Below are 922,746 nucleotides of genomic sequence, written 5' to 3'. Positions count from 1 at the left end.
GCATCACCATCACCACACTGATCACCGGCTATCTCGCCGAACCGATCCTCGCGCAGTTCTTCACCCCGCTGTTCGACGCGATCGGATTGAGCACCTCCGTCGCCTCGACCGCCTCGCTGGTCCTCGCGCTGCTCATCGCCACGTCCTTCTCCATGGTCTTCGGCGAACTGGTCCCCAAGAACATCGCCATCGCCCGGCCCATGGGCACCGCCCGCGCCACCGCCGGTCTCCAACTGGCGTTCTCCCTGCTGTTCCGCTGGGCGATCCTCGGACTCAACGGCGCCGCCAACCACATCGTGCGGCGCTTCGGCATCGAACCGGCCGAGGAACTGCGCTCAGCGCGTTCCCCGCAGGAGCTCGGTTCGCTGGTGCGCGCCTCGGCCCGCAGCGGCACCCTCGACGAGCACACCGCCCGCCTGGTCTACCGATCCCTGCAGTTCGGGGACCGCACCGCCGAGGACCTCATGACCCCGCGCAGCACCGTCGAGAGCCTCGACCGCAACGCCACCGTCCTCGACCTCATCGAACTGTCCGCCCGCACCGGCTACTCCCGCTTCCCGATCGTCGACGGCGACCTCGACGCCCCGCTCGGCGTCGTGCATGTCAAGCACGCGTTCACCGTGCCCGGCCCGGCGCGCGGCACCACCGCCGTCGGCGCCCTCGCCCGCCTCGTGCCCACCGTGCCGACCAGCCTCGACGGCGACACCGTCATGGAACGGGTGCGCTCGGACGGCATGCAGGTCGCGCTCGTCGTCGACGAATACGGCGGCACCGCCGGACTGATCACCATGGAGGACCTCGTCGAGGAGATCGTCGGCGACGTCCGCGACGAACACGACGAGACCGAACTCGACGCCCACCGCGACGGAGAGGGCTGGTCGTGCACGGGTCTGCTGCGCACCGACGAGCTCGCCCAGCTCACCGGCTACCGCGCCCCCGACGGCGACTACGAGACCCTCGCCGGGCTGATCCTCACCGAACTCGGCCGCATCCCCGAGGTCGACGACGAGATCCAGCTGCCGCTGCGCCGCGGCGAACGCGACCTCACCTGGTACGCGCGCATCCTCGAGATGGACGGGCACCGCATCGACCGGGTGCTGCTCGTGCCCGGCGCCGCCCCCGACCCCGAGAACCCCGACGGCGACAACGGTGACAGGGACGACGCCCCGGCCGCCGACGAGGGGGGTGCGCAGCGATGAGCGACTGGTTCGGAATCGTCCTCGCCGTTCTGCTGCTCGCCGGCAACGCCTTCTTCGTCGGCGCCGAGTTCTCCCTCATCACCGTCCGCCGAGACCGGCTCGAGACGCTGCTCGCCCAGGGCAAGACCCGGGCCCGCACCGTCATTCACGCCGGCGAACACCTCTCGCTCATGCTCGCGGGCTCCCAGCTCGGCATCACGATCTGCTCGATCCTGCTCGGCCGCGTCGCCGAACCGGCCATCGCGCACCTGATCGAGGTGCCGCTGCATGCGGCCGGGGTGCCCGACGCGCTGCTGCACCCCATCGCGTTCACCATCGGGCTCACGATCGTGGTGGTGCTGCACATCCTGCTCGGCGAGATGGTGCCGAAGAACATCGCCATCGCCGGCCCGGAACGCGCCGCGATGCTGCTCGTCCCGATCCACCTGCTGTTCATGCGACCCGCCCGGCCGGTCATCGCCTTCTACAACCTGTGCGCCAACGCCACCCTGCGCGCGGCGCGCATCGACCCGAAGGACGAACTCGACACCTCCGTCTCCGCCGTGGAGCTCACGGAGATGATCGGCGAATCCCGCTCCGAGGGGCTGCTCGACGAGGAGGAACACAAGCGCCTCACCCGCGCCCTGGCCACCGGCAACCGCACCGTCGCCGACGTGATGATCCCGCTCGCTCGGGTACGCACCGTCCCGCACACCGGCGCGGGCCCGACCCTCGGCGACGTCGAGCACGCGGTCACCACCACCGGCTTCTCCCGGTATCCCACCCGCCGTCCGGACGGCACGATCACCGGCTATGTGCACATCAAGGACGTGCTCGATCTGGTGCGGGAACAGTCCACCGGTCCCGAGACCGTCATCCCCGCCGCGGTGATCCGGGAGCTGCCGACCATCGGGATCGGCGACGGTCTCGACGAGGCGCTCGCCGCGCTGCGCCGCAGCAACGCGCATCTGGCCGGGGTGACCGACACCACCGGAGCACTGCGGGGCATCGTCGCGCTCGAGGACCTCGTGGAAGAGTTCGTCGGAACGGTCCGCGACGCCACCCACCGGGTCGCGGATCCGCTGGGCAACCGCCCCCGCACCACCGCACCCCGATCGACCGAACGAGAACCATGACCCGCTCCCTGTCCGTGACCGACCGCCCGGCGATCCTCACCGAGAACGAGTGGACCGCGCGGCGCGACGCCCATCACGCCGCCGTGGACGAGCTGCTCGCCGGGCATCTCGAACGACGCGCCGCCGGCCGCACCCATCCCGTGCACGACTTCCTGTTCACCTACTACAGCCTGCGGCCGAGTCAGCTGCGGCGCTGGCATCCCGGCTACGGCACCGTGCTGCTCGGCGCGGCCGCGGTGCGCGGCTACCGCGACCATCCCGGCTACGAACGGGCCACCGTCGACGGGCAGCCGGGGGTGCGGGTGAGCCGGGAGGTGCTCGACCGACGCGCCGACACCGTCGACTTCGTCGCGGGGCTGCTCACCGCGACCTCCTCCCGTCCGCCGCAGCTCGGCTGCTTCGGATTGCACGAATGGGCGATGGTGTACCGGGCGGGAGCCGACGGGGTGCGGCACTCGTCGGTGCCGTTGCGGCTCGGCCACACCGGAACCGACACAGTGGTGGAATCAATGCAGCTCCGATGCACCCATTATGATGCGTTCCGGTTCTTCACCCCCGACGCCGTCCCACGCAACGCCACCGAACTGACCCGCGACCAGCAGGTACGCACCGAACAACCCGGCTGTCTGCACGCCGGCATGGATCTGTACAAGTGGGCGTACAAGCTGCTGCCCCTGACGGATTCGGAGCTGACGGTGCGGTGCCTGCGACACGCGTCCGCAGCCCGTGAATTGGACATGCGGGCGAGCCCGTATGATCTCGAGGACTACGGCTACTCGCCCATCAGGATCGAGACTGCCGCAGGACGCGCACAGTACGTCCGCGAGCAGTCGGCGCTCACCCGTCGCGCCGCAGCTCTGAGAGAAGAGCTGGTGAATCGATGTACCGTCCTGCAGACGCACAGAACCACTGCGTCCGTTACTACCGGCGGGTAACATAATCGACGATTCCGTGTGGCCGGGACGTTTCCGGCCGCACAGCAACCGGAAAGAGTGAGGGTGATGACAGAACGCGTGCAGGTCGGCGGACTCCAGATCGCGCAGGTTCTCTACGACTTCATCAACAACGAGGCCATCCCCGGCAGCGGGGTCGACGCGGACACCTTCTGGGCGGGTACCGACAAGATCGTCCACGACCTCGCCCCCAAGAACCGGGCACTGCTCGCCAAGCGTGACGACCTCCAGGCCAAGATCGACGGCTGGCACCGCGACCGCGCCGGACAGCCCCACGACCCCGTCGCCTACAAGGCCTTCCTCGAAGAGATCGGCTACCTCGTCCCCACCCCCGAACCGTTCACCATCGGCACCGAGAACGTCGACACCGAGATCGCCGAGACCGCCGGTCCGCAGCTCGTCGTGCCCGTCCTCAACGCCCGCTTCGCGCTCAACGCCTCCAACGCGCGGTGGGGATCGCTCTACGACGCGCTCTACGGCACCGACGTCATCCCCGAAGAGGGCGGCGCCGAGAAGGGCACCGGCTACAACAAGGTCCGCGGCGACAAGGTCATCGCCTGGGCCCGCGACTTCCTCGACAAGGCCGCACCCCTCGCGCAAGGCTCGCACGCCGACTCCACCGGCTACAGCATCGACGGCACCGAACTGAAAGTCACCCTCGAGGGCGGCACCGTCACCGGACTCGCCCAGCCCGACAAGCTCGTCGGCTACCTCGGCGACAAGGCCACCCCCTCCTCGGTGCTGCTGCGCAACCACGGTCTGCACATCGAGATCCAGATCGACCCCGAATCCCCCATCGGCAGCACCGACGCCGCCGGCGTCAAGGACGTCGTCCTCGAATCCGCCGTCACCACCATCATGGACTTCGAGGACTCCGTCGCCGCCGTCGACGCCGACGACAAGGTCGTCGGCTACCGCAACTGGCTCGGCCTCAACCGCGGCGACCTGTCCGAGTCCTTCGACAAGGGCGGCAAGACCCTCACCCGTAAGCTGAACCCGAACCGCGTCTACACCGCCCTCGACGGCAGCGACCTCGAACTGCACGGCCGCTCCCTGCTGTTCGTCCGCAACGTCGGGCACCTCATGACCAACCCCGCCATCCTCGACCGCGACGGCAACGAGGTCCCCGAAGGCATCCTCGACGCGCTCATCACCAGCCTGTGCGCCATCCACGGTCTCCACATCGACGAGGACCACGGCCCGCTCGCCAACAGCCGCACCGGCTCGATCTACATCGTCAAGCCCAAGCAGCACGGCCCCGAGGAATCCGCCTTCACCACCGAACTGTTCGGCCGCGTCGAAGAGGTCCTCTCCCTGCCCACCAACACCCTCAAGGTCGGCATCATGGACGAGGAGCGACGCACCACCGTCAACCTCGCCGCCTGCATCAAGGCCGCCTCCGACCGGGTGGTGTTCATCAACACCGGCTTCCTCGACCGCACCGGCGACGAGATCCACACCTCCATGGAGGCCGGACCCGTCGTCCGCAAGGCCGCCATGAAGCAGCAGCGCTGGATCGCCGCCTACGAGGACTGGAACGTCGACACCGGCCTCGCCTGCGGCCTGCAGGGCAAGGCCCAGATCGGCAAGGGAATGTGGGCCATGACCGACCTCATGCGCGACATGGTCGAGCAGAAGATCGGCCAGCCCAAGGCCGGCGCCAACACCGCCTGGGTACCCTCACCCACCGGAGCCACCCTGCACGCCACCCACTACCACGAGGTCGACGTCTTCGCGGTCCAGAACGAGCTCCAGGGCAAGAGCCGCGCCACCGTGGACGACATCCTCACCATTCCCCTCGCCGAGAACCCCAACTGGTCCGCCGAGGAGAAGCGCGAAGAACTCGACAACAACTGCCAGTCCATCCTCGGCTACGTCGTGCGCTGGATCGACCAGGGCGTCGGCTGCTCCAAGGTCCCCGACATCCACGACGTCGCGCTCATGGAGGACCGCGCCACCCTGCGCATCTCCAGCCAGCTCCTCGCCAACTGGATCCGCCACGACGTCGTCACCGCCGACGACGTCGTCGCCTCCCTCGAGCGCATGGCCCCCGTCGTCGACCGGCAGAACGAAGGCGACCCCGGCTACCGGCCGCTCGCCCCGAACTTCGACGACAGCATCGCCTTCCAGGCCGCCAAGGAACTCATCCTCGAAGGCACCACGCAGCCCAGCGGCTACACCGAGCCGATCCTGCACCGCCGTCGCCGCGAGTACAAGGCCAAGTACGCCTGACCCGCACACCGACACCACAGGGCCCCGATCCACACGGATCGGGGCCCTGCCCGTCCCCGCACCGCGCGGCGGAGCCGGATCACATCCCGCCCCTCACTAGACTCGACCATCGGATCGACGAACGAAACGAGGCGGACACGACGTGAGCGGGCGACATCGCGGTAGCGGACGACGAGGAATCAGCACCAGCGTCATCGTGGTCACCCTAGGCGTAGTATTCTCCCTGCTCGCCGTCCTCGGCTGGTTCCGCCTCCGCGACAGCATCGACAACCAGGCCACCGCCGCCGCCGAAACCTGCGTCGAAGGCGACACCGTCCTGCACATCGCCGCCGACCCCCTCATCGCCCCCGCCCTCACCGAACTCGCCGAACAATGGACCGACGGCGGCGTCCGCGTCATCCGCGACCACTGCGTCACCGCCGAGATCACCACCGTCGACAGCCTCGCCGCCGCCGACACCCTCGGCACCGACGCCTGGGATCCGACGCTCGGCCCCGAACCCGCCCTGTGGGTACCCCTCGACACCCGTATGAGCGCCCGCGCCGCCGACGCCATCGACGGCACCCCCCGATCCCTCGCCACCTCCCCGGTCGTGCTCGCCGTCCCCACCGACCTCGGCCGCGCCCTCACCACCGCCACCGTCCGCTGGCAGGACCTGCCCCGACTCCAGAACGACCCCGCCGCCATGCGCGAGAGCGGACTCGACATCTGGGGCACCCTCGGCCTCGCCCTGCCCACCGGCACCGAGACCCACGCCACCACCCTCGCCCTCGAAGCCGTCACCGCCGCCACCACCGGCATCGGCGCCGGACCGGTCACCCTCGAACAGGCTGCCACCCCCGCCGCCATCACCGCCGTGAGCACCCTCGCCCTCGGCGCCGACACCCTCGGCGCGGTCGGTACCACCGCCGACACCCTCGCGGCGCTCGGCACCCACCCCGACACCGCGGCCCCGATCCACGCCGTGCCGGTCATCGAACAGCAACTGCACCGCGCCCTCACAGATGGACAGGTCCGCGGCCTCACCGGCCACCTGCCGATCGGCGTCGCGCCCGTCGTCGACTTCCCCACGGCCGTCGTCGACGCCCCCTGGGTCGACGAGACGCTCGCCCGCGCCGCCGCGGAGTTCACCGACTACGCGCGGCGCCCCGAGCAGGCCGGCATCCTCACCGCCCACGGTTTCCGCACCGCCGACGCCGTCCCCGAACCCGCCGGGGAACTTCCGCTGCCCCGCGTCGACACCGTCCTCGCCCCCGCCGACCCCACCGTCGACGACGTCCTCGTCGCACTGCGTCTCGCCCCGGTGTCCCCGCGCAAGGTCACGATGGTCGTCGACACCTCCACCTCCATGGGCACCCCCGCCGGCGACGGCACCCGCCTCACCGCGACCGCAGGCGCCGTACGCGAGGCCATGCGTCGCGCGTCCATCAACTCGGTGATGGGCATGTACGTCTTCGCCGACACCCCCGAGGGACACCGTGTCGCCGTCATCCGCGACGGACTCACCGCAGCCAAGCGCGCGGCGATGTCCTCGATCCTCGACGACATCGATCTCGTCGACCGCGAACCCGTCTACGCCACTCTCACCGCCGCCTACCGCGACGCCGTCGACAACTACGACCCGGGCCGACCGAACTCCGTACTCGTCGTCGTCGACAGCGACGACCCCGACGAAGCAGCCGCCCGCGACCTGCGCGCCGCGATCGATGAACTCTCGTCCCCCGACACCCCCGTGCGGATCGACGTCGTCGTCCTCGGCGACCGCGCCGACCTCGTCCTCGAACAGGCCGCCGAAGCTACCGACGGCAGCCTCACCGTCGTCGACACCACCGACCCCGCCGATCTCACCGACCTCCTCCGAAAGCTGACGTCCTGACGTGCTCCGACTTCTCGTCGTGGGGGTCTTCCTTGCCCTCCTCACCTACCTGCTGCATCGACGACTCGTCCGGGCACCCGGCCTGCCGCGACCTGCCGCACTCGCCGCCGATCTCGTCCTCGTCGTCCTGTTCGTGCTCACGCTCGGCGCCTCCGGGGTGGGCACGGTGCTCGATCCTGCCTGGGCCCGCCCCATCGGGTTCCTCGGCTGGAGTTGGTTGGCGGTGGTGCTGTACCTGATGCTCGGGCTCCTGCTCATCGGAGTCGCGTTGTTCGTCGCCCGCCTCGCCCGACGCGGGCAACCCCGGCCGATCACCGAGGACGGCACGGTCGAGACCCCGGGACGGGGGCTGCGTATCGCGACCGCCGTGCTCGTCGTGGCCGCGGTCGCCGCCGTCGGATACGGCACGATCGAGGCCGACCGGCCGCAGATCGTCACTGTGCCCGTCGCCCTGCAGGACCTGCCTGCCGGCTTCGACGGTGCCCGCATCGCGCTCGTCACCGACCTGCACGTCGGACCCTCCCGCGGAGCCGACTTCGTGCAAGGTGTCGTCGACCTCGTCGCCGAGGAGCAACCCGACCTGATCGTGCTCGGCGGCGACCTCGCCGACGGCACCGTCGAACTCGTCGGCTCCGATCTCGAACCGCTCCGGCAACTGCAGGCCCCGCTCGGGGTGTACGGCGTCAGCGGCAACCACGAGTACTACTCCGACGACGCCGAATCGTGGCTGAACCACTGGGAGACGCTCGGTGTACGCACCCTGCGGAACGACCATGTCGTCCTCGAGCGGGACGGCGACGTCGTCGCGCTCGCCGGCGTCCACGACTACACCGCCCCCGAACCGCACCACCCCGACATGCCCGCCGCCCTCGCCGGCATCGCGGACGGTACCCCGGTGATCCTCGCCGCCCACCAGCCGCGGCACGTCGACGAGGCACGCGAGCTCGGAGTCGACCTGCAACTGTCCGGGCACACCCACGGCGGACAGATGTGGCCGCTGCGGCCGTTCGTCTCCCTGGCCAACCCGACCGTCACCGGACTCGACCGCTTCGGCGACACGCAGATCTACACGTCCCAGGGCACCGGCGCGTGGGGACCGCCCGTGCGGGTCGGCACTCCACCGGAGATCTCCGTCCTCGAGCTGACCGCCGCGAACTGACGGCCTTGTCTTAGTGGCTCGGTGAGTTTAGTTGTGGACGGAGGACAGTTCTGGATTTCTATAATTTCCGTATCGTTCGGAGTTATCCCATCGATGACGATGGCCGACGGACGTGTCCGTCGGCCATCCCCGGCATCAGCCGCTGTACGCCTCCAGGGGCGGGCACGCGCACACCAGGTTCCGGTCGCCGTGTGCGCCGTCGATACGCCGCACCGCCGGCCAAACCTTGGCTCGGCTCTTCCCCATCGGGAACACCGCGATCTCCCGCGAATACGGGTGGTTCCACTCGCCCACCAGGCATTCCGCGGTGTGCGGAGCGCCGCGCAGCGGATTGTCGTCCACCGGCCACTCCCCTGCCCCGACCCGGTCGATCTCACTGCGGATCGAGATCATCGCGTCGATGAACGCGTCGAGTTCGGCGATGTCCTCGCTCTCGGTGGGCTCGACCATGAGGGTGCCGGCCACCGGGAAGCTCATCGTCGGCGCGTGGAAGCCGTAGTCGGCCAGACGCTTCGCGACGTCGTCGACCGTCACCCCCGTCGCTTTCGTCAGCGGACGCAGATCGAGGATGCACTCGTGGGCGACCATGCCGGTCTCCCCCGTGTACAGCACCGGGAAGTACTCGTCGAGACGACGCGCGATGTAGTTGGCCGACGCGATCGCCGTCAGCGACGCGCGACGCAGCCCCTCGGCACCCATCATCTTGATGTACGCCCAGGTGATCGGCAGGATCGACGCCGATCCGTAGGGCGCCGCCGAGACCGGTCCCGCTCCCCCGAGTCCCGGCTCCGCCGGATGGCCCGGCAGGTACGGGGCCAGATGCGAACGGACGCCGATCGGGCCGACACCCGGACCGCCGCCACCGTGCGGGATGCAGAACGTCTTGTGCAGGTTCAGGTGGCTCACATCGCCCCCGAACTTGCCCGGCCGCGCCAGACCCACGAGAGCGTTGAGGTTGGCACCGTCGATGTACACCTGACCGCCGGCGTCGTGCACGGCACCGCAGATGTCGGCGATGTCGTGCTCGTACACACCGTGCGTGGACGGATAGGTGATCATGATCGCGGCCAGGCGCGCACCGTGGTCGGCGATCTTGGCGCGCAGGTCGTCGAGATCGACATCCCCGTTCGGGCGGCACGCGACGACCTCGACACGCATGCCCGCCATCACGGCGGATGCGGCATTGGTGCCGTGCGCGCTCGACGGGATCAGGCAGATGTCCCGATCGGTGTCGCCGCGATCGAGGTGGTAGTGACGGATCGCGAGCAGACCCGCGTACTCGCCCTGGCTGCCGGCGTTGGGCTGCAGGCTCACGGCGTCGTACCCCGTCACCGCGGCGAGCCAGCCTTCGAGGTCGGCGATGAGGCGGCGGATCCCCGCCGTCTGATCCGCCGGAGCGAAGGGGTGCAGACCCGCGAACTCGGGCCAGGTGATGGCTTCCATCTCGGCGGCGGCGTTGAGCTTCATCGTGCACGAGCCCAGCGGGATCATCGTCCGGTCGAGGGCGAGGTCCTTGTCGGACAGGCGCCGCAGGTAACGCATCATCGCGGTCTCGGTGCGGTAGCGGGTGAACGCCGCATGCTGCAGGAACTCGCTGGTGCGGGCAAGGGCCTGCGGCAGCGCCGTTCCCTCGGCGGCGTCCCCGGCGGTGACGCCGAAGGCGCGCAGGACCGCGTCGACGTGCGCCGCGGTGGTGGCCTCGTCGCACGAGATCGACACGTGATCGTCGTCGACCCGGTGCAGGTTGATGCCGGCCTCGAGGGCGGCGGCGAGCACGGCGTCGACACGCCCCGGGACGCGCACGAGGACGGTGTCGAAGAACTCATCGTGGACAACCTCGACGCCACCGGCGCGCAGACCGTCGGCGAGGCGGCGGGCGTGCCCGGCGACGCGGCGGGCGATGCCGGTGAGGCCTTCGGCGCCGTGGTACGAGGCGTACATGGCCGCGAGCACGGCGAGGAGCACCTGGGCGGTGCAGATGTTGCTGGTGGCCTTCTCACGGCGGATGTGCTGCTCACGGGTCTGCAACGCGAGGCGGTAGGCCGGGTTGCCGTCCGCGTCCACCGAGACACCGACGAGGCGTCCGGGCAGGGTGCGGGTGTGGGCGCTACCGACGGCGAGGTAGCCGGCGTGCGGCCCGCCGAAGCCCATCGGCACACCGAACCGCTGGGTGGTGCCGAAGCACGCGTCGGCACCCTGCTCCCCGGCCGGGGTGATCAAGGTCATGGCCAGCAGGTCGGCGCCGATGGCGACGAGCGCGCCGCGGCCGTGGGCCGCCGCGATGATCGGAGCGGCGTCGATGATGCGGCCCGAAGCGCCGGGCACCTGGAGGATCACGCCGAAGAACTCGCCCTCGGGAAGTCCGTCGGCAGCGAGGTCGACGGTGACGATCTCGATACCGAGCGGTTCGGCGCGGGTCGCCAGCACCGCGGCGGTCTGCGCGAACAGGTCGACGTCGACGACCAGGCGCGGGCTCTTGGACTTGCGGTTTGCGCGGCGCAGCAGGGTCATGGCCTCGGCAGCGGCGGTGGCCTCGTCGAGCATCGACGAGTTCGCGATCTCCATGCCGGTCAGGTCGGCGACCATGGTCTGGAAGTTCAGCAGCGCCTCGAGGCGTCCCTGGCTGATCTCCGGCTGGTAGGGGGTGTAGGCCGTGTACCAGGCGGGGTTCTCGATGATGTTGCGCAGCAGCACGGGCGGCGTGAGCGTGTCGTAGTAGCCGTGGCCGATCATCGACGTCGCCACGGTGTTCTGCGACGCGAGTGCCTTCAGTTCGGCGAGTACGTCGTGCTCGGAGCGGGGCGCGTCGAGGACGTCGAGGCCGGTCGGCACGTTGTCTGCACGGTCGTCGAGGATGGCGGCCGGCACCGCGGCGGTGGCGAGGGCGTCGAGGGAATCGACTCCCACGACGTCGAGGATCCGGTTCAGGCCGGCGGTGTCGGGGCCGATGTGGCGATCGGCGAAGTTCGAGGTGACGGCATCTGTCATCGCAGCTCCCGGGCTGGTCGGCGAGGTCCACATGCGCGCGGTCGCGCGAGGTGGTTCCTCCCCCTCTGTCGTGAGCTCGCGGAGCGAGCGCCTGAGAGATTCGGCCGGCCAGAGCCTTTCCCCGTGGGCGGGCGGGTGCTCCCGCCACTTTCCAGAGACGTCGGAGCTCACGCGGTCCCGGTTGCCTGAGAGATTGACGGGGAGGTGCTGCTCCTTCGGCGCCCGGCTCGGTGTCCGGGTCTCTCCCGCGTGATGGCGACGCGTCTTCGAGTCTAGTTCACGTCGCGGGGGTCGAAATACCGCAGGTGCGGAAAGTGCCGCCGGCGGTGGAGTGGAGCGGTCATGTGGTCGGCCGATGCGACATCAGTGGTGTGGTCAGCCGATGCGGCGGTTGATGCGTTCGCGGCGACGCGACGCCAGTTCGTCCTCGGGGCGTTCCTCGACGCCGCCGCCGTCGGCGCGTTCGGCGGGGAAATCGGCGATGCTGCCGGTGAGCTCGCGCATCGCGCCGCTCACCGCGATCCCGAAGACGCCCTGCCCGCCCTGCAGCAGGTCGACGACCTCTTCGGGCGACGTACATTCGTAGACGGTGGTGCCGTCGGAGAAAAGAGTGATCTTCGCGAGGTCGCCCACCCCACGGCTGCGGAGATGGTCGACGGCGACGCGGATGTTCTGCAGCGAGACGCCGGTGTCGAGCAGGCGCTTGACGATCTTGAGGACGAGGATGTCCTTGAACGAGTACAGCCGTTGGCTACCGGAACCGGCAGCCCCGCGGATGGACGGTACGACCAGATTCGTGCGGGCCCAGTAGTCGAGCTGGCGGTAGCTGATTCCTGCGATCTGGCAGGCGATGGGCACGCGGTAGCCGACGAGCTCGTCGGGCGCCGAGTTGTCCGGAAACAGGCCCGGTTGGATCTCGTCGGTCTCGTTCGTCCGCGGCGCCGGATTCGAGCGATCGCCGGAATCGACGCCGAGTGGCTGTCCCTTCGTCCGATCTCGCACTACTGACTCCCTCTCGCGCGCCCAGTTCTGCCTCGCAACGATCGATTGGTGGATCCCCCGACCACATCCGATCATCGAGCCCTCCCAGGCTCACCGAGTCATCCCTGGCGGATCAACTCAGCGTACGCTCCGGTGTTGGGCGTCGGGCTGCGACACGCCGACCGGAAGGCAACGTTCGACATTACTACCGTCACGGCCGACGCGCGCGCCAACGCTCGTCGCCGTGCGACGGACGGCGCTCAGCCGTCCGTCGCCTTGAAATCGTCGGGCGAGACGGAGTCGAGGAACTCCTTGAACTTCTCGACCTCGTCCTCCCGTTCGTCGGGCATGACCAGTCCTGCCTCGGTGAGCACCGGTTCCTCGACGTGGACCGGCGCGCCGATGCGCAAGGCCACCGCGACCCCGTCGGAGGGCCGGCAGGAAACACGCATCCCTCCGTCGAAGACCAGATCCGCGTAGAACGTCCCTTCGCGCAGGTCGACGATGCGCACCTCGCGGAGGTTGCGACCGAACGCCTCGAGGAGGTTCTTGATCAGGTCGTGGGTCAGCGGCCGTGCCGGTTCGACCCCCTGCTGTTCGAGGGCGATGGCGGTCGCTTCGTTCTGCCCGATCCAGATCGGCAGATACCGATCGCCGTCGACCTCCCGCAGCAGGAGGACAGGCTGGTTCTGCGGCTGTTCGATACGAATCCCTACTATCCGCATCTCGCTCATCGCGATGCCTCCGTCCTGCTGCTCGTCGGTGGTGGGACCACCCGACAGGTACTGCCTGGAATTCTAGTGTCCTCCAGCGCATCCGTCAGGTGCCGTAGGTCACCACCTGACGGAGGGCCGTGGTCGCACTCGACGACGAATTCGTCGCCTAACGGTCGAGGGCTCCTTGCACCGCCGCTTTCACCAGGCAGGTGTGCAATGTCAACGACAGTGCGGCCAGTTCGCGCACCATCTCCTCGGCGCGCTGCCGTGCCCCGGCGTCGCGGCCCTTCGCGATCGGGCCGGCGATCTGAGCGACGAGCGCGGCCTCGCGGTCGGCGGCGAGCTTGAACGCCCGCAGGTGCCGAACCTCGAGGCCGAACTCCGCCATCGCCTTCGCCGTGCGGGCGAGCAGCACCGCGTCCTCGTCGAAGAAACCGGCCGGGCCCGGCTTGAGCAGGCCCGCCCCCACCAGCTCGGTGAGGAAGGCCGCGTCGATCCCGGCACGGGTGCACAGATCCTCGCGGCTCACCCGGATCTCGCGATCGGTGCGCAGATCCTCCGGCGAGACCTCGCCGCGGGCCACCGCCAGCGGACGCGGCCGGGTGATCCGGGTCTCGACCGATCCCACCGTGGCGGCGCCGCGGTCGATCGCCTCGAGCTGCTCCTTGATCACCTTGAGCGGAAGGTACTGATCGCGCTGCGCGGTGAGCACGTACCGCAGACGCTCGCAATCGGCGATCGAGAAGCGGCGGTAGCCCGAGGGTGTGCGTTCCGGGCTGATCAGTCCCTCGGCCTCGAGGAACCGGATCTTCGAGATCGTCACGTCCGGAAATTCCGGACGCAGGCGGTCGAGCACCGACCCGATCGACATTCCGGCCGGCGCCGGCTGGCGGGCCGCGGTCATCAGCTACCTGCGCCCTGGTTACCTCGCGGACCGGTCAGGAACACCAGCCGGAACTTGCCGATCTGCACCTCGTCGCCGTTCGCGAGAACGGCGGAGTCGACCGGCTCGCGGTTGACGTAGGTGCCGTTGAGGCTTCCCACGTCGACGACCTGGAATTCGCCCTCGTCCTGGCGGAACTCGGCGTGCCGACGGCTGACGGTCACGTCGTCGAGGAAGATGTCGCTGTCGGGATGCCGACCCGCCGAGGTGGTGGGCTGGTCGAGCAGGAAGCGCGATCCTGCATTGGGCCCCCGCTTGACGACCAGCAGCGCCGATCCGGCGGGCAGGCCCTCGACACCCGAGACGGGCGCTTCGGTGGTGGCCGAACCCGCGCCCTCCACTTCGTTCAGGAAGTCGGCGCGAAATACCGAAGTGGTCTCTGCAGGAGTCTCCTCGTAACCCGCGTTGCCGTTCTCGCTCACCGTTTCTCCTTATCCGTTCGACCACCCGGGTGATCCCGGACGGTCGCTGATTCGTTCGCCCCGTTCAGGTCCGACACGGCACACGCCATATCCGACCGTACCCCGCTCGGGGGTACTGACGCAGACAGTCGCGGTCACGTTACCTGTCGGGTCCGTCAGCCTTCCGTGATCCCGCGGTAACCTTCCGCGTCGAGCGTCTCCGCGAGCGCCTCGTCGAGGTCGTTCTCGCTGCCCATCTCCACGTCGACGAGCCAGCCGTCCTCGTACGGGCTGCTGTTCACCAGTTCGGGATTCGCGTCGAGTTCCATGTTGACGGCGGTCACCTTCGCGGTCAGCGGCGCGAACACGTCCGACACGCTCTTGGTGGACTCGACCTCTCCGAAGGACTCGCCGGCGGCGATCTCGGCGCCCGCCTCGGGCAGCTGCACGAAGACCACGTCGCCGAGTTGGGACTGTGCGTAGTCGGTGATCCCGATGCGCACGGTCGTCGCGCCCGTCCTGCGCACCCACTCGTGCTCGGGGGTGTACCGCAGATCCTCGGGTGTCGCGAAATCGGTCAAGACTGGTCCTTTCGGAGACGACGTTCGACCGGAACGTCGGATTCAGTTACCGGGCTGAGAGTATTGGCGTGGCTCGATCTCCCGCAAGGCGGACACCTCCACCTGCGGAGACTGTTCTACGGACAATGATCCGCCCGCACGGGCGACCGTGTCGACCACTCCGCCGGGAATGTTCAGCGCGGCGGCGAGAGTCGGTCCGTCACCGATGGCGGTGACGGTGTACGGAGCATCGAGTCGGCGGTCGTCGACGACGATGTCGCCGCCCGGTCCGGTGACCCACGAATCGACCCCGATGCGCACGGTCTCACCGTTCGCCCCGGCGATCTGCATCGTGTCGGCACCCGCCGCGCGCAGCTCCTGGATCATGTCGAGCAGCACCTCCGATCCGACACCCTCGCGCGGATCGTCGACGGTGAGAACCACTCCGGGCCCGGTGGCGGGTTCGGTGCCGAGTTGCGCCGACAGCGTGTACAGGCGCGTGCGGGCTTCCTCGAGTGCCGCTTCCGAGCCTTCCTGTTCGAGACTCGAGAGGGTGCGCTCGAGTTCGGTGATCTCCTGGCGGAGAGCGGCTTCGCGGCGATTGAGGTTGTCGAGCAGCACGAGCAGGTCCGCAGGGCGCGCCGAGTCGAGGTCGTCGCCGGTATCGGTCGTACGCACCTGGGTGGCGATGCCGGCGCCGAGCAGGACGACGAGAATCGCCGCGAGGACGAGGAAGACGCGTTGCGATCGGGTGGCGCGCGCAGTGCCGGTTTCGGGCGTTGCGCCGGTGTCGGGTGCGGGGCCGGGTTGTTGCGGTTCGGTCACGGTCAGGCCCCGAACAGGCGACGACGTAGGGCTGCAGCGTTTCCGAAGATGCGGATGCCGAGGACGACGATGACCGCGGTCGACAACTGGGTGCCCACGCCGAGCTGGTCGCCGAGCCACACGATCAGGGCGGCGACGAGGACGTTGAAGACGAACGACACCACGAACACCTTCGCGTCGAAGATGTCGTCGAGATAGGCGCGCAGACCGCCGAAGACCGTGTCGAGCGCGGCGACCACCGCGATGGGCAGGTAGGGCTGCACGACATCGGGTACCTGTGGGCTGAACACGATTCCGGCGCCGATCCCGATCGCCAGTGCGAGCACCGCGTAGAGCGCGTGACCGTGTTCGAGTCGCTTCACCTGTACCCCGTTTCTCCACTGCTGCCGAGTTTCCGGACCGTGGCGGCCGGAAACTCGAGATCGTCCTCCTCTGCGAGGGTGAATCCCACCCCGTAGAGCTGCTGTATCCCCGCGATGCGCAGGTAGGCGTCGCTGACGACGAAGGTCGTCTGCAGTCGGGAGGGAGATCCCACCGCCGAGACCGTGTACGGGGAGAATACGGGCCGGTTGTCGACGAGCATCGCTCCCCCGGCCTGCCGGATGGTCACCCCGGGACCCACCCGCACGCCCCCGACCTCTACGGCCTCCGCACCGGCCGCCCACAGCGCGTTGACGACCGACTGCAGGTCGCGGTCGAGGACGAGCGCGGTGGGTCGGTCCTCGATTCGCGCCGCATCCGACAGGTTCGGTCGCGCGGTGGGTTCGGTGAGGGTGACCGTGATCCCCGGACCGCGCACCGGTGTTGCCGCGGCTGCGGCCTCGGCGTCGCGGAGTCGGTCGAGGATGGTCGCGCCGTCGCCTCCGTCGGAGAACAGGGCGGTGCGTCGTTCGTCGACCGCGGCACCGAGTTCGTCCCGCTGTGCAGTGAGCGCGGTGATGCGTTCATCCCCTGCCCGGAGGGAGTCGAGGATCTCGACGCGGGTGCTGTCGGTGCCGGCCTGCACGTCGGCGTTGTGCGCGTACGCGATGCCGATCACGAGGCCGGCGAGGAGAACTCCGGCGCCGAGCCACGCGCGCGACGCGCTCGGAGAGGTGCTCGAGCGCCCCGCAGCCCGGTCCGCGGCGGACGCAGCGTAGCCGGGGTCGAGATGATCCTCGAGGAGCGACTTCAGGAGCGAGGGCACCGGATTGCGCCGGATGCGTTCCCACGCGCGGCTCATCGGATCACCGCCCGGCCGGCACGGTCCGTGCCGTCACGACGGCCTGCCCGAGGTACAGCAGGCCGGTCCACACGTACAGTACGGTCCCCCAGATCAGGGAGGCCCAGCCGAGCGGTCCGGTGATCTGCTCCGAGGCGGGCACGGCGACGGCCCCGAGCATCAGCGGCAGCGCGCACATGAGCAGGAAGGTGGCGCCCTTGCCGAGGTAGAGCACGTCCGGCGGGGACAGTTCCCGGCGCCGGTAGACGGCCAGGGTCGGCGCCAGGACGAGTTCGCGGCCGACGAGGATCACCGCGATCCACCAAGGCACGATGTCGCGCGCCACGAGGGCGACGAGGGTGGCCACGATGTAGAGGCGGTCGACGGCGGGATCGAGAAGGGCTCCGAGGCGGGAGGTCTGGTCGAGCAGCCTGGCGAGTTTGCCGTCGGCCCAGTCGGTGATGCTACTCGCGGCCAGCAGGATCAGCGCCCAGACGTCGGCGTGGGCGACGAGGATGAGATAGAGGAAGACGGGCACACCCAGCAGCCGGACGAAGCTGAGGACGTTCGGCACGGTGAGGATGCGGTCCGATCCGCGCGCGTCGGCGGTTCCGGTCGCATCGGTCATGGTGGGGCCGCTCCGTGTTCTCGTGAGGTCGTTCTCGTGATGCCCCGCCGGAGTTCCGTTCGGGCGCGGAGTCCAGCCTTCCACAGCCGCGCGAGCGGAGATTCCGGGGTGTCAGCGCCAGGCGAAGACCGGCTGCTCGAGACCGTCGATGCGGGTGGCCCGCCGGCGCAGCACGACTTCGCGGAACTGGTAGACCACCGCGGCGGTCGGTGCGTGCACGAGATGACCGCGGAACGGCCACTGGATCACCGGCTTGTCGGATTCGGGGATGGTGACGAAGCGCGGGTCGACGTCGAGTTCGTCGGTGGTGACGGCGAAGAGCACGTCGACCTCGTCGGGGCTGGGCTTCAGATCGCTCACCGCGGTGTCCGACCACACGACGAACGGTGACATGACGTAACCGGAGCGGGTGATGTAGTCGTCGAGCCGGCCGAGGACGGACTCGGGGCCGAGGTCGATTCCGACTTCCTCGTGCAGCTCGCGCAGGGCGGCCTCCTCGGGCTGCTCCCCCTCGTCCAGACGTCCGCCCGGCAACGCGAACTGGCCGGGATGTGCCCGCAGACGGGTCGGTCGCCGTGTGAGGGGCATGACGGGGTTACCGTTCCCGTCGTCGAGCACCGCCACGACGACGGCTGCGTGCCGGCGGCCGTCGAGCGGCAGTCGGCGCGAATCGAACGCGTCCAGCGCGTCGCGGACGTTGTCTCTGTCGAGAGGGTGAGCAGCGGGCATGGGTCGACAGTAGTTCGTCACAACTGCCCTGGCGGCTAGGCGCATGTCCTGGCCGGTGTCGGTGACACCGGCCTCGAGGGGGGGGAGTTCTGGATATTTATGGTTTCCGTGCAGTCCGGATTATCTGCGTGGGGTGGGAGTTCTCCGAACACGGATCCCCACCCGCGGTCATAGTGGGAGCCGACGGAAAGGAGCTCGATGAACGACGTGCCCGCCGGCCTCGACCTCGATGCGCTCGATGCCTATCTGCAGACCTCCGCCCCCGACCTGTTCTCCGGTCCCCTCCGCGCGCGCCTGATCAGCGGCGGACGCTCGAATCTCACCTACGAGGTGACCGACGGCGATCGGCGGCTGGTGTTGCGCCGTCCCCCACTCGGACACGTCCTCGCGACCGCACACGACATGGCTCGCGAGTACCGCGTCATCTCCGCGCTCGCCGGCACCGCGGTACCGGTCCCCCGCTCGCATCTGCTGTGCGAGGACGATTCGGTGCTCGGCGCGCCCTTCTATCTCATGGATCTGGTCGTGGGGACGCCCTATTGCACCGCGGAGGAACTCGAACCGCTCGGCGCCGAGCGCACGCGCGTGATCTCCGAGCGGATGGTCGACACCCTGGCCGCCCTGCACGCGGTGGACCCGGCGACCGTGGGTCTCGAGGACTTCGGCCGCCCCCAGGGCTTCCTCGAGCGGCAGGTGCGGCGCTGGACCACCCAGCTCGAGAACTCGCACAGCCGGGACCTCGACGGCGCCGACGAGCTGCACCGGCTGCTCGTCGACAATCTGCCGGGCGACGGCGAGGTGGGCATCGTGCACGGCGACTACCGGCTCGACAACGTTCTCGTCGACGACGACGACAAGGTGGTCGCGGTGCTGGACTGGGAGATGGCCACGCTCGGCGATCCCCTCACCGATGTGGCGTTGCTGCTGGTGTACCAGCGGCTGGCGCGGGAGAACACGGAGTTCCCCGTGTCGACGGTGTCCCGCGCTCCGGGCTTCCTCGGCGACGACGAACTGCTTGCCCGGTACGAGGCCGCCGGTGGACGCGACCTGTCGGACATGGCGTTCCACCTCGCCCTGGCCTACTACAAGCTCGCGGTGATCCTCGAGGGCATCTACTTCCGGTTCCGTCAGGGCAAAACGGTCGGCGACGGGTTCGAGGAACTCGGCCGCGGCGTCGAGCCGCTGTTGCACGCCGGTATCCATGCGCTGACGAGTCGGAAGAGTTGATCTCGCGACCGTTGTCGTAGTCGCTCGGTACGCTCCGCTCATGCCGCATCCGGTGATGTTCGACGAGGCGGATCCCCTGCTAGCTCGTGTGCGCTCGCTCGCGCTGGCCCTGCCCGGCGCCTCCGAGAAGATCTCGCACGGCCGTCCGTTCTTCTCCACCCGGACGGCCTTCGCGGTCTACGGAGGCGGCGAGAAGGGCACCCGCGCACCGTTTCCCCGCTCCCTCATCGTCAAGCCCGACGAGGAGGAGCGCCGCGCGCTGCTCGAGGAACCCCACACCTATGTGCCGACGTATTTCGGGCCGTCCGGGTGGGTCGGGTACGACCTCGCCCGTCCGGAGGTGGACTGGGACGAGGTCGCCGAACTGCTCGACATGTCCTATCGGCAGACCGCGCCACCGAAACTGGTGCGCGAGCTCGACGCCCGCCTCGGCTGACGGGCGCCGAGCGGCGCGGGTTCAGCCCTGCTGGTCGCCGATGCTGACCATCCACGACACGCCGAAGCGATCGGTGCACATGCCGAACAGATCGCCCCAGGGGGCACGCTCGAGCGGCATGTCGACGCGACCGCTCTCGCTCAGCGCGTCCCACCAACCCCGGAGCACGCTCTCGTCGTCCCCGCTGAGCGACGGCGAGAAGTTCGTGCCGGGCGTGTAGTCCATGCCGTTCGGGGTGTCCGAGGCCATGAGCACGAAGCCGCGGTCGGTGGTGAGCATCGAGTGCATCACCTTGTCGTCCTCGCTCGGATCCTGCGAGGCGTTCATGTCCGCGAATCTGCTCACCGTCAGTTCGCCGCCGAACACCGACCTGTAGAACTCCATGGCCTCGCGCGCGGAATCGCGGAATGCGAGATAGGGATTGAATCGTGTGGTCATCGTGGTCCTTTCGCGGGTGCCGCAGGGCACGGATGGTGCCGCACGAAGAATGACCGTCTGCCGACGCATTTCTCATCGTGGACGGTGCGCACCCCGCTCCGGGAGCGTTCGGCGCGATCCGTGTCAGGAGACCGTCACTGTGGCGCGGGCGTACTCGGGTCGGTCGACCAGATCGGCCAGCACGCGCCCGACCGCACGTCGCGGGACCGCCCACGACGAGACGTCGCCGTCGGACACCGTTGCCTCGGCGTCGTCGCCCTTCGGGCAATCTCCGATCGCGTACCCGACGATGCTCCGGACGGAGCGAATGGCAGCATGTCTGCGCACCACGGCTGCGCCGATCACGACGATCGCTGAGCGGGCGGGGTGGGGCGATCCGAACTTCGCTGCCCGTCAGTTTCGCCGTAGCGTGGGCGTCACTCCTAGTGGCTGTCGGGCGTTGAGCCGCGCGAAGGCTCCGCAGGTGACCGGGCAAAGCTCTCGTATCTGGCATTGAGGGTTGCCGCCCGGTCGCGGAGGGTCGCACGCAGCGACTCGGGTGCGAGGACTTCGGCGGCGGTGTCGAGCTGCCAGATCGCCCAGACAGCGTGCCGCAGGTCCTCGAAGGTCACGTCGAGACGCACCCAGCCGTCTTCCTCCGGTTCCTCGGCGCGGACAGCTCGCGCGGTGTTCAGCAACTCCTCACGTCGCGTGGGTTCGACCCTGACCAGCACAGGGATGTGGTTCTTCGACAAGAACTGGGCGCTGCGCTCGGCCCAGATGCGGTCGAGGTCAACCTGCGCGGGACGCTCGGCCAGTTCCGGAAGCTCCTCGGCGGTCACCATGCGCGAGAGCCGGTACGTCCGATCCTCTCCCGACTTGGTGGCCAGCAGGTAGGTGCGGCCGCGAACGGTGACCAGACCGATCGGATCGACGGCGTGCCAGCGGGGTGCCTTGTCCGGTGCGGTGTACTGGAAGCGAAGCTTGTGCCCGGTGAGCACGGCATGGCGGACTACGCCCATCACGCCACTCGCCACGTCCTCGGTGACCAGCCGTCGTGAGAGCAGGTCGGTGTCGGGCTCGACCAGGAACCGCCGGGCCGCATCGTCCAGGCTGGTGCGGTGGCCTTCGGGCAGCGCATCGACCACCTTGCGCATCGCGGAAGCGAGCGCGGTGCCGAGGCCGAAGACCTTCTCGCCGCGGCCCGACCCGGCGGTCAGCAGCGCGAGGGCTTCGTCATGGTTCAGTCCGGTCAGCTCCGTGCGGAAGCCGGGAAGCAGGGAAAACCCGCCGTGTCGCCCGCGATCGGCGTAGACCGGGACGCCGGCAGTGGACAGCGCCTCGATGTCGCGCAGCACCGTGCGGGCGGAGACCTCCAGCTCGCCGGCGAGCTCGTCCGCGGTCATCCGACCCCGCTGGCGCAGCAGCAGCACCAGTGAGACCAACCGATCGGCTCGCATAGTTTCATTCCTATCAAAAATCATGACACAAGATGTCGCGTTTTGTTGGGAGGCTGAGTTTGCGGGCGTTGAGGACGGCGACCACCCGGCCGCCGGGCGCTCGCAGTCGCAACGATTGGAGTGGCAATGGAACGAACAGCGGTCAACCCGGTGACATGGTCGCAGGAGATGGGATTCAACCAGGGCGAGGTCGTCGCAGGGCACACCCGGACCCTCTACATCTCGGGGCAGACCGCGATGAGCAAGGACGGCCGGCCCGAGCACGACGGGGACATCGCGGCCCAGCTCGCGCTGGCCGTGGACAACCTCGAAGCCGTGCTCGCCGAGGCCGGCATGTCCCTAACAGACCTCGTCAGGCTCAACGTGTACACCACCGACGTGGACGCGCTGTTCCCGCACTACGGCGTGCTCGCCGGGCGGCTCGGCGCCGCGGGCGTCGCGCCCACAACCACGATGCTCGGGGTGACGCGGCTGGCGATCCCCGGTCAGATGATCGAACTCGAAGGAACCGCTGTCGCGTAACGCGGCCTTGCCACTCCTGCTGCTCGTGCCGGTCTCGCCGGCGCGAGCAGCAGGAAGATGGGGAGCATACGATGCTCACGATCATGACGATCGGGGTCTATGGCTGCGATATCGGCGCCTTCTTGGAGCGGCTGCGGGAAGTGAACGTCCGCCTGTTGCTGGAGTGCGCCGGCGCCGGGGTGCCCGGGACCCGAGTACGCCTGGACCAACTCGCTCAGGCTCCAGGCCGCCCTCGCCCAGGTGAAAATCGACTACCGGCAGGCCAACGCCCTTCTCAGCAGATCGTCTCGCGGTGCCGCGAAGTCCAAGGCACCGCGAGCCCGGCAGGGGCGCAGGCTGTGACCGCCGATCGACCGCTTCGCTGCGGCCCTGGTCCCCTTATCCACAGGAAGCCGCCGAGCCAACGTCGCGCACCGACGCGGCTGCTCGGTCGGCCGGGGGACCAGGCAAAAACGCCCCCGGGACATGACGAAGCCCAGGCGAGAAACTTACTCTCACCTGGGCGTTTACGTCGGGCTGACAGGATTTGAACCTGCGACCACTTGACCCCCAGTCAAGTGCGCTACCAAGCTGCGCCACAGCCCGTCCGCGCTCTCTCCGAGCGCTCTCAGAGATTACAACAGGAACGGACCGAAACACTAATCGGCTGGTCAGCGCGTTTTCACGACCGGACGTCGGGAGCTCACTTGCGGCGGTCGCGCTTCTCCCGCACGCGCACCGAGATCCGCACGGGACTGCCGTCGAAGTTGAACTCCTCCCGCAGGCGACGCTCGAGGAAGCGGCGGTAGCCGGCCTCGAGGAAGCCCGTGGTGAACAGCACGAAGGTCGGCGGCCGCGTGGCCGCCTGGGTGGCGAACAACACCCGGGGCAGGCGACCGCCGCGCATCGGCGGCGGAGTCGCGGCCACGACCTCCTTGAGCCACGAGTTCAGGCGTCCGGTCGAGATGCGCTTGTCCCACGACTCGAGGGCCGTCTCCATGGCCGGGACGAGCTTCTGCACGGCGCGACCGGTCTTGGCGGAGATGTTCACCCGCGATGCCCACGGCACCCGCAACAGGTCGCGGTCGATCTCGCGGCCGAGTTCGTAGCGGCGATCCTCGTCGACGAGATCCCACTTGTTGAACGCGATCACCAGGGCGCGCCCGGACTCGACGACCATCGTGATGACCCGCTGGTCCTGCTCGGTGATGGGCTGCGAGGCGTCGATGAGCAGCACCGCCACCTCGGCCGCGTCGATCGCACCCCGCGTGCGCAGGGAGGCGTAGAACTCGGCGCCGGACGCACTGTTGACGCGCTTGCGCAGACCAGCGGTGTCGACGAAGCGCCACGGCTTGCCGCCGAGCTCGACGATCGAGTCCACCGGGTCGACGGTGGTGCCGGCGATGTCGTGCACCACCGACCGTTCGTCGCCGGCGAGCTTGTTGAGCAGGCTCGACTTGCCGACGTTCGGCTTGCCCACCAGCGCGACGCGGCGAGGCCCTTCCCCACCGGTACCCTCGCGGGGCGTGGCCGGCAGCTTGGCGAGCAGCTCGTCGAGCAGATCACCGGTGCCGCGACCGTGGGTGGCCGATACCGAATAGGGCTGGCCGAGTCCGAGGGACCACAGTGTCGCGGCTTCGGATTCGACACGGTCGTCGTCTACCTTGTTCGCCACGAGCAGCACCGGAGTCTTCGACCGACGCAGCACCTTCGCGACGGCCTCGTCCACGCTGGTGGCGCCCACGGTGGCATCGACGACGACGAGGATCGCGTCGGCGGTGCGCATCGCGACCTCCGCCTGGCGGGCCACGGACTGCTGCATGCCCTTCGCGTCGGGTTCCCATCCGCCGGTGTCCTGCACCATGAACCGGCGGCCGTTCCACGACGCCTCGTACGAGACGCGGTCGCGGGTGACGCCCGGGACGTCCTCGACGACGGCTTCCCGTCGGCCGATGATGCGGTTGACCAGGGTGGATTTGCCGACGTTCGGTCGGCCGACCACGGCGACGGTCGGGACCGGGACGAACTCCTCGAGGTCGCCGCCCTCGGCGAATTCGATGTCCCAGTCGCCTTCTTCCGACCACGTGCCGTCGCCGTCGAACCCGGTGTAGTCGGTACTCAGGTCGTCGCTCACAGCTTCGCTCCAGTCTGCTCGGCGACCACCGCGAGCAGCGCGGCGATCACCTCGTCGATGTTCATGTCGCTGGTGTCCACGACGACCGCGTCGTCCGCCGCACGCAGCGGGGACACCGCGCGGGTGGAGTCGAGGTGGTCGCGGCGCTGCACCGCGGCGAGGACCGCCTCGTAGTCGTCGCCGCGACCCTCGGCGATGTTCTGGTTGTTGCGCCGGTGCGCGCGGGCCTCCGCCGAAGCGGTGAGGAAGATCTTCACGTCCGCGTCGGGGAAGACGACGGTGCCGATGTCGCGTCCTTCGATCACGACGCGGTGCTCGGCGCGGCCGAGCCGCTGCTGGGCCTCGACGAGCAGGGTGCGCACCTCGGGCACGGCGGAGACCGCGGAGACCGCGGCCGTGACCTCGGCGCCGCGGATGACCTCGCGCACGTCGTCCCCGTCGAGGCGGATGTCCTCGACGGTGGGGTCGGTGCCGATCGACCACGGCAGGCCGGCGGTGACCGCGGCGATCGCGGCCGGATCGGTCAGATCGGTGCCGCGGCGCAGGGCGTGCAGCGTCGCGATGCGGTACATCGCGCCGGTGTCGAGATAGGCGGCACCGAGATGCTGCGCGAGACGCTTGGAGACGGTGGACTTGCCCGTGCCGGACGGCCCGTCCATCGCGACGACCAACGCGTCGGCCGGTGCGCCCGTCACAGCTTCACCGCCTGGTACAGGCCCCCGACCTCGTTGCGGCCGAGGACACGGAGGGTGCCGGGACGCTGGTCGCCGAGCGCCACGGGACCGATGTTGGTGCGCACGAGCCGGATCACGGGGAACCCGACCGCATCGAGCAGACGTCGCACGATGTGCTTGCGCCCCTCGTGCAGCACGAGCCGCACCAGCGACTGGCCCTCGTGGACCTCGAGCAGCGAGAACTCGTCGACGGAGGCGGGTCCGTCCTCGAGTTCGATGCCTGCCTTGAGCTGCTTGCCGACACCGCGGGCGAGCACACCCTTGACGGTCGCCAGATAGGTCTTGGGCACCTCGAAGGACGGGTGCATCAGCCGATGGGCCAGTTCGCCGTCGTTGGTGAGCAGCAGCAGCCCTTCGGTGTCGGCGTCGAGACGACCGACGTGGAACAGGCGCTGCCCGGCGGCGACGCGTTCGGAGACGATGTCGCCGACGCACGGACGGCCGAGATCATCGGACATCGTGGACTGCCAGCCGCGGGGCTTGTTCAGCACGAGGTGCACGAGATCCTTGTTGATGACGACGCGGACGCCGTCGACCCGGATCACGGCGTTCTCCGGGTCCACGCGCAGGCCCTGCTCGACGACGATGTTGCCGTCGACCTCGACGCGACCCGCGGCGATGAGTTCCTCAGCGGCGCGGCGCGAGGCGACGCCGGCCTGGGCGAGCACCTTCTGCAGCCGCACGCCTTCACCGGCGGGCAGCTGGGCGGGGCCGGCCTCGCGATGCTGGTGCCGCGCGGGACGGGCGTTGCTCACGGTCGGAACGACGCGCTGCGCGACGCGCTTGGCGGCAGGCTTGGAGGGCTTACCGGTCGAGGTGCCCTTGCGGTGCGGTTTGCGACCTCCGGCCGACTGTGCCGGTTTGCGACCTCCGGCCGACTGTGCCGGATTGCGGCCCCCGGCCGACTGGCCGGGAGTGGCCCGGCGATCGGAGCGGGGTGAGTCGGTGCGCTCCCCCGAACGGGGAGCCCCTGCGCGCCCCGAGCGGGGAGCTTCGGTGCGTCCTCCGGAACGCGGTGCTTCCGCGCGTCCCGAGCGGGATCCCCCGGTGTTGCGCGTGTTCGCGCTACGGGGATTGTTTCTTCTACGGTCCGGTGTGCCATCACGGCGAGCGGGTGTATTCACTTGGTTCCTGTCAGTTCTCTGGATCGAACTCCGCGGGCGAGAGAGTCTCGGGACGCGCGTTCCTACCCATTCTCTCAAATCGTGGGTCCGACTCGAGACTGTCGGCGATGTCGTCGATCACATCGACATCGGGCAGAAGCGGCGCAACGGGCGGCAGATCCTGCAGAGATGCCAGGCCGAGGCGTTCGAGGAACAGCTCCGTGGTGACGTAGAGCGTGCCGCCGGTCTCCGGATCGGTGCCCGTCTCGGCGATCAGATCGCGCGCGAGCAGGGTGCGCATCACCCCATCGACGTTGACGCCGCGCACGGCACCGACACGGCTGCGGGTCACCGGTTGCCGGTAGGCGATCACGGCGAGCGTCTCGAGTGCGGCGCGGGTGAGCTTGGTGCGCGCGCCACCCTGCAGCAGCTTCTCGACGTAGGGCGCGAAATCGCGGCGCGTGTAGAAGCGCCAGCCGTCGCCCGCGAACCGCAGGTCGATGCCGGATCCGCGCGCGGTGAGGTCCTGTGCGAGACGCCGCAGCGCGGCCTCGGCGCGGTCGGCGGTGACCCCGATGGCGGTCGCGAGCTGCTCGGTCGGCGCGGGGGTATCGACGACGAGCAACAGTGCCTCGAGTGCCGCAGTGAGTTCGTCGGCGGCGATCTCGAGAAGTTCACCGTCCCACGCGCGTTCCGGCGCAGCAGTGTCTTCGTCACGTTCCCGCGCGGTGTCGTCCGTGCTCCCCGGCGCAGCGTCACTCTCGGGCGCAGCATCGTCCGCGTGCTCCCGCGCGACGGTGTCGTCGCTCACCCGTAGTCCTCCTCGAAATCGATGGCCTCCCCGTCGGTCTCCCCCGTCCACGCGACCTGCAGATGTCCGAGCGGGTCGGGTTGTTCGAAGGTGACGGCACGTTCGCGGTAGAGCTCGAGCAGCGCGAGGAACCGGGCGACGACGAGCAGTCCGAGATCGCAGTCGGCGACGAGTTCGTCGAATCCGACCCAGACGCCGGCGCCGCGGGCGCGCAGCAGACCGAGGATGTGGGCGGCCTGTTCGGGAACCGACACCTTCGGAGTGTGCAGGTGGTCGAGGCCGACGGTCGGTGGTGGTTTCGGCCGGAACGCCGCGGCCGCGATCTCGGCGAAGCGGTGCGCGTCGACACCGAGCACGACCTCCGGTACGAGATTCTCGTAGCACTCCTCGAGCGACACCGCGCGCGGATAGCGGCGCAGGGCGGCGGCCTCGAGGGCGGCGAACTGTTCGGCGATCTGCTTGTAGGCCCGGTACTGCAGCAGACGCGCGAACAGCAGGTCGCGGGCTTCGAGCAGGGCGAGGTCCTCGGGGTCGTCGACCTCGCCGGCGGGTAGCAGCCGGGCGGCTTTGAGGTCGAGCAGGGTCGCGGCGACGACCAGGAACTCGGTGGTCTGATCGAGGCCGAGTTCGGGACCGAGTTTACGGGTGTAGGCGATGAAGTCGTCGGTGACCTCGTGGAGAGCCACCTCGGTGACGTCGAGGCGACGCTGCGAGATGAGGGTGAGCAGCAGGTCGAACGGGCCCTCGAAGTTGCGCAGGCGCACATGGAAGCCCGAGGTGGTCTCCTCGACCTCCGGCCGGTCCGGTTCGGTGGGTTCCTCGAGGACCACCGCGTCGGCCCCCGCTTCGGGTGCCGTGCCGGTGTCCGCGGTGTCGTGAACGGGAGCGTGCACGGGGCTCAGCGACCGCTCCGGTGGATCACTTCCCGCGCGAGTGCGCGGTACGATTCGGCGCCGGCAGAGGTGGGCGCCCAGCGGGTGATGGGTTCGCCGGCGACGCTGGTCTCGGGGAACTTGACGGTGCGGTTGATGACGGCGTCGTAGACGAGATCGCCGAAGACCTCCACGACCCGCGACATCACCTCACGACCGTGCAGGGTGCGCTGATCGAACATGGTGACGAGGATGCCGGCAACGGTCAGCTTCGGGTTGAGCCGGTCGCGGACCTTGGCGACGGTGTCGTTGAGCAGTGCCAGGCCGCGCAGGCTGAAGAACTCGCATTCCATGGGGATGAGCACCGAGTCGGCGCAGGCGAGCGCGTTGACGGTGAGCAACCCCAGCGACGGCTGGCAGTCGACGAGGATGTAGTCGTAGCGGTCGAGCATCGGGTACAGGGCGCGGCCCAGGGCCTGTTCGCGGCCGACCTCGGAGACGAGCTGGATCTCGGCCGCCGACAGGTCGATGTTGCTCGGCAGCAGGTCGAGGCCCTCGACGTGGGTGCGCACGAGCACGTCGTCGGTGGACACCCGCGGTTCGACGAGCAGGTTGTGCACGGTGAGATCGAGATCGTGGTGGGCGACACCGAGTCCGGCGGACAGTGCGCCCTGCGGGTCGAGGTCGACGAGCAGGACGCGGCGCCCGTACTCGGCGAGGGACGCCCCGAGGTTGATGGTCGAGGTGGTCTTGCCGACCCCGCCCTTCTGGTTGCACATCGCGATGATGCGGGCCGGTCCGTGGGTGGACAACGGCACCGGTTCCGGGACGGGACGGCGTGGCCGGCCGGTCGGTCCGAGATCGGGCTCGGCAGCGGTTCCGGAGGTGGTGGAAGGCTCGGTGGTGGACGTTCTGTCGGTGTCCTCGCGGCCGTGTGCGTCGACCGGGACGGTGTTCGACCGGAGGTGCTCCGGCTCCGTGTACGTGGCGGGTGGCCGAGGTGTGCCCACGTTCGGTACTCCCCCTGTCTTGCGACCCGGATGTCTTCTCGTCGACCCGTCGGGTGACCCGGCGGCTCGTCCCCAGAACGCTACCGCTTCGTCGGCAGGATCACCGCACGGACACGCGTCCCCTGCGGAGTCGGTCATCGTGCCCGCGGATGCGCCTGCGCCCATACCTCGCGGAGGGCACCGGCGGTGACCAGGGTGTATATCTGCGTGGTCGTCACAGAAGCATGCCCCAGTAACTCCTGTACCACGCGTACCTCGGCGCCACCGTCGAGCAGGTGCGTCGCGAAGGAGTGCCGCAGCGTGTGCGGCGACACCCCGACGTCGACTCCGGCGCGCTCGGCGGCGGTCTGCAGCACCTTCCACGCGCTCTGCCGCGACAGGCGGCCGCCGCGCGCGTTGAGGAAGACCGCGGCGGTGCGGCCGGTTGTCAGGGCGGGTCGTCCCCGCACGAGATAGGCGTCGAGCGCGCCGAGCGCCGGGCGTCCGACCGGGACGAGTCGCTGTTTGCCGCCCTTGCCGCGCAGCAGCACGGAGCGTGATTCGGTGTGGATGTCGTCGACGTCGAGCCCGACGGCCTCGGAGATGCGGGCGCCGGTGGAGTACAGCAGTTCGAGCAGGGCGCGGTCGCGCATGCTGCGGGGTCCGTCGGCGTCGCGGCCGGCGGCGTCGAGGATCGCGGTGACCTGGTCGACGGTCAGCGCCTTGGGCAGGCGACGCCCGGGCGCCGGGGGTTTGACGGTGCGGGCGACGTCGACCGGGGTCTGTCCTTCGGCGGCGGCGAAGCGGTGGAGGCCGCGCACGGCGATCAGGGCGCGGGCGGCCGAGCTCGCTGCCAGCGCCGGGCGGTTGCGTTCCGGGTCTCCGCGGCGCAGGCTCGCGGCGAAGTCGCTGATGTGGTGTTCGTGCACGTCGGCGAGGTCACCGATGTGGATGTCGGTGAGGTGTTCGACGTAGCGCAGCAGGTCGCGGCGGTAGGAGGCGAGGGTGTTCGTCGCGACCCCCCGTTCGACGGTCAGGTGCGCGAGATAGGCGTCGAGTTGCCCGGTGAGTGTCGGGGACGGCTGCGGAGCGACCTGCGTGGCGGGACGCTCCTCACCGGGCAGCACTGCTCACCCCTCCGCGCGCGTGCGGGCGAAGGTGGTGGGCCGGTCCGGCCACGGCGCGTCCGGTGCGCGGGTCGCGGTGCCCGTCGCGCGGGCGGTTGCGAACGCGAGGAGACCGGACACCGCGGTGGCATTGACGATCTCCCCGCGCAGCACCATCGCCACGGCCTCGTCCACCGGGACGCGGCGGACCTCGAGATCGGCCTCCTCGTGCTCGGGTTCGGGCCGGTCGACCTCGCTCAGGCCGCGGGCGGCGAAGACGCGCACGGCTTCGTCGGTGAATCCGGGTGAGAGCGCGATGTCGACGAGGAGTTCCCAGTCGGCGGCGGCCAGGCCGGTCTCCTCGGCGAGTTCGCGGCGGGCGGTGTCGAGGGGGTCCTCGCCGGGTGCGTCGAGCAGCCCGGCGGGCAGTTCCCACAGTCGCCGGCCGAGCGGGTGCCGGTACTGGTGCACGAGCACCACCCGGTCCTTCTCGTCGACGGCCACCACCGCGACCGCACCGTGGTGTTCGACCACTTCGCGTTCGGCGGTGTGCCCGTCGGGCATCGCCACGTTGTCGACGCGCAGCGACACGATGGCGCCCGTGTAGATCCGCCGGCTGTCCAGGGTGCGGAAGTCGTGTCGCTGCGCCATGTCGACTACTCGGCGTCGCCGGCGGTGGACGTCGACGCGGTCGAGCCGACCGATTCCTCGGAGGTGCTGTTCTCGCCGTGGATGTCGACCGGGAGTCGCTCGGCCGCCTTGTACTGCAGTGCCGCGGCAACGAGGCCGGAAAACAGCGGGTGCGGGCGGGTGGGCCGGCTCTTGAGTTCCGGGTGCGCCTGGGTGGCGACGAAGAACGGATGCTGCTCGGCCGGGTACTCGACGAACTCGACGAGCCGCCCGTCCGGGGAGGTGCCGGAGAACACCAGACCGGACTTGGCGATCTTGTCGCGGTAGGCGTTGTTGACCTCATAGCGGTGCCGGTGCCGTTCGGAGACCTGCTCGCTGCCGTAGGCCCTGGCCACGACCGAGCCCTTCTTCAGCGTGGCCGGGTAGGCACCGAGACGCATGGTGCCGCCGAGATCGGCCTCACCGGCGACCGCCTGTTCCTGGTCCGCCATCGTGGAGATCACCGGGGCGGTGGTGTCGGGATCGAACTCGGTGGACGACGCGTCCTCGATGCCGACCGACCGCGCGGCCTCGATGACGACACACTGCAGGCCCAGGCACAGGCCGAGCAGCGGGATCCGGCGGGTGCGGGCGAACCGGATGGCGCCGAGCTTGCCCTCGATGCCGCGGATGCCGAAGCCGCCGGGGATCAGGACGGCGTCGACGTCGCCGAGGTGCTTCTCGGCACCGGCCTCGGTCTCGCACTCGTCGGAGGCGACCCAGCGGATCTTGACCTTCGCGCGGTGCGCGAAACCGCCGGCGCGCAGCGCCTCGGTGACCGACAGGTAGGCGTCGGGCAGGTCGATGTACTTGCCGACGAGCGCGACCTCGACGGTCTCGCGGGGGTTGTGGACCCGCTCGAGCAGGTTGCCCCACACGGTCCAGTCGACGTCCCGGAAGGGCAGGCCGAGCTGGCGCACGACGTAGGCGTCGAGTCCCTCGCTGTGCAGCACCTTCGGGATGTCGTAGATGCTCGGCGCGTCGGGGCAGGAGATGCAGCCGGCGACGTCGACGTCGCACATCAGCGAGATCTTCGCCTTGAGCGAGGCCGGCACGTCGCGGTCGCAGCGCAGTACGAGCGCGTCGGGCTGGATACCGATGTTGCGCAGCGCGGCCACCGAGTGCTGGGTCGGCTTGGTCTTCAGCTCACCGGACGGCCCGAGATAGGGCACGAGCGAGACGTGCAGGAAGAAGCAGTTGTCGCGGCCGACCTCGTGGCGCACCTGGCGGGCGGCCTCGAGGAAGGGCTGCGACTCGATGTCGCCGACGGTGCCGCCGATCTCGGTGATCACCACGTCGGGGGTCTGGCCCTCGGAGTCGGGTGCGGCCATCGCGAGGATGCGGCGCTTGATCTCGTCGGTGATGTGCGGGATGACCTGCACGGTGTCGCCGAGATATTCGCCGCGGCGTTCCTTGGCGATGACCGTGGAGTACACCTGCCCGGTGGTGACGTTCGCGTCGGCGGACAGGTCGCGGTCGAGGAAGCGCTCGTAGTGGCCCACGTCGAGGTCGGTCTCGGCGCCGTCCTCGGTGACGAAGACCTCACCGTGCTGGAACGGGTTCATCGTGCCGGGGTCGACATTGAGGTACGGGTCGAGCTTCTGCATCGTCACGCGCATGCCGCGTGCGGTGAGCAGAGTGCCCAGGCTCGACGCTGTGAGCCCCTTGCCGAGAGAGGACGCGACGCCCCCGCTGACGAAGATGTGCTTGGTAGGGGTACGCGAGTGGCGTGACTGTGGCAAAGAAGCTCCCGTGACGTCAGGTGCAGGACTTTTGGACTGATGCGATACAGCTGGGGCCTGCCGACCCACGGAACTTCACGGTAACACCTCCGTGGGCGGGCGCGTACCCGACTCGCGATTGCCGACCCCCGGTGCAATCGACGTCACAGGCGGCGACGCTCAGCGGGCCGGGGAGCCGACGGTGACGGCGGTGGCGCTCGGCCCCGTCCCGTACCGGCCGGTGCCCCCGTCGTACTGCTCGCGCAGCGCCAGAACCGTCGTCAGGCGCCCCGATTCGCGGTCGAGATTGTCGACCGTGGACAGGCCCGCGGCGAGCGCGGCGTCGGCCCGCACGACGGCGATCGGTCCGTTGCCCTCCGCTGCCCCCGTGCGGCCGGCGAGCACCGCGCCGGCGCCGCGGCCGTCGACGACTCCGGCGAAGCGCGCGATCAGCGACCCGCGATTGCCGGCGCGTTCGGCGTTGCCGCTGTGGTCGCCGGTGACAACGAGGGCGCTCTGGGCCGGTTCGACCTGACCGTCCTCGTAGGTGACGAAACCGCCGCTGCGCAGCGTGGTCAGGGCGAGGGCGCGTTCCTCGGGAGTGCTGCGCGGTTGCCCGGTGCCCGGATCGACGAGCAGCACCGCGCCGAGCAGATCCCCGGCGAGACTGCCCGGGTCGACGGCGCCGGTCTGCAGTTCCACGCCGGCGGGCACGACGTTGGTGACGGTTGTGCGGAGCTGGTCGGTGCCGGAGGCGTCGACGAACGAATCGGTCAGCGCGATCCGGGCGGTGACCCGGCCGCCGGCATCACCGACGGACCGCACGACGGCGTCGACGTCCTCGGGTGCGGCGTCCGGGGTGGTCACGAGAAGGACGGTGCGGTCGAGGAGTTCGTCGCGCACGATCCGCGGGCCGACGGTCGAGTCGAACCCGTCGGCGGCGAGCAGTTGTGCCTCGAGCCGGCTGCCGTGGTCCTCGGCCTCCTGGATCTCGCGGCGCAGCTCGGCCTTGTCGTCGCGCAAGCCGGAGACGACGCTGTCGGCCAGCAATCCGGAGCCGAGCACGATCCCGACCGCCAGGCCGAGGAACACCGCCACCAGGGAAACGACGTGATGGCGCATCGAGATCACGCGCGCAGACCCCGAATCCACTCGACGGCGGAGTCCCACCACTGCCGGGCGAGTTCGACGACGTCGGCACCGAGATTGGACACGGCGAGTGCGGCGATCACGGCGATGAGGGCCGCGAAGACGAGCAGGGCGATCACGCCGCCCGAGACGCGGCTGCGGTAGAGGGTGGCCACCGCCTTCGCATCGACGAGTTTCGGCCCGACCTTCAGACGGGTCATCACCGCCGACGGATTGGTGTCGCGACGGCCGTGGTCGAAGAACTCGTCGAGCGAGACAGTGCTGCCGACGGTCACCACCAGCGCCGCACCGTGATGCTCGACGAGCAGCAGCGCCAGGTCGGTGGGGGTGCCGACGGCGGGGAAGGTCATCGCGCCGATGCCGAGATCCTGTATCCGCTCGAGACCCGGGGCGTGGCCGTCCGGGTCGGCGGGCAGCACCACTTCGGCGCCCGATTTGAGGGTGGAAGTGCCGATCTCGTCGGGGTCGCCGACGATGAGGTCGGGGCGATAGCCCGCCTTGGAGAGGGCGTCCGCGCCGGGGCCGACGCCCACCAGGATCGGTGAGTACTCCTTGATGAACGGCTTGAGATCCTTGAGGTCCTGCACATGCCCGGGGCCGTCGGAGACGACGACGACGTGCCGGTCGCGCAGGTCCAGGTCGATGTCGGGGATGCCGACGCCGTCGATGAGCAGCGGGCTCTCCGAGCGGATGAACTCGATGGTGTTGCCCGAGAACGCCTCGAGATGATCGACGAGCCCGGTTCGCGCCTCGATCATGCGGTCGGAGATCTCGATGTCGGTCTGCTCGTCGCCCTCGATGAGCAGCTTCTCCCCCGCGTACACGCCACCCTCGTGCACCCGGACCTTCGCGCCGTCCTTGATCTTCTTGAAGACCTCGGTGCCGACGTTGTCGACGAGCACGATGTCGTGCGCGACGATCACTTCGGGACCGAGATTCGGGTACCGGCCCGAGATCGACGGGGACGCGTTGATCACCGCGGTGACGCCCGCCTCGACGAGCGCGTCGGCGGTGACACGATCGAGGTCGATGGCGTCGAGGACGACCACGTCGCCGGGACCGATCCGGCGCAGCAGCTTCGCGGTGTTCCTGTCGACCCGGGCAATGCCACTCACTCCGGGCAACGTTTCGTTGTTACGGGACAGCAGCGCCGGCATCTTCATGCAAGAGATGATGCGCCGGTATACGAGTGAGGTTGTGGAGGCGCGCCGGTAGTCGTGTGAACATCACCCCGGCGCGCCGGGCGGGTCAGCCGGTGCGCTCGGCGTGGGCGACGGCCAGCAGTTCCTCGGCGTGCGCACGTCCGGTCTCGGTATCGTCGAGACCGGCGAGCATGCGGGCCAGTTCGGTAACCCTCTCCTCCTCGCTGAGGGTGCGCACCCCGCTGCTGATCACCCCAGCCCGGTCGTCGACCTTGTCGACGACGAGATGGGTGTCGGCGAACGCCGCGACCTGCGGCAGGTGCGTGACCACGATGACCTGGTGGGTGCGCGACAGGCGCGCGAGACGCCGGCCGATCTCGACGGCGGCGCGGCCACCGACCCCGGCGTCGACCTCGTCGAAGACCATCGTCGCGCCGCGCTCGGAACCGGCGAGCACCACTTCGAGGGCGAGCATGACGCGGGAGAGCTCACCGCCGGACGCGCTGCGGGCGAGCGGGCGGGCCGGGGCGTCGCTGTGCGGAGCGAGCCGGAACTCCACCTCGTCGATCCCGGATTCGCCGGCGTGCAGGAGCCGGTCGCCGACCGACAGCGGGGCGGTGTCGCTCACGGTCGCCGCGCGGTCGGCGATGTGCACGTCGAGCACGGCGCGCCCCATCGCGAGGCCGGACAGTTCCTTGCTCACGGCCTTCGCGAGTTTGCCGGCGACCTTGTGCCGCGCCGCCGACAGCGCGGTGGCGGTCTCCGCGGTCGCGGCGGCCTCCGCGTCGACCTCGGCGGCGAGCTTGTCGATCGCCTCCGCGGAGACGTCCAGTCCGGACAGGCGTTCGCGGGCCTCGCGCGCCCACTCGAGCACGCCGTCTATGTCGGCGGCGTACTTGCGGGTGAGGTTCTTCAGTTCCGCCTGCCGGTTGAGCAGGGTCTCGAGCGCGCTCGGGTCGGACGGCAGGTCGGACAGATAACCGGAGATGTCGCCGGTGACGTCGGTGACCACCGCGATCGCCTCGCCGAGGCGGGGCCCGAGCTCGCGCAGGGCGGGATCGTCGCAGCCCTCGAGGCGGGCGCGGGCCTCGCCGAGCAGGTCGAGTGCCGCCGAGTACGCGTCGGCGTCGCCGCTGTCGTCGCCGGCGAGGGCGTTGTGCGCGACGGTGGCCGCCTCGCGCAGCGAGTCGAGGTCGGACAGGCGCCGCACCTCGTCGACGATGCGGGTGTCCTCCCCCGGTTCGGGTGCGACGCGGTCGATCTCGTCGAGACCGAAGTGCAAGCGATCGGCCTCCTGCGCGAGCTCACGCGACCGTTCGGTGCGTTCCTGCAGTTCGGCGCGGGCCTCGAGCCAGCGGCGTCGCCGGGTTCGGTAGCGGTCGAGCAGACCGGCGACGGTCTTGCCGCCGAACCGGTCGAGCGCGGCGCGCTGCTCGTCGGGACGCAGGAGCCGCAGCTGGTCGTTCTGGCCGTGCACGGTCAGCAGCGGCCCGGTGAATTCGGACAGCACCCCCACCGGCACGCTGCGTCCGCCGAGGTGGGCGCGGGAGCGGCCGTCGCTACCGACGGTGCGCACGGCGATGATGCTGCCGTCCTCGTCGCGCTGGGCGCCGGTGGCCTCGAGCAGTTCGGCGATCTGCTGTTCGATGTGGCTGGGCGCCGGTTCGATCTCGAAGCGTCCTTCGACCACGGCGCGGTTGGCGCCGACCCGTACCCGGGAGGGGTCGGCGCGCACCCCGGAGAGCAGATGCAGGCTCGTGACGACCATCGTCTTGCCGGCACCGGTCTCGCCGGTGAGCACCGTCAGTCCCCCGTGGAAGCGCGCGTACGCCTCGGAGATCACACCCAGGTTGTCGATCCGGATCTCTGCGAGCATCTCAGAGTTTCCTTCCCCGCCAGCCCTTCACCGGAAGTTCGAACTTGCGCACCATCCGATCCGCGAACGGTGCCGAATCGAGCCGCACCCAGCGGACCGGATCGCATCCTCGCACCACTTCGAGCCGGGCCCCGGCCGGGACGTCGATGATGCGGCGACCGTCGCAGAAGACCACCCCGTCGTGGCCGCCGGCGAGGGTCTCGACGGCGATGATCGACTCGGGGCTGGTTACCAGCGGGCGCGCGAACAGAGCGTGTGCGTTGCTCGGGATCACCAGCAGCGCTTCGAGTTCGGGCCAGACGATCGGTCCGCCGGCCGAGAAGGCGTAGGCCGTCGATCCCGTCGGGGTGGCGACGAGGACACCGTCGCAGCCGAACGACGAGACCGGACGACCGTCGACCTCGAGCACCACCTCGAGGACCCCGAGCCGCGACTTGTTCTCGAGACTCGCCTCGTTGAGCGCCCACCCGCGGTCGAGGACCTCGGCGTCCATGCGCACCGTCACGTCGAGCGTCATGCGTTGTTCGACGCGGTACTCGCGGCGCACCACCTGCATGAGCGCTTCCTCGAGGTGTTCGGCCTCGGACTCGGCGAGGAAACCGATGCGGCCGAGGTTGATCCCGAGGACGGGCACCGCCGAGTACTGCGCGAGTTCGGCGGCCCGCAGGAAGCTGCCGTCGCCCCCGAGGACGATCACCATCTCGCAGCCGGCGGCCGCCTCCGGTCCCGGTTCGACGACGCTGATGAAACTGCCCGGCAGGGCGAGGACGCCGAGTCCGTTGCTCACCGCCTCGTCGTCGAGGGTGCGCAGACCGATACCGGCCTCACCGAGCATCTTGGCGACCCGCAGCGCGGTGCCGGCGATCTCGTCGCGCCCCGAATGGGAGACCAGCAGGATCTCCCGGCCCGATCGCACCGCGCCCTCCGCGGCGGTCTCTTCGCTCACTGTGGTCCTTCCTGCACCGCACGCTCGATCAGTTCGACCACCGCAGGGTCGAGTTCCGCCGGCCCCGGCTCTCCGGCCCGCAGCCACAGGAAGTACTCGACGTTCCCGGACGGTCCGGGCAGCGGACTCGCCACCGCTCCGAGGGTGAGCAGACCCTGGCGTTGCGCTTCGCGCGCGACGTCGAGCACCGCCTCGGTGCGCAGCGCCGGATCGCGCACCACGCCACCGCTGCCGACGCGGTCCTTGCCCACCTCGAACTGCGGTTTGACCATCGGCAGCAGGTCGCCGCCGGGGGCGACGCAGGCGACGAACGCCGGCAACACCAACTTCAGCGAGATGAACGACAGGTCCGCGACCACCAGGTCGACACGCCCGTCGATCGTCTCCGCGTCGATGCTACGCACATTCGTTCGATCGATCACGTGGACACGCTCGTCGGACTGCAGGCGCCAGATCAGCTGGCCGTAGCCGACGTCCACTGCGACGACCTCCGCGGCACCCTCGTGCAGCAGGACATCGGTGAAACCGCCGGTTGACGCGCCGGCGTCGAGGCAGCGACGCCCCGACACCTGCAACCCCTGCGGCGTGAACGCCTCGAGGGCGCCGAGGAGCTTGCGGGCACCGCGGGACGCCCAGGAGACCTCGTCGCTCCCCTCGGTGACGATCAACGGCGTGTTCGGTTCGACGGCGGTCGCCGGTTTGGAGGCCACGGTGCCGGCGATCAGCACCCGACCTGCGGCGATCAGTTCGCTGGCGTGCTCGCGTGAGCGCGCCAGACCCCGCCGCACCAGTTCCGCGTCGACGCGTGCCCGGCGTGCCACGTCAGATCTTGTCCACGGTCGACAAAGCCTGCACGAGGACCTCGTGGGCTCGTTCGAGCAGGTCGGCCTGCTCGAGCAGCACGGACTGATCGGCGCTCTCGGCACCGGGGACGGATGCGCCCTCGCGGACACGCGCCAGCAAAGCGTCGACCTCCTCGCGGACGTGTGCGGGATCGACGGTGGGGCGTGCGCCGGGAAGGTGTTCGCCCGGACGTGGAATCGGCGTGCTCATCGCCGTCCACGCTAGTCGATGGATGCGACCGGGCTACACCCTCCGGTGCGGATCAGACCGTCGCCGCCCACGCGTCCACGACGGACCGCGCCCGCTCGTCCACCGGACGGACCTGTCCGAATCCGGGGTTGGCCCAGGCGATGTCGAGCAGACCCCGCAGCGCCTCCATCGGATCGGCGGCCGACGGCGCGGCGGCGAGGTGAAGATCACCCCCGACGACCGTGACGTCCCACGAGTCGTGCGATGCGACACGGAGCCGGTCGGCCGGCTGATCGAGACTCGTGAGCGAGGCCGCGACGTAGGTCGGGCGCTGCTCGGCCGGAGCCCGCAGCAGATCGTCGACGGTGCTGACCCCGGTCAGCACGAGCAGGGAATCCGCACCGACGGCGTTGGCGCCTTCGATGTCGGTGTCCAACCGGTCACCGATGACGAGGGGACGACGGGCACCGCCGCGACGGATCGCGTCCTCGAGCAGCGGAGCTGCAGGTTTGCCCGCCACGATCGGGGTCGCGCCGGTGGCGTTGTGCACCGCCGCGACCATCGACCCGTTGCCGAGGACGAGTCCGCGCTCGGTCGGCAGAGTCGAGTCCACGTTGGTGGCCACCCACAGAGCGCCTGCGCGGACGGCGAGCGTCGCCTCCGCCAGGATCGCCCATCCGGTGTCCGGGGAATGCCCCTGCACCACCGCCACCGGATGCGCGTCCGCGGACCGAACCGGGGTGAGGCCGACACCGGCCACCTCCTCGGCCAGGGCCTCGGTGCCGACGACGAGCACCGGAACGCCGGCCGGGAACCGCTCGGCCAGCAGGCGCGCAGCGGACTGCGAGCTCGTCACCACCGACGAGTCGTCGGCCGGGAAGCCGAGTTCTCGCAGGTGCAGGGCGACCTCCGACGGCCGGCGGCTGGCGTTGTTCGTCACGTACAGAACGGTGTCGTCACCGGCGGCCAGCGCCTCGCGGGCACCCGGGACGGGTTCGGCGCCCCGGTAGACGGTGCCGTCGAGGTCGAGCAGCAGGACGTCGTAGATCCGACGCAGACTGTCGCTGGAAGCCGTACTGCCGGAAACGTCGGTGCCGTCGGTCACGGCGACTCTCCGGTGAGCTCCTCCACCCGCTCCTCGGCGTCGGTGACGCCTTCGATGTCCGCGCCTGCGGAGTGCAGGAACCATTGCAGGCCTTCTTCGGTCCGCCCGGCGGCGACGAGAGCGTCGGCGTAGGCGTAGAAGAGACGGGCAGCCGGTGTACCGGTCCGCTCGGGGTCGAGATCGGGCGTCTGCAGGGTGACGACGGCCTGGTCGTACTGACCGAGATCCATGCGGGCACCGGCGAGGACAATCCGCAGCTCTGTCGCCTCGTCGCCGGTCAGCTTGCGAGCTTCCTCGCTCCGGCCCAGTTCGAGCGCCTTCTCGGGGCGACCGAGACCGCGTTCGCAGTCGGCCATTACGGCGAGCAGTCCGGTACCACCGGACATGCGACGTGCTGCGCGGAGTTCGGACAGCGCCTCCGCCCACTCCCCGGCGTGGTAGGCGGTGATGCCGGCGGCCTCGCGGACGACCGCGATACGGCCGGCGCGCTGACGGGCGGCGCGAGCATGGGTGAGCGCGGCGCGAGGATCGTCGTCGAGCAGACGACCGGCCATCACCAGATGCCGGGCGACGGAGTTCGCGTTCGACTTGTCCAGGCTCAGCAGATCGCGGCGGATCGTCGGGTCGAGCTCGGATGCCTCGACGTCGTCGGGGATGTCCGGCTCGTCCGGACGTGCATCGCGACGCTGCGGTGCGACGCCATCGCGCCCGCGACCCGGACCGAATCCACCTTCACCGCCACGACGACGGGGTGCTCCCTCGCCACGACGGTCACCGGACTGGGGGCCACGGCGGTCGCCGGAATAGCCTCGCCGGTCGCCGCCACCTCGCTGGTCACTGCCTCGCTGGTCGCCGCCACGACGATCGTCGCGGTTGCCGTAGCTGCGCTCACCGCCGGGACGGTCCGAACCCTGACGGGGACGGTCGCCGTACTGCCGACCACGCTCGTCGCCGCGGCTCGACCGGTCATCGCTGCGGCGGGGGCGGTCGTCGCCTCCGGAACGTTCGCGGTAGGGACGGTCGCTGCGACCGGAACGAGCGTCGTCGCGGCCGCGATCCCGGCGGTCTCCGCCCTGGAAGGAACGGCGGTCGTCGCCACGCTGGGAGCGCTGATCGTCACTGCGCTGGGGGCGCCGATCGTCACTGCGCTGGGGGCGCCGATCGTCGCTCCGGTGCGGGCGCCGATCGTCACCGCGCTGCGGACGGTCGTCTCGTCCGGACGAACGTCCGGCGGATCCGTAGCCACCCTGCCGGCGGTCGTCGCCGCGTCCACGCTCGTCGCGGTCGCGGGGTGCGCGCTCGTCGCGGTCGCGGGGTGCGCGCTCGTCGCGGCTGTCGCCGGCGCGTTCCTCGCGCTCGTTCTTGCGGCCCGACCACGGAGTGGATCCTCCACTCCTGAAGGACCGACGTTCACCGTTGCCGTCGGACACAGAAAAATCCTCTCATGAAAACACGAAAGGGGACCCAAACGAGTGGGTCCCCTTTCGGAACGGGTGTTCGGCGGTGTCCTACTCTCCCACACCCTGTCGAGTGCAGTACCATCGGCGCAGACAGGCTTAGCTTCCGGGTTCGGAATGGGACCGGGCGTTTCCCTGTCGCTATGACCGCCGTAACTCTATGAAACAATAGTCCACGCAGATTCCTCGAATCACCTGCTGCTGCAGGATTTTCGGATCTGTGTGTGTTGTTTCAGATACCGCACAGTGGACGCGTAACATCTTCGTGGTAAGTCCTCGGCCTATTAGTACCGGTCACCTCCACCCATTGCTGGGCTTCCAGTTCCGGCCTATCAACCCGGTGGTCTGCCGGGGGCCTTACCCCCTCGAGGGGGTGAGAAACCTCATCTTGGAACAGGCTTCCCGCTTAGATGCTTTCAGCGGTTATCCCTTCCGAACGTAGCCAACCAGCCATGCCCCTGGCGGGACAACTGGCACACCAGAGGTTCGTCCGTCCCGGTCCTCTCGTACTAGGGACAGCCTTCCTCAAGTTTCTAACGCGCGCGGCGGATAGAGACCGAACTGTCTCACGACGTTCTAAACCCAGCTCGCGTGCCGCTTTAATGGGCGAACAGCCCAACCCTTGGGACCTACTCCAGCCCCAGGATGCGACGAGCCGACATCGAGGTGCCAAACCATCCCGTCGATATGGACTCTTGGGGAAGATCAGCCTGTTATCCCCGGGGTACCTTTTATCCGTTGAGCGACACCGCTTCCACATGCCGGTGCCGGATCACTAGTCCCGACTTTCGTCCCTGCTCGACCTGTCAGTCTCACAGTCAAGCTCCCTTGTGCACTTGCACTCGACACCTGATTGCCAACCAGGCTGAGGGAACCTTTGGGCGCCTCCGTTACATTTTGGGAGGCAACCGCCCCAGTTAAACTACCCACCAGGCACTGTCCCTGAACCAGATCATGGTCCGAGGTTAGAGGTCCAATACGATCAGAGTGGTATTTCAACAACGACTCCACCCATACTGGCGTATGAGCTTCACAGTCTCCCACCTATCCTACACAAACCGAACCGAACACCAATACCAAGCTATAGTGAAGGTCCCGGGGTCTTTTCGTCCTGCCGCGCGTAACGAGCATCTTTACTCGTAATGCAATTTCGCCGAGTCTGTGGTCGAGACAGCAGAGAAGTCGTTACGCCATTCGTGCAGGTCGGAACTTACCCGACAAGGAATTTCGCTACCTTAGGATGGTTATAGTTACCACCGCCGTTTACTGGGGCTTAAATTCTCAGCTTCGCGGATTGCTCCGCTAACCGGTCCTCTTAACCTTCCAGCACCGGGCAGGCGTCAGTCCGTATACATCGTCTTACGACTTCGCACGGACCTGTGTTTTTAGTAAACAGTCGCTTCTCTCTGGTCTCTGCGACCACCCCCAGCTCACGGAGCAAGTCCGGTCACCGGGCGTGGTCCCCCTTCTCCCGAAGTTACGGGGGCATTTTGCCGAGTTCCTTAACCACAGTTCTCTCGATCGCCTCGGTATTCTCTACCTGACCACCTGTGTCGGTTTGGGGTACGGGCCGTGTACCAACTCACTAGAGGCTTTTCTCGGCAGCATAGGATCACTGAATTCCCCTCAACGGGTACGCATCACCTCTCAGGCTGCATGAATGGCGGATTTGCCTACCATTCGCCCTACCGGCTTACACCAGGTACTCCATCACCTGGCCCAGCTACCTTCCTGCGTCACCCCATCGCTTGACTACTACAATCAGGGTCCCGTGCAGCCATCCCCACAATTCCCGAAGGAACAGCGGAAACTTTTGGACGGTTAGCACAACTGATTCGCCATTGGGCGCGAATACACGGGTACGGGAATATCAACCCGTTGTCCATCGACTACGCCTGTCGGCCTCGCCTTAGGTCCCGACTCACCCTGGGCGGATTAACCTGGCCCAGGAACCCTTGGTCATCCGGCGGACGAGTTTCTCACTCGTCTTTCGCTACTCATGCCTGCATTCTCACTCGCGCAGCCTCCACACCTGGATCACTCCGGCGCTTCCACGGCTGCACGACGCTCCCCTACCCACCCACACCACTGCCGGAAAAGCCGTAACCCTTCCGGGGTGTTGTGTGAGTGCCGCGGCTTCGGCGGTGTACTTGAGCCCCGCTACATTGTCGGCGCAGAACCACTTGACCAGTGAGCTATTACGCACTCTTTCAAGGGTGGCTGCTTCTAAGCCAACCTCCTGGTTGTCTCAGCGATCCCACATCCTTTTCCACTTAGTACACGCTTAGGGGCCTTAGCCGGCGATCTGGGCTGTTTCCCTCTCGACTACGAAGCTTATCCCCCGCAGTCTCACTGCCGCGCTCTCACTCACCGGCATTCGGAGTTTGGCTGATTTCGGTAAGCTTGTGGGCCCCCTAGACCATCCAGTAGCTCTACCTCCGGTGAGAAACACGCGACGCTGCACCTAAATGCATTTCGGGGAGAACCAGCTATCACGGAGTTTGATTGGCCTTTCACCCCTACCCACAACTCATCCCCTCAGTTTTCAACCTAAGTGGGTTCGGGCCTCCACGACGTCTTACCATCGCTTCACCCTGGCCATGGGTAGATCACTCCGCTTCGGGTCTAGAACATGCCACTACATGCGCCCTATTCGGACTCGCTTTCGCTACGACTACCCCACACGGGTTAACCTCGCGACATGCCACTAACTCGCAGGCTCATTCTTCAAAAGGCACGCCATCACCCACCACGAACTGAATCGTGCATCGGCTCTGACGGATTGTAAGCGCACGGTTTCAGGTACTATTTCACTCCCCTCCCGGGGTACTTTTCACCTTTCCCTCACGGTACTAGTCCGCTATCGGTCACCAGGGAGTATTCAGGCTTATCGGGTGGTCCCGACAGATTCACACCGGATTTCACGGGCCCGGTGCTACTCGGGTATTCGAATCGACAGTCACCGTGTTTTCGTCTACGGGATTCTCACCCTCTACGACAGGCCGTTCCAGACCACTTCGACTAACACGACGATTTCTCACTGTCGGCCGGCATGGCAGCGCCGACACAACGAACCCCACAACCCCGAATACACAACCCCTGCCAGGTATCACATGTACTCGGTTTAGCCTCATCCGCTTTCGCTCGCCACTACTCACGGAATCACATGTTGTTTTCTCTTCCTGTGGGTACTGAGATGTTTCACTTCCCCACGTTCCCTCCACACACCCTATATATTCAGATGCGGGTAACACGACATCACTCGTGCTGGGTTTCCCCATTCGGAAATCCTCGGATCACAGCTCGGTTGACAGCTCCCCGAGGCATATCGCAGCCTCCCACGTCCTTCATCGGCTCCTGGTGCCAAGGCATCCACCGTACGCTCATAAACACTTACAACAAAGATGCTCGCGTCCACTGTGCAGTTCTCAAACAACACACAACAACCCCTACCAACGCCGGCTACACGGCCAACCGCCTTCGTAAGTCATCGTCGCTGATCAAACACTCGCGTGTTCTCTCAGGACCCAACAGTGCACCGATATAACTTTCTTCCTGCCGGCACTCGGGCCCGCAGTAGTGAAGAAAATGCTTGTCAGCGTTCCACCCATGAGCACCACCGGATTACCTGTGAATCCGTAATGGCTCTGCCTGCATGCGTTTACCGTCCCCGACTACTCGGGGTGCATGAGGAGTTGCTCCTTAGAAAGGAGGTGATCCAGCCGCACCTTCCGGTACGGCTACCTTGTTACGACTTCGTCCCAATCGCCGATCCCACCTTCGACGGCTCCCTCCCACAAGGGGTTAGGCCACCGGCTTCGGGTGTTACCGACTTTCATGACGTGACGGGCGGTGTGTACAAGGCCCGGGAACGTATTCACCGCAGCGTTGCTGATCTGCGATTACTAGCGACTCCGACTTCACGGGGTCGAGTTGCAGACCCCGATCCGAACTGAGACCGGCTTTAAGGGATTCGCTCCACCTCACGGTATCGCAGCCCTCTGTACCGACCATTGTAGCATGTGTGAAGCCCTGGACATAAGGGGCATGATGACTTGACGTCGTCCCCACCTTCCTCCGAGTTGACCCCGGCAGTCTCCTGCGAGTCCCCACCATCACGTGCTGGCAACACAGGACAAGGGTTGCGCTCGTTGCGGGACTTAACCCAACATCTCACGACACGAGCTGACGACAGCCATGCACCACCTGTCTACCGGCCACAAGGGAAACCACATCTCTGCAGTCGTCCGGTACATGTCAAACCCAGGTAAGGTTCTTCGCGTTGCATCGAATTAATCCACATGCTCCGCCGCTTGTGCGGGCCCCCGTCAATTCCTTTGAGTTTTAGCCTTGCGGCCGTACTCCCCAGGCGGGGCGCTTAATGCGTTGGCTACGGCACGGATCCCGTGGAAGGAAACCCACACCTAGCGCCCACCGTTTACGGCGTGGACTACCAGGGTATCTAATCCTGTTCGCTACCCACGCTTTCGCTCCTCAGCGTCAGTTACTGCCCAGAGACCCGCCTTCGCCACCGGTGTTCCTCCTGATATCTGCGCATTTCACCGCTACACCAGGAATTCCAGTCTCCCCTGCAGTACTCGAGTCTGCCCGTATCGCCTGCAAGCCCGCAGTTGAGCTGCGGGATTTCACAGACGACGCGACAAACCGCCTACGAGCTCTTTACGCCCAGTAATTCCGGACAACGCTCGCACCCTACGTATTACCGCGGCTGCTGGCACGTAGTTGGCCGGTGCTTCTTCTCCCACTACCGTCACTTGCGCTTCGTCATGGGTGAAAGAGGTTTACAACCCGAAGGCCGTCATCCCTCACGCGGCGTCGCTGCATCAGGCTTGCGCCCATTGTGCAATATTCCCCACTGCTGCCTCCCGTAGGAGTCTGGGCCGTGTCTCAGTCCCAGTGTGGCCGGTCGCCCTCTCAGGCCGGCTACCCGTCGTCGCCTTGGTAGGCCATTACCCCACCAACAAGCTGATAGGCCGCGGGCTCATCCTGCACCGAAAAACTTTCCACCCCAGAACATGCATCCCGAGGTCATATCCGGTATTAGACCCAGTTTCCCAGGCTTATCCCAGAGTGCAGGGCAGATCACCCACGTGTTACTCACCCGTTCGCCACTAATCCACCCAGCAAGCTGGGCTTCATCGTTCGACTTGCATGTGTTAAGCACGCCGCCAGCGTTCGTCCTGAGCCAGGATCAAACTCTCCGTTGAAGACTCACAATCACCCCGAAGGGGCAATCAGTCAAAGACAAAAGAGTCAAATCACTAGCAAAAAAACTCAAACTAGCTCAAACACTGGACCACCGCAGACGGAAGAATGCGATGTCCAGCAACAACCACCCACAAAAGTGAAGTGGCCGCACCAAATATTATTTGGCACTGACATTCATCGGCACACTGTTGAGTTCTCAAAGAACACGCACACATCATCACGTTACCGGACACCTGTCCGGCTCGCTCCGAGGCAACCGTTCTAAGCTATCACGTCCGATTTCAGGGACGCAAATCGCTGCTTTCCCGTTCTCTTCCGTGAGAGCCGATCGATGCGACATCGAACATGCCTGTTTCCGAACCTCTCGGTCCGGCGGGCTGTTCGGTGTCGCTCGAACGACGACTAAGTTACGCCGACGCTAACGCGCCGTCAAATCCACTGGTCAGGGGCTCGCCAGCGTCGGCAAAGGCCTCAGTCGCGGACGACTCGCACACCGGCGAAGTTCCGCTTGCCCCGACGCAGGACGAGCCAGCGTCCGTGCAGCAGCTCTCCGTCGCGCGGGGTCCACTCCTCCGAGGCGATACGGACGTTGTTGACCGACGCGCCGCCTTCCTTGATGGTGCGACGCGCAGCTCCCTTGCTCTCGCACAGCCCCGACGCGACGAGCAGGTCGATGATCGTGTCCGGCTCGCCGGCGCGGAGCTCCGTCACGGACGCCTCGGTCAGGGCGGCCGCGAGCGTGGGCTCGTCCAGCTCGCCCAGCTCGCCTCGCCCGAAGAGGGCGCGGCTGGCCAACTCGACCGCTGCGGTGTTGTGCGCTCCGTGCACGAGCGTGGTCATCTCGGCAGCGAGTCGCTTCTGGGCCTCCCGTGCGTGCGGACGCTCCGTGGTGGCGGTCTCGAGTTCGGCGAGTTCGTCCTTGTCGAGAAAGGTGAACCAGCGCAGGTACTTCATGACGTCGGCGTCGGCAGCGTTGACGAAGTACTGGTACCAGGCGTACGGGCTCGTCATCTCCGGGTCGAGCCACAAGCTGCCACCACCGGTGGACTTGCCGAACTTCTTGCCGTCGGACGAGGTCACGAGCGGGACGGTCAAGGCGTGCACACTCTCGCCGTCGGTACGGCGGTTGAGCTCGACGCCGGCGATGATATTGCCCCACTGATCGGAACCGCCGACCTGAAGCGCACATCCGTACTCGCGGCGGAGCTGCACGTAGTCGTTGGCCTGCAGGAGCATGTAGCTGAACTCGGTGTACGAGATGCCGTCACCTTCGAGGCGGCGCTTGACGGTGTCGCGGGCGAGCATCACGTTGATCGAGAAGTGCTTCCCGATGTCGCGCAGGAAGTCGATCGCGGACAGCTTGCTGGTCCAGTCGAGGTTGTTCACGACCACGGCTCCCGTCGGGGAGTCGTCGAAGTCGACGAACCGCTCGAGCTGCCCACGGATCCGCCCTGCCCATTCGGCGACGGTGTCGGCGGAGTTCATGGTGCGCTCCCCCACGTCCCGCGGGTCACCGATCATGCCGGTCGCGCCACCTGCGAGAACGATGGGCCGATGGCCGGCGCGCTGGAAACGCTTGAGTGCGAGGAGCGGAACGAGGTGACCGGCGTGCAGGCTCGGGCCGGTCGGATCGAAACCGGCATAGAGGGTGATCGGACCCTTGTCGAGTTCGCCTCGAAGTGCGTCGAGATCGGTCGATTGCGCGATGAGCCCGCGCCAGGTCAGTTCGTCGAGAATGTGCTCAGTCACCGTTCGATCATCCCATCACGCTCGAGGCGCAGCGGGCGCGCGTGGGCTGCGCCGGTACGCGGAGACCCCGATCGCCCCGGGAACCCACAACCGCCACGGTCTGTCGGCCGCCACGCTGATCCCCACCCGCGGCCCCCGCGCGGCCTCCCCGACCAGCGGTTCGGCCGGGAGTTCCACCCGCACCCGAGCGTCGGAACCATCCACGTCGATGCCGTTGTCGGCCAGATCGAGACCGAGCGCAGCAGCGAGATTGCCCGGACCGCGCGCAAGGTTCGCGAACGGCGTGCCGGACGTGCGCCGGGAACGGACGGCCTGCTCCCCCGCGATCACCTCACCACCGCGCAACAGCACCGCCGCGGCGGTGCCGTCGGGACCGAGGGAGACGTTCGCGCAGAAGTGCAGTCCGTAACTGCGGTAAACGTACAGATGTCCCGCTGGTCCGAACATGACCGAATTGCGCGGGGTCGGTCCGCGGTACGAGTGCGCGGCCGGGTCCGGCCACGGTCCGTCCTCGGGGCCGCCGTAGGCCTCGACCTCCGTCAGCAGGACGGCGGTCTCCCCCACTCGGATGGTTGCTCCGAGCAGCGCTTCGGCAGCCTCGACCGGATCGAGTCTTTCGAGTTCGCCGCGGACGGATCGATGATTGCGGCTCAGTCGGTGCTCCATCCGGCGACACCGCGCGCGGTGAAGTCCTCGTGCTCGGCGTCGCTGACCTCGCGCGCCTCGTCGACGAGGAGGACGGGAATACCGCTCTCGATCGGATACGCCCGCCGCAGTCGCGGGTTGTACAGGACGGCGTCGTCGACGAGAAGCAACGGCCCCTTGTCCTCCGGACAGGCCAGAATGCTCAGCAACGTGGGATCGACAGCCACGGATGTCCTTTCGAAGGGCGGAACCGAACCGGACCCAGGCTACCGCGCCCCGGCGGGCGAACCGGCCGTGCCCGCCTTCCACGCCGTGGCCACGGCCTTGGTGAACCGCTTGTACGTCCCGGTGTCGGGGTTCAGGTACCAGGTACGGACGGTGGGCACGGGCAATCCCTGTTCGCGCAGACGATCGGCGGACGGGCGATAGGACGGGCCCAACGGGATGTCGGGCACGACGTGCACGAGATCGGGTCGCTCGTCGGCCGGGACCGAGTCGAACGCCGCAGTGATCTCCGCGGCCGTCGGTGCACGGTTGCCCCGCAGCGAGCAGCCGGCCACTGCGATGTCGCGACCTCCCACCGAGATGCCATAGGCGACGGCGAGATCGACACGCGGGATCGCTTCGAGCACGTCCGCCACGCTCTGGGTGAAAACCGGGCCGTGGAAGGTGGGAATCACCGTCCCCCGACTGTCGAGCAACCAGTAGTCGCCGTCGTCGTCGCGTCGGAACAGGTTGTCGGTGGGCACCCACACGTCGCCCGGTTCGAACACGCCGCGCATCACACCGGTGATTGCCGAGGCTGCGGGACCGGGTCTGCCGAGCAGCAGTCCGACCTCGCCGACCTGCGCCTCCCGCACGAAGCCGCGTTCGTCCTCCACGAGTCGGCCGACGCCGGCGTCGTAGGCAGCGAGGCGCACATCGGCGCTACCGGGCAACGGCCGGCCCTTCGAGCCGATCTTCGAACCGGAGACGTTCGCGAGCACGACGTTGCCCTCGGTCGACGCGTAGAACTCGAGAACCCGGGCGGGCTCAAACCGGTCGAGGGTGCGGCGCCACAGGCCCGGTGGCATGCCGGAACCGATGAACAACCGGATGGGATGGATGGCGTCGATGTGCAGCGACGGGCTGTCGAGCACCTCACGCATCATCGACCAGGTATAGGTGACGACGGTGACGCCGTAGCGGTGCACTTCGTCGCTGAAGAGCGACGGATTCAACCCGCGCGACAGTGCGATACGCGCCCCGCCCGCGAGCGCCCCGCCGAAACTGACCAGCAGACCGGACGAATGATGCAGGGGCGCAAGGCAGTACATGGTGTCACCGCGGCCGAGCGAGGCGGCGGTGGCGGTACCGAAGGCCGACAGCGCCCACCGGTAGTTGGTGACCCGCCGCACCGCGAGCGTGTCGCCACCACCGGAGAACAGGATGAATGCGAGTTCGCGCGCGAGTCCGGGATCGGGGACGTACCAGCCCGGCAATTGCACGGAGGAGATGTCGAGTCGTTCGAGATCGACGACGTCGGCGCCGGGCTCGACGTCGAGGTCGCGGACGTCGCCGCCGCCGAGGACCAGCACGGGAAGACCGGTCGCGACGGCCGCGTCGAGGTTCTCGGGATCGGCGACGATCTTTTCGACACCGCCCAGTCGCACGGCCTCGGCGATGTCCGGTCCCGGGGGGATGAGGGCGGAGACGGCGCCGAGGCGGGAGATCGCCGCGACCGCCGCCATTGCGCTGGGGCGCACGTCCATGAGGATGCCGACGTGCATCGCGGGACGGATGCCGTTGTCGGCGAGCCCGAGGACGACGTTGTCGATCCGCCGGTTGACGGCCTCGAAGGTGTAGACCCGGTCCTCGAAGATGAAGCACTCCCGCTTCGGCGACTTGCGGCCGATCTCGGCGAGCAGACCGCCGACGGAGATGCGGGTGCGCGGCTGGATCTGCCCGAGCCGCGCGAGGCGGGGAAGGGCGCGGGCGGCCTCCCCGGTGAGATCGCGTGCGCCGCGGACGGCACCGACCGCGATCCCCGCGAGCCCCTTGCCGAGATCGGTCCCGACGTCGGCGAGCGTTGCGGCCGTGTGCGTGATGCGGGATGCGACCGAGACGCCCGTGCCCTCGTCGGTGGGGTTCGGCACCGCCATCGGCGCGATGCCGACGGGCCGGTCCCCGACGCCCTCGCGCCACTGCACCCATTCCCCGACCGACGGCCACGTCTGCTGGCCGGCGACACTGCCCACGACGAGTCCGAAATGACCTGCGCGCAAGGTGTATTCGTAGACCTCCGCGCGGGGTGCGGCCTTGCGGATGCCGCGCACGGCGAGCGGTTGCCCGATGTCGTCGACCTCGCCGACGACTGCGAGGACGGGACAGGTGATCTCGGCGAGGCTCACGGCCCGGTCATTGATGACGAACCCACCGCTGACCATGCGGTTGTGGGCGATGAACTGGCGCAGTACCTCCGCGACGGCGGGACCGGACCACGCCACCCATCCCTCGGTGTCGAGGAATCGGCGCTGCGGCTCGCGCGGCAACAGCGCCTCCCGGTCGTGGAGCTGGAGCAGGAAGTCGATGCGCGATCGCAGCGTCTTGACCGGATCGAGCAGCTGGAAGCCGGTGCGCGCCATCCATCCGGTGATCGCGAGGCGGTTGAAGACGTGGTCGGCAAGGAAGTCGGCGGAGTGGGTCGCGACGATCTCCGGGATCCCGAACGGCAGGGCGGCGAGGGTGTCGACCGGGCTGCCGAAGGTGATCAGGCTCGCGATGCCGCGGCTGCGCCGATAGGCCGCGACCTGATAGCAGAACATGCCACCCTGCGAGTATCCGCCGAGATGCACGTCGCGACCGGTGTAGGCACGGACGCAGTCGACGACCTCGTCGAGGGCGAGGATGTGATCGGTGAGGGTGCGCTTCCAGCCGCCCTCCTCCTGGTCGGGCGATCCGAAGTCCACGACCCACGGATCGAGACCCGCTTCGTGGAGGCTGCCGACGGCGCCGGCGTCACGGGTGACGTCGTACACCTCGGCGGACACCATCATCGGTGGTACGAGAACGACGGGGATGCCCGTGGAGGCGGTGTCGGATTCGGGGAAGTACCGGCGGAGCCGGTACATGGAGGTGCGCTCGACGACCTGATAGGGCGACGACGACCGGCCGGGTTCGAGGCCACCGAAGCGCAGGACTTCGAGACCGTTCTGGGCAGTGGCGACGAGCCGTCGCACCGACTCGGTCACTACATCGGCGTCCAGTCCCACGGTCCGTTCCCCTTCTCGACGATGTATCCGCACCGGTCCCCGGCACCTGCGGTTCTACACCGGTACCCGCTGCATGCCGAGAGTATGTGCCAGCCTGCCACACGGCCCTCACCGTCCCGGGCAACTCGGGGTGTGCCCGGGACGGCAGGCGTGTCAGTCGCGAACCCGGTCGCGCAGTTGTGCCGCGGCGTCGCGCACGCGGCCGAGTTGCTCGGCCACCCGCACGCCCGCGGTGCCGCCGCGAGCGTCGCGCGAGGCGATGGAGCCTTCGACGGTGAGCACTTCCCGCACCTGCGGGGTCAGTGCCGGATCTACACCGGCCAACTCCTCGTCTGTGAGGTCCTCGAGGCCGGCTCCGCGGCCTTCGGCGACCCGCACGCACGCCCCGGCCGCCTCGTGGGCGACGCGGAACGGCACACCCTGGCGGACCATCCACTCGGCGATGTCGGTCGCGAGGGTGAATCCGGCGGGTGCGAGCTCGGCCATGCGCTCGGTGTGGAAGGTCAGCGTCGAGACGAGCCCTGCGATCGCCGGGAGCAGCAGCTCGAGCTGAGCGACGGAGTCGAAGACCGGCTCCTTGTCCTCCTGCAGGTCGCGGTTGTAGGCCAACGGCTGCGCTTTGAGCGTGGCCAGCAGACCGGTGAGGTTGCCGATGAGGCGACCGGCCTTACCGCGGGTGAGCTCGGAGACGTCCGGGTTCTTCTTCTGCGGCATGATCGACGACCCGGTCGACCATTCGTCCGCGAGGGTGACGTACCCGAACTCGGGGGTGCTCCACAGGATGATCTCCTCCGCCATGCGGGAGAGGTCGACGGCGATCTGCGCGAACACGAACGCCGCTTCTGCAGCGAAGTCGCGGGAGCTGGTGGCGTCGATCGAGTTGTCCGCCGCCGAGTCGAAGCCCAGGTCGGCCGCAATCGCGTCGGGGTCGAGACCGAGCGACGATCCGGCGAGCGCTCCCGACCCATACGGCGAGACCGCCGCGCGCTTGTCGAAGTCGCGTAACCGGTCGACGTCGCGCAGCAACGGATGCGCATGGGCGAGCAGGTGGTGCGCGAGCAGCACGGGCTGCGCCGCCTGCAGGTGCGTCTTGCCCGGCATGACGGCATCGGGGTGCGCCGCGGCCTGGTCGGCGATCGCATCGACCACATCGAGGACACCGTCGGCGATGCGCCGCGCGCTGTCGCGCAGCCACATGCGGAACAGCGTCGCGACCTGGTCGTTGCGGGAGCGGCCCGCGCGGAGCCGGCCGCCGACCTCGGGGCCGACCCGTTCGATGAGTCCCCGTTCGAGCGCGCCGTGCACGTCCTCGTCGGACTCGGCGGGGCCGAACGCACCGGAGGCCACATCGGCGGCGAGCCGGTCGAGGCCGTCGAGCATCGTGGCGAGGTCGTCGTCGGTGAGGAGTCCGGCACGGTGCAGAACCTTGGCGTGGGCCTGGGAGGCGCGCACGTCGTACGGGGCGAGCGCCCAGTCGAAGTGCGTGGACTTGCTCAGCGCCGCCATGGCGGCGGCCGGTCCGGATGCGAACCGGCCGCCCCACAGGGCACCTTCGTTGGTGCCGTGAGCCGTCATGACTACAGGCCCAGATCGCGCTTCGCGGCGACCTTCGACGACAGGCCGTGGATCTGCACGAAGCCCTTGGCGTTGGACTGGTCGAAGCTGTCACCCTCGTCGTAGGTGGCGAGGTTGAAGTCGTACAGCGACTCGGGGCTGCGACGGCCGTTGACGGTGATGTGTCCGCCGTGGAGCACCATGCGGATGTCGCCGGTGACGCGCTCCTGAGTGTTCTTGATGAAGGCGTCGAGGGCGGTCTTCAGCGGCGAGTACCACAGGCCGTCGTACACCAGCTCGCTCCAGCGCTCCTCGACGCGACGCTTGTAACGGCCGAGTTCGCGCTCGAGGGTGACGTGCTCGAGTTCCTGGTGCGCGGTGATGAGGGCGATGGCGCCGGGGGCCTCGTAGATCTCGCGGCTCTTGATGCCGACGAGGCGGTCCTCGACCATGTCGAGGCGGCCCACACCCTGAGCGCCGGCGCGACGGTTGAGTTCCTGGATGGCCTCGAGGACGGTGACGTGCTTGCCGTCGATCGCGACGGGGCGACCGGCCTCGAAGCTGATGATCAGCTCGTCGGGGGCCTGCCAGTGGGCGGTGGGGTCCTCGGTGTAGTCGTAGACGTCCTTGGTGGGGGCGTTCCACAGGTCCTCGAGGAAGCCGGTCTCGACGGCGCGGCCCCAGACGTTCTGGTCGATGGAGAACGGCGAACGCTTGGTGACGTTGATGGGCAGGCCGTTCTCCTCGGCGAAGGCGATGGCCTTCTCACGGGTCCAGGCGTAGTCGCGGACCGGTGCGATGACCTGGAGGTCGGGTGCGAGGGCGCCGAAGCCGACCTCGAAGCGGACCTGATCGTTGCCCTTGCCGGTGCAGCCGTGGGAGACGACGGTGCCACCGTGCTCGCGGGCGGCCTGCACGATGTGCTTGACGATCAGCGGGCGGCTGATGGCCGAGACGAGCGGGTAGCGATCCATGTAGAGCGCGTTGGCCTGGACGGTGGGCAGGCAGTACTCGTTGGCGAACTCGTCCTTGGCGTCGACGACGATCGATTCGACGGCACCGCAGTCGAGGGCGCGCTGACGCACGACCTCCATGTCCTCGCCACCCTGGCCGAGGTCGATGGCCACGGCGACGACCTCCTTGCCGGTCTCCTTACCGATCCAGCTGATGGCGACGGAGGTGTCCAGCCCGCCCGAATAGGCGAGTACGACGCGTTCGGCCATTGTCTTTGTGCTCCTTCGTATTTCGACGTGCGTCTATGAGTGGTAGGTCAGGCGAGTGATTCGATTTTCGCGGCCAGTTCGGCTCCCGTCGTCGGTTCGCGGGCGATGACCGCGATGGTGTCGTCGCCGGCGATCGTTCCGACCACCTCGGGTAATGATGCCCGATCGAGTGCACTGGCCAGGTAGTGCGCCGCCCCCGGCGGGGTGCGCAGCACGGCGATGTTGCCGCTGGAGTCGGTGGACACCAGCAGTTCGCCGAGCAACCGGGACAGGCGGTCGGTGCCTCCGGTCACGCCGCGCACAGGGCTGCCGTCCTCCGGGACGACGTACACCCCGGCGCCCCCATCGGCCGCGCGGAGCTTGACGGCGCCGAGTTCCTCGAGGTCGCGGGACAGGGTGGCGGTGGACACCTCGATGCTGTCCTCGGCGAGGAGTGCGGCGAGTTCGGTGTGGCTGCGCACCGGGTGCGCGGCGAGCAGTGCGACTATGCGGGCCTGCCGCGCCGCGCGCGTCGGCGCGGTCGCCGCACTGTCCGCATGGTTCGCCGCGGTGCTCACGGTCAGCTCCGGCTCTGCTCGAGCAGCCACACCAGCAGGGCCTTCTGTGCGTGGAGGCGGTTCTCGGCTTCGTCCCACACCACAGACCGCGGTCCGTCGATGACCTCGGCGGTGATCTCCTTGCCGCGGTAGGCCGGCAGGCAGTGCAGCACGATCGCGTCGGTGTCGGCAAGGGAGACGAGGTCGTCGTTCAGCTGGAACGGCCGGAAGGGTGCCTCGCGATCCTTGCCGTCGTCCTCCTGCCCCATCGACACCCAGGTGTCGGTGACGAGCACATCGGCGCCGCTGGCTCCGGTACGCGGGTCGTCGGTGACGGTGACGCTGCCGCCGGTCTCCTCTGCCCGTGCGCGGCTCGCGTCGACGACCTGCGAGTCGGGGGTGAACCCGGCCGGGGACGCGATGGTCACGTGCATGCCGGCGGTGACGCCGCCGAGCATCAGCGAGTGCGCCATGTTGTTGGCGCCGTCGCCGAAGTAGGTCATCCGCAGGCCCGCGGTGGCGCCCTTGTTCTCGCGGATGGTCTGCAGGTCGGCGAGGACCTGGCAGGGGTGGAAAGTGTCGGTGAGCGCGTTGACGACGGGCACGGTCGAGTGCTCGGCGAGCGTCTCGATGCGGTCCTGGCCGTAGGTGCGCCACACGACCGCTTCGGTGAACCGGGAGAACATCCGGGCGGTGTCCTCGAGGGTCTCACCCTTCCCGATCTGGGTGGAGCCGGTGTCGACGACGACGGCGTGCCCGCCGAGTTGGGCGATGCCGGCGTCGAAGGAGAAGCGGGTGCGGGTGGAGGTCTTGTCGAACAGCACGGCGACGCTGAGGGGCCCTTCGAGGGGGCGGCGGGACAGCGGCGCCTTCTTCAGTTCGGTGGCGAGTTCGAGCACCTCGGTCTGTTCGGCCGGGGTGAGGTCGTCGTCGCGCAGGAAATGGCGGAGCACGGGTCGTCAGTTCCCTTCCCGGTCGGCGGTGTCGAGGACGGCGGGCAGCGCCGTCACGAAGCTCTCGGCCTGCTGTTCGGTGAGGATCAGCGGGGGCGCGAGGCGGATCACGTCCGGTGCGGCGGCGTTGACGAGGAAACCGGCCTCGCGGGCGGCGGTCTCGACGGCCGGCGCCTTCGCGGCGGTGAGGACGACACCGAGGAGCAGCCCGGAGCCGCGCACGTGCGAGACGAGCGGGTGCCCGAGTTCCTCGATGCCGGCGGCGAGGGTCTTCCCGACGGTGTTCACGTGGTCGAGCAGGTTCTGCTCGTCGATCGTGCGCAGCACCGCGAGGGCGGCCGCGGCGCACACCGGGTTGCCACCGAAGGTGGTGCCGTGCTTGCCGGGCCGGAACAGCTCGGCGGCCGGACCGGTGGCGAGGACCGCACCGATGGGCAGTCCGCCGCCGAGGCCCTTGGCGAGGGTCATCACATCGGGGGTGATGCCCGCTGCCTGGTGGGCGAAGAAGGTACCGGTGCGGGCGATACCGGTCTGGACTTCGTCGAGCACGAGCAGGGCGCCGCGTTCGGTGGTGATGCGACGCGCGCCGGCGAGATAACCCTCGGGCGGGACGACGACGCCGGATTCGCCCATGATCGGTTCGAGGAAGACGGCGGCGGTGTTCTCGTCCACCGCGGCCTCGAGGGCGTCGAGGTCGCCGTAGGGCACGAACTCGACGCCGGCGGGCATCGGTTCGAAGGGGGCGCGCTTGTCGGGCTGGCCGGTCAGGGCGAGGGCGCCCATGGTGCGGCCGTGGAAGGCCTTCTCGCACGCGACGATCCTCGGCCGTCCGGTGAGCCGGGCGATCTTGAAGGCCGCCTCGTTGGCCTCGGTGCCGGAATTGCAGAAGAAGGCGCGGCCCTCGTGACCGAAGCGATCGAGGAGCTTCTCGGCGAGTTCGAGCACCGGCGGCGAGGCGTACAGGTTCGACACGTGGCCGAGCTGGTTCAGCTGGGCGGTGACGGCCTCGATGATCGCCGGGTGGCGGTGGCCGAGGCTGTTGACGGCGATGCCGCCGAGCAGGTCGAGGTACTGCTTGCCGTCGGCGTCGGTGAGCACGGCACCGTCGCCCGCGACCAGCGCGACCTTGGGCACGCCGTAGTTGTTCATCAGCGAACCCGCCCAGCGCTGCTGGAGGTCGGACGTGCCGGTCATGCGGGGCCTTCCTTCTCGGAGGACGGCACCACCATGGTGCCGATGCCTTCTTCGGTGAACAGTTCGAGGAGCACGGAGTGCGGCTGGCGCCCGTCGATGACGTGCGCGGTGGGCACTCCCCCCTGAACGGCGCGCAGGCACGCCTCCATCTTCGGGACCATGCCGGAGTCGAGCGACGGCAGCAGCGCGGTAAGCGCGTCGGCGTCGATCCGCGAGGTGAGCGAGCTGCGGTCGGGCCAGTTCGTGTAGAGGCCTTCGACGTCGGTGAGCACGACCAGCTTCTCCGCGCCGAGCGCTTCGGCAAGGGCGGCCGCGGCGGTGTCGGCGTTGATGTTGTGCACCACGCCGTCGGCGTCGGGCGCGATCGTGGAGACGACGGGGATGCGCCCGGCGGCGATGAGGTCGAGCACCGCGCCGGGGTCGACGCTGGTGACGTCGCCGACGAGCCCGATGTCGGTGGCCTCGCCGTCGACGACGACCGTGCGGCGGGTCGCGGTGAACAGTCCGGCGTCCTCGCCGGAGGTGCCGACGGCGTAGGGGCCGTGGCTGTTGATCAGGCCGACGAGTTCGCGTCCGACCTGCCCGAAGAGCACCATCCGCACGACGTCCATGACCTCGGGGGTGGTGACACGGAAGCCGCCGCGGAATTCACCTGCGAGGCCGAGTCGCTCGAGCATGGCGTTGATCTGCGGGCCGCCGCCGTGCACGACGACGGGGTGGATGCCGACGGTGCGCAGGAACGCCATGTCGGCGGCGAAGGCGGTCTTGAGGGTGTCGTCGATCATGGCGTTGCCGCCGTACTTGACGACGACGATCTTGTCGCGGAACTTCTGCAGCCACGGCAGGGCCTCGGCGAGGACGAACGCCTTCTGGTGCGAGGTGAGGTCGGCGATCAGTGCGTCGGTCACGTCGTCTCCTGTGTTCGTTCCGGTCACGACGAGTACGCCGAGTTCTCTTCGACGTAGGCGTGCGAGAGGTCGGTGGTGCGGATGGACACCTGCGCGTTGCCGAGGCCGAGGTCGATGTCGAGTGCGATGTCGGCCGCGGACAGGTCGACCTCGCGGGCGCCGGGCGCACCGACACCGTCGATGCACACCGGGTTGCCGTTGAACGACACGGAGATCTTGTCGGGGTCGAGTTCGATCGGTGCGATGCCGATGGCGGCGAGCACGCGGCCCCAGTTTGGGTCGGAGCCGAACAGTGCGGTCTTGACGAGGCTGTCGCGGGCGACGGTGCGGGCACCGATCAGGGCGTCGGCCTCGCTGGCGGCGCCGCGGACGGTGACGGTGACCCGCTTGGTGACGCCCTCGGCGTCGGCCATCATCTGCTCGGCGAGGTCGTCGCACACGGCGAGGACGGCGGCGTTGAGCTCGTCCTGGCTCGGGGTGATCCCGCTCGCGCCGGAGGCCAGCAGCAGCACGGTGTCGTTGGTGGAGGTCGCGCCGTCGACGTCGAGGCGGTCGAAGGTGAGCCGGGACGCGTGGCGCAGCGCGGTGTCGAGCTGATCGGCGGTCGCGACGGCGTCGGTGGTGACCACGCACAGCATCGTCGCCAGGGCGGGGGCGAGCATGCCGGCGCCCTTGGCCATGCCGCCGACGTTCCACTTGTCGGCGTGGTGCAGGGCGGCCTGCTTGGGCACGGTGTCGGTGGTCATGATCGCGTAGGCGGCGTCGGTGCCACCGGAGATGCCTCCGGCGAGTTCGTGGACGATCTCCTGCACCCCGGAGAGCACCTTGTCCATCGGCAGACGGTCGCCGATCAGGCCGGTCGAGCACACGGCGACCTCACCGGCACCGGTCTCGGTGCCCCAGTTGCTCAAGGCGTTGGCGACGGCCTCGGCGGTGGCGTGGGTGTCCTGGAAACCACCGGCGCCGGTGCACGCGTTGGCGCCGCCGGAGTTGAGGATCACCGCGCGCAGGCTGCCGGACTTCAGTACCTGCTGGGACCACAGGACGGGGGCGGCCTTGACCTTGTTGGTGGTGAACACACCGGCGGCGGTGAGTTCGGGGCCCTCGTTGACCACGAGCGCGAGGTCCTGTCTGCCCGAGACCTTGATGCCGGCGGGGATGCCGGCGGCCCGGAAGCCGGCGGGACTGGTGACACCCTGGGTGCGGATCAGGCGTCCCCCGGCGATCTCGGTGGCGCCGGTGTAGACGTCGTCTGCGTACTTGTTCTCGGTCACGGAGCCACTCCCACGGTGGACAGGCCGGCGGTCTCGGGCAGGCCGAGTGCCAGGTTCATCGATTGCACGGCGGCACCGGCGGTGCCCTTGGTGAGGTTGTCGAGCGCGGCGACGACGATGAGCAGTCCGGCGTCGGTGTCGACGGTGACGGCGATCTGGACGGCGTTCGAGCCGACCACCGCGCCGGTGGCCGGTAGTGCGCCTTCCGGCAGCAGCTGCACGAACGGTTCGTCGGCGTAGGCCTTCTCGTAGACGGCGCCGGCCTCGGCGGCGGTCACCGTGGTCGGTGCGGTGCAGGTCGCGAGGATGCCGCGCGGCATGGGCGCGAGGATCGGGGTGAACGAGACCTTCACGTCGGTGTCGGCAAGAGCGGAGAGGTTCTGCTTGATCTCCGGGGTGTGCCGGTGGGCGCCGCCGACGCTGTAGGCGCGGACCGAGCCCATGACCTCGGAGCCGAGCAGGTCGACCTTCGGGGACTTCCCGGCGCCGGAGGTGCCGGAGACGGCCACGACGTTCACGACGGGTTCGACGATGCCGGCGGCGACGGCCGGTGCGAGTGCGAGCAAGGCGGAGGTCGGGTAGCAACCGGGGACCGCGATGCGGGTGGCGCCGACGAGGGCGTCGCGCTTGCCGGGCAGCTCGGGCATGCCGTAGGGCCAGGTGCCGGCGTGGTCGCTGCCGTACCAGCGCTGCCAGTCGGCGGCGTTCTCGAGCCGGAAGTCGGCGCCACAGTCGATGACGACGGTCGTCTCGGGCAGCTGCTCGGCGATCACGGCGGAGTGGCCGTGCGGCAGGCCGAGGAAGACGACGTCGTGCCCGAGCAGGGTGTCGATGTCGGTGGCGCCGAGCACGCGGTCGGCGAGCGGCAGCAGATGGGGATGGAACTCGCGCAGGGTGGCGCCCGCGTTACCCCCGGCGGTGAGCGCGCCGATGACGAGCGAGCCGTCCTGGTAGGCGGGGTGGCCGAGGAGCAGGCGCAGGATCTCGCCGCCCGCGTAGCCGCTGGCGCCGGCCACGGCGACCCGTAGCGGCGACTCGGAGGTGGCGGTGAAGTCCGGTGAAGTACCCATACGAATGATTATGCACCCTCATGCAAATCATTTCATAGGGGGTGTCCCTTTCGGAGGATTCACTCCGACCGCAACGACCGCCGGATCTCCGCGAGCCGGTCGGCAGCGGCCGCCTTGCGCTCCTCGTACTGCTCCTCGAGCGTGCGACCCGCACCCGTCGCGTGCGCGAGTTCCTCCGCGCCGAGCGCGGTCGCCGAACGCTGTTCGATCTTCTCACGCACCGATTCGAAGGTCGGCACCCCGTCCGCGGTGTATCCGGTGATCTCCTCGATCGTCGGTGCGCGGACCGGGCCGTCGACGGATCCGGTGTCGACGACACCCGGTTCGACGATCTCGGCGTCGTGGACCTGAGCGTCGTGGACGTCTTCCTCGCGTGGGGTCACGTCGGGATCGGGGCTCGGCTCGGGGTCGATCGGCGGCACGTCCGGGATGTCCGGGGCCGGGGGAATATCCGGCACTGTCGGCGTCTCCGGCCCGGCCGGGGTCACGTCGGGGACGGGCTGCTCCGGCTTGTCGGGCTCCTCGGGAGACGGCACCCGGCCGGCTTCGTCCTTGCTCATGCCTCCAGGCTACGTCGCCCGGCTGCCACTGAGTCCTCTTCGGCGCGAGCCAGCAGATACGCCTCGAGGGCCTCCCGGCTCGTGTACCGCAGGGGCACACCGAGTTCCTCACGCAACCGCCGGTTGTCGAGCACCGGACGGTACTGCAGGAAGGCGACCCGCTCCGGGCCGTGCTCGGTCGATCCCCACGCGCGCCCGATCCTCAGGGCGAACTTCAGGACCGCGCCGGGCACCGTGAGGGATTTGCGGTTCGTCATCGCGGCGATCTCGGGCACGGTGACCGTCGAGGTGCCGTGGGCGGGCGCCGACCTGGGGAAGCTGCCCGGCGTTGCGTCGATCCGCACCCACGTGGTCTCGGAGTGGTTCACCGAGGGCGGGGCGTGGCGGCTGAACGCGCTCGGTCCGGGAGAGCGAGGGGAACTGACGTCGGGCTCCCGGCGGGTGGGTGAGCGGCGCGGACGCACGACGATCTCCGCCACCGACCGCGCGATCCTGTCGGCGCTCGCGGTCGACGGCCGCACCCCGATGCGCACCCTCGCGGAGATCGCCGGGCACATCCTCGACCGGGCGGTCCGCAAGGTCACCACGGTCCCGCCCGAGGTGTGGCTGCCGGGCGGGGACGCGGGCGGCTCAGGCGCGTAGTTCGGCACCGACCGCGGTGGCCGCGGCGGCCACCGCTGCCTCGCGGGCGGCGCTGGCCTCGTCCTCGGTGAGGGTGCGATCGAGGGCGCGGAAGCGCAGCGCGAACGCGAGGGACTTGCGGTTCTCCCCCAGCTGGGCGCCCTGATAGACGTCGAACAGACGGATGTCCTCGAGCAGCTCGCCGCCACCCGAGCGCAGGGCGCTCTCGACGTCGGCGGCCGGCACATTCGCGTCGACCACGACCGCGACGTCCTGCAGGACCGCTGGGAACGGCGAGACCACCGGCGCCGGAAGCGATTCCACGATCGGTAACGCGTCGAGGTCGAGTTCGAAGGCGCACGTGCGTGCGGGCAGACCGGCCCGTTCGATCACCGCGGGATGCAGTTCACCGGCGTGGCCGACGACGACCCCGTCGACAAGCAGTTCGGCGCAGCGGCCGGGATGCCAGGGCAGGTACTGCGCGGCGCGGCGCTCGAGGCGCACCCCGGCGGCACGTGCCACGGTCTCCGCGGCGGCGAAGGCATCGAAGGCATCGGCGGCGCGTCCCGTGCCCCACGGCCCGGCCGGTTCGCGCAAACCGGCGAGCACACCACCGACGTGGACCGGCTGCTTCGGCAGCGACCCTTCGAGCAGGGCGATCTCGTCGTCGGTGGGACGACGGTCGACCGGGAGCGCGTCGACCGGCTTGGTCTCGGAAGTGGGATGCACGACCTGCGCGATTGCGTAGAGCGACAGGTCGCGCTGGCCGCGCGAGACGTTGCGGCCGAGGATCTCGAGCAGGCCCGGCAGCAGCGTGGTGGCCAGCTCCGGACGATCGGCTTCGAGGGGGTTGAGCACCTTGGTGGTCACCCGGCGCGGGTCGTCGGCGTCGAGCTTCCAGGTATCGAACACGCCGGCCGGCAGGAACACCGGGGCCAGGACCTCGACATAGCCGTCGTGGGCGAGCGCGCGGGAGACGGCGCGGCGGCGCTTCTGCGTGGCCGTGAGACCGCGGCCGGCGGGAGCGGTGGGCAGCACCGACGGGATCTGCTCGAGGCCTTCGAGGCGCAGCACCTCCTCGACCAGGTCGGCAGGCTGGCGCAGGTCGGGGCGCCAGGTCGGCGGGGTGACGACGAGCTGGCCGTGGCCGTCCTCGCCGACACCGACCTCGACCGCGCATCCGATCTGCGTGAGACGGCGGGCAGCGGTGCCGTTCGGGTAGCTCACCCCGGCCATGCGGTCGGGCAGGTCGATGTCCATGCGGATCGTCGGACTCTCGGTGGGCACGACGATGTCGGTGAGGGTCGACTCCACGCGGCCGCCGGCGATCTCGACGAGCAGGCTCGCGGCCCGGTCGAGCGCGGCGCGGGCCAGGGCCGGATCGACGGTGCGCTCGAAACGCTTGCCGGCCTCGCTGCTGACCTTGTGCCGACGGTTGCCGCGGAAGACGGCGAGCGGATCCCAGGTGGCGGCCTCGAGCAGCACGTCGGTGGTGCTGTCGCCGACCTCGGTGGTCGCGCCGCCCATGATGCCGGCGAGGGAGATCACCCCGGAGTCGTCGGTGATGACGACGTCCTCCGGATCGAGATCGCGCTCGACACCGTCGAGGGTGGTGAGCTTCTCCCCTGCCCGGGCGCGTCGCACGACCAGCTCACCCTGCAGGCTGGCGGCGTCGAAGGCGTGCAGCGGCTGGCCGAGTTCGAGCATGACGTAGTTGGTCACGTCGACGGCCGGGGAGATCGGGCGGACACCGGCGGTGTGCAGGCGGCGCTGCATCCACCACGGGGTGACGGCCTTCGGGTCGATGCCGGTGACGCGGCGTGCGGCAAACCGGGTGGCCTTCGTCTCGGACTCGAGCCGGATCGGGTAGGCCTCCCCGCCGTCGGACGGCAGTGCCGGCACGGCCGCGGGATCGGCGAATTCGAGGTCGAAGCCGCACGCGAGTTCGCGGGTGAGGCCGCGGACGGAGAAGCAGTATCCGCGGTCGGGGGTGATGTTCAGTTCGACGACGGTGTCGCCGAGACCGAGCAGATCGTTGGCGTCGGTGCCGGGTTCGGCCGTGCCGGGCTCGAGCACGAGGATGCCGGAGTGGTCCTTGCCGATGCCCAGCTCGGACAGCGAGCAGATCATGCCGTCGGAGATGTGCCCGTAGGTCTTGCGCGATGCGATGGCGAAGTCGCCGGGAAGCACGGCGCCGGGCAGGGCGGCGATGATGAGGTCGCCCTCGGCGAAGTTGCGGGCACCGCACACGATGCCGCGCGGTTCCTCCTCACCGACGTCAACCTTGCAGAAACGGATGGGCTTCTTGAACTCGGTGAGCTCGGTGATCTCCACGACCCGTCCGACGACGAGGTTGTCGATGCGGCCGAGGGTCTCGATGTCCTCGACCTCGAGTCCGACCCGGACGAATCCCGCGTCGAGTTCCTCGGCGGTGACGTTCCACTCCGGGGTGGCGCGCTGCAGGATCTCGGTCAGCCAGGACTGCGCTACTCGCACTTGTGCTCAGCTCTTTCGTTCGGTCGTCGGTCGGTGGAGTCGGTGTCGGGAGCGGGCTGTCAGCCCTGCACGCCGAACGGCAGGGTGAAGCGCACGTCGCCCTCGACGATGTCGCGCATGTCGGGGATGCCGTTGCGGAACTGCAGGGTGCGTTCGAGGCCCATTCCGAACGCGAACCCGGTGTACACGTCGGGGTCGATGCCCGAGGCCCGGAGCACATTGGGGTTGACCATGCCGCAGCCGCCCCACTCGACCCAGCCGGCGCCGCCCTTCTTGTTCGGGAACCACACGTCCACCTCGGCGGACGGTTCGGTGAACGGGAAGTAGTTCGGGCGCATCCGGGTGCGGGTCTCCGGCCCGAACAGCGCCCGCGCGAACGCGTCGAGGGTGCCGCGCAGGTGCGCCATGGTCAGGCCCTTGTCGACGGCGAGACCCTCGACCTGCGAGAAGACCGGGGTGTGGGTGGCGTCGAGTTCGTCGGTGCGGAAGGTGCGGCCGGGGCACACGACGTAGATCGGGATGTCGCGGTGCAGCATGGTGCGGACCTGCACGGGCGAGGTGTGGGTGCGCAGCACCTGCCGCGAACCCTCCGGGGCGATGTGGAAGGTGTCCTGCATCGTGCGCGCCGGATGGTCGGGCAGAAAGTTCAGGGCGTCGAAGTTGAAATGCTCGGTCTCGACCTCGGGGCCTTCGGCGACCTCCCAGCCCATCGCGACGAAGACGTCGGCGACCTCGTCGGAGATGATCGAGATCGGGTGGCGGGCGCCGAGCGCGCGGCGGGTCGCGGGAAGGGTGACGTCGACGGCTTCGGCGACGAGGACCGCGGCGTCGCGTTCGGCCTGCAGCACGGCCTTGCGGTCGTCGAAGGCGGCCTGCACGGTGGTGCGGTGGGCGTTGACCCGCTTGCCGGCGTCGGCGCGCTCGTTGCCGGGCAGCGAGCCGAGGGCGCGCTTGGCGAGGGAGATGGGCGCCTTGTCGCCGAGGTGGTCGATCTTCGCCTGGGCGAGTTCGTCGAGGTCGGTCGCAGCGGCGAACGCGTCGATCGCGGACTTCTCGGCGGCGGTGAGCGCGTCCTCGGTCAGGGCGCTCGGATCGACTGCCGGCGGGGTCCCGCCCTCTTTCTTGGCCACGACCGGTGCATCTCCTTCTTCGGACGAACGGGTGATCTCGGTGGTGCGGTCCGGGCCGGAGGCCGCGGCGCACCCGGGAAATCCTATGTGATGGGCCGAGCGGCCCGATGTTGTACCCGCGCGCTCGCATACAGGCAGATCGAGGCGGCGGTGGCGAGGTTGAGCGATTCGGCGCGTCCGCGGATGGGGATGCGGACGCGGTGGTCGGCGCGGGCGGCGACCTGCGGATCGAGTCCGTGGGCCTCGTTGCCGAACAGCCACGCGGTGGGCGCGGCGAGCAACTCGTCGGCGTCGTCGAGGTCGATCTCCCCGTCGGCGGCCGTCGCGAGGATCTGCACGCCGGCCTCGGCGAGCGTGGCCAGTACCCGGTCGGTGTCGCGTTCGCGCGCGACCGGCAGGTGGAAGATGCTGCCGGCCGAGGAGCGCACGCACTTGCCGTTGTGCGGGTCGACGCTGTCGCCGGCGAGGACCACGGCGTCGGCGCCGACGGCGTCGGAGACGCGGATGAGGGTGCCGGCGTTGCCGGGTTCGGCGACCGCGACGGGCACGGCCAGCAGCCGCGACCGCGGGGTCACCGCTTCGGCGAGCGGCACGTCGAGGGTGTCGCACACGGCGACGAGGCCGGGCGGGGTGACGGTGTCGGACAGCCGGGCGGCGGCCCGCTCGGTGACGATCCCCACGCGCACACCCTTGTGGCGTGCTTCGTCGACGACCGTCGCGTACCGGCCGGCGGCCGCCTCGGTGACGAATAGTTCGTGCACGCGTGCAGCGGCGAGCGCCTCGGTGACGGAGTTCTCACCCTCGGCGAGGAACCGCCCGGTCTTGCGACGCTCGGCGGTCCGGAGCAGTTTCACAGCAGAAACGACCCGTGGTGTGCGCTCGGTGAGCGTGTCCACGGGTCGTTCCTGGATGTTGTCGTAGCTCAGGGCAGCACTCAGGCAGCCGGAGCGTTGACGTCGGCCGGAAGGGCAGCCTTGGCGACGGCCACGAGGCCGGCGAAGGCTTCGGCGTCGGAGACGGCGAGCTCGGCGAGGATCTTGCGGTCCACCTCGACACCGGCGGCCTTAAGGCCCTGGATGAAGCGGTTGTAGGTGATGTCGTTGGCGCGGGCAGCAGCATTGATGCGGCTGATCCACAGCTTGCGGAAATCACCCTTGCGGGCGCGACGGTCGCGGTAGGCGTAGGTCAGCGAGTGAAGCTGCTGCTCCTTGGCCTTGCGGTACAGACGCGAGCGCTGTCCGCGGTAGCCCTTCGAGGCCTCGAGAATCGAACGACGCTTCTTCTGGGCGTTGACGGCCCTCTTCACGCGTGCCACTGGTTATGTGTCCTGTCAGAGTTCGGGGGACGAACGAGGTGTCCCCGGATGGATCGGTCGGAGAGGCTCAGAGCCCGAGCATGCGCTTGACGCGCGGAGCGTCGGCATCGGCGACGACGGCCTTGCCGTCGAGGCGACGCGTCACCCGCGAGGACTTGTGCTCGAGCAGGTGGCGGCGACCCGCCTTCTGGCGCAGGACCTTTCCGCTACCGGACACCTTGAATCGCTTCGCGGTGCCGCTGTGGGTCTTCGACTTGGGCATGGAGTCCTCAGTTCTTGTCGTGTGCGTACATCGGTGCTCACGGACAGCACCGGATGTGCTGCCTGAGCGGGCTAGTTGCTCGGGGCGTCGCCCGTCCCGGGAGCCGGCGCGGATGGCGCGGACTCCGTGGTCGGGGCAGCGGAGGCTGCCGGGCGCGGTGCGGCCTGCGCCGGTGCGGCCTGCGCGGCTTCCTGAGCCTTCGCACGGGTCTTCGCACCCTTGTGCGGGGCCAGCACCATGGTCATGTTCCGGCCGTCCTGCTTCGGACTGGTCTCGATGAAGCCGAGGTCGGCGACATCGGCGCCGAGGCGCTGCAGCAATCGGTATCCGAGTTCGGGGCGCGACTGCTCGCGGCCGCGGAACATGATCGTGACCTTGACCTTCGAACCGGCCTCGAGGAAGCGCACGACGTTGCGCTTCTTGGTCTCGTAATCGTGGTCGTCGATCTTCGGACGGAGCTTCTGCTCCTTGATCACGGTCTGCTGCTGGTTCTTGCGCGATTCGCGCGCCTTCTGCGCGGCTTCGTACTTGAACTTGCCGTAGTCCATGATTTTGCAGACCGGCGGCCGGGCGTCGGGCGCCACCTCGACAAGGTCGAGGTCGGCTTCGATTGCCAGGCGGAGGGCATCTTCAACACGCACGATTCCGACCTGTTCACCGCCGGGTCCGACGAGCCGGACTTCGGGAACTCGGATGCGTTCGTTGATGCGGGTCTCAGCGCTGATGGGGCCTCCTAGGTAGAGCGGTGTGGTCGGTTTGACCGCACCGCAGCACGTGGCCCTACTCCTCGACAAGAAGACCCCGCTGTGGTGCCGAGGCTCCACGCGGGGTCCGATACCGACCGGTCGACGGCACCCAGCTCACGCTGCGTGATCCGCACCGCCCGATGCAGGGCGGACATCCGGGCTTCTACACCCGGAGGACCGGACCTCTCAGCTGCATCGATGTGCCGCCAGAGGTGGGAGTCGGACTCCACTTTGCTGCCCACGGAGGATCACCGCGGGCGGTCGTGGGATCAAGTCTAACAAAAAGCCACGTCGACGACGAATCGGCGCGTCGGCGCCGCACCCGCACGGTCGGCGCCGAGCGGCGCGACCCTATGCTCGACGCTATGACGGATGCTCCCGAGACCCCCGATCAGGACGCTGCGGCGGAGGATGTGCGCGAACTCGCCGACATCCCGGCCGTCGAGGTGATCAGCCGCGCAGCCGTGATGCTCATGAGTTCGGCTGCCGAGAAGCTCGGTCTCGCTGACGAGGATCCCGACAGCAGCGCGCGACGTGACCTCGACGAGGCCCGCCGCGTGATTACCGCACTCGCCGGCCTGATCACCTCGTCGGTGGAATATCTCGGTCCGCACGCCGGCCCGCTGCGCGAAGGACTGCAGGCACTGCAGCGCGCCTTCCGCGAGGCGTCGGCGGTGCCCGACGAGCCCGGCAAGGGCCCGGGCGAGAAGTACACCGGCCCGGTCTACTGAGCCGAACCGGAGTCCCGCCCACTTCACGCTCCCCGGCTGCTTCACGAGCCACGAGATCGAGCCGCCCGCCTCTTCCGAGGCGGGCGGCTCGATTCGTCAGCTCGCGGCCGCCACCTTCTTCTTGGCGGTCTTCGCCTTCGTGGCCGACTTCGTAGCGGCAGTCTTGGTCGCGGTCGCCTTGGTCGCCTTCGTCGCCTTCGTCGCGCGCTTGCGTACCGGCGCGGAAGCAGGTGCAGTGATCCGCCCGTCGAGGATCTCCGCAAGGAAGCGTCCGGTGTAGCTCTCCTCCACCGTGACCACCTCTTCCGGAGTGCCCTCCGCGACCACCGTGCCGCCACCGGAACCGCCCTCGGGACCCATGTCGATGATCCAGTCGGCGGTCTTGATGACATCGAGGTTGTGCTCGATGACGATCACGGTGTTGCCCTTGTCGACCAGACCGTTGATGACCCCGAGCAGCTTGCGGATGTCCTCGAAGTGCAGGCCCGTGGTGGGCTCGTCGAGGATGTACGCGGTGCGCCCGTTGGAACGCTTCTGCAGTTCGGCGGCGAGCTTGACGCGCTGCGCCTCACCGCCGGACAGGGTCGTCGCCGGCTGGCCCAGGCGCACGTAACCGAGACCGACCTCCGCCAGCGTGTTGAGGTAGCGGTGGATGGAGGTGACCGGCCGGAAGAACTCCGCCGCCTCCTCGATCGACATGTCGAGCACCTCGGCGATGGTCTTGCCCTTGTAATGCACCTCGAGCGTTTCGCGGTTGTAGCGGGCGCCGTGGCACACCTCGCACGGCACGTACACGTCGGGCAGGAAGTTCATCTCGATCTTCAACGTGCCGTCGCCCGAGCACGCCTCGCACCGCCCGCCCTTGACGTTGAACGAGAACCGACCCGGCTGGTAGCCGCGCACCTTCGCCTCGGTGGTGGAGGCGAACAGGCTGCGGATCTTGTCGAATACACCCGTGTAGGTCGCGGGGTTCGAGCGCGGGGTGCGGCCGATCGGCGACTGGTCGACCTGCACGAGCTTGTCGAGCTGGTCGAGTCCGTTGATGCGGGTGTGCCGTCCGGGAACCTGCCGCGCGCCGTTGAGCTTGTTGGCCATCACCGTCGCGAGAATGTCGTTGACGAGTGTCGACTTCCCGGAGCCGGAGACACCGGTGACGCACGTGAGGACGCCGAGTGGGAACGCCACGTCGATCTCGCGCAGATTGTTCTCGCGGGCGCCGACGACGGTGACCTGCCGGCCCTTGTCGATCGGCCGCCGGAGCGCGGGGATCTCGATCTCCTCGCGTCCGGACAGATAGGCGCCGGTGAGCGATTCCGGGTTGTCGAGCAGCTCCTTGTAAGTGCCGCTGTGGACGACCGTCCCGCCGTGCTCGCCCGCGCGCGGTCCGATGTCGACGACCCAGTCGGAGGCACGGACGGTGTCCTCGTCGTGCTCGACGACGATGAGCGTGTTGCCCAGATCGCGCAGTCGCGTGAGGGTGTCGATGAGACGACGGTTGTCGCGCTGATGCAGACCGATCGACGGCTCGTCGAGCACGTACAGAACGCCGACGAGACCGGATCCGATCTGCGTGGCGAGACGGATGCGCTGTGCCTCACCACCGGAGAGGGTGCCCGCGGCGCGCGAGAGGGTGAGGTAGTCGAGTCCGACGTCGAGCAGGAAGCCGAGCCGGGCCTGGATCTCCTTGAGGACCTGCCCAGCGATGGCGGCCTCGCGGGCGCCGAGGACGAGACCGTCGAGGAAGCGTGCGCACTCGGCGATCGACAGGTCGCTCACCTCGGCAATGGACATCGCACCGAAGTCGCCCGCGCTGACCGTCACGGCCAGAATCTCGGGACGAAGGCGGGCACCGGCGCAGGCCGGGCACGGGATCTCCCGCATGTAGCCCTCGTAACGTTCCTTCGCCTGCTCGGACTCGGACTGCTCGAGACGGCGGTGCAGGAACGGCATGACGCCCTCGAACTCGGCGTAGTACGAACGGACGCGGCCGTAGCGGTTCTTGTAGCGCACGTGCACCTGCTCGGTGCTGCCCTCCAGCACGGCCTTGCGCACCTTGACGGGCAGTTTCCGCCACGGGGTGTCGATGTCGAATTCGAGGGCGTCGGCCAGGCCGGACAGCAGTCGGCCGAAGTATTCGGCGCTCTGGCCCATCGACCAGGGCGCGATCGCGCCGTCGGCCAGGCTCAGATCCGGGTCGGGCACGACGAGATCGGGATCGACCTCCTTGCGCACACCGAGACCCGCACACTCGGGGCACGCACCGTAGGGCGAGTTGAAGGAGAACGACCGCGGCTCGAGTTCGTCGATCGACAGCGGGTGCGCGTTCGGGCACGCCAGGTTCTCGGAGAACCGACGCTCGCGATCGGGGGCATCCTCCTCACGATCGACGAAGTCGAGCACGACGACACCCTCGGCGAGCCGCAGCGCGGTCTCGATGGAGTCGGTGAGTCGCTGCTGCGCGCTGGGCTTGACGGCGAGGCGGTCGACGACGACCTCGATGTCGTGCTTCTCTTGCTTCTTCAGCTTCGGCGGATCGGACAGCGGGTGGACGACCCCGTCGACACGCACGCGGGAGTAGCCCTGGACGGTCAGCTGCTCGAAGAGGTCGACGAACTCGCCCTTCCGGGTGCGCACGACGGGCGCGAGGACCTGGAAACGGGCCCCGGCCTCCATCTCCAGCACCTGGTCGACGATCTGCTGCGGCGTCTGCCGGGAGATCTGCTCGCCACAGACCGGGCAGTGCGGAGTGCCGGCCCGGGCGTACAGCAGACGCAGGTAGTCGTAGACCTCGGTGATGGTGCCCACGGTGGACCGCGGGTTGCGGTTGGTGGACTTCTGGTCGATCGACACCGCAGGCGACAGGCCCTCGATGAAGTCGACGTCCGGCTTGTCCATCTGACCGAGGAACTGGCGGGCGTAGGCCGACAACGACTCGACGTAGCGCCGCTGCCCCTCGGCGAAGATGGTGTCGAACGCGAGGCTCGACTTGCCCGAACCCGACAGCCCGGTGAACACGATCAGACTGTCGCGCGGCAGGTCCAGGTCGACACCACGCAGGTTGTGTTCCCGGGCTCCACGCACGATCAGGCGGTCTGCCACGCCACATCCTTCCTGTAGACAAGGCCGGAATTCGGCCCTCAGCCATGGTAGGCGCGGGTACCGACACGTTTCCGTGACGAACAACCGCGCGCCTCAGGCTCACGCGCGCACCCGAAGGTAGGTTTAGCTGCATGACGCAGCAGCCCGTGATCATCGAAGACACCTACACCGGCGACGTCACTCCCGGCGGACCCGCGCAACGCCGAAGGATTCCCGGAGCGAGCATCGTCAAACTTGCCGTCGGCGAGATGAACAACAACACCTATCTCGTCACCGACGACGCCACCGGCAAGTCCGTCTTCATCGACGCCGCAAACGAACCCGACCGTCTCGTGCAGTTCCTCCGCGACAACGCGCCGGAGCTCGAGCTCATCGTCACCACCCATCAGCACTGGGATCACTGGCAGGGTCTCGAGCGGGTCGCCGCGGAGACCGGTGTGCCTACCGCCGCACACGAACTCGACGCCGATCCCCTGCCGGTGACGCCCGACCGGATCCTGGCCGAGGGCGACACCGTGCAGATCGGTGAGCTGAATCTCGAGGTGATCCACCTCTCAGGACACACTCCGGGGTCGGTTGCGTTGGTCCTCACGGAACGGGGCACGGGTCGTACGCACATCTTCACCGGCGATTCACTGTTCCCCGGCGGCGTCGGCAAGACCCCGAACGACGACGCCTTCCGATCGCTCCTCGGCGACGTCGAGTCCAAGATCTTCGACCGCTTCGACGACGAGACGATCTTCTACCCCGGACACGGCAAGGACTCGACCCTCGGAGCCGAACGTCCGCATCTCGGCGAGTGGCGCGAGCGGGGCTGGTGACGGTCCGTCCCGGTCCGCCTCGGGCCGGACGGCACTCGGTACGAGGCCTAGCCTGCGACGGCCGGATCTGTGACACCCGAGCGTGCTCGCACGACGTCTAGTCGGGGGCACCGTCCCTGTCGGCCGACCCTTCGCCCTTGCCCGCTCCGGCGGGCTCGTCCCTCGAGCGCTCGCCCGCCATATCCGCGAAGGCCGTTCCCGAGACCATCCCGTTCGTGCCCGGCACGACCGTGGTCGGCCGCGCTCCCGGTTCGTACATGTGGTCGATCTCCTCGGCCTTCTCCCTCGCCTGCCGTTTCTCTTCGTCGTCGAGCCGATCCCAGCGGGTCGGATTCTCCGCGTCGGTCATGTCCGGGCCCCCTTCCAGCACGCGGCAACGACCCGAGCGGGCCGCTTGTGCTGCGTCCGTTCCAGCGTGCGCCCCGTCGCAGAGGCGCGGAGGCCGAACGAGGATCGGAGTTCGCCGGAATCCTCCTGTGCTCCACTGCCGCGAGTACGCTCGAAAACCGGACGAGCTCGCACGAGCACGGAGGCCTGACACTGTGGCGGATCTCGTACTGGGGCCGGTGCTCAGGCACATCGGCGATACGGACGCCACGATCTGGGTGGAGACGTCCGAGCCGTGCACGGTGCATGTGCTCGGCAGTTCCGAACACACGTGGACCGTCGCGGGGCACCATTACGCGCTCGTCACCGTCCGAGACCTCGAACCCGGATCGGTGACGCCCTACGAGGTGGATCTCGACGGCCGGGTCGTGTGGCCACCCGTCGGTGTTGCATCGCCGCTGATCAGGACCGCGGAAGACGACCCCGAGGATTTAGTGCTCGCCTTCGGGTCGTGCCGGGTGGCCTCGGAGAGCGCGGAACCGACAGCCGTCCTCGGAAAGGACGCTCTCGTCGCCTACGCGCAGCGCATGCGTTCCCTACCGGTCGACGAATGGCCCGACGCGCTGTTGCTGCTGGGAGATCAGGTCTACGCCGACGAGCTGTCGGAGGAGATGAAGCGACGGGTCGGTGAGCGTCACGATCTGTCGGAACCGCCCGGAGCCCAGGTACGCGACTTCGAGGAGTACACCTGGCTGTACAGCCGGTCGTGGTCCGAGGACAACGTCCGATGGCTGTTGTCGAACGTGCCGACCTCGATGATCTTCGACGATCACGACGTGCACGACGACTGGAACACCTCCTATTCGTGGCGCAGGGAGATGGAGGCCTCCGCGTGGTGGGAGGAACGCATCGTCGGGGCGTTGGCGTCGTACTGGATCTATCAGCATCTCGGTAACCTCGCTCCCTCGGAGCTGGACGAGGACCCGCTCTACGACCGGGTGCGGAACTGTGCCGGGGACGCCGAACCGATCTTGCGTGCGTTCGCGTCCGGCGCCGACGAGGAAGCCGACGGCAGTCCGGGAGTGCGATGGTCGTATCGCCGCGATTTCGGACCGGTGCGTCTGCTGGTGATCGATTCGCGGTGCGGGCGGGTGCTCGCGCCCGACCGGCGCGACATGGTGTCCGATCCGGAGTTCGACTGGATCGAGGAGCAGACCGACGGCGACTACGACCACCTCCTGATCGGCACGTCGCTGCCGTGGCTCCTCCCCCGCACGATGCACGACCTCGAGGCGTGGGACGAGAAGCTCGCGTCCGGTGTGCGCGGTGACCGATGGGCGCGGTGGGCCGAGAAGCTCCGGCGCGCCGCCGATCTCGAACACTGGGCGGCCTTCCGCGATTCGTTCGAGCGACTCGCCCGTTTGTTGCTGGATGTCGCTGCCGGGCGTCGCGCCGAAACGTCCGGCTGCGCGCCCGCGACAATCTGTGTCCTTTCGGGCGACGTGCACCATGCCTACGCCGCCCGCGTCCGATTCGCGACGCCGACCGCCGGCACGGTGTACCAACTGACTTGTTCGCCCCTGCACAACCACGTCCCCGCAGCTGTCCGGGTCGCCTTCCGCGCCGCATGGGGACGCAAGGCGGAGCGCGTCGTGCGGTTGCTGCTCGGTCCGGTGACGACCGTTCCCGAGACGTCGTTCTCGTGGTCGAAGATGGCAGGTCCGAGCTTCGGGAACCAGATCGCCACCCTGCGGACGCGAGGACGCGTCGCGCACCTGACCATCGAGCGCAGCGTCGACACCGCCTCGGGTCCGCACCTGTTCGAGACCGTCACGGATCTGCCGCTCACTACTGAGGATCGGCCGCCTGAGATTCCGACGTCCCGCGCGGCGAGTCGGCCGTCGAGGTGATGTCGGGGGCGCTCGTCGACGACGAAATTCGGGTTTTTTCGAGTTTCCGTATGGCCCGAAATATCGTTTCGTACCCTTCGGCCCTGCTTCGTGCATATTCCCGTGACGCTTGGGGTACCTGTGTCAGGGTTTGGAAACACAGCCGACCACGGGAGGAACCACATGCTCGTCCGGAGAATTGCGCGGCCCATGCTCGCGTCCATCTTCATCGCCGGGGGTATCGACGCCCTGCGGAAGCCCGAGCCGAAAGCAGGTGCCGCGCAGCCCGGGCTCGATCAGGCTGTGAACGCCTTGCCGGCGTCGATCACCGACCGGCTTCCCAGCAATCCCGAGACTCTCGTCCAGATCAACGCCGCAGTGCAGATCGGCGCCGGGACCCTGTTCGCACTCGGGAAAGCACCTCGTCTGTCCGCTCTCGCGCTGATCGGCAGCCTCGTGCCGACGACCGTCGCGGGCCATGACTTCTGGAACGTCGAGGACCCCGAGGCCCGCGCCCAGCAGCGCACCCAGCTCATCAAGAACGTGAGCCTGATCGGCGGTCTGCTCATCGCCGCCGTGGACACCGAGGGCAAGCCGTCGCTGGGCTGGCGGAGCCGTCGCGCCGCGCGTGCCGCGCAGAAGTCGGTGGCCGCTGCACTGCCGGGCCATTCCTCGGACGGTCACACGGCCGAAACGCTGCACACCGTCGCCGAGCGGGTCAAGACGCTGACGGAGGAAGCCGGCGAGCAGGGTGGACACATCCTCGAGATCGCCAAGGAACGTGCACCCGAACTCGCAGAGGCCGCACGCGAGCGGAGCAGCGGACTGCTCGAGGTCGCCCGCGACCGCGGCCCGGTGCTGACCGAACGGGCGCGCGATCGCAGCGCCGAGATCCTCGGTGTCGCGCGTGAGCGCGCCCCCGAACTCGCCGAGGGCGCCCGTGAACGCGGCACCGAACTGCTCGGGCTGGCGCGCGAGCGCACCCCTGAGCTCGCCGACGTCGCCCGCAAGCGTGGCTCGAAGCTGTGGGACACCACGGTCGATCGCAGCTCGGAATGGGCGAAGCTCGCCGAGGAGCAGTCCGCGACCCTGAACGCTCGGGCTCACGTCGCCGCGGAGAAGGCCCGTCTGCGTGCCGAGGCCGCGCGCAAGCAGGGCACGAAGGCGGAGAAGAAGCTCGCGAAGAACCTGAAGGCGCTCGAGAAGAGCATCGAGAAGAAGAAGTAGTCCGGTACGGCACCGTGGTGCGGGCGTGTGTGGGCATCGCACGCCCGCACTGCTGTGATCAGGCTTTCTGCCCGTTTTCCTCCTGCGGCGACTAGACTTCTCGGGCACTTTCGTCGACGCGTCACCCCTGCGGCGGCGAGCGATCTCGTCCTGTCTATCCCCGAGGAGTCCCTGTGCCGGTTGATGGCGCGTCCCATCCGGAGCTCGATCGCGAGCAGGCCTACGTGGCGATGCTCTACACGCATCTCGACGGTCTGCGCGACTACGCGAAGACCCGGCTGGCCCGCGTGCTGCGCGAGACCGGAGGCACCCCGCAGGCGCGCAGCGAACGCGAGTCGTACACCCACATGTACACCGAGGACATCGCGAAGTACGACGCCGCCGAGCACGGCTTGTGCTTCGGCCGCATCGATGTGCGGGACGACGGGACGGACACCTCCGGCCCCGTGACGGAGGACGGCGCGGAGACCCGCTACATCGGCCGCCTCGGCATCCTCGACGAGGACAACGACTACGAGTCGCTGCTGCTCGACTGGCGCGCACCCCAGGCCCGCCCGTTCTACCTCGCGACCCCCGCCGCTCCGGACGGTGTCGTGCTGCGCCGCCACATCCGCAGCCGCGGCCGCTCCGTCACCGCACTGCACGACGAGTACCTCGACCTCGACGCCGCGCTCGAGCACGCCGACACCCCACCGGCCGGTGGCGTGGCCGGAGAATCGGCGCTGCTCGCCGCTCTGAACGCCGCGCGTACCGGGCAGATGCACGACATCGTGGCGACGATCCAGGCCGAGCAGGACGCGGTCATCCGGTCCGAGCATCGCAGTGTGCTCGTCGTCCAGGGCGGTCCGGGCACCGGCAAGACCGCGGTCGCGCTGCACCGCGCGGCCTACCTGCTCTACACCTACCGCAAGCAACTGGCCAAGAGCGGCGTGCTGATCGTGGGTCCGAACAGCCGCTTCCTCGACTACATCGGTCAGGTGCTGCCCTCGCTCGGTGAGACCGGCGTGCTGCTGTCGACGGTCGGGGATCTGTATCCGGGGGTCACGCCGACGATCGAGGACGATCCGATGGCCGGCGAACTGAAGGGCTCCCTGGACATGGTGAAGGTGCTCGAGAAGGCGGTCCGCGACCGGCAGGAGGTGCCCCGATCCCCCGTGCAGCTGAGTTTCGACACCTACGCGCTCACCCTCGACCGCACGATCGTGACCCGTGCGCGGGGTCGCGCCCGGTCGTCCCGTCGGCCGCACAACCTGGCCCGGCCGATCTTCGTGAACGGTGTGATCGATGCCCTCGCCGACCAGTTGGCCGGGATCATCGGATCGAACCCGCTCGGTGGCGCGAACCTGTTGAGCCGGGAGGACATCCACGACATCCGGTCCGAGATGCGTTCGGATCCCGACATCGTCGGTGCGATCGACGCGCTGTGGCCGGAACTGTCCCCGCAGCAGGTGCTCTCGGATCTGCTGGCCTCCCGCGACCGGATCGCGTCGGCGGCTCCGGCCCTGACCGACGAGCAGATCGATGCGCTGCACCGTCCCGATGCATCGGGACACTTCAGCGCCGCCGACGCTCCACTGCTCGACGAGCTCGCCGAACTGCTCGGGGTGGACGACGCCGCCGAACGCGAACGCGCGAAGCGGCGCTGGCGCAAGCAGATCGCCGACGCGCAGGGCGCACTCGACATCCTCACCGGTTCGGCACCGCAGGATCTCGAGGACGACCTCGATCCCGAACTGCTCATGGCGTACGACCTGATCGACGCCACCCAGCTCGCCGAACGGCAGAACCACCGTCGTCACGAGACCACGGCGGAGCGGGCGGCCGGCGATCGCACCTGGACGTACGGTCATGTGATCGTCGACGAGGCACAGGAGTTGTCGGCGATGGCGTGGCGAACGATCATGCGCCGCATCCCGAATCGCTGGATGACCCTGGTGGGCGACACCGCGCAGACCGGGGATCCGGCGGGAACCGAGTCGTGGCAGCAGATTCTCGAACCGTATGTCGCGAACCGGTGGAAGAAGACCGAACTGACGGTCAACTACCGCACGCCGGCGGAGATCATGCGGATCGCGCACGCGGTGCTCGCGGAGATCGATCCCGACCAGGTGCCGCCGCAGTCGGTGCGCGAGTCCGGTTTCGAGCCGTGGTCGCAGCACGTCGAGGCGGACGCGGTGCTCGCCACCGTGCAGGCAGCTCTCGAGGCGGAGACCGGCCCGGGTACGACTGCCGTGCTCGCCCCGGCGCGACTCGTGGGTGCGTGGGAGCACCTCGCGTCCGAGTCGGTCACGGTCGCGACCGTCAAGGAGGTCAAGGGACTCGAGTTCGACGCGGTGCTGCTCGTCGAACCTGCGGAGATTCTCACCGATTCCTCACGCGGGATGAACGACCTGTACGTGGCATTGACCCGCGCCACCCAGCGTCTCGGGGTGGTCCACTCGGAGGCGTTGCCGGAGGTGCTGGCCGGTATCGCCGGACCGACACGCTGCTGAACCGACACGGTTCGGCCGACACCGCCGAGCGGACCCCGGGACCGGCCACCGGACGGTACCGTCCTTCGGGGCAAGGAGATGGGACGGATCATCCGCGGAGGGAACGAACACGTGGCCTATCGGGCAGCGCACCACCGGATACGTCGAGCGGGGTGCGCTGCGATCGCGGCGCTGAGCGGGTTCTTCGTCTCCGCCGCGTGCGGATCGGTCACGCCGACCCAGGACGAGGCGCAGGCCGCGACGTCCACGACGTCGGTATCCCCTACCTCGTCGACGCCGCCCGACGCGCGTTTTCTGCGGGTGAAGGAGGCACTGGAGGCGTCCGGTCTGGTCGCCGACGTCACGGACGACACGGTGCTTGCGGTGGTGCGAGGGGTGTGCGACCAGTTGCGCGCGGGCGTGCCGGAGCACGACGTCCTCGTCACGCTCCGGCCGATCGCCGCCTACGCCGCGGGCGCCTCGGGTTCGCGCATGTCGGCGGACGACGCCGCCGCGCGCTATCTCGAAACCGCCCGCGAGGAGTACTGCTGATCCGTCAGCGGACCGTGTGCACTACCAGCACGTCGCACAGGGCCTTGCGGGCGACGTCCGAGGGGACGGAGCCGAGCAGCCGCCCGGTCAGCGTGTTGAGGCCGCGATTGCCGATGACGATGAGATCGGCTTCGACCTCCTCGACGAGCGTGAGGAGCGATTCGACAGGTGCACCGACGATGGGCCGCTCGGTGATCTTGCGGGCGCCGGCGACGGTTGCCTTCTCCCGTGCGGTGCGCAGGATCTCGTAGGTCGGTGCCGAGCCGGTGACCTGGTACGCCTCGTCGCGCAGCGCGTCGGCGGCCTGTGCGGTGTCCTTGGGGTCGGCCGGGTAGTAGGCGCAGGCGATCACCAGTTGGGCGCCCGCGTCGCCGGCCAGAGCAGCTGCCTTCTCCACGGCCCGATACGACGATTCGGAACCATCGGTTCCGACGACTATGGTCCGGTAGGCGCTCATTCATCCTCCATCGAGTGTGTGGTCCATCGACGCGGGTCGCCGATGCCGTCGTCGACGGAGGACACGCACGCTCCCCCGCCATACGCTGCGTCGACAGTAGCGGGATGGGCGGCCCGGGTGGGAGGTTTGGGTCTCATCCCACAATCAGGTTTGATGTTACCGCGCGTCACCGTAACGCGGGCCGAACAGGCCGGCAGGGAATACCTCGGCGTCGACGAAGGCGTCGCGCCACGGCAACGCGAGGTCGAGCAAACGTTCCACCCCCTCCTCACCGAGCGCAGTCCACGGCGCGACCGCCAGGTCGTCGGTGAGATCCTCGACGAGTTCGCGGACCTCGAAGCCCTCACCGGTGAGCTCGCCGCGCTTGTCGAGCAGGCCGCGCCCGCGCAATCCCTTCTCGGCGTCCGCCCACTCGTCCCGCGACCAGCCCCGCAGCTTCCGGGCCGGATCAGTGGCGAACCCGATACCGGTCGCCGTGTGGGTGACGAGCGCATCGAGCCCCGAAAGCCCTGCCGTCTGCAGGGCCGCGATATGACCGTCGCCGCGATACTCGCGCAGCAGGGTCAGGGCGTGCCACAGGCGCAGGTGCGCCTCCTCGGGCCAGGGCAGGTCGGCGTAGGCGGCGTAGAGCGGGCGACCGTCCGGGCCGGGAATCGCCCGCGCCGCGGTGGCCGCGAGGTCCGCCGCCTCGTTCATCTCCGCGGAGCCGAGTACGTCCTGCCCGAGGACCCGTCGATGGAGTGCGTCCAGAGCCCGCAACCGCGCCGCGATGATCGTGGCCGGCTCGGCCGTCTCCCACACTGCCGGGACGGCCGATGCCACCAGGCGGGGCGAGAAGCTGCAGAACGTCGCGGTCACGACCCCGGGGCCGACGGCACCCAGGGGTGCCGCGCGTCCACCGAAGTACTGCGCAGCCGGTCCGTCGACACCGAGCGCGGCGAGTTCACCCGCGATGTCCGGCGCGAAGTAGACGACCGAGTGCAGCAGCTCGAGTGCGCGGGCAGCACGCCCGGCGGAAGAGGGATCCATGGGAGTGGACCCTACCGAGTCGCCGGCGCCGATCGGGCCGGGCGACTACTTCAGACCCGCGGCGTCCATCCCGCGCAGTTCCTTCTTCAGATCGGAGATCTCGTCGCGAAGCCGTGCGGCCAGCTCGAACTGCAGGTCGCGGGCGGCCTGCATCATCTGGTCGGTGAGCTGCTGCACGAGATCGGCGAGCTCGGCGCGCGGCATCGTCGAGGTGTCGCGACCTTCCACGACACCGGAGCTGACGGCCCGTCCGGACTCGCCCTGGGCTCGGCGACCACGCGAAGCGTTGCGGCCGGAGCCGCCCACCTCGACGGCCTCGGTGTCCTCGGCCTCCTGATAGACCTGGTCGAGGATGTCGGCGATCTTCTTGCGCAGCGGCTTCGGATCGAGACCGTGTTCGGTGTTGTAGGCGATCTGCTTCTCGCGCCGCCGTTCGGTCTCCTCGATGGCCCGCGCCATCGAGTCGGTGATCTTGTCGGCGTACATGTGCACTTCACCCGAGACGTTGCGGGCCGCGCGGCCGATGGTCTGGATCAGCGAGGTCGTCGACCGTAGGAAGCCTTCCTTGTCGGCGTCGAGGATCGCCACCAACGACACCTCGGGGAGGTCGAGACCCTCGCGGAGCAGGTTGATGCCGACGAGCACGTCGTATTCGCCCAGGCGCAGTTGTCGCAGCAGTTCGACGCGGCGCAGGGTGTCGATGTCGGAGTGCAGATAGCGCACCCGGATACCGAGTTCGAGCAGGTAGTCGGTGAGGTCCTCGGCCATCTTCTTGGTGAGGGTGGTGACGAGGACGCGTTCGTCGCGCTCGGCACGTTCGCGGATCTCGTGCACGAGATCGTCGATCTGCCCCTTGGTGGGCTTGACGACGACCTGCGGGTCGACGAGGCCGGTGGGCCGGATGACCTGCTCGACGAACTCGCCACCTGTCTGTCCGAGCTCGTACGGGCCGGGGGTGGCCGACAGGTAGACCGTCTGCCCGATGCGGGCGGCGAACTCCTCCCAGGTCAGTGGCCGGTTGTCGACCGCCGACGGGAGACGGAAACCGAAGTCGACGAGGTTGCGCTTGCGCGACATGTCGCCCTCGTACATCGCACCGATCTGCGGCACGGTGACGTGCGACTCGTCGATGACCAGGAGGAAGTCCTCCGGGAAGTAATCGATGAGCGTCGCGGGCGCGGATCCGGCGGGGCGCCCGTCGATGTGGCGGGAGTAGTTCTCGATGCCGGAGCAGAAGCCGACCTGCCGGATCATCTCGATGTCGTACTGGGTGCGCATGCGCAGACGCTGCGCCTCGAGCAGCTTGCCGCGGTTCTCCAGATCGGCCAGGCGCTCCTCGAGCTCGGCCTCGATGCTCGCGACGGCGCGTTCCATGCGCTCGGGACCGGCGACGTAGTGGGTGGCCGGGAAGATGCGCAGGGAGTCGACCTTGCGCACGACGTCGCCGGTGAGCGGATGCAGGTAGTACAGCGCGTCGATCTCGTCGCCGAAGAACTCGATCCGCACGGCGAGTTCCTCGTAGGCGGGGATGATGTCGACGGTGTCGCCCTTGACGCGGAACGATCCGCGGGTGAACGCCATGTCGTTGCGGGCGTACTGGACGTCGACGAGCAGGCGCAGCAGCGCGTCGCGCGGCACCTCCACACCGACCTCGAGCTGGATGGACCGGTCGAGATAGGACTGCGGGGTACCGAGACCGTAGATGCACGAGACGGACGCGACCACCACGACGTCGCGGCGGGACAGCAGCGACGAGGTGGCGGAGTGCCGCAGCCGCTCGACGTCGTCGTTGATCGACGAGTCCTTCTCGATGTAGGTGTCGGTCTGCGCGATGTACGCCTCGGGTTGGTAGTAGTCGTAGTACGAGACGAAGTACTCGACTGCGTTGTTGGGCAACATGTCTCGCAGCTCGTTGGCGAGCTGCGCGGCCAGGGTCTTGTTGGGCGCCATCACGAGGGTGGGTCGCTGGACGCGTTCGATGAGCCACGCGGTGGTGGCGGACTTGCCGGTACCGGTGGCACCGAGCAGGACGACGTCCTTCTCCCCCGCCCTCAGCCGGCGCTCGAGCTCGTCGATGGCGGCCGGCTGATCGCCGGCCGGTTCGTACTCGCTGACGACCTCGAAACGGGCCTCGGTGCGCTCGATCTCACCCACCGGCCGGAACTCGGAGTGTGCGACGACGGGATGCTCACTTGCGAACGCCATGGAATCCAGAGTAAGCGCTCCCACCGACACGCATCGCGGTCCTGCGTGCGGCGCGGTTCGCACGCTAGCGTGCATCCCGTGTCCGCGACCCCGCATCCCGTGAAGACCGAGATCTTCGACGTCGCCACGAAGACCAACATCGACCCCAAGGGCTTCGCGCGGGCTGTCGACGAGTACCGCGTCGAGGAGTGGGGGCTGTACATGGCGCGATCGTCCGACCACCCGCAGTTCCACTATCTCGAATCGTGGTTGCTGCCGGACCTGCGTCTGCGGGCCTCGATCTTCCATTTCACGCCGGGCAACGAACGCGACCAGGACCGCTACGTCGACGTCGGTGAGTTTCGGCGCGACGGCGACGTCTGGTACTCCCACGACCACTATCTCGACCTGATCGTCCGCACGGGCCGCGACACGACGGTCGAGGACATCGACGAACTGGTGGTCGCAGTCACCACCGGGATGATCGACGCGGCGGCGGCCGAGACGGCGATCGACACGGCACTGCGGGCGGTGGACGGCATCGCCGCGCACGGCCACGACCTCGACGCGTGGCTGCGGGAGCGGGGCGCGCCCGTCTCCTGGCGCTGACGCGCACCACCGCTGCGCAGGTGCCGTCACCTGCGCAGACAGCGGGGGCGCAGGAGCGAAAAAGTTACTGCCGCAAAGGACATGGTAATCTGCCCCGGCCGGCGAAGCAGTGCACCGAGAAGGCGACCATCGGGGCCGGCCCGGATCGCCCCTCCGCGTGCACATCACCCGACCGAGGACACCCCTCGCGCCGGCGGCGCGCGCCCGTGCAGCCCACGAGCGCCGACGAGAACGCCGCCGATCACTTCGTCGGCACACGCCCGGATCCGGGCGTGCCCTGCTGGAGCGGTATGCCGCGCCCGCCGGCCCGTGGCCGATCGGGCGCCCGACGCATGCCCACCGTCCGGCGGTGGATCGGACCGACGCCGCAGCGGAACCGACAGACAGGACGCGTGCAGCGCGCCCTGCGTTCCACTGCGCTCCGACGACCGCGGACGTGACGCGAACACGAAGGAGGTCGCAGTGAACGGCACCGAGCTCGTTCAGTTCAGCGCCGCGACGATCGTTGCCCTGCTCGTAATCTTCTACGGCGGAACGCTTCTCGTCTCCGCCCGAATCGGGAAGAAGGACGAGAACGCCGACGGCTACATGACCGCCGGCAACAAGGTCGGTTTCGGGGTGTCGGCGGCCAGCATGACCGCCACCTGGATCTGGGCGTCCTCGCTGTACGCGTCGGCGACCTCCGGATACACCTACGGCATCTCCGGCCCGATCCACTACGGGCTGTGGGGCGCGTTGATGATCCTGTTCATCTACCCCTTCGGGAAGCGCATCCGCGCGGTCGCCCCGAAAGCACACACCCTCGCCGAGGTCATGTTCGCCCGGCACGGGCGGTCGAGCCAGCTCATGCTGGCCGGTTCGAATCTCGTCGGCAGCCTCATCAGCCTGATGTCCAACTTCATCGCCGGCGGTGTGCTCATCTCGCTGATCTCGCCGTTCGGCTTCGTCCAGGGTGTCGTCTTCATCGCCGCCGGTGTGCTGCTCTACACCCTGTGGTCCGGCTTCCGAGCGTCCGTGCTCACCGACTTCATGCAGGTCGTGGCGATGCTCGGTGCGGTCGTTGTCATCATCCCGGCGGTCTTCTTCATCACCGGCTTCCCCGACGCGTTCGACGGTGGTTCCGGGAACCTCACCGACCAGCAGAGCGACTTCTTCTCCAGCGATGCCTTCCTGAACCAGGGCGCGCCGTACATCGCCGCCGTGCTCGCGTACGCCATCGGCAACCAGACGATCGCGCAGCGCCTGTTCGCGGTGCGGGAGGATCTCATCAAGCCCACCTTCGTCACCGCGACGATCGGCTACGGCGCCACTGTCATCGGCGTCGGCATGTTCGGTGTGCTCGCGCTGTACCTGGGCATCGACCCGATGGACGGCGACGTCAACAACATCGTGCCGCAGATGGTGGCGTCCTTCCTGCCCACGGCTCTGGTCGTCGTGTTCTTCGTCATGATCATCGGTGCGCTGTCGTCCACGGCCGATTCCGATCTGTCGGCGCTGTCGTCGATCGTCATGGCCGACATCTACGGCCAGAACATCGCCGGCGGCACCCGCAATGCCGATCCCAAGCGGATGCTCTTCATCGGGCGCGCCACGATGGTCGTCGCGACCGCAGCCGCCGTGGCGTTCGCGAGCATGAGATTGAGCATCCTCGACCTGCTCGTGTTCGTCGGCGCGCTCTGGGGTGCGCTGGTCTTCCCCGTCATCGCGAGCTTCTACTGGCACAAGGTCACCAACAAGGCGTTCACGACGTCGGTGCTCGTCGCCCTGGCAGCGTTCCTGCCGGTGCGTTTCGGGTGGTTCCCGATGGACGGGGTGCTCGCCTGGACGGTGGACATCGCATCGGTCGTCGGTGTCGGCGTGATCGCGGGTCTGATGGCATTCGGCTTCTTCGGACTCCGGGCCGCACGCGTCATCGGTGTCGTCGCCGCGGGGGTCGTGGCGCCCTTCGCGCTCGGCTCGGTCCACGACTACGCCGTGCTCAGCGCCTCGCTCGTCGCCTACGCGGTCAGCACGGTCGTGTGCTGGGCGATGTCCGTGAACTCCGACGAGAACTTCGACTTCGAGGTCATCGCGCAGCGTGTCGGTGACTTCGACGTGGCTGCGGACGACGTGACACCCGAAACCGACCCTGACTCCCCGAACGCCCCTGCCTCGGCGAACGTCCCTGCCTCGCCGAACGTCCCTGCCTCGGCGAAAACCCCTGCGTCCGAGACGGACGCCGCGGCGACCACTCCGGAGAAGGAGAACCGATGAGCACGCTCGCACTGACCGTCTACGTCCTGATCTGGCCCGTACTCGTCGCCGGTGTGCTGGCGGCGCTCTGCCGCGGGTTCTTCAAGGAGTGGCTGCAGGCCCGACGGGACGGCGAGGATCTGATCTGACCGTCACCGCAGGATTCCCTCCCGCACGGCTCGGAGGACCGCATTCGTGCGGTCCCGGGCGCCGAGCTCGAGCAGGATCGACGACACGTGGTTCTTCACGGTGCCCTCGGCCAGGAACAGCACGTCGGCGATCATGCGGTTGCCGAAGCCCTCGGCCATCAACCGCAGCACCTCGAGTTCACGTTCGGTCAACTCCTGCACGACCGGGGTGTCGTCGGGCTGTGGAGCGGAGCGGATCGCGCGCAGCAACCGGTCGGTGATCGAGGGGGCGACGAGCGTGCCACCCTCCTCGAGGGTCCGTACCGCACGGGCGAGTTGCTCGAGCGTGACGTCCTCGAGGAGATATCCCCGGGCTCCGGCACGTAGGGCCGCGAGCACGAGTTCGTCGTCGCCGAAGGTCGTGAGCACGAGCACCGGGACTTCGAGGCTGCGCTCGCGGAGACGGTCGATGGTCCACGAGCGGTACGTGGCCGAACTCTCGGGCTGCGGCCGGTGGAGAACGAGGCTCCCGAGAACGACTCGCTTCGTACGATGTCACAGCGCTTGGCCACCCAGTACGTGAAATTCGTCCGCTCCGAGGAGATAGGCTTGGGCGAGAACTGATCTCGCGGTATTGTCGACGGGTGGTCGACGCTGCCCCCGACGGCGTCGACCACTTCGGGCCGCGAAACGTTCGTAACTCCGCCGCCCGTCGAACCGAGTCTCGAATGCGCATGTGGGGCAATGTGACTGCTCGGGATGGCGAGGGGGCTCGATGGACGAAGCCGAGTTGATCGAGCGGTGCCGGGCAGGCGATCGGGCAGCGTTCGCCGAGCTCGTCGCACCGTCACGGGAACGCGTGTGGGCGGTCTGCGTCCGGATCACAGGAAACCGGCACGACGCCGAAGATGCACTGCAGGATGCGCTGGTCGCGGCGTGGCAGAATCTCGGCAGATTCCGTGGCACAGCAGCATCCGGAACGTGGTTGTATCGCATCGCGAGCAATGCGGCGCTCGCTGTCGTGCGGACGCGACGTGGTGAGGTCCTCGACGAACGGCTCGGGGACGAATACGTCTCCGGGGAAACGCCTCTCGCCGAGAGCGTGGTCGACGGTGATGTGGTCCGGCGAGCTTTTCTCCTTCTCCCCGAACAGTTTCGGGTTGTCATCGTGTTGCGTGAGTATGCGCAGCTCGGTTACGCCGAGATCGCAACGCACCAGGGCGTGGGTGTGCAGACGGTGAAGAGCCGGATCAGGCGTGCCCGTATGCAACTCGCCGATCTACTGAGTCCGGAACTGCTCGGCGCCGAAGAGGTTGCCCTCCGACCGACGGTCGGGTACGCCGACACGGAGGGCACCGAACCGCCGAGGACAACCCGGAAGGATGAGCAATGACGCAGAGCGAACCGATTTCGTTGCCCCCGTCAAGGGAATCGCTGGGACTCGATCCGATGGACCGGATTCCCGAACTACCCGAGGACGCCTGGCGTCGGGTGCTCCATATCGCCACCGATCCCCTCACCCCTCGCATCGGAACCGAACTGGTTCCCGTCGAGGGAATCGATGAGAACGATATCGAGCACCCCGCCATCGACGACCTGCCGATCGAACAACTCGATGATCACGGCAACGACGAGCTGCCGAAGCCGGAATTCGTCGTCGACGCAACCGATCCCGACTCGAGGTAGCCGGCCCTGCAGAGATCCGGCCCGCATCATCGCAGTCCCATCCCGGTCGATCCGAGATCGGCGACCACCTCGTGCAGTGGTCGCCAGACCGGACCGACCGCCAGTAGACCTCGGATCGTCGCCGTGAGGACCATCGTCGAGAATCCTTCGTGGTCGAATTCCGGAAGGTCGCGATGGGCCTCACCCAAGCGTTCGTCGGTGCTCAGCCGTTCGGCGACGTCGTCGCGTTGCTGCCGGAGCCCCGAGATACGCTCGAGCTGCGCTTCCTCGGCGACCGCGAAGTTGATCGCGGCGCTCGCCACCGCACTCGCCAGTGCGACCGCGACGTCGGGTGTGTACCCGCGGCGCACGAGAGCCTCGACCTCGCTCACCATCAGCCGCTGCCCCGCTTCCCCACGCGGAAAGAGGGTCTGCATGTAGGTTCCCAGGCCCGCATGGGCAAGGACGAACGCGCGTAGCTGCAGACCGAACGACAGCAGGTGCCCTTCGATGTCGTGCTCCGGATCGTCATGCAGAACGAGATCGCCGAGCAGACTCTCCCCCACGACGAGTTCGAGTCCCCAGCGACCGTCCACGTGGCGGTACAGCGCCGTTGTGGAGACGCCGAGTTCCGCGGCGACAGCGTTGAGGCTCAACTGTCGCAGCCCGATCGCTCGACCGACACGGATGATGTCCTCCATGTCGATCTTGCGTACACGTCTGCGGACGCCGGCCACCCCGCTCGTTCCTCCGGTCACCTTAAGTTAGACCCCATAACTTAAGGAACTATAGGTGTGGCTTCAGGGAACGACAAGTCGCCGATTCGTTCTCGGCGGGCTGCACCGGGCGAACGGCCCGGCGGCCGAGCTTCGCTCTCGCCGCGAACCTGCTCAGCGCGCATCCGCCGGCGGACGACCGAACCGGTCCGCGACGTCGGGGCTCACCCCAGGTGACGTCCGAGCAGTTCCCGGAAGGACGGCCCGTCCGTGCGGACCGCGTTTCCCGACACGCGCGGCCGTCCGGCGGGCACGGCGTCCGAGAACCCGCGGGGTGATCCCGTGCTGCGGGTGATCTGCTCGGCGAGTTCGTCCGCCGCCCTGCCGATCCGCCCCTTCAGTGCCGTGGCGGCCTCGCCTGTTCCGAAGTCGTCGGTGGTGGCGAAGACGCCGGTGGGCACGACGAGCGCACGCAGATAGCTCAGCAGCGGGCGCATCGCATGGTCGAGGACCAGTGAGTGTCGGGCGCTACCCGCGGTCGCGGCGAGCAACGTGGGCACACCGGTGAGCGTGTCCGGATCGAGCGCGTCGAAGAACATCTTGAACAGACCCGAGTAACCGGCGGCGAAGACCGGGCTCACCGCGATCAGGCCGTCGGCAGTCGCGAGTTGTTCACGGGCTCGTGCGACCGCTGCGGTAGGGACACCGGCGGTGAAGGTGGTGGCCAGATCCATCGCGAGGCTGCGTAATTCGATGACCTCGGTTTTCCGCGTCGTCTCCGCGCGTGCCGACCGCGACACGAGTGGCCTCGGCGATGCGGTCGGCGAGCAGACGGGTGGTGGACGGCTCGGCCAGGCCACCGCTGACGACGACGATACGGCGGGTCATCGGGCGTCCACCTCTTCCGGCACGAGGTCGACGCGGGCCGGGATCACCTGACGGTGCGCCGAGTCGGCTCCCTGCGCGGCGAGCGTGCTGTGTGTGGGCGGGTCGGACGGCACGTGGGCGGGGCGGCGGCGTTCGAATTCCGCTCGCAGTACCGGCACGACCTCCCGGCCGAGGATCTCGATCTGCTCGAGCACGACGTCGAGCGGCAGGCCGGCGTGGTCCATGAGGAACAGCTGACGCTGATAGTCGCCGGCGTAGTCGGCGAAACCGAGCGTGCGTTCGACGACCTGCTCGGGTGTGCCGACGGTCAGCGGTGTCATCGTCGAGAAATCCTCGAGCGACGGGCCGTGGCCGTAGACGGGGGCGTTGTCGAAATAGGGACGGAAGATCCGTTTCGCCTCGGCCTCGGTCTCCGCCATGAACACCTGGCCACCGAGCCCGACGACGGCCTGGTCTGCGGCACCGTGACCGTACTGCTCGAACCGCTGCCGGTAGAGAGCGATCATCTGCTGGATGTGTTCCTTGTTCCAGAAGATGTTGTTGTGGAAGAAGCCGTCGCCGTAGAAGGCGGCCTGTTCCGCGATCTCGGACGAACGGATGGAACCGTGCCAGACGAAGGGCGGGGTGTCGTCGAGCGGCCACGGGGTGGAGGTGTAGCCGTGCAGCGGTGTGCGGAACTTGCCCTCCCAGTCGACGACGCGTTCGCGCCAGAGCCGTCGCAGCAGGTGGTAGTTCTCGATGGCGAGCGGGATGCCCTGCCGGATGTCCTTGCCGAACCACGGGTAGACCGGTCCGGTGTTCCCGCGTCCCATCATGAGGTCGACGCGGCCGCGGGACAGGTGCTGGAGCATCGCGAAGTCCTCGGCGATCTTCACCGGGTCGTTGGTGGTGATGAGGGTGGTCGCGGTCGAGAGGATGAGCTTCTCGGTCCTCGCGGCGATCCAGCCGAGCATCGTCGTCGGCGAGGACGGGACGAAGGGGGGATTGTGGTGCTCGCCGGACGCGAAGACGTCCAGGCCCACCTCCTCGGCCTTCAGCGCGATCTTCGTCATCGCGACGATGCGCTCATGTTCGGTGGGGACCCGGCCCGTCGTGGGGTCGCGCGTGACGTCGCCGATGGTGAAGATGCCGAACTGCACGGTCGAACCTCCGTCAAGTAGTTGAACTGTCAACTATTCTAACGGGCGGGTCGCCCGGAAGATTCCCGGGCGGGTCTCCGCCCGGGATCCGGACCCCCTAGGCCGACCAGCCGGTGCTCTCGGCCCACTCCCACGCCCGGTGATGCGCCCGGTCGAACCACGGCGCCTTGAGCGCTGCGTAGGTGGCCGCCGCCTCGGCACGATCCGTCTTCTGCGACGCCCCGACTGCGGCATCGGCCTTGAGGTCGGCGTACTCGCGCTTCGCGGTGTCGACCGCGGACAGCCAGTCGCGCAGTAGCAACGCGAACTGCTGGGCGGGCCAGCCGTCCACCCGGACCGCCACCCGCGCCGGACGGCCGGGATCGGCGCTGCCGTGCAACCGCATCTCCCACACCGCCGGGTCGGTCTCTCCCCCGGCCCCGTAGGACGGTTTCGGATCGTCGGTCACCACATCGTCGATGCGCGGGAAGCCCGCAGCAGCCAAGGCGGGTGCGAGCGCATCGGCTGCCGCGAGATCGCCGACGGTGATCTGCAGGTCGATGACGTCGACGCCGGCCAGACCGGGCACCGCGGTGGAGCCCACGTGGTCGATACGCTTCGCCGCGCCCCCGGCTGCGAGGGCCAGCCGGGCGACGAGCCGCTGCGCCTGCCGATGCCATTCCTCGCGCGCGGGCACGAGAACCGGATCCGCCTCGACCACCACACCGGTGCGCAGATTTCTCTCGAACGGCACCAGGCGATCGTTCCACAGCGTCCGGACCTGCTCGACCAGCACCTGCTGATCACCGGTGTTGTCGAGCCACACGTCGGCGACCTCGCGTCGCTGTTCCTCCGTCGCCTGCGCCGCGATCCGCGCGCGGGCGTCCGCCTCGGGCATGCCGCGCAGTTCGACGAGACGCCGGATCCGCTCCGCCTCGTCGGCGTGCACGACGGCGACGAGGTGGAAGGCCGGCGCCATCCCGCCCTCGACGAGCAACGGGATATCCTGCACGACCACCGCGTCGTCGGGCGCAGCGGCGACCAGCTCGGCGGTGCGGCGCCCGACCCGGGGATGGGTGATGGCGTTGAGAACCGCGCGCGCGTCCTCGCTGGCGAACGCCTTCGCGGCGAGGGCAGGACGGTCGAGGGTGCCGTCGGGCTGCAGGATGTCCTCACCGAAGGCGTCCACGAGCTCGGCGAGGCCCTCGGAGCCGGGAGCGACGATCTCCCGGGCGACGACATCGGAGTCGACGATCACCGCCCCGAGTTCGACGAGCTCCTTGGCGACGGTCGACTTGCCCGCGCCGATTCCTCCGGTCAACCCCATTCGCAGCACGTTGCCCAGTCTCGCATCACTACGTCACCGAGGCACCTTCGCGGTCCCTACGAGGCCTCGCGCATCGTCAGCCCCGACAGCGCGAGGACATACTCGCCCGCCTGTTCGTCGAAGTCGACGGTGTACACCGTCGGGTAGTAGCCGGTCCGCCGGTAGGACGACGGTTGTTTCACGATCTCCCGCAGGGACGGCTTCGTCGCCAACCACTCCCGCGTCATCATCGGCTCGATGAAGATGAACTCCCCGTCCCACGATCCGTTGAGCAGCATCTCGGTGAACTCGAAGGAGCCGGGGATCACGTCGTCCGCGGTGTCTGTCCAGTGCATGCCCATGAACGGCACGGTGTTCTCGACGGGTGGACCGGGTGGTGGGATGTATCCCTCCGGAACGTACTCGGGTTCGGGGAGCCGCGCCGCGCGCGCCGCGAAATCGGGTGCGGCCGGGTCCACCTCGTGGTCGGCGTCCGTCGTGTAGAAGTGCATGTCGAAATGGGGCGCGCCGTAGAGGATCTCCGGGTCGTGCCCGTTCGGGTTCCAGCCCAGCATCACGTGGTCTGAACCGGTGTCCGGAGCACCCGCGGGAAGAGCCGGCATGAGCATCGTCGTGCCGACGCCCGGACCCTCGGGAAGGCCGGTGAGCACGGACTCCGACATCCGGATACCGACCTCGCGCGGTCTCCCGCCGTGATCGACGACGATATATGCGCGGGAGATTCCCTCCCCCAGTTCGTTTTCCGGCCCGTAGAGGGTGGTGACACCGTGGTCGTGCCCTGCCGTCTCCGCACCCTCGGCGGTCGGGACGGATCCGTCGCTGCAACCCGCGATGGTCAGAACGGTGCAGGTGGAGAAGGCGAGTGCGGTGATCGATCGAGAAGTGCGCATTGCCTGCCTTGCGTGAGTGGATGGGTTCGCGGTGGGAGGTGTCGGTCTCATCGGGGTCGGCGCACGACCTGCCCGACGCGCAGCACACCGTGGGTGTCGTGCTCGTCGGCGAGAGCGCCGAGCCAGTGCGTGGTGTCGTCGTCGTAGGTCCGCGCGATGCGGTCCGGATCCGAGGTGGCGGTGAAGTTGGGCAGCGACGTGCCCGTGGCCCACGGTGCCAGTGCCCGATCGATGACCTGGATGTGCGCGACGACGACGTCGGCCGAGGGTGGCGCGAGGACGCCGCTGACGAAGAGGGAGAAGGCGGCGTCGCGGTGGCAGAAGGCGCTGCGATGCCGTGGTTCACGTGCCAGCGCTCCGCCGAGGAGCCGCATCTCGATGATGGTCTGCGGCGAGTGGGAACCAGGTCCCGCCACCGAGAGCAATACGTCGATCGCGTCGTGCGTCAGTTCGCGTGTCAGCGCACTGTGTTCGTGGACGGGCATCGGGTCGACCGGGTCGGCGTGCACTGCTCCCAGTGCCGTGTACGGCAGGGTGCCGATGCCGTCGAGGATCGGGGTCGCGACCGTGCGCAGCGCGCCGAGGATCTCCTCGGACTCGGCTTCGCCGGCGACGCTCGCGAAACGGACGGCCACGGTGGCGCGACCGGCCAGCGGTTCCGGGACTCCCGGCAGCGGTGGCAGTTGAAGGAAGGCCAGCGAGGTCGAACTGTGCTCGGGCAGGCCAGCGCACAGGTCCAGCCAGGCGTGCGCCACCGCGTCCGCGTCGGCGCCGTCGAAATACAGCGCGCCACCGTAGAAGTGCGGAAGGAGCACGAGATCGATCTCCACCGCGGTGACGATCCCGAGGGTCGCCTTGCCGCCGCGCAGGCCCCAGAACAGTTCGGCGTGCTGTTCGGAAGTCACCCGGAGCAGGTCTCCGTCACCGGTGACGAGATCGAAGGCCAGCACGTGGTCGGAGGAGAGTCCGTAGGTGCGTACCAATGGGCCGATGCCCCCGCCGGTGAGGAAACCGGCCACGCCGACGTGGGGTGCCGATCCGGCGAGCGGGGCCAGGCCGTGGGGTGCGGCGGCGTCGACGACCTGCTGCCACACCAGGCCGGCGCCGAGACGGGCGGTGCGGGTGTCGGGGTCGATCGAGCATTCGGTGAGGCGGCCGGTGTGCACGAGCAGCACCTCGTCGCCGAGTGGCACGGCGCCGTGACCGGTGCGCTGCACGGCCACCTTCAGGCCGTGTTCGCCCGCGAACCGGACGGTGGCGCTGACGTCGAGGGCGTTCTCGACCGCGATCACCGCGCGGGGACGGACCGGCACCGCCACGTTCCACGGGGTTGCGACGTCGTAGCCGGGTTCGCCCGGAAGGGAGATCGATCCGGTGACCGCGGTACGGAGAGCGTCGATGGGGTCGGTGCCGACGGTGGGCGTCCGCTGGTTCATGTGCACTTCCTTTCGTCGCACTGGATGGGGTGCGACGAAAGAGTGCCGGGACCGGCTTGGCGGCTTCTTGCGGTGGCGCGGGCCGCCGTCCAAGCGGTCGCCAAGAACCGGTCAGGTGGGGATCGAGCGGGCGTAGGCGGCGAGTCCGAGCATGCCGGTGTGGGCCGCTTCGTCGGCGATCGCGGCGATCTCCCGGCTGCGTTCGGACGCGTCCGGCCGCAGTTGGGCACGCAGTAACCGGCACCGCAGCAGCGTCGGGGGGCTCGATGTGCGGGTCGCGAGGTCCTCGGCCCGATCCAGCAGCGCCGCGGCGTCGTCGGTGCGCCCGAGCAGTGCCTGCAGGCGTGCGCAGACCTCCGCCACCGAACCGATCACCCCGACCTGTCCCACCGTCGCGATGCGATCGGTGAACGGATCGAGGAGCTCGAGGAACATCTCGGCGTAGTCGACGAGGGCGAGGTCGGCGACGACGCGCGCGATGAGTGTGCGATGCCCGAGGGTCGTCCAGGTGAAGGGTGCGCCTTTTGCCGCCCATTGTTCGATGTCGCGGATCACCGTCCCGGTGTCCCGACGGGCGCCGGCGATCGCGATGCTCCAGGAATCCGGTTCCACGGTGCCGGGATCCGCGTCGGCGAGGGTGCCGTACTCCCATTCGAGGGTGTTGGTGGCGAGGTCGGAGCTGCCCGCCGTGTACAGCTCGGTCTGCAGGTGGAACTGAGTGGCGGTGTCGTAGTGGCGCCGGGTCTCGGCGAAGTCGCCGTGCCATGCCGCAAGCGTCGCTTCCATCCATCGTAGTTGTACGCGCAGCACGGGCAGACGCAGCAGATCGCAACCGGCGATGCCCAGGCGGACGTGGGACGTCGCGGCGTCGACGTCGCCGAGGTTCGTCAGTGTCATGCTCGCAACGGCGTGGGCGATCACCTCGTCGAACCGGGCCTGCTGGTGCGGCAGTGCGAGGAGTTCGTCGGTGAGCCGGGCGGATTCGCGGCTGTGTGTCGCGACCCCCGAGTAGAGGAGGATGCGGCCCAGCAAGGCGTCGGCGACGACGTCCGGGTCGGCGAGTTCGCGTGCGATCTCCAGCGCGGTGCGGCTCATCCCGTCGGGGACGGACGAATCGGGGTGATAGCAACTGCCCACGGCGAGCGCCGCGAGTACCCGTGCGTGCGCCGCGCGGTCGGCCGCGACGAACGGTTCGAGTGCGGCGAGGCGGTCGAGGACCGGTCCCGGATCCTTGCCGTAGGACACCCACGGCCATGCACCGGCTGCGCGCAGCAGCGCTGCGGCCAGGCGACCGGCCGTCGACGTTCGGCCGTCCCGGACCGCGTCGAGCAGGCCCGCGTCGACGACGTCGAGTACGGTCTGGCCGCGCCCCGCCCGGGCGAGTGCCTCGACACGCGCGACGAGCAGATCGTCGCGATCGCCCGGGGATCGTTCCGCGACGGGCAGCAGGTCGAAGGCCCGGACGGCATCGTCCCACCAGCGTGCCGCCTCCTCCGAGTTCCATCTCTCGGTGGCCTCGCGGGCGGCGATGACGCAGGCGTCGAGCACGACGCGAGCGTCGACGAGCGGCAGTGCCGCCATGAGATGCCGGGCTCGTCTGCCGGCACGATCCGGGTCGCAGGAGTCTGCCAGGACCTCCGCGACGCGTGCGTGCATGCGTTGGCGGCGGAGGGCGGGAATCGCCGCGAGGACCTCGTCGCGGAGCAATCCGTGGGCGAAGGCGTACCCCCGCAGTCCCGGATCGGCGACGATGATGCGCTCGTCGGCGGCGTCGTCGAGGTAGTCGGCGAGGGTGTCGGGATCGAGGCGCGTCGCACCGGTGAGGATGTCCATCTCGATGGTGTCGCCGACGACCGCGGCCACCCGGAGCACCTGCAGCACGGCCGGTTCCACCGCGGCGAGCCGCCGCGCGAGGACCGACCGGACCGCCATGGGGATCCCACCGTCGAGGCGTTCGTCCCGGGGAAGTCGCGCGTATTCGGACACGAACAGCGGGTTGCCGCCGGTGCGTTCGGCGAGCAGGCGCGCCTCGTCGGAATCGAGCGGCGCGCCGCTCACATGCCCGGCCAGGGCGGCGACCTCGGGTTCGGCGAGCGCCGGGACGTCGATGTGCCGGTTACCCTCGCCGTGCAGCACGGCGTCCACGAACCGCTGGACGCCGGGGGTCGTCTCCGAGTCGCGGAGTGTGCACACGATCCAGACACCCCGCTTGTGCAGGGCTCCCACGAGGTACAGCAGGCAACGCAGAGAGGTCGGGTCGGCCCACTGGATGTCGTCGAGCACGACGGTGAAGACGGGAGTCTGCGTCGCGGCCGTTTCGACGACGCCCAGAACCCGTTCGTAGACCGCGAAGCGGGCTTCGTCGGACTCCACTCCGGTGGGCGGGATCAGGGTGGTGTCGGCGTCGACGCCGAGTTCGCGCAGGATGCGCCGGATCGGCCACCAGGCGGGTGCTCCGTCGTCCTCGAGACACCGCGCCCACACGGTGTTCCCGCCGATCGCGGCGGTCCGGGCGTCGCATTCCTCGGCGAGGCGGGTCTTGCCGATACCGGCGGGCCCGGTGAGGACGACCCAGCGGGTGGCGCCGGAGCGGACCTCGTCGAGCATGCGGTCGAGGACGCCGGTCTCGGAGGTGCGTCCGACGAAGATGCGTCCGGGGCCCGGCGCCGGGGTGGGTACGGGAATGGTGGGCGCGGCCGGTGTCGGAACCTCCTCCGCGCCCGTCCATCCCGGGGTTCGGGGCCACGCGGCGAGTCCCGGTTCGTGCCGGAGGATCGCGCCCTGCAAGTCGGTGAGTTCGGTGCCGGGCCGCAACCCCAGCTCGGTGTCCAGCCTTGTCTCGTGGACGCGGAACTGTTCGAGTGCTTCCGACGAACGCCCCGCTCGGTGCAGGGCGAGCATGCGCAGCCAGCAGGTGCGGTCGCGGAACGGGAACTCGCTGCACAGTTCGGTGGCGTCGACGAGAGCGGGCGCGAGGCGACCGAGGGCGAGCAGTGCGGTGATCCGGGTCTCGCGGCATTCGGTGCGCACCTCGTCGAAGGATGCCGCCGCGACCTCCACCCAGTGTTCGTCGCGCAGGTCCTCGAGGAGATGCCCCCGCACGGAGTCGAGGGCACGGTCGGCGGTGTCGAGTGCGAACTCCCATTCCCCGTTCTCGGCATGCCGACGGGCGGTCTCGGCGTCGTCGAGGAAGCGGGCCAGGTCGACCGACTCGGCCGGGATATCGAGGACGTAGCCGGGCGGCTGGCGCACGATCGGGGAGGCCGCACCGCTCTCCCCTCTCAGCACCCTGCGCAGATTGGAGATGTACGCCTGGATACTCGCCATCGCACTGGCAGGCGCCTCGTCCTGCCACAGGGCGTCGATCAGCCGGTCGGTGGAGACCACCCGCCCCCGGTTGAGCAGCAGGACGGCGAGGACCGCTCGCTGCTTGCGCGGCCCGAGATCGACCTGCGACTCCGACGAGGGCACCGCCGGATCGGCCGTCGACGCGACCCGGACCACCTCCAGCGGTCCGAGCAGTCGGTACATCATGTGGTGAGCCCCCTCGACCCCGGCCGAACTACGCGATCGTTGCAGTGTAAGGACGTTTTCGCCGGGTGCGCGGCGACTTCTCATCCCGTCACGGCCGGGAGTACGACCGTGTCGCTCTCGGCGTCCCCGAACACCGGTGCGGTCTGCGGCCGGGGACGCAGGCAGACTGCACACACCACGGTTCCGAGAGCCGCAACGAACGCCGCCGCCACGAGCGCCCCCTGCAGGCCCGACACGAAGTCCTGCGGTGATCCGCCGGGCAACAGCGACTCGGCCGGCAGGAACATCCCGAGCACCGCGACGCCGACGGCGATGCCGGTCTGACGGAAAGCGTCGTTGATACCGGCCGCGAGACCGGAATGCGCCGCGGTGCTCTCCCCGAGGACGATCCCGCTCATCGCCGGGTTGAACACGCCGGCGGCCGCGCAGGCCACGACGAGTCCCGGCAGCAGGACGTACTTCGAACTGTCCGCCTCGGCGACCGTCATCATGAGCAACCCGACGGCGACGAGCGCCAGTGAGCACGACAACGAGACCCACGCAGGGACGACACGATCGAGTTTCGCCGTCGCACCGGCGACGACGAACATGGCGACGGTCGCGGGCAGGTACACCAGCCCGGCCTGCACCGGCGACAGCAGCAGGACGTTCTGCAGATACAGCGTGGTGTAGACGAATACCGCGAACAGCGACGCCGAGATGGCGAAGGCCGCGACCTGCGCTCCGACGAAGGCCCGGTTGGCGAGCAGGTACGGGGGCAGCATCGGTTCGGCGGTGCGCATCTCGTGCGCGACGAAGGCGACGAGGGCACCGACAGCGAGCACGAAGGCGATGACGGCCTGCGCATCGGACCACCCGATCTCCTGGCCACGCAGCACGGCGAACACGAACGCCGCCAGCCCCACCGCGGCCAGGAGCTGGCCCGGCACGTCGGCGGCGCGCGGACGGGGATCTCGCGATTCGGGCACCCAGCGCAGGGTCAGGAGCAGGGTCACGAGACCGATCGGCACGTTGACGAAGAAGATCGCGCGCCAGTCCAGCAGTTCGGTGAGCAGACCTCCGACGAGCGGACCGACCGCGAAGGCGCCGCCGATGGTCGCGCCGTAGGCGGTCAGGGCCGACGCCCGCGCCCGCCCTCGGTCGAAGACGTCGGCGAGGAGGGCGAGCGAGCAGGCGAACAGGACCGCCCCACCGATGCCTTGCACTGCCCGGGCGAGATCGAGGACCCAGATCGTCGGTGCGAGGGCGCACAGGAGCGAGGCGCCCGTGAACCAGACGAGGCCGACGACGAACACTTGGCGGCGGCCGCGACGATCGGCCCACGACCCGGCGCCGAGGACGGCTGTGGCCAGGGCGAGGGTGTAGGCGTCGATCACCCACTGCAGTGAACTGACGCCCGCGTCGAGGTCGACGGCGATCGACGGCAGTGCGGTGTTGACGACGGCGATGTCGAGCATGAGCATCGCCGTCGTCACGCACACGACCAGCAGCGTGATCCGTTTCGTCGCGGTACTTCTCGCAGGGGTCGGTGTGGTCATCGAGAATCCTTCCGTGTCGAGGTGTGTGGACCTCGGACACGATGCGCCGCGTCGCTTGGGACGAACCGGGTGTACTTCTTGGACGGCCGAGAGAACCGTCGACGTCTCCCCTCAGAGGGGCGCCGGGGATCACACATCGATCACGGCGGGGTCACGAGGCGGTCGCAACGCCGCTCGGAAACTGGACACACCCCCTTCTACCTGGGGTAAATGCGGAGAATTCGACCGACTGTCCGATATCGTCGTTGCGAAGCATCCGTCCCGGCTCGTCCGGAGCATTCGAGAAGGCAGGCCATGCGATCCTCCACCTCAACCACAGGTCGGCATCGCCTCGGCATGGAAAACGGTGTTCACTGCATCCTCATCCCCGAGGTCGCTGCCGCCCTCGCCGAGCACCGGCGGAACTGGTTCACCGCGCTGCTGACGAACGCGCGCCACAGCCACGCCGCGATGCGCAAGCGGGCGACGGCCCTACCCGCGCAGTGGGCCACTCCCGCCGTGGGATGAGCTCGCCGTGAGTTGAGCACCTGCTATCGACGACACACGAAGACCGGCCCCCTCCGATTCGGAAGGGGGCCGGTCCCGTTGTGGCCCGGGAGCCCCTGTGCCACAGCAACAATGACCCCCCGGAACGCGGACGACCCCGCACCGAACAGTGCGGGGTCGTCCGTCGAAGCGCTGTATCAGGCGTTACCCGACAGCTTCTCGCGCAGAGCGGCGAGCTGGGCGTCGCTCGCGAGCGATCCACCGGTGGTCTCCGGAGCCGCCTCGGCACCCGACTCGGAGGAGTAGTTGCTACCGGACACGCCGGCCGCAGCCTCGGCGGCCTCGTCGGCAGCCATCTTCTCGATCTGAGCGGTGTGCATCTTGTGGCGACGCTCGGCCTCCGCGTAGCGGGACTCCCACTCCTCACGCTGCTTCTCGTAGCCCTCGAGCCATTCGTTGGTCTCGGGATCGAAGCCCTCGGGGAAGATGTAGTTGCCCTGCTCGTCGTAGCTGTCGGCCATGCCGTACTTCGACGGGTCGAACTCGGCCGTGTAGTCCTCGTTCGCCTGCTTCAGCGACAGCGAGATACGACGACGCTCGAGGTCGATGTCGATGACCTTGACCATCGCGTCGTCGCCGACAGCAACGACCTGGTCCGGGACCTCGACGTGGCGCTCGGCCAGCTCGGAGATGTGGACGAGGCCTTCGATGCCCTCCTCGACGCGGACGAACGCGCCGAACGGAACGAGCTTGGTGACCTTACCCGGCACGATCTGACCGATCGCGTGGGTGCGGGCGAACTGACGCCACGGATCTTCCTGCGTCGCCTTGAGCGACAGGGAGACGCGCTCGCGGTCGAGATCGACGTCGAGAACCTCGACGGTGACCTCGGTGCCGACCTCGACGACCTCGGACGGGTGATCGATGTGCTTCCAGGACAGCTCGGAGACGTGCACGAGGCCGTCGACACCGCCGAGATCGACGAAGGCGCCGAAATTGACGATGGAGGACACGACGCCCTTGCGGACCTGGCCCTTCTGGAGCTGGTGCAGGAACTCGCTGCGAACCTCGGACTGGGTCTGCTCGAGCCATGCGCGGCGCGACAGGACCACGTTGTTGCGGTTCTTGTCGAGCTCGATGATCTTGGCCTCGATCTCCTTGCCGACGTAAGGCTGGAGGTCGCGGACGCGCCGCATCTCGACGAGCGACGCGGGCAGGAAGCCACGCAGGCCGATGTCGAGGATCAGGCCGCCCTTGACGACCTCGATGACGGTGCCCTTGACGGCCTCGTCCTTCTCCTTGAGCTCCTCGATCGTGCCCCAGGCGCGCTCGTACTGAGCACGCTTCTTGGACAGGATCAGACGGCCTTCCTTGTCCTCCTTGGTGAGAACAAGAGCCTCGACCTCATCGCCCACCGACACGACCTCGTTGGGGTCGACATCGTGCTTGATGGAGAGCTCGCGGGACGGGATGACGCCTTCGGTCTTGTAACCGATGTCGAGCAGCACCTCGTCGCGATCGACCTTGACGATGGTGCCCTCGACGATGTCGCCATCGTTGAAGTACTTGATCGTGGCGTCGATGGCGGCGAGGAAATCCTCGGCGGAGCCGATGTCGTTGACGGCTACCTGCGGCGAGGTGACGGTGGTGGAGGCCATGTGTTGAGTTGCTCCGGACGGGTTGATAGTCGGTTGGTCAAATTCGGTCGGGCACGTGAAACACCCACTGCGATACGGCGATGTGCGAGTCACGGCGAGTTCCTCGTTCGATCCTGGGGCCGAACTGCGGACACTCGCGATCACCAGGCTACGCGCTTCGAGGGGACCCGGGCAAACCGATATCGGGACCGCTCCCCCGCACCCGATAGGCTCACACCCATGCCGGGCTCCGCGAACCCCCCTTTTCCAGACCTTTCGGGCGTCCCGGAGGGAACCGACGACGAGGCCGCGCGGCACGCGGACGCCGAGACGATCCTCGGCGAGACCCGACCCACCCGGACCCGCCTCGGCTCCCTCGAGAGCGAACGCGCGAACCGGGTCTGGTGGGACGCCGACACCGACGACTACCACCGCACGCACGGCGAGTTCCTGGGCGTGGACTCGGCCGCCGGGGAGTTCGTGTGGTGCCCGGAGGGCCTGCACGAGGGCGATGTGCAGTTGCTCGGCCCGGTTGCCGGACGCGACGTCCTCGAACTCGGGTGCGGTTCGGCGCCGTGCGCCCGCTGGATCGCCGGGCAGGGTGCCCGGGCGGTCGGGCTGGACATCTCCATGGGGATGCTGCAGCGCGGACGCGCGGCGATGACCGGTTCCGGCCCGACGGTTCCGCTCGTACAGGCCGGCGCCGAGAACCTGCCGTTCGCCGACGGAAGCTTCGACATCGTGTGCTCGGCGTTCGGCGCGGTGCCCTTCGTCGCCGATTCCGCCCGGGTGATGAGCGAAGTGGCGCGGGTGCTGCGACCCGGCGGACGGTGGGTGTTCTCCGTGAACCACCCGATGCGGTGGATCTTCCCCGACGATCCGGGCGAACAGGGCCTGGTCGCGATGTTCCCGTATTTCGACCGGACCCCCTACGTCGAGGTGGACGCGACGGGCCGGGCGACCTACGCCGAGCACCACCGCACCGTGGGCGACCGGGTGCGCGAACTCGTCGCCGCCGGCCTCGAGGTCTACGACATCGTCGAACCCGAGTGGCCCGAGCATCTCGACCGCGAGTGGGGACAGTGGAGCCCGCTGCGCGGTTCGATCTTCCCGGGCACCGCCATCTTCTGCAGCCGCAAACCCACCTGATCCCGACTCACAGCAGCCGGGACAGGAACTCCCGGGTCCGGCTCTCCTTCGGGTCGGCCAGCACCTGGCGGGGATCACCGGCCTCGACGACCACGCCGCTGTCCATGAACACGAGCTGATCGGCGACCTCCCGCGCGAAGCCCATCTCGTGCGTGACGACGACCATCGTCATGCCGCCGTCGGCGAGATCGCGCATCACCGCGAGCACCTCGCCGACGAGTTCGGGGTCGAGGGCCGAGGTGGGCTCGTCGAACAGCATGAGCTTGGGATCCATGGCGAGCGCGCGGGCGATCGCGACGCGCTGCTGCTGGCCGCCCGAGAGCTGCGCGGGATAGGCGTCGACCTTGTCGGCCAGCCCGACCCGCGCGAGCAGGTCCCGGGCCTTCTCCACCGCCTCGTCACGCTTGAGCTTCTTCACGAGGATCGGCGCCTCGATGATGTTCTCGAGCACGGTGCGGTGCGGGAACAGGTTGAAGTGCTGGAACACCATGCCGATGTCGCGGCGCTGCTTCGCGGCGGCCCGCGGGTGCAGTTCGTACAGTTTCGAACCCCGTTCGGCGTAACCGACGAGATCGCCGTCGACGTACAGGCGACCGGCGTCGACGCGTTCGAGGTGGTTGATGCACCGCAGGAAGGTCGACTTGCCGGATCCGGACGGACCGATCAGGCAGGTCACCTGGCCGCGCCCCACCTCGAGCGAGATGCCCTTGAGCACCTTGACGGCGCCGAAACTCTTGCAGACCCGGTCGGCCCGCACCATCGGCGTCTCGACGGACGTCATATGTGTTCCTCCCCCGGTGCGCCGGGCTTCGGCGTCGGCTTGCCGGCCTCGGCGACCGGTACGTTCTGTGCGTCGGCGAGTGCCTGCAGCTGACGGGCCGTGAGCTGCCGGCTCAGGCCCTTCGAGTAGTGCCGCTCGAGGTAGTACTGGCCGATCATGAGCAGGCTGGTGATCGCCAGGTACCAGGTCGCGGCGACGAGCAGCAGCGGGATCGGCTGGAAGTTCGCACCCGAGATGTCGCGGGCACGGCCGTACAGCTCGAGGCTGTAGGGCACCGCGGCGACCAGCGAGGTGGTCTTGAGCATGCTGATCAGCTCGTTGCCGGTCGGCGGGATGATAACCCGCATCGCCTGCGGCAGGACGGTGCGGCGGATGGTCTGCGACCACGACATGCCGAGCGCCGTGGACGCCTCCAGCTGCCCCTCGGGCACGGAGGTGATGCCGGCGCGCACGATCTCCGCCATGTAGGCCGCCTCGTTGAGTGCCAGGCCGATGACGGCGAACAGGAACGCCGCGTTCAGACCCTGCACGTCGATGTGAACGAACTGGTGGACGAACGGGATCCCGAGGTCGATCTGCTTGTAGATCGACGGGAACAGTCCCCACAGCACGAGTTGGACGTACACCGGGGTACCGCGGAAGACCCACAGGTACAGCCACGCGACGGAACGCAGCACGGGATTCGGGGACAGACGCATCACCGCGAGCACCACGCCGAGGACGACGGCGATGGCCATGGCGAGCACCGTCAGCTGCACGGTCTTCCACGCGGCTGCGGTGATGCGGGCGTCGAACAGGTACCGGGCGTAGATGTCCCAGCGGTAGGCCTCGTTGGTGGCCGCTCCCCAGGCGAACAACCCGAGTGCGATCAGGACGATCGCGCCGGAGATCCATCGTCCGGGATGTCGCAGGGGTACTGCGCGTATCGGCTCCGGGTCGTCCGGTCGCGGTTCCGCGGATCTCGCGGACGTGGACTCGCTCATGGTTCCCTTTCTCAGCTCGTCGCGCCGTTGATCTGCGAGGCGGTGATCGCGCCGTCCTCCATGCCCCAGCGCGCGGTGATCTCGTCGTACGCACCGGAATCGATGAGGTACTGCACTGCCTGCTGCAGTACGGGACCGAACGGCGACCCCTTCGCGACGACGAATCCGTAGGGCGCGGCGTCGAAGACCTCACCGGCCGGTTCGAGTCGTTCCTCGCTGCGGGCGATGACGTACGCCGTGACCGGCGAGTCGGCGGACAGTGCGTCCACCCGGCCGAGGATGAGGGCATTGGCAGCCTCGTCCTGGCTGTCGTACTTGACCTTGTCGATGGGCGGCAGCCCGCGGGCGACGCATTCCTCGCTCTTCGCGGGGACCTCCTCGAGGTCCTCGATGGTGGTGGTCTGTACCGCCACCCGCAGTCCGCACGCGTTGTCGGGGTCGACGGATTCGCCGGTGCGCTGCGCCCACTGCACTCCGGCGCTGTAGTAGGTGACGAAGTCGACCGATTCCTCGCGTTCCTTCGTGTCGGTGAACGACGACGAGCCCATCTCGAAGGTGCCCGCCTGGACGGCCGGGATGATCCGGTCGAAGTCGGCTTCGTTGAGCACCGCCTCGAGTCCGAGGACGTCGCCGAGGGCGTGGACGAGTTCGACGCCGAAGCCGACGATGGTGCCGTCGTCGTCCTTGAACTCGTTGGGGGCGTACGGGACGTTCACCCCGACCTCGAGGGTGCCGCCGTCGGCGATGTCGGGCGGCAACTGCCTCGCGATGGCGTCGACCTTCTCGACGGTGACTCGGTCGCCGGGCGGCACGGTCGATTCGCCGTTCACCACGCACCCGGTCGCGAAGGCAAGCACCGCCGCTCCCGCCGCCAGCCTGCTCAGGGTCCGGACATGACGACGCCCCCACGAGGTCACGCGGCGGGTGTGCACTGCTCGATTCACAGTCGCACAGTATCCAACCAGGGAGGGGTCCGAATGCAAACCCGAAGCTCAGGCTTCGAGGCGGGCGATGACGGCGGCGGTGAACTCGTCCGTCGACGCGGTGCCACCGAGGTCGGCGGTCGCGACACCCGCCGCGACGGTCGCGCGCACGGCGTCCTCGATGGCGCGGGCGGCCGCGGAGAATTCGATGTCCGCGCGTGCACCGACACGGTCGAGAAGCATGGCGGCGGAGAGGATCAGCGCGATCGGGTTGGCGCGGCCCTGCCCGGCGATGTCGGGTGCGGCGCCGTGCGCGGCCTGGGCCATGGCCTTGGTGCGCGACGCGTTGATCGACGCCGCGGTACCGAGCGAGCCGGACAGTTCGGCGGCGAGGTCGGACAGGATGTCGCCGAACATGTTCTCCGTCACGATCACGTCGAACTCGGCGCCGCGGCGGACGAGCAGCGCGGCCATCGCGTCGACGTGCTGGTCGTCGACAGTGACGCTCGGGTAGAGACGACCCACTTCCTGGCACACGTCCCGGAACAGGCCGGTCGTGCTGGCGAGCACGTTGGCCTTGTGCACGATGGTCACGCGCTTGCGGCGACGCGACGCGAGGTCGAAGGCGGTGTGCGCGATGCGTTCACAGGCGGCGCGGGTGATCACTCCGACCGCGAGTGCGATGTCGGGTGTGGGCATGAACTCGCCGCTGCCGACGGCCATGTTCCGGTCGGCGTAGAAACCCTCGGTGTTCTCCCGGACGACCACGAGATCCATCTTCGGTGACACCGACGCCGCTCCCGGCAGTGCGCACGCCGGCCGGATGTTCGCGTACAGGTCGAAGTGCTTGCGGATCCGACCGCCCGGAGTGAGCTGACCCCGGAACTCGGGTGGGTACGAGGCGCTGTCGTGCGGGCCGAGGATCCACGCGTCGAGCTCGGCGAGGGTGTCGAGGGTGACCTGCGGCAGCGGGCTGCCGTGCGTCTCGATCGCGGAGGCACCGACGGGCAGCGGCACCCAGTCGACCGCGACCCCGGCTGCCGCGACGGCGGTGTCGACGATCCTGCGGGTCGCCGGCACGATCTCGGGACCGATGCCGTCCCCCTCGAGAAGTCCGATGCGATGGGTCTGAAGCGTTGCGGTGTCGTCGGTCACCCGGTCATCATTGCCTACCGTGGTCCAGTCGGTGGAACTCCTCCTCGACGCCCCGCTCGACACGGCGGTGCGCGACGAGTGGACCCGGCTGCTCGACGCCGGCCTGCACAGTCAGGGACGCGTCCGTTCCGAATCCAACCGTCCGCACGTGACGCTGTTCGTCGCCCATGCCCTGCCGGACGAACTCGAGGACGCGCTGCGGGCCACCATCACGGTCCGGCGGATCACCCTCCGGCTCGGTGGCGTGGTGATCTTCGGTGGCCGGTACGCGACGCTCGCCCGCACGGTCGTGCCGTCGATCGAACTGCTCGAACTCCAGGCGCGGGTGTTCGAGGTGCTCTCGGAATGCCCCGGCATCCCCGCACACATCCGGCCGGGCGAGTGGACGCCGCACGTCACCCTCGCACGGCGGGTGCCGGCCGCGCGCATCGGTACCGCGGTCCTGGCGGCGCAGACGCCGGAGCGGCAGCTGACCGGATCGAGTGCAGGAGTGCGGCGCTGGGACGGCGAGGCCAAGCGGGAGTGGCTGCTCACCTGAGCAGCGGGACGGTGCGCCGTTCAGAAACGGTAGTCGCCGAACTGCGTCACTTCCATATGGGTGTCGGGCGTGCGTCCGGTGAGGGCCAGCACGTCGAGGAGGAGAAAGACCGCCAGAAGTACGAGGACCAGCAGGATCATGCTTCGAGCCTGCCGCGCCGGGGTCCCACCCGACAGTGGCAGAGCCGTCGGAGAACATCGTTTTTCTGCCACCACGGTGTCACACTGGGTTGCGTGTCCGGAACACCTGGAACCACCGGCCGGCTCGAGAAGGTGGTCGTCCCCGTCCTCCCCTACGTCGAGACCTTCGAACTCGGCGTGGCGTGCGAGGTGTTCGGCTTCGACCGCTCCGACGACGGCCTGCCGACCTACGACTTCCACCTCGTCGCCGCGACCTCCGATCCGGTGCGCACCCGCTTCGGCTACACCATCGAGGTGCCTCACAGGCTCGATCTCCTCGACGACGCCGACCTGATTCTCCTGCCAGCGGTGAACAGCGACGGCATCGCGCTCGACGACGGGCGCCTCGAACCGTTGTTCGCGAAACTGCGGGCCGCCGTCGACCGCGGCGCGCGCGTGGCGAGCATGTGCACCGGGGCGTTCATCCTCGGTGCGGCCGGGTTGCTCGACAGGCGTCGCTGCACGACCCACTGGATGCACGCCGACCGTCTCGCCCGGACCTATCCGACGGCGCAGGTCGACCGGGACGTGCTCTACGTCGACGACCATCCGGTCCTCACCGCCGCAGGCACCGCGGCCGGCATCGACCTGTGCCTGCACATCGTCCGCTCCGCCCAGGGAGCCCAGGTCGCCAACACGATCGCCCGGCGCATGGTGGTGCCACCGCACCGCGACGGTGGGCAGGCCCAGTACGTCGCGATGCCACTGCCCGAATGCAAGGACGAGTCGCTCGCGCCGTTGCTCGACTGGATGAGCGAGCACCTCGACCGGGAACTCCCGGTGGCCGCACTGGCGCAGAAGGCGCACATGTCGGCGCGGACCTTCGCGCGGCGGTTCGTCGCCGAGGTTGGGGTCACGCCCGCGCGCTGGCTCCGCGATCAGCGGGTCCTGGCCGCGCAGCGCCTGCTCGAGGAGACCGACCTTCCGATCGACGTGGTGGCCGACCGCGTCGGTTTCGGCACCGCTGCGGTGCTGCGCCAGCATTTCCTGCGCCTGCGGCAGACCACTCCGCAGGCCTACCGACGGACCTTCCGGCGGTCCGTCGAACCGGTCGGCGTGTGACGCGTCCCTCGATCGGCACCTCCCGACGACACCCCCGGATCGGACACGTCACGTAGCGTGGCGGAAGGAACCCCGTCACGACGCGTGACGGCGGGAACGAACGGGAAGAAACAGCGGCGGCCGGATGTTGGACCCGTCGACACGCCCGACCGAAAGGATTTCCGTGGCAACCAAGGCTCTCACCCAGCAGGACTTCGACGAGGTCGTCACGAGCAATGACATCGTGCTCGTGGACTTCTGGGCCGACTGGTGCGGCCCCTGCAAGCAGTTCGCGCCCACCTTCGAGGCATCGTCGGACAAGCATCCCGACGTCGTGCACGCGAAGGTCGACACCGAGGCCGAGCAGGCCATCGCGGCGGCGGCGAACATCCGCTCGATCCCCACGATCATGGCGTTCCGCGAAGGCATCCTCGTCTACAACCAGGCCGGTGCTCTTCCGCCCGCCGCTCTCGAGGATCTCGTCTCGCAGGTCAAGGACCTCGACATGGACGATGTGCGCAAGCAGATCGCGGAGGCTCGCGCCGAGCAGAGCTGACCCACTCGTCGCGTCGACCGCGCCCGTCCCCGGTGATCCGGGGGCGGGCGCCGTCGTACGTACGGTGTGTGTACCTGCGGCCGGTGTCCCTGCGACTCGGTGTCCCCGCGACTCGGTGTCCCCGCGACTCAGTGCGCCGCGGCGTCCCAGCTGCGGCCGTAACCGACCGAGACCTCGAGCGGCACCGACAATTCGATGACGGAGTCCATCTTGTCGCGCACGAGCGCCTCGACCTGTTCGCGCTCGGCTTCGACCACTTCGAGCACGAGTTCGTCGTGCACCTGCAGCAGCATCCGCGACCGCAGTCCGGCCTCATTCAGCGCCTTCTGCACGTCGATCATCGCGACCTTGATGATGTCGGCGGCCGTGCCCTGGATGGGGGCGTTGAGCGCGGCGCGCTCGGCGATCTCCCGGCGCTGCCGGTTGTCGCTGTTGAGGTCGGGCAGGTACCGGCGGCGGCCGTAGAGGGTGGACGTGTAGCCGACCTTGCGGGCCTCCTCGACCACGTTGTAGAGGTAGTCGCGCACGCCGCCGAAGCGGGTGAAGTAGGCCTCCATCTGCTCGCGGGCCTCGTCGGTGGAGATCTTCAGCTGCTGGGCGAGACCGTAGGCGCTCAACCCGTAGGCGAGACCGTAGGACATCGCCTTGACGCGGCGACGCAGCTCCGGGGTGACCTCCTCGAGCGGCAGCCCGAACGCCCGCGACGCCACGAAGGTGTGCAGGTCCTCGCCCGTACGGAATGCCTCGATGAGCCCCTCGTCGGCCGACAGGTGCGCCATGATGCGCATCTCGATCTGGCTGTAGTCGGCGGTGAGCAGCACGTCGAATCCGTCGCCCACCACGAAACCGTCGCGGATCCGGCGACCGGCCTCGGTCCGCACCGGAATGTTCTGCAGGTTCGGCTCGGTCGACGAGAGCCGGCCCGTCGCCGCGACGGTCTGGTTGAAGGTGGTGTGGATGCGACCGTCGTCGGCGACGGACTTGATGAGTCCGTCGACGGTGGTCTTCATCTTGGTGTGCTCACGGTGCGCGAGCAGGTGTTCGAGGAAGGGATGGCCCGTCTTGTCGAACAGGTTCTGCAAGGCATCCGCGTCGGTGGTGTAGCCGGTCTTGGTCTTCTTCGTCTTCGGCATCTCGAGCTCGTCGAACAGCACCACCTGCAACTGTTTCGGCGAGCCGAGGTTGATCTGCTTGCCGATCACCTCGTAGGCGGCGTTCGCGGCGGCGGCGACCTGGGCCGCGAATTCGGACTGCAGGTCGTGCAGGTGCGCCGAGTCGACGGCGATGCCGGTGGCCTCGAGTTCTGCGAGGACCTCGAGCAGGGGCAGTTCCATCTCGGTGAGCAGGCGCACCGATTCGATCTCGCCGAGTTCGGTGTCGAGGGCCGCGGCGAGGTCGACGACGGCGCGCGCCGCGAGGATCTGCGCCTCGGCCGCTTGCGCGTCGGCGGCGTCTTCGTCGTCGAGCAACGAGAGTTGTTGCGCGCCGGTGTCTTCCACTCGCAGCTCACGCTTGAGGTAGCGCAGCGACAGGTCGTCGAGCTTGAACGAGCGCTGGCCTGGCCGCACCAGATAGGCGGCGAGCGCGGTGTCGCTGGTGATGCCGGCGAGCGTCCAGCCGCGTCCGCGCAGCGCGTGGATGGCGAACTTCGCCTCGTGCACGGCCTTCTCCACGGCGGGGTTCGCGAGCCATGCGGCGAGGGCGTTCTCGTCCTCGGGCGTGAGCGCCACCGTGCTCACATAGGCGCCCTCACCGTCGGCCCCGGCGACGGCGATCGCGGTCGCGTCGCCTCCGTAGGGAGTGCCGGTGCCCACCACGGCGAGCCCATGACGTCGACCCGCCGGGGCGTGCTCGGCGAGCCAGTCGCCGAGGGCACCCGGCTCGACGATCCCGCCGCGCACCTCGAAGCCCTCCTCGGCCTCAGGCTCGGCCGACGAGAGCGTCTCGAACAGCCGGTCGCGCAGCACCTTGAACTCGAGGTCGTCGAACAGGCGGTGGATGCGGTCGCGGTCCCACGGGGCGAGGGCGAGTTGTTCGGGGGTGTACGGCACGGCCACGTCGCGCACCATCTCGGTGAGCTGGCGGTTGAGCAACACGTTGGACAGGTTCTCGCGCAGCGCGTCGCCGGTCTTGCCGCGCACCTCGTCGACGCGGTCGACGAGTCCGCTCAGGCTTCCGTACTCGCGGATCCATTTCGCGGCGGTCTTCTCGCCCACGCCGGGGATGCCGGGCAGGTTGTCGCTCGGGTCGCCGCGCAGCGCCGCGAAGTCCGGATACTGCTGGGGGGTGAGTCCGTACTTCTCCTCCACCGCGTCGGGGGTGAAGCGCGTCAGGTCGGAGACGCCGCGCCGCGGATACAGCACCGTGATGTCACCGTTGACGAGTTGGAGCGCGTCGCGGTCGCCGGTCACCACGAGCACCCGGAAGCCCTGGGCGTGCGCCTGCGTCGCGAGCGTGGCGATGATGTCGTCGGCCTCGTAGCCCTCGATCGCCATCACCGGGATCCCCATCGCGCCGAGGACGTCCTTGGTGAGGTCGATCTGACCCTTGAAGTCGTCGGGTGCGGCGCTGCGCTGGGCCTTGTAGGCGGCGAACAGTTCGGCACGGAAGGTCTTGCGGCTGACGTCGAATGCCGCCGCGACGTGCGTGGGCTGCTCGTCGCGCAGCAGGTTGATGAGCATGGAGGTGAACCCGTAGACCGCGTTCGTGGTCTGCCCGCTGTGGGTCTTGAAGTTCTCGGCGGGCAGCGCGTAGAACGCGCGGAACGCGAGGGAATGGCCGTCGAGGAGCAGCAGGGTCGGGCGGTCGTCGGTGGCCGCGGTGGACGTCGCGGAAGTGGATGCACGGGTCACGCGTGCCAGTCTAGGGACCGAGGACGACAGCGTCGGCCACACCGCCCGACCAGCACCTCTCCGGTATGTGCGAACACTCGTTGTCCGAAGAAACGAGACCGAAACGTCCGGGTGATCCAATTTTTCCCGTGGACGTGCGATCCAGCCGCTAGAGTCCCCTGTCACGACACCGTAGTCCGGCGTCATCGAGGTTGACGATGATGCCCCGGGCGCAGTGCCGCGCTCGATGACAGCGCACCCACCGGGAGGACCTGCGTGGCCCCTACCTCGGGATGTCGGCGACGACCGACCTCGACCCTCCACCGATCGGTCCGCGCCGCACTCGTCACGCTCGCGAGTGTCCTGTTCGTCCTCGTCGGCTCCGGCCTCTCCTCCGCCCAGGATCCGCCGGACCCACCCTCACCGCCCGCGAACACGGCACCGGCCGCACCCGACGAGGAATCCGCGGAGGGGGTGACCGTCCGCGGAACGCTCAACAATGCCGGCGAACGACTCGACGGTGTCGTCGTCCGTGCGACCACCGAGAGCGGCGAGGTGGTCACCGAGACGGAGTCCGCCGACGGTGGGCGCTGGGAACTCACCGTTCCGCCGGGCACGTACGTCTTCGAGGTCGACACCGAGAGCCTGCCCGACGACGTCACCGTCCAGACCTCGGTGACCCGCGATGTCGCTCCGGGACGGGCGAACACGGTGATTTTCTCGTTCGGGGAGGCGCGTAGCGGTTCGACGGTCGCGTGGGGCGAGACGCTGGTGCGCACGATCGTCGACGGTCTGCGTTTCGGTTTGGTCATCGCGATCGCCGGAGTGGGCCTCAGTCTGATCTTCGGCACGACCGGCCTGACGAACTTCGCCCACGGCGAGCTGGTCACCCTCGGGGCGGTCGCGGCGTGGATCTTCAATGTCACCCTCGGTGTCCAGCTGATACCGGCCACGATCCTGGCGGTGATCGTCGGCGTCATCATCGGCCTACTCAACAACGCACTCATCTGGGCTCCGCTCCGGCGCCGCCACACGGGCCTGATCGCCCAGCTGGTGGTGTCGATCGGCCTCGCGATCTCGTTGCGCTATCTCATCCTGGCCTTCTATTCCGACCGCACCCAGCCGTTCGACGACTACCAGGCACAGCAGCAACTGGTGTGGGGGCCGGTCGCGATCACCCCGGTCAACCTCGCGTGCATCGTGATCAGCCTGGTGGTGCTCGTCGGGGTCGCCCTGCTGCTGCAGCGCACCCGGATCGGCAAGGCGATGCGCGCGGTGGCCGACAACCGCGACCTCGCGGCATCGTCGGGGATCGACGTCGAACACGTCATCCGCTTCGTGTGGGGTCTCGGTGGCGGGCTCGCCGCGCTCGGCGGGGTGCTGTTCGGCCTGTCGGAACTCGGCGGGCGCGTGCAGTGGGAGATGGGCTTCAAGCTGCTCCTGCTGATGTTCGCCGGCATCATCCTCGGCGGCCTCGGCACCGCCTACGGCGCACTGGTCGGCTGCGTCGTGGTGGGACTGCTGGTCCAGTTGTCCACCCTCGTGATCAACCCGGACCTGAAGTACATCGGCGGTCTGCTCGTACTCATCGTCATCCTGGTCATCCGCCCCCAGGGCATCCTCGGCAGTCGGACAAGGATCGGTTGACCCATGGATATCGTGTCGGTACTCCAGGTTTCCTTCGCCCAGCTCATCGGTCCGTCGGCGATCTTCTACGCACTGCTCGCGATCGGCCTGAACCTGCACTACGGCTATGCAGGGCTGCTGAACTTCGGGCAGATCGGTTTCGCCCTCCTGGGCGGTTACGGCGTGGGCATCATGACCGTCACCTACGACCAGCCGTTGTGGGTGGGCATCCTCGTCGGCCTCGCACTGGCAGGTCTGCTCGCGCTCGTCCTCGGCATCCCCACCCTGCGGTTGCGGGCCGACTATCTCGCCATCGCGACGATCGCCGCGGCGGAGATCCTGCGGCTGATGTTCCGCTCGACCGCGTCCGACTCGGTGACCGGATCGACCCGCGGCCTGTGGGGTTTCGCCGACCCGTTCACGTCCCTGAGCCCGTTCGATTCGAGTCGCCAGTACAACCTGCTCGGTATGCGGTTCTACGGCGACGACCTGTGGGCGATGGTCGTCGGCTGGACCCTCGTGCTGTTGCTGTGCGGGCTGGTCTACCTCCTCTCCCACAGTCCGTGGGGGCGGGTCCTCGAGGCGGTGCGTGAGGACGAGGACGCTGCCCGCGCGCTCGGCAAGAACGTCTTCGCCTACAAGATGCAGGCCCTGGTACTCGGCGGCATGATCGGCGGTCTCGGCGGCGTCTTCAACGCCCTGCAGACCAAGTCGATCAACCCCGACTTCTACTCGACCGCGCAGACCTTCTTCGCGTTCGGCGCGCTGATCCTCGGGGGTGCGGGAACGGTCTTCGGACCGGTGCTCGGCGCCATGGTGTTCTGGTTCCTGCTCACCCTCCCGGACGCCTTCCTGCGTCAGGCGATCGCCGGACCCGACCCGCTGCTCCCGCTCACCGAACAACAGGTCGGCGCGATGCGGTACGTGCTGCTCGGCATCCTCATCGCGGTGATGATGGTCTTCAGGCCACAAGGCATCCTGGGAAGCAAGCGGAAGGTGCAACTCGATGCCTGACACGATCCGACCCGACCCGACACCACCGCGCACGGTCCTCGGCGCGGACGAACGCGCCGCACTGTTCGCCGGCGTCGACCGCGCCCCCGGCGCCGCCAAACCCGACCCGATCCTCGTCGTCGACGATCTGTGCCGCACATTCGGAGGGCTCAAGGCCGTGGACGTGGCCCACCTCGAGATCCAGCGCTCGTGCATCACCGGCCTGATCGGCCCGAACGGCGCCGGCAAGACCACCCTCTTCAATCTCCTCACGGGCTTCGACCGGCCCGACACCGGCACCTGGGCGATGGACGGCGTCCCGCTCGGCCGGTTCCATCCCCATCAGGTGGCGCGGCGCGGGATCGTGCGCACCTTCCAGCTCACCAAGGCGCTGTCGAAGATGACGGTCCTCGACAACGTCCGCCTCGGCGCCCGGCACCAGACCGGCGAGCGCATGGCCGGTGCACTGCTACCGTGGACGTGGCGCCGCCAGGAACGCGAGATCACCGCGCGCGCATACGAACTGCTCGACCGTTTCGGTCTGGCCGCGAAGGCCGACGACTTCGCCGGTTCACTGTCCGGCGGTCAACGCAAACTGCTCGAGATGGCCCGTGCGCTGATGACCGAACCGACCGTCGTCATGCTCGACGAGCCGATGGCCGGCGTCAATCCGGCGCTCACGCAGAATCTGCTGGGACACATCAAGACCCTGCGCGACGACGGGACGACCGTGGTATTCGTCGAGCACGACATGGACGTCATCCGCGACATCTCCGACTGGGTCGTGGTGATGGCGCAGGGTTCGGTGATCGCGGAGGCACCGCCGGACGCCCTGTCGTCCGATCCGGCCGTGGTCGACGCCTATCTCGGCAGTCACCACGACCAGGCACTCGAATTCGACGACGAGGGCAATCCCGTGGGCGCGACCGCCGAACTCGCCGACGCCCTCGCGGACGCGGAAGCGCAGACCCTCGAGGCCGGAGGCGACCTGTCCGATCCCGATTCGGCGTCGACCGACGCGACGGCCACGACCCTGGAGAAGCCTTGAGCGACAACATCACTCCTGCACTCACCGGGACGACGCCGGCGGAACGTGCCGCGACCCCGGAGGAACATGCGCGCCTGGCGACCGGAGCTCTCCTGCGCGCCGACGATCTCGTGGCCGGTTACTTCCCCGGGGTCGATATTCTGCGCGGTTGCAACTTCTACCTGCGCGACGGTGAGATCGTGGGCATCATCGGCCCGAACGGAGCCGGCAAGTCGACCCTGCTCAAGGCGTTGTTCGGCCTCATCCCCATCCGCAGCGGCACCGTCACGCTCGGCGGGGACGAGATCACCTCGGCGCCCGCACACATCCTGGTGCGCAAGGGGATCGGCTACGTGCCGCAGACGCAGAACGTGTTTCCCTCACTGACCATCGAGGAGAACCTCGAGATGGGGATCTATCTGCGTCCGAAGGACTTCGAGAAGCAGTTCGAGCGGGTGGCGTCGTTGTTCCCGTTGCTGTCCGAGCGCCGGAAGGTCAAGGCGGGAGCGCTCTCCGGTGGTGAGCGGCAGATGGTCGCGATGGGCCGCGCGCTGATGATGGAGCCGTCGGTGCTGCTCCTCGACGAGCCGTCGGCGGGACTGTCGCCGATGTTCCAGGACGAGGTCTTCATCCGCTGCAAGAAGATCAACGCGGCGGGGGTGTCGATCATCATGGTCGAGCAGAACGCGCGTCGCTGCCTGCAGATCTGCGATCGCGGATACGTTCTCGACCAGGGCCGCAACGCGTACACCGACACCGGCAGCAATCTCATGCACGACCCGAAGGTCGTCGAACTGTATCTCGGCACTCTCGCCGGCAGCCGGGAGAAGCGGAAGGGGTGACCGCCTACCGGCGATCACCCCTTCGCTCACGACCGGCGGGTCACTCACCCACCACGATGTAGTCCTCGGTGGTCAGGGTGTTGTCGGGACCGAACACGAGTCGGCCGTACGAGCCCACGCCGGGTTCGCCCGCGTCCACGAAGGTGAGTTCGCCGGTGGCACCGTCGTAGTCGATGTCCTGATCCGCACGGAGCAGGTCGAGGCACTGCTGGTAGCTGGTGCACTTCTCCCCGTCGCGGGTCACCGAGTTGATGTTCGCGGCGATGTCCACCCCGGCGGTCGACCCTGCCTGTTCCGCGGCCAGCGCCGAGACGATCACGGCGTCGTAGGACTCTCCGGCGTAGTTGAAGTCGATCAGACCCGGATCGACGCCGAGCAGTCGCTGCTGGAACTCCTCGCCGGTGTCGGTCAGCGGCGTGGTGCCGGCCATGCCGTCGAGCAGTCCTTCGGCGACGTTCTCGCCCAGCGCGTTCCCCATGTTGCCGTCGACACCGAAGACCGCCATGCCGTCGGACGGGCCGATACCCACCTCGTGCATGCGAGTGATGATCTTCGCCGACTCCTCGAAGCCGATGAGTGCCACAGCATCCGGTGCGAAGTTGGCCACCTGGTCGACCTCCGCGTTGAACGACTGCGCGTTGGGGTCGTAGATGATCTTCTGGATCTGGTCCTCCGGGATACCGGCGTCGACGAGGTTGGTCACGGTGTTCTCGGCGAGGCCGGTGCCGTACGGATCGTTCAGCGCCAGGATCGACACGCGCTGCGCCCCGTCCTCGGCGATCAGCTGCGCGAGCGCCTGCGCCTGGAGCACGTCGGTCGGGGCGGTGCGGAAGTACAACCCGCGGTCGGCGTAGCAGACGAACTGGTCGGAGGTGTTCGCCGGCGAGAACTGCACCACGCCGGCACTGACGATCTTGTCGATCACCTTGAGCGAGACCGACGACGAGGCGGCGCCGACGATCACCTGGGTGCCGTTGGCGAGATGTCGGTCGACGGTGGTGTTCGCGGTGTCGGTCGTCGTGTCCCCGGAATCGCCCGGGAACAGTTCGACCGGCTGGTCGAGAACACCGCCCGCGGCGTTGATGTCGTCGACGGCGAGCCGGACGGCAGCGACCTCGGGCGGTCCGAGGAAGGCGAGACTGCCGGTCTCGGGGAGAATCGTGCCGATCTTCAGCGGTCCCGTGGCGGGAGTCGCCCCTGCTGTGGCCTGCTGTGGTTCGCAGTCGGTCTCGACGGTCGTCGCGGCCGCCGACCCCTCGTCACCGGCCGACGTACCGGATGCCGAATCGTCGCTGTCCGAACCACACCCGGTGAGGGCGAGCGTCGCAGCACCGAGTACCGCTACGGCGCGGACCAGAGTCCGTCTTGCCATTCAACTCTCCTTCGAACGCCTGACACCGCATCCGGCGGATTCCGGATGTGGTCGAAACATAGCGGTCGGAAGCACCCCGCGAACCCGGCCGAAATCCTTGTGATACGACCGTTATCTGCGGGGCGGAGATTTGATGTGGCGGTAACGCGTCGGGCGCCGTGAGCACTCGAAACCGGTTCGCGCGGCTAGCCGGCGGTGTCGCTTCCGAGGGTCTCGAGGACGACCACCGCGACCTGCTTCATGGTGGTGCGGCGGTCCATCGCGGCGCGCTGGATCCAGCGGAACGCCTCCGGTTCGGTCATCGCATGCTTCTCCATGAGCAGTCCCTTGGCCCGGTCGACGAGCTTGCGGGTCTCGAATCGCTCGTTGAGCCCTTGCACCTCGCGCTCGAGCTCGCGCAGCTCGGCGAAGCGGCTGACGGCCACCTCGATGGCGGGCACGAGATCGCTCTTCGAGAACGGCTTGACGAGATACGCCATGGCGCCTGCGTCGCGGGCGCGTTCGACGAGTTCGCGCTGACTGAAGGCTGTGAGAATGACCACAGGGGCGATGCGCCGCTGTGCGATCTCCGAGGCGGCGTCGATGCCGTCGCGGCGCGGCATCTTGACGTCCATGATCACCAGGTCGGGCCGGAGTTCCTCGGCGAGTTCGACGGCACGCTGTCCGTCGCCGGCCTCACCGACCACCTCGTAGCCCTCCTCGCGCAGCATTTCGACGAGATCGAGCCTGATCAGGGCCTCGTCTTCCGCTACGACGACCCGACGAGGAGTTGGTGTGCTGTCGTGCGGCGCGGAGGTCATGGTCGGGCCTTCCCCTCGGTACTGGCGGTCCCCGGTGCAGGGTGGAACGTAAGAAGGGTACCGGTGCGCGCCCACTTCGCCCGATCCTCTACAGTGGTGTCCGCAACGCCCCCGTATCCCAATTGGCAGAGGAAACGGATTCAAAACCCGTCCAGTGTGAGTTCGAGTCTCACCGGGGGCACCACTTTTCGGTTCGCGCCACACGGCCGGAGCACGCCTTCCGCATCCCGCCGATTCCGGCTCCGCTGTCGTAATGTTCCGGCGTGAGTATCTGGGTTCCCGTCGTCGTTGCACTCGTCACCGGGGTGGTGTCGTGGGCGGCCGCACGTCTGTCGCGCGAGCTGTCCCGTCGAAACCTCCGGACCCGGATCGCAGCCGATCTGGCCATCTACAACGGACTCGGCGACGAGTTCCGGAAGCGCCCCCTGCGGGAGAGCGTCGATGCCCGGTTGTGGCAGCTCGCGGCCCAGTCGATGCCGTTGGCGCCGGGATCGCGTCCGAAGCCCAGGATCCGCCAGATCCTGGCCCTGATCGCAGTGGTGTTCGTCGCCGTCGGAGCGCTCGTGTTCGTGGAACTCGTCCTGGGCATCCGGGAGGGCGACTCGGCGCGGGTGGCGCTCGCACTGCTGGCAGGTGCCCTGGTCGGATTCTCGATTCCCGGCCTGTCCGCCGATCCGGCGGAGTTGCAGGAGCGGCAGCTCATCCGGGCGCTGCGGGAGCGACGGGCCATGGAACAGCTGCAAAACGGGCAGAGCTCCTCCGCAGGTACTCCCCCGGACCTGGCGGAGACCGCGTAGCTACGATTCTCCGGGTGACCGGTTACGACGAGTTCGACATGTTCGGGGGCCTCGACCCCGCGTCCCTGCCGCTGCGCCAGCAGCAGATCCTGGCCGCGATCCGCGACTGGATCGTTGCGCAGGGATCGTCGCCGAGCACCCGGCAGATCGCCGATTCGGTGGGTCTGCGGTCGACGTCGACGGTCTCGAAGCATCTGAAGAGCCTCGCGGACAAGGGTTTCCTCCGCCGCGGCACCGCTGTGGCGCGCCAGCTCGACGTGCGCCCCTTCCTCGGCTCGTCCGGCGGTGAACGCGCATCCGACGACACCGTGACCGTGCCGGTCGTCGGCGACATCGCCGCGGGCGCACCGATTCTCGCCGAGGAGCACACCGACGACCTGCTCACCCTCCCCCGCGGTCTGGTCGGCTCCGGCACGGTCTTCGCGCTTCGCGTGCGAGGCGACTCGATGGTCGACGCGGCGATCTGCGACGGCGACACAGTGGTGGTTCGGCGGCAGCACGAGGCCCACTCCGGTCAGATCGTCGCGGCGATGATCGACGGCGAGGCGACGGTCAAGGTGTACCGGCGCCGAGGCGGCCACGTCTACCTCGAACCCCGGAATTCCGCCTATCCCGTCCTCGACGGCGACGAGGCGGTGGTGCTGGGCACCGTCGTGTCCGTCATGCGCCGCATCTGATCCCTGCCGAGATCAGCCGCAGATCCGATCGGTGACGACCGGCGGTAGTCCGTCGAGGAGATCCTGCGCGGGCGGTCCGAGGAGCGGATCGCCGGCGAGCCAGCCCAGCGGCGGGCAGTCCTGCAGGCGAGGACCGGGTTCCGGTCCGGGCGGAACCCCTTCGGTGAATGCGCCGAGGACGTGCTCGGAGAGCTGCGCCGCCGATCCGTAGGTCGACGCCGCGACGGAGAAGTCGGGGCCGAACGAGGCGGAGGCGTGGAACGAGCGGTCGTCGCTCCAGCCCCATTTCGTGCCGACGACACCGGCGATCAGCGCCGTGCCGTAGTCCTGCGGATATCCGTCGGCGGCGGTGTCGTAGGCCGTGGCCATCGCGGCGAGCACCGGCGAACCGGGGTCGGTGCGCTTCTTCGTCTCGAGATAGGTGACCATGTCGTGCGTCGACGTGGTGCCGACACCCCAGTAGCCGGGCACGTGGGTGTCGGTGAGCCCGAACTCCGCCACGGTCGACGAGATCGCCTGGGGGTATTCCGCGTGCAGGCGGTCCGCGATCGCGTCGTTCGACGACCGGATCATCTCCGTCGCGTCGGCGTGATCCGCAGGATCGACGTAGGTGAAAACGTACTCGGCCGGATACATCTTGACGATCGACACGTCGGCGCGGGACTCGTGCTCGTTCGCAGTGCCGGCGCGCAGACCGGTCGGGGTGTGCGCGAACGAGATCTGGGTACTGCTCGGAGCAGCGATCGCGCCGGTGTCGTCCACGATCGGCACGGGCGCTGCGGAGGCGATGTGACCGCCGAGGGCGGTGAGGGCGGCTACGGCGAGGGCTGTCGCAATCGGGCGGTTACCCCGAAGCGGACGAGCAGTGACGGCCGCGACCTGCACGCGGCCGTTCCTGTCGGTGCCCGCCTCTACAGTTCGGTCGTCCGAGGATCGCTCCGGAACCAGCGACACGAAACGGATCCACCATGTCGATGCCCGCCACTCCGCCCACTCGTCGACCGTGTCGATCGTCTGTCCCGGTGCGCCCCGCTCGCGGACCGGGCTCCCGGGTGATCGCGTGCCGGACGACGATCCCGTTCGGGCGCGACAACGACGGCACGCCCGTCTCGTGGGATCTGTCCGCCGGACGGCACCTGCTGATCCGACGCGACGAGCGCCGCTCGTCGCCCAGCGTGTCGCTCGACCTGATCGCGATGACGACACTGACCGGCGGCACCCACGACCTGGTGGTCATCGATCCGCACCGTCGTCATCGCTGGCTCGGTGGCTCCGCCTCGCTCCCCACGGGGCCGTGTTGCTGGGCCACCACCACCGATCAGATCACCGACGTGGTCGCCGAACTCGATTCGCCGGTCGTCGACCCCCCGCGCGTGTTGCTCGTCGCCGATCTCGCCGCGACGGTCGCGGCGCTCGACGACGAGGGGCGCACCCGGCTCGCCCGGGTAGCCGTGGACGCACGCGAACACCAGTTGCTGCTCGTCGCCACCACCGCCGACACGAATCCCCGCTGGTATCCCGAGGGGCTGATCGACGCGTTCGACGACATCGTCGCGCGGCGGCGCGAGGAGAGTCCGTCCTTCGGCCTTCGCTGATCGCTCGATCGGCCGAGGAAGTTCTCGATACCCCGCAATGCTCGATTGACGCCGAGAAAGACCGATCGAGCTGCCACAATCGTTCTACGAACACCCTCCCGTAGCGACTCGGTGATCGTCACGGTGCGCGGAGGACGGATCGATGAACGTCGGCAAAGTGGTCATGCTGGTCGTCGGTATTCTCCTCGTGCTCATCGGAGGCGCTGCCGCGGTCGGAGCGCTCATTCTGGGGTGGTTCTTCGTCGTCCAGCGCGCCGACGGTTTCATCACCGGTCCCGAGGGGACCCTCCGGACGCAGACGCACGCGTTGGTCTCCGAACGTCTCGACCTCGTCACCGACGATCAGAGCCCCACGGGTCTGCGCAGTGAGGACATCGGCCGGCTTCTGGTGCAGGCCACCGCACTCGATCCCGCATCGGCGGTGTTCGTCGGGATCGCTCCCGTCGGGGAGGTCGAGGCCTATCTCTCAGGGGTCGCCCACGCCGTCGTGACCGATCTGCGGTTCGAGCCGTTCGAGGTCACCTACCGTGACGTTCCCGGGGGCGACACTCCGGCTGCTCCTTACGCGCAACAGTTCTGGGTCGCATCGGCGGAAGGGACCGGCACCCAGCAAGTGGAATGGGATCTGCGCGACGGCACATGGACCGTGGTGGTGATGAACGCCGACGCATCCGCAGGGATCGGCGTGGACGTGCGCGCCGGGATCCACATCGACCTGCTCGGACCGGCCGTGCTCGCCCTGCTGATCCTCGGTCTGGTTCTTCTCGCCGTCGGTGTCCCTCTGCTGCTCGCCGGCGCGGTCGGACTCGGTCGGCACGGGCCTCCGCCGCCCAGTCCGGTGTCCGCTCCCGCTACCGGCGCCACTCCGGTCACCGCACCTTCGCACCCGGCGGCGGTGCCCTATCCGGTGCATCTGCGCGGCGATCTCGACGAACCGTTGTCGCGGTGGCTGTGGCTGGTGAAATGGCTGCTGGCGATCCCCCATTTCCTCGTGCTGTTCTTCCTGCACATCGCGTTCGTCGTGGCGACCTTCGCGGCCGGGATCGCGATCCTGTTCACCGGTCGTTATCCGCGCGCACTGTTCGACTTCGACGTCGGCGTGCTGCGGTGGACCTGGCGCGTCGCCTTCTACACCTATTCGGCGCTGGGCACCGACAGGTACCCGCCGTTCGGCCTGCACCGCACCGATTACCCGGCCGACTTCGACGTCGAGTATCCGGAACGGCTCTCCCGTGGGCTCGTCCTGATCAAGTGGTGGTTGCTCGCGATCCCCCATTACGTCGTACTGGCCGTGCTGGCCGGAGGATGGCTGGGCGGGTGGACCCTCGGTATCGCGGCCGGCGACGGCAGCGACGGTGCTACCGGGAACGGCATGTGGGCCTTCGGATCGCTGCTGGGCGTGCTGGTGTTGTTCGCCGCGATCGTGCTGCTGTTCACCGGCACCTATCCGCGATCGCTGTTCGACTTCGTCATGGGCATCAACCGGTGGCTGTACCGTGTGTGGGCGTATGCGGCACTGATGCGCGACGAATACCCGCCCTTCCGTCTGGACCAGGGCGCGCGCGAGCCGATCGAGCAGGTCTCCGTCACTCCCCCGGCCGGCCCGACCGGCACCGGTCAGCCCTGATCACGCGGTATATCGATGAGGCCTTCCCGGATCCTCTCCGTCCACGCGTCGACGTCGACCCAGTCCCGGGCATCGCCGTAGTGTCCGCCCATCAGCCGGAAGACGATCCGCCCGATTCCGGCCCAGTCGCCCGAAGCGATGGCACCGGCGAAGAAACGGTGATCACGCACATCGGTGATCGAACGGAGGTTCTGCACCGCCCGAGGTTCCGGCGTGACCCGTCGCAGATATGCCGCCACCCGGGGCGAGAGAATCGTGCTGGTCGCTCCGATCGACGAGACGGAGAACGCCCACACCGGTCGCCCTTCCGATTCGGTGCCCAGCCGATAGATCGCATCGGAAGCCTCGGGGAGCCACTGCCCGTTGTGGATCGCACTTCCGACGATCAGCGCCTCGTACGTTCGTACCGACGCGACATCGCCGAGCGCGCGCAGTTCCACGGCACCGCGGCTTTCCAGTCCCGCAGCGATGCGTTCGGCGATTCCCCGCGTCGACCCTCGAGCGGTCGCGTAGCCGATCAGGACGGACATGGCGGGGCCTTTCGGCAGTGGGTGATTGCGCCGGATGCAGTCTCCAGTGTGAGAAGCGGCGTGCACGGCACGTGAGGGTCTTCGGTCACTTCCTGCGGGCAGGTCGGGACCGTCGACTCTTGTGCGACCGACCGGTCCGAGCGTGTGCTGGCAGGGTCCCGAAACCGCAGGATCCCGGAAAAGCAGGGCCCGAAACGGCCGTGCCCGCAGCTCGGACAGGCACCGAGGTGATCGTGATAACAGCACACCACCCCATCGTCGCCGGAGTGGACGGATCGAGAGCGTCCCTGCAGGCCGTGGTCTGGGCAGCTCGCGAGGCGGAACGGTGCCGGCTCCCGTTGTCGCTGGTCACCATCGTGTCGGTCCGCAACACGTTCGGTGTCCCGATCGGCATGCCCGCCGGATTCTTCGAGTAGGAGGGATCCGAGGGACGCGACATGCTCCTCGATGCCGCCGAATACGCGCGCCGCGCGGTGCCCGAGGATGAGCTCGACATCGAGACCCACCTGTGCACCGATTCTCCGTCGCTCGAACTGGTGGACCGATCGAAGTCGGCGTCGATGGTCGTGGTCGGGGCCGGGGCCGGGGACAACCGGTTCGGCTGGGAGCGATTCGGTTCGGTCAGCCGCGCGGTGGTCACGCGTCCGGTGGTCGTCGGCGTCGACGGTTCGGAGCACAGTGTGCGCGGTGTCCGCCGCGTTCGAGGAGGCCTCGCTGCGCGGCACCGACGTGGTGGCAGCCCACGCGTGGTCCGACCTCGATGTGCGCGGTCCGTTCCGATTCCGGATCGAGTGGGACAGCGTGGAGAACAAAGGAGCGGGCACTGTTGTCCGAGAGTCTCGCCGGGCACGGCGAGGAGTTCCCCGACGTGCGGGTGCACCCGGTGGTGGTGCTGGACCAGCCCTCCCACTATCTGGCATCGCACGCTGCCGATGCGCAGTTGCTCGTTCTCGGCCGTCGTGGTCGAGGCGGGTTCCCGAACCTGATGCTGGGATCCACCACATGGGCGCTGCTGCACACGGTGACCTGGCCCGTGATGGTCGTCCCGTAGTGCGCGGCGCCCCTGACGAAGGACGGTTCCCCGCCGGTCATGCCCCGGCGCGCCGGGCGCGGTCGAGCAGGATGCGTTGTTCCGCTCGCGCCACCGTCCGTCTCGTCTGCGCCGCGGCGTCGGGCGCGACCGACACGGAGGTGATGCCGCGCCGCACGAGATGCTCGGCGAGGTCGGTGCTCGTCGACACGGCCTGACCGCACAACGACGTCGTCAGTCCCGCGGCCGAGGCCCGTTCGATGATGTGGTCGATCGCGTCGAGCACCGCGGGGTCGAGGGTGTCGAACAGGTCCTTGCACACCTCCGAGTCCCGGTCCACGCCGAGCATCAACTGCGTGAGGTCGTTGGTTCCGATGGACACGCCGTGGATGCCGAGCTTCGCGTATTCCGGCAACCAGTAGACGACCGACGGGACCTCGGCCATGATCCAGCGCTGCATGCGCTGGTCGGAACCGAGCGGATGCCGGTCGAGTTGGGCGAGGCAGTCCCGCAGCTCCCAGCGGGTGCGCACGAACGGGATCATCAGATGCACGTTCGGGTGTGTGCGCCGAACCCGGTGCAGCACATCGAGATCCAAGGAGAACAGTTCCGGATCCCGGATGTACCGGAAGCACCCGCGGTAACCGATCATCGGGTTCTCTTCGTGGGGTTCGACCTCCCCACCCTCGAGATCGGCGAATTCGTTGCTGCGCAGGTCGATCGCACGGTATACGACCGGACGCGGGGCGAATGCCGCCGCGATCCGCGCCAGGCCACCCGCCATCTTCTCCACGTACTCGTCGCGGCGTCCCTGCGCGATCATGTGCGAAGGGTGTTCGCCCGCGAGTGCTTCGGTGATCATGAACTCGGCACGGAGCAGACCGACGCCGTCGACATCGGTCGCGGCGACCGACTCCGCGGCATCCGGAGTCGCGAGATTGACGTAGACCGCTGTGGCCGTAACGGTTTCGGCGGCGACGGCCGACGCCGCAGACGCGGATACCGTCGCGACGGGCCGTTCCGCCGTGTGGACTGCGCCGTCGAACACCACACCGGCGTTGCCGTCGACGGTGATCAGTTGCCCGTCCTTCAGATCCTTGGTGGCGGTACGTGCACCGACCACGACGGGCTTGCCGAGTTCGCGTCCGACGATGGCCGCGTGGCAGGTGATACCACCACCGTCGGTGACGATGCCGCCGGCGCGGCGCAGAATCGGCAACCAGTCGGGTCTGGTCATCGGCGCCACGATGATCTCGCCGTCGCTCAGCTTCTTCCCGTCGACCAGTTCGTGGAGCACCCGCACTCGGCCGGTCGCCGTCCCGGGGCCGGCACCGAGACCGGTCAGCAACGGTCGCGCTTCGCCGTTTCCGGACGGGGCGGGCGCCGCCGGTTGATCGAGCGTGGTGATCGGGCGGGTCTGCACGATCCACAATTCGTCGTCCGCGAACGCGAACTCGAGGTCCTGGGGGCGCCCGTAGTGCTCCTCGACTCCGGCGGCCAGGCGCGCGACGCGCACGAGCTGATCGTCGTCGAGCACTCGGGTGCGGCGCGTGGGATCGACGGCGACGCGACTGTCCCCGCTGTCGGTGGAGGTGATGCGGAACTCCTGATGACCGAGACGCACGTCGAGCACCTCGAGGCCGTCCTTCGCGACGACATAGGTGTCGGGTTCGACCTGCCCGCCGACGACGACCTCTCCGAGACCGAGAGCTGCCTCGATGACGATGCGATCGAGTTCGCCCGTGCGCGGGTCGGCCGTGAAGGCCACGCCCGACAATTCGGACTTCACCATCACCTGGACCACCACCGCGATGGACGGCTCGTCGGTCACCCCGCGCAACCCTCGGTAGGTGCGGGCGCGTTCGGACCACAACGAGGCCCAGCACGCCTGCACCGCGCGGATCACCGCGTCCGGACCGATGACGTTCGTGTACGACTCGTGGATCCCGGCGAACGATGTGTCGGAGGCGTCCTCCGCGGGAGCCGACGACCGCACTGCAACCGGCGCGTCGGGACCGAGGCTCTCGTAGGCGGAGACGATCGCCGCGCGCATCCCGGCCGGGACGGTCGAACCCGTCACCAGGGCGGCGAGTTCCGCGGAGGTACGGATGAGGGTGGCGTCGTCGATATCGGGGTCGGGCACGGCCTCGGCGGCCAGTCGGGATCGGATGCCGGCTGCGTCCATCGCGTCGAGATAGGCGGCGGTGGTGACGGCAAACGCCGGCGGTACCGGAAAGCCTGCGCGGGTGAGCTCTCCGAGGTTCGCGGACTTGCCACCGACGGTCGGCGCGTCGGCGGCGCCCACCTCCGCGATCGGTCGGACCCACAGTTCGTGTTCGGTCATCGACGACTCCCCACACTCCCCGCCCGCGTCGACCTTCCGGGCCGGATCGGATACTCGGTCTTCCCATCGTCGCCCCGGCCCGATCGATACCGTAGGGGCAAAGGTCATCATTCCGGGACGGGGACGACCGTGGCCGATCCTCCGCGCACACCTGATCCGCGGGAGCGGAAACGGTTGATCCTGACCGCGATAGCGCGTCCGACGCTCACCGCCTTCGTGCTGGTCAGCGTTTACTTCGTGATTCCGGTCGAGCATGTCCGCAGCACGTCCGAGGTCCTGACCCTCGTCGGTGGTGGCACTGCGGTCCTGATGGTCGGCTGGTGGCAGATCCGCAGGATTCTCGCGTCCGAGTACCCGGCGGTCCAGGCCGTCGAGGCACTCACCACGATCGTGTCCGCCTATCTCGTGGTCTTCGCAACCCTTTACCTCCGCATGTCCGTGGCGCATCCGGACAACTTCACCGAACCACTGTCCCGCGTCGATGCCCTGTACTTCTGTCTGACGGTCTTCTCCACGGTGGGATTCGGGGACATCTCCGCTGTAACCGAGACCGCGCGAGCCGTCGTGTCGGTGCAGATGATCGCAAATCTGATCTTCCTGGCTCTCGGGATCCGATTGCTCACGGCCGCCGTGCAGTGGCGTCGTCGCAATCGCGGGGACGAGGAGTGACCGATCACGGGATCGACCTACGCGATTCGGCGTCCGGGTATTCCCCAACCGCTGCGCGGGGTGATCCTTGAAAGGACTCGACGTCCACTGGCAGATGTCGGAGGTCCGAGATGCTGAATGGGAACCGTCGTCGACAGCGTCATGTTGACCGCGAAAGCGCCTCGGAGTTCGCAAATCGGACAACAATTCTCACTTCGGCGGGAAATCGGGCGTCCGGACTTGGCGATATGGCCCGGTATCGCGTAGTAGTTGTGTCGCGTCATAAACTTGTGATGGGGGTCATGGTTTGACGCACATGTCGGCGGGGCAGCAGGGGGCCTCGCCACGAACTGCCCGGCGATCCGGGTGGAGGAAATGTGCCGATGCGTCCACCCATGTCGCCCACCGATTCGATGTTTCTCCTCGGGGAGTCCCGTGATCATCCGATGCATGTGGGCGGACTGATCCTTCTCCGGCCTCGTGAAGGCACGACCGCCGCGGATCTGGGAGCACTGTTCACCGCCGCCGCGGAGGACGGCGAGGTCGCTCCGCTGTGGCGTAAGCGCGCGGTCCGCTCCCTGGGCACCTTCGGCCAGTGGGCCTGAGAGGAAGACGGGAACTTCGACCTCCCCCACCACGTGCGACGCAATGCGTTGCCACAGCCCGGCGGGCTCGACGAACTGTGGGATCTCGTTTCTCGGCTGCACAGCACGCTGCTCGACCGGAGCCGACCCTTGTGGCAGATGCACATCATCGAGGGTCTGGCGGACGGGCGCCTGGCCGTCTACACCAAGATCCATCACGCCCTCGCCGACGGCGTGGGCGCGATGAAGTTGCTGCGCCGCGCCCTGAGTCCGGACTCCGAGCAGACCGGCATGCCGGCACCGTGGGCGCCCTTCGACGCGCCGAGCCGCTCCCACTCGTCCGGGACCGCGCTAGATCTTCCCGAAGCCGCCATGCAGGCGGTGCGGACGGCGACGTCCGAGGTCACCGGCTTCGTGCCCGCGCTGGCCGGCACCGTGAACAGGGCGCTGCGCGGCGGTGGCGGATCGCTGTCGCTCGCCGCGCCGAACACCATGATCAACGTGCCGATCTCCGGGACGCGCCGGTTTGACGCGCGCTCGTGGCCGCTGACCCGCCTGCGCGCTGTGTCGAGAGCGGCCGACGCGACCGTCAACGATGTCGTGCTGGCCATGTCGTCGGGAGCACTGCGCGCCTTCCTGAGCGAGCAGGGGGCGTTGCCCCACAAGTCGCTCGTGGCCATGGTCCCGGTGTGCCTGCGACCCGACAAAGATTGCGCCGGAAACGAACTCGGTGTCCTGATGGCTGATATGGGTACGGATCTCGCCGATCCGGCCGACCGGCTGGCCAGGGTGTCGGCATCGACGACGCAGGGCAAGGCCTCCATGCAGGGGATGTCCTCCCTGTCCCGGTTGGCGGCCAGTGCACTCGGCGTCGCGCCTCTGGCGGTGGGGATCCTCACCCGCAATCGTGCACTCCCGCGACCGCCCTTCAACGTCATCGTCTCGAACGTGCCGGGAGCTCCGGATCCGTTGTACTGGAAGGGCGCTCGCGTGGATGCGGTGTATCCACTGTCCGTGCCGGTCGACGGTCAGGCACTGAACATCACGTGCACGAGCACCGACGACGCGATCGCTTTCGGCCTGACCTCGTGCAGTCGCAGCCTGCCGCAGCTGCAGCCTCTGCTCGACCACTTCGATACCGCCCTCGGAGAGCTGGAGGACGCGTTCGACATCGTGCCGGTCGCCGACGAGACATCCGTCCGTGCGGGCTGACACCACGGAATAACGGCAGCACGCCGGTGCCCGAGTCGGACATCTGCCCCAGGAATCGCCGTCCCCGTGTGAGAAGGCGCTCTGCCGGAGCACTATCGACCGATAGCGGTGTATGGCCGGGACGCACCGACGCCCCGCACCGGAACTCGCGGCCCACTCCTCGCGGAGAGTAGGTCCGAATGCAGCAACTGACGCCGTTCTACGAGAAGGTCCAGACCCACTACGACCTGTCCGACGACTTCTTCGAACTGTTTCTCGACCCCACGCGCACGTACAGTTGCGCCTACTTCGAATGCGACGACATGAGCCTCGAGGAAGCTCAGATCGCAAAAGTCGATCTTGCTCTCCGTAAGTGCGATCTCCGGCCCGGGATGACGCTGCTGGATATCGGTTGCGGTTGGGGCTCGACGATGATGCGGGCGGCGGAGCGATACGACGTGCACGTCATCGGTCCGACGTTGAGCCGCAACCAGTACGAACACGTGTCCGGTCTGCTCTCGGGCATGGCCTCCGGAGGCCGTACCGCGGAAGTGCGTCTACAAGGCTGGGAAGAGTTCGACGAGTCGGTGGTCCGCATCGTCAGCATCGGAGCGTTCGAGCATTTCCGTCGACAGCGGTACGACACTTTCTTCGACCGCGCCTCTCGCATCCTGCCAGACGACGGCAGGATGCTGCTGCACACCATCGTGGGCCATTCCCGCGCCCAGTTCGAGGCGATGAAGGTGCCGGTTACCCGCGAGGACGCACTGTTCCTGCGGTTCATCATGAGGGAAATTTTCCCCGGAGGACAGCTCCCCGACCGGGATCTGGTCATCACCGGCGCACAACGCAACAGCTTCTGGGTGCAGAACATCGAGTCTCTGCAACCTCATTATGCTCGCACGCTCGACCTGTGGGCGCGAGCCCTCGAGGCGCGGCGCAACGACGCGGTGCGGATGGCCTCCGAGGAGGTCTACCAGCGATACATCAGGTACCTCACCGGGTGCGCCGCGAATTTCCGACGTCGCCTCATCGACGTCCAGCAGTTCACCCTCGTGAAGCAGCAGCACCGCTGAGGCTCGGTCCCGAGGGACCGGCGGCACAACGAAACCGGTGAGCCTGCACGCCGATCCGCTGCCCGGGTGGACAACGGATCAGCGAGGGGCAGATCAGTGCGAGCCGCGGCGCTTCTGCTGCAGCTTGGCGAGCATCTCCTTGGCCTTGCGCTGATTCTCGGGCTTGGCCGCTTCGCGTCGGGCGACCTGGATCGCCTTGACCACGGCGGCGCTCTTCATAGCCTTGCCGAACATTCCCATCGAGCACTCCTCCGCAGTGGCGTCACAACCTGTACCTCCACGATACGGATCCGCGGAAGGAACCACCCGTGCGCGTGATTCAGTTCGCCGCGTCGGCGATGCGACTGTTCGGCAGCCTCCAGTCCGGCCGCGGGAAGTGGCAGGTGTACCCGTTCGGGTAGTGCTGAAGATAGTCCTGGTGCTCGGGTTCGGCCTCCCAGAAGGTGCTCGCGGGAGTCACCTCGGTGACCACCGTGCCGGGCCACAGACCCGACGCCTCGACGTCGGCGATGGTGTCCACCGCGACCTGCTTCTGCTCGTCGTCGAGGTAGAAGATCGCAGAACGGTAGGACGCCCCGACGTCGTTGCCCTGCCGGTTCAGGGTGGTCGGATCGTGGATCTGGAAGAAGAACTCGAGCAGCGCCCGGTAGTCGGTCCGTGCGGGGTCGTAGACGATCTCGACGGACTCCGCGTGCCCCGGATGGTTGCGGTAGGTAGGGTGATCGTTCTGCCCACCGGTGTAGCCGACCCGCGTCGACACCACCCCGGGCTGTCTCCGGATCAGCTCCTCCATACCCCAGAAGCATCCGCCTGCCAGAATCGCGTTGCGTGTATCGGTCATTACGCCTCCTCGGGAGGTGGAACCGATACGACGGTCGCGACATTCCCTGCCCGCGCCCGCTCGTGGTCAGAGGACGAACACCGCCGCCCGTTCGGCGAGGTCGAGGACGGGTTGCGGCAGGATGCCGAGCAGCACCGTCGCCACCGCCGCGAACGCGATCGCCGCGCTCGTCGCCACGGTCGAGGTCGCGAGCCGCGGGGCGTCGTCGGTCGGGTCGGTGAAGAACATCAGCACGATCACCCGCACGTAGAAGTAGGCGGCGACCGCACTGACCAGCACACCGACGATCACGAGCGGAGCCGCACCGCCCTCGATCGCCGCACCGAAGACCGCGAACTTCGCGATGAACCCGCTGGTGAGCGGAATGCCCGCCAGCGACAGCAGGAACAGCGCGAACGCCCCGCCGAGCAACGGTGAGCGCCGCCCGACACCGGCCCAGCGCGACAGCTCCCACGTCTCGCCTTCCGGGTCGCGCACCAGCGTCACCACGGCGAACACACCGACCGTCCCGATCCCGTAGACGAGCAGATAGAACAGCGTCGACGACACCCCGGACGCGGTGCCGGCCACGACACCGGTGAGCACGAATCCGGTATGGCTGATCGCCGAGTACGCGAGCATGCGCTTGATGTCGTTCTGCGTCACCGCCAGAACCGCGCCGACGACCATCGTCGCGATCGCGACGGCCCACAGAATCGGCCGCCACTGGTCGGCGGAACCGGGAACCGCGACGTAGAGCACACGCAGCAGTGCACCGAAGGCGGCGATCTTCGTCGCGGCGGCCATGAACGCCGTCACGGGGGTCGGTGCCCCCTGGTAGACGTCCGGAGTCCACCAATGGAAGGGCACCGCCCCGATCTTGAAGAGCAACCCGACGGCCAGCAGACCCACCCCGACGAGCGCGGTGGTCTCGCTGCCCGCACCGGTGTCCATCGCCAGGGCGATCCCACCGAGGTGGACGGTCCCGGCGTAGCCGTAGAGCATCGCCACCCCGTACAGGAAGAACGCCGACGAGAACGCGCCCAGCAGGAAGTACTTCAGTGCTGCTTCCTGGGAGAGCAACCGCCGGCGCCGCGCCAGACCGCACAGCAGGTACAGCGGCAGCGACAGCACCTCGAGCGCGACGAACATCGTCAGCAAGTCGTTCGAGGCCGGGAACACGAGCATCCCGCCCACCGCGAACAGCAGGAGCGGGAAGACCTCGGTCCGTGCGCCGCCCGCCGCGAGCGCCTGCCGTTCGGCCGCGGTACCCGGAATCGCCGACGCCTGGGGCGCGAATGCGTCGAGATGCGCACCGGCCGCGGCGCGGGAAACTGATTGCGCGCGAACCTGTTCGATACTCCGTTCCGCGACGAGCGCAACCGACAACACCGCCACGATCAGGACCGATCCCTGCAGGAACAGCGCCGGTCCGTCGATCACGACCGCCCCCGACAGGGTGGTCGCACGGGTTCCCGCGAGCATCACCACGGCGACGAACGCCGCCACGAGCGCACCCGTCGTCAGGAGCACGTGGGCGAGGTAGCGTGCCGAGGTCGGCGCGAACGACTCGATCAGCACACCGACGACGGCGGCGGCGAAGACGATGAGGATCGGTGCGATCAGTCCGTAGTCGATCGCCGGGGCGGGAATTGATGCGGCTAGAACGACGATGCCCTCGGAGGGGTTCATTCGGCTTCACCTTCCTCGGAACCGTTCGCGGGAACACCACTCTCGGCGACGGGTCGCTCGGCGGGCACCACCGGTTCGGGCCGGGAGATGTCGATCGAGACGAGCGTGTCGTCGACCGCCGGGGTGATGACATCGAGCGCGGGTTTCGGATAGATCCCCAGAACGAGCAGCAACGCGATCAGCGGCGCGACCACCGCGACCTCACGAGGCACGAGATCGGAGAGCCTGCGGGCGTGTTCGGCACCGCCGTTCCCGTCGTCACCGTCGTCCCCACCGGGCAGGCGCACGGGTCCGCCCATCATGCGCTGGTAGAGCCACAGCACGTAGAGCGCGGACAGCACGAGCGCGAGTGTCGCGATCACCGCAGCCACCTGGTAGCGCGGATAGGTGCCGACGAAGACGAGGAACTCGCTGACGAACGGCGCGAGCCCGGGCAGGGACAGGGTCGCCAGTCCGGCGACGAGGAAGGTTCCGGCGAGGACCGGAGCGACCTTCTGCACCCCGCCATAGGCGGCGATGGTGCGGTCTCCGCGCCGCGAGACGAGGAAACCGGCAATGAGGAACAGTGCGGCCGTGGAGATCCCGTGGTTGACCATGTACAGCGTCGAGCCGGCCTGCCCCTGCGAGGTCAGCGCGAAGATGCCGAGGACGATGAACCCGAAGTGCGAGATGGAGGTGTAGGCGATCAGGCGCATCACGTCGGTCTGACCGATCGCGAGCACCGCGCCGTAGACGATGCCGATGACGGCGAGAGTCACCACGACCGGCGCGAAGGTCACCGAGGCGTCGGGGAAGAGCTGCAGGCAGTAGCGCAGCATGCCGAAGGTGCCGACTTTGTCGACCACTGCCATCATGAGCACCGCCGCGACCGGCGTGGTCCGCACCGCCGCGTCGGGTAGCCACCCGTGCAGCGGCCACAGTGGAGCCTTCACCGCGAAGGCGACGAGGAAACCGAAACACAGTGCGGCGAGCACGGCGGGGGTTGCGTCGAGATCACCGGCGACGGCGGCGGCGGTGACGGTCCGGACGTCGAAGGTGCCCACTCCCGCGGTCTCCCCCAGCCCGGATCGGGCGGTGACCACGTACAGGCCGATCAACGCGGCGAGCATCACCAGTCCGCCGAGCAGGTTGTACAGCAGGAACTTCACGGCGGCTCGTGCCCGGTCGGCACGCGGTGTCCCCGGCGACCCGAACCCGCCTATGAGGAAGTACATCGGGACGAGCATCGCCTCGAAGAAGACGTAGAACAGCAGGATGTCGAGGGCGGTGAACGACACGAGCACCATCGACTCGACGAGCAGGATCAGCGCCACATAGGTGTGCGCGGAGCGTGGGCGGGCCGCGCCGGCGTCCTCGTCGGCGGCGCGGTGATCGTGCCATCCGGCGGCCAGGAGCAACGGCACGAGCGCGGCGGTCAACAGGACCAGCACCAGGGCGATGCCGTCGACGCCGAGCCGGTAGCCGGCGCCGAACGAGGGGATCCAGTCGTGCGATTCGACGAACTGGAAACGCTCTCCCGCGCGGTCGAATCCGACGGCAACGATCACCGCGACCACCAGAACGGCGATCGACACCGTCAGGGCGATCGACCGGGTGGCGGAACCGAGGCGTGCGGGCAGGGCCGCGATCGCGGCGGCGCCGAGCAGCGGGAGCACCCACAGGATCGTCAACCAGGGAACGGTGGTCACCAGTACACCCCCATCACAGCGTCATCAGGACGAGCGCGCCGACCACGACGGTCGCGCCGGCGAACATGTACAACGCGTACGAACGGACGAAGCCGGTCTGCAGCCGGCGCAGTCCGCGCGAGAGCGCACCGATCCCGGTGGCGGCGCCGGTGACGGAGCCGTCGATGCCGGTGGATTCCACGCCGTCCAGGGCGCGCACCAGACCCTGACCGGGACGCATGAACACCGCTTCGTTCACGGCGTCGCCGTAGAGGTCGCGACGCGCGGCGACGGTCAGCGCCGACACCGCTTCGGGTGCCGTCGCCGGGACCGGTGCGCGCACGTACTGCCGGTAGGCGACGGCGACACCGGCGAGCACGACCGCCAGCGTGACGGTGGTGACGAGCCAGACGGGCAAACCACCTTCGTGATGGTCGTAGCCGACGACGGGTTCGAGCCAGTGCTGCAACGCGCCACCGAACACCAGCAGACCGCCGGCACCGACCGAGCCCATGGCGAGAGCGATCATCGGCCAGGTCATCGAGGCCGGCGACTCGTGCGGGACGGCGTCGGGCGCCCATCGCCGGTCGCCGAAGAAGGTCAGGATCATCACGCGGGTCATGTAGAAGGCGGTCAGTCCCGCACCGAGCAGCGCGACGACACCGAGCACGATGCCTTCGACACCGCCGGCGGCGAAGGCCACCTCGATGATCTTGTCCTTGGAGAAGAAGCCGGCGAACGGCGGGATCCCGATGATGGCGAGGTACCCCAGCCCGAAGGTGGCGAAGGTGATCGGCATGACCGCGCGCAGTCCGCCGTAGCGGCGCATGTCGGTCTCGTCGTTCATCGCGTGCATCACCGAGCCGGCGCCGAGGAACAGTCCGGCCTTGAAGAAGCCGTGGGTGAGCAGGTGCAGGATCGCGAAGGCGTACCCGGCGGGACCGAGACCGGCGGCGAGCACCATATAGCCGATCTGGCTCATCGTCGATGCCGCGAGCGCCTTCTTGATGTCGTCCTTGGCGCAGCCGATGATCGCGCCGAAGAGCAGCGTCGCTGCGCCGACGATCACCACCGCGAGTCGCGCGGCCGGTGCGGCGTCGAAGATCGCGTTCGCGCGGACCACGAGGTAGACACCGGCGGTGACCATGGTCGCGGCGTGGATGAGCGCGGAGACGGGGGTGGGGCCCTCCATGGCGTCGCCGAGCCACGACTGCAGCGGCAGCTGAGCGGATTTCGCGCACGCGGCCAGGAGCAGACACAGGCCGATCGCCGTCACCGTGCCTTCGGTCGCGGCGGGGACCGAGGCGAAGACGGTGTCGTAGTCGAGGCTGCCGAAGGTCGCGAACATGATCATGAGAGCGATGAGCAACCCCATGTCGCCGACGCGGTTGACGACGAACGCCTTCTTCGCGGCGGTCGCGGCGGTGGGCTTGTACTGCCAGAAGCCGATGAGCAGGTAGGAGGCGAGACCGACGCCCTCCCACCCGAGGTACAGGACGAGGAAGTTGTCGGCGAGGACGAGCACCAGCATCGCCGCGAGGAACAGGTTGAGATAGGCGAAGAACTTCCGGCGTTCCGGATCGTGCGCCATGTAGCCGATCGAGTAGAGGTGGATCAGCGAGCCCACGCCGGTGATGAGCAGTACGAAGCAGATCGACAGCGCGTCGAGCCGGAGGCCGAGATCGACCTGCAGCTCGCCGACCGGCACCCAGGTGAACACGGTCTGCTGTGCGAGCCGGGCGTTCGCGTCGAGTCCGAGCAGTCCGGCGAACATGACGGCTCCGACGACGAAGGAGGCGATCGCCGTGGCGCATCCGAGCAGATGTCCCCAGCGGTCGCTGCGCCGCCCGAGGAGCAGCAGTCCGAACGCGCCGGCCAGGGGCAGTGCCGGTATCGTCCACAGCGCCGAGTTCAGGAACGACGTCATGTCGCGTGTCCTCTCGGTTCGTCGTGAGCTCTCACACTCACTGTCCTCGTGGAATCGTCAGTACTTGAGCAGGTCGGCGTTGTCGACGGAGGCCGATCGCCTCGTCCGGAAGATGGTCACGATGATGGCGAGACCGACGACGACCTCGGCGGCCGCGACGACCATCGTGAAGAAGGCGAACACCTGTCCGTGGAGGTTGCCGTGCATCCGCGCGAAGGTGACGAAGGCCAGGTTGGCGGCGTTGAGCATCAGTTCGACGCACATGAATACGACGATGGCGTTGCGGCGGACGAGAACTCCCACTGCGCCGATGGTGAACAGCAGTGCGGACAGGTAGAGGTAGTTCTCAGGGTTCATCGCCGATCCTTCCTCGCGTCGTCACCGCCGGGTTCGCGCAGGCCGAGCTCGGTGTGGTCCCAGTCGCGGCCGATGCGGCCGAGCAGCTCACCGACCGACAGTTCGGAGAACGAGCCGTCCGGGAGCAGGGCCGGAACGTCGGCGGCGTTGTGGCGGGCGTAGACACCCGCAGCCGGCAGCGGAGTGACCCGTTCTCCTTCTCGGAACCGGCGTGCGGCGAGTTCGCGTTGGGTCTGCTTCGGCTGCAGACGTTCCCGGTGGGCGAGCACCATCGCCCCGACGGTGGCGGTGATGAGCAGCGCTCCGGTGAGTTCGAACGCCCAGACGTAGTCGATGAACAGCAGCACCGCGATAGCCTCGACGTTGCCGCCGGCGTTGGCGGCGTCGAGTCCCGCGAAGCCGGAGACCGCGGTGTTCCCGATGCCGCCGATGAGCATCACCGCGAATCCGATCGCCACGACGATCGCGAGAACGCGCTGGCCCTTGATCGTTTCGACGAGGGAATCGGACGAGTCGATGCCGACGAGCATGAGCACGAACAGGAACAGCATCATGACCGCGCCGGTGTAGACCACGACCTGCACCACACCGAGGAACACGGCGTCCTGCGCGATGTAGAAGACGGCGAGCACGATCATCGTCATGGCGAGGAACAGCGCCGAGTACACGGCCTTCGGGGCGACGACGACACCGAGCGCCCCGAGTACCGCGACGGCACCGAGGATCCAGAACTGCACGGCCTCCCCGGTGGAGGTCGTGGTGAGTTCGGCGGCGAGCAGGGGAGTGGTCACCGGCTCTCCTCCCCGTCGGCGGCGGACGCGTGTTCCGGGACGGGGATCGTGCCCCGGTAGTAGTCCTCGTCGGTGGCGCCGGGCGCCATGGGATGCGGAGGTGGCTGCATTCCGGGTTCGAGGGGGGCGAGCAGGCGGTCCTTCTCGTATATCATGTCGGTGCGGTTGTCGGCGGCCATCTCGTACTCGTTCGTCATCGTCAGCGCGCGGGTCGGGCACGCCTCGATGCACAGTCCGCAGCCGATGCACCGCAGGTAGTTGATCTGGTAGACGCGCCCGTACCGTTCGCCGGGCGAGTACCGCTCCTCGTCGGTGTTGTCGGCGCCCTCGACGTGGATGGCGTCGGCCGGGCACGCCCACGCGCACAGTTCGCAGCCGATGCACTTCTCGAGTCCGTCCGGATACCGGTTGAGCTGGTGGCGTCCGTGATACCGGGGTGCGGTGGGTCTCTTCTGCTCCGGATACTGCTCGGTGTTGGGCTTCTTGAACATCGTCGTGAGCGTCACACCGAAACCGGCGAGCGGGCCGCGGAATTCGACCATCACGATCCTCCTGGGAGACGACCCGCCGGGGCGGGCGGACTCGATCGGGTGCTCGACCGAGCAGGTAGTGGCGGCACGGGGAAGCCCCCGGCCATGGCGTCGAATTCCGCGTCGACGTCGGCGGGTGGTTCTGTCGCCTGGGCGATGCGCCGGGTCCGCCGCCCCTGCAGGGTGAGGTAGGCGAACAACAGGGCGGTGGACAGCACCCCGGCGACGATGAGGCTCGCGGTGCCGGGCAGGACGTCGTCGGTGTCGAGGATGCGCAGCGCGGCCACGATCATCACCCACACCACCGAGACGGGGATGAGCAGTTTCCAACCCAGGGCCATGAACTGGTCGTAGCGCAGTCGCGGCAGGGTGCTGCGCAGCCACACGAAGACGAACAGCACGACCCACACCTTGATCACGAACCACAGCAGCGGCCACCAGCCCGAGTTCGCGCCGCTCCACAGCGTCAGCGGCCACGGCGCGTGCCAGCCACCGAGGAACAGCGTGGTCGCGAGCGCGGAGACGGTGACCATGTTGACGTACTCCGCGAGCATGAACATCGCGAATCGCAGCGACGAGTACTCGGTGTGGAAACCGCCCACCAGTTCGCCCTCGGCCTCGGGCAGGTCGAAGGGAGCGCGGTTGGTCTCCCCCACCATCGACACCGAATACACCAGGAAGGACGGCAGCAGCAGCACGACGAACCACAGGTCGTTCTGCGCGGCGACGATGCCCGAGGTCGACATCGTGCCCGCCTGCAGGAAGACCGCGGCGAACGCGAGTCCCATCGCGATCTCGTAGGAGATGACCTGCGCGGTCGAGCGGAGGCCACCGAGCAGCGGATAGGTCGAACCCGAGGCCCAGCCGGCGAGCACGATGCCGTAGACGCCGACGGAGGTGATCGCCAGGACGTAGAGCACCGCGACGGGAAGATCGGTGAGCTGCAACGGCGTCCGGTTCCCGAAGATCGACACCTCCGGCCCGAAGGGAATCACCGCGAACGCCATGAACGCCGGGGCCGTCGCGATGATCGGGGCGAGCATGTAGATCGGCTTGTCCACCCCGGTCGGGATGATGCCTTCCTTGAGGGCGAGCTTCAGGCCGTCGGCGACGGTCTGGAACAGTCCCTTCGGTCCCACCCGGTCGGGTCCGACCCGCATCTGCATCCGGGCCATGATCTTGCGTTCGGCGAGGATCATCACGAGCGTCGTCAGGACGAGGAACGCGAAGATCGCCACGGCCTTGACGACGACGAGCCACCACGGGTCGATGCCGAACATCGACAGATCCACGGGCTGGGCGATAACGCTCATCGCGGATCCTCCTCGTCCGATCCGGAACCCGTCGTGGCGGCGGCCCGGATCCGCACCACATCACCGGCGGTGACACCGAGATCGACGTGCACCATCGATCCCGGCGAGGCGGTGGGCAGCCAGACCACGCGGTCGGGCAGGTCGTCGACCACCAGCGGCAGAGTGATCGAGCCGCGCTCGGTGGAGACGGTGAGCGAATGATGTTCGGCGGCACCGATCTCCGCGGCTGTCGCGGCCGACAGCCGGGCGACGGGTTCGTGCGCCGTTCCGGCGAGGTGCGGTTCGTCGTCCTGCAACCGGCCCGCGTCGAGCAGCATCCGCCAGGTGGCCAGGACCGCTTCCCCGAGGACGGGACGTCGCGCAGGTCGCGGGGACACTTTCGGCGACTCGGGGACGGTGCCCGTCCATCGTCCGAGCTCGGCGAGTTCGTGGCGCAGGGTCTCGACGTCGTGGGGGCCGGGATCGTCGAGACCGGCGCCGAGGTCCATCGCGTCGGCGATCGCCGCGAGCACCCGGTGGTCGGGCAGTGCTCCGGTGTCGCGGAGCGCGATCGGGAAGGCACGTTCGCGTCCCTCCCAGTCGAGGAAGCTCCCGGCCTTCTCCACCACCGGCGCGACGGGGAAGACGACGTCGGCGCGGTCGGTCACCGCGCTGTGTCGCACTTCCAGACTCACGACGAATCCGGCGCCGTCGAGACCGGCGAGTGCGGCATCGGGTTCGGGCAGGTCGGCGGGGTCGATGCCGGCGACCACGAGCGCATCCACGTCACCCTCGGCGGCGGCGGCGAGGAGGGCGACGGTGTCGCGACCCGGTTCCGTCGGCAGGGTGTCGGCCGGGAGGCCCCACGCCGACTCGACGTCGCGCCTGGCCTGCGGGTCACCGACCGGACGGCCGCCGGGGAGAAGTGTCGGGAAGGCGCCGGCTTCGAGAGCTCCGCGATCACCGGCGCGGCGCGGGATCCACGCGAGGCGGGCTCCGGTCTCGTCGGCGAGGACGGCGGCGGCGGACAGCGTGCCGGGCGAGGCTGCTGCCCGCTCCCCCACCAGCACGATCGCACCGGGAGCCCGGAGCGCGGCCGCGGCGTCGGCGGATGCGCCGGTGCGGATCGCGTCGAGCGCGCGTGCCTCGTCGCCCGGGACGCACTGTTCGACCCGCCCCGACAGCTTGTGGACGCTGCGCGAGGCGAACGGTGCGATCGTGAAGACCTGCAGCCTGTTCCGCCGGACCGCCTTGCGCAGCCGCAGAAAGACGATCGGCGACTCCTCCTCCGGCTCGAATCCGACGAGGAGCACCGCGGGCGCGCGGTCGAGGTCGAGGTAGGTGACGTCGAGACGCCGTCCGGCGACCCTCGAGGCGAGGAAGTCCGTCTCCTCCTCCGACAGGGCTCGGCTACGGAAGTCGATGTCGTTGGTGCCGAGCGCCGTTCGCGCGAACTTCGCGTACGCGTAGGCGTCCTCGACGGTGAGTCGGCCACCGGTGAGGACTGCGGCTCTGCCGTGCGCCGCCGCCAGCCCGCGCGCAGCGACGCCGAGCGCCTCGATCCACGATGCGGGAACGAGCGCTCCGGTGTCGTCGCGGACGAGCGGCGTGGTGAGGCGGTCGTCGGCGGTGGCGTAGGTGAACGCCCAGCGTCCCTTGTCGCAGTTCCATTCCTCGTTGACCGCGGGGTCGTCCCCGGCGAGTCGGCGCAGCACGGCTCCACGACGATGGTCGGTGCGCTGGGCGCAGCCGCTCGCGCAGTGTTCGCACACACTCGGCGTGGAGACCAGATCGAACGGGCGGGCGCGAAACCGGTAGGCGGCGCCGGTGAGCGCGCCGACCGGACAGATCTGGACGGTGTTGCCGGAGAAGTACGACTCGAACGGTTCCTCGGTGTAGATACCGACCTGCTGCAGCGCCCCGCGGTCGAGCATGTCGACGAACCGGTCGCCCGCGATCTGGTCGGCGAAGCGGGTGCACCGCGCGCACAGCACGCACCGTTCGCGGTCGAGGAGCACCTGCGAGGAGATCGCGATGGGTTTCGGGTAGGTGCGTTTGGTGTCCTCGAAGCGGGACTCGGCGCGTCCGTTGGACATCGCCTGGTTCTGCAGCGGGCACTCGCCGCCCTTGTCGCATACCGGACAGTCGAGCGGATGGTTGATGAGCAGCAGTTCCATCACGCCGCGCTGGGCCTTGTCGGCCACCGGTGAGGTGAACTGGGTGCGCACGACCATCCCGTCGGTGACCACGGAGGTGCACGAGGCGAGCGGTTTGCGCTGGCCCTCGACCTCGACGAGGCACTGGCGGCACGCACCGACCGGTTCGAGCAGCGGGTGGTCGCAGAACCGCGGGATCTGGACCCCGATCAGTTCGGCGGCGCGGATCACGAGAGTGCCCTTGGGCACGGCGATCTCGGTGTCGTCGATGGTGACGTTCACGAGGTCGGTAGTCTCGGACTTCTCCGCACCGGCACCGGACACTGCGGTCATCGCTCGCCTCCTTCCGCGGGGGCGTCGGCGGCGAGCGTCGACAGGTGCGGGTCGAACGGGCAGCCGCCGTGCTCGAAGTGGGCGACGTATTCGTCGCGGAAGTACTTCAGCGACGACGTGATCGGGCTGGTCGCGCCGTCCCCGAGCGCGCAGAACGCCCGGCCGAGGATGTTGTCGGAGATGTCGAGCAGCTTCTCCAGGTCGGCTTCGGCGCCCCGGCCGTGTTCGAGCCGCTCGAGGATCTGCACGAGCCACCAGGTGCCCTCGCGGCAGGGGGTGCACTTGCCGCACGATTCGTGCGCGTAGAACTCGGTCCAGCGCAGCACCGTGCGGACGACGCAGGTGGTCTCGTCGAAGATCTGCAGGGCCCGGGTCCCGAGCATCGACCCGGCGGCGGCGACGTTCTCGTAGTCCAGGGGGACGTCGAGGTGTTCGTCGGTGAAGATCGGGGTCGACGAACCGCCGGGTGTCCAGAACTTGAGCCGGTGGCCGGCGCGCACACCCCCGGCGTAGCCGAGCAGCTCGCGCAGGGTGATGCCGAGCGGGGCCTCGTACTGGCCGGGGGTGGTGACGTGCCCGGAGAGCGAGAACATCGCGAATCCCGGTGATTTCTCGGTGCCCATCGAGCGGTACCAGTCCACACCGTTGCGGATGACGAGCGGGACGTTCGCGATGGATTCGACGTTGTTGACGACGGTCGGGCATGCGTACAGGCCGGCGACGGCGGGAAAGGGCGGGCGCAGGCGTGGTTGGCCGCGGCGGCCCTCGAGGGAGTCGAGCAGCGCCGTCTCCTCACCGCAGATGTATGCGCCCGCACCGGCGTGGACGACGAGTTCGAGGTCGTATCCGGAGCCGAGGATGTCGCGTCCGAGACAACCGGCCTCGTAGGCCTCGGCGACCGCCGCGTGCAGGCGCCGCAGCACCGGGACGGCTTCGCCGCGGAGATAGACGAACGCGTGCCGGGCGCGGATCGCGTAGGCGGCGATGATCACGCCTTCGACGAGGGCATGCGGGGTGGCCAGCATGAACGGGATGTCCTTGCAGGTGCCCGGTTCGGATTCGTCGGCGTTGACGACGAGATAGTGCGGCTTGTCGTCGCCCTGCGGGATGAACGACCACTTGGTGCCCGTGGAGAATCCGGCGCCGCCGCGACCGCGGATCCCGGAATCCTTGACTGCGACGATGACCGCATCCGGGTCCATGCCGAGCGCGATGGGCAGGGCTTCGTATCCACCGTGCCGCCGGTAGGCGTCGAGGGTCCACGCCTGTTCCTCGGCCCAATAACGGGTGAGTACGGGGGTCAGACCTGTCGGTGATTTCCCGACGGCGACGACGGCCTCGTCATTCTCCGGCGGTTCGGGTGCCCGCATGTCGTGCTTGCGGGCGACCTCGAGCCCGGCGAGGGAGGCCGGCCCGGCGGTACCGGCGGCCTCGAGCGCACCGGGCCGGTCGTCGGGGATCCCCGCGAGCAGGCGTGCGGTGTCGCGGAAGCTGCGCAGCGGGGCGCCGCGCGTCGGTGCGGGGGTGCCGCCGGCGAGCAGGTCGTCGACGAGTTCGATCGCGGACTCGATAGTGCGGTTGTCGAACAGTTCCCAGTCGACGGTCATCACGGGGGCGTAGTCGCACGCCGCGTTGCATTCGATGTGCTCGAGGGTGATCGCGCCGTCGGCGGTGGTCTCGTCGTGTCCGATGCCGAGCCGGGTGCACAGCGCGGAGAAGATCTCGTCGCCGCCCATCGTCGCGCACAACGCGTTCGTGCACACTCCGACGTGGTGGCGGCCGGTCGGCGAGCGGCGGTACATGGTGTAGAAGGTGGAGACGGCGGCGACCTCGGCGCCGGTGAGTCCGAGCCGCCGGGCGCAGAACTCGATGCCGGCCGGCGTGATGTAACCGTCCTCCGCCTGCACGAGGTGCAGCAGCGGCAGCAGCGCTGATCGTGGCTGCGGGTAGCGCGCGATGATCCGGTCGGCGTCGGCGTCGAGGCGGGCGCGCGCGTCGTCGGGATAGCGGCGCGGTGCGTCAGGTGGGGTGAGATAGGTGTCCTCGTCGGGTCGCGGCCCGAGCGGCACGAGGACGGGTTCGCGTCCGGCCGGTTCGGTCATCGGCACGGCGGCGGTGGTCTCGCTCGTGGCCGCGGTGCCGGTGGTCTCCGCGCCCGCAGCCCGCACGAATTCGGTGCTCATCGGTCCACTCCCCCCATCACCGGGTCGATGCTGGCGACGGCAGCGATCACGTCGGAGACCATGCCGCCCTCGCACATCGCCGCGACGGCCTGCAGATTCGTGAACGACGGGTCGCGGTAGTGCACGCGGTACGGGCGTGTGCCGCCGTCGCTGACCATGTGGACGCCGAGTTCGCCGCGTGGCGATTCGACGCCGATGTAGACCTGTCCCGCCGGGACACGTATGCCTTCGGTGACGAGCTTGAAGTGGTGGATCAGACCCTCCATCGACTCGCCCATGATGTGCCGGATGTGGTCGGGCGAGTTGCCGAGTCCGTCCGGTCCGAGCTGCAGTTCCGACGGCCAGGCGATCTTGCCGTCCTGGACCATCACCGGTCCGGGGCGGAGCCGGTCGAGGCACTGTTCGACGATCTTCAACGATTCGTGCATCTCCCCGATCCGGACGAGATAGCGCGCGTAGCAGTCGGATCCCTCTGCGGTGACGACGTCGAACTCGTAGGTCTCGTAGCCGCAGTAGGGTTCGGCGCGGCGCAGGTCGTAGGGCAGTCCGGTGGACCGTAGGATCGGTCCGGTGATCCCGAGGGCCATGCAGCCGGTGAGGTCGAGGCAGCCGATGTCGCGGGTGCGTGAGATGAAGATGGGGTTGTCGGTGAACAGGGCTTCGAGATCGGCGAGCCGGCCGGGTAGGAGGGCGAGCAGGTCGCGGATCATCGGCACGGCTTCGTCGGGCAAGTCCTGGGACAGTCCGCCGGGCCGGATGTAGGAGTGGTTCATCCGCAGTCCGGTGATCGTCTCGAAGACGTCGAGGATCAGTTCGCGTTCGCGGAAACCGAACAGCATCGGGGTGGTCGCGCCGAGTTCCATGCCACCGGTGGCCAGCGCCACCAGGTGCGAGGAGATGCGGTTGAGTTCCATGAGCATCACCCGCACGACCTGCGCGCGTTCGGGGACGAGATCCTCGATGCCGAGCAGCTTCTCGACGCCGAGGCAGTAGGCCGTCTCGTTGTGGAACGGGGCGAGGTAGTCCATGCGAGTGACGAAGGTGACGCCCTGCGTCCAGTTGCGGAATTCGAGGTTTTTCTCGATTCCGGTGTGCAGATAGCCGATTCCACATCGGGCCTCCGTGACGGTCTCGCCGTCGATCTCGAGGATCAGGCGCAACACTCCGTGGGTGGATGGGTGCTGGGGGCCCATGTTGACGACGATGTGGTCCTCGCCGCTGTCGCGTACGGCAGCGGTGATGCCGTCCCAGTCGCGTCCGACGGCGTCGAAGACGGTCTCGGTCGCGGGTTCGCTCGTCACGTGTACGCCCTCCGTTCGTCGGGTGGCGGGATCCGGGCGCCCTTGTATTCCACCGGGATGCCGCCGAGAGGGTAGTCCTTGCGTTGGGGATGTCCGTGCCAGTCGTCGGGCATCTCGATGCGGGTGAGCGCGGGGTGCCCGTCGAAGACGATTCCGAAGAAGTCGTAGGTCTCGCGCTCGTGCCAGTCGTTCGTCGGGTAGGTGCGGTAGAGCGAGGGGACGTACGGGTCGCTGTCGGGGATCGCGACCTCGAGCCGTATCCGACGGTTGTGGGTGATCGAGACGAGCGGATACACCGCGTGCAGTTCGCGGCCCGTCTCCTGCGGGTAATGCACCCCGCTGACCCCGAGGCACAGCTCGAAGCGGAGGTCCGCATGGTCGCGCAGGGTGCGGGCCACGAGCGGCAGATGTTCGCGGCGGACGAAGACGGTCAGCTGGTGGCGGTGCGCGACGACCTTCTCGACCGCCTGGGCATAGCCGACGCCGGTGTCGCCGGATCGCTCGTCGAGGACGTCCTCGAGCGTGTCGACGAGGTCGTCGAGGTACCCGCCGTAGGGTCGCTCGGTGCTGCCGGGCAGCGTCACCCGGCGCACGAGGCGGCCGTAGCCGCTGGTGTCACCGGATCCACGCACCCCGAACATGCCGCGTCGGACGGCGATCACCTCGTCGGCGCGGTCGTCGTGGTCGGATCCTGTCCGTTCGAGATCGGTCATCGCGGCGGCACCGTCAGTTCGATGAGGGGACGTTGGGCCAGGGCCGCTTCCTCGGCGGCGCGGATCGCCTCGGCCCGGTTCACACCCAGTGGCATCTGCGCGATCTTCTCGTGCAGCATGAGGATGGCGTGCAGGAGCATCTCGGGCCGGGGCGGGCAGCCCGGAAGGTAGATGTCGACGGGGACGACGTGGTCGACCCCCTGAACGATCGCGTAGTTGTTGAACATGCCGCCCGACGAGGCGCACACGCCCATCGCGAGCACCCACTTCGGTTCGACCATCTGGTCGTAGACGCGGCGCAGGGCGGGAGCCATCTTCTGGCTGACTCGGCCGGCGACGATCATGACGTCGGCCTGTCGCGGGGAGGCCCGGAAGGCCTCCATACCGAAGCGGGCGATGTCGTAGCGGCCACCGGCGGTGGCCATCATCTCGATGGCGCAGCACGCGAGCCCGAAGGACGCCGGCCACAAGGAGCCCTTGCGCGCGAAACCGGCCAGGGTCTCGACGGTGCTGAGCAGAAAACCGCTGGGGACCTTCTCCTCGATGCCCATCGCCCGTCACCTTCCCCGGAATCGGACCGGACGCCCGGTCGTTTGTCGTCCGCTCTCGTAACCCCTTCGCTGGCAGGACATCCCGTCGTACACGCGGGTCGTCAGTCCCATGTCAGGCCTCCTCGTTTCCACTCGTAGGCGTAGGCGACGAAGACGTTGAACATGAACAGCGCCATCGCCGCCAGACCGAAGACGCCGAGCGTGTCGAAATGGACCGCCCACGGGTACAGGAAGACGATCTCGATGTCGAAGATGATGAACAGCATCGCGGTGAGGTAGTACTTCACCGGGAAGCGACCACCTCCCACCGGCTGGGGTGTGGGGTCGATGCCGCACTCGTACGCATCGAGCTTGGCGCGGTTGTATCGGCTCGGGCCCGCGAGGCTCGCCACCGCGACGGAGAAGACCGCGAAGGCAAGCGCGATGCCACCGAGTACCAGGATCGGTACGTAAGCGTTCATGCGACCTCCGGTTGCTTGCGCGAATCCGGCCGCGGGTCTGCTCGTCGCCCGCGAACCCACCCCCGCCGTGCACCGGGCGGTTCCGTCCCGGCCCAGGGTTGTGAGTCACGGCACACACTAGTGCTGTTCGCGTCGGACTTGTCGCGATTTCACGCCCTCGATTCGGGGCGGCGTGTCGGGCTGCTCGACAACGGGAAGGAGGGTAGATTTTCCGGCCCCACATACGAGTTCGCGGCCGGGCGGTCGCGCGTCGGAAGGGTCAGGAGGGGCGGGAGCGAGGGGTGAGCAGCGCGAGGACCTGCCGGCCGAGCCGAATCGGGTCGACGGGATGACGCAGCACCACCTCGGCGCCCGACCAGCGGGCGAGCCATTCGTCGTCGGCCCGGGCGATCAACACGATGATCGGCGGGCACGAGTCGAGTTCGTCCTCGAGTTGTTTCGCGAGGCCCATGCCGCCCGCGGGGGCGGCCTCACCGTCGAGCACGGCGAGGGCGATGTCGCCGGCGTGCATGCGTTCGACGACGACCGGCGGTGTCGCGACCTCGACGTAGTCGAGTGGAGGCAGATCCGGGTGCAGCCGGGTACCGAGGGCATCACGAACCTGTTGCCGCACGGTCGCATCGTCGCTGTAGACGAGGATGCGCAGCGAGTCGGTCACGGGCAAGATGCTAACCGAGCACACCCGCCCGTCCGGGGAACCCGCGTGTCGCGGCGGTGCCGCGACGTCGGCGGGCCGGGACGAGCTCAGGATCCGCTACCGAGCGGATGCCACCGCTCGCGGATCTCGGGACGGATGGCCGTCTCCGTCTCGTCGTCGTGGATGATCGAGGCGGGCGCGATCATCAGGTGCGCCAGCACGATGCATGCGCCGGTGAGCATGGCGAATGCGGCACCGATCAGATACGACGCGGTGAACACCGCAGCCAGGAATCCGATCGTGAGCATTCCCGTGAGCGCGATGATCGCGAGAATCCGCCGGTTCGAGCGTGGCATCGAATCGGACCTCTTATCCGTGGATGCAACCATGAGCATCTCCGTTCCTCCCCGGAACGACGCATCCGGTACCCCCGCATCCACTCATCGTTCCCGGTCGACGAATCGTCGGTGATGAGCGAACCCCCGCGGTGGCCGAGTGCGGCCGTCCCCTTTCCCGCTCGGGGCGTGAGCGGTTTCGATAACAGAATACTATCAAATGTGACATCCGTCTCGTGATCTGTTTGTGGGACATCACGAAGTTGCGGACGGCCCGGAAATCTGCCGATAACCGTCATCCCCTTCAGAAGGTTAGGCTCACCTCTCGAACCGGTCCGATCAGTGAGAGGTATCCATGAAATTTCTGTCCCCGCGCCGCCTCGGGTCACGCGCGGTAGTCGCGCTCGCCGCCGCCGTCGCACTCACCGCCTGCTCGTCCGGCAGTGGCGACAACTCGAACGGTTCTCCGACGGGCGACTTCGAACCCGTCGCGATCGAGCACGCACTGGGCACCGCCGAGATCGACGCGCAGCCCGAAAGGGTCGTCACGCTCGGGATGGGTTCGGCCGAGACGGCGATCGCACTGGGTGTCACCCCAGTGGGGATGGAGGAATATCCCTGGGGCAGCGACGAAACCGGATATCTGCCCTGGATCCACGAGGAACTGACCGAACGCGGCGAGCCGCTGCCCGAGCAGTTCACCGGTGGCGCCGAGGTGGACGTCGAGGCGATCGCCCGACTCGCCCCGGACGTCATCCTCGCGCCGTGGTCGGGCATCACGCAGGAGCAGTACGACCTGCTGTCGGCGATCGCCCCGACCGTCGCCTACCCCGAACTGCCCTGGACGATCACCTGGCAGGACCAGATCGAGACCGTCGGCACCGCACTCGGCAGGCACGACGAGTCGCTGGATCTGATCACGGAGATCGACGACACCTTCGAACGCACCGCGGCGGAGCATCCCGAATACGCCGGGGTGACGTTCTCGTATATCTACAACACCGGCCCCAGCACGCTGGGCGTGTTCATGCCCGACGAGCAGCGCGTGGCGATGGTCCGCGGACTCGGGCTGACGGTCGACCCGGTCGCGGAGACGCTCGAGGAGACCGAGGGCACCGACTCGGCGGTCATCGGGCTCGAGAACGCCGGACTGCTGAAGGACTCGGATCTGATCTTCACGTTCTATTCCGACCCGGCGAACCGCGCGGAGATCGAATCGCAGGCCGTCTACCAGCAAATTCCGGCGATCGGGCGCGGCTCGCTCGTCGCGCCGGAGGAACAGCCGTTCGTCACGGGATCGTCGATGATCAATCCGCTCACCGTGCCGTGGTCGATCGACCGCTACGTCCCGCTCGTCGACGAGGCGATCGCGAAGCTCGACCGCTGAGCCGGACGCACCGGTGGTGCGCCCGGCTCTCGGGCGTCACCGCCGGTGCGCGAGCCTGCGGACCATGAGATCACCGATCGACTGCATGATCTGCACCATCACGATGAGGACGACCACCGCGAGCAACAGCACCGGCGTGTTGAACCGCTGGTAGCCGTAGACGATCGCGAAGTCGCCGAGACCGCCACCACCGATGACACCGGCCATGGCCGAATAGCCCACCAGCAGCACGAGGGTGAGGGTGGCACCGGCGATCAGCGGGGACAGTGCTTCGGGCAGCAGCACCTTGCGCACGATCTGCCCGTTGGTGGCCCCCATCGCCTGGGCCGCCTCGACCCGGCCCCGGGGCACCTCCCGCAGAGCGGATTCGACGATCCGGCCGAAGAACGGGATGGCACCGATGGTCAACGGCACGATCGCCGCGGTCGGCCCGATCGCGGTACCCACGATGAAGCGGGTGAACCCGATCAGCGCGATCAGCAGGATGAGGAAGGGCAGCGACCGGAAGAGGTTGACGATCACGCCGAGGACGGTGTTGAGCGTCCTGCGCGGCCACAGTCCGGACGGGGACGTCAACTGCAACACGATTCCGACCAGCACACCACCGACGACGGTGAGCACGAAGGACACCGCAACCATGTAGAGCGTCTCGAGGGTGGCTTCCCACACCTCCGGGAAGGCGTCGTACCACTGCAGTTTGTTCATCGCGCCTGCACCGTCATTCCGTGAGTCCCTCCAATTCGGCTTCCGTCCCCCACGCCAGGCTCAGATACGGGCGTTCGGCCACGAACCCCTCGATGAGTGCCCGATCGGTACCCGCCGTGAACCGAAGGCGCATCCGGCCCACGGTGACGCTGCCGACCTGTTCGACCCGGCCGCCGACCACAGCGATGTCGGCGTCGATCGCGCGGATCATCTCAGCGAGCCACGGTCCGTGCGCGGCATCACCGATCGCGGTGACCAGAGCCGTGTCGGCACCCGAACCCGTCGACGGGTCGGTGCCGACCGGGACGAGCGCATGCCCGAGCGCCGACTCGGGATCGGCGACGAGATCGACGATCCGGCCCGTCTCGACCACCTGTCCGGCGGCGAGCCGAGCTGCCGAGCTGCAGATCCGGCGCAGCACCCCGAGTTCGTGGGTGATCACCACGACCGTGACGCCCAGTCGTCTGTTCACCTCGGCGACGAGATCGAGGACCTGATCGGTGGTGTCCGGGTCCAGGGCGCTCGTGGCCTCGTCGCACAGCAGTACCTCGGGTTCGACGGCGAGTGCGCGGGCGATGCCCACGCGCTGCTGCTGTCCACCGGACAGCTGCGAGGGATAGCTCTCCCCCTTGCCGGCCAGGCCGACGAGATCGAGCAGCTCGAGCGCCCGCTTGCGGCGCTGTTCCTTGTCGATCCCCGCCACTTCGAGCGGGAATTCGACGTTCCGGATCACGGTGCGCGAGTGCAGTAGGTTGAACTGCTGGAAGACCGTCCCGATCCGGCGACGCGCCGCTCGCAGTTCCGCGCCGGACAGGGTCGACAGGTCGTCCCCGCCGAGCAGGATCCGTCCCGAGGTAGGCCGCTCGAGCAGGTTCAGACAGCGCAGAAGGGTGGACTTGCCGGATCCGGACGGGCCGACGATGCCGTAGATCTCGCCGTCGGGGATCTCGAGCGACACCCCTCGCAACGCCGCGACCTCCCCGGAGCGCCCGGCTCCGGGGAAGGTCTTGACGAGGTTCTCGACGACGATCATCAGTTCGTCGAGTGGACCGGCAGCACGGCGCCGGAGTAGGTCTCCTCGATCCAGGCAGCCGTCTCGGGCGACTCGAGGGCCTCGGCCAGCGCGGTCACTGCCGGGTCGTTCTCGTTCTCGGCCCGCACGACGAGCAGGTTGGAGAAGGGGTTGTTCTCGACCTCTTCGGTGACGATGGCGTCCTCGGCCGGGTTCAGGCCGGCTTCGAGCGCGTAATTGGAGTTGATCACGGCGGCGGTGATCTGCGCGTCGTCGAGCTGACGGGCGAGCTGCGGACGCTCGATGCTGACGAGGTTCAGGTTCTTCGGGTTGGCGGTGATGTTCGATTCGGTGACCACCGACAGGTCGGCCTCCTCGAAGGGCACGTCCATCTCGAGCAGACCGGCCGATTCGAGCAGGTACAGCGCGCGGGCGTAGTTGGTGGTGTCGCGCGGCACGGCGACGGTGTCGCCGTCCTTCAGCTCGTCGAGCGAGGCGATCTTGTTCGAGTAGAGGCCGATGGGCTCGAGGTGCACGTCGGCGACGGCGACGAGGTCGTCGATACCCTTCTGCTTCTGCCAGTCCGTCAGGTAGGGCTCGTGCTGGAAGAAGTTCGCGTCGACGTCACCGGCCTCGAGCAGTTCGTTGGGATCGACCTCCCCGGTGATCTCGACGATGTCGAGCTTGTAGTCGCCCAGCGCCCCGGTGCTCACGATCTGGTCGAGGATCTCGACGTGCGGGGTGGACGACGCCGAGATCCGGAGGGTGGTGTCGTCACCTTCGGACGACGAGCAGGCCGCGAGACCCGCAGCGAGGGTGAGCGCGGCGGACGCGACGACGATACGACGCAGTGACATCGGGTGGATACCTTCCGTTGGGAATGCGGGGACGTTGGAAATACGGGGACGGACAGATCGATTATCGGGGTGCGGCGAAGCGGGCGAGGAGATCCGCGTGAAAACGCTCCGCCACGTTCGGATGTGCCCGCAGGCGGGACTTGAGTGCGTTGAGGCCGTAGACGGCGTGCAGCGTGCCGCCGTGTGCGTCGGGGCCGACGCCGCGGGCGGCCGCGGCCAGATCTGCGGGCAACTCCACCGCCGGGAGTTCGCGGTCGAGACCGGGATTGAGGAAGAAGGGCAGCGACACCCGGTCGGTGCCCGCCGGGGGCGGCAGCACACGATGGACGGTCGCCTGGAGGTAACCGCCGGTGGCGACCTCGAGGAGTTCTCCGATGTTGACGATGAAATGCCCTGGGAGCGGGTCGATGTCGACCCAACGTCCGTCGCGTTCGACCTGGAAGCCGGTGCTGCCGGGTTCGGGATACAGCAACGTCAGCGCGCCGACGTCCTTGTGGCTGCCGACCCCTTGATCGGTGACCGAGCGGTCGTGCCCGGGATACCGCGCGATCTTCAGCAGCGGGTCGGGATCGGCGAAGGCGTCCTCGAAGTGATCGGCGGGGGCACCGAGGGATTCGGCCCATGCACCGAGCAGTCGGCGTCCGACGTTGCCGGCCTCGTCGATCCACCGCAGGGCCAGTTCGCGTAGTCGGGGGACCTGCTCGGGCCACAGATTGGGGCCGTGCAGCACCTCCCAGGGGCGGTCGGGGTCGACCTCGGCGACGGCATCGCGTTCCGGGCCGATGTCGAGTTGTTCGCGCCAGTCGACATAGCCCTGGGTGCGTTCGCCACCGACACGGGTGTAGCCGCGGAAGTGGGGCGAGCGGATGTTCTCGATCGCGAGCTTGTCCGCCTCGGGGAGGGCGAAGAATTCGCGTGCCGCCGCGACGAGCCCGTCGGCGAGCGCGGGCTCTATCCCGTGACCGGCGAGATGGAAGAACCCGATCTCGTGGGTGGCCTCCCGGAGGCGATCGAGCAGGGCGTTGCGTGTGGTGTCGTCGCCGTCGAGATCGGACAGATCGATGACGGGCAATACTGTCGAATCGGACATGATGTGCCTTTCGAACCGCATCGGATGCGAGGAATTCCCGGTCACCGCCGGATCGTCGGTCACAGCGGACTCAGGGGAATCGTGAGAGCAGTGCGAGCAGCCCCGACAGGGGTGATCAGCGGCAACGACAACACGCAGGAGCCACGGCGCTTCGAGCGCGTGTGCTCACAGTCTGCGCGTGAGTGTTGCCCATGTTCTCCTCCGATGAGGTCGCGTGCGACCTTCGACGACAGTGGCGCCACGACGTGGTCCTGATCAAGGCTAATCGCCGCCTGGACCACCCGGCAAATCATCCTCGACCGGCAGTGCGACACCATTGACAGCAGGCTGTCGTTTTGTCAGCATACTGTCATGACCGAAACAGTTCACGTCGCCGTGTACGACACCCTGGCGGACTGGGAGATCGGATACGTCACGCCACATATCGCAGATCCCGAATGGCAGCGCAGCCCCGGCCGGTACCGCGTCCGTACCGTCGGAGCCACGACGGAACCGGTCACGACCAAGGGCGGACTCCGCATCCTTCCCGACGCCGTGCTCGCAGACATCACGCCGGAGGACAGCGCGATGCTGATCCTCGCGGGCAACGACATCTGGCCGACCGACGCCTACGCCCCGTTCGTCGACAAGACCCGGCAATTCCTCGACGCCGGCGTTCCGGTGGCCGCGATCTGTGGCGCGACCGGAGCGCTCGCGGCTGCCGGCCTGCTCGACGAGCGGCCGCACACGAGCAACGCTCCAGAATTCCTGCAGAGCGTCGGATACGGTGGCGCCGATCTGTACCGGGACGAACCCGCGGTCACGGACGGCGATCTCATCACCGCGAGCGGCATCGCCCCGGTCGACTTCGCCCGCGCGATCTTCACCCGGCTCGACATGTACGAACCGCGCGTCCTCGACGCCTGGTACGCCCTCTACGGCGAGCGCGACCCGCGCGGCTACTACGAGCTCATGTCCTCCGGCTCGTGACGGAGCAGAACGCGGCCGAGCAGCACCCGGCGGAGGCCGAACTGCTCAGCGCGGCCGCACTGACGGCCTTCCGGCTCAACGGCCAGTTCTTCGCGCTGGCCGAGACCCTGGCGCGTCCGGTGGGCCTGACCGCGGCCTGGTGGCAGGTCCTCGGCGCGGTCTCCTCCGCTCCGCTGCCGGTGTCCGCGATCGCCCGCGAGATGGGCATCACCCGGCAGAGCGTGCAGCGCATCGCCGATCTCCTCGTCGACAAGGGCCTGGCGGAGTACCGGCCCAATCCGGCGCACCGTCGCGCCAAGCTCGTCGCGATGACACCGGCCGGTCGCGACGCGATCCGTGCCATCGGCCCCGCTCACGCCGACGCCGCGCGGGCACTGTGCGAGGAGACCGGATCCGAGAACCTGGCGCGGATCGTGGAGGGCATGCGCGCGCTGTCGGCCGCCCTCGACCGATCGGCCGATCAGCTCCCCGACGGACGACGCGGCGGGAAGTGACGGATGAGCCCTTCCTGCACGACGGTCGCGACGAGTTCGCCCTCGATGGTGAAGTAGCGTCCCGTCGCCATACCACGGGAACCGGCCGCTACCGGGGATTCCGTGGCGTACAGGTGCCATTCGTCGAAGCGGAGCGGACGGTGGAACCAGATCGAATGGTTGACCGTCGCCGCCACGATCCGGTCGAGTCCCCACGACAGGCCGTGCGTGGTGAGGATCGAATCGAGGACGGTCGTGTCGGACGCGTAGGCCAGCGTGGCGACGTGGAGCAGCGGATCGTCGGGCAGTTGCCCGTCGGCGCGCATCCACACGCGGTTGTGGCCGAGCTTCTCCCCCGTTCCCCGCAACACCCAGGCGGGGTCGTTGGCGTACCGCATGTCGATCGGCTTGAGCGCGCCGACGAAATGCGGCAACTGCTCCTCGAAGCCGCGCAGGCGTTCGCCGATCGGCGGAAGCGCTTCGGGCAGGGGAACATCGGGAACGGTCACCGAGTGTTCGAGGCCTTTGCCCCACCGCTGGAAGGCGGCGAGCATGACGAACAGTTCCTGGTCGTCCTGGTAGGCGGTGACCATCCGGTTCGCGAAGTCGCGGCCGTCCCGGTGGGTGACGACGTGGTAGTCGATGGGCCGCTTGACGTCGCCGCCCCGGATGAAATGGGCGTTGATCGCGTGCACAGGACGATCACCCACGGTGCGTCCGGCCGCAATGAGCGCCTGCGCGACGAGCTGACCGCCGAAGGTGCGGCTGCCGACCTGCTCGGGATGACCACCACGGAAGACGTTCTCCTCGACCTGCTCCAGATCGAGGAGGCCGAGGAGAACGTCGAGATCCGTTGTGTCCGACAGTGTCACCGGGTGTCTTTCTCACCCAACCGGTGCACGTGGATGAGGTTGGTCGAACCCGAGCGTCCCGGAGGCGCTCCGGCGACGATCACCACGAGGTCGCCGCGCTGGTACCGGCCCAGCGACAGCAACGCCGCGTCGACCTGTTCGACCATCTGGTCGGTGGTGTCGACCGGCTCGACCGAGAAGGTCTCGGTGCCCCACGTCAGCGCCAGCTGGTTGCGGATGTGCGGGACGGGCGTGAACGCGAGCAGCGGCAGCGGGGTGTGCAACCGCGCGAGTCGTCGCACGGTGTCGCCCGACTGGGTGAACGCGACGAGCGCCTTGGCGTCGAGACGCTCGCCGATGTCGCGGGCGGCGTACGAGATGACACCGCGCTTGGTGCGCGGAACGTGCGTCAGCGCAGGCACTTCCGTCGAATCCGACTCGACGGCGGCAATAATGCGCGCCATCGTGCGGACCGTTTCGACGGGGAACTTGCCGACGGAGGTCTCACCCGAGAGCATCACGGCGTCGGTGCCGTCGAGCACGGCGTTGGCCACGTCGGAGGCCTCGGCTCGAGTGGGACGCGAGTTCTCGATCATCGATTCGAGCATCTGCGTCGCGACGATGACGGGCTTGGCGTTCTCACGTGCTATCTGGATCGCGCGCTTCTGCACGAGCGGTACTTGCTCGAGCGGAAGTTCGACGCCGAGGTCGCCGCGCGCCACCATGACCGCGTCGAAGGCGAGGACCACGGCCTCGAGATTCTCGACGGCCTCGGGCTTCTCGAGCTTGGCGATCACCGGCACGTGCCGCCCGACACGGTCCATGACCTCGTGAACGAGTTCGACGTCGGCCGGCGACCGCACGAACGACAGGGCGATGAAGTCGACACCGAGGCGCAGTGCGAACTCGAGATCCTCGATGTCCTTCTCCGACATGGCCGGAACGGAGACGTTCATCCCCGGCAGGGAGACACCCTTGTTGTTGCTGACGGGTCCGCCCTCGATGACGCGACAGACGACGTCGTTGCCCTCGACCGCCTCGACGACGAGACCGACCTTGCCGTCGTCGACGAGCAACCGGTCGCCGGCGACGGCGTCCTGGGCGAGTTCCTTGTAGGTGGTCGAGACGCGGTCGTGGTCTCCGACCACGTCGTCGACGGTGATGCGGACCACTTCACCGTGTTCCCACACGGTGCGGTCCTCGGCGAATCGTCCGAGCCGGATCTTCGGCCCCTGGAGATCGGCGAGGATACCGACGGCGTGCCCGGAGGCCTCCGACGCAGCGCGGACCCGGTTGTAGTGGCCCTCGTGGTCGGCGTGTTCACCGTGGCTGAAATTCAGGCGGGCGACGTCCATTCCGGCGTCGACGAGATTCCGCAGGACATCGGGGTCGGCGGTGGCCGGCCCCATAGTGCAAACGATCTTGGTGCGTCGGGTCACGCTTCGAGCCTAGCCTCCGAGCCTGCGACCCTCCATCCCAGCACCCCGGTGCGTGTCGCCGGGGTGCCGATGGGACGGAGACGTCGGGATGTCACAGGCGACGGAGACGTCGGGATGTCACGGACGGAGCTGGCGTCCGTTCTTGTCGCGGACCTTGCCGGTGAGCATGAGGATGCCGTCGATCAGCGGCCAGATGCCCCCGATACCGCAGGTGAGCCACGTGACGGCGATCTGCGCGACCGCCGTGCCCGGCTGGTCGAGGTAGAAGCGTCCGGCACCGAAGGCGCCGAGCAGGATCCCCAGCACACCTGCGGTGACCTTGCTCTTGTCGGAGTACGGCTCGCCGGTGTAGGGATCGCGTCCGAAGGGCGCTGCGGCGTCGTGACCGTACGGGTTCGACGGGTCGGGGTAGCCGTAGGCGGGCATCACCCCGTAGCCGGGCGGCGGACCGTATCCCTGTCCGCTCTGCGGAGGCGGACCGTAACCCTGCCCGCCCTGCGGAGGCGGACCGTAACCCTGCCCGCCCTGCGGAGGCGGACCGTAACCCTGCCCGCCCTGCGGAGGCGGACCGTAACCCGGCTGCTGCGTTCCCTGCGGACCGGTGTACCGGCCCTGCGACGGGTCCTGCTGCGGGGACCCGATCGGGTAGTGCGGGTCGGGTGTCCCGTAGACCGGTCCGGTGCCGGTCTCGGGCCGGCCCTGATGCTCGCCGTAGGGGTAGTCGCCCGGGGACGGATAGTCGGACTCGTGCTCGGCCGGCGGCGGGTAGCTGGGCGTGGTCCCCCAGCCCGGTCCGTTGCCGACACCCGAGTAGGTGTCCCATCCCGGTCCCGGAGTGCCGGTGGCGCCACCGAGGGAGTCGAGTGTGGGCGGTTGAGCGGACAACGAGGCCTGCGCGGTGGCGTCGTAGTCGAACGCGCGTCCGAGATCGGGCGGCGGGGTGTGCTCGCTCTCCGAGGACCGCTCCGGCGTGTCGGCGCCGGAGGCGGACTCGCTCCGCTTCGTCAGGTCGGGCTGGGCAGGCTCCGTCTTGTCGGGCTCCGGCTTGGCAGGCTCCGAATCGGATGCTCCCGAAGCTTCCGGGTCCTGTCTGGTCACGGGTGATCCCCTTTGCTGTCTCCGGACGTCGCTTCGTCGACTCTACCGGCGGCGGACGACGAGCTGTCCGACTCCGCATCCGCCGACTCCGAAGTGGGCGCGGCCTCGTCTGCGGCCGCCCCGCCCTCGTCCTGTGCGGCCGGCTCTGCGTCCGCGTTCCCGGCGACCGGATTCAGCGTCGCAGGGTCCTCGCGGCCCTTACGTGCGAGGACGAAGTAGGCGACCGCAAGCACGAATACGATGCCCGAGGTGAACGAGTTGATCCGGATACCGGCGATCTGGGTCGCCGCATCGGTGCGCATCAGCTCGATCCAGAACCGGCCCGCGCAGTACCCGGCGACGTAGAGGGCGAACAGGCGTCCGTGACCGATCGTGAACTTTCGGTCGACGAACACCAACAGCAGCACGACGGCGAGGTTCCACAGCAGCTCGTAGAGGAAGGTCGGGTGCACGACGAAGGCCACCTCGCCGGTGGACACGCCGTCGACCAGCCCGGGCGCGACCTGACCTGCGTCGTTGCGCCGTTCGTAGATCTCGAGTCCCCACGCCACCGTGGTCTCGCGACCGTAGAGTTCCTGGTTGAACCAGTTGCCGAGGCGTCCGATGGCCTGCGCCAGCAGGATCGCCGGGGCGAGGGCGTCCCCGAAGGCCGGCAGCGGGATCCCCCGCCGACGGCACCCGATCCACGCACCGAGCGCACCGAAAGCGACCGCACCCCAGATGCCGAGGCCGCCCTCCCAGATCTTCAGGGCGTCGACCGGGTCGTTGCCGTCTCCGAAGTACTTCTGCCAGTCGGTGGCCACGTGGTAGAGCCGCCCACCGATCAGACCGAAGGGCACCGCCCACACGGCGATGTCGAGGACGGTGCCGGCCTGTCCGCCGCGTGCGACCCAGCGGCGGTCGCCCCACCAGATCGCCACGACGATCCCGACGATGATGCACAGGGCGTAGGCGCGGAGGGCGAACGGTCCGAGATACCAGACGCCCTGCGGCGGACTCGGCAGATAGGCCAGAACAGACGCAGTGGATGTCACGAGTGCACGTTAGCGGAGCGAACGCCCTTCGCGAGATCCCGAGTCAGTGCGAGCAACGCGTCGGGCCCTTCGGCGACGGCGGAGACCAGCGCCGAACCGACGATCACGCCGTCGGCGTAGCCCGCGATCTCCGCGGCCTGGGCACCGTTGCGCACACCGAGACCGACACCGACCGGGATGTCGGAGTGCGTGCGCACCCGGGCGACGATCTCCGGCGCGCGGTTGTCGACGCTGTCGCGGGCGCCGGTGACACCCATGGTCGAGGTGGCGTAGACGAAGCCGCGGCACTTGTCGAGGGTGGTCGCGAGGCGCTCGTTGGTCGACGACGGTGCGACCAGGAAGATCCTGCCGAGTCCGTACTTGTCGGCCGCGGCGATCCATTCTTCCGCCTCGTCCGGGACGAGGTCGGGCGTGATGATGCCGAGTCCACCCGCGGCCGCGAGGTCGCGCGCGAAGTTCTCGACGCCGTACTTGAGCACGAGGTTCCAGTAGGTCATCACGACCGCGGCGCCGCCGGCGGCGGTGATCGCCTCGACGGCCGGGAAGACGTCGCGGACCCGGACGCCGTTGGCGATCGCTTCGAACGCCGCGTTCTGGATGGTGGTGCCGTCCATGACCGGGTCGCTGTAGGGGATGCCGACCTCGATGAGATCGCAGCCGCCCTCGACGAGCGTCTTCATCGCCTCGACGGAGCGCTCGACGGTGGGATAGCCGACCGGCAGGTAACCGACCAGTGCGGCGCGGTTCTCGGCGCGGCAGGTCGCGAAGATCTCGGTCAGGCGTTCGTGCGGGGCGCTCACTGGGCTGCTCCTTCGGGGCCGGTCCGGTCGGCGGACTCGTCGGTCGGCAGGTAACCGAACCACTTGGCGGCGGTGTCGACGTCCTTGTCCCCGCGGCCGGAGAGGTTGACCAGGACGATGGCGCCCATGCCGAGTTCGGGGCCGAGTTCGACGGCACCGGCGACGGCGTGGGCCGACTCGATAGCGGGGATGATGCCCTCGGTGCGGCACAGCAACGCGAAGGCCTCCATGGCCTCACTGTCGGTGACGGCGCGGTACTCGGCCCGGCCGGTGTCGGCGAGCCAGGCGTGTTCGGGGCCGACGCCGGGATAGTCGAGACCGGCGGAGATCGAATGCGATTCGATGGTCTGGCCGTCCTCGTTCTGCAACAGGTACGAGAACGCGCCGTGCAGGGCACCGTGAGTGCCGCCGCCGATGGTGGCGGCGTGCCGTCCGGTCTCCACCCCGTCTCCCCCGGCCTCGCAGCCGACGAGCTTGACGGACGGGTCGTCGATGAACGGGTGGAAGATGCCGATCGCGTTCGATCCGCCGCCGACGCAGGCGACGACGGCGTCGGGCAGGCGACCGGTGAGTTCGCGGATCTGTGCGCGGGCCTCGAGGCCGATGATGCGCTGGAAGTCGCGGACCATCGCCGGGAAGGGGTGCGGGCCGGCGGCGGTGCCGAAGCAGTAGTAGGTGTTGTCGGCGTTGGTGACCCAGTCGCGCATCGCCTCGTTGATCGCGTCCTTGAGGGTGCGCGAGCCGGTCTTGGCGGCGATGACCTCGGAGCCGAGCAGACGCATGCGCGCGACGTTGAGGGCCTGCCGTTCGGTGTCGACCTCGCCCATGTAGACGCGGCATTCGAGACCGAGCAGCGCGCATGCGGTGGCGGTGGCGACGCCGTGCTGGCCGGCGCCGGTCTCGGCGATCACGCGGGTCTTGCCCATGCGCTTGGCGAGCAGCACCTGCCCGAGCACGTTGTTGATCTTGTGCGAGCCGGTGTGGTTGAGATCCTCGCGCTTGAGGAAGATGCGCGCTCCGCCGGCGTGTTCGCTCAGGCGGGTGGCCTCGTAGACCGGGGACGGGCGGCCGGTGTAGTCGCGCTGCAGGCGGTCGAGTTCGGCCAGGAAGCCGGGATCGACGCGCTCCTTCTCGTAGGCAGCGGTGACCTCCTCGATCACCGCCATGAGCGCCTCGGGCACATAGCGGCCACCGAAGACTCCGAAATGGCCGCGGACGTCGGGTTCGTGCGCGGTCGGAGTGGCGAGAGCTTCGCTCATCGAGGGAAGCCCTCGGCCCTTGGCGGAAAGTGCGGAATCGTCTGCAGTCACGCGTCCAGTCTGCCCCACCACGCGACGCGGATCACGTGGGGGTCCGGACCTGCCGGGACGGTCAGCGTGCGGGCTTGGGGCACGACGGATGCGTGCCTACCGTCACCAGTTCGGCGACTGCCTGGCGCGGATCCCCACTGGTCACCAGTCCCTCTCCGACGAGCACCGCGTCGGCACCCGCGCCCGCGTACGCGAGCAGATCGGCCGGGCCGCGAACACCCGACTCGGCGATCTTGAGCACGTTGCTGGGCAGGCCCGGCGCGATGCGCGAGAAGGTCGTCTTGTCGACCTCGAGGGTCTTGAGGTTGCGGGCGTTGATCCCGATGACGGTGGCGCCCGCCTCGAGGGCACGGTCGGCCTCCTCCTCGGTGTGCGCCTCGACCAGCGCGGTCATGCCGAGCGACTCGACGCGGTCGATCAGCGCCGTCAGGACGGTCTGCTCGAGGGCCGCGACGATGAGGAGCACGATGTCGGCGCCGTGTGCCCGCGCCTCGTGGATCTGGTAGGGACCGACCACGAAATCCTTGCGCAGTACGGGAATACGGACAGCGCGACGGACGGCGTCGAGGTCGGCGAGACTGCCGTGGAATCGGCGTTCCTCGGTGAGAACGCTGATGGCGCGAGCGCCTCCGGACTCGTACGCTGCTGCGAGTTCGGCGGGATCGGCGATGTCGGCGAGAGCACCCTTCGAGGGGCTGGCACGCTTCACTTCGGCGATGACCGCGATGCCCGGTTCGCGCAGCGCGGCCTTGGCGTCGATCGGTGGGGGCGCGGCTGCGGCGGCAGCCTTGACGGACGCGAGATCGAGGGCCGCCTCACGGGCGGCGACGTCTGCTCGCACTCCTTCGAGAATCGAATCGAGAACTGTCATCGTGGCTCGAGTCCTTTCCCACCCTGCTCAATCCCGATGTGATCAAGCTCATCGGATCTGTCTAGAAGAGTAGTGAAGTGGTTTACAGCGGTCACCGGCGGGTGCCCGTATCACCCTCGCCACCGTCGTCGGTGGGATCCTCACCTGCGTCCAGTGCGTCCCACAGACCGCGTTCGGACAGGGGTTCATCGTTCTCGGCGCGCCGGGCGGCCGCCTCGCGACGTGCTGCCGGGGCGTCGTACTTCGACGACAGTCCGGCCGCCTCGCGCGGGGTGCGCCACAGCGTCACCGCCGCGGCGAGGGCCGCGACGGCGCCGACGATCGCAAGGACGGCGGGCAACGGATAGGTCTCGACGGCGGTCACGGTCGCGCGGTCGGGCAGCGCAGCGACACCGGCCGCGGTCTCGGGGTCTGCGTCGCCGGTGAGCAACCGGACGGCGGGGATCGCGGCGGCGACGGCGACGGCCGCGACCACGAGCGAGACGAGACGCAGCGCGAGTCCGCGCACCGCGAAGACGGCGGCGACCGCCGCGAGCAGCACGAGAGCGAGCGGGGTCAGTGCCGCCGCCCAGCGGCCACCCTCGAGGTCGTCGACGCGGTCGATCCCGAGTCCGTCGGACGAGACCGCGGTGACCCATGCCATTCGGCTCGACGCCCAGAACAGGGCCGCACCGACCCCGAGCAGCAGGGCGGCGATGACGGTCGGCCGGCGCCGGCGTCCGGTGGTGGGGCCGGCGTCCGGCGTCTCCGCGGTCACCGTGCGTCACCGCCGTAGGTGGTGAGGGTGGACGCGGCGGCCACGGCGGCGAGGGCGGACATGGCCTTGTTGCGGGCCTCGGTGTCCTCGGCCTCCGGGTCGGAGTCGGCGACGATGCCGGCACCCGCCTGCACGTAGGCGACGCCGTCCTTGACGAGCGCGGAGCGGATGGCGATGGCGGTGTCGGCGTCGCCTGCGAAATCGAGATAGCCGACGATGCCGCCGTAGATGCCGCGGCGGGTGGGTTCGAGTTCCTCGATCAGTTCCATCGCGCGCACCTTCGGCGCCCCCGACAGGGTCCCGGCGGGGAAACACGCCGTGACGGCGTCGAGGGCGTGTTTGCCCTCCGCGAGTCGCCCGGTGACCGTGGAGACGAGGTGCATCACGTGGCTGTACCGCTCGATGTGGCGGTAGTCGTGCACCTCGACGGTGCCCGGCGTGCACACCCGGCCGAGGTCGTTGCGGCCGAGATCGACGAGCATGAGGTGCTCGGCGTTCTCCTTCTCGTCGTGGACGAGGTCCTTCTCGAGCAGGATGTCCTCCTCCTCGTTCGCGCCGCGCCACCGGGTCCCTGCGATGGGATGGGTGGTGGCCATCCCGTCCGAAACCGTCACGAGCGCCTCCGGGCTCGATCCGACGATCGAGAAGGCCGTCTCACCGTCCGGGCCGGGGATGTGGAGCAGAAACATGTACGGGCTGGGGTTGGACGCGCGGAGCATCCGGTAGACGTCGATCGGCTCTGCGTCGCAGTCGATCTCGAAGCGCTGCGAGAGCACCACCTGGAAGGCCTCACCGGCCTCGATGTCGCCGATCAGTTTGCGGACGTCCGTGCAGAACGACTCGGTGGTGCGCTGGCGGCGGTAGTCGGGTTCGGGCCGCGAGTAGGTCGCGACGGTGGCCGGTGCGGGCGCGGCGAGGGCCGCGGTCATCCGGTCGAGGCGGGCGACGGCGTCGTCGTAGGCTTCGTCGACGCGCTCGTCGGAGCCGTCCCAGTTCACGGCGTTGGCGATGAGCCAGATCATGCCCTCGTGGTGGTCGACGGCCGCGAGGTCGGTGGCCAGCAGCATCACCATTTCGGGGATCTGCAGATCGTCCTCGGCGAGCGTCGGCAGCTTCTCGAGATGGCGGACGACGTCGTAGCCGAGATAACCGACCATGCCGCTGGTCAGGGGCGGCAGTCCGTGGATGCGGTCGGTGTGGAGCAACTGGAGGGTCTCGCCGAGGACGTCTACGGGGTTGCCACCCGTGGGCGCGCCGGCCGGGACGTTGCCGTACCAGGCAGCGTCGCCATCGACGACGGTCAGTGCGGCCGGGCTCCCGGCGCCGATGAACGACCACCGCGACCACGACCGGCCGTTCTCCGCCGACTCGAGCAGGAAGGTTCCGGGGCGGTCGGCCGCGAGCTTGCGGTAGGCCGACAGCGGGGTCTCCGCGTCCGCGAGCACCTTGCGGGTCACCGGGACCACGCGGTGCTCGGCGGCCAGCTGGCGGAACTGCTCGCGGGTGGTCGTCGAATCGGAACGGCCGCCACCCGAGGAGTCGGTGGTGGCTGCGGGAATGGTGGTGGGCTCGCCGGACATGCGCCCCATCATCCCAGGGACCTCGTCCGGCTCTGCAGCCGCCGTCAGGCGACCTGGAACGAGCGCTTGGCCAGGCCCATCCAGAAGCCGTCGACGACCTGGTCGATGCCGCGGCCGGGGGCGTCGGAGGCACCGAGGGTGACGAACAGCGGAGCGAAGTGCTCGACCGACGGATGCGCGTAGGGCATGCCCGGTGCGCGGTGCCGGAAGTCCAGCAGAGCGTCGACGTCGCCGCGCGCGAGTTGCTCGGCGGTCCAGTGGTCGAACTCCGACGACCAGCCCGGCGCGGCGGCCTCGGGCCGCGGGTCGCGCAGGAAGGGCAGACCGTGCGTGGTGAACCCGGACCCGATGATGAGTACGCCCTGCTCACGCAGCGGACGCAGCCGGGCGCCGAGGTGCAACAGCCGTTCCGGGTCGAGGGTGGGCAGGGAGATCTGCAGCACCGGGATGTCGGCGTCCGGGTACATGACGGTCAGCGGTACGTAGGCACCGTGGTCGAGTCCTCGGTTCGGCTGCTGCACCACCGGTTCGTCGTCGGGCATCAGTGCCGCGACCTGCCGGGCCAGTTCGGGCGCGCCGGGGCTGGTGTAGGTCACCTCGTAGAAGCGGCGCGGGAAGCCGCCGAAGTCGTACACGAGCGGGGTGCCGGTGATCGTCGACCCGATGGTCAGCGGAGCGGATTCCCAGTGCGCCGAGACCACGAGGATCGCTGTGGGTCGCGGCAGGTCGGCCGCCCAACGCTGCAGCTGCGAGACCCACAGTTCGCTGTCGACGAGCGGCGGGGCGCCGTGACTGAGGAACAGGGCGGGCGTGGTCGCGGAATCGATGGTCATGACATCCCCTCAAGTTGAAGCTTCAAGTATCATAGAGGAGAACCCGTCGCGCGGCCATTCCCATTCCCCGACCGGGTGCGACAGCGAAACCGAACGAGCGAGGAGCAGGCATGAGCAACGAGGACCCGCAGTGGCTCGATCCGGCGCAGCAGAACGCCTGGCGGGCGCTCGTCTCCGTCGTCACGCGACTGCCGGCCGCGCTCGACACCCAGATGCAACGCGACTCCGACATGACGCACTTCGAGTACTTCGTCCTCGCACTGCTCTCCGAGAACCCCGAGCGTCGACTGCGTCTCAACGCCCTCGCCGCCGAGGCCAACGCGTCGCTGTCGCGGCTCTCGCACGTCGTCACGCGCCTCGAGAAGCGCGGCTGGATTCGACGCGAACCCGTTCCGGGCAGTCGCGGTTCGTACGCAGTGCTCACCGATGCCGGCTACGACACAGTAGTCGAAGCGGCACCGAGCCACGTGAAGGCGGTGCGCAGGCTCGTGTTCGACGGCCTCGACGACAACCAGGTCCGCGAGCTCGCGCGTCTCGGTTCCGTTCTAGTCGAGCAGATCGACGAGGGGATCGCCGGCGGTATCGGCAAGGCCTGAGCCGTCCCACCGTCACGTGGTGGGGCGGCTCCTCGGTACGTCCCGGAACGACATGTTCGGGTCGTGGCTGCGCTCGTCCCGGACGGCACCGCTCGCGTCGGTGACCTCGTAACCGAGGGTGTTCAGCCGAGGGGAGTTCCACCCACACCCCAGTTCTCGCGGGGCACCTCGGTGATCGTCACCCACACCGACGACGGATTCTTGCCCGAGGCCTCGGCGTACGCGCGGGTCACTGCGGAGATCACCTCGGCCTTCTGCTCGTCGGACAGGCCCGGCGTCTGGCTGATCTGGATGAGAGGCATGCGGGCATTGTCGCAGCCCGCCGCACGACCCGCCGATCGGTCCCGGCTATTCGGCGATCTGCGGCGTTTCGAGCAGGACGTCGGTGTCGAAGCAGGTGTGCGTGCCGGTGTGGCAGGCGGCACCGACCTGGTCGACGACCAGCAACACCGTGTCGCCGTCGCAGTCGAGGCGCACCTCGTGCACGTACTGGGTGTGCCCGGACGTCTCGCCCTTGACCCAGTACTGCTGCCGCGACCGCGAGTAGTAGGTGGCCTTACGGGTCGCCAGGGTGCGGGCGAGCGCCTCGTCGTCCATCCACGCCATCATCAGCACGGCGCCGGTGGCCCGCTCCTGCACGACGGCGGCGAACAGACCGTCGTCGTTGCGCTTCAGCCGGGCGGCGATCGCCGGATTCAGGATGTCGCTGCTCATCGAACCGTGATCCCTTCCGCACGCATCGCGTCCTTGACCTCGCCGATCGTCAGCTCCCGGAAGTGGAAGACGCTCGCGGCGAGCACCGCGTCGGCACCGGCCTGCACGGCGGGCGCGAAATGCTCGACGGCTCCGGCGCCCCCGGAGGCGATGACGGGCACGTGCACGGCCCCGCGCACGGCCTCGATCATCTTCAGGTCGAATCCGTTCTTCGTGCCGTCGGCGTCCATCGAGTTGAGCAGGATCTCGCCGACGCCGAGTTCCTCGCCGCGCCGGGCCCACTCGACCGCGTCGATCCCCGTACCGCGGCGGCCGCCGTGCGTGGTGACCTCCCAGCCGCTCGGCGTCGGTTCCTGACCGGCGGGCACGGTGCGCGCGTCGACCGACAGCACGATGCACTGCGAGCCGAAGCGCTCGGACATCTCGCGCAGCACCTCGGGCCGGGCAATGGCCGCGGTGTTCACCGAAACCTTGTCGGCGCCGGCACGCAACAGACGGTCGACGTCCTCGACGGTGCGGACGCCACCTCCCACGGTGAGCGGGATGAACACCTGCTCGGCGGTGCGCGTGACGACGTCGAGCATGGTGCCGCGGTCACCGCTCGACGCGGTGACGTCGAGGAAGGTCAGTTCGTCGGCGCCCTGTTCGTTGTAGAGGGCGGCGAGCTCGACCGGATCACCCGCATCGCGCAGGTTCTCGAAGTTGACACCCTTGACCACCCGCCCCGCGTCCACGTCGAGGCACGGGATGACCCGCACGGCCAGCGTCATGTTCGATCTCCTTCGGAACCCAACTGCTCGGCCACGGACCGTTCCGTCGCCGACTGCACAATCTTCAGTATCTCGCCGTGTACTCCGGGCGCTGCAGCGACCACCGATCCGGACCCGATCCGCCAGGGCCGGCCCGCAAAGTCGGTGGCGATGCCACCGGCGGCCCGCACGAGTGCGACACCAGCGGCGTTGTCCCAGGGGTGGTGGCCGAACACGACGGCACCGCCGATCGCGCCTCCCGCGGTGAACGCGAGGTCGGCGCCGGTGGAGCCGTGCATCCGCAGCCGGGCGACGCGCCGGCTCAGCTCGGTGATGACGGCGAGACGCCGGGTGCCGGGTACCCGACCGCGACTGTCGATGTCGAAACTGCCGACCGCGATCATCACGTCCTCGAGCCGCGCCGGCTGCAGCGGTGCGGTGGGCTCGCCGTTCACGAGCAGCGGCCCGTCGGCGATTCCCGCGAAGCGCTGATTCGTCAGCGGCAGCCACGTGAGGCCGAGGATCGGTTCGCCGTCCTCGACGAGAGCGAGGAGGATCCCGGCCATCGGCAGCCCGGCGGAGTAGTTGATGGTGCCGTCGATCGGGTCGAGCAACCAGACGGTGCCCTCCCCCGCGGACGGGCCGCCGAACTCCTCACCGTGCACGGGGATACCGGTGCGCTCTGCGAGGGCACCGGAGATCCGCCGCTCGAGTTCGAGATCGAGATCGGTCGCGAAGTCGTTCGGTCCCTTGTCGACGGAGCGCGGCGCACCGTGCCCGGCGACGAACCGTTCCGCGACCTCGTCGAGTACACCGCTCGCGACGGCGAGCAGCCGGTTCAGGTCTGCGGGATCGGCCATGGGTCAGCGCGAGACGGCGTCGAGCGCCTCGGTCAACGTGAATCGGCCTGCGTAGAGCGCCTTTCCGATGATGGCGCCTTCGACGCCCTCCTCGGTGAGCGTCGCGATGGCACGCAGGTCGTCGACGGTCGAGACGCCGCCGGAGGCGACGACCGGAGAGTCGGTGGCCGCGCACACCTCGCGGAGCAGGTCGAGGTTGGGGCCGGAGAGGGTGCCGTCCTTGGTGACGTCGGTGACGACGTAGCGCGAGCAGCCGTCGCGTTCGAGGCGCTCGAGCACCTCCCACAGGTCGCCGCCGTCGGAGACCCAGCCGCGGCCGCGCAGTCGCCACTGGCCGTCGAGGAGCTTGACGTCGAGGCCCACGGCGATGCGGTCGCCGAACTCGCCGATGACGCGCGAGCACCACTCGGGATTCTCGATCGCGGCGGTGCCGAGGTTGACGCGGGCGCAGCCGGTCGCGAGGGCGGCGGCGAGGGTCTCGTCGTCGCGGATGCCGCCCGACAGCTCGACCTTCACGTCGAGTTCGCCGATGACCTCGGCGAGGAGGGCGCGGTTGTCGCCGCGACCGAACGCCGCGTCGAGGTCGACCATGTGCACCCATTCGGCGCCGGCGTTCTGCCATTCGAGGGCGGCGTCGCGGGGCGAACCGTAGCCGGTCTCGCTGCCCGCCTCTCCCTGAACGAGGCGAACTGCTTCACCGTTGACGACGTCGACTGCGGGCAAAAGGACCAGGCTCACTGCGTACACATTAGTGCCTGTACCTGTGACATCGCCAAACGCGTGGCCGGGGCGCCGGGAAAGCGCCGCGCGTCATGCCGACCGTGCTGCGTCGAGGGCCCGGCAGGTCGGGGTCGGACGGCCGGTGTACTCGTCGACGGACCCCTCGTACAGCACGGTTCCGCCGTGCCGTCCAGGTCCCGGCCCGAGGTCGACGATGTGGTCGGCGTGCCGGATCACGTCGAGGTGGTGTTCGATGACGACGACGGTGTGCCCTCGGTCGACGAGGTCGTCGAAGACGCACAGGAGGGTGCCGACGTCCTCGGCGTGCAGGCCGGTGGTCGGCTCGTCGAGGACGTAGAGGGTCGGCGTCTTCGCTCGTCCGAGTTCCTTGGCGATCTTCACCCGTTGACACTCGCCACCGGAGAGCGTGTCGAGCGACTGTCCGAGGCGGAGGTAGTCGAGGCCCACCCCGGCGAGCGCACTCAGTCGGTGCGCGATCTCCGCGTGCGGCAGTTCCTCGATGGCGCGACCGACGGTGAGGTCGTCGACATCGGCGATCGACAGGCCGTTCACGGTGTGCCCGAGCACCTCGGCGGTGAACCGGCGGCCGTGGCAGGTGTCGCAGACGACCTCGCGTCCGTCCATGAAGGCGAGGTCGATGTACACGACACCGGCCCCCGTGCAGGTCGGGCACGCACCCGCCGAGTTCGCGCTGAACAGGCTCGCCGGCACACCGTTGTGTTCGGCGAACATCCGCCGCAGGGTGGGTGCGATGCCGGCGTAGGTGATCGGGGTGGAGCGGCGATTGGTGCTCACCGGCCGCTGGTCGATCACCGTGGCGTCGTACTGATCGACGAGTTCGGCTGCGAGACTGGACTTTCCCGAACCAGCGACCCCGGTGAATACGGTGAGCACGCCGGTGGGGATCCGCACCGTCAGGTCGCGGAGGTTGTTGCGACACGCATCGGCGATCGTGAGACGACCGGTCGCCTCGCGGGCGGGGTGACCGCGGCCGATGTCGCGCCGCAGCGATCGGCCGGTGGGAGTGTCGGCCGTTCGGAGCCGGTCGAAAGTGCCCTGGAAGACGAGGCGACCACCGGACGAGCCCGCACCGGGACCGATCTCGATCACCTGGTCGGCCCGGGCCATCACGCTCGGGTCGTGTTCGACGACGAGGACGGTGTTGCCGCTGTCGCGGAGCCGTTCGAGGAGGTCGATCATCGTCTCCATGTCGGCGGGATGCAGACCGACCGTCGGTTCGTCGACGACATAGGTCATCTCCGTCAGGCTCGACCCGAGGTGCCGGACCAACTTGATCCGTTGCGATTCGCCGCCCGAGAGCGTGGTGGTCGCCCGGGCGAGCGCGAGATAGCCGAGGCCGATCGTCACCATCGCCTCGAGACGGCCCACCAGTGCGGACACCACAGGTGCGGCGCGCGAGTCGTCGATCGTGCGCACGAATTCGAGCAGCTCGATGATCTCGAGGCGGGACAGCTCCCCGATCGTGCGGCCGCGAAGGGTGACCGCCCGCGCGGCCGCGTTCAGCCGTTCTCCGGCGCAGTCCGGGCACGTCTCGGCGCGGGTGAAACGTCGGATGACGTCCTGTTTGCGTTCGGAGAGGTTGTCGGAGGTGTGCAGGTGGATGCGCTCGAACCTCTCGACGACGCCCTCGTATCCGTCCGGCGGTTTGTGGCCCAGCGCCGCTGCGGCCTCGCCGCCGTAGAGCAGTGCCTCCCGCTCGGCGGGCTTCCACTCGCGCAGGGGTGTGTCCGCGTCGAAGGAACCGATGTCGGCGTACTGGGAGTACCAGTACCCACCGTTGCCGAAGCCGGGCACCAGGATCGCGCCCTCGGCGAGGGACCTGTCGAGATCGAGGAACCGCTCGACGGCACTGACGACGATCTCGCCGAGCCCGGAGCAGGTCGGGCACATCCCGGTGGGGTCGTTGAACGAGAAGCGGTTCGACTCCCCGAGGACGGGTGTGCCCACACGGGAATACAGCAGCCGCAGATAGGTCCAGGTGTCGGTGATGGTGCCGACCGTCGAGCGGGCGTTGCCGCCGAGGCGGCGCTGGTCGACGACGATCACCGGCGTCAGACCGTCGATGTGGTCGACGTCGGGTCGTGTCCACTTCGGCAACCGATTGCGCGTGAACGGCGGGTACGTCTCGTTGAGCTGGTAGCCGGCCTCCGCGGCGATCGTGTCGAAGACGAGCGACGACTTCCCGGAGCCGGACACCCCGACGATCACCACGAGCCGGTTGCGCGGAACGGTCAGATCGACGTCGGCCAGGTTGTGGGTGCGGACGCGACGGATCGTGATGGCGCGGCCTCGCACTGCCGCCTCGGTGGTCGTGACGGTGGTGGTCATGGATTCGACGCTACGACCGGTTGCGGCCGGATCCTGACCGCAACCGGTGGGAGGATGACGGCATGGCGGACGTCACCGAGCGGATGCTCGCGTTGTTGTCGATCCTGCAGACCGGACGCGCGATCGGCGGGGACGAGCTGGCCCGGCGGCTGCAGGTGAGCCGCCGGACGCTCCGCCGCGACGTCGACCGGCTGCGCGGCTACGGATATCCCGTCGAAACCCGCTCCGGGCCCGGCGGTTTCTACCGTCTCGCGTCGGGACGTTCGATGCCGCCGCTGGTGCTCGACGACGACGAGGCCGTCGCGGTGCTTCTGGGGCTCGGCGCTCTCGCCGCGACCGGGCCGGCCGAAGGCGGACTCGACGACGCTGCCACCCGCGCCTACGGCAAGCTCGACCAGTTCCTGCCCGCGCGGCTGCGCCCGCGGGTCGCGGCCGTCCGCAGCGCGGTGGAGACGAGTGCGCTGCAGGCGCCCAGCGTGTCGGCGGAGCTGCTCGGCTCCGTGGCGGAGGCGATCGCACGGTGTGACACGCTCACCTTCGACTACGTCGACGCGCAGGGCTCGCCGACCTCGCGCAGGGTCGAGCCGTACCGGCAGGTCCACCACCTGCTGCGGTGGTACCTCCTCGGATGGGACGTCGATCGCGAGGACTGGCGGGTCTTCCGCCTCGATCGTGTGCGCGACCTGCTCCGCACCGGCCGACGGTTCGCACCCCGCCGACTTCCCGCCGGGTCCGCCACGGAATACCTGCGGCAAGGACTCCGGCAGGGGCGGACACCGGTGCACCTGGACGTGGCGGCCTCGGCCACGCACGTCGCCGACGCGCTGAAGTACCAAGACGCCGAGATCCGGCCGACGGGGGACGACCGGACCGAGGTGCACCTCGCGGTCGAGTCGTGGCAGTGGCTCGTCCTCGCGCTCGCCACCCTCGACGCCGACGTCCGGATGCGCGCGGACCCGGAGATCGTCCGGGCCTGCGCGGTGTTCGCCGATCGTCTGCGCGCGGCGGCGCAGGACGCCGTCGTCCCCTCCGAGGACGGCGCGAGGTGAATCTGGGCGCGGCAGATCGATTTCGAGTTCCGCACAGCTGCGTTACGAAGCTCCTCGCGCGCCCGACCGGGGTTCGCTACCGCAACACGCCGGGCGAAATCCGGTTCGGCGCGTCAGCTTCCGGGGCGGTCGTCCTCGGCGGGACCGAAGGCGCGGCGGGCCGACCGCGTCGACACGACACCCATCGCCACGACGGCCGCCACGATGCCGACGAGTGCGACGACCAGCCCGACGACCGGCGTGGGACGGACCGCCACGACGACGATCGCGGTGACGAGCAGCACGACGGTCGCCGTGCCGACGGACATCAGGGCGTGACGGCCGAAGGAGAAGTCTCCGCTCGACCGGCCGCGCCGCGGGTCGGTCACAACGAGTCGACCCAGTTCTGCAGCAGCTGCGCGCCGGCGTCGCCGGACTTCTCCGGGTGGAACTGGGTGGCCGACAGCGGACCGTTCTCCACGGCGGCGACGAACCGGCTGCCGTGTTCGGCCCAGGTCACCTTCGGCGGGGCGAGGCGCTCGGGAGCATCCAGTTCCCACGTGCGGGCGGCGTAGGTGTGGACGAAATAGAACCGGGTGTCGGCGTCCATGCCGGCGAAGAGCACCGAATCGGCGGAGGCCTCGACGGTGTTCCAGCCCATATGCGGCAGCACCGGCGCGTCCAGACGCTCGACCGTGCCCGGCCACTCCCCGCAGCCCTCGGTCTCGATGCCGTGCTCGACGCCGCGTTCGAACAGGATCTGCATGCCGACGCAGATGCCGAGCACCGGGCGTCCACCGGCGAGGCGGGTGCCGATGATCTTGTCTCCGCCGACGCTGCGCAGGCCCCTCATGCACGCGTCGAAGGCGCCGACGCCGGGGACGACGAGTCCGTCGGCGGCGAGCGCGATCTTCGGGTCGGCGGTGACCTCCACGTGCACGCCGGTACGGGCGACCGCCCGCGTGGCGGAGTGGAGATTGCCCGAGCCGTAGTCGAGGACGGCGACCGTGGTTGCGCTCATGATGTCGATTCTATGTGGTGGGACGGGGACGTTCCGACGGCCCGGCCAGTCGGGCCAGCAACGGCAGCGCCGGGACCAGGACCGCGGCGGCGGCGAAGGCCGCCGGGTATCCGGCCGCGGCGGCCACCGCGCCGAGGGCGAACGAACCGGCGCCGGTGCCGGCGTCGAAGCCGATGTTCCAGGCGGCGCTCGCCGACCCGGTGTTGCCCGCGCCGGCGCGACGGAACGCGACGAGCAGCGCCTCGTTCTGCACGACACCGAAGCCGAAGCCGAAGGCGATCGCGGCGACGATCAGCAGCACCGCTCCCCCTCGGTCGTCGGCGACGAGCGCGAAGGGAATCATCGCCAGGCCCGCGAGCCCGAGACCGACCGGCAGCAATTTGCCGGCGCCGATCCGGTCCGCGACGGAACCGGCCGCGTACCGCCCGATCAGCGAGGACGCGCTGAGCACGGCCAATGCCGCCGCGACGGGCAGACCGGCGACCGCGATGCGCAACAGCGAGGTGAGACCGCCGTAGGCGATCGCACCCGCGCCCACCGCGACCAGCGGGAACAACAGCACGACCGGAGGCACCCGTCGCGCCGTCCGGGATTGTTTCGCGGTCAGCCGCGGCAGACGGATCGCGGCGAGCAGACCGGCGGACGAGATGATCGCGCCGAGCACGAACACCGGCGTGGTGGAGAACCGCTCGGCGATCGCCAGGCCGGCGGGCAGGCCGATCGTCTGGGACGCGGCGATGGCGATGCCGAGCATGCCGGTGGCCCGGCCGAGCAATCGCGGCGGCGCGAGTTCGCCGACGAGGGCGGCCGCCGCCACGGTGATCATGCCGAAACCGATACCGCGCAGCGCGGAGATGCCGAGCACCGCCGCCGGAGCCATCGATACGAGGAACAGCAGCGACGGCGGCCCGAGGAACAGGCAGCCGGCCGCGAGCGTCGCGCGGTGACCGAACGCGCGCAGCAGTCGCGGCATCGCGAGCTGGGTGAGGACGGTGGTGAACATGAACACCGCCGTCACCGACCCGGCGAGCGTGTCGCTGCCGCCGGCCTCGGCGATCGCCCATGGCACGACCGGCAGCAGCAACGAGAAGCCGCCGAAGGCCGCCGCGGACGTCGACCACGCCGGGATCAGACCACGAACGGTGAACAGTCCTTGTTGTTCCGCCACGTCAGAGCAGCCGGAAGACGCCCGCGGCGACTGCCAGCACGGTCAGAGCCAGCAGCACACCCGCGAACAACGTGTTGCGCGCCTTCCACATCGACCACGTTCCGCCCGCGGCGAATCCGGCCACGATGAAGCACAGGTAGGTGAGGACGACATCCATATGTCAGAGACTGCCCTTCGTCGACGGGATGCCGGTCACCCGCGGGTCGGGTTCGACGGCCTCACGCAGCGCGCGGGCGACCGCTTTGAACTCGGCCTCGGTGATGTGGTGCGGGTCGCGGCCGTAGAGCACCCGCACGTGCAGTGCGATGCGGGCGTGGAAGGCGAACGACTCGAACACGTGCCGGTTGATCACCGTCGAGTAGGGCACGCCCGGATATCCCCCGATCACCGAGTGCACCATGTAGTCGGGCTCACCGGTGAGCACGCAGTAGGGACGGCCGGAGACGTCGACCGACGCGTGTGCGAGGGTCTCGTCCATCGGGATGAAGCAGTCGCCGAAGCGCCGGATGCCACGCTTGTCGCCGAGGGCCTGACCGAAGGCCTGGCCGAGGACGATGGCGGTGTCCTCGACGGTGTGGTGGGCCTCGATCTCGATGTCGCCCTGCGCCTGCACGGTGAGGTCGAACGAACCGTGCTGGCCGAGCGCGGTGAGCATGTGGTCGTAGAACGGGATCCCCGTGGAGATCTCGGTGCGACCGGTGCCGTCGAGGTCGATCTCGACGGTGATGCTCGATTCCTTGGTGGTGCGTTCGACGCGCGCGATGCGGTCGCTCATCGGGTTTCCTCGATTTCCGTGGCCGCGAGCTTCTCGCTCACTCGCAGCAACTCGTCGTTCTCGTGGGTCAGGCCGATCGTGGTGCGCAGGTAGCCGGGGATCCCGACGTCGCGGATGAGCACACCCTCGTCGAGATACCGCTGCCAGGTGGCAGGGGCGTCCGCGAAGTGGCCGAAGAGGATGAAGTTGGCGTCGGAGGGAATCACGTCGTAGCCGAACCGGGCGAGTTCGGCGGCGACGCGGTCGCGCTGGGCGGCCAGTTCCGCAACCGACGCGAGAGTTTCGTCGGCGTGCCGCAGGGCCGCACGCGCGGCGGCCTGGGTGACGACCGACAGGTGGTAGGGCAGGCGCACGAGCAGCAGCGCCTCGATCACCGCGGGGGCGGCGGCGAGATAACCGAGCCGTCCGCCGGCGAAGGCGAACGCCTTGCTCATCGTCCGCGAGACGACGATCTTCGTCGGGTACTCGTCGATCAGCGACAGAGCGCTCGGCTGCGAGGAGAACTCGACGTACGCCTCGTCGACGATCACGATGCCGGGGGCGGCGTCGAGGATCACCCGCAACTGGTCGAGCGGGATGCTGTGTCCCGTCGGGTTGTTGGGGCTGGTGACGAAGACGACGTCGGGCCGCCGCTCCCGCACGGCCGCGGCGGACGCCTCGACGTCGAGGGTGAAGTCGTCGCGCCGGTAGGTGGACAGCCACTCGGTCTGGGTGCCGTCGGCGATGATCGGGTGCATCGAGTACGACGGCACGAAGCCCATCGACGTGCGCCCGGGGCCACCGAAGGCCTGCAGGAGCTGCTGCAGGATCTCGTTGGAACCGTTCGCGGCCCAGACGTTCTCGACGCCGAGGGGAACACCGGACGCCTTCGTCAGATAAGCGGCGAGGTCGGTGCGCAGCGAGACCGCGTCGCGGTCGGGATAGCGGTGCAGCTGCGTCGCCGCCTCACGCACGGCCTCGGCGACGTCGTCGACGAGCGCCTGCGTGGGCGGGTGCGGGTTCTCGTTGGTGTTGAGCTGGACGGGCACCGTCAGCTGCGGTGCACCGTAGGGCGACTTGCCGCGCAGATTCTCGCGCAACGGCAGGTCGGCGAGGGTGATGCGGGAGCCGGGGATCTGGGTCACTTCAGCGCCTCGAATCGCAGACGGACGGCTTCACCGTGGGCGGGCAGGTCCTCGGCGTTCGCGAGGGTGATGACGTGACCGGAGACGTCCTTCAGGGCCGCCTCGGTGTACTCGACGACGTGGATGCCGCGCAGGAAGGTCTGCACGCTCAGGCCCGACGAGTGCCGGGCGCAGCCGGCGGTGGGCAGCACGTGGTTCGATCCGGCGCAGTAGTCGCCGAGGGAGACCGGCGCCCACGGCCCGACGAAGATCGCGCCCGCCGACCGGACACGCGCGGCGACCTCGGAGGCGTTCTCGGTCTGGATCTCGAGGTGCTCGGCGGCGTAGGCGTTGACGACCTTCAGGCCCTGCTCGATGTCGTCGACGAGGACGATGCCGGACTGGCTGCCGGACAGCGCGGTGGTGACGCGCTCGCGGTGCTCGGTGAGCTCGAGCTGCGCGGCGAGCGCGGTATCGACGGCGTCGGCGAGGTCGGTGCTGGTGGTGACGAGCACCGAGGCGGCCATGACGTCGTGCTCGGCCTGACTGATCAGGTCGGCGGCGACGTGCACCGCGTCGGCGGTGTGGTCGGCGAGGATCGCGATCTCGGTGGGACCGGCCTCGGCGTCGATGCCGACGACCGCGCGGCACAGCCGCTTGGCGGCGGTGACGTAGATGTTGCCGGGGCCGGTGATCATGTCGACCGGGGCGAGTTCGGCGCCGTCGGTGTCGGTGCCGCCGTAGGACAGTAGTGCGACACCCTGTGCGCCGCCGACGGCCCACACCTCCTCGACGCCGAGCAGGGCCGCGGCGGCGAGGATCGTCGGGTGCGGCAGTCCGCCGAAGTTCTTCTGCGGCGGCGAGGCGATGACGAGCGATTCGACGCCGGCGGCCTGCGCCGGCACGACGTTCATCACGACCGACGACGGGTAGACCGCGTTGCCACCCGGCACGTAGAGGCCGACGCGTTCGACCGGCACCCAGCGTTCGGTGACGGTACCGCCGGGGACGACCTCGGTGGTGACGTCGGTGCGGCGCTGGGCCGCGTGCACGACGCGCGTGCGCGCGATGGCCTCCTCGAGAGCGGCACGGACGGCGGGGGCGAGTTCGGCCAGCGCGCGGCCGAGTTCCGCGGCGGGAACACGTACCGAGGCGGGGCGGACCCCGTCGAACTTCTCGCAGTAGTCGAGCGCGGCCTCGGCGCCGCGATCGCGTATGTCGTCGACGACGGGACGGACCTGATGGAGCACCGCGTCCACATCCACTCCGCCGCGGGGCAGTGCGCCCCTGAGCTCCGCAGTGGTGGGAGTACGACCGCGCAGGTCGGTGCGGGCAAGCATGAGGTGTCCTCTCTCGTCGAACAGGGGTCACCTTCTACTATCTCGCATCGAGTGGTGACGTTCGAAGTCGCGCCCGCGTGAGGATGCTCTCGACACGGATCACCGTGCTTATGCTGACGGCATGGACGAGGACGAGTCGCGCCCGAGCACGTTGGGCGAATTGATCCGCCGCCAGCGTGAGCTCGCAGAACTGCCCATGCGTCAACTCGCGGCGATGGTGGGCATTTCGAATCCGTACCTGTCGCAGATCGAGCGGAACCTGCGGGCGCCGAGCGAGCGTGTGCTGCAAGCGATCGCCGAACAGTTGCACCTGTCAGCGGACACCCTCGCGACCCACGCGCAGGCCGACGACGGAGCGGAGTCCGCGGTCCTGCGGGCGATCCGCGAGGATCCCGACCTGACCAATCCCCAACGGCGTTCGCTCGAGGAGATGTACGAGGCGTTCCGCGAGGTCACCGTCGCGCGCCGTCGGCGTGGTGGAGGACGCGAACCCGACGAGAAGTGAGCATTCTCACAATCGGTACCGAGTGCGTTCGTGCGCCACCCAGCGTCCGAGGTCAGCCCGATTTCGTCGCCTCATCGACGAACATGCAGGTAGCACGTACCTGGGGGTAAGATGCGCACCTTTCTCGGCGACGTCACCATCGGCTCCGGACCATTCACCCAGTTCTGGAGTTGCTCGGTGCTCAACCATCTGCAGAAGAAGCTCACCTCCTCCCTCGACCCGATCGGGTGGGGACCGGCCGTCGCATCCGTCGCCGGCCGTGCAGTGAAGAATCCGCGGGCCGTGGCCGGCGCGACCACGGAGTACGCCACCCGCCTGGCGAACATCCCGGCAGCGGCGACACGCGTGTGGAACGCCGCCGATCCGCAGCCCCCGATGCCGCTGGATTCGAAGGACCGCCGGTTCTCCGATGCCGCCTGGAAGGAGAACCCGGCCTACTTCTCGCTGCTGCAGAGCTATCTCGCCACCCGCGAGTACGTCGAGGATCTCGCCGACGCCGGCTCGGGCGATCCCGTGCAGGACGGCAAGGCCCGCCAGTTCGCGAACTTGATGTTCGACGCACTCGCCCCCTCGAACTTCCTCATCAACCCGGGTGTGCTCGTGCGCGCGCTCGACACCGGTGGCGCAAGCCTGTTCCGCGGCGCGAAGTACGCCATCGAGGACGTCGTGCACCGGAAGGGCCTGCCGCTCAAGGTCGACCGCGAGGCGTTCACCCTCGGCGAGAACATGGCCGCGACCCCCGGCAAGGTCGTCTTCCGCAACGACCTCATCGAGGTCATCCAGTACGCCCCCCAGACCGGTGAGGTGCACGAGATCCCGATCCTGGCGGCGCCACCGTGGATCAACAAGTACTACATCCTCGATCTCGCGCCGCAGCGCAGCCTCATCGAGTGGGCCGTGCAGCACAACCGCACCGTGTTCGCGATCTCGTACCGCAACCCGGACGAGTCGATGCACGAGATCACGATGGACGACTACTACCGGCAGGGTGTCGCGGCGGCTCTCGACGCCGTCGAGGAGATCACCGGATCCTCGCGTATCGAGGTGCTGTCGATCTGCCTGGGCGGCGCGATGGCGGCAATGGCCGCGGCCCGCATGGGCAGGCTGGGCGACAAGCGGATCAGCGCGTTCACGATGCTCAACACACTCCTGGACTACAGCGAGGTCGGCGAGCTGGCACTGCTGACCGACGCGGCCACACTCGACCGCGTCGAGTTCCGGATGAGCAAGCAGGGCTTCCTCTCCGGCAACGAGATGGCCGGCAGCTTCGACATGATCCGCGCGCGCGATCTGATCTTCAACTACTGGGTGTCGCGGTGGATGAAGGGCGAGAAGCCCGCCGCCTTCGACATCCTCGCGTGGAACGAGGACAGCACCCGCATGCCGGCGAAGATGCACTCGCACTACCTGCGGTCGCTGTACGGCCGCAACGAGCTCGCGCGCGGCGTGTACGAGCTCGACGGCGAGGTCCTCGACCTGTCGGACATCACGTGCGACACCTATGTGGTGGGCGCGATCAACGACCACATCGTGCCGTGGACGTCATCGTATAAGGCCACGGGCCTGCTCGGCGGGTCGGTCCGGTACGTCCTGACCAGCGGCGGCCATGTGGCCGGCGCGGTCAATCCCCCCAACCCGAAGGCCTGGTTCGAGGCCGTCGGCGCGCCCGACGGCGAGAAGCTGCCGACGCTGCCCGAGGACCCGAAGGCGTGGTCGGAGAAGGCCACTCGCACCGCCGGGTCGTGGTGGGAGGACTGGACCGCATGGTCGACGAAGCGCGCCGGTGAGCTGGTCGCTCCCCCGGCGATGGGCAGCGCGCAGCATCCGCCGCGGTGCGATGCCCCGGGAACCTATGTCTTCGAGTGACGTTGCGCGTTAGCTATCATATTGCTAACCTGCTAACAGCGCTGATCCGAGCGCACCCCCACAGGGGAAGCCCCGCTCCTGTCACGAGCGCCCACGGAAGGTACACACCATGACCGCACCGACCAAGACCACCGCCGCCAAGGCCACCGATGCCACGGCCAAGGCGACCGAAGCCGCCACGAAGGCCGCCGCCGAGGCCACCGCAACGGCCCAGCAGTCGGCCGAAAAGCTGACCTCGACGGCCGCTGCGGTTGCCGACAAGGCCGCGACCGAGTTCACCAAGACCGTCGACGAGGCCACCGAGCGCTTCCAGGAGTTCAACGCGAAGTTCGTCGACGCCGCGAAGCAGAGCGGAAACCTCGGTGTCGACACCTACGAGAAGGCCGTCTCGAGCCTCCTGGATCTGCAGGAGAAGGTCGCCGACGCCACCCCCGTCGAGTGGGTCGCCGATCTCGCCAAGGCGCAGGTCTCCTTCGCTCGCGAGCTCACCACCACCGTCACGAGCACTGCTCGCGACCTGCTGAAGTAATCGTCGACTCACTCGATGCAGTCGATACCGAACACCGCATCAGCGGACGTTCTCCGGTGCAGTGCATGCTGACACTGACACCAGCCCGGATCGCCGCGGCCCCGTTTCGTCTCGGGACCGCGGCGATCGCCGGCTGGAGCGGCTATCTCGCCGGCCTCGTACGACGCGGCGCCACGCCGTGCACGCTGATCTCCGACGCGAACCGGTACAGCCGCGCCCTGACATCGGCCACGCCGCCGCGCTGGACCACGGACTGGCCGGTCGTGCGCCGGTGGCCCCTCGGAGGTCTGCGTGATTGCAGCACCTCCGACCCCGCACGCGACGAGATCCCGACGCTGCTGTTGCCGCCGCAGGCGGGCACCCATTCGTGCATCGTCGACCATTCCGCCGACCGCAGTCAGGTCGAAGCCCTCCGAGCCGGTGGCCTGACCCGCCTGCACTGTCTCGACTGGGCGCCCGCGACCCTCGCGACGGACGGCTGCTCGATCGACGAGCACCTGGCGGTCGTCGCCGAGGCCGTCGACCATCTCGGTGGCCGGGTGAACCTGATCGGCGACAGCCAGGGCGGGTGGCTCGGCACGGTCTACGCGGCGTTGCATCCCGAGCGCGTGCACTCGCTGACCGTGGCGGGAGCACCCATCGACTTCCACGTCGACCAGCCGGCGTTGTCGGTGCTGGCCCGCGCGCCCCACGGTGCCGCGGCCACAACGATCGACTTCTGGTACGGGGCGGCTCGGACCGTCGGAGTGCCGACCACCGATCCGATCGGTGAGATCGAACGAGCGATGACGCTGCTCGCCCTGCTCCACGATCCCGACGAAGTGGCGCGCTGGGAGGCCGAACGGCACTGGTTCACGTGGAAGCAGGAGATCCCTTCGGCCTTCCGCGCGTGGATAATGCGCCACCTGTTCGTGGGCAACGAACTCGTCGCCGGCAGCATGAAGGCCGAAGGACGCGTCGTCGATCTCGCGGCCGTCGACTGCCCGGTCCATCTGATCGCCGGCTCCGCCGACCCGATCGCGACTCCCCGGCAGGTCACCACGCTCGCGGAGTACGTATCGACCCCGCCGCAGAGGATCACCACCACCGTCGCCGACGCCGGTCACATCGGGCTGTTCATCGGCCGCCGCACCCTCACCGAAGTGTGGACGCCGCACGCCCGCCGTGTGGCGGCGACGGCCTGACTCATCCCGGGCCGTTCGGCGATGCGGCGCGCCGATTCTCGAAACGGCACGGTCAGTCGTTCCCGGCGTCGTCCTCCCCGCTCTCCTCGTCGTCGACCTCCACCCGGACGCCGAGGGCGGATTCCAGCGCCTCGAGTTCCTCGTCGAAGCGATCGAGCAGCCAGACGAGATCCGGGACCGTGCGACCGCACGCCGTGAGACCGAAGGCGATCTCGTCGTCGGTGCTCGTGCACGTGATGTTCAGCGCCTGCCCGTCGACGGGCACCGACAGCGGATACAACGCGTCGACGCGCGCACCGTTCCAGTACAACGGCGCATCGGGACCCGGCACGTTCGAGACGATCACGTTGAACGGCGGCCGCGGCAGCGCCCGGTTGCCGGTAAGTACTCCCACCGCCAGAGGCGCCACACCCACCGCGCTCGTCGCGAGACGACCGAGCTTCGACATCGAGTTCATCGCGTGCTTGCCCTCGATCATCGAACCACGCACGCGCGCAAGACGTTCTACCGGATCCACGCACTGCGTCCCGAGCGTGCACATGAGAATGCCGATCTCGTTGCCCGACGAGCTCCTGCTCTGACGCAACGAGACCGGGACCATCGCCACCAGCGAATCCTCCGGCAGCGCATCGTGTTCGGAGAGATACGCCCGCAACGCCCCACCGGACAGTTCGAGGACGACGTCGTTGAGCGTCGCGTCGGCCGCCTTGGCCGCCATTCGCAGTCGCTCGATCGGCCAGGATCGGGCCGCGAATCTGCGCGATCCGGAGATCTTCCGGTTGAGGATCGTGTTCGGAGCGCCCAGCGACAACGAACCACCGCGATTGTGCAGGGCACGGTCGACGGTGCCGACGAGCGCCGGAACCAGAGCGACCGCCTCGGACACGACGTTCACTGCATCGTTCACCGCACCGGTCGCCGCACGGACGGCGGCGCCGGGGAACCCGATCGCGGTACCCATCACCGAGCGGCTCGACGACTGCGCGTCTGCGACCGCCCACGGGGCCGGCATGTCGGTGCGGCCCGGGTCGGTGCTGAGCGCACGGCGCAGCAGGCGCATCGCCCCCACCCCGTCGGCGACCGCGTGGTGGATCTTCACGTAGAGGGCGTAGCGACCGTCGGCCAGCCCTTCGATCAGGTGCATCTCCCACAACGGGCGGGTGCGGTCGAGCAGCGACGCGTGCAGGCGGGAGACGAGTTCCCACAGATCGTCCATCGTGCCCGGGGACGGCAGCGCGTTGAACCGGACGTGGTAGTCGATCGAGAAGCGCGGATCGTCCTCCCAGGCCCACTGCCCGAGGGTGAACAGCGAGCGGGTGGGCCGCTTGCGCCACAGCGGCCCGGCGGGTTCCTCCCGGGCGAGCGCCTCGGCGAACATCGACTTCAGGTCACTCGCGTCCTTGCCCTCCGGCGACTGGAACAGCAGGAGACCGCCGACATGCATCGGGTGGTCGCGCGACTCGCCGAGCAGGAACATCGAGTCGGTCGGTGACATCGGTAACCGCATCGTGTTCTGTCTTCCTCCCCCACCCGGCACCGGCGACAACCGGAGCACCGCCCCTACGTGACCGGTACCGGCACGTCGATGTGCTGTCAGTTCTACCCCAGAAAGCGCACGTGCGGGGACCGTCTCACCGACGGATGTTCCGGTGGCGCGTCCGATTCATCCGTGCCGCGACCTGCGACCTACACGCTCACATGTCGAGGCCGAAGTCCAGGACGGTCACAGAGTGGGTGAGCGCACCCACCGCGAGGAAGTCGACGCCCGTGCGCGCGTAGTCCGCGGCGACATCGAGGGACAGGCCGCCGGAGGATTCGAGTCGTGTCTGCGGCGCGTGGGTGTTGCGCCGCTGCACCGCGATCTGCGTCTGCCACAGCGGGAAGTTGTCGAGCAGGATCAACTCGACGTTCTCGGCGAGCACCTCGTCGAACTGTTCGAGGGTGTCGACCTCCACCTCGCACGCGATGTCGGGGGCATGCTCGCGGACGGCTCGCAGCGCCGCGACCACCGAACCGGCCGCCGCGACATGGTTGTCCTTGATCAGCGCCTCGTCGCCGAGCCCCATGCGGTGGTTGACGCCGCCACCCATCCGCACCGCGTACTTCTGCAGCGCGCGCATTCCCGGCAGTGTCTTGCGGCTGTCGCGGATCTTCGCCTCGGTGCCCGTCACCGCATCGACCCAGTGCGAGGTCGCCGTCGCGATGCCCGACAGGTGACACAGGAGATTGAGCATCGTGCGCTCGGCGGTGAGCAGGCCGCGGGTCGGCGCCTCGACGGTCAGGACCGAATCCCCGGGCAGCACGCGCTCGCCGTCGGACCTGCGATCGAGCACGCGGTAGTGATCGGCGCCGATGACCTCGTCGAGGACGAGCAGACCGACATCGAGACCGGCGAGGGTGCCGGCCTGCCGCGCGACCACCGAGGCAGTGGCGACGGCGTCGGCGGGCACGGTGGCGTCGGTGGTGACGTCCGCTCCGTAGCGTAGATCCTCGTCGAGCGCCTTCCGGACCAGCTCGCGGGTCTCGGCGAGGTCGAGTCCGTCGGGCAGGGCGGTGGTCATCTCAGTTGACTCCTGTCAGTTCCGGTGTGGTGAAGGACAACTTGCCGTCATCGTCGATGCGCAGTTCGAGGCTGCGTGCCTGCGTCGGGTCGGTGTCCGGACGGTCGCTGCGGGTGTGGCATCCCCGCGATTCGGTGCGGCGCTGCGCCGCGAGCAGCAGGGCCCGCGCGGTGACGGTGAGGGCCGAGTCCTCGAGCCGATCGGCGTCGGTACAGCTTGCTGCGACGCTCATCCTGTCGAGTTCGACTGCGGCAGCGGCCAGTCCGTTCGCGTCGCGCACGACCAGCGCGTGCCGGGTCATGAGCTGCTGCAGCACCGTCCGATCACAGACGGCCGAGGCGACGGCGGGAATGCCGTCGGTCTCGACACGCGTTCCGGCCCGTTCGATCGCCGCGGCCATCCCCGCGCGCTCGCCGAGGACGAGCCCTTCGAGAAGGCTGTTGGAGGCGAGCCGGTTCGCGCCGTGCAGGCCGGTACGTGCCACCTCACCGGCCGCGTACAGACCGGGAATGCGGGTGCGGCCGTGCACATCGGTCACGACACCGCCGCACGAATAGTGCGCGGCGGGAGCGACCGGCAGCAGATCACGGGCCGGATCGAGACCGGCGTCGGCACACATCGCCGTGATGGTCGGAAAACGCGTGGCAAAGCCGTCGAGGTGACGGGCGTCGAGGTACACGTGATCCTCACCGAGTGCAGTGAGTCGCTCGGCGATGGCCCGCGAGACGACGTCTCGGGGTGCGAGGTCGCCGAGCGGATGCACACCCTCGGTGATCGATCGGCCGCGGGAGTCGACCAATCGTGCTCCCTCCCCGCGCACTGCTTCGCTGATGAGCGGCCGACGTCCGGTGCCGCCTTCCGCGAACAGCACGGTCGGGTGGAACTGGACGAATTCGAGGTCGGCGACACCGGCGCCGGCGGCCAGGGCCAGCGCGATGCCGTCGGCCGTGGCGCCGGGCGGATTCGTGCTGCACGCGTACAGCTGCCCGAGGCCACCGGTCGCGAGCAACACGGCCGGGGTGTGGACGACGCCGAACCCGCGCTCGTCGAGGACGAGCAGTCCGGTGACGCCCCGCGCATCGGTGAGGATCCGGGCGGCAGCGGCGCCGAACAGGACGGGCAGACCCGCCGCGCCGAGGGCGCGCTGGACCGCCGTGCCGAGGGCGCGCTGAACTTCGGCGCCGGTCGCGTCGCCACCGGCGTGGATGATGCGGCGGGTGCTGTGCCCACCCTCGCGGGTGCGGGCGATGTCGCCGTCTCCGGCGGTGTCGAACACCGCTCCGAGGTCACGCAGGGCGGTGACGGCGTCGGGGCCGGCGGTGACGATCGAGCGCACCGCGTCCTCGTCGCACAGTCCTCCGCCCGCGGCGAGGGTGTCGGCGACGTGGGCGTCGACGCTGTCGCCCACCGGCGCCACCACGGCGATGCCGCCCTGGGCGTACTGGGTGGCCGTGTCGGTGGGGCCCCCTTTGCTCACCATGAGCACCCGTGCGCCGCGCCGGGAGGCCGCGCGCGCGGCCGTGAGACCGGCGACGCCACCCCCGACGACCACCAGGTCGGCGTGGTCCTCCCACGCGACCGTGATGGCGGTGGTCACTCGCCGCTGCCCGGGTTGCCGATGGCGATCATGCGCTGCACCGACAGGCGTGCCCGCTCGGCGACGTCGGCTGCGACGTGGACCTCGTCGCGTCCCTCCTGCAGGCAGCGCAGCAGCGCGGCGGGCGTGATCATCTTCATGTAGGGGCACGACGCCCGGTCGTTGACCGCCTGGAAGTCGATGCCGGGCGCGGCCTTGCGGAGCTGGTGCAGCATGCCGACCTCGGTGGCGACGAGGACCTGCTTCGCGCCGGTCTCCCGGGCGGCGTCGATCATCCCGCCGGTGGACAGGATTCTGACCTTGTCGTCGGGCACGAAGCCCTCCCCGGCGAGATACAGCGCCGAGGTGGCGCAACCGCACTCGGGGTGGACGAACAGGTCGGCGTCGGGGTGCGCCTTGGCCTGCGCGGCGAGCTCGTCGCCGTTGATGCCCGCGTGCACGTGGCACTCCCCAGCCCAGATGTGCATGTTCTCGCGACCGGTGACGCGCTTGACATGGGCGCCGAGGAACTGGTCGGGCAGGAACAGCACCTCGCGGTCGGGGTCGATGGACGCGACGACGTCGACGGCGTTCGAGGACGTGCAGCAGATGTCGGTCAGGCCTTTGACCTCGGCGGTGGTGTTGACGTACGAGACCACCACGGCGTCGGGGTGGTCGGCCTTCCACTCGCGCAGCTGGTCGGCGGTGATCGAGTCGGCGAGCGAGCAGCCGGCGCGCTCGTCGGGGATGAGCACCGTCTTGTTCGGGCTGAGGATCTTCGCGGTCTCGGCCATGAAGTGCACGCCGCAGAAGACGATGGTGTCCTCCTCGGCCTCGGCGGCGATACGCGAGAGCGCGAGCGAGTCGCCGACGTGGTCGGCGACGTCCTGGATCGCGGGAAGCTGGTAGTTGTGCGCGAGCAGCGTGGCGTTGCGCTCACGGGCCAACCGGCGGACCTCCTCGGCCCACTCCGGCGTCGCCTCGACGCCCGTGTATCCGCCGGGGCCGTCGACGATGGTGGCGGCTCCCGCCCACTCGGTCGTGGTCATGGCCTAGCTCCTTCGAGGGTGTCATCCCGGCGGGTTCTACCGGAATTGCCGTATTCGAGGTTTTCGACTTAGGATCGAAAACATGACACATGGTAACACCCGTCACGAAGTGCTCATCGCCGTGTTCCAGGTTCGCCGCTTCCCGGACGCCTCGGGAGCCCTCCGCGAGGAGCCCGAACTCGGGGTGCTGCTGTGGCAGCGGGCCCTCGATCCGCAGGTCGGCACGTGGTCGCTCCCCGGCGGCCAACTACGCAACGACGAGGACCTCACGACGTCGGCGAGACGGCAACTGGCGGAGAAGGTCGACGTCCGCAAGGTCGCGCACCTCGAACAGCTGTCGGTCTTCTCCGACCCGGATCGGGTGCCGGGACCGCGCACGATCGCGTCGACCTATCTCGGTCTGATCCCCCTCACCTCGGATCCCCAGCTGCCGTCCGATACGGCCTGGCATCCGGTCTCGGACCTTCCCGCGATGTCCTTCGACCACGGGGTGATGGTGGCGAACGCCCATGCGCGCCTTGCCGCGAAGCTGTCGTACACGAACATCGCATTCGGCCTCGCACCGGCGGAGTTCTCGATGTCCACGCTGCGCGACATCTATTGCGCTGCATTGGGTTACGAGGTGGATGCCACCAATCTCCAACGGGTGCTGGCGCGCCGGAACGTGCTCACCCGCACCGGCAACACCGCACCGTCCGGCAAAGCGGGAGGTCGCCCCCCGGCGCTCTACCGCTTCACCGATTCCAGGCTGCGCGTGACGGACGAATTCGCCGCCCTGCGACCGCCGGTGTGAACCTCCCGGAGGAGATCAGAAAGGCCGTCCCATGATGACCTCGAGCAACTGCAGCGGCATCGTCAGGAAGGCCGACCCGACGAACAGCGCCGAGCGCAGCGGGTCGCCCGCCAGATAACCTTCGCGGATCCATTCCAGAACATCGACCGAACCCATGCTGCCCCTCCCCTGATCGTCATGTGATTCCGACGTGTTTGTCGGACAAGAGGAGTCGCGCGTTACATGCTCGAAGACGGGATGCCCTCGGCCGAGCGCGTCAGGCCGGCGAGGACGGTCTCGACCAGTGTGCGGACGTAGTCCTCCGACGGGGGTTCGCCGGTGGTCGACCATTTCTGGGCGACAGGCGCGAACAGCATGTCCACGGCGACACCGAGATCGAGGTCGTCCGGCAGTTGCCCCGCACTCTGCGCGGCCCGAAGCCTGGCCTTCTTCATGTCCCGCATCGGCGCGTCGAGGCGGTGTTCGTATTCCGCTGCGAGTTCGGGGTCTTCGAGTACCGCCACGGTCAACGCTCGCAGGGGGACGGCGAACGTCGGATCACGCAGCTCCGCCACGGTGGCCTGCAGCACCGCGACGAGGTCCGCGCGGAGGTCGCCGGTGTCGGGCAGCGCGGCCTCGTCTCCGGCATCGCCCTGCGTGTGTGCCAGATACGCGTCGAGGAGGACGGCTCCTTTCGACGGCCACCAGCGATAGATCGTCTGCTTCCCCACGCCGGCCCGGGCGGCGATCGCCTCGATACCGAGTTTCGAGTAGCCGACCTCGGCGACCAGGCCGAAAGCGGCATCGAGGATCGCTTTCCGCGAGGCGGGGTTCCGCCGGGAGTGTCCGGTTTCGGGGCGTGGGGGCATGGGACGACGATATCTCATCGAGACGAGACGTTGCGTCTTGACAGGCGCCCTCCGGAGGGTCATCCTCGAATGAACGAGACGGACCGTCTCGTCTCACTCAGGAGATATGCATTGAAGACCCAACCGACGACCGCGTCCCCCGCCACCCCCGGCGTCCGTCCCCGCACCTGGTTGATCACCGGCGCGAGCCGCGGCCTGGGCAGGGAGTTCGCCCGTGCGGCGCTGTCGAGAGGCGACAACGTCGTGGCCGTCTCCCGATCGATCGAATCGGCCGATCTCCCCCGGGATCCGGAACGTCTCCTCCGACTCCCGGCCGACGTCACCGATCGCACGGCGGTGTTCGCCGCTTTCGACACCGCCCGCGAGCATTTCGGAGGCCTCGACATCGTCGTCGACAACGCGGGCACCATGGCCTACGGATTCGTCGAGGAGTTCACCGAGGAGCAGGCGCGTGCACAGTTCGAGACGAACTTCTTCGGAGCGATGTGGGTCAGCCAGGCCGCCATGGCGGCCTTCCGGAGCCGAGGACGCGGGCATCTCGTGCAGATCTCGAGCATCGGGGGCGTACTGAGCGGGCCCGGCACAGGGCTGTACAGCGCGAGCAAGTTCGCCCTCGAAGGACTCAGTGAAGCCCTGGCCGTCGAGGCCGCGCATTTCGGCATCGACGTCACGATCGTCGAACCGGGCGGCTACCGGACCGATCTCTACACCACCATGACGGTGAGCACTCCGCGATCGGACTACGACTCGCTGCGAGCCGAGATCGAAAAGCAGAGCGCGTCCACGAGCATCGACAGCCACCCCGCCCTGGCCGCGCGGGCACTGCTCGAGGTCGTCGATGCCGACCGGCCACCTCGACGCATCGTCCTGGGCAATGCCGTCCTGGATGCGGCCGTGGCCGCCACCCGGGAGAAGATTGCCACCTGGCTCGAGTGGGAGTCGGTGAGCCGTGCCGCGGAAGATGCCGTACCGGCATTGGAATCCGTGAGTGGGGAGCGATCCGCGATCTAGAATGGGCAGATCGTGTGTCGGGCGGACCCCAGGTCAGGTGATCCCATGAACGTCGACGACATCTGGAACACCATCGACGAGCAGCGCGCACGAACTGCAGACCTGCTGGAACAACTGACCGAGGACGAGTGGCGCCGGCCGTCGCTGTGCGAGGGCTGGACCGTGCGCGACGTCGCCGCGCACCTCACGTTGCAGCAGCTCACCGTGGTCGATTTCGTCCGGATGGTCGTGCGTCATCGCGGCGGGGTGAACACGATCATCCGCGAGTCCTCTCGCGACCGTGCCCGGCGACCGACGCAGGAGTTGATCGCCGACCTCCGGGGAATGATCGGCTCCCGGCGGCACAATGTGGGCATCACCCCGCTCGAGGCCATGATCGATCTGCTCGTCCACGGTCAGGACATCGCGGTGCCGTTGCAGCTCGACCTGCCGATGCCACCGGATGCCGCGGCGGCGGGGGCCAGTCGGATGTGGTCCACCCGCGGCACCGGGAAGGCCCGGGTCTTCGCCGACGTCCCGCTCGACGGATTCCGTTTCAGCGCAACCGATACCGAGTGGTCCTCCGGTTCCGGACCCGAGGTGCGGGGACCGATCTCCGCGATCCTGCTGCTGCTCTCGGGCCGTCGCGCGGGGTTGTCCCGATTGGAGGGCGACGGCGCCGGCGAACTGCGCCGCCGGCTGGCGCACGCGTGATGGCACGATGGGAGGCATGAGTGCCGACACCCGCGTCCTGTGGACCATCGGCCACTGGACGTGCCCGCAGTCCGTCCTGCTCGACACGCTGACCTCGGCCGACATCGAACTCGTCGTCGACGTGCGGAAGATGCCCGGTTCGCGCCGCAGCCCGCAGTTCGACGCCGACGAGATGCCGTCCTGGCTCGACAGCGCCGGGATCGGCTATCTGCACCTCACCGAACTCGGTGGCAGGCGCCCCAAGCAGAAGGGCATCGATCCGGCCGTCAACGCGGGCTGGAAGAACGCGAGTTTCAAGAACTACGCCGATTACACCCTCACCGACGACTTCGAGGCCGGATTGGAGCGCCTTACCGAACTGGCCGAGCATCGGCACGTCGCGATCATGTGCGGCGAGCCGATGCCGTGGCGCTGTCACCGACTGTTGATCGCGAACACCCTCGCCGCACGGGGATGGACCGTCGTGCATCTCGTCAACAACGCGAAGCCGCGACAGCACGAACTGGGACAGTGGGGCGCGACGCCGTCGGTGGGTTCCGACGGGATCGTGACCTATCCTGCCGAAGAACGTGAGCTCCCGTAGCGTTCCGAGCCTCGCAGAGGCCCGCGTGCTCGCCCCGCCCGGGAGACAGCGACAACACGCATCATCCGAGATCCCGTGAGTAGTGCACGGCGAGGGCTTCCGCCCCCGACGGAGTGACGGTCCGGGTTCGGTCACCGCGGATGTAACCACACCGCTCGAGCACGCGCTGTGATGCTTCGTTCTCGGGGAGGGTGCGCGCGGTCAGGCGAAGTAATCCGCTGCGCCGCGCGAGCTCGGCCGCAAGTTCGAGTGCATCGGCAGCGAGCCCTTCCCCACGACCGTGCGGATGCAACCAGAATCCGACTTCTGCCTCCTCGTCGGCGATGTCGAACAACACCAGGCTACCGGCAAAGCGATCGGTCTCCGGATCGGCGATCGTCAGTACGGCCAGATCTCCGCGCTCCAGCCCGTGCCGAATCGCGCCGTCTATCAACGCTGCGACGGACGCTTCCGTATACGCCGGTTCGGGCAGGTGCGCGTACCGGCGCACGAGTGGATCTGCCGTCCCGGCGGCGTAGGCGGCCGCGTCGTCGCCGATCATCGCCCGCAGCTGTGCTCGGTCGTTGCGTAACGGCAGCAGTCGAGTATTCAGCATGCACACGAAGTTACATCGTTCGGTCGCCGTAACTTTCGCGAATCGGTCGCGCAGTCGGCCCGGCACGATCCGAGACGCGCCACGGTAGGTCAGCGTTGTTCGCTCATCACCGAGTCGACGGTCCCGTGGCGCGAGCACCGTGCCCACCACCCGTCCGGCGCGATCTGGACGATCATCCGGCGACCGCACTGCGCGCAGAAGCGCGGCGGTTCGAGCCCGAGTTGCACTGCTGTGGAACGGGTTCGGATCGTCCCGTCGACGATCGCTTCGCCGGTGAACGGATCGAACATCAGATCGTCTCGCCGAGGGCCTTGATCGGCATCTTGAGTTCGCCGAGCAGATCGAGGTCGGTCTCTGCCGGTCGGCCGAGCGTGGTGAGGTAGTTGCCGACGATGACGGCGTTGATCCCGCCGAGGATCCCCTTCTGCGCGCCGAGGTCGCCGAGCGTGATCTCGCGGCCACCGGCGAACCGGAGGATGGTGCGCGGCAACGCCAATCGGAAGGCCGCCACCGCCTTGAGCGCCTCGGTGGCGGGCAGCACCTCGAGATCCCCGAAAGGGGTGCCGGGGCGCGGATTGAGGAAATTCAGCGGCACCTCGTCGGGTTCGAGCGCCGCGAGGTCGGCTGCGAATTCGGCTCGCTGCTCGACGGTTTCACCCATTCCGAGGATGCCTCCGCAGCACACCTCCATACCCGCCTCGCGGACCATGCGCAGCGTCTCGAAGCGCTCCTCCCAGGTGTGGGTGGTGACGACATTCGGGAAGTGCGAGCGGGCGGTCTCGAGGTTGTGGTTGTAGCGGTGCACACCCATCGCGACGAGTCGGTCGACCTGTTCCTGGGTGAGCATGCCGAGCGAGCACGCGATCTGGATGTCGACCTCGTTGCGGATCGCCTCGATACCGGCCGCGACCTGCGCGAGGAGGCGTTCGTCGGGTCCGCGTACGGCCGCGACGATGCAGAACTCGGTGGCTCCGGTCTTGGCGGTCTGCTTCGCGGCCTCGACGAGCGACGGGATGTCGAGCCGGGCGGCCCGCACCGGGGAGGCGAACAGGCCGGACTGCGAGCAGAAATGGCAGTCCTCTGGGCAGCCACCGGTCTTGAGGCTGATGATCCCCTCGACCTCGACCTCCGGTCCGCACCACGCCATGCGCACGTCGTGGGCGACCGCCAGCAGGTCGTCGATGCGATCGTCCGGCAGCTGCAGGACCTCGAGGGTCTGGTCGCGGTCGAAACCGATGCCGCGACGGAGCACCTGGTCGCGAGCGATGTCGAGGATGTCGGTGCGGGCGGGCTCCTGGGTCACTGCCGTCTCCTGGGGTGGCGAGAACTTGAACATCGTTCAATTGAACAGCGTTCAGGTTAGGGCGAAGCGTCCGATAGTGTCAAAGGCACGAATCCTTCGGTTCGGATCCCCGGTGGCGCGGTACCGCCGCGGGCAGTGGGAGAAGCGGGAGCAGAAGAGCAGTGCAGTTGCGACGCGGCGACGTCCTCGACGGCGCCATGGCGATCCTCGACGAGTACGGGCTCGGCGACCTGACGATGCGCAAGCTCGCGTCGTCGCTCGGCGTCCAGCCCGGTGCGTTGTACTGGCACTTCCCGAACAAGCAGACCCTGCTCGGCGCCATGGCGGACCGCATCCTCGATGGTGTCGACGAGCCGCCCGCGAGCGATGTCTGGGACGACGCCCTCTCCGAGCTGGCGCACCGTTTCCGCGCCGCGCTGCTCGCCCATCGCGACGGCGCCGAACTCGTCGCCTCGAGCTACGCCTCCCGGCTGACCACTTCCCGGGCCCGCGACGCCTTCGTGGCCACCGCCGAACGTGCGGGTCTGTCCCGGGCGTACGCAGAACTGACCGGCTACGCGCTGCTGCACTACGTGCTCGGCCACACCGTCGACGAGCAGTCCCGCGCGCAACTCGAGCAACTCGGTGCGCTCACGCGCGCACCTCTCTCCCCCGATGTCGCGACCGAACAGCCGGCCGAGGCCGACGACGACCTGCTCGACGGCGACCCCGCCGTCCGGTTCGAATTCGGTCTGCGGTTGTTCGTCGACGGCATCCGCGCACGTCTGGAGACCCGTGCGACATCCTGATCCCGCCGTTCCTGTCGGACCCGTCTCCTACCTTCGACGCTCGTGACCGCCCCCTGGACCCTCCAGCAGATCAACGCCGTCGCGCCCGATCCGTCCTCGATGACGGCTGCGCGCGGCGTCGCCTCCGCATGGCTCGAGACCGGTCACGACACCACCGCCCTGTGGGGACTGTGCCGCGGACGCGGCACCACGCCGTACCGCACGGCGATCGACCCGAGCGCTCCCGCCTACACGTGCACGTGCCCGAGCCGGAAGCTGCCCTGCAAGCACGCCCTGTCACTGCTCGTGCGCTGGTCCGAGGGTGCCGTGCCGGCCGCGCAGGCGCCCGACTTCGTGACCGGATGGCTCGCCGCCCGCATCGCGTCCACCACACTTCCCGCACCGGCGGACGAGCCGGTCAAGGCGCCCGACCCTGCGACCGCCCGGCGTCGCGCCGAGCGGGTCGCGGCAGGACTCGACGACCTCGACCGCTGGCTCACCGACCGCATCCGGCACGGCCTCGGGGCGGTGGATCACGGCTACGACATCTACGAGGCGATCGCTGCCCGCATGGTGGATGCCCAGGCTCCCGGCGCGGCGTCGGCACTGCGCGCTCTGGCCGCCGTCGTGAACGACGAAACCGATTGGCCCGCCAGGCTGCTCGAAGAGTATGCGCGCCTGCACGTCATGGCCGTGGCGTACCGGCAGCGCGACGAGCTGCCGAGGCCGCTCCTGCGTGCGCTGCAGACCCATCTCGGTTTCGGCACCCGCAGCGAGGAGGTCCGCGCCGAACCGGCTGTGCGCGACCGCTGGCAGGTCCTCGCCGTGCGCGTCACCGAGGAGAGCCGGATGTTCAACCGCAAGACGTGGCTTCGGGGGAGGTCGAGCGGACGCTGGGCGATCCTGCTCGACTTCGCTCATGGCACAGCGCGTTTCGCCACGCCCCTCCCCTTCCCCGGTTCGCTGGTCGACGCCGATCTGCACTTCTACCCCGGCGCGGCCCCACTGCGAGCCGTACTCGGCCGGCAGCACGGGGAGACGGAGCCGTTCACGACCCTGCCCGCCACCGGACTCGACGCTGCGCTGGACGAGTACGCCCGCATGCGCGGAGCAGATCCGTGGTTGCGCACCTGGCCCGTCCTGCTCGACGCGGTCACTCCCACCGACAGCGAGGACGGCTGGTACGTCGTCGACCCGTCCGGACGGGCACTGCCGCTGGCCGGTGACGACGACAGCCGCTGGCGGCTGCACGCCGTCGCGGGAGGCCGTCCCGTGACGGTCTGCGGCGACTGGGACGGAACCGCTCTCGCTCCCGTCTCACTGTTCACCGGAGGACAGGTGATGACCTGGTGACCGCCTTGCCCGAATCGCTGACGGCCGCAGCACTTCTCGGAACGGCACGCTCCGCTCCGGAGTTCGGCGCGCTGCACACGGCCGGTGCCGCGGGCGAACTCGCCGGAGACCCCGCCGCGACACTGCTCGCCGCTGCCGCCCTGGAGGCGACCTTCCTCACCGCCGCGACCGTGCCGGTGATCCGCGAGCTGCCGTCGCCGGCCCCGGACGACGACCGTCCCGTCCTGCCCGGCGCGGCTGCTGAACGCCTGCGCGCGCTGCTCGCCGTCCGCTCCCCGCTACTCGACGAATGGTTCGAGGTGGCGGCCCGGCTCCGCGCGTCGCACGACATCGTGGTCGACCTGTTGATCGTCGCGACCACCGACGCGGTGCACCGCGACCGGCTGATCGCTCTCACCGGCGCCCGCGGGCGCTGGGTGGCCGCGCGCCACCCGGAATGGGCCGATCTGCTGCCACCCGACCCGCTCGACGACACGCCCTGGCACGTCGGTCCGCCCGCCCGGCGACGCCGATGGTTCGAGGTGCTCCGCGCACACGATCCGGCCGCGGCGACAGCCACGCTCGCGGCGTCATGGGGTGCGCAGACCGCCGCCCAGCGGGCCGAGCTCGTCGCCCTGCTCGCGGTCGGTCTCGGCCCGCACGACGAGGACCTGCTCGAGCGCGCCCTCGACGACCGTAGCCGCAAGGTTCGCGCCGTCGCGCTCGACCTTCTTCCCCGCCTCCCCGACTCCGCGTTCGCGCGACGCATGGCCGAACGAGTGCGGCAATGGCTGCTCGTCGACGGCTCGACCGTCACCCTCGCCGTCCCCGAACGGCCGGACGAGAGCGCACTCCGCGACGGTCTCTCCGACGGTCCGGCCCGCGATCTGCTGGTGGCGGCAGTCGCGGCCGCTCCGCTGTCGGTGTGGCGCGAGCACGTCGGAGACGGGGTGCTGCCGGAGTTCGACGTCGACGACGCCCTCCGCACGGCACTGACGAACGCGTGGGGCCGCGCGGCGGTCCGGCAACGCGACAGCGGATGGGCCGCGGCGTTGCTGCGACGCGACGGCACCGGCGACACATCGGTCGCCCGGGTCGTACCTCGCGACATCCTGCTCACGCACCTGCGCGAGGCGTCGCCGCCCGCGGTTCTCGACGACGCGTTGCTCGCCGCGCTCCCGGCGCCGTGGCCGCGCGATGTCGCCGAGAAGGTGCTCACCGCGCTGTACACGAAGCTGACGACCACCCGTCTGGTGCGCGACGTCCTGACGCTGCTCGCCCACCGGGCACCGTTCGAGCTGGCCGATCTGCTGGCCGACGCCGCGAACCGCACCGACGATCTCGGTCGCCTGCACCTGTTCGCGAGCGCAGCCGACACCCTGACCCTCCGCAAGACGATCCACGAGGAGCTGAGTTGACCGACTTCGAGTCGACCCCTGCAGTTGTCGGCACCGACGAGGCCGCGATGCCCGAGACGGGCACGTCCGAGACCGCCGGGTCCGGCACCGACCTGCTGCGCCCACACGCCGAGCAGCAGTACGCGCACGAACTCGCGGCGCTCGCGCGACTCGACGACCGGCCGCGCCCGCCGTCGTGGCAACTGTCCCCGTGGGCGGTGGTGACCTATCTGCTCGGCGGCGAACTGCCCGACGGCACCGTGATCACCCCGAAGTACGTCGGTCCGCGCCGGTTGATCGAGGTTGCCGTGGCGACCCTGGCGACCGACCGGGCACTGTTGCTGCTCGGTGTGCCGGGTACCGCGAAGACCTGGGTGTCGGAGCATCTCGCCGCCGCGATCAGCGGTTCGTCGACCCGGCTCGTGCAGGGAACGGCGGGTACGACCGAGGAGTCGGTGCGGTACGGCTGGAACTACGCGCGGCTGCTCGCCGAAGGGCCGAGCGCCGACGCGCTGGTCGCCTCCCCGGTCATGACCGCGATGCGCGACGGCGCCGTGGCACGGATCGAGGAACTCACCCGCATCCCCGCCGACGTGCAGGATGCGCTGATCACCGTCCTGTCGGAGAAGACGCTTCCCGTCCCCGAACTCGGCATCGAGGTGCAGGCGACGAAGGGGTTCAACGTCATCGCCACCGCCAACGATCGCGACCGCGGGGTCAACGACCTGTCGTCCGCGCTGCGTCGACGGTTCAACACCGTCGTGTTGCCGTTGCCGGCGAGCGAGGAGGACGAGGTCGCGATCGTCACCCGCCGCGTCGAACAGCTCGGCACCGCACTCGAACTTCCCACCGTGCCTGCGGCCGCGGAGGAGATCCGCCGCGTCGTCACGGTGTTCCGGGAGTTGCGCAGCGGCGTCACCACCGACGGCCGGACCAAGCTGAAGTCCCCGTCGGGCACGCTGTCCACCGCCGAGGCGATCTCGGTGGTCACGGGCGGCCTGGCGTTGTCGGCGCACTTCGGTGACGGGGTGCTTCGGCCCTCCGACGTTGCGGCCGGAATCCTGGGGTCGGTGGTCAAGGACCCTGTCTCCGATCGGGTGGTCTGGAACGAATATCTCGAGGCCGTCGTCCGAGAACGCGGCGACTGGACCGACTTCTACCGGGCGTGCCGGGAGATCACCGGGTGACCGACGCTCTCTTCGACCGCGCGGATGCGCCCGCGGAGATCCGGGTCTTCGGGATCCGGCACCACGGGCCGGGTTCGGCGCGTGCGGTCCTGCAGGCACTCGCGGAGTTCGAACCCGACACCGTCCTCATCGAGGGTCCGTCGGACGCCGATCCGGTGCTCCCGCTCACCGTGGCCGACGACATGGTGCCGCCGGTGGCATTGCTGGCCTACGCACGCGACGAACCGGCGCGGGCGGCGTTCTGGCCGTTCGCGGCCTTCTCCCCCGAATGGCAGGCCCTGCGCTGGGCGTACCTGCACGATGCCGACGTGCGGTTCTGCGACCTTCCAGCGTCGATGTCGCTCGGCGCGGAGCGCGAGGTCGGCGACCGCGCGACCGACAACCTGCTCGGCATACTCGCCCGCGCCGGCGGATACTCCGACTTCGAGCAGTGGTGGGACGCGGTGGTAGAGCACGGCACCGCACAGGCCTTCGACGAGATCACGGACGCGATGCGCGCGCTGCGCGAGGACGTCGGGATCGACGACCACACCGCGCGACGCGAGGCGCACATGCGGCAGGTGCTGCGCGCGACGGTCAAGGCCGGGGCCCGCGCGATCGCCGTGGTGTGCGGAGCGATGCACGCACCCGCACTGACCGGCCGGCTCGGACCGGCAGCGCCCGACGCGCGCCTGCTCAAGGGCATGCCCAAGGTCAAGACCACCCTCACGTGGGTGCCGTGGAGCCACTCCCGGTTGTCGCTGTCGTCGGGCTACGGCGCCGGCATCACCTCACCCGGCTGGTACCACCACCTGTTCACACAGCCCGCGGACACGACCGCACGCTGGTTCACCCGCGTGGCCCGTGTCCTGCGCGAGGAGGATCTACCCGTCTCGAGCGCCCACATCATCGAGGCGACACGTCTCGCCGACACGCTCGCGGCGTTGCGCGGTCGCGCGGTGGCCGGACTCGACGAGGTCGTCGAGGCGACGCGGTCGGTGCTGTGCGACGGCGAAGACGTCCTGCTCGGTCTCGTCTCCCGCCGGCTCGTCGTCGGTGAGGCACTCGGTTCCGTCTCCGAGGACACCCCCACCGTCCCGCTCGACACCGACCTGCAGCGGAATGCGAAGTCGTTGCGTCTCAAGCGGTCCGCCGAAGCCAGGCATCTCGATCTGGACCTGCGCCGGGAGATCGACGTCGCCCGGTCGCGACTGCTGCACCGCCTGGCGCTGCTCGGTATCGACTGGGGTAGACCGGCGGAGAGCGAGGTGCGCTCGACCGGCACCTTCCGCGAGACCTGGACGCTGCGGTGGGAACCGGAGTTGTCGGTGGCGATCGTCGAGGCGTCGCGGTGGGGCACGACGGTGGAATCCGCAGCGGGCGCCACAGTGGCCGACCGTGCCACTCGTTCCGGGATCGCGCTCGCCGACCTCACCGAACTGCTCGAACGGGCGTTGCTCGCCGACCTGCGGACCACGATCCCGTCGCTGGTGACGGCGATCGACGCGGCGGCTGCACTCGATCACGATGTGCTGCACCTGATGAGCGCCCTGCCGACCCTCGTGCGCACCGTCCGTTACGGCGATGTGCGGGGCACCGATCTGTCCTCCCTGGAACATGTCTGCGACGCCCTGCTCGCGCGTGTGTGCGCCGGTCTCCCGGCGGCGGTCACCGGTCTCGACCACGACGCCGCCGATGCACTGCGCACCGCGATCGACGACGTGCATCTCGCTCTCGCGCTGCGTGAGGACCCGACCGCGACCGTCCGATGGCTCGACACACTGACGTCGGTGAGCGATCGTGACGACATCGACGGTCTGCTCGTCGGCCGCACCACCCGGATGCTGCGCGACACCGGCCGACTCGGCGAGTACGAGGCGTCCGTGCGGGTCGCGCGAGCGTTGTCGGTGGGGTCATCGGCACCCGCGAAGGCGCGCTGGATCGACGGGTTCCTCGGCGGGGGCGGACTCCTGCTCGTCCACGACAGCGCACTGTTCGATCTCGTCGACGAGTGGATCAGCGGTCTCACCGACGACGATTTCGTCGACGTCCTGCCCGTCCTCCGGCGCACCTTCGGGTCGTTCGCCTTCGGTGAGCGACGCCTGCTCGGGCAGACGGTGCGGGGCGAACGCACCCGCCGCACGGAGGCACCGCCCGCCGTGGATCGCGGCCGGATCGCCCTGACCGCCACCGCGTCGATCCTGGGAGTGTCGGCATGACAACCGAATCCGGAGACACCGAACGTTTGCGCCGCTGGCGGCTCGCACTCGGCGAGGCCGCCGAGGACTCGACGGGCTCCCTGTCCTCGGCCGACGACAGCGCCATGGACGCCGCGCTCGCCGCGCTGTACGACACCGCGCCCGGCGACGGCACCGCACCGCGCACCGCAGGTCTCGGCGCGTCCGCGCCCCGGGTGGCGCGCTGGCTCGGCGACATCCGCACCTACTTCCCGACATCCGTCGTCCAGGTGATGCAGCGCGACGCGGTGGATCGGCTCGGGTTGACCCGGCTGCTCCTCGAACCCGAGATGCTCGAGGCCGTCGAACCGGACGTGCATCTCGTGGGCACGTTGCTGAGCCTGAACCGCGTGATGCCGGAGACCACCAAGGCGACGGCACGGACGGTCGTCGAGAAGGTCGTGCGCGAGATCGAGGCTCGCATCGCGCAGCACACCCGTGCCGCCGTCACGGGTGCGCTCGACCGGTCGTCGCGGACGTCGAACCCGAAACTCCGCGACATCGACTGGGATCGCACGATCCGCGCGAACCTGGCCCACTACCTGCCGGAGCATCGCACGGTGGTGCCCGAGAAGCTGGTGGGCTACGGGCGCCGCTCCCAGGCGGTGAAACGCGACGTGGTGCTCGCGGTGGACCAGTCCGGGTCGATGGCGTCGAGCGTGGTGTACGCGTCGGTGTTCGCGGCGGTCCTGGCGTCGATGCGGGCACTGCGCACCTCGTTGGTCGTCTTCGACACCGCGGTGGTGGACCTGACCGATAAGCTCGCCGACCCGGTGGACGTGCTGTTCGGCACCCAGCTCGGCGGCGGCACCGACATCAATCGGGCGATCGCCTACAGCAGGTCGCTGATCACGCGCCCGGCCGATTCGCTGTTCGTGCTCATCTCGGATCTGTACGAGGGCGGCATCCGCGCCGAGATGCTCTCGCGCATCCAGGAGATGCTCGCCGCGGGTGTGCAGGTCGTGGTGTTGCTGGCTCTGTCCGACGACGGGGCGCCGTCCTTCGACCGCGACAACGCGGCGGCACTCGCCGAACTCGGAGTTCCTGCCTTCGCGTGCACGCCCGACCGTTTCCCGGAACTGCTCGCCGTCGCGCTCGAGCGGGGTGACGTCGGACGCTGGTCGCAGTCGTTCTGACCGCCTGACCGACCCGGACTGCGTGAGGATCCGGGTTCAGTGGGCCGGTTTTTCCGACGAGTCGACCGCCGCGTCACCGTCCTCCTCGGCGTACCGTTCGAGCAGCGCGATCTCGGCCGAGCGTGAGGGGAACGCAAGGGCCACCAGCGCCGCTCCGACCAGCACGATCGCGATCGCGGCCGTGTAGGCGCGGGTGTCGCCGTCGAGGAAGGCCGACCGCGCGGCCTCGATGATCTGCTGCGCGTACTGCGGATAGTGCTCGGCGATCCCGACGGCACCCGCGAACGACTTCTCCAGTGCGGTCTCGGTCTGCTCGTCGACGGCCGTGGCCTGAGGACTCGCCGCGATCGTCGCGGCGAGGGAGGCCGAGTATCCGGCGGTGAGCAGGGCGCCGAGGATCGACTGGACGATCGCGCCACCGAGATCGCGTTGCAGATCGGCCGTGCCGGAGGCCATCCCGGCACGGGCGACCGGCACCGAGCCGGTGAGCGAATGCGAGGCCGGGGTACCGGCGAGACCGACACCGGCTCCGAGACACATGTATCCGAGGGCGATCACCCAGTAATGCGCGTCCTCGTCCCAGAGCATCAGTGCGACGACGAGTCCGGCCACGATCGCCACGTAACCGGACAGCAGCGTGAAACGGGAGCCGCGCGACCCGACGAGTTTCGCCGACTGCGGCGCCACCAGCACCATCACGAAAGCGGCGGGCAGCGCCGCCGATCCAGCTGCGAGAGTCGAGTAGCCGAGCACGTTCTGCAGGTACTGCTGACTGATGTACATCGTGCCCATCAGGGTGCCGAACACGATGATGCCCGCGACGGCCGCGACCCAGAACACGCGACGCCGGGCGACCCGCAGGTCGAACAGGGGGTTCGCCGCTCGCAGCTGGCGCATGACGAAGAGGATCACCGCGACGAGAGCGATCACGAGAGCGGACACCGCGATGGTCTCCATCCCGTCGACGGGCACGAAGTTGATGCCGAGGACGAGCGAGCCGACCAACACGATCGAGACCACACCGCCGAGATGATCGACCGGATCGGTCGATTCGTTGACGTGGCTGGGCACGAATATCCAGGTCAGGGCGAAAGCGATCAGCGCGAGCGGAATCGTCACCAGGAAAACCGAACCCCAGAAGAACTGTTCGAGCAGGGTGCCGGCGACGAGCGGGCCGAGCGCGGTCAGGCCACCACCGATCGACGACCACAACGCGATCGCGCGCGTGCGGGCTGCGCCCGACCACAGTGCAGTGATAAGGGCGAGAGTGGTGGGGAACGCCAGACCGGCGGAGAGACCGCCGAGCACCCGCGCCGCGAACAGCACCTCGGTGCTCGGCGCGAACCCGGCGACCGCCGAGGCGGGAACCGACAACGCCATGCCGAGCAGCAGCATCGTCTTGCGTCCGTAACGGTCGCCGACGGCACCGAGGTAGAGCACGGACGCGGCGAGACCGACGGAATAGCCGACTGCGACGAGGTTGAGCTGGGTCTGGCTCGCGTCGAACGCCTTCCCGATCTCGGGCAGTGCCACGTTCGCGACGGCGAGGTTCGAATTCGCCACGGCGGCGACGAGGATCAAGGAGGCCAGCACCGGTTTCGCCCGTGCCGGCCGACCGTCGTCAGGTCGGGTCACGGACACATAGTGCGCGCTCGAGCGGCTGCCCTGCGCGGTTTCCGGCGGGTTTTCACCTTCGGTCACCCCGCCGGGTTAGGATCGCCTCACTTGTTGTTCGACAGACTCGAGGCCCGTCATGACACGCCGATCCGCTGCGTTGCTCCGTTCCGCCGCTCTGTTCACGGCCACCGCGATCGTGCTGACCGCGTGCGGATCGTCCGACACGGAGTCCGACTCCGGTTCGGCACCGGCCGACGGCGCCTTCCCCGTCACGGTCGACACGAAGTTCGGGGAGGTCACCATCGAGTCCGCCCCCGAACGCGTCGCGGCTCTGGGCTGGGGCGACGCCGAAACTGCACTGGCACTCGGCGTTCAGCCGGTGGCGGCGAGTGACTGGCTCGCCTTCGGCGGCGACGGCGTGGGGCCGTGGGCGCAGGGGCTGTACGACTCGCCGCCGGAGCTCATCGGCACGATCGAGCCGTCCTTCGAGATGCTCGCGGCGCAGGAGCCCGATCTGATCCTCGACACCAAGAGTTCCGGTGAGCCGGCCCGCTACGAGACGCTGTCGGGGATCGCCCCGACCGTCGGCGGCCCGGAAGGCAGCGACGCCTACCTCACGTCGCTCGACGACCAGGTGGCCACCGTGGCAGCGGCGCTCGGTGTCCCGGACAAGGGTGCCGAACTGCTGTCGCAGATCGACGCGGATTTCGCGCAGGCCGCCGCCGACAATCCCGAGTTCGCGGGCAAGACCGTCACCGTCGCCTCCTACACGTCGGAGGGGTGGGGCGCCTACGTCGTCGGCGACTCGCGCGTCGACTTCATGACCGAGCTCGGCTTCGTGAACAATCCGCAGGTGCAGGCCGCGGCGACGGACGACTTCTTCATCACAGTCTCCGACGAGAACCTGGACATGCTCGACTCCGACCTGCTGATCGTGCTGCCGATCTACGTGCCGGCCGCCGAGGTGACCGACAATCCGGTCTTCCAGCAGATCCCGGCGGTGCGCGACGGCCGGTTCCTCGTGCTCGACAGCGATTCCCACATCTCCGCGGCGTTCTCGACGAACTCGGTGCTGTCGGTGCCGTTCGCGCTCGACGAGCTGGTTCCGCTGGTCGCCGAACGCGTGAACTGAGCCGGTCCCTGCGTCCGGCCCGGTCCCTGCTCCCTGCTCAGCGCCGGAACAGCTTGTTGCCGAGCCACACGATCGGGTCGTAGCGGCGGCCGGCGACGCGTTCCTTCATCGGGATCAGCGCGTTGTCGGTGATGTGGATGTTCTCCGGGCACACCTCGGTGCAGCACTTGGTGATGTTGCACATACCCAGGCCGTGCTCGTCCTGCGCGACGTCGCGCCGGTCGGCGACGTCGAGCGGGTGCATCTCGAGTTCCGCGATGCGCATGAGATAGCGGGGACCGGCGAAGACCTCCTTGTTCTCCTCGTGGTCGCGCACCACATGACAGACGTTCTGGCACAGATAGCATTCGATGCACTTGCGGAACTCCTGGGAGCGCTGCACGTCGACCTGCTGCATCCGGTACTCCCCCGGCGCCAGATCAGGAGGCGGCGCGAAAGCCGGTATCTCGCGTGCCTTGCGGTAGTTGAACGAGACATCGGTGACGAGATCTCGGATGATCGGGAAGGTGCGCATCGGGGTCACGGTGATCGTCGCGTCGGGATCGAACAGCGACATGCGGGTCATGCACGTCAGGCGCGGGCGACCGTCGACTTCCGCCGAACACGATCCGCACTTGCCCGCCTTGCAGTTCCAGCGCACGGCGAGATCCGGTGCCTGGGTGGCCTGCAGACGGTGCAGGATGTCGAGGACGACCTCCCCTTCGTTGACCTCGACGGTGTAGTCCCGCAGTTCCCCGCCGTCGGCGTCGCCCCGCCAGATCCTGAACGCCGCCTGGTGTCCCATCTCAACCCCTCCGTCCGGGATGATCCGCGAGTTCCTCGTCGGTGTAGTACTTCCCGAGTTCGTCGATGTCGAACAGCTCCAGCAGGTCGGGACGCATCGGTTGCTGCCGTTCGGCGGTGACCGTCACGGCGGGGACGAACGGGTCGCCGCCGTCCAGGCGACAGGCGAGCAGAGTGCGACGCCATTCGGAGTCCATCGACGGGTGGTCGTCGCGGGTATGTCCCCCGCGGCTCTCGGTGCGCTGCAACGCGGCCCGCGCGACGCACTCGCACACGAGGAGCATGTTCCGCAGGTCCAGGGCGAGATGCCAGCCCGGGTTGAACTGGCGGTGGCCCTCCACCGCGACGTTGCGGATCCGTGTGCGCAGGGTGTCGAGTTCGCGCAGGGCACGTTCGATCTCGTCCGCGCGCCGGATGATGCCCACGAGGTCCTGCATGACCTGCTGCAGGTCGGTGTGCAGGGTGTACGGGTTCTCGGCGCGATCGGTGTCGGCCGGATCGAAGGGCGAGAGCGCCGCACGGGCGGCGGCGTCGATGTCGGCGTCGCCGACGATCGGCCGCGAGGTGAGGCTCTGCACGTAGTCGGCGGCGCCGAGACCTGCCCGGCGACCGAAGACCAGCAGATCGGACAGCGAATTCCCGCCCAGCCGGTTCGATCCGTGCATGCCACCGGAACATTCCCCGGCGGCGAACAGCCCCGGGACTGCCGCAGCGGCGGTGTCGGGGTCGACCTCGATGCCGCCCATCACGTAGTGGCAGGTCGGGCCGACCTCCATGGCCTCGGCGGTGATGTCGACGTCGGCGAGTTCCTTGAACTGGTGATGCATCGACGGCAGGCGGCGCATGATCTCGTCGGCCGGCATCCGCGAGGCGATGTCGAGGAAGACTCCGCCGTGCGGAGTCCCCCGGCCGTCCTTGACCTCGGAGTTGATGGCGCGGGCGACCTCGTCGCGCGGGAGCAGGTCGGGCGTGCGGCGATTGTTCTCCTGGTCCTCGTACCAGCGGTCGGCCTCCTCCTCGGTCTCCGCGTACTGGCCTTTGAACACCGGCGGGATATAGGAGAACATGAACCGCTCCCCCTCGGAGTTCTTCAGCACTCCGCCGTCGCCTCGCACACCCTCGGTGACGAGGATGCCCTTCACGCTCGGCGGCCAGATCATCCCTGTCGGGTGGAACTGGACGAACTCCATGTTGATCAGGGTGGCGCCGGCACGCAGGGCGAGGGCGTGACCGTCGCCCGTGTACTCCCAGGAGTTCGACGTGACCTTCCACGACTTGCCGATACCACCGGTGGCGATGACGACCGCGGGCGCCTCGAACAACACGAAACGCCCGGTCTCGCGCCAGTATCCGAACGCACCGGCGATGCGTCCCTCGTCGTCCTTCAGCAGTTCGGTGATGGTGCATTCGGCGAAGACCCGCACCCGGGCCTCGTAGTCGCCGTGCTCGGCGTGGTCCGCCTGCTGCAGCGACACGATCTTCTGCTGCATCGTGCGGATGAGTTCGAGTCCGGTGCGGTCGCCGACGTGGGCGAGTCGCGGATAGGTGTGGCCGCCGAAGTTGCGCTGGCTGATCCGTCCGTCGGGGGTGCGGTCGAACAGCGCTCCGTAGGTCTCCAGCTCCCACACGCGGTCGGGGGCCTCGCGGGCGTGCAGTTCGGCCATCCGCCAGTTGTTGAGGAACTTGCCGCCGCGCATCGTGTCCTGGAAGTGCACCTGCCAGGAGTCGCGGGGGTTGGCATTGCCCATCGCGGCGGCACATCCGCCCTCGGCCATCACGGTGTGGGCCTTTCCGAACAGCGACTTGCACACCACGGCGACGGAGAAGCCGCGTTGCCGCGCCTCGATCACCGCGCGTAGCCCGGCGCCGCCTGCTCCGATCACGACGACGTCGACCTTGTGCCGTTCGACATCCACCATCCGTGTTCCCCCTCCTCCGGTGCGGCCGGTGTCGTGCCGTGCGCGTCAGCCGATGAACCGCAGATCGGCGATGGTGTCGCTCGCCACGAGCATGATGTAGAAGTCCGTGAGGATCAGGGTTCCCAGCGTGATCCACGCGAACTGCATGTGCCTGGTGTTGAGTTTCGAGACGAACGTCCAGATCCGGTAGCGCACGGGGTGTTTCGAGAAGTGCCGCAGCCTGCCTCCGGTGACGTGCCGGCAAGAGTGGCATGACAACGTGTAGCCCCAGAGCAGCACGACGTTGATCAGCAGGATCAGGTTGCCGAGTCCGATGCCGAACCCGCTCGGACCGCGGAAGGACAGGACGACGTCGTAGGTGTTGATCAGCGACACCACGAAGCCGGCGTAGAAGAAGTAGCGGTGCGAGTTCTGCAGGATCAGCGGGAACCGCGTCTCCCCGGTGTAGTGCCGGTGCGGTTCGGCGACCGCACACGCGGGCGGCGACAACCAGAACGATCGGTAGTAGGCCTTGCGGTAGTAGTAGCAGGTCAGCCGGAAGCCGAGGAGGAACGGCAACGACAGGAAGGCGAGCGGGATCCACATCGGGAGTTCGCCGACCCACGTGCCGAAATGGCGGGCGCCGTCCACGCAGGACGCGCTCACGCACGGCGAATAGAACGGCGTGAGGTAGTGGTAGTCCTCGACGTAGTAGGCGCTGCGCACGAACGAACGGATCGTCGCGTACACCACGAACACACCGAGACCGAGGACGGTGAGTGCGGGTGTCTGCCACCAGCGGTCGGTCCGCAGCGTCCGCGCGGTGATCCGTGCGCGGCCCTCGGATCGGACGCCGGTGGCCGGCTCACCGCGAGCCGCCGGCGTCGCCTCGGAGGTGCTCACCGCGAGCCGTGCAGCCCGCCGAGACCTTCGTCGTCCGTATCCATTCCGCGGAACAACGAGTCGTCGTACGGCGTATCGGGAATCGGGATGCGTTGACCGAGGCTGTTGACGACCTCGCGCGGAGGATGTTCGGCGAAGTCGCGTATGTCGATGTCGAGACGTTCGACGTCGTTCGACAGCCTCTTCACCGGGGCTGCGTCCCCGTAGCGCGATCGTAGGGATCCGAGGCATTGGCGCAGGTGGGCGGCGGTGCGCTGAAGTTCCTGCAATTCGCTGATGGACATCCGTACCTCCGGGCCGAGCGGTCGACATGTCCCTTCCGTAGCGGGTATCGGCATGTCGCGCCGGCCGACACGATGGGAACAGGCCAGTTGCAATGTGGCATCCATCACAGTACAGCGGAAGATCCGCCCGCACGCCGTTTCGTCGGGAGCGGCAGATCCGACCACCGAGAGGCACGGGTGGCGAAGACGCGGGCGTCGAGAGCGCCGCTGCCGGCCGGGATCCTGCCCACGATGGGGACGCCGGTGACGTCGGGGAGGTCGTCGAGATTGCACTGCTCCGCCAGATCCGGTGCAGCAGGCCAGGATCCGACGATGACCCCCGGACATTCGATCCCCGCCGAGCGGAGCGCGGCCACGGTGAGCGCGGTGTGGTTGAGCGTGCCCAGTCCCGCGGCGGCGACGATCACCGCCGGCGCTCCGAGCGCGGCCGCGACGTCGGCGAGGGTGAAACCGCCCGCGCCGAGCCGGACGAGCAGACCTCCCGCCCCCTCGACCAGGGTGAGGTCGTACTCGGTGTCGAGAATCCGGACGGTGTCGACGATCTCCTCGAGGGTGAGCATCGGGCGTCCGCTGCGCCGCGCGGCGGTATCCGGTGCGAGCGGATCGGGATACCGCGCGAGTTCGACGAGCCGGACACGGTCCCCGGCCAGTCGCCGGATCTCCTGCAGGTCGCCCGGCCCGTCGTCCGTCACGCCCGTCTGGGCGGGTTTGCACACCGCGACCCGCAGTCCCGCGGCCACGGCGTTCGCGGCGAGTGCCGCGGTCGCGACGGTCTTGCCCACATCGGTCGACGTGCCGGTGACGACGAGGATGCTCACGCCCGGGCTCCCGCGAGGACGTCGGTGAGCACCTCGTCGACGAGGGCGCGTTCGTCGTCGGTGAGGTTCGCGCGTGCCGTCAGGCGCAGCCGCGAGGTACCGGCCGGAACCGAGGGCGGCCGGAAGCAGCCGACGTGCACGCCGCGGTCGCGGCACCGCGCCGCGGCGTCGGCGGCGACGCGCGGGTCGCCGAGGATCACCGACACCACGGCGGACGGCGGCGCCTCGACGCCCGTGAGACGAGCCAAGCGCCCGGCCTGCTCGAGCACGGCAGCGGCACGTGCGGGTTCGGCGCGCAGCACCTTCAGCGCACCCCGGGCGGCACCGACGGCGGCCGGGGCGAGTCCGGTGTCGAAGATGAAGGTGCGCGCGGTGTCCACGAGATGTTCCCGCACACGCCCGTCGGCGAGGACGGCTCCGCCCTGGGAGGCAAGGGATTTCGACAGCGTCGCGGTGACGACCACATCGGGCTCGCCGGCGAGGCCCACTTCGTGGACGAGTCCGCGGCCCCCCGCGCCGCGGACTCCTACCCCGTGGGCCTCGTCGACGAGGAGCAACGCGCCGTGCGCTCGGCAGACGCGATGCAGTTCCCGCAGCGGCGCGAGGTCGCCGTCGGTGCTGAACACCGAGTCGGTCAGGACGAGCGCGCGGGCCTCGGTGCGGGTCGCGAGGGCGTGCGCGACCGCGTCGACGTCGTTGTGCCGGGTGACGACGATCCTCGAGCGGGACAGCCGGCACGCATCGACGAGCGAGGCGTGACCACCGGCGTCGGAGACGATCAGTGCGTCCTTGCCACCGAGGGCGGCGACGGCACCGAGGTTCGCGGCGTATCCGCTCGAGAACACCAGGCCGCTGTCGGCCCCGACGAAGTCGGCGAGTTCGCGTTCGAGGAGTTCGTGTTCGGCGGTGGTGCCGGTGACCAGCCGCGATCCGGTGGCGCCGGCTCCCCATCGCCGCAGGGCAGCGGTCGCTCCCGCGAGGACCTCGGGATGGCGGGTCAGGCCGAGATAGTCGTTGGAGGCGAGGTCGACGACGGTCGTGCCGGGGGTTCGGACGACGGGGTCGCGGTGCAGGCCCGCTGCGCGTCGCGCCGCTGCGGTGTCGTCGAGCCACGCCAGGGCGGGATGTGCGGTCATGAGCGGTGACCATACTTGAACACCGTTCAAGTCGTCACGTCGGTCGGCTCGGGTCGTAGGCTCGGACGGTTCGGCAGACCCCGACGAACGGCATGGGAGGTGGTCGTCCACATCGAATCCCGGGACGGAACGACGATCGGATTCCGCAAGCTCGGGCAGGGTCCGGGTCTCGTCGTCGTGCACAGCAGCATCGCGACCGGGGACGAATGGTCGCGTATGGCATCCGCCCTGGCGGACCGCTTCACCGTCCATCTCGTGGACCGGCGCGATCGCGGGGTTCCTCACCGCCGTCCGCTGACCCCTTCGGTCACCGAGCATTCGCGCCGACGGCGGCGATCATCCCCGAGGTGATCGCCGCGAGATCGTCGGCCGAGCAGATGTAGGGCGGCATCGTGTAGACGAGATTGCGGAACGGCCGCAGCCACACCCCGGCCGCCACGGCGGCGTCGGTCGTCGCGCGCATGTCCACCGGATCGGTGAGTTCGATCACGCCGATGCCTCCGAGGACGCGGACGTCCGCGACCCCCGGCAACTCGCGTGCCGGCGCGAGTCCCTCCGTCAGTCCCGCGTTCACCGCCGCCACCTCGGCCCGCCAGTCGCGGGAGAGCAGCAGTTCGACCGCCGCGACGGCGACGGCGCACGCGAGCGGGTTGCCCATGAAGGTCGGGCCGTGCATCACACCGCCACCCTCCCCCGCGCTGATCGCTTCGGCGACGGCCCGCGTGCACAATGTCGCCGCGAGGGTCATGTATCCGCCGGTGAGTGCCTTACCCACGCACATCACGTCCGGGCTCACTTGCGCGTGGTCGGCGGCGAAGAGTTCGCCTGTGCGCCCGAAACCGGTCGCGATCTCGTCGAAGATCAGTACCAGTCCGTGCTCGTCGCACATCCTGCGCAGCTCGCGCAGATACCGCGGGTCGTGGAAGCGCATGCCGCCGGCGCCCTGGACGACCGGTTCGACCACGATCGCGGCGAGCTCGTCGACGTGCTCGAGCAGGATCGCCTCGAAGTGCGCGACGTAGTCGGGATCGAAACGGGCCGGTGGGGCGGGGGTGAAGACCTGCCGCGCGAGCATGTCGGTCCACAGTGCGTGCATGCCGCCCTCCGGATCGCACACGCTCATCGGGGCGAAGGTGTCGCCGTGGTAGCCGCCGCGCCAGGTGAGCAGGCGACGCCGTCCCGGCCTGCCGACGGCACGCTGGTACTGCACCGCCATCTTCACGGCCACCTCCACCGACACCGAGCCCGAGTCGGCGAGGAAGACGGTGTCGAGACCGGCGGGGGTGATGTCGACGAGCAGTTCCGCGAGCCGCGCGGCGGGCTCGTGGGTGAGGCCGCCGAACATCACGTGGCTCATCCGGTCGAGCTGATCGCGGACGGCCGCGTCGAGCACGGGATGCCCGTATCCGTGCACCGCGGCCCACCACGAACTCATGCCGTCGACCAGCTCACGACCGTCGGCGAGGACGATCCGAGTACCGTGGGCACGGTCGACCACCAACGATTCGGTGGTCGCCGGAAACGCGCCGTAGGGGTGCCAGAGGTGCCGAGCGTCGAGGGTGCGGATCCGCTCGACCGGGAGAGGAGAGTTGCCCACGCCCAAACTGTAGGCGGTTGGAGGTCGCCGCCCGCAGCCGCGTAGTCTGCCCGAGTTGCCGTGAACGACGCTCACGGCAATCGGCCGGTGCGTTCGTCGCCCGGTTCGCAGCACAGCCGAACACGTAAGACACCGGGGGTATCCGTCACATGTCCGTCCACACCTCGGGACCGGAACTCGAGAGTGGCGCGCGGACAGCAGGCAGGCGCCCCGCGCGTCGTGCCGACATCGACGGATTGCGCGGTCTCGCGATCGCGCTCGTGGTGATCTTCCACGTCTGGTTCGGTCGCGTCTCCGGTGGTGTCGACGTCTTCCTGGCGCTCTCCGGCTTCTTCTTCGTGGGCACGCTCCTGAGGACCGCCGACTCCTCGGCCCCGCTCGATCCGCGTCCCGTCCTGCGGCGGATCGGCCGGCGTCTGCTGCCTCCGCTCGTCGTTGTGCTCACCGCTGTCGCGGCCGCCACGGTGGTGCTGCGGCCGTTCACGCAGTGGCTCGAGGTGGCCGACCAGACCGGGGCGTCGCTGCTGTTCTTCCAGAACTGGTATCTCGCCCGCACGGCGAGCGACTATCTGGCCGCGGATCCGATGGTCAGCCCGCTCCAGCACCTGTGGTCGATCGCCGTGCAGGGCCAGTTCTACATCGCGGCGCTCGTGGTGGTGTTCGGCTTCGCGTGGCTGTTGCGGCGGATGTCGGTGCCTGTCCGCCTACCCCTGACGGTGCTGCTGGCCGCCCTCACCGCGGCGTCGCTGGCGTACGCGGTGCTCGCCGACCGGCCGCAGTCGTGGATGTACTACGACAGCGCCGCCCGTGCCTGGGAGCTGACTCTCGGCGGACTGCTGATGTGCCTGTCGCCGTGGCTGCGGGTTCCGCGCGCGCTGCGGATCGTGCTCGGTGCGCTCGGACTCGCGGTGCTGCTCGCGTGCGGCTTCGTCCTCGACGGCAACTCCCTCTTCCCCGGGCCGTGGGCGCTCGTCCCCGTCGGTGCGGCCATGGCGCTCGTCGTCGCGGGTATCCGCTCCGGCTCCGGCTCCGACTCCGAGCACGACACGCCGTCGGCGCGACTGCTGGCATCCGCGCCCATGGTGCGCCTCGGGGCGATCGCCTACGCGCTGTACCTGTGGCACTGGCCGATCCTCATCGGTTACCTGATCGTGCTCGGGCACCCGTCGGTCGGCCTGGTGGGCGGGCTCATCGTGATCGCCCTGTCGCTGTTGCTCGCCGAGGCGTCGACCCGGTGGTTCGAGGACCCCATCCGCCGCGTCGAACCCCCTCGGCCGTCCCGCACCGCGCTCGTGGGTCTCGTGACGGTCCTGGCCGTCACCCTCGTCGGGGCCGCGAACCTCTGGCACACCCACGTCGACCGTTCGACGGAGGCCCTCGAGGGCGTCGCCGCCCTGCCGACGGAGCTGTACCCCGGCGCTGCGGTGTTCGATCCCGCCGTCTCCACCGAGCCGCAACCGGTGCAACCGCCGCTGCTCGTCGCCCATCGCGACCTGCCTCCCGCGACGCTCGACAACTGCATCGCCCAGCACACCAATCGCGCACCGTTGACCTGTACCTACGGCGACCCGCTCGCGACCCGCCGCATGGTGATCGTCGGGGGGTCGCACTCGGAGCACTGGCTCGCTGCGCTCGACGCGCTCGGCATCGAACACGGTTTCCGCCTCGACACCTATCTCAAGGTCGGGTGTCCGCTCTCCGATCCCCTCGCCCCGCTCGTCGAGGAGTCCCCGACGGTCGAGTGCGACACATGGTCGACCGCCGTGCTCGCCGAACTGCGCGCGGATCCGCCCGACTACGTGTTCACCACGTCGACGCGCACCAAGGACCAAGGCGAAGGGCCGGGCGACTTCGTTCCGTTCTGGTACGTCGATCTGTGGGAGACGCTCGCCGACTACGGCATCCCGGTGGTGGCGATCCGCGACAACCCGTGGCTGTTCCGCGGCGATCTCGCCTATCGGGCCGCCGACTGCCTTGCGGGGGGCGGCACCGCGGAGACGTGCGGGGTGCCGCGCGAGGAGGCGCTGGACCCGATCGACCCGGCCGTCGCCGCATCCGCGCACCTGCCCACCGTGTCGCTGCTCGACCTGTCCGACAAGTTCTGCCGGCAGGATCTGTGCCGGGCGGTGGAGGGAAACATCCTCATCTATCGTGACGAGAACCACCTCACCACGACCTACGTCCGGACGCTGACGCCCGAGCTCGGCCGACAACTCGGTCCCGCCACCGGCTGGTGGTGACGCGCTCACCCGGTGCCGGGACCGCCGGAAGACTACTGTTGGCGGGCATGGAGACCACCGAAGCGAGCGCCAGCGACGAGATGCCCGAGCCCCTGGAAGTGTGGCCGGGATCCCCTTATCCCCTCGGCGCGACCTACGACGGGGCGGGCACGAACTTTGCACTGTTCTCCGAGATCGCCGAGAAGGTCGAGCTGTGCCTGATCTCCCGTGACGGGACCGAGACCCGCATCCCGCTCGAGGAGGTGGACGGTTACGTCTGGCACGCCTACCTTCCGACGGTCTCCCCCGGCCAGCGTTACGGCTACCGCGTGCACGGTCCGTTCGATCCGGAGAACGGTCACCGGTGCGATCCGAGCAAGCTGCTCCTCGACCCGTACGGGAAGGCGTTCGACGGGTCGTTCGACGGCGACCCGTCGCTGTTCTCGTACCCGCTGCCCGGTGCCGAGCCCGTGGCCGACAGCGCCTCGGACGAGAGCACGGACGACACCGAGGACACCGACACCGAGGACACCGACACCGGCGACGCCGTGTCCACCGACGACGCCGAGCCCGAGGCGATCGCGACGGGGCAGACCTCCGACGCCGCCGCAGAGCTTCCCGGCCTGGATTCGCTGGGCCACACCATGACGACCGTGGTGATCAACCCGTTCTTCGATTGGGCGACGGATCGTCATCCCCGCCGCCCCTACAACGAGACGGTCATCTACGAGGCCCACGTCAAAGGCATGACGGCCACGCATCCGGACGTCCCCGAACACATGCGGGGCACCTACGCCGGTCTCGCGCACCCGGCGATCATCGACCATCTCCTCGATCTCGGCGTCACCGCGATCGAACTGATGCCCGTGCACCAGTTCATGCACGACCAGGTGCTGCTCGACCAGGGGCTGCGGAACTACTGGGGGTACAACACCTTCGGGTTCTTCGCGCCGCACGCCGAGTACTCGTCGTCGACCAAGCCGAGCGCCGTGGTCGCCGAGTTCAAGGCGATGGTGCGGGCCTTCCACGAGGCGGGCATCGAGGTGATCCTCGACGTGGTCTACAACCACACCGCCGAGGGGAACCATCTCGGTCCCACCATCTGCTTCCGCGGCATCGACAACGCCGCCTACTACCGCCTCGTCGACGACGACAAGGCCTACTACATGGACTACACGGGAACGGGCAACAGCCTCAACGCCCGTCACCCGCACACCCTGCAGCTGATCATGGACTCGCTGCGCTACTGGGTGACCGAGATGCACGTCGACGGCTTCCGGTTCGATCTCGCGTCGACCCTGGCGCGCGAGCTGCACGACGTCGACCGGCTGTCGGCCTTCTTCGATCTCGTCCAGCAGGATCCGGTGGTCTCGCAGGTCAAGCTCATCGCCGAGCCGTGGGATATCGGTGAGGGCGGTTACCAGGTGGGCAACTTCCCCGGTCAGTGGACGGAGTGGAACGGCAAGTACCGCGACACGGTCCGCGACTACTGGCGCGGCGAACCGGCCACCCTCGGCGAGTTCGCGTCGCGCCTGACCGGCTCGTCGGATCTGTACGAGGACACCGGCCGCCGTCCCGGCGCGTCGGTCAACTTCGTCACCGCCCACGACGGGTTCACCCTCGCGGATCTGGTGTCGTACAACGAGAAACACAATGATGCCAACGGCGAGGACAATCGCGACGGTGAGTCGCACAACCGGTCGTGGAACTGCGGTGTGGAAGGCCCCACGGACGATCCCGAGGTCCTCGCGCTGCGCGGGCGCCAGCAGCGCAACATGCTCGCGACGCTGATCCTGTCGCAGGGCACGCCGATGCTCGCCCACGGCGACGAGTTCGGTCGCACCCAGCAGGGCAACAACAACGTGTACTGCCAGGACAACGAACTCTCGTGGGTGGACTGGTCGCTCGCCGAGTCCAACGCCGACCTGGTCGCGTTCACCCGCAACGTGATCGCGCTGCGCACCGACCACCCTGTCTTCCGTCGTCGCAGGTTCTTCGAGGGCCGGCCCATCCGCAGCGGTGATCAGTCCCGCGACATCGCGTGGCGCACACCGGCCGGCGACGAGATGATGCCCGAGGACTGGGACAGCGGTTTCGGCAAGTCGCTCGCGGTCTTCCTCAACGGCGAGGGCATCCCCGAACCCGATCAGCGGGGGCAGCGCGTCGTCGACGACTCGTTCCTGATGTGCTTCAACGCCCATCACGAACCGATCGAGTTCGTCACCCCCGACGGCCCGCACGCCGAGGAATGGACGGTCGCGCTCGACACCGACGTTCCCGACGGTCTGCGCGAGGAGACGGTCGTCGCCGGTAAGCCGGTCGGGGTGCAGGCACGCTCGGTTCTGGTGCTCCGGAAGACCCGGTGACCACCGGCGGTACGGAGTCGGCAGGTGTGAACGGCGCCGGCGCGGGGAATACTGCGCCGGTGTTGTCCACCTACCGACTCCAGATGCGCGGCGACGAGTGCACCTTCGCCGACGCCGTCGCCCTGCTCGACTACCTCGACGCCCTGGGTGTCTCGCACGTCTACCTCTCCCCCGTCCTCAGCGCGACGATCGGGTCCACCCACGGATACGACGTGGTCGATCCCGGCACGGTCTCCGAGTCGCTCGGGGGACGCGAGGGTCTGGAACGGTTGTCGCGGGAGGCACGCGCACGGGGCATGGGGCTGGTCGTCGACATCGTCCCCAACCATGTCGGGGTGGCCGACCCACGTCAGAACGCGTGGTGGTGGGACGTCCTGAAGCACGGCTCCGGATCGCGCTACGCGTCGTTCTTCGATCTCGACCTCGCTGGTGACAACGGTGTGGACGGTCGGATCGCTCTGCCGGTGCTCGGATCGGACGACGCGGTGCAGGAGCTGACCGTCGACCGCTCCGGCGACGAGCCGATGCTCGCCTACTACGACAAGCGATTCCCGATCGCTCCCGGGACCGACGAGGGCACCGGTGAGGAGGTCCACGCGCGGCAGGCCTACCGGCTCGTGGCGTGGAACTCGGGGTTGATCGGATACCGCCGCTTCTTCACCGTCGACGATCTCGCCGCGGTGCGGGTGGAGGATCCCGCGGTGTTCGACGCGACGCACGAGCAGGTCGCGTCGTGGATCGCCGACGATCTGGTCGACGGGATCCGCGTCGACCATCCGGACGGTCTCGCCGATCCGTCCGGTTATCTCGCGCGCCTGCGCGAGGTGATCGGCCCCGAGCGGTGGCTCGTGATCGAGAAGATCCTCGGCGATGCCGAACCGCTGGATGCGACGCTGCCGGTGGACGGCACCACCGGCTACGACGCACTCGGCGAACTGTCGACGGTGTTCGTCGATCCGTCCGGCGAGTCGGAGCTGAACGCCCTGTCGCGCAGGTTCACCGGCGCCGAAGGCGACGCGCCGTGGCTGCACGCCCGCGAACACGACCTCAAACGATCGGTGCTCGGCAGCGGGCTCGCGCCGGAGGTGCGCCGCCTCGTGCGGGCGATCCGACGCGAGACCGGCGACACCGGCTGCGACGACGCGGCGCTGCGCGAGGCCGTGATGGCAGTCGCCGCACAGCTTCCCGTCTACCGCGCCGACTACGCGCCGCTCGCAACCCTGGTGCCGCGCATCGTCGGCGACCTCGCGCGGACGCAACCCGCGCTCGATCCTGCGCTCGCGGTGTTCGCCCGGGCGATGGCCCTCGGCGGTGAGGCCGCGTCCCGCTTCGGCCAGGTGTGCGGTGCCGCGACGGCCAAGGCGGTCGAGGACTGCCTGTTCTATCGGGCGGCGCGGCTGATCTCGCTGCAGGAGGTGGGCGGGCAACCCGGCCGTTTCTCGGCCACCCCGGCCGAGTTCCACCTCGCGTGGACCCAGCGGGCACGGCACTGGCCGCGGGCGATGACCACCCTGTCGACCCACGACACCAAACGCAGCGAGGACGTCCGGGCGCGGATCGGTGTGCTCTCGCAGGTCGCCGACGTGTGGTCCCGTCGGCTCGGGCAGTGGAACGAGTCGGCGCCCGCACCGGATCCGGCGATCGGACTGTTCCTGTGGCAGACCCTGTTCGGAGTCTGGCCGCTCGACGGAGTGGTGACCGACGAACTGCGCGAACGGGTACATGCCTACGCGCAGAAGGCGCTGCGCGAGAACGGAACCCGCACCACGTGGACCGAGGTCGACGAGGAATTCGAGACCGCGGTGGGCAGCTGGCTGGACGCGGTGATCGACGGACCGGTCGCGGGTGAGCTCACCGCTTTCGTGACCGAGGTCGAACCGCACGTCGCGGCCGTCTCGTGCGGCCAGAAACTGTTGCAACTGCTCGGCCCCGGCGTCCCCGACGTCTATCAGGGCACCGAACTGTGGGACGACTCGCTCGTCGATCCGGACAACCGGCGGCCGGTGGAGTTCGACGTCCGACGGCGGCTGCTCGACGCCCCTGATTCGGCGCCGGCGAAGTTCACGATCGTGCGCACCGCGCTCCGGTTGCGCCGCGAACGACCGGCGAGCTTCGTCGGTGGCGCGTACGTTCCGGTCCTCGCCACCGGCCCGGCCGCCGAGCACCTGCTCGCGTTCGGCCGCGGTCCGGCGTCGGACGACCTCGATGTCCTCGCGGTGGCTTCCCGCCGCACCGTGGCGCTGTCGCGTTCGGGGTGGAAGGACACGACCGTCGACCTGCCGGACGGCGATTGGTCGGATGCCTTGACCGGACGCTCCTTCACCGGTCGGGTGCGGGTGGCCGATCTGCTCGACTCCCAGCCGGTCGCAGCACTCGTCCGCGCGCGTTAGTCCTCGAGCGCGTCGAGCGCTTCCTCCGCGTCGAGCCGGCGCTGGGTGCGTCGCCGACTCCAGGCGAGAACCAGTCCTGCGAGGACGATGGCGACCGCCGCGCCGACGACGCGCCCCGCCCAGGTCGCGGCGTCGTTCTCGAAAGGATGGCTCTCGTAACGCAGGCGGAGGAAGATGCCGGCGACGCCGACGAGATAGAGCGCGGCGGCGGCGGCACTGCGGGGTCGCCACAGTTTCGCGGTGGCGTACAGGTCGACGTCGCGTTGCCGCGCGTACAACTGGGTCACGATCGACACGACGAACCAGGCCACGAGGATGCCCAGTGCCGTCCACGCCCCGGGCCGGCCGGCGAGCCACGGGAGCAGCGCCGCCGCCACCAGCGCGATCCACAGGGACAACTGGAATCCCACCGCCGATGCTTCGTTCCAGACGTCTCGCTGACGTTCGTCGCGGTAGAATTCGTCGTCCAGATCGCCGATGAAGCGCGCGGTTCTCACGAAGACCGTCATGAGGGCTCCTAGGTGGTGAGCGGGAACAGTTCCTCGACCGTGCTGTCGAGTCTGAGGGCGAGACGCAGGGCGAGGTACACGCTGGGCGCGTAGTCACCCTTCTCCGTCGAGACGATGCTCTGTCTGCTGACGCCGACCGCGTCGCCGAGCGCGGCCTGGGTGAGTCCCGCTTTCTTGCGGAATTCGCGGACCCGGTTGCTCCTCGGTGTGTCGGTCACACCAAAAGTAAACTCTGCTTGTCATTCCATGTCAAGCATTCTTGTCATTTTCGATTACCGAACCACCCCGGCACACCCGTCGGGCCGGACATGCAATCACCCCTCGGCGTAGTCGATCACGAAATGGAGAATTACATTCTCACGGTCGAAGGTTCCGTCACCGTTCCACCCTTCGGCGAATCATGCAACAATGCCGGGATTTCCGAGCAAGATCCGATCCCGACGAGGGGTGAATTCAGGATCGTCACCTACGGAATCCACGCGATACGCAGCAGTCCTTGGTTTACGTTCTCGAGCACGGAAGATCTAGTCCTCATCGCGAGCGCCGTCGCCGGCAGGACTTTGCGCAGTCAGAGAGAGGTTTCGATGAAGGCCGAAGACATGGTGATGATCAGCATCGACGACCACGTCGTCAACCAGTCCCGGACCGGCACCAGCTTCCTGCCGGCCGGCATGAGCCCGACGGACGTGTGGCGCAAGAACTTCCTCGCCTGCTACATCACCGAACCGAGCGGACTGAACAACCGTCACCGGCTCGGCGTCGACACCATCGCGTGGGAATGCGACTACCCGCACTCCGACTCGACGTGGCCGAACTCCCCCGAGATGCTCGAGGAGGAACTCGACGCATGCGAATGCACCGACGAGGAGATCGACAAGATCACCTTCGCCAACACCGCGAAGTTCTTCGACTGGGATCCCTTCGAGCACATCCCGCGTGAGGAGGCCACCGTCGACGCCCTGCGCGCCCGCGCCACCGACGTCGACATCAGCGAGACGTCCCAGGAGGAGTACCGCCGCCGTTACGAGCTCACCAACTCCGGCTCGTAGATTCCTGCTCCACAGGAGTCCACAACAGACGATGCCCGCCGATCCGGATCGGCGGGCATCGTCGCGTCTACGGTGTCGTGCCTACTGCGTCGCGTCTACGGTGTCGTGCCTACTGCGTCGTCACGGTCGGCTCACATCGGGTCCTTGCGCCACAACAGTGCGTGCAGGCACTCGACGGCCTCGGCGGGCGATTCGACGTCGAGCACTCCGGCGGCGGGCATCCGCCAACCGCCGATCGCGATGACCGGAACACCGATGCGGACCGCGAGCGCGATCTCGCTCATGGTGCCCCAGCTTCCACCCACCGCGATCAACGCGTCGCTGCTGCGCACGAGCAGCGCGTTGCGCATCTCTCCGAGGCCCGTGGGAACGGCCACCGTCAGATAGGGATTGCCCTCGGCACGGTCGTCTCCGGGCAGCAGGCCGAGGGTCGTCCCACCGGCTTCCACAGCGCCACGGCAGGCTGCCGCCATCACCCCACCGAGACCGCCGGTGACCACGACGGCCCGGCGTCCGGCGAGGAGTCCCCCGACCTGGCGGGCGAGGCGTCGCTGTTCGGGCGTGGCTTCACCCGGCCCCACGACCCCGACATAGCGCTGCGCATTCATGTCCGGCATTCTGCATCACGGAGCGCTCCGGAGCGCGCGGTCCGAGAACATCATTCACGCCCGGCATCGTCCGCTCCCGCTCTGACCGCCCCGAGGCCGGGCGATCGAGCCCATCGGGGGAGACTGTGGCCATGAGCAGAGCCGACCGCAGCACCGACACCCGCCCGGATTCCCCGTGCCCGTGCGGTCGCGGCGTTCCCCTGTCCGAATGCTGCGGGCCGCTGCTGGCCGGTGCGAGCGCGCCCACCGCCGAACGGCTGATGCGTTCGCGGTACACGGCATTCGCGACGCGCGACGCGGCGCACCTGCTGCGCACCTGGCACCCGTCCACACGTCCGCGCTCGATCGAGTTCGACCCCGGTCAGCGCTGGACCGGGCTCGAGGTCCTGCACATCACCGGAGGCGGATTCCTGCATACGACCGGCACGGTGGACTTCCGCGCGCACTGGACGGCGGACGGGGTGCCCGACTCGATGCGCGAGCACAGCCGGTTCGTGCGGGAGGACGGCGAGTGGCTCTACCTCGACGACTGCGGCGACGACTGAACCGACTCCGTCACGGCGCCGTTCGTCGCAACAGCGTCGCGCGCAGCGTTCCCGAGAGCCACTGACGGTACTGGTCGACGTCCCATCCGCGGTCTCGCCTCAGCAGCGCGTGCACCTGTGGGGAACTCAGGGTGAACAGGACATCGGCCGCGTGCTCGACGGTGACGTCCTCGCGCAGCCAGCCGGCATGTTCGAGTCCTTCCGCGAGGGTGCGGGCGTTCTCGGCCGTCGCCTTCGCGTCGTCCGCGGCGAAACGACGCATGTCGGGGTCCGCCCCCGATGATTCCACGGAGGTCATGAGCAGCCCGCCCGCGCGTTCGAGCATCGCGGTGCCGTAGCGGACCACCTGCTCGACCACGAGGTCGACGTGCGAGACCACGCCGCCGGCATGGGACGGTTCCGGATCTGTCGCCTCGCTCGCGCGCGGATCGCCGTCGCCGGCCACCGCGTGATCGAGCGCCTCGCGGAAGATCTCCGCCTTGCCGCCGGGGAAGGCGGTGAACACCGTCCGCACCGCCACACCCGCTTCGTCCGCGATGTTCTTGACGGTGGTGCTGACGTAGCCGTCGCGAACGAACAGCCGCGCCGCGGCGTCGCGGATCGTCTCGCGGGTTCGGCGGGCCGCTTCCTCCCGCAACGGCGAGGTGTACCGTCGGCGGGCTCGCTCGGGATTCGGGTTCACTCCCCCAGTATCGAGTGCATTGCAGCTGCAACAAAATTGACGCGCGGCAGGGTGGTACGCCGGTGGCGCCATCCCCTGCACCGACGCCTCCGACACGGCATGCTGGTCGAGTGCACACCTTCGAGGTCTGGGCTCCGATCCCGTCGTCCGTCCGACTGTTCGCCGACGGACGGTTCCACGACATGCAACGCGGCGACGACGGCTGGTGGCGCACCACCGTCGGCGTCGCTCCCGACACCCGATACGGTTTCGTGCTCGACGACGACACCGGGACGGTCCTTCCCGACCCGCGATCTCCGCGGCAGCCGGAGGGCGTGCACGAGCCGTCGCAGCTCCACGTGCTCGACGAGACGAAGTGGACCGACCACGGCTGGACCGGCCGGCAACTGACAGGAAGCATCGTCTACGAGATGCACGTGGGGACCTTCACCCCCGAGGGCACACTCGACTCGGCGATCGACCGTCTCGACGAACTCGTGGACCTCGGTGTCGAGTTCGTCGAACTCATGCCGCTCAACGCGTTCAACGGCACCCACGGATGGGGCTACGACGGCGTGCTCTGGTACGCGGTGCACGAACCCTACGGTGGCCCCGATGCCCTGCAGCGTTTCGTCGACGCCGCCCACGCGCGCGGACTGGCGGTGGCACTCGACGTCGTCTACAACCATCTCGGTCCGTCGGGGAACTATCTGGGCCGCTTCGGTCCCTATCTCTCCGCGGCCCCGGGAATCTGGGGCGACAACATCAACCTCGACGGTCCCGGATCCGGGGAGGTGCGCCGGTACATCCTCGACAATGCGCTGCGCTGGTTCCGCGACTTCCACATCGACGCCCTCCGGCTCGACGCCGTGCACGCGCTGATCGACCACACCGCCACACACCTCCTCGAGGAACTGTCGGTCGAGACGTTCCGCCTGTCCGCCCATCTCGGCCGCCCCCTGTCGTTGATCGCCGAATCGGACCTCAACGATCCGAAGCTGATCACTCCCCGGCCCGGCGGTGGATACGGACTGCACGCGCAGTGGGCCGACGACGTCCACCACGCGATCCACGCGGCGGTGTCCGGTGAACGGCAGGGCTACTACGGCGACTTCGGTTCGCTGGACTGCCTCGCGTACACGCTCGGGCACGGCTTCTTCCACGCCGGGACGTATTCGAGCTTCCGCGGCCGGGTCCACGGGCGCCCGCTCGACACCCGGCGCACGCCGGCGAGCGGTCTGGTCGCCTACACCTGCACGCACGATCAGGTCGGCAACCGGGCGCTCGGCGACCGGCCGGGTGCCTATCTCGAGCCCGGTCAGCTCGCCCTCAAGGCGGCGCTCGTGCTCACGTCCCCGTTCACGCCGATGTTGTTCATGGGCGAGGAGTGGGGTGCGAGCACACCCTTCCGGTACTTCACGTCGCATCCCGAACCGGAACTCGCCGCGGCCGTGGTCGAGGGTCGCCGGCGCGAGTTCGCCGAACACGGCTGGGACGCCGCCGACGTACCCGACCCGCAGGCTCCGGAGACCTTCATCGGCTCGAAGCTGCGCTGGGACGAACGCGACGAGGGCGGGCACGCCCGGTTGCTGGAGTGCTACCGCGCGCTCATCGCGCTCCGGCGGGACCGTGCCGAGCTCACCGATCCCTGGCTCGAGCACGTGCACGTGACGTACGACGAGGACGAGAAATGGCTCGTCGTGCACCGCGGGGCGCTGCGCGTGGCGTGCAATCTCGGACCCGACCCCGTCACCGTGCCGGTCGGCGGGAAACCACTGCTCTGGTGGGACGAACCGGTGGTCAACCGTACCGAGTCCGCAGTGTTGATCCCGGGCTGGTCCTTCGCGATCCTGGAGGCTCCCGAGATGCCCCGCCGATAACGTTCGTCAGGCGAAAAAAGTCGTTGATTATGCCACGAGTGGGCGAGTACCGTCTCAAGTACCTTCGAATTCTCGAGGTGAATCACCATGCAACCCAAGAAGATTCTGGCGAGTGTATTCCTCAGCACCGCCCTCGTCCTCGCTCCCGCCGGAGTCGCATCGGCGACCCCCACCGTCGACACAGCACCCGGGATCGTGAATGTCAGCGGAGGACACGACGACCACGGAAAGTACGACCACCACGATCACGACAAGAACTACAACCATCACGACAAGAAGTACGACCGCGACCATCACCGGAACCACTACTGGCGGCCCGACTGCTATTGGTGGGGCCCATGGCTGGTGTGCAATCGCTGGTGACCGCACACCAACCGTGACGTGACCGGGCCACCCGGTTACGTCAGATAACGGTAGGCCGGCGACCCCGGCTCGAGTCGCTGCGCGTCGATCGGCGACGCGTCCATGCGATTGAGCAGAGCCGAAAGGTCTTCCGCGGCACCCAGTTCGATACCGACGAGGGCAGCGCCGGTCTCCCGGTTGTTGCGCTTGACGTACTCGAACAGGGTGATGTCGTCGTCCGGTCCGAGGACTTCGTCCAGGAACCGCCGCAGTGCGCCGGGCTCCTGGGGGAAGTCCACGAGGAAATAGTGTTTGAGCCCGCGGTGGACGAGCGACCGCTCGATGATCTCGCCGTAGCGTGAGACGTCATTGTTGCCGCCCGACACCAGGCACACCACGTTCGCTCCGGGCTGCACCGAGATCGACTCGAGGGCAGCGACCGACAGGGCGCCGGCGGGCTCGGCGATGATGCCCTCGTTCTGGTACAGATCGAGCATCGTGGTGCACAGCGCACCCTCGTCGATCTGGGTCATCCCGAACGGGGCCCGGCCGAGCCCCTCCCGGCGCAGCGTAGCCACGAGCGGCAGGCTCGAATGGGACACGACCTCGGCACCGAGTTCGGAGACCACGGCGTAGGGGACGTCGCCGATCCGCTTGACCGCAGCGCCGTCGACGAACGGCTCGACCTCCGGCAGCGTGACGGGACCGCCCGCGACCAGCGCGGCGGTCATCGACGCTGCACCCGCCGGCTCGACGCCGACGATCGACGTGCGTGGGGACCGCTCGCGCAGATAGGCGGCGACACCGGCGATGAGGCCGCCCCCGCCCACGGGGACGAGCACGACGTCGAGATCGCCGTCGAGCTGTTCGAGGACCTCGCGCGCGATGGTGCCCTGCCCGGCAGCGGTGCGGGCGTCGTCGAAGGGCGGGATCATCGTCGCACCGGTGCGGATCGCATCGTCGGCTGCCGCTGCGGCCGCGGCGTCGAAGGTGTCGCCGACACCGATGAGTTCGACGCTGTCGCCGCCGTGGACACGGATCCGATCGCGCTTCTGCTTGGGAGTGCGGGTGGGCACGTAGATCCGGCCCTGGATTCCCATCACCCGGCACGCGTAGGCGACACCCTGCGCGTGATTACCGGCGCTGGCCGTGACGACGCCCGCGGCGCGCTCGGCCGCGTCGAGCTGCGCCATGGCGTTGTACGCCCCACGGAGCTTGAAGGACCGCACCCGGGTGAGGTCCTCCCGCTTGAGGTAGACGTTGGCGCCTACGAGCGCCGAGAGTCGAGGGCTGCGCTCGAGCGGCGTTGGGTCGACCGCCTCCGAAATTCGCTCGGCAGCCGCATCGATGTCGGCCGCGCGGGGCACGGCGGTCAGAGTCATCGGTTCTGCTGTTCGCGAAGTGGAGGTCACCCGTCAATGCTGCCACTCCCCCGATTCGACCACCACGGCGGGATCCGCATCGAGGGGGTAGCAGCACAGTCCGTCCGAGCGTGCTCGGTCTACGGGCCTTCGACCGGTTCGAGAACGAAGACGGGGATCTCGCGGTCGGTCTTCTCCTGGTACTCCGCGTAGGGCGGGAACGCCTCGACGGCACGTTCCCACCACTGCGCCTTCTCCTCGCCGTGGACCTCGCGGGCGGTCATGTCCCACACCTCGGTGCGGTCCCTGACCTCGACGTGCGGGTTCGCGACGATGTTGTGGTACCAAACGGGATGCTTCGGTGCACCGCCGAGCGAGGCGACAGCGGCGTACCTACCCTCGTGCTCGACCCGCATGAGAGGGATCTTGCGGAGCTTGCCGGACTTGGCGCCGACCGTGGTCAGGATGATGACCGGTCGACCCTGGAGGGTGGTGCCGCGGGTTCCGCCCGACGACTCGTACTCCTCGACCTGCTTGGCGCTCCATTCGACGGGACTCGGTTCGTACTCTCCGTGCAGTGGCATACCGACCAGTCAACACAATCGTTGTAGCAGTCGCCGCCCGATCGTCGAGTTCGGTGGCCCGAACTCTTCCCTGCGCCTATCCTGAAGAAAGAATTCTGCCCGGCCTACAGTCGCTCGGCCTACAGGAGGTGCACCGCGATGTCCGTGCTCGACCCCCGGATACACCGTGAGCGCACCGACGGTGTGGACATCGCCGGCACGATCTGGCCCCTGTACAAGCTCGAAGCACTCGCGGCCGGTCTCCTGACCCTGCTCGTGGTCCTCGTCGTCACCACCAGCGCCCAGAGCGCCGTCATCGGTGCCGCTGCGGTCACCGTCGTCGTGTGGTGGGTCCGCAGGATCCAGCAGCACGCACTCCGTTCCTAGACGCACCGGCCGACCCCGGCTTCCCGCGCGGCGCTCACCGAAGGGCTCGTGCCGCGCGGCGGACCGCTAGGTCGCCAGGCAGCCCGGCCCGAGCAGGGCCTTGAGGTCGCCCATGAGCGCCGACGACGCTTCGACCCGCAGGCTGTCGTCGAGCTTGAGGACGGTGACCTTGCTGCCGGTGATGAGCCGCACGTGCACGTCGGACGAACCGGGATGGCGCGTGAGCACATTCTTGAGGGCACCGACCTTGTCGGGGGTGCACAACCGGGTGGGCATCGACACCGAGACCGGCTTCGCGACGCCGATCTGCGACAGGTCGGGGACGGCGAGATCGTTGGCGATCAGGGAGATCCGGTCGTCACGGATCGACACCCGGGCCTTGACCAGCACCACCGAGTCCTCCACGACGTCCATGCCGTAGACGGCGTAGGACTGTGGGAAGAACAGCACCTCGATGCCACCGGTGAGGTCCTCGAGCTGCGCGGACGCCCAGGCGAGACCGTTCTTGTTGATGCGCCGGTTCACCGAGGCGAGGATGCCGCCGACGGTGACCTGGCTGCCGTCCTTGAGCGCGCCTTCGAGGATCGCGGGGATCTGGGTGTCGGCCTGGGACGCGAGGACGTGCTCGACGCCGTTGAGCGGGTGCCCGGAGACGTACAGGCCGAGCATCTCCCGTTCGAGGGCGAGGCGGTGCTTGGTGTCCCATTCCTCCTCGGGGATGCGGACGTTGAACACCGCGGCGACGGACTCGTCGGCGTCGTCGCCGCCGAACAGGTCGAACTGGCCGATGGCCTCGGCCTTCTTCGTGCTCATCACCGCGTCGATCGCGTCGGCGTGGACGAGCATCAATCCCTTGCGCGGGTGTCCGAGCGAGTCGAATGCACCTGCCTTGATGAGGGATTCGGTGACCTTCTTCGAACACGCGACGGTGTCGATCTTGTTGAGATAGTCGGAGAAGTCGGTGTAGCGGCCCTTCTCCTCCCGCCCCTTGATGATCGAGGCGACCACGTTCGTGCCGACGTTGCGGACGGCGCCGAGGCCGAACCGGATGTCCTCACCCACCGACATGAAGTTGGTGTGCGACTCGTTGACGTCCGGCGGCAGCACCGTGATGCCCATCTTGCGGCAGTCGGACAGATAGACCGCGGCCTTGTCCTTGTCGTCGCCGACGGAGGTGAGCAGACCGGCCATGTACTCGGCCGGGTAGTTCGCCTTGAGGTAGGCGGTCCAGAACGAGACCAGGCCGTAGCCGGCGGCGTGCGACTTGTTGAACGCGTAACCGGCGAAGGGCAGAACGGTGTCCCACAGCGCGGTGATCGCCGCCTGCGAGAAGCCGTTGTCCTTCATGCCCTGCGCGAAGCCGTCGTAGGCCTCGTCGAGGATCTCCTTCTTTTTCTTACCCATCGCGCGACGCAGCAGGTCTGCCTGTCCGAGCGAGTAACCGGCCACCTTCTGAGCGATCTGCATGATCTGCTCCTGGTAGACGATCAGGCCGTAGGTGTCGGCGAGGATCTCCTTCAGCGGTTCCTCGAGCTCGGGGTGGATCGGCTTGACCTCTTGCCGCCCGTTCTTGCGGTCGGCGTAGTCGTTGTGCGCGTTCATGCCCATCGGGCCGGGGCGGTACAGCGCGAGCACCGCGACGATGTCCTCGAAGCCGGTGGGCTGCATGCGGCGCAGCAGGTCGCGCATGGCGCTGCCGTCGAGCTGGAACACGCCGAGCGTGTCGCCACGCGCGAGCAGTTCGTAGGTCGCCGGATCCTCCAGCGGGAGGGTGTCGAGGTCGAGATCGATCCCGCGGTTGACCTTGATGTTCTCGATCGCGTCGCCGATGACGGTGAGGTTGCGCAGACCGAGGAAGTCCATCTTCAGCAGGCCGATGGCCTCGCAGGACGGATAATCCCAGCCCGTGATGATCGCGCCGTCCTGCGCGCGCTTCCACAGCGGGATCGCGTCCATGAGCGGCTCGGACGACATGATCACCGCGCAGGCGTGGACGCCGGCGTTGCGGATCAGGCCCTCGAGCCCGAGCGCAGTGTCGTAGATCTTCTTGATGTCCGGGTTGGACTCGATCAGCTGACGAACCTCGGCAGCTTCCTTGTACCGCTCGTGACTCGGATCGGTGATACCCGAGACCGGGATGTCCTTCGCCATGATCGGCGGCGGAAGTGCCTTGGTGATCTGGTCGGCGATCGCGAATCCGGGCTGGCCGAACTGCACTCGCGCGGAGTCCTTGATCGCCGCCTTCGTCTTGATGGTGCCGAACGTGATGACCTGGGCGACCTTGTCGTTGCCCCACCGCTCGGTGGCGTAGCGCACCATCTCACCGCGGCGACGATCGTCGAAGTCGATATCGATATCGGGCATCGACACGCGCTCGGGGTTGAGAAACCGCTCGAACAGCAGACCGTGCGGGATCGGGTCGATGTTGGTGATGCCCATCGCGTAGGCGACGAGCGAACCGGCGGCCGAACCACGGCCGGGGCCGACGCGGATGCCGACCTCGCGGGCGTGGTTGATGAGGTCGCCGACGACGAGGAAGTAGGCGGGGAAGCCCATCTGATTGATGACGCTGATCTCGTACTCGGCGCGCTCGACGTACTCGCGGGGCGGGCCGGCGGGGAAGCGACGGTCGAGGCCGCGCATGACCTCCTTGTGCAACCAGCTCGCCTGCGTCTCCCCTTCCGGCACCGGGAAGATCGGCATCCGGTCGCGGTGGGTCCACACGTCCTCGTAGGACTGCACGCGCTCGGCGATGAGCAGCGTGTTGTCGCACGCACCCGGCACCTCGCGGTCCCACTGCTCGCGCATCTCCTGCGCCGACTTGAGGTAATAGCCGTCGCCGTCGAACTTGAACCGGGTGGGATCGGAGAGGGTCTTACCGGTCTGGATGCACAGCAGCGCCTCGTGGTTCGCGGCCGCATCCTTGGTGACGTAGTGGCAGTCGTTGGTCACCAGCGGCGGGATGTCGAGCTTGCGGCCGATCTCGATCAGACCCTCGCGCACACGACGCTCGATGGACAGGCCGTGGTCCATCAGCTCGAGGAAGAAGTTGTCCTTGCCCCAGATCTCCTGCCACTTCGCGGCGGCTTCGAGCGCTTCGCGCTCGTGGCCGAGGCGCAGGCGCGTCTGGATCTCGCCCGACGGGCAGCCGGTCGTGGCGATGATGCCCTCGTGATGGTGGGCGATGAGCTCTTCGTCCATACGGGCCCACTTGCCGAGCTGACCCTCGATCGATGCGAGGGAGGACAGCTTGAACAGGTTCCGCAGGCCCGTCGAGTTCTCGGCGACCATCGTCATGTGGGTGTAGGCACCCGAGCCGGAGACGTCGTCGGACTTCTGGCCGGGATCACCCCACTGCACACGCTTGGTGGAGAAGCGCGACTCCGGCGCGACGTACGCCTCGATGCCGATGATCGGCTTGATGCCGAACTTCTTGGCGACGTTGTAGAACTCGCTGGCGCCGTACATGTTTCCGTGGTCGGTCATGCCCACGGCCGGCATCCCCAGCCGTTCGGCCTCCTTGAACAACGGTCCGACCTTCGCGGCACCGTCGAGCATCGAGTACTCGGTGTGGGTGTGCAGATGAACGAACGAGTCAGCCACGCGTGCCTCTCCCGGGATGTCTGTGGGCAGAGACGAGTCTAAGCCGCGCGAGGCTCCGCAGTGACCACGGCACGCTGACGACGGGCCCGCACGAGCGCGTCCGTGCTGTACACCGCCAGGGCGATCCAGATCAGGACGAAACCGATCCACCGCGAGGCGGGCATGTCCTCCCCGAGCACCACCACACCCCACGTCATCTGCAGGCTCGGCGTGAGGTACTGCAGCATGCCGAGTGTCGCGAGCGGGACCCGTTGTGCGGCCGCGCCGAAGAGCAGCAGCGGCACTGCGGTCACCAGCCCCGCCGATACGAGCAGGGCCGTGTGATCCACGCCGTGCCCGAGGAAGGTGCCGGTGCCGGTCACCGCGAGGAAGATCACGTACCCGAGCGCCAACGGGGCCGCGACGATCCCCTCCCCTGTCAGGGACGTGCGCGGATCGAGCGGCACGATCTTCTTGATCACCCCGTAGGACGCGAAGGACAGCGCCAGGGTCAGGGCGATGATCGGTGGTCTGCCGTAGTCGACGGTGATGACCACCACCGCGCACACCGCGAGCACCAGCGCCGCGATCTGCGCCGGCCGCAATCGTTCCCGGAAGAACAGGACACCGAACACCACGCTGACGAGCGGGTTGATGAAGTAGCCGAGTGCGGTCTCCACGACCCGGCCCGAGACGACGCCGTAGATGTAGACGCCCCAGTTGACCGCGATCGCGGTGGACGCCGCGGCGACCAGGCCCCAGGTGCGGGCCGACAGGCCGCGCAGGGTGCCGAGGCGTCCCATGACGCCCAGTACAATCAGCATGAGCACGAGGGTCCACAGCACGCGGTGCGCGAGGATCTCGACGGCGCCGGCGGGTTCGAGCAGACCGAAGTAGGCGGGGAACAGTCCCCACAATCCGTAGGCACCCAGACCGCACAGCACCCCGGTGCGCACGATGTTCCGCTGCCCCGAGTCGTTCCGATCCTCCGAGTCGCTCACCGGCTCACCCTACGGCTCCGCCGGTGCGCTGTCGTTCCGAGACACTGTCGTTCCGAGACACTGTCGTTCCGAGACACTTTCGTTCCGAGACGGGATCCACCGCACCGTCACACCTCCCCGTCGTCCGGGCCGGGCACGACCGTCTCGACGTGGGTGGGCAGCAGCGGGGTCACCGCGAAGCGTCCCGCGATCGCGTCTGCGGGCAGGACCTCCACGGCCCGCACGTCCGGGGCGTCGGCGACGGCCCGGAACTGTGAGGGAGTGCCACGGAGCACCGCCGCGACGACGCAGTCGCAGCCGTCGGCGAGCCGCTGCGCGGAGACCGCCCCGACCCGCGCGGCGCGTTCGGTCCCGAACTCCACCAGGCTCAGCCGGCCCGCGGCGACCGAGGGGGCACGACGTACCGCCTCCGAGTTCTCCGGCACCGCGACCGGCACCAGTGGTGTCTGGACGCGGTCGATCGGCACACGGAACAGCACCTGCGCCACGCGCACCTCGTCGGTGAGTTCGACGACCCGGTCGATGCCGACGGCGTCGGTGAACGACACCAGTCCCCAGTGCTCGAGGTCTCCGTCCGCTTCGGCCTCGGTCAGGCTGTCCGCGGCCCGTGTCAGATAGTCGGCGACCGCTTCCCCGTTGTCGGGACCGAGGGTGTCGCTGCCGACCGGGGCCGGCCGCGGCGGTGAGGTCCACCCGGCGACGAGCACGGCGACGACGAGAACGACGACCGCCGCCCAGGGCAGGACGCGTCCCATCGGTCAGGCGTTGCGCAACACGGCGAGCGCGTGTTCGAGATCCGGCGGGTACTTGCTGGTGATCTCGACCCAGTGCCCACGCGTGGGGTGCGAGAACCCGAGGGTGCACGCGTGCAGCCACTGCCGTTCGAGACCGAGACGCGCCGCGAGACGTGGGTCGGCTCCGTAGGTGAGGTCGCCGCAGCAGGGGTGACGCAGTGCCGAGAAGTGCACCCGGATCTGATGGGTCCGGCCGGTCTCGAGATGGATGTCGAGCAGGCTCGCGGCCTGGAACGCCTCGATCGTGTCGTAGTGCGTCACGCTGGGTTTGCCGTCGGCGGTGACCGTGAACTTCCAGTCGCTGCTGCGGTGGCGGCCGATCGGTGCGTCGATGGTGCCGCTGCTCGGGTCGGGATGCCCCTGGACGAGCGCGTGGTACCGCTTGTCGACCGTGCGTTCCTTGAAGGCGCGCTTGAGGACGGTGTAGGCGCGTTCGGACGTCGCGACCACCATGACGCCGGAGGTGCCCACGTCGAGCCGGTGCACGATGCCCTGGCGTTCGTGGGCGCCGGACGTGGAGATCCGGTAGCCGGCGGCGGCGAGGCCGCCGATCACAGTCGGTCCGGTCCAGCCGACGCTCGCGTGGGCGGCGACACCCACGGGCTTGTCGACCGCGACGATGTCGTCGTCGGCGTAGAGGATCTCCATGCCCTCGACGGGCTGGGCCTCGATGGTCAGGGGGCGGGGCGGCTCGGGCAGTTCCACCTCGAGCCAGGAGCCTGCGGACAATCGGTCGGACTTGCCCACCGCCGCGCCGTCGACCACGACGGCGCCCTCCTCGGTGAGCATGGCGACCACGGTCCGGGACAGACCGAGCAGGCGCGCGAGGCCTGCATCGACACGCATCCCGTCGAGCCCGTCGGGTACGGGCATCGCGCGGGTTTCCCTCACTGGTGTGATTCCTTTCTCGTTTCGTCCGCACCCGGCGCTGCGTCCCGGCCCTTCGAGGCACTACCGTCGGGTTCGACGCCGAAGACGGTCAAGGCCACGAGCAGGATCGCTCCGCACACGATGGCCGAGTCGGCGACGTTGAACACCGGCCACCATCCGACCGACACGAAGTCGACGACGTGGCCCTGCAGCGGTCCGGGCGAGCGGAACAGACGGTCGGTGAGATTGCCGAGCGCTCCCCCGAGGACGAGGGCGAGGCCGAGCGCCCACCACCTCGATCTCAGGGTCCGGCCGATCTTCACGACGCCGACGACGACGGCGATCGCGACCAGCGTGAGCAACCAGGTCATGCCCGTGGCCATGGAGAACGCGGCACCGGGATTGCGGACGAGTGTCAGGGTGACCGTGTCGCCGACGATCGAGATCGGATCGGCTGGGTCGATGTAGTGGACGGCGAGCACCTTCGTCACCAGATCCGCGACGTAGACGACGAGCGCCACGAGCAGCAGCGGCCGCAGCATGCGCCGGCCGACGGAGGGAGACGGCTCGTCGGCACGACCGGGAACCGGCGTCTCCGCGTCGCGGTCGGGTCGGGAAGCTTCGTTCGTCACCGCTCCATCATCCCCTACCGGACGACCGCGGCGGTTCCCCCTCCCGTCGTGGCTACCCTGGGTGGCGTGCCTGCGCTGTCCAGATTCCCCCGCTCGGGGCCGTGTGCCCTCGCGGCTGTGCTGTCCCTCTCCGCTCTCGTCGCCGGTTGCGGTGGTCCTTCGGACGGCGCGCCCGCCGTCACGGCGGCGACATCGACGGAGGTGACGGTGCCGGTGTCGACGGTGACCACGACAGTGCTCGACCCCGGTGCCGAACCCCGATCGGTGGTGCGGCTCGTACCGGAGGCCGGGGTGCAGCAGGGCGTCGTCCTCACCACCCGGTCCGAGGTCTTCCAGCGCGTCGGCGACGACCCGCAGCAGGACTTCTCCACTCCCGAGCTGACCCTTCCGCTCTCGGCGACGGTCGAGCGGGCGGTCTCCGACGAGGACCCGAGCACCGTGGTCGACATCACCGTCGGATCGGCGACGTCGCCGGACGAGACGCTCGGATCGGCACTGTCCGATGCCGAGGGTTCCGGAGCCGGACTGACGATCGGCCCCACCGGCGCGATCAGTGCGCTGCGCCTCGAGCCCACTCCCGATGCGGCGAATATCGCACGGTCGGCGATCGAGCAGGCCTTCTACCAGGCCGTCTATCGCATCGTCTCGTTCCCGGAGGAAGCCGTCGGGGTGGGCGCGGTGTGGGAGATCCACCAGCAGGTGATGAGCGCGGGCATCACCCTCGACCAGGTCGGGACGGCGACGCTCGTCGAGCGGGAGGACGACCGCATCACGGTCGACGTGAAGATTGAACAGACACCGCGCGAGTCCACCTGGGTGCTGCCGAACGGGCAGGGCCGTCTCGACATCGAGCAGTACACGATGGCCGGTGAGGGGTCGATGACGATCGACGCGTCGCTCCCCCTGCCCGTCGGCGGGGAACTGACGGTGCGCGGCGATCAGACCTACGTCGAGCCGGACGGCGGAACGCGCCTGTCGCAGTCGCAGGTCGACCGGGTGGGCTGGAACACCCCGGATCAGTAGTCCGGGAGACGGACGAACGCCGACGGCCGGCGCGGATGATCCGCGCCGGCCGTCGGTTCGTTCGGGACGAGTACTACATCACACGCAGGCCGGGGACTGCAGCTGCGCCATGTTGATGACGATGGAGCACGCGTAGTCCTTCGACACCTTCCAGGTGTCGTCCTCGGCGACGAAGTCGACCGTGCCGAAGGACGGCTGGTCGCTGCCCGCGAGCGCCATCTCGACACCGGCGGTGATCGTGCCGTTCTCGTTGTCGGTCACGTCGACGACGTTGACCTGCACACCGGCGTCGTTGGCCGCCTGGGCGACCATGTTGATCAGCTCCGGATCCTCCTCGGCACCCTGAACCAGGTCGGTCTTCTCGGCGGCCGGGACGCTCAGGTCGAATGCGCGCGCGAGGTCGGCGTTGAGCTCCTCGACGGTGGGCACCGGCGGGTAGTCGACGGCCGGAGCCGCGGCGGTCGTGGTCGTGCTGGTCTTCGCGGTCGTCTCGGAGGAGCTACCGCTGTCGTCCGAGCTGCAGGCGGACATCGTGAGGGCGGCGGCGAGCGCCACGGTGGCGACGGTGATCTTGCGAAGCTTCAACTTCTCGTCCTTCTCGTTCGGTCGTGCACGATGTGTTCGTCGTGCTCGGTCATCCGGCAGCGGATCGCCCGCAAGAGTACCCGGCGGTAGTAAGAAGACCATGAGGGCGCCGGGAACATGTTTCAGTTCAGGCTCGCGAGCGGGTCGGCGACGGTGAGGTCGGGATCGTTCTCGTCGAGCGTCCGCGCTGGTCCCGGACCCGTGCTGCGTGTCTCGAAGCGGACGGTGACCACGCCGTGGCCCGCGCCCTGCACCCATCCGTTCCCGAATTCGGGATGGCAGACGTCGGCGCCCGGCGTCCACCGGGTGGCCGGCCCGCTCGCCACGACGCGCTCCTCGTCGTCCTCCTCGGCCGGTCCGATCTCCTCGGTCGTCGTCCGGTCGAGTTCGGGGAACAGGCTGTCCTGCGCGATCGCGGACAGACCCGCATAACCCACCCCGACGAGCCGGACGGGGCCGATCTCGAGGGGATCGAGCGCGAGGCGCTGGGCGGCGGCGGTGAGCACCTGCACGTCCTCGGTGGCGTAGGGCAGGGTCGACGACCGGGTGAGCACCGACATGTCGGCCTTGCGCAGCTTGAGCACCACCGTGCGGGCGGCACGCCCGTCCTTGCGCAGGCGTGTGTGCGCGGCGGTCGCGGACGCGGCGATCGCCCGCCGCAGTCCGGGCATCGCGACGATGTCCGTGGGAAAGGTGGTCTCGGCGCTGACCTGTTTCGCCTCGGCGCGTTCGGCGACGGGCCGGTCGTCGAATCCGTTGGCGAGCCGGTGCAATCCCGGTCCGATGGTGCCGCCGAGGATCGACGCGGCCTCGGCGACGGGCAGCGCCGCGAGATCGCCGATGGTCTCGATACCGAGTCGCCGCAACCGGTCCTCGGCCACCGGACCGATCCCCCACAGCTTGCGCACCGGCAGGTTGTGCAGCAACGGAAGCTCGCCTTCGGGCCGGACGACGAGCAGCCCGTCCGGTTTCGCGAGACCGGACCCGATCTTCGCGATCTGCTTACCCGATCCTGCTCCGATGGAGGCGACGAGACCCGTTTTCTCCCTGACGTGTTCGCGTAGCTCCGCACAGAAGCGTTCGACCTCGTCGGCGTCGGCGCCGGCCAGTTCGAGAGGTTCGGCGAACGCCTCGTCGAGCGAGAGGGTCTCGAGAATGGGGATCCGGGCGCGCAGGGTGTCGAAGACGAGTCCGCTCAGTTCGCGGTACAGGATTCCGCGCGGAGGCAGCACGACCGCCGCCGGTCCGACGAGGCGCCGTGCCCGGCTCATCGGCATGGCCGAGCGCGCACCGTAGACGCGAGCCTCGTAGCTCGCGCCGGCCACCACCCCGCGGGCACCGAGCCCACCGACGAGGACCGGCCGGCCCCGCAGGGTCGGCCGGGTCAACTGCTCGGCGGACGCGAAGAACGCGTCGAGATCCAGGTGCAACACCCAGCGCCGACTCACGGAAGCGGGCACGTGTCGAGACTAGTGCGCCGCACCCACACGTCCGGCGGGAGGCCGCAGACCGGTGCTTCCGGAAGGACGCTCGATCCTCCCGGAAGCACCGGCCCGGTCACGCCTTGACGATGGACGCGCGGGTTCCCTCGCCGAGTTCGATCGCCTCGCCCTCGGGGGCACCGAGTTCGAAGGTCGTGGCGAGGATCTCGCCGGCGATCAGATCCCGGTGGCGGGCAGCCCATTCGGCGCGTTCGGCGGGAACCTCGAACCGCACCGAGATGCGGTCGGAGACCTCCAGGCCGAGGTTGCGGCGCGCGTCCTGGAACTCGCGGATGCGGTCCTTGGCCCAGCCCTCGGCCTCGAGTTCCTCGGTGACGGCCGTGTCGAGGACCACCAGGCCGTTGCCACCCGGCAGCGCGGCGGTGGATTCCGGCTCGGCCGCGACCAGACGGCTGGTGTACTCCTCGGGCAGCAGGGCGATGCCGGCCGCGGTGACCGTGCCGTCCTCCGCCTGCGTCCAGTCTCCCGCCTTGACGGCCTTGATGACCGTCTGCACGTCCTTGCCGAGACGCGGACCGGCGGCACGCGCGTTGACGACCACCTCGAACCGGCCGTGGGCCTCGACGTCGTCGGTGGTCACGACCCGCTTGACGTTGACCTCGTCCTTGATGAGATCGACGAACGGATCGAGATGCGACGAACCAGGCGTCGCCACCGTCACCTCGGGCAGCGGCAGCCGCACGCGCAGCTTCTGGGCCTTGCGCAGCGACAGCACGGTCGAGCACACCCCGCGCACCTCGTCCATCGCCGCGACGAGCGCGGGATCCGAGGGCAGGTCGTCGGCCGCCGGCCAGTCCGCCAGGTGCACCGACCGACCACCGGTCAGACCCCGCCAGATCACCTCGGACGCCATCGGCAGCAGCGGCGCGGCCAGGCGCGTGACGACCTCGAGCACCGTGTGGAGGGTGTCGATCGCGTCGGTGTCCTCGTCCCAGAACCGGTTCCGCGAGCGGCGCACGTACCAGTTGGTCAGCGCGTCGCAGAAGGTGCGCAGCTCGTCGCACGCGCCGGCGATGTCGACGGTCTCGAGTGCCTCGGTGATGACGTCGCGGGTCTGCGCGAGCTTGGCGAGGATGTACCGGTCGAGCACGTTCGTCGAATCGGTCCGCCAGGTGCCCGGCTTCGACGCGTACAGCTGGAGGAAGCTCCACGCGTTCCACAGCGGCAGCAGCGCCTGCCGCACGCCCTCGCGAATACCCTGTTCGGTGACGACGAGGTTGCCGCCGCGCAGGATCGGCGAGGACATGAGGAACCAGCGCATCGCGTCGGAACCGTCGCGGGCGAAGACCTCGTTGACGTCGGGATAGTTGCCCTTCGACTTGCTCATCTTCAGGCCGTCGTCGCCGAGAACGATGCCGTGGGCGGCAACGCATTTGAAGGCGGGACGGTCGAACAACGCGGTGGCCAGGACGTGAAGCGTGTAGAACCAGCCGCGGGTCTGGCCGTTGTACTCGACGATGAAGTCGCCCGGGTAGTGCGTGTCGAACCAGTCGCGGTTCTCGAAGGGATAGTGCACCTGGGCGAACGGCATCGAGCCGGACTCGAACCAGCAGTCGAGGACCTCGGGGACGCGACGCATGGTCGACTTCCCGGTCGGGTCGTCGGGATTCGGCCGGGTGAGTTCGTCGATCATCGGCCGGTGCAGGTCGGTGGGCCGCACGCCGAAGTCGCGTTCGAGTTCGTCGAGCGAACCGTAGACGTCGACACGCGGGTACTCCGGGTCGTCCGAGATCCACACCGGGATCGGGCTGCCCCAGTAGCGGTTACGGCTGATGTTCCAGTCGCGGGCACCTTCGAGCCACTTGCCGAACTGACCGTCGCGGATGTGCTCGGGCACCCACGTGATCTGCTGGTTGAGCTCGACCATGCGGTCGCGGAAACGGGTGACGGCGACGAACCACGACGGCACCGCCATGTAGATCAACGGCTGACCCGACCGCCACGAGTGCGGGTAGGAGTGCTCGATGGTCTCGTGCCGCACAAGCTTTCCGGCGGCCTTGAGGTCCTTGATGATGGCCGGGTTGGCGTCGAAGACCTGCAGACCCTCGTACGGCGGCACCATCGAGGTGAACTTGCCGCCCGGATCGAGCGGCTGTACGAGCTCGATGCCGTTGCGCTGGCAGTACTCCATGTCCTCTTCACCGAAAGCCGGTGCGAGGTGGACGATTCCGGTGCCGGACTCGGTGGTGACGTAGTCGGCGGCGATCACCCGGTGGGCGTTCTCGCGGCCGGTGAAGAAGTCGAAGGGCGGCTCGTAGGCGAGACCGACGAGGTCGGTGCCGCGGTAACGGCCGAGCACCTCGGGCTCCTCGCCGAGTTCGCGGGCGTAGTGGCCGAGACGATCCTGCGCGAGCAGGTAGGTCTTGTCGTCGGCCCCGCGCACGGCGACATACTCGATCTCGGGGTGCACCGCGATCGCGAGGTTGGACGGCAGGGTCCACGGCGTGGTGGTCCAGATGAGCGCGCACGCGCCGTCGAGTTCGGAGCCGGGGGCGCGCAGCACCATCTCGACGGTGACCGCCGGGTCCTGACGCATCTTGTAGGCGTCGTCGAGACGGGTCTCCTGGTTCGACAGCGGCGTCTGCTCGTACCAACTGTAGGGCAGCACGCGGAAGCCCTGGTAGATCAGGCCCTTCTCGTACAGCGACTTGAACGCCCACATGACCGACTCCATGAAGTCGAGGTCGAGGGTCTTGTAGTCGTTGTCGAAGTCGACCCAGCGTGCCTGGCGGGTGACGTAGTCGCGCCACTCACCGGTATAGCGCAGCACCGACTGCTTGCAGTAGGCGTTGAACTCGGCCACGCCCATCGAGTCGATCTCGGACTTGTCCTTGATGCCGAGCTGCTTCTCCGCCTCGAGCTCGGCGGGCAGGCCGTGGCAGTCCCAGCCGAAGCGACGGTCGACCTTCTTGCCGAGCATGGTCTGGAAACGCGGGACGACGTCCTTGACGTAGCCGGTGAGCAGGTGCCCGTAGTGCGGGAGTCCGTTCGCGAAGGGCGGGCCGTCGTAGAAGACGAACTCGTCGGCGCCGTCGCGGTTGCGCAGCGAGGCCTCGAAGGTGCCGTCGGAGGCCCACTGTGCGAGCACACATTCTTCGAGCGCCGGGAAGTCGACACCCGAATCGCGCGGCAGGTCGTAGTCGACGCGCGGATATCCGGCAGTACTGCCGGCGGTTGCTGCGGTGGGATCCGGTGCAGCGTGGTTCTCGGTCACAGCGTGGCTCCTCCGTGCCTGGATACGTCTCGGCACGGGGACGATCGCCGTGCGCGTGCACGGCCACCGCGGTACCACCCCGCTTGCTCGTCCCGGGGGACGGCCACTCGTTCGGGCTGTGACGGGCCCACCCGTCCGGTTCTACTGGGCGACCGGCAAGGTCGCCGTTCTTCCGGAGGCTCCCCGGTGATGGCCGGATCGACGCCGCCCGCGATCGCGGGATCGAGCTTCACGCTCGGTGATGCATATTGTAGGACGCTTCAGCGATCCGAAGAATTCCGGTCGCCGCGACGCCGGCGCGATGCACGCCGACCGGGACGTCCGCCCGAGGCTCCGGCCTGCCCGACGGAACGGGGATCGGCCCACTCACCTTCGGCCGAACTCCGTCCGCCGAGCGTGCTCGCCAGCAGGAGCACCGCTCCCACGACGCACACCGCGATACAACCCCATGCCCAGAGCACCGAACCGGTCATCAACGCGATCACGAGAAGACCGAATCCGACAGCTGCGAGTACCAGCGTGACGACGAGCACGACGCTCCTCCTCTACCGAGGTACAGCACCAGGCCGTACAGCACCAGCCGGAGAGACCGTCGGTCAGCTGTTGCCCTTCGCGAAGGACGACGATCCGAACGACGACGACGAGTTGGACTGGTTGAACACTTCCTGTCCACCGTCCACCGGAACGGCGGAACCGCGCTGCTCGAGCTCTTCGAGCTGCGACTCCAGATAGGACTTCAGGCGCACCCGGTATTCACGCTCGAACGTCTTGAGCCGCTCGATGCGCTCCTCCAGCACCGAACGCTGCTGGTTGATCGTGGCCATGATCTCGGTGTGCTTCTTCTCCGCGTCCGCCTGCAGCGCGTCGGCCTTCTCCTTGGCCTGACGCAGCTGGGTCTCCGAACGGGTGCGGGCATCGGCGAGCATCGCGTCGGACTTCTGCCGCGCGTCGGCGATCATCGCCTCGCTGCGGGTGCGGGCGTCGGAGACGAGCTGCTCGGAGTTGGTCCGAGCGTTGCGCACGAGCTCCTCGGCCTCGGCCTTGGCGTCGCCTGTGAGGCGGTCGGCCATCTCCTGCGCGAGCCCGAGGACCTTGGCGGCCTGCATGCTCGCGTCGCCGCTCGACGGCGCAGCGGCGACCGGGACGGGTGCCGGAGCCGGCGCCGGGGCGGGTTCCGGCTTGGGTGTCTCGACGACACGCGCGGGTTCGGGTTTGGACGGGGCCGCCGGCGCGGACGACGACGCGCTGCGCGGCGCCTTCTTGGCTTCGGCAAGCTCCTGGTCGAGTTCGGCGACCCGCTGACGCAGGTCGGCGTTCTCCTCGATGAGGTTCGTCAACTCCTGCTCGACGAGATCGAGGAAGGCGTCGACCTCGTCCTCGTTGTAACCACGCTTCCCGATCGGAGGCTTGCTGAACGCGACATTGTGCACATCAGCTGGTGTCAGCGGCATGGAAGGATCCCTTCACGCGTCGAGTAAGCGGTCAAGCAGGCGTTCTGAGTAATCGACAGTGCGTTACGCGTATCAAAACCCACTGTATATGGCACTCCATTGTGGCACACGGCAGCTCCGGGACGGCTCGACCCGACGTCCGACGCAGGCATCATGCTGCGCCGCCCCTGGGCAGGAATGCCATGAGGAAATACACGATGAACAGCAAGACCATGATGGACAGATCGAGCCGTACACCACCGAGATTGAGCGGCGGAATCAGTCTCCGCAGCAGCTTCACCGGCGGATCCGTGACCGTGAAGATCGCCTCGAGAACGACGACCACGAAGCCGGACGGCTTCCACTCCCGCGCGAAGGTTCTGATGAACTCGACGATGATCCGTCCGATCAGCAGAAGCCAGAAGATGAACAGCAGGAACCACAGCACCTCGAAAACGGCCACCTGCCCACAATGCCCGACGATGACGGGTCGATCAAAACCGAAACGCCCGGCCTGCAGTGATCTGCATCATGGCCGGGCGTGTCGGAACGCTCGAGGGACGGCGACGGGCATGCCGCGACGGACGTGCCGGGTGCACGCCCGCGCAGCGCGCGTCGACTACTGCTGGTTGTAGAAGCCGGTCTCGGCGATACGCCGCCGTTCCTCGGCGGAGACGTCGATGTCGGCGGGCGAGAGCAGGAAGACCTTCGTGGCCACCTTGTCGAACGAACCGCGCAGCGCGAAGGCGAGCCCGGCCGCGAAGTCGACGAGTCGCTTGGCGTCGGCGTTGCTCATCTCGACGAGGTCCATGATGACCGGCGTTCCGTCGCGGAAACGCTCACCGATCGTGCGCGCCTCGCTGTAGTCGCGGGGGCGCAACGTGGTGATCTTGGACAACGGACCTCCCTCGTCGAAGAGCGCACCACGCCGGGGCTCGGCGCGCTCGAGCCGGCTCTCCGCCGTCAGTGGTGCACGGCTGGGAACCGCGCGGGCCGGGGTGGGCGCCGGACGGGGACTGCGAGCGGTGATGGGTTCGACCCGCGGACGCGGTGCCGGCTCGTACCGGTCGAACTCGTCGTGCTCGAACTCGCGAACCGGTTCCTCGCGGTGCGACGGGGCGTACTCGTCGCGATGCGACGGCGCGTAGCCGCCATAAGTGGCCTCGCCGTAGTCGCGATCACGGTCGCGGCGGCCACTCGCCGGATCGTCGAGGTACTCGTCCTCGTAATCCTCGAGCGGCACCATCCCGAAGTACGCCTTGAACTTGTGGAGTGTGCTCATCGATCGCCTTTCCCTCGCGCGGCGGATGTCATTCAGGCTAACGGTCGATACCCCAAGACCGCCGTTCCGACACGCACGCACGTCGAACCCCATCGAACCGCGTGCTCGAGGTCACCCGACATGCCCGCGGACAGCTCCACCGCCGCCGGGTGGTCCTGCAGCAACCGTGCATGCATGGCGTGAAGCTGCTCGAATGCCCGCTCGGGCTCCCACCCGAGCGGCGGCACTCCCATCAAGCCTCCGAGTTCGAGGACCTCGGACGCGGCGACCGCCTCGGCGAGGGCGGGAAGATCCTCGGCGACCACGCCGCCGCGCTCCCGGTCGCCGTCGAGGCTGACCTGCAGCAGTGCCCGCAGCGGTACGGTGCGTTCGCCGGTGTCGAGGGCGGCCCGCGCCCCCTTCTCGAAGGCCTGCACGAGACGGAGACTGTCGACCGAGTGCACCGTGTGCGCCCAACGGGCGACGGCACGGGCCTTGTTGCGCTGCACCCGACCGATCATGTGCCACTCGACCGGCGCGTCGACGCTCTCCCGGAACACGGCGATCTTCGCGCTCGCCTCCTGCTCGCGGGACTCGCCGAAGCGTTCGCATCCCAGCTCGTGGAGGAGCACGGCGTCGGAGGCGGGAAAGAACTTGGTGACAGTCAGCAACGCGACGTCCGACGGATCGCGTCCGGCGGCGCGCGCCGCGGCGTCGAGCCGCTCGCGTACGGCGGCGAGACGTCCGGCGAGTTCGTCGCGCCGCTCCTCGGAGGTGGGGCTCACGCCGTTCCCTCCTCGCCGGCCTCCTCGAGCCAGACGACCGAGGCGAACCGCCCCGTGGGTGCCGAACGCCGGTGGCTGAACAGCGAGGTGTCCTCGATCGTGCAGCGCGGATCCTCCACCACGGCGGTCACGCCGTGATCGGCGAGCTGGCGGCGCAGTCCGGCACGCAGGTCGAGTCCGGGAGTACCGCGGTTCGTGCGGGTCGCGCTGCCGGGCAGGTGTGCCTCGACATCGGCCCTCATCGCCGCGGGCACCTCGTACTGCCGGCCACTCGCGGCCGGTCCGAGCAGCGCACCGATGCGATCGGGGCGGGCGCCGAGATCGACCATGACGTCGAGCACGCGCGGGAGGATCCCGATGCGCGCCCCCACCCGGCCGGCGTGCACCGCGGCGATCACCCCGGCCACCTCGTCGGACAGCAGGATCGACACGCAGTCGGCGCTGAGGGTCACGAGCGCGAGCCCGGTCTCGCGGGTGACGAGCGCATCGGTGGCGGGAACGGGTTCGGACACCGGCCCGTCGACCACGGTGACGTTGCGGCTGTGGATCTGTTCCATCCAGACGAACCGCTCGGGCGGCAACCCGATGACGGACGCGAGCCGCCGCCGGTTGGCAGCGACTGCGGCCGGGTCGTCACCGACGTGATCGGCGAGGTTGAAACTGTCGTACGGAGCTGCGGACACCCCGCCGGCTCGTGTGGTCACGACCCGGCGGGCGCGCAGCAGGCGGTGCGGAGCCGTCAACGGCGCATGAAGATCGGCACGTCGACGTCGTCGTCACCGTCGTCGTCGATGTCCACGCTGCGGGGTGCGTTGCCGCCTCCGGCCGGCGGCTGGCTGCCGACGGGGGGCTGCTCGCGCACGGGGGTGGTTTCGACGGTCTCGCGCTCGGGACGGCCGAGTTCGCCGGCGCGCGCGACGCCGATCGCACCGGGCCGACCGGCCGGCTGCTGCTGCTGCTGCTGAGGCTGAGGCTGCTGTTGCGCCTGCCCCTGCTGCTGCTGGCCGACCTCGACGGGACGGCGGGCAGGCGTTCCGCCCTCGAAGCCCGCGGCGATGACGGTCACGCGGACCTCGTCGCCGAGCGAGTCGTCGATGACCGTGCCGAAGATGATGTTGGCGTCGATGTGCGCGGCCTCCTGCACGAGCGAGGCAGCCTCGTTGATCTCGAACAGGCCGAGATCGGATCCGCCGGCGATCGACAGCAGCACGCCGCGCGCGCCTTCCATCGACGCCTCGAGCAGCGGCGAGTTGATCGCGGCCTCCGCGGCCTTGATCGCACGCCCCTCGCCGCGCGACGAGCCGATGCCCATCAACGCGGAGCCGGCACCCGACATGACGCCCTTCACGTCGGCGAAGTCGACGTTGATCAGACCCGGTGTGGTGATGAGGTCGGTGATGCCCTGGACACCGTTGAGGAGCACCTCGTCGGCGGAGCGGAAGGCGTCCATGAGACTGACGGCGGCGTCGCCGAGCTGGAGGAGCCGGTCGTTGGGGATGACGATGAGCGTGTCGCAGGACTCGCGCAGCGTCTGGATGCCGGTGTCGGCCTGACTGCCGCGGCGCTTGCCCTCGAACGAGAACGGACGCGTGACGACACCGACGGTGAGCGCGCCGAGCTTGCGGGCGATGCTCGCGACGACGGGAGCGCCGCCGGTACCGGTTCCACCACCCTCGCCTGCGGTCACGAAGACCATGTCGGCGCCCTTGAGTACTTCTTCGATCTCGTCCTTGTGATCCTCGGCGGCCTTGCGGCCGACCTCCGGGTCTGCGCCGGCGCCGAGTCCGCGGGTCAGTTCGCGGCCGACGTCGAGCTTGACGTCGGCATCCGACATGAGCAGGGCTTGCGCGTCGGTGTTGACGGCAATGAACTCGACTCCCTTGAGTCCCTGCTCGATCATGCGGTTGACCGCGTTCACGCCGCCACCGCCGATACCGACGACCTTGATTACGGCGAGGTAGTTGTGCGGGGGCGTCATGTGCTCTCGCCTTCCTGAAGTTCCGGGTGGTGCATGGTGTCCGGGTTGGTGCTGGGTCTGGGTCCGACTCGATGTCGGTCACGTCCGCCGGTCGGGCGGACGGCTCCGCAGCGCGCTGCCCCGACAAACCCTCAACCACAGCTTGAAGGTTATGTCAAGTAACGCGACTGTCCGAAACGCTATGGCACGGGTACCGAGATTAGCCAGTAGACGCGCCGGACACGCCGGACGAATTTCGTCGATCCCTCACCTCACCGTCGGCAGGTCGGGACTCGCCACGTCGAATCGCTCCCCCGGCTGTGTCAGCAGCGGGCCGACGACCGCCGCCTTCCGCTCGGAACGATCGGTTCCACCCCACACCACGACACGCCCGTCGGTGAGGACGATCGAGATGTCGGACGGGGAGGGCGCTTCGACCGTCTCCACCTGCACGCGCAGGTCGGGCGGTAACTTGTCGAGCACCTCCACGGCGGCGCGGGTCGCGGGATCGCCGGTGCCCGGCGTCGGAGTGACGAGACGGGGAGTGAACATCGGAGGCGGCTCGACCGCGAAGTCCACTCCCTCGATGTCGACAGAGTGGGTGCCGTCGGGGGCGTCGAAGAAGACCATCGCCTCGCGCTCGGTCACTGTCACCCGGACGGTGGAGGGATAGACCCGCTGGACCCGGGCCGACGCCGCACGCGGAATCGTCGCGACCCGCTGGGCCGCCGCGGCCGTGTCGACCCGGAGCAGCGGCGTGCCCTCGGCGACCGCGAGCGCGTCGACCACCTCGTCGTAGGTGACGACCTCGATCCCGTCCACCTCGATCACCCGCACGGACAGCAACGGCGACAGCCACGCCACCGCGATGGCGCCGAGGAACACCGCGACGACAGCCGCCCCTAGCAGTACCGTCCGCAGGCGCACCGACCGCCCGGACGGGCGACGGGCAGTGCTGCGTTCGCGGGCTTCATCGGGCTCACGCGGTTCGCGTGACGGTCGTCCGCGACGGCGGCGCGACGAGACGGCGGCGGGCGTCACGAGCTGATCGGTCCCGGTCCGGAACCGCCGGGTGCGCGGAATCCGCCGGGCTCGGGAGCCGCCCCGGCCGGACGGAAGCGACCCGGTTTGCTGTGGAGCGCGTCGAGGATCTGGCGGCCCAGCATCGTGACGTCACCGGCACCCATCGTGATCACAACATCACCCGGCCGGGTCAGACGCGCGACCTGCCGCGGCACCGCGGACAGATTCGGCTGGTAGTGCACAGGCTTGCTCACCGCCCGCGCGACCAGCGCACCGCTCACACCCGGGATCGGTTCCTCCCGGGCGCCGTAGACGTCGAGCACCACAACCTCGTCGGCGAGGTCGAGAGCCTGCCCGAACTCGGTGGCGAACGCCTCGGTGCGCGAGTAGAGATGCGGCTGGAAGACGACGATCACGCGGGGCCGTTCGGTGCCGGTCTCGGTGTAGCGCAGCGGCTCTCCCGCCACGAGTTCGGCCGCGGCCGCAAGGACCGCGCGGACCTCGGTGGGATGGTGGGCGTAGTCGTCGAACACCCGCACACCGTGTTCGCGGCCGGTGTACTGGAACCGCCGGTGCACACCACCGAAACCGGCGAGGCCTTCCAGCGCCTCGTCGACCTGCGCTCCGGCTTCGAGCGCGGCGAGCAGCGCGGCGAGAGCATTGAGCGCCATGTGCCGGCCGGGGACGGACAGTCGCACGGTGCGCGGCGAATCCTCACCCGCGAGGTGGAACTCGGCGACGCCGCCGACATCCTTGGCCTCCCAGCCGAGCAGCCGCACCCCGACGGGAACGCCGCGGTGGTCGCCCACGGTGCCGATGACGTCGGCGGTGCCGTAACCCTGCACCCGCAGGTCGTCGCGGCCGAGGGCGACGACGCGCTCGGCGAGGGCCGCCGAGCCGGGGTCGTCGAGGCAGACGACGAGCAGGCCGCCGGGGGCGATGCGGGCGACGAACTCGTCGAAGACCGCCGTGTACGCCTCCGGCGTGCCGAAGTAGTCGAGGTGATCGGCCTCGATGTTCGTGACGATCACGGTGTTCGGGTCGTACTGCAGCAGCGAGCCGTCGCTCTCGTCGGCTTCGGCGACGAAGACGTCCCCGCTGCCGTGGTGGGCGTTGGTCCCGGATTCGTTGAGTTCACCGCCCACCGCGAAGGACGGATCGAGGCCGCAGTGCTGCAGCGCGACGACGAGCATCGACGTCGTGGAGGTCTTGCCGTGGGTGCCGGAGACCAGGAAGGTGCGGTTCCCTCGCATCAGCGAGGCGAGGACCGCGGGTCGCAACAGGATCGGGATGCCCCGCTCGCGGGCGGCGACCAGTTCGGGATTGTCCTTCGGGATAGCCGCGAACGTTGTGACCAGGGCGGTAGGACCACCCTCCAGCAGGTCGAGAGCCTCGGCGGCGTGGCCGATGCGGACCTGCGCGCCGCGGGCCCGCAGCGCGAGCACACCGCGGCTCTCCTTCGCGTCGGAACCCGATACCTGTCCCCCACGGGCGAGCAGGATCCGGGCGATGCCCGACATCCCGGCACCGCCGATACCGACCATGTGCACCCGCTCGAGTTCGGCGGGTAACTGCGCACTCATCGTTCACTCCTGTTCGGTTCCACTCCGGCAACCTCGAGCACTATGCGCGCCATCTCGTCTGCGGCGCTGCGGTGACCAGCGGCCGCGGCGCTGCGCCCCATCTCCACGAGTCTCCGCTCGTCGCCGAGCAGCGACACCACTTCCGTGGCGACATAGTCCGAAGTCAGGTCGCCGTCGGCGACGATCCTGCCACCGCCGGCCTCGACGATGGGGCGGGCGTTGAGTTCCTGTTCACCATTCCCGTGCGGGAGCGGCACGTACACGGCGGGCAGACCCACCGCCGAGACCTCCGCGACCGTCATGGCCCCGGACCGGCAGACCACCGCATCGGCGGCGGAGTACGCGAGGTCCATCCGTTCGAGATAGGGCACGGTGACGTACGGGGCGCGGGCGTGACCGACATGGGCGGGGATGTCCACGGTGTTCTTCGGTCCGTGCGCGTGCAGCACCGCGATGCCGGCCTCCGCGAGTGCCGAGGACGCGCCGGACACGGCCTCGTTCAGCGAGCGTGCACCCTGCGACCCACCGAAGACGAGCAGCACGGGTACGTCGTCGGGCAGACCGAAGTGCCGGCGTGCCTCCGCGCGCAGCCCGGCGCGGTCGAGACCCGTGATCGACGAGCGGACCGGGATCCCCACGATCTGCGCGTCACCGCGCCGGACGATTCCCGAGCGCGGGACGGCGGCGAGCACGCGCTCGGCCCGCAGGGCACCGATGCGATTGGCGATGCCCGCACTGGCATTGGCCTCGTGGACGACGACCGGGATGCGCCGGCGTCGACGCAGCGGACCGGCTCCGGCCGCGAGATAGGCGGGCAACGCCACGTACCCGCCGAAACCGACGACGACGTCGGCGCCGACCTCGTCGAGGATCTGCCTGGTACGGCGCACCGACGAGACGACCCGGCCGGGAAGTCTCAGCAGGTCCACCGTCGGCTTGCGGGGCAGCGGCACCGGTGGGATGAGTTCGAGGGGATATCCGCGGCGCGGCACCAGCGTCGTCTCGAGTCCCCGTTCGGTGCCGATAGCGGTGATCCGCGCGTCAGGCACGAGTGCGCGAACGGCGTCGGCCACCGCGAGTGCCGGTTCGATATGACCGGCCGTGCCGCCTCCGGCCACCACCACCGACAGTGCCGGCCTCTCCCCACTCACCTACGGTTCCCTCTCTCTCCGCTTCGTCCGTTCGATCCGCGTGTCGTGCGGTTCGTCTGCTGCCGGCCGCGAGCCGGTTCGCGTGCAGGTTGTGCACGCCGGGCCCGGCCGGTCCCCTCCCGGGGTTCCGTCCGGCCTGCCGATGTCCGGCGGTCCGTCGCGGCTCCCCGTTGCCGCTCGTTCGGTGCGGGGGACTGCCGCTTGCGCGATCCCCCACCTTTCGACGCGGGGCGGGCACTGCGCTCGGGCGCCGCGGCCCGCGCTCGCGGCTGTCGTGCTGCGACCGTACGCGCCGCCGAGGAGCGACCGGCCCGGTAGGCCTCCGGCTTGCGCAGGCGCAGCAGCCGCGCGAACCGGCCGTCCTGACCCGCGTGCAGCGCGGCGATGGCCTCGGGTTCGTGTCTGGCTGCGTTGGCGATCAGGCCGAACATCAGCAGGGTGGTGGCCGTCGAGGTACCACCGGCCGACACGAGCGGCAACTGCAGGCCGGTCACGGGCAGCAGTCCCACGACGTAGCCGATGTTGATGAAGGCCTGGCCGATGATCCACGTCGTCGCCGTCGCAGTGAACAGGCGCAGGAAGGGGTCGGCCGAGCGCATCGCGATCCGCAGTCCGACATAGGCGAACAGACCGAACAGGCCGATGACGGCCACTCCACCGAGGAAGCCCAGTTCCTCACCGATGATCGCGAAGATGAAGTCGTTGTGGGCGTTGGGCAGATAACTCCACTTCGCGCGGCTCTGACCGAGCCCGCGACCCCACAGGCCGCCGTCCGCGAGGGAGAACTTCGCCTGTCGCGCCTGGTAACCGGCACCCTGCGGGTCGTCGCCGGGGTTGAAGAAGGCCCGCACACGCTGCGAGCGATAGCCGGCCGTCAAGGCCAGGATCACCGCGAGTGTGGCGGCCGTGCCGACGATCCCGAGGAACACCTTGAGCGGCAGTCCCGCGAACCACAACAGGGCGATCACGATGATCACGATCGAGACGGTGGTGCCGAGGTCGGGCTGGAGCACGATCAGGCCGGTCACGAGCAGGGCGGCCGGGACGAGCGGGACGAGCATCTCGCGCAGCGTCGAGTTCTCCCCACGCCGGGAGGCGAGCAGGTGCGCACCCCACACGGCAAGGGTGATCTTGGCGATCTCCGCCGGCTGCAACGAGATACCGGCGATGACGAACCACCCCCGGGTGCCCTGCGAGACCGTACCGATGCCCGGTATGAGCACGAGCACGAGCAGCACGACCGAGAACGCGAACGCCGGGAAGGCGAAGCGTCGCATCACCCGGACCGGGATCTGCAGCGCGATGTAGAAGATCACCATGCCCAGGACGGCGAAGATCGCCTGGGAGGTGAACAATCCGTAGGCCGATCCCGCCGCGGCCACCGCGCCGACGCTCGACGACGACAGCACCATGACGAGGCCGAGCACGGTGAGCAGGACGGCGATCGTCACCACGAGATGGAAGGACGCGAGCGGTCGCGCCATCCAGGCCCCGAACCGGCCGCGTACTCCGACCACCGGCTCGTCGGTGTTCGCCCCTGCTCGGGTCGCTCCTGCCCGAGGGGTCACGGTTGCGTCCCGCCCCCGCGGAGTTCCTCGACCGCGGACGCGAAACTCCGGCCGCGCTCCGCGTAATCGGCGAACATGTCGAGCGATGCCGCGGCCGGGGCGAGCAGCACCGTCTCCCCCGGCGAGGCGAGTGCGGCCGCTTCCCGGACCACCACGCGCATCGCGGCAGGACCGTCGGCGCCCGGTGCCACGGCCCTCCTCACCGAAGACGTGTCGGTCTCGCTCGTCGCATCGGTCATCGCTTCATCGTCGCCCGTGTCCACGACGACGACCGGGACCTGCGGGGCGTGTCGCGCCAGCGCGTCGGCGATGTCGCCGGCGTCGCGGCCGAGCAGCACGGCTCCGGACAGTCGCGGCGCAACCTCGGCGACCAGGTCGTCCACGCGGGCGCCCTTGAGCAGACCACCGGCGATCCACACCACGCGGTCGCGGGCGAGCAGCGAACTACGGGCCGCGTGCGGATTGGTCGCCTTCGAATCGTCGATGTACTCGACGCCGTCGACCTGCCCGACCGGCGCGGCGCGGTGCGGACCGACGCGGTGCCGTCGCAGGCCGTCGTGCACCGCCGAGGCGGGCACGTCGATGGCCCGGGCGAGGGCTGCGGCCGCGAGTGCGTCGGACAGTCCGGCGGGGCCGGGCGGCGTCACGTCGTCCACCCGGGCGAGCACGGCGGAATCGGCGAACGCCCGGTCGACGAGCAGTTCGCCGCTGATCCCGAGTTCGCCTTCCTGGGGATAGCCCAGGGTGAAGCCCACGGTGACCACGGCACGGGACCGGTCGCCGAGACCACCGGCGATCGGGTCGTCGAGACCGATGACCCCGACGGCGCCGGTGAGCGCACCGAGTTTGGCCTCGATGTAGTTCTCGATGCCGCCGTGCCAGTCGAGATGGTCCTCGGCGATGTTGAGCACGACGCCGGCCTCGGGCCGAACCGAGGGCGCCCAGTGCAGCTGGAAGGACGACAACTCGACGGCGAGTACGTCGGCCCGCGGTTCGTCGCGGCGCAGGGCGTCGAGCACGGGAAGACCGATGTTGCCGCACGCGACGCTGCCGAGGCCGGAGGCCTCGAGGATCGCGTGCAGCATCATGGTCGTAGTGGTCTTGCCGTTCGTCCCGGTGACGGCCAGCCACCGACGGGCCGGTCCGTAGACCTCGGCGCGGTCGATGCGCCAGGACAGTTCGATGTCGCCCCAGATGGGGATCGCCGCGCCGGCCGCGCGCGAGAGCAGCGGGGCGTCGGGCGGGAATCCGGGACTCGTGACCACCAGGGCGAACTCGCGCAGCGCAGCGGGGTCGTCGACGAGACTGTCGAGGTCGACCGTCCGGGCGCCGAGCGCCGCGCACTCGGCCAGTGCCCGCTCGTTGCGGTCGGTGACGGTGACGTGGGCGCCGAGATCGGTAAGGGGTTCGATCGTCGCGCGGCCGGACACCCCTGCCCCGGCGACGAGCACCGCCCGTCCTCTGAGCCGTTCGAGTTCGTCGTTCACGGTCAGTCCCCGATCGCCGCGAGGTATTCGCTGTAGAAGAGGGCCAGACCGATCGCCGAGGCGATGGCGGCGAGCAACCAGAACCGGATGATCACCGTGGTCTCGGCCCATCCGCCGAGTTCGAAGTGATGGTGGAAGGGTGCCATCCGGAACACCCGCCTGCGGCTGGACCGGAAGACCGCGACCTGGATGACCACCGAGGCGGCCTCCGCGACGAACAGCGCGCCGATGACCACCATGAGCAGCTCGGTGCGGGTCGTGATGGACAGACCGGCCAGCATGCCGCCGAGGGCGAGCGAGCCCGTGTCGCCCATGAAGATCTTGGCCGGTGCGGCGTTCCACCACAGGAAGCCGATGCAGGCGGCGGCGCCGGCGGCGCACAGCAACGCGAGATCGAGCGGATCACGGACGTCGTAGCACCCGGCGGTCGGCTCCACGGCGCACGCGTTGCGGTACTGCCAGAAGGTGATGATGACGTAGGCGCCGAGCACCAGCGCCATCGAACCCGCAGCGAGACCGTCGAGGCCGTCGGTGAGGTTCACCGCGTTCGACCACGCGCTGACCAGCAGATAGACGAACAGGATGAACACGATCGAGCCCATCGAGACCGTGGCGATGTCGCGCACGTAGGACAGATCGGTGCTCGCCGGGGTGAGACCGTCCGCATTGCGGAACTGCAGCGCGAGGATGCCGAAGCCCACCGCGACGACCAGCTGGCCGACCAGCTTGGCCGTCTTGTTCAGACCGAGATTGCGCTGCTTGCGAATCTTGATGAAGTCGTCGAGGAAGCCGACGCCGCCGAGCGCCGTCGTCAGGCCGAGCACGAGCAGACCCGAGGCCGTGGGACCTTCCGCGTCGTATCCCGTACCGATGAGATGCGACCCCCAGTAACCGGCCCACAGACCGGCGAGGATCGCGACGCCGCCCATGGTGGGGGTGCCGCGCTTGGACTGGTGGCTCTGCGGGCCCTCGACCCGGATCTCCTGCCCGAAGCCCTGCCGGGAGAACATCTTGATCAGGAGGGGGGTGAGCAGGATCGAGACTGCGAGCGCGATGCCCGCCGCGAACAGGATCTGTCTCACCGGGCGTCCTCCGTCCCCACAGCAGCGTCGTTGTCTCCGGCACCGGGGTCGTCCGCGAGGACGGCCTCGGCGACGGTCCACAGTCCCACGGACTGCGATGCCTTCACGAGCACGATGTCGCCCGGTTGCAGTTCGTCGCGCAACAACGCGATCGCGGCGTCGGCATCGGGTACGTGGCTCGCTTCCTCACCCCACGATCCTTCCATCACGGCGCCCTGGAACAGACCCCGGACCGGCCGCGTGGCACCGACGGCGATGATGCGGGTGACGTCGAGGCGCACGGCGAGGCGTCCGATGGCGTCGTGGGCGACGACGGCGTCGTCCCCGAGCTCGGCCATCTCCCCCAGCACCGCGAAGGTGCGCCGGCGATCCGGACCGGACCGCGCCATGGTGACCAGGGCCTTCACGGCTGCGCGCATGGAATCGGGATTGGCGTTGTAGGCGTCGTCGATGACGGTCACCCCGTCGGATCGGGTGTGCACCGCCATGCGGTGCGCCGAGACGGGACCCGCCGTCGCGAGCGCCTCGGCGGCCTGCTCGACCGTCGCACCGCACTCCACGGCGACGGCGATCGCCGACAGGGCGTTGCCGATCTGGTGTTCGCCGTGCACGGCGAGCCGCACGGGCACGCGCCGCTCCTGTCCGTCGGCGCCGGGGACGACGGCGGTGAAGGAGGCACGCGCCTGGTCGTCGAGGTGGATGTCCTCGGCGCGATAGGCGGCACCGGACCCGGTCCCGACGGTCACCACACGACCGGTGGTGCGGGTCGCCATCTTCGACACGAGGGTGTCGTCGGCGTTGAGGATCGCCACTCCCCCCTCGGCGGCGCTGGGCAGCGCCTCGACGAGTTCGCCCTTCGTCTCGGCGATGACCTCCTGCGAGCCGAACTCGCCGAGGTGTGCGGTACCGACGTTGAGCACGACACCGATCCGCGGCGGGGCGATGCGGCTCAGGGTCGCGATGTGCCCGGGGCCCCGCGCCGACTTCTCGAGGACGAGGAACCGGGTGGATTCGGTGGCGCGCAGCGCGGTCCAGGGGTGGCCGAGTTCGTTGTTGAACGAGCCGGGCGGGGCGACGACCTCACCGAGCGGTGCGAGCACGGCGGCGATCATGTCCTTCGTGGACGTCTTGCCCGCCGAACCGGTGACACCGACAACGGTGAGGCCGGCGCCGGTGAGCGTGTCCACCACGGTGCGGGCGAGCTTCGCGAGGCCGGCGAGCACGGCCGCGCCGGATCCGTCGCTGTCGTGTTCGAGCGCGAGGGTGTTGGTCTCGGTCGGCGGGATGGGCGGCACGACGATGGCGGGCACACCCACCGGCCGTGCGGCCAGGACCGCGACCGCACCGGCGGCGACGGCGGCCGCGGCGTGATCGTGCCCGTCCGAGCGCGCACCGGGCAGCGCCAGGAACAGGCCGCCGGGACCGATCCGTCGCGAGTCGAACTCGACGGAACCGGTCACCTCGGCGGACGGATCGTCGACGTCGTGCAGGGTGCCCCCGACGACCTCCGCGATCCGAGCCAGTGTCATCGGGATCATGCCTTGCCTCCGTGATGCGAACCGCCCGCAGCAGGCGGATGGTCACCGTCGGGTCCTGCGGTCCGGTACTTGTCGAGAGCTGCGCCGAGGACCTCGCGGTCGTCGAAGGGGTGCTTCACTCCGTCGATCTCCTGCCCCGTCTCGTGGCCCTTGCCGGCGACGAGGACGACGTCGCCCGGGCGGGCCCACGCGACCGCGGCGTCGATCGCCGCGGCGCGATCGCCGATCTCGAGGATCTCGCCGCGTTCGGCCGCCGGGACGGAGTGTGCACCGTCGAGGACGGCCGCGCGGATGGCGGCGGGGCTCTCGGTTCGTGGGTTGTCGTCGGTCACGACCACCAGATCGGCGGCCCGCGCCGCGACCTCGCCCATGATCGGCCGCTTCGTCCGGTCGCGGTCGCCGCCCGCACCGACGACGACGGCGATGCGTCCCTCGGTCGCGGCGCGCAGGGTTCCGATGACCGCTTCGAGCGCCGCGGGCTTGTGGGCGTAGTCGACGACGGCGAGGAAGTCCTGACCGCGCTCGACCCGTTCGACCCGGCCGGGCACCGCGACATCGGCGATACCGCGGATCGCGGCGTCGATGTCGGCGCCCACCTCGGCGCAAAGCGCTACGGCGAGAGCGGCGTTGGTGACGTTGTAGCGGCCCGGCAGGCCGACGGTGGCGCGGCGGGCGATCCCGTCCGGACCGGTCAGGGTGAACTGCTGCACTCCCGTCTCTTCGGGGACCTCGTCGGTGACCGTCCAATCGGCCGCGGCGCCGGCAGCGTCACCGTCGCCACCTGTGGTGACCGTGCGGACTGCGGTCGCGTCGTCGCGGCCCGCGCGCGCGACCTCGGCCATGCGACGTCCCCACACGTCGTCGGTGCACACCACCGCGCGGCGGGCCCGGACCGGCGAGTCCTCGGCGAACAGCCGGGCCTTCGCGCCGAAGTAGTCGTCGAGGTCCTTGTGGAAGTCGAGATGGTCCTGGGACAGGTTGGTGAACCCGCCGACGGAGAACTCGGTGGCGTCCACGCGACCGAGTGCGAGGGCATGGCTGGAAACCTCCATCACGACCGTGTCGACACCGCGTTCGCGCATGACGGCGAACAGGGCGTGCAGCTGCGGCGCCTCGGGTGTCGTGAGGGTGCTCGGCACGCGAATGCCTTCGATCCGGGTCTCCACGGTCCCGACGAGACCGACGACGCGTCCGGCCGCGACGAGGCCTGCCTCGACGAGATAGGACGTCGTGGTCTTACCGGACGTGCCGGTGATGCCGATGACCTGCATGCTCCGGGAGGGGTGTCCGTAGACGGTGGCCGACGCCGCCCCCAGCGCGACACGCGGTTCGGGATGGACGAGGACCGCGACCGAATCGGAGGTGGCCTCGGCGACGAGGTCGCGACCGGCCTCGTCGGTCAGCACGGCGACCGCTCCGCGTTCGAGCGCGGTGCCCGCGTAGGAGGCGCCGTGGGCGCGCGCGCCGGGCAGCGCGGCGAAGACGTCGCCGGGGCGGATGCCCTGGGCGCGCAGGTCGATGCCGGTGATCGCGGCCGCGCGGGCCGCATCCTCTCCGGCGGCTGCATTGACGATCTCGACGCGCGCCCCGATGGCGTCGGCGAGAACCGAGATCTGCGTCATCGGTAGGTGCTCGGGTCTCCGCCCCTCCTCCGGAGGAGCCGGATCCGGACTCGATGGCACAGGCACCAGTTTCCTCTCGCTTCGCTGCAGCTCGTCTGCAGGCACTCCGACGGATGTTTCCGGGTTCGTTCCCGATCCGCTCTCGGCGACGACCGTCGTGTCACGTTACCGACCTGTCAGCCTACCGAGACGCCACGGTCACCTCGTCAGTCGACCTGGAGGATCAACTTGCTCTCCGGTTCGGCCGACAGCGGCACGCCGTCGCGCTGCAGCAACCACGACGCGATGTTGCGGAACAGCGGCGCGGCCGATTGGCCCCCGCTGCCGTCGGAGCTGCGGGTCGGGGCGTCGAGCATGATGCCCACGACATAGCGCGGATCGTCGGACGGAGCGATGCCAGCGAAGGTGATCCAGTAGTCGGAGTTCGAGTAACACTTGCAGTTCTGGTCGATCTGCTGGGCGGTACCCGTCTTGCCCGAGATCTGATAGCCCTCGATGGCGGCGCCCGCACCGGTGCCCTGCTGGTTGCCGGTATCGGACTGGACGACGGAACGGAACATGTCGCGCACCGTCGCGGCGGTCTGCGGGCTCACCACCCGCACCGGATCGGGACGGGGCGTCTCGGTGCGCGTGCCGTCCGGCGCGATGGTCGCGCGCACGACCCGCGGCGGGACACGTTCCCCGTCGTTCGCGATGGTCTGGTAGATCGCGGTCATCTGCAGCAGGGTCATCGACAGACCCTGGCCGATGGGCAGGTTCGCGAAGGTGCCACCCGACCACTGCTCACGGCTGGGCAGCAGACCCGCGGATTCGCCGGGCAGGCCGACATCGGTGCGCTGGCCGAGACCGAACAGTCGCAGCATCTCGGCGAAGCGGTCCTCACCGATCCGCTCGGCGAGCATGAGCGTGCCGACGTTCGACGACTTCCCGAACACACCCGTCGTGGTATACGGCACGACCCCGTGATCCCAGGCGTCCTTGACGGTCGCGCCGGCCATGGTGATCGTGCCGGGGACCTGCAGGACCTCGTCGGGGCGGGTCAGACCGTCCTCGATCGCCGCGGCCGCGGTGATGATCTTGTTCACGGACCCGGGTTCGAACGGCGAACTGACCGCGAGGTTGCCCTGTTCGGCGTCGGGCGGGTTGTTCGCGACACCGATCGACGGGTCGAAGGTGCGGTCGTTCGACATGGCGAGCACTTCGCCGGTGTGCGCGTCGAGCACCACAGCGGAGGCGTTCTTCGCCCCGGACAGGTCCTTCGCGCGCTGGACCTCCTGCTGCACGTGGTACTGCAGGTCGTTGTCGATCGTGAGCTCGACGGAGGAACCGTCGACGGCGGGCTGACGGTCGCGCCAGCTGCCCGGGATGACGGCGCCGTCGGATCCACGGTCGTAGGTGGACGAACCGTCGGTACCCGCCAGCACGGCGTCCATCGACGCTTCGAGCCCGATCAGGCCGTGTCCGTCCCAGCCGGTCGCGCCGACGAGATTGGCGGCGAGCGATCCGCCCGGATACAGACGGATGTCCTGACGCTCGGTGCCGACCTTGTCGTACTCGTCGACGATCTCCGCCGCGACCCCCGGATCGACGCCGCGGGCGAGGTAGACGAAGGTCTCGTCGCTCTCGAGCATCTCGAGCACGTCCTTCTCCGGCGCCGCGGCGCCGAGCGCCTCGTGGACCGCCGACGCGACGCCCTCGAGATATTCGGAGACCTCGGGCCGGGACGGGTCCTTCGCGCGTTCCTCCTCGAGTTCCTTGCGCACCCGCACGGGTTGGAAGGTCAGCGCCTTCGCTTCCATGGTGTACGCGAGCGGTTCCCCGTTGCGATCGGCGATGGTGCCGCGGGTCGCGGGTTCGACGAGTCGGGTGGTGCGCTGGCTGGCGGCTTCGGCGGACAGTGTGGGGGCCTGGACGAGCTGCACGGACAACAACTGGGCGACGGCTACGCCCAGAATGCCGAACATGCCGATCCGGCCCCACTTGTTGCGGAACGCGAAACTCGTCCGGTCGCGCTGCTTGCGATCGCGCGGCGCGGGCATTCTAGCGCGGCCGCCGCGCGTCGCCGGGGTGGAACGTCGCTGCGGTGCACGCCGAGGGGTGGAGCGGTTGTTCACCGAGGCCCGCCCTCGGGTTCCGTCGGCACGGCCTGGACTGGTGCTTCGGGCGCCGCCTCACGGGGCGCTTCGGATTGCGGCAGTTCGCTCACGGGTACCGATTGTCCTGCCGCGGGCGGTACAGGTGCGGCACCCTCGACATCCGGCGTGGCGGCCGCGGGAGCTTCCGCCGCGGGTACCGGCACGGGAGCCGGTGCCGGTTCCTCGCCCACCGGGCGGCCGTCGGCCGATGGCGCGGCCCGACGCGTGCCCTCGGTGTCGGTGCGCGGCCGGGGTTCCTCGCTCACGTCACCGAGCGGCCGCGGGGTCTCCGCCCCGGCGCTGCCGGCCAGCGGGGTCTGGACGCGGGCGTCCTCTCGGGCGGGCGGATCCAGCGGGACCGGCGGGGCACCCTGGGCCGGAACCGGATCGCCCACCACCTGCACCGAACCGTCCGGAGCGACGACGATCCGCGCGACCTGCCCGGTGGGGATCATCCCCAGTTCCGCCGCGGCGACCGCGAGCGCGGGAGCCGACTCGGCCGTGGCGACGTCGCGCTGGAGCACCGCCCGCTTCTGGGCGAGCTCCTCGTTGAGGGACCGCGCCGCGCTGAGCTCGTAGGAGTCTTCGGTCGCCCGGGTGGTCAGCAACAGCGTCACGGCCATGCCCACGCCCAGGAGCCCGATGATGGTGGCGACGAACGGGATCCGGGTGCGGACACGTCCGGCACCCGTCGTGCGCCCGCGGGTCTGCACCTGTTCGACCCCGAGCTGCGCTGCGCGCTGCGACCGTCGCTGATAGGCACGCTGCGCTGCGGTCGATCGCCCCGGGTTCCGGCGCTGCGGGGGTGCCACCTGTACGGTCATCGGTTACCTCCTGGCGATTCGTTCTGCAGCACGCAGGCGGACGGGCGCCGAACGTGGGTTGGCCTCGATCTCGTCGTCCGTTGCCCGCTCCGCACCGCGGGTGAGGATGCGCAGTTCCGGTCCCGTCCCGGGCAGTTCGACCGGAAGCCCTTCGGGACTGCGGGACTTCGCACGCGGTGTCAGTTCCTGCTTGACGACCTTGTCCTCGAGCGACTGGTAGGACATGAAGACGATCCGGCCGCCCACCGCGAGAGCGTCGAGAGCGTCGGGGATCGCGGTGCGCAACGAGTCGAGCTCCGCGTTGACCTCGACCCGCAACGCCTGGAAGGTGCGCTTGGCCGGGTGACCACCGGTACGGCGGGTCGCCGCCGGGATCGTGCGGTACAGCAGTTCGACGAGTTCGCCGCTCGTCCGGAAGGGAGTCTTGGCCCGGGTCCGCACGATCTCGGAGGCGATCCTGCCGGCGAAGCGCTCCTCGCCGTAGGTGCTCAGGATGCGAGCGAGGTCGCCGTGACTGTAGGTGTTGAGGACATCGGCCGCGGTGATGCCGGTGGTGGCATCCATCCGCATGTCGAGCGGGGCGTCCTTGGAATAGGCGAAACCGCGCTCCGCCTCGTCGAGCTGCATCGAGGACACGCCGAGATCGAACAGGGCGGCGTGGACCGAGCCGTACCGGTCGAGGCCGACGCTCTCGAGCGCGTCGGCGATCCCGTCGTAGCGGGTGTGGACGAAGTCTGTGCGGTCGGAGAACCGTGCGAGTCGCTCGCGGGCGATCGCCAGTGCGTCGGTATCACGGTCGAGGCCGACGAGCCGCAGCCTCGGGTAGATCGTCAGGAAGTGTTCGGAGTGCCCCCCGAGACCGAGTGTCGCGTCGACGTAGACCGCGCCCTCGCCGTCGGGACCGACGCTCTCGATGGCCGGACCGAGAAGGTCGACGGCGCGCTGGAGCATGACGGGCACGTGGCCGAATTCCGCCGCAGATGTCACATCGGCACCGGTGGCCTCATCCGTACCATTGACGGATTCGTGCTCGCCGTCCACCATGTGTCCTCCGGAATCCTGCTCGGGCCGCTTACGGTCTGTCGGGTACTCGTCGGGTGGACGGTGGTATGCCTCGTGCCTGCCTGTCGCTCGTCTCGATACCGTGCTCGCCGCCACGGGGGTGGATACGGAAGACGGCGAATGCCTCGAGGTCTCTGTCCGAGTCCGAAGAGACCTGACGCCGGGGAAGTGCGTCAGGGCCCTCCGGTCCGTACCTGGCGCTGGGGAAGTGCGTCAGGGCCGGCACATCGGGCAGAGGCCTCGCGGCACTCGCCGCGCAGCCCGAGCCGTGGTTACAAGATGTCGCGTAGTGCTTCGTCTCTCGCTTCCGAGAAGTCTTCTTCGTGCTCGGCGAGGTAGGTCTCCCATGCCGTCGCGTCCCAAATCTCGAGGTACCTGACCGAACCGATCACCACGCAGTCCTTGGTGAGACCGGCGTACTTGCGGTGAGCTGACGACAGCGTGATCCGGCCTTGTGAGTCGGGTCGCTGCTCCTCCGTTCCCGACGCGAGACTCCGCAGGAACGCACGTGCCTGAGGGTTGCTCCGTGAGGCACTCGCAGCGCGTTCGGCCAGAGCGGCGAACTCGTCGCGAGGGAACACGGTGAGGCTGTGATCCTGCCCCTTCGTGATCATCAACCCTCCCGCCAGCTCGTCTCGGTACTTCGCCGGCAGTGTCAGCCGGCCCTTGTCGTCCAACTTCGGGGTGTAGGTACCGAGGAACACTCGGCGCCTCCCCGCTGCCGGACGGATGCTTCGCGCGACAGGACACCTTGTCCCGCCGCGCCCCACATTACCCCACTTTGCCCCACCGGAAACGGATTACTGCCGCCCGGCCGCGCGTGTTGTCGTCACATTCCCAGCTCAGAGCAGGTGGCGGAAAATGGGGACACGCGCTCGCGTGACGACGACGGATCCACCGCTGTCGGCGCCCCGACGATCCGCCCCACCGGCGGAGCGAGGGCCGAGCAATCGGCGACCAGGGAAAACACTGCGGCCGGAGCCGAGGTGGGAGGCGGTGGGGAGACGGAGATTGCGCGAGTGGGGCGCGGTGGTGGAGGGGCGGAGAGGCGGACGACGCCGGGTCGGTGAAAGGTCTGCAGACGAACGACGACGGCACGACCCGTGGGTCGCGCCGTCGTCGGTACACCTGATGGTCGAGGAGGTCAGTCCTGCTCGAAACGCCTCCGGAACCGCTCTTCCATGCGGTTGGTGAAGCCACCACCCGAGGACTTCTTGCCGCCGCGGGAACTTCGACCGGACTTTCCGGAACCGGAACTACCGCCCGTCGCCCCTGGAGTCGACGGCCGACGACCGCCGAGGAGCAACAAGACTCCGGCGGCGAACATCACGAGGAACCCGAGCAGACTGATGATCGGGAAGCCGCCCGGCTTGAGCGGCAGGGCAACGCCGGCGATCAGCAGCGTCAGGCCCAACACGAACAATGCGCCGGCCTGTAACCGCCGCCGGTTCGACGCCATCCCCAACCGGCTGCCACGCACGGTCGAGGCGAACTTGGGATCCTCAGCATAGAGCGCGCTCTCGATCTGATCGAGCATGCGCTGCTCGTGCTCGGAGAGTGGCACGGTACCTCCCCCGGCACTAAACGGTGGCCACCGGATCCGTGGGGCGAATCCGGTGGGGGGCCGTCCGTACGGCCGCCTGAGTCAATAATACGAGCAGATGTCGCTGTGGACCACAAACTCCACACGTGAGTTCGATCCCGTCGTCGGCGAAGGCCCTCGTGAAGGGGCGAAAGTCACCCACCGACACCGACCTCCGGCTCTGCTTCGGCGTCGAGATAGCCCTCCACATCGTGCAGGAAGTGGCCCACCTCGTCGTAGAAGGCACCGGATTCGTCGGCTCCCACCGCCTGCGCGACCCCCGCCTCGACCGCGGTGCGGGTGGCGGAGCGATCGGCGAAGTAGTCGGCCCAGACGGCGAAGGACTCGTCGGCGCGCGCCATGAGTGCCCATGCGTTGCGCGTCGCGGGTCGGCGGGGCCGGATCCCGGAGCGCAGCTCCGCGGCCGCGACCACCGCACCGGCACCGCGCAGCGCCGCCAGGTAGGCGAGGCGGAACCGCTCGCCCGGATCGCCGGCACCGGCGGCACCGGAAAGCAGATCGTCGGCCTTGCGCAGCAGCGTCGCCGCGCGCGCCGAGGTGGCATGGTCGATGCATGCGGACGGCCCGAGCGTGGGAGACGTTCGGCGCGGGCCTCGACTCGCGACCTGACCGTTGGCCATGTTCACGCACCTCCTCGGCGTGGTCTCACCACTCGTTACAACGAGCGGTATCCGGTGGCATTCCCGCCGAAACGCCGAGGAACGGAGATCACTGTCCTCGAGTGAGGCCCGACACGGACGCCGAGCGGGAGACCCCAGGGTGATCCGGGGATGTTCGCTTCCCTCGAACATCCCCGGATCACCGATGTCGAACATGCGTTCGACGTATTCAATATAGCTGGACCCACCGACAACCCGTCAAGAGAAAGCGGCCACGTCATCCCGAACGATCAGCGAGACCCGAGCACCTCCGACGCACCGCGAGCCACCCGAACGAGTCACGCATGACCACCGATCCCTGCCAGGACGCCCCGATCCTCACCGAGCTCTCCCCCGCGGACTTCCGTGCGCACCTGCCCTCGCTGCTGACCGTCTACGTCGCGGCGATGCGATATCCCCGAGGCACGGAGTACCACCGCGCGCCGATGTGGTCCGAGCATTCGGCCCGCGCGGGTTGGCAGGCGTTCGCCGCGAGCCTCCCCGAGGATCCGGACACCGTCGTCGGGATCGCGTACGGCTACCGGGGCGACACCCGCCAGTGGTGGCACCAGCAGGTGCGCGCCGGCATGCGCCATTCCGGACGGTCCCCCGAGGAGATCGATCGCGTTCTCTCCGACTACTTCGAGCTCACCGAACTGCACGTCCGACCCGACATGCAGGGACGCCGCATCGGTGAACTGCTCCTGTCGGCGCTGCTGCGGGGACGCACGGAAGCGGCCGTACTGCTGTCGACACCCGAGGTGCCGGGCGAGGACAACCGGGCGTGGCGGCTGTACCGTCGGTTCGGATTCCAGGACGTCGTCCGCCGGTTCGTCTTCACCGGCGACGCCCGCCCGTTCGCGGTCCTCGGCAGGAGCCTGCCCCTCGAGCCGGACCTCGTTCCGCACCACCATCACACGATCGGCGATCCGGACGGAAGCGGTACCCCATGAACGCCACACTCGACGTCGTCGTCGTCGGCTCGGGCCACAACGCCCTGGTCTCCGCGTGTTATCTCGCCCGCGACGGATGGTCGGTGGAGGTTCTCGAACGCGACACCGTGCCGGGCGGCGCCGTCTCCACCGTCGAACGTTTCCCCGGATATGCCGTCGACCGCGGCTCCTCGGCGCACATCATGGTGCGCCACTCCGGGATCGTCGAGGAACTCGATCTCGCCGCCCACGGCCTGCGCTACATCGACTGCGACCCGTGGGCGTACGCGCCGCCCCCTGCGGACTCCGACCGTCCCGGCATCGTCTTCCACCGCGATCTCGACCGGACCTGCGCCTCCGTCGAGGCCGCCTGCGGACGCCGCGAGGCCGACGCGTACCGCCGCTTCGTGCAGGACTGGGGCCCGCGCAGCGCGGCGGTGATGACGTCGTTCACCCGTCCCCCGACCGGCCGGCACCTGCTGTCCTCGTTCTGGGGACTCGACGCGGGTGAGGGTGGCAGCGCCCTGTCCCGCCGGTTCCTCACCACCGGCGACAGCCTGCTCGACGAGTACTTCGACGACGAACCCCTCAAGGCGGCCCTCGCCTGGTTCGGCGCGCAGTCCGGCCCGCCCATGTCCGAACCCGGCACCGCGGCGATGGTGGGCTTCGCCGCCCTCATGCACACCCTTCCCCCGGGTCGCGCGATCGGCGGAAGCGGTGCGCTCACCCAGGCCCTGCTGTCGCGGCTGCGGTCCGATGGCGGCACGGTGACCTGCGGCGACGCCGCCACCGAGATCCGCCGGACCGGCGATCTGTGGACCGTGCGCACCGAATCGGGACGCTCGGTGCAAGCCCACAGGGTCGTCGCCGGATGCCACGTGCTGACCACGCTGGATCTGCTCGACCGCGGCGGATACGACCGCGACCGGCTCGAGGGCTGGCGTCGCAGCATGCGGGTCGGTCCGGGCATCGGCATGGTCCTGCGCCTCGGCACCGACTCGCTGCCCCGCTACCGCGGCTGCGACGAGCCCGAATCGACGACCTCCGGTCTGCAACTGCTCGTCGACGACCGCGCCCACCTGCGCGCCGCGCATGGTGCCGCGATGGCGGGAGACCTGCCCCCGCGACCCACCGTCCTCGCGATGAGCTTCTCCGCCCTCGACCCGACGATCGCACCCGACGGCAAGCACCAGATCACGCTGTGGTCCCAGTGGCATCCGTACGCGCTGCGCGGCGGACGTCGCTGGGCGGACATCGCCGGCGCCGAGACCGACCGCATCCTCGCCGAGATGGAGACGCGCTCTCCCGGCTTCACCGCGAGCGTGGAGCACTGCCACGTGCAGACCCCCGCGGACATCGAGAGCGAACTCGGCCTGCTCGGCGGGAACGTCATGCACGTGGAGATGTCGCTGGACCAGATGTTCCTGTGGCGTCCGCTGCCGGAGCTGTCCGGCTACCGGGTGCCCGACGCGCCCGGCCTCTATCTCACCGGCGCCTCGACCCATCCCGGTGGTGGAGTCTCCGGTGCGAGCGGCCGCAACGCCGCCCGGGTCGCCCTCGCCGACGCCAAGGGCAGTCTCGTGGACCGCGTGAAGGGCTGGGTGTCGCGGTGACCGACACCCGCGTCCCCGCACCGCCCCGACCGGCCCGGTGGCGGACGGTCCTTCCGATCGTCCCGGCCGTCGCCGCGGTCCTCGCCCAGATCGCCTATCCCCTCACCGAGGGCGGCGCCCGGGACGCCGCGACCGTCGCGGTCGTCACGCTGCTCACCGCCGCCTGCCTCGTCCACGCCGCGTTGAACCGCGGCATCACCTTCGCCGTCGTCCTGTTCGTCAGCTCGGCGGGCATCGGGTATCTGTCCGAGGTGGTCGGCACGATGACCGGCTATCCCTACGGCTGCTACAGCTACGTCACCGACAGGCTCGGGCCGGCCGCACTCGACGTCCCGCTGGTGGTGCCGCTGGCGTGGTCGGCGGGCCTGTACCCCGTCTGGTGCGTGGCCTCCCGCCTCGTCCGCAACGGTCCCGGCAGGGTCGCGGCGGTCACCGTCGGCATGCTGGGCTGGGATCTCTATCTCGACCCCCAGATGGTGGCGGACGGGCACTGGTCGTGGTGCAACGCCGGCGGCCTGCCCGGGATCGAGCACATCCCGCTCACCAACTACGCGGGCTGGCTCCTCGTCGCCGCGATCATGGCGACCGTACTCGTGCTCGTCGACTCCCGCTCGGACCGTGCCGACGCGCCCCGGCACGACGCCGTGCCGATTGCGCTGTTCCTGTGGACGTGGCTCGGTTCGGCCCTCGCCCACAGCGTATTCCTCGACGCTCCCCAACTCGGCTACTCCGCGGTTTACGGGCTGGTCGTCATGGGGGTACTGGGTCTTCCCCTGCTGGTCTCACTCGTCCGGTCGTGGCGCGCAAGCGTGTCCGGTCCCGGGCGGGACGAGGCACGACTCGCCGCGAGCGACCCGAAGAACCGACGAGGATGACCGTGCCTGGCACCATGTTCTCCGTGCAGTCGTCCATCCTGTCCGTCCGCCGTCGTGTCGTCGCGGTCGTGGGGCTCGTGCTCCTCGGCCTCCCGCTCCTCACCGGCTGCCTGCGCGTGCAGGCGACGATGGGGATCTCCTCCGACGACCGTGTGTCGGGGCAGATCGTCGCCGCGACCATCCCCGCCGACGAGAACGATCCCGGCCCCGAACTCACCGCTCCCTCGGCCCTGGCCGGGAAGGTGCGGGTGCAGGAGTACTCGCAGGACGGCTACGTCGGGAGCCAGGTCTTCTTCAACGACCTCACCTTCGGCGACGTCCAGCAGCTCGCCACGATGTCCGATCAGAGCGCCGGCATGTTCCAGCTCAACCTGCAGCGCTCGGGCGATCTGGTGGCACTGAACGGACGTGTGGATCTCGAGTCCGCTCCCACCCAGGGCACCGACGTGCAGTTCACCATCGCGTTCCCCGCCCGGGTGGCGACCACCAACGGCACCCGCGAGTCGGATTCGGTCGTGACCTGGAAGATTCCGGCCGGCGAGGTGAGCACCCTCCGCGCGGAGGTGCGCTACGCCGATCCCAACACGCGCGGTTTCGCGGGCTGGGCCGGAATCATGGCCGGCGGCGCCTTCGGTGTCACGCTGATCATCGCCGGCGCGGCCTGGTTCACCCGCAATCCCGCGCCGCAGTGGTCGTCGGCGAACGGGACGCGGTCCTGACCCGCCTTCCGCGCGACCCGTCCCCCGGTCTCACGCGACTCGTCGCCGGTGGCGCTCTCGTCGCCTCCTACGGCGCGGCCGTTGCCGTCGCGAACCGGGTCTCGCTCCCTCGTCTCGTGCCGGGACCGGTGGTCGACGAGCAGGTCACCGTCGTCGTCCCCGCCCGCGACGAGGCGCCCCGCATCGCCGCGATCGTCTCCGACCTGCGGGCACAGACACGACTGCACGCCCTGCGCGTGGTGATCCTCGACGACGACTCGTCCGACGGCACCGCCGACCTGGCCACGGCCGCGGCCGAGGGCGACGAGCGCATCACCGTCGTCCGATCGACACAGCCACCGCCCGAAGGATGGACCGGGAAGGCGGCCGCGTGCGCCGCAGCCGTCGCCCACGCCGGATCGACTACCGACAGCGGCATCGTCGTGTTCGTCGACGCGGACGTCCGGCTCGCACCCGACGCGCTCGCCGCCGCCGTCGCTCTGCTGCGCCACCAGGACGCCGCGCTCGTCTCACCGTTCCCGTACCAGCTCACCGGATCGGCGCTCGAACGGCTCGTGCAGCCCCTGCTGTTCTGGTCGTGGTTCTCGTTGCTCCCCGTCGCGGTCTCGCACCGCACCCACCGGCCGTCGATGGCGGTCGCGTGCGGACAGTTCCTCGTCTTCGACGCGCGCGCCTACGCGGCGATCGGCGGGCACGCCGCGGTCGCGGCGAGTCCCACGGAGGATCTGGATCTGGCCCGGACACTGCGTCGCGCCGGACTGCCTACGACGGTCGCGGCCGCGGGCGGACTGGCGTCGTGCCGGATGTACGACGGAGCCCGCCCGCTGATCGGCGGTTACACCCGCTGGCTGTGGTCGGCGTTCGGATCCCCGGTCGGGGCGGCCGCGGTGGTCGCGCTGTATCTCCTCGCCTACTTCGTGCCCCCGACCGCGGCGCTTCTCGGCGGGGGACGGACGCGACGCTGGGGCGTGGCCGGTGCCACCGCGGGCGTGACGTCACGCCTTCTCGCGCGCGTCACCGAGCGGGGAGGACGCCGACACCCGGACGCTCCGGACCGTCCCGTCGACGATCTGCTGGACGCCGCGGCGCACCCGGCATCGGTCCTGGCGGTCGGTGCGCTCACGGCGTCGTCGATCCGGGCACGGCGCAGCGGACGCGCGGCGTGGAAGGCCCGCGTCCTGCCCTGACCCCGAACCGGCGCGGGCCGGATGTCAGGCCGGCTGCACCGCGGCGGGAGCTTCGAGTTCGTAGCCGAGGCGGTCGAGCACCTCGCCGGTCGCGCGGGCGAAGTTGAGCGTGATGAAGTGCAGGCACGGCGCACCCTCGGAGATCAGCCGCTCGCACATCTCCGTCGCCACCTCGATACCCACCTCGCGCACCGCGGCGCGGTTCTCCTCCGGACCGTCGCCTGCCGCGCGCCGCAGCCGCTCCTCGAGAACGGGCGGCAGGTGCGAACCCGACAGTTCGAGGCTGCGCCGCGCCGAGCGCAGCGACGTGATGGGCATGATCTCGGGGATGATCGGCTTGAGCCCCTGCTCGGCGTCGCAGGCCACGACCCGGTCGCGCAGCCTCAGGTAGTGCTCGACGTCGAAGAACATCTGGGTGATCGAGTACTCGGCACCCGCACGGAGCTTCTGCACGAGATAGCGGGTGTCGTGATCGAGGTCCGGGGACCGGTGGTGTCCTTCGGGGAACGACGCGACGCCCACGTGGAAGTCGCCGAGCTCGCGCACCAGACGCACGAGCTCGTCGGCGTATTCGAGACCTTCGGGGTGCTTTTCCCACTCGCCGAGCGGGTTGCCCGGCGGGTCACCGCGCAGCGCGAGGATGTTGGTGATGCCGCGGTCGGCGTAGGCGCCGACCATCGCGCGCAGTTCGTCGATGCTGTGCCCGACGGCCGTGAGGTGCGCGACCGGCAGGAGGGTGGTCTCCTCGGCGAGGCGTCCGGTGACCCGGACCGTACGGTCGCGGGTGGAGCCCCCGGCGCCGTAGGTCATCGATACGAAGGCCGGGCCGAGACGTTCGAACGTCCGCACGGCGCGCCACAGTCGTCCCTCGGCCTCGGCGTCGCGAGGCGGGGAGAACTCGACGGAGAACGGAATGCGGCCCGAACGCGCGGACCCGAGACGGTCCACGATCGACGGGGTCCGAGAAATCCCGCCGTCCTCGGTTGCCCTGACGAAGTCGCTTGTCACCGGTCCAGCATAGTTGGCGCCCCCGGGGCGGTCGCTACCGGCGACGACCCGACTGTGCGGATAGGCTGGTCGCGGCACCTCCGGCTCACCCGCCTCCGAGGTGCCGTCACCCATCGACCTGGAGGTTTCGTCCTGTCTACCGGCGCCGTTCACCTGTCTGCCGAGCAGCTCCCCCATCGGGTGGAGGACTCCCTCCGGCAGTTCTTCACCTCACGCTCCGACCTGGTCGACTCGGTGGGCAATGGATACCGGCAGGCCGTCGACACGCTCGAGGCATTCGTGCTGCGCGGCGGCAAGCGGGTGCGTCCGCGTTTCGCCTGGACGGGCTGGCTCGGCGCCGGTGGTGACCCGACCGGGCCGGACGCCGAGGCCGTCCTGCAGGCGTGCTCCGCGCTCGAGCTCGTGCAGGCCGCGGCGCTCGTCCACGACGACATCATCGATGCCTCCACCACGCGCCGCGGATTCCCCACCGTGCACGTCGAGTTCACCGAGCAGCACCGGAAGGCCGGCTGGCACGGCAGGCCGGAGCAGTTCGGCGAGTCGGTCGCGATCCTGCTCGGCGACCTCGCCCTGGTCTGGGCCGACGACATGCTGCACTCGGCGGGGCTCGACCCCGCGACCGTCGCGCGCGTGGTCCCGGCCTGGACCGCGATGCGCACCGAAGTGCTCGGCGGGCAGTACCTCGACATCGCCAACGAAGTGGCGGCGGACGAATCGGTGGAGGCCGCTACGCGGGTCAACCGGTTCAAGACCGCGGCGTACACGATCGAACGCCCCCTGCACATCGGCGCTGCCCTCGCCGGCGCCGACGACGACCTCATCGCCGCATACCGCCGCTTCGGCACCGACATCGGCCTGGCGTTCCAGCTGCGCGACGACCTGCTCGGTGTCTTCGGCGACCCCAAGGTCACCGGCAAGCCTTCGGGCGACGACCTGCGCTCGGGCAAGAGGACCGTCCTGTACGCGCTGGCACTGGAGACGGCCGATGCCTCCGATCCGGCCGCGGCCGAGCTGCTGCGCACCTCGATCGGGACCGATCTGTCCGACGCGCAGGTCGAGCACCTCCGCTCGCTGCTCGTCGATCTCGGCGCGGTCGCCCGAATCGAGGACCGCATCTCGGAACTGACCGACAGCGCGTTCGAGGCGCTCGAGGCGTCCGGCGCCACCGAGGAGGGCAAGGCCCTTCTGCGCGAGTCGGCGGTCGCGGCGACGCGACGGGTGGCGTGAGGGCGGTGCGGACCGTTCCCGGCGCCGACCGGGTCGTCGTGGTCGGTGCCGGTCTCGCCGGTCTGTCGGCGGCACTGTACCTGCGCGGCGCCGGTAAGGACGTCACGGTGCTCGAACGCGCCGACGACGTCGGCGGCCGGGTCGGCAGCTATCACGGCCCGGGCTACGAGATCGACAACGGCGCCACCGTGCTGACGATGCCCGAGTTGATCGACGACGCGCTCGCCGCGGTGGGCACCGACCGCAACTCCGTCCGGCCGGCCCTGCGCACCCGGCGACTGTCCCCCGCCTACCACGCGCGGTTCGCCGACGGCACCTCGATCGACGTGCACTCCGACCCCGACGCCATGGTCGCGGAGATCTCACGGGTGTGCGGTCCCGACGAGGCACGCCGCTATCTGGGGTTGCGCGCGTGGCTCGCCGACATCTTCGACGCCGAGTTCGACCGCTTCATGGACGCGAGTTTCGACTCGCCGCTCGACCTGGTCTCGTCCCCGGCGGCGCTGCGCGATCTGGCGCGTCTGCTCCGACTGGGCGGGTTCGGCAGGCTCGGCGCGCAGGTGAACCGCAGGGTCACCGACCCGCGCCTGCGCCGCGTCTTCACCTTCCAGGCGCTGTACGCGGGGGTCGCTCCGGCACGGGCCCTCGCCGTCTACGGGGCCATCGCCCACATGGACACGTCGCTGGGCGTGTACGCGGTGGACGGCGGCATGCGGTCGGTCGCCCGCGCGATGGCCGCGGCGTTCGTCGAGACCGGCGGACGGCTCGAACTCGGCCGGGAGGTGACCTCGCTCGACCTCTCCGCCGGTCGGGTCGACGGCGTCCGCACCCGCGACGGACAGCGCTTCCCGTGCGACGCGGCCGTCCTGACCCCCGACACCCCGGTGGTCGACGGATTGCTGCCGCGCCGACGGTGCCGCCGCACGCTGGCCGCGCCGTCGGCCGTCGTGCTGCACGGGTCGATCCCCACCGGGGTGACCCGTGGCTGGGCGGCGCAACACCACCACGTGATCGATTTCGGCGGGGAGTGGGACCGCACCTTCGCGGAGATCACCCGCAGCCGCGGACGCGGCCGGCCGATGTCGGATCCCTCGCTGCTCATCACGCGACCGGCACTGTCCGATCCCGGCCTGCGATTCACCCGTGAGGGCGTCGAGCACGAACCGTTGTCGGTGCTGGCGCCATGCCCGAACCTCGACAGCGCTCCGCTCGCCTGGGCCGAGCTCGCGGTGCCCTATCGCAACGAACTGCTCGACGTCCTCGACCGCCGCGGATACGGCGGCATCACGGACGGTTTCCGCGTCGACCACATCGACACGCCGGCCACCTGGCACGCTCGTGGCATGCAGGCGGGCAGCCCGTTCTCGAGCGCTCACGTCTTCCGGCAGACGGGACCGTTCCGGCGCCGCAACCTCGATCCGGCCGTTCCCGGCGTGGTGCTCGCGGGGTCGGCGACGGTGCCGGGCGTCGGTGTCCCCACCGTCCTGTTGTCCGGAAGGCTCGCCGCCGAACGGCTCGGTGTTCCGCGAAGGCGGTGACACCGGGCGCACCACGCTCCGCGTCTCCACTAAACTGTCCTCGTTCGCCAGCTATCTGCGCGCCGCGCATCCACACGTCCACGGGGGAGGAACCGTACCGATGTCGTCCCCTGCCTCGCCCGACGCCGAACCGCAGACCTCGCCCGCGCCGGAGGGGACGGCCGCACCGAAGGGTGAGCGTCCGAAGCACGCATTCCTGAGGAGTCCCGCCGGCCATGCCGCGCTGCTCGGCGCGTGGGGCGCGGTACTCATGACCTTCGGCAGTTTCGGATCGGGCAGTGTCCGGCGGATCGACCCGCTGCTCGAGGACATCTATCTGTCGTGGCTGCGGTTCGGCCACGGCCAGTTGCTCTCGCGGATCATCCTGTGGGTCGGTGTGCTCCTCATGATCGCAGCGTGGGTGCGCGTCGGCCGGGCGACCCTCGCCGGCCACGTCACGGTGCGCGATCTGTGGACGGTGCTGCCCGCGTGGACCGCTCCCCTGCTGGTCGCGACACCGATGTTCAGCCGCGACGCCTACTCCTACCTCGCGCAGGGCGCACTGCTGCGCGACGGTTTCGACCCGTACGAGGTGGGCCCGGTCGTCAATCCGGGCGTCCTGCTCGACAACGTCAGCAATGTGTGGACAACGACGACCACGCCCTACGGGCCCGTCCACCTGCTGCTCGGTGCGGGCATCACGTCCATCACCGACGACAACGTGGTGACGGGCACCTGGCTGTGGCGCCTGACCATGCTTCCCGGCCTGGCACTCATGGCGTGGGCCGTGCCGAAACTCGCCCGTCGCATGGGCGGAAATCCCGCGATTGCCCTGTGGCTCGCAGTGCTGAACCCGCTCGTACTGATCCACCTCGTCGGCGGTGTGCACAACGAGCTGCTGATGGTCGGTCTCATGATCGCCGGCATCGTGTTCGTGCTCGAGGGCCGGCACCTCGGCGGCATCGCCCTGGTCTCCCTCGGCGCCGCGATCAAGGCCACCGCAGGATTGGCACTGCCCTTCCTGGTGTGGGTGTGGATGATCCACGAACGCGATCGTGCGCTTGCCGAGGGACGCGAACCGGCAGCGCCCGTGCGCCTGTTCGCCAAGGCCGTCGGCCTGGGACTGGGGGTCTTCGCCGCGGTCTTCGGTGGCACCTCGCTGCTCGCCGGTGTCGGCATCGGCTGGCTCACCGCCCTGTCCGGCTCGTCGAAGATCATCAACTGGCTGTCGCTGCCGACGATGATGGCGCACGCCGTCACCTGGGTCACTCCGTGGCGGCTCGGATCGGTCCTCGACATCACACGCATGCTCTGCGCGATCGCGCTGGTGGTGATCCTCGTGTGGGCGTGGTGGCGCTTCCGCCGCACCGAGCGCGACGCGATCTTCGGGATCGTCGTGGCGCTGACTGCGGTGACCCTGCTGTCGCCCGCCGCGCTGCCCTGGTACTACTCCTGGCCGCTCGCCGTCGCCGCCGCCTTCGCGATGTCGCCCCGGGTGCTCATGGTGCTCGTCGCACTGTCGACATGGCTGATGTTGATCTTCAACCCCGACGGGTCGATCGGGATGTACAACATCGCGCACGTCGCGCTCGCAGTGTTCGCCTCGATCGTCGCGGCCCGTTCGCTGGTCACCTACGACCCGCTGCGCCTGCGGTTACGACCTCGACCGGCATCACCCGCCGGCGCTGCCCTGGACGACCGTGCCTGAGCGCCCCACGGGGATCGCGGCCGACGATCTCACCCGGGCCTACGCCTACTGCGCCGAGCTCACCGCCGAACACGGACGCACCTACAACCTCGCGACCCGGCTGCTGCCCGCCTCGCGACGACACGCCGTGCACGCGCTCTACGGCTTCGCCCGACACGTCGACGACATCGTCGACGTCACCGCCGTGGACGACCCGGAGGCCGCGATCCGTGGTGTCGACGACGCGCACAGCCGTCTGCACGCCGCACTCGCGGGCGCTCCCGGCCCGCTCGACCACACCGGTCTCGTGGTCCGCGCGCTTGCCGACACGATCGGGCAGTACCGCATCCCGATCGACTATTTCGAGGCGTTCATCCGATCCATGCGCATGGACGTGCCCGGCACGCCCGAGTTCCGGCCCCGCTACGGGACCATGGAGGAACTGCGCGAGTACATGTACGGCTCGGCGGCGGTGATCGGTCTCGAACTGCTGCCGATCCTCGACGTCGACGATCCGGCCGCCCCGCCCGCCGCAGCCGCGCTCGGGGCGGCGTTCCAGCTCACCAACTTCATCCGCGACGTGGGCGAGGACCTCGAACGCGGACGTCTCTACATCCCGCTCGAACTGTGGTCGGCCTTCGGGGTCGACATCGACCTGCTGCAGGAATGCCGGCGCACCGGCGCGATGGACCCGAGGGTCCGGCGGGCACTCGCCCACGCGGTCGCGCTGACCCGCGCCGAATATCGCAAAGCCGAACCCGGGCTGGAGGTACTCCCCGACCGGATCCGGCCGGGTATCCGCGCAGCCTTCACGCTCTACGGGCGGATTCTCGACGAGGTCGAACGCAGCGGGTTCCGGGTGCTCGACCGGCGCGCGACGGTTCCGCGCCGCACGCGCGCCGCGGTCATGATCACCGAGTACGTCGCCGGCTCACTGCTCCGGAAGCGGTAACGACGCCCCGGAGACTCAGAAGGCGAGCGCCTGCGCCCGCCGCACGACCTCGCGCGCGGACTGCGTGTGCATCGCGGCCACAGGGCATCCACCGGGAAGAGAATCGTCCTCGGCGAAGAGCCACCGCAGGATCTCGTCGTCCTCGTAACCGCCGTCGTGCAGCACCGCGATCAGGCCCGGAAGACCCTTGAGAACGTTTCCTTCCTCGTCGAGAAAGGCCTCGGGCAGGACCGGCACGCGGTCGCGCTTGAACGCCAGCAGCTGCCGGTCGCGCACCATCTGGTGTACGCGGGAGGTGGCGACGCCGAGGCTCTTGGCCACGTCGACGAGCTGCACCACAGGCACGGAGCGGTCGAGAACGTCGTCGCAGTAAGGGATTGCACTCACCCCACCACGTTATCGCTGCGGCCGCGCAGGCAGCTACGCGGCTACCGTCCACGGGAGCTGGCTACGATCGACGGGGACGAAATCGCTCCGCACACGCGGAGCCGGAGCTTCGTCACGTCGATACCTCGAAGGCCCGGGTACCGGCGTCCCACCATCACGCACGAGACACGGGGGTACACCGGGTGACCGCTGGAGGCGACCGACTGGTCGGCGTCGTGCTCGACCGGCGTTATCGCATCGAATCGCAGATCGCGCGGGGCGGCATGTCGACCGTCTACCGCGGCACCGACATGCGTCTCGACCGTCCCGTCGCCGTGAAGATCATGGATCCGCAGTTCGCGGCCGATCCCCAATTCCTGGCACGGTTCGAGTTCGAGGCCAGATCCGTCGCGCGATTGACGCATCCCGGGCTCGTCGCGGTCTACGACCAGGGCCAGGACGGCGATCACGTCTTCCTCGTGATGGAGCTCGTCGAGGGCGGCACCCTGCGCGAGCTGCTGCGCGAACGCGGGCCGATGCCGCCGCACGCCGCGGCCGCCGTGGCCGCACCGGTCCTCGGGGCTCTGGCCGTCGCCCACCGGGCGGGTCTCGTGCACCGCGACATCAAGCCCGAGAACATCCTCATCTCCGGCAACGGTGAGGTGAAGATCGCCGACTTCGGGCTCGTCCGGGCGGTCGCCGCCGCGACCACCACCTCGCGCAGCGTGATCCTCGGCACCGCGGCGTACCTGTCTCCGGAGCAGGTGACCATCGGCAGCGCCGACGCGCGTAGCGACGTCTATTCCGCCGGTGTGCTCGTGTACGAGATGCTCACCGGCCGCACTCCCTTCACCGGCGACACGTCCCTGTCGGTGGCGTACCAGCGCGTGGAGAAGGACGTGCCGGATCCGAGTTCGGCCATCGACGGGGTTCCTCCCGAACTGGACGCCTTCGTCCGCCGGGCCACCGAACGCGAACCGACGGAACGCTACGCCGACGCGCAGGTGATGGCCGTCGCGCTCGGCGAGATATGCGACACGCTCGATCTCCCCCGCTACCGGGTTCCGGCTCCGAGACGATCCGCGGTGCGGACGCCACCCGTGGTGGATCCCGATGCCGCGGCACCGACCCGCACCATCGACGGCGCCGCTTCCGGGCCTGCCGATCCTGCTCCGGCGACGACGGTGCTTACCGGCTCGGCCGCGAACTCGCATGCTCCGACGACCGTGCAGACCGCCGTGCCGGCCACGCCCGGCCCCAATGCACCGGCCACGCGCCCGCACCCGACCCGGGTCGCGACCCGCACCCATCCGCGTCCCGACACCGAACCGGTGGCGCCCCCGCCCGACTACGCCGTCGACCGCCGCCGTCAGCGCCGGTCCGCCGCCGGTTGGATCGCCGCGATCATCGTGCTCGCGTTGTTCATGGGGATCGCCGGGTGGTGGCTCGGCGCCGGCCGGCTCAGCGACGTCCCGACCGTGCTGGGACTCGACAAGGCGGCGGCCGTGTCCGCGATCGAGACGGCCGGATTGTCCAGCGAGATCCGGGGCGAGTACTCCGACGACGTTCCCGTCGACACCGTCCTCGGCACCGACCCCACCGCGGGCTCACGCGTGCCCGACGGCGACACGATCGCGTTGCTCGTGTCGCTCGGCAGACCCACCGTCCCGTCCATTCCCGGCGCCGGTGAGAGATCCGTCGTCGAGGACGAACTGCGGAGCCGCACCTTCGAACCGGTCGAGGGCGGTACCGCGTTCAGCACCACGGTGCCCGAGGGCGGAGTGGCCGCGCTCGACCCCGCGCCCGGCACCGTCCTGCCCGTGGGGTCCGAGGTCGCGCTTGTGATCAGCAAGGGATCGCCGCCCGTGACCCTGCCCGATCTGACCGGGCGCCCGGTCGACGAGGCGCGTCGCATCCTCGACGAGGCAGGCCTGACCGTCGGGGACATCCGTGAGGTCTTCGACGCCGATGTCGACGAGGGGCGGGTCATCGGCACCGACCCGGAGGAGGGCGAAGACGTCAGCGCCGGCGGAACCGTCACCCTCCTTGTATCCAATGCAGTGAAGGTGCCGTCGATGTTGGGACGCTCGGTGGGCTCGGCCCGCGACGAGCTCACCCGCCTCGGATTCGAGGTCGAGGTGCGGCAACTCGGCGACTCCGACCGCTCGGTCGTGATCGGCCAGAATCCCGGGGCGGGGCGGAGAGCAGAACAGGGCAGCACGGTCACGCTGACCGCACTGCCCTGATCCGACCGCCTGTCCCCTACCCGCGGAGCATCTCCACTGCGATCAACCGCGGAGCATCTCCACTGCGATCAACCGCGGAGCATCTCCGCGACCAGGAACGCGAGTTCGATCGACTGCTGCGTGTTCAGCCGCGGATCGCACGCCGTCTCGTAGCGACCGTGCAGGTCGAGATCGGAGATGTCCTGGGCACCGCCGAGGCACTCGGTGACGTCCTCACCGGTGAGCTCGACGTGGATGCCACCCGGATGCGTGCCCAGCGCGCGGTGCACCTCGAAGAAGCCCTGCACCTCGTCGACGATGCGGTCGAAGTGACGGGTCTTGTAGCCGGTGGACGCCTCGTGGGTGTTGCCGTGCATCGGGTCGCACTGCCAGATCACCTTGTGACCGGAGGCCTCGACGCGCTCGATGATGCCGGGCAGCAGATCGCGGACCTTCGAGTGACCCATCCGGGAGATCAGGGTCAGTCGGCCCGGCGTGTTGTGCGGATCCAGGCGCTCGACGTACTCGACGGCCATCTCCGGGGTGGTCGACGGACCGATCTTCAGACCGATCGGGTTCGACAGCAGTTCCGCGAACGCGATGTGCGCGCCGTCGAGCTGGCGGGTGCGATCACCGATCCACAGGAAGTGGGCCGACAGGTCGTACAGGCGCGGCTTGTCGCCCGAATTGTCGAGGCGCAGCATCGCGCGCTCGTAGTCGAGGACGAGAGCCTCGTGGCTGGCATAGATCGTCGCCGCGCGCAGATTCGGGTCGATGACACCGCAAGCGTCCATGAATCGCAGACCACGATCGATCTCGGAGGCGAGCGCCTCGTAGCGGGCACCGGCGGGCGAGGCCGAGACGAAGGCCCGGTTCCAGTCGTGCACGCGGTGCAGGTCGGCCTCACCGGCGGCGGTGACGGCACGCACGAGGTTCATCGCGGCGCTCGCGTTCGCGTAGGCGCGCACGAGGCGCGACGGATCGTGCCTGCGCACCTCGGCATCGGCGACCAGCGAGTTGACCATATCGCCGCGGTAGGACGGCAGACCGAGCGCGTCGGTGTCGGACGAACGCGGCTTGGCGTACTGGCCGGCGATCCGCGCGACCTTCACGACCGGCGTCGACGCACCGTAGGTCAGCACCACCGCCATCTGCAGCAGCGTGCGGATGTTGCCCTTGATGTGCGGCTCGGTGTTGTCCGCGAACGTCTCGGCGCAGTCGCCACCCTGGAGGAGGAAGGCCTCACCCCGAGCGACGGCGGCGAGCTGGTTCTGCAGCTCCTCGACCTCGCGGGGCACGGTGATGGGAGGCACGCTCTCGAGCACGGTGCGCATCGCCGCGGCCTGTTCCTCGGGCCAGCTGGGCTGCTGCAGCGCCGGCTTTGCAAGCGCCGCGTCGAGGTTGGCACGCAGCTCCTCGGGCAACGGGGGAAGTTCGGGCAAGCGGTCGATCGGCACGTCGACAGTCCAGTTCACCCGTCCAGGATATGGCGTGACGGCCGGAAGCGGCGCAGCACCCCGTTACCCGCGTCACCGCGACCGGCGAGCAACCTCGATCGCTTCGAACTTTGCGAGGTTGTGGCGGGCGTCGGCGAGGGCGTCGTGGTTGTCGTCCGGCGCCGGGGGCAGGGGCGGTGAGCCCGAGTCCTCCCAATACTGCCGGAGCTCGCGGGTGAAGCGGGGCAGGACGTCCGGGAGTTCGGGCATGGTGCCCCACAGCTGGACGAGCACGACGTGGTCGTAGGCTCCGATCCACGCCCACAGTTCGGGCCGGATGCCCGGTCGTGGCACGAGGAACTTCAGCAAGTCGTCGCGGATCCTCGATCGCGACTTCCAGGCGGGGTGCGCCGGGGGCGGGAGCTTCGGGAGGACGTTGCGGCGCACCCAGGCTCCGGCCCGGGTCGGATCGAACTCGGTCGACACCGCGTAGAACTCGCGGCCGTCCTCGCAGGCGACACCGATCGAGACGAGTTCGATCGTGCGTCCGTCCTCGATGAACTCGCAGTCGTAGAAGTAGCGCACCTGCTCACCCGGCACGCGTGTCGGGAACGCGGTCCGCGACGGGACCGTCCTGCGGCGGGGTCGCGGCACTGCCGTTCGTCGACGCGCCCGTGTCCCCGACCCCCGACTCGTCCGCCGAGCCCTTGTTCTTGAGGGAGGCGGCGTAGATGTCGACGTACTCCTGGCCCGACAGCTGCATGAGCGAGTACATGACCTCGTCGGTGACTGTGCGCTCCACGAACCTGTTTCCGCCCATGCCCTCGAACCGGGAGAAGTCGATGGGCTCACCGATCCGGACGGTGATCTTCGCCGGTCGCCACATCTTCGACCCGATGGGGTTCATCCGGTCGGTGCCGATCATGGCGACGGGGATCACGGGGACGCCGGTCTCCAGCGCCAGTCGCGCGAGGCCGGTCTTGCCCTTGTAGAGGCGTCCGTCGGGTGAGCGGGTGCCCTCGGGATAGATGCCGAGCAGCTTGCCCTGGCCGAGCACCCGGACCCCGGCGTTGAGCGCATCCTGCGCGGCGTCGGCGCCGGTGCGGTCGATGGGGACCTGCCCGACGGACGAGAAGAACCAGCGCTGGAAGGCGCCCTTGAGTCCGGTGCCGGTGAAGTACTCACTCTTCGCGAGGAAGGTGATGCGCCGACGTACGAGGAGGGGAAGGTAGAACGAGTCGAGGACGGCCCGGTGGTTACTGGCCAGGATCGCCGGTCCGTGCGCCGGAATGTTCTCGCCGCCTTCGAACTTCGGACGTCCTATGAGCCACAGCAGCGGCCCCAGGAGGGCGTACTTGAACAGCCAGTACCACATGGCATCCTTCCCGAATCCGATCATCCCCCACACGGATCGGTGCAGCACCGCCCGCCGGTCGACTCTACGACGACGCGACTGCCCCTCGCACATCGCCCCAGTGCTCGACCCCACCCTTTCAACGTCGACGTGACGATAATCTCACCTCCGGCGAATCTCACCTCCAGTGGAATCCGACTACAGCGGCGGTCGTGAGGTTTCGATCGCGGATCGGGCGAGATCGGCGGCACCGATGAGCCCGGCGGCGTCGCCGAGCTGCGCGACCCGGACGCGCGCGAGAGGACGATGGCCGGCGCCGGTGGTCACGGCCGCGTAGTGCTCGCGCGCGGCGTCGAGGAACAACGGCGCGGAACCGGAGACCCCTCCCCCGATGACGACGAGCTCGGAGTCGTAGACGTCGGCGACGAGCGCCAGTCCGAGCGCGAGCCTGCGGGCGAAATCGTCGAAGGCCGCGAGAGCGACGGGGTCGCCGTCGTGGGCCGCACCGGCGACCCGTCGGCCGGTGAGCGATCCGGGATCCGAGGCGATCTCGCCCGCGAGAACGGACCGCCCGGGTTCGGCCGCGAGCATCTCGACGGTCGTGTCCACGAGACCCGTTCCGCTGCAATACCTCTCCCAACATCCCTGCTTGCCGCACGGGCAGGGCCGCCCGTCGGGCACGACCTGCAGGTGACCGAGTTCGGGCGCCACACCGTAGGCACCGCGATAGATCCTGCCGTCGAGCAGCAGGGCCGCGCCGATGCCCGTTCCGAGCGCGACCATCACCGCGATCGTGCTGCCCGCGGCGGCGCCGAAGCAGTACTCGGCCCAGGCCGCGGCATTGGCGTCGTGTTCGAGAACGACCGGCAACCCGAAGCGTTCGGTGAGCGTCTCGGCGAGCGGCGTATCGCGCCAGGGCAGATGCGGTGCGAACCGCACGGTGGTGCGGTCCTCGGTGAGGAAACCCGCGACCCCCAGCCCGACCGCGCCGATGTCGTTGCGCTCACGCAGATGCTCGACGAGCCGGTGCAGCGCGTTCTCGAGGGCGACCGCGGAGGACGGCGTCTGCGTGCGCACACTGTCGACGACGTCGCCGTTACGGTCGACGGCTGCCGCGCGGATGCTCGTGCCCCCGATGTCGATCCCGACCGTGAGCCCGGGGTCGTGCGTGTTCACGTGCGGAGGTTGACGGAGATCGGCTCGAAGGCCGGACGATCCCGTGTCGGCGGATCAGGGGTCGGCTCGGGCGGGACGCCACCGGTCGAGGGCAGGAACTGCGCGAGGAACTTCCGCAGCAACGCGATCAACGCCGCCAGTTTCGACGCCAGCCTGCTGACCAGTTCGTGGTTCTCGCCGCGAACCAGGGCTGCGGCGGCACAGAGCGGGCACCACGCGCACCCGTTCGGGGTGGTCGCGGCTTCGGCGTCACCCGGCGCCGTCGAACCGGTCGCGGTATCGGGGGAGGTATGGGCCGACGCGTCGCCGGTCGCGGCGACGAACTGCTGCACCGTGCCCTCGACGCGGTCGAGCACGGCGTCGGCGAGCAACAACAATTCGGAGATCAGGGCTTCGTGGTCGTCCCTCACAGCGGCCACACCGCCGGATCCGGTACGAATCGCACCACCAGATCGGTTCCGTCGAACTCGGCATCGGAGACGGTGCACCGCCGCAGCCCCGAGGCGAGTCGCACCCGGCGTCGCATGCCGTCGGCGCCGACGACGAGGTCGTCGCCGATCCGTCCGAGTGTCAGGGACGCGGGATCGGCGAGCGGCAGGTACATGCGCATCGCGTACACCGACTCCACCCCCGTTCCCGATTCGTGCTGCACCCGGACCGGCTCGTCGGTCTCCGACGAGGGAACGAGTGCATCGCGGCGGAGCGCCGTGGCGAGCTCCTCCAGAGCTGCCAACCCTACCGGCTCCGCAGCACGGCGCTCGCACACGATCACGGGAACGTCGGTGACGGCCGCCCCGATCTCGGCAACGATCGCCTCGTGCGCGGCCCGTTGATCGGCCAGCAGCCGTGCAGCCGCACCCGAACCGCCCACCGCGGGGACGACGCCGTTGACGACGACCGCGTCGACGCGAATGCCGGACAGGGCGAGCCACGATCGCACCCGTGCGAGCTCGGCACGACCGGCGCGGTCGGGCGTCGCCACGATCACCGCGGCGCTGCGTCCGCGATCGTCGAGCAGGTCGCGTACCGCGGTGATCCCCGACAGCAACCGATCGAACAGCGCGACGAAGACACCCGTGCGGGGGTCCGGACCGGTGGCCGCCGCGACCCGGCTGTGCTGAGGCCAGATCCGTTCCAGCGAATCGGAGACCGTGCGCGGCGCGGTGAGGGTGCGCAGGGCGTCGGCGGAGGCCGGGGCGTCGACGACGACGAGAGCCCACCGTCCGCTGTCCGCGAGTCGCGCGACCTCGGCGAGCACGAGCAGTTCCTCGACGCCGGGAAGCCCGGTCAGTTCGTCGGGCTCGGGCAGGTCGAACTGGTCTGCGTGCTCGTGCGTCCCGGCGAGCGCCGCCATCGAGGCGAGGACCGCGTAGCGCGTGCGGAGCAGCTGCAGCGAGTCGATCTCGACCATGCCGAGGTTGTCCTCGACGGTGCGGATGTCCGTCGCGCCGGCGTCCCGGTTCGTGGCCGGAGGCAGGTCGAGCACGTCGCCGAGGGAGTGCGCCCGGTCGATGGACACGACGAGCACGGGTTCTCCCGCACGGGCGGTCGCGAGCGCCTCGGCCGCGGCAAGGGTCGTCTTCCCGGCACCGCCCTTTCCGAGGAACCATCGCACGCGGGCCGGGGCGTGCCGGACGTTCAGCCCTCCACCTGCTTCTTGAGTTCCTTCAGCGCGGTGTCGGTGATGACCTTCTCCGCCTTGCGCTTGAACAGACCGATCATCGGGATCGTGAGATCCACGGTGAGCTGGTAGTCGACGACCGTGGTGCCGCCGGGGGCCTCGGTCAGCACGTACGAGCCGGACTGGGCCTTCTGGATCTCACCGCTCTCGAGCTCCCAGCTCACGGCACGGTTGTCGGACGCCCACTTGTACCGCAGGACGTAGGTGTCCTTGACGATGCCGGCGTCGAGGACGAAGCGCACGCGTTCGGCGCGGCCGTCGGGACGATGTTCCACGACCTCCACGGTCTTCGCCGCCGACACCCACGTCGGATAGGCATCGAAATCTGCGATGACCTCCATGACACGCTCGGCCGGCGCGTCGATGGTGATCGACCTCTTCGTCTTCTCGGCCATGTGGTGACGGCTCCCTTTCTCGGTCCCTCGGGTGTGCACCGATCAGTCCCGCCCCGAGGGTCTATCACACACCGTGGGAACAACGGTATCGGGACGACGCGCCTTCGGTGGCTTCAGCGTCGCGGCGGTTCACCTGCCGGACGACCGGCCTCGAGACGCTGCTTGACCTCGAAGGTCATCACCTTCCCTTGGACCCGGCGCGTACGGTTCATTCCCGCGAGGTCGAGACCCGCCACCCGCTCGGGCGCGACACCGGCCGGCTCGCAGTGCAGGAAGTAGTGGATCACCGCGCCGTCGAGAACCGGCTCGATCCACACCTCCATCGTTCCGTCGAGCGGACCCGACACCGTCCACCGGATGCCCTTCTCGGCTCGGTCCTCCCGCACGGTCAGTACGAGATCGGGCCACCATGCACGCCACCGATCGAGGGCCGCGACCTCCTCGGCGATGCGCTCCGGAGGCGCCGCTACGAAGGTCTGGTCCGCCACCTGAATGCTGCTCACGCAGAACAGCTTCACATATCGCGTCGGCGGCCCGTCCGGTCACCCCGCCGACGGCGTCACCGTCTCGTTCGGGGGCGCCGAGGCGTCGAGATAACCGCGCAATCTTGCGCCCAGGACGTCCCATCTCCAATCGCTGGAGACCCACTCTCGACCGGCCGCGCCCATCGCGGCGGCACGATCGGGATCGGCGAGGACACCGGACACCGCGGTCGCGACGGCTGTGACGGAGGTGCCGTCGACGACGTAGCCGGTGCGACCGTCGCGCACCGTTTCCGGGGCCCCACCCGACCGGCCTGCCACGACGGGCACCCCGGTCGCGGACGCCTCGAGGTACACGATGCCCAGGCCCTCGACGTCGAGACCGCCGCCGCGGGTCCGGCACGGCATCGCGAACACGTCAGCGATGGTGTGGTGCGCGGCGAGCTCGGCCGACGGCACGGTGCCGGTGAATACGACGTGCTCCTCGACATCCGTGCGGCGCGCGAGCTCCCGCAGGCGCGACTCGTACGGTCCGCCGCCGACGATGACGAGGACGGCACCGTCGATCCGCTTCCGGATCGCGGGCAGCGCGCGGATGAGCACGTCCTGTCCCTTGCGCGGCACCAGGCGCGACAGACACAGCACGGTGGGCCGGTCGCCGAGACCGTAACGTGCCCGCAGTTCGGCGCGGGCCGCCGGATCGGGCCGGAAGACGTCGGTGTCCACCCCGGACGGCAGGTGTTCGAGACCCGCTTCGGGGCCGAATGCCGAGGCGAACCGCCCCCTCGTGTAACGACTGACGTAGGTGACGGTGTCGGTGTGCTCGCCGATCCGCCGCAGCGCCTGCCGGGCGGCGGGAAGCATCGACCATCCCACCTCGTGGCCGTGGGTGCTGGCGACGATGCGATGAGCGCCGGCGCGGCGCAGCACGGGCGCCAGCAGCGCCAACGGTGCAGCCGCTCCGAACCAGACGGTGTCGCAGTCGTGTTCGGTGAGCAGCCGCGTGGCCCGTCGCGCGACGTCGGGTGTCGGCAGCATCAGTGTCGTGGGATGACGGACGACCTCGAAGGGGACTCGTGCGTCGAACTTCACATGGCTGTCGCCGCGCCACCGCGGCGCGTAGACGACCAGGTCGTCGGACGGCAGCTGGTTCGCGAAGGCGTGCAGATAGGACTGGATGCCCCCCGGTCGGGGCGGGAAATCGTTCGTCACCAGCAGGGTCCGCGACATGGGACCACCGTAGAAGCAGCGCGACGGGAAGGCGCCGACGGGTCCCGAGCTCCGGACGGTGCCGATGGGCCCGGCCCGGACCGTCCCGGTCAGCGGATGTCGCGGATGCGCTCTCCGAGCCAGCGACCCCAACCGCCCACGAAGCCGGCGGTGTCGACGCCGAGCAGGTCTGTGAGCACGTCGTCGAGGTGTTCGTCGGTGACGGGACCCGCGGCGAGGGCGCGGTAGAGGGAGACGAGCGTGTCGTGTCCGAACTGGTCCGCGGTGTACGCGGCGATCGACCAGGAGCTCTCGTAGGCGAGCGTCGACCGGTCGCCGATGAAGTCGCCGTCGGCGGGCAGCGACGTCGGTGCACCCGACGCCCGTACCTGCCGGGTCAGCGTCGGCGCGATCCGCTGCACGTCGACCGGCCCGGTGGCGAGGCCCTCCGCGGCCGTGCGGTGGCCGACGTAGTCGGCGAAGCCCTCGAGGACCCACATCGGGGAGCCGTCCACGGTGCCGGCGCGTGCGGCGACGTGCACCGTCTCGTGCGCGAGCACGATCCGGCGAGAGGTGTCGTCCAGCCGGTCGCTCGCGGCCGGGTTGAAGACGATGCGCTGCCCGGTGGCGATCCCGCGCTCGTGGTCGACATCGTCGGAGACCGCGACGGCCGCGATGTCGTCGCCGTCGTGTCGTGGCCCGACGAGGTGCGAGAACTCCTCGTGTGAGGACGTCACGACCACCAGTGCGCGTCGCGGCCAGGAATCGCCCCAAAGGTCGTCGACAGCCTCGACCACCGACGGCAGTTCGCCTGCCAGGTCGTCGACGAAGGCGGCGTTGTCCGGGTGTCCGATCACGAGCGAGCGACCACCCTCGGTCTGCGCGGTCGCGAGGTGGAGGCTGCCGTGGTCCCAGGGCCCTCGCCAGGTGACGGTCTGCGCCCCGGCGAGATCGGGTGCGTCGTCGGCGATCCGCCAGCCCTGCGGTCGGTGGACGAACAGCACGGTCACCGGTCGCCGGGTGGGTATGTCGTCGATTCCGTCCACGGCGTACCGCAGGTGGACGCGGTGCGCCCGTACCTCGTCGGCCGCGAACCGGGCGATCGTCTCGGGCGGCAGGGGCAGCGCGGGTTCGGAGGCGAGTTCGTAGCCGAGATCGGCGAGGGGAACGGCGGAGATCGCCGCGATCCGCTCCCGTTCGGCGTCGAGGAGTTCCGGAGACGCGTCGTCGATCAACTCCGCGAGGGACCCGTCGTCGCCGGTCCGGACGGCGTGCGCCCAGTCGTCGAGCACGACCTGCAGTTCGGCCCGTACCCGGCTGTCGGCGTCGTCGGTGTCCACCGGGTCGACGGCCAGCAGCAGTCCTGCCGTGACCAGCGCGACCACGAGTCCGGCCAGGCCGAGACGTTCCCACTTGCGGGTACCGGCGGTGAAGGACGATCGCGCGGGCACCGCGTCAGTCTAGGTCGGTGTCCGAGGGTGGTCCCGTACGCCCTCGCCCACCGGCTGCGATCCCGCCTCTACCCGGTCAGTACCGCCGGGCGCTGTGGAACGGGAAGCGGTCGATCGACTGCACCTTCACCGGCACACCGAAGGTCGACGCGTGCACCATGTTGCCATCGCCGACGTACATGCCGACGTGGGAGGCGTCGTCGTAGAAGATCACGAGGTCGCCGGGCTGCAGATTGTCGCGGGAGACGGGGATGCCGCCCTGCGCCTGGGCCTGACTCGACCGGGGCAGTGATTTGCCGACCTGGTTGTACGCCCACACCATGAGTCCCGAGCAGTCGAACTGGTCGGGGCCGGTCGCGCCCCACACGTACGGCGAGCCGATCCGCGACAGGGCGGCGCGGAGCGCGGCGCCGTTGCTGCCGGGGACGAGGTGCTGCAGGATCTTCTCGGCGTCGAGGCCCGGAGGGAAGGGAGTGCCGGCGAGTTCTGCCTTCTCCGCGTCGCTCAGCGCCTCGAAGGCGTTCAGGACCCCTTCGATCTGCTCCTCGAGTTCGGCCTGTCGCCGCTGGAGTTCGTCGCGGAGGGTCTGGGCCTGCTCGGCGGCGGCACGCGCCTCGTCGGCGGCATGCTGCGCGGCGACGGCCGCCTCGGCCGCAGCGGCGGTGGCCGCCCGGAAGCCCTCGACCTCACGCGAGGTCTGCTCGCCCAGGACGTCGAGCAGGACCATCTGGTCGAGCATCTGCTGGGGCGAGTCGCTCACCATGACGGCGAACAGCCGGTTGGTGCGCGCACCGCGGTAGTTGGCCCGCGCGAGCTTGTCGACGGTGGGCTTGAAGCGGGCGATCTCGGCGCGAGCGGCGCCGAGCGCGTCGTCGGCCTGGCCGGCACGCACCTCGGCCTCGTGCTGCGCAGCGACCTTCGCTTCGAGATCGGCCCCGGCGGCGTGCAACGCCTCGGTGGCCTGTTCGCTGCGACGCGACAGATCCGCGAGGTGCTCGAGGCGTGCTGCCGGGCTCTCCCCTGCGGGTTGCGCCGTCGCCGGCGCCAGGGTGAAACCGAGGACCATCATCACGAGGGCTACGACGAGCGCCGGACGGCCGGTCCGTCGCCTGTCCTGCACTCGTACGAGGTGCTTCGTCCTGTCGGAAACCACGTGGGCTCGCATCCTTTCCCAAAGGTCTCGATCAGGTTACGGAATTGCATAGGTTTGTGTCTACCTGCGAGTAGCCCTCCCACGCAGCGGCCGTTTGTGCAAGCAGTTCCTGCATCGGAAAGGACGTGCAGACACACGAGGAGGGTGGGTCCGGTACGTACCGGACCCACCCTCCTCGGGCAGTGCGTCGGCGCTGGAGCGGGGGTGCTCAGCCCGATCGGAAGCGACGGGCGCCGACCGATCAGAAGCGACGGGCGCCGACCGATCAGAAGCGACGGGCGCCGTCGACGGGCATCGAGTTCAGCGGTGCGATCTTGACCGGCTGGCTCGAGGTGGAGGCGTGCACGATGTTGCCGCCGCCGATGTAGATGCCGGTGTGGCTGCCGCCGTAGAACGACACGACGTCCCCGGGCTGCAGAGCCGCGACGTCCACCGGGGCACCGGCGGAGGCCTGCTCGTAGCTGGTGCGCGGGACGCTCAGACCGGCCTGCTTGTAGGCCCACTGCACGAGACCCGAGCAGTCGAAGGAGCTCGGGCCGGCAGCGCCGTAGACGTAGGGGGCACCGATCTTCGACTGCGCGGCGTCGGCAGCGCGCTGGCCGACAGAGCTGAAGGGGGCGGTGAAGGAACCGGACTGAGGCGCGGGGGCGGCCTCGGGGGCCGGCGGAACGATGTTGGCGATCTCCGGCGGCACGGTCACACCGGCCGGGAGGTCGAACGTTCCGACACCGGGAATGTTGATCGGCTCGGCCATCGCCGGGCCGGCCGAGACGGTGACTGCTCCGAGAGCAATGGCACCGGCGACGAGTGCGCGCCGGACGGTGCGCGTGCTGTTGTTCGAAACCACGAGGGGACGTTCTCCGTTTCTTCCGTTCACCCGCCGACCGAGTTAGCTGACGGGTTCGGGCCGGAAGATCAGCCCTACCCCTCCCCGCGAGCAGCGGAGGGGATTCACCCCGAGTACTACGTGTGGGTCCCCGGCTCACCGCTCCCGCAGACGGGAGAAGCGATTAGGCGGTAACCGTGCGGCTCCGACCCGGGGGTGGGGCGGAAACTCTCCGCTCGGTCTCGAAAAGATTACGAAACGGCATCGGTGAAGTCGACCGCCTTGCCGTGCGACCCGACCTTCTCGGCCCACCCCTGGAGGAATGCCGTCGCGGGGCAACGGTCCGATAACGGCGCGGTAACGGCCACTGTCCGGCGCGCCTCCGCTCGGGAGAGGCCCGGCGCCCGTTTCACCCGAGTTCCTTCCGGAAGAACCAGGTCAGGGCACGCTGACTCATCGACCGTCGACGAGGCGATGCGCCCGATTCGCCGGATTGTCGTTCCCGGAGGCCGATCGGTCTGTTCTCCGGCCTCCGTTTACCCTTCATCGAGCCGAAAAGAACGCAGTGTGATCCTCATCTCCCCGTGCTCCGAACCCCGCTCCGAAGCCCGCTCGACGGCGTGTCGGTGACGCTTCCTAGGCTCTGCCGCATGACCTCGCCGCAACCATCCGCCCTCGGCGTGCAACTCGGTTTCGACGAGCTCGACACTCCGCTGCGCGAGACCACCTTCGTCGTCGTCGACCTCGAGACGACCGGCGGGAAGGCAGCCGAGGACGCCATCACAGAGATCGGCGCGGTGAAGATCCGCGGGGGCGAGGTGCTCGGCGAGTTCGCGACCCTCGTCGATCCGGGGCGACCCATCCCCCCGTACATCGTGCAGCTCACCGGCATCACCACCGCGATGGTCTATGCGGCGCCCAAGGTCGAGGAGGTGCTGCCCGCCTTCCTGGAATTCGCGTCCGGAGCGGTGCTCGTCGCACACAACGCCGGATTCGACGTCGGCTTCCTCGAGGCGGCCACGGCGCAGTGCGAACTCGCGTGGCCCCGCTTCCAGGTGCTGTGCACCGTCAAGCTGGCCCGCCGCGTCCTCGGACGCGACGAAGCGCCGTCGGTGAAGCTGTCCGCGCTGGCCGAACTGTTCCGGGTCTCCACCGTGCCCACCCACCGCGCCCTGGACGACGCACGCGCCACCGTGGACGTCCTGCACGCCCTCATGGAACGGGTCGGCAACCAGGGCGTCCACAGCCTCACCGAACTGCGCGACTATATGCCGGTGGTCACCGCCGAGCAGAGGGCCAAACGCGCACTCGCCGCGCATCTGCCGCGCAAACCGGGTGTCTACATGTTCCGCGGCCCGTCGGACGAGGTGCTGTACGTCGGCACGGCGGTCGACCTGCACCGGCGTGTCCGTACCTATTTCACGGGCTCCGAGACGCGACCGCGGTTGCGCGAGATGGTCGCGCTCACCACACGCATCGATCACGTCGAATGCGCCCACGGGCTCGAGGCCGGCGTCCGCGAACTCCGGTTGATCGCGGCCCACACCCCTCCCTACAACCGCCGGTCGAAATATCCGATGCGCGGTTGGTGGATCATCCTCACCGACGAGGCGTTCCCGCGCCTCGCCGTGAGCCGCACCCCCGGACCCGACTCGGTCGGCCCGTTCTCGGTGCGCGCCGACGCCGCGGATGTCGCGGCACTGCTCGCGGAGATGTGCGGTCTGCGCACGTGCACGCGCAGGATCGGCCGTACGGCCCGCCACGGCGACCGCTGCCCGCCCGTCGCGGTCGGGGGCTGCGCCGCAGCCGCCTTCGGGGTCCAGGACGCCTCCGCCTACGCAGCCCAGGTCGAGCGTGCGCGCGCGGTCGTCCGCGGAACCGCCGACGACGCCGTCGAATCGGCGCAGCAGCGACTCGACGCCCTCGTGCGCGACCAGCTGTTCGAGAACGCCGCCCGCCTGCGCGACCGCCTCGCCACCGCCCTCGTCGCGCTGCGGCGCACGCAACGCCTCGCGGCACTGGCGGCCGTCGACGAACTCGTCGCCGCGCGACCGCGGGCCGAGGGCGGGTGGGAGTTCGCCGTCGTGCGCGCCGGTCGTCTCGCGTCCGCCGGAGTGGCACCGCGCGGTGTGCGCCCGATGCCCGTCGTCGAGGCGATCGTCGCCGCGGCCGAGACGGTGCGGCCGTCACCCGGCCCGCTCCGGGGCGCGTCCCCGGAGGAGATCGGTCTGGTCGCACGTTGGCTCGACGGCGAGGGCATCCGCATCGTCCGGGCGAGCGAGGGCTGGTGCGAACCGACACGGGGTGCGGGCCGGTGGAGCACGTGGGCCGAGCTCGCCCGCGACGCCCGCGCGGTCCGCAGGCTCCTCTCCGCCGACGACCCGCACCGCTTAGGCTGATGCAATCCCCGAGGAAGGTTGAAGGAGACCACATGATCAACGCGATCGTCCTGATCGACGCCGAGGCGAACCGTATCCCCGAAACCGCGCAAGCGGTGGCCGACCTCGACGGTGTCGACACGGTGTACTCCTGCGCGGGCGACGTCGACCTCGTGGCCGTGGTCCGGGTCCGCGACCACGAGAAGATCGCGGAGGTCGTCACCCGGGGCATCAACAAGATCGACGGCGTGACGAAGACCGTCACCCACATCGCATTCCAGTCGTACTCGAGCGCCGACGTCGAGGCCGGTTTCTCGATCGGGAACTGACACCCCGCAGCACCACCGACGACCGCCGGGCCCGCACCGATGCAGTGCGGGCCCGTCGTTCGTGTGTCCTTACTCTTCTCCGGTCATTTGTGTCCGGAACCGGCACCCAGCCGCGTGGTGACCTCGGCCCACTGCTCCAGGACGGCCGTGGCCCGGCCGCTGTCGATCGCCTCTGCCGCCGTCTCGAGCCCGGCCGTGAGGGCATCCTCGAGAACGCCGTCGACGCCCCGGAAAGCCGCGATTGCCCCGGCGGCGTTGAGGAGCACGGCATCGCGCACCGGCCCTGTCTCCCCCGCCAGCATCGCCCGCGCGATCGCCGCGTTCTCCGTGGCGTCGCCTCCGCGGAGTGCCTCGAGCGGAACCCGTTCGATACCGAGATCGCGCGGATCGAGCGTCACGACCCGGACCTCGCCGCCGTGGACGACGTGCACGCGCGAGGTCGTGGAGGTGGTCAGTTCGTCGAGACCGTCGTCGCCTCGGACGACGAGCGCCGAATTGCCGCGCTGCGCGAGCACACCGGCGACGGTCGGGACGAGCGGTTCGAAGGCGCACCCGATCAGGCCGGCGCTCGGGCGGGCCGGATTGGTGAGCGGGCCGAGGACGTTGAAGACCGTCGGGATGCCGATCTGCTTGCGCGGTGCGGCCGCGAAACGCAGCGCCGGGTGGTAGACCGGCGCGAAGCAGAATCCGATCCCGGCCTCGGCGACCGAGCGGGCCACCTCGTCGGGTCCGAGATCGATGTGCACTCCGAGCGCTTCGAGCACGTCGGCGCCGCCGCTCTTGGACGAGGCGGCGCGGTTGCCGTGTTTGACCACGCGAATACCCGCTGCGGCGACGACCAGCGAGGCCATCGTGGAGATGTTGACGGTGTTCGCCCGGTCGCCACCGGTGCCCACGACGTCGACCACGTCACCGTCGACCGGGACCAACCGGGCGTAGTCGAGCATCGTGTCGGCGAGTGCCCGCACCTCCTCGGGTGTCTCGCCCTTCATCTTCAGAGCGACACCGAAGGCCGCGATCTGAGCGGGAGTGGCGTTGTCGGAGAAGATCTCGCTCATCGCCCATCGCGCCTCCGCGGCGGACAGGTTCTGCCCGGCCGTGAGCACTCCCAGGACGGAGGGCCAGTTCTGCGTCACCTCGTCCGCGTCTCGCGTCGCGTTCATCGCACCTGCCCTCGCCGCATCTCGCTCCTCACCGGGCACCGGCGTGCCCTCCGACCGGTCAGCTTAGCCAGCGGAATCCTGCGGTTGCAGAGCGTCCCATCCCAGGGCCGTTCCACCGAGCCGCTGGGCGAGCGAGGCCATGCGCGACTTCTCCTGCGCACAGTGCAGTGCATCGAGGACCTGCACGCGCTGCAGGATCACCGAGGCGCCCGCGACGGCCGCGGCTGGGACGTTCCCGTCGCCGGTCCCGGCCACGACGTAGCCGTCCTGCCCGGCCAGTTCCGCCGCCCGGTCCACCCTGTCGGCGGGCAGGGCGAGGTGGTGCCGCAGAACCGCCTCGTCCTCGGCCTGCCACACAGGTGTCGCCTCGGCGGCACGCTCGAGCGCCGTCGAACACGCCTCCGCGTCGTCGAAGGACGAGACGACCACGACCAGGTCGGGCCGGTTCGCGTCGAGCGGTTCGCTGCGCCGACCGATCAGGGACCGCAGCCACCCCCGAACACCCTTTCCGGTACTCATGTCACCACGATCGCACGTGACCTCCGCGACCCTCCGAAATGTCCCGTGTGGCACCCCTCCGAGCACCCGCCACCGAGTGCCCACCTGGAGAAATACAGGTCCGGGACCTGCACGGACGCGCCGATTTCGGCCCCGATTGCCCAAGACGTACTACGACGGGTCATACTAGCCAGCGTGACGAGCGCAGTAGGGACTTCAGGATCTGCAATCACACAGCGCGTGCACTCGTTGAACCGGCCCAACCTGGTCAGCGTCGGCACCATCGTGTGGTTGTCCAGTGAGCTCATGTTTTTCGCAGGGCTCTTCGCCATGTACTTCGTGGCACGGGCACAGGCCCCGGAGGGCATGTGGCCGCCCCCGCCCACCCACTTGAACCTGTGGTTGGCGGTACCGATCACCATGGTGCTGATCGCTTCTTCCTTCACCTGCCAGCTGGGCGTCTTCGCCGCCGAGCGCGGCGACGTCTTCGGCCTGCGACGGTGGTACATCATCACCCTCGGCATGGGCACCTTCTTCGTGCTCGGTCAGGGCTACGAGTACATCACCCTGGTGAAGGACGGCACGACCATCCCCGGCAGCGTGTACGGCTCGGTGTTCTACATGACCACCGGTTTCCACGGCCTGCACGTCATCGGCGGCCTCATCGCATTCGTGTTCCTGCTGTTCCGCACGAAGGTCAGCAAGTTCACGCCTGCACAGGCCACTGCGGCCATCGTCGTTTCGTATTACTGGCACTTCGTCGACATCGTTTGGATCGCGCTGTTTGCCACGATTTATTTCATCCGTTAGCCAGCTGAACGCCCAGGCAGCCCCCTGACGTCCAGTCCGTCCCGACATAAAAAAAGGGATACAGATGAGTTCATCCCCACCTCTCGCCTCCGAGGGTGACATGCCCGGTCGATCCTCTGCAGCCGATGCTGCGAAGTCCCGCCGCCAGCGCAAGATGCGCCGGCGCGTCACCGGAGCGTTGGTCCTTGCGCTCGGTCTCCTCAGCGCAGGCTTCATCGCCTCCGCGCTGACACCTGCCCCGCAGGTGGCTACAGCGCAGGACGACCAGAGCGCTCTGATCCGCGAGGGTCAGCAGCTCTACGAGACCTCCTGCGTGACCTGCCACGGTGTCAATCTTCAGGGCGTCCAGGACCGCGGTCCCAGCCTCATCGGTGTCGGCGAGGCCGCCGTCTACTTCCAGGTCTCCTCGGGCCGCATGCCGATGATGCGCAACGAGGCCCAGGCCCTCCGCAAGGACCCGAAGTTCGACGCTGCGCAGACCGACGCGCTCGGCGCGTACATCCAGGCCAACGGTGGAGGCCCGACGGTCATCCGCGACGAGAACGGCGAGATCGCCCAGTCGTCACTGCGCGGCAACGACATCGGACGCGGTTCGGAGCTCTTCCGCCAGAACTGCGCGTCCTGCCACAACTTCACCGGACGCGGCGGCGCGCTCTCGTCCGGCAAGTTCGCACCGAACCTGGATCCGGCCAACGAGCAGCAGATCTACACCGCGATGCTCACCGGCCCCCAGAACATGCCGAAGTTCTCCGATCGTCAGCTGACGGTCGAGGAGAAGAAGGACATCATCGCGTACATCAAGTCCGCCAGTGAGACGAGAGACCCGGGTGGCTACGGGCTCGGCGGCTTCGGCCCCGGTGCCGAAGGGCCGACCATGTGGGTCGTCGGCATGGTCGCCGTCGTCGGCGCTGCACTGTGGATCGGAGCAAGGTCATGAGTGGCGGCGAAACGCCGAACAAGCACACGGTCGAAGATCTCGACCGGATGAGCCGGGACGATCTCGTCACGCTCGGCACGAACCTCGACGGCGTCGACGTCGCGTTCCGCAAGGATCGCTGGCCCGTCGAAGGCACGCGTGCCGAGAAGCGGGCCGAGCGCAACGTCGCTTTCTGGTTCGCCCTCGCGGGCATCGCGGGTGTCGCGTTCATCGCGATCTACCTGTTCTGGCCATGGGAGTACCAGGGCATCGGCGACGAGAACTACGGCTGGTACAGCCTCTACACCCCGATGCTCGGACTGACCCTGGGTCTGTCCATCCTCGGCATCGGCGTGGGCGCGGTGCAGTTCACCAAGAAGTTCATCCCCGAGGAGGTGTCGATCCAGGATCGGCACGACGGCGGCTCGCCCGAGGTCGATCGCAAGACGATCGTCGCCGAGCTCTCCGACTCGCTCGAGACGTCCACCCTGCCGCGCCGTAAGCTGATCAAGCGCACCGCGATCTTCGGTGGTGGCGCGCTCGGCCTCGGTCTGATCATGCCGCTCGGCGGCCTGATCAAGAATCCGTGGGCCGAGGGTGACCAGTCGTCGCTGTGGGTGTCGGGCTGGACTCCGCGCTACCCCGGCGAGACCATCTACCTGCGTCGCGACACCGGCCGCCCCCAGGACATCGTCCTGGTGCGCCCGGAGGACCTCGACGCCGGCGGTATGGAGACGGTGTTCCCGTTCCGCGAGTCCGATCGCGGTGACGACCACGCTCTGCTGCAGAGCCTGCGCGGCATCCGCAACGCCGTCATGCTCATCCGCCTGCGCACCGAGGACACCGAGCGTGTCGTCAAGCGCAAGGGCCAGGAGAGCTTCAACTACGGCGACTACTTCGCGTACTCGAAGATCTGCACGCACCTCGGCTGCCCGACCTCGCTCTACGAGCAGCAGACGCACCGCATCCTGTGCCCGTGCCACCAGTCGCAGTTCGATGCGCTGGAGTACGGCAAGCCGATTTTCGGTCCCGCTGCTCGCGCACTGCCGCAGCTTCCGATTACAGTGAACGAAGAGGGCTTCCTGGTCGCCAACGGTGACTTCATCGAGGCACTCGGCCCGGCATTCTGGGAGCGTCGCCCGTGAGTACTGCAACCCCGTCCCGCGCCGCACAGATCGGCGAGAATCTCGATTCTCGCTACCACCTGTCCGCGGGCATCCGCCGCCAGATCAACAAGGTGTTCCCCACCCACTGGTCCTTCCTCCTGGGTGAGATCGCGCTCTACAGCTTCGTCATCCTGTTGATCTCGGGTATCTTCCTCACCCTGTTCTTCGACCCCTCGATGGCGCACGTCATCTACGAGGGCGTCTACACGCCGCTGCGCGGTGTGGGTATGTCCCGCGCCTACGAGACGACCCTGAACCTCTCCTTCGAGGTCCGCGGTGGTCTGTTCGTGCGACAGATCCACCACTGGGCAGCACTGATGTTCGCAGCGTCGATCGTCGTCCACCTGCTGCGCGTGTTCTTCACCGGTGCGTTCCGGCGTCCGCGTGAGGCCAACTGGGTGATCGGCTCGCTGCTGCTCATCCTGGCGATGTTCGAAGGCTTCTTCGGTTACTCCCTCCCCGACGACCTGCTCTCGGGCACCGGCCTCCGCGCCGCGTTCTCGGGCATCACGCTCTCGATCCCGATCATCGGTTCGTGGATGCACTGGGCGATCTTCGGTGGCGACTTCCCGGGTGAGCTGATCATCCCGCGCTTCTACGTCCTGCACGTGCTGCTCGTCCCGGGCATCATCCTGGCCCTGATCGCCGCGCACCTCGCGCTGGTCTGGTACCAGAAGCACACGCAGTTCCCCGGCCCCGGCCGCACGGAGCAGAACGTCGTCGGCGTTCGTATCCTCCCGGTCTTCGCCGTCAAGTCGGGTGCTTTCTTCGCGATGACCTTCGCGGTGCTCGCCCTGATGTCCGGCCTGCTGCAGATCAACCCGGTCTGGAACATCGGCCCGTACAACCCGTCGCAGGTGTCCGCCGGCTCGCAGCCCGACATCTACATGATGTGGACGGACGGCATGGCCCGTATCTGGCCCGCCTGGGAGCTGTACCTGTTCGGCCGGTACACGATCCCGCAGCCGTTCTGGATCGCGCTGATCATGGGCCTGGTGTTCGTCGTGCTCACGGTCTACCCGTGGATCGAGAAGAAGTTCACGAAGGACGACGCACACCACAACCTGCTGCAGCGTCCGCGCGACGTGCCGGTCCGCACCGGCATCGGGTTCATGGCCCTGGCGTTCTACGCCGTCGCCACGATCATGTGTGTCAACGACATCATCGCGTACAAGTTCGACATCTCGATCAACGCGACGACCTGGATGGGCCGCATCGGTCTCGTCCTGCTCCCGCCGCTCGCCTACTACATCGCGTACCGGTTCTGCCTGGGTCTGCAGCGCAGCGACCGTCAGGTGCTCGAGCACGGCATCGAGACGGGCATCGTCCGTCGCCTGCCGACCGGCGAGTACATCGAGATCCACCAGCCGCTCGGCCCGGTGGACGAGCACGGCCACCCGATCCCGCTGGAGTACCAGGCCGCCCCGGTTCCGAAGCGGATGAACAAGCTCGGCACCGCCGGCAAGCCCGGCTCCGGCAGCTGGTGGAGCCCGGACCCGGCCGACGAGGCCGCCGCTCTCGAGGCCGCCCACCACGAGGCCGAGCTCGAGCTGCGGAACACGCTCCGCGAGTACCAGGAGCGCGTCCACGGCAACGGAGACGGCGCAGCCCAGCTGCCCGACAAGTCGCAGCACTGATCCGCATCAGCGGCTCGTAACGGGGCCCCGGACCATCACGGTCCGGGGCCCCGTTCGTCGTTCGGGGGTTCTCCCATCCCCCACCGGATATCGTCCGGAGCGTACGTCTTGACCTTGACACTGTGACAAGCGCTCGAATGGGTCGTGAAGGAGGTGCCTCCCATGCGCACACATCAGGACCCGTCCACCCGCCTCGTCGAGGCCCTGTCCACCCGCCTCGTCGAGGCCCTGTCCGCCGACGACGCCTCCGTGCGTCTGCGCGCCGCACTCGAGTCGGGTACCGCACCCGATCCCGAAACGGTGACCGCTCTCGTCGACCGGTGCGCGGTGGAGCCGGACTTCTTCGTCCGCGACATGCTGACCTGGGCGCTGTGCCGTCTGCCGGCCGGGGTGACCGTGCCGCGTCTGCTCGCCGAGCTCGGTTCGGATGTCTCACAGGCACGCAGTCAGGCCCTGCACACGTTGTCGAAGATCGGCGATCCCGTCGCATGGCCGAAGGTTTCGGGGATGCTCCACGACGAGCACGACGAGGTGGCACGCAGCGCGTGGCGCGCGGCGGTCGCTCTCGTGCCACCGGGCTCGGAAGGCGGCCTCGCTGCGGCTCTCGGCGCCGAACTGGGCCGCGGCGACCGCGACCTACAACTGAGCCTCGGTCGCGCTCTCGCGGCACTCGACGAGGCCGCGGCGCCGGTCCTGGACACGGCGATGAACAGCCCCGACCCGCGCGTCCGCGCTCACGCGGAGGCCACCGAACGGATCCGCGTCGACCCCGACAGCGCGTTCGTCCTCTCTGTGGAGTCGGCGAAACGCGTCGCCGCACTCGGCGCCGACGGTATCCGGGAGTGAGCCGGTGCTGATCGGTGAGGTCTCGCGGCGCTCCGGTGTCAGCAGCCGCATGCTGCGGCACTACGACCGCCTGGGGCTGGTGACGCCGACTGGCCGTACCTCGGGCGGCTACCGCGAGTACACCGAGGACGACCTCAGGAGGCTTTTCCACGTGGAGAGTCTCCGGAGTCTCGGCCTGTCGCTGAACGAGGTCGGACGTGCGCTGGGGGAACCGGATTTCGCTCCGGCGGATCTGGTGCAGGAGCTGATCCGGCACACGCGCGAACGGATCGCCGCCGAGACCGAACTCCTCGCTCGTCTCGAAGGCGTCGACTCGGCCTCCCCCAGCGGCTGGGACGACGTCCTGCGCCTCGTCGCGCTGTTGCGCGCGTTCGAATCCGATTCCGGCTCCCGCCGCCAGCAGGCGATCCTGTCCCAGGACGAGGACACGACGCTGCCGGTCGCAGCGCTGGTCCGGGCGGCGCTGTCGGAGGAGGATCCGTTCGTCGCCGGCGCGCTGCGCTGGTCGCTCGCCCGAGCAGCGGAGGCATTCGACGCTGCGCTGCCGGCACTCGCGGAGGGCCTTCACTCCGACGAGGTGCCGGTGCGGCGACGGGCGATCGCGACACTCGCGGAACTCCGTGTGCCCGAATCGACGAGGCTCCTGGAGGGGGCCCTCGACGACACCGATCCCAAAGCACGTTCCACGGCGGCTCTGACGCTCGGGGCGCGAGGGGTGGACGTGGCCGTCCCCGTGCTCGTAGAGATGATCGTGGAGGGCCGGTCGGACGTCGAGGCCGCCGAGGTACTCGGCCTGCTCGCAGATCGGCCGCTGTCGTCCGCCGAGATCGTGCGGTTGCTGCAGCACGCGCTCGGCGGCTCGGACGATGCCGGTGCCCGGCTACGTCTCACGCAGGCACTCGCGGAGATCCCCGGGTCGGCCGCCGACGACGCGCTCGAGGCTCTGACCGACGATCCGAATCGTACGGTCGCAGCGACCGCGAGGGTCGTCCTCACCACGCGTCGGCCTCCCTGAAGAACTGAACCTCGAGAACGACGACGGAAACGACGCAGGCGCCGCACCCGAAGGTGCGGCGCCCGTGTGGTCGAGGGTACCGGCTCAGTGCTTCTCGGGTCCGATGTGGTACTCGAACACCAGGCCGGCTGCTGCCGCGATGATGAGCGCGACCGCGAGGACGATCATCCACGGCTGGTAGAAGGCCAGTGCGATGGCGGCGAACGCTGCTGCGCCGGCGAGCAGGATCGGCCAATAGCTACCCGCACTGAAGAAACCGAGGTCGCCCGCACCGTCGCTGATCTCGGCGTCCTCGTAGTCCTCGGGACGGGTGTCGAGACGACGAGCAACGAAGCGGAAGTACGTTCCGACGATCAGGGTCAGACCGGCGGAGAGGACGATGGCCGTGAGGCCGGCCCATTCGATGCCCTTGTCCGAGAGCCCGGTGAACACGCCGTACACGATGGCGACGAGCACGAAGAACACCGTCACGACCTCGAAGAGCTTGGCTTCGATCTTCATATCAGCACTTGTCCTTGTCGGAGGGGGTGGCCGTCACTCGCCTGCGGCGACGGTCGCCGACCGATCCGTGCGGTCGGTCTTGAACGGAGTCGTCGAGGTCGCGATCGGGCTCTGGCCGATGGCTTCGAGCGCACGAGCGTTCGACAGGCCTTCGCCGCCGTCCTCGACCGGCTTGCGGAGCTCGATGTACCGGGCGAAGTCCTCCGGGCTGACCGCGCGGACCTCGAAGTTCATCATCGCGTGGTAGGTGCCGCACATCTCGGCGCAGCGGCCGACGAACGCGCCCTCACGCTCGATCTCGGAGATCTGGAAGACCGGATCGGAGTTGTTCTCACGCGGGTTCGGGTTCACGTCGCGCTTGAACAGGAACTCCGGCACCCAGAAGGCGTGGATGACGTCGGAGGACGCCAGCTGGAACTCGATGCGCTTCCCGGTGGGAAGAACGAGCACCGGAATCTCTTCGCTGGTGCCGATCGTCTCGATCTTGTCGTAGTGCAGGTAGGACAGGTCCTCGGCGGGCTTGCCGTGGATCGCTCCCGGAGCCTCGTGCTCCTCACCCGATTCACCGTGCGCGGTGGACGGGTCGAACGGCTCCTGTGCGACTGCCGCCTCGGCGACCTCGTCGATACCGTTGTAAGGGGCCGTGCCGTCCTGCAGATCGATCGTCCGGTAGCCGAACTTCCAGTTCCACTGGAACGCCGTCACGTCGACCACGACGTTCGGGTTGTCTTCCTTTTCCAGGACGTAGTTCTGCACCACGACCGTGAAGTAGAAGAGGACACACACGGCGACGAACGGCGCCGCGGTGTAAGCCAGCTCGAGCGGCACGTTGTATGCCGTCTGACGCGGGAACTCCGGATCGTCCTTCCGACGCCGGTAGGCAATGATCACCCAGAAGGTGAGTGCCCACACGAGAATTCCCATGACGAGGGCGGCGACAACCGACCACGTCCACAGTTCACGCATACGCTCGGCCTGAGGAGTGATGCCCTCCGGCCAGCCGAAACGAAGGATTTCTTCGCTCGAGCACCCGGTCAGCACCAAGGCTGCAATGCCGAGTGATGCTGCGAGCCCGAACCGCCGAAGGATCCGACCTTGCGCCACGTTCACGCCTTCCTGATCGCCGCAATTCCACTAGGGCACACCCGGAGGGCCGGCCCAATTACTACGCAGCGTAGACCAAACCCGGGCGCTATCCATCGCCGGGGCACGAAGAAAGTGTCGGACTGGGCGTTTCGACCGGAAGACCCGGCTCGTGACGTCGGTTTTCTCCTGTCGGGCGAGTGATCGTCAGTGGCGTCCGGGCGCGGCTGCCCGATGTCGACCGTCTGCGGCATACTTCGGTAGAACCAACGCCGGACCCCGAGTGGTAGTTCCCGGTGTCATGCGCGGTGCGGTGTCCCGCGCTGGGCACCCACCGGGGTTCTTCGCGACACCCCCGACCGGAATGAGGTAACCCACGCGTGTGCGGATTGCTCGGGTTTCTGACCACTGACGGCACCAGCGACGACGCCGTCGCGAAGGTGGACTCCGCGATGCACTGCCTGCGCCATCGCGGCCCCGACGAGCACGGCACCTGGCACGACGCCGACCTCGTCTTCGGATTCAACCGGTTGTCGATCATCGACATCGCGCACTCGCACCAGCCGCTGCGCTGGGGCCCGCCGGAGCAGCCCGACCGCTACGCGCTGACCTTCAACGGTGAGATCTACAACTATCTCGAACTGCGCAAGGAGCTCACCGAGACGTTCGGTACCTCCTTCGCGACCGAGGGCGACAGCGAGGCGATCGTCGCGGCCTACCACCACTGGGGAGTGCGCGCGGTCCAGCGCCTGCGGGGTATGTTCGCCTTCGCGATCTGGGACACGCACACCCGCGAGCTGTTCGTCGCCCGCGACCCGTTCGGCATCAAGCCGCTGTTCCTCGCGACCGGCACCGGCGGTACCGCCTTCGGCAGCGAGAAAAAGAGTCTGCTGGAGCTCGCCGACGTGATCGGCATCGACACCGAGCTCGATTCTCGTGCGATCGAGCACTACACGGTGCTGCAGTACGTTCCCGAGCCCGAGACGCTGCACCGGCGGATCCGCCGCCTCGAGTCGGGCTGCTACGCGCGTATCACGCCCGGCGCCGAGCCGGAGATCACGCGATACTTCCATCCCACCTTCCCGGTCCGGCCGTTCGTGGCGGGCCGCGAACAGGATCGTTACCGCGAGATCGCCGAGGCCCTCGAGGACTCGGTGGCCAAGCACATGCGCGCCGACGTGACCGTCGGGTCGTTCCTCTCGGGTGGCATCGATTCGACGGCCATCGCCGCGCTGGCGATGCGCCACAACCCGAAGCTCATCACCTTCACCGCGGGTTTCGAGCGGGAGGGTTACTCCGAGGTCGACGTCGCCGCAGAGTCGGCGGCCGCGATCGGTGCCCGGCACGTGGTGCGGGTGGTCTCCCCCAGCGAGTTCGCCGCGGCTATCCCCGAGATCATCTGGTACCTCGACGACCCTGTGGCCGACCCGGCGCTCGTGCCGCTGTGGTTCATCGCCCGGGAGGCCCGCAAGCACGTCAAGGTCGTGCTGTCGGGTGAGGGCGCCGACGAGCTGTTCGGCGGTTACACGATCTACCGCGAGCCGCTGTCGCTGCGTCCGTTCGAGTTCCTGCCGCCGGCGCTGCGCCGGGCTGCCGGGAAGCTTTCGGAGCGCATCCCCGAGGGCACCCGAGGCAAGAGCCTGCTGCACCGTGGCTCGATGACGCTCGAGGAGCGCTACTACGGCAACGCCCGCAGCTTCAACGACGCGCAGCTGCGCTCGGTGCTGCGCGACTTCCGTCCGGAATGGACGCACCAGGACGTCACCGCCCCGATCTACGCGCAGTCTGCCGGCTGGGATCCGGTGGCACGGATGCAGCATCTCGACCTGTTCACGTGGCTGCGCGGCGACATCCTCGTCAAGGCCGACAAGATGACGATGGCCAACTCGCTCGAGCTGCGCGTGCCGTTCCTGGACTCCGAGGTGTTCCGGGTGGCGTCGCAGGTTCCGCTGGACCAGAAGATCACGAAACAGACGACGAAGTATGCGCTGCGGCAGGCGCTGGAGGGCATCGTCCCGCCACACGTGCTGCACCGCGCGAAGCTGGGCTTCCCGGTACCGCTGCGGCACTGGCTGGCCGGCACGGAGCTGTTCGACTGGGCGCACGAGGTGATCGCCGAGTCGCAGACCGATCACCTGCTCGACAAGGGCGCGGTGGCGAAGATGCTCGACGAGCACCGGACCGGCCCGATCGATCACAGCCGTCGTCTGTGGACGGTGCTGTGCTTCATGGTCTGGCACGGCATCTTCGTGGAGAAGCGCATCGTGCCGCAGATCCAGGAGCCGGCCTACCCGGTCGAGATCTGATCACCCGACCCGTACGCGACGGCCGCGAACATCCCCAGGGATGTTCGCGGCCGTCGCGTTTCCAGGATCGGGTGTTCCGCCGCTCAGGCGCCGAGAATCGCGCCGATCTCGTCGGCGGCGGCGGTGCCGTAGGCGTCGGCGAGACGCTTGAGGGCGTCGGTGCGGTCGAAGTTCCACTCCTGCGTGCCGGTGGTCTCGAGGACGTGCACCGCGACCAGCGAGCCCAGCTGCGCGGCCCGTTCGATGCTCAGACCGGAGCGGTGTCCGAGCAGGAAGCCGGCGCGGAAGGCGTCGCCCACACCGGTGGGGTCGACCTTTGCGCGCTCGGGCACCACACCGACCTGCACCTGGTTGCCGTCGCGGTCGACGATCGTCGCGCCGTCACCGCCGAGGGTGGTGATGCGCATGCCGACCTTCGTCTGCACCTCGTCCTCGGTGAGACCGGTCTTCTGCAGCAGCAGTCCCCACTCGTACTCGTTGGTGAACAGGTACTCGGCGCCGTCGATGAGCTGCTCGGCCTGCTGCCCGTCCAGGCGGGCGAGCTGCTGGGACGGGTCGGCGACGAACGGGACGCCGAGCCGGCGGCACTCCTCGGTGTGCCGGATCATCGCGTCGGGATCGTTGGCGCCGACGAGCACGAGGTCGACGCTGTGCTTGCTCACCACGTCGGCGATGGAGATCTCGCGGGCCTCGGACATCGCACCGGGGTAGAACGAGGCGATCTGCGCCATGTCCAGGTCGGTAGTGCACACGAAGCGGGCGGTGTGGGCGGTCTGCGAGATCCGCACCGACGAGCAGTCGACCCCGTGGTCCTCGAGCCAGGTGCGGTACTCGGTGAAGTCGGCGCCGACGGCGCCGACGAGCACCGGCGTTCCGCCCAGGACACCCATCGCGAAGGCGATGTTGCCGCCCACTCCGCCGCGCCGGACGACGAGGTCGTCGACGAGGAAGCTCAGGGAGATGTGCGCGAGCTGGTCGGCGAGCAGCTGCTCGGCGAACCGGCCGGGAAAGCGCATGAGGTGGTCGGTGGCGATGGAGCCGGTCACGGCGATGGTCACGTGGCTGAGCCTTTCCGCGGATGTCGATGGTGTGGCTGCTCACACGGAGAGCCGGAGCGGTCCCACGGTACTACCGCGGAAACGACGAAACCCCGGCGCCGTGAAGCGCCGGGGTTCCGAGGTGCGTTCTCGGTTCAGTTGAACGAGTCGCCGCAGGCGCACGACCCCGTGGCATTCGGGTTGTCGATGGTGAAGCCCTGCTTCTCGATGGTGTCGACGAAGTCGATCGACGCACCCTCGACGTACGGCGCGCTCATCCGGTCGACGGCGAGCGTCACACCGGCGAATTCTTTCGTGAGGTCGCCGTCCAGCGTGCGGTCGTCGAAGAACAGCTGGTACCGCAGACCGGCACAGCCTCCGGGCTGCACGGCGATACGCAGTGCGAGGTCGTCGCGGCCCTCCTGATCGAGCAGTGCCTTCGCCTTCGCAGCGGCGGCCTCGGTCAGGATGACGCCGTGAGTATCGGTCTCTTGCTGCACAGTCATGGGCGCTCCCTGTCGTTCGTGTCGAAACCCGATGGTTCAACGGTACCGCGCCGGAATCTATTCCTCGTGGACGAGTTGCGCCGAGCGTGGTATGGCGTGCGGAATTTCCCGCTTCTCTCCACTATCCCATAGCCTGGTGGTGTGAAGTTGCTACGCCGCGGTGGTTCCGACGACTCCGCCGATCACCAGGTTCCTGCGACCGAGGACTCCCCGGCCGCGACTCCCGACGATTCCGCGTCCGCGAAGGCGACGACCGGTAAGGGGCGTCCGACGCCCAAACGGCGCGACGCCGAGAACCGTCGTCGCGGTCCCGTCGCCCCCGCTCCCCTGACTGCGAAGGAAGCCCGCGAGCGCCGCAAGGCCGCGCGCAAGTCGCAGAGCAAGGAGGAGCGCAAGGCGGCCGCCGCGCAGCGTCGCGCCGACGCGTCCGAGCGTCGCAACCGGATGCTCGCGGGCGAGGAGAAGTACCTGCTCCCCCGCGACCGCGGCCCGGTGCGCGCCTACGTGCGCGACATCGTCGACAGCCGGCGCAATCTCGTCGGCCTGTTCATGCCGCTCGCGCTCGTGCTCATCATGTCGATGTTCCTCGGGCCGGTGGTGCAGCAGTACGTCACGCTCGCGATGTTCGTGATGATGTTCCTGATGATCATCGAGGGCATCTATCTCGGGCGCATGGTCAACAGGAAGGTGCGCGAGCGCTTCCCGGATTCGACGGACGGTGGCTTCGGCCTCGGCTGGTACGCCTTCGTGCGCGCCTCCCAGATCAAGAAGCTGCGTGCACCGCTCCCCCGGGTCGGCCCGGGCGACGCCGTCTGACCGTCCGGCGACCCTCAGTTGTGAGGCGACCCGCACACCACCGGCGGTAGCTGCCGGATCTCGGCCGCGGCCTGCATGTCCTGCGACATGCGGTGCCGCGGCCGAGTCGTCTGTGCGGGGCGTTCCCAGTGGAGCCCCCAGGGTGCACGCCGGACCCAGGCCGGCGCGGGAGCAGTCCGCCGGCGGAGCATCTCGAGACCGATGATCAGGGTGGACAGGACCACGACGGTGACGGTGAGTTCGATCATGTCTCGATCCTCCGACTGAACCCGATCGCCGAAAAGTGGCAGTGATGACGCATAACGTCGAATTTCTGCCAGACCGGGCGGTTGATAGCGTTCTCGCGTGAAGATCCGTCCGAGAGGTGACCTGTGACCAGCGGTTCCGATTCCCCCGCCGACGTCGAGTTCCCGCGCGTCGACCTACCCGATCTCGAAGCACGCGTCGCCGCCGAGGAACGCCAGCGAGATCTGACGAAACCCGCCGGCTCACTCGGACGGCTCGAGGAACTCGGGTGCTGGGTCGCCGCCTGCCAGGGCGAGGTCCCGCCCCATCCCTTCCGCCGACCGCGGGTCGTGGTCTTCGCAGGTGACCACGGCGTCGCACGCAACGGGGTCTCGGCCTATCCGCCGGAGGTCACCGCGCAGATGGTCGCGAACCTGTCCGCAGGGGGCGCCGCCGTGAACGTGCTCGCCGCCGCCGCGGGCGCAGGAGTGCGGGTCGTCGACATGGCAGTCGAGAGCGACACCTCCCCCGAGGTGTCCGAGTTCAAGATCCGCCGCTCGAGCGGCAGCATCGACCGCGAGGACGCGCTCACGCACGACGAGACGGTCCGCGCGATCGAGGCCGGCCGTGCGCTCGCCGACCGCGAGGTCGACGAAGGTGCCGATCTGCTCGTCGCGGGCGATATGGGAATCGGGAACACCACTCCTGCAACCGTTCTCATCGCCACCCTTACCGCCACCGAACCCGTGGCCGCGGTCGGCCGCGGCACCGGCGTCGACGACGCGGGGTGGATGCGCAAGGTCACCGCGATCCGCGACGCCATGTGGCGGGCGCGGCCCCACGTACGCAATCCCGTCGCCCTGCTGCGCACCGCCGGTGGCGCGGACTTCGCCGCGATGGCGGGATTCCTCGCGCAGGCCGCGGTCCGCCGGACGCCGGTGATCCTCGACGGAGTCGTCGTCACCGCCGCCGCGATGGTCGCCGAGGAACTCGCACCCGGCGCGGCACGCTGGTGGGTGTCCGGTCACCGGTCGGCCGAACCCGCCCACGCCATCGCGCTGCGTCATCTCCGACTCGAACCGATCGTCGACCTCGGTATGCGCCTCGGCGAAGGATCGGGAGCCGTGACGGCGCTGCCGGTACTGCAGGGTGCGGTCGCGATCCTCGCGCAGATGGCCACCTTCTCCGAGGCGGGCGTGAGCACCCGCGACGAGAGCGCTCCGGCGACCGCGGACTGATGATCCGCGCCTGGATCGGCGGGGTCGCGCTGGCCCTGTCGTGGTTGACGGTCCTGCCCGCGCGAGGCCCGTCGGAGATCGACCGGACGGTCGCCGGACGTGCGATCTCCGCGGCGCCGATCGCCGGTGCCGTACTCGCCGCCGCGACCACGGCCGTCTGCCTGGTCGGTTCCGCCGTCGAGACGCCACCACTGGTGACGGGCCTGGTGTGTGTCGGGGTGCTGGCGGTCGGCACCCGGGGAATGCACGTCGACGGCCTGAGCGACACCGCCGACGGTCTCGGTTGCTACGGCCCGCCCGAGCGGGCGCGCGAGGTGATGCACAGCGGCGGCGCGGGTCCCTTCGGTGTCGCGGCGCTCGTCGTCGTCCTCGGTCTGCAGGCCGCCTCGTTCGGTGCGCTCGTCGACACCGACGCGTGGGGGGCGGTCGGGTTCGCGGTCTTCTCGGGACGTGTGGCCGTGGTCGTCGCGTGCCGGCGCGGTGTCCCGGCAGCGCCCGGCAGCGGCTTCGGCTCGCTCGTGGCGGGGACGCAGGGTGTCGTGCCGATCACGGTGTGGACGGTGGCCGCGGTGGCACTGTCGCTCGTGTGCCTGCCCGGTCCGCTCTGGGCGGGACCGCTCGTCGTCACGGTGGTACTGGTCGTCGCGGTGCTTTTCGCCCGGCACTGCGTCGCGCGCTTCGGCGGCATGAACGGCGACGTGCTCGGCGCAGTCACCGAGGGCACGGTCGCCGCCGTCGCGGTGGCAGCGTCGGGGCTCCTCTAGATCGCACTGCGTCCGGAAACGACGAAGGGGTGCTGCCGGAATCGGCAGCACCCCTTCGTCGTCGTTCGTGGCTACGTCACTTGCGCAGCGTCGTCATCCACCCGTGGGTGTCGGCGAAGGTACCGCGCTGGATGCCGGTCAGGGTGTCGCGCAGGGCCATCGTGATGGGGCCGGGCTCGCCGTCGGCGATGGTGAACTCGCCGTCCTTGTCCTTGACGCTGCCGACCGGCGTGATGACCGCGGCGGTACCGCACGCGAATACCTCCGTGATCTCACCGCTGCCGGCCTTCTCACGCCACTCGTCGGTGCTGATGCGCCGCTCCTCGACCGAGAGACCGGAGTCCTTGGCGAGGGTGAGCAGCGAGTCGCGGGTGATGCCGGGCAGCAGCGAGCCGGACAGCTCCGGGGTGACCAGACGCGCGTCGGCACCCGACCCGTACACGAAGTACAGGTTCATGCCGCCCATCTCCTCGACGTACTTGCGCTCGATGGCGTCGAGCCAGACCACCTGGTCGCAGCCTTGCTCGGCGGCATGCGCCTGCGCGACGAGCGAAGCCGCGTAGTTGCCGGCGAACTTCGCGGCGCCCGTGCCACCCGGGGAGGCGCGCACGTACTCGCGGGAGAGCCACACGTTGACGGGCTTCACGCCGCGCGGGAAGTAGGCACCCGCCGGGGACGCGATGACGAGGAACTTGTACTCCTTCGCGGGCCGCACGCCGAGAGCCGGCTCGGTCGCGAACGCGAAGGGACGCAGGTAGAGCGAATCCTCGCCGCCGGCGGCGGGAACCCACTCGTTGTCGACCTCGACCAGCTCGGTGATCGCCTTCACGAACAGCTCCGGCGGCAGGTACGGCATCGCGAGCCGCTCCGCGGACCGGTTCATGCGCGCGGCATTGGCGGTCACGCGGAACGACGCGATGCTGCCGTCGGCCTGCCGGTAGGCCTTGAGACCCTCGAAGATCGCCTGCCCGTAGTGCAGGACCATCGCGGCCGGGTCGAGCGGGATCGGGGCGTACGGCTCGACTTTCGCGTCGTGCCAGCCGATTCCGTTGGTGTAGGTGATCGACACCATGTGATCGGTGAAGTGCTGCCCGAATCCGGGATTCGACAGAACCTCCTGTCGCCGCTCCGCAGAGCTCGGTGAAGGATGCTGGACGCGGGCGAATTCGAGGACACCTGTCATGGGGGACAATGGTACAACCGCCCGCAGAACCGTTATCTGGTGTGGTCCTCGACGAACGGCGGAGCCACCACTTCGGCACGCAGCGATCGTCCGCGCACGTCCACGGCCACTTCGTCGCCCGGCTCGAGTCCGGCGGAGGTGTCGAGGAGCGCGAGGGCGATGCCGATCTTGAGGGTCGGAGAGAAGGTGCCCGAGGTGGTCCGCCCGACCTCGTCGCCGTCGCGTCGCACGGTCAGATCCTGACGCAGGACGCCGCGGTCGAGTGCCCGCAGGCCCCACAGTTTCCGCGCCGGGCCCGCCTCCTTCTCGCGGAGCAGGGCGTCGCGCCCCCAGAACTGCGGCTTCTTCCAGCCCACGGCCCAGCCGACCCGCGCCTCGAGCGGGGAGATGTCGACGGACAGCTCGTGCCCGTGCAGCGCGTAGCCCATCTCGGTGCGCAAGGTGTCGCGGGCGCCGAGACCGGCGGCCTGGCCGCCCTGCGCACGGACGGCATCGAGCAGGGCGCGGAAGACGCGTTCGGCGTCGTCCCAGCGCGGCAGCACCTCGTAGCCCCGTTCGCCGGTGTAGCCGCTGCGGCACACGCGCACCGGAGCACCCTCGTACTCGGCGTCGGCGAAGCCCATGTAGGCGATGTCGGTGGGCAGGCCGAGCGCCTCGAGGACCTCGACGGCCTTCGGCCCCTGGACGGCGAACACCGCGTGGTCGCGATGCTGGTTCGTCACTGTGACGCCGGCCGGTGCCGCGGCGGTCAGCGCCTCGACGACCGCTGCGGTGTTGGCCGCGTTCGGAACGAGGAAGAGCTCGTCGTCGGAGACGTGGTAGACGATCAGGTCGTCGACGACACCGCCGTTCTCGGTGCAACACAGGGTGTACTGCGCCTTGCCGGGACCGATGCGGGTGAGGTCGTTGCTGAGCGTGGTGTTCAGGAACTGGGCGGCATCCGGTCCGGCGACGAGTGCCTTGCCCAGGTGGCTGACGTCGAACAGTCCCACGTTCTCGCGCACGGCCGTGTGCTCGGCGACCGTCCCTGCGTAGGAGACCGGCATCTCCCAGCCGCCGAACGGAGCGAAGGTCGCACCGAGTTCGACGTGCACGGTGTGGATGGGGCCCTGCTTCAGTTCCTCGTCGCTCATGGCGTACGACGCTATCCCACCGCCACCGTGTCCGACAGCGACGCCGGGCGTCGTTGTCATTAGGGTCGATTACATCGAGACGATTCCCCTCGCACCGAACGACGCCGCAAGAGAACGACTCGCTCGTTCCCGACCAAGCTCCAAGGAGATGCCCTGTGAGTGCACCCACTCCCGATCTTCCCGAACTCGTTCTCGCCGGTTCGGTTTCCAAACGAGCCGATGTCCTGGTGATCGGCGTGACCTCCGCCGACGGCACCCCCGAGATCCTCGCGGGCGACGCCCCGATCGACGAAGCGGTTCTCGGCGAACTGCTCGACTCCCTGGTCGCCGTGGGCGCGAAAGGCCGCGGCGAGGAGCTCACCCGCGTGCCGGCGCCTGCCTCCCTGCCCGTGACGAGCGTGCTCGCCGTCGGTCTCGGCGACGCCGACAAGATCGACGCCGAGCAGATCCGCCGCTCCGCCGGGGTCGCGGCACGCGCACTGACAGGTGTGGAGACGGTCGCGACCACACTGTCCGCCGTCGACCTCGGTGCCGCGGCGGAAGGTTTCGCGCTCGGCGCCTACACCTACACCGAGTTCCGGTCGGAGAAGTCCGCACCCAAGAAGGACGCGCAGGCGGTCGCGCGGGTGGAACTGCTCGTGCCTTCGACCCGCGACCGCGCGGCGAAGGCGGCGCTCTCCCGCTCCGTCGCGATCGCCGAGGCCGTCGCGACGGCCCGGAACTTCGTGAACACCCCGCCGAGCCACCTGTTCCCGGCAGAGTTCGCCGAGCGCGCGAAGGCACTCGGCGAGGCCGCCGGTCTGAAGGTCGAGATCCTCGACGAGAAGGTGCTCGAGAAGAAGGGCTTCGGCGGCATCGTCGGCGTCGGCAAGGGCTCGTCGCGTCCCCCGCGTCTCGTGCGCCTGTCCTACTCGTCGAAGAAGCGCAAGGCCCCGAAGGTCGCGCTCGTGGGCAAGGGCATCACCTTCGACACCGGCGGCATCTCCATCAAGCCCGCCGCCGGCATGGAGGCGATGACCTCCGACATGGCCGGCGCCGCCGCGGTCGTCGCGACCGTCGTGCTCGCCGCGAAGCTCGGTGTCGCCGCCGACGTCACCGCGACCGTGCCGATGGCCGAGAACATGCCGTCGTCGACCGCGCAGCGTCCGGGCGACGTGCTGACCCAGTACGGTGGAACCACCGTCGAGGTCATCAACACCGACGCCGAGGGTCGCCTGATCCTCGCCGACGCCATCGTGCGCGCATGCGAGGACGATCCCGACTACCTCATCGACACCGCGACCCTCACCGGCGCACAGATGGTCGCCCTCGGCACCCGGACGCCGGGCGTCATGGGTCACGACGAGTTCCGCGACCGCGTGGCCGCTCTGTCCCAGGAGGTCGGCGAGAACGGCTGGGCGATGCCCTTCCCGAAGGAACTGCGCGGTGATCTCGAGTCCCGCGTGGCCGACCTCGCGAACGTCTCCCCCCATCGGTGGGGCGGCATGCTCACGGCCGGCATCTTCCTGAAGGAGTTCGTCGCCGAGGGTGTGCAGTGGGCGCACATCGACGTCGCCGGCCCGGCCTTCAACACCGGCGGACCGTTCGGTTACGTCGGCAAGGGCGGCACCGGCGTGCCCGTGCGCACCATGCTCGCCGTGATCGAGGACATCGCCGCCAACGGATGATCTTCCGCACCGGTCCTCTCCCCGCCTGGCCCCGCCCGGGGCGAGGGAGAGGACCGGTGTGATCGGTAACAGCGGAACCCCGGTGTGAGGTGATCCGCCCCTCCCCGAACATCACCGAAAGATAGGTGCAAGGATGGGAGGGGCCATGCCTCGCCGGTATCGGCCCGACCGAACACGTGAACCAGCAGGCACGGGGTTCCTGGCCCGCGCACAATGGTCAACGACCACACAATGGTCGGCGACCACGAGTCGGTACAACTCAACACACACGAACACAACCGTCGAGGAGTCAACAGACATGGCCTTCTCCGTCCAGATGCCAGCGCTTGGTGAGAGCGTCACCGAGGGAACTGTCACGCGATGGCTCAAGCAGGAAGGAGACACGGTCGAAGTCGACGAGCCCTTGCTCGAAGTCTCCACGGACAAGGTCGACACCGAGATCCCGTCGCCTGCAGCCGGCGTGCTGGTCAAGATCGTCGCCCAGGAGGATGACACGGTCGAGATCGGTGGCGAACTGGCGGTGATCGGTGACGCCGGTGAGGAAGCCGGCGAAGATTCCGCACCCGCCGCCGAAAAGGCACCGGCCGAAGAGGCTCCCGCGGAGGAGCCCGCCGCGGAGTCCGCCCCCGCGCAGCCCGCATCCTCGGGTGGTAGCGGCGAGGGCACCCCGGTCACCATGCCGGCACTGGGCGAGTCGGTCACCGAAGGCACCGTCACCCGCTGGCTCAAGGCCGTCGGCGACGAGGTCGCCGTGGACGAACCGCTCCTCGAGGTCTCCACCGACAAGGTCGACACCGAGATCCCCTCCCCGGTCGCCGGCATCCTCACCGAGATCACCGCTCAGGAGGACGAGACCGTCGAGGTCGGCGGACAGCTCGCCGTCATCGGCAGCGAGGCCCCGGCCCAGCAGTCCGCTCCCGCCGAGCAGTCCGCCCCGGCCGAGGAGTCGGCGCCGGCCGCCGAGCCCACCACCGAGCCGTCCGAGGAGGCCGCTCCGGCTCCGTCCGCCCCCGCGCAGCCCGCACCCTCGGGTGGTAGCGGCGAGGGCACCCCGGTCACCATGCCGGCACTGGGCGAGTCGGTCACCGAAGGCACCGTCACCCGCTGGCTCAAGGCCGTCGGCGACGAGGTCGCCGTGGACGAACCGCTCCTCGAGGTCTCCACCGACAAGGTCGACACCGAGATCCCCTCCCCGGTCGCCGGCATCCTCACCGAGATCACCGCTCAGGAGGACGAGACCGTCGAGGTCGGCGGACAGCTCGCCGTCATCGGCAGCGAAGCCCCGGCCCAGCAGTCCGCTCCCGCCGAGGAGAAGCCCGCGCCGAAGCAGGAGGTTCCGAAGCAGGAGACTCCGAAGCCCGCCGAGCAGAAGCCCGCCGCACAGCAGCAGGCCCCGAAGGTCGAGCAGGCCACCCCGGCTCCCGCACCGAAGCCGGTCGGGACCGCGGCGACGACCCCGAAGCCCGCGCCTCAGGAGGAGTCCACCCCGAGCGGTGCGACCCCGTACGTCACCCCGCTCGTGCGCAAGCTCGCCTCGCAGCACGGCGTCGACCTGTCGACGGTGAAGGGCACCGGTGTCGGTGGCCGCATCCGCAAGCAGGACGTCCTCGCTGCCGCCGAGGGTGGCAAGGCCGCCGGTGGCGAGCAGCAGAAGTCTGCCGCGCCGACGAGTCCGGCTCCGGGTGTGCGCCCCGAGCTCGCCAAGCTGCGCGGAACGACCCAGAAGATCAACCGCATCCGCCAGATCACGGCGAAGAAGACCCTCGAGTCGCTGCAGACCACCGCGCAGCTCACCCAGACCTTCGAGGTCGACGTCACCAAGATCGCCCAGCTGCGGGCCCAGGCGAAGAAGGCGTTCTCCGAGCGCGAGAGCGTCAACCTCACCTTCCTGCCGTTCTTCGCCAAGGCCGTCGTCGAGGCGCTGCGCGCGCACCCGAACGTCAACGCCTCCTTCGACGACAGCAAGAAGGAGATCACCTACCACGCGGCCGAGCACCTCGGCATCGCGGTGGACACCGAGCAGGGCCTGCTCTCCCCGGTGATCCACAACGCCGGCGACCTGTCGCTGGCCGAGCTCGCCCGCGCGATCGCCGACATCGCCGAGCGTGCCCGCAAGGGTGGTCTCAAGCCCGACGAGCTGGCCGGTGGCACCTTCACCATCACCAACATCGGTAGCCAGGGCGCGTTGTTCGACACCCCGATCCTCGTGCCGCCGCAGGCCGCGATGCTCGGAACCGGCGCGATCGTCAAGCGTCCGGTCGTGGTGATCGACGAGACCGGCAACGAGTCCATCGGCGTCCGCTCGATGTGCTACCTGCCGCTTACCTACGATCACCGCCTGATCGACGGTGCCGACGCGGGCCGCTTCCTCAAGACGATCAAGCATCGTCTCGAGGAGGGCGCGTTCGAGTCCGATCTGGGACTGTAGGTTTCCGGATCCGGACTATCCGTCCGACGACCTCCGACGGGGGCATCACCACTGCGGTGATGCCCCCGTCGGCGTCCGCGCCACAGCGGGTGCCCTCCCCCTGCGGTGCGGCGTAGAGTTCAGGAACATGAGTGATCCCTCGTCTTCCGCCCGTTCCGATTCGGCTCCCGTCGCCGTCGCATGTCTCGGAACCCTCGGTTATCTCGAGGCCTGGGAGAGGCAGCGCGAACTCGCGAACGAGCGCGCCGACGGCATCGGCGCCGACACCCTGCTCCTGCTCGAACACCCGCCCGTCTACACGGCCGGGCGCCGCACCGAGGACGGCGACCGCCCCACCGACGGCACGCCCGTCATCGACGTCGACCGCGGCGGCAAGATCACCTGGCACGGCCCCGGGCAGCTCGTGGGCTATCCCATCGTCAAGCTCGCCGAGCCGATCGACGTCGTCGGCTACGTGCGTCGCATCGAACAGGGCCTGATCCGCGTCTGTACCGACATGGGCCTGAACTGCGGCCGCGTGGAAGGACGCTCCGGTGTCTGGCTTCCCGCCGAGCTGCGCGACGGGCACTGGCTCCCCGAACGCAAGATCGCTGCGATCGGCATCCGGGTGCAACGTGGTGTCGCCATGCACGGCTTCGCACTCAACTGCAATTCGGCTCTCGACGCGTTCGACTCGATCGTCCCGTGCGGCATCCGCGACGCCGGAGTCGCGTCGCTCACCGGCGAACTCGGCCGGGAGGTCACCGTCGACGACGTGATCCCGGCCGTCACCGAGGCCGTCATCGCCGCTCTCGACGGCCGAATCCCCGTGACCGAGTGCGACATCGAGCGGGTCACCTTCGAGCACGCCGTCGGGGCGTCCGGAATTCCCACCACCACCCCGGAATTCACGACACACCGGTTCTGAAGGGCGGTCGCACCCGCCGGGTCCGGGCAGGACCGGCGGCGTACGATCGAGTGCGTGACTGTGGCCCCAGAAGGACGCAAGCTGCTGCGGATCGAGACCCGAAACGCGCAGACGCCGATCGAACGCAAACCCAACTGGATCAAGACCCGGGCGAAGATGGGCCCGGAGTACACCGACCTCAAGGGCCTGGTGCGACGCGAAGGTCTGCACACGGTCTGTGAGGAAGCCGGTTGTCCCAACATCTACGAGTGCTGGGAAGACCGCGAGGCGACATTCCTCATCGGTGGCGAGCAGTGCACCCGTCGCTGCGACTTCTGCCAGATCGACACCGGTAAGCCCGCCGCGCTCGACCGCGACGAGCCGCGTCGTGTCGCCGAGTCGGTCCGCTCGATGGGTCTGCGCTACTCCACGATCACCGGCGTCGCCCGCGACGATCTGCCCGACGGCGGCGCATGGCTGTATGCCGAGACGGTGAAGCAGATCCACGCGCTCAACCCGGGCACCGGCGTCGAGAACCTCATCCCCGACTTCAACGGCAAGCCCGACCTGCTGCAGGAGGTCTTCGAGTCGCGTCCCGAGGTGCTCGCGCACAACGTCGAGACCGTGCCGCGGATCTTCAAGCGCATCCGTCCGGCCTTCCGCTACGAGCGGTCGCTCGACGTGATCCGGCAGGCCCGCGACTTCGGACTGGTCACCAAGTCCAACCTCATCCTCGGCATGGGCGAGACCCCCGAGGAGGTCACCGAAGCGCTGCACGACCTGCACGACGCCGGCTGCGACATCATCACGATCACCCAGTACCTGCGGCCCTCCCCGCTCCACCATCCGGTCGAGCGCTGGGTCAAGCCGCAGGAGTTCGTCGATCACTCCGAGACCGCCCGCGAGATCGGGTTCGCCGGTGTGATGGCCGGTCCGCTGGTGCGTTCGTCGTACCGCGCCGGTCGCCTGTACGCGCAGGCGATGGCCCACCACGGACGCGAACTTCCCGCCGACCAGGCGCATCTCGCCGAGGAGGGCACGGCGTCCCAGGAAGCCGGCGCCGTTCTCGCGCGCTTCGGCAACTGACCTCGCGCCGCTCGTCGCGGCAGGTCCTCAGGCGGCCCCGGTGGTGGTAAACGTGCCATCACCGGGGCCGTATCCTTGAGTACATGGCGAAGGGCAGCAAGACCGACAAGGAAGCGAAGGCCGCGGCGAAGGCCGCACGCAAGCAGGCGTCGAAGGAGCGTCGAACCCAGCTGTGGCAGGCGTTCCAGATCCAGCGCAAGGAGGACAAGGCACTCCTGCCGTGGATGATCGGTGCCCTCGTCGGTTCGATCGTGGTGTTCTTCCTCGTCGGCCTGATCTTCGACATCCAGTGGTTCCTGCTGCCGGTCGGCATCCTCGTCGGCGTCCTGTTGGCCTTCATCATCTTCGGGCGCCGCGTGCAGAAGAGCGTGTACGCGAAGGCCGACGGTCAGGCCGGTGCGGCCGCGTGGGCGCTCGACAACCTGCAGGGCGCGTGGCGCGTGAGCCAGGCGGTCGCGGGCACCACCCAGCTCGACGCCGTGCACCGCGTCATCGGACGTCCCGGCATCATCCTCGTCGGTGAGGGCAACCCCGGTCGCGTGAAGGGCCTGATGGCCCAGGAGAAGAAGCGGGTCGCGCGTCTCGTCGGCGACACCCCGATCTACGAGTTCGTCGTCGGCAACGAGGAGGGCCAGATTCCGCTCTCCCAGCTGCAGAAGCGTCTGAACAAGCTGCCTCGCAACATCGACACCAAGCGGATGGACACCATCGAGGGTCGCCTGTCCGCGCTGAGCACGAAGAAGTCCGGGCCGGCCATGCCCAAGGGTCCGCTTCCCGCCGGTGCGAAGATGCGCAGCGTGCAGCGCACGATGCGCCGCCGCTGATCTTCCGAAGTACGCCCAAGGCCGCCTCTCGTCCCGGGGACGAAGGCGGCCTTCGGCGTATGCGGAGCAGTTTTCGGGTGATCGGCTCGAACGGACGCGTGCGCGGTCAGCGCGAACGGACGACCGCGGTGCCCGTGGCGCGATCCTGCAGGCCGCGACCGTCGATGTCGGTGACGAGCGCCGGGGCGATGAACACCAGCAGCACCTGACGTGCGAGCGCGCGCACGATGCCGACCCGCACGGGGGCGTCCACCCGCACGACCTGCAGCCCGGCGACGAACTGGCCGGGGGTGAACGAGAACAGGCTCACGCATCCCACGCCCACCACGAACCAGATGATGAGGGTGTACGACGACAGCAGCGGGCTCTCGAGCGGGTTGCCCCCGACGAGGCCGGCGGCGATCGCCATGGACATGAACCAGTCGACCGCGAGGGCGAGTACCCGGCGGACGGTGGGCACCATGGAGCCGGGGCCGTGTTCGGGGAGGCCGAGCAGTTGCCCGGGATAGTCCTGCTCCTGCTGGAGACCTTTGGGAAGCGCCGCAGCAGGCCCGGAAAGCCAACTGCCCGTCATGCGTGCCATGGCACCAGGATAAGCTCTCATGGGCGGACCAGCGTCGACCCGTGTTGGCCGCGGTGACTTATACCACCTTTTCGACCTCACAGCAGGACGAAAGCATGTGTAACACCCGCGAAACATAGGCTTGATGGACGGGCAACACCAGATCCATAACGTCTGATCCGACGCAGGCGCCCAGCACCCATGGCGCGCACCGACTGAAGGAGCACAAGCGTGGCGTTCACCACGGCCGAAGAGGTCATCAAGTACATCGCGGAAGAGAACGTCGAGTACGTCGATATCCGCTTCACGGACCTGCCCGGCATCGAACAGCACTTCTCGATCCCGGCGAAGGCGTTCAACGAGGACGTCTTCGAGGACGGCCTGGCATTCGACGGATCCTCCGTGCGGGGTTTCCAGTCCATCCACGAGTCGGACATGCTCCTGCTCCCCGATGTGACGACCGCCCGCATCGATCCCTTCCGCGCCGCCAAGACCCTGAACGTCAGCTTCTTCGTCCACGATCCGTTCACCCGTGAGTCCTACAGCCGCGACCCCCGCAACGTCGCGCGTAAGGCCGAGGAATACCTGATCAGCACCGGCATCGCCGACACCGCCTTCTTCGGTGCCGAGGCCGAGTTCTACATCTTCGACTCCGTCTCCTACGACTCGAAGATGAACGGCGCGTTCTACGAGCTCGATTCGATCTCCGGCTCGTGGAACACCGGCGCCGAGTACAACGCCGACGGCACCCCGAACCGCGGCTACAAGGTCCGCCCGAAGGGTGGCTACTTCCCCGTCGCTCCGTACGACCACTACGTCGACCTGCGCGACGAGATCTCCACCAACCTGCAGCTCGCCGGCTTCGAGCTCGAGCGCGGCCACCACGAGGTGGGCACCGGCGGCCAGGCCGAGATCAACTACAAGTTCAACACGCTGCTCTCCGCAGCCGACGACCTGCAGCTGTTCAAGTACATCGTCAAGAACACGGCGTGGAAGAACGGCAAGACCGCCACCTTCATGCCGAAGCCGCTCTTCGGCGACAACGGCTCGGGCATGCACGTGCACCAGTCGCTGTGGAAGGACGGCAAGCCGCTGTTCCACGACGAGTCCGGCTACGCGGGTCTGTCCGACCTCGCCCGCTGGTACATCGGCGGCATCCTCCACCACGCGCCGTCGCTGCTCGCCTTCACGAACCCGACGATCAACTCGTACCACCGTCTGGTGCCGGGCTACGAGGCTCCGATCAACCTCGTGTACAGCCAGCGCAACCGTTCGGCCGCCGTGCGTATCCCGATCACGGGCAACAACCCGAAGGCCAAGCGTCTCGAGTTCCGCGCTCCCGACTCCTCGGGTAACCCCTACCTGAACTTCGCGGCGCAGATGATGGCCGGCCTCGACGGCATCAAGAACAAGATCGAGCCGCTCGCTCCGGTCGACAAGGACCTCTACGAGCTCCCGCCGGAGGAGGCCAAGAACATCCCGCAGGCCCCCACCAGCCTGTCGGCCGTGATCGACAACCTCGAGCGCGACCACGAGTACCTCACCGAGGGCGGCGTCTTCACCACCGACCTCATCGAGACCTGGATCTCGCTCAAGCGCGAGCAAGAGATCGCTCCGGTCAACCTGCGCCCGCACCCCTACGAGTTCCAGCTGTACTTCGACTGCTGAGTCGAGTCCGGTAAGCACTCTTCGAGAGGCCGTTCGTCCCTTCCGGGACGGGCGGCCTCTCGCCTTGTCTGCGCCCCTTCCGCTCCGGCATCCTCGCGCGCCGAAACGGGGTTCGCCCCTGCTGCAGCAGCAGCAAGCCCCGGTTCGGCGCGCGAGATGCGTTCGTTCGTCATCGAATCCGGCGAAATCGCGACCGGTTCCAGAAAAGTGGTCCATAGTGGGCACGTGCCCTCGACGCGGGATTTCTCCGAGCGGTTACGCGCGGCCGGTCTTCGCGTGACCCGACAGCGTCTGGCGGTGCTCGATGCGGCGCACGAGCACCCGCACGCCGATGCCGATCGCATCTTCGACGCGGTCGGCGCCGTCGTTCCCGGCATCGGTCGGCACACCGTGTACGACATCCTTCACGCACTCTCGACACACGGCCTGCTCCGACGAATCCGGCCCGCAGGTTTCCACGCGCGGTACGAGGTGCGTGTCGGCGACAGTCATCACCACCTCGTCTGCCGGTCCTGCGCCGTGATCTCGGATGTCGACCACACCGTCGGTGACTCGCGTTGCCTGTCACCGGTGGACGACGCAGGTTTCGACGTCGACGAGGCCGACGTCGTCTTCTGGGGCCTGTGCCGCGACTGTTCGACAGACGATCCACGACAACAGCCCTGAATCGGTCCGATCGACCCTGATCCGGAAGGAAACCGCAGTGTCCGAAAGCGAAAACCCGGCAGTCCCCTCCCCCGAGCCGTCACCGCACCGGCCGAGGACCAATCAGGACTGGTGGCCGGACCAGCTGGATTTGACGGTCCTGCACCAGCATTCACCGCTGTCCAATCCGTTGGAACCCGACTTCGACTACTCGAAGGAAGTCGAATCCCTCGATGTCGAGGCGCTCCGTCAGGATCTGATCGACCTGATGACGGATTCCCAGGACTGGTGGCCGGCCGACTTCGGTCACTACGGGGGTCTGTTCATCCGTATGAGCTGGCACTCGGCCGGCACCTACCGCATCGCCGACGGTCGCGGTGGCGGCGGCAAGGGCGCGCAGCGGTTCGCTCCGCTCAACAGCTGGCCCGACAACGTCAGCCTCGACAAGGCCCGTCGTCTCCTGTGGCCGATCAAGCAGAAGTACGGCCGCAAGCTCTCCTGGGCCGACCTGCTGGTCTTCGCCGGCAACTGCGCCTACGAGTCGATGGGGTTCACGACGTTCGGCTTCGCGTTCGGCCGCGAGGACATCTGGGAGCCCGACGAGGTCTTCTGGGGCCCGGAGGACACCTGGCTCGGCGACGAACGCTACGTCGGTGAGCGCGAACTCCAGGGCCCGCTGGGCGCCGTCCAGATGGGTCTGATCTACGTCAATCCCGAAGGCCCCAACGGCAACCCGGAGATCCTCGCGTCCGGACGCGACATCCGTGAGACGTTCGCCCGGATGGCGATGAACGACGTCGAGACGGCCGCGCTCATCGTCGGCGGTCACACCGTCGGCAAGACTCACGGTGCCGCCCCGGCCGACAATCTCGGGCCCGAACCCGAGGGTGCCCCGATCGAACAGCAGGGTCTCGGCTGGAAGAACTCGTACGGCACCGGTGTCGGTGGCGACACGATCACCAGCGGTCTCGAGGTCACCTGGACGCCCACTCCGACCAAGTGGGACAACAGCTTCCTCGAGACGCTGTACGCCTACGAGTGGGAGAAGACCAAGAGCCCCGCCGGTGCGTGGCAGTGGACGCCAAAAGGCGGTGCCGGCGCGGACACCGTGCCCGACGCCCACGACCCGACGAAGAAGCACGCGCCGGGCATGCTCACCAGCGACCTCGCGTTGCGCTACGACCCCGTCTACGGCGAGATCACCCGGCGCTGGCTCGACCATCCCGAGGAACTCGAGCAGGAGTTCGCCAAGGCGTGGTTCAAGCTGCTGCACCGCGACATGGGTCCGATCTCGCGGTACCGGGGGCCGTGGATCCCGGAACCGCAGATCTGGCAGGACCCGGTGCCGGAGGTCGACCACGAGCTTATCGACGACAGCGACGCCGCCTCCCTCAAGGCGAAGATCCTCGACTCGGGAGCGACGATCCCGCAGCTCGTCGCCACCGCCTGGGCGTCGGCTGCGAGCTTCCGCGGCACCGACAAGCGCGGCGGCGCGAACGGCGCGCGCGTGCGGCTCGAGCCGCAGAAGAACTGGGAGGCCAACGAACCCGAACAGCTCGCACAGGTGCTGCAGATCCTCGAGGGCATCCAGCAGGACTTCAACGGCTCCGGCGGCAACAAGAAGGTCTCCCTGGCGGACCTGATCGTGCTCGCCGGTAACGCCGCGGTGGAGAAGGCCGCCAAGGATGCGGGACACGACATCACGGTTCCGTTCTCCCCCGGCCGCACCGATGCGACGCAGGAGTGGACCGACGTCGAGTCGTTCGAGGTGCTCGAGCCGAAGCACGACGGTTTCCGCAACTACCTGCGCGGCGGCGAGAAGCTCCCGCCCGAGAAGTTGTTCCTCGAGCGCGCCAACCTGCTGACGCTCACCGCTCCCGAGACGACGGTGCTCGTCGGCGGTCTGCGTGCGCTCGGCGCGAACCACGGCGGCAGCAAGCACGGGGTTTTCACCCACCGGCCGCAGACCCTGACGAACGACTTCTTCGTCAATCTGCTCGACATGGGGACCGAGTGGAAGGTCTCGCAGAACAGCGAGGGCGTCTACGAAGGACGCGCTCGGGGCTCGGACCAGGTCAAGTACACCGCGACCGCCGTCGACCTCGTCTTCGGGCACAACTCGCAGCTGCGGGCGCTCGCCGAGGTCTACGCGACCGACGATGCCGGCCCGAAGTTCGTCCACGATTTCGTCGCGGCCTGGACGAAGGTGATGAACCTGGATCGTTTCGATCCGAAGAAGTGACCGCGCCGGCGGTCCACGACCGCGCCTGACGCACCGTCCCGGAGCCACCCCTCGTATTCGGCGGGTGGCTCCGTCGTGTGCAGGGGGGTCGTGCGCAGGTCGGCCGAGCCGAAACCGACGGGACCGCCGTACTGCACACGGGTGTACCGTGAGGACACAGCTTTGGTGATGTTCGTCACGCCCGCTCGCGGGGGAGTGGATGCGACGTGGTCCGTATCCGAACGACACGTCTCCTCGGGAGGCCACCATGCGTAAATCCCTCGTTTCGGCAGCATGCGCCGCCGTCATGCTGTCCCCCGTCCCTCTATCCGTCGCACTCGCGGGCACCGCAGCGGCGCAGACCGACATTTCCGTCGTCGGCATGTCGCAGGAGCAGGCACAGCACGTGCTCTCCGACGCGGGAGTCCCCTACATCATCCTCAACCGTTCCGGCAGCACCATGCAGAACTGCCGGGTGACCGAGCAACGCGACCGTGGCTACGACGTCGAGGTCGAGTACGACTGGGACCACGAGAACAAGGAGTGGGACAAGACCGAGGTCGAGGTCTGGCGAGGACTCGCACTCGTCGTCTTCTGCGACTGACGCTCGGCTAGTCCCAGAACACCCGCTCGACGACCGCCCGCGCACGACGCGTGACGCGCAGGTAGTGGTCGAGAAACTCCGACGCGTCCTCACCACGCCAACCCGTCACGCGGGCAACGGCTTCGAGCTGCCGTCCCGGCCCCGGGAGCTGGTCGGTCGGCTTGCCGCGGACGAGCACGAGACAGTTCCGCGCATCCGTCGCGGTGATCCATGCCGTGCGCAGGAGTTCGACGTCGGTCGCGCTGAGCAGCTCGGCGGCGCCGATGCCGCCGAGCGCCTCGAGCGTCGAGGTCGTGCGGAGCGCCGGGAGCCGGTAGGCGTGCTGGAGCTGCAGCAGCTGCACGGTCCATTCGATGTCGGCGAGACCGCCCCGTCCGAGTTTGGTGTGGGTGGCCGGGTCGGCCCCGCGCGGCAGCCGCTCGGAGTCCACGCGTGCCTTGATGCGCCGGATCTCGCGGACGGCCTCCTGCGAGACCCCACCCTCGGGATAGCGCACGTCGTCGATCATGTGCAGGAAGCGGGTGCCGAGCTCGCGGTCACCCGCGACGGCGTGTGCACGCAGCAGCGCCTGTACCTCCCACACCTCGGCCCACTGCGTGTAGTACGCCCGGTAGGAAGCGAACGTCCGGACGATGGGACCGCTGCGACCTTCCGGACGCAGATCCAGATCGACCTCGAGCGGTGGGTCGGTGCTCGGCGCGCCGAGCAGTCGCCGCACCTGCTCGGCGATGCTCGTGGCCCACTTGACCGCATCGGTCTCGTCGGCGTCCGGCAGCGGGTCGCACACGAACAGCACGTCCGCGTCGGATCCGTAGCCGAGTTCGCCGCCTCCGAGCCGGCCCATCCCGATCACCGCGATACGCGCCGGCGCCGGTCCGCGGGACTGTTCCGAGCCCCGGATCACCGCGTCGAGCGCGGCTTCGAGGACACCCGCCCATACCGTGGACAACGCCCGGCACACCTGCGGCACGTCGAGCATGCCGAGGATGTCGGCGCTCGCGACGCGCGCGAGTTCGGCGCGGCGCAGCGAACGCGCGGCGGCGATGGCGCGAGCGGGATCGGAGTAGCGCGACGACGATGCGACGAGGGCGCGCGCCACCTCGGGCGGGTTCGCCTCGAGCAGCCGCGGCCCGGTCGAGGCGTCGGCGTACAGGCGGATGACGTCGGGAGATTTCACCAGCAGGTCGGCGACATAGGCCGACGAGCCGAGAACCGTCATGAGGCGTTCGGCCACCGCCGGTTCGTCGCGCAGCACCCGCAGGAACCAGACGGTGTCGTAGAGCGCATCGGACAGCCGTCGATAGGCGAGCAGGCCGGCATCGGGATCGGTTGTCTCCCCGAGATATTCGAGCAACTGCGGGAGCAGCAGTGCCTGAATGCGCGCCTTGCGGGAGGCTCCCCCGGACAACGCCGCCAGATGTTCCATCGCGTGCTGCGGGGCGTTGTAGCCGAGCGCCGCGAGCTGACGGACCGCCGCGTCGGGCGACAGGCGCAGGGCTTCCTTGTCGAGCTTGCTCACCGAGTCGAGCAGCGGCCGGTAGAACAGGCGCGCGTGCAGTTTGCGGATCCGCGACGAGTTGCGCTTGATCTCCGACTCGAGAACGCCGAGCGCGTCCTTGCGTCCGTCCGGTCGCATGTGGGCGGCACGGGCGAGCCAGCGCAGCGCCTCGCGGTCCTCCGGGGGAGGCAGGGTGTGGGTCCGCTTGAGCCTCTGCAACTGCAACCGGTGTTCGAGCAGGCGGAGGAATTCGTAGGACGCCCGCATGTTCGCCGCATCGTCGCGGCCTACATAGCCGCCGTCGGCGAGCGCGCACAGCGCTTCGACGGTGTTGGGGACGCGGAGCGACTCGTCGACGCGGCCGTGCACGAGTTGCAGCAACTGCACGGCGAATTCGACGTCGCGGAGGCTGCCGCGTCCGAGCTTGAGTTCGCGCTCGCGCAGTTCGGGCGGGACCATCTCCTCGACCCGGCGCCGCATCGCCTGCACATCGGGGACGAAGTCCTCGCGTTCGGAGGCGGTCCACACCATCGGGCTCATGGCGTCGATGTACCGGCGGCCGAGGTCGAGATCCCCGGTCATCGGTCGCGCCTTGAGCAGTGCCTGGAACTCCCAGGTCTTGGCCCACCGGTTGTAGTACGCGACATGGGATTCGAGGGTGCGGACGAGTTCGCCGCGCTTGCCCTCCGGGCGCAGCGCGGCATCGACCTCGAAGAACGCCGACGTGCCGATGCGCATCATCTCGCCGGCGATCCGGCTCGCCCGGGCATCGGCGGGTTCGGCGACGAACACGACGTCGACGTCGCTGACGTAGTTCAGTTCGCGCGCACCGCACTTGCCCATCGCGATGACGGCGAGGTCGATCGGGCACGGGCCTTCCGGAATCACCGTGGACACGGCCACCGCGAGCGCTGCGGTGAGCGCCGCATCGGCGAGGTCGGCGAGCAGCGCACCGACCTCGAGATAGGGCACCACCGGTTCGTTCTCGACGACCGCGGCGAGATCGGCGGCGGCGATCAGCATGAGCTGGTCGCGGTAGGTGGTCCGCAGCGCCGCGACCGCGTGTGGGCCGACGAGTCCGGCCCGGTGGATCAGCCGGCCGGGCCGCCCGTCGGGCTCGGGTTCGGCGTCGACGCTGTCGAGCATCCGCGCCGTGAAGGTGTGCTTGTCGGGCAGCGCCGCGCTGCCCGCGAGCATCGTCCAGCGATCCGGGTTGGCGACGACGTGGTCGCCGAGCGCCGACGACGCACCGAACAGCCCGAACAACCGGCCGCGCAGGCCTGTGTCCGAGCGGAGCGCCGAGTCGAGCTCGGCCCAGTCGTCACCGAGCGCGTCGGCCAGTCGCACGAGAGTGCGCAACGCCAGATCCGCGTTCGGGGCACGGGACAGCGACCACAGCAGTTCGACGCTGTCGGCGTCGTTCCATCCGAGTCGAGCGAGTTCGGCAGGGGCGGTCGGCTCGACGAGGCCGAGCCGACCGGGGCCGGGAACTACCGAACGCGCGCTGGGCGGTCTCACCACGTTTCCATCGTCGCTTACAACCCCAGGTACTGCTCGAGTTCGAACGGGGTGACCTGGCTGCGGTAGTTCTCCCACTCCCGCCACTTGTTGCGCAGGAAGTAGTCGAAGACGTGCTCACCGAGAGTCTCGGCGACGAGTTCGGACTTCTCCATCTCGCGCAGCGCGATGTCGAGATCGGTGGGCAGTTCGCGGTAACCCATGGCGCGACGCTCGGCGGAGGTCAGCGACCACACGTCGTCCTCTGCCTCGGGTGCGAGCTCGTAACCCTTCTCGATGCCGCGCAGACCGGCCGCGAGCAACACCGCGAAGGTGAGGTAGGGATTGCACGCCGAGTCGGGGGTGCGGATCTCGACGCGCCGCGACGACGCCTTGTTCGGGGTGTACATCGGGACACGCACGAGCGCGGAGCGGTTGGACGGACCCCAGCAGGCGGCCGTCGGTGCCTCTCCCCCGTGCACGAGACGCTTGTACGAGTTGACCCACTGGTTGGTGACGGCGCTGATCTCGTTGGAGTGTTCGAGGATGCCGGCGATGAACGCCTTGCCGGTCGCCGAGAGCTGCAGCGGGTCGTCCGGGTCGTGGAAGGCGTTGGTCTCACCTTCGAACAGCGACATGTGGGTGTGCATCGCCGAACCGGCGTGGTCGCGGAAGGGCTTGGGCATGAAGGTGGCCCGCACGCCCTCCTGCATCGCGATCTCCTTGACCACGTAGCGGAAGGTCATGACGTTGTCGGCCATGGACAGCGCATCGGCGTAGCGCAGGTCGATCTCCTGCTGGCCCGGTGCGGTTTCGTGGTGGCTGAACTCCACCGAGATACCCATGGATTCGAGCGCGTCGATGGCGTGACGCCGGAAGTGCGGGGCGGAACGGTGCACCGACTGGTCGAAGTAGCCGCCGATGTCGGCCGGCACGGGTGCACTGCCCTCGGGGCCGTCCTCGACGAGGAAGAACTCGATCTCGGGGTGCACGTAGCAGCTGAACCCGAGATCGGAAGCCTTGTTGAGCTGACGCCTCAGCACGTGGCGGGGATCGGCCCAGCTCGGGGTGCCGCCGGGCATGGTGATGTCGCAGAACATCCGGGCCGAGTACTGGTGGCCCCGGTCGTCGCTCCAGGGCAGCACCTGGAAGGTGGTGGCGTCGGGACGCGCAACCATGTCGGCTTCGGAGATGCGGGAGAAGCCCTCGACGGCCGAGCCGTCGAAGCCGATGCCCTCCTCGAAGGCCCCTTCGAGTTCGGCAGGCGCGATCGCCACCGACTTGAGAGTGCCGACGACGTCGGTGAACCACAGACGCACGAACCGAATGTCGCGCTCTTCGAGGGTGCGGAGCACGAACTCCTTCTGGCGATCCATACCCGCGAGACTAGGCACAATCCGTTAATTCCGTGTTACATCGGCAGGCGCATCCGGATGGCGTGTCGCTCACACGCCCCTCCGGTCAACAGCGAGGATCCCGCGCGGGCACCTCGAGATCCACCAGATAGCTGGTCACAGCGGTGTCCACGCACTCGTTGCCGTCCAGGGCGACGGTGTGCTGCGTTCCCTCGAAGGTCACCAGGACACCACCGAGCCGGGCGGCGAGTTCGACCCCCGCGTCGTAGGGGGTCGCGGGATCCCCGGTCGTCGAGACCACGAGCACGGGCGGCAGATCGCGAACGTCGGGAGTGTGCGGTTCCCCGGTGGCCGGCACCGGCCAGAAGGCACAGACGTCGAGGGCCGCCGATCCGGTGCCGCGGCCGTCGTCGAGGAAGGGTGCGGCCGCGCGGAACCGCGTGTCGAGTTCGCCCGCGAGCGCCCGGTCGGTCACCGGTGGGTCGTCCACGCACCGGATCGCGTTGAAAGCGTCGGTGATGTTGCTGTAGGTGCCGTCCTCGCCGCGCCCTTCGTAGAGATCGGCGAGCCGCAACAGGGTGTCGCCGGTGCCGGTGCTCGCGAGCGACTCCAGCCCGCCGCGCAACGACCCCCACAGCGTCGGCGAGTACAACCCCTGCTGCACGCCGGTGATCGCGTCGCGGTGACTCAGTCCGCGCGGGTCGGTCGTGGGTGCGGGAGCGTCGAGCAGCGGGTCGACGAGCCCCCGGAACCGCTCGGCGGCCCGGGCCGGATCGGCCCCGAGGGGGCACCCCGCGTACTGCGCACAGTACGCCGCGAATTCGTCGAAGGCCTTCTGGAAGCCCACGGCCTGCAGCACGATCTCCTCGACCGGGTCCTGCTCCGGATCGATCGCACCGTCGAGCACCATCGCCCGCACCCGGCCCGGGAAGGCCTCGGCATAGAGGGTGCCGAGCCGGGTGCCGTAGGAGTAGCCGAGATAGGTCAGCGCGTCGTCGCCCAGAACGCCGCGAAGCACGTCCATGTCCTGCACGACCTCACGAGTGCCGACGTGGGCGAGCAGATCCGTACCGTTGCGTTCGGCGCACAACTGCGCGTACTCGCGATTGCGCTTCTCCGTCGCGGCGATGCCCTCAGGGCTCGTGTCCCCGTCGTCCACAGCACGGTCGGCGTCGAACTCGGCGTCGGTGAGGCAGCGGACCGCCGGTTCGGACGATCCGACACCGCGGGGGTCGAAGCCGACCACGTCGAAGCGGTCGGCGAGGACGGTGCCGTCGGCCGCGAGCGCGGTGGACAGTCCCGAGGCGCCCGGGCCGCCGGGGTTGACCAGCAGGGAACCGATCCGGTCGCCGCCGGCGGGCAGTCGCGACACCGCGAGGGTGATCACCTCACCGTCCGGGTCCTCGTAGTCGAGGGGAACCTCGATGCGTGCGCACTCCACACCCTGCCGCACCATCATCGGCCCGTCGGCGTCGTACGGCCCGCACGACTCCCAGTCGACGTCCTGCTCATAGAACCGTTCGAGGCCCGGAACCACTCCGACCGCCGACGGCTGTCGTTGTTCCTGCGCGGTGTCACCGCACGCGGTCGCCGCGGCAGCGGCCACGAGCGCCAGGACGGACAGACGACGGATGCGCGCGCGAGCAGGGTGGGGCACGATCCGATCGTGCCATGCCCCGGTCAACCTGCAGCGACACGACCTGCACTCTCTTCCGAGCGGTCGTTCGGTGTGACGAATCGCACCGCTGCGCGGCCTTCGCGCTCTCCGGGCCGAGTGGCAGACTGAGACAGTCATCACCCGACCCGGGGACCCCGAGGGCCTCGAGGAAGAAAGGGACAGTGATGTCCGACAACGTGACGTCCGTATACGGCGGCGCGGCCTCCGCTGCAGCCCCTGCCGACACCCCCAAGCGCAAGACACGAGTCCATCACCTGCAGGCGATGAAGGCCGAAGGCCGCCGCTGGGCAGAGTTGACGGCCTACGACTACTCCTCCGCCCGCATCTTCGAGGAGGCGGGTATCCCCGTCCTGCTCGTGGGCGATTCCGCAGCCAACGTCGTCTACGGCTACGACACCACGGTGCCCGTGACCGTCGACGAACTCCTCCCCCTCGTCCGCGGCGTAGTGCGCGGTGCTCCGCACGCGCTCGTCGTCGCCGACCTGCCGTTCGGCTCGTACGAGGCCTCGCCTGAACAGGCCCTCGCCACGGCCGTGCGGTTCATGAAGGAGGGCGGCGCCCACGCGGTGAAGCTCGAGGGTGGCGAGCGGATGGCTCCGCAGATCGCCGCGATCACCGCCGCCGGCATCCCCGTGCAGGCACACATCGGCTTCACCCCGCAGTCCGTGAACACACTCGGCGGGTTCCGGGTGCAGGGCCGCGGCGACGGCGCCGAGCAGCTCGTCGCCGACGCGATCGCCGTCCAGGAGGCAGGCGCCTTCTCCGTCGTGATGGAGATGGTGCCGGCCGACCTGGCCGGGCAGGTCACCCGCAAGCTGAGCATCCCGACCGTCGGTATCGGCGCCGGCAACGAGTGCGACGCCCAGGTCCTCGTCTGGCAGGACATGGCCGGCTACACGAGCGGGAAGACCGCGAAGTTCGTCAAGAAGTTCGGACAGGTGGGCGACGAACTGCGCCGCGCCGCAACACAGTACGCAGCAGAGGTCGGGCAGGGCACCTTCCCGGGGCCCGAGCACTCCTTCTGAGGATCTGCGACGACGGGCACCATCGACGAGTTCGGTGGTGCCCGTCGCATTCTTCGGGCGCCTTCCGGATCGGTGGCAGACTCGACGACGACCCGACCGTACGAAACCACGAGGTGTCCATGCAGCTCCGCTTCAGTCTCGTCCCCGCCGTCACCGCCGCACTGGCCGGTGTTCTCGTCGGCTGCGCACCGACTCAGGATCCGGCACCCAGCGGAACGTCGACCGACGCCACGGTCGAGACGTCGCGGTCGACGGAGCCCACGCGTTCGCCGTCCGCGGCAGGCTCACCCTCGGAAGCCGGAGCCGGGGGCTTCACCGAAGCGCAGACCGCCGACCTGTGTGCTCGTCTCGAAGGTCAGTTGTCGAACTGGCGCACCTACACCCCGTCGGTGGGTCGCGGCGGTCTCAACATCCTCGTCGGTGAATGGGGTGCGGCGAACGGTGTCGATCTCGTCGTGCTCGCGGGCGATCGGGGCCGCATCGACGCGGCGACCTCCTCGCAGTGCCCGCAGGTGCGCGAGGAGGCCCTGCGCGGCCTCGACATTCCCGATCTCGCGTCGGGTCTCGTCGGGTTCTGACCCATGGAGCGACGCGAACTGTATCCGCCGATCGAGCCGCACGAGACGGGCATGCTCGACGTCGGTGACGGCCAGCAGCTGTACTGGGAGGTCAGCGGCAACCCGCAAGGCAAGCCCGTGGTCTTCCTCCACGGTGGTCCGGGTGGCGGCACCGCACCCCTGCACCGGCGCTTCTTCGATCCGGGCGCCTACCGGATCGTGTTGTTCGACCAGCGCGGCTGCGGCCGGTCGCAGCCCCACGTGGCCGACGGCGCCGATCTGTCGGTCAACACCACCGACCATCTGGTCGCCGACATCGAGCGGCTGCGCACCTTCCTCGGTGTGGACCGGTGGATGGTCTTCGGCGGGTCGTGGGGCTCGACGCTCGCCCTCGCCTACGCCCAGCGGCACCCCGAGCACGTCACCGAACTCGTCCTGCGCGGGATCTTCCTGCTGCGCCGCAGCGAGATCGACTGGTACTACAACGGCGGCGCCGGGCAGCTGTTCCCTGAGGCGTGGGAAGGATTCTGTGCCCCGCTCGCCACCACTGGGCCCGGCGAGCATCCCGTGGACGTCTACCACCGCCTGCTGCACTCGACCGATCCGGACGTCGCCCTGAACGCGGCGATCGCGTGGTCCACCTGGGAGGGCGCCACGAGTTCACTGCTGCCGAACCCGGATCGCGTCGCGGAGACGGCCGAACCCCGGTTCGCGTTGGCCTTCGCGCGTATCGAGAACCACTACTTCCACCACCGTGGCTTCTTCGACGAGGGGGCACTCCTGCGCGACGCGCATCTGCTGCGCGACATCCCGGGCGTGATTGTGCAGGGCCGCTACGACGTGGTGTGCCCGACGCGCAGCGCGCACGACCTGCACGAGGCGTGGCCGTTCTCCCGCCTGCACATCGTCGACGACGCGGGCCATGCGGCGACCGAACCGGGAATCGTGCACCGGCTCGTCGAGGCCACCGACACCTTCCGCTGACCCGGATCAGCCCGGCAACCGCCCGAAGCCGACCACGGCGTCGTCCCCGGTCACGTCGAGTTCGTGGACGCGGATGCGGCCCATCTCGTTTCCGCCGACGGTGATCGCGGAATCACCGTCGACGGCGACGACGATGTTCGTGTGCTCGCGCTGACCGACACCGATCCTGTTGTGGTACAGCACCACATCGCCGACCTCCGGCCGGTAACCCGTGCCCGCCGGTTCGTAGCGGTCGGCTTGCTCGTAGAACTCACCGAGCGTGAACACGCCGGGGATCCGCCAGTGGCCCGAATGCGGATTGGACAGCGGCACAACGGCTTCCCGCATGATCCAGCTGACGAAGTCGGCGCACCACGGTTCGCGGACACCCTCCGAGTAGAACGTGCCGGGATTCTGCGCCTCGTGCTGCTCCTCGAGCAGTTCGACGATCCGCACCTGCGTCGGTGTCAACGCCGAGGTGTCGATCTCGGGGAATGCCGCGCTGTCCCACGGGAACAGCCGGTTCGGCAGGATCCACCACACGAGCACCGCGAGCACCGCACCCAGTGCGAGCACGACGGTGAGGACGGCAGCGACCGGCCGTCGCCGCCGCCGCGGCGTCTCACCGGTCATGGTCGAAACGGATCTTGCGTGCCTGCGGGTCGGCGAGGGTGAGCCGCACCCGCACCGTGCTGCCCTCCTCCGGCGCCCCGCCGCACGGGCCGATGACGGTCTCGGAGGCGACGAACACCTCCGCGTCGCGCCGCTCGGTGGCCTCCTTCAGGACCGTCGCCTCGAAGGTCTCCCCCACCCGTGGCGCGAGCACGACGGCCTCGGTCAGGTCGATGCACGCGCGGTTCACCTTGCCGGCGAGCGAATCGGTCGACGACATGATCTTCGGCATCGCAGCCAGTGCGGTGCGGACCTCGTTCGGGACGTCCCGGCCCGACGACACCGCGAGGCACACCTCGGTGGCGTACCGGTCGGACAACCGGCGCAGCGGCGCGGTGACGTGCGCGTAGGGCGCACCGATCGCGCCGTGCAGGATCGTCTCGGGCAGGTCACCGTCGAAGGCCGCGTAGGACGCACCGCGCAGCAGTGTCGGCGCTTCGCTCATCAGCACGAGCGTCTTCGGGTCGTTGGCGTCGAGCGAGGCGAGGAAGGCACCGACACCCAGCCCCGTCGGCCACGGCATGTCGAGCGACCGCGCGGTGCGGCGCAGAGCATCGACCGCGGCGGGATCGGTGGGTGGGAGCGTGCGCAGCAGCCCGACCCGCGCCCCGATCATGATCTGCGCGGCGCACATCCCGGTGAGCAGCGAGATCTCGGAGTTCCACTCGTCGGCCTCGGTGCGCGGTTCGATCTGCAGCGTCCAGCCGTCGCCGTCCTGCACGACGTCCTGCGTGGGCAGGCGCAGTTCGATCGCTCCACGGGCGAGCGCTGCGGCCTCCCGCAACCGCCCGAAATCGGGCAACGCCTCGACGGACGGATGCAACCGGCCCGCGTCGGCGTCGCGTTGCACTCCGGCGTAGTGCATACGTGCGACCGATTGGACGAGGGCACGACGCACGCTCACCGCGACGGGCTCGGCGCGGTGGTCGGTCTCGATGCGCCACAACACCGCCGGACGGACGGCGTCCGGCAGCAGGCTCGCGGTGCCCTCGGACAGCTCGCGCGGATGCAACGGCACCGAGCCGTCGGGCAGGTAGTAGGTCTGCCCGCGGCGGTGCGTCTCGGCGTCCAGTGCGCCACTCGGTTCGACGAGTGCGTACACGTCGGCGATCGCATAGTGCAGCACGAAGCCGTCGTCAGTGCGTTCGAGGTGCAGCGCCTGGTCGAGATCCATCGACCCGAGTGGGTCGATGGTCACGAGAGGCAGATCGGTGCGGTCCTCACGTACGTCCGCGAAGCGGTCGGCCGCCCGCCGCGCCTCGGCGAGGGCCTCCGGCGCGAACTCGTCGACGAGGTCGAACTCGGCGCGCACGTCGGCGAAGTCGATCGCGGGCGCGACGACGATGGGAGTGGTCACCACGATGCTCGTGAACTCCTGGTGGTTCGGGTGCTCGTCGTCGGACTCAGCCGTTCTTCCAGTCGTCATCGGCGGCGTCGGCCGCCTTGTTCCGTTCTGCCGCGATCTCCAGCGCCCGCTGAGCGGTCTCCCTGTCCGGATAGGGACCCATGCGGTTGAGGGCGTGCGGATCCTTGCCCTGGGAGACCTTCCCAGTGCGCACGTCGTAGTACCAGCCGTCGTCGCTCATGGTCTCAGTGTGCCCGAATCGCATCTGTCTGTACGGACAACCCGACGGTTGGCGTGGCGCGGTACTGTCGGGCCGCACGCATGTGCTCGACGTCCGAACGAAGGAGCAAGCAATGTCCTACATCCTCTACGACGCGTTGCTGCCCTGGCTGGGTCCGGATGCGGCCTCCTACTGGGCGCACCTGCTGGTCATCTATCCGATCTGACCCGACCGGTAGCAACGCGGTGGGATCGGGAGACGCCGGGCGAACGAGCCGGCCTGTAAGCCGGATCCTGTCCCCCGCCGAAACGGGGTGGCGACCATCCATCTGGGCACACCGTCGCCGGGTACCTCGAGCGGTTCACCCGCAGGCTCGGGCGAGCAGCCCTCGAACACCTGCGCAGCCGCACCGCACGCGGTGCGACCTTCAACCTTGCTCCGGGCGGGGTTTACCTAGCCGCCCCGGTCACCCGGGGCGCTGGTGCGCTCTTACCGCACCCTTTCACCCTTACCTGCCGTACGGCAGGCGGTTTGCTTTCTGTGGCACTGTCCCGCGAGTCACCTCGGGTTGCCGTTAGCAACCGCCCTGCTCTGTGGAGTCCGGACTTTCCTCGATTCAGGGCCTGGCACCATCCGGTACCGGTTCCCTGCTCCGCGGCCGCCCGGCCGACTCGTTCGCTCGACCAGACTATCCCGCGGCGTATCGGCGCCGCCAACTACGGTGCACTCATGACGCGACTCGTGGCCCTGCTCCGCGGAATCAACGTCGGCGGCATCCGCATCCGGATGGCCGATCTGAAGAAGGTCTTCGTCGGCCTCGGCTTCGAGAACGTCCGCACGGTACTCGCGTCCGGCAACGTGCTCTTCGACTCCGAGGACGACCCCGCCACCGCGAAGGCCCGGATCGAGGCCGCACTCACCGAGCGGTTCGGTTACGAGGCCTACACCTTCGTCGTCGAGCAGTCGTATCTCGCGCGGGTCGTCGAGGCGTATCCCTTCGACGACGCACGCGCCGACCGGCATTCGTACGTCGTGTTCGTCTCCGATCCCGCCGTACTCGAATCGCTGGCCGCCCTGTCGGACGATCTCGATCCGAATCTCGAGTGCATCGAGGTAGGCAAGAGGGTCCTCTACTGGCAGGTCGTGAAGGGCTCGACGCTCGACAGTGCCGTGGGGAAACAGTCGGGTTCGACCCGGAACAAGGCGACGACGACCGTCCGGAACCTCAACACGCTGCGTCGACTGGCCTGACAGGGCACGTCGCCGGCCATCGCACCTGCGTACAGACTGCAGGTAGCGTCCCTCCTCGCCGTGGCCGGCGACGGATCGCTGCTCTCCGGCGGGATCGGCTGGGTCGTCGACGGTTTCATCTCGGCGACGAGCCGTGGGCGTCGCTGGTCGTCGAGCAGCAACTCAGCAACCGCGCCCCGGCAATGCCGATCTTCGTGGCGCAGAGCACGGGCGACGACTTCGTGCTCGTCCAAGGGGTCGACCCCATGGTCGACAAGTGGTGCTCGGCCGGCGCCGACGTCACCTACCGCCGCTACGACGTCGGACCCGTTCTGACGAAGACCGGGACGGGCCATCTGATCGGCATGTTCCCGGCCGTCGTCGAAGGCCTCGACTGGCTCGATCAGCGGTTCTCCGGCCGGGAATCCCAGTCCGGCTGCACCGCCTGACATCCCGCCGGAAGAATTTCTCGGGACCGTGTAACACCCTCGGTCGGCCGACAGATAGACCTGATGAGTGGCCGCGCAGGCAACCCCCCGACATGTCTGCGCGGCCACTTGTCGTTTCGCGACCGCTACGGGTTCACAGGTGCGAGGTGTCGTTGACGAGCCGCACGGACGAGCCGCCGTCCGCGTAGAACTCGGCGATGCTGAGCGACGCGAGATCCAGGTGCAGGCGGTACAGCAGCGACGGGCCGGACTCGAGCGCCATCTGCAGGAACGTCTTGATGGGCGTGACGTGCGAGACGACCAGCACGGTCGAGCCGGCGTAGTCGGTCAGCAGGTCGTCGCGCACCGAGGCGATCCGCTTGGCGACCTCGTCGAAGCTCTCGCCGTTCGGGGGTCGCACGGAGGTGTCGCCGAGCCAGCGGCGGTGCAGTTCGGGATCGCGACGCGCGGCCTCGGCGAAGGTGAGACCCTCCCAGTCGCCGAAATCCGTCTCGATCAGCCCGTCGTGCACCGTCACCGGGAGATCGAGGGCGTCGGCGGCCGCAGCGGCCGTCTCCCGCGCTCGCCCCAGCGGTGACGCCAGCACGGCGGTGATCCCGCCGCGGGCACCGAGTCGCCGGGCCGCGGCGACCGCCTGGTCGCGACCGAGTTCGGTCAGCTCCGGGTTGCCCCGCCCCGAGTAGCGACGCTCGACCGACAGCGAGGTCTGCCCGTGACGCAGCAGCAGAAGACGGGTCGGTGATCCGACCGCACCGGTCCAGCCGGGTGAAGGCGGCACTGCCGGATCGGGCACAGGCACGGCCGGCGGGGTGGCGACGTTCTCGGTCCCCGCATTCGACGGCGCCACGGGACGCGTCACAGTGTCGGACGCGACGTCCAGCAGCGCTTCGGCCGCCGCGTCCATCGCGGCGTTGGCCAGCCGGTCGGCGTGGGCGTTCTCCGCACGCGGGATCCACGTGAAGTCGACGCTGCGGAACCGGCCGGCGAGCTCACGTGCCTGCGCGGCCAGCGGGATCATGTCGGCATGTTTGACCTGCCACCGTCCGCTCATCTGCTCGACGACGAGCTTGGAATCCATGCGGACGTGCACCTCGTCGGCGCCGAGCTCGGCGGCGGCGGTGAGACCGGCGATCAGACCCTTGTACTCGGCGACGTTGTTCGTCGCGCGCCCGATGCTCGCCTGGCGTTCGGCGAGGACGGTCCGATGGTCGGCATCGAAGACCACGGCACCGTAACCGGCCGGTCCGGGATTCCCGCGAGAACCACCGTCCGCTTCGACGACGACCGTCGTCACAGTCCGGATTCCTTGGTGCGAACCAGGATCGCGTCGCACTCCGGGCACCGGACGAGCAGATCGGCGGGTGCGGCGGCGATCCGGGCGATCTCACCGCGGTCCAGTTCGAGACGGCACGCGCCGCAGCGGCGGGCCTGCAGCAGTGCGGCGCCGATGCCGGACTTCTCGCGCTGCTTCTCGTAGAGCGTCACCAGTTCCGTAGGAAAGACGGCGAGCAGTGCCTCGCGGTCGCTGCGGCACCGCTGCTCGGCCACCTCGATGTCGGCGAGCGCCTCGTCGCGGGCCCGGACGGCGTCGCCGAGCTGGTCGTCGACCTGCGAGACCCGCGCACCGGCGTGGTCGTGGTCGGCCTTCGACGCCTCACGACGCTCCATGACCTCGAGCAGGTCGTCCTCGAGTGCCGCCTGGCGACGCTCGAGGCTGGTGAGCTCGTGCTGCAGTTCGGTGAGCTGCTTCGATCCCACCGAGCCGCTCTGGAGCATCGACCGGTCGCGGTCGGCGCGCATGCGCACGGCCTCGATCTCGCCCTCGAGCTTCCGGATGTCCCGGTCGAGGTCGTCGAGGATGATCTCGACTGCCACCGCGGCGTCCTTGCGCGCGTTGCGCTCGGTCTGCAAGCGGTCCACCTCCTGCTGTTCGGGCAGTGTCCGACGGCGATGCGCGAGGCGGTTCAGCTCTGCGTCCACGGCGGCGAGGGACAGCAGCTTGGCCTGCACGGTGGGTTCGACGTTCACTCGGGTGGTTCCTGCTTTCGATGGTGTGTCGGTGGACCGGGAGTCGGCGGCCACGCGGGACGTGTCGTAGCTGATTACCGTACCGCGCCCGCCGCGGTCGTCCAGGGATCGGTGCGCAACTCGCTGACCCGCGCCTGCCAGCCGTCCCGATCGGCGAACGCCCTATCGAGGACGTCGCGGGCCTGCGCGCACCACGGGTACTCGCTCGCCCAGTGCGCGACGTCCACCAGCGCGGGACCCCCGGCGCGCAGATGCTCGTCGGCGGGATGGTGCCGCAGGTCGGCGGTGACGTAGACGTCGACGCCCTGCGCGGTGGCGAGCCCGAGGAAAGAATCACCGGATCCGCCGCACACCGCCACGGTCCGCACCGGCCGGTCGGGGTCGCCCGCACCGCGCACACCCCATTCGGTGGCCGGCAGCGCGGCGGCGACGTCGGCGGTGAACTCGCGCAACGTGCGGGTCTGCGGCAGCTCCCCCACCCGGCCGAGCCCGCGATCGCTCGGCAGGTCGGCGAGTTCGATGATGTCGAAGGCCGGTTCCTCGTACGGGTGCGCGTCGCGCAGGGCCGCGAGTACCGCCGCGCGCGACCGGCGCGGCGCGATGACCTCGATCCGGTCCTCGGGGACGCGTTCGAGGTCGCCGACCGAGCCGACGGCCGGGTCCGCGCCGTCGACCGGGCGGAACTGGCCGGTGCCCGTGGTCGACCAGCAGCATTCGCGGTAGTTGCCGAGAGCACCCGCGCCCGCTGCGAACAGTCCCGCGCGCACCGTGTCGGCGGCGTCGGACGGCACCATCACGACCCACTTGTCGGTCGCGGGTTCGGGCTTGGACTCGAGCGGTCGCAGGCCGGTCAGGCCCAGCGCCCCGGCGAGGGCGTCCGAGACACCGGGGTTCGCACGGTCGGCGTTGGTGTGCGCGGTGAACAGAGCGCAGCCGCCGCGGATGAGGCGGTGGATCAGCGCGCCCTTGGGGGTGTGCGCGCCCACCGTGTCGACTCCGCGCAGCAGCAGCGGGTGGTGCACCAGCAGCAGTTGCGCGCCCCATTCGATCGCCTCGTCGACGACAGCCGCGGTCGCGTCGACGGCGAGCAGCACCTTGCGCACCGGCTCGTCGGGGTCGCCGGCGACGAGTCCCACCGAGTCCCAGCTCTCCGCCAGCGACGGCGGGTAGGCCGTCTCCAGAACGTCGATCACCTCACGCAGCGTCGCCGCCGTCACGTCCACCTCCAGCCGATCCGCTCTCTCCTACGCGCACGACCCTACGCGGCGGAAGACCGAACGAACGGGGAGAATGGCCCGGTGACCGTTCTTGCTGCCACCCAGCCGCTCGTGCTCCCTGCTCCCGTCGTCCTCTTCGATCTGGACGGCACGCTCACCGATTCCGCGACCGGGGTGATCAACGGGTTCCTCCACGCCGCCGAGACGACCGGCTTCGAGGCACCGGACGGCAACCTGCAGTGGCTGCTCGGACCGCCCATGCGCGACACCCTGCAGAATCTCGGGCTCGACGAGGAGCAGGTCGCTGCGGGACTCGCGGCCTACCGGGACTACTACTCCGCCACCGGCTGGGCGGAGAACGCCGTCTTCGACGGCATCGAAGCAGTGCTCGAGGCCGTCCGTGAGGCAGGTAGCCGCCTGGCGGTGGCGACGTCGAAGTCCCAGACGTTCGCCGAACGGATCCTCGACCACTTCGGTCTGACCGGATACTTCGAGTTCATCGGGGGTGCGAGCGACGACGGCGCCCGGCGGCACAAGTGGGAGGTCGTCGCGCACAGCCTCGCCGCTCTCGGGATCGATCCGCAGGATGCCGAGGCGGGCGGCACGACCGGTGTGGTGATGGTGGGCGACCGCGAGCACGACATCCACGGTGCGGGCCGGTTCGGCATCCCCACGGTCTTCGTCGAGTGGGGTTACGGGACCGAGACCGAGGGTCGTGCGGCGGCGCGGACGACCGCCTCGGTCGAGGAACTGCGGGAGGTACTCACGGGTGGACGCTGACGACCGCTTCCACGTGACCTTCGTGTGCACCGGCAACATCTGCCGGTCGCCGATGGCCGAGAAGATCTTCGCCGAGCACCTGGCGGCCGACCTCGTCGTCGCCATGACCACCACTCACGAGCGGGCGCTGGCGCAGCTCGGTGTCCCGTCCGATCGCCGTGTGCTGCTGCGTTCGTTCGATCCCGACGCCGACGACGATTCCGTGCCCGATCCGTACTACGGCTCTCTCGACGAGTTCGAGCAGGTCCGCGAGCAGATCGAAACCGCCGTTCCGGGCCTGCTCGAGCGGGTGCGGCAGCAGTGAGACGCACCTCACCGGCTACCGTGGATCTGTGCGCCGATTGACATTTCTCCTACGCCCCGGCTGGTTGGTCCTGGCACTGGTGGTCGTCGGCTTCGCCTACGCGTGCTTCACGGTCCTCGCGCCGTGGCAGCTGGGCAAGAACACGAGCACCGAGGACCGCAACGGTCGCATCGCTGCGTCGATGGCACAGGATCCGGTTCCCGTCGGTGACCTACTGGGCGGCGACGGTCCGACCATCGAGGACGAGTGGCGCCGTGCGCTCGCGCAGGGCTCCTATCTGCCCGAGTCGGACGTGCTCGTGCGGTTGCGCAGCGTCGAGTCGCAGCCGGCCTACGAGGTGCTGACTCCGTTCGCACTCGATTCCGGCGGAACGATCCTCGTCAACCGCGGGTACGTGCGGCCGGTCCGCGGCACCGAGATCCCCGAGATCCCGCCCGCGCCGTCCGGCCCCGTCACGCTCGACGCCCGCATCCGGATGTCCGAGGGAACGGTCGAGGACAAAGCCCCCTTCGTCGACGACGGCTACCAGCAGGTCTACTTCATCGACGCCCCGCAGGTCGCATCCGTCACTGGTCTTGATCTCGAGGACGTCTACCTGCAGCTCGACGCCGACCAGCCCGGCGGTCTCGGCGTGATCCCGCTCCCCCAGCTCGATTCGGGCCCGTACCTGTCGTACGGCCTGCAGTGGCTGGCGTTCGGGATCATGGCTCCGCTGGGTCTGGGCTATTTTGTGTGGGCCGAGCTGCGGGAGCGTAGGAAGTCCAAGGGTTCGCAAGACGGTGGTGACGCAGCCGAGGCCCCGGCGGAAGCGGCACCGCGCACCGCGAGCGAGAAGCTCGCCGATCGATACGGCCGGCCGCGGTGACCGAGCCGACCACTCTGCCCCGATTCGAGGAGCTCCCGATGTACGCGACCGTCGACGACTATCTGGCCGACAAGGATCCGGCCGCCGTCGATGTGTTCCGGCACGTGCGCGCGATGATCCTCGACCTCGGCGGCGACGTCACCGAGCACGTTCACGCGTCGGAGATCTCCTGGTCGCGGGGCCGTCCGTTCGCGGCGGCGTTCGTCTACGCCTCGCGTCTCGAGGTGGCTCTGGATCTGCCGCGGCGCATCCACCACGCGACGCTGCGTGAGGCGTTCCCGAAGAAGGGGACGGTGACGACGCACCGGCTGAGCGTCTCGTCGGTCGACGACCTCGACGACCACTTCGTGGAGTTGCTGAACGTCGCCTACCGCACCGCGGCGGAACCACGCGACTGACGTCTAGGGGATTTGTGTGGATCGGACCCCGCTAGACGGTGGCCGGATCCACCGGAATCGCTACATGTGATTGTGGGCGCGGAGGGTTTCGAACCCCCGACCGCTGGTGTGTAAAACCAGAGCTCTACCACTGAGCTACACGCCCGAAAGACGGCGGCAGGTGCCGCCGACTTCGCATCAGGACTTTAGCGCGGCGAGCGCTCTGGCCCAAGCTCCCTGGTCACGGGCCTCTCCGGGCTGGTTCTCCTCCGCGAACTGCACGATGCCGTCCTTGTCGATGACGAACGTGCCGCGGTTGGCGAAACCGAACTTCTCGTTGAACACACCGTAGGCCTGCGCGACCTCGCCGTGCGGCCAGAAGTCGGACAGCAGCGGGAAGGTGTATCCCTGCTCGGCTGCCCAGATCTTGTGGCTCGGCGACGGGCCGACCGACACCGCGAGGATGGCGGTGTCGTCGTTCTCGAAGGTGGGCAGGTCGTCGCGGACGGCGCACAGTTCGCCCTGGCAGACGCCGGTGAAGGCGAGGGGGTAGAAGACCAGGAGCACGTTCTTGCTGCCCCGAAAGCTCGACAGCGTCACCTCCTGGTTGTTCTGGTCCTTGAGAGTGAAATCGGGGGCTTCGGCGCCCACGGCGATCGGCATGCGTATGGATCCTTACGTTCCGGGAGCCGGTTCAGCGGCGGGGACGGCCGGCCTTGGGCTGGACGAGGCGGCTGCCGATCCAGTCACCGAGGTTGGTGGCCGTGGTCTGGGTGAGGCCGGCCGTGGCGGCCGACTCGGCGATCTCGCTGGGCTCGACGTGATCGGGGCGCCCGGTCTTGGGGGTGAGCACCCACACGACGCCCTCGTCGGCGAGGGGGCCGATCGCGTCCATGAGGGCGTCGACCAGGTCGCCGTCGCTGTCGCGCCACCACAGCAGCACGACGTCGACGACCTCGTCGGAATCCTCGTCGAGCAGCTCGGTACCGGTGACCTCTTCGATCGCAGCTCTCAACTCGTCGTCGGTGTCCTCGTCCCAACCGAGTTCCTGCACCACGTGGTCGTGAGTGATACCGAGCTTGGAGACATAGTTCTTGGCATCCGCCGCGGCGACCACGGTGGCTCCTCCTAAGGGTTGTGGTGCGCGAATCGGATCCGCGTACCGGCGTGACGATCAATTGGTCAAAGCGAACATCGTTGCGGGCCTCAACGCAACCCGAATCGCTGGGAAAAGCGGGAGAATCTTTCCAGAGGGACCCATTGCACCGCCTCGCACGGTGTCCGTTCCGTCCTGTTGGCCGGGCCACGGCGTGATCCTTCGTCGCGGATGGGGGAAGATGAGGGGTGCATCATGTTCAGATGTCGATTGCGTCGGCTCCCACAAGAGCCGGCCGACGGAGAGGGCGCTCCACCTACGCGCCCACCACGATGAGGAGCAGACGTTGACAGACCTGATCCACGGATCCGACTCCCGAGAAGGCGCCGCACCGGGCGCGTCGGGACCGGATTCCTCGGCCAAGCCGGCATCGACCAAGGACAACCGTGTCCGGGTGATCCGCGAGGGTGTGGCCTCCTATCTGCCGGACATCGATCCGGCGGAGACCGAAGAGTGGCTCGAGTCGTTCGACGGGATGCTCGAGGCCGCGGGCCCCACCCGCGCGCGCTACCTGCTGCTGCGCATGCTCGAGCGTGCCAACGAGCGCAAGGTCTCCCTTCCCGCCCTGACCTCCACCGACTACGTCAACACCATCCCCACCGAGAGCGAGCCGTGGTTCCCCGGTGACGAGGAGGTCGAGCGTCGCTTCCGGGCGTACATCCGGTGGAACGCGGCGATCATGGTCACCCGCGCGCAGCGCCCGGGTGTCGGCGTCGGTGGTCACATCTCCACCTACGCGTCGTCCGCCGCCCTGTACGAGGTCGGCTTCAACCACTTCTTCCGCGGCAAGGACCACCCCGGCGGCGGCGACCAGGTCTTCATCCAGGGCCACGCCTCCCCCGGTATCTACGCCCGAGCCTTCCTCGAGGGCCGCATCGGCACGGAGCAGCTCGACGGCTTCCGTCAGGAGCACAGCCACGCCTCGCTCGGCGGCGGCCTGCCCTCGTACCCGCACCCGCGCCTGCTCCCGACCTTCTGGGAGTTCCCGACCGTGTCCATGGGCCTGGGCCCGATGAACGCGATCTACCAGGCACGGTTCAATCACTACCTGCACGACCGGGGCATCAAGGACACCTCCGATCAGCACGTCTGGGCGTTCCTCGGCGACGGCGAGATGGACGAGCCGGAGTCGCGCGGTCTGGCGCACGTCGCGGCCACCGAGGGTCTCGACAACCTGACCTTCGTCGTCAACTGCAACCTGCAGCGTCTCGACGGCCCGGTGCGCGGCAACGGCAAGATCATCCAGGAGCTGGAGTCGTTCTTCCGCGGCTCCGGCTGGAACGTCATCAAGGTCGTGTGGGGCCGCGAGTGGGACGCCCTGCTGCACGCCGACAAGGACGGCGCACTGGTCAATCTCATGAACGCCACCCCCGACGGCGACTACCAGACCTACAAGGCCAACGACGGCGCGTTCGTGCGCGAGCACTTCTTCGGCCGCGACCCGCGGACGAAGGAACTGGTCAAGGACCTGTCCGACCAGCAGATCTGGAACCTCAAGCGCGGTGGCCACGACTACCGCAAGATCTACGCGGCCTACAAGGCGGCGATGGAGCACAAGGGTCAGCCGACGGTGATCCTCGCGCACACCATCAAGGGCTACACGCTCGGTAAGCACTTCGAGGGCCGCAACGCGACCCACCAGATGAAGAAGCTCACCCTCGAGGACCTCAAGTACTTCCGCGACATCCAGCGGATCCCGATCTCGGACGAAGAGCTCGAGAAGGATCCGAAGATGCCGCCGTACTACCACCCCGGCTTCGAGTCGCCCGAGATCCAGTACATGCTCGAGCGTCGCCGGGCCCTCGGCGGTTTCCTTCCGGAGCGCCGCACCACCGCGAAGCCGTTGGCGCTGCCCGCGGAGAAGACCTACGACGTCGTCCGCAAGGGTTCGGGCAAGCAGGAGGTCGCCACCACCATGGCGACGGTCCGTGTGCTCAAGGAACTGTTGCGCGACAAGGAGATCGGCAAGCGCATCGTGCCGATCATCCCGGACGAGGCCCGCACCTTCGGTATGGACTCGTGGTTCCCGTCGCTGAAAATCTACAACCGCAACGGTCAGCTGTACACCTCGGTCGACGCCGATCTGATGCTTGCCTACAAGGAGAGCGAAGTCGGGCAGATCCTGCACGAGGGCATCAACGAGGCCGGTTCGACGGCGTCGTTCACGGCGGTCGGGACGTCCTACGCAACGCAGGGCGAGCCGATGATCCCCGTGTACATCTTCTACTCGATGTTCGGTTTCCAGCGCACGGGCGACGGCCTGTGGGCGGCGGCCGACCAGATGGCACGCGGGTTCGCCCTCGGCGCGACGGCCGGTCGCACCACGCTGACCGGTGAGGGCCTGCAGCACGCCGACGGGCACTCGCTGCTGCTCGCGTCGACCAACCCGGCCGCGGTCACCTACGACCCGGCGTTCTCCTACGAGATCGCCCACATCTTCCGCGACGGTCTGCGGCGGATGTACGGCGGCACGGAGGGTGTCGACGGCTTCGGCGGTGAGGACGTCTTCTACTACATCACCATCTACAACGAGCCGTACTCGCAGCCGGCCGAGCCGGAGGATCTCGACGTCGAGGGCCTTCTCAAGGGCATCTACCTGTACAAGCGGGGACCGGAGTCGGGTCCGAAGGCGCAGATCCTGGTCTCGGGCGTGATGATGCCCGAGGCGCTGCGTGCGCAGAAGATGCTCGCCGACGAATGGGGAGTGTCTGCGGACGTCTGGTCCGTCACTTCGTGGGGCGAGCTGCGCCGCGACGGCGTCGAGTGCGACCGCCAGGCGCTGCTGAACCCCGGTGAGGAAGCCTCGGTGCCGTACGTCGCGTCGGTGCTCAACGACGCGGCGGGTCCGTTCGTCGCGGTGTCCGACTGGATGCGCGCGGTGCCCGATCAGATCCGCAAGTGGGTTCCGGGCGACTACACGGTGCTCGGCGCCGACGGCTTCGGCTTCTCCGACACCCGTGGCGCCGCCCGCCGCGTGTTCAACATCGACGCCGAGTCCACGGTGGTCGCGGTGCTCTCGGCACTCGGCCGCGAAGGCGCGATCGATCGTGAGAAGGCCGTCGAGGCGGCCCGCACCTACAAGATCGACGACGTGACGGCCGCCCCGGTCTCGATGGCGGATCCGGGCGTCGCCTGATCCGTCCGCCGGTCACGTCCGAGTGGCGTGACCGGCCGGGTCGCGGGCGCCGGGTACTTTCGTCCCATGGTCGACGAGCCGCAACCCCGCCGGACCGGGCAGGTACCGGGCGTTCACAGGGAACGCCCGGTACCGCCGTCCCGTCCCGAGCGGGCACCGCTGCCCGACGCGCTGCTCCGTCGGGTCAAGCAGTTCTCGGGGCGACTGTCCACCGAAGCGGTACACGTCATGCAGGAGCAGTTGCCCTTCTTCGCCGATCTCGACGCGTCGCAGCGGTCGACCGTGCAGCTGGTGATCCAGACGTCGGTGGTCGACTTCCTCGAGTGGGTGCGCAATCCCGACAGCGACCTGCGCTTCAGCCTCGACGCCTTCCAGATGATCCCGCAGGATCTCGCCCGGCGACTGACGCTGCGCCAGACGGTGGACATGGTCCGCGCGGCGATGGAGTTCTTCGAGCAGTGGCTGCCGGCCCTCGCCCGCAACGAGGAACAGCTCGTGGCGCTCACCGAGGCGATCCTGCGGTACGGGCGCGAGCTCGGTTTCGCTGCCGCGGCGGTGTACGCGGGGGCGGCCGAGTCGCGGGGCGCCTGGGACACGCGGCTCGAGGCCCTCGTCGTCGACGCCGTGGTGCGTGGGGACACCGGGCCCGACATGCAGTCGCGGGCCGCGACCCTCAACTGGGACGCGACCGCCCCGGCGACGGTGATAGTCGGTACTCCCCCGCCCGACCAGGGCGTCTCGGTGATCACCACCGTGCACACCGTCGCCCAGGAGCACGGTCGCGCGGCTCTCGCGGTGGTGCAGGGCGAACGCCTGGTGATGGTGGTCAGCGGTGAACTGCACGGGACGGTCGACGCGGCGGACTTCCGCTCCGAGTTGATGCGCGCGTTCTCCGACGATCCGGTGGTGATCGGTCCGACGACACCGACGCTGGCGACCGCACACGTCTCCGCCGTCGAAGCGCTCGCCGGCATGGAGGCGGTCGTGGGGTGGCCGGGGGCTCCCCGGCCGGTGCACGCCGCCGAGCTGTTGCCCGAACGTGCGCTGCTCGGTGATCCCGGCGCGATCGCCGCGCTCGAGGACTTCGTCGTCGCCCCGCTCGCAGCCGCCGGGCCGTCCCTCGCGGACACGCTGGACGCATACCTCGACAGTGGGGGCGCTGTCGAGACTTGCGCCCGGAAGCTGTTTGTTCATCCAAATACCGTGCGGTATCGATTGAAGCGGATCACAGAAGTAACGGGTCGGGATCCCACAAATCCTCGCGATGCGTACGTGCTTCGAATCGCTGCCACGGTAGGCCGCCTGGCACGAAGCCATAACGAATTGAGATCGCCTGCACCACCTGTCACACGATTCACAATTCGCGAATCGGACACGTAACGTCCCCGGCCTTTCCACCGATAGCGAGCACCGACGTGCAGATTTGTGGGAACCCTACAAATCGAGGGGCAACCTTTCATCGCTACCGACATCTCGCAGGCACCCGTTCGCGGTGTTCCCTGGTGATCGTGATTTCGCTGCTTGCCCCCGGCCAGGGGTCTCAGACACCCGGAATGCTCGCCCCGTGGCTCGAGCAGTCCGGAGCGCGCGACCGGATCGACCGGTGGTCGCAGACGGCGGGACTGGATCTCGCGCGTCTCGGCACCACTGCCACCGCCGAGGAGATCACCGACACCGCGGTGACCCAGCCGCTCGTGGTGGCCTCCGCCCTGCTCGCCTTCGAGGATCTCGACCGTCGCGGCCTCGTGCCCGCCGACACGATCGTCGCCGGCCACTCCGTCGGCGAACTCGCAGCGGCCGCCATCGCGGGTGTCATCAGCGCCGACGACGCCGTCGCCCTCGCCGCCGTCCGCGGAGCCGAGATGGCCCGCGCCTGCGCCCTCGAACCCACCGGAATGTCCGCCGTCCTCGGCGGCGCCGAGGACGAGGTGCTCGCGCGCCTCGCCGAGTTGGATCTGGCCCCCGCAAACATGAATGCGGCCGGTCAGATCGTCGCAGCCGGGCGCCTGAGTGCGCTCGAGGAACTCGCTGCGAACCCGCCCGAGAAGGCCCGCGTCCGCGCCCTGCCGGTCGCCGGTGCCTTCCACACCCGATTCATGGCACCCGCCCAGGACGCCGTGGCTGCCGCCGCGGCGAAGATCACACCATCGGATCCGACGCACACGCTGCTGTCGAACTACGACGGCAAGCCCGTCACCTCCGGAGCCGACGCCCTCGAACGTCTCGCAGCTCAGGTCACCCGGCCCGTCCGGTGGGACCTGTGCACCGCCTACCTGCGCGCGGCGCAGGTGAGCCGGATCGTCGAGCTTCCCCCCGCCGGCACGCTGGTGGGCATCGCCAAGCGCGAGATGCGCGGCACGCCCACCGTCGCCCTCAAGACCCCCGCGGAGATCTCCGCTCTGGCCGAAAGTCTTCAACTCGGTTAGGTTGCTGCGCGCGCCGTCGCACAGCACGGGCACCTCACCGGGACCTCCCCGGACCCCCGACCGGAAACATCCGGCCGGTTTCGAACGACATAGTCGACAGATCGAGAAGGGAGCCACATCGTGGCCGCCACCCAGGAAGAAATCATCGCCGGTCTCGCGGAGATCATCGAAGAGGTCACCGGCATCGAGCCCTCCGAGGTGACCGTCGACAAGTCCTTCGTCGACGACCTCGACATCGACTCGCTGTCCATGGTCGAGATCGCCGTCCAGACCGAGGACAAGTACGGCGTGAAGATCCCTGACGAGGATCTCGCCGGTCTGCGCACCGTCGGTGACGCCGTGAACTACATCCAGAAGCTCGAGGCCGCAGGCGTTCAGGCCACGAACGACAACGAATGAGTTCTGCTGTGACCTCCCCTTCTCCTCGGGCACTCCGCAACGTCGTCGTCACCAGCCTCGCGGCTACGACGTCGATCGCCGGCGACGTGGACGCCACCTGGAAAGCACTGCTGGCCGGTGAGAGCGGGATCGGCACCATCGACGGCGGATTCGTCGACGAGTTCGACCTCCCGGTGCGCATCGGCGGAACCCTGAAGGTCAGCCCCGACGAGGGACTGTCCCGGGTGGAACTCCGTCGCATGAGCTTCGTCGAGCGCCTCGCGCTCACCCTCGGGCGCACCGTCTGGCAGAACGCCGGCAGCCCCGAAGTCGACCAGGACCGTCTCGGTGTGGTCATCGGTACGGGCCTCGGTGGCGGCGAGTCGCTCATCGACGCCGTCGACAAGCTCCGTGCCGGCGGCTACCGCAAGGTCTCGCCCTTCGCGGTGCAGATGATCATGCCGAACGGACCGTCGGCCACCGTCGGGCTCGAACTCGGTGCTCGCGCAGGGGTCATCACCCCGGTCTCGGCGTGCTCGTCCGGATCCGAGGCGATCGCCAACGCGTTCCGCATGATCGCCTTCGGCGACGCCGACATCGTCGTCACCGGTGGTGTCGAGGGTCAGCTGGACGCGGTCGCCACCGCGGGCTTCGCGATGATGCGGGCGCTGAGCACCCGCAACGAGGCCCCGAAGGGCGCCTCGCGTCCGTTCGACAAGGACCGCGACGGTTTCGTCTTCGGCGAGGCCGGCGCACTGATGGTCCTCGAGAGCGAGGAGCACGCCAAGGCACGCGGAGCGACCATCCACGCTCGTATCCTCGGCGCCGGCATCACCTCCGACGGTTACCACATCGTCGCCCCCGATCCGGAAGGTACGGGAGCGGCTCGGGCCATGCGGCGAGCGATCGAGACCGCCGGGCTCACCAAGGCCGACATCGGGCACGTCAACGCGCACGCGACGGCCACCCCGATCGGCGACGTGGCCGAAGCCAAGGCCATCAACGCGGCCGTGGGCAACCACGCCGCGATCTACGCCCCCAAGTCCGCGCTCGGTCATTCGATCGGTGCGGTGGGTGCACTCGAAGCAGTACTCACGGTCCTGGCTCTGCGTGACGGGGTCATCCCGCCCACGCTGAATCTCGAGAACCAGGATCCAGAGATCGATCTCGACGTGGTCAAGGGCGAACCACGTTCCGGCCGGATCGATTTCGCGCTGAACAACTCGTTCGGTTTCGGTGGGCACAACGTGGCGCTCGCATTCGGTCGCGCCTGACCGTCGACGCCGCTGCGCCCCATGCGGTGGAGGCTCCACCCGGAGCCTCCACCGCAGCCCACCACCACCGCGTCTGCCCGAGGAGCACCCGATGACCATCCTGGATCCAGCCACCCTGCGTGAGACGACGGTGGACCCGAGAGATCCGTTGGCCCGTCTCGAGAAACTGTTCGACCCGGGCAGCCTGGAACTGCTGCACACCCGCGACAAGTCGGGCGTCCTCGCCGCCGTCGGCGAGGTCGACGGCATCCGCACCGTCGCATACTGCTCCGATGCCACCGTCATGGGCGGAGCCATGGGCGTCGAGGGATGCAAGCACATCGTCTCCGCCATCGACCACGCCATCGACCACGAGATCCCCGTGGTCGGCATCTTCCACTCCGGTGGCGCGCGTCTGGCCGAGGGCGTCGAAGCCCTCCACGCCGTCGGCCTGGTCTTCGAGGCCATGGTCCGCGCGTCCGGTCTGATCCCCCAGATCTCCGTCGTTCTCGGCTTCGCGGCCGGCGGTGCCGCCTACGGCCCGGCCCTGACCGACATCGTCATCATGGCCCCCGAGGGCCGTGTCTTCGTCACCGGACCGGACGTGGTCCGCAGCGTCACCGGTGAGCAGGTCGACATGGAGTCGCTCGGCGGCCCCGACACGCACACCAAGAAGTCCGGTGTCGCGCACATCGCCGCGCACGACGAGGCCGACGCCCTGCACCGGGCCCGCCGCCTGGTGTCGATGCTGGCCGAGCAGGGCGAATTCGACGTCGTCGCAGCGACACTCGGCGACACCGACCTGCGGGCGCTGATGCCCGCCTCGCCGCGACGCGCATACGACGTGCGGCCGATCGTCCACCAGTTGCTCGACAACGTCGACGGCGAGTCCTCCTTCGAGGAACTGCAGGCCGGCTGGGCCCGCAGCATCGTCACCGGCTTCGGCCGTCTCGGCGGCCGCACGGTCGGGGTCATCGCCAACAACCCGCTGCGCCTCGGCGGCTGCCTCAACTCCGAGAGCGCCGAGAAGTCAGCGCGTTTCGTGCGGATGTGCAACGCCTTCGGTGTTCCGCTCGTCGTCATCGTCGACGTTCCCGGTTACCTTCCCGGTGTGAGCCAGGAGTGGGAGGGTGTCGTGCGACGCGGCGCCAAGCTGCTCCACGCGTTCGCCGAGGCGAAGGTTCCCCGTGTCACGCTGGTGACGCGCAAGATCTACGGCGGCGCGTACATCGCGATGAACTCCCGGGCGCTCGGGGCCACCGCCGTCTACGCGTGGCCGGAGTCCGAGGTGGCCGTGATGGGCGCGAAGGCCGCTGTGGGCATCCTCCACAAGAAGGCCCTCGCCGCGGCTCCCGAGGAAGAGCGTGAGGCGCTGCACGACCGTCTCGCCGCCGAACACGAGGCGATCGCCGGTGGCGTCGGTCGTGCGATGGCCATCGGTGTGGTCGACGAGATGATCGATCCCGCCACCACGCGCAGCACCCTGGCCGCCGCGCTCGCCGCCGCACCCGCGGTTCGCGGACGGCACAAGAATATTCCGCTCTGATCCGGACACAGCACGAGAACACCGGCACCGCTCCTCGGAGCGGTGCCGGTGTTCTCGTATCAGGAAGATGTGGGGTGCGTTCCGGTCGCGTCGCCGGGGCGGCGGACCGCGGTCAGCCGACGTCCCGGCGGAGCCACGTCACCTGCGCGCCTTCGTCGCCGCTGCGGTACGGCTCGAGCTCTTCGTCCCATGCCGTTCCGAGGGCGCGGTGCAGTTCGCTCGTGACATCGGCGGAGGACAGCATGGCGCGCAGACGCATCTCTCCGACGACGATGTCGCCGTTGGCGCTGGTGCACCCGCGCCACAGACCCAGTCGGGGGGCGTAGCTGAAACGTTCGCCGTCGACGCCCTCGCTGGGATTCTCGGTGATCTCGAAGCGGAGCATCGGCCACGACCGCAGCACGTCGGCCAGTCGCGCGGCCGTGCCCACGGGCCCGACCCAGTCGACGCAGGTGCGCAGCAGCCCCGGTGCGGCGGGCTGGCCCGTCCACGAGAGATCGGGCCGGCAGTCGAGGATGTCGGCCAGTGCCCACTCGATGTGCGGGCACACCGCCGCCGGTGAGGAGTGGACATAGATCACCCCCGCCGTGGCATCCGCGAATTGGTTGGATGCGCGCATACATTCACCTCCGGTTCGACCAGGACGTCTTCCCCAACGACCTTCGTCGACCAAGGCTTCTCCATGCAGGCTGCGTACAAGTGTGCCCGTGTGGCGTGTGTTTCGCCAGCGAACCAGAGAGGTTCATGTGAATTCGGTGATGATCGCGTCTCCGAGGGCAGGCCAGAGCGGTTTGGCCCAGTCTCCGAACGCACGATCAGTAAGTACCACAGCGGCGACGGAAATTTCGGGATCTACCCAAATGAATGTGCCCGATTGACCGAAATGACCGAAAGTACGCGGTGAATTACCGGGAGCGGTCCAATGCGGGTTCTTTTCGCCCCGGATCTCGAATCCGAGACCCCAGTCGTTGGGCTTGAACATCCCGTAGCCGGGCACGAGTCCGTTCAGACCCGGAAACTGCACGCTGGTCGCCTCGGTGAGGGTTTCGCGCGAGACCAGCACGGGGTCGAGCAGCTCGCGCGCGAACAACGCGAGATCGGCGACCGACGACTGCGCCCCGTGACCCGCCGGCCCCGGCAGGGACGAGGACGGCATGCCGAGCGGCTCGAAGACCGCTTGCCGGAGGTATTCCGGGAACTCGATACCGGTTTCCGTCTCGACGAGTTCGGCAAGCACTTCGAAGCCCGCACTCGAGTAGATCCGCTTGCGTTCGGGTTCGGTCTGCACGGTGCGCTCACCGAACGCCAGACCGGAGGCGTGGGCGAGCAGGTGGCGCACCGTCGACCCCGCGGGGCCCGCGGGCTGGTCGAGCTCGATCGCGCCCTCCTCGACGGCCACCAGCGCGGCGTACGCCACGAGCGGCTTCGTCACGGATGCGAGTGGGAAGACCTCGTCGAGGTCTCCCCTGGACGCGACCGTTCCGCCGTCGCGGGTCACCACCGCGGCGGCGGAACGGTCGACAGGCCAGTCGCTGAGCAGATCGAGGCTGTGCACGCGATCAGCCTACGAGACGCCCCGGCGGCGCGGGGTCACCGGTCGGTACCGGTCACCAGTCGGCTTCGGTGTAGCGGATGACGCCGCGGATGTTCCTGCCCTCGAGCATGTCCCGGTATCCGTCGTTGATCTGCTCGAGGGTGTAGGTACGCGTGACCATGTCGGCCAGGTTCAGTTGACCGGACTTGTACAGGTCGAGCAGGTTGGGGATGTCCACCCGCGCGTTGCAGCCACCGAAGATGTTGCCCTTGAGGTCCTTCTGCAGCATCGAGAGCAGGAACGAGTTGAGCTTGACGTCCATGTCGGACATGTAGCCCATCGCCGTGACGACGCACCGGCCGCCCTTGGCCGTGAGTGTCAGTGCCGGATCGACCAGCTCGCCCTTCATCTCGCCCACGGTGATGATCGTCGAGTGGCACATGCGGCCCCACGTGATCTCCATGATGGGCACGATGGCCTCCTCGATGGAGGCGTAGGTGTGGGTGGCACCGAACTTGAGCGCCTGCTCCCGCTTCCACGGCTCCGGGTCGATCGCGAACACGTGGCGCGCACCCGAGGCGACGGCGCCCTGCAGAGCGCTCATGCCGACACCGCCGACGCCGATGATGGCGACCGAGTCGCCGGCCTTGACCTCGGCGATGTTCGTCGCCGAACCCCAGCCGGTGGGCACGCCGCAGCCGACCAGCGCCGCGAGCTCGAAGGGTACGTCCTTGTCGATCTTGACGACCTGGCTCTGGTTGACCGTCATGTACGGCGAGAAGGTGCCGAGGAGGCACATCGCGATCACGTTCTCGCCGCGGGCCTGGATGCGGTAGGTGCCGTCGGAGATCGCCTGGCCGCCGAGCAGTCCCGCCCCGAGGTCGCACAGATTCGAGTGCCCCGAGGAACAGGACGGACACCGTCCGCACGCAGGGATGAAGGACAGCACGACGTGGTCGCCCACCTCGAGACCCACCACACCCTCACCGACCTTGGTGATCACGCCCGAGCCCTCGTGACCACCCATGGCGGGGAAGGACGGCATCGGGGTTGCGCCCGTGACGATGTGATGGTCGGAATGGCACATGCCGGCGGCTTCCATGCGGATCTGCACTTCGCCCGCGACGGGATCGCCGAGGTCGATCTCCTCGACGGACCACGGTTCGTCGATGCCCCACAGCACTGCACCCTTGGTCTTCATCTGGCTCGCCTTCCATCGCATTGCCGGTTGTGCACGTGACGATAGCCACAATCGCACAGAATTGGAACAGGTTCTACATCCTTTCCCGGTCCGGTGGGACACCCGCGCTCGATACGGTGAGAGGCAGTCCCGCGGGTCACCACCGCCCGAGCGTCCGAGGAGATGCCGTGTCCGACAATCCGGAACTCACTTTCCACGGGGCGGCGAGAACCGTCACCGGTTCGTGCGCGACGGTCGAACTCGGCGACGCACGGATCCTGATCGACTGCGGACTGTTCCAGGGCTCCCGCAGCCTCGAGAACCTGAACGTCGCAGAGTTCCCGTTCCCCCCGGAGTCGGTCGACGCCGTGATCCTCACCCACGCCCACATCGACCATTGCGGCCTGCTCCCCAAGCTCGTCGCCCGCGGCTTCGACGGCCCGATCTTCTGCACGGCCCCCACAGCGGAATTGCTCTCGTTCATGCTTGCCGACTCGGCTCACATCCAGGAGTTCGAGGCCCAGCGCCGCAATCGGCGACGCGACCGCGCGAACCGCGCCGAATTCCACCCGATCTACATCGAGGAGGACGCCCGGCTCGCCGCCTCGCGCGCCCGGCCGATACCGCTCGAGGAGTGGTTCGAACCGGCGCCCGGTTTCCGGGTCCGCCTGTGGAATGCCGGACACATCCTGGGATCGGCCTCGGCGGAGATCGAGGCCGGCGGTGTGCGGATGTTGTTCTCGGGGGATCTCGGGCCGGAACAGAAGGCCTTCCACGCCGATCCGGAAGGTCCGACCGGACTCGACTACGTCGTCTGCGAATCCACCTACGGGGACCGCTCACGCCCTCGACTCACGATCGCCGAGCGCCGCGACCTCCTCGCCCGGGAGGTGAACGAGGCGCTCGGGCGGGGCGGCAACCTGATCGTGCCGTCGTTCGCGCTCGAACGCACCCAGGAGTTGTTGCTCGACATCGGATATCTGCTCGATGACGAGCGTATTCCGGGGGTGCCGGTCTTCGTCGACTCCCCGCTGGCGATCCGCGCGACCGACGTCTTCGCCGCACATGCCGGAGAACTCGAGGATCTCGACGGCCGGAACGTCTTCCGCCATCCGGGCATCCGGTACACCGCCGAGGCCGAGGAATCGATGCGGATCGACAGCTACGATCGCGCGATCATCATCGCGGCCTCCGGGATGTGCGAGGCGGGACGGGTTCGGCACCACCTGCGGAACAACCTCGCCCGCCCCGACTCGACGGTGCTCTTCGTCGGCTATCAGGCGCAAGGCACGCTCGGCAGGGTGATCCTCGAGGGTGCCTCGAAGGTCCGGATCTCGGGTGAGGACATCGATGTCCGGGCACGGATCCGGCGGATCGACAGCTACTCCGCGCACGCCGATCGCGGCGAGTTGGTGCGCTGGGTCGGGCAACGCGCGCCGATCTCCGGTGCAGTCTTCCTCGACCACGGAGAACCCGATGCGCTCGCCGCCTTCACGGCGGCGCTGCACGACCTCGATGCCGGACTGAACGTGGTCGTCCCGGAGATCGGCGCCCGATACCGGCTCGTGGCGGGCGGTCCGCCCGAGCACATCGCCACGGTCGCACCCCCGGCGCCGGTGCACGTCGGCCGCGACTGGCAGAACGAGTACGCCGAGTTCGCTACCGGTCTGCGCGACCAGCTGCTCGAGATCGACGACCCGCGCACCCGGGAGCGCGCGATCGCTGCGATGCGGAAGGTGCTCGACGAATACCGCACGGGTGCCCAGACCCCGGAGGAGCACCGGCGCCACTCGAGGCCGGGCCGGCGCAAGCCTCCGCCCCGCCGGAGGCGCCGTTTCTGAGCGTGATCCTCATGTTCGACCGCGGCGAGGGCCGCCGCATCGGCATCGGACAACGGAGGACGAACCATGACGACGAAGGCGCTCGCGCCCGACGTATCCACGTGGCCGGCAGAGAACCCGCAGCTCATCGGCAGCCGCTGCGACGACTGCTCCGCGACCACATGGCCCACCCAGCCGCGTTGCCCCCCGGTGCAGCGGGGCGAACTTCTCGGAGCTGCTGCTGCCGCGTCGCGGCACGCTCGTGGCATGGACCACGCAGGGCTTCGTGCCGATCTGATCCGCACACATCCCATCGAGGAGTTCCCGACATCGTGAACGACGTTGCCATCATCGGGGTGGGCCTTCACCCGTTCGGTAGATTCGGCGCCAACCGGCATTCCCTTCACCAACGTGTTCAACACGTGCGCGACGTCCGCTTCACCGCCGATCCCGCCATGCTCGGTCTGCCCGCCTGGTACGCCGAGAACGGACAGTTCGTCACCACCAAGTTCTTCGGCATGAAGGCGAACCGCTACGCCATCGACCACAACATCTCGCACAAGACGCTCGCACGGGTCGCGGCGAAGAACTACCGCAACGGCGGCCTCAACCCGAATGCCTTCCGCCGCACGGAGTTCAACATCGACGACATTCTGTCGTCGCCGATGCTCAACTACCCGCTCACGGCGAAGATGTTCTGCGCGCCGGACGAGACTGCCGCAGCGGTGATCATGTGCTGCGGCGATCTGGTGTCGAAGCACACTACCGAAACGCCGGTCTACCTGCGCTCCAACGCGATTCGCACGCGCACCTACGGCGCGTACGAGGTCCGTGTGACGTGGGCGTCGGTCGAGGAGGACGTCTCCCCCACCGTCTACGCAGCCAAGGCCGCCTTCGAGGGCGTCGGCACCAGCCCCGAGGGCGTCGGCATCGGCCCCGAGGGCGTCGAGGGAGCCACCGCGATCGGCGGATCCCTCCCTGCGAACACCGACGGGTGGTCTCATCGTCAACGGTGAACCCGTCGACGTCTCCGGCATCCGCCAGGTCCACGAACTGGTGTTGCAGCTGCGCGGTCCGGCCGGCGAGCGGCAGATTCCGGGCGAGCCGAAGGTGGGCCTCGCCCAAGTCCACGGTGCCCCGGCACCGCAGCCGCATCGATCCTGTCACTCCGAGCACCACGTAACCGCACGAAAGTTCGGTCGCCGCACGAGATCCCGAGTGCGGTGGCCGAACTCGTCTCAGGGACACCGCGAGGCCGGAATCACAGCACCCCGAGGCACTTTTCGCAACCGGAGGAAGGTACTGTCCAGCTCAGCGAGTCGAACGCGGGGGACGACTCTCGGCATCACTTCGAGTCGAGGCGTTCATCCGTGCGTCGATCCGTCGTGTCCCGTCGTGGCTTCCGCAGCCTTGCGGTCGGTCTCGCAGGCCTCTCGTCGCTCGTGTTCGGCACCGCCACCGCGCACGCCGATCCCGAGCAACCCGACGCCGAGCCCGCCACCGCCTACGTCGAGGGCGTCGACGAGGTGACCGACCAGCACTGGACGGTCCGCGTCTATTCCCCGGCCGTGGATACCGTGATCCCCCTGGACGTCCTGCGTCCGGCCGATCCGCGCGAGCCGCGGCCGGTCGTCTACGCCCTCGGCGGCGCGGGTGTCGGGGTGATCGACGGCACCGGGTGGATGGAGAGCAGCGACATCGCCGAGTTCTTCTCGGACAAGAATGTCAACGTGGTCATCCCCGCCACCGGCAACTTCGGCTACTTCACCGACTGGGATCTCGACGATCCGGTTCTCGGTCGCAACCAGTGGCAGACCTTCCTCCTCGAGGAACTGCCGCCCGTCGTCGACGAACTGCTCGACACCGACGGCAAGCAGTCGATCATCGGGATGTCCATGAGTGCCGGCTCCGCGCTGGACCTCGCGATCCGGAGCGGCGACCTGTACTCCGGCGTCGCATCCCTCAGCGGATGCGTGCGCACCAGTGATCCGGTCGGTCAGCTGTACGTGAGGCTCGTCGTCGAGCGCCGCGGCAAGGGCGACGTCGAGAGCATGTGGGGTCCGGCCGACGGGTCCGCGCTGGGCCGAGCACGACGTCTACCTCAATGCGGAAGGCTTGCGCGGCAAGGCCTTGTACCTGTCGAGCCGCAACGGTCTGCCCGGCACGTACGACGTCCCCGGTCAGGAACGCGCGGCGGGTGAATCGTTCGCCACGCAGATCGTCGCAGGCGGAGCGATCGAGGCCGCCACGAATGCCTGCACGCACCAGCTGGTGGACCGGCTCGAAGCGCTCGACATCCCGGTCACGGCCGAACTCGATGCCGACGGAACGCATTCGTGGGGTTACTGGGAGGACGACCCGCGCAAGGCGTGGCCGATCCTCGCCGAGTCGATGGGCGCTGAGGCCTGATCGCGAGGCTTCGCTCGCGGGGGGCCTGATCGCGAGGCTTCGCTCGCGGGGGGCCTGATCCCGAGGCGTCACTCGCCGGGGTCCAACCGGATCCGGGCGACCACCGAACGGTGATCCGCCCTGGGAAGGTCGTCGGAGTCGAACGCGACGGCCGTCCCGTTCCCGACGAGGATGTGATCGATCGCCACCAGCGGCGGGCCGGGTTTGTCGGTCGGATAGGTACGCACCGCCCCCGCTCCCGCCTGCTCCGCGGCATCGGCGAAACGCCCCGAGAGCAACGCGCGGAACTGCGCATGGTCGTAGGTGGCGTTGAAATCGCCACCCACGACTGCGGGGACGTCGGCCGGAGATCGATCGAGGATGTTCTGCAACCGTGACAGTTCGGCAGCCCAGTCCTGCGCGTCGAACACCGGTGGGACCGGGTGGAACGCGTGGACCGCGACCGGTCCCGCTCCCGGTACGTCCGCGAGCGCAGAGAGTTGACGGAAGACGAATCCGTCGTGTTCGACGGTGTCCGACAGCGGAAATCGGCTCCAGATCCCCGTTCCCGACGCCAACTCTCCGGGGACGAGATACCGATGGGGTAACAGCTCGTCGAGACCGGCACGGGTGAGTCCATCGACCCCCGCAGAGGTGAGTTCGTTCACCGTGAGCAGGTCGACGTCGCGGTCCCGGACCCGGGACACGACGACCTCGGGATCGGCACCCCTGTCGAACAGAATGTTCGCGTGCATCACGGTGATATCGGGACCCGCACCGGCCGCAGCCGTCGCGACGTGGAGAGGCGCCTGGGTCCAGACCGCAGTCGCAGCAATCGCACCCGCAACGAGGGCCCCGAATAGGCGTCGACGGACGGCAAAGGCGATCAGCCCGATCACCGCACCGGCCATCAGATACGACGCGCCGGACGCTGCGAGCACCAAGGGTTGGGCCGACCACCTACCGAAGTGGAGCGCGAGACCGACCGCGCCTGTCGCGGTTGCCGTCCACCCGAGAACGTCCGATCCGAGCCGGAGCCACTTCGCCGTCACCACGCCACACAACCATGCCGCAGGTCGCGTGCGCGAGGACCCGTCACCGATCGGAGCGGGAGGCGATCGCGGCGAGGTGCGTCGCGAGCCGGTCCGCGGCCGCCCGAAGTTCCGGTGGCTCGAGGACGACCGCCTCGAAACCCATTCGCGCGACGTGCATCACGACCCAGTCCGGGTCGTCCGCGCCGACGACGAGCACGCACCACCCGTCCTCGTCGTCCTCGACCCGCCCGACCTGCGGCGGCACCATGTCGCGCACCTGGTCGGCGTCCGCCCGCAGGCGGATCCGCGCGATGTACCGGTAGGGCGACTCCGTCACGGACCGCTGGACGTACGACACCGGATCGGGATGCTGCCGCGGCCGGAACCGCCACGTCGTGGGTGTCACGTCGCGCATCCGGTCGAGCCGGAAGGTGCGCCAGTCGTCGCGATCGACGTCCCATGCCATGAGGTACCAGCGCTGTCCGGCAGCGACCATCCGCACCGGTTCGACGGTGCGCTCGTCGTCCGCCTCCTGCCGGGTGGTGTACCGGAATCGCACACGGGTCGCGTCGCGGCACGCGCGGGCCAACGCCAGCAGCGTGTCGGCGTCGATCTCGGTGCCCGCGCCGACGACGGTTTCGGTGGCGCCGTAGATCGCCCGCACCTCCTCGCGCAGACGCGGCGGCATCACCTGATCGAGCTTTGCCAGTGCGCGCAGGGCCGCCTCGGCGGCACCGGCGATGGTGCTGCCCGACGCCAGTCGCAGCGACACCGCCGTGGCGATCGCTTCGTCGTCGTGCAGGAGCAGCGGCGGCAGTCTCGTGCCGGCACCGAGCTGATAACCACCGCCGACACCGGGGGTCGCGCGGACGGGATAGCCGAGGGCGCGCAGCCGATCGACGTCGCGGCGCACCGAGCGATCGGTCACGCCGAGTTCCGCAGCCAGTTCGTCAGCGGTCCACGAGGGGCGACTCTGCAACAGCGCAAGCACCCTCAGAACCCGTTCGGTGGTCGACTCGACGGTCACACGACGATAGTCGCACGGATCACGGACCGAACCTGTCCAGAATATGCGTCAACCTGGAGCCATGACAGAACTCGACTGGAATCACCTACTGCGACAGCAACTCGACTATCCGGTTCGCCGTCGCCTCGACGGCCTCACCGACGACGAGTACTTCTTCGAGCCCGCACTCGCCTGCTGGAGTGTTCGGCCGCGCGGGACGGGCACCGCTCCCCTACTGGGAGGCGCCGGGGCGATGACCATCGATTTCGCGTTCCCCGAACCGGATCCGCCACCCATCACGACGATTGCGTGGCGGCTCGGGCATGTGATCGTCGGCGTGCTGGCGATGCGCAACGCGAGCCATTTCGGACGCACAGCCACCGACTACATGTCGTTCGAGTACGCAGCGACCGCGGACGAGGCCCTCGCCCAGCTCGATGCCGAACTCGCCACGTGGATTGCGGGCGTCGAGTCCCTCGGGGAAGACGGACTCGCCCGACCGTGCGGTGAAGCCGAAGGACCGTACGCCGAGTACCCGATGGGCGCGCTGGTCCTGCACATCCACCGCGAACTCATCCATCATCTGTCCGAGGTCTGTCTTCTGAGGGACCACTACCTGCACACCCGTACCCGCGCCCGACAGGAGGCGAGCTGACATGGCCCGCGACATCCAGATCACGTTCGACTGCGCCGATCCCGCGGCTCTCGCGGACTTCTGGGCGGACGCCCTCGGCTACGAACTCCAGAAGCCGCCCGGCAATTTCGTGTCGTGGGACGACGCGCTCGACGCGATGGGGGTGCCACTCGAACGACGCAACGACGCGTCGGGCATCGTCGACCCGGACGAGGCAGGGCCCCGACTGTTCTTCCAGAAGGTGCCCGAGGGCAAGCAGGCCAAGAACCGGATGCATCTGGACGTGCGTGCCGCGCCCGGACTCGACGGCGCCGAGCGCATGGCCGCCCTGGAAGCCGAGGCCGAACGGCTCGTCGCACGCGGGGCCACGCGCCTGGAGCGTCACGACCCGGCGCCGCCGTTCGGGGCCGGCCACATCGTCATGGCCGACCCCGAGGGCAACGAATTCTGCCTCGACTGAGACTTCGCATGGTCAGGCCGGTTCCGAGACCCAGTGGACGAGTTGCCAGATGATCCCGTTCGGATCGGCGAACTGGCAGTACCGTTCACCCCACGGCTCGGTCTCCGGCTTGGTCACGACCGTCGCACCGGCTTCCGCGATGCGCGCGAACTCGGTGTCGACGTCGTCGACGACGAAGGCGATGAGCATGCCCTGACCGGCCGGGCCGGCGACGGATTCCGGCTTGAAGGTCGACAGCCCGGTACGCAGGAACACGATGTTGAATCCTGCATCCGGGTGAGTCAACGAGACGAATCCGTCCGCCGACATCTCCTCGGTGAAACCGAAGTGCCGGAGCGCGAAATCTGCCGATGCGGCAGTGTCGGCGACGTTGAGCGACAGTGCTGTGGACTTGATTTTCATAGGACCTCCCCCAGAGCAAGCACCTTGTACGGCGTATAGAGTACTCCCGAGAGCGAGTTTTCGGGAGGCATTTATGGCGCGCGATCTGATCGACCTGCTGTGGCGCGAGCATCCCGACGCGCCGACCGGTGGTTCCCGCGGGCCGAAAGCCAAGATCACCACCACATCCGCGGTGGACGCTGCGGTAACCGTCGCCGACGCGGTGGGCCTCGACGCGGTGACGATCCGTCGCCTCGCGACCGATCTGGGCGTCTCCGCCATGGCCCTCTACACCCATGTCGGGTCGCGCGACGACCTCCTCGTCCTCATGGTCGATCGGGTCCACGCCCGGCAACCCCGGCCGCCCTACGAGTCCCCGTCGTGGCGGGATCGGGTACGACAGGTCGCCGAATCCGAACTCGAGCACTACGCCGCACACTGGTGGCTGCTGGACGTCGACGATCAGCGCACGGCCCTCGGCCCCGGCACGATCGCGAAGTACGACCACGAACTCCACGCCTTCGACGGCACGCCCCTCTGCGACATCGATCGCGACGCCGCGCTCACGTTCGTCGCGGACTTCGTGCGGGGTGCGGCCCGAGCCCGACGACCTGATCCGCACGCCGCCGACATGGGCGAGGCCTGGGCGCGATGGAACGAGCGACTCGCGCACTATCTCGGTGACGACCATCCCCTCGCACAGCGGGTGGGAGCGGCGGCCGGAGCAGAGATGAACGCCGCCTACAGCCCGCACCACGCATGGGAGTTCGGGCTGCAGCGCGTCCTCGACGGGCTCGAACCGCTCGTCTCGAATGGCGGGGTGCGACCCACCGGGGAATGATTTCCCCGAAGGTTCGTACGAGAGATTCGAGGATTTCATGAAGCGATTCGCCGCGGGCGTGCTCGGTTGTGCCGCAATCGCCTTTGCAGTGCCGGCCACGGCGTACGCAGATCCCGGCACACCTACGCTCCCCACGGAGGACTACTCCGGGTGCCGCTTCGCGTCGATCTCCGCGGAATGCCGCTGGGAAACGCTCCTCGCCAGCTTGGCCGGCCTGTTACCGACCGGATCCGCGGAGGCCGGACCCACCATCCGGTAGAAGCCGTCACGACTTGGGTGGATCCGCCCCCGCTTTCCGGGGTCGGATCCACCCGAATCGCATCACCTCTCGCGCACCTCTTCGAGCCTGCGGATCAACGTCGCCGCGTCGAACGGGCCGGTGTGCCGGGCGAGGTCCGATCCGGTGGCGCCGAGGTAGAAGGTGGGCGTTCCGAAGACGTCGCTGGTCTCGGCGTCGAGATCGTCGTCCTCGACACGGTGACGATACCGCCCCAGGCGAAGGTCCTCGTCGAACCTGTCCATATCGAGACCCAACTGCTGGGCGTGTTCGTAGATCTCGTCGCGGGACAGAGCGTCGCTGTGGGCGAACAGGTGGTCGTGCATGTCCCAGAATCGTCCCTGCGCCGCCGCAGCCTCGGCCGCTTCGGCGGCGAACCGGGCGTGCGGGTGGTGTTCATCGAGGGGAAGGTGCCGGAAGACGTACCGCAGGTCGTCGCCGAAGTGCTCGCGCACGTCGCGGATGCTGCCGGTGGCCTTGCTGCAGAACGGGCACTCGAAGTCTCCGTACTCGACGAGTGTGAGCGGAGCGTCGACCGGTCCCCGTATGTGGTCGCGGTTCGGATCCACCGGACGCAGCAGCACGAGCCCGGCAGATCCCTGCGGCGGATTCAGGCGGTCGGACAGCCGGAACAAAGCCCAGCCCAGCGCCGTGGCGAGAACAGCCGCGAGAAGGACGCCGATTCGGGCGTCGTTGGCCGCTTCGGGAGATTCGATCGCCAGATCCACGATGAACAGTGAGATCGTGAACCCGATGCCGGCGAGCGCGGCACCCCCACCGACGTGCGAGAGGGTGAGTCCCGGCGGCAGGCTGCCCGGACGCAGGCTCGAGAAGACGGCAGTGGCCGCGGTGATGCCCACGAGTTTGCCCACCACGAGACCGAGGACGACTCCCCACGTGATCGGCGACCGGATCGCAGTGCCGACGGTCTCGGCGGAGATCACCACACCCGCGTTGGCGAGGGCGAAGATCGGCACGACGAGGAACGCCGTGTACGGCTGGTAGAGCCGTAGCAGCCGCTCGTTCACGGACACGGCGCGGAGCACCCCGAGTTGCGCGGCGCGCGCGTAGTCGGAGTTGGGCGACTGGCGGAACGCCCGCGTGAGTTCGCCGGCGCGCTCCACCTCGCTGCGGCGCGGCGGATAGACGGGAAGGATCAACGCGATCAGTACACCGGCGAGGGTCGGGTGCACACCGGATTCGTAGAACGCCACCCACGTCCCTGCCGCGACGACGAAGTAGACGACGCCCCGCCACACCTCGAGCCGGCGGAACTGCAGGATCAGCAACAGTCCGATCGCGGCAGGTATCAGGTAGACCGGCTGCAGATCGTCGGTGTAGACGAAGGCGATGATGGCGAGGGCGCCGATGTCGTCGGCCACGGCCAGCGTGAGGATGAACACGCGCAGGCGGGCCGGGCAGCGGGGTCCGACCAGCGCGAGCGCACCGAGCACGAAGGCGGTGTCGGTGGACACGACCACACCCCACGCTCCTGCGGCCTCCCCGCTGGGGTTGAGCAGCAGAAACAGTCCCGCAGGTAGCGCGAGCCCCGCGATTGCCGCCACGAGCGGGACCGCGGCGCGCGTCCGGTCGGTGAGCTCTCCCATGGTGAGCTCGCGTTTGACCTCGAGGCCGACGACGAAGAAGAACAGCGTCATGACGGCGTCGTTGACCCAGTGCTCGAGGTCGAGATCGATGCCGTAGTCGCCGATGCTGATGCTGAGAGGTGTGTGCCAGAACGCCTCGTACGAGTCGCCCAGGTTGGCCCAGACCAGAGCGATCAGGGTAGCCGCGAGTACGACGCCTGCCGCGAGCGTGTCGTCGTCCGTGCCGTCGCGGACCCCTGCCAGAAGGTCGGACGCCCGGCGGAGCGTCGTCGGGTTCTCGTCGACCGTCATGTGCTCCCTCGTTCCGCAATCCGCTCCGAGCAACTCGGTGCCGGTGAGTACACCGACGACATCGCACAACGCCGGCCCCCGGGGCGATTGTTTCCGGTATCGGCCGTTCGAACCTGCATTGTCCGAACACAACAATGCAACCGGTTCCGCCGTACAGGAGGCGGAATGCACCCCTTCGACTACCGACCTCATCCGAAACTAGACCGAATCGTTGTGCCAACAATCGATTTCGGCGTTTCGACAGCCCGACCGTTACATTCCGCCGCTACCTGTCGCCTCGACGGAGGATAGCCCTGCGCGTCCGCCCCGGGTATCGTCACGATCCACCGAAGCATCGGTTCCGAATAACCCTCGGTGAGAACAACTTTCCTAAGTTCTCTTACGGAGAGGAGGTGGATCCGTTGCTGCACACGGGGACGATCCGAAGAGCCCGATGGATGTTGATCACCGCACTGGGAGCAGGGGTGCTCGTCGCGGCGACGACGCACCAGCCCGACTCTGTGGTCCGGGCCGACCCGACGGTCGCGCATGCCCGGTCGTCGCACTCCTCGGTCTCGGTGTGCGCACCGCCGGACGGTGCGCCTGTCTGGCGTCCGGACGAGCTCGGCGACCACCCGGATCCACCGGCTGCGATCGGAGCGGTGGCGAACGGGCGGATCGGAGGCGTCTTCCATCCGTCCACCACGATTCGACTGACCGGCCTGGACGTGTGCGAGCAGTACATCGACCGCACCATCGTCACGACGAACGACGGTTGGTTCCTGTTCACCGGTCTCATGCCGGGTCGCTACACGCTGCGGGGGGACGACGGAACGGTGCTCACCGAGGTCGAGGTCTCCGCCGAGTCATCGGATCATTCCGGACTGGTGTTGGCTCCCGGTTAGGTCGTCAGCACGAGGAGGTAGCCGCCGCCGGCCTGCTCGATCCTGGTATCGAACCGCACTCCCGGCTCGAGTCGCGACAAGCGGTCGAGGAGCCATTCGGAGGCGTCCTCCGCGTCCGACTTCTCGGGACACCGGGCAACGGCGACTCGACCACCCTTGCGGGTGAGCTGCTCGACGACGCCGATGATGGGCGCCGGGTCGACGACGAAGAGCCGGTCGGACCACGGCACGACGGGTTTGACGGCACCCTTCTTGGTGTTGCAGGCGCGGTGCGCGAGTCGCTCGACTCCGCCCTTTCCCTTGCCACCCTTCTTGGCGGTGTTGATGCTGTCGATGCTGGGACCGCGCGGGTCGTTGACCGACATGTCGGGGTCCACGGGCTCGTCGCACAACCAGCAACGCCACGCCTCGCGCTCACCGACTTCTCGAAGGGTGCTCATGGGGTCGAACGCTACCGTTCCGACAAGCAGGAACATCTCGCGGCCATGAGCGAAGGATGTGGGGCGGGCGGGGCTCGAACCCGCGACCAGCGGATTATGAGTCCGCGGCTCTAACCGACTGAGCTACCGCCCCGTCGCGACGACATGCGTCGCACAGTGCCGCACTGCTCGCACGGCGCGATCGAATGCTACCCGGACACAGCGGGCAACACTCTACCGGGTACGAAGAAACAGAGATCACATCGGTGGATGTTCTGCCGCATAGGCACCCCCGGATACACAGAATCCTCCCACCCGTGACGGGTGGGAGGATTCTGTAGGCGCTCCCCCGGCTGGACTCGAACCAGCAACCGTTCGATTAACAGTCGAATGCTCTGCCAATTGAGCTACAGGGGATTGTCCTGCGGTGCTCCGCGGTTTCCCCCGGTGCGTGAAAAACCATAGCGTCCCACCCGCCGCAGCACCAAATCGCCTGCTTGTGGGCATGCTGCGGGGTCATCGGGCAGGATGGGGACGACGCAGTCACAGGTGGAAGGACAACACATTGATGGGTTTGCTGGTCGGGGTCGCTGCGGGATACGTACTCGGCACCCGAGCGGGTCGCGCGAGGTACGAACAGATCAGCAAGACGGCCAAGGCGGTGGCCGCGAGCCCCGTCACGAAGAAGGCGATCGAGGTGGGCCGGCAGAAGCTCGCCGACTCGCTCAGTCCTCAGCCCAAGCTCGAGCCGATGAAGCCCATCGACGAGACGACCACGATCATGATCCCGCGGGACCAGTTGAAGAAGTAGACGGTCAGCCGGCCAGGCCGTCACCGATGGCCTGGTCGAGCAGGCTTCGCCGGTACTGTTCGAGCGCCATGAGGTCGCCGAGCAGGGCGTGGAACTCCTCGGACTCGGTGGCCGGGGAAATCCGCTGCAGTTTGGACTTCAGCTCGGCCACCTGCTCGCCGACCCAGACCTCCTGCAGCCGGGCCAGCACGCCACCGATGTAGCGCGGCAGCCGGTCCTCTTCGGCGGGGACGGGTTCGACGGCGAGTTCCATCACGAGCGAGTGCGCGACGGGATCGGTCGCTGCCCTGCCGACGGCGTCGACCCACTCGGCTCCCCCGAGGCCCGCTGCAGTTCCGCCGGCGTCGGCGACGGCCTGCCGCACGGCCGCGTAAGCAGGGTCGGTGAAGGTCTCCGGCGGCAGGGAGTCGAAGACGGTCCCGGCGATACCCGGATACTGCAGCGCGGCCTTCAGCGCGTCGCGCTGCGGCCACAGCGTCGGATCATTCGGCCGAGGGCGGCGCAGGGCCGACACGGGCTCCGCCGTGGCCGTCGCGGGCCGCGCCTTGGCTTCCGGTGCACGAACTCCTCGCCGTGCCTCCTCCTGCACACGCCGACGCACGGTGGGGATGTCGTCCCATCCCGTCCAGTGCGCGAGTTGCACCGCATAGTTGTCGCGGATCGTGCGGTCCTTGATCCGGCCCACGACGGGGACACATCGGCGCAGGGCCTCGACGCGACCTTCGACGGTGTCGAGATTGTGTTCGGCGAGAATCGATTTCACGACGAACTCGAACATCGGGGTGCGGCGGGCCACGAGGTCGCGCACCGCACCGTCGCCCGACTGCTGCCGCAACTCGCACGGGTCCATGCCCTTGGGGGCGATCGCGACGTAGGTCTTCGCGGCGGTTTTCTGATCGCCCTCGAACGCCTTCATCGCCGCCGCGCGACCGGCGTCGTCGCCGTCGAAGGTGTAGATGACCTCCCCGCGGAAGAAGCTGTCGTCCATGAGCAGGCGACGCAGCAGCGCGAGATGTTCGTCACCGAAGGCCGTGCCGCACGCGGCGACCGCGGTCTTCACGCCGGCCAGGTGCATGGCCATGACGTCGGTGTAGCCCTCGACGATCACGGCCTGATGTGACTTGGCGATCTCGCGCTTGGCGAGGTCGAGCCCGAACAGCACCTGAGACTTCTTGTACAGCACCGTTTCCGGTGTGTTCATGTACTTGGCGGTGATCTGGTCGTCGTCGTACAGACGGCGGGCACCGAAGCCGATGACGTCGCCCGCGAGATTGCGGATGGGCCACAGCAGTCGACGGTGGAAGCGGTCGATCGGACCGCGGCGACCCTGCCGGGACAGTCCTGCGGCCTCGAGTTCCGAGAATTCGAATCCCCGGCCGAGGAGGTGCTTGGTGAGCGCGTCCCAGCCGGCGGGTGCGTAGCCGCAGCCGAACGTCTCGGCGGCTGCCTGGTCGAAGTTGCGTTCGGTCAGGTAGTCGCGGGCGGCCTGGGCGTCGGGCGCGCGCAGTTGCTCGGCGTAGAACTGTTGGGCGGCCGCGTTCGCCGCGACCAGCCGGGCACGCGTGCCCCGGTCGCGTTGGACGGACGGACCGCCGCCTTCGTAGTTCAGCGTGTAGCCGACACGCTCGGCGAGCTGCTCGACGGCTTCGACGAAGCTGACGTGTTCGATCTTCTGCAGGAACGAGTAGACGTCGCCGCCCTCACCGCAGCCGAAGCAGTGGTAGTGCCCGTGATTGGGCCGCACGTGGAAAGACGGGGACTTCTCGTCGTGGAAGGGACACAGGCCCTTGAGCGAGTCGGCGCCTCCGCGCTTGAGTGCGACGTACTCGCCGACGATGTCCTCGATGCGCACGCGGTCGCGAATGGCCGCGATGTCTCTGTCTGAAATACGGCCGGCCACGAGACGAGTCTAAGCCGCCGGGCAGACTGCCCGGCACGACGGTCCGGCGCAACCCACACCCGCGAGCGCGTAAGCGCGTCCCTCCGGACAGATGCACGGCGCCGGACTCGTGCTTGTGTCCGCGAAGGGCGCAAACGTCGGTGTCAGCCCCAGCTCGCCTGCGCGGCGAGGCTGTCCCGGTCGATCCGTTCGAGGCGCGATTCGGTGCACGACGCGATCTGATCGACCACGACCCGTACCTTCGCAGCATCGTCGGGCGCGGCCTTCCAGGCGGCGACGAAGAACGGGTCGAGACCGACCGGCGCGGTGCGCAGTAGCCACTCGGCGACGCGGTGGATGCGTTCGCGTTGCGATTCCTGGCGGGTGCGGTGGGCGCGGTCGGACATGACGAACTGCAGCGCCATCGTCTTGAGCAACGCGACCTCCGAGACCACGATCGGCGGGACCACGAGGTCGGCGTCGTACCGGGTGACGCGTCGGCCTTCCGTCGCCTCCCGGGTCCCGAGGATCGCTGCGTTGGCGAAGCGGCCCACCAGCTCGCTGGTCAGCTTCTTGAGCGCGACCGAGCAGGCGAGGGTGCCGTCGAAGGTGCCGACGGCGCGGACCACCGGCATGGAGGACAACCGCTTCGCCGCCTCGGTGAGCTCGGCCGGGTCGAGACCCGAGAATTCGCGCATGCCCACCTCGATGAGTCCGGCGACATCGTCGGGATCGTCGAGCATCCGCAGGTCGATGCGACCGTCGATCACACCGTCCTCGAGGTCGTGCACCGAGTACGCGACGTCGTCGGACCAGTCCATGATCTGCGCCTCGAGGCACTTGCGGCGCTCGGGTGCGCCTTCGCGGATCCAGTGGAGGATCTCGGCGTCGTCGTCGTACGAGCCGAACTTCGCGCCCGGGCGCGGACGCGTCCAGGGGTACTTGAGCGTCGCGTCGAGCGAGGCGCGCGTGAGGTTGAGACCGGCGGTCGAGCCGTCCGGATAGAGGATCTTCGGTTCGAGGCAGGTGAGGATGCGCAGGTTCTGCGCGTTGCCTTCGAATCCGCCGCAGGACTCCGCGACCGCGTCGAGTGCCCGCTCGCCGTTGTGCCCGTAGGGCGGGTGCCCGATATCGTGGGCGAGGCCGGCCAGGTCGACGAGATCGGGGTCGGCGCCGAGCCCTTCGCCGATGCTGCGGCCGATCTGCGCGACCTCCATCGAGTGCGTCAGACGGGTGCGCGGGGTGTCGCCGTCACGGGGGCCGACGACCTGTGTCTTGTCGGCCAGGCGGCGCAGGGCCGCGCAGTGCTGCACGCGCGCACGGTCGCGTGCGAAGGCGGTCCGCTCGGACGCCGCTCCCTCGGACCCGGCGAGCGCCGAGGTCTTGCGCGGCTCGGCGACGCGCCGTTCGAGATCGTGTTCGCTGTAGCCCTGCATCACACTGCCTTCCGTCACCGAAGACCCTACGTTCCGCCTCACTGCTGCGCCGTGTACGGGAAATCGGCGGAGAAGTGGGTGATCTGGTACCAGATCAACGCGCCGGTCTCGCGGGCGATGCCGTGCAGCTGCGACTCGCGGGTGAACACCGCCGGACCCTGGCGGGTGGGAGCGGTCCAGGCGTCGAGACCGGCGTCGCGCGCCATGGTCCGGGTACGCAACGAATGCCACGGGTCGCTGACGAGCACGACCGACGACAGGCCCAGCTCCGACATCTCGCGGCTGACGGCCTCGACGCTGAGCAGTGTGTCCGAGCCCTCTTCGACGGCGACGATCGACTCGGCGGGCACCCCGCGCGAGACGAGATAGTTCTTGCCCGCCGCGGCCTCGGTAAACAGGTCGCCCTCCTGCTTGCCGCCGACGGTGACGATCCGCGGCGACACTCCCGCTTCGTAGAGCTTGAGGGCCTGCTCGAGGCGGGCCTCGAAAACCGACGACGGTGTGCCCGAATACTGCGCGGCCCCGAGCACGACGATGGCGTCGGCGGGGGTGCGGTCGTCGATCCGCGCGACCTGCCACACCCGCAGCGCCGTGCCGCCGACGACGAGGACGGCGGCGAGCAGCACCCCGATGATCAGTCGCCGGAGCCAGCGCGCGATGCGCGCGCCGACCCCGAGGTCGTCCCCGGTGTACGTCGCGGTGGTGCCGGTGCGGCGGGATGCGGTGCTCACCCCCTGATTCTGCCAGCGAACGAGAACGCGTCGACCGGACGACGCGCCGACCCCGTCCTCACCTCGGAACCACTAGATTCGATTCCATGGCACACGTATCGGCCGCACCGCTCCGGCGACCTGCAGCACCGCTCCGGCGACCTGCACGGTCCGCGCTCGCATTCGTCCCCGCCCTGCTGGCAGTGACCGCGTGGCTGCTCCTTCCCGCGGCGGCCTCCGCGGAGCCACCCTCGCGGCTCCCCCAGCCGATCACCGACACCGCGGGCGTGCTCGACGACGCCGACGTCACACGCATCCAGGAAGCGACGAACACCCTCTACGACGAGCACGGCCTGCAGTTGTGGGTGACCTACGTGTCGAGCTTCGACGGACGCGACTACAACAGTTGGGCGCAGGCCACCGCGGAGGCAAGCAATTTCGGTCCCGACACCGCGCTGCTGGCGGTGGCGACCGACGACCGCGAGTTCGCGCTGTGGACACCGACGGGTTCGGAGATCTCCGAGAGCGAGCGCGACCGGATCAGCTCGTCCGGCGTCGTGCCGGCCCTGCGCAACAGCGATTGGGCGGGCGCCGCCGTGGGCGCGGCCGACGGGTTGAGCAACGCCCTTACGCCGTCGGCTGCTCCGGTGACGACGCTGCTCGTCGGCGGCGGTGTCATCGCGGCCGGTGGTGCCGGGCTCTACGCCTACAACCGGCGGTCGAAGAGGAAGCGCGCCGACGCCGGTGCCGCGCAGGCCGCGCAGGTCGATCCGGCCGACACGACCGCTCTGCGCGGTCTGCCGGTCGAGGGTCTAGACCAGTATGCACAGACCCTCCTGGTGGACACCGACAACGCGGTGCGGTCCAGCGCCGAAGCGCTCGAGCTCGCCCGGGGTGAATTCGGGGACTCCGCGGTGGCTCCTTTCGACCGCGCACACCGGCAGGCACAGGTCGCGTTGGCGAACGCCTTCGAGATCCGTCAGCGCCTCGACGACGACATCCCCGAGACGCCCGAACAGCAGCGCGACATGCTCGTGCAACTCGTCTCCTCGTGCGGGCAGGCGAACCGCGAACTCGATGCGCAGGTCGAGGCGTTCGACAAGATGCGCAACCTGCTGCTCGATGCCCCGGCCCGTCTGGACGGCCTCACGCAGCGCGCGATCGCGCTGCAGGCCCGCATCCCCGAGGCCGAGCGGATTCTGGGGCAGCTGCACTCGGAGTTCCCGGCGGGCGCCCTGACTCCGGTGGTCGACAACGTCTCGCTGGCGCGGGAGGAGATCTCGTTCGCCGAGAACGCGATCGACCAGGGACGCACGGCGGTGGCGCGACCGGTCGGTGAGCAGGGCGACGCCGTGCGCGCGATCCGCGAGGCCGAACGCGCACTGGGGCATGCCGCGACGCTGCTCGACGCGCTCGACCATGCGGCGGAGGACATCCGGCGCGCGATCGCGACGCTTCCCGCCGCGGTGGAGGACGCCGAACAGGGTGTCGCCGACGCGAAGCAACTCCTCGACGCGGGCGGCCCGGAACTCGTCGACGCCCTGAAGGCCGTGCAGGAAGCCCTCGACCACGCCCGGGCCGAGCAGCACACCGACCCGCTGGGCAGTTTCACGCGGGTCGTCGAGGCCGATGCGCGTCTCGACGAGTTGCGTGCCCGGACGCGGCAGGCGAAGCAGCAAGCCGAGGAGATGCGGCGCCGCCTCGAACAGGATCTGAGCGCAGCGCAAGCGCAGGTCACCGCCGCGGCCGACTTCATCGGGACCCGCCGCGGCGTCGTGGGCGCCCAGGCACGCACCCGCCTGTCGGAGGCGCAGCGGCACCTGCAGGCCGCGCAGCAGGCAGCCGAGTCCGATCCGGCGGCCGCCATCCAGTACGCGCGGTCCGCCGCGTCGCTGGCCGCGCAGGCACTGCGCAGCGCCCAGAACGACGTGCAGCGCTGGAACAACCAGCACCGTCCGCCCCGCGGTGGTTCGTCGGGCGGCAACGTCGCCGGTGCCGTGCTCGGCGGCATCCTCATCAACAGCGTGCTCAACAGCGGCCGCGGCGGTGGCTTCGGTGGCGGTTTCGGTGGGGGCGGTTTCGGGGGCGGCGGCTTCGGCGGATCTAGTGGAGGACGCTTCTAGACCGGACGCTACCCCCACTACGAACTCGTGGGACGCCTCGGAACGGTCGACGTCGCGCTGCCACCGACCGACACGGACACGGTCTCATGGTTCTTCCGCAGCCCGCTCTACAAGCACTTCGGGTTGCTCACCGAATACGAGGGCACCTTCACCCACCAGGGTCGCAGCGTCACGGCCGACGGTCTGTGCTCGTTCGAGTACGGGGCGATACCGAGCCCGTATCTGATGCGGTCCACTCCTCTGCCGCCCGCGGCGAAGGCTCCGCTCGACCATTTCGTATACCAGATCGTCGATCTCGACGCCGACACGCAGATCCTGTTGAGCCGCTACGCGATCGGTGACCGACCGTTCATGACGACGGCGATCCTGCGTACCCGCAGCGGTGACGGAACCCGTTGCCGGGACGTGGATTTCGAGATGGTTGAACTGCGCGACCAGTCCGAGCCGACTCCCTACGGCATCCCGATGCAGGTGCCGCGCCGGACCCGGTTCCTGGTGAAGGACACCCGCGGTCGTCCCTGGTTGGATTTCGAAGGGATCATGGACACCCCCTTCACCTACGGGCTGAGCACCGGATTCGTCACCGGTTTCGCATGGTCGGCGATCTGGCGGGGTGAGGAGATCTCCGGCCGCAGATATTTCGAGTACATCGATCGACGCTCGACGAGGTGACCGCTACGAGCACCCGGCTACGAAGCGACAGATGCCCTCCGGTCCGTCGGGACCGGAGGGCATCTGCGTCGATCGGATCGGTCAGCAGCCGATCAGGCGCTGCGCGAGGTAGCCCTCGACCTGGTCGAGGCTCACACGCTCCTGCGCCATGGTGTCGCGCTCACGGATCGTGACGGCCTGGTCCTCGAGGGTGTCGAAGTCGACTGTGATGCAGAACGGGGTGCCGATCTCGTCCTGGCGACGGTAGCGGCGGCCGATGGCGCCGGCGTCGTCGAACTCGATGTTCCAGTTCTGGCGCAGCTTCGCGGCGAGGTCCTTGGCCTTCGGGCTCAGGTCGGCGTTGCGGCTGAGCGGCAGCACGGCGGCCTTGACCGGCGCGAGACGACGGTCGAGGCGCAGCACGGTGCGCTTGTCGACGCCACCCTTGGCGTTGGGTGCCTCGTCCTCGGTGTAGGCGTCGACGAGGAAGGCCATGAGCGAACGGGTCAGGCCGGCCGCCGGCTCGATCACGTAGGGCGTGTAGCGCTCATTGGTGGCCTGATCGAAGAAGCTCAGGTCGGTGCCGGAGTGCTTCGAGTGCGTCGACAGGTCGAAGTCGGTGCGGTTCGCGACGCCCTCGAGCTCACCCCATTCGCTGCCCTGGAAGTGGAAGCGGTACTCGATGTCGACGGTGCGCTTCGAGTAGTGCGACAGCTTCTCGAGCGGGTGCTCGTAGAGGCGCAGGTTGTCCTTGTTGATGCCCAGATCGGTGTACCAGTTCATCCGGTAGTCGATCCAGTACTGGTGCCACTGCTCGTCTTCGCCGGGCTTGACGAAGAACTCCATCTCCATCTGCTCGAACTCGCGGGTGCGGAAGATGAAGTTGCCGGGCGTGATCTCGTTGCGGAAGCTCTTGCCGATCTGGCCGATGCCGAAGGGCGGCTTCTTACGCGAGGTGGTGAGCACGTTCGCGAAGTTCACGAAGATGCCCTGCGCCGTCTCGGGGCGCAGGTAGTGCAGGCCTTCCTCGCTCTCGATCGGGCCGAGGAAGGTCTTGAGCATCATGTTGAAGTCGCGGGGCTCGGTCCACTGGCCCTTGGTGCCGCAGTCCGGGCAGACGATCTCGGTCATCGGCACGGCGTCGGGGTCGTCGAGCTTGTTCTTCTCGGCGTAGGCCTCCTGCAGGTGGTCCTGCCGGTGACGCTTGTGACAGCTCAGGCACTCGACGAGCGGGTCGTTGAAGACACCGACGTGGCCGGAGGCGACCCAGACCTGACGCGGCAGGATCACGGACGAGTCGAGGCCGACGACGTCCTCGCGGCTGGTGACCATGTTGCGCCACCACTGCTTCTTGATGTTGTCCTTGAGCTCCACGCCGAGCGGCCCGTAATCCCACGCGGACCTGGTGCCGCCGTAGATCTCACCGCAGGGATAGACCAGGCCCCGGCGCTTGGCGAGGTTGGCGACGGTATCGATCTTGGATTTGGGTGCCACTCGGTTTCTCCATCTTCGATGCGGGTTTTCGCAGCATGCGTCGATCTGTAAGCCTATCGCTCCTCGTTCGCAGCTCGAATTCGCGCCGGTTGACATGCACAACCGTGCATATCAAAATGGAATCGATTTGCAATAAGGCCCGCCGACCGGCGGCCGCCCCTGCCCCGAGGAGCCCCGTGAGCATCGACGCCGATCCACGCGAGTGCAGCACGGGCGAGCGCGCCCGCGGCCCGATCGGCAGCGACGCCCTGCCGTCCCCGGTCGATGTCTCCCCCGGCGCCCTGATCGCGGCCGGTGAGCTGCTGCGCGCACTGTCGGCACCCGTCCGCATCTCGATCGTGCTCGAACTGCGCGAGTCGGCCCGCTGCGTGCACGAACTCGTCGGCGCCCTCGGCGTCACCCAGCCGCTCATCAGCCAGCATCTCCGCGTGCTCAAGACCGCCGGCGTCGTGCGCGGCGAACGCTCGGGACGCGAAGTGCTCTACCACCTGGCCGACGACCATCTCGCCCGCATCGTCGTCGACGCCGTCGCTCACGCCCAGGAAGGACGATCGCAGTGACCTCCGCCCGCAAACCTCTCGTGGGGGTCCGCTCGACCCGTCAACGCAGCGCCATCGTCGACCTGCTCGACAACACCGAGGAGTTCCGGTCCGCCCAGGACCTGCACGACGAGCTGCGCAAGCGCGGCGAGGGCATCGGCCTGACGACCGTCTACCGCACCCTGCAGTCGCTCGCCGAGGTCGGCAGCGTCGACGTGCTGCGCACCGACAGCGGCGAGTCGTTGTTCCGGCGGTGTTCCTCCGGGCACCACCACCATCTCGTGTGCCGCCACTGCGGCTTCACGGTCGAGGTGGACGGCCCGGAGGTCGAACGCTGGTCGCACGAGGTGGCCGAGTCGAACGGCTTCGTCGACGTCAGCCACACCGTGGAGATCTTCGGCAACTGCCGCGAGTGCGCCCTCGCTCAGGGCTGAACCGACGGCCCGCGGCCGTCAGCCGCAATCGCAGTCATCACAGCCGCAGCCGTCGGCGAGCAGGTTCTCCTCGCCGTCCTCGGCCTCACCGTCGAAGACCGACGCTTCTCCGCCGAGACGCTGCGCCAATGCGCGTGCCTGCTCGACGACCGGCACGAGCGACGCGACGGCCCGCACGAGATGGATCGGGACGAGCGGCGACGCCGCGACCCGCAGTTCGACGGTGACTCGGTCCTTGTCGAGGACGAACTTGACTTCGGGGAACTCGACCTGCAGGTCGCCGAGGACCTCGGCGGCGCGGGTGCGGCCCGTGATGCCCTCGACCAGGTAGGTGGTGAGCAGCACGAAGCCGCCCTCGGCGTCGACCGTCGCGTAGGTGAGCACGTCGTCGATCCAGATCGGGATCTCGCCGTCCTCGTCGGGCTCGGGCGCTTCCTCGAGAATCTCGGACAGCGTCTCCACCACAGCGGCGCGCAGCATGTCGTCGTCCTCGGTGGGGATCGCGACGGCGTGCGTCCCGTCGGCGGCGACGACCTCCTCGGTGGTGGTCTCGGCGTCGATGTCGGTGGTGGTCACGAATTCTCCTTGGGATCGGGGGTGCCGGCCACGGCGCCACGCGCGTCGGCGGCACCGTCGAGCACGAGCAACAGCATGGTGGTCAGCGCCGTGTCGTCGAGCCCGGTCGCGGGGAACGAGTACCGCAGCACGACGTCGGCGTCGGTCTCGCGTTCGATGAGGTGGACCGAGCCGAACTGCAGGGCGTCGGCGGCGGCCGCGACCCGACCGCGCACGGCGTCGTCGAGCGGAAGATCCCACGCGAGCACTCCGGTGACGGAGACCACGTCGAGTCCTTCGGTGAGCGTGACGACCTGCAGCGCGAAGGGCACGGCGCCGTAGTCGAATCCGAACGAGCCGTCGCCGTCGGCGGCGGACGACGGGGTGCGGACGTCGACGAAGGGCGTCAGCGCGCCCGCGATCCGCTCGCGCAGCGAGGTCACTTCACACCACCGAACCGCCGGTCGCGGGAGGCGTATTCGACGCACGCCGCCCACAGATCGCGCCGGTCGAAATCGGGGAACATCGTGTCCTGGAAGACGAGTTCGGCGTAGGCCGACTGCCACAGCAGGAAGTTCGAGGTGCGCTGCTCGCCCGAGGGCCGCAGGAACAGGTCGACGTCGGGCATGTCGGGCTCGTCGAGATACCGCGCGATCGTCGACTCCGTAATGCGTTCGGGATCGAGTTCCCCTGCCGCGACCCGGCGGGCGATCTCCCGTGCGGCGTCGGCGATCTCGGCGCGACCGCCGTAGTTGACGCACATCGTGAGAGTCATGACGTCGTTGTCCTTCGTCAGTTCCTCGGCGATCTCGAGTTCCTTGATCACGCTGCGCCACAGGCGGGGACGGCGACCGGCCCACCGGACGCGCACCCCCATCTCGTGCATCTCGTCGCGGCGGCGGCGGATCACGTCGCGGTTGAAGCCCATGAGGAAGCGGACCTCGTCGGGGCTGCGCTTCCAGTTCTCGGTGGAGAAGGCGTAGGCCGAGAGCCACTCGACGCCCATCTCGATACATCCGCACACCGTGTCCATCAGCACGGCCTCGCCGCGTTCGTGGCCGGCGGTGCGCGGCAGACCGCGCTCCTGCGCCCAGCGACCGTTGCCGTCCATCACGAGCGCCACGTGCTGGGGGATCAGCTCGGGTTGCAGCACGGGAGGTCGCGCGCCCGACGGATGCGGGTCGGGCGGCCGGATCACCCGCTCAGGCGATGGGGGCGTGGTACGTCGTCGAATCACGGTCCCCATCCTGCCGGACACCCCGGGCGACGTCATCAACCCGGTTCCCCGTCGCAGGTTCGGTGCGACCGCGCTCCACGAGGGGCAGCGAACGCAGTTGCCGTTCGAGATGCCACTGCAGGTGCGCGGCGACGAGCCCGCTGGCCTGGCGACGCACCGCCGTGTCGGCGGCCTCGGTGTCGGCCCAGCGTCCGTGGTTGAGCGCGTCGAGCAGCGCCAACACACCCGGGGCCGGGGTGGCCGCCCCCGGCGGACGGCAGTGCACGCACACCGCACCACCGGCGGCGACGTGGAAGGCGGTGTGCGGGCCGGGACGGTCGCAGCGCGCGCAGTGGGTGATCGCCGGCGCCCATCCCGCGTAGGCCATGGCCCGCAGCAGATAGGCGTCGAGTACGAGTTCGGGTGGCCGGGTGCGGTCGCACACCGCGCGGAGGGCGCCGACGGTGAGTGCGTGCAGGCGCGGCACGGGCGCGCGTTCCTCACCGGCGAGGCGTTCGGCGGTCTCGAGGATCGCGCACGCGGTGGTGTAGCGGGGGTAGTCGTCGACGATACCCACCGCGAAGGCGTCGAGGGTCTGCACCTGGGTGATGACGTCGAGACTGCGGCCCGGGTGGAGCTGGACGTCGATGTGGGCGAACGGTTCGAGCCGTGCGCCGAACTTGGAGCGTGTCCGGCGCACGCCCTTCGCGACGGCCCGCACGAGACCGTGCCGACGCGTCAGCAGGGTGACGATGCGGTCGGCCTCGCCCAGCTTGTGCTGGCGCAGCACCACCGCGTTGTCCCGATAAAGCCTCACTCCCCGAGTCTGTCATGTCGCGGTGACACGGGACGGTCCACGAAGGGACTCGACACCCAGAACGGGAACGCGTTATTGTTCGTTCGAACGAACGGGGGAACGAATGGACGCTCGAACCGACCTGCGCGACCTGAAGGCGACCGTCGAGGCACTCGACCGCGGCGAGACCACCTCCACGGACCTCGTCCGTGCGAGCCTCGACCGGATCGACGAATCGCAACCGCACCTGAACGCCTTCCGCGTCGTGCGCCGCACCACCGCACTCGACGAGGCCCGCGAGGCCGACCGGCGCCGCGCGAACGGCGAACGCCTCCCCCTGCTGGGTGTCCCCATCGCGATCAAGGACGACACCGACATCGTCGGCGAGACGACGATGTTCGGCTGCGCCGGCACCTTCGCCCCGAAGGACACCGACGCCGAGGTGGTGCGTCGCCTGCGGGCCGCCGGCGCGGTGATCGTCGGCAAGACCCACTCCCCCGAACTCGGCCAGTGGCCGCTCACCGGCGGCGACGCCTTCGGGCACACCCGCAGCGCGTGGTCGCGCGACCACACCCCCGGCGGCTCGTCGGGTGGCAGCGCCGCGGCCGTCGCGGCGGGACTCGTGCCGGCCGCCCTGGGATCCGACGGCGCCGGATCGGTCCGCATCCCCGCCTCGTGGTCCAATCTCGTCGGCATCAAGCCCCAACGCGGCCGGATCTCCATGTGGCCCGACGCCGAATCCTTCAACGGACTCACCACGCACGGCCCACTCGCCCGCACGGTCGCCGACGCGGCCCTGCTCCTCGACGTCGTGTCCGGGAACCACCCCGGCGACCGGCACGCGTGCGCGCCGCTGACCGTCTCCGACGCCGTGGGACGAGATCCCGGCAGACTGAACATCGCTCTGTCGCTGAAGATCCCGTTCACCGCGACACCCACCAGCCTCGACGCCCGCGTCCGCACCCGCATCGCCGCACTCGCCGCGGTACTGCGCGATCTCGGCCACGAGGTGACGCTCGCCGATCCCGACTACGGAATGACGTTCGGTCTCACCTTCCTCCCTCGATCCATGGCCGGTATCGAGGATTGGTTGTACCGCCTGCCCGACCCGTCCCTCGCCGACGTGCGCACCCGCGCCAACGCCCGCACCGGCCGGTTCCTGCACGGTTATCCGTTGCGGGCGGCGCGCGCGGTCGAACCGCGACTGCACCGTCGGGTCGGCCGCATCTTCGACCGGTTCGACGTCGTACTCGCCCCCACCACTGCCACACCGCCGCTGCCGGTGACGGCGATCGACGGCATCGGCGGCTGGGCGACCGACAAGGTCATCACCGGCGCATGCCCCTACGCGTGGCCGTGGAACGTGCTGGGCTGGCCCGCGATCAACGTCCCCGCGGGTTTCACCGAGGAGCGACTGCCGGTGGGTGCCCAGCTGCTCGGCCCGGCGAACTCCGAACCGCTGCTGGTGTCCCTCGCCTCCCAACTCGAATCGGTGCTGCGCTGGCACGAACACACCCCGGAGCGATGGTGGTGACCACGCGCGACGACGCCCGCTCGCGGATCGTCCACGCCACCCTGTATCTCGTCGGCACCGACGGGGTCGCCGGGGTGACGAACCGGCGCATCGCGGCGCGCGCCGAAGTGTCGCTCGGTTCGATCACCTACCATTTCCCCACCCAGGCCGACCTGCTGCGCGCCGCGCTCGAGTTCTTCGTCGACGAGGAGACCGAGCGGCTGCGAGAACTCGCCGAGCAGTATCGATCCCGGGCCCTGTCGCTGACGGAGGCCGCCGAACTCACCGAACGCGTCGCCCACGACCTGACCTTCACGGCCGAACGCATCGCCCCCTTCGAGCTCTATGTGCAGGCGGGGCGCGACGAGGAACTGCGGCGGGTCGCCGAACGCTGCTGGCGTGCCTACGACGCGTTGACTGCCTCCGTCCTTTCCGCGCTGGGAGTGCCGGATCCGGAGACGATCGCCCCGACGGTCGTCGCGACCATCACCGGGTTGCAACTGCGCCGCCTGTCGACGGGTACGGAGCCGGATCTGTCGGAGGCCGTTCTGCTGCTGCTGCACGGCGCGGCGGCCACGCGTCGCTGAGTTCTCTTCGGTCACCGGCCCCGGCGTGACGACGCGTTCACACCCGCGTCCGCGACGAAACACCACCGTCACGAATTATGCCGTGTGCACAATTCTTTCGCGTCGCGAGTGGTTGGTCGGCCGATTGCCGAGTCCTGTCCGACTCTTCGGGATCGACATGTTCCGGCCGACGACGGCGGTGCCGCCCATCGATGCTCGCGGCGATGCTGCACCATCGGCGCCGACGAACTCATGGTGCGTCCCTTCGGGCGCTGGATGATCAACGGCCGTATCGCCTACGTCGTGCTGTTCGTCGTCACCTATCTGCTGTCGTTGTTCTTCTGCCCACACCTGCTCTCGCGATCATCGGTGCCGTGCTGCTCCCGGCGGCGATCAAGGCCGGGCTGCCGCCGCTCGGCCTTGATCGCCCTCGCGATTTCCGGACAGGGCGTGGCCCTCGAACATTGCGCCACCCATTTCGTCGACGGCTTGGTCCACGCGTTCAAGGCCATGGGAATCATCCTGCCGGTGGCAGGATTCGTGTACCCCGGCATCCCCGACTACTCCGGCTCGATCCTGGGACTCGAGGACGGCACCGGGCCGGCCTTCCTGTTCGACGCCGTCGAGAGCATCCAGACCCGCATTCCCGACAACGGTCTCTTCGCCGCGTTCAGCATGATCCTGATCGGCATGCTCATCGGTCTGGACGGCTCCGCTGGGCCGGTCTGCCGCTTACCGGTGGTATCGCCGCTGCGCTCGCCCCGCAGGCCGGAACGGACACCGCAACGCTTGCCGCCCTTGCGCAGAACGCCGCGACCTGGACCGGCGGCGGCACCCGCGTCATCTGGTCGTCGCTGATCGTGGTCGCGGGCTTCTGCCGCGTCCCGGTCGGAGATCTCGTGCGACGACTCGCGATCCCAGTGGTGAGCGGATTGCTCGTCGCCGCTGTCGCCGCTTCGACGTCTCCGCCGCCGTCACCATGACACCGCGGCCGGCGGAACTGATCGACCGCTTCAGCGCGTTCGTCGGCACCGACCTACCTCGCGTCGATGTGGGTCGCCCGGCCGATCACCGCGTCCACCCCGTAGGGCTCGGCGTCAGAATCCCAGACGGCCCAGCTGTTTGGGGTCTCGCTGCCAGTCCTTCGCGACCTTCACGTGCAGGTCGAGGTAGATCTTCACGCCGAGGAGCTTCTCGATCTGGGTGCGTGCGGCGGTGCCCACTTCGCGCAGCCGCGCGCCCCCCTTGCCGATGACGATGCCCTTCTGGCTCGGCCGTTCGACGTAGAGCAGGGCGTGCACGTCGAGCATCTCGCCCTGCTTCTCGGTGCGACCCTCGCGTTCGGTGATCTCCTCGATCACGACGGCGAGCGAGTGGGGCAGCTCGTCGCCGAGACCTTCGAGGGCGGCCTCGCGGATGAGCTCGGCCATCAGGGTCTCTTCCGGCTCGTCGGTGAGCTCGCCGTCGGGATAGAAGGCCGGTCCGGGTTCCATGTGCGAGACGAGGACGTCGACGAGGACCTCGACCTGCTCACCCGAGGCCGCGGAGACCGGCACGACCTCGCAGTTCTCGCCGAGGAGCTTCGACACGGCGAGCAACTGCGCGGCGACCTGCTGTTTGCCCACCTTGTCGATCTTCGTGACAATGCCGATGACCGGGGTCTTCGGCGCCATGTGGCGCACCTGCTCGAGGATCCAGCGGTCGCCGGGGCCGATCTTCTCGTCGGCGGGGAAGCACATGCCGATCGCGTCGACCTCGGAGTAGGTGTCCTGCACCAGGTCGTTGAGCCGCTGGCCGAGCAGGGTGCGCGGGCGGTGCAGTCCCGGGGTGTCCACGAGGATGAGCTGGGCGTTGTCGCGGTGGACGATGCCGCGGATGGTGTGGCGGGTGGTCTGCGGGCGCGACGAGGTGATCGCGATCTTGCTGCCGACGAGCGCATTCGTGAGCGTCGACTTCCCGGTGTTGGGCCGGCCGACGAAACAGATGAAGCCGGAACGGAAGTCGGTGTCGGTCATGCATGCTCCTCGGTGGTGGCCGTATCGGTATCGGTGGGTTCTTCTTCGGGGCTGACGCGCTGCACGAAGACGGTGCTCACACGCACCCGCCCGCGGACGTCCGGTCCGCCCTCGCCGCGGAGCAGCAGGCCGTGGGTCCGTACCTCCGCACCCGGCAGAGGAACTCGGCCGAGTTCGTAGCCGAGGAGTCCGCCGACGGTGTCGACCTCGTCGTCCTCGATGTCGATGTCGAACAGTTCGCCGAGGTCCTCGACGGGAAGTCGCGCGGAAACGCGGTAGGTGTCGTCGCCGAGTTCCTCGACGTCGGGGATCTCCCCGGTGTCGTACTCGTCGGCGATCTCGCCGACGATCTCCTCGATGACGTCCTCGATCGTCACGAGACCGGCGATGCCGCCGTATTCGTCGACGAGGATCGCCATGTGGTTGCGGTCGCGCTGCATGTCGGCGAGCAGATCGTCGAGGCGCTTCGAATCCGGCACGAAGACCGCCGGTCGCATGACGTCGGCGACGGAGACGCTGCGTCCGCCGTCGCGGTGGTAGTAGGTCTGCTGGACGAGATCCTTGAGGTAGACGACACCGCGGATGTCGTCGACGTTCTCACCGATCACCGGGATCCGCGAGTGCCCGCTGCGGACGGCGAGCGAGGTGGCCTGACCGGCCGTCTTGGTCTCCTCGATCCACACCATCTCGGGGCGTGGAACCATGATCTCGCGAGCGGTGGTGTCGCCGAAGTCGAACACCGACTGGATCATCCGGCGTTCCTCGTCGGCCACGACCCCGCTCTCCTGAGCGAGATCGACCAGTTCGCGCAGCTCGATCTCGTTGGAGAACGGGCCGTTCCTGAAACCGCGACCGGGTGTGACCGCATTGCCGACGCTGATGAGGATTCGGCTGATCGGACCGAGCAGGACACCGAGTACCCGCAGCGGTCCGGTGGCGGCGAGCGCGATCGGGTACGCGTGCTGGCGTCCGAGCGTGCGCGGGCTGACCCCGATCACGACGTAGTCGACGATCACCATCACCGCAGCGCCCACGACGAGCGCCCATGTGCGGTCGAGCACGGCGAGCAACGCACCGACGAGCACGACGGTGGCGGTGATCTCGCAGAGGATGCGCAGCAGCACCGTCAGATTGACGTAGCGGGGCCGATCGTCGAGCAGACCGAGCAGGCGGCGCGCACTGGGGCGGCCCTCCTTCGCGAGTTCCTCGGCGCGCGCCGCGGATACGGTGTTGAGCGCGGAATCGACGGCGGCGAACAGGCCGCCGAGCACCACCAGGACGACCGCCAGGACGACGAGGGGCACGGTACTCACGCGATCGTCACTCCCTCGATCGGTGCCGTCCGATCACGATGGCTCGCACTGTCGCCGCTCATGATTCGGGGGTGTCGACGAAACCGGCCTTGCCCAGCAACTTCCGGTCGCGGGCGGCGAGCCGCGCCTCGTGCTCGGCGCGGCGGATCTCCTCGTACCACTCGGCGAGGAGCTGGTTCTGCAGGCCGAACATCTCCTTCTCCTCCTCCGGTTCGGCGTGGTCGTAGCCGAGGAGGTGGAGCATGCCGTGCACGGTGAGCAGGGCGAGTTCGTGGGCCACCGGGTGACCGGCCTTCGCCGCCTGGTCGGCGGCGAACTGCGGACACAGCACGATGTCGCCGAGCATCGACGGTCCCGGTTCGGGAGCGTCCGGACGCCCCCCGGGCTCGAGTTCGTCCATGGGGAACGACATCACGTCGGTGGGGCCGGGAAGGTCCATCCACCGCACGTGCAGATCGGCCATGGTGTCGAGGTCCACGAGCACCATCGACAACTCCGCCGCCGGATGCACATCCATCCGGGCGATCACGAAACGGGCGACGTCGAGGAGTTCCTCCTCCGAGACGTCCATTCCCGATTCGTTCGAGATCTCGATGCTCATGACTGGAGTTCCTTCTGCACGACGGTATTCGGTTGATCTACAAGGGCGTTCATCGACGCTGCACCCGCTGCGCGCGACGTTGAGCACGGTTGCCGGGGATCCCGTCGCCGTCGCGGGTGGCCTCGAAACGGCTGTAGGCGTCGACGATGTCGGAGACGAGCCGGTGCCGCACGACGTCGCTGCTGTCGAGTCGCGCGATGTGGATGTCGTCGATGCCGTCGAGGATCTCGGTGGCGGCGGCGAGACCCGAACGGGCGCCGCCGGGCAGGTCGATCTGCGTGATGTCGCCCGTCACGACGATCTTGGAATTGAAGCCCAGACGCGTGAGGAACATCTTCATCTGTTCGGCGGTGGTGTTCTGCGCCTCGTCGAGGATGATGAACGCATCGTTCAGGGTGCGGCCACGCATGTACGCCAGGGGTGCGACCTCGATGACCCCGGCCTGCATGAGCTTCGGGATCGCCTCGGGATCCATCATGTCGTGCAGCGCGTCGTGCAGTGGACGCAGATACGGGTCGATCTTCTCGTGCAGGGTGCCCGGCAGGAAGCCGAGCCGCTCCCCTGCCTCGACGGCGGGACGCGTGAGGATGATGCGGTTGACCTGCTTGGTCTGCAGCGCCTGCACGGCCTTTGCCATGGCGAGATAGGTCTTGCCCGTACCAGCCGGTCCGACACCGAAAACGATGGTGTGGGCATCGATCGCGTCGACGTACCGCTTCTGGTTCAGGGTCTTGGGCCGGATCGTCTTCCCGCGCCGCGACAGAATGTCGAGGCTGAGCACGTCGGCCGGCGACTCGGAGAGCCCCTGGGTGAGCATGCCCACGGTGCGACGCACGGCGTCGGGCGCGAGCGATTGTCCGCGACGGACGATGGTGACGAGTTCGGCGAGCGCACGTTCCGCGAGGGCGACGTCGGCGGGCGCTCCGGTCAGCGTGACGGTGTTGCCCCGCACGTGGATGTCCGCCGCCAGGAGGGCTTCGAGGGCGATCAGATTCTCGTCCGCGGCTCCGAGCAGGGGCGCTGCGGCCTCCGAGGGGAGGTCGAGGCTCGATTTGACCGTGGTCGGCTCGAATTCGGGGGGCTCGTGGGGTCGGTCTGGTTCACTCACGTGGACGGTACGTCCTGCTTTCGGTTCGGCTCCTGCACGACGGTCGTCGTGTTCGTGCCAGTCTAGCGCCGGACGAAGCGCACCCTCCCGCAACAGGGAGTTTCAGCGGGGTTGGATTCCGCCTTCACCAGAACCCGCCTCCGCGAGCCACCGCCGTGCCTCGGCGAGGATCCCGGGTGCCCGGTCGGGTGAGACCCCACCGAGCACGAGATTGCCCAGGACGATCGTGTCGCCCGAGTCGTCCACCAGCCCGAGATTGGCCTGCTCGAGTGTGGCCATCGTCAGGCCCTCCATCATCCCTACGAGCACGGGCGCCGGTAGGTAGTCGGAGAGCTGGCTCTGCGCGAGGCCGCGTTCGACGTGCCCGAGGACACGTGAGCGCACCGGGGAGACCAGCTCGGCGATGCGCTGCTCTCCCATCTCCTTGCGGGCGAAGGAGAGCAGCACGCGGTAGCGGTCGCCGATGGGCCAGGTCCGCAACGCCACGACCGCGAGCGCGACCGCGGGATCGTCCGGCTCGGGGTGGTCGAGAGCCTCGGCGAGTGCGGTCGAGGCGTCGTCGACGATCCCCTCGACGAGGGCTTCCCGGTTGGGGAAGTGCGCATAGACGGTGCGGCGGACGACACCCGCGGCTTTGGCGACATCGTCCATGCTCGCGTCGGAGTCGGCCGCAAAGCACATCACCGCAGCGTCGAGTATGCGCATGCGGTTCGCATTGAATCGGGTTCGCGGTCGTGTGACCGAGTTCTCCACGTTCTCGCCCTCTTCCGCCGACTGTGATCTGTCTTTCATTTTAGTTGCACACGGATGTGCAGCTGCGTAATTTGCACACCACCGTGTAGATCGGGGCTCAGGTCCCCGGCCCGTGTCGCACCCGAGGAGAGCCCATGCCCACTGCCGTGACCCTCGCAGGAGGGACCGCAGCGAAGGAACCCTACCGGCTGCGCTGGGCCGGACTGGCGGTGCTGTGCCTGAGCCTGCTCATCGTCGTGATGGCCAACACCTCGCTCATCGTCGCCGCACCCGGCATGCTGCGCGAACTGCAGCTCACCAGCGCCGACATGCAGTGGATCATCGACGGCTACACCGTCCCCTATGCCGCGCTGATGCTGCTGTTCGGCGTGCTCGGCGATCGATACGGACGACGTCGCGCGTTGCTGGCGGGCCTGGTCGTCTTTGCCGCCGGCGCGGTCTACGGATCGTTCGCCGACAGCGCCGGCGACGTGATCGTCGCGCGCATCGTCATGGGGGTGGGCGCCGCCGTGATCATGCCTGCGACACTGTCGCTGCTCGTCGCGATGTTCCCCGTGCACGAGCGTGCCCGCGCGATCGCAGCCTGGGCCGCCACGTCCGGACTCGCCATTGCGCTCGGTCCCCTGCTCGCCGGATGGCTCCTCGAATCGAACTCGTGGGGTTCGACCTTCCTCATCAACGTGCCGATCGCGGCATTCGCCGCGATCGCGGCCCTGATCCTCGTGCCGGCCTCGAAGGCGGACGATCTCACCCGCACCGACTGGGTCGGCGGCGCCCTGTCGGTCGCTGCTCTCGGCGGAATCGTCTACGCGATCATCGAGGGGTTCCACTTCGGTTGGGGCACCGGGGTGATCGCCACCTCGATCGGCTCGGTGATCGCCGCGGTGCTCTTCGTGGTGTGGGAACTTCGCCACCCCCGGCCGTTGCTGGACGTGCGTCGGGTCGCGGACCGGACCGTCGGCGGTGCGTGCGTGTCGGTGTTACTGCTCTTCCTCGTCGCCTTCGGCGCCATCTACTTCGTCGCGCAGCAGTTCCAGTTCGTGCTCGGTTACGGCCCGCTCGAGACCGGTCTGCGTCTGCTTCCCCTCGCGGTGACGGTCTCGCTCGGCGCGGCGCTGAGCGGCCGGCTCGCGCCCCGACTCGGTGCGCGGGTCCTCGTGGGCACGGGCATGGTCGCCGCTGCGGCAGGCATCCTCACCTTGACCGTCACGGACGGCGCCTCCGGCTTCACGCCCTTTCTGATCTCGTTGTTGCTGCTCGGATTGGGCATCGGCCTGGCCACATCCCCGTCCACCGACCTGATCATGGGCGGCTTCCCCGACTCGGACCTCGGAGCGGCGGGCGGGTTGAACGACACCGCAGTGGAATTCGGCGGGTCGCTGGGCATCGCCGTGCTCGGCTCGATCCTCGCGACCACCTATCACCGCGAGATCTCCGGGTTCCTCGACGGATTGCCGTTGGCGGACCTGACAGGTCCGATGGCCGATCAGGCCGCGATGGCGATCGAGGCGGCCGGCGATTCGGTGGGCGGTGCGGCGATCGTCGCGGAGGAACTCGCGGCGAACCCATTCGCGGCGTCGTACGCACAACCGCTGCTCGACGCGTCGTCCGCAGCGTTCGCCGAGGCGATCTCGTCCGCGAGCCTCGTCGCCGGCATCGTCCTGCTCATCGGCGCCGCGGCGGTCACCGCGCTACTCCCCCGCGGACTCCACACCCGCACCGGCAGCGAGGCCGAGATCGGCCACTGACCGGACGGTGAGCAGGTCGAGCGATCGCGCCCAGGCCCGGGTGCTCCGGTTCAGGAAGGCGACGTGATCCTCACCGTCGAACAGCTCCAGCGACACCGGATCTCCTGCCGCGTCGGCCGCGTCGACGTAACGGTGCGCGACACTCGCCGACACCTGCTCGTCGGCGGTGCCGTGCAGCACCGCGACCGGCACACCGATCGGCGGCCGGTGCATCGGCGAGGCCGACCGATAACACTCGGGTGCCTCCGCGTAGGACGCACCGAAGAGCGCCTCGAACGCCTCCACGCGACGACCGCGCTCCCCGGCGGTGACGAGGTCGAGCGCACCCGCCTGCGAAACCACGAATTCCGGTCGCACCGACGTGCTCTCACCCGCGAGCCACACCGCCAGCTGGCCTCCCGCAGAGTGACCGACGAGCCGCACACGGTCGAGATCGACCTCGACACCGCCGCGCTGCGCGTGCGGAACGACCTCGGTGAAGATCGTCTCGTACGCCGCGACCACATCGGCGGACATCTCGTCCCACGCGCCACCGGCCTCGAGACGGCGGTACTCGACGTTCCACGCCACCACACCGCGACGCGCGAGTTCCACGGACAGCGCCGTACCGAGGGTGAGCTGGTAGCGGCCGTGCCACGAACCGCCGTGAACGACCATGACGGCGGGAACGGGCCCCGTCACCGTCGCGGGGTCGGGTAGGAAGACGTGCCCGAACTGCTGCGAGTGGGTGCCGTAGGCGATCTTCGTACGAGCCAAGAGAGGAAATTCCTTCGATACGTATGGTCGGGACCCGCAAGCGATCCCTCAGCACAGAGAATCGGGACCCGCAAGCGATCCCTCAGCACAGAGAATCGGGACCCGCAAGCGATCCCTAGTGCAGGGGCCTGGTACGCCACCGGTCGGTCAACACACCGATCGCGCCGAGTGCGACGGCCGCGGCGGTCGAGGTGCGCAGCACCGTGGGGCCGAGACCGACGGCCACCGCGCCCGCGTCGACGAGGGTCTCGACCTCCGCGTCGTCGAGTCCGCCTTCGGGACCGACGATCAGCGTCAGCGAATCGACGTCGCGCACGGGCAGATCGGCGAAGGGGATCGTGGCGGATTCGTGGAGCACCGCGACGACGTCGCCGCGCTCGACGGCCGAGCGGACCCGTGCGACGACCTCGGGTGTGCGGTGCAACCCGGCCACCGTCGGCACGTGCGCGCGCCGCGACTGCTTCGCCGCGGACGTCGCGACCGCCTGCCACTTGGCAACACCCTTGTCCGCCTTGGCATCCCACCGGGCGACACAGCGCACCGACTGCCACGGTACGAACTCGTCGGCGCCGGCCTCGGTGGCCAGTTCGACGGCGAGTTCGGACCGGTCGGACTTCGGCAGCGCCTGCACGACGGTCACGCTCGGACGCGGCGGGTCGACAACGCGACGACCGAGCACGAGCGCTTCGAGCCGGTCCTTCGCGACCGCCGTGACCTCGACGTCGGCGACCTCACCGGCACCGTCGGACAACACGAGCCGCTCGCCTACCGCGATACGGCGCACCGTCGCGGCGTGCCGGCCCTCCTTGCCGTCGAGCACGGCCGTCCGCCCCTCGTCGGGCAGCGGGTCGAGGTAGAACAGTGTCGCGGCCACCCGAGCGACCTAACGGGCGCTGAACGCGTCGCGCAGGCGCGAGAACAGGCCGCCGGTGTTCTGCGAACCCGTGGTCACGACCTCGACATGCTCCCGGTCGCTGTGCCGGCGCAGGTCCTCGAGCAGCTTCGTCTGCTTGTGATCGAGCTTGCTCGGCACCACGACCTCGAGATGCGCGTGCAGGTCGCCGCGCGTACCCGAGCGCAGCTTCGGCATGCCGTGGCCGCGCAGCACCGAGACCGAACCGGGCTGGGTGCCGGGATCGATGGTGATCTCGGTGGGGCCGTCGAGGATGGTCTCGATCGTCACCTTGGTGCCGAGCGCAGCGTCGACCATGGGCACGCGGATGGTGCAGTGCAGGTCGTCGCCGTCGCGCACGAAAACCTCGTGCTGCTGTTCGAGCACCTCGACGTAGAGATCGCCGGCAGGACCGCCGCCGGGGCCGACCTCGCCCTGGGCCGCGAGGCGGATGCGCATCCCGTTGCCGACGCCGGCGGGCACCTTGACGGTGACCTCGCGGCGTGCGCGCACGCGGCCGTCACCACCGCACTTGCGGCAGGGATCCGGGATCGTCTCGCCGACACCGCGGCAGGTGGGGCACGGGCGGGACGTCATGACCTGGCCGAGGAAGGAACGCTGGACGGACTGGACCTCACCGGCGCCACCGCAGGTCTCGCAGCGCACGGGCTTCGAATCGCCGTGGGTGCCGGAACCGGTGCACGCGTCGCACAGGATCGCGGTGTCGACCGTGACCGTCTTGGTGACGCCGCGAGCGCATTCCTCGAGGGTCAGGCGGGTGCGGAGCAGCGAGTCGGCGCCGGGCTGGACGCGGCCGCGCGGACCGCGGGAACCGCCGGCCCCACCACCGAAGAACGCCTCGAAGACATCACCGAGGCCGCCACCGAAGCCGGCGCCGCCGAAGCCGCCCGCACCGCCGCCACCGGGTTCGAGCGGGTCGCCGCCGAGGTCGACGATGCGTCGCTTCTCGGGGTCCGACAGCACCTCGTAGGCGGCCGAGATCTCCTGGAAACGCTTCTGCGCCGACTCGTCGGGGTTCACATCCGGGTGGTGCTCGCGCGCCAACTTGCGGTACGCCCGTTTGATCTCCTGGTCGGTCGCGTTCTTGGACACGCCGAGCGTCCCGTAGTAGTCCCGTGCCACGTTTGGTTCTCGTCCTTACGTCGTTCTACAGAGCAAAAATGGACGGTGCTCAGCGTTCGCCGAGCACCTCACCGATATATCTCGCAACGGTGGCGACCGATGCGATGGTTCCCGGATAGTCCATCCGGGTGGGGCCGAGCACTCCCAGACCACCGAAGACCGTACCCGCGGCCCCGTAGCCGGTGGACACGACCGAGGTGGTGCGCATCTCCTCGAACTGGGTCTCCTCACCGATGCGGACGGTGACCCGGCCTGCGTCCTGGCTGGACGCGAGCAGTTTGAGCACCACGACCTGCTCCTCGAGGGCTTCGAGGACCGTACGCAACGAGCCCGGCAGCATGCCGTGGCCGTCGAAGTCGGCGGCGTTGCGGGTGAGATTGGCGGTGCCGCCGAGCACGAGACGCTCCTCGGGGTGCTCGACGAGGGTCTCCACCAGCACGGTGGTGCACCGGATGAGCGCGTCGCGCAGATCGTCCGGTGCGTTGTCGGCGAGCTCGGTCACTGCGACGGAGGCCGCGGCGAGCCGCTTGCCGGTCAATGCCCCGCCGAGCAGCTCACGCAACCGCGACAGGCCGTCCTCGTCGATCACGTCGCCGAGTTCGACGATGCGCTGATCGACGCGGCCCGAGTCGGTGATGAGCACGAGCAGCAGCCGCGCCGGTGTCAGCCCGACCACCTCGAGATGTCGCACGGACGACGCGGAGAGCGTCGGGTACTGCACGACCGCGACCTGGCGGGTGAGCTGCGCGAGCAACCGCACCGCGCGGCGCAGCACGTCGTCGAGGTCGACGCCCGATTCGAGGAACTGCAGGATTGCGCGGCGCTCGGCCGACGAGAGCGGTTTGACCTCCGCGATCCTGTCGACGAACTGGCGGTAGCCCTTGTCGGTGGGCACGCGTCCCGAGCTCGTGTGGGTCTGTGTGATGTATCCCTCTGCTTCGAGCACAGCCATGTCGTTGCGGACCGTGGCGCTGGACACTCCGAGATTGTGCCGGTCGACGAGAGTCTTGGAGCCGATCGGCTCCTTGGTGGACACGTAATCCGCCACGATGGCGCGCAAGACCGTGAATCTCCGCTCCTCGGTACTCGACAACCCGCCACCTCCGTTTCCGCCGCCTGCAGGACTGCACCTCTCGGGGCCGTACCCTGCCAGTCTAATCGCGCGACGACCTCGAAGGTGTCGGGCACGTGTGCGATACCACCCCGAACCGGAAGCGACGCCTTCGGCGCGTCCCCCGTAATGTGTTCACATGATCTTCAAGGGCGTCCGGGACGGCAAGCCGTATCCCGATCACGGACTGTCTCTGCGCGACTGGTCGAGGATTCCGCCCCGCCAGGTGCGCCTCGACGAGATCGTCACGACGACGAAGGTGCTCGAACTCGACCGGCTGTTGTCGGAGGACTCGACGTTCTACGGCGATCTGTTCCCACACGCCGTCCAGTGGCAGGGCGTGCTGTACCTCGAGGACGGACTCCACCGTGCCGTGCAGTCCGCGCTGCGGAACCGGACGGTGCTGCACGTGCGTGTCTTCGAGTACGACGTGCTGATTCCCGGTGGCGTGCCCGACCCGGGCGCCGAGGTTCGGGGCCCGTCGCCCGCATAGCCCGATCAAGGGTGGATACCGTGGAGCCCCGCGATGTGTCGAGTGTGATCGTCACCCTCACGTTCGTCACCGTCGACGGCCGGACCGAGTCGGAGAAGCACTGGGTGTCGGTGGTCGAGAACCGTGGGCGGCTGTCGGTCTACGACTCGGAGCGCATCGGAGCAGCATGACGCGACCGGTCGGTCGGAGCAGCATGACGCGACCGGACGGTCAGTCGTCCGCGCCGAGCAGGATGGTGCGGACCACCGCGTCGGCGAGCAGCCGGCCCCGGTCGGTCAGCACGAGCTGATCGTCGCGCTCCACGGCGAGCCCGTCGGCGACCACCGTCTCTGCTGCCTCGCGCTCACCGTCGTCGAGCTCCGACAACGGCAGGCCCGTGCGCAGCCGGACGGTGAGCATGACGAGTTCGGTGTGCCGGTCCTCGGCCGTGAGATGTTCGCTGCCCCCGACGGGCAGGACTCCGTCGGCGAGGGTCGACGCGTAACGGGCGGGATGCTTGACGTTCCACCAGCGCACGCCACCGACGTGGCTGTGCGCGCCCGGCCCGGCGCCCCACCAGTCGCCGCCGTCCCAGTAACCGAGGTTGTGGGCGCAGCGCGCCGACGGATCATCGGCCTTCGCCCAGTTGGACACCTCGTACCAGGTCATCCCGGCGTCGGCGAGTCGCGCGTCGATCCGCTCGTACCGCGATGCGAGCACGTCGTCGTCCGGAGCCGGCAGCTCGCCGCGACGGACACGGCGAGCGAGGGCGGTGCCGTCCTCGACGATGAGCGCGTACGCCGAGACGTGGTCGACCCCCGCTTCGAGCACGGCGTCGAGGGAGGCGTCGAGGTCGGCGTCGCGCTCGCCGGGAGTGCCGTAGATCAGATCGAGGTTGATGTGGCCGAAACCGGCCGCGCGCGCTTCCTTCGCCGCCGCGACGGGACGCCCGGGTGTGTGGGTGCGGTCGAGGACCGCCAGCACGTGGGGCGCCGCGGACTGCATGCCGAGCGACACGCGGGTGTATCCGGCCTCGCGGATCGACGAGAAGAACTCCGTGGAGGTCGACTCCGGGTTCGATTCGGTGGTCACCTCGGCGCCGGGAGCGAGCCCGAACGAGTCGCGGATCGCGTCGAGCACCTGCGCGAGACCGTCCGCGCCGAGCAGCGAGGGTGTTCCGCCGCCGACGAAGACCGTCTCGGCAGCGGGAGTCCGTCGTCCGGATTCGGACAGCAGCCGGGCACCGGCGTCGAGTTCGCGGCGCAGACCCTCCAGCCAGGACTGCGGCGACGCCGCGCTGCCGAGTTCCCCGGCCGTGTAGGTGTTGAAGTCGCAGTAGCCGCAGCGGGTCGCGCAGAAGGGCACGTGCACGTACACACCGAACGGTCGCGTCCCCACTCCTGCGAGTGCCGAAGCGGGAAGTTCGAGACCGGCCGGACGACCCGCGATACCGATTTCCGTGCCGGTGCGTCGACCGATCTCAGTGCTGTTCACGCCCTCCAGTGTTCCAGAGACCTGAAGGGCGGCTCCGCGCGCGACGCCCCTACCTCGACATTTCCCGAAAATCGGGTGGAAATACCGCCCGCAATTCGGAATCGTCCCGGTGACGTGGCACAATGGTCCGCATGACAGGACACGGAGTGCGACTCGTGGCGCGACGCCACGTCGACTTCAAGCGCGTCTGCGCATCCTGTTGTCTGCCTTGCGCCGCTTGTCTCTGCGCCGACTGTCTCTAGTCGGCACTCCCCGGCACATCCCAGATCCCGCCGGGTCGAAGCATGCGTGCACGAGGTCAGCTCCCTCCTGCGCTCGTCGATCCGGTTCCAGCGAGTATCAGGAGACCCTGTATGTCGTCGACCACCGACGTCACGCCCGCCGACGAGTCGGCCACTCCCGCCCGCCGCGCGCGTCCCGCCAAGCGTCGCGCCGAAGGCCAGTGGGCCCTCGGCTACCGGGAGCCGCTCAACGCCAACGAGCAGACGAAGAAGGACGACAACCCGCTCAACGTCCGCAAGCGTATCGAGAACATCTATGCGCAAACCGGTTTCGACGGAATCGACAAGAGCGATCTGCGCGGCCGCTTCCGCTGGTGGGGTCTGTACACCCAGCGCGAGCAGGGCTACGACGGCACCTACACCGGTGACGAGAACATCGACCTGCTCGAGGCGAAGTACTTCATGATGCGGGTGCGCTGCGACGCCGGCGCCCTGAATCTCGCGCAGCTGCGGACGATCGCCGGTATCTCCACCGAGTTCGGTCGCGACACCGCCGACCTGTCCGACCGCGAGAACGTCCAGTACCACTGGATCGAGGTCGAGAACGTCCCCGAGATCTGGCGTCGTCTCGAATCGGTCGGCCTGAAGACCACCGAGGCGTGCGGCGACTGCCCTCGCGTCGTGCTCGGTTCGCCGCTCGCCGGTGAGTCCCTCGACGAGATCATCGACGGCACCCCCGCGATCGACGAGATCGTGCGCCGCTACATCGGCAACCCCGAGTACTCGAACCTGCCGCGCAAGTTCAAGACCGCGATCTCCGGCCAGCAGGACGTCGTGCACGAGATCAACGACGTCGCCTTCATCGGCGTCGAGCATCCCGAGCACGGCCCCGGCTTCGACCTGTGGGTCGGCGGCGGCCTGTCCACCAACCCGATGCTCGCGCAGCGGGTCGGCGCCTGGGTGCCGCTCGAGGAGGTCGCCGATGTGTGGGAAGGCGTCGTCGCGATCTTCCGCGACTACGGCTACCGGCGGCTGCGGTCCAAGGCACGCCTGAAGTTCCTCATCAAGGACTGGGGCATCGAGAAGTTCCGCGAGGTGCTCGAAACCGAGTACCTGAAGCGTCCGCTCATCGACGGCCCGGCCCCGGCCGCACCGGAGCGTCCCATCGATCACGTCGGTATCCAGAAGCTGCGCAACGGCCTCAACGCCGTGGGTGTCGCGCCGATCGCCGGTCGTGTCTCGGGCACGATCCTGTCGAAGGTCGCCGACGCCGCCGAACGTGCGGGTTCCGACCGGATCCGGTTCACCCCATACCAGAAGCTGATCGTGCTCGACGTGGCCGACGACAAGGTCGAGCAGCTCGTCACCGAGCTCGAGGCGCTGGGTCTGCCGGCCTCGCCGTCGCCGTGGCGCAAGAATCTCATGGCGTGCACGGGAATCGAGTTCTGCAAGCTGTCCTTCGTCGAGACGCGCAAGCGTTCGCAAGCCCTCGTGCCCGAGCTCGAGGAGCGTCTCGCCGACATCAACGCGCAGCTCGACGTCCCGGTGACGATCAACATCAACGGCTGCCCGAACTCGTGTGCGCGCTCCCAGATCGCCGACATCGGCTTCAAGGGTCAACTCGTCGACGACGGTGAGGGCAACCAGGTCGAAGGTTTCCAGGTGCACCTCGGCGGTGCGCTGGGCTTCGACGCGAAGTTCGGACGCAAGCTGCGCCAGCACAAGGTCACCAGCGCCGAGCTCGGCGACTACATCGAGCGGGTGGTGCGCACCTTCGTCAAGGAGCGCACGCCCGGCGAGCGCTTCGGCGAATGGGTCGTCCGCGCCGAGGAGGCAGACCTGCGATGACGGGCACTGCTGCAGCGGTCGACACGAAGACGGATCGGGAAGGGACGCGATGACGATCGATACGAACATCGACGAGCTCCGGAGTATTGCCGCGCAGGGGGCGGCAGAACTCGAAGGTGCGTCGGCGCAGGAACTCCTGCGGTGGACGGACGAGACCTTCGGTACCCCCACCACCGACGGTGGACGTAGCGGGTACATCGTCGCGTCCAACATGCAGGACGGTGTCCTGGTCCATCTGGCCGCGCAGCAGCGCCCCGGCGTGGACGTGCTGTTCCTCGACACCGGCTACCACTTCGCCGAGACGCTCGGCACGCGCGATGCGGTGGAGCAGGTGTACGGCGTGAACATCGTCAACGCCCGGGCGCAGCAGTCCGTCGCGGAGCAGGACGCCCTGCTCGGCAAGGATCTGTTCGCCCGCGACCCGAACGAGTGCTGCCGCCTGCGCAAGGTGGTGCCGCTGAAGGAGAGCCTGAAGGGCTACCGCGCCTGGGTGACCGGAATCCGCCGTGTCGAGGCGCCCACCCGCGCGAACTCACCGCTCATCTCGTTCGACGACGCGTTCGGACTGGTGAAGATCAATCCGATCGCGGCATGGTCCGACGAGGACATGCAGAACTACATCGACGAACACGGGATCCTCGTCAATCCGCTCGTCGACGAGGGCTACCCGTCCATCGGGTGCGCCCCGTGCACCACCAAACCACTTCCCGGAGCCGATCCGCGCAGCGGGCGCTGGGCCGGCCGAGCCAAGACCGAATGCGGGTTGCACGCCTCATGACACTCACCGATACGAATCCCACCGAGACCCGGACGCTGCTGGACGGCAACCGGTTCGACACCCTCGACGCCCTCGAGTCGGAAGCGATCCACGTCTTCCGCGAGGTCGCGGGCGAGTTCGAACGCCCCGTCATCCTGTTCTCGGGAGGCAAGGACTCCACCGTCCTGCTGCACCTCGCCATCAAAGCGTTCTGGCCCGCGCCGCTGCCCTTCGCGCTGCTGCACGTCGACACCGGCCACAACCTCCCCGAGGTCCTCGAGTTCCGCGACCACGTCGTCGAAAAGTACAACCTTCGACTGCACGTCGCGAGTGTCGAGGACTACCTCGCCGACGGCCGGCTCACCGAGCGTCCCGACGGCATCCGCAACCCGCTGCAGACCGTGCCGCTGCTCGACGCGATCTCGGAGAACCGGTTCGACGCCGTCTTCGGTGGCGGCCGCCGCGACGAGGAGCGTTCGCGCGCCAAGGAGCGGATCTTCTCGCTGCGCAACGCATTCGGCCAGTGGGATCCGAAGCGTCAGCGTCCGGAGTTGTGGAATCTGTACAACGGGCGGCACGCACCCGGGGAGCACGTGCGTGTCTTCCCGCTGAGCAACTTCACCGAGCTCGACATCTGGCGCTACATTGCCCGCGAGAACGTCGAACTGGCGAGCATCTACTACGCGCACGAGCGCCCCGTCTACCGCCGCGACGGCATGTGGATGACCCCGGGTGTCTGGGGCGGTCCGGCCGAGGGCGAAGAGCCCGAGACGCGTTCGGTGCGCTACCGCACCGTCGGCGACGGATCGACCACCGGCGCGATCCTGTCCGAGGCCTCCACGAACGAGGAGATCCTCGCCGAGGTCGCGGCATCACGACTGACCGAGCGCGGCGCCACCCGCGGCGACGACCGGGTTTCCGAAGCGGCGATGGAAGACCGCAAGCGAGAGGGCTATTTCTGATCATGAGCGACCTTCACGAGCAGAGCGTGCAGAGCGACACGCAGCTGCTGCGCCTCGCCACCGCCGGTTCGGTCGACGACGGCAAGTCCACCCTGGTGGGACGACTGCTCTACGACACCAAGTCCGTACTCGCCGACCAGATCGACGCCGTCACCCGCGCGTCGGTCGACCGCGGCCTCGACACCCCCGACCTCTCGCTGCTCGTCGACGGCCTTCGCGCCGAGCGTGAGCAGGGCATCACCATCGACGTGGCGTACCGCTACTTCGCGACGCCGAAGCGCAGCTTCGTCCTCGCGGACACCCCGGGTCACGTCCAGTACACCCGCAACACGGTGTCGGGTGCGTCCACCGCGCAGCTCGTCGTCCTGCTCGTCGACGCGCGCAAGGGTGTCGTCTCGCAGACCCGCAAGCACGCCGCCGTGCTGGCCCTGCTCGGTGTGCCGAAGCTCGTCCTCGCGGTCAACAAGATCGACCTCGTCGAGGATCCGGCCTCGGTGTTCGCGCAGATCTCCGCCGAGTTCGGGGAACTGACGAGTTCGCTCGGCTGGGCACCCGAGGACGTGCAGGAGATCCCGGTCTCCGCGCTGCACGGCGACAACGTGGCCGTGCGCAGCGAGAGCACCCCCTACTACGACGGCCCGACGCTCATCGAGCACCTCGAGTCGGTTCCCGTCGACGCCGATGTGCACGGCCGGCACGAGACCGGTCTGCGCTTCCCGGTGCAGTACGTGATCCGTCCCCGCACCGCCGAGTTCCCCGACTACCGCGGCTACGCCGGTCAGGTCGCGGCAGGGTCCGTGCGCCCCGGTGACGAGGTCGTCGTGCTGCCGTCCGGTGTCCGCACCACCGTCGAGCGCATCGACAGTGCCGACGGCGCATTCGATGTCGCGCACGCCGGCCGGTCGGTGACCCTCGTGCTCGCCGACGACGTCGACGTCTCCCGCGGCGACATCATCGCCACCCCGGAGGCGGCACCCGAGCCGCTGTCGGAGTTCGAGGCCACCGTGTGCTGGCTCGCCGAGAAGCCGTTGCGCCCGGGCGCCCGGTTGCTGCTCAAGCACGGCACCCGCATCACGCAGGCCATCGTCGGGACGATCGACGAGCGGTTCGACGAGCAGGATCTCTCCTCCGTCCCGAGCCCGGAGAGCATCGAGCTCAACGAGATCGCGCGCATCACGGTGCGTGTGGCCGAGCCGATCGCCGCGGACGACTACCGCATCAACCGCCGCAGCGGCAGCTTCCTGCTGATCGATCCGGCCGGGGGCAACACCCTCGCCGCGGGTCTCGTGGGCGACGGACTCGCCGACATCGAGCTCGGGGACCGCGTCCCGGCATGATGCCGCTCGTCGCCGTCGCGCACGGCAGTCGCGACCCGCGTTCGGCGCAGGCCGTGGCTGCCGCGCTCGACACCGTCCGGGCCGAGAACCCCGGTCTGGACGTGCGACTCGCGTTCCTCGACCTGAACACCCCGTCGGTCGGTCAGGCTCTCGACGCGCTCGCCGCGGACGGGCACCGGCAGGTCGCGGTGGTGCCGCTGCTGCTCGGCAGCGCCTTCCACGCGCGGGTCGATCTGCCGGCCCTGTTGCACGAAGCGCAGCAACGTCATCCGCTGCTCGAGGTGCTGTGCTCGCCGATCCTCGGCGACGACGATCTCCTCGTCGACGCGGCTCGCGATCTCATCACGGCCACGGGGGTGTCGGCCGACGATCCGTCCGTCGGTATCGCAGTGTGCGCGGTGGGATCGCGACGCCCCGAAGCGAACCGGGCGACCGGGCTGGTCGTGCCCCGCATTCTCGTCGGCACGGCGTGGACGCAGGCCGCGGCGTGCTTCGCCACGACCGGTCCGTCCGTGGGGACGACCCTCGCCGACCTCACCTCCCGCGGTGCCCGCACCGTCGTGCTGACACCGTGGATCCTCGCCCCCGGACTGCTGTGGGACCGTGCCTGCGCCGAGGCCGACAGCCTCGGGCACGTGCGGGTCGCGCAGACCCTCACCCGGCACGATGCCGTCGCGCGGGTGATCACCGAGCGCTACACCGAGGCCGTGCACCGGCGGCGCGGACTGCGCGTGGCCTGAGTCACTTCCGGATCTCCACCCGAGTTCACGCACGATTTGCATTCCTCCGCTACAACGGAGTCACGGTCGTCGTCCGACGACATCGGTGATCCGGGAGGGCCTCACGTGCAGAACGAACTTCGGCGCTACATCGATCGGCTCCGCACGGAGGGCTATTCGGTGCGCGACGACCACGGTGAGGACCCCGATCTGATCGACATCGAGGGCCGGGCCGTCGACACCTGGCGGGAGAACTATCCGTACGACACCCGGATGGACCGCGCCACCTACGAGGTCGAGAAGTATCTCCTGCAGATCGAACTGCTGAAGTTCCAGTCGTGGGCCAAGGACAACGGCTCCAAGCACATCATCGTGTTCGAAGGTCGCGACGCCGCCGGCAAGGGCGGCACGATCAAGCGGTTCCAGGAGTACATCAACGTCCGGCACGCCCGGACCGTCGCGCTGAACAAGCCGTCCGACCGTGAGCAGGGCCAGTGGTATATGCAGCGCTACATCCAGCACTTCCCCACCGCCGGTGAGCTCGTACTGTTCGACCGCTCCTGGTACAACCGAGCCGGCGTCGAACGGGTCATGGGTTTCTGCAGCGACGACGAGTACGAACGTTTCATGGAGCACGTCCCGTTGTTCGAGAAGCTCGTCGTGGACGCCGGCATCACCCTGACGAAGTTCTGGTTCTCCGTCACCCGGAGGGAGCAGCGCACGCGCTTCGCCATCCGCCAGCTCGATCCGGTGCGACGGTGGAAGCTGTCGGAGATGGACCTCGAATCGCTCGACAAGTGGGACCAGTACACCGACGCGAAGGAAGAGATGTTCCGGCGCACCGACACCGACTGGGCGCCGTGGACGACCATCAAGTCCAACGACAAGAAGCGGGCCCGGGTCAACGCGATGCGGTTCTTCCTCAACCAGTTCGAGTACGACGACAAGGACCGTCAGATCGTCTTCCCGGCCGACCCGAGGATCGTGCAGCGCGGCAAGGACGCCGTCGGCGACTAGCTGTCGGGAGGTCGTGCTCCGGGCGTGCCGAGGTGCGCAGGACTGGCGCCCAGACTGCGATCCGTACCACACTGGATGGTGACGCGAGGAGGCAGCATGGGCACAGCCAATGTCGGTCACGGAATCGTCGTCGGCATCGACGGATCGGACAGCGCACTCGATGCGGCCCGGTGGGCCGCCTGCGTCGCCCGACGTCTCGGCGAACCGATCGACCTGGTCCACGTTCATCCCCCCACCTCCGGCGACGGGACCGACCCGTCGGAGGAAGCCGTTCTGACCGCCGCGGAAGCGGCAGTTCGGGGCGCGGTCGACCGGGGCGCGGTCGACCGGGTCGAGGTCCGGCGGTCCACTCCGTCGGGCAAGCCGGATCGAGTGCTCACCGACCTGTCGCGCGAGGCACGGATGATCGTCCTCGGCCACACGACCACCACGGAGTGGGAGTCGATGATCCGGCGCTCCGACGTCGTGTCGGTGGCCAACCACGCGGAATGCCCGGTGGTGACGTGGCGCAGCCGCGACGGATTCCAACCGCCCGACGGGCGCCCGGTCGTCGTCGGAGTGGACGGCACCGAGGTCAGCGAGTCCGCCGTCGAGCATGCGTTCGCGACCGCCGCGGCGCTCGAGGCACCCCTCGTCGCGATCCACACCTGGACGGAGCAGTCCACGCTCACCTACGGCGAGGGGTCACGGTTCACGGACTGGACGGCCTACGTCGAGCACCGGAGGGAGGAGATGAAGTCGCATACCTCCGGGCACACCGAACGGTTCCCCGACGTCGCGGTCTCCTACCGGGTCGAGCGGGGCAAGCCCGACATCGTCCTGCTCGAGGAATCCAAGAGTGCCCAGCTCGTGGTGGTCGGCAGCCACGGCCGGAGCCCGCTGGCCGCTGCGGTGGTCGGCTCGAGCAGTCAGGGACTCATCCATCACAGTTGCTGTCCGGTCATGATCTGCCGCGCCCACCACCGATCGGAAACCGAGGCCCACTGAGCCGACCGGCGTGACCCTCGAGTCCCCCGCTCGGTTACTGTGCGGCGGTACCGAGCGGGGCGGTCTCCGACGCGGCCGGAGCGTGCGCGTAGACGGTGTCGCCCGCGACGAGCCCCAGGTCGTGGGTTTCGCCGCGGGTGATCTGCGTCGTGAACTGCTCACCCGTCGCGTCGTTGCGCAGTTCGACGCGCACCTCGAAGCCCAGCCGGACCACACGCTCGACGGTCGCCCGCGTGACACCGACCGAGCCGCCGGAGGTGTCGGAGAGCGCAGGTTGCCGGGCGAGCCGGATGTCGTGCGGCCGCACCAGCACGCCGTTGAGCTTGGACACCGTCCCGAGGAACGACATCACGAAGCTGTTCGCCGGGCGATCGTAGAGTTCCTCCGGCGTTCCGACCTGTTCGATACGTCCGGCATTCATCACCGCGATGCGGTCGGCGACGTCGAGCGCCTCCTCCTGGTCGTGCGTGACGAGCACGGTGGTCACGTGCACCTCGTCGTGCAGGCGGCGCAGCCAGGTCCGCAGGTCGGCGCGCACCTTCGCGTCCAGGGCACCGAACGGCTCGTCGAGCAGCAGCACCTGCGGGTCGACGGCGAGAGCACGGGCGAGCGCCATGCGCTGACGCTGGCCACCGGACAACTGCGCCGGATAGCGTCGCTGGAACCCGCCGAGCCCGACGATCTCGAGCAGGTCGTCGACCCGCTTCGTGATCTCGGCCTTGGGCCGCTTGCGGATCTTGAGTCCGAAGGCGACGTTCTCGCGCACGGTCATGTGCTTGAACGCGGCGTAGTGCTGGAAGACGAAACCGATGTCGCGCTTCTGCGGGGTGACGCCGGTGACGTCCTTACCGGCGATGTGGACGGTGCCCGCGTCGAGGGTCTCGAGGCCGGCGATCGAACGCAGCAGCGTCGACTTCCCCGAACCCGAGGGTCCGAGCAGGGCGGTGAGCGAGCCGGACGGGATGTCGATGTCGACGTCGGCGAGTGCGGCGAAATCTCCGTAGTTCTTGCGCGCCCCGGTAACAGTGATCATTCGGTGGTCCTCTTCCGGTCGAGCAGGGTCATCAGCAGCAGGACGATCACCGCGATGGCCATGAGCAGGGTCGCGGCGCTGTAGGCGCCGAAGGTGTTGTGGTCGTCGATGTACCGGGCGTGCACGAGCAGCGTCAGGGTCTGGGAGACGCCGGGGAAGCCGGACGAGACCATGATGACGGCGCCGAACTCGCCGAGGGCCCGCGCGACGGTGAGGACGATGCCGTAGGTCAGGCCCCAGCGGATCGCCGGCAACGTGATCCGCCAGAAGGTCTGCCAGGTGTTCGCGCCGAGGGTCGCGGCGGCCTGCTCCTGCTCCTCACCGATCTCGCGCAGCACCGGTTCGACCTCGCGCACGACGAACGGCAGCGTCACGAAGATCGTCGCGAGCACCATGCCCGGCAGGCCGAAGATCACCTTGAAGCCGAGATCCTCGACGGCACCGAACCAGCCGTTGGCGCCCCACAACATGATCAGGGCGACACCCACGACGATCGGCGAGACCGCGAAGGGCAGGTCGACGACGGCCTGCAACAGTCCCCTCCCCGGGAATCTGCCGCGGACGAGCGCCAGCGCGACGACGATGCCGAAGATCACGTTCACGGGTACGACGATCGCGACGATGAGCAGCGACAGGTTCAGAGCCGAGATCGCCGCCGGGGTGCTGATCGACTCGGCGAACGCCACGATGCCGTTCTCGAAGGTGCGGTAGAGGATCACCCCGATCGGGACGAGCAACAGTACGAACAGGTAGGCGAGCGCGACGAAGCGCAGCGACAGTCGGGATGCGAGGGACGGTTTCACCGGTCGTCCTCCTCTCGGCGCAGCCCCCGATTTGCGACCAGGCGCAGGACGAACAGCACGACGAAGGCGATCACCAGCAGCGCGACGGAGACCGCGGCGGCGTTGACCGGCCGGTCGATCTCGATCTGCTGCTGGATGTACTGCGACGCGACCTGGGTCTTGTACGGGATGTTGCCGCCGATGAGCACGATCGAGCCGTACTCGCCGATGGCGCGGGCGAATGCCAGGCCGGTGCCGCCGAGGACCGCAGGCGCGAGCACGGGCAGCACGACCGTGCGGAAGATCGTGAAGTTGCCGGCGCCGAGCGAGGCGGCGGCCTCCTCGACCTCACGGTCGGCCTCGATGAGCACCGGCTGCACCGAGCGCACCACGAACGGCAGCGTGACGAACGCCAGCGCCACCACCAGTCCCGGCTCGGTCGCGTTGAGCTGCACACCGATCGGGCTCTGCGGCCCGTACAGCGAGAGCAGCACGATGCTCGCGACGATCGTCGGTAGCGCGAAGGGCAGGTCGATCAGGGCATTGACGAACTTCTTGCCCGGGAACTCGTCGCGGACGAGCACCCAGGCGATCACCGTGCCCATCACCGCGTTGATCGCCGCGACGACCAGCGAGACGACGACGGTGATCCGTAGGGTCGCCAGGGCGGCCGGAGCGGTGATCGCATCGACGAACGTCCCGAGACCGTCCGAGACGGAGTGGAAGGCCAGGGCCGCGAGGGGAAGCAGGACGATCAGGCTCAACCACAGTGTGGCGATGCCGATACCGAGGGGCCCGACGGCGCCGGTGAACATCCGGCGTCGTGGTCGGGCGGGGGCCGTGGCGGACGGCCGGCGACGCGAACCCGCCGGGGCGGGAGACGAATCTCCCGACCCGGCGGTGTGTTCCGAAACGGTCACGCGCGTGCTCTACTTCGTTGCGTTGTCGTAGATCACCGCGATGGTGCCGGTGCTGTCGGCGAACAGCTCCTCGTTCACGGTCTCCCAGCCGCCGAGATCGGCGACGGTCCACAGCTTCTCCGGCTGCGGGAACTCATCGGCGAATTCCTCGGCGACGGTCGGATCGACGGGCCGGAAACCGGCTTCGGCCCACAGGCGCTGGGCCTCGGGGGTGTACAGGAAGTCGTTGAACGCCTGCGCGACCTCGACGTCCTTCGCGTTCTTCAGTACCGCCGCAGGGTTCTCGATCTTGAAGGTGACGGGCGGGGTGACGTGCTCGACGGGGTCGCCGTTGCGCTCGATGAACAGTGCCTCGTTCTCGTAGCTCAGCAGCACGTCGCCGGTGCCCTGCAGGAAGGTCTCGGTGGCCTCGCGACCGGACTTCGGCTGTACCTTCACATGGTCGGTGACCAGTGCGGTGACGTAGTCGATGCCGGCCTGCGGGTCGGCGCCGCCGTTGCTCTTCGCGGCGTACGGTGCAAGCAGGTTCCACTTCGCCGAACCCGAGCTGAACGGGTTGGGGGTGACGACCTCGACATCCGGCCGGAGCAGGTCGTCCCAGTCCCGAATGTTCTTCGGGTTGCCCTCACGGACGACGATGGTCACGACCGATCCGAACGGTATCCCGTTGTAGGCGTTGTCGTTCCAGTTCTCGTCGACGAGTCCCGCGTCGACGAGACGGGTGATGTCGGGCTCGACGGAGAAGTTCACGAAGTTCGCCTCGGCGCCGTCGCGCACCTTGCGGGACTGGTCTCCGGAGGCGCCGTAGGACTGCTGGAAGACGACGCCCTCGCCTTCCTCGCTCTCCTGGAAGGCGGGGATCAGCGAGTCGAATCCGACCTTGGGCACGGCGTAGGCGTAGAGGTTGACCGTGCCGCCGGATCCGTCGCCGCCGCTCTCGGCTCCGACGGTGTCGCTCGAACCACCGGAGCAGGCGGTGAGGGAGAGTGCGGTGACCGCGGCGAACGCCGCGACAACGAACCTGGAACGTTTCATGACGAGCCTCCTGAGGGGCTGTTTCGAGGGGGGATGAACGCGACCGGCACCGGACGAGGGGCTGCCGGAATCGGACCGGCCGGGATTCGCGAGGATGCGGCACCGACGGACGAGAGGATCCGGAAGACGGGGACCGCGGAGAGAAGGAGGATTCAGCGACAACAGTCGATGTCGGCGACCGATGGCATGCCCACAGCGCTCAACGCCAACTCGTGGCGGAGGCGGGGCAGAGTGGTCGCGGACACGCGGCAGAGATTAGCAGAGGTCGAGGGTCGACCGAAATCGACGATTCGGACACCGGACGTCGAGCACCGAACCGGATGCGCGAGCGGCGTGCTCACATGGAGACGAGCCATGCGACGACGACGATGATCAGCAGCGCGATCAGCGCCAGGGTTACGCGCGAACGCGGCATGTCAGCAATCCTCCGTCGTCGTGGCGGGCGAGTCCGTCTCTCCGCGGCCGAGCAGTCCGAAGACACCGGCCATCGCCCGATCGAGCAGCCATGCGACCCCTGAGCAGGCCGGCACCAGCACTGCGAGCACCAGGGCCACCTGGGGGACGAAGGACAGGCCCGCGAGCCACAGCTCGAAGCCGTCCCACCACGAAGCCACCCGATCCATTGCCTACACCCTAGTAGGTTCGGCAACCGCGCTGCGATCCGCCCGGCCCGCGGTGATCATGGAGGGATGGACCACTACCACTCCTCCTCACCGCTGTCGGGGGCACCCTTCCGACGGAGTCCGTTCCCGCCGATCGACGACTACGCATTCCTCTCGGATTGCGAGAGCACCTGCCTGATCGCACGTGACGGCACCGTGGAGTGGATGTGCGTGCCCCGTCCGGACTCCCCGAGTGTGTTCGGGTCGCTGCTGGACCGCAGCGCGGGACATTTCCGGTTGTCGCCGCACGACCGCACCGTTCCTGCGGCACGCCGGTACCTGCCGGGCGGTCTGGTGCTCGAGACGACCTGGCAGACCGACACGGGTTGGATGATCGTGCGGGACGCGCTGGTCATGTCACCCTGGTACGACGTCGAGGAACGCTCCACCACGCATCGCCGGACCCCGTCCGACTGGGAGGCCGAGCACATGCTGTTGCGCACGGTGCGCTGCGTGAACGGGACGGTCGACCTGTACGTCAGCTGCGAACCCGCCTTCGACTACCACCGCGGCCGCACCGAATGGAGCTATACCGGCAAGGTCTACGAGGAGGCCACCGCGGTATGCCGGAACGCGCCGGACGAACATCCGACGCTGCGCATGACGACGGATCTGCGCCTCGGAATCGAGGACCGCGAGGTCCGCGCGCGACGTCGACTCCACAAGGGCGACACGGCCTTCGTCGCATTGTCGTGGTCGGACTGCCCGATGCCGCACACCTTCGACGAGGCCGCCGTCAAGATGACCGCCACCCAGGACTACTGGCGCGAGTGGATCACGACGGGCCGCTTCCCGGATCACCCGTGGCGCACCTACCTGCAGAGCAGCGCTCTGACGCTCAAGGGACTGACCTACAGCCCGACCGGGGCGCTGCTCGCAGCGTCGACGACCTCACTCCCCGAAACACCTGGCGGAGAACGTAACTGGGACTACCGTTACGCGTGGGTACGCGATTCGACCTTCGCACTGTGGGGTCTGTACACCCTCGGGTTCGACCGGGAGGCCGACGACTTCTTCTCGTTCATCCTCGACGTCTCGCGCGACGCGGACGGCGTCCGCTATCCGCTCCAGGTGATGTACGGGGTGGGCGGTGAGCGCGAGTTGCCGGAGTCGACCCTCGATCATCTGAGCGGCTACGACGGCGCCACCCCGGTCCGCATCGGCAACGACGCCTATCACCAACAGCAACACGACATCTGGGGCACACTGCTCGACTCGGTGTACCTGCACGTCAAGTCCCGCGGGCACTTCCCCCAGACGCTGTTGCACACCCTGCGCCGGCAGGTCGAGGAAGCAGCGGCCAACTGGCGCAAGCCCGATCGCGGCATCTGGGAGGTGCGCGGCGAACCCCAGCACTTCGTGTCGTCGAAGGTCATGTGCTGGGTGGCACTCGATCGCGGCGCGAAACTCGCCGAACTGCAGGGTCGTCCCGACTACGCCCGGAAGTGGGCGGCGATGGCCGACGAGATCAAGGCCGACGTCCTCGAACACGGCGTCGACGAACGCGGCGTCTTCACCCAGCGGTACGGCCACCCGTCACTCGACGCGTCGGCTCTGCTGATCCCCTTGTTGCGCTTCCTGCCCGCAGACGACCCCCGGGTGCGGGCCACGGTGCTGGCGATCGCCGACGAACTCACCGAGGACGGGCTGGTGCTGCGCTACCGGGTGGAGACCACCGACGACGGGCTCGCGGGCAAGGAGGGCTCGTTCACCATCTGCTCGTTCTGGCTGGTCTCGGCGCTCGTCGAGATCGGCGAGGTCGAGCGGGCCGCCGCACTGTGCCAGCGCCTGCTCGACTACGCGAGCCCCCTGAAGCTCTATGCCGAGGAGATCGACACCGAGAGCGGACGTCATCTGGGGAACTTCCCGCAGGCGTTCACCCACCTGGCGCTCATCAATGCCGTCGTCCATGTCATCCGCGCAGAGCGGGAGATCGGAGCGGGCAACTTCCGGCCCGCGCATCTCGGACCGTGAGCCGGTCTCAGGCGTTCGCGACCGCCTCGATCTCGGCGTTGCGGTCGGCGATGATCCTCTCGGCGTCGTCGGTGCGGCCGAGGACCTCACCGAGCACGCGCACCTGTTCGTCCCAGCGGTCCACGCCGGTGTCGCCGAGAGGCCCGATCGTCGGGGCGACCGCGGAGATCGTGTCGTAGTCGTTCTGCGAGGCGATCTGCCAGGCGCCGAGGATCAGGTCGGGTTCGAGAGCGGCCACCTCCTCGACGGGCACCGACGTCTCCGCCGCCGCACTCAGCGCCACCGCATCCGGGGAGACGTCGGTCTGCCACGGATAGAGGCCGCGCTCGTCGCCGTACGAGCCGGCGCTGTAGTACGCGATGGGCTGCACCCCGAGTTCGACGAGAGCGTCGAGCCATTGGCTGGAGGTCGCGACGATCCGCTCGGGTGTGCCCTCGATCGTCGTCGTGCCGTAGGAGTGCTCGACGGTGACGGTCTCACCGCCGGCGGTCGCGGTGTCATCGGTGTCCGACGAACACGCCACGAGGGTCGGGGCGACGAACAGTACGAGCGCTACCGCGGAGAGAACGACTCGGCGCATGGGCGACCTCCACCTCAGGTGAGGCTCACCTCAGCTCGAATGTGGACGTCCGTGTGCCGGCGCAGTGCTCAACGGAAGCGGGACAGCAGGGTCTCCGCCTGTTCGGCGATACCCCGGATCACCTCGCCCGCGGGTCGCTCGGAGCGCACCAGACCGGCGGCCTCCCCCGCGTAGACCACCCCGATGTCGGGATCGTCACCGGTGTACGCCGCGGCGAGGGTGTCCTCGTCGGCGCCCCGGCCGTGCCACTCCTCGGTGAACGCATTGCGCAGGGCGCGTCCGCCCCAGCGCGCCGGCCACGGCTGGTGCCGGGCCTTGTCGAAGACGTCGGTGTAGACGGTGTCGGCGCTGCCGGCCTCCACGAGCCGGCCACGGGCGTAGTCGGGGCCGACGGTCTCCGGGCTGGCGAGCAGCGCCGTCCCGACCAGGGCGCCCTGCCCACCGGCTGCGAGCACCGCTGCCAGACCGCGACCCGTGGCGATGCCACCTGCGGCGAGCACGGGCAGCGACGTCGACTCGAGCACCTCCTGCAGCAACGGGAGGGTACCGATCCTGCCCGTGTGCCCACCGGCCTCATGGCCCTGCGCGATCACCGCGTCGACACCCGCTGCCTCGACCACGCGCAGATCGTCGACCGTGTTGATCTGCGAGAGGACGACGGCCCCGGCCTCGTGGACGCGCTCGATGTAGGGAGCGGGATCGCCGAACGAGAGCGTGACCAGTTGCGGGCGGTGCTCGAGCACCGCGGTGAGGAGGCTGTCGTCGTCGGCAAGCGCCCAAGTCATCAGACCGAATCCCACGGCCCCACCACCGATCTCGCGGGCGGTGCGCACCTCGCCCTCGATCCACTCGGCGGTGTTGTACCGGGCGGCACCGATCAGGCCGAGTCCGCCGGCCCGCGTCACCTCGCCGGCGAGCCGCCCACCGGCCCGGCCACCCATGGGCGCACCCAGCAGAGGAACGGAGATTCCGAGTTCACGGGTGAGCCAGGTGTCGAGCACGCGAATCCTTCCGGTGGGCGTCGCAGCAGGAGCGACTACTTCTTCGGCTTGTCGGACGAGGCCTCGGACGACAACGCGGCGACGAACGCCTCCTGCGGAACGTCGACGCGGCCGATGGTCTTCATCCGCTTCTTGCCTTCCTTCTGCTTCTCGAGCAGCTTGCGCTTACGGCTGATGTCGCCGCCGTAGCACTTGGCGAGAACGTCCTTGCGGATCGCCCGGATGTTCTCGCGGGCGATGATCTTCGAGCCGATCGCGGCCTGGACGGGCACCTCGAACTGCTGCCGCGGGATGAGTTCCTTGAGCTTGGTCGTCATCTTGTTGCCGTAGGCGGCCGCGGCGTCCTTGTGGACGATCGCGCTGAATGCGTCGACGGCCTCGCCCTGCAACAGGATGTCGACCTTGACCAGCGCGGCCTCCTGCTCTCCGGCCTCCTCGTAGTCCATCGAGGCGTAGCCGCGGGTGCGCGACTTCAGCGAGTCGAAGAAGTCGAAGATGATCTCGGCCATCGGCAGCGTGTACCGCAGCTCGACGCGGGTCTCGGACAGGTAGTCCATACCGCCGAGCTCACCGCGCCGCGACTGGCACAGCTCCATGATCGAACCGATGAACTCGCTCGGCGCGATGATGGTGCACTTGACGATCGGTTCGTAGATCTCGCGAGCCTTGCCCTCGGGCCAGTCGGACGGGTTCGTCACGACGACTTCCTGGCCGCCTTCGAGCACGACGCGGTAGACGACGTTGGGAGCCGTGGAGATCAGGTCGAGGCCGAACTCGCGCTCGAGGCGCTCGCGGGTGATCTCCATGTGCAGCAGACCGAGGAAGCCGCAGCGGAAACCGAACCCGAGAGCGACGGACGTCTCGGGCTCGTAGGTGAGCGCGGCGTCGTTGAGCTGGAGCTTGTCGAGCGCGTCGCGCAGCACCGGGTAGTCGGAGCCGTCGACCGGGTACAGACCGGAGTAGACCATCGGGCGCGGTTCGCGGTAGCCGGTGAGCGGCTCCTCCGCACCGTGGCGGGCGGTGGTGACGGTGTCGCCGACCTTCGACTGGCGCACGTCCTTCACGCCGGTGATGAGATAGCCCACCTCGCCGACGCCGAGACCGGCGGTGGCCTTGGGTTCGGGCGAGACGATGCCGACCTCGAGCAGTTCGTGGGTCGTGCCCGTCGACATCATCTTGATCTTCTCGCGGGGCACGATCTTGCCGTCGACCACACGCACGTACGTCACGACGCCGCGGTAGGTGTCGTAGACGGAGTCGAAGATCATGGCGCGGGCGGGCGCGTCGGCGTCACCGACCGGCGGCGGCACCTGGCGGATCACGGCGTCGATGAGTTCGGGGACGCCCTCGCCGGTCTTGCCGGAGACCCGGAGCACGTCGGACGGCTCACAGCCGATGATGTTCGCGATCTCACCGGCATAGCGGTCGGGATCGGCCGCGGGCAGGTCGATCTTGTTGAGGACCGGGATGATCGTCAGGTCCTTGTCGAGCGCAAGGTAGAGATTGGCGAGGGTCTGCGCCTCGATGCCCTGCGCGGCGTCGACGAGCAGGACCGCGCCCTCGCACGCCTCGAGCGCGCGGGAGACCTCGTAGGTGAAGTCGACGTGGCCCGGGGTGTCGATCAGGTGCATCACATAGTCTTCGCCGTCGAGCTTCCACGGCAGACGTACGTTCTGCGCCTTGATCGTGATGCCACGCTCGCGCTCGATGTCCATGCGGTCGAGGTACTGGGCGCGCATCTGCCGCTCCTCGACCACCCCGGTGAGCTGCAGCATCCGGTCCGCGAGCGTCGACTTTCCGTGGTCGATGTGCGCGATGATGCAGAAGTTCCGGATCTTTGCGGGGTCCGTGAACGTGGTGTCGGCGAAGGTGCTGATGTCGTGCTCCTGACTCGGACTGGCAGCGGCCAGCAGACCGCGGTCACCCTGCAGAATATCCAAGTCGGGCGACGGCCGGGATTTCGCCCGGGTCAGGTCCGGTTAAGCTCGGTTCCCGTGGCCGGTACATGGAAGAAGTTGGGCAGGCAGCTGGGGCGTCTCGCCGTCGACCAGGGTCCGAAGATCTACCAGCAGTTGCAGCAGTCCGGGGCGCTCGACAAGGCGCGCGCCGCGTTGAACGCGGCCGGCCGGACCGGCGCAGCGAGCGGAACCTCGGGGAGCGGTACCACTGCGGCACCGAAGCCCGGCGCGTCCGGGACCACGGCGCCGAAGCCAGGTGCCGCGAAGACCCAGTCCGGCACGAAGCGTCCGGCCCCCGGTCGCCCGGTGGCGTCGCGCACCACGCCCACGGCGCAGCGTGCCCGCCGCCTCGAGTACTCCCCCGACCTCGACGGTCGCGCCGATCCGGGCGAGATCGTGTGGACCTGGGTGGCCTATGAAGAAGATCCGACGGAGGGCAAGGACCGCCCGGTGCTCGTCGTGGGCCGCGACGACAGGACGCTGCTCGGGCTGATGCTCTCGTCGAACTCCGAACGCGACGGTCACCGCGACTGGCTCGGAATCGGCTCCGGACCGTGGGACGCGGAGAACCGCCCGAGCTGGGTGCGCCTCGATCGCGTGCTCGACGTTCCCGAGGACGGCATCCGCCGCGAAGGCGCGATCCTCCCCCGCGCACGATTCGATCAGGTCGCGACCCGGCTCCGTACCGATTTCGGCTGGAGCTGAATCGGGCCGCGCCCTGACCGCAGGCCCTCAGGAGGCCCGGAGCCCGTACCGCCGCCCGAAGAGGAAGGTGTAGACGAGCGCTCCGAGCGCTCCGCCGATGAGCGGGAACACGATGAATGCCCACAGCTGCCCGAGCGCACCGTCCTGGTAGAAGGCGACGGCGAGGCTACGGGCGGGATTGACCGACGTGTTGTCGATCGGGATCGAGATCAGGTGGATCACCGCGAGAGTGAAGCCGATGGCGATGCCGGCGATCGGCGCGTCGGCCACCTGATCGGTCGCACCCAGCACCACGAAGACGAGCACGGCCGTGAGCAGGACCTCGACGACGATCATCGCGCCGATGCCGTAGCCGTTCTCGAGCACGCCGCCGAGCGGACCGTGCACCGCCGAGGGGCTGTGCGCGCCCCAGCCGTTCGCCCCGAGGCCGTCGGCGGCACGGTCGTAGCTCGGCAACGACGACGCCACCGCGTAGAGCGTCAGACCGGCGACCAGACCGCCGACGACCTGCGCGATCCAGTAACCCACGGCGCGCACCGGCGTCACGTGACCGACGATGAGCTGCCCGAGCGTCACCGCCGGGTTCACGTGACACCCGGAGATCGGGCCGATGGTGTACACGAGGAACAGCAGGGTCAGGCCGAACGCCAGTGCGACGCCGAGCTGACCGACATAGGTTCCGGCGAACACCGCGGTACCCACCGCGGAGAACACCAGGAGGAAGGTTCCGATCGCCTCCGCCACGTACTTCCGCAGGTCGGAGAACTCACCGGGGTCGCTGATTTCCAGGGAGGTCTGGCGTGCGAGATCTTCGTCGATTCGGGACTCGGGATCGCGTGGGGGTTCCATGGGTCACCTCGATGTTCGCGGTCCCGCTCGCAGGCGGAACCTGGTGGTAGAACACTTCGAGTCGATGCACCGCAGCCGCGAACTCGTCGTTCGCGCTGTGAGGGAGATTACGCATGCGCCGTGACCTCGACAACGACATCGTGCACCGTGGCGTGTCCGCCCATGTAGATGCCCTCCCGCGGCGGCACGCAACAACAACAGTCAGGTGCGCGTAGTCCTGGCCGAAACGATCAGGCCGGTGAGAAGGGTGATTCGACCGCCGGTTTGGGCTTTGCGATCCGTTCTTGGTAACCTTGTCCATCGGTGCTCAGATGCACCCAGAGCTTTCCTACCAGCTACCAGCAAGACGACAGGATTTTACGCGTGGCCAACATCAAGTCCCAGGTGAAGCGGATTCGCACCAACGAGCGCAACCGACTCCGGAATCAGTCGGTGAAGTCGTCGCTTCGTACGGCGATCCGTTCGTTCCGCGAGGCTGCGGCCGCTGGCGACAAGGACAAGGTCAACGAGCTCCTCGTCGCCACGAGCCGTCAGCTCGACAAGGCTGCCAGCAAGGGTGTCATCCACCCCAACCAGGCTGCCAACAAGAAGTCTGCTCTCGCGAAGCTTGCCAACAAGCTCTGAGTTCATCGCTCCAAGGTAGTAGACGCAGGCTCTGCTTCACGAAGGCCGTCCCCCGCCGGGGACGGCCTTCGTGGCGTTGAACGACAGATATGATGCCGCCCGCCCGGAATCGGCCGCGGGCACGAGCACGGGCACGGGCACGGGCACGGCGGAGAAGCCTCAGGCCGCCAGCTCGGAGATGACCCGCACGGCGTGCTCGAGGGCGTAGTCCGGATCGGCCGCGGCTCCCTTGACGTCGGCGTTGAGCGCAGCGACCACCGTGAGTGCGGTCCCGATCGACGCCGGCGCCCACGTGCGCGCCTGCGCCTGCGCCTTCTTCACCTTCCACGGCGGCATACCCAGCGACGACGCGAGGGAGAACGGGTCGCCGCGACCGGCCGAGCCGACCCGGGCGATCGTGTGCACGGCGTCGGCGAGAGCATCGGCGAGCAGCACGTGGGCGACACCGCGGTGCATCGCCCACCGTAGCGCTTCGAGCGCACCGGCCGTATCGCCGGCCACGGCCTTCTCGGCTACGTCGAATCCCGACACCTCGGCCTTGCCCGAGTAGTAGCGTCGCACGGCCGCAGCATCGATCTTGCCGCCGGTGTCGGCCACGAGCTGGCTGCACGCCGCAGCGAGTTCGCGCAGGTCGGAACCCACCGCCTCGATGACGAGCTGTTCGACATCGCCCGAGACTCGCACCCCCGCAGCCTGGAACTCCTTGTGGACGAACGTCCGCACCCACGCCGCCTTCTCCCCCGCCTTCGCGGGAGCGGCACACATGTGCTCCTCGGCGCCGCGCTTGCGCAGCGCGGGCACCATCGCCTTGGTGCGTCCCCCGCCGCTGTGGAGGATCACCAGTGTCACGCCCGGAGGCGGATCGCCCGCGACATCGAGGATCAGCGCCGCGGCGTCCTTCCCGGCGTCGGCGGTGGATTCGAGGATCACGATGCGTTCTTCCGCGAACAGCGACGGACTCAGCAGCTCGGCGAGTTCGGGTACGCCCGCGTCGCCGGCGCGGAGCCGGGAGACGGGGAGATCGCCGGGAGTTTCGCTGCGCGTGCGGACATCGGACACGATCTTCGCGACGGCACGGTCGACGAGCAGTTCTTCCTCACCGAGGATCAGATGCAGGGACGCGTCGCTCACGGTTCGATCGTGCCACGCACGTCCGACACCACCGCGAGCGCCCCGGAGGCGGCACGGAGCACTGCAACGTCGCCGTGCAGGTCGGTCCGCAGGACCCGCGCCCCGATTCCGGTCAGGGTGGAGACGATCTCGGGATGGGGATGCCCGAACAGGTTGTCTCGCCCGGCGCTGACGAGGGCGACGCTCGGCCGCACAGCGGTGAGGAAGCGTGCGGGTGTGGTGCGCGAGCCGTGGTGCGGCACCTTCAACACGTCCGCACGCACGTCGGTGCCCGACCGCACGAGTGCGTCGAGCGCGGCCTCCTCCGCGTCTCCCGGCAACAGGACCCGGCCCACGACGGTGTCGACCGCCAGGACGAGCGAGTTGTCGTTCTCGGAACCGCCTGTCCGTCGCCCAGCCGGGCCCAGCACCCGGATGTCGAGATCGCCCGCACGCAGGGTCGCACCGGCACCCACTTCCCGCACCACGACACCGACCCCGGCCGCCGCGTCGAGCACACCCGCCGCGTCGTCACCGGCAGCACCCGGCCCGACCACGACCATCTCGACCGAGCGCCCGGTGAGGACACCGCGGATCCCACCCGCGTGGTCGGCGTGCAGGTGCGACACGACGAGCAGTGCGATACGGCGAATCCTCAACCGGCGCAAGCACCGATCGACGGGTTCCGGTTCGGGTCCGGTGTCGACGACGACCGCGCGCCCGTCCCCCGTCGCCAGCACCAGCGCATCGCCCTGACCGACATCGCATGCGACGAGTACCCATTCGGCTCCGGGCCAGCCCGGTCGCAGCATCCGCACCGGCAGCCACACCGCCGCGACGGCCACCGCAATCACGAGAGCCGTGATCCGCACCCGCCGGTGACGAGCCACCGACCACGCCACCGCGACCAGCACCGCCGCGACCACTGCCCCCACCGGCCCGTCCGGCACCTCGAGTTCGGCCGACGGCAACGATGCCGCCCGGTCGGCCACCGTGATCAGCCACCACAGGAACGGCCCGGTGCCGCGCGCGAGCACCTCCCCAACCCACGGGACGACGGAGGCGCCCAGCGCGACCAGCGAACCGAGGACCGTCAGCGGCGCAAGTACCGGGGCGACGAGGACATTGGCCGCGACCGACACGACACTCACGGTCCCGCTCACCGCCGCGACGAGAGGTGCGGTCGCTACGAACGCGACCAGCGACATTGCCGCGACCTCCGCGATGGGACGCGGCCACCCGCGATCCACGAGCCGGGTCACGACAGGTGGCGCGGCGACGATCAGTGCCGCCGTCGCGGACACCGACAGCGCGAACCCGACGTCGACGGCGAGGTCGGGCAGGAGTACGAGCAGTACGCCCACCGCGGTGCACAGGGCGGGAAGTGCCTGTCGCTCACGACCCGTCACGAATGCCAGCAACCCGATCGATCCCATCGCGGCCGCGCGCACCACACTCGCCGACGGACGGACCACGACGACGAAGGCGACGAGAGCCGTCGCGGCGAGGATGGTCCCGGAACGCGGTCCGAGTCCTACCGCGCGCACGAGGAGCAGTACCGCTCCGAGGACGATGCTGACGTTGGCTCCGGACACGGCCGTCAAATGCGTCAGTCCGGCCACCCGGAAGTCCTCCCGCACCTCGTCGGTCAGCGCCGTGGTGTCGCCCACCACGAGACCGGGCAGCAGGCCGGCCCGATCGGCGGGAAGCACCGCGGAACCCACCTGCGCGAGCCGGTCGCGTACCGTGCCAGCCCATCGCTGCCACACCGGGGGCGGGCCGACGACCGTGGGTGCGTTCTCCGCGTGGAGCACCGCCACCGTGGTGCCCGGCCCGGTGTGCGGCGCCGCCCGCACGCGTGCGGTGACCGACTGCCCGGGCAGGAGATCTCCCCACGAGTCGGCCGGGGCGAGCACCACCACCGATCCCCCGGTGTCCATGGATCGTCCACCGACCATCACGTGCTCGAGCCGGGCCGGGATGCGTACCCGGGGTGTGTCGTCGAAGGCCGCGGCCCGGATGCGTCGCGGGTCGTCGGTGGGGAGGAGGACGACGCCGGCCCACGCTCCCCTTTCCGCTGCGGAGGCGATCGGGTGCTGGTCGGCGGCCCATATCCGTAGACCGGCGGCCGGCCCGAATCCCGCGACGACGGCCAGTGCGGCGAGGAGGATCCGCGCACCTCCGCGTGGGATGCGACCGGTCGCGACGAGACGGACCGTCACGGCGCATCCGACGACGGCCGCGACCGCCACGGCGGTGACGATCCGCCATCCCGTGTACAACCCGAGAAGTGTCACGGCCCACGCGGCCAGCGCGCACGGCACCAACCGGGCATCGAGAACCGTTGCGGCGTCGGACCCGTCGTTCCGTCCGGTCACACCGTCACCAGTTCACGCAGCCTCGCGAGTCGCGCCGGTCCGATCCCGTCGACCTCACCGAGTTGTTCGACGTCCGTGAACGGTCCGTTGGTGTCGCGCCACGAGACGATCGCCGCGGCCGTGACGGGACCGACGCCCGGCAGCGCGTCGAGCGCGGTCTCGTCGGCGGTGTTGAGATCCACCGGCCCGCTTGCCTCCGGTGGAGCATCGCCCGGTGTCTGCGCCCCGACGATTCCACTGGCCTGCGGAACAGGTTGGGGCGGGGCGATTCCCACGACGATCTGGTCACCGTCGGCGACCCGCCGGGCCAGATTCAGGCCGATGAGGTCGGCGCCGTCGACGGCACCGCCGGCAGCGTCGAGCGCGTCGGCCACACGGGATCCCGCCGGCAGCCGCACGAGCCCGGGACGTGTCACCGCACCCACGACGCTGACGACGAACTCAGCGGAATCCGGTTGTGCCGTGTCCGTCTCCCTCGCGGCGGACGGCTCTGCCGTGTCCACGACTTCGACTCTCGGCAGCGGCGGTACCGGTTCGGGGACCGGCCGGTCGCGCCACACGACGACGAGTGCCACTGCGGCGGCGAGCACTCCGATCGCGGCGAGAGCAGCGGTCCCACGTCTTCCCGTGTCCCATCGCGCGGCGGTCAGCCGATCGACGAATCGTACCCGGCCGGGACCGCTGTGGAGGGGTTCGTCGCCGTCGTCCGGATCCGCCCAGGGGTGGTCGTTAGCCGACCTGTCGTCGGTCCAGGGCGGTTCCGCGGGCATCGCCGAGGAACGCGTGATCGCGCCGAGGCGGGTGCGCGCGAGATCACGGTGGTCACTGCTCGCCATGCCGCGACGCTAACCGCGGCCGCGACCGCCGGATTCGGTGTCGGCGCCGATTCGGCCGGGGTTGTGGATGACCCGCACCCCTGTGGATGAATGCCCGGAGGGGGGCCTCCACCGGCATCATCCGGGCCGGGAGGTGGTGTAGGTGGTCAGTCCTCGGAGACACCGGTCGCCGCGGAGGCGACGACCACACCGACCGCACCCGGCCCGACGTGCGCGCCGAGAACCGCGTCGAGTTCGGACACGACGATCTCGGTGCCTTCCGGAAGGCGCTGTGCGAGCTGATCGACGAGGCTGCGCGCCCGCTCGGGTGCCCCGCGGTGGTGCACCGCGACGAGCGGTTCGTCGCCCACGTCGGTCGCGGCTCCGTCGACGAGCTTGGCCATCGCCTTGGTCATCGTGCGGGTCTTCTCCCGCAGGACGAGCTTGCCGTCGGAGATGTGCAGCACGGGCTTCATCGCGAGCGCGGTACCCAACAGCGCTGTGGCCGTGCCGATCCGGCCACCGCGACGGAGGTGGTCGAGCCGGTCGACGACGAGCAGGGTCCGGGCGGACGCCGCGACCTCCACGGCCCGCTCGTACACCCGGGCCAGGTCTTCTCCGGCCCGTGCGGCGCGCACCGCTTCGAGGACGGCGAAACCCGAACCCATGGCGGTGTTCCGCGAATCGACGAGCCGGATCCGGTCGCCCAGCGATTCGGCGGCGTGCCGGGCTGCGTCCCATGTGCCGGACAGCACCCGCGAGAGGTGCACGGCTACGACGCCGTCTCCTCCACTGTCCTCGAGCGCCTCGGTATAGGCGTCGGTCAGTTCTGCGGGAGACGGACCGGAGGTCGTCACGGTCGACAGGTCCTCCGGTAACTCGTCGACGCCCTCGCGGAGGTCGCGTCCGCCCGCGATGATGTGCAGTGGCACAACACGGATGTCGTACCGACGGACCAGTTCAGGGTCGATACAACTCGACGAATCTGTGACGACGACGACGGACACGACGCCTACCGTAGGCCCTCCACCGGGACTTCCGCATCCCGATGCACGATCCGGACCGCGTCGCCGACAGCGGCGGCGACACGGCGGTGTCCTTCCCAACCCCAGTGGATCCCGTCGGGATTGGCGTCGTCGGAGAAGACGTTCTCCCGCACCGCTTCGGCGAGATCGACGAGGGGAACCGACTTCTCGGCCGCCCAGCGGGTGATCGCGCGTGCCGCGGGGAGCCGGCCGGCATGCACCGACCGGTACTGCTCGCTGCGGTGCACCGACGGCATGGTGCCGATGACGGGCAGATCGGGGCGCATGTATGCCAATGCGTCCCTGATCGTTTCGAGGTACTCGACGCTGACCCGGGGTGGGAGCGCCACCGGTCGCCCGAGCGGTGACAGTCGCGGCTGCAACCACCCGTAGGCGTTACGCGCCGCGCGACGCAGGGCCGGCGGGCGGATGTAGCGCAGGCCCTCCCGCAGTGCGGTGGGCAGCGGGGACGGGAGGGTGTCCATCCCGCCCACGGCCAGGACGACGGCTCCGGCGTGCGGGATCGCGGCCCACACCCGCGGGTCCTGGGTCATGGCCCACCACGCGTCGCGTGTGGTCCACCCGATCCGGGCGACGAGTTCGACGTCCCATCCGAGTTCGGCCGCGACCAGGTTGGGCCAGATCTGCGGATGGTCGGCGGGCAGGCCGCCCTTCGGGCCGTAGTAGCTCAGGGAGTCACCGATCACCAGCAGGACCGGGCGCTGCGGGGCGGCGTCGGTTCCGATCGGCGTGGGTTCAGAGGACGTCATCGGGCGCCACTGTGGCCGACGCGTTCCAGACGTCGAGGCGCCAGGACGGCACCTCGCCGTATCCGCTGAGCTGCACCCAGCCGGTGTTCCCGAGACCGCCGAGGACGGACCACCGATCGACGGGCAGGTCGAGCAGGGCGGCGGTGAGCGCGGCGATCAGGCCCCCGTGTGCGACCAGCACGATGGGCCGATCGCTCCAGTCCTCGTACTTGTCGAGCAGTTCGCCGACGACGGCCATGCTGCGCCGCGCGACGTCGATCCGGTTCTCGCCTCCCGGCGGTGCCCAGGTCGCGTCGGCGCGCCACGCGCTGCGCGCGCCCGGGGCCACGGCGTCGACCTCGGTGTGGGTCAGGCCCTGCCATTCGCCGAGATGCGTCTCGCGCAGCCGCGTGTCGATCGCGACCGGCAGCCCGATGCGATCGCCGAGCGCGGTCGCCGTGTCGTAGGCGCGGCGCAGATCGGACGAGACGACGGCGAGCGGATCGAACCGGGCGATCGCGTCGGCGACGGCGAGCGCCTGCTGCCGGCCGAGCTCGGAGAGGTCGGTGTCGAGTTGGCCCTGCATCCGCCGCGTGGCGTTGTACTCGGTCTGGCCGTGGCGCAGCAGCACCAGCTGCCGCACCCGCGGGCTCTGCGAACCCTCCTCCGGACGACTCACACGTCCTCCGGCGAGTCGGCGGCGTCGATCGCCGAACGGGGGCCACCCACACCGTCGACCTCGATGGTCGGGCAGTCCTTCCACAGGCGGTCGAGGGCATAGAAGTTGCGCTCGTCCTCGTGCTGGATGTGCACCACGACGTCGACGTAGTCGAGCAACGTCCACCGTCCCTCGCGGGTGCCCTCGCGGCGGACGGGCTTGTGGCCGGCCTCGCGCAGCTTCTCCTCGACGTTGTCGACGATGGCGTTGACCTGACGCTCGTTGGGTGCGGACGCGATGACGAAGCAATCGGTGATCACCAGTTGCTCGGACACGTCGAGCACCACGACGTCGGTGGCGAGTTTCTCGTCGGCGGCCAGGGCTGCGATTCGGGCCATCTCCGTGGCTTCTGCCGTTGCGCTCACTGCGTGCTCTTTCTCTCGATGGTGCCGGGGGTGTTTCCGTCGAACACCGGGACGGGATCTCCGTCGGGGTGCGTATTCGTGCGGTAGAGCCGGCGTTTGCTGATGTACTGCACCACTCCGTCGGGGACCAGATACCAGACGGGACGGTTCTCGCGGGCCCTCCTGCGGCAGTCCGTGGAGGAGATCGCCAGTGCCGGGATCTCCACCAGGCTCACCGCCTCGGCCGGGAGTTCGTCCAGATGCGGTGCCAGGTGTTCGGCGTGAAGGTCGTATCCGGGCCGGGACACCCCGACGAAGCGGGCGAGGTCGAACAGGGTCTGCCAGTCCTGCCAGGACAGGATCGATCCCAGTGCGTCCGCGCCGGTGATGAAGTACAGATCCGCGTCGGGATACTGCTCGCTGAGATCGCGCAGGGTGTCGACGGTGTAGGTGGGTTTGCGTCGATCGATGTCGACGCGGCTGACGGAGAACCGCGGGTTGGATGCGGTCGCGATCACCGTCATCAGGTAACGGTCCTCGGCGAGGCTGACGTCGCGTCCGGTCTTCTGCCAAGGTTGCCCGGTGGGCACGAAGATCACTTCGTCCAGGTCGAAGCTCGCGGCGACCTCGCTGGCCGCCACGAGGTGTCCGTGGTGGATCGGGTCGAACGTTCCACCCATGACGCCCAGGCGGCGCCTGGGGGCCGAGGGCCGATCCGTTGGCTGATGCACGGTTGTCCAGCTTACGGGTTCACACGGGGAGCAGACTCGCCACCACCGTTGCGAGCTGCTGCGCCGACCGGCACTCGTGCATCGTGACGACCTCGCTGTAGACCCTGGCGGCCGAATCCCCCGAACCCCATTGTCCCTTCGGCTCGGGATTGAGCCAGTGCGCGTGCCGTGCGACGGACACGAGATGTTCGAGGACTTCGAGGTTCGGATTGCGGTAGTTCGTGCGGCCGTCGCCGAGGATCAGCAGCGAGCTGCGGCTGGTGAGGGCGTGGGCGTGGTTCTCGGCGAAGCCGCCGAGGGCGTGTCCGTAGTCGGAGTGACCGTCGTAGGTGATCAGCTCCGCTTCCTTCAGCATCCGCGACATGGACTCGCCCAGATCGGACCCTGCGGCGAAATGATGGGTGACCTCGTCGGCGGTGTCGATGAACGCGAACACGCGCACGCGGGAGAACTGTTCGCGTAGGGCGTGCACGAGCAGCAACGTGAAGTGCGAGAAGCCGGCGACGGAGCCGGAGACGTCGCAGAGCACGACGAGCTCGGGACGCGCCGGACGGGGCTTGCGGTTGACCAGGTCGATGGGCACGCCACCGGTCGACATGGACTTGCGCAGTGTGCGCCGCAGGTCGATGGCGCCGGCACGAGCGCGCCGGCGGCGCGCCGCGAGACGGCTCGCGAGCAGACGCGCGAGCGGCATGACGCTGCGGCGCAGGGCGACGAGTTCCGCGTCGGACGCGCGCAGGAAGTCGACCTCCTCGGCAAGCTTGGGCACCCCGTACTTCTCGACGCGTTCGCGGCCGAGCTGCTCGGCGGTGCGTCGCCGGGTCTCCCGTTCGACCATGGCCCGGAAATCGGCGATGCGCTGGGCGGCGGTGCGCCGCGCGACCTCGCTCTCGTAGGCGGCGTCGTCGCGTTCCTCGCGGGTGCTGTTGCCGAGCAGTCCCTCGAGGATCTTCGTGAGCAGGGTGTCCGGGGAGACGTCGCGAAGCGCCTGATAGGCCGAGAAGGACGGGCCGTTCGACGACGCATACTGGCCGAGTTCCTCGACGATGGCGGAGACGAGCATCTCGGAGGCCTCGAGTGCCTCCGGCGACTCGTCGGACAGCAGCTCGGCGATGAGATCGCGTAGGGCCTCGAAGTCGACCTCCCCCGTGGGGGTGCGTGGGATGCTCGCCTGAGGGTCGGTGGCCTCGCGGCGTCCGATCGCGGGCGGGAACCACAGGTCGAACAGGGCGTCGAAGGTCGGCCGGTGTGTGGACCGGCGGAGCAGGGTGCACGCGAGGCCTTCGCGGAGGGCCTCCCGATCGAGGAGATCGAGCACCGTCATGACCCGTCCGGCGTCGACCGTCTCGGACGGCCCGACCGCGATGCCGCGACGGCGCAGCGCCTCGACGAATCCGACCAGGTGCCCGGGCAGTCCGTGGGGTGCCGGGGGCGCCTCGGATCCGGGAAGGTGCGCGGCGGCCATGTCAGTTCAACCGGAGCTCGGCGGCAGCGCGGATCTGGTCGGACTGGTGCTTGAGGATCACGCCGAGCGTGCTGCGCAGCGCGGTGTCGTCGAGGGTGTCGAGTCCTAGTGCGAGCAGGGTGCGACCCCAGTCGATCGTCTCGGCCACAGACGGCACCTTCTTGAGTTGCATGCCGCGGAGCACGCGGACCGTGCGTACGAGTTGGTCAGCGAGCGCGTCGGGCAGATCGGGGACCCGGCTGGCGAGGATGCGTCGTTCGAGGTCGGCGTCGGGGAAGTCCAGGTGCAGGAACAGGCACCGGCGCTTGAGCGCTTCGGACAACTCGCGGGTGGCGTTCGAGGTGAGCACCGCGAACGGCTTGCGGGTGGCCCGGATGGTGCCGAGTTCGGGCACCGTGACCGCGAAGTCACTGAGCACCTCGAGCAGCAGGCCTTCGATCTCCACGTCGGCCTTGTCGACCTCGTCGACGAGCAGCACGGTCGGATCCTCGCGGCGGATCGCGGTGAGCAGCGGCCGCGACAGCAGGAACTCCTCGGAGAAGACGTCTTCCTTGGTGCGGTCCCACGACTCGCCCGCCGCGGCGGTCGCCCCTGCCGACTGGATGCGCAGGATCTGCTTGGCGTGGTTCCACTCGTACAGCGCGCGGGACTCGTCGACGCCCTCGTAGCACTGCAGGCGCACGAGTTCGGCCTCGGAGGTCTCGGCGACGGCGCGGGCAAGTTCGGTCTTGCCCACGCCCGCGGGTCCCTCGATCAGCAACGGCTTGCCGAGGCGATCGGCGAGGAACACCGCGGTCGCGGTGGACTTGTCGGCGAGATAACCGGTACCGGCCAGACGATCGACGACGTCCTGGACGTCCGCGAAGATCGGCGGGGTGGTGGGCAGCGCACGATCCACACTGGTTCCTTTCGTCGGGCCGGTCTCGATCAGGCGGGACGGGTGTGGCCGTCGCCCCACACCACCCACTTCGTCGACGTCAGTTCGGGCAGACCCATCGGGCCGCGAGCGTGCAGCTTCTGGGTGGAGATGCCGATCTCCGCGCCGAATCCGAACTGCTCGCCGTCCGTGAACGCCGTCGAAGCGTTGACCATAACGGCTGCGGCGTCCACGCGCGTCGTGAACTCCCGAGCAGCGGCGAGGTCCGAGGTGACGATCGCCTCGGTGTGGCCGGTGCCGTAACGGTCGATGTGGTCGACGGCCGCGTCGAGGTCGTCGACCACCGCGAGGGCGACGTCGAGCGAGAGGTACTCGTCGGACCAGTCCTGGTCGGTCGCGGGCACGAGGCCGGGCAGGTCGCCGTGGACCGTCACGCTGTGTTGCTGGAATGCCTGCAGGAGCTTCGGGACGGCGGTGTCGGCGATCGCCTTGTCGACGAGGATCGTCTCGGCGGTGTTGCACACGCTGGGCCGGCGGGTCTTCGCGTTGATCACGATCTTCTCCGCCATCTCCAGATCGGCCGCGGAGTGGACGTAGACGTGGCAGTTGCCGGTGCCCGTCTCGATCGTGGGGACGGTCGCGTCGCGCACCACCGCGGCGATCAGACCGGCGCCACCGCGCGGGATCACGACGTCGACCAGGCCTCGGGCCTGGATCAGATGCGTGACCGACGAGCGGTCGGCGCTCGGCAGCAGCTGCACGGCATCGGCGGGGATGCCCCGGCTCTCGAGCGAGGCGCGCAGCACCTCGACGAGCGCGGCGTTGGAGCGGGCCGCGGACGACGAGCCGCGCAGCAGCGCGGCGTTGCCGGACTTCAGGGCGAGACCGAATGCGTCGACCGTGACGTTGGGCCGTGCTTCGTAGACCATGCCGACCACGCCGAGCGGGACGCGCACCTGGCGCAGCTCGAGACCGTTCGGCAGCGTCGAGCCGCGGACGACGCCGCCGATCGGGTCGGGCAGTCCGGCCACCTGGCGCAGGCCGGCGGCGATCCCGTCGATCCGGGCGGAGGTCAGGCGCAGCCGGTCGAGGATGGCCTCTTCGGTGCCACCGGCGCGGGCGGCCTCGATGTCCTCCGCGTTCGCGGCGAGGACGGTGTCGGCGGCGGCGAGCAGAGCGTCGGCCGCGGCGTGCAGAGCCGCGTCCTTCTCGATGGTGGTGAGCAACGCGAGACGACGGGAGGCCACGCGGGCGCGACGCGCGGCCTCGTGGACGGCCTCACGGGTGTCCGTGCCGGCGTCGGTCGCAGCTGAGTCGGGGGTCACGGCAGTCATGTATCCAGCCTAGTCGGATCCTCGCGGAAGCCGACAGGCCGTGTGCCGTCAGCGCAGGCCGGTGCCCCGCGCCAGCGCCGTCTCCACCAGGATCGACAGCAGCTCGGCGTACTCCACGCCGGTGGCCTCCCACATCCGCGGGTACATCGAGATGGAGGTGAATCCGGGCATCGTGTTGATCTCGTTGATCACCGGTCCGTCCTCGGTGACGAAGAAGTCGACGCGGGACAGGCCGTGGCAGTCGAGGGCGCGGAACGCCCGGACCGCGAGTTCGCGGATCCGGTCGGAGGTCTCTTCGTCGAGCTTGGCCGGGACGTCGAACTCGCAGACGTCGTCGAGGTACTTCGTGTCGAAGTCGTAGAACGCCTCGTGGTCGTCGGAGGTGTCGGGCATGCGGATCTCGGCGACGACACTCGCGCGGACGTCGCCGTCCGGGAACTCGAGCACGCCGCACTCCACCTCGCGGCCGATGATCGCGGACTCGACGATGACCTTGGGGTCGTGCTGCCGGGCCTTCGCGACGGCGTCGTCGAAGGCGGCCCAGTCGGCCACGCGACTGATGCCGATGGACGATCCGCCGCGGGCGGGCTTGACGAAGACGGGCAGGCCGAGGCGGGTCTTCTGCTCCTCGGTGAGGGTCGCGGTGCCGGGACGCAGGACGATCTGGAAGCCGACGGGCAGGCCTTCGGCCGCGAGCAGTTTCTTGGTGAACTCCTTGTCCATCCCGGCGGCGCTGGCAAGAACCCCGGGACCGACGTACGGGATGTCCGCGAGTTCGAGCAGACCCTGGATGGTGCCGTCCTCGCCGTAGGCGCCGTGCAGGACGGGGAACACCACGTCGACCGAGGCGAGCACCCGGCCGTAGGAGCCCTCGTCGAGGGCGACGATGTCGCCACCGCGGGTCGGATCCGCGGTGAGGACGAGATCGGAGCCGTCGCCGGCGACGACGGGCAGTTCGCGACCGGCCGCGGCGAGGCCGGCGGGGTCCGCGTCGCCGAGGACCCATGCGCCCTCGGGAGTGATGCCGATGGGCACGACCTCGTACTTCTGCGGATCCAGGTTGCGCAGGATGCTCCCTGCCGAGATGCAGGAGACGGAATGTTCGTTGCTGCGACCACCGAAGACGACGGCCACCCGGGTTCGGGGCATACTCACGTGTCGAACCGTACCGGGTGGCGATCTCCGCGTGTCGAGCGAGTCCTACGCGGGTGGGGCCGGACACCCTGCTATGTCTCCGCGGGCTCCGGTCTCCCTCGGTGGAGGGTCGTCTCCTTCAGCGCCGCGTCGAGATCGGCGAGCAGATCCGCGGTGTCCTCGATTCCGCACGACAACCGGACGAATCCCTCCGGCACCGCATCGCCCCATCGTGCGCGACGATCCGCTGTCGTGTGGATACCGCCGAAGCTGGTGGCGGGTGCGACGAGCGTGGCCGCGCGGACGAAGCGGTGCACCTCGTCGCGGCCGGGTAGCCGGAAGGTGACGAGGGGGCCGAAGCGGCTCATCTGGCCGGCCGCCACGGCGTGGGCGGGGTCGCCGGCGAGTCCGGGATAGCGGACGTCCGTGACAGCGGCGTGCTCGAGCAGCATCCCGGCGACGGCGAGCGCGTTGGCGCACTGCCGTTCGAAGCGCAGTCCGGCGGTGCCGAGGCTGCGGTGCGCGAGCCAGGTCTCGAAGGGTCCCAGCACGGTTCCCGACAACAGTCGTTCCCGGTCGATCGCGGGCAGCAGTTCGGGATCCGCGACGGCGATGTATCCGAACAGCAGGTCACTGTGTCCGCTGAGCGATTTCGTCCCGCTGGCCACCACGACGTCGGCGCCGAGATCGAGGGGCAGCTGGCCCAGGGGTGTGGCGGTGGTGTTGTCGACGAGCAGGAGCGCGTCGGAGACGTGGCACGCGGTCGCGATCGCGCGCAGGTCGACGGTGTCGAGGCCTGGATTAGACGGGGTCTCGACCAGTACGACGGAATTGTCGGGAGCGGTCACCAGAACGTCGGTCAGGGTGCCGTCACCGAACTCCGCGACCGACATCTCGACGACCTTCACTCCGTGCGGCGCCAGGAATTCCTGCGCGTACGTGCGCACCTGGTAGTAACCGTCGGAGGGGACGACGACCGTGCCGCCCGGGGCCACGAGGGATCGCAGGGCGACCGTGATCGCCGACATTCCCGAGCCGACGACGCGGGCGGCCGAGGCGTGCTCGAGGTCGGCGAGCGCCGATTCGAGTGCGCGCCAGCCGGGATTCGAGGCCCGCGCATAGGTGTCGACGTCGTCGCGCTCGTCCTCCCCGAGGAGATACGGCGCCGCGAAGACCGGTCCCGCCTGCAGCGGGGAGCCCGGAACACCCTCGTGTGCAACTGCCTTCACACAGCGAGTCGAATCGCCCGTCATGCCACTCATTCCGGCTTGATCCGGCGTCCGAGCAGCTGCCCGATCGCGTCCTGCACCGACATGCCTTCGTGGCACACGCGGTGCACGGCGTCGGTGAGCGGCATCTCGACGTCGTAACTCGCTGCGAGGGCGCGGACCGAGGTGCACGACTTGACCCCTTCGGCCACCTGACCGTGGGTGGCCTCCTGCGCGCTCTCGAGGGACTCACCGCGGCCGAGTCGTTCGCCGAACGAACGGTTGCGGGACAACGGGGACGTACATGTGGCGACGAGATCGCCGACACCGGCGAGACCGGCGAGTGTGGCCGGCTTGGCCCCGAGGGCGGTTCCGAGCCGGGTGATCTCGGCGAGACCGCGGGTGATGATGCTCGCGACGGTGTTCTCACCGAGCCCGACTCCGGCGGCCATGCCGCACGCGAGGGCAATGACGTTCTTGCAGGCGCCGCCGACCTCGCAGCCGATGACGTCGGAGTTCGTGTACGGACGGAAATATTTTGTGGCGCAGGATTTCTGGATCTCCATGGCGCGGGTGGAATCGGGGCACGCGATGACGGTCGCGGCCGGTTGCCCCTCGGCGATCTCACGGGCGAGGTTGGGGCCGGACAGCACGGCGATGCGATTCTGCTCGGCGCCGGTGACCTGACCGATCACCTGACTCATGCGCATCAGGGTGCCGCTCTCGATTCCCTTGGCGAGACTGAGAAGTGTCGCGTCCGGTCCGATATCTGCCTTCCACTCCTCGAGATTGGTACGCAGGGTCTGACTCGGGACGGCGAGGACCACGAAATCGGCGCCCTCGAGGGCCACCCGATGATCGGCCGTCGCCTTCAGCGAGTGCGGCAGTTCCACACCGGGTAGATAGTCGGAGTTCTCGTGCCGCTCGGCGATGCCACGCGCCACCTCCTCGCGCCGCGCCCAGATCGTCACGTCCGTTCCGGCGTCGGCCAGCACCTTGGCGTACGCCGTCCCCCACGAACCCGCGCCCAGAACTGCTGCTGTGGTCACGCCATCCTCACTCTCATCCGATGCCCGGCACTCACGCTCGCGATCGGCCCGGAGCGGGCGGTCGCGACCGGTTCGGTCCGGGCGGTCACCACCCACGGTCGCACCCAGTATCGCGCAGGCTCCACCGACACCGCGCCGGGTCGGAGGACGGACCGCACACGACCCGGTCGCACCGGGCGCTCGTGCGGTTCGTCACCTGGCGCGACCGTGCGATTCGATACTGATGGCACAATCGGGCAATGCCCGCGACGCACGTGCTCGTTCCCGTCAAGGCCCTCGGCCTGGCGAAGTCGCGGCTCTCGCACGTCCTCGACCCGGCAGCACGGGAATCACTGGTGCTTGCGATGCTGCAGGACACCGTGACGGCGGCGCTGTCCGCCGGAGACGTGACGGTCACCGTCGTCACCGCCGACGAGCGGGTCGCGGCCGCGGCGCTGGACTGCGGCGCGGACGTCCTCCCCGACCCGGTGCGTCCCGACTCCCCCGACCCGCTGAACTCCGCACTGCTCGCAGCGGCCCGCCGGGCGCGGGAGCACGCACCCGGCGCCGAACTCGTGGCGTTGCAGGCCGACCTTCCGTCCCTGCGGCCCGAGGATTTCGTGCTCGCACGCGAGACTGCGCGGCGGACCGGAACGGCCGTGGTCGTCGACCACACGGCGAGCGGTACGACGGCGTTGCTGCACTGCGTGAGCGGCACCCTGCCGCCACTGTCGTTCGGTCCGGGATCGGCCGGTCGCCACATCGATGCCGGTGCGTACCCGGTACCGGACGCCCTCCCCGGACTGCGACTCGATGTGGACACACCGGACGATCTTGCCGCCGCACTGCAACTCGGCGTCGGACCGGCCACCGCGGCCGTGCTCGACACGGTCGAGTTCCCCCTGTGCCACCCGTGCGACAGCGCTGCAGGGAGCCGTCGCTCTGCAACAATGAACTCGTGACCAACGGCGATTCCCCCGATCCCACGAGTTCCGAGCACGCGGCACCATCCGGTGCCGCACGACCCGCCGGTCGCGTAGCGACCGCCACCAGCGCCCCTCCGGCCGCGACGGGACTGCAGTCGAGGACCGATCACGACAACACGCTTCCCGTCGACCGCTATCTCAACCGCGAACAGAGCTGGCTCGATTTCAACGCCCGCGTTCTCGCGCTCGCGGAGGACACCTCGCAGCCGTTGCTCGAACGCGCCAAGTTCCTCGCGATCTTCGCGTCGAATCTCGACGAGTTCTACATGGTGCGGGTCGCCGGGCTGAAACGTCGCGCCGAGACGGGGTTGTCGGTCCGGTCCGCGGACGGACTGACCCCGCGCGCCCAGCTCGCGCTCATCGCGTCGAGCACGCGCGAACTCGCCGGTCGCCAGGCGCAGGTCTTCCTCGACTCGGTCATGCCCGCCCTGGCGGCCGAAGGCATCTCGATCATCCGATGGGCGGATCTGACGGAGGACGAACGCCGACGACTGACACAGTATTTCGCCGACCAGGTCTTCCCGGTCCTGACGCCGCTCGCGGTCGATCCCGCACACCCCTTCCCGTACATCAGCGGCCTGTCCCTGAACCTCGCTGTCACGGTCAAGGATTCGCAGTCGTCCGGTGAACACTTCGCGCGCGTGAAGGTGCCCGACAACGTCGATCGGTTCGTCCGGGTCGATCGCGCGGGTTCGTCGCACGGACTGCCGGCCTTCCTCCCGCTCGAGGAGCTGATCGCCGCCCATCTCGACGTGTTGTTCCCGGGCATGGAGATCGTCGAGCACCACGCATTCCGCGTCACCCGCAACGCCGACTTCGAGGTCGAGGAGGACCGCGACGAGGATCTCCTTCAAGCCCTCGAACGCGAACTCGCCCGGCGGCGCTTCGGATCTCCCGTGCGGCTCGAGGTGTCGGACGACATGACCGAGCACATGCTCGACCTCCTGTTGCGCGAACTCGACGTCGATCGGGTGGACGTCGTCCAGTTGCCCGGGCTGCTCGATCTGTCGTCGCTGTGGCAGGTGCACGCCGTCGACCGACCGGATCTGAAGGACGCCCCCTTCGTGCCGGCGACCCATCCCGCCTTCGGCGAGCGAGAGACACCGAAGAGCGTGTTCTCCACCCTGCGCGAGGGCGACATCCTCGTCCACCACCCGTACGACTCGTTCTCCACGAGCGTGCAACGGTTCATCGAGCAGGCCGCCGCCGACAGCCAGGTCCTCGCGATCAAGCAGACGCTGTACCGGACGTCGGGCGACTCCCCCATCGTCAACGCCCTGATCGCCGCTGCCGAAGCGGGCAAGCAGGTCGTCGCGCTCGTGGAGATCAAGGCACGCTTCGACGAGCAGGCCAACATCAAGTGGGCGCGCAAGCTCGAACAGGCCGGTGTCCACGTCGTATACGGACTCGTAGGTCTGAAGACACACTGCAAGACCTGTCTGGTCGTGCGGCGCGAGGGTTCGACGATCCGCCGCTACTGCCACATCGGCACCGGCAACTACAACCCGAAGACCGCTCGTCTCTACGAGGACGTCGGCCTGCTCACGTCGTCACCCGAGATCGGCGCCGACCTCACCGACCTGTTCAACACCCTCACCGGATACTCCCGGAAGGCGCAGTACCGCAATCTGCTCGTCGCACCGCACGGAGTCCGCAAGGGCATCATCGAACGCGTCGAGCGTGAGATCGAGCACCACGCGGCCGGTCGCCCCAGCGGGATCCGGCTCAAGGCCAACGCCCTCGTCGACGAGCAGGTGATCGACGCGCTCTACCGCGCGTCGCGGGCGGGGGTGCGGACCGAGGTGGTCGTGCGCGGGATCTGTGCCCTCAAGCCGGGCGTGCCCGGCCTGAGCGAGAACATCACGGTGCGCTCGATTCTGGGGCGGTTCCTCGAACATTCGCGGTTGTTCCATTTCCGGGGCAGCGACGAGTACTGGATCGGTAGCGCCGACATGATGCACCGGAACCTCGACCGTCGCGTCGAGGTGATGGTGCAGGTGAAGAACACCCGGCTCGCAGCGCAGCTGGACGGCATCTTCGATTCCGCGCTCGACCCGGTCACCCGCTGCTGGATTCTCGAGGGCGACGGCACCTGGACGGCGTCCCCCGAGCCGGGAACCGCTGCCCGCGACCACCAGGTCGAACTCATGCGTAGTCGTGCGTCCTGAGGTGGAGGGAACGTTGACCGAATCACGCGACAAGCCCGTGAAGGCCAACATCTTCGCGGCGGGCGCGGTCCTGTGGCGTCCTGTCGACGAGAACGCTCCGGACGATGCGCAGGTCGCGCTCGTGCATCGCCCGCGCTACAACGACTGGTCCTTTCCGAAGGGCAAGCTCGACGCGGGTGAGACGGCCGTGGTTGCCGCGGTGCGGGAGATCGAGGAGGAGACCGGATTCCGCTCCGCGCTCGGCAGTAGTCTCGGGAAGGTCGTCTACCCCGTTCCGGGTCACCGCAAGCTCAAGCGGGTGGACTACTGGGCTGCGCGGTGCCTCGACGGGCAGTTCGCGCCCAATGACGAGGTTGACGAATTGCGTTGGGTGTCCACCGAAGAGGCATTCGATCTGTTGTCCTATCCGATGGACCGCAGTGTCCTGCGCCGGTTCCGCCGGGTGCCGCTGGACACGACCATGGCGCTGATCGTGCGGCACGCCAAGGCGGGTAGTCGGAAGAAGTACAAGGGCGACGACCGTTACCGGCCCCTCGATGCGTCCGGACGGGCACAGGCCGAGGCGCTCGTTCCGCAGTTGACGGCGTTCGGCGGCGACAGCGTGGTGTCCGCCGACCGCACGCGGTGCATCGCGACGGTCGAACCCTTCGCCTCCCGGCACGGGCTCGAGATCGCCATCGAGCCGGCCCTGTCGGAGGAGGAGTACCGCGCCGATCCGGACCACGGCCGCAAGCGGGCGCTGGAGATCGCGTCCGGTCCCGGCACTCCCGTGATTTCCAGTCAGGGCAGGGTGATCCCGCCGCTCCTGGAGTGGTGGGCCGAGCGCGACGGTCTCGTGCTGCCTCCGGCGCGGAACCGGAAGGCGAGCATGTGGGTGTTGTCGCTGCGCGGCGATCGTCTCGTCGCGGCCGACCACATCGACAGCCCTCTTCCCACGGGCCGTCCACCGGCGGACAACGAGAGCATCTGACCGAGTACACACGACGGCGGCCACCGGATGTCCGGCGGCCGCCGTCGTCTCACCTGTGCGGCTCGCACGTGTGCGAGCCGCATCGCGGGTGGGTGTTACTTCTTGGTGCTCTTGCGGGCCGTGGTCTTCTTGGCCGTGGTCTTCTTCGCTGCGGTGGTCTTCTTCGCCGCGGTCGACTTGGTGGCGGTGGTCTTCTTCGCCGGAGTCGACTTGGCCGCCGTGGTCTTCTTCGCCGCGGTGGTCTTCTTCGCCGCGGTCGACTTGGTGGCGGTGGTCTTCTTCGCCGGAGTCGACTTGGCCGCCGTGGTCTTCTTCGCCGGAGTCGACTTGGTGGCGGTGGTCTTCTTCGCCGCCGTGGTCTTCTTCGCTGCGGTGGTCTTCTTCGCCGCGGTCGACTTGGTCGCCGTGGTCTTCTTCGCCGCCGTGGTCTTCTTCGCCGCCTTCTTCGCTGCCGCGGTCTTCTTGGCCGCTGCAGCTGCACCGCGCTTCACGGCCGGACCCGAAGCCGGGAGCTTCTGGGTGCCCGCGATGATGTTCTTGAAGGACTGGCCGGGACGGAAGGCCGGCACCGAGGTCGGCTTGACCTTGACCGTCTCACCCGTGCGCGGGTTCCGCGCGACACGCGCGGCCCGACGACGCTTCTCGAAGACACCGAATCCGGTGATGGTGACGCTCTTACCGTCGTGCACGGCGCGAACGATCGCGTCCACGATGTGCTCGACGGCCGCGGTGGCGGTGCGCCTGTCCGAACCGAGTTTCTCGGTCAGAACGTCGATCAGTTCTGCCTTGTTCATTGATTTCCTCCGCACATACACGGTCCACCGTCAGACCGACTCCAGTCCACGGTAGACCCGCAAACGGGCAAGAGTCTATGTGCCACGCGGATTCTCATGCAAATAACCTCCGGGCCCGGCCCGACGGGAGCGTCGGACCGGGCCCGGAGAAGGCGCGTTCGGGGGTGTTTTCAGGGCGCCGGAAGGGTACTCGGTTTCCATGACGGCCTTGACTTTTCGTACTCGGAAATCGCGTCTACCTGGCGCAATGTCAATCCGATGTCGTCGAGACCCTCCAGCAGACGCCACCGCGTGTAGTCGTCAATGGTGAACGGCACCACGGTGGTTCCGGCGGTCACCGTCCGGTTCTCGAGATCCACTTCCAGTTCGAGTCCGGGCTGCTGCTCGATGAGCTTCCACAGCAGTTCGACGTCGTCCTGCGAGACCTGAGCGGCGAGCAGACCGGCCTTTCCGGCGTTGCCCCGGAAGATGTCGGCGAAGCGGGACGAGATCACGACCCGGAATCCGTAATCCGACAACGCCCACACGGCATGCTCACGCGAGGAGCCGGTGCCGAAATCCGGTCCGGCGACGAGAACGCTGCCGCGGTCGAAGGGCGGGGTGTTGAGGACGAAGGACGGGTCGTTGCGCCATGCGGCGAACAGACCGTCCTCGAATCCCGTACGGGTGACGCGCTTCAGGTACACGGCCGGGATGATCTGATCCGTGTCGACATTGGAGCGGCGCAGCGGGACGCCGATGCCCCTGTGGGTGGTGAAGGCTTCCATCGAAAATTCTCCTCGTCGGTCCTGTGGTCTAGTCCAGATCCGCCGGTGCGGAAAGCGTTCCCCGCACCGCGGTTGCGGCGGCCACGGCCGGCGAGACGAGATGCGTCCGTCCGCCCTTGCCCTGCCGTCCTTCGAAATTCCGGTTCGAGGTCGACGCGGAACGCTCGCCCGGCGCCAACTGGTCGGGGTTCATCCCCAGGCACATCGAGCACCCGGCCTGACGCCACTCGGCCCCTGCGGCGGTGAAGATCTCGCCGAGACCCTCCTCCTCCGCCTGCGCGCGCACCCGCATCGAACCCGGCACGACGAGCATCCGGACGCCGTCGGCGACCTTGCGGCCCTGCAGGACATCCGCCACGGCACGCAGATCCTCGATGCGGCCGTTGGTGCACGAGCCGACGAAGACGGTGTCGATCTTCACGTCGCGCAGCGGCATGCCCGGTTCGAGATCCATGTAGCGCAACGCCTTTTCCGCTGCAGACCGCTCGGTTTCGTCGGCGATCTCCTCGGGTACCGGAACGCTGGACCCGAGCGCAGCGCCCTGGCCCGGGTTGGTGCCCCACGTGACGAAGGGGGTCAGAGCGCTGCCGTCGATGTGGACCTCGGCGTCGAAAACCGCGTCGTCGTCGGTCTTCAGCTGCTCCCACGCCTCCACGGCAGCATCCCAGTCGGCGCCCTTCGGGGCGTGCGGGCGGCCCTTGATGAACTCGTAGGTGGTCTCGTCGGGGGCGATCATGCCGGCGCGGGCGCCCGCCTCGATCGACATGTTGCAGATGGTCATCCGCGCTTCCATCGACAGTGCGCGGATCGCCTCGCCGCGGTACTCGAGGACGTAGCCCTGTCCGCCGCCGGTGCCGATCTTCGCGATGATCGCGAGGATGAGGTCCTTGCTCGTCACTCCCGGCGCGAGGGTGCCGCCGACGTTGATGGCCATCGTCTTGAACGGCCGCAGCGACAACGTCTGTGTCGCCATGACGTGTTCGACCTCACTGGTGCCGATGCCCATCGCCAGTGCGCCGAAGGCGCCGTGGGTGGAGGTGTGGCTGTCGCCGCACACCACCGTCATGCCGGGCTGCGTGAGACCGAGCTGCGGGCCGACCACGTGGACGATGCCCTGATCGAGGTCGCCCATGGGGTGCAGACGGACACCGAACTCCTCGCAGTTGCGGCGCAGGGTCTCGACCTGTGTGCGCGAGACCGGGTCGGCGATCGGCTTGTCGATGTCCACCGTGGGGACGTTGTGGTCCTCGGTGGCGATCGTGAGGTCGGGACGCCGCAGCGGGCGTCCTGCCAGCCGCAGACCGTCGAAGGCCTGCGGGCTGGTCACCTCGTGTACGAGATGCAGGTCGATGTAGATCAGGTCCGGCTGTCGCGCCGATCCCTCTCCTTCACCGCGCACGACCACGTGCTGGTCCCACACCTTTTCCGCCAGAGTCTTTCCAGCCATCTTCTCCACCTTGTCGTACGTGACGAACGCGGGATCCCGGGGGGCTGTCCGGCCGCGTATGGCGTCGTCCCCACCGTTCTCGGCATGCGATATGCTTCCCATTATGCGAGACGGAGGTATCGACCTATGAGACAGCATAGCGGGATCGGAGTGCTGGACAAAGCGATGACAGTCCTCCATGCGGTTGCCGAACAGCCGTGCAACCTCAACGAGTTGTGCGCGCGGACCGGCCTGCCCCGTGCCACGGCGCACCGTCTCGCCGTGGGCCTCGAGGTCCACCGCCTCCTCATGCGCGACAGCGACGGACAGTGGCGTCCCGGCCCCGGACTGGCCGAATTGTCCGCGGGCGCAGGCGACACGCTCGTCGAGGCCGCCTCGCTCGTCCTCCCCCGTCTGCGCGAGATCACCGGCGAGAGCGTGCAGTTGTACCGCCGCGAGGGCACCCAGCGGGTCTGCGTCGCCGCTCTCGAACCGCCGACCGGTCTGCGCGACACGGTCCTCGTCGGCGCACGCCTTCCGATGACGGCCGGCTCCGGCGCGAAAGTTCTGCTCGCGTGGGCCGATACGGCGACCCAGCGCGCCATCCTCCCCGACGCGGCCTTCGGTGAACGCGTGCTCGTCGAGGTCCGCCGCCGCGGCTGGGCGCAGAGCGCCGCCGAACGCGAACCCGGTGTGGCGTCGGTCGCCGCACCCGTGCGCGACAGCAGCGGTGGCGTGATCGCGGCGATCTCCGTATCGGGCCCCATCGACCGCATGGGCCGCCGACCGGGCGCCCGCTGGGCCGCCGACCTCCTCGCCGCCGCAGAAGCGCTCCAGAAGCGTCTCTGAGGCCGACCGCATGTCCGTGTCCCTTCGGGTGGAGCCCGGGCGGGGCGGGAGGAAGACAGCCGTGCGGCTCCACGCTCTGCCAGAGTGCTTCGCATGGGAACCAACCGCCGCGCAGGCATCACGATGACGGAGTCGGAGATCGACGAGTTCCTCCACCGCAGCCGGGTCGCGAACCTGGCGACCCTCGGACCGACGGGCACCCCGCACCTCGTCGCCATGTGGTACGCGGTGCTCGACGGGGAGATCTGGTTCGAGACGAAGGCGAAATCGCAGAAGGTGGTCAACCTCCGGCGCGACGATCGCGTGACCGTCCTCGTCGAGGCCGGCGACACCTACGACCAGTTGCGTGGCGTCTCGATCGAGGGGCGGGCGGAGATCGTGGACGACCACGACCGCCTGTTCGAGGTCTGCCGCGACGTGTGGGAGCGGTACACCGCCCCGTACACGGAGGAGGCGCGCCCCGCGGTGGAGCAGATGATGCACAAACGGGTGGCCGTCCGTGTGGTGCCCGCGCGGGTGCGTTCGTGGGATCACTGCAAGCTCGGGATGCCTGCCATGGAGATCGGCGGCACGACGGCCGCCTATCTTCCGTCCGCCGCGCACTGACCGCCCATACGCGAAAGGCTCTCCGATCGATGATCGGAGAGCCTTCGTGGTTGTACCCCCGATGGGATTCGAACCCACGCTACCGCCGTGAGAGGGCGGCGTCCTAGGCCGCTAGACGACGGGGGCCTGGAACTTTCCGAGGAATCGACGAGCCGACGCCTCCGAGAGAAGAACACCCACCGACCCGGAGATCGGTGGGTAGTCCGTTGTACCCCCGATGGGATTCGAACCCACGCTACCGCCGTGAGAGGGCGGCGTCCTAGGCCGCTAGACGACGGGGGCCTATGGAACTTCTTCTCTTCGCTTCCCGAAGGAAGCTCAGCCAGCATAGCTGGCTGAGACGTTGCGGGCAAACCGCCGCGTCTCAGCTGGGGTACCAGGACTCGAACCTAGAATGGCTGAACCAGAATCAGCTGTGTTGCCAATTACACCATACCCCAATGGTTTGTTCCTTCGGCCTGCCCTGCGGGCGTTGTGGCCTCCGTTCCGAACCGAGAAGAAGATTAGCACCAACCCCGCCACCAACTACAAATCGGCTGGTCAGAGGAGTGCAATCGAGCTCAGGACGAGCTCGGTGGCATGAAATCGAGCCCGGAACGAGTTCGGCCCGTCGCCGGCGGGTGCCGACGACGGGCCGAGAGCGACCATGCAGGGGTCAGGCGATGCGCGCCCGCCCGGCACGCAGTCGTGCAAGGGTGCGCTCACGGCCGAGCAGTTCCATCGACTCGTAGAGCGGCGGGCTGACGTGCGAGCCCGTCACCGCGACCCGCACGGGAGCGAAGGCCTTCCTCGGCTTCAGTTCGAGCCCCTCGATCAGTGCGCTCTTGAGCGCCTCCTCGATCGCCGGCGTGGTCCACTCGGTCAGGCCCTCGAGGGCGGCGACGGAGGCGTCGAGCACGGGCGCGGCATCCTCCTTGAGATTCTTCGCCGCGGAGACCTCGTCGAGCGTGAAGTCGGCGTCGTCGACGAACAGGAACTTCAGCAGGTCCCACGCGTCCCCGAGAACGACGATACGGGTCTGTACGAGGTCGGCGGCCGTCCGGAAGAGCGCGTCGTCGACGTCGGCCCCGATCCGGCCGTGCTCGACGAGGTACGCCTTCAGCCGGGTCGCGAACTCCTCCGGCTCGAGCAGGCGGATGTGCTCGGCGTTGATGGCGTCGGCCTTCTTCTGGTCGAACCGGGCGGGGTTCGAGTTGACCTTGGAGATCTCGAAGGCCGCGACCATCTCGTCGAGGGAGAACACGTCGCGGTCGTCGGCGAGACCCCAGCCGAGCAGAGCGAGGTAGTTGAGCAGGCCCTCGGGGATGAACCCGCGATCGCGGTGCAGGAAGAGGTTGGACTCCGGGTCGCGCTTGGAGAGCTTCTTGTTGCCCTGCCCCATCACGAACGGCAGGTGGCCGAACTCGGGCGTGAAATCGGTGACGCCGATGCGCTGCAGCGCCGCGTACAGCGCAAGCTGACGCGGGGTGGACGACAGCAGGTCCTCGCCGCGCAGGACGTGTGTGATCTTCATCAGCGCGTCGTCGACGGGATTGACGAGCGTGTAGAGCGGGATGCCGTTGCCGCGGGTCAGCGCGAAGTCGGGCACCGAGCCTGCCTTGAAAGTGGTCTCGCCGCGGACCAGGTCGTTCCACGTGAGGTCCTCTTCGGGCATGCGCAGTCGCACGACCGGCTTGCGCCCCTCGTCGAGGAATGCCTGCCGCTGCTCCGGGGTGAGGTCGCGGTCGAAGTTGTCGTAGCCGAGCTTCGGGTCGCGGCCGGCGGCCTTGTGCCGCTCCTCGACCTCTTCCGGCGTCGAGAACGACTCGTAGGCCTCACCGGAGTCGACGAGCTTCTGCACGATCTCGAGGTGAAGGTCGCGTCGCTGCGACTGCCGGTACGGCTCGTACGGTCCGCCGACCTCCGGACCCTCGTCCCATTCGAGACCAAGCCACCGGAGGGCGTCGAGGATCGCCTGGTACGACTCCTCGGTGTCGCGTGCGGCGTCGGTGTCTTCGATGCGGAACACGAAGGTGCCGCCGTGATGACGTGCGAAAGCCCAATTGAACAGGGCGGTGCGCACCAGACCCACATGCGGGGTTCCGGTCGGTGACGGGCAGAAACGTACGCGTACTTCGCTGGTGGTCATGACTCGCTCAGGGTTGAGGATCGACGGGAGACCTTCCCAGGCTATCCGCCCCGCAGCGAGCTCCGGTCAGGATCCCTTGGCGACGACCGGATTCGTGAGCGTTCCGATGCCCTCGACGGTGATCGAGACTGTGTTGCCCGGCTCGATCGGTCCGACACCTTCGGGAGTGCCGGTGAGGATGACGTCGCCCGGCAGCAGGGTCATGACACCGGAGATCCATTCGATGAGCTTCGGGATGTCGTGCACCATCTTCGAGGTGCGGCTGCGTTGGCGGATCTGCCCGTCGACCTCCGCCGAGATCTCGAGATCGGAAGGGTCGATGTCGGTTTCGATCCACGGACCGAGCGGGCAGAAGGTGTCGTGGCCCTTGGCTCGGCCCCACTGGCCGTCCTTGCGCTGATGGTCGCGCGCGGACACGTCGTTGGCGATCGTGTAGCCGAGGATCGCCTCCCGGGCCTTCGCGGCGGGGACGTCCTTGCAGGGACGCCCGATGACCACGGCGAGTTCGGCCTCGTGATGGACGAGCGAGGTGGTGGGCGGAATCACGATGGGCGCGCCCGGGCCCACGATCGACGTGTTGGGCTTGAGGAAGATCATCGGCTCGTCGGGGACCTCGTTGCCCGACTCGGCGGCGTGGGCGGCGTAGTTGCGACCGACCGCGATCACCTTGGTGGCGAGGATCGGGGCGAGAATCCGCACGTCGGCGAGGGGCCAGCTCCGGCCCGTGAAGGTGGGGTTCCCGAAAGGATGCTCGGCGATCTCCTTCGCCGTCGCGGACTTCCCCTCCCCTTCGATGCTCACGAACGCGACACCATCCGGGCTGGCAATTCGACCAAGGCGCATGTCCGGAGTCTAACGGTGCGCGCACACTGCGATCGACGCCCGGGTGCCGCGGGTATAGAGTCCGACCAAGATTTCATATAACGGTACGACTTTCTCAGATAGTGGGACTCATGGACAATCCGGACATCGGTCGGCGCCGATGGCTGATCCTGGCCCTCGGCGTCCTCGCCCAGGCCTCCCAGGCCACCGTCATCAACGGCGTCGCCTTCCTCATCCCAATCCTGAACCAGGAGGGTGGCTTCACCCTCGCCCAGGCCGGAACCCTCGCCGGCGCACCGATCCTCGGCGGCGTGTTCACGCTCGTCGTGTGGGGCGCGATCGCCGACCGGTTCGGCGAACGTCTCGCGCTGGCCGCCGGACTCGGGATCGCGGCCGTCTCGATGGGACTCGCGAGCGCGACCACCTCACTGGACCTGTCCCGCACCACCTCCGCAGCACTGCTCGGCCTATTGCTGATGTGTGCGGGAGCCGGCGCCGTGAGCGCCAATTCGGCGAGCGGTCGCGTGGTGGTCGGATGGTTCCCGCCGCACCAGCGCGGCCTCGCGATGGGCATCCGGCAGATGTCGGTGCCGCTGGGTGTCGCCGCGGGCGCACTCGTCATCCCCACTCTCGCGGGCGACCACGGGATCGCCTGGGCGCTCTCGTTTCCCATGCTCGCGTGCGGGCTCGCAGCCGTCGTCTGCGCGGTCGGCGTGGTGGATCCGCCCCGACCCGGACGGGTGGAGGCCGAGCGCGCAGGCGTGCTCGGCAATCCCTACCGGAGTTCCATGTCCCTCACGCGGATCCATCTCGCGTCGATCCTGCTCGTCGTTCCGCAGTACGTCGTGTGGACCTACGCCCTGGTCTGGCTCATCGCCGACCGCGGCTGGGACGAGGTCGGCGCCGGTCTCGTCATCACCGCCGCCCAGATCCTCGGCGCCCTCGGACGTGTCGTCACCGGGGCCTGGTCCGATCGGGTGGGCAGCAGGCTGGGACCGATGCGCCTCGTCGCCGCATCGGTCGTCGTGTCGATGGTCGCGCTCTCCGTCACGGCGTGGACGGATTCGGCGATCGCGGTGGGCGTCCTGCTCGTCGCGTCGATCCTGACCTCGGCGCCGAACGGGTTGGCATTCACTGCCGTCGCGGAGATCGCCGGCCCGTTCTGGGGCGGCCGCGCACTCGGGATCCAGAACACCGGGCAGTTCGTGTTCGCCGCGGCCGTCGGACCGGTCTTCGGTGGGCTCATCGCCGCGGTCGGATTCCCCGCGGCCTTCGCCCTGTCCGCCATCGCTCCCGCAGCGGCGGTCCCGGTGATACCGAAGGACTGATACGCGAAACGCGCGTGGCGCCGGACGGGACGTACCCGCCGGCGCCACGCGCGTTTGTGCCGAAGAACTCGGTGCCCGGAGAGAATCCGCGCTCAGAGATCAAAGAGAAGCAGCGATCCGATCGCCGATCTCGGTGGTCACGATCGGACCGGGGCCACGATTCGCGAGGTCGGCCTCGACGGCCCGCTCGACGCGTGCAGCATCCTCCTCGCGCCCGAGATGGCGCAGCAGCAAGGCGGTGGACAGGATCGCCGCGGTGGGATCGGCGATGCCCTTGCCGGCGATGTCCGGTGCCGAGCCGTGGACCGGTTCGAACATCGACGGGTTGGTGCCCGAGGCGTCGATGTTGCCGCTCGCGGCAAGGCCGATACCGCCGGTTACGGCGCCGGCGAGGTCGGTGATGATGTCGCCGAACAGGTTGTCGGTGACGATGACGTCGAAGCGCGACGGGTCGTCGACCATGTAGATGGTCGCGGCGTCGATGTGACAGTAGGCCGTGGTGACCTCAGGGAACTCCTTGCCGACGGTCTCGACGGCGCGGGTCCAGATGGCGCCGGCGTTCGACAGCACGTTCGTTTTGTGGATGAGCGTGACGTGCTTGCGGCGGGTCTGCGCGAGCTCGAAGGCGTAGCGGACCACGCGCTCGGCTCCGAACCAGGTGTTCACCGAGACCTCGGTGGCGATCTCGTGCGGGGTGCCGACGCGGATCGCTCCCCCGTTGCCGGTGTACGGGCCCTCGGTGCCCTCGCGGACGACGACGAAGTCGATCTCGTGGTCGGCGGCGAGCGGCGACTTCGAGCCCGGGTACAGGCGCGACGGCCGCAGGTTGACGTGGTGGTCGAGTGCGAACCGCATGTTCAGGAGGAGACCGCGTTCGAGGACGCCCGGCGTGACCGACGGATCGCCGATGGCACCGAGGAGGATCGCGTCGTGCTCGCGGATCGCGGCGAGATCGGCATCGGGCAGGAGTTCGCCGGTCGCGTTGTACCGGCGGGCACCGAGGTCGTACTCGGTCGTCTCGAGATCCGGGACGAGGGCGCGGAGCACCTTGAGAGCTTCCGCCGTGACCTCGACACCGATGCCGTCACCGGGGATGACCGCAAGTTTCATGAGCACTACTCACTTCCTGTGCGACGGTGGCCGCGACCGTGCAGACGGTCGCGGCCACCGGATGATGGAGAACCGAAGGATCAGGACAGGTCGACCTGGGCGACGCGCGCGTCGAGCGCCTCGGTGATCTGTCCGACCTCGGCGTCGCCGACGACGCGGTCGACACGGAGGATCACGGTGGCGCCGGGGCCCTCCGCGTCCTGGCTCAGCGCCGCGGCCTGGATGTCGATGCTCGCGTTGCCGAGCACGGTGCCCAGCGTTCCGAGGACACCCGGACGGTCCTGGTAGTGGACGATCAGGTTGTGGCCCTCGGCGCGGAGGTCGAAGCTGCGGCTGTTGATGTTGACGATCTTCTCGACCTGCTGCAGGCCGGTGAGCGCACCCGCGACGGACGTGACGTGTCCGTCCGGCGCCACGGCGCGGACCTCGACGGCGCTGCGGTGCGTGGTGGCCTCGCTGACCTTCTCGACCTCGACCGTCACGCCGCGCTGCTCCGCGAGCTTGGGGGCGTTGACGAAGGTGACGGGCTCGTCGCTGCTCGCCGAGAACAGGCCGCGGAGGGCGGCCAGGCCGAGAATGTCGGTGTTCTCGGCCGAGAGCTCACCGCTGACGACGACCTGCACGTTCTGCACGGCCTCGGGCGAGAGGGTGCCGGCGAGCAGACCGAGCTTGCGAACGAGCTCGAGCCACGGCGCGACCTCCTCGCCCACGGGGCCACCGGAGACGTTGACGGCATCGGGCACGAACTCGCCGGCGAGGGCGAGCAGCACGCTCTTGGCAACGTCGGTACCGGCGCGGTCCTGGGCCTCGGCGGTGGATGCACCGAGGTGCGGGGTGACGACGACGTTGTCGAGGTCGAACAGCTTCGAATCGGTGCACGGCTCGGTCTCGAAGACGTCGAGGCCGGCAGCGCGGACCTTGCCTTCGACGAGCGCGTCGTACAGCGCGTCCTCGTCGATCAGGCCACCGCGGGCGGCGTTGACGATGATGACGCCGTCCTTGGCCTTGGACAGACGCTCGGCGTTGATCAGGCCGGCGGTCTCCTTGGTCTTGGGCAAGTGCACCGAGATGAAGTCGGCGCGGGCGACCAGCTCGTCGATGTCGACGAGCTCGATGCCGAGCTGTGCGGCGCGGGCGGCCGGCAAGTAGGGGTCGTACGCGATGACGTGGGTTTCGAACGCCGCAAGACGCTGGGCGAACAGCTGGCCGATGCGGCCGAGGCCGACGACGCCGACCGTCTTGCCGAGGATTTCGGTGCCGTTGAAGCTCGACCGCTTCCAGGTGCGCTCACGCAGGGTGCGGTCGGCGGCGGGAACCTGCCGCGCCGCGGACATGAGGAGCGCGACCGCGTGCTCGGCGGCGGAGTGGATGTTGGAGGTGGGCGCGTTGACGACCATCACACCGCGCTCGGTGGCAGCAGCGATGTCGACGTTGTCGAGGCCGACACCGGCGCGACCGACGATCTTGAGGTTGGGCGCCGCAGCGAGCACCTCGGCGTCGACGGTGGTCGCGGAGCGGACCAGCAGCGCCTGGGCCTCGGGCACGGCCGCGAGCAGGGCGGGGCGGTCGGGGCCGTCGACCCAGCGCACCTCGACACCGTCACCGAGCGCATCGACGGTCGACTGCGCAAGCTTGTCGGCGATCAGGACTACTGGACGGCCATTCTGGCTCACGTGCGGACTCCCTGTGTCGTGAATGTGTGAGTGGTCGACGGCGCTCGCGCCCGACAGCATGCGTGGGCACCCGCGACCGCCCACAGTTTAGTGCCCCGGCCCCTCCCACGGGGCCACCGGGACCGGGATCACGGTGGTGCGGGCCGATCCTTCCGCGGGGGCGGGACGATGTCCTGCGGGGGTGCGTCGAGCACACTGCGCTCGATGCCGGGCTGGTTCCGGTGCCGGAAGGCCACCACGGCAGTGCGGACGGTCGGATGGAATCGACCGGCCCCGAAGCGATTCCCCGATTGCATCCGGTGCAACTTGTCCTTGACCGGCCCCTTCATCGCGGCGAAGGCGAGCCGTATCCCCCTGTGGGCGAGGTAGTCGTCGAGACGTTCGATCTCCTCGACGGCGCTGATATCTAGATCCGTGATCGGTTCGGCCGCGAGTACCACCCACTCGATACGGTCCTCGCGTTCGCGGACGAGTTCACGGACGAACTTCGTGAGGATCACACCGTTCGCGAAGAACAGCGGAGCGTCGAATCGCACGAGCACGAGACCCGGGATGCGGTGGCCCTCGGGATGCCGCTCCCGGTCGTGATATCCGGCGATGTTCTCGAGTTCGACGAGTTCGGTCCGGTGGGGTTGCCAGGCACGCACGATCACGACCGCCAACGACAATGCGATCGCGACGAGTACACCCCTCAACACACCGGCGAGACCGACCGCCACGAATGCGGCGAAGGACAAACAGAATTCGATCTTGTTGACCCGCCACAGGCGACCGAGCCCCTTCGCATCGACGAGCGCACTCGCCGCGGCGATCACGACGGCAGCGAGCGCGGCCTGCGGCAGGTACGCCGTCGCCCCCGGCGCGGCGAGCAGGAAGATCGCGACCGTCACCGCTCCGACGGCACCCGCGAGCTGGGTACGCGCTCCGGCCTGTTCGAGGACGGGAGTGCGACTGCCGCTGCCGCAGATGGGGAATCCGCCCGTCGCACCGGCTGCGATGTTCACCACACCGAGGGCGCGCATCTCGGAACTGCCGTCCACGTCCTCGCCCCGTCGGAGCGCGAACGAGCGCGACAGCACCGCGGTGTCGGCGAACGCGATGACGGCGACCGCGACCGCGGGTGCGAGCAGTTCGATCACGTCTCCCCGTTCGATACCGCCCAGAACGGGCGCGGGGATCCCGGAGGGCAGCGCCCCCACCATCTCCACCCGATCGGTGAGCCCGAACACCTCGACCGCCGCGGAGGCGGCGACCACCGCGACGAGCACCGCGGGTATGCGGGGAACGACCTTCTGCAGCACGAGGATCACAGCGAGGGTGCCGGCGCCGAGGAGAAGTCCGACCGGTTCGACACCGTCCTCGAAGACGTCGTCGACGACGTCGAGAACCTCGGCGACGACACCGGATTCGTCGGCCGAGGTGCCCAGCAGGAGCGGGAGCTGCCCGACGATGACGATGATCGCGATCGCGTTGAGGAAACCGACCCGGATCGGTGTGGAGAGCAGATAGGTCAGGAATCCGAAGCGGAGTATCCCCCCGACGAGGAGGATCGCCCCGACGAGGAGGGCGAGCACACCGGCGAGGGCGACCGCACGCTGCGGGTCACCGTCGGCGGCGAGCGGGATCACCGCGGCCGCGATGAGCGGGGCGAGCGCGGAATCCGGTCCGAGCACGAGGATCCGGGACGGACCGACCACCGCGTACACGAGCATCGGCACCACTGTCGCGTAGAGACCTGTGTAGGGCGGCAGTCCCGCCGCCTGGGCATATCCCATGCCGGTGGGGACGAGCAGGGCGCTGAGCGCGAGACCCGCCGTGACGTCGCCCCGCAGCCACCCCCGCCGGTAGGACCGTGCGGTGGCGACACCCGGGAGCCGCCCGAACGCGGCGAGGAGCCACATCAGCCAAGTATCCTCCGCGGCCTCGGCCCGTGGCTGCGACATCGCTCACGCGCACCGACGACGGCGGCCCGGCACCCCCGTAGGGGTACCGGGCCGCCGTGACCGGATCAGGTGGCTGTCACGCCGTCTCGGTGATGGGGCGATCGACCCAGCTCATCAGGTCGCGCAGCTGCTTGCCGACAACCTCGATGCCGTGCTCGGCGTTCTGCTTGCGCAGACCTTCGAGCTCCTTGTTGCCGCCCTCGACGTTGGCGACGAGACGCTTGACGAAGGTGCCGTCCTGGATGTCCTTCAGGATCTCCTTCATGCGCTCCTTGGTGCCGGCGTCGATGACGCGCGGGCCGGAGAGGTAGCCGCCGAACTCCGCGGTGTCGGACACCGAGTAGTTCATGCGGGCGATGCCACCCTCGTACATGAGGTCGACGATGAGCTTGAGCTCGTGGAGAACCTCGAAGTAGGCCATCTCGGGGGCGTAGCCCGCCTCGACCATGACGTCGAAGCCGGTCTTGACGAGCTCCTCGGTGCCACCGCAGAGCACGGCCTGCTCGCCGAAGAGGTCGGTCTCGGTCTCTTCCTTGAAGGTGGTCTTGATGACGCCGGCCCGGGTGCCGCCGATGCCCTTGGCGTAGGACAGCGCGAGCGCCTGGCCCTCACCCTTGGGGTCCTGATGGACGGCGATGAGCGCGGGAACGCCCTTGCCGTCGACGAACTGACGACGCACGAGGTGGCCGGGGCCCTTGGGGGCGACCATCGCGACGGTCACGTTCTCCGGAGCGGTGATGAGACCGAAGTGGATGTTGAGGCCGTGGCCGAAGAACAGCGCGTCGCCGTCCTTCAGGTTGGGCTCGATGTCGTTGGTGAAGATCGACGCCTGGGCGGTGTCGGGCGCGAGGATCATGATGACGTCGGCCCACTCGGAGACCTCGGCGGGGGTGCCGACGGTGAGACCGGCTTCCTCGGCCTTGGCCCGCGACTTCGAGCCCTCCTTCAGACCGATGCGAACGTCGACGCCCGAGTCGCGCAGGCTCAGCGAGTGCGCGTGTCCCTGACTGCCGTAGCCGATGACGGCGACCTTACGACCCTGGATGATCGACAGGTCGGCATCGTCGTCGTAGAACATCTCGACTGCCACAGTGATTACCTCTTTCAGCAAGTATGGGTGTGTTAAGGCTAACGGGTAGCCGTGATGGACTTCGGACCGCGTCCGACGGCGACGACACCGGACTGGACGATCTCGCGGATTCCGTACGGTTCGAGCATGCGCAACAGCGCGTCGAGCTTGGACCGCGTACCGGTCGCCTCGATGGTCAGCGACTCGGGCGAGACGTCGATCACCTTGGCGCGGAACAGATTCACCGTCTCGATGACCTGGGTGCGTACACTCGCGTCGGCGCGCACCTTGATGAGCACGAGTTCGCGGGCGACGGACGCCTCGTCCTCCTGCTCGACGATCTTGATGACGTTGACGAGCTTGTTGAGCTGCTTGGTGACCTGCTCGAGCGGGAACTCGTCGACGGTCACCACGATCGTCATCCGCGAGATGTCGGGCACCTCGGTGCCACCGACGGCAAGGGATTCGATGTTGAAGCCGCGTCGCGAGAACAGCGATGCGACTCGGGCGAGCACGCCCGGCTTGTCCTCGACGAGAACACTGAGGGTGTGACTCGTGCTCACTTGGTCTCCTCCTGGGCCGCAGCGTTCTCGCTGCGGGTTTCGAGCGCGTCGATGGTCTCGTGGATGACGGCGGGATCGTCGGCAGCGGCGTCGTCGTCGAACAGCGGCCGGATGTCGCGAGCCGCCATGATCTCGTCGTTGCTCGTGCCGGCGGCGACCATCGGCCACACCTGCGCGTCCTTGCCGACGATGAAGTCGATCACGACGGGACGATCGTTGACCTCCTGCGCCCGGCGGATCGCAGGCTCGACGTCTTCCTCGCGCTCGACGCGGATGCCCACGCAGCCGAGGGCCTCGGCGAGCTTGACGAAGTCGGGGATGCGTAGCGAGTGCGTCGCCAGGTCGGTGTTCGAGTATCGCTCCTCGTAGAAGAGGGTCTGCCACTGCCGGACCATGCCGAGATTGCCGTTGTTGATGAGCGCGACCTTGATCGGCACACCCTCGACGGCGCACGTCGCGAGTTCCTGGTTGGTCATCTGGAAGCAGCCGTCGCCGTCGATGGCCCACACCTCGGTGTCGGGGCAACCCATCTTGGCGCCCATCGCGGCGGGCACCGCGTAGCCCATGGTGCCGAGACCACCGGAGTTGAGCCAGGTGCGCGGCTTCTCGTAGTCGACGAACTGCGCCGCCCACATCTGGTGCTGACCGACGCCTGCGCAGTAGATCGCGTCGGGACCGGCGAGCTTACCGACGGCCTGGATGACGTACTGCGGCGACAGGGTGTCGTCGGTGGGACGGTCGTAGCTCAGCGGGTAGGTGCGACGGATGTCGTCGAGGTAGGCCCACCATGCCGTGTAGTCGAGCTTCGTGCCGGTCGCCAGGTCGGCGCGGATCGCCTCGAGCAGTTCGACGATGACCTCCTTGCAGTCACCGACGATCGGCACGTCGGCGTGCCGGTTCTTGCCGATCTCCGCCGGGTCGATGTCGGCGTGGATGACCTTGGCGTCGGGCGCGAAGGAGTCCAGCTGACCGGTGACGCGGTCGTCGAAGCGGGCACCGAGGGTGATGAGCAGGTCACTCTTCTGCAGTGCGGCCACCGCGGCGACGTTGCCGTGCATGCCGGGCATGCCGCAGTGCAGGTTGTGGCTGTCGGGGAACGCACCGCGGGCCATGAGCGTCGTAACGACCGGGATGCCGGTCAGCTCGGCGAGCTCGAGCAGCTCGGCCGACGCCTCGGCCTTGATGACACCGCCGCCGACGTACAGCACCGGGTTCTTCGCGTCGGCGATCAGTCGCGCGGCCTCGCGGACCTGCTTGCCGTGCGGCTTCGTCACCGGGCGGTAGCCGGGCAGGTGCATCTCCGGCGGCCAGCTGAAGGTGGTCTGTGCCTGAAGGATGTCCTTGGGGATGTCGACGAGGACCGCGCCCGGTCGGCCCGAGGAGGCGAGGTAGAACGCCTCGGCCAGGATGCGCGGGATGTCGGCGCCGTCGGTGACCAGGAAGTTGTGCTTCGTGATCGGCATCGTGATGCCGGAGATGTCGGCTTCCTGGAAGGCGTCGGTGCCGATGAGCGGGCGACCGACCTGGCCGGTGATCGCGACGAGGGGCACGGAGTCCATCTGCGCGTCGGCGAGCGGGGTGACGAGGTTCGTCGCGCCCGGACCGGAAGTGGCCATGCACACGCCGACCTTGCCGGTGGCCTGGGCGTAACCGGTGGCAGCGTGCCCGGCGCCCTGCTCGTGACGGACGAGCACGTGGCGCACGCGCCGCGAATCGAAGATCGGGTCGTAGACGGGCAGGATCGCGCCGCCGGGGATGCCGAATACCGTGTCGACCTCGAGTTCCTCGAGTGCGCGGACCACCGACTGGGCGCCGGTGACCCGCTCGGGGGCGACCTGGCGTCGATTGGCGGGCTGCGTCGCGGCAGCTGCGGGAGTCGGGGTGGCGGACCCCGGCTTTCGCGGCGAGGGTTGAGGCCGTGCGGTTGGTGCGCTCACTGCGAATTCCTCTGATTCTGGCTCCGGGCAACAAAAAACCCTCGTCAGCAAGTCTGCTGTACGAGGGTGGCGCGTCGTGGGCGAGTTGCGAAATGCGGCTCAGGCGACGACGCGCCGGCCGATTACGAGCAACCCATTCTGATTCACGCGCTCGACGGTAGGCGCATGGTGTCCAGACAGTCAACTTGGTGCGGTCCACTGTCCCAGAATGTGAGATGCCGCGGCTGCAGTGCGAAGATGTAGAGGTGTCATCTTCCCAGCAGCCCGTGCCACCGCCCCCATCATCCCACACGCCCGATTCGACGACGCAGGTCATCCAGATCTCGCGACTGTCCTTCCTCGCGTGCGCTCTGCTGTTCCTCGCCCTCGCCTCCCCCGCGCTGGCGTGGCCGGAGGCCTTCGCATGGACGCTGATCATCCCGTTCCTCGTCGCCGCCTGGGTCGTGCGGGTACGCACCGTCGTCGGCCCCGAGGGCATCGTCGCGCGAGCGACCTTCAAGACGACGAACCTGAAGTGGGACGAACTCGACGGCCTCCGGTTCCCGAAGCGGGGCTGGGCCCGCGCACGGCTCACCGACGGCAGCGAGGTCGCACTGCCGGTCGTCACCTTCGGCCGGCTGCCGCAGCTGTCGGAGGCCAGCGGAGGCCGCATCACCGATCCGTACGCGGCCGCACAGCTCGCCGAGGAGAAGGCATACCGCGAGAAGGCGGCCGCCGAAGCCGGTCCGGATGCCGAAACCACCGACGACGCAGTCACCGTCGAGAAGAAGGGGGACCGCTCCTCCTGATCCTCGCGACCGGATGCGAATAGAGGCATCCGGAAGCACGCGAGTAGATTCGTCGGTGCCGTTGCCCGGATCCGCCCAGCCCGGCGCCCGGACGCGGCCCGGCCGATTGCGCACCAGCCACCGTCAAGGAAGTCAGCCCATGCCCCCGTTGAGGTCACGCACCACCACCGTCGGACGAAACGCCGCGGGAGCGCGCTCCCTGTGGCGCGCCACCGGCCTGACCGATTCCGACTTCGGCAAGCCGATCGTCGCCATCGCGAACTCCTACACGCAGTTCGTACCCGGTCACGTCCACCTCAAGGACGTCGGTGAGATCGTCGCGAAGGCCGTGCGCGAAGCGGGCGGCGTGGCGCGCGAGTTCCACACCATCGCAGTCGACGACGGCATCGCCATGGGCCACGGCGGCATGCTCTACTCGCTGCCGAGCCGCGAGATCATCGCCGACTCCGTCGAATACATGGTCAACGCGCACACCGCCGATGCACTGGTGTGCATCTCGAACTGCGACAAGATCACCCCGGGCATGCTCAATGCCGCGATGCGCCTGAACATCCCGACGGTCTTCGTCTCCGGTGGTCCGATGGAGGCCGGCAAGGCGGTCGTCGTCAACGGTGTCGCGCAGGCCCCCACCGACCTCATCACCGCCATCTCGGCCTCCGCCAGCGAGGCCGTCGACGACGCGGGACTCGACGAGGTCGAGCGCAGCGCGTGCCCGACCTGCGGTTCGTGCTCGGGCATGTTCACCGCCAACTCGATGAACTGCCTCACCGAGGCTCTCGGTCTCGCGCTGCCCGGCAACGGTTCGACCCTCGCCACCCACGAGGCGCGACGCGCACTGTTCGAGACCGCCGGCCGGACGATCGTCGAGGCCGCCCTGCGCTACTACCGCGACGACGACGAGTCGGTGCTTCCGCGCAACATCGCCACCCCGGCCGCCTTCCGCAACGCAATGGCGCTCGACGTCGCCATGGGTGGTTCCACCAACACCGTGCTGCACACCCTCGCCGCCGCGCAGGAGGGTGAGGTCGACTTCGATCTCACCACCATCGACGAGATCAGCCGCCGGGTGCCCTGCCTGGCGAAGGTCTCCCCGAACTCCGACTACCACATGGAGGACGTGCACCGCGCCGGCGGAATCCCCGCCATCCTCGGCGAGCTGCGCCGCGGTGGTCTGCTCGAGACCGACGTCTCCACGGTCCACACGAAGAGCTTCGACGAGTGGCTCGACACCTGGGACATCCGTTCCGGCAAGGCGTCCGAGACGGCCCTCGAACTGTTCCACGCCGCACCGGGCGGTGTGCGCACCACCGAACCGTTCTCGACGGACAACCGCTGGTCGTCGCTCGACACCGATGCCGCGAACGGTTGCATCCGCGACATCGAGCACGCCTACACCGTCGAGGGCGGCTTGTGCGTGCTGCGCGGCAATCTCGCACCGGACGGCGCGATCCTCAAGACCGCCGGTATCGACGAGGATCTGTTCCACTTCGAGGGCCCGGCCTACGTCGTCGAGTCGCAGGAGGAGGCCGTCTCGGTCATCCTCGGCAAGAAGATCAAGGCCGGCGACGTCGTCGTCGTCCGCTACGAGGGCCCGGCCGGCGGCCCCGGCATGCAGGAGATGCTGCACCCGACCTCCTTCCTCAAGGGCATCGGTCTGGGCAAGGTGTGTGCCCTGATCACCGACGGTCGCTTCTCGGGCGGCACCTCCGGTCTGTCCATCGGGCACGTCTCCCCCGAGGCCGCGTCCGGTGGTGTGATCGGCCTGATCGAGCAGGGCGACCGGATCCGCATCGACGTCGCGACCCGCACCCTCGAGGTGCTCGTCGAGGACGAGGTGCTCGCGGATCGTCGCGCGAAGATGGAGGCCTCCGAGCGTCCGTGGCAGCCCGTCGACCGTGAGCGCACGGTCTCGAAGGCACTGCGCGCCTACGCCGCTCTGGCGACCTCCGCCGACAAGGGTGCCGTCCGGCGCGTGCCGTAACACTTCACGACAGCAGGAACGAGGGCCCCGCGATCATCCCGATCGCGGGGCCCTCGCCCTTCGTAATGTCCGGCTTGCGGTGTCTCAGCGTCCGAAGATCCACAGGCACACGCCGGCCGCCACACCCAGCAGCAGCACGACGAACGAGCCCAGGAACGGACGCGTCGCCCACCCGCGTCGTCCGTCGATCGCGATGCGTCCCGGTCCGGTGAGGGTGATCGCCACCGCGCACGCGACGAGGAGGGCCTCGAATTCGAAGCCCGACGATTCGGCGGCGAAGAACTGGACGCCCGGTTCGAGTTCGTGCTTGAACAGCACCGCGTTGACCATGATCGCGACGATCGCGGCAGCGGCGAACGGGGTGAGCAGACCCAGGACGAGCAGTCCTCCGGCTGCGATCTCACCGACCGCGCCGACGATCGCGAGCACGGCGGGCTGCTGGTATCCCGCATCGCGGAGCAACGACTCGAAACCGTCGAGTCCAGGCCCGTTCCACAGACCCACCAGCTTCTGCAGTCCGTGGGCGACGAGGATCGCCCCGACCGCCGCACGCAGGACGAACAGACCGAGGTCGAGCGTTCCGCGGCGCACCTTCGCCGGGGCCTGTTCGCCGGCGACCACCGCGCCGCCCGTATCCGCACCGTAGACCGGCTCCGGCCGGTACATCTGCTCGGTGGGAGCGGCGTAGGCGTCGCTGCCGAGGGGAGTTCCGCCTGCGCCGAAGTCATCGTCGGATCCGAGATACGACTCGCGTGGTCGGCGCATCTCGAGTGTGTGTTCGTCGGGCTGGTCGCCGTAGGGATTCGAACCCGCGTCCGGTATGCCACCGTTCTTGTTGTCGGCCACGTCCTCAGCCTATGCCCGTGACCGTCCCCGCACCCGGCATCCGCGGGTGCGCGCGTCGTGCCGGTAACGTCTGCGGCATGACACCGGGTACGCGATGGACGGGTTCGTGGGGCGTACGTGCGGCAGCGGCGGTGCTCGCCGTCGGAGTCCTCGCCGTCCCATCCTGCGCCCGCTTCGACGACTCCGCGTCGACCCCGTTCACTCCCGAGCCCACCTTCGACCCGGGACCGGGCGTCGGACCCCAGGACCCCACCGAGACGACGACGACGAGCGCCTCCCCCAAGCCACCGGGGCCCTGTGTCGACCCCGATCCGTCCGTGATCGCGACCTGCCTCGACGTCACCGGCGGCCTGGTGACGATGCCCGATGGCAACTCCGCGCTCGTCACCGAGCGTCGGACGGGCCGGATACTGCAGGTCGCCCCGGAGACCGAGCCGGTGGAGATCGCGACGATCCCGGTCGACGGATCCGGGGACGGTGGGCTCCTGGACGTGGCACTCTCCCCCACCTTCGCCGAGGACCGACTGCTCTACGCCTACATCACCACGGCCTCGGACAACCGCGTGGTCCGCATCGCCGCGGGCGACACTCCCAAGGACGTGCTGACGGGAATCCCGCGCGGCGCGACGGGCAATTCCGGCGCCATCGAATTCGTCTCGCCCACCGAGCTCGCCGTCCTGACCGGCGACGCCGGAAACGCAGCGGCCGCAAACGATCCGAACGTCCTGTCCGGCAAGCTCCTGAACCTGCCGCTCCCGGCACCCGGCGCAGCACCCGCTCCCTCGGTGATGCTGTCGGGGATCGGCACCGCGGGCGATGTGTGCCGCGATCCGAACGGCAACCTGTGGATCACCGACCGCACTCCCCTCGAGGACCGGCTCCAACGGGTCGGGGTCGACGGCTCGACCGGCACCGGCCCGGCCTGGACGTGGCCCGAGCGGCCCGGTGTCGCCGGGTGCGCGGCGGCTCCCGACGGGATCGCGATCTCGCTCACCGACGCGAAGGCCGTCGCGGTCGTCGCTACCGATCCGGGGACCGGCGCGGTCACGGCGTCCCCCGTCCTCGCGGCGGAGGACCGCTACGGCATGCTGCGCGGCGCCTCTTCGTCGCCCGACGGCCTGCTGTGGGTCTCGACGGTCAACAAGTCCGGCGCCGAACCGGGACCGAACGACGACCGCGTCATCCGCATCCAGTTCCCGGCCGGTGGCGGCGGATTCGACTGATCATGCCCGCCCCGGTGTCTGCGCCGCAGCGGGGTGGTGGAGCAGCCCCGCGAGCATCGGGAGAACGAGGACGGTGACGGCGCCCGCCGCCACGAGGATCGACGCGCTCGCGTTCGTCATCTGATCGGCACTCACCGCGACGCCGGTGACCGCGACGATCAGTGGCAGACCCGTAGTGGAGTACAGGGCGATCTGCAGTTGTTCGGCGGTTCCGAACATGCGGTTGCCGGTCTCGTCGCGTTCGAGGCGCGATGCGACGAACACCGGTACACCCCTCACCAGGACGAGCAGTCCGAGGAATGCCAGCAGGATGCCCGGGGCACTCGCAACTGCACCGACGTCGATCGCCATGCCCGAGGTGACGAAGAAGATCGGGATGAGGAAGCCGTATCCGAGACCGTCGAGCTTCTTCTCGAGCCGCTCGTCGCCCGCCGGGATCGTGCGGCGCAGGATGAAGCCGGCCGCGAAGGCCCCGAGAATGATGTCGAGATCGAAGACGGCGGCGACGGCGATGAGTCCGACGAGCAGCAACATTGTCAGGCGCACCGGGATCTGGGCGGTGGTGTCGGAGCCGAGCCGGACGAACTGGGTGAACCGTGAGCCCTCCCCCAGGATCCAGGTCGGCAGCACGGCGACGGCGACGGCCACGACCGCGAACGCCAGCAGGACGATCAGCGAGCCGAGTGCGCCGCGCGCACCGAGCAGGGTTGCCATGGCCACAACGGGCAGCAGTTCTCCGAACGCACCGTGATTGAGCACCGACCGTCCGAGTGGGGTCGCGACGAGCCCGCGGTCGGCGAGGATCGGCAGGAGCGTCCCCAACGCTGTGGATGTCAGGGCGATCGCCACGGCAATCTCGGCGTGCACCTGGCCGACCGCTCCCAGGGCGGCGACGGTACCGAGCGCCAACAGCATGCACACGCACCAGGTGAGCATCGCGCGGCGCCCACCCCGCCCGCGCAACTCGGCGGGGTCGATCTCGTATCCGGCGAGCAGGAAGAGCATCCCCAGGCCGAGTTCGCGCAGGATGCCGATCTCGCTGCCCGTCTCCGCGAGGTCGAACGCGTAGGGGCCGATGAGGACACCGGCCACCAGCAGCAGCACGACCTCGGGCACCAGCCGACGCGGGACGGCGCCGGCGATCAGCGGTGCCAGCACCGCCGCGACGGCGATCCAGAACAGCGAGGTGGCGACAGCAGCGTCCATGCGCCGCTACTCTAGCCGCGCAAGATCAACTGCACGCAGCGATGACGAGTTCCTTCACGCGCGCCGGATCGGCCTGTCCGCGAGTGGCCTTCATGACGTCGCCGACGATCTTGCCGGCCGCCTGGACCTTGCCGGAACGGATCTTGTCGGCGATGTCGGGGTTGGCGGCCAGCGCGGCGTCGACCGCGGCCTGCAGCGCCGAATCGTCGCGCACGACCTCGAGACCGCGAGCGGCGACCACCTCGTCGGGCTCGCCCTCACCGGCGAGCACACCGTCGACGACCTGACGGGCCAGCTTGTTCGTCAGCTTGCCGTCGGCCACCAGCGCGATGACGCGGGCGACCTGTTCGGGTGTGATAGGCAGTTCGGCGAGTTCGACACCGCGGGTGTTGGCCTGCTGGGCCAGGTAGGCGACCCACCACGAGCGGGCCTCCGAGGCGGGGGCGCCGGCCTCGGTGGTCGCGATGACGAGGTCGAGCGCTCCGGCGTTGACGAGGTCGCGCATCTCCTCGTCGGAGACACCCCAGTCGGCCTGGATGCGGGCGCGGCGCAGCCACGGCAGCTCGGGCAGCGTCGCGCGCAGCTCTTCGACCCAGGCGGCGTCGGGCGCGATCGGCTCGAGGTCGGGCTCCGGGAAGTAGCGGTAGTCCTCGGCGGTCTCCTTGCGGCGACCGGGCGAGGTGGTGCCGTCGGCCTCCTGGAAGTGCCGGGTCTCCTGGATCACCTCACCACCGGAGACCAGTACGGCCGCCTGGCGCCGCATCTCGTAGCGCACGGCCACCTCGACGGACTTGAGAGAGTTGACGTTCTTCGTCTCGGTGCGGGTACCGAACTCCTTCGCGCCGATGGGCATCAGCGAGATGTTCGCGTCGCACCGCATCGAACCCTGGTCCATGCGGACGTCGGAGACGTCGAGTGCCTCGAGCAGGTCGCGCAGGGCGGTGACGTAGGCGCGGGCGACCTCGGGGGCGCGCTCGCCGGCACCGACGATCGGCTTGGTGACGATCTCGACGAGCGGCACACCGGCGCGGTTGTAGTCGAGAAGCGAGTGGCTCGCACCGTGGATGCGACCGGTGGCGCCACCGACGTGCAGCGACTTGCCGGTGTCCTCCTCCATGTGCGCGCGCTCGATGTCGACCCGCCAGGTGGTGCCGTCATCGAGTACGACATCGAGATATCCGTCGGTGGCGATCGGCTCGTCGTACTGCGAAATCTGGTAGTTCTTCGGCTGATCCGGGTAGAAGTAGTTCTTACGCGCGAAGCGACCCCACGGGGTGATCGAGCAGTTCAGCGCGAGGCCGATGCGGATCGCGGACTCGACCGCGGCCTGGTTGACGACGGGCAGCGCCCCCGGCAGACCGAGGCAGACCGGACACACCTGCGTGTTGGGCTCGGCGCCGAAGGTGGTCGGGCAGCCGCAGAACATCTTGGTGGCGGTGTGCAGCTCGACGTGCACCTCCATGCCCATCACGGGCTCGAACTTCGCGAGCACGTCGTCGTAGGCGAGCAGGTCAGCGGACACGGAGGCAGTCATGGTGTCGATTTTAGACGGCGCCGACAGTGCCGACGCGCCGCCTCACCCGAACAGGATCCGCATCTCCTGATAGCGCTCGTCGGGCACGTACTTCGGTTCGGCGAGCTCGTCGAAATCGACCCGAGCGATGTCGGTGCCGTGCAGGGCGACCATGCGCCCCCAATCCTCCTCGGCGACGAGATCGGTCACCGCCATGCCGAGTCGCGTGGCGAGCACCCGGTCGAATGCCGTGGGGACACCGCCCCGTTGGATGTGACCGAGCACCGTCGCGCGGGCCTCGACGCCGGTGTGCTTCTCGATGAGCGGCGCGAGCACCTCCGCGATACCGCCGAGACGCGGCCGGTCGAATCCGTCGAGCCCCTTGGTGGAGTACGCCTCCTCCATCTCGGGCAGTGTGAAGCCCTCAGCGACGACAACCATCGGCGAACGCCCGCGGTCGCGGACGCTGGTCACCCACTCGCAGATCTGTTCGAGGCTCTCGGGGTGTTCGGGGATGAGGATGGCGTGTGCACCACCGGCAGTACCCGCGTGCAATGCGATCCATCCGGCGTGCCGGCCCATGACCTCGAGCACCATGCACCGCTTGTGGGAGTTGCCGGTGGTGCGGAGACGGTCGATCGCCACCGTCGCGATCTCGACGGCCGTGTCGAAACCGAAGGTGTAGTCGGTGTGGCTGAGGTCGTTGTCGATCGTCTTCGGCACACCGACGATGCGGATCCCTTCACCGAACAGTCGCTTCGAGGCGGCAGCGGTGCCCTCTCCCCCGATGGCGATCACCGCGTCGATCCCGAGGCGGCCGAGGGTCTTCTGGATGTTCTGTGCCCCACCGTCGGGTCCCTGGTACGGACCGAACCGGCTCGTGCCGAGGATCGTGCCACCCTGCTGGGCGAGACCGCGAACACGGCTGCGGTCCAACGGGATCACATCGCCCTCGACGAGACCGCGCCAGCCGTCGAGGAATCCGACGAACTCCTGTCCGTGGACCTCGGTGCCCTTGAGCACCGCACCGCGGATGACCGCGTTGAGCCCGGGGCAGTCCCCGCCACTGGTGAGAATTCCGATCCTCGTCACGCACTACCTCCCGTCGCATGGTTCCGTACCGCACGGACCGATACCGCCCGGACCGCTGCTGCATTGCCATCCTGCCCGTTCACCGGCGCGACGGCAGCCCGATTCAGCCGGGTGTGACGAGACCGGACTCGTAGGCGAGCACCACGGCCTGTGCCCGGTCGCGCAGGTGCAGTTTTGCGAGAACCTTGCCGACGTGGGTCTTCACGGTCTGCTCGGCGACGAACAATCGTTCTGCGATCTCGGTGTTCGACAGGCCGTGTGCGATCAGTTCCAGCACCTCGAGTTCACGCGGGGTCAGCGGATCGAGGACGCGGTCGCGCCCTCTCGCCGGCCCGCGCCGGCTGGTGACGTCGGCGATGAGGCGACGGGTGACGGTCGGCGCGAGCAGTGCCTGACCATCGGCGACCACCCTCACGGCCCGCACGAGTTCGTCGGCGGGGGCGTCCTTGAGCAGAAACCCGCTTGCTCCCATCCCGAGCGACTCGTAGACGTAGTCGTCGAGGTCGAAGGTGGTGAGCATGAGCACCTTCGACCGCGGCTCACGGGTGTCGGCAAGGATGTGCCGCGCCGCGTCGAGACCGTTCATCTCGGGCATGCGCACGTCCATGAGGACGACGTCGGGCCGCAGTCGCGCGACCTCCGAGACAGCCGCTCGACCGTCGGGGGCATCGCCGACGACGCTGATGTCGGGCTGGGCTCCGAGCAGTGCTCCGAAGCCCTGCCGGACCATTGCCTGGTCGTCGGCGATGAACACGGTGATGGGAGGGTGCGGTTCGGTCATCGGCACCCACCTTAGGCCCCGGTCAGCACCGGGAGAACCGCTCGGACCTCGAAACCGCCGCCGGGGCGGGGATGGGCGACGAGTTGCCCGCCCACGACGGACGCACGTTCGACCATGCCGAGGATTCCGTTGCCGCCGCTGCGGTCCGACTGCCGAACGGTGGTGTCGACCTGACCGGGCGAGGCCGGCCCGTTGGTCACCTCCACCGTGACGGTCGCCGGCTCCCACTGCAGTCGTGCGGACACGCGGGCGCCGGGTGCGTGCCGGGCCGCGTTCGCCAGAGACTCTTGCAGGATCCGGTAGACGGTGAGTCCGACACCGTCGGAGACGGGTGCGGGGACGCCGACCGTCTCCGTCTCGAGCGCCATCCCGGCTCGGCGGGAGGACTCGAACAGCTCACCGATGCGGTCGATGTCGGGCTGCGGTTCGTGTTCGGGGAGCTGCCCGTCGCTGCGGAGTACTCCGAGCAGGGTGCGGACCTCGTTCAGCGCCTCCCGTGCGGTCGCACCGAGGGCGTCGAATTCGGCGCGCACGTCGTCGTTCACGTCCGGGAGCCGGTAGGGCGCGCTCTGCGCCTGCACGACGATCATCGACATGTGATGGGCAACGATGTCGTGGAGGTCGCGTGCGATGTGGGCCTTCTCCTCGAGGATGGCGCGCCGTGCACGTTCGAGCTCGCTGGCTTCCTCCTGCTGGGCGAGTTGCCGTCGGGAGATCACCAGCCAGCGCACCAACAGCCCGAACACCACCAGCGCGCTGATCCCGATCCCCCAGCCCCAGCCGTCGCTGCCGGGGACGAAGGCCGCGAAGAGCAGAACCGTCGAGACCCAGACGACGAGGACGATCCGGATCTCCTCGCGGATCGCCACGGCGAACACCAGCGCGAGCATCACCATGATGTGCACGACCTGCCACGGATAGTCGTAGCCGGGGACCAGGTCGAACGTTATCGGGATGACGAGTCCCGCCGCCGCGGCCGCCGCCCACCCGAGCGCCGGCCGGACGAGCACGAGGAGGAACGGGAACACCGCCATCCCCGAGATCAGCGGCAACAGGGGTGGGGAGACGTCGTGGGTCAGGGGCAGCGTCGGCCACGCGATCGCATAGAGGATCAACGTCACGGTGACCACGGTGATGACGCTCCACCGTCCCCGGCCCAGGCGTCCCGCGGTTCTCACGCCGGACTTCGCAAGCTCTTTCACCTCACCCACGCTAGGAGCCGGGGTCTCGACTGTCCTCATACCTGGGGGTGAGATCCGCATAGCTCTGCGGGTGGTGTCGGTCTCCTCGAGATCGCTCCGTCGCGGGGTCCGGTGCAGGGCTGCGCGTTCCTAGCGTCACCGGCATGACAGTGAGATCCGCAGCGGTCCGAGTCGCGTCGGTCGCCTTCCTCGCCACCGCAGCATATGCCGCCGTGCCGGGGGCGCTCGCCCACTCCGCCGCGCCCCCGACGGAGGACGCCGCGGCCGCAGCGACGGTGACGGCGCTCGTCGCCGACGACGCGGAGGGAGCACTGTCGTCCCTGCCGGCCGATTTCACCGCCGTGATGGGGTATGCGCCGATCGTCGAACAGTGGGCGGACGGGACGACGGTGCTCGCCGACCCCGAAGGTGACTGCTCCGCCCCGGTGCCGCTGCCGGCGGCGTTCGAATCGGCATGCCGGGTGCACGATCTCGGGTACGACCTCCTGCGGTACGCCCACACCACCGGTGGCGAGCTGGGCACCGGTGCCCGCCGCGACCTCGACGGTCTGTTCGCACGGCATCTCGACACCGTCTGCCGTTCCGAACCCGGCATCCCCTCCTGCACGCCGATCGCAGGGATTTCTTCTGCAGCAGTGGAATTCAACTCGTGGCGACAGGGTCACCGGACACCTGTCGCGGAATCGCCGTGGGCCCTGGCCGTCGCTGCGGGCTCGGTCGCTCTGGGCTTCACGGCACGAAAGGTACGGCGATGACGATCCTCATGGTGGTTCTCGCGACGGTGATCTCCCTCGCCCCTCCCCTGCTGCCGCGACAGTCGGTCGTGCAGGGCGTCGTCACAGGGGTGTTCGTCCTGGTCGCGCTGGCCGTTCTCCGTCTCGTCGTGACCGCGAGGCGGCGGACCGGTCGGGCTCCGCGGCCGGCGAGACCGGAACTGCGTGTGCCCGTCGCGCTCGTCGGCGGATCCGTCGTGCTGGTCACGGCCGCCGGTGCGCATCGGTGGCAGAACGGTCTGCGGGAGGCGATGGCGGTCCCGGCGCTGGATGTGCGCTGGTGGCTGGAGGCACTGGCAGTCGCGATCGTGGTCGTCGCGGCGCTGCTCGCCCTTCCGCGCCTCGTGCACCTCCTGTCGCGACGCGGGGTGGCGGTGGCCGTCGCCGCGACGCTGGGAATCGGCGCCACGGTTGGGATCGGCACCACGGCGGCCTTCTCACCCGGAGGGGCGGTCGACACGGTCGCCTCCCCCACCGCGCTCTCGGCGGGATTGTCGGGTGGCGTGGGATCGGCGGTGTTGTGGAACCGGTTGGGTCGAGAGGGGCAGAAGTTCGTGTCCCTGCCCTCCGAGAGGTCACCGATCCGGATCTACATACCGTTGTCGGCCGCGCCGGATCCGTCTGCGCGCGCCGAGTTCGCGGTGGACGAACTCCGCCGGGCGAGAGCCTTCGACCGACCGCATCTCGTGGTGGCCGTGCCGACCGGCTCGGGCTGGGTCGATGCCGCTGCGGTTCGCGGCTTCGAGAACCGGTGGGGCGACGATGTCGCCATCGTCGCCCAGCAGTACTCGGACATGCCGAGCTGGGTGACCTTCGTCCTCGATCGCGGTGCTGCGGAGGAGGAGGCCCGCGCGCTCGTCACCGCCTTGCGGGCGCACCTGTCCACGCTGCCCGACGAGCGACGCCCCGCCCTGCACGTCTACGGGCAGTCTCTGGGAGCGTCCGGCGCGAGCGCCGTCTTCGACGACGAACCGGAGCCGTGTGCACTGTTCCTCGCGGGGCCACCCGCGGGGGTCCGCACCGCCGGTGCGAGTGTCCGGGCGAACACCTCCGACCCGGTGGTGTGGTGGCGGCCGTCGCTGCTGTGGTCGCCGCCCGATCTGTCGCATGCGCGCGCCGATGCCCCGACCCCGCCGTGGCTGCCGGTGGTGTCGTTCGTGAACACAACGGTGGACCTGCTCACCTCGCTCGAGGCGGCACCCGGTCACGGTCATCGCTACGGCGACGATCAGGCGCGGTGCACCTCCGCCGACGGGTAGATCGCGCCCACACGGATCGGCGTCCGGATACACCGCGACCCGCCGGCCGACGAACGGCACGACGGGTCGTGGTGCGGGAAAGGATCAGGCGACGATGGGTCCTCGTGCCGCCTCGAAGGCCGCACCCACGCGGTACAGGCGCTCGTCGGCCAGGGCCGGGGCCATGATCTGCAGACCGACGGGGAGACCGTCGTCCGCCGAGAGGCCGGACGGCACCGACATCGCGCAGTGCCCCGCGAGGTTGGTCGGGAGCGTGCACAGGTCGGACAGGTACATCGCCAGCGGATCGTCGACCTTCTCGCCGAGCTTCCACGGCGTGAACGGGCTCGTGGGCGAGACCAGCACGTCGACCTGCTCGTAGGCCTTGTCGAAGTCCTGCGCGATGAGGCTCCGGACTTTGAGTGCCTGACCGTAGTAGGCCTCGTAGTAGCCGGAGGACAGCGCGTAGGTGCCGATCATGATGCGGCGCTTGACCTCCTTGCCGAAACCGGCGGCGCGGGTCGCGGCCATGACCTGCTCGGCACTCATCGTGCCGTCGTCGACGCGCATGCCGTACCGCATCCCGTCGAAGCGGGCCAGGTTGGAGGAGACCTCCGACGGCAGGATCAGGTAGTACGAGGCGAGCGCGTACTCGAAGTGCGGGCACGAGACCTCGACGACCTCCGCGCCGAGCTTCGTGAGCGTCTCGACCGCCGCATCGAACGACGAGAGCACGCCGGGCTGGTAGCTGTCGGAGTGCAGCTCCTTGACCACGCCGACCTTCAGGCCCTTCAGGTCGCCGGCCGCACCCTGGCGCGCCGCCTCCACGACGGGACGCACGGGGGCGTTCACCGACGTCGAGTCGCGCGGGTCGTGCCCGGCGATGACCTCGTGCAGCAGCGCCGTGTCGAGGACGGTGCGGCCGCAGGGACCACCCTGGTCGAGCGACGACGCACAGGCGACGAGGCCGTACCGAGAGACCGTGCCGTAGGTGGGCTTGGTGCCGACGGTGGCGGTGACAGCGGCGGGCTGGCGGATCGAGCCACCGGTGTCGGTGCCGATCGCGAGGGGTGCTTGATACGACGCGAGCGCCGCAGCGGAACCGCCACCCGAGCCACCCGGGATACGGCTGGTGTCCCACGGGTTGCGGGTGGGGCCGTAGGCCGAGTTCTCGGTGGACGAACCCATCGCGAACTCGTCCATGTTGGTCTTGCCGAGGATGGGGATCCCGGCCTCGCGCAGCTTCGTGGTGAGCGTCGCGTCGTAGGGCGAGACCCAGCCCTCGAGGATCTTCGAACCGCACGTGGTGGGCATGTCCGTGGTGGTGAACACGTCCTTGAGCGCGAGCGGCACACCGGCGAGCGCCGAGGCCGGTTTCTCGCCCGCGGCGACGGCACGGTCGACCTCCTCCGCGGCGGCGAGCGCCTGCTCGGAGGCGACGTGCAGGAAGGCGTTGTACTCGCCGTCGACCTCGGCGATGCGATCGAGGTGGGCCTGGGTGACCTCCACCGACGACAGTTCGCCGGCATGGATCTTCGACGCCAGAGTCGCGGCGTCGAGGCGTGTCGTATCCGTGCTCATTCGCCCTCTCCCAGGATCTGCGGGACCGAGAAGCGATCCTCCTCGACGGCCGGCGCACCGGAGAGCGCCTGCTCGGGTGTGAGACCGGGGACGACGACGTCGGGTCGCGTCACGTTGGTGACGGCGTTCGGGTTCGCCATGGGAGCCACATCGTCCGCGGCCACCTCCGACACCGCCTTGACGTGGTTGAGGATCGAATCCAACTGACCGGCGAACTCGTCGAGTTCGGCATCGGTCAGCGCAAGCCGGGACAACCGGGCGAGATGCGCGACCTCGTCACGGGAGATGGCAGGCACCGTGAATGGCCCCTTTCCGATGGAGAGTGAACGTCCTGTCCAGGGTAATGCGTCCTGGAAGCGACGGCGCACGCGGTTCGGCGACATCACTCGTCGCCCGGTCGGCGTCGCGTCCCGTCCGCCGATGTTGCAAGCTTCGCAACGCTGTGTTGCGTTCGTGTGACATGCACCGTCGCGACCGGGGATTATCGATGGGGTCGGCATAATTTCGGATCTGCGCCGTCCCGGACGCCGGCGCCGAGGTGCAAGGATGTGGTCTGCCAGAGGTCGACACGGGCCCCTGGGCCGGCACTCGGATGCCGGCGCACCATGTGCCGTCGATGTGGCGTTCGTCGACGGCAGGAAACCGACTGGGGAAAGGACTCACGTGTCGTACCTCTTGCGTGTCAGGCTCCCCGATCGTCCCGGTAGCCTCGGCTCGCTCGCCCTGGCGCTCGGTTCGGTCGGCGCCGACATCCTGTCGCTCGACGTCGTCGAACGCGGCACGGACTTCGCGATCGACGATCTCGTCGTCGACGTCGAGCCGGGCAAGCTCCCCGACACGCTCCTCACCGCGGCCGAGGCCCTGCCCGGTGTGACGGTCGACTCGATCCGTCCCTACGCCGGAATCCTCGACACCCATCGCGAACTCGAACTGATCGATCACGTCGCCGCCGCCCGCGACGACCGCATCCAGATCCTCGTCGACGGTGCTCCCCGGGTGCTCCGCGTGGGTTGGGCGACCGTGCTCGGAGTCGGCCCGAACGGCATCTTCCGCCTCGCGGGGAGCCCGGGTTCGCCGGAGACCCACCTCGACGGCGTCCCCTGGATGCCGCTCGCCGAGGCCACCCTGCTCGACCACGACGGTGAGTGGGTGCCGCAGCTCTGGCGCGACATGGACACGATGCTCGCGGCCGCTCCCCTCGGCTCGCCCGAACGTGTCCTCGTCCTCGGCCGCCCCGGCGGACCGGAGTTCCGTCCGTCCGAGATCGCACGCATCGGTTACTTCGCGGGCATCGTCGGCACCGTCCTCCGATAGTCCCCGGGGTTCCGGTCGTAGCTTCGGGAAAGGGTCTCAGCCGACGACGAGCCTGTGTGCCTGCGCGATCGCTTCCTCACGCGAATGCACGCCCAGTTTCCGGTAGAGGGAACGCAATTGGGTCTTGACGGTGTTGAGGGTGACGAACTGTTCCTTGGCGATCGTGCCCGCCGTGCCGCCGGCGAGCAATGCGTCGAGGACCGCGCGCTCGCGTGGGGTCAGCCGTACGACGACACGGATCTCGCGGAAGATGCCGTACTCGGCCATCGCCGGGTCGAGATCGATCGGCAGGTCGACCCCGAGCGACAGGATGTCGCGCACGGCCGAGGGCGGGACTCCGACGAACGGCCGTGTCACCCCGGCATGTTCCGCCAGCACCACGGCCCGCTGGAGATGCCGTCGCGCATCGGTGCGGCGACCGAGTCTCAGAGACGCCACCGATCCGATCAGGGCGAGTTCCGCACCGACGGCCGGACAGTGCTCACGGGCGGCATCCCCACGATGCACGATCACCTCCGCGCCTCCGGGATCGCCGCCGAGCAGACGCAATCGCGCACGGGCCGGAGCCGTGAGGGGGTGCGTCGAGCTGTCGACCAGCTCGCACGCCGCGCGGGCCTCGCCGAGCGCGAGGTGCAGGTCGGCACGCGCGGCATCGACCAACACCGCGGAGATACCGGTGAGGCGATGGGAGAAGTGCTGAAGTTCCGAATCGATGTACAGCAGGCCGTCGGCGGGCACACCGCTCAGCAGCGCCAGTCGCCCCCGCGCGTACATGACGGCCGCCCACAACTCTTCCGTGTGGCGGAGAGTGCCGAGTTCGGAGAGCGCGCGGAAGGCCGTGCCGGTGTCGAGCCTGTCGAGGGCCACGAGCGCGGTGGCGACCAGGCCCGCCGTACGGATGAGGGCCTCGGCCTCTCCCATGATCGGCGGATGCCGGAGCTCCTCCTCGATCCACCGGGTCGCCTCGTGGGTCCGGCCCCGGAGGGCTTCGAGGAGCGCGAGTTTGCCCGCGGCCTCTCGCTCGACGAACACACCGCGACCCGCCGTGTGGGCACGGCGCAGCATCGTTCCGGCATCGGTGGTGCGTCCGCCGAGGAGGTAGACGGTGCCGAAGTTGAGGTATTTCAGTCCGTGGGCGTGCCGGGTCGTGTCGTCCAGCGTCTCGAAATTCGGCACGGGTTCGGTGGCCAGGCCGTCGCACACTTCCATCGCCTCGTCGTAGGCACCCTGCATCCGGAGACTTCCGAGGCGAAGGATCGTTTCGAAGGATCGAGGGAAGGCCCACTGTTCCGGCTCTCCCGCCTTGTTCCGGGCACAGGTGATCGTCCGCAGCGACGCGACGGTGCGATCGTTGGTCGTCATGTCGTCGGGGAGCAGCTCGAGCAGCACGATCCCCAGGGAGCGGAGCGATCCGCTTCCGTACAGCGCCACCCAGTTCTTCTCGACGATGTCGATCGCGCATCGCCAGTCGCGCCGCTCCACGGCATGTTCGAGGGCGATGTCCGGACGCGAGCGCTGCAACCAGTAGTCGATGAGAGCCGACCGCGCATCCCGCAGCTCCTTCGGGTATTCGGCGCTGCCCACCCGCAGGAGTGATCTGTGGACGACCTCGGGATAGCGCCAGGCGGTCTCGCCGTCCGTGGAGTCCTCGTCCGTCGAGCAGGCCTCGATCAGTCCCGACTCGGTCAGCGCGGTGAGGAAGGCGTCGCTGTCGTCGATGTGCGGTAGAGCCGAAATCGACGACTCCGTCACCGTGTTGGGTGCGGCGGAGACGAGGACCGAGCGGGAGGACAGTGCCAGTGAGGGATCCGCGGCCACGACATGCATGACGACGAGATCGACGGTCGAGTCGACCAGGACGTCGAGGGCGTCGGTGCCGTAGACCCGATCCGGCTTCTCGGCACGCAGCGTCGCACACACCGCCGCGACGAATGCGGCGAATCCTTCGGTGCGGCGGGTGATCCACTCGATGGTGCGTTGGTCCCGCGCAAGTCCGAAGAGCCGGCACAGTGCAGCGGTCTCGTCCACGGTGAACGCCAGGTCGTCGTCGCCGACGATCGTCCTGTGCGGGTGTCCGTCGACAAGTTCGGCCCACGAGCCTGCGGCCCTGCTGGTGACCACCATCCGCACCTGCGGCCCGAGCCGCAGCAACTGCCCGACCCGGTCTTCGATCGCTTCGACCGACCGGACACCGTCGAGCACGAACATCACGGGCCGGGGGTGCCGGACCAGTATCGAACACAACGAGTCGAAGGAGCCTTCCGCCGCAACGGGTTCGTCGACTCCGAGGGAGGTGCACAGCGACGATGCCACCGTCGCCCAGTAGGTCTCGGGTGTGACGTCGTGCGCGGGTTCGGGAATCACCACCGGCGCCCACTCGGGACACGGGTCGGTCGCCAGCCACGTGTCGACGAGGGTCGTCTTGCCGGAGAAGGGGCCACCGAGGATCACGGCGAGTTCGGAATGCGCGGACAGAACGGAGAACAATCGGCGACGGGACAAAGGCAGTGTTCTCGGCACGTCCACTATCCCTTTCGCATCCGGGCAGCATCGCCCTCGAAACGGACTCACAGGTATGTGCAAATATTAGCAGCCGGCGGGGGAAATGACGGATTTCGCCGGAACTCCGATCGCGCGCCAGGAATCACATCGAAGTAACTCCGCACCTCCATTCACACGGTCCACGAACGGATTTCACGTCGGCGGGGGAGAAACTCGGTGAGCTTCTCCCCCGCTGCGACTTCGTTCAGTGTGCGAATGCCTGGTCGGTGTGGCCGCGACCGACACCCTCGCGGAGATATCCGACTACATCGGCGATGTCTTCACCGAGCTTGTGGGCGATGTCCCGGCTGAACCCCTCGCGAAGCACGATTCGCAGAACCGCGACGTCCTCCGCGTCGGCCGGCATCGTGTAGGCCGGAACCTGGAATCCGCGGGCCCGCAATTCGTGGGAGATGTCGAACACCGTGAAGCCGGGGTCGCCCGTCACCTCGAAGGAGATGACCGGGATGGCGGAGCCGTCCGTGATGATCGCCATGTTCTCGATCTCGGAGATCTGCTTCGACAGCATGAGCGCGGTGTCGCGCAGGGTCTCCATGATCTGCGTGTACCCGGCGACACCGAGCCGGATGAAGTTGTAGTACTGGCCGATGACCTGGTTACCAGGACGCGAGAAGTTGAGCGTGAACGTCGGCATGTCGCCACCGAGGTAGTTGACCCGGAAGACCAGGTCCTCGGGCAGATGTTCCTTCGAGCGCCAGACGACGAAACCGATACCCGGATAGGTCATGCCGTACTTGTGACCACTGACGTTGATGGACACGACCCGCGGCACACGGAAGTCCCATTCGAGGTCCGGATGGAGGAAGGGCACCACGAAGCCACCGGAGGCGGCGTCGACGTGCAACGGGACGTCGGGACCGCCGGAGGCCGCGAGCTCGTCGAGCGCGGCGGCGATCTCCGCCACCGGCTCGAGTTCACCGGTGAAGGTGGTGCCGAGGATCGCGACGACGCCGATGGTGTTCTCGTCGACCGCTTCACGGACCTGCTCGGGGGTGATGGCGTAACGGCCGGGCTCCATCGGCAGGTACTTCGGCTCGACGTCGAAGTAGCGGCAGAACTTCTCCCACACCACCTGCACGTTGCTGCCGAGCACCAGGTTCGGCTTCGACGCGTCCTTGCCGGCGGCCCTACGGGCCTCACGCCAGCGCCACTTGAGCGCGAGACCGCCGAGCATGACGGCCTCGGACGAACCGATCGTCGAGACGCCGGTGGCCGACGACGGATCGGCCGGATCGAGGTTCTCGGCGTGGAACAGGGCCGCGACCATGTTGACGCAGCGGGTCTCGATCTCCGCCGTGGCCGGATACTCGTCCTTGTCGATCATGTTCTTGTCGAACGTCTCGGCCATGAGACGACCCGCCTGCGGATCCATCCACGTGGTGACGAAGGTCGCCAGGTTGAGCCGCGAGCTGCCGTCGAGCATCAGCTCGTCGTGTATGAACTGGTACGTCGCCTCCGGATCGGTCTCCGACTTGGGAAGTCGCAGAGCAGGAATCGGGTCGGTACCGAGTCTGCCGGTGAAGGCAGGTGCGAGTGTCTCGGCTGGAGCATTGGACTCTGACATGGTTTCCTCCATTTCCCGCATCGAACACTCGTCGATCCGGTGACTTCAGGACATACGGGGCGGCTCTCACACCTCGATCGGCGGGTACAGCCTCTCCATCGTGTAGCGGCGGTTGCGCCGAACCGACAGGGCACTCAGCGTCAACGATACGAGCAGGATTCCGGCCAGGACAGCGATTGCGATCCACAATCGCGAATCGATGTTCTCGGCGACGGTGAGCTGCCGCAGACCGTTGACGGTGTAGGTCATCGGGTCGAACGGGTGGATGTACTGGAACGGCTTCGCCGTGGTCGGCACGGGGTAGATACCGCCGGCCGAGACCAGTTGCAGCATCAGGAAGGCCAAGGTCACCACCCGACCGACGGCGACGCCGAAGATCGCATTGAACGCTTGGATCATGGCCAGATACGTTGCGGAGATCAACATCAGGAACAGGATCGTCCCCACGACGTGCTTCACGTCCAGTCCGACGCCGAAATGGACGACCGTGTACATCACGACCACCTGCAGGATGCCTACCAGCAGAGCCGGCCAGTACGACGCGAGGACCGTGCGGTAGGCACCGAGTCCCGCGACGGTGGGCCGCGACTGTAACGGGGTGAGCAGCATCCAGGTGATGATGCCGCCGACGAACAGGGCGAGCGACAGGAAGAACGGGGCGAAACCGGTACCGAAGGTGGGTGCCTCGTTCGTGTAGTTCTGTTGCAGAGCAACCGGAGTCGACAACGTCTCGGCGGTGGCGGTGCGTTGTTCGTCCGTCCAGTTCGGCACCTGGGTGGCGCCCTGACTCAGGGCCTGCGCGAGTTCCTGCGAACCCGACTGCAACTCGACCATGCCCGAGGACAGCTCTCCTGCTCCGTCGGCCAACTGGACACTGCCGTCGGTGAGTTGGACGAGACCGGAGTTCAGCGTGGCGGCACCGGAGCTCAGTTCGTCGACACCGCTGCGGAGTCGGTTCACGTCCGCCGCCAGTCCCCCGTTCGACAACGTCGCCAGGGCTCCCTGTAGCGGACTGTTCGGGTTGCCGAGTTGATACTCGAGTTGTTCGGCGCCTGCCTGCAGACGCATGATCTCAGCGCGTAGGGCGTCGGCATCGGAGGCCGCCTGTTGCGCCGTCAGCGGTGTCAACGCGGTGATCGCCTGCTGCACGACCGGATCGGAGCTCCGGTTCAGGATGTCGACGACCTGCTGTACGGCCTGGTTCACCGTCGACTGCGTGGTCTGCGGTACCCGCGATTCGAGGGCGTCGAGCGAGGCCCGCAGCTCCGCTACCTGCCCGGCGACACCCGAGAGGGCACCGCTGTCGAGCGCGCTGAGCAGCGGACCCGTCACGCCGTCGATCGCGGTGGCGAGTTCGTTCGCGCCGGTAGCGAGCTGCGCCGACCCGTCTCGCGCCGTGACCATGTTCGTCGCGAGCTCCTGCGATCCCGAAGCGAGCTGGTCCGCGCCGCTCTTGGCCGTGTCGATGCCGTCGGCGAGTTGCCCGGCACCGTCGGCGGCCTGCTTCAGACCCGAGCCGGCGCTCTCGAGACCGGTGAGCACGGTCCCGACACCTTGGGCACCGATCGTGGAGTTCACCTGTCCGATCACCTGTTCGGACGCGTCCTGCCCGATGATCGTCGCGAGATAGTTGTTCGCGTCGTTGAAAGTGAAGACCAGATTCGCCTTCTCCGGGTTGTCGCCGTTGGGGGATTCGACCGCTTCGGTGAAATTCTCCGGAATCGTGATGGTGTAGTAGTACTTTCCGTCGACCAGACCCGCGACGGCGTCCTCTTCCGACACCTCCGCCAGATCGAGCTGACCGGATGCGATGAGGGACTTCACGACCTGATCGCCGGCGTCGACCTGTTCCCCCGTCGACGAACGACCGGTGTCGTTGTTGACGATCGCCGCGGGAATCTTGTTCACCGCACCGAACGGATTCCAGAAGGCCCACAGGTACATGGCCCCGTACAGCAACGGCATGAGAATGATCGTCGCGATCGCGATGCGCGGCATCGTGCCGCGGAAGTATCGCTTCGAGTCGCTACCGAGAGAGACGCCTGCGAGCACTCGTCACTTCCTCTTCGTCAGGACGCCGATGTCACCAGGTCCGAGCAGATCGTGCATGTCCACCACGGCCCGTACCCCGCTATCGGGGTCGACAGGGTTCACGTCGCCGATGATCACCGCCTGGTTCTCACCGAGCGCGACGAGCCGGCCGAGCAGGGTGGCACGTTCGACGTCGTCGGCGATCCGATCGATCCGGCCCACCACCAGCAGTGGCGGACGCCGGGTGTTCGCAACCGAGATCCGCAGGAGCAGTTGCTGGAGTTCGGGGAGGTCGTCGACGAACGCCTCGAGCGGTGGCAGCGGTACGTCGCCGAAGATCTCCTCGCACATCTCGGCGATACCGTCCTCACGGACCCGCGGAACGAACTTGTACCACGGGGAATCCCACCGCTTCTGCTCGGTGACGAGATCGCGCACGGTGACCGACGGGCGTACCTCGTCGAGCTCGTTCATGCACGCAATCGCCGACCGCGCGATGATCTTCTGCGGTCTGTCCTCGCCGAGAACCGTCAGCGATCCCCGGGTCAGTCGCATGCGACCGCACAGAGCCATGAGCAACGCGGTACGCGCAGCACCGGCCTGCACGGCCAGAACCGTCACTCCCCCGGCGTCGAGGTCCAGGTCGAGGGGGCCGAAGACATGGCCCCAGGGTCCGTGGAGTTCGATCCCGCGCGCCGACACGAGTGTGCCCGGCGTCTGCCGGGCGGTTGCCCGCTGCACGACCGGAGCGCCGTACGGCGGAGTCCCGACATCATCCGGTTCGGCTGTGCCCACCGGTGTTCCGCCGTAGTTTCCGTCCACGACGAAGGGATCCTCGAGCTGCTCGTCCGACAACTCGTCCCAGGCCTCTGCGTCGCTGCGCTGCCCGTAGTGAGTCACCGACTGTCCTTGCGCCGAGCGAGTGGGGTGTGGTGCCGTGTCCGATGCGCTGCCACGGTCACAGGCTGTTCTTGACGACGTGGCCGTTCTTCACGATGACCGACAGGTTCTTTGCTGGATCGGCGATCAGACTCAGATCCTCGAGCGGGTTGCCGTCGACGAGGAGCACGTCCGCCCAGGCGCCCTTGTCGATCACACCCCATCGGGCCTGACGGTAGGGATCGCGTTCGCCTGCGAGCCGGAACAGTTCGGCGTTTCCTGAGGTGAGCATCCGCAGCGCGTCGAGGTTGTTGTAGTGGTCGCCGAGCCGCGCGGCCATCTCGCTCTGGCGCGGCGCGATCTGCGGCTCGAGCAGCAGGTCGGTTCCCCAGGCCGTCTTCACGCCGTGCTTCTGCGCCCACTCGTAGACGTGGTCGGTGCCGGTGCAGATCTGCTTGTCCTTCTCCGCGCGATCCGGGTCGGGATAGTGGTGGTCGCCGAGCGCGAAGGGCTGCATCGACAACCACACCTCCTTCTCCGCGAGCAGTGCGACGGTCTCCTCGTCGGCGAGGTGGCCGTGCTCGATCGACTTCACCCCGGCCGCGACCGCGCGGCGGATCCCGGTGACGTTGTAGACGTGGGTGGCCACGTACGTGCCGTAGTCGGATGCGGCCTGGACGGCGGCACGCAGTTCTCTGTCGATGAACTGGACGGTGTACAGCGGGTCGTACATGGACGCCGCTCCGCCGCCGACCATCAGCTTGATCTGCGATGCACCTTTCTTGAGTTGCTCGCGCACGGCTGCGAGGACCCGGTCCTCACCATCGGCGACCCGCATGAAGCCGATCTGTTCGGCGCGGGCCTGATCCCCACCGAGGGCTGTGGGGCATTCGTAGACGAAGCCGAAGTCGCCGTGCCCGGACGTCTGCGAGATCGCGGCCTGGGACGGGTAGATGCGGGGACCGTCGAACAATCCCCGGTCGATCACCGATTTGATGCTGCCGGTGTCGCCGGCCATGTCGCGGACGGCGGTGAAGCCGCGCAGCAGCATGTTGCGGGCCTCGGCGAGGCCGTTGAGCGCGATGTGCGCTTCGCTGCCCATCACCATGTCGATGTAGGAGTTCGCGTTACCGACGAGGTGGACGTGCGCGTCGGACATGCCGGGCATGAGGACCCGCCCGCCGCCGTCGATCACGTCGGTCTCGCGGCCGGGTTCGTCGCCGATCGGCGATTCGGATACGGCGACGATGCGGTCTCCGTCGATCAGTACGTCGCCGGTGACGAGCTCTCCGGAAACTCCGTCGAAAACTCGCACATTACGAAAAAGAAGGCGCTGAGTGGACTTACCGGTTTCCGTCATGGCTGGGACGCTAACGCGCATCGAACACGACTTCCGACCAACCGAAAGGATCCCGAACCAATTCACCCCAACCGTTCACCCTTTTCGAAAGTTCGTTCTGAACTGCACCTATTCGATCGGATAGTTTCTTTTGAAAACACACAAATTTCCGATCTTCGACTTACACTGCGCCAATGCTGATTCACCCGACATTGCGCATGCAGTCCTGGGGATTCGTCATCGGCGCCGCCCTGTTCGCATTGGGTTCGGCGCCCGGAATTGCGACGCTTCTCGGCACCGCCGGTGCAAATACTTCGTTCTTCGTGGGTTCCTGGTTCTTCACGGGTGCAGCATTCGTCCAATTGATGCTCAGTGGGCCGGCCACCGTCACGGACAAGGGCAGCCCGGCGATCCGCGCCGACTGGCTCGCGTCGCTGATCCAGTTCATCGGTACGCTGCTGTTCAACGTCAGCACGGGAGCCGCACTGCACGCCCACACCGTCAAGGGTGAGAAGCACCTGGTGTGGAACCCCAATCTCGAAGGTTCCCTGTGCTTTCTGGTGTCGAGCGCGATCGCGTGTGCAGTCCTCTGGCGAGCGGGCTCGCATTGGGCGCCGCGCTCGAAGGACTGGATCAGCGGGTGGCTGAACATGCTCGGGTCGATCGCTTTCGGGGTCTCCGCCGTCGGTTCGTTCGTCCTCGACGACGGAAACACTCTCGACCCGAGCCTTGCCAACACCGGCACGTTCGTCGGGGCGATCTGCTTCCTGCTCGCCGCGGCGGTATTCCTCGGGAGGCGCAGCGCCGAGGAACCGGAATCCGCAACGGCCTCCTGAGAATCCGCGGGCAGGGCACCTCCCGGCGGAGAGCGTCTCAGTTCTCCCCTTCGCGCCCTTCGAGATAGGCGCGAGCGGCGTCGGGCCCCTCGTCGAGCAGGATCCGGAAACCGTCCTCGTCGAGCACGGGTACTCCGAGATCGGCGGCCTTGTCGGCCTTCGAACCAGGGTTGTCGCCGATGACGACGAAAGCCGTCTTCTTCGACACCGATCCGGCGGCCTTGCCTCCGCGCGCGAGGACGGCCTCCTTGGCCTGGTCGCGGGAGAATCCCGCGAGCGTGCCCGTAACCACGATCGACAGTCCTTCGAGGGTTCGCGGGATCGATTCGTCGCGTTCGTCGGCCATCCGCACACCCGCTGCCGCCCACTTGTCGACGATCGCGACGTGCCAATCGACGGTGAACCAGTCGGTCACCGCCGCGGCGATCGTCGGTCCGACGCCCTCGACGGCCGCGAGCTCGTCGACGGACGCGGCCCGGATCCGGTCGAGGCTGCCGAACTCGGTGGCCAGCGCACGCGCAGCGGTCGGTCCGACGTGCCGGATGGACAGGGCGACCAGCACGCGCCAGAGCGGCTGTTCCTTCGCCTTGTCGAGGTTCTGCAGCAGACGGTCGCCGTTCTTCGACAGCACGCCCTTGGTGGTGCGGAAAAACGGGATGCGTTCGAGGTCTTCCTTCGTGAGCGAGAACAGGTCGCCCTCGTCGGCGATGATCTTCCCCTCGAGCAGCGCCGTGGCCGCCTCGTAGCCGAGGGCTTCGATGTCGAACGCTCCCCTGCCCGAGACGTGGAAGACCCGCTCGCGCAATTGCGCCGGGCACGACCGCGAGTTGGGGCAGCGCAGGTCGACGTCGCCCTCCTTCGCCGGGGCGAGGGTGGTACCGCATTCGGGGCACTGCGTGGGCATCTCGAAGGCGTACTCGGAACCGTCGCGCAGGTCGACGACCGGGCCGAGGACCTCCGGGATCACGTCGCCGGCCTTGCGGATGACCACGGTGTCGCCGATGAGCACGCCTTTGCGCTCCACCTCGGACGCGTTGTGCAGCGTCGCCAGCGAGACGGTGGACCCGGCGACGGTGACCGGCTCCATGTAGGCGAAGGGGGTCACGCGTCCGGTGCGCCCGACACTGACGCGGATGTCGAGGAGCTTGGTGGTGACCTCCTCCGGCGGGTACTTGTAGGCGATCGCCCACCGTGGGGCGCGGGACGTGGCACCGAGGCGTCGGTGCAGCCCCATGTCGTCGATCTTGACCACCAGGCCGTCGATCTCATGTTCGATGTCGTGGCGGTGTTCGCCCCAGTAGCGCATCCGCTCGACGACCGCCTCGGCGCCCTGCACGCGAACAGTGTGCGGTGAGACGGGCAGGCCCCAGGCCGCGAAGGCCGCGTAGGCGTCGGATTGCGAGCGGGGTTCGAAGCCCTCCATGCGGCCGTAGCCGTGGCAGTACATGCGCAGACGCCGGCGCGCGGTGACGGCCGGGTTCTTCTGCCGCAGGGAACCGGCGGCGGAATTGCGGGGATTCGCGAAGGGCGGCTTGCCTTCGGCCACCAGCCCGGCGTTGAGGGTCTGGAAGTCCTCGAGCCGGAAGAACACCTCGCCGCGCACTTCGAGCAACGTCGGGATCGGGTATTCGGCGGTGCCGGTGAGCTTTTCGGGAACGTCGTCGATCGTGCGGGCGTTGAGGGTGACGTCCTCCCCGGTGCGTCCGTCGCCGCGGGTGGCCGCGCGGACGAGTTTGCCGTTCTCGTAGACGAGGCTGAGCGCCACGCCGTCGATCTTCACCTCGCACAGATAATCGGGGTGAGTGCCGGTCTCGACCTCGGCGCGCGAGAGCCACGCGCGCAGTTCGTCCTCGTCGAAGACGTTGTCGAGGCTGAGCATCCGTTCGAGATGCTCGACGGCACCGAATTCGGTGGCGAAGCCGCCGCCGACCAGCTGGGTGGGCGAATCCGGCGTGCGGAGTTCGGTGTACTGATCCTCGAGTGCCTGCAGTTCGCCGAGGAGCGCGTCGAACTGACCGTCGGAGATGATGGGGGCGTCGCGCACGTAATAACGGAACTGATGCTCGCGCACCTGTTCGGCGAGATCCTGCCAGCGCTCACGCGCCTCCGGAGGAGCGGTGATGGGTGCGTCCGTCGGTTCACTCACAGCCTGCAAGCCTAGTCGAGGGGACCGACCGGAATACTCAGAGCGTGTCGGCTTCCTCAGCGAAGGCCGACGCGACGTCGCGCAACGAACGCAGAGCGGCCCGTGCCCCCTCCGTGGAGGCCGAGGCCAGCCCGCAGACCGGGCTCACCGCCACCGATTGCAGCACCTTCCTGGGGAACCCGAGCCGGTCGATCAGCTCGACGGCCGGTGCCGCGTACTCGCGCCAGCCCGTCGAGGCCGGTGCGGTGGCGGGCACGAGTCCGAGTATCGGGACCGTGCCCGAGTCGAACAGTTCCCCGAGTCCGTCGAGGTCGGAGCGTCGCACGCATCCGACGTCGAAGGCCACAGCGTCGGCAGCGCTGCGCCGCAGGAAGTCGGCCGGGAAGGTGCCCGCGCAGCAGTGCACCGCGACGGAGAGCCCAGTGCCCCGAATCGTCGTGTCGAGCACGTCCAGCGCTTCCGGGTCCGGCACGGCAGGGACGGTCTCGAGGACGGTCCGGCCCTTCAGCGTTCCGGCGAGCACATCCGGCAGCGACGGTTCGTCGAGTTGCGCGACCACCTGAACCCCGAGCCGGCGGGTGATCTCGGCGGCGTGTCGGGCCAGGCCCTCCGCGAGCGATTCGGCCAGGTCGCGAACGGCGCCGCGGTCGGTGAGCACCCGGCGTCCCGTGGCGAGTTCGACGTGGGCGGCGAGGGTGAGCGGCCCGGCAGCCTGCACCTTCACGGGGCGGCCGGCATCCAGCCCGGCGCGTTCCCAGGCCTCCTCGAGCGCATCGAGGTCCTGGGCGAGCAGGTCGCGCGCCCGGGCAGCCACACCGCCGCGTCGCGACACGAGGCGGTAGCCAGTGGTCGAGGTGTCGAGGTACATGTCGACGAGCAGGGCGCTGACCCGCCCGATCATGTCGGCACCGAGGCCGCGTGCCGGCAGTTCGACGAGGTGGGGCAGATCCGTGAGTTCGCCGACGACGACCGCCGCGGCCTCGCGCGGGTCCGTCCCGGGCCACGAACCGATGCCTGTCGCGAGACCGGACCACACCTCGCGGCCGGTGGCAGGTGCCGTCACCGGTCCCCTGCCGCGATGGTTCCGCTGCCGAGGACGATGTCGCCCGCAGCGTCGGACCGGTACAGCACGGCGGCCTGACCGGCGGCGACACCGGTGAGCGGTTCGCGCAGCGAGATCTCGATGCCCGGACCCACCGCTTCGGCGACGGCCGGGGCCAGGCCGCCGTGAGCGCGGACCTGGACGACGCACTCGATCGGTCCGACAGGAGCGGTGCCGGAGGTCCATACGGCGCGCTCGGCGCGGATCGACTCGACCTTCAGCTGTTCGGCGCTGCCGACCCGGACGGTGCCGCTCTCCGGTTCGATCGCGGTGACGTAGCGGGGGCGTCCGTCCGGTCCGGGCCCGGCGATACCGAGTCCCTTGCGCTGGCCGATGGTGAAACCGTGCACGCCCTCGTGCTGCGCGAGCACCTCACCCGAACGGTCGTCCACGACGGCGCCGGGACGCACACCGATCCGGGCACCGAGGAAGGCGCGGGTGTCGCCCGACGGGATGAAGCAGATGTCGTGGCTGTCGGGCTTGTTCGCCACCGCGAGTCCGCGCTCGGCGGCCTCCTCGCGGATCCGGCTCTTGGGGGTGTCGCCGACGGGGAACACCGCGCGCGACAACTGCTGCGCGGTGAGCACGGCGAGTACGTACGACTGGTCCTTGTCGGCGTCGACGGCGCGGCGCAGCACCCCGTCGTTCAACTGCGCGTAGTGACCGGTGGCGACGGCGTCGAAGCCGAGCGCGACGGCACGGTCGGCCAGCGCCGAGAACTTGATCTTCTCGTTGCAACGCAGGCACGGGTTCGGGGTCTCACCGGCGGCATAGGACGCGACGAAGTCGTCGATCACGTCCTCCTTGAAGCGGTCTGCGAAATCCCAGACGTAGAAGGGAATTCCGAGCACGTCGGCGGCGCGGCGAGCATCGCCGGCGTCCTCCTTCGAGCAGCATCCGCGCGAGCCGGTGCGCAGTGTGCCCGGCGCGGCCGACAACGCGAGATGCACTCCCACGACGTCGTGTCCGGCCTCGACCATGCGGGCGGCGGCGACCGCCGAGTCCACACCGCCGCTCATTGCCGCAAGAATCCTCATCTCCGGTCACCTCCTCGTCCACCGGCGCTCGCCAGTCCGGCGGCGCGAGCCCTGTCCACCACGGAAGGGAGAGTTTCGATCAGTTTGTCGATGTCACTGCGGGTTGTGGTGTGCCCCAACGAGAATCGGAGCGAACCGCGTGCCGTGATCGGGTCCGCCCCCATCGCGACGAGTACGTGACTCGCGCGCGCGACCCCGGCGGTGCACGCCGAACCGGTCGAGCATTCGATACCGGCCGCGTCGAGCAACATCAGCAGCGAGTCGCCTTCGCATCCGGGGAACGTGAAGTGCGCGTTGTTGGGCAGTCGTCCGACCTCGCGAGGACCGTTGAGGATCGCGTCGGGGATCGCCGCCTCGACACCCGCGACAAGAAGATCGCGCAGGTGCGCGAGTTCGGCGGTGCGGCCGGGCAGATCCGAGGTGACCTCGCGCAACGCCGCGGCCATCGCCACGATGGACGCGGTGTCCTGCGTCCCGGACCGCACGTCGCGTTCGTGGCCCCCACCGTGGGCGAGCGGCACGCACGGTACCTGCCTGCCGAGCAGCAGCGCTCCCACTCCCTGCGGACCACCGAACTTGTGAGCGGCCAGGGTCAGTGCCGACAGTCCGCTCGCGGTGAAATCGACTGGGAGATGCGCGACCGCCTGCACGGCGTCGCTGTGCATCGGGACGTCGAACTCGGCGGCGACCGCAGCGAGTTCGGTGATCGGCATGACGGTGCCGACCTCGTTGTTCGCCCACATCACGGACACGAGGGCGACCTCGTCGGCGTGGCGCGAGAGTTCCTCGCGGAGCGTGGTGGGATCGACGCGGCCGGAGCCGTCCACCGGCAGCCACGTCACCTGGGCATCCTCGTGCTCGACGAGCCATTCGACGGCGTCGAGCACGGCGTGGTGTTCGACCGCGCTCGCGAGGATCCGGCGACGCCGGGGGTCCTGGGCGCGGCGACCCCAATAGATGCCCTTGACGGCCAGATTGTCGCCCTCGGTGCCACCGGAGACGAAGATCACCTCGGAGGGCCGGGCGCCGAGGGCGGCCGCAATCGACTCCCGCGACTCCTCGACGCGCCGGCGCGCTGCGCGCCCCGATCCGTGCAGGGAGGACGCGTTTCCGACGGTGGCGAGGACCGACGTCATCGCCTCGACGGCCGCAGGAAGCATCGGCGACGTCGCGGCGTGATCGAGGTAGACGGTCGTGGAGGTACCGGAGGGACCGGCGGCGGGCGAGGTCATGACCGATCCAGGATAGCGGGTCGGCGCAGGTGCCCGCCGCGCTCAGGGGGGTCGCCCGTCAGGCGGCGTCCACCGTCCGTGCCGTTCCACCGGCCGGTGAGCCGCCGACCGGCAGGAATGTCACGGCCTCGACCGGGCGCTCGGCACGGACCGCGCGGGCGCATCGGGCTGCGAGATCGTGCCGGTCCCGACCCGGATGTTCGAGCGGAGCGAGCATGACTTCGACGACGACACCGCGGTTCCGGATCATCCGCCGGATCGAGGAACCGATCGTCTCGTCACCGACGAAGGCCGGCGCGGCGGTGAGGTCTCCCCCGCGCTCGCCGTATCGCAGGCCGACGGGCTGGACGGGGCACTGCGCGTCCACGGCCGCCTGCAGCAGGGCGGGGCGGAAACCGCCGTGGGACCGTCCGCATCGCGTCGTGCCCTCGGGGAAGACGGCGACGCACCCGCCCTCCAGCAAGCGGGTGCGTACTCGCTCGATCACGGCGGGCAGCAGTCGCAGTCGTTCCCGTTCGATGGGGATGACACGCATCCGGCGTGCGAGCGCGCCCAGCAGGCCCCAGTCGAGCAGGTCCGCTCGTGCGACGAACTCCGCGGGAGCGACTGCGGTGAGGACGAGGACATCCGTCCACGAGATGTGCGGTGCAACGACGAGCACGCCCCCTGCGCGCGCCCGTCGGTCACGCCGATCGTCGATCGTCGGACGGATGCCTACGCACCACAACAACAGGCGCGCACTGCGCCGCACCGTGCTCTCCCGACGCGCCGCGGGAATCATCCGTCCTGCCAGCAGGAGCGGCACCACCGTCAGCACGACCGCGACCGTCGCGATGCGCAACCACACCGTCGGCAGACCCACACGATCCGTCCCGTCCGGCAGGCACCGGATCCCGCACGGACTCGACGGCATCCACGCGTGCACCCGTGTCGTACCGACCCGAGTCACCGCGACCCCCGCTCGGCACGCTCGGCGGCCGCGCGCAGGCGGGCGAGATAGCGGGTGTCCGCCCGGTCCACGGCTAGTATCGCGACGAAGTCGGCGACCCCGAAGTCCGGATCGTGGGCCGGTTCACCACAGATCCGGGCACCGAGCCGCAGGTATCCGCGCAGGAGCGGCGGGACCACGGGACGCGGCAACGGAGCGATCTCGTCGAGCGGGTGGCCTTCGACCATCACGGGATTCAGCGGTCGGACCCGCGCTGCGGGTTCGACGGCGTGTCGTTCGAGCAGCAGGTCGCGCACGGCCCGAACGTTCGACGCCTCGGGCTCGTCGGGCGTCGTGCGCATGGGCACCGAGACGCATCCGACGACCTCGTTGTGTCCGGTCGCCTCGAGATAGTGCAGGATGCCGGCCCACATCAGGGTGAGGACCGATCCGGAACGGTGGGCTGGATCGACGCAGGCCCTGCCCATCTCCACCAGGCCTCGCCCGTGTGGGTCGAGTGCGGAGAGATCGAATTCGGTGGCGGTGTAGTACCCACCGGCCTCGCGGGCGGCTTCGGGCGGCAGCATCCGGTAACAGCCGACGACGTCGTCGGTGACCCGATCGCGCACCAGCACGTGGTCGCAGAACTCGTCGAACCGGTCGGCGTCGGATGCGCCCCCCGCATCGGGGATCCGGAAGCCGGGTTCACCGGAGAAAACCCGGTACCGAAGGCGTTGCGCAGCCAGGCGATCCGACGCTTCCGTCGACACGACGAGGGAGTAGTGGGGGCCGGACAGGACGGGAGCGGTGAACCCACTCGGGCGGTACAGCACCGGCGATGTGGTCATGCCCCAAGGTGTAACGACCGTGGGAGGCGCGCCGGCGGCGACGGGGTGTCGCGGCGATGCATCGCCGATGAACACTCCCGCAGAATGCACGCGGCCCCGCTCCTTTCGAAGGAGCGGGGCCGCGCAGGGATCGATCTGCCGGAGCGGATCAGCCCTTGTGCTTCTTGACCTCCTCGGTCAGCTGCGGAGCGACGTTGAACAGGTCGCCGACGACGCCGTAGTCCGCGATCTCGAAAATCGGGGCCTCTTCGTCCTTGTTGACGGCGACGATGGTCTTCGACGTCTGCATGCCGGCGCGGTGCTGGATGGCGCCGGAGATGCCGAGCGCGACGTACAGCTGCGGGGAGACCGTCTTACCGGTCTGACCGACCTGGAACTGGCCCGGGTAGTAGCCCGAGTCGACGGCGGCGCGGGAAGCACCGACGGCGGCACCGAGCGAGTCGGCGAGCTCCTCGACGACGGAGAACTTGTCGGCCGAACCGACACCGCGGCCACCGGAGACGACGATCGACGCCTCGGTCAACTCCGGACGGTCGCCGCCGACGATCGGATCGCGCGAGACGATCTTCACGGCGTTCTCTTCCTGGGCCGGAACCTCGACGGCCACACGCTCGGCGGCGGCAGCCTCGGGCTTGGCCTCGATGGCGCCCGGGCGGATGGAGATCACGGGGACCTCACCGTTGGCCTTGGCGTCGACGGTGAACGCGCCACCGAAGATCGAGTGCACGGCGGAGCCGTCGGCCTTGACGTCGACGACATCGACGAGCAGACCGGAGCCGATGCGGGCGGCGAGGCGGCCCGACACCTCCTTGCCCTCGACGGACGCGGCGGTGATGACGGCGGCGGGGCTGGTGGACTCGACGAGCGACGCGAGGACGTCGACCTTCGGGGTCACCAGGTAGTTGTCGACGTCTTCGGACTCGGCGGCGTAGACCTTGACCGCACCGGCGGCGGCGAGGGCGTCCTGCAGCGCGTCGGCGGTGCCGGGGGCACCTGCGACGACGGCGGAGGGCTCGCCGAGCACACGCGCGGCGGTGATGAGTTCGGTGCTGACCTTCTTGAGCGCGCCCTCGGCATGCTCGACGAGCACGAGTACTTCTGCCATTACTACTTCTCTCCTAGATATGTCAGATGTTGTCGCGGGGCGCGATCAGATGATCTTCTGGCCGACCAGGTACTGAGCGATCTTGCTGCCGCCGTCGCCCTCGTCGGTGACGCGCTCACCCGCGGTGCGCGGGGGCTTCGGAGTCACACCGGTGACGGTGGACGCAGCGTTCGCAACACCGAAGATCTCGGGATCGAGACCGATGTCGGCGAGGGTGAGGGTCTGAACTTCCTTCTTCTTCGCGGCCATGATGCCCTTGAAGGAGGGGAAGCGGGGCTCGTTGATCTTCTCGGTGACCGAGACGATGGCGGGGAGCGGAGCCTCGATGCCGAAGACGCCCTCGTCGGTCTCGCGCTCGCCGGCGGCCTTGCCGTCCGCGATCGTGAGCTTGCGCAGGTGCGTCAGGTGGGGCAGGCCCAGGTACTCGGCGATGATCGCGGGCACGGCGCCCACGCGACCGTCGGTGGCCTCATTACCGGCGATGACCAGCTCGACACCCTCGATCTGGCCGAGCGCAGCGGCGATCGCGTACGCGGTCTGGATCGAGTCGGAGCCGTGCATGGCGGGATCGTTGAGGTGGATCGCCTTGTCGGCGCCCATGGACAGCGCCTTGCGGATGGCGTCGGTGGCGCGGTCCGGGCCGGCGGTCAGAACGGTGACCTCACCGCCGTCGCGCTCCTTGATGAGCAGAGCTTCCTCGACGGCGCGCTCGTTGATCTCGTCGAGCACGGCGTCGGCGGCCTCACGGTCGAGCGTGTAGTCGCCGTCGCTGAGCTTGCGCTCGGACCACGTGTCGGGGACCTGCTTGATCAAAACGACGATGTTCGTCATGGGTCTGCGTCGACCTCCTGTGTGTAGCTGCCTTTGGTCGGCAAGGCGCTGCCTGAACCGAGCACTCGTGTCTTTCGCACGGCGTGTGCGATAGATTATCAGCCGCTAAGTTACCAGTCAGTAACTTGACGGGATTCCCGGTTCACCATAGCCGTACGGAAGGACGACGAAACCTGTGATCTGGAACACCGGAGACCACCCCTCCGGGGAGAGGTCTAATGTCGTGGCGGTGAGCGACACCCCCGCCCGCGCCGATGACGCGCACGCCCTCCCCCTCACCGGCGAACGGACGGTCCCCGGCATCGCCGAGGAGAACTATTGGTTCCGACGTCACGAGGTCGTCTACCAGAACTTTCTCCCCCGTTGCGTGAACCGGGCCGTGCTCGAGGCCGGCGCCGGCGAAGGCTACGGGGCCGACATGATCGCCGATGTGGCGACGCGCGTGATCGGCCTCGACTACGACGAGAGCGCCGTCGCACACATCCGCGCGCGCTACCCCCGCGTGGACATCCGGCACGGAAACCTCGCCGAACTTCCCCTCGAGGACGAATCGGTCGATACGGTCGTGAACTTCCAGGTGATCGAGCATTTGTGGGATCAGACACAGTTCCTACGCGAATGTCACCGCGTTCTTACCCCCGGCGGCGAATTGCTCATCAGTACTCCCAACCGGATCACCTTCTCCCCCGGCCGCGACACCCCGCTCAACCCCTTCCACACCCGTGAGCTGAACGCCGCCGAACTGACCGAACTGCTCGAGGACGCCGGCTTCCGCGTCGAACTCATGACCGGCGTGCACCACGGCCCCACGCTGCGCGCACTCGATGCCAAGCACGGCGGATCGTTCATCGACGCCCAGATCGAGCGCGCCCTCGCCGGGCAGCCGTGGCCGGACGATCTCACCGCCGACGTCGCGATGGTCTCCACCGACGACTTCGCCATCGTCCCCGAGAACATCGATGCGAGCCTCGATCTGGTCGCGATCGCCGTGAAGGACCCCGCAGCGAAGGACACCGCTCCGTGAGTGCCGCATCGTCCCGCGAACCCGGGATGTTCGCGCTCGTCCTCCACTCCCACCTCCCGTGGCTCGCCCACCACGGCCGGTGGCCCGTCGGCGAGGAATGGCTCTACCAGTCGTGGGCAGCGACCTATCTGCCCGTCACCGACGTGCTGCGGCGGCTCGCCGCCGAAGGCCGAACCCGGATGCTCACACTCGGCATCACCCCGGTACTGGCCGCGCAACTCGACGACCCGCACTGCCTCGCCGGGATGCACCACTGGCTCGGCAACTGGCAACTGCGCGCGCACGAGGCGGCCGGCATGCGGGAGGAGTCCTACCGCGCACTCGGCGCCCGCGAGCACCGCGCCGCCACCGCGGCACTGGAGGACTTCGAAACCCAATGGCGCCACGGCGGATCTCCCGTCGTGCGGCAGCTGATCGACGCCGACGCGATCGAACTGCTCGGTGGGCCTCTCGCCCATCCGTTCCAGCCCCTCCTCGACCCGCGACTGCGCACCTTCTCGTTGTCCGAAGGTCTCGCCGACGCGCACGCCCGCTGGAACCATCGCCCCCGCGGCATCTGGGGCCCGGAATGCGGTTACACGCCGGGCATGGAGAACGATTACGCCGCAGCGGGAGTCGAGCACTTCATGGTCGACGGTCCTGCGCTGCGCGGCGACACCTCGCTCGGCCGCACGGTCCGCGACTCGGACGTCGTGTGTTTCGGCCGCGACCTGCAGGTCTCGTACCGGGTGTGGTCGCCGAAGTCCGGCTATCCCGGCCACTCCGCCTACCGCGACTTCCACACCTACTGCCACGACACCGGACTCAAACCGTCCCGCGTCACGGGCCGCACGGTGCCCTCGCACGAGAAGGCGCCCTACGATCCCGAACTCGCGTCGCACGCCGTCGACCGGCACGTCGCCGACTTCGTCGAGACCGTCCGGCAGCGATTGCGCAGCGAATCCGGCCGCATCGGCCGGGACGCACTCGTCGTCGCGGCCTTCGACACGGAACTGTTCGGCCACTGGTGGTTCGAAGGTCCGATCTTCCTCGAACGACTGCTCCGCGCGCTTCCCGAGGCCGGCATCGAGGTGGGAACCCTCGCCGATGCCCGCGACCGCGGATACGTCGGCGCCTCCGTCGATCTCGAGAATTCGTCGTGGGGTTCGGGCAAGGACTGGCGGGTCTGGGCCGGCGACCAGGTCGCCGATCTCGTGCGTCTCAACGACGAGGTGGTGCGCACGACCCTCGACAGCATCGACAAGTCCCGCGAGCAGAGCACGTCGTCGGTCGCGCTCCGCAACCGCGTGCACGACCAGATGGTGCGCGAAGCGCTGCTGACGGTCTCCAGCGACTGGGCGTTCATGGTCAGCAAGGACACCGCCGCCGCCTATGCCCGCGACCGCGCGCACAAACACGCCCACGCCCTGCGTGAGATCGCCGAGGCGGTCGACTCCGGACGCACCGAGACGGCACGGCGTCTGGCCGACGGATGGAACCGCGCCGACAATCTCTTCCCAGGACTCGACGCCCGACGACTGCCCGGACGCCACGGAGGCCCGCGATGAAGATTCTGCTCGTCTCATGGGAGTACCCACCCGTCGTCGTTGGCGGCCTGGGCAGACACGTCCATCATCTCGCCACCGAACTCGCCGCGGCGGGCAACGAGGTGGTGGTGCTGTCACGTCGCCCGACCGGCACCGATGCGTCGACCCACCCCACGATCAGCCACATCGCCGACGGCGTGCTCGTGGTGGCGGTCGCGGAGGACGCACCCCACTTCGACTTCGGCGAGGACATGATCGCCTGGACGCTGGCGATGGGCCACGCGATGGTCCGCGCCGGGATCGGGCTGACCCGCGGCGGCATCGGCGAAGGTTGGTATCCGGACGTCGTCCACGCCCACGACTGGCTCGTCGCCCACCCCGCGATCGCGCTGGCCGAGTACTTCGACGTGCCGCTCGTGTCGACCCTGCACGCGACCGAGGCCGGTCGCCACAGCGGTTGGCTGTCGGGCCGGATCAACCGCCAGGTGCATTCCGTCGAGTGGTGGCTCGCCAACGAATCCGACCGTCTCATCACGTGTTCGGCGTCGATGCACGACGAGGTCACCGAGTTGTACGGTCCGGACCTGCCGGAGATCTCCGTGATCCGCAACGGCATCGACATCACCACCTGGTCGTACCGCGACCGCGAACCGCGTCCCGGGCCGGCACGACTGCTGTACGTCGGCCGCCTCGAATACGAGAAGGGTGTGCAGGACGCGATCGCCGCGCTCCCCCGCATCCGCCGCTCGCATCCCGGCACGACCCTCGTGGTCGCCGGTGAGGGCACCCAGTTCGAGTGGCTGCACGAGCAGGCACGCGTACACCGCGTCGCACGCTCGGTGAGTTTCCTCGGCAACCTCGACCACACCGAACTGCTCGGCTGGCTGCACGGCGCCGACGCGATCGTGCTGCCGAGCCGCTACGAGCCGTTCGGCATCATCGCCCTCGAGGCCGCCGCAGCGGGTACCCCGCTCATCGCGTCCACCGCCGGCGGCCTGGGCGAAGCCGTGGTCGACGGCGTGACCGGACTGTCGTTCCGGCCCGGCGACGTGGCCGGACTCGTCTCGGCCGTCCGGGAAACCCTCGACGATCCCGAGGCCGCCCGAGTGCGCGCGCGGGCGGCTCGGGCACGACTGACCGACGACTTCGACTGGCGCCGCGTCGCCGAAGAAACCGCGCAGGTCTACTCGTCGGCGAAGCGGCGGGTGCGTCACCCGCTCGCACGCCCCACTGTCCCCCAACGTCCCCTCCCGGACCGCGGATGAACGAGCAGCACACGCTCCAAATCGAGCGCCTGGCACCGCACGAATCCGATATCGTCGCCGTCACCGCACTGCTCAACGCGGTCTACGCGGTGGCCGAGGACGGCATGTGGGTACCGGGCACCACACGGACCGACACGGACGAGATCACCCGATATGCGCGGGAGGGCAGCATTCGCATCGCCCGCTCGCACGGCCGGGTGGTCGGCTGTATCCGCGTGACCCCGGTCGACGCGACGACGGCCGAGTTCGGGATGCTCGCCTCCGACCCGAAGGTCCGCGGCACGGGCGTCGGCCGCGTCCTGATCGACACCGTCGAGACGGAGTTCGCCGAGCGGGGTTTCGAGGCAATGCAACTCGAGGTGATCCGTCCGCGCGACACCTCACACGAGTCGAAGGTGTTCCTCGACCGGCTCTACACCCGGCTCGGGTACGTGCCGGAGGAGCCCGCGCCGCTCGATACGCGCCATCCGGAACTCGTTCCGGCTCTTGCGGTCCTATGTGAAACGGTCGTCTACCGGAAGCCACTGGGCCGACCCTGAGTCGACCTTCGACTCACGAGGTAGCGGACAACTCGGCCGGAGCGAGCGGCGGCTGCCGATCGAACCACGGCCGGGCCTGTTCGAGTTCGCCTGCGAGGGCGAGGAGCACACTCTCCCCACCGAGTGGGCCGACGAACTGCACCCCGAGCGGCAGACCGGACACCGTCCAGTGCAACGGCACCGAGATCGCCGGGCGCCCGGTGATATTGGCCAGCTGCGTGTAGGGGGTGCGCCCCAGATTGTCGTCCACCACCCGGTCGATGAAACCGGCCCGGGTCGCGATCCACGCGGTGCGGGTACGCAGGAGCGCCTCGCCGGCACGCCGCATCCAGCGGGGCGTGTCGAGTTCGCCGATGCGCGACGGCGGGAAGGCGAGTGTCGGCGTGAGCAGCAGATCGTAGCGTTCGTGGAACTGCGCGAGACCGCTCGCGTACTCGGCCCAGCGGGCATGGGCCGCAATGTAGTCCGACGCCGAGGTCGCCTTGCCCACGGCGGCGATGATGCGGGTGTCGAACTCGAAGTCCTCGGGTCGTGCTCCGGTGAGGCGGCAGGCCTCGGCGACCTCCGCGGCAGCCGTGGCGAACCACATGATGAGGAAGTCCTCTGCGAGACGCCGTTCGTCGATACCCGTCGAGGCGGGTTCGACGTGATGGCCGAGTTCCTCGAGCACCGCGACGGCAGCGTCCACCGCGGCCTTTGCCTCCGGATCGACCGGCGTCCCGATCGGTGACGCGGTCTCGTATCCGATCCGCAACCGCTTCGGCGCCGAGCGCGCGGCCTCTGCGTACGACCGGGCACGCTCGACGAGATACGGCCCACCCGCGTACGGGCCCGCCATGACGTCGAGGAAGGCAGCGGCGTCGCGCACCGTCCGGCAGATCACCCCGTTGGTAGCCGCGCCGTGCAGCGGTTCCCCGCCGCGCATACCGGTGGGCACGAGTCCGCGTCCGGGCTTGAGCCCGAGGAGCCCGCAGCAGGCGGCGGGAATGCGGATGGAGCCGCCGCCGTCGCTCGCTCCCGCCGCGGGAACGACGCCGGCCGCGACCGCCGCGGCGGAACCACCCGATGACCCGCCCGGCGTCACCGACGGATCCCACGGGTTTCGGGTGGCCCCGAACGCCTCGGGCTCGGTGATGCCCTTCGCCCCGAACTCGGGGGTGTTGGTCTTGGCGAACGGGACCAGGCCGGCTCCGAGCCACCGGTCGACGATCACCGAGTTCTCGTCCATCGGCAGGTCCGCGAGGACACGGGACCCGCACGAGGTCGGCTCACCGGCCAGATCCTGCCCCAGATCCTTGAGCAGGAACGGCACCCCGGCGAACGGACCGTCGAGCGGTTCGCGTGCCAGGACACGGGCCTTGTCGTCGAGCCTGCGGACGACGGTGTTCAGTGTCGGTTCGACCGTGTCGAGCCGCGCGATCGCGGTCTCGAGCAACTCGCTCGCCGATACCTGCCCCGTCGCGACGAGTTCGGCCAGGCCGGTCGCGTCGTGACTCCGATACTCCGAGTAGTCCATCTGCTGTCCCCCGACAGTGTCCCGGCCCGCGTCGCTACTGGTGGACGCCCGCGGGCGTGTCTCCCGACTTCTTCCGTGCGATATCTGCGAGCGCCGCTTCCCGGGCGGCACGCTCGGCAGCGGCGCTCTCCCACGCCACCTTACGGTTCTTCACGACCTTGGCGGGCGAACCCACCGCGATACTGAAATCAGGGATGTCTCCCTTGACGACCGCGTGGGCTCCGAGCACCGAACCGCGGCCGACCCGGGTGCCGCGGAGCACGGTGACCTTCGCGGCGATCCAGGTGTCCGGACCGATCCGGACGGGGCTCTTGACGATGCCCTGGTCCTTGATCGGGTAGGTGATGTCCTCGGTGCGGTGGTCGAAGTCGCAGATGTAGCACCAGTCTGCGACCAGCGTCGACGCGCCGATCTCGATGTCGAGATAGGTGTTGACGACGTTGTCCTTGCCGAAGACGACCTTGTCGCCGATCCGGAGCGAACCCTCGTGGCAGCGGATGGCGTTGCCGTCGCCGATGTGGACCCAGCGGCCGATCTCGAGGCGCGACAGTTCGGGCGTCGCGTGGATCTCGACGTTCTTGCCCAGGAAGACCATGCCGCGCAGCACCACGTGCGGATTGGCCAGCCGGAACTTCGCCAGGCGGTAGTACCGGACCAGGTACCAGGGCGTGTACGCCTTGTTGTCCAGCACCCATTTCAGAGAGGACAGCGTCAGGAATCGTACCTGTTCGGGATCCCTCCGACGGGACCCGCGCCACCTCGCCGTCAGAGGTGCACCCCACATGCTCGTCATAGGGGCAGCCTACGGTCCGCCTCGTTCGCGGCTCACGACCCCCGGCCCGATACGCTGACACGTCGAATCGTTCGCCTGTGGAGGAGTTGAGTGATGCGGGGTGTCCTGCGGACCGCGGTCCCGGCGCTGACGGTGGTCTTCGCGCTGAGCGCGTGCGGCGGTGGGGCCGGCACCGACGACGTGTTGTCGAGCGGTGGCTGGCCGGGACGGCACTCCGATGCCCGCAACAGCAACACCGCGACCGCCGAGAGCGTCGACGACCTCGCGCCCGGCTGGACGCGTCCGCTGGGCGGCCCGGTCGGCTCCCCCGCCGGGATCGCGGCCAACGGCCAGGTCTCGGTGGCGGCCGCGACGGAGGCCGGATGCAATCTGTTCTCCTTCCAGATGGACACAGGCCGCAAGCGCTGGTGCACGCGTCTCGCCCCGGCCGTCACGACGATCACCCCCGTCTCCGACGGCGTCGCGAACATCTACGTCGGTGAGGACGGCGGACTGCTGTCGTTCAACGAGCACGGCCAGCGTCGCTGGCGCATTCCCGTGAGCGGCAGCCCCCGCAGCGCACAGTTCACCTCCGACGGAAGCCTGTTGGTGGTCACGCATTTCGGTCAGGTCAACGTCGTCGACCCGCAGACGGGACAACTCGAGGCACCGCTGTTCGATCTGGTGCCGGTGCCGACCCTCGAGGACGGGCAGAACCTGCCGCGACTCGCGAGCGATCACGGCCTCCCCGCCTGCTTCGGGGGCTCGGAGGACTGCCCGGTCGCCACCACCCCGGCCGTCGACACCGCCACCGACCGTGTCTTCGTCACCGTGTGGCGTCCGGGTTCGGACAGGTCGGCGCTCGTGGCGCTGCGCTACACGGCCGGTGATGACGCCGTGGTCATCGAGGAGTGGTCGGTACCCGACCTCCCCGGAGGTGCGGTGACGAGTCCGGTTCTGTCTGCTGACGGTTCGACCGTCTACGTCCACGACGGGGAGGGTGCCCTGTGGGCGCTCGACGCCGAGACAGGCGAAGCGCGATGGACCCACGAGACCGGCCGTCCCACGGCGCTCGGTCCCGCCGTCACCGAGGACGGACTGCTGCTCCTCGCGTCGGCCGACGGCAGCGCCCCGCTGACGGCCCTGCGCGACGGCGGCGACAGCGTCGAAGTCGAGTGGGAGCGGGCGGACGTGACTCCGTACGGTGCGCCGGCGGTGACCGCCGACGGCCGGGCCTATGTGGTCGTCGACGGCGATCGGGGTCTCGCAGCGGCGGTGCTCGATCTCGCGGACGGAGCGACGATGGAGGAGGAACCCCTCGATCCCGCCACCGGATTGCCGGTCGGCACCGGCGTCGGCCCGGGCGGGGAGTTCGTGATCACGACTCTCGACGGGGACGTGGTGGTGCTGCGCGAACCGCAGTCCGTGTGAGGACGGCCGCCCGTGTGAGGGCGGTCAGCGCGACGGCGTGCAGACGAAGGCTTCCGGCGTCCGGCCGATGCGGGTGAGCACCACGCTGAGCGAGGCCGACCCGCGCAGTTTCAGGCGCGGACGCAATACCGCCGGGTCGACGTCGACGCCGCGCACGAGGATCTCGACCGCGCCGCAGTCGTGGCGGGCGAGCGCCTGACGGAGTGTCTTCTCGCTGTACTTGAGACGCTCGACGATCCGGAAACCCCGTACTCCGTCGGGCAGGCTGTCGCCGGTGAGATAGGCGATCCGCGGGTCGAGTTGCCACAGTCCGTGGGCTGCCGCGTAGTGGCGGACGAGACCGGCGCGCACGATCGCGCCGTCGGGGTCGACGATCCACTCCCCCGGCTCCCGTTCCGGAATGTCGTCGTCCGCGGCGTCGGTGATCTCGAAACCGGTTCCGTCCGAACGCAGTACTGCAGCCCGTCGGCGCACGCCGGGAGTGCTCAATCCCGGCGAGTACAGGCACGCTTCGCGGACTCCACCGTCGAGCGAGACGACCTCGACCTCACCGGCCCAGTCGAACGAGTCGAAATCCAGTCCCGGTGCGCACTTCACGGCGAGATCGCGGCCCGCGTAGGCGTCGAGGAGATCGGGCAGCGGTGGTTGCAGCGCGGCCGGATCATGGGTCCGTCGCCCGCCCGAACGGCGTGCGGGATCGGCGATGACGGTGGTGCCTCGCGTGACCGGACGCAGGGCGTCGGCGCGCAGGAGGTACGCCCCGGGGACGTTGTGCGCGGCCATCGCCAGCCGCACGTCGTCGAGATCGCTGCCGATCACGGTCTCGGCGACTCCGACGAGTTCAGTGAGCTCGGCGCCGATCGAACACGTCACGTCGTGCACTGTGCGCCCTCGCAACCGCTTCGCGCGGTGGGCCGCGACGCGCGTGGGCGTGGACTGCTGCAGAGCGTCGTCGGTGAGCACCCACTCGCCGCCGCCTGCGATCTTCGCCTCCGTCTTGCGTCGGAGGATGACGGTTTCGACCAGCATTCCGGCACGATCGCCGAAACGCGTACGCGCCCAGCCGATGTCGGCGAGGCGCGTACGCGTCGACAGCTCCCGGTCGGCGACGCTCGCGAGAGCGTCGCGGCCGTCGTCCGACGTCAGGTACTCGACGTCGGCGAGGGTGAAGTCGTAACCCAACTACTTGCCGGGCTTCACACCGGTGATCATGACGTTGTAGAAGAAGCTACGGGGCACGACGTGCTCGAGGATGTTCTCGTCGACCCAGCTCAGCGCCTTCCAGCCACCGAAGGCGAACTTCGCCCAGTTCCAGCCCAGCTTCTCCTGCGGGACGGCGGCCTCGAAGGTGCGCACCGGCCAGCCGAGCAGGGCCGCGGCGAACTCCTCGCTCGACGCCTTGACCTCGACGGCTCCGGCCGAGGAGGCCAGCTTCTCGAGATCGGAAGGATCGAAGGTGTGCAGATCGACGACGGCCTCGAGGGCGGCCGCCCGGGAGGACTCGTCGAGCTCGGTCTGCGGACGACGCCAGTCGCGCAGGAAAGGCAACTTGGTGATGTTGGTGGTGGCCTCCCACGTGACCCGGCCGAGCATGCGGGCGTAGAAGTTGCCGATCGTGCTGGGCTCACCGGCGAAGACGAAACGGCCGCCGGGCTTGAGCACGCGCAGCACCTCGCGCAGCGACTGCTCGACGTCCGGGATGTGGTGCAGCACGGCATGGCCGACCACGAGGTCGAAGGTGTCGTCGTCGTACGGAATGGTCTCGGCGTCGGCAACGCGGCCGTCGACGTCGAGGCCGAGATTCTCGGCGTTGCGGAGCGCGACCTTCACCATGCCGGGCGACAGGTCGGTCACCGAACCGGTCTTCGCGACCCCACCCTGCATGAGGTTGAGGAGGAAGAAGCCCGTGCCGCAGCCGAGTTCGAGTGCGCGCTCGTAGGGCAGCGGCTGATCGCCGGCCGCGGCGACGAACCGCCCCTTGGCGTAGTCGATGCACCGCTCGTCGTACGAGATGGACCATTTCTCGTCGTACGTCTCGGCTTCCCAGTCGTGGTAGAGCACCTGGGCTAGCTTGGTGTCCTCGAGCGCGGCTGCGACCTCTTCGGCAGTGGCGTGCGGATTCGGCGCGGGGTCGACCCCGTCGGTCCTGCTGGCAGTCATGCGGTGATCCTACTCATCGGTAAGCTGTGGACAAGTGCAGGTGCCGGTCGGCATCACTCGCCGACGAACTTCGCCTTGCCCGGCCCGTTCTCGATGAACGATTCGAGGCCGATGGTGCGGTCCTTCGTGGCGAACAGCGCGGCGAAGACGTGCTGTTCGATCTTCAGACCCGTATCCAGATCGGTGTCGAGGCCCTGGTCGATCGCGGCCTTCGCAGCGGCGAGCGCGCGCGAGGCGGCGCCTGTGAACTGCCCGGCCCAGCGACGCGCAGCCTCGTAGACGTCGTCGGGGGCGACGACCTCGTCGACCAGACCGATCGACAGGGCTTCGTCGGCGCCGACGAAACGACCGGTGAAGACGAGATCCTTCGCCTTCGCCGGGCCGACGAGCCGAGCCAGTCGCTGGGTGCCGCCGCCACCGGGGATGATGCCCAGCAGGATCTCGGGCGTGCCGAGCTTGACGTTGTCGCCGACGATGCGCCGGTCGGCGCCGAGGGCGAGTTCGAGGCCACCACCGAGGGCGTAGCCGGTGATCGCGGCGACGGTGGGCTTGGGGATGTCGGCGATCGACCCGAGGGCCGACTGCAGGTCGCCGACGATCTCGCTCATCTGCACGTAGCTCAGGTCGGCCATCTCCTTGATGTCGGCGCCGGCCGCGAACACCTTCTCGCCGCCGTAGACGATCACCGACTTCACGTCGGACCGGACGGTCGCCTCGCGCGCAGCGGCCCGGATCTCCTCCTGGAGCTGCCGGTTCAACGCGTTCATCGGAGGGCGGTCGAGACGGATGGTGCCGATGCCGTCGGAGACGTCGAGGGTCACGAATTCAGCCATGGTCCTCAGCCTAGATGTCGGAGCGCTGGGCCCACGGATGAGTACCGACCTCGTAGTAGGCCTCGTCCCCGTCGAACGCGATGTGGACCGCCCCGTCGCGACGGCTGATGATCGGCAGGATCGGCTCGATGACCGGATCCGCCGCCATGAGGTCGGCGACCGTGGCGAAGCCCGACAGGATCGACAGCTGACTCCACGTGGGCGGGAGCAGGATGCACCGGCCCGACCGCCAGTCGGCGAGGGCCTCCTCCGCGGTCTGCCACTGCACCAGATCGGTCTCGCTGGTGTTGCCGTCGGCCCGCTGTCCTTCCGGTACCGCGGCGACGAAGAACCGCGTATCGTAGCGGCGCCGCTCCCCCAGCGGGGTGATCCAGTTCGCGTGGGGACGCAGCAGGTCGGCGCGCAGCACCAACTGTTCCTTCTCCAGGAAGTCGCCGAAGGACAACTCGCGCGCTTCCAGCAGACGACGCGCCTCCGCGTAGTCACCGGTGTCGGCCACCACCGAATCCTCGGTGGGTCCGGCGAGCAGCACGCCACACTCCTCGAAGGTCTCGCGCACGGCCGCGAGCACCAGTGCACGGGCCTGCGCCTCGCCGATACCGAACCGCTCGGCCCACCAGGTCACGTCCGGTCCGGTCCACCGCACCTCGGCGTCGGTGTCGGAAGTGTCGACACCGCCGCCGGGGAAGACGGTCATGCCGCCGGCGAAGTCCATGCCGACGACACGACGCTGCAGGAACACCTCGACGCCGCGCGCAGAGTCCCGCACGAGCATCACGGTGGACGCGTCGCGGATGGGTACCGCGGTGGGATCGAAGGTGGATGCCGAGCGATTGTTGGCCATGGCCTCAACCTAACCGATCGGTCCCGGCACCACCCGACCCGGAGTCACCGGCGGTGCCGTCCCGCCTGGCGGGTGCGGCGGGCGAAGAACCGGTCGTCGACCTTGTCGAGCGAGATGGACTGACTGAACGCCGCGCTGAGGTTCTCGGCGGTGATCACGTCGTCGAGCAGGCCCTGGGCGACCACACCGCCCTCCTTCAGGAGCAGCGCGTGCGTGAAGCCCGGCGGGATCTCCTCCACGTGATGGGTGACGAGCACGATCGCAGGGGCATCCGGGTCGGCCGCGAGCGTCCCGAGCCGGGCCACGAGTTCCTCGCGACCGCCGAGGTCCAGACCGGCCGCGGGCTCGTCGAGCAGCAGCAGTTCGGGGTCGGTCATGAGCGCCCGGGCGATGAGCGCACGCTTGCGTTCGCCCTCCGACAGCGTCCCGTACAGACGGTCGGCGAGATGTTCCGCGCCGAGGCTCTCGAGCATCTCCACCGCGCGGCTCGTGTCGATGTCGTCGTACTGCTCGCGCCACCGGCCCAGCACGCCGTAGCCCGCGGAGAGCACGAGATCGGTGACCTTCTCGTCGTTCGGCACCCGGTTGGCCAGGGCCGCGGAGGACAATCCGATCCGGGGTCGTAGTTCGGACAGATCCGTCTTTCCGAACGTCTCCGCGAGGACGTGCGCGGTGCCGGAGGTGGGGAACGTCTCGGCCGCCGCGACCCGCAGCAGCGAGGTCTTTCCTGCCCCGTTGGGTCCGAGAACCACCCAACGTTCGTCGAGTTCCACCTTCCAGGTCACGGGACCGACGAGGACGTTCCCGCCGCGTCGGACCACTACGTCGTCGAATTCGATGAGCAAATCGGGATCAGGTTGTGCCACGCGGACCATCTTCTCTTACGCCCGAGCCCGAAACGCGGCAGGATCGGTTCCCGTGTCGTCCTCCGCATCCGAATCTGCTGTCGTGTCCGGCTCGGTCGCGCTCCCCGACCGGGCCGCCTTCCCGCTCGGCCCCACCCCGGTCGACGGTGGGACACGCTTCGCCGTCCACGCCCCGCACAGCGACCGCGTCCAGGTCTGTCTCGTCGACGACGACGGGAACGAACACCGCGTGGACCTGCCCGACCGCACCTACGGGGTCTGGCACGGGGTGGTCCCCGGCGTCGGCGCCGGGCAACGGTACGGCTACCGCGCCTACGGGCCGTGGCAGCCGCAGTGGGGGTTGCGTACCAATCCGCACAAGATCCTGCTCGACCCGTGGGCCCGGCGGATCGTCGGCGACGTCGGTGATCCGGACCGGCTGATCCCCCACCAGGGTGACCCGTTCGGTGCGATGTCGAGCACCGACTCGCTCGGCCACACACCTCTGTCGGTGGTGACCCCCGTCCTGACGCCCATGCACGACAAACCCAGCGTGCCGTGGGAGAACACCGTCGTCTACGAACTGCACGTCGGTTCGTACACGGCCCGTCACCCGCTCGTGCCGCCGGAACTGCGCGGCACCTATCTCGGACTCGCCCACCGGTCGGTGATCGACCACCTGGTGGGGCTGGGAGTGACGACGGTCGAACTGCTCCCCGTGCAGGCCTTCGTGACCGAGCCGTCGGTGCGTGCGCGGGGGATGCGCAACCACTGGGGCTACTCGACCGCCTCGTACTTCGCGCCGCATCCCGCCTACGCCGTCACGCCCGGCAACGAGATCGCCGAGTTCCGAACGATGGTCGACGCCTTCCACAGCGCCGGGCTCGAGGTGCTGCTCGACGTCGTCTACAACCACACGTGCGAAGCATCGGTCGACGGTCCGAGTCTGTCCTGGCGCGGTCTCGACGCGCCCGGCTACTACCTGCTCGACGCGCACGGACGGGACATCGACCTGACGGGGTGCGGCAACACCCTCGACGCGTCCTCACCGATCGTCGTGCGGATGGTGTGCGACAGCCTCCGGTACTGGGCGGACGTGATGGGGGTGGACGGCTTCCGCTTCGACCTCGCCAGTGCGCTGGCCCGTCCCCGCGGTGGGGCCTTCGATCCGCGAGCGGCACTGCTCACCGCGATCGTCACCGATCCCGTCCTCTGCGACGTCAAGCTCGTCGCCGAACCGTGGGACGCCACCGCACACGGTTACCAGCTCGGGAACTTCGGCGCGCAATGGGCCGAATGGAACGACCGCTACCGCGACACGGTCCGCCGTTACTGGGCGGGACGTTCCGGGATCCGCGAGATGGCGTCGCGGCTCACCGGTTCGGAGGACCTCTACGACAGGAACATCCGGCAGCCGTGGATGTCGGTCAACTTCGTCACCGCCCACGACGGTTTCACCCTCGCCGATGCGGTCTCGTACGAGCGCAAGCACAACGACGAGAACGGTGAGGAGGGCCGGGACGGGTCGAACAACAACGAGTCGGTGAACCACGGGGTCGAAGGGCCGACCGACGATCCGGAGATCCTCGCCGCCCGCGACCGGCACATCCGGGCGATGCTCGCGACGCTGCTGTTGTCGACGGGCACACCGATGCTGCTCGCCGGCGACGAGTTCGGGCACACGCAGAACGGCAACAACAACGCCTACTGCGTCCCCGAGGACGTCCCCGTCCGCGACGCCTGGCCGCTGGACTGGGAGCACGCCGACCGTGCGCGAACGGATTACGTGCGCGAACTGCTCCGCCTGCGCACGCGCGTCCCGGTGCTGCGGCAGCGACGCTTCTTCGAGGGCCGCGCCCGGTCCGTGGGCTATCCCGATCTCGTGTGGTTCGGCATCGAGGGGATCGAACTCGACGAGGATGCGTGGCAGGACGACAGTCGCCGCACGCTGCAGGGCTGGGTCGACGGCTCGCAACTCGGCACCGTGACCCGCACCGGCGTCACTCTCGAGGACAGCAGCGGGCTGTTCGTTCTGCATTCGGGCGACGCCGCCACGGTGACCCTCGCCGGACCCGAGTGGTATCGCGGCAACATCGTGTGCGTCTTCGATTCGAGTGCCCCCGACGGCAGGCCCGCGGACACCTCCCCGATGCGGGTGGGAAGTTCGTACCCGGTCGACGGTCCGACGGTGCTGATCTTCTGGATCGCGGACGACGGACCCATCGAGCAAGGATGATCCACGGCGGCACGACGCCGGTGGAGGTCAGGCTCGTTCGTCGACCGTGCCGGGCACCGCGATCACGGTGATCGAACCCGGGGCCACCTCGGTGAAGCCCGCGTCGCGGACCGCGACGGCCGTGCCGGCTTCCACGCGAGCGAGCAGCTCGCGCCAGGTGGCCTCGTCCGCATCGCGGACGGCACACGGGAATCCGTCGGAAGCCCAGGCGCGTGCGGTGTCGACGTCCAGTGCCCCCGCGAACAGCATCGCAGCATGACCGACCTGCGCGGCCGCCTTGCCGACGGTCATCTCGAGGTCCTTCTGCACCCAGAGGACCGGAACGCCGTCCGCCGGTGGGGGCGGATCGTCGTGGGGCAGGTCGGTGCCACCGATCTGCAGGCGGGAGATGCGCGGGTCCAGTTCCCCCACCGGGCCGGGCACGAACGCCCGGGCCTGGGCACCGGCGTGGTCGACGGTGACTCCGTCGACGTCCTGTGCGGCACGCCAGTGCGCTCCGCGGGCGCGGCGGGCGACCTTCCGGATCCGCGCGTCGTTCCATGCGAGGAAGGGTTCCTGCCACGGACCGGGTTCGCCGTCCGGGCCGGGACCGACCCGCGGGTCGAAACACAGTGCCACGGTGGCCATCGCGGCGGCTTCGAGCACCGCGCTGCGGGCGGGTGGATCGACCTTGGGGATGTGCAGCACGATCGGCATCGCCTGCACCTTCGCCGGATCCTCCGGGTCGGGCCGGTGCCCGTAACCGCGGGTGAGTACGCCGTGGCGCTCGGCGAAACCCGGATCCGAGGCCGGGTCGAAGACCCGATCGGGTGCGGCCTCGAAGACCGGCTCGGGTGCCGTGTCCGCGAAGTCGGGGTCCAGCTCAGACACTGCCGTCGATCGGGACGCGGCGCAGGGTTCCGTCGACGCGGTCGGCCGCCTCGATCTCCTCGCGGGTGACGCCGAGGACGAAGAGCACCGCATCGAGGTAGGGATACGACAGGGCGGTGTCGGCGACCTCGCGCAAGGCCGGCTTGGCGTTGAACGCGACGCCCAGGCCCGCGGCCGAGAGCATGTCGATGTCGTTGGCACCGTCGCCGACCGCGACGGTCTGCTCGACCGGCACGCCCGCCTCGTCGGCGAACTCGCGGAGGGCGCGTGCCTTGGCGGCGCGGTCGACGATGTCGCCGACCACTCGCCCGGTGAGCTTGCCGTCGACGATCTCGAGCGTGTTGGCGCGGACGAAGTCGAGTTCGAGTTCGTGTGCGAGCGGGTCGATCACCTGACGGAAGCCGCCCGAGACGACGCCGCAGCGGAAGCCGAGCCGACGCAACGTCCGGATCGTGGTGCGGGCACCGGGAGTGAGTTCGAGCTGCTCGGCGACCTCGTCGATGACGGTCGCCGGCAGACCCGCGAGGGTCGCGACGCGTTGTTCGAGGGACTGCGCGAAGTCGATCTCACCGCGCATCGCAGCCTCGGTGACCTCGCGGACCTTGTCCTCGACACCGGCGTGCGCGGCGAGCATCTCGATGACCTCGCCCTGGATGAGCGTGGAGTCGACGTCGAAGACGATCAGGCGCTTGGAACGACGGGCGAGACCGCCGCGCTCCACCGCGATGTCGACGTCGAGGCCCGCGGCGAGTTCGACGAGGGCGTGCCGCAGCGCGGCGTCGGCCTCGACGCTGGTGTCGGGCGCGGTGATCATCAGCTCGAGGCCGGTGAGCGGGTAGTCGGCGATGCCGCGGATCGAATCGATGTTCGCGCCCTGGGCCGCGAGGGTGCGGCCCACCGATCGCAGTGCCTTGGCACTGACCGGGCTGCCCAGCACGACGACGGCGTGGGTCGAGACGGTGCGGGCGCCGCGCTCGGCCCCGATCTGGACGTCGGCGTGCATGCCGATGGTGGCCATCGCGGACTCGACCTCGTCCTGCATCGCTTCGACATCGGTCGGGCAGACGAGGAGGACACCGAGGGTGAGCCGGCCACGGATCACGACCTGTTCCACATCGAGGAGGTCGACGTCGTGCCGCGTCAGCGCTGCGAAGAGCACCGAGGTCACGCCGGGATGGTCAGGTCCGGTCACGGTCACCAGCACCGTGCTGTCAGACGCCACTACGTCTCCGATCGCTTGTCTGTCGAGGTACACACGGACGCACGCGCGTACCGGCTCGCTCGTTCATTGTTGCAGGGCGAACCGCCGCTCCCGTTCGCGGGTCCGGACCCACGGAAAGGCCGAAGCCCCACCCGGTGAACGGGTGGGGCTTCGGTCGATCGTCGATCTGCGCTCAGGCGCGCGGATGGTCGCCGGGGGTACGGTCGGCACCCTCGAGGACGTTGACGTTGTGCTTGTCGCTGCCCGGGCCGACGTGCGCCTCGGCGCGCATCTTCTCGACCATGTGCGGGTAGTGCAGCTCGAAGGCGGGACGCTCCGAGCGGATCCGCGGCAGCTCGGTGAAGTTGTGCCGCGGCGGCGGGCAGCTGGTGGCCCATTCGAGCGAGTTGCCGTAACCCCACGGGTCGTCGACCGTGACGACCTGGCCGTAGCGGTAGCTCTTGAAGACGTTCCACAGGAACGGCAGCGTCGAGGCACCGAGCACGAACGCACCGATGGTGGAGATCGTGTTCAGGGTGGTGAACCCGTCGGACGGCAGGTAGTCGGCGTAGCGACGGGGCATGCCCTCGTTACCGAGCCAGTGCTGCACCAGGAAGGTGGTGTGGAAGCCGATGAAGGTCAGCCAGAAGTGCCAGCGGCCGAGCTGCTCGTCGAGCATGCGTCCGGTCATCTTCGGGAACCAGAAGTAGATGCCGGCGTAGGTCGCGAACACGATGGTGCCGAAGAGCACGTAGTGGAAGTGCGCCACCACGAAGTACGAGTCGTGCAGGTGGAAGTCCAGCGGCGGGCTCGCGAGGATGACACCGGTCAGACCACCGAAGAGGAAGGTCACGATGAAGCCGACCGAGAACAGCATCGGCGATTCGAACGTGATCTGGCCCTTCCACATCGTGCCGATCCAGTTGAAGAACTTCACACCGGTCGGGACGGCGATCAGGAAGGTCATGAACGAGAAGTACGGCAGCAGCACGGCGCCGGTGGCGTACATGTGGTGCGCCCACACGGCGATGGACAGCGCCGCGATGGCCATCGTGGCGTAGACCAGACCGGTGTAACCGAAGATCGGCTTGCGGGAGAAGACCGGGAAGATCTCCGAGACGATGCCGAAGAACGGCAGCGCGATGACGTACACCTCGGGGTGGCCGAAGAACCAGAACAGGTGCTGCCACAGGAGCACACCGCCGGTGGCGGGGTCGTAGATGTGGCCACCGAGGTGACGGTCGACGAACAGGCCCATGAAGGCGGCGGTCAGCAGCGGGAACACGAGCAGGATCAGCAGGCTGGTGATCAGGATGTTCCAGGTGAAGATCGGCATCCGGAACATGGTCATGCCCGGTGCACGCATGCACACCACGGTGGTGATGAAGTTGACGCCACCGAGGATGGTGCCCAGACCCATCACGCCGAGGCCGAGGATCCAGAAGTCGGCACCGACACCCGGGGAGTGGATCTCACTGGTGAGCGGCGTGTACGCCGTCCAACCGAAGTCCGCGGCACCGCCGGGGGTGACGAAGCCGAGCATGACGATCGTCGCGCCGAACAGGTACAGCCAGTAGCTGAAGGCGTTCAGGCGCGGGAAGGCGACGTCGGGGGCGCCGATCTGCAGCGGCAGGATGTAGTTCGCGAAGGCGAACACGACCGGCGTCGCGTACATCAGCAGCATGATCGTGCCGTGCATGGTGAACAGCTGGTTGAACTGCTCGTTCGACAGGAACTGCAGGCCGGGGACCGCGAGCTCGGTGCGCATCAGCAGGGCCATCAGGCCGCCGATGAGGAAGAAGGCGAACGAGGTGACCATGTACATGATCCCCAACATCTTGGGATCTGTGGTCGTGATCATCTTGTAGATGAACGAACCCTTGGGTCCCTGCCGCGGCGGGTACGGCCTTGCTGCAGCTATCTCTGGGACTGGCTGGGGCGCTACGGCAGTCACTAATCCTCCTGAATGCGCGCTCGACCTCGGGCTGGAGGCGAACGGTCTCTGGCTTGCGCTCATCGAATCGTAGACCCTGCCCGAAACGGTCGCCCTCCGGGTCCTACTCACTGTCGTACTCGACTCGCGAGGCTACCTGGAGCGGAGCGGACAACCACAATCGGATTTTGTGCTGCACTTCACACGCAGGGCGACAGCAGGTGACCCCACCACGCGCGAACAGCACGGGTTAGGGTGCACTTCCCCCCGCAATCACAGAAGGACGACCCGTGCCTGTTCTCTCCTCCCGACCAGCCCGGTTCGCGGCAGCACTGCTGACCGCCGGACTCCTCGTCGCCGGCTGCAGTTCGGCCGACACCTCCGACGACGCGACCACCGACACCGCGTCCGACTCGGCCGCCGGCTTCCCCCGGACCGTCGAACACTTCCGCGGTTCCACCACGATCGAGAGCGAGCCGACCCGCATCGTCGCGCTCGACACGAGCTATTCCGACGCCGTGCTTCTCCTCGAGGCACCTCTCGTCGGGTACGTCGACTACCGCACCGACGAGTTCCCCGACTATCTCGGCGACTCGCGGCAGCACGCGACCGACGCCGTGTCCGTCGGCAAGACCGCGGACGTGAGCCTCGAACAGGTGGCCGCGCTCGAACCCGACCTCATCCTCTCGGCGGAGGTGCGCGACGGAGAGAACTACGAGGAACTGTCCGCCATCGCCCCGACCGTCTTCTCCCAGTCGACCGGACCGACGTGGAAGGACAACATCCGCCTCGTCGCGCAGGCCATCGGCAAGGAGGACCTCGCCGAGCAGAAGATCTCCGAGTACGAGGAGCGCGCCGCGGCCATCGGTGCGGACATCAACGAAAAGGCCGGCAACCCGACGATCTCGATCGTCCGCTTCGCCGGTGAACCGACGGCCCGGCTGTACCGCACCACCTCGTTCAGCGGCATCGTGCTCGAGGACGCCGGTCTCGCCCGCCCCGCGAGCCAGGGTCCCGATCCGTCGGATCCGTCGAGCATCATGAACGCCATCAGCCCCGAACTGATCACCGAGGCCGAGGCGGACGTCATCTTCGTCACCACCTACGACCTCGGCGACGGCAAGGCGCAGGCGGCGGCCGAACCCTTCGTCACCAATCCGTTGTGGCAGAACCTGCAGGGAAGGAAGGTCGAGGTCGACGACAGCGTGTGGATGATGCCGGTGAGCATCCAGGGTGCGCACCGCATCCTCGACGACCTCGCGGACACCTTCGGCGTCGACCGTCACACGACCGGATAGCCTGAGCCGTCCGATCCGAGCAGCGTCCTACAGGAGTTGGTCCGACGTGTTTTCCGTGCACCGGTCACGAGCAGTACTCGTCGCAGCCGTCGCTGCGGTGACGACAGCCCTGGCCGGATGCTCCACACCTCCCGACGACGACGCATCGGAGATCGTGCGCACCACGACCCGCATCGCCGGTGCGTCGGTCGTGGGCATCGACCGGGACACGTCGACCGCGTGCGCACTCCCCTCCCCGCTCGATCCGGGACAGCCCACCACCGGCACCCGGCCGGTCCTGCACACTGCAGGCCGGTCGGATGTGCCCGCCGACCCGCAGCGGATCGTCGTCCTCGACCCCGCGGCGCTCGACGCGGTGTGCGCCCTGGGGCTGTGGGAGCGCGTCGTGGGAGCGAGCGCCGAGCTCACCGGCCGGCCGGAATATCTCGGCTACGGGATCGGCGAACTCCCGCCCGTGGGTGGCGCGGGCAACCCGGACGTCGCGGCGATCGAGCGCGCACAGCCGGATGTGATCCTCGGCTCCTCCACCGCCCCGGACGTCTACGCCTCCCTCAGCGGCATCGCACCCACCGTGCTGGTCGGGTCCGATCCGGTCTTCTGGAGGGAACAGTTCGTGCGGGTCGGTGAGGCGCTCGGGCGCACGGAGGCCGCACGTCGCGTGCTCGACGACTACGCGACGGCCGCGCGCGATCTGGGCCGCGAGCTCGTGTCGTCCCAGACGCAGGCGTCGATCGTCCGGTTCACGGCCGACGGCCCGACCGTGGAGGGCACCGCGTCGTTCGCGGGGCAGGTGCTCGGCGACGTCGGCGCTGCCCGGCCGCCGGCCCAGCGGTTCGCGGTCGTCGACGGACAACCGTGGCAGGCCGTCGACACGGAGGACCCGGCCCCGGCGGACGGCGATGTGATCTTCGTCCGTTTCGCCGGTGAGGACGGGCTCGAGGCCGGCAAGGACTACATGCAGACCGACGAGTGGCTCGACCTCGGGGCCGTGCGCGACAACCGTCTGTTCTCCGTGACCGACGACGTGTGGTCGACCCCCGGACCGGTCGCCGCGCGGGCGATCCTCACCGACCTGACGTACACCCTCAACGGATATTCGAACTGATCGCCGGCTCGACCGGCGGCAGCACGCCTGCCGGTATAGAAACGAGGGCGTGCCGATACCCGATTTCGTCGTCCAGCTCCGCTCACACGTAGGAACCGCTCCCCTGTGGCTGCCGGGGGTGAGCGCGATAGTCACGGACGACGACGACCGCGTCCTGCTCACCCGCCGCGCCGACAACGGCATGTGGGCCGTGGTGTCCGGCATCCTCGAACCGGGCGAGGAACCGGCGGTCGCCGCGGTCCGGGAGGTGCTCGAGGAGACGGGTGTCGCCGCCGAGATCGTGCGGCTGACGAGCGTCGACGTCACCGCGCCGATCACCTATCCCAACGGCGACGTGGCGCAGTACCTCGACGTGTGCTTCCTGCTCCGCGCGACCGGCGGGGACGCACGCGTTGCCGACGACGAGAACCTCGAGGTGGCGTGGTTCGTGCCGGACGACCTTCCCGAGCCGCTCACCGAGACGTCGCGTCTGCGGCTCGGGAAGGCGCTCGCCGGGCGTGCGGAGGCCTGGTTCCGTCAGTAGGCAGTGTTGATCGGACCCGGGCTCCACAGACCGCTGCGCGTGACCGTGGCGGTGTCGAGTTCCGCGGTCTCCGTCGACGGATCGATCGGTGTGTACTGCTCGATCGCTCCCCAGTCGCGGTCCCAGTCGTGATCGAGATACGACGGGATCGTGCGGGCCCGCAACAGCTGGTCGGTCCAGCCGAGAGGACCGCCACCGTTGTGGTCCTGCCACAGATCCGTGGAGATAGCACCGATCCGGTCCGGCAGGATCCGGTACTCGGGGATCTCGGCGATGCCGTTGCGGTGCACCATCTGCCGCTGGCACGGGAAATTGAGACCGACAGCCCAGTCCAGCAGGACCGGTGTGTCGCTCCCGACGACCTGCTGCAAAGTCTGCGTCTGCGGCACGCGCGGCGGGGTGAACGCCAGCCACTGTTCGGGCGCGAGATCGTTGTCGGAGGCGACGATCCGCACCGCGTCGACCTCGGCCGGCAGCGTGTCCATCGGGACACGCAGATTCCTCCACGAGGGCGACGGACCGATGTCGATCGGCAACGCCCGTCCCAGCGCGGTCACGCTGCCGTCGGCAGCGGTGGTTCCGTATTCGAGTTCGAGCCGCTGACCGTAGGTTTCGGTGCCGTCGGCGTCGACGGAGAAGATCCGGCCGGCCGCGGCGATCGTGACGAGATCCCCACGCGATCCGGTCGCGTCGGGCTCGGGCAGCCGGAACCAGGCGCTCGTGACGTCGCCGAGGGACGATCCGTGGCTGCCCAGCACCGGCGTGGTCACCGGATCGAGGCCGAACGGCAATGCGACGGTGCTGCCGTTGATTCCGACTCTGCCGGTACCGCCGCCGGTGCCACCGGTACCGCCGGTCGAGCTCTGGTCGTCGTTCGTGTCGACGGTGTTGGCGGTGCCGGCCGAGGCCGAGTCGTCGTCCGGGGTCAGATCGAGCGCGACACCACCCGGCGTGAACCCGTCCCCTCCCCCGGCATCGAGAGCGGAGGCCGCGTCGGCACCGATGGGGGTGAGCACCGAGGCGTTCGGATCCGTTTCGAGCAGCACGTCGTTCGCGAGCGCACACGAGTTGCCGGTGAGCGTGTCGACGTTGGACCGTGCCACCGAATAGCCCGGGTACTGCGAGATCGCGCCCTTGGCCAGTGACAGCACCTCGAACAGCACCATCGCCGCGGCGGCGACGGTCAACGGCGGCACCGCCCACAACCGCGACGGGGTGTCGGTGCGGGTGGAGGCGACGGGGTGGATGTGCCACCACGCGGCCAGCAGCAACGCGACGACCGTCACGGCGAAGAAGACGGTGGAGAAACCGAATCCGGCGACCGACGGCGGCTTGTCCCACCACGGGACCCCGTAGCTCGAGACGTACCACCAGCCGTTGGGGCCGATGAACGACATGGTCACCACGAACGACACCGCCGCGGCGAACAGGGCGCGGTTGCGTCGCGAACGCAACACCGCGGGTCCGGTGGCCACGGCGGCGAGCATCGCCACCGCGGCGGCCAGACCGGCGTAGATACCGAAGTGGTGGGTCCACTTGGTGGGCGCGAACATCATCAGCACCAGCGCGCCGAGGGTGATGCCGACGATGCGGCGGGACGGTCCCTGCGCGGTGCCGGGGATGTGCCCACCGCGGCGCAGCATCGCCACGATCGCCACCGCCAGGCACAACACCAGGGTGAAGACCGCGAACCTGCGGGCCAGCGAGCCGTCCACGGTGATCTGCAGCAGGTACTGGTAGCGCAGATACTCCTGGAACCACGGCACGTTCGGACCGACGCCGTGCACGTGCTGCATCTCCAGCACCGCCGCGAGGGTCTGGTCGGCGAAGACCGGCACCAGGATCACCAGTCCGGCCGCGAGCATCGGCGTAAGTACCGGCAGCCATCCCAGGGTCTGCGCACGCCGATGGAGGATGCGGGCGATCGGGCGGGCACCGGCGATCAGCGCAGCGAAACAGATGATGCCCGACGGTCCCGCGGTCACGGTGAGCGCGGCGACGACGATCGCGGCCGCCGCGGGCAGCAGACGCCGGGTGGCGATCGCGCGTTCGACCGAGCACCAGGTGAGCACGACGCCCGTCGCGACGATCGGTTCCGGGCGCAGTCCGTTGTTGAGCGGCAGCCAGAACGCCAGGAACACCAGCGCCCCGGTCCACAGCGGAAGCCGGTTGCGACGCAGTGCGACGCCGAGACGTGGAGCGACCTCGCGGCTGAGCACCCACCAGCACAGGATTCCGGCGGTCAGTGCCGGTAGCCGCATCCAGATGCTCGCCGTCGAGACCTGGGTCATCAGGGCGAGGACGTCGTAGAAGGGAGTGCCGAAGGGTGCCTCGGGCACACCGAACCACCGGAAGTAGTTCGCCATGTACCCGGCCGCGCCCGCGGCGCGAGCCATTCCGAGCTGGTAACCGTCGTCGGCGGTGTTCGCCCCGATGACGTGCCAGACGAGCAGCGTTCCGACGACCAGCGCGTCGATGCGGGTGAACGACCACCACGACGCCGGCAACAGGCGGCGGTGGCGACGACCGTCGGCGCGATCGAGCCGGGCCAGCGTCCACAACGCCAGTGCCGTGGCGACCACCGCGACGATCATCGCGACGATCTTCAGCACCGTCGGAGACGTCGTGAAGCGGGTGTCGACGGTCGCGGTGACCGAGACACCGTCGAGTGCGGGACCGGGCAGGTCGGTGAAGATGCCGACGAGCTGGGGCCGCAGGTCTCGGTCGAAGGTCCGCTCCCCTGACGCCGCGGCCGAGCCGGTGATCGTGGCGACGGTGCGTTCCGAGTTCGAGGACAGGGTGACCGAGCAGTCCCCGGCCAGGTCGTCCACCGGCGCGGAGGCGAGCAGTGTGTTGCGGGAGATCACCTCGAACACCGCCGGCCCGTCGTCACCGGCCGGCCGGACACGGGCGATCAGCCCGTAGCGTTCACGGTCGGGAGCTCCTGCGGGAAGTGTGGAGAAGACGGTGCCGCCGTCCGGCAGCGCGTCGCGCACGGACCGGCACTCGATCGTGGCGTCGAGATCGACCGGTGCGTAGGACACCAACGGCGCCGAGATGCCTGCGTTGCTCTCGCTCTGCGGCCAGTCGATGGTCGCAGTGGTCTGCGTCACGGGCAGGAACGGCATCGCGATGGATGCGACGATCCCCACGACGGCGGCGAGCACCGCCCACAGACGGGTCCGCTGCTCGACTGCCCGCCCGCCCGACGGCACGCGTTCGATTGTCACCGGCCGAGGCGAGCCCGACGCTTCTCTTGTCTCGGTCACGAGGAGCGATGCTATCGGGGACGGGCCGGGCCGCGAAAAGCACGCGATCCCGCACACGGGCGCTGCTGCGCCCGGTGTACGGGATCGATGCGTTCGGGCCGGTGACAGAGAACGTCTACGTCAGAAGTCCCAGTCGTCGTCTTCTGTGACGACGGCCTTGCCGATCACGTAGGAGCTGCCGGAGCCCGAGAAGAAGTCGTGGTTCTCGTCGGCGTTCGGCGACAACGCCGACAGGATGGCCGGGTTGACGTCCGTCTCGTCCTTCGGGAACAGCGCCTCGTAACCGAGGTTCATCAGCGCCTTGTTCGCGTTGTAGCGCAGGAACTTCTTGACGTCCTCGGTGAGCCCGACCTGGTCGTAGAGGTCGGCCGTGTAGTGGGTCTCGTTGTCGTACAGCTCGAAGAGCAGTTCGAAGACCCAGTCCTTGAGCTCGTCGCGCTCGGCCTGCGTGATCGTCTCGAGCCCGCGCTGGTACTTGTAGCCGATGTAGTAGCCGTGGACGGCCTCGTCGCGAATGATCAGGCGGATCATGTCGGCGGTGTTGGTGAGCTTGGCCCGCGACGACCAGTACATCGGCAGGTAGAAGCCCGAGTAGAACAGGAACGACTCGAGCAGCGTCGAGGCGGCCTTGCGCTTGAGCGGGTCGTCGCCCTTGTAGTAATCGAGGATGATCTGCGCCTTGCGCTGCAGGTGCTCGTTCTCCTCCGACCAGCGGAAGGCGTCGTCGATCTGGCGGCTCGAGCACAGCGTCGAGAAGATCTGCGAGTAGCTCTTCGCATGCACCGACTCCATGAACGCGATGTTCGTCAGCACCGCTTCCTCGTGCGGGGTCACCGCATCGGGGATGAGCGAGACCGCGCCGACCGTGCCCTGGATGGTGTCGAGCAGCGTCAGGCCCGTGAAGACCCGCATCGTCAGTTCCTGCTCGTACTCGGTGAGCGTGCCCCACGACTGGATGTCGTTGGAGACCGGCACCTTCTCCGGGAGCCAGAAGTTGCCGGTGAGACGATCCCAGACCTCGGCGTCCTTGTCGTCGGGGACGCGGTTCCAGTTGATCGCGGAGACGCGATCGATGAGTTTGACGCGCACGCCGTCGGCCGGCGAGTGTGCTGCTGCAGTCATCGGTTACCTACCTGAATTGTGTGCTGATGCAAAGACTGTCGTGGAGCAGGGTCACAACATGCAGGAGACGCAACCCTCCACCTCGGTGCCCTCGAGCGCCATCTGCCGCAGGCGGATGTAGTACAGGGTCTTGATTCCCTTGCGCCACGCGTAGATCTGGGCCTTGTTCACGTCGCGGGTGGTGACGGTGTCCTTGAAGAACAGCGTCAGCGACAGCCCCTGGTCGACGTGCTGCGTCGCGGCAGCGTAGGTGTCGATGATCTTCTCGTAGCCGATCTCGTAGGCATCCTGGAAGTACTCGAGATTCTCGTTCGTCATGTAGGGCGCCGGGTAGTAGACACGCCCGATCTTGCCCTCCTTGCGGATCTCGATCTTCGACGCGACCGGGTGGATCGAGCTCGTCGAGTGGTTGATGTACGAGATCGAACCGGTGGGCGGAACCGCCTGCAGGTTCTGGTTGTAGATGCCGTGCTTCTGCACGGACTCCTTCAGCTCGCGCCAGTCCTGCTGCGTGGGGATCGCGATGTCCGACTCGGCGAACAGCTGACGGACCCGTTCGGTCGCCGGCTCCCACACCTGATCGGTGTACTTGTCGAAGAACTCACCCGAGGCGTACTTCGACTCCGGGAAGCCCTTGAAGTACGAGCCGCGCTCGATCGCGATCTTGTTCGACGCACGCAGGGCGTGGAACAGCACGGTGTAGAAGTAGATGTTCGTGAAGTCGACGCCTTCTTCGGACCCGTAGAAGATGTGCTCGCGGGCGAGGAAGCCGTGCAGGTTCATCTGGCCGAGGCCGATGGCGTGGGATTCGTTGTTGCCCCGCTCGATCGACGGCACCGACGAGATCGTCGTCTGGTCGGAGACGGCCGTCAGGCCGCGGATGGCGACCTCGATGGTCTGCGCGAAGTCGGGCGAGTCCATCGTCTTCGCGATGTTCAGCGAGCCGAGGTTGCACGAGATGTCCTTGCCCACATGGCTGTAGGACAGGTCGTCGTTGAACTCCGAGGGAGTCGAGACCTGCAGGATCTCCGAGCACAGGTTCGAGTGCGTGATCTTGCCGGCGATCGGGTTGGCCCGGTTCACCGTGTCCTCGAACATGACGTAGGGGTAGCCCGACTCGAACTGCAGCTCGGCGACGGTCTGGAAGAACTCGCGCGCCTTGATCTTCGACTTGCGGATGCGCTTGTCGTCGACCATCTCGTAGTACTTCTCGGTGACGTCGATGTCGGCGAAGGGCTTGCCGTAGACGCGCTCGACGTCGTACGGCGAGAACAGGTACATGTCCTCGTTCTTCTTCGCCAGTTCGAAGGTGATGTCGGGGATGACGACGCCCAGCGAGAGGGTCTTGATGCGGATCTTCTCGTCGGCGTTCTCGCGCTTGGTGTCGAGGAAGCGGTAGATGTCGGGGTGGTGCGCGTGCAGGTAGACCGCACCGGCACCCTGACGGGCACCGAGCTGGTTGGCGTAGGAGAAGGAGTCCTCGAGCAGCTTCATGATCGGGATGACGCCGGAGGACTGGTTCTCGATCTTCTTGATCGGAGCGCCGTGCTCACGAATGTTGCTGAGCAGCAAGGCGACACCGCCACCGCGCTTGGACAGCTGCAGTGCGGAGTTGATGGAGCGGCCGATCGACTCCATGTTGTCCTCGATGCGGAGCAGGAAGCAATTGTGCACCACAGCGCCGCGAATCGTATAGGTATGTGTGCCCTCGACGTGCAGGTTATACACCTTGCTCGGCGTCTCGTCGGTCTTCGCGATCTCACGGATTCCGTAGACATGACGCCCGTGCGCCACCTGATAGGTCGTGCGCTTGGCGCCCTTCCGCCCGACATAGTTGTGCAGGTTCTTGCCGACGTCGAAGATGAAGTCTTCGTTGGTGCCGGGCACCCCGGGGACGAACACATGGCCCGTCACATTGCCCGCCTGGTTGATGTACTGGCGAACGACCGACACGATGCCCAGGCGGCGCAGGATCAACTGCACCTGATCCACCAGTTCCGGATTGACGAGATCGAGGATCATGCCGCCATTGGTGCTGCAGCCGTCGCCCCTGAACAAGCCCGCAAGCAGACCGCGCTGAAACTCTTCATCGGCAGTCATGACATCGCGCGTCAGGCGTTTCGTACTGTAACCGGTCCCGGCAAGCGACAGCAGCAATGACGCCACCACCTTGCTGTTGCAACCCATCTTGGTCGAGTGGTCCGACTGGTTGGTGGACTGAGAGAGTTCGACGCCGAATACTTGCTTGAACGCCGCCGCCAGATCTGCCTGGTACTCGACCTCGTGTGCACCGAGAGTGAAGTGAACACCATTGGGTTGCACACCATCGACACCCGCACGCTTGGATACGTAGCCCTCGGCAACATACCAGCCGAGAATCAGTCCGAACTCGTACGATTCCTCGACGTATCGGTTGACACCGACGAAGCGCTGACTGTGACGCTGCTTGGCATCAACGTTCACCTTACGAATCAGACCATCGACCTCTTCGTACAGTCCATTACCAACATGGTCCATGAGGTCGAAAACGCGCTTGTCGCGCTCACCCAACGGCGCCGCGGTGACAATGAAGTCGGTCGGGCGCACGTCCTGGGCAGCGAGCCATACGAAACCGTTGAAGGGATCCGCTCCATCGCCGTCGATCAAGGTCTCGACATCACGCTCGGTCCACACCAGGATAGGATGCTCCGGAGTGCACCGAATCGGCTCTTTGTGCCCGAAGTGCGAAATCGACACCAAGGCTTGATCATTCGGGTTCTCGATCAGCTCCTCGACCGCGTGGTACGCCCCGTCGTGCGACAGGACCAGATCCCCCGCCTGCAGGGTCTCGATAGCCCGCTGCCCGTCGATCGTGTCGATGAGCGTACCGGCGGGAAAGCACGAGACGGGCTCGCCGCGCTGCTTCTTGCCCGAGTTGAGGAAGGTCGGGGTGGCCGGCTGGAAACGACCCGAGATGATCTCGTCGACGAGGTGCCGGGCGAGGATCTCGTCGCCGTCGGCGAGCGTCAGCGCGACCATGCACACACGGTCCTCGAAACGCTCAAGGTAGCGCTTGCCGTCGAACGTCTTGAGCGTGTACGAGGTGTAGTACTTGAACGCACCGAGGAAGGTCGGGAACCGGAACTTCTTCGAATATGCGTGCTCGAACAGCGATTTGACGAATGCGCGCGAATACTTCTCGAGCACCTCGGGCTCGTAGTAGTTCTCCTCGACGAGGTAGTCGAGCTTCTCGTCGAGGTTGTGGAAAAAGACCGTGTTCTGGTTGACGTGCTGCAGGAAGTACTGACGGGCGGCGGCCACATCCTTGTCGAACTGGATCTCGCCGTTGGGGCCGTACAGATTCAACATCGCGTTGAGCGCGTGGTAGTCGAGATCCTTGAGCGAATCGTCGAGGTGTGCGCTCGTGGCGGGAGCGGGATCGGTAATGGTCACAGTGCTGTCCCCACTTGTCGGAGTTAGGAAACGGCCGCGCAGTCACGTCCGCGACGCGCGTCGAATACGGATACGGATGTGGCTCAGGCGTTCTGGAGAACGGACTCCCAGAATCGGGCGAGACCGTCGCGGACACGCTCGACGTCGTCGGTCGTGCCCATCAACTCGAACCGGTACAGATACGGCACCTTGCACTTGCGCGAGACGATGTCTCCCGCGAAACAGTACGAGTCGCCGAAGTTGGTGTTACCCGCCGCGATGACACCGCGGATCAGGCCCCGATTGTGCTCGTTGTTGAGGAATCGGATGACCTGCCTGGGAACGTAGCGGGTATCACGGCCCGTGGCGGTCGTCCCGCCACCGTAGGTCGGCACGATCAGCACGTACGGATCGTGGACCTCGAAATTCCCCTCACGATCGTGCAATGGGATACGGCTGGCCGGAAACCCGAGTTTCTGCACGAATCGGTGGGTGTTCTCGGATGTACTCGAGAAGTACACCAGCGATGTTCCCGGGATCGACCCCAGCGAAGCCATCGGTAGTCACCACTCTTCATTCGATTGCGAAGACCGGCCCGGGCGGACACGGAAGAACACGTCCGCCCGGAGACGACGACGATCGGGCCGCGGCGAACGCGGCCCGGGCTCAGGCAGCGACGGTAAGCGCCTTGATGCGATCGGGGCGGAAGCCCGACCAGTGGTCGTCGCCGGCGACGACGACGGGCGCCTGGAGGTATCCCAGCGCCATGACGTAGTCGCGGGCCTCGGGGTTCTCACTGATGTCGACGACGTCGTACTCGATGCCGGCCTTGTCGAGGGCGCGGTAGGTGGCGGTGCACTGGACGCAGGCAGGCTTGGTATAGACGGTGATGTTCATGAATGCCCCTTTTCCGACGGCCGTGGGCGGCCTGACGACTGACTGCTGTGCGTTACCCGGAAGCCCACTCATCCGTCCGATCCCGCTTCCCCGAGAGATCGTCGGCACTTGTGGCCCTCCAGCGGTCTAGACACTACACCTTGTGTCCGTCGGATACACAGAACCCAGGATGTTGTGACTTACAAAGGTGATATTCCCAGGTCGCGCCCCTCCCTCCACGGCGTTTCGGGCGTGTCTCGGCGTGTCGCCGCAGCGCGCACGAGAGAGACCTCGAGCACAGTGTGGCGGGTGCCACCGACAACTTCGCGAGGGCACCGCGAGAACACCCTCCCGACTGCCCTGTGCGGGGAAACCGGAGGCGGGACGAGCGACCGTTTCCGCGCGCTCGTCCCGCCTCCGATCCGGTGTGTCAGGGCAGTCCGGCCAGCAGGTCGTCGAGGTGGGCCGGCAGGTTCCGGACCCGCACTCCGGTCGCGTGCCACAGGGCGTTGACGACCGCCGCGGCGCTGCCCACGATCCCGATCTCACCGATCCCCCGCGACCCCATGGGTGTCGCGTGCAGGTCCTCGTCATCGAGCCAATCCGCTTCGACCCGGCGGATGTCGGCGTGTGTCGGCACGTGGTATTCGGACAGATCGTGGTTGACGACGTGCCCGAAACGCGCGTCGCGGATGCTCTCCTCGAAGAGCGCCATCGAGATCCCGAAGGACATCCCGCCGATGACCTGCGAACGCGCGGTTCGCGGATTGATCACCCGTCCCACGGAGAACAGACCGAACATCCGGGGCACCCGGATCTCGCCGGTATCGGCGTCGACGTGCACCTCGGCGAAGTGCACACCGAAGGACTGCGCGGTGTAGTGCTCGAGTTCGCGGTTCTCGGCTGCCGACGCGGACAGTTCGGCACCCACCGGCGGGTCGTCGCCGAAACGTTTGCCGAATTGCTCTGCGGCCGTGACGATCGCGGTTCCCCAGGACGAGGTGCCCGACGACCCGCCGGCCACCGTGCCGTTGGGCAGTGCGCTGTCGCCGATCTCGAGGTCCACGTCCTCCGGTCGGCATCCGAGTGCGTCTGCGGCGATGAGGGTCAGGGTCGTCCACGCACCCGTACCGAGGTCGGTCGCTCCGATACGGACGGAGTAGCGCCCCTCCCCGAGGTGCCGGATCTGGGCTTCCGAGCCGGGATTGACCATGTGGGGATAGGTCGCGACCGCCATGCCGGTACCGATCAGGGTGTTGCCCTGCCGCCGGCGGCCGGGTTCGCGGTCGGACGGATCCCATCCGAATCGCTGCGCTCCTTCGCGGAGGCATTCGACGAGTCGGCGCGACGACCACGGCTTTCCCGTCTCCGGATCCGACTCGGGTTCGTTGCGGATGCGCAGTTCGATCGGGTCGATCCCGAGTTCGGCGGCGAGCTCGTCCATCGCGACCTCGCCGGCGAACATGCCCGGCGCTTCACCTGGCGCGCGCATCCAGAACGGCGCCGGCACGTCGAGGGTGATCGCGCGATGCGACGTACGGGCGTTGGCGACGTCGTAGAGATTGCGCAGCGGCACCCCCGCCTGTTCGACGAATTCGGTGACCCGGGACGACTGGGCGAACGCCTCGTGCACGAGACCGGTGAGCTTGCCGTCACTGTCGGCCGCGAGCCGGATGTGCGAGGCGGTCGGAGCGCGGTACCCGACGTAACCGAACATGTCTGGTCGGGAGACCGCGAACTTGATCGCTTTCCCGGCCAGGGCCCGCGCCGCGAGTCCGCCGAGGACGTCGTGCGCGTGAGGACCGCCCTTGGAACCGAATCCCCCACCGATGTACGGACAGACCACCCGCATCCGGGCCGCGTCGAGACCGAAGACCGGCGCGAGGGTCTCGACGACACCGTGCGGATGTTGCGTCGAGGTGTACAGCGTCAGAGTGTATCCGTCGGTCTCACTGTTCGACGGCACGACGTCGTTCCGCCAGATCGCGACCACGGTGTGCGGTTCGAGTGGATTGTTGTGTTCCTCAGGGGTGGAGTACCACTGATCGATCACCGTCTCGGCGCGGGCGAACGCCGCGTCGACGTCGCCTCGCTCGGTGTCGGGTTCGTAGCCGCCGTTGACGGTCTCGGGTGTGTACGCGTCAGGATGGTCGGCGCGGAAGAGCGCGTCGTGCGGTTCCTCGCTGTACTCGACCTTCAGGAGCGAGCATGCCTCCCGGGCGATCTCGAAGGTCTCCGCGACGACCGCGCCGATGATCTGACCCCGGTACAGCACGTCGGGTGTCTGCAGGACGGAGTACTCGTCCTCGGCCTCTTCGGTGAGACGTGGGGCGTTCCAGGGAGTGAGGACCTTCAGCACCCCGGGCACCGCTTCTGCGGCGGCGGTGTCGATGCGGTCGACGCGTCCACGGGCGATGGTGGAGGTGAGCGGTACGAGGTAGGCGGGATCGTCGACCGGGTGCTCGTAGGCGTACGGTGCCGTCCCGGCGACCTTCGCCGGTCCGTCGATGCGCGCGGTGGAGCGTCCACCTGCTCGGATCGGCTCGGGGCTCATGCGGATCCACCTCGTTCCCGTCGTTCGTCGAGTTCGCGCAGGGTCGCCACCACGGTTCGCCGCAGCAGCGGAATCTTGTAGGCGTTGCCGTCGAGGGGACTCGCGTCGGCGAGTTCGGCCTCGGCCGCCGCAGCGAAGACCTCGTCGGAGGGTTGTTGCCCGAGGAGTGCTTCCTCCGCGCGGTGTGCCCGCCAGGGCCGGTGTGCGACCCCACCGAATGCGATGCGGCACCCGGTGATCGTCCCGTCCGCAACGGTCATCTCGGCCGCTACGGAGACCAACGCGAAGGCGTAGGACGCCCGGTCGCGCACCTTGCGATAGGTGGACAGCGAACTCTGCGCCGCGGGGATCTGCACGCCGACGATGAGGTCGTCGCGTTCGAGCACGGTGTCGCGCTCGGGTGTGTCGCCGGGGAGTCGGTAGAAGTCCTCTACCGCGATGGCGCGCTCGCCGTCCGGGCCGAGGACCAGGACTTCGGCGTCGAGCGCGAGCAGGGCGACCGCCATGTCGGACGGATGGGTGGCCACGCAGTGCTCCGAGGCGCCGAGGATCGCGTGGTAGCGGGTGTATCCGCCGATGGCGGAGCAGCCGCTGCCGGGTTCGCGCTTGTTGCAGGGGGTGCTCACGTCCCGGAAGTACGAGCACCGCGTGCGCTGGAGCAGGTTGCCGCCGGTGGTCGCGGTGTTCCGGAGCTGGGGTGAGGCACCGGCGAGCAGTGCGCGCGACAGCACCGGGTAGTTGCGCCGCACGAAGGGATGCGCCGCGAGGTCGCTGTTGCGGACGTTGGCGCCCACCCGGATTCCCCCGTCGGCCGTCTCCTCCACGGCGTCGAGCGGAAGATGCGAGACGTCGACGAGGAGATCGGGGGTCGCGACGCCGAGTTTGAGGTGGTCGACCAGATTCGTGCCGCCCGCGAGGAAGACCGCACCCGGTGTCTCGTGCACGACGGCGACGGCGGCGGCGGGATCTGCCGGTCGCTCGTAGCGGAGGGGGCTCATCGCGTCTCCTCCGTATCGAGGCGGCTGTCGCCGACACCGATTCGGCTGTCACCGGCGGCGACGGTTCGGATCGCCGAGACGATGTTGGGATAGGCGGCGCAGCGGCACAGATTGCCGCTCATGCGTTCCCGGATCTCGTCGTCGTCGAGTTCGGGTGCCTGTTCGAGATCGGCCGTTACGTGACTCGGCGCCCCGTCGGCGAACTCGTCGAGCATGCCGACGGCCGAACAGATCTGGCCGGGGGTGCAGTAGCCGCACTGGAAGGCGTCGTCCTCGATGAACTGCGCCTGGAGCGGATGCATCTCCCCGTCGCCGAGTCCGGCGGCGGTGACGATCTCGGCGCCGTCGTGCGAGGCGGCGAGGGCCAGGCACGAGAGGGTGCGCCGGCCGTCGATCAGCACGGTGCACGCTCCGCACTGACCGAGATCGCATCCCTTCTTCGGGGACGTGATCCCGAGGCGGTCGCGCAGTGCGTCGAGCACGGTGGTGCGGACGTCGATCGGGACGCGACGCTCCACCCCGTCGACGTGGAGAACTATGTCGAGATCGGGTCGGTGGCCGGTATCGGTCCTCGTGTTCCCGCTTGTCATGGGCAAACCTCCGAACAGTGGGCTGTGTTCGGGGCATTCCCGCTGCAGGCGTCATCGAACCGTCGAGATGCGACGAGCGACGAGGGGAGCGTCCGCGGCTCGGCCGGACCCTGCGGATACGCGGTGCCGGAGACCTCGCGGGTCTCCGGCACCGGGGGTGTCGGTCGGTCCGCCGGCCGCTCTCGGTGCCGGCGGTACCGGCAGGGACGACGGACGTCTCGATCAGGCGTCGGCGAGCACCTTGGTGGCGTCGGCCAGTGCGGCGACGACCGTTGCGACCTGCTGCGCGGTCTCGGCGTGCTCCTTGGCGTGCTCGCCGCCGAACTTGCCGAAGGTTTCGCCGACCGACAGCGAGCCGCCGTCGACGACCTTGCCGCCGGCGATTCCGACGACCTTGACCGCGTCCTCGAGCGCCCACTTCGCAGCGTTCTGGCTGGGCGACTGGCTGACGATGGCGACGGGCTTGCCGCTCAGCGCGCCGGCACCGTAGGGGCGCGACAGCCAGTCGACGGCGTTCTTGAGCACCGCGGAGACGGTGCCGTTGTACTCGGGCGTGACGATCAGCACGGCATCGACCTCGGCAGCGGCGTCGCGCAGAGCCACGGCAGCAGCGGGGGCAGCCTCGCCGTCGAGATCCTCGTTGTAGAAGGGAACGTCGGCGAGGCCCTCGTAGAGGGTCACCTCGACGTTCTCGGCAGCAACCGCCGCGGCGGTCTCGGCGAGCTGGCGGGAGACGGAGCCGTCACGCAGGCTGCCGACGAGGGCGAGAACTCGGGTCATGGGAACATCCTCGGGTCGAAGTGGTTGACTACGCAATTTTAAACGGACCGTGGTCCGCTTTATTCCCTGCCCCGCTAGAGTGTGACCTTGTGAACACTCGCCCCCTCCCGCACGCGGACGGTCGGGCGCTGTCTGCGGCGAACAGCCGGGCTCTCCCCCTGGCGGACGAACGACTCTCCGAACGGGGCGACGCAGCGCGCAATCGTTCCCGTCTGCTCGACGCCGCCGCCCTGCTCGTCGCCGAGCGCGGCGTCGATGCCGTGACGATGGACGCCGTCGCGGCGCGGGCCGGGGTCGGCAAGGGCACCGTCTTCCGCAGGTTCGGCTCCCGCGCCGGGCTCGTCCGGGCACTGCTCGACCACAGCGAGCGCGAGTTCCAGCAGGGCTTCCTGTTCGGCCCGCCACCGCTCGGCCCCGACGCCGAGGCCCTGGACCGGCTCATCGCCTTCGGTCGTGCACGCATCGAACTCGTCGAGGTGCAGGGCGAACTGCTCCGCGCGGCCGAATCCGCCACCGACTCCCACTACACCGCTCCCGCCCACCTGGTCTCGCTCGCCCACGTCGACGCACTGCTGCGTGCCGCCGGAGTCACCGGCGACACCCGATTGCTGGCGACCTCGCTGGTCGCGTCGCTCGAGGCCACCCTCGTGCTCCACCAGTGGCGCGAGCTGGGACATCCGCTCCGCCGACTCGCCGACAACTGGGCCGAACTCGCACACCGTGTCGTGACCGGTCGAGGTAGCCGCAAATCTGGGTCGAGCGCCGTACCGTAACGGCATGATTCGCACATTCCGGGTGCTCGCACTGGTCTCCCTGGCAGCGGTGGCCGCCGCGTGCAGCACCGATTCGGATTCGGCCGACGGCAACTCCGCGGAGGACCTCACCGGCCGCACCTTCGTCTCGACGAGCGTGAGCGGCACGCAGATTCCGGGCGCCGGACCCATGGTCGTCGAGTTCCCGGAGGACGGACGCATCTCGGCGACTGCCGGCTGCAACCGCTTCGTCGGCGGCGTCGACCTCTCCGAGGGCAGAGTGAAGGCGCCGGACCTGGCGAGCACGATGATGGCCTGCCTGCCGGAACGCGAGGGAGCCGATGCCTGGCTCACCACGCTGTTCGACGCCGAGCCGCGCTGGTCGCTCGACGGGAACACCTTCACGCTCACCGGCGACGACATCACGGTCTCGCTCCAGGACGAGAAGGTGGTCGACCCCGACCTGCCGATCACCGGGACCGAGTGGGTGGTGACCTCGCTGCGCACCGCCGACGCCGTCGTCAGGTCGGTCGCGCTGGAGAACGCCGCGCCGACACTCACCCTGTCCGACGACGGCACCCTCACCGGGAACACGGGGTGCAACGAGTTCGGCGGCAGCGCCGAGGTCGGCGACAATGTCATCCTGTTCGAACCGCTCACCATGACCCGCGCGGCCTGCGCCGATCCCGAGCTCGCCGACATCGAGACGCACGTCCTGAACGTGCTCGCAGGTGAGACCACCTACATCGTCCAGGGCTCGTCGATGACCCTCACCGCGGCGAACGGCACCGACGGACTGGAGTTCACGGCCCGCTGATTCCTCCTCGGTACCGTGAGACCCATGCCGGGAGCAGTCCGCGTGGTCGTCGTCCTCGCACTGGGTGCGCTGCTGTCCGGGTGCGGAGTGTTCGGATCGTCGCCGTCCGACCCGATCGGCCGCCGTTATGTCTCGACCGAGGTCGAGGGGCAGTCGATCCCCGGCGGCGGCCCGCTCCAGTTGTCGTTCCCCGCCCGGGAGCGGGTCGCGGCGTCCGCCGGGTGCAACCGGTTCACCGGCACCGCCGACCTGTCCGGGGGCAGGATTCGCGCCGGGACGCTCGCGTCCACGAGGATGGCGTGTCCTCCCCCGCGCGACGGCGCCGACGACTGGGTACGGACGCTGTTCGCGGGCACACCCCGGTGGGCTCTCGACGGGGAGGTGCTCACCCTGACCACCGGCGCGGTGACCGTCACCCTCACCGAACGTACGGACGGGCGCTGAGATCGTTCGTCATGGAATCGTTCAGTAACGCTCGACGAGCCAGCGGGCGAGTTCCTGCGCGCTGCGGTCGACCTGCTTCGGCCAGTCGAGCGCCGAATCGTCGGCCCGGTCGCTCACGTGCTTGACGAGCCGGCACCGCGCGCCCATGCGGCGGGCGGCATAGGCAACCGCGAAGCCCTCCATGTCGACGAGATCGGCGCGCGCGGACAGCGCGTCGCGGATCTGGGCGTCCGAGACGAACGAATCACCGGTGGCGAGCACGCTGCCGTCACCGTCGTCGATCTGCACGACGTCCTGCACGGGATGACCGAGGCTCTTCAGGATCTCGCTGCTGATGTCGTGGTTGATCGCGGCGGACGGCAGGAACAGTCCCGAGTGGTGGGTGTGCAATGCGCCGGCGGTGCCGATGTTCACGACGAGCGGCCGCGCGTCGGCCGGATACCCCGCGAGCGCCGCGGTGACGGCCACCGCTGCGTCGACCTTCCCGATCCCGGTGATCACCGTCTCGTAGCGTTCCGGGACGTGCGCCGCCTCGGCGCGGGTCGCGGATACGACGAGAATCCCGTTCACGTACTGCCTCCGAGTTCGAGGGTCGCGAGTGCCGCCCGGTGCAGCTCCCGCCCGTACCCGGCACCGTATCCCGCGGCGTGCACCGCCAGTGGATGCAGCTGGTGCACGGGCACCCGCTGCTCCCACCCGACGCGTAGCGGATGCGCCGCCTCGTAGCCGTCGACGACCCGGCCCAGGTGCGGGCAACCGAAGAGCGCGAGCATCGCCAGATCCGTCTCGCGGTGGCCGCCGTGCGCGGCCGGATCGATCAGGACGACGCCGCGCGGCGACCACAGCACGTTGCCGTTCCACAGGTCTCCGTGCAGGCGCGAGGGCGGATCCTCGTCGTCGAAGGCTCCGGCGGCGACGAGATCGCAGGCGGCCTCGATCTCGTGGCACTGACGGCCGGTGACGCTGCCCGCCTCGACCGCGATGCGCAGGAAGGGCAGCACCCGCTCTGCGACGTAGAACGATCCCCAGGTGTCGTGCACGGTGCGGCTCATGGGGCGGCGGCCGATGAACAGCTGCCCGTCGTAATCGTCGGGTGCCGCACCGAAACCGGCGGCGCCCACGTCGTGCATCCGGGCGAGTGCCGCACCGAACTCCCGTGCGGCCTCGGCGGACGGGGATGCCTCGGCGATCCGCTCGAGTTCGATGTGGTGCTCGCTCACCGACCGCACCGCCACCACCGGCATACCGGCCTCGGCGAGCCAGGCCAGACCGGCCGCCTCGGCCCGGAAGAAATCAGGATGGGTGTGCGGGTCGTGTTTGCGGAAGACGTCTCCGGTGCTCACCCCGAAGAGTCTGCCCGACCGCACACTTCGTCCCGCCCTCTTCGCCCACCCTCTTCTCCGTTGTATCGCAGCAGTAACACAGGAACGCTAGGGTCGTGAAGATGACGAACCTTCGCGATCGGATCATCGAAGAACTCGGGGTGAAACCCTCCATCGACCCGCGCGCCGAGATCGACGCGCGGGTGCAGTTTCTCGCCGACTACCTGCGCAGCACTCCCGCGAAGGGATTCGTGCTCGGCATCAGCGGCGGGCAAGACAGCACCCTCGCCGGCAAGCTCGCCCAGCTCGCCGCGGAGAAGCTCCGCGCCGAGGGCCACACGGCGGAGTTCGTCGCGGTCCGCCTGCCCTACGGCAAGCAGGCCGACGAGCACGACGCCCTCGTCGCATTGGAGTTCATCGGAGCCGACCGCACTCTCGGTGTGGATGTGAAGCCCGGCGCCGACGCGACGGCTTCGGAAGCGGCTCGCGCGCTGTACGGCACCGAGACGCGTCTGCGCGACTTCGTGCGCGGCAACATCAAGGCCCGCGAACGCATGATGATCCAGTACGCGATCGCCGGAGAACTCGGCTACCTCGTGGTCGGCACCGACCACGCCGCCGAAGCGGTGACCGGTTTCTACACCAAGTACGGCGACGGCGGCGTCGACATCACTCCCCTGGCCGGTCTGACGAAGCGGCAGGGTGCGGCGCTGCTGCGCGAACTCGAAGCACCCGAGAGCACCTGGATCAAGATCCCCACCGCCGATCTCGAGGACGACCGTCCCGCGCTGCCTGACGAGGAAGCGCTCGGCATGGCCTACAGCGAGATCGACGACTATCTCGAGGGCAAGGACGTCACCGACGACCTCGCCAAGCGCCTCGAGGCCAAGTTCCTCGACACGCGGCACAAGCGCGTGATGCCCGTGGGGCCCTTCGACACCTGGTGGCGTGAGGATTAACCACCCGCGAAGGGCGGCAGGACGTCCACTCGGGACCCGGCCGGCCGGCCGAGGTCCCGGGTGAGTTCGCCCGTGCCGCCGTCGCCGGGTTCGAGCAGGAAGGCCGCCACCGACAGGACCCGCTCCATATCGGCGCCGTAACGATCGACGAGGACGGCACGCAGCGTGCCGAGATCGGCGCCTTCCGGCAGGTCGATCGTGTCCTTCTCGCGTCCGGCCGCATCTGCTGCGGCCGCGAAGTACCGCACCTCGATCCCCGTCGTCACCTCAGCCACCGATAGCTCCCATGCTCCGCTGCGGCGGCGCGAAGTCCGCCGCGTCCATGCCGTGTCCGGCCGACTTGTTCCACATCGCCCCGCGCCACAGCGCGGCGAGTTCGTCGTCGGTGGCGCCGCCCCGCAGAGCGGCGCGCAGGTCGGTCTCCCGGTCGCTGAACAGGCAGGACCGGACCGTTCCCTCGGCCGTCAACCGCGTGCGGTCGCAGTCGCTGCAGAACGACCGCGTAACCGACGCGATGATCCCGACGGTCGCCGGTCCGCCGTCGACGAGCCAGCGTTCGGCCGGCGCGGACGGGTCCTCGCGTTCGGTCTCCGTGAGCGTGAACCGCTGCCCGAGCACGTCGAGCAATTGCTGGGCCGGCACCATCTGCGAGCGCGCCCAGTTCTGATCGGCGTCGAGAGGCATCTGCTCGATGAACCGCAGTTCCACGCCCTCGTCCAGGCACCACGCGAGCAGATCGGCCGCACCTTCGAGGGTTTCCGGCATCAGGACAGCGTTGACCTTGACCCGACCCAGTCCGGCGGCCACCGCGGCGCGGATACCGTCGAGCACCGAATCGAGCCGATCGCGGCGCGTGAGCCGCGCGAAGTGCTCGCGGTCGATGGTGTCGAGGGAGATGTTCACGCGGGTCAGTCCGGCGTCCGCCAGCGCCCGCGCACGGTGCCGGAGACCGACCGCATTGGTGGTCAGCGCGATCGGCAGCCCCGGCGTCTGCTGCGCGCATCCGGCGACGATCTCCTCGAGATCGCGGCGCATGAGCGGTTCCCCACCGGTGAAGCGCACCTCGTGGACACCGAGTCGACCGGTCGCGATGCCCACCAGACGCACGATCTCGGCGCTCGCGAGCAGCTGGTCGCGCGGAATCTCGGGAAGGCCCTCGGCCGGCATGCAGTAGGTGCAGCGCAACGAGCACTTCTCGGTGAGGGACACGCGCAGGTCGCGGGCGATGCGACCGAAGCGATCGAGAAGCTCGGGCACGTCGGGCCGATCGGACGCGTCGTCTGCGCGATCGCGCACGACCGGGATGCCCATGTCCACCGCTGTCATACGACCATCGCTTTCATACAGCCCAGTATGCCCACAACCGCCGATCGTGACATCGCATCCGGACAGACGGGGCACACGCGGCGCGTCGTGGGCGGCGGGGCACGGCCCTCGTGTGCCTAGGATGGCGGCATGACGAGCGGCAGGCGGTCCGTGGAGGAACACGAACAGCACGTGGCGGCGTTGCTCGACCCGTTGCGGAAGAAGAGCCCATTGCGTGTGCCGCTCGCGCACGCGCTGCACCGCACCCTCACGGAGGACGTCGAGTCGCCGCTGGACCTGCCACCCTTCCGCAACTCCCAGATGGACGGCTACGCCGTCCGCGCCGGCGATCTCGCGTCGACCCCCGCCGACCTGCCCGTCCAGGGCGTGCTGGCCGCGGGCGACACCGTCGCGGCACTCGAACCGGGGCACGCGCTGAAGATCATGACGGGCGCTCCCGTCCCGGACGGCGCCGACGCCGTCGTCCCGGTCGAGGACACCCGTGCGACCACCCCCGACTCGGACGGCGCCGGCAGCGTGACCGTCGAGCGCAGCGTTACGCCCGGAACCTATGTGCGTGAGGCGGGAACCGACGTCCGCAAGGGCGATCTGCTGCTTCCCGCGGGCACGGTCCTCGCCGCCCGACACATCGCCGCGCTCGCCGCCGTCGGCCTCACCTCGATCCCCGTCCGTGCACGGCCGCGGGTCGCGATCATCTCGACCGGCAGCGAACTCGTCACGGCCGGGAGCGAACTCGGGCCGGGCCAGATCTTCAACTCGAACGGACCGGCGCTGGCCGCGAGCGCGTCGGCCAACGGTGCCGACGTCGTGACCATCGACCACTGCCACGACGATCCGGAGGAGTTCGTGACGATGCTCGAACATGCCGTGGGCGTCGCCGACGTCGTGTTCACCTCCGGCGGAGTGTCGAAGGGCGACTTCGAGGTCGTGAAGGACACGCTCGCGCCGCGGGGCGGGCAGTTCGTCTCGGTGGCGATGCAGCCGGGCGGCCCTCAGGGCACCGCCGTGGTCGACGGCGTGCCGATCCTGACCTTCCCCGGCAATCCTGTCAGCGCGCTCGTCTCGTTCGAGGTGTTCGCGCGACCCGCACTGCGGGCCGCCGCCGGCTATCCGCCCGTCGTGTGCGAGAGCTTGCCGCTCACCGAGGATCTCACGTCGATCCCGGGACGCCGGCAGTTCCTGCGCGGGCGACTCGACGAGAAGGGGGTGACCCCCTTCCGCGGGCACGGGTCGCATCTCGTCGCCGGACTCGCCGCCGCCGACGTGCTCCTCGACATCCCCGCCGACACCACCTCCCTCGAAGCCGGAGACCTCGTGAAAGTACGGATCCTGTGACCGACCTCAGCCACCTGGACGACCAGGGACGCGCCCGCATGGTGGACGTCTCCTCGAAGACCGACACCACACGGATCGCCGTGGCGGCAGGCGAACTCGTCACCACTCCCGAGGTGGTCGCGCTCGTCCGCGCCGACGACATGCCCAAGGCCGACGTCCTGGCCACGGCCCGCATCGCCGGCATCGCGGCGGCGAAACGCACCTGGGAGCTCATCCCCCTGTGCCACCAGCTGGCGCTGTCGTCGGTGAAGGTGATGTTCGACTTCACCGACACCTCGATCACGATCGAGGCCACCGCGAAGACCAAGGGCCCGACCGGAGTCGAGATGGAGGCGCTCACCGCGGTCGCCGTCGCCGGCCTGACCCTGCACGACATGGTCAAGGCCGTGGATCCGGCCGCCGTTCTCGACGGCGTGCGGCTGATCTCCAAGGAGGGCGGCAAGCGCGGCCACTGGACCCGTGACGACACACCCGGCCGGGACGGGACCCCCGGGGCCGGCGAACAGCCCATGGAGAAGACCGGACGCTCCGCCGCCGTGGTCGTCGCGTCGACCGGTGTCGCCGCGGGCACCCGCGAGGACCGCACCGGACCGCTCATCCGGTCGTGGCTCGAGGACAAGGGATTCGCGGTCCGCGGTCCCCTCGTCCACGCGGACGCCGACATCGCAGCCGGTCTCGCCGACGCGGTCCGTCCGGGCCCTGCCCTGGTCGTGACGACCGGCGGAACCGGGGCGTCGCCGACAGACGCGACCCCCGAAGCGACTCTCGCCCTGCTCGATCGTGAACTGCCCGGCATCGCGGAGTCGATCCGGCAGCGCGGACTCGAGGCCACCCCGCACGCTGTGCTCTCGCGCGGCGTCGCCGGTCTCGTCGGCCACACGGTCGTCGTGAACCTGCCCGGCTCGCCCGGCGGGGTGAAGGACGGTCTCGCCGCCCTCGACCCGATCCTCGACCATCTGTTGGCACAAGTCGCAGGAGGCGGCGCTCATGAGTGAACTACTGGCCCGGCTCTCCTCGGAACCGCTCGATCCCGCAGCGGTGGACGCCGCGGTGGCAGGCGCCGAACACGGTGCGGTGGTGCTCTTCACCGGTGTCGTCCGCAATCACGACGGTGGACAGTCGGTGACCGCGCTGCAGTACCAGGCACATCCGGATGCCGAAACGTTCCTGCGGCGGTGCTGCGAGGACGTCGCGGCGAAGTCCGGGCTTCCGGTCGCGGCGGTGCACCGAGTGGGCGATCTCACCATCGGCGATCTCGCGCTGGTCGCGGCGGTCGCCGCCCCACACCGCGCAGAAGCCTTCGCCACCTGCGCCGAACTGGTCGAACGCATCAAGGCCGAAGTGCCGATCTGGAAGCGTCAGCACTTCACCGAGGGTGCCTCGGAGTGGGTGGGTCTGTAGTCACATCAGGGACTGACGCACCCTGTGCGGTAGGGTGACATGGTTCGGGCGTCACGACGACGCCCACCGTCGTGGGATACCGGCGGCCCGGGATCGTGCCCGGCTCGCATGCACAGATGCAGTACGCACAGATGCACCGGCCTTCCTTGCGGCGATCGCACAGCACCACGGGCACACGGTCCGTCGAGTGCACACACGCCGCATCGAAAGGCAGCGCTGTTCCATGACCACATCTTTCTCCGATCTCGGGGTGCCCCGCCCGCTCGTCGCCACGCTGAACGACGCCGGGATCACCAGCCCCTTCCCCATCCAGGTGGACACCCTCCCCGACACCCTCGCCGGTCGTGACGTGCTCGGACGCGGACGCACGGGTAGCGGTAAGACCCTGGCCTTCTCGATCCCGCTCGCCGCTCGCCTCGCCGGCAGGAGCACCCGGGCGGCAGGCCGTCCGCGTGGCCTGATCCTGGCTCCCACCCGCGAACTGGCGACCCAGATCGCCGCGGCCATCGAACCGCTCGCGCATTCGTCGGGTCTGAAGGTCACCACGATCTTCGGCGGCGTGTCGCAGAAGCGCCAGGTCGAGGCCCTCCGTCGCGGCGTCGACATCGTCATCGCCTGCCCGGGCCGCCTCGAGGACCTCATGCGCCAGAAGTTCGTGGCGCTCGACGACATCGAGGTCACAGTGCTCGACGAGGCCGATCACATGGCAGACCTCGGCTTCCTGCCCGGCGTCACCCGCATCCTGACGGCGACACCGAAAGACGGTCAGCGCCTGCTGTTCTCGGCCACCCTGGACAACGGCGTCGACAAGCTCGTCAAGCGGTTCCTGAAGAACCCGGTCATGCACTCGGTCGACGAGGCCACCTCCCCCGTCGCCGCGATGACCCACCACGTCTTCGACGTCGCGGGCATGGATACGAAGAAGGACCTCGTCCGCACCCTCGCATCGGGAACCGGTCGCCGAATCCTGTTCATGCGCACCAAGCATCAGGCCCGCAAGCTCGCCAAGCAACTCACCGACTCCGGCATCCCAGCGGTGGACCTGCACGGCAACCTCTCCCAGAACGCCCGCGACCGCAATCTCGCCGCGTTCTCGTCGGGTGAGGCGCGGGTGCTCGTGGCGACGGACGTCGCCGCACGTGGTGTCCACGTCGACGACGTCGAACTCGTCGTGCACGTCGATCCCCCGGCCGAGCACAAGGCGTACCTGCACCGCTCCGGTCGCACGGCCCGCGCCGGCAGCACCGGCGACGTCGTCACCGTCGTCCTACCCGACCAGCGCAGGGATCTCGCGGCCATCATGCGCAAGGCCGCCATCGACGTCACCCCCATCAAGGTGACGGCGGATTCCGAGCACGTGCTGAAGCTCGTCGGCGAGATCGCGCCGTACGTCGCGCCGGCACCGAAGCAGGCTTCCGCGCCGTCGCGTCCGCAGCGCAACGGCGGCAGCCGCCGTTCGTCGGCTCCCCGCCAGGGCTCCGGTTCGGGTCAGCGTTCCTCGTCGAGCGGACAGCGTTCCGCCGGTGGTCAGCGCTCCTCGGGTGGGCAGCGCTCCTCGGGTGGGCAGCGCTCCTCGGGTGGGCAGCGCGCGGCCGGCGGTCAGCGTTCGGCCGGTCAGGGCGCCGCAGCTGCCACCGGTGGCCGTCGTCGTCCCCAGCGCCGTACCTCCGCCGCTCGCTGAGCCGAAGGGCCTGCCTCCCGCGTCAGCGGGGGTGAGTCGGCCTTCCGCCTCAGCGGGATGAATCGGCCTTCCGCCTCAGCGGGGCGTGAATCGGTGTATCGCGTACATCGCGTCCGCGGACACCGGTTCGGTCGGCACGCAGCGGCGTAGTCGCTCGCGTACGTCGTCGGAGTCGAGATCGGCCCCGATGACGACGAGCTGCGTCCCGTCGGGCACGTCGTCGCCGCGACCCGCCGGTTCGAACCTGATGTGGTCGCCGACGGTGTGCAACAGATAGGTGCCGGTGTCCAGTCCGGCAGCGACTCGCACGTATCCCTTGATACGGAACACCCCTGCGGGCTGGTTCTCGAGGAGATCGACCAGCACGCGGGGGTGCAGTGCATCTGCTGACTCGAAGGTGATCGCGTCGTAGCCGTCGTGCAGATGGGTGTGCTCGTGGTTGTCCTGCTCGTAGAGCAACCGGTCGAGGGTGAGCTGCTCCCCCGGCTGCGGACCCGGCCGCTCCGGGATGTCGAACAGCAACGCCGGGTCGAGGCGACCGTGATCGGTCGAGACGACCGCGGCGCGGGAGTTGAGCCGGCACAGGCGCGTCAGCAGATCGTCGTGGGCCTCACCGTCGATCCGGTCGGTCTTGTTGATCAGCACCAGATCGGCGAGCGCCACGTGCTGTTCGACCTCGGGATGCTGCTCGGCGGTCGCGTCGAACTCCACCGCGTCGACGACCAGCACGAGGCCACCGTAGGAGACGTATTCGTTCTCCGAACCGGCGACGAGCCGGATCATGTTGCGGGGCTCGGCGAGTCCACTCGCCTCGACGACGATCACGTCGAGATCGGACGAGCGGTGGGCGAGCTTGTCGAGCATCGCGTCCATGTCACTGACATCGACTGCGCAGCACAGACATCCGTTGCTCAGCGAGACCATCGAGTCGACCTGCCCCGCCACCATCATCGAATCGATGTTGACGGAACCGAAATCGTTGACGATCACACCGATCCGCGCACCGCGGGTGTTGCGCAGCAGGTGGTTGAGCAGCGTCGTCTTCCCCGCGCCGAGAAATCCGGCCACCACGATCACCGGGATCTGCTTCTTCGCCATGGTGGTGAGACTAGCCGTGCGCTCGTACGCGGTTCCGACGGCAACCGCCGCCGGAACCGCGCACCGGCAGCATCAGCTGCCGCGCTTGATCCACTCCTCGAGGTGCGGCGACTCGGTGCCGATCGTGGTGCCGTCGCCATGACCGGTGTGCACCTTCGTCTCCGCGGGCAGGACGAACAGCTTGTCGCGGATCGACCCGATAATGGTCGGGAAGTCCGAGAACGAGCGGCCCGTCGCGCCCGGTCCGCCGGAGAACAGGGTGTCGCCGGTGAACAGCTCACCCGCTTCCGGCAGGTACAGGCAGGTCGAACCCGGCGAGTGACCCGGCGTGGCGATCGCCTGGATGTCGGTTCCGGCCACCCGGATCCGCTCCCCGTCCTCGAGCGTGCCGTGCGCGACACCCGGGTGGGTCATCTCCCACAGCACGTCGTCGGCCGGGTTGAGCAGGATCGGCGCGTCGAGCTTCTCGGACAGCTCCGGCGCCACGGTGATGTGGTCGTTGTGTGCGTGCGTGCACACGATCGCCACGACCTTCCGTCCACCGACGGCGTCGATGATCGGCTGCGCGGTGTGCGCGGCGTCGATCACCACGACCTCGGAGTCGTCGCCGACGAGCCAGATGTTGTTGTCGACCTCCCATTCGCCGCCGTCGAGCGCGAAGGTGCCCGACGTGACGACCCGGTCGACGCGGATCGGCGAGGTGCTCACAGGACCACCACCGAACGGAGGACCTCACCGCGGTGCATCGTCTCGAACGCCTTCTCGACGTCGTCGATGCCGATGCGCTCGGTGACGAACTTCTCGAGCGGCAGGCGTCCCTGCTGGTACAGGTCGACGTAGGTCGGGAAGTCGCGCTCGGGCAAGCAGTCGCCGTACCACGAGCTCTTGAGCGAGCCGCCGTGCGAGAAGAAGTCGATCAGCGGCATCTCGAGGGTCATATCCGGGGTGGGTACACCGACGAGGACGACGGTGCCGGCGAGGTCGCGGGCGTAGAAGGCCTGCTTGTAGGTCTCCGGCCTGCCCACCGCGTCGATGACGACGTCCGCACCGAAACCGCCCGTCAGCTCCTTGATCGCCTCGACCGCGTCGACCCCGCTGGAGTTGACGGTGTGGGTGGCACCGAGGTCGGTGGCCCACTCGAGCTTCTTGTCGTCGCGGTCGACGGCGATGATCGTGACGGCACCTGCCAGGCGCGCACCCATGATCGCGGCGTCGCCGACACCGCCGCAGCCGATGACGGCGACGGACTGGCCGCGGGTGACTCCGCCCGTGTTGACGGCGGCACCGAGACCGGCCATGACACCGCAGCCGAGCAGGCCGACGACGGCCGGATCGGCGCTCGGGTCGACCTTGGTGCACTGACCGGCGTGGACGAGGGTCTTGTCGGCGAACGCGCCGATGCCCAGCGCCGGAGTGAGTTCGGTGCCGTCCTCGAGTGTCATCTTCTGGGTGGCGTTGAAGGTGTCGAAGCAGTACTGCGGCTGACCGCGCTTGCAGGCGCGACACTGGCCGCACACCGCGCGCCAGTTCAGGACGACGAAGTCGCCCACGGCGACCGAGTCGACGCCCTCACCGACGGATTCGACGACACCGGCGGCCTCGTGGCCGAGCAGGAACGGGAACTCGTCGTTGATGCCGCCCTCGCGGTAGTGCAGATCCGTGTGGCACACGCCGCACGCGGCGATCGCGACGACGACCTCACCGGGGCCGGGATCGGGGATCACGATGGGCACGACCTCGACAGGCGCTCCCTTCGAGCGAGCGACGACTCCGCGGACTGTTTGCGACATGCTGTCTCCGTTTCGTGATGCGACCGGCAGTATCCGGTGTTTCCGACTTCCGGTGATTCCGACCCTAGCCACTCCCGCGGCGCTCTGCTCCTGATCGTTCGGCGGGCCCGACCCAGCCGAACGGCCAGTCGCTGAGCGGCGAACTCGAATTGTCCGATTGACGCATTTCCCTTGGATTTCGCGGCTTGGTGTTCGCGCCTGCATTTCTCCGTCGCCACCTCGGTAAACCCGTGTCGATGTAACGCTGCGAGCGACCTTCACGAAATCCGTTACGACCCGCCGCACTTCGGCGGGCCGGCAATTCCTCGGTCAGAAACGGATTGGTAGAGGCCCATGGCACTTCGAAAGTCGCTGTCGCGTCGGCGGATTCTCGCCGGCGTCTTCGCCCCCACCGCGCTCGGAGTCGTGGCAGCGGCCGCGATCGTGCTTCCGCAACAGGACACCCCCACCGTTGCCGACCCGTACCTCGCCGGCCTGGCGAAGACCACCGAATGTCACGACATGGTCAGCCTGGGTATCGGCGGTCGCGGTGACATCCCTCGCGACGAGTCGAAGATGCTCGTCGACGAGAACGGCAACCGCCTTCCCGCCGCCCAGCAGGGCGCCTACCGTAGCCATTGGGTCGAGCCGGTCATCAGCGCACCGCTCGAGAACCACGAGGCCGGCGACGGCTACGCGGCCATCTACATCGAGTACCCGGCCGACCTCGCCAGCTACGAGAACGCCGTGAACAAGGGCGCCGAGAACACCATCGAGGTCATGAAGGCCATCCGGCGGTCCTGCCCCGACACCCAGTTCGCCATCGTCGGGTTCAGCGAGGGCGCGGACGTCGCGCGCCGCGCCGCGATGCAGATCGGTGCGCAGGAGCAGAGCGAGGACGGTTCCTGGGAGATCATCGATCCCGACGCCGTCAGCGGCGTGGTCATCCTCTCCGACGCGGGCCGCGAGGCCGGAGAAGGCTTCTTCCCCGGCGCGGAAAACGGCACGAACCCCGACGGCTTCGATCGCCCCTACCAGCCGGGCAGCGACGCCGTTTCCGGACGCGGTGTCCTCCCCGACACGAACGGTGGTTTCGGTCATCTCGCCGGCAAGGTCGCCTCGTTCTGCTCCGAGGGCGACTTCACGTGCTCGGCACCCGAGAACATCGCGCTGATCGAACTGCTCGCGAACGTGGGTCGTCAGGTCAACGGCGACGCCCTCGAGCGTGAGGGACTGACACCCGCGACCGGTGCCGACCTGGCCCAGGTCGTCGGCCGGGTCGCGCTGCTCGCCCTCGCCGACATCTCGGCGAATCCGGACTGGATGCGGTCGGACGAGACCTTCCTCGAGGTGCTGATCAAGGTCTCCGACCCGAGCTACGATCCCGCCGCCCGCCCCACCACGCCTGTGGCTGCCGACGCCGACTCCGGCGCCACCCGTGAGGACGGGGCCGAGGCGCCGATCCCCGCGGAGCGTCTGTCGAACCTCGCGTACCTGCCGGAGAAGATCGTCAAGGAGGTCGTCGGGTTCATCCGGAGCAACCAGAACACCCTCGCGGTGGTGCTTGCCGACCCGTACGACCAGACCTTCGGCTACGACCGTGAGAACGACGACCACTACGGGCACCACTTCGACTACTGGGACGACGACATCGACGGCAAGGGCACATCCACCGTCGAGTACGCCGCCGCCTGGCTCGAGCACCTGGCCCGCCAGGCCAAGGAGGGCAACGCGGTCGATGCGAACAAGGTCGACAAGGCCGCGGTGCTGATGATCGCCGAGGAGACGGCGAAGGCCGAGACCGCCGAGGCGTCCACCACGCCGGAGACCTCGCCGTCCTCGACTGTGACCGACGATGCGACGGTCGCCGACAGCAGCGTGCCCACCCCCGTCGACGCTGTCCCGGCTCCCGCAGGCGACCCCGCTGCACCGGTGGCCCCGCCTGCACCCGAAGCGGGCGTGACGACAGCCACGCCCACCCCGATGACCACCACGGCTCCGGTCTCCACCCCGTCGGAGACCACGACTCCGGCCACGGGCGAGACCACCACGGGCGCCGGGTCGACCACCTCCTCCGGAACGCCCACGACGACCGTCGCCCCGACGACCACGTCGCCGGCACCGGCTGCCTGACCGTCCTCGACGGGCCACCCGCCGACCGAGAACTCGGCGTCAGCCCGCGGCGCGGACCCCGGCCTCTGCACCGAGAGCCGCGGCCTCACCGCGAGTGCTGACGCCGAGTTTTCGTAGTACGCCGGCCACGTGGAACTTCACCGTCGACTCGCTCACGCCGAGACGTTCGGCGATGACGCGGTTGCGCCGTCCGGCCACGAGATGTTCGAGGACCTCGATCTCCCGGGGCGCGAGCGCGGCGAGCGCATCGAGAGCGGGTCCGTCCGTCGCAGCGATCGGCAGGTCGAGCGGGAAGCTCACCGCGATCCGTGTGCCCCAGCCGGGGGTCGACTCGGATTCGATTCCACCGCCGAGGGTTTCGACGCGGTCGCGGAGCTGGCGCCCGAGTTCGACGACGTCGATCTCGCCGCTGCCGTCGTCACGCACGTCCACCAGCAGGGTCGAGTCGTCGCAGGTCCACGCGACGCGCACCCGCGTCACGTCGGTCTGACCGGACATCGCCAGCACGGCGCCCCGGGCGATCGCGCGGGCCGCGTGCGCGACCTCGCCGGGCAGTCCCCGTCCACCCACCGGCGGAGCGACCATCTGCAGGTCGAGCGGGCGGTGCCGCACCAGATCGCGCAGTTCACCGTGGAGTCGCGCGAACGCGGTGGTCAGTGCCTCCTCCGCGAGTTCGCGGTGCAGGTCCACCGCCGATCGCAGGCCGATCAGGGCCTCGGTCGCCGTCTCCCGCGCCGTGGTCCGGGCACGGGTGTCGTCGAGATCCTTCGACCGCAGGGTCGCGAGGATCGTCTCGAGGGTCACGGCATGGGATTCGGTGAGCTCGGCGACGGTGCGGGCCCGCTCCGCGGAGGCGGCCCGCGATTCCGCGAGATATGCCGGGCTGGCGGTGTGCACCTGCAACCGGATGCCGGTCGCGACCACCCCGAACGCCGCCCGCACGAGAACGAGGGCCGCGGAGGTGGCCCGGGCCCCGCGAGGCACGAACACCAGGAGCGTGTCGGTGCTGTCGAGGATCGCGCACACCTCACGATCGCGACCAGCGAGACGGAAGCTGCCGCGGCGGATCTCCCCCGCGACGAGGTCGTTCCGCACCCGGTCCAGCTCGGCGATGGTCACCCGGTCGACGATCGACGGGTCGCCGGCCACCTTCCGCGGCCGGCCGGTGCATTCCCTCGTGAAGATCACCAGGGCACTGTGCGGAGCGAGGTCGTCGACATAGGTGGAGAATCGCTGCGCGATCTCCGCGAGCGGACCGGTGAGGACGTCGCGCAGCTCGGCGATCAGGACCTCAGGGCGACGGGCAGCGGGACTCACATGCCCACGATATCGGCGTCCACCGGCGCCTTCCCGGGAGGAGCCCCGGCCCCTGCCGACGCGTGCATCGCGTACTGCGCCACTTCGGCCCCTCGGACCCCGGCCGGCGGTAGCATTCCGATCACTGGGGCGACATCGATTCCTCGTCCGTGGGAGGTGCTGCGAACAGTGGCGGACCCCCGCGCGACGACGGGCACCGCGACCGCGATCGACGGTCGCGACGGGTTCCCCGCGACCGTGCCGCGTCTGCTGCTCGACCGGGTGTCCCGCTCCCCCGACTCCGTCGCCTACCTGCGCCCGGACGGTGAACGGTGGCGTCCTTCGACGTGGACGGACGTACGCCGCGAGGTCTTCGACCTCGCGGCGGGACTGATCGGTCGGGGTGTGGGAGCCGGATCGCGGGTCGCGATCTGCGCGACGACCTGTTATCGGACCGTCGTCGCCGACCTCGCGATCGCGTGCGCGGGCGGCGTCACCGTCCCGATCTACCCGGCGACCCGCGACGACGAGGTGCGGTCGCAGATCCGGCGTGCGCACACCGTCCTCACCGTCGCCGACCGGCCGGTCGCCGCCACCGACGTCCTGGGCATCGACGGACTCGACAAGCTCGCCGACGAAGGGCGCCGTCTGCTGCGCACCGACCCCGACGTCGTGGAGCGACGGATCGCGGCGTTGTCCCCGGATGACGAGGCCGCGCTGATATACACGGCGTGCGAGGACGGCCGCACCAAGGGCGCGTGCCTGACCCACCGGGGCACGACCTACGGCGCCCGTGCCGTCGCGCAGACCGGGATGATCTCGTCGTCCGACCGTCAGTTGCTGTGGTTGCCGCTCGCGCACGTCTTCGGCCGGTCGTTGCTGCTCATGGCCATGCACACAGGTGTGAGCACCGCCGTCGACGGTCGCGCCGACCGCGTCACCGCGAATCTGCGCACGGTCCGGCCGACCTTCCTGGGATCGGTCCCGCACGTGCTCGAGAAGATCGCCCGGCTGGAACGGGACGAGCTCGGGGGTCGGCTCCGCTTCGTCGTCTCCGGATCGGCGCGATTGTCCGAAGACGTCGCCCGGCGGTTCGAGCAGCTCGGTGTACCGGTGCTCGAGTGTTACGGGATCACGGAGACCTCCGGACCGTCGTGCGCGAACCTGCTCGGCGCGCACCGCCCCGGCACGGTCGGCCGACCACTGCGCGGCACGGAGGTCCGGATCGCCGACACCGGCGAACTCCTCATTCGGAGTCCCGGAGTGATGACCGGTTACCACGACGATCCCGCAGAGAGTGCCGCCGCGCTCGACGCCGACGGCTGGTTCCACACGGGCGATCTCGCCGAGATCGACGCCGACGGATTCGTCGTCGTGACAGGGCACCGCAAGGACACCTTCAAGACCAGCACCGGAAAGTACGTCGGCCCCACCGCGCTCGCCGACCGCTGGCGCCGGATGTGTCCGGGCAGCGAACTCGTCGTGGCCGGGGAGCTGCGCCCGTACTGCGTCGGTCTCGTGTTCACCACCGCGCCGGAACCGGTCGTCGCGGCCGCGCTGGAACAGCTCGACGCCCGATCGGATCCGTGGGAACGCATCCGCCGTTTCGTCACGGTGAGCGAGCCGCTGGAGACCGACGATCTCGATCCGGCCGGGCGTCCGATCCGGGATCGCGTGCTCGCCCGGTACGCCAGTCTCGTCGACGAGATGTACGCGAACGGTCGTCGCGCGGGCCAGGACGGGTCGCGGCAGACGGATGCCCTCTGAAGTAAGGTTCGCCTAAACGCAGGTCACCGCGCGGGCGGAGAGACCGGTCGTTCCGCCGTCCACGATCCCCTGCCGAGGAGAACGCACCCATGGCCCGTAGTCTTCGCCCCCTCGAGGTCTTCCCGATCACCACGCGGTACCTGAAGGTGCTCCGCGTGACGGACGTGAGCCCCGGGATGCGGCGGGTGACCCTCGGGGGCGAACAGTTGCGGGCGCACGTCGCGCCGAACGGATTCCCGGTGGAGGCGTTCCGGTCCGACGGTGTGGACGACGAGTTCAAGCTGATGTTCAAGCATCCCGAACTCGACGAGGCCCTCGGCCCCACCCAGGCTGACGGCGTGGTGAACTGGCCGCGCGATCCGAAGCTGCTCATGCGCACCTACACCGTCCGGCGCTGGGATCCGGTCGCCGGCGAGATCGACGTGGACTTCGTGCGCCACGGCGTGGGTCCCGCGTCGAGCTGGTCGTACCGCGCGGAACCCGGTGAGACCATCCAGATCGCCGGACCGAAGTCGTCGGCCGGACACCCGCAGGGCGTGGACTGGACGCTCGTGGCAGGCGACGAGACGGCGCTGCCGGCCATCGGGCGCTGGCTCGAGAACTGGCCGGAGGGTGCACGCGGCCGGATCTTCGTCGAGATCGCCGACGACTCGAATCGGCAGGATCTTCCCGTTCCCGCCGGTGTGGAGCTGACCTGGCTGAGCCGCGACGGCGCCGAGCCGGGCACGACCACCCTGTTGTTCGATGCCCTCCGGGCCGCCGAGTGGTGGGACGGCACGGTCTTCGCGTGGGTGGCCGGTGAGGCCCTCACGCTCACCCCGATCCGGCGGTGGCTGCGCAATGAGAAGGGCCTGCCGAAGGAACAGGTGGAGGTCACCGGCTACTGGCGTCGTCAGGAAGTCGCGGTGTCGGAGGCCGACGCCTCCCTGCCCGATTTCGAGGCGACCGAGGACGAACGCGACCGTTTCGACGAATTGGCCGAGATCGCACCGGGTTTCGCGCTGCGGGTCGCAGCGACCATCGGACTGGCGACGGCCTTCGACGCGTCGCCGCGCACCCTCGACGAACTCGTGGCCAAGACAGGGACCGACCGCACCGGTCTGGGCAAACTTCTCCGTTATCTCGTCGCCGTGGGGGTGGCCGAGGATCTGGGCGAGGGCCGGTTCCGGCTCACCGGCGTCGGCCGTGAACTCGAGGACGACCACCACCTCGAGGAACTGCGACTCGACGGTGTGCACGCGCAGCGGGAACTGGCGGGCATGCTCGCACTGCTCGCTGCCGTCCGCACGGGTCGCGGGGACGACGCACATCGGTTCGGCAAGAGCTTCGCGCAGCGCGTCACAGACGACACCGCTCTCCTGACGGATCGGTACGAGCAGGAAGCCGAAATGGCCGTCTACTTCGCCAGTGCCCTCGCGGCGAAGGTGCCCTCCGATGTCTCCACGATCGCGGTCTCCGGTGAGGCCGCCGGTTCCTACGCCCACGCCCTCGTCACGGCGAATCCGTGGGTACGGGCGACCGTGGTGGCCGCGCCGTCGGAGATCGAGGTCCTGCGTCGCGTCCACGGCGAGCACGAGCGCGTCGCCTATACGCCGGGCAGCATGCTCGAAACCCGCCCCGAACCGGTCGACGCGGTGCTGCTGACCGGGCGGTTGAACGAACTGCCCGATGCCGACGCCGTGCACGTGCTGCAGCAGGCGGCGGCGGGACTGAATCCGGACGGCCGGGTCCTCGTCTTCGGCACTGTGCTCGACGACATCGCCGGTGAGCACGACTACGAGGACGATCTCGTCGACTTCGCGCTCAGCGGCGGCGGTGGTCGTACGCACGAGGACCACCTGGCACTGTTCGAGGCGGCCGGCCTCGCGGAACCCGAGCGCACGACGGTGGGTTGGGGCATGACGCTGTACACGTCCACCGGCTCGGCGGGCTGAGATCGTGAGAATGCAGCGGCCTCGCGACGCGCGGGGCCGCTGCAGAACGACAAGAAGAGCTGCTGCGAGGAAGTCTCCCGCGAGGAATGTCTTCCGAACGGTGGACCTAGCGGGAGGCTTGTCGAAACTCGCCCCAGCGCTGGACGGATGGTCCCGAGCCACAGGGCTATTCGGAAGCGTGCGTGTCCACCAGGCGCACCGAGGCGGAGCCTTCCTCAGCTGTCTCGACCGGATGAGGTTCGTCAGGTTCCGGAAGTTCAGGGCCGAGCCGCGGAGGCGCTCCAGGCACCCGTTGACGGTCCCGGTCGGGCCGTTGCACGTGCCGGTCCGGTCGAAGAACGCGAGGATGTCTCGTGGGCGAGACGCCGCGTGTCCGTCCCGCGCGAGAGCGCCCGGCTACCGCATCCCCGGCACCACGGGTCCGGCTCGGCGACGCGGCACTCGATCACCGCGCGATCCGGCTCGAGCAGCTGACCGACGGCCACAAGACCGAGCTCGTCGAGGTGGAAGAAGACGGTCAGGTCGGGGGTCGCGAAGGTAGCGTGGTGCACGTCGAGGTCTTCCGGCGGATGGTCAGTGTGAGAGCTTCCATCATCGGAAGGCCTCGACTTTCATCCGGCGACCGACGCGCTCAGCCACCCACCCCCTCAACTGCGCGACACTCCTATTGACTTGCTGTCAAGCGGCGGTCGTTTGGCGTCGAGGCTGCAGCGTCTGGACGATGAGTGGATAGAGCTGCCGAACGAGATACCGTTTCAGGCAGCGGATGATTTCCATCTTCGTCTTGCCTTCCGCGATCCGTCGTGTCGCGTAGTTACGGGTCTGCTGGTCGTAGCGCAGCCGCACGAGCACGATGTGGTAGAGCGCTGAGTTCGCCTGCCGGTCGCCTGCGCGGTTGAGTCGGTGACGGTTGGTCTTGCCCGACGACGCCGGTATCGGACAGGCTCCGGCCAGTGCCGCGAACGCGGCTTCCGAGCGTAGCCTGTCAGGGTTGTCGCCGGCGGTGATCAGCAGCTGCGCCACGGTGTCTCGGCCGCAGCCGAAGACGCTCATCAGGTCCGGGGCATGGTCTTCGAGTAGCCGTTGCAGGTGCCCGGACAAGTCCTCGATCTGCTCGGTCAGTGCTTGCCAGCGCCGCGCCAGCAGCCGCAGGCTGTAGGCCGTGGCCTCGGCTGCGGTCACCGGCGCAGGTGTCGGTCGTGACGCCGCCAGCGCAGCGATCAACTTGGTGTTCGACAGGCCCCGGTAACGCGAACGCAGCTCCTCTGGCGCCGTGATCAGCATGCCCTTGATCTGGTTGATCGTCGCTGTCCTGGCGGTCAGTGCAGACGACCTCGAGGTGCGCAGCACCCGGAGCGACTCCACCAACCCATCGCCACCCTTGGGTGCGGCGCTGGCTCGACCCGACAGCACCGCCTCAGCGGCCGAATAGGCGTCGAAGGGATCGCTCTTGCCGCGAATCCGGCGATCGAACCGGTTGGGGCGGTTGACCTCACTGACCGCGATGCCCGCGACCTGCATCGCACGACTGACCCCAGCCCCGTACGAGCCGGTGCACTCGATGCCTACCTTCACCAGCCCAGGCCAGGACCGCAGGAACCGCAACGCCGCCTGGTAGCCGGCCGCGGTCGCTGGGACCTGTACATCTGCCAGTCGTCGTCCGGTGGCATCGATCGCTGCGACGTGGTGGGTGTCGGCGTGGGTATCGATTCCGCCGTAGACCTCGAGGTGATCCTGATTCACCATGGGACTGCGCCCTTCCATCTTGTCGGGTGCGCAGTCCGGCCGGGCGTCAGTCAGTTCACTATCGGGGATCTCGCCAGACTCCTATCAGGACATGACGGCCCGCCGGGCTGCACTCAAACGAGTGAGCCGAGCCGGTCGACACGTCGCAGACAGGACAGCCACCAACCTGCAGTGGCGTCAGAAGAGCCGTGAGCCAGACCCGCCCACCAGACCCATCCTGCGCCCACCGAGCCGAGACCGTCACGCCCATCAAGGAGTCAGACCAACCGGTCCACGAGATCCATAGTGAAGAACCACAACACCGGCCACGCCTGTCGCCGATCGCGTGCGTACGCCCTTTGCGGTCCGCAAAAAAATGAGTACGCTCATTAATGTGAGCGAGGTGCAGCAGCTTTCAGAGCGCGGACGGCGCCCGGGCGTTCGGGAGATAGAGTCCCGCCGCGAGCAGAACATGCGGCTCAAGCGGGAGCGAATCTTTCGCGCCGCGTCCGACCTGTTGCGTGCGCGCGGGTTCTCCGCAGTGACGACGCAGGAGGTGTCCGCCGCGGCCGGGGTCGCAGCGGGGACCTTGTTCCGGTACGCAGCGACCAAGAGCGAGTTGCTGCTCATGGTCTACAACGAGGCACTCCGGGCATCGATAGATGAGGGCGCCGCGCGTGCGGCGTTGACGCCGGATCCTGCCGCCGCGGTCTTCGCCCGCCTGCACCCGCTCGTCGTCGCTGCCGCACGTGAGCCGGAGAACAGTGCTGCGTACCAGCGGGAGCTGCTGTTCGGCCCTCACGACGCGAAGTTCCGGGCCGAGGGCATGGCGTTGATCTTCGAGCTCGAGGCGTCCCTCTCCGACGCGCTACGACGCGCCGCTCCGACCCTCAGCGACGGGGAGGCACGCGTCGCAGGATCCTCGCTGTTCGCCGTCACTCATCTCGCGATCGCTCGGATGACGGCCTCGGACATCCCCGAGGCTGACGCGATCGACGACCTCAGACGTCAGGTCACGCTCATCGTGACCGGCGTGCTGCACACACCCCGGCGGCCGGATCCGCCGCCCGAGAAGGAATGAAGGAAACAGAACAATGAGCAACATCACACACGTGACCGTCCTGGGAACCGGAGTCCTCGGCACCCAGATCGCCTTCCAGACCGCCTACAGCGGCTTCCAGGTCACCGCATATGACATCAGCAGCGACGCCACCGAGGCAGCCAAGAAGCGGTTCGACGCTCTCGTCACCACCTACAAGGACGACGGAGTCGCGGGGGCAGCCGAGGGGAAAGCGGACGAGGCGCTCACCCGCGTCCGGTTCTCCTCCGACCTCGCCGACGCGGTCGCGGACGCGGATCTGGTCATCGAGGCGATCCCCGAGGTACTGTCCATCAAGCAGGACACCTACCGAAGGCTCGGCGAGCTCGCACCGGAGAAGACGATCTTCGCAACGAACTCGTCGACACTTCTGCCCAGCGACCTCAAGGACTCCACCGGACGCCCCGCCAAGTTCCTCGCGCTGCACTTCGCGAACCGGGTCTGGAAGTTCAACACCGCCGAGGTGATGGGCACCGCCGACACCGATCCGGCCGTGTTCGACGAGGTCGTCGCCTTCGCCGGCAACATCGGGATGGTTCCGATCCCCGTGTACAAGGAGAAGTCCGGCTACGTCCTCAACTCGCTACTGGTGCCGTTCCTCAACGCCGGGTACGCACTCGCCGCCGGCGGATACGCCGAGCCGAAGGACATCGACAACGTGTGGCGGATCGGCACGGGAGCGCCGATGGGCCCCTTCCAGATCACCGATGTCATCGGCCTGGCCACCCCGTACAACATCCTCGCCCACGGCGGGGAGGAGGACCAGGCGCTCGCGGCCTGGCTGAAGAGCGAGTACATCGACCACGGCAAGCTGGGCGTCGCCACCGGCGAGGGCTTCTACACCTACAACTGACCCACGACCGCGGCAGAACAGTCCACGAGAGGACGTGCAAGCCAGATGTACTACAGCAGTGGAAACTACGAAGCCTTCGCCCGCCCCCGCAAGCCCGAGGGAGTCGAGAACAAGACCGCCTGGTTCGTCGGCGCCGGGCTCACCTCGATGGCCTCGGCGGTGTTCATGATCCGCGACGGGCAACTCTCCGGCGACAAGATCACAATCCTCGAGCGCCTGGACCTGCCCGGCGGCGCGCTGGACGGTATCAAGAAGCCGGACAAAGGGTTTGTCATCCGCGGCGGGCGCGAGATGGAAGACCACATGGAGTGCCTCTGGGATCTGTTCCGCACCATCCCGTCGCTCGAGGTCGACGGATCCGTCCTCGACGAGTTCTACTGGCTCAACAAAGACGACCCCAACTACTCACTCAACCGGGTCACACACCGGCAGGGCGAGGAGTTCGTCACCAACAATGAGTTCGGCCTGAGCGAGAAAGCTACGAATCGCTCGTGCTGCCCATGTACCGCTGGCTCCTGGACCAGGGCGTGAGATTCGAGTTCTCCACCGAGGTCACCGACATCGACTTCGTTTTCGACGGCGACCGTAAACAGGCCACCCGCATCCACTGGACAAAGGGCGGCGTGCCCGGCGGCGTCGACCTCGGTCCCGACGACCTCGTGCTCGCCACGATCGGTTCGCTCACAGAGAACTCCGACGACGGCACCCACCACAATGCGGCCAGACTCGACGAAGGTCCCGCGCGGGCGTGGGACCTGTGGCGGCGCATCGCGGCCAAGCATTCCTCTTTCGCCAACGACCCGTCATCGCTGCGACGCGCAACGCGTCTCCCGTCACGGCAACGGATCGCAACCACGACCCGCCCACGGCGCCTCGCGGGACGGAGGGCAAGTTGACACAGTTGCGCTGCCATGGAACCGCGCTGGCTCTCTCGATGACCACCGGTGAAACAGTGCCGCTCCAGGCTTGCGCCTGGTGTTGCCTGGCCTCCTCGTGATCGGCCCGTCGGGGATCGTCAACGTGGTGCGGGTGTCGAGGCGGTCGGGTCCGACGGCTCGGCGGGGCGCGATCGTCTCGTGCGTTGGCGGACTACGGGAGCTTGGACGCGAGGACGTCGGCCGCCAGGATCTCGGGTGCTGCGCCGAGGAGGTGCTGGTTGGCCATCAGGGCTGCGACGATGGCGCCGTTGGCGTGGGCGTCGCGAGCGGCCTCGTCGGGGAATGCATCGAAGATCCAGAAGGTGTCGGCGTGGGTCCTAGCCGCGAACCAGACAATCGTTCCTACTTCTTCGTTGGCGAGTGCGACAGCGCCGGCGAGCAGATCGGCGAGCGCGTCGTGCTGTCCATCGGCCGCGACGATCTTGGCGACGAATGCATACGGAAGTGATGCTGGTGTGGACATGAGGGGTTCTCCTTGAAGTCGGGGTTCTTCGTGGGGCGAGTTCAGCGTATGACGAGCGAGGGCCGGTGGGGAGTGGCGTATACGACAGTATTGCTATTGTTCGCGCCATGCGTATCGGACTGATCGCGATCGACGGCTGCTTCGGTTCGGCTGTCGCGTCGGTCATCGACATCGTGCGGGTGGCCGACGGAGCCCGCGGCGATGTCGACCCGCGGATCGACCCGATCGAACTCGCCATCCTCGGACCGAAACGGCGAGTGACCACGACGGCATCGATGACCCTGTCGGTAGACCACCCGCTGTCGGAGTCCGGAGAGTTCGACGTGGTCATCGTCCCTGCGCTTGGAACCCTCACGGCCGCCGCTACCAACGACGCCCTCCAGAGCCGAGATGCACGTTCGGTCATCGCCTCACTCGGGCGCCTCGACGACGCGACCACCCGGATCGCCGCGGCGTGCACCGGCGTGTTCGCCGTCGCCGAGACCGGACGGATGAATCATCGGCGGGCGACGACCAGCTGGTTCCTGGGGCCGGAGTTCCTGAAGCGCTATCCGACCGTCGCCCTCGATCTCGACACCATGGTCGTGGTCGACGGGAACCTCGTCACCGCCGGCGCCGCGTTCGCCCACATCGACCTCGCGCTCTCACTCGTGCGATCGATCAGCCCCGACCTGGCCCAATATGTCGCCAAGCTCCTCATCATCGACGAGCGTCCGTCGCAGGCGGCCTTCGTCGCCTACGAACATCTCCGGCACGAGGACCCGATCGTCGTCGAGTTCGAACGCTTCGTGCGCGCCCGCCTGGACGAACCGTTCAACGTCGCCTTCGTCGCGCAGTCGCTCGGCACCAGCCGGCGGACCCTCGAACGACGAGTCCGTGCGGCGCTCAACCTCACTCCGCTCGGCTTCGTCCAACGGCTTCGCATCGAACGAGCTCGGCACCTCTCAGCAACCACGGACCTCACCTCCGCCGAGATCGCGCTACGGGTCGGCTACGCGAACGCCGAGACTCTGCGCTCCCTCCTGCGCAGGGAGCGACGCCGTTCCTGACCTATCGCCATGCCTGTAGCCGGTGTCCTAGCGCTCGGTTGGAACCACCTCTCAGCACGTCGCGTCGACGCTCCTGCGTCGCCCCTGGACGACCCACTCGACACGCCCGCAGCACAGGCCATGTGACGTGCCCCGGCTTCCCGGACGGTCGGGGTCGGGTGGCTGTGATGTCGCTGCGTTCTCGTCGAGGAGGTCAGCAGACCCGATCAGGGTCGATTGGGATGAGCCGCGAAGGCGGTCAGGTCAGGGCGGCCGAAGCCGGCCGGCGGGGTAGCGTCGGACACGTCGAGGTCTTTCGGATGGATGGCGTAGGAACCTCCATCGTCGGGAGACCTCGACGTCTATCTGCGGACCGACGCGCCCGGCCGACCTACACCGTCATCTGGGAAGAGCCTGTAATGGTCGCACGGAATGCTCAGGCTGGGGAGAAGCGGTAGAAGTATTTGGTGACGTAGAGTTCGTCGACGATGGTGGTGACCATCAGGATGAGGTCGGGGCCGTCGGTGAACAGGTTGCTGTTCATGTCGAGGTCGCTGTCGGAGTACTTGCTCACCCAGGTGCCGTCCACGAGTCGCTCCATGCGGAGGTATGGCGCCACGCTGCTGACGATGCGTCCGTCCTGGTCCTCGATCGAGTCGGTCAGGACGCCCTGCTCCTTCTCGGCGGAGGTCCAGGGGACCTTGGCGCCGCCTCGCATCGAGAAGTGGACCTCGCCGTCGGAGTCGGTGATCTCGAGCGTTTCGCCTCCGGCGGGGGAGATGGTTTCCGGGGTGTAGAGCGAACGGTCGCGGAAGATGATCGCGTAGCTGCCCGAGCGGTGTCCGGCGTCCTGTTCGGAGAAGCCGGTCAATTCCCACCGGCCGAGCAGCGCTGTCGGGTCAGTCGTCTGGGGAGCGGGCATGCCAAGTCCTCTCAGTGGGGGTCGGGTCAGGGGGCCAGCGCGGCTCGAAGCTCCATGGAGTTGTCATCGTTGAAGCGCCAGGCCTCGGCTTCGTTGCCGAGGTGGTAGGTCACGGTTGCGGACTTCGCCTCGAGGTCGCACTGGATCACCCCTGCGACAGGTTCGCCGGGTTGGTCTTCCCGGTTGTCGAGCCAAGTGTTGTTGACTACCGCTTTTAGAATCCCAAACGTCTTGGGGTGGATGTCGCCGACGTTATCCTCACGCTGAGACCCATAAGCGGCGGCAAGGAGTTTTATTGTGTTTGACTCGTAAAGAGGATAAAGGCAGCGTGGTCTGCGGGATATTCGGCGAGAAAATAGCGGTCGTTGGAGAGTTTCTCGACAAGAGCTTCGACTGTTTCGTTATCAACTGTCAATGTGGTTGGCATTGCTGTATCACTTTATCCTTGATCGGCTAAACGTCTGGCCTGCCTCGTTCTTGAATCTCTCGGTTATGGTTTCGGGGAGGCCAAGTGAACTGTATCCAACGGTAACTTCTGATGCCCGAGAGCCATCCGGTGGGTGGCTCAAAACTATCTCACCTCGGACCACCGCCGAGGCTCGATCCTCCAGCCCGAGATCGAGTTCGTGCTGGTTAGCGTTGATTCGTTGCTTAGCAATCTCGATCAATGCCGCAAGCTCGCCGGCGTGTGAGCCGAGCCGATGTGCGCGATCATCTGGCGCCGACCGCGGATCTTCTCCCAGATCTGCACGCCGATGGCCCCGGAGGCGGTCTTGCACTGCACCACGTACAGATCCACCACCCCCAAACTCCGCTCGATTAGTGACCCGCGCGCCACATGCTCGAACTCGTGACCTGCAGCGATCCTAACGAATTGGCTAGAAACGACGTCAACTCGTGGAACTCAGGTCTAACACGGGGTGATCCTCGCTGATGTCCTGCACCCGTTTGACGAATTCGTCGCCGGGCTGAACCTCGACCGCGTCGACACTCTCGTCGGCTCGTTCCTCAGCGTCGAGTGCGGTTTCGAGCACGGTCTTCGTCAACTGCCCGAGCAGTCCGTTCGGGCCCATCAGTTAGACGCCTTGTTCCTCGGCCTGGGCCAGTAGTTGCTGCGCCAACTCCAGCTGGTTCATCTCGTCCGCCATGGGCTCCAGTGTTTCCGTCATGGTCGATCCTTCCGCCAAGCTCGCTGCTCGGCGTGTCAGGCCGACCCGGATCACGTCAACACCGACATCCCCGAGCCTGTGACCGCAGAAACGAGCCTGCCCCGCACTCAGGCGGGGCAGGTTTCGATTTTCTCAACTTACGTGGAGCTAAGGGGACTCGAACCCCTGACCCCCACACTGCCAGTGTGGTGCGCTACCAGCTGCGCCATAGCCCCTTGCACGGCCCTGACGGGGACCGCCACCGAAGACTACAGGCGAGAGCGTGAACTCTCGCCTGTAGCGATCTTGTGGAGCTAAGGGGACTCGAACCCCTGACCCCCACACTGCCAGTGTGGTGCGCTACCAGCTGCGCCATAGCCCCGTATTCGGTTGTACCGTTGCGCTCCGGTTGACCCCTTCGCGCTGAAAGAAAACTACACCATAGCGCTCGACGCCAACAAATCGGCTGGTAGACAGCGTGACTGTGGCGGGAGCACGCACCGTGCGCAGCTCCCGCCACCGCTCCGTCTATCCGACGAGTTCGGTCACCCAGTTCTCGTCGCCGAGGGCGTCGATAACGGTCCCCTCGTACACGACAGCCGGCGTGCCGGCCGCTCCGGTCGTCGCGAGCAGACGGCGTCCCGCCTCCGCGTCGGCCGAGGCCTGATCGATCCGGGCGCCGTCGGTGATGCACTGCGCGACGTCCTCGGAGGCACCCGCGTCGCGCGCCATCTGCGCGAGACCCGCGTTGTCGATGTCACCGTCGCCACCCTCGGCCGGTTGGTTGTCGGGCGACAGCAGGGCGTCGTGGAATGCGGAGAACGCGCGGGCATCGCCGCTCTCGGCGACGCACTGCGCCGCCGCCACCGCGCGGGTCGAGTAGTCGCCGCTGCTCGACGCCCGGTCGAGGAAAGCGAGCATCCGGTACCGGATCGCCAATTGGCCGTCGTCGATCGCCTGGGCGAGCTCCTGCGAGTGCTTGTGTTCGAGTTCGGCGCAGTAGGGGCACAGCGGGTCCTCGAACAGGTCGACGGTCCGTGGGGCGTCGGGGCGGCCCAGCAGGATTGCGCCGTCGTCCTCGATCGACACTTCCACCGCGCCGTTCTGCACGGAGCCGTAACCGTCGTTGCGGGGATCGCCGCTGCCCGACGACCACAGGACACCACCGATGACGAGCGCACCGATCACCAGGATCGCGATGCCGCCGAGAATGTAGGTGACCCTGTTCGACGTCGGCTGCGGTGTGTACTTGCCGGATGAGACCTTCTTCGCGCTCACGGATGCTGCCCTCTACTGCTCGTCGGTGGGGAAGGACGATCTCACTCTGCCATCGACGGCTGAGGGGCCGCTGAGAGGGAAGCACATGAACCCGGACCGAGCGCGAACCAGGTGCGCGGCCGGACGACCAGCCATATCGACATCGCCAGGAAGCCGACGTCGCGGGCGATCTCGATCGCGTAGTCGCGGCCGTCGACGCCCTCGACCACACCTCCTCCCCCGAAGCAGCCGCAATCGATCGACAGGCCGCGCGCCCACGCCGAGGCGATCGCGGCGACGAGCGCGACCAGCCCCAAGGCGCTGACGAGCGCTGCGAAGCGCGTCGCGAGACCGACGAGCAGGACCAGGCCCAGGGCCAGTTCGAGAACGGGGAAGGCGGCGGCGAACGGCCGCACCCAGCCGGTGGGCAAAATCTGGTACGCCCGTACCGCCACGACGGTCTGCGTCGGATCCGAGAACTTCACCCAACCGGAGACGAGCCACACTGCCGCCAGACCGTATCGGGCGAGCGTGGAGACGAGACCGACCCACATGCCGGCGACAATACCGGGCGGTCGTCTCACCGCGCCGTGTCGTCGGTCACCTGTGTCGCCTGCTCGACGACCCGGGGGCGTCCGACGACGAACCACGGCAGCGTCGCCGCTAGCATGATCACACCCGTGACCGCGAAGGCCGTCGAGTAGGACAACCGGTCCGCGAGGAAGCCTGCGGCGACCGGACCGATCACCGCGCCGACATCGGCGACCATCTGGAAGGTCGCGAGCACCGGCCCGCCCCGGGCCTTGCTGCCCACGACGTCGGCGACGGCGGCCTGTTGCGAGGGATTCGACAGCCCGGACCCCATACCCGCCACGAACGAGGTGATGAGGAACCAGACGACGCTCTCGGTGAATCCCATGGCGATCGTGCTGACCCCGCACACCACCAGACCGGCCAGGACGAAGGGGCGCCGCCCGAACCGGTCGGACAGCTTGCCCGACTTGATGAGGACGAGTGCGTTGCCCACCGCGAAGGCGGTCAGCGCGACACCCGCGAACGCCTCACCCTCGTCGAGCGCCTCGACGACGAACAGAGGCACCATCGCCACGCGGACCCCGAACACCACCCAGCCGTTGGCGAAGTTCGATCCCAGCGCCGCGCGGTAGACCGGCGAGCGCAGCGCGTCGCGCAGGCGCATGACGGGCACGCCGTCCCCACTGTCGGGACGGGCGAGTTCCGACGAGCGCAGGCTGATCCCCACGACCGAGGCCGCGACGAGCAGCGCCACGGCGTAGATGAGAAAGGGTGCGCGCAGCCCCAGTCCGATAAGGGCACCGCCGAAGAGCGGGCCGAGGATGTTGCCCATGAGGAAGCTGGTCGCGTACAGGCCGGACACACGCCCGCGGGCGTCCGGGGGCGCGATCCGCACGAGCAGACCGAGCGCCGACACCGTGAACATCGTCGACCCGATGCCGCCGAGGGCCCGGAAGACGAGCAGCTGCCAGTAGCTCGCCGCGAATGCGCACGCGCCCGTCGACAGGGCGACGATGAGCAGGCCCGTGATGTAGACGGGCCGCTCCCCCAACTTCTGCACCAGCGACCCGCTCGCGGGTGCGAAGAGCAGTCGCATCGCCGCGAACGACGACACGACGACCGTCGCCGCCGTCACACCGACGTCGAAGCTTCGCGCGAATTGGGGCAGCGCGGGAGCGACGAGACCGAAGCCGAGCGCGATCACGAAACTCGCGACGACCAGAACCCAGATTTCCCGCGGCAAAGCCGCATCACGTGTCCGCATGATGCCCACGATGTTAGCGAGGCGCACGACCTCGCCCGGTCGCGCGGTGGGCGAGCGGGCTCAGGACAGGACGGACGAGACGAGTTCGCGTGCCGCCTGCTGGACCTCGGCGAGATGGTCGGGGCCGCGGAACGATTCGGCGTAGATCTTGTAGACGTCCTCGGTGCCGGACGGGCGGGCGGCGAACCACGCGTTCTCGGTGGTGACCTTCAGGCCACCGATCGCGGCACCGTTGCCGGGTGCCGCAGTGAGCGTCGCGGTGATCGGTTCGCCGGCGAGCTCGGTGGCGCCGACCTGCTCGGACGACAGTTTCGACAGCACCGCCTTCTGCTCGCGCGTCGCCGGGGCGTCCACGCGCGCGTAAGCGGGGTCGCCGTACCGATCGACGAGTTCGGCATAGTAGCGGGACGGGCTCTTCTCCGTCACCGCGGTGATCTCCGCCGCGAGCAGGGCGAGGACGATGCCGTCCTTGTCGGTCGTCCACACCGAGCCGTCGCGCCGGAGGAAGGACGCACCGGCGCTCTCCTCCCCGCCGAAGCCCAGCGAACCGTCGCTCAGCCCGGGAACGAACCATTTGAAGCCCACCGGCACCTCGAGCAGGTCGCGGCCGAGGCCGGCGGCGACCCGGTCGATCATCGACGAACTCACGAGCGTCTTGCCCACCTTGCTCGACTCCGCCCAACCGGGGCGATTGCGGAACAGGTAGTCGATCGCGACGGCGAGATAGTGGTTCGGATTGAGCAGACCGGCGTCGGGGGTGACGATGCCGTGCCGGTCGGCGTCGGCGTCGTTGCCGGTCGCGAGGTCGTAGGCCTCGCGGTTGCCGATCAGCGATGCCATGGCGTTCGGCGACGAGCAGTCCATGCGGATCTTCCCGTCGGTGTCGAGCGTCATGAACCGCCAGGTGGCGTCGACGAGCGGATTGACGACGGTGAGGTCAAGGGCGTGCCGTTCGGCGATCTCGCCCCAGTAGTCGACGCTCGCACCGCCCATCGGGTCGGCGCCGATCCGTACCCCGGCAGCACGGACGACGTCGAGATCGACGATGTTCGGCAGATCGTCGATGTAGGCGGCGAGGAAGTCGTGTCGTCCGGCGGACGCGAGCGCCGACGAGAGCGGCACCCGCTTCACCCCGTCGAGTCCGGCGGCGAGCAGTTCGTTGGCGCGAGCGGCGATGACCGACGTCGCGTCGCTGTCGGCCGGACCACCCGACGGGGGGTTGTACTTGAAGCCACCGTCGCGCGGAGGATTGTGCGAGGGGGTGACGACGATCCCGTCGGCGCGGGCACCGGAGCCGGAATTGTGCTGCAGGATCGCGTGACTGACGGCCGGAGTCGGGGTGTAGCGGTCGCGGGAGTCGACGACCACTTCGACGCCGTTTGCGACGAGCACTTCGAGCGCGCTCGCCCAGGCCGGTTCGGACAGGGCGTGCGTGTCGCGGCCGAAGAACAGCGGGCCCGAAGTGCCCTGCTGGGCGCGGTATTCGACGATGGCCTGGGTGGTCGCGAGGATGTGGGCTTCGTTGAACGCACCGTCGAGGCTCGAGCCGCGATGACCGGACGTGCCGAAAGCCACCTGCTGCGAGGCGTTCTCGGGATCCGGTTGCACGGTGTAGTAGGCGGTGACAAGGTGTGCGAGATCTTCGAGATCCGCCGCGGTGGCCGGCTGTCCCGCTCGTTCGTGCGCCATGTGCTCTCCTCGTCGATGGTGGTGTTCTCATCTTGCCGCCGATCCGCGGCACGCGCGGGATGAGTACCCCGATCCGCGCGTCGGTACGGATACTGACGAAAAGGTCATCACGGCCATGGGACCAAAGTTTCTGACCCGAAAGTAGTATTGGCGTTCACAATTAGGTGGGCTAACTTCAGTGAACGAAATGAAGACGATGCCGGGGAGGACATTTCTTCGTTTCGCTCTCACTGTTTCGGCGCCGTCTCCGACGTCTCCGGGACCGACAGCGACCGTGCCCGTCGTCGAGAACACTCACCCTCTGAGTCTCGACGGCGGGCACTGCCGTTTCCCGAAGCTGCCGATCAGGCTCACCCGGACAACAAGAAACCCGGGTAGGTGATCGATGGTCGATCACCTACCCGGGTCGATGGTGGAGCTGCCGGGAATCGAACCCGGGTCCTCCGCCGCCTCGCGAGGGCTTCTCCGTGTGCAGTTCGCTATGTCTCTACTCGGATCTCCCGTTCTCGCGAACAAGACGAGATGACGATCCCAGTCGCTGTTTGTTGTCCCGCACGTCTCCGCGACCGAGCCGTACGGTAGAGCTCTCTAGTCGATGCCAGGATCCGGGTCGAGAGCAAACCCGGGCTGACAGAGACGCGCTCGCTTAGGCAGCGAGGGCGTACTCGCGCTGAGTGGACTCGGCGCTTAATTGGTTGCAGCGACGCTTACGGTGGTCTCTTGCCTGCACCGACACGCTTCCCCTTGCTCAACGTACGCAGTCGAAACCGTTCAGCCCCGTACGCGCCTGCGACCTTCGCAGGACTACCTACTGTAACGACCCGAAGGCCCGATGTCATTCCCATTTTCGAAAACGATTCGTTGCCGGGTCATGAGGCTACTCACACCGCCGCTCACCGGCAACGGAACCGGGTCGGGGTGACCCGAGTCCGGCGTCGCCGGGTGTCACCCGTAGCGCTCCGTCCGGTGACGCGCTTTCCACGATGCCGGGTCCAGCGCCTCCAGGATTCGTGTTCTTCCCACCCCACCCCGGATCAGCCGGGCAGGCTGACGAGTGCGACGGCCAGTCCGGCTGCGAGCAGGCCGAGCAGTTTCACCCGGCTCACGCGCTCTCCGAGCACGATGACGGCGAGTAGCACCGTCACCGCCGGATACAGCGCCGCGATCACGCTCACCAGCGACAGCAGGCCGTGCTGGTAGGCGAACAGCAGTGCACCGTTCGCGATCACGTCGATCACGCCGATCCCGATCAGGATCGGCAGGAGCGACCGGATCGGCCACACCACGGTGCGCCACGAGAAGGCGATCACCAGCCAGACCACGAGGGTGGCGGTCGCGCGGGAGGCGGCGAGCGGCCACAGGCCGGTGCCGGTACCGACCTGACCGAGGCCGATGAACGACAACGCGAAGGCGATGCCCGATCCGACCGTCCACCACGCGATCCTCGACGTGAAGCGCGGGTGTCCGACACCGGTGACGGTCTCGTCGGATTCGCGGCTGACCAGCCCCACCGCGATCACCGCGACGACGATGCCGAGATAGGCGAGCAGACCTGGCCGGTCCCCCGTCGCGATCCCGAACAGCACGGGGATTCCGGCCACGACGACAGCGGTGACCGGTGAGACGACCGACATCGGCCCGTTCGCCAGTGCGAGGTAGAACCACCAGACGGCGATGCCGCCGGCCACGCCCGCTGCGGCACCCCACGCGAGGGACGCCGCGGTGAGGTCGCCGCCGACGATCGACGCGGCGATCAGGGACACGACGAGCGAAGCCGGGTAGGTGACGGCGACGACGCCGAGTGCGCTCGCGCGACGGGAGGCGGCACCCCCGGCGAAATCGCTGAGGCCGTACCCGACCGCCGCGAGAAGCGCGAGCGCGACCGCGATCAGCGGCTCATGCCCTTCACTCGCCGGCCGAGCTCGCGGGTCACCTCACGTTCGGCGGTCCGGCGGGCGAGATCCTGACGCTTGTCGTAGTCCTGCTTGCCCTTGGCGAGCGCGAGCTCGACCTTGACCTTGCCGTCGGAGAAGTACATCGACAGCGGCACGAGGGTCTGGTTGCCCTCCCGGGTCTTGCCGACGAGCGCGTCGATCTCGCGACGGTGCAGCAGCAGCTTGCGGGTGCGGCGCGGAGCGTGGTTGGTCCACGTGCCGTGCCCGTATTCCGGAATGTGCAGACCCCGCAACCACACCTCGCCGTCGTCGACGGTCGCGAATGCGTCCACCAGGGAGGCCTTTCCCTCCCGCAGGCTCTTGACCTCGGTACCGACGAGGGCGATGCCCGCCTCGTAGGTGTCGAGGATGGTGTAGTTGTGGCGCGCCTTCCGGTTGGTCGCGATGACCTTCCGGCCCTTTTCCTTCACGTGCAGGCCTTTCCGGTCCACGATCGATCGAACAGAACACCGTCCAGCATAGGAACCTCGCACGACACCTTATTCACGCACGTACAGACGCAAGGTCACATACGAGGTGAGAGCGGCCATTCCCACGCCCACGAGGACCAGGAACGGCGAGACCAGAAGGATGTCGCTGTCGGTGATGCGGGCGACGATGTTCGCGTCGTAGACCTCGGTGAGCATGTCGTCGACGAACATGCTCTTGGCGACGAAGAGTCCGCCGATGGCGAGTGCGGCACCCACGATCGCGGCGATCACCGCTTCGAGGAGGAAGGGCAGCTGCGTGTACCAGCGGGTCGCGCCGACCAGCCGCATGATGCCGACCTCGGTGCGGCGGGTGAAGGCCGCGATCTGCACCATGTTCGCGATCAGAAGCACGGCCGCGATCGCCTGGATCGTGGCGATGGCGAACGCGCCGTTGCGGATGCCGCCGAGCACGCCGAACAGACGCTCGACGAGATCCTGCTGGTTGAGCACGCTGTCGACGCCGGGCCGGGTACCGAAATCGTCCTGGATCGCCGCGAATCGATCCGGATCGGACATCTTGATCTTGAAGGAGGCAGGGAAGCTGTCGGCACTCACGAGTTCGGCGAGTTCGGGCTGATCGGCGAAGACACGATCGGTGGCGTCGAGGACGGCGTCGTCGCGGCTCAGGTACTGGACCGACACCACGTCGTCGGTGCTCTCGAGGTCGCTGCGCAGGGTGGAGCAGAGATCCTGCTCGCACTCCGGATCGAGCGAGGAGATGTCCTCGGTCAGGAACACCTGCACCTCGACCCGGTCGAGGAAGATCCGTTCCGTTTTGCCCGCCATCTGGACCACGAGCAGCCCCGCACCGAACAGCGCGAGGGAGATCGCCGTGGTGAGGATCATCGCGATGGTCATGGTGAGGTTGCGGCGCAGGCCGGTGGTGACCTCGCTGAACAGGAAGCTGGCACGCATCGGGTGGGATTCCTTCGGTTGCCTGGTGGGGATGCTCGGGTGACGGGATCTAGCGGCCGACGCCGTAGACGCCGCGTGCCTCGTCGCGCACGACGCGTCCGAGATCGAGTTCGACGACCCGTCGCCGCATCGAGTCGACGATGTGGTGGTCGTGGGTCGCCATGAGCACCGTCGTGCCCGTACGGTTGATGCGTTCGAGCAGCAGCATGATGTCCTGGCTGGTCTCGGGGTCGAGGTTGCCGGTCGGTTCGTCGGCCATCAGCACGAGCGGCCGGTTGACGAACGCACGCGCGATCGCGACACGCTGCTGTTCGCCGCCGGACAGTTCGGCGGGCAACCGGTCGGCTTTGCCGGACAGTCCCACCAGGTCGAGAACCTCCGGCACCGTCCGTTCGATCACTCCGCGCGGCTTACCGATCACCTCGAGAGCGAACGAGATGTTCTCGGCGACCGTCTTGCGCTGGAGCAACCGGAAGTCCTGGAAGACGCATCCGAGATTCTGGCGCAGCTTCGGTACGCGACGCGCCGGCAGCCGGTTGACGTGGAAATCGGCCACGTGGATGTCGCCGGTGGTGGGCTTCTCCTCTCGCAGGAGCAACCGGAGGAAGGTCGACTTCCCGGATCCGGAGGGACCGATGAGAAAGACGAACTCGCCCTTCTCGACGTGCACCGAGACCCCTTCGAGCGCGGGACGCGTGGACGTCTTGTAGGACTTGGACACACTCTCCAGCCGGATCACGTGGACATGCTAACCGTTACCGGACGGTGACCTACGGCACCGGCTCGTCGGTGCTCTACGACGACGGAGCGTCGGTGTCCTCGGTCACCGTCGGATCCTGCTGGTCGTTCAGTCCGGGGATCGTGGGCAGGTCGAACGGGAACTGCCTGTTCGTCGTGGTGGGGGGCGCTGTCGTCGTGGCATCCTGCGGCGGCGTCCCGCCCTGTTCCCTGCCCGGCACGCCGGTCGCCGTCGTCGGCGGGAAGGTCGACGAGGTCGTCGGCGGATAGGGCGTGTCGGTGGTCTCCGGCACGGACTTCTCCTGCGGGGCGGTGGTCGCCGGCGGCACGTACGGCACGTAGGGCGTCTCGGAGATGATCACGGCGGTCGACGGCGCATCGGGGGTGTCCTCGGGCTGGTTGAGGAACAGGTAGGTCACCCACAGCGCAAGCCACAGGGTGCACAACGCGAAGGTCGTGGTCCTGATCCGCCCACCGAGGAGGTGCGACGGGATGCGCCTGCGGTGCTTCTCCTCCGGCTCGGTGGCCGCGCCCCCACCCGACGTCCCTCCACCCGGTGTCACTGTGCCTCCACTCGATCGACCACGCTGGCGGTGTCGAGCTGGGGCGTGACGGTGATGCCCCGTTCACGCAGTGCTCGCGCGATCCGCGCACGCAGCAGACGGCCCACCTGGAACTGCTTGCCGGGCAGCGTGCGCGCGACCATGCGGACGCTGAGCTGATCCACCTCGAGGCTCTCGACACCCATCACACTCGGTTCGTCGAGCAACAGCTCCCGCAGGCGGGGTTCCTTGTATGCGGCGACACCCAGTTCGCGCAGCATCTCGGTGACGTCGGCGATGTCGGCGGTCACCGGGATCGGCACGTCCACCACGGCGCGCGCCCAGTCCTTCGACAGGTTGACGGCCTTGTTGATCTGCCCGTTGGGGACGGTGATGACCTCACCCGCCGTGCTACGCACCCGGGTGACGCGCAACGTGACGTCCTCGACGGTGCCGATCGCGTCCTCGGACGCACCGGTCACGGAGATCTGCACGGTGTCGCCGAAGCCGTACTGCCGTTCGGTGATGATGAAGAACCCCGCGAGGATGTCCTGCACGATGCGCTGGGCACCGAAGCCGAGCGCCGCGCCGAGCACGGTCGCCGGCGCGACCAGGCTGCCGATGGGCAGCTGCAGATAGTCGAACACCTTCAGGGTCGCAACGATGTACACGAACGAGATCGCCATCCACGTGACCACCTGGGCGACCGAATGGCGATGCTTCGTCGCCTCGGACCGCACGAGGTCGTCGGACTGCGTGTAGCGCTCGTCGATGCGGCGCGTGATGCGGCTGCCGATCCAGGAGACGAACCGGGCGATCAGAACCGCCCCCAGAATCGTGAGTGCGATCAGCAGCCCGCTCGTCGACAACCAGTCGAGCAGTCTAGCTCCGGGAAGAAACGGCACAGGCCCCTCTCCTGTTTCCGATCACGATTTCTGCTCTTCTCGCATACGCCAGCGGATGCCCGATTCGAGGAATCCGTCGATGTCGCCGTCGAGCACCGCCGAGGGGTTGTTGACCTCGTACTCGGTGCGCAGGTCCTTGACCATCTGGTAGGGATGCAGCACGTACGAGCGCATCTGGTTGCCCCACGAACTGCCGCCGTCGCCCTTGAGCGCATCCATCTCGGCGCGCTCCTCCTGGCGCTTGCGCTCGAGGAGCTTGGCCTGCAGGACACGCATGGCCGCGACCTTGTTCTGCAACTGCGACTTCTCGTTCTGACAGGTGACGACGATGCCGGTCGGGATATGCGTCAGGCGCACGGCGGAGTCGGTGGTGTTGACCGACTGGCCTCCCGGGCCGGACGAGCGGTAGACGTCGACGCGGACGTCGTTCTCGTCGATGTCGATGTGGTCGGTGGTCTCGACGACGGGCAGCACCTCGACCTCGGCGAAGGAGGTCTGGCGGCGGCCCTGGTTGTCGAAGGGGCTGATGCGGACGAGACGGTGCGTGCCCATCTCGACCGACAGGGTCCCGTAGGTGTAGGGCGCCTTGACGGCGAAGGTGGCGGACTTGATGCCGGCCTCTTCCGCGTAGGAGGTGTCGTAGACCTCGACGCCGTAGCCGTGCTTGTCGGCCCAGCGGATGTACATACGCATGAGCATCTCGGCCCAGTCGGCGGCGTCGACGCCACCGGCGCCCGCGCGGATGTTGACGAGCGCGTCGCGCTGGTCGTACTCGCCGGACAGCAGCGTGCGCACCTCCATCGCCTCGATGTCGGCGCGCAGGCTCTCGCGTTCGGCCTCGGCGTCGGCCAGGGCGGCGGTGCGGGCCTCGCCCTCCTCGCCCTCGGCGAGCTCGTACAGAACCGGGAGATCCTCGAGCCGCTGGCGCAGGCCCTCGACCCGGCGCAGCTCACCCTGTGCGTGCGACAGTTCGCTGGTGACCTTCTGGGCGTGGTCCTGGTCGTTCCACAGCTCGGGGTCGGCGGCCTGGTGTTCGAGTTCGTCGATGCGCCGTCGCAGCTCCTCGACGTCGAGGACCGACTCCACGGTGCGGAGGGTCGTGTCGAGCTCGGTCAGGGCTGCGGAAACATCGGGATGCACGATTCAACAGGTTACCGGAGCGACGAACCGGCCCGCCGTGGGCAGCGATCGACACGGCAGGGCCCCGGTCGGGTCGAGCACCGCGCCGACCCCGGAGTGGACGGCAAGCTGCTCGGCCCCGGACGACGGCGGCTAGCGTTTCCGTCATGACCACCGACTACACCGCCGACCTGGACCTCGCACTCCGACTCGCCGACGCGTCCGACGCCATCACCCGCGACCGCTTCGGTGCGCTGGACCTGAAGGTGGACGACAAGCCGGACCTGAGTCCGGTCTCCGACGCCGACCTCGCCGTCGAGCGCGCCATCCGCGAGATGCTCGGCGAGCAGCGACCGGACGACGCGGTGCTCGGCGAGGAGTTCGGTGGCGACGCGGTCTTCCGCGGGCGGCAGTGGGTCGTCGATCCGATCGACGGCACGAAGAACTTCGTGCGTGGCGTACCGGTCTGGGCGAGCCTGATCTCGCTCCTCGAGGACGGTGTGCCTGTCGTGGGCGTGGTCAGCGCCCCGGCACTGAACCGTCGGTGGTGGGCGGCCGCGGACGGCGGCGCCTGGGTGTCGCACGACGGCGCCGAGCCCCGGCGCATCTCGGTGTCGGAGGTGACCGACCTCGCGTCGGCGTCGCTGAGCTTCTCGAGCCTGAGCGGCTGGCACGAGCGTGGCATCCGTGATCGTTTCGTCGCCCTGACCGACGACGTGTGGCGGGTGCGCGCCTACGGCGACTTCTTCTCCTACTGCCTGCTCGCCGAGGGCGCCCTCGAGATCGCGCTCGAACCCGAGGTTTCGCTGTGGGATCTGGCCGCGCTCGACGTGCTGGTGCGCGAGGCAGGTGGACGGTTCACGAACCTCGAGGGTGCGGACGGTCCGCACGGCGGCAGTGCGGTCGCGACCAACGGCACGCTGCACGACGAGGTGCTCGGTCGACTGAAGTGAGTGGCCGGCCCCACGCACGGATGGTCACGCGTGGGGCCGGGTTCGTCAGCGGACCGGGAGATGCACAGCGGTCTCGAGGTCGGCTTCGTTCGTGACGCCCGGATCATCGAGATAGACGTTGAAGTGGTGGGTGGCCACGTCGTCGTCGACCCGGGCCGCGGACAGGCCGTGTTCGGTCAGGAATTCGGCGATCGCCTCGTGGGCCCGCGGGATCGATTCGGCGTACGGCCCGGTCACGGTGGCGACGACCGCCCGGCGTGAGGGGAACTCGTGGACCGTCAGCGGCTCGCGGGCCGTGGTTCCCGGCGCCACCGGCAGGAACACCGATTCGTCGACGTCCGACTCACGGAACTCGCCGTCGTGTTCGATACATCCGCCGGGTCCGGTCGGGACGATGCCCTGCTCCTGCAGGGCGGGCATGAAGCGTTGCCACAGTTCACCTTCGGCCGAGTAGTCGGCGACGGTGCCGCGGAGGCAGACGTACGTCTGCTGAGGAATCTCGCGCGGCATCGGCGGTCTGCTCGGGGAGGTATCGGCGGTAACCGCTGACCTCGTCGACCACGGCGGGGATCAGCACTCCCTGCGAGTCGTAGTGCCGCAGCATCCGCACGCTGATCCGGGTCAGGGACGAGAACTCTCCGATGGACATCAACCTGGTGGTGTCGGCCATGGCGCCGAGTCTGCGACCTCACACGGTGTGAGAGTCAACTCGTGCTCGCGACACAGCGGACGATGCTGGGCGACACGCGTCCACCGCGGAACTTACTGCGCGGTAGACAGTGACCTTACTCAGAAGTAAGATCGGGAGTGTCCGCTGCCGCATCGAGAGACTTCTGGTGATCATGAGCAAGCAAGACAGCGTGGGCCGCCACACGCCTCGCGACACGTCCGCCGTCGGCCTCAATCCGATCAAACGCGACGCCATGGGTGCTGCCATGCGCGTGCTCACCCGGATCACGGGTTCCGAACTGGCCGACCGGTACAAGATCCGCGAGACGATCGACCGGATCACGTACCAGTCCACGAAAACCGGCTTCAAGACCCTCGGCGCCGCCACGCGCACCTTCAAGAAGATGTCCGGCGGCGCGAGCGGCCCGCAGCGTCTCACCACCGCGAAGAACGCCGACTTCTTCGATCTCACCCCGACCGACGATCAGCAGATGATCACGGAGACGGTGCGTGAGTTCGCCGCCGAGATCCTGCGCCCCGCCGCGCACGACGCCGACGAGGCCGCCGCGGCCCCGGCCGATCTGCTCGCGCGCGCAGCCGAACTCGGCATCACCATGGTCAACGTACCCGAGGCGTTCGACGGCGCCGCCGACGAGCGCGGCGTGGTCACCAACGTGCTGGTCGCCGAGGCCCTCGCGCACGGCGACATGGGCCTGGCCCTGCCGATCCTCGCGCCGAGCGGTGTGGCCGTGGCGCTCACACAGTGGGGCACCGAGGACCAACAGAAGACCTACCTGCCGGCCTTCGCCGGCGACGATGTCCCCCAGGCGTCGGTCGTCGTCGCCGAGCCGCGCGCCCTGTTCGATCCCTTCGCGTTGCAGACCAAGGCGGTGCGCTCCCCCAGCGGCTACCGGCTCAACGGCGTGAAGTCGTTCGTCCCGGCGGCGGGCAGCGCCGAACTGTTCGTCGTGGCAGCCGAACTCGACGGTAAGCCGTCCCTCTTCCTCGTCGAGGCGAAGAGCAAGGGCGTCGTGATCGAGGCCGATCCGGGCATGGGCCTGCGCGCCGCCGGACTGGGCCGCCTTCTGCTCGAGGACGTCGCGGTGCCGGAATCGGCACGTCTCGGCGACGACGACGCCGACGTCCGCGCCGAGCAGTACGCCGACGCCGTGCGCCTGTCGCGCCTGGGCTGGGCAGCTCTGGCGATGGGCACCGGTCAGGCCGTGCTCGACTACGTGGTCCCCTACGTCAACGAGCGCGAGGCGTTCGGCGAGCCCATCAGCCACCGGCAGGCGGTGGCGTTCATGGTGGCCAACATCAAGATCGAGCTCGACGGTCTACGTCTGGTCACCCTGCGCGGTGCGTCGCGGGCCGAGCAGGGCCTGTCGTTCGCTCGCGAGGCGGCCCTGGCCCGCAAGCTCGCCACCGACAAGGGCATGCAGTTCGGCCTCGACGGCGTCCAGCTGCTCGGCGGCCACGGCTACACCAAGGAACACCCCGTCGAACGTTGGTACCGCGACCTGCGAGCAATCGGAGTCGCCGAGGGCGTCGTCCTCGTCTGATCGGCCCGACCCGAACAAGGAACCTGTGATGATCAATCTCGAACTTCCCCGGAAGCTCAAGGCTTCCGCGAACCAGGCCCATCAGGTCGCCGCGCAGATTTTCCGGCCGATCTCCCGCAAGTACGACCTCGCCGAGCACGAGTACCCCATCGAACTCGACACCATGGCCGCGATGGTCGAAGGGCTCAACGACTCCGGCCAGGGCGCGGCGGGTGCCGCGCTCGGCCGCGACAGCAAGGCCAAGCAGGACGGCCCCGCCGGAAATGCCAACGGCGGCAACATGGCCGGACTCCTCAATGTCATCGAGACGTGCTGGGGCGACGTCGGCCTGACCCTGTCGATCCCCTACCAGGGCCTGGGCAATTCCGCGATCGCCGCGGTGGCCACCGACGAGCAGCTCGAACGCTTCGGCAAGGTGTGGGCCTCCATGGCAATCACCGAGCCCGGTTTCGGATCCGATTCGGCGGCCGTGACGACCACGGCCGTGCTCGACGGCGACGAGTGGGTCCTCAACGGCGAGAAGATCTTCGTCACCGCCGGTGAGCGTTCCACGCACATCGTCGTGTGGGCGTCCGTCGACAGGTCGAAGGGCCGCGCCGCGATCAAGTCGTTCGTCGTGCCGCGCGAGGCTCCCGGACTCTCGGTCGCGCGTCTCGAGAAGAAGCTCGGCATCAAGGCATCCGACACCGCGGTGCTCGTGCTCGACAACTGCCGCATCCCGAAGGACAACATCCTCGGCTCCCCGGAGGTGAACACCGAGAAGGGGTTCGCCGGGGTCATGCAGACCTTCGACAACACGCGTCCGATCGTGGCCGGCATGGCCGTGGGTCTCGGTCGTGCAGTACTCGAGGAACTGCGCACGATCCTGAAGGAGGCGGGCGTCGAGGTCTCCTACGACATCCCCGCGAACAACCAGCATGCCGCGGCCGCCGAGTTCCTCGCGCTCGAGGCCGACTGGGAGGCCGCCTACCTGCTCGCGCTGCGCGCGACGTGGATGGCCGACAACAAGAAGCCCAACTCCCTCGAGGCGTCGGTGTCGAAGGCGAAGGCCGGCCGCACCGGCACCGCGGTCTCGCTCAAGGCCGTCGAACTCGCCGGAACCTACGGGTATTCGCAGCGGCCGCTGCTCGAGAAGTGGGCACGCGATTCCAAGATTCTCGACATCTTCGAGGGCACCCAGCAGATCCAGCAGCTCATCGTCGCTCGGCGGGTGCTCGGAAAGTCGTCCTCCGAACTGAAATAGCGCTCGGGGCATGGGGTCCGTCCGCGGGCGCCGGAAGGATGGGACCGGTGTCTGCGCACGGTACCGGACGTGTCGGAGGATCCATCGGGGTAGAGCCCTCGCCGCAGGTGCGGCGAGGGCTCTACCCGTTCCAGGAAGATCATCCGTGGAAGATTGCCTGGAATGTGAGCTACGTCACGGCTACTGTGTGTGCTGACGCCGACACACAGCTAGGGGGACGGATGCTCGGTCAGGACATTCTCGGCAGGATCACGAGTGGGCGGATCACGCTCGACGACACGATCGGCCAGGTCAAGGACACCATCGGATCACTCGCGGTACTCCATCGCGCAGGTCTGCTGCACTTTCCGCGCGTGGACCACAGCATCGGGACGATCATGGCGGCCAACAAGTACGGCCCCTTCGCCGGCGCCGTGCACGCACAGGCCGAACGCGGTCTCGACGCCGTCGCCCTGATCGACGAGGCCGGCGATGTCACCTACAAGGAACTCGAGGCCCGCTCCAATGCCCTCGTGCGTGCGTGGCAACGCGCCGGGGTGGAGCCGGGATCGGTCATGGGCATCATGGCCCGGAATCACCGCGGTCTCGTGTTGACGATGCTCGCCACCGCCAAGCTCGGTGTGCGACTGGTGATGATGAACACCGGTTTCGCGCCGCGGCAACTCGTCGATGTCGCAGCGCGCGAACAGGTCTCGACGTTCGTCTTCGACAGCGAATTCGCCGAGGTCGCAGCCGCGCTCCCCGACGACGTGCGCCGGTACGTCTCCTGGGCGGACGACGAGGTCCCCGGCATCCCGACGCTGGAGCAGTCGATCGAAGGGCTGGACGGCTCGTCCCTGCCCGCGCCGGAGGTCTTCGGTGGATTCGTATTGCTCACCAGCGGCACCACCGGCACCCCGAAGGGCGCGCCGCGCGGCCGCACGTCACCGTTCGCGTCGGTCCAGTTCCTCGATCGGGTTCCGCTGCGCCCCGGGCAGACGATGCTCATGGCCGCCCCGGCCTTCCACGGCACCGGCGTCTCCCAGTTCGCGCTCGCCCTCGCACTGGGTCAGACCGTGGTGATGATGCGGCGCTTCTCCCCCGTCGACACCTTGGGCCTCGTCGAGCAGCACGGAGCGATCGTGCTGGTGGTGGTCCCGACGATGCTGCAGCGGATCCTCGACCTCGGACCGGAGAAGATCGCCGAGTACGACACCTCGAGCCTGAAGATCGTCTTCTCCGCGGGTTCGTCGCTCTCGCCCGACGTGTGTCGCCGGACGACGGAGGCGTTCGGACACGTGCTCTACAACCTGTACGGCTCCACCGAATGCGCCGTCGCGACGGTCGCGACCCCCGACGACATCCGGCAGGCCCCCGGCACGGCCGGTCGCCCTCCCGTGACGTGTCGGGTGGTGCTGTTCGACGACGACGGCAACCGCATCACCGAGCCGCACGTCCCCGGCCGCATCTTCGTCTCGAGCGGCCTGTCCTTCGCCGGCTACACCGACGGTCGCGACAAGGAACGCATCGACGGGTTGCTGTCGATCGGCGACATCGGGCACTGGGACGAGAACGGCCTGCTCTTCGTCAACGGTCGCGACGACGACATGATCGTCTCCGGCGGCGAGAACGTCTATCCGCTCGAGGTCGAGAACCTGCTCGCCGAGCGGGAGGACATACTCGACGCCGCCGTGGTGGGTGTCCCCGATCCCGAGTTCGGGCAGCGGCTGCGAGCCTTCGTGGTTCCCTCCCCCGACTCCTCCCGCAACGCCGAGGACATCAAGGCGTTCGTGAAGTCGAATCTCGCCCGGTACAAGGTTCCGCGCGAGGTGGTTTTCCTCGACGAGCTGCCGCGCAACGCCACCGGGAAGCTGCTGCGCCGGGTGCTGGTGGAGATGGATCTGCCCGAGGATCCCGAGAAGGGGTACACCACCGCTCGGGGGTGACCCCCTCGAACGAACGAAGGCCGGTCGTCCGAGACGACCGGCCTTCGTGGTGGTAGCGGGGACAGGATTTGAACCTGCGACCTCTGGGTTATGAGCCCAGCGAGCTACCGAGCTGCTCCACCCCGCGTTGCATGAATGAACCTACACGAGCACGGAAACGGAATGCAAATCGCCTCGTCGGACGCGGATGGGCCTCGACGACAACCGAAATCGCAACCCCGAGGTGTCTCGGTTCACATTTCCACCATGACTATCGCCACATAACGGAGGTGTAACGATCTTGCATCGACCCCCGTTATCACCTTCCTGAGCTGCGAAGACTCAATCGTCCCATCCCATCAGGTGGACAAACACCTCTCCCGGCGGGGGATGACGGGCCGCGGAGCGCTTTGTACTGTCGGTCCCGGCTCGAAACAGCCGAGCCACCACCGGCCCGTCGCCGCCAGTCTGCCCCGCGGGATCCGGTGCCTACGAAGACCCGAGGGGCAGGGACGCAACCGACGTGGTCCCCGATCCGGACGGAGACATTTCTCCGTCGACCGAGATCGACGAGGGCCGTCGCGCTCCGCGAGCGCGGGAAGGACTCCACAGAATGACCAACTTCAGCACGCGTGCATTCCGCACTGCCGTCGTCACCGGTGCACTCGCCGCGGTTCCGTTCGCGCTCGCCACCGGCACCGCGTCCGCCGCCCAGCACAACTGGGACGGCGTCGCCCAGTGCGAGAGCGGTGGCAACTGGGCCATCAACACCGGCAACGGCTACTACGGCGGCCTGCAATTCTCGCAGAGCACCTGGGAGGCCAACGGCGGCAGCGGCCGCGCGGACCAAGCCTCGAAGGCGGAGCAGATCCGTGTCGCCGAGAACGTCCTGCAGACGCAGGGCCCCGGCGCGTGGCCCGTCTGCGGTCAGTACCTGACAACCGAATCCGCGCCGGCTCCCGCCGCACCCGAGGCGCCCGCACCGGCACCCGAGGCTCCGGCACCCGCGGCTCCGGCCGCCCCCGAGTTGCCGGCCGAGGTCACCCAGGCCGTCGATACCGCGAACCAGCTCGCCCAGCAGTACGGCTTCGGCGCCGAGTTCGCGCAGATCGTCGATATCACGCTGGCCGGTCGCTGACGCAGACCGTCTCTGCGAACACGACGAAGGCCCGCGGTGCGAACCGCGGGCCTTCGTCGTGTCGGTTTCCGTTACCGGATCAGCCGCCGGTGGATTCAGCCGCCAGTGGATTCGTAGGCATCGACGGCCTGCTGCACCCGCCGCAGCGCCCGTCCGTAGGCTTCGAAATCGCCGCTGGTCTGCGCGTTGGCCAACTCCGCGAGTGCCGAATCGAGCTCCGCGACCGCGGCATCGCGATTCGCGGGAGTCGTCGGCGCCGGCGAGGTGGGCTGCTGTTGCTGCTGATCGGAAGGCTGGTTCTCGTCCGTGGTGCCCTCGATCACCTCGCCCCGCGTCTCGTCCTCCACCTCGGCGGTGGGCAGCGCCTCGCCACCGGGAGCGGTGGCCGCGTCGCCGACGCCGGGACCGAACACCTGGTCGAGCGCACCGGCGAGAGTCGGTGCGTAACCGATCCGGACGCCACCGCTGGCACCCGGCTCCCGGTAGCTGACGAGCACGCGCGACAGCTGCGGGAAGGTCGACGTGCTACCCGCCGTCGCGTTGCGCTCGGTGTACATCGGCTGGACGTACAGGATGCCGCCGTCCGCGATGGGCAGGGTGAGCAGGTTGCCGTATTGGATCCGGTTGGACCGTTCGAGCAGGGTCCGTTCCGAAGCCACTCGGGTGTCGGAGATCATCGCGTTCTGCGTCTGCTCCGGACCGAAGGTCTGCGTATCCGTCGGCAACTGCAGGATCGTGAACTTCCCGTAGTTCTCCGGATCGGATTCGACCGAGATGTACGCCGACAGGAACTGCCGGTTGTAACCCACCATCGCCGAGGTCAGACGGAACCGGGGATCCGCCGTCTCGCGATCGCCCATGAGCAGGTAGTAGGGCGGCTGGTTCGCGCTGGTGTCGACCGTCGGGTCCGCTGGCACCGACCAGAACGCATTGTTCGTGAAGAACTCGCGCGGGTCGTCGACGTGGTACTTGGCGAGCATCTCGCGCTGCACCTTGAACAGATCCTCCGGGTACCGGAAGTGCGCCCGCAGCTCGTCGGAGATCTGGTCCTGCGGGGTCACCGCATCAGGGAAGACACCCATCCACGCCTTCAGGACCGGGTCCTCATCGTCGACCTGGTAGAGCGTCACCGTGCCGTCGTAGGCATCGACCGTCGCCTTCACCGAGTTGCGGATGTACGAGACCTCCTTGCGGGGCAGCAACCGGCCGGTGTTCTGGTCGATGCTGTCCTCGACGAGGCCCTCGAGCGACGCGCGCTGCGCGTACGGGTAGTAGTCGAGCGTGGTGTACGCGTCGACGACCCACTTGATGCGGCCGTCGATCGCGGCCGGGTAGGCGTCGCCGTCGGCCGTCAGCCACGGCGCGACCTTCGTCACGCGCTCACGCGGGTCGCGGTTGAACAGGATCTTCGAGTCGCTGCCGATGGCGCTCGAGAACAGGATGTTGCGTTCGCCGTACTTCGCGGCGAAGGCGAGCCGGTTGAACCAGTTGCCGATGTCGACGCCGCCCGAGCCGGTGTAGGTGTACTTTTCGGTGTCGGTGTCGTACTCGCGCGGACCGGACGAGTCGGCGCTGTTGCCGACGATCGCGTAGTCCGGATCGGCCTCGGCGATGACCTCGCCGTAGTAGATGCGGGGCTGCTCGACGGGGATGACCTGGTTCTCCGCAGCGAGCGACGCCAGGTCGCTGACGAAGTAGACGGGATAGCCGCTGTTGCTGTTGGCGGCCTCCTCCGCCGAGGCACTCGCGGCGGCGTTCACGCGGTTGGCGGGCGCCGCGACGAGACCGTTGCCGTGCGTGTACACGGTGTGGCGGTTGATCCAGTCGGTCTGGTTGCCGGTCAGGCTCGTCGGCGAGAGCTCACGCGCCGCGACGATGTAGTCCTCCATACGACCGTCGAGCTCGTACCGGTCGATGTCGAGCGACTCGGGGTAGCCGTAGAAGTTCTTCAGCTGCGTCTGCTGCGTGAACGTGCGGGGAAGCACGTTCGGGTCGAGCAGGCGGGCGTTCGCGATCGTGGTGATGTCGGCCGGGATGTTCTCGGGCGAGGTGGTGCCCACCCCCGGGTAGTCCTCGTACGCCACCTTGTCGTCGGTGATGCCGTACGCCTCGCGGGTCGCGGCGATGTTGCGCTCGATGTACTCGCTCTCCTTGTCGGCAGCGTTCGGGCGCACCGAGAACTGCTCGACCATGAGCGGGTACACCGCGCCGACGAGGATCGACGAGAGCACGAGCAGCGCCGTCGCGAGCGCGGGGATCCGCAGGTCGCGCAGGAAGATCGCGGCGAAGAACGCGATCGCGCAGATGACGGCGATCGCGAGCAGGATGAGTTTGGCCGGCAACACCGCATTGATGTCGGTGAAGCCACCGCCGGTGAAGGTGGGTTCCTTGCGGCTGCTCCACAGCAGTTCGTACCGATCGAGCCAGTAGGCGAACGCCTTGAACGCGACGAACAGGCCGGCGAGGACCGCGAGCTGCACACGCGAGGCCGTCGACATGCTTCCCCCGCGACCGGCGAGGCGGATGCCGCCGAAGATGTAGTGGGTGACGAGGTTCGCGATGAACCCGAGCACGATCGCGACGAAGAACCAGTTGAGCAGGAAGCGGTAGAACGGCAGGTCGAAGGCGTAGAAGCCGACGTCGAGACCGAACTGCGGATCGGTGGTGCCGAAGTCGCCGCCGTTGAAGAACATCTGGACGGTGACCCAGCCGGCCTGGGCGACCAGACCGGAGAGCACACCGAGCACGACCGGGATACCGATCCCGAAGGCGCGCATGCGCGTCATCACGGTGGTGCGGTAGCGCGCCACCGGATCGTTGGGTCCGGTGGTCGGCACGAAGACCGGGCGCGACCGGTAGGCGAGCAGCATCGCCAGCCAGACGACACCGCCGATGAACAACCCGACCGCCAGGAACAGTGCGATCCGCGTCAGGAGAACCTTGACGTATACGTCCCGGAAGTCGACCTCGCCGAACCAGAGCCAGTTGGTGTAGGTGTCCACCAACCGTGGTCCGAGCAGGAGCAGCACTGCGGCCACCACTGCCAGGATCAGCAGAACTCTGCTCCGCTTCGACAATGTAGGTACTCCGGTCGGGGGCCTCATGCCCACGTGCCACGCTCCCAACTCGTCCGGCGGCGCGATCGCACCGCATCTGTACATCTCGCGCTCGACGAAAGCGTGCGAGCACGCCTCGTTCTCACGGAGTGACCGTTTCGCCCCACTCTACGGAATCCTCGTACAGGGGGTCGCACGACGCAGGTCCGGCAGCGCACACCCGCGTACGGGTGCCAGGATAGGCCGGTGAACCAACGTCTTCCCGTACCTTCCGAACAAGGACTCGCGCGCGCCGTCCACGAGATCATCGATTTCGCGGATGTGGAGGGTTGGGACCGCCCTCCCGTCATGTTCGCGCTCGTCCCGACCGTGCTTCTCGCAGCCGCCGAACCCGCCCTCGCCGACCAGCTCGACGAGGGACACGAGTACACCCCGATCGCGCAGGAATCTTTCCCCGACGACGTCGAGGGCGGCAGTCCCGCACTCGAGGAGTTCCTCGCCACGACCACCTGGCCCGGATCGGTTGCCGGGTGCGCTCTCGTGCAGGAGGTGGTCGTGCTGCCGCCGAGCGCCGAGAACGAACTCGACGACGCCTTCACGCCATTGCTCGCCGACGCCCACGCGGCAGACGAGGCGGCCCGGCTCGCAGCGCACAGTCACCCGGAACGACGCGCCGCCCGCCTCATCTCCGCGGTCCTGCGCGACGGGCCGTCACTCTCGCTCCTTCAGTTGCGCCCCCTCGACGACGACGATCCGTTCGCGGGCACTGAACTGCGGACCTACGACAACCTCGCCCCGCACGTCGTGGCCGCGTTGTACGCGACCCTCGAGGCGAGCGACGACGACTACTGAGACGGCGATCACCGCACTGCCGGCCCCCGTGCGGCGCGCGGGATCGGCTGCCGACGGGCGGGATCAGCTGCAGGCGGGCGCGTCGCGCCCGTCCGCGATCGCTGCCAGCGCGTCGATCGCACCCTCGAGCGTCTCGACCTTCACGAGCTGCACACCCTCGGGGGCGCCGCTCTGCGCCTCCGCGCAGTTCTCGGCGGGCACCAGGAAGACGGTCGCGCCGTCCTCCGACGCCGCGGTGAGCTTGTGGGTGATCCCGCCGATCGGACCGACCATCCCGTCCGAGTCGATGGTGCCGGTACCGGCGACGTCCAGACCGCCGTTGAGCAGGCCCGGGCTGAGCTTGTCCACCACGGCCAGACTGAACATCAGGCCGGCGGACGGTCCGCCGATGTCGGCGAGGTTGAAGGTGACCTCGAAGGGCACCTCGGGAACCTCCTCGGTGGCGATGCCCAGGAAGCCCTTGTCCGGATCGCCGGGCCGGGGACCGACGGGAACGTCGAACGACTCCTCGGCATCGCCGCGCCGGACGGTGACGTCCACCGACTCACCGGGCGGCACGTCGCCGACCGCGCGCTGGACCTGGCCGGCCGTGCGCATCTCCTCGCCGCCGACGGCGACGATCCGGTCGCCCGCCTCGAGCAACCCGGCGGCAGGGGCGTCCTGGCCCACCTCGGCGATCCGCAGGGTCACCGGCAGGTCGAGATAGTGCAGGGCGGCGAGTTCGGCGGACCGCTCCGACTGGGCGAACTGCGCCTGGTCGACGGCCTGGACCTCGTCCTTGCTGCGGTCGGGCGGGTAGACCTGCTCGCGCGGCGCCACGCCGTAGCGCCCGCTGATCCAGGCGGTGAAGGTCTGCGCGAGGGTGAGATTGTCGGTGACCCCGACGGTCGTCATGAACAGACTGCCCTCGGTCTCGTCCGCCTCGATCCCCTCGAGCGCGACGACCGGGGTGCCCTCGATCTCCCCGAGCGTGTCGAAGACGGGGCCGGGGCCGAGCGCCACGTACGGCGCCCGGACGTTGAACGCCACGACCACAATGACGAGGATCGGGAGCACGAGCGCGAGCGGCAGGACGTAGCGACGATTCACCCGGCCAGGGTAACGGTCGCCCGACCACCCCCTTCACACCACGACCGTGTCGTGTTCGCCATGAGCGTGACCACGACGCCGGTCCCCGCCCTGGACGCCTTGTACCGTTGGATACATGAGCGACACGCCCTTCGGATTCTCGAATCCCGACGACGACCCCGACCGTAGGAAGGACGAGGGTTCCGGTAGCGGCGGAGCCGGTGGCGGCATGCCCTTCGGATTCGGACTCCCCGGCAGCGGTGGGGGCGACAACCCGTTCGGCGGTCAGGGCTTCGATCCCGCGCAGTTCGGTCAGATGCTCAGCCAGTTCGGCCAGATGCTCGCCGGTATGGGCAGCGCCATGGGTTCCGGCGGCGGCTCGGGTCCGGTCAACTACGACATCGCGACGAAGCTCGCACGTCAGCAGATCGGGTCCGTCGACCCGGTCTCGTCCCGTACCGTCGACGCCGTGACGGACGCTGCGCGCCTCGCGGAACTGTGGCTCGACGCGGCCACCACGCTGCCCGCGGGTGCGTCGAAGGTCGTGGCGTGGACGCCCGTCGACTGGCTCGACAACACGCTCGAGACGTGGAAGCGCCTGTGCGATCCGATCGCCGAGCAGGTCAACGGCATGATGCTGAACGGTCTGCCCGAGGAGGCCCGTGCGATGGCCGGGCTCATGCTCGGGATGTTCTCGCAGATGGGTGGGGTTGCTTTCGGCTCCCAGCTCGGCCAGGCCCTCGGCCAGTTGTCGAAGGAAGTGCTCACCTCCACCGACATCGGTCTCCCCCTCGGCCCGGAGGGCACCGCCGCTCTCCTGCCGGCCGCGGTCGAGAGCTTCGGTGAAGGACTCGAGCAGCCCGCTCAGGAGGTGCTCGTCTTCCTCGCCGCACGCGAGGCCGCCCACCAGCGCCTCTACAGCCACGTGCCGTGGCTGCGTCAGCGGATGCTGGCGACCGTCGAGGAGTACGCACGCGGCATCCGCATGGACATGTCGTCGATCGAGGATCTCGCCCAGGGACTCGACCCGTCGGCACTCACCGACCCGTCCAAGCTCGAGGAAATCCTCAAGCAGGGCGCGTTCGAACCCCAGACCACCCCGGAGCAGAAGGCCGCACTCGAACGACTCGAGACGATGCTCGCGCTCGTCGAGGGCTGGGTCGAGACGGTCGTCGCCGACGCGCTCGGCGAGCGGCTCCCGGGTGCCTCGGCCCTCACCGAGACCCTGCGCCGTCGCCGCGCCACGGGCGGACCGGCCGAGCAGACCTTCGCTACGCTCGTCGGCCTCGAGCTCCGGCCCCGGAAGGTGCGCGAGGCCGCTGCGCTGTGGCGACGCCTCACCACCGACGCCGGCACCGAGGCCCGCGACCATGTGTGGGCGCATCCCGACCTGCTGCCGGACTCGTCGGATCTCGACAACCCGACGGCCTTCGTCGATCGTGTGATCGGCGGTGGCACCGGAGCCTTCGAGGATCCGATCGCCCAGCTTCAGGCGACCATGGAACGTGAGCAGGCCGAACGGGATCGCGCGGCCGAGGACGGATCCGGCGAGGACCGGCCCGGGGACGACAGCACCTCCTAGAACGACCCGATAGAGGCACCCGCGCCTGTGGACAAACTGCTCCTCGTGAGCCGTCCACGGGCGCGGATACTGTCAGTCTGTCTCCATGATCACCGCATCGCGCGAGACGACCACGAATCCCGCGCCGGCCGAGGCTGCGGTTCTCCGGGTCGATCCGGAACTGGCCGTGCTCGAGCGGTCCGACGGCTCGCTCCAGCTCGGCTGGGGTCCCGGCACCGCGACCGTCGTCCTGCCACCCCAGGGCATGGACAGCTTCGACCTCGGCGTTCTCGTCCGACTGCTCGACGGCCGGCTCACCCTCGACGAGGTGCTGGACGTCGCAGCCGAGCGCGGGCTTCCGTCCGGACGGGTCCGGCAGGTGCTCGATGAGCTCACCGCGACGGGTGCGGTCCGGCAGGTCCCCGCGTCGCCCGGTCCGGCGCGACCGCGGCGGGTGCGGGTCCACGGCTCGGGTCCGCTCGCTTCGGCGATCGTCGAGGATCTCCCGGTATGGGATGTGCGGTGGGTGCGCTCGTCGTCCGGTGACGAACTGCAGGACCCGGCCGACTGTGTCGTCCTCGCCGACGGGCAGGTGCCCGACCCCCATCTCGTGAACATGCTCGTGCGGGCCGGTGTCCCCCATCTCGCGGTGCGGATCAGGGACGGACGCGGCATCGTCGGCCCGTTCGTACTCCCCGGCCGGAGCAGTTGTCTGCGCTGCGCCGATCTCGTGCGGGCCGATCTCGATCCGTCCTGGCCGCGACTGGCGAGTCAGCTGTACGGGCGGCAGGGCCACGCCGGCAGGGCGGTGACGTCGGCGACCGCGGCGATGGCCGTCGGCCAGATCGAGGCGTTCCTCTCCGCAGATCCGTCCGTGACCCCGGCGGTCGACCGCACACTCGAACTGGACCTGCGAACCCACCGCATCGTCACGCGCCGATGGTTCCGTCACCCCCGGTGCGACTGCTCGGCCATCGCTCGGGTCGGTCAGGCATGATGGGGGGCGTGCCAGACATCCCTCGCAGAAGCTCGTCCCGCACTGCCAAGCTCGCGAGCATTCCTCTGGGAATCGCCGGGCGCGCCGCTGTCGGTTTCGGCCGTCGACTCGCCGGTGGAGATCGGGAGGAGATCGACGCCGAGATGACGGCGAAGGCCGCCGAACAGTTGTTCAGTGTGTTGGGCGAACTCAAGGGCGGCGCCATGAAGTTCGGCCAGGCCCTGAGCGTGATGGAAGCCGCCGTCCCGGAGGAGTTCGCCGAGCCGTATCGGGAGGCGCTCACCAAACTGCAGGCGGAGGCCCCTCCACTGCCCGCCCAAGCCGTGCACCGCGTGCTCGACCAGCAACTCGGCACGAAGTGGCGTGAGCGCTTCGAGTCGTTCGACGACGTGCCCGTCGCGTCGGCCAGTATCGGCCAGGTGCACCGGGCCGTGTGGTCGGACGGACGCGAGGTCGCGGTGAAGGTCCAGTACCCGGGCGCCGACGAGGCTCTGCGCGCCGACATGCGCACGCTGTCCCGGTTCGCCGGATTGTTCGCCACGATGATGCCGGGTGCCGATGTGCGTGCGCTGCTCGACGAGTTGTCCGCACGCACCGAGGAAGAGCTCGACTACCGGATCGAGGCCGACAACCAGCGAGCCTTCGCGAAGGCCTTCGCCGGCGACGAGAAGTTCGTGATCCCGCGTGTCGTCGCGAGCGCCCCGAAAGTCGTCGTGACCGAATGGCTTTCGGCCACTCCGCTGTCTGTGATCATCAGCGGTGGCACGCGGGAGCAGCGCAACCGGGCCGGTGCGCTGCTCGCGGAGTTCCACTTCTGTTCGCCCGCGCGCGCCGGTCTGCTCCACAGCGACCCGCATCCGGGCAATTTCATGCTTCTCGACGACGGCCGTCTCGGAGTCATCGACTTCGGGGCCACGGCGTCGATGCCCGACGGCTTCCCGCCGGTGCTCGGACGGATGGTCCGACTCGCCCTCGAGGAACGTTTCGACGAACTCACCCGGCTGCTCTACGACAACAAGTTCGTCCTGCCCGGCCGCACGGTCACCGACGAGGAGATCGCCGACTACCTCCGGCCGTTCACCGACCCGATCCACACCGAGTCGTTCCACTTCACCCGCACATGGCTGCAGCGGGTGGCGGGCACGGCCACGGACTTCTCGAGTTCGACCTTCAAGACGGCTCGGACGCTGAATCTTCCGCCCGAGTACGTGAGTGTGTTCCGGGTGCTGCTCGGCTCGGTCGGCATCTGCGCTCAGCTCGACGCCGAGGCACCGTACATGCGCATCCTCAGTGAATGGCTACCCGGCTTCGTCGAGGAGTGACAAAGCCGGGCAACCGTATTCACGCACAGACCAGTTCCTTGCGGGGTTCGGGTAGCGGATTCTTCCGCGGCCGGCCCCGCGGCCGCTTGCGGGCCACGACGACACCACGGTCGATGATCTCCCCGCCCCACACGCCCCAGGGTTCCTCCCGCTCGAGAGCGGCGTCGAGACACTGGGCACGCACCGGGCAGCCCGCACACAGCGTCTTGGCGTACTCGAGATCGGCCGGGGTCTCAGCGAACCAGAGGTCGGGGTCGTTGTCGTGGCACGGCAGGGTGTCGCGGTCGGCGCGGGAGACCGCGAAAGTGTCGCTGCGCGACAGGATGTCGGTACGCATCTCGTCTCCTTCCGTTCGGTTCGGCAGGCTCGACGGGTATTCGCTCGGCACGTGAGCTCCTTCGTTGGTTCGGTGGAATGCGATGCGAACCCGGCCGGAGAACGAGAAAGGCCACGGTCCGCTGGGCGGGGTCCGTGGCCTGGAGGAGACGAAAGGTCTACCGGGAAACAGTTCCCGATCGACTTCCGACCACGGACGAGACGGCGGCGGCGTGCACACGTCGGCGTGCACGCGGCGCGGCTGCCACTGCGGGTGCCACAGATGTGGCGGTGCGAGTGGTAGCGGCGGCCCCAGCGACACGAGGGGCCGCTGCCGCTGCAAAAGCATCGAAACCGAGCATCGGGGCCACCTCACTTTCTCGTCGCGCACGGGCCGTCTCCCGTGACATCGTCATCCAGACTAGATTCGTGAGCACGATCGGCACAAGTTATTTTCTACCTGCGGTTTCGTGCCGCGTTCTTCGTCCCCGCACCAAAGTCGGAGGGCATGTCCCTCGCGACCACGAGACTCCTGCCCGACCTCGACGAGGCCGAACGCCTCGTCCTCGGGCTCGATGCGTTGCGCGCCGACGACGGCTCGAACAAAAGCACCTTCCGGGTGTTCCGCGACCGGCCGGGCACTACTTCTGCCTGTGCGCCGAATGAACACGGTCGGGTAGTCGTCAGAGGTCGAGGGTGTCGACGGTGCGCTCCCCCCGCACGAGGGCGAGCACGTCGGCACCGTACTGCTCGAGCTTCTTCGCCCCGATCCCCGGGATGGCGACCAGCGCACGATCGTCGCGCGGCTGCTGTTCGGCGATCGCGACGAGGGTGTTGTCGCTGAAGACGACGTAGGCCGGAACCTTCATCTCCTTCGAACGCGCCCGGCGCCATTCCTTGAGCGCGACCAGCAGATTCTCGTCGAGATCGGATGGGCAACCCTCGCAGCGGCCGAGCATGGTCGAGGTGGTGCCCATGAGCGGCTTGCCACAGACGCGGCATTGCGGGCGCTTCTTCCGCGGGGAGGACGGTTCGGCGATCTTCGACGCGGGTGAACTGTCGGGGATGAGCCCGTGAAGGAATCGAGAGCGTCGCCGCGACCGACGTCCGCCCGCCGTGCGGGACAACGCCCACGACAGTTGCAGGTGCACACGGGCTCGGGTGACACCGACATAGAGCAGCCGCCGTTCCTCCTCGATGCCGGCCTCGTCGGGCGGTGTGTCCTTGTCGCCGGTGACATGAGTGATCGGCAGGGTGCCGTCGGTGAGTCCGACGAGGAAGACGGCGTCCCATTCGAGGCCCTTCGCCGCATGCAGCGACGCGAGGGTGACGCCCTGGACCGTCGGTGGCTGGCGCGCCTCGGCACGGGCCGCGAGATCGCGCAACAGACCCTGCAGATCGAGATCGGGTTCGTGCTCGAGCAGTTCCTCGGTGAGCTGCACGAGCGCGACGAGCGACGCCCAGCGCTCGCGTGCCTGCGCACCCACCGGTTCGGTGTCGGTCAGGCCCAGCGGCACCAAGGTGGCCCGGACGAGGCTGCGCAGCCCGGCACCGCGACCGGCATCCTCCGGCAGGTCGTCGCGCGTACCCACCTGACGCAGGGCGTTGACCGCCTGCCGGACCTCCGCGCGGTTGAAGAAACCTTCACCGCCGCGCACCTGGTACGGGATACCCGCCTGCGTGAACGCCTGCTCGTAGGCCTCGGACTGGGCGTTGATGCGGTAGAGCACCGCGATCTCGGCCGCCGGGACCCCCTTGCCCATCAGCTTCGCGACGGCCTTGGCGACCGCCTGCGCTTCGGCGGGTTCGTCGTCGAACTCGGCGAAGGTGGGCTCCGGCCCGGACGGACGCTGACCGATGAGCTTGAGCCGGGTGCCGGCGATGCGGCCCCGCGCCGCACCGATCACGCGGTTGGCGAGGTCGACCACCTCCGGCGTGGAGCGGTAGTCGCGTTCGAGGCGCACGACCGTGGCGTCGGGGAACCGGCGGGAGAAGTCGAGCAGGTGCTTCGGGGTGGCGCCCGTGAACGAGTAGATGGTCTGGTTGGCGTCGCCGACCACCGTGAGGTCGTCGCGCGCGCCGAGCCACGCGTCGAGCACGCGCTGCTGCAGCGGCGTGACGTCCTGGTACTCGTCGACGACGAAGCAGCGGTAGCGGTCGCGGAACTCCTCGGCCACCGCGAGGTTGTCCTCGAGGGCCGCGGCGGTGTGCAGCAGCAGGTCGTCGAAGTCGAGATACATCCCGTCGCCCGACCGGGTCTTGAGCTGCTCGTACGTCTCGTAGACACGCGCGACCCGCTCGGGATCGGCCGGTGGGGTGCGGTGGGCGCGGGCGGCCGCGGCGGGATAGTCCTCGGGCGCGACGAGCGTGCCCTTGGACCATTCGATCTCGGACAGCAAGTCGCGCACGGTGTCGGTGTCGGTCGGGAAGCCGCACCGGTGCGCCGCCTGCGAGACCGCCGCGAACTTGCGATCGAGCAGTTGCCAGGGTGTGTCGCCGACCACCTGCGGCCAGAAGTACCGCAGCTGCCGCAGCGCAGCGGCGTGGAAGGTGCGGGCCTGCACCTGCGTACCGTCGCCACCGATGCCCAGGGCGCGTAGGCGGGAACGCATCTCCCCTGCCGCGCGGGCGGTGAAGGTGACGGCGAGGACTTGGCTCGCGGAGACGTGACCGGCCGAGACGAGATGGGCGATGCGGCGGGTGATCGTGCGGGTCTTGCCGGTACCGGCGCCGGCGAGCACGCAGACCGGCCCGCGTGGGGCGAGCACCGCTGCTGCCTGCTCGGGGTCGAGACCGTCCACCACATCCGCACACATGGCCTCCATCATGACAGCGACCGCCGACAGCGCAGCCCACCGGTGAGATCATCTGGTGTGGTGAGGACCACAGCTCACCCCGTCGCGGAACATGTTCGGCGGCTGTGATGTTCTCGAAGACATGACGCCCACCGACGCACCCGCCCTCACCGTCTACTCCACCACCTGGTGCGGTTACTGCAGGCGGCTGAAGACCCAGCTCGACCAGAACGGCATCCCATACGCCGAGATCGACATCGAGTCGGATCCGGCCGCCGCGGAGTTCGTCGGCAGCGTCAACAACGGCAACCACGTGGTGCCCACCGTCAAGTTCGCCGACGGCAGCACCGCGACCAACCCGTCGCTCGCCGAGGTCCAGCGCGCTCTGGGTCTGTAGCTCCCGCTCTTCCGGTAAGGCCGGTCGCGTTCGTCGCGGCCGGCCTCTCCCGTGTCCGGGCCCGACTCGATCCTGTGCCCTCTACCGCAGTGCCCTCTACCGCAGTGCCCTCTACCGCACGGACTGCTACTCCTTGGCCCAGCCCTCGAGCATCCCGCGCGCTATGGAGATCGAACCGGGCAACAACAGCGGGGCGTCCTCGGCGGACGCCCAGTCGCCAGTCGCCAGCGCCGCGCGGACCTCGTCACGAGTGAACCACCGCGCCTCGGTGATCTCCCCGTCGCGGAAGTCCAGCGCCTGCTCGGGATCGGCGATCGCCGCGAATCCGAGCATGAGCGATCGAGGGAACGGCCAGGGCTGACTGCCGAGATACCGCACGTCGCGCACCTCGACACCGACCTCTTCACGGATCTCCCGCACCACGCACGATTCGAGCGACTCACCGGCTTCGACGAAGCCTGCGAGAACGGAGAATCGCCGCTCGGGCCACACCGGTTGCCGGGCGAGCAGCACCCGGTCGTGTCCGTCGTGTACGAGGCAGATGATCGCCGGGTCGGTGCGAGGGAACTCCTGGTGTCCGGTCTCGGTGCTGATCCGCGACCAGCCGGACATCGTCGGACGGGTGGGCGAGCCGTCGACCGCGCTGTAGCCGGCGTTGTCGTGCCAGTTCAGCAACGCGACCGCGCTGACCATCAGATCGGCGTCGGCATCGTCGAGACGCTCGCCGATGCGCCGCAGATCGGCCACCGTGCCCGTCTGCGCCAGGACGCGAGACGCCCAGACGTGGTGTCCGTCGCGGATACCCAGGAAGATCGCGCCCTCGACCGGTTCGGGACCGAGCTCGGACGCCTCACCGAGCACGAGCGCGTTGTCGGAGACACGGACCTGGTTGCGACGATCGACCCGCAGGAGTTTCGCACCGGCCCAGCCGGCGCGCAGGGCGTCCTCGTCCGAACGCAGTTCCTCCGCCCGGTCGACGACGGTACGTGAGAGCAGCGGGGTACCCGACAAAGCGAAACCGGTCACATCAGCACCCTAGCCACGCATGGCGCCCGGCGACGAACCCACCAGCCGGATGTAGAGCAGTTTGTCGTTCGCTTCGAGCGCGTCGACCTCGGGCGAACCGATCCGCCACATCCGCCCGTCGCGGACGACGGCGAGCACGATGTCCTTGAGATGCCGCGGGGATCCCCCGACCTCGCTGGGGTCGACATCGCGTTCGGTGATGGCGAACCCGGCTTCCGGGGTGAGCAGGTCCTCGATCATCTCGACAACGTTCGGCGTGGTCGTGGCGATGCCGAGCAGTCGCCCCGCCGTCTCCGACGAGATGACCACCGAGTCGGCACCGGACTGACGCAGCAGGTGGGTGTTCTCCGACTCGCGGATGGCGGCGACGATCTTCGCGCGCGGGGCGATCTCGCGGGCGCTGAGGGTCACGAGCACCGCGGTGTCGTCGCGGTTCGCGGCGACGATCACCGCCGACGCGTGCTGCACCCCGGCGAGCCGGAGCACATCGGACTTCGTCGCCGAACCCTGGACCGTCACGAGGCCCTGGCCGGCCGCGGACTCGAGAACCACCGGATCGGTGTCGACCACGACGATCTCGGACGGGGGTACCCCGTCGCCGAGCATCGCGTCGACTGCGGTACGGCCCTTGGTGCCGTAACCGATGACGACGGTGTGATTACGCACGCGGCGCCTCCAACGCTGGATCTTGAATGCTTGCCGGGAACTCTCGGTCAGTGCCGACAGAGTGGTACCGACGAGCACGATGAGGAAGAACACCCGGAGCGGGGTGATCAGCAAGATGTTGATCAGGCGCGCTTCGGGTGTGAACGGGGTGATGTCGCCGTAGCCGGTGGTCGAGAGCGAGACCGTGGCGTAGTAGACGCAGTCCAGCAGCGACAGTTCGTCGCCCTGGGCGTCGCGGTAGCCATCGCGATCGAGGTAGACCACGACGACCGCGAGGAACAGCGCCGCGAACGCGTAGCCGATGCGACGCGCGATCGCGAGTCCGGGACTCGTCTGTTCCTGGGGTACGCGCAGCACACCGACGAGCGCGAAGTCGGGGCGCTCGGTGAGCTGATCGGAGCGGCTGAACCGCGCACGCAACCTCCCGGGCATCGCGGTGTCCCACCTTCCTGCTGTCGGCCTCCACTGGTGGCCACCCTCGGTCGTCGCGGTACCGAACGAACTGCGCCCGATACCGGATCGCAGCGTACCGCCGCGCGCTAGTGTGGCACGCATGTCCACGAAAGCGTCGCAGCGCTCTGCGATCCGGCTGGCAGGTCTACTTCTCGGCGTGGGGGTCCTGCATTTCGTGCGACCGGAACCGTTCGACGGCATGGTGCCCCGCGCCCTGCCGGGTGATGCCCGCACCTACACCTACGCCTCGGGGGTCGCGGAGATCGCCGTCGCCGGCGCGCTCGCCGTGCCCCGCACCCGGCGCCTCGGCGGTTCCCTGGCCGCGGCGCTGTTCCTGGCGGTCTTCCCCGCCAACGTGCAGATGGCCGTGACGTGGCTGCGCAGCCCGAAGCTCTCCCCCGCCGCCAAGGCGGTGTCGCTCGCCCGGCTCCCGCTGCAGGTCCCGCTCGTCACCGAGGCACTGAAGGTCCGCCGCACATCCTCCCGCTGAGCTGACCACACGCGGTGAGTGAGGTCACAGCGAGCGGGTATGCGTCGGTATGGACACCGCACGTGGTCTGAAGGTGGTCGTCGTCGGCGCGACCGGAAATCTGGGAACCGGGATCGTCGAGGCGCTCGGACGCGAACCCGACGTCGCCGAGATCGCCGGCGTCGCGCGACGACCGACGGAATGGACGTCCCCCAAGGCGACCTTCACGGTCGCCGACACCACCACCGACGACTTCCGCCCCATCGTGCGGGGCGCGGACGCGGTGATCCACCTGCCCTGGCTGTTCCAACCCACGCACCGCCCGGAGGTGACCTGGGAGAACAATGTGCTCGGCGCGATCTCTGTCTTCGAGGCGGCTGCCGCGGAGAAGGTTCCCGCGCTGATCTACTCGTCGTCCGTCGCGGCCTATTCGCCCGGACGCTCGACGGATCGCGTCACCGAGGACTGGCCCACAACATGGGTGGCCGGGTGCCGCCTATCCCCGCGAGAAGTCGTACCTGGAACGTTTTCTCGACACCCTCGAACTGCGGGCGCCGGAGATGCGCATCGTACGGATGCGGCCCTACTTCCTCTTCAAGCGCGAATCGGCGACCTCACAGCGACGCCTGTTCGTCGGCCCCCTGCTCCCGGGAAACCTGCTGCGCAGCGGACTGCTCCCCGTGATGCCGCTGGTCGAGGATCTGCGTGCCCAGGTACTGCACACGAGCGACGTGGCCGACGCCTTCGTCCGTGCGACCGTCCGGCCCGTCCGCGGCGCGTTCAACCTCGCCACGGAACCGCCCGTGGACGGCGCGTTCCTGGCAGAGATGTTCTCCGCCAGGAAGATCCCCGTACCGCGTGCAGCACTCCGCAAGGCCGTGCGGGCGGCCTGGCACGCACATCTCGTTCCGGCCTCCCCCGGCCTGCTCGACACCGTGCTGCAACTTCCATTGCTCGACAGCACGCGCGCCCGCACAGAACTGGGCTGGGAACCGCAGTATTCGCCGCCCGAGATCCTCGAGGAATTCCTGTCGGGACTGCGGGAGGGAGCCGGGATGCCCACCGCTCCCCTTGCACCCGATACCGCCGGACGCCGGGCACACGAAGTGGCCACCGGTATCGGGCAGCGCCCCTGAGGTTGCGTCACTCGCCGTCGGCACGCCCTCGCAGATTCCCCGCCTCGAGCACGAGGCGTTCGAGCATCGCCGCATTCGGCAGTTCCTCGGGCGCGACGGTGCGTCCGGTGCGGACGTAGTGGAAGGCCGCTCGGACCTTGTGCAGCGGCAGTTCGGCCGGTCGGCCGGTGAGCCGCTCGGTCCGCGCTGCCATCAACTGGGCCCAGGCGAGCCGGTAGGCGGCGAGCTGCACACCCACCGCGGCGAGCTTCTCGCCTTCCGGTTCGGCGCCGGTCTTCCAGTCGATGACCGTCCAACCGCCGTCCGGATCCTCGAAGACGGCGTCGATACGTCCGCGGATCACGGTGCCGCCCAGGGCCGTTTCGAACGGCACCTCGACCTCGACGGGGTTGCGCGACGCCCACTTCGACCGCAGGAATGCCTCCTGGAGCCGGTCGAAGTGCGAATCGTCGCCGTCCTCGTCGTCGGCACCGGGAAGCTCGTCGAGGTCGAGCAGGCGCGTCGCGCCGAATCTGCGCTCGAGCCACGCGTGGAAGGCAGTGCCGCGACGCGCGAGCGGATTGGGCCGGAACGGCAACGGACGACGCAGACGCGCGGCGAGGGCGTCGGGATCGGTGGCGAGATCGACGAGTTGGCTGACTGACAGCTGTGCGGGCAGCACCACCTCGGCGCTCTGCTCGGCGCGCTGTTCGCGTTCGGCCAGGAGCGCATCGACGTCGGTGGCCCACTCATCGGGATCGTCGTCGTATTCGGTCGGGAGGTCGGTCCGGTCGAACTCGGAGAGGACCAGTGCCGCGCCGCGTTCGACCTCGGTGCGCCGGGCACCGAGCGGGTCGCGCGGCCACAGTGCGCTGCGCGGTGAGGCCGTGAGCGGGTTCTCCTCCTCCGGTTCGGGTTCCGGAGCCCAGTGGTCGATCGCACCGAGTTCGGGCCGGGCCGTGACGATCTCGTGCAGTTCCTCGAGGAACTGCGAGGGTCCCTTCGGTTCGGATCCGGTGTCTGCCCAGTGGTGGGCGGAGACGAACAGTGTTCGTTCGGTGCGGGTGAGAGCGACGTAGAACAGCCGACGGTCCTCGTCGAGCTTGCGGCGCTTGAGCGCGTCCTTGTGGGAGTCGATGGCCCGCTCGAGCATCTTGCGATCGGAGAGGTCGTCGAGCTCGAGCACGGGCACACCGTCGGTGCTGCCCGGATCGTCGGCGGGCAGCACCCGGTCGCCCCGCAAGTGCGGGGGAAGTTCGGTCGTCGAACCGAGCCAGGTCGCGGCGGCGGTGGAGGATGGGAAGACCCCGGCAGCGACATGTGGGACGGCGACGACCTCCCATTCGAGGCCTTTCGCGGAGTGGACGGTGAGGACCTGCACGCGGTCGGGGTCGACTTCCACCTCACCGGGCGCGAGCCCCTGCTCGATCTCCTCCGCCGCCGCGAGATAGGACAGCAAACCGGGCAGGGTCGCGTTGGTCCGCCCCGCGTAGGACGCGACGACCGAGGCGAAGGCGTCGAGATGCTCGCGGCCGGCGACACCGCGTCGGCGGCCCACGCGGGCCTCGGTCTCGATGCCGATACCGAGCACACGCTCGACCTCGGCGACGAGTTCGGTGAGCGGCTGGCCGAGCCGCTCGCGCAGGGAGGTCAGCTCGCGACCGAGCGCGACGATGCGCGCGTAGCCGAACTTCGAATAGCGGCTGCTGTCGCCGGGATCGGAGATCGCATCAGCGAGACCGGCCTGGTCGGCATATTCACCGGGCAGCGCCGAATCGAGGGCGTCCTCGAGCGCGTCGGGATCGGTCACCGCCCCGGCGACACCCCAGCGTCCCGCGATGGCCAGTTCCTGGGCGCGCTCCCACAGTGCCTTCAGGTCGGCGGCACCGAGCTGCCAGCGGGCGCCGGTGAGCACCCGCACAGCTGCGCTCCCGGCCAGCGGATCCGCCGCCAGGCGCAACATCGCGAGCACGTCGGCGACTTCGGGCGTGTGCAGCAACCCGCCGATGCCGACGACCTCGACCGGAAGGTCGCGGGCGCGCAGCGCCTCGGCGATCGGAGCGGCGTCGGCGTTGCGCCGGACGAGGACCGCAGCGGTCGGCGGTGTGCGTCCGGCCTCGCGGGCGGCGGCGTACTCGTCGGCGATCCGGTCGGCGACCCAGTCGCGTTCCACCGCGACGTCGGAGTGCAACGCGAGGCGGACGTCGCCGGCGGCCGCGTCGGGGCGGGGACGCAACCGGCTGACCGACACCCCGCGATCGCGCAGAGGTTCGGACGAGACGTTCGCCAGTTCGAGGGCCTGCGGCGGATTGCGCCAGCTGGTGAGCAGTTCGCGGGTGGGTGCCGGCTCGCCGTCGGCCGCCGGGAAGTCGGTCGCGAACCGCGGCAGGTTGGCGGCCGACGCGCCGCGCCAGCCGTAGATGGACTGCATGGGATCGCCGACCGCGGTGACCGCGAGACCGGGATCGGCGCCACCGCCGAACAGGGCGGCGAGTAACACGCGCTGGGCGTGCCCGGTGTCCTGGTACTCGTCGAGCAGCACAGCCCGGAATCGTTCCCGCTCCCCGGCTCCCACCTCGCGGTGATCGCGGGCGACCCGCGCGGCGAGCGACATCTGGCTCCCGAAGTCGAGAGCACCTTCGCGGCGCAGTGTCTCGGACAGCCGTTCGACGAGCGGAAGCAACTGCAACCGCGCGTGCTGCGTCTCGAGGTATCCGAGCAGCGTCTTCGACGGTGCTCCGCGCTGCCCCGGGCCGGGCGGGAGGGTGTGCACCAGCTGTTCGAGTTCGACGTGGGCGTCGCGCAGCAGATCCGGCTCGACGAGGTGCTCGGAGAGCTGGCCGGACAGGGCGAGAACGGCCTCGGTCACCGATGCGGGATTGCGGTCGGTGTCGAGTTCGCCGTCCCACGAGCTGACCACGCGGTGCGCGACCTGCCACAGCTCGGTCTCGGACAGCAGCGTCGCCGACGGTTCGATGGGCAGCAGCAGACCGTGCTCGGTGAGCAGGCGACCGGCGTATGCGTGGTATGTGCTCACCTCGGGTTCGCTGCCGAGGATCCGTGCGCGCAACCCGCCGCTCGGATCGAGGTCGCGCAGGAGCGCCGATCCGGCGAGCTTGGCCAGGCGCGCCCGGATGCGGGCCGTGAGCTGCTGCGCGGCCTTACGCGTGAAGGTCAGGCCCAGCACCTGCTCGGGTTCGACGAGACCGTTGGCGACGAGCCACACCACCCGCGCGGCCATCGTCTCGGTCTTGCCGGCACCGGCCCCGGCGACGACCAGCATCGGGCCGGGCGGGGCCTCGATGACGGCGGCCTGCTCGGTCGTCGGCGGCAACTGTCCCAGTGCCTCCGCCAGGCGCTTCGCGCTCACCCGTGGTGCACTCATTCCCCTGTCACCTGTCTGCCTTCGTCGTGTGCCGGGCAGCTCGACAGCACCGGGCAGTGCCGGCACCCGTCGTTGACCCTCGCAACGAAGCGGGGGCCGCGGGTCGCGGCCGCCGCGTCGTGGATGATCTCCCGCCACTGCGCGAGACCGTCCTCGTCGAGGGGCAGCTGCACGCGCTGCGTCGCGCCTTCCTTGTTGTGCGGCTTCGCCACGAAGACCAGGCGCGCGCCACCGGGCTCCGATGCCGGTTCGCCCTCGATCGCGCCGGCCGCCGCGGCCACCTGGTAGGCGGCGAGCTGGGCATGATCGCGCGCGGCGTCCTTCGACACCGGGTTCTTCGCGGTCTTGACGTCGATGACGACCGGGCGGCCCTCGGCGTCGCGTTCGAGCCGGTCGATGCGACCACGGAGCCGCACGCGGGGCTTGTCGTCGGAATCGGGTTCGAGGATGCCGTCGACCTTGATCTCGACGCCGATCTCGGTGAGCTCTCCGCGTGTGCCCTGCAGCCACGTCGAGAAGGTGTCGAGCATGCGGCGGGTGCGTTCGAGCTCGCGGCGGGCATACCATTCGGCACCCAGATCGACCGAGTCCCATGCCTTCTCGAGGGCCTGGTCGATGCGGTCGGGAGGGATCCGCCCGGCGAGCGCCTGGACGAGGGTATGTACCAGCGTGCCGGTGACGGCATGGCTGTTCTCGCCGTCGGAACCGCCGTGGCGCTCGAACATCCACCGCAGCGGACACGTCGTGAGCTGTTCGACCGTGGACGGCGACAATCGCACCGCGTCGTCGTCGGGATCCCACAGCGGGTCGGCGGTGCTGGGATCGGCCGTGCCGTACCAGTCGTCGGGGTGGGCGCCGCGCACCCCGGCGCGCGCGAGCCGCGCGAGTTGCTGGGCGGCTCGCTGCTGTCGTTCGGGTTCGGTCTCGGCGATCTCGGGATCGCAGACCACGCTGCGCAGTTCGGCGACGAGGGCGGGCAGGGCCAGCACGCGGGTGCGGACCTCGTCGGGCACCGGTTCGGCCAGGAGGTCGTCGGGCGCGTCGAGGTCGTCGGTGCCGACACCGCGCAGTTCGTCGACGAAACGGGACCGGACCAGTTCGCTGTCGCCGCTCACCGAATCGACGGCGGTCACCAGAAGGTGGGTGCGGGCGCGACTGCACGCCACGAGGAACAGGCGTCGCTCCTCGGCGAGCAGCGGTGCGGTGCGGGAAAGCCGCGCACCGGCCTCGTCGCCGCCGTCGGCACCGGAGACCGCGTCGATCAGGGCCTCGATGCCGAGCAGGGTGCCGCGGGCGCGCAGGCTCGGCCACAGCCCTTCCTGGACACCGGCGACCACCACGACGTCCCATTCGCGACCGGCGGCGGAGTGCGCGCTGACGACCGTGACCGCTTCGGATTCGGCGGCGACACGGGTGCGAGCCGTCGCAGGGATCTCCTGCTCGGTGAGATAGTCGACGAACCCGGCGATGTGTGCGCGGGGCAGACGGTCGACGTAGTCGGCGGCGGCGTCGAACAGAGCGACGACGCCGTCGAGATCGCGGTCGGCCTGCGCCCCGATCGGCCCACCCCAGGCCGACGCGGCGGCCCATCGCCGTTCGAGTCCGGTGGCCTGCCATGCCTCCCACAGCACGTCCTCGAGACCGCCCCCGCGCAGCGCCGCCGAGCGGGCCTTGCGCAGCACACCGAGCACCTTCCTCAGCGGTGCGGCCTCGACGTCGGTCAGCCCGCGGATCAGATGCGAGTTCCCGGCGGTGTCGTCGCCCTCGGTGAGCAGGATGCGCAGCAGTTCGGCGGAGTCGCGGTCGTTGCCCGATGCTAGCTCGACCCGCCGCAGACCACGCCGCAGTCTCCGCAGCGCGACCGGTTCGGCACCGCCGATGGGCCCGGACAGCAGGGCAAGTGCTTCGTCCCCGCCGAAGCCACTGTCGGATACCGCGCGCAGCACGAGCAGCAGTCCCGCGACGCTGTGCTGGCGGGCCAGCGGGAGTTCGGAGGCGGCGGTCGTCATCGGGACGCCCGCCGCGAGCAGCGCGCGACGCAGCGGCGCGAGTACCCGCGGCACGGACCGGACAACGATCGCCATGCGCGACCACGGCACACCGTCGACGAGATGGGACCGGCGCAGGGTGTCGGCGACCAGTGCCGCCTCCTTGGCCTGCGACGAGCACACCGCCACGCGGACCTGCCCCGGATCGCCCTCCTCGACGCGGTGCCCGGCCATACCCCGGTGCGGCGGCAGGCCCGGCAGTCTGCGGGTGATCCCGTCGGCGAGGGACGCCACCTCGGGAGCGGCACGATGGTTGACACCCAACACGATGCGGCGCGATCCGTCGGCCTCGCCGAGGCTCTCGAGGAAGGAGGTGTCGGCGCCGCGGAAGCCGAAGACGGCCTGATCGGGGTCGCCGGCGATCGTGCTCGTGCGGGTGCCGGTACCGATCACGCGGACCAGGTCGGCGGCCTGCGGGTCGAGATGCTGGGCGTCGTCGACGAGCAGGTGGCGGATGCGGCCGCGCTCGGCGGCCAGCAGATCGGGATCGGTCGCGAACGCCGCGAGCGCCGCGCCGACGAGTTCGGCCGCGTCGAGTGCCGGAGCGGTGGCCTCCGGAGCTTCGAGACCGACGGCACCGCGAAGCAGCATCACCTGCTCGTAGCGCTCCGCGAAACGCCCGGCCGCGACCCATTCGGGCCGATTGCGGCGCTCCCCGAGCGCGACCAGATCCTCCGGGCCGAGACCGCGCTCGTTGGCGCGCAACATCAGGTCGCGCAGTTCGACGGCGAAGCCCGTCATGCCCAGTGCCGGACGCAACCGCTCGGGCCACATCCCGGCGCCGTCATCGATGTCGCCGCGCAGCAGTTCGCGCAGCACGGCGTCCTGTTCGGCGCCGGTGATCAGACGGGGCGGCGGATTGCCGTGCGCCGAGGCCTGCAACCGCAGCACCGCGAAGGCGTAGGAGTGGACGGTACGGACGAGCGGCTCGCGTGTGGCGCGGGGCACTGCGCCGTCGCCGAGCGCGATCAGACCGGCCGTGATCGCCTCGCGCACGGCGGTGGCGGCCCGCCGCGAATGCGTGAGGATGAGCACCGACTCGGGATCGGCGCCGGAGGCGATGCGGTGGACCGCGAGGTCGACCAGCAGGGACGTCTTGCCCGTGCCGGGACCGCCGAGGACCTGCCACGGCCGCCAGCGGAGAGAGGGCGGGGCGTCGTCGAACAGCACGCACACGTCGTCGGGCCACTCGCGGGCCACCGGCGCCTCGGCGGACCTGCGCACGAGGCGCGCGGCCGGGCGGCGGACGCGATCGGGGATCTGCGGTTCGGACATGCGCGAGACGGTGGCGGGCAGGTCGGTGACCTGCGCCCGTGGTGGGTGCAGGTCGGGGATGCCGGTATCGACGTCGAGCATGACCCCATCCCACCAGACGGGTACGACAGCGTCCGGGGCACACCGCGGAGTCACGACTGGGATAGTGGTCGGCGTGAGTGCCACGGATCTTCTGCACACCCATCTGTTCGGCCCCGTCGACGGACCGGAGGTCCTCGCCCTGCACGGACTCACCGGTCACGGCCGACGCTGGCGGAACCTCGCCGAACGACACCTGCCCCACCTGCGGTTCGTCGCTCCGGACCTCCGGGGTCACGGCCGGTCGCCGTGGACTCCCCCGTGGTCGTGCGAGGCGCACATCGCCGACCTGAAGGCCGTGCTGGACGCACACACCACCGGTCCCGTCACCGTGGTGGGCCACTCCTTCGGTGGTGCCCTCGCGCTGCATCTCGCCGCCGCGGTGCCCGACAGGGTGCGGGCGCTGGTACTCCTCGATCCGGCGATCGGCCTCCCGGCCGACCGGATGCTCGAGATCGCCGACCTCACCCTCCACAACCCCGACTACACGGACGAGGCGGAGGCGCGGGCCGAGAAGGTCCACGGCGACTGGGGCGAGGTGGCCCCCGAGTTGCTCGACGAGGAGATCGCCGAGCACCTCGTCGAACTCGACTCGGGGCGTGTCAACTGGCGGATCTGCGTACCTGCGCTGGTGACCTCGTGGGGCGAGCTGGCCCGCGGACCCGTCCTGCCGCCGGCCGGTATCCCGACGATCTTCGTGCAGGCCGGGAAGGTGCAACCCCCGTACACCACGTCAAATTTCCGTCGCGACCTGGCGGAACGACTCGGCGACGACCTGACCCTGCTCGAATTCGACTGCGACCACATGATCGACCAGGCGCGTCCCGCCGAGACCGCCGAACTCGTGGCCCGGATGGTGTAGCCGGTGGTCACCACGGACGAGCAGATCGAGCGGGTCCGCGAACTCGTGGCCTCCGTGCCCGCAGGCCGGGTCGCGACCTACGGCGACATCGCCGGTGCCGCGGGCCTGTCGAGTGCACGCACCGTCGGATGGATCATGCGGACCGATTCCGCCGACCTGCCGTGGCACCGCGTGGTCCCGGCGTCCGGGCGACCGGCCTCGCACCTCGCGCGCCGGCAACTCGCGCGTCTCGAACTCGAGGGCGTCCCGATCTCCGGCGACCGGATCGATCTCACCCGTGCTCGACACCGGTTCCCGCCGGGCTCAGGCGAGCACGGCGGCGAGCCACGCGCAGACGACGAGTAGGTCCGGTCCCCGTGCCCACTGCCGGAGCAGATCGACCGGAATCTGCCCGACGGCCGTCTCGAGGATCAGACCGTCGTACCCGATCGGAGGTCGCGTGCGCATCCGATAGGCGGCCGCGCACCCACCGACGATGACGATCACGACGCTCGCCACCGACGCACTCCCGGCGAATCCCGTCACGGCACCGGCGACGACCGCGGCCGACCCCGGGACCGCCGAGAGTGCGCGACGCAGATACGTGTCGCTCGTACCGAGCAGGACGGCGAAATCGGGATCGCGGCTCACGTCGCGCAGACCCGCACCGAAGATCGTCGCCACGGTGAAGACGGCGACGAGCTGCACCACGACAGCGGCGGGCGGCGATACGACCGACATCAGCACCACGACGCCGAGCAGCGCCACGCACGCGACGAGCACGGGTGTGGGCCTACGGACATGGCGGAGCAGATCGGAACGGACGAGTGCCGCGATCCGGCGGCGCGGCAGGGCCCGCGAGCGGCGGGATCCGATGCGCAACCAGGCCTTCCGTTCGACCACGCCTGTCAGCAGCGAAGGATCGAGTGCCGTGAACGACGCCGACACACCGACCGCGGTGTCCGATCCCACCCTCCACTCCGGTGCAGCGATCCTGTCGCATCGACGCAACGCCGAGACCGCCGGTGCCGCAACGGCGATCCACGCCCCCACCACGAACAACGGTCCCGGCGGTGGCACCGCGACGCCGACGGCGGCGACCGTCACCACGCCCGGAACGGCGACGAGGCACAGCCCGACCACGACCCGCACGACCGCGGGCACGAGTACCCGGCACTGCACGAGCATCGGAAGGGCGACGGCACCGACACCGAGAGCGGCAGCGAGACATGTGAACGCGACGCGCCCCTCCGGGGTGGTCACGAACGTCGCGAACCGTCCCGCGAGAGCACCCGCGATTGCACCGCAGATCAGGAGCGCCGCGACTCTCGGGTGGAGTGCCGCACCGCGATCCACCGGTGTGGACAGCAGCCAGAACTCCGTCTCGGTACCGCACGTCACCGGACCTGCGGCCCGGGTGGACGCCGTCCCCGCAGCGACCGCGATCGCGACGACGGCCCATCCCCACGCCGAGGTGCACCCCGAATCGCGCACGATCGGGTCCCCGCACGCGAAGGTCGTCGCCGGAAGGGAGAACAACCACCACGCCAGTCCCCCGCCGACATACAAGCCGAGGACGACCAGCACAGCGAGGGCCGGACGATCCACCAGCGGCGCGCGCCGGCGCTCGAAGGCGTGACGGAGCGCGCGGAGGTCGCGCGCGCTGGGGACGGTTCCGGTCAGCTCCATCGGTCCGCCTCCACCACCTGGTCGGCGACCGCGTCCACCAGCGCGACATCGTGCGAGACCATCAGCACGGTGCCGCCCGCGCGCTTCTCGGCTTCCAGGGTGGACGCCAGCCACCGGCGACCGGCGTCGTCGAGATGCTGTTCGGGTTCGTCGAGGACGAGCAACCGCCGGGGCCGTACCAGCGCGGAGGCCAGCGCGAGCCGGCGGCGTTGCCCGCTCGAGAAGGTCAGCGGCAGTCGATCGGCCGACGCGGCGAGACCGACCTCCTCGAGGACCTGTGTCGCCGCGTCGAACGGGTCGGTCACGCCGTGACCGGTGGCGACGAGTTGCAGGTGTTCGTGCGCGGTGAGATGCGCGAATGTCGCCACGTCGCCGAGGACTGCGGCGACCTGCCGTCGCAGCGTCGGCGAGCTCTCGTCGACGGGGACGCCGTGGATCTCGACAACGCCCTCGTCGAGTCGGTCGACGCCGACGACGCATCCGAGCAGGGTGGACTTGCCGGTGCCGTTCGCGCCGATCACGGCGCAACATCGGCCGGGGGCGACGTCGACGTTCACCCCGGTGAAGACGGTCAGGTCACCGAACGAGCGGTGGGCGTTGCGGACGGACACAGCGGGTGTGCCGTGCGGATAGGGATCGAACATGGAGAATCTCCCGGTGTTCCTCGTCGGACGGAGTGTCGAGGGCGAGGACGGAACCGGGTGAGCGCGGACGTGGCCGTCCGGCGGTGTCGGGGTGGGAGTGGCGGCGGAACCCGCCGCGCAGACGTCGTTCCTCGGAGGTCGGGCCCCGGATGCTGCGACCGAAGGCGAACAGCGGATCCTCCGCGGCGGCGACGAACGTGAGTGCTGCGACGACCACCACCAGCAGGCCGAGGAGCAATCCGGCGGTGTCGCCGGTGGAGACCGCGGTGACCGGAACGACCGCGGAGACGAGCCAGGACATGAGGACGACGAACACCGCCGCGCCGTTCCGCCAGCCGAAGAACATACCCGGCAGTCTATCCGCGACACGGCAGTGCGATCGGTGCCGGACACGGCAGTGCGATCGGTGCCGGACACGGCAGTGCGATCGGTGCCGGACACGGCAGTGCGATCGGTGCCGGACACGGCAGTGCGATCGGTGCCGGACACGGCAGTGCGATCGGTGCCGGACACGGCGAGTACAGACGATCACGAGCGCGGCGGATGAGGCAGCATGAAGACATGAGCACGCTCACCCACGTCGAAGCCGTGATCGTCGCGGGAGGCCGCGCGACCCGCATGGGAGGCGTCGACAAGCCCGCTCTGACCGTCGGCGGCCGCAGGATGCTCGACACCGCCCTGGGCGCGGTCGAGGGGTGCGCGCGGGTGACGGTGGTGGGTCCGCACCGCGACGATCTCGACCTGCACGTGCTGCAGATCCAGGAGACACCGCCCGGCGCGGGTCCGGTCGCGGCGCTGGCAGCGGCGGATCCGGTCGCCGATCTCGTGGTCACTCTCGCCGCCGACCTTCCGTTCGTCACACCGACGACGGTTGCGGCCCTGCTGGAGGCCCTGAACGAGGATGCGACGGCCGAGGCCGCCTTCGCGGTGGACGACACCGGCCGGGTGCAGTTCCTGCTCGCCGCGTGGCGGACACCGGCGCTGGCCGCGCGTCTGGACTCTCTCGGTGGAGACGTCGCGAACCGGCCCATGAAGGCGTTGTTGCCCGAGCGGTACGTCACCGTCTCGGTGTCCGAGGCGACCGACTGCGACACCCCTGCCGATCTGGAGGCGGCGCGCGCCGGATCCGCGACCACCCGTGTGGCCGCCGATCCGGACCAGGCGCGGAGAATCCTACGGGAAGCGTTGTCGCCGTTGCCTTTCCGCACCGTTCCGGTCGAGGAGTCGCGGGGCGCCACATTGGCGGCTCCGCTCGTCGCGGTGGAGGCGTTGCCTCGCGTCCGCACCTCGGCGATGGACGGTTACGTGGTGGCGGGCGACGGACCGTGGTTGTTGCGCAACGAGATCCGCTACGCGGGCGACGGAGGCTCGCTCACGCTCGGCGACGGGGAAGCGGCCCGGATTGCGACGGGCGCCCACCTGCCGGCCGGCGCGACCGCCGTCGTGCGCGACGAGTTCGTCCGCATGGAAGGCGGTCTCGTCAGTCGCCTGCCCGATGCGCCCGTGCGCGACGACGCGCGGCGCCGCGGGGAGGACTGGGAGTCGGGGACGGTCCTCGCCGAGGCCGGCACCGCCGTGAGCCCGGCGGTCGCCTCCGCGGCCGCCAGCGGTGAGGTCACCGAACTCCGGGTGCGAGGTCCTCTACGGGTGCATATAGTGCTCACCGGCGACGAGATCCGACGCACCGGCCCTCTGCGCGAGGGGCAGACGCGCGACTCGCTGGGTCCGGTACTCCCGGACTTCGTCCGCTGGTGCGGCGCCACGGTGGTCGGTGAAGGGCATCTCCGCGACACCGCCGACGGATTCGATGCGTTGTTCACGGGCACCGATGCCGATGCGATCGTCATCGTTGGCGCGACGGGCGGTGGCGCCGCCGATCAGTTGCGCGGTGCGCTGGCGCGGGCCGGCGCGCAGGTGGTCGTCGAACGGGTGCGGTGCAAGCCCGGCGGATCACAGGTCGCGGCGACGCTGCCGGACGGCCGTGCCGTGCTGGGACTGCCCGGGAATCCGGTGGCGGCGGTGTCGACGCTGCTGGTGCTGCTGCCTGCGATCGTCGACGGCCGCACCCTCCGCACCCCGGCGACTCCTGTGACCGCTCCGCTGGCGAACGCCTCGGAGGTCGTCGGCGACATCACGCGGTTGCTCCCCGCCCGCCAGGACGTGCAGGGACGATGGTTGTGCGACAACACGATTCGTACCGCGCATCTCGCCGGCCTCATCGGGCGCAGCGCGATCGCCGTGGTGCCACCGGGAGCGGTGGACGGCGACCGCGTCGAATTGCTGCCGCTCCCCCGCTGATTCAGGCGCGGTGGCGAGCCGCTCCCACGGGAGCGAGGCGCAACGCGTCGACTGCGGAGCGGTAGCGCCGGGCCACGAGGTCGACGACGGGTTCGGCGACACCGATCGGCGCAGCGACGCCGTCGGCACCGACCTCCGCCAGGCGGTGGTGGAACAGACCGTCGGCGAGAAGATACGACGCGACGAACACCCGGTGTGCGCCGCCGGCGCGGACCTCGTCCACGACGGTCGCGACCCGCGGTTCTCCGGTGGCGATCCATCCGACGCGCACCGGGGTCTGCACGAGCGACGAGACCATGCGGGCCGTCACGTGGACGTCGTGGCGGGCGCGAGGGTCGGACGAGCCGGCGGCCGCGAGAACGACGTCGTCGCCCTCGACCCAGCCGGCCTGCCGCAACCGCTCGACGAGGACACGGGCGAGAGCAGGATCGGGACCGAGCGCGGGGGTGATCGTCACCGCGTCGTTCCCGCCGGCCGCGACCTCGCGCGGAACGTCGGTGTGCACGTGATAGCCGGAGGCGAGGAAGGCGGGGACGAGCACGGTCGGACGGCCGGTGTCGCGCAGGACCTCCGAGGGCGACGGTCCGAGGACGTCGACGAAGGCGACACGGGTGGGGCCGACGCGGGAGGAGACGGCATCGGCGAGCGCCGCGATCATGTCGACACCGCGCGGATTGCGGGTGCCGTGCGCAACGAGCAGGAGCGCCGGGTCGGCGTGTGTACCGGTCATGGATGCATTCCTTCCGGGTCGACGGCGAGGCGGTAGCCGCGCTTGACGACGGTCTGCACGATCGCCGGTGCGCCGAGAGCCGAGCGCACCCGGGCGACCGCGGTTTCGACGGCGTGAGTGTCGCCGCCACCGCCGGGCAGGGCCGCGAGGAGTTCCTCGCGGGAGACGACGAGACCGGCGCGCGCGACGAGTGTGCGCATCAGGGCCATCCCGGTAGGGGGAAGGCACCGCACGGTGCCGTCGACGATCACGCAGCGCCCTCGCGGACTGAGTACGTGACCGCCGGCCTCGATGCGCACAGCCCGCCGGGGCAGTTCCTCGGCGATGTGCCGGGCCAGCGAACCCAGCCGGGATCGGGTGGGCATGCTGACGGGTACGTCGAGTTCGGTGAGCGGTGCCGCGGTGACGGGACCGACGCACACCGCGGTGACGCCGGTCCGCAGCGACCGGAGCATCGGCTCGAGCCAGCCGGTCTCCTTGGCCCGCATGAGCATCGACGCGACGGCCGGTGCACTGGTGAAGCTCACGGCGTCGAGTCCGCGTTCGACGATCTGCTCGATCATCCGGTCGAGCGCGGTGAGATCCTCGGGGGCCGTCCATCGGTAGACCGGGACGGGCACGACGTCGGCGCCCGCAGCGCGCAGCGCATCGCACACGTCGGTCCCAGGCTCCCATTCGGTGCGCTCGCCGTGCAACTGCACCGCGATGCGGCGGCCGGCGACCCCCTCCTTCAGCAGAAGTTCGAGCACCTCGGCGGACGATTCCGAGGAAGGAGACCACTCCTCGCGGAGTTCGGCGGCCCGGATCGCGCCCGTGACCTTCGGGCCACGGGCGAGGATCCGGCTCGAGCCGAGCGCCTGCGCGAGGTCGTCGGCGAGTCCCCAGCCCTCCGCTGCACCCATCCACCCGCGGAATCCGATCGCCGTGGTGGCGATCGTGATGTCCGGGGGCTGCGCGACGATGCAGCGGGTGACGCGCTCGAGCTCGTCGTCGTCGGACAGCGGAATGATGCGGATGGCGGGGGCGTGCACGACCTCGGCCCCACGCCTGGTGAGGAGCGTGGCGAACTCGTCGGCACGCCGAGCTGCCGTCACGCCGATGGTGAATCCCCGCAACGGCACGTTGTCGTCGCTCACGAACCCTCTCCGGTCGGCCCCTCGTGCCGCTGGTCACGGGGGACGAGGCTGTGGATCTGGACGACTCCCGCCCATACGCGCACCTCGTAGACGGGCAGACGCACCGACGGATCGTCGAGGTACCGGCCGTCGTCGAGGGAGAAGACCTGCTTGAGCAGCGGCGACGCCACGGTGGGCTCTCCGCCCCGGTCGCCCACGATACCGCGGGACATCACCGCGGCGCGGCCGAACGGATCGAAGTTGCTTACTGCACGCAGCGTTCCGTCGTCGAGCAGGAACAGGGCCACCTGCTCGCCGCCGCGCAGCAGCACGGCCACGCCGCGGCCCGGAATGAGATGGCTGAGCGGACAGGCCGAGGTCCATTCCAGTCGCCCGTCGAACACGCTGTCGCGCGTCGATCCCCCTACGGTGTGCGTCTCGATGACGGTCATCGCTGTCCTCCTTGAAACTGCTGTCCTGAAGTGTGGGTGCCGGGTGTTTCGAGCGCGTTACCCGCTCGTTCCCTCGGGGTAAGCGGTCGTCACGCCCCGGTTCCGGGTCCGATGCCCGGCATACCCACGAGTACGGGGACCTTGCGGGGGCCGCTGTCGTCGAAGCGGACCGTGGGGTCGGGCTGCTCGGGCGCGTTGACGAACGAGACGAACCGCGCCAGCTTCTCCGGATCCTCGAGGACACCGGCCCACTCGTCCTTGTAGCCCTCGACATGCTTGGCCATCGCGGCCTCGAGATCGTCGGCGATGCCGAGGACATCGTCGCACACGACCTCCTCGAGGTGCGCGAGACCGCCCTCGAGTGCGTCGAGCCACGGCGCGGTGCGCTGGAGCCGGTCGGCGGTGCGGATGTAGAACATCAGGAACCGGTCGATGTAGCGGACGAGGGTCTCGTCGTCGAGACCACCGGCGAGGAGCTGTGCGTGCTTGGGCGACTGGCCGCCGTTGCCGCACACGTACAGGTTCCAGCCGTTCTCCGTCGCGATGACACCGACGTCCTTGCCGCGTGCCTCGGCGCATTCACGGGCGCAACCCGACACACCCATCTTGAGCTTGTGGGGCGATCGCAGTCCGCGGTAACGCAATTCGAGGGCGACGGCCATCCCGACCGAGTCCTGCACGCCGTAGCGGCACCAGGTGGAGCCGACACAGCTCTTGACGGTGCGCAGCGACTTGCCGTACGCCTGGCCGGATTCCATGCCGGCGTCGACGAGACGCTTCCAGATCTGCGGGAGCTGTTCGACGCGGGCACCGAACAGGTCGACGCGCTGACCGCCGGTCATCTTCACGTAGAGACCGAAATCGCGTGCCACCTCACCGATCACGATGAGCTGCTCGGGGGTGCACTCGCCACCGGGCATGCGCGGCACGACCGAGTAGGTGCCGTTCTTCTGGATGTTGGCGAGGAAGTGGTCGTTCGTGTCCTGCAGACCTGCCTGCTTCGGGTGCAGGATGTGGTCGGAGTCGGTGGACGCGAGGATCGAGGCGACCACCGGCTTGCAGATGTCGCAGCCGTGTCCGGTTCCGTACTGCGCGATGAGCACGGAGAAGGTGCGGATGCCGGTGGCCTGGACGATCTCGAACAGTTCGGCGCGCGACTGCTCGAAGTGCTCGCACAGGGCCTTCGACATCTGCACACCCGACTGGGCGAGCAGTTGCTTGATGCTCGGGAGGCAGCCGCCGCAGGTGGTGCCCGCACTCGTGCACGACTTGATCTGCGCGATGTCGCAGGCGCCCTCGGAGATCGCGCCGCAGATCGCGCCCTTGGTGACACCGTTGCACGAGCACACCTCGGCGTCGTCGGGCAGCGCGCCGGCGCCCGGCTTCTCCCCCACCGGGGAGATCAGCGTGGCCGGATCACCCGGCAGTTCGCGGCCCACCAGCGGTCGCAGCGTGCCGTAGGCGGAGGCGTCGCCGACGAGGATGCCACCGAGCAGGGTCTTCGCGTCGTCGGAGACGACGAGCTTGGCGTAGGTGCCCTTCGCGGAGTCGGACAGCACGACCTCGAGGGCGCCGGGCGTCGTCGCGTGGGCGTCGCCGAAGCTCGCGACATCCACGCCGAGCAGTTTGAGCTTCGTCGACAGGTCGGCGCCGGGGAACTCGGCGGTGCCGCCGACGAGCCGGTCGGCGACGACCTCGGCGGTGCTGTAGCCGGGGGCTACGAGTCCGTAGCAGGTGCCCTCGACGGCCGCGCATTCACCGATGGCGTAGACGGCCTCGTCCGAGGTGCTCCGACAGGTGCGGTCGGTGAGCACACCGCCGCGGCCGCCGAGTTCGAGTCCGGCCTCGCGGGCGAGTTCGTCCTGGGGACGGATGCCGGCGGAGAAGATCACGAGCCCGGCCTCGAGGACGGAGCCGTCGGACAGGGTCACCTGGAGCGCCTCAGGTCCGGCCTCGATCTTCTCGGTGCCCACACCGGTGTGGGTGACGAGGCCGAGGTCGGTGACGAGACGGTCGAGGACACGGCCGCCGCCCTCGTCGACCTGGGCGGGCATGAGCCGGTTGTTGTACTCGACGACGTGCGGGGTCACGCCCAGCAGGCGCAGCGCGTTGGCGGCCTCGAGTCCGAGCAGGCCACCACCGATGACGATGCCGGCGAGGCCGGCGGCCTTGGCGCGTTCGGCGGCGGCGCGGATGCCGTCGAGATCGTCGAGCGTGCGGTAGACGAAGCAGCCGGGCAGGTCGTGGCCGGGCACGGGGGGCACGAAGGGGTACGAGCCGGTCGCGAGGACGAGGCTGTCGTAGGGCAGAACGTCGCCGCCGGCGGTGGTGACGGTGCGGGCCGCGCGGTCGATTCCCACGGCGCGGGTGCCGACACGCAGGTCGACGAGGTCGTCTGCTGCGTAGTCGTTTCCGGCGAGGGCGAGTTCCTTGCGGTCCCAGGCTCCGACGTAGGACGACAGTCCCACGCGGTCGTAGGCGGCGTCGGCCTCCTCGCCGAGCACGGTCACCGACCAGCTGTTCTGCTCGTCGCGGACCCGAAGGGCTTCGACGAAGCGGTGGGCGACCATTCCGTGTCCGACGACGACGACGTTCTTGCGGCTCATGATGTTCTCTTTCTTCGTGCCGGGATCGGTCAGACTGCGACGCGGGCCGGGGCGGGAGCCTCGCTGGACGGCTCGCTCGTGGGGGTGGTGTGAGGGCGGCGGAGGAAGACGAACCAGGTCACCGCGATGCACACGAGGTAGAAGATCGCGAAGACCCAGAAGGCCATCGTCGCGGACTGCGCCTCGCCGCCGTAGGAGGCGCGGAAGACGAGGTTGATGCCCACGCCGCCGAGTCCGCCGATGGCACCGGCGAAGCCGATGAGGGCACCGGACATGCTGCGCGACCAGGCGGCCTTCTCGTCGCGATCCAGTTCGTCGAGATCCTGCGCACGGGCCTCGAAGATGGACGGGATCATCTTGTAGACCGAGCCGTTGCCGAGCCCGGAGAGCAGGAACAGGGCGATGAAGCCGAGCACCATGGCGGTCAGCACACCGCCGGTCGCGGCGCCGGTGGTGCGGTCGTCGAGGGTGCCGGCGACGATGAGCACCGCGGCGGCCAGGGCCATCGCGACGAAGGTGTAGAGGGTGATCTTCCCGCCGCCGATGCGGTCGGCGAGCTTTCCGCCGAGCGGGCGCGAGATGGATCCGAGGAGCGGGCCGATGAAGGCGATCTGCGCGGCGTGCAGTGCGGCCTGGGCGGGGGTGTCGCCGCCGGCGAGGAAGTTGATCTGCAGGACCTGACCGAAGGCGAAGCTGAAGCCGATGAACGAACCGAAGGTGCCGATGTAGAGGAAGGAGATGATCCACGAGTCGCGGAACTTCAGCGCGGCGCCCATGGCCCGCAGGTCGGCCTTCTGATCACGGAGGTTGTCCATGAACAGGGCGGCGCCGAGCGCGGCGACGGCGCACAGGACCAGGTAGACCGCGCACACGATCCAGGGCTCGGTGTTGCCGACGGTGGCGATGACGAGCAGGCCGATCAGCTGGACCGCCGGGACACCGATGTTCCCGCCGCCGGCGTTGAGTCCGAGGGCCCAGCCCTTCAGTCGCTGGGGGTAGAAGGCGTTGATGTTGGTCATCGACGAGGCGAAGTTGCCGCCGCCGACACCGGCAAGTGCCGCGACCAGCATGAACGTCGTGTAGGAGTGACCCGGGTTCAGCATCAGGTACAGCGCCCCGATGGTGGGGATCAGCAGTACGAGGGCACTGAAGATGGTCCAGTTGCGGCCACCGAAGCGGGCGGTGGCGACGGTGTAGGGGATGCGGAGGATCGCGCCGACGAGCGTGGGGACGGCGACCAGGAAGAACTTGCCGGCGGCGTCGATGCCGTACACCTCGGTGGGCATGAACAGCACCATCACCGACCAGATCGACCAGACGGAGAAGCCGACGTGCTCGGCGATCACCGACCAGATCAGGTTGCGCTTGGCGACCTGCTTGCCGCCGGCCTCCCACGCCTCCACATCCTCGGCGTCCCACCGCTCGATGTTGTGCTTGCGCGCGAATTTGTCTCTGAGACTTTCCTTTTCGATGAAGGTCGTCATCGCCGTTCCTCCTCGGGTCCGTGTTGATCCCCAAGGTAGGAAACGGGTGTTGCTACGGTGCTGCCCGCGGTGACCGTCGCGTCAAGAGTTGCTCACCCCGGCCCCGGCCGCCCTGTGAGGTGTTACAGGAGGAACCGCACGAGGTCGGCGGTGTGCGCCAGGCCCGGGAAGGCGTCCTCGGTCGAGCGCGGGTGCAGCGCGTGCACGGCCAAACGGAAGATGACCGCGCGCAGCAGCATCTGCGGCCATTCCGGCAGGTCCTCCCAGCGACCGATGAGCCCTTCGTCGGCACCGCCCCACGACAGTGCGTCGACGACGGCGACGGCGGCCGCCCACGAGGCCGGGCGCCAATAGGGAGTGATGTCGGTCAGACCGGGCGCCGCACGCCCGGCGAACAGGACCGTGCCGAACAGGTCGCCGTGGACGAGCTGATCAGGCAGGTGCACGGGCTTGCGGAAGGTCGCGAGCTGGTTGATCAGGTCGAGACTCTTACGGCCGTCGGGGGTCACCGTCTCGGGCGCACCCGCCGCGCGGGCGCTGCGCAGGGGCACGGTTTCCCAGGCCGCGCGGTCGGCCGCGACGAAGACGTCGACGTCCTCCCAGGGTGCGACCGGAGGCTGCATGAGGAAACGGGGACGTTCGAGCTGCGCGGTGGCGGTGTGCAGCCGCAGCGACAGCGAGACCACTTCGTCGTGCCTGGGCTCGGACGTACCGACGATGTAGGTGTCGGCGCGCCATCCGGAGACCACGTAGCGACCGTCGGTGGACCGCACCGGACGGGCCAGCCGCACACCGTCGACGGTCAGGGTCTCCCGCACTTTGGCGGACCAGGCCGCGCGAGCATGATCGGCGACTCGGGACAGCACCACGTCTCCACACCGGAAACCGCCGTCCCAGTCGGGCCCGAGCGGGACCGGTTCGACGTCGCGGAGACCGAATGTGGAGCACACGTGCTGAGGCGGTTCGAGTGAGCTCACGCAGCTCAACCTACCGCCGCACACCGCTCGGATCGGGAAGGCACTCCGCTGTTTCAGGTCACAACGAGGTCACCGTCAGTACACCGGTAGCGAGGGATCCACCTGCTGCGCCCACGCGATCACCCCGCCGTGCAGATGTGTCGCGTCCGAGAATCCGGCTCGCACAAGCACTTCGAGTGCCTCGGCCGATCGGATTCCCGTCTTGCAGTACAGCACGATCGGCGTGTTCTGCGGCAGGTCGGCGAGGACCTCACCGGAGAGGATGCGGTCCTTCGGCACGAGCCGGGCACCGTCGATACGGACGATCTCCCATTCGACAGGTTCGCGCACGTCGATCAGCGCGAGGTCGCGGCCCTCGTCGAGCATCCGGCGCAACTCGCTGGGGGTGACGGCCGATCGCGCCGACGCGGCGGCATCGGGAACGATCCCGCAGAAGGCCTCGTAGTCGACGAGTTCGGTGACCGGCACCCGTCCCGGATCGCGACGCAGGGTCACCGTCCGGAACGACATCGCAAGCGCGTCGTAGATCATGAGGCGGCCGAGCAACGGCTCACCGATCCCCGTGATGAGCTTGATCGCCTCGGTCGCCATGACGGTGCCGATCGTGCCGGGCAGGACACCGAGCACACCACCCTCGGCGCATGAGGGAACCATCCCCGGCGGCGGGGCCTCGGGGTAGAGGTCTCGGTAGTTCAGGCCGCGTCCGTCCGGAGCGTCCTCCCAGAACACCGACACCTGCCCCTCGAACCGGAAGATCGAGCCCCACACGTAGGGCTTGCCCGCGAGGACCGCGGCGTCGTTGACGAGATAGCGGGTCGCGAAGTTGTCGGTGCCGTCGAGGATGAGGTCGTACTCCTCGAACAGCTGCACGGCATTGCTCGACTCCAGGCGCGTCTCGTGCAGGCGCACAGTCACACCGTCGTTGATCGCCAGGATGCTGTCGCGGGCACTGTCCGCCTTTGGCCGTCCGACGTCGGAGCGGCCGTGGATCACCTGGCGCTGCAGGTTGGACGTCTCCACGTCGTCGAACTCGACGATGCCGATCGTGCCGACCCCCGCCGCCGCGAGATACAGCAGGGCGGGCGAACCCAGGCCGCCGGCGCCGATACACAGCACCCGCGCGTTCTTCAGGCGACGCTGGCCGGTGACCCCGACATTCGGGATGATCAGGTGACGGCTGTACCGCGCGACCTCCTCGCGACCGAGCTCCGGGCCGGGTTCCACCAACGGCGGAAGGGATCGGCGCGTCGACGGTGTCGTTGCGGTCACGGGTTCTCCTGTCGCGATGCGTCCTGCGTCACCGTCCATGGTGCCATTCCCTGCTGCGACCCCCATTCCGCCCGTCGACCGCCACCTCGCCCGTCGACTCCGCCCGGCCCGTCGACCCCGACCGGCGCCTACGCCCGCGGGTACGGCCAGGGATTGAACCGGCACCGCAGTCCGTCGGCCGGGACGGCGCCGTCCGGGTCGAGGCGGGCGATGTCGTCGTTGGCGGTTCCGAAGGTCTGCTGCATCATGATCGGCGCCAGACCACCGTCGATGGTGCAGGCGTCGTGCTGCGCCAGGCCGATGGCGTGACCGACCTCGTGATTGACGAGGTATTGGCGGTACGACCCGATGTCGCCCTGGAAGGCGACGGCACCGCGCACCCACCGCGCTTCGTTGAGGAACACCCGCTCCATCGAGGGGTTGAAGCACGATCCCTCGAGCGGGATGTCGTAGCCGCATCCTTCGCGAATGGTCATCTGCGAGGTGAGGGAGATCCGGAAGTCCGGCTCGCCGGTGTCGATCCGGCGGAAGGCGACCGCCTCGTCCCCGATCCAGCTGCGCGGGTCGGCGAGGGTCCGGTCGACCATCGACGCGAAGGCCGCGTCGCCGCCGTAGCCGGTGGTGTCGATGCCCTCCTCGAGTTCCACCGTGTAGGTGAACACACGGGTCTGCCCCGCGCCGACCTGACCCGTGGTGCCGGGCACGACCCGCCACTCCCGCGCACCGACCTCCGTGAATGGGCCGCCCTCCGGCAGCGCACCGGACTCGAGCGACTCGGGGAAGGTTCCCTCGGGTTGCGGGGCCTCGACGATGATCTCGGTGACCTCGCTCGCGTCGGTCTGGTCGGCGGGCTCCTCCGCTCCGGCGCCACGCGCGGCGTCCCACAGCACGATCAGGGTCACGACGGCGAGGATCGGAACGGCGTAGGCGCGCCAGCCGTAGGTGGCGACGAACCTGCCCACGCGGGTCTGCTTGCGGACGTCCCGTTCGGGTCGCGGTCGGCGCGGCGGCCGGTCCGGCCGTCCCACCGGGTCCCACACGGCACGCAGGGGCTGGTGCGACCGGCGACCCGCCTCGGGTCGTTCCGTTCCTCGCGACCGGGACGAACCGGGCAGCGTCGGGGAAGGATCTGTCGGCGAGGAGCCCTGCGGGCCCCTGCTCTCGCGCACTCCTCCACGCTCGATCACGGATGTCAGGATGTCATATCGAGACCATTTCGATATCCGAAGCGCCGAACCTGCGCCCCCATTCGTGCACCGGGAACGGATACTGGGCGGTAGGCCGATCCGTTCGACACGCGACTTCACCTGTAACGTGCAGAGACGAGGAGCGCCGAGGTGGTACAGGCCACGTTCGGAAGTAGTGCAGATTGGGAGTAAGCATGACCGACGTCACCGAACGAGCATCCGGCCGGGGTTCCAACGGCAAACGGGGCGCCCGGATGCCGCGTGACGAGCGTCGTGCCCAGTTGCTCGAGGCTGCCAGCGAGGTATTCGTCACACGCGGTTACCACTCGGCCGGCATGGACGAGATCGCCGAGTGTGCCGGAGTGAGCAAGCCCGTCCTGTACCAGCACTTCCCCGGCAAGCTCGAACTGTATTGCGCCGTGCTCCAGAACTACGTGGACACCCTCATCAACGGCGTACGTCAGGCCCTGCGGTCCACCACCGACAACCGTCAGCGCGTGCGCGCCGCAGTGCAGGCCTTCTTCGATTTCGTCGACAACGACAGCCAGGGATTCCGGCTCGTCTTCGAATCCGATCTGATGGGCGAACCGCAGGTGTCGCGGCGAGTGGAGCAGGCCACCGAGGCGTGCGTCGACGCCGTCTTCGACCTCGTCAGCCACGACTCCGGTCTCGATCCGTACCGGGCCCGCATCCTCGCGGTCGGCCTGGTGGGAACGAGCCAGTTCACCGCACGCTACTGGCTCGACGCCGCACGCCCGATCCCCAAGGAGGACGCCGTGGACACCACGGTCGCGCTGGCCTGGGGCGGTCTGAAGCACGTGCCGCTGCAGCCGGAACTCCGTCGTCGCTGACGACATATGAGCACCGTCGTCGCTGACGACACATACCGAGAACGACGAACGGGCCGGGGCGACATGCCCCGGCCCGTTCTCGTCGGTCGCTCTCAGTTGGCGGCGAAGCCGACCTTGCCCAGCGTGGCAGGACCGATGTCCACGTAGCTGATCTTGGCGGCCTGCACGAGAACCTTGCGGCCCTTCTCGTCGACAAGGGCGAGCACCCCGTCGTCGGCGCCGTTCAACGCGGCCCGGACGAGCTTCTCCACCTCGTCGGGCGTCTGGTCGCTGACGACGACAACTTCGCGCGGGCTGTCCGCGACGCCGATCTTGACCTCCACGGTGGACCTCCGATTCTCATGCATTGAAACCGAGCTGGTACTGCTATCAGCCCCAGGCTAATGCAGTCCGAGCACCGACATCCGCTCGGCGTGCTCGACCTGCATGCGATCGAACAGCGCGGCGATGTTCGCCAGGTCACCGGACGCGAGAATCACCAGCTCGGCGAGTTCCTCGTTCTGCGCGAGGACGTACTGCGCCTGGGTGATGGCCTCGCCGAGCAGCCGGCGTCCCCACAGCATCAGGCGGTCCTTCTGCAGCGGGCTGCGCTCGACGACCTCACGGACCTCATGCACCACGAACTCCGAGTGGCCGGTCTCGGCGAGGACCTCCCGGACCACCGTGGACACCTCGGGAGCAAGCATGTCGGCGATCTCACAGTAGAAATCTGCGGCGATCCTGTCACCGACGTATGCCTTCACGAGAACCTCGAGCCACGTCGACGGAGTGGTCGAGGCGTGGTAGGCGTCGAGGGCTTTGCGGTAGGGCTCCATCGCCGCGTAGATCTCCACACCACGATCGGTGAGCGCGGTGTGGAGCGTCTCGAAATGGCTCATCTCCGCAGCTGCCATGCTTGCGAGGGCGACCCGCCCGCGCAGGGACGGGGAGAACCGTGCGTCCTCGGCGAGCCGGTAGAACGCCGAGATCTCGCCGTACGCGAGCAACGCGAAGAGCTCTGCGACACCGGGGTGATCGGCGGGGACTGCGGGTCCGCCCGGCGTCGTGCCGGACTCGGAGGTGGACTGCGGCGTATCGGCTCCCATGACGACGAAGCGTAGTACTACCTCGTGGAATGCGCCGGAACCGGTACAATGGATCGGGAAGCCCGCGCTTCGAGCCGCCGACCGTGGCCCGCGAGCTTCCCAGATAATGTGCGCGCACTCGAACTGCGGATCGCTGCCGCGCTTCGCCGAGCCTGGTGGAAACCGCTCGCGCTGAGGTGCAGGCCGGTCGCCTTTCCCCCTCGTGCGTGCGTGCCGAGACCAGGAAGGCCGGACCCCTGAGCAAGATCACCATCGACCACGAAGACGACGCGAGCGAAACGACCGTCTCCGCACAACTCGACTCCACCCACGTACCCCCCACCTTCGGCGAACTCGGTGTCCGCGACGAGATCGTCCGCGCCCTCGCCGAGGTCGGCATCGAACGCACCTTCGCGATCCAGGAACTCACCCTGCCGCTGGCCCTCGCCGGCGACGACCTCATCGGGCAGGCCCGTACGGGTATGGGCAAGACCTTCGGCTTCGGCGTTCCGCTCCTGCATCGCATCGCCACCGAGGGCTCCGGCACGACCACCCTCGACGGCACTCCCCGTGCACTCGTGATCGTCCCGACCCGCGAGCTGTGCATCCAGGTCACCAACGACCTCGTGAACGCTTCCAAGTACCTGCCCGGCAGCCGCAAGTCGGGCCTCGAGGTCCTGTCGATCTACGGTGGGCGCCCCTACGAGCAGCAGATCGACGAACTGAAGAAGGGTGTCGACGTCGTCGTCGGTACTCCCGGCCGTCTGCTCGATCTCGCCAACCAGGGCCATCTGATCCTGGGCAAGATCGGCGTGCTCGTCATGGACGAAGCCGACGAGATGCTCGACCTCGGCTTCCTGCCCGACATCGAGCGCATCCTCACGATGGTCCCCGACCGTCGTCAGACGATGCTGTTCTCGGCCACCATGCCCGGCCCGATCATCACCCTCGCCCGCACGTTCCTGAACCGCCCGACGCACATCCGGGCCGAGGAGGCCGAATCGTCGGCCGTGCACGAGCGCACCCAGCAGTTCATCTACCGGGCGCATGCACTCGACAAGGCCGAACTCGTCGCCCGCGTACTGCAGGCCGAGGGTCGCGGCGCCACCATGGTCTTCACCCGCACCAAGCGCACGGCGCAGAAGGTGGCCGACGACCTCGTCGAGCGCGGTTTCGCGTGCGGCGCGGTGCACGGCGACCTCGGTCAGATCGCGCGTGAGAAGGCACTCGACAAGTTCCGCAGCGGCAAGATCGACGTGCTCGTCGCCACGGACGTCGCCGCCCGCGGCATCGACATCGACGACGTCACCCACGTCATCAACTATCAGTGCCCCGAGGACGAGAAGACCTACGTCCACCGCATCGGCCGTACCGGTCGCGCCGGACGCACCGGTATCGCGATCACCCTCGTCGACTGGGACGACGTGCCGCGCTGGCAGCTCATCGACAAGGCTCTCGATCTCGGTATCCCGGATCCGATCGAAACCTACTCGAGCTCCCCGCACCTGTTCGAGGAGCTGAACATCCCGTCCGACGCCACCGGACGCGTCCGCAAGGCCGCTCCCGCCGCCTCGGAGAACGGTGAGAAGCCCGAGCGCGTCGAGCGCGAGGGCGGATCCCGCCCGAAGCGCAACCGGGTCCGCCGTCGTACCGTCCGCGGAAAGTCTGCCGACGGCTCCGCAACGGATGTGGCCGCAACCGGTTCGGACGACTCGGTGAAGGTCGAGAACGAGCCTGCCGCAGCGGAGACGGGTGAGGACACCGGGGCGGCCGCTCCGGCACGTCGTCGCCGTCGTCGCCGTCGCACCCGCTCGGGCGAGGGCCCGGCCGGTCGCGCAGAGCAGCAGGACACGTCGAACGTGGAAGCGGTCTCGACGTCGTCTGCCCGATAACCACGTGCTCGCGCCCGAGCGCCGCACCCGCACCGACCTTCTCGTCGCAGCCGCACTCGTCGTCACCGCTCTGGTGGCGGCGAGTGTCGTCTGGCTGAACTCGGATGCGCGGGGCACCACGTCGACCACCTGGGACGGTCCTGTCCCCACTCTCGCTGCCGCGCAATCTCTTCCGCGCACGCTCGCCGAACTGTGGCGTGCTCCGAGTACGGCGACGACCGCACCGGTGGTGTCCGGCGGCACGGTCGCCACGGCAGACGGTGGTGCGGTCGTCGGCCGCGACCCGCAATCCGGCGAGGAACGCTGGCGGTACGACCGCGACCGGGCGTTGTGCGCGGTCACCGAGGCCTGGGGCGACGTGGTCTCGGTCTATCGCGGCCCGCGGGGATGCGGTCAGGTCACCGCGCTCGACTCGGGCAGTGGCTCTCGGGGCGCGCAACGGTCGAGCGACGCCGACGATCCGATCCGGGTCGTCGGCGCCGGTTCGCACCTGATCGCCTTCGGCGAGTCACGTCTCGAGATGTGGCGCTCCGATCTGGTGCGCACGGTCGAGTACGGGCGCGTCGACGCACCGGTGAACCCGAACGCGCAGCCACGATCGGGTTGCGAACTGCGCTCGGCGGATTCGGGCGCCGAAGTGCTGGCCGTGCTCGAGCAGTGCGCGAACGAGCCGACCAATCGGCTCACCCTTCTCGATCCCACCCCCGACGACAGCACCAAGCCCGAGGAGTTCGCGTCGTCGGTGCTGCCGGAAGCGGGCGGGGACTCCCGCATCGTCGCGGTGGTCGGCGACCGCACGGCGGTCTACCTGGCCCCGGACGACAACGACGGGCCGCGCATCGAGGTCTTCGACAGCGAGGGCGTCCTCCTCGACACGCACGCCCTGCCGCGTCCTGCCGGCGAATCGGACGACTCCGCCCTCGAGCGCGGCGGCGTGCTCGTGTGGTGGACGGGCCGCGACACCGTCGCATTGTCCACCACCGATTTCGCCCCGCAGTGGACCGTCGAGGACACTCTCGGCAACGGCGACATCATGGCCGGTTCGCTGCTCCTTCCCGTCGAGGACGCCCTCGTGGGAGTCGACTCACGGACCGGTGAACCCGGCCCGCGCATCGACGTCGAGCGCGGGACGGTCTCCACGGTGAACGTCGCCGTCGCGGGGAATGTCGTGGTCGAGCAACGCGGCGATGAGCTCGTGGCACTGCGCTGATGGCGAGCCGTCCCGGTCGGTGCTGAAAGCGAGCCGTCCCGGTCGGTGCTGACGTCTCAGTCCGCGACGGCGGTCTCGAAAGTCTCGAGTTCCGCCTCCCCCGACCAGTAGCGCAGCAGGTTCTCGGAGAGCGCCCGGTACGCCTCGGCGCCCTTGTTCTTGCGTCCCGCCAGCACCGTCGCGCCCGAGGCGGAAGCCTCCGCGAAGCGGACCGTGCGGGGTACGGGCGGGGCCAGCACCGGCAGGTCGTACCGGTCGGAGACATCGGCGAGCACGTCGCGACTGTGCGTGGTCCGCGAGTCGTACAGGGTCGGCAGCGCGCCGAGCAGTTCGAGATCCGGATTGGTGATCTGTTTCACCTCGTTCACCGTGCGCAGGAGCTGCCCGACTCCCCTGTGCGCGAGCGTTTCGCACTGCAGCGGAACGAGCACGGACCGCGCCGCGGTCAGCCCGTTGAGGGTGAGGACGCCCAGAGAGGGCGGGCAGTCGATGACGACGACGTCGTAGTCGTCCTCCACCGACGCCAGCGCCCGCTTCAGGGTGTATTCACGCCCCGGCTTCATGAGCAGCATCGCCTCCGCACCCGCGAGGTCGATGGTCGCCGGCAGCAGCGACATCCCCTCCGCTGTCCCGAGCAGAACGTCCTTCGTCTCGACACCGCCCACGAGCACCTCGTGCACGGATTGTTCGAGCTTGTCGGGGTTGTGCCCGAGAGAGAAGGTCAGACACCCCTGAGGATCGAGATCGACGACGAGCACCCGCCGGCCCAGCGCCGACAGCGCGGCCCCCAACGACGCGACGGTGGTCGTCTTGGCGACGCCACCCTTCTGATTTGCCACTGCAAGTACCGTTGCCACGACCCCGATCCTCGCGCACTCGGCGGCGCAGCGCGAGGTGAATCCGCCCACGAGACCGCAGGAGGCAGCCCGCCGTGATCCGCAGAGCCACACCCGAGGACGTCCCCGCGATCACCGGGCTGATCTACGACCTCGCCGAATACGAGAAGGCCCGGCACGAGTGCACCGTGGTGCCCGAGCAGATCCACGAGGCTCTTTTCGGGCCGCAGCCCTCGGTGTACGCGCACGTCGCAGAGGAATCCGGAGAGGACGGCACCGAAGGCCGGGTCGTCGGGGTGGCGTTGTGGTTCCGGAACTTCTCCACGTGGGACGGCGTGCACGGGATCTACCTCGAAGATCTGTTCGTCCGTCCCGAACACCGCGGCAAGGGACACGGACGGGCACTGCTCGCGGCGCTCGCCCACGAATGCGTGGAGCGCGGTTACACCCGCCTGAGTTGGTCGGTGCTGGACTGGAACGAGCCGTCCATCGGTTTCTACCGATCCCTCGGTGCCGTCGCGCAGGACGAGTGGACGACCTTCAGGCTCAGCGGCCCCGCCCTGCAAGCGCTCGGCAGCTGAGCCGGATCACTCGTCGACGTCGGGCGCGTACTCGTGCGCGAGCCACCGCGACGTGGGCGGGCTGAACAGCAGCACGAGCGTGGGGACCACGACGAGCGCCAGCACAGTGCCGATGACCGGCTGGTGGGAGTCCGTCAGCAGCGACCACACCACGGGCAGCAACAACAGCTGCGCGAGTATCGCCACGGCACGTCCCCAGCGCACACCGCGCACGAGCGCGATCCCGCCGGCCAGGACCCCGCCGAACAGGATGAACAGCCACAGCGCGAAGCCGTAGCCATTGGTGACCGACTGATCGTGTTCGCCCGAGGCGGCGCGGATGATCGAGTACACCGCGAATCCCATCGCGACGACGCCCTCGAGGACGACGAGCCAACCGGCGGCACGCACGGTCGACGGAACGCTGCTGCGAGGTGTTTCGAGAGGCACCCGTCCAGCGTAGTGGACCCGCCGGGCACCACTTAGGCTGATGTTCCGTGCGCGCCCTGCTGATCGTGAACCCGAATGCGACGACGACCACCCCGGCCGGTCGCGACCGCCTCGCTCACGCCCTGAGAGGCCGGCTCGCGCTGACCGTCGCGCACACGACCCACCGCGGGCACGCCGCAGAACTGGCGCGTTCGGCGCACGCCGACGGGATGGACGTCGTCGTCGCGCACGGTGGCGACGGCACCGTCAACGAGATCGTCAACGGCCTCCTCGGCCCCTCCCCCGACCGAGGCGCCGATCCGACCCTGCCGCGACTCGCGGTGGTGCCCGGCGGCTCGGCGAACGTGTTCGCGCGATCCCTGGGACTGTCCGCCGATCCACTCGAGGCCACCGAGCAGGTACTCGAGTCGTTGCAGGAGGGCAGGACCAGCCGGATCGGCCTCGGCCACTGCGACGGGCGGTGGTTCACCTTCAACGCGGGCCTCGGTCTCGACGCCCAGGTGTGCGAGGCCATAGACCTGAGCCGCGCCGAGGGCAAGAAGGTGACGACGGCGCGCTACGTGCGGCACGCGGTGGCCCGGTTCTTCGCGTCGAAGCGGGCCGAACCGGCGCTCACGCTCGAGATGCCCGGATCCGAACCTGTTTCGGGGGTGCACTATGCGTTCGTGTCGAACTCGAGTCCGTGGACCTATCTCGAGTCCCGGCCGGTGCACACGAATCCCGGCACCTCGTTCGACACCGGTTTGGGTGTGTTTGCTATGATGACGACCCGGGTACTTCCGAGCCTGCGGGTGGTGAGACAACTTCTGGCCGCCCGCGGCGAGCCGGCGTCGCCGCATCTGGTGCGTGCGGACGATGTCGCGCGCGTGCGCGCCCGGGCCTCGCGCCCGATCGGACTTCAGGTCGACGGCGACTATCTCGGACTCCGGACCAAGGTCGAGTTCGTGTCCGTGGCGTCGATCCTCGATGTCGTCGCGCCCCGCTGACGATCCCCCCAGCGGGACAGCGACAGAAAGAGAAGCACGAATTCTGTGATTGCCACTACCTTCTCGGCTCGAGGGGAGTAGAAAGAGGGATTGGCGAACTCGTAGCCCACACCAGCGTGAGCTTCCCCACGATCGTGGTCGATTCTATTGACTCCACGCTCGTTCGTGAAAGCATTCACAAGTAACCGCGCGGAAACACTCCGTGCCACAGGCGTGAACACGCATTGACCAATCAGCCGGTGCACACGCACCATCGAAGGAGAGTAGAAGCATGGACTGGCGCCACAAGGCCATCTGCCGCGACGAGGATCCGGAACTGTTCTTCCCCGTGGGAAACAGCGGCCCGGCTCTCGCGCAGATCGCGGATGCCAAGCTCGTGTGCAACCGTTGCCCCGTCACCGCCGAATGCCTCTCCTGGGCGCTCGAATCCGGCCAGGATGCCGGCGTCTGGGGCGGTATGAGCGAGGACGAGCGCCGCGCCCTCAAGCGTCGCAACGCCCGCACCCGCGCTCGTACGGCGGTCTGAGCAACTCCGATAGACGTTCGAAGGCCCGGCTCCCCTACGGGGGAGGCCGGGCCTTCTTACGTGCACGGTCGTAAGGACGATCAGGCGACCGGCACCTTGCCCAGCGGTAGTTGCAGGCGTGCATCGGTCCCGCCGAACTCGTTGGACGTCAACTCCAACGATCCGCCGAGCTCGGCAGCCACGAGGGTCCGGACGATCTGCAGACCGAGCCGGTTCGACGCCTCGAGGCTGAACCCCTCGGGAAGACCCTTCCCCTCGTCGCGGACCACGACGTCGAGCATGCGGGCCGAACGCTGGGCATTGACGGTGACCGTGCCGTTCACGCCCGGATCGAAGGCGTGCTCGACGGCGTTCTGGACGAGTTCGGTCAGCACCATGACCAGAGGCGTGGCGCGATCCGCGGGGAACACGCCGAGATTCCCCTCCCGCACCACCCGGATCTGGCTGCCGACCGTCGACACGTCGACGACGATGGGGATCAGCTGGTCGAACACACCGTCGAGATCGACCTCCTCGTCCACTGACATCGACAGCGCCTCATGGACCAAGGCGATGGATGTCACGCGACGGACCGCCTCCCCCAGGGCCTGCTGGGCTTCCGCGTTCCCGGTTCGGCGCGCCTGCAGTCGCAGCAGCGCGGCGACCGTCTGCAGGTTGTTCTTGACACGGTGGTGGATCTCGCGGATGGTCGCGTCCTTGCTCAGCAGTGCCCGGTCGCGTCGCTTGACCTCGGTGACGTCGCGGACGATCACCGCGGCGCCCCGGATCTTCCCTCCCGGGTTCAGGACCAACGCACGGATCAGAACGGTGGCCCCGAGTGCCTCGATCTCCATGCGCTGCCCCAGACGGCCCTCCACGGCCCCGCGGAGGTAGTCGGTGACGTCGCGACTCTCGAAGGGGTCGGTGACCAGTGCGCGGGTCGTCTCGACGAGATCCTGACCGATCAGGTCGGAGTTCAGACCCATCCGGTGATAGGCCGACAGCGCGTTGGGGCTCGCGTAGACGACCTTGCCCTTCCGGTCGAGCCGGATGAATCCGTCGCCCGCACGCGGACTCGACTTGGTGTCCGAGCGCGCCTCGGGCGTCGGGAAAGTGCCCTCGCTGATCATCCGGTAGAGGTCGTCGGCGCATTCGAGATAGGCCGTCTCGAGCGCGCTGGCCGACCGCCGCGACACGCGGGCGGCGTCGCGGCTGAGCACCGCGACGACCCGACCGTCCCAGCGCACCGGCACGGCCTGACGGATGTTGATCCCGGCGCCCGGGGACGACTTGACGTCGACGATCTCTCCGGTTTCGAAAGCCTTACGGACGTAAGGATGTTCGTTGTCGGAGACGAGCGTGCCGACGGCGTCCTCGGGGATCACCGTCGAGGCGGTGGTGGGTCGGCACTGTGCGACGCACACGATTCCGGACGGCGCCGCGTCGACCCACAGGAGGACGTCGGCGAACGACAGGTCGGCGAGCAACTGCCACTCGCCCACGACACGTTGGAGGTGATCGACGGCCGCGCCCGGAAGATCCGTGTACCTCGCGAGCAACGAACTGAGTGTGGACACGGGAACCGCTTTCGTACTCAGGAGATACCCGCCGTCAGGAGATCACGGCGATGAGGTCGCCCTGCTGGATGACATCCCCGACCGAGACTCCGACGGAGGTCACGGTGCCCGCCGACTCGGCGAGCACGGGAATCTCCATCTTCATCGACTCGAGGATCACCAGCGTGTCGCCCTCGGCCACCACGTCACCCTCTCGCACGACGACCTCGAACACGGTCGATACCATCTCCGCGCGTACGTCTTCCGCCATCGAACACCTCGTTTCACGCTCCGGCGGCGGACCTGCCGACAGGACCACTCGACCGCACGTGAAACACTGTAATGAACGAGAAAGGAGATCCCACCATGGGTAAGCGAGGTCGCAAGAAGCGCAGCCGCAAGGGTAACGCCGCCAACCACGGCAAGCGTCCCAACGCCTGAGACGCGGACAGGGGCCGGAAAGCAGCAGCTTTCCGGCCCCTGTCACGTTCGGGGGTCTCACCCAGGACTCGGTACGAGTGAACTCGCCTACGACTCGGTACGAGTGAACCCGCCTACGACTCGGCGCTGTCCGTCTCGGTGATCACCACGGTGCGGCGGATCTGCAGCATGAGCCGCTCCCGCAGGCCCTCGGGTGCGTGTTCCCCGCCGCACTTGCGGCTGAGCAGCGATTTGATCTTCTCCTCGATCCCGTAGGCCTCGAGGCAGGTGCCGCACTCGTCGAGGTGCCGCTGCAGCTTCTCGCGGGAACCGGCGTCGCATTCGGAGTCGAGAAGCAGGTAGACGTCCGCGATGACCGCCGAGCAGTCGAGTCGATCGAAGTCGGGTTCGCTCACTGCGGTGCTCCCTTTCCGCTCTCGGGCTGATCCGATGTTCCGGTTGTGGCGTCCACGGCCTTCTCCCGCATGAAACCGCGATCGCGCGCCACGTCGGCCAACAGACCCCGCAGCTGCTTGCGACCCCGGTGCAGTCTCGACATCACGGTGCCGATCGGCGTCCCCATGATCTCGGCGATCTCCTTGTAGGGGAACCCTTCGACGTCGGCGTAGTAGACGGCCATGCGGAACTCCTCGGGAAGCTCCTGCAACGCCGCCTTGATGTCGTCGTCGGGAAGCGCGTCGAGTGCCTCGACCTCCGCGGACCGCAGACCGGTCGACGAATGCTCGGCCGTGGCGGCGAGCTGCCAGTCGGTGATCTCGTCGGTCGGGTACTGCGCGGGTTGCCGCTGACGCTTCCGGTACGAGTTGATGTAGGTGTTGGTGAGGATCCGGTACAGCCAGGCCTTGAGGTTGGTGCCCTCGCGGAACGACCGGAAGGCGGAGAACGCCTTGATGTAGGTCTCCTGTACGAGGTCCTCGGCGTCGGAGGGATTGCGGGTCATCCGCAGCGCAGCGCCGTAGAGCTGATCGAGCAGGGGAAGCGCGTCCCGCTCGAACCGCTCGGTCAGTTCTTCCACAGACTCCTCGATCACACCGATCCCTTCATCGACGCCTGTCGAGAAGGCTACCGGTCCGACGGCGTCCGGATCGGGGGGACGTCCGATGGCGTCCGGTCGAGGCGGGCACAGCACTGCCACGAATTCTCCGATCGTCGGGTCTCGGGTGGCCGGTGGATCCACCCGTCGGTGTGCAACGCCGTGCCCACCGCGCTTGTTCCCCACCTCCGGTTCTCTAGAGTGATCGGATGGCCTCGACATCCACTCCCGCGACGGTGTTGTTGAAGCGCGAGAAGGTCGCGCACCGGGTCCACGAATACGCACATGACCCGAGGTCGTCGTCCTTCGGCGCCGAAGCCGTCGAGGAACTCGGCACACACCTCGGGGTTTCCGCCGAACAGATCTTCAAGACGCTGGTGGTGTCGCTGTCCGACGGCAAGCTCGCCGTCGCGGTGATCCCGGTCCCGGCGACGCTGTCGCTCAAGGCCGCAGCCGGGGCGCTGGGCGGCGGCAAGGCCGTGATGGCCGATCACACCGCCGCCGAACGCGCGACCGGGTACGTCGTCGGCGGCATCTCCCCGCTCGGGCAGCGCAAGCGTCTGCGCACCGTGATCGACTTCTCCGCCGAGCAGTGGGACCGGGTGCTGTGCAGCGCGGGTCGGCGAGGGCTCGAGATCGAACTGGATCCGCACGATCTGATCCGGCTGACCGGCGCCGTCGTGGCACCGATCACGGCCGGTCCGTAGGGCCCGTCCGCTCCGGCAGCGCCTACAACAGCACCATCTGATCGCCAGCGCCGTCGTCGGGTTGCAGCAGTTCGGGGCCATTGTTGCGGATGCTGTTGACCTTCGCGGACACGCGGCGGATCTCGATCGCCGAGATCGCCTCGACGCTCGGCACGATCAGATCCGGATGGCCGAGACTGTCGGGGTCGAGCCACGCATCCCACCGCTCCGGCGGGAGGATCAGCGGCATCCGTTCGTGCACGTTGCCGAGTTGCTCGACCGACTGAGCGGTGAGGATCGCCGTGCTCGACAGCGGCGGTGCCTTCGGGTTCCGCGGGTCGCGCCACTCCGCCCACACCCCGGCCATGCAGATCCGCGAGCCGTCGGCCGGCGCCATGAAGTACGGCACCTTGCGAGGCTTGCCGTCCGGCGCGGGTTCGACCTGCCATTCGTACCAGCCGTCCATCGGGACGAGGCACCGCTTGTAGCGCAGCGACCGCGCGAAGCTCGGCTTGATGGCGACCGATTCGGATCTCGCGTTGATCAGTGGTGCGCTTCCACCCACCTCTTCGGCGAAGTGCGGCACGAGTCCCCATCGCATGCGGCGGATACGGCGGCGGACGGGACCGTCGGGATCTTCCCCGTCGTGCCGGGCGACAACGGTGAGCACCTCGGTCGTCGGCGCGACGTTGTAGTCGGGCCCCCGCCCGTCCCGGCTGCTGTCGTCGCCGGTCTCGTCGAGTGCGTCGAGTTCGACGGCGAGCGTCGCCGGGTCGGCGGTGGAGACATACCTTCCGCACATGCCGTCGAGTGTGGCATCGCCGGGTGACGGAACCGACACCGGCGCGCACCGGGTGGGCGAGGGTGCCCGCACCGGTCCGGATGGGCGAAGATGGTCGGGTGAGTCTGTGGAGAGCACCCCGCGCCGTGTCCCCGGTTCGAGCGTCGGTGACGCTGCCGGGATCGAAGTCGATCACCAACCGTGCCCTGATCCTGGCCGCACTCGCCGACGGGCCGTCCACCCTGACCGGCGCGCTGCGCAGCCGCGACACCGACCTGATGATCGGGGCCCTGCGCACGCTCGGCACGACCGTCACCGAGCGCGACGGCGGCACCACCCTCGACGTGACCCCCGGCCCCCTGCGCGGAGGCGAGGTCGCCTGCGGACTGGCCGGCACCGTCATGCGGTTCGTACCGCCGCTGGCCGCACTGGCCGACGGCGACGTGCGGTTCGACGGCGACGAACAGGCCCGCGTCCGCCCGATGAGCACCGTGCTCGACGCCCTGCGCGCCCTCGGCGCCGACATCGACGGCGACCGGCTGCCCTTCACCGTGCACGGCCGCGGTGCGGTGCGCGGCGGTTCCGTGACCATCGACGCTTCCGCGTCCTCGCAGTTCGTCTCGGGTCTGCTGCTGTCCGGGGCCGCCTTCGACGAGGGCGTGGTGGTCCGCCACGCCGGTGAACCGGTGCCGTCGATGCCGCACATCGAGATGACGGTCGAGATGCTCCGAACGGCCGGGGTCCCCGTCGACACCTCCGAGACCGACACCTGGCGGGTGCCCCCGACGACGATCAAGGCCGTCGACGTCACCGTCGAGCCCGACCTGTCGAACGCCACGCCCTTCCTCGCGGCCGCGGCGGTCACCGGTGGTGTCGTCTCGGTGCCCCTGTGGCCCGAGTCGACCACCCAGGCCGGCGACGCGATCCGCGGCATCCTCGAGCAGATGGGCGCCGAGGTGACGTGGGCCGACGGGACGCTGACCGTGCGCGGCCCGGGCGAATTGCGAGGCATCGACGTGGACCTGCACGACGTCGGCGAGCTGGCGCCGACCGTCGCGGCCCTCGCCGCGGTCGCCGCCTCGCCCTCCGACCTGCGCGGTATCACGCACCTGCGCGGTCACGAGACCGACCGGCTGGCGGCGCTCGCCACCGAGATCGGTCGTCTCGGGGGTTCGATCACCGAGACCGAGGACGGCCTGCACATCGAGCCGACGCCGCTGCACGGTGGGATCTGGCACTCCTACGCCGACCACCGGATGGCCACGGCCGGTGCGATCCTCGGGCTCGTCGTCGACGGGATCGAGGTCGAGGACATCGGCACCACTGCCAAGACGCTCCCCGATTTCGAAGGCCTGTGGGAGTCGCTGCTGACGGGGAGCGACTCCTGAGGCGGCGGGAGTACGACGAGTCCGACGTCCGGGTCCGCCCCGGGCGCGGCTCGCGGCCGCGCACGAAGGACCGCCCGGCCCACCGCAATGCCGAGGAGGGCATGGTCGTCTCCGTCGACCGCGGGCGGTGGGGTGTCGCGCTCGGCGGTGATCCCGACCGGATCGTGACGACGATGCGGGCACGCGAGCTCGGCCGGACCCCGATCGTGGTGGGCGATCAGGTGGGTGTCGTCGGCGATCTCTCCGGTCGCCCCGACACGCTCGCGCGCATCGTGCGGGTCGAGGACCGCAGCACCGTCCTGCGGCGCACGGCCGACGACACCGATCCGTTCGAGCGCATCGTCGTCGCCAATGCCGAACAGCTGCTCATCGTGGTCGCGCTCGCCGATCCCCCACCACGGACCGGACTCGTCGAACGCGCACTCGTCGCGGCCTATGCCGGCGGTCTCGCTCCCCTGCTGGGACTGACCAAGAGCGACCTCGCCGATCCCGACGAGTTCGCCGCGCACTTCGCGGATCTCGACATCCCGGTGCTGCTCGTCGGTCAGGACGACGATCTCACCGCCCTGCACGAGCGGATCGACGGTCGCGTGACCGCCCTGATCGGGCACTCGGGGGTCGGCAAGTCGACACTGGTGAACAGGCTCGTCCCCGACGCCGACCGCGCCACCGGCGAGGTCTCCGGGGTGGGCAAGGGACGTCACACCTCCACCCAGTCGGTGGCCCTGCATCTGCCCGAGGGCGGGTGGGTGGTCGACACCCCGGGCATCCGGTCGTTCGGGCTCGCGCACATCGGGCCCGACGACGTCGTCGCGGCGTTCGGGGACCTGGCCGAAGCGGTCGAGGACTGCCCGCGCGGGTGCACGCATCTCGGCCCGCCCGCCGATCCCGAATGTGCCTTCGACTCGTTGGAGGGCAAGTCGCACAACCGGGCGATGGCCGTGCGCGAACTGCTCACGGCGCTCGCGTCCAACGACCCCTGGTGAACCGACGAACCCCGGCCGAACGCACGAACCCCGGCACCTGTAGGTGCCGGGGTTCGTGCTCGTTCTCGTGACCGTCAGCGCATGCCGAGCGCGCGGCGGACGAATCCGCGCTTGCGTGTCTTCTCGATGGTGGTGGCCAGACCCACGCGGCGGCCGGTGGCCGGATCGATCTCCGGCGCTCCGCCGAAGCCCCGCTCGGAAGCGGTCTCCGGGGCGGCGTCGCGGTCGTCCTTGAGGTACTTGTCGGGCAGCGACAGCTTGGCGATGGTGCGCCAGGACTTCCAGTACTGCACCGCGAGCGGGCCGGTGGTGTACGGCAGGTCGTACTTCTCGCACAGCTCACGCACGCGCACCGCGATCTCCGCGTACCGGTTGGACGGCAGGTCGGGGTAGATGTGGTGCTCGATCTGGTAGCTCAGGTTGCCGGTCATGAAGTCCATGACCTTACCGCCGGAGATGTTCGCGGAGCCGAGCATCTGACGCAGGTACCACTCGGCACGCGTCTCGGTCTCGATGTCCTGCTTCGTGAACTTCTCCGCACCGTCCGGGAAGTGACCGCAGAAGATCACCGCGTTGGTCCAGATGTTGCGCACGAAGTTGGCCGTGGCGTTGGCCCTCATCGTGGACTTCCAGGACTTGCCGGTGAGCGCCGGATAGATCACGTAGTCCTTGAGGTGCTGTTTGCCGAGCTTGGCGAGCACCTCCTTGCCGCGTGCCTTGGTGAGCTCGCGGTCGTCGCGCCCCTGGACGACCTTGCCGAGCTCGAGCAGCTGGATGGCGATGCCGTACTGGAACAGCGCTGCGAGGATGGCGTTGTACGCGACGTTGCCGAGGTAGAACGGCTTCCATCGCTGGTCGCGGGTGACGCGCAGCAGGCCGTATCCCACATCGTCGTCCATGCCGAGGATGTTGGTGTACTTGTGATGCAGGTAGTTGTGGGTGATCTTCCAGTGCGCCGACGGGTCGACGTTGTCCCACTCCCAGTTGGCCGAGTGCACCTCGGGGTCGTTCATCCAGTCCCACTGCCCGTGCATCACATTGTGCCCGAGTTCCATGTTCTCGATGATCTTCGACAGGGAGAGCATGCCCGTGCCCAGCAGCCACAGCGGACGCTTGTTCGAGCCGAGCAGCACGAGGCGCCCGCCGATCTCGAGGCCGCGCTGTAGCCGGATCGTGTTGCGGACGTACCGAGCGTCGCGCTCACCGCGGGACTCCTCGATATCGTGCCGGATGGCGTCGAGTTCGCGGCCGATGGCCTCGACGTCCGCCTCCGTCAGGTGCGCGTACTCCTTGACATCCGATATCGCCATGCGGGCTACTCTACCGTAGGTTACGGTCCCGTAGGTTAGCCGGATTCGGAGCTGTGGCGCGAATCACAGAGTGACGGAAGGTCGCCGGTGACCCGATTCACCAGGCGACGACGACGTTCTGCTACCGCATGCTCGGCATGGACCCGCAGCGCCGTGAGCAGACCCCGGTGACGTCCGGTGGACGCCTCGGTGACCACCGCGGGCGCCTCCGGGCGCCACCTGTCGAACTTGCGCTCGGAGGAGGTCTCGGGGGCGTCGTCGGCCGTCGCCTTGAGGAATCGGTCGGGCAACGCGAGCTTGTGGATCGTGCGCAGGGCGAGCCAGTACTGCCGGGCGAGCGAACCGGTCGTGTACGGCAGGTCGTACTTGCCGCACAGCGCCCGTACACGGGCGGCGATCTCCGGGTAGCGGTTGCTCGGCAAGTCCGGGAACAGGTGATGCTCGATCTGATAACTGAGATTCCCGGTGAGGAAATCCATCGCACGCCCACCGGAAATGTTTGCGCTACCGAGCAACTGGCGCAGATACCACTCTCCGCGCGTCTCGTTCTCGTAGTGCTCGGTCGTGAACTTCTCTGCGCCGTCGGGGAAGTGGCCGCAGAAGATCACGAGATACGCCCAGATGTTGCGGATCACGTTCGCGGTGAGGTTCGCCGACAACGTGCTGCGCCAGGCCGGCCCGGTGAGCGCCGGGAAGAACACCAGGTCCTTGACGACCTGCCGGCCGGCCTTCGCTGCGAATTCCTTGTTGGGCCCCGAATTCCACTGCACGGGCGGGACGCCCTCGAGTTCCTTCTTCGCCGAGAGGTCGTGCAGCGCGATCCCCCACTCGAAGGTCAGCGCGAGGACGATGTTCGCGATCGGCTGCGCGAGATTGCGCGGACGCCACTTCTCGTCGCGCGTCATCCGCAGGATGCCGAATCCCACGTCCTCGTCCATGCCCACGATGTTCGTGTAGGTGTGGTGCGCGTAGTTGTGGGCGCGCTTCCAGTGCTCGGACGGACCGGTCTGATCCCATTCCCACGATGTCGAGTGGATCTCGGGGTCGTTCATCCAGTCCCACTGCCCGTGCATCACGTTGTGCCCGAGTTCCATGTTCTCGATGATCTTCGCGAGCGACAGCGCAGCGGTACCGATGATCCAGCGCGACCGTCGACGCGAACCGAACAGCGCGCAGCGTCCGACCACCTCCAGCACACGCTGCGCACGGATGACGGAATGGATGTAGCGGGCGTCCCGCGGGCCGCGCGAATTCTCCACATCCCGTCGAATCGCGTCGAATTCGTTTGCAAGAGCAACGATGTCGTCTTCGGTCAGATGAGAGAACGCGCGGATGTCGGTGATGGCCAAGCGGGATCCTTCGGAGGTTTGCTGTCGGTGTCTACACGTCCAGTGTGCAGTCGCCGGCAGCGGCGGAGATGCAGGTCTGGACGCGTTCGCCTTCTGCGTGCTCCTTGCCGGATCGCAGATCGACGACGTGCCCCTTCTCGAGCGGCACAACACAAGTCTGACAGATTCCCATGCGGCAACCGAAAGGCATCAGCGCACCGACGCTCTCACCGGCCTCGAGAATCGTCGTGGCGCCGTCCACAGTGACGGTCTTGCCGGACTTCGCGAACGTGATCGTTCCGCCCGAGCCAGAGGTGTCGGCGCGGCTGACGGCGAAGCGCTCGAGGTGGACCTGATCCTCGATGCCCTCCGCGGCCCAGTGCGCGGTGATGTCGTCGAGCATCTGCTGGGGACCGCACGCCCAGGTCTGACGCTCGCGCCAGTCGGGGCACACCTCGTCGAGCTCCGAGAGCGCGAACTTGCCCTTCTCACGGGTGTGACGCACGTGCACGCGGAAGCGATCGTGGGTGGCGTCGAAACGCTCGAGTTCGGACCGGAACATCACGTTCTCGGCCGTCGGCGCGGAGTGGATGTGCACAACGTCGGGCAGGTCGAGTTCGCGCTCGACCGCACGCCGGTCGAGCGTCCGCAGCATCGACATGATCGGCGTGATGCCACTGCCGGCCGTGAGGAAGAGGATCTTCGCCGGCGGCGGGTCGGGCAGGACGAAATCGCCCTTCGGGGCGGCGAGGCGCACGACGGTGCCCTCGGGAACCCCACCGACGAGGTGGCTGGACAGAAAACCCTCGGGCATCGCCTTCACGGCGATGGAGATGACCTTGTCGTCCCAGGTGGGCGACGAGGTCAGCGAGTAGGAGCGCCAGTGCCAGCGACCGTCGACATGCAGACCGATGCCGATGTACTGGCCGGGCGCGTATCCGAAGTCGAAGCCCCAGCCGGGACGGATGACGATCGTCGCGGAATCGGGGGTCTCCTGGCGCACCGAGACGATGCGCCCGCGCAGTTCACGGGCGGACCACAGCGGGTTGACCAGATGCAGGTAGTCGTCGGGGAGCAGAGGGGTGGTCAGCCGGGCCACCGCGCCACGCAGGACGTTGGAGAGCGACTTCTCCCCTGGCGCGACGTGTGCCGCAGGCTTCTCGATCCATTCCTTCAGGCCCATCCGACCGTTTCTCCTCACTCCGGTTACGGCTCCGTAGGTTATCAGAGGTTACGGAAGCGTAGGTTGAGCAAGAGACGGTCGTCACACCTATGACGTGGCGATATGCGAGGTCAGAGCAGTTCGAGGAGGAAGGGCAGTTCCTGTGCCGCGTACCACGCCAATTCGTGGTCCTCCGCGTCGCCGAGGACGAACTCGGCCTCCTCGTCGCCCAGTTCGGCGGCATCGACGATCTCGCGTGCCCGCGCGACGTCGGCCTCCGCCTCCTGCAGGTCGATGTGCACCGACGCAACCGCACGCATCGTGATCGGCCCGGCGAGCTTGACGACCGCATCGTCGAGATCCGGTCGCGGCTTCACCTCGTCGACGTCGGCCGCGATCACCACCCGACGCGACGCGAAGGACGGATGATCGTTCGGCTCCTCGGACCCGAGCAACCGCAGCGACGCGCGTGCCGCCTCGGCCATAGCGACCTCGGCGAGCTCCTCGTCATCGCCCGCCGTGTAGGCCTCGCGCAGAGCGGGGGTCACCGCGAAGGCCGTCCGGCCCACCGCGTCGACCTCACCGTCGGCGACGAGGCCCTGCAACATCGCGAGCGTTGCCGGTACATAGACACGCGTCACTTCTCACCTGCCGGCATCCGTCAACTCCTCGAGAGATTCCTGGATCAGCGTCGCTGCCACGTCCACATCGGGCATCGCATCACGATCCGCATTCAAACCGTAGTAGATCTTGCCGTCGTAGGACGTCAACGCGATGCTCAGGGCCTGATTCTTCAGCAGCGGCGAGACCGGGAAGATCTCGAGCAGCCGGGATCCGGTGAGGTAGAGCGGGTGCTGCGGACCGGGCGCATTGGTGATCATGAGGTTGAACATCCGCTGCGAGAAACCCATCGCGACCCGGGCTCCCACCGCGTGCATCGTCGCCGGGGCGAAGCCCGACAAGCGGACCATCGTCTGCGCCGCCACCCGCCGCCGCTGCCGCGAGTAGGCCTCGCCCGCATGCGCGATGTGCGACAACCGGACCACCGCGTTCGGCTCCCCCACCGGCAGATCCAGCAGGAAGGACGACACCTCGCCCTGCGGGTGCACCTGGATCGTGTCGTTGTCGCCGCAGTCGTCCGGATCCTGGGTGTACACCGACATCGGGACCATCGCCCGCACCACCGTCGCCTCGGTGACCGGCTCCCCACGGGAGAGCAGCCAGTACCGCAACGCGCCGGCGAGGACCGCGAGCACCACGTCGTTGATCGTGCAGCCGTAGCGGGAGTGGATCTTGCGGTAGGGCTCCAGATCGGAGCGCACCACGGAGAACCGACGGCTCCTCGAGATCTGCGTGTTCAGCGGAGTCTCGGGCGCCGACTGCGCTGCCGTGCGGGCGATCCGGCCGACGGCGTCGACGGTCTCGGTGAGGGTCGCCGTGAGATCGCCCACGGCCGATCGCACGGCGGCGATCCCCTCCCCCGGGCGCGCGACGAGTTCGGCGAGCGCTCCGACGAGCAGAGCGGACTCCGACGGTTCGCGTTCGGGCATCCACAATTCCTCGGGGACCTCACGCGGCACCGGCTCCTTGTCGAAGAGCACCTGGACGATGTCGAGGGCCTCCTCGCCGTCGACGAGCGCCGAATGCGACTTCGTGAACAGCGCCACCCGATCGTTCGCGAGCCCCTCGACGAGATACATCTCCCAGAGCGGTCGCGTGCGGTCGAGCGGTCGCGAGACCAGACGCGCGACGAGGTCGTGCAGCTGTTCGTCGGAGCCGGGTTTCGGCAGCGCGGAGCGCCGCACGTGGTAGGTGATGTCGAAATCGCGGTCGTCGACCCACACGGGTCGCGAGAGCCCGAATGCGACCTCACGCACCTTCTTCCGGTAACGGGGCACCTCGGGCAGTCGCTGCTCGACCAACCGCAGCACGCTCTCGTAGTCGAGACCGCCCTCGGGGGGTTCGAGGATCGCGAGCGACCCGACGTGCATCGGCGTGTTGCTCGTCTCCAGGTAGTAGTACGACGCGTCCTGCGCCGTCATCCGGCTCGTCATCGACCCCGTTCCCCCTCCTGACCCGAACCTCCCGAACATCGCCACCACGACTCGGCGCCGTCCGTGGCTCCGCTCCCGATCTCCTCGGGATCGAGATCGAAGAGTACGGCCAGTTCGCCCGGCGCGTCGTGTGAACCATCATGGTGTACGCCGACCATCCCCGCAGCGGCGGCGCCTCGCACATTGCCGACCGAATCGTCGACGAAGACGCACTCGCCGGGTTCGAGGTCCAGCAGCCGGGCGACCAGCAGGTAGCTCTCGGGGTCGGGTTTGGCGACACGTGCGTCACCCGAGAGCACCACGCGGTCGACGAACGGACCCTCGAGATCGCGCAGCCACTGCGCTCCGGGCCCACCGGGATCGTTGCTCAGCAGGGCGGTCCGCACCCCACGCGCGCGCAGGACCGTCACGGCCGCGCCGAAGGTGTCGGGGTCGCTTCCCGGCCCGACCAGGACGCCACCGACGTCGAGTACGAGTCCTCGCATCACGACACCACCGTAGGTCCTGGACGTCCTGCTCGCGCAGCGCATCCCGCGCGCGTCGAACCGGGACCGTCGCCCGGAGATGTGGCATCATGTGCGCGGTTCGTCCTCTCCCGAACCGATCCGCCGTCACGGTGTCACCGTGACGATCCGTTCTCATGCCCTTCGGGAGAGCCCATGTCGCATCACACCGGGCGCTACGTGCGCCGCCTCACCCGCCTCGAACCTCCGGTGGAGGAGAGCTGCCACCGTCCCCGCAGCCACGTCGCCCGTCGGCCCACGCCGCACGACGGACGCTCGGGACGCGCCACGCTCCGCCGCGGCGGAACCGGACGTCCGGCCGAGGGCCCGAGCATCGAAGGCCCGGCCACAGAGCCGAGCGACCGACCCGCGATCGTGCTCGATCCGGGTGTCGTGCGGGTTGCGGAGACGGCGGTGCGCCTGGTCCTCGAGGTCGTCGACGGCCGCCGCCCCGCGGTGCAGTCCACCACGGTCCTCGATCCGCGTCTCGTCGCGACGATCACCGCGGGCCGGCCTCCGCGTGCCGGACGCAGCACCGCGATACTGCTGCGGACGCGGGTGCGTCCCGTCGACGCCGACACCGTGGAACTGTTCGGCAGCTACGGTCGCGGGGACCGGGTGTTCGCCTTCGCCGGCCGGATGGTGCGCAAGCGTCCCCGTCCTCGTGCTCCGCACCGCTGGACGATCACGACCCTGTGGCTCGGGTGAGCCACAGGGTCGTGGGGTGATCGTGAGTCCTCGACTCAGCGCCTACGTGAGTCTTCGACTCAGCGCCTACGTGAGTCTTCGACTCAGCGCCTACGTGAGTCTTCGACTCAGCGCGTTCAGCGTCGCCGGTTGGTCTTCGCATCGCGCCGGGCCGCGGCACGACGCTCCTTGCGGGTGCCCGCCTGCCTGGGCGCGGAGCGCGCGTCGGAACCGGCGGTCGTACGCGCGACGTGGGCGCGGCCGTCCTCGTCGGGACCGGTGTAGGTCAGACGCCGCTCGGTCTCGTCGAGACCCTTGGCCCGCAGCGCGGCCGGTGCGGGCTCCACCTGCGCCGCCGGAGCCGGCTGTGCCTGTTGTGCCGCCGGCTGTGCCTGTTGTGCCGGCTGTGCCTGTTGTGCCGCCGGGGCCGGCTGTGCGGGTCGGGCGGGAGCAGCCTTGGCGAGGCTCGGGGCCGCCTGCGCGGCGGCCGCCGCAGAGGCCGGCGTGACCGCCACACCCGCGGACTGCTGCTGTTGCGCGGCCTCGACCTGGAGGTTGAACAGGAATCCGACCGATTCCTCCTTCAGGCCCTCGAGCATCGCGGTGAACATGTCGAAGCCCTCGCGCTGGTACTCGACGAGCGGATCACGCTGCGCCATCGCGCGCAGGCCGATGCCCTCCTTGAGGTAGTCCATCTCGTAGAGGTGCTCGCGCCACTTGCGGTCGAGAACCGACAACAGCACGCGACGCTCGAGTTCGCGCATCGCGTTCTCACCGGCAATGGCCTCGAGTTCGGCCTCGCGACGTGCGTAGGCGGCGCGGGCGTCCTCGAGAAGGACCTCGAGCAGACCGTTGCGGTCGAGGTCCTCGTTCTCGGCGACGAGCGTCTTGTGGTCGACACCCACCGGGTAGAGGGTCTTGAGCGCCGTCCACAGCTGCTCGAGATCCCAGTCCTCGACGTAGCCCTCGGCGGTCGCACCGTCGACGTAGGCGGTGATCACGTCGGTGAGCATGTGCTGCACCTGACCCTCGAGGTCCTCGCCGCGCAGGATCCGGCGACGCTCCTCGTAGATGACGGTGCGCTGCTGGTTCATCACCTCGTCGTACTTGAGGACGTTCTTGCGGATCTCGAAGTTCTGCTGCTCGACCTGCGTCTGCGCGCTCTTGATGGCCTTGGAGACCATCTTCGCCTCGATCGGCACGTCGTCGGGCAGGTTCAGTCGCGTCATGATCGACTCGAGCGCGGCGCCGTTGAAGCGTCGCATCAACTCGTCGCCGAGCGAGAGGTAGAACCGTGACTCGCCCGGATCACCCTGACGACCGGAACGGCCACGGAGCTGGTTGTCGATACGACGCGACTCGTGCCGTTCGGTGCCGAGCACATACAGGCCACCGGCCGCTCGCACCTTCTCGGCGTCGGCCTTCGACTCGGCCTTGATCCGCTCGAGGGTCTCGTCCCAAGCCGCCTCGTACTCGTCCGGCGTGTTGACCGGGTCGAGGCCGCGCTTGCGCAGCTCGATGTCGGCGAGGATATCGGGGTTGCCGCCGAGCACGACGTCGGTACCGCGACCGGCCATGTTCGTCGCGACCGTCACCGCGCCGGACCGGCCGGCCTGCGCGATGATCTGCGCTTCCTGCTCGTGGAACTTCGCGTTGAGCACGCTGTGCGGCACACCTCGCTTGGTGAACTGCCGCGACAGGTATTCCGACCGCTCGACGCTCGTCGTACCGATGAGGACCGGCTGGCCCTTCTCGTGACGCTCGACGACGTCGTCGACGACGGCCGCGAACTTCGCTTCCTCGGTCTTGTAGATCAGATCGCCCTGGTCGACGCGCACCATCGGGCGGTTGGTCGGGATCGGGATTACACCCAGGCTGTAGATCTGGTGGAGCTCGGCGGCCTCGGTCTCGGCCGTACCGGTCATGCCCGACAGCTTGTCGTACAGGCGGAAGTAGTTCTGCAGCGTGATCGTGGCGAGCGTCTGGTTCTCGGCCTTGATCTCGACGCCTTCCTTTGCCTCGATCGCCTGGTGCATGCCCTCGTTGTAGCGGCGGCCCGACAGGACGCGGCCGGTGAACTCGTCAACGATGACGACCTCGCCGTTGCGGACGATGTAGTCCTTGTCCTTGGCGTAGAGCTCCTTGGCCTTGATGGCGTTGTTGAGGTAGCTCACCAGCGGCGAGTTGGCCGCCTCGTACAGGTTGTCGATGCCGAGCTGGTCCTCGACGAACTCGACGCCGGCCTCGTGCACACCGACGGTCCGCTTGCGGATGTCGATCTCGTAGTGCACCTCGGGCTTGAGCAGCTTGGCGATGCGCGCGAACTCGGAGTACCACTTGCTCGACGCGTCGGCGGGACCCGAGATGATCAGCGGGGTCCGGGCCTCGTCGATGAGGATCGAATCGACCTCGTCGACGATCGCGAAGTTGTGGCCACGCTGGACGAGATCGTCGAGCGAGTGCGTCATGTTGTCGCGCAGGTAGTCGAAACCGAACTCGTTGTTGGTGCCGTAGGTGATGTCCGCGGAGTAGGCCGCGCGGCGCTGGGCCGGGGTCATGCCGGACAGGATCACGTCGGTCTCGAGTCCGAGGGAACGGTGCACGCGGCCCATCCACTCGGCGTCGCGCTTGGCGAGGTAGTCGTTCACGGTGACGACGTGGACGCCGTCGCCGGAGATCGCGTTGAGGTAGGCCGGCAGCACGCAGGTGAGGGTCTTGCCCTCACCGGTCTTCATCTCGGAGATGTTGCCGAAGTGCAGCGCCGCGCCACCCATGATCTGGACGAGATAGTGCTTCTGGCCGAGCACACGGAAGGACGCCTCCCGGGCGGTCGCGAAGGCTTCCGGAAGCAGATCGTCGAGCGTCTCGCCATCCTGGTAGCGGCTCCGGAACTCGTCCGTCTTGGCCCGGAGCTCGGCGTCGGTCAGGGCCTCGAAGTCCGGGGAGAGGGAATCGACATGCTCGGCGATGTGCTTGAGCCGCTTGACCATGCGACCTTCACCGATCCGGAGCAGCTTCGTCAGCGACAGCACTGGTGTGTTCGTCCTCAATCTCGGGTACCTGCACGGACAAGAAATCCGGCCGAGGCCTTGTCGGACCCCGGCCGGATTCCATGGTAGGCGCTGCGCGGGAGTGACCGCGATGGCGAGGTGCCTTCGGTCACTCCCGGCAGTGTCACACGAGCCTGATCAGACCGTAGTCGAAGGCGTGTCGCCGGTAGACCACGGACGGCTTGTCCGTCTCCTTGTCGTGGAACAGGTAGAAGTCGTGACCGACGAGTTCCATCTCGTAGAGGGCGTCGTCGACGGTCATCGGCGCAGCGTTGTGTTCCTTCGTCCGGACGATGCGACCGGGACCGTCCTGAGGCTCCTTCTCGCTGTCGCCGAGCGACAGGTCGGGCGAGATCGCGAGCTCGTCATCCTGGGCGAGGGCCGCGGTGGCTTCCGCCACGGACACGGGCGTCTTCTCACCGTAGGAGACCTTGCGGCGCTCCTTCGTCCGTCGCAGGCGCGATTCGAGCTTGCTGATCACAGACTCGAAGGCAGCGTAGAAGCTGTCGGCACTGGCCTCGGCGCGTACGACAGGTCCCTTTCCGCGGGCAGTGATCTCGACCCGCTGACAACTCTTCCTCTGACGCCTGTTGCGTTCGTGTTGCAACTCGACGTCGAAGATGAAGATCGTCGGATCGAAACGTTCGAGCCGAGCGAGTTTCTCGGAGACGTAGATCCGGAAGTGATCGGGGACCTCGACGTTGCGTCCTTTCACGACAACGTCGGCACGTGGGCCTTCCGTGGCTGCATCGGCCTCTGCAACGGAACCTCTGGACTTCGAAGGGGTCGTCACGCGTACCTCCCGAGTTACGGCCGGCGCAGCCCGCGCGCCGGCATGATGTATGAGCGCGAGAGCGCGCTCACCCGGAATCGGAAGAACAGGCGTTTCCACCCGTCTACCTTGTTGTTTCCGGGTCTGATGGCGACGGTAGTACGTAACGCGGAGGTGTGCCACCGTTCCCGCGCGATTTCCCATCGCGTCGCCTTCCGGTCACTCGGTGAGGTACTTTCCGGGCCCGTCTGCGGGCTCACGCGTGGGCGATCACGAGCACTCCGAGAGGGGCGAATCCGGCGCGTCGGAGTGCCCGCACCGACTCGCGCGCGGTGGTTCCGGTGGTGAGCACGTCGTCGACGACGAGGACCGGGATCGTGCGCGGCAGACCGTCGGCGCGCACCCCGACACGGCCGGCGAGGTTGCGCTGCCTGTCGGCTGCCGAGAGCCCCACCGAATCACGCACCCCGGCCGCCACACTCAGGATCGGATGCACGTGGAGGCGACGGTCGTGGGTCGCGGCGGCCCGGGCGGCACGCGTGACGGGATCGCCTCCGCGTGCCCGCGCCGCACGCGTCCGGGTGGGGGCGGGCGTCACGATCAAGGGACCCTCGGGCAGCTCGCTCCATCGGCGCAGCCGCGCGATCGCGACGGCCCACGCGAGCCCGAGCGGCTCGGCGAGATCCCGGCGGGCACGCTCCTTCGCGACGATCACCGCGCGGCGCCTGGGGCCGGTGTACGGGCCCAGGCTCCACACCGGGGTCCCGGGGTCGACGCGCGGCGCGACGGCCACGGGGTGATCGGAGAGCTCGCGTGCGCACGCCCGGCACCAGCTCGCTCCGGGAGCGGCGCACCCACCGCACCGGGCGGGCAGAACGAGATCGAGAAAGGCGGTGAGCACACCGGGAGTGTGCCCGCAGTCACCGACGCCTGGGCGTCACCGTCGGCACGCTCTAGCCGGGAAGGACCGGGATCGCCGCCATCCCGGCCAGTCCGGGTACCTCGCGCCAGTACCGGTCGCCCGCGGGATCGCGGTTGTTGAGCTGGAAGACCGTCCGGGAATCGGCGACGAACTCGCTGGCCGTCGACGCCTCCACGGCCACCACCGGAGGGGTGAGATTGCGGCTCGGGAGTGCGTCGATGCGTGAGCCGTCCACCGCGACCTGCACGACGGGCACGTCGGCCGACGCGCGGGAGACGACGATCGTGTCGGCCGTGCTCCAGTCCAAGGCGAGCGCGGGACCACCGAGACCGAAGCCGATCTCGCGCGGATTGGTGAGCGAGTACTCGCCGGTCGTGGTCGGCACGACGGTCGCGACGAAGACCCGCCCGTCGATGATCATGGCGGCGCGGACACCGTCGCGCGACAGGCGCAGTTCGGTGATGCGGTCGCCGAGACCGCGGACCGCGCCCGCCTCCACCCCGACGACGGTGACCCGCCCGGTGCCGGGTTCGCGCACCGCGCGCACCACCGAGGTCCCGTTGACGACCGCCCACACCGAATTGTTGTTGGGAGACCAGGACGGCCGGGTGATCGACTCGCCGTCGACCGCCGGCTCGGCACCGCCCTCGCTGTAGGCCCCCACCATGAGTTGCACGGCCGGTTCCGGTGCCGGTTTGCCGGTGTTCTCGACTGCGGCGACGAGCTCTCCGTCCAGCGACAGGGCGACCGACTGCAGGTCGTCGGACGCACCGAAGAAGCTGCGGACCGGTGTCACGCCGGTCTCTGCGACGCTCACCAGCGCGCCGTCGAGCAGCGCGTGCAGGCCCACCGTCACGCTCGATGCGGCAAGGGGGTTCATCGATGCCACGTCGGCGGTGGTCCACCCGTTCGGGAACCGTTCGTCGAGGGGCTGGCCGTCGGCGAGGAGCTGGTACGGGCCGCTGATGTCTGCGTTGGCGAGGGTCCAGATCACCTGCGCGGCGAGCAATTCGCGATCCTGCCGGCCCATCGAGCCGACCCCCTGGAAGTCGATGCGGATACCGCCGAGTCCGACGCCGACGTCGGTCGTGCGGCCGTCCGCCTTCGTCACCGAGCCGATGACGGTGACGTCCTCGAGGAGATTCTTGACCGCAGGCGCGAGGACCTCTTTCGGCCCTTCGACGAGCAACCCGATCAACTGCGACGCCGTCTGTTCGGGGGTACCCGTGATCCAGCGGGGGTCGGGGACGACGGCGGTGCCGGTCGGGTCGAGGAAGTACAGCGAGCGGCGCTGATAGGTGTTGAGGAAGCGCGGGCGGTCCATGATGACGCCGGCCGGCAACCGGTCGATGCGCCACTCCCCGTCCGTGCGGACCAGGGAGAACCGCGCCTCGAACTCCCCGTCGGCGGGACGGTAGATGCCGCCCTCCTCGAGGTAGCCGACGGTGCTGGCCCGCACCACGTAGGTGGCGCTGTCGCCGTCGCGTTCCTCGACGAGGACGTCGACCTTGTCGACGATCGTCGCGCTCGCCGCGTCGTCCCAGGACTCGGACATCGTGGGGGTGAGGAACTGCCGGGCCGCGCGGTGGCGGTTGGTCGGATCCGTGCTCGCCTGCAGGAAGTCGCGCAGGAGCAGGTCGGGCTCGCGACCGGGCACGGGAGCGGCGACCTCGGTGGTCGCGGGGCCGCGTTCAAGGGTTCCGATGGCCTGCGGTGACGACGAATCTGGCAGCGTGGCGCATCCCGACAGCACGAGTCCGGCCACGGTCAGGAGTACGACGAGCACGCCCGCTGCACGCGGAGTCGAGCGGCTCATGTATTGGCTCCTTCGGACGATGTGCTCGCAGGGTCGGTCGGGATCTCTCCCGTCGAAGGCCGCTCCGGGGTGTCGTCACCCGGCGGGGGCTTGCCCTGCACGGCCTTCGCGGCGCTGGGTACGAGAGGCAGGGGGCTGCGACCCACCTTACGTCCGCGTTCGCGCGGGAGGGTGAGCCGGAAGCTGGCACCTCGTCCCGGTTCGCCCCACGCTTCGAGCTTGCCGTTGTGCAGGTTGGCGTCCTCGACGCTGATCGCGAGACCGAGGCCGGTGCCGCCGGAGCGCCGGACCCGCGACGGATCGGAGCGCCAGAACCGGTTGAAGACGAGTTTCTCCTCCCCCGGTCGCAGGCCCACGCCCTGATCGCGCACGACGAAGGCCGCGGCCGCGTCGTCGGCGCGCAACCGCAGCAGGATGGGTTTGCCCTCGCCGTGATCGATCGCGTTGGCGAGCAGGTTGCGCAGGATGCGTTCGACGCGGCGCGGATCGACGTCGGCCTCGACGGACTCGTCCGGAAGGTCGACGATGAGCTCGGTGGCGGTCTCGCGGGCGAGGTGCCGCACGGTCGAGACGGCGGCACGCGCGCACATCCGCAGATCGAGTCGTTCGGAGGCGAGTTCGGCGACACCCGCGTCGTGCCGGCTGATCTCGAGCAGATCGTTGAGGAGGCTCTCGAAGCGGTCGAGTTCGGCGACGAGCAGTTCGGAGGACCGCTTGAGGACGGGGTCGAGCTCGTCGCTGCCGTCGTGGATGAGGTCGGCGGCCATACGGACGGTCGTGAGCGGGGTGCGCAGTTCGTGGCTCACATCGGAGGTGAACCGTTTCTGCAGGTTGCCGTACTCCTCGAGCTGGGTGATCTGCCGCGACAGGCTCTCGGCCATCTCGTTGAACGACATCGCCAGGCGCGCCATGTCGTCCTCACCGCGGACCGGCATGCGTTCCTTGAGCCGTCCGTCGGCGAAGCGCACGGCGATCCGGGAGGCCGACCGGATGGGCAGCACGACTTGCCGCGCGACGATCATCGAGATCGCGGCCAGCAGCACGAGCAGGACCACGGCACCGACGAGCAGGGTGCCGCGGACGAGGGCGAGGGTGCGTTCCTCACCGCCGAGCGGGAAGACGAGATACAGCTCGAGTGTCGAGATGTCGGAGTCGGTGGGGCTGCCCATGATCAGGGCCGGCCCGGTGTAGCCGTCGGGATCGGCGACCGTCGCGAACTGGTACGCGATCTGCCCGTTCTGGACGAAGGCACGCAGGTTCTGCGGGATCTGGTCGGCGGGCCCGCTCGAGGTGGGGGCCCGCGGACCGTCGCCGGGAACGATCAGGACGGGGTCGAAGGTTCCGGCGACGCCGGTGTCCTGTCCCCCGTCGCTGCCACGGCTGGTGAGGATCGCCGCGGCACCGTCGAGGCGGACCGCGAGCGAACCGGAGTCGTCGGCGCCCGCGAGTTGTCCCTCGACGAGTGCGCGCGAGCGATCCATTTCCTCGGTCGCCGCGTCGATCTTCACTTCGAGCAGTCGGTCGGTGATCTGGCTCGTGAGTACCACTCCGAGCACGAACATGACGATCAGCGACAGCGTGAGGGTCGAGGTCACGACCCGGAGCTGCAGGGATCGTCGCCAGGTGTGCGCGAGTCGGCTGCTCATCGACCGCGACCACCTCACCAGCGGCAGCGTCCTACGCGTGATACGCCGCCGAAGCCGGTAGGTTCGAATCACGGCGGTCCGGCCTTGTAGCCGACCCCCCGCACCGTGAGCACCGCCTCGGGATTCTCAGGATCCTTCTCGACCTTCGCGCGCAGACGCTGGACGTGGACGTTCACGAGCCGGGTGTCGGCGGCGTGCCGGTAGCCCCAGACCTGCTCGAGCAGGACCTCACGGGTGAACACCTGGCGCGGCTTGCGTGCGAGCGCCACGAGCAGGTCGAACTCGAGGGGCGTGAGCGAGATCGCCTCGTCGCCGCGGGTGACCTTGTGGGCGGGGACGTCGATGGTGATGTCCCCGATGTTCAGGACCTCCGCCGGTTCCTGCTCGGTGCGACGCAGCCGGGCCCGCACGCGTGCGACGAGCTCCTTCGGCTTGAACGGCTTGACGATGTAGTCGTCGGCGCCCGATTCGAGGCCGAGCACGACGTCGACGGTGTCGGACTTGGCGGTGAGCATCACGATCGGCACACCGGAATCCGCGCGGAGCACACGGCACACGTCGATGCCGTTCATGCCGGGGAGCATGAGATCGAGCAGGACGAGGTCGGGCCGGATCTCGCGCACGGCACCCAGCGCCTGAGTGCCGTCCCCCACCACGAACGGTTCGAATCCCTCGCCGCGCAGCACGATCGTGAGCATCTCGGCCAGCGCGGTGTCGTCGTCGACTACCAGAATCCTCGGCTTCATAGCCTCTATCGTGTCACCCCTCGAGCGTCGTGAAGCAGATTTGAGATGTCAACGGCGAGTTGTCGCGGGGAGGTCTGCGGGCCTGCGACCTCCCACGGAGACATCCACTGCTGCTGCGCGAGCCCGTCGTAGACCGCGCCGGTGCGCTCCTGCAGACCGGCATCGCGCTCGTAGGCGTCGCGATCGCGGTCGACCTCGGTCGCGGCGCGGTTACGGGCACGCTCGGCGGCGAGGGCGACCGGAACGCGGAGCAGCACCTGCAGATCGGGCACCGGAAGCCCGAACCGTTCGAACTCGAGACGGCGGATCCACTCCACCGCCGGGCCGGTCGCATCCTGGTTCCGGCGCGCCGCGGTGTACGCGGCGTTGGACGCGACGTACCGGTCGAGCAGCACGATATCGTTGTCGGCGAGCAGCTTCCGCAGCTCGTCGGCAGCATCGCGACGGTCGAGCGCCCACAGCAACGCCATCGCCTCGACGCTCGAGGCGGTGTCGCCGTGCTGCCCGCGCAACGCCTCCGCGCCCAGATCGGCGTGGATCGACTGCCCGTACCGCGGGAAGGCCAGCGTCGCGACCTTCCGTCCGGCCTCGCGCCAGGTCTCGACGAGACCGGCGGACAAGGTCCGCTTGCCGGCCCCATCGAGACCCTCGACGACGATCAGATCACCCATGTGCCCTGTGATTTCCGATCACTCATGCGCTCTGCGTTCCCGTCGAGTTGCCGGGATCAGTAGCGGTAGTGCTCGGGCTTGTACGGGCCCTCGACGTCGACGCCGATGTACTCGGCCTGCTCCTTGGTCAGCTTCGTGATCTGTCCGCCGAGTGCCTCGACGTGGATTTTCGCGACCTTCTCGTCGAGGTGCTTGGGCAGGCGGTAGACCTCGTTGTCGTACTGGTCGGGCTTGGTCCACAGCTCGATCTGGGCGATCACCTGGTTGGCGAACGAGTTGCTCATCACGAAGGAGGGGTGGCCCGTGGCGTTGCCCAGGTTGAGCAGGCGGCCCTCCGACAGGACGATGATCGAATGGCCGTCGCCGAAGGTGAACTCGTCGACCTGCGGCTTGATGTTGATCCGCGTGACGTCGGCGGCCCGCTCGAGGCCGGCCATGTCGATCTCGTTGTCGAAGTGGCCGATGTTGCCGAGGATGGCCTGGTGCTTCATCGCCTTCATGTGCTCGAAGGTGATGATGTCCTTGTTGCCCGTGGCGGTGATGACGATGTCGGCCTGGCCGATGAAGTCCTCGACCGTCACGACGTCGTAGCCGTCCATCATGGCCTGCAGGGCGTTGATCGGGTCGACCTCGGTGACCGAGACGCGTGCGCCCTGGCCGCGCAGGGCCTCGGCGCAGCCCTTGCCGACGTCGCCGTAACCGCACACGAGCGCGGCCTTGCCGCCGATGAGGACGTCGGTGCCGCGGTTGATGCCGTCGAGCAGCGAGTGCCGGGTGCCGTACTTGTTGTCGAACTTGCTCTTGGTGACCGAGTCGTTGACGTTGATCGCGGGGAACGCGAGCTCGCCGGCCGCGGAGAGCTGGTACAGGCGCAGGACGCCCGTGGTGGTCTCCTCCGTGACGCCCTTGACGGACTCGGCGACGGTGGTCCACTTCTTCGAGTCGGCCGCGAGCGAGCGGCGCAGCAGCTCGAGGAAGACCTTGTACTCTGCGGAGTCCTGCTCTTCGTCGCTCGGCGGGACGACGCCGGCCTTCTCGAACTGGGCGCCCTTGAGCACGAGCATCGTGGCGTCGCCGCCGTCGTCGAGGATCATGTTGGCGGGTTCGCCGGGCCAGGTGAGCATCTGCTCGGCCGCCCACCAGTACTCTTCGAGGGTCTCGCCCTTCCAGGCGAACACCGGGACGCCCTTGGGCTCCTCGGGGGTGCCGTGCGGGCCGACGACGACGGCCGCGGCGGCGTGGTCCTGGGTGGAGAAGATGTTGCATGACGCCCAGCGCACCTGCGCGCCGAGGGAGACGAGCGTTTCGATGAGCACAGCGGTCTGGACCGTCATGTGCAGCGAGCCGGAGATCCGTGCGCCCTTCAGCGGCTGCACCTCCGCGTACTCGCGACGCAGCGCCATCAGGCCCGGCATCTCGTGTTCGGCGAGCCGGATCTCCTTGCGCCCGAACTCGGCGAGGGACAGATCGGCGACCTTGAAATCGAGACCGTTGACCCGGTCGGCTACGAGCGTGGTGTCAGACACGTGCAGATGCCTCTTCCTGTCGGCAGACGATGTTGGTTCCAGGCTATACAACCTGCGCGAGAAGAGGCCCGGCAGATCGTCCCCCGACGGGATCCGTCCGCCGCACCTTCCGGTACGACGCCCGGACGTCAACCGCGTATGGCGGCCCGTTCGACGAACGGCACGAGCAGATCGGCGAGGTCGGCGGCGACATCACGCCCCGAGGCCGGGGGCATCGAGACGAAGCTCAGCGCGACCCGCACGACAGCGCGCGCGAGGATCCCCGCGTCGGATTCGGACGCTGCGATCCAGCTGTGGTGGAAGGTCTCTGTGAGGCGACCCGCGCCCCGCTCGAGGATGGGGGCGGCGTCGGTGGTGATCAACCGCAGCAGGTCGGGTTTGGCCTCCCCGCTCAGCAGCGACTGCACCAGGGGGTCGGCGGCGGACGCCTCGAAGAAGAAGGTGAATCCGTCCACGAGCGCGGCCCGCGCGTCGCCGACGTGGGCGTACACCGAATCGGCCACCGCATCGACGAACTCGTCGACCAGACGCAGCGCATATCCCTGGGCGAGCCCCTGCCGGGAGGAGAACTCCTTGTACAGGGTCTGCCGGCTGATACCGGCGGCTCGGGCGACGTCGCTCATGGTGACGGCCGACCAGTCGCGTTCGTGTAGCAGCTCGCGCATGGCGTCGAGGATCGTCGAGCGCAGCAGCACCCGACTTGCCTCGTGGAAGGGAACCCGCGCGTTCGGCATGGTGGGAACGCTCTCACGCACGGATGTGCTCGTCAAAGCAAGACGGGTAGTGATCCCCCGTGCAGCGGTTCACCGGCGGACGATCTCGACCATCTCGAAGTCGGCCTTGGCGGCGCCGCAGTCCGGGCACGACCAGTCATCGGGGATGTCCTCCCACCGGGTGCCGGGTCCGATGCCCTCGTCGGGCCACCCTTCGGCCTCGTCGTATTCGAATCCGCAGACGAGACAACGGAACAGACGGTAGTCGGCACTCACTGGGTGTACTCCTCGAAATCGGTCTTCTCCCGGACTCCGCAGTCGGGACACGGCCAGTCGTCGGGCACGTCGGACCAAGGGGTGCCGGCCGGAAAGCCCTCACGGGGAACGCCGGCGGTCTCGTCGTACACGAACTCACAGACGGGACAGCGGTAGGACGCCACGATCACTCCCCTTCCGCAGTAGTGGGATCCGATGCTCCGTAGCGGGCCAGGATCTTCTCGCGTCGACGCGGTTCGATGTTGACGCGGGTGATGTCGCCGTCGTAGTGGTCGAGCACGCGGTGGTCCATGACCTTGCGCCACAGCGGCGGGATGTAGGCGAGGGTGATCATCGTCGCGTAACCCGCGGGCAGTTGCGGTGAGATCTCCATGCTGCGCAGGGTCTGGTAGCGCCGCGTGGGGTTGGCGTGATGGTCGCTGTGCCGCTGCAGGTGGTACAGGAAGATGTTCGTCACCAGGTGGTCACTGTTCCAGCTGTGCGCGGGCGAGCAGCGCTCGTAGCGCCCCTTCGCGGTCTTCTGCCGCAGCAGACCGTAGTGCTCGAGATAGTTCACGGCCTCGAGCAACGAGAACCCGAACACCGCCTGGATCACGAGATACGGCGCGATCGACAGACCGAAGACACCGAGGAGCACCGCGTACAGCGCGACGGAGATCGCCCACGCGTTGAGGACGTCGTTGTGCACGCTCCACACCGGCTTGTCGAGCCGTTCGAGGCGGGCCCGTTCGAGGCGCCACGCCGACCGCAGGCTGCCGACGACGCTGCGGGGCAGGAATCGCCAGAAGCTCTCCCCGAACCGGGCAGAGGCCGGATCCTCCGGGGTGGCGACCCGCACGTGGTGGCCGCGATTGTGCTCGATGTAGAAGTGCCCGTAGAACGACGGGGCGAGCGCCCACTTCGACAGTCGCCGTTCGAATTCGATCTTCTTGTGGCCGAGTTCGTGTGCCGTGTTGATACCGATGCCCGCGACCACGCCGACCGAGATCGCGAGTCCGATCTTCGACATCACGCCGAGCCCGCCGTCGATGCCGAGCCAGGACAGGTCGTCGGCCGACCAGAGGTAGCAGGCGAAGACCAGCGACGCGAACTGGAAGGGCAAGTAGAGGTAGGTGCAGTAGCGGTAGAAGCGGTCGTTCTCGAGTTGCTCGAACAACTCGTCGGGTGGGTTCTCGCCGTCGGGGCCGACGAACAGGTCGAGCAGCGGGACGAGGACGTAGATCAGCAGGGGGCCTATCCACCACAGGACCGGGGTGACGCTCTGCAGCCCGAGTTCGTTACCGCCCCACACCAGGGCGGCGGCGACGAACAGCGCCGTCGGGGGCACCAGCCCCAGAAGCCACAGATGGCGTTTCCGGTCGCGCCACTGAAGGTCGGGTCGATCCACCGAATCCGCGGATGCCGTACTCATGTCGGGTCTCCTTCATCACCGTTGATGGCGCCGGGCACGCCACCGCACGGTGACGCACACCACTCATATCTTGACTCTAGGCCACTGTTCGTCCTAGGTCTAGACATATAGCCGATTTTGTAAATCTCACGAAGGTGCATCCGGAAACGACGAAGGCGAGCCCGTGCGGGCTCGCCTTCGGTTCGATTCCGTCCCTACCGGGACTCTGCTTCAGGACTCGTCGGTCGCCGATCCCGGCATCTCCCCGAGCCGGGCCCGGAAGACCTGGGTGTCCGCGGCACAACCGTGGACGGTCGGATTCCGGTCGCACGCCGACAACCACGCCGAGTCGCCGGGCCTCAGCGTCACCGACTCGCCGTCGCACTCGACGCGGGCATCGCCTGCGGTGCACAGCAGGATCTGTGGTCCGTCGGCACCGACCCCGAGGGCGTCGCCCGCGCCGAGATCGATGCGGGACAACGCGAACTCCGGTGCCGGGGTGCGGTAGCGGCGTTCGATCGGACTCTGCCCCGACCCGGTCTCCGCCGGGGCCTCCGGCACGGCTTCGAGAATCGGCACCGAGGCCGCACCGAAGTCGAGCACCCGCAGCAGTTCGGGCACGTCCACGTGCTTCGGGGTGAGACCACCGCGCAGCACGTTGTCGGAGTTCGCCATGACCTCGACACCCATGCCGTGCAGGTAGGCGTGCAGATTTCCCGCGTCGAGGTACAGGCCCTCGCCCGGCTGCAGGGTGATGCGGTTGAGCAGCAGCGAGGCGAGCACTCCGGCGTCGCCGGGATAGAAATCCGCCAGCTGCAGGGCCGTGCGTACCTCCGGAACGAAATCGCGTTCGCCGTCCCGTCCGGCCGCGAGATAGGTGACGCAACCGTCGAGCACACGCGGCAGCAACGCTGCGAGAGCGGGCGGGGGCAACGTGATCCAGGTGGTGAACAGCGCCCGCAGACCGCTCGAATCGGGTTGGCCCGCGAGCAGTCCCACATAGGGGTCGAGTTCCGGCACGGCGAGCGCCTCGAACAGCTCCACGGTCCGTTTCGGGTCACGGAAGCCGGCCAGGGCCTCGAACCGGGTCAGCGCCACCACGAGTTCGGGCTTGTGGCTGGCGTCCTTGTAGTTACGGACGGGCGAGTCGATCGGGATGCCGAGTGCTTCCTCACGAGCGAAGCCCTCGGCCGCCTGGCCGGCGCTGGGATGCGCCTGCAGCGACAGCGGCTCCTCCGCCGCCAGTAGCTTGAGCAGGAAGGGCAGGCGGGGACCGAACGCCCCCACCGTGCGATCACCGAGGTGTCGCTGCGGATCGGCCGACAACACGTCGAGCAGCGAGTGCTCGTCGCCGTCCGGATCCACCAGCCTGGCGGGATCGGCCGGGTGCGCACCGAGCCACAACTCGGCCTCGGGATGATGGGACGGCACATTGCGGCCACGCAGGGTGGCGATCGCGGTCCGCGATCCCCAGGCGTACGAGCGCACCGCACCTTCGAGTCGGTGCACTATCTCCCCCCTGCCAATCCGAGATATGCGGCCGCCATCTCTGTGCGGACGGTCAACACTGCCACCTGTTCCAGCACGGTCGGAACCGTGCTCGATTCGAATTCTCCGATCACGGACATCAATTCCACATCCGGAAGTGCCGCCGTCCTGCGCTGCGCCGCCGAGCGGTCGGGGTCGGTGCTGAGCACGAACACCCGTGCCGGTGCGATCGGCGCCGGTCCGTCCAGTTCCTCGTCGTGGAAGAACGGGTCGTAGTTCTCACCGCTCGCGGTGACCACATTCGTGAGCCGGTCGCGCGCGACCAGCACGTCGCTCAGTGCCGCAGCGCCGGCGACCACACCCGCCTCCTGGAGCAGGGCCTCCGACGCGTGCCGTGCGAGCACCGTCGTCGCGGCGGAGTCTCCCGCGAACGCCACGCGACGCGACTGCATGCGCACCGCGAGCGACTTTGCGGGATTGTGGAAGACCTCGTTCGCCGGATGATTGCGCGCCGCTTCCTCGTCGGCCGTGTCGGCGACCTCGGCGAGCGGCGGGACACCGGTGATCCGGACGGCGCGCTGCAACACGCCGAGCACCGCACAGAACACCGCGACGTGCCGGGCGAGCACGTACCGGGTCTGGACCCGGACGCGCGGCGGCAACAACATCGCGCGACCGGCCGAGACCGCCCGCACCGGACCTTCGTCGGGGGCGTCGACGACGACCTCAGCGCTGCGACGCAGTCCGGCGTCGATGCTGCGCGCCAGCTCTGGATCGCCGGCGTCGTTTCCCGAGACCACCACGACATCGAGCGCGCCGACCCACGGCGGTGTGGTCGGCGCGGAGATCAGCGGTACACCGGCCTGCCCACCGAACATCGCGACGACCAGTTCCGCGGCCGAGCGGGCGCGGGCGTCGGTGCCGACGAAGACCACACTGCGGGGGTGCATGTCGGTGAGCCGGCCGAGCAGACCTTCGTCGACCGCCGCGGCGACCGCGCGGATCTGGGCGCCGCCGAGGGCCGCGCTCCTGAGGATGCCGTCGACATCGGCGGCGAGAACACCGCCCGCATCGTCGAAGTCGAACAGCGGTGAGGGTGCCGTCACGACCGCATCACCTTCCTTCCGCCGCCGCGACCTCGGCGAGCCGGCTGACAGGGCCCGGTGGGGCCACCGACCCGAGATCGGTGCTCCGCCGAACCGACACCGGCACGACCTGTCCCGGCACTTCGATTATTCCCGTTGTCCCTCCGCCTACGCACGAACGACGGAAAGGATCTCCTTCACCAATGCCTCGACCTCACCGTCCGTGCGGGCCTCCACGTTGAGCCGCAGCAACGGCTCGGTGTTGGACGCACGCAGGTTGAACCATGCGTTGTCGGGCAGGTCGACGGTGACACCGTCGAGCCGGTCGATCGATACCGCGCGGTCCTCGAACGCCGCGACGACGGCCTCGGTGCGCTCGGCAGCATCGGCGACCGTCGAGTTGATCTCGCCCGACGCCGCGTACCGGTTGTAGGAGCTCATCAACTCGGAGAGCGGACCGTCCTGCGAGGCGAGTGCGGCGAGGACGTGCAGCGCCGCGAGCATGCCGGAGTCGGCACCCCAGAAGTCGCGGAAGTAGTAGTGCGCCGAGTGTTCCCCGCCGAAGACGGCACCGGTCTCGGCCATCTGCTGCTTGATGAACGAATGCCCGACCCGGGTGCGCACCGGCTTGCCGCCCTGCTCGGCGACGAGTTCGGGCACCACGCGCGAGGTGATGAGGTTGTGGATGATCGTCGAGCCGGGTTCCTTGGCGAGTTCGCGGGCGGCGACGAGCGCCGTGACCGCGGACGGGGTGACCGGCTCGCCGCGCTCGTCGACGACGAAGCAGCGGTCGGCGTCGCCGTCGAAGGCCAGGCCCACGTCGGCACCGGACTCGACGACCAGACGCTGGAGGTCGACGAGGTTGGCGGGGTCGAGGGGGTTGGCCTCGTGGTTCGGGAAGGTGCCGTCGAGTTCGAAGTACAGCGGCACGAGATCGACGGGCAGGGCACCGAAGACGGCGGGGACGGTGTGGCCTCCCATGCCGTTGCCGGCGTCGACCGCCACCTTCAGCGGACGCATCTCCGCGAGATCGACCAGGCCGCGGACGAACGAGGCGTAGTCCTCGAGGACGTCCTGCTCGGTGATGTTGCCGCGCTCGCCGTCGTAGGCGGGCACCCCCTCGACGAGGTCGGCGGAGATCTGCGCCAGACCGGTGTCCTGACCGACGGGCTTGGCACCGGCACGGCAGAGCTTGATGCCGTTGTACTTCGCGGGATTGTGGCTGGCCGTGAACATCGCGCCGGGTGCGTCGAGCAGGCCCGACGCGAAGTAGAGCTGGTCGGTGGATGCGAGGCCGATCAGCACCACGTCGAGTCCCTGGGCGGTGACCCCGTCGGCGAAGGCCTGCGAGAGCGAGGGGGACGAGGCGCGCATGTCGTGCCCGATCACCACACGGTCCGCGCTGCCCTCACTGCGCAACAGGCGTGCGAACGACGCTCCGACCTCGCGGACGAACTCTTCGTCGATCTGCTCTCCGACGACACCCCGTACGTCGTAGGCCTTGATGACTGCTGACACCGACTCGGCAGCTCTCGCCACTGTATTAGCTCCTGAACTCGACTCGTGCGATACCGTCCTCCGCGACATCGCACTCGCTCAGCCTAGTGCGAACGGCTCAGGACGTGGGATCGGGAAGAACACGCAGGTGACCGCGTCGGCCGGTGCGTGCGGTGGGAGGCACGACGGCCCGTTGGGGTTGCTCGGCGTCGTCGTCGCTCGCGTCGGAACGGGAACGCTCCCCCAGGCCGGCCTCGCGTACGGCCTCGGCGAGGGCGGTCAGATCGTCCTCGTCGGGGGTGGCCGACGAGAACGCTCCCTCGTATCGGACGAGTTCCCAGCCCTTGGGTGCCGTGATGCGCGAACCGTGCATCTCGCAGAGATCCCACGAGTGCGGTTCCGCGACGGTCGCCAGGGGACCGACAACGGCAGTGGAGTCCGAGTACACGTAGGTCAGCGTCGCAACAGCAGGGTTCTTGCACCCAGGCCGGCAGCATCGACGCAGTGTTCTCACGACTGGGAGCGTAGCGCGCCGGACGCGCCAGGACTATTCGGACACACCGAAAGGGTGGAGCGATTTTCGTGTCGTAGTGTCCATGGCATGGTCCGCGCACGACGTTCCCGCCCTGTGTCGTCCCGTGCCGTGGCACGCCGCGGCAGGGGAATCCGCGGTCCCCTGTTCCCGCAGAGCCTGCCGGCGTGGAAGACACGCGCAGAGAAATTCGACCTGCTCGTATTGGGGGCGTTCGCGCCGATCGACGCGCGCTGGCACGACCGCCTCACCAAACTCGACATCGCCGTCGACGAGGTCCCGAAGATCCGGGCACGCGACCCCGACTCGGTCAACTGGCCGGACGAGGTGGTTGCCGACGGGCCGGTGCCGCTGTCCCGGCTCGTGCCGGCGGGGATCGATCGACGAGGCGCTGCCACCCGGGCGCGGATCGTGTTGTTCCGCCGACCTCTCGAGGTGCGCGCGAAGGATCCGGACGATCTGACGGATCTGGTGCACGACGTCCTCGTGCACCAGGTGGCCACCTATCTCGGCGTCGAACCGGAAGTGGTGGATCCGACACTCGACGAGGACGACGAGGACTGAGAAACGTTCCGGATACATGACGAAGGCCGGGTTGCTCGTCCCCCACGGCCGCAACCCGGCCTTCGTCATCCGATTCGGTGTTTCACTCGGTCCCGCACTCCCCGTACCGGGCCGAACTCCTCGTCAGACTATTCCGCGCTTGAGGCGACGGCGTTCCCTCTCGGAGAGCCCGCCCCAGATACCGAACCGCTCGTCGTGAGCGAGAGCGTATTCGAGACATTCGTCCCGGACCTCACACCCCATGCAGATGCGCTTGGCCTCTCTGGTGGAGCCACCCTTCTCGGGGAAGAATGCCTCCGGATCGGTCTGCGCACAGAGCGCACGCTCCTGCCACTGCTCCTCGCCGTCCGCTGGGTCACCGAATCCCGAGATCAAACTCAGGACGGGCACCCCGACGTCCGGGTAGTCACAGACAGCCTCGACTGCAGTATCGCTTCGAGTGAGCTCGAAGCTGTCGCGCTCGCCGGCCATTGTCCCTCCTCACCTGCAGCGCCGAATCATGACCGGGGATCAACCCGCTGCCATCCTTCGAATACTCGTTCGAATGCGGGTTCACCGCAAGGGATCTCGAATTCGATTATCGAATGACATGTATGTGATTAGACACTTCGGGTGTGTCGCGGTCAAGCGGAGCGGCGTTGTTCACATATCATCGGCCGCTTTGCCGAAACGCGTTTCGGACGGTGCGCGACCGGGTAGGCGACGCACCGCTTAGGCTTGGGCCGTGAATGTGACTGTATTGGTCGGAGGTGTCGGTGGGGCGCGTTTTCTCTCAGGTTTGCGCCGGCTTCTCGATATTTCTCCGGGCGTGGAGCCGAATCCGGACGCGGCACACCGCATCACCGCGATCGTCAACGTCGGCGACGACGTGTGGATGCACGGCCTGAGGATCTGTCCGGATCTCGACACCTGCATGTACACCCTCGGCGGTGGGATCGACACCGAACGCGGCTGGGGCCGCGCCGGTGAGACCTGGAACGCCAAGGAGGAACTCGCCGCCTACGGGGCGATCCCCGACTGGTTCGGTCTCGGCGACCGCGACATCGCCACCCACCTCATCCGGACGCAGATGCTGCGGACCGGCTATCCGCTCTCCGCGATCACCGAAGCACTGTGCACGCGGTGGAAGCCGGGTGTGACCCTGCTGCCGGTCTCCGACGACCGCAGCGAGACCCACGTCGTCATCACCGATCCTGAGGACGGTGAACAGCGGGCCGTGCACTTCGAGGAATGGTGGGTCCGCCACCGCGCCCAGGTGCCCACCCACAGCTTCGCCCACATCGGCGCGGAAGAGGCAGAGCCCGCTCCCGGTGTGCTCGAGGCGATCGAGAACGCCGATGCCGTCGTTCTGGCCCCGTCGAACCCCGTCGTGAGCGTCGGAGCGATCCTCGCGATCCCCGGTATCCGTGGGGCGCTGCGCACCACGTCGGCGAAGGTCGTCGGCCTGTCCCCCGTCATCGACGGCAAGCCCCTGCGCGGCATGGCCGATGCGTGCCTGGACGTCATCGGAGTGGAGACCACCGCCGAGGCGGTCGGCCGGTACTACGGCGCCCGCTCGGGCACAGGCATTCTCGACGGCTGGCTCGTGCACTCGACCGACAACGCCGAGGTGCCAGGCGTCGAGGTCCGATCCGTTCCCCTGCTCATGACCGACACCGACGCGACGGCCGAGATGGCCCGCGCCGCCCTCGACCTCGCCGGAGTGACCCTGTGATGCCGGACGCCGTCGCCGACCCTGCAGTGCGCGACCACGCGCCGGGCGGCCCGATCGAGATCCTGCCCGTCGCCGGGCTTCCCGAATTCCGGCCCGGCGACGACCTGGCCGCAGCCGTCGCTCAGGCCGCACCGTGGCTGGCCGACGGGGACGTCCTCGTCGTCACCAGCAAAGTGGTCTCGAAGGTCGAGGGACGGATCGTGGCCGCGCCCACCGATCCCGACGCCCGCGACGCGCTCCGCCGGCGCCTGGTGAACCAGGAAGCGGTGCGCGTGCTGGCACGCAAGGGCCGCACCCTCATCACCGAGAACAAGCTCGGCATCGTGCAGGCAGCCTCCGGCATCGACGGATCCAATGTCGACAGCGCCGAACTCGCGCTGCTGCCCGAGAACCCCGATGCGAGCGCAGCGGCGCTCCGCGAACGGATCGGTGCGCTGCTCGGCGTCCGGGTCGCCGTGGTGGTCACCGACACCATGGGCCGCGCCTGGCGCAACGGCCAGACCGACGCCGCGATCGGCTCGTCCGGGCTTCCAGTCCTGCACGGCTACGCCGGCTCCCACGACTCGCAGGGCAACGAACTGCAGGTGACGTCCGTGGCGGTCGCCGACGAGATCGCCGCCGCAGGCGATCTGGTCAAGGGCAAGCTCGGCGGTGTGCCCGTCGCCGTGGTACGCGGACTCGGCCTGCCCGACGACGGATCCACCGCCCGCGCCCTGATCCGCAGCGGCGAGGACGACCTGTTCTGGCTCGGCACCGAGGAGGCTCTCGAACGCGGTCGGCGCGAGGCGCTGCTGCTGCGCCGGTCGGTGCGGCAGTTCGCCTCCGAGCCCGTCGATCCCGAGGATCTGCGCGAGGCGGTCGCCGAGGCCCTCACCGCACCCGCACCTCATCACACCCGTCCGGTCCGGTTCGTGTGGGTGCGCACCGAGCAGGTGCGCCGCCGGCTCCTCGACCGCATGCGCGACAGGTGGGCCGAGGATCTCCACGGCGACGGACTCGACCCGGTGGCCGTCGAACGCCGGATCTCCCGCGGCGCGATCCTCTACGACGCACCCGAGGTGATCGTCCCCTTCTGGGTGCCCGACGGCGCACACCATTATCCGGATGCCCGTCGCACCGCGGCCGAGGCGACGATGTTCACCGTCGCCGCCGGCGCCGCGGTGCAGGGCCTGCTCGTGTCCCTGGCCACCCGCGGGCTCGGCAGCTGCTGGATCGGTTCGACGATCTTCGCTCCCGAGGTGGTCCGCGAGGAACTCGGTCTTCCTGCCGAGTGGTCGCCGCTCGGGGCGGTCGCCGTCGGTTACCCGCTCACCGAACCGGAACCGCGCGAACCCGCGGACCCGGGCGACGCCCTCGTGGAGCTGTAGTCGTGTCGGCGCGTTCCCTGCACGCCTCGGCGATCGACCGGCTCACCGCCTGGCGCACCGACTCGGAAGACGCCGAATCGCTGCGGCACACGATGCTGGCGTTCCTCGATTCGGCGCCCGACGGGTGCCTGCGCGAACACGTGCCCGGCCACATCACGGCGTCGTCGATCGTGCTCGACGCCGACCACCGCAACGTGTTGCTCACCCTGCATCCGCGGGTGGGGCGGTGGATCCAGCTCGGCGGTCACTGCGAGCCGTCGGACGACACGGTCGTCGACGCGGCCCTGCGCGAGGCCACCGAGGAATCCGGCATCGCCGATCTGGTGATCGATCCGGAACTGCTGTCGGCGCACACGCATCCGATCACGTGCTCCCTCGGCGTGCCCACCCGTCACCTCGACCTGCGGTTCCTGGTGACCGCACCCGTCGGTGCCCGGCCGGTGCGCAGCGACGAATCCACCGACCTGCAGTGGTGGCCCGTCGACGCGCTTCCGCCGGAGGCCGAGCACGAGACCATCGCGCACATGGTCCGGCTCGCCGCGGCCCGACGGGCCTGAGACGACCACGCTCGTCCCGGTGGGTTGCCGGGACGAGCGTGAGGTCGGAACCGGGCCGTGAGGTCAGAACCGGACAGGGCCGAGGTCGGGGTATTTCGGGGTGATGCCGTCGCCGGAGGATACTCCGCGCAGCCGCCGGCCCACCCAGGGGACGAGGAACTCGCGCATCCACGCGCGGTCCGCGGCGCGTTCCTGGGCCCGTGTGAGGACGGGTGCCTCGTCGAACTCCACCGGTCCGAGACCGTGTGCGACGCCCAGCAGATCGAGCACGCGGATCGCCATGTTGTGGTGGCCGGCCGCGGACATGTGCAGCCGGTCGAAGTCCCACATGCGCAGATCGCGGTACTCGTCGAACCGCCAGAAGTCGACGATGGTCGCCCCGTGTCGATCGGCGATCGCCCGGACGAGTTCGTTGTACACGGCCCAGCGGCCGCGCAGCATCCCGAAGACCGGCGCCCAGCTGCCGTCGTAGGCCGTCCACATCAGGATGCGGGCGCCGGTCGCGGCGAGCTTGCCGATCGCCTCGTCGTATTCCGCCGCGAGCGCGTCGAGGTCGAGCTTCGGACGCATGAGGTTGTTGCCGCCGGCATAGATCGTCACGAGATCGGGACGCATCGCCACGGCGGTCTCGAGCTGCTCGTCGATGATCGGTCGCAGCAACCGGCCCCGGATGGCGAGGTTCGCGTACGCGAAGCTCTCCGAGTGCCGCGCCAGCTCACCGGCGACGAGATCGGCCCAACCGCGCAGCCCGTTGGCACGCGCCGGATCCGGGTCGCCGACTCCCTCGGTGAACGAATCACCGAGGGCCACGTATCTTTCGAAACCCACTTCGACCTCTCGACTCACACGTCGGTACTGAACCGGATACCGCCGTCGGGGATCTTCACTCCCGGCCACACCCGGGCACCGCGCAGCAGCTCGCATCGCGCACCGATATCGGCGCCGTCACCGATCACACCGTCGCGGATCAAGGCCCGCGGACCGACCCGTACACCGAAACCGATGATGCTCCGTTCGACCACCGCACCGGCCTCGACCCGCGCACCGTCGAAGATCACCGCGCCGTCCAGGCGGGCACCCGCACCGATCTCGGCGCCGCGGCCGACGACCGTGCCGCCGATGAGCAGGGCGCCCGGGGCCACGGAGGCACCCGGATGCACGAGCGACTCGCCGCGCTGCGGCGGGAGCGCCGGGGACGGAGCGATACCGCGGACCAGATCGGCCGAGCCGCGGACGAAATCCTCCGGGGTGCCCATGTCGCGCCAATAGGCCGCGTCGACGTGCCCGAACACCTTCTTGCCCTCGGTCAGCAGCGCCGGGAACACCTCGCGCTCCACCGACACCGGACGGCCTTCGGGGATCTGCTCGATGATCTCGCGGCGGAAGACGTAGCAACCGGCGTTGATCTGATCGGTCGGCGGATCCTGAGTCTTCTCGAGGAAGGCGGTCACCCGGCCGTCCTCGTCGGTCGGCACACAGCCGAAGGCACGCGGATCGCTCACCCGCACCAGGTGCAGGGTCACGTCCGCCTCGGTCCGCACGTGGGTGTCGAGCACCGCACCGAGATCGGTGCCACCGAGCACGTCGCCGTTGAAGACCATCACGTTGTCGGCGCGCAGCCTCGGCAGCACGTTGCGGATACCGCCGCCGGTGCCGAGCGGCTCGGTCTCGGTGACGTACTCGATCTCGAGACCGAAGTCGGAACCGTCGGCGAAGTGCTGCTCGAAGACCTCGGCCTTGAACGAGGTGCCGAGGACGACGTGTTTGATGCCTGCCTCACGGATCCGCGCGAGCAGATGGGTGAGGAAAGGCACCCCCGCGGTGGGCAGCATCGGCTTGGGTGCCGACAGCGTCAACGGGCGTAGCCGCGTGCCCTGTCCGCCGACCAGAATCACCGCATCGGTGTGCGGTGCCGACTCACTCGTCATCGTCTCCCCTGTTCACTGTCGTGCCGACCCGAATGTTCCGGTCGGTCCTCCCGTTCCGACGCTCCCGCACGGCCGCTGCGACCGCCACTCGCGATCGCACCGCGAGCCCGGCCCGCAGAGCCCACCGCAGCGGTGCCTGCCACCCGTGGGGGTGACGGTCCGACTGGAAGCGGTAGGCACTCTCATGATGTGCCGGAAGCATCAGTTCGGGGTGCCGTCCGGCCGCGTGGCCCTTGGCGTGCGTGACCACCGCGGACGGCACGTACACGTTGAGCCAGCCCGCTCGTCCGAGCCGGTCGCCCAGGTCCACGTCCTCCATGTACATGAAGTACCGCGAATCGAAGCCGTCGATCGAATCGAAGGCCGCTCGCCGTAGCAGCAGGCACGATCCGGACAGCCAGCCCACGGGGCGTTCGCTGATCTCCTCGTTCTCCTGCCGGTAGCGACGCGTCCACGGATTGGCCGGCCAGACGGTGCCGAGCAGCGCGTGACCGGCACCGGAGGCGAGGGTGGGGACGGTGCGTGCCGAGGGGTAGACGCTTCCGTCGGGTTCGTGGATCAGCGGCCCGAGCGAGCCGGCTCGCGGCCAGCGAAGCGCCGCCTCGAGCAGTTCGTCGATCGAACCGGGGTGCCACCGGACGTCCGGGTTCGCGACGATCACGAACTCCGCGGACGGGTCGATCTCGGCGACCGCGCGATTGATCGCCCCGCCGTATCCGATGTTTCCCCCGGTCCGGAGCAGTCGCACGTTCTCGTGTGCCGCGTCGGCGGCCTCGGGAGCACCGTCGATCGAACCGTTGTCGGCCAGGATCACCTGCGTCGGCAGAACGGTCGCGGAGGTGAGCGAGGTGAGAAAGTTCTCGAGGTGCTCACCGGGCGAATAGGTCACCGTCACCACGGCCAGCGTCGAATCCACGCCGGTCACCTTAGCGACCTCGACGGTGTGCGACACCTCACGGGCCGTTTCCTCCCACGTCATCGCGCGGGCGGCACGGTTCCGCTACCGGCGATCGCCTCGTGCAGTGCCTCCCGCCACGGACGGAAGCGCGTCAGGCCGGCACCGATCCAGGCACTGTCGTCGAGCACCGAATAGGCCGGCCGCGGCGCGGGGCGGACGAACTCGTCGCTGCCACAGGGTTGCACCCGCTCCGGGTCGGCGCCGATCTCCTCGAAGACCGCCCGGGCGAGGTCGAACCACGTCGCTTCTCCGGCGTTCGTGGCATGCAGAATCCCACCGGGGATCCGGTCACCGTGCTCGGCGAGTTCGATCAGTCCGTCGGCCAGGTCGCGCGCGTAGGTGGGGCAACCGCGTTGGTCGTCGACGACGCGCAGGGTCTCCCGCTCGCCCTCGAGCCGCCGCATGGTCGCGACGAAGTCGTTGCCGTCGCCGGTGTACACCCAGGCGGTGCGCACGACGTGCGCGGTGGGAAGCACCTCCAGCACCGCCCGTTCACCGGCGAGTTTGGTGCGGCCGTAGGCCGTGCGCGGGCCGGTCGGCGCGTCCACGCAGTAGGGCTCGGTCGCGTCGCCGGCGAAGACGTAGTCGGTGGAGACATGGACGAGACGGGCACCTTTGTCGGCACAGACGGCGGCCAACACGCCCGGGCCCGTGCCGTTCACCACAGCGGCCCGGTCCTCGTCGGTCTCGGCCGCGTCGACGGCGGTGTACGCGGCGGCGTTGATCACCACGGATCCCGGTTCGACCGCGGCGGCCACGGCCTGTGGATCGGTGATGTCCACCTCGGACGATCCGACACCGCGGATCGGTATCCCCGCCGCGGTGCCGCGGTTCACGAGATGACGGCCGAGCTGGCCACGGGCTCCGGTGACGAGAACGCTACGCACTCGGAGAAGTCTGGCACGCCGGAGTGGTGCGCGCCGGGCGAGCGTCCCCACCAGTAGCCTTCAACCGAGAGCTACATCCACAGACCCCGTACCACCCACAGGAGGAGTACCAGGTGCCGCCAGAGCCGCGTCGCCGCACCGGCCGACGTCCCGCCCCCACGGGACGTCGCACCCGCGCGGGCGATCCGACAGCTGCCGACGGCAGGTACGGGTCGGATCCCGGTCCCCGGCAGTCCCGGCGTTCCGCGCGTCGCGAGCCGCCCTCACGCAGCCCCGGAGCACCGGCGGAGGCACGGGTGTACAGCGGAAGGCCGTGGCAGATCGCCGTCGCGATCGCGGCGTGCCTCGTGCTGGTCGTCACCGGTGCGGCGTGGCGCAGCGTCGACGCGCTGCAGTCGTCGCTGGCCTCGGTCCGCGGCCTGGCCCTCGGCGACGGCGAGGACGGCGCCGTCGACATCCTGCTGGTGGGCACGGACAGCCGCACCGACGCGCACGGCAATCCTCTCTCCCAGCGCGAGCTCGACGCGTTGCGCGCCGGCGAAGAAGTAGCGAACAACACCGACACGATCATCCTGATCCGCGTGCCGAACGACGGCCGGTCGGCCACTGCGATGTCGATCCCCCGCGACACCTACGTCGAGGTGCCCGAGATCGGGATGTCGAAGATCAACGCGGCCTACGGCGCCACGAAGGCGAACCGGCGCGCCGAGCTCGTCGAAGCGGACGCCGACGCGACCGAGGCCGAACTCGAGAAGGAATCGACCCAGGCAGGCCGGGAGGCGCTCATCGAGTCGGTCGCCGACCTGACGGGTGTGACGGTCGACCACTACGCCGAGGTCGGACTCCTCGGCTTCGTGCTGCTCACCGACGCCGTCGGCGGTGTCGAGGTGTGCCTGAACGCACCGGTCGACGAGCCGCTGTCGGGTGCCCGTTTCGATGCCGGTGAGCAGACCCTGCAGGGTTCGGACGCACTGAGCTTCGTCCGCCAGCGTCACGACCTGCCGCGCGGCGATCTCGACCGGATCGTGCGGCAGCAGGTGTTCATGGCGTCGCTGGCACAGAAGGTGCTCAGCGCCAAGACGTTGTCCAACCCGTCGAAGGTGAGTCAGCTGACCGCCGCAGTGCAGCGCTCGGTGGTGCTCGACTCCGATTGGGACATCATGGCGCTCGCGACGCAGTTGCAGGGCCTCGCCGGTGGCGACGTGACCTTCTCGACGATCCCGGTGCAGGACATCAACGCGATGACCGACTACGGCGAGTCGGTCGTGCAGGTCGATCCGGACGAGGTGCGCTCCTTCGTCGCCGAGTTGATCGGCCGCGAACCGGACGGCAGCGAGACCACCTCGACCCCGGTGCCCGCTCCCGACATCGACGCGTCGACCGTTACGGTCGACGTCGCGAACGCCGGATCCGTGTCCGGCCTGGCCTCCCAGGTCTCCACGGCTCTGTCCGAGGAGGGCTACGTCGAGGGCGAGGTGGGCAACTACACCGGTTCCGGTGTGGGCACGTCGACGGTCTTCGGTGCCGATGAGGACTCCGACGAGACCCGCGCGGTGGCCGCGGCGCTCGGTGGTCTCGCCACCGAGTCCGATCCCTCGCTCCCGGCCGGCACCGTGCGGGTCGTGCTCGCCGGCGACTACACCGGCCCCGGCTCGTCGTCGTACTCCGGTTCGTCCACCGCCGCATCCGCCTCCGACATCGGCGTGAGCCCGGCCGGTGGCACCGCCACCCCGGCTCCCGCCGCACCGCCCATCGATGCGGGCTCCGACGGCCCGCGCTGCGTGAACTGACACCTGTGTGAACCGACAGTCGCGCGAACAGAATCCGAGAAGAAGGACATCGTGACCACCCTGACCGACGCACTGCTCGACCCGATCCTCGCCGAAGATCCGGCGGGTCCGCGGATCACCTGGTACGACGACGCGACCGGCGCGCGGATCGAACTGTCGGCGCTCACCCTCGCCAACTGGGCTGCCAAGACGGCCAATATGATTCGCGACCAGTTCGGAGTCCTTCCGGGAGGTCGGGTGGCGGTGCTGCTTCCCGCCCACTGGCAGAGCGCCGCGGTCCTGCTGGGCGTGTGGTGGGCAGGGGCCGAGGTCGTCCTCGACGCCGACCCGGATGCCGATCTCGCTCTCGTCACCCCCGACCGGTTGGACGAGGTCGACACGGTTGCCGAGGTCGCGGCGTTGTCGCTCGACGCCTTCGGTGCCCCCGTGCGCGACCTGCCGCCAGGGATCACGGACTATGCGACGGACGTGCGGATGCACGGCGACCAGTTCCGATCCTCCGGTGCGGGCGACGCGGTGCTCGCCGGACGTTCGCAGTCGGACGTGCTCGCTGCCGCCACGGAGTCGGCGTCGGCGGCGGGTATCGGCAGCGGCGACCGCGTGTTGTCGTCCCGGTCCTGGTCGCAGCCCGACGCTCTCGTCGCCGGACTGCTCGCGGTGCTCGCGGCCCGGGCGTCGCTGGTACAGGTGAGCAATCCCGACCCGGAGGCCACCGAACGCCGCGTCGCGAGCGAGAAGATCACGGTTCGTCTGGACGGGTGATCCCGCGCTCCGCGCGGTAGCCGCCATCGGCGAGTCCCGCCTCGATCTCGAACCTGTTGCGGGAGCCCGGGTTGCGGAGTTCCTCCCACAGATAACGCACCGCGAAGCCGATGCCGTAACGGGCCCACTGGTCCGCGTGCACGGATTCGTGGCGCAGCAGCGCCCGCGTCGGTGGCCTACGGGTGAGGAAGACACCGCCGACGGTGGTGCCGCCGCGCGCGAAGCCACCGCGCATACCGCTGCAGACGAACAAGCCGAACTCGTCGTCGAAGGACACCGAGCCGCCCCAGGCCCTGCCCCACACCGTCGCGAGCGCGGTGACGAACCGCACCGACGGGACCCCGCGCGACACCCGTATCGCCCTGGCACGCTTCCGGTCCCGTCCCGACACGGCTCGAGCCTACGCCGACTCGATCGGTCCGATCCTCTGCCGACTTCGTCGGCCTAGTTCTCGGCCGGTCGTCTCGAACCGCCGATTCGACGACGAACGCCCCCGAGCCGCGGAAGGACTCGGGCGCGTTCCGGTCGACCGGGAGCACCGTCGGGCGGAGGACCGACCGTCACCCCGCCATCGCCGCGACCGGCGACACCCGGCTCGCGCGCTGGGCGGGGACGAGCGAGGCGACGACGCCCGCCACACCGCCCACCAGGACGATCGCCGCGAGCTGCCACCACGGCACCGAACCTGGTGCGATGTGGCCCGGGCCGATTACCGAGGCCGTGCCGGCCGCCCCGAGCAGCAGGCCGAGCACCACGCCGAGCAGCGACGCCACGCCGGCTATGATCGACGCCTCCCGCACGAGCAGACTCCGCACACCGGCCCGCGAGAGACCCACCGAGCGCAGCATCGCGGTCTCCCGTCGCCGCTCGAGCACGGACAACGCCATCGTGTTGCCCACGCCGATCAGGGCGATCACCACGGCCACGGACAGCAGCCCGCCGACGATCAGCAGCATCGTGTCGAGGATCTTCTCGAGCATCTGCCGCATCTGCACCGCACCGACCACCTCGCTGCCCGGAACCTCGGCCGCGGCGACCCGAGACAGGTCGTCGGAAACGGCGACGAGGTCCTCGTCCGACATTCCCCGATCGAGTTTCAGCCACACGGTGTCCGCCGTGACGGGGCCGGCGACGGCGGTCAGGTCGCTCCACTCGATCATGTCGGGCATCCCCGGCTCGGTCGTGGCGACGGTCAGCTCGCGGGTGCCCACCGGGCCGCCGACGGTGATGACGGCTCCGTCGTCCACGCCCACCGACCTCGCCAGAGAGCGTTCGAGCACGATCGTCCCGGCCTCGGGCAGGCGCACGTCGGTCCGGACGGTCGAGGCCATCGCCGCGGGATCGACGCCGAGGACCGACGCCTCCGTGCCGCCGATCGTAAGGTCGACCGCCGCGAGTTCGGCGCCGCTGCTCACCCGGTCGACCGCCGTCAGCCGCTCGGTCACCTCCGGTGCGAGCCCGTCGCGTTCGGGCGCGGTCACGGCCATGTCGACGGGGAACTGCTCGTCGATCACGTCCGGCGCCCCGGCCTCGAGCGTGCCGATCCCCACGACGAGGGTCGAGGTCAACGTCACGCCGATGAACAGCGCGGTGGCCGTCGACGCGGTGCGGCGCGGATTGCGCCGGGCGTTGCCGGCGGCGAGCACCGCGAGCGGGCCACCGGCACGGGCGAGCACGTCCCCCACCGCACCGACCGCGGCGGGCACGAGACGGCGGGAGGCGAGCACCACACCGACGAACAGCAGCAGTCCACCCGGGCACGCGACGAGCACGTTCGCCACGACGACCCCGAGACCGAGCAGGGCCGTGCCCCCGACGATCGCCAGCGCGGCACAGATGCGGCGCACCCACGAATCGCGCACCGGTTCGGGGCGGGTCTCGAGGGGCTGCAGAGCCGCGAGCGCCCGCACGCGGGTCGCCGCCCGCGCGGCACCGTTCGCGGCGACCACCGTCATGCCCGTTCCCACGATCAGACCCGCGATCACTGTGGTGGCCGTCACCGAGACCGACGTGAGCGGGATCGGGGCGTCCACGGCCCGCGCCGCGGACACCACGGCCGCGGCGAGTCCGGACCCGCCGAGCACGCCGAGGACGGCCGCGACGAGGCCGACGACGAACGCCTCGCCGCGGACACTGCGGCGGACCTGGGTGGACGTCACGCCCACGCAGCGCATCAGGGCCAGTTCGCGGGTGCGCGCGGCGAGCAGGACGGAGAAGGTGTTGGCGATGACCAGGCCGGCCACGACCACCGAGATCGCCGCGAAGCACAACAGGACGTTGCGCAGCAGGGCGACGTCCCCGACGTAGTCGTCGGCGACCGCCGTGGCGCGATCGGCACCCGGCACGACGTCGACGCCCGGCACCGGCGCGAGTGCCGCTCGCACGGCGTCGGCGTCACCGACTGCACGGACCTCCCAGTCCGTCGTGTCCCCGGACCACGACCGCACCTGCGCGGCGTCGCCGAAGACCGATCCCGGGCTCAGGGCGAGCGGTGATCCGTCGAGATCGACGACACCGACGACCTCCACGGTGGTCGGGGGGACGGAACCCGTCGGGCCGGCGACGGTGATCTCGTCACCGATCGCCCGGCCGGACGACGAGCCGACGGCGACCTCACCCGGGTTCGACGGCCAGCGTCCGTCCCCGAGCTGCTGCCACCGCAGGGCGCCCTCGGGTGCGATGCTCGTCGCGGTGCCGTTCGAGGACGACCCGTCGGCTCCGATCAGCCGGACGGGACCGCTGACGTCGAGCGCCGCCGCCTCGACGCCCGGTGTCGTAGCGACCAGCGTGAGCACCTCGTCGGGTGCGACGGTGGAGTCGGCGGGAAGAGCGACTGCCGCGACCCCCTCATACCGGGCCGCCGTGGATTTCGAGACCGACGCACTCACCGTGTCGCCGAGCACGAGGGTGGTGACGACGAACGCGACCGCGACGAAGACCGCCAGCACGGACGCGACGTACCGCCCCCGATGGGCGCGGGCCTGGGCCAGGACGAGATGCCTCATCGGACCGGCACCACCGTTCGGGATGTGCGCAGGTCGCGCATCGCATCGATCACCGAATCCGCTGTGGGTTGCGCGATCTCACCGGCGAGCCGGCCGTCGGCGAGCAGCACCACCCGATCGGAGTAGGAGGCCGCGACCGGATCGTGCGTCACCATCACCACGGTCTGACCGGTCTCCCGCACGCTCGACCGGAGCATCGAGAGCACCTCCCCGCCGGACTGCGAGTCGAGGTTTCCGGTGGGTTCGTCGGCGAAGATCACGTCGGGCTGCGGCAGGAGCGCACGCGCGACGGCGACGCGTTGCTGCTGACCGCCGGACATCTCGTGGGGAAGGTGGTCGAGCCGGTCGGTCAGACCGAGCCGGCCGGTCACCTCGTCGAACCACTCGGGCGTCGGGCGCGAGCCGGCCAGCCGCATCGGCAGCAGGATGTTGTCGCGGGCGGTGAGCACGGGCAGCAGATTGAACGCTTGGAAGACGAATCCGATGCGGTCGCGGCGCAGTTCGGTGAGCACCGCATCGGGGGCGGTGCTGATCTCGACGTCGGCGCGGCGGCCGTCGCCGTGGAGGATCACGCGCCCGGAATCGACACCGTCGAGACCGGCGAGGGTGTGCATGAGTGTCGACTTGCCGGATCCGGACGGTCCCATGATCGCGGTGAAGCGTCCCCGCGCGAAGGCGACGGACACCCCGTCGAGGGCACGCACCTCGGCGTCGCCGCGCCCGTAGACGCGGGCGACCCCCTGAGCCGAACATGCCGGTACGAAAGAGCTGATCGAAGTCATGCTTCGACGCTAGAAACGATGCGGCGCACGCACATCGACCCGCGAGTCGATCTTCGCCGCCCCGGTGTCCTACCCCGGGAGGACCGGTCGTCTCCGGGATGGCACCACGGTCCTACTCCCCCGAGCCGAGCAGATCGTCGGGATGCACGAGACCGGCGCGGAAGGCGAACAGCACCGCCTGCACGCGGTCGCGCGATCCCGTCTTCGCCAGCACCCGGCCCACGTGGGTCTTGACGGTCGTCTCGGAGAGCACGAACCGCTCGGCGATCTCCCCGTTGGTCAGGCCGTGTGCCATCGCGACGAGCACCTCGAGTTCGCGTGGAGTCAGATCCTCGGGCACCGCGACCGGCACCGCGCGCCGCTCCGCACCGTCGAGCAACGGCGAGACATGGTGCAGCAGTGAGCGGGTGGCGCGCGGGGCCATCACGGCGTCACCGCGGTGCACCGTCCGTACCGCGGCCAGCAGGTCCTCGGGCGGCGCGTCCTTGAGCAGGAAGCCGCTCGCACCGGCGGCGATCGCCTGGACGATGTAGTCGTCGTTGTCGAAGGTTGTGAGCACCACGACCTTCGGCGCGTCGGCCGAGCGCAGCAACGACCGCGTCGCCGAGATCCCGTCGACCCGCGGCATCTGCACGTCCATCAGCACGACGTCGGCGCGGACCCGTTCGAGTTCGGCGACGGCGGCCTCGCCGTCGGACGCCTCGACGACGACCTCGATGTCCGGCTGCGATTCGAGCACCATGCGGAAACCGGCGCGCACGAGTTGCTGGTCGTCGACGAGCCCGATACGGATGGTCGTGTCGGATCGGGTGTCGCGGGCGGGTTCGGTCACGGACGCCACCCTAGGGGGGAGACCGCCGGTGCGGGCAGTTCGGCACGGACCCGGTAGCCGCCACCGTCCCTCGGACCGGCCGCCGCGCGACCGCCGTGCAGCCGGGCCCGCTCCTCGATACCGGTCAGCCCCTGCCCACCCGGGCGGGCCTCGACGAGCGCCGCCGCTCCCCTGCCGTCGTCGACGATCTCGACGACGAGCGTGTCGGGCCGCCAGTCGAGACGGACGTGGGTGCGGGCGCGGGGACCCGCGTGCTTGAGGACATTGGTGAGCGATTCCTGCACGATCCGGTAAACCGACAGCCCCAGTCCCTCGGGCACCTCGCGGCTCTGCCCGTCGACCGAGAACTCGACCTCGAGCCCGCTCGTGCGCATCTGCTCGACGAGCGCCGGCACGTCGCCGACGCCTGGTGTGGTGGTGAACTCGCGCGGCGTGTCCTCACGGAGCACCGACAGCAACCCGCGCATGTCGGTCAACGCGCGACGCCCGGTCTCGGCGATGGTGGTCAACGCCCCTGCGGCCGCCTCCGGGTTCGTCGCGGCGGCGTAGCGACCACCGTCGGCCTGCGCGATGATCGCCGTGAGCGAGTGCGCGACGATGTCGTGCATCTCCCGGGCGATGCGGGTGCGCTCCTGGGTGGCGGCCAGTTCGGCCTCCTTGAGGCGTTCGAGTTCGAGCAACCGGTTGCGCTCGGTGAGCGAATCCATCTCGCGCAAACGCAACCCGCGGACCCGGCCGAACGCCCACACACCAGCGAGGAAGACCGCGACGAAGGTGGCCGTCACGAACGCTTCGAGCGCGGTGCGGCCGTCGTAGCCGAAATAGAGCACTCCGGCGAGTGCGCCCCCAACCACCGCGACGGGCAGCGCGGTGTTGGCGGCCCACCGCGGAGCGTAGGCGGCGAGCGCGTACACCGCGATCGGCACCGCGATCGCCGCGATCGGCAGGACCTCCGGCAGGACGAGCAGGTGCGCGTAGGCGGCGAGCGCGACGAGCGAACCCGCCACCACCGGGCGGGTCCTGCGCCAGGCCAGCGGCAGCGTGAGCGCGAGGGTGACGAACAGACCCGCCACCGATCGCGCGTCCGCCACGTGCAGGGCGACCCCGAACAGGGCGAGCACCGCGGCCAACGCCCCGTCGATCACTCCGGTGTGCCCGCGGGCCCACCGGTTCCAGCGTTCGAGCAGCGGGGTCGTCTGCACGGCGACGCTCCGTCAGCCGAGCAGCTTCTGCCGCAGCGCCTCGTCCTTCTCGAGCACCATCTGCTCGAGACCCGCCTGGAACTTCTCCATCTGCTCGCGCAGCGCCGGATCGGAGGCACCGAGGATGCGCGCGGCGAGCAGACCCGCGTTGCGGGCGCCGCCGATCGAGACGGTGGCGACGGGGACACCGGCGGGCATCTGCACGATCGACAGGAGCGAGTCCATACCGTCGAGGTACTTCAGCGGCACCGGAACGCCGATCACCGGCAGCGGGGTCGCCGAGGCGACCATGCCGGGTAGGTGGGCGGCGCCGCCGGCGCCCGCGATGATGACCTTGATCCCGCGGCCGGCGGCGTCCTTGGCGTAGTCGAGCATCCGCTGCGGCGTGCGGTGCGCCGAGACGACACCCACCTCGAAGCGGATCCCGAACTCGACCAGCGCCTCGGCCGCGGCCTGCATGGTCGGCCAGTCCGAATCGCTGCCCATGATCAGGCCGACCCGTGCACCCTGTGCCACGTCACTCACCGATTTCTCCCGTGTGTTCGTTCCAACCGTCGGTCCACACCGCGTGCGAGAGCCAGTGCGCCGCGCGTTCCGCGCGTTCGCGCACGGCGGCGAGGTACTCGGGATCGTCGATCGACCCGGACGGCGCGCCGAGCACGTTGACGTGGCCGATCTTGCGGTCCTTGCGCTCACCCTTGCCGTAGAGGTGCACGTGCACGTCGGGCATCCGGGCGAACAGGTGGTGCAGTCGCTCGTCCATGCTCATCGCCGGCGCCTCGGGCGCGCCGAGCACGTTCGCCATCACCGTCACCGGCGCGATCGGGTTCGTGTCGCCGAGCGGGTAGTCGAGCACGGCGCGCAGGTGCTGTTCGAACTGGCCGGTGCGGGCACCGTCCATGCCCCAGTGACCGGAGTTGTGCGGACGCATCGCCAGTTCGTTGACGATCAGCTCACCGGAGCGCGTCTCGAACAGCTCGACCGCCATGACACCGACGACGCCGAGCTCACCGGCGATGCGCAGCGCGAGCTGCTCGGCGGCGGTGGCGACGTCCTCGGGCAGGTTCGGGGCGGGTGCGATGACGACGGCGCACTGGCCGTCGCGCTGGACGGTCTCGACGACCGGCCACGACGCGCCCTGGCCGAACGGGGACCGCGCGACCATCGCCGACAGCTCGCGCGTCCACTCGACCTTCTCCTCGGCGAGGAGCGGGACACCGGCAGCGAGCTGATCGGCGACGACCCGCTCGAGTTCGGCGTGGTCGTCGAGAATCCACACGCCACGGCCGTCGTAGCCACCGCGTGCGGCCTTGAGCACGTACGGATCGCCGAGCGCGTCGAGGGCGGCGCGGGCATCCTCGACGGAGGTGATCTCCGCGAACTTCGGCATCGGTGCGCCGAGCTCACCGAGCCGCTTGCGCATCGCGATCTTGTCCTGGGCGTAGATCAGGGCCTGCGGGGGCGGCAGCACCGCGACGCCTTCGCGCTGCAGGACCTCGAGATGTTCGGCCGGGACACCCTCGTGATCGAAGGTCAGCGCGTGCGCGCCGGTCGCGGCGCGGCGGAGGGCGTCGAGGTCGTCATGGCTGCCGAGCACCACATTCGGGCTGACCTGCGCGGCGGGTTCGTCGGCGCTCCCGGCGAGGACGCGGAGCGTCTGGCCGAGCGCGATCGCCGCCTGATGGGTCATCCGCGCGAGCTGTCCACCACCGATCATCGTGACGACCGGCATGCCCGTCGTCAGGGTGCGGGGCGTATCGGATCTGGGGGACGATTCAGGTCTGCCTGTCACGGCTGTCCATGGTGTCACAGCATGTCGTGACGTCGTTCCGCTGCTCCCCCGCCGAGCGTCGAGGGACCTCCCACCGGCCCGCCCAGCGGTGTGGGAATGCCGACATGTGCGGTCGGGTTTCGGAAATTCACCTCTTCGTTTCGTACACTTCTCCAAGTGACAATCGTCGATGAAGCGTTGAGCAGAGTTCCCCAGCCTTTCCGGGGGCTGTTGCTCCGGCATCGCGAATTGATCAAATTCGCCATCGTCGGCGGCACCACCTTCGTGATCGACTCGGCGATCTTCTACACGCTCAAGCTCACAGTTCTGTCCGAGAAGCCGGTGACCGCCAAGATCATCGCCGGTGTCGTCGCGGTGATCTGCTCGTACATCCTCAACCGCGAATGGTCCTTCCGTAATCGCGGCGGTCGCGAGCGCGCCCACGAGGCGTTCCTGTTCTTCTTCGTCAGCGGTATCGGCGTCGTGCTCTCGTTCATCCCGCTATGGATCTCGAGTTACGTCTTCGACCTGCGCGTACCCGAGGTGAGCCTCGCGACGGAGAACATCGCCGACTTCGTCAGCGCGTACATCATCGGCAACCTGCTGCAGATGATCTTCCGCTTCTACTGCTTCAAGAAGTTCGTCTTTCCGGAGGAGATGGTCCCGGACGCCCCCTGGGCGAGCCCAGCGAGCAGCTCGACCGCTCCTGACGGGAAGAAGGTCTAGCGGGGTTCGCGCGTGCCGGTCGGCGTACAGGTGTCCCGATCGCGGGGCGCGCCGAGGAACAGCGCAAACAGTGCCGGCCGGCGTCGCTGCAGTTCGAGGCGACCGCCGTCGGCCTCCGCGAGGGCACGTGCGAGCGCCAGTCCCACCCCGGTCGACCCGCCCCCGGAGAAGCCGCGGTCGAAGACGTACGGCGCGACCTCGTCGCTGACACCCTCTCCCTCGTCGGCCACCTCGACACACACCGTGACGTCGCCGCGGGTCGCGACCTGCCGCACCGAGACCGTGCACGTGCCTCCTCCGTGCACGAGCGCGTTGTCGACCAGCACCGCCACCGCCTCACGCAACCGCGAACCGGTCACCGCCGCCCGCAACGACGGATCGCCGCGCAACACCAGCTCCCGTCCCGCCTCCTCGTAGGGACCGCGCCAGTCGGCGACGACACCGGTGAGTTCGCCGACCACCGAGACGTCGGTGCGCTGGTCGGCACTGCTGTCGCGGGACTGGCGCACGAGACCGTCGATCGCGGTGGTCAGCCGGTCCACCTGTGCCATGGCCGCCTCGGCCTCCTCCACCACGGCAGGATCCTCGTGGGTGGACAACTCGTCGAGCCGCAGCCGGATCGCGGTCATCCGGGAGCGGAGCTGATGCGAGACGTCGCCGACGAGCGCGTGCTCGCGCTGCAGGCGGTGCGAAATCTCGACGGCGGCCGAATCCAGCACGTCGGAGACGCGATCGAGTTCGGGGATACCGTGCCGCCGGGCCACCGGGCGGAAGTCGCCCTCGGCGAGACGGGCCGCGCGGTTCGCCACGTCGCGCAGCGGGTCGGCGAGTCTTCGGGCGGTCGCCACCGCGACCAGCGCCCCGGCCGCGACGGACAGCAGCACCAGCAGGCTCACCGCGGCGAGCACCTGCTGCTGCAGAGTTCGCATGCTCTCCGAGGGCACCTCGATGAGCAGCGAGCCGGACGTCCCCATCGACAACGACTCGACGATCGACGCCCCGAGCACCGGCGTGCCGATGTCCAGCCGCGCCGCGACGTTCTCGGGTGTCGGGTAGACCACGACAGCCCGCCCGTCGGTGGGGACGAGCAGACGCAGGGAACTCGTGTCGAGACCACCGACGACGAATCCGTCGGTGCCCTCCTGGGCGATGATCTCGTCGGCCATGCGTTCGAGCCGGTTCTGCAGGTCGCGGCGGGCGGTGTCCTCGACGAACAGGAACGCCGTGTAGGCCAGCGGAATGCCGAGCAACAGCGCGACGAGCAGGACGGTCGCCAGGACGGCGTTGAGGATGCGGCTGCGCACGCCGGAGACGCTAGTCGGTGTTCAGCCGGAAACCGACACCGCGCACCGTGGCGATGCGACGTTCCCCGGCCGGCCCCTCGTCGCCGATCTTGCGGCGCAACCACGACATGTGCATGTCGAGCGTCTTCGAACCGCGCAGGTCGGCGTCGCCCCACACCTCCTCGAGGATCGCGTCGCGGGAGACGACCTGCCCCGCGTGCTCGAGCAGCACACGCAGGAGCTCGTACTCCTTGTTGGCGAGCGTCACCTCGGAGCCGTCCACGAGGACACGGCGCGCGGCACGTTCGAGCCGGATCCCGGCGACGTCCACGATGTCGTCGTTCTCCGGGCCGCCGCGCCGGCGCAACAGCGCGCGCACACGCGCCATGAGCTCAGCGAGACGGAACGGTTTGCCGACGTAGTCGTCGGCGCCGGCATCGAGACCGACGACGAAGTCGACCTCGTCGGTGCGGGCGGTGAGCATGAGCACGGCCAGATCGGAGCGGCTCGCCCGGATCTGGCGACACACTTCGAGTCCGTCCATCCCAGGTAGACCGAGGTCGAGGATGAGCAGTTCGAACCTGCCCGACAGTGCCTGTTCGAGCGCGGCCGGACCGTTGTCCTCGACGGTCACGTCGTACCCTTCGCGTCCCAGTGCGCGGGACAGCGGTGCAGCGATTGCGTCGTCGTCTTCGGCGAGTAGAACGGCAGTCACCACGCCAGCGTACGGATCGCGGTTCGCTTTGTCGGGATTACCGGCGACTCGCGTCGGCGCACCTGCGACTCGCGTCGGCGCACCTGCGACTCTCGTCGGCGCACCTGCGACTCGCGGTCACCACCCCTTGCGGTGCTCATGCCCGTGCTCGTCGCGCCGGTAGCGGGTGGTGTGACGGTCACCGGGCCGCTGGTTCTGCGCGTCGAAGGCCTGCCGGTAGAGCAGGGCGTGCACCTGCTGGACGTCAGGGATGTCGTCGAACTCGATGGGATCGTCGGCGGCGGACACCACGACGAGCGTGCCGGTCCGGAGCATCCGGTCGACGAGGCCGTGCCGGAACTGGACGTTGCTGATCCGGCCCATCGGGATGTCGATACCCGTGTGGGTGAGCACACCGGTGCGGACGAGGACGCGCCGGTCGGTGACGATGAAGTGCGTGGTGAGCCACCCGACGAAGGGAGGGACGCACCGCCAGCCGACGAGGCCGATCCACGCCGCGGCCACGGCGAGGCCACACCAGGTCGCGGCGGCACCGTCGAGCCGCGCCTGGACGAGTCCCACCAGGAAACCGGCGACCATCGTCGACACGAGGAAGGTGGCCGTCGGCAGTACGAGAGACTTCCAGTGCGGATGCCGGTGCAGCAGCAACTCTTCCTCGGGTGCGAGGGCGTCCTCCGGGTATCCCATACCGCCCACGATGGCATATGTCGGTCTTGTACCGATGCGAGCAGTCGCAGGGTGCTCAGACCGGTCGCAGATGTGTGATGTCGCCCGCAGCGACCGCCACGGACTCTTCCCCGCCGTCGGGGCGGATCACGATCCGTCCCTGGTCGTCGACGTCGGTCGCGACGCCGTGCAGATCGGTGTCGCCGGGCAGGATCGCACGGACGCGCTGCCCGACCGTGCCGCATCGTTCGCGGTAGGCCGCGGCGAGTTCGGTGGTGTCCCATCCCGCCCGGGCCCACGCCCGGATCCGCTCGCCGAAGCCGGCAAGCAGCGCCTGCGCGAGCGGCGTGCGATCGAGTTCGGTGGCGTCCTCGAGCAGCAGCGAGGTGGCGGTGGGGACGGGCAGTTCGTCGCGTCCGAGGGTGGCGTTGATGCCGATGCCAGCGACGACCGTGGGCACCGGCGAGGTGGCCGCGACCTCCACGAGGATCCCGGCGAGCTTGCGTCCGTCGACGAGGACGTCGTTGGGCCACTTCAGTTGTGCCGCAACGCCGGTCACGGATCGCACAGCGTCGACGGCGGCGATGCCGCACAACAGCGGGAGCCAACCGAGGTTCTGCAGGGGGCACTCGGGCAGCCGCAGCAGGACCGACACGATGACCTGCGCGCCGGGCACACCGTTCCAGGTGCGGGAGTGGCGACCGCGGCCGCCGTGCTGGAACTCGGCGAGCAGCACGCGACGGTCGTCGCCGGTCGCGGCGACGGCGAGCAGATCCGCGTTCGTCGAGGCCGTGTCGGCGACGACGTCGAGACGTGTGTAGAAACCTTCGCGCTCGACGCCGACAAGGGCATCGCGCAACGCCGCCTCGTCGAGCGGTGTGCGGAGGGCGAGGAGATCGGTCGTGGGCCGGTCGGATGCCATGTAGACAGCCTAAAGTGGGCCTTCGCCACCTACCCGCCGGTAGGTCCGGAGCGGTGGTCCGGCCTTCGGGACCTCGATGCAGCGGCCTTGTATGACGATCGCTAAGCTGACTGGCCATGACCACTGTCCAGGAGCCGTCCGCGCCCGAGGCGGCGAGTACGCCCGATATCCACACCACCGCCGGCAAGCTGGCCGACCTGCGCAACCGTCAAGCACAGGCCAAGGTCCCGGTCGGTGAGGCCGCAGTCGAGAAGGTTCACGCCAAGGGCAAGCTGACCGCTCGCGAGCGCATCCAGGCGCTGCTCGACGAAGGATCGTTCGTCGAACTCGACGCCCTCGCTCGCCACCGCAGCACCAACTTCGGCCTGGCCGACAACCGTCCGCTCGGCGACGGCGTCGTCACCGGCTACGGCACGATCGACGGCCGCGACGTCTGCGTCTTCTCGCAGGACGCCACCGTCTTCGGCGGCAGCCTCGGCGAGGTCTACGGCGAGAAGATCGTCAAGGTCATGGACCTGGCCCTCAAGACCGGTCGTCCGCTGATCGGCATCAACGAAGGCGCCGGCGCGCGCATCCAGGAGGGTGTCGTCTCCCTCGGTCTCTACGGTGAGATCTTCCACCGCAACGTGCAGGCCTCCGGTGTCATCCCGCAGATCTCGCTGATCATGGGCCCCGCGGCCGGTGGTCACGTCTACTCCCCCGCACTCACCGACTTCGTCGTGATGGTCGACCAGACCAGCCAGATGTTCGTCACCGGCCCGGACGTCATCAAGACCGTCACCGGCGAGGACGTCACGATGGAGGACCTCGGCGGCGCCCACACCCACATGGTCAAGTCGGGTGTCGCGCACTACGTCGCCGACGGCGAGCAGGACGCCCTGGACTACGTCAAGGACCTGCTGTCCTACCTGCCGAGCAACAACCAGGCCGCTGCACCGCGCCTCGCGCCGAGCGACCCGATCGAGGGTGCGATCGAGGACTCCCTCACCGCCGAGGACATCGAGCTCGACACGCTCATCCCGGATTCACCGAACCAGCCGTACGACATGCACGAGGTCATTCGTCGCCTGCTCGACGACGACGAGTTCCTCGAGGTCCAGGCCGAGCGCGCGAAGAACATCATCGTCGGCTTCGGGCGCGTCGACGGCCGCAGCGTCGGCATCGTCGCCAACCAGCCCACGCAGTTCGCCGGCTGCCTCGACATCGACGCGTCCGAGAAGGCCGCGCGCTTCGTCCGCACCTGCGACGCGTTCAACGTGCCGATCATCACGCTCGTCGACGTTCCCGGCTTCCTGCCCGGCACCGAGCAGGAGTACAACGGCATCATCCGCCGCGGCGCCAAGCTGCTCTACGCCTACGGCGAGGCGACCGTCGGCAAGATCACGGTCATCACCCGCAAGGCCTACGGCGGCGCGTACGACGTCATGGGTTCCAAGCACATGGGTGCCGACGTCAACCTCGCATGGCCCACCGCGCAGATCGCCGTCATGGGTGCCTCCGGCGCCGTCGGCTTCGTCTACCGCAAGCGCCTGCTCGAGGCCGCCAAGAACGGTCAGGACGTCGACGCGCTGCGCCTCGAACTGCAGAACGAGTACGAGGACACCCTGGTGAACCCGTACGTCGCCGCCGAGCGCGGTTACGTCGATGCGGTGATCCCGCCGTCGCACACGCGCGGACAGATCGTCTCCGCGCTGCGCCTGCTCGAGCGGAAGATGGTTTCGCTCCCGCCGAAGAAGCATGGAAACATTCCGCTGTGACGCTCGGCGGCAGGACCGGGCGCAGCTCGGTCCTGCCGCGACCGTACGGCGTAGCACGTCGCCGACGACGTGCGATGAACCCGAGAGAGGGATCGACATGACAGCGACCCGGTGGGCATCCGATGCCTGTGTGGACGCGTACCCGGGGGGTGCCCTGTGACAGCGACGGCAGAGGACAAGATCATCACCGAGTTCGAAGTCGAAGAGCAGCCGCCCGCGGTCGAGGCCACGGCCGCCGACGACGCGACCGAAGCCGCCCAGGAGAGCACCGCGGTCGCCGAAACCGCGGCTGCCATCCGCATCGTCAAGGGCAACCCCGCCGACGAGGAGATCGCGGCTCTCGTCGCCGTGCTCGCCGCTGCCGCTGCGTCGGCGGGCGACGAGGTGGTCGACACCCGGCCGCCCGAGACCTGGGGCGATCCGACGCGGACGCACCGGCAGTGGGCGCCGTTCTCGCCGTATTCGTACCCGAACCGCGGCTGACATGCCCCGGCTCGTTCTGGCCTCGGCTTCACCCGCCCGCCTCGCGGTTCTCCACGCGGCGGGCGTGAAGCCGTTGGTGCAGGTGTCGGAGGTCGACGAGGACGCGCTCATCGCGTCCCTCGGCCCCGGCACGCCGCCGGCGCAGGTGGTCACCGAGCTTGCCCGCGCCAAGGCCACCGACATCCTGCCCGTCCTGCGCGAGCAGAAGCTGCGCGACGCCGTCGTCATCGGCTGCGACTCGATGCTGCTGATCGACGGCGCTCTGCAGGGCAAGCCCGGCACCGTCGAGGCGGCCCGCGAGCGCTGGCGGGCGATGGCAGGCCGCAGCGGCGAGCTGCTCACCGGTCATGCCGTGCTCCGTCTCCGCGACGACGAGGTCGTCGCGGAGGCCGCCGACCACAGCGGCACCGTGGTGCACTTCGGCATCCCCACGGACGAGGAACTCGAGGCCTATCTCGACAGCGGTGAGCCGCTCGAGGTGGCCGGGGCCTTCACGCTCGACGGTCACGGGGGCTGGTTCGTCGAGGGCATCGAAGGCGATCCGTCGTCGGTGATCGGCATCGGGCTCCCGCTGGTGCGGCGCCTCCTCGCCGAGGTCGGCATCTCCGTCGCCCGGTTGTGGGCCGAGAACGCCGCGATCCCCGTCGAGGCGCTCGAGAACTGAGCCGTACCCGGCACTATCGGGCCGTGCCGCCGTACAAGGTCTTCTGCAACGAGCCCACCATCGCCTCGGCCTTGGTCTTCGCACGTTCGGCATCCACACCGTGGAACATCTCGTCCACGGTCCCGCACCACAACTGCAACCACCGCTCGAACCGGGCGGGGGTCAGTCCGTGGTGTCCGTGCAGCGCCCGGTGCACCGGCACGAACGCTCCGCGATAGCGGGTGGTGCGGAAGAGGATCTGCTCCCAGAAGTCGCCGACCACTACCAGATGGTCGTCGAGTCCGATCACGGCGAGGACGTCGAAGGCCGGCGCGAGCACGGGATCGTCGAGGGCCCGTTCGTAGAACCGCCGGACCAGCAGGTCGATGTGCTCCCGCGATGCGAGCTCGACCGGGGCCGGCCGGTCGCCGTGGGTGTCACTGCGGGTCACGTCCCGTCACGGTACCGCCTAGAATCGACGGCGCACCTGCCACCACAGCCTCAGGAGCCCATGTGCCCGTCGCACCCGATAGCAACCCTTCGTTCGCGGTATACGCCGATCCCAACCGTCTCGTGTCGACGGAGTGGTTGTCCGCTCATCTCGGTCATCCCGAAGTGAAGGTCGTAGAGTCCGACGAGGACGTCCTGCTCTACGACGTGGGGCACATCCCCGGTGCGGTGAAGATCGACTGGCATCTCGATCTCAACGACCCCGTCACCCGCGACTACATCGACGGCGAGCAGTTCGCCGCGCTCATGGATCGCAAGGGCATCCGCCGCACCGACACCGTGATCATCTACGGCGACAAGTCCAACTGGTGGGCCGCCTACGCACTGTGGGTCTTCACCCTCTTCGGCCACGAGGACGTCCGCCTGCTCGACGGTGGACGCGACGCGTGGATCTCCGAGAACCGCGACACCACCCTCGACATCCCCGCCGCCACGACGAGCGGTTACCCGGTCGTCGAGCGCAACGACGCCCGGATCCGCGCATTCAAGGACGATGTCCTCGCGCACCTGGGCAAGGGCCCGCTGGTCGACGTGCGGTCGCCGCAGGAGTACACCGGCGAGCGCACCCACATGCCCGACTACCCGGAGGAAGGCGCCCTGCGCGGTGGCCACATCCCCACCGCGGTGTCGATCCCGTGGGCGAAGGCAGCGGCGCCCGACGGCCGGTTCCGTGCGCGGCCCGAACTCGAGGAGATCTACGGCGACATCGACCAGGACGCCGACGTGATCGCCTACTGCCGGATCGGCGAGCGCTCGAGCCACACCTGGTTCGTCCTCACCTACCTGCTCGGATACTCGAACGTGCGCAACTACGACGGTTCGTGGACCGAGTGGGGCAACGCCGTCCGCGTGCCCATCGCCAAGGGCGACGAGCCCGGAGAAGCGCCGGCCGCATGAGCATTCCCGCCCCCCTCGCCGAGATCGTCGACGACTTCGCTGCCGTCGAAGGTCAGGACAAGCTGCAGTTGCTTCTCGAATTCAGCCGCGAGCTCCCGCCGCTTCCCGCCGAACTCGAGGAAGCGGCGATGGAGCCGGTGCCCGAGTGCCAGTCGCCGCTGTTCCTGTCCGTCGACGCATCCGACCGGTCGCAGGTGAAGCTCCACTTCAGCGCACCCGCCGAAGCCCCGACCACCCGCGGATTCGCATCGATCCTGCAGCAGGGACTCGACGGTCTCAGCGCACAGGAGATCCTCGACGTGCCCGACGACTTCTATGCCTCGCTCGGTCTCGCCGAGGCGGTCAGCCCGCTGCGGCTGCGAGGGATGAGCGCGATGCTCACGCGCATCAAGCGGCATCTCCGAACCTGACGCGGTCATGGAGTTCACCGAGCTCGCCGACTACCGGATCCCCCCGGGCGTTCTCACCGAATGGCTGCCGTGTGCGGCCGAGGACGACTGGCGCGAGGACCCTCGTCCCGCCTCGTACATCCACGAGGCGCATCTCAGGCGCACCTCGGGGGTCCGGTACGGCGGGGGCCGCGACTCCTGGCTCGGCACGGCCTTCGAGGTCCCCGGGCCCCTCGACACCGAGCGGTTCCGGCGGGCCCTGCAGCGCTGGATCGATCGGCACGAACCGCTGCGCAGCCACGCGCACCTCGACGAGGAGCAGAGCGGCGGCGGTCTGGTGCGGCGCACCGCTCCCCCCGGCCGGGTGTCGGTGCGACCCATCCGGCACGATCCCGCCGATCCCGACACCATCCACGAGCACCTGCTCGGTCTGTTCGACGACTACACGACCCCGCACTTGTGGCCGTCCTACGTCTTCGCGACGCTCGAGCGGACACCGGACGGGGATCCCGACAGCGCAGAAAGCGCGAAGGACACCGACGAGCGGTTCACAGTCTTCTTCGGCGCCGACCACTCCATCATCGACGGGTACTCGGTGGTGCTCGTGGCGCACGAGATCTCGGCGCTCTACGAGGAGGAGCGCACCGGTCGCGCCGCCGACCTGTTCCCGGTGGGCAGCTACATCGACTTCGGCGCCGCCGAACGCGACGAGTCCGCGCATCTCGACGACGACGACGAGGCCGTGCAGATCTGGCGGCGGACCCTCACCGAATGCGGCGGCGAACCGCCCGCCTTCCCCCTCCCGATCGGGGCGCGACCCGCGCACGCCACACCCCAGCAACGACTGTCGGAACGCTGGTTCGACGACGACGAGGCGAGCGCCTTCTCCGCATGCTGCCGACGCGCCGGGACGGGATTCTTCGCCGGCGTGCTGGCGTGCTTCGGCCGGGCGACGGCCGAACTCACCGGTGCGGATCGGTTCCGGACCGTCGCGCCCGCGCACACCCGCGCCGGGCCGATCTGGGCGGGTTCGCTCGGATGGTTCGTCGGCCTGCGTCCGATCGATCTGAAACTCACGGACACAACGGATTTCGAGACCCTGGCGATGCGGGCCGGCGACGAACTGCACCGCACCCGCGCGAGCGCACGAGTGCCGTTCGCGCGGGTGGGCGAACTCCTCGGCGTGCCCATCCGTCCACGTTTCGTCGTCTCGTACATGGACGTGCGGTTCGTACCGATGGCCGCCCAGTGGCCCGAATGGAACGCTCAGGCGCTGCGCAGCCGCAGCTTCACCCACGACGTCTACGTCTGGATCAACCGCACGCCCGAGGGTGTGAACATGTCGGCGCGATTTCCAGACAATACGGTCGCGGACAAGAACGTCCCGAGCCTTCTGACGCGCACCCGCGAACTGATGCACGAGGTCGCGGTGGGTGGACCGTGGATCGCACGGCCGGAAACGGCGGCAGTCCCACCTACCGGTGAGTAGCATTGTGCGCTCGAACGGCCGCCGTAATGTATACGGGCATCCGGTTACATCGTCGATCCGAATGGCGCTTAGACTGCCCGTCGACGGAAATAACCTAACGATCGATCAACAGGAGGCTCCGTGCCCAGTCATGCCAGCGCGCAGATCACGAAGGTGCTCGTCGCGAATCGCGGCGAAATCGCTGTGCGGGTCATCCGAGCCGCCAAGGACGCAGGCTACGGCAGTGTCGCCGTCTACGCCGAACCGGACGCAGACGCACAGTTCGTGAAGCTCGCCGACGAGGCGTTCGCACTGGGCGGCAACACCTCGGCCGAGTCCTACCTGGTGTTCGACAAGATCCTCGACGCCGCGGCCAAGTCCGGCGCCGACGCCATCCACCCCGGCTACGGCTTCCTCTCCGAGAACGCCGACTTCGCCCAGGCCGTGATCGACGCCGGCCTCATCTGGATCGGCCCCTCGCCGCAGTCCATCCGCGACCTCGGCGACAAGGTCACCGCCCGCCACATCGCCGAGCGCGCCAAGGCTCCGATGGCGGCCGGCACCAAGGATCCGGTGAAGAACGCCGACGAGGTCGTCGAGTTCGCCGAGAAGTACGGCGTGCCGGTCGCGATCAAAGCCGCCTTCGGCGGTGGTGGACGCGGCATGAAGGTCGCGCAGACCATCGAGGAGATCCCCGAACTGTTCGAGTCGGCCACCCGTGAGGCCGTCGCCGCCTTCGGTCGCGGCGAGTGCTTCGTCGAGCAGTACCTCGACAAGGCCCGCCACGTCGAGGCCCAGGTCATCGCCGACCAGCACGGCAACGTCATCGTCGCCGGCACTCGCGACTGCTCGCTGCAGCGCCGCTTCCAGAAGCTCGTCGAGGAGGCCCCCGCGCCGTTCCTGACCGACGAGCAGCGCAAGCGCATCCACGACTCCGCCAAGGCCATCTGCCGCGAGGCCGGTTACTACGGCGCCGGCACGGTCGAGTACCTCGTGCAGGGCGACACCGTCTCCTTCCTCGAGGTCAACACCCGCCTGCAGGTCGAGCACCCGGTCACCGAGGAGACCGCCGGCATCGACCTCGTGCGTCAGCAGTTCCGCATCGCCAACGGCGAGAAGCTCGAGCTCACCGAGGACCCGACCCCGCGCGGCCACAGCTTCGAGTTCCGCATCAACGGTGAGGACGCCGGTCGCGGCTTCCTCCCCGCTCCCGGCCCGATCACCGTCTACAAGGAGCCCACGGGCCCCGGCGTGCGTGTCGATTCGGGTGTCGTCGCCGGCGACGTCATCGGCGGTCAGTTCGACTCGATGCTCGCCAAGCTGATCGTCACCGGTGAGACCCGCGAGCAGGCGCTGCAGCGTGCTGCCCGCGCGCTGGCCGAGTTCGAGGTCGAGGGCCTGGCCACGGTCATCCCGTTCCACCGCCACATCGTCGAGAACCCGGCGTTCGTGGGCGACGGCGAGAAGTTCGACGTCTACACCAAGTGGATCGAGAACGAGTGGGAGAACACCATCGAGCCGTACACCGGTGGTGCCCCGATCGAGGACGAGGACGAGGCCCTGCCGCGGCAGAACGTCGTCGTCGAGGTCGGCGGACGCCGCGTCGAGGTGTCGCTGCCCGGGCAGTTCTCGCTCGGCGGTAACGGCGGCGGCGCCGGCGTGATCCGCAAGAAGCCGAAGCCCCGCAAGCGCGGTGGCGGCGGCGCCGGCAAGGCGTCGGGCGACGCGGTGACCGCACCCATGCAGGGCACCGTCGTCAAGGTCGCGGTTGCCGAGGGCCAGGAGGTCGCCGAGGGCGAGCTCATCGCCGTGCTCGAGGCCATGAAGATGGAGAACCCGGTCAACGCCCACAAGGCGGGCGTCGTCACCGGCCTGGCGGTCGAGCCGGGTGCCGCGGTCACCCAGGGCACCGTGCTCACCGAGATCAAGTAGGACCCCGCCCGAGCAACGCTCGAGCAGTACGGCCGACGGTCCCCCGCATCGCTCACGATGCGGGGGACCTCGCCGTATCGGGCCCCCGTGACCGGCTCATGCGCGCGAAGAACCACTAGCCTGGAGTCATGGCCGACCGCCCCGACATCCGCATCGGCACCGCCGAGCGTGAAGAAGCCGTAGCGCTGCTCGGCGAGCACTTCGCCGCGGGCCGTCTCAGCCTGGCGGAATTCGACGAGCGGGTCGCACTCGCCACGCAGGCCACGGTGCGTGGCGACCTGATCCCCTTGTTCGCCGACCTGCCCTCGGCGCCGGCCGCGATGGCCACCACCGGGCCACGCGATCTGGCGGAACAGCTGCTCACGTTGGTTCCGTTCATCCTGGTCGCGCTGCTCGTGATCGTCGTCTTCCGGCACCCGATCGCGCTGCTCATCGCCTTCGGTGTGCTGTTCGTCGCGGGTCGCCGGGCCTACCGGCTCCTCGGCGAGGGCCGCGGGCCGTCCTGACCTCGCGGTACCCGGCCGCGTCCTTCTGCTGTTGCAGAGATCCTGTAGCGGATATCACAGCTCTTCGAGAGGTGCCCGTGGCTGTTGCCGGTCCGACGGCACAGGTTAGTGTGGCCGGCATGCCCGAACACCCCGACGTCCGGATCGGCAACGCAGAACGCAGTGAGGCTCTCGACCTGCTCGGCGAGCACTTCGCGCTCGGCCGGCTGACGCTGTCGGAGTTCGACGAACGCAGCGCGATGGCGTCGGCGGCCGGGACGCGCGGTGATCTCGACGTGCTGTTCACCGACCTGCCCGCCCACCTCACCGATAGCTCGGCCACGACCCGGGACGATCTTCCGGTGATCATCCCGAAGAGGGATCCCGAGCGGTGGCGCGAGGTCGTGATGGGCCTGACGCCGCTGGTCGCGCTCGTGCTGTTCTTCACCTTCGACACGTGGTTGTTCTTCCTGCTGATCCCCGCCGTGGGCATCGTCCTGTTCGCCGGTCGCGACCGGGACGGGCACAGCACCGACGACGCCGACACCCACCGTGGTGAGAAGAAGAACGCTTGAACCGTGCCGTCCACGCTCCTCCGGCATCGTGCACTGCCCCTGATCCTCGCGGTCGTCGTCATCACCGCGATGCTGCTCTCCCCCGGCAGCACGGTGCCGAGCGGCCCGCCGCACGCCGACAAGGTCACACACGCGCTGATGTTCCTGGCGCTCGCGCTCTGCTCCCGCTACGCACGAATCTCCCCCGTCGTCACGGTGGTGTGGCTGGGCCTCTACGGCGTGTTGACGGAGATCCTCCAGGCCACGGTGGCCGTGCGGCGTTCCGGATCGTTCTGGGACTGGTGCGCCGATCTCGTCGGCGTTGCGATCGGCCTCGCCGTCGCGGCCGTCGTCGGCTCACGTTCTCGCGTACGGTCGAAACCGTAAGCATCAATCCGTGATTCGTCACAAACCCTGACGCTGGTAGCCTCCTCTGCGCCGACAGTCCGACGGGGGATCGGACAGGCTGCTCACGGGGGAACGAATGTCGCAGGAACAGGTCGCGGACGCACTACCGACGGTGCTCCCGCCGTATCTCTATCTACCGTGCGCGGAAGCGGTCCCGGATCCGGCCGATGCCACCGTCGACTATCGGTATCTCAGCGACGGCCGCATCGCGCTGCTCGCCTACACGGCTCTCGACCGTCTCCACTCCTGTTGCGGCGCCGGGCAACCGTGGCTGGTGCTGCCCACGCACATGCTCCCGCGACTGCGGGAGGCACAGCCGTGGGATTCGCTGCTGCTCGACGTCCCGATACCCGAAGCGGAACGTCGGCACCCGGCCTCCGGAGACGCGAGATGAGCCTGTACGTCGATCCCGACGAACTCGATCGGGCCGCGGGCATCTACACGGGTGCGGCCACCGACACCGCGGATCTCGCCGATACCTGCCCCACGAGCGTGGACGCGGGTCTTGCGACCGGCCCACTCACCGGCATGCTGGCGCAGATCGTCACCGACCTCGCCGGCACGGTCGAGGTGCTCGGCGGAACGGGTGGCCTGCTGACGACCACAGCGCAGACGTACCGGGAAGCCGACGACGAGGCCGCCGCCGCGCTCGTCCGGACCTGGTCGGAGTGACCGTGCCGATCGACACCTTCATCGCCGGCAACCCCACCGATATCCGACGGGTCGAGGACTGGATCCGCACGACGCTGGGCACCACGATCGGGAACGTCGCCGACGCCGCAGCCCGGGCGCGTCGCATCGCCGACGACGCCTGGGAGGGCGACGCTTCCGAGACCTACCTCGACAGGTCGAGCGAACACGTCCACGCCGTCGACGATTTCCACGAGCGGACATCGAGGACCGCCGATGTCTTCGCGGGCCTGGCGGGCGAACTGTCGCGTGCCCTGTCCGACATGGCCGGCATCCGGGCTCGCGCCGCGGCCGCGGGACTGCCGGTCGTGGGCAACACGATCGGTGATCCTCCCCCGGGTGACGACGAAGTCGCTTTCCGAAGGGCCTCGGCATATCAGGAGGCGAATGACGCCGCCGAGGCGGTGCACGCTCGATGGTCGGTCGCAATCGCAACTGCCGTGAACACCTGGATCGGACACGTGTGGTCCGCGACTTTTCTGACAACCACCGGGTTCGACTCCGCCGACCTGTACCGGAGTGGTCGGGTGAAGGCATTGCTCGAGCTTCGGGAGAGTCTTCGTAACGCAGCACTCCTGTCGATGGAACGATTTCTCGCACTGCCGGACGGCACACCCTACGGTGAACTGCGACGTCTGTTCGATATCGCTCAGCATCCGCTTCAAGACCTCGCCGACACAGGCAGACACCTCGACGACGCGGTACCGCTGTCCCGAACTGCCGCCAGAGTCGCAGGGGCCGCAAACGCTCTCGGTTTCGTCGCCGGCGTAGGGCTGGACTATTTCGCCGGCGGCGAGTCGCTCGAACAGGCTGTGGCCTCCAACAGCGCGGGTCTGATGGCATCGATGACGACCGGCGCCGCGGTAGGAGCCGCAGTCGGATCGGTCGTTCCCATTGCCGGCACCGCTGTCGGCACTGTGATCGGTGTGCTGGCGGGAACCGCCGGCGGAATCTTCACATCCGGCATGGTCGACCACATCTACGAGTCGGGCACGAGCTCCGCCTTGGGAACGGTCATGGCCGGGGTGAACGAACTCGGAGGTGCAGCAGACGCTACGGCGGATCTCCTCGACGCGACCGTCGGTGGAGTGACGCGACTGGGACGAGGAGTTCTCGATGCAGTTTTCTGACGGTTCCGACCTCCGCACCTACGGAAATCCGCGGGCACTGTACGTCATCGTGTTCACAGCCGTCGTCGGCCTGTTGTTCCCCGCACTTCTCGTCGGCGTCTTCGTCGAACAGGCAACAGCAGGAATGCCACTCGAAGCACCCACCGGCACGACCTTCCTGTTGGCTCTGGGGGCAACGGTTCTGGTGTATCCGGTGATCGGTTTCCTCATGTACAGCCCACGCACCCGAGCGGAGCACATCGTCGCGGAAACCGAAACCGACTCCCCGGCCTTGGTTCTGCGACAGTCACCTTCGGTCTTCTGGGCCGCTCCCGCTCAGATCGGGATGCTGACGCTGATGTTGCTCGCCGCCGTCTGGACGACCCCGAACGCCGGAGACCGGACGAGCGAGAACGTGATCATGACGATCGTCATCTGCTCGTGGCAGGTCGGTTTCTACTTCTTCGTCGCCCGGCGGACGCTGCGCCCCGGCCGGATCGCACTCTCCGTGGACGGAATCCGCTTCAGCGATCACGCCACCGACACCTGGATACCCTGGAACGCCACGGCATCCGGCGTTCAACCCGATCCCCGGTACGTCGTGCTGGTCGCCCTGCCGCAGTGGGGCGCCGTGACGAGCGCACGAGTTCCGTTGCCGTGGCGGATCATCGACGACCGCAAGGACAGCGACCTACGTCCCTCATCCCGACGCCACCCCGGTCATACTGCCCGCATCGACCGGCGCCGGTTCGAGATCGCTCCCGAACTCCTCGACGCCGTGCTCGACCACTATCTCCGCGACCCCGACGCTCGCGCCGAACTCGCCGATCCCGACGCTGTCGCACGCCGAGTCGACGAGCTGCGCTCCTACGCACCCGGACCGCGGTGGCGACGCTACGGTCCGGTCCCCGTGCCAACCCTGAGCACGCCGGCGCCGAGGTGACGGTCAGGCGGTCACGTCCGGATCGACGAGCCGGGTCCGCAGTGCCTGCAGGGTGTCGTCGTCGAGACCGAGTCCGGCGGCGAAGTACTGCTCGATGGTTCCGTAGCGCGACAGCGCCTCCTCGATCGCCACCTCGAGGTACTCGCGACGCACACCGAGCAGGGGTGTGATCAGTTCCGGATCGCCGCCGAGCGATGCGAACCGGGCGAAGAAGTCGTCGAAATGCGGGAGCAGTTCGTCGTTCGTGCGCAGGTAGTCGGCGAAGACGGCTTCCTGGTCGGCGCCGGCGAACAGGAGCAGCGACGCCGCCGCCCACCCGGTGCGGTCCTTGCCGGCACTGCAGTGCACGAGCCCCGGAACGTCGCCGTGCGCGACGGTGTCGGCCAGGGTCCGGTACGACGCCACTGCGCTCGGAAGAGTGACGAAATCGCGGTAGCTCTGACGTAGGTAGTCGGTGGCGCGACCGTCCCCGAGTATCTGCGACACCAACTCCGGATTCGACACGAGTTGCGGCAGCGCCGCCGCGATCGATCCGCCTTCACGATCAGCGAGGACGTCGAGGCCGAGGTGCCGGGCGCCGTCGGGGACGCGATCGGGACGGGCCTGCTGCTCCTCGAGCGTGCGCAGGTCGAAGACCGTCGCAATACTCAGGGCATCGAGGGTCTCGAGGTCGGTGTCGGTCAGGCGGCTGAGGTCGGTGGAACGGAAGACCACCCCGGTGCGGACCACGCCGCTGAACGAACTCGGGCAACCGCCGATGTCCCTCAGGTTGGCGAGCGACGGAATCGCGAAGGACTCGCCGCCGGTCACGGTCTCGTCCAGTGCATCGGCCATATCCGACAAGCTACCGCCGTGCGGCCCCGAACAGGGGGACCCGCCCCGTCATTCGTACTGCGAGGTCACCCTGTCGAGCGCGTCGAGGGCCTCGTCGAGCTCGTGGGTGGTGACGATCAGCGGCGGCCGGAAGCGGATGCCGCGCGTGCCCGTCCCGATCACGAGGACGTGCTCGTCGCGGTACAGCCGTCGCAGCACCTCGTCGCGGATCTCCGGAGTCGGGAGGTCGACGGCGCACATCAGTCCGCGTCCGCGCGGCTCGGTGACGACCGGTCGTCGCGCGGCGAGCTGCTGCAACCCCGACAGCAGGTGCGCCCCACTCAACCGTGCACGGTCGATCAGCCGGTCGTGCTCGACGACCTCGAGGATGCGGCGGGCCCGCACCATGTCGGTGAGGTTGCCGCCCCACGTCGAGTTGATCCGCGAACTCACGGCGAACACGTTGTCGGGCACCTCGTCGATGCGTTCGCCGGCCATGATCCCGCACACCTGCGTCTTCTTGCCGAAGGCGACGATGTCGGGGGTGACGCCGAGCTGCTGGTAGGCCCACGCGGTGCCGGTCGTGCCGGCGCCGGTCTGCACCTCGTCGAAGATCAGCAGAGCGTCGTTCTCGCGGCACAACTGCGCGATCGCCCGGAAGAACTCGGGACGGAAGTGGTGGTCGCCGCCTTCGCCCTGGATCGGTTCGGCGATGAAGCACGCGATGTCGTGGGCGCGTTCGGCGAAGGCTCGGCGGGCCTGCTCGAGGGCCTTCTCCTCGGCCACGGCGACGTCGCGTCCGTCTGCGAGATAGGGCGCGTCGATCCGCGGCCAGTCGAACTTGGGGAACCGGTCGGTCTTGACCGGATCGGTGTTGGTCAGCGACAGCGTGTATCCGGTGCGGCCGTGGAAGGCCTCGGTCAGGTGCAGTACCGATCCGCCCAGGTGGGCGGGCAGACCGCGGGATTCGTTGAGACGGCTCTTCCAGTCGAACGCGACCTTGAGCGCGTTCTCCACGGCGAGCCCGCCGCCGTCGACGAAGAACAGGTGCGGGAGCGCCGGGTCGCCGAGGACGCGCACGAAGGTCTCGACGAAGCGTGCCATGGGCACGGTGTAGATGTCGGAGTTGCTGGGCTTGTTCGCCGCGACGGCGGCGAGTTCGTGCGCTGCCTCCGGATCGGTCAGTGCAGGATGATTCATTCCGAGCGTGGACGACGCGAAGAACCCGAACATGTCGAGCCACGTGGTTCCGTCCCGGGCGTCGACGAGGCGTACTCCGCGGGAACGGTCGAGATCGAGGACGAGGTCGAAACCGTCGGCGAGCATGTGCCGGCCGAGGATGCTGTGTACCCGGTCGGGGGCGAGATTCTCGGCACCGTCCGGGTTTCGGAATGCAGTGCTCATGACCCCACCGTACGCGAAACTCAACGGGACAAACCCGGTATCGCAGCAACATTTACGGCGCAGAGGCCTATCGTTCGTAAAATGTTTGCAGAACGACGGTGCTGCGGGTGGCGACATTGGCGGTCGCCCGGATCTCCTGCAGCAACCGCTCGAGAGCGCGAGGAGACTCGACACGCACGAGGAGGATGTAGCTTTCGTCGCCTGCCACCGAATGACACGATTCGATCGCGGAGATGTGCCGGAGGCGGGCCGGCGCGTCGTCGGGTTGCGACGGATCGAGAGGGGTGATCGCCACGAACGCCGACAGCATCAGCCCGAGCGCTTCGGGATCGACGCGCGCACTGTATCCGCGGATCACGCTGCGCGCTTCGAGCCGGCGCACCCGCGACTGCACGGCCGAGACGGACAGCCCTGCCTTCTCGGCGAGCGCCGCGAGTGTCGCGCGACCGTCGGCGACCAGTTCGCGCAGCAACATCCGATCGATGTCGTCCAGCGACTCCTTCGACGAGTCGTTTCTCGAGGATTCGGGCACCAGCGCAGGGTATCCGAGCAGCAAAGGAGCTCACCGATGAATGCGACCACCGATCTCGCCGACCGCGCGGCGACCGCGCTGAGGCAGTGCGGCGCCGACGCCGTGCCCGACAGCGCCCTGCCCGCCGGCGTGACACTCGCGGTGACCAGCCCGATCGACGGCAGCGTGCTCGGGCACGTACCCGTCCACTCGGCCACCGAGGTCGATGCGACGATCACCGCGGCGGCACGGGCCTTCGAGCAGTGGCGCCACGTCCCCGCCCCGGTGCGCGGCCGCGTGGTGCGACGGCTCGGCGAACTGCTCGTCGAGCACAAGCGGCATCTCGCCGAGCTCGTCACCCTGGAGGCGGGGAAGATCCCGTCGGAGGCCGCGGGCGAGGTGCAGGAGATGATCGACGTCTGTGAGTTCGCCGTCGGTCTGTCGCGACAGCTCTACGGGCGGACGATGCCGTCCGAGCGGCCCGGGCACCGGCTCATGGAGATCTGGCATCCGCTCGGCGTGGTGGGCGTGATCTCCGCGTTCAACTTTCCCGTGGCGGTGTGGTCGTGGAACACCGCGATCGCGCTGGTGTGCGGCGACCCGGTGGTGTGGAAACCGTCGGAGACCACCCCGCTCACCGCCCTCGCCTGCGACGCGCTGCTGCGCCGCGCCGCCGCCGACGTCGGCGCCCCCGGCGGTCTCCATCACCTGCTCCTCGGCGACCACAGGGTGGGTGAGGCGCTCGTCGACGATCCCCGTATCGCCCTGGTGAGTGCGACCGGCTCCACCCGGATGGGGCGGATCGTCGGGCCGCGGGTCGCGGCGAGGTTCGGTCGCTGCCTGCTCGAACTCGGCGGCAACAACGCGGCGATCGTCGCTCCGTCCGCCGATCAGGACCTCGCCGTCCGGGGCGTCGTGTTCGCCGCAGCCGGCACGGCGGGCCAGCGCTGCACCAGCCTGCGCCGGCTGATCGTGCACCGATCGATCGCCGACGAGTTCGTCGAGCGCATCGCGAAGGCGTACTCGCGTCTGCGGGTGGGGAATCCGCTGGACGAGGGTGTCCTCGTGGGTCCGCTCATCTCCGAACGGTCCTACGAGGCGATGACCGCGGCGCTCGACCGCGCGCAGACCGACGGGGGCACGCTCGTCGTCGGCGGCGAACGGGTGGAGGTCACCGGTGGTGGCGTGTACGTCTCCCCCGCACTGGTCCGGATGCCGGCGCAGACCGAGGTGGTGCGCGAGGAGACCTTCGCCCCGATCCTGTACGTCCTCGACTACGACGACCTCGACGAGGCGATCGCCTTGCACAACGGTGTACCACAGGGCCTGTCGTCGGCGATATTCACGCTCGACCAGCGCGAGGCCGAATTGTTCCTCGCCCGATCCGACTGCGGCATCGCGAATGTCAATATCGGCACCTCGGGGGCCGAGATCGGCGGCGCCTTCGGCGGGGAGAAGCACACCGGCGGCGGGCGCGAATCCGGATCGGATGCGTGGAAGGCGTACATGCGGCGGGCGACTAACACCGTCAACTACTCGACGGAGCTGCCGCTCGCCCAGGGTGTCGAATTCGGCTGATCCCGAACTCAGGGGTCCGGGCGGCTAGTGGTTGCGCAGTGCGTCGATCAGTTCGTCCTTCTTCATGTCGGAGTAACCGGTCATGCCCAGTTCCTTCGCACGCTTCTTCAGGTCGTCGACCGTCCAGTCGTCGTAGGAGCCGGACTTGCCACCCTTCTTCCCGACCTGCGACTTACCCTCGTTCGCAGCCGCGTTGGAGATCCGGGCCGCCTTCTCCTTGGAGGCACCGTCCTCGCGCAGGTCCTCGTACATCTTCTCGTTCTTGATCGACGGATTCGGCATCGTCTTCTCCTTTCCGTGTCCTGCGGAAGGGGTACCCGACGACACTTCACCCAATCAGAGGATCTATGGCCTGTGACACATCCTGTGGTAGACCTGGGGCGTGTATCCGGGGAACCTGCTCGACGAACTCCGCGGGCAGCTGCCCGCCGGCGCACTGATCATCGATCCCGACATCCTCGCCGGCTACCGGCAGGATCGGGCGCAGGACCCGGACGCCGCGGTTCCCCTCGCGCTCGTACGGGCCACATCCACCGCGGACGTGCAGGCGACACTGCGGTGGGCGGACGCCCACCGGGTGCCGGTAGTGCCCCGCGGTGCCGGCACGAGTCTGTCCGGCGGGTCCGGCGGGCTCGCCGACGGGATCGTGCTCAGCACCGAGAAGATGCGGGCGATCACCGTCGACACCGCGACCCGCACCGCCGTCGTCCAGCCCGGTCTGCTCAACGTCGAGGTGAAGCAGGCCGCGGCCGAACACGGACTCTGGTATCCACCCGATCCGTCGTCGTTCGAGATCTGCACGATCGGCGGCAACGCGGCCACCAATGCCGGTGGGCTGTGCTGCGTGAAGTACGGGGTGACGACCGACTACGTGCTCGGACTCGAGGTGGTCCTCGCCGACGGTACCGCGGTGCGGCTCGGCGGTCCGCGGGTCAAGGACGTCGCGGGCCTGTCGCTGACGAAGCTGTTCGTCGGCAGCGAGGGCACTCTCGGGGTCATCACCGAGGTGACCTTGCGCCTCGTCCCACCGCCGCCACCGGCGTCCACGATGGTCGCGACCTTCGCCACCGTGCAGGCCGCCGCCGACGCGGTCGTCGCGATCACCGCGGTCCTGCGACCGGCGATGCTCGAATTCATGGACAGGGCGTCGATCGGGGCGGTGGAGGACATGCTGCGCATGGGACTCGACCGCACCGCCGAGGCCATGCTCATCGCACGCTCCGACGCACCCGGCAACGCGGCCGCGGAGGAGATCGAGATCATGGTGCGGGCCTGCCGCGAGGCCGGCGCCGACGACGTCTTCGCGACCGACGACCCCGAGGAGGGTGAGGCGTTCACCGTCGCCCGCCGCATGGCGATCCCGGCCGTCGAGCGCACCGGCAGCCTGTTGCTCGAGGACGTCGGGGTGCCGATCCCCGCACTGCCGGAACTGGTGAGCAGAATCGCCGATCTCGCAACCCGACACGACGTCACCGTCGCCGTGATCGCCCACGCCGGGGACGGCAACACCCACCCGCTGATCGTCTACGACCCCGCCGACGAGGACATGACGGCGCGGGCGCAGACGGTCTTCGGGAAGATCATGGATCTCGCGATCGAACTCGGCGGCACCATCACCGGTGAACACGGTGTCGGCCGGCTCAAGAAGGCCTGGCTACCCGATCAGGTGGGACCGGACGTGATGGCGTTGACCGAGCGGATCAAAGCCGCGCTCGACCCGAACGCGATCCTGAATCCCGGCGTGGTGATCTGATGACCCACACCACATCGGCTGCGGTCATAATCGTCGCGTGAACACCCGTGTGCCCCCGTCAACGACCGCCCTGCCGCTGCGCGAGACCAAGTACCGCGAGCTCGAACAGTATCCCGAGTTCGGCTCCGTCACGGCCTGGCTCCGCGACGTCGTGTCGTCGATCGTGCCCAACGCCCGCATGAGCGAATGCGAGTACTGGTCCGTCGTGTGTCTTCCCGCCGGCGAGCCGGACGACCTGCGGAAGCCGCTGGTGTCGGTGCACGCCGGCAACATGGCGGTCGCAGGGATGTTCCTCGACCTCTCCGACGGGCAGCGGAGCCTCGCCGGCTACGTCCGTGTGTCGGGGGCCGAGCTGGAGAAGGCGTCGGGTTCGACCCGCGAGCAGCTCGCGGCGGACTCCCCCGGCCTCTCCTTCATCGACGAGGGCTCCGTGGTGTCCGTGGTGTGGAGCGACGAACCCGCCGCGCGGGAGCAGTTCGAGGCGCTGCCGTGGCGGGCCCCGGCGCGGGCGCTCGTGACGGAACTGATGCGCGGCGGCCGCAACTCCTGGGCCGACGATCACTGCCGGCAGATCGCCCGGTTCGCGTACGACGACTGAGCGGGTTCACGTGCGGCGACTGACTGGGTTCACGTGCGGCGACTGAGTGTGTCGGTCGGCGGGTAGACGATGGGATGGTGACCGACATCCTCGATCGTTTCTCCGCGCCGACCCGGGCGTGGTTCGCCGGGGCGTTCGAGTCCCCGACCCCGGCCCAGCTCGGCGCGTGGGATTCGATCTCCTCGGGAGCCCACACGCTCGTCGTCGCCCCCACCGGCTCGGGCAAGACCCTGTCGGCGTTCCTGTGGTCGCTCGACCGGCTCTCGTCCACCCCGGCCGACGAGCACGCCGCGCGCGAGCACCGCACCCGCGTGCTGTACGTCTCGCCGCTCAAGGCCCTCGCCGTCGACGTCGAGCGCAACCTGCGGTCTCCGCTCGTCGGCATCACCCAGACCGCGAAACGGCTCGGTCTGACGCCACCCGACATCACCGTCGGTGTGCGTTCCGGCGACACCTCCCAGGCCGATCGTCGCGCCATGGCGCGCACGCCACCGGACATCCTCATCACGACGCCCGAGTCGCTCTTCCTCATGCTCACCTCGTCCGCGCGGGAGAACCTCGTCGGTGTCGAGACGGTGATCGTCGACGAGGTCCACGCGGTGGCGGGGACGAAACGCGGGGCGCATCTCGCGCTGTCGCTCGAGCGTCTCGACCAGCTCCTGCGCGCGCCGGCCCAACGCATCGGGTTGTCGGCCACCGTGCGACCGCGCGAGGAGGTCGGCCGGTTCCTCGCCGGTTCCGCCCCCATCCGGATCGTCGCGCCGCCCTCGGCGAAGACGTGGGATCTCGCGGTGCGCGTACCGGTCGAGGACATGACCGAACTCGGGGTTTCCGAGCCCGACGAGGAATCGTTCTCACCCACACCGCAGGCCGGGTCGATCTGGCCGCACGTCGAGGAGCAGATCGTCGATCTCATCACCGAGCACCGGTCGACGATCGTGTTCGCCAATTCCCGGCGACTGTCCGAACGTCTCACCGCCCGGCTCAACGAGATCCAGGCCGAACGCCTCGGCGAGCAGGTGGACCGCGAGGGCGCACCGCCTTCGCAGCTCGGATCGCCCACCGAGACCACCGCCGGCGCTGCACCCGTGCTCGCTCGCGCCCACCACGGGTCGGTGAGCAAGGACCAGCGCGCTCTGATCGAGGACGATCTCAAGTCGGGCCGGTTGCGGTGCGTGGTGGCGACGTCGAGTCTCGAACTCGGCATCGACATGGGTGCGGTCGATCTCGTGATCCAGGTCGAGGCTCCGCCCTCGGTGGCCAGCGGTCTGCAGCGCGTCGGTCGCGCCGGGCACCAGGTGGGCGAGACCTCACGCGGCGTGCTGTTCCCCAAGCACCGCACCGATCTCGTGCACTGCGCGGTGACCGTCGAGCGGATGGTCGAGGGACACATCGAGGCGCTGCAGGTCCCGGCGAATCCACTGGACGTGCTCGCCCAGCAGACGGTCGCGGCCACGGCCCTCGAACCCGTCGACGTCGACGACTGGTTCGACACGGTGCGGCGCAGCGGATCGTTCGCGACGCTCTCCCGCGGCGTCTACGAATCCGTCCTCGACCTGCTCGCCGGCCGCTATCCGTCCGACGAGTTCGCCGAGCTCCGTCCCCGGGTGGTATGGGACCGCACGGCCGGCACCCTCATCGGCAGGCCCGGCGCCCAACGGCTCGCCGTCACCTCCGGCGGCACGATCCCCGACCGCGGCCTGTTCACCGTGTACATGGTCGGCGAGAAGAACACGCGGGTGGGCGAACTCGACGAGGAGATGGTCTACGAGTCGCGAGTGGGTGACGTCTTCGCGCTCGGTGCCACCAGCTGGCGGATCGAGGAGATCACCTTCGACCGGGTGCTGGTCTCCCCCGCCTACGGCCGGCCCGGCCGGTTGCCCTTCTGGCACGGCGACAGTCAGGGTCGACCCGCCGAACTCGGTGCCGCGCTCGGCGCATTCCTGCGCGAGATGGGCCACGCCTCGCCGGAGGACGCCGAGACCCGCTGCCGCAAAGGTGGTCTCGACGACTACGCCACCGGAAATCTCATCCGTCTGCTCGACGAGCAGCGCACCGCCACCGGTCACCTACCCACCGACCGAACACTCGTCGTCGAACGGTTCCGCGACGAACTCGGCGACTGGCGGCTGGTGCTGCACTCGCCGTTCGGGTTGCGAGTGCACGCACCGTGGGCGCTCGCGGTGGGCGCGCGGCTGCTCGAACGCTACGGCATCGAATCGCACCCCACCCCGTCCGACGACGGCATCATCGTCCGACTGCCCGACACCGACGACGCCCCGCCCGGCTCGGAGATCTTCGTCTTCGACACCGAGGAGATCGACGACATCGTCACCGAACAGGTCGGCGGCTCCGCGTTGTTCGCGTCCCGCTTCCGGGAGTGCGCGGCGCGGGCCCTGCTCCTGCCCCGCCGCAACCCGGGCAAGCGCGCCCCGCTGTGGCAGCAGCGCCAACGATCGGCGCAACTGCTCGACGTCGCTCGCCGCTTTCCCGACTTCCCGATCCTGCTCGAGACGGTGCGCGAGTGCCTGCAGGACGTCTACGACCTGCCTGCTCTGCGCGACCTGCTCGGCAGCATCGCCCAGCGCAAGATCCGGCTGGTGGAGGTCGAGACCCCCACGGCCTCACCGTTCGCGACGTCGCTGCTGTTCTCCTATGTGGGTGAGTTCCTGTACGAGGGCGACAGCCCGCTCGCCGAACGTCGGGCCGCGGCACTGTCGCTCGACTCGACGCTGCTCGCCGAACTTCTCGGCCGGGTCGAGCTGCGCGAACTGCTCGACGCCGACGTCATCACCGAGGCCGAGCACGAACTGCAACGCCTGACCCCGCAGCGACGCGCACGCGACGCCGAGGGCGTCGCCGATCTGCTGCGTCTGCTCGGTCCGCTCACCGAGGCCGAGCTGCGCGAGCGCACCACCGACGACCCGACGTCCTGGATCGAGGATCTCGAAGCGCAACGCCGCGCGTTGCGTGTCTCGTACGCGGGTGAGCACCGATGGGCGGCGGTCGAGGACGCCTCACGGCTGCGCGACGCGCTGGGCGTGCCCCTGCCGATCGGGGTCCCGACGGTGTTCGTCGAACCGGTCCCCGACCCGCTCGGCGATCTGATCGCCCGGCACGCCCGCACCCACGGCCCGTTCACCACCGCGCAGTCCGCCGCCCGGTTCGGACTGGGCACGGCGGTCGTCGAATCCGTCCTCGGCCGGCTCGCGTCCGAGAAGCGCGTCACGGCAGGCGAATTCCGCCCGGGTGCGAGCGGATCGGAATGGTGCGACACGGAGGTGCTCCGAAGGCTGCGGCGCCGGTCGCTCGCCGCCGCCCGGCAGGACGTCGAACCCGTCAGCACCACGACCCTCGGACGATTCCTGCCCGACTGGCACCACCTCGGCACCGGCCCGGGCACGAGTGCGCTCTACGGCATCGACGGTGTCCTCACCGTCGTCGAACAACTCGCCGGGGTACCGGTGCCCGCGAGCGCCCTCGAACCGCTGATCCTCGCTCCCCGCGTGCGCGACTACACCCCGACGATGCTCGACGAACTCACCACGACCGGTGAGGTCCTGTGGTCGGGTGCCGGGTCCATCTCCGGGAAGGACGGCTGGGTGGCACTGCATCCGGCCGATCTGGCCCCGGCGAGCCTCGCTCCGGTCGACGACATCGAGCTGGGGCCGGTGCACCGGGCGATCCTCGAGTCGCTCTCGGGCGGCGGCGCGTACTTCTTCCGGCAACTCGTCGACGCCGTCACCGTCCTCCACACCACGGCGAGCGACACGACGGTCGCCGACGCCCTGTGGGAGCTGGTGTGGAGCGGGCATATCGCGGGCGACACCCTCGCCCCGCTGCGCGCCCTGATCGGCGACACCTCCCGTGCCAAGCCCGCCCACCGCACCCCGCGCCGGGCGCCGCGCGCCCGGATGTACCGGGCCCGGCCCACGCTGCCGAGCCGCACCGGGCCACCGACCGTGAGCGGGCGCTGGTCGATGCTGCCCGAACGCGAGACCGACGCGACGGTCCGCGCACACACCACCGCCGAACTGCTGCTCGAGCGGTACGGCGTGGTCACCCGCGGTGTCGTCGTCGGCGAGGGTGCGCCCGGCGGATTCGCGACGATGTACAAGGTGCTCAGCCGGTTCGAGGAGACGGGCCGGTGCCGCCGCGGTTACTTCGTCGATTCGCTGGGCGGAGCGCAGTTCTCGACACCGTCGGTCGTCGACCGTCTCCGGTCGTTCTCGGATTCGATCGAGGGCCGGCACTCGGAGACCGCGGCCGTCACCCTCGCGGCGTGCGATCCGGCCAACCCGTACGGTGCGGCACTGCCGTGGCCGAAGTCGTCGGCCGACGACGACGCGCCGCGGCACCGGCCGGGCCGCAAGGCCGGTGGACTCGTGGTGCTCGTCGACGGGGCGCTCGTGCTGTTCGTCGAACGCGGCGGACGCACGCTGCTCACCTTCGACGACGATCCGGGCCGGTTGCGCAGCGCATGCGCGTCGCTCGCTGCGAGCGTCAAACGCGGTGGTGTCGACAAGATCGTCGTCGAGAAGGTCGACGGTGAGACGATCCATGGGCACGAGTTCGCCGGATATCTTGCCGAAGCGGGATTCTCGGCGACCCCGCGCGGCTACCGGCTGAGGTTCTGACGTGCCCGAGGGAGACACCGTGTTCCGCGCCGCGCACCGCCTCCGAACGGCACTGGAGGGAAAGGTGCTCACAGAGACGGACTTCCGCGTTCCGCGTTTCGCCACGGCCGATTTCACCGGGTGCACGGTCGACGAAGTAGTCTCGCGGGGCAAGCACCTACTCGTCCGCGTCGCCGACGTCTCGATCCATTCGCACCTGAAGATGGAAGGCGAATGGCACGTCTATCCGCGCGGAACACGGTGGCGCAAGCCCGGATACAAGGCGCGCATCGTGCTCGGCACCGAGGACGTGCAGGCGGTGGGTTTCGAACTGGGCATCGTCGAGGTGCTCGCCCGTGACCGGGAGGACGACGCCGTGGGCCATCTCGGGCCGGATCTGCTCGGTCCCGATTGGGATCCCGAGCGTGCGGCGGCGAATCTCGTGCGCGACCCGGACCGTCCGATCGGGGTGGCCCTGCTCGATCAGCGCATCATGGCCGGCGTCGGGAACGTGTACCGCTCCGAATTGTGCTTCCTGCGGGGCGTCGATCCGTGGACCCCGGTCGCGCAGGCCGGGGATCCCGCTGCGTGGGTCGACCTCACGCATCGGTTGCTGGTCGCGAACCGCGACCGGACGACCCGTATCACCACCGGCGACCGTCGTCCGGGCCGCAATCTGTGGGTCTACGGGCGTCGCGGGAAGCCGTGCAGACGCTGCCATACCCCGATCCGGTTCGGCGAGATCGGCACCGCGACCGATCCCGAGCGGGTGGTCTACCGGTGCCCGCGATGTCAGCCGCGCCCGGAAGGATCCCCGCCCTGATCGCCCTGCAGACACGCCGCCCTGCCGGCGTCCTCGACGAGCGCGACGCAGTGCCGGACGAGGGTGTCTCGCGACACGGCGAGGTCGCCTTCGAGGTACCTCATGAACAGGCTGGTGAGGGCGCCGACGGCACCCACGGCCACCATGTGGCGCTGTCCCTCGTCGCCGCCCGGGGGTAGTTGGTCGCGGACCAGCGCGACGAAGGCCGGGGCGAGTTCGATACCGCGCCGACTGATTGTGGGTTCGCGCAGCGGGGCGAGGAGGAGCACGCGTCCCTTCGCGGGGTCGTCGACCATGAGCTCGACGAACGCCCGCACCGCGGCCTCGGCCCGGCCGAGGGTGGGGGCGGACAGTACCGCCTCGGTCAGCGCGTCGCGGGCGCGGTCGGCGACGTGGTCGTAGACCTCGCGGACGAAGGTGTCGCGGTCGGTGAAGCTCTCGTAGAAGTACCGTTCGGTGAGTTCGGCGGCCCGGCACACGGCCCTGACGTTCGCTGCCGCGCCGTCGGGCGGTCCGAGCAGGTCGACGCCCACCGCGAGGAGGCGTTCCCTGCGCAGCCGACGGCGTTCGTCGATGCCGACGCCCGCCCAGCTGCGGCGCGTGGTGTCCACCTTGTCGCTTCCCGTCGTTGACTGCATGCCCGACGGACCCCTGACAACATGCGTAGTCAGGGGTCCGTCGGGCCGGACACCGCCGAGTCGTCGCACCACGCGGCACCGCGCCCTGCGCGGCCGGAACCACCGGAACCCCTGGGCCCCGATTCGTTGACCTGGCGATACTTCGGCGGCCGGCGCGGCATGCTCTTCGGGCCGTGGACGGGGTCGATGCAGAACATGCATCCCGGACTCGGCGCCGGGGTCGAGGAGCACTCGAAGTTCTTCGACGAACGGTGGGAACGGCTCTACCGATCGCTGTACCCGATCTACGGCGTCGTCTTCGACGGTCCCCGCGCCCCGGAGACCGCAGCGAAGGTGCGCGGCTACCACAACACCATCAAGGGGATCGACAAGAAGGGCCGCAGGTACCACACACTCGACCCCGACACCTTCTACTGGGCGCACGCGACCTTCTTCTACAGCCTCGTCGTCTCCATCGAGTGGTTCGACGGCCCGCTCACCCTCGAACAGAAGCACCGCCTGTTCGACGAGCACGTGCAGTGGTACCGGCTGTACGGCATGCCGATGCACTCGGTCCCCGCATCCTGGGAGGACTTCCTCGAGTACTGGGACCGCGGTGCCGCACCGTGCTCGAGGACAACAAGGCCACCCGAGACGTGCTCGACCTGTCGAATCTCGACCGTCCGCCCTTCCTGCGGTGGTTCCCCGAAGAGGTGTGGAAGTTGATCCGCCGCTGGTGACGGCCGGTTTCCTGTGGCTCACCGTCGGGTTGTACGACCCGCCGGTGCGCGAGCTGCTCGGCTACCGATGGAGCCGACCGGAGGCGGCACCGCACGCTCTCGTCGGTCGCGCCATCGGACTCGGCACGAAACTCGTTCCGTGGCGATACCGCTACCACCCGCGGATGCACTACAGCCCGAAGGTGACGGATCGCCACCGTCCCACTTCTGTTTCACCCTGACGCACCCTTCCGGTAGCGGCGTCGACGAGGGCGTTCTGTGTCACGCTAGCGAGGTGTCCACGCCCTCGTACCTGTCGTCCGGACGGCGCCGCCCTCTGTCCCCGGAGTCGGCGGCCTCCCGCATCAGCGCCTACGTCTACGGCAACATCCTGGTGCTGGCCGCGCTCGTCCCCATCACGACCTCGCCCGAGTACATCGGGATCGCGATCGTGATCGGCACCGCACTCTCGACGTTCATCGCCCATGTCTTCGCGGAGTCGGTCGCTCAGTCCGTTCGTTCGGGTGCTCAACTCACGCGCAGCGAACGCATCGAGGAACTCCGCGACTCCGTTCCCATCCTGTCGTCGGCGGTATTGCCCTGTCTCGTGCTCGCCACGGCCTGGGTCGGCTGGCTCGAGCCCCGGACGGCCCACATCCTCGCCGAGGTCGCCGTGCTGATCCGTATCGGCTCGACCGTATTCGTCGTGCGCCGGTTACAGAATCGCAGCCCGACCCACCGGACCGTGGCGGCCGCGGTGGGGGTGGCTCTGATCGCGACGGTCGTGGTCGTCGTGAAGGTCGTGCTCACACACTGACCGCCGAGAAGGCGGTGTCACGCACCGACACCCGTCACGAACCACCCGCGGCTACGTGATGGGCACCGGTTCGAGGATCTCCGGCCGGGCCTCAGGGGCCGCTGCCCGGAGCGCGTCCGCGGATTCGTCGTCGGGTCGGTTCTGCGACTCGATCTCCGCCTCGACGCGCGCCCGGTAGGTCGCGACCTCCCGGTCGATCGTCGCGTCGTCCCAGCCGAGGACCGGAGCGACCAGCCGGGCCGTCTGCTCCGCACAGTGCAGCCCGCGGTGCGGGTATTCGATCGAGATCCGGGTCCGGCGCGCCAGGAGGTCCTCGAGATGTAGGGCTCCTTCGGCCGCAGCGCCGTAGACCATCTCGACCTGCAGGTACTGGGGGGCATCGGTCAGCGGTTCGAGCAACTCGGGCCGGCCCTTCGCGAGGCTCAGCACGTCCTCGACGAGGGAGCCGTAGCGGTCGAGCAGATGCTTGACGCGGTAGGGATGCAGACCGTACTGCTCGGCGAGATGCATGGTCTGGTTGACCAGCGCGAAGTACCCGTCGGCCCCGACGAGGGGCACCTTCTCGGTGATCGACGACGCGATCCGGGCCGGGATGTCCTCGGCCGCGAGATCGACGGCGTCCTCGGCCATGACGCGGTAGGTCGTGTACTTGCCACCGGCGATCGCCACGAGCCCCGGCGCCACCCGCGCGACGGCGTGTTCACGCGAGAGCTTGGACGTCTCGTCGCTCTCCCCCGCCAGCAGCGGGCGCAGACCAGCGTAGACACCGTCGATGTCGTCGTGGGTGAGCGGGACGACGAGTACGCGGTTGACGTGGTCGAGGATGTAGTCGATGTCGGCCTTCGTCGCTGCCGGGTGCGCCAGGTCGAGATTCCAGTCGGTGTCGGTGGTGCCGATGATCCAGTGGTTGCCCCACGGGATGACGAACAGCACCGACTTCTCGGTACGCAGGATGATCGCCGAATCGCTGACGATCCGGTCGCGGGGCACGACGATGTGCACGCCCTTCGACGCGCGGACCCGGAATCGGCCGCGCTGCCGGGACAACGACTGGATCTCGTCGGTCCACACACCGGTCGCGTTGATCACCGCGTGCGCCCGCACCTCGGTGACCGAACCGTCCTCGCTGTCGCGCACCCGCACACCCGACACGCGGTCGGCCTCGCGCAGGAAACCGACGACCTGCGTCGACGTACGCACCACCGCACCGTAGTGCGCGGCCGTCCGCGCGACGGTCATGGTGTGCCGGGCGTCGTCGACGACCGTGTCGTAGTAGCGGATTCCGCCGACGAGCGAATTGCGCTTGAGACCGGGAACCATCCGCAGGGCGCCCGAGCGGGTCAGGTGCTTCTGCGCCGGAACGGACTTCGCGCCGCCGAGACGGTCGTAGAGGAAGATACCCGCCGCGACGTAGGGCCGCTCCCACACCCGATGGGTGAGCGGGAAGAGGAACTTCAACGGCCTGACCAGGTGCGGGGCTAGGGTCGTCAATGCGAGTTCGCGCTCGCGCAAGGCTTCTCGCACCAGACCGAATTCGAGCTGTTCGAGATAGCGCAGGCCGCCGTGGAACATCTTCGACGACCGGCTCGACGTGCCGGACGCGAAGTCGCGGGCCTCGACGAGAGCGACTCGCAGGCCCCGGGTTGCGGCGTCGAGCGCTGCTCCCGCCCCGACGACACCACCGCCGATGACGACGACGTCGAACTGTTCGGTGGCGAGACGACGCCAGGCGTCGGCGCGCTGTTGCGGTCCGAGGAGTTGCACACCCGATTGGTTGGTCACCGCACCTGCTCCCGTGAGTCGTCGACGTATCCCGATCAAGGGTAGTAGCTTCGGACCCGCAGCGCGCAGCGGAAGCGTTGCCGAACCGAGCCGTCCCCTTCACCCGAGGATCACCTGTGAACCAGTTCATCGCGGCGATCGACCAGGGCACCACGTCCAGCCGGTGCATCATCTTCGACCACGACGGGCGCATCGTCTCGCTCGCGCAGAAGGAACACCGCCAGTTCTTCCCGCGGTCGGGATGGGTCGAACACGACCCGGAAGAGCTGTGGCTCAACACCCGTGAGGTGGGAGCCGCGGCGCTTGCCAAAGCGGATCTGCGACGCAACGACGTCGCGGCGATCGGCCTGACGAACCAGCGCGAGACCACGGTGGTGTGGGACCGCACCACCGGAAAACCGGTGTACAACGCGATCGTCTGGCAGGACACCCGCACCGACAGGCTCGTCGAGGAGCTTGCCGGTGACGCCGGGCCCGACCGCTACCGCGAGATCACCGGACTACCGCTGTCGACCTATTTCGCCGGACCGAAGGTGCGGTGGATCCTCGACAACGTCGACGGTGCCCGAGAGCGCGCCGAGGCCGGCGACCTCGCGTTCGGCACCATCGACAGCTGGATCCTGTGGAATCTCACCGGTGGTGTCGGCGAGGAGGGTCAGCCACCCGGACTGCACATCACCGATGTGACCAACGCGTCCCGGACGCTGCTGATGAATCTCGGGACACAGCAGTGGGATCCGGCGATCTGTGCCGAACTCGGCATCCCGGAGTCGATGCTGCCGGAGATCCGCAGTTCGTCGGAGGTGTACGGGCACGCCCGCGAGCGCGGACCGCTCGCCGGGGTCCCGGTCGCCGGCATCCTCGGCGACCAGCAGGCCGCGACCTTCGGCCAGGGCTGCCTGTCCCCCGGCGAGGCGAAGAACACCTACGGCACCGGCAACTTCCTGCTGCTCAACACCGGCACGACCCCGGTCCGCAGCGAGCACGGCTTGATCACCACCGTCTGTTATCGCATAGGTGACGCCCCCGCGGTCTACGCCCTCGAAGGTTCGGTGGCCGTGACCGGTTCGCTCGTGCAGTGGCTGCGCGACAATCTCGGGTTGATCCGGTCCGCCGACGAGATCGAAGCGCTCGCCACGAGCGTCCCCGACAACGGCGGGGCGTATTTCGTGCCGGCCTTCTCGGGATTGTTCGCGCCGCGCTGGCGACCCGACGCCCGCGGCGTCATCGCCGGCCTGACGCGCTTCGTCGAGAAGGGCCACCTCGCGCGGGCGGCGCTCGAGGCGACGGCCTACCAGACGCGGGAGGTCATCGAGGCGATGAACGCCGACTCCGGGGTCGACCTGCGCACCCTCAAGGTCGACGGCGGCATGGTCGCCAACGATCTGCTCATGCAATTCCAGTCCGACATCCTCGGTGTGCCGGTGGTACGACCCACCGTTTCCGAGACCACCGCACTCGGCGCCGCCTACGCGGCCGGTCTCGCCGTCGGCTTCTGGGAGGACGAGGAGGACATCCGCCGCAACTGGACCGCGGACCGCACGTGGGAGCCGGCGATGCCGGTCGACGAACGCGAGCGCCTGTTCGGCGAATGGAACAAGGCGGTCGAACGCACCTACGACTGGGCCTGAGCAGGGCGGGATCGCCGCGAATCCCGCCCCGTCCGGTGCCTAGTCCAGATCGTCGTGGCGCATCAGCTGGCGGGCGGCCTCGGTGACCGATCCGCTCAGCGACGGGTAGACCGAGAAGGTCTGCGCGAGGTCGTTGACCGACAGGTTGTTCTGCACCGCCAACGCTATGGGAAGGATGAGCTCGGACGCGGTCGGGGCGACGACCACACCGCCGATGACCACACCGGTCGCGGGGCGGCAGAAGATCTTCACGAAACCGCGCCGCAGGCCGGACATCTTGGCGCGCGGGTTGGTGTTGAGCGGGAGCATGACTGTGCGGGCGGGCACCTCGCCCTTGTCGATCGTCGCCTGACTGACACCGACGGCGGCGATCTCGGGACGCGTGAACACTGCGGCCGCAACGGTTTTCAGCTTGATGGGGCTCACGCCTTCGCCGAGCGCGTGGTAGATCGCGATGCGGCCCTGCATGGCCGCGACCGACGCGAGCGGCAGCAGTCCGGTGCAGTCGCCCGCGGCGTAGATGCCGGGGACGGCGGTACGGGAGACGCGGTCGACGGGAAGGTAACCGCCCCGGTCGAGTTCGAGCCCGACCCTGTCGAGACCGAGATCCCGGGTGTTGGGCACCGAGCCGACGGTCATCAGCACATGGCTGCCCTCGACGATGCGGCCGTCGGCAAGGAGCACGCGGACGCCGTCCTCGGTGCGTTCGACCCGGTCGGCGCGGGCGTGCTTGACGAGGGTCACACCGCGCTCGGTGAGGACGTCCTCGAGCACGAGAGCCGCGTCCTCGTCCTCGTGCGGCAGGATCCGGTCGCGGCTCGACACGACGGTGACCTGCACGCCGACCTCGGTGTAGGCGGAGACGAACTCGGCGCCGGTGACACCCGAACCGACGACGACGAGGTGCTCGGGAAGCTTCTCGAGGTCGTAGAGCTGACGCCAGGTGAGGATCCGCTCACCGTCCGGCTCCGCGCCCGGCAGGACACGCGGGCTCGCGCCGGTGGCGATCAGCACGACGTCGGCGTCGAGCACCTTTTCCTCGCCGGTCAGCAGCTTGGCGCGCACCTGATGGGCGGCCATGCCGGGCTGCGCGTCGACGAGTTCGCCGTAACCGGAGAACAGCTTCACCCCGGCGGCCTCGAGCTTGGTGCGGATGTCGGAGGACTGCGCGCGGGCGAGGCTCTTCACACGGCCGTGCACCTGCGGCAACGACACCTCGGCACGGTCGAGTTCGATGCCCAGGTCGGCGGCGCGGCGCATGTCGGTGCGCACGCCGGTCGAGGCGATGAAGGTCTTGGAGGGGACGCAGTCGAAGAGCACGCAGGCGCCACCGATCCCGTCCGAATCGATCAGTGACACCGTCGCGCCGTACTGGGATGCCACCAGCGCCGCCTCGTATCCTGCGGGGCCGCCGCCGATGATGACGATCCGGGTCATTGTTCTCCTCTGTATCGATTCCGAAGGGTGCCGGGTCGGGCTGCACGTGAGCGCCTGGTGGGCACACACGTGGTCTCAACGCTATGCCAATGCCCCCACCTCGCGCACAGGGACCGGTGGACCCGGCACGCAACGGCCCCCCGATACTCCTCGTCCGTCCCTGCGCCGCCCCTCCGACGACTCCGGTGGACGACGGGTTAGCCTTATCCTCGTGCCGATCTACGCCGCCTACGGGTCCAACATGCATCCGGAGCAGATGCTGACGCGCTGCCCGCATTCGCCGATGGCGGGAACCGGGTGGTTGCACGGTTGGCGACTGACCTTCGCCGGCGCCGACATCGGCTGGGAGGGCGCCCTCGCGACGGTCGTCGAGGATTCGGACGCGAAGGTGTTCGTCGTGCTCTACGACGTGCCGGAGGACGACGAACGCAGCCTCGACCGCTGGGAGGGAGCCGAACTCGGTTTCCACCGCAAGATCCGCGTGCGCGTCGACACGGCCGACGGTCCGGTCCTCGCGTGGCTGTACGTCGTCGACGGATACGAGGGCGGCCTGCCGTCGGCACGCTATCTGGGCGTGATGGCCGACGCGGCCGAGATCGCCGGGGCCCCCGCCGAATACGTTCGGGATCTGCGTACCCGCAACAGTCGCAATGTGGGTCCGGGGCGTCCCGACGGCTTCTAGACGCCGGCCTTCCTACCCTCCGGGATAGAAGGGCACCGGTCGCCGGACGCTCACCGTCACCGGGTCGCCCGCCTGCAGACCGTGCAGGGTGGTGCACAGGGCACGGACGGCGATTCCCATCCCCTCGACCCGCACTTCGCTGTGTGCGCCGCCGAATGCCGTGTCGCGCACAGTGAACGATCCGGCAGCAGGGCACTTCGTCGGCGCTGCCCCGACTTCGATCTGTTCCGGTCGCAGCAGGACGCGACCCACGCCGTGTCCGGGTGAGACGAGCTGAACCTTCCCGAGCGGGGTCTGCGCGCAGTCGCCGAACGCCTCGGCCTCGAGTACGATCGCCTCCCCCACGAACTCGCCCACCGCGACGGATGCCGGCCTCCCGTAGACCTCCTCGGGCGAGCCCACCTGGGCGATCCGGCCGTCGAGCATCACCGCCAGCCTGTCGGCCATGGCCAAGGCCTCCGTCTGGTCGTGGGTCACGAGCACCGCCGCGACCGACTGTTCGCGCAGCAGCGTACGGACATCCGCGCGCAGACTCGCGCGCAGACCGGCGTCGAGCGCGCTGAACGGCTCGTCGAGCAGGACCACGGACGGTCGCGGTGCCAGTGCACGAGCCAGAGCGATCCGCTGCTGTTGCCCGCCGGAGAGCGCGCTCGGCTTACGGTGCCCGACTCGCGGAAGACCGACGAGATCCAGTAGTTCCTCGACCCGGCGTCGATGTTCCTCCCGCGCACCTCCGCGCCACGGCCGGTTCGCTCGCCCCAGACCGTAGCCGATGTTGCGCGCCACGTTCAGATGCGGGAACAACGCGCCTTCCTGCGGCACGAGGCCCACCCCGCGACGTTCGGGTGGCACGTCGGTCACGGTCACGTCGTCTACGGAGACCCGTCCCGACGCTGCGGGATGCAGCCCAGCCGCCACTCGCAACAGCGTGGTCTTGCCGCCACCCGACGGTCCGAGGACGGCGAGCAGATCGCCGCGCGGCACGTCGAGGGTCACATCGGTGACGACTTCGGCGGCGCCGTATCGCGCGGATACATTCTCGATGGTCAGACCGGTCACTCTTCGCCTCCACTTTCCGCGCCGACCCGGCCGCGCAACAGACGTCCCAGCACGAGCGACGGCAGTGCCGCGATGAGGACGAGGATTACCGCATAGGGTGCTGCCGAGCCGTACGCGAGGGTTTCGGTATGTCGCCACATCCCAGTCGCGAGCGTGTCGTGCCCGATGGGGACGAGCAGCAGCGTCGCAGGCAGTTCCTTGGCGATGGTCAGGAATGCCAATGCCGCACCGGCGACCACGCCGGGTGCGGCGATCGGGATCGTCACCCGCAGTCCGGTGAGCAATCGTCCGGAACCGAGAGTCGCGGACGCATCTTCGAGACCCCGGGGGATCGCGGCGATTGCCGCATGGATCGACCCCACCGCGAGAGGGAGGAACAGGACCGCGTAGGCGATCACCAGCATCGGGGTCTGCTGGTACCACTGCGGGAGCAGTCGGATGCCGAAGAACACGAGCGCCAGACCGACGGTGATGCCGGGCAGCGCGAAGCCGATGTAGGCGGCGCTCTCGGTGAAGCGGGACAATCGGGAGTGCGACCGTGCGGCGTAGATGCCCACCGGAAGTGCGAGCACCGTGGTCAGCAACGCACCGAGCGCGGACACCCACAGAGTGTAGGTGGTGGCGGTCCAGATACCGGACCAGTCGACCGCGATCTGCTGTGACCTCCACAACCAGCGGGCCAGGCCCGCGACCGGAACTCCCACGCTCACGACGAGCAGAGCGACGAGGAAGCCGATCGCCGGCCATCGCCGTGAGCCGAGCATCACGGGTTCGGCCGTGCGCGCGGTACCGGATCCGATCCGCGCGGTGGCGCCGCGGCGCGCGCTCCGTTCGGCGACCGTCAGCACCACGGCGATCGCGACCAGCACGAGGCCGAAGACAGCGGCGGGCGTGCGATCGAGAAGTCCCCGGTAACTTCCGTAGATCGCCAGGGTGAACGCTTCGTAGCGCATCAATGCGACGGCGCCGAAATCGCTGAGCGTGTAGAGCGCGACGAGCAGTCCGCCCGCCGCCGCGGTAGGCCACACCTGCCGCAGGGTGACGGTGAGGGTGGCGGCCAGCCGGGACCGGCCGAGAGTGCGGGCCACTTCCTCGAGCCCCGGATCCGCCGAGGCGAGTGCCGCCGCCACGGGCAGGTAGACGTAAGGAAAGGACGCGCAGGTCAGGACGAGGGCAGCACCAACGAAACCTTCGAGCGCGGGGAACTGGGCGATCCAGACGAAGCCCGACACGTACGAGGGGATCGCCAAGGGCAGACTCAGGGCCAACGCGAACCAGCGACGGCCGGGGAGATCCGTGCGGGTCGTCAACCATGCTGCGGCGAGCCCCAGGATCAGGCAGGCCACCGTGACCGTCACGGCGAGCGCGCCGCTGCGCCACACCAGTTCGAGAGTGCGTGGCCGGAACACGAGCGAGAAGACCCGCTCGGGGCCGTCCGCGAACGCGCGCATCAGCAGGTGCACGACAGGTGCGAGCGCGAACACGGCAACACCCAGCGCAGCCGTGGCCAAGATCGGCCGGCCGCGTCGGGTGCCGTCGCGCGGGGTAACGAGGGTGATCAGATGAATTCCAGTTCCTGCAGGAGCGCCTGTGTTTCGGCCAGGGACGCCAGTTCGGCCAGTTCGATGTCGGAGGTCCCGATCTCGGAGAGCGGGCGCAGGTCGGTCTGGGTTTCGGTCCCCTCGACGACCGGATACTCCGCGGTCTCGTCGGCGAAATAGGTCTGCGACTCGGGCGAGAGCAACGCTGCCACGAACTGCTCGGCCTGCTCGCGCTGGTCGGTAGTGGCGAGCACCGCGGCGCCGGCGATGTTCACCAGGGCACCGGGATCGCCCGCGTCGAAGAAGTGGAGCTGCACGGCAAGGTTGTCGGCGCCCTTCTCGTCCGCGAGCCCGTACCAGTAGTAGTGATTGGTGAGGCCGAGGGTCACCTGGCCGGTGTCGACGCCCTCCATGAGAGGTCCGTTGCCTTCGAAGGCGACCGGTTCGTTGGCCTTGAACGCCTCGAGCCATTCGCGGGCACCGTCCTCGCCCCGGGAGACACGGAGTCCGGTCACGAACGACTGGAACGACGCATTGGTCGGCGCGAAGCCCACCTGGCCCTTCCACTTCGGGTCGAGGAGCCCGTCGATCCCGCTCGGCAGGTCCTGCGGCTGCACCTTGTCGTCGTTGTAGACCAGGACGCGAGCCCGTGCAGAGGTGGCGACCCAGGTGCTGTCCTCCGCGCGGTAGTTCTCGGGCACCTGATTCGTCACACTCGCGGGCAGCTGCTCGAGCAGACCCGAACGGTCGAGCAGACCGAGCGCGCCGGCATCCTGGCTGAAGACCACATCGGCGGGCGATGCGGCACCTTCTTCGACGAGCTTGCCCGTGATCTCCGGCGTGCCGCCGTAGACGACGTCGATCGGGAAACCGAGAGTGCCTTCGAGTTGTTCGACGAGCGGGCCCACCAGGTTCTCGCTACGCCCGGAATAGAGCGTGAGCGCCTCCCCGTTCGAAGCGTCCGGGGTGGTGTCGCCCGAGCCGCTGTCGCTGCACGCGGCGAGAACGGCGACGAGCGTGGCTGCCGTCAGCCCTGCGCCGATCCGGTGTCGAAGGGACATTGATTCCTCCTGGTATGGGTGAGCTCACATCCTACCGTTCAGGTAAGCCTGAGCTTACTTCGGACTGCGTCACGCAGCGCCGAGAACCAGATTCGTCATCACCCGCACACCCACGGCCAGCGCCCGCTCGTCGAGATCGAAGGTGGGCTGGTGGATGTCGAGTTCGGGCCCGACCCCCGGCCATACCCCGAGCCGCCCCATGGCGCCGGGGACGTGTTCGAGATACCACGAGAAGTCTTCTCCCCCACCGGATTGTGGGGTGTCCGCGAGGGCGTCGGGGCCGGTCGCGCGGATCGCGTCCTCGAACATGCGCGCCGACACTTCGTCGTTGACCACCGGCGGCACGCCGCGGCGATAGTTCAGTTCGTAGCTGACACCGGTGGGCGCGAGCAGACCGTGCACGATCTCGCGGACCATCGGTTCGAGCAGCTGCCAGGTGTCGTGGTCGCCGGTGCGGACGGTGCCCGCGAGCATGCCGGTGCGCGGGATCGCGTTCGGTGCCTTGCCGGCGCTGACCGCACCCCACACCATGACGGTGCCGGTGCGCGGATCGATGCGACGGCTGAGCATGCCGGGAAGACCCGTGATGACGGCACCGAGGCCGTAGACGAGATCGCCGGTCAGGTGCGGCCGGGAGGTGTGCCCACCGGGTGAGTCGAGGACGAGTTCGACAGTGTCGGCCGCCGAGGTGATCGCCCCGACCCGCATACCGACCTTGCCCGCCTCGAGACGCGGGTCGCAGTGCAAGGCGAAGATTCGCGCGACCCCGTCGAGTCCGCCCGCCGCGACGACGTCGAGCGCCCCGCCCGGCATGACCTCCTCCGCGGGCTGGAAGACCAGCCGGACACCGATCGGCAATTCGGGCATCGAGGCCAGCGCCAGACCTGCACCGAGCACGACGGTGGTGTGGGCGTCGTGCCCACACACGTGCGAGACACCGGGGACGGTGGATTCGAACGGCAGGCCGGTGGCCTCCTGCATCGGCAGGGCGTCCATGTCTGCACGCAGGGCGATGCGCGGTCCGCCGGTCGGACCGAGATCGCAGATCAGGCCGGTGCCGCGAGGCAGGACCTTCGGCTCCAGTCCGGCCGCGCGCAGGTGCTTCGCGACGAACTCGGTGGTGGCGTACTCCTGCCGGGCGAGCTCGGGATTCGCATGGATGTGACGGCGCCAGAGCGAGAGGTCCTCGGTGTGGCGGTCCAACCACTTCTCGACGTAGGGGTTCATCGACGGCCGGCCTGTTCGAGGAGCCGTGCCCGGTGGACCGGATCGGTCGCCGCGCGTACGGCGGTCGCTGCGAGCGCACGCGCTCCGTCGAGTACTGCCCGATCGGCCGACTCGGTGACACACGCGGCCGCGAATGCAGCCTGATGTGTCACCGCGCCACCGGAGTCGAGTCCGATGACCGGATGGATTCCCGGCACCACGTTCGTCACGTTTCCCATGTCGGTACTGCCCAGGGGGCGCGCTCCTTCCTCCTCGACGGGCAGCGGTCGGCGCCCGAGATCGATGATCTCCTCACGATATGCCTGCACCAGCCACGGATCGGGAGTGAGTTCGGTATAGGTCGGCGAGACCGTCCGGATCCGGTGGTTGCATCCGGTGGCCAGCGCCCCGGCGGCGAAGCAGTTGCGTGCGCGGTCGACGAGGTCGTCGAGGAGTTCGCTCGTCCCGGCCCGCAGGTAGTACAGCAGTTCGGTGTGGCTGGGCACGATGTTCGGTGCCGTCCCGCCCTGCGCGACGATGCCGTGGATCTGTTGCCCGGGATGCAGGTGCTGCCGCAGCAGTCCGACCGCGACCTGGGCGACGGTCGCAGCGTCGGCAGCGTTGAGCCCGTATTCGGGGGCCGCGGAGGCGTGCGCCTCGCGGCCGTCGTACTCGACGGCGATGTCGGCGAGGGCGAGCGACGTCGCCCCGGTGATGTCGAACGGGCCGGGATGCACCATCATCGCCGCACCGACGCCGTCGAAGACGCCGCGTTCGAGCATGAGGACCTTGCCGCCGCCGGTTTCCTCCGCGGGGGTTCCGACGACGCGGACGGTCACGTCGAGTTCGTCGGCGAGCGCAGCGAGACCGATCCCGGCGCCCACGGCCGACGCCGCGATGATGTTGTGGCCGCACGCGTGCCCGATGCCCGGCAGTGCGTCGTACTCGGCGCAGAACGCGAGGACGAGTTCGCCGCTGCCGAACCGCGCATCGAAGGCGGTGGGCAGGTCGGCGATGCCGGTGGTGACCTCGAAATCGTGGTCGCGCAGCACCTCGACGATCTTCGCGGCGCTCCGGTGTTCCTCGAACGCGAGTTCCGGTTCGGCATGGATGGAATGCGACAGGCCGACGAGGGTGTCGGAAGCAGCCTCGATCGCCGTGGCGTAGTCGGTCGTCACGGGGTCCAGTCTGTCATGCTCACCGCGTCCCGATCGATCGGCGCGTACGACCGGTTCGTCGACTTCGCGGCGGGGCGATCAGCCGAACCGGAAGTTCGACGCGTCGGTCCGGATCTCCAGTGCCGAGATCAGCGGCGCGTGCAGACCGCGCTTGATGCCCGACAGATTCGGCCCGCGGGTTGCGGTGAGCGCCGCTGCGCGCTCGACCGCCGTTGAGAGCACGGCGTCACCGGTGACGGCCTGCTCGGCGATGCCCGCGGCCACGGCGTCCTCACCGCCGTAGCGACGGCCGGTGGTGATGGCCTCGACCGCCGTCTGGATCGGCAGGCGGGAACGGATCAGCGCGGACATCCCGACGGTGAACGGCATGTTCAGCTGCACCTCGGGCAGACACCAGTAGCCGCGGTCGCCGCGCATCACCCGGAAGTCGTGCACGAGCGCGAGCATCGCGCCGGCACCGAAGGCGTGCCCCTGCACGGCCGCGACCGTCGCCGCCGGGAAGGTGAGCAGCCGCACATAGAGGGCGTGGACGGAGTCCAGATAGCCCGGCAGATCCGGCAGGTTCGCGCCGACCCAGTCGATGTCGAGTCCGTTGCTCCAGAACTTTCCGGTCGCCGCGGTCACGAGGGCGGCGGGTCCGTCGTGCGCTTCCACCTCGTCGAGGAGGGAGTGGATCGCGGCGAGACGATCGGGGTGGAACCGGTTCTCGGAGACCTCCGCGTCACGGTCACCGAGATGCAGGACGAAGACGTCGCCGTCACGTTCGAGGTAAGGCATGCGCGTCAGCATACCGCGCCTACTTACCCACGAGTAACAAGCTGTGAGCGATTAGGGTCCGATGCCATGGGAGAACCCGATCACGTCTTCGACCCCACCGCGGCCGCCGACGCCGCAGCCGCCGCTCTCGCCGAACGGACGGGGGTCGCCGAACACTCCGTCGCCGTCGTCCTCGGGTCCGGCTGGCGGGCCGCAGTCGAGAGTTTCGGCATCCCCGTCGCCACGATCCCGATGAGCGAGCTACCCGGCTTCGCACCGCCGACGGCGGCAGGGCATGCCGGGAACATCCACTCCGTGCGCGCCGGTGACAACGCCGTCCTCGTCCTCGCCGGCCGCATCCACGCCTACGAGGGGCACGACCTCGCCCGCGTCGTCCATCCCGTGCGCACGGCAGTCGCAGCGGGTGCCCGCACCGTCGTCCTCACCAATGCGGCGGGCGGCATCGATCCCGAGTTCTCCGTGGGACAACCGGTTCTCATCTCGGACCACCTCAATCTCACCGGTCGCTCGCCGCTGGTGGGTGCCCAGTTCGTCGACCTCGTCGACGCCTACTCGCCGGATCTTCGTGCACTCGCCTGCGAGATCGATCCGTCGCTGCGCGAAGGGGTCTACGCCGGTCTGCCCGGGCCGCACTACGAGACCCCGGCGGAGATCCGGATGCTGCGCACCCTCGGCGCCGACCTCGTCGGCATGTCCACGGTCCACGAGACCATCGCGGCGCGCGCGGCCGGAGCGCGCGTGCTCGCGGTCTCGCTGGTGACCAACGCCGCGGCCGGCATCACCGGCGCTCCCCTCGACCACACCGAGGTACTGGCCGCGGGTCGTGCGGCCGCGACCCGGATGGGCGATCTTCTGCGCGATCTGGCGGCCCGGCTGTGACGCTGCGATTCGGCACCGCGGGGTTGCGCGGCCCGGTCGGCGACGGACCGGACTGCATGAACGTACCCGTCGTCGTCCGCACCACCGCCGGACTCGCGGCGTGGCTCGAGGCGAACGGGCAGGGCGACGGCACCGTCGTCGTCGGCCGCGACGCCCGTACGGGCTCGGCGGAATTCCACACCGCCGCGGCAGAGGTTCTCGCCGCGGCCGGCTTCGAGGTCGTCGCCTTCGGAGAGCCGCTCCCCACCCCGGTGACCGCCTTCGCGGTACGGGCGCTGGGCGCCGTTGCGGGCGTGCAGATCACGGCATCGCACAATCCCGCCGCCGACAACGGGTACAAGGTCTATCTCGCCGACGGAGCGCAACTGGCCGCACCCGCCGATCGGGAGATCGAAACGGCGATCGACGCCGTCGGTTCCGCCGCGGACGTGCCCCGGATGCCGGTCGCGCCGTCGGGTGACGACCTCGTCGACCGCTATCTCGCCCGGGTCGCGTCGCTCCCCCGCTCACCGCACCGAGGCATGCGCATCGCCCTGACGGCACTGCACGGTGTCGGCGGCGAGACGGCAGTCGCGGCCCTGCGTTCCGCGGGATTCGACGACATCCACGTCGTGGCGTCCCAGTTCGCACCCGACCCGGCGTTTCCCACCGTCGCCTTCCCCAACCCCGAGGAACCGGGCGCAACAGAGGCTCTGCTCGCGCTGGCGGCCGAGGTCGACGCCGACATCGCCCTGGCGCTCGATCCCGATGCCGATCGTTGCGCCGTCGGTGTCCCGGGCCCGCGGGGATGGACGATGCTGCGCGGCGACGAGACCGGGGTCCTGCTCGGCGACCGGATCCTCGCGTCGTCACCGCCCGGCTCACTGGTCGCGACCACCATTGTCTCGTCGACCATGCTGGGGCGACTCGCGACCGCACGCGGCGCGCGATATGCGCAGACGCTCACGGGTTTCAAGTGGCTCGCCCGCGCCGGTGACGGCCTCGTCTACGCGTACGAGGAGGCGATCGGGCACTGCGTCGATCCGGACGCTGTGCGCGACAAGGACGGCATCGCGACCGCCGTAATGGTCGCCGACTACGCGGCCGATTTGAAGCAGGCCGGCCGGACACTGCTCGACGCACTCGACGACCTGCATCGCGAACTCGGTGTCCACGTCGGCGATCAGGTGTCGACCCGCGTCGACGACCTGCAGCGCATCGGCACCGTGATGACGCGACTGCGTGCGGAGCCGCCGACGACCCTCGCGGGTCTGGAGGTGACCGCGACCGATCTCGCCGAGAGCCCGGGACCGATGCACACCGACGCTCTCGTCTTCGAGAGTCGCGAGGACGTCGCGGGCGGGCCGAGGGTGCGCGTGGTGGTGCGCCCCTCGGGCACCGAACCGAAGCTCAAGGTCTACCTGGAGGTGGTCACGGATCGGGACCGCCCGGCGGCGGAAGCGATACTCGACGCCCTGCGCGGATGGGCGGCCTCGCTCGGTGACGAGAACCCCTGACCCGGCCGGATCCGGCCGGGCCAGGACCCGATTCGATCAGACCTGCTGCTGCAATCAAACCTGCTGCGGCACACCGTAAGTGACGACGGTGTTCCGGTCGGCGGTGACAGCCTTCAGGTACGGACGGATCATCACCGGCCCGATGGCTCCCGAGACCGAGCCATGCACGCCGGCGATCCGGATGGTCGTCGAGCTGCCGTCGAACTCGAAGCCCTCGACGATCGGGACGGACGTGATGCCGCCCGGCTCGAGCGGGATCTCGACCTCCTGGGACGGGATGATGTCGCCGCTGAGCGAACCACCCGCCTCCAGGCCGAGATCGAGCGAGGCACCACCTTCGTTGTCGAGCGAGAGGCCGATGGCCGCACCGTTGTCCACACCCCAGGACAGGCTCGGAGTGATGACGGTGACCGTCGCCCCCGGCAGCGCGACCGGGTAGCCGACCTGGAAACCGACCTCCACCGCCGTCCCGACGAAGTTCGCCGCATTCGGACCGGTGATCCGAACGGTAGCAATCTCGTCGTGGAAGAACTCGACACTCAGCGGTGAGCTGTCGAGCGGCGGCACCGACTGTGTCGAGGTGTCGGCCTGGATCACTTCGATCGCGTGCCCTCCGTCCAACGGGAGGATACGCGAGTTGTCGACAGCAGCCGCAGCCGTGCCGTGACTCGTCACTGCGGCGAGGACGGCGACCGCGCCCACCGAAGCCGCTCTGACACTTCCACGAATCAGATTGCGGGAGAAGATTCTTGCCATTCCGCCGACCCCATCTCTGGCTGTACCTACGCAGTGGACTTCACACGGAGCACACCGAGCGTAAGAAGAAATCGAGACCTGCGGGTTGTTTTTCGATAACGAGATGACTGCGGTCGGGTGTCACATCCGTACCGTCAGTCACACGAGTAACACACGACGTGCGGTTTATCGCGGCCCGAACTGCCTGTCCCCCGCATCGCCGAGACCCGGCACGATGTACTTGTTCTCGTTGAGACCTTCATCGACCGACGCCGTGACCAACCGGACCGGATGACCCGAGGCAGCAAGGGCCTCGACGCCCTGCGGCGCCGCGACCACACAGATCGCGGTGATATCCGTGGCACCGCGCTGGGCGAGGATGTCGAGGGTGTGCACCATCGACCCCCCGGTCGCGAGCATCGGGTCGAGCACGAAGACGGGAAGACCCGACAGGTCCTCCGGCAACGACTCCAGATAGGGCACCGGCTCGAAGGTCTTCTCGTCACGAGCGAGACCGACGAAACCGACCTGCGCCTGGGGAATCAGGGCGTGGGCCTGTTCGACCATGCCGAGGCCGGCGCGAAGAACCGGGACGAGCAGCGGAGGCTGCTGCAACCGTACCCCCGTCGTCACCGCGACCGGCGTCTTGACGTCGAACGTCTCGGTGGGCGCATCGCGCACCGCCTCGTAGACGAGCATCTGGGTGAGCCGCCTCAACGCGTGCCGGAAGGCAGCGTTGTCGCTGCGTTCGTCGCGAAGGATGGTCAGGAGCGAAGCAGCGAGCGGATGGTCGACGACGAGCGAATCCATGTCCGAAGGATAGAACGACGGAACCGATCGGCAGTCGGGTGCGTCGAACCAGGCAGGGACGGAACCCTCCGAAGGTGCCGAATCCCACATCAACGACGCGAGAGGCGACGAGGTGACCGAGAACTCCGGTAGGGACGCGATACGGATCGACACGAGTGCCGTCGGGAGGTTCGGCGACGACGCTGTCGAACTCGCCGCGCGCCTGCACGAGGCCGCCGAACGGACACGGCACGGCGACCCCTCGGCGCTGAGCGCCGCACTGGGTCCGATCGGGGCACCCGTGCTCGCCGCTCTCACCGCGACCCACTCCGCGCACGTGCGCGATCTCGGCCGGCTCGGCGACCTGCTCGGCGGAATGGGAGACGCCGCGAAGGCCTCCGTGGCCGCCTACGAGCACACCACCGACGACACCGCCGCACGACTCGACTCCGTCGTGGAGTCACTGTGATCGGAGGGGATCTGCTCGTCGCTCCGCTGACCGGCCTGCTCGACGCGTTCGGCACCGCGCTGCCACCCGGCGTCGATCCGGGCGAGATGGTGCGCATCGGTGCGCAGTGGGCCGAGGAGGTACATGCGACCGGGCGCGACGCCGTCGCCGAGCTCGCCTGGGCCTGGGGTGGCCCGGCCGCCTCGCAGGCGATCGCGAGTGCCGAGCAGGTCCTCGCCGACGTCCTCGCGGCGGCCGATCGTGGGTCGGCACTGGCCGGGATCGCGCTCGAGGCGACCGTCACGGTGGTCACCGGTGCGGCCGAGATCGCTCGTCTCGTCGACTCGTTCGTCACCTTCGCCGAGCAGGCCGCACCCGCGACGTCGCTTCCACAGGGGCAGCTCGCGCTCCTCGCAGTGGCGATCGACCACCTCGTCGCCGGGCTGGACGTGCTGACACAGGTGACCGGAACGCTCGCGGAGCTGACCGATCGGGCGTCCGCACTCCTTCCACCCGAGCCCTCCGCTCCCCCGATCGACTCCGGTCACCATCCCGGCCCCGACCCGGCCGGCGACGAGCCACGTTCGCTCCACACCTTCGGTGGAGGGCTCTCGACGGGCGTGGAGGTGCGGCTTCCGGACGGCAGCGTCAGCCTGGCACCGAACGAGACCGCTGCGGCAGCGGTGCGTCACGCCCTCGCCCAGCAGGGCACCCCGTACGTGTGGGGCGGCACGAGTCCCGGCTCCGGCCTCGACTGCAGCGGACTGACGCAGTACGCCTACGCGCAGGCCGGGGTCGAACTGCCGCGGTTGGCCCAGGAACAGGACGTCGGCACACGGGTGGATCCTGCGGCCGCCCTGCCCGGAGACCTCGTCGTGTGGGACGGGCACGTGGCGATGGTGGTGGGCAACGGCCTCATGGTCGAGGCGGGCGACCCCGTCTCCGTGACGCCGATGCGCACCAGCAACGGTGGAATGGCCTTCCACGGTGTCTACCGCCCGACCGCCGGCTGATTCCGGAGAATCTCCGCACCGGGAGGGAACCGGCCGGGCTCGCGCTGCGTCCAACCCGATATGGACAGCACGACGACGGAACCGATCACGGCCACCGCCCACAACCGGGCCGGGACGATCTCGGTGCGCACAACGGACGGTGGACTACCCGTGGACCTTCGCATCGACCCCCGCGAGTTGCGTTACGGAGCACGGCAACTGGCCGATCAGATCCTCGCCCTGAACCGGCAGGCCGCTCTCGAGGCCGCGGTGGTCCGCGGCGAACGCCTCGCCGCCGAAGGTGTCCCCCGCGAGATCCTCGACCGGATGCGGCTGCCGTCCCGCGCCGACCTGGCGGACGGACCGACCGATCGTCGTGAAAGTCTCGTTCGATGAGCAAACCGATGGTGGAGGCGATCGTCGACCGAGCCCACGTCCGGCTCGATGCGCTCGAACGCACGGTGGAGAGGCTCGGCGCGGTCCGGGGCACCGCGAGCAGTCCCGACGGACGCGTGACCGCCCGTGTGGACGGTTCGGGAGCGCTCGAAGGACTCGAGCTGGCCGAGCCGATCGGCGGCACCGACCCCCGCGAACTGGCCGCGGTGATTCTCGCGACCGTGCACGACGCCGCACGGCAGGCCGCTGCCGCGCGCGTCTCCGCGATGGACGAGCTCCGCGCGGCCCTCGACGCGAGCGACGCCGGTCCGGTCGCCGTCGGTCACCACCCGGTCACCGTCGGCGACCGTCCGGTAACGCGATGAAACCGATAGCGAGCCGCCCCCGGCTATATTCTCGGCGCCGACATGGCTAGGCTTCGCGCCATGGCTGGAGACATCGTCCCGATCGAGCTCGGTCTCACCGACGGCAACCTCGTGACGCTCTGGGCGCCGCGCTGGCGCGAAGGCGACGACGAGTGGGAGGCATTCCTCGGCCACGGCGACGATCTGTACGCCTTCCCGTCGGTCCCCGAGCTCGTCGCGTTCGTGCGTTCGGGTGCCGACAACGACCTCGTCGAGCACGAGGCGTGGCCGATCGTGTCCAAGCTTGCGGCCTCGGAGTTCGAACCCGACGAACCGCACACCTACGACCTCGTCGGCGTCCCCGAACTCGTGGCCGACGATCCGGATCCCGTGTCGGTGTCCGAGCTGCAGGACACCTTCGACATCGTGAGCATCCTCGGCGACGTCTGCGATCTCGACGTCGTGACGAAGTTCTTCGAACGCGAGGAGATCGACCTCCTGTTGCAGCACGGTGTCTCGGCCTTCCGCACGCGTGAGGGCCTCGACCTGTGGAATCGCGTCGGAACCGCGGTCGCGCAGGACTGGGACGGCGTGATCGACGCGCTCGACGCCGTGATCTCCACTCCCGACGTCGATGCTGCCGTGGTCGCCGAGATCGAATCCGAGCTCGTCGCGGTCGACGAGAACGAGGTCGAGGCCGACGACACGGTCGAGGACGTCGACGCCGACGACGAGTACGAGTTCATCGACACCGATGACGAGGACGACGGCTACAAGTTCTGGGCCCGGGTCGGCATCGATCCCATCCGGATCATCACGACCGACGGCACCTGGTACTCGCTGCGGTGCTACGTGAACGACGACGCCGTCTTCCTCGGCCACGACGGCACGATCGACGTCTTCCCGTCCGAGCGCGCGCTGGCCCGCCACCTCGCCGACAACCACGACCACGACCTCGCGACGCTCGAGCCGTACACGGAGATCCAGCTCGCCGCCGTCGACGGATCGCTCGACGTGACGGTCACCGACGACAACGTCTATGTGCTCACCGGGATCGCCGACGACATCGCTCAGGGTGTTGCGGCCGTCGACCCCGACCAGCTCGAACTCGCGGTCGAGTTGTTCGTCGACGCAGCGAACTTCGCGGACGACGACTCGACGGAGGCCGCGCTCGCCGCGTCCACGGAACTCGGCTGGTTCGTCAACCACGTGATCGAACCCGACTCGGGACGAACGGCACCCAAGCCGCCGTTCGACACCGAATCCCTCGCCTGGCGCGAGCTCGAGCGCGAGTTCGAAGCGCGACTGCGTCGGCACTGACGCGCGTCGCGTCGGGTCGGCACTGACGCGCGTCGCGTCGGGTCGGCACTGACGCGCGTCGCGTCGGGTCGGCACTGACGGCAGCTCCACTTGGGCACTCCGGCGCGCGAAGTGGTCACAAGAGCGCGTTGTAACGCGCTCCGATGACCATTTCCCGCCCCGCGCACCCATAGAGGTATCTGCGGGTCGCGGTCTCTACCCGACGAGGACGGCGTATCCAGGCTTGATGACGTCGTCGATCAGTTCCAGTCGCTGGTCGAACGGGAGGAAGGCCGACTTCATCGCGTTGATCGTGAACCGTTCGAGGTCGACCCAGCTGTAGTCGAAGGTCTCGACGAGCCGCACCATCTCCTGCGTCATCGTGGTGTCGCTCATCAACCGGTTGTCGGTGTTGACGGTGACGCGGAAGCGCAGGCGGGCCAGCAGGTCGAAGGGATGCTCGGCGAGCGTGCGCACCGCGCCGGTTTGCACGTTCGACGACGGGCACAGTTCGAGGGGGATGCGCTTGTCGCGGATGTAGTTCGCGAGCCGGCCCAGAGTGGCGGTTCCGTCGTCGTGCACTTCGATGTCGTCGACGATGCGCACACCGTGGCCGAGTCTGTCGGTGCCGCAGAAGGCGACCGCTTCGTGGATGGACGGGAGCCCGAACGCCTCACCGGCGTGGATCGTGAAGTGCGCGTTGGCCGCGCGGGTGTACTCGAAGGCGTCGAGATGACGGCTGGGCGGGTTGCCCGCTTCGGCGCCGGCGATGTCGAATCCCGCCACGCCGCGGTCCCGGAAGCGCACGGCGAGTTCGGCGATCTCCAACGAGCGTGCAGCGTGCCGCATCGCAGTGAGCAGGCAGCGCACCCGGATGCGACGACCACCGGCGGCCACCTCCGATTCCCCGGCTCGGAAGCCTTCGAGGACGCGCTCGACGACCTCGTCCAGAGACAGTCCCTTCTCCAGGTGCTGCTCGGGCGCGAACCGCACCTCGGCGTACACCACGCCGTCGTCGGCGAGGTCGAGGACGCACTCGCGTGCGACGCGTTCGAGTCCTTCTGCCGTCTGCATCACGGCGACGGTGTGCTCGAAGGTCTCGAGATAGCGCTCGAGCGACCCACTGTCGGCGGATTCGCGGAACCAGCGGGCGAGATCCGCTTCGGTGTCCGCGGGCAACGACCACCCGCACGCGTCCGCGAGTTCGAGGACCGTCCGGGGACGGAGTCCGCCGTCCAGGTGATCGTGTAGGACCACTTTGGGTGCGGTGCGAACGAGTTCGGGAGTCAGACGGCCGTTCATGATCGGGACGGTAGTCGGCGGCGGCCGGTTCCGCTCGGTCTCCGGCCACCGAGCCCCTACGCCCGGATCCGTTCGATCACGAGCGGCTGCCGAACGGGGGCCGTGTCGGAGATTCGGACACCGCCGCGGAGGGCGGCGAGCGCGTCGGGGATACGTCCCGGGGTGTCGGTGTGCAGCGTCGCGATCGGCTGCCCCGCGCGGACGCGATCACCGAGGACCGCGTGCAGTTCGATACCGGCCCCGGGCTGCACGTCCTGACCCTGCCGTTCGCGACCGGCTCCGAGCCGCCAGGCGGCGATACCGACCTTGTACGCGTCGAGTTCGGAGACCACCCCGTCCGCGTCGGCGTGGAAGGTCTCGGTGTGGGTCGCGACCGGCAACGGCGCCGCGGGGTCGCCGCCCTGGGCGACGATCATCGCGTTCCACCGGTCCATTGCGGTGCCGTCGCGCAGTCGGTCGGCGGGATCGACATCGTCGACACCGGCGGCGGCGAGCATCTCGCAGGCCAGGGCCAGGGTCAGCTCGACGACGTCGTCGGGTCCGCCGCCGGCGAGCACCTCGACGGCCTCCCGGACCTCGAGCGCGTTGCCCGCCGTGCGCCCGAGCGGGCTGTCCATGCGGGTGAGCAGGGCCGTCGTGGGCAGCCCTTCGTCGGTGCCGAGTTCGACCATGGTGCGCGCCAGCTCGCGGGCCTCGCCGAGTTCCTTCATGAAGGCGCCGCTGCCGACCTTCACATCGAGGACGAGGGCTCCGGTGCCCTCGGCGATCTTCTTGCTCATGATCGAGCTGGCGATGAGCGGGATCGACTCGACGGTCCCGGTGACGTCGCGCAGCGCGTAGAGCTTGCGGTCGGCGGGGGCGAGATCGGCACTCGCCGCGCACACGACCGCACCGACGGCCGGGTCGCTGAGGATCTCGGCGATCTCCGCGGTGGTCAGATCGGCCTTCCAGCCGGGGATCGCCTCGAGCTTGTCCAGGGTGCCGCCGGTGTGACCGAGACCGCGGCCCGACAATTGCGGGACCGCGACGCCGCAGGCCGCGACGAGCGGTGCGAGCGGCAGTGTGATCTTGTCCCCCACACCGCCTGTCGAGTGTTTGTCGACGGTGCGCAGGCCGAGAGCGGAGAAATCGAGACGACGACCGGAGTCGATCATGGCGGTGGTCCAGCGTGCTGTCTCGGCCCGACTCATGCCGCGGAACCAGACTGCCATCGCCAGGGCCGACATCTGGGCGTCGGAGACGATCCCGTGGGTGAACGCCTCGATGACCCAGTCGATCTCGGCGCCGGAGAGCTCGTGTCCGTCGCGCTTGCGGCGGATGACGGTGACGATGTCAGGCACGGCGGTCCTCGTTCTCCCGCACGGCCGCCAGATCGTCGGGGCCGAACGCGTCGGGGAGGAGCTCGCAGAGGCGACGCGGGCCACCCTGGGCGTCGACCTCGAGATCGGGACCGCCGTGTTCGAGGAGCACCTGCCGACACCGGCCGCACGGGGTCAGGACGTGGCCTCGGGAGTCGCAGACGGCGACGGCCCGCAGACGCCCTCCACCCTGGGCGAACAAGTTACCGACGAGTACACATTCGGCACACAGCCCCAGTCCGTGTGAGACATTTTCCACATTGCACCCAAGGACCATCCGACCATCGACGGTGAGGCCGGCAGCCCCCACCGGGAACCCGGAGTAGGGGGCGTAGGCTCGACCCATCACCTCATGTGCTTTGGCGCGCAACATTTTCCAGTCGATGTCCGGCATGGTTCCCCATCCTGTCACGGTGGCGTGGACGACGATAGGCGACCCCCACTGCGCCAGATCACAGTTGGAAAGGCAAACCTAACTTCGCTTTTGGGGCCTGTACGAATGGCGCAGGAGATTGGTTCCCGAGTTTGGGATGGGTCTAGAGTCGATCCAAGTCGGTTCAGGTTCACGTCGGGCCCGTACTGCGGAATCCCCCACAGGTAGGAGCAGCTCGACGCGTCCACCATTGACGTTGGAGGCACAGCACTCGATGAGCAGCACGACTGAAGCCGCCCCCGCAAAGGCGGGGCGCACACGGTCGCTTTACCGGGGAGATCCCGGCATGTGGTCCTGGGTATTGCACCGGATCACGGGCGTGGCGACATTCTTCTTCCTTTTCGTCCACGTCCTCGACACCGCACTCGTCCGGGTCAACCCCGAGACCTACGACGCGGTGATCGATACGTACAAGAACCCGATCGTCGGCCTCATGGAGCTCGGCCTGGTCGCGATGGTCCTGTACCACGCACTCAACGGCCTGCGGGTCATGCTCGTGGACTTCTGGTCGAAGGGCCCGAAGTACCAGCGCGTGATGCTCTGGACGATCCTCGCGATCTGGTTCGTGGTGATGATCCCCGCGGCCGTTCGCATCCTCTTCAACACGTTTGCGGGGCACTGACATGACCGAAGCGAAGACTCTGGGTAAGGAATACGACCGGCCCGCAGGCCTCGACAACCCGCGCACGCCGCGGCGTGCCGCGAAGAACAACTTCGAGCTCTACGCCTGGTTGTTCATGCGCCTGTCCGGCCTGGCCCTGATCATCCTGGTCCTCGGTCACCTCTTCATCATGCTGATGCTCGATGACGGCGTGCACCGCATCAACTTCGCGTTCGTCGCAGGCCGCTGGTCCAGCCCGTTCTGGCAGTTCTGGGACCTGTCGATGCTGTGGCTCGCACAGCTCCACGGCGGTAACGGTCTGCGCACCGTCATCGCGGACTACGCACGTAAGGACTCCACCCGGTTCTGGCTCAACACGATCCTCGTCGTGTCGATGATCCTGATCATGGGCCTGGGCACCTACGTGATCTTCACCTTCGACCCGAACATCACGGCGAGCTAGGGGAGCCGAACCTTCATGCAGGAACATCGTTACGACGTAGTCATCGTCGGCGCCGGCGGCGCCGGCATGCGTGCGGCCATCGAAGCCGGCCCGCGTGCGCGCACCGCAGTGCTCACGAAGCTCTACCCCACCCGCAGCCACACCGGCGCCGCTCAGGGTGGCATGTGCGCCGCCCTCGCGAACGTCGAAGAGGACAACTGGGAGTGGCACACCTTCGACACCGTCAAGGGTGGCGACTACCTGGTCGACCAGGACGCTGCGGAGATCATGGCCAAGGAGGCCATCGACGCCGTTCTCGACCTCGAGAAGATGGGTCTTCCGTTCAACCGGACGCCCGAGGGCAAGATCGACCAGCGTCGCTTCGGTGGTCACACCCGCGACCACGGTAAGGCCCCGGTCCGTCGCGCGTGCTACGCCGCCGACCGCACCGGCCACATGATTCTGCAGACGCTGTACCAGAACTGCGTCAAGCACGACGTCGAGTTCTTCAACGAGTTCTACGCACTCGACATCACCCTCACCGAGACCGAGAACGGTCCCGTCGCGACGGGTGTCGTCGCGTACGAGCTCGCGACCGGCGAGATCCACGTCTTCCACGCCAAGGCCATCGTCTTCGCGACGGGCGGCTCGGGCCGTATGTACAAGACGACGTCGAACGCCCACACCCTCACCGGTGACGGCCTCGGCATCATCTTCCGCAAGGGCCTCCCGCTCGAGGACATGGAGTTCCACCAGTTCCATCCGACGGGCCTGGCCGGTCTCGGCATCCTCATCTCGGAGGCCGTGCGCGGTGAGGGCGGCATCCTCCGCAACGCCGACGGCGAGCGGTTCATGGAGCGCTACGCCCCCACCATCAAGGACCTCGCGCCCCGCGACATCGTCGCCCGCTCGATGGTGCTCGAGGTGCTCGAGGGTCGCGGCGCCGGACCGAACAAGGATTACGTCTACATCGACGTGACCCACCTCGGCGAGGACGTCCTCGAGGAGAAGCTCCCCGACATCACCGAGTTCTCCCGCACCTACCTCGGTGTCGACCCCGTCACCGAGCTCGTGCCCGTGTTCCCGACCTGCCACTACGTCATGGGCGGTATCCCGACCAACGTCGACGGCGAGGTCCTCCGCGACAACGAGAACGTCGTGCCCGGCCTGTACGCGGCCGGCGAGTGCGCGTGCGTGTCCGTCCACGGCGCCAACCGTCTCGGCACCAACTCGCTGCTCGACATCAACGTCTTCGGTCGTCGCGCCGGCATCGCCGCCGCGGAGTACGCCAACAGCACGAAGCACGTCGAGATGCCCGAGCAGCCGACGAAGTACGTCGACGACTGGCTCGATCTGATCCTGCACCAGGGCGGCAAGGAGCGGGTGGCCGACATCCGCACCGAGCTGCAGCAGACGATGGACAACAACGCGTCGGTGTTCCGCACCGAGGAGACGTTGACGCAGGCGCTCAACGACATCCACGAGCTGAAGAAGCGCTACAAGGAGATCACGGTCCACGACAAGGGCAAGCGCTACAACAGCGACCTGCTCGAGGCTCTGGAGCTCGGCTTCCTCCTCGAGATGGCCGAGGTCACCGTCGTCGGCGCGCTGAACCGCAAGGAATCGCGTGGCGGACACGCCCGCGAGGACTACCCGAAGCGCGACGACGAGAACTTCCTCAAGCACACCATGGCGTACAAGGTGGGCGAGGAACTGATCTCCGACATTCGCCTGGACTACAAGCCGGTGGTCCAGACCCGGTACGAGCCCATGGAGCGTAAGTACTGATGACAACCATCGAGAAGACCGACACGGGCGCGTCGACACTGCCACCCGTGCCCGAGGGCGCGACGATGGTCACCCTCAAGATCGCCCGGTTCAACCCGGAGGACGACAAGGGTCAGCACTGGGATTCGTTCCAGGTGCCGGCGCTGCCGTCCGACCGTCTGCTCAACCTGTTGGGCTACGTCAAGGGTTACCTCGACGGCACGCTCACTTTCCGTCGCAGCTGCGCCCACGGCGTGTGCGGCTCGGACGCGATGCGTGTCAACGGCGTCAACCGTCTCGCCTGCAAGATCCTCATGAAGGACATGCTGGACAAGAACGGCAAGGACGTCACGATCACGATCGAGCCGATCCGTGGCCTTCCGGTCGAGAAGGACCTCGTCGTCGACATGGAGCCCTTCTTCGACGCCTACCGCGCCGTGAAGCCGTTCCTCATCGCCTCCGGCAACGAGCCGACCCGCGAGCGTATCCAGTCGCAGGCCGACCGTGCCCGGTTCGACGACACCACCAAGTGCATCCTGTGCGCGTGCTGCACCACCTCGTGCCCGGTGTATTGGAGCGACGGCAGCTACTTCGGTCCCGCCGCGATCGTCAACGCGCACCGGTTCATCTTCGATTCGCGTGACGAGGGTGCCTCCGAGCGGCTGGACATCCTCAACGACAAGGAAGGCGTGTGGCGCTGCCGCACCACCTTCAACTGCACCGACGCGTGCCCCCGTGGCATCCAGGTGACGAAGGCGATCCAGGAGGTCAAGCGCGCGCTCATGTTCGCTCGCTGATCACCTCGCACGACAGCAGGTCCGTCCCTTCGGGGACGGGCCTGCTGTCGTCGGTGCCCACTCCGCTGTGCCCACTCCCCTGTGCTCCGTTGCCGGTGGCCGCACCGATGCGGATCAGCGTCCGCGTGCGAACAGGAAGCCCGCGACCCACCCGACCGCGAAGATGATGACGAGCACCAGCCACAGCGGTGCCTGCAGCGAGATCCAGAAGAGGTCGATGCTCGTACTGTTGCGGTTCTGGAGAACGAACAGCGCAGCGAGCAGGACCAGGACGGCCGCGAGCGCTCTGCGCGGAGTCACCCGGAACGCGCGTTGGGGCGCGGCGGATCGCGTCTGTTTTGCCACGCCTCCATCGTCGCCCGTCCGCGGCACGATCGGCACCCCCGAACCGAGTTTTCACCCCGGGAGTTCGCTCATTTCCTCCGGAAGCGCAGCCCGGCGAGGAGTCCACCGACCAGGCCCGCACCGAGGATTGCGGCGCCGCGGCGCGCGTCGAGACCCTCGTGCACCTCGAGGCGAGGCGTGATGACCGCCCCTGTGGGCGCGGGATGGTGTGCGAGTGCGAGGCTCGCTCGGGACGTCGCTGCGAACGCGGTGCAGAAGAGCACCAGGCGGGCCGTGAGGTTACCGAACACGAGGATGCCGAGGATCGGGCCGAAGGCGACGCCCGCCGGGCCGTTGAGCACACGTTCGAGGTAGATCGAACCCGTCTGCTTGAGCAGTTCGAAACCGATCCCGGCGATCGCACCCGCGACGAGCGCGCTGCGGAACGGAACGGGTTCGCGGGGCAGGCGAGCGATCACCCAGGTGAACACCAGACCGGTGGCGGCAGTGGCCGCCACCAGAGCCAGAATTCGCAGACCCACGCCGATGCCGACGAGATTCTCCATGTTGAGCAGCTCGACGATCCTGCGCGCGATCGGCCCGCTGCTCAGCGCCGAGAGCCCCAACGACACGGTCATCGCGAGTCCGAGACTGAGAAGTGCGCCCCCGTCGCGCAACTTCACTACGAGGAAGTTGCCCTTGTCGCGCGGGTGCTCCCACATGGCGGTGAGGGCTTCGCGAAGATTCGTGATCCAGCCCAGACCGGCATACGAGGCGGTGAGCAGGCCGATGAGGCCGACCGCGCCGCGGGATTCGATCGCCGAGTCGATCAGGCTCTGCACGGTGCCGCCGAGCTGACCGGGAATGTTCTCGGAGATGATCTGCCGGATCTGGTCGAGCAGTTCGGGTCGCCCGGCGAGCACGAAACCGGCCAGAGAGAACACGACCATGATGATCGGGACGATCGCCAGCACCGTGAAGTAGGTCAGGCCGGCCGCGTAGTAGTCGCCCTTGTTCTCCTGGTACCGCACCCCGGCCCGAAGGACGCGGTCGAGCACCGGATGGGCCGCGCGTTGACGTTCGAGAAACCCCGGCTTCTCGTCGGGTTCGCCGGCCATCCGGGTGCTCCTTCGTCTAGGTCCGCGGCAGGAAACCCACCTTGTCATAGACCTGCGCCAAGGTGCGGGATGCGACCTCGCGAGCGCGGTCCGCGCCGCCCGCGAGAATGCGGTTCAGTTCGGCCGGGTCGGCCAGGTACTCGTCGACCTTGGTGCGGATCGGGGTGACGAACTCGGTGAGGACCTCTGCGGTGTCGGCCTTCAGATCGCCGTAACCCTTGCCCTCGTAGCCGGCGACGAGTTCGTCGATGCTGCGACCCGACAGCGCCGACTGGATGGTGAGCAGGTTCGACACTCCGGGCTTGTTCTCGCGGTCGAAACGGATCTCACGCTCGTTGTCGGTCACCGCGGAGCGGATCTTCTTCGCCGAGACCTTCGGATCGTCGAGCAGGTTGATCAGGCCCGCGTCGGTCGCCGCGGACTTGCTCATCTTCGACGTCGGATCCTGCAGGTCGTAGATCTTCGCGGTCTCCTTCACGATCGTCGGCTCGGGGACGACGAAGGTCTTGCCGAAGCGGGAGTTGAAGCGCTGCGCGAGATCTCGCGTGAGTTCGAGGTGCTGACGCTGGTCCTCCCCCACCGGCACGTGGCTCGCGCGGTAGAGCAGGATGTCGGCGGCCATGAGGATCGGATAGGTGAACAGGCCGACGCCGGCGTGCTCGGTGCCCTGCTTGGCCGACTTGTCCTTGAACTGCGTCATCCGGCTGGCCTCACCGAAACCGGTGATGCAGCTCAGGACCCAGGCGAGCTCGGCGTGCTCGGGCACCTGGCTCTGCACGAACAGCACGGACTTCTCCGGATCGATACCGATCGCGAGCAACTGCGCCACGGAGACGAGCACTCGCTTGCGCAGCAGCTTCGGCTCGTGCGGAACGGTGATCGCGTGCAGATCGGGGATGAAGTAGAAGGCGTCGTTCTCGTCCTGCGCCGGAACCCACTGCGCCAGTGCCCCGAGGAAGTTCCCGAGGTGGAACGAATCCGAGGTGGGCTGGATGCCGGACAGCACACGGGGGCGGGCCTTCGGCTTCGTGGCGTTCTGTTCTGCAGTGCTCGACATGCCGTCGATGATTCCACGCAGGCCACGCCGCGCTGCGACCGAGGTGGGCACTTCTGCGCCGATCCGCAGAAGCGGTCAGCGATCGAAGGTCACGGTCACCGGTGCATGGTCGGACCAGCGCTGGTCGTAGCTCGCTGCGCGTTCGACGCGGGCCTCGCTCGCGCGGGCCGCCAGGCCCGGGGTCACGAGGTGGTAGTCGATGCGCCAGCCTGCGTCGGTGTCGAATGCCTTGCCGCGGTACGACCACCACGAATAGGGGCCCGCGACGTCGCCGTGGAGGTCGCGCACCACGTCGCGCCAGCCGGTCTCGAGGAGGTCGCCGACCCACGCGCGCTCCTCGGGCAGGAAGCCGGACTTCTTGACGTTGCCCTTCCAGTTCTTGATGTCTCGCTCGGTAGGGGCGATGTTCCAGTCGCCGCACACCACCATGTCGCGACCTGCGGCCGTCACCGCGGCGTACCGTTCGGCGAGGTAGGTCGCGAAGCTCTTCATGAAGTGTTCCTTCTCGTCCTGCTTCGGCGTCTGTGCTTCACCGGTCGGCAGGTAGAGGCTTCCCACCGTGACGTCGCCGAAGTCGGCCTCGATGTAGCGGCCGGCCGAGGCGAACTCGTCGACGTCGAATCCGACGCGGACGGCGTCCGCCGGGACACGCGAGAGGATCGCCACCCCGGCGCGGCCCTTGGCCGAGGACTCTGCGCCGACACAGTGCCATCCGGCCTCCAGCGCCGGGGCGATCGCGGCGTGGAACTGCTTCTCGGTGGCCCGCACCTCCTGCAGGCACACGATGTCGGCGGCCGACGAGGCGAGCCAGTCGACGAGACCCTTGGCTGCGGCTGCGCGCACGCCGTTGACGTTCACGGTGGTGATCACGAGAGGCACCGGGTCACCGTAGCCGACGCCGGCGATGCCACTGCTCCACCGTGGAAGGAGCCTGCCGTGAGAGTGGCTCACCCCACGACCGCGAGTTCCACAAGACGGAACACATTCACCAATTTCTCTCATTCAGCGGAACGTCCCGAGAGTATTAAACTAGGTGAAGTCGGTGACCCACTTCCGGTTCGGCACCTCGGCGGTGAAGTCACGATCGACCAGGTCAGGCGCCCGATCTGCCTTCCGGCCGCCGGGGATCGTAGTCCGATCCCGGCGCCCACGAGTCACACCGGACAGGCCCTCGTCGCGCATCAACCGATCCACCGTGTGCTTGCCGACCTCGTGGCCCTGGTTGCGCAGGTGCACGGTCATCTTGCGGCGCCCGTACAGCCCCTCCGCGGCGCCGACGGTGCCGAGCAATGCATTCGTGACATGCGCGTCGGCGACGGTCCGTTCCGACGGCGGAGCGGTTTTCCAGTTCCGGTACGTGCGTGGGGCGACCTTGACGGGCCGCTGCCGCCCAACCGGTCCGGTCCTTGCCCGTCGTGCAGTGGATGAGCGCCGGCCGTACCTCGGGGTCGGCGAGCGCGGTGTACAGATGCCGGTATGCGGCCAGTGCGCTGTCGGATCCGACTATGTCGCGGTAACTTTCGGCGAGTAGCTGTTCCGCCCGTCCGTCGGGGCGTCGGCGAGCACGTCGACCACCACGTGAGCGGTGCCCTCGGGAAGTCGGTCCGGCTGCGCCGCCCGCTCCATCTCCGTGCGCAGGTCGAACACGGTGTGCACGCCGAGCGCAGCGACGCGGCGACACCGACGTCGCTGAGGCGGTTGAGTTCGACCGAGCGGTACAGGGCACCCCGACGAACGTGGCTGCCGTCGGAGACCGGCCATCCACCGATGTCGCGGAGATTCGGCAGGCCGTCTATCACGATGAGTTCGCCGGCGGCGCGTTTCACGTTGCGTCTCGCAATCTGTCGGGATCGGTCGTGGGGAAGCCGGGACCGCGGCTTCCCCCACGACGGTCAGTGGGCGAAGTGCGTCTTCGCCGGTCGATCGGTGTTCTTGCCTCGCAGCTCCCCGGTCACGCTGTCGAGGGCGTCCGCCAGCTTGGCGGCCAGGTCGCGACTGAAGCCTTCGCGCAGCACGATCCGCAGAACCGCGACGTCCTCGGCATCCGCGGGCATCGTGTAGGCCGGGACCTGGAATCCGCGGGCGCGCAGTTCGTGTGAGACGTCGAAGACGGTGAATCCCGGGTCGTCGACGATTTCGAAAGACAGAACGGGAATGGCGGTGCCGTCGGTGATGACATGCATGTTGTCGATCTTGGAGATCCGTTCGGAGAGCATCAGTGCGGTGTCGCGCAGGGACTCCATGATCGCGGTGTAGCCGGCGACACCGAGTCGGATGAAGTTGTAGTACTGGCCGACGACCTGGTTTCCGGGGCGCGAGAAGTTGAGGGTGAACGTCGGCATGTCTCCGCCGAGGTAGTTGACCCGGAACACCAGGTCCTCGGGCAGGTGCTCCTTCGAGCGCCAGACGACGAATCCGATGCCCGGGTAGGTCATGCCGTACTTGTGGCCGCTGACGTTGATCGACACCACACGGGGAATCCGGAAGTCCCACTGCAGTTCCGGGTGCAGGAACGGAACCACAAAGCCACCACTCGCCGCGTCCACGTGCACCGGGACGTCGGGCCCGCCTGCGGCGGCGATCTCGTCCAGCGCCTCGGCGATCTCGGCGACGGGTTCGAGCTCCCCGGTGAAGGTGGTGCCGAGGATCGCGACGACACCGATGGTGTTCTCGTCGACTGCATCCCGGACCTGTTCCGGGGTGATGACGTAGCGCCCCTTCTCCATGGGCAGGTACTTCGGTTCGACGTCGAAGTAGCGGCAGAACTTCTCCCACACGACCTGTACGTTGCTGCCGAGGATGAGGTTCGGACGGGTGGCGTCCTCTCCCGCCTCCTGACGCTTCTGCCGCCACTGCCACTTCAGGGCCAGACCTGCGAGCATCACCGCCTCGGACGATCCCACGGTCGACACACCGGTTGCCGACGCGGGATCGGCGGTGAGGTTCTCCGCGTGGAACAGGTCGGCCACCATGTTCACGCAGCGGGTCTCGATCTCCGCGGTGGCCGGGTACTCGTCCTTGTCGATCATGTTCTTGTCGAAGGTCTCGGCCATCAGACGATCGGCCTGCGGGTCCATCCAGGTGGTGACGAACGTGGCCAGGTTCAGCCGTGAACTGCCGTCGAGCATCAGCTCGTCGTGAATGAACCGGTAGGCCGCCTCGGGGTCGGTTTCGGACTTCGGAAGGCGGAGCGCGGGGACCGGGTCGGTCCCGAGCCGTCCGGTGTATGCCGGGGCGAGAGTCTCCGCGGGGGCCGAGTTGCGTTCTGACATCTGTTCCTCCACCGGGTCGAACGGACGATCCTTGGCGTGTACGGGTCGAGCGGGGGGTGGCCGGTTCGGGGTGGATCAGACCTCGATCGGGGGGTAGAGGCGTTCCATCGTGTAGCGGCGGTTGCGTCGCACGGACACGGCGCTGGCCGTGAGCGTGACGAGGAGGATGCCGGTGAGTACCGCGATCGCGATCCGCAGCCTGGAGTCGACGTGACCGGCGACGGTGGGCTGCCGGAGCCCGTTCACCGTGTAGGTCATCGGGTCGAACGGGTGGATGCACTGGAATGGTTTCGCGGTGGTCGGCACCGGATAGATGCCGCCGGCCCGGATTCCTTCACCCGGGGCACCATCCGGTACCACGGGGAATCCCCAGCGCAGCTGTTCTGTGACCAGGTAGCGGACGGTGACGGACGGCTGTACTTCTTCGAGTTCGTTCACGCACGCGATCGACGACTGCGCGAACACCGTCGTCTGCTTGTCGTTGCCGAGGACGGTCAACGAACCGGCATTGAGTCGCATCCGGCCGCACAGTGCCATCAGCAGTGCGGTTCGGACTGCACCGGCCTGGGCGGCGATGACGCTGACCCCGCCGAGGTCGATGTCGAGGTCGAGTGGGCCGAACACGTGCCCCCACGGCCCGTGCAGTTCGATGCTGCGGGCTGATACCAGGGTTCCTGCGGTGTTCGTGACGATTGGCGGCGGTGGCTGCCAACTCTCGGACTGCATGTCGACCAACTCGACCTCCGGATTCGGGTACAACGCACTGACCGATTCCGGCCACGTCACCCGGAATCGGATGTCTGTTAACGTGCGCTACTGGAGAAGGTTCTTGACCACGTTGCCGTTCTTGACGATGACGGAGAGGTGTTTCGCGGGGTCGGCCAGCAAGCTGAGATCTTCGAGTGGATTGCCGTCGACCAGCAGGACGTCCGCCCACGCGCCCTCGGCGATCACCCCGAACGGGGCCTGCCGGTACGGATCTCGCTCGCCGGCGAGCCGGAACAATTCGGCGTTGCCCGAGGTGAGCATCCGGAGGGCGTCGGCGTTGCTGTAGTGATCGCCGAGGCGTGCTGCCATCTCACTCTGCCGGTGCGCAAGCTGAGGTTCGAGCAGGAGATCAGTGCCCCATGCGGTCTTGACGCCGTGCTTGCGCGCCCACTCGTATACGTTGTCCGTTCCCGAGCAGATCTCCTTGTCCTTGTCGGCTCGGTTCGGATCCGGGTAGTGGTGATCTCCCAACGCGAACGGCTGCATCGACAGCCAGACATCCTTCTCCGCCAGCAGGGCGATGGTCTCCTCGTCGGCGAGGTGGCCATGCTCGATCGACTTCACCCCTGCCGCGACCGCCCGGCGGATGCCCGTGACGTTGTAGACGTGCGTGGCGACGTAGGTTCCGTAGTCGGTGGCGGCGTGCACAGCCGCACGAAGTTCGGGATCGGTGAACTGGACGGTGTAGAGCGGGTCGTACATGGACGCGGCACCACCGCCGACCATCACCTTGATCTGGGATGCGCCCTTCTTGAGCTGCTCACGGACGGCGGCGAGGACGCGATCCGGCCCGTCAGCCACCCGCATGAACCCGATTTCCTCTGCGCGACTTTGATTTCCGCCGAGCGCTGTCGGACACTCGTAGACGAATCCGAAGTCGCCGTGCCCGCCGGTCTAGGAGATCGCGGCCTGCGACGGATAGATGCGAGGTCCCTCGAAGAGTCCGCGGTCGATCACCGACTTGATACTCCCGGTGTCGCCGGCCATGTCGCACACCGCGGTGAATCCGCGGTGCAGCATGTTCTTGGCTTCGGCGAGACCGTTGAGTGCGATGTGGGATTCGGTTCCCGCCACCATGTCGACGTAGGAGTTGGCATTTCCGACCAGATGCACGTGGGCGTCACTCATGCCCGGCATCAGGACACGATTTCCACCGTCGATGACGATGGTATCCCGGCTCGGATCTTCGCCGACAGGGGAGCTGGACACCCCCGCGATGGTCGCCCCGTCGATCAGGACGTCACCGGTGACGAGTGACGGCGACACGCCGTCGTATACACGAACGTTACGGAACAGCAAACGAGTACCAGCGTCCGATTTGGGTGGCATGGGCCGACCGTAACACCGAGGAAGCCGTCCTGCTCGCCACGGCGCGGGCAACCCGTTCCGTGTCGACCCGAGGGGCGCGATTCGTCGAATCACACGAGGTTGTCGTGTCGACAAATGGACCGAGTGTCGTGCTGAAAGTATCTGGGATTCTAACTATCATGCGGCGCATGTTGATTCACCGGACACTGCGAATGCAGTCCTGGGGCTTCGTGATCGGCTCCGCCCTCTTCGCGCTCGGTTCGGCGCCGTATCTGTCTGCTGTCTTCGGGGGTCATGCTCGCGAACGTCTTCTTCTTCGCGGGATCCTGGTTCTTCACCGCAGCCGCGTTCCTACAGCTAACGTTGAGTCAACCGGCCACCGTCGTCGACGCCGGCCGTCCCGCGGTCCGCGCGCTGTGGCTGGCTGCCGCAGTCCAGCTACTCGGGACGATCCTGTTCAACATCAGCACCGGCTCCGCACTCCACGCCCACACCGTGAAAGGGGAGATGCACCTGGTCTGGAATCCGAACGCGGAAGGCTCCATCGCCTTCCTCGTTTCAAGCGCCCTCGCCGTACTCATTCTGTTCAGAGCCGGAACCTACTGGGCACCGAAGTCGAGGGACTGGCAGAGCGTCTGGCTCAACACCCTCGGTTCGATCGCGTTCGGCATCTCCGCAGTCGGAGCATTCGTCCTGCACCACGGGACCTCGCTCGACCCCAACTTGGCCAACGTGGGCACGTTCGTCGGCGCAGTGTGCTTCCTCCTGGCGTCTGCAGTCTTCCTCGGTCGCAGGAAATCGGCGCCGGAGCCGCTCCCGGTGTCGTGATTCCGCGGTGTCCATCCCGCTTCCGCCGCGACAGTGTTCGCCGAGCGATCATCGAGGCGACCGCAGACGTGCCCGGCAAGTACCCGTTCGAGACAACCAATCAGGCCGCACACGCGGCCTGAACCGCTCAACCCCACGAGTCAACTGAAGTGGGGGAAGTCCCTTATCCACGGTGCGATCCATGAATGCCCATACAGCTAAGCGGGGAAAGTGCATGCGCAACGCCTACAAGGTGCTTCGTCGTGACCTCACGCGTATCCGTCGGGCTCCGAAGTCGTGGGCGATCATCATCGGACTGCTGGTGCTGCCCTCGCTCTACGCCTGGGTCAACATCATCGCGTTCTGGGATCCGTATGGGAACGCGGACCACATCAAGGTCGCCGTCGTCAACCAGGACGAGGGAGCCAGTACCGAGCTGACCGGTGAAGTGAACGTCGGCGAGCAGGTGGTGGCCCAGCTCAAGTCGAACGACCAGCTCGGCTGGCAGTTCATGGATGAGGACGCGGCCATGGAATCGGTCAGGTCCGGCGAGAGCTACGCCGCGATCGTCATGCCCCCCGATTTCAGCAAGAACCTCCTCACCATCGTCACCGGCGACTTCGTCCGGCCGGAACTCGAGTACTACACCAACGAGAAGGCCAACGCGATCGCCCCGAAGATCACCGAGGTCGGTGCGTCCACGCTCGACACGCAGATCAACTCGAACTTCGTCTCCACCGTCGCACAGACCATCGCTAAGGAAGCCGAGCAGGCCGGGGTCGATGCGGGAGACTGGCTGGTCGATTCGCGCAGCCAGACGCTGACCGCGTTGGACCAGGCCCTCGCGACGGTCCAGGCCACCCGCACGACCCTGACCGAGTTGAACGGCACGCTCGAGCCCGGGGCGGCGGCGCTCACCGATGCCAGGCGAGCCCTGGAGCGGGTGGACGCGGCCATCGGGGACGTCACCGCAGCGGTCTCCGACGCGCAGGGCCTCGTCAACGAGGTCCAGGGCGACCTGGTCAAGTTCTCCGACACCCTGACCGGCGCCTACGTCTCCGGCACGGCGAACCTCACGGGCGCCACCACCCGCCTCAACGAGAGCGTCGGGCAGGTCGCGGTCGGCGCCGACGCGGCCCGGTCGGCTCTCAGCACAGCTCAGCGTGATGTGCAGGCGGTGATCACCGCAAATCAGGCGCTACTCGCCACCATGCTTCCTCTCGTCGCCGCCACCCCTGACGGGCTGCCGCTCAAGAACCAGCTGAACCAGGTGATCGGCGCGCTCGAAGCGCAGACGGTCCGCGATCAGGAGCTCCTGGCGACCCTGGAGGCCGCGCAGGCTGGTGTGTCCACGGTGGCCGATCAGACGGCCGCCGCGTCGGAGGCCATGGCCGCCGCCCAGCGTTCCTCCGGCGCGCTGCAGAGTGTGTTGTCGGGGACCTTCCCGGGGCTCAACCAGTCCATGTCGTCGCTGTCCGCGACCGTCGGGGCGTTCTCCTCGGCGCTCGATTCGCAGCGTGTGCTCGTGGGCGAGGCCGTTGGCATGCTCACCGAACTGGAATCGGTCATGGATGAGACCGGCACCGCAGTGTCGTCGCTGGACGGGAACCTCGCGGACGTGCAATCGGATCTCATCGCCCTGCAGACCGACCTCAGTGCGATCAGTGCCACGGACCTCCTCAACCAGGTGAGCACACTGACCTCGCTCGACCCGGACACGATCGCCGAATTCATGGCGGGGCCCGTGGTGGTCCACGAGAACGACCTGTTCCCGGTGCCGGCCTACGGCTCGTCGATGGCGCCCCTGTTCACCAACCTGTCGCTGTGGATCGCCGGGTTCGTGTTGATGGTGCTGTTCAAGCTCGAGGTCGACGACGAGGATGTCGAGGGCCTGACGGTGCGGCAGGCGTACTTCGGGCGCTGGCTGCTGTTCGCGGTGATGAACGTCATCCAGGCGCTGCTGGTGAGCATCGGCAATGTGGTGATCGGCGTCCAGACGGTCAACCCCGTCGTGTTCGTCGCCACGGCGGTGTTCATCGGCCTCGTCTACATGTCCATCATCTATGCGCTCTCGGTGTCCTTCGGCTACATCGGTAAGGGCATAGCCGTGTTGCTGGTGATCATGCAGATTCCCGGCGCCTCAGGAATCTATCCGATCGAGATGATGCCGGACTTCTTCCGGGCGTTGTTCCCGTTCTTCCCGTTCACGTACGGGATCGACGCGCTGCGCGAGACCATCGGCGGCTTTTACGGCTTGCACTACCTCCGGTACATGGCCGTACTCGTACTCTTGGCCGCGCTGGCCTTCATCCTCGGGCTGTTCCTCCGCCAGCGGCTGGGCAACTTCGCTCGATTGTTCAACAGCAAGTTGGCCGATACCGGTCTGTTCCTGAGCGAGGACGTGCAGATCCTCGGCTCCCGTCACAGGCTCACCCAGTTGGTGCAGGCCCTGACCGATCGGGACAAGTTCCGGGAGGACAACGCCCGCAAGCGTCGTTGGCTGGACACCAACCACAAGGCCGCGCAGCGCGCCGCACTGTTCGCCGGCCTGATCGGGGCCGTGGTTCTCTTCGTGATCGGGTCCGTCTTCCCCGATGAGAAGGCCACAGTCCTCGGACTGTGGGGGCTCCTGTGCCTTCTCGTTATGGGTTCGATCGTGGTGGTCGAGTACATCAACCAGAACGTCCTGTACGGCGCAGAGGTCAGCGATCTTCCAGACGATGCGTTGAAGCGAGCTCTGGCACAGGAAGATATCGCGATCAGGTCGGACGCCCGACTCGACCAGCTTGAGAAGCAGGGACAGAACGCGTGAACAACATCATCACCCTGATCCGTCATGACTTCCGTCAGGCCACCAGCAACGTGGTCGCGGCGGTGGTGCTCGTCGGCGTCATACTGATCCCCTCCTTCTTCGCGTGGTTCAACGTGTTGTCGAGCTGGGACCCGTTCGACAACGTCAATAACCTCAAGGTTGCGGTCGCCAGCGCCGACGAGGGTTTCGAGAGCGACCTGTTCCCGATGCGCGTGAACGTGGGCGACCAGGTGGTCTCGCAGCTGCGCGCCAACAGCGACATCGACTGGCAGTTCGTCTCGGAGGAAGAAGCGATCGAGGGCACCAAGTCCGAGGAGTACTACGCAGCGATCGTGCTGCCGAAGGACCTCAGCCAGAAGATGCTGACCTTCATCGCCCCCGGCGCCTCGCCGGCGGAGATCGACCTCTACGTCAACGAGAAGAAGAACGCACTCTCCTCGCTGATCACCGGCGAGGCCGCGACGGAGGTATCGACGCAGATCAACACCAGCTTTACCAAGACCCTCAACGAGGTCGGCCTGGCGCTGGTGTCGTCATTGGCCACCTATCTCGAGGGCTCCGAGACGCAGCAGACTCTGGACCGGCTGCAGGCTTCGGTGGGCGGGATCTCCACCCAGCTGAATTCGGCAGCCGGCACTGCCGACATCTTCGCAGTGGTGCTCTCGTCTGCCGACAGTCTGCTCTCCAGCGCCGGTTCGCTCGCCACCGCATCGTCCGATGCCGTGCGGGACACCTCCGGAGCAATCGGACAGGGTGCCGGCGCCGTCACCTCCGCCCGGGACGTCCTCGCATCGACGTCCGAGCGACTCTCGCAGGCCTTCAGCGCCAGCGCCGGAAGCTTCGAGGCTCTTCGTGCCGAGGTCGACCGGATCTTGGGCAACTCGCCGTCGCCGCAGTCCGTGGCGACGCTGTCGCAGGCCTCCTGGATAGTCGGGCAGCAGGCCGAGTCGTACGCCCAGCTTCGTGATCGGTTGCGGGACCAGGCATCGGCGGCAGGTCTGGACCCTGTGACCCGGGACGCTGTGAATCTTCTCGCCAATCGAGTCGCTGGCATCGTCGACCGTCAGGAGGCTCTCGAGCAGCGCCTCGACGCGGCGGCGGCCGGTCCCCAGTCGACGGGTGACGTTGCCGCGGCGCGCAGCGCAATCCTGCGGGACGTGGATGCCGTACAGGCAGCGATCGTCGGGGCGCGGGACCAGTACACCAACAGCCTGCGGCCGAAGCTCGACCGACTCGCAGGCGACCTCTCCACATTGGAGGGGAACTTCGCGGGTATCGGTCAGGATCTGCGAGCAGCGGAGCAGTCGCTGTCCTCCGGGGCGGGTTCGCTGAGTGCCGGCCTCTCCGACGCGGAGACCGCGGTCCGGCTGCTCGCGAGCGATCTCCGTGGGACCTCGGATATCTTTGCCGATCTCGAGGCGGCCCTCGCGCGTGCCGAGAACACCGGTGACCTCAGCAAGGTGACCGAGATCATCGGCTCGAACCCGGCGACGTTCGCCTCCCAGCTCGCCTCTCCGGTGAACCTCAAGGAAATCCCGGTGTTCAAGGTCGACAACTTCGGTTCGCAGATGGCGCCGCTGTACACGGTCCTCGGGCTCTGGGTGGGTTCGCTGCTGCTCGCGGTGCTCATCCGCACCGAGGTCTCGCGCGAGTTGCTTCCACCGCTCGATAAGCCGCTCAAGCCGTGGCAGGAGTATTTCGGCCACTACGCGATCTTCGGCGGGATGGCTCTTCTGCAGAGCACGATCCTCTTCGTGGGCCTTATCGGCTTCGTCGGGGTTCGTCCGGCGCACCCGTTCCTGTTGATCCTCGCCGGGTGGGTGATGTCGTTCGTCTTCTCGCTCATCACGTACACGCTTGTGCTTGCATTTGGCGAGGCGGGTAAGGCAATAGGGGTGCTCCTGCTGGTCGTGCAGATCTCCGCGGGTGGGGGTGCGTATCCGTTGGCGGTCCTGCCGGAGTGGTTCCAGAACATCAGCCCGTTCGTCCCGGTCTCCCATGCCACGACAGCGGTGCGCGCGGCTATCGCGGGAATTTACGATGCCGACTACTGGAAGGCGCTAGGCTTCCTGCTGCTGTTCACTCTGCCGGTCCTGCTGATCGGTTTGGTCTTGCGCCTGGCGGTGAAGAATTTCAACGATGATCTGAATTCGTCGTTGGAGGGGACCAAGCTCCTGAGCGTGTGAGCGCTCAGCACCCGACTACTGCTTCAGGAGATCAGCCACCTCATCAGAGATGGCGACTGCACGGTTAAATCTACTGGGGAAACACTCATGTGTTCCATTCTGCGGATTGTTCGGACTGTTCTGTGGGCCTGGAGTGACTCGCATGACACAGGCATCGACGGTCGCTGGAGCCGACGGCGGCGTGCGGAGCGTCGCCCGCGCGTTCGATCTGCTCAACGCATTCGACGCCGAGCACCCGATCCGGACGCTGCGCGAACTCGTCGGGATCACCGGGCTCCCCAAGTCGACGGTGGTGGACTGGCCGCTCTCGGATCGACCACCGAGATCACCGTCCGGGTCCGCCGTGCAGGCGAGATCGTGTGGGAGGGCACGGCGCTCTCCCGGATCGACACTCCCCTCGAGTGGGAATGGCTGCGCGCCGGGGGTCTGTTCGGCCACCTGCTGACCGAGCAGACGGAGCGGCAGCGCGCTACGCACCGCGATCCGGTGGGCGCGCACCGGTAGACGAGTGGATCGACGGGACCGTCCTCCGAGGAGGACGTCCCCGTCGTCATGTCCGGTCCGCCGGAGCGACACGGGCGACGGTGCGCGCCCGCACGATCAGATGACGGAGCGGCGGGACGGAACCCTCCGCTCGACCGTTTCTCCGACCACCGTCGAGCTCGGCGCGCCGCACCCGGTACCGCTCGCGCAGCACCGCGGCGCGCAGGGCGGCAGTGACACCCGGAAAGCGACCCCGACGGCCCACCCCGACGGTGCCGAGGAGCAGGACGGCGGCCGGCAGGACTATCCAGGCGTACAGGACGGCGGCGGAGGCGATCGCCTCGGCGACGGCGTCCTCGTCGAGTGCCGCCCACACGATTCCCGCACCGACCACGACGTAGAGGGTGCCACCCAACGCCGCGGCCAGGACCGCGCCGACGTATCGGCGGAGCAACCAGCAGCGGACCGTCCACAGCACGAGGACGACGGCCGTGAACATCGTGATCGCGGACGTGACCACCACGAAGACCATGTCCGAGGAATCCAGGAAGGGCCCGGAGCCCGACTCGTCGTCGAACACCACGATCATGAGGAGCCCCGTCACCACCGTGACGACGGCCAGGACCGCGAGTTCGACGGCGAGCGCCGCGAAGGGGTGGCCGGCGACCCGCGGGTCGCCCGGTCGCAGCCTCGCCGCCGTGGCGAGCAGTTCACGTCGGCGCAGCAGCGACGCCTCCCGGCGCAGACGACGGCGGGCACCGACGCCGCGTTGGGTCGCGAGGAACAGGTCCTGGCTGAGTACCACGATCACGAAGACCGCCGGGAACAGCAGCAGCGCCGCCAGATCCACGGAGTGCGGGAGACCGTCGAGCAGCGCTGCGACGAAGGTCATCGTCGCTCCCACTCCGAAGACCGACCCGCACAGTTCGAGGTGCTCGAGGCGCAACGCCTCGGTCGATCGGGACGAACCCTCGGCGGCGATGACCGGTCCGAGCGACCACGCGATGAGATTGAGCGCGATGACGAGGGCGGCGAGCACCCCGAGGACGGCGGCGGCCTCACCCATCGTGAGGGTGGTGAGCACGCCGCTGCGCACCGGCGTGGACCGGTCGTAGGCCAGTTCGTCGGTGCGGCGGGCGATCGCGTGGATCAGATTCGGCGCGAGCGCGACGGGCAGGTAGGCCAGCGCCGAGCCGAACATCAGCGCCCACACCCGGGTCCAGAAGCGCCGGCGGGCATGCGCCCCGCCGCGACCTTCGGAGTCGGCACCAGTGGTGGTCACGGCCGTCCTCCTCCCGGGCACTACGGCGGTGATGCGACTGACAGTGGTACACGGAACGGTAGCCCGTGCCCGGAGTGCTCGGGAAACACGACACGGGACGCCCGGTGCGGGCGTCCCGTGTTCGTGCTGCCGAGAAACGAGCCGAAGGTCAGGCGCGAGCCTTCTGCAGGTTCTCGTCGAGTGCGCCGAGGAACTCCTCGGTGGTCAGCCAGCCCTGCTCCGGGCCGACGAGCAGTGCGAGGTCCTTGGTCATCTGACCGGCTTCGACGGTCTTGATGACGACGTCCTCGAGCTGCTGCGCGAACTCGATGACCTCGGGGGTGTTGTCCAGCTTGCCGCGGTGCTCGAGGCCGCGGGTCCAGGCGAAGATCGACGCGATCGGGTTGGTCGACGTCGGCTTGCCCTGCTGATGCTGGCGGTAGTGCCGCGTGACGGTGCCGTGTGCGGCCTCCGCCTCGACGGTCTTGCCATCCGGGGTCATCAGGACGGAGGTCATCAGCCCCAGCGAGCCGTAGCCCTGGGCAACGGTGTCGGACTGGACGTCGCCGTCGTAGTTCTTGCAGGCCCAGACGTAGCCGCCCTCCCACTTGAGGGACGATGCGACCATGTCGTCGATGAGGCGGTGCTCGTAGGTGAGACCGGCGGCGTCGAACTCCGCCTTGAACTCTTCCTCGTAGATCCGCTGGAACTCGTCCTTGAACATGCCGTCGTAGGCCTTCAGGATCGTGTTCTTGGTCGACAGGTAGACCGGGTAGTTGCGCTGCAGGCCGTACGAGAGCGAGGCGCGCGCGAAGTCCTGGATGGACTTCTTGTAGTTGTACATACCCATGACGACGCCGCCGTCCTCGGGGATCCGGCAGACCTCGTGCTGGATCGGCTCGCTGCCGTCCTCGGGCGTGAAGGTGATGGTGACGGTGCCCGGGCGGTCGACCTTGAAGTCGGTGGCGCGGTACTGGTCGCCGAACGCGTGGCGGCCGACGATGACGGGCTTGGTCCAGCCCGGAACCAGACGCGGCACGTTCGAGATGATGATGGGCGCGCGGAAGATGGTGCCGCCGAGGATGTTACGGATGGTGCCGTTGGGCGACCGCCACATCTTCTTCAGGCCGAACTCCTCGACACGCGCTTCGTCGGGGGTGATGGTGGCGCACTTGACGCCGACGTTGTGCTTCTTGATGGCGTTCGCCGCATCGACCGTCACCTGGTCGTCGGTGGCGTCGCGGTTCTCCACGCCGAGGTCGTAGTACTCGAGATCCACGTCCAGGTACGGGTGGATCAGCTTGTCCTTGATGAACTGCCAGATGATGCGGGTCATCTCGTCGCCGTCGAGTTCGACGACCTTACCTTCAACCTTGATCTTGGACATATGCGTTTCGTGTCCTCCTAGGACGTTTCTGTAGGTCCCCAATCGACCGCACTTTGTGGGTGCGGTCGCCGTCGGCTCGCGAGCAGCGAGCATGGCCGTGTCCACGTCCTGAACCGCGGCCAAACATGACAAGCGTACTGCTATTACCGACGACCGCAAAGCGCCTCGTTCCACCCTCACGCCCTACCGACCGGTAACTTTCCTGCTGGTCAGGGATGTTCAGAGGGTGCATAAAGACCCTGCAACGGAGAGTCGCTAGACTGCCGGGAAAGTCATGAGTGCCAGCGTCAAGCCCCGGCTTGCTGGCCGGCAACCCTCCGACCGGGGTGGGGTGCTCCGGGTGATGACACGGTCGGTGGAACCCCACCGACAAGCCTGTTGTCGGGAGGACTGAGATGATGATGTGCTGTCGCACCCAAGCCACGATCACACCTCCCATCACCGCCGGAAGGACACGATGACCGACATCCGCAGCCGGCGCTGCCAGCCCACCGCGAGCCTCGAGGCGGTCATCTCTTGACGGCGGGCACCGAGCGGCGTCGCGTCGAACTGCCCCCGGCAGACGGACGCCTCGACACCATCGACATCGGCGATCTCGCGCTCGAGAGCGGCGAGACGCTGCCGAACGTCACCGTCGCCGTGCAGAGGTGGGGCGAACTGTCCCCCGCCCGCGACAACGTGGTGCTCGTCGAACACGCCCTCACCGGCGACTCGCACGTCACCGGCCCCGCCGGACCGGACCATCCGTCCCCCGGCTGGTGGTCGGGCATGGTCGGCCCCGGTGCTCCGATCGACACCGACCGCTGGTGCGTGGTTTCGACGAACATTCTCGGCGGGTGCCGCGGCACCACCGGCCCCGGCAGCACCGCACCCGACGGCAAGGCCTGGGGATCCCGCTTCCCGCTGATCACCGTGCGCGACCAGGTGGCGGCCGAGGTGGCGCTGCTCGACAGGCTCGGCATCGACGTCCTCGCCGCCGTGACCGGCGGATCGATGGGTGGCATGCGCACCCTCGAGTGGATCATCGCGTACCCGGAGCGGGTGCGAGCGTCGCTCGTCCTCGCCACCGGTGCCCGCGCGACCGCCGACCAGATCGGCACCCAGACCGCGCAGATGGCTGCCATCACGGCCGACCCCGACTGGCAGGGCGGCGACTACTACGGCACGGGGCGGCGTCCCGAAGCCGGACTCGCCATCGCCCGGACCATCGCGCACCTCACCTACCGGACCGAACTCGAACTCGACACGCGCTTCGGGAATCTACCCCAGGACGACGAGGACCCGTGGCGCGGCGGCCGGTACGCCGTGCAGAGCTATCTCGAGCACCAGGCGCGCAAGCTCGTCGCGCGTTTCGATCCCGGTACCTACGTGGTGTTGTCCGACGTGATGAACCGGCACGACGTCGGGCGCGGACGCGGCGGCGTCGAGGCCGCACTCGCGTCCACCCCGGTCCCGACGATCGTCGCCGGCGTCGACTCCGACCGCCTGTACCCGCTGCGCCTGCAGCAGGAGATCGCCGATCTGCTCCCGGGATCGGGCGACCTGCGTGTGCTCGTCTCCCGCGACGGACACGACGGATTCCTCACCGAGGCCGACGAGGTCGCGAAGCTCCTCGTCGAACTGATGAAGCTCGCCGAGGGCTAGTCGGTTCCCAGCGGGTCGATCGACGCGGCGAGCGCCACCACGATTCCGCCGACGACCATCATCGAGGCGACGTCGAACGCCTTGCCGCGTACCGCGAGGACACCGACCTTGTCCTCGTCGAGAGCCCAGCGGAACAGGCCGGCGAGGATGGTGGCGCCGCCGAAGACGAACGCTCCGCGTCGCCACCGATCGGCGATCACCAAGATCACCGCTGCCGCGATCACCAGGGTGACCGCGAGCAGCGGCAGGTTCAGACGCGTGAATCGCATAGCCTGAGCCATCTCGTCTCCCGGGGTCGTCGACCCGCTTATCGGGTCGCGAGCAGCTCGGCCCGCTCCACGACGTTGGTCAGCAGGAAGGCGCGGGTGAGCGGTCCGACGCCACCCGGGTTCGGGGACACGAAGCCCGCGACCTCGCGCACGTCCGCGGCGACGTCGCCGCGCAGTCCGTCCTCGGTGCGGGAGACACCCACGTCCAGCACAGCGGCGCCGGGCTTGACCATGTCCGCCGTCACCAGCCCGGGAACACCTGCGGCGGCGACGATGATGTCGGCGCGACGCACCTCTGCAGCGAGATCACGAGTGCCGGTGTGGCAGAGGGTGACCGTCGCGTTCTCCGAACGACGGGTCAGCAGCAGACCGATCGGGCGGCCGACGGTGACGCCACGACCGACCACCACCACGTGCGCGCCGGCGATCTCCACGTCGTAGCGGCGCAGCAGGTGGATGATGCCGCGCGGCGTGCAGGGCAGCGGAGCCTCCTTGCCGAGCACGAGCCGGCCGAGGTTGACCGGGTGCAATCCGTCGGCGTCCTTGCCCGGATCCATGCGCTCGAGCGCCGCGTTCTCGTCGAGATGCTTCGGCAGCGGGAGCTGGACTATGTAGCCGGTGCAGGCAGGGTCGGCGTTGAGCTCGTCGATCGCCTCGAACAGCTGTTCCTGGGTGATGTCGGCGGGCAGATCCTTGCGGATCGACGTGATGCCGACCTTCGCGCAGTCGTTGTGCTTACCGCGCACATAGGCCGCGGATCCCGGATCGTCGCCGACGAGGATCGTGCCGAGACCGGGCGTGACGCCCTTGGCCTTCAGCGCATCCACGCGGACCTTCAGGTCCTCGAAGATTTCGTCGCGGGTTGCTTTGCCGTCCAGGATCGTCGCAGTCACGTCGTTCATTCTTCCAGGCGCCCGTCCGGCGTCGAATCGCGGCCGGTACCGGAAACCGTCCGCGCGCCGGGAGGCAGGCAGTCCCGGGATAGTTCCGCGAAGGCTTCGGCGAGGTGCCGCTCGTACTGCTCGGGGTCGGGCATGCAAGAGTCCGAGGCCAGAAAGGACAAGGTGAGAACCTCGCCGAGCGAGGTCACGGAGTGGACGAGACCGTAGTTCCGGTTGAGCATCGGAGTACCGATCGCCTCGACGGCGGGACTGCCACCGAATCGGAGGCCCTCGACCGGCCCGCGCGGCACATTCGTCACGGTGGTGTTGGCCAGCGGCACCACGTCTCCCGTGGGCCCCACCCGCCCGCGGTGCGCTCTCCGGATCGTCATCGCCAGGTCGAACGCGGGCGATGCATCCACCGCCGCAACGGAGGCAGCCGACTCCGGACGCCGGATGCGCTGTTTCTCGAGAGCAGCCGACTCGTGGACTCGGCGGAGTCGCTCGCGCGGATCAGCCCGATCGAGGTGCAGGTCGACATACATGAGCGTGACCTTGTTCTCCGACTCCGCTCCCGCTCCGTCCCGGAGGGATCCCGGAACGATCGCCGCCGGTGAATCGGTGGGAATTTCCTCGTAGGACGCGAGGTAGGCGCGTAGTCCGCCCGAGACGACCGTCAGGATCACGTCGTTCACCGAGGTATCCGTGGCGCGCGCGACGGCACGCACCTCCGGCAACGGCATACGGACGACGCCGAGCTGCCAGGCGCTGCCGGCGTCGGTGTCGAAGCGGGTGCGGGGACGCTGCGGCCGGGGGGCGGTGATCTCCCCCGATGCGGTGAGACCACCCAGTGCTCGTCGAGCGCGACGTGCTGCGACCAGAGCCGGGAGCATCCTCGCGTACCGGAAGGGCAGCGAGACCGCCGCGCGGACCGGTCCCGGCACGGCGACGACGCGTCCTCCCGTCGAAGGGGCGGCAGCCGGATCGTCGAGCAGTGCACGAGCGATCTCGACGGCTCCGAGCCCGTCGGTCACCGAGTGGTGCAGGAGCAACGCGACGATGGTGGCGCCCTCGGGAAGGTCCTCGACACCGCGGATGTCGGTCAGGACGTGCACTTCCCACGGCGGTGCGGACAGATCGAGGCAGCGTTCCTTCATCGACGCGAGCAGCCGATGCAACCCGCTGCGCGAGGTCGGTCCGATCGTCTCGTACCGGACGTGATCGTCCGGATCGACGCCGGTCTCGACCCAGTACGGGAAGTCGAGGTTCGCCGGCACGCGGTGCAGGCGTCGGGTGAGCGCCGGTGTGCGATGCAGGCGCTCCCCGATCCAGGTGACGGCGTCCCCACGTGTGCGGATGGGAGCCTCGCCTCCCCGGGCGTCGAACACGTAGAAGCTCACCATGGTCGACGGCGGAGCCTCGGGGTCCGTGTCCTCCACGAAGACGTGGAGCGCGTCCCGCGCGGCCAGTCTGATCCCGCGTCGGCGTGTCATCGCGATGGTTCTCTCCCGGGTCGCCCGCTGCTCGTGCCTCTCGATTGAACCAGTTACCGCTCGGGGCCACACCCGGTCGACGATTCGCGTACACGAGCGCGGAGCGGTGTAATTCGGCCATGGCGCACCGAGTCGGATCGACGACCGGCAGTACACGAGGCCGGGCCGTGCGTCGCGTCCTGTTCTCGTTCGCAGGCGGCCTCGGCCATCTCGCACCGATGCTCCCGATCGCCGACGTCCTGCGCGGGGCCGGCCACCGTCTCGGCGTGTGCGGGGAGGCGGACGTCCTCGCAGGCACCGAAGGCTTCGACGCACACTTCCCCGAGGGGGAGACGACATCTCCTTCCGGTCGGTCCACGGGCACGCTCGCTCCTCCCGACCTCGACCACGAGTACTCGGTGATCGGCACCCACTTCGCCGGTGTGCTCGCGGCGCGACGATTCGACCTGGTCCGCGATGTCATCGACCGCTGGTATCCGGATCTGGTGATCTGCGACGAGATGGACTTCGGTGCGATGACGGCGGCCGAGCACGCCGCCGTTCCCCGCGTGGTGGTCGCCGTCATCGCGTCCGGAGCACTCACCCGGATCGACCGCATCCGTGAGCCACTGGGACGACTACGGGCCGCCCACGACCTCCCTTCCGATCACGAGTGCTCTTTCCTGACACAGGATTTGGTCATCTCACCGTTCCCACCGTCGTTCCGTGATCCTGATGTCCCGTTGCCTCCCACAGCCGTCTCGACAGGGCCGGGCCCGTCGCTCGCATCCCGCGAACACCCTGCGATCGACTGGCTTCGTAGCGGCGAGAAGCCCCACCGCGTGTACGTCACGCTGGGTACCGTCTTCAACACCGAGTCCGGTGATCTCATCGTCCGTCTCCTCCGGGGGCTGCACCGACTACCTGCGCGCGTGCTCGTCACCGTCGGCCGGGACATCGACCCGGCCACCCTGCCGTCACCGGGCGGCAACGTCCGCATCGTGCGGTTCGTGCCCCAGTCGGCCGTGCTCCCGCACGTCGATGTCGTCGTAAACCACGGCGGATCGGGCAGCGTCATCGGTGCGCTCACCCACGGCGTTCCGGTCGTCGCGCTTCCGATGGGCGCGGACCAGGAACTCAACGCCCGACGGCTGGTCGCGCTGGGCGCAGGGACCACGGTCGATCCCGTCACCGTAACCTCGGCGGAGATCGGAGGGATCACCCTCGACGCGCTGTCCTCGCGCTCTCTCCGCCGTGGGGCCGAGCAATTGCGCGACGAGATCTCACGATTGCCTCCCCCGGCATCCGTGCTCGCGCTGCTCGAGGATCGGATGTTCCGGTCCCGGCTGCGCTGAACCTCTCCGCTCACACGACGGAATAGCCGTTCGGCAACGCCATCCGACCGGTCAATGCCCGCAGCACGGTCGTGCCGTCGCCGAGTGCCAGAGCGATTCTCGCCGCCAACAGGGCGGACTGCTCGAGAACCTCGGCGGGAGGTTCGTAGGGAACATCCGCGGCGGCGGCGATGTCGAGACCGTGGACGGCGAGTTCGAAGGTGCGTGTCGGGAGGTAGGAGTGCAGACGGATCCCCTTGTCTCCGATCACCCGGATCAGACGGTCCTCGCCGGCACCGAGCCGGTCGATCACCGCGGTCGACAGAGCATCGATCGTGGCCACCGGATCGTCGCCGAGGTCGGCACCGGCACGACGTCCGCGTTCGACGATGTCCTCCGCGCCGAGAACCGAGGTGAGTTCCTTGACGTGGACGTAGTACTGCTCCGCGCTCGCGAGGTCCTCGGTGTCGGCGGGACTGTCCAGATAGGTCATGACGGTCGTCAACGAGCGTGAGGTGTGTCCGATCAGTGCTCGGAGGTCCCACTCACCCAGGCCCGGACCGTCCCAGCGGCCCTCCGGCACGGCACGGACCAACTCCGCGAAGCTGCGTACCGCCGAGACATACGTCGCTACCGGCGATTCCATGACATCTCCCGCGGCCGACCGGATCGAACCCGACACGAGAATGAAAGCACGCGTCTCCCGGCTACACCGTCGGTGTGCGCACGCGGGTCGGCACGGATCGCTCGCGCAACGTGAATCCCAGCTTCTCGTAGAGCCGGATGGCGGTCATGTCAGAGACCGAGGCCGGTGCCGTGGACACCGTACTCGTCGATGACCGCGAGCTCGTCGTCGGTGAGCGGCGGGAAGCTCAGTGTCTCGACGTTGTGGTCGAGCTGCCAGGTCGAGCTCGCGCCGACGAGCGCCGAGGTCGCGGCGGGCTGCCGGAGCACCCACGGCAGTGCCAGCTGGGCCAGCGACTGCCCACGCGACCGGGCGAGCTTGTCGAGTTCGGTGACGCGCTGCCGGTAGGTCTCGTCGATCACGTCCGGAGACAGGAACGCACTGTTTACCGCTCGCGCACCGTCCGGGATGGTCTCGAGATACTTGTCCGTCAGAAGTCCCTGTGCGAGCGGCGAATACACGACGAGTCCGAAGCCGTCCTGCTCGGCCGCGTCGAGCAGACCGTTCTGCTCGACGCTGCGGTCGAAGATCGAGTAGCGCGGCTGGTGGACGAGCCGTGGGACACCGGCTTCCCGCAGAAGTGTCGCGGCCTCATGCGCACGATCCGGTTGGTAGTTCGAGATGCCGACGTAGAGCGCCTTCCCCTACTCGACGGCGGAGACGAGTGCCCCGACGGTCTCCTCGAGCGGGGCCGTCAGGTCGGGACTGTGACTGTAGAAGATGTCGACGTAGTCGGTGCCGAGGTCACGCAGGCTGTGCTCGAGCGAGCCCAGCAGCGACTTGCGCGACCCGCCCTTCTGGTAGGGACCGGGACCGATCGGGTTGCCGGCCTTCGTCGACAGGATGATTTCGTCCCGGTAGGGCGCGAGGTCCCTGCCGAGGATCCGGCCGAAGTTCTTCTGCGCGGCGCGGTGCGGCGGACCGTACCGGTCGGCGTTGTCGAAGTGGGTGATTCCGAGGTCGAAGGCGTGGAGGATGATCTCCCGCTGTGCCTCGAAGGGGTAGTCGGTGCCGAATTTCTGCCACAGCCCGAACGAGAAGGCGGGAAGATCGAGCCCGGACCGCCCCGAGCGACGGTAGGGAATCGTCTCGTAACGGTTCTCGGATGCGGTGTACGGGGTTTCGACGGTGCTGTGCGACATCGGGCGGGATTCGCCTTTCGGTTCCAGCGGAATTCGGGTCCACGCCACTCGATCACGGGCACTTCCGGACTGTCACCGGTTCCGCTCAGGCTGCGCACAATGCACCTTCGTTTGCAGGACGTCGCGTGGCTCTTGCGAACCCCGGATGGCTGCTCGGAGAGGTATGCGAGCCGGGACACACAGTGCCGACTTGTTAACCTGCATCGTGTTCAGAGTGATGTTCCACGAGCCGCGCATTCCCCCCAACACCGGCAATGCCATACGCATGGTCGCCGCGACCGGCGCGGAACTGCACCTGGTGGAACCCCTCGGTTTCGACCTGTCCGAGCCGAAGCTGCGCCGCGCAGGCCTGGACTACCACGATCTCGCGTCGGTCACCGTGCACAGCAGCCTCGAGGCGGCGTGGGTGGCGCTGGTCCCCGAGCGGGTGCTCGCGTTCACCGCGCACGGCACGTCGAGTTATGCGGAGATCGAGTACCGGGCCGGCGACGTGCTGCTGTTCGGACCCGAACCGACAGGGCTGTCGCCAGAGGTGCTCTCCGACCCGCACATCACCGAGCAGATCCGTATCCCCATGCTGCCCGGGCGGCGTTCGCTGAATCTGTCGAACGCCGCAGCCGTCGCCTGCTACGAGGCGTGGCGGCAGCACGGTTTCCCCGGAGGGGTTTAGGCGCCGCTCTCCACCGGACGACCCGAGCGGGCCCATCCGTCGGTGCCACCCGCGACGGACACGGCGTCGACACCGCGACCGGCGAGATACTGCGCGGCCTGCAGGCTGCGGCCACCCACGGCGCAGACGACGTAGACGGTGCCCTCGGTGGGGATCTCGTCGATCCGCGCGACGAACTCGCTGAGCGGGATGTTCGTGACGCCGGGTACGCGCACCTGGGCGTATTCGTCGCGTTCACGCACGTCGATGACGGTCGCCCCGTCGGTGAGCGCGGATTCGAGTGCGGCCAGGTCGACCTCACGCATCGCTGTCGGTCCTCTCGGTATCGGGCGTCCCGGTGGTTCCGGACGAACGTCCCCGTCGGGTGATGAGCCGGATGACCAGGTAGAGGACACCTGCACACACGAACAGGAACGCCACCCACGGTAGCGCGGCGCCGATACCGACCACCGCTGCCCCCAGCGCGGCCCACAGGCTGTTCCATCCTGCGACCAGCCCGTCCCAGAAACTGTCCTGTTCGGAGGGAAGGCGGTCGGTGGTGATGTCGACGGTGAGCGTGGACAGTTCGATCCGGTCGCCCAGCTGCCGTCGCTGCGCCTCGAGGCTGTCGAGTTCGGCCTGTCGTTCGGCCAGCGCGGTCTCTGCAGCGATCAGCGCCTCGACGTCGGCCGACGACTCGAGCAGTGCCCGCAGGCGGTCCACCGAGGCCCGCAACGCACCCACCCGGGCTTCGAGGTCGGTGTACTGCATCGTCACGTCGTCGCGGGTGGTGCTCAGGCTGGTGACACGGCCGAGTGTGCGGATCTCGTCGACGACCTCGTCGAGCCGGTCGGCGGGCACCCGCACCGTGAGCACGCTGCTCGCCTCGGGTTGTTCGGTGAGCGAGTCGACGCGTCCACCGGCTTCCTCGACGACCGTCACGACCCGGCGGCCCGTCGTGACGGGATCGCCGGCATCCATCTCGAGGTAGCCGGTGACAACCTCCTTGCGGTCGGCCTCTTCGGGTTGCGACTCGCGGAGACCGCCGTCGACGATCGCCGGTGCCGAGATCGCAGGCGCGGACGCCGAGGAGCCCTCGCCTCCACCACCCTCGTCGCAGCCGGTGACGACCAGAGCGAACAGAGCCAACGAGACCGGCCACAGGCGTTTCACACTCGGCGATGTTAGCGAAAGTCGCGTGATCTGCTCGGCATTCGCAGATCCATGGCTTCGAGATGGTCGGCGAGGAGCGTGACCACGCCCTCGGCGTTCTGGAGCCGGCCGCGGACGAGCAGGGCGGGAGCCGTGTGGGCCACGGTCCGGTAGCGCGCCCACAGACCGACCGAGCACACCACGTTCACCATTCCGGTCTCGTCCTCGAGGTTGAGGAAGGTGACACCGGCGGCTGTTGCAGGTCGCTGCCGGTGTGTCACGGCCCCGCCGACGAGGATGCGCGTCCCGTCGGGGACCTGCCACAACTCCGCGGCCGGGATCACCCCGAGTTCGTCGAGCCGCTCGCGCAGAAACTGCGTCGGATAGCTGTCGGGCGAGATTCCCGTGGCCCAGACGTCGGCGGCGGCAAGTTCGAGAGCGCTCATCCCCGGCAGGGCCGGAGTCGGCACCGTCCCGATCCCGGGGAGCCGCCCGGGGCGTTGTGCCGCGGCCGGGGCCGCACCCCAGAGGGCTTCGCGGCGGGTGACGCCGAACGAGGAGAAAGCTCCTGCGGTGGCCAGCGCCTCGACCTGCGTGGTGATGAGACCGACGCGGGCGGCGAGGTCGGCGGGCGAGGTGTACGGGCCGTGGGCACTGCGTTCGGTCACGATGCGTTCGGCGAGGTCGTCGCCGATGTGCCGCACCGTGGCCAGGCCGAGCCGGACCTCCTTCCCTTCGTTCTCGAGGGTGGCGTGCGCGAGACTCGCCGCGATGTCGGGGCCGTGGACGACCACACCATGACGGCGGGCATCGGCGACCAGCGATTGCGGCGAGTAGAAACCCATCGGCTGAGCACGCAGCAGGCCCGCACAGAACGCTGCGGGATGGTGCAGTTTGAACCATGCCGAATAGAACACCAGCGAGGCGAAGCTCTGCGAATGACTCTCGGGAAAACCGAAATTCGCGAAGGCGTAGAGCTTCTCGTAGATGCGGTCGGCGACGTCCCCCGTGATGCCGTGCAGGTCCCGCATGCCCTGATAGAGGCGTCCGCGCAGACGTTCCATCTTCTCCGTCGAGCGTTTCGATCCCATGGCGCGACGTAATCGATCGGCCTCCGCCGCGGTGAATCCCGCGGCGTCGACGGCCATCTGCATGAGTTGCTCCTGGAAGAGCGGAACGCCGAGGGTGCGTTCGAGGGCCTTCTCGAGGCAGGGATGGTCGTAGGTGACGGGTTCGAGACCGTTGCGCCGCCGGATGTAGGGGTGCACCGAACCGCCCTGGATGGGGCCGGGCCGGATGATGGCCACCTCGATGACCAGATCGTAGAAGCATCGCGGCTTCAACCGCGGCAGAGTGGCCATCTGCGCCCGCGACTCCACCTGGAAGACCCCCACCGAGTCGGCGCGGCACAACATCTCGTAGACCCCCGGCTCGGAGAGATCGAGGTGTGCGAGGTCGACTCGGACGCCTTCGTGTTCGTCGACGAGGTCGATCATGTAATGCAACGCGGAGAGCATGCCGAGGCCGAGCAGATCGAACTTCACGAGACCCGCTGCAGCACAGTCGTCCTTGTCCCACTGCAGGACGGTGCGCCCTTCCATCCGCGCCCATTCGACGGGGCACACGTCGGCGACGGCCCGGTCGCAGATCACCATTCCGCCCGAGTGGATGCCGAGATGCCGTGGGAGACCTTCGATCTGTTCGGCGAGATCGAGAACCGTCTCCGGGATCCGTTCGTCGGTCTCGACCCGCACCCCACCCCACCGGCCGATGAGCTTGCTCCACGCGTCCTGCTGTCCCTGCGAGTATCCGAGGGCACGGGCCATGTCGCGGACGGCGGAGCGACCGCGGTAGGTGATGACGTTCGCGACCTGCGCGGCATTGATCCGCCCGTACTTGCGGTAGACGTACTGGATCGCCTCCTCGCGCCGGTCGGATTCGATGTCGAGGTCGATGTCGGGTGGGCCGTCGCGTTCGGGCGACAGGAAGCGTTCGAACAGCAGCTTGTTGCCGACGGGATCGACGTTGGTGATGCCGATCGCGTAGCAGACCGCCGAGTTGGCGGCTGATCCTCTTCCCTGGCACAGGATGTCGTTTCGCTTGCAGAAGTCGACGATGTCGTGGACGACGAGGAAGTATCCCGGAAATCCCAGCCGGCCGACGACATCGAGTTCGTGTTCGATCTGCCGATAGGCGTCGGGGCGGCGCTCGACCGGACCGTAGCGGCGATGCGCCCCGTCGTAGGTGAGTTCGCGCAGCCAGGTGAACTCGGTGTGCCCGTCGGGAACATCGAAGGGCGGCAGTTTCGGGGCGACGAGACGCAGGTCGAAGGCGCATTCACGGCCGAGTTCGGCGGCACGGTGCACGACACCCGGAAAGGCCTCGAACAGCCACGCCATCTCCTCCCCCGACCGCAGGTGTCCGCCTCCGGTCGGCGGGATCCGGCCGACGGCGTCGTCGAGGCTCTGCCGGTCGGAGATCGCCGCCACGGCCATTGCCAGGCGTCGCCGACGGGGGTGCGCGAAGTGCGCTGCCGTGCTCGCGATGCACGGAATTCCGTGTCGCCCGGCAAGTTCGAAGAGGGCTGCGTTGCGTTCGTGGTCGTCGGGATATCCGTGACGGGTGAGTTCGACGGTCACGCGGTCGGCACCGAACCGGTCGACGAGATCGAGCAATGCCGCTTCGGCGGCGGGGATCCCGCCCGTGGCGAACGCTTGTCGCAGGTGCCCCCGACGACAACCGGTGAGGATCTGCCAGTGCCCACAGGCGGCGTCGGTGAGCGCGTCGTAGTCGTACGTCGGGTTGTTCTTCTCCCCTCCTGCGAGGTGGGCGTCGGCGATCTGCCGCGACAGGCGTCGATAGCCCTCCTGACCGCGGGCGAGGACGAGCAGGTGCGCATCGTCGAGGCCCAGCTCGGCTCCGAAGACGGTGCGGATGTCGAGTTCGCGTGCGGCTTCGGCGAATCGCACCGCTCCGTACAGTCCGTCGTGGTCGGTCACCGCGAGGGCCTCGAGTCCGAGTCGTGCCGCCTCCTCGGCGAGTTCCTCCGGCGTGGAGGCACCGTCGAGGAAGCTGAACGCGGAGTGGGTGTGCAGTTCGGCGTAGGGCACGACCGGCCCCTCGGGACGTCGGACCCGCGCCTCGTACTCGGCGCGGGTGCGCGACCACGCCGGGCTGTCGCTCCCGTCGCCGGGATGTTCGGTATCGCGACGGGAAGTGCCGGGTCGTCCCGAGAGCACGCGCTCCATCTCCGACCAGGTCGGCGGACCGTTTCCCCATCCCACTCCGGCACCTCCTCGACCGATTCAGTATCGCACATGTGTTCGAGTTCGATGCTCGAACGCGTGCAGATCTCGTCGATGCATCCAGGCATGTCGACGAGAACTGCACAATCGACTGCAACCAGGGGGTTGCACCATGGGCGATAGGGGTGCAACCCTGGAGTTGCATTCCCATCGGAGGAGACAGTCATGACCGACGAACTCGACCGCATCGAACGCGACATCACCATCGACGCCCCCGTGGACCGGGTATGGACACTCGTGGCCGAACCCGGCTGGTACATCAACGACAACGAGTGGACCGAGCACCGCCTCGAACACGACGGAGATCTCACCACCGTGCACGATCCGGTCCACGGCGCCTTCGTCTTCCGCACCGTGACCCTCGACGAACCGCATTACGCGGCCTTCCGCTGGCTCGCCGACCACACCGATCCCGACAGTCCGTCGACCCTCGTCGAGTTCCGGCTCACCGCGCTCGACACCGGCACAACCGAATTACGAGTCACGGAAACCGGATTCGACTCCCTGCCCGGCGACGCGAGCGAACGCCGCACCCGCTTCGAGGAGAACTCCCGCGGCTGGACGGCCGAACTGGAAATCGCCAAGCACCATCTCGAGAAGGACGAAAGCGTTGCCCGACGCTGAGTTCTCCGCCGATCTGCATCCCGTTTTCGCGGCCCTGGCCGACGACACCCGATGGCGCATCCTGCAGCGACTGGGCCGGTCTCCGGCGTCGGCGTCCGGACTCGCGGCCGAGTTCACGGTCTCCCGTCAGGCCATCGCCAAGCATCTGGCGGTGCTCGAACAGTGCGGTCTCGTGACCTCCGAGCGCGCCGGACGGGAGATCCGCTTCTCCGCCCTCGGATCGCGGCTGAGCGCGGTCGGGCGTGCGATCGACGCCGTGGGGACAGGCTGGGACCGTCGCCTGTCCGCGATCAAGAAGGCGGCCGAACGGCCTCAGTAACCCGCGTTCGGATCGACCCGGGCGATCAACTCCTCGCCCGCGACGAACCGGCGCACGTTCTCCTCGAGGGTCGGCGCGAACGTCTGCGTCAGCCGACTACGTGTATTGGCGATGTGCGGTGTGATCACGGCGTTGTCGAGATCCCACAGCGGATGCCCCTCGGGCAACGGTTCGGGATCGGTCACGTCGAGAACCGCCCCGGCGATCGCACCGTCCCCGAGCGCCTTCACCAGCGCGTCGGTGTCGACGAGGTTGCCCCGCGCGACGTTCACGAGCCACGCCGACCCGGGCATCGCCGCGAGCGCGGCAGCGTCGACGAGATGATCGGTCTCGGCGGTCGCAGGTGCGGCGACGACGAAGTGATCGGCCATCGACCACACCTCCGACGTGCGGTCGGCCGGCAGCGTGACCTTCGCACCGTCGACGGGACGGCCCGAACGATTGACCGCGACGACGTCCGCGCCGAGGGCGTGCAGGCGCGGGATCATCGCCCGGCCGATACCGCCGCATCCGACGATGGCCACGGTCGAGCCGTGGAGGGTCTGCACCCGCGGGTCGAGAACGTCCTTGGTCCACCGCTTCGCGGCGACCGAGGCGTGGAACTGGCGCAACCCCACGAGCAGTGCTCCCACCGCGTACTCGGCCACGTTGTCGGCGTACACACCGGACGCGTTCGCCCACACCCGCCGGTCGTCGATCAGACCGGCCCGGAAGAACGGTTCGATGCCGGCATAGGTGAGCTGCACCCACCGCACGGTGTCGGGCAGGTCGGGGAACTCCTCGGCGCTGCCGTCCCACACCAGGGCATCGGCGTCGTGCAGTTCGGAGAGGGTTCCGCCGCCGGAGACGATCGCTGCGGCGAGGTGGTCGTCGTGGCCGGGTCCGAGATGAATACGCATGCCGCGACCCTAACCTCGAATCGTTCGCGGAGGGATGTCGAGAATCCGGAAGCGGCTCCGTCTCCTCCATGAACGCGGCCACAATGGGCCGTACCGCACGGAGGAGAACATCATGGCCAAGTACCTGCTGCTCAAGCACTACCGCGGCGCCCCGGCAGCGGTGAACGACGTACCCATGGATCAGTGGGAACCGGAGGAGGTGTCGGCCCACGTCCGCTTCATGCAGGATTTCGCCGCCCGTCTCGAGAGCACGGGTGAGTTCGTGGACGCGCAGGCGCTCTCCCCGGAAGGCGCCTTCGTCCGCTACGACGGCGAGGGACGTCCCCCGGTCACCGACGGGCCGTTCCCGGAGACGAAGGATCTCATCGCCGGGTGGATGGTGATCGACGTCGACAGCTACGAACGGGCACTGGAACTGGCCGGCGAACTGTCGGCCGCGCCGGGAGCCGGCGGGAAGCCGATCCACGAATGGCTGGAGGTGCGCCCGTTCATGTCCGAGCCGCCGACCGTCACGGAGTGACGCCGTGGACACCGTCACGGAGTAGACGTGGACGAGGCTCTACTGCGCACACTCGTCCCCACCGTGATCGGCATCCTCGTCCGCCGCGGAGCGGATTTCGCGTCGGCCGAGGATGCCGTGCAGGACGCGCTCGTCGAAGCCCTGCGGGTGTGGCCGGAGGATCCGCCGCGCGACCCGAAGGGCTGGCTGGTCGCGGTGGCGTGGCGCAGATTCCTCGACGCCGTGCGCGCCGACGCGTCTCGTCGACGCCGCGAGATCCTCGTCGACGCCGAGCCCCGGCCGGGTCCGGGCACACCGGTGGACGACACGCTCGCGTTGTACTTCCTGTGTGCCCACCCGTCGCTCACGCCCGGGTCGGCGGTCGCGCTCACGCTGCGTGCCGTCGGCGGGTTGACCACCCGGCAGATCGCGCAGGCCTATCTCGTCCCGGAGGCGACGATGGCCCAACGCATCAGCCGGGCCAAGCGCACGATCGCGGACGTCCGGCTGGATCGGCCGGGCGACGTCGCGACGGTGCTGCGGGTGCTCTATCTCGTGTTCAACGAGGGCTATTCGGGTGACGTCGACCTGGCCACCGAGGCCGTCCGGCTCACGCGCCGGCTGGCAGCGGTGATCGACCACCCCGAGGTGTCGGGTCTGCTCGCGCTGATGCTGCTCCACCACGCCCGGCGAGCGGCGCGCATCCGGTCGGACGGCAGTCTCGTCCCCCTCGCCGAACAGGACCGCAGCCTGTGGGACACGCGCATGATCTGGGAGGGCGTGGAGATCCTGCAGGCCGCACTCGCCCGCGACCGGCTCGGCGAGTTCCAGGCGCAGGCCGCCGTCGCCGCCCTGCACGCCGACGCACGCACCGCGGAGGAGACCGACTGGGTGCAGATCGTCGAGTGGTACGACGAGCTCCTGCAGTTCACCGACAACCCAGTGGTCCGCCTCAACCGTGCCGTCGCGGTCGGTGAGGCGGACGGACCCCACGCCGGTCTCGCAGCGCTGGCCGAGCTCGACCCCAGCCTGCCCCGGTACACGGCGGCCGCGGCGTATCTCCACGAACGCGCCGGCGACACCGCGACGGCGGCCCGGCTCTATGCGGAGGCCGCGCACCTGGCGACCAGCGTGCCCGAACGCGACCATCTCGTGCGGCAGGCAGCACGACTGCACAGCGCTTCCTGAGGTTCCGTCAGGGTTCTCCCCCATTACGAAATCCGGTGCCACGCCGGATGTGCCGAGGGTGTGGGAGAACGAGCATGGATGTCGTGAAAATCCTGGTGCGTCTGCTCGCCATACCCTTCGTGCTCTTCATCGGGTTCGTGGCGGTCATCGGTGGCCTGGCCGTCCACGCGTGGACCACGCGCGCACTCGACACCACCGGACGCGTCGACTTCGACACCGCCCTGCGCATCCCTCCCGTCGAGTCGGGCACCGTCGACGCCGACGGCACGCGCGTGTTCGACCTGACCATGCAGCGCGGCACGACCGACCTCGGGCACGGCCCCGACACCCGGACGTGGGGCGTGAACGGCAGCTATCTCGGACCCACTCTCCGCGCCGTGCGCGGCGAGAACGTGCGCGTGAACGTCACGAACGAACTCGGCGAGACGAGCACGATGCACTGGCACGGCATGCACCTGCCCGCGGCGATGGACGGCGGACCGCACCAGCCGATCGAGCCGGGAACGACATGGTCGCCGTACTGGACCGTCGATCAGCCGGCCGCGACCCTCTGGTACCACCCGCACCTGCACGGTTCCACCGCCGCGCACGTGTACCGGGGCGTCGCGGGCATGTTCCTGATCGACGAGCCCGGCACGTCGCCGCTCCCCCACGACTACGGGGTCGACGACATCCCCCTCATCGTTCAGGACCGGAAGTTCGACGGCGACCAGTTCGACGACAGCAACGCGATCTTCGCCGACGCCGGCACGCTCGGCGACGAGATCCTCGTCAACGGCACACCGCGGCCGTTCCTGGACGTCGGCACCGAGACGGTCCGGCTCCGGGTGCTCAACGCGTCGAACGCGCGCGTCTACAACTTCTCGTTCGACACCGGGATGCCGTTCCTCCTCGTCGGCAGCGACGGTGGTCTGCTCGAGGAGCCGCGGGCCGTCCGCAGTCTCCAGCTGTCGCCGGGCGAGCGCGCCGAGATCGTCGTCCGGCCGGAAGCAGGTTCGAGGCATGTGCTGCGCAGCACCCCGCCCGAGCTGAAGGCCGGCTTCTGGCAGGACCGCTTCTCCGGTGGCGACGACCGCATGGACGTCCTCGAGCTGCGGGCGGCACCCGTCCTCGGGTCGTCGGCCGCGATCCCGGAGAGGCTGACCACCCTTCCGGAGCTCGGGGAACCGAGCAGCACCCGCCGCATCGACCTGACCTCGTCGACGACCATCAACGATCGCGAGATGGACATGGGCCGGATCGACGAGGTGGTCGTCGCCGGCACCACCGAACTGTGGGAGGTGCGCAACGTCAGCGGCACGATCCACAACTTCCACATCCACGACGTGCAGTTCGAGGTCCTCGGCATGACCGGGGTGAGTCCCGACCATCCGTCCCTGGCCGGTCGCAAGGACACCGTCTTCGTCCCGCCGGCGGCGACCGTGCGGCTGCTCGTTCCGTTCGGTAGCCACACCGATCCGGCGATGCCGTACATGTACCACTGTCACCTGCTCGAGCACGAGGACAGCGGCATGATGGGACAGTTCGTGGTGGTCGGCGCCGACGAGGTGCACGACGTGACGCAGGCGGCCGGCACCGCCCACCATGCCCACGACGGCGGGTGAACCCGGTCACGTCCGGCAGGGCCGGGAATGGATCCTTGCCCACCCCTGTTGAGGAGTGTGGATCGGCGCGTCGCGTACGCCCCGGAGCCAATGAGAAACCGCCTTCGTGGAATACCGTCCGGCTGGAGCCACGTTGCGCAACGTGCCGTGAGGCATCCGGCGCGTCGGTCCACCTTCTTCCTCCCCTGATCTCGCGGCCGTTCCGGCCGAGCAGGGTGAAGCCCTCCCACTCCACGCCAGTACAGTTGCCGATCGTCACAATCGTCAGCGGAACCGGGAGTGGGCATGAGTCGCTGGGCCGAGATCGTCGTCACCAGGAGCCGATGGGTACTGGCGATCGTGCTGCTCGTCGTGCTCTTCGCCGGCGCCTGGGGCGTCGGGATCTTCGGCAAGCTGACCGGCACGGGCTACTACGACCCGAACAGCGAGGCCGTCGAGGTCGAGCAGATCATCTACGAGAACTTCGGGTCGCAGGCCGCGGACATCATCGCGCTCTACACCGCACCCGAGGGACGCACGGTCGACGACATCCGTCCCGACATCGAAAGAACCCTCGCCGAGTTCCAGGACGCCGTCCCCGCCGAGTCGATCCAGACCTACTGGACCGCTCCGCCGCCGATGAACCAGCTGCTGCTGTCGACCGACCAACGCAGCGTGGCTGCCTCGATCACGCTCGGCGCGAACTCCGGGCTCACGGCCGCGAGCTTCCCCGAAGCCCTCGACCTGCTCGAGGTGCCCGGCGTGGAATCGCAGTTCGCCGGCAACACCGTGGTCGCGATCGAGTTCACCGACACCCTGGAGAGCGATCTCGTCCGGTCCGAGCTCATCGCGGTGCCCATCACGCTGGTGCTGCTGGTGTTCATCTTCGGCGGGGTGATCGCCGCCGCGGTCCCGGTCTTCGTGGGTGTGCTCGCGATCTTCTCGTCCCTCGCCACCCTGCGCCTGCTGTCGAATTTCACCGAGGTGTCGTCGTACGCGCTGAACATCACGTCGCTGATCGGTCTGGGCCTGGCGATCGACTACGGCCTGTTCATCGTCAGCCGCTACCGCGAGGAACTCGCGGCCGGTTCGGACGTCACCTCGGCGGTCAAGCGGACGATGTCCACCGCCGGTCACACCGTGATGTTCTCCGCTGCCCTGCTGATCTGCGCGTTCGCGGGCATGCTCGTCTTCCCGCAGACGGTACTGCGGTCGCTCGGCCTCGGTGCCATGGCCGCCGTCCTCGGTGCCGCCGTCCTGTCGCTGACCGCGGTTCCCGCCCTGCTGACGATGCTCGGCCACCGCATCAACGCGTGGACCTGGGACCGTGAGACCTCCACCCGCGCCGAAGCGCGGGCACGTCGTTTCTGGGGTGGGGTCGTCCGCAAGGTCGTGCGCCGTCCCGCCCTGATCGCGGTGGTGATCACCGGCGGTCTCCTCGTACTCGCGTCGCCCCTGTTCGAAGCACGGTTCGGGGAGATCGAATACACCGCCCTGCCCGAGGACAGCCAGGCCCGCGCAGCCACCCAGACCTTGCTCGACGAGTTCCCGAGCACCGGCAACGGCGCCACGCTCGTCCTGCGTGGTGAGAACGGACAGGCCCCGGACAGCACTGCCGTGCGCACGGTGTCCACCGAGGTCGCCAAGGTCGACGGCATCTCGCAGACCGTCATCGTCGGGCAGGAGTCCGACGTGGTGGTCCTGCAAGGCCTCTACGCTCAGGGCGTGGACGGCACCGCACGGGCGAGCGAGATCACCGGCGAACTGCGCGCCCTGGACGTGCCGGACGGCACCGACCTGCTCGTCGGCGGCGGCCGGGCTCTCGTCGACGACGCCAACCAAGCCGTCTCGGATTCGCTCCCCTGGATGATCACGATCATGGTGCTCTCGACCCTGGTGCTGCTGTTCCTGGCATTCGGGTCGGTGGCACTGCCGATCAAGGCGGTGCTCATGGCGGCACTGAGCCTCGCCGCGACCTTCGGCGTGCTGACCTGGGTGTTCCAGCTGGGCCACGGTGCTTCATGGCTGCACGTCGTTCCCGCGGCGATGGAGCCGACCTTCGTCGTCCTCATCCTCGCCGTGGTGTTCGGCCTGTCGACCGACTACGAGGTGTTCCTCATGTCGCGCATGATGGAGGCCCGCGCGGCCGGAGCGACGACGGTAGAAGCCGTCGAGTACGGCATTGCCCGCACCGGACGTGTCGTCACCGCCGCTGCACTGCTGCTGATCGTGGTCACCGGGGCCTTCACCATCTCCGGCCTGTCGATCATGCGGTTCCTCGGCGTCGGCATGATCGTCGCGCTGATCATCGACGCAACAATCGTGCGCATGCTGCTCGTGCCGTCACTGGTCAAGCTCATGGGCGAGGCCAACTGGTGGGCACCGGCGTGGATGAAGCGCGTGCACGCGAAGGTCGGACTGGGTCACTAGACCGCAGAGCGGCGGGATCACTAGACCGCAGAGCGGCCGGGTGGTCGGGGTGTCGCTACAGCGGCGTGATCGTCGTCGCGACGACGGGACGCGCCGGCTTGGCCGCGGCACCGCAGCTCGCCGGCCGGGCCGGTAGTTCCGAGGTCTCCACCCCGACCTGCCATGCCCGGCCGTCGCGATGACGCACGATCGGCTCGTCCCCGTCCTCGACCGTCACGGCGTCGATCGCGAACTCGTCGATCGCCTCGCGCACCGCGATCTCGGCGGCCTGCCCGGCCGCACCCCAGGTGCTGCGACCCCGCAGACCGGCCGCGTGGACCTTGCCCTTCCCGGCGTCGCGGACGGCGGCGAGACTGTCGTCCTCGTCGAGCCGCCCGTAGGTGTAACCGGTGGGCAGCATGATCATCGACGGCGCGAAACGGTGTCCGCCGGTGTGCGAGCACTCCCACACGTCCTGCCCGAACTCGGCGGTCAGAGCGGCCGCGATCGGGCGCCCCAGCACAGCGCAGCACCGGTCCCGCTTTCCGTGAGCGCACACCAGGGCGATCGGGTCCTGCACGGCCGTGCCGAAACCGGGGGCCGGACCTGCGACCACACGGGGGACGATGTCGAGCAGCTCCGCCGGCTCGGTGATCTCGAGCCGCTCGCACCAGGTGTTCTCCGGTTCGGTGCGGGCCAGCAGGACGGTCCGGGTCTCCCGCACCACGTCGCGGCCGGGTCTCCGGATGAACAGGATCCGCACGTCCGCGGCCTTCGCCCGGGCGGACAATTCGTCCGACAACTCGGCGCCGAGGGCGGTGCCGTCGAGCACGTCGCGGCCCCAGCCCGTCGGCACCTCGAGGCACACGTAGCCGGGCGCGGTGGCCGCCGTACCGGGCAGCGGCTCGTCGAGCGCGGACAGTGCGGAACAGGTGGGGGCGGAGATGGTGGTCACGCGGACATTGTGGCCCGGACACCCTCGTGATGGCCCGGCACCCCGCGGTGACCGGTCAGCCGCGGCGAAGAACCCGCTGTGCCGCACCGCCCCACATCCGCAGGAATCCCTGCGACAGGTACGCGAAACTGCCCAGCGCCAGCACCCACTTGGTGACGCTGACGGTCGAGGCAGCCCGGACCGTCCGATCGTCGATCCGGGTGCGGTGATCCAGCAGGTACAGGCCGACGGCGTTCTCGACGTAGTCCCCCGCCGCGGCGACGACGGGCGCCGCCATCAGGATCCGACGCGTGCTCGGCGACAGCGGGCGGTGTTCGTCGAGCGATCGTGCACCGGCCCGCAATGCGATCGCGAAGGTCGCCGGATGGACCATGTCCCAGTAGTAGTGCTGCCGGTAGCGCTCGATCTCCTCAGGACCGAGATTGTCGAGGATCTTTCGGTACTTCGCGGCCGAGAAGGTGGTCTGGAGGGTGCCCACCGTCGGGGCCGTGGAGCCGAGAACCCGACCGATGTTCGCCTGGGACACGAGGAAGACTGCGGTAGCACCGATGAGGAAGCGGTCGGCCCGGGTGAGTGTCATGCTCGTGATGCTAGAGGCGGAGAATCCGCGACTCTACGGAAGGGAGACTCGTGCAGATCACCGGAGCAGTCCTGGAGGAGATCGGACGTCGACGGCGGTACGAGGAGTCCACCCCGCTCAGCGTGGACCTTCTCGAACTCGACCCACCGGGCCCGGGTGAGGCGCTGGTCGAGATCGAATGCGCCGGTGTGTGCCACTCCGATCTGTCCGTCGTCGACGGCAACCGGCCTCGTCCGGTTCCCATGCTGCTCGGGCACGAAGCGGCCGGACGCATCGTCGAACTCGGCGACGACACCACGGGATTCTCCGTCGGCGAGCGGGTCGTCATGACCTTCATGCCCCGCTGCGGTGAGTGCGAGGGCTGCGCGAGCAACGGCATCCGCCCCTGCATCCCGGGATCGGCCGCGAACGCGGCGGGAACCCTGCTGTCGGGCGCCCGGCGGCTGCACCGCGACGGGAACGACGTCCACCACCATCTGGGAGCATCGGCCTTCGCGACCCACGCCGTCGTCGACACGCGGTCGCTCGTCGGTGTCGGCGACGACGTCCCCGCCGAGGTCGCCGCGCTGATGGGTTGCGCCGTGCTGACCGGTGGCGGGGCGGTCGTCAATACTGCTCGTCCTCAGGCCGGGGACACGCTGGTCGTCGTCGGTCTCGGCGGAGTGGGGATGGCCGCGCTGCTCGTGGCGCTGGCCCACGACGACGTCACCGTGATCGCCGTCGACACCTCCCCGGACAAGCGCGATACGGCCCGGTCGCTGGGAGCCGAACGCGTCCTCTCACCGGACGAGGCCGTCGAACAGGGCGTGAAGGCGCGGCTGGTCATCGAGGCCGCGGGGAGCGTGCCCGCGCTCGCCACGGCGGTCGCGCTCACCGGACCGGGAGGCACTACGATCACTGTCGGCCTGCCCGCCCCCGACGCCCGGCTCGAGATCTCGCCCACCGCTCTCGTCGGCGAGGGCCGCTCACTGGTGGGCAGCTACCTCGGATCCGCCGTCCCGGCCCGCGACATCCCCCGCTTCGTGGACATGTGGCGCGAGGGGCGACTGCCGGTCGAGCGACTCGTCACCGACCGTCTGCCGCTGGGTCGGATCAACGAGGCGATGGACGCCCTGGCCGACGGAACCGCCCTCCGTCAGATCCTCACCATGGACTGACCACGAGCCCTACATATCAAGCTCAGACGTCGTAGTCCACGACAGTCACTCAGATGTCGTAGTCCACGACAGTCACTCAGATGTCGTAGTCCACGACGACCGGCGCGTGATCGCTGATCCTCCGGTCCGGCGCCGGATCGCGGTCGGTCCCTGCGGAGATCGCGGTCCGGGCCAGTCGCGGCGTGGCGAGGTGGTAGTCGATCCGCCACCCGGAATCGGAGGCGAACGACTCCCCCAGCCACGACCACCACGAGTAGGGACCGTCGACCTCGGGATGATTCCGGCGGACGACGTCGACGAGCGTGCGCGGCGACAACAGTGAATCGAACCAGGCGCGTTCCTCGGGCAGGAAGCCCTCGGCCTGCCCGCGACGCCGCCAGTTGCGCACGTCGTAGCGCGTGTGGGCGACGTTGAAATCACCCATGATCAGGAACTCCCGCCCCTGGGCGCGCGCCGCGAGTCGGCTACGGGTCAGCTGCCGGGCGAAGGCCGACAGGAACCGCATCTTGCGTTGGTAGCGCATCCCACCGTCCGGTTCGTCGCGCATGCGCCCGGGCTTCTGGAGGTGCGCCGGGAGCCCGCCCTTCGGCAGGTACAGCGACGCCACGGTGATCGGTGCGTCGGCGAGATCCACCTCGACGTACCGCCCCTCGTGGGCGAATTCGGACAGTCCGCGTGCCAGCGCTCCCCGATCGAACTCGATCCGGTCGACGTGTTCCTCACCGGGAAGTCGCAGCAGTGCGGTGCCGCTCCAGGTGCGCACGGCGGCAGGTTCGTGCAGGGTCAGGATTCCGACGCCGTTGCGGCCGGGAAGGGTGCCCTCGTCGTAGGCGAGGTGGTACTTGCCGAAGACTCCCTGCGGGATCGCAGCCGCCGGAGCGCGTACCTCCTGCAGGGCCACCACGTCGGGGTTGCGCTCACGCAACCAGTCCTCGAATCCGCGGCGCTGTGCGGCGCGGATTCCGTTGATGTTGAAGGTCGCGATGCGCACGATCGTCCAGTCTAGGCAACCGTTCGATCCGTGAGGAACGGGACGACGGCCGCTGCGAAATCGCGGGCACGGTCGCGGTGGATGCTGTGCCCGCAGCCGATCTCCCGCACTGAGGCCGAAGGCAGCGCGTCGACTGCCGCCGTCAGCAGGCGCGGGTCGACCATGCTGCCGCGGCGCGCTCCGCGCAACAGCAGGGTCGGAGCGTCGAGGGACGGAAGATGCTTCCACCACACCGGATTCGGCGTGTGGAACTGGGCGACGACCGACGGCGTCATCGAGCGGTCGAAGGCGGTGACCGCGCGCGGGTTGAGCGCCATGCTGGTCGCGGCGTGCCACAACTCCGCGGGAGTCGGGCGGTGGGCCGGCACCTCCGGAACCGGATCCCCCTCCCGCAACGGCAGAGGTGTCTCCTCGAGGACAAGTCGCCGGACGAGGCCGGGATTCTGTTGCGCGACCAGCGATCCCACATGACCGCCGAGCGAGTGCCCGACGAGATCGACGGCCTCGACACCCAGGTGGGCGCACAGGCCGGCGACGTCGGCGGCGAACTCGTCGAAACGGTACGAGGGGGCCCGGCCGCTGCGTCCGTGCCCGCGCAGGTCGACGGTGATCACCCGTCGGCCCGCCTTCACCAGGTTTCCGGCGAACCGGGTCCATGTGCGCCCGTCACCCCCCATCCCGTGCACAAGCAGTACGGGCACGGAACGGGCGGCGGACCCCGCGGATTCGCGGGACGCAGCGTATTCGCGATACGCCAGGGCGACCCCGTTCGGCGCGACGGTGAGGACCGGAGATCTCATGATGCTCGAGCCTACTCAGTCGTAGACGCCCTCCACCCGCCAGCCGTCGGCACCGAAGAACACCAGCAGGGCCCGTGATTCCTCGAGCAGCACCTGCAGACGGGCGGCGCACCGGGCGGCGGCCGGATCCCACCAGTACTCGTCCACCGGCCACGGACCGGCCCATCCGATCACCGTCCAGCTGCGACTTCCCCATCGCAGCCGAGCAGGTGCCCCGCTGAGCAGTCCGCGCTCGGTCACCGAGACCGGATTCCCCACGTCGTCGTCCAGCCGGATCGCGGGAGGTGTGTGCAACACCAGCGCGGGAGCCGGGGGCGGGAGCCGGCCCGGCCACGGTGCGTCCGGGTCGGAGTGCGGTATCGCCTCGTCGCCGACGGGCACGAGGACGATCCGTTCGGTGGGTCCCCGGCCGCCGCCGAGCACTCCGATCCGGACGGCGTCCCCACCGAGCAGGCCCTGCACTCGGACGAGCGCCCGACGTGCGCGTTCGTCCTCGTCGCCGACACCGCCCCAGAGCCCGAGCTGCAGCGCGCCGGCGGCCACGACCTCGACCGGTTCGAGACGTAGCAGCACGATTCCCGCCGTGGGCCGGTTCGTGTTGCGGCCGGTGAGCCATCCGTCGAGCTGCCATCGCACACGATCGGCCGTACCCTCGGGGGTGAGCGGCTCGGCGCAGCGCCAGGTGCGCGCGAGTTCCTCCCCGGCCCCGGTGCGTGCCGTCACGAGCAGTCGCGTGCATGCGACTCCCGCTGCCGCGAGCCTGGTGTGGAGCAGTTCGGCCAGTGCGCGACCGGCGAAGGCCGCGGCGTCGACCCGCTCCACCGGCGGGTCGCAGGGCTGCTCGACCGTCAGGTCCGGAGGGATCGGCCGCCCCGACGGGGGACGTTCCGGCAGGCCCCGTGCGCTCCGGTGCGCAGCGACGACGTCCGCGTCGAAGCGTGACGCAACATCGATCGGGGACAACGCGGCGAACGCTCCGATGGTGCGGATACCGAGACGGCGCAACAGATCCACCGTGTCGGCCCGCCGAGGAGCCGCCAGCGCCGGTTCCACCGCGAGATACGAGACCGGCAGCGGCGCCAGGAACTCGGCGCCCCTCCCCGTCGGGACCAGCGCGTTCCGGCGCGCGGCGAGGACCGCTGTGGACAACTCGTCGGCGACACCGACCTGGCATTCCACGCCGGTCGCCGCGACCGCGTCGATCAGGGCCTCCGCGGCGGCCTCCTCCGAACCGAACCACCGGACTGCACCGCGCGCGGCGAGGACCACCAGCCCCGGGCGCAGCACCTCCACGCCCGGGGCCACCGCATCGATTGCGGCCACCACCGCCTCGAACGTCCGCGCTTCCAGGTCGGGATCCGAGCGGGCCACATGCAGTTCCGGGCAGCGTGCCTGCGCCTCACGTCGTCTCAGGCCGCGCCGGACACCCGCGGCCCGCGCCGAGGCCGAGCAGGCGACGACACGATTCGCCGAGACCACCGCCACCGGGACGGTCGCGGGCAACTCCGCGGCGGTGGCGGCGGCGACGGCGGGCCAGTCGGGGCACCAGAGGGCCACGACCCGCGCGGGCGCCCGTCGAGAGGACGAGTCGTTCACCGGACCGCTTTACGGAAATGCCCGTCCTCCAGCCGATTTCGCTCCTCACTCACCCATTCGACGGCACTGCGGCCGGCGCACACCTCCACGCGGGTGGCGCGCGGAGGAAACGCACGCCCGTGCGCCCGGACCGACAAGCGGGTCGCGCACAGCCGGTCCCGGCCGGGACCGTCCACACCCCGATAACCGTCGACCCGCGCCTCCAGTCGCACGTGTGCACCCTCCCAGCGACCGTCCGTGACCACGAGGACGGACTGCTTGCTCCGCGCCCGGGCGGCGACCGCACGAGCGCGGGACGGCGGCACCGATGCCCCACCGAGCCCCAACACCACCAGGTCGATCCCGTCGAGCAGCACCGCGGCGATCTCCACGGGATCCGGTCCGGGATCGGGGATCACAGCCAACCGGTGCAGACGGGCTCCCATCTCCGCGGCGGCGAGCAGACCCAGCCGGCGCTGACCGATCACGGCGGCGTATCCGCCCGAGGCAGTCACGGACGCGAGCATCCCGAGGAGAAGGGAGGTGGCCCCCGAGACCGAGACGACGCTGCCACGCACCAATCCGCCCTGGGGCAACAGTTCCGCGAGCGGAGCCGGGACGGGCAGGATGCGGTCGGAGGGGGCCTCGACCCGGCCTCGCGCGACGGACTGGACCTCGCCCCGCGCCGGCACTGCCGCGATCCGACGTCGCAACGCTTCGATCCGCTCCGCGCGACCCGCTTCCTCGTCGTCCACCGGAAATTCGGCCACCTCGCCCACTGTCACCCCTGTCATCCGCCTGCCGCCTGACACACACGACCGGCCGACCACGGGGAAGTCGTGGCCCGGCTCGCACTTTATTCGAACATACTTTCGATCCCCATCAAGTAGAACCGACCCGAATCCTTCCCGTCAAGCCGGGAGCACCGCCCCCGACGGTGACTACAGTGCAGCTCACACGTTTTTCGGCCGGGGCGAACACCTCCGATCGACTACTCTCGATCGAGTGGCGGAGCAGGCATGGGCAGGACGGGCCGTAGGACCGGATCACTTGGTGGCCGGTCGATATCGGCTCGACTCCAAGCTCGGCGGTGGCGGCATGGGTGCCGTCTGGCTCGCCCGCGACAACCGTCTGGGCCGCGACGTCGCCGTCAAGCAGGTGATCTCCACCGCAGACCTCGATCCCGACGAGGCCGAGGATCTTCGCCGCCGCGCGCTCCGAGAGGGCCGGGCCGCCGCCCAACTCGCCCACGAGCACGCCATCTCGATGTACGACATGGCTCTGCACTACGGCGAACCGTGGCTCGTCATGGAGCACTTGCCGTCCCGCAGCCTGGCGCAGGTGATGAACGTCGTCGACACTCTCCCGCCGTACGTGGTGGCGCAGATCGGCGCGAACGTCGCCGACGCCCTCACCGCCGCGCACGCCGCCGGGATCGTCCACCGCGACGTCAAGCCCGGCAACATCCTCATCGCTGAACGCGGCCGCGACGCCGGCATCGTGAAGATCAGCGACTTCGGCATCGCTCGCGCGAAGGGCGACAACGACCCCGACGGCGTGATCATCGGCACCCCCGCCTATTTCGCACCCGAGGTCGCGCGCGGCAACGATCCCACCGAGGCCAGCGACGTCTTCTCGCTCGGCGCCACCCTCTACACCGCGGTGGAGGGGCAACCGCCCTTCGGCTTCGAGACCGACTCGATCGCGTTGCTGCACCGGGTCGCGCGGGCGGAGATCATCATGCCCACGCACACCGGTCCGCTCACCGAGCCCCTGCTCGAGATGCTCCAGCCCGATCCGGCGCGACGCCCGACGATGGCGCAGGCGCGCGATCTCCTCGCCCGCGTGGTCCTCGGACCGAGCGGATCGGCGGCGGCCCTGCGCGGCCGTCCCATCCAGAACGAGGACGGCACGATCCCGTCGTGGGCACAGCGTTCCGCGCACTTCGCCGAACCCGCACGCCCCCGTGGTTCCTTCGTCGACCGCCCCCTCGGTGCCGCGACGCAGGCCACCGGTGGTCCGAAGAAGTCGGCGAAGGGTTTCGCCCCGGCGGATCTGCTCGACCGCCTGCTCCCGAAGGGCCCCGTGCCCGACAACCCGCAGGACCGCATCGTCGCCTATGCACCCCTGGCGATGGCGGCGATGATCGCGGTGATCCTGGTGGCGTTGCTCGTCGCCGTCATCATCGCGCTGGTCGTCTGATCTGCGCCGGCTGCGCAGTCCTCGTCGATGATTTCGCTCGCGAGCGACGAGAACTGCACGCCGCCGGCATCGGCACGACGAGCACCGGTCACGCTCAGTCGATGCGGCGGCGGTGTGCCCAACGGGTCAGCGCGTTGCGGTTCGACTGCTGCGTCTTGCGCAACACGTTCGACGCGTGCGTCTCGACGGTCTTCACCGAGATCACGAGTTCCTCGGCGATCTCACGGTAGGTGTAGCCGCGAGCGAGCAGGCGCAGCACCTCGAGTTCCCGCGGCGTCAGCGAGTCGAGCTCGGGATCGAGGGGCGGTTCCGGCGCGGCCGACCGGCCGGTGAACGAGTCGAGCACGAAACCGGCCAGACGCGGACTGAACACGGCGTCTCCCCCTGCGACCCGCCGGACGGCGTCGGCCAGATCCGGACCGGAAATCGTCTTCGTCACGTACCCGCGGGCGCCGGCGCGGATGACGGCAATGACGTCCTCGGCCGCGTCGGACACGCTGAGCGCCAGGCAGACCGGCCCGTCCGGGATCCGCTGGAGGACGGCGACGCCGCCGCCGTCGGGCATGTGGACGTCGAGGAGCACGACATCCGGCTTGGTCGCCTCGATCCCGGCGACGGCCTCGGCGACTCCCCCGGCCTCGCCGACGATCTCCATGTCGGCCTCGCGCCCCAGTTCGGCGCGCACTCCGGAGCGGAAGACCGCATGGTCGTCCACCAGGAAGACACGATAGGGACGGTTGTTCTCGGTGGCATCGGACGATGTCGCCGGAATCGAAGTCACTGTGTCTGCTCCTCGGGGTGGGGGTCGTTCACCCCCCACTCTAAGGTCGACTCGGTGTCCTGTTCGCGTTCGGTCTCCGTCCGGCCGGCGCGCGGTGCATGGATGCGCACCTCGGTTCCCTTTCCGGGACTCGACTTCACGACCGTCCGGCCGCCGCGACGTTCGATGCGCGCCCGGATCGACTTGGCCAGACCCTGCCGATCGGCCGGCACCTCGTCGGGATCGAATCCGACGCCGCGATCGCGCACGAACACGCTCACCTGATGCGGTTCCACCTCCGCGAAGAGGTCGACGCTGTCCACCCCGGCGTGCTTGGCGGCGTTGACGAGAGCCTCGCGGGTCGCGCCGAGCACGGCGGTCGCGGCCTCGGGGGTCAGATCGCTGTCATCCGGCGCGACGTCACCGACGATGACGGGTTGAACGGACAGACCGTACTGGTCCTCCACCTCACCCGCGATGGTGCGCAGCGTCTCGGCGAGCGAGGTGCTCGGCGTCTCGTCCCCACCGAACAGCCAGCGGCGCAGTTCGCGTTCCTGGCTGCGCGCCAGTCGCACGACCTCTTGCTGGTCGCCGGCCTGCTTCTGGATGAGCGCGAGGGTCTGGAGTACCGAGTCGTGCAGGTGCGACGCGATCTCCTCGCGCTCCTCGTTGCGCACCCGGGCGGCACGCTCGGTCTCGAGGGCACGCCACATCCGGATCCACAGCGGCACCGACAGCAGGGCGGCACCGACCAGCGTGACCACCACGGCGACCAGCGACGAGCGCAGCGCCGCGACGTCGACCTGCGCGATGACCATCACTCCGAGTCCGGTGACGACGAGGGTCAGGCCGCCGAGTACGCGGGCCCATGTGAGGACCGTCGGATGTGCGGGCAGACCGAGTACCGATCGGGGGCCTTCGACGTCGAATTCACGCCATACGAGCGCCGCACCGACGACCACCACGACGATCGGCAGCACCACCCCGGCGGCACCACCACTGAACAGCCACGAAAGACCCACCGCCAGGCCGATACCCATGAAGGCGAGGCCGATGGCTCGGCGCCGTTCGGGGCCGGTGGGGCGATCGGTGTCGGAGCCCGGGGGCACGAACATCCACAGCAAGCCGTAGGCCGCGATCCCGAACCCGCCGAGGGCGGCGAGCACTGTGAACGCGACCCGCACCTTGGTGGCGTCGATGCCGAGATGGTCGGCGACACCGCCGGCCACACCGCCCACGATGCGACCGCCCACCCGTCGTTCGAGGCGGGGAACGGTCACGGGTAATCCAGGTACCGGTTGCACACCTCGATACTGGCACGGAGATCGCCGGCCCGGCATCGGGGACGAACCCTGATGTCCGGGTTCCGATCGGGCCCTCGGAAATCAGGGTTGGTCCCTGATGTGCCGCGCGCGGAAGCCCAGCAGGATGGGTGCCATGGACACGAGGAGCTTTCAGGACCAGGTGGCGGACATGTGGCGGACCCGTCCCGTGCGTCTGCCGAAGGAGGGGCACATCGCGGGTGTGTGCTCGGGTATCGGAGTGCGCTACGGCGTCGATCCCGTGCTGATCCGTGTCGTCTTCGTCGCGTCGGCGCTGTTCGGCGGTGGCGGTCTCGTCCTCTATCTGGCCGCCTGGCTGATGTTCCCCCGTCACGGCGACCAGGTCTCCTCGCTCGAATCGCTCGTCGGGCGGGGTGCGAGCTCGGACTCGACCACCAAGGTCGTCGTACTCCTCGTGGCCCTGGCGATCGCGGCGGGTGCCATCGGTCCGGTGGGTGCGGGTTCGGGCGGTTCCGGATTCATCGGAACGCTCCTGCTGCTCGGCGGTTGGTGGCTGCTCTATCAGCGGCGTCCCGAACCGCCGGTGCTGCCGGCGCCCGAGGGAACCTCCTTCCCCACCCAGGCGGCCTTTCCTCAGCCTCCGGTGACGAACGCGTACTGCTCCCCGTGGGGCGCACACACCGGTGCATGGCACATGCAGGCGGGTCCGGCGGCCACGACGACACCGGGCGGAGAGGCAGCCGGCACAAAGACAACCAGCACAGCGGCAACCCCGCCTGCGCAGACCACCGACGCGACGGAGGTCCTGAGCACCACCGACGCCTCGGACACCCCTGCTTCGGGCACCGATTCCACAGCGCCCACCGAGGCGACTGAGAGGAAGACGTCCCCGATGCCCGACCTACGCAAGGACACCGACCGCAAGGACACCGACGTTCCGCTCCCGGATGTCGACGCGCTCTCCCCCCACCGTTCGGCACCGCCGGCATGGGATCCCCTCGGGGTCGCCCCGTTCGCATGGGATCTGCCCGAACCGGCACCGAAGCACGAACCTGCAATCGTCACGAATCGACGCTCGCGCCTGACCACCACGGTCCTCGGTCTGGCCGTCATCGCCGCTGCCGTGACCGGCGCGCTCGGTGCCGCCGCCGACCTGGCCTGGGTGACCCCCGCCCGGGTGGGTGCCGCGGCCCTCGCGGTCGTCGGTCTGGGCCTGCTGATCGGCGCGTTCCTGCACCGCGGGCACGGACTGCTCGTCGTCACCGGCCCCCTCCTCGGATTCGTCGTCCTCGCCTCGATCGCCGGCCCGGTCGACACCTCCAACTGGGGCGACCGGACCTGGGCTCCGACCAGTACCGATCAGCTCGAGTCCGAATACAGCTTCCAGTTCGGGGCGATGACCCTCGATCTGCGGGGACTCGAACTCACCGAGGACCGCACGGTGCAGGTCGACGGCCGGTTCGGCAACGTCGAGGTGCTGTTGCCGGAGAACCTGGACGTCCGCGCCGACTGCACGGTCGGTCCCGGTGAGATCAAGGGATGCCCCGCCCCCGGCATCGACGGTGGTGCCGACGGAGTCGACGACGGGCCGGTCCTGGACCTGAACGCGAACATGGAATTCGGATCTCTGGAGGTGCGTCGTGGCTGATCACGAAACCGGAACACACACCGAGGATCGGACCGAGCGCACCCGCAAGGGACCGTCGCTCCTGCTCCTGCTCGCCGCACTGGCAGCGCTGGTCGTGAGCGGATGGGCCATGATCGGGCCGTTCTCCGTCGAGTTCCTCGCCGCCGTCGACCTCGGATGGGTCCTGGTGGGCGCGGCCCTGCTGATCGGAGCGGTGCTGGTCTTCCTCCCCAACCGCCGGAGATAACCACCCCCACCTACGCGACGTCCCCCGGACCTGACCGGTCCGGGGGACGTCGTCTCACCGCTTACGGCGAGCGGAAATCACTCCCACTCGATCGTTCCCGGGGGCTTGCTCGTCACGTCGAGCACCACTCGGTTGACCTCCGCCACCTCGTTGGTGATACGAGTGGAGATCCGCTCGAGGGTCTCGTAGGGCAGGCGCGTCCAGTCGGCGGTCATCGCGTCCTCGCTGGAGACCGGACGCAGCACGATCGGGTGTCCGTAGGTGCGGCCGTCGCCCTGCACGCCCACGCTGCGGACGTCGGCGAGCAGCACGACCGGGCACTGCCAGATCTGTCCGTCGAGGCCGGCGGAGGTGAGTTCCTCGCGGGCGATCGAGTCGGCGCGGCGCAGGATCTCGAGGCGTTCGCGGGTGACCTCACCGATGATGCGGATGCCGAGGCCGGGGCCGGGGAACGGCTGGCGGCCGACGATCTCCTCGGGCAGACCGAGCTGACGTCCGACCGCGCGCACCTCGTCCTTGAACAGCAGGCGCAGCGGCTCGACGAGCTCGAACTCGAGGTCCTCGGGAAGTCCACCGACGTTGTGGTGGCTCTTGATGTTCGCGGTGCCGGAACCGCCGCCGGACTCCACGACGTCCGGGTACAGGGTGCCCTGCACGAGGAACTTCACGGTCTCGCCCTTGTCGGCACCCTCGCCGAGCACCTCGGAGACCGCGCCCTCGAAGGAACGGATGAACTCGCGGCCGATGATCTTGCGCTTGGTCTCGGGGTCGGTGACGCCGGCGAGCTCGCGCAGGAAGGTCTCGGACGCGTCGACGGTGACCAGACGGGCACCCGTCGCGGCGACGAAGTCCTTCTCGACCTGCTGCCGTTCGCCCTCGCGCATGAGGCCGTGGTCGACGAACACACAGGTCAGGCGGTCGCCGATGGCGCGCTGCACCAGCGCGGCCGCCACGGCGGAGTCGACGCCGCCGGACAGGCCGCAGATGGCACGACCGTCGCCGATCTGCTCGCGGACCTGCTCGACGAGCGCGTCGGCGATGTTCGCTGCAGTCCAGTCGCCCGGAATTCCGGCGATGTCGTGCAGGAACCGGCTCAGCACCTGCTGGCCGTGGGGCGAGTGCAGCACCTCGGGGTGGTACTGGACACCGGCGAGGCGACGGGCGCGGTCCTCGAACGCCGCGACCGGGGCACCGGCGCTGGTCGCCGTGACCTCGAAGCCCTCGGGGGCCTCGGTGACGCCGTCGCCGTGGCTCATCCAGACGGGCTGCGTCTCGGGCAGACCGTCGTGCAGCACACCTCCGGAGACCGACAGCTCGGTGCGGCCGTACTCGCGCGAGCCGGTGTGCGCGACCGTGCCGCCGAGCGCCTGCGCCATCGCCTGGAAGCCGTAGCAGATGCCGAAGACGGGGACGTCGAGATCGAACAGCGTGGGATCGAGACGCGGTGCGCCCTCCTCGTACACGCTGGCGGGGCCACCGGACAGCACCACCGCGCGCGGGTTCTTCGCCGCGATCTCCTCGACACCGGCCGTGTGGGGCACGACCTCCGAGTAGACGTTGGCCTCACGAACGCGCCGAGCGATCAGCTGCGCGTACTGAGCTCCGAAATCGACGACGACGACCGGTCTGGACTGCTGGCTTTGCGACGACACCCGAACAGTCTAAGCGGCCGCGCCGGGTGTTCCCGACGCGGCCGCTCATCCGATCACTTCCGGGTCGCTACGCGACGCCGCTGTGCTTGACCTCGACGACCGGCAGTCGCAACGCACCAGGTGCGTCGACGGGCACCACGGGGTTCTTCGGTTCGATCGGCGCGATACGACGGTAGGGCTGTCCCTGCTCGGGACGCTGGTCGTCCTCACCCTTGTTGGGCCACAACGACGCAGCGCGTTCAGCCTGCGCCGCGATGGTGAGCGAGGGGTTCACACCGAGGTTCGCGGAGACCGCGGCGCCGTCGACGACGCTCAGCGTCGGGTAGCCGTGGACGCGGTGGTACGGATCGATGACCCCGTGGTCGCGATCGGATCCGATCACGGCGCCACCGAGGAAGTGTGCGGTGAGCGGAATGTTGAAGATCTCACCCCACGTGCCGCCCGCGACACCGTCGATCTTCTCGGCGATGCGGCGCGTGGCCTCGTTGCCGGCCGGGATCCAGGTGGGATTCGGCTGCCCGTGGCCCTGTTTGCTCGTGACCCTGCGGCGGCCCAACACACCCTTGGTCGTGTAGGTGGTGATGGAGTTGTCGAGGTTCTGCATCACCAGCGCGATGATGGTGCGCTCGCTCCACCGGTGCACCGAGAGCATCCGCAGCATCTTCACGGGGTTCCGCACGACCTGCCCGAGGAACTTCACCCAGCGCGGGGTGCGTCCGTCGCCGTCGGTCATGAGGGTCTGCAGCAAGCCCATCGCGTTCGATCCCTTGCCGTACCGCACGGGTTCGATGTGCGTGTCGGGGGTGGGGTGGAACGACGACGTGATCGCGACGCCCTCGGTGAGCTTCAGATCGGGATCGATCCGCATCTTCCCGGCGCCGACGATCGATTCGGAGTTGGTGCGGGTCAGTTCGCCGACCTTGTCGGACAGTTCGGGCAGCGCACCGGTGTCCTTGAGGTGGTGCAGCAGGTGCTGCGTGCCCCACGTTCCGGCGGCAAGGACGACGTGCGCGGCCGTGTAGGTGCGCCGCCGCTTGCGGACCCACGCGCCGGTGCGTTCGGTGATCACGTCCCAGGTGCCGTCGGCGGCCTGACGGAGATCGGTGACGGTGGTCAGCGGGACGATCTCGGCTCCCGCCCGCTCGGCGAGACCCAGATAGTTCTTCACGAGGGTGTTCTTGGCACCGTGGCGGCATCCCGTCATGCACTCACCGCACTCGATGCAGCCGGTGCGGTCGGGACCCACGCCACCGAAGTAGGGATCGGCGACCGTGCGGCCGGGTTCGCCGAAGAACACGCCCACGGGCGTCTGGATGAAGGTCTCGCCGACGCCCATGTCGTCGGCCACCGACTTGATCACCTTGTCGGCGTCGGTCATCCGGCCGTACTGCACCACGCCGAGCATCCGCTTCGCCTGGTCGTAGTACGGGCTCAGTTCGTCCTGCCAGTCGGTGATGTGCGCCCACTGGCGGTCCTCGAAGAACGGCGCCGGAGGCTTGTACAGGGTGTTCGCGTAGTTCAGCGACCCGCCGCCCACGCCGGCACCGGCGAGGATCAGGCAGTCGCGCAGCAGGTGCACGCGCTGAATGCCGAAGCAGCCGAGCTTGGGCGCCCACAGGAAGCGGCGCAGGTCCCAGCTGGTCTTCGCGAAGTCGGCGTCGGCGTAGCGGCGACCGGCCTCGAGAACGCCGACCTTGTAGCCCTTCTCCACGAGGCGCAACGCCGTGACGCTCCCACCGAAACCCGATCCGACGATCAGGACGTCGTAGTCCGTGACCCGTTGCTTACCCATGGAACCTCCAGCGGCGAGAGTTGTTACCGGCAAGTATGCACTTCGGCGGTGTGACTACAGGCACAGCCCCAACTCTACCCGTTACGTGGAGTTGCACGAAAACGAAGTGTGAGAAAAATCGATGGCCGGTCACCGCGTCCTGCGACGCTGTGACCGGCCATCGGGATGTACCGGGAAGGTCCTTATCCGCGGACCGACAGACCGACCTTCTGGAATTCCTTCAGATCGGAGTATCCGGCCTTCGCCATCGATCGACGCAGGCCGCCCACAAGATTGAGCGAACCGGAGGGGTCATCGGACGGGCCGAACAGCACCCGGCCGAGGCCCGGTCGCCCGTCCTCGGCGACCCGGACCGCAGCGCCGCGCGGCATCGACGGATGCCCGGCCACGGACGGCCAGTACCAGCCCTTACCCGCGGCCTCCTCGGCGAGAGCCAGGGGCGCGCCGAGCACCACCGCGTCGGCGCCGCACGCGATCGCCTTCGCGAGGTCGCCGGCGTTCTCGATGTCGCCGTCGGCGAGCACGTGGACGTAACGGCCCCCGGTCTCGTCGAGGTAGTCGCGCCGGGCCGCAGCGGCGTCGGCGATGGCCGTGGCCATCGGGATGCCGATACCGAGCGAGGAGGACGTGGTGGTCGCCTGCTTCGTGGAGCCGAAGCCGACGATGACACCGGCCGCACCCGTGCGCATCAGATGCAGCGCGGTGCGGTGGTCGCTGACACCACCGGCGATGACCGGCACGTCGAGCTCCGAGATGAACGTCTTGAGGTTCAGCGGCTCGTCCTCACCGTGGGCCACATGCTCGGCCGAGATGATGGTGCCCTGGACGACGAGGAGATCGATGCCCGCCTTCACGAGCTCGGGCGTGAGGGCGCGCGCATTCTGCGGGCTGACGCGGACCGCGGTGGTCACCCCGGCATCCCGCACCTGCGCGACGGCCGCGGCCAGCAGATCGCCCTGCAGCGGAGCCATGTGCAGTTCCTGCAGGTAACGGACGGCTGCGCGCGGATCCGTGCTCGCGATCTCCGCGAGACGGGTGACGACGGCGTCGACATCGGCATGACGACCCCACAGGCCCTCGCCGTTGATGACACCGAGACCGCCGGCCTTGCCCAGCTCGATCGCGAAGGTGGGCGACACCAGCGCGTCGGTGGGGTGCGCCAGCACCGGGATGTCGAAACGGTAGGCGTCGATCTGCCAGGCCGTCGACACCTCCTTCGACGACCGCGTCCGGCGCGACGGGACGATGTCGACGTCGCCCAGCTCGTACGTACGTCGGGCCGTGCGACCCATGCCGATTTCAACGAGGTCGCGCACGCGCGCCCCTTTCTCCTCTTGGACGATGCTCCCGTCCTAATCGGAACGGGACCCTGCTGCGAACGCGAAAACTACCGGACCACGTAGTTCGGTGCCTCGGCAGTGATCGTGATGTCGTGCGGGTGGCTCTCCTTGAGGCCGGCGGCGGTGATCTGCACGAACTGCGCCTCCTGCAGTTGCTCGATCGTCGTCGCGCCGGCGTAACCCATCGCTGCGCGCAGGCCACCGATGAGCTGGTGCGTGACCTGCTGCAGCGGGCCGCGGAACGGCACGCGTCCCTCGATGCCCTCGGGCACGAGCTTGTCCTCGGAGAGCACGTCGTCCTGGAAGTAGCGGTCCTTCGAGTACGACTTGGCCTCGCCGCGGCTCTGCATCGCGCCCAGCGAGCCCATGCCGCGGTAGCTCTTGAACTGCTTGCCGTTCACCAGGATCAGCTCACCCGGGGACTCCGTGGTGCCGGCGAGCAGCGAACCGAGCATCGCGGTGGACGCACCGGCCGCCAGAGCCTTGGCGACGTCGCCGGAGAACTGCATACCGCCGTCGGCGATGACCGGCACGCCGTGGGCGCGCGCCACCGTGGACGCCTCGAGGATCGCCGTGATCTGCGGCGCGCCGACACCCGCGACGACACGCGTGGTGCAGATCGAGCCGGGGCCGATACCGACCTTGACCGCGTCGACGCCGGCGTTGATGAGCGCCTCGGTGCCCTCGCGGGTCGCGACGTTGCCGCCGATGATCTGCACGCGGTCGCCGACCTCGCTCTTGAGCTTCGAGATCATCGACAGCACGTTGGCCGAGTGGCCGTGGGCGCTGTCGACGACGAGAACGTCGGCTCCGGCATCGACCAGCGTCATGGCGCGGGTCCAGGAGTCGTCGCCGACGCCCACGGCGGCACCGACGAGCAGACGGCCGTCGCGGTCCTTCGTGGCGTTGGGGTGCTGCTCGGTCTTGACGAAGTCCTTGACGGTGATCAGGCCGGTGAGCTTGCCCTGACCGTCGACGATCGGCAGCTTCTCGATCTTGTGGCGACGCAGGAGACCGAGCGCGGCCTCAGCGGTGACGCCTTCGCGGGCCGTGACCAGCGGAGCCTTCGTCATGACCTCGGCGACCGGGCGGTTCTGGTCGACCTCGAAGCGCATGTCGCGGTTGGTGATGATGCCGACGAGCTGACCCTCGTCGTCGGTGACCGGCAGACCCGAGATGCGGAATCGCGCGCACTTCGCGTCGACCTCGGCCAGCGTGTCGGTCGGCTTGCAGGTGACGGGATCGGTGACCATGCCGGCCTCCGACCGCTTGACGGTCTCGACCTGCGCGGCCTGCACCTCGGTAGGCATGTTGCGGTGCAGCACGCCCATACCACCGGCCCGGGCCATCGCGATGGCCATGCGGGACTCGGTGACGGTGTCCATCGCGGAGCTGACCAGCGGGATCCGCAGGCGGATCTCGCGGGTGAGCTGACTCGACGTGTCGACCTGACTCGGAACGACGTCGGAAGCCGCGGGAAGCAGCAGCACGTCGTCGAAGGTCAGACCCAGCATTGCGACCTTGTTCGGGTCGTCACCGCCGGTGTGCACGCGCCCTCCGGTACTACTCATGCGGTTCGGACCCTCCGTGACAGTCGATGGGAGCGGACGGCAGAACCGTCCGACAGCAGGAATGAATGAAGGCTGTGCGCGCTCGTCGCACCGACGGGCGGTTGGAGAGCGGCACGCACCCCTTCATGTTATCTGTTCGGGGAACAAGCTCGGCTCCCACCCTGTTCCCCGATGTTCGTCACATCACCCCGTGTGATTTCACGGCGTGTCCCCTGGCGACCGCTGGCGCAGACCCCCTCGGTCTGCGTACCGTGGAGTCGTGCGTGATCAGTTGCCTCCCGGACTCCCACCGGACCCGTTCGCAGGAGACCCCGACGATCCGTCCGCAGCACTGGACGCGATCGAGCCGGGCCAGCCCCTGGATCCTGCGGAGCGGCTCGCGGTGGAAGAGGACCTCGCAGACCTGGCCGTCTACGAGGCGCTGTTGGCTCCCCGCGGCGTCCGCGGACTCGTGGTGTGCTGCGAGGACTGCCACCAGGACCACTACCACGACTGGGACATGCTGCGGGCGAACCTGCTGCAGCTGCTCGTCGACGGCACCGTCAGACCGCACGAGCCCGCCTTCGATCCGTCCCCCGACGCCTACGTCACCTGGGACTACTGCCGCGGCTACGCGGACGCGTCCATGAACGAGGCTCTTCCCGTCGACCCCTACGGTCTGGATTCCTGACCGACTGTTCCCCACGCGGACCACGCATCACGTCACTTCCACGAACGACCCGGGCCCGACAGCACATGCTGCCGGGCCCGGGTCGTTCTGTACTTCTAGCCGCCTTCCGAAGTGGTCACGGACCCCGGAGCGAAATCTGCTCCCGGTCCGTCCTGCGTCGACCGCGGCGACGATGCCGTCGTCGTCGGAGCGGGAGTCGGGGAAGAAGCCGATGTCGACGGAGGAGCCTCGCTGGGCACCGACGGACCCGGCGTGCTCGACGGGGGCGGTGGCGCGGTCTGCGACGGCGTCGTGGTGTTCGAAACCGGAGGCGGCGGCGCTTGCAGGATGGTCGGATCCACCGTCGTGGAAGTGGGCGGCACGGTCGTGCCGGTTTCCGCACCGGTCGTCGGGGCAGGCTGCTGCCCATCCGTGCCGGGCGTCGTGACCGGCGGGGGCACGACGGCACCGGGAACCACCGGCACCTCGGGTGCCACCGGCGCTGCCGGCGGCGGAGGCACCTGCGGCACCAACCGGCCGAGTTCCTCGGCGAGGCGTTGCACCCAGTCGCCGAGCGCATCGCGCTCCTCCGCGTCCCGGACGTCGCCCGAACGGGACTCCGCGGACGTCAGCAACTCGCGTGCTTCCTCCGTGTTGCCCTCGGCGATGAGTTGTTCGGCACGCTCCAGGGTCGATGTGGTGTCGATCCGGGCCTCGGTGGATTGCGCCTGCTCACTGAACACGACCTGCTTGACGCCCCACAACGGGTCGCCGGGCTCGGCGCCGTAGGACACGGCGGTCGCGCTGCCGACGGCGATGGCGACGAGCGCTGCTGCACCTGCGAGCGGACGGAGCAACCGGAGTTGCCCCTTCGATCGCGGGCGCAGAGGGGTGACCTCCGGGGCCCGAGCGAGCGTTTCCCGTGTTCCCAGTTCCCGGTGGACGGCGGCGACCACTTCGTCGAGGTCGGGGCCGGCGGGCATCGGTTCGGCGAGGATCTCTGCACGCCAGTCGGCGAGCAGAGTGGCGAGTTCGTACTCCTCGTTGTCCTTCGTCTCGACGAGCCCGTTACCGGAGATCGCATCGATCAGCGCGTCGTCACGACGCACGGCGGCGAGGTCCACGGAGGTTTCGTCGTCGGGAAACTCGTCGTCGAAGCCGTCGCCCGAGAAACGCCCCCTACCCATTCCGCTCACCTGCTCTCGTGACTTCCTTCTTGAGTCTCGCGATGGCCCGGTGCTGGGCCACCCTGATCGCTCCTGCAGTACTACCCACTGCTGCGGCCGTCTCCTCGGCCGACAATCCCATGACGAGACGGAGGATGAGGATCTCGCGCTGCTTCTCCGGGAGGATGCCCAGCAGCTGCTTCATCTGCCGGCCCGCCTCGGAGTTGATCGCGTATTCCTCGGGGCTGTCGTCGAGCGACATCACCTCCGGCACATCCGCCACGGGTTCCGCGCGGTTGCGCGCCGCACTGCGGTGCGCGTCGGCGACCTTGTGAGCAGCGATCCCGTACACGAACGCCATGAAGGGGCGGCCTTGGTCCTGATATCTCGGCAAAGCGGTCATCACGGCCAGGCACACCTCCTGTGCAACGTCGTCTGCAGAGAGCTGGCCGCGCTCTGCAGATCCGACCCGTGCGCGGCAGTACCGCACGACGAGGGGCCGGACACTTGCAAGAACCTGAGCGAGAGCCGCCCGGTCGCCTTGCGCAGCCGCAGCAACCGCGGAGTCCAACTCCTCACCCATAACAGTCATCGATTGCGCAAGTCCTGGCGTTACAGACGGCACCACCCCCCGGGCGGGCTTCCACCTGACCGTGGAACACCCCCAGAGTAACTACAACGACCGACCGGTCCGGTCACCCCCCGCGCGCGACTGGAACTCAGCAGGCAGACAAGGTCACGAAGCGACCCCCACGCCCCCTGATCACGGTCGCGCAGAAGTCACGGACGCGACCCGCATCGAGATCACGGACGCGACCCGCATCTCTCCCTGCCCCCAGCCCGTCGAGGAGCATCGCCGCGGCCCATTGCAACGGAATGAGTTCGTGTTCCTCCGCGCGCGCGAGGACGTCGGCGGCCAGATCCATAGCCGGACCATGGTCGGGCAGTCCGGTCAAAGAGGCCGACCGAACGAGGTCCGACTTCACGGAGTGCCGGATCGATCCGAATCCGTCCGCAAGTTCCACCGCGCGGTCCGCCCGGCTGCGCGCACGGGTGAAGTCGCCTGCCGCGAGAGCGGATTCGGCCCCGACCCATGCGAGACGGATCCGCTGTCGCACGAAGGCCTTCTCCCCCGCTTCCGATTCGGCAGCGTCGAGAGCGGCTGCGCATCGGTCGAGCAGCGACCCGCACACCGCGAGACGGCCCCGCCCGAGCGCATCGGCCGCCAACCCCGTGGCAGCGTCACACCATGCAGCGACAACATCGACGTCGCGCCGTGCGGCGACAGTGCCGACGTCGCGCCGTGCGGCGACAGTGCCGACGTCGCGCCGTGCGGCGACAGTGCCGACGTCGCGCCGTGCGGCGACAGTGCTCCCGGAGCTGGTTCGCAGCGACCCCGCCTCCGCGAGAGCACGTCCGTCCAGGACGGCGGCCGCGCGATGTCCGCCCAACTGACGGAGAAGGGAGGCCTCGGTGCTCGCTCCGAACGACGACCACACTCCTCCGGTTCCACGCACTCGGGCCAGCTCGGCCCGCGCGGCGGCGTAACGTCCCTGTCCACCGAGCGCGACGGCCCGCAACCAGTTCTGTTCGGGTCCGTGCGCCTCAGGGAGCGGATGTGCCCCCGGGGACGAGCCGAAGGCCGCGGCGACCAGGATCGCATGGCGGTCGGACGGTGTCGGTGCCGTGTGCCGGCGGGCGTCGGAATGTGCCATCGCGGAATCATCGCACCAGCGGATACCGACGATACGCGGGGCTCCGGGCCGACGCCGGGCATTTGTCGGAGAGAAATTATCACCGCGAGCGCAAATAGTCTCGATGATTGGAACGCAGGGATGCACAGAAGACATTTCCGAACATTTTGTTAAACATCGAGTTAAAACATGCGTGGTGCATGTATGGTGCCGCCCCGACCTCCGAGGCCGAGTCGGAGTCCGCATCCAGCCGCCGAAAGGCCGGGTTACCAGGGAGTAAGGGGCTTTTTACCCACATCGGGAGCATAAGATACCCCGGATCACCCCCGCCCGCAGCGCACAGGCACGACTCCTCACGAAAGTAAATATTTCCGCGGTTAAATCTTGGCTGTTCGGTTATGGACTATCCCACTCATCGAAAACATTGACGACGAATCGATACAGATCCTACGGTGAGTTTGTTTGATTCGGATCACAGCGGGAATCCCGATGTGTCCACGGTCCGCTCGCACGATTCACGCGAGCTTGCTGCAAAGGAGTGCCACATGCCCGCACCACACACACTGCCCGGCCCCAACGCGGACCTCTGGGATTGGCAGATGCACGGTAAGTGTCGTGGTGTGGACTCCTCGGTGTTCTTCCACCCCGACGGAGAGCGCGGTCGTGCCCGCGCCCAGCGGGAGAACCGCGCGAAGGAGCTGTGCCGCACCTGCCCCGTGCTGGCCCGTTGCCGCGACCACGCCCTCGCCGTCGCCGAGCCGTACGGCATCTGGGGCGGCATGTCGGAGACCGAGCGGGAGATGTACACGAGGCAACGACGGCGGAAGGTCGCTGTGTGAGGCGGTCACCCGCCCCGTGACGACACCGTCACGGTCGTGACCATGTCAACACCGTCACGGTCGTGATCATGTCGACACGACCGTGACGGTACGACCGGGAGGCCGGTTGGAGGAGTTGCGTCGATACGACGAAGGCCCCGCAGGGAATGCGAACATTCCTTGCGGGGCCTCGCTGTATTCGTGCCGTCCGGAACGACTTTCACGTCCGGCTCGACCTACGGACCCGCCGGGCGGCGGGTCCGCGGCCCTGACCGGTCGCTCAGTGCGCGTGACCGTGGCCGTGCCCGGCCTCGGCCTCTTCCTCCGGCTTGTCGACGACGGCGCTCTCGGTGGTGAGCACCATGCGTGCGACCGACGCGGCGTTGACGACGGCGGAACGCGTCACCTTCACCGGGTCGACGACGCCCTCGGCGACGAGGTCGCCGTAGGAGAGGGTCGCGGCGTTGAAGCCTTTACCCGTCTCCTCGACCTTGCTCACGACCACCGCACCGTCGATGCCGGCGTTCGTGGCGATCCAGTACAGCGGCGCGGTGAGCGCGGTGCGCAGCGCGGCGACGCCCGTGGCGGCGTCGCCGGAGAGGGACGCCTGGAGCTCTTCGAGCGAGCGTGCGGCCTGTACGAGAGCCGACCCGCCACCGGGGACGATGCCCTCCTCGATGGCCGCCTTCGCGGCGTTGACTGCGTCCTCGACGCGGAACTTGCGCTCCTTGAGGTCCGTTTCGGTCGCCGCACCCACACGGATGACGGCGACGCCACCGGCGAGCTTCGCGAGGCGCTCTTCGAGCTTTTCGCGGTCCCAGTCGGACTCGGTGGCCTCGATCTCACGACGCAGCTGAGCGGCGCGCGCCTCGATGTCCTCGGCGGTACCGGCACCGTCGACGATCGTGGTGCTGTCCTTCGTGACGACGACGCGGCGGGCCGAGCCGAGCAGGTCGAGTCCGGCCTCCTTGAGGGACAGACCCAGATCGGAGTTGATGACCGTACCCGCGGTGACAACGGCGAGGTCTTCGAGGAAGGCCTTCCGGCGATCACCGAAGTACGGAGCCTTGACGGCAACGGCCTTGAGGGTCTTGCGGATCGCGTTGACCACCAGGGTCGACAGCGGCTCGCCCTCGATGTCCTCGGCGATGATCAGGACCGGCTTGCCGGACTCTGCGATCTTCTCGAGGAGCGGGAGGAAGTCGGGAAGCGAGCTGATCTTCTCGCGGTACAGCAGGACGAGCGCGTCCTCGAGGACGGCTTCCTGCGCGTCGATGTCCGTGATGAAGTAGGGCGACAGGAAGCCCTTGTCGAACTGCACGCCCTCGGTGACGACCAGTTCGGTGCTCAGGGTGGAGGATTCCTCGACGGTGACGACACCGTTCTTCCCGACGCGGGTCAGCGCCTCGCCGACCATCTCACCGATCTCCTCGTCGCGCGAGGACACGGTGGCGACCTGCGCGATGGCGGTCTTGCCCTCGACGGGAGTGGCGGCAGCGAGCAGAGCCTCGCTCACCTTGTCCGCACCCTGGGCGATACCGGCACCGAGCGCGATCGGATTGGCGCCTGCGGCAACGTTCTTCAGGCCGGCCTTGACGAGCGCCTGAGCGAGAACGGTCGCGGTGGTGGTGCCGTCACCCGCGACATCGTTGGTCTTGGTCGCGACACTCTTGACGAGCTGGGCGCCGAGGTTCTCGAACGGATCCTCCAGCTCGATCTCACGGGCGATGCTCACACCGTCGTTCGTGACGGTGGGACCACCGAAGGCCTTGGCGAGCACGACGTGCCGGCCACGCGGGCCGAGCGTCACCTTGACGGCGTCGGCCAGCTGGTCGACACCGCGCTCGAGAGCCCGCCGCGCGGTCTCGTTGAACTCGATTTGCTTGGACATGTTCTGCGACTACTCCTGGACTCGGATGTTCCCCAACGTATTCCGCCCCGGGTCCGAAACGGGACACCGGGGCGGAATACAAGCGGCCTACTTGGCGACGACAGCCAGGACGTCGCGCGCAGACAGGATCAGGTACTCCTCGCCGGCGTACTTGATCTCGGTTCCGCCGTACTTGCTGTAGATGACGACGTCGCCTTCCTTGACGTCCAGCGGGATGCGCTTGTCGCCATCTTCGTCCCAGCGGCCGGGGCCGACAGCGACGACGGTGCCCTCCTGGGGCTTCTCCTTCGCCGTGTCCGGGATGACCAGGCCGGAGGCAGTCGTCGTCTCGGCCTCGTTGGCCTGGACGAGGATCTTGTCCTCGAGCGGCTTGATGTTCACGCTCGCCACGATGAGCCCTCCACTTTCAGGGGTAATGGGGTCCGAGAACCGGTGTTCTCGGACACGGGTGTGTTCAGTCATCACGGTGACTCCGCACGCGTCCCGTCGTCGCGGGTGCCGGGCCGGCGCTCGGTGTCACTAGCACTCTATACACGAGAGTGCCAGCGCTCAAGGGCAACGGATGCAAACACGCCGACCTGCGTGGAACCCGACGTCATGTTACGGTTGAATAACGGAAACCCATGAGCGTGATCGTTCGGTGACCTCAGCCGAGGTAGGCCCTGGACGCCTGGTCGTCGATCACGCACGGAAGGTGAACAATGCCCACGTCGCTCGGCATCTCCGTCGGCGCCTCCGGCGCCGGCTCGGCCCTGCGCGTCGATGCTGCACACGCGCCCACAACGGAATTCCGCAGACTCGCCTCCGAGTCGCAGCCCGGGCGCGATCTCGGAGATCTCGTCTTCGACGCCGTCTCGCTCACGTCTCCTCGCGGAACCGCCCGCGGAGCCGACAGTCCCGCCATCATCACGGTCGCATACCGCACCGAGGAACAGGCGCACGAGATCCGCACGGCCGCCGAGCGGACGGGCCACATGGTCCGCCTCGTTCCGGAGACCACCGCCGCCCTCGAGTATCTCTACACAGTGGGGGTCCGTCGCGAACCCGGCGCGATCGCGCTCGTGGACATCGGAGCCACCGGCACGACCGTCTCCGTCCTCGACCGCGAGACCGGCACCCTGCTGCGGTCCGCACGTACCGAGACCGTCGGCGGCGACGCCCTGACCGCACGTGTGCTCGATCATGTCCGCAATGCCACCGAGCGGATGCGCACCCGGAGGCAGATCGACCCCGGCCTGCTGGCGGCCCGGTGCCAGGGCGCCCAGGAGGCACTCTCCTCGGCGACGACGACCCGCATCGACATCGCCGAGGCCGGTCCCGACGCGACGGTCACCATCACCCGAGCGCAACTGGACGAACTGACGACCGATCTCGCCGACGAAGCGGCGGCGTTCACGCGGCGCATCTGCTCGAGCACCGATCCGGTCCCCGAGACCATGGCCCTCATCGGGGGCGCGGCCGCGTCCCCCGTCCTCGCCGCGGCGATCTCGGCGGAGTTCGACGGCGAGATCGTCACCGTCCCCGAACCGGGAGCGGCTGCCGCGATCGGTGCGGCACTGTCGGCCGATTCCCCGTCCTCGGTCGGATACACCGTGGTCGGCGCCCTGTCGCGCACCGGCAACCGGTCCTCGGGTCGTGTCTCCGGTGCGGTCGCCGGGCTCCTGGTGCTCAGTGCGATCATGGCCGGCTTCGCCACCCAGCACTTCACCGAACGCGACAGCAGCGACGCCCAGGTGTCGCCGCGTTTCACGAGCGGCGACGTCCCCACGCAGGAGGCCGGTCCCGGCGAGTCGGCCGTCCCGTCCCACGACCCGCCGCCCGAACCCGTGACGTCCCGGCGCACCCGGGACGCACCCGCGCCGACGACGGTTCCCTGGCCGTTGCCGACCGTCGAGCACACCGTTCCGTCGACCCAAGATCCGTGGCCCACTGTGCCCGAGTCGTCGAGCACCACCGTGACGCCCACGCCGATCGATCAGGTGCCGACCCCCGGGTCGACAGCGGAGGAAGAGTCCGACCCGGACCGACCGTTCACGTCGCCGGATTCCGAGACCGCACCGAGGCCCGATCCCGACTCCACGGCTCCGGACTCCACGGCTCCGGACACGACCGCTCCGGACACCACGGCTCCCGACACGACGGCTCCCGACACCACCGAGCCGACCACACCGCCGGAGACGACGAGCCCTGCGCCCACCGATCCGGAGACGACCGAACCGAGCACCGGTGTGAGCCCGACACCCCCGTCGACCACCTCGCCGACCGAGACGCCGTCCGCGTCGTCCACCGGCGCATATCCGACCGACGTGTCCTCCACGATCGCGTCCGTCACGGAGGAGGGCACGACCGTGCCATCCACCGGACAGACCACGACGGGGGAAACGACCACCGGGGAGACCACCACCGGATCCGGGACCTCGGAGATCGCCTCCACCTAGGCAGCGCGCCCTCCTCGGGTGGGGGTCGGTCGGGAAAGGTCAGGCCACGACCTGCGACACCGACACCGACAGGCCCGGATCCGTCGCAGCGCCCAGCGAGGACGGCTGCGCCCCCGCGGCGATGAGATGCGCGCCCAGCGACGCGATCATGACGCCGTTGTCGGTGCACAACTTCGGCCGCGGCACGCGCAGGGTAATACCCGCAGCAGTGCACCGTTCCTCGGCGAGTGCGCGCAACCGGCTGTTGGCGGTCGCTCCACCACCGAGGACGAGCGTGTCGACACCGAGATCCTGGGCGGCCCGCACAGCTTTCATGGTGAGCACGTCCGCCACCGCCTCCTGGAAGCCCGCGGCGACATCGGCGACCGGCACCGGCTCGCCCTCACGTTCCTTCGCTTCGACGAAGCGGGCCACCGCGGTCTTGAGACCGGAGAACGAGAAGTCGTGACGCGCGTCGCGCGGACCGGTCATACCCCGCGGAAAGACGACCGCGGAGGGGTCGCCCTGGCGGGCCAGCCTGTCGACCTCGGGACCGCCCGGATAACCGAGCCCCAGCAGTCGCGCGACCTTGTCGAAGGCCTCCCCGGCGGCGTCGTCGACGGTGGTGCCGAGTTCGACGATGGGTTTGCCGAGATGTTCGACGTGCAGCAGGTGGGTGTGACCACCGGAGACGAGCAGCGCCACGCAGGGCGGCATCGGTCCGTGCTCGAGGGTGTCGACCGCGACGTGGCCCGCGAGGTGGTTGATCGCGAAGAACGGCACGTTCCACGCTGCCGCGTAGGCCTTGGCGGCGGCGACACCGACGAGAAGTGCTCCCGCGAGACCCGGCCCGATGGTTACGCACACCGCGTCCGGCTTCTCGATCCCGGCCTCGTCGAGGGCGCGCCGCATCGTCGGCACCATGGCTTCGAGGTGGGCGCGGGATGCGATCTCCGGCACCACACCACCGAAGCGGGCGTGCTCGTCCACGCTCGACGCCACGGCGTCGGCCATCAGCTCGAGGGTGCCGTCACCCACCCAGCGGACGATGCCGACACCGGTCTCGTCGCACGAACTCTCGATGCCCATCACGACGGGGCGCTCGGGCAGCTCGAATCGGGGGCTGGTGGTGCTCACGCCGGTGACTCCTCTCGCGGATCCGGACGACGCATCGTGTACGCGTCCGCGCCGCTCGGCTGGTAGTAACGCTTCCTGGTTCCGACGATCTCGAAGCCCTCGCGCCGGTACAGGGCGATCGCCGCGTCGTTGTCGGTGCGCACCTCGAGGAAGACCGGCCCTCCCCAGCGGTCGGCGACGGCCAGCAACTCCCCCAGGAGGGCTCCGCCGATCCCCCGGCGACGCGCCACGGGGTCCACACCGATGGTGTGCACCTCGGATTCGGGTTCGATGGCCGTACCGAGTCGCGCGAGTCCCGCGTAACCGATCAGCCGGCCCTGCGGGTCGCGGGCCGCGAAGTAGCGGTTGTGGGGCGAGGCCAGCTCCGAACGGAAGGCGTCGGCGCTCCACGGGTCGTCGCCGGGGAACAGGATCTGTTCGAGTTCGGCGCAGCGGGGTGCATCCTCGGGGCGCAGTGCGTCGATGACGACCGCGTTCTCTGCGGCCGTATTCTCCTCGGGTGTGGCGTTCATGCTCGGCGATTCGCGGTCTCCACCGCGTCGGGGCGGCGCAGGTACAGGGGCACGAGCGGCTCCGGTTCGGCGCCCGCGCGCAGGGCGTCGGCCGCGACTGTCACCAGGCCCGCCGGGGACGGCGTCTGCACGTCCACCGCCGGAAGGTCGAACAGCGCGACGTGCGACGACGAGCCCGCCACCCGCACCGACGGCTCGGCGGGCACGTCGGCGGGCTTGCGCACCTCGGGCCCTTCGACGCGGCGGCCGCCGGAATAGCGTGCCCAGTAGATCTCGCGACGACGGGCGTCGGTGACGACGAGCAGATCGTCGTCCGTACCGTGTTCCCGGTGGACGTCCGCGGCGATCGCGTCGAGGCTGCACACACCGTGCACGGGGATGCCGAGCGCATCACCGAAGGCCGCAGCAGTGGCCATGCCGACGCGGAGACCCGTGAACGGGCCGGGTCCGATGCCGACGACGATCGCGTCGAGATCGATGGGGGCAGCGCCGGCCTCGGCGAGGCATTCGAGGATCTGCGGGGTGAGGACTTCGGCGTGCGCTCGCGGATTGTCGAGCACGCGCGCAGCGACCGTCTCGGGTCGGGCATCGTCCCGACCGCGGTCGAGACGGACGACTCCCGAGGTCACGGCGGGGGTGGCGGTATCGACAGCGAGCACGAGCACGATGTACCAGCTTACCCCGCGCGACCTGCCCGGTCGGTGTGCAGTGACGGAAGCCACCGGCATGCGGACTGCCGGTGGCTCAGCCGATCCATTCCCACGAGGCACGGCGGACATCGGTGCCCGGGTCGCGCCGGAGCCGGACCCTCAGATGCCGTTCGGCGAGCTGTTCGACCAAGCCACCGCCCCATTCGACCACCACGACGGTGTCGGTCAGGTCGGTGTCGAGGTCGAGCGCGTCGAGTTCGTCGAGGGCGTTCGGTCCGTCGCCGAGACGGTAGGCGTCGACGTGGACGAGCCCGACCGGTTCGCGTCCCTCCGGACTACCGGGACGGTGTTCGCGGGCGATGACGAAGGTCGGGGAGGTCACGCGTCCCTCCACCCCGAGGCCGGCGGCGATTCCGCGGGTCAGCGCCGTCTTTCCCGCGCCGAGCGGCCCGTCGAGCACGACGAGGTCCCCGGCCCGCAGCTCGGCTGCAAGCCTGTGCCCGAACGCCTCGGTGTCCTCCACGGTCGGCAGTTCGATGGTCTGCTCCCCCACCTGCGGCCCACTCGATTGCGAATCACCCAATTGCGATCTGCCTTCCGTTCACTCCCTGCGTGAAACTCCGCTGGATCAGACGATCGAGGGCACGGTCGACCACCTCGGGGAACTCCAGCTGCACGAGGTGCCCGGCACCACGTACCCGCTTGAGTTCGACATCGGGCAGTTGCTCCGCCAGCGCCTCGGAACTCGCGTACGGGATGACCATGTCGGCGTCGCCGGACAGCACCAGCACGGGCACGGTGCCCAGGACCGGAAGCGCCGCGGACTCGTCGTGCAGTTCGAGGGTGCGGAGGAAGTTGACGATGGTGAGCACCGACGTCTCGTCGAGCATCCGGTCGGACAACTTCACCAGGCGGGGGCTCACGACCGTGCCGTAGGACGCCGCACGCAGGATCGGCGTCACGACGGCACGGGCCGCGCCGCGCGCGAACTGCACGAATCCCGGTGCGGTACGCGCCGCGTACCGGAACGCGTCGATCACCGGGTTCTCGAGATTGCGTCCGATACCGGTCTTGCTGAGCCCTGCCGCGGTGGTCGCCAGCAGACCGACGCCCACGATGCGTTCACCGAACAGGTCGGGCCGCTGGGAGGCGAGCGCGATCGCGGTCATGCCGCCCATCGAGTGGCCCACCACCACCACCGGACCGGTGGGCGCGACTTCGTCGATCACCCGACCCAGGTCGCGGCCGAGCTGCGCGATGGTGCACGTCGCGGCACCGGAGAAACCGGATTCGCCGTGACCACGCTGGTCGTAGAAGACGGCACGCACGTCACGCCCCCACTGTTCGCGCAGGTGGCGGTACTGCATATGCCAGGCCTGCATGCGCAGGCAGTAGCCGTGGACGAACACGACGGTGAGCCGAGCCAGGGCCGAGCCGCTCTCGCGGACCACGAGCGGGACACCGTCCTCGGTGGTCACGATGCGGCGCGGGAGCCGGAGGATCTCGTCGAAGTCCTCGTTCTGATAGATCTCATGGGCGGGCGCGCCCGCGGTCTTGACCGCGTACAGTCCCGCCGACGATGCGAGCGTCGCAAGGCTCGCACCGAGGAGTCCCATCCTGTTCACGAGGGACATGACGTCACGCTCCCTTCGCTCCGACATAGGTCCGGACGGTCCGTCCGCCGATGCCGGTCACGATCTCGTAGTTGATCGTGCCCAGCTTGTCCGCCCAGTCCTGGGCGTTCGGCTCTCCGTGACGCCCGTCACCGAAGAACAACACCTCGTCGCCCTCGCTTACTCCTGCCCCATCGGGGCCGAGGTCGACGACGACCTGATCCATGCACACGCGCCCGATCTGCGGGCACCGGCGCCCGCCGAGCTGCACCTCGATGCGCCCGCTGAGATTGCGGCGGATCCCGTCCGCATATCCCATGGGCAGCAGCGCCACCGTCGTATCCGCGGGAGCAGTCCAGGTGTGCCCGTAGGACACCCCGTCTCCCGCCTTCACCTTCTTCACCAGCACCACCCTCGCCCGCACGGTCATCACCGGCCGGAAGCCCAGGTCGCCGAGTTCCGGGATCGGTGTCAACCCGTACATCGCAATTCCGGGCCGAACCATGTCGAATCGCAGGTCGGGACGGGTGACGGTGGCCGCGGAATTCGACAGGTGCACCACTTCGGGAGCCAGATGGTGCCGCCGCAGATCCGCGACGGCCTCGCTCAGCCGGTCGCGCTGCTCGGCGTTGCCCGGATGCTCGGGTTCGTCGCCGTGGGCGAGGTGCGAAAAGGCTCCACGCAGCCGCACGACACCTTCGGCCTGTGCCCGGCCCAGGTCGCGCACCATGTCGTCCCACTCGTCGACGGCGACACCGTTGCGGTTGAGGCCGGTGTCGACCTTGACCGTGACGGTCGCGGTGACCCCGAGCTGCCGCGCCGCCTCGACGACGGCCGCTAGATGCCGCGGCGAGGACACGCCCAGTTCGATCCCGGCCTCGACGGCGGGAGCGAAATCGGAGTCGGCGGTGTGCAGCCACGACAGGATCGGAGCCTCGATACCCGCGGCGCGGAGTTCGAGGGCCTCGCCGAGCGTCGTCACACCCAGTTCGCGGGCGCCTGCGGCGAGCGCGGCACGCGCGACCGGCACGGCCCCGTGGTTGTAGGCGTCGGCTTTGACGACGGCCATGACCGCAGCGGGACCCGCGTACTCCCGGAGCGCTCGTACGTTCTCCGCCACGGCATCGAGATCGATGAGGGCTTCGGCTTGGGGAAGGACGGTACGTGCAGGTCGCGGGGTGCGTTGGGTCGTGGTCACGTCTGTCGATCCTGCCACTGTGCCGTCGGACGCCGACGTCGTGTCCCCGTGTACCACGTCACGATTCGGCAATGTGGGTGCGCAGCAGACGAATCGAGTCGCCGAGTCGCGAGAGGATCGCGCTCGCCGAGGTCGGCGCCGCTCCAGGGGACTCGGGGTCCTGCGCGGCCAGGTTCGCGGCGAGGGCGTGCGCCCGAGCACCGGCCGCCGCGGCCAGGTCCACCGGCATGCCCGACGAGAGCAACGACCCGATGACACCGGCCAACACGTCCCCGGCACCCGCGGTCGACGCCCACGAACCGCCCGCATCGTTGACGAAGACGTGCCCGTCGGGCCGTGCCACGAGCGTCGCGCGCCCCTTGAGCAGCACGTGCACTCCCCAGTCGGCGGCGAGGGAACGTACCGCCGCGACCCGGTCCGGTTCGGGGCGGTTCCCGGTCAGGCGTGCGAACTCGCCGGCGTGCGGGGTGAGCAGGGTGTGCGCGGACCGGCCCCGCACGAGACCGGGTTCGCGGGCGAGGAGCGTGAGTCCGTCGGCGTCGACGAGCACCGGCAGGTCGGTGGCGAGGATGTCGCGCAGGTTCGCGCAGGCCTCATCGTCGGTACCGGCACCCGGCCCCACGACCCAGGCCTGCACCCGCCCGGTCTCGGCCACCGAGGGCGACACGACGACCTCGGGGAACCGCGCGAGCACCTCGGAGGCACCCGACCCGGCGTAGCGCACCATGCCGGAGGTCGCGGCGACGGCCGCTCCCGTGCACAGCACACCCGCCCCCGGATACCGGGCGCTGCCGGCACGGACACCCACCACACCCTGGGAGTACTTGTCGTCCTCGGCGCCGGGCACCGGCCAGATCGCGCCGATCTCGGACGGTTCCGCCGCGACCAGCCCGGCCTCCGGGAGTGTGAGTCCGATGTCGACGAGTTCGACGCGACCGCAGCGCGTGGCGCCGAGTGCATGGACCGGCTTGTAGGCGCCGAAGGTGACGGTCACCGCGGCCGTGATCGCCGGTCCGTCGACGGCACCGGTATCGGGGTCGACACCGCTCGGGATGTCGACGGCGATGATCGGCGCGGTGATCTCGTCCACGAGCGCGGCCGCCGCCGGTCGCAGCGGGCCGCGCCCGGAGATGCCGACGATGCCGTCGAGCACGAGGTCCGGGTCGCCGAGGTGCTCTGGAGTCGCCGGGACGATCCGCCCGCCGGCCTTCCGCAGTGCCCGCAGACCCGCGGGGTGCGCCCGGTCGGGGTCGAGCAGCAGTGCAGTGACGGACACGCCCCGCCGGCGCAGGAAGGTTCCCGCCCACAGCGCGTCGCCGCCGTTGTCGCCGGACCCGACGAGCAGGCTCACCCGCCGACCGGCGATCCCACCGGTGCGTTCACGCAGTTCGGAAGCCACGACCCGCGCGAGTCCGTAGGCCGCGCGCCGCATGAGGGTTCCCTCGGGGAGAGACTCCAGCAGCGGCGCCTCCGCCGCGCGGACCACGTCGGACGGGTGAAAACTGCGCATCGTCCCTCCTGCACCGGCGGGTGGGTCGCTATTCGACGGTGACCGACTTGGCGAGGTTGCGGGGCTTGTCGACGTCGTAACCACGGGCCTGCGCGACCTCCGCGGCGAAGACCTGCAACGGCACCGTCGACAACAACGGCTGCAGCAGCGACGCCGACGACGGGATCTCGACGAGGTGATCGGCGAACGGCCGGACCGTCTCGTCGCCCTCCTCGGCGATGACGACGGTGACGGCCCCGCGGGCCTGGATCTCGCGGATGTTGCTGAGCAGCTTGCTGTGCAGCACGGCGCGGCCCTTCGGCGACGGCATCACGACGATGACGGGCAGCCCGTCCTCGATCAGCGCGATCGGGCCGTGCTTGAGCTCACCGGCCGCAAAACCCTCGGCGTGCATGTACGCCAGCTCCTTGAGCTTGAGCGCACCCTCGAGCGCGACCGGGTAGCCCACGTGCCGACCGAGGAACAGCACGGCCGGCGAGGCCGACAGCTCCCGCGCCAGCGCCCGCACCGGCTCCATGCCGGTCAGCAGCTCGGCGATCTTCTCCGGCATCGCCGCCAGGTCCTGGTACTCGCGGGCCACCTCGTCGGGATACTTCGTGCCGCGCGCCTGCGCCAGCGCCAGACCCACGAGGTAGTTCGCGGCCATCTGCGCCAGGAACGCCTTCGTCGAGGCCACACCGATCTCCGGGCCGGTGCGGGTGTAGAGCACCGCGTCGGCCTCCCGCGGGATCTGCGCGCCGTTGGTGTTGCACACCGCCAGCACCCGCGCCTTCTGATCCTTGGCGTGCCGGACCGCTTCGAGGGTGTCGGCGGTCTCCCCGGACTGCGAGATCGCCACGACCAGCGTGGACCGGTCGAGCACCGGATCGCGGTAGCGGAACTCCGAGGCCAGCTCGACCTCGACGGGCAGGCGGGTCCAGTGCTCGATCGCGTACTTGGCGACCAGGCCCGAGTGGTACGAGCTGCCGCAGGCGACGACGAACACCTTGTCGATGTCGCGCAGTTCCTGATCGGACAGGCGCTGCTCGTCGAGCACGATGCACCCGTCGACGAAGTGACCGCGCAGGGTGTCGGCGACCGCGGCCGGCTGCTCCTCGATCTCCTTGAGCATGAAGTAGTCGTGGCCGCCCTTCTCGGCGGCGGCGAGATCCCAGTCGATGGTGAACGGACGCGTCGCCACGTCGGTGTTGCCGTCGAAGTCGGTGACCTCGTAGGAGTTGTTCGTGATCACCACGACCTGGTCCTGACCGAGCTCGACCGCCTCCCGGGTGAACTCGATGAACGCCGCGACGTCCGAGGCGATGAACATCTCACCGTCGCCGACCCCGACGACCAGCGGCGTCGACCGGCGCGCCGCGACGATCGTGCCCGGATGATCGGCGTGGGCGAAGACCAGTGTGAACGCACCCTGCAGCCGGCGCAGCACACTGCGGGCGCTGTCGACGAAGTTGCCCGCCGTCGGACCCTCGGCGTAGGCGCGGGCCACCAGATGCACCGCGACCTCGGTGTCGGTGTCGCTGGCCAGCTCCACACCCGACTTCTCGAGCTCCTCACGCAGCGGCGCGAAGTTCTCGATGATGCCGTTGTGCACCACCGCGACCTTGCCGGTCGCGTCGCGATGCGGATGCGCATTGCGGTCGGTGGGACGACCGTGGGTGGCCCACCGGGTATGCCCCATCCCCGCGGTACCGGCGAAGTGCTCCTCGCCGATCTCGGCGAGCTCGGCCTCCAGATTGACCAGCCGCCCCGCCTTCCGCTCGACGGCCAGACCACCCTTGCCGTCGAGGATGGCGATTCCCGCCGAGTCGTAACCCCGGTACTCCATCCGCCGCAGCGCTTCCACCACGACGTCGAGAGCACGACGGTGCCCGACATAGCCCACGATTCCGCACATGCCTAGCAGGGTACTGGTCGACCCCCGCCCGGGAACAACACACCGGTGAGCCCGTACACCTGCATCGGGGCACGCCGTCCGGTACGCACCGACCCCGGCGGGCATCACCATCCGCTAACGTTCAGGCCGTGGCGGCGAACCCCAAGAAACTGGCTCAGGAACTCTCCCGGCGCGGCCCGCACTCGGTGCTGCGCGGCGACCTGGCGCTCGCCGGTCAGCCGGGTGTCGTGTACACCCCCGCGGAAGGTTTCGACCTGCCCGCGATCGCGTTCGGGCACGGCTGGCTCACCGGGGTCACGAAGTACTCGAAGCTCTTCGAGCATCTCGCGTCCTGGGGAATCGTGGTAGGCGCGCCCAACACCGAGCGCGGACCGGTGCCGTCGGCGATCGGGTTGTCGACCGACCTGCTCACCACCCTCGACATCTGCACCGGCGTGCGTCTCGGTACCGGGCGGATCAGTGTCCATCCGTCGAAGCTCGCGCTGGTGGGCCACGGCTCGGGTGCCGGGGCGGCGGTGCTCGCCGCTGCGAGGCGTGAGGTCGCGGCCGTCGCCGCGCTCTACCCCTCGCCCGTCTCCCCCGCTGCCTCCGAAGCCGCGGGCCGCGTGCGGGCACCGGGCCTCGTCCTCGTCGGCGAGAAGAGCATCGGGTCGATGACCAGCGACGCCGTCGCGGTCGCCCGGGGCTGGGGCAGCGACGACGTGCAGCTGCGGGTCGTCGAGAAGGCGAACGACGAAGGACTCGTCGAGGGGCGCCGCCTGCTCGGAGCGCTCGGCGTCGGTGGTGCCGAGCGTCGCACCCAGGAACGCACTCGTGCGCTGCTCACCGGCTTCCTGCTGCACCGTCTCACGGGCGACAAGACGTACGCGATCTTCTCCGACCTCACAACAGAGCTGCCCGGCTCCACGGTGATCTCCGACCCCGACGTCGTCGATCGCGATCTCGGCACGCAGGTCAACCTGCTCCTCGGGCGCTGACGTTCCGTCGTTCGCGTCACAGCGGTCCGGCTTCCGCGAGCACGACTCCTGCACCGCCCTCGTCGTTCTCGTCCTGCCGGCGGTCGGCCTCGACCGGTCCTGGGGTGTGTTCGCGTCTGCGTTCGCCCGGGCGGATCCCGGGAACCGTCAGCAGTGCACCTTGATTCGGCGGGTCGCTCGGTCCGTGCTGCGTCGACCCGTCGTCGACGACGGGAGCCACCGTCCCGGCACCGGATACGCCCGCGGCCGCCGCCCCGGCATCATCGGCGACGCGTTCGGTGGTCGTCGCCAGGTCGGTGACGCTGCCGGCGATCCGGCGGACGGCCTCCTCACATGCCCCGAGCACCACGTCGACGGCGTCCCGGACCGCCGGGACCAGACGTTCCTCCATCCATCTCCGGCACTCGGCGGCAGGGTCGGACACGTCGCCACCGGGCGGGTCGCCCAGGTTGCCACCGGGCGGGTCGCCCACGTCGCCACCGGGCGGGTTGCCGAACCAGCGGGCATGCTCCTCCGGGCTCGGTCCGTGCGGGCCACCGCTCGCTCCGGCGACGATCGTGTCGATCTCGTCCCTCGTGCGACCGTCGACGGTGCCTTCCGCGAGTGCCCCGACGACGCGGGCCTTCTCACGCAACGCTGCGGCGATCGCGGTGGCCGCCGATTCCAGCGCGACCGCGAGATCGGTCAGCGACGCACACAGCGCCACTCCGGAACGGACGGTGGCCGTCAGCTCGGCGCGAGCCCGGTCGGCGGCGGATCCGTCCCACGACTCGTCGAGTTGCTGCAGGAGGCGACGCTGTTCGTCGGTCCGACGACCGAGCGAGGTCGCGAGCGAGCGCGTCGTGGCGGCGTCGTCGGCGAGGGCGGGCAACGAGAGGGTTCGTTCCTCGTCGTAGCGTGCCCGGACGTCCGCGACGCAACAGCCGGACTCGAGCCCGAGAGTGTGCAGGGACTGCACGAGGTCGGTCAGGCGGGCCAGGCCGGGCGCTCCCGCGTCGAGGATGTCGCCTGCGCTCTCGGGAGGGGTCCTCACGGCTGCCGGGTCCCTGCGTCGCCGAACCCGACGCTGTCGAGTTCGGCACCGGTCACAGCGGTGAGGGCGATGCCGGTCGCGTCGTCCTGGTGCCGGTATCTGTCTGCCGCCGCGCGCAATGCGTCGGCCTGCGCCTGTACGGTCGCCGCCCAGCTCTCACACGTCGCACGCATCCTGCGATATCCGGTCTCGACGCGAACGCCGGCCGACCGGTGCGTCGATCCGGCACCGGAGCCATCGAAGACGAGACCGCCGAAGCCACGACGGATCTCGTCGTCGGCGTCCTCGGCGACCTCCTCGAGTCGTGCCGCGACGGCTCGCACCGCGTCGCCGTCGACCTGGATCGTGCTGTGCTGTGTGTCCATGTCCGCCCTTCACCCACCGAACCCTCTCGAAGGGTTAGGACGCAGCGCAGGACGATCCGGTTCCACCGCAGCGTGACTGCGAGCGGAAACCGGCAGCGAAGGGCAGGGACCGCGCAGGTCAGACGGCGGCGACGACTCCCGCGAGACGGTCGGCGACCGCCCGGGCGTGATCGTCGTCGGCGGCTTCGACCATGACGCGTACGAGCTGCTCGGTGCCCGACGGACGCAGCAGCACCCGGCCGGTCTCACCGAGTTCGCGCTCGGCCTCCGCGACCGCGTCCGCCACCGCAGGATCGCTCGCGACGGCGACCTTGTCGTGGACCCGCACGTTCACGAGGACCTGCGGAAGCGATGTCATCACCGAGGCGAGCTTCGCGAGCGGCAGACCCGTCGTGGCGATCCGCTCCATCAGGCGCAGGCCCGTGAGCACGCCGTCGCCGGTCGTACCGTGCGCGGGCAGGACGATGTGGCCGGACTGCTCACCGCCGAGGCCGTAGCCACCGCGGCGGAGCTCCTCGAGCACGTAGCGGTCGCCCACGCCGACGGTGCGCACCTGGATCCCCGCCGCGCGCATCGCGAGATGCAGACCGAGATTGCTCATCACCGTGGCGACGAGGGTGTCGTCGGGAAGTTCACCGGCTTCGTGCATGCCGAGAGCGAGGATCGCCATGATCGCGTCACCGTCGACCACCGTGCCGGTCGCATCGACGGCGAGGCAGCGGTCGGCGTCGCCGTCGTGCGCGAGACCGAGGTCGGCGCCGTGCTCGAGCACGGCCTGCTGCAGCACGGACAGGTGCGTGGATCCGCAGCCGTCGTTGATGTTCAGTCCGTCGGGTTCGGCGTTGATCGCGATGACCGTGGCACCTGCGGCCGCGTAGGCGGCCGGGCCGGCCTGCGAGGCGGCGCCGTGCGCGCAGTCGACCACTACGGTCGTACCGGTGAGCGGCTTGTGCACGGCCGTCGCGAGATGCGCGAGATAACGGTCGAGGGCGTCGGACACGACGCGCACCCGGCCGATACCGGAGCCGGTGGGGCGTGCGGCGCTCTCGGCGTCGCCGTGCAGCACCGCTTCGATCCGGTCCTCGACCTCGTCGTCGAGCTTGTGCCCGCCGGCTGCGAAGATCTTGATGCCGTTGTCGGGCATCGGATTGTGCGACGCGGAGATCATCACGCCGAGGTCGGCGCCGTAGTCACCCGTGAGGTACGCGACCGCTGGGGTGGGCAGTACGCCCACCGACACCACGTCGACTCCGGCTGCGGTGAGTCCGGCCGTGACGGCCGCCTCGAGCATCTCCCCGCTCGCGCGTGGATCTCGACCCACGACCGCGACCGGTCGCCGCTCGGCACCCTGCGGGGCCAGGACCGCTGCCGCAGCGCCTGCCAGGCGTACTGCCAGCTCCAATGTGAGCTCGGCGTTGGCCAAGCCCCGGACTCCGTCGGTGCCGAACAACCGACCCATGTACACAGCCTCCCAGTCGTGTGCGGCCCCCGCCGCGGGTGTCGATAGAGGACAGAATGCACGAAAGCAGGCGCCGGTAGGAGATGTCTACCGACGCCTGCTCTCGTGATGGAACAGGTGCCGACTCTGACGAAATCAGCGTCGGCGGCACATCAGCGCTTGGAGTACTGCGATGCCTTACGGGCCTTCTTCAGGCCGTACTTCTTGCGCTCGACGGCACGCGGGTCACGCGTGAGGAAGCCGGCACGCTTGAGCGCGGGGCGATCCTCGGGGGTGACCTCGGTGAGTGCACGCGCGATGGCGAGACGCAGCGCGCCGGCCTGGCCGGACGGACCGCCGCCGTGCAGGCGCGCGTGGATGTCGAACGACTCGGTGCGCTCGACCGTCACCAGGGGCGACTTCACGAGCTGCTGGTGCACCTTGTTCGGGAAGTAGTCCTCGATGGTGCGGCCGTTGAGGGTGAAGTTGCCGGTGCCGGGCACGAGGCGGACGCGGACGACAGCCTCCTTACGGCGACCGACGGTCTGGACCGGACGGTCGAACACGATCGGGGCAGCAGGTGCCTCGACGACGTCCTCGACGTACTCGTCTGCAGCGACCTCGACGTTCTCGACGTACTCTTCGGGGTTCACGTTCTGTTCCTCGGGCGTCGTCACTGTGCCACCTGCTTGATCTCGAACGGCACCGGCTGCTGCGCGGCGTGGGGGTGGTTCGGGCCCGCGTAGACCTTCAGCTTCTTCGCGATGGCGCGACCGAGCTTGTTCTTCGGGAGCATGCCGGTGACGGCCTTCTCCACGAGGCGGTCGGGGTTCTTCTCGAGAACCTCGCCGACGGAACGAGCCCGCAGACCGCCCGGGTGACCGGAGTGGCTGTAGAGGAACTTGTCGGTCCGCTTGTTGCCGGAGACGGCAACCTTGTCGGCGTTGATGATGACGACGAAGTCACCACCGTCGACGTGCGGCGCGAATGTGGGCTTGTGCTTGCCGCGGAGCAGGTTTGCCGCCTGCACCGCGAGGCGGCCGAGCACCACGTCGGTGGCGTCGATGACGTGCCACTGATGGGTCACGTCGCCGGCCTTCGGTGTGTACGTAGACACAGATCTTCCTCGTCTATCGTTTCGCTGCTGGCCTGCATGCCGACGGTTGCCACGCCCGGCGGCCAGTTGGGACCCGGGAGAGGTGTTCGTCGCACCACAGGGCACGACGACGTGCGACACGCCGAGGGGACACTCTACCGGGCGGACGCCGGGCCGGTCAAAGCGCCGCAGCAGCCCTGCCCTCGCGCACCCTCCGCTGGAGCACCCCGGAAGCAGCAGCACGTCCCGGCGGCCTCTCCACCACCGGGACGTGACAGCGCCGGATCGGTCCGGATCCGGCAGACCCGGATCAGCCCGGGAAGCGCTGCTGGTTCAGTCGCTCGACCTCCTGCATGTTGTCGTTACCGGTCGAGACCACCCGACCGATGTCGTGCAGCACCTGGATGAGGCCGGCCTCGGCCTCGTTCCAGCGCGCCTGCGTGGCGGCGTAGCGCTCCTGCGCCCCACTGTCCCAGGTGGCGATGAGGGGCGCCACCTGCCCCTCGATGCGGTCGAGCGTCGCCTCGATCGCCTTCTGACCGGACACGAGCTGGGCGTGCAGGTCGGCGACGCCGGCGAAGTTCTGATAGATCTCGGACACGGATCGTTCTCCTTGTTCTCGAATGTGTGCCGGAGGGCTGTGTGCCGGAGCGACCGGCGATCAGTTGAACGACCCGTTGAGCACCGAACCGCCATCGGGGTCGATCGCCGACAAGGACTGGGCCTGCTGGTCCTCGGCAGCGGCGTACGACCGTCCACTGGTGCGCACGGCTTCTGCCAGTTCGTCCAGGGCGTTCGACAGCTTGGTGTGGTTGACGTTCCAGCGCTCCATGATTCCGGCGAACTGTTCCGCCGAGCGGCTCCGCCAGACCGACGGCGCGGACTGCACCACGCCCGTCAGACGACCGAGGATCGCGTCGAGTTCGGCGCGGGAGTCCTGGAGTTGTCCCGCGACGACCTCCATCGTCGCTACATCGGTGGTGAGGTGATTCGAATTGCCGGTCGGTTGGGTCAACGGCGTACTCCTTCGCTCGTGCGTGGATCATCCGGCTCGGTGTCGAGCCGGTCCTGGCTCCTACATCTGGTTGGACGCACCCGATCCGGTATCGGTTCCGCGCCTTCCGAAATTCGTGGACCTACTTTTCTCACCCGCCCCGGAGGGTGTGGACGGCCTGCTCGCATTCACTCCGGATACGGGTCCATTCCCCCTCGAGGTACTGGCATCCCACGGAGACCTGAAGTCCGGGGAAGACCAGGACCGACCACCGCACCACCGAGTAGTCGTCGGGAACTTCGGTGTACGCCACGACCTTGCGGTCGGCGAAGGTCGTGTCGGTGTCGAGGTCGCGGATGACAGGTGCACGTTCGGCGGCCCGCTCCGCCAACGCGGAGGCGACCGAGCGCTCGTCGATCCCGTCGGGAAGATCGCGGTACACGACCAGGATCCGGCGATCGGTTCCGCCGACCGGTATCAGTTCCGCGCGCCCCTCGGGCACAGTCGCGGGGTCGCGGACGCGCCAGCCCTCCGGCAGGTCGAGGTGCAGCGGACCGGCGTCGATCCGCGTCGACGGGGAGGGACCGGCGTCGGCGGCCGACTCGGGCTCACGAGCGTCGGTCGGCGGCTCCTCTGCAGCAACGACTTCCGGCGGAGCCGGGACCTCCGCGTCTCCACCTTCTCCGGTGAGAAGCGGCCACAGGAAGATCGCAGCGGCGAGCAGGAACGGAATCACCGCCCCGGCGACGACCAGCGCGGGCACCGTGCCGGCCCGCCCGCCACGAGGGGGATCCGGGCGTGCGCGCACCTCGCTGAGCCACGGCAGTGTCCTGTCGGGTCCGTCGGTCGTCGGAGCGATGGCCGGGGCTCTCGCGGTCCCTCCGGTTCCTGCCGGTGGCGCCGGAGGGCCGGTCACGGCGCTGAGCATCTCCGAGGCCGCGACGGGCAGCACCCGCCGACCCGAACCCACGAGATCAACTGCGAGAGAGAAGGATTCGACACCGGACGGTTCGCCCGGGCCGCCGGTGACCACCACGACCTCCGGCCCAGCCCCGCCGCACACCGAGGTCAGCAGGTTCTCGAGTCGCATCGCGGCGTCCGGGGAGTGCACCGACAGACCCGGATCGCGTGCGAGTCGTTCGACGGTCGGCCCGTCGGGCCCCGGCGGAGCGATGCTCACGGCGGTGACTCCCCCGGCGGCGAATTCGAGCACCGCACACCGCTCGTGCGGCGCAGGATCGGCGGCGCGCGCGGCGGCCACCGCGGCCGGAAGCAGGATCGTATCGCCTGCGACCTGCCGCACGGCGGTCCGGAAGAGATCGCGGCGCCGCTCGTTCCACCAGGTCGGGTGTATCGCGCACGCCACCCCGCCGATGTCCGGTGCACCCACGGTCGCTGCAGCGTAGGAGACGAGCCCGCTCAGCAGTTCTCCGAGTTCGGTTTCCCCTTCGACCGCGGCCGCATCCACGAGTTCCGTGACATCCATGAGTCCTGCGACGCCGGCCGGCTCCGACGGTTCCTCCGCTGCCGCTCCGTAGACCCGTCGGTCGCCGAGATCCGCGGCGAGAGCGGGCACGCTGCGCGTGGTTCCGGGCCATCCGATGTGGACGGATCCGGGTGTCAGCGTGAACGCGACCGCGACGACCGTCTCGTCCCGGAGCGCCATCACACCTCCGGCGCCCACGCGGTCTGGACGAGCGCCGTGCCGTCGCGTCGTACGAGTGTGCCGCGGCCCGGCGGTACCGGCGACGGACGGACCGCGCCGACGAGCGCTCCCTCGTCGCGGCTACCGCTCATGATCAGACCCGGAGTCGACAACTCCCGCAGACGCCCGAGGATCGGTTCGTACATCGCGCGTCCGGCACCACCCGAGCGACGTGCGACCACCAGGTGCAGGCCGATGTCACGTCCCTGCGGGAGATAGTCGAGCAACGGCAGCAGCGGATTCTGGCCAGAGGTGGCGACCATGTCGTAGTCGTCGATCACCACGAACACTTCGGGTCCGGTCCACCACGATCGATCGCGCAGCTGTTGTTGCGTCGTGCCGGGGCCCGGCAGCCGGCGCTCGAAGATGCCGGCGAGTTCGCGGGCCATGGCTGCGAGGACCGTTGCCGACGCAGCGTATCCCCCGAGATGGTCGCCGCCCACGACACCGAGCAGCGTGCGGCGGTAGTCGCCGACGATGATCCTGGTCTGCGCACCGCTGCCGGCTTCGACCAGTCCGCGGCACAGCCCTCGCAGCAGATTGGTCTTGCCGCACTCCGAGTCGCCGAAGATCAGCAGGTGCGGATGGTCGGTGAAATCCACCGATACGGGCGCGAGTTCGGATTCGTCGATGCCGATCGGGACGGAGAGCCGGGCCGCCGGGGACGCGTCGGCCGGTGGCGGCCACCCTGAGGGCAGAGCTGTGAGAAGGTCGGGCCGGTCGATGCGTTCGGGCAGCATGCGCACCGGTGGCGCCGAACGCCCCGGCGTGGCAGCACGGACGGCCTCGACCGCCGCTGCGACGCCGACCGCGAGATCGGCCGGATCGGAGCTTCCGTCCACCCGCGGCAGCGCCCCCAGGATGTGCAGGCCATCGCGGTCGATACCGCGTCCCGGCCGCCCTTCCGGCACCATCGCCGCTCTCTTTCGGCCGTACTCGGAGTCGGACGGGTCGCCGAGGCGGAGTTCGAGCCGCGTACCCAGCAGGTCGCGCATGGCGGGCCTCACGTCACCCCAGCGCGGGGCGCTGAGCACCACGTGGATGCCGTAGGACAGACCCTGGGCAGCGAGGATCCCGATCGTCTGTTCCAGTGCCTCGAAGTCCTGCCGGATGCTCGGCCAACCGTCGACGACGAGAAAGACGTCGCCGAACGGATCGCCGGTGGCCGGTGCGACCGCGTCGGCGCGCATCCGCCGCAGCTGAGCTATGGACTCGATGCCGTTCTCGGCGAAGGACCGTTCGCGACGACGCAGCAGCGACATCATCTCCGCGACCGTGCGGCGCACCCGGTCGGTGTCGTGCCGCCCCGCGACGGAACCGACGTGCGGCAGGCCGGCCAGACCGGACAACGTGCCACCACCGAAATCGAGACCGTAGAACTGCACCTGCTCGGCGTTGTGCGTGAGGGCCATCGACAGGACGAGGCTGCGCAGCAGTGTGGACTTCCCGGACTGCGGGCCGCCGACCACCACGACGTTGCCGGCCGACCCGGACAGGTCGACCACCAGCGGGTCGCGGCGTTGCTCGAACGGCCGGTCGACGACACCGACGACGGTGCGCAAGGTTGCGTGACGCGGCACGTCGCCGGTGAGCACCGACCTGGGCAGCAGCATGTCGAGCGACGGGGAGTCGTCGAGCGGAGGAAGCCACACCTCGTGCGCCGGTGTTCCGTGCCCCCGCATCCGGTCGACGACCACCTCGAGCACGCTCCGGCCGTCGCCCGCGGGAAGAACCGGGAGCGGCTCCGTGACCGGGGCGGGCGGACCGGCGTCGACCGGCACCGCCCGCGCGGTGAAGAGCCGGGGCCGGGACGTGCCGGCCGGCACCGCCGATCGGGTGCGCCGGGTGGGGCGGCCGGGCTCGTACGGCCCCGAGACGTACGCCGCGGAGAACCGCTGGATGTCGGCGGAATCGGTCCGCAGATATCCGGCGCCGGGTGTCGACGGCAGGTGGTAGGCGTCGGGAACGCCGAGAACGCTCCGCGATTCGTTTGCGGAGAAGGTCTTCAGGCCGATGCGGTACGACAAGTGGCTGTCGAGACCGCGGAGGCGACCCTCGTCGAGTCGTTGGCTGGCGAGCAGCAGGTGCATGTGCAGCGACCGGCCCAGGCGTCCGATCGCCGCGAAGAGGTCGGCGAATTCGGGCTGTTGAGAGAGAAGTTCGGAGAACTCGTCGACCACGATGAACAGCGCGGGCAGCGGGTCGAGCGGTGCACCTGCCGCCCTGGCCTTCTCGTAGTCGCCGACGTTGGCGAAGTTGCCTGCCGTCCGGAGCAGTTCCTGGCGGCGGTTCATCTCGCCTTCGAGGGCGTCCTTCATGCGGTCGACCATCGCGATCTCGTCGGCGAGGTTGGTGATCACCGCCGCGACGTGCGAGATCCGGTCCAGACCGAGGAAGGTCGCGCCGCCCTTGAAGTCCACGAGGACCAGGTTGAGTGCCTCCGGCGGGTGCGTCGCCACGAGACCGAGGACCAGCGTCCGCAGGAACTCGCTCTTTCCCGATCCGGTTGCGCCGATGCACAGTCCGTGCGGTCCCATCCCGTTCTCGGCGGCCTCCTTGAGGTCGAGTTCGACAGGCGCACCGTCGATGCCGACACCGATCGGTACCCGCAGGCGGTCGCGCCCGCGGCGTGGCACCCATACCTGCGCGGGGTCGAAGCGGGCCACGTCCCCGAGGCCCAGCAGCTCCTGCCAGCTCGACGGCCGGTCGTCGCCGGCGCTCTCGTCCACCGCTCCGCTCGTCACCCGGTACGGCGCGAGCAGTCTGGCCAACGTCTGTGCCTGCGGAGTCCCGATGCCGTCGGCATCGGCGAAGATGTCGACGTCGGTGCCGGTGGCGACCCCGACCCGTCCTTCCTCGACCACCAGGCGCAGGCCGCGCGTCGCGCTGAGCCGCGTGGCGTAACCGGAGAGGTCGAGCACGGTCACTGCGTCGAGACCGTCGTCGAGCACCCCCGAACCCGATCCCGTGACCCCGCCGTCGACGACCACGACGAGGTGCACGGCACCCTCGGTGGCCGGGGCGTTCCGGACGAATCTGCTGCGACCGGCGAGGACCGCCGCGAGATCGGTCTCGAGTTCGAACAGCGAACCGAACACCGTGCGTGCACTGCCCGCACCGTCGCGCAGGACCGGGTTCTGCGCATGCGGCAGCCACTTGATCCATTCCCATTCCGCAGCGGTGTCGGGCCCGCACACGACGGCGACCTGCAGTGTGTCGGGACCGTGGAAGGTGCACGCCTGCGCGAGCATCCCCCGAGCGAGCGAGCGCGCCGCGCGGCGATCGCCCTCGAGGCCGATCGCCGCGAAACCCCGCAGCGACACAGCCGTGGGCAGCGCCTGCACCACCGAGTGCGCGCGCACGAACCTGCGCAGCGACAAGGCGGCGACGGGTTCGAGATCCTCGACCGGCCCGGTGTCCGGAGGCACGAGTCGGGTCGCGAGTCGCTGCCCGCCGCGCCCCACCCTGAGGTGACCGAAGTCGGGATCGGTGCTGCGCCGCTCCCACATCCGGACGGTGCCGGCGAGGGTCCACAGCAGGGCCGGGTCGGGATGCGACCATTCGAGCGCCCGACGTTGTTCGTGCGCCGTCTCGGTGACCTCGCGCCGGAGCTGGTCGAGATAGCGCAGATAGTCCTTGCGGTCCTCGTTCGCCTCGGCGGTCTTCGTTCCCCCGCTGCGACCACCGTTGGCGAGCATGCCCACCAGGGACACGACCATCATGAGCGGGAAGATCATCGCCATGGGGCTGCGTGCGGCGCCGGTGGTGAACATCAGCGCGACCATCCCGATCATCGCCGCGACCATCACGAGCGGGAGCAGTCTGGTCACCAGATTGCCGGGCGTGGCCCGGGGAATGTCCGGTGGCGGTTGGACACTCACCTCACCGCTGGGAGCGCGCGGTGCCTCCCGCCGTGCTCTGCGTACGAAACGCACGGTACTCACGTTCGTCACCCCCGGAACGCCGTCGGCCGCCCCCTACGGCCCCACGGTCGTGGAAGACTAACCCATGGCTGCGACCTTCCGTGCTCCTGTTCGCCCCTCGGCCCCTCGACGGACAACTCGGGCACGACACCGGTCGGGACGATGTCGTATGGTCTGCGTCGTTCGGACTGCAGTGACGGGGGGAACCGAGGCCGATGACATCTGTGCGTGCGCGATCCGAGACCCCGGGGCAGGTGGGCGCCCCGGATCTGTGCCGGATCACCGTGCTCGCCCGCCACACCGAGGTCGATCTCGCACTGCCCCTCGACGTTCCGGTGGCGCTGCTGCTCCCGGGGATCGTGAATCTCGTCGCCGGCCACCGGCCCGACAACGACTTCGACGCGACACCCGAACGCACGGAACCCGACGGCTGGGCGCTCGCCCGGATCGGTCGGGCCCCGCTGTCCGGTGCGCTGAGTCTCGACGAGCACGGCGTCCGCGACGGGGAGATCCTCGTCCTGGAGGACGCCGGATCCCCCGCTCCTCCACCGTTGTTCGACGACGTCATGTACAGCGTCGCGGCCTCGGACCGGACCACGACGCCGTGGGGTGCGGGCCCGTCGGGTCTCATCGCGGCCGTCCTGGGTCCGGTCGCCCTCGCCGCGGGCTGCGTACCGTTGCTGTTCCTGCCCGACGGCGCGAGCCGTCTCGCCCTCGGAGCCGTGTGCGCCGCGCTGCCTCTCCTGGTGCTGCTCGCCGCAGGCATCCTCGCCCGGCTCCACGACGATCGACGGACCGCGACCGCGCTGCTGTGGTGCGCCTTCCCGCTCGCAGCGACGGCCGGGGCGCTGCTCGTTCCCGGCGAATCGCCGGCGCCGCGTCTCGTCCTCGCCGCGGCACTGACCGGTGCGGTCGCAGTGCTCGCCGTGCGTGCCACCCGCATCGGCCTCGCACCGTGCACGGCGGTCGCCGCGACCGCCGCGGGCGTCGTCGTGACGGCCACCCTCGCATCGACCACCGAACTCGAGGCGCGCGCCCTCGGAGCCGGAACGGTGGTGGTGGCGCTGCTGCTCGCCGGCACGGCACCACGCCTCGCGGCGATGCTCGCGAAACTCCCCATCCCCCCGGTCCCTGCTCCGGGCGCTCCGCTCGAACCGGAGACCCCCGAGAGCAGCGTGTCCGGGTTGCCGTCACAGGCGGAGCTCGAGCACCGTGCGAATCGGGCACGGAGCGCGCTCACCGGAATCGTCCACGCCGTCGTCCTACTCACGGCGGGCGGAGCGTGGTGCGCCGCGTTCCCGTTGGACGGAGACGTGTCCGTGCCCGCGGTAGCACTGGCCGTGGCGTCGGCCGTGGCCCTGGTCTTCCGAGGCCGCACCTACACCGCGACCGCGCAGGCGGCTCCCCTCGTGGCCGGTGGCGCGGTACTGCTGCTCGGGCTGCTCGTCGGTGCGGCAGCGAGCGGAGCGTTGCCGCCGTGGGCGGTGTTCGCATCCGCTACGGGTCTCGCGTGTGCCGGTTTCCTCTTCGGTGTGGTCGCGCCGCGACGGACGTTCACCCCGGTACAACGCCGGATCGCCGAGATCGCGGAGTACGCGACCATCGCCACCGTCGTGCCGTTGGCCTGCTGGGTCGCCGGTGTGTACGCAGCGATCCGCGGACTGTGACGGTGCGGCTGTCACACCGGTTCGCGGTCCTGGCCCTCGCCGCCCTGATAGCGACCACTACTCCGGGTCTCGCGACCGCCGCGCCCCCGGTACCCGATCCGGCGCAACTGCCCGCCGGCGCGACGCCTGCGCCTCCCGAGGCCACCGAGATGCGGGTGTTGTGCGCAGAACTGCCGGATGCTCCCGACGGACCGCAGATCCCTCGGGCACAACGCATCCTCGACTTCGCGTCCGTGTGGCCGATCACCCGGGGAGCGGGGCAGGTGGTCGCCGTCATCGACACCGGGGTCCATCCGCATCCGCGGTTGCCGGCCCCGAGGCCGGGTGGCGACTACGTGTCCACGGGTGACGGCACCGAGGACTGCGACGCGCACGGCACCCTCGTCGCCGGCCTGATCGCGGCGCGGCCGACACCCGGATCGGGTTTCGCCGGTGGCGCACCCGACGTGGGGATCATCGCCATCCGCCAGTCGAGCGGCCATTTCTCCGACCGCTCCCGATCGGACGACGATGCCGCGCGCAACGCCTCCGGATACGGCGACGTACGGACCCTCGCGGCGGCCGTCCGGCAGGCGGTGGATCTCGGCGCCACCGTCGTCAACATCTCCGAGGTCGCCTGCCGGACGGTCGCCGAAGGCCTCGTCGACGGTCCGCTGGGAGCGGCAGTGCAGTACGCGACGGATGTACACGACGCGGTCGTCGTCGCGGCGGCCGGCAACACCGACACCTGCCGCGAAGGCAATCCGCGCTCGGCGGATCCGGCCGATCCCGGTGCGGATCCGTGGGATTCGGTCGTCACCCTGGCATCACCGGCCTGGTACGACGAGTACGTCCTCACCGTCGGCGCGGTCGAGGACGACGGCACACCGGCCGGGTACAGTCTGCCCGGGCCGTGGGTCGACGTCGCCGCTCCCGGGAGCGGGCTCGTCTCACTCAATCCCGGCACCGACGGTCTGGCCGACCTGATCCCCGGCCCCCAGGGCGGCAGACCGGTGTCCGGGACGAGTTTCGCGGCGCCGCTCGTTGCGGCGACGGTCGCGCTGGTGCGCTCGCGGTACCCGCATTTGTCCGCCCGAGAGGTGATGACGCGCATCGAGAGCACCGCCCACTCCCCCGCGGAAGGATGGAATCCGCAGGTGGGACACGGGGTCGTCGACCCGCTCGCCGCCGTCACCGCGCCGCTGCCGGCCGGGCGCGCGGAGCCGATGCCGGCGGTTGCCGTCGCCGAGCCGACTCCTCCCCCGGTACCGGATCACCGGCCGCGCACCATCGCACTGATCTCGGCTGCGGCCGTGATCGCCGCGACCGCCCTCGTTCTCGTCCTCACTGCACCGGCACGACGACTCGCCCGATCACGGACCTGAATCAGTTGCCCGCCCCGACGGGGACCGCCTCCGGGTCGGCGGCGACACCGTCGTGTGCGAGCAGCGCCTGTTCCCGGCCGAGCGCGGGTCCCGGAGCGAGCAACTGCAGGATGGGCCACGGGACCCGGGCGGGTGGATCCGTGAAGCCGAGTGCCGCAGCGGCGTCCGCATCGGTGATGCCGTACCGCACGCCGGTGTCGGCGACGTAGAACAACGAACCGAGACGGTCGGTGTCCGAGGTCAGCGAGGTGGTCTGCACGTATCTGCCGCGGCCCGGCGGGATGTGGATCGCGTCGACCTGCGGTCCGGCATCGTCCGCCTGGGCCGGGACCACCGGCACGGCGTCCTTGCCGGTGGGCAGGGCCGTCCCCGCGGACAACCGCAGAGTCGAGCGGTGCCGGTCGTTCTCGCCTGTGCCGGGCTGCCAGGTGGAGCACGCCACAGGCCTCTCCCCCGGATCGACGATGCGCGGGACGACCTCGGGAAAGGTGTCGACCGGCAGTTCGTGCACGACCGGCGCGGCTGCGAGGACGTCGGGTGGAATCACCGGAATCTCGGGTGCTCCTTGCGAATCCGAGAAGTGGATGAGATGTGCGGTGGCCCGCGAGACCTCCTGCACACCGTTCTCGAGCACTACGTGGAAACTCTGCCCGTCCGGTTCGGACACCGCGACGACCGACCCGACTCGCACACCCGGGATCGACATGCCCGGGACACCTCCGGCGCCGGTGATGTGGGGTGCCGCCAGCTTCGGCGATTCCGGCACGGCGGCGAGCAGTCCGGGACTCGCGGGGCGCGCACGGGAGACGTCGATGCCCAGCAGGCGCACGAGCGACCGGTCGTTCGGGTCGATTTCGGCGCGTCTGCCCTCGTAGAGCAAGTGGTATCTGCCGTCCGCGGCCACGAGGAGCGCTTCGTCGTCGGCGAGCACCGAGCCTGCCCGGTGGTCGGGTGTGCCGGCGAGCACGGCGGTGGTCGAGGACTGCAGACCGTTCGGGTCGGCGACGTCGCACACCGTCCACGGCACCTCCTCTGCATCATGGACCAGGGAGGACGGCGCACCCGGGATCCCCACCAGCGGTCCGCGTGGTCGTGTCGTCAGTTCCTCGTCGGCTACGACCGCCGGTTCGGTGGGCGATCCGAGGATCAGCCGGGCCGACGCGAGATTCAGGACGGGATGGAAGGTCGTGCCGATCGCGACGTAGAGCGCACCGGAGTCGCGTCCGACGACGACGGAAGCATCACCGATCCGGTCCTGGGGGCGGAACAGGGCAAGGGCGGCACAGCCTCCCAGCACGACACACGCGACGACGACTCCGACGACGAACGCCCGGAACTGGGAACGCATGGGATCGTGGATCATTCGTACGTCGCCCCGCACCAACGCATGATCCATGCGTCGTGCCAGGAAACGGTATCCACTGACCTGCCATCGCGTGGTCGGTTGCGCTGCCATCGATCTCCCCCCGTACGGCACGCTCTCTGGCGCAACACAGTACAGTCCAGTCGGGCGTCCACCACAGGCGCTCCGCGCGGTCAGGGGGAAGGTCGGCACCGCGCCGGAATCATTGCCGGCCGTCGTTCGGGGGGGATCGATGCAACGAACCGTCTTCGAGTCGGGGGATTCACGGGTCAGCACAGCGCCCACCGGTGCACGGGTCAGCACAGCGCCCACCGGTGCACGGGTCAGCACAGCGCCCACCGGTGCACGGATCAGCACAGCAGCAGGTGATGCGAGAAGCCGTGTCGCCGTGCGGCTCGTGGGTGCCCAGTGCGTCGCCGCCCTCGTATGGACGCTGGCGGTGGTGTCGGGGGCGTCCGTGTGGGTGGCCTGCGCGATCGCCGTGCCACCGGCCGCGCTGTGCCTCGTGCGGATCGGCGGACGCGGCACAGCCGAATGGATCGCGACCGTTCTGCGCCGACGCCCGGACGACGTCTCCGTCTCGGGTGTCCTCCGCGACTTCCACGTCGGGTCGGCAGTCCCGGTGGGGGTGCTATGGGACGGCCCGTACGCGACCGTGGTTCTCGAACCGTTCTCACCGGCCGGTGCGATCACCCGACTCGGGCGCGACAGCGAGGAGACGGGGCGAACGCTCCCCCTCGACGCGATCGCCGCCTGCCTGTACCGGCACGACGTCGTCCTGGACGGGATCGATGTCGTGGTGCAGGGGCGCCGGGTTCGCGACTCGACCCCCGCGGGGCAGGCCTACGCACAGTTGCTGGGCCCGCTTCCCGCCGCGGCCGAACGCACGGTGCGGGTGGTGCTCCGACTCGACGTCACGTCCTGCGCGGCCGCTGCCGCCCGTCGGGGCGGAGGCTCCGAGGGTGCCGCCCGGACCGTCGTCGCGGCGGCGCGGCGCGTGATCCGCGCGCTCGGCGACGCCGGGTACGGTGCGCGACTGCTCACCGCGAGCGAGATCGAACAGGCCGCGCTGCGCATCTCCCACGGGGTCCCGGCGACGGAGTGGGCCCCGACGCGCCGGCACGTCGCCCTGGCCTCCGCGTTCGACTCGGGCGGCGCCTTCGACCCACGTCGGATCGACCGCCGCCACACGGCGGCGATCTGGTCGCATCCAACTTTGGCGTCGACACTGGTCCTCCGGTTGCGACCGGGTGATGACGGGTCGGTTCGGGTCGGGGCGCTGGCACGGTTCACCACGCGCGAGGCGGACGTCCCCTCGGTGGCCGGACTGTTCCCGGCGTACGGACGTCACGCCGAACTCCTCACAGCGGCATTGCCCCTCGGGGTTCCGCAACTGGAAGACCGGGTTCCCTTGCGCGAATCGCGTAGCGGGGAACTCGACGCCCTCGCTCTTCCGGCCGGTGGGTGTGGGCAGCTCATCGGATCGGACGACGCCGGTCGCGCCGTCACCGCGCGTCTCACCGGTCCCGGAGTCCGCTCGGTCCACATCGCGGGCGAGTTGTATCTCGCCCAGCAGGTGGTCTTCCGCGCCGTCGCGGTGGGGGCGCGGATCGTCGTCCACACCGACCGGTCCGGTGCGTGGCGCGGCCTGGTCGGATCCGCGGCCGGACCCGACCGGCTGCGTCTGGCGGGCGAGTACGCGGGCGACCACGATTTCGACACGGTCGTCTACGACGGCGTCCCGCCCACCTCGTCCATGCCGCACGCGACCGCGATCCACGTGCACATCCACCCGGACGGATGGCCGCGCGAGCGCCCCACGGTGTCGTTGCTCCAACCCGGAGCGGCCGGGGGCCGTGTGGTGCTCACGGTAGGCGGCGAACGCACGCCTCTCACCCTCGTGACGATCGCGGCGGAGAGCACCCATCTCGGCCGGTCGCGCATGCCGGATCCGGCGCCTCAGCCGGGATAGCGGTCGAGGGCGGTTCCGGCGCGGACGGTGCGGGCCCACCAGGCGATCTGGTCGAGCATGCGTTCCGCGCCGTCGATCGCGGCCTCGTCCGTGGTGGTGCCGTCGGCCGCGAAGGCGTGCTTGACGCGGTGGAAGCTCACCGACTGCCGCACCGGCACCATGTGGACCTCGACGACGACCTGCCGCAACTGCTCGACCGCGCGCAATCCGCCGGACAGGCCACCGTAGGAGACGAATCCGACCGACTTGGTGCGCCATTCGTGCTTGACGGTGTCGATGGCCGTCTTCAGCGCGGCGGGATAGCCGTGGTTGTACTCGGAGGTCACCACCACGAAGGCGTCCGCAGCACCGATGCGACCGGTGAAGGCGTCGGCGTCGGGACCGCCCGAGAGGTCGTGCGGGAGCGGAGTCTCGGCGAGATCGAGAACGCCGACGTCGAACTCGGGCCGACGCCGTGCGGTGGCCGCGAACCAGTCTGCGACGACCGGCGCGATGCGACCGGCGCGGACACTCGCGACGACGACCTCGAGGCGGATCGGATCGTTCGGTGCAGCCGTGGTCATAGGGTCGATCGTAGGTGCGGTGCGGTCGAGAGCCCGTGCGCGAGCAGTGCGGCGAGTTCCCGGTAGGCACGTGCGTCCTCGAGACCGGTCGCCTCGGCCACCTGTCGTTGCTGGATGCGGACCATGACCGAGGCGACGACGTCAGCGACGAAGGCCGCGTGGACGTCGCGCAGTTCGCCGGCCGCAACTCCCTCGGAGATGAGCTGGCGGACGCGGTCGGCGGCGAACCGGGTGTTGCGTTCGTAGACCTCGCGCGCGACCGGCGTGTGGGCGATGTCCTCCATGAACCGCGTGGAGGCGGGTTCGAGTTCGCGCCCCACGGCCTCGAGATAGGCGCCGATGCGAGCCTGGGCGTCCGCGGCCCGCGCGACGTCGGCCTCCACCCGGTCGGCGGCACCCTTGAAGAAGTGGACGGTCGCCGCGTAGACGAGCCGGTCCTTGTTCTCCGCGAGTGCGTAGAGCGTCGATTTCGAGCAGCGCAGACGCGCGGCGATGTCGTCGAGGGTCAGGTGCGCGAAGCCTTCTGCCAGGAACAACGCGACCAGATCGTCGAACAGTTGCGCCTGCCGGGCGGTGGGCCGCCGGCTACCGACTCTTGCCATACCGAGAACAGTACTGCAGTATCGTCCTCAGTACTATTTTTGGTCCCCAGTCTTCCAGGAGGAACCACCGTGCCCGTCGAGCGTCTGCTTCCCACCCGCGAGGCCTACGACCTGATCGACCTCACCCGCGACGTCGCCGACAAGGTGCTCGCCCCGCGCGTCGACGAGCACGAGCGCAAGGAGACCTTCCCCGAGGGCGTCTTCCCCGCACTCGGCGCCGCAGGGCTGCTGAGCCTGCCGTACCCCGAGGAGTTCGGCGGCGGCGACCAACCCTACGAGGTCTACCTGCAGGTCCTCGAGGAACTCGGCGCCCGCTGGGCTGCCGTGGCGGTTGCGGTGAGCGTGCACGGACTGTCGTGCTTCGCGCTCGCCACCCACGGCACCGACGAGCAGAAGAACAAGTGGCTCCCGGAGATGCTGGGCGGCAACACCATCGGCGCGTACAGCCTCTCCGAGCCGCAGGCCGGATCCGACGCCGCGGCCCTCGCGTGCCGTGCGAAACCCGTCGACGGCGGCTACCGCATCACCGGCTCGAAGGCGTGGATCACCAACGGCGGCAAGGCCGACTTCTACACCCTGTTCGCCCGCACAGCCGACACCGGCAGCAAGGGCATCTCGTGCTTCCTCGTGCCCGCCGGCACCGAGGGCCTGTCCTTCGGCAAGCCCGAGGAGAAGATGGGCCTGCACGCCATCCCCACCACCTCCGCCCACTACGACGACGCCTTCGTCCCGGCCGAGCGCCGGATCGGCGCCGAGGGACAGGGACTGCCGATCGCGTTCAGCGCACTGGATTCCGGACGCCTGGGGATCGCCGCCGTCGCGACGGGTCTGGCCCAGGCCGCCCTCGACGAGGCGACGGCCTACGCCAAGGAACGGCAGGCCTTCGGCAAGCGCATCATTGACCACCAAGGCCTCGGCTTCGTTCTCGCCGACATGGCCGCCGCCGTCGACTCGGCCCGCGCCACCTATCTCGACGCTGCCCGGCGCAAGGACGCCGGCCTGCCCTACTCGCGGCAGGCGTCGGTGGCCAAGCTCGTCGCGACGGATGCCGCCATGAAGGTCACGACCGACGCTGTGCAGGTCCTCGGTGGATACGGCTACACCCGCGACTTCCCGGTCGAGCGCTTCATGCGCGACGCGAAGATCACGCAGATCTTCGAGGGCACCAATCAGATTCAGCGACTCGTGATCGCGCGGTCCCTCGCGGGGTGAACGATCACAAGCCGGAAGCGACAGGGGTTTTCGCGGCGAAAGATCGCTAGAGTGCCTTCATGCCGGACGCCCTGGAGCGGCTCACTCCACAGCAACGCCACCTGCTGACGCAGCGGTTCGGCCGCATCGTCGTGGTCTCCGACATGAGTTGGGGACTGGTGTCGACCACTGTCCTCGAGGTCGACACCGACGACGGGCTGCTGGTCGTGAAGGCGGGCGGAACTCCGGATCGGCACATCAGCCGCGAGATCAGCGCGCACGAGCGGTGGACCGCTCCGTGGGTACGGTGCGGTCGGGCCGCCCGCATGGTGTTCGCCGACCGCGCGACGAAACTCGTCGTGACGGAATACCTTCCGGGACGGCTCGTCCTGGGCACCGCCGCGTCGTCCCGTCTCGACGTCTACGAACAGGCCGGCGCGCTGCTCGCCCAGTTCCATCGCCAGGAGCATGTGGTGGACGAGGGGTACGAGCGATCGGCGAACACGAAGACGCTGCGGTGGCTCGCGGCGCCGCACCGTATCGGTCCCGACGTCGCCGGCCGATTGCGCTCGATGGTCGAGGGATGGCCGACACCGACGGCCACCCTGGTGCCCACCCACGGCGACTGGCAGAGCCGCAACTGGCTCGCCGACGACATCGGTGTGGTGAAGGTGATCGACTTCGGGCGTGCCGCGATGCGCCCGGCGGGTGAGGACTTCGAGCGGCTCGCGGTACGCGAGTTCCTCCGGGTCCCCGGTGCCGAGCAGGCCTTCCTGCGTGGCTACGGCGAGGATCCCCGTGAGGAGGACGCCTGGTTCCGCCGACGTGTCCGCGCGGCGGTCGCGGTCGCGGTGTGGGCCTTCCATGTGGGCGACGACTGCTACGAGGCCGAGGGCCACCGCATGATCGCCGAGGCGCTCGGCCGCTTCCCGGTTCGCTCGATGCGCTCATCAGCAACGTCCTCGAGTTCCTGGACTGGCTGATCCGACGAACATGTGAGAACGCCCGAGGGGGTGAGGTCGCGGACCTCACCCCCCGGGTGTCTTATCGAGCGCAGCGCTCTCGGCTCAGGCGCCGATGGCCTCGCCGAGCACGGGCCACGACTCGTGCAGGGCCTCCTGCCAGTAGCCCCAGGTGTGGGTACCGTCGGGCCGGACCGAGTAGGTCGCCTCGACCCCGGCTGCGTCCAGCGCACCGCGCAGTCGCGTCGTGCAATCGTTCACGCCGGCCTCGATGATCCCGAGCAGAGCCACATCGGGAAGGACGGCGACACCGTCCTGCTCCCATGCCTTCAATTCGTACGGGCCCGGGACACCGCTGCTCGTGGAGACGTACACGGCCTTGCCGCGCAGCTTCTCGGCGTTGAGCACGACGTCCTGTTCCGTCCAGTGCTCACCGGCGACCGGTCCCCACATGTTCTCGACCTCGCCCCCGCCGAACGCGACGACGATCTCCGCATAGCGCGAACCGATCTCCGAGGCGGTCTCGGCGCATCCGCTGTACGAACCCACCGCCTGGTAGAGATCGGGCGCCTGCTGGGCGAGCGCCAGCGCCGACGTCGCCGACATCGACACACCGGCGATCGCGTTGCGGCCGCTCGCGCCGAGCGTCTCGTCGACCACCGACGGGATCTCCTCGGTGAGGAAGGTCGTCCACTTGTTGCGTCCGAGAACGGGATCGTCCTCGAGCCAGTCGGTGTAGTAGCTGAACGCGCCACCGACCGGAGTGACGACGTTGACGTTCTTGTCGCCGAAGAACTCCACGATGTCGGTCTGCTCGCGCCAGGTCGCCCGGTCCAGTCCCCCGCCGGCACCGTTGAGCAGGTAGAAGACCGGTCGCGGCGCGCTCGTGTCGGCCGGTCGCAGCACCTGCAGCTCGATGGTGCGTTCCATCGACGGCGAGTACACGAACAGCGACCAATCGCGGTCGGTGTGCTTCTCGATGCGTTCGACAGTCGCGCTCTGCGACCGAGTCTCGCCGGTCGCGGCGGCCGGGAGATCCTCGGCGTGGGCGACCGCGGCACCGGACAGGACCAGCGACGAGACGGCGAGCGCCCCGATCGTCCCCATCAACGCAAACCGTCGTGCGCGCACATTCGTTCCCTTCATCCGCAACAGCCGGGCGTGATGGGCCCGCGCATCTCCCGCGTCGCAGCGTTGCGCGCGGCGAGTTCCTCGTCAGCAGGGTAGTCGACGCGAACCAGTGACAGGCCGTGGGCCGGTGCCACCGCGACGGACGCCGCACGTTCGCGTTCGTCGAGCAGGGCCGTCATCCACTCGACGCTGCGACGCCCCTCCCCCACGGCCAGGGCCGCGCCGACGAGGCTGCGCACCATCGACCAGCAGAAGGCGTCGGCGCTGACATAGGCGGTGAGGATGTCACCTTCGCGGGTCCAGTCGTATCGCTGCAGTTCACGTACGGTCGTCGCACCCTCCCGCCGCTTGCAGAAGGCGGCGAAGTCGTGCAGGCCGAGCAGCGACTGCGACGCGCGTTGCATCGCATCGAGATCGACGGCCTTCGGCCACGCGACGGTGTCGCGGGCACGCAGCGGCTCGGCGCCGTACACCGCTGTGGTGAGGCGGTATTCGTAGTGGCGCCGGATCGCCGAGAAACGCGCGTCGAAATGTTCGGGGGCGACGGAGATCCCGGTGACCCGCACGTCGCGGGGCAGGAACCGTGCGAGACGGCGGACCCAGCGCGACGGATCGTCGGGCAGCACCGCGGTGGGGACGTCGACGTGGGCGACCTGCCCGGAAGCGTGCACGCCGGCGTCGGTGCGACCGGCGACGGTGAGCAGCACGGGGGTGCGGACGATCGCGGAGAGCTTTTCCTCGATCTCCCCGCACACCGTGCGACGTCCGGGCTGCCGTGCCCAGCCGGAGAAGTCGGTGCCGTCGTACGCGATGTCGAGTCGCAGACGGGTTGTCTCGTGAGAAGCCACGAGCCCGCCGCCCTCGGAAGGGTCGGCGGGCTCGTGAGCTTCAGCAGATGCCGAAACCAAGTGGATTAGTCCTTCTTGGCCTCGTCCGCCTCGGGTGCGTCGGCAGCCGTGGCGTTGGTGTCCTCGACACCCTCGACGACGGCGTCGGCGTTCGCGACCTCGGCGTCGGTGGCCTCGGCCTCGACGGCCTGGACCGCGTTGTCCTCGGCGGGTGCCTGCGAGGCGGCGACGCGGCGAGCGCGGTCGGCCTCGGAGGTGACGGTCTTCTCGCGCACCAGCTCGATGATGGCCATGGGGGCGTTGTCGCCCTTGCGCGGCATCGTCTTGATGATGCGGGTGTAACCGCCGTTGCGGTCCTCGAAGGAGGGACCGATCTCCGCGAACAGCGAGTGGACGACGTCCTTGTTGCGGATGACCTTCAGCACCTCACGACGCGAGGCCAGCGTGCCGGCCTTGGCGTGCGTGACGAGCTTCTCGGCGTACGGGCGCAGGGCCTTGGCCTTGGCCTCGGTGGTGGTGATGCGGCCGTGCTCGAAGAGCGCGGTGGCCAGGTTGGCCATGAGCGCCTTCTGATGCGAGGCCGATCCGCCGAAGCGGGCGCCCTTCTTGGGCTTGGGCATGATTTTCTCCTAGTAACGGACCGTGAGCTGCTACAGCTGCTCGGTCTCGGCGTAGTCCTCGTTGCCGTCGTTGTCACCGAAGGAGCCGGCCTCGGTATCGCTCCAGGTACCGGTCGCGGCGTCGTAGCCGGCGACAGTGCTGGGGTCGAACGATGCCGGGCTGTCCTTGAGGGACAGGCCGAGCGAGTGCAGCTTGACCTTGACCTCGTCGATGGACTTCTGGCCGAAGTTGCGGATGTCGAGCAGGTCGGATTCCGTCCGTGCCACGAGCTCGCCGACGGTGTGGACACCTTCGCGCTTGAGGCAGTTGTAGGACCGGACCGTGAGGTCGAGGTCCTCGATCGGAAGTCCGAAGGAGGCGATGTGGTCGGCCTCGGCGGGCGAGGGACCGATCTCGATGCCTTCTGCTTCGACGTTCAGCTCACGAGCCAGACCGAAGAGCTCCACGAGGGTCTTGCCCGCCGAGGCGAGCGCGTCCCGCGCGCTGATCGAGTTCTTGGTCTCCACGTCGAGAATGAGCCGATCGAAGTCGGTGCGCTGCTCGACGCGGGTCGCTTCCACCTTGTACGTCACCTTGAGCACCGGCGAGTAGATCGAGTCGACCGGGATACGGCCGATCTCGGCGCCGGACGCCTTGTTCTGCACGGCAGGAACGTAGCCGCGACCGCGCTCGACGACGAGCTCGATCTCCAGCTTGCCCTTGTCGTTCAGGGTGGCGATGTGCAGATCCGGGTTGTGGATGGTGACACCGGCCGGGGGCACGATGTCGCCGGCCGTGACGGTGCCCGGCCCCTGCTTGCGGACGTACATGGTGACCGGCTCGTCCTCTTCGGAGCTCACCACGAGACCCTTGAGGTTCAGGATGATGTCGGTGACATCCTCCTTCACCCCGGGAACGGTGGTGAACTCGTGGAGAACGCCGTCGATGCGGATGCTGGTGACAGCGGCGCCCGGGATCGACGAGAGCAGGGTGCGACGAAGCGAGTTGCCGAGGGTGTACCCGAAGCCAGGCTCGAGCGGCTCGATGACGAACTTCGAGCGGTTTTCAGCGATGACCTCTTCGGTCAGTGCGGGTCGCTGAGAGATGAGCATCTGTTGCCTCCTTGTGGGCGTCCGCCATATGACGCCCTAGTGGAATGGAGCGGTGTCCTCCCGCCCGGACGGACCGGAGGACACCACGACACCGAGGTGTCTTACTTCGAGTAGTACTCGACGATCAGCTGTTCCTGCAGCGGGATGTCGATCTGCGCGCGCTCGGGGAGCTGGTGGACCAGCACTCGCAGACGCGGGCCGACGACCTGCAGCCAACCCGGAACCGGGCGCTCGCCCTGGGTCTCGCGGGCGACCTGGAAGGGCAGCGTGCTCAGCGACTTCTCGCGGACATCGATGATGTCGTACTGCGAGACGCGGTAGCTGGGGATGTCGACCTTCTTGCCGTTGACCAGGAAGTGGCCGTGGCTCACCAGCTGGCGGGCCTGACGACGCGTGCGGGCGAGGCCGGCACGGTAGACGACGTTGTCCAGGCGCGACTCGAGGATGACCAGCAGAACCTCACCGGTCTTGCCGGGGCGGCTTGCGGCCTCTTCGTAGTAGCGACGGAACTGCTTCTCCATGACGCCGTACGAGAAGCGGGCCTTCTGCTTCTCCTGCAGCTGGAGCAGGTACTCGCTCTCCTTGATCCGCGCGCGGCCGTGCTGGCCGGGCGGGTAGGGGCGACGCTCGAAGGCCTGATCGCCTCCGACCAGGTCGACACGGAGACGACGCGACTTACGAGTAACGGGACCGGTATAACGAGCCATTTTTCTTTACCTTCCTTTCCCGTTAGACGCGACGCCGCTTGGGCGGACGGCAACCGTTGTGGGGCTGCGGGGTGACATCGGAGATGGTGCCGACCTCGAGGCCTGCGGCCTGGAGGGAACGGATCGCCGTCTCGCGGCCCGAGCCCGGGCCCTTGACGAAGACGTCGACCTTCTTGACACCGTGTTCCTGCGCCTTGCGGGCGGCGTTCTCGGCGGCGAGCTGTGCGGCGAACGGGGTCGACTTGCGCGAACCCTTGAAGCCGACGTGGCCGGAGGACGCCCAGGAGATCACGTTGCCCTGCGGGTCCGTGATGGACACGATGGTGTTGTTGAACGTGCTCTTGATGTGAGCGGCACCGTGCGGAACGTTCTTCTTGTCCCTGCGCCGTGCCTTCTGGGTCTTCTTCGGACCGGTGCTGCGTGACTTGGGAGGCATTACTTCTTCTTTCCTGCGACGGTGCGCTTCGGACCCTTGCGGGTGCGGGCGTTGGTCTTGGTGCGCTGTCCACGCACGGGCAGACCACGACGGTGTCGCAGGCCCTGGTAGCAGCCGATCTCGATCTTGCGGCGGATGTCCGCCTGAACCTCGCGACGGAGGTCACCCTCGACCTTGTAGCTCTCCTCGATGTACTCGCGGAGCTTGGCGAGGTCCTCGTCCGTCAGATCCTTGCTGCGCAGGTCCGGGTTGACACCCGTGGCCTCGAGGATCTCCTGGGAGCGGGTACGGCCGATGCCGTAGATGTACGTGAGTGCGATCTCCATCCGCTTTTCGCGGGGAAGATCGACACCTGCGAGACGTGCCATGTGGCATTCCTATTCGGTGTGCGGAGGTCTGCTCCCAGCCCGTCCCCTGCGTCGAAGAACTGTGTGATTCAAAAACACAGTGGGGCCCCGGCCTCCGTACCGGGGGTTGATCGCGCAGCTCCTCGACGGATCGAGGATCGTAACCACGCGACTGGTGCTGGAAGGTCTTCGTGCTTGTTGCCAAGCAGATCTTCGAGACGAAGGTGGATCTAGCCCTGACGCTGCTTGTGACGCAGGTTCTCGCAGATCACCATGACCCGACCGTTACGGCGGATCACCTTGCACTTCTCGCAGATCTTCTTGACGCTAGGCTGAACCTTCACGTAAGTCCGATCTCCTGTATGTGCGCCGCCGGACACGGCAGAGCCGGCCCGGCGACATGATTCTCCCCGACCGTGTGGCCGGGGAAGCTTCGTTACTTGTAGCGGTAGACGATGCGTCCACGCGTGAGGTCGTAGGGAGAAAGCTCCACGACAACGCGGTCCTCGGGAAGGATACGAATGTAGTGCTGACGCATCTTTCCGCTGATGTGGGCGAGAACCTTGTGCCCGTTCTCCAGCTCGATGCGGAACATCGCATTGGGCAGCGGTTCGATTACCCGGCCCTCGACCTCGATTGCCCCGTCTTTCTTAGCCATATCCTCCGCGATCCGTTGTTCGGCGTTGTGGTTGCATCGGCATCCGTTACCGTGACGCTCGGCAACTCCGGGACCGGACACGAACCGAGATTCGAAGGAATTCGACACGGGACCGATCGGAGCGCAGCGCGCACCACCGATCAATGGTACGGGAAGTTGACCGTCCAGGACAAATGAGCTCCGGCACACTCGTGCCCACGACCAGGAGGAGGACCGCACGTGCGGGCGTTGATCCAGCGGGTGACCACGGCGGCGGTGGCGGTCGACGGAGCCGAGGTGGCCCGCATCACGCCGGCCGAAGACGGTCACGGTCTGCTCGTGCTGGTCGGCGTCACGCACGACGACGACGAGACCAAGGCCGCGACGCTCGCCCGGAAGGTGTGGACGATGCGCATCCTCGAGGACGAGCGATCCGCCTCCGACGTCGACGCCCCGATCCTGGTGGTCAGCCAGTTCACGCTCATGGCCGACACGAGGAAGAGCAGGCGTCCGTCGTGGTCGGCCGCCGCTCCCCGCCCGATCGCCGAACCTCTCGTCGATGCGTTCGCGAACGCTCTACGAGATCTCGGCGCGACGGTGGAGACCGGGAAGTTCGGGGCCCACATGGAGGTGAGCCTCGTCAACGACGGACCGGTCACGCTCCTCGTCGACGTATGACGCCGCGGAGTACGACCGCTCGCGTCACTCCGGCCGGACGGTGAGGATACGGGGGCCGTCCTCGGTGACCGCTACCGTGTGCTCCCAGTGCGCGGCCCGGCTGCCGTCGACGGTCACCACCGTCCACTCGTCGTCGAGGACCTCGGTCTCGTAGGTACCGAGGGTGAGCATCGGCTCGACGGCGAGCACCGATCCGACGACGAGCTTCGGGCCCTTGCCCGGCTTGCCTTCGTTGGGGAGGAACGGATCCATGTGCATCTCGCGCCCGATACCGTGACCGCCGTAGCCGTCGACGATGCCGTACAAGCGGCCGTGCACCTTCTCGGCGGCATGCGTGCCTTGCTCGATCGCATGCGAGACGTCGGTCAGGCGGTTGCCCGGGAGCATCGCCGCGATACCGGCCTCGAGCGACAGACGGGTGGCCTCGCTCAGGTCGATGTCGGCCTGCGACAGCTCCCCGATCCCGAAGGTCCATGCCGAGTCGCCGTGCCAGCCGTCGAGGATCGCGCCGCAGTCGATCGACACGAGGTCGCCCTCGGCGAGCACCACCGACACCGACGGGATGCCGTGGACGACGACCTCGTTGACCGACGAACAGATCGAACCGGTGAAGCCGTGGTAGCCCAGGAAGGACGGAACGGCCCCCGCATCGCGGATGACCGATTCCGCCACCTGGTCGAGTTCCAGGGTGCTCACGCCCGGCTTGGCGGCCTCGCGCACTGCGACGAGTGCGGCACCGACCACGGCTCCCGCCGCCGCCATCGCGTCGAGTTCACCCGAGGTGCGGAACGGAACCACTGAGCGCTTGCGCCCGAAACCCATGTCGAACTACCCGTCTACTTTCCGAGTGCGGACAGAGCCCGCGAATTGATCTCCTCGACCTCACCGATCGCGTCGACCGTGATGATCGAGTCGGCGTAGTAGTCGAGCAGCGGGGCCGTCTCCTCACGGTAGACCCGGAGACGGTTGCGGATCACGTCTTCGGTGTCGTCGGCGCGACCGCGGGCGAGCATGCGCTCGACCACGACGTCCTCGTCGATGACGAAGGACAGCACGCCATCGAGCTCGACACCGAGATCCTTCAGGATGTTCTCGAGTTCCTTGGCCTGCTCCACGCTGCGCGGGAAGCCGTCGAGGAGGAAGCCGTTGGCGGCGTCGGGCTCGGCCAGACGCTCACGCACCATGTTGTTGGTGATCTCGGCGGGAACGAGCTCCCCCGCGTCGATGTACTTCTTGGCCTCGACGCCGAGCGGGGTGCCCTGCCCGATGTTCGCGCGGAAAAGATCGCCCGTCGAGATGGCGGGGACGCCGAGCTTCTCGGACAGAATCGCGGCCTGTGTGCCCTTGCCGGCACCGGGAGGACCGAGCAGTACAAGTCTCACTTGAGGAACCCTTCGTAGTTGCGCTGCATCAGTTGACTTTCGATCTGCTTGACAGTGTCCAGCGCGACACTGACGAGAATGAGAACCGCGGCGCCACCGAAGATGCTCGAGGCCGTCTGGCTGCCGGACAGGAAGAAGTTCGGCAGCGTCGCGATGAGACCGAGGTAGATCGAGCCCGGAACCGTGATGCGGTTGAGCACGAAACTGAGATATTCGGCGGTCGGGCGACCGGGGCGGATGCCCGGGATGAAGCCGCCGTATTTCTTCATCTCGTCGGCCCGCTCCTCCGGATTGAAGGTGATGGCGACGTAGAAGAAGACGAAGAACACGATCAGGGCGAAGTAGATCGCGATGTAGACCGGGTTGTTCGGATTGACCAGGTACTCGTTGATGATCCGCTGCCACCAACTCGGATCCGGGTTCGTCGTGGCACCGGTGAGCTGCGCGACGAGATTGGGCAGGTACAGCAGCGACGACGCGAAGATGACGGGGATGATGCCCGCCTGGTTGACCTTCAGCGGCAGGTAGGTCGACGAACCGCCGTACATACGACGGCCGACCATGCGCTTGGCGTACTGCACCGGGATCCGGCGCTGACCCTGCTCGATGAACACGACACCCGTGATGAGGGCCAGGGCCACGACGCAGACGATCGCGAAGACGAGGCCGCCGCGGGATTCGAGGATCATGCGACCCTCGCTCGGCAGCGCGGCCGCGATACCGGCGAAGATCAGCAGCGACATGCCGTTGCCGACACCGCGTTCGGTGATGAGCTCACCGAACCACATGACGACGGCGGCACCGGCGGTCATCACCAGCACGATGACGACCATCCCGAAGATGCTGTCGTCGGCGAGGATCGGCTCCGAGCAGCCCTGCAGCAGCTGCCCTCGGGCGGCGAGCGCGACGATGCCGGTGGCCTGCAGGACGGCGAGCGCGACGGCGAGATAACGCGTGTACTGCGTCATCTTGGCCTGGCCGGACTGGCCCTCCTTGCGCAGTTCCTCGAAGCGTGGAATGACCACGGTGAGCAGCTGGACGATGATGCTCGCGGTGATGAACGGCATGATGCCGATCGCGAAGACCGACAACTGCAGTAGCGCGCCGCCGGAGAACAGATTGATCAGCGAGTAGATGCCGGCCTGCTCGCTGCCGGCGAGCTGATCGACACAGGCCTGGACGTTGCCGTAGTCGACGCCCGGGGACGGCACGGTAGCACCGAGGCGGTACAGCGCCACGAGCCCGAGGGCGATGAGAATCTTCCGCCTCAGGTCCGGTGTCCTGAGGGCCGAGACGAAGGCGGAAAGCAAAGATCCTCCTGGCGGGCCGATCGGGGACGACGGATCGAGAGGGATCCGTCGGACGGTAGACAACTCTGAAACTCTAACAGTGGGCCCCGATGAGAGGCGTAGCCCGGTAGCCTATGTCACCGCTGCGAACGCAGCTTGGGACACCGGTGCGAACGCGCGAACGGCCGCGGTGCAGGTATCTGCACCGCGGCCGTTCGACAGCCGTGACTCACACGCGAAAGTACAGGTCAGGCCTGGACGGTCGCGCTGCCACCGGCTGCAGCGATCTTCTCCTGAGCGGAGGCCGAGAACTTGTCGGCGGTGACCTGCACGGCCACCGTCAGCTCGCCCTCGCCGAGGACCTTGACGAGCTGGTTCTTGCGAACCAGACCCTTCGCCACGAGGTCCGCGACACCGATCTGTCCACCCTCGGGGAACACGCGAGCGATGTCCCCGACGTTGACGATCTGGTACTCGGTACGGAATGCGTTCTTGAAGCCCTTGAGCTTCGGCAGACGCATGTGGATGGGCATCTGGCCACCCTCGAAGGCCGGCGACACGTTCTTGCGTGCCTTCGTGCCCTTCGTACCGCGGCCGGCGGTCTTGCCCTTCGAACCCTCACCGCGTCCGACGCGGGTCTTGTCCGTCTTCGCACCCGGAGCCGGGCGCAGGTGATGCAGCTTGATGGTCATTCTCAGACCTCCTCAACGGTGACGAGGTGACGCACCACGTTGATGAGGCCACGATTCTGCGCATTGTCCTCGCGGACGACGGACTGGCGGATCTTCCGCAGACCGAGGGTCCGGAGGCTGTCGCGCTGATTCGACTTGGCCCCGATGGTGCTCTTGATCTGGGTGATCTTCAGCTCTGCCATTACTTCACGCTCCCAGCAGCCTGTGCACGTGCGCGCAGCATGCCGGCGGGGGCAACTTCCTCGAGGGTGAGGCCACGGCGAGCCGCGACTTCCTCGGGACGCTGCAGACCCTTGAGGGCCGCAACCGTCGCGTGCACCACATTGATGGCGTTGTCGGAGCCGAGCGACTTCGACAGGATGTCGTGGACACCCGCACACTCCAGCACCGCGCGCACAGCGCCACCGGCGATGACACCGGTACCGGGGGAAGCCGGACGCAGCAGGACGACACCGGCTGCAGCCTCTCCCTGGACGGGGTGGGTGATGGTTCCGCCGATGAGCGGGACGCGGAAGAAGTTCTTGCGAGCTTCCTCGACACCCTTCTGGATGGCCGCGGGAACTTCCTTGGCCTTGCCGTAGCCGACGCCGACCAGGCCGTTGCCGTCGCCCACGATCACCAGAGCGGTGAAGCTGAAGCGACGACCGCCCTTGACGACCTTCGACACACGGTTGATCGAGACGACACGCTCGATGTAGTTCGACTTCTCGGCAGCGTTGCCGCCGCGCGAGTCGCGGTCGCGGCGGTCGCGACCGCCACGGTTGTCACCGCTGTTGGGGTTCTGTCCGGCGGGGCCGTTGCCGCCGTCACGCCGCTGACGTCCCGGCATCAGGCGTTCCTTCCGTTCGAGAAAATGGTCATCAGAACTTCAACCCGCTTTCGCGAGCCGCGTCCGCGAGGGCCGCGATGCGTCCGCTGTAGGTGTGGCCACCGCGGTCGAAGACCACGGCTTCCACGCCGGCAGCCTTCGCGCGCTCGGCGATCAGCTGACCGACCTTCGCGCCGCGAGCCTTCTTGTCGCCCTCGAGAGCGCGCACATCGGGTTCGATGGACGACGCTGCGGCGAGAGTGGTGCCCGTCAGGTCGTCGACCAGCTGCACGTGCAGGTGGCGCGAGGACCGGTTGACGACGAGGCGGGGACGCTCGGCGGTGCCGGAGATCTTCTTGCGGAGGCGGAAGTGACGACGCGTCTTCGAAAGGCGACGCGTGGTGGAGGCGTCCTTGCCGCGCGGGATGCGCTTGGCCTTCTGGTTCTCGGTCTGGCTCATGATCACTTACCCGTCTTTCCGACCTTGCGACGGACCTGTTCACCCTCGTAGCGGATGCCCTTGCCCTTGTAGGGGTCGGACTTGCGCAGCCGGCGGATGTTGGCCGCGATCTGGCCGACCTTCTGCTTGTCGATGCCCGAGATCGAGAAGCGCGTGGGGTTCTCGACGGCGAACGTGATGCCCTCGGGCGCCTCGATCAGCACGGGGTGGCTGTAGCCGAGCGAGAACTCGAGGTCCTTGCCCTTGAGGGCCACGCGGTAGCCGACGCCGTGGATCTCCATCTTGGTGGTGTAACCCTCGGTGACACCGACGATGAGGTTCTGCACGAGCGTCCGCGACAGGCCGTGCAGCGCGCGGCTGCGACGCTCGTCGTTCGGGCGCGTGACGTTGATTGCCCCGTCCTCGCCCTTGGCGACGGCGATCGGCTCGGCGATCGTCAGGGACAGGTTGCCCTTGGGGCCCTTGACTGCAACATCCTGGCCGTCGATGGTGATCTCGACGCCCGAAGGAACTGCAACGGGGAGTTTTCCGATTCGCGACATTGTGGTGGCCTCCCTTTACCAGACGTAGGCGAGGACTTCCCCGCCCACTCCCTGCTTGGCCGCCTGGCGATCGGTGAGCAGGCCGGAGGACGTGGAGATGATCGCCACGCCGAGGCCGCCCAGGACCTTGGGCAGGTTGGTGGATTTCGCGTACACGCGCAGGCCGGGCTTCGACACGCGGCGCACGCCGGCAAGGCTGCGCTCACGGGAAGGTCCGTACTTGAGGTCGACGATGAGGGTCTTGCCCACCTCGGCGTCCTCGGTGCGGTAGTCGGAGATGTAGCCCTCGCGCTTGAGGATCTCGGCGATGTTCACCTTGATCTTCGAGGACGGGAGCTTGACCTCGTCGTGGTACGCCGTGTTGGCGTTACGCAGACGCGTCAAGAAGTCTGCGATGGGGTCGGTCATGGTCATGGCTGACCTGTTCACCTTTCTCGATGCGGTTCCCATGCAACGCCGGAACATGCCGGCCGTGGGCCTACATCGAAACTCGGTTTCGATAGCGGATTCGTCGACGGATCGGCGACGAACCCATGACAGCGTGACAGTGGGCGGAGAACTTCTCGGTCCTCCGCCCACCGCTCACGTCACCAGGAGCTCTTGTGAACTCCCGGAAGTTCTCCGCGGTGTGCCATCTCGCGAAGGCAGATGCGGCAGAGTCCGAACTTGCGGAAGACCGAGTGCGGGCGCCCGCAGCGCTGGCAGCGGGTGTAGGCGCGCACCGCGAACTTCGGCTTCTTGTTGGCCTTGTTGACCAGTGCCTTCTTAGCCATGGGCTCAGTTCTCCTTGAACGGGAAGCCGAGGTGCTTGAGCAGGGCACGGCCTTCTTCGTTGTTGGTAGCGGTGGTCACGACAGTGATGTCCATGCCGCGCGGGCGATCGATCTTGTCCACGTCGATCTCGTGGAACATCGACTGCTCGTTCAGGCCGAACGTGTAGTTGCCGTTGCCGTCGAACTGGTTGCCGTTGAGGCCGCGGAAGTCCCGGATACGGGGAAGCGCGATGGACACGAGACGGTCCAGGAACTCCCACATGCGGTCGCCGCGCAGCGTGACGCGCGCACCGATCGGCATGCCCTCGCGCAGCTTGAACTGTGCGATGGACTTGCGGGCCTTACGGATCTCCGGCTTCTGACCGGTGATGAGCGCGAGGTCGTTGACGGCTCCGTTGATGAGCTTCGCGTCGCGGGCGGCGTCGCCGACACCCATGTTGACGACGACCTTCACGACGCCGGGGATCTGCATGACGTTCGCGTAGTCGAACTCCGCGTTCAGCGCGTCCTTGATCTCGGCGCGGTAGCGGGCCTTCAGGCGCGGCTGGGTCTTGTTCTCGGTGGAAGTCATGTCAGAGGTCCTTCCCGTTCTTCCGGGAAATCCGAACGCGCTTGCCGGTTTCCTCATCGGTGCGGTAGCCCACGCGGGTGGGGTTTCCGTCCGAGTCGACGACCGCAACGTTGGAAACGTGGATCGGGGCCTCCTGCGTCACGATGCCGCCGGAGGAGGCGCCACGCTCGTTCGCAGAGACGGCGGTGTGCTTCTTGATACGGTTCACGCCCTCGACGAGGACCTTGCCGGTCGCCGGGTAGGCCGCGATGACCTTGCCCTTGGCACCCTTGTCCTTGCCCGAGATGACGAGCACGGTGTCACCCTTGTGCACCTTCATCACAGCACCTCCGGAGCGAGCGAGACGATCTTCATGAACCGCTTGTCGCGGAGCTCGCGACCGACGGGTCCGAAGATGCGGGTGCCGCGAGGATCGTTGTCGCCCTTGATGATGACGGCAGCGTTCTCGTCGAACTTGATGTAGGAACCGTCCGGACGGCGGCGCTCCTTGGCGGTGCGCACGATCACGGCCTTGACGACATCGCCACGCTTGACGTTGCCGCCGGGGATCGCGTCCTTGACGGTGGCGACGATGACGTCACCGATTCCGGCGTAGCGACGGGACGAGCCACCGAGAACGCGGATGCAGAGGATCTCCTTGGCACCCGTGTTGTCGGCGACGCGCAGTCGCGACTCCTGCTGGATCACTTACTTCTCCTTGACCTGGATTGGTGTGTACGTCAGATTTCCGACCTGGACGTACGCGGTCGTCGGTTGCCTGCGGCGCACGCGCGAATCACACACGGGGTCCCGTAAGCAACCCGTCCAGAGTAGGCCATATACCGTACGCAGGGCAAATTCGCGAATTGTGATGTCACTCCCCACCCCGGAACCGGGCGTGTCGCAGCGACGTCCACCGCTCCCCCACGCGAGGGCTGCACCTACTACCCGACGCACAGCACCCCACCGCCCGCGGTGCGGGTGGTGGGGTGCTGCATGTTCTCGGTCCTGTCGAGGACGAGGAGGCCTTACTTGGCCTTCTCGAGCACCTCGACCAGACGCCAGCGCTTCGACGCGGACAGCGGACGGGTCTCCATCAGCTGCACGCGGTCGCCGATGCCGGCCAGACCGTTCTCGTCGTGCGCCTTCACCTTGGTCGTACGGCGGATGATCTTGCCGTACAGCGGGTGCTTCACCCGGTCCTCGAGCTCGACGACGATGGTCTTCTCCATCTTGTCCGAGACGACGTAACCGATGCGGACCTTACGGCTCGCGCGCTGTTCCTGGTTGCTCACTGCCTTTTCCTCACTCATGCCACGTCACCCGCATTCGGGCCGGTGGCCAGTCCGAGCTCGCGCTCGCGCAGCACCGTGTAGATACGGGCGATCTCGTTGCGCACCACGCGGAGCCGACGGTTGTTGTCCAGCTGGCCGGTGGCCATCTGGAAGCGGAGGTTGAACAGCTCTTCCTTGGCTTCGCGGAGCTTGTCGGTCAGCTCTTCGTCGCTCAGCTCGCGGAGTTCCGCGGCGGGGGTACCGGTAGCCATCAGAACTGCTCCTCCCTCGTCACGATGCGGCACTTGCAGGGGAGCTTGTGCATCGCGCGACGCAGAGCCTCGCGCGCAATCTCCTCGTTGGGGTAGCTCATCTCGAACAGCACGCGACCGGGCTTGACGTTCGCGACCCACCACTCCGGCGAACCCTTACCGGAACCCATGCGGGTCTCGGCAGGCTTCTTGGTGAGGGGGCGATCCGGGAAGATGTTGATCCAGATCTTGCCGCCACGCTTGATGTGCCGGGTCATGGCGATACGAGCGGACTCGATCTGCCGGTTGGTGATGTAGGCCGGCTCGAGAGCCTGGATGCCGTAGTCACCGAAGGCCACCTGGGTTCCGCCCTTGGCGGCACCCGTACGGCTCGGATGGTGCTGCTTGCGGTGTTTGACCCGCCGGGGGATCAACATTGCGTCAGCCCTCCTTGTTCTCGGTCGAGGCAGGAGCGTCGCTCGATGCGGCGCGGCCGGCCTCGGTGCTCGTCGCGGTGGTGCCCGACGCGCCGGAACGACGCGGGCGGCTCGGACGCTCACGACGCGGCCGGTCGGCGGGAGCAGCTGCAGCAGCAGCGAGCTCACGACGGCCACCGACGATGTCGCCCTTGTAGATCCAGACCTTCACGCCGATGCGGCCGAAGGTGGTCCGTGCCTCGTAGAGGCCGTAATCGATGTCCGCGCGCAGCGTGTGCAGCGGGACGCGACCTTCGCGGTAGAACTCCGAACGCGACATCTCGGCGCCACCGAGGCGGCCCGAGCACTGCACGCGGATGCCCTTGACGTTCGGCTGACGCATGGCCGACTGGATGGCCTTGCGCATCGCACGACGGAAGGCGACACGGTTCGAGAGCTGCTCGGCGACGCCCTGCGCCACGAGCTGAGCCTCGGACTCCGAGTTCTTGACCTCGAGGATGTTCAGCTGGACCTGCTTACCGGTCAGCTTCTCGAGCTCGGCGCGGATGCGATCGGCCTCGGCGCCGCGGCGTCCGATGACGATCCCGGGACGAGCGGTGTGGATGTCCACACGCACACGGTCGCGGGTGCGCTCGATCTCGACCTTCGCGATGCCGGCGCGCTCGAGGCCGGAGGCCAGGAACTTGCGGATCGCGACATCTTCCTTGACGTAGTCCGCGTACTGCTTGTCCGCGTACCAACGAGACTTCCAGTCGGTGGTGACGCCCAGACGGAAGCCGTGCGGGTTGATCTTCTGGCCCACTACTGAGCTCCCTTCCGGCGGTTACGAGTCGAGGCCGACCCGACGCTTTCCACGATCACGGTGATGTGGCTCGACCGCTTGCGGATGCGGAACGCACGGCCCTGGGCACGCGGCTGGAACCGCTTCAGGGTCGCACCCTCGTCCACGTACGCAGTCGCGACGACGAGCGTGCTGGGGTCGAGGTTGTAGTTGTTCTGCGCGTTCGCAGCGGCCGACGCGATCACCTTGGCGACCGGCTCGGCCGCGGCCTGCGGCGCGAACTTGAGGATGGCCAGGGCCTCCTCGACGGACTTACCGCGAACGATGTCGACGACGCGGCGCGCCTTCATCGGGGTCACGCGCACGTGGCGCGCAACAGCCCGAGCGCTGTTGGTGGTGGTTTCAGTGCTCATCGACGCTTGCTCTTCCGGTCGTCCTTGATGTGGCCCTTGAACGTACGGGTCGGCGCGAACTCACCGAGCTTGTGACCGACCATGGACTCCGAGACGAACACCGGCACGTGCTTGCGTCCATCGTGGACAGCGAACGTATGACCGATGAAGTCGGGCAGAATCGTGGAACGGCGCGACCAGGTCTTGATGACCTGCTTGGTGCCCTTCTCGTTCTGCGTGTCCACCTTCGCCAGGAGGTGGTCGTCGACGAACGGGCCCTTCTTGAGGCTGCGTGGCATTCTCTAACTCCCTCCTTGACTAGCGCTTCTTGCCGGTACGGCGACGACGGACGATGAGCTTGTCGGACGCCTTGTTCTTGCGGGTGCGGCCCTCGGGCTTGCCCCATGGGCTGACCGGGTGGCGACCACCCGAGGTCTTGCCCTCGCCACCACCGTGCGGGTGGTCGACCGGGTTCATCACGACACCACGGACGGTCGGGCGCTTGCCCTTCCAGCGCATACGGCCGGCCTTGCCCCAGTTGATGTTCGACTGCTCGGCGTTGCCGACCTCGCCGACGGTGGCGCGGCAGCGCACGTCGACGCGACGGATCTCGCCGGAGGGCATACGCAGCGTGGCGTAGGTGCCTTCCTTACCGAGGAGCTGGATGCTCGCGCCGGCGGAGCGGGCCATCTTGGCGCCGCCACCCGGACGCAGCTCGACCGCGTGGATGGTCGTACCCGTCGGGATGTTGCGCAGCGGCAGGTTGTTGCCGGGCTTGATGTCGGCGTTGGGGCCCGACTCGACGGGAGCACCCTGCACGAGGCCCTTGGGGGCGATGATGTAGCGCTTCTCGCCGTCCACGTAGTGGAGCAGCGCGATGCGCGCGGTGCGGTTGGGGTCGTACTCGATGTGAGCGACCTTGGCCGGCACGCCGTCCTTGTCGTTGCGACGGAAATCGATCAGGCGGTAGGCGCGCTTGTGTCCGCCACCCTTGTGACGGGTGGTGATGCGGCCGTGCGCGTTACGTCCACCGCGACCGTGCAGCGGGCGCACCAGCGACTTCTCGGGCGTCGACCGAGTGATCTCGGCGAAGTCCGCCACGCTGGCGCCACGACGGCCCGGCGTAGTCGGCTTGTACTTACGGATTGCCATGAGTCTTCTCGTCCTCTATCTCTCGAGAGTTCCGATCGCTAGGCGACCGGGCCTCCGAAGATCTCGATGGGCTTGCTGTCGGCCGTGAGGGTCACGAGCGCGCGCTTGGTGTTCTTGCGCTTGCCGTAACCGAACCGGGTCCGCTTGCGCTTGCCCTGACGGTTGGCGGTGTTGACGCTGCTCACCTTGACGCCGAAGACCTTCTCGACGGCAATCTTGATCTGCGTCTTGTTCGAGTCCGGATGGACCAGGAAGGTGTAGGTGCCCTCTTCCATCAGCCCGTAGGACTTCTCGGAGACGACGGGAGCCAGCAGGATGTCGCGAGGATCGGCGATCGTGCTCACTTGCTCTCCTCCTTCACTTCCTGGCCGGACTCGGCCGGCCCGTGGATGAACGTGTTGAGCGCCTCGACGCTGAACACGACGTCATCGCTGTAGAGCACGTCGTAGGTGTTCAGCTGATCCGGCGCGAGCGCGTGGACGTTGGGAAGGTTCTGAACCGACTTCCACGCCGCCACGTCTTCACGGCCGACGACGAGCAGGACCTTCTTGCGGTCGCTGATCTCGCCCAGGAACGTGCGAGCACTCTTCGTCGACGGGGTCTGACCCGCGACGAGTTCGGTGATCACGTGAATGCGCTCGTTGCGCGCCCGGTCGGAGAGGGCTCCGCGCAGGGCGGCGGCCTTCATCTTCTTGGGGGTGCGCTGGCTGTAGTCGCGCGGCTGCGGGCCGTGGACGGTGCCACCGCCGGCGAACTGCGGCGCACGGGTCGAGCCCTGACGTGCGCGGCCGGTGCCCTTCTGGCGGTACGGCTTCTTGCCACCGCCGCGGACCTCGCCGCGGGTCTTGGTGGCGTGCGTTCCCTGGCGGGCCGCGGCGAGCTGCGCGGTGACGACCTGGTGCAGCAGCGCGATGTTCGCGGGAGCGTCGAAGATCTCGGCGGGGAGATCGACGGAGCCGGAGGTCTGGCCACCGGGGGCCTTGACGTCCAGGGTCAGCTTGGTTGCGGTCTCGGTGCTGGTCATGCCCGTGCACCACCCTTCACTGCGGTCTTGACGATCACGAGGCCGCCCTTGCGACCCGGGATCGCGCCCTTGATCAGCAGCAGACCGTTCTCGGCGTCCACCTTGTGGACCGAGAGGTTCTGCGTCGTGATGCGGTCGGAGCCCATACGGCCGGACATGCGCGTGCCCTTGAACACGCGGCCCGGGGTGGCGCAACCACCGATGGAGCCCGGACGACGGTGCACGGCCTGCGTACCGTGCGACGCACCCTGGCCGGCGAAGCCGTGACGCTTCATGGTGCCGGCGAAGCCCTTGCCCTTCGAGGTGCCGGTGACGTCGACGTAGGCGCCGTCCTCGAACACCTCGGCGGTGAGTTCCTGGCCGACCTCGTACTCGGAGGCGTCCTCGATCCGGAGCTCGACCAGGTGACGGCGCGGCGTGACGCCGGCCTTCTCGAACTGGCCGCGAACCGGCTTGTTGACCTTGCGCGGCGCGATGGCACCGTAGGCGAGCTGCACGGCGTTGTAGCCGTCGCGCTCCTCGGTGCGGATCTGCGTGACCACGTTCGGTCCGGCCTTGACGACGGTGACCGGGACAACCCGGTTGTTCTCGTCGAAGACCTGGGTCATGCCGAGCTTGGTGCCCAGGATTCCCTTGATCTGGTTAGTCATGTGTTGTCTCCGCTGCGTCTTTCACAAGCTCGCTGTAATCGAATGTCACTGAATGTTGACGTCGACACTCGCCGGGAGATCGATGCGCATGAGCGCGTCGACGGTCTTCGGCGTCGGGTCGAGGATGTCGATGAGCCGCTTGTGCGTCCGCATCTCGAAGTGCTCGCGCGAGTCCTTGTACTTGTGCGGCGAGCGGATGACGCAGTACACGTTCTTTTCAGTGGGCAACGGCACCGGGCCGACCACGCGGGCACCCGTACGGGTCACCGTCTCGACGATCTTGCGCGCAGATGCGTCGATCGCCTCGTGGTCATAGGCCTTGAGCCTGATGCGGATCTTCTGTCCCGCCACGCTTAGTGTCCTTTTCTTGCCGCGTTTCGTGATCCCCGGCGGAGCCGGAAACCACCTCGTCTGCACAGTTCCCCAGGGAACGGCGACCGAGAACAGCACTCGAACACAGTGCGAGCCGGACGTATCCGATCCGCTTGCCGCTGTTCATCTGTCATTGTTCTCCGGTCCACGCGGTCGGGCGTGTCGGCCCGCCGCTCATTCCCAGGCGTCGATGCTGGAAGGCTTCGACACCGCAAGGAACGGAACCGGCTGCGCTCCACAGGAGCACACAGGGGTACTGCTTCCGTCTTGCATGTGGCCGCGACCAGGCCGTGAGGCTCGATCCGCGACTGTCACGTCTTTCCCGATCCGAGCCGCGAAACATCCATGGCCCGGTCAAGGCAACCCGACCAGTATGCAGGAGCACGGCCGAGAGTTCAACTCACGACGGTGCGTGATGTACACCTCGGCGATACGCCGTGCGGTCGGATCCGCGTGGTCGAACCTAGCCGATGGGGTTCATCGGCAGGGTCCGAACCGGAGCGGCCGCCCCGATCGTATTCGTCGGGTCGGGACCGGGGCCCGGCTGCACCTGCGCGACCTCGGGGACCCGCGCGCCGGCGGCGACGAGCTGCGGCTCGTCGCGCCAGATCGGCAGTGCCTTCTGCAGTTCGAGCCCGATGCCGATGAGATGTTCGTCCTGCCACGGCCGCGCACCGAGCTGCACACCGACCGGCATCCCCGTCGCGGCGGAGTACCCGGCGGGCAGGGTCACCACGGGGGCACCGGAGTAGTTCGCCCATCGCACGGGGCCCGTCACTCCGGCCGTGACACTGATGCCGAGGAACTCCTGGCGTCGTGCGCCGTCGACGGAGGCGCCGGGCAGCATGATCGCGTCGAGATCCTGGTCGACGAACATCCGGTTGTAGTCGCTCTGGTACCGCAGACGGTCGCGTTCGAAGGTGAGGTAGTCGCCCACCGGCACGGCCAGCGAGGCCACCGCCGTGCCCGCGGCCACCGCGTTCTCGGGGCGATACAGGCCGAGCCGGTCGGTGAACTGCTGGTGGTAGGCACCCATCTCGACCTGGTCGCCGGTCGCGAGGGATTCCGGCAGGGACGGCATCGTCACCGGGACCGTGACCGCACCGAGCGATTCCGCCACCCGTGCCGCGTCGTCGACGACGCGCTGCACCGCCTCGGGGGGTGCGGGATTCGTGTTCACGGGCAGTCCGATCCGCACGCCGGCGAGGGGACTCGCTCCCCCGACGGCCGTCACGGGATAACCGCCCTCGGGAACGTCGGGGCCGAGTGCCGTGATCGGGTCGGCCGGATCCGCGCCCGCGAGCACGGTCATCATCAGGGACGCGTCGGCGACGCTGCGGCCCATCGGACCCACGTGGTCGCGGGTCCAGGTCAGCGGGATCATGCCGTGCGAGGTGATGCGCCCGTAGGTCGGCTTGATCGACGAGACACCGCAGGCGCTCGCCGGGAACCGGACCGAACCGCCGGTGTCGCTACCGATCGCGAGGGGCGCGAACCGCGCGGCGAGCACGGCCGCGCTGCCGCCGGACGATCCGCCGGGCGACATCTCGGTGTTCCACGGATTGCCCACCTGAGGGGTGGCGACACCGATCGCGAACTCGTCGGTGTGCGCGTGCCCCATGAGCACCGCACCGGCGTCCTCGAGTCGACGCCACACACCCGAGTGCCCGGCCGCGATGTTGCCCTCGAGGACGCGACTCGACGCGGTGAGCGGAAGCCCGGACACCGCGAAGATGTCCTTGAGAGCGATCGGGAGCCCGCACACGAGCGGCGCCGGGGTCCGATCGCGGCGCGCACGGGCGAGCCGCTCCCCCGCCGCCTCGGCCGCCGCGTAGGCCACTTCGGGGTAGAGCCGGATCCACGCACCGATCGCTCCGTCGTACGAGCGCGTGCGGTCCAGACAGGCATCGAGCAGTTCGCGCGGGTGCAGCTCGCCGGCGTGCAGCAGCGCTGCCGCCTCGACCGCACTCATCCTCGCGGGATCGGTGACGGTGTCGGGTGGAGGAAGCCTGCGTGGCGGAGCCGCACGACCGCTCCCCGCGGTCGCACCCCACGCGAACAATCCGCCGGCGGCCCCTCCCAGTAACCGTCGGCGTGATACTCCGGTGCTCACCCGCCAACCAAACCATCCAGTGCGTTGCGAGCCAGGTTAGGGCACGGTAGGTGTGCCACATGTCACCTCCGGCTGTGATGCTACCGAGACCGTGAAGTGACAAGGCGGATCATGTACTAGGAGAAGGCGCGCAGCTGGGGGACGGATGCGGTCGCCTCGCACGAACGGTTGCTGCAGGCGTTGCGCACCGGTGACGTCGAGGCCACCGGACGCGAGACGCGCGAACACTTCACCGACGGGGCCCATCGACTCGTCGAACACCTCGACGATCTCGGCGTCTGGTCCTGACCGGCCGGCGTGGACACCCCAAGGGGCAGGGCGTCGGCGCCGACGCGCATGTCCGTCCGCCCCTCCCGGGACCGTTCGCCCCGGTACGATTCCGACGGTGACGGACCGACCCGTCCCCGACGGGGACCGAGATCTACGGCGGGGTGTGATGTGAGCGATCACGACCAGGCAGTTCTCGTGGAGGACGTCCACAAGTCGTTCGGCGACGTCCACGCACTCGACGGGATCAGCTTCTCTGCACCGCCGGGCCGTGTCCTCGGCATCCTCGGCCCCAACGGCGCCGGCAAGACCACGATGGTCAAGGTGCTGTCGACGCTGTTGCGCCCCACCTCGGGTCGCGCCGTGGTCGCCGGGCACGACGTGGTCGCCGACGCCGCGGCGGTCCGGCGTTCGATCATGATGACCGGCCAGTTCGCAGCACTCGACGACACTCTCACCGGCCGGGAGAACCTGATCCTGTTCGGGCGCCTGATGGGCCTGGACAAGAAGTCCGCTACCCGACGCGCCGACGAGCTGCTCCGGGAGTTCGATCTCGTCGACGCCGGTCGCCGTCCAGTGAAGGGCTACTCCGGCGGTATGCGTCGACGGGTCGACATCGCGTGCGGCCTCGTGGTCCGGCCCAAGGTGGTCTTCCTCGACGAGCCGACCACCGGTCTCGACCCGCGCAGCCGGCAGGGTGTGTGGTCGCTGGTGGCAGCGCTCAAGGAGCAGGGCATCACGGTGCTGCTGACCACGCAGTACCTCGAAGAGGCCGACGTGCTGAGCGACAACATCATCGTCATCGACAAGGGCACCGTGATCGCGGAGGGCACCGCGAACCAGCTGAAGTCCTCCGCCGGTGGCACCCACTGCGAGATCGTTCCGGTGGACCCGCGGGCGATCCCCGAGATCCTGCACGTCCTGGACGGTCTCCTCCCCCAGGACGTGCTCGTGGGCACGGTCCCCGACACGGATCGGGTGTCCGTCCCGGCGCCCGACGGCGCCGCGACCCTCACCGAGGTGCTGCGGCGCATCGAACCCCTGGGCATCGAACTCGCCGACATCGGCCTGCGACGTCCTTCGCTCGACGACGTCTTCCTCCGCCTCACCAGGCACTCCGCATCCGCTCCCGACGGCAGCAACCCGGCGGACGGTGGCCTCACGGACGGCGGCCCGGCAGCACTTCCCGACCCGGAGCGGGCGGAGCCTGCGTCGGCAGGTGAGCGGCCGTGACGGCCCGCACCGACGAGACGGTCCGCGGGACGGAGACCCCCACGGTCTCGTTCACCGACTCCTCGTCCACCCTTCCCGCACGCCGGGGAGGCGTCCACCGCCGGATCACGCCGTCGGGGGTCGAGCAGTGGTGGGTGCTGACGCTCCGGTCGTTGCGCACGATGGCGCGGTACGGCGAGCTGGTCCTCGCGGTCCTGGCACCGTTCGTCTTCGGTCTCGGTTTCTATCTGCCGCTCAAATTCGTCATGCAGTTGCAGGGCATCGACTACGCGCAATTCCTGATGCCCATCATCGTGCTGCAGTCGATGGCCTTCACCGCCATCTCGGCGGCGCAGCTGGCAGCGCAGGAGGGCACGACCGGCGTGACCTCGCGTCTGCAGACGCTGCCCGTCGCCCCGGCGGCGCCCCTGGCCTCACGGATGACGGCGAGCATGGTGCGGTCGGTCATCTCCTTGGCCGCCGCGATCGGATTCGGTTATTTCATCGGTTTCCGTTTCTCCGCCGGCCCCGGGCAGGCAGTGTTGTTCTGCGCGACCGCACTGATCATCAGCCTGTTGTTGTGCCTGGGCGCCGACGCGATCGGATGTCTGTCCCGGAGCCCCGAGGCGACAGCGCAGGCGCTGACCCTGCCGCAGCTGATCCTCGGGATGCTCTCGTGCGGTTTCGTGCCCGAGGAGGGATTTCCCGAGTGGATCAGACCGTTCGTCCGCAACCAGCCGATCTCGCAGTTCTCCTTCGCGATGCGCGATATGGCCCAGGACGGGGTGACCTGGGAAGTCTTCCGGCCGAGCCTGTTCTGGATGATCGGGCTGGCCGTGATCTGCATCCCGGGCGCCGTGTGGGCCGCGACGAGGCGGGAGTGAATCGATGAGCGAGACCGTCGAGACACAGCGGGCGCGGGCCCGATCGCGAGAGCGGGCAGGGACGCCGGGCCGCGCCTTCGCCTATCCCGAACCGGATCGCATCCGCAGCGAGAGTTCCCTCGGTGCGTTGTGGGAGCACAGCCGCCTGCAGTGCGGTCGACTGCTGCTCAGATGGGCCCGTGATCCCGCCACGATGATCCAGGCGCTCATCTATCCGGCGCTCACCCTGGTGATGTTCCGCATCGTGCTCGGCGACAGCATCACCGCCGCGACCGGCTATTCGTCGATCTTCGGCACCGTCCCCATGATCGTGCTCGTCGGCGCAATGTTCGGCTCGGTGGTCAGCGCGGTGGGATTGCGCACCGAACGTGATTCCGGCCTGCTGAGCCGCTTCCACACGCTGCCCGTTCATCGTTCGGCGGGGCTCGTGGGCCGGTTGATGGCCGAGATGGTGCGCGTGTTCGTCACCTCTCTCGTGATCTTCGCCGCCGGCATGGCGCTTGGCTTCCGGTTCACCCAGGGCCTCGGTCCCACCCTGCTCATCCTCGTGGTCCCACTGATCTTCGGTCTGGGCTTCGCGATGATGGTGACCGCTCTGGCGACTCTGCCGGGGCGCACGCCCCTGGTCGAGACCGTCTCGATTTTGTGCACCCTGCTCATGTTCTTCAACTCGGGGTTCGTGCCGGTCATGGCGTATCCGAGCTGGTTGCAACCCGTCGTGGCGAACCAGCCGATGTCCTGCGCGATCGACACGATGCGCGCGCTGGCGATGGGAGGGCCTGTCGCCGAGCCCTTCCTGAAGACGGTCGCGTGGTCGGTGGGGATGGTGGCGGTCTTCGTGGTCCCCGCCGTCGTCGGTTACCGGCGCTCGGCCGAACAGAATTGATCTTCCGCTGCCCGGAACGTCCCCCGACGGGCTGCTATCCTACTCGGCGATCCCCCAACCAGCACGAACATACGATCCCCATGTTCGTCGAGGAGTACCGATGATCCGTGCGCGTCGCAGCGTCGTAGCCACAGCCACTGCTGCCCTCGCCCTTGCGTCGTCGATGTTCGCCACCCCGGCGGTATCGGCGGCCGATCCTGCCCCTGCCGCGCCGGCGCCTACCATCACCGTGCCCGATCCGGCTCCCCTGCCCACCTCGGCAGACGCTCCGGGGAGCCCCCTCGCGACCCTGCTGAGCACGATGGGTGAGGGGGTCGAGGGAGCCAACGACCTCGGCTGCGTCCCGTCGCCGGACCATCCCCGGCCGGTCGTCCTCGTGCACGGCACCGGGACGGGCATGTACCCCACATGGGTCTACGTCGCTCCCGAACTCGCACGGCTCGGCTACTGCGTGTACGCGTTGAACTACGGCGCTGCGCAGGGATACTTCGATCCCGAGCGCACGGTCTGGGGTGTCTCGGACATCGAACGGTCCGCCGTGGAACTCGGAACGTTCGTCGATGCCGTTCGCGAGCACACCGGCTCCGAGCAGGTGGATCTGGTCGGCCACTCGCAGGGGGGTGTCGTCTCCCGTCAGTACCTCAAGTTCGAGGGTGGGACGGACGCGACGGATCCCTCCCGCAACCGGGTCCGGAACCTCGTCATGTTGGGCGCGACGAATCACGGCACCACCTTCAACGGCCTGCAGCAGCTGTACACGGTGCTCGCGGTGCTCGGCGTGACGAACGGCAACGATGCCTTGGCCGAGTTGCTGTTCCGCGGGAGCAATCTCGGCGCGGCCGGGCAGCAGCAGCTGATCGGGTCGCGCATGCTCAGCAATCTCAACGAGGGTGGCGACACGCTTCCCGGCGTGACCTACACCTCGATCGCGACGCGCCACGATCAGATCGTCACACCGCCCGAGAGCTCGTTCCTGCGCCCGGGACCGGACGCCGAGGTCCACAACGTGTGGGTTCAGGACGGCTGCCCGGATTCGCCCGCCGACCACTCCACGATCCTCGTACGACCCGAATCGCTCCACCTCGTGAAGTCGGCGCTCGACCCCGGATACGCTGCGGCCCACGCGGTGCCGTGCGACCTACCCGAGAACGGATAGGGCCACCCGGCGATTCGCTCGTCGACACGGACCGGCAGCGTGCCGACCAGCGTCACAAGGACATCACGGATCGTCTCGGCAGGGTGGTCCCCGTCGGGCAGGTGCCCGAGCATCACGTAACGGGTCGTGCGTTCGACGAGCGTGACGATCGCGGACTGTTCTGCTCCCCGGTGATGTAGGGGTGGGACCGGGGCGCGGTGTCGGGATTACCCCCGGTCCGTTTCCCCGGCCCGCCCTCCGCACCGGACGTGCGACTCTCATCGCATCCGGCGCTCCACGGACTGCCACCCTCAGGCGGGAACCGACGTTCCCGTGCTGGACCATGGTGTGGGGATGTTGCTCGCTCGCCACCGATACCGAGTAACCGCAACGGTGGTGGTGTCGAACATGACGATCCCGTTCTCCTGCGGACGATTACCTGGCCTGCCGGTCAGGAACCGTCGGTAGAGATCCGCCCACGTGATCCGTCTTCGACGGATAGGTGTAGACACTCATCTTGTTCGTGCCCTTCCTGCGACGCCGCTGGATGCGGAACCCCAGAAAGTCGACACCCTCGTCCAGGTGGCATACCCGGGTCTTCTCGGCGGACAGCCGCAGCCCCAAAGGGGCTATCACGTCCGCCACTTCGTCCCAGAGTGCATCCGCATGCGCTTTGGTTCCGACCACCATGATCGAAGAAACCGTCCGCATACCGCACGATCCGATAGGTGGCGCCGCCGCGTTTGCGGTGCACCTCGCGCCCGTAGGAACTGCCGTGGGCGTCCCATTTCGCACAGAAATGTGCATCCAACACCGTCAGAGCGATGTTGGCGAGCAGCGGTGAGAGTATGCCGCCCTGGGGTGTGCCGGTGTCGGATTCCCTGACCGTTCCGTCGCCGGACATGATGCCCGCCTTCGACAAACGCCTTGATCAGAGCTAGAACGCGCCTGTCGACGATCCGAGTGCGGACCCGCTCCATGATCGCGGAATGGTCCAATTCGTCGAAACACGCCGCGATATCGGCCTCGAACACCCAATGATGATTTCGGGTCCCCCAAGCATGCATCTCGGCGATCGCGTCCTGAGCGCGACGCCTCGGACGGAAATCGTAGCTGACCGGTGTGAAATCCGCCTCGAAGATCGGCTCCAACACCAGCACAACAGCGACGCTTGCACCGTGCGGTCCATCGCCGTGGGGATACCGAGCCGCCTGAGCTTGCCGCTCCCCGGCTTGGGCATCATTCTCTCCCGCACCGGAAGAGGAGCAAAGGTCCGAGACTTCACCTGCTCTCGCACCTGCCCCAGGAATGCTCATGCTTGCCGGACCCAGACCATCCGGTAGTGCTGGCCTGTCCCGTCGTTGTCGGGGCTGCTTGCCACCCCTCGCCGGCGTCTCCCGGTTCAGGCTGCCCCCAGCTTCGTTATGCTGCTGCGACAGCACAACGGCGCAGGTCTTTCACCTCCGCTCGGTTGCACAGCGCCTCGTGGCGCACCAGGTCGCCTTCCCAATGGCCTGGAACAGCACGATCCTCGACCTCGGCGGGACGCTCGCTGATCATCACCATCGGGTCGACAAACCGGCTCGTGCCAAGCTCAGGCGAGCAGCGCCGGTTTCGGGCGTGCCCGTGCGCCACGCGCAGTTCGCTCATCGACCTCGACACGCTCCACGGCCTCTCGCCGCGTCATCCCCAGCCCGCGCAGTTGCAGATACTCGGCCCCTGCATGGATGCCCCAACCGGTGCGACGACAACCCGGCCTGCCGAGCCCATCCATACGCGGTGTTCCGATCGACATCGAGCCGACGCGCGACCTCAGCCACGCTCCCGACCTCATCCATCAACGCCAGGAAACGGACTTTCAACGACGTGGTCGTCTCCGAAAAAGACACGGTGGTCGCAACCTCCCGAAACTCGGGGTGTTGCGACCACCGTTAGAACCCGCCAAGCGGTAGGGGCCTTTCCGGTCGGTCACACGAACCGACCGACGAGGACGGTCAGAGGCCGAGGGCCTTCTGCAGCACCGGCCACGAGTCCTTCAGATCGTCCTGCCAGTAACCCCACGAATGGGTGCCGGAGTCGCGGAAGTTGTAGGTGGCGGGGATGTCCAGCTCGTCGAGGCGGGTACGGAGGTTGTGCGTGCAGTAGTTGGTCGCCGCTTCGATGACGCCGCCGACCACGATCTGGTTGGCGAGCACGTCGACCTGGCCGTCGATCTCCGGACCGTTCAGGGTGTCGTAGCGCCCCGGCAGGCCCGTGCCGTTGGAGATGTAGAGATCGAGACCGCGCAGCTCCTCGGCGTGCACGTAGGGATCGTTCTCTGCCCAGGCCGGATCGTTCAACTCACCCCACATGTTGCGGGTGTCGCCGCCACCCCAGGTCTCGACGACGAGCTTGACGAACTGCTGCCCGATCGGGTCGGAAGTCTGGGCGCAGCCGCTGTACGCCGCGACGCCCTGGTACAGGCCGGGTGCAGCGATGGGCAGCTGCAGGACCGACGTACCCGAGGACGACAGACCCGCGATCGCGTTGATCCCGTTCGTACCGAGCGCCGCGTCGATCAGCGGCGGGATCTCCTTCGTCAGGAAGGTCTCCCACTTGTTGACACCGAGAACCGGGTCCTCTTCCTTCCAGTCGGTGTAATAACTCCATTTGCCACCGACCGGGGAGACGACGTTGACGTTCTTGTCCTTCATGAACTCGATCGCGTCGGTGCGGAAGCGCCAGGTCGCGCTGTCCTCGCCACCACCGGCTCCGTTGAGGAGATACAGCGTCGGGCGCGGCTCGCTGGTGTCGGCGGGACGCCAGACGTCGAGCAGGATCTCCTTGTCCATCGAGGCGGAGTAGACGTAGACGAGCAGCTGCTGCTCGCCGTAGTTTTCGATACGGGTGATCTTCGAGCCGTTTTCGCTGGTCACCGACTGGAGCGGCTGTTGGTTCTCGGCCACAGGGTCTGCCGGCTGGGCAATTGCCGGAGCCACAGACAACGCAGCCGAGAAAACTGCGCATGCCGCGCCGACGGTCAGTACGCGAAGTCGTCCGGATCCTCGCATCGGATGCCTCATACGGTTCTCTCACCTTTTCGAATAGGCAGTGGTGGTCGGCGTCGGGCGCGGTGCGGTCCGATGCTCGAACGGAACCTACCCGATGGCGGCCTACGTACAGTTACATGCGTCGTCGTCCGGGAGCAACTCGTTACATCCACTCCCTGTGGAGGTGTTCCTCGAGCACCGGCCCGATCGCTGCCAGCGACTCGGGTGTGGTCATCGCGCCGTGCACACAGTCGATCGGAACGTCCGAGATGGTTCCGGTCACCAGGTGCGACCAGCGTCCCGCGGCACCGTCCTGGGCGGGCGGATGATCGGCCGCGCTGAAGTACATCAGGTCTCCTTCGAACACCCCGGGGGTGTGCGACGCGATGAGTTCCGCCGATCGCAGCGCACTCTCGTACAGATTGCGGAAACGCTCCGCGGTGAGCGTGACCATCTCCTGCGGAACGGTCTCCATCACGCGCTGGAGATGCTCGTCCGACAGGCTCGTCACGTCGGCCGAGTCGTCGAGGACGACGCCGATCTGTTCGAGCTCGTCGCGGATCGCTCCCCGGAAGTCGCCGACATCGAGATTCAGATGGCTGTCGAGCATGGCGAGGCAGTCGACGCTCTCCCCCGCCGCCTGCAGTTGCACGGCCATCTCGTGCGCGAGCACACCACCGAGCGACCAGCCCATGAGGTTGTACGGACCGTGTGGCTGCACCGTCCGGATCTCCTCGACGTATCGCGCCGCCATCCCGGCCAGGGACTCCGGCAGGTATCCGTCCTCCGACAGCGCCTTCGACTGGATGCCGTAGATCGGCCGATCGTGCACGAAGCGGGTCAGGCCCGAGTACGTCCACGCGAGTCCGTACATCGGATGGACACAGAACAGTGGTGCCCGGGAACCGCGTGCCCGGAGCGGGAGCAGCACCTGCATCGCACTGTCGGCGAAGGGATCGAACTCCTCGCTGGCGTCGCGTTCGGCCGAGATGCGTCCTGCCAGTGCAGCGACGGTGGGGTCGGTGAACAACCACTGGACGCGGACGTCGGCGCCCACGCTGTCGCGGAGCCGGCTCGCGACCTGCGTCGCATTCAACGAGTTGCCGCCGAGCGCGAAGAAGTCGTCGTCCACACCGACCTTCTCGACGCCGAGGACCTCCTCGACGACGCCTGCGACGAGCTCCTCGAGCGGAGTACGCGGCGCCGTGTACGCGACGGTGTCGATCACCGGGGTGGGAAGCGCCTTCCGGTCGAGCTTGCCGTTGGCGTTGAGCGGCAGTTCGTGCAAGGGCACGAGGACCGCAGGCACCATGTACGACGGCAGCGAATGCCGCGCATGCACGGCGAGTTCGCCGACATCCAGCGACACTCCTTCGGCAGCGACGACATAGGCCGCGAGACGGTCGCCTCCGTCCGGTCCCGCGACGACGGTGACCACGGCGCGCGCCACCTCGGGTCGCGATACGAGCACTGCTTCGATCTCACCGAGCTCGATGCGCTGCCCGCGCAGTTTGACCTGGAAATCGGACCGGCCGAGGTAGTCGAGTCTGCCGTCCTCTCTCCACCGGACGAGGTCTCCGGTGCGGTACAACCGCGCTCCGGTGTTGCGGGGATCGGCGACGAAACGCTCCGCCGTGAGAACCGCTGCGTGGGCGTATCCGCGGGAGAGTTGCACTCCCCCGACGTACAGTTCGCCGACGCTTCCGACCGGCACCGGCCGGAGCCGACTGTCGAGTACGTGCACCGTCGTGTTGGCGACCGGTGCACCGATCGGCACCGGCCGGCCGTGCACTCGGGCCGTGTCCACACTGGTGACCACGGTTGCTTCCGCAGGGCCGTACCAGTTGACGAGTGCCGCCGTGCCGATCGCCCGGTAGGCGTCGACGGTGTCGGCGGTCAGTTCCTCCCCGGCCGCGAAGACGTACTTCAGCGATGCGAGGTCGCCGGAATCCGCGGACTCGCAGAAGACATCGAGCATGGACGGCACGAAATGCACCGAGCTCACCGACCGGCGACGGATCGTCTCGGCGAGATACTGCGGGTCGCGGTGCCCGTCGGGCCGGGCCACCACGACCGTCGCCCCGGTCTGCAACGGCCAGAACAATTCCCATGTGGAGATGTCGAAGGTGACGGGAGTCTTGTGCAGGACCACATCCCCCACAGAATGCGGGAATGTGCGCTGCGCCCAGCGGAACTGGTTGGCGACCTGCCGGTGGGTGATCTGGACACCCTTGGGACGGCCCGTCGACCCCGACGTGTAGATCACGTAGGCCGTGTTGTCAGGCCTCAGGGAGCCGAGCCGTTCGCAGTCGTCGAGAGGGTGAGAGGGCAGGTGACCGAGGTCGAGGCGATCCACGTCGATCACCGGAACGGTCGTCGCGACGTCGACACCCTCACGGCTCGTGGTGAGGACGCATGCGGGACGCGCCCCATCGAGTACGAGCGCGGTGCGATCGGCGGGATGATCCGGGTCGATGGGTACGTACCCACCACCGGCCTTGACGATCGCGTAGATCGCGAGCGGCAGTTCGAGCGAGCGCCGCATCGCCACCGCGACGAGCGTCTCCGGCCCCACGCCCAGTGCGACGAGGTGCCGGGCGAGCCGGTTGGCTTCCGCGTCGAAGGTCGCGTAGTCCCACTCGGTGTCCTCGAACACGAGTGCCGGAACCTGTGGGGTGCGGGCCGCCTGCTCCTCGAACAATGACACCAGCGTCGCCTCGTCGAGCAGTTCGGGGACGTCCGTCGCATTCCATCGGTCGAGACGCGCCCGATCGTGTCCGGTCGACACGTCGAGCTGCCCGATCCGCCGGTCGACCGACTCGGCGAACGCGTCGAGCACGACCTCCAGCCGGCCGGCCACGTCGCGCGCGAAGGTCCCGCCGATCACGTCTTCCAGATACTTCACCGTCACCCGAACCCGGTCGTCGGCGACCACCATGAGTGTCAGTGGATAGTGTGTGCCGCTGGCCGCGTCCACGGCGGCGACGTCGAGACCGATGCCGGAGCGCGCCTCCGACAGGGCGGCCGCGTCCACCGGGAACGATTCGAAAACCACGAGCGAGTCGAACAGTGCGTCCGCACCGGTCGACTCCTGGATCTCGGCCAACCCGAGATAGTGGTGATCGAGGAGCTCACCCTGTTCGCGTTGCACCGTCGAAGCCAGGTTCGCGACGGTCTCGTCCGGGTCGATGCGCACCCGGACGGGGACGGCGTTGAGGAACAGGCCGACCATCGACTCGATACCGGGTAGCTGTGGCGGACGTCCGGATACGGTGGCGCCGAAGACGACGTCGTCGCGGTCGGTCATCCGGGAGAGCAACAGCCCCCATGCCGTCTGCACCATGGTGTTGAGGGTGACGCCGAGTCGACGCGCCGTCGCGGACAGCTTCGCCGTGGTGTCCGGCGTGAGTTCGAAACCGGCTTCGCCGATGCCCGCCTCGATCCCGCGAGCGGTGTCGAGCGTGGTGATCGTCGTGGGACCGTCCAGGCCGTCGAGCGAGCGCTTCCATGCCTCCCGCGATTCGGCGTGATCCCGTGCGTGCAGCCACTCGAGATAGTCCCGATAGGGAGCGACGGGCGGCAGCACGGCCGGATCCGCGTCGGCTGCGTACAGCACGAGCATGTCGCGCATCAGCAGCGGCATCGACCAGCCGTCGATGAGGATGTGATGGCTCGTGACGAGCAGATCGACACGGTCCGAGGCGGCACGGAACAGGGTGAACCGGAGCAGCGGGGCGCGGTCCATCACGAAATGCGTTGCGAGATCCTCTGCTTTCGCCTGCTCGATGCGCGCGTCGATCGCGTCCGGGTCGCCGGCCTCGGTGACGTCCACCTCACGCCACGGAACCTCGATCCCGCGCTGCACGACCTGCACCGGCACACCGCTGCGCGTCGTGGTGAACGCCGCGCACAGGTTGGGGTAACGGTCGAGCAGGGTCTGTGCGGCCCGGTGCAAGCGGGCGGTGTCGAGATCACCGCGGAGACGGAGCACGAACTGGGTCGTGTACACGTCGACGCCGTCGCTCGCGAGCAGGGCGTGGAACAACATGCCCTGCTGTAGCGGGGTGAGCGGCCACACGTCCTCGAGGCCCGGGTACCGCTGCTCCCATATCTCGATGTCGTCGGCATCCGCGTCGACGAGGGGTAGATCGGAGGGGGTGAGTCCGCCGATACCGGGTTGTGCCGCGTACCGGGCGAGTGCGTCCACCGTCGCGGTCCATGTCCGGATCACGTCGGCGAGTTCGTCTTCGTGGACGCGCGCGGGATCGGCGGTGAGGGTCACGGCGAGTTCCCCCGCGACCGACGAGGCGTGGATTTCGAGCCGATGTTCCGGTGCGGTACGGAAGACGGGCCGGATCCCGTGCTCGGCGGACAATCGCCAGGCCTCGCGCATGTCCCCGGCGCGTGGTTCGCCGTGCAGGGTCACCATCGTGTCGGGACCAGCCGTCACCGCGTCGTCGGGCGACCGGCGTAGCGCCGCACGGAGTTGTTCCTTGACGGCCTTGACGAGTGGGGCTGCCCCTTCGGGCCCGGTGAGTTCCCCGACCCCCTCCAGGTCGATGTGCGCCGGATACTGCACCTGCAGACCGCCGACCGTCCGGGACGTACCGGCCGCAGATGCGAGTCGTCGCCCGTCGGCGCCCACCACGAGATCGACCTGTGTCGACCCGCGGGTGCCGGTGACCGCGACCGCAGCGACCGCGACGAGCACGTCGATCGGTTCGGCGCGGAAAGCCGCAGCAAGATCGGCGAAGACGGATGCGGTGTCCGAGGCCGAATGACGGACGATGGCCCCGAGGGGGGCCCGCTCGTCCGAATCCGCAGTCGCGACTCTCGTCACCGGCGCGGCAGGAGGCATCGCGAACGTGTTCGACCATGCCCGCGTCGAGACCTTCTCGGCCGCCACGGTGGGGGCGCGACCGGCGGCACGGGCGGTCCAGGCGGCGGCCAGATCGTCGGCGAGCACCTGCCACGACACTCCGTCGACGGCGACCGCGTCGCCGACGGCCACGAGCAGATCGGAGTCACCGGCGGACACCCGGACGAATTGCACGACGATGCCGGCAGCCGGGTCCAGCCGGTCTGCGGCCTCCCGCACGACGCCGTCGACGATCACCTCGAGCGCAAGGGGGCCTTCGACTACCTTGTGCCGCAACACCTTCGAGATATCGAGGGCCGACGCGGCAACGACCCGCGGGGGCTCGTCGACCTCGCGCGGCACGACCAGACGCAGCAGCGGATGCGCCGCAAGTACAGCGGTCAGGCACTCGGCCGGACCGTCGTCGTCGACTCCGCCCGGCATCTCGATGACGACACTCGTGACACCGTGGTGCCCGCCTGCGCGAACACGCGCGATCTCGGGTGTCCGAGGAGCGGTGTCCTCGGCTGCAGGATCCGCCTCCGCCTCCCCCGCCTCCGTGGCAGCCCCGGCATCGACGAGTTCGGCGAGTGCCGCGACCGTCTTCCGTTCGAAGACGTCGCGCGGGCTCAGTTCGAATCCGAGCGCCCGGGCTCGGGCGACGAACTGGATGGACACGATACTGTCGCCGCCGAGGGCGAAGAACGAGTCGTCGGCGCCGATCTCGTCGACACCGAGGATCTCGACGAAGATCCCGGCGATCGCGGTCTCCGCCGGAGTCGACGGTGCGCGACGCTCCGCGGAAGCGAACACCGGTTCCGGCAGGGCCTTCTTGTCGAGCTTGCCCACCGGGGTCAACGGCACCCGGTCGATGACGACGACGGTCGTGGGCACCATGTAGTCGGGCAGCGACCTGGCCACGAACGCGAGCAGTTCGTCGGTGTCGACGGTCCGCGCTTCGCACGGCTTGACGTAGGTCACGAGAACTACGGCGCCGGCTGCGGTCTCGTGCCCGAGAGTAGCCGCGAAGTCGACGTCCGGATGTGCGACGAAGGCCGCGTCGACCTCCCCCAGTTCGATCCGGAACCCGCGGATCTTGACCTGCTGGTCGGCACGTCCGACGTACTCGAGTTCTCCGCCTGCGGCCCAGCGGACGAGATCGCCCGTGCGGTACAGGCGTTGCCCGTCGCCGAACGGGGATGCGACGAACCGTTCCGAGGTGAGCCCGGCCCGGCGGTGATATCCGCGGGTCAGCGCCGGTCCCGAGAGGTAGAGTTCGCCGGTGACGCCGAGCGGGACGGGATGCAGTCGGGCATCGAGCACGTGCACACCCACACCGCGCAACGGATGACCGATAGGCATCGCGCCTCCCGGCACGAGCGGTTCGGAGCTGGTGGTGATACACGTGGTCTCGGTCGGGCCGTACACGTTGTAGAACCGACGGTCGCTTCCCCACCGGGTCACCAGATCGGAGGAGTACGCCTCGCCGCCGACCATCACCGCCTCGAGTTCACCGAGGCCGGACGGATCGACGGTGGCCAGCGCGGCCGGAGTGACGAAGGCGTGCGTGACGGCCTCGCGCCGCAGGACGGCCGCAAGTTCCTCGCCGCCGTAGATCGCGGGCGGCACGATCACCATCGTCGCTCCCGCTCCGACCGCGAGCAGCATCTCGAGCATGGACGCATCGAAGCTCGGTGAAGCGAACTGCAGGGTGCGTGCGTCGGCTGTGATTCGGAAGGTCTCGCATTGCGCGCGTGCAAGATTCGCCAGACCCGCATGGGTCGAGACGACACCCTTCGGCCGGCCGGTGGAGCCGGAAGTGTAGATGACGTAGGCCGCGTTGCCGACGCGGATCGCGCCGTGCAGTTCCGTCGCCTCGATCGGTTCGGACGACATCCGGTCGCATCTGTCCCGGAACTCGTCGTCGTCGAGCACGAGCCACTCGGCGTCGGGGAGCCTGCCGGCGTGAGCCGAGGAGGTGACGCCGAGACGTGCTCCCGAATCCTCCAGCATGTAGGCGATACGGTCGGCCGGATAGTCGGGGTCGATGGGCACATAGGCCGCCCCCGTCTTGGCGACCGCCCATACCGCCCGGATCATGTCGATCGAGCGTGGGAAGGCGAGGCCGACGAACGTCTCCGGACCTGCACCGTGGTCGAGGAGCACCCGGGCGAGACGGTTCGTCTGCTCGTCCAGCTCGCGATAGGTCAGTGCCTCGTCGCCGCAACGCACGGCGGTGCGGTCCGGTCCCCCCGCCACAGCGAGCGACAGGAGCCGTGACAGGGTCTGCGGCTCGACCGATTCGGCGCCGCGCACTCCCGCGAGACGTGCACGCTCCTCGGCGTCGAGGATGTCCACGTCGCCGATCGCCCGGTCGGTGTCGGTGAGGACACCGTCGAGGAAACGCACGAAGCGACGCGCGAAGCCGTCGATCGTGTTCTCGTCGAACAGGTCTCGTGCATACGAGAACTCGGCCGCCATACCGGCCGGTTCGCCGGCCTGATCGAATTGTTCGGCGAGGGTGAGCGACAGGTCGAATTTGGCGACGTCGATATCGGAATCCACGATGCCGAAACTCAGGCCCGGCAGATCGAAACCGGTCCGGCCCAGGTTCTCGAAGGAGAGTGCGACCTGGAACAGTGGCTGCCGCGCGGTGGACCGTTCCGGCGCCAGGATCTCGACCAGACTCTCGAACGGGATATCGGCGTGTGCGAACGCATCGAGATCCGTCTCACGTGCCTCGGCGAGCAGGTCGGCGAACGACCGGTCGCCACGCGGCGCGGTCCGCAGCACGAGAGTGTTGACGAACATACCGATCAGGTCGTCGAGTTCCTCGTGTCCGCGGCCGGCGACGGGCGTACCGATCGCGATGTCGACGTCACCGGTGATGCGGTGCAGGAAGCCGGCGAGTGCGGCGTGCAGCACCATGAACAGGGTCGCGTTGTGCGTGCGGGCGACCTCGGTGAGCCCGTGATGAGTCGACGGGTCGACGACGAAGCGCACCTTGCCACCTCGCATCGACTGCACGGGCGGGCGTGGACGATCGGTGGGCAGGGCGATCTCGTCGGCGATCCCGGCGAGAGCGTTCTTCCAGTAGGCCGCCTGTCCGGCGAGAACCGAGGCGGGATCGTCCTCCGCACCGAGCATCCGTCGCTGCCACAGAGCGAAGTCGGCGTACTGGATCGGGAGTGCCGCCCAGGCGGGCACCGCGCCCGCCGAGCGTGCACTGTAGGCGACCACGAGGTCTCGCGTGAGCGGCCCGACCGACCAGCCGTCGGCGCTGATGTGGTGCACCACCGTCACGAGGACGTGCTCGGTCGCGGCGAGACGGAACAGCGCGAGCCGGACCGGGATCTCGGTGGTGACATCGAAGCCGCGCGCGACGATGTCGTGTACCCGGGCCGGCAGGTCGGTCTCGGTCACGTCGACGGGTTCGAGGCGAACGGTGGCCTCCACTGCCGGGAGGATCTGCTGGATCGGACCTTCCGTCCCGCGCGGATATCGCGTACGGAGGGTCTCGTGTCGCGCCACGATGTCGTCGACGGCGTGCTGCAGGGCCTCGGCGTCGAGCGATCCGGACAGCCGCACCGCCGCAGCGACGTTGTAGGCGGGCGAGGACGTGTCGAACTGGTTGACGAACCACATCCGCTGCTGCGCGAGCGAGAGGGGTATCTCTACCGGGCGAATCACTGGGACGAGAGGTTCGTGGTGTTCGACCGCGGAGAACTGCTCGAGGCGGGCAGCGAGCGCACCCACACCGGGGGCCTCGAACAGTGCGCGGACGGGAACGCGCAGTCCCGACATCTTACCGAGACGCGCGACGACCTGGGTGGCGAGCAACGAGTTGCCGCCGAGATCGAAGAAGTCGTCGTCCAGACCGATGCGGTCGACGCCGAGCACATCTGCGAACACACCGGCCACGGTCTGCTCGATCGTCGTGGTCGGGGCGCGGAACTCCGTGGACTCGAAGACGGGCGCGGGAAGTGCTGCGCGGTGGAGCTTTCCGTTGGCGGTCAGCGGAAGCTCGGTCAGAACGACGAACGCCCCGGGGATCATGTATCCGGGCAGTTCCCGGGTGAGAGCCTCGGCAACCCGGCCGGTGTCGACGACCGCACCGGCAGCGGGAACCAGGTACGCGACGAGCCGATCACCGAGACGCGCATCGTGGTGCGCGGTCACGACGGCCGCAGCGATATCGTCGAGGCGACGGAGTGCCGATTCGATCTCCTCGAGTTCGATGCGGAAACCACGGATCTTCACCTGGAAGTCGGAGCGGCCCCGGTACTCGATCTCGCCGTCGGTGCGGAGCACCGCGAGATCACCGGTGCGGTACATGCGCGTCCCGGCCGGTCCGAACGGGTCGGCGACGAAACGGTCCGCCGTCAGGGCCGGTCGATCCTGGTAGCCGCGGGCGAGCTGGATACCGGCGAGGTAGAGCTCCCCGATCACCCCGGCGGGCACCGGATGGAGGCGCCGATCGAGGATGTGGACGCGGGTGTTCCATTCGGGTGTGCCGATGGGCACGACGTGCTCGTCCGCGTCGTCGACCTCGTGCGAGGTGACCGACACGGCGGCTTCGGTCGGGCCGTAGAGGTTGAACAGTGCTGCACGGTGGGTGCGGCGGAACGCGCGAGCGGTCGTGGCCGGCAGCGCTTCACCGATCGCGAGGACGACGCGCACGGATTCGGGGAGCGACCCCTCCGAGGCGGTCATGAGCATCTCGAGCATCGAGGGCACCAGGTGCACGACGGTGACACCTTGCTCCTGCATCGTGGCAAGCAGATAGTCCGGGTCCTGATGACCGTCCGGTCGTGCCACGACCAACCGGCCGCCTGTGGTGGGCGCCGACCAGAACTCCCACACCGACAGATCGAACGTCGAGGCGGTCTTGAGGAGCACGACGTCGTCGGGGCCGAGATCGAATTCCTCGGCCTTCCAGAGCAACTGGTTGGTGACGGCGCGGTGGCTGACCGCGACGCCCTTCGGCCGGCCGGTCGACCCGGACGTGAAGATCACGTATGCGAGATCGTCGGGCCGCAGCGGTGAGCTCCGGTGCGCGTCGAGTACCGGACCGGACGGATACCGGGCCGTGTCGATCTCGTCGAGGTCGACGATCTTCGGCAGATCGAGGGCGCAGGTCCGGCGAGCGTCGCCGTTCGTGAGGACGACCGTGGGGGCGCTCGTCTCCAGGATGTACTCGACGCGGGCCACGGGCATCGCGGGATCGATCGGTACGTATGCCGCACCCGTCTTCGCGACCGCGTACATCGCGATGGGGAGCTCCGCACAACGCGGCAGGAGGAGCGCGACACGATCCTCCGTACCGACACCCCACTCGAGCAGCATGTGCGCGAGCCGGTTGACCTCGGTGTCGAGCTCCGCATAGGTCCAGTGCCTGTCACCCGATACGAGAGCCACCGCGTCCGGTCGGCGTGCGACCTGCTCGTCGAACAGGGTCGCCAATGTGGCGGAACCGTCCGTGGTCCGGTCGGTGTCGTCGAGCTCGGCGAGCCGTTGCCGATCGGCCTCCCCGAGCAGATCGATGTCGCCCACCACGACGTCCGGGTCGGCGGTCACCGCGCGCAGGACCGTCTCGAGCACTTCGGTGAACCGCACGACCGTGGACTCGTCGAACAGGTCGGTGGCGTAGGTGACGAAACCGCCGACACCGAGGGGCGATCCGTCCTCGGCGTAATGGTCCGCGACGATGAAGTGCAGATCGAATTGGGAGATCTCGGTCTCGATGTCGAGACCCGTGACCGTCAGGCCCGGCAGTTCGAGGCTCGACCGCTCGACGTTCTGGAACGACAGGCCTACCTGGAACAGGGGGTGCCGCGCCTGCGATCTGGTGGGGTTGAGGATCTCGACGATCCTCTCGAACGGCAGGTCCGCATTGGCGTAGGCGTCGAGATCGATCTCCCGCACGCGGTCGAGGAGCTCGCCGAATCGCGCGTCGTCGTCCACTCGGGTGCGGAACACGAGCGTGTTGACGAACATGCCGATGACGTCGTCGAGCCGGGCCTCGCCGCGACCCGCGATCGGCGTGCCGACCGCGACGTCGGAACTCGCGCTCAATCGTGACAGGAGGACCGCGAGCGCTGCATGGAACGTCATGAACAGCGACGCCCCGCGCTCGCGCGAGAGAGACGACAGCGCGGAGTGCACGTCCGCCGGGATCCGCAACGGAACGCGGCGGCCCCGCAGGGACTGCACCGGTGGGCGGGGACGGTCGATCGGCAGTTCCAGCTGGTCGGGAAGACCGTCGAGGGTCTCGACCCAGTACCGGATCTGCGCTGCCGCGACGGAATCCGCATCGGATTCGGAGCCGAGCACCTCGCGTTGCCACAGGCTGTAGTCGGCGTACTGCACCGGCAGCGGCGTCCACGACGGACGTTCACCTGCGAGTCGCGACATGTACGCGGTCATCAGGTCGCGGGTGAGCGGCGCCATCGACGACGCGTCGGCACTGATGTGGTGGACGACGAACGCGAGCACGTGGTCGTCGGCATCCAGGCGGAACAGCCTGGCACGAAGCGGGGCATCGGTTGTGACGTCGAATCCGGCGATGGCCAGCGCGGTGACGGCGGTCTCGAGATCACCGGGGACGATCTCGACCGGTGTCAGATCGGGAACGGACCCGGCCGCCGGCAGCACGACCTGCACCGGACCGTCCTCGGACTCCGGGTAGACGGTGCGCAGGATTTCGTGCCGATCGATCACGTCGGCGACCGCGGCTTCGAGAGCCCGGGCGTCGAGAGATCCCGTGATCCGGAGCGCCACCGGCAGGTTGTAGGCCGGCGATTCCGGATCGAATCGGTTGAGGAACCACATGCGCTGCTGTGCGAGCGACAGTGGCACGCGCTCGGGACGGGGCCGGGCCTCGAGACGGGGCCGGTCCTCACCTGTTCCGTGTGATTCGAGGCGCACGGCCAGCGCCGCGACCGTGGGCGATTCGAACAGTTCCCGAACCGGGACCCTCGTGCCGAGTGCGTCGGAGATCCGTGATGCGACGCGCGTCGCGACGAGCGAGTTGCCGCCGAGTTCGAAGAAGTCGTCGTCGGCACCCACCCGGGCCACGCCGAGCACGTCGGCGTAGACACCTGCCACGATCTCCTCGATCGGGGTACGGGCCGCACGGAACTCGCGTGCTTCGAAGACCGGTGCGGGCAGGGCCTTGCGGTCGAGCTTTCCGCTGGTGTTCAAGGGGAACTCGTCGAGCGCGACGACGGCCGAGGGCACCATGTAGGAAGGCAACGTCTTCTTCACCGCATCGAGCAGCGCCGCCCGGTCGACGGTGTGTCCCGGTGCCGGCACGACGTACGCGACCAGTTGCTCACCGGTGGATGTGGGCACGACGAGCGCGACTGCCTGCGATACCTCGGCACAGCCGAGCAGAGCCGTCTCGATCTCGCCGAGCTCGATGCGCTGGCCGCGGAACTTGACCTGGAAGTCGGTGCGACCCAGATAGTCCAGGACGAGCTCTCCCGCAGCGGTACGACGCCACCGCACGAGGTCGCCGGTGCGGTACATCCGGCTCCCCGGTCGTCCGAGCGGACTCGCGACGAACCTGTCGGAGGACAGGTCGGGGCGCTTCTCGTAACCCCGAGCGAGTTGAACCCCGCCGAGATACAGCTCACCCGGCGTCCCGACGGGTGTGGGAGCCAGACGCGAGTCGAGGACGTAGACCTGCACGTTCCATTCGGGCACACCGATCGGCACGGAGTGACCGTCGCCGTCGGCCGGCCAGTAGGTCGCCGAGACCGCCGCCTCGGTCGGGCCGTAGAGATTGTGGAGCGCCGCATCGCCGAGCCGGCGGAAGGCCGACACCGTTTCCGGCGGCAGTGCCTCTCCGATGACGAACACGTGCCGCAGGCTCGCGCAGCTGCCGGCGGGTGCCTGTGCGGCGAAGACGGTGAGCATCGACGGGACGAAATCGGTGAGGGTGACGCGGTGGCGTGTGACGGCATCCGCCACCCAGGCCGGGTCGCGATGGGCGTCGTGCGGCGCCACGACGAGGGTGCCCCCGGTGCGCAGTGGCAGGAAGTAGCCCCAGAGCGAGACGTCGAAGGTCGTGGCGGTCTTCTGCAGGTACACATCGCTCCCGGCGATGTCGTACTCGGCAGCCATCCACTCGAGCTGGTTGACGATCGCTTCGTGGGGGACGGACACACCCTTCGGCCGTCCCGTCGAACCCGATGTGAAGATCACGTAGGCCGGTGATGCGGGCTGTACGGTGCCGCGCAGTTCGTCCTCCCGGACAGGATGCGCGTCGTACCCATCCGCCTCCAGGGTGTCGAGGAGGATCGGGGCGATTCCCTCGGGGAGGTCGCCGGCGTCCGCGCTCATGCTGAGCACACACACCGGTCGGGCGGTGTCGAGGATGTGACCGATCCGATCGGCCGGATGGTCGGGATCGAGCGGCACGTAGGCACCGCCGGCGGTGACGACCGCGTACATGGCGACCACGAGATCGATCGACCTCCGGATCCCCAGGGCCACGAGCGATTCGGGTCCGACCCCGGACGAGATCAGGTGCCGCGCGAGTCGGTTGACGCGTGCGTCGAACTCGGCATAGGTGAGCGACTCGTCGCCGAAGAGGACCGCGGTCGCTCCCGGGACGCGGTCGACCTGGGCTCGATAACGTGACAGCAGTGTCCCCGTGTCCGTCGGATGGTCGGTCGCGTTGACCCCGACGGTGAGTGCATGACGCTCGTGCGGGGTCAGCAGGTCGATCTCCCCGACCGGGATGTCGGCGTCGCTCGCGAAGGCTCCGAGCACCGACACCAAGCGATCCGCCAGGGCGCGAACGGTCGAGTCGTCGAAAAGATCGGTGGCGTAGGTGAACTGGGCTCCGATTCCGGCGGGGTGCCCGTCCACCTCCCGGGGGGTCACCGTGAGCTGGAGATCGAACTTGGCGATGCTTCCGCCGAGATCCACCGGTACGAGCTCGAGATCGCGCAGCGCGAGTTCGGGCTGCGCCATGTTCTGGAAGAACAGGGCGACCTGGAAGAGCGGGTGGTGCCCCGCGGAGCGGACCGGATCGAGGATCTCCACGAGCCGCTCGAACGGCAGATCGGCGTGCGCGAATGCGTCGATGTCGGTATCGCGGACCCGGTGCAGGAGCTCGGCGCAGGTCAGGTCGGGCGTGATGTCGGTCCGCAGCACAAGGGTGTTGACGAACATGCCGATGAGGTCGTCGAGGGCCTGCTCGCCACGCCCGGCGACGGGTGTGCCGATCGCGATGTCGCGTGCGCCCGAGATCCTCGACAACAACACCGCGAAGGCTGCGTGGACGACCATGAACGGCGAACATCCCGCTGCCCGGCCGAGTTCGGCGACGGCCGCGTGCAGTGCCGGATCGATCTCGAAATCGACGGTGGCGCCGCGGCCCGACGCCTCGACCGGCCGGGGCCGGTCCGTAGGGAGTTCGAGCCGGTCCGGTAGGTCGGCGAGAACGGACGTCCAGTACGCGATCTCCTTCGCCACCGGAGAATCAGGATCGTCCTCGGAGCCGAGCACCGCACGCTGCCACAGGGTGTAGTCGGCGTACTGCACGGCGAGCGGTTGCCAGCCGGGGACCGCTCCGGCGGTGCGGGCGAGGTAGGCGGTGACGAGGTCGCGTACGAACGGTTCGGTGGACGCCCCGTCTGCGGCGATGTGGTGGACGACGATGACCAGGACGTGCTCGTCGGGCGCGACCCGCAGGAGTTCGAGCCGCAGCGGCACCTCCGTCGTCACGTCGAAACCGGCCGACACGGTGCGCAGGACGCGGTTCTCCACTTCGGAGACCGGGACGTCCTCGACACGCACAGTCGGGGTGGCCGCCGACGGGGGAAGGATCACCTGACTGCCCACCCCGTCGCGATCGGGGTAGACGGTGCGGAGCGTTTCGTGCCGATCCACGAGGTCGGCGATCGCCGCGCGGAGTGCGTCGACGTCGAGCGCCCCGCGCAGCCGGAGCGCGACGGGAATGTTGTTCGCTGCCGAGCCGGTGTCGAACCGGCTGAGGAACCACATCCGTTGCTGGGCGAGCGACAGCGGAATCGTCTCGGGCCGCGTACCGGCGGTGAGCGGGATACGGCCGCCGGTGCCGAGGGGTTCGATCAGCGCGGCGAGCGCAGCCACGGTCGAGCCCTCGAACAACAGTCGGGCCGGCACACGGGTGTCGAGGCGTTCACCGAGCCGGGCCGCCACCCGAGTCGCCACGAGCGAGTTGCCGCCGAGATCGAAGAAGTCGCCGTCGAGACCCACCCGTTCCAGGCCGAGCAGCGTCGCGAACTCCTCGGCGACAGCGATCTCGGTATCCGTGACAGGCGGGCGGAACTCGACGGTCACCGGATCGGGGTCCGGCAGCGCCGCGCGATCGACCTTGCCGGACGGCGTCAGCGGGATCTCGTCCAGTACGACGATCACCGACGGAACCATATGCGACGGAAGAACGTTCGATATCTCTTCGGTAACCACGCGGGTGTCGATCCCCACCCCCTCCGAGGAGTGCAGGTAGGACACCAACTGCGCTTGACCCGCCGGCGTCTCGCGACCCACCGTCATCGCGAAATCGACTCCGTCACAGGCGGCGAGCGCTGCGTCTATCTCACCGAGTTCGACTCGGAAACCGCGGATCTTGACCTGGAAGTCGTTGCGTCCCAGGTAGATCAATTCGCCGTTCGTGCCGCGGGAGGTACGGACGAGATCGCCGGTACGGTAGAGCCTGGTACCGCCCGGCCCTGCGACGAATCGTTCTGCGGTCAGACCGGGGCGTCCCCGATAGCCTCTGGCCAGAGCCGTCCCGGACACGTACAGTTCACCGGCCACGCCGGGAGCGACCGGATTCAGGCGGGCGTCGAGGACGGACGCGCTCAGATTGCGAACCGGCGTACCGATCGTCACGGGCCGTCCCGGTTCGAGCGGCCCGCTGCAGTGCGTCATGATCGTCGACTCGGTCGGTCCGTAACCGTTGAAGAATCGGCGCCCGGGTGCCCAGCGCTCCACGACATCCGGCGGACATGCCTCACCAGCGGAGAGCACCATCTCCAGATCGGTCAGAGTGCTCGGGTCGATCGAGGTCAGCACGGCCGGGGTGATCACGGCGTGCGTCACGCGCTCGCGGCGTAGCAGTTCGGCGAGCTCGTCCCCGCCGAACACGGTGGGCGGTGCGACGACCATGGTCGCGCCGACGGAGATCGTCATCAACCATTCGAAGACCGACGCGTCGAAGCTCGGCGACGCCACGTGCAGCACGCGCGACTGCGGTGTCAGATCGAAGCGTGCCGCGACTTCCTGCGCGAGGTCGTCGAGGCCCGTGTGGGTGACGGGGACGCCCTTCGGCCGGCCCGTCGAACCCGAGGTGTAGATGACATAGGCCGGGTTCTCGGCCCGCAGCGGCAGCACCCGCTCGTCGAAGCTCACGGGAGCGGACGGCAGAGCGTCGGCATCGGTGATCGTCTGCGGATCGTCGAGCGCGATCCACTCGACGGTCTCGGGCAGCGCGGCCACCGAGGCCGACCGGGTCAGACCCAGGCGTGCACCGGAGTCGTCGATCATGAACTCGATGCGGTCTGCCGGATAGTTCGGGTCGACGGGAACGAATGCCGCGCCCGACTTGGCGACCGACCACACCGCGAGCACGGACTCGATCGAACGGGCGAGCGATACCGCGACCACGTCCTCCGGGCCGACCCCCCGGTTGATCAGGAGACGAGCCGTTCGCGACGACGCGGCGTCGAGTTCGGCGTAGGTCAGGGAACGGTCGCCGAAGACCACGGCCGTGGCCGCCGGGTCTCGTTCCACGGCAGCCGCCAGCAACTGCGGAAGGAGCACGGCACGCGGTCCGCGCCTCCGGGCAGGGCGCCGACGGGGCCGGCTGCCGCGGTCCGTCCGTGCCGGATCGGCGTTCCGGACGTCGTCGAGGTTCGTCCGAGCCTCGTCCCCCTGCTGCCCGCCGACCTCGCGCGAGAACTCACTCACCACTGGTACCGATTCCCTCGAACGTCCCGTTTCGGCCGCGACCACCCGTTGTGACCGGGTGGTCAGTTGCCCCATTAGAGCATCGCGGGGCAAGGCGTCATGTTACGACGAGCCTCGGGCACGCCCGCATGGGGCGACCCTCGGCGGTTCGCCCCATGTGGCAGAGATATCGAGTTCTTGCCGGTCAGCGCCCCGAATCGAGCCGTCGGCCGAGGGCGGGACCGATCACGGCCCAAGCCTTCCGGGTGGCGAGGTCCCAGTGGGAGACGGGGACCTCGCGCGTGGTCACCAGTCCGTTCACGAACGGGTACCACGTCTCTGCGGATGACGCGGAGCGGTCGGCCTCGGCGACGAAGACCGTCAGGTCCCCGTCGTAGACCTCGGGTCGATGTGACGCGAGGAGGGTGTAGGAGTGACGCACACCCTCGACGATCCGTTCGATCCGCTCCGGGGTGAGTACGTCGAACGGGGCCGGTAGACCCTCGACGATCTTCTGCGCGTTCTCGGGGGTGAGCTCGGTGAAGGGCACCGAGGCCTCCGGGACGTCCCTGCCGAAACCGAGGACCTCGGCGACGGTGGGTGCGGTCGCCCGCTCCGGAGCCGCAGCGCCTCGTGTCTCCGGGTAGGCGTCGAGCAGCGCGAGGGTCGGAACCTCCTGCCCGGCGCGGCGCAGTCGTATCGCGACGGCCTGGGCGAGGATGCCTCCCATCGACCAGCCGACGAGATGGTAGGGACCGTGCGGGTGGATCTCCCGGATACGCCGGGCGTACTCGTCCGCCCACGCATCGATGCTCGAGGGGAGAGCGCCACTCGCCCCGAGGGCGGGCGACTGCAGGCCGTAGACGGGACGGTCGCCCAGATACGGGACGAGACCGGCGAAGCCCCATGCGAGTCCCGTCACGGGATGGATGCAGAACACCGGCGCACCCTCCCCACCGGCACGCAGGGGTAGAACGAGATCCAGGCCTGCGTCGCCGAGTGCGTCTCGCGCCGAGTCGCCGAGTGCGTCTCGCGCCGAGTCACCGTGCGCATCGATCCGGGCGGCGAGTTCCTCGACGCCCGAATACAGGAAGAGCCAGGGCAATTCGACGTGGGCGTCGAGGACGTCCCGCAAGCGGGCGGCGACTTTCACGGCGCTGAGCGAGTTGCCCCCGATTCCGAAGAAGTCGTCGTCGAGACCCACGCGGTCCCGGGTACCGAGCACTTCCGCGTAGATCGAGGCGACGACCGTCTCCGTGCGGCTGCGCGGGGCGCGATACGGCGCCGAGGCGACCTCCGCTTCCGGAAGAGCCTTGCGGTCGAGCTTACCGTTGGCGTTGAGCGGCAGGACGTCGAGCGTGACGAAGCCCTGGGGGACCATGTAGGACGGCAGTGTCCGGGTCAGCGCGGCGCGGATCGACGCGATGTCGGGGGATTCGGCGACGGGAACCACGAATGCCACGATCCGATCGCCGTTCTGCACAGTGACGACGGCGTCACGAACCTGCGGAAGCGCACGCAACGCCGATTCGATCTCCCCCAGTTCGATGCGGAAACCCCGCACCTTCACCTGGAAGTCGGCGCGATCGAGGTATTCGAGCGTGCCCGACAGCCCGTCGTCGTCGAACCGCCAGCGCACGACGTCGCCGGTGCGATAAAGACGCGTACCGGGTGCACCGAACGGGTTCGCCACGAACCGTTCGGAGGTGAGCTCGGGACGCCCGAGGTAACCGCGAGCGAGCTGGGCACCGGCGAGATACAGCTCTCCCGCGACACCCGGAGGCACCGGATGCAGGCGGTCGTCGAGGACGAACACCTGCGTGTTGGGGATCGGCGACCCGATGGGCACGGATGTTTCCGCCGTCTCGGTGACTCGGTGGGCTGTCACCGAGACCGCCGCTTCGGTCGGACCGTAGAGGTTGACGAGGTCCGTGTCGGAGTGTTCGAGGGTGCGCTCCGCGGTGTCGACCGGAAGTACCTCGCCGATCGCCAGGACGCGTCGTAGCGAACCCGGCAGTTCTCCTTCTGCGTCGTCGAGCAGCGCATCGAGCATCGAGGGGACGACGTGCAGGGTCGTCACGTTCTCGCGGCGGATCAAGTCGTTGAGGTAGGCGGGGTCACGGTGTCCGTCGGGCGACGCGATGACGAGCTTCGCACCCGAGGTCGGCGCCGACCAGAACTCCCACACCGACAGGTCGAAGGTCGCGGCGGTCTTGAGGAGGACCGCGTCCCCCTCGCCGAGCCGGTACTCGTTCTTCTTCCAGACCAGCTGATTGACGATCGCCTCGTGCGAGACGACGACTCCCTTCGGACGGCCGGTCGAGCCCGAGGTGTAGATCACATACGCCGCGTTCCCGGCGCGCAGGGGTGCGAGACGGTCGGAGTTCCGCAGGGCGCGACCGTCGTACGCGGCGAGATCGACCGTGTCGACCTCGATCGTCGGGCGGTCACCGGGGAGGTCGATCCGGTCGCGGCCGGTGGTGAGCACACATGCCGGGTCGGCCGACTCCACGATGTACTCGATCCGCTCGCGGGGATGGTCGGGGTCGAGCGGCAGGTACGCTCCGCCGGCCTCGACGACGGCATACATCGCGACGACGAGATCGATCGAACGACGGATGGGGAGGGCGACGACCGTCTCGGGACCGACTCCGTGTTCGATCAGCATCCGTGCGAGACGGCGTACCCGCGTGGCGAATTCACTGTAGGTGAGTTCGCTCTTCGCATCGACGAGCGCGCAGGCCGACGGTGTTGAGCGGACCTGGTCGGCGAACAGGTCGGCGAGGGTCCGGCCGGGGCCCACCGCGACCTGCTCGGCCTCCCATGCTTCGAGCATGGCGGCGAGCTGGTCGGGATCGTGCAGGTCGATGTCGCCGACCACGACGTCCGCGTCGTCGGCGACGACCGACAGGATCCGCAGATAGCGGTCGACCATGCGGCGGACGGACGACTCGTCGAACAGGTCGGTGGCGTAACCGAATTCGATGTCGAACCCGCCGGGTCCGCCGTTCACGCCGCGGTCGACGATCGTGACGTGGAGGTCGAACCGGACCGACGAGGACGAGGCGTCGAGCGGTTCGACCCGCAGGCCCGGCAACTCGAGCGCGTCGAGGGTGAAATTGTGGTACGACAGGCCCACTTGAAAGAGGGGATGGCGCGCCGGCGACCGAACCGGGTCGAGCACCTCCACGAGCCGCTCGAACGGGACGTCGGCGTGGTCGAAGGCCGCGATGTCCACCCGGCGCGCCTGGTCGAGCAGTTCGGTGAAGGACGCGCCGAGGTCGACGTCGGTACGCAGGGCGAGCATGTTGACGAACATGCCCACGAGGTCGTCGAGCTCGGGTGCCGATCGACCCGCGACGGGCGTCCCGATCACCACGTCGTGGGTGTTCGACAGTCGCGCCAGCAGCGCCGCGAGCGCGGCGTGGACGACCATGAACGGCGTCGTCCCGGTGCGGCGTGCCAGCGCGGTGATCGACTCGTAGGTGTCGCCGTCGAGTTCGGTGCGCACGGTGCCGCCACCCGAGCCGAGGATGGCGGGGCGGACGTGGTCGGTGGCGAGGTCGAGGTGGTCGGGGATACCGGCGAGCGCTTCGGTCCAGTACGCCAGTTGCCGGCCGGCGACGGACCCGGGATCGTCGTCGCTGCCGAGGACCTCGCGCTGCCACAGCGTGTAGTCGGCGTACTGCACCGGCAGCGGCGTCCACGCCGGCGGACGGCCTTCGGCTCGGGCGGTGTACGCGGTCACGAGATCGCGCACGAGCGGCGCGAGCGACGTGCCGTCACCGGCGATGTGGTGCATCACGAGCATGAGCACGTGGTCGTCGGTTCCGGTCTCGAACAGGTGCGCGCGGACCGGCACCTCCGCGGTCACGTCGAAACCACGTCCGGCGACGGTCGCGAGCCGCTCGACCAGTGCCTCTGCCGGAACCTGCTCCACCGGCACGTCGACCGTGACCCTCCCGGGTTCGAGGATGCGCTGTTCCCCGGTACCGTCGACCTCCGGGTAGACCGTGCGCAGCGTCTCGTGACGTTCGACGATGTCGGCGAACGCCGTACGCATCGCGTCGATGTCGAGGGTGCCCGCGAGCCGGACCGCCAGCGGAATGTTGTAGACGGCGGACTCGGGATCGAGGCGGTTGAGGAACCACATGCGCTGCTGAGCGTAGGACAGGGGCAGGCGTGCGGGTCTGAGCCGTGCGACGAGCGGCACCGTTCCGCCGGACGAGGTGGCGTCGAGGCGGCACGCGAGTCCCGCGACGGTCGGTTCCTCGAACAGCGCCGCGGCACCGACCGTGACTCCGAGCCGTGTCCGGAGACGACCGGTGACGGAGGTCGCGAGCAGCGAGTTGCCGCCGAGATCGAAGAAGTTGTCGTCGAGCCCGACCCGGTCCACCCCGAGCACGTCGGCGAACACCTCGGCGATCGCCCGTTCCGATACCGTCGCGGGGGAACGGAACTCGGTGGCCGTGATCCCGGGTTCCGGCAGGGCGGCGCGGTCGACCTTGCCGGACGGGGTGAGGGGAATCCGGTCGAGGACGACGACCGCTGCGGGAACCATGTACGCCGGAAGCAGGTCTGCGACGTGGCGGGTGAGGACATCCGCATCGAGCGCCGCACCGGCACCGTGCACGTACGCCACGAGGCGTGTCTCCCCGGCAGGTGTCGGACGGCCGAGGGTGACGGCGAAATCCACTCCGGGGAAGGACGACAGCGCCGCGTCGATCTCCCCGAGTTCGATGCGGAAACCGCGCACCTTCACCTGGAAGTCGTTGCGGCCCACGTAGACGATGCCCGCATCGGCGCTTTCGGGTCCACGGACGACGTCACCGGTGCGGTACATCCGTGTGCCTCCGGCAGCCGCGACGAATCGTGTCGCCGTCAATCCGGGACGTCCGTGATAGCCGCGGGCCACGCCCGGACCCGAGACGTACAGTTCCCCCACGACACCTGCGGGAACCGGATGCAGACGCGAGTCCAGCACGGACTCCGACACGTTGCGGATCGGGGGCCCGATCGTCACCCGGTCGCCGGGAGCGAGTTCGTCCGAGATGTTCGACATGATCGTCGTCTCGGTGGGGCCGTAGCCGTTGAAGAATCGGCGTCCGGGAGCCCATCGCGTCACCAGTTCGGGCGGGCATGCCTCACCACCGACGACGACCGTGTTCAGCATGCCGAGCCCGGACGGGTCCACCGAGGACAACGCGGCCGGAGTGACGAAGGCGTGGGTGACCCCGTGTTGCAGAACGAATTCTGCGAATTCGCCACCGCCGAAGACCGAGCGCGGCGTCACGACCATGGTCGACGACGCCCCGACCGCCAGGAGCAGTTCGAGTACGGAAGCGTCGAAACTCGGCGATGCGAAGTGCAGGGTGCGCGAATCGGCCGTCAGGCCGTAGCGTTCGACCTGCTCCGCACAGAAGTTCGCGAGACCTGTATGGGTGACGACCACACCCTTGGGCCGTCCGGTCGAACCGGACGTGTAGATGACGTAGGCGGCGTTGTCCGGTCGCAGCGGACCGCGTCGCTCGTCGAAGCCCACCGGGGTCGAGGCCAGCGCCTCCGCTTCGGACGACACGTCCGGTGCATCGATCCGCAGCCACTCGACGGTCTCCGGCAACGAGGAAGCGGTGTCCGAAAGGGTCAGTCCGGTAACAGCGCCGGAGTCGACCACCATGTGCTCGACCCGATCGGGCGGGTATGTGGGGTCGACGGGAACGAAGGCCGCGCCCGTCTTGGCGACGGCCCAGGTGGCGACCACCGATTCCGGCGACCGGACGAAAGCCAGCGCCACGACGTCCTCGGGGCCGATACCACGGCCGATCAGCAGTCGCGCCAGACGTGACGAAGCGGCGTCGAGTTCCGCGTAGGTCGTCGATCCCGATTCGGAGAGCATCGCGATACCGGAAGGATCGCGCTCGACCGCCGCGGCCAGCAGATGCGGGAGAAGCGCGGTCGCGGGACGGCGGCGTAGACGGTGATTCCACCGGCGAGAACCGCGCTGTCGGTGAGCGTCTGCGGACACCGCCGGACTCGATTCCGGCCCGATTGCACTGGTGGTCATGCCCTCCCCGATCTCGCCGGGGGTACGCAGAACCAGACGTCGCGAGAGTTCGCGGCGCCCATCGATCGAGCATCTGTGTGGACTGGTCCCCGACTACCGGTCCACATCTGCCGATCGTGATCGAGTCTGGCACAGGCCGGGCTAGGGCTCCACTCGAACGGACGGACCGACTCCGCCTCCCCGGTTGCCCGACTGGGCAATTCGGACATTCTCACCGCTGGTGAACTTCGCCAGGATCGGCCCGATCTCACGGCATCCTTCATCGGAGGTGATGCCCCAGTGATCGACGTCCACGATGTGCCGCACCACGCGACCGGTGACGAACGGATCCCATTCCCGAAGCGAAGGCTGTTCCCGGCGGGAGGATTTCCCGGCCTCGACGAACAACATGTTCCCGTCGAACAGGCCCGGTGTGTGACCTTCGAGCACCTCGAAGGAGTGGGTTATGCCGCGCAGAATCCCGTCGAGGGGAAGCGACCCGAGCGCCGGCCCGTTGTCGTCCGCCGGGTTGTTTGTGAAACGAAACACACCCGCGGGTGGTGTGTCGCCACCCTGCCCGGCCCCGATCAGGCCTGCCATCGCGACCTCCGCCGGATCGACCCGATCGGTCAGGACGATCCGTACGTGCGCGTCGAGGAGGGTCAGCGACGAGACGATCGAGCCCGCGCGCTGCAACCGGACCGCCATCTCGTGAGCGATGACGCCACCCATCGACCAACCGACGAGGTGATACGGACCGGCGGGCCGGACTTCACGAACGGCCTCGACGTAGACGGCGGCCCATTCCTCGATGGTTCCGGGTAAAGGCGCGTCACCCGACAGTGCCGGTGACTGCAGTCCGTAGACCGGGCGTCCGCCCTCCACGTACTCGGCCAGCCCGGCGAAACTCCACGCCAGGCCTACGACGGGATGCACGAAGAACACCGGTGGACCATCGGCATCCGGTGTGCGCAGCGGTAGCACGATGTCGAAAGCTGCCCTGCGTCCGTCCTCGCCGGTCGGGTCGGTGCGATCGATCCGTTCCGCGAGATCGGCGACCACAGGACTGTCGAAGATCCACTCGACCGGCACGGTGTGCCCCACCGCAGCCGCCAACTCGCCGTGGACGGCGATCGCGAGCAACGACGTTCCGCCGAGTGCGAAGAAGTCGTCGTCACGTCCCACTCGCTCGATCCGGAGCGTGCGAGCGAATGCCGACGCGACAGTTGCTTCGGTGTCCGTCCGTGGCGGACGGTACCGAGCGGCTTCGGCCCGCAGAACGGGAAGAGCATTGCGGTCGAGTTTTCCGGTGGTCCCTCGGGGCAGTCGGTCGAGCAGGCCGATCGCGGTCGGAATCATGTATCCCGGCAGCCGCTCGGTGAGGGCAGGTCGTAGCGCTTCCACGTCGAGGTCGGTGTCGTCGTCCGCCACGACGAAGGCCACCAGCCGGTCTCCCCGGTCCGCATCTTTCTGCACCGCCGCAGCGGCGGTGATCACCCCCGGGCACGAACGCAGCGCATCCTCGATCTCGGCCAGTTCGACCCGGAAACCGCGGATCTTCACCTGCTGGTCCCGACGTCCCACATACTCGAGTTCGGTGCCGGCCGATGTCTCCACCCACCGCACCAGATCACCGGTGCGGTACAACCGTCCGTCGCCGAACGGGTCCGCGACGAACCGAGCGGCGGTCTCTGCCGTACGGCCGAGGTATCCGCGCGCAAGCTGCACCCCACCCAGATACAACTCGCCCACGACCCCCACCGGAACCGGGTTCAGGCGCCCATCGAGCACGCGCACGGTCGTGTTCCATGCGGGCACACCGATCGGAACGACATGCAGGTCGTCCTCCCGCACCTCGTGGGCAGTGACCGAGACGGTCGCCTCGGTGGGACCGTAGAGATTCGTCAGCACGGCATCCGAGCACTTCCGGAATCCCTCGGCCGAGGCGGGCGACAGCGCTTCCCCGATGGACAGCACCCGGCGCAACGAGGCGGGATATCCGCCGGTCGCTGCCGCGGTGAGCATATCGAGCATGGTCGGTACGGAGTGGAAGGTGGTGACCTCCTCCCGGTCCATCAAGGCCAGCATCGCCGCAGGATCGAGATACCGTCCGGGCGGCGGAACGACCAGGCATCCACCGGAAGTGAGCGCACCCCAGAACTCCCACACCGACAGGTCGAAGGTCGGCGGTGTGTGCAGCACTGCCACTTCACGGTGGTCCGCTCCGAACCGGGAACGGATCCATTCCAGCTGGTTCACCACCGCCCGGTGCGGGACGACCACTCCCTTCGGTGTTCCCGTGGAGCCCGAGGTGAACAGCACGTAGGCCGCATTGTCGGGTGACAGCGGCGAAGTCCGGTCCGCATCGGTGAAATCGTCCGCCGGCAACTCTTCCCACGCCGGGTCGTCGATGTCGAACAGAACCGCGTCACGGGTATCGACCGTGCGGGTTGCGCCGGTCGTCTTCGACGAACGGAGAACGAGCGCGGGACGGGCGGTGTCCACGATCTGTTCGATCCGGCCGGACGGCAGAGAAGGATCGAGGGGCACGTAGGCGCCGCCGGCCGTCGAGACGGCGAACATCGCGACGACGAGCTCGAGAGAGTTCGGCATCAGAAGCCCCACCCGGGTCTCGGGTCCGACACCTGCTGCGACGAGTGCGCGTGCCGTACGGTTCACCCGCGCAGCGAATTCCCGGTACGACGCTCGTCCGCCGGGGTGGACCACCGCGGTGGCCTCCCGGACACGGGATACGTTTCTGCGGAAGAGCTCCGGTAGCGTCTGCGCGTCGGCCGGGTGTCGCCGGCCGCCCGAGATGTGCAGGAGGCGGGTGCGTTGCGCGGGGTCGAGCATCTGTGCGTCGCCCACCGGCCGCGTGGGGTCGGTCACGAGGTCGCGAACCAGGCGCACGAACATGTCCGCGAGTGCCTGCGCGGTGGACTCCTCGAAGAGCTCTGTCGCGTAGGTGAGCACACCGGCCAACCCGTCCACCACGCCCTCGCCGTCGTAGCGTTCGGCGAGGATCAGGTGCAGATCGAATTGGGAGACGTTCCTTTCCGCTGCGAGACTTTCGGCCTCGAGACCCGGTAGGTCGAGATACGCGCGCGACAGGTTCTGGAAGGACAATCCGACCTGGAACAACGGGTGGTGCGCGAGAGACCGCACCGGATCGAGCACCTCGACGAGACGCTCGAACGGCACGTCGGCGTGCGCGAACGCGGCGAGGTCCGCCTTCCGGACCCGGGAGAGCAGAGTGGAGAACGACTCCGCGAGATCTACCTCGGCCCGGAAGACGATGGTGTTGACGAACATTCCGACGAGGTCGTCCAGTGCCGGGTCGTTCCGTCCCGCGACGGGAGTGCCGACCACGATGTCGCGCATGCCGGACATCCGGGAGAGCAGCACCGCGAACGCCGCGTGAACCACCATGAACGGCGTGGCGCCGTGATCCTGCGCAAGTGCCCGGAGCGCCGTGTGGACCTCCGTACCGATCGAGACATCCACGCTTGCACCACGATACGACTGCACCTTCGGCCGCGGGTGATCGGCGGGAAGGTCGATCCGGTCGGGAATTCCGTCGAGGGCGCGACGCCAGAAATCCATCTGTCGGGAGGACATCGAGCCGGGATCGGACTCGTCGCCGAGGATCTCGCGCTGCCAGAGTGCGTAGTCCGCGTACTGCACGGACAATTCGGGGAGCCGCGGTTCCGAACCGGAGAGTCGGGCGACGTAGCAAGCCGCAAGATCCCGGGTCAGCGGCCCCATCGAGTAGCCGTCGGCGGAGATGTGGTGCACCACGACGACGAGCACGTGCTCCTCCGGCGCCGTCCGGAGGAGTTCGACGAGGAACGGGACCTCACGTGTGACATCGAATCGAGTGCAGACGACTCGTTCGATCCTGCCGGCCAGTGCATCCGGCGAGATGTCGACCGGGACGAGCACGGACCGCACCGAGTCCGCACCGAGAATGTGCTGTACGGGACGGCCGTCGACCTCCGGGTAGACCGTCCGCAACGACTCGTGCCTGGCCACGACGTCATCGATCGCACGGCCGAGCGCGTCTGCGTCGAGCGCTCCGGTGAACCGGACGACGACCGGAATGTTATAGGCCGCAGACGAATCGACACGGTTGAGGAACCACATGCGTTGCTGCGCCAACGACAACGGCACCCGCTCCGGACGCTCCCGCACCGCCAACACCACAGTCCCGGCACCGGCACCGGCGGTGTCGATATCGACACGGGCCGCCAACTCCTGCACCGACGACGTCTCGAACACCACCGGCACCGCCACCCGATACCCCAACCGCGCCGACAACCGCGCCACCAACCGCGTCGCCGCCAACGAATTACCCCCCAGATCGACGAACGAATCATCCAACCCGACCCGCTCGACCCCCAGAACCTGCGCGACCTCCTCGGCCACCGCGATCTCCACCGATGTCCGCGGCGCCCGATACTCGGCCACCTCGAACACCGGCGCCGGCAACGCCGCCCGATCGACCTTCCCCACCGGCGTCAGCGGCACCTCGTCGAGCACCGTCACCGACGACGGCACCATATAACCGGGCAACACCTCCCCCACCGACGCGCGCACCTGCGCCGGATCGAGCACCGCCCCCGCCTCGGGCACCACATACGACACCAACGCCGACTCCCCCGACGCCAACGCCGCCCCCACCGTCACCGCGAAACCGACCCCCGGCACCGACGACAACACCGCATCGATCTCCCCCAACTCGATCCGGAACCCCCGAATCTTGACCTGGAAATCACTGCGCCCCACATACTCGAACACCCCATCGCCGCCCCGACGCACCAGATCCCCCGTCCGGTACATCCGACCACCCGGAGTGAACGGATCGGCCACGAACCGCGCCGCGGTCAACCCGAACCGACCGTGATAACCCCGCGCCACCTGCGCCCCGGCCACATACAACTCACCGACCACACCCTCGGGCACCGGACGCAACCGCTCATCGAGCACGAACGCCCCCACCCCCGCGATCGCCGACCCGATCACCACCGGCGCATCGGGCACCAACTCCGCCGACGAGGTCGCCAGAATCGTCGTCTCCGTCGGACCATAGGCATTGAAGAACCGCCGCCGACCCGGCACCGACCACCGCCGCACCAGATCCGGGGTGAACGACTCACCCGCCACGACCACCACACGCAGAGCATCCAACCCGGCAGGATCCATCGACCCCAACGCACCCGGCGTCATGAACACATGCGACACCGACTGCGACGCAATCACATCCGCCAGATCCGGACCACCACCAACCCCCGCCGGCGCCACCACCACCGTCGCCCCCGCCGAGAACCCCACCCCCAACTCGAGCAACGACACATCGAAACTCGGCGAACACACATGCAACACCCGCGACGAGCCATCGACCCCGAAATGCTCACGCTCGGCCGCAATCACCCCACCGACACCGGCATGCGAGACCACCACACCCTTCGGCCGCCCCGTCGACCCCGAGGTATAAATCATCCACGCCGCATCCGACGGCTCGAGCGAACGCACCCGATCCGCATACGAGACCGGCCGCGACGACAACCCCCGCACCTGCGCGGCCACCGACACCTCGTCGACCACCACCACCGGCACCGACCCCGCCGACCCGGCCACCACCTGCGCCACCGACGCCACCGTCAACGCCAACACCGCACCCGAATCGGCCACCATGAACTGCACCCGCTCAGCCGGATAACCCGGATCCACCGGCACGAACGTCGCCCCCGACTTCGCCACCGCCCACAACACCACCACCGACTCGAGCGACCGCGGCACCGCCACCACCACCGCATCCCCCGGCCCCACCCCACGACCGATCAACCACCGCGCCCACCGCGACGACACCGCATCGAGCTCCCGATACGACAACGACCGAGAACCCTCCACCACCGCCACCGCATCACCGGCCGACTCCACCGCCGACACCAACAACTGCGGCAACAACACACCACGACGACCACGCCCACGCCGCTCCGGGCGGGGTCCGCCGGACCGGCGACCACTCCGCGACTGTGTCGCGGCTCCTCCGAACCTGTCGATTCCTCGTTCGGACCCCGCCTCGGCCACGTGACAACTCCTCCCGTCGGAGCACCCCGACGGCCCCGGTCACGGTAAAGTTACCGTTCGGTCACGTGTCCTGCACGCCCGATGGGGAGGGCCGTCGGGCGCTCGTGTTCGTCACAGATCACAATCCGTCCTGAGTGTCACCCCGAGAAGTCGATCATGAACCGGACGACCACGGGTGAGTTCTCGCGCAGATGGTGGCGTCGACCGATTCGGAAGCCGCCGTCCGGATCCCGTCCGTGACCGAGACGAACTCGAGATCCGCACAGCCGACGAGGTCGGCCACCGCCTCACCGGGAACGAATGCGTGTGTCACCCATTCCTCTTCCGCAGCACGGGCGAGATCGTCACGGTTTTCGGGAACGATCACGACAGCACCGGCCAGTGCGGCAGCGAGCACCGCATATACCGACCAGGGGTCTGCCGCCCGCCCTGACACCAGGATCCGAGCATCGTAGGTGAGACCGAACTCGGTGTGATCGCGGCGAAGAGCAGCCACCGCACGTCCCTGAGTGAGGTCGCCCTGCGGCAGCCTCAGCGCAGGGTCCCCGGCACGGAGGACGGACGTGCGCTCGGTGTAGGCGACGGGGCGCTCCGATTGCACCGACACCCTCGACACCAGTTCCGGGTCGTCCATCGGAAGCAGAACCGCCGAGCCGTCGGCGGTGCGCTGTGAGGTCGTGAGAATCCAACGAGCCTCGGAGGACGTCCCCACCGCGATCGCGGCCCCCGCCTTCACGGTTGCCCAGATCGCGGTCACCAGGTCGATTCCGGCGGGGACATCAACGGCGACGGTCTCGCCCGGACCCGCACCGAGCGAGATCAGATGCCGCGCCCACCGAGAGGATCGTTTCTCGACCTCCGCGAAGGTCGACTCGGTCTCGCCGAACACGACGGCAGGAGCGTCCGGATCCGATTCGACCACAACGCGCAGTTCCTGGGCGATCGTCGTATCGGGGACCTGCGAAGACGACTCCGGCACGGCGCGAGGGGCACCGGTGACCACCGCGACCTCGTCAGCGGTCCGGATATCGATGTCCCCGACCACCGCGGCGGGATCGGCGGCCACCGCGTCGAGCACCGCCACGAATCGACGCGCGTAGGCCTCCGCGGTGTCCGCGTCGAACAGATCGGTCGCGTAGGTGAAGGCAACCGCCATCCCACCCGGCCCGCTCGCGGAGTCCTCCCGAGGCTCCACCGTGACCTGCAGATCGAACTTGGCGGAGAGCTCTCCCGTGTCGAGCGCTTCGACGGTCAGCTCCGGCAGTTCCATACGCACGGGGTCGAGGTTCTGGAAGGACAGCACCGTCTGGAAGACCGGATGCCGGGAGCTCGAACGAGCGATCCCCAGTTCGTCCACGACACGCTCGAACGGCACGTCCGCATTCGCGAAGGCTTCGAGGTCGCCGGCTCGGACCGTGTCGAGCAGGGCGTCGAACGCCGTGGCCGGGTCGACGTCGCTGCGCAGTGCCAGCGTGTTGACGAACATGCCGACCACGTCGTCGAGTGCCCGAGCACCGCGCCCGGCCACTGCCGTCCCGATCACGACGTCGCGCGAACTGCTCAGTCTCGACAGCAACACCGCGAGAGCGGCATGCACCACCATGAACAGCGAGGCACGATGTTCCGAGGCGAGAATGTCGAGGCGAGCACGGGTATCCGCGGACACATCGATCATGGTCGTGGCACCGCGGGTGCTGGTTTGTGCGGGTCGCGGCCGGTCGGCGGGAAGGTCCAGCAGGTCCGGCACCCCTGCCAGGCGTTCACGCCAGTAGTCGAGCTGCTTCCCCGCAGGCGATGCCGGATCGTCGGCGTCCCCGAACACGTCCTGCTGCCACAGCGCGAAGTCCGCATACTGCACCTCGAGCGGAGGGAGCTCGACGGAGCTGCCGGAGATGCGCCCGATGTACGCCGACACGAGGTCGCGGGCGAGCGGTGCGAGCGACGCACCGTCCGCCGAGATGTGGTGCACGACGAGCACGAGGACGTGGTCGTCCGGCGTGAGCGAGACCAACCGGCCCCGCACGGGTACGTCTGTGGATACATCGAAGCCCTGCGACGCGACCTCCACGACCGCCTCGAACGCCTCTCCCTCGGTACCCGCGGTGACGACCGTCAGTTCCTCGACCGCGTCGACGGACCGGATCCGCTGGTACGGACCGTGATCGTCGTACGGGTAGACGGTACGCAGTGTCTCGTGGCGCTCGACCACATCGCGCACGGAAGCTGCGAGTGCCTCGGTGTCGAGGTTTCCGCGCAGCCGAATCGCCAGGGGGATGTTGTAGGTGGACGAACCGGGGTCGAGCTGATTGAGCACCCACATCCGCTGCTGTGCGAGCGAGAGCGGGATGCGATCGGGACGCGGCCGTGCGACGAGCTCCGGCACCGCGCGATCGGAACTGCCGCCATCGACGCGCGCCGCCAGACCCGCGACGGTGGGAGCTTCGAACAGTTCCCGGATGGCCAGGCTCGCTCCGGTCGCCTCGTTGATGCGGGCGACGACCCGTGTCGCGACGAGGGAGTTGCCGCCGAGGTCGAAGAACGAGTCGTCGGCACCGACGCGTTCGATACCCAGCACCTCGGCCCAGACCTGCGCGACGATCCGTTCCGATTCGGTGGCCGGTTCGCGGAAACGATCGGCGTCGATGTCGATGCGGGGCACGGGGAGAGCGCGCCGGTCGAGCTTGCCGTTCACCGTGAGCGGCAGTTCGTCGAGCACGGTCACCACATCGGGAACCATGTACCCCGTGAGAAATTCGGATGCGTGCGCGCGCACCGCGGCCGGATCGACGGTTTCACCGGTGCGGGCGACGACGTAACCGACGAGACGTTCGCCGAGTCCGTCGTCCCGGACCATCGCGACCGCCTGTGCGACACCCGGAGCCTGCAGCAGCTGCGACTCGATCTCGCCCAGTTCGATACGGAAGCCGCGGAGCTGGACCTGCGAGTCGCTGCGGCCCGCGTATTCGAGGATGCCTTCGCCGTTCCACCGCGCGATGTCGCCGGTGCGGTAGAGACGACCGCGACCGAAGGGGTTCGCGACGAAGCGCGCGACCGTCAGGTCGGGGCGTCCGAGATATCCGCGGGAGAGCTGGTCGCCGGAAATGTACAGCTCCCCCGGCACGCCGGCGGGCACGGGATGCAGACGCCGGTCGAGGACGTAGGCGTCCAATCCGGGAAGCGAGCGTCCGATCGCGCTGGCGGCACCGGCCTTCGCGAGGGCGCGGTCGATGCGCTGGTACGACACGTGCACCGTGGTCTCGGTGATGCCGTACATGTTCACCAGTTGTGGGCCGGCGGGGTGACGATCGAACCAGCCCGCGAGCCGGGCCGGGTCGAGTGCCTCGCCGCCGAAGACGACGTAGCGCAGCGCGAGCGGTGCCGTGTCGGCCGCGAGAGTGCGATCGGCCTCGTCGAACTGGTAGAACGCCGACGGCGTCTGGTTGAGCACCGTGACGCCCTCGCGCCGCACGAGCTGCGCGAACAGCTCGGGTGACCGGGAGGTGAGGTAGTCGACGACGACGAGCCGGCCCCCGTACAGCAGCGGTCCCCACAGTTCCCACACCGAGAAGTCGAAGGCGTAGGAGTGGAACAGCGTCCACACGTCGTCCGGGCCGAAGCCGAAGCGGGGCTCGGCGTTGGCGAAGAGGGTCAGCACGTTCCGGTGCGTGACGGCGACACCCTTGGGGCGGCCGGTCGAACCGGAGGTGAAGATGACGTACGCGAGATCGTCCGGTTGCGGCGATGCGATCCGGTCGGCGTCGGTGAGCGGATCGGCCGAGACCGAGTCGTCGTTCTGTGCGTCGGCGACATCGAGCATCTCGATTCCGCTGCCGCGCAACGCCTCCGCTCCGGGCTCGTCTCCGAGTGCATCGGAGGTGAGGATCACGCGGGGCCGCGCCTGGTCGAGGATGTACCGCACACGGTCCTGCGGGTGAGCGGTGTCGATCGGCAGGTAGGCGCCGCCGGAGAGCACGACCGCGGTGAGGGCGACCACGAGGTCCTCGGTCCGCGGCAGGGCCACCGCGACGAGAGTTCCCGGTCCGATGCCGGCGCCGACGAGCCGGCGTGCGATCCGGTTCGCGCGGGCACCGAGCTCGGCGTACGTGAGGGTCGTCTCGCCGTGGGTCACCGCGGCATTCGCGGCGTGGGCGCACACGACTGCGTCGAAACGTGCAGCCAGCGTGGCCGGTTCGACGACCGGGACGGATTCGCCGAGCGTGTTCCACTCGGTGAGGATGCGGTCGAGTTCGTCGTCGGTGACGAGCGGCACGTCGCCGACCGCGATGCGCGGATCGGTGGTGACCGCCTGGAGGATCCGCGAGAACCGTTCTGCGACAGCGGCGACGGTCTGCTGATCGAACAGTTCGGTGGCGTAGTTGAACTCCACCACGAGACCGGAGGGATCGCCGGCGGCGTCGACGACATCCGCGACGGTGACCTGCAGGTCGAACTTGGCGACCTGCGCGTCGAAGTCGATACCGGAGACGGTGAGCTCGGGCAGTTCCAGCTGCGAGACCGGCATGTTCTGGAAGGTGAGCATGACCTGGAAGAGCGGATGACGTGCCTGCGAACGAGGCGGATCGAGCACCTCGACGAGCCGCTCGAACGGCACGTCGGCGTGCGTGAACGCCTCGAGGTCGGCCGTGCGCACCGAGTCGAGGAAGTCGCCGAAGGACGCCCCGGACTCGACTGGTGTACGCAGCACCAGGGTGTTGACGAACATGCCCACCAGGTCGTCGAGCGCGGCGTCGCCGCGGCCGGCGACGGGGGTACCGATCGTGATGTCGTCGTTGCCGCCGAGCCGCGCCAGAAGTACAGCGAGCGCGGCGTGGACGACCATGAATTCCGTTGCGCCGCTGCGGCGGGCCAGATCGGCGATCGCTGCGCGGACGCGCTCGTCGAGGGTGAGCCGGTGTGAGGCACCCCGATAGCTCGCGACGGCCGGCCGGGGACGATCGGACGGCAGCGTCGACTCTTCCGGCAGATCCGCGAGGGTCCGCTTCCAGAAATCGGTCTCCCGCGCCATGAGCGACTCGGGGTCGGACTCGTCTCCGAGGATCTCGCGCTGCCAGAGTGTGTAGTCCGCGTACTGCACCTCGAGCGGTGCCCATCCGGGTTCCCCGCCCGCGACACGCGCGGCGTAGGCCGTCACCACGTCGCGGGTCAGCGGTCCCATCGAGTAGCCGTCGGCGGAGATGTGGTGCACCACGACGACGAGCACGTGCTCGTCCGGGGCCACGGAGAACAGGCGCACTCGGATCGGAACCTGTTGCGTCACATCGAATCCGGTGGTGACCGCTTCGGCGACCCTGGCCGGGACCTCATCGGCGTCGACGATCTCGGGGCGGACCTCGACGACCGCGTCCGCGGCGGGCAGCACCTGCTGGTAGCCGACACCGTCGATCTCGGGGTAGACGGTGCGAAGCGATTCGTGGCGTTTCACCACGTCGGAGACCGCCGCCTGCAACGCGTTGGTGTCCAGTCGTCCCGAAAGGCGAATGGCCACAGGGATGTTGTTCACGGCGGAGTGCGGTTCGAGCCGGTTGAGGAACCACATGCGTTGCTGCGCCAACGACAACGGCACCCGCTCCGGACGCTCCCGCACCGCCAACACCACAGTCCCGGCACCGGCACCGGCGGTGTCGATATCGACACGGGCCGCCAACTCCTGCACCGACGACGTCTCGAACACCACCGGCACCGCCACCCGATACCCCAACCGCGCCGACAACCGCGCCACCAACCGCGTCGCCGCCAACGAATTACCCCCCAGATCGACGAACGAATCATCCAACCCGACCCGCTCGACCCCCAGAACCTGCGCGACCTCCTCGGCCACCGCGATCTCCACCGATGTCCGCGGCGCCCGATACTCGGCCACCTCGAACACCGGCGCCGGCAACGCCGCCCGATCGACCTTCCCCACCGGCGTCAGCGGCACCTCGTCGAGCACCGTCACCGACGACGGCACCATATAACCGGGCAACACCTCCCCCACCGACGCGCGCACCTGCGCCGGATCGAGCACCGCCCCCGCCTCGGGCACCACATACGACACCAACGCCGACTCCCCCGACGCCAACGCCGCCCCCACCGTCACCGCGAAACCGACCCCCGGCACCGACGACAACACCGCATCGATCTCCCCCAACTCGATCCGGAACCCCCGAATCTTGACCTGGAAATCACTGCGCCCCACATACTCGAACACCCCATCGCCGCCCCGACGCACCAGATCCCCCGTCCGGTACATCCGACCACCCGGAGTGAACGGATCGGCCACGAACCGCGCCGCGGTCAACCCGAACCGACCGTGATAACCCCGCGCCACCTGCGCCCCGGCCACATACAACTCACCGACCACACCCTCGGGCACCGGACGCAACCGCTCATCGAGCACGAACGCCCCCACCCCCGCGATCGCCGACCCGATCACCACCGGCGCATCGGGCACCAACTCCGCCGACGAGGTCGCCAGAATCGTCGTCTCCGTCGGACCATAGGCATTGAAGAACCGCCGCCGACCCGGCACCGACCACCGCCGCACCAGATCCGGGGTGAACGACTCACCCGCCACGACCACCACACGCAGAGCATCCAACCCGGCAGGATCCATCGACCCCAACGCACCCGGCGTCATGAACACATGCGACACCGACTGCGACGCAATCACATCCGCCAGATCCGGACCACCACCAACCCCCGCCGGCGCCACCACCACCGTCGCCCCCGCCGAGAACCCCACCCCCAACTCGAGCAACGACACATCGAAACTCGGCGAACACACATGCAACACCCGCGACGAGCCATCGACCCCGAAATGCTCACGCTCGGCCGCAATCACCCCACCGACACCGGCATGCGAGACCACCACACCCTTCGGCCGCCCCGTCGACCCCGAGGTATAAATCATCCACGCCGCATCCGACGGCTCGAGCGAACGCACCCGATCCGCATACGAGACCGGCCGCGACGACAACCCCCGCACCTGCGCGGCCACCGACACCTCGTCGACCACCACCACCGGCACCGACCCCGCCGACCCGGCCACCACCTGCGCCACCGACGCCACCGTCAACGCCAACACCGCACCCGAATCGGCCACCATGAACTGCACCCGCTCAGCCGGATAACCCGGATCCACCGGCACGAACGTCGCCCCCGACTTCGCCACCGCCCACAACACCACCACCGACTCGAGCGACCGCGGCACCGCCACCACCACCGCATCCCCCGGCCCCACCCCACGACCGATCAACCACCGCGCCCACCGCGACGACACCGCATCGAGCTCCCGATACGACAACGACCGAGAACCCTCCACCACCGCCACCGCATCACCGGCCGACTCCACCGCCGACACCAACAACTGCGGCAACAACACACCACGACGACCACGCCCACGCCGCTCCGGGCGGGCAGCACGCTCGGAACGCGCGGCACGCTCGGGGCGGGGAGCACGTTCGGGGCGGGGAGCACGTTCGGGACGCGACGCCCGGGCACGAGCGCGATCGGCCGGAGATACGTGCGAGTCCGCGTCACTCGATCGCGATGCGTTTACCGGAGTGGCTCCGTCCGCGCTGCCGTCGTGTCGTGAACGCATGAAAAAGCCCACACCCTTCGCTTTCGATACCAGTGGTCGCGCCTGCGAACCGAGCAAGCATAGTCATCCACCCGAATCGCGTGACCTTACTCGACAGTAACCTCTCTGGTTCATCTCCCGAGTCGCCCTCGACGTTACCGGGCGGTACCTCCGGGGTCCCACCTCGCGCATCGGCGGGGCCGTCCGAGGACGGCCCCACCTGCGGTCAGTCCGGATCGGAGAGCCGGTGCACCCGGTGCGCCGCGCCCCATTCGTCGAGCAGATCCTGGGGCGCCTCGTCGACCACGACGACCACCGCGAGATCCTCGAGACTGCCCGGCTCGAGCGTGCGCAGCGAGGCTTCCGGCAGGTGGACGTGCGTGACCCACTCGTTGTAGAGCACACCGTCCAGGGAGGCCCCCGACACCGTCTTCTCGGGTACGACCACGACGACCGCACCCGTCGCGGTCACGGCCAGCGGCTCGAGGGCCACCGATTCGACGTCGACGCTGCCCAGGGCTGCGCTCCGCGACTCGTAGGTCAGCTCGTACCTCTCGCGCAGCTCGTCGATCCGCTCGAGAAGTTCGGCGTTCGTGAACGTCCGCGACCCGATGACCGCCGCCGCGTCCGACGGTTCCACCGGACGCAGCCGGTCCGAGTACGTCACGGGAGCGGCCGAGAGAGCCGACAGGTCCGTCTGCACCTTCTCGTCGTCCACGACGATCCAGTCGCCCGACAGGGATCCTGCCGCCTTCGAGAGGGTCAGACCCACCGCGGCTCCCGCCGGCAGCTCTTCGCCGTGGCGAGCCGGGTCGACCATCACCAGTGCCGAGCCGGTCTTGGCCACCGCCCACTGCGCGACCACCGAGTCCACCGATCGTGGCATCGAGACGGCGACAGCATCGCCTGTTCCCAGCCCGCGATCGATGAGCATGCGGGCCAGGCGGGAAGACCGTTCGTCGAGTTCGCGGTACGAGATCTCCACACCCTGCCCGTCGGCCTCGGGTTCGGCGGGCACGGCGAGTGCGGGCGCCGAGGGGTCCATTTCGACCACCTCCGCGAGCACAGTGGCGAGGGTGCCCGCTCCCGTACCGCCCACAACCGCGGAGGGCCCGGATTCGGCCACGATGCGCGCGAGTTCGTCGGCCTCGACGAGTTCGATATCGGCGACCGCCGTGTCGGAATCCTCGACGAACGCCTCCAGCACACGCACGAATCGTCGGGAGAGGTGAACGACCTCGGCCTCGTCGAAGAACCGCTCCAGGTACTTGAAGGTCAGTTCGATCTCGCTGTCGGCGACGGTGAGCAGCGTTATCGGGTAATGCGTGGCGTCCTTCACTCCGACGCCCGTGATCGTCATGCCGTCGATCGAGCCCGCAGCGTCGGACAACGCGTCCCGATCGATCGGGTACGACTCGAACACCAGCAGGGAGTCGAATCCGATCGGCGTTCCGATGCGCTGTTCGATGTCGGACAGGCCGACATAGTGGTGATCGAGCAACCCCGCCTGCTCCGCCTGCAGACGTCGGAGCATCTGCGACACGGATTCGTGCCGGTTCGTCCTTACGCGCACCGGCAATGTGTTGATGAACAGACCCACCATCGACTCGACGCCGGGCAGGTCGGCGGGACGACCCGACACGGTCGCGCCGAACACGACGTCCGAGCTGCCGGTGATGCGGCCGAGCACTACGCCCCAGGCAGCCTGCACGAGGGTGTTCACGGTTACGCCGAGATCGGCCGCGAGGGCGGTCAACCGGGCGGTGCGCTCGGTGTCGAGCAGGACGCGGACCGTGGAGATCGTGTCGTTCCCGGGGTCGCGCTGAACCGGAGCGATGGCGGTCGGATCTCCGAGCCCTTCGAGCGCGGTGGCCCACGCGTCGAGCGAAACCGTCCTGTCCTGCTCGGCGAGCCACGCGAGGAAACTGCGGTAGGAGCGCGCGCGCGGCAGTGCCGTGGGATCACCGCGGAGCACGTACAGGGCCATTAGATCCTGCATGAGCAGCGGCATCGACCAGCCGTCGAGAAGGATGTGATGGGTCGTGACTCCGAGGTGGTACCGGTTCGTTCCGGATCTCACGAGCAGGAACCGAATGAGCGGTGCCGACTCCATGTCGAAGCGACGGGACTGCTCGTCCGCCAATGCCGATGCGACCGCGGCCATCCGTCGCTCGTCCTCGGTGTCGCTCGAATCGAGTTCTCGCCAGGGAAGCTCGACGTCGTCGAGCACCAGTTGCAGGGACCGTCCCTCCGCGTCCGTGACGAAAGCGGTCCTGAGATTCGGGTATCGGTCCAGCAGTGCTTGTCCGGCCGCACGCAGGCGCGCCGGATCCACCTCACCCTCGAGGTCCAGCACGGCCTGCATGGTGTAGACGTCGACGTGCTCCTCGGTCACCATCGACGCGTGGAACAGCAGACCCGCCTGCAGCGGCGACAGCGGCCACACGTCCGAGAGCGCCGGGTAGCGCTGCTCCCATTCCTCGATCTCGCTTTGTCCGAGACCGGCGAGCAGCAGGTCGGACGGTGTCAGGCCCCCCGCATCCGGTGACGCCGCGTACTGGGCGAGAGCGCTCAGTGCCTGCGACCAATGCTGAGCAAGCTCGTCCACGTCGTCGGAATCCAGCAGCCCCGACGGGAAGGCGATGCTCGCGCCGAGCTGTGGTCCGCCGTCGCCGTCCGAGACGATCGCATTGATATCGACGCTCGCGTTGGCGGGCATGTCGGCGTCCTGAGCAACATCCAGCTCGCCGAGCGCGGAGGTCGGTGCCCAGCCGATCTCCGCGAGGCCCTCCGGTACGTCCGCCGACGACATCCGGCCCAGATAGTTGAAGCTCACCTGCGGCACTCGGGCGATCGACGCCAACCGCGCCGACGATTCCGGATCCAGATAGCGCAGCAGGCCGAATCCCATACCCTTGTCCGGGATGGCCAGGAGCTGTTCCTTGACCGCCTTCACGGCCGATCCGATCGCAGCGCCACCGGCGAACGCCTCGTCGACGTCCACTCCGGTCAGGTCGACCCGGACCGGGTACGCACTGGTGAACCACCCGACCGTCCTCGACAGGTCCGCTCCCGGCAGGACGGACTCCTCCCGTCCGTGACCTTCGAATTCGACCAGGGCCGAAGACGATTCGATGCCTCGATCGCGTCGCCACCGCACGAGTGCCAGGCCGAGCGCAGCCATCAGGCCGTCGGCGACACCACCGCGGAACAATGTCGGCACCGACGTCAGCAGAGCATCGGTTTCGGACGCCGGGAGAGACAGCTCGATCCGTCGGACGGTGGAGATGGTGTCGACGGCAGGATCGAACGGACGTGAGCCCAGAGCCGGGTCCGGGCCCTCCAGAATGCGCTCCCACAGAGGAAGTTCCGCCCGGCGCTCCGAGGCCGCAGCCACGAGACCGTGCGCCCATCGCCGCAGGGACGTGCCCACGGCGTCGAGCGACACTTCCCGGCCGGAGACGATCTGCCCCCAGGCCAGACCGAGGTCCGGCAGCAGGATGCGCCACGAGACGCCGTCCACGACCAGATGGTGGGCGACGACCGCGAGGATGCCCGCACGCTCACCGCCGAAATCGAACCACACGAACCGGAGGACCGAACCGCTGCCAGGATCGAGCCGGCCCAGCGCCGCGTCGATCTCGCGTTCCGCAACGATGGTCAGATCTGCGTCGCTGATTCCGGCGGGTAGCTCGACCCGTTCGAGAATCGACACCGGATCGACACTTCCTGCGGCGCGAACGCGTAGGACATGCTCCCCATCGGTTCCGCGCTCGAGGATCGAACGCAGGGCATCGTGGTGATCGACGACGGCACCGATCGTACGAACGAGCACGTCCTGATCGATCCCGCTCGGCAATGTCACGGCGACGATCTGCGAGAACCGATCGAAACCACCGGGCCACGACAGGACCTCATGCATGATCGGCGTCAGCGGAACCTCGCCGACACCGCCACCGGGAAGCTCGGCCGGACGCAGTGTCGTCCCGCCCTCGGAGCGCGTCGCGACCTCGGCGAGACCGGCGACCGACCGACGCTCGAAGACGTCCCGGGGGGTGAACACCACACCGCGCGCCTTCGCCCGCGACACCAACTGGATCGACACGATGCTGTCGCCGCCGAGCGCGAAGAACGACTCGTCGACGCTCACCTTGTCCAGATGCAGAACCTCCGCGAACACCTCGGAGATGATCTGCTCGACCTCACCCTCGGCGGCCCGGTACTCACGCTCCTCGATCACCGGTTCCGGCAGCGCATCGCGATCGAGTTTGCCCACCGGCGTGAGCGGCACCTCGTCGAGTACCACGATGGCCGACGGCACCATGTGCGGCGGCAACGACCGTGCCACGAACTCGGTCAACTCCGCCGTGTCGACCGTTCGGCCCCGCACGGGCAGCACGTACGACACCAGCACGGTGGCGCCGGAACCGGTGGTCCGGCCGAGAGTAGCCGCGAAATCCACACTGTCGTGTCCGGCGAGAGCCGCGTCGATCTCGCCGAGCTCGATACGGAAACCGCGGACCTTGACCTGGAAGTCGCTGCGGCCGACGAATTCGAGCTCGACGGGACCGCCCTCGATCGAACGCCAGCGAACCACGTCGCCCGTGCGGTACATGCGCGAGCCGTCGCTGGTGTAGGGATTGGCGACGAACCGCTCGGCGGTCAGGGCGGTGCGCCCGTGGTAACCCCGCGCGAGCGCGCCACCTGCCATGTAGAGCTCGCCTGCGACACCCTCGGGCACCGGGTTCAGCCGGGCATCGAGGACGAGCGCGGATACACCGTGGGTCGGGTTGCCGATCGTGATCGGCCGGCCTGGTTGCAGGCGGGCGAACGACGAGATGATCGTGGTCTCGGTGGGGCCGTAACCGTTGAAGTACTTCCGTCCCGGCGCCCAGCGACCGAGCAGCTCGGGTGTGGTGACGTCGCCGCCCACCGACACCACCTCGAGGCTGTCGATACCGGCAGGATCCATCGTGCCCAGCACTGCGGGCGTGATGATCGTGTGGGTCACCTGTTCGGTCTGCAGCAGTTCCGCAAGATCCGGGCCGCCGATGATCCGGCCCGGCACGATCACCAGCGTCGCACCGCTCGAGAATGCAGCCATCCACTCGAGCACCGACGGGTCGAAGCTCGGCGAGCAGATGTGCAGGAACCGGTGGCCGGCACGCAGGTGGTAGAGGTCCACGGCGGTGTCGACGACGCCACCGAGACCGGTGTGGGTGACCACGACGCCCTTGGGCCTACCCGTCGAACCCGACGTGTAGATCACATAGGCCGGGTGTTCGAGCCGGATCGGCCGCACGCGATCGGCGTCGGTGACCGGCGCACCGGACCGCGCGTCCAGTTCCGCGGCCGTCTCCGGCGCGTCGAGCACGACCCAGTCGGAGTCGTCCGGCATCGCCTCGCGATATTCGGCCCCGGTGATACCCATGGCCGCTCCGGAATCCGCGAGCATGTAGCGCACGCGGTCGATCGGGTAGTTCGGATCGACCGGCAGGTGGGCGGCACCGGCCTTCGCGATCGCCCACACGCTCAGCACCATCTCGTACGAACGCGGGTACGCGACGGCGACGATGTCCTCCGGTCCGACCCCTCGCTCGATGAGCATGCGGGCCAGGCGCGACGAGGTCTCGTCGAGTTCCCGGTAGGTGACCGACCGGCCCTCGTACCGCACCGCGACGGCCTCGGGGGCCCGCGCGACGCCCGAAGTGAGGATGTCGGTGAGGCTTCCACCTGCACTGACGCGGTCGCCGTGGACGTGCGTGAGCCGGTCGAACTCGTCTGTGTCGAGAAGCGGTAGATCTCCGACCGGCAGGTGCGGATCGCCCAGTACTCCCGCGACGAGCATCTCGAACCGTCGAGCGAATCCTTCGATCGTCGAGCGGTCGAACAACGCACTCGCGTAGGAGAATTCAGCCGAGATTCCGGCGGGGCCATCCGATCCGCCGCGATGCTCGCGGAGGGTCAGCGACAGGTCGAACTTGACGGTGTCGACCTCGAAGGGCACTCCGGACACCGTGAGTTCGGGCAGTTCCAGCGCCGTCTCGGGCAGGTTCTCGAACGACAGTGCCACCTGGAACAGCGGGTGGCGTGCCGTCGACCGCTCGGGGGCGAGGATCTCCACGAGCCGCTCGAAGGGGATGTCGGCGTGGGCGAACGCCTCGAGGTCGCCCTCCCGCACGCGCGAGAGGAGGTCCGAGAAGCTCTTGCCCGCGTCCACCCGGGTGCGCAGGACGAGCGTGTTGACGAACATGCCGACCAGGTCGTCGACCTCCGATTCGCCACGACCGGCGATGGGCGTGCCGATCGCGATGTCGTCGCTGTCGGAGATCCTCGACAGAAACACCGCGAGCGCGGTGTGCATCACCATGAACATCGTGGTGCCCGTGGAGCGTGCGAGTGCCGCGAGGCCGCGGTGCAGGTCCGCGCCGAGGACGAACTCGATCTTGCCGCCGGTGAAGGACTGGATCGAAGGACGCGGCCGGTCCATGGGGAGATTCAGCTCGTCAGGCAGACCCGCGAGCGTGCGCTTCCAGTACTCGGCCTGCGCAGCGAGCAGGCTCTCGGCATCATCCTCTCCGCCGAGGACCGCGCGCTGCCAGATGGCGAAGTCGGCGTACTGCACCGGCAGCGGCGCCCAGCCGGGGGCTTCACCCTCGGCGCGGGACATGTACGCCGTCATCACGTCGCGGGTCAGCGGCGAGATGGACCAGCCGTCGGCGCTGATGTGATGGACGACGAAGACCAGCACATGATCGCGCTCGGAGAGCTCGAACAGTCGTGCGCGCAGCGGGATCTCGGTGGTGACGTCGAACCCGCGGGAGACGACCGCCGTCACCTTCTGCAGCAGGTCGTCCTCAGTGGCCGATTCGACGTCGATGTCGGGTGCGGCCTCCGCGACCGGGAGTATCAGCTGGTAGGGCTGTCCGTCGATCTCGGGATAGATGGTGCGGAGCACCTCGTGCCGGGTGAGCAGGTCTTGGACCGCTGCCTGCAGCGCACCGAGGTCGAGTGCCCCGGTCAACCGGACCGCCACTGGGATGTTGTCGACCGACGATTCGGTGTCGAAGCGGTTGAGGAACCACATGCGCTGCTGCGCGAGCGACAGCGGCACACGTTCAGGCCGCGGCTGCGGCACCAGCGGCGGACGTGCCGCCGCACCGGTGTGCTGCTCGGCCGCGACGGCGAGCGCCGCGACACTGGGGGCTTCGAACAGCACGCGCACGGGGACGCGGGTGTCGAGTGCCGCGCCGATCCGCGAGACGACCTGGGTGGCGAGCAGCGAGTTGCCGCCGAGTTCGAAGAAGTCGTCGTCCACACCCACGCGGGTGAGGCCGAGGACGTCGGCGAACACGCCGGCGACGATCTCCTCGACCGGGGTGCTCGGAGCGCGGAACTCACGGGCCTCGAAGACCGGCTCGGGCAGGGCCCTGCGGTCGAGCTTGCCGTTGACGTTCAGCGGCAACGCATCGAGCGTCACGAACGCCGACGGCACCATGTACGACGGCACCTGCGTCGCCAGTTCGCTCCTGACCGTCGCCACGTCGAGGGTGTCGGCTTCGATGGGTACGACGTACGCGACCAACTGGGTGCCGACCCGCTCGTCCTCACGAGCGATCACCGCGACATCACGCAGCACATCCATCGCCCGCAGAGCGGATTCGATCTCACCGAGCTCGATACGGAAACCACGCACCTTCACCTGGAAATCCGTACGCGACAGGTAGTCCAACTGCCCGTCACGGGTCCACCGCACCAGATCGCCCGTACGATACAGACGTTCACCATCACCGAACGGCGACGCGACGAACCGCTCCGCACTCAGATCCGCACGCCCGAAATACCCGCGCGCGAGCTGCGCACCCGCGAGATACAGCTCACCGGCGACACCGGTCGGAACCGGATGCAGACGCTCGTCGAGCACATACACCCGGGTGTTCCACTCGGGCACACCGATCGGCACCGACGCACCCGAGACATCGGTGACATCACCGGCGGTGACCGACACCGCAGCCTCGGTCGGACCGTACAGGTTCACCAGCCGGGCGGCATTGTGCTCGACGAACCGCTTCGCGGTGGCCGGCGGGAGGGCCTCACCGATCGCCAGCACCTGCCGCAACGAGGGTGTGAGGATGCCGCCCGCATCGACCATCAGAGCCTCGAGCATCGACGGCACCACATGCAGCGTCGTCACCGACTGCTCGGTCAGCAACCGGTTCAGATACGCCGGATCCCGATGACCGTCGGCCGACGCGATCACCACACGCCCACCGGAGACCAGCGCCGACCAGAACTCCCACACCGACAGATCGAACGTCGCCACCGTCTTCAACAGCACCGCATCATCGACACCGAGACCGAAATACTCACGCTTCCACAGCAACTGGTTGACGATCGCCGCATGCGGCACCGCCACACCCTTCGGCCGACCCGTCGAACCCGACGTGAAGATCACATACGCCGTGTTCGACGCACGCAACGGCGCGATCCGCTCGGTGTCGGTCACCGGCACCGCGGACAGCTCGGACAGATCCAGGCTGTCGAGCAACAGGATGGGGACAGACTTCTCCCCCGGTGCCGTGAACTCGTCGCGTTCGGTGGACAGCACCACCACCGGAGCGGCGGTGTCGAGAATGTAGGCATTGCGCTCGTCCGGCTGATCCGGATCCACCGGCACATACACGCCACCGGCCTTGACCACCGCATACATACCGACCAGCAACTCGACCGAGCGACGCATCGCCAGCGCCACCGTCGACTCCGGACCCACACCCTCCGAGATCAACCTGCGCGCAAGACGATTGACACGCGCATCGAACTCCGAATAGGTCAGCGACTCGCCCTCGAACACCAACGCCGGCGCATCCGGCACCCGCGAGACCTGCTCGTCGAACAGATCGACCAACGTCGCCGACCTGGTGGGGTGTGTGGTGTCGTTCCACGCCTCGAGCACTCGCGCGGTTTCCACGGTGTCGAGGAGGGTCAGATCGCCGACCGGCAGTGCCGGGTCGTCGACCACGGCGTCGAGCACGCGGATGAACCGGGCGGCGAACTCCGCGACCGTCGACTCGTCGAACAGATCGGTCGCGTAGGTGAAGTAGCCGGTGATGCCCGTGGGCGTGCCGTCGTCGCTGTAGCGGTCGGTGACGATCAGGTGCAGGTCGAACTGCGAGATCTCCATGTCGGTGTCGAGTCCGGAGATGGTGAGACCGGGGAGTTCGAGTGCGGCCTGCGCGAGGTTCTGGAACGACAGACCCACCTGGAACAGCGGGTGGCGTGCCGTGGATCGTGCGGGGTTGAGCACCTCGACGAGCCGCTCGAACGGCACGTCGGCGTTCGCGAACGCGCCGAGGTCGGCCTCACGGGTCCGTCCAAGGAGTTCGGTGAACGACGCGTCCGAATCGACGTGGGTCCGGAACACCAGCGTGTTGACGAACATGCCGATCAGGTCGTCGAGTTCGCGCTCGCCACGACCGGCCATCGGCGTGCCGATCGCGATGTCGTCGCTCGAGGACATGCGTGCGAGGAACACCGCGAGCGCGGTGTGCAGCACCATGAACATCGTGGTGTTCGTGCGCCGGCCGAGATCGGCGAGGCGTCGGTGGAGTTCGGCCTCAACGGTGAAGTCGACGCGGCCGCCCCGGAACGACTGGACAGCGGGACGCGGCCGGTCGCTCGGGAGATCGAGCTGGTCGGGCAGTCCGGCGAGGGCCTGCTTCCAGTACTCGACCTGCTTGGCGGCCAGCGCTTCCGGGTCGTCCTCGTCGCCGAGCACCTCGCGCTGCCAGATGGCGAAGTCGGCGTACTGCACCGACAGCGGCTCCCATGCCGGGGCGTCGCCCTGCGACCGCGCGACGTAGGCCGTCATGAGGTCGCGCGTGAGCGGACCCATCGACGAGCCGTCGGCGGAGATGTGGTGGACCACGAAGGCGAGGACGTAGTCGGATTCGCGGACCCGGAACAGTCGCGCACTCAGCGGCACGGTCGTGGTGACGTCGAAGATCGTCGCCGCGAGTTCCTGGACGGCGACGACGATGTCCTCCTCCGGCACGTCCACCGGGGTGAGGTCGGGGACCGTCTGCGCGGCCGGAACGATGACCTGGACGGGACCGTCCTCGGTCTCCGGATAGAAGGTGCGCAGCGATTCGTGACGGGCCACGACGTCGCCGACGGCGGCCTGCAGCGCGTCGACGTCGAGATCGCCGGTGAGCCGAATCGCGATCGGCACGTTGTAGGCCGACGATTCGGTGTCGAATCGGTTGAGGAACCACATGCGCTGCTGCGCGAGCGACAGCGGGATGCGTGCGGGCCGCTCGATGGCTTCGAGAGGCCGGCGGTCCTCGCCACGCTGCGACTCGACCGCACCGGCGAGCGATTCGACGGTGGTGTTCTCGAAGAGGGCACGCACCGGAACCTTCGCGCCGAGTGCGGCTCCGAGCCGGGAGGCCACCTGGGTGGCGAGCAGCGAGTTGCCGCCGAGTTCGAAGAAGTCGTCGTCGAGACCGACCCGTTCGACGCCGAGCACCTCGGCGAAGACCGCGGCGACGGCCTGCTCGGCCGGCGTGACGGAGGTCCGGAATTCGCGGGTCTCGAAGACCGGCTCGGGCAGGGCCCTGCGGTCGAGCTTGCCGTTGACGTTCAGCGGCAACGCATCGAGCGTCACGAACGCCGACGGCACCATGTACGACGGCACCTGCGTCGCCAGTTCGCTCCTGACCGTCGCCACGTCGAGGGTGTCGGCTTCGATGGGTACGACGTACGCGACCAACTGGGTGCCGACCCGCTCGTCCTCACGAGCGATCACCGCGACATCACGCAGCACATCCATCGCCCGCAGAGCGGATTCGATCTCACCGAGCTCGATACGGAAACCACGCACCTTCACCTGGAAATCCGTACGCGACAGGTAGTCCAACTGCCCGTCACGGGTCCACCGCACCAGATCGCCCGTACGATACAGACGTTCACCATCACCGAACGGCGACGCGACGAACCGCTCCGCACTCAGATCCGCACGCCCGAAATACCCGCGCGCGAGCTGCGCACCCGCGAGATACAGCTCACCGGCGACACCGGTCGGAACCGGATGCAGACGCTCGTCGAGCACATACACCCGGGTGTTCCACTCGGGCACACCGATCGGCACCGACGCACCCGAGACATCGGTGACATCACCGGCGGTGACCGACACCGCAGCCTCGGTCGGACCGTACAGGTTCACCAGCCGGGCGGCATTGTGCTCGACGAACCGCTTCGCGGTGGCCGGCGGGAGGGCCTCACCGATCGCCAGCACCTGCCGCAACGAGGGTGTGAGGATGCCGCCCGCATCGACCATCAGAGCCTCGAGCATCGACGGCACCACATGCAGCGTCGTCACCGACTGCTCGGTCAGCAACCGGTTCAGATACGCCGGATCCCGATGACCGTCCGCCGACGCGATCACCACACGCCCACCGGACACGAGAGCCGACCAGAACTCCCACACCGACAGATCGAACGTCGCCACCGTCTTCAACAGCACCGCATCATCGACACCGAGACCGAAATACTCACGCTTCCACAGCAACTGGTTGACGATCGCCGCATGCGGCACCGCCACACCCTTCGGCCGACCCGTCGAACCCGACGTGAAGATCACATACGCCGTGTTCGACGCACGCAACGGAGCGATCCGCTCGCCGTCGACGATGGAGGCGGACGAGACGTCCGAGAGATCGAGCGTGTCGATCGCCAGGCTCGGGACAGACCTCTCCCCCGGCACGACGAAGGCATCGCGTTCGGTCGACAGGATCACCACCGGCGCCGCGGTGTCGAGAATGTACGCGTTGCGATCGTCCGGCTGATCGGGATCCACCGGCACATACACGCCACCGGCCTTGACCACCGCATACATACCGACCAGCAACTCGACCGAGCGACGCATCGCCAGCGCCACCGTCGACTCCGGACCCACACCCTCCGAGATCAACCTGCGCGCAAGACGATTGACACGCGCATCGAACTCCGAATAGGTCAGCGACTCGCCCTCGAACACCAACGCCGGCGCATCCGGCACCCGCGAGACCTGCTCATCGAACAGATTCACGAGCGTCGACGCCTGGTCGACCGTGCGGTCGGTGGCGTTCCACGACTCGAGGATCTCGATCCGTTCGGATCCGTCGAGCATGTCGATGTCGCCGACAGCCGTGGTCGGGTCGGTGACGATCGCCTCGAGGACACGCACGAAGCGCTGCGCGAAGCCCTCGACCGTCGACTCGTCGAACAGATCGGTCGCGTACGTGAAGGTGGCGTCGATGATGTCGGGCGCACCGTCGTCAACGTAGTGGTCGAACACCGTGAGCTGCAGGTCGGTCTTGGCGAGCTGCAGCTCGAAATCGGTGGAACTCACTGTCAGACCGGGCAGTTCGAGCTGGGTGCGCGCCAGGTTCTGGAACGACAGACCCACCTGGAAGAGCGGGTTGCGGGCGGTCGAGCGCACCGGATTCAGCACTTCCACCAGGCGTTCGAACGGCACGTCGGCGTTCGCGAAGGCACCGAGGTCGGTCTCGCGGGTGCCTTCGAGGAGTCGCTCGAAGGACTGGGCCGGGTCGACGTCGCTGCGGAAGACCAGCGTGTTGACGAACATGCCGATCAGGTCGTCGAGTTCGCGCTCGCCACGACCGGCGATCGGGGTGCCGATCGCGATGTCGCGGGTGCCCGAGAGCCGCGCCAGCAGAGTCGCGAAGGCCGCGTTGACGACCATGAACAGCGTCGCGTTCTTCGACCGCGCGAGTTCCTGCAGGCCGCGGTGCAGTTCGGGCGAGATCGTGAACTGCAACGATTCACCGCGGAAGCTCTGGCTCGGCGGACGCGGGCGGTCGGACGGGAGATCGAGCTGGTCGGGCAGTCCGGCGAGGGCCTGCTTCCAGTACTCGACCTGCTTGGCGGCCAGCGCTTCCGGGTCGTCCTCGCTGCCGAGCACCTCGCGCTGCCACAGCGCGTAGTCGGCGTACTGCACGGGCAGCGGCTCCCACGCCGGCGCGTCGCCCCGCGACCGTGCCACGTAGGCCGTCATCAGGTCCCGGGTCAGCGGGCCTACCGACGCGCCGTCGGCCGACACGTGGTGTACGACCAGCGCGAGAATGTGCTCGTCGTCGCTGACACGGAAGATGCGCACCGCGACCGGCACCTCGGCGGTCACATCGAAGGTCGTCGACATGAAGGCCACGATCTCGGGTTCGAGTTCGGCCTCCGCGACGTCGCGCACGACGAGTTCGGGCAGCGCACCGTCGAGCGGGAGCACCACCTGGTGCGGTCCGTCGGGTGAATCCGGGTAGATGGTGCGGAGCGATTCGTGCCGGGCGATGACGTCGCGTGCTGCCGCGCGGAGCGCGTCGACATCGAGGTCGCCGACGAGCCGCACAGCGATCGGGATGTTGTCGACCGCCGAGGACGCCGTGTCGAACTGGTTGAGGAACCAGTAGCGCTGCTGCGCGAGCGACAGCGGAACCCGGTCGGGTCGTTCGCCGGCGACGAGGGGACGGCGCGGGCCACCCGACACTCCGTGTTCGAGGCGCGCCGCAAGGTCTTCGACGGTCGCGGCCTCGAACAACAGTCGCAGGGGCACGGTGGCATTCAGCGCGGCACCGATGCGGGAGACCACTCGGGTGGCGATGAGCGAGTTTCCGCCGAGCGCGAAGAAGTCGTCGTCGAGTCCGACGCGGTCGACGCCGAGAACCTCGGAGTAGGTCGAGGCCACGACCTGTTCCGTGGAGGTGGTGGGAGCGCGGAACGCCCTGACCTCGAAGACCGGGTCGGGCAGTGCCTTGCGGTCGAGCTTGCCGGACGCACCCAGCGGCATGGCGTCGAGGAGCACGTAGGTGGCGGGCACCATGTAGGCCGGCAACTGCGCGGACAGTGCCGCACCGGACGCCACCTGATCGAAGGTCGCACCGGGCTGCGGGACGACGTAGGCGACGAGCTGGTCCTGACGGACGAGCACGACGGCCTGCTCGACCTCGTCGAGGGCGAGCAGCGCGGTCTCGATCTCACCGAGTTCGATGCGCAGACCGCGGAGCTTGACCTGGAAGTCCGTGCGGCCGATGTAGTCGAGTTCGCCGGCCCCCTCCGTCCAGCGCACGAGGTCGCCGGTGCGGTACAGCCGCTCGCCGTCGCCGAACGGCGAGGCGACGAAGCGCTCGGCCGTGAGGTCGGGGCGCTGCATGTACCCACGCGCGAGCTGGGTGCCCGCGAGATAGAGCTCTCCCGCGACCCCCACGGGCACGGGCGCGAGACGCTCGTCGAGGACGTAGACGCGGGTGTTCCACACGGGGGCACCGATCGGCACGGACACCGTGTCGGCGTCGGTGGCCTCGTGGTAGGTCACGTCGACGGCCGCCTCGGTGGGGCCGTAGAGGTTGTGCAGGCCGGCGTCGGTCAGCAGTGCGCGCGTGCGTGCGGCCAGTGCGGGCGGCAGGGCCTCACCGGAGGCGAAGACGTGCCGGAGCGAGGTGAGTTCGTCGGCTGATGCCTCGGCGACGAACACCGCCAGCATCGACGGCACGAAGTGCACGACGGTCACGCCGCACCGCTCGATCACCGAGGTCAGGTACCGCGGATCGCGGTGACCGTCCGGCACGGCGACCACCAGTCGGGCACCGACCTGCAAGGGCCAGAAGAACTCCCACACCGACACATCGAAGGTGAACGGGGTCTTCTGCAGCACCACGTCGGCCTCGGTCAGGGGGTATTCGTGCTGCATCCAGCGTAGGCGGTTGACGATCGCGCCGTGCGGCACCGCCACACCCTTCGGGCGCCCGGTCGATCCGGACGTGAAGATGACGTAGGCGGTGTTCGAGGCCCGCAGCGGGGACGTCCGCTCGGCGTCGATGACGGGATCGGACGCCGTCGCGGACAGGTCGAGGGTGTCGACGAGCAGGATCGGGACGGACGTCTCCCCCGGCACGCGGAACCCGTCACGCTCGGTGGTCAGCACCGCCACGGGAGCGGCGGTGTCGAGGATGTAGCCGTTGCGATCCTCCGGCTGGTCCGGGTCGATCGGCACGTAGGCACCACCGGCGGTGACGACCGCGTACATACCGACCAGCAGATCGAGCGAGCGACGCATCGCCAGACCCACCCGCGCGTCGGGGCCGACGCCGAGCGAGATCAGGTGCCGCGCAAGACGGTTCACGCGCTCGGAGAACTCGCCGTAGGTCAGCGACTCGCCCTCGAACTCCACCGCGACCGCATCCGGCGACCGCCGGACCTGCTCGGCGAACAGATCGACGAGGGTCGAGGTGCCGTCGAGCGCGTGGTCGGTGTCGTTCCACTGCTCGAGGACCTGCACGCGTTCGGCGTCGTCGAGCAGGTCGACATCACCGATCGCGACGGAGAGATCGCCGGTGACCGCATCGAGGAGACGGACGAAGCGCTCGGCAATGCGCTCGACGGTGCGGGTGTCGAACAGATCGGTGGCGTAGGTCAGGCCCACCGAGTACTCGGCGGCACCGGTCGCGGTCGGCGTCTCGGTGACGACGAACTGGAGGTCGAATTTGGCGGTCGCGATGTCGAGGTCGACGGCCTCGACGGTCAGCCGCGGAAGTTCGAGCGTGCGAGTCTCGAGGTTCTGGAACGACAGCATCACCTGGAACAGCGGGTGACGTGTAGTGGAGCGCTCGGGGTTGAGCACCTCCACGAGTCGTTCGAACGGCAGGTCGGCGTGGCCGAACGCCTCGAGGTCGGCGCCGCGTACCCGGCCGAGCACCTGCTCGAACGACTCGCCGCCCTCGACCCTGGTGCGCAGCACGAGGGTGTTGACGAACATGCCCACCAGGTCGTCGAGCGCCGCGTCGCCACGACCGGCCACCGGGGTGCCGATCGCGATGTCGTCGGTTCCCGACAGACGCGCCAGCAACACTGCCAGCGCGGTGTGCACCACCATGAACGGGGTCGCGTTGCGTTCGCGGGCGAGCGTGACGATGCGGTCGTGCAGCGTCTCGTCGATGGTGAACTCGTGCAGGGCACCCCGGTTGGTGGCGACGGCGGGGCGCGGGCGGTCGGCCGGCAGGTCGAGCTGCTCGGGCAGACCCTCGAGCGTGTCCCGCCAGAAACCGACCTGCGAGGAGATGACCGACTCCGGATCGTCCTCCGAGCCGAGCACCTCCCGCTGCCAGATCGCGAAGTCGGCGTACTGCACCGGCAGCGGTTCCCAGCCCGGTTCGCCGCCGGCGGCGCGGGCCGCGTAGGCGGAGACGATGTCGCGGGTGAGCGGACCCATCGAGAAGCCGTCGGCGGCGATGTGGTGCACGACGAGTGCGAGCACGTGTTCGGTCGCCGACACCGCGAACAGCTGCGCCCGGAAGGGTGCCTGGGCAGAGACGTCGAAGCCGGACGAGACGAGATCGGTGATGCTCTGCACCAGCTGCGTCTCGGTGACGTCGATCGGCGTGAGGTCGGGTTCGACCTCGGACACCGGCAGCACCTGCTGGTAGCCCACACCGTCGACGTCCGGGTAGGTCGTCCGCAAGGACTCGTGCCGGCCGAGCACGTCGACCACCGCGGAGCGCAGCGCCTCGACGTCCAGCGCGCCGATCAACCGGATCGCGCCGGGGATGTTGTTGACCGCCGATTCGGGCTCGAAGCGGTTGAGGAACCACATCCGCTGCTGCGCGAGCGACAGCGGTACCCGCTCGGGACGTTCCTGCGCGATGAGCGGCGTGCGGCCCTGGGTCTCGCTCTGCTCGACGCGGGCGGCGAGGGCGGCCACGCCGGACGCCTCGAACAGGACACGAACGGGCACAACGGTTCCCAGTTCGGAGCCGAGGCGCGCGACGACCTGCGTCGCGATGAGCGAGTTGCCGCCGAGGGCGAAGAAGTCGTCGTCGAGCCCGACACGGTCGACACCGAGGACGTCGGCGAACACGCCGGCGACGACCTCTTCGACCGGAGTCGTGGGTGCACGGAAGCCGCGGGCCTCGAAGACCGGATCGGGCAGCGCCTTCCGGTCGACCTTGCCCGAGCTGCCGAGCGGCATCTCGTCGAGGACCACGAACTGCGACGGCACCATGTAGGCCGGGAGCACCGCGCCCAGCGCGGCCTGCGCGGCGTCGCGGTCGAAGGTCGTGTTCGGGGCCGGGACCACGTAGGCGACGAGCTGTTCGTGCCGCACCTGCGCGGCGGCCTGCGACACCCCGGTGTGGTCGAGCAGCGCGGTCTCGATCTCCCCGAGCTCGATACGCAGACCGCGGAGCTTGACCTGGAAGTCGGTGCGGCCGAGATACTCGAGATCGCCGCGGCGGTCGTTGCCCCAGCGCACGAGGTCGCCCGTGCGGTACAGACGCTCACCCTCGCCGAAGGGCGAGGCGACGAAACGCTCGGCGGTCAGATCGGGGCGGCCGACGTAACCGCGCGCCACCTGCACACCCGCGAGATACAGCTCACCCACGACACCGGCGGGAACCGGCGACAGTCGCGAGTCGAGCACGTAGGCGCGGGTGTTCCACACCGGAGCGCCCATCGCGACGGAGCCACCCGTCGTTCCTGCGACAGGGCGGGCGGTGGCGTGCACCGTGGCCTCGGTGGGGCCGTAGAGGTTGTGGAGCTCGGCGTCGCTGATCCGCGAGAACTGCTCGGCCACCGACAGCGGGAAGGCCTCACCGGCGACGAGCACGGTGCGCAGCGACGCGCAGTCGTCGGGCGACACCGACGCGGCGAACACCGCGAGCATCGACGGGACGAAGGAGGTTGCCGTCACCGCGCGCTCGCGGATGACGGTGCCGAGATAGGCGGTGTCGCGGTGACCGTCCGGGACCGCTATCACCATGCGCGAACCGACGGCGAGGGTGCCGAAGAGTTCCCACACCGACACGTCGAAGGTGAACGGGGTCTTCTGCAGCACCACGTCGTCGGGGCCGATCCCGTATTCGGTGGTGATCCACCGGATCTGGTTGACGACCGAGGCATGGGCGACCGCCACACCCTTCGGGCGTCCCGTCGATCCGGAGGTGAAGATCGAGTACGCGGTGTTCGACGGCCGCAACGGCGCGAGGCGGTCGGCGTCGGTGACCGGCTCGGCCGGTGTCGCGGACAGGTCGAGGCCGTCGATCGCGAGCGACGGCACCGATGCCGTGGCCGGCACGGAGAATCCGTCGCGTTCGGTGGTCAGCACCACCACGGGAGCGGCGGTGTCGAGGATGTAGCCGTTGCGATCGTCCGGCTGATCCGGATCGATCGGCACGTAGGCACCACCGGCCGAGACGATCGCGTACATACCGACGAGCAGATCGAGCGAGCGACGCATCGCCAGACCCACCCGCGCGTCGGGGCCGACGCCGAGCGAGATCAGGTGCCGCGCAAGACGGTTCACGCGCTCGGAGAACTCGCCGTAGGTCAGCGACTCGCCCTCGAACTCCACCGCGACCGCATCCGGCGAACGCCGGACCTGCTCGGCGAACAGATCGACGAGAGTCCCGGCGTCGCCGAGTTCGTGCTCGGTGGCGTTCCACGTGGCGAGCACATCGGTGCGCTCGGCATCGTCGAGCAGCGCGACATCACCGACCGGAAGTGCGGGTTCGGTCACGACCGCGGTGAGGATCCGGGTCAGGCGCTCGGCGAAGGACTCCATCGTCCGGGCGTCGAACAGATCCGTGGCATAGGTGAGGTCGACGAGATACCCCTCGGAGGTCGCGTCGTCCGAGACGGTGACCTGCAGGTCGAACTTCGCCAGTGCCGCGTCGACGTCGAGCGCCGAGACGGTCAGGCCGGGCAGTTCGAGGGAGTCGGCGTCGAGGTTCTGGAACGCGAGGAGCACCTGGAACAACGGGTGCCGTGCCGTCGACCGTTCGGGGTCGATGATCTCGACGAGCCGCTCGAACGGCAGGTCGGCCTGCCCGAACGCCTCGAGGTCGGCGCCGCGTACCTGTCCGAGCACCTGCTCGAACGACTCGCCGCCCTCGACCCGGGTGCGCAGCACGAGGGTGTTGACGAACATGCCCACCAAGTCGTCGAGCGCCGCGTCGCCACGACCGGCCACCGGGGTGCCGATCGCGATGTCGTCGGTGCCCGACAGACGCGCCAGCAGCACCGCCAGTGCCGCGTGCACGACCATGAACTCGGTGGTGGAGGTGCGACGGGCGAGATCGCGGACGGCGGAACGGAGTTCGGAGTCCAGGACGAACCGGTGCGAGGCACCGCGGTAGCTCGCGACGGCCGGTCGCGGACGGTCGGCCGGCAGATCGAGTTGCTCGGGCAGACCCGCGAGGGTCTCCCGCCAGAACGCGACCTGCGAGGAGATGACCGACTCCGGATCGTCCTCCGAGCCGAGCACCTCCCGCTGCCAGATGGCGAAGTCGGCGTACTGCACCGCGAGCGGTTCCCACTGCGGGGCGTCGCCCGAGACGCGTGCGGCGTAGGCCGTCACGACGTCGCGGGTCAGCGGACCCATCGAGAACCCGTCGGAGGCGATGTGGTGCACGACCAGCACCAGCACGTGCTCGGCCGCGGTCCCGGTCTCGGTGACGGCGAACAGCCGGGCCCGGAAGGGGACCTGCGTCGTTACGTCGAAGCCGGTGCCGACGATCTCGGTGGCCCGGGCGATCAGATCGGACTCGGCCACCGGGACCGGCGTCAGGTCGGGCACCACCTCGTCCACCGACAGCACCTGCTGGTAGCCCACACCGTCGACGTCCGGGTAGATCGTCCGCAGCGACTCGTGCCGGCCGAGCACGTCGGTCACCGCGGCCTGCAGGGCCGCCGCGTCGAGTGCACCCGACAGGCGGATCGCCACGGGGATGTTGTCAACCGCCGATTCGGGCTCGAAGCGGTTGAGGAACCACATCCGCTGCTGCGCGAGCGACAACGGCACCAGTTCCGGGCGCACCTGCGGGACCAGGGGTGCGCGTCCGTCGCCACCCGAGGCCATGGCGGCGTCGACGAGCGAGGCCAGTTCGGCCGCCGTGGGGGCGTCGAAGAACTCGCGGACGTCGATGCGGACCTTGTGGTCGGCGCTCAGTCGCGCGACGACCCGCGTCGCGCTGAGCGAGTTACCGCCGAGTTCGAAGAAGTCGTCGTCGACACCGAGCCGCTCGACACCGAGGACCTGCTCGAACGCCGCGACGACGGCGTGCTCGGTGGCCGTCGACGGTGCGCGGTACTCACGCTGCAGGGAGCTGAAGTCCGGTTCGGGCAAGGCCTTCCGGTCGAGCTTGCCGCTGCCGCCGAGCGGGAACTCGTCGAGTTCGACGAACAGCGACGGCACCATGTAGTCGGGCAGGCGCCGGCGCACGGCGTCGGCGAGCTCGGACCGTTCGATGTCGTGCCCGTCGGTGACGAGATAGGCGACGAGGTGGTCGCCGAGCGTGGGGTCGGAGTGCACGACGACGACCGACTGCCGCACGCCCGGATGGTCGAGCAGCGCCGATTCGATCTCGCCGAGTTCGATGCGCAGACCGCGCAGCTTCACCTGGAAGTCGGTGCGACCGATGTACTCGATCTGCCCGTCGTCGTTCGTCTTCACGAGGTCGCCGGTGCGGTACATGCGGTCACCGGGCTCGCCGAACGGGTCGGCGACGAAGCGATCGGAGGTCAGATCGGGGCGACGGAGGTAGCCGCGCGCGAGCTGGACGCCCGCGAGGTAGAGCTCACCCTCGACACCGTCCGGGACGGGACGCAGGCCCTCGTCGAGGACGTAGAGGCCGGTGTCGGCCACGGCGGCACCGATCGGCACGACGGTGTCGTCGGCCGAGGTCGCGAAGTAGGTGACGTCGACCGCGGCCTCGGTGGGCCCGTAGAGGTTGTGCAGACGCGCCGAGGAGATCTCGTAGAAGCGGGCGACGGTCTGCGGCGGCAGCGCCTCACCGGACGCGAAGACGTAGCGGAGGGTGCTCACCGACGCGGCGGTGGGCTCGGTGAGGTAGACGGCGAGCATCGACGGCACGAAGTGCGCGATCGTCACGCCGCGTTCGATCATCGTCTGCGCGAGATAGGCCGGGTCGCGGTGCCCGTCGGGCACCGCGATCGTGAGGCGGGCACCCACCTGCAGCGGCCAGAAGAACTCCCAGACCGACACGTCGAAGGTGAACGGTGTCTTCTGCAGCACCACGTCGTCGGCGCGCATCCCGTATTCGGACTGGCGCCAGTCGATGTTCGCGACGATCGCCCGGTGCTCGACGGCGACGCCCTTGGGCCGTCCCGTCGAACCGGACGTGAAGATGACGTAGGCGAGGTGATCGGCCGTGAGCGCGCCGCGGCGCTCCTCCGGGGCGATCGGCTCGTCGGAGACCTCCGACAGGTCGAGGGCGTCGATCGTCAGCGCCGGGACCGAATCGGGAAGATCGACGGCGTCGCGCTCGGTGGTGACGACGGCGACCGGCTCAGCGATCTCGAGGACGTAGGCGAGGCGATCGGCCGGATGGTCGGGATCGAGCGGCACGTAGGCGCCACCGGCCTTGACGATGGCGTACATGCCGACCAGCAGATCGAACGACCGGCGGACGGCGAGACCGACCCGTGCGTCCGGGCCCACACCGAGACCGATCAGGTGACGTGCGAGACGGTTGGCGCGGGCATCGAATTCGCGGTAGGTCAGGGCCTGCCCGTCGAACTCGAGAGCGACCGCATCGGGGGTCCGCGCCACCTGGGCGTCGAAACGCGCCACCAGTGTATCGGGATCGAACGTGGCCGGTGCTGCTGCATCGTCGCCGAGCACCTCGACGGCGTCGGCCAGCAGGGCGTCGACCACCCCCGCGAGACCCGGAGCACCCAGCAGAGCGGGCGCGATGTTCGACAGGACGACGGGGAACAGCGCGTCGAAACCGAGCGCGCCACCCATCGCGGTGTCGAGCGTGGCGATCTCGTCGCGCAGGCGCGCGTAGCCGATACGGGTGTCACCGTCGGTGAGGGCGACGCGGTCGGGTTCGATCTCCGCGACGGCGGCGAGCAACCGGGGAAGGTCCTCGATCGCCAGCGCCGGCTTGCCCGCCATGTCACCCGTCATCTACGTCAGCCTCCTGAAATAACCTGCGCTCGGCATCACGCTGCGCACGCGACACCGCCCCCCGCTGCCACCCGGCACCGTACTGGCCGGGCAGTCGAACGACAGCCGATCTTCCATTATCCCGAAGTGACCGACACAGGACTAATCCGCGTCTCCCACCGCGTCGGCATCGACGCCTACCGCGACGGCGATCACATCGCGCACCAACTGTGCGAGACCGTCGGCGCCGAGTTGGGGCAGCATCCCCGGTACGAGCCCGTTCAAAACCACCGACACGAGTGCTTCTGCGGTGAGCGCACCGCCGGTCGTGGTTGCCATGGTGTCCAGACGCTGTGCGAACTCGCCGAGTGTGACTTCGCGCTCACCGTGCCGGAAGGCGACGGTGTCCGGGGCCACGGCAGCCGCTGCCGCCACGAGTGCCGGCAGATCGGCGACGGTGCGTGCCTTCTTCGGCCGGGCCGCCCGCGCCCGCTCGGCATCCGTGCGGATGTCGAGCGAACGGAGGACGACCTGCGGGTCGGCGCTGACGGTCTCGAGGATCCGGACGAAGCGGTCGCCGAAGGTCTCGACCGTCGCGGCGTCGAACAGTGCCGTGGCGTAGGTGAAGGTCACATCGAGTGCGGTCAGCGCTCCCGACTCGGAGAACCGTTCGACCACCGTGCACTGGAGGTCGAACTTCGCCTGGTCGGCTCCCGTCTCGAGCGCGGCCACCTCGAGCCCCGGCAGGGCGAAGGTGCCGGTGTCGATGTTCTGGAAGGTGAGCATCGCCTGGAACAGCGGGGTGTACGCGCTGTTGCGCCGCACACCGAGACGTTCGACGACCCGCTCGAACGGCACATCGGCGTTGCCGAACGCCGCGAGATCCTTCTCCTTGGCCTGAGCGAGCAGCTCCGCGAAGGTCGCCGAGCCGGCCACCCGGGTGCGGAGCACGAGGGTGTTGACGAACATGCCGACGAGGTCGTCGAGCGCTTCCTCACCACGACCGGCGGTCGGCGTGCCCACCGCGATGTCCTCGCTGCCCGACAGGCGGGCGAGCAGCACCGCGAAGGCGGCGTGCATCGTCATGAAGACCGTTGCGTTGTGCTCGCGGGCGGTCTTCTCGATCCGCTGCGCGAGTTCCTCACCGATCGTGAAGGTGAACGACTCACCGACGGTCGACTGGCGGGCGGGGCGCGGACGATCCGTGGGCAGGGCGAGAACCTCCGGGACACCGGAGAGTTCGTCGGCCCAGTAGTCGAGCTGACGCGACAGCTCGCTCTCGGGATCGTCCTCGGAACCGAGAACGCTCTGCTGCCACAGCGTGTAGTCGGCGTACTGGACCTCGAGCGGCGCCCAGCCCGGGGTCTCCCCCGCGGTATGCGCGAGATAGGCGGTCATGACGTCGCGCACGAGCGGGCGCATCGAGTACCCGTCGGCACTGATGTGGTGCGCGACGACCGCGAGGACGTGTTCGGCGGCGTCGAGACGCAACAACGCGACCCGCACCGGCGGGACCGATGCCGTCACGTCGAATCCGCTGCCGAGGATCTCGGTGAGACGGTCGACGAGTTCGTCGGTGGTCACGTCCACCGGGGTGAGCTCGGGCACGGCCTGCGCAACCGGCAGCACGACCTGCACCGGACCGTCACCGCTGTCCGGGTAGACGGTGCGCAGCACCTCGTGTCGTGCGAACAGGTCGGCGACCGCGGCGCGCAGGGCGTCCACGTCGAGCGCACCGGTCAGGCGCACGGCGACGGGGATGTTGTAGACACCCGATTCCGGATCGACCCGGTTCAGGGTCCACATGCGCTGCTGTGCGAGCGACAGCGGCACCTGCTCGGGACGCGGGACGGTCGTGAGCGCCGGACGGGCACCCTCGCCCACCGACGGCCGGAGGCGGGCGGCGAGCGCGACCACCGTGGACGACTCGAAGACGGTCCGGACCGGCACGCGGGTGTCGAGTGCGGCACCGAGCCGGGCGGCGAGCTGCGTCGCGAGCAGCGAGTTGCCGCCGAGTTCGAAGAAATCGTCGTCGAGGCCGGCCCGCTCGACGCCGAGCAGTTCGGCGACGGTCGCGGCCACGATCTCCTCGACGGGATCGGTCGGGGCGCGGAACTGCCCCATGTCGAGTTCGGGGTCGGGCAGGGCCCGCCGGTCGAGCTTGCCGTTGGTGTTCAGCGGCAGCGCGTCGAGTTCGACGAACGCCGACGGCACCATGTACGACGGCAGTCGCTCCGCGAGCGCCGTCCGTGTCGCACCGGCGTCGAACGCCCGTGTCGCACCGGCGTCGAACGCCCGTGTCGCACCGGCGTCGAACGAGTCGGCGGCCGGCACGATGTACGCGACGAGCCGGTCGCCGAGGTGGGCGGTGCTGCGCACCAGGACGGCGACGTCCTTCACGCCCGGCAGCTCGCGCAGGACGGTCTCGACCTCGCCGAGTTCGATGCGGTAACCGCGCACCTTGACCTGGAAGTCGGCGCGGTCGAGGTATTCGAGGCGACCGGCACGGTTCCACCGGACGATGTCGCCCGTGCGGTACATGCGTCCGCGCCTGTACGGGTCGGCGACGAACCGGTCCGCGGTGAGGTCGGGACGGTCGTGGTAGCCCCGCGCGAGCTGGGCACCCGCGAGGTACAGCTCGCCGGCGACACCCGGCGCCACCGGCCGCAGCCGGTCGTCGAGGACGTAGACGGCGGTGTTCCACTCTGGCACACCGATCGGGACGACGGTCCGGTCGGCATCGTCGACCTCGTGGACGGTCACCGAGACCGCGGCCTCGGTCGGTCCGTAGAGGTTGTACAGCGTCGCGGTGTTGTCCGCGCGGAACTGCTGGGCCACCGCCGCGGGCAGCGCCTCACCGATCGCGAGGATCCGCCGCAGCGACGGCGCCACCGGACCGGCCGCGACCGTCATCAGCATCGACAGCATGGACGGAACGGTGTGCAGCGTGGTCACCTGCTCGTCGCGCAACAACGCGAGCAGATAGTCGGGATCGCGGTGTCCGTCGGCGGTGGCGATCACCAGGCGGGCGCCGGAGGTGAGCGCCGACCAGAACTCCCACACCGACAGGTCGAACGTCGCGACGGTCTTGAGCAGCACCGCGTCGTCGGCCCCGATACCGAAATACTCACGCTTCCACAACAACTGGTTGACGATCGCGGCGTGGGAGACCGCGACGCCCTTGGGGCGGCCGGTCGAACCCGACGTGAAGATCACGTACGCCGTGTTGCCCGGCCGCAGCGGAGCCGACCGGTCGTCGTCGGTGATCGGATCGTCGGAGAGCCCGGCGAGGTCGAGGCCGTCGAGTTCGACGACCGGCGCCGTGGCGTGCTCGACCCGGTCGCCGCTCGTCGTCACGATCGCGACGGGAGCGGCCGTGTCGAGGATGTAGGTGTTGCGCTCGGCGGACTGGTCCGGGTCGACCGGCACGTAGGCAGCGCCGGTCTTCGCGATCGCGTACATGCCCACGAGCAGCTCGGGTGAACGACGGATCGCGAGCGCGACCCGATCCTCCGGCCCCACACCGAGACCGAGCAGGTGCCGGGCGAGACGGTTGACGGACGAGTCGAACTCGCCGTAGGTCCACCGCCGGCCCTCGTACACGATCGCGACGTCGTCGCGGTGTGCGGCGACCTGCTCGTCGAACAGACCGACGAGGGTCGCGCCGGGGTCGGTTCCGTGCGCGGTGTCGTTCCACGCGCCGAGCACCGTGTCGCGCTCCTGCGGCAGGAGCAACGCGTGATCACCGACGGGCAGTGCCGGCGACTCGACGAGCGCTTCGAGCAGCTGCTCGAAACGGGCCGCGACGGCCTCCGCGGTCTCGCGGTCGAACAGATCCGTCGCGTAGGTGAGGATCGCGTCGATGCCCTGCGGCGCGCCGTCGTCTCCGTAGCTGTCGGCGACGATCAGGTGCATGTCGAACTGGGCGGTGCCACCTTCGAGGTCGACCGGTTCGATGTCGAGGCCGGGCAGGGCGAGTTCGGAGCGGCTCTGGTTCTGGAACGAGAAGCCGACCTGGAACAGCGGATGCCGGGCCGTCGAGCGGGCCGGGTTCAGGACCTCCACGAGACGCTCGAACGGCACGTCCGCGTGCGCGAAGGCCTGCAGATCGGTTTCCCGTGCCGCGGAGAGCAGTTCGTCGAAGGACGCACCACCGTCCACCTCCAGCCGGAGCACCAGCGTGTTGACGAACATGCCGATGATGTCCTCGGTGGCCTGCTCGGTGCGGCCCGCGATGGGGGTGCCCACCGCGATGTCCGTCGAACCGGACAGGCGCGCGAGCAGCGCCGCGAAGGCCGCGTGCACGGCCATGAACACGGTCGCGTTCCGGTTGCGTGCCAGATCCCGCAGCTCACGGTGGAGATCGGCACCGATGGTGAACTCCACGCGGTCGCCGCGGAAGCTCTGCTGCGCCGGCCGCGGACGGTCGAGCGGCAGGTCGAGCTGGTCGGGCAGGTCGGCGAGCGCGATGCGCCAGTAGCCGAGCTGCTCGGCGGCGGTGGACTCCGGATCGTCCTCGGAGCCGAGGACCTCCCGCTGCCACAACGCGAAGTCGGCGTACTGCACCGCGAGCGGCGCCCACGCCGGATCACTGTTCGCGGACCGGGCGGCGTAGGCCGTCATCACATCGCGGACCAGCGGCACCATCGACGAACCGTCGGCGCTGATGTGGTGGACCACGGTGACGAGGACGTGATCGTCGTCGGCCACGCGGAGCAGATGCATCCGCACCGGCACATCGACGGTCACGTCGAAGCCGGCCGCGGCGATCTCCCGCATCCGCGGCTCGAGATCGGCGGCGGTGACGTCCACCGGTTCGAGTTGCGGCCGGACCTGCGAGGCCGGCAGGATGCGCTGCACCGGACCGGATTCGGTCTCGGGGTAAACGGTGCGCAGGGACTCGTGCCGTGCGACGAGGTCGGTGACGGCGGCACGCAACGCGTCGACGTCCAGTGCGCCCGTCATCCGCAACGCGAACGGGATGTTGTAGGCCGTCGAGTCGGGATCGAACCGGTTGAGGAACCACATCCGCTGCTGTGCGGGAGACAGCGGGATCGACTCCGGCCGTGTCCGCGCCGCGAGCGGCACCCGAGCGCCGCGACCGGACTCCTGCTCGACCCGTGTCGCGAGTTCCGCGACGGTGGACGCCTCGAACAACGTCCGCACCGGCACCTGCGCATCGAGCGCGGCACCGAGTCGGGCGACGACCTGCGTCGCGATCAGCGAGTTGCCACCGAGTGCGAAGAAATCGTCGTCGGCGCCGATGCGGTCGACATCGAGGACGTCGGCGAACACGCCCGCCACGATCTCCTCGATCGGGGTGCTCGGCGCGCGGAAACCACGCGTTTCGAACACCGGCTCGGGCAGCGCCCGGCGGTCGAGCTTGCCGTTGACCGTCAGCGGGATCGCGTCGATCACCACGAACGCCGAGGGCACCATGTACTCCGGCAGGACCACGGCGACACCGCTGCGCAGCGCTTCGGTATCGATCGACATGCCGTCGTGCGGAACCACATAGGCGACGATCCGGGCTGCTCCCGGGGTGTCCTCGCGCACGATGACCGCCGCGTGGGCGACCTCGTCCTGCGCAAGCACCGCAGCCTCCACCTCACCGAGCTCGATGCGGAAACCGCGGATCTTCACCTGGTCGTCGGCGCGTCCGAGATATTCGAGATCGCCCGAGACGACCCAGCGTGCGACATCGCCCGTCCGGTACAGCAGCGCACCGTCGGACGAGAACGGATCGGCGACGAAACGTGCCGCCGACAGCTCCGGACGGCGCAGGTATCCACGCGCCAACTGGCCGCCGCCGACATACATTTCGCCGGCCACACCCACCGGCACCGGCTTGAGCCGCCGGTCGAGCACGTACACCCGCAGACCCGCGATCGGGACACCGACCACGCTCGCGGACGCACTCTGCGCCAGGTCGGCACCGATCTCCCGGTACGACACGTGCACGGTCGTCTCGGTGATGCCGTACATGTTCACCAACCGCGGAGCTGTGCCGATCCCCAGTCGCTGCGCTCGCCCCGCATCCCCGTGACGCTCGAACCACCCGGCCAGACGACGCGGCTCGAGCGCCTCGCCACCGAAGATCACGTACCGCAACGACAACTGCGCCTCGTCGACCGCGACCCGGTCGGCCTCGACCAGCTGGTAGAAGGCCGACGGCGTCTGGTTGAGCACGGTGACGCGTTCGCGGATCAGCAACTCGCGGAAGGCTTCCGGCGAACGCGACGTGAAGTAGTCGACGACCACGAGGGTTCCGCCGTAGAGCAGCGGCCCCCACAGCTCCCATACCGAGAAGTCGAAGGCGTAGCTGTGGAACATCGTCCATACGTCCGACGAGTCGAAGCCGTACACCGATTCGGTGTTGACCATCAGCCGCACGACATTGCGGTGCGGGATCAGCACACCCTTCGGGCGTCCGGTCGATCCCGACGTGTAGATCACGTACGCCAGGTTCGTCGATGTCAGCGGGGCACGGCGCTCCGCGTCGAGGATCGGTGCGTCGTCGACCTCCGACAGATCCAGACGATCGATCTCGACGACCGGCACCGAGTCCGGGAACGGCACCTCGGCATCCGAGGTGGTCACCACCGCCACCGGCGTCGCGTCCGAGACCAGGAACTCGATCCGGTCGGCCGGCGAGTTCGGATCGATCGGCAAGTATCCGGCACCGGCCTCGAGCACCGCGAGCAACGCCACGATCAGATCGAGCGAGCGCGGCATCGCGACCGCGACCAGATCCTCCGGTCCGGCACCGACATCGATGAGATGACGTGCCAGGCGGTGCACCCGCGCACCGAGCTCACGGTAGGACAACTGCTCGTCGCCGAACCGCACCGCGACCGCGTCGCCGCACTCGGCGACGCGCGCCTCGAACATGTCCACGAGCGTCGCCCCGGCCGGTGCGACGTCGTCGCCCAGCGAGTTCCAGCGCGAGACGACCAGTTCCCGCTCGAAATCGTCGAGGATCTCGATGTCCCCGACCACGGCCGAAGGGTCCTCCACGACCGCACGCAGAATCCGGAGCAACTGCTCCGCGAACGCCGCGACCCTCAGGTCGTCGAACAGGTCCGTCGCGTAGGTGACGGCGAAATCCATACCCGCGTCCGCATCGTCCTCGCCCTTCCTCTCCGCAAACGTGAACTGCAGGTCGAACTTGGCGGTATCCGCGTCGTAGTGGAGGGCCCGGGCGGTGACGCCGTCGAGAGCGAACTCGACATCACCGGTGTTCTGGAACGTGAGCGCCACCTGGAACAGCGGGTGACGGGCCTGTGACCGCTGAGGATCGAGGATCTCGACGAGCCGTTCGAAGGGGACGTCGGCGTGCGCGAAGGCGTCGAGATCGGTCTCCCGCACCTGCCCGAGCAGGTCGTGGAAGGGACGATCGTTCCGCACGTCGACGCGGAGCACGAGCGTGTTGACGAACATGCCCACGAGGTCGTCCAGTGCACGCTCGCCGCGACCGGCGATCGGGGTGCCGATGGCGATGTCCTCCGAGCCGGACACCCGGGCCAGCAACACTGCGAGTGCCGCATGCACGACCATGAACAGCGTCGTGTTCCGTTGCCTGGCCAGCTCTTCCAACGAAGCGTGCAGCTGTGGCTCGATCCGGAACCGGCTCGTGCGGCCGGCGTTGGACGCCACCTCCGGGCGAGCACGATCGGACGGCAGATCGAGCTGGTCGGGCAGGTCCGCCAGCCGATCGGTCCAGTACTTCGTCTGCCGGGAGAAAACCGAGTCCGGGTCACTTTCCGAACCGAGGACCTCGCGCTGCCAGAGGGCATAGTCGGCGTACTGCACTTCCAGCGGCGCCCACGCGGGAGCTTCCCCACGCGAGCGGTTGGCGTACGCGAGCATGATGTCGCGCGCGAGCGGTCGCAGGGAGAAACCGTCGGCTGCGATGTGGTGCACCACGAGGAACAGCACATGTTCGCGGGCACCGAGAGTGAACAGCACGACCCGCAGCGGCACCTCGCGCGTGACGTCGAAACCCTCCGAGGTGAGCTGTTCGGCCCGATCGAACAGGGCGCTCTCGTCGACACGCTCGACCGGCAACTCCACTGTGTAGGGCGGCAGGATCGACTGGTGTCCTGCGCCGTCGACGTCGGGATAGACGGTGCGCAGCGACTCGTGTCGTTCGACGACGTCGCGCAGCGCGGTGCGCAGTGCCTTCACGTCGAGGTCCCCGGTCAGACGCACCCCTACCGGGATGTTGTTCGCGCCGGATTCGGGATCGAACCGGTTGAGAAACCACATGCGCTGCTGCGCCGGCGACAACGGAATACGTTCGGGGCGCGTCGTCCTGGCGAGCGGGACGCGTTCACCTCGGCCGGCCTCCCGTTCGACGCGCACCGCGAGTGCGGCAACGGTGCCGGCATCGAAGAGTGCACGTACCGGCACTTGCGTGTCCAGGATCGCACCGAGGCGGGAGACGACCTGGGTCGCGAGGAGCGAGTTCCCTCCGAGCTCGAAGAAGTCGTCGTCGAGCCCGACATCCTGTACGCCCAGCACATCGGCGAACACTCGCGCGACGGATTCTTCGACCGGGGTGGTGGGTGCACGGAATTCGCGGTAACGGAGGCCGAACTCCGGTTCGGGTAGCGCGCTGCGGTCGAGTTTGCCCACGGGCGTCAACGGCACCTCGTCGAGCACGATGATCTGCGAGGGGACCATGTACGAGGGCAGCGAGCGTGCGACGTGCTCGGAGAGTTCGGCAGGGACGAGCCCCGCACCGCCCTGCACGTATGCGACGAGAGCCGTTTGCCCCGAGGGCATCTCGTGGCCGACGGTGCTGGCGAACACGACGAGCGGGTGTGTCAGGAGCACGGCGTCGATCTCACCGAGTTCGATCCGGTATCCGCGGATCTTGACCTGGAAGTCCGAGCGGCCCACGAACACCAGACGACGCTCGGCGTCCCAGCGCACGATGTCGCCGGTGCGGTACATCCGAGCGCCCGGCACGCCGAACAGGGCCGCGACGAACCGCCCTGCGGTGAGACCGGGACGATGATGGTATCCCCGGGCGAGTACGTCACCCGCCAGATAGAGCTCGCCTGGTACCCCTGTGGGAACCGGTCGCATCCGGCCGTCGAGAACGAGAGCGTGCACACCCGCGGTGGGTGCGCCGATCGTGATCGGCCCGTCGGCCTCGAGCTGTTCGCGAGTCGAAACGATCGTGGTCTCGGTCGGCCCGTAGGCGTTGAAGAATCGCCGGCCGGGAGCCCAGCGCGCTACGAGGTCCGGAGTGGACGCGTCGCCACCGACGTTGAGGGTGTGCAGCGAGTCCAGGTCGCCGGGATCCACCGAACCGAGTACCGCCGGGGTGATCACGGCGTGCGTGACCTTCGTCTGCGCGATGAGTGCCCGCAGTTCGGCACCACCGTAGATCGACGGCGGCGTGATGACGAGTTCGGCGCCCGTCGAACCCGCCATCGTCCAGTCCAGCACGGAGGGATCGAAACTCGGCGAACAGATGTGCAGGATCCGGGACCGGGCGGTCACCCCGTACAGTTCGACGGTTTCCCGGACCAGACCGGCCAGGCCGCGGTGGGTGACCCCGACGCCCTTCGGGCGACCCGTCGAACCCGAGGTGTAGATGACGTACGCGAGATGGTCGACTCGCAGCGACGCCGTGCGGTCGGCATCCGTGATCGGGGCCGCCGACCGGGCGGAGTAGTCGGCGACGAACGCATCGTCGTCGAGCCGAACCCATTCGGTCCGGGAGGGCAGCTTCGCCGCGTGCGCCGTCGCGGTCAGCCCGAGCAGGGCTCCCGAGTCGTCGAGCATGTGGGCGACGCGTTCGATCGGGTATTCCGGGTCGATCGGCACATAGGCCGCACCCGTCTTCGCGACCGACCACACCCCCAGCACCATTTCCCACGAACGAGGGAAGGCGAGTGCAACGAGCCCGTCGGGACCGGCACCGCGTCCGATCAGATACCGTGCGATCCGGTTTGACCGTTCGTCGAGCTCCCGGTAGGTCAGGACGGTGTCGCCCGCCCGGACGGCAATGCGATCGGGATGGTCGGATACCGCAGAGGTGAGCAGTTCCACGAGCGTCGCCGTCCGTGCGACCGCCCGTCCACGGACGGAGAGCAAGTGCTGTGCCTCTCCGTCCGAGAGGACCTCGAGATCACCGACTGCAGTCGACGCATCGGCGACGACCCCTTCGAGCATCCGGACGAATCGCGCACCGAAATCGGAAACGGTGTCCGCGTCGAACAGGTCCGTGGCATAGGACAATTCGACGACGTAACCACCGTCCGTCCCGGCGCTGTCCTCGTCGAGGACGGTGACCGCGAGATCGAACTTCGACAGGTCGCTGTCGAACGCCAGATTCGAAACCGACAGTTCCGGCAGCTCGAACGAGACCGGGCCGATGTTCTGGAAGGCGAGCATCACCTGGAACAGCGGATTGTGCGCCTGGGTGCGCACGGGAGCCAGGACGTCGACGAGCCTCTCGAACGGAACATCCGCGTGTGCGAACGCCCCCAGGTCCACGTCGCGTACGTGGCCGAGAAGTTCCTCGAACGGAGCCGAGACGTCGACCTGTGTACGCAGCACGAGCGTGTTGACGAACATGCCGACGAGCTCGTCGAGGACACGCTCACCGCGGCCGGCGATCGGGGTGCCGATCGCGATGTCGTCCGAAGCGCTCATGCGTGCGAGGAGCGCTGCGAGCACCGCGTGCACGACCATGAAGTCCGTCGTCCGATGTTCCTTCGCGAGGCGTCCGATCGCGGCCCGCAGCTCTGCGCCGATAGTGAATCGCGACGTCGCTCCACGATAGGAGGCGACGGCGGGCCGAGGGCGGTCGACCGGGAGGTCCAGGCTGTCCGGCAGATCCTCCAGCGTTTCGATCCAGTACTCGATCTGCTGCGCTACCAGCGAATCCGGGTCTTCCTCGGAGCCGAGGACATCGCGCTGCCAGAGGGTGTAGTCGGCGTACTGGATGTCGAGCGGTTCCCAGCCCGGCGCCTCCCCGGTGGACCGAGCGGCGTAGGCGATCATGATGTCGCGCGTGAGCGGTCCCATCGAGAAACCGTCCGCCGCGATGTGGTGCAGCACGGCTACGAGCACGTGCTCGTCCGGAGCCGACTCGAAGAGCCGGACGATCAGAGGGACGTCGCGAGCAAGGTCGAACGGGGTCGCGGCGAGCTGCCGGAGTTCGGCAGGAAGATTCTCCGGGTCGATCGACCGCGCTTCGAGTCGGATCGTGACATCGGCCGGGGCGAGTACCTTCTGGTATCCGTAACCGTCGATGTCGGGGTAGACGGTGCGTAGCGACTCGTGACGCGAGATCACGTCGTGGAGCGCGGCTTCGAGGGCCTCGACGTCCAGCTTGCCCGACAGATGCACGGCGACGGGGATGTTGTTCACCGCCGACTCGGGGTCGAAGCGGTTGAGGAACCACATGCGCTGCTGGGCGAGCGACAGCGGCACCCGTGCGGGTCGCGGACCGGCGACGAGCGGGATCCGGTCGATGCCGGACGACGCTGCCTCCACGGCCGCGGCGAGACCTTCGACGGTGGACGCCTCGAAGATCGCGCGCAATGCCACTCGGCCACCGAGGGATTCGCCGATGCGGGAGACGGCCTGTGTTGCGATCAGCGAGTTGCCGCCGAGCGCGAAGAAGTCGTCGTCGAGACCGACGCGTTCGAGTCCGAGGACGTCGGCGAAGACCGACGCGACGATCTGTTCGACCGGGGTCGTCGGGGCGCGGAACTCCTTGACCTCGAAGATCGGGGCCGGCAGGGCCTTGCGGTCGAGCTTGCCCGACGATCCGAGCGGGAACTCGTCGAGCACGATGTAGACCGACGGCACCATGTAGGCCGGCAGCGAGCCGGCGAGACGACGCGAGACGGAGGTGGTGTCGAGCGACCGGCCGTCGGCGGCGACGAGATAGGCGACGAGGTGCTCACCGGAGTGGGCGTCCGAGCGCACGAGCACGACGGCCTGATCGACGTCGTCGAGCGCGAGCAGAGCCGTCTCGATCTCGCCGAGTTCGATGCGCAGACCGCGCAGCTTGACCTGGAAGTCGGTGCGGCCGATGTATTCGAGTTCGGCACGCGCCGTGCGTGCGTCGGAGGTCTCCCGGGCGACCCACCGCACGAGATCGCCCGTGCGGTAGAGCCTCTCCCCCGCCCCGTACGGCGAGGCGACGAAGCGTTCCGCCGTCAGATCCGGCCGCGCCACGTAACCGCGCGCCAGCTGGACACCCGACAGGTAGAGCTCACCCGCGACACCGACCGGCACCGGATGCAGTCGGCCGTCGAGGACGTGGACGCCGGTGTTCCAGACCGGGACGCCGATCGGCACCGACACCGCGTCGGCTGCGGTGACCTCGTGGTAGGTCACGTCGACGGCCGCCTCGGTGGGGCCGTACAGGTTGTGCAGGCGAGCGCCCGGCAGGATCGACCGCAGGCGTGCGGCGACCGAGGCGGGCAGCGCCTCGCCCGAGGCGAAGACCATTCGCAACGACGAGGCCGAGGCCGCGGCGTTCTCGGCGACGAAGACCGCGAGCATGGACGGCACGAAGTGCGCGACCGTGACGCCGCGGTCGGCCATGACCCGGGCGAGATAGGCCGGGTCCCGATGACCGTCGGGAAGTGCGATCTCGAGTCGCGCACCGATCTGCAGGGGCCAGAAGAACTCCCACACCGACACGTCGAAGGTGAACGGCGTCTTCTGCAGCACCGCGTCGTCGCGGGTGAGGCCGTACTCGTCCTGCATCCACAGCAGGCGGTTGACGATTGCGCCGTGCGGCACCGCGACACCCTTGGGCCGTCCCGTCGAACCGGACGTGAAGATGACGTAGGCGGTGTTCGCCGGCGTGAGCGTGGCGATGCGATCGGCGTCGGTGATCGGGCCGGACGGCAGGTCGGACACATCGAGCGTGTCGATCTCGATCGTGTGCGCGGCCGCGGTCGACCCGAAGGCGTCGCGGGTGGTGGTCAGCACCGCGACCGGCGCCGCCGTGTCGAGGATGTACGCGTTGCGGTCGGCGGGCTGATCGGGGTCGAGCGGCAGGTAGGCGCCGCCGGCCTTGACGATCGCGTACATGCCGACGAGGAGGTCGAGGGATCGCCGCACCGCGAGTCCGACGGTCGACTCCGGTCCGACACCCTGCGAGATCAGATGGCGGGCAAGGCGGTTCACTCGCGCGTCGAAGTCCGCATAGGTCAGTTGCTCGCCCTCGAAGGCCACGGCCACGGCGTCGGGATCCGTCGCGACCCGGGCGTCGAACAGGTCGACGAGAGTGGCCGGTTCCAGCTCGTGCGCGGTGTCGTTCCACGATTCGAGGACCGCGAGACGCTCGTCGGCGCCGAGCAGGTCGATGTCGCCGACGACGACCTCGGGCTCGAGCACCACGGCCTCGAGGATCCGGACGAAGCGATCGGCGAATCCGCGCACCGTCGCGTGATCGAACAGGTCGGTCGCATAGGTGAACGCCGCTCCGAGACCGTTCGGCGTGCCGTCCTCCGCGAAGTCCTCGGTGAGGGTGAGCTGCAGGTCGAACCTGGCGACCGCCGTGTCGATGTCGAGCACGTCGAGGGTCAGGCCACGCAGTTCGACGTGCGCGGCGCGCAGGTTCTCGAACGAGAGCATCACCTGGAACAGCGGGTGCCGGGCGGTGGAGCGGGTCGGGTTGAGCACCTCGACGAGCCGCTCGAACGGCACGTCGGCGTGGCCGAAGGCGCCGAGCGCCGCGTCGCGTGCCCGTGCGAGGTGCGCGGTGAACGGCCTGCCCGAATCGACATCCGTGCGCAGCACGAGGGTGTTGACGAACATGCCGATCAGATCGTCGAGCGCCTGCTCGCCGCGACCCGCGACCGGGGTGCCGATCGCGATGTCGTCCTGACCGGACATCCTCGCGAGCAACACGCTCAGGGCCGCGTGTACCACCATGAACAGCGATGCATTGCGGGTACGTGCCAGCGCCACGAGCTCGCGGTGCAGTTCCGGATCGATCGGGAAGTCCACGGTCGCACCGGAGTACGACTGCACGGCCGGGCGCGGACGGTCGGCGGGCAGATCGAGCTGGTCGGGCGCACCGGCGAGGGTGCGACGCCAGTAGTCGAGCTGCCGGGAGATCAGCGACTGCGGATCGTCCTCGGATCCGAGTACCTGCCGCTGCCACAGCGTGTAGTCGGCGTACTGCACCGGCAGGGGTGCCCACGAGGGCTCCTCCCATTCGGTGCGGGCAGTGTAGGCGACCATGATGTCGCGCGCCATCGGACCGGTGGACCAGCCGTCGGCCGAGATGTGGTGCACGACGAGCGCGAGCACGTGTTCCTGGTCGCCGAGTTCGAACAGTTCGGCGCGGATCGGCACGTCCGACGTCACGTCCAGTCCGGTGAAGACCAGGCGCCGCACGGACGCGGGCAGCTCGTCAGGGGTGATCCGGGTCGGGGTCAGATCCGGCACGACCTCCGCCGCGGCACGGACGACCTGGTGCGGTCCGTTCGGCGAATCGGGGAAGACGGTGCGCAACGACTCGTGCCGATCGATGACGTCCATGATCGACACCTGCAGTGCGGCGACGTCCAATTCGCCGGTCAGGCGCAGCGCCATCGGGAGGTTGTAGGTGGACGACCGCGGATCGAAGCGGTTGAGGAACCACATGCGCTGCTGCGCGAGCGACAGCGGAACACGTTCGGGCCGCGGCATCTTCGTCAGGGCGATGCGCGCTCCGCGACCTGCCTCCTGCTCGACGCGCACCGCCAGGGCCGCCACCGAACTGGATTCGAACAACGCCCGAACCGGCACCTGCGCGTCGAGGGCGACACCGAGCCGGGAGACGACCTGCGTGGCGAGCAGCGAGTTGCCGCCGAGTTCGAAGAAGTCGTCGTCGAGACCCACGCCCTGGACGCCGAGCACCTCGGCGAAGACGTTCGCGACCGTCTCCTCGATGGGAGTGGTCGGGGCACGGAACTCGCGGTAGCTGATGCCGAGATCGGGCTCGGGCAGGGCACGGCGGTCGAGCTTGCCGACCGGGTTGAGCGGCACCTCGTCGAGCACGATGATCTGCGAGGGCACCATGTACGACGGCAGCGAGCGGCCGACGTGATCGGCGAGTTCGGCAGGATCGATCTGCTCGTCCCCGTGCACGTACGCGACGAGCGCGGTCTGGCCCGAGGGCATCTCGTGTCCGACGGTGGTCGCGAAGGCGACCGAGGGGTGGGTCAGCAGAGCGGCGTCGATCTCCCCGAGTTCGATGCGGTAGCCGCGGACCTTGACCTGGAAGTCGGCGCGTCCGGCGAACTCGATGCGGCCCTGCTCGTCCCAGCGCACGATGTCGCCGGTGCGGTACATCCGGGTTCCGTTCGCGCCGAACGGGTTCGCCACGAACCGGTCGGCGGTGAGCGCCGGACGTCGATGGTAACCGCGGGCGAGCACGTCGCCCGCGAGATAGAGCTCACCCGCGACACCGGCGGGGACCGGGCGGAGCCGGCTGTCGAGGACCAGGGCGTGCACGCCCGCCACGGGCCGTCCGATGGTGATCGGCCCGGACGGTTCGAGCAGAGCGCGCGTCGAGACGATCGTGGTCTCGGTCGGCCCGTAGGCGTTGTAGAAGCTGCGGCCGGGCGCCCAGCGGGAGACGAGGTCGGCCGTGGACACGTCGCCACCGACGTTCACGACGCGCAGGGCGTCGAGTCCGCTCGGGTCGACGGAACCGAGCACCGCCGGGGTGATGACGGTGTGGGTGACGCCGGTGCGTTCGATGAGCGCGCGCAGTTCGGCGCCGCCGTAGACGGACGGCGGTGTCACGACGAGTTCGGCGCCGGTGGACCCGGCCAGCGTCCAGTCGAGGACCGTCGGGTCGAAGCTCGGCGAGCAGATGTGCAGGAGCTTCGATTCCTCTGTCACGCCGTACAGTTCGACGGTCTCGCGGACGAGACCGGCGAGGCCGCGGTGGGTGACGGCGACGCCCTTGGGCTTGCCCGTCGAACCGGAGGTGTAGATGACGTAAGCGGTGTGGTCGAGGCGCAGCGGCGCAGCGCGGTCGGCGTCGGTGAGCGGGCCGTCCGGGTAGGACGCGCACGCGTCGACGAATTCGGGGTCGTCGAGGCGGATCCACTCGGTGGCCGAGGACAGACCGGTGGCGTACTCCCCCGTCGTCAGGCCGAAGACGGCCGACGAGTCGTCGAGCATGTGGGTGACGCGTTCGGCCGGGTACTCCGGGTCGACGGGCGTGTAGGCGGCGCCGGTCTTGGCGACCGACCACACGGCGAGCACCATCTCCCACGACCGCGGGAAGGCCAGCGCGACGATGCCGTCGGGCCGGGCACCGAGCTCGACGAGCCGCCGGGCGATGCGGTTCGACCAGGTGTCGAGTTCGCGGTAGGTCAGGACGGTGTCGCGGTCGCGGACGGCGACGCGGTCGGGATGGTCGACGGCGCCGATGGTCAGCAGCTCCACCAGGGTGCGGGCCTCGGCGGGCTCGGGTCCCGTCGCCGTGAGCAGGCGTTCGGCCTCCCCGGGCGAGAGGATCGCCAGGTCGCCCACGCAGGTCGACGCATCGGCGACGATCCCGGCGAGAATCCGCGCGAAGCGTTCGGCGAAGACGGCGACCGTCGCGGCGTCGAACAGGTCGGTGGCGTACTCGAACAGGGCGTCGAGGCCGGCGGGTTCGCCGTCGTCACCGGTCTTCTCGGTCACCCACAGCTGGATGTCGAACTTCGAGATCGGCACGTCCAGTTCGGCGCCGACGGCGTGGACTCCCGCGAACGAGACGTCGCGCGCGGTGCCCGGTTCGAGGGACAGCGCGGCCTGGAACAGCGGGTGCCGGGCGGTCGAGCGTGGCGGGTTGAGCACCTCGACGAGACGCTCGAAGGGGACGTCGGCGTTCGAGAACGCCGTCAGGTCGGTCTCCCGGACGCCGGCGAGGTAGTCCTCGAACGACACGCCGGGATCGACCCTGGTGCGCAGGACGAGGGTGTTGACGAACATGCCGATCAGGTCGTCGAGATCCTTCTCCCCACGACCTGCCACGGCGGTACCGATGGCGATGTCGTCGGAACCGCTGAGGCGGGACAGCAGCGCCGCGTAGGCAGCGTGGACGACCATGAACAGCGACGCGTGCTGCCTGCGGGCGAGGTCGACGAGACCGCGGTGGGTCTCGGCGTCGATCGCGAAGCGGTGCTTGTCGCCGTTGTAGGAGGAGACGGCGGGCCGGGTCCGGTCGGTGGGCAGGTCGAGCTGGTCGGGCAGACCGTCGAGCTCGTTCACCCAGTAGTCGAGCTGCTGCGCCGCAACGGAATTCGGGTCGGCCTCGTCGCCGAGGGCCTCTCGCTGCCAAACGGCGTAGTCGGCGTACTGGACCGGAAGCGGCGTCCAGCTCGGCTTGTTCCCCTCGGCGCGGGCGCTGTAGGCCGTGACCACGTCGCGGGCGAACGGGCCGAACGAGGAGCCGTCGGCGGCGATGTGGTGCAGCACCATCGCCAGGACGTAGTCGTCGGGGGCGAGCCGGTACAGCGCGACCCGGAAGGGGACGTCGCGGACGACGTCGAAACCGCGGCTCGCGAGGTCGACGACGGCCGCGTGCAGGTCCTGCTCGTCGACGTCGATCGGCTCGAGCGGGACGACGACCTGCTCGACCGGAAGGATCGTCTGCTGCGGCTCGCCGTCCACCTCGGGGTAGACGGTCCGCAGGCTCTCGTGCCGCGCCACCACGTCGGCGAAGGCGTCGGACACCGCTGCGGGATCGACGGCGCCGGTGAGCCGCACCGTGAACGGAAGGTTGTAGGCGGCGGTGTTGACGTCGAAGCGGTTGAGGAACCAGATCCGTTGCTGCGCAGTCGACAACGGCAGCACGTCGGGTCGCGGCCGGGCGACGAGCGGGGACCGCGCGCCGGTACCGATCTGCTTGGCGAGCCGGGTCGCGAGACCCACGACGGTGGACGCCTCGAACAGCACACGCACGGGCACCTGGGTGTCGAGCGCGGCTCCGATGCGGGAGACCACCTGGGTGGCGACGAGGGAGTTGCCGCCGAGTTCGAAGAAGTCGTCGTCGAGACCGACACGTTCGACACCGAGGACCTCGCCGAACGCTTCGGCGACGGCACGCTCGGCGGGGGTGCGCGGCTCACGGAAGACGCGGGTGCTGCTGAAGACCGGCTCCGGCAACGCCTTCCGGTCGAGCTTGCCGCTCGTGTTGAGCGGCAGCGCGTCGAGCACCATGAGCGACGCCGGAACCATGTACGACGGCAGCGACCGGCCGGCATGATCGGCGAGATCGGAAGGGTCGATGGTGCGACCGGGAGCCGCGACGACGTACCCCACGAGCTGGTCCCCGGTGGGGGTCTCCACCACGAGCACGACGGCCTGCGAGACGGCGGAGTGCGCGAGGAGCACCGCTTCGATCTCACCGAGTTCGATGCGCTGGCCGCGGAACTTGACCTGGAAGTCGGTGCGGCCGATGTATTCGAGCAGACCCGTGCCGTCGGCGGCGGTCTCCCACCGCACCAGGTCGCCGGTGCGGTACATCCGCTCGCCGGGCGCCCCGAAGGGGTCGGCGAGGAAACGGTCGGAGGTCAGGTCGGGACGGTCGAGATATCCGCGCGCGAGCTGGACGCCGGCGAGGTAGAGCTCGCCGGGTCGGCCCACCGGCACCGGCCGCAGCCGCCGGTCGAGGACGTATGCGCGGCTGTTCCACTGCGGGACGCCGATCGGGACGCTGTGCACGTCGCCGGGAGCGGCCCGGTGGTAGGTGATGGAGACCGCGGCTTCGGTGGGTCCGTACAGGTTGTGGAGCCCGGCCGGGCACATGCGCGCGAAGTCCGCGGCGGTCTCGGACGGCAGGGCCTCACCGATGACGAAGACGTGCCGCAGCGAATCACACGTCCCGGCAGGCGCATTCGCGACGAAGACGGTGAGCATCGACGGCACGAAGTCGGTGATCGTGATGCCGTGCTCGGCGATCTTGTTCGCGACGTAGACCGGGTCGCGGTGCCCGTCGGGCGTCGCGATCACGAGGGTCGCGCCGACGCGCAGGGGCATGAAGAAGCCCCACAGCGACACATCGAAGGTCGTCGCGGTCTTCTGCAGGTACACGTCGGTGGAGGTCAGACCGTACTGGTCGTTCATCCACTGGATCTGGTTGTCGATCGCCACGTGGCTCACGGCCACGCCCTTCGGCCGGCCCGTCGAACCGGAGGTGAAGATGACGTAGGCGGTCGTGTCCGGCAGGATCGGTCCGCGTCGTTCGGCGTCGGTGAGCGGTGTCGTGCCGAACCGCGCGTGGTCGAAGGTGTCGACGTCTATCGTGGGGATGCCCTCGGGCAGCGTCACGTCGTCGCGTGCCGTGGTGAGCACCGCCGCGGGGTGGGCGGTCTCGAGGATGTAGGCGGTGCGATCGGCGGGGTGGTCGGGGTCGATCGGCACCCAGGCACCACCCGCCTCGACGATCGCATACATGCCGACGACGAGCTCGAGCGAGCGTCGGATGGACAGTCCGACGAGGGACTCGGGGCCGACACCGAGATCGACCAGTGCCCGGGCAAGGCTGTTCACCCGCGCGGCGAATTCGGCGTAGGTCAGCGATTCGCCTTCGAAGACCAGCGCGGTCGCCTCGGGAGAGGTCGCGACCCGGTCGTGGAACTCCGCGAGCAGGTCGCGGCGCTGCACGGGATGGTCGGTGCGGTTCCAGTCGCGGACGACCCGGTCGAGTTCGGTGCCGCCGGCGAGCGGGATGTCCCAGACGGGCCGGTCGGAGGCCGAACCGACGAAGCGGTCGAAGAACTCGACGAACCGCGCGTGGTCGGAGGCGGCCCGGTCGGGTCCGTAGAGATTCGGGTTCGACTCGAAGTCGATGTGGGTGTTGTCGCCGCTGGTGTAGACGTTGACGCCGAGATCCTCGATCAGACCGGTGGACAGGATGTTGATCCGTCCCACCATGTCGCCGAGTCGGACCTCGTTGTCGAACAGCATGATGTTGACCCACGGTCCGAAGAAGGTGGACTGCGCTCCACCCGCCGAGGTCGCGGCGCGGTCGCGGACGATGTCCTCGTGCCGGTAGCGCTGGTGACGCAGCGCGCCCGAGACAGCAGCACCGGACGCCGCGATCAGGTCGTGCACAGTGGTCTCGTCGGTCACGCTCAGCCGGAGCGGGACGACGTTCGAGACCATGCTGCCGGAGCGGCGCAACAGGGCGGTCGTGCGAGCCGCGACGGGCAGGCTCAGGACGACGTCGGTCTGCCCGGTCATCTGGGCGACGTAGGCCGCGAACGCCGCGATGACGGCGGTCGCCAGACTCGTGTTCTCCCGCTCTGACAGCTGCTCGACGCGACGTTCGGTCTCGTCCGACAACGCCGCGCTGTCGATGCGGCTGACCGGCGCGGGCGCCGCGGTGCGGCCGGCGAGGCTCGTGGGTTCCTCGATGCCCTCGATCTGCTGCGCCCAGTACTCGCGGTCGTCGGCGAACCGCTTCGATCCGCGGTACTCCATCTCGACGTCGTGGACCTTGCGCAGATCGGACGCGAGGCTCGGGGACGGTTCGACGCCGTCGACCGACGCCGTGTAGAGCTCGGCGATGCGGGTCATGAAGGTCGCGGCGGCGAAACCGTCGAGCGCGAGATGGTGGACGCGGTTGTACCAGAAGTAACGACGGTCACCGATGCGCAGGACCGTCGCGGAGATCAGCCGGTCGCGGAGGACGTCGACGGGACGGCTGCGGTCGTCGCGCATCCAATCGAGCGCGGCCTGGCGAGGATCGGGCTCGCCCCGAAGATCCTCGTACCCGACGGACTCTTCGAGAGTGGGGTCGACGAGCTGGTAGGGCTGGGCGTCGACCTCGATGAACCGGAGGAAACCCGATCCCATCTCGTGGGCGGCGCGGACACTCGCGGCACGCAGCAGGTCGCGGTCGAGGTCGCCCTCGAGTTCGACGTACTGAGCGATGTTGGCGGGCACCGTCGGATCGACGTGCTGAGCGAACCACATGCCCAGCTGTGCCGGCGAGAGCGGAAAGGCCCCGGGCGGCACGATGCCCTGCGCGTTCGCCGCTTCCGATCCGCCGCTACCCAGCGAGTCCAATCCCCAACCTCTCTCTCACCGTCGCGCAACCCCCATCGGCGGCAGCTTGCGCAGCGCACAACCTTCTCGGTTTATCTGCTGACCAGGTGGGAATCGTTACGGCGCGGCCGGGCGGTAGGACTCTCCGCAGGACCGGACGCAGCAACGAATCCCCGGCCTTTCGGCCGAGGCGCCCGAAGCAGGTTACCCGCCGGTCATCACCGGAGCCCATGACATACGCATCGGTCCCAATCTACAGGGTGCCCACCCGGCGCCGACCAGCTGTCACCCGAGTGCGGACGATCACGTCCACGCCACGGCGATGATCACGTTGAGAATGCCCAGACCACCGGCGACGTGGGCGAGCGTCGCGGTCGAGCCGGGATTCTGCTTCTCCTTCCTCAGGCCGATGAACGCCACGACGAGCACGGCGAGGGCGACCAGCAGCTTGATGCCGATCTTCATGTGGTTCACCTCGACGACGTCCTGCGCCTCCCGCAGACCGACCAGGGCCAGACCCGTCACGACCTGCAGGATGGCGCCGTGCAGCATGCCGGCGACGACGCGCGGTTCCTTGATGACCGCGAGCCACGAACCGATGATGCCCGCGAGGCCGATGAAGTGCAGGATGAGGAAGATCTTGATGGCGATGTCCATGGGCGCAATCCGACCATTCGGGACGGGGACTGTCCAGTTAGGTGACGCTCATGGTGTGCCCCGGATCACGCCTGGTCGCGGTACCAGTCGAGCAGGTCGGGTTCGTCGATCGCGGTGCGGTCGACGACGCGGCCGGGATCGGCTCCCTGCAGGATCCGTTTGAGGGGAACCTCGAGCTTCTTACCGGTGCGGGTGTGCGGCACCCCGGGCGCGGCGACGATCTCGTCGGGCACGTGCCGGGGCGAGGCGTGCTCGCGCACGGCCGCACGGATCCGTTCCTTCAGGTCGTCGGTGAGCGTGACGCCCTCGGCGAGGACGACGAACAGCGGCATGCGGTACGTGCCGTCGGGTTGTTCGATGCCGAGGACGAGCGACTCGACGACCTCGGGCAGGTTCTCCACGGCCTGGTAGATATCGGCACTGCCCATCCGCACACCGTGGCGGTTGAGGGTGGAGTCGGACCTGCCGTGCATCTCGAAGGTTCCGCGCTCGGTGATCGTGATCCAGTCGCCGTGGCGCCACACACCCGGATAGACGGAGAAGTACGCATCGCGGTAGCGACTGCCGTCCGGGTCGTTCCAGAACCGCACGGGCATGGACGGCATGGGGACGGTCACCACGAGTTCGCCGACCTCTCCGCGCACCGGCCGCCCCGTTTCGTCGAAGGCGTCGACCGCCACGCCGAGGCAGGGCACCGAGATCTCTCCCGGCCACACGGGCACCGTGGGGACGGCGCCGACGAAGGCCGTCACGACGTCGGTCCCGCCGGAGATCGACATCACCTGCACGTGCTCGCCGGCGTTGTCCGACAGCCACGCCGACGACGAGGCGGGCAGCGTCGACCCGGTGACCCCGACGCCGCGGAGGGCCGACAGATCGTGGTCGTCCTGCGGGACGACACCGGCCTTGATGCAGGCCAGCACATAGCCGGGGCTCGTCCCGAGCACCGTGACGTTCTCCTCGGCCGCGATCCGCCACAGGCGATCGACCTCGGGATGGGACGGGGCGCCGTCGTAGGTGACGACGGTGCATCCCACGAGCAGCCCCGAGAGCAGGAAGTTCCACATCATCCAGCTCGGGCTGGTGTACCAGAGGAAGCGGTCGCCGGGACGGAGGTCGAGGTGCAGCGACAACGCCTTGAGGTGTTCGAGCAGCACACCACCGTGGCCGTGCACCAAGCCTTTCGGTGGGCCGGTGGTGCCGGAGGAGAAGACCACCCACAACGGATGGTCGAAGGGAACGGGTAGGGGTTCGAGAGCGGCGTCGCCGGAGACAGCGTCCCGCCAGTCCAGAACGGTCCCGGTCTGCCCGGACGTGTCGAACCCGGACGTGTCGAACGATGTCTCCTCCTCCGACACGACGACCGTCAGGGCGAGGCCAGGCATCGCGGCGCGGAGTACGTCCACCTCGTCGACGCGGTCGTGCCGCCGTCCTGCGTAGCGGTATCCGGTTGCCGTGACGAGTGCTCGTGGTTCGAGTCTGCCCAGACGGTCGATCGCCGCAGGTGCGGCGTAGTCCTGTCCACATCCGGCCCAGACGGCCCCGATGCTCGCCGTGGCGAGCAGGGCGACGATCGCTTCGGGGATGTTGGGCAGGTAGCCGACGACACGATCACCCTCCCCCACCCCGTGC

At 68.7% G+C, this 922,746-nt stretch carries 787 protein-coding genes, 11 tRNA genes, 3 rRNA genes, 2 other RNA genes, 23 pseudogenes and 3 riboswitches (2 of these 829 running past the window's edge); of the genes and pseudogenes, 283 read left to right on the top strand and 543 right to left on the bottom strand.

The window, feature by feature from the left end; genetic code table 11:
• The 6 genes from BLV31_RS13120 to BLV31_RS13095 all read left to right on the top strand — a co-directional run.
• Window positions 1-1,199, top strand: the 3' portion of a protein-coding gene (locus BLV31_RS13120) for a hemolysin family protein (RefSeq protein ID WP_019289600.1). Its footprint begins 205 nt before the window's first position; the window shows 1,199 of its 1,404 coding nt (coding positions 206-1,404); the start codon falls outside the window, past its left edge; its stop codon occupies window positions 1,197-1,199.
• Window positions 1,196-2,314 (top strand): hemolysin family protein, encoded by a 1,119-nt coding sequence (locus tag BLV31_RS13115; protein WP_006552756.1) that lies wholly within the window; start codon window positions 1,196-1,198, stop codon window positions 2,312-2,314. The genes BLV31_RS13120 and BLV31_RS13115 overlap by 4 nt, the downstream gene beginning before the upstream one ends.
• Window positions 2,311-3,249 carry a hypothetical protein gene (locus BLV31_RS13110; protein WP_006552755.1) on the top strand — a complete coding sequence of 313 codons (939 nt, stop codon included), beginning with the start codon at window positions 2,311-2,313 and terminating at the stop codon, window positions 3,247-3,249. The genes BLV31_RS13115 and BLV31_RS13110 overlap by 4 nt, the downstream gene beginning before the upstream one ends.
• Window positions 3,250-3,315: 66 nt before the next feature.
• Window positions 3,316-5,499, top strand: a complete 2,184-nt coding sequence (locus BLV31_RS13105) for a malate synthase G (RefSeq protein WP_006552754.1) — start codon at window positions 3,316-3,318, stop codon at window positions 5,497-5,499.
• Window positions 5,500-5,641: 142 nt separating this feature from the next.
• Window positions 5,642-7,375, top strand: a complete 1,734-nt coding sequence (locus tag BLV31_RS13100; protein ID WP_217636623.1) for a substrate-binding domain-containing protein — start codon at window positions 5,642-5,644, stop codon at window positions 7,373-7,375.
• A 1-nt stretch (window position 7,376) separates the two neighbouring features.
• Complete coding sequence (locus BLV31_RS13095; RefSeq protein ID WP_006552752.1) at window positions 7,377-8,534, top strand: metallophosphoesterase; 1,158 nt, start codon at window positions 7,377-7,379, stop codon at window positions 8,532-8,534.
• 135 nt (window positions 8,535-8,669) lie between these two features.
• Here BLV31_RS13095 and gcvP read toward each other — a convergent pair whose 3' ends face one another.
• From gcvP to BLV31_RS13040, 11 genes are all read right to left on the bottom strand, one after another.
• A complete protein-coding gene (gene gcvP, locus BLV31_RS13090; RefSeq protein ID WP_064061533.1) occupies window positions 8,670-11,522 on the bottom strand; it encodes an aminomethyl-transferring glycine dehydrogenase in 2,853 nt (950 codons plus the stop codon).
• A gap of 162 nt (window positions 11,523-11,684) precedes the next feature.
• Window positions 11,685-11,780: riboswitch (glycine riboswitch) on the bottom strand.
• A gap of 117 nt (window positions 11,781-11,897) precedes the next feature.
• Window positions 11,898-12,524 carry a MerR family transcriptional regulator gene (locus BLV31_RS13085; protein ID WP_006552749.1) on the bottom strand — a complete coding sequence of 209 codons (627 nt, stop codon included), beginning with the start codon at window positions 12,522-12,524 and terminating at the stop codon, window positions 11,898-11,900.
• Between the two features lie 239 nt (window positions 12,525-12,763).
• Window positions 12,764-13,237, bottom strand: a complete 474-nt coding sequence (locus BLV31_RS13080; RefSeq protein WP_006552748.1) for a bifunctional nuclease family protein — start codon at window positions 13,235-13,237, stop codon at window positions 12,764-12,766.
• Window positions 13,238-13,385: 148 nt separating this feature from the next.
• Window positions 13,386-14,123, bottom strand: coding sequence for a transcriptional regulator FtsR (gene ftsR / locus BLV31_RS13075; protein WP_006552747.1), 738 nt, complete (start codon window positions 14,121-14,123; stop codon window positions 13,386-13,388).
• On the bottom strand, window positions 14,123-14,584 hold the full coding sequence (gene garA / locus BLV31_RS13070) for a glycogen accumulation regulator GarA (RefSeq protein WP_006552746.1): 462 nt from the start codon (window positions 14,582-14,584) through the stop codon (window positions 14,123-14,125). Before garA ends, ftsR begins: the two co-directional genes overlap by 1 nt.
• 155 nt (window positions 14,585-14,739) lie before the next feature.
• Complete coding sequence (gcvH, locus tag BLV31_RS13065) at window positions 14,740-15,144, bottom strand: glycine cleavage system protein GcvH (RefSeq protein WP_006552745.1); 405 nt, start codon at window positions 15,142-15,144, stop codon at window positions 14,740-14,742.
• A gap of 42 nt (window positions 15,145-15,186) precedes the next feature.
• Window positions 15,187-15,948 (bottom strand): DUF881 domain-containing protein, encoded by a 762-nt coding sequence (locus tag BLV31_RS13060; protein WP_064061534.1) that lies wholly within the window; start codon window positions 15,946-15,948, stop codon window positions 15,187-15,189.
• A 2-nt stretch (window positions 15,949-15,950) separates the two neighbouring features.
• Window positions 15,951-16,310: a small basic family protein gene (locus BLV31_RS13055; protein WP_006552743.1), complete on the bottom strand. Its 360-nt coding sequence runs from the start codon at window positions 16,308-16,310 to the stop codon at window positions 15,951-15,953.
• The gene (locus BLV31_RS13050) at window positions 16,307-17,170 is read right to left on the bottom strand and encodes a DUF881 domain-containing protein (RefSeq protein ID WP_064061535.1); all 864 of its coding nucleotides are present in this window, start codon (window positions 17,168-17,170) and stop codon (window positions 16,307-16,309) included. The genes BLV31_RS13055 and BLV31_RS13050 overlap by 4 nt, the downstream gene beginning before the upstream one ends.
• A gap of 4 nt (window positions 17,171-17,174) precedes the next feature.
• A complete protein-coding gene (locus BLV31_RS13045; RefSeq protein WP_064061536.1) occupies window positions 17,175-17,777 on the bottom strand; it encodes a CDP-alcohol phosphatidyltransferase family protein in 603 nt (200 codons plus the stop codon).
• Between the two features lie 111 nt (window positions 17,778-17,888).
• Complete coding sequence (locus BLV31_RS13040; RefSeq protein ID WP_064061537.1) at window positions 17,889-18,506, bottom strand: NUDIX hydrolase; 618 nt, start codon at window positions 18,504-18,506, stop codon at window positions 17,889-17,891.
• A 198-nt stretch (window positions 18,507-18,704) separates the two neighbouring features.
• Here BLV31_RS13040 and BLV31_RS13035 point away from each other — a divergent pair, with 198 nt between their 5' ends.
• On the top strand, window positions 18,705-19,733 hold the full coding sequence (locus BLV31_RS13035; protein WP_064061538.1) for a phosphotransferase family protein: 1,029 nt from the start codon (window positions 18,705-18,707) through the stop codon (window positions 19,731-19,733).
• A gap of 40 nt (window positions 19,734-19,773) precedes the next feature.
• Window positions 19,774-20,169, top strand: a complete 396-nt coding sequence (locus BLV31_RS13030) for an MmcQ/YjbR family DNA-binding protein (RefSeq protein WP_064061539.1) — start codon at window positions 19,774-19,776, stop codon at window positions 20,167-20,169.
• Between the two features lie 21 nt (window positions 20,170-20,190).
• Here BLV31_RS13030 and BLV31_RS13025 read toward each other — a convergent pair whose 3' ends face one another.
• Together BLV31_RS13025 and BLV31_RS25230 are read right to left on the bottom strand one after the other, a co-directional pair.
• Complete coding sequence (locus BLV31_RS13025; RefSeq protein WP_064061540.1) at window positions 20,191-20,607, bottom strand: VOC family protein; 417 nt, start codon at window positions 20,605-20,607, stop codon at window positions 20,191-20,193.
• A 123-nt stretch (window positions 20,608-20,730) separates the two neighbouring features.
• Complete coding sequence (locus BLV31_RS25230) at window positions 20,731-20,952, bottom strand: hypothetical protein (protein WP_064061541.1); 222 nt, start codon at window positions 20,950-20,952, stop codon at window positions 20,731-20,733.
• On the opposite strand from BLV31_RS25230, the gene BLV31_RS25865 reads away from it, so the two are divergent.
• Window positions 20,897-21,103 carry an AraC family transcriptional regulator gene (locus BLV31_RS25865; RefSeq protein ID WP_072740585.1) on the top strand — a complete coding sequence of 69 codons (207 nt, stop codon included), beginning with the start codon at window positions 20,897-20,899 and terminating at the stop codon, window positions 21,101-21,103. The two genes, BLV31_RS25230 and BLV31_RS25865, sit on opposite strands and share 56 nt — an antisense overlap.
• On the opposite strand, the gene BLV31_RS13015 is transcribed toward BLV31_RS25865, so the two are convergent.
• The gene (locus BLV31_RS13015) at window positions 21,030-22,046 is read right to left on the bottom strand and encodes a helix-turn-helix transcriptional regulator (protein ID WP_064061542.1); all 1,017 of its coding nucleotides are present in this window, start codon (window positions 22,044-22,046) and stop codon (window positions 21,030-21,032) included. The two genes, BLV31_RS25865 and BLV31_RS13015, sit on opposite strands and share 74 nt — an antisense overlap.
• A 126-nt stretch (window positions 22,047-22,172) precedes the next feature.
• Here BLV31_RS13015 and BLV31_RS13010 point away from each other — a divergent pair, with 126 nt between their 5' ends.
• Complete coding sequence (locus BLV31_RS13010) at window positions 22,173-22,568, top strand: RidA family protein (RefSeq protein ID WP_006552734.1); 396 nt, start codon at window positions 22,173-22,175, stop codon at window positions 22,566-22,568.
• A 511-nt stretch (window positions 22,569-23,079) separates the two neighbouring features.
• On the opposite strand, the gene BLV31_RS13005 is transcribed toward BLV31_RS13010, so the two are convergent.
• The 35 genes and pseudogenes from BLV31_RS13005 to BLV31_RS12835 all read right to left on the bottom strand — a co-directional run bounded on the left by BLV31_RS13005 (window position 23,080) and on the right by BLV31_RS12835 (window position 61,796).
• Window positions 23,080-23,153, bottom strand: a tRNA-Pro gene (locus BLV31_RS13005).
• Between the two features lie 97 nt (window positions 23,154-23,250).
• Entirely contained in the window at window positions 23,251-24,681 is a 1,431-nt protein-coding gene (der, locus tag BLV31_RS13000) for a ribosome biogenesis GTPase Der (RefSeq protein WP_019289613.1), read from the bottom strand.
• Window positions 24,678-25,340 carry a (d)CMP kinase gene (gene cmk, locus BLV31_RS12995; RefSeq protein ID WP_039585988.1) on the bottom strand — a complete coding sequence of 221 codons (663 nt, stop codon included), beginning with the start codon at window positions 25,338-25,340 and terminating at the stop codon, window positions 24,678-24,680. Before cmk ends, der begins: the two co-directional genes overlap by 4 nt.
• A 32-nt stretch (window positions 25,341-25,372) precedes the next feature.
• Window positions 25,373-26,539 carry a pseudouridine synthase gene (locus BLV31_RS12990; RefSeq protein WP_174556323.1) on the bottom strand — a complete coding sequence of 389 codons (1,167 nt, stop codon included), beginning with the start codon at window positions 26,537-26,539 and terminating at the stop codon, window positions 25,373-25,375.
• 10 nt (window positions 26,540-26,549) lie between these two features.
• Window positions 26,550-27,182, bottom strand: coding sequence for an SMC-Scp complex subunit ScpB (scpB, locus tag BLV31_RS12985; protein WP_064061547.1), 633 nt, complete (start codon window positions 27,180-27,182; stop codon window positions 26,550-26,552).
• A 143-nt stretch (window positions 27,183-27,325) separates the two neighbouring features.
• A complete protein-coding gene (locus BLV31_RS12980; protein ID WP_081263487.1) occupies window positions 27,326-28,222 on the bottom strand; it encodes a segregation and condensation protein A in 897 nt (298 codons plus the stop codon).
• 5 nt (window positions 28,223-28,227) lie between these two features.
• Complete coding sequence (locus BLV31_RS12975) at window positions 28,228-29,211, bottom strand: ParA family protein (RefSeq protein WP_064061543.1); 984 nt, start codon at window positions 29,209-29,211, stop codon at window positions 28,228-28,230.
• Between the two features lie 134 nt (window positions 29,212-29,345).
• Window positions 29,346-30,317, bottom strand: a complete 972-nt coding sequence (gene xerD / locus BLV31_RS12970) for a site-specific tyrosine recombinase XerD (RefSeq protein WP_064061544.1) — start codon at window positions 30,315-30,317, stop codon at window positions 29,346-29,348.
• Window positions 30,318-30,320: 3 nt separating this feature from the next.
• On the bottom strand, window positions 30,321-30,947 hold the full coding sequence (locus tag BLV31_RS12965) for an NUDIX domain-containing protein (RefSeq protein ID WP_006552726.1): 627 nt from the start codon (window positions 30,945-30,947) through the stop codon (window positions 30,321-30,323).
• Window positions 30,948-30,952: 5 nt separating this feature from the next.
• The gene (pyrG, locus tag BLV31_RS12960; protein ID WP_024101113.1) at window positions 30,953-32,707 is read right to left on the bottom strand and encodes a CTP synthase; all 1,755 of its coding nucleotides are present in this window, start codon (window positions 32,705-32,707) and stop codon (window positions 30,953-30,955) included.
• A 159-nt stretch (window positions 32,708-32,866) separates the two neighbouring features.
• Window positions 32,867-33,817, bottom strand: a complete 951-nt coding sequence (locus tag BLV31_RS12955; RefSeq protein ID WP_019289621.1) for a copper transporter — start codon at window positions 33,815-33,817, stop codon at window positions 32,867-32,869.
• Window positions 33,814-34,998 carry a putative cytokinetic ring protein SteA gene (steA, locus tag BLV31_RS12950; RefSeq protein WP_006552723.1) on the bottom strand — a complete coding sequence of 395 codons (1,185 nt, stop codon included), beginning with the start codon at window positions 34,996-34,998 and terminating at the stop codon, window positions 33,814-33,816. The genes BLV31_RS12955 and steA overlap by 4 nt, the downstream gene beginning before the upstream one ends.
• Before the next feature lie 85 nt (window positions 34,999-35,083).
• Window positions 35,084-36,853 (bottom strand): DNA repair protein RecN, encoded by a 1,770-nt coding sequence (gene recN, locus BLV31_RS12945; RefSeq protein WP_006552722.1) that lies wholly within the window; start codon window positions 36,851-36,853, stop codon window positions 35,084-35,086.
• 1 nt (window position 36,854) lies between these two features.
• Window positions 36,855-37,799, bottom strand: a complete 945-nt coding sequence (locus BLV31_RS12940; protein WP_006552721.1) for an NAD kinase — start codon at window positions 37,797-37,799, stop codon at window positions 36,855-36,857.
• Window positions 37,796-38,620, bottom strand: a complete 825-nt coding sequence (locus BLV31_RS12935; RefSeq protein WP_064061545.1) for a TlyA family RNA methyltransferase — start codon at window positions 38,618-38,620, stop codon at window positions 37,796-37,798. Before BLV31_RS12935 ends, BLV31_RS12940 begins: the two co-directional genes overlap by 4 nt.
• A gap of 1 nt (window position 38,621) precedes the next feature.
• Window positions 38,622-38,852, bottom strand: a complete 231-nt coding sequence (locus BLV31_RS12930) for a hypothetical protein (RefSeq protein ID WP_019289625.1) — start codon at window positions 38,850-38,852, stop codon at window positions 38,622-38,624.
• 52 nt (window positions 38,853-38,904) lie between these two features.
• Window positions 38,905-39,936 (bottom strand): HAD-IIA family hydrolase, encoded by a 1,032-nt coding sequence (locus BLV31_RS12925; protein ID WP_064061546.1) that lies wholly within the window; start codon window positions 39,934-39,936, stop codon window positions 38,905-38,907.
• Window positions 39,933-40,772, bottom strand: a pseudogene (locus tag BLV31_RS24680) (tetratricopeptide repeat protein); the annotation flags it as partial. The pseudogene BLV31_RS24680 and the gene BLV31_RS12925, both read right to left, overlap by 4 nt.
• A gap of 659 nt (window positions 40,773-41,431) precedes the next feature.
• A 5S ribosomal RNA gene (gene rrf, locus BLV31_RS12915) occupies window positions 41,432-41,548 on the bottom strand.
• Window positions 41,549-41,657: 109 nt separating this feature from the next.
• A 23S ribosomal RNA gene (locus BLV31_RS12910) occupies window positions 41,658-44,792 on the bottom strand.
• A 307-nt stretch (window positions 44,793-45,099) separates the two neighbouring features.
• Window positions 45,100-46,621: ribosomal RNA gene (locus BLV31_RS12905) — 16S ribosomal RNA — on the bottom strand.
• Together the 16S, 23S and 5S rRNA genes form the textbook arrangement of a ribosomal RNA operon.
• Before the next feature lie 472 nt (window positions 46,622-47,093).
• Complete coding sequence (tyrS, locus tag BLV31_RS12900; RefSeq protein WP_064060178.1) at window positions 47,094-48,371, bottom strand: tyrosine--tRNA ligase; 1,278 nt, start codon at window positions 48,369-48,371, stop codon at window positions 47,094-47,096.
• Between the two features lie 15 nt (window positions 48,372-48,386).
• Window positions 48,387-49,037: a DNA-3-methyladenine glycosylase gene (locus BLV31_RS12895; RefSeq protein ID WP_064060177.1), complete on the bottom strand. Its 651-nt coding sequence runs from the start codon at window positions 49,035-49,037 to the stop codon at window positions 48,387-48,389.
• A complete protein-coding gene (locus tag BLV31_RS12890) occupies window positions 49,022-49,243 on the bottom strand; it encodes a Trm112 family protein (RefSeq protein WP_039584036.1) in 222 nt (73 codons plus the stop codon). Before BLV31_RS12890 ends, BLV31_RS12895 begins: the two co-directional genes overlap by 16 nt.
• Before the next feature lie 39 nt (window positions 49,244-49,282).
• Window positions 49,283-52,267, bottom strand: coding sequence for an AMP-binding protein (locus BLV31_RS12885; RefSeq protein ID WP_064060176.1), 2,985 nt, complete (start codon window positions 52,265-52,267; stop codon window positions 49,283-49,285).
• Window positions 52,268-52,420: 153 nt separating this feature from the next.
• The gene (argH, locus tag BLV31_RS12880) at window positions 52,421-53,842 is read right to left on the bottom strand and encodes an argininosuccinate lyase (protein ID WP_006554816.1); all 1,422 of its coding nucleotides are present in this window, start codon (window positions 53,840-53,842) and stop codon (window positions 52,421-52,423) included.
• Window positions 53,843-53,844: 2 nt separating this feature from the next.
• The gene (locus BLV31_RS12875; protein ID WP_006554815.1) at window positions 53,845-55,044 is read right to left on the bottom strand and encodes an argininosuccinate synthase; all 1,200 of its coding nucleotides are present in this window, start codon (window positions 55,042-55,044) and stop codon (window positions 53,845-53,847) included.
• A 47-nt stretch (window positions 55,045-55,091) separates the two neighbouring features.
• Window positions 55,092-55,601 (bottom strand): arginine repressor, encoded by a 510-nt coding sequence (locus tag BLV31_RS12870; RefSeq protein ID WP_019289632.1) that lies wholly within the window; start codon window positions 55,599-55,601, stop codon window positions 55,092-55,094.
• A gap of 2 nt (window positions 55,602-55,603) precedes the next feature.
• Entirely contained in the window at window positions 55,604-56,533 is a 930-nt protein-coding gene (gene argF, locus BLV31_RS12865) for an ornithine carbamoyltransferase (protein ID WP_064060175.1), read from the bottom strand.
• Between the two features lie 6 nt (window positions 56,534-56,539).
• Window positions 56,540-57,727: an acetylornithine transaminase gene (locus BLV31_RS12860; RefSeq protein WP_033097677.1), complete on the bottom strand. Its 1,188-nt coding sequence runs from the start codon at window positions 57,725-57,727 to the stop codon at window positions 56,540-56,542.
• Window positions 57,724-58,662 carry an acetylglutamate kinase gene (gene argB / locus BLV31_RS12855; RefSeq protein WP_006554811.1) on the bottom strand — a complete coding sequence of 313 codons (939 nt, stop codon included), beginning with the start codon at window positions 58,660-58,662 and terminating at the stop codon, window positions 57,724-57,726. Before argB ends, BLV31_RS12860 begins: the two co-directional genes overlap by 4 nt.
• Window positions 58,659-59,909: a bifunctional glutamate N-acetyltransferase/amino-acid acetyltransferase ArgJ gene (gene argJ / locus BLV31_RS12850; RefSeq protein WP_064060174.1), complete on the bottom strand. Its 1,251-nt coding sequence runs from the start codon at window positions 59,907-59,909 to the stop codon at window positions 58,659-58,661. The genes argB and argJ overlap by 4 nt, the downstream gene beginning before the upstream one ends.
• Window positions 59,906-60,979: an N-acetyl-gamma-glutamyl-phosphate reductase gene (argC, locus tag BLV31_RS12845; RefSeq protein ID WP_064060173.1), complete on the bottom strand. Its 1,074-nt coding sequence runs from the start codon at window positions 60,977-60,979 to the stop codon at window positions 59,906-59,908. Before argC ends, argJ begins: the two co-directional genes overlap by 4 nt.
• A gap of 59 nt (window positions 60,980-61,038) precedes the next feature.
• Window positions 61,039-61,539, bottom strand: a complete 501-nt coding sequence (locus BLV31_RS12840) for a PspA/IM30 family protein (RefSeq protein ID WP_006553971.1) — start codon at window positions 61,537-61,539, stop codon at window positions 61,039-61,041.
• Window positions 61,536-61,796, bottom strand: a complete 261-nt coding sequence (locus BLV31_RS12835; protein ID WP_174556237.1) for a Rossmann-fold NAD(P)-binding domain-containing protein — start codon at window positions 61,794-61,796, stop codon at window positions 61,536-61,538. Before BLV31_RS12835 ends, BLV31_RS12840 begins: the two co-directional genes overlap by 4 nt.
• Here BLV31_RS12835 and BLV31_RS12830 point away from each other — a divergent pair.
• On the top strand, window positions 61,783-62,181 hold the full coding sequence (locus tag BLV31_RS12830) for an Lrp/AsnC family transcriptional regulator (RefSeq protein WP_019289638.1): 399 nt from the start codon (window positions 61,783-61,785) through the stop codon (window positions 62,179-62,181). The two genes, BLV31_RS12835 and BLV31_RS12830, sit on opposite strands and share 14 nt — an antisense overlap.
• On the opposite strand, the gene pheT is transcribed toward BLV31_RS12830, so the two are convergent.
• From pheT to infC, 6 genes are all read right to left on the bottom strand, one after another.
• A complete protein-coding gene (gene pheT, locus BLV31_RS12825) occupies window positions 62,170-64,656 on the bottom strand; it encodes a phenylalanine--tRNA ligase subunit beta (protein ID WP_064060171.1) in 2,487 nt (828 codons plus the stop codon). The two genes, BLV31_RS12830 and pheT, sit on opposite strands and share 12 nt — an antisense overlap.
• 59 nt (window positions 64,657-64,715) lie before the next feature.
• Window positions 64,716-65,786: a phenylalanine--tRNA ligase subunit alpha gene (gene pheS / locus BLV31_RS12820; protein WP_024101130.1), complete on the bottom strand. Its 1,071-nt coding sequence runs from the start codon at window positions 65,784-65,786 to the stop codon at window positions 64,716-64,718.
• Window positions 65,787-65,869: 83 nt separating this feature from the next.
• The gene (locus BLV31_RS12815) at window positions 65,870-66,682 is read right to left on the bottom strand and encodes a TrmH family RNA methyltransferase (protein WP_006553976.1); all 813 of its coding nucleotides are present in this window, start codon (window positions 66,680-66,682) and stop codon (window positions 65,870-65,872) included.
• A 38-nt stretch (window positions 66,683-66,720) separates the two neighbouring features.
• On the bottom strand, window positions 66,721-67,101 hold the full coding sequence (gene rplT, locus BLV31_RS12810; RefSeq protein WP_006553977.1) for a 50S ribosomal protein L20: 381 nt from the start codon (window positions 67,099-67,101) through the stop codon (window positions 66,721-66,723).
• Window positions 67,102-67,168: 67 nt separating this feature from the next.
• Window positions 67,169-67,363 carry a 50S ribosomal protein L35 gene (rpmI, locus tag BLV31_RS12805; protein WP_006553978.1) on the bottom strand — a complete coding sequence of 65 codons (195 nt, stop codon included), beginning with the start codon at window positions 67,361-67,363 and terminating at the stop codon, window positions 67,169-67,171.
• Window positions 67,364-67,434: 71 nt separating this feature from the next.
• On the bottom strand, window positions 67,435-68,157 hold the full coding sequence (gene infC / locus BLV31_RS12800; protein WP_033097706.1) for a translation initiation factor IF-3: 723 nt from the start codon (window positions 68,155-68,157) through the stop codon (window positions 67,435-67,437).
• A 317-nt stretch (window positions 68,158-68,474) separates the two neighbouring features.
• Between infC and BLV31_RS12795 the strand changes: the two genes are divergently transcribed.
• Window positions 68,475-68,840: a DUF1844 domain-containing protein gene (locus tag BLV31_RS12795; protein ID WP_016692782.1), complete on the top strand. Its 366-nt coding sequence runs from the start codon at window positions 68,475-68,477 to the stop codon at window positions 68,838-68,840.
• 96 nt (window positions 68,841-68,936) lie between these two features.
• On the opposite strand, the gene uvrA is transcribed toward BLV31_RS12795, so the two are convergent.
• Window positions 68,937-71,939 carry an excinuclease ABC subunit UvrA gene (gene uvrA / locus BLV31_RS12790; RefSeq protein WP_064060170.1) on the bottom strand — a complete coding sequence of 1,001 codons (3,003 nt, stop codon included), beginning with the start codon at window positions 71,937-71,939 and terminating at the stop codon, window positions 68,937-68,939.
• A 131-nt stretch (window positions 71,940-72,070) separates the two neighbouring features.
• Between uvrA and BLV31_RS12785 the strand changes: the two genes are divergently transcribed.
• Window positions 72,071-72,760, top strand: coding sequence for an MBL fold metallo-hydrolase (locus tag BLV31_RS12785; protein ID WP_064060169.1), 690 nt, complete (start codon window positions 72,071-72,073; stop codon window positions 72,758-72,760).
• Between the two features lie 97 nt (window positions 72,761-72,857).
• On the opposite strand, the gene BLV31_RS12780 is transcribed toward BLV31_RS12785, so the two are convergent.
• Window positions 72,858-73,109, bottom strand: a complete 252-nt coding sequence (locus tag BLV31_RS12780; RefSeq protein WP_064060168.1) for a hypothetical protein — start codon at window positions 73,107-73,109, stop codon at window positions 72,858-72,860.
• 193 nt (window positions 73,110-73,302) lie between these two features.
• Here BLV31_RS12780 and BLV31_RS12775 point away from each other — a divergent pair, with 193 nt between their 5' ends.
• From BLV31_RS12775 to BLV31_RS24455, 4 genes are all read left to right on the top strand, one after another.
• Window positions 73,303-74,997, top strand: coding sequence for an alkaline phosphatase D family protein (locus BLV31_RS12775; protein WP_064060167.1), 1,695 nt, complete (start codon window positions 73,303-73,305; stop codon window positions 74,995-74,997).
• Between the two features lie 162 nt (window positions 74,998-75,159).
• Window positions 75,160-76,203 (top strand): DoxX family protein, encoded by a 1,044-nt coding sequence (locus BLV31_RS12770; RefSeq protein ID WP_174556236.1) that lies wholly within the window; start codon window positions 75,160-75,162, stop codon window positions 76,201-76,203.
• A 173-nt stretch (window positions 76,204-76,376) separates the two neighbouring features.
• Complete coding sequence (locus BLV31_RS12765; protein WP_006553986.1) at window positions 76,377-78,695, top strand: HelD family protein; 2,319 nt, start codon at window positions 76,377-76,379, stop codon at window positions 78,693-78,695.
• A 111-nt stretch (window positions 78,696-78,806) separates the two neighbouring features.
• Window positions 78,807-79,226, top strand: a complete 420-nt coding sequence (locus tag BLV31_RS24455; RefSeq protein ID WP_037216868.1) for a DUF732 domain-containing protein — start codon at window positions 78,807-78,809, stop codon at window positions 79,224-79,226.
• A 4-nt stretch (window positions 79,227-79,230) separates the two neighbouring features.
• Here BLV31_RS24455 and BLV31_RS12755 read toward each other — a convergent pair whose 3' ends face one another.
• From BLV31_RS12755 to uvrB, 3 genes are all read right to left on the bottom strand, one after another.
• The gene (locus BLV31_RS12755; protein ID WP_006553987.1) at window positions 79,231-79,683 is read right to left on the bottom strand and encodes a universal stress protein; all 453 of its coding nucleotides are present in this window, start codon (window positions 79,681-79,683) and stop codon (window positions 79,231-79,233) included.
• Between the two features lie 156 nt (window positions 79,684-79,839).
• The gene (locus BLV31_RS12750) at window positions 79,840-80,712 is read right to left on the bottom strand and encodes an SCO6745 family protein (protein ID WP_006553988.1); all 873 of its coding nucleotides are present in this window, start codon (window positions 80,710-80,712) and stop codon (window positions 79,840-79,842) included.
• Window positions 80,713-80,757: 45 nt separating this feature from the next.
• Window positions 80,758-82,917: an excinuclease ABC subunit UvrB gene (uvrB, locus tag BLV31_RS12745; protein WP_019289647.1), complete on the bottom strand. Its 2,160-nt coding sequence runs from the start codon at window positions 82,915-82,917 to the stop codon at window positions 80,758-80,760.
• Window positions 82,918-82,986: 69 nt separating this feature from the next.
• Here uvrB and BLV31_RS12740 point away from each other — a divergent pair, with 69 nt between their 5' ends.
• From BLV31_RS12740 to BLV31_RS25220, 3 genes are all read left to right on the top strand, one after another.
• Window positions 82,987-83,505 (top strand): ribonuclease FAU-1 family protein, encoded by a 519-nt coding sequence (locus tag BLV31_RS12740; protein ID WP_037216870.1) that lies wholly within the window; start codon window positions 82,987-82,989, stop codon window positions 83,503-83,505.
• A gap of 462 nt (window positions 83,506-83,967) precedes the next feature.
• Complete coding sequence (locus tag BLV31_RS12735; RefSeq protein WP_019289649.1) at window positions 83,968-85,758, top strand: sodium:solute symporter family protein; 1,791 nt, start codon at window positions 83,968-83,970, stop codon at window positions 85,756-85,758.
• The gene (locus tag BLV31_RS25220; protein ID WP_006553992.1) at window positions 85,755-85,886 is read left to right on the top strand and encodes a putative transporter small subunit; all 132 of its coding nucleotides are present in this window, start codon (window positions 85,755-85,757) and stop codon (window positions 85,884-85,886) included. Before BLV31_RS12735 ends, BLV31_RS25220 begins: the two co-directional genes overlap by 4 nt.
• Before the next feature lie 3 nt (window positions 85,887-85,889).
• On the opposite strand, the gene BLV31_RS12730 is transcribed toward BLV31_RS25220, so the two are convergent.
• A complete protein-coding gene (locus BLV31_RS12730; protein ID WP_232238098.1) occupies window positions 85,890-86,300 on the bottom strand; it encodes a LuxR C-terminal-related transcriptional regulator in 411 nt (136 codons plus the stop codon).
• Between the two features lie 340 nt (window positions 86,301-86,640).
• Between BLV31_RS12730 and BLV31_RS12725 the strand changes: the two genes are divergently transcribed.
• Together BLV31_RS12725 and BLV31_RS12720 are read left to right on the top strand one after the other, a co-directional pair.
• Entirely contained in the window at window positions 86,641-87,258 is a 618-nt protein-coding gene (locus BLV31_RS12725; RefSeq protein ID WP_064060165.1) for an RNA polymerase sigma factor, read from the top strand.
• Entirely contained in the window at window positions 87,255-87,551 is a 297-nt protein-coding gene (locus tag BLV31_RS12720) for a hypothetical protein (protein WP_033097668.1), read from the top strand. The genes BLV31_RS12725 and BLV31_RS12720 overlap by 4 nt, the downstream gene beginning before the upstream one ends.
• Window positions 87,552-87,577: 26 nt before the next feature.
• Here the strand turns inward: BLV31_RS12720 and BLV31_RS12715 are convergent, their stop codons facing one another.
• The 8 genes and pseudogenes from BLV31_RS12715 to BLV31_RS12680 all read right to left on the bottom strand — a co-directional run bounded on the left by BLV31_RS12715 (window position 87,578) and on the right by BLV31_RS12680 (window position 98,977).
• Window positions 87,578-88,267 carry a hypothetical protein gene (locus BLV31_RS12715; RefSeq protein ID WP_064060163.1) on the bottom strand — a complete coding sequence of 230 codons (690 nt, stop codon included), beginning with the start codon at window positions 88,265-88,267 and terminating at the stop codon, window positions 87,578-87,580.
• 203 nt (window positions 88,268-88,470) lie between these two features.
• Window positions 88,471-89,134: pseudogene (locus BLV31_RS12710) on the bottom strand (FMN reductase).
• Window positions 89,131-90,273, bottom strand: coding sequence for an LLM class flavin-dependent oxidoreductase (locus BLV31_RS12705; RefSeq protein ID WP_064060162.1), 1,143 nt, complete (start codon window positions 90,271-90,273; stop codon window positions 89,131-89,133). Before BLV31_RS12705 ends, BLV31_RS12710 begins: the two are co-directional and overlap by 4 nt.
• 97 nt (window positions 90,274-90,370) lie before the next feature.
• Window positions 90,371-91,588 carry a dephospho-CoA kinase gene (coaE, locus tag BLV31_RS12700; RefSeq protein ID WP_211269801.1) on the bottom strand — a complete coding sequence of 406 codons (1,218 nt, stop codon included), beginning with the start codon at window positions 91,586-91,588 and terminating at the stop codon, window positions 90,371-90,373.
• 47 nt (window positions 91,589-91,635) lie between these two features.
• Complete coding sequence (locus BLV31_RS12695) at window positions 91,636-92,469, bottom strand: DUF5602 domain-containing protein (protein ID WP_064060160.1); 834 nt, start codon at window positions 92,467-92,469, stop codon at window positions 91,636-91,638.
• 47 nt (window positions 92,470-92,516) lie between these two features.
• A complete protein-coding gene (locus tag BLV31_RS12690) occupies window positions 92,517-93,905 on the bottom strand; it encodes an FAD-binding oxidoreductase (RefSeq protein ID WP_064060159.1) in 1,389 nt (462 codons plus the stop codon).
• Window positions 93,906-94,016: 111 nt separating this feature from the next.
• Window positions 94,017-97,439, bottom strand: coding sequence for an ATP-binding protein (locus BLV31_RS12685; RefSeq protein WP_081263354.1), 3,423 nt, complete (start codon window positions 97,437-97,439; stop codon window positions 94,017-94,019).
• A gap of 80 nt (window positions 97,440-97,519) precedes the next feature.
• Window positions 97,520-98,977, bottom strand: a complete 1,458-nt coding sequence (locus BLV31_RS12680; RefSeq protein WP_064060158.1) for an MFS transporter — start codon at window positions 98,975-98,977, stop codon at window positions 97,520-97,522.
• Between the two features lie 294 nt (window positions 98,978-99,271).
• Here BLV31_RS12680 and BLV31_RS12675 point away from each other — a divergent pair, with 294 nt between their 5' ends.
• The gene (locus BLV31_RS12675; RefSeq protein WP_016934979.1) at window positions 99,272-99,484 is read left to right on the top strand and encodes a hypothetical protein; all 213 of its coding nucleotides are present in this window, start codon (window positions 99,272-99,274) and stop codon (window positions 99,482-99,484) included.
• A 176-nt stretch (window positions 99,485-99,660) separates the two neighbouring features.
• On the opposite strand, the gene rpsA is transcribed toward BLV31_RS12675, so the two are convergent.
• On the bottom strand, window positions 99,661-101,121 hold the full coding sequence (gene rpsA / locus BLV31_RS12670; protein ID WP_006554003.1) for a 30S ribosomal protein S1: 1,461 nt from the start codon (window positions 101,119-101,121) through the stop codon (window positions 99,661-99,663).
• A gap of 219 nt (window positions 101,122-101,340) precedes the next feature.
• On the opposite strand from rpsA, the gene BLV31_RS12665 reads away from it, so the two are divergent.
• Window positions 101,341-102,249: a class I SAM-dependent methyltransferase gene (locus BLV31_RS12665; protein ID WP_064060157.1), complete on the top strand. Its 909-nt coding sequence runs from the start codon at window positions 101,341-101,343 to the stop codon at window positions 102,247-102,249.
• Window positions 102,250-102,256: 7 nt separating this feature from the next.
• Here BLV31_RS12665 and BLV31_RS12660 read toward each other — a convergent pair whose 3' ends face one another.
• The 4 genes from BLV31_RS12660 to BLV31_RS12645 form a co-directional block, all read right to left on the bottom strand.
• The gene (locus BLV31_RS12660; RefSeq protein ID WP_019289663.1) at window positions 102,257-103,030 is read right to left on the bottom strand and encodes an amino acid ABC transporter ATP-binding protein; all 774 of its coding nucleotides are present in this window, start codon (window positions 103,028-103,030) and stop codon (window positions 102,257-102,259) included.
• Window positions 103,027-104,013, bottom strand: a complete 987-nt coding sequence (locus BLV31_RS12655) for an amino acid ABC transporter permease (RefSeq protein WP_006554006.1) — start codon at window positions 104,011-104,013, stop codon at window positions 103,027-103,029. The genes BLV31_RS12660 and BLV31_RS12655 overlap by 4 nt, the downstream gene beginning before the upstream one ends.
• 11 nt (window positions 104,014-104,024) lie before the next feature.
• Window positions 104,025-104,897: an ABC transporter substrate-binding protein gene (locus BLV31_RS12650; RefSeq protein ID WP_174556245.1), complete on the bottom strand. Its 873-nt coding sequence runs from the start codon at window positions 104,895-104,897 to the stop codon at window positions 104,025-104,027.
• A gap of 108 nt (window positions 104,898-105,005) precedes the next feature.
• On the bottom strand, window positions 105,006-106,091 hold the full coding sequence (locus BLV31_RS12645; RefSeq protein ID WP_006554008.1) for an isocitrate/isopropylmalate dehydrogenase family protein: 1,086 nt from the start codon (window positions 106,089-106,091) through the stop codon (window positions 105,006-105,008).
• Between the two features lie 19 nt (window positions 106,092-106,110).
• Between BLV31_RS12645 and BLV31_RS12640 the strand changes: the two genes are divergently transcribed.
• The 3 genes from BLV31_RS12640 (at window position 106,111) to trxA (ending at window position 108,405) form a co-directional block, all read left to right on the top strand.
• A complete protein-coding gene (locus tag BLV31_RS12640) occupies window positions 106,111-106,629 on the top strand; it encodes a 2'-5' RNA ligase family protein (protein ID WP_033097659.1) in 519 nt (172 codons plus the stop codon).
• 233 nt (window positions 106,630-106,862) lie between these two features.
• Complete coding sequence (locus tag BLV31_RS12635; protein WP_170318564.1) at window positions 106,863-107,870, top strand: GlxA family transcriptional regulator; 1,008 nt, start codon at window positions 106,863-106,865, stop codon at window positions 107,868-107,870.
• Between the two features lie 163 nt (window positions 107,871-108,033).
• Entirely contained in the window at window positions 108,034-108,405 is a 372-nt protein-coding gene (gene trxA, locus BLV31_RS12630; protein WP_064060155.1) for a thioredoxin, read from the top strand.
• Window positions 108,406-108,533: 128 nt separating this feature from the next.
• Here the strand turns inward: trxA and polA are convergent, their stop codons facing one another.
• Complete coding sequence (gene polA, locus BLV31_RS12625; RefSeq protein ID WP_064060154.1) at window positions 108,534-111,257, bottom strand: DNA polymerase I; 2,724 nt, start codon at window positions 111,255-111,257, stop codon at window positions 108,534-108,536.
• A 255-nt stretch (window positions 111,258-111,512) separates the two neighbouring features.
• Between polA and BLV31_RS12620 the strand changes: the two genes are divergently transcribed.
• Genes BLV31_RS12620 through BLV31_RS12605 form a run of 4 tightly spaced genes read left to right on the top strand, consistent with a single transcriptional unit; the run spans window position 111,513 to window position 115,724 of the window.
• The gene (locus BLV31_RS12620; RefSeq protein ID WP_064060153.1) at window positions 111,513-112,883 is read left to right on the top strand and encodes a branched-chain amino acid ABC transporter permease; all 1,371 of its coding nucleotides are present in this window, start codon (window positions 111,513-111,515) and stop codon (window positions 112,881-112,883) included.
• 3 nt (window positions 112,884-112,886) lie between these two features.
• The gene (locus BLV31_RS12615; protein WP_006554014.1) at window positions 112,887-113,876 is read left to right on the top strand and encodes a branched-chain amino acid ABC transporter permease; all 990 of its coding nucleotides are present in this window, start codon (window positions 112,887-112,889) and stop codon (window positions 113,874-113,876) included.
• On the top strand, window positions 113,869-114,903 hold the full coding sequence (locus BLV31_RS12610) for an ABC transporter ATP-binding protein (protein ID WP_064060152.1): 1,035 nt from the start codon (window positions 113,869-113,871) through the stop codon (window positions 114,901-114,903). The genes BLV31_RS12615 and BLV31_RS12610 overlap by 8 nt, the downstream gene beginning before the upstream one ends.
• Window positions 114,900-115,724: an ABC transporter ATP-binding protein gene (locus tag BLV31_RS12605; RefSeq protein WP_006554016.1), complete on the top strand. Its 825-nt coding sequence runs from the start codon at window positions 114,900-114,902 to the stop codon at window positions 115,722-115,724. Before BLV31_RS12610 ends, BLV31_RS12605 begins: the two co-directional genes overlap by 4 nt.
• Window positions 115,725-115,764: 40 nt before the next feature.
• On the opposite strand, the gene BLV31_RS12600 is transcribed toward BLV31_RS12605, so the two are convergent.
• Both BLV31_RS12600 and BLV31_RS12595 read right to left on the bottom strand, forming a co-directional pair.
• Window positions 115,765-117,096: an ABC transporter substrate-binding protein gene (locus tag BLV31_RS12600; protein WP_019289674.1), complete on the bottom strand. Its 1,332-nt coding sequence runs from the start codon at window positions 117,094-117,096 to the stop codon at window positions 115,765-115,767.
• Between the two features lie 185 nt (window positions 117,097-117,281).
• On the bottom strand, window positions 117,282-117,896 hold the full coding sequence (locus BLV31_RS12595) for an ANTAR domain-containing response regulator (RefSeq protein WP_064060151.1): 615 nt from the start codon (window positions 117,894-117,896) through the stop codon (window positions 117,282-117,284).
• Window positions 117,897-118,003: 107 nt separating this feature from the next.
• Here BLV31_RS12595 and BLV31_RS12590 point away from each other — a divergent pair.
• From BLV31_RS12590 to lexA, 3 genes are all read left to right on the top strand, one after another.
• Window positions 118,004-118,080 (top strand) — tRNA-Leu (locus tag BLV31_RS12590).
• Between the two features lie 79 nt (window positions 118,081-118,159).
• Window positions 118,160-118,693, top strand: coding sequence for a hypothetical protein (locus BLV31_RS12585; RefSeq protein WP_064060150.1), 534 nt, complete (start codon window positions 118,160-118,162; stop codon window positions 118,691-118,693).
• A gap of 14 nt (window positions 118,694-118,707) precedes the next feature.
• Complete coding sequence (gene lexA, locus BLV31_RS12580; RefSeq protein WP_064060149.1) at window positions 118,708-119,370, top strand: transcriptional repressor LexA; 663 nt, start codon at window positions 118,708-118,710, stop codon at window positions 119,368-119,370.
• Window positions 119,371-119,382: 12 nt separating this feature from the next.
• On the opposite strand, the gene BLV31_RS12575 is transcribed toward lexA, so the two are convergent.
• Window positions 119,383-120,255, bottom strand: a complete 873-nt coding sequence (locus BLV31_RS12575) for a hypothetical protein (protein WP_064060179.1) — start codon at window positions 120,253-120,255, stop codon at window positions 119,383-119,385.
• Window positions 120,256-120,392: 137 nt separating this feature from the next.
• Between BLV31_RS12575 and BLV31_RS12570 the strand changes: the two genes are divergently transcribed.
• Both BLV31_RS12570 and BLV31_RS12565 read left to right on the top strand, forming a co-directional pair.
• Entirely contained in the window at window positions 120,393-120,965 is a 573-nt protein-coding gene (locus BLV31_RS12570; RefSeq protein WP_006554022.1) for a hypothetical protein, read from the top strand.
• A gap of 142 nt (window positions 120,966-121,107) precedes the next feature.
• On the top strand, window positions 121,108-122,592 hold the full coding sequence (locus BLV31_RS12565; protein WP_064062002.1) for a DUF4389 domain-containing protein: 1,485 nt from the start codon (window positions 121,108-121,110) through the stop codon (window positions 122,590-122,592).
• Here BLV31_RS12565 and BLV31_RS12560 read toward each other — a convergent pair.
• Window positions 122,583-123,122 (bottom strand): flavodoxin domain-containing protein, encoded by a 540-nt coding sequence (locus BLV31_RS12560; RefSeq protein ID WP_006554024.1) that lies wholly within the window; start codon window positions 123,120-123,122, stop codon window positions 122,583-122,585. The two genes, BLV31_RS12565 and BLV31_RS12560, sit on opposite strands and share 10 nt — an antisense overlap.
• Window positions 123,123-123,388: 266 nt before the next feature.
• On the opposite strand from BLV31_RS12560, the gene BLV31_RS25860 reads away from it, so the two are divergent.
• The gene (locus tag BLV31_RS25860; RefSeq protein WP_307718226.1) at window positions 123,389-123,538 is read left to right on the top strand and encodes an adenine nucleotide alpha hydrolase family protein; all 150 of its coding nucleotides are present in this window, start codon (window positions 123,389-123,391) and stop codon (window positions 123,536-123,538) included.
• 410 nt (window positions 123,539-123,948) lie between these two features.
• Window positions 123,949-124,173, top strand: coding sequence for a universal stress protein (locus BLV31_RS25855; protein ID WP_307718225.1), 225 nt, complete (start codon window positions 123,949-123,951; stop codon window positions 124,171-124,173).
• A 37-nt stretch (window positions 124,174-124,210) separates the two neighbouring features.
• Here the strand turns inward: BLV31_RS25855 and ppsA are convergent, their stop codons facing one another.
• Window positions 124,211-126,496 (bottom strand): phosphoenolpyruvate synthase, encoded by a 2,286-nt coding sequence (ppsA, locus tag BLV31_RS12550; RefSeq protein ID WP_064062001.1) that lies wholly within the window; start codon window positions 126,494-126,496, stop codon window positions 124,211-124,213.
• Window positions 126,497-126,625: 129 nt separating this feature from the next.
• Here ppsA and BLV31_RS12545 point away from each other — a divergent pair, with 129 nt between their 5' ends.
• The 3 genes and pseudogenes from BLV31_RS12545 to BLV31_RS12535 all read left to right on the top strand — a co-directional run bounded on the left by BLV31_RS12545 (window position 126,626) and on the right by BLV31_RS12535 (window position 129,995).
• A complete protein-coding gene (locus BLV31_RS12545; RefSeq protein ID WP_006554027.1) occupies window positions 126,626-127,165 on the top strand; it encodes a potassium channel family protein in 540 nt (179 codons plus the stop codon).
• Between the two features lie 374 nt (window positions 127,166-127,539).
• Window positions 127,540-128,940, top strand: a pseudogene (locus BLV31_RS12540) (WS/DGAT/MGAT family O-acyltransferase).
• Between the two features lie 179 nt (window positions 128,941-129,119).
• Window positions 129,120-129,995, top strand: a complete 876-nt coding sequence (locus tag BLV31_RS12535; protein WP_064062000.1) for a cyclopropane mycolic acid synthase family methyltransferase — start codon at window positions 129,120-129,122, stop codon at window positions 129,993-129,995.
• Between the two features lie 93 nt (window positions 129,996-130,088).
• Here BLV31_RS12535 and BLV31_RS25020 read toward each other — a convergent pair whose 3' ends face one another.
• From BLV31_RS25020 to BLV31_RS12455, 17 genes are all read right to left on the bottom strand, one after another.
• A complete protein-coding gene (locus BLV31_RS25020) occupies window positions 130,089-130,229 on the bottom strand; it encodes a hypothetical protein (RefSeq protein WP_162273084.1) in 141 nt (46 codons plus the stop codon).
• 85 nt (window positions 130,230-130,314) lie between these two features.
• On the bottom strand, window positions 130,315-130,836 hold the full coding sequence (gene msrA / locus BLV31_RS12530) for a peptide-methionine (S)-S-oxide reductase MsrA (RefSeq protein ID WP_006554031.1): 522 nt from the start codon (window positions 130,834-130,836) through the stop codon (window positions 130,315-130,317).
• A gap of 66 nt (window positions 130,837-130,902) precedes the next feature.
• Entirely contained in the window at window positions 130,903-132,507 is a 1,605-nt protein-coding gene (gene nuoN / locus BLV31_RS12525; RefSeq protein ID WP_064061999.1) for an NADH-quinone oxidoreductase subunit NuoN, read from the bottom strand.
• Window positions 132,504-134,195: an NADH-quinone oxidoreductase subunit M gene (locus tag BLV31_RS12520; protein ID WP_064061998.1), complete on the bottom strand. Its 1,692-nt coding sequence runs from the start codon at window positions 134,193-134,195 to the stop codon at window positions 132,504-132,506. Before BLV31_RS12520 ends, nuoN begins: the two co-directional genes overlap by 4 nt.
• A 13-nt stretch (window positions 134,196-134,208) precedes the next feature.
• Complete coding sequence (nuoL, locus tag BLV31_RS12515; RefSeq protein ID WP_064061997.1) at window positions 134,209-136,101, bottom strand: NADH-quinone oxidoreductase subunit L; 1,893 nt, start codon at window positions 136,099-136,101, stop codon at window positions 134,209-134,211.
• Window positions 136,102-136,158: 57 nt separating this feature from the next.
• Window positions 136,159-136,458: an NADH-quinone oxidoreductase subunit NuoK gene (gene nuoK, locus BLV31_RS12510; protein WP_016935375.1), complete on the bottom strand. Its 300-nt coding sequence runs from the start codon at window positions 136,456-136,458 to the stop codon at window positions 136,159-136,161.
• On the bottom strand, window positions 136,455-137,249 hold the full coding sequence (locus tag BLV31_RS12505) for an NADH-quinone oxidoreductase subunit J (RefSeq protein ID WP_072740441.1): 795 nt from the start codon (window positions 137,247-137,249) through the stop codon (window positions 136,455-136,457). Before BLV31_RS12505 ends, nuoK begins: the two co-directional genes overlap by 4 nt.
• The gene (gene nuoI / locus BLV31_RS12500; RefSeq protein ID WP_064061995.1) at window positions 137,246-137,791 is read right to left on the bottom strand and encodes an NADH-quinone oxidoreductase subunit NuoI; all 546 of its coding nucleotides are present in this window, start codon (window positions 137,789-137,791) and stop codon (window positions 137,246-137,248) included. Before nuoI ends, BLV31_RS12505 begins: the two co-directional genes overlap by 4 nt.
• Window positions 137,791-139,092 carry an NADH-quinone oxidoreductase subunit NuoH gene (gene nuoH / locus BLV31_RS12495; protein ID WP_064061994.1) on the bottom strand — a complete coding sequence of 434 codons (1,302 nt, stop codon included), beginning with the start codon at window positions 139,090-139,092 and terminating at the stop codon, window positions 137,791-137,793. The genes nuoI and nuoH overlap by 1 nt, the downstream gene beginning before the upstream one ends.
• A complete protein-coding gene (locus tag BLV31_RS12490; RefSeq protein WP_064061993.1) occupies window positions 139,089-141,560 on the bottom strand; it encodes an NADH-quinone oxidoreductase subunit G in 2,472 nt (823 codons plus the stop codon). Before BLV31_RS12490 ends, nuoH begins: the two co-directional genes overlap by 4 nt.
• On the bottom strand, window positions 141,557-143,743 hold the full coding sequence (gene nuoF / locus BLV31_RS12485) for an NADH-quinone oxidoreductase subunit NuoF (RefSeq protein WP_072740440.1): 2,187 nt from the start codon (window positions 143,741-143,743) through the stop codon (window positions 141,557-141,559). Before nuoF ends, BLV31_RS12490 begins: the two co-directional genes overlap by 4 nt.
• Entirely contained in the window at window positions 143,740-145,044 is a 1,305-nt protein-coding gene (locus BLV31_RS12480; RefSeq protein ID WP_006554041.1) for an NADH-quinone oxidoreductase subunit D, read from the bottom strand. The genes nuoF and BLV31_RS12480 overlap by 4 nt, the downstream gene beginning before the upstream one ends.
• Window positions 145,041-145,757 (bottom strand): NADH-quinone oxidoreductase subunit C, encoded by a 717-nt coding sequence (locus BLV31_RS12475; protein ID WP_006554042.1) that lies wholly within the window; start codon window positions 145,755-145,757, stop codon window positions 145,041-145,043. Before BLV31_RS12475 ends, BLV31_RS12480 begins: the two co-directional genes overlap by 4 nt.
• Window positions 145,754-146,308: a NuoB/complex I 20 kDa subunit family protein gene (locus BLV31_RS12470; protein WP_006554043.1), complete on the bottom strand. Its 555-nt coding sequence runs from the start codon at window positions 146,306-146,308 to the stop codon at window positions 145,754-145,756. The genes BLV31_RS12475 and BLV31_RS12470 overlap by 4 nt, the downstream gene beginning before the upstream one ends.
• A 101-nt stretch (window positions 146,309-146,409) precedes the next feature.
• Window positions 146,410-146,769: an NADH-quinone oxidoreductase subunit A gene (locus BLV31_RS12465; protein WP_064061992.1), complete on the bottom strand. Its 360-nt coding sequence runs from the start codon at window positions 146,767-146,769 to the stop codon at window positions 146,410-146,412.
• Between the two features lie 259 nt (window positions 146,770-147,028).
• Window positions 147,029-147,433, bottom strand: coding sequence for a PleD family two-component system response regulator (locus BLV31_RS12460; protein ID WP_081263534.1), 405 nt, complete (start codon window positions 147,431-147,433; stop codon window positions 147,029-147,031).
• 80 nt (window positions 147,434-147,513) lie between these two features.
• On the bottom strand, window positions 147,514-147,762 hold the full coding sequence (locus BLV31_RS12455; RefSeq protein WP_231412743.1) for a hypothetical protein: 249 nt from the start codon (window positions 147,760-147,762) through the stop codon (window positions 147,514-147,516).
• A gap of 334 nt (window positions 147,763-148,096) precedes the next feature.
• On the opposite strand from BLV31_RS12455, the gene BLV31_RS12450 reads away from it, so the two are divergent.
• On the top strand, window positions 148,097-149,128 hold the full coding sequence (locus BLV31_RS12450; RefSeq protein WP_064061990.1) for an iron-siderophore ABC transporter substrate-binding protein: 1,032 nt from the start codon (window positions 148,097-148,099) through the stop codon (window positions 149,126-149,128).
• 36 nt (window positions 149,129-149,164) lie between these two features.
• Here the strand turns inward: BLV31_RS12450 and BLV31_RS12445 are convergent, their stop codons facing one another.
• The 4 genes from BLV31_RS12445 to BLV31_RS12430 form a co-directional block, all read right to left on the bottom strand.
• Window positions 149,165-149,833 (bottom strand): methionine ABC transporter permease, encoded by a 669-nt coding sequence (locus BLV31_RS12445; RefSeq protein WP_006554049.1) that lies wholly within the window; start codon window positions 149,831-149,833, stop codon window positions 149,165-149,167.
• Window positions 149,834-149,846: 13 nt separating this feature from the next.
• Window positions 149,847-150,866 (bottom strand): methionine ABC transporter ATP-binding protein, encoded by a 1,020-nt coding sequence (locus BLV31_RS12440; protein WP_006554050.1) that lies wholly within the window; start codon window positions 150,864-150,866, stop codon window positions 149,847-149,849.
• The gene (locus BLV31_RS12435) at window positions 150,866-151,702 is read right to left on the bottom strand and encodes a MetQ/NlpA family ABC transporter substrate-binding protein (RefSeq protein WP_019289697.1); all 837 of its coding nucleotides are present in this window, start codon (window positions 151,700-151,702) and stop codon (window positions 150,866-150,868) included. Before BLV31_RS12435 ends, BLV31_RS12440 begins: the two co-directional genes overlap by 1 nt.
• Before the next feature lie 61 nt (window positions 151,703-151,763).
• Window positions 151,764-152,792, bottom strand: a complete 1,029-nt coding sequence (locus tag BLV31_RS12430; protein ID WP_064062003.1) for an isopenicillin N synthase family dioxygenase — start codon at window positions 152,790-152,792, stop codon at window positions 151,764-151,766.
• Between the two features lie 351 nt (window positions 152,793-153,143).
• Here BLV31_RS12430 and BLV31_RS12425 point away from each other — a divergent pair, with 351 nt between their 5' ends.
• Together BLV31_RS12425 and BLV31_RS12420 are read left to right on the top strand one after the other, a co-directional pair.
• A complete protein-coding gene (locus BLV31_RS12425; RefSeq protein WP_019289699.1) occupies window positions 153,144-153,761 on the top strand; it encodes a DJ-1/PfpI family protein in 618 nt (205 codons plus the stop codon).
• Window positions 153,758-154,255: a MarR family winged helix-turn-helix transcriptional regulator gene (locus BLV31_RS12420; RefSeq protein WP_024101204.1), complete on the top strand. Its 498-nt coding sequence runs from the start codon at window positions 153,758-153,760 to the stop codon at window positions 154,253-154,255. Before BLV31_RS12425 ends, BLV31_RS12420 begins: the two co-directional genes overlap by 4 nt.
• Here BLV31_RS12420 and BLV31_RS12415 read toward each other — a convergent pair.
• The 10 genes from BLV31_RS12415 to BLV31_RS12370 form a co-directional block, all read right to left on the bottom strand.
• Window positions 154,222-155,106 (bottom strand): acyl-CoA thioesterase II, encoded by an 885-nt coding sequence (locus tag BLV31_RS12415; protein ID WP_006554055.1) that lies wholly within the window; start codon window positions 155,104-155,106, stop codon window positions 154,222-154,224. The genes BLV31_RS12420 and BLV31_RS12415 overlap by 34 nt on opposite strands.
• Window positions 155,103-156,524 carry a pyruvate kinase gene (pyk, locus tag BLV31_RS12410; RefSeq protein ID WP_006554056.1) on the bottom strand — a complete coding sequence of 474 codons (1,422 nt, stop codon included), beginning with the start codon at window positions 156,522-156,524 and terminating at the stop codon, window positions 155,103-155,105. The genes BLV31_RS12415 and pyk overlap by 4 nt, the downstream gene beginning before the upstream one ends.
• A gap of 117 nt (window positions 156,525-156,641) precedes the next feature.
• The gene (locus BLV31_RS12405; protein WP_072740438.1) at window positions 156,642-157,622 is read right to left on the bottom strand and encodes a TM2 domain-containing protein; all 981 of its coding nucleotides are present in this window, start codon (window positions 157,620-157,622) and stop codon (window positions 156,642-156,644) included.
• Window positions 157,619-158,656 (bottom strand): prolipoprotein diacylglyceryl transferase, encoded by a 1,038-nt coding sequence (gene lgt, locus BLV31_RS12400; RefSeq protein WP_064062089.1) that lies wholly within the window; start codon window positions 158,654-158,656, stop codon window positions 157,619-157,621. The genes BLV31_RS12405 and lgt overlap by 4 nt, the downstream gene beginning before the upstream one ends.
• Window positions 158,653-159,456, bottom strand: a complete 804-nt coding sequence (gene trpA / locus BLV31_RS12395) for a tryptophan synthase subunit alpha (protein WP_006554059.1) — start codon at window positions 159,454-159,456, stop codon at window positions 158,653-158,655. Before trpA ends, lgt begins: the two co-directional genes overlap by 4 nt.
• Window positions 159,453-160,715: a tryptophan synthase subunit beta gene (gene trpB, locus BLV31_RS12390; RefSeq protein WP_064062088.1), complete on the bottom strand. Its 1,263-nt coding sequence runs from the start codon at window positions 160,713-160,715 to the stop codon at window positions 159,453-159,455. The genes trpA and trpB overlap by 4 nt, the downstream gene beginning before the upstream one ends.
• 112 nt (window positions 160,716-160,827) lie before the next feature.
• Window positions 160,828-161,637: an indole-3-glycerol phosphate synthase TrpC gene (gene trpC, locus BLV31_RS12385; RefSeq protein ID WP_016696041.1), complete on the bottom strand. Its 810-nt coding sequence runs from the start codon at window positions 161,635-161,637 to the stop codon at window positions 160,828-160,830.
• A 91-nt stretch (window positions 161,638-161,728) separates the two neighbouring features.
• Window positions 161,729-162,394, bottom strand: coding sequence for a TIGR02234 family membrane protein (locus tag BLV31_RS12380; RefSeq protein ID WP_064062087.1), 666 nt, complete (start codon window positions 162,392-162,394; stop codon window positions 161,729-161,731).
• Complete coding sequence (locus tag BLV31_RS12375) at window positions 162,391-163,974, bottom strand: anthranilate synthase component I (protein ID WP_175538126.1); 1,584 nt, start codon at window positions 163,972-163,974, stop codon at window positions 162,391-162,393. The genes BLV31_RS12380 and BLV31_RS12375 overlap by 4 nt, the downstream gene beginning before the upstream one ends.
• Before the next feature lie 44 nt (window positions 163,975-164,018).
• Window positions 164,019-164,807, bottom strand: a complete 789-nt coding sequence (locus tag BLV31_RS12370; RefSeq protein ID WP_024101209.1) for a dioxygenase family protein — start codon at window positions 164,805-164,807, stop codon at window positions 164,019-164,021.
• A 110-nt stretch (window positions 164,808-164,917) separates the two neighbouring features.
• Here BLV31_RS12370 and BLV31_RS12365 point away from each other — a divergent pair, with 110 nt between their 5' ends.
• Entirely contained in the window at window positions 164,918-165,403 is a 486-nt protein-coding gene (locus tag BLV31_RS12365) for a MarR family winged helix-turn-helix transcriptional regulator (protein WP_064062085.1), read from the top strand.
• Window positions 165,404-165,525: 122 nt separating this feature from the next.
• Here BLV31_RS12365 and BLV31_RS12360 read toward each other — a convergent pair whose 3' ends face one another.
• The 6 genes from BLV31_RS12360 to BLV31_RS12335 all read right to left on the bottom strand — a co-directional run bounded on the left by BLV31_RS12360 (window position 165,526) and on the right by BLV31_RS12335 (window position 170,816).
• Window positions 165,526-165,705 carry a tautomerase family protein gene (locus BLV31_RS12360; protein WP_016935788.1) on the bottom strand — a complete coding sequence of 60 codons (180 nt, stop codon included), beginning with the start codon at window positions 165,703-165,705 and terminating at the stop codon, window positions 165,526-165,528.
• Window positions 165,706-165,751: 46 nt separating this feature from the next.
• Window positions 165,752-166,117, bottom strand: coding sequence for a phosphoribosyl-AMP cyclohydrolase (gene hisI / locus BLV31_RS12355; RefSeq protein WP_016935787.1), 366 nt, complete (start codon window positions 166,115-166,117; stop codon window positions 165,752-165,754).
• A complete protein-coding gene (gene hisF, locus BLV31_RS12350; protein WP_006554068.1) occupies window positions 166,114-166,887 on the bottom strand; it encodes an imidazole glycerol phosphate synthase subunit HisF in 774 nt (257 codons plus the stop codon). The genes hisI and hisF overlap by 4 nt, the downstream gene beginning before the upstream one ends.
• Window positions 166,884-167,726: an inositol monophosphatase family protein gene (locus BLV31_RS12345; protein ID WP_064062084.1), complete on the bottom strand. Its 843-nt coding sequence runs from the start codon at window positions 167,724-167,726 to the stop codon at window positions 166,884-166,886. Before BLV31_RS12345 ends, hisF begins: the two co-directional genes overlap by 4 nt.
• Window positions 167,727-167,729: 3 nt before the next feature.
• A complete protein-coding gene (gene priA / locus BLV31_RS12340) occupies window positions 167,730-168,464 on the bottom strand; it encodes a bifunctional 1-(5-phosphoribosyl)-5-((5-phosphoribosylamino)methylideneamino)imidazole-4-carboxamide isomerase/phosphoribosylanthranilate isomerase PriA (protein WP_064062083.1) in 735 nt (244 codons plus the stop codon).
• 72 nt (window positions 168,465-168,536) lie between these two features.
• Complete coding sequence (locus BLV31_RS12335; protein WP_064062082.1) at window positions 168,537-170,816, bottom strand: ATP-binding cassette domain-containing protein; 2,280 nt, start codon at window positions 170,814-170,816, stop codon at window positions 168,537-168,539.
• A 62-nt stretch (window positions 170,817-170,878) separates the two neighbouring features.
• On the opposite strand from BLV31_RS12335, the gene BLV31_RS12330 reads away from it, so the two are divergent.
• Window positions 170,879-171,865: a helix-turn-helix transcriptional regulator gene (locus BLV31_RS12330; protein ID WP_033097642.1), complete on the top strand. Its 987-nt coding sequence runs from the start codon at window positions 170,879-170,881 to the stop codon at window positions 171,863-171,865.
• Between the two features lie 113 nt (window positions 171,866-171,978).
• Here the strand turns inward: BLV31_RS12330 and BLV31_RS12325 are convergent, their stop codons facing one another.
• From BLV31_RS12325 to hisD, 7 genes are read right to left on the bottom strand one after another with little or no spacing between them, the layout of a single operon-like run.
• A complete protein-coding gene (locus BLV31_RS12325; RefSeq protein ID WP_033097641.1) occupies window positions 171,979-172,233 on the bottom strand; it encodes a hypothetical protein in 255 nt (84 codons plus the stop codon).
• Complete coding sequence (hisH, locus tag BLV31_RS12320; RefSeq protein ID WP_064062081.1) at window positions 172,230-172,865, bottom strand: imidazole glycerol phosphate synthase subunit HisH; 636 nt, start codon at window positions 172,863-172,865, stop codon at window positions 172,230-172,232. Before hisH ends, BLV31_RS12325 begins: the two co-directional genes overlap by 4 nt.
• 10 nt (window positions 172,866-172,875) lie before the next feature.
• Complete coding sequence (locus BLV31_RS12315) at window positions 172,876-174,033, bottom strand: MFS transporter (protein ID WP_033097639.1); 1,158 nt, start codon at window positions 174,031-174,033, stop codon at window positions 172,876-172,878.
• Window position 174,034: 1 nt separating this feature from the next.
• Window positions 174,035-174,190 (bottom strand): CG2302 family histidine operon protein, encoded by a 156-nt coding sequence (locus BLV31_RS25015; RefSeq protein WP_169823833.1) that lies wholly within the window; start codon window positions 174,188-174,190, stop codon window positions 174,035-174,037.
• 3 nt (window positions 174,191-174,193) lie between these two features.
• Entirely contained in the window at window positions 174,194-174,808 is a 615-nt protein-coding gene (hisB, locus tag BLV31_RS12310; RefSeq protein ID WP_064062080.1) for an imidazoleglycerol-phosphate dehydratase HisB, read from the bottom strand.
• Window positions 174,805-175,932: a histidinol-phosphate transaminase gene (locus BLV31_RS12305; RefSeq protein ID WP_033097638.1), complete on the bottom strand. Its 1,128-nt coding sequence runs from the start codon at window positions 175,930-175,932 to the stop codon at window positions 174,805-174,807. Before BLV31_RS12305 ends, hisB begins: the two co-directional genes overlap by 4 nt.
• Entirely contained in the window at window positions 175,929-177,251 is a 1,323-nt protein-coding gene (gene hisD, locus BLV31_RS12300) for a histidinol dehydrogenase (RefSeq protein WP_006554076.1), read from the bottom strand. Before hisD ends, BLV31_RS12305 begins: the two co-directional genes overlap by 4 nt.
• A gap of 121 nt (window positions 177,252-177,372) precedes the next feature.
• On the opposite strand from hisD, the gene BLV31_RS12295 reads away from it, so the two are divergent.
• From BLV31_RS12295 to BLV31_RS12280, 4 genes are all read left to right on the top strand, one after another.
• A complete protein-coding gene (locus BLV31_RS12295) occupies window positions 177,373-177,756 on the top strand; it encodes a helix-turn-helix domain-containing protein (protein WP_006554077.1) in 384 nt (127 codons plus the stop codon).
• A gap of 111 nt (window positions 177,757-177,867) precedes the next feature.
• Window positions 177,868-179,622, top strand: coding sequence for a PHA/PHB synthase family protein (locus BLV31_RS12290; RefSeq protein ID WP_254707525.1), 1,755 nt, complete (start codon window positions 177,868-177,870; stop codon window positions 179,620-179,622).
• 109 nt (window positions 179,623-179,731) lie between these two features.
• Window positions 179,732-180,151 carry a hypothetical protein gene (locus tag BLV31_RS12285; RefSeq protein WP_006554079.1) on the top strand — a complete coding sequence of 140 codons (420 nt, stop codon included), beginning with the start codon at window positions 179,732-179,734 and terminating at the stop codon, window positions 180,149-180,151.
• Between the two features lie 65 nt (window positions 180,152-180,216).
• Window positions 180,217-181,335: an alpha/beta fold hydrolase gene (locus BLV31_RS12280; RefSeq protein ID WP_064061527.1), complete on the top strand. Its 1,119-nt coding sequence runs from the start codon at window positions 180,217-180,219 to the stop codon at window positions 181,333-181,335.
• A gap of 52 nt (window positions 181,336-181,387) precedes the next feature.
• Here the strand turns inward: BLV31_RS12280 and BLV31_RS12275 are convergent, their stop codons facing one another.
• From BLV31_RS12275 to nadA, 4 genes are all read right to left on the bottom strand, one after another.
• Complete coding sequence (locus BLV31_RS12275; protein ID WP_064061492.1) at window positions 181,388-182,830, bottom strand: WS/DGAT/MGAT family O-acyltransferase; 1,443 nt, start codon at window positions 182,828-182,830, stop codon at window positions 181,388-181,390.
• A gap of 199 nt (window positions 182,831-183,029) precedes the next feature.
• Complete coding sequence (gene nadC, locus BLV31_RS12270; RefSeq protein WP_064061493.1) at window positions 183,030-183,896, bottom strand: carboxylating nicotinate-nucleotide diphosphorylase; 867 nt, start codon at window positions 183,894-183,896, stop codon at window positions 183,030-183,032.
• A gap of 1 nt (window position 183,897) precedes the next feature.
• Window positions 183,898-185,493: an L-aspartate oxidase gene (locus tag BLV31_RS12265; RefSeq protein WP_064061494.1), complete on the bottom strand. Its 1,596-nt coding sequence runs from the start codon at window positions 185,491-185,493 to the stop codon at window positions 183,898-183,900.
• On the bottom strand, window positions 185,490-186,521 hold the full coding sequence (gene nadA, locus BLV31_RS12260) for a quinolinate synthase NadA (protein WP_019289717.1): 1,032 nt from the start codon (window positions 186,519-186,521) through the stop codon (window positions 185,490-185,492). The genes BLV31_RS12265 and nadA overlap by 4 nt, the downstream gene beginning before the upstream one ends.
• An 82-nt stretch (window positions 186,522-186,603) precedes the next feature.
• Here nadA and BLV31_RS12255 point away from each other — a divergent pair, with 82 nt between their 5' ends.
• Window positions 186,604-187,314, top strand: coding sequence for an NUDIX hydrolase (locus tag BLV31_RS12255; protein WP_033097632.1), 711 nt, complete (start codon window positions 186,604-186,606; stop codon window positions 187,312-187,314).
• 15 nt (window positions 187,315-187,329) lie between these two features.
• On the opposite strand, the gene BLV31_RS25010 is transcribed toward BLV31_RS12255, so the two are convergent.
• Together BLV31_RS25010 and BLV31_RS12250 are read right to left on the bottom strand one after the other, a co-directional pair.
• Window positions 187,330-187,470: a hypothetical protein gene (locus BLV31_RS25010; protein WP_006554085.1), complete on the bottom strand. Its 141-nt coding sequence runs from the start codon at window positions 187,468-187,470 to the stop codon at window positions 187,330-187,332.
• 62 nt (window positions 187,471-187,532) lie between these two features.
• Window positions 187,533-188,162, bottom strand: coding sequence for a TetR/AcrR family transcriptional regulator (locus BLV31_RS12250; protein WP_064061495.1), 630 nt, complete (start codon window positions 188,160-188,162; stop codon window positions 187,533-187,535).
• A 111-nt stretch (window positions 188,163-188,273) separates the two neighbouring features.
• Between BLV31_RS12250 and BLV31_RS12245 the strand changes: the two genes are divergently transcribed.
• From BLV31_RS12245 to BLV31_RS12235, 3 genes are read left to right on the top strand one after another with little or no spacing between them, the layout of a single operon-like run.
• Complete coding sequence (locus BLV31_RS12245; RefSeq protein WP_064061496.1) at window positions 188,274-189,173, top strand: SDR family NAD(P)-dependent oxidoreductase; 900 nt, start codon at window positions 188,274-188,276, stop codon at window positions 189,171-189,173.
• A 45-nt stretch (window positions 189,174-189,218) separates the two neighbouring features.
• Window positions 189,219-189,866 carry a maleylpyruvate isomerase family mycothiol-dependent enzyme gene (locus tag BLV31_RS12240; protein ID WP_064061497.1) on the top strand — a complete coding sequence of 216 codons (648 nt, stop codon included), beginning with the start codon at window positions 189,219-189,221 and terminating at the stop codon, window positions 189,864-189,866.
• 16 nt (window positions 189,867-189,882) lie between these two features.
• Window positions 189,883-190,449: a DUF488 domain-containing protein gene (locus BLV31_RS12235; protein WP_006554089.1), complete on the top strand. Its 567-nt coding sequence runs from the start codon at window positions 189,883-189,885 to the stop codon at window positions 190,447-190,449.
• Window positions 190,450-190,510: 61 nt separating this feature from the next.
• Here BLV31_RS12235 and BLV31_RS12230 read toward each other — a convergent pair whose 3' ends face one another.
• The 3 genes from BLV31_RS12230 to bioB form a co-directional block, all read right to left on the bottom strand.
• Window positions 190,511-191,044, bottom strand: coding sequence for a GNAT family N-acetyltransferase (locus tag BLV31_RS12230; protein WP_064061498.1), 534 nt, complete (start codon window positions 191,042-191,044; stop codon window positions 190,511-190,513).
• A gap of 89 nt (window positions 191,045-191,133) precedes the next feature.
• Window positions 191,134-191,334 carry a biotin synthase auxiliary protein BsaP gene (gene bsaP / locus BLV31_RS12225; protein ID WP_006554091.1) on the bottom strand — a complete coding sequence of 67 codons (201 nt, stop codon included), beginning with the start codon at window positions 191,332-191,334 and terminating at the stop codon, window positions 191,134-191,136.
• Window positions 191,334-192,347 (bottom strand): biotin synthase BioB, encoded by a 1,014-nt coding sequence (gene bioB / locus BLV31_RS12220; protein WP_064061499.1) that lies wholly within the window; start codon window positions 192,345-192,347, stop codon window positions 191,334-191,336. The genes bsaP and bioB overlap by 1 nt, the downstream gene beginning before the upstream one ends.
• A 161-nt stretch (window positions 192,348-192,508) precedes the next feature.
• On the opposite strand from bioB, the gene BLV31_RS12215 reads away from it, so the two are divergent.
• From BLV31_RS12215 to BLV31_RS12190, 6 genes are read left to right on the top strand one after another with little or no spacing between them, the layout of a single operon-like run.
• Window positions 192,509-193,135: a TetR/AcrR family transcriptional regulator C-terminal domain-containing protein gene (locus BLV31_RS12215; RefSeq protein ID WP_064061500.1), complete on the top strand. Its 627-nt coding sequence runs from the start codon at window positions 192,509-192,511 to the stop codon at window positions 193,133-193,135.
• 42 nt (window positions 193,136-193,177) lie between these two features.
• Entirely contained in the window at window positions 193,178-194,467 is a 1,290-nt protein-coding gene (locus BLV31_RS12210) for an SWIM zinc finger family protein (RefSeq protein WP_064061501.1), read from the top strand.
• A complete protein-coding gene (locus BLV31_RS12205) occupies window positions 194,464-195,864 on the top strand; it encodes a DUF5691 domain-containing protein (RefSeq protein ID WP_064061502.1) in 1,401 nt (466 codons plus the stop codon). Before BLV31_RS12210 ends, BLV31_RS12205 begins: the two co-directional genes overlap by 4 nt.
• A 47-nt stretch (window positions 195,865-195,911) precedes the next feature.
• Window positions 195,912-197,030: an ATP-binding protein gene (locus tag BLV31_RS12200; RefSeq protein WP_064061528.1), complete on the top strand. Its 1,119-nt coding sequence runs from the start codon at window positions 195,912-195,914 to the stop codon at window positions 197,028-197,030.
• Window positions 197,027-199,228: a DUF5682 family protein gene (locus BLV31_RS12195; protein WP_064061503.1), complete on the top strand. Its 2,202-nt coding sequence runs from the start codon at window positions 197,027-197,029 to the stop codon at window positions 199,226-199,228. The genes BLV31_RS12200 and BLV31_RS12195 overlap by 4 nt, the downstream gene beginning before the upstream one ends.
• Entirely contained in the window at window positions 199,225-200,382 is a 1,158-nt protein-coding gene (locus tag BLV31_RS12190) for a VWA domain-containing protein (protein WP_064061504.1), read from the top strand. Before BLV31_RS12195 ends, BLV31_RS12190 begins: the two co-directional genes overlap by 4 nt.
• A gap of 36 nt (window positions 200,383-200,418) precedes the next feature.
• Here BLV31_RS12190 and BLV31_RS12185 read toward each other — a convergent pair whose 3' ends face one another.
• Complete coding sequence (locus BLV31_RS12185) at window positions 200,419-202,017, bottom strand: MFS transporter (RefSeq protein ID WP_248846290.1); 1,599 nt, start codon at window positions 202,015-202,017, stop codon at window positions 200,419-200,421.
• 118 nt (window positions 202,018-202,135) lie between these two features.
• On the opposite strand from BLV31_RS12185, the gene BLV31_RS12180 reads away from it, so the two are divergent.
• A complete protein-coding gene (locus BLV31_RS12180; protein WP_064061506.1) occupies window positions 202,136-203,131 on the top strand; it encodes an iron-siderophore ABC transporter substrate-binding protein in 996 nt (331 codons plus the stop codon).
• 37 nt (window positions 203,132-203,168) lie between these two features.
• Here BLV31_RS12180 and BLV31_RS12175 read toward each other — a convergent pair whose 3' ends face one another.
• The 7 genes from BLV31_RS12175 to BLV31_RS12140 form a co-directional block, all read right to left on the bottom strand.
• Window positions 203,169-203,915 carry a succinate dehydrogenase/fumarate reductase iron-sulfur subunit gene (locus BLV31_RS12175; protein WP_033097626.1) on the bottom strand — a complete coding sequence of 249 codons (747 nt, stop codon included), beginning with the start codon at window positions 203,913-203,915 and terminating at the stop codon, window positions 203,169-203,171.
• A 1-nt stretch (window position 203,916) separates the two neighbouring features.
• Window positions 203,917-205,833, bottom strand: coding sequence for a fumarate reductase/succinate dehydrogenase flavoprotein subunit (locus tag BLV31_RS12170; RefSeq protein WP_064061507.1), 1,917 nt, complete (start codon window positions 205,831-205,833; stop codon window positions 203,917-203,919).
• A 45-nt stretch (window positions 205,834-205,878) separates the two neighbouring features.
• Complete coding sequence (sdhC, locus tag BLV31_RS12165) at window positions 205,879-206,715, bottom strand: succinate dehydrogenase subunit SdhC (RefSeq protein WP_006554103.1); 837 nt, start codon at window positions 206,713-206,715, stop codon at window positions 205,879-205,881.
• The gene (locus tag BLV31_RS12160; RefSeq protein WP_064061508.1) at window positions 206,712-206,999 is read right to left on the bottom strand and encodes an Rv0250c family protein; all 288 of its coding nucleotides are present in this window, start codon (window positions 206,997-206,999) and stop codon (window positions 206,712-206,714) included. The genes sdhC (BLV31_RS12165) and BLV31_RS12160 overlap by 4 nt, the downstream gene beginning before the upstream one ends.
• Window positions 207,000-207,103: 104 nt before the next feature.
• A complete protein-coding gene (bioD, locus tag BLV31_RS12155; protein WP_006554105.1) occupies window positions 207,104-207,817 on the bottom strand; it encodes a dethiobiotin synthase in 714 nt (237 codons plus the stop codon).
• Window positions 207,814-208,953, bottom strand: a complete 1,140-nt coding sequence (locus tag BLV31_RS12150; protein WP_064061509.1) for an 8-amino-7-oxononanoate synthase — start codon at window positions 208,951-208,953, stop codon at window positions 207,814-207,816. Before BLV31_RS12150 ends, bioD begins: the two co-directional genes overlap by 4 nt.
• A 307-nt stretch (window positions 208,954-209,260) precedes the next feature.
• Window positions 209,261-210,550, bottom strand: coding sequence for an adenosylmethionine--8-amino-7-oxononanoate transaminase (locus BLV31_RS12140; RefSeq protein WP_064061510.1), 1,290 nt, complete (start codon window positions 210,548-210,550; stop codon window positions 209,261-209,263).
• A gap of 149 nt (window positions 210,551-210,699) precedes the next feature.
• Here BLV31_RS12140 and BLV31_RS12135 point away from each other — a divergent pair, with 149 nt between their 5' ends.
• From BLV31_RS12135 to treY, 3 genes are read left to right on the top strand one after another with little or no spacing between them, the layout of a single operon-like run.
• Entirely contained in the window at window positions 210,700-212,790 is a 2,091-nt protein-coding gene (locus BLV31_RS12135) for an acyltransferase family protein (protein ID WP_033097619.1), read from the top strand.
• Between the two features lie 47 nt (window positions 212,791-212,837).
• Complete coding sequence (gene glgX / locus BLV31_RS12130; protein WP_064061511.1) at window positions 212,838-215,135, top strand: glycogen debranching protein GlgX; 2,298 nt, start codon at window positions 212,838-212,840, stop codon at window positions 215,133-215,135.
• Window positions 215,132-217,525 carry a malto-oligosyltrehalose synthase gene (treY, locus tag BLV31_RS12125; protein WP_072740437.1) on the top strand — a complete coding sequence of 798 codons (2,394 nt, stop codon included), beginning with the start codon at window positions 215,132-215,134 and terminating at the stop codon, window positions 217,523-217,525. The genes glgX (BLV31_RS12130) and treY overlap by 4 nt, the downstream gene beginning before the upstream one ends.
• Here treY and BLV31_RS12120 read toward each other — a convergent pair.
• Together BLV31_RS12120 and BLV31_RS12115 are read right to left on the bottom strand one after the other, a co-directional pair.
• Complete coding sequence (locus BLV31_RS12120; RefSeq protein WP_064061512.1) at window positions 217,522-218,034, bottom strand: hypothetical protein; 513 nt, start codon at window positions 218,032-218,034, stop codon at window positions 217,522-217,524. The two genes, treY and BLV31_RS12120, sit on opposite strands and share 4 nt — an antisense overlap.
• 8 nt (window positions 218,035-218,042) lie before the next feature.
• Complete coding sequence (locus BLV31_RS12115; RefSeq protein WP_019289735.1) at window positions 218,043-218,252, bottom strand: helix-turn-helix transcriptional regulator; 210 nt, start codon at window positions 218,250-218,252, stop codon at window positions 218,043-218,045.
• Window positions 218,253-218,618: 366 nt separating this feature from the next.
• Between BLV31_RS12115 and BLV31_RS12110 the strand changes: the two genes are divergently transcribed.
• Complete coding sequence (locus BLV31_RS12110) at window positions 218,619-219,083, top strand: amidohydrolase family protein (RefSeq protein ID WP_235367100.1); 465 nt, start codon at window positions 218,619-218,621, stop codon at window positions 219,081-219,083.
• A 131-nt stretch (window positions 219,084-219,214) separates the two neighbouring features.
• Here the strand turns inward: BLV31_RS12110 and BLV31_RS12105 are convergent, their stop codons facing one another.
• Window positions 219,215-219,700, bottom strand: coding sequence for a TIGR00725 family protein (locus BLV31_RS12105; protein ID WP_006554113.1), 486 nt, complete (start codon window positions 219,698-219,700; stop codon window positions 219,215-219,217).
• Window positions 219,701-219,822: 122 nt separating this feature from the next.
• Here BLV31_RS12105 and BLV31_RS12100 point away from each other — a divergent pair, with 122 nt between their 5' ends.
• Window positions 219,823-220,236: a YchJ family protein gene (locus BLV31_RS12100; RefSeq protein ID WP_033097615.1), complete on the top strand. Its 414-nt coding sequence runs from the start codon at window positions 219,823-219,825 to the stop codon at window positions 220,234-220,236.
• Between the two features lie 10 nt (window positions 220,237-220,246).
• Here BLV31_RS12100 and BLV31_RS12095 read toward each other — a convergent pair whose 3' ends face one another.
• Window positions 220,247-220,918 carry a TetR/AcrR family transcriptional regulator gene (locus tag BLV31_RS12095; protein WP_006554115.1) on the bottom strand — a complete coding sequence of 224 codons (672 nt, stop codon included), beginning with the start codon at window positions 220,916-220,918 and terminating at the stop codon, window positions 220,247-220,249.
• 110 nt (window positions 220,919-221,028) lie between these two features.
• Here BLV31_RS12095 and treZ point away from each other — a divergent pair, with 110 nt between their 5' ends.
• Both treZ and BLV31_RS12085 read left to right on the top strand, forming a co-directional pair.
• Window positions 221,029-222,777 (top strand): malto-oligosyltrehalose trehalohydrolase, encoded by a 1,749-nt coding sequence (treZ, locus tag BLV31_RS12090; protein ID WP_039585198.1) that lies wholly within the window; start codon window positions 221,029-221,031, stop codon window positions 222,775-222,777.
• An 87-nt stretch (window positions 222,778-222,864) separates the two neighbouring features.
• A complete protein-coding gene (locus BLV31_RS12085; protein WP_019289739.1) occupies window positions 222,865-223,140 on the top strand; it encodes a hypothetical protein in 276 nt (91 codons plus the stop codon).
• A gap of 35 nt (window positions 223,141-223,175) precedes the next feature.
• Here the strand turns inward: BLV31_RS12085 and ilvA are convergent, their stop codons facing one another.
• Together ilvA and BLV31_RS12075 are read right to left on the bottom strand one after the other, a co-directional pair.
• On the bottom strand, window positions 223,176-224,501 hold the full coding sequence (gene ilvA, locus BLV31_RS12080) for a threonine ammonia-lyase IlvA (protein ID WP_064061514.1): 1,326 nt from the start codon (window positions 224,499-224,501) through the stop codon (window positions 223,176-223,178).
• A gap of 119 nt (window positions 224,502-224,620) precedes the next feature.
• Entirely contained in the window at window positions 224,621-225,064 is a 444-nt protein-coding gene (locus BLV31_RS12075) for a nitroreductase family deazaflavin-dependent oxidoreductase (RefSeq protein WP_006554119.1), read from the bottom strand.
• Window positions 225,065-225,202: 138 nt separating this feature from the next.
• Between BLV31_RS12075 and BLV31_RS12070 the strand changes: the two genes are divergently transcribed.
• The gene (locus tag BLV31_RS12070) at window positions 225,203-225,430 is read left to right on the top strand and encodes a hypothetical protein (RefSeq protein WP_006554120.1); all 228 of its coding nucleotides are present in this window, start codon (window positions 225,203-225,205) and stop codon (window positions 225,428-225,430) included.
• 66 nt (window positions 225,431-225,496) lie between these two features.
• Here BLV31_RS12070 and dnaE read toward each other — a convergent pair whose 3' ends face one another.
• The 5 genes from dnaE to lspA all read right to left on the bottom strand — a co-directional run bounded on the left by dnaE (window position 225,497) and on the right by lspA (window position 232,309).
• The gene (dnaE, locus tag BLV31_RS12065) at window positions 225,497-229,033 is read right to left on the bottom strand and encodes a DNA polymerase III subunit alpha (RefSeq protein WP_019289741.1); all 3,537 of its coding nucleotides are present in this window, start codon (window positions 229,031-229,033) and stop codon (window positions 225,497-225,499) included.
• A gap of 38 nt (window positions 229,034-229,071) precedes the next feature.
• A complete protein-coding gene (rarD, locus tag BLV31_RS12060; protein ID WP_371850684.1) occupies window positions 229,072-230,013 on the bottom strand; it encodes an EamA family transporter RarD in 942 nt (313 codons plus the stop codon).
• 107 nt (window positions 230,014-230,120) lie between these two features.
• Window positions 230,121-230,768 (bottom strand): hypothetical protein, encoded by a 648-nt coding sequence (locus tag BLV31_RS12055; protein ID WP_064061515.1) that lies wholly within the window; start codon window positions 230,766-230,768, stop codon window positions 230,121-230,123.
• Between the two features lie 3 nt (window positions 230,769-230,771).
• On the bottom strand, window positions 230,772-231,680 hold the full coding sequence (locus BLV31_RS12050) for an RluA family pseudouridine synthase (RefSeq protein WP_170318568.1): 909 nt from the start codon (window positions 231,678-231,680) through the stop codon (window positions 230,772-230,774).
• 14 nt (window positions 231,681-231,694) lie between these two features.
• The gene (gene lspA, locus BLV31_RS12045) at window positions 231,695-232,309 is read right to left on the bottom strand and encodes a signal peptidase II (protein ID WP_064061516.1); all 615 of its coding nucleotides are present in this window, start codon (window positions 232,307-232,309) and stop codon (window positions 231,695-231,697) included.
• A gap of 66 nt (window positions 232,310-232,375) precedes the next feature.
• On the opposite strand from lspA, the gene BLV31_RS12040 reads away from it, so the two are divergent.
• Window positions 232,376-233,332 carry a hypothetical protein gene (locus BLV31_RS12040; RefSeq protein ID WP_064061531.1) on the top strand — a complete coding sequence of 319 codons (957 nt, stop codon included), beginning with the start codon at window positions 232,376-232,378 and terminating at the stop codon, window positions 233,330-233,332.
• A gap of 78 nt (window positions 233,333-233,410) precedes the next feature.
• Here the strand turns inward: BLV31_RS12040 and BLV31_RS12035 are convergent, their stop codons facing one another.
• The 24 genes from BLV31_RS12035 to BLV31_RS11920 all read right to left on the bottom strand — a co-directional run bounded on the left by BLV31_RS12035 (window position 233,411) and on the right by BLV31_RS11920 (window position 261,364).
• Entirely contained in the window at window positions 233,411-233,917 is a 507-nt protein-coding gene (locus tag BLV31_RS12035; RefSeq protein WP_064061517.1) for a WKL family lipoprotein, read from the bottom strand.
• A 122-nt stretch (window positions 233,918-234,039) separates the two neighbouring features.
• A complete protein-coding gene (locus tag BLV31_RS12030) occupies window positions 234,040-235,350 on the bottom strand; it encodes a DNA polymerase IV (protein WP_064061518.1) in 1,311 nt (436 codons plus the stop codon).
• A gap of 124 nt (window positions 235,351-235,474) precedes the next feature.
• On the bottom strand, window positions 235,475-238,633 hold the full coding sequence (gene ileS, locus BLV31_RS12025; RefSeq protein WP_064061519.1) for an isoleucine--tRNA ligase: 3,159 nt from the start codon (window positions 238,631-238,633) through the stop codon (window positions 235,475-235,477).
• A 260-nt stretch (window positions 238,634-238,893) separates the two neighbouring features.
• Window positions 238,894-239,166 carry a hypothetical protein gene (locus BLV31_RS12020; RefSeq protein WP_006554130.1) on the bottom strand — a complete coding sequence of 91 codons (273 nt, stop codon included), beginning with the start codon at window positions 239,164-239,166 and terminating at the stop codon, window positions 238,894-238,896.
• A 63-nt stretch (window positions 239,167-239,229) separates the two neighbouring features.
• Window positions 239,230-240,084, bottom strand: a complete 855-nt coding sequence (gene wag31, locus BLV31_RS12015) for a DivIVA-like cell division protein Wag31 (RefSeq protein WP_006554131.1) — start codon at window positions 240,082-240,084, stop codon at window positions 239,230-239,232.
• A 151-nt stretch (window positions 240,085-240,235) separates the two neighbouring features.
• Window positions 240,236-240,526, bottom strand: coding sequence for a YggT family protein (locus BLV31_RS12010; RefSeq protein ID WP_006554132.1), 291 nt, complete (start codon window positions 240,524-240,526; stop codon window positions 240,236-240,238).
• Between the two features lie 156 nt (window positions 240,527-240,682).
• Complete coding sequence (locus BLV31_RS12005) at window positions 240,683-241,345, bottom strand: cell division protein SepF (RefSeq protein ID WP_006554133.1); 663 nt, start codon at window positions 241,343-241,345, stop codon at window positions 240,683-240,685.
• A 32-nt stretch (window positions 241,346-241,377) separates the two neighbouring features.
• Window positions 241,378-242,109: a YggS family pyridoxal phosphate-dependent enzyme gene (locus BLV31_RS12000; RefSeq protein WP_064061520.1), complete on the bottom strand. Its 732-nt coding sequence runs from the start codon at window positions 242,107-242,109 to the stop codon at window positions 241,378-241,380.
• Complete coding sequence (gene pgeF / locus BLV31_RS11995) at window positions 242,106-242,852, bottom strand: peptidoglycan editing factor PgeF (protein ID WP_016691805.1); 747 nt, start codon at window positions 242,850-242,852, stop codon at window positions 242,106-242,108. Before pgeF ends, BLV31_RS12000 begins: the two co-directional genes overlap by 4 nt.
• Complete coding sequence (gene ftsZ / locus BLV31_RS11990) at window positions 242,849-244,087, bottom strand: cell division protein FtsZ (RefSeq protein WP_064061521.1); 1,239 nt, start codon at window positions 244,085-244,087, stop codon at window positions 242,849-242,851. The genes pgeF and ftsZ overlap by 4 nt, the downstream gene beginning before the upstream one ends.
• 246 nt (window positions 244,088-244,333) lie before the next feature.
• Window positions 244,334-245,107 (bottom strand): cell division protein FtsQ/DivIB, encoded by a 774-nt coding sequence (locus BLV31_RS11985; RefSeq protein ID WP_006554137.1) that lies wholly within the window; start codon window positions 245,105-245,107, stop codon window positions 244,334-244,336.
• The gene (murC, locus tag BLV31_RS11980; RefSeq protein ID WP_064061522.1) at window positions 245,104-246,672 is read right to left on the bottom strand and encodes a UDP-N-acetylmuramate--L-alanine ligase; all 1,569 of its coding nucleotides are present in this window, start codon (window positions 246,670-246,672) and stop codon (window positions 245,104-245,106) included. Before murC ends, BLV31_RS11985 begins: the two co-directional genes overlap by 4 nt.
• Window positions 246,669-247,823 (bottom strand): undecaprenyldiphospho-muramoylpentapeptide beta-N-acetylglucosaminyltransferase, encoded by a 1,155-nt coding sequence (gene murG / locus BLV31_RS11975; RefSeq protein WP_064061523.1) that lies wholly within the window; start codon window positions 247,821-247,823, stop codon window positions 246,669-246,671. The genes murC and murG overlap by 4 nt, the downstream gene beginning before the upstream one ends.
• Complete coding sequence (gene ftsW, locus BLV31_RS11970) at window positions 247,820-249,307, bottom strand: putative lipid II flippase FtsW (RefSeq protein ID WP_050993496.1); 1,488 nt, start codon at window positions 249,305-249,307, stop codon at window positions 247,820-247,822. The genes murG and ftsW overlap by 4 nt, the downstream gene beginning before the upstream one ends.
• Window positions 249,308-249,387: 80 nt before the next feature.
• Window positions 249,388-250,878 (bottom strand): UDP-N-acetylmuramoyl-L-alanine--D-glutamate ligase, encoded by a 1,491-nt coding sequence (murD, locus tag BLV31_RS11965; RefSeq protein ID WP_024101270.1) that lies wholly within the window; start codon window positions 250,876-250,878, stop codon window positions 249,388-249,390.
• A 2-nt stretch (window positions 250,879-250,880) separates the two neighbouring features.
• A complete protein-coding gene (gene mraY, locus BLV31_RS11960) occupies window positions 250,881-251,960 on the bottom strand; it encodes a phospho-N-acetylmuramoyl-pentapeptide-transferase (RefSeq protein ID WP_006554142.1) in 1,080 nt (359 codons plus the stop codon).
• Entirely contained in the window at window positions 251,957-253,498 is a 1,542-nt protein-coding gene (locus BLV31_RS11955) for a UDP-N-acetylmuramoyl-tripeptide--D-alanyl-D-alanine ligase (protein WP_064061524.1), read from the bottom strand. Before BLV31_RS11955 ends, mraY begins: the two co-directional genes overlap by 4 nt.
• Window positions 253,495-255,120: a UDP-N-acetylmuramoyl-L-alanyl-D-glutamate--2,6-diaminopimelate ligase gene (locus tag BLV31_RS11950; protein WP_064061525.1), complete on the bottom strand. Its 1,626-nt coding sequence runs from the start codon at window positions 255,118-255,120 to the stop codon at window positions 253,495-253,497. The genes BLV31_RS11955 and BLV31_RS11950 overlap by 4 nt, the downstream gene beginning before the upstream one ends.
• 206 nt (window positions 255,121-255,326) lie before the next feature.
• Window positions 255,327-257,159, bottom strand: coding sequence for a peptidoglycan D,D-transpeptidase FtsI family protein (locus tag BLV31_RS11945; protein ID WP_064061526.1), 1,833 nt, complete (start codon window positions 257,157-257,159; stop codon window positions 255,327-255,329).
• Between the two features lie 71 nt (window positions 257,160-257,230).
• The gene (ftsL, locus tag BLV31_RS11940; RefSeq protein WP_019289758.1) at window positions 257,231-258,079 is read right to left on the bottom strand and encodes a cell division protein FtsL; all 849 of its coding nucleotides are present in this window, start codon (window positions 258,077-258,079) and stop codon (window positions 257,231-257,233) included.
• 3 nt (window positions 258,080-258,082) lie between these two features.
• Window positions 258,083-259,123, bottom strand: coding sequence for a 16S rRNA (cytosine(1402)-N(4))-methyltransferase RsmH (gene rsmH, locus BLV31_RS11935; protein WP_006554147.1), 1,041 nt, complete (start codon window positions 259,121-259,123; stop codon window positions 258,083-258,085).
• A 290-nt stretch (window positions 259,124-259,413) separates the two neighbouring features.
• Complete coding sequence (gene mraZ / locus BLV31_RS11930) at window positions 259,414-259,845, bottom strand: division/cell wall cluster transcriptional repressor MraZ (RefSeq protein WP_006554148.1); 432 nt, start codon at window positions 259,843-259,845, stop codon at window positions 259,414-259,416.
• Between the two features lie 440 nt (window positions 259,846-260,285).
• A complete protein-coding gene (locus BLV31_RS11925) occupies window positions 260,286-260,705 on the bottom strand; it encodes an SCO2097 family morphological protein (protein ID WP_024101274.1) in 420 nt (139 codons plus the stop codon).
• Between the two features lie 173 nt (window positions 260,706-260,878).
• Complete coding sequence (locus BLV31_RS11920) at window positions 260,879-261,364, bottom strand: SAV_6107 family HEPN domain-containing protein (RefSeq protein WP_006554150.1); 486 nt, start codon at window positions 261,362-261,364, stop codon at window positions 260,879-260,881.
• A gap of 323 nt (window positions 261,365-261,687) precedes the next feature.
• On the opposite strand from BLV31_RS11920, the gene BLV31_RS11915 reads away from it, so the two are divergent.
• Genes BLV31_RS11915 through BLV31_RS11895 form a run of 5 tightly spaced genes read left to right on the top strand, consistent with a single transcriptional unit; the run spans window position 261,688 to window position 266,708 of the window.
• On the top strand, window positions 261,688-262,335 hold the full coding sequence (locus tag BLV31_RS11915) for a GNAT family N-acetyltransferase (RefSeq protein ID WP_006554151.1): 648 nt from the start codon (window positions 261,688-261,690) through the stop codon (window positions 262,333-262,335).
• Window positions 262,332-263,927 (top strand): phytoene desaturase family protein, encoded by a 1,596-nt coding sequence (locus BLV31_RS11910; protein WP_064061291.1) that lies wholly within the window; start codon window positions 262,332-262,334, stop codon window positions 263,925-263,927. Before BLV31_RS11915 ends, BLV31_RS11910 begins: the two co-directional genes overlap by 4 nt.
• Window positions 263,924-264,802 (top strand): carotenoid biosynthesis protein, encoded by an 879-nt coding sequence (locus tag BLV31_RS11905; RefSeq protein WP_006554153.1) that lies wholly within the window; start codon window positions 263,924-263,926, stop codon window positions 264,800-264,802. Before BLV31_RS11910 ends, BLV31_RS11905 begins: the two co-directional genes overlap by 4 nt.
• Window positions 264,799-265,521: an LppM family (lipo)protein gene (locus BLV31_RS11900; protein WP_006554154.1), complete on the top strand. Its 723-nt coding sequence runs from the start codon at window positions 264,799-264,801 to the stop codon at window positions 265,519-265,521. Before BLV31_RS11905 ends, BLV31_RS11900 begins: the two co-directional genes overlap by 4 nt.
• Window positions 265,491-266,708, top strand: a complete 1,218-nt coding sequence (locus tag BLV31_RS11895) for a glycosyltransferase family 2 protein (protein ID WP_072740436.1) — start codon at window positions 265,491-265,493, stop codon at window positions 266,706-266,708. The genes BLV31_RS11900 and BLV31_RS11895 overlap by 31 nt, the downstream gene beginning before the upstream one ends.
• A 24-nt stretch (window positions 266,709-266,732) precedes the next feature.
• Here BLV31_RS11895 and metF read toward each other — a convergent pair whose 3' ends face one another.
• On the bottom strand, window positions 266,733-267,677 hold the full coding sequence (gene metF / locus BLV31_RS11890) for a methylenetetrahydrofolate reductase [NAD(P)H] (protein WP_170318569.1): 945 nt from the start codon (window positions 267,675-267,677) through the stop codon (window positions 266,733-266,735).
• A 219-nt stretch (window positions 267,678-267,896) separates the two neighbouring features.
• Between metF and BLV31_RS11885 the strand changes: the two genes are divergently transcribed.
• From BLV31_RS11885 to BLV31_RS11870, 4 genes are all read left to right on the top strand, one after another.
• The gene (locus BLV31_RS11885; RefSeq protein ID WP_064061293.1) at window positions 267,897-268,943 is read left to right on the top strand and encodes a polyprenyl synthetase family protein; all 1,047 of its coding nucleotides are present in this window, start codon (window positions 267,897-267,899) and stop codon (window positions 268,941-268,943) included.
• A gap of 5 nt (window positions 268,944-268,948) precedes the next feature.
• Window positions 268,949-270,481, top strand: coding sequence for a phytoene desaturase family protein (gene crtI / locus BLV31_RS11880; protein WP_064061294.1), 1,533 nt, complete (start codon window positions 268,949-268,951; stop codon window positions 270,479-270,481).
• Window positions 270,482-270,581: 100 nt separating this feature from the next.
• Window positions 270,582-272,168: an alpha-(1->6)-mannopyranosyltransferase A gene (locus tag BLV31_RS11875; protein WP_019289764.1), complete on the top strand. Its 1,587-nt coding sequence runs from the start codon at window positions 270,582-270,584 to the stop codon at window positions 272,166-272,168.
• Window positions 272,161-273,099 (top strand): phytoene/squalene synthase family protein, encoded by a 939-nt coding sequence (locus tag BLV31_RS11870; RefSeq protein ID WP_019289765.1) that lies wholly within the window; start codon window positions 272,161-272,163, stop codon window positions 273,097-273,099. The genes BLV31_RS11875 and BLV31_RS11870 overlap by 8 nt, the downstream gene beginning before the upstream one ends.
• A 15-nt stretch (window positions 273,100-273,114) precedes the next feature.
• Here BLV31_RS11870 and BLV31_RS11865 read toward each other — a convergent pair whose 3' ends face one another.
• Window positions 273,115-273,486, bottom strand: a complete 372-nt coding sequence (locus BLV31_RS11865; RefSeq protein ID WP_024101284.1) for an Rv2175c family DNA-binding protein — start codon at window positions 273,484-273,486, stop codon at window positions 273,115-273,117.
• 182 nt (window positions 273,487-273,668) lie between these two features.
• Between BLV31_RS11865 and pknB the strand changes: the two genes are divergently transcribed.
• Entirely contained in the window at window positions 273,669-275,711 is a 2,043-nt protein-coding gene (pknB, locus tag BLV31_RS11860; protein ID WP_064061296.1) for a Stk1 family PASTA domain-containing Ser/Thr kinase, read from the top strand.
• Window positions 275,712-275,779: 68 nt separating this feature from the next.
• On the opposite strand, the gene BLV31_RS11855 is transcribed toward pknB, so the two are convergent.
• The 12 genes from BLV31_RS11855 to BLV31_RS11800 form a co-directional block, all read right to left on the bottom strand.
• Window positions 275,780-277,165: a class II 3-deoxy-7-phosphoheptulonate synthase gene (locus tag BLV31_RS11855; protein WP_006554163.1), complete on the bottom strand. Its 1,386-nt coding sequence runs from the start codon at window positions 277,163-277,165 to the stop codon at window positions 275,780-275,782.
• 54 nt (window positions 277,166-277,219) lie between these two features.
• Window positions 277,220-277,711, bottom strand: coding sequence for a polyadenylate-specific 3'-exoribonuclease AS (locus BLV31_RS11850; protein ID WP_006554164.1), 492 nt, complete (start codon window positions 277,709-277,711; stop codon window positions 277,220-277,222).
• A gap of 4 nt (window positions 277,712-277,715) precedes the next feature.
• Entirely contained in the window at window positions 277,716-278,501 is a 786-nt protein-coding gene (locus BLV31_RS11845) for a lysophospholipid acyltransferase family protein (RefSeq protein WP_006554165.1), read from the bottom strand.
• 177 nt (window positions 278,502-278,678) lie between these two features.
• On the bottom strand, window positions 278,679-279,656 hold the full coding sequence (locus BLV31_RS11840; protein WP_064061297.1) for an ROK family protein: 978 nt from the start codon (window positions 279,654-279,656) through the stop codon (window positions 278,679-278,681).
• Window positions 279,653-280,075: a hypothetical protein gene (locus BLV31_RS11835; RefSeq protein WP_064061298.1), complete on the bottom strand. Its 423-nt coding sequence runs from the start codon at window positions 280,073-280,075 to the stop codon at window positions 279,653-279,655. The genes BLV31_RS11840 and BLV31_RS11835 overlap by 4 nt, the downstream gene beginning before the upstream one ends.
• Window positions 280,063-281,271, bottom strand: a complete 1,209-nt coding sequence (locus BLV31_RS11830) for an ArsA family ATPase (protein WP_024101288.1) — start codon at window positions 281,269-281,271, stop codon at window positions 280,063-280,065. The genes BLV31_RS11835 and BLV31_RS11830 overlap by 13 nt, the downstream gene beginning before the upstream one ends.
• 23 nt (window positions 281,272-281,294) lie before the next feature.
• On the bottom strand, window positions 281,295-281,732 hold the full coding sequence (locus tag BLV31_RS11825) for an SRPBCC family protein (RefSeq protein ID WP_006554169.1): 438 nt from the start codon (window positions 281,730-281,732) through the stop codon (window positions 281,295-281,297).
• Between the two features lie 113 nt (window positions 281,733-281,845).
• Entirely contained in the window at window positions 281,846-282,235 is a 390-nt protein-coding gene (locus tag BLV31_RS11820; RefSeq protein ID WP_211269815.1) for a polyketide cyclase / dehydrase and lipid transport, read from the bottom strand.
• 39 nt (window positions 282,236-282,274) lie between these two features.
• Window positions 282,275-283,444 carry a glycosyltransferase family 4 protein gene (locus tag BLV31_RS11815; protein ID WP_006554171.1) on the bottom strand — a complete coding sequence of 390 codons (1,170 nt, stop codon included), beginning with the start codon at window positions 283,442-283,444 and terminating at the stop codon, window positions 282,275-282,277.
• Window positions 283,445-283,533: 89 nt separating this feature from the next.
• Window positions 283,534-284,874 (bottom strand): hypothetical protein, encoded by a 1,341-nt coding sequence (locus tag BLV31_RS11810; RefSeq protein WP_064061300.1) that lies wholly within the window; start codon window positions 284,872-284,874, stop codon window positions 283,534-283,536.
• A 76-nt stretch (window positions 284,875-284,950) separates the two neighbouring features.
• Window positions 284,951-285,994 carry a C40 family peptidase gene (locus BLV31_RS11805; RefSeq protein WP_006554173.1) on the bottom strand — a complete coding sequence of 348 codons (1,044 nt, stop codon included), beginning with the start codon at window positions 285,992-285,994 and terminating at the stop codon, window positions 284,951-284,953.
• A gap of 298 nt (window positions 285,995-286,292) precedes the next feature.
• A complete protein-coding gene (locus tag BLV31_RS11800) occupies window positions 286,293-286,874 on the bottom strand; it encodes a C40 family peptidase (RefSeq protein ID WP_024101293.1) in 582 nt (193 codons plus the stop codon).
• Window positions 286,875-286,889: 15 nt separating this feature from the next.
• Window positions 286,890-287,054, bottom strand: a riboswitch (cyclic di-AMP (ydaO/yuaA leader).
• Window positions 287,055-287,503: 449 nt separating this feature from the next.
• Between BLV31_RS11800 and BLV31_RS11795 the strand changes: the two genes are divergently transcribed.
• A complete protein-coding gene (locus tag BLV31_RS11795) occupies window positions 287,504-289,252 on the top strand; it encodes a DEDD exonuclease domain-containing protein (protein WP_072740435.1) in 1,749 nt (582 codons plus the stop codon).
• 32 nt (window positions 289,253-289,284) lie between these two features.
• Window positions 289,285-289,560, top strand: a complete 276-nt coding sequence (locus BLV31_RS11790; protein ID WP_006550005.1) for an Lrp/AsnC family transcriptional regulator — start codon at window positions 289,285-289,287, stop codon at window positions 289,558-289,560.
• Window positions 289,561-289,643: 83 nt separating this feature from the next.
• On the opposite strand, the gene trpD is transcribed toward BLV31_RS11790, so the two are convergent.
• Both trpD and BLV31_RS11780 read right to left on the bottom strand, forming a co-directional pair.
• A complete protein-coding gene (gene trpD, locus BLV31_RS11785; protein WP_019289774.1) occupies window positions 289,644-290,723 on the bottom strand; it encodes an anthranilate phosphoribosyltransferase in 1,080 nt (359 codons plus the stop codon).
• A 63-nt stretch (window positions 290,724-290,786) separates the two neighbouring features.
• On the bottom strand, window positions 290,787-291,242 hold the full coding sequence (locus tag BLV31_RS11780) for a hypothetical protein (protein WP_006550007.1): 456 nt from the start codon (window positions 291,240-291,242) through the stop codon (window positions 290,787-290,789).
• 174 nt (window positions 291,243-291,416) lie between these two features.
• On the opposite strand from BLV31_RS11780, the gene ctaE reads away from it, so the two are divergent.
• The 6 genes from ctaE to BLV31_RS11750 all read left to right on the top strand — a co-directional run bounded on the left by ctaE (window position 291,417) and on the right by BLV31_RS11750 (window position 297,611).
• A complete protein-coding gene (gene ctaE, locus BLV31_RS11775) occupies window positions 291,417-292,031 on the top strand; it encodes an aa3-type cytochrome oxidase subunit III (RefSeq protein ID WP_006550008.1) in 615 nt (204 codons plus the stop codon).
• A 100-nt stretch (window positions 292,032-292,131) separates the two neighbouring features.
• Window positions 292,132-292,968, top strand: a complete 837-nt coding sequence (gene qcrC / locus BLV31_RS11770) for a cytochrome bc1 complex diheme cytochrome c subunit (RefSeq protein ID WP_183079267.1) — start codon at window positions 292,132-292,134, stop codon at window positions 292,966-292,968.
• On the top strand, window positions 292,965-294,092 hold the full coding sequence (gene qcrA / locus BLV31_RS11765; RefSeq protein WP_006550010.1) for a cytochrome bc1 complex Rieske iron-sulfur subunit: 1,128 nt from the start codon (window positions 292,965-292,967) through the stop codon (window positions 294,090-294,092). Before qcrC ends, qcrA begins: the two co-directional genes overlap by 4 nt.
• Entirely contained in the window at window positions 294,089-295,750 is a 1,662-nt protein-coding gene (gene qcrB, locus BLV31_RS11760) for a cytochrome bc1 complex cytochrome b subunit (protein WP_024101297.1), read from the top strand. The genes qcrA and qcrB overlap by 4 nt, the downstream gene beginning before the upstream one ends.
• A gap of 162 nt (window positions 295,751-295,912) precedes the next feature.
• Window positions 295,913-296,596 carry a HEAT repeat domain-containing protein gene (locus BLV31_RS11755; protein ID WP_064061350.1) on the top strand — a complete coding sequence of 228 codons (684 nt, stop codon included), beginning with the start codon at window positions 295,913-295,915 and terminating at the stop codon, window positions 296,594-296,596.
• 4 nt (window positions 296,597-296,600) lie between these two features.
• Window positions 296,601-297,611 (top strand): MerR family transcriptional regulator, encoded by a 1,011-nt coding sequence (locus tag BLV31_RS11750; RefSeq protein ID WP_064061301.1) that lies wholly within the window; start codon window positions 296,601-296,603, stop codon window positions 297,609-297,611.
• An 84-nt stretch (window positions 297,612-297,695) separates the two neighbouring features.
• On the opposite strand, the gene BLV31_RS11745 is transcribed toward BLV31_RS11750, so the two are convergent.
• Window positions 297,696-298,112: a cytochrome c oxidase subunit 4 gene (locus BLV31_RS11745; protein WP_006554396.1), complete on the bottom strand. Its 417-nt coding sequence runs from the start codon at window positions 298,110-298,112 to the stop codon at window positions 297,696-297,698.
• A 33-nt stretch (window positions 298,113-298,145) separates the two neighbouring features.
• The gene (gene ctaC, locus BLV31_RS11740; RefSeq protein ID WP_006554397.1) at window positions 298,146-299,222 is read right to left on the bottom strand and encodes an aa3-type cytochrome oxidase subunit II; all 1,077 of its coding nucleotides are present in this window, start codon (window positions 299,220-299,222) and stop codon (window positions 298,146-298,148) included.
• Between the two features lie 353 nt (window positions 299,223-299,575).
• Between ctaC and asnB the strand changes: the two genes are divergently transcribed.
• The gene (gene asnB, locus BLV31_RS11735) at window positions 299,576-301,501 is read left to right on the top strand and encodes an asparagine synthase (glutamine-hydrolyzing) (protein ID WP_064061302.1); all 1,926 of its coding nucleotides are present in this window, start codon (window positions 299,576-299,578) and stop codon (window positions 301,499-301,501) included.
• Between the two features lie 83 nt (window positions 301,502-301,584).
• On the opposite strand, the gene BLV31_RS11730 is transcribed toward asnB, so the two are convergent.
• Window positions 301,585-302,559 (bottom strand): carbohydrate kinase family protein, encoded by a 975-nt coding sequence (locus tag BLV31_RS11730; RefSeq protein ID WP_033097585.1) that lies wholly within the window; start codon window positions 302,557-302,559, stop codon window positions 301,585-301,587.
• A gap of 134 nt (window positions 302,560-302,693) precedes the next feature.
• On the bottom strand, window positions 302,694-303,044 hold the full coding sequence (locus BLV31_RS11725; RefSeq protein ID WP_006554400.1) for a HesB/IscA family protein: 351 nt from the start codon (window positions 303,042-303,044) through the stop codon (window positions 302,694-302,696).
• Window positions 303,045-303,185: 141 nt separating this feature from the next.
• Here BLV31_RS11725 and BLV31_RS11720 point away from each other — a divergent pair, with 141 nt between their 5' ends.
• Entirely contained in the window at window positions 303,186-303,860 is a 675-nt protein-coding gene (locus BLV31_RS11720) for a DUF3043 domain-containing protein (protein ID WP_024101301.1), read from the top strand.
• Between the two features lie 14 nt (window positions 303,861-303,874).
• Here the strand turns inward: BLV31_RS11720 and BLV31_RS11715 are convergent, their stop codons facing one another.
• Window positions 303,875-304,108 carry a hypothetical protein gene (locus BLV31_RS11715; RefSeq protein ID WP_064061303.1) on the bottom strand — a complete coding sequence of 78 codons (234 nt, stop codon included), beginning with the start codon at window positions 304,106-304,108 and terminating at the stop codon, window positions 303,875-303,877.
• A 123-nt stretch (window positions 304,109-304,231) separates the two neighbouring features.
• Between BLV31_RS11715 and cobT the strand changes: the two genes are divergently transcribed.
• Both cobT and BLV31_RS11705 read left to right on the top strand, forming a co-directional pair.
• On the top strand, window positions 304,232-305,323 hold the full coding sequence (cobT, locus tag BLV31_RS11710) for a nicotinate-nucleotide--dimethylbenzimidazole phosphoribosyltransferase (protein ID WP_064061304.1): 1,092 nt from the start codon (window positions 304,232-304,234) through the stop codon (window positions 305,321-305,323).
• Complete coding sequence (locus BLV31_RS11705; protein ID WP_064061305.1) at window positions 305,323-306,087, top strand: adenosylcobinamide-GDP ribazoletransferase; 765 nt, start codon at window positions 305,323-305,325, stop codon at window positions 306,085-306,087. Before cobT ends, BLV31_RS11705 begins: the two co-directional genes overlap by 1 nt.
• 76 nt (window positions 306,088-306,163) lie before the next feature.
• Here the strand turns inward: BLV31_RS11705 and BLV31_RS11700 are convergent, their stop codons facing one another.
• Together BLV31_RS11700 and gcvT are read right to left on the bottom strand one after the other, a co-directional pair.
• Complete coding sequence (locus BLV31_RS11700; protein WP_064061306.1) at window positions 306,164-307,270, bottom strand: branched-chain amino acid aminotransferase; 1,107 nt, start codon at window positions 307,268-307,270, stop codon at window positions 306,164-306,166.
• Between the two features lie 32 nt (window positions 307,271-307,302).
• The gene (gene gcvT, locus BLV31_RS11695) at window positions 307,303-308,403 is read right to left on the bottom strand and encodes a glycine cleavage system aminomethyltransferase GcvT (RefSeq protein ID WP_064061307.1); all 1,101 of its coding nucleotides are present in this window, start codon (window positions 308,401-308,403) and stop codon (window positions 307,303-307,305) included.
• A gap of 155 nt (window positions 308,404-308,558) precedes the next feature.
• Here gcvT and BLV31_RS11690 point away from each other — a divergent pair, with 155 nt between their 5' ends.
• The 5 genes from BLV31_RS11690 to BLV31_RS11670 all read left to right on the top strand — a co-directional run bounded on the left by BLV31_RS11690 (window position 308,559) and on the right by BLV31_RS11670 (window position 315,294).
• Complete coding sequence (locus BLV31_RS11690) at window positions 308,559-310,070, top strand: leucyl aminopeptidase (RefSeq protein WP_033097581.1); 1,512 nt, start codon at window positions 308,559-308,561, stop codon at window positions 310,068-310,070.
• Window positions 310,071-310,368: 298 nt separating this feature from the next.
• Window positions 310,369-312,498, top strand: a complete 2,130-nt coding sequence (sucB, locus tag BLV31_RS11685; protein ID WP_072740434.1) for a 2-oxoglutarate dehydrogenase, E2 component, dihydrolipoamide succinyltransferase — start codon at window positions 310,369-310,371, stop codon at window positions 312,496-312,498.
• Between the two features lie 127 nt (window positions 312,499-312,625).
• On the top strand, window positions 312,626-313,405 hold the full coding sequence (gene lipB, locus BLV31_RS11680; protein ID WP_064061308.1) for a lipoyl(octanoyl) transferase LipB: 780 nt from the start codon (window positions 312,626-312,628) through the stop codon (window positions 313,403-313,405).
• A 54-nt stretch (window positions 313,406-313,459) separates the two neighbouring features.
• On the top strand, window positions 313,460-314,470 hold the full coding sequence (gene lipA, locus BLV31_RS11675; RefSeq protein WP_024101310.1) for a lipoyl synthase: 1,011 nt from the start codon (window positions 313,460-313,462) through the stop codon (window positions 314,468-314,470).
• 83 nt (window positions 314,471-314,553) lie between these two features.
• Window positions 314,554-315,294: a DUF4191 domain-containing protein gene (locus BLV31_RS11670; RefSeq protein ID WP_006554409.1), complete on the top strand. Its 741-nt coding sequence runs from the start codon at window positions 314,554-314,556 to the stop codon at window positions 315,292-315,294.
• 106 nt (window positions 315,295-315,400) lie between these two features.
• Here the strand turns inward: BLV31_RS11670 and BLV31_RS11665 are convergent, their stop codons facing one another.
• Window positions 315,401-315,877, bottom strand: a complete 477-nt coding sequence (locus BLV31_RS11665; RefSeq protein ID WP_016694972.1) for an RDD family protein — start codon at window positions 315,875-315,877, stop codon at window positions 315,401-315,403.
• Window positions 315,878-316,087: 210 nt separating this feature from the next.
• Here BLV31_RS11665 and glnA (BLV31_RS11660) point away from each other — a divergent pair, with 210 nt between their 5' ends.
• The 4 genes from glnA (BLV31_RS11660) to BLV31_RS11645 all read left to right on the top strand — a co-directional run bounded on the left by glnA (BLV31_RS11660) (window position 316,088) and on the right by BLV31_RS11645 (window position 320,994).
• Window positions 316,088-317,524: a type I glutamate--ammonia ligase gene (gene glnA / locus BLV31_RS11660; protein ID WP_006554411.1), complete on the top strand. Its 1,437-nt coding sequence runs from the start codon at window positions 316,088-316,090 to the stop codon at window positions 317,522-317,524.
• Between the two features lie 225 nt (window positions 317,525-317,749).
• Window positions 317,750-318,190 (top strand): Fur family transcriptional regulator, encoded by a 441-nt coding sequence (locus tag BLV31_RS11655; protein ID WP_064061352.1) that lies wholly within the window; start codon window positions 317,750-317,752, stop codon window positions 318,188-318,190.
• A 37-nt stretch (window positions 318,191-318,227) separates the two neighbouring features.
• Window positions 318,228-320,411: a catalase/peroxidase HPI gene (gene katG / locus BLV31_RS11650; protein WP_174556234.1), complete on the top strand. Its 2,184-nt coding sequence runs from the start codon at window positions 318,228-318,230 to the stop codon at window positions 320,409-320,411.
• Between the two features lie 247 nt (window positions 320,412-320,658).
• The gene (locus tag BLV31_RS11645) at window positions 320,659-320,994 is read left to right on the top strand and encodes a hypothetical protein (protein ID WP_064061309.1); all 336 of its coding nucleotides are present in this window, start codon (window positions 320,659-320,661) and stop codon (window positions 320,992-320,994) included.
• A gap of 7 nt (window positions 320,995-321,001) precedes the next feature.
• Here BLV31_RS11645 and BLV31_RS11640 read toward each other — a convergent pair whose 3' ends face one another.
• From BLV31_RS11640 to BLV31_RS11630, 3 genes are all read right to left on the bottom strand, one after another.
• Window positions 321,002-324,013, bottom strand: a complete 3,012-nt coding sequence (locus tag BLV31_RS11640) for a bifunctional [glutamine synthetase] adenylyltransferase/[glutamine synthetase]-adenylyl-L-tyrosine phosphorylase (RefSeq protein WP_064061310.1) — start codon at window positions 324,011-324,013, stop codon at window positions 321,002-321,004.
• 14 nt (window positions 324,014-324,027) lie between these two features.
• Window positions 324,028-325,365, bottom strand: coding sequence for a type I glutamate--ammonia ligase (gene glnA / locus BLV31_RS11635; protein WP_006554416.1), 1,338 nt, complete (start codon window positions 325,363-325,365; stop codon window positions 324,028-324,030).
• A gap of 85 nt (window positions 325,366-325,450) precedes the next feature.
• On the bottom strand, window positions 325,451-327,001 hold the full coding sequence (locus BLV31_RS11630; RefSeq protein WP_064061311.1) for an alpha/beta hydrolase: 1,551 nt from the start codon (window positions 326,999-327,001) through the stop codon (window positions 325,451-325,453).
• 185 nt (window positions 327,002-327,186) lie between these two features.
• On the opposite strand from BLV31_RS11630, the gene panB reads away from it, so the two are divergent.
• The 3 genes from panB to pip all read left to right on the top strand — a co-directional run bounded on the left by panB (window position 327,187) and on the right by pip (window position 329,588).
• Window positions 327,187-328,047 carry a 3-methyl-2-oxobutanoate hydroxymethyltransferase gene (gene panB / locus BLV31_RS11625; RefSeq protein WP_064061312.1) on the top strand — a complete coding sequence of 287 codons (861 nt, stop codon included), beginning with the start codon at window positions 327,187-327,189 and terminating at the stop codon, window positions 328,045-328,047.
• A 119-nt stretch (window positions 328,048-328,166) separates the two neighbouring features.
• Window positions 328,167-328,625, top strand: a complete 459-nt coding sequence (locus BLV31_RS11620) for a hypothetical protein (RefSeq protein ID WP_064061354.1) — start codon at window positions 328,167-328,169, stop codon at window positions 328,623-328,625.
• A 3-nt stretch (window positions 328,626-328,628) separates the two neighbouring features.
• Window positions 328,629-329,588 (top strand): prolyl aminopeptidase, encoded by a 960-nt coding sequence (gene pip / locus BLV31_RS11615; RefSeq protein WP_039585164.1) that lies wholly within the window; start codon window positions 328,629-328,631, stop codon window positions 329,586-329,588.
• Window positions 329,589-329,594: 6 nt separating this feature from the next.
• On the opposite strand, the gene BLV31_RS11610 is transcribed toward pip, so the two are convergent.
• The 4 genes from BLV31_RS11610 to rnpB all read right to left on the bottom strand — a co-directional run bounded on the left by BLV31_RS11610 (window position 329,595) and on the right by rnpB (window position 332,478).
• Complete coding sequence (locus BLV31_RS11610; RefSeq protein WP_064061313.1) at window positions 329,595-330,200, bottom strand: CHAP domain-containing protein; 606 nt, start codon at window positions 330,198-330,200, stop codon at window positions 329,595-329,597.
• Window positions 330,190-331,599 (bottom strand): RNB domain-containing ribonuclease, encoded by a 1,410-nt coding sequence (locus BLV31_RS11605; protein ID WP_064061314.1) that lies wholly within the window; start codon window positions 331,597-331,599, stop codon window positions 330,190-330,192. The genes BLV31_RS11610 and BLV31_RS11605 overlap by 11 nt, the downstream gene beginning before the upstream one ends.
• A gap of 43 nt (window positions 331,600-331,642) precedes the next feature.
• On the bottom strand, window positions 331,643-331,825 hold the full coding sequence (locus BLV31_RS11600; RefSeq protein WP_006554424.1) for a hypothetical protein: 183 nt from the start codon (window positions 331,823-331,825) through the stop codon (window positions 331,643-331,645).
• A 245-nt stretch (window positions 331,826-332,070) separates the two neighbouring features.
• Window positions 332,071-332,478: RNase P RNA component class A (rnpB, locus tag BLV31_RS11595), an RNA gene on the bottom strand.
• Between the two features lie 55 nt (window positions 332,479-332,533).
• Here rnpB and BLV31_RS11590 point away from each other — a divergent pair.
• A complete protein-coding gene (locus BLV31_RS11590; protein ID WP_064061315.1) occupies window positions 332,534-333,055 on the top strand; it encodes a DUF1697 domain-containing protein in 522 nt (173 codons plus the stop codon).
• A 182-nt stretch (window positions 333,056-333,237) separates the two neighbouring features.
• Complete coding sequence (locus tag BLV31_RS25395; RefSeq protein WP_064061316.1) at window positions 333,238-333,483, top strand: lipase family protein; 246 nt, start codon at window positions 333,238-333,240, stop codon at window positions 333,481-333,483.
• 133 nt (window positions 333,484-333,616) lie between these two features.
• On the opposite strand, the gene BLV31_RS11580 is transcribed toward BLV31_RS25395, so the two are convergent.
• The 3 genes from BLV31_RS11580 to BLV31_RS11570 all read right to left on the bottom strand — a co-directional run bounded on the left by BLV31_RS11580 (window position 333,617) and on the right by BLV31_RS11570 (window position 336,734).
• On the bottom strand, window positions 333,617-334,777 hold the full coding sequence (locus BLV31_RS11580; RefSeq protein ID WP_064061317.1) for a bifunctional RNase H/acid phosphatase: 1,161 nt from the start codon (window positions 334,775-334,777) through the stop codon (window positions 333,617-333,619).
• Window positions 334,774-335,511, bottom strand: a complete 738-nt coding sequence (locus BLV31_RS11575) for a zinc ribbon domain-containing protein (protein WP_006554428.1) — start codon at window positions 335,509-335,511, stop codon at window positions 334,774-334,776. Before BLV31_RS11575 ends, BLV31_RS11580 begins: the two co-directional genes overlap by 4 nt.
• A 74-nt stretch (window positions 335,512-335,585) precedes the next feature.
• A complete protein-coding gene (locus BLV31_RS11570; RefSeq protein WP_064061318.1) occupies window positions 335,586-336,734 on the bottom strand; it encodes a Nif3-like dinuclear metal center hexameric protein in 1,149 nt (382 codons plus the stop codon).
• 75 nt (window positions 336,735-336,809) lie between these two features.
• Here BLV31_RS11570 and BLV31_RS11565 point away from each other — a divergent pair, with 75 nt between their 5' ends.
• From BLV31_RS11565 to BLV31_RS11550, 4 genes are read left to right on the top strand one after another with little or no spacing between them, the layout of a single operon-like run.
• A complete protein-coding gene (locus BLV31_RS11565; RefSeq protein ID WP_064061319.1) occupies window positions 336,810-337,508 on the top strand; it encodes an HAD hydrolase-like protein in 699 nt (232 codons plus the stop codon).
• Window positions 337,498-337,812 carry an arsenate reductase/protein-tyrosine-phosphatase family protein gene (locus tag BLV31_RS11560; protein ID WP_064061320.1) on the top strand — a complete coding sequence of 105 codons (315 nt, stop codon included), beginning with the start codon at window positions 337,498-337,500 and terminating at the stop codon, window positions 337,810-337,812. Before BLV31_RS11565 ends, BLV31_RS11560 begins: the two co-directional genes overlap by 11 nt.
• 28 nt (window positions 337,813-337,840) lie before the next feature.
• The gene (locus tag BLV31_RS11555) at window positions 337,841-338,677 is read left to right on the top strand and encodes an SURF1 family cytochrome oxidase biogenesis protein (protein ID WP_037216851.1); all 837 of its coding nucleotides are present in this window, start codon (window positions 337,841-337,843) and stop codon (window positions 338,675-338,677) included.
• Between the two features lie 38 nt (window positions 338,678-338,715).
• Window positions 338,716-339,075 (top strand): DUF5655 domain-containing protein, encoded by a 360-nt coding sequence (locus tag BLV31_RS11550; RefSeq protein ID WP_064061355.1) that lies wholly within the window; start codon window positions 338,716-338,718, stop codon window positions 339,073-339,075.
• Between the two features lie 73 nt (window positions 339,076-339,148).
• Here BLV31_RS11550 and BLV31_RS11545 read toward each other — a convergent pair.
• The 3 genes from BLV31_RS11545 to BLV31_RS11535 all read right to left on the bottom strand — a co-directional run bounded on the left by BLV31_RS11545 (window position 339,149) and on the right by BLV31_RS11535 (window position 340,171).
• A tRNA-Val gene (locus BLV31_RS11545) sits at window positions 339,149-339,220 on the bottom strand.
• 32 nt (window positions 339,221-339,252) lie between these two features.
• Complete coding sequence (locus BLV31_RS11540) at window positions 339,253-339,717, bottom strand: peroxiredoxin (protein ID WP_006554436.1); 465 nt, start codon at window positions 339,715-339,717, stop codon at window positions 339,253-339,255.
• Window positions 339,718-339,748: 31 nt separating this feature from the next.
• Window positions 339,749-340,171, bottom strand: coding sequence for a DUF3052 domain-containing protein (locus tag BLV31_RS11535; protein WP_006554437.1), 423 nt, complete (start codon window positions 340,169-340,171; stop codon window positions 339,749-339,751).
• A gap of 325 nt (window positions 340,172-340,496) precedes the next feature.
• Between BLV31_RS11535 and aceE the strand changes: the two genes are divergently transcribed.
• From aceE to BLV31_RS11505, 6 genes are all read left to right on the top strand, one after another.
• Window positions 340,497-343,346 carry a pyruvate dehydrogenase (acetyl-transferring), homodimeric type gene (gene aceE / locus BLV31_RS11530; protein WP_033097778.1) on the top strand — a complete coding sequence of 950 codons (2,850 nt, stop codon included), beginning with the start codon at window positions 340,497-340,499 and terminating at the stop codon, window positions 343,344-343,346.
• A 66-nt stretch (window positions 343,347-343,412) separates the two neighbouring features.
• Complete coding sequence (locus BLV31_RS11525; protein ID WP_006554439.1) at window positions 343,413-344,726, top strand: PucR family transcriptional regulator; 1,314 nt, start codon at window positions 343,413-343,415, stop codon at window positions 344,724-344,726.
• 128 nt (window positions 344,727-344,854) lie between these two features.
• Window positions 344,855-345,772 (top strand): ACP S-malonyltransferase, encoded by a 918-nt coding sequence (locus tag BLV31_RS11520; RefSeq protein WP_024101330.1) that lies wholly within the window; start codon window positions 344,855-344,857, stop codon window positions 345,770-345,772.
• Between the two features lie 120 nt (window positions 345,773-345,892).
• Entirely contained in the window at window positions 345,893-346,171 is a 279-nt protein-coding gene (acpM, locus tag BLV31_RS11515; protein WP_006554441.1) for a meromycolate extension acyl carrier protein AcpM, read from the top strand.
• A complete protein-coding gene (locus BLV31_RS11510) occupies window positions 346,168-347,424 on the top strand; it encodes a KasA/KasB family beta-ketoacyl-ACP synthase (protein ID WP_169823825.1) in 1,257 nt (418 codons plus the stop codon). The genes acpM and BLV31_RS11510 overlap by 4 nt, the downstream gene beginning before the upstream one ends.
• Before the next feature lie 91 nt (window positions 347,425-347,515).
• Window positions 347,516-348,949, top strand: a complete 1,434-nt coding sequence (locus tag BLV31_RS11505) for an acyl-CoA carboxylase subunit beta (protein WP_064061322.1) — start codon at window positions 347,516-347,518, stop codon at window positions 348,947-348,949.
• Window positions 348,950-349,061: 112 nt separating this feature from the next.
• Here the strand turns inward: BLV31_RS11505 and BLV31_RS11500 are convergent, their stop codons facing one another.
• The 3 genes from BLV31_RS11500 to BLV31_RS11490 all read right to left on the bottom strand — a co-directional run bounded on the left by BLV31_RS11500 (window position 349,062) and on the right by BLV31_RS11490 (window position 351,684).
• Window positions 349,062-349,568 carry a DUF3145 domain-containing protein gene (locus tag BLV31_RS11500; protein ID WP_006554444.1) on the bottom strand — a complete coding sequence of 169 codons (507 nt, stop codon included), beginning with the start codon at window positions 349,566-349,568 and terminating at the stop codon, window positions 349,062-349,064.
• Window positions 349,569-349,691: 123 nt separating this feature from the next.
• Window positions 349,692-350,504: a serine hydrolase domain-containing protein gene (locus BLV31_RS11495; protein WP_064061323.1), complete on the bottom strand. Its 813-nt coding sequence runs from the start codon at window positions 350,502-350,504 to the stop codon at window positions 349,692-349,694.
• A gap of 52 nt (window positions 350,505-350,556) precedes the next feature.
• Window positions 350,557-351,684: an NDMA-dependent alcohol dehydrogenase gene (locus BLV31_RS11490; RefSeq protein ID WP_019289833.1), complete on the bottom strand. Its 1,128-nt coding sequence runs from the start codon at window positions 351,682-351,684 to the stop codon at window positions 350,557-350,559.
• A 167-nt stretch (window positions 351,685-351,851) separates the two neighbouring features.
• Here BLV31_RS11490 and BLV31_RS11485 point away from each other — a divergent pair, with 167 nt between their 5' ends.
• The 5 genes and pseudogenes from BLV31_RS11485 (at window position 351,852) to BLV31_RS25390 (ending at window position 355,892) form a co-directional block, all read left to right on the top strand.
• The gene (locus BLV31_RS11485) at window positions 351,852-353,504 is read left to right on the top strand and encodes an MBL fold metallo-hydrolase (protein WP_064061324.1); all 1,653 of its coding nucleotides are present in this window, start codon (window positions 351,852-351,854) and stop codon (window positions 353,502-353,504) included.
• 66 nt (window positions 353,505-353,570) lie between these two features.
• Window positions 353,571-353,775: pseudogene (locus BLV31_RS11480) on the top strand (Zn-ribbon domain-containing OB-fold protein); the annotation flags it as partial.
• 37 nt (window positions 353,776-353,812) lie between these two features.
• Window positions 353,813-354,652: pseudogene (locus tag BLV31_RS11475) on the top strand (thiolase family protein); the annotation flags it as partial.
• 201 nt (window positions 354,653-354,853) lie between these two features.
• A complete protein-coding gene (locus BLV31_RS11470) occupies window positions 354,854-355,684 on the top strand; it encodes an alpha/beta hydrolase (protein WP_248846271.1) in 831 nt (276 codons plus the stop codon).
• The gene (locus BLV31_RS25390; protein WP_230810182.1) at window positions 355,614-355,892 is read left to right on the top strand and encodes an alpha/beta hydrolase; all 279 of its coding nucleotides are present in this window, start codon (window positions 355,614-355,616) and stop codon (window positions 355,890-355,892) included. The genes BLV31_RS11470 and BLV31_RS25390 overlap by 71 nt, the downstream gene beginning before the upstream one ends.
• A 68-nt stretch (window positions 355,893-355,960) precedes the next feature.
• Here BLV31_RS25390 and BLV31_RS11465 read toward each other — a convergent pair whose 3' ends face one another.
• Both BLV31_RS11465 and BLV31_RS11460 read right to left on the bottom strand, forming a co-directional pair.
• Window positions 355,961-356,926: an endonuclease/exonuclease/phosphatase family protein gene (locus BLV31_RS11465; RefSeq protein WP_064061326.1), complete on the bottom strand. Its 966-nt coding sequence runs from the start codon at window positions 356,924-356,926 to the stop codon at window positions 355,961-355,963.
• A 40-nt stretch (window positions 356,927-356,966) separates the two neighbouring features.
• Window positions 356,967-357,932 (bottom strand): helix-turn-helix transcriptional regulator, encoded by a 966-nt coding sequence (locus tag BLV31_RS11460; protein ID WP_064061327.1) that lies wholly within the window; start codon window positions 357,930-357,932, stop codon window positions 356,967-356,969.
• A gap of 61 nt (window positions 357,933-357,993) precedes the next feature.
• On the opposite strand from BLV31_RS11460, the gene BLV31_RS11455 reads away from it, so the two are divergent.
• Together BLV31_RS11455 and BLV31_RS11450 are read left to right on the top strand one after the other, a co-directional pair.
• Window positions 357,994-358,566, top strand: coding sequence for a DinB family protein (locus BLV31_RS11455; protein WP_064061328.1), 573 nt, complete (start codon window positions 357,994-357,996; stop codon window positions 358,564-358,566).
• A 1-nt stretch (window position 358,567) separates the two neighbouring features.
• Window positions 358,568-359,005 carry a VOC family protein gene (locus tag BLV31_RS11450; RefSeq protein WP_006554454.1) on the top strand — a complete coding sequence of 146 codons (438 nt, stop codon included), beginning with the start codon at window positions 358,568-358,570 and terminating at the stop codon, window positions 359,003-359,005.
• Window positions 359,006-359,017: 12 nt separating this feature from the next.
• Here BLV31_RS11450 and BLV31_RS11445 read toward each other — a convergent pair whose 3' ends face one another.
• Entirely contained in the window at window positions 359,018-359,407 is a 390-nt protein-coding gene (locus tag BLV31_RS11445) for a VOC family protein (RefSeq protein WP_064061329.1), read from the bottom strand.
• 73 nt (window positions 359,408-359,480) lie between these two features.
• Between BLV31_RS11445 and BLV31_RS11440 the strand changes: the two genes are divergently transcribed.
• Complete coding sequence (locus BLV31_RS11440) at window positions 359,481-360,227, top strand: TetR/AcrR family transcriptional regulator (RefSeq protein ID WP_064061330.1); 747 nt, start codon at window positions 359,481-359,483, stop codon at window positions 360,225-360,227.
• A 321-nt stretch (window positions 360,228-360,548) separates the two neighbouring features.
• On the opposite strand, the gene nhaA is transcribed toward BLV31_RS11440, so the two are convergent.
• Window positions 360,549-362,402, bottom strand: a complete 1,854-nt coding sequence (gene nhaA / locus BLV31_RS11430; RefSeq protein WP_064061356.1) for a Na+/H+ antiporter NhaA — start codon at window positions 362,400-362,402, stop codon at window positions 360,549-360,551.
• Window positions 362,403-362,839: 437 nt separating this feature from the next.
• Between nhaA and BLV31_RS11425 the strand changes: the two genes are divergently transcribed.
• The gene (locus tag BLV31_RS11425; RefSeq protein WP_064061331.1) at window positions 362,840-363,286 is read left to right on the top strand and encodes a hypothetical protein; all 447 of its coding nucleotides are present in this window, start codon (window positions 362,840-362,842) and stop codon (window positions 363,284-363,286) included.
• Here BLV31_RS11425 and BLV31_RS11420 read toward each other — a convergent pair.
• From BLV31_RS11420 to BLV31_RS11410, 3 genes are all read right to left on the bottom strand, one after another.
• Window positions 363,283-363,663, bottom strand: a complete 381-nt coding sequence (locus BLV31_RS11420) for a hypothetical protein (protein WP_006554460.1) — start codon at window positions 363,661-363,663, stop codon at window positions 363,283-363,285. The two genes, BLV31_RS11425 and BLV31_RS11420, sit on opposite strands and share 4 nt — an antisense overlap.
• A 122-nt stretch (window positions 363,664-363,785) precedes the next feature.
• Window positions 363,786-363,859: transfer RNA gene (locus tag BLV31_RS11415), tRNA-Ile, on the bottom strand.
• 190 nt (window positions 363,860-364,049) lie between these two features.
• A tRNA-Asn gene (locus BLV31_RS11410) sits at window positions 364,050-364,122 on the bottom strand.
• 148 nt (window positions 364,123-364,270) lie between these two features.
• Between BLV31_RS11410 and BLV31_RS11405 the strand changes: the two genes are divergently transcribed.
• Window positions 364,271-364,516, top strand: coding sequence for a hypothetical protein (locus BLV31_RS11405; protein WP_024101344.1), 246 nt, complete (start codon window positions 364,271-364,273; stop codon window positions 364,514-364,516).
• A gap of 4 nt (window positions 364,517-364,520) precedes the next feature.
• Here BLV31_RS11405 and dnaG read toward each other — a convergent pair whose 3' ends face one another.
• From dnaG to BLV31_RS11390, 3 genes are all read right to left on the bottom strand, one after another.
• Complete coding sequence (gene dnaG, locus BLV31_RS11400) at window positions 364,521-366,416, bottom strand: DNA primase (protein ID WP_006554462.1); 1,896 nt, start codon at window positions 366,414-366,416, stop codon at window positions 364,521-364,523.
• A gap of 143 nt (window positions 366,417-366,559) precedes the next feature.
• On the bottom strand, window positions 366,560-367,831 hold the full coding sequence (locus BLV31_RS11395) for a deoxyguanosinetriphosphate triphosphohydrolase (protein ID WP_064061357.1): 1,272 nt from the start codon (window positions 367,829-367,831) through the stop codon (window positions 366,560-366,562).
• A 38-nt stretch (window positions 367,832-367,869) separates the two neighbouring features.
• On the bottom strand, window positions 367,870-368,562 hold the full coding sequence (locus BLV31_RS11390; RefSeq protein WP_006554464.1) for a YdcF family protein: 693 nt from the start codon (window positions 368,560-368,562) through the stop codon (window positions 367,870-367,872).
• 86 nt (window positions 368,563-368,648) lie between these two features.
• On the opposite strand from BLV31_RS11390, the gene BLV31_RS11385 reads away from it, so the two are divergent.
• On the top strand, window positions 368,649-370,664 hold the full coding sequence (locus tag BLV31_RS11385) for a TPM domain-containing protein (protein WP_072740432.1): 2,016 nt from the start codon (window positions 368,649-368,651) through the stop codon (window positions 370,662-370,664).
• Between the two features lie 15 nt (window positions 370,665-370,679).
• Window positions 370,680-371,336: pseudogene (locus BLV31_RS11380) on the top strand (DUF6670 family protein); the annotation flags it as partial.
• Between the two features lie 81 nt (window positions 371,337-371,417).
• On the opposite strand, the gene BLV31_RS11375 reads toward BLV31_RS11380, so the two are convergent.
• Complete coding sequence (locus tag BLV31_RS11375; protein WP_006554466.1) at window positions 371,418-372,809, bottom strand: glycine--tRNA ligase; 1,392 nt, start codon at window positions 372,807-372,809, stop codon at window positions 371,418-371,420.
• Window positions 372,810-372,985: 176 nt separating this feature from the next.
• On the opposite strand from BLV31_RS11375, the gene BLV31_RS11370 reads away from it, so the two are divergent.
• On the top strand, window positions 372,986-373,369 hold the full coding sequence (locus BLV31_RS11370) for an ArsR/SmtB family transcription factor (RefSeq protein ID WP_006554467.1): 384 nt from the start codon (window positions 372,986-372,988) through the stop codon (window positions 373,367-373,369).
• Window positions 373,366-373,782, top strand: a complete 417-nt coding sequence (locus tag BLV31_RS11365; protein WP_006554468.1) for a Fur family transcriptional regulator — start codon at window positions 373,366-373,368, stop codon at window positions 373,780-373,782. The genes BLV31_RS11370 and BLV31_RS11365 overlap by 4 nt, the downstream gene beginning before the upstream one ends.
• A gap of 18 nt (window positions 373,783-373,800) precedes the next feature.
• Here BLV31_RS11365 and BLV31_RS11360 read toward each other — a convergent pair whose 3' ends face one another.
• The 4 genes from BLV31_RS11360 to recO are packed head-to-tail and all read right to left on the bottom strand — an operon-like array spanning window position 373,801 to window position 376,370.
• Window positions 373,801-374,358: a T3SS (YopN, CesT) and YbjN peptide-binding chaperone 1 gene (locus tag BLV31_RS11360; RefSeq protein WP_033097768.1), complete on the bottom strand. Its 558-nt coding sequence runs from the start codon at window positions 374,356-374,358 to the stop codon at window positions 373,801-373,803.
• Window positions 374,355-374,780, bottom strand: a complete 426-nt coding sequence (locus tag BLV31_RS11355; protein ID WP_006554470.1) for a hypothetical protein — start codon at window positions 374,778-374,780, stop codon at window positions 374,355-374,357. The genes BLV31_RS11360 and BLV31_RS11355 overlap by 4 nt, the downstream gene beginning before the upstream one ends.
• Window positions 374,777-375,583, bottom strand: a complete 807-nt coding sequence (locus tag BLV31_RS11350) for an isoprenyl transferase (protein ID WP_050993415.1) — start codon at window positions 375,581-375,583, stop codon at window positions 374,777-374,779. Before BLV31_RS11350 ends, BLV31_RS11355 begins: the two co-directional genes overlap by 4 nt.
• A complete protein-coding gene (recO, locus tag BLV31_RS11345; protein ID WP_072740431.1) occupies window positions 375,540-376,370 on the bottom strand; it encodes a DNA repair protein RecO in 831 nt (276 codons plus the stop codon). The genes BLV31_RS11350 and recO overlap by 44 nt, the downstream gene beginning before the upstream one ends.
• Window positions 376,371-376,473: 103 nt before the next feature.
• Here recO and BLV31_RS11340 point away from each other — a divergent pair, with 103 nt between their 5' ends.
• The 3 genes from BLV31_RS11340 (at window position 376,474) to BLV31_RS25385 (ending at window position 379,286) form a co-directional block, all read left to right on the top strand.
• Complete coding sequence (locus tag BLV31_RS11340; protein WP_006554473.1) at window positions 376,474-377,883, top strand: amidase; 1,410 nt, start codon at window positions 376,474-376,476, stop codon at window positions 377,881-377,883.
• Complete coding sequence (locus BLV31_RS11335; protein WP_033097766.1) at window positions 377,874-378,449, top strand: TetR/AcrR family transcriptional regulator; 576 nt, start codon at window positions 377,874-377,876, stop codon at window positions 378,447-378,449. The genes BLV31_RS11340 and BLV31_RS11335 overlap by 10 nt, the downstream gene beginning before the upstream one ends.
• A gap of 282 nt (window positions 378,450-378,731) precedes the next feature.
• Window positions 378,732-379,286 carry a hypothetical protein gene (locus BLV31_RS25385; protein ID WP_248846270.1) on the top strand — a complete coding sequence of 185 codons (555 nt, stop codon included), beginning with the start codon at window positions 378,732-378,734 and terminating at the stop codon, window positions 379,284-379,286.
• Window positions 379,287-379,525: 239 nt separating this feature from the next.
• Here BLV31_RS25385 and era read toward each other — a convergent pair whose 3' ends face one another.
• The 5 genes from era to BLV31_RS11305 all read right to left on the bottom strand — a co-directional run bounded on the left by era (window position 379,526) and on the right by BLV31_RS11305 (window position 384,170).
• On the bottom strand, window positions 379,526-380,443 hold the full coding sequence (era, locus tag BLV31_RS11325) for a GTPase Era (RefSeq protein WP_024101353.1): 918 nt from the start codon (window positions 380,441-380,443) through the stop codon (window positions 379,526-379,528).
• Window positions 380,440-381,756: a hemolysin family protein gene (locus tag BLV31_RS11320; RefSeq protein WP_006554477.1), complete on the bottom strand. Its 1,317-nt coding sequence runs from the start codon at window positions 381,754-381,756 to the stop codon at window positions 380,440-380,442. Before BLV31_RS11320 ends, era begins: the two co-directional genes overlap by 4 nt.
• A 58-nt stretch (window positions 381,757-381,814) precedes the next feature.
• The gene (gene ybeY / locus BLV31_RS11315) at window positions 381,815-382,357 is read right to left on the bottom strand and encodes an rRNA maturation RNase YbeY (protein WP_006554478.1); all 543 of its coding nucleotides are present in this window, start codon (window positions 382,355-382,357) and stop codon (window positions 381,815-381,817) included.
• Window positions 382,358-382,406: 49 nt separating this feature from the next.
• Window positions 382,407-383,465 carry a PhoH family protein gene (locus BLV31_RS11310; RefSeq protein ID WP_006554479.1) on the bottom strand — a complete coding sequence of 353 codons (1,059 nt, stop codon included), beginning with the start codon at window positions 383,463-383,465 and terminating at the stop codon, window positions 382,407-382,409.
• A 102-nt stretch (window positions 383,466-383,567) separates the two neighbouring features.
• Window positions 383,568-384,170 carry a TetR/AcrR family transcriptional regulator gene (locus BLV31_RS11305; protein WP_170318574.1) on the bottom strand — a complete coding sequence of 201 codons (603 nt, stop codon included), beginning with the start codon at window positions 384,168-384,170 and terminating at the stop codon, window positions 383,568-383,570.
• A 182-nt stretch (window positions 384,171-384,352) separates the two neighbouring features.
• On the opposite strand from BLV31_RS11305, the gene BLV31_RS11300 reads away from it, so the two are divergent.
• Window positions 384,353-385,966 (top strand): MFS transporter, encoded by a 1,614-nt coding sequence (locus BLV31_RS11300; RefSeq protein WP_064061335.1) that lies wholly within the window; start codon window positions 384,353-384,355, stop codon window positions 385,964-385,966.
• On the opposite strand, the gene BLV31_RS11295 is transcribed toward BLV31_RS11300, so the two are convergent.
• The 4 genes from BLV31_RS11295 to hrcA form a co-directional block, all read right to left on the bottom strand.
• On the bottom strand, window positions 385,910-386,722 hold the full coding sequence (locus tag BLV31_RS11295; RefSeq protein WP_064061336.1) for an alpha/beta hydrolase family protein: 813 nt from the start codon (window positions 386,720-386,722) through the stop codon (window positions 385,910-385,912). The two genes, BLV31_RS11300 and BLV31_RS11295, sit on opposite strands and share 57 nt — an antisense overlap.
• 115 nt (window positions 386,723-386,837) lie before the next feature.
• On the bottom strand, window positions 386,838-387,596 hold the full coding sequence (locus tag BLV31_RS11290; RefSeq protein WP_064061337.1) for a 16S rRNA (uracil(1498)-N(3))-methyltransferase: 759 nt from the start codon (window positions 387,594-387,596) through the stop codon (window positions 386,838-386,840).
• 9 nt (window positions 387,597-387,605) lie between these two features.
• A complete protein-coding gene (dnaJ, locus tag BLV31_RS11285) occupies window positions 387,606-388,757 on the bottom strand; it encodes a molecular chaperone DnaJ (protein ID WP_006554483.1) in 1,152 nt (383 codons plus the stop codon).
• Window positions 388,758-388,806: 49 nt separating this feature from the next.
• Window positions 388,807-389,850: a heat-inducible transcriptional repressor HrcA gene (gene hrcA / locus BLV31_RS11280; protein WP_006554484.1), complete on the bottom strand. Its 1,044-nt coding sequence runs from the start codon at window positions 389,848-389,850 to the stop codon at window positions 388,807-388,809.
• A 157-nt stretch (window positions 389,851-390,007) separates the two neighbouring features.
• On the opposite strand from hrcA, the gene BLV31_RS11275 reads away from it, so the two are divergent.
• Entirely contained in the window at window positions 390,008-390,361 is a 354-nt protein-coding gene (locus BLV31_RS11275) for a type II toxin-antitoxin system VapB family antitoxin (RefSeq protein ID WP_006554485.1), read from the top strand.
• 20 nt (window positions 390,362-390,381) lie between these two features.
• Window positions 390,382-390,531, top strand: coding sequence for a hypothetical protein (locus BLV31_RS25005; RefSeq protein ID WP_155738851.1), 150 nt, complete (start codon window positions 390,382-390,384; stop codon window positions 390,529-390,531).
• Between the two features lie 40 nt (window positions 390,532-390,571).
• Here BLV31_RS25005 and hemW read toward each other — a convergent pair whose 3' ends face one another.
• On the bottom strand, window positions 390,572-391,795 hold the full coding sequence (hemW, locus tag BLV31_RS11270) for a radical SAM family heme chaperone HemW (protein WP_174556243.1): 1,224 nt from the start codon (window positions 391,793-391,795) through the stop codon (window positions 390,572-390,574).
• A gap of 392 nt (window positions 391,796-392,187) precedes the next feature.
• On the opposite strand from hemW, the gene BLV31_RS11265 reads away from it, so the two are divergent.
• The 7 genes from BLV31_RS11265 to BLV31_RS11235 all read left to right on the top strand — a co-directional run bounded on the left by BLV31_RS11265 (window position 392,188) and on the right by BLV31_RS11235 (window position 399,682).
• Window positions 392,188-393,903 (top strand): nitrite/sulfite reductase, encoded by a 1,716-nt coding sequence (locus BLV31_RS11265; RefSeq protein ID WP_064061338.1) that lies wholly within the window; start codon window positions 392,188-392,190, stop codon window positions 393,901-393,903.
• A gap of 49 nt (window positions 393,904-393,952) precedes the next feature.
• The gene (locus BLV31_RS11260; RefSeq protein WP_006554488.1) at window positions 393,953-394,681 is read left to right on the top strand and encodes a phosphoadenylyl-sulfate reductase; all 729 of its coding nucleotides are present in this window, start codon (window positions 393,953-393,955) and stop codon (window positions 394,679-394,681) included.
• Window positions 394,678-395,622 carry a sulfate adenylyltransferase subunit CysD gene (gene cysD / locus BLV31_RS11255; RefSeq protein ID WP_006554489.1) on the top strand — a complete coding sequence of 315 codons (945 nt, stop codon included), beginning with the start codon at window positions 394,678-394,680 and terminating at the stop codon, window positions 395,620-395,622. Before BLV31_RS11260 ends, cysD begins: the two co-directional genes overlap by 4 nt.
• Before the next feature lie 2 nt (window positions 395,623-395,624).
• Window positions 395,625-396,959 carry a sulfate adenylyltransferase subunit 1 gene (locus tag BLV31_RS11250; RefSeq protein WP_006554490.1) on the top strand — a complete coding sequence of 445 codons (1,335 nt, stop codon included), beginning with the start codon at window positions 395,625-395,627 and terminating at the stop codon, window positions 396,957-396,959.
• Entirely contained in the window at window positions 396,956-397,699 is a 744-nt protein-coding gene (locus BLV31_RS11245; RefSeq protein WP_006554491.1) for a sirohydrochlorin chelatase, read from the top strand. Before BLV31_RS11250 ends, BLV31_RS11245 begins: the two co-directional genes overlap by 4 nt.
• Before the next feature lie 105 nt (window positions 397,700-397,804).
• Window positions 397,805-398,695 carry a polyphosphate kinase 2 gene (gene ppk2, locus BLV31_RS11240; protein WP_006554492.1) on the top strand — a complete coding sequence of 297 codons (891 nt, stop codon included), beginning with the start codon at window positions 397,805-397,807 and terminating at the stop codon, window positions 398,693-398,695.
• 96 nt (window positions 398,696-398,791) lie between these two features.
• Window positions 398,792-399,682: a universal stress protein gene (locus BLV31_RS11235; RefSeq protein WP_064061339.1), complete on the top strand. Its 891-nt coding sequence runs from the start codon at window positions 398,792-398,794 to the stop codon at window positions 399,680-399,682.
• A 34-nt stretch (window positions 399,683-399,716) separates the two neighbouring features.
• On the opposite strand, the gene BLV31_RS11230 is transcribed toward BLV31_RS11235, so the two are convergent.
• The 6 genes from BLV31_RS11230 to BLV31_RS11210 form a co-directional block, all read right to left on the bottom strand.
• Window positions 399,717-400,715 carry a sulfate/molybdate ABC transporter ATP-binding protein gene (locus BLV31_RS11230; protein WP_019288354.1) on the bottom strand — a complete coding sequence of 333 codons (999 nt, stop codon included), beginning with the start codon at window positions 400,713-400,715 and terminating at the stop codon, window positions 399,717-399,719.
• Window positions 400,712-401,518 carry a sulfate ABC transporter permease subunit CysW gene (gene cysW, locus BLV31_RS11225; RefSeq protein ID WP_019288355.1) on the bottom strand — a complete coding sequence of 269 codons (807 nt, stop codon included), beginning with the start codon at window positions 401,516-401,518 and terminating at the stop codon, window positions 400,712-400,714. The genes BLV31_RS11230 and cysW overlap by 4 nt, the downstream gene beginning before the upstream one ends.
• Window positions 401,515-402,312 carry a sulfate ABC transporter permease subunit CysT gene (gene cysT / locus BLV31_RS11220; RefSeq protein WP_016694104.1) on the bottom strand — a complete coding sequence of 266 codons (798 nt, stop codon included), beginning with the start codon at window positions 402,310-402,312 and terminating at the stop codon, window positions 401,515-401,517. Before cysT ends, cysW begins: the two co-directional genes overlap by 4 nt.
• 114 nt (window positions 402,313-402,426) lie before the next feature.
• Entirely contained in the window at window positions 402,427-403,452 is a 1,026-nt protein-coding gene (locus tag BLV31_RS11215) for a sulfate ABC transporter substrate-binding protein (RefSeq protein WP_064061340.1), read from the bottom strand.
• A gap of 152 nt (window positions 403,453-403,604) precedes the next feature.
• On the bottom strand, window positions 403,605-403,697 hold the full coding sequence (locus BLV31_RS25850) for an Ms4533A family Cys-rich leader peptide (protein WP_346243126.1): 93 nt from the start codon (window positions 403,695-403,697) through the stop codon (window positions 403,605-403,607).
• Window positions 403,698-403,868: 171 nt separating this feature from the next.
• Window positions 403,869-404,075: a hypothetical protein gene (locus tag BLV31_RS11210; protein WP_019288357.1), complete on the bottom strand. Its 207-nt coding sequence runs from the start codon at window positions 404,073-404,075 to the stop codon at window positions 403,869-403,871.
• 66 nt (window positions 404,076-404,141) lie between these two features.
• On the opposite strand from BLV31_RS11210, the gene BLV31_RS11205 reads away from it, so the two are divergent.
• The gene (locus BLV31_RS11205; RefSeq protein WP_039585133.1) at window positions 404,142-406,088 is read left to right on the top strand and encodes a glycoside hydrolase family 15 protein; all 1,947 of its coding nucleotides are present in this window, start codon (window positions 404,142-404,144) and stop codon (window positions 406,086-406,088) included.
• A 7-nt stretch (window positions 406,089-406,095) separates the two neighbouring features.
• Here the strand turns inward: BLV31_RS11205 and BLV31_RS11200 are convergent, their stop codons facing one another.
• The 3 genes from BLV31_RS11200 to lepA all read right to left on the bottom strand — a co-directional run bounded on the left by BLV31_RS11200 (window position 406,096) and on the right by lepA (window position 409,600).
• Entirely contained in the window at window positions 406,096-406,668 is a 573-nt protein-coding gene (locus tag BLV31_RS11200; protein ID WP_230810339.1) for an ABC transporter substrate-binding protein, read from the bottom strand.
• Window positions 406,669-406,736: 68 nt separating this feature from the next.
• Window positions 406,737-407,669, bottom strand: a complete 933-nt coding sequence (locus tag BLV31_RS11195; RefSeq protein ID WP_019288359.1) for an NAD(P)H-dependent flavin oxidoreductase — start codon at window positions 407,667-407,669, stop codon at window positions 406,737-406,739.
• A gap of 35 nt (window positions 407,670-407,704) precedes the next feature.
• Complete coding sequence (lepA, locus tag BLV31_RS11190) at window positions 407,705-409,600, bottom strand: translation elongation factor 4 (RefSeq protein ID WP_259443777.1); 1,896 nt, start codon at window positions 409,598-409,600, stop codon at window positions 407,705-407,707.
• A 63-nt stretch (window positions 409,601-409,663) separates the two neighbouring features.
• On the opposite strand from lepA, the gene BLV31_RS11185 reads away from it, so the two are divergent.
• Entirely contained in the window at window positions 409,664-410,332 is a 669-nt protein-coding gene (locus BLV31_RS11185; protein ID WP_064061341.1) for a type II toxin-antitoxin system PemK/MazF family toxin, read from the top strand.
• Between the two features lie 27 nt (window positions 410,333-410,359).
• Here the strand turns inward: BLV31_RS11185 and BLV31_RS11180 are convergent, their stop codons facing one another.
• Entirely contained in the window at window positions 410,360-411,181 is an 822-nt protein-coding gene (locus tag BLV31_RS11180; protein ID WP_064061342.1) for an aquaporin, read from the bottom strand.
• A gap of 363 nt (window positions 411,182-411,544) precedes the next feature.
• Between BLV31_RS11180 and rpsT the strand changes: the two genes are divergently transcribed.
• Entirely contained in the window at window positions 411,545-411,805 is a 261-nt protein-coding gene (rpsT, locus tag BLV31_RS11175; RefSeq protein ID WP_006554505.1) for a 30S ribosomal protein S20, read from the top strand.
• Between the two features lie 159 nt (window positions 411,806-411,964).
• Here rpsT and holA read toward each other — a convergent pair whose 3' ends face one another.
• The 14 genes from holA to BLV31_RS11105 form a co-directional block, all read right to left on the bottom strand.
• Window positions 411,965-412,936 (bottom strand): DNA polymerase III subunit delta, encoded by a 972-nt coding sequence (gene holA, locus BLV31_RS11170; RefSeq protein WP_006554506.1) that lies wholly within the window; start codon window positions 412,934-412,936, stop codon window positions 411,965-411,967.
• Window positions 412,933-415,293, bottom strand: a complete 2,361-nt coding sequence (locus BLV31_RS11165; RefSeq protein ID WP_064061343.1) for a DNA internalization-related competence protein ComEC/Rec2 — start codon at window positions 415,291-415,293, stop codon at window positions 412,933-412,935. The genes holA and BLV31_RS11165 overlap by 4 nt, the downstream gene beginning before the upstream one ends.
• Window positions 415,290-416,129 (bottom strand): ComEA family DNA-binding protein, encoded by an 840-nt coding sequence (locus BLV31_RS11160; protein WP_064061344.1) that lies wholly within the window; start codon window positions 416,127-416,129, stop codon window positions 415,290-415,292. Before BLV31_RS11160 ends, BLV31_RS11165 begins: the two co-directional genes overlap by 4 nt.
• Before the next feature lie 146 nt (window positions 416,130-416,275).
• On the bottom strand, window positions 416,276-417,115 hold the full coding sequence (locus BLV31_RS11155; RefSeq protein WP_006554508.1) for a DegV family protein: 840 nt from the start codon (window positions 417,113-417,115) through the stop codon (window positions 416,276-416,278).
• 5 nt (window positions 417,116-417,120) lie between these two features.
• Window positions 417,121-417,903, bottom strand: coding sequence for a diglucosylglycerate octanoyltransferase (octT, locus tag BLV31_RS11150; protein ID WP_006554509.1), 783 nt, complete (start codon window positions 417,901-417,903; stop codon window positions 417,121-417,123).
• Entirely contained in the window at window positions 417,890-418,468 is a 579-nt protein-coding gene (locus BLV31_RS11145) for a histidine phosphatase family protein (protein WP_230810365.1), read from the bottom strand. Before BLV31_RS11145 ends, octT begins: the two co-directional genes overlap by 14 nt.
• Window positions 418,469-418,557: 89 nt before the next feature.
• On the bottom strand, window positions 418,558-418,965 hold the full coding sequence (gene rsfS, locus BLV31_RS11140; RefSeq protein WP_024101369.1) for a ribosome silencing factor: 408 nt from the start codon (window positions 418,963-418,965) through the stop codon (window positions 418,558-418,560).
• The gene (gene nadD / locus BLV31_RS11135) at window positions 418,962-419,624 is read right to left on the bottom strand and encodes a nicotinate-nucleotide adenylyltransferase (RefSeq protein WP_064061345.1); all 663 of its coding nucleotides are present in this window, start codon (window positions 419,622-419,624) and stop codon (window positions 418,962-418,964) included. The genes rsfS and nadD overlap by 4 nt, the downstream gene beginning before the upstream one ends.
• 70 nt (window positions 419,625-419,694) lie before the next feature.
• Entirely contained in the window at window positions 419,695-421,140 is a 1,446-nt protein-coding gene (locus BLV31_RS11130; protein ID WP_024101370.1) for a vWA domain-containing protein, read from the bottom strand.
• A gap of 1 nt (window position 421,141) precedes the next feature.
• On the bottom strand, window positions 421,142-422,038 hold the full coding sequence (locus tag BLV31_RS11125; RefSeq protein ID WP_006554514.1) for an AAA family ATPase: 897 nt from the start codon (window positions 422,036-422,038) through the stop codon (window positions 421,142-421,144).
• A 29-nt stretch (window positions 422,039-422,067) separates the two neighbouring features.
• Window positions 422,068-423,351, bottom strand: coding sequence for a glutamate-5-semialdehyde dehydrogenase (locus BLV31_RS11120; RefSeq protein ID WP_024101371.1), 1,284 nt, complete (start codon window positions 423,349-423,351; stop codon window positions 422,068-422,070).
• A gap of 48 nt (window positions 423,352-423,399) precedes the next feature.
• Window positions 423,400-424,506 carry a D-alanine--D-alanine ligase family protein gene (locus BLV31_RS11115; protein WP_211269816.1) on the bottom strand — a complete coding sequence of 369 codons (1,107 nt, stop codon included), beginning with the start codon at window positions 424,504-424,506 and terminating at the stop codon, window positions 423,400-423,402.
• Between the two features lie 71 nt (window positions 424,507-424,577).
• Window positions 424,578-425,738 (bottom strand): cystathionine gamma-lyase, encoded by a 1,161-nt coding sequence (locus tag BLV31_RS11110; protein ID WP_081263471.1) that lies wholly within the window; start codon window positions 425,736-425,738, stop codon window positions 424,578-424,580.
• Window positions 425,739-425,743: 5 nt separating this feature from the next.
• Entirely contained in the window at window positions 425,744-426,742 is a 999-nt protein-coding gene (locus BLV31_RS11105; protein ID WP_024101374.1) for an NAD(P)H-dependent glycerol-3-phosphate dehydrogenase, read from the bottom strand.
• Between the two features lie 239 nt (window positions 426,743-426,981).
• Here BLV31_RS11105 and cofC point away from each other — a divergent pair, with 239 nt between their 5' ends.
• Genes cofC through BLV31_RS11090 form a run of 3 tightly spaced genes read left to right on the top strand, consistent with a single transcriptional unit; the run spans window position 426,982 to window position 430,845 of the window.
• Window positions 426,982-427,683 (top strand): 2-phospho-L-lactate guanylyltransferase, encoded by a 702-nt coding sequence (gene cofC, locus BLV31_RS11100; protein WP_064061348.1) that lies wholly within the window; start codon window positions 426,982-426,984, stop codon window positions 427,681-427,683.
• Window positions 427,680-429,875, top strand: a complete 2,196-nt coding sequence (locus BLV31_RS11095; RefSeq protein ID WP_024101376.1) for an RNA degradosome polyphosphate kinase — start codon at window positions 427,680-427,682, stop codon at window positions 429,873-429,875. Before cofC ends, BLV31_RS11095 begins: the two co-directional genes overlap by 4 nt.
• A 13-nt stretch (window positions 429,876-429,888) precedes the next feature.
• The gene (locus BLV31_RS11090; RefSeq protein WP_064061358.1) at window positions 429,889-430,845 is read left to right on the top strand and encodes an NUDIX hydrolase; all 957 of its coding nucleotides are present in this window, start codon (window positions 429,889-429,891) and stop codon (window positions 430,843-430,845) included.
• A gap of 95 nt (window positions 430,846-430,940) precedes the next feature.
• On the opposite strand, the gene BLV31_RS11085 is transcribed toward BLV31_RS11090, so the two are convergent.
• The 3 genes from BLV31_RS11085 to leuC form a co-directional block, all read right to left on the bottom strand.
• Complete coding sequence (locus tag BLV31_RS11085) at window positions 430,941-431,639, bottom strand: HU family DNA-binding protein (protein WP_072740430.1); 699 nt, start codon at window positions 431,637-431,639, stop codon at window positions 430,941-430,943.
• A gap of 170 nt (window positions 431,640-431,809) precedes the next feature.
• Window positions 431,810-432,406, bottom strand: coding sequence for a 3-isopropylmalate dehydratase small subunit (leuD, locus tag BLV31_RS11080; RefSeq protein WP_006554524.1), 597 nt, complete (start codon window positions 432,404-432,406; stop codon window positions 431,810-431,812).
• Window positions 432,407-432,434: 28 nt separating this feature from the next.
• Window positions 432,435-433,862: a 3-isopropylmalate dehydratase large subunit gene (gene leuC, locus BLV31_RS11075; protein WP_019288377.1), complete on the bottom strand. Its 1,428-nt coding sequence runs from the start codon at window positions 433,860-433,862 to the stop codon at window positions 432,435-432,437.
• A 117-nt stretch (window positions 433,863-433,979) separates the two neighbouring features.
• Here leuC and BLV31_RS11070 point away from each other — a divergent pair, with 117 nt between their 5' ends.
• Window positions 433,980-434,681: an IclR family transcriptional regulator gene (locus BLV31_RS11070; protein WP_006554526.1), complete on the top strand. Its 702-nt coding sequence runs from the start codon at window positions 433,980-433,982 to the stop codon at window positions 434,679-434,681.
• Between the two features lie 93 nt (window positions 434,682-434,774).
• Window positions 434,775-435,287, top strand: coding sequence for a pyridoxamine 5'-phosphate oxidase family protein (locus BLV31_RS11065; RefSeq protein WP_006554527.1), 513 nt, complete (start codon window positions 434,775-434,777; stop codon window positions 435,285-435,287).
• A gap of 53 nt (window positions 435,288-435,340) precedes the next feature.
• Here BLV31_RS11065 and BLV31_RS11060 read toward each other — a convergent pair.
• The 5 genes from BLV31_RS11060 to BLV31_RS11040 all read right to left on the bottom strand — a co-directional run bounded on the left by BLV31_RS11060 (window position 435,341) and on the right by BLV31_RS11040 (window position 438,258).
• Window positions 435,341-435,413: transfer RNA gene (locus tag BLV31_RS11060), tRNA-Glu, on the bottom strand.
• A gap of 83 nt (window positions 435,414-435,496) precedes the next feature.
• A tRNA-Glu gene (locus BLV31_RS11055) sits at window positions 435,497-435,569 on the bottom strand.
• A gap of 86 nt (window positions 435,570-435,655) precedes the next feature.
• A tRNA-Gln gene (locus tag BLV31_RS11050) sits at window positions 435,656-435,727 on the bottom strand.
• Window positions 435,728-435,942: 215 nt separating this feature from the next.
• Entirely contained in the window at window positions 435,943-437,415 is a 1,473-nt protein-coding gene (gene gltX / locus BLV31_RS11045; protein ID WP_006554528.1) for a glutamate--tRNA ligase, read from the bottom strand.
• 66 nt (window positions 437,416-437,481) lie between these two features.
• Window positions 437,482-438,258: a fumarylacetoacetate hydrolase family protein gene (locus tag BLV31_RS11040; RefSeq protein WP_006554529.1), complete on the bottom strand. Its 777-nt coding sequence runs from the start codon at window positions 438,256-438,258 to the stop codon at window positions 437,482-437,484.
• A gap of 110 nt (window positions 438,259-438,368) precedes the next feature.
• Between BLV31_RS11040 and BLV31_RS11035 the strand changes: the two genes are divergently transcribed.
• Window positions 438,369-439,565, top strand: coding sequence for an MFS transporter (locus BLV31_RS11035; RefSeq protein ID WP_064061391.1), 1,197 nt, complete (start codon window positions 438,369-438,371; stop codon window positions 439,563-439,565).
• A 99-nt stretch (window positions 439,566-439,664) separates the two neighbouring features.
• Here the strand turns inward: BLV31_RS11035 and BLV31_RS11030 are convergent, their stop codons facing one another.
• The 6 genes from BLV31_RS11030 to BLV31_RS11005 all read right to left on the bottom strand — a co-directional run bounded on the left by BLV31_RS11030 (window position 439,665) and on the right by BLV31_RS11005 (window position 447,860).
• Entirely contained in the window at window positions 439,665-440,675 is a 1,011-nt protein-coding gene (locus tag BLV31_RS11030; RefSeq protein WP_039585233.1) for a 3-isopropylmalate dehydrogenase, read from the bottom strand.
• A gap of 80 nt (window positions 440,676-440,755) precedes the next feature.
• Window positions 440,756-442,348, bottom strand: coding sequence for a phosphoglycerate dehydrogenase (gene serA, locus BLV31_RS11025; RefSeq protein WP_006554532.1), 1,593 nt, complete (start codon window positions 442,346-442,348; stop codon window positions 440,756-440,758).
• Between the two features lie 128 nt (window positions 442,349-442,476).
• Window positions 442,477-444,249, bottom strand: a complete 1,773-nt coding sequence (locus BLV31_RS11020) for a SulP family inorganic anion transporter (protein ID WP_024101383.1) — start codon at window positions 444,247-444,249, stop codon at window positions 442,477-442,479.
• A gap of 118 nt (window positions 444,250-444,367) precedes the next feature.
• Entirely contained in the window at window positions 444,368-445,369 is a 1,002-nt protein-coding gene (gene ilvC, locus BLV31_RS11015) for a ketol-acid reductoisomerase (RefSeq protein WP_170318577.1), read from the bottom strand.
• Window positions 445,370-445,419: 50 nt separating this feature from the next.
• Entirely contained in the window at window positions 445,420-445,923 is a 504-nt protein-coding gene (gene ilvN, locus BLV31_RS11010; protein WP_006554535.1) for an acetolactate synthase small subunit, read from the bottom strand.
• Window positions 445,920-447,860, bottom strand: a complete 1,941-nt coding sequence (locus BLV31_RS11005) for an acetolactate synthase large subunit (RefSeq protein ID WP_024101384.1) — start codon at window positions 447,858-447,860, stop codon at window positions 445,920-445,922. The genes ilvN and BLV31_RS11005 overlap by 4 nt, the downstream gene beginning before the upstream one ends.
• Window positions 447,861-448,126: 266 nt before the next feature.
• Between BLV31_RS11005 and BLV31_RS11000 the strand changes: the two genes are divergently transcribed.
• Both BLV31_RS11000 and ilvD read left to right on the top strand, forming a co-directional pair.
• Window positions 448,127-448,648 carry a PH domain-containing protein gene (locus BLV31_RS11000; protein WP_006554537.1) on the top strand — a complete coding sequence of 174 codons (522 nt, stop codon included), beginning with the start codon at window positions 448,127-448,129 and terminating at the stop codon, window positions 448,646-448,648.
• Window positions 448,649-448,787: 139 nt separating this feature from the next.
• Window positions 448,788-450,629 carry a dihydroxy-acid dehydratase gene (gene ilvD, locus BLV31_RS10995; protein ID WP_024101385.1) on the top strand — a complete coding sequence of 614 codons (1,842 nt, stop codon included), beginning with the start codon at window positions 448,788-448,790 and terminating at the stop codon, window positions 450,627-450,629.
• An 84-nt stretch (window positions 450,630-450,713) separates the two neighbouring features.
• Here ilvD and BLV31_RS10990 read toward each other — a convergent pair whose 3' ends face one another.
• Window positions 450,714-451,475, bottom strand: coding sequence for a DoxX family protein (locus BLV31_RS10990; protein ID WP_039585118.1), 762 nt, complete (start codon window positions 451,473-451,475; stop codon window positions 450,714-450,716).
• Between the two features lie 77 nt (window positions 451,476-451,552).
• Here BLV31_RS10990 and BLV31_RS10985 point away from each other — a divergent pair, with 77 nt between their 5' ends.
• Window positions 451,553-452,698 carry a PQQ-dependent sugar dehydrogenase gene (locus BLV31_RS10985; protein WP_064061624.1) on the top strand — a complete coding sequence of 382 codons (1,146 nt, stop codon included), beginning with the start codon at window positions 451,553-451,555 and terminating at the stop codon, window positions 452,696-452,698.
• Here BLV31_RS10985 and BLV31_RS10980 read toward each other — a convergent pair whose 3' ends face one another.
• The 5 genes from BLV31_RS10980 to BLV31_RS10960 form a co-directional block, all read right to left on the bottom strand.
• The gene (locus BLV31_RS10980; RefSeq protein ID WP_064061620.1) at window positions 452,699-453,904 is read right to left on the bottom strand and encodes a cation:proton antiporter; all 1,206 of its coding nucleotides are present in this window, start codon (window positions 453,902-453,904) and stop codon (window positions 452,699-452,701) included.
• Window positions 453,905-453,929: 25 nt separating this feature from the next.
• Window positions 453,930-455,438, bottom strand: coding sequence for an Asp-tRNA(Asn)/Glu-tRNA(Gln) amidotransferase subunit GatB (gene gatB / locus BLV31_RS10975; protein WP_006554542.1), 1,509 nt, complete (start codon window positions 455,436-455,438; stop codon window positions 453,930-453,932).
• A gap of 42 nt (window positions 455,439-455,480) precedes the next feature.
• Window positions 455,481-456,509: a 6-phosphofructokinase gene (locus BLV31_RS10970; protein ID WP_024101390.1), complete on the bottom strand. Its 1,029-nt coding sequence runs from the start codon at window positions 456,507-456,509 to the stop codon at window positions 455,481-455,483.
• 103 nt (window positions 456,510-456,612) lie between these two features.
• Window positions 456,613-457,290: a response regulator gene (locus BLV31_RS10965; protein ID WP_006554544.1), complete on the bottom strand. Its 678-nt coding sequence runs from the start codon at window positions 457,288-457,290 to the stop codon at window positions 456,613-456,615.
• 11 nt (window positions 457,291-457,301) lie between these two features.
• Complete coding sequence (locus BLV31_RS10960; RefSeq protein WP_371850685.1) at window positions 457,302-458,468, bottom strand: sensor histidine kinase; 1,167 nt, start codon at window positions 458,466-458,468, stop codon at window positions 457,302-457,304.
• Window positions 458,469-458,635: 167 nt separating this feature from the next.
• On the opposite strand from BLV31_RS10960, the gene BLV31_RS10955 reads away from it, so the two are divergent.
• Together BLV31_RS10955 and BLV31_RS10950 are read left to right on the top strand one after the other, a co-directional pair.
• Window positions 458,636-459,247: a hypothetical protein gene (locus BLV31_RS10955; RefSeq protein WP_064061618.1), complete on the top strand. Its 612-nt coding sequence runs from the start codon at window positions 458,636-458,638 to the stop codon at window positions 459,245-459,247.
• Window positions 459,244-460,524 carry an alpha/beta-hydrolase family protein gene (locus tag BLV31_RS10950; RefSeq protein WP_064061617.1) on the top strand — a complete coding sequence of 427 codons (1,281 nt, stop codon included), beginning with the start codon at window positions 459,244-459,246 and terminating at the stop codon, window positions 460,522-460,524. Before BLV31_RS10955 ends, BLV31_RS10950 begins: the two co-directional genes overlap by 4 nt.
• Before the next feature lie 84 nt (window positions 460,525-460,608).
• On the opposite strand, the gene gatA is transcribed toward BLV31_RS10950, so the two are convergent.
• Both gatA and gatC read right to left on the bottom strand, forming a co-directional pair.
• On the bottom strand, window positions 460,609-462,084 hold the full coding sequence (gene gatA / locus BLV31_RS10945; RefSeq protein ID WP_064061616.1) for an Asp-tRNA(Asn)/Glu-tRNA(Gln) amidotransferase subunit GatA: 1,476 nt from the start codon (window positions 462,082-462,084) through the stop codon (window positions 460,609-460,611).
• Window positions 462,081-462,380, bottom strand: a complete 300-nt coding sequence (gene gatC / locus BLV31_RS10940; protein ID WP_006554549.1) for an Asp-tRNA(Asn)/Glu-tRNA(Gln) amidotransferase subunit GatC — start codon at window positions 462,378-462,380, stop codon at window positions 462,081-462,083. The genes gatA and gatC overlap by 4 nt, the downstream gene beginning before the upstream one ends.
• A gap of 367 nt (window positions 462,381-462,747) precedes the next feature.
• Between gatC and BLV31_RS10935 the strand changes: the two genes are divergently transcribed.
• Window positions 462,748-463,398 carry an ACT domain-containing protein gene (locus tag BLV31_RS10935; protein ID WP_006554550.1) on the top strand — a complete coding sequence of 217 codons (651 nt, stop codon included), beginning with the start codon at window positions 462,748-462,750 and terminating at the stop codon, window positions 463,396-463,398.
• A gap of 36 nt (window positions 463,399-463,434) precedes the next feature.
• Here the strand turns inward: BLV31_RS10935 and BLV31_RS10930 are convergent, their stop codons facing one another.
• The 5 genes from BLV31_RS10930 to BLV31_RS10910 form a co-directional block, all read right to left on the bottom strand.
• Complete coding sequence (locus BLV31_RS10930; protein ID WP_248846293.1) at window positions 463,435-465,918, bottom strand: LuxR C-terminal-related transcriptional regulator; 2,484 nt, start codon at window positions 465,916-465,918, stop codon at window positions 463,435-463,437.
• 226 nt (window positions 465,919-466,144) lie between these two features.
• Window positions 466,145-467,524 (bottom strand): glutamate decarboxylase, encoded by a 1,380-nt coding sequence (gene gad / locus BLV31_RS10925; RefSeq protein ID WP_064061623.1) that lies wholly within the window; start codon window positions 467,522-467,524, stop codon window positions 466,145-466,147.
• Between the two features lie 66 nt (window positions 467,525-467,590).
• Window positions 467,591-469,576, bottom strand: a complete 1,986-nt coding sequence (locus tag BLV31_RS10920; RefSeq protein ID WP_064061614.1) for a YhgE/Pip domain-containing protein — start codon at window positions 469,574-469,576, stop codon at window positions 467,591-467,593.
• Window positions 469,577-469,579: 3 nt separating this feature from the next.
• A complete protein-coding gene (locus BLV31_RS10915; protein WP_064061613.1) occupies window positions 469,580-470,455 on the bottom strand; it encodes a P-loop NTPase family protein in 876 nt (291 codons plus the stop codon).
• A 58-nt stretch (window positions 470,456-470,513) separates the two neighbouring features.
• A complete protein-coding gene (locus BLV31_RS10910) occupies window positions 470,514-471,749 on the bottom strand; it encodes a metal-dependent hydrolase family protein (RefSeq protein WP_371850683.1) in 1,236 nt (411 codons plus the stop codon).
• Between the two features lie 218 nt (window positions 471,750-471,967).
• On the opposite strand from BLV31_RS10910, the gene BLV31_RS10905 reads away from it, so the two are divergent.
• Entirely contained in the window at window positions 471,968-472,609 is a 642-nt protein-coding gene (locus tag BLV31_RS10905; RefSeq protein WP_064061611.1) for a hypothetical protein, read from the top strand.
• 37 nt (window positions 472,610-472,646) lie between these two features.
• On the opposite strand, the gene ligA is transcribed toward BLV31_RS10905, so the two are convergent.
• The 8 genes from ligA to BLV31_RS10865 all read right to left on the bottom strand — a co-directional run bounded on the left by ligA (window position 472,647) and on the right by BLV31_RS10865 (window position 481,838).
• A complete protein-coding gene (ligA, locus tag BLV31_RS10900) occupies window positions 472,647-474,755 on the bottom strand; it encodes an NAD-dependent DNA ligase LigA (protein ID WP_064061610.1) in 2,109 nt (702 codons plus the stop codon).
• 37 nt (window positions 474,756-474,792) lie between these two features.
• On the bottom strand, window positions 474,793-475,818 hold the full coding sequence (locus tag BLV31_RS10895; RefSeq protein ID WP_006554558.1) for a methionine synthase: 1,026 nt from the start codon (window positions 475,816-475,818) through the stop codon (window positions 474,793-474,795).
• The gene (mnmA, locus tag BLV31_RS10890; protein WP_033097734.1) at window positions 475,815-476,894 is read right to left on the bottom strand and encodes a tRNA 2-thiouridine(34) synthase MnmA; all 1,080 of its coding nucleotides are present in this window, start codon (window positions 476,892-476,894) and stop codon (window positions 475,815-475,817) included. Before mnmA ends, BLV31_RS10895 begins: the two co-directional genes overlap by 4 nt.
• Complete coding sequence (locus BLV31_RS10885) at window positions 476,891-478,126, bottom strand: cysteine desulfurase family protein (protein WP_006554560.1); 1,236 nt, start codon at window positions 478,124-478,126, stop codon at window positions 476,891-476,893. The genes mnmA and BLV31_RS10885 overlap by 4 nt, the downstream gene beginning before the upstream one ends.
• Window positions 478,127-478,184: 58 nt before the next feature.
• A complete protein-coding gene (locus BLV31_RS10880) occupies window positions 478,185-478,988 on the bottom strand; it encodes a lysophospholipid acyltransferase family protein (protein ID WP_139192949.1) in 804 nt (267 codons plus the stop codon).
• 83 nt (window positions 478,989-479,071) lie between these two features.
• Window positions 479,072-479,902, bottom strand: a complete 831-nt coding sequence (locus BLV31_RS10875; protein ID WP_064061609.1) for a GNAT family N-acetyltransferase — start codon at window positions 479,900-479,902, stop codon at window positions 479,072-479,074.
• 148 nt (window positions 479,903-480,050) lie between these two features.
• Window positions 480,051-481,007: an electron transfer flavoprotein subunit alpha/FixB family protein gene (locus BLV31_RS10870; RefSeq protein WP_006554564.1), complete on the bottom strand. Its 957-nt coding sequence runs from the start codon at window positions 481,005-481,007 to the stop codon at window positions 480,051-480,053.
• Between the two features lie 45 nt (window positions 481,008-481,052).
• Window positions 481,053-481,838, bottom strand: coding sequence for an electron transfer flavoprotein subunit beta/FixA family protein (locus tag BLV31_RS10865; RefSeq protein ID WP_006554565.1), 786 nt, complete (start codon window positions 481,836-481,838; stop codon window positions 481,053-481,055).
• Window positions 481,839-482,061: 223 nt separating this feature from the next.
• Between BLV31_RS10865 and BLV31_RS10860 the strand changes: the two genes are divergently transcribed.
• The 4 genes from BLV31_RS10860 to BLV31_RS10845 are packed head-to-tail and all read left to right on the top strand — an operon-like array spanning window position 482,062 to window position 486,192.
• Window positions 482,062-482,862, top strand: coding sequence for a class I SAM-dependent methyltransferase (locus tag BLV31_RS10860; RefSeq protein ID WP_006554566.1), 801 nt, complete (start codon window positions 482,062-482,064; stop codon window positions 482,860-482,862).
• Window positions 482,863-482,888: 26 nt separating this feature from the next.
• Window positions 482,889-484,409 carry a 1,4-alpha-glucan branching protein domain-containing protein gene (locus BLV31_RS10855; RefSeq protein WP_037216018.1) on the top strand — a complete coding sequence of 507 codons (1,521 nt, stop codon included), beginning with the start codon at window positions 482,889-482,891 and terminating at the stop codon, window positions 484,407-484,409.
• Window positions 484,406-485,653 carry a glycosyltransferase family 4 protein gene (locus tag BLV31_RS10850; RefSeq protein ID WP_064061608.1) on the top strand — a complete coding sequence of 416 codons (1,248 nt, stop codon included), beginning with the start codon at window positions 484,406-484,408 and terminating at the stop codon, window positions 485,651-485,653. The genes BLV31_RS10855 and BLV31_RS10850 overlap by 4 nt, the downstream gene beginning before the upstream one ends.
• Window positions 485,650-486,192, top strand: a complete 543-nt coding sequence (locus tag BLV31_RS10845) for a GNAT family N-acetyltransferase (protein WP_024101406.1) — start codon at window positions 485,650-485,652, stop codon at window positions 486,190-486,192. Before BLV31_RS10850 ends, BLV31_RS10845 begins: the two co-directional genes overlap by 4 nt.
• A gap of 13 nt (window positions 486,193-486,205) precedes the next feature.
• Here BLV31_RS10845 and BLV31_RS10840 read toward each other — a convergent pair whose 3' ends face one another.
• Window positions 486,206-487,708 (bottom strand): amidase, encoded by a 1,503-nt coding sequence (locus BLV31_RS10840; RefSeq protein WP_033097731.1) that lies wholly within the window; start codon window positions 487,706-487,708, stop codon window positions 486,206-486,208.
• Window positions 487,709-487,742: 34 nt separating this feature from the next.
• The gene (locus BLV31_RS10835) at window positions 487,743-488,501 is read right to left on the bottom strand and encodes an acyltransferase (RefSeq protein WP_064061607.1); all 759 of its coding nucleotides are present in this window, start codon (window positions 488,499-488,501) and stop codon (window positions 487,743-487,745) included.
• A 93-nt stretch (window positions 488,502-488,594) separates the two neighbouring features.
• Here BLV31_RS10835 and BLV31_RS10830 point away from each other — a divergent pair, with 93 nt between their 5' ends.
• Window positions 488,595-489,911 (top strand): outer membrane protein assembly factor BamB family protein, encoded by a 1,317-nt coding sequence (locus BLV31_RS10830; protein WP_033097729.1) that lies wholly within the window; start codon window positions 488,595-488,597, stop codon window positions 489,909-489,911.
• Between the two features lie 24 nt (window positions 489,912-489,935).
• Here BLV31_RS10830 and BLV31_RS10825 read toward each other — a convergent pair whose 3' ends face one another.
• From BLV31_RS10825 to BLV31_RS10805, 5 genes are read right to left on the bottom strand one after another with little or no spacing between them, the layout of a single operon-like run.
• A complete protein-coding gene (locus BLV31_RS10825) occupies window positions 489,936-491,093 on the bottom strand; it encodes a THUMP-like domain-containing protein (RefSeq protein WP_006554573.1) in 1,158 nt (385 codons plus the stop codon).
• A complete protein-coding gene (locus BLV31_RS10820) occupies window positions 491,094-492,071 on the bottom strand; it encodes a class I SAM-dependent methyltransferase (protein ID WP_019288412.1) in 978 nt (325 codons plus the stop codon).
• 53 nt (window positions 492,072-492,124) lie between these two features.
• The gene (locus tag BLV31_RS10815; RefSeq protein WP_019288413.1) at window positions 492,125-492,904 is read right to left on the bottom strand and encodes an enoyl-CoA hydratase-related protein; all 780 of its coding nucleotides are present in this window, start codon (window positions 492,902-492,904) and stop codon (window positions 492,125-492,127) included.
• Between the two features lie 10 nt (window positions 492,905-492,914).
• Entirely contained in the window at window positions 492,915-493,748 is an 834-nt protein-coding gene (locus BLV31_RS10810) for an NUDIX hydrolase (RefSeq protein ID WP_006554576.1), read from the bottom strand.
• Between the two features lie 44 nt (window positions 493,749-493,792).
• Window positions 493,793-494,623, bottom strand: a complete 831-nt coding sequence (locus BLV31_RS10805) for an ABC transporter ATP-binding protein (RefSeq protein WP_006554577.1) — start codon at window positions 494,621-494,623, stop codon at window positions 493,793-493,795.
• A 43-nt stretch (window positions 494,624-494,666) separates the two neighbouring features.
• On the opposite strand from BLV31_RS10805, the gene glgX (BLV31_RS10800) reads away from it, so the two are divergent.
• Window positions 494,667-496,829: a glycogen debranching protein GlgX gene (gene glgX / locus BLV31_RS10800; RefSeq protein ID WP_064061606.1), complete on the top strand. Its 2,163-nt coding sequence runs from the start codon at window positions 494,667-494,669 to the stop codon at window positions 496,827-496,829.
• 27 nt (window positions 496,830-496,856) lie between these two features.
• Here glgX (BLV31_RS10800) and BLV31_RS10795 read toward each other — a convergent pair whose 3' ends face one another.
• The 3 genes from BLV31_RS10795 to ctaD form a co-directional block, all read right to left on the bottom strand.
• Entirely contained in the window at window positions 496,857-497,699 is an 843-nt protein-coding gene (locus tag BLV31_RS10795; protein WP_006554579.1) for a peptidyl-tRNA hydrolase, read from the bottom strand.
• Window positions 497,692-498,921, bottom strand: a complete 1,230-nt coding sequence (gene serB, locus BLV31_RS10790) for a phosphoserine phosphatase SerB (RefSeq protein WP_024101411.1) — start codon at window positions 498,919-498,921, stop codon at window positions 497,692-497,694. Before serB ends, BLV31_RS10795 begins: the two co-directional genes overlap by 8 nt.
• Window positions 498,922-499,093: 172 nt before the next feature.
• Window positions 499,094-500,854, bottom strand: a complete 1,761-nt coding sequence (gene ctaD, locus BLV31_RS10785; protein WP_072740429.1) for an aa3-type cytochrome oxidase subunit I — start codon at window positions 500,852-500,854, stop codon at window positions 499,094-499,096.
• A 269-nt stretch (window positions 500,855-501,123) separates the two neighbouring features.
• Between ctaD and BLV31_RS10780 the strand changes: the two genes are divergently transcribed.
• Genes BLV31_RS10780 through BLV31_RS10770 form a run of 3 tightly spaced genes read left to right on the top strand, consistent with a single transcriptional unit; the run spans window position 501,124 to window position 503,759 of the window.
• Window positions 501,124-502,131, top strand: coding sequence for an ABC transporter substrate-binding protein (locus BLV31_RS10780; protein WP_064061605.1), 1,008 nt, complete (start codon window positions 501,124-501,126; stop codon window positions 502,129-502,131).
• Window positions 502,132-502,177: 46 nt separating this feature from the next.
• Entirely contained in the window at window positions 502,178-503,236 is a 1,059-nt protein-coding gene (locus BLV31_RS10775; protein ID WP_064061604.1) for an iron-siderophore ABC transporter substrate-binding protein, read from the top strand.
• Window positions 503,237-503,285: 49 nt separating this feature from the next.
• Entirely contained in the window at window positions 503,286-503,759 is a 474-nt protein-coding gene (locus BLV31_RS10770; RefSeq protein WP_064061603.1) for an NUDIX hydrolase, read from the top strand.
• Here BLV31_RS10770 and BLV31_RS10765 read toward each other — a convergent pair.
• The 11 genes and pseudogenes from BLV31_RS10765 to BLV31_RS10725 form a co-directional block, all read right to left on the bottom strand.
• A complete protein-coding gene (locus BLV31_RS10765) occupies window positions 503,753-506,989 on the bottom strand; it encodes an arabinosyltransferase domain-containing protein (protein ID WP_064061602.1) in 3,237 nt (1,078 codons plus the stop codon). The two genes, BLV31_RS10770 and BLV31_RS10765, sit on opposite strands and share 7 nt — an antisense overlap.
• A 159-nt stretch (window positions 506,990-507,148) precedes the next feature.
• Window positions 507,149-508,150 (bottom strand): class 1b ribonucleoside-diphosphate reductase subunit beta, encoded by a 1,002-nt coding sequence (gene nrdF / locus BLV31_RS10760; RefSeq protein ID WP_006550395.1) that lies wholly within the window; start codon window positions 508,148-508,150, stop codon window positions 507,149-507,151.
• A 51-nt stretch (window positions 508,151-508,201) separates the two neighbouring features.
• Window positions 508,202-509,818 (bottom strand): annotated as a pseudogene (gene nrdE, locus BLV31_RS25845) (class 1b ribonucleoside-diphosphate reductase subunit alpha); the annotation flags it as partial.
• 24 nt (window positions 509,819-509,842) lie between these two features.
• Window positions 509,843-511,018, bottom strand: a pseudogene (locus BLV31_RS25840) (LAGLIDADG family homing endonuclease); the annotation flags it as partial.
• 6 nt (window positions 511,019-511,024) lie between these two features.
• Window positions 511,025-511,582: pseudogene (locus tag BLV31_RS25835) on the bottom strand (ribonucleotide reductase N-terminal alpha domain-containing protein); the annotation flags it as partial.
• Window positions 511,583-511,665: 83 nt separating this feature from the next.
• Window positions 511,666-512,118 carry a class Ib ribonucleoside-diphosphate reductase assembly flavoprotein NrdI gene (gene nrdI, locus BLV31_RS10750; RefSeq protein ID WP_064061601.1) on the bottom strand — a complete coding sequence of 151 codons (453 nt, stop codon included), beginning with the start codon at window positions 512,116-512,118 and terminating at the stop codon, window positions 511,666-511,668.
• A gap of 109 nt (window positions 512,119-512,227) precedes the next feature.
• Entirely contained in the window at window positions 512,228-512,458 is a 231-nt protein-coding gene (locus BLV31_RS10745; RefSeq protein ID WP_006550390.1) for a redoxin NrdH, read from the bottom strand.
• A 409-nt stretch (window positions 512,459-512,867) separates the two neighbouring features.
• On the bottom strand, window positions 512,868-514,991 hold the full coding sequence (locus tag BLV31_RS10740; protein ID WP_064061600.1) for a xanthine dehydrogenase family protein molybdopterin-binding subunit: 2,124 nt from the start codon (window positions 514,989-514,991) through the stop codon (window positions 512,868-512,870).
• Window positions 514,988-515,989, bottom strand: coding sequence for an FAD binding domain-containing protein (locus tag BLV31_RS10735; protein WP_024101424.1), 1,002 nt, complete (start codon window positions 515,987-515,989; stop codon window positions 514,988-514,990). The genes BLV31_RS10740 and BLV31_RS10735 overlap by 4 nt, the downstream gene beginning before the upstream one ends.
• Window positions 515,986-516,579, bottom strand: coding sequence for a 2Fe-2S iron-sulfur cluster-binding protein (locus tag BLV31_RS10730; RefSeq protein ID WP_064061599.1), 594 nt, complete (start codon window positions 516,577-516,579; stop codon window positions 515,986-515,988). The genes BLV31_RS10735 and BLV31_RS10730 overlap by 4 nt, the downstream gene beginning before the upstream one ends.
• Before the next feature lie 222 nt (window positions 516,580-516,801).
• Window positions 516,802-517,359 (bottom strand): NAD(P)H-dependent oxidoreductase, encoded by a 558-nt coding sequence (locus BLV31_RS10725; protein WP_019288426.1) that lies wholly within the window; start codon window positions 517,357-517,359, stop codon window positions 516,802-516,804.
• A gap of 128 nt (window positions 517,360-517,487) precedes the next feature.
• Here BLV31_RS10725 and BLV31_RS10720 point away from each other — a divergent pair, with 128 nt between their 5' ends.
• From BLV31_RS10720 to BLV31_RS10710, 3 genes are read left to right on the top strand one after another with little or no spacing between them, the layout of a single operon-like run.
• Window positions 517,488-518,132 carry a TetR/AcrR family transcriptional regulator gene (locus BLV31_RS10720; protein WP_024101427.1) on the top strand — a complete coding sequence of 215 codons (645 nt, stop codon included), beginning with the start codon at window positions 517,488-517,490 and terminating at the stop codon, window positions 518,130-518,132.
• A 4-nt stretch (window positions 518,133-518,136) separates the two neighbouring features.
• On the top strand, window positions 518,137-518,928 hold the full coding sequence (locus BLV31_RS10715) for an META domain-containing protein (RefSeq protein WP_064061932.1): 792 nt from the start codon (window positions 518,137-518,139) through the stop codon (window positions 518,926-518,928).
• Between the two features lie 24 nt (window positions 518,929-518,952).
• A complete protein-coding gene (locus BLV31_RS10710; protein ID WP_228044571.1) occupies window positions 518,953-519,372 on the top strand; it encodes an META domain-containing protein in 420 nt (139 codons plus the stop codon).
• Window positions 519,373-519,393: 21 nt separating this feature from the next.
• On the opposite strand, the gene BLV31_RS10705 is transcribed toward BLV31_RS10710, so the two are convergent.
• The gene (locus tag BLV31_RS10705; protein ID WP_006550382.1) at window positions 519,394-519,942 is read right to left on the bottom strand and encodes a nucleosidase; all 549 of its coding nucleotides are present in this window, start codon (window positions 519,940-519,942) and stop codon (window positions 519,394-519,396) included.
• The gene (locus tag BLV31_RS10700; RefSeq protein WP_072740427.1) at window positions 519,939-520,739 is read right to left on the bottom strand and encodes a fructosamine kinase family protein; all 801 of its coding nucleotides are present in this window, start codon (window positions 520,737-520,739) and stop codon (window positions 519,939-519,941) included. Before BLV31_RS10700 ends, BLV31_RS10705 begins: the two co-directional genes overlap by 4 nt.
• Before the next feature lie 77 nt (window positions 520,740-520,816).
• On the opposite strand from BLV31_RS10700, the gene nadE reads away from it, so the two are divergent.
• Window positions 520,817-521,653, top strand: coding sequence for an NAD(+) synthase (gene nadE, locus BLV31_RS10695; protein WP_006550380.1), 837 nt, complete (start codon window positions 520,817-520,819; stop codon window positions 521,651-521,653).
• Here nadE and BLV31_RS10690 read toward each other — a convergent pair.
• Entirely contained in the window at window positions 521,650-521,928 is a 279-nt protein-coding gene (locus BLV31_RS10690) for a MoaD/ThiS family protein (protein WP_006550379.1), read from the bottom strand. The two genes, nadE and BLV31_RS10690, sit on opposite strands and share 4 nt — an antisense overlap.
• Window positions 521,921-522,979 carry a GTP 3',8-cyclase MoaA gene (gene moaA / locus BLV31_RS10685; RefSeq protein ID WP_006550378.1) on the bottom strand — a complete coding sequence of 353 codons (1,059 nt, stop codon included), beginning with the start codon at window positions 522,977-522,979 and terminating at the stop codon, window positions 521,921-521,923. Before moaA ends, BLV31_RS10690 begins: the two co-directional genes overlap by 8 nt.
• Before the next feature lie 129 nt (window positions 522,980-523,108).
• Between moaA and BLV31_RS10680 the strand changes: the two genes are divergently transcribed.
• The 4 genes from BLV31_RS10680 (at window position 523,109) to BLV31_RS10665 (ending at window position 527,396) form a co-directional block, all read left to right on the top strand.
• On the top strand, window positions 523,109-524,314 hold the full coding sequence (locus tag BLV31_RS10680; RefSeq protein ID WP_041803405.1) for a molybdopterin molybdotransferase MoeA: 1,206 nt from the start codon (window positions 523,109-523,111) through the stop codon (window positions 524,312-524,314).
• Window positions 524,311-525,309, top strand: coding sequence for a bifunctional molybdenum cofactor biosynthesis protein MoaC/MoaB (gene moaCB / locus BLV31_RS10675; RefSeq protein WP_064062149.1), 999 nt, complete (start codon window positions 524,311-524,313; stop codon window positions 525,307-525,309). Before BLV31_RS10680 ends, moaCB begins: the two co-directional genes overlap by 4 nt.
• Complete coding sequence (locus BLV31_RS10670) at window positions 525,302-525,715, top strand: molybdenum cofactor biosynthesis protein MoaE (protein WP_064062150.1); 414 nt, start codon at window positions 525,302-525,304, stop codon at window positions 525,713-525,715. Before moaCB ends, BLV31_RS10670 begins: the two co-directional genes overlap by 8 nt.
• Before the next feature lie 223 nt (window positions 525,716-525,938).
• Complete coding sequence (locus BLV31_RS10665; RefSeq protein WP_072740426.1) at window positions 525,939-527,396, top strand: DEAD/DEAH box helicase; 1,458 nt, start codon at window positions 525,939-525,941, stop codon at window positions 527,394-527,396.
• A gap of 75 nt (window positions 527,397-527,471) precedes the next feature.
• On the opposite strand, the gene BLV31_RS10660 is transcribed toward BLV31_RS10665, so the two are convergent.
• The 3 genes from BLV31_RS10660 to BLV31_RS10650 form a co-directional block, all read right to left on the bottom strand.
• Window positions 527,472-528,494: a CobW family GTP-binding protein gene (locus BLV31_RS10660; RefSeq protein ID WP_064061570.1), complete on the bottom strand. Its 1,023-nt coding sequence runs from the start codon at window positions 528,492-528,494 to the stop codon at window positions 527,472-527,474.
• Between the two features lie 72 nt (window positions 528,495-528,566).
• Complete coding sequence (locus tag BLV31_RS10655) at window positions 528,567-529,202, bottom strand: MBL fold metallo-hydrolase (RefSeq protein ID WP_006550373.1); 636 nt, start codon at window positions 529,200-529,202, stop codon at window positions 528,567-528,569.
• Window positions 529,199-530,284 carry an S-(hydroxymethyl)mycothiol dehydrogenase gene (locus BLV31_RS10650; protein WP_006550372.1) on the bottom strand — a complete coding sequence of 362 codons (1,086 nt, stop codon included), beginning with the start codon at window positions 530,282-530,284 and terminating at the stop codon, window positions 529,199-529,201. The genes BLV31_RS10655 and BLV31_RS10650 overlap by 4 nt, the downstream gene beginning before the upstream one ends.
• 333 nt (window positions 530,285-530,617) lie before the next feature.
• Here BLV31_RS10650 and BLV31_RS10645 point away from each other — a divergent pair, with 333 nt between their 5' ends.
• Entirely contained in the window at window positions 530,618-532,396 is a 1,779-nt protein-coding gene (locus tag BLV31_RS10645) for a cutinase family protein (RefSeq protein WP_064061571.1), read from the top strand.
• Window positions 532,397-532,435: 39 nt separating this feature from the next.
• On the opposite strand, the gene BLV31_RS10640 is transcribed toward BLV31_RS10645, so the two are convergent.
• Window positions 532,436-533,713 carry a LuxR C-terminal-related transcriptional regulator gene (locus BLV31_RS10640; protein ID WP_006550370.1) on the bottom strand — a complete coding sequence of 426 codons (1,278 nt, stop codon included), beginning with the start codon at window positions 533,711-533,713 and terminating at the stop codon, window positions 532,436-532,438.
• Window positions 533,714-533,881: 168 nt separating this feature from the next.
• On the opposite strand from BLV31_RS10640, the gene BLV31_RS10635 reads away from it, so the two are divergent.
• Window positions 533,882-535,459, top strand: a complete 1,578-nt coding sequence (locus BLV31_RS10635) for an AMP-dependent synthetase/ligase (RefSeq protein ID WP_064061572.1) — start codon at window positions 533,882-533,884, stop codon at window positions 535,457-535,459.
• Window positions 535,460-535,548: 89 nt separating this feature from the next.
• On the top strand, window positions 535,549-537,393 hold the full coding sequence (locus BLV31_RS10630) for a siderophore-interacting protein (RefSeq protein ID WP_064061573.1): 1,845 nt from the start codon (window positions 535,549-535,551) through the stop codon (window positions 537,391-537,393).
• A gap of 350 nt (window positions 537,394-537,743) precedes the next feature.
• Here BLV31_RS10630 and BLV31_RS10625 read toward each other — a convergent pair.
• Both BLV31_RS10625 and BLV31_RS10620 read right to left on the bottom strand, forming a co-directional pair.
• Window positions 537,744-537,944: pseudogene (locus tag BLV31_RS10625) on the bottom strand (ISL3 family transposase); the annotation flags it as partial.
• A gap of 127 nt (window positions 537,945-538,071) precedes the next feature.
• Window positions 538,072-539,139 (bottom strand): IS110 family RNA-guided transposase, encoded by a 1,068-nt coding sequence (locus BLV31_RS10620; RefSeq protein WP_064061575.1) that lies wholly within the window; start codon window positions 539,137-539,139, stop codon window positions 538,072-538,074.
• A gap of 373 nt (window positions 539,140-539,512) precedes the next feature.
• Between BLV31_RS10620 and BLV31_RS10615 the strand changes: the two genes are divergently transcribed.
• The 3 genes and pseudogenes from BLV31_RS10615 to BLV31_RS10605 form a co-directional block, all read left to right on the top strand.
• Window positions 539,513-540,199 carry a TetR/AcrR family transcriptional regulator gene (locus BLV31_RS10615; RefSeq protein WP_248846291.1) on the top strand — a complete coding sequence of 229 codons (687 nt, stop codon included), beginning with the start codon at window positions 539,513-539,515 and terminating at the stop codon, window positions 540,197-540,199.
• 13 nt (window positions 540,200-540,212) lie between these two features.
• Window positions 540,213-541,070, top strand: coding sequence for a 3-hydroxyacyl-CoA dehydrogenase (locus BLV31_RS10610; protein WP_064061576.1), 858 nt, complete (start codon window positions 540,213-540,215; stop codon window positions 541,068-541,070).
• Between the two features lie 45 nt (window positions 541,071-541,115).
• A pseudogene (locus BLV31_RS10605) lies at window positions 541,116-541,861 on the top strand (oleate hydratase); the annotation flags it as partial.
• A 298-nt stretch (window positions 541,862-542,159) separates the two neighbouring features.
• Here the strand turns inward: BLV31_RS10605 and BLV31_RS10600 are convergent.
• On the bottom strand, window positions 542,160-542,471 hold the full coding sequence (locus BLV31_RS10600) for a putative quinol monooxygenase (protein WP_006247389.1): 312 nt from the start codon (window positions 542,469-542,471) through the stop codon (window positions 542,160-542,162).
• A 107-nt stretch (window positions 542,472-542,578) separates the two neighbouring features.
• Here BLV31_RS10600 and BLV31_RS10595 point away from each other — a divergent pair, with 107 nt between their 5' ends.
• Complete coding sequence (locus tag BLV31_RS10595; protein ID WP_064061579.1) at window positions 542,579-543,520, top strand: GlxA family transcriptional regulator; 942 nt, start codon at window positions 542,579-542,581, stop codon at window positions 543,518-543,520.
• A gap of 415 nt (window positions 543,521-543,935) precedes the next feature.
• On the opposite strand, the gene BLV31_RS10585 is transcribed toward BLV31_RS10595, so the two are convergent.
• The 18 genes and pseudogenes from BLV31_RS10585 to prfB form a co-directional block, all read right to left on the bottom strand.
• Window positions 543,936-544,421, bottom strand: coding sequence for a hypothetical protein (locus BLV31_RS10585; protein WP_033097161.1), 486 nt, complete (start codon window positions 544,419-544,421; stop codon window positions 543,936-543,938).
• Between the two features lie 26 nt (window positions 544,422-544,447).
• Window positions 544,448-544,570: a hypothetical protein gene (locus BLV31_RS25705; RefSeq protein WP_019291312.1), complete on the bottom strand. Its 123-nt coding sequence runs from the start codon at window positions 544,568-544,570 to the stop codon at window positions 544,448-544,450.
• Window positions 544,571-545,005: 435 nt separating this feature from the next.
• Window positions 545,006-545,208, bottom strand: a pseudogene (locus BLV31_RS26010) (IS1634 family transposase); the annotation flags it as partial.
• Window positions 545,209-545,428: 220 nt separating this feature from the next.
• Window positions 545,429-545,569 (bottom strand): annotated as a pseudogene (locus tag BLV31_RS25380) (IS256 family transposase); the annotation flags it as partial.
• A gap of 163 nt (window positions 545,570-545,732) precedes the next feature.
• A tRNA-Ala gene (locus BLV31_RS10575) sits at window positions 545,733-545,805 on the bottom strand.
• 73 nt (window positions 545,806-545,878) lie between these two features.
• A tRNA-Ala gene (locus BLV31_RS10570) sits at window positions 545,879-545,951 on the bottom strand.
• Between the two features lie 146 nt (window positions 545,952-546,097).
• A complete protein-coding gene (locus BLV31_RS10565) occupies window positions 546,098-546,847 on the bottom strand; it encodes a DsbA family protein (protein ID WP_006550359.1) in 750 nt (249 codons plus the stop codon).
• Between the two features lie 41 nt (window positions 546,848-546,888).
• Window positions 546,889-547,380, bottom strand: a complete 492-nt coding sequence (locus BLV31_RS10560) for a MauE/DoxX family redox-associated membrane protein (RefSeq protein WP_024101455.1) — start codon at window positions 547,378-547,380, stop codon at window positions 546,889-546,891.
• A 26-nt stretch (window positions 547,381-547,406) separates the two neighbouring features.
• A complete protein-coding gene (locus tag BLV31_RS10555) occupies window positions 547,407-548,624 on the bottom strand; it encodes an MFS transporter (RefSeq protein WP_033097228.1) in 1,218 nt (405 codons plus the stop codon).
• 60 nt (window positions 548,625-548,684) lie between these two features.
• Window positions 548,685-550,313 (bottom strand): phosphoglucomutase (alpha-D-glucose-1,6-bisphosphate-dependent), encoded by a 1,629-nt coding sequence (pgm, locus tag BLV31_RS10550; RefSeq protein ID WP_024101457.1) that lies wholly within the window; start codon window positions 550,311-550,313, stop codon window positions 548,685-548,687.
• A 410-nt stretch (window positions 550,314-550,723) separates the two neighbouring features.
• Window positions 550,724-551,092, bottom strand: a transfer-messenger RNA (tmRNA) gene (gene ssrA, locus BLV31_RS10545).
• A gap of 255 nt (window positions 551,093-551,347) precedes the next feature.
• Window positions 551,348-552,205 (bottom strand): DMT family transporter, encoded by an 858-nt coding sequence (locus tag BLV31_RS10540; protein ID WP_051121498.1) that lies wholly within the window; start codon window positions 552,203-552,205, stop codon window positions 551,348-551,350.
• Window positions 552,202-552,678 carry an SsrA-binding protein SmpB gene (smpB, locus tag BLV31_RS10535; protein WP_024101458.1) on the bottom strand — a complete coding sequence of 159 codons (477 nt, stop codon included), beginning with the start codon at window positions 552,676-552,678 and terminating at the stop codon, window positions 552,202-552,204. Before smpB ends, BLV31_RS10540 begins: the two co-directional genes overlap by 4 nt.
• Before the next feature lie 69 nt (window positions 552,679-552,747).
• The gene (ftsX, locus tag BLV31_RS10530; protein WP_006550352.1) at window positions 552,748-553,653 is read right to left on the bottom strand and encodes a permease-like cell division protein FtsX; all 906 of its coding nucleotides are present in this window, start codon (window positions 553,651-553,653) and stop codon (window positions 552,748-552,750) included.
• A gap of 49 nt (window positions 553,654-553,702) precedes the next feature.
• A complete protein-coding gene (gene ftsE, locus BLV31_RS10525) occupies window positions 553,703-554,392 on the bottom strand; it encodes a cell division ATP-binding protein FtsE (RefSeq protein WP_064061580.1) in 690 nt (229 codons plus the stop codon).
• 55 nt (window positions 554,393-554,447) lie between these two features.
• Window positions 554,448-554,954: an Rv3103c transmembrane domain-containing protein gene (locus tag BLV31_RS10520; RefSeq protein WP_006550348.1), complete on the bottom strand. Its 507-nt coding sequence runs from the start codon at window positions 554,952-554,954 to the stop codon at window positions 554,448-554,450.
• A complete protein-coding gene (locus BLV31_RS10515; protein ID WP_006550346.1) occupies window positions 554,951-555,838 on the bottom strand; it encodes a mechanosensitive ion channel family protein in 888 nt (295 codons plus the stop codon). Before BLV31_RS10515 ends, BLV31_RS10520 begins: the two co-directional genes overlap by 4 nt.
• A gap of 21 nt (window positions 555,839-555,859) precedes the next feature.
• Window positions 555,860-556,978: a peptide chain release factor 2 gene (gene prfB / locus BLV31_RS10510; protein WP_006550345.1), complete on the bottom strand. Its 1,119-nt coding sequence runs from the start codon at window positions 556,976-556,978 to the stop codon at window positions 555,860-555,862.
• Window positions 556,979-557,124: 146 nt separating this feature from the next.
• Here prfB and hisN point away from each other — a divergent pair, with 146 nt between their 5' ends.
• Complete coding sequence (gene hisN, locus BLV31_RS10505) at window positions 557,125-557,910, top strand: histidinol-phosphatase (RefSeq protein ID WP_006550344.1); 786 nt, start codon at window positions 557,125-557,127, stop codon at window positions 557,908-557,910.
• A 45-nt stretch (window positions 557,911-557,955) separates the two neighbouring features.
• Here the strand turns inward: hisN and BLV31_RS10500 are convergent, their stop codons facing one another.
• Window positions 557,956-558,420: a GyrI-like domain-containing protein gene (locus BLV31_RS10500; RefSeq protein ID WP_052227240.1), complete on the bottom strand. Its 465-nt coding sequence runs from the start codon at window positions 558,418-558,420 to the stop codon at window positions 557,956-557,958.
• The gene (locus tag BLV31_RS25375; RefSeq protein ID WP_232512219.1) at window positions 558,347-558,580 is read right to left on the bottom strand and encodes a MerR family DNA-binding transcriptional regulator; all 234 of its coding nucleotides are present in this window, start codon (window positions 558,578-558,580) and stop codon (window positions 558,347-558,349) included. The genes BLV31_RS10500 and BLV31_RS25375 overlap by 74 nt, the downstream gene beginning before the upstream one ends.
• 166 nt (window positions 558,581-558,746) lie before the next feature.
• On the opposite strand from BLV31_RS25375, the gene BLV31_RS10495 reads away from it, so the two are divergent.
• From BLV31_RS10495 to BLV31_RS10485, 3 genes are all read left to right on the top strand, one after another.
• Window positions 558,747-560,141 (top strand): acyl-CoA dehydrogenase family protein, encoded by a 1,395-nt coding sequence (locus tag BLV31_RS10495; RefSeq protein WP_024101462.1) that lies wholly within the window; start codon window positions 558,747-558,749, stop codon window positions 560,139-560,141.
• Between the two features lie 28 nt (window positions 560,142-560,169).
• The gene (locus tag BLV31_RS10490; RefSeq protein ID WP_019288456.1) at window positions 560,170-561,384 is read left to right on the top strand and encodes an acyl-CoA dehydrogenase family protein; all 1,215 of its coding nucleotides are present in this window, start codon (window positions 560,170-560,172) and stop codon (window positions 561,382-561,384) included.
• 221 nt (window positions 561,385-561,605) lie between these two features.
• On the top strand, window positions 561,606-563,309 hold the full coding sequence (locus BLV31_RS10485) for an acyl-CoA synthetase (protein WP_052040031.1): 1,704 nt from the start codon (window positions 561,606-561,608) through the stop codon (window positions 563,307-563,309).
• Between the two features lie 50 nt (window positions 563,310-563,359).
• Here BLV31_RS10485 and BLV31_RS10480 read toward each other — a convergent pair.
• Window positions 563,360-563,436: transfer RNA gene (locus BLV31_RS10480), tRNA-Met, on the bottom strand.
• A 465-nt stretch (window positions 563,437-563,901) separates the two neighbouring features.
• Between BLV31_RS10480 and BLV31_RS10475 the strand changes: the two genes are divergently transcribed.
• The gene (locus BLV31_RS10475; RefSeq protein ID WP_006550275.1) at window positions 563,902-564,426 is read left to right on the top strand and encodes a transglycosylase family protein; all 525 of its coding nucleotides are present in this window, start codon (window positions 563,902-563,904) and stop codon (window positions 564,424-564,426) included.
• A 95-nt stretch (window positions 564,427-564,521) separates the two neighbouring features.
• Here the strand turns inward: BLV31_RS10475 and BLV31_RS10470 are convergent, their stop codons facing one another.
• Window positions 564,522-567,536, bottom strand: coding sequence for a UPF0182 family protein (locus BLV31_RS10470; protein WP_174556232.1), 3,015 nt, complete (start codon window positions 567,534-567,536; stop codon window positions 564,522-564,524).
• 192 nt (window positions 567,537-567,728) lie between these two features.
• Between BLV31_RS10470 and BLV31_RS10465 the strand changes: the two genes are divergently transcribed.
• The gene (locus tag BLV31_RS10465; protein WP_064061581.1) at window positions 567,729-568,334 is read left to right on the top strand and encodes a PPA1309 family protein; all 606 of its coding nucleotides are present in this window, start codon (window positions 567,729-567,731) and stop codon (window positions 568,332-568,334) included.
• A 63-nt stretch (window positions 568,335-568,397) separates the two neighbouring features.
• Here the strand turns inward: BLV31_RS10465 and BLV31_RS10460 are convergent, their stop codons facing one another.
• Window positions 568,398-569,423, bottom strand: a complete 1,026-nt coding sequence (locus tag BLV31_RS10460) for a YlbL family protein (protein WP_064061582.1) — start codon at window positions 569,421-569,423, stop codon at window positions 568,398-568,400.
• 115 nt (window positions 569,424-569,538) lie between these two features.
• Between BLV31_RS10460 and BLV31_RS10455 the strand changes: the two genes are divergently transcribed.
• From BLV31_RS10455 to BLV31_RS10445, 3 genes are all read left to right on the top strand, one after another.
• Window positions 569,539-570,984, top strand: a complete 1,446-nt coding sequence (locus tag BLV31_RS10455) for a zinc-dependent metalloprotease (protein ID WP_064061583.1) — start codon at window positions 569,539-569,541, stop codon at window positions 570,982-570,984.
• Between the two features lie 85 nt (window positions 570,985-571,069).
• Window positions 571,070-571,960 carry a hypothetical protein gene (locus BLV31_RS10450; RefSeq protein ID WP_019288462.1) on the top strand — a complete coding sequence of 297 codons (891 nt, stop codon included), beginning with the start codon at window positions 571,070-571,072 and terminating at the stop codon, window positions 571,958-571,960.
• The gene (locus tag BLV31_RS10445) at window positions 571,957-573,282 is read left to right on the top strand and encodes an ABC1 kinase family protein (RefSeq protein WP_033097113.1); all 1,326 of its coding nucleotides are present in this window, start codon (window positions 571,957-571,959) and stop codon (window positions 573,280-573,282) included. The genes BLV31_RS10450 and BLV31_RS10445 overlap by 4 nt, the downstream gene beginning before the upstream one ends.
• Before the next feature lie 19 nt (window positions 573,283-573,301).
• Here the strand turns inward: BLV31_RS10445 and BLV31_RS10440 are convergent, their stop codons facing one another.
• Together BLV31_RS10440 and BLV31_RS10435 are read right to left on the bottom strand one after the other, a co-directional pair.
• A complete protein-coding gene (locus BLV31_RS10440; protein ID WP_371850682.1) occupies window positions 573,302-573,619 on the bottom strand; it encodes a WhiB family transcriptional regulator in 318 nt (105 codons plus the stop codon).
• Between the two features lie 661 nt (window positions 573,620-574,280).
• Complete coding sequence (locus BLV31_RS10435; RefSeq protein WP_174556241.1) at window positions 574,281-576,422, bottom strand: ATP-dependent DNA helicase UvrD2; 2,142 nt, start codon at window positions 576,420-576,422, stop codon at window positions 574,281-574,283.
• Window positions 576,423-576,534: 112 nt separating this feature from the next.
• On the opposite strand from BLV31_RS10435, the gene BLV31_RS10430 reads away from it, so the two are divergent.
• Window positions 576,535-576,789: a mycoredoxin gene (locus BLV31_RS10430; RefSeq protein ID WP_024101470.1), complete on the top strand. Its 255-nt coding sequence runs from the start codon at window positions 576,535-576,537 to the stop codon at window positions 576,787-576,789.
• 126 nt (window positions 576,790-576,915) lie between these two features.
• Here the strand turns inward: BLV31_RS10430 and nudC are convergent, their stop codons facing one another.
• A complete protein-coding gene (gene nudC, locus BLV31_RS10425) occupies window positions 576,916-577,815 on the bottom strand; it encodes an NAD(+) diphosphatase (RefSeq protein WP_006550265.1) in 900 nt (299 codons plus the stop codon).
• Window positions 577,816-577,824: 9 nt separating this feature from the next.
• A complete protein-coding gene (locus tag BLV31_RS10420; RefSeq protein WP_006550264.1) occupies window positions 577,825-578,913 on the bottom strand; it encodes a potassium channel family protein in 1,089 nt (362 codons plus the stop codon).
• Window positions 578,914-579,034: 121 nt separating this feature from the next.
• On the opposite strand from BLV31_RS10420, the gene BLV31_RS10415 reads away from it, so the two are divergent.
• Together BLV31_RS10415 and BLV31_RS10410 are read left to right on the top strand one after the other, a co-directional pair.
• Window positions 579,035-579,424: a DoxX family protein gene (locus BLV31_RS10415; RefSeq protein ID WP_033097208.1), complete on the top strand. Its 390-nt coding sequence runs from the start codon at window positions 579,035-579,037 to the stop codon at window positions 579,422-579,424.
• A gap of 49 nt (window positions 579,425-579,473) precedes the next feature.
• Window positions 579,474-580,539: pseudogene (locus BLV31_RS10410) on the top strand (NAD-dependent epimerase/dehydratase family protein).
• Window positions 580,540-580,546: 7 nt separating this feature from the next.
• On the opposite strand, the gene BLV31_RS10405 reads toward BLV31_RS10410, so the two are convergent.
• Both BLV31_RS10405 and BLV31_RS10400 read right to left on the bottom strand, forming a co-directional pair.
• Window positions 580,547-583,903 (bottom strand): ATP-dependent helicase, encoded by a 3,357-nt coding sequence (locus BLV31_RS10405; protein WP_064061585.1) that lies wholly within the window; start codon window positions 583,901-583,903, stop codon window positions 580,547-580,549.
• Entirely contained in the window at window positions 583,900-587,226 is a 3,327-nt protein-coding gene (locus BLV31_RS10400) for an ATP-dependent helicase (protein ID WP_064061593.1), read from the bottom strand. Before BLV31_RS10400 ends, BLV31_RS10405 begins: the two co-directional genes overlap by 4 nt.
• Before the next feature lie 154 nt (window positions 587,227-587,380).
• On the opposite strand from BLV31_RS10400, the gene BLV31_RS10395 reads away from it, so the two are divergent.
• Window positions 587,381-588,166 (top strand): alpha/beta fold hydrolase, encoded by a 786-nt coding sequence (locus tag BLV31_RS10395; RefSeq protein WP_006550259.1) that lies wholly within the window; start codon window positions 587,381-587,383, stop codon window positions 588,164-588,166.
• 3 nt (window positions 588,167-588,169) lie between these two features.
• Window positions 588,170-588,511 (top strand): MGMT family protein, encoded by a 342-nt coding sequence (locus tag BLV31_RS10390; protein WP_006550258.1) that lies wholly within the window; start codon window positions 588,170-588,172, stop codon window positions 588,509-588,511.
• On the opposite strand, the gene BLV31_RS10385 is transcribed toward BLV31_RS10390, so the two are convergent.
• From BLV31_RS10385 to BLV31_RS10375, 3 genes are read right to left on the bottom strand one after another with little or no spacing between them, the layout of a single operon-like run.
• Window positions 588,470-589,834: a DUF6297 family protein gene (locus BLV31_RS10385; protein WP_064061586.1), complete on the bottom strand. Its 1,365-nt coding sequence runs from the start codon at window positions 589,832-589,834 to the stop codon at window positions 588,470-588,472. The two genes, BLV31_RS10390 and BLV31_RS10385, sit on opposite strands and share 42 nt — an antisense overlap.
• Window positions 589,825-590,478, bottom strand: a complete 654-nt coding sequence (locus BLV31_RS10380) for an ABC transporter ATP-binding protein (protein ID WP_064061587.1) — start codon at window positions 590,476-590,478, stop codon at window positions 589,825-589,827. The genes BLV31_RS10385 and BLV31_RS10380 overlap by 10 nt, the downstream gene beginning before the upstream one ends.
• Window positions 590,411-590,824, bottom strand: a complete 414-nt coding sequence (locus BLV31_RS10375) for a DUF6412 domain-containing protein (protein WP_064061588.1) — start codon at window positions 590,822-590,824, stop codon at window positions 590,411-590,413. Before BLV31_RS10375 ends, BLV31_RS10380 begins: the two co-directional genes overlap by 68 nt.
• Window positions 590,825-591,039: 215 nt before the next feature.
• Between BLV31_RS10375 and BLV31_RS10370 the strand changes: the two genes are divergently transcribed.
• A complete protein-coding gene (locus BLV31_RS10370; protein ID WP_072740424.1) occupies window positions 591,040-592,776 on the top strand; it encodes an NTP transferase domain-containing protein in 1,737 nt (578 codons plus the stop codon).
• A gap of 1 nt (window position 592,777) precedes the next feature.
• On the opposite strand, the gene BLV31_RS10365 is transcribed toward BLV31_RS10370, so the two are convergent.
• The 8 genes from BLV31_RS10365 to BLV31_RS10330 form a co-directional block, all read right to left on the bottom strand.
• Window positions 592,778-593,506, bottom strand: a complete 729-nt coding sequence (locus tag BLV31_RS10365; RefSeq protein ID WP_024101478.1) for a sirohydrochlorin chelatase — start codon at window positions 593,504-593,506, stop codon at window positions 592,778-592,780.
• On the bottom strand, window positions 593,503-594,642 hold the full coding sequence (locus BLV31_RS10360) for a uroporphyrinogen-III synthase (protein ID WP_064061969.1): 1,140 nt from the start codon (window positions 594,640-594,642) through the stop codon (window positions 593,503-593,505). Before BLV31_RS10360 ends, BLV31_RS10365 begins: the two co-directional genes overlap by 4 nt.
• Window positions 594,639-595,073: a nitrite reductase small subunit NirD gene (gene nirD / locus BLV31_RS10355; protein WP_006550251.1), complete on the bottom strand. Its 435-nt coding sequence runs from the start codon at window positions 595,071-595,073 to the stop codon at window positions 594,639-594,641. The genes BLV31_RS10360 and nirD overlap by 4 nt, the downstream gene beginning before the upstream one ends.
• 89 nt (window positions 595,074-595,162) lie before the next feature.
• On the bottom strand, window positions 595,163-597,679 hold the full coding sequence (gene nirB / locus BLV31_RS10350) for a nitrite reductase large subunit NirB (RefSeq protein WP_064061970.1): 2,517 nt from the start codon (window positions 597,677-597,679) through the stop codon (window positions 595,163-595,165).
• Window positions 597,680-597,708: 29 nt separating this feature from the next.
• A complete protein-coding gene (locus BLV31_RS10345; RefSeq protein ID WP_064061971.1) occupies window positions 597,709-599,163 on the bottom strand; it encodes a nitrate/nitrite transporter in 1,455 nt (484 codons plus the stop codon).
• 122 nt (window positions 599,164-599,285) lie between these two features.
• A complete protein-coding gene (locus tag BLV31_RS10340; RefSeq protein ID WP_006550248.1) occupies window positions 599,286-600,140 on the bottom strand; it encodes a TIGR02569 family protein in 855 nt (284 codons plus the stop codon).
• Between the two features lie 75 nt (window positions 600,141-600,215).
• On the bottom strand, window positions 600,216-601,448 hold the full coding sequence (gene moeZ / locus BLV31_RS10335; RefSeq protein WP_064061972.1) for an adenylyltransferase/sulfurtransferase MoeZ: 1,233 nt from the start codon (window positions 601,446-601,448) through the stop codon (window positions 600,216-600,218).
• Between the two features lie 89 nt (window positions 601,449-601,537).
• Window positions 601,538-602,596 carry a DUF3152 domain-containing protein gene (locus BLV31_RS10330; RefSeq protein WP_371850681.1) on the bottom strand — a complete coding sequence of 353 codons (1,059 nt, stop codon included), beginning with the start codon at window positions 602,594-602,596 and terminating at the stop codon, window positions 601,538-601,540.
• Between the two features lie 194 nt (window positions 602,597-602,790).
• On the opposite strand from BLV31_RS10330, the gene fasR reads away from it, so the two are divergent.
• Complete coding sequence (gene fasR, locus BLV31_RS10325) at window positions 602,791-603,447, top strand: HTH-type transcriptional activator FasR (protein ID WP_006550245.1); 657 nt, start codon at window positions 602,791-602,793, stop codon at window positions 603,445-603,447.
• Window positions 603,448-603,539: 92 nt separating this feature from the next.
• On the opposite strand, the gene BLV31_RS10320 is transcribed toward fasR, so the two are convergent.
• Window positions 603,540-603,770 (bottom strand): DUF3107 domain-containing protein, encoded by a 231-nt coding sequence (locus BLV31_RS10320; RefSeq protein ID WP_006550244.1) that lies wholly within the window; start codon window positions 603,768-603,770, stop codon window positions 603,540-603,542.
• A gap of 57 nt (window positions 603,771-603,827) precedes the next feature.
• Window positions 603,828-604,532 carry a ferritin-like fold-containing protein gene (locus tag BLV31_RS10315; protein ID WP_006550243.1) on the bottom strand — a complete coding sequence of 235 codons (705 nt, stop codon included), beginning with the start codon at window positions 604,530-604,532 and terminating at the stop codon, window positions 603,828-603,830.
• Window positions 604,533-604,738: 206 nt separating this feature from the next.
• On the opposite strand from BLV31_RS10315, the gene BLV31_RS10310 reads away from it, so the two are divergent.
• A complete protein-coding gene (locus tag BLV31_RS10310) occupies window positions 604,739-606,403 on the top strand; it encodes a DEAD/DEAH box helicase (RefSeq protein WP_064060270.1) in 1,665 nt (554 codons plus the stop codon).
• 4 nt (window positions 606,404-606,407) lie between these two features.
• The gene (locus BLV31_RS10305) at window positions 606,408-607,613 is read left to right on the top strand and encodes an Rv3212 family protein (protein WP_064060263.1); all 1,206 of its coding nucleotides are present in this window, start codon (window positions 606,408-606,410) and stop codon (window positions 607,611-607,613) included.
• Between the two features lie 56 nt (window positions 607,614-607,669).
• On the opposite strand, the gene BLV31_RS10300 is transcribed toward BLV31_RS10305, so the two are convergent.
• On the bottom strand, window positions 607,670-608,470 hold the full coding sequence (locus tag BLV31_RS10300; protein WP_024101487.1) for a ParA family protein: 801 nt from the start codon (window positions 608,468-608,470) through the stop codon (window positions 607,670-607,672).
• Between the two features lie 74 nt (window positions 608,471-608,544).
• Between BLV31_RS10300 and BLV31_RS10295 the strand changes: the two genes are divergently transcribed.
• Window positions 608,545-609,030 carry a GNAT family N-acetyltransferase gene (locus BLV31_RS10295; protein ID WP_006550239.1) on the top strand — a complete coding sequence of 162 codons (486 nt, stop codon included), beginning with the start codon at window positions 608,545-608,547 and terminating at the stop codon, window positions 609,028-609,030.
• Between the two features lie 6 nt (window positions 609,031-609,036).
• Here the strand turns inward: BLV31_RS10295 and BLV31_RS10290 are convergent, their stop codons facing one another.
• The gene (locus tag BLV31_RS10290) at window positions 609,037-609,459 is read right to left on the bottom strand and encodes a hypothetical protein (RefSeq protein ID WP_024101488.1); all 423 of its coding nucleotides are present in this window, start codon (window positions 609,457-609,459) and stop codon (window positions 609,037-609,039) included.
• 47 nt (window positions 609,460-609,506) lie between these two features.
• On the opposite strand from BLV31_RS10290, the gene BLV31_RS10285 reads away from it, so the two are divergent.
• Together BLV31_RS10285 and BLV31_RS10280 are read left to right on the top strand one after the other, a co-directional pair.
• The gene (locus BLV31_RS10285; RefSeq protein ID WP_064060262.1) at window positions 609,507-610,445 is read left to right on the top strand and encodes a diacylglycerol/lipid kinase family protein; all 939 of its coding nucleotides are present in this window, start codon (window positions 609,507-609,509) and stop codon (window positions 610,443-610,445) included.
• 271 nt (window positions 610,446-610,716) lie between these two features.
• Window positions 610,717-610,971, top strand: a complete 255-nt coding sequence (locus tag BLV31_RS10280) for a WhiB family transcriptional regulator (protein ID WP_006550236.1) — start codon at window positions 610,717-610,719, stop codon at window positions 610,969-610,971.
• Between the two features lie 80 nt (window positions 610,972-611,051).
• Here the strand turns inward: BLV31_RS10280 and BLV31_RS10275 are convergent, their stop codons facing one another.
• Both BLV31_RS10275 and BLV31_RS10270 read right to left on the bottom strand, forming a co-directional pair.
• Window positions 611,052-612,527, bottom strand: coding sequence for a sensor histidine kinase (locus BLV31_RS10275; protein WP_064060261.1), 1,476 nt, complete (start codon window positions 612,525-612,527; stop codon window positions 611,052-611,054).
• Window positions 612,528-612,561: 34 nt separating this feature from the next.
• The gene (locus tag BLV31_RS10270) at window positions 612,562-612,777 is read right to left on the bottom strand and encodes a biotin/lipoyl-binding carrier protein (RefSeq protein ID WP_006550234.1); all 216 of its coding nucleotides are present in this window, start codon (window positions 612,775-612,777) and stop codon (window positions 612,562-612,564) included.
• A gap of 95 nt (window positions 612,778-612,872) precedes the next feature.
• Here BLV31_RS10270 and BLV31_RS26005 point away from each other — a divergent pair, with 95 nt between their 5' ends.
• The gene (locus tag BLV31_RS26005) at window positions 612,873-612,947 is read left to right on the top strand and encodes a 50S ribosomal protein bL37 (protein WP_022597109.1); all 75 of its coding nucleotides are present in this window, start codon (window positions 612,873-612,875) and stop codon (window positions 612,945-612,947) included.
• 113 nt (window positions 612,948-613,060) lie between these two features.
• On the opposite strand, the gene rsrA is transcribed toward BLV31_RS26005, so the two are convergent.
• The gene (gene rsrA, locus BLV31_RS10265) at window positions 613,061-613,342 is read right to left on the bottom strand and encodes a mycothiol system anti-sigma-R factor (protein ID WP_006550233.1); all 282 of its coding nucleotides are present in this window, start codon (window positions 613,340-613,342) and stop codon (window positions 613,061-613,063) included.
• Window positions 613,339-613,983, bottom strand: coding sequence for a sigma-70 family RNA polymerase sigma factor (locus BLV31_RS10260; RefSeq protein WP_371683125.1), 645 nt, complete (start codon window positions 613,981-613,983; stop codon window positions 613,339-613,341). Before BLV31_RS10260 ends, rsrA begins: the two co-directional genes overlap by 4 nt.
• 206 nt (window positions 613,984-614,189) lie before the next feature.
• Between BLV31_RS10260 and ybaK the strand changes: the two genes are divergently transcribed.
• Window positions 614,190-614,687: a Cys-tRNA(Pro) deacylase gene (gene ybaK / locus BLV31_RS10255; protein ID WP_064060260.1), complete on the top strand. Its 498-nt coding sequence runs from the start codon at window positions 614,190-614,192 to the stop codon at window positions 614,685-614,687.
• Between the two features lie 22 nt (window positions 614,688-614,709).
• On the opposite strand, the gene BLV31_RS10250 is transcribed toward ybaK, so the two are convergent.
• Window positions 614,710-615,468 (bottom strand): SOS response-associated peptidase, encoded by a 759-nt coding sequence (locus BLV31_RS10250; RefSeq protein WP_064060269.1) that lies wholly within the window; start codon window positions 615,466-615,468, stop codon window positions 614,710-614,712.
• A gap of 80 nt (window positions 615,469-615,548) precedes the next feature.
• Between BLV31_RS10250 and aroA the strand changes: the two genes are divergently transcribed.
• Both aroA and rsgA read left to right on the top strand, forming a co-directional pair.
• Entirely contained in the window at window positions 615,549-616,835 is a 1,287-nt protein-coding gene (gene aroA, locus BLV31_RS10245) for a 3-phosphoshikimate 1-carboxyvinyltransferase (protein WP_174556240.1), read from the top strand.
• Window positions 616,802-617,821: a ribosome small subunit-dependent GTPase A gene (gene rsgA, locus BLV31_RS10240; RefSeq protein WP_006550228.1), complete on the top strand. Its 1,020-nt coding sequence runs from the start codon at window positions 616,802-616,804 to the stop codon at window positions 617,819-617,821. Before aroA ends, rsgA begins: the two co-directional genes overlap by 34 nt.
• Window positions 617,822-617,895: 74 nt before the next feature.
• Here the strand turns inward: rsgA and BLV31_RS10235 are convergent, their stop codons facing one another.
• From BLV31_RS10235 to BLV31_RS10210, 6 genes are all read right to left on the bottom strand, one after another.
• Window positions 617,896-619,131 (bottom strand): fatty acid desaturase family protein, encoded by a 1,236-nt coding sequence (locus BLV31_RS10235; protein ID WP_006550227.1) that lies wholly within the window; start codon window positions 619,129-619,131, stop codon window positions 617,896-617,898.
• 35 nt (window positions 619,132-619,166) lie between these two features.
• Window positions 619,167-620,480 carry a fatty acid desaturase family protein gene (locus tag BLV31_RS10230; protein ID WP_039584798.1) on the bottom strand — a complete coding sequence of 438 codons (1,314 nt, stop codon included), beginning with the start codon at window positions 620,478-620,480 and terminating at the stop codon, window positions 619,167-619,169.
• A gap of 31 nt (window positions 620,481-620,511) precedes the next feature.
• The gene (locus BLV31_RS10225) at window positions 620,512-621,642 is read right to left on the bottom strand and encodes a ferredoxin reductase (RefSeq protein ID WP_024101494.1); all 1,131 of its coding nucleotides are present in this window, start codon (window positions 621,640-621,642) and stop codon (window positions 620,512-620,514) included.
• A gap of 110 nt (window positions 621,643-621,752) precedes the next feature.
• Window positions 621,753-622,262, bottom strand: a complete 510-nt coding sequence (locus tag BLV31_RS10220; protein ID WP_006550224.1) for a DUF6912 family protein — start codon at window positions 622,260-622,262, stop codon at window positions 621,753-621,755.
• 3 nt (window positions 622,263-622,265) lie between these two features.
• Window positions 622,266-623,675 carry a WS/DGAT/MGAT family O-acyltransferase gene (locus tag BLV31_RS10215; protein ID WP_064060259.1) on the bottom strand — a complete coding sequence of 470 codons (1,410 nt, stop codon included), beginning with the start codon at window positions 623,673-623,675 and terminating at the stop codon, window positions 622,266-622,268.
• Entirely contained in the window at window positions 623,672-624,160 is a 489-nt protein-coding gene (locus BLV31_RS10210) for an HAD-IA family hydrolase (RefSeq protein ID WP_024101497.1), read from the bottom strand. The genes BLV31_RS10215 and BLV31_RS10210 overlap by 4 nt, the downstream gene beginning before the upstream one ends.
• 174 nt (window positions 624,161-624,334) lie before the next feature.
• Here BLV31_RS10210 and BLV31_RS10205 point away from each other — a divergent pair, with 174 nt between their 5' ends.
• A complete protein-coding gene (locus BLV31_RS10205; RefSeq protein WP_064060257.1) occupies window positions 624,335-624,886 on the top strand; it encodes an Rv3235 family protein in 552 nt (183 codons plus the stop codon).
• A 116-nt stretch (window positions 624,887-625,002) separates the two neighbouring features.
• Here BLV31_RS10205 and secA read toward each other — a convergent pair whose 3' ends face one another.
• From secA to BLV31_RS10125, 16 genes are all read right to left on the bottom strand, one after another.
• On the bottom strand, window positions 625,003-627,855 hold the full coding sequence (gene secA / locus BLV31_RS10200) for a preprotein translocase subunit SecA (protein WP_064060267.1): 2,853 nt from the start codon (window positions 627,853-627,855) through the stop codon (window positions 625,003-625,005).
• 184 nt (window positions 627,856-628,039) lie between these two features.
• Window positions 628,040-628,708 carry a ribosome hibernation-promoting factor, HPF/YfiA family gene (hpf, locus tag BLV31_RS10195; RefSeq protein ID WP_024101500.1) on the bottom strand — a complete coding sequence of 223 codons (669 nt, stop codon included), beginning with the start codon at window positions 628,706-628,708 and terminating at the stop codon, window positions 628,040-628,042.
• A 235-nt stretch (window positions 628,709-628,943) separates the two neighbouring features.
• Window positions 628,944-629,588 carry a ComF family protein gene (locus BLV31_RS10190; protein ID WP_064060256.1) on the bottom strand — a complete coding sequence of 215 codons (645 nt, stop codon included), beginning with the start codon at window positions 629,586-629,588 and terminating at the stop codon, window positions 628,944-628,946.
• A 52-nt stretch (window positions 629,589-629,640) separates the two neighbouring features.
• Window positions 629,641-631,425 carry an MtrAB system accessory lipoprotein LpqB gene (gene lpqB / locus BLV31_RS10185; RefSeq protein WP_072740422.1) on the bottom strand — a complete coding sequence of 595 codons (1,785 nt, stop codon included), beginning with the start codon at window positions 631,423-631,425 and terminating at the stop codon, window positions 629,641-629,643.
• Window positions 631,422-633,071: an MtrAB system histidine kinase MtrB gene (gene mtrB / locus BLV31_RS10180; protein ID WP_019288499.1), complete on the bottom strand. Its 1,650-nt coding sequence runs from the start codon at window positions 633,069-633,071 to the stop codon at window positions 631,422-631,424. The genes lpqB and mtrB overlap by 4 nt, the downstream gene beginning before the upstream one ends.
• A gap of 68 nt (window positions 633,072-633,139) precedes the next feature.
• The gene (gene mtrA, locus BLV31_RS10175; RefSeq protein WP_024101503.1) at window positions 633,140-633,817 is read right to left on the bottom strand and encodes an MtrAB system response regulator MtrA; all 678 of its coding nucleotides are present in this window, start codon (window positions 633,815-633,817) and stop codon (window positions 633,140-633,142) included.
• 5 nt (window positions 633,818-633,822) lie between these two features.
• Window positions 633,823-634,488 carry a dTMP kinase gene (locus BLV31_RS10170; protein ID WP_039584803.1) on the bottom strand — a complete coding sequence of 222 codons (666 nt, stop codon included), beginning with the start codon at window positions 634,486-634,488 and terminating at the stop codon, window positions 633,823-633,825.
• Window positions 634,489-634,544: 56 nt separating this feature from the next.
• Entirely contained in the window at window positions 634,545-636,014 is a 1,470-nt protein-coding gene (gene ahcY / locus BLV31_RS10165; RefSeq protein WP_064060254.1) for an adenosylhomocysteinase, read from the bottom strand.
• Between the two features lie 128 nt (window positions 636,015-636,142).
• A complete protein-coding gene (locus BLV31_RS10160; RefSeq protein WP_039584805.1) occupies window positions 636,143-636,748 on the bottom strand; it encodes a TetR/AcrR family transcriptional regulator in 606 nt (201 codons plus the stop codon).
• Between the two features lie 69 nt (window positions 636,749-636,817).
• Entirely contained in the window at window positions 636,818-637,003 is a 186-nt protein-coding gene (locus tag BLV31_RS10155; RefSeq protein ID WP_006550212.1) for a rubredoxin, read from the bottom strand.
• On the bottom strand, window positions 637,000-637,167 hold the full coding sequence (locus BLV31_RS10150; RefSeq protein WP_006550211.1) for a rubredoxin: 168 nt from the start codon (window positions 637,165-637,167) through the stop codon (window positions 637,000-637,002). Before BLV31_RS10150 ends, BLV31_RS10155 begins: the two co-directional genes overlap by 4 nt.
• Before the next feature lie 2 nt (window positions 637,168-637,169).
• Window positions 637,170-638,414 (bottom strand): alkane 1-monooxygenase, encoded by a 1,245-nt coding sequence (locus BLV31_RS10145; RefSeq protein ID WP_006550210.1) that lies wholly within the window; start codon window positions 638,412-638,414, stop codon window positions 637,170-637,172.
• A gap of 210 nt (window positions 638,415-638,624) precedes the next feature.
• Window positions 638,625-639,902, bottom strand: a complete 1,278-nt coding sequence (gene manA / locus BLV31_RS10140) for a mannose-6-phosphate isomerase, class I (RefSeq protein ID WP_064060253.1) — start codon at window positions 639,900-639,902, stop codon at window positions 638,625-638,627.
• Window positions 639,902-640,987 carry a hypothetical protein gene (locus BLV31_RS10135; RefSeq protein ID WP_033097092.1) on the bottom strand — a complete coding sequence of 362 codons (1,086 nt, stop codon included), beginning with the start codon at window positions 640,985-640,987 and terminating at the stop codon, window positions 639,902-639,904. The genes manA and BLV31_RS10135 overlap by 1 nt, the downstream gene beginning before the upstream one ends.
• A gap of 147 nt (window positions 640,988-641,134) precedes the next feature.
• The gene (locus tag BLV31_RS10130; protein ID WP_019288507.1) at window positions 641,135-642,505 is read right to left on the bottom strand and encodes a phosphomannomutase/phosphoglucomutase; all 1,371 of its coding nucleotides are present in this window, start codon (window positions 642,503-642,505) and stop codon (window positions 641,135-641,137) included.
• A gap of 76 nt (window positions 642,506-642,581) precedes the next feature.
• Window positions 642,582-642,977 (bottom strand): DUF3499 domain-containing protein, encoded by a 396-nt coding sequence (locus tag BLV31_RS10125; protein ID WP_170318468.1) that lies wholly within the window; start codon window positions 642,975-642,977, stop codon window positions 642,582-642,584.
• Window positions 642,978-643,064: 87 nt separating this feature from the next.
• Between BLV31_RS10125 and BLV31_RS10120 the strand changes: the two genes are divergently transcribed.
• Entirely contained in the window at window positions 643,065-643,559 is a 495-nt protein-coding gene (locus BLV31_RS10120; RefSeq protein ID WP_033097091.1) for a metallopeptidase family protein, read from the top strand.
• A 123-nt stretch (window positions 643,560-643,682) separates the two neighbouring features.
• On the opposite strand, the gene BLV31_RS10115 is transcribed toward BLV31_RS10120, so the two are convergent.
• Window positions 643,683-643,949, bottom strand: coding sequence for a WhiB family transcriptional regulator (locus BLV31_RS10115; RefSeq protein WP_167414258.1), 267 nt, complete (start codon window positions 643,947-643,949; stop codon window positions 643,683-643,685).
• 334 nt (window positions 643,950-644,283) lie between these two features.
• Here BLV31_RS10115 and cofD point away from each other — a divergent pair, with 334 nt between their 5' ends.
• The 3 genes from cofD to BLV31_RS10100 are packed head-to-tail and all read left to right on the top strand — an operon-like array spanning window position 644,284 to window position 647,197.
• Window positions 644,284-645,273 carry a 2-phospho-L-lactate transferase gene (gene cofD, locus BLV31_RS10110; RefSeq protein WP_072740421.1) on the top strand — a complete coding sequence of 330 codons (990 nt, stop codon included), beginning with the start codon at window positions 644,284-644,286 and terminating at the stop codon, window positions 645,271-645,273.
• Window positions 645,273-646,640, top strand: a complete 1,368-nt coding sequence (locus BLV31_RS10105; RefSeq protein ID WP_064060266.1) for a coenzyme F420-0:L-glutamate ligase — start codon at window positions 645,273-645,275, stop codon at window positions 646,638-646,640. The genes cofD and BLV31_RS10105 overlap by 1 nt, the downstream gene beginning before the upstream one ends.
• Window positions 646,641-646,642: 2 nt before the next feature.
• The gene (locus BLV31_RS10100) at window positions 646,643-647,197 is read left to right on the top strand and encodes an NUDIX hydrolase (RefSeq protein WP_006550201.1); all 555 of its coding nucleotides are present in this window, start codon (window positions 646,643-646,645) and stop codon (window positions 647,195-647,197) included.
• Between the two features lie 63 nt (window positions 647,198-647,260).
• On the opposite strand, the gene BLV31_RS10095 is transcribed toward BLV31_RS10100, so the two are convergent.
• Genes BLV31_RS10095 through rfbD form a run of 4 tightly spaced genes read right to left on the bottom strand, consistent with a single transcriptional unit; the run spans window position 647,261 to window position 650,970 of the window.
• The gene (locus BLV31_RS10095; RefSeq protein WP_064060252.1) at window positions 647,261-648,025 is read right to left on the bottom strand and encodes an SGNH/GDSL hydrolase family protein; all 765 of its coding nucleotides are present in this window, start codon (window positions 648,023-648,025) and stop codon (window positions 647,261-647,263) included.
• Window positions 648,026-648,039: 14 nt separating this feature from the next.
• On the bottom strand, window positions 648,040-649,125 hold the full coding sequence (gene manB / locus BLV31_RS10090; RefSeq protein WP_006550199.1) for a mannose-1-phosphate guanylyltransferase: 1,086 nt from the start codon (window positions 649,123-649,125) through the stop codon (window positions 648,040-648,042).
• Window positions 649,115-650,041 carry a glycosyltransferase family 2 protein gene (locus BLV31_RS10085; RefSeq protein ID WP_064060265.1) on the bottom strand — a complete coding sequence of 309 codons (927 nt, stop codon included), beginning with the start codon at window positions 650,039-650,041 and terminating at the stop codon, window positions 649,115-649,117. The genes manB and BLV31_RS10085 overlap by 11 nt, the downstream gene beginning before the upstream one ends.
• 59 nt (window positions 650,042-650,100) lie before the next feature.
• Window positions 650,101-650,970, bottom strand: coding sequence for a dTDP-4-dehydrorhamnose reductase (gene rfbD, locus BLV31_RS10080; RefSeq protein ID WP_006550197.1), 870 nt, complete (start codon window positions 650,968-650,970; stop codon window positions 650,101-650,103).
• A 296-nt stretch (window positions 650,971-651,266) separates the two neighbouring features.
• Between rfbD and BLV31_RS10075 the strand changes: the two genes are divergently transcribed.
• Together BLV31_RS10075 and BLV31_RS10070 are read left to right on the top strand one after the other, a co-directional pair.
• Window positions 651,267-652,760 carry an LCP family protein gene (locus tag BLV31_RS10075; RefSeq protein ID WP_006550196.1) on the top strand — a complete coding sequence of 498 codons (1,494 nt, stop codon included), beginning with the start codon at window positions 651,267-651,269 and terminating at the stop codon, window positions 652,758-652,760.
• 51 nt (window positions 652,761-652,811) lie between these two features.
• Entirely contained in the window at window positions 652,812-653,522 is a 711-nt protein-coding gene (locus BLV31_RS10070) for a TIGR03089 family protein (RefSeq protein ID WP_006550195.1), read from the top strand.
• Here BLV31_RS10070 and BLV31_RS10065 read toward each other — a convergent pair.
• The 7 genes from BLV31_RS10065 to BLV31_RS10035 all read right to left on the bottom strand — a co-directional run bounded on the left by BLV31_RS10065 (window position 653,500) and on the right by BLV31_RS10035 (window position 661,135).
• Window positions 653,500-653,874, bottom strand: coding sequence for a hypothetical protein (locus BLV31_RS10065; RefSeq protein ID WP_033097089.1), 375 nt, complete (start codon window positions 653,872-653,874; stop codon window positions 653,500-653,502). The genes BLV31_RS10070 and BLV31_RS10065 overlap by 23 nt on opposite strands.
• Before the next feature lie 208 nt (window positions 653,875-654,082).
• The gene (locus tag BLV31_RS10060) at window positions 654,083-656,527 is read right to left on the bottom strand and encodes an FtsX-like permease family protein (RefSeq protein ID WP_064060251.1); all 2,445 of its coding nucleotides are present in this window, start codon (window positions 656,525-656,527) and stop codon (window positions 654,083-654,085) included.
• On the bottom strand, window positions 656,524-657,309 hold the full coding sequence (locus BLV31_RS10055; protein WP_019288512.1) for an ABC transporter ATP-binding protein: 786 nt from the start codon (window positions 657,307-657,309) through the stop codon (window positions 656,524-656,526). Before BLV31_RS10055 ends, BLV31_RS10060 begins: the two co-directional genes overlap by 4 nt.
• Window positions 657,310-657,421: 112 nt before the next feature.
• A complete protein-coding gene (locus tag BLV31_RS10050) occupies window positions 657,422-658,150 on the bottom strand; it encodes a response regulator transcription factor (RefSeq protein WP_006550191.1) in 729 nt (242 codons plus the stop codon).
• Window positions 658,138-659,343 (bottom strand): sensor histidine kinase, encoded by a 1,206-nt coding sequence (locus tag BLV31_RS10045; protein ID WP_039584819.1) that lies wholly within the window; start codon window positions 659,341-659,343, stop codon window positions 658,138-658,140. The genes BLV31_RS10050 and BLV31_RS10045 overlap by 13 nt, the downstream gene beginning before the upstream one ends.
• A 12-nt stretch (window positions 659,344-659,355) precedes the next feature.
• On the bottom strand, window positions 659,356-659,868 hold the full coding sequence (gene purE, locus BLV31_RS10040) for a 5-(carboxyamino)imidazole ribonucleotide mutase (protein WP_081263363.1): 513 nt from the start codon (window positions 659,866-659,868) through the stop codon (window positions 659,356-659,358).
• Window positions 659,861-661,135: a 5-(carboxyamino)imidazole ribonucleotide synthase gene (locus BLV31_RS10035; protein WP_064060250.1), complete on the bottom strand. Its 1,275-nt coding sequence runs from the start codon at window positions 661,133-661,135 to the stop codon at window positions 659,861-659,863. The genes purE and BLV31_RS10035 overlap by 8 nt, the downstream gene beginning before the upstream one ends.
• A gap of 156 nt (window positions 661,136-661,291) precedes the next feature.
• Here BLV31_RS10035 and BLV31_RS10030 point away from each other — a divergent pair, with 156 nt between their 5' ends.
• Window positions 661,292-661,840, top strand: a complete 549-nt coding sequence (locus BLV31_RS10030) for a GtrA family protein (protein ID WP_064060249.1) — start codon at window positions 661,292-661,294, stop codon at window positions 661,838-661,840.
• Here the strand turns inward: BLV31_RS10030 and BLV31_RS10025 are convergent.
• From BLV31_RS10025 to BLV31_RS10010, 4 genes are all read right to left on the bottom strand, one after another.
• Window positions 661,837-663,144 (bottom strand): sensor histidine kinase, encoded by a 1,308-nt coding sequence (locus BLV31_RS10025; protein ID WP_006550186.1) that lies wholly within the window; start codon window positions 663,142-663,144, stop codon window positions 661,837-661,839. The genes BLV31_RS10030 and BLV31_RS10025 overlap by 4 nt on opposite strands.
• Before the next feature lie 10 nt (window positions 663,145-663,154).
• A complete protein-coding gene (locus BLV31_RS10020; RefSeq protein ID WP_024101522.1) occupies window positions 663,155-663,838 on the bottom strand; it encodes a response regulator transcription factor in 684 nt (227 codons plus the stop codon).
• Window positions 663,839-663,955: 117 nt separating this feature from the next.
• Window positions 663,956-664,525, bottom strand: coding sequence for a PH domain-containing protein (locus BLV31_RS10015; RefSeq protein WP_039584821.1), 570 nt, complete (start codon window positions 664,523-664,525; stop codon window positions 663,956-663,958).
• Window positions 664,526-664,580: 55 nt separating this feature from the next.
• On the bottom strand, window positions 664,581-665,426 hold the full coding sequence (locus BLV31_RS10010; RefSeq protein ID WP_072740420.1) for a biotin--[acetyl-CoA-carboxylase] ligase: 846 nt from the start codon (window positions 665,424-665,426) through the stop codon (window positions 664,581-664,583).
• A 116-nt stretch (window positions 665,427-665,542) separates the two neighbouring features.
• Between BLV31_RS10010 and BLV31_RS10005 the strand changes: the two genes are divergently transcribed.
• From BLV31_RS10005 to BLV31_RS09995, 3 genes are all read left to right on the top strand, one after another.
• Window positions 665,543-667,183, top strand: coding sequence for an acyl-CoA carboxylase subunit beta (locus BLV31_RS10005; RefSeq protein WP_019288520.1), 1,641 nt, complete (start codon window positions 665,543-665,545; stop codon window positions 667,181-667,183).
• 156 nt (window positions 667,184-667,339) lie between these two features.
• Window positions 667,340-667,666 (top strand): acyl-CoA carboxylase subunit epsilon, encoded by a 327-nt coding sequence (locus tag BLV31_RS10000; RefSeq protein ID WP_006550181.1) that lies wholly within the window; start codon window positions 667,340-667,342, stop codon window positions 667,664-667,666.
• A gap of 1 nt (window position 667,667) precedes the next feature.
• Window positions 667,668-668,330: a Maf family protein gene (locus BLV31_RS09995; protein WP_006550180.1), complete on the top strand. Its 663-nt coding sequence runs from the start codon at window positions 667,668-667,670 to the stop codon at window positions 668,328-668,330.
• 13 nt (window positions 668,331-668,343) lie between these two features.
• On the opposite strand, the gene BLV31_RS09990 is transcribed toward BLV31_RS09995, so the two are convergent.
• A complete protein-coding gene (locus BLV31_RS09990; protein WP_019288521.1) occupies window positions 668,344-668,760 on the bottom strand; it encodes a group III truncated hemoglobin in 417 nt (138 codons plus the stop codon).
• Window positions 668,761-668,822: 62 nt separating this feature from the next.
• Between BLV31_RS09990 and BLV31_RS09985 the strand changes: the two genes are divergently transcribed.
• The 11 genes from BLV31_RS09985 (at window position 668,823) to BLV31_RS09935 (ending at window position 677,694) form a co-directional block, all read left to right on the top strand.
• Window positions 668,823-669,716: a sulfurtransferase gene (locus BLV31_RS09985; RefSeq protein ID WP_024101525.1), complete on the top strand. Its 894-nt coding sequence runs from the start codon at window positions 668,823-668,825 to the stop codon at window positions 669,714-669,716.
• Entirely contained in the window at window positions 669,713-670,126 is a 414-nt protein-coding gene (locus tag BLV31_RS09980) for a SufE family protein (RefSeq protein WP_006550177.1), read from the top strand. The genes BLV31_RS09985 and BLV31_RS09980 overlap by 4 nt, the downstream gene beginning before the upstream one ends.
• 7 nt (window positions 670,127-670,133) lie before the next feature.
• Entirely contained in the window at window positions 670,134-671,594 is a 1,461-nt protein-coding gene (locus tag BLV31_RS09975; RefSeq protein ID WP_019288523.1) for a condensation domain-containing protein, read from the top strand.
• 120 nt (window positions 671,595-671,714) lie between these two features.
• Entirely contained in the window at window positions 671,715-673,505 is a 1,791-nt protein-coding gene (locus BLV31_RS09970; RefSeq protein ID WP_039584825.1) for an acetyl/propionyl/methylcrotonyl-CoA carboxylase subunit alpha, read from the top strand.
• 128 nt (window positions 673,506-673,633) lie between these two features.
• Window positions 673,634-674,011: a DUF1707 SHOCT-like domain-containing protein gene (locus BLV31_RS09965; RefSeq protein ID WP_006550174.1), complete on the top strand. Its 378-nt coding sequence runs from the start codon at window positions 673,634-673,636 to the stop codon at window positions 674,009-674,011.
• A gap of 119 nt (window positions 674,012-674,130) precedes the next feature.
• A complete protein-coding gene (locus BLV31_RS09960; protein WP_039584911.1) occupies window positions 674,131-674,565 on the top strand; it encodes a DUF1707 SHOCT-like domain-containing protein in 435 nt (144 codons plus the stop codon).
• A gap of 3 nt (window positions 674,566-674,568) precedes the next feature.
• Window positions 674,569-674,931: a VanZ family protein gene (locus tag BLV31_RS09955; protein ID WP_006550172.1), complete on the top strand. Its 363-nt coding sequence runs from the start codon at window positions 674,569-674,571 to the stop codon at window positions 674,929-674,931.
• 97 nt (window positions 674,932-675,028) lie between these two features.
• Window positions 675,029-675,346 (top strand): SAV_915 family protein, encoded by a 318-nt coding sequence (locus BLV31_RS09950; RefSeq protein ID WP_064060877.1) that lies wholly within the window; start codon window positions 675,029-675,031, stop codon window positions 675,344-675,346.
• Window positions 675,343-675,624 carry a hypothetical protein gene (locus BLV31_RS09945; protein ID WP_064060878.1) on the top strand — a complete coding sequence of 94 codons (282 nt, stop codon included), beginning with the start codon at window positions 675,343-675,345 and terminating at the stop codon, window positions 675,622-675,624. Before BLV31_RS09950 ends, BLV31_RS09945 begins: the two co-directional genes overlap by 4 nt.
• Before the next feature lie 2 nt (window positions 675,625-675,626).
• Entirely contained in the window at window positions 675,627-676,772 is a 1,146-nt protein-coding gene (locus BLV31_RS09940; protein ID WP_248846228.1) for a hypothetical protein, read from the top strand.
• On the top strand, window positions 676,759-677,694 hold the full coding sequence (locus tag BLV31_RS09935) for a hypothetical protein (RefSeq protein ID WP_064060880.1): 936 nt from the start codon (window positions 676,759-676,761) through the stop codon (window positions 677,692-677,694). Before BLV31_RS09940 ends, BLV31_RS09935 begins: the two co-directional genes overlap by 14 nt.
• A 3-nt stretch (window positions 677,695-677,697) precedes the next feature.
• On the opposite strand, the gene BLV31_RS09930 is transcribed toward BLV31_RS09935, so the two are convergent.
• The 3 genes from BLV31_RS09930 to BLV31_RS09920 all read right to left on the bottom strand — a co-directional run bounded on the left by BLV31_RS09930 (window position 677,698) and on the right by BLV31_RS09920 (window position 680,443).
• Window positions 677,698-678,528, bottom strand: coding sequence for a tyrosine-protein phosphatase (locus BLV31_RS09930; protein WP_064060881.1), 831 nt, complete (start codon window positions 678,526-678,528; stop codon window positions 677,698-677,700).
• 48 nt (window positions 678,529-678,576) lie between these two features.
• Window positions 678,577-679,911: an L-lysine 6-transaminase gene (lat, locus tag BLV31_RS09925; protein ID WP_064060882.1), complete on the bottom strand. Its 1,335-nt coding sequence runs from the start codon at window positions 679,909-679,911 to the stop codon at window positions 678,577-678,579.
• Window positions 679,912-679,978: 67 nt separating this feature from the next.
• Window positions 679,979-680,443, bottom strand: coding sequence for an Lrp/AsnC family transcriptional regulator (locus BLV31_RS09920; protein ID WP_064060920.1), 465 nt, complete (start codon window positions 680,441-680,443; stop codon window positions 679,979-679,981).
• Between the two features lie 36 nt (window positions 680,444-680,479).
• Between BLV31_RS09920 and amaB the strand changes: the two genes are divergently transcribed.
• Window positions 680,480-682,000: an L-piperidine-6-carboxylate dehydrogenase gene (gene amaB / locus BLV31_RS09915; RefSeq protein ID WP_006550163.1), complete on the top strand. Its 1,521-nt coding sequence runs from the start codon at window positions 680,480-680,482 to the stop codon at window positions 681,998-682,000.
• Between the two features lie 24 nt (window positions 682,001-682,024).
• Here amaB and BLV31_RS09910 read toward each other — a convergent pair whose 3' ends face one another.
• Complete coding sequence (locus tag BLV31_RS09910) at window positions 682,025-682,282, bottom strand: DUF7218 family protein (RefSeq protein WP_006550162.1); 258 nt, start codon at window positions 682,280-682,282, stop codon at window positions 682,025-682,027.
• Between the two features lie 100 nt (window positions 682,283-682,382).
• Between BLV31_RS09910 and BLV31_RS09905 the strand changes: the two genes are divergently transcribed.
• The 4 genes from BLV31_RS09905 to BLV31_RS09890 all read left to right on the top strand — a co-directional run bounded on the left by BLV31_RS09905 (window position 682,383) and on the right by BLV31_RS09890 (window position 689,790).
• Window positions 682,383-683,753, top strand: coding sequence for an FAD-binding oxidoreductase (locus tag BLV31_RS09905; protein ID WP_064060883.1), 1,371 nt, complete (start codon window positions 682,383-682,385; stop codon window positions 683,751-683,753).
• A 37-nt stretch (window positions 683,754-683,790) separates the two neighbouring features.
• On the top strand, window positions 683,791-684,351 hold the full coding sequence (locus BLV31_RS09900) for an HMG-box domain-containing protein (RefSeq protein ID WP_019288531.1): 561 nt from the start codon (window positions 683,791-683,793) through the stop codon (window positions 684,349-684,351).
• A 74-nt stretch (window positions 684,352-684,425) separates the two neighbouring features.
• The gene (locus tag BLV31_RS09895) at window positions 684,426-688,988 is read left to right on the top strand and encodes an ATP-dependent helicase (protein WP_064060884.1); all 4,563 of its coding nucleotides are present in this window, start codon (window positions 684,426-684,428) and stop codon (window positions 688,986-688,988) included.
• A 1-nt stretch (window position 688,989) separates the two neighbouring features.
• Entirely contained in the window at window positions 688,990-689,790 is an 801-nt protein-coding gene (locus tag BLV31_RS09890) for a DNA-formamidopyrimidine glycosylase family protein (RefSeq protein ID WP_019288533.1), read from the top strand.
• Here BLV31_RS09890 and BLV31_RS09885 read toward each other — a convergent pair.
• Window positions 689,760-690,428: a TetR/AcrR family transcriptional regulator gene (locus tag BLV31_RS09885; RefSeq protein WP_052040027.1), complete on the bottom strand. Its 669-nt coding sequence runs from the start codon at window positions 690,426-690,428 to the stop codon at window positions 689,760-689,762. The genes BLV31_RS09890 and BLV31_RS09885 overlap by 31 nt on opposite strands.
• Before the next feature lie 159 nt (window positions 690,429-690,587).
• Between BLV31_RS09885 and BLV31_RS09880 the strand changes: the two are divergent.
• Both BLV31_RS09880 and BLV31_RS09875 read left to right on the top strand, forming a co-directional pair.
• Window positions 690,588-691,311 (top strand): annotated as a pseudogene (locus tag BLV31_RS09880) (oxygenase MpaB family protein); the annotation flags it as partial.
• Window positions 691,312-691,421: 110 nt separating this feature from the next.
• Window positions 691,422-691,943 carry a hypothetical protein gene (locus BLV31_RS09875; protein WP_006550155.1) on the top strand — a complete coding sequence of 174 codons (522 nt, stop codon included), beginning with the start codon at window positions 691,422-691,424 and terminating at the stop codon, window positions 691,941-691,943.
• Between the two features lie 51 nt (window positions 691,944-691,994).
• Here the strand turns inward: BLV31_RS09875 and glpD are convergent, their stop codons facing one another.
• Window positions 691,995-693,725 carry a glycerol-3-phosphate dehydrogenase gene (gene glpD / locus BLV31_RS09870; RefSeq protein ID WP_019288535.1) on the bottom strand — a complete coding sequence of 577 codons (1,731 nt, stop codon included), beginning with the start codon at window positions 693,723-693,725 and terminating at the stop codon, window positions 691,995-691,997.
• Window positions 693,726-693,841: 116 nt separating this feature from the next.
• Here glpD and glpK point away from each other — a divergent pair, with 116 nt between their 5' ends.
• A complete protein-coding gene (glpK, locus tag BLV31_RS09865) occupies window positions 693,842-695,356 on the top strand; it encodes a glycerol kinase GlpK (RefSeq protein ID WP_033097074.1) in 1,515 nt (504 codons plus the stop codon).
• 39 nt (window positions 695,357-695,395) lie between these two features.
• On the opposite strand, the gene BLV31_RS09860 is transcribed toward glpK, so the two are convergent.
• Window positions 695,396-696,793, bottom strand: a complete 1,398-nt coding sequence (locus tag BLV31_RS09860; protein ID WP_019288536.1) for an NAD(P)H-quinone dehydrogenase — start codon at window positions 696,791-696,793, stop codon at window positions 695,396-695,398.
• A gap of 211 nt (window positions 696,794-697,004) precedes the next feature.
• Here BLV31_RS09860 and BLV31_RS09855 point away from each other — a divergent pair, with 211 nt between their 5' ends.
• Window positions 697,005-697,475 (top strand): gamma-glutamylcyclotransferase family protein, encoded by a 471-nt coding sequence (locus tag BLV31_RS09855; protein ID WP_006550151.1) that lies wholly within the window; start codon window positions 697,005-697,007, stop codon window positions 697,473-697,475.
• A 12-nt stretch (window positions 697,476-697,487) separates the two neighbouring features.
• On the opposite strand, the gene BLV31_RS09850 is transcribed toward BLV31_RS09855, so the two are convergent.
• From BLV31_RS09850 to BLV31_RS09825, 6 genes are all read right to left on the bottom strand, one after another.
• On the bottom strand, window positions 697,488-698,534 hold the full coding sequence (locus BLV31_RS09850; RefSeq protein ID WP_064060885.1) for an ABC transporter ATP-binding protein: 1,047 nt from the start codon (window positions 698,532-698,534) through the stop codon (window positions 697,488-697,490).
• Window positions 698,531-699,985, bottom strand: coding sequence for an ABC transporter permease (locus BLV31_RS09845; protein WP_174556238.1), 1,455 nt, complete (start codon window positions 699,983-699,985; stop codon window positions 698,531-698,533). The genes BLV31_RS09850 and BLV31_RS09845 overlap by 4 nt, the downstream gene beginning before the upstream one ends.
• 107 nt (window positions 699,986-700,092) lie before the next feature.
• Window positions 700,093-701,136, bottom strand: coding sequence for an iron ABC transporter substrate-binding protein (locus BLV31_RS09840; RefSeq protein ID WP_064060887.1), 1,044 nt, complete (start codon window positions 701,134-701,136; stop codon window positions 700,093-700,095).
• A 69-nt stretch (window positions 701,137-701,205) separates the two neighbouring features.
• On the bottom strand, window positions 701,206-702,363 hold the full coding sequence (locus tag BLV31_RS09835; protein WP_006550147.1) for a M20 family metallopeptidase: 1,158 nt from the start codon (window positions 702,361-702,363) through the stop codon (window positions 701,206-701,208).
• The gene (locus BLV31_RS09830) at window positions 702,360-703,520 is read right to left on the bottom strand and encodes a M20 family metallopeptidase (protein ID WP_006550146.1); all 1,161 of its coding nucleotides are present in this window, start codon (window positions 703,518-703,520) and stop codon (window positions 702,360-702,362) included. The genes BLV31_RS09835 and BLV31_RS09830 overlap by 4 nt, the downstream gene beginning before the upstream one ends.
• A gap of 78 nt (window positions 703,521-703,598) precedes the next feature.
• Window positions 703,599-704,297, bottom strand: coding sequence for an enoyl-CoA hydratase/isomerase family protein (locus BLV31_RS09825; protein WP_024101548.1), 699 nt, complete (start codon window positions 704,295-704,297; stop codon window positions 703,599-703,601).
• A 66-nt stretch (window positions 704,298-704,363) separates the two neighbouring features.
• Here BLV31_RS09825 and BLV31_RS09820 point away from each other — a divergent pair, with 66 nt between their 5' ends.
• Window positions 704,364-705,176: a purine-nucleoside phosphorylase gene (locus BLV31_RS09820; protein WP_006550143.1), complete on the top strand. Its 813-nt coding sequence runs from the start codon at window positions 704,364-704,366 to the stop codon at window positions 705,174-705,176.
• The gene (locus BLV31_RS09815; protein WP_064060888.1) at window positions 705,173-706,672 is read left to right on the top strand and encodes a phospho-sugar mutase; all 1,500 of its coding nucleotides are present in this window, start codon (window positions 705,173-705,175) and stop codon (window positions 706,670-706,672) included. Before BLV31_RS09820 ends, BLV31_RS09815 begins: the two co-directional genes overlap by 4 nt.
• 54 nt (window positions 706,673-706,726) lie before the next feature.
• Here BLV31_RS09815 and BLV31_RS09810 read toward each other — a convergent pair whose 3' ends face one another.
• Window positions 706,727-707,374 (bottom strand): MspA family porin, encoded by a 648-nt coding sequence (locus BLV31_RS09810; RefSeq protein ID WP_081263433.1) that lies wholly within the window; start codon window positions 707,372-707,374, stop codon window positions 706,727-706,729.
• A gap of 219 nt (window positions 707,375-707,593) precedes the next feature.
• A complete protein-coding gene (gene upp / locus BLV31_RS09805; RefSeq protein ID WP_024101551.1) occupies window positions 707,594-708,217 on the bottom strand; it encodes a uracil phosphoribosyltransferase in 624 nt (207 codons plus the stop codon).
• 112 nt (window positions 708,218-708,329) lie between these two features.
• Here upp and BLV31_RS09800 point away from each other — a divergent pair, with 112 nt between their 5' ends.
• From BLV31_RS09800 to BLV31_RS09780, 5 genes are read left to right on the top strand one after another with little or no spacing between them, the layout of a single operon-like run.
• A complete protein-coding gene (locus tag BLV31_RS09800) occupies window positions 708,330-708,665 on the top strand; it encodes a type VII secretion target (protein ID WP_024101552.1) in 336 nt (111 codons plus the stop codon).
• Complete coding sequence (locus BLV31_RS09795) at window positions 708,662-709,657, top strand: C40 family peptidase (RefSeq protein WP_024101553.1); 996 nt, start codon at window positions 708,662-708,664, stop codon at window positions 709,655-709,657. The genes BLV31_RS09800 and BLV31_RS09795 overlap by 4 nt, the downstream gene beginning before the upstream one ends.
• Window positions 709,658-709,717: 60 nt before the next feature.
• Window positions 709,718-710,032 (top strand): hypothetical protein, encoded by a 315-nt coding sequence (locus BLV31_RS09790; protein ID WP_064060890.1) that lies wholly within the window; start codon window positions 709,718-709,720, stop codon window positions 710,030-710,032.
• On the top strand, window positions 710,029-710,397 hold the full coding sequence (locus BLV31_RS09785) for a YbaB/EbfC family nucleoid-associated protein (protein WP_064060891.1): 369 nt from the start codon (window positions 710,029-710,031) through the stop codon (window positions 710,395-710,397). Before BLV31_RS09790 ends, BLV31_RS09785 begins: the two co-directional genes overlap by 4 nt.
• Window positions 710,398-710,457: 60 nt before the next feature.
• Entirely contained in the window at window positions 710,458-711,696 is a 1,239-nt protein-coding gene (locus BLV31_RS09780; RefSeq protein ID WP_072740419.1) for a SatS C-terminal domain-containing protein, read from the top strand.
• A gap of 195 nt (window positions 711,697-711,891) precedes the next feature.
• Here BLV31_RS09780 and BLV31_RS09775 read toward each other — a convergent pair whose 3' ends face one another.
• The 3 genes from BLV31_RS09775 to BLV31_RS09765 are packed head-to-tail and all read right to left on the bottom strand — an operon-like array spanning window position 711,892 to window position 714,729.
• Entirely contained in the window at window positions 711,892-712,977 is a 1,086-nt protein-coding gene (locus BLV31_RS09775) for an adenosine deaminase (protein ID WP_006550131.1), read from the bottom strand.
• Window positions 712,978-713,033: 56 nt separating this feature from the next.
• The gene (locus tag BLV31_RS09770) at window positions 713,034-714,317 is read right to left on the bottom strand and encodes a thymidine phosphorylase (RefSeq protein WP_064060893.1); all 1,284 of its coding nucleotides are present in this window, start codon (window positions 714,315-714,317) and stop codon (window positions 713,034-713,036) included.
• Window positions 714,310-714,729: a cytidine deaminase gene (locus BLV31_RS09765; RefSeq protein ID WP_006550129.1), complete on the bottom strand. Its 420-nt coding sequence runs from the start codon at window positions 714,727-714,729 to the stop codon at window positions 714,310-714,312. Before BLV31_RS09765 ends, BLV31_RS09770 begins: the two co-directional genes overlap by 8 nt.
• Window positions 714,730-714,982: 253 nt before the next feature.
• Between BLV31_RS09765 and sdhC (BLV31_RS09760) the strand changes: the two genes are divergently transcribed.
• From sdhC (BLV31_RS09760) to BLV31_RS09745, 4 genes are read left to right on the top strand one after another with little or no spacing between them, the layout of a single operon-like run.
• The gene (gene sdhC / locus BLV31_RS09760) at window positions 714,983-715,390 is read left to right on the top strand and encodes a succinate dehydrogenase, cytochrome b556 subunit (protein WP_071935442.1); all 408 of its coding nucleotides are present in this window, start codon (window positions 714,983-714,985) and stop codon (window positions 715,388-715,390) included.
• Window position 715,391: 1 nt separating this feature from the next.
• The gene (locus BLV31_RS09755) at window positions 715,392-715,832 is read left to right on the top strand and encodes a succinate dehydrogenase hydrophobic membrane anchor subunit (RefSeq protein WP_006550127.1); all 441 of its coding nucleotides are present in this window, start codon (window positions 715,392-715,394) and stop codon (window positions 715,830-715,832) included.
• A gap of 15 nt (window positions 715,833-715,847) precedes the next feature.
• Window positions 715,848-717,599, top strand: coding sequence for a succinate dehydrogenase flavoprotein subunit (sdhA, locus tag BLV31_RS09750; protein WP_024101557.1), 1,752 nt, complete (start codon window positions 715,848-715,850; stop codon window positions 717,597-717,599).
• Window positions 717,599-718,375 carry a succinate dehydrogenase iron-sulfur subunit gene (locus BLV31_RS09745; protein ID WP_006550125.1) on the top strand — a complete coding sequence of 259 codons (777 nt, stop codon included), beginning with the start codon at window positions 717,599-717,601 and terminating at the stop codon, window positions 718,373-718,375. The genes sdhA and BLV31_RS09745 overlap by 1 nt, the downstream gene beginning before the upstream one ends.
• 114 nt (window positions 718,376-718,489) lie before the next feature.
• Here the strand turns inward: BLV31_RS09745 and BLV31_RS09740 are convergent, their stop codons facing one another.
• The 10 genes and pseudogenes from BLV31_RS09740 to BLV31_RS09695 all read right to left on the bottom strand — a co-directional run bounded on the left by BLV31_RS09740 (window position 718,490) and on the right by BLV31_RS09695 (window position 726,243).
• The gene (locus BLV31_RS09740; RefSeq protein WP_231414000.1) at window positions 718,490-718,720 is read right to left on the bottom strand and encodes a LapA family protein; all 231 of its coding nucleotides are present in this window, start codon (window positions 718,718-718,720) and stop codon (window positions 718,490-718,492) included.
• Window positions 718,721-718,788: 68 nt separating this feature from the next.
• Window positions 718,789-719,817 carry a YhjD/YihY/BrkB family envelope integrity protein gene (locus BLV31_RS09735; protein ID WP_033097067.1) on the bottom strand — a complete coding sequence of 343 codons (1,029 nt, stop codon included), beginning with the start codon at window positions 719,815-719,817 and terminating at the stop codon, window positions 718,789-718,791.
• Window positions 719,818-719,833: 16 nt separating this feature from the next.
• Entirely contained in the window at window positions 719,834-720,874 is a 1,041-nt protein-coding gene (gene trpS / locus BLV31_RS09730; RefSeq protein WP_026061260.1) for a tryptophan--tRNA ligase, read from the bottom strand.
• Between the two features lie 75 nt (window positions 720,875-720,949).
• Complete coding sequence (locus BLV31_RS09725) at window positions 720,950-721,753, bottom strand: exodeoxyribonuclease III (protein ID WP_019288552.1); 804 nt, start codon at window positions 721,751-721,753, stop codon at window positions 720,950-720,952.
• A gap of 150 nt (window positions 721,754-721,903) precedes the next feature.
• A complete protein-coding gene (locus tag BLV31_RS24445) occupies window positions 721,904-722,164 on the bottom strand; it encodes an IS3 family transposase (protein WP_052227244.1) in 261 nt (86 codons plus the stop codon).
• A 151-nt stretch (window positions 722,165-722,315) separates the two neighbouring features.
• Window positions 722,316-722,555: pseudogene (locus BLV31_RS25830) on the bottom strand (hypothetical protein); the annotation flags it as partial.
• Window positions 722,556-722,604: 49 nt separating this feature from the next.
• Window positions 722,605-722,673: pseudogene (locus tag BLV31_RS25825) on the bottom strand (hypothetical protein); the annotation flags it as partial.
• Window positions 722,674-722,766: 93 nt separating this feature from the next.
• Window positions 722,767-724,146, bottom strand: a complete 1,380-nt coding sequence (gad, locus tag BLV31_RS09710) for a glutamate decarboxylase (RefSeq protein ID WP_064060921.1) — start codon at window positions 724,144-724,146, stop codon at window positions 722,767-722,769.
• A gap of 75 nt (window positions 724,147-724,221) precedes the next feature.
• Window positions 724,222-724,476: pseudogene (locus BLV31_RS09705) on the bottom strand (hypothetical protein); the annotation flags it as partial.
• Window positions 724,477-724,959: 483 nt separating this feature from the next.
• Window positions 724,960-726,243, bottom strand: a pseudogene (locus BLV31_RS09695) (metal-dependent hydrolase family protein).
• 167 nt (window positions 726,244-726,410) lie between these two features.
• On the opposite strand from BLV31_RS09695, the pseudogene BLV31_RS09690 reads away from it, so the two are divergent.
• The 5 genes and pseudogenes from BLV31_RS09690 (at window position 726,411) to BLV31_RS09670 (ending at window position 732,531) form a co-directional block, all read left to right on the top strand.
• Window positions 726,411-727,050, top strand: a pseudogene (locus BLV31_RS09690) (hypothetical protein).
• Between the two features lie 214 nt (window positions 727,051-727,264).
• On the top strand, window positions 727,265-729,841 hold the full coding sequence (locus BLV31_RS09685) for a YhgE/Pip domain-containing protein (RefSeq protein WP_064060895.1): 2,577 nt from the start codon (window positions 727,265-727,267) through the stop codon (window positions 729,839-729,841).
• Window positions 729,838-732,027: a YhgE/Pip domain-containing protein gene (locus BLV31_RS09680; RefSeq protein WP_064060896.1), complete on the top strand. Its 2,190-nt coding sequence runs from the start codon at window positions 729,838-729,840 to the stop codon at window positions 732,025-732,027. The genes BLV31_RS09685 and BLV31_RS09680 overlap by 4 nt, the downstream gene beginning before the upstream one ends.
• Before the next feature lie 49 nt (window positions 732,028-732,076).
• Window positions 732,077-732,271: pseudogene (locus BLV31_RS25820) on the top strand (hypothetical protein); the annotation flags it as partial.
• Window positions 732,272-732,384: 113 nt separating this feature from the next.
• Entirely contained in the window at window positions 732,385-732,531 is a 147-nt protein-coding gene (locus tag BLV31_RS09670; protein WP_174556231.1) for a hypothetical protein, read from the top strand.
• Between the two features lie 46 nt (window positions 732,532-732,577).
• Here the strand turns inward: BLV31_RS09670 and BLV31_RS09665 are convergent, their stop codons facing one another.
• Window positions 732,578-733,792 (bottom strand): hypothetical protein, encoded by a 1,215-nt coding sequence (locus tag BLV31_RS09665; protein WP_064060897.1) that lies wholly within the window; start codon window positions 733,790-733,792, stop codon window positions 732,578-732,580.
• 148 nt (window positions 733,793-733,940) lie between these two features.
• Window positions 733,941-735,158: an NADP-dependent isocitrate dehydrogenase gene (locus BLV31_RS09660; RefSeq protein ID WP_016692844.1), complete on the bottom strand. Its 1,218-nt coding sequence runs from the start codon at window positions 735,156-735,158 to the stop codon at window positions 733,941-733,943.
• Between the two features lie 270 nt (window positions 735,159-735,428).
• A riboswitch (SAM riboswitch) is annotated at window positions 735,429-735,540 on the top strand.
• A gap of 134 nt (window positions 735,541-735,674) precedes the next feature.
• On the opposite strand from BLV31_RS09660, the gene metX reads away from it, so the two are divergent.
• Window positions 735,675-736,802, top strand: a complete 1,128-nt coding sequence (gene metX, locus BLV31_RS09655; RefSeq protein WP_024101561.1) for a homoserine O-acetyltransferase MetX — start codon at window positions 735,675-735,677, stop codon at window positions 736,800-736,802.
• Here the strand turns inward: metX and BLV31_RS09650 are convergent.
• Genes BLV31_RS09650 through BLV31_RS09640 form a run of 3 tightly spaced genes read right to left on the bottom strand, consistent with a single transcriptional unit; the run spans window position 736,799 to window position 739,445 of the window.
• Complete coding sequence (locus tag BLV31_RS09650; protein WP_033097065.1) at window positions 736,799-737,083, bottom strand: DUF3017 domain-containing protein; 285 nt, start codon at window positions 737,081-737,083, stop codon at window positions 736,799-736,801. The genes metX and BLV31_RS09650 overlap by 4 nt on opposite strands.
• Before the next feature lie 26 nt (window positions 737,084-737,109).
• Window positions 737,110-737,964: a bifunctional methylenetetrahydrofolate dehydrogenase/methenyltetrahydrofolate cyclohydrolase gene (locus tag BLV31_RS09645; RefSeq protein ID WP_006550113.1), complete on the bottom strand. Its 855-nt coding sequence runs from the start codon at window positions 737,962-737,964 to the stop codon at window positions 737,110-737,112.
• 5 nt (window positions 737,965-737,969) lie between these two features.
• Entirely contained in the window at window positions 737,970-739,445 is a 1,476-nt protein-coding gene (locus tag BLV31_RS09640; RefSeq protein ID WP_064060899.1) for a wax ester/triacylglycerol synthase domain-containing protein, read from the bottom strand.
• A 119-nt stretch (window positions 739,446-739,564) separates the two neighbouring features.
• Between BLV31_RS09640 and BLV31_RS09635 the strand changes: the two genes are divergently transcribed.
• Window positions 739,565-740,779, top strand: coding sequence for a glycosyltransferase (locus tag BLV31_RS09635; protein WP_064060900.1), 1,215 nt, complete (start codon window positions 739,565-739,567; stop codon window positions 740,777-740,779).
• A 10-nt stretch (window positions 740,780-740,789) separates the two neighbouring features.
• Here BLV31_RS09635 and BLV31_RS09630 read toward each other — a convergent pair whose 3' ends face one another.
• Window positions 740,790-741,404, bottom strand: coding sequence for a maleylpyruvate isomerase N-terminal domain-containing protein (locus tag BLV31_RS09630; RefSeq protein ID WP_064060901.1), 615 nt, complete (start codon window positions 741,402-741,404; stop codon window positions 740,790-740,792).
• A gap of 149 nt (window positions 741,405-741,553) precedes the next feature.
• A pseudogene (locus BLV31_RS09625) lies at window positions 741,554-742,585 on the bottom strand (aldo/keto reductase).
• Between the two features lie 205 nt (window positions 742,586-742,790).
• Here BLV31_RS09625 and BLV31_RS09620 point away from each other — a divergent pair.
• Complete coding sequence (locus tag BLV31_RS09620) at window positions 742,791-743,255, top strand: tRNA (cytidine(34)-2'-O)-methyltransferase (protein ID WP_072740417.1); 465 nt, start codon at window positions 742,791-742,793, stop codon at window positions 743,253-743,255.
• Here the strand turns inward: BLV31_RS09620 and BLV31_RS09615 are convergent.
• From BLV31_RS09615 to BLV31_RS09605, 3 genes are read right to left on the bottom strand one after another with little or no spacing between them, the layout of a single operon-like run.
• Window positions 743,252-743,560, bottom strand: coding sequence for a rhodanese-like domain-containing protein (locus BLV31_RS09615; protein WP_016692855.1), 309 nt, complete (start codon window positions 743,558-743,560; stop codon window positions 743,252-743,254). The two genes, BLV31_RS09620 and BLV31_RS09615, sit on opposite strands and share 4 nt — an antisense overlap.
• Window positions 743,553-744,407 (bottom strand): DUF4349 domain-containing protein, encoded by an 855-nt coding sequence (locus BLV31_RS09610; RefSeq protein ID WP_064060903.1) that lies wholly within the window; start codon window positions 744,405-744,407, stop codon window positions 743,553-743,555. The genes BLV31_RS09615 and BLV31_RS09610 overlap by 8 nt, the downstream gene beginning before the upstream one ends.
• 11 nt (window positions 744,408-744,418) lie before the next feature.
• Window positions 744,419-747,670 carry an error-prone DNA polymerase gene (locus BLV31_RS09605; protein ID WP_064060904.1) on the bottom strand — a complete coding sequence of 1,084 codons (3,252 nt, stop codon included), beginning with the start codon at window positions 747,668-747,670 and terminating at the stop codon, window positions 744,419-744,421.
• 186 nt (window positions 747,671-747,856) lie between these two features.
• Between BLV31_RS09605 and BLV31_RS09600 the strand changes: the two genes are divergently transcribed.
• Entirely contained in the window at window positions 747,857-748,315 is a 459-nt protein-coding gene (locus BLV31_RS09600) for an SRPBCC domain-containing protein (RefSeq protein ID WP_024101572.1), read from the top strand.
• Window positions 748,302-748,634 carry an ArsR/SmtB family transcription factor gene (locus tag BLV31_RS09595; RefSeq protein WP_064060905.1) on the top strand — a complete coding sequence of 111 codons (333 nt, stop codon included), beginning with the start codon at window positions 748,302-748,304 and terminating at the stop codon, window positions 748,632-748,634. Before BLV31_RS09600 ends, BLV31_RS09595 begins: the two co-directional genes overlap by 14 nt.
• Here the strand turns inward: BLV31_RS09595 and BLV31_RS09590 are convergent.
• Window positions 748,628-749,533: a D-isomer specific 2-hydroxyacid dehydrogenase family protein gene (locus tag BLV31_RS09590; RefSeq protein ID WP_064060906.1), complete on the bottom strand. Its 906-nt coding sequence runs from the start codon at window positions 749,531-749,533 to the stop codon at window positions 748,628-748,630. The genes BLV31_RS09595 and BLV31_RS09590 overlap by 7 nt on opposite strands.
• Window positions 749,534-749,645: 112 nt before the next feature.
• Between BLV31_RS09590 and BLV31_RS09585 the strand changes: the two genes are divergently transcribed.
• From BLV31_RS09585 to BLV31_RS09570, 4 genes are all read left to right on the top strand, one after another.
• A complete protein-coding gene (locus BLV31_RS09585; RefSeq protein ID WP_064060922.1) occupies window positions 749,646-750,053 on the top strand; it encodes a YciI family protein in 408 nt (135 codons plus the stop codon).
• A 27-nt stretch (window positions 750,054-750,080) separates the two neighbouring features.
• A complete protein-coding gene (locus BLV31_RS09580) occupies window positions 750,081-751,220 on the top strand; it encodes an RNA polymerase sigma factor (protein WP_064060907.1) in 1,140 nt (379 codons plus the stop codon).
• A 74-nt stretch (window positions 751,221-751,294) separates the two neighbouring features.
• Complete coding sequence (locus BLV31_RS09575) at window positions 751,295-752,824, top strand: multicopper oxidase family protein (protein ID WP_064060908.1); 1,530 nt, start codon at window positions 751,295-751,297, stop codon at window positions 752,822-752,824.
• A gap of 285 nt (window positions 752,825-753,109) precedes the next feature.
• Window positions 753,110-755,233, top strand: coding sequence for an MMPL family transporter (locus BLV31_RS09570; protein ID WP_006550094.1), 2,124 nt, complete (start codon window positions 753,110-753,112; stop codon window positions 755,231-755,233).
• Between the two features lie 55 nt (window positions 755,234-755,288).
• On the opposite strand, the gene BLV31_RS09565 is transcribed toward BLV31_RS09570, so the two are convergent.
• The gene (locus BLV31_RS09565) at window positions 755,289-756,167 is read right to left on the bottom strand and encodes a ferredoxin family protein (RefSeq protein WP_064060909.1); all 879 of its coding nucleotides are present in this window, start codon (window positions 756,165-756,167) and stop codon (window positions 755,289-755,291) included.
• 55 nt (window positions 756,168-756,222) lie between these two features.
• Window positions 756,223-756,747, bottom strand: a complete 525-nt coding sequence (locus BLV31_RS09560) for a hypothetical protein (RefSeq protein ID WP_064060910.1) — start codon at window positions 756,745-756,747, stop codon at window positions 756,223-756,225.
• A gap of 50 nt (window positions 756,748-756,797) precedes the next feature.
• On the opposite strand from BLV31_RS09560, the gene BLV31_RS09555 reads away from it, so the two are divergent.
• Window positions 756,798-757,904 (top strand): alcohol dehydrogenase catalytic domain-containing protein, encoded by a 1,107-nt coding sequence (locus tag BLV31_RS09555; RefSeq protein WP_019288569.1) that lies wholly within the window; start codon window positions 756,798-756,800, stop codon window positions 757,902-757,904.
• Window positions 757,905-757,980: 76 nt separating this feature from the next.
• On the opposite strand, the gene BLV31_RS09550 is transcribed toward BLV31_RS09555, so the two are convergent.
• The 4 genes from BLV31_RS09550 to imuA' are packed head-to-tail and all read right to left on the bottom strand — an operon-like array spanning window position 757,981 to window position 762,049.
• On the bottom strand, window positions 757,981-758,895 hold the full coding sequence (locus BLV31_RS09550) for an exodeoxyribonuclease III (RefSeq protein WP_064060911.1): 915 nt from the start codon (window positions 758,893-758,895) through the stop codon (window positions 757,981-757,983).
• A gap of 11 nt (window positions 758,896-758,906) precedes the next feature.
• Complete coding sequence (locus BLV31_RS09545; protein ID WP_006550089.1) at window positions 758,907-759,695, bottom strand: alpha/beta fold hydrolase; 789 nt, start codon at window positions 759,693-759,695, stop codon at window positions 758,907-758,909.
• A gap of 15 nt (window positions 759,696-759,710) precedes the next feature.
• Window positions 759,711-761,291 (bottom strand): DNA polymerase Y family protein, encoded by a 1,581-nt coding sequence (locus BLV31_RS09540; protein ID WP_064060912.1) that lies wholly within the window; start codon window positions 761,289-761,291, stop codon window positions 759,711-759,713.
• A complete protein-coding gene (gene imuA' / locus BLV31_RS09535) occupies window positions 761,288-762,049 on the bottom strand; it encodes a DnaE2-dependent mutagenesis accessory factor ImuA' (RefSeq protein WP_033097055.1) in 762 nt (253 codons plus the stop codon). The genes BLV31_RS09540 and imuA' overlap by 4 nt, the downstream gene beginning before the upstream one ends.
• Window positions 762,050-762,323: 274 nt before the next feature.
• On the opposite strand from imuA', the gene BLV31_RS09530 reads away from it, so the two are divergent.
• Complete coding sequence (locus BLV31_RS09530) at window positions 762,324-763,472, top strand: serine/threonine-protein kinase (RefSeq protein WP_019288573.1); 1,149 nt, start codon at window positions 762,324-762,326, stop codon at window positions 763,470-763,472.
• A gap of 94 nt (window positions 763,473-763,566) precedes the next feature.
• On the opposite strand, the gene BLV31_RS09525 is transcribed toward BLV31_RS09530, so the two are convergent.
• Window positions 763,567-764,253, bottom strand: coding sequence for a response regulator (locus BLV31_RS09525; RefSeq protein ID WP_006550085.1), 687 nt, complete (start codon window positions 764,251-764,253; stop codon window positions 763,567-763,569).
• Window positions 764,250-765,572 carry an ATP-binding protein gene (locus tag BLV31_RS09520; protein ID WP_231414021.1) on the bottom strand — a complete coding sequence of 441 codons (1,323 nt, stop codon included), beginning with the start codon at window positions 765,570-765,572 and terminating at the stop codon, window positions 764,250-764,252. Before BLV31_RS09520 ends, BLV31_RS09525 begins: the two co-directional genes overlap by 4 nt.
• Window positions 765,573-765,669: 97 nt before the next feature.
• Between BLV31_RS09520 and BLV31_RS09515 the strand changes: the two genes are divergently transcribed.
• Window positions 765,670-767,163, top strand: a complete 1,494-nt coding sequence (locus tag BLV31_RS09515) for a PspC domain-containing protein (RefSeq protein ID WP_064060913.1) — start codon at window positions 765,670-765,672, stop codon at window positions 767,161-767,163.
• A complete protein-coding gene (locus BLV31_RS09510; RefSeq protein ID WP_006550082.1) occupies window positions 767,156-767,389 on the top strand; it encodes a hypothetical protein in 234 nt (77 codons plus the stop codon). The genes BLV31_RS09515 and BLV31_RS09510 overlap by 8 nt, the downstream gene beginning before the upstream one ends.
• A gap of 77 nt (window positions 767,390-767,466) precedes the next feature.
• Here the strand turns inward: BLV31_RS09510 and guaA are convergent, their stop codons facing one another.
• The 4 genes from guaA to guaB all read right to left on the bottom strand — a co-directional run bounded on the left by guaA (window position 767,467) and on the right by guaB (window position 773,744).
• Entirely contained in the window at window positions 767,467-769,041 is a 1,575-nt protein-coding gene (guaA, locus tag BLV31_RS09505; RefSeq protein ID WP_024101587.1) for a glutamine-hydrolyzing GMP synthase, read from the bottom strand.
• 67 nt (window positions 769,042-769,108) lie between these two features.
• Complete coding sequence (locus BLV31_RS09500) at window positions 769,109-770,833, bottom strand: GMC oxidoreductase (protein WP_064060914.1); 1,725 nt, start codon at window positions 770,831-770,833, stop codon at window positions 769,109-769,111.
• A 182-nt stretch (window positions 770,834-771,015) separates the two neighbouring features.
• Entirely contained in the window at window positions 771,016-772,149 is a 1,134-nt protein-coding gene (locus BLV31_RS09495; RefSeq protein ID WP_006550079.1) for a GuaB3 family IMP dehydrogenase-related protein, read from the bottom strand.
• Window positions 772,150-772,220: 71 nt separating this feature from the next.
• Entirely contained in the window at window positions 772,221-773,744 is a 1,524-nt protein-coding gene (gene guaB, locus BLV31_RS09490; protein WP_033097050.1) for an IMP dehydrogenase, read from the bottom strand.
• Between the two features lie 259 nt (window positions 773,745-774,003).
• Here guaB and BLV31_RS09485 point away from each other — a divergent pair, with 259 nt between their 5' ends.
• Window positions 774,004-774,414: a DUF5319 domain-containing protein gene (locus tag BLV31_RS09485; protein ID WP_006550077.1), complete on the top strand. Its 411-nt coding sequence runs from the start codon at window positions 774,004-774,006 to the stop codon at window positions 774,412-774,414.
• A gap of 95 nt (window positions 774,415-774,509) precedes the next feature.
• Here BLV31_RS09485 and BLV31_RS09480 read toward each other — a convergent pair whose 3' ends face one another.
• The 3 genes from BLV31_RS09480 to BLV31_RS09470 all read right to left on the bottom strand — a co-directional run bounded on the left by BLV31_RS09480 (window position 774,510) and on the right by BLV31_RS09470 (window position 777,274).
• Entirely contained in the window at window positions 774,510-775,580 is a 1,071-nt protein-coding gene (locus tag BLV31_RS09480; RefSeq protein WP_019288579.1) for an anti-sigma-D factor RsdA, read from the bottom strand.
• On the bottom strand, window positions 775,573-776,151 hold the full coding sequence (locus BLV31_RS09475) for a sigma-70 family RNA polymerase sigma factor (RefSeq protein WP_019288580.1): 579 nt from the start codon (window positions 776,149-776,151) through the stop codon (window positions 775,573-775,575). The genes BLV31_RS09480 and BLV31_RS09475 overlap by 8 nt, the downstream gene beginning before the upstream one ends.
• 127 nt (window positions 776,152-776,278) lie before the next feature.
• A complete protein-coding gene (locus BLV31_RS09470; RefSeq protein WP_072740416.1) occupies window positions 776,279-777,274 on the bottom strand; it encodes a hypothetical protein in 996 nt (331 codons plus the stop codon).
• Window positions 777,275-777,798: 524 nt separating this feature from the next.
• On the opposite strand from BLV31_RS09470, the gene BLV31_RS09465 reads away from it, so the two are divergent.
• A complete protein-coding gene (locus tag BLV31_RS09465; protein ID WP_006550073.1) occupies window positions 777,799-778,092 on the top strand; it encodes a WhiB family transcriptional regulator in 294 nt (97 codons plus the stop codon).
• A gap of 259 nt (window positions 778,093-778,351) precedes the next feature.
• Here the strand turns inward: BLV31_RS09465 and groL are convergent, their stop codons facing one another.
• Both groL and groES read right to left on the bottom strand, forming a co-directional pair.
• Window positions 778,352-779,962: a chaperonin GroEL gene (gene groL, locus BLV31_RS09460; RefSeq protein ID WP_006550072.1), complete on the bottom strand. Its 1,611-nt coding sequence runs from the start codon at window positions 779,960-779,962 to the stop codon at window positions 778,352-778,354.
• An 87-nt stretch (window positions 779,963-780,049) separates the two neighbouring features.
• Complete coding sequence (gene groES / locus BLV31_RS09455) at window positions 780,050-780,352, bottom strand: co-chaperone GroES (protein WP_006550071.1); 303 nt, start codon at window positions 780,350-780,352, stop codon at window positions 780,050-780,052.
• 311 nt (window positions 780,353-780,663) lie between these two features.
• Here groES and BLV31_RS09450 point away from each other — a divergent pair, with 311 nt between their 5' ends.
• The gene (locus tag BLV31_RS09450; protein WP_064060916.1) at window positions 780,664-782,400 is read left to right on the top strand and encodes an Hsp70 family protein; all 1,737 of its coding nucleotides are present in this window, start codon (window positions 780,664-780,666) and stop codon (window positions 782,398-782,400) included.
• A 39-nt stretch (window positions 782,401-782,439) separates the two neighbouring features.
• On the opposite strand, the gene tsaD is transcribed toward BLV31_RS09450, so the two are convergent.
• The 8 genes from tsaD to glmS all read right to left on the bottom strand — a co-directional run bounded on the left by tsaD (window position 782,440) and on the right by glmS (window position 790,893).
• Complete coding sequence (gene tsaD, locus BLV31_RS09445) at window positions 782,440-783,468, bottom strand: tRNA (adenosine(37)-N6)-threonylcarbamoyltransferase complex transferase subunit TsaD (RefSeq protein WP_033097166.1); 1,029 nt, start codon at window positions 783,466-783,468, stop codon at window positions 782,440-782,442.
• 44 nt (window positions 783,469-783,512) lie between these two features.
• Window positions 783,513-784,028, bottom strand: a complete 516-nt coding sequence (rimI, locus tag BLV31_RS09440) for a ribosomal protein S18-alanine N-acetyltransferase (RefSeq protein ID WP_006550067.1) — start codon at window positions 784,026-784,028, stop codon at window positions 783,513-783,515.
• Entirely contained in the window at window positions 784,025-784,693 is a 669-nt protein-coding gene (gene tsaB, locus BLV31_RS09435; protein ID WP_064060917.1) for a tRNA (adenosine(37)-N6)-threonylcarbamoyltransferase complex dimerization subunit type 1 TsaB, read from the bottom strand. Before tsaB ends, rimI begins: the two co-directional genes overlap by 4 nt.
• 79 nt (window positions 784,694-784,772) lie before the next feature.
• Window positions 784,773-785,231 (bottom strand): tRNA (adenosine(37)-N6)-threonylcarbamoyltransferase complex ATPase subunit type 1 TsaE, encoded by a 459-nt coding sequence (gene tsaE, locus BLV31_RS09430; protein ID WP_081263436.1) that lies wholly within the window; start codon window positions 785,229-785,231, stop codon window positions 784,773-784,775.
• A 22-nt stretch (window positions 785,232-785,253) separates the two neighbouring features.
• The gene (locus BLV31_RS09425; RefSeq protein ID WP_006550064.1) at window positions 785,254-786,312 is read right to left on the bottom strand and encodes an alpha/beta fold hydrolase; all 1,059 of its coding nucleotides are present in this window, start codon (window positions 786,310-786,312) and stop codon (window positions 785,254-785,256) included.
• 4 nt (window positions 786,313-786,316) lie between these two features.
• Entirely contained in the window at window positions 786,317-787,489 is a 1,173-nt protein-coding gene (gene alr, locus BLV31_RS09420; RefSeq protein WP_064060923.1) for an alanine racemase, read from the bottom strand.
• Between the two features lie 58 nt (window positions 787,490-787,547).
• Window positions 787,548-788,999: a bifunctional ADP-dependent NAD(P)H-hydrate dehydratase/NAD(P)H-hydrate epimerase gene (locus BLV31_RS09415; RefSeq protein WP_006550062.1), complete on the bottom strand. Its 1,452-nt coding sequence runs from the start codon at window positions 788,997-788,999 to the stop codon at window positions 787,548-787,550.
• A 28-nt stretch (window positions 789,000-789,027) separates the two neighbouring features.
• Window positions 789,028-790,893, bottom strand: coding sequence for a glutamine--fructose-6-phosphate transaminase (isomerizing) (gene glmS / locus BLV31_RS09410; RefSeq protein WP_006550061.1), 1,866 nt, complete (start codon window positions 790,891-790,893; stop codon window positions 789,028-789,030).
• 128 nt (window positions 790,894-791,021) lie between these two features.
• On the opposite strand from glmS, the gene BLV31_RS09405 reads away from it, so the two are divergent.
• The gene (locus BLV31_RS09405; RefSeq protein ID WP_064060919.1) at window positions 791,022-791,870 is read left to right on the top strand and encodes an alpha/beta hydrolase family protein; all 849 of its coding nucleotides are present in this window, start codon (window positions 791,022-791,024) and stop codon (window positions 791,868-791,870) included.
• A gap of 16 nt (window positions 791,871-791,886) precedes the next feature.
• On the opposite strand, the gene BLV31_RS09400 is transcribed toward BLV31_RS09405, so the two are convergent.
• The 9 genes from BLV31_RS09400 to eccCa all read right to left on the bottom strand — a co-directional run bounded on the left by BLV31_RS09400 (window position 791,887) and on the right by eccCa (window position 802,445).
• A complete protein-coding gene (locus BLV31_RS09400; protein ID WP_072740415.1) occupies window positions 791,887-792,903 on the bottom strand; it encodes a WXG100 family type VII secretion target in 1,017 nt (338 codons plus the stop codon).
• Window positions 792,900-793,268 (bottom strand): hypothetical protein, encoded by a 369-nt coding sequence (locus tag BLV31_RS09395; protein ID WP_024101602.1) that lies wholly within the window; start codon window positions 793,266-793,268, stop codon window positions 792,900-792,902. Before BLV31_RS09395 ends, BLV31_RS09400 begins: the two co-directional genes overlap by 4 nt.
• A 118-nt stretch (window positions 793,269-793,386) precedes the next feature.
• Complete coding sequence (gene glmM, locus BLV31_RS09390) at window positions 793,387-794,727, bottom strand: phosphoglucosamine mutase (RefSeq protein WP_006550057.1); 1,341 nt, start codon at window positions 794,725-794,727, stop codon at window positions 793,387-793,389.
• A 152-nt stretch (window positions 794,728-794,879) separates the two neighbouring features.
• Window positions 794,880-795,383 carry a 30S ribosomal protein S9 gene (gene rpsI, locus BLV31_RS09385; protein ID WP_006550056.1) on the bottom strand — a complete coding sequence of 168 codons (504 nt, stop codon included), beginning with the start codon at window positions 795,381-795,383 and terminating at the stop codon, window positions 794,880-794,882.
• Window positions 795,380-795,823, bottom strand: a complete 444-nt coding sequence (gene rplM / locus BLV31_RS09380; protein ID WP_006550055.1) for a 50S ribosomal protein L13 — start codon at window positions 795,821-795,823, stop codon at window positions 795,380-795,382. The genes rpsI and rplM overlap by 4 nt, the downstream gene beginning before the upstream one ends.
• Before the next feature lie 289 nt (window positions 795,824-796,112).
• Window positions 796,113-796,403 carry a WXG100 family type VII secretion target gene (locus BLV31_RS09375; RefSeq protein ID WP_016690931.1) on the bottom strand — a complete coding sequence of 97 codons (291 nt, stop codon included), beginning with the start codon at window positions 796,401-796,403 and terminating at the stop codon, window positions 796,113-796,115.
• Between the two features lie 60 nt (window positions 796,404-796,463).
• On the bottom strand, window positions 796,464-796,817 hold the full coding sequence (locus BLV31_RS09370) for a WXG100 family type VII secretion target (protein WP_019288588.1): 354 nt from the start codon (window positions 796,815-796,817) through the stop codon (window positions 796,464-796,466).
• A 130-nt stretch (window positions 796,818-796,947) separates the two neighbouring features.
• Window positions 796,948-798,462, bottom strand: coding sequence for a type VII secretion-associated protein (locus BLV31_RS09365; protein ID WP_231781811.1), 1,515 nt, complete (start codon window positions 798,460-798,462; stop codon window positions 796,948-796,950).
• The gene (eccCa, locus tag BLV31_RS09360) at window positions 798,462-802,445 is read right to left on the bottom strand and encodes a type VII secretion protein EccCa (protein WP_072740443.1); all 3,984 of its coding nucleotides are present in this window, start codon (window positions 802,443-802,445) and stop codon (window positions 798,462-798,464) included. Before eccCa ends, BLV31_RS09365 begins: the two co-directional genes overlap by 1 nt.
• Before the next feature lie 194 nt (window positions 802,446-802,639).
• Between eccCa and eccD the strand changes: the two genes are divergently transcribed.
• Window positions 802,640-804,091 carry a type VII secretion integral membrane protein EccD gene (gene eccD / locus BLV31_RS09355; RefSeq protein WP_248846307.1) on the top strand — a complete coding sequence of 484 codons (1,452 nt, stop codon included), beginning with the start codon at window positions 802,640-802,642 and terminating at the stop codon, window positions 804,089-804,091.
• Window positions 804,088-805,455 (top strand): type VII secretion-associated serine protease mycosin, encoded by a 1,368-nt coding sequence (gene mycP, locus BLV31_RS09350; RefSeq protein ID WP_072740414.1) that lies wholly within the window; start codon window positions 804,088-804,090, stop codon window positions 805,453-805,455. The genes eccD and mycP overlap by 4 nt, the downstream gene beginning before the upstream one ends.
• Before the next feature lies 1 nt (window position 805,456).
• Here the strand turns inward: mycP and eccB are convergent, their stop codons facing one another.
• A complete protein-coding gene (eccB, locus tag BLV31_RS09345) occupies window positions 805,457-806,911 on the bottom strand; it encodes a type VII secretion protein EccB (RefSeq protein ID WP_024101611.1) in 1,455 nt (484 codons plus the stop codon).
• A gap of 295 nt (window positions 806,912-807,206) precedes the next feature.
• Here eccB and eccE point away from each other — a divergent pair, with 295 nt between their 5' ends.
• Window positions 807,207-808,790, top strand: a complete 1,584-nt coding sequence (eccE, locus tag BLV31_RS09340) for a type VII secretion protein EccE (protein ID WP_254778508.1) — start codon at window positions 807,207-807,209, stop codon at window positions 808,788-808,790.
• On the opposite strand, the gene BLV31_RS09335 is transcribed toward eccE, so the two are convergent.
• On the bottom strand, window positions 808,778-809,353 hold the full coding sequence (locus tag BLV31_RS09335; protein ID WP_039584877.1) for an NADPH-dependent FMN reductase: 576 nt from the start codon (window positions 809,351-809,353) through the stop codon (window positions 808,778-808,780). The two genes, eccE and BLV31_RS09335, sit on opposite strands and share 13 nt — an antisense overlap.
• The gene (locus BLV31_RS09330) at window positions 809,350-809,955 is read right to left on the bottom strand and encodes a TetR/AcrR family transcriptional regulator (protein WP_006550047.1); all 606 of its coding nucleotides are present in this window, start codon (window positions 809,953-809,955) and stop codon (window positions 809,350-809,352) included. Before BLV31_RS09330 ends, BLV31_RS09335 begins: the two co-directional genes overlap by 4 nt.
• Window positions 809,956-810,024: 69 nt before the next feature.
• Here BLV31_RS09330 and BLV31_RS09325 point away from each other — a divergent pair, with 69 nt between their 5' ends.
• Complete coding sequence (locus BLV31_RS09325) at window positions 810,025-811,167, top strand: acyl-CoA dehydrogenase family protein (RefSeq protein WP_033096996.1); 1,143 nt, start codon at window positions 810,025-810,027, stop codon at window positions 811,165-811,167.
• 59 nt (window positions 811,168-811,226) lie between these two features.
• On the top strand, window positions 811,227-812,129 hold the full coding sequence (locus BLV31_RS09320) for a phosphotransferase family protein (protein ID WP_064060442.1): 903 nt from the start codon (window positions 811,227-811,229) through the stop codon (window positions 812,127-812,129).
• An 84-nt stretch (window positions 812,130-812,213) separates the two neighbouring features.
• On the opposite strand, the gene BLV31_RS09315 is transcribed toward BLV31_RS09320, so the two are convergent.
• From BLV31_RS09315 to infA, 9 genes are all read right to left on the bottom strand, one after another.
• Complete coding sequence (locus BLV31_RS09315; protein ID WP_064060443.1) at window positions 812,214-813,215, bottom strand: alpha/beta hydrolase; 1,002 nt, start codon at window positions 813,213-813,215, stop codon at window positions 812,214-812,216.
• A 35-nt stretch (window positions 813,216-813,250) separates the two neighbouring features.
• Complete coding sequence (truA, locus tag BLV31_RS09310; RefSeq protein WP_231414039.1) at window positions 813,251-814,087, bottom strand: tRNA pseudouridine(38-40) synthase TruA; 837 nt, start codon at window positions 814,085-814,087, stop codon at window positions 813,251-813,253.
• Between the two features lie 65 nt (window positions 814,088-814,152).
• The gene (gene rplQ, locus BLV31_RS09305) at window positions 814,153-814,707 is read right to left on the bottom strand and encodes a 50S ribosomal protein L17 (RefSeq protein WP_006554582.1); all 555 of its coding nucleotides are present in this window, start codon (window positions 814,705-814,707) and stop codon (window positions 814,153-814,155) included.
• A gap of 30 nt (window positions 814,708-814,737) precedes the next feature.
• Window positions 814,738-815,799 carry a DNA-directed RNA polymerase subunit alpha gene (locus tag BLV31_RS09300; protein WP_006554583.1) on the bottom strand — a complete coding sequence of 354 codons (1,062 nt, stop codon included), beginning with the start codon at window positions 815,797-815,799 and terminating at the stop codon, window positions 814,738-814,740.
• Window positions 815,800-815,900: 101 nt separating this feature from the next.
• Window positions 815,901-816,506: a 30S ribosomal protein S4 gene (rpsD, locus tag BLV31_RS09295; RefSeq protein WP_006554584.1), complete on the bottom strand. Its 606-nt coding sequence runs from the start codon at window positions 816,504-816,506 to the stop codon at window positions 815,901-815,903.
• Between the two features lie 22 nt (window positions 816,507-816,528).
• Window positions 816,529-816,942, bottom strand: a complete 414-nt coding sequence (rpsK, locus tag BLV31_RS09290) for a 30S ribosomal protein S11 (protein ID WP_006554585.1) — start codon at window positions 816,940-816,942, stop codon at window positions 816,529-816,531.
• Entirely contained in the window at window positions 816,942-817,310 is a 369-nt protein-coding gene (gene rpsM / locus BLV31_RS09285) for a 30S ribosomal protein S13 (RefSeq protein ID WP_006554586.1), read from the bottom strand. Before rpsM ends, rpsK begins: the two co-directional genes overlap by 1 nt.
• Window positions 817,311-817,519: 209 nt before the next feature.
• Window positions 817,520-817,633: a 50S ribosomal protein L36 gene (gene rpmJ / locus BLV31_RS09280; RefSeq protein ID WP_003938068.1), complete on the bottom strand. Its 114-nt coding sequence runs from the start codon at window positions 817,631-817,633 to the stop codon at window positions 817,520-817,522.
• Window positions 817,634-817,725: 92 nt separating this feature from the next.
• Window positions 817,726-817,947, bottom strand: a complete 222-nt coding sequence (gene infA / locus BLV31_RS24665; RefSeq protein WP_006554587.1) for a translation initiation factor IF-1 — start codon at window positions 817,945-817,947, stop codon at window positions 817,726-817,728.
• A 219-nt stretch (window positions 817,948-818,166) separates the two neighbouring features.
• On the opposite strand from infA, the gene dtd reads away from it, so the two are divergent.
• Window positions 818,167-818,604, top strand: a complete 438-nt coding sequence (gene dtd, locus BLV31_RS09270; protein ID WP_033096992.1) for a D-aminoacyl-tRNA deacylase — start codon at window positions 818,167-818,169, stop codon at window positions 818,602-818,604.
• 24 nt (window positions 818,605-818,628) lie between these two features.
• Here dtd and map read toward each other — a convergent pair whose 3' ends face one another.
• From map to BLV31_RS09145, 25 genes are all read right to left on the bottom strand, one after another.
• A complete protein-coding gene (map, locus tag BLV31_RS09265; protein ID WP_006554589.1) occupies window positions 818,629-819,426 on the bottom strand; it encodes a type I methionyl aminopeptidase in 798 nt (265 codons plus the stop codon).
• Between the two features lie 14 nt (window positions 819,427-819,440).
• Window positions 819,441-819,986, bottom strand: coding sequence for an adenylate kinase (locus BLV31_RS09260; protein ID WP_006554590.1), 546 nt, complete (start codon window positions 819,984-819,986; stop codon window positions 819,441-819,443).
• Window positions 819,983-821,296: a preprotein translocase subunit SecY gene (gene secY, locus BLV31_RS09255; RefSeq protein ID WP_006554591.1), complete on the bottom strand. Its 1,314-nt coding sequence runs from the start codon at window positions 821,294-821,296 to the stop codon at window positions 819,983-819,985. The genes BLV31_RS09260 and secY overlap by 4 nt, the downstream gene beginning before the upstream one ends.
• Before the next feature lie 227 nt (window positions 821,297-821,523).
• Window positions 821,524-821,967, bottom strand: coding sequence for a 50S ribosomal protein L15 (gene rplO / locus BLV31_RS09250; protein ID WP_006554592.1), 444 nt, complete (start codon window positions 821,965-821,967; stop codon window positions 821,524-821,526).
• A 2-nt stretch (window positions 821,968-821,969) separates the two neighbouring features.
• A complete protein-coding gene (gene rpmD, locus BLV31_RS09245; RefSeq protein ID WP_006554593.1) occupies window positions 821,970-822,149 on the bottom strand; it encodes a 50S ribosomal protein L30 in 180 nt (59 codons plus the stop codon).
• The gene (gene rpsE / locus BLV31_RS09240; RefSeq protein WP_006554594.1) at window positions 822,149-822,796 is read right to left on the bottom strand and encodes a 30S ribosomal protein S5; all 648 of its coding nucleotides are present in this window, start codon (window positions 822,794-822,796) and stop codon (window positions 822,149-822,151) included. The genes rpmD and rpsE overlap by 1 nt, the downstream gene beginning before the upstream one ends.
• Window positions 822,797-822,827: 31 nt before the next feature.
• The gene (gene rplR / locus BLV31_RS09235; RefSeq protein ID WP_006554595.1) at window positions 822,828-823,235 is read right to left on the bottom strand and encodes a 50S ribosomal protein L18; all 408 of its coding nucleotides are present in this window, start codon (window positions 823,233-823,235) and stop codon (window positions 822,828-822,830) included.
• Between the two features lie 2 nt (window positions 823,236-823,237).
• Entirely contained in the window at window positions 823,238-823,777 is a 540-nt protein-coding gene (rplF, locus tag BLV31_RS09230; RefSeq protein WP_006554596.1) for a 50S ribosomal protein L6, read from the bottom strand.
• 15 nt (window positions 823,778-823,792) lie between these two features.
• Window positions 823,793-824,191, bottom strand: coding sequence for a 30S ribosomal protein S8 (gene rpsH, locus BLV31_RS09225; RefSeq protein WP_006554597.1), 399 nt, complete (start codon window positions 824,189-824,191; stop codon window positions 823,793-823,795).
• A 173-nt stretch (window positions 824,192-824,364) separates the two neighbouring features.
• A complete protein-coding gene (locus BLV31_RS09220) occupies window positions 824,365-824,550 on the bottom strand; it encodes a type Z 30S ribosomal protein S14 (protein WP_006554598.1) in 186 nt (61 codons plus the stop codon).
• A gap of 4 nt (window positions 824,551-824,554) precedes the next feature.
• The gene (gene rplE / locus BLV31_RS09215; protein ID WP_006554599.1) at window positions 824,555-825,121 is read right to left on the bottom strand and encodes a 50S ribosomal protein L5; all 567 of its coding nucleotides are present in this window, start codon (window positions 825,119-825,121) and stop codon (window positions 824,555-824,557) included.
• 1 nt (window position 825,122) lies between these two features.
• The gene (gene rplX / locus BLV31_RS09210) at window positions 825,123-825,440 is read right to left on the bottom strand and encodes a 50S ribosomal protein L24 (RefSeq protein ID WP_006554600.1); all 318 of its coding nucleotides are present in this window, start codon (window positions 825,438-825,440) and stop codon (window positions 825,123-825,125) included.
• Window positions 825,440-825,808 (bottom strand): 50S ribosomal protein L14, encoded by a 369-nt coding sequence (rplN, locus tag BLV31_RS09205; RefSeq protein ID WP_006554601.1) that lies wholly within the window; start codon window positions 825,806-825,808, stop codon window positions 825,440-825,442. Before rplN ends, rplX begins: the two co-directional genes overlap by 1 nt.
• A 320-nt stretch (window positions 825,809-826,128) precedes the next feature.
• Window positions 826,129-826,413 carry a 30S ribosomal protein S17 gene (gene rpsQ, locus BLV31_RS09200; RefSeq protein WP_024101619.1) on the bottom strand — a complete coding sequence of 95 codons (285 nt, stop codon included), beginning with the start codon at window positions 826,411-826,413 and terminating at the stop codon, window positions 826,129-826,131.
• Window positions 826,410-826,646, bottom strand: a complete 237-nt coding sequence (gene rpmC, locus BLV31_RS09195; protein WP_006554603.1) for a 50S ribosomal protein L29 — start codon at window positions 826,644-826,646, stop codon at window positions 826,410-826,412. The genes rpsQ and rpmC overlap by 4 nt, the downstream gene beginning before the upstream one ends.
• On the bottom strand, window positions 826,646-827,062 hold the full coding sequence (rplP, locus tag BLV31_RS09190) for a 50S ribosomal protein L16 (protein ID WP_006554604.1): 417 nt from the start codon (window positions 827,060-827,062) through the stop codon (window positions 826,646-826,648). Before rplP ends, rpmC begins: the two co-directional genes overlap by 1 nt.
• Before the next feature lie 4 nt (window positions 827,063-827,066).
• Complete coding sequence (gene rpsC / locus BLV31_RS09185; protein WP_006554605.1) at window positions 827,067-827,864, bottom strand: 30S ribosomal protein S3; 798 nt, start codon at window positions 827,862-827,864, stop codon at window positions 827,067-827,069.
• On the bottom strand, window positions 827,864-828,256 hold the full coding sequence (gene rplV / locus BLV31_RS09180; RefSeq protein WP_006554606.1) for a 50S ribosomal protein L22: 393 nt from the start codon (window positions 828,254-828,256) through the stop codon (window positions 827,864-827,866). Before rplV ends, rpsC begins: the two co-directional genes overlap by 1 nt.
• Window positions 828,253-828,534, bottom strand: a complete 282-nt coding sequence (rpsS, locus tag BLV31_RS09175) for a 30S ribosomal protein S19 (RefSeq protein ID WP_003938088.1) — start codon at window positions 828,532-828,534, stop codon at window positions 828,253-828,255. The genes rplV and rpsS overlap by 4 nt, the downstream gene beginning before the upstream one ends.
• A gap of 19 nt (window positions 828,535-828,553) precedes the next feature.
• On the bottom strand, window positions 828,554-829,387 hold the full coding sequence (gene rplB, locus BLV31_RS09170; RefSeq protein ID WP_024101620.1) for a 50S ribosomal protein L2: 834 nt from the start codon (window positions 829,385-829,387) through the stop codon (window positions 828,554-828,556).
• Between the two features lie 38 nt (window positions 829,388-829,425).
• A complete protein-coding gene (gene rplW, locus BLV31_RS09165; RefSeq protein WP_006554608.1) occupies window positions 829,426-829,731 on the bottom strand; it encodes a 50S ribosomal protein L23 in 306 nt (101 codons plus the stop codon).
• A complete protein-coding gene (gene rplD, locus BLV31_RS09160) occupies window positions 829,728-830,411 on the bottom strand; it encodes a 50S ribosomal protein L4 (RefSeq protein ID WP_006554609.1) in 684 nt (227 codons plus the stop codon). The genes rplW and rplD overlap by 4 nt, the downstream gene beginning before the upstream one ends.
• Window positions 830,408-831,061, bottom strand: coding sequence for a 50S ribosomal protein L3 (gene rplC / locus BLV31_RS09155; protein WP_006554610.1), 654 nt, complete (start codon window positions 831,059-831,061; stop codon window positions 830,408-830,410). The genes rplD and rplC overlap by 4 nt, the downstream gene beginning before the upstream one ends.
• A 45-nt stretch (window positions 831,062-831,106) precedes the next feature.
• On the bottom strand, window positions 831,107-831,412 hold the full coding sequence (gene rpsJ, locus BLV31_RS09150; protein WP_003938093.1) for a 30S ribosomal protein S10: 306 nt from the start codon (window positions 831,410-831,412) through the stop codon (window positions 831,107-831,109).
• A gap of 484 nt (window positions 831,413-831,896) precedes the next feature.
• Window positions 831,897-833,405: an amidase gene (locus BLV31_RS09145; RefSeq protein WP_064060444.1), complete on the bottom strand. Its 1,509-nt coding sequence runs from the start codon at window positions 833,403-833,405 to the stop codon at window positions 831,897-831,899.
• A gap of 321 nt (window positions 833,406-833,726) precedes the next feature.
• On the opposite strand from BLV31_RS09145, the gene BLV31_RS09140 reads away from it, so the two are divergent.
• The 5 genes from BLV31_RS09140 (at window position 833,727) to BLV31_RS09120 (ending at window position 837,951) form a co-directional block, all read left to right on the top strand.
• A complete protein-coding gene (locus BLV31_RS09140; protein ID WP_248846195.1) occupies window positions 833,727-833,834 on the top strand; it encodes a GntR family transcriptional regulator in 108 nt (35 codons plus the stop codon).
• Between the two features lie 150 nt (window positions 833,835-833,984).
• On the top strand, window positions 833,985-835,046 hold the full coding sequence (locus tag BLV31_RS09135; RefSeq protein ID WP_064060446.1) for a daunorubicin/doxorubicin resistance ABC transporter ATP-binding protein DrrA: 1,062 nt from the start codon (window positions 833,985-833,987) through the stop codon (window positions 835,044-835,046).
• Complete coding sequence (locus BLV31_RS09130) at window positions 835,043-835,909, top strand: ABC transporter permease (protein ID WP_019288604.1); 867 nt, start codon at window positions 835,043-835,045, stop codon at window positions 835,907-835,909. Before BLV31_RS09135 ends, BLV31_RS09130 begins: the two co-directional genes overlap by 4 nt.
• A gap of 4 nt (window positions 835,910-835,913) precedes the next feature.
• Window positions 835,914-836,795, top strand: a complete 882-nt coding sequence (locus tag BLV31_RS09125; protein WP_064060447.1) for an ABC transporter permease — start codon at window positions 835,914-835,916, stop codon at window positions 836,793-836,795.
• A 100-nt stretch (window positions 836,796-836,895) separates the two neighbouring features.
• Window positions 836,896-837,951 carry an esterase/lipase family protein gene (locus BLV31_RS09120; protein ID WP_019288606.1) on the top strand — a complete coding sequence of 352 codons (1,056 nt, stop codon included), beginning with the start codon at window positions 836,896-836,898 and terminating at the stop codon, window positions 837,949-837,951.
• A 23-nt stretch (window positions 837,952-837,974) separates the two neighbouring features.
• Here BLV31_RS09120 and BLV31_RS24660 read toward each other — a convergent pair.
• From BLV31_RS24660 to BLV31_RS09060, 13 genes and pseudogenes are all read right to left on the bottom strand, one after another.
• A pseudogene (locus tag BLV31_RS24660) lies at window positions 837,975-838,115 on the bottom strand (IS30 family transposase); the annotation flags it as partial.
• 250 nt (window positions 838,116-838,365) lie between these two features.
• Window positions 838,366-838,620 carry a hypothetical protein gene (locus BLV31_RS25365; RefSeq protein WP_064060448.1) on the bottom strand — a complete coding sequence of 85 codons (255 nt, stop codon included), beginning with the start codon at window positions 838,618-838,620 and terminating at the stop codon, window positions 838,366-838,368.
• A gap of 732 nt (window positions 838,621-839,352) precedes the next feature.
• Window positions 839,353-839,580, bottom strand: coding sequence for a hypothetical protein (locus BLV31_RS09110; protein ID WP_072740413.1), 228 nt, complete (start codon window positions 839,578-839,580; stop codon window positions 839,353-839,355).
• The gene (locus tag BLV31_RS25815) at window positions 839,577-839,768 is read right to left on the bottom strand and encodes a helix-turn-helix domain-containing protein (protein WP_367889067.1); all 192 of its coding nucleotides are present in this window, start codon (window positions 839,766-839,768) and stop codon (window positions 839,577-839,579) included. Before BLV31_RS25815 ends, BLV31_RS09110 begins: the two co-directional genes overlap by 4 nt.
• A gap of 156 nt (window positions 839,769-839,924) precedes the next feature.
• Window positions 839,925-840,980: an alpha/beta hydrolase gene (locus BLV31_RS09100; RefSeq protein WP_115311488.1), complete on the bottom strand. Its 1,056-nt coding sequence runs from the start codon at window positions 840,978-840,980 to the stop codon at window positions 839,925-839,927.
• 142 nt (window positions 840,981-841,122) lie between these two features.
• A complete protein-coding gene (locus BLV31_RS09095; RefSeq protein ID WP_248846196.1) occupies window positions 841,123-857,784 on the bottom strand; it encodes a non-ribosomal peptide synthetase in 16,662 nt (5,553 codons plus the stop codon).
• Between the two features lie 184 nt (window positions 857,785-857,968).
• Window positions 857,969-863,827: a non-ribosomal peptide synthetase gene (locus BLV31_RS09090; RefSeq protein ID WP_064060449.1), complete on the bottom strand. Its 5,859-nt coding sequence runs from the start codon at window positions 863,825-863,827 to the stop codon at window positions 857,969-857,971.
• 141 nt (window positions 863,828-863,968) lie between these two features.
• Complete coding sequence (locus BLV31_RS09085; protein WP_074853052.1) at window positions 863,969-869,776, bottom strand: non-ribosomal peptide synthetase; 5,808 nt, start codon at window positions 869,774-869,776, stop codon at window positions 863,969-863,971.
• A gap of 274 nt (window positions 869,777-870,050) precedes the next feature.
• Window positions 870,051-877,499 (bottom strand): non-ribosomal peptide synthetase, encoded by a 7,449-nt coding sequence (locus BLV31_RS09080; protein WP_081364956.1) that lies wholly within the window; start codon window positions 877,497-877,499, stop codon window positions 870,051-870,053.
• A 205-nt stretch (window positions 877,500-877,704) separates the two neighbouring features.
• Complete coding sequence (locus BLV31_RS09075; RefSeq protein ID WP_081364955.1) at window positions 877,705-899,451, bottom strand: non-ribosomal peptide synthetase; 21,747 nt, start codon at window positions 899,449-899,451, stop codon at window positions 877,705-877,707.
• 141 nt (window positions 899,452-899,592) lie between these two features.
• Window positions 899,593-920,478, bottom strand: coding sequence for a non-ribosomal peptide synthetase (locus BLV31_RS09070; protein WP_064060474.1), 20,886 nt, complete (start codon window positions 920,476-920,478; stop codon window positions 899,593-899,595).
• 282 nt (window positions 920,479-920,760) lie between these two features.
• Window positions 920,761-921,114 (bottom strand): hypothetical protein, encoded by a 354-nt coding sequence (locus BLV31_RS09065; protein WP_006553525.1) that lies wholly within the window; start codon window positions 921,112-921,114, stop codon window positions 920,761-920,763.
• A 65-nt stretch (window positions 921,115-921,179) separates the two neighbouring features.
• Window positions 921,180-922,746 carry the 3' portion of an acetoacetate--CoA ligase gene (locus tag BLV31_RS09060; protein WP_064060473.1) on the bottom strand. It continues 395 nt past the right edge of the window, so 1,567 of the gene's 1,962 nt are visible here — the last part of the coding sequence; the start codon falls outside the window, past its right edge — the gene reads right to left on this strand; it ends in the stop codon at window positions 921,180-921,182.

The organism is Rhodococcus pyridinivorans, from assembly GCF_900105195.1.
Lineage (GTDB): Bacteria > Actinomycetota > Actinomycetes > Mycobacteriales > Mycobacteriaceae > Rhodococcus > Rhodococcus pyridinivorans.
This window is presented reverse-complemented; position numbering and strand designations above follow the sequence as displayed.

Coding starts and splice junctions, on each gene's coding strand:
- BLV31_RS25815 (WP_367889067.1), bottom strand. CDS start 839,768: ATGGATGAGGTCGGGAGCGTGGCTGAGGTCGCGCGTCGGCTCGATGTC.
- sdhC (WP_071935442.1), top strand. CDS start 714,983: ATGAGCAGCACGACTGAAGCCGCCCCCGCAAAGGCGGGGCGCACACGG.
- gcvP (WP_064061533.1), bottom strand. CDS start 11,522: ATGACAGATGCCGTCACCTCGAACTTCGCCGATCGCCACATCGGCCCC.
- BLV31_RS11455 (WP_064061328.1), top strand. CDS start 357,994: ATGACAGAACTCGACTGGAATCACCTACTGCGACAGCAACTCGACTAT.
- BLV31_RS09960 (WP_039584911.1), top strand. CDS start 674,131: ATGCCCGAACACCCCGACGTCCGGATCGGCAACGCAGAACGCAGTGAG.
- BLV31_RS09065 (WP_006553525.1), bottom strand. CDS start 921,114: ATGGACATCGCCATCAAGATCTTCCTCATCCTGCACTTCATCGGCCTC.
- BLV31_RS10905 (WP_064061611.1), top strand. CDS start 471,968: ATGCTGATTCACCCGACATTGCGCATGCAGTCCTGGGGATTCGTCATC.
- BLV31_RS10740 (WP_064061600.1), bottom strand. CDS start 514,991: ATGAGCCCCGAGCCGATCCGAGCAGGTGGACGCTCCACCGCGCGCATC.
- BLV31_RS09450 (WP_064060916.1), top strand. CDS start 780,664: ATGCCCACGTCGCTCGGCATCTCCGTCGGCGCCTCCGGCGCCGGCTCG.
- BLV31_RS09765 (WP_006550129.1), bottom strand. CDS start 714,729: ATGCCGGACATCGACTGGAAAATGTTGCGCGCCAAAGCACATGAGGTG.
- BLV31_RS09835 (WP_006550147.1), bottom strand. CDS start 702,363: ATGAACCCCTACGTCGAGAAGTGGTTGGACCGCCACACCGAGGACCTC.
- BLV31_RS12595 (WP_064060151.1), bottom strand. CDS start 117,896: ATGACCTCCGCGCCGCACGACAGCACACCAACTCCTCGTCGGGTCGTC.
- BLV31_RS10205 (WP_064060257.1), top strand. CDS start 624,335: ATGTCGCATCACACCGGGCGCTACGTGCGCCGCCTCACCCGCCTCGAA.
- BLV31_RS12370 (WP_024101209.1), bottom strand. CDS start 164,807: ATGACCATCGATTCCGCGACCACGCCCGCCCTGTTCCTCAGTCACGGC.
- BLV31_RS12840 (WP_006553971.1), bottom strand. CDS start 61,539: ATGAGCAAGGACGAAGCCGGCCGGGTGCCGTCTCCCGAGGAGCCCGAC.
- BLV31_RS10475 (WP_006550275.1), top strand. CDS start 563,902: ATGACCAACTTCAGCACGCGTGCATTCCGCACTGCCGTCGTCACCGGT.
- BLV31_RS12965 (WP_006552726.1), bottom strand. CDS start 30,947: ATGGCGCAGCGACACGACTTCCGCACCCTGGACAGCCGGCGGATCTAC.
- BLV31_RS09660 (WP_016692844.1), bottom strand. CDS start 735,158: ATGTCCAAGATCAAGGTTGAAGGTAAGGTCGTCGAACTCGACGGCGAC.
- ftsX (WP_006550352.1), bottom strand. CDS start 553,653: ATGCGTGCCAGCTTCCTGTTCAGCGAGGTCACCACCGGCCTGCGCCGC.
- fasR (WP_006550245.1), top strand. CDS start 602,791: ATGACCGACGTCACCGAACGAGCATCCGGCCGGGGTTCCAACGGCAAA.
- BLV31_RS12075 (WP_006554119.1), bottom strand. CDS start 225,064: ATGCCACTGCACGGAGAGTACGAACCGAGTCCCGTCGAATGGAGCGCC.
- BLV31_RS11070 (WP_006554526.1), top strand. CDS start 433,980: ATGAGACAGCATAGCGGGATCGGAGTGCTGGACAAAGCGATGACAGTC.
- BLV31_RS11795 (WP_072740435.1), top strand. CDS start 287,504: ATGACCTCGCCGCAACCATCCGCCCTCGGCGTGCAACTCGGTTTCGAC.
- BLV31_RS11180 (WP_064061342.1), bottom strand. CDS start 411,181: ATGGAACCCCCACGCGATCCCGAGTCCCGAATCGACGAAGATCTCGCA.
- BLV31_RS10845 (WP_024101406.1), top strand. CDS start 485,650: ATGAACGAGCAGCACACGCTCCAAATCGAGCGCCTGGCACCGCACGAA.
- recN (WP_006552722.1), bottom strand. CDS start 36,853: ATGCTCGCAGAGATCCGGATCGACAACCTGGGTGTGATCTCCGAGGCG.
- BLV31_RS11035 (WP_064061391.1), top strand. CDS start 438,369: ATGGACAATCCGGACATCGGTCGGCGCCGATGGCTGATCCTGGCCCTC.
- BLV31_RS09465 (WP_006550073.1), top strand. CDS start 777,799: ATGCCCGCACCACACACACTGCCCGGCCCCAACGCGGACCTCTGGGAT.
- BLV31_RS10405 (WP_064061585.1), bottom strand. CDS start 583,903: ATGAGTGCACCACGGGTGAGCGCGAAGCGCCTGGCGGAGGCACTGGGA.
- BLV31_RS09560 (WP_064060910.1), bottom strand. CDS start 756,747: ATGACACTCACCCGGGCCGACCGCTTCCTCATCGGTGCTACCGCAGTC.
- BLV31_RS12450 (WP_064061990.1), top strand. CDS start 148,097: ATGAAATTTCTGTCCCCGCGCCGCCTCGGGTCACGCGCGGTAGTCGCG.
- BLV31_RS09820 (WP_006550143.1), top strand. CDS start 704,364: ATGGGAGAACCCGATCACGTCTTCGACCCCACCGCGGCCGCCGACGCC.
- moaA (WP_006550378.1), bottom strand. CDS start 522,979: ATGACAGCGGTGGACATGGGCATCCCGGTCGTGCGCGATCGCGCAGAC.
- BLV31_RS09845 (WP_174556238.1), bottom strand. CDS start 699,985: ATGCGCGCGTTCGCGGACGGCCCCGAGCGGGTCTTCTCGCTCGTGTTC.
- BLV31_RS13045 (WP_064061536.1), bottom strand. CDS start 17,777: ATGACCGATGCGACCGGAACCGCCGACGCGCGCGGATCGGACCGCATC.
- gcvT (WP_064061307.1), bottom strand. CDS start 308,403: ATGAGCGACGAGGAACTGAAGCAGGGCCCCATCCACACCGTGCACGTC.
- ybeY (WP_006554478.1), bottom strand. CDS start 382,357: ATGAGCATCGAGATCTCGAACGAATCGGGAATGGACGTCTCGGAGGAG.
- BLV31_RS10005 (WP_019288520.1), top strand. CDS start 665,543: ATGACCACTGTCCAGGAGCCGTCCGCGCCCGAGGCGGCGAGTACGCCC.
- BLV31_RS11130 (WP_024101370.1), bottom strand. CDS start 421,140: ATGGCCGCCGCGCACCTTCCCGGATCCGAGGCGCCCCCGGCACCCCAC.
- BLV31_RS09365 (WP_231781811.1), bottom strand. CDS start 798,462: ATGGCGCTCCGGGACGAGACGGTCGTCGCGGTCGCGTTCACGCTGACA.
- wag31 (WP_006554131.1), bottom strand. CDS start 240,084: ATGCCGCTGACACCAGCTGATGTGCACAATGTCGCGTTCAGCAAGCCT.
- BLV31_RS11065 (WP_006554527.1), top strand. CDS start 434,775: ATGGGAACCAACCGCCGCGCAGGCATCACGATGACGGAGTCGGAGATC.
- BLV31_RS10380 (WP_064061587.1), bottom strand. CDS start 590,478: ATGTTCGATCCCTATCCGCACGGCACACCCGCTGTGTCCGTCCGCAAC.
- BLV31_RS12930 (WP_019289625.1), bottom strand. CDS start 38,852: ATGAGCACGCCGATTCCACGTCCGGGCGAACACCTTCCCGGCGCACGC.
- BLV31_RS10620 (WP_064061575.1), bottom strand. CDS start 539,139: ATGGTGAATCAGGATCACCTCGAGGTCTACGGCGGAATCGATACCCAC.
- BLV31_RS11340 (WP_006554473.1), top strand. CDS start 376,474: ATGGACGCTCGAACCGACCTGCGCGACCTGAAGGCGACCGTCGAGGCA.
- BLV31_RS09935 (WP_064060880.1), top strand. CDS start 676,759: ATGCAGTTTTCTGACGGTTCCGACCTCCGCACCTACGGAAATCCGCGG.
- BLV31_RS09825 (WP_024101548.1), bottom strand. CDS start 704,297: ATGCCTTACCTCGAACGTGACGGCGACGTCTTCGTCCTGCATCTCGGT.
- leuD (WP_006554524.1), bottom strand. CDS start 432,406: ATGGAAGCCTTCACCACCCACAGGGGCATCGGCGTCCCGCTGCGCCGC.
- BLV31_RS12675 (WP_016934979.1), top strand. CDS start 99,272: ATGCGATCCTCCACCTCAACCACAGGTCGGCATCGCCTCGGCATGGAA.
- BLV31_RS10280 (WP_006550236.1), top strand. CDS start 610,717: ATGGACTGGCGCCACAAGGCCATCTGCCGCGACGAGGATCCGGAACTG.
- sucB (WP_072740434.1), top strand. CDS start 310,369: ATGGCCTTCTCCGTCCAGATGCCAGCGCTTGGTGAGAGCGTCACCGAG.
- BLV31_RS11210 (WP_019288357.1), bottom strand. CDS start 404,075: ATGGATCGGGTGGCTTCGTGGTGGGACGGCTTCGAGCTGTGGCTCGCG.
- nirB (WP_064061970.1), bottom strand. CDS start 597,679: ATGAGCCGCAAGAACGTCGTCGTCGTCGGACACGGAATGGTCGCCCAC.
- BLV31_RS12005 (WP_006554133.1), bottom strand. CDS start 241,345: ATGAGCACACTCCACAAGTTCAAGGCGTACTTCGGGATGGTGCCGCTC.
- BLV31_RS11500 (WP_006554444.1), bottom strand. CDS start 349,568: ATGCGCGCATCCAACCAATTCGCGGATGCCACGGCGGGGGTGATCTAT.
- rpmD (WP_006554593.1), bottom strand. CDS start 822,149: ATGGCAGAGCTGAAGATCACCCAGATCAAGAGCACCATCGGGGCCAAG.
- cysT (WP_016694104.1), bottom strand. CDS start 402,312: ATGTTCACCGGCGCCGTCGGGCCCCTCGGTATCGGCATCGCCACACTG.
- BLV31_RS09335 (WP_039584877.1), bottom strand. CDS start 809,353: ATGACCACGGCTGCACCGAACGATCCGATCCGCCTCGAGGTCGTCGTC.
- trpB (WP_064062088.1), bottom strand. CDS start 160,715: ATGAGCGAAGCTCTCGCCACTCCGACCGCGCACGAACCCGACGTCCGC.
- BLV31_RS12755 (WP_006553987.1), bottom strand. CDS start 79,683: ATGAGCGCCTACCGGACCATAGTCGTCGGAACCGATGGTTCCGAATCG.
- BLV31_RS11265 (WP_064061338.1), top strand. CDS start 392,188: ATGTCGTCGACCACCGACGTCACGCCCGCCGACGAGTCGGCCACTCCC.
- BLV31_RS12160 (WP_064061508.1), bottom strand. CDS start 206,999: ATGTCCATCAGCGAATTGCAGGAACTTCAGCGCACCGCCGCCCACCTG.
- BLV31_RS10400 (WP_064061593.1), bottom strand. CDS start 587,226: ATGTCCGAACCGCAGATCCCCGATCGCGTCCGCCGCCCGGCCGCGCGC.
- BLV31_RS25020 (WP_162273084.1), bottom strand. CDS start 130,229: ATGTTCGGCAAGGCTATGAAGAGCGCCGCCGTGGTCAAGGCGATCCAG.
- BLV31_RS11910 (WP_064061291.1), top strand. CDS start 262,332: ATGAACGCCACACTCGACGTCGTCGTCGTCGGCTCGGGCCACAACGCC.
- BLV31_RS09570 (WP_006550094.1), top strand. CDS start 753,110: ATGAGTCGCTGGGCCGAGATCGTCGTCACCAGGAGCCGATGGGTACTG.
- nadD (WP_064061345.1), bottom strand. CDS start 419,624: ATGGGTGGAACGTTCGACCCGATCCACCACGGACACCTCGTGGCGGCC.
- BLV31_RS12150 (WP_064061509.1), bottom strand. CDS start 208,953: ATGACCGCACATCCCGCCCTGGCGTGGCTCGACGACACCGCAGCGGCG.
- BLV31_RS11875 (WP_019289764.1), top strand. CDS start 270,582: ATGTCGTCCCCTGCCTCGCCCGACGCCGAACCGCAGACCTCGCCCGCG.
- cofC (WP_064061348.1), top strand. CDS start 426,982: ATGCCCGCGACGCACGTGCTCGTTCCCGTCAAGGCCCTCGGCCTGGCG.
- BLV31_RS10420 (WP_006550264.1), bottom strand. CDS start 578,913: ATGCCCGGGAGGTTGCGTGCGCGGTTCAGCCGCTCCGATCAGCTCACC.
- BLV31_RS11590 (WP_064061315.1), top strand. CDS start 332,534: ATGACGCGACTCGTGGCCCTGCTCCGCGGAATCAACGTCGGCGGCATC.
- BLV31_RS11670 (WP_006554409.1), top strand. CDS start 314,554: ATGGCGAAGGGCAGCAAGACCGACAAGGAAGCGAAGGCCGCGGCGAAG.
- BLV31_RS09100 (WP_115311488.1), bottom strand. CDS start 840,980: ATGCGAGGATCCGGACGACTTCGCGTACTGACCGTCGGCGCGGCATGC.
- BLV31_RS10585 (WP_033097161.1), bottom strand. CDS start 544,421: ATGCCCGCTCCCCAGACGACTGACCCGACAGCGCTGCTCGGCCGGTGG.
- BLV31_RS11490 (WP_019289833.1), bottom strand. CDS start 351,684: ATGAAGACCAAGGGTGCAGTGCTGTGGGGCATCGACGAACCGTGGTCC.
- rpsM (WP_006554586.1), bottom strand. CDS start 817,310: ATGGCACGTCTCGCAGGTGTCGATCTTCCCCGCGAAAAGCGGATGGAG.
- uvrB (WP_019289647.1), bottom strand. CDS start 82,917: ATGGCGTTCGCAAGTGAGCATCCCGTCGTCGCACACTCCGAGTTCCGG.
- BLV31_RS09910 (WP_006550162.1), bottom strand. CDS start 682,282: ATGCCGAATCCGTCGATCAAGAACGAGAAGATGTACGAGGACCTGCGC.
- BLV31_RS10560 (WP_024101455.1), bottom strand. CDS start 547,380: ATGTGGGTCGGTCTCGTCTCCACGCTCGCCCGATACGGTCTGGCGGCA.
- groL (WP_006550072.1), bottom strand. CDS start 779,962: ATGTCCAAGCAAATCGAGTTCAACGAGACCGCGCGGCGGGCTCTCGAG.
- BLV31_RS11230 (WP_019288354.1), bottom strand. CDS start 400,715: ATGATCACTGTTACCGGGGCGCGCAAGAACTACGGAGATTTCGCCGCA.
- BLV31_RS11445 (WP_064061329.1), bottom strand. CDS start 359,407: ATGAAAATCAAGTCCACAGCACTGTCGCTCAACGTCGCCGACACTGCC.
- pip (WP_039585164.1), top strand. CDS start 328,629: ATGGAGCGACGCGAACTGTATCCGCCGATCGAGCCGCACGAGACGGGC.
- hisN (WP_006550344.1), top strand. CDS start 557,125: ATGACCACCGACTACACCGCCGACCTGGACCTCGCACTCCGACTCGCC.
- gatA (WP_064061616.1), bottom strand. CDS start 462,084: ATGAGCACGGATACGACACGCCTCGACGCCGCGACTCTGGCGTCGAAG.
- BLV31_RS12235 (WP_006554089.1), top strand. CDS start 189,883: ATGAGTGCCGACACCCGCGTCCTGTGGACCATCGGCCACTGGACGTGC.
- BLV31_RS09975 (WP_019288523.1), top strand. CDS start 670,134: ATGGAGTTCACCGAGCTCGCCGACTACCGGATCCCCCCGGGCGTTCTC.
- BLV31_RS09500 (WP_064060914.1), bottom strand. CDS start 770,833: ATGGGTAAGCAACGGGTCACGGACTACGACGTCCTGATCGTCGGATCG.
- BLV31_RS12465 (WP_064061992.1), bottom strand. CDS start 146,769: ATGAACGCTTACGTACCGATCCTGGTACTCGGTGGCATCGCGCTTGCC.
- rplF (WP_006554596.1), bottom strand. CDS start 823,777: ATGTCGCGAATCGGAAAACTCCCCGTTGCAGTTCCTTCGGGCGTCGAG.
- BLV31_RS10875 (WP_064061609.1), bottom strand. CDS start 479,902: ATGACCACATCGCCGGTGCTGTACCGCCCGAGTGGGTTCACCGCTCCC.
- BLV31_RS12135 (WP_033097619.1), top strand. CDS start 210,700: ATGTCCGTCCACACCTCGGGACCGGAACTCGAGAGTGGCGCGCGGACA.
- lpqB (WP_072740422.1), bottom strand. CDS start 631,425: ATGAGCCGCTCGACTCCGCGTGCAGCGGGCGTGCTCGTCGTACTCCTG.
- rpmC (WP_006554603.1), bottom strand. CDS start 826,646: ATGGCTACCGGTACCCCCGCCGCGGAACTCCGCGAGCTGAGCGACGAA.
- BLV31_RS11900 (WP_006554154.1), top strand. CDS start 264,799: ATGACCGTGCCTGGCACCATGTTCTCCGTGCAGTCGTCCATCCTGTCC.
- BLV31_RS12835 (WP_174556237.1), bottom strand. CDS start 61,796: ATGACGAACCGCAAATCCCTCACGGTGCCCGGCGCGGTCCTGAAGTTC.
- BLV31_RS12600 (WP_019289674.1), bottom strand. CDS start 117,096: ATGGCAAGACGGACTCTGGTCCGCGCCGTAGCGGTACTCGGTGCTGCG.
- BLV31_RS12100 (WP_033097615.1), top strand. CDS start 219,823: ATGAGCAGAGCCGACCGCAGCACCGACACCCGCCCGGATTCCCCGTGC.
- BLV31_RS11425 (WP_064061331.1), top strand. CDS start 362,840: ATGTTGATCACCGCACTGGGAGCAGGGGTGCTCGTCGCGGCGACGACG.
- BLV31_RS25375 (WP_232512219.1), bottom strand. CDS start 558,580: ATGGCCGACACCACCAGGTTGATGTCCATCGGAGAGTTCTCGTCCCTG.
- BLV31_RS09895 (WP_064060884.1), top strand. CDS start 684,426: ATGGTGACCGACATCCTCGATCGTTTCTCCGCGCCGACCCGGGCGTGG.
- BLV31_RS10270 (WP_006550234.1), bottom strand. CDS start 612,777: ATGGCGGAAGACGTACGCGCGGAGATGGTATCGACCGTGTTCGAGGTC.
- BLV31_RS12360 (WP_016935788.1), bottom strand. CDS start 165,705: ATGCCTCTCATCCAGATCAGCCAGACGCCGGGCCTGTCCGACGAGCAG.
- BLV31_RS09575 (WP_064060908.1), top strand. CDS start 751,295: ATGGATGTCGTGAAAATCCTGGTGCGTCTGCTCGCCATACCCTTCGTG.
- BLV31_RS11085 (WP_072740430.1), bottom strand. CDS start 431,639: ATGAACAAGGCAGAACTGATCGACGTTCTGACCGAGAAACTCGGTTCG.
- nadE (WP_006550380.1), top strand. CDS start 520,817: ATGACGAACCTTCGCGATCGGATCATCGAAGAACTCGGGGTGAAACCC.
- ilvD (WP_024101385.1), top strand. CDS start 448,788: ATGCCCCCGTTGAGGTCACGCACCACCACCGTCGGACGAAACGCCGCG.
- BLV31_RS12560 (WP_006554024.1), bottom strand. CDS start 123,122: ATGTCCGTCCTGATCGGCTACGCGACCGCTCGAGGGTCGACGCGGGGA.
- BLV31_RS12770 (WP_174556236.1), top strand. CDS start 75,160: ATGCTCGTCCGGAGAATTGCGCGGCCCATGCTCGCGTCCATCTTCATC.
- trpC (WP_016696041.1), bottom strand. CDS start 161,637: ATGACAGTTCTCGATTCGATTCTCGAAGGAGTGCGAGCAGACGTCGCC.
- BLV31_RS25365 (WP_064060448.1), bottom strand. CDS start 838,620: ATGGTGGTCGGAACCAAAGCGCATGCGGATGCACTCTGGGACGAAGTG.
- BLV31_RS13015 (WP_064061542.1), bottom strand. CDS start 22,046: ATGCGAGCCGATCGGTTGGTCTCACTGGTGCTGCTGCTGCGCCAGCGG.
- BLV31_RS10120 (WP_033097091.1), top strand. CDS start 643,065: ATGGTCCGCGCACGACGTTCCCGCCCTGTGTCGTCCCGTGCCGTGGCA.
- BLV31_RS10440 (WP_371850682.1), bottom strand. CDS start 573,619: ATGCGTACCGACATCCTGTCGCGCAGCGACACTTTCGCGGTCTCCCGC.
- BLV31_RS10105 (WP_064060266.1), top strand. CDS start 645,273: ATGCCGGACGCCGTCGCCGACCCTGCAGTGCGCGACCACGCGCCGGGC.
- BLV31_RS12255 (WP_033097632.1), top strand. CDS start 186,604: ATGACACATGGTAACACCCGTCACGAAGTGCTCATCGCCGTGTTCCAG.
- BLV31_RS10735 (WP_024101424.1), bottom strand. CDS start 515,989: ATGAGCCCCCTCCGCTACGAGCGACCGGCAGATCCCGCCGCCGCCGTC.
- BLV31_RS09785 (WP_064060891.1), top strand. CDS start 710,029: ATGAGCAAACCGATGGTGGAGGCGATCGTCGACCGAGCCCACGTCCGG.
- BLV31_RS25010 (WP_006554085.1), bottom strand. CDS start 187,470: ATGGGTTCGGTCGATGTTCTGGAATGGATCCGCGAAGGTTATCTGGCG.
- BLV31_RS11790 (WP_006550005.1), top strand. CDS start 289,285: ATGATCAACGCGATCGTCCTGATCGACGCCGAGGCGAACCGTATCCCC.
- BLV31_RS25015 (WP_169823833.1), bottom strand. CDS start 174,190: ATGGATGTCGTCCTCACCTACCTGTGCTTCATCGTGGCCGGATTCGCC.
- BLV31_RS11845 (WP_006554165.1), bottom strand. CDS start 278,501: ATGTGGTACTGGCTGTTCAAGTACGCCCTCCTGGGGCCGCTGCTGTGG.
- nuoK (WP_016935375.1), bottom strand. CDS start 136,458: ATGAACCCTGAGAACTACCTCTACCTGTCCGCACTGCTGTTCACCATC.
- BLV31_RS12280 (WP_064061527.1), top strand. CDS start 180,217: ATGCTGACACTGACACCAGCCCGGATCGCCGCGGCCCCGTTTCGTCTC.
- eccB (WP_024101611.1), bottom strand. CDS start 806,911: ATGGCAGCGCAACCGACCACGCGATGGCAGGTCAGTGGATACCGTTTC.
- ftsW (WP_050993496.1), bottom strand. CDS start 249,307: ATGGCGCGACCGCTCGCGTCCTTCCATCTCGTGGTGACGATCGCCGTC.
- bsaP (WP_006554091.1), bottom strand. CDS start 191,334: ATGTTCGATCCGTTCACCGGCGAAGCGATCGTCGACGGGACGATCCGA.
- BLV31_RS10955 (WP_064061618.1), top strand. CDS start 458,636: ATGACAGTGAGATCCGCAGCGGTCCGAGTCGCGTCGGTCGCCTTCCTC.
- BLV31_RS10485 (WP_052040031.1), top strand. CDS start 561,606: ATGCTCGGTCAGGACATTCTCGGCAGGATCACGAGTGGGCGGATCACG.
- BLV31_RS10210 (WP_024101497.1), bottom strand. CDS start 624,160: ATGCGAGGACTCGTACTCGACGTCGGTGGCGTCCTGGTCGGGCCGGGA.
- BLV31_RS09780 (WP_072740419.1), top strand. CDS start 710,458: ATGGCTGGAGACATCGTCCCGATCGAGCTCGGTCTCACCGACGGCAAC.
- ppsA (WP_064062001.1), bottom strand. CDS start 126,496: ATGACCGAACACGAACTGTGGGTCCGACCGATCGCGGAGGTGGGCGCC.
- BLV31_RS09395 (WP_024101602.1), bottom strand. CDS start 793,268: ATGGACACACAGCACAGCACGATCCAGGTCGACGGCGACGCGGTGCGA.
- BLV31_RS09330 (WP_006550047.1), bottom strand. CDS start 809,955: ATGGCAAGAGTCGGTAGCCGGCGGCCCACCGCCCGGCAGGCGCAACTG.
- BLV31_RS09075 (WP_081364955.1), bottom strand. CDS start 899,451: ATGACGGGTGACATGGCGGGCAAGCCGGCGCTGGCGATCGAGGACCTT.
- BLV31_RS09220 (WP_006554598.1), bottom strand. CDS start 824,550: ATGGCTAAGAAGGCACTGGTCAACAAGGCCAACAAGAAGCCGAAGTTC.
- BLV31_RS10015 (WP_039584821.1), bottom strand. CDS start 664,525: ATGGGATACCCGGAGGACGCCCTCGCACCCGAGGAAGAGTTGCTGCTG.
- BLV31_RS12345 (WP_064062084.1), bottom strand. CDS start 167,726: ATGGCCGATCCCGCAGACCTGAACCGGCTGCTCGCCGTCGCGAGCGGT.
- BLV31_RS09590 (WP_064060906.1), bottom strand. CDS start 749,533: ATGCGTATTCATCTCGGACCCGGCCACGACGACCACCTCGCCGCAGCG.
- rplR (WP_006554595.1), bottom strand. CDS start 823,235: ATGAGCCAGACCGAGAACCAGAAGGCCAAGCGCATCCCGCGCGGCAAG.
- BLV31_RS10715 (WP_064061932.1), top strand. CDS start 518,137: ATGATTCGCACATTCCGGGTGCTCGCACTGGTCTCCCTGGCAGCGGTG.
- BLV31_RS12230 (WP_064061498.1), bottom strand. CDS start 191,044: ATGCTGAATACTCGACTGCTGCCGTTACGCAACGACCGAGCACAGCTG.
- gad (WP_064060921.1), bottom strand. CDS start 724,146: ATGTCAGAACGCAACTCGGCCCCCGCGGAGACTCTCGCCCCGGCATAC.
- BLV31_RS13050 (WP_064061535.1), bottom strand. CDS start 17,170: ATGAGCCGCGCGTGGGAACGCATCCGGCGCAATCCGGTGCCCTCGCTC.
- BLV31_RS09640 (WP_064060899.1), bottom strand. CDS start 739,445: ATGACACGCCGACGCGGGATCAGACTGGCCGCGCGGGACGCGCTCCAC.
- BLV31_RS12565 (WP_064062002.1), top strand. CDS start 121,108: ATGAACGTCGGCAAAGTGGTCATGCTGGTCGTCGGTATTCTCCTCGTG.
- BLV31_RS09470 (WP_072740416.1), bottom strand. CDS start 777,274: ATGGCACATTCCGACGCCCGCCGGCACACGGCACCGACACCGTCCGAC.
- qcrA (WP_006550010.1), top strand. CDS start 292,965: ATGAGTGGCGGCGAAACGCCGAACAAGCACACGGTCGAAGATCTCGAC.
- BLV31_RS10950 (WP_064061617.1), top strand. CDS start 459,244: ATGACGATCCTCATGGTGGTTCTCGCGACGGTGATCTCCCTCGCCCCT.
- BLV31_RS10170 (WP_039584803.1), bottom strand. CDS start 634,488: ATGGGTGATCTGATCGTCGTCGAGGGTCTCGATGGGGCCGGCAAGCGG.
- BLV31_RS12895 (WP_064060177.1), bottom strand. CDS start 49,037: ATGGAGCACCGACTGAGCCGCAATCATCGATCCGTCCGCGGCGAACTC.
- msrA (WP_006554031.1), bottom strand. CDS start 130,836: ATGACCGATACACGCAACGCGATTCTGGCAGGCGGATGCTTCTGGGGT.
- BLV31_RS10055 (WP_019288512.1), bottom strand. CDS start 657,309: ATGACTTCGATCAGCTCTTTCGTACCGGCATGTTCGGCTCAGGGGGTC.
- rpsK (WP_006554585.1), bottom strand. CDS start 816,942: ATGCCTCCCAAGTCACGCAGCACCGGTCCGAAGAAGACCCAGAAGGCA.
- BLV31_RS10650 (WP_006550372.1), bottom strand. CDS start 530,284: ATGTCGCAAACAGTCCGCGGAGTCGTCGCTCGCTCGAAGGGAGCGCCT.
- BLV31_RS09125 (WP_064060447.1), top strand. CDS start 835,914: ATGAGCGAGACCGTCGAGACACAGCGGGCGCGGGCCCGATCGCGAGAG.
- BLV31_RS13105 (WP_006552754.1), top strand. CDS start 3,316: ATGACAGAACGCGTGCAGGTCGGCGGACTCCAGATCGCGCAGGTTCTC.
- BLV31_RS12120 (WP_064061512.1), bottom strand. CDS start 218,034: ATGACGGTCTTCGTGAGAACCGCGCGCTTCATCGGCGATCTGGACGAC.
- BLV31_RS09860 (WP_019288536.1), bottom strand. CDS start 696,793: ATGACCCGGATCGTCATCATCGGCGGCGGCCCCGCAGGATACGAGGCG.
- BLV31_RS11040 (WP_006554529.1), bottom strand. CDS start 438,258: ATGCGCCTTGGTCGAATTGCCAGCCCGGATGGTGTCGCGTTCGTGAGC.
- cmk (WP_039585988.1), bottom strand. CDS start 25,340: ATGGACGGGCCGTCCGGCACGGGCAAGTCCACCGTCTCCAAGCGTCTC.
- BLV31_RS11945 (WP_064061526.1), bottom strand. CDS start 257,159: ATGCCCGCGCCGCGCGATCGCAAGCAGCGCGACCGGACGAGTTTCGCG.
- glgX (WP_064061511.1), top strand. CDS start 212,838: ATGGAGACCACCGAAGCGAGCGCCAGCGACGAGATGCCCGAGCCCCTG.
- BLV31_RS11245 (WP_006554491.1), top strand. CDS start 396,956: ATGATGCCGCTCGTCGCCGTCGCGCACGGCAGTCGCGACCCGCGTTCG.
- steA (WP_006552723.1), bottom strand. CDS start 34,998: ATGAAGATGCCGGCGCTGCTGTCCCGTAACAACGAAACGTTGCCCGGA.
- BLV31_RS13040 (WP_064061537.1), bottom strand. CDS start 18,506: ATGCCCGCTGCTCACCCTCTCGACAGAGACAACGTCCGCGACGCGCTG.
- hisH (WP_064062081.1), bottom strand. CDS start 172,865: ATGAGCGCAACCACGGTCGCCGTCCTCGACTACGGCTCGGGCAATCTC.
- BLV31_RS12680 (WP_064060158.1), bottom strand. CDS start 98,977: ATGACCACACCGACCCCTGCGAGAAGTACCGCGACGAAACGGATCACG.
- BLV31_RS12110 (WP_235367100.1), top strand. CDS start 218,619: ATGAAGGCCGAAGACATGGTGATGATCAGCATCGACGACCACGTCGTC.
- eccD (WP_248846307.1), top strand. CDS start 802,640: ATGACATCTGTGCGTGCGCGATCCGAGACCCCGGGGCAGGTGGGCGCC.
- BLV31_RS11755 (WP_064061350.1), top strand. CDS start 295,913: ATGCGCACACATCAGGACCCGTCCACCCGCCTCGTCGAGGCCCTGTCC.
- BLV31_RS12795 (WP_016692782.1), top strand. CDS start 68,475: ATGACGGATGCTCCCGAGACCCCCGATCAGGACGCTGCGGCGGAGGAT.
- BLV31_RS10375 (WP_064061588.1), bottom strand. CDS start 590,824: ATGTTCTTCGGCTGGCGGAACGGCGCGGCGGTGTTCGTCGTCCTCATG.
- moeZ (WP_064061972.1), bottom strand. CDS start 601,448: ATGGACGGTGACGCAGGACGCATCGCGACAGGAGAACCCGTGACCGCA.
- BLV31_RS09480 (WP_019288579.1), bottom strand. CDS start 775,580: ATGGGTAGGGGGCGTTTCTCGGGCGACGGCTTCGACGACGAGTTTCCC.
- rpsQ (WP_024101619.1), bottom strand. CDS start 826,413: ATGAGTGAGGAAAAGGCAGTGAGCAACCAGGAACAGCGCGCGAGCCGT.
- cysD (WP_006554489.1), top strand. CDS start 394,678: ATGACACTCACCGATACGAATCCCACCGAGACCCGGACGCTGCTGGAC.
- BLV31_RS11715 (WP_064061303.1), bottom strand. CDS start 304,108: ATGATCGAACTCACCGTCACCGTCGTGGTCCTGTCCACCCTGATCATC.
- BLV31_RS10645 (WP_064061571.1), top strand. CDS start 530,618: ATGGCACTTCGAAAGTCGCTGTCGCGTCGGCGGATTCTCGCCGGCGTC.
- BLV31_RS12365 (WP_064062085.1), top strand. CDS start 164,918: ATGAGCAACGAGGACCCGCAGTGGCTCGATCCGGCGCAGCAGAACGCC.
- BLV31_RS12750 (WP_006553988.1), bottom strand. CDS start 80,712: ATGGATCCCTCTTCCGCCGGGCGTGCTGCCCGCGCACTCGAGCTGCTG.
- rpsH (WP_006554597.1), bottom strand. CDS start 824,191: ATGACCATGACCGACCCCATCGCAGACTTCTTGACGCGTCTGCGTAAC.
- BLV31_RS09545 (WP_006550089.1), bottom strand. CDS start 759,695: ATGAGATCTCCGGTCCTCACCGTCGCGCCGAACGGGGTCGCCCTGGCG.
- BLV31_RS11700 (WP_064061306.1), bottom strand. CDS start 307,270: ATGACAGGTGTCCTCGAATTCGCCCGCGTCCAGCATCCTTCACCGAGC.
- BLV31_RS12070 (WP_006554120.1), top strand. CDS start 225,203: ATGTCCGTGCTCGACCCCCGGATACACCGTGAGCGCACCGACGGTGTG.
- rpsE (WP_006554594.1), bottom strand. CDS start 822,796: ATGCCGGGACGTCAGCGGCGTGACGGCGGCAACGGCCCCGCCGGACAG.
- BLV31_RS09745 (WP_006550125.1), top strand. CDS start 717,599: ATGACAACCATCGAGAAGACCGACACGGGCGCGTCGACACTGCCACCC.
- BLV31_RS10450 (WP_019288462.1), top strand. CDS start 571,070: ATGATCACCGCATCGCGCGAGACGACCACGAATCCCGCGCCGGCCGAG.
- nuoN (WP_064061999.1), bottom strand. CDS start 132,507: ATGAACCCCTCCGAGGGCATCGTCGTTCTAGCCGCATCAATTCCCGCC.
- BLV31_RS10595 (WP_064061579.1), top strand. CDS start 542,579: ATGCGTATCGGACTGATCGCGATCGACGGCTGCTTCGGTTCGGCTGTC.
- BLV31_RS10965 (WP_006554544.1), bottom strand. CDS start 457,290: ATGACCGAACCGCACCCTCCCATCACCGTGTTCATCGCCGACGACCAG.
- BLV31_RS12435 (WP_019289697.1), bottom strand. CDS start 151,702: ATGTCACTGCGTCGTATCGTCGTCGCGTCCGCCGCGCTCACCCTCGCT.
- hisF (WP_006554068.1), bottom strand. CDS start 166,887: ATGACGCTGGCCGTGCGGGTCATCCCGTGCCTCGACGTGGACGCGGGG.
- BLV31_RS12655 (WP_006554006.1), bottom strand. CDS start 104,013: ATGAGCGAGTCCACGTCCGCGAGATCCGCGGAACCGCGACCGGACGAC.
- nuoL (WP_064061997.1), bottom strand. CDS start 136,101: ATGACGTCGTTCCTGAACTCGGCGCTGTGGACGATACCGGCACTGCCC.
- BLV31_RS11030 (WP_039585233.1), bottom strand. CDS start 440,675: ATGAAACTTGCGGTCATCCCCGGTGACGGCATCGGTGTCGAGGTCACG.
- BLV31_RS10865 (WP_006554565.1), bottom strand. CDS start 481,838: ATGACGAACATCGTCGTTTTGATCAAGCAGGTCCCCGACACGTGGTCC.
- BLV31_RS09520 (WP_231414021.1), bottom strand. CDS start 765,572: ATGCCGGGCCGGCGATCTCCGTGCCAGTATCGAGGTGTGCAACCGGTA.
- BLV31_RS11235 (WP_064061339.1), top strand. CDS start 398,792: ATGGGCACAGCCAATGTCGGTCACGGAATCGTCGTCGGCATCGACGGA.
- BLV31_RS10225 (WP_024101494.1), bottom strand. CDS start 621,642: ATGGGCCTGAAGGAATGGATCGAGAAGCCTGCGGCACACGTCGCGCCA.
- BLV31_RS09775 (WP_006550131.1), bottom strand. CDS start 712,977: ATGAACGGCCGTCTGACTCCCGAACTCGTTCGCACCGCACCCAAAGTG.
- rsmH (WP_006554147.1), bottom strand. CDS start 259,123: ATGGTGGACGGCGAGCACGAATCCGTCAATGGTACGGATGAGGCCACC.
- BLV31_RS12535 (WP_064062000.1), top strand. CDS start 129,120: ATGCAGCAACTGACGCCGTTCTACGAGAAGGTCCAGACCCACTACGAC.
- BLV31_RS10835 (WP_064061607.1), bottom strand. CDS start 488,501: ATGACGAGCATGTGGGGTGCACCTCTGACGGCGAGGTGGCGCGGGTCC.
- BLV31_RS10630 (WP_064061573.1), top strand. CDS start 535,549: ATGGCCCGTAGTCTTCGCCCCCTCGAGGTCTTCCCGATCACCACGCGG.
- BLV31_RS12695 (WP_064060160.1), bottom strand. CDS start 92,469: ATGCGCACTTCTCGATCGATCACCGCACTCGCCTTCTCCACCTGCACC.
- BLV31_RS11260 (WP_006554488.1), top strand. CDS start 393,953: ATGACGATCGATACGAACATCGACGAGCTCCGGAGTATTGCCGCGCAG.
- BLV31_RS11550 (WP_064061355.1), top strand. CDS start 338,716: ATGTACGCGACCGTCGACGACTATCTGGCCGACAAGGATCCGGCCGCC.
- BLV31_RS12190 (WP_064061504.1), top strand. CDS start 199,225: ATGACAACCGAATCCGGAGACACCGAACGTTTGCGCCGCTGGCGGCTC.
- BLV31_RS11725 (WP_006554400.1), bottom strand. CDS start 303,044: ATGACTGTGCAGCAAGAGACCGATACTCACGGCGTCATCCTGACCGAG.
- BLV31_RS12085 (WP_019289739.1), top strand. CDS start 222,865: ATGCAACCCAAGAAGATTCTGGCGAGTGTATTCCTCAGCACCGCCCTC.
- nuoF (WP_072740440.1), bottom strand. CDS start 143,743: ATGAGCACCGAATTCGTGCGGGCTGCGGGCGCGGAGACCACCGGCACC.
- BLV31_RS12335 (WP_064062082.1), bottom strand. CDS start 170,816: ATGACCACCACCGTCACGACCACCGAGGCGGCAGTGCGAGGCCGCGCC.
- map (WP_006554589.1), bottom strand. CDS start 819,426: ATGGGTTTCGGGCGCAAGCGCTCAGTGGTTCCGTTCCGCACCTCGGGT.
- BLV31_RS11350 (WP_050993415.1), bottom strand. CDS start 375,583: ATGGGGACCGTGATTCGACGACGTACCACGCCCCCATCGCCTGAGCGG.
- BLV31_RS10855 (WP_037216018.1), top strand. CDS start 482,889: ATGTTCGCGCTCGTCCTCCACTCCCACCTCCCGTGGCTCGCCCACCAC.
- BLV31_RS11450 (WP_006554454.1), top strand. CDS start 358,568: ATGGCCCGCGACATCCAGATCACGTTCGACTGCGCCGATCCCGCGGCT.
- BLV31_RS12240 (WP_064061497.1), top strand. CDS start 189,219: ATGAACGTCGACGACATCTGGAACACCATCGACGAGCAGCGCGCACGA.
- ilvC (WP_170318577.1), bottom strand. CDS start 445,369: ATGTTCTACGACGACGATGCCGACCTGTCGATCATCCAGGGTCGTAAG.
- secA (WP_064060267.1), bottom strand. CDS start 627,855: ATGGTCAAGCGGCTCAAGCACATCGCCGAGCATGTCGATTCCCTCTCC.
- BLV31_RS11665 (WP_016694972.1), bottom strand. CDS start 315,877: ATGGCACGCATGACGGGCAGTTGGCTTTCCGGGCCTGCTGCGGCGCTT.
- BLV31_RS11600 (WP_006554424.1), bottom strand. CDS start 331,825: ATGAGCGACGACGGCTGGTACTACGACGTGCGCACTGGGAAGGTCTCC.
- BLV31_RS12295 (WP_006554077.1), top strand. CDS start 177,373: ATGGACGAGGACGAGTCGCGCCCGAGCACGTTGGGCGAATTGATCCGC.
- BLV31_RS10815 (WP_019288413.1), bottom strand. CDS start 492,904: ATGGCTGAATTCGTGACCCTCGACGTCTCCGACGGCATCGGCACCATC.
- BLV31_RS09515 (WP_064060913.1), top strand. CDS start 765,670: ATGGACACGAGGAGCTTTCAGGACCAGGTGGCGGACATGTGGCGGACC.
- ilvA (WP_064061514.1), bottom strand. CDS start 224,501: ATGACTCTGACCGCCGTGCCCCGCGCGGCCGACATCGATGCGGCTGCC.
- upp (WP_024101551.1), bottom strand. CDS start 708,217: ATGGATTCGCTCGTCGTCGACCATCCGCTCGCTGCTTCGCTCCTGACC.
- BLV31_RS10415 (WP_033097208.1), top strand. CDS start 579,035: ATGTCCACGAAAGCGTCGCAGCGCTCTGCGATCCGGCTGGCAGGTCTA.
- BLV31_RS11815 (WP_006554171.1), bottom strand. CDS start 283,444: ATGTCGCGGACCCTGCTGGTGACGAACGATTTCCCGCCCCGACCGGGG.
- BLV31_RS11915 (WP_006554151.1), top strand. CDS start 261,688: ATGACCACCGATCCCTGCCAGGACGCCCCGATCCTCACCGAGCTCTCC.
- BLV31_RS09950 (WP_064060877.1), top strand. CDS start 675,029: ATGTCGCAGGAACAGGTCGCGGACGCACTACCGACGGTGCTCCCGCCG.
- BLV31_RS10010 (WP_072740420.1), bottom strand. CDS start 665,426: ATGGCATCCGACCGGCCCACGACCGATCTCCTCGCCCTCCGCACACCG.
- BLV31_RS09615 (WP_016692855.1), bottom strand. CDS start 743,560: ATGCGTGAGGTCGACCTGGCCGCACTCGAATCCGCGCTCACCGACGGG.
- BLV31_RS10810 (WP_006554576.1), bottom strand. CDS start 493,748: ATGGCCAACAATCGCTCGGCATCCACCTTCGATCCCACCGCGGTACCC.
- BLV31_RS12665 (WP_064060157.1), top strand. CDS start 101,341: ATGCCGGGCTCCGCGAACCCCCCTTTTCCAGACCTTTCGGGCGTCCCG.
- rpsS (WP_003938088.1), bottom strand. CDS start 828,534: ATGCCACGCAGCCTCAAGAAGGGCCCGTTCGTCGACGACCACCTCCTG.
- BLV31_RS11395 (WP_064061357.1), bottom strand. CDS start 367,831: ATGCAGGGCTACAGCGAACACGATCTCGAACGGCGCGTCGCCGAGCCG.
- BLV31_RS11610 (WP_064061313.1), bottom strand. CDS start 330,200: ATGACCGGTGAGACGCCGCGGCGGCGGCGACGGCCGGTCGCTGCCGTC.
- BLV31_RS10445 (WP_033097113.1), top strand. CDS start 571,957: ATGATGGGGGGCGTGCCAGACATCCCTCGCAGAAGCTCGTCCCGCACT.
- BLV31_RS11540 (WP_006554436.1), bottom strand. CDS start 339,717: ATGCCGATCGCCGTGGGCGCCGAAGCCCCCGATTTCACTCTCAAGGAC.
- BLV31_RS09630 (WP_064060901.1), bottom strand. CDS start 741,404: ATGGAATCGCCGGTAGCGACGTATGTCTCGGCGGTACGCAGCTTCGCG.
- BLV31_RS11110 (WP_081263471.1), bottom strand. CDS start 425,738: ATGACGGGCGATTCGACTCGCTGTGTGAAGGCAGTTGCACACGAGGGT.
- BLV31_RS10680 (WP_041803405.1), top strand. CDS start 523,109: ATGACGAGCGGCAGGCGGTCCGTGGAGGAACACGAACAGCACGTGGCG.
- BLV31_RS11505 (WP_064061322.1), top strand. CDS start 347,516: ATGACCATCCTGGATCCAGCCACCCTGCGTGAGACGACGGTGGACCCG.
- nhaA (WP_064061356.1), bottom strand. CDS start 362,402: ATGACGGTCGACGAGAACCCGACGACGCTCCGCCGGGCGTCCGACCTT.
- BLV31_RS10985 (WP_064061624.1), top strand. CDS start 451,553: ATGACACCGGGTACGCGATGGACGGGTTCGTGGGGCGTACGTGCGGCA.
- BLV31_RS12200 (WP_064061528.1), top strand. CDS start 195,912: ATGCCCGAGACGGGCACGTCCGAGACCGCCGGGTCCGGCACCGACCTG.
- BLV31_RS10500 (WP_052227240.1), bottom strand. CDS start 558,420: ATGCCGCGCGAGATTCCTCAGCAGACGTACGTCTGCCTCCGCGGCACC.
- BLV31_RS12610 (WP_064060152.1), top strand. CDS start 113,869: ATGCCTGACACGATCCGACCCGACCCGACACCACCGCGCACGGTCCTC.
- BLV31_RS12875 (WP_006554815.1), bottom strand. CDS start 55,044: ATGGCCGAACGCGTCGTACTCGCCTATTCGGGCGGGCTGGACACCTCC.
- BLV31_RS10345 (WP_064061971.1), bottom strand. CDS start 599,163: ATGACGACCTTCATCGAAAAGGAAAGTCTCAGAGACAAATTCGCGCGC.
- BLV31_RS09930 (WP_064060881.1), bottom strand. CDS start 678,528: ATGGCCGATGCACTGGACGAGACCGTGACCGGCGGCGAGTCCTTCGCG.
- BLV31_RS12685 (WP_081263354.1), bottom strand. CDS start 97,439: ATGATGTACCGACTGCTCGGACCGCTGGAGGTGGTCCGGGTCGCGTCG.
- BLV31_RS12785 (WP_064060169.1), top strand. CDS start 72,071: ATGACGCAGCAGCCCGTGATCATCGAAGACACCTACACCGGCGACGTC.
- BLV31_RS10555 (WP_033097228.1), bottom strand. CDS start 548,624: ATGCGGACACGTGATGCGGCTTTGCCGCGGGAAATCTGGGTTCTGGTC.
- BLV31_RS12275 (WP_064061492.1), bottom strand. CDS start 182,830: ATGTCACCGACCGACTCGATGTTCCTGCTCGGCGAGTCGCGCGACCAC.
- gatB (WP_006554542.1), bottom strand. CDS start 455,438: ATGACTGCCTCCGTGTCCGCTGACCTGCTCGCCTACGACGACGTGCTC.
- BLV31_RS09600 (WP_024101572.1), top strand. CDS start 747,857: ATGACCGACGAACTCGACCGCATCGAACGCGACATCACCATCGACGCC.
- BLV31_RS11780 (WP_006550007.1), bottom strand. CDS start 291,242: ATGAGTACCGGAAAGGGTGTTCGGGGGTGGCTGCGGTCCCTGATCGGT.
- BLV31_RS11645 (WP_064061309.1), top strand. CDS start 320,659: ATGCGTAAATCCCTCGTTTCGGCAGCATGCGCCGCCGTCATGCTGTCC.
- BLV31_RS09965 (WP_006550174.1), top strand. CDS start 673,634: ATGGCCGACCGCCCCGACATCCGCATCGGCACCGCCGAGCGTGAAGAA.
- sdhA (WP_024101557.1), top strand. CDS start 715,848: ATGCAGGAACATCGTTACGACGTAGTCATCGTCGGCGCCGGCGGCGCC.
- BLV31_RS12170 (WP_064061507.1), bottom strand. CDS start 205,833: ATGGTGGATGTCGAACGGCACAAGGTCGACGTCGTCGTGATCGGAGCA.
- rplD (WP_006554609.1), bottom strand. CDS start 830,411: ATGACCAGCACCGAGACCGCAACCAAGCTGACCCTGGACGTCAAGGCC.
- BLV31_RS10435 (WP_174556241.1), bottom strand. CDS start 576,422: ATGGAGGCCATGTGTGCGGATGTGGTGGACGGTCTCGACCCCGAGCAG.
- BLV31_RS10710 (WP_228044571.1), top strand. CDS start 518,953: ATGCCGGGAGCAGTCCGCGTGGTCGTCGTCCTCGCACTGGGTGCGCTG.
- gltX (WP_006554528.1), bottom strand. CDS start 437,415: ATGACCACCAGCGAAGTACGCGTACGTTTCTGCCCGTCACCGACCGGA.
- BLV31_RS09425 (WP_006550064.1), bottom strand. CDS start 786,312: ATGTCCCTCGTGAACAGGATGGGACTCCTCGGTGCGAGCCTTGCGACG.
- pgm (WP_024101457.1), bottom strand. CDS start 550,313: ATGGCGCACGAACGAGCGGGACAGCCGGCCACCGCGGCGGATCTCGAA.
- hisD (WP_006554076.1), bottom strand. CDS start 177,251: ATGCTTGCCCGCACCGACCTGCGCGGTCGTACTCCCACCACTGCGGAG.
- BLV31_RS10250 (WP_064060269.1), bottom strand. CDS start 615,468: ATGTGCGGAAGGTATGTCTCCACCGCCGACCCGGCGACGCTCGCCGTC.
- BLV31_RS12375 (WP_175538126.1), bottom strand. CDS start 163,974: ATGTCCGGCGAGCCCACCACCATTCCCGCAGCCACCACCGACTCCTCG.
- BLV31_RS10745 (WP_006550390.1), bottom strand. CDS start 512,458: ATGAACATCACCGTCTATACCAAGCCTGCCTGCGTCCAGTGCACCGCC.
- BLV31_RS11335 (WP_033097766.1), top strand. CDS start 377,874: ATGGTGGTGACCACGCGCGACGACGCCCGCTCGCGGATCGTCCACGCC.
- nuoH (WP_064061994.1), bottom strand. CDS start 139,092: ATGAGCGTTATCGCCCAGCCCGTGGATCTGTCGATGTTCGGCATCGAC.
- BLV31_RS12720 (WP_033097668.1), top strand. CDS start 87,255: ATGACGCAGAGCGAACCGATTTCGTTGCCCCCGTCAAGGGAATCGCTG.
- nadA (WP_019289717.1), bottom strand. CDS start 186,521: ATGACCACGACCGAGTGGGCGGGAGCCGCCACCATCGTCGACGGCCCC.
- lipB (WP_064061308.1), top strand. CDS start 312,626: ATGAGTGATCCCTCGTCTTCCGCCCGTTCCGATTCGGCTCCCGTCGCC.
- BLV31_RS11510 (WP_169823825.1), top strand. CDS start 346,168: ATGAGTTCTGCTGTGACCTCCCCTTCTCCTCGGGCACTCCGCAACGTC.
- BLV31_RS11120 (WP_024101371.1), bottom strand. CDS start 423,351: ATGACTGCCGTGACCCCCGACTCAGCTGCGACCGACGCCGGCACGGAC.
- ybaK (WP_064060260.1), top strand. CDS start 614,190: ATGGCCTCGACATCCACTCCCGCGACGGTGTTGTTGAAGCGCGAGAAG.
- BLV31_RS10430 (WP_024101470.1), top strand. CDS start 576,535: ATGACGCCCACCGACGCACCCGCCCTCACCGTCTACTCCACCACCTGG.
- BLV31_RS13035 (WP_064061538.1), top strand. CDS start 18,705: ATGAACGACGTGCCCGCCGGCCTCGACCTCGATGCGCTCGATGCCTAT.
- BLV31_RS12860 (WP_033097677.1), bottom strand. CDS start 57,727: ATGACCGGCACGTCCGACCTCCAGCAGCGCTGGGCGGGTTCGCTGATG.
- BLV31_RS09995 (WP_006550180.1), top strand. CDS start 667,668: ATGCCCCGGCTCGTTCTGGCCTCGGCTTCACCCGCCCGCCTCGCGGTT.
- BLV31_RS09120 (WP_019288606.1), top strand. CDS start 836,896: ATGATCCGTGCGCGTCGCAGCGTCGTAGCCACAGCCACTGCTGCCCTC.
- BLV31_RS11200 (WP_230810339.1), bottom strand. CDS start 406,668: ATGCGCCGAGTCGTTCTCTCCGCGGTAGCGCTCGTACTGTTCGTCGCC.
- BLV31_RS11300 (WP_064061335.1), top strand. CDS start 384,353: ATGCCCACTGCCGTGACCCTCGCAGGAGGGACCGCAGCGAAGGAACCC.
- BLV31_RS10385 (WP_064061586.1), bottom strand. CDS start 589,834: ATGGAGCTGACCGGAACCGTCCCCAGCGCGCGCGACCTCCGCGCGCTC.
- BLV31_RS12455 (WP_231412743.1), bottom strand. CDS start 147,762: ATGCCACGCTCGAACCGGCGGATTCTCGCGATCATCGCGCTCACGGGA.
- rplC (WP_006554610.1), bottom strand. CDS start 831,061: ATGACTAACCAGATCAAGGGAATCCTGGGCACCAAGCTCGGCATGACC.
- nirD (WP_006550251.1), bottom strand. CDS start 595,073: ATGACCGTCATCGAGACGCACACCGTAGGGGGATCGACGCGCGACAGC.
- BLV31_RS12050 (WP_170318568.1), bottom strand. CDS start 231,680: ATGCCCGTACCCGACGGGCTCGACGGGATGCGTGTCGATGCAGGCCTC.
- BLV31_RS12470 (WP_006554043.1), bottom strand. CDS start 146,308: ATGGGCATCGAGGAGAAGGTCCCCAGCGGTTTTCTGCTCAGCACCGTC.
- BLV31_RS10840 (WP_033097731.1), bottom strand. CDS start 487,708: ATGGACTACTCGGAGTATCGGAGTCACGACGCGACCGGCCTGGCCGAA.
- BLV31_RS09090 (WP_064060449.1), bottom strand. CDS start 863,827: ATGACCACCAGTGCAATCGGGCCGGAATCGAGTCCGGCGGTGTCCGCA.
- BLV31_RS12690 (WP_064060159.1), bottom strand. CDS start 93,905: ATGAACCAGCGGACGCCCACCGTCGGCACCGACCCCATCGACGCTCTC.
- BLV31_RS09585 (WP_064060922.1), top strand. CDS start 749,646: ATGGCCAAGTACCTGCTGCTCAAGCACTACCGCGGCGCCCCGGCAGCG.
- BLV31_RS09635 (WP_064060900.1), top strand. CDS start 739,565: ATGGCGCACCGAGTCGGATCGACGACCGGCAGTACACGAGGCCGGGCC.
- BLV31_RS09080 (WP_081364956.1), bottom strand. CDS start 877,499: ATGCGTTCACGACACGACGGCAGCGCGGACGGAGCCACTCCGGTAAAC.
- BLV31_RS25865 (WP_072740585.1), top strand. CDS start 20,897: ATGCTCCGGACGGAGCGAATGGCAGCATGTCTGCGCACCACGGCTGCG.
- era (WP_024101353.1), bottom strand. CDS start 380,443: ATGACCGACACCGACTTCCGTTCCGGCTTCATCTGTTTCGTCGGCCGG.
- BLV31_RS11275 (WP_006554485.1), top strand. CDS start 390,008: ATGATCTTCAAGGGCGTCCGGGACGGCAAGCCGTATCCCGATCACGGA.
- BLV31_RS10885 (WP_006554560.1), bottom strand. CDS start 478,126: ATGACCTCGCCCGCCGCCGGTCCCTCCGGTACCTCCACGACCGTCTAC.
- mtrB (WP_019288499.1), bottom strand. CDS start 633,071: ATGAGCAGCCGACTCGCGCACACCTGGCGACGATCCCTGCAGCTCCGG.
- BLV31_RS11745 (WP_006554396.1), bottom strand. CDS start 298,112: ATGAAGATCGAAGCCAAGCTCTTCGAGGTCGTGACGGTGTTCTTCGTG.
- rplX (WP_006554600.1), bottom strand. CDS start 825,440: ATGAAGGTGCACAAGGGTGACACCGTGCTCGTCATCTCGGGCAAGGAC.
- infA (WP_006554587.1), bottom strand. CDS start 817,947: ATGGCTAAGAAAGACGGGGCAATCGAGGTCGAGGGCCGGGTAATCGAA.
- BLV31_RS12425 (WP_019289699.1), top strand. CDS start 153,144: ATGACCGAAACAGTTCACGTCGCCGTGTACGACACCCTGGCGGACTGG.
- BLV31_RS11145 (WP_230810365.1), bottom strand. CDS start 418,468: ATGCAGGGCCAACTCGACACCGACCTCTCCGAGCTCGGCCGGCAGCAG.
- BLV31_RS12105 (WP_006554113.1), bottom strand. CDS start 219,700: ATGCCGGACATGAATGCGCAGCGCTATGTCGGGGTCGTGGGGCCGGGT.
- BLV31_RS09145 (WP_064060444.1), bottom strand. CDS start 833,405: ATGAGTGCGGTCGAGGCGGCAGCGCTGCTGCACGCCGGCGAGCTGCAC.
- BLV31_RS09840 (WP_064060887.1), bottom strand. CDS start 701,136: ATGTCCCTTCGACACCGGATCGGCGCAGGGCTGACGGCAGCCACGCTC.
- BLV31_RS09110 (WP_072740413.1), bottom strand. CDS start 839,580: ATGAGCGAACTGCGCGTGGCGCACGGGCACGCCCGAAACCGGCGCTGC.
- octT (WP_006554509.1), bottom strand. CDS start 417,903: ATGACGTCCTCTGAACCCACGCCGATCGGAACCGACGCCGCCCCGCAG.
- argC (WP_064060173.1), bottom strand. CDS start 60,979: ATGGGTACTTCACCGGACTTCACCGCCACCTCCGAGTCGCCGCTACGG.
- BLV31_RS11950 (WP_064061525.1), bottom strand. CDS start 255,120: ATGACGCAGATCTCGGTTCTCGCCGACGCCATCGGGGCGCGCGTCGAG.
- BLV31_RS09755 (WP_006550127.1), top strand. CDS start 715,392: ATGACCGAAGCGAAGACTCTGGGTAAGGAATACGACCGGCCCGCAGGC.
- trpS (WP_026061260.1), bottom strand. CDS start 720,874: ATGTCGAGCACTGCAGAACAGAACGCCACGAAGCCGAAGGCCCGCCCC.
- BLV31_RS11920 (WP_006554150.1), bottom strand. CDS start 261,364: ATGGCCAACGGTCAGGTCGCGAGTCGAGGCCCGCGCCGAACGTCTCCC.
- BLV31_RS10870 (WP_006554564.1), bottom strand. CDS start 481,007: ATGGCAGAAGTACTCGTGCTCGTCGAGCATGCCGAGGGCGCGCTCAAG.
- qcrC (WP_183079267.1), top strand. CDS start 292,132: ATGCCCGGTCGATCCTCTGCAGCCGATGCTGCGAAGTCCCGCCGCCAG.
- BLV31_RS13010 (WP_006552734.1), top strand. CDS start 22,173: ATGGAACGAACAGCGGTCAACCCGGTGACATGGTCGCAGGAGATGGGA.
- ftsL (WP_019289758.1), bottom strand. CDS start 258,079: ATGACCGTACAGGTGGCACCCCCGCAGCGCCGGAACCCGGGGCGATCG.
- glmM (WP_006550057.1), bottom strand. CDS start 794,727: ATGGGTCGGTTGTTCGGCACCGACGGAGTCCGGGGCTTGGCCAACGCC.
- rplE (WP_006554599.1), bottom strand. CDS start 825,121: ATGACTTCCACCGAGAACAAGACCCAGCCGCGCCTGAAGGCCCGCTAC.
- BLV31_RS10455 (WP_064061583.1), top strand. CDS start 569,539: ATGAGCGACACGCCCTTCGGATTCTCGAATCCCGACGACGACCCCGAC.
- BLV31_RS11440 (WP_064061330.1), top strand. CDS start 359,481: ATGGCGCGCGATCTGATCGACCTGCTGTGGCGCGAGCATCCCGACGCG.
- BLV31_RS11525 (WP_006554439.1), top strand. CDS start 343,413: ATGGTCGACGAGCCGCAACCCCGCCGGACCGGGCAGGTACCGGGCGTT.
- rpmI (WP_006553978.1), bottom strand. CDS start 67,363: ATGCCCAAGTCGAAGACCCACAGCGGCACCGCGAAGCGATTCAAGGTG.
- glmS (WP_006550061.1), bottom strand. CDS start 790,893: ATGTGCGGAATCGTGGGCTATGTCGGGCACCGTCGTGCTCTCGACGTC.
- BLV31_RS09300 (WP_006554583.1), bottom strand. CDS start 815,799: ATGCTCATCTCTCAGCGACCCGCACTGACCGAAGAGGTCATCGCTGAA.
- BLV31_RS09945 (WP_064060878.1), top strand. CDS start 675,343: ATGAGCCTGTACGTCGATCCCGACGAACTCGATCGGGCCGCGGGCATC.
- BLV31_RS09475 (WP_019288580.1), bottom strand. CDS start 776,151: ATGACTGTTATGGGTGAGGAGTTGGACTCCGCGGTTGCTGCGGCTGCG.
- BLV31_RS11205 (WP_039585133.1), top strand. CDS start 404,142: ATGGACCACTACCACTCCTCCTCACCGCTGTCGGGGGCACCCTTCCGA.
- BLV31_RS10730 (WP_064061599.1), bottom strand. CDS start 516,579: ATGACAAGCGGGAACACGAGGACCGATACCGGCCACCGACCCGATCTC.
- guaB (WP_033097050.1), bottom strand. CDS start 773,744: ATGAGTAGTACCGGAGGGCGCGTGCACACCGGCGGTGACGACCCGAAC.
- amaB (WP_006550163.1), top strand. CDS start 680,480: ATGAATGCGACCACCGATCTCGCCGACCGCGCGGCGACCGCGCTGAGG.
- gad (WP_064061623.1), bottom strand. CDS start 467,524: ATGTCAGAGTCCAATGCTCCAGCCGAGACACTCGCACCTGCCTTCACC.
- mnmA (WP_033097734.1), bottom strand. CDS start 476,894: ATGAGGATTCTTGCGGCAATGAGCGGCGGTGTGGACTCGGCGGTCGCC.
- BLV31_RS10725 (WP_019288426.1), bottom strand. CDS start 517,359: ATGACCCGAGTTCTCGCCCTCGTCGGCAGCCTGCGTGACGGCTCCGTC.
- BLV31_RS09885 (WP_052040027.1), bottom strand. CDS start 690,428: ATGCAGTCAACGACGGGAAGCGACAAGGTGGACACCACGCGCCGCAGC.
- BLV31_RS12430 (WP_064062003.1), bottom strand. CDS start 152,792: ATGTCCGATTCGACAGTATTGCCCGTCATCGATCTGTCCGATCTCGAC.
- BLV31_RS13115 (WP_006552756.1), top strand. CDS start 1,196: ATGAGCGACTGGTTCGGAATCGTCCTCGCCGTTCTGCTGCTCGCCGGC.
- BLV31_RS11215 (WP_064061340.1), bottom strand. CDS start 403,452: ATGAAACGTTCCAGGTTCGTTGTCGCGGCGTTCGCCGCGGTCACCGCA.
- nrdF (WP_006550395.1), bottom strand. CDS start 508,150: ATGACTGCAGCAGCACACTCGCCGGCCGACGGCGTGCGCGTCAAACTC.
- BLV31_RS10830 (WP_033097729.1), top strand. CDS start 488,595: ATGCGGGGTGTCCTGCGGACCGCGGTCCCGGCGCTGACGGTGGTCTTC.
- BLV31_RS11620 (WP_064061354.1), top strand. CDS start 328,167: ATGCAGCTCCGCTTCAGTCTCGTCCCCGCCGTCACCGCCGCACTGGCC.
- BLV31_RS12615 (WP_006554014.1), top strand. CDS start 112,887: ATGGATATCGTGTCGGTACTCCAGGTTTCCTTCGCCCAGCTCATCGGT.
- murC (WP_064061522.1), bottom strand. CDS start 246,672: ATGAGTGCGCAGTTACCCGCCGAACTCGAGCGGGTGCACATGGTCGGT.
- ftsR (WP_006552747.1), bottom strand. CDS start 14,123: ATGACCGCGGCCCGCCAGCCGGCGCCGGCCGGAATGTCGATCGGGTCG.
- aroA (WP_174556240.1), top strand. CDS start 615,549: ATGGGCGAAGATGGTCGGGTGAGTCTGTGGAGAGCACCCCGCGCCGTG.
- BLV31_RS10665 (WP_072740426.1), top strand. CDS start 525,939: ATGACCACATCTTTCTCCGATCTCGGGGTGCCCCGCCCGCTCGTCGCC.
- BLV31_RS11020 (WP_024101383.1), bottom strand. CDS start 444,249: ATGTGGCTCCTCGCCGCGTTCGGGCGGCTCCCGGGTGTCGCCACCGCA.
- BLV31_RS10145 (WP_006550210.1), bottom strand. CDS start 638,414: ATGAGTACGGCATCCGCGGATTCGGTGGATCGACCCGACCTTCAGTGG.
- BLV31_RS10235 (WP_006550227.1), bottom strand. CDS start 619,131: ATGGCGATATCGGATGTCAAGGAGTACGCGCACCTGACGGAGGCGGAC.
- BLV31_RS09790 (WP_064060890.1), top strand. CDS start 709,718: ATGGACAGCACGACGACGGAACCGATCACGGCCACCGCCCACAACCGG.
- nrdI (WP_064061601.1), bottom strand. CDS start 512,118: ATGGCTTCGCTGGGGTCGATCCCGGGAACATCGCTGGTGTACTTCTCG.
- BLV31_RS12490 (WP_064061993.1), bottom strand. CDS start 141,560: ATGACCGCAGTGTCCGGTGCCGGTGCGGAGAAGTCCGAGACTACCGAC.
- BLV31_RS09735 (WP_033097067.1), bottom strand. CDS start 719,817: ATGGCCGGCGAACCCGACGAGAAGCCGGGGTTTCTCGAACGTCAACGC.
- BLV31_RS09315 (WP_064060443.1), bottom strand. CDS start 813,215: ATGGGGACGATCGGGGCGCTCGCCGTCTCGTCGCTGGTCCTGTCCGGT.
- BLV31_RS10660 (WP_064061570.1), bottom strand. CDS start 528,494: ATGGCGAAGAAGCAGATCCCGGTGATCGTGGTGGCCGGATTTCTCGGC.
- rplV (WP_006554606.1), bottom strand. CDS start 828,256: ATGAGCACTGAAACCACCACCAACAGCGCTCGGGCTGTTGCGCGCCAC.
- BLV31_RS09685 (WP_064060895.1), top strand. CDS start 727,265: ATGCGCAACGCCTACAAGGTGCTTCGTCGTGACCTCACGCGTATCCGT.
- BLV31_RS09650 (WP_033097065.1), bottom strand. CDS start 737,083: ATGGCTCAGGCTATGCGATTCACGCGTCTGAACCTGCCGCTGCTCGCG.
- BLV31_RS10365 (WP_024101478.1), bottom strand. CDS start 593,506: ATGACCGGTACACACGCCGACCCGGCGCTCCTGCTCGTTGCGCACGGC.
- BLV31_RS12475 (WP_006554042.1), bottom strand. CDS start 145,757: ATGACCGATCTCGAACGGACAGGATCCGACCACGACGACCGCGCCGAC.
- BLV31_RS10215 (WP_064060259.1), bottom strand. CDS start 623,675: ATGACGAGCCGGATGACGGCGCAGGACGCGTCGTACTACTACCTGGAG.
- rplB (WP_024101620.1), bottom strand. CDS start 829,387: ATGGCAATCCGTAAGTACAAGCCGACTACGCCGGGCCGTCGTGGCGCC.
- rplQ (WP_006554582.1), bottom strand. CDS start 814,707: ATGCCCAAGCCCAAGAAGGGCGCCCGCTTCGGCGGATCGGCCTCGCAT.
- argH (WP_006554816.1), bottom strand. CDS start 53,842: ATGACGGCTCACGGCACCAACGAAGGTGCCCTGTGGGGCGGCCGGTTC.
- panB (WP_064061312.1), top strand. CDS start 327,187: ATGTCCGACAACGTGACGTCCGTATACGGCGGCGCGGCCTCCGCTGCA.
- BLV31_RS12250 (WP_064061495.1), bottom strand. CDS start 188,162: ATGCCCCCACGCCCCGAAACCGGACACTCCCGGCGGAACCCCGCCTCG.
- BLV31_RS10610 (WP_064061576.1), top strand. CDS start 540,213: ATGAGCAACATCACACACGTGACCGTCCTGGGAACCGGAGTCCTCGGC.
- BLV31_RS12445 (WP_006554049.1), bottom strand. CDS start 149,833: ATGAACAAACTGCAGTGGTACGACGCCTTCCCGGAGGTGTGGGAAGCC.
- BLV31_RS11955 (WP_064061524.1), bottom strand. CDS start 253,498: ATGATCCCGATGACACTGGCTCGGATCGCGGAGGTCGTCGGGGGCACC.
- BLV31_RS10850 (WP_064061608.1), top strand. CDS start 484,406: ATGAAGATTCTGCTCGTCTCATGGGAGTACCCACCCGTCGTCGTTGGC.
- BLV31_RS10980 (WP_064061620.1), bottom strand. CDS start 453,904: ATGGACGCTGCTGTCGCCACCTCGCTGTTCTGGATCGCCGTCGCGGCG.
- BLV31_RS12290 (WP_254707525.1), top strand. CDS start 177,868: ATGCGCACCTTTCTCGGCGACGTCACCATCGGCTCCGGACCATTCACC.
- BLV31_RS10315 (WP_006550243.1), bottom strand. CDS start 604,532: ATGGGAGCCGATACGCCGCAGTCCACCTCCGAGTCCGGCACGACGCCG.
- BLV31_RS12725 (WP_064060165.1), top strand. CDS start 86,641: ATGGACGAAGCCGAGTTGATCGAGCGGTGCCGGGCAGGCGATCGGGCA.
- BLV31_RS11250 (WP_006554490.1), top strand. CDS start 395,625: ATGAGCGACCTTCACGAGCAGAGCGTGCAGAGCGACACGCAGCTGCTG.
- mtrA (WP_024101503.1), bottom strand. CDS start 633,817: ATGAAGCCGAGGATTCTGGTAGTCGACGACGACACCGCGCTGGCCGAG.
- hisI (WP_016935787.1), bottom strand. CDS start 166,117: ATGAGCAGCGACATCCTGAATCCGGCGATCGCCGCCCGGCTGAAGCGC.
- BLV31_RS11160 (WP_064061344.1), bottom strand. CDS start 416,129: ATGGCGAGCAGTGACCACCGTGATCTCGCGCGCACCCGCCTCGGCGCG.
- hisB (WP_064062080.1), bottom strand. CDS start 174,808: ATGAGCGACCGCATCGCGCGCGTCGAACGCACCACCAAGGAATCGAGC.
- ftsZ (WP_064061521.1), bottom strand. CDS start 244,087: ATGACGCCCCCGCACAACTACCTCGCCGTAATCAAGGTCGTCGGTATC.
- BLV31_RS13080 (WP_006552748.1), bottom strand. CDS start 13,237: ATGAGCGAGATGCGGATAGTAGGGATTCGTATCGAACAGCCGCAGAAC.
- BLV31_RS12175 (WP_033097626.1), bottom strand. CDS start 203,915: ATGGGACACCAGGCGGCGTTCAGGATCTGGCGGGGCGACGCCGACGGC.
- BLV31_RS10820 (WP_019288412.1), bottom strand. CDS start 492,071: ATGACTGCCAGCAGGACCGACGGGGTCGACCCCGCGCCGAATCCGCAC.
- BLV31_RS10805 (WP_006554577.1), bottom strand. CDS start 494,623: ATGGTCCGCGTGGCACAACCTGATCCCGATTTGCTCATCGAATTCGAC.
- manB (WP_006550199.1), bottom strand. CDS start 649,125: ATGACGAGTGAGTCGGCACCGCACACCGATGCGGTGATTCTGGTCGGC.
- BLV31_RS11825 (WP_006554169.1), bottom strand. CDS start 281,732: ATGGCCGAGAAGACGAAGAGGTCGATCACCATCGACGCGCCGGCCGAG.
- BLV31_RS10160 (WP_039584805.1), bottom strand. CDS start 636,748: ATGCCGAACGCGCGGGTTCCCTTCCACGAGGCAAGTCGGGTGCTGCTG.
- rplP (WP_006554604.1), bottom strand. CDS start 827,062: ATGTTGATCCCCCGGCGGGTCAAACACCGCAAGCAGCACCATCCGAGC.
- glnA (WP_006554416.1), bottom strand. CDS start 325,365: ATGGATCGCCAGAAGGAGTTCGTGCTCCGCACCCTCGAAGAGCGCGAC.
- BLV31_RS25395 (WP_064061316.1), top strand. CDS start 333,238: ATGCCGATCTTCGTGGCGCAGAGCACGGGCGACGACTTCGTGCTCGTC.
- rpsA (WP_006554003.1), bottom strand. CDS start 101,121: ATGGCCTCCACCACCGTCACCTCGCCGCAGGTAGCCGTCAACGACATC.
- lat (WP_064060882.1), bottom strand. CDS start 679,911: ATGAGCACTGCATTCCGAAACCCGGACGGTGCCGAGAATCTCGCCCCC.
- BLV31_RS11385 (WP_072740432.1), top strand. CDS start 368,649: ATGGCACACGTATCGGCCGCACCGCTCCGGCGACCTGCAGCACCGCTC.
- BLV31_RS12285 (WP_006554079.1), top strand. CDS start 179,732: ATGACCGCACCGACCAAGACCACCGCCGCCAAGGCCACCGATGCCACG.
- BLV31_RS10370 (WP_072740424.1), top strand. CDS start 591,040: ATGAGCACGCTCACCCACGTCGAAGCCGTGATCGTCGCGGGAGGCCGC.
- trpD (WP_019289774.1), bottom strand. CDS start 290,723: ATGAACGCGACGCGAGACGCGGACGAGGTGACGCAGAACTGGCCCTCC.
- nuoI (WP_064061995.1), bottom strand. CDS start 137,791: ATGGTCGAATTCCGCGGCCCGCTCGCCGGTTTCGGTGTGACGCTCACG.
- rpsD (WP_006554584.1), bottom strand. CDS start 816,506: ATGGCTCGTTATACCGGTCCCGTTACTCGTAAGTCGCGTCGTCTCCGT.
- BLV31_RS11705 (WP_064061305.1), top strand. CDS start 305,323: ATGATCCGCGCCTGGATCGGCGGGGTCGCGCTGGCCCTGTCGTGGTTG.
- BLV31_RS12780 (WP_064060168.1), bottom strand. CDS start 73,109: ATGACCGACGCGGAGAATCCGACCCGCTGGGATCGGCTCGACGACGAA.
- BLV31_RS10060 (WP_064060251.1), bottom strand. CDS start 656,527: ATGAGGCATCTCGTCCTGGCCCAGGCCCGCGCCCATCGGGGGCGGTAC.
- rimI (WP_006550067.1), bottom strand. CDS start 784,028: ATGAACGCCACACCCGAGGAGAATACGGCCGCAGAGAACGCGGTCGTC.
- BLV31_RS12330 (WP_033097642.1), top strand. CDS start 170,879: ATGGCGGACGTCACCGAGCGGATGCTCGCGTTGTTGTCGATCCTGCAG.
- BLV31_RS13030 (WP_064061539.1), top strand. CDS start 19,774: ATGCCGCATCCGGTGATGTTCGACGAGGCGGATCCCCTGCTAGCTCGT.
- BLV31_RS12440 (WP_006554050.1), bottom strand. CDS start 150,866: ATGATCGTCGTCGAGAACCTCGTCAAGACCTTCCCCGGAGCCGGGCGC.
- BLV31_RS12180 (WP_064061506.1), top strand. CDS start 202,136: ATGACACGCCGATCCGCTGCGTTGCTCCGTTCCGCCGCTCTGTTCACG.
- BLV31_RS12055 (WP_064061515.1), bottom strand. CDS start 230,768: ATGGGACGCGTCCTGCCCTGGGCGGCGGTCGTCGTTCTCGTCGTCGCC.
- BLV31_RS10490 (WP_019288456.1), top strand. CDS start 560,170: ATGATCAATCTCGAACTTCCCCGGAAGCTCAAGGCTTCCGCGAACCAG.
- BLV31_RS10670 (WP_064062150.1), top strand. CDS start 525,302: ATGAGTGAACTACTGGCCCGGCTCTCCTCGGAACCGCTCGATCCCGCA.
- BLV31_RS09320 (WP_064060442.1), top strand. CDS start 811,227: ATGCCGGACGCCCTGGAGCGGCTCACTCCACAGCAACGCCACCTGCTG.
- BLV31_RS25220 (WP_006553992.1), top strand. CDS start 85,755: ATGAGCACGCTCGCACTGACCGTCTACGTCCTGATCTGGCCCGTACTC.
- BLV31_RS13025 (WP_064061540.1), bottom strand. CDS start 20,607: ATGACCACACGATTCAATCCCTATCTCGCATTCCGCGATTCCGCGCGC.
- BLV31_RS09980 (WP_006550177.1), top strand. CDS start 669,713: ATGAGCATTCCCGCCCCCCTCGCCGAGATCGTCGACGACTTCGCTGCC.
- nadC (WP_064061493.1), bottom strand. CDS start 183,896: ATGACCACCGCCCTGCCCGACGGACTCGACCTCGCCGAGACCCGCGAG.
- rplO (WP_006554592.1), bottom strand. CDS start 821,967: ATGACCATCAAGCTGCATCACCTGCGCCCGGCTCCGGGTGCGAAGACG.
- BLV31_RS13110 (WP_006552755.1), top strand. CDS start 2,311: ATGACCCGCTCCCTGTCCGTGACCGACCGCCCGGCGATCCTCACCGAG.
- BLV31_RS09415 (WP_006550062.1), bottom strand. CDS start 788,999: ATGCGCAGTTTTCACCCGTCCGACGTGGTCCGCGCGGCGGAGGCGCCG.
- BLV31_RS11305 (WP_170318574.1), bottom strand. CDS start 384,170: ATGCGCATACTCGACGCTGCGGTGATGTGCTTTGCGGCCGACTCCGAC.
- tsaD (WP_033097166.1), bottom strand. CDS start 783,468: ATGGGCATCGAGAGTTCGTGCGACGAGACCGGTGTCGGCATCGTCCGC.
- BLV31_RS10600 (WP_006247389.1), bottom strand. CDS start 542,471: ATGTCCACACCAGCATCACTTCCGTATGCATTCGTCGCCAAGATCGTC.
- BLV31_RS12660 (WP_019289663.1), bottom strand. CDS start 103,030: ATGACGTCCGTCGAGACGCCGATGGTGCGGGCCGACCGGGTCTGCAAG.